We start from the raw sequence: 836,875 nt of genomic DNA, 5'->3' as shown, positions 1-836,875 counted from the left end.
GAAGACTCGCCAGGCATTCGCTTCTGGGCGCGGGAGGTATGCCGTGTTGAGCCAGCATCGGCCTAACCTTTCCATCGAGCGGACGGTTTCCAGCGGGCGGTGCCCGCTTCCAACCGCCGCTCACGTCAAACGTTAGGCGCCGAAAGCAGTCCACGTGAGAGCAACGCAGCTCGCAGATCCCTCGGTCAATGCGCACTACAGTGGCGTAGCGAAGGAATTTCCTGAAATGCGGCCCATGCAGGAGCTGGTTGAGCGCTTGTCTAAGCAGCCGTATGCCAGCCACTTTCCCGCATCGACATCACACGACGCTCTTGTAGTTGGCCCCATCACAGTCGAGTACTGGCCTCATGTCAAAGTATTTCGCATCCACTACCACGGGAACGTTGAAGACGCTCAAGAGCGCAGGTTCTCCTCCACTGGCGAAGCGGAAGGTTTCATCAATGCCCTCGCAATTCGAGCCGTGTCACCAAGACCCGGCGCCTAACCCATCCATCGAGCGGACGGTTTCCAGCGGGCTACGCCCGCTTCCAACCGCCGCTCATGTCAAACGTTAGGCCCAGCATGTCCCGAATCATCAAAAGGCCAGGCGACGTGCTGAAAGTCCCACTGTCTGCTGTTGGACTCCATGCATACGCCCAGTGGCTGCCAGACGGCACGGTCCGCGTGTTTCTGAACGCGAGCAAGTCGGAGTTGTCCATTGGCGAAGTAGTGTTGCTGCCTGTCGCCTTTCGTGTGGCCGTCTTCAAAGACACACCCAACCGCTATGGATGGTCGAAGCTTGGCAATGCGCCTGTGCCTCAGGAGTATTCGGAGCCTCAGCGCTATGCCAAGAAAGACGTCCTGTCTGGGCGGCTCAGCGCCTATTTCGAAGGAAAAGAGACAATCGCTACTGCTGAAGAACTGCGTGGCCTGGAGACGCTCGCTGTCTGGGCACATCCACATATCGTCGAGAGGCTCGAGGCTCAACTTGAAGGTCGAGAATCTATATTTCTCAAGAGTCTTAAAGTCGTGGCCTAACCCCNGCGAGCTGGTGGGCAAACCTGCGCCACTAGAACCAGCGGCAGTCGCTGAGCTGCAGCGTCTGCGTGACGTCGAGCAGCAGTTCAAGCGCCTTCAGATGGAGCATGACCTGCTAAAAAAAGCTATCCGGTTTGCCTCGGAACGAAAAGCGAAGCCTTCGCCTTCATCGCGGCAAACCGGCAAACGTACCCGGTCCAAGTGATGTGCGCGCTGTACGGGGTGACGCGCCGGGGGCTTCTACGCTTGGTTGCGTCGCCAGCCCAGCGAGCGTTCGCAACGCGATGCGCAATTGGTCGAGCAGGTGAGCCAGGTTCATGAACGCAGCTGTGGCTACTACGGCAGCCCGCGTGTCACGGGGCAGCTTCGTCGCGATGGCTTGGCCGTGGGCCGTCGTCGCGTGGCGCGGCTGATGCGCCTGGCTGGCCTGCAGGGGCGCAGCGCTCGCTTGTACCGGCGATCCAAGGTCGGCCAGCGTGCGTCCTTCGCCAGCGTGCCGCGGCTTCAACTGAGCGAACCCAGTGGACCCAATCAGCTCTGGGTCGGGGATGTCACCTACCTGAAGGTCGCTGGCCAATGGCGTTACCTCGCCACCGTGATGGATCGTCACTCCAGACGGATCGTGGGTTGGAGCCTGAGCCACCGTCGCGACGCCGCGCTGACCCGTGCTGCGCTGCGCCAGGCGGCACGCAACCGCAGGCCGCAACCGGGGCTGGTGTTCCACAGCGATCGTGGTGTGGAGTACGCGGCGTTCGAATACCGCGACGAGCTTCGCAGGTTGGGCATCTTGCAGAGCATGAACCGTCCGGGCAAGATGAACGACAACGCCCACATGGAGTCGTTCTTCCATTCGATGAAGACCGAGGAGCTGTACGGCAAGGCCTTCGCCGATGATCTGCAACTGCGACGCATCTTGAGCAGCTACATCACGTTCTACAACCAGCAGCGACTTCACTCGTCGCTGCGATACCTCCCTCCGGCTGGCTTTGAACAGCGGCAGGGCCTGCAAGCATGTGTCAACTAAAGCGGTGCAAGTTCCCGGTTTCCAGCGGGCTGCGCCCGCTTCCAACCGCCGCTCATGTCAAACGTTAGGCAGCAACATGCATCCTCGCCATTGGACACTTAGCGACTTCGAGAACATGTCATGGCACGACTGTCACGTCCACGGGTTTCGCGTTTTTGAGGCCGAGCACGGCAGCGGCGAGCTTCAGCTAGACCTCGACTACATCCTCGAATGGAAAGAACACCAAGAGAAGTTTTCCTTCTTGCTCGTGCCTGTAAGGCTCCAGTTCCACGAAGTTTTCGCTCTGCGTGTGGCTCTCGATTGGGCCACACCAACAGCAGGTATGGGGCCGTTCTCTATAAGTGGCATCGAGAAACGCGCCGAACCGCGTACCGAATACACAGCCACCGTTTGGCGCCTACCGCTAAATTGGCCAGAGGGCCTTTTAGAGTTTGAGGCATCGGGCTTTACCCAAATCGCATGGGGCAGAGAGGTTCATTCATCAAGGCAGTTTCTGGCAGCGGAGGAACGAGTTGCTGCCTAACCCGTCATTGCAGCGGACTGCCTTCGGCAGCCGCTGAACTCCAACGTTAGGCGCCAAACCCAATGAAAATATGCACCGCGCACTAGCTCTTTCCCTATTCACAGTCTTTTCGCTCGGGTCGCCGCTTCATGCGAGCGCGATCGAGCAACAACCGGAATTGCGGACTCACACATTCTGGATTGCAACGGCAACGAGAACGTGCTTTGCGTCTTCAAGTGCTCGCGGCCTGTGGACGCAAGAAATGCGACTCAATGTCGCGGCAATGAGCAATAGGGAAGTAATCGACGACGTGAGTCGATGTCTTGGAGTTGGCGGCCCGATGCCAACTGAAGCTCAGGCGACACAGCGTCTTCAGTCCTGCGCCAAGCAGTTCAATTTCGAGTACAAAGAGTCTAGCGTTAGGATCTCCTATGTCATCACTCGAGAATGCTCGTAGGCAACTCGTCGAACACCGACCGTCGCTCGCATTGCCGCCTAACCTTTCCATCGAGCGGACATGTTCCAGCAGGCTTTGCCTGCTTCCACATGCCGCTCATGTCAAACGTTAGGCGTCAGAAAACTCGTATGCGATATCTTGTTCTCTTCCTGTTGTTCTTCGTTCACATGGCAACCTACGCTGGTGACTTCTTTCCGTCTGAGTACAAGCAGTTTGCGTTCAAGGAGGGCGATCTGCTCGTTAGTAAGCGCAGCGATGGCAAGTTTTCTGTAAACAAGATCCTCAAGGTTGATCGTTTCGACTTTAAGAAGGGATCGGCCATCAACATCCAAGGCAGATCCTTCGTAGCCACGGAAGACGACTACCTGCTGATCGTCAGCGCCGCGTACGGCGACGCCGAGTTCAACTCATTCGAAGAGGCGCGTGCTGCGGCAAAGACAGGAAAGTGGACCGTAAAGCTCAGCCATGCTCCGAACCGCACTCCAGGAGCGGCAGAAGGCCAGGTCCTTGTTGGGCACGCCCCAGTCACAGAACCTGAGCTAGTTGGCTACAAGAGATGGAGAGCTGCATTTGAAAAGGGAGAGGCAGGTGTCTTCTAAGGCACTGCCGCCTAACCCTTCCATCGAGGGGACGCCCAACATCAGGCTTCGCCTGCTGTCGGTCGCCCCTCATGCCAACCGTTAGGCGGTAACATTGATGGATCGATTGATGGACCGATACGACGGGAAGCCGTTTCTCCGCCTCCTGGACAGCTATGTCCTTGACGCGATTGGCCAACTGACGGATGAGCAACGTGAAGGCCTAGCAGTTGTGGAGCCCAAGCTGAATGCTCTCTACAACAGCCAAGGCTCATGGCAGGAAATTGTCCGCACTCAAATGGATCTTCCGCCGTCGTTTCCAGACAGGATCCGCAAGGTGTGGGAGGGCTTTTTGGGCGCAGCAAAGGCCCAAGGTCTGTCCGTAGACCCTCACGAGTTCGTGGAGCGGTTTGTCGACGAGAACTTCCTTGAAGTTCGCTCCTAGCAGAGGGAGAGCACCTATGCTTCTGGTGTTTCCCTCTGGCACCCAGCCGCCTAACCCTTCCATCGAGCGGACGGTTTCCAGCGGGCTGCGCCCGCTTCCAACTGCCGCTCATGTCAAACGTTAGGCATCTACACTGCAAGCCATCACTTCCCGCCATCGGCAATGCAATCTCTCGCAGCAAGAATCAAGCACTCGGCCAAGCTTAAAGGCCAATTCACGCTTCGCTCTGGCAAGGTTAGCGACACGTACTTCGACAAGTACCAGTTCGAATCCCAGCCCGGCCTCCTTCTGGCCATCGCGAAGGAAATGGCCAAGCTTGTTCCGTCAGGCACGGACGTTCTTGCCGGGCTCGAAATGGGGGGCATTCCAGTCGTCACCGTCCTGAGCCAAGTCACAGGTCTGCCGGCGGCCTTCATTCGCAAGCAACCCAAGGAGTACGGTACCTGCCGCTATGCGGAGGGCTCACCGCTCACCGGCAAGCGCTTCGTGCTAGTCGAAGACGTTGTTTCCAGCGGCGGCGCCATCATCGATGCTCTGCAAATGCTCAAGGCCGATGGGCTTTCTCCAGAGGCCGCGCTGTGCGTGATCGACCGCGAAACAGGCGGGGTCGAGGCGCTCGCCGAGGCGGGCCTGTCGCTCAAGGCACTGTTCACCTTCACTGAGGTCGACGGTGCCTAACCCTTTACAGGGACTTCCGAAGTAGTCAACGCATTGCTGTTTCCTTGTTGACGAGTGGACGCGGCGACGAAGGCGGCTGAGACAGAGAACAGACTGCCACTCTACAGACGGTCTTGTTGCATGGAGCGCGTGTGCGCGGCGATGCGGACCCAGATGCGAACCGCTCAGCGAGGCTCCATTCCTATCGCGTGGACCTGATGGTGATGTAAGCCACCAAGGGTTAGTCGAGCTTGCCCGCTGCCGGTCTGACCTGTTCAGTGCGTCTTCATTGTCACGTCGTGCACGGAAGAGGATTGGGCTGGCGTCCTAGGCAGGCTTGATGCTCACGTGACTGGCATCGAACTGTTCGCCGCGAGTCATGACTGCCCACAGGATGCGCGCTTTCTTGTTGGCCAGGGCGACGACGGCCTTCTGCCATCCCGAGCGCTCGCGCAGGGCCAGCACCCAATGCGAGATCGGATCGTTGCGCCGGTGGGCGGTCATGACCGCTGACTTGGCGGCCTGGATCAACAACGTTCGCAAGTAAGTCTGCCCGTGTTTGGTGATGCCGCCCAGGTGGTTCTTGCCGCCGCTGGAGCGTTGCCGCGGCACCAGGCCCACCCAGGCGCCGAACTGCGAGCCGCTGTTGCACTGCTTGAAGTCGCCCACCGTGGCGATCGCTGCCGAAGCGGTGATCGGACCCACACCGATGAGCTGCGCGGCGCGGCGCACGTCGACGTCGTCGCGGTGGTGCTGTGCTATGCGCGAACACCAAGCCGAACTCGGCCAGCAGGCCCCGGATGCGATTGATGCAGGCCGTGCGTTCTTCCTTGAACCCTTCGCGCAGCTTGTGCACGCACGGCATGCTCTGCTGCTGCACGGATTTCACGGGCACGAAGCGCATGCGTGGTCGCCCGCCCGCCTCGCAGATCGCGGCCGCATCGTTGGCGTCGTTCTTGCCGCTGCGACCTTCCTGGCGGTACGGCGCAGCCAGTTGTGCCGTGACGATGCGCGCATCCAACCCCATGGCAATGAGCCGGCGACACCAATGGTGCGCGCTGGAACTGGCTTCCATCACCACCAGGCTGCCTTGGGGCAACCGAGCGCACCACGCCAGGAACTGCTCGCGCCGCAGCGCCTTGCTGGTCACCACTCGTTCGTGTGCGTCCACGGCATGAACCTGGATCACGCGCTTGGCCAGATCCACCCCTACTCGAACGGACCCTTCTCGGATAACCTCTGTCATGGGCTTCCCCTTTCCACGCTTCAGATTGATGACTTTGAACACCACCAGTCTTGGCGCTTTGACGCCGTTGCAGGAAGGTGGGAAGTCCCTTCGCATTCCCATCGAGCGCGCGTAAGGCCTCATGTCCGCAGACGCCAGAAATTTCGCCGATCTTCAGATCGTTGAAGCCATTCGTGCTGCATTCCCAGAAGATGCCGAATTCATAGACTCGGCTCTAGGAATCGAATATGAGAACGCGCATCACACGTGGGTCGAGCGATTTTCACAGTTGACAACTGATGCCATAAGGCGAGGCGAGTTCACCAGGGCGGCAGAGCATCTGAAGCTGATCTCAGCGCTGTTGGCTCGCGGCGATGACTCGACTCTTCGCTGCATCGACGTGGCGTACGTGGAATCCTTGATGTGGGACATCAAAGATGAAAGCACCAAACGAGAGGGTTGGAAGCTCATTCCGGCCAACCTCAAGTCGCTCTACATAGGCATGTGGGGTGAGAAACCCTTCATGAAGGGTGTGAAATGAGGTCTGACCCTTCCATCAGGGCGACAGTCAACCGGTAGGCCGCACAAAATGCATGCCCTATACGCGATCACAAAGACCTCCCTCTTGTCGATCCCGTTGTTCGTTTCAGGTTGCGCTTCGATTGGCACCTCCTACGGCGTCGAAGGGGCGTACAACGCTGCGTTGCGCACCAAGATTGAAGATGTCTCGAAACTTCCGGAACAGGAGCAACTCAGGCTGAGGGAAGTCAAGTTCATCGAATCGACAGGTCTTGCCAGCATCCCCAAGGGGGAGGTCGTTGGCTTGGCGTGCAAGCTCACTGTCGCTGTGCTCGTGTTCAAGTGGACTTGGCGGCCGGAACTCAACGAGACGAACGGCAAGACCCCGGAAGAGGCGGCCCGAGTTCAACTCCTTCTCAAGGCCATGCAAAGGGGGGCAAATGCGGTTGTCGCCCCGAGTTGTACCCACAAGGATGGCATTGACTGGGGGAACAATTGCTTCGAGTCGTGGGTCTGCACTGGTCAGGCGGTGTGGGTCCCATGAACGAGCGGCCGTCTAACGCCGCCCCACAGGCCGCGCAGCTTCCCGATCCCCCCACTCGATGAGCCGCAGTTCGCGCGCCCGCACCAGCGCGCCCACCCGCGTGCTCACGCCCAGCTTGGCGAAGATGTTCTTCACGTGCCACTTCACCGTGGTCAGCGAGATCTGCGCGCGGGTGCTGATCTGCTGGTTGCTCAGGCCCTGGGCCAGCAGCACCAGCACCTCCAGCTCACGGCTCGTCAGCGCATCCACCGCCTGGTGGGTGTGATTGGCGGCGGTGCGGCGTTTGCTTTCGCTGCGACCCAGCGCGGCGCCGAACACGCGCAGCACATGCTCAGGCATCAGGCGGCGCATCTGCGGCACTTCCAGCGCGGCCATCAACACCTGGTGGAAGCGCGGGTTGTCGTCGAACCAGCTGCGCGAGGGGGCGTGTCCGTGGGCGCGCACCAGGGCCTGGTGCAGGCAGCGCAGGGCGTCGTCGCGCGCACCGGCGTCCCACAGGCAACTGGCCAGGGCGGCTTCGATCGCTTGCAGACGCACCACGTGGACCACCGCCTCAGCGCTCTCGTGCAGGACGCCCAGCACGGCGCGTGCTTCGTCGTGGCGCTGTTCGTGCGACAGGATGGCGGCCAGCGCCATGCCGCGGCGTTCCCACGCTTCGTCGTAGGGGCGCGGGGCCTGCCATTCCGAGGCGTCGCGCACGCCGAACTCGGCGGCGCACTGGCGTGCACGGCCGGGTTGACCCATCGCCAGCCACAGGCGCACCTTGTCGCCGCACACCTGGCCGGCGAATCGCCGTTCGTGGCTGCCTTCGATCATGCCGTGCAGGTAGTCCAGCAGCCGCATCGCGGCCTCGTGCTCTCGCCCGGCGGCCAGCACCCGGGCCAGGGTGCGCGTGGCCGTCACCAGGGTTTCGTAGGTGCCGCCGGCCTCGAGCAGCGGCAGCACCTCTTCGCACAGCGAGCGGGCTTCGGCCAGGCGGTTGGACTCGTAGCGCACCAGCGCCAGCGAGGTGGCGGCATTGGCCCAGGCGGCATTGCGCGGGCCGTTGCGCATGCCGGCCCAGAGTTGCTCGACCCGCCGCACGGCCGACCCGAAGTCGCCCTTCGCGCGCTCCACCAGCGCCAGAACGCTGCTGGCATAGCCCACGCCGTAGGGGCTGATGGGTTGCAGGATTTCGCGCGCTCGCATCGCATGCCGCCACGAGGGGTCGAAGCGGTGGCTGCAGAAGAGGGCATAGGCGCGGTTCACCAGCTGCAGCCCGCGAAGGTGGGCGTCGCCCCCGGCGTCGTCGGGCACGGGGGGATCGTCGGCCAGCGCCTCGTGCTCGCCGCTCAGCACCAGCAGGATCTGCTGCAGCGTGTGCAGCTGGTAGGCCGACGGCGTGCCGGTGCGCGCGTGCTCATCGACCAGGCGCCGCAGCACCGCGCGCGCCTGGTCGAAGCGGCGGCTGATCGCCAGGCAGGTCGCGTAGGCCACGCCCAGGGCCGGGCGCTGCACGACGCACTCTTGCGGCAGCCGTTCGCTCCAGCGCACGACCTCGGCGATGTCGCCCGTCTGTTGCCAGCGCAAGGCCGCGCGTTCCACCAGTTCAGCGCACCACGCCAGCCGGCCCGAGGCGAAGGCATGCTCCAGCGCTTGGGCGAAGCGCAACTGGCCGGCATGCCAGCGGCTGGCGCTTTCGTGCAGCGTGCGCTGGCGAGCGGGGTCGGCGGCCAACCTGCTGCGCAGGAAGCCATGGAACAGCGGGTGGTAGCGGAAGGCGTGGCCGTGGCTGTCTTGCGCGGTCACGAACAGCTGGCTGCGTTCGAGCTGTTCCAGAACGGCTTGTGATTGCTCCTGCCCCAGCAAGGCATCGCACAGCTCGCCGGTCATGGTGTCGACCACGCTGGTGCTGACGAGGAAGTCACGCAACGCCGGCGGCTGCCCGCGCAACACCTCGTCGTCAAGGTAGGCCGCCATCTCCACATGGCTGCCGTCGAAGTCGGCCAGCGCGGCGTCGACATCGCGTCCGCGCGCTGCCACCAGCAGGCCCAGCTTCACGCCCGCCGCCCAGCCCTGGGTGGCCACGAGCAGGCGCTCGGCTTGGGCTCGGGTGGGCGGCTCGTCCATCAGCTTGCGGCCCAGCTGCACGATCTGGTTGGCATCGAAGGCGAGGTCGGCGCCGTCCAGCACTTCCAGCTGGTCGCGCAGCCGCCAGGCCGACAGGTTCAGCCCTGGCAGGCAGCGTCCTGACAGCACCCAGTGCACGCCGGAGGCCGAGGCGCCGAGCAGGTCGTCGATCAGGCGCAGGCAGGGAGCGTCCTGCACCTGGTCCACGTCGTCGATCACGATCAGCAGGTCGCCGCTGTGGTGGGCCAACAGGGCTTGCAGCGACTGCACGGGGTCATCGCCGGTGACGGGACCGGTGGCGATGTTGGAGGCCAGGCTGGCCCCCAGCTGGGCGGCCAGGGCTGGCGGCCCGCCCGATGGTGCGACCAGCGACAGCCAGGCAGCCGCGCGGCGTTGCCGGCTGCGCCGGAACCATTGCGTGAGCAGGGTCGTCTTGCCCGAGCCCGAGGGGGCAGCGACCACCACCAGCCGCAGCTTGGAAGCAGCATCCAGCCGCGCCATCAAGGCCGGGCGAGGGATGCTGGACGGGGCCAGCAGCGGCGGCTCGATCTTCATGTCGGGCGGTGGGTCGGCCGAGGGCGCGCGAGTGTAACGGACGTGGCGCCCCCTCCCGGCGGAGGGGGCGCCGCATGAAGGGGCTCCCTACGATCGCCAGGCCTCGCCGGCACGGACGGCATGGCACCACCACACACAGAAGTAGCGGAAGGAGACGTCACATGCAGATGCACCCGAAGCAGGGCCGCGGCCATTCCCTGGCCCGCTTGCTGCTGTCGCTCGCGGGCTGGGTCCTGGCGCTGGTCGCCGGGCCGGCACTGGCTCAGACCCCCACGTTCATCCAGTTCGAAAGCGGGCCGGTGCGGCCGATGGCGATGTCGCCCGACCACACCAGGCTGTTCGTGGCCAACGCGCCCAACAACACGCTGGAGGTGTTCAACGTCACCGGTGCCGGATTGCAACTCGCGGCCCGCGTGCCGGTGGGCCTGGAGCCCGTGGCGGTGGCGGCGCGCAGCAACACCGAAGTGTGGGTGGTGAACCACCTGTCCGACAGCGTGAGCATCGTCGACCTGAGCGGCACGCCGCGCGTCGTGCGCACGCTGCTGGTGGGCGACGAGCCGCGCGACATCGTCTTTGCCGGCAGCCCCGAGCGCGCGTTCATCACCACCGCGCACCGGGGCCAGCAACGCAGCGACCCGTCGCTGGCCGGCGTGCCGGGAGCGGGCGACCCGCAACTCACCACGCCCGGCGTGGGGCGTGCCGACGTGTGGGTGTTCAACCCGGCCAGCCTGGGCAACACGGTGGGCGGCCTGCCGCTGCGCATCATGAGCTTCTTCGCCGACACCCCGCGGGCGCTGGCCGTGAGCCCCGACCGCAGCACGGTGTACGTGGCGGCGTTCAAGTCGGGCAACCAGACCACCACGCTGCTGCAGGCGCTGGTCTGCCAGGGCTTCAATCCCAAGCTGCCCTGCCTGGGCCAGAACGGCAAGATCATGCCCGGCGGCAACCCCGGCCCCAAGACCAATTTCGAGGGCAAGCAGGCACCCGAGGTGGGGCTCATCGTCAAGTACAACAAGGCCAGCGGCCAGTGGGAAGACGAACTCAAGCGCAACTGGAACAACGCCGTCCGCCTGAGCCTGCCCGACCTGGATGTCTTCGCCGTCGACGCCAACGCGCTGACGCAAAAGGCCGCCTACCCGGGCGTGGGCACGGTGTTGTTCAACATGGTGGCCAACCCGGTGACGGGCAAGGTGTACGTGTCCAACACCGACGCCGTGAACGATGTGCGCTTCGAGGGCCCTGGTGTCTACGGCGGCCACACCGTGCAGGGCAAGCTGGCGCAGACGCGCATCACGGTGATCTCGGCGGGCAATGTCACCCCCCGCCACCTGAACAAGCACATCGACTATTCCAAGCTGCCCACCAACCCGGCCTTTGACTGGACGATGAAAGACCACTCGCTGGCCACGCCGCTGGAGATGGCGGTGACTGCCGACGGGCGCACGCTCTACGTGGCGGCCTTCGGCTCCAGCCGCATCGGCGTGTTCGACACCGCCGAGCTGGAGAACGACACCTTCAACCCGCGCACCGCGAGCGCCCGCTACATCGACCTGACCGGCGGCGGTCCGAGCGGCATCGTGCTGGACGAAGCCCGTGGCCGGCTGTACGTCACCACCCGCTTCGACAACGCGGTGAAGGTGGTGGACCTGACCTCGCGCAGCACCTTGTCGTCCGTGGCGATGAGGAACCTCGAGCCGGCATCGGTGGCCGAGGGCCGGCCTTTCCTCTACGACGCCAAGCGCTTCTCGGCCAACGGCGAGGCGTCGTGCTCCAGCTGCCACATCTTCGGCGACGTGGACGACCTGGCCTGGGACCTGGGCAACCCCGACGACCGGGTGACCAACAACCCCATTGTCAAGAACCTGGCCTCGCCCACCGAGATCGCGCTGGGCAAGCTGCTCTTCGGCGTCACCTCGCCGATCAACGGCAGCGACAACGCCAACGAGTTCCATCCGATGAAGGGGCCGATGACCACGCAGACGCTGCGGGGCATGCGCAACTCCGGCGCCATGCACTGGCGTGGCGACCGTGCCACCGGCCTGTTCGGCAGCAGCGGCACCGACAGCAACCTGTCGTTCAAGAACTTCGCCGTCGCCTTCCAGGGGCTGCTGGGCGGCACCGCGCCGCTGACCGAGGCCGAGATGCAGAAGTTCGCCGACTTCCAGATCCCGGTGATGATGCCGCCCAACCCGAACCGCAAGCTCGACAACTCGCTCAACGCGGCGCAGCAGCGCGGCCGGAACTTCTACACCGGATCGCGGCCGGTGGACGGCATCGACCTGGGGCTGCTGGGAAGCTTCATCCCCAACCAGACGGCGTTCAACTGCGAAGGCTGCCACCGGCTCGACCCGGCCAATGGCTTGTTCGGCACCGGCGGGCGGGCGAGCTTCGAGGGCATCACTCAGATCGTGAAGATCCCGCAGCTGCGCAGCCTTTACACCAAGGTCGGCATGTTCGGTTCGCCGAAGGTGAACTTCTTCGGCGCGCCCGACACCGGCTTCGTCGGCGACCAGGTGCGCGGCTTCGGCTTCGTGCACGACGGCGCGGTCGACACACTGTTCCGCTTCTTCACCGCCAAGGTGTTCAACCCGCAACTCACGCTGGGCTTCCCGATCATCAACCCCGATGCCACGCGGCGTGATGTGGTCGACTTCATGATGGCCTTCGACAGCGACCTGGCGCCCATCGTCGGACAGCAGATCACGCTGACGGCCACCAACGCTTCGGCGGTCTCAGGCCGCATCGACCTGCTGCTCCAGCGGGCGAAGACCCCGTTCGTCTCGAAGGAGCTTGGCGGCGTCGTGACCGAGTGCAGTCTGGTGGCCAGGGTGGTGGAGTCCGGGGCGTCGCGCGGCTTGCTCTATGACCCGGTGCAGCAGGTCTTCGTGGCATCCGATGGCAGCCGGCGCAGCGACGCAGCAGTGCGCGCGCTGGCCACCACGCCAGGCCAGGAGGTGACCTACACCTGCGCGCCGCCAGGGTCGGGTGCTCGAATCGCCTACGACTCCTGACCTTGAGTCAGGCCCTGGGATGGAGAGGTCAGGCCACGTCCTGGCGCGAGCCTCGTTGGTGGAGGACCTCTTTCGCAGCCCATCGTTCGAATTTGGGAACATCGCCTTCGATGGGCTCCCACGGTGCCTTGTCCGATACCCAGGTGTGTGCTTGCGGCTGCTTGAAGAACGGTGTGTCCAATGTACCCAGCCGAATGCGAAGAACCTCCGGCGTTGCGCGCAGGTATGCGTAGAGCGGGCTTCCGCAGTTCGAGCAGAAGGCCCTGAGCTTGCCGGGTGACGACTCGAACTCTTTGATGAGGGATTGCCCTTGCAGCAGCTCAAAGGCCGCACGATCGACAGGCGCGTTGGCCGCGTGCGCCGAGCCGCTGGCTTTGCGGCAACTCGTGCAATGGCAGTAGCCAAAAGCACCTGGCTCGGCGGCAAGCCGGTACTTCACGCCGCCACACAGACAACTTCCCTCGAACATGGTGCGACTCCTTGTGCCTGGACGTTCGATTCTCGATCCGAAGGGCTCGGCGTCGAAGTGGCTGCCGAAAAAGAGAGTTTCGCCATCTGTCAAATGACTTTCGTCACCAGGTCGTGCGTCTTCGAAATAAGTGAAACGCATTGCATCGCCCGATCCCCCTGAACTGCAAGGTCTTCCCCTCAACTGTGGGTGCAATTTCAACCTTCATCGTCTAGCATCTTTGACGGGGGTGGGGTTGTCTGCATGCACAGATTGGCCGTGCGAACGCATCAGGCCAAACAGGGAAGGAATGACAATGCAAACGACAACACGGGCGGCTTCATTGACCGTTGCAAACCTTTTGCCTGGCCCCCGGCCGGGAGCGGGCTCGCCCAAGCTCCTGCTGGTGGATGACCATGAACTGGTGCGCTACGGCGTGAAGTCGCTGTACAGCGAGCTGCAAGGCGTGCCGCTGACCTGGCTCGAAGCCGACACGCTGCAAGAGGCCCTGGCCTTGTACGCCCGCGAAGAACCCGTCGCGGCGGTGCTGCTGGACCTCAACCTCGCGGACTGCAAGGGCCTGCAAGGACTGCGGTTGTTCCTGCAGGCGCATCCCGCGGCACGCATCGCGGTGTTCAGCGCCACGCAGGACGAATTCGTGATCCGACAGGCGCGTGCACTGGGCGCAATCGGTTACGTTCCCAAGGGTGTGGTCACCACCGAGATGCAGAACATGCTGTCGGCGCTGCTGTGGCCGCGCGGCGGGCCGCAAGCGGCAGGCTTCGCGCCGGCCAGCGCCCTGTTCCCGCGCTTCCCGTCGTCGGCCATGTACGACCGCGTGGCCGAGCTCGGTTCACGGCACCTCGAGATCCTGGAACTGGTGCTCTCCGGCTGTACCAACCAGGAAATCAGCGACTCCATGCACCTGTCGCTGGGCACGGTGAAGAACTACGTGTCGTCGCTGCTGCTGGCGCTGGACGTGAAGTCGCGCTCGCACATGGTCAGCCTCTTCCGCTGAGGGTGTCCGTGCTGATGGACGCTGTCGGGGCGTCCAGACCCGCCGCGGGCCCGCCCACCAGAACGCAACGCGCCGTCTTCGTCGCGGTGGCGCCGGCGAGCCTCGGCCAGGCGGACGGCATGGCCGAGGTGCAGCATGCCGAACGCCGCGCCATGGACCGGCGCCTGCGCGACGAGGCGATGGCGTCCGAGGTCGCGGCAGCGCCGGTCGTGCTGGCAGCCCTGGCCTTGGCGGTGATGGTGGGCGTGGCGCTCATGACGCCATCGCCCTGGCGCGATGCCTGGGGCAGCGCCAGTTCGGCCGTGGTGCTGACGTGGCTGGCGGTGGCCTGGACGGGCCCGCGCTCGCGCCTGTGGCGGCGCGACACGCGGCGCTACCGGCGCGTGATGGCGGCGCATGCCGTGTGCGCCATGCTGATCCTGGCGGCGCAGCCCTGGCTGCCGGTGCCGCCCGAGCCGCCGCTGGAACGCGAGCTGATGCTGCTGGCCCTGGGCATGGTGTCGCTCACCACCGCCGCGGCCTTCTCCGCCACGCCTGTCGTGGTGGCCGCGGCCATCGCGCTGCCCTGGTCGCCGGCGCTCTTCGAGTGGCAACTGGCAGGGCCGGCCTTCCCGCTGCCCGACGCCAGCATCGAAGGCCTGCTGCTCAGCATGGTGGCGATGGTCGTGGCGGCGTGCCACTACCGCCTGTGGCTGAACCGCGCGCGTGCCGCCATTTCACGGGAAGACCGCATCCGCGAGCTTGAGGCGGCGCGTGACGCCGCAATGCGCGCCGACCAGGAGAAGAGCCGCTTCCTCGCCATTGCGAGCCACGACCTGCGCCAGCCCGTGCATGCGCTGGGCCTGTTCGCCGCCACGCTGGAAAAGCGCCTGCAGGGCACGAGCGAGGAGCCGCTGGTGCGCAACGTCGTGCGTTCCATCGACGGGCTGGACCGCTCCTTCTACGCGATGCTGGACATCTCCCGCCTGGACGCCGGCACCATTGAGCCGAACTTCCAGCACTTCCCGCTGCGCGACCTGTTCCGCCGCCTGCACATGCACTTCGCCGGTCAGGCCGAGCAGGCCGGGCTGGGGCTTCGTTTTTCGCCGGGCGGCAAGTCGGTGACGAGCGATCCGCAACTGCTGGAGCGCATCCTGGGCAACCTCATCCAGAACGCCATCAAGTACACCGAGCAGGGCGGCATCGTGGTGGTGGCGCGCAGCACGGCCACGCATTTCAACGTGGAGGTGTGGGACACCGGCGTGGGCATCGGCCTGGCCGAGCTGCCGCGCATCTTCGATGAGTTCTACCAGGCCGGCCGCCGGCAGGGCGAGCGCGCGCAGGGGCTGGGCATGGGCCTGGCCATCGTCAAGCGGCTGGCGCGGCTGCTGGGGCACAGCCTGACCGTGGCCTCGCAGCCGGGCCACGGCACGATGTTCCGCATCGGCATCGCGCAAGGCGCGCTGCCCGACATCCAGGACGCGACCGCCGCGGCCGACACGCTGCCCATGCCGGTGCTGCAGCCGCGCACCGTGCTCATCATCGACGACGAGGAATCCATCCGCGAGGGCTTGAGCCTGCTGCTGGAGGAGTGGGGCTACCAGGCGCTGGCGGCCGGCAGCATCGAGGGCGCGCTGGCGCTGATGCGCACGCTGGAGTTTCCGCCCGACCTCATCCTGTCGGACCTGCACCTGGGCGGCGGGCCCGATGGCCTGGAGGCCATAGAACTCGTGCGGCGCGATTGCGGCAATGCGGTGCCGGCCATCGTCATCACCGGCGACACCTCGCACGAGGAAATGCGGCGGCTGACCGACAGCGGCCACCCGGTGCTGTTCAAGCCGGTGCAGCCGCGCAAGCTGCTGAACGCGATGCGCGGACTGGTCTCCTGAGAGGAGCCGTACCGGTCGCGCGCTCCAGGTCCAGTGACTACCCATCGGGCATCAAAGCTGGCCTGTTCATTCCACCAGCATTCGGTCGCTGATCAGCAGATCTCTCAAAGTCACGCTTCCCCTTATTCCGTTGTCTGTGAAAGGGCGCGACTAGCTCTAGCTTTCCCCATCAGAGGGAGTAGTGATATGCATCTGAAATGTTGAGGGCGACACTGCATCGATGTATATGCCGGTGGGCGAAGGGTTCGCCCTGATGCCAATCCCCACTCTGCAAATCTTCGCTCCTTTGGGGGAGGGTGCGGTGATCTCTGCCTGCCTACACTGCGCACCGGACACGAAAGACATCGCCGGATTTGACGGCGCTGGCGGCTGGGGAGCCGCTTGGAGGAGGGACACATGGCATTGCACATCGAGCCGCCCAGGCTCTGGCTTGGGGCATTCGGCCCGGAGGCATCCCTGCGCTGCCTAGAACGCGATGATCGGATCACTACGTCCGCCATGCACCCCCTGTCGCTGTGAGTGCAGGTGAACCAAGCATGTCGCCATTGTTTCGGGCGGAGGCGGTAGAAGCCCAGAAGGACAAGTTCCTGGGAACGATTCGCATCGCAGCAAATCCCCGCTACACGCTGGCCATGTGGGCAGCGATTCTGCTCGCGCTGGCCTTGCTCGTATTCGCATCTACAGCACAGGTCACGAGGAAGGTGAGAGTCCCTGGCCTCTTAATGCCGAGCCTCGGTTCGCTTCGCGTAGAAGCGATCGGTGCCGGAGTGATCGTGGAGATGAAAACCAAAGAAGGGGACGAGGTTAAAAAGGGGCAACCCTTGTTCATCATTCAGATCGATCGAGCAACGGCCAACGGAGAAACCTCCCTCCTTGTCGCCCAGACTATTGCGTCACGACGGCAAGCCATTGAATCGCAACGGTCGACCAAAGACTTGCAAGCAAGGCAGCGCATACAAGCTATCGAAAGCCGACTGAGAAACGGCGAGATTGAGTTCCAGCAAGCGAAAGGCGAACTGTCGCTGGCCAAGCGACGAGAGACGCTGGCGACGAGTACAGCGGAGAAGTTTCAGAAGCTCGCCAAAGAAGGGTTTGTGGCTGAAGTCCAGGCGCAGCAGAAGATTGAAGAGCAGCTTGACCTTCAGGCAAAGACGCAGGCGGTCGAACGCAGCTTGACAATGCTCAATCGGGATGCGGAGGCTCTGCGAGCAGAGCTCAAATCAACTGCTAGCCAATTGCAAGCTGATCTCTCGCAACTCGACAAGGAAGCGGCTGTCCTCAGCCAGGAGAGCATCGAGAACAGTGCCCGTGGACAGATCATTGTTCAAGCGCCTATCGCTGGGGTAGTGAGCGCAATGAGCCTGCACCTCGGCCAGGCCGTTCAGTCGGGACAAACGTTGGCGACGATCATTCCCGAATCCGGCGCAGGCCGCGAGAGCGCTCTGGAGGCGCAGCTATTTGCTCCGAGTCGGACCATAGGTTTCGTCAGGATTGGGCAGCCGGTTCTCCTCAGATACGCGGCCTATCCGTATCAGAAATTCGGGCTTCACTCGGGCGAAATCTCTTCCATCAGCCGAACGCCCTTCAATCCCCAGGACCTTCCCGCAGGACAGGGACAGACGCTCTTGGCGGCAACCCAATCCAATGAGCCTCTTTATCGGATGACAGTGAAGTTGGATGTCCAGTCGATTTCGGCCTACGGTGAGCAGCACAAGCTCAGACCTGGGCTGTCACTGGAGGCAGACGTTCTACAGGATCGTCGTTCCATTTTGGAATGGATGCTCGAACCAATGTTCGCGGTTGGCGCGTCCTCAAGAATTCCAGAGCATGCGCGAAAGGCCGGTCCGGACGGCTGACGCGCGAACCTCGGGAGGCGGAACCGGCGCCGCATGCCGCCGGAAATGTGAGACTCTAAAGACATGAGAAAAATTTCTTCTGACGAAATCCGCTGTGTCGCAGGTGGTACCGCTCCGGCGGTCGGCATGTCGGGAAATGGCCTGACAATCACCGAACTCAGCAAGGTCGGCGTGAACATCGACATCAAGATCGACATCTCCGGGAGCCTGGAAAAGACTGTCGACGCAATTGGCGGCGCGATTGCTGCCTTCTTCTGCTCCATGGTGGGTAGCGAGAAGGCATGCAAACTGGCCGATGAATACATCAAAACTCATCCCGGAACGCCGGAGGGTACGCCGGCTCCGGGCGGAAGTGGTGGGGCTGGGACAATCAATCGGTTTGAGCTCATCGTTCCGAACGACTGGTTGATTGTGGCGAGCAATGTCAACCACGTGCATGGGTAAAGCCATGTAGCCTAAAGGGCGGAGACATCTCCGCCCTTTTCTCTGCCTCTTCATGTCGAGAAGACAATGGTCGAGTACACGTTTCTATTTTCCGCTGCCCTCGCCGCAATAGTCCTATTCCTATTGCTCACCTACCGATTCCTTCGGTCGGTCGGTCTTGTTCGGCAGATCGAACCTCTCTTGCCTCAGCCGGCTACCGCGCAAAGATTTGCAGGACTGCTGCTGGGTTTGGAGGCGTTGGTTGCGCTCTATGGCGTTCACCGCAATCTGACTCTTCCATGCATGCCGCAAGGGCTTTCTCAGGCGCTCTTTGAGAATCTGACCTGGAGCGCCGCGCTGGCGGCGACTGTGGCAACGTTCCTATTCGCTGCCGTTGAAGAAGTCTTTTTTCGACTGGTACTTTTGCAGGTCCTTCGGCGATTCATGCCATTGCTTCCGGCGTTGGTGCTCCAGGCTGCAATTTTCAGTGCGGCCCATGACAACGCCAGCATCCAGGCGTTTGCCAATCGCTCGTTGGCTGGCCTTCTGTACGGGGCGTTTTTTGTCGCTACCGGGAGTTGGTGGAAAACGGCCCTGTTGCATGCCTTGTCTAATCTACCGGCGCTGGCTATTTCAGCCCTGATGTCGCATTCGCCCAACCCAGTTAACCGTCTTCTAGTTCCCCCTGCGGAGATGATCCCAGGCATGATGAACTGCTATTTGACAGTTCAGGAATCTGATTTTGTCTTCAAAATGACAGAGGTAACAATCATTGGACTGATGGCGCTGGGAGCGACGGCGTATGTCTTGACGTACGCGAAGAGAAAAACCATTCCTTTGGATGCACGGGAATCCATCGAATGAAGTTAGTTCTTCAAGGTGAAGCCGGCGAATGCGGGCTGGCATGCTTGGCAATGGTGGCCGAGGCCCACGGCATCCACACTTCTTTGCTTGAGCTCAGGCAAAAGTTCTCGTCTTCGCTGAAAGGCGCGCCGCTCAATCAGATCATCAGCGACGCTGAATGTATCGGCCTCGGTACACGAGCATTGCGCTGCGAAGTCGAGGAACTCTCGCAACTCAGCCTTCCGTGCATTCTTCATTGGGACTTGAACCACTACGTGGTCCTGAAAGGTATCCAGCGCGGGCAGGCCGTCATCCTGGACCCGGCGACCGGCATGCGACGCCTTCCAATGGCTGCCGTCTCAAAGCACTTCACGGGAGTGGCGCTGGAATGCGTGCCATTGGCGAGCTATGAAGAACGGCCCAAGAAGCCAAGGTTGAGGCTGTCTCAACTGACTGGCAGCGTCCGAGGTTTGAAGCGAGCATTGGGCAAGGTCTTTGCGCTGGCAATGGTCCTTGAGCTCTTCGCCATCGTCGGGCCTCTCTTCAATCAAGTGGTGATCGATGATGTCTTGACATCCGGTGACCGCGACCTATTGACGGTTCTTGTCCTGGGATTCGCTCTTCTCCTCATCATTCAGACAGGGATTGGTCTCTTGCGCTCCTGGATGGTGATGACACTGAGCCAAAGCGTGTTCGTGCAGTGGACCGGGAACATATTCAATCACCTGCTGCGACTTCCTGTTTCCTTCTTCGAAAATCGCCATCTCGGCGACATCGTCTCGCGCTTCGGCGCTGTAGGTGCAATTCAGAGAACGCTAACCACAGCAACACTTGAGGCGGTGCTCGATGGAATCATGGGAATGGCGGCGCTGTTCATGATGCTTGCCTACGCGCCAAGTCTGGCGGTGGTGACAATCCTTGCCGTCGCTGCCTATGGCACGCTGCGCGTACTGGCCTACAGGCCTTTTCGAGACGCGGCCGCGGAACGTCTCGTGATTTCAGCGCGAGAGAACACCCACTTCTTGGAGACGCTTCGAGCCATTCTTCCCCTCAAGTTGTTCGGAAGAGAAAACGAGCGCCGTGCTCGCTGGCAGAACTTGTTGATTGAGGTTCAGAACCGTGATGTCAAGACGGCGAAGATGGGCATTGCTTTCGGTACGGCAAACACGTTCATTTTCGGACTCGAGAATCTTCTGGTGTTCTGGCTCGGGGCGAAAATGATCATGTCCACCCAACTTGGGTCGGCAGGGGCACCGTTTACCATCGGAATGTTGGTGGCCTTCGTCAGCTACAAGTCTCAGTTTTCGGGAAGGTTTTCGTCGCTGATCAACTACGCAGTCGAGCTGCGTATGCTCGGGCTTCATGCAGAACGTCTGTCTGACATTGCCCTGTCTCCGGCTGAGCCGCACGACGCTCCTCGTAGACGCTTGGACAGTCTCACACCATCCATTGAACTGCGCAATGTGAGCTTTCGCTATAGCGAGAGTTCCGACTGGGTTCTTCGGAATCTCAATTTCTCGGTTGCCGCCGGAGAAAGCGTTGCGATCACAGGGCAATCGGGAGTTGGCAAGACTACCCTGCTAAAGGTGCTGCTCGGGATCCTCAAGCCGACGGAAGGACAGGTTCTATTCGGTGGAAATCCAATAGAAACCCTAGGCTTGTCGAATTACCGAGAGCAGCTTGGCACCGTCATGCAAGAGGATGTTCTGCTGACGGGAAGCTTGGCAGAAAACATCAGCTTTTTCGACGTCCAGCAAGACGACACCTTGATTCGCCACTGCGCGGAGGCTGCGCAAATTGCCGCAGACATCGAGCGCATGCCCATGGGCTATCAGACGCTCGTCGGCGACTTGGGGACCGGGCTCAGCGGAGGGCAAAAACAGCGGATTCTGCTCGCCCGAGCTCTTTATAAACGGCCAAAGGTTCTTGCGCTCGATGAAGCGACCAGTCATCTTGATGGTGAGAACGAGCGAGCGTTGGCGCAGCAGTTCCGAAATATGAAATTGACCCGAGTGATCATTGCCCACCGAGCAGAAACGATTGCCGGCGCTCAGCGCGTAGTCGTTCTAAAGGCTGGACAGGTATTTGAGGTCATGCGCAGCGTTGCAGCAAGGGGCCATGTCGAGCAGGCTGATCCGCGTGTGCATGCGCTATCGCAGCCAGACGACTGATCAAGGACAAACAACATCGCGGGTGCGGATTGGGCGAGGACGTGAGCCCGCCACATCTAAATCCAGCCCCCGGTTGCTCGCAACCCCTCGGCACATCCCTCACCCAAGGGATGCGCCTGCCGCGACATGACTTTCGACCAAGCCTTGCGAGGTGAGCCGCTACTAGAGTGCTTCGCAGCAATGCCCGCTCCCTGGAAGTCGCATGCCTGCTGCCGATCTGGAATCCCTGCTGTCGCCGCTTGCGGACGACGCCCCTTGCGGCGCCGATCTGGAGTACGACCCGGCGTTCCTGAGCCTGCAGGAAGCCGCGGCCGGCAAGCCTGAGCAGCAGTACGGCGACACCGTGATCGCCGCCGAGGCGCCGGACTGGCAGGCGGTGCATGAGCAGGCGCTGCAGCTGGCCGCACGCACGCGGGACCTGCGCGTGGCGACCTGGCTGGCACGCAGTGCCGCGCACGTCGAGGGCCTGCCCGGCGCCGTCCACGGACTGCGGCTGGTGCAAGGCCTGGTGCAGCGCCATTGGGAGCACGTGCATCCGCAGCTGGACGCGAGCGACAACAACGACCCCACCGCGCGCATGAATGCGTTGAGCCCGCTGGTGCATCCGAGCGCCGGCCTGGCCGACCTGCGCGCGGCGAGCCTCACCGGCAAGCGCGGCGCCCTGACGGTGCGCGACATCGAACTCGCGCTCAGCCACGCGGAGCCGCTGCCGGGCGAGACCGTGCCCACCGAGGACGGCGTGGTGCAGGGCGTGACCGATGCGCTCGCGCAGACGCCCGGCCTGGCCGAGGACATGCAGCAGGGACTGGCCGCCGTGCAAGGCCTGTCGGCGGTGCTCGAGCAGCGGGTGAACGCGAGCGCGAGCCCCGAGCTCGCGCCGCTGGCCAAGCTGATGCAGCGGGTGGCCGATGCGGCGCGCTTGGCGAACGGCCAGGCCGTGGAGCCTGCCGGCGTTCAGCAAGGCACTGCTGCCGCGCCTTCGCGCGGGCTGGGTGCCATCTCGTCCCGTGAAGACGCCATCCGCGCCCTGGACCGCGTGGCCGAGTGGATCGAGCGCAACGAGCCGAGCAACCCCGCGCCGCTGTTGATCCGCCGCTCGCAGCGCCTCATGAGCAAGAACTTCATCGACATCATCCGCGACCTTGTTCCCGATGGCCTGAACCAGATCGAGAAGCTCGCAGGAACGAGCAACTCGTAGCACACCCAAGGAGCTCACCCATGGCAACCAGCAGCCAGAAGTTCATCGCCCGAAACCGTGCACCGCGTGTGCAGATCGAGTACGACGTGGAGCTGTACGGCGCCGAGAAGAAGGTGCAGCTGCCCTTCGTGATGGGCGTGCTGTCCGACCTGTCGGGCAAGCCCAGCGAGCCGCTGCCGCCGGTGTCGGACCGCAAGTTCCTGGAGATCGACGTCGACAACTTCGACGCCCGCATGAAGTCCATGAAGCCGCGCGCGGCCTTCCAGGTGCCCAACACGCTGACGGGCGAGGGCAACCTCGCGGTGGACATCACCTTCGAGAGCATGGACGACTTCTCGCCCGCCGCGGTGGCGCGCAAGGTCGACGGGCTCAAGCAACTGCTGGAAGCCCGCCAGCAACTGGCCAACCTCGTGACCTACATGGACGGCAAGACCGGCGCCGAGGAGCTGATCTCGCAGGTCATCAAGGACGAGGCGCTGCTGAAGTCGCTGGCGGACGCGCGCAAGACGACCACCGAAGGCCAATGACGCACGAGCACACGGAGACACACCATGGCTGAAGAACTCCTCACCCAACCGTCGGCGCTGCAGGGCATCGAATACCAGGGCAGCGACTTCGCCGCGCTGCTGAACAAGGAATTCAAGCCCAAGTCCGATGGCGCGAAGTCCGCTGTCGAAGAGGCGGTGCTCACGCTCGCGCAGCAGGCGCTGTCGCAGACGAACCTGCTGGGCAGCGACGTCATCATGTCCATCGAGGCGATGATCGCCGAGCTGGACAAGCGCATGTCGCAGCAGCTCAACGCCGTGCTGCACCACCCCGACTTCCAGGCCCTGGAAAGCGCCTGGCGCGGCCTGCACTACCTCGTCAACAACACCGAGACCGACGAGATGCTGAAGATCAGCGTCTTCAACATCTCCAAGCTGGAGCTGGGCAAGACGCTCAAGCGCTACAAGGGCACGGCCTGGGACCAGAGCCCGCTGTTCAAGCGCATCTACGAAGAGGAATACGGCCAGTTCGGCGGCGAGCCCTTCGGCACCCTGGTGGGTGACTACTACTTCGACCACAGCCCGCCCGACGTGGAACTGCTGGGCGAGATGAGCAAGATCGCCGCCTCGGCGCATGCGCCGTTCATCTCCGCCGCGAGCCCGAGCCTCATGCAGATGGGCTCGTGGCAGGAACTGTCCAACCCGCGCGACCTCACCAAGATCTACACCACGCCCGAGTACGCGGCCTGGCGCTCGCTGCGCTCGTCGGAAGACGCACGCTACGTGGGCCTGGCGATGCCGCGCTTCCTCTCGCGCCTGCCCTACGGCGCCAAGACCAACCCGGTGGAGGAGTTCAACTTCGAGGAAGAGACCGCGGGCGGCCAGCACGGCGCCTACACCTGGGCCAACTCGGCCTACGCGATGGCGGTGAACATCAACCGCTCGTTCAAGATGTACGGCTGGTGCTCGCGCATCCGCGGCATCGAGTCGGGCGGCGCGGTCGAAGGGCTGCCTGCGCACACCTTCCCGACCGACGAAGGCGGCATCGCGATGAAGTGCCCGACCGAGATCGCCATCAGCGACCGGCGCGAGGCCGAACTCGCCAAGAACGGCTTCATGCCGCTGGTGCACCGCAAGAACTCCGACTTCGCAGCCTTCATCGGCGCGCAGTCGCTGCAAAAGCCCGACGAGTACGACGACCCCGACGCGACGGCCAACGCCAACCTCGCCGCGCGGCTGCCCTACCTCTTCGCCTGCTGCCGCTTCGCGCACTACCTGAAGTGCATCGTGCGCGACAAGGTGGGTTCGTTCAAGGAGCGCGACGACATGCAGCGCTGGCTGAACAAATGGATCATGAACTACGTGGACGGCGACCCGGCCAACTCCTCGGAGGACACCAAGTCGCGCAAGCCGCTGGCCGCGGCGGAGGTGACGGTGGAGGAGGTGCCCGGCAACCCCGGCTACTACACCTCCAAGTTCTTCCTGCGTCCGCACTACCAGCTCGAGGGGCTGACCGTTTCGCTGCGGCTGGTGTCCAAGCTGCCGTCGCAGAAGGCGGGCTGAGTTTTTCCCTTGTCGCCATCAGGAGCACATGCGCGTCGTGTGTGCTTCCCGGGCTCTGAGCAAGCGAACGACGCGCATCACCCAAGGAGGACTGCCACATGGCACACGTTGACTATTTCCTGAAGATCGAAGGCGTCGATGGTGAATCGACCGACGACAAGCACAAGGGCGAGATCGAGCTCGAGTCGTGGAGCTTCGGAGGCACCAACGGCGGCTCGTTCAACAGTGGCGGTGGCGGCGGCACCGGCAAGGTCGCGCTGCAGGACTTCAACTTCGTGAAGAAGACCGACAAGGCCTCGGCCAAGCTCTTCACCAGCTGCTGCACAGGCGAGCACCTGAAGAAGGCCACGCTCGTATGCCGCAAGGCCGGCAAGGAACAGCAGGAATTCCTCACCATCGTGCTGACCAGCGTGCTCGTGAGCTCCTACCAGACCGGCGGCTCGGCGGGTTCGGACATCATCCCGATGGACCAGGTGTCGCTGAACTTCGCGAAGATCGAATACAAGTACAAGGAGCAGAAGGCAGACGGCTCGCTGGGCGGCGAGATGGTCGGCGGCTGGGACGTCACCACCAACAAGCCGGCCTGAGTCCGGCTGCGCAGCCCGCCTTTGATCGAGGCGCCGCCGGGCGCCTCGGCGGGCGTGCTCGTGCCATCCGCAAGGAGGCATTCGATGCCCATCGATCCGAACGGCAATGCGGCTGCGGCCGCAGACATCTTCCTGCACGTGCAGACCAAGCGTGCCGGCAAGGTGAAAGGCGAGGCGAGCACGCAGGGCCACGTCGACGACATCGAGCTGGTCGGCTGGCGCTGGGGTGCCCAGGCGGGCTCGGCGATCGGCTCGACCGCGTCGACCGCACGGCGGCAATACCAGCCGCTGGTGGCGCTCAAGCGCATCGACTCGGCGTCCACCGGCCTGCTCAGCGCGCTGGCGACCAACGACGAGGTCAAGGAAGCCAAGCTGACCATGCGCAAGGCCGGGGGTGAGGCGCTGGACTACTTGCGCATCACCTTGGCCGGTGCCCGCGTGACCGACATCGACGTGGAAGTCGACGCCCACGGCGTGCCATTGGAGAAGGTGGTCATCGCCTTCACCAAGGTCGACATCGAGTACCAGCGGCAGACGAGCGCGGGCGCCAGCGCCGGCGCATTCACCTTCAGCGACGAAGTCCTACCGAAGTGACATGAACACCCCCGAAGAATTCCTGGCCGCGGGCGATCCGCACAGCGCGCTCGAACTCCTGCATCGCCAGGTGCGCGAGCGTCCGGCGGATGCGAAGCTGCGCGTCTTCCTGTTCCAGCTGCTGTGCGTGCTGGGGCAGTGGCAGCGCGCGCTCAACCAGCTGCAGGTGTGCGGCGAGATGGACGCGGGCACCTTGCCGATGGTGAACACCTACCGCGAGGCCTTGCATTGCGAGGCCGTGCGCGAGGCGGTGTTCGCCGGCAACACCACGCCCATGGTGTTCGGCCAGCCGCAGGTGTGGCTGGCCTCGCTGGCCGAGGCGCTGCAGGCGCAGGCCCGCGGCGACGACGAGCTGGCGTCGCGCCTGCGGCAGGGTGCCTTCGAGATGGCCCCAGCGACCTCGGGCAGCATCGACGGCATCGGTTTCGAGTGGATTGCCGATGCCGACTCGCGCCTGGGGCCGGTGCTGGAGGTGATCATCAACGGCAAGTACGGCTGGATGCCATTCGCGTCGCTCACCTCGGTGATGATCGATCCGCCCAGCGACCTGCGCGACCTCGTGTGGGCACCGGCCCACCTGCACTTCGCCAACGGCGGCGAGACGGTGGCGCTGATTCCCACGCGCTACTGCGGCACGGGCGAGCAGCGCGATGCCGCCTTGCAGATGTCGCGCAAGACCGAGTGGCTGCCCATCGGTGACGAGCAGTACCGCGGCCTCGGTCAGCGTGTGCTGTCCACCGACGCGCAGGAAGTGGGTGTGCTGGAGGTGCGCGAGATCAAGCTGCTCACGCAGCCGTCCGCGGATCCGGTGCATTGACCGGGGCGCCGCCATGCCCGTCGACGTCCGCAACCGCCTGCAGCCCGCACTGCTGGACCGCCTGACCGATGAGCGGCCGGACGAGCGGGTGGAAGCGGACGAGCACCGCGTGATGTCCAAGACGCAGCTGCGCCAGGCGGTGCTGCGCGACCTCGGGGCCTTGTTCAACGCGGTGCAGCCGCTGGGCCGCGAGGCGGACGCGCATCCGCTGCTGCCTGGCAGTGTCTTGAACTTTGGCCTGCCGGCCTTGTCGGGCCAGCTCGCCTCCAGGCTAGACGTGAGCGTGCTGGAGACGGCCATCCGCCAGGCCATCGTCCGCTTCGAGCCACGCATCCTGCCCGACACGCTGGAGGTGCATGCGCTGGAGGCGACGACGGTGCTGGACACGCACAACGTCATCGAATTCGAGATCCGCGGCCATTTGTGGTCGCAGCCGGTGCCACTGGAGATCCTGCTGCGCACGCAGCTGGACCTGGAGGCGGGGCAGGTGGAAGTGCGGGATTCCGGCGCGGGCGCCATGTCGGCCCAGCGCCGTTCCTGACGAGGTGGAGTCCGAGATCGACCAGGGAGAAAAGCATGCCAACAGGATTCGATTTGCGCGGCGGCATCCGCGACCGTCAGATCAACACCCACGGGCACACGCAGAACTGCTACTACTGCACTGTGTCGGCCCTTGTCGGAAAGTCCACCAGCAAGGTGGTCGCGCAGACGCAGACGATGCAGCAGGACCAGGCGGAAGTGAAGGAGATCCTGGACCTGTTCCGCAGTGCCGGATTCCAGAACATCCAGTGCCTGAAAGGCCTGCTGAACAAGGACCAGGTCGAGGATGAGCTGGACATGTGGCTGGACGAGGGCGACGCCATCGGACTGGCCTACGTGAGAAGCGACAGGACCGGGCACATGGTGGTGCTGCTCAATGACGGTGGCCAAAAGCGGTGCATCGACTTCCAGAAGCCACCGGGGAACCGGGAAACCGGATTCCCCCCGGAGTCCAACATCCTGGGCTACTACGTCTTTTGTGGACTTTGACCCACGAAGAACTTACCTGACAAGAGGCCGCTCATGCCGACACTGGACCTGTACTACTCGCAGTCCCTGCTGGGACACTTCACGCTCATCGTCTATGACCGCAGCGAGCTGATTGTCAACCGCGTGCACATGGTGGACCGCGATGCCGAGGCCGCGCACGGCGGCAAGCTGGCATGGGCCATTCACAAGGTTCAGCAGCTCACGGGCTTTGCCACGAGCAACGTGCTCGACGACATCAAGTCGTCACCCGCGGCCTTCGAGGCGCGGGTGAACTACGCTGCTCCCGGGCGGCAACTGCTCAAGCAATGGGCCATCACCGTGCCGCAGATGGACACCATGCTCAACTGGGTCCACCAGCTCACCGAACAGCAAAACGTCGGCCATTTCGGCAGCTACGGCTACGTGGTCTACAGCAACAACGTGGACAACTGCGGCAGCTTCGCCATCAAGTGCCTGGCGCAGGCAGGCATCACCGTGCAGTTGTCGACGCTGAAGTCGTGGATTCAACTGCCCACGCTCATCAAGGGCGACGTCTGAATTTCAGCAGCGGCGCGCCATGGACCCCCGCCTCCTGCGCCTGTACACCGACGAACTCACGCACCTGCGCGAGGTCGGTGCCGAGTTCGCGCAGGAGTTCCCGAAGATCGCCTCGCGCCTGGGGCTGGAAGGCATGGAGGTCACCGACCCCTATGTCGAGCGGTTGCTGGAAGGATTCGCCTTCCTGGCCGCGCGCGTGCAGCTCAAGATCGAATCGGAACAGCCCCGGCTGATCGCCCACCTGCTGGAGGCGACCTACCCGAACTTCCTCGCGCCGGTGCCGTCGATGATGGTCGCGCGGCTGGGCATCGACACCGCCGATCCGAACCTGGTGAAAGGCTTCTCCGTGCCGCGCGGCAGTGCGGTGTGGTCGGAGCTGGCGCGCGGGCAGGACACGCACTGCGAGTTCCGCACGGCGCATGAGGTGACGCTGTGGCCCGTCGAGCTGGCAGGCGTGTCGTACTTCACCTGGGCACCGGACCTGGCGGCGGCGCGCCTGCCGCAGATGCAAGGCGTGCGCGGCGGCTTGCGCATCCGCCTGAAGTGCGGCGGCGGCCTGCTGTTCAGGCAACTGGGCATGGACCGGCTGGCCTTCTACATCAGCGCGCCGGGTGACGTCGCCTTCCGGCTGCATGAGCTGGTCCACGGTGCGGCCCTGGGCTCCATGGTGCGCGGCACGTCGGCCGACGAGGGCGCGCAGGCATCCACGCAATGGCGTGGCGGCGACAGCGTGCGTCCGCTGGGTTTCGCGGCCGACGAGGCCTTGCTGCCCGAGTCCTTGCGGGCGTTCTCCGGCTACCGCCTGCTGCAGGAGGCGGCGGCCATGCCGCAGCGCCTGCTGTTCTTCGAGATCGGCGACCTGGCGCCGCGGCTGGCCCAGGTGGCCGGAGACGAGGCGGAGCTGATCGTCTTCTTCGAGCGGGGCGACGCCGCGCTCGAAGCCCTGGTCGACACCGGCAGCCTGTCGCTGCATTGCACGCCGGCCATCAACCTGTTCCACAAGCGGCTGGACCGCATCCAGCTCGGACTGGGCGAGTGGGAATACCACGTGGTGCCCGACCGCACGCGGCCGATGGACCACGAGGTGCACAGCATCGCCTCGGTGACGGGCTTCGGCACGGGCCTGGTGGCGCAGCAGGAGTTCCGGCCGCTGTACGCGAGCTTCCACGACATCCCCGCCGAAGCGCGCGGCGAGGCCAGCGGCTACTACACCGTGCGGCGCGAGCCGCGGCTCTTGTCGCAGCGGCAGCGCCAGCATGGCTCGCGCTCGTCCTACATCGGCGAGGAGGTCTACCTCTCGCTGGTCGATGCGCAGCACGCGCCTTACCTGGAAGACGTGCGGCAGCTCTCGGTGTCGGCCTGGGTGAGCAACCGCGACCTGCCCACGCTGCTGCCGCACGGGTCGCCCGAAGGTGCCGAACGCTGGCGGCTCGAATCGCCGGGGCCAGTGCTGCGCGTGCAGGCCTTGTGCGGGCCGACGCGGCCAGTCACCCGCAGGCCCGTTGGCGAGCTGGGCTGGCAGCTGGTGAACCACCTCACGCTCAACCACCTCTCGCTGGTGGGCGAGGCGCCGGAGCAGGCCGCCGCTGCATTGCGAACGATGCTCGCGTTGTACGCGCCGCCCGAAGACACGGCCTGGCGGCGGCAGATCGAGGGCGTGCGCGGCGTGCAGGCGCGGTCGGTCACGCGGCGCCTGCCGGTGAAGGGCCCCATCAGCTTCGGCAACGGCATCGAGATCGTGCTGGAGCTGGACGAGCTGGCCTACCAGGGGACCGGCGCCTTCATGTTCGCCAGCGTGCTGGAGCGCTTCTTCGCGCGGCATGCGGCGATCAACAGCTTCACCCAGCTCACCTTGCGCACGCCGCAGCGCGGCGAGGTGATGCGCTGGCCGCCGCGCACGGGCCTGCGGGAGACCGTATGAACCGCCGCGATGCGCCCTGGCAGGACATGCAGCTGGCGGCCTTGTTCGAGCGCCTGCAGGCCCAGCCGCGCGACCACGACTTCTTCGCCGTGCTGCGGCGCGTGGAGGCCTTGCACCCGCAATGGCCCCGGCTGGGCGAGGCGCTGCGTCCATCGCAGGAGGCGCTGCGCCTGGGGCAGGACCCGGAGCTGGACTTCGCACCGGCCGCGCTGGAAAGTTTCGTTGCCGGACGAGGCACGCCGCCACGACTGGGCGTGCGCTTCTTCGGCCTGCTCGGTCCGCAGGGGCCCATGCCGTTGCACTTCACCGAGTACGTCCGCGAGCGGCTGCGGTCCCGCGGCGATGCGACGCTCGCACGCTTCCTGGATGTGTTCCACCATCGCTTGCTCGCCTTGTTCTACCGGGCCTGGGCGCAGGCCCAGCCGGCGGTGCACCGCGACCGGCCGGATGCGGACCGCTTCTCGGCCTGGCTGGGTGCCGCCCTGGGCCTGGACGACGCATCGAAGGCACGGCGCGAAGTGCCGCGCGAGGCCTGGCTGTTCCAGGCCGGCCTGCTGGGCGCGCGCAGCCGCCATGCCGAAGGACTGGCCAAGCTGCTCTCGCAATACTTCCAGGTGCCGGTGCGCATCGAGCAGCACGTGCCGCAGTGGCTGGCCCTGGACCCGGCCGACCGCAGCCGCCTGGGCTACTCGCGCAGCCGGCCCGAACGCCGCAGCACGCCGCCGGCCTTGCTCGGCAGCACCGCCAGCAGTGGTTCGAGACAGCGCGACCTGCAGTTCAAGTTCCGCATCGTGCTCGGGCCGCTGGCGCTGGCGCAGTACGAAGGCTTCCTGCCCGGCCGTCCCGCGTGGCGCGCCTTGCGCGAATGGGTGCTGCACTACGTCGGCCTGGACCTGACCTGGGATGTCCAGCTGGTCCTCGCGCAGGCCGACCTGCCCGAGCCTCGCCTGACCCGCCACGCCCGCCTGGGCCTCACCAGCTGGATGGGCCGCCGCGGGCGCGACCGCGATCGCAACGACCTGCGCCTGCGGCCCGACAACACCTTCCTGCTTCGCCATGGAGCCGCTCATGCATGAGATCTCACGCACCGCCTTGTTCGGCAAGCTCAACCCGCTGGCCTACAAGGCCATCGAAGGTGCCACCGTGTTCTGCAAGCTGCGCGGCAACGCCTACGTGGAACTGCAGCACTGGCTGGTGCAGATCCTCAACACGCCGGACTCGGACCTGCACCGCATTGCCAAACACTTCGGGCTGGACTCGGCGGTCCTCGCCTCGGACCTGACCGCCGCGCTCGACCGCCTGCCGCGCGGCGCCAGTTCGGTGACCGACCTGTCGAGCTGGATCGAGGATTCGGTGGAGCGGGCCTGGGTGTATGCCTCGCTGATGTTCGGCGACACGCAGGTGCGCACCGGCCATCTCGTCGTCGGCCTGCTGAAGACGGCCACGCTGCGCAATGCGCTCTTGAGCATCTCCAAGCAATTCGACCGCATCAAGGCGGAGGAGCTGACGGCGCATTTCGCGAAGATCGTCGAAGGCTCGCCCGAGAACGCCATGCGCGCCACCGACGGCTCAGGGACCGCTGCCGAACCCGGCGAGGCCAGCGGCGCCATCGCGCCCGCTGCCATGGGCAAGCAGGAGGCCCTCAAGCGCTATGCGGTGGACCTGACCGAGCGGGCCCGCAAGGGTGAGATCGATCCGGTGGCCGGGCGCGACGAAGAAATCCGCCAGATCGTCGACATCCTCATGCGGAGGCGGCAGAACAACCCCATCCTCACCGGCGAGGCCGGCGTGGGCAAGACGGCGGTGGTCGAAGGCTTTGCGCTGCGCCTGGCGCGCGGCGACGTGCCGCCGTCGCTGAAGGACGTGTCGCTGCACGTGCTGGACATCGGGCTGTTGCAGGCCGGCGCCAGCATGAAGGGTGAGTTCGAGAACCGCCTGCGCTCTGTCATCGACGAGGTGCAGGCCTCGGCCAAGCCCATCATCCTCTTCATCGACGAAGCACACACGCTGATCGGCGCGGGCGGCGCGGCCGGCACGGGCGATGCGGCCAACCTGCTCAAGCCGGCCCTGGCGCGGGGCAAGCTGCGCACCATCGCGGCCACGACGTGGGCCGAGTACAAGAAGCACATCGAGAAAGACGCGGCGCTCACCCGGCGCTTCCAGGTGGTGCAGGTGGACGAGCCCGATGAAGAGAAAGCGGTGCTCATGCTGCGCGGCGTGGCCAGCATCCTGGAGCGTCACCACCGCGTGGCCTTGCTGGACGAAGCCATCACCGCGGCGGTGCGCCTGTCCCACCGCTACATTCCGGCGCGGCAGCTGCCCGACAAGGCGGTGAGCCTGCTGGACACGGCGTGCGCGCGCGTCGCCGTCAGCCAGCACGCCACGCCGCCGGAGCTGGAAGACTGCCAGCGCCGGCTCGAAGCCTTGAAGATCGAGCGGGAGATCATCGACCGCGAGGAGTCCATCGGCATCGAGGTGGGCGAGCGGCGCAAGCGCACCGTGCGCGCCATCGACGACGAGCAGACGCGCCTGGCCGTGCTGCACAAGCGCCACGACGAGGAGAAGTCGCTGGTCGACCGCATCCTCGACATCCGTGCGACGCTGCGTGCGGAAAAGCCGCCCGAGCCGAAAGAACGCGAGCCGTTGCTGCGTGAACTGTCGGGCCTGCAGGCCAAGCTCACGGGGCTGCAGGGCGATGCACCGCTCATCCTGCCCACGGTGGACGAGCAGGCCGTGGCCGGCGTGGTGCAGGACTGGACCGGCGTGCCGGTGGGCCGCATGGTGAAGAACGAAGTGGAGTCCGTGCTGCGGCTGGCCGACACGCTGAACCAGCGCGTCATCGGGCAGAAGCATGCGCTGGAGATCATTGCGCGCCGCATCCAGACCTCGCGGGCGCGGCTGGACAACCCCAACAAGCCCATCGGCGTGTTCATGCTGTGCGGCACCTCGGGCGTGGGCAAGACGGAGACGGCGCTGGCGCTGGCCGAGGCCTTGTACGGCGGCGAGCAGAACGTCATCACCATCAACATGAGCGAGTTCCAGGAGGCGCACACCGTCTCCACGCTCAAGGGCTCGCCGCCGGGCTACGTGGGCTACGGGGAAGGCGGCGTGCTCACCGAGGCGGTGCGGCGCCGGCCGTACAGCGTGGTGCTGCTCGACGAGGTGGAGAAGGCCCACCCCGACGTGCACGAACTCTTCTTCCAGGTCTTCGACAAGGGCTGGATGGAAGACGGCGAGGGCCGCGGCATCGACTTCAAGAACACCATCATCCTGCTGACGAGCAACGTTGGCAGCGAGCTCATCATGAGCATGTGCCGCGACCCGGAGCTGATGCCCGAGCCCGAAGGGATCGCCGCCGCGCTGCGCACCCCGCTGCTCAAGGCCTTCCCCGCGGCGCTGCTCGGTCGGCTGGTGGTGGTGCCTTACTACCCGCTGTCGGACCAGATGATGGGCGACATCGTGCGCCTGCAGCTGGGCCGCATCAAGAAGCGCGTGGCCGACAACCACGGCATTCCCTTCGAGTACGGCGATGACGTGGTCAAGCTGGTGGTGTCGCGCTGCACCGAGGCCGAGTCGGGTGGACGGGTGATCGACGCCATCCTCACCAACACCGTGCTGCCGCGCATCTCGGTGGAGTACCTCGGCCGGCTCACGGCAGGCGAGTCCCTGCGGGCGATCCGCCTGGGTGTGTCGGAGGGCGAGTTCACCTACAGCTTCGAGTGAGGCGATGACTTTCGTCCCTTTACGGCCATGGTGCCGCCCCTGACCATGCCCCATCCGGTGAAGGCACGCCATGCCGACTCCCATCACACTCAAATCGCCGCTGCCTGCCGATGACCTGCTGTTCGAGTCGATGAACCTCACGGCGGGCCTGAGCACGCTCGGCGAGATGCAGCTCAACCTGCTCAGCAAGAAGGCCGACCTCAAGCCCGAGGACCTGCTGGGCAAGGCGGTGACGGTGGTGGTCCAGCAGCGTGACAGCGCCAAGCGCCACTTCAACGGCTTCGTGACGCGCTTGGGCACCGGTGGCCGGCGTGGCAGCTACTTCGCCTACCAGGCCACGGTGCGCCCGTGGTTGTGGTTCCTCACGCGCACGGCGGACTGCCGCATCTTCCAGGAGATGAGCGTTCCCGACATCGTGAAGAAGGTGTTCGAGGACCACGGTGTCGCCAACTTCCAGTTCAAGCTTTTCCGCAGCTACCGCCAGTGGGTGTACTGCGTGCAATACCGCGAGAGCGACTTCAACTTCGTGGCGCGGCTGCTGGAGCATGAGGGCATCTACTGGTACTTCGAGCACCAGGACGGCAAGCACAAGCTGGTGCTGGTCGATTCGCAAAGCGCGCACGACGCCGCGCCCGATTGCAAGGCACTGCCCTACATCGAGGAAGGCGCCGTGACCTCGCCGGACACCGACTGCGTGTCGGACTGGGCCTTCTCCCGCGAGGTGCGCACTGGCAAGGTCATGCTGACCAGCTACGACTTCGAGCGACCGTCCACCGACTTGAAAGTGAAGTCGGACAAGGTGCGCCAGCATTCGCTCGCGGACTACGAGCTGTTCGACTTCCAGGGCGACTACGTGAAGGCGGGCGACGGCTCGCAGTGGGCCGAGGACCGCATCGAGGAACAGCAGACGCCGTTCCAGCAATTGCGCGGCCAGTCGAATGCGCAGGGCATCCAGGTCGGGCACCTGCTGGAGGTCACGCACCACCCGCGTCCGGACCAGAACGACAAGTTCCTCATCACCTCGCTGTCGCTGCGTGCGCAGGTGGATGGGTACGAGGCCGGCAACGAGCCCGGCGGCCTGCACTGCGAGTTCTCGGCCATTCCATCGGCCCAGCAGTTCCGCCCGCCGCGCAGCACGCCCAAGCCCTTCGTGCAGGGGCCGCAGACGGCCGTGGTGGTGGGCCCCGGCGGCGAAGAGATATTCACCGACAAGTACGGCCGCGTGAAGGTGCAGTTCCACTGGGACCGCTACGGCCAGAAGAACGAGAAGAGCTCGTGCTGGGTGCGCGTGGCGCATCCGTGGGCGGGCAAGAACTTCGGCATCGTGGACGTCCCGCGCATCGGGCAGGAGGTGGTGGTCGACTTCCTCGAAGGCGACCCGGACCAGCCGCTCATCACCGGCCGCGTCTACAACGCCGAGCAGATGCCGCCCTGGGACCTGCCGGCCAATGCCACCCAGTCGGGCATCCTCACGCGGTCGAGCAAGGGCGGCGGCTACGGCAATGCCAACGCCATCCGCTTCGAGGACAAGGCCGGCAGCGAACAGCTGTGGATCCACGCCGAGAAGAACCAGGACATCGAGGTCGAGAAGGACGAGACGCACTGGGTGGGGCAGGATCGGAAGAAGACCATCGACCGCGATGAGACCACGCTGGTCAAGCATGACCGGACGGAGACGGTGAACAACAACGAGACCATCACCATCCACGGCATGCGCACCGAGACGGTCGACAAGGACGAGACCATCACCATCCACCAGAACCGCACGGAGACGGTGGACAAGGACGAGACGATCACGATCCACGGCGGCCGCACCGAGACGGTGGACAAGAACGAGACCATCACCATCCACGGCGCGCGCACCGAGAAGGTCGACAAGGACGAGACCATCACCATCGACGGCGGCCGCACCGAGACGGTGGCCAAGGAAGAGAAGATCACGATCAACGGCGGACGCACCGAGACGGTCGCCAAGGACGAGAAGATCACGATCAACGGCGGCCGCACCGAGACGGTGGCCAAGGACGAGAAGATCACGATCAATGGCGGCCGCACGGAGACGGTGGCCAAGGACGAGAACATCACGATCAGCGGCGGACGCACGGAGAGCGTGACCAAGGACGAGGGCGTCACCATCACCGGCGGACGCACCGTGAGCATTGGCAAGGCCGATGCGCTGACCGTGGGCAAGTCGCTCACGGTCACCGCCACGGACTCCATCTCGTTCACCACCGGCAAGGCCAGCATCACGCTGAACAAGGACGGCACCATCACCATCAACGGCAAGGACATCACCGTCGATGGCTCCGGAAAGATTCATCACAAGGCCTCGGGCGACATCGTGATGAAGGGCTCGAAGATTTTGCAGAACTGACGGGAGCAAGGCCATGAGCGGCAGAGATCCGATCGAACCCCTGGTGGCCTGTGCGCCGGCCGGCGTGGTGGTGGGTGAGCTGGTGGCGCTGGCCGACGAAGGCCGCACGCCATTGGTGATGGACACGCAGCGCCCCGAAGCGGGCGTCGTGCGCGCGAGGTCGGTGGTCGAGCTTCGCGGCGTGCACATCGGCCGCTCGGTGGTGCTGATGTTCGAGAACGGCGACCCGTCGCGACCGATCGTGATGGGCCTGCTGCAAGGCGATGAAGGCTGGCCGGCGGAGCACCGCCCGCAGGACTACGAGCTGGAGGCCGACGGACGCAGCCTCGTGGTCACCGCACGAGAGCGGCTGGTGCTGCGTTGCGGCAAGGCCTGCATCACGCTCACGCGCGGCGGCAAGGTGCTGATCGAGGGCACCTACCTGCTCAGCCGGTCGACGGGGGTCAGCCGCATCAAGGGCGGCTCGGTGCAGCTGAACTGACGCGAGCGACCGGCCCATGGAGATGATCAACGCCACCCGCATGGTGGCTGGCTATTCGGTGGCCGTGGATCGCCATGGGCGGGAGCAGCTCGTGGTGGTCATCAAAGGCACCTTCGTGCTGCCTGCGAACGGCCAGGCGATTCGCCTGCACGACGAGCAACTGCCGCTCGTGATGGCCGACACCTTCAGCGGCGAACCGGGGCGCACCGCACCCGTCCAGGAGATCGACTTCGCACCGCACAAGCCCGCCTGCGACGTGCTGCTGGTGGGCCATGCCCGCGCCCCGCAAGGCCGCGAGGTGACACGCCTGCGCGCCGGCCTGCGGGTCGGGCCGATGGAAAAGAGTTTCGATGTCGTGGGCGACCGCATCTGGCAGGCGGGACTGACCGGCATCAGCGCCTCGGCGCCGCAGCCTTTCACCGAAAAGCTCGTGTCCTACGACACTGCCTTCGGCGGAACCGACGCAGGCGGCGCACAGGAGGCCATGCCTGAGACCTACCTGCCCAACCCGGTGGGCCGGGGATGGCACCACCATCTGAGGAGCGCCTGGGTCGACGGCAAGCCGCTGCCCAACACGGAAGAGGTGGGCCAGCCGGTGAGATCGCCGGATCATCCCTACACGCCGGTGGCCCTCGGGCCCGTCGGCCGTGGCTGGCCGCAGCGGGCGCGCCATGCCGGCACCTACGACCAGGCCTGGATGGACAAGGTCTTTCCCTTCCTGCCCCAGGACTTCGACGAGCGCTACTACCAGGCGGCGCCGCAGGACCAGCAGGTGCCGGTGCCCGCGCAGCCCATGGAGGTCGTGCTCAGCGGCTTCACCGCGGATGGCGTGCGCCAGTTCGTGCTGCCGCATTTCGAGGCGCCGGTGAGCATCGTGCCCAAGCGCAGCGCGCGCGAAGACGCCCATGCCCGCCTGGACACCATCGTCTTCGAGCCCGACAGCGAGCGTTTCACCATGAGCTGGCGCCTGGCGCGTCCGCTGAAGAAGAGCATCCACGAGATCGCCCAGGTGCTGGTGGGCCGCAAGGGCCGGGAGTGGTGGCAGCAGCGCGAGCAACTGGCCTTTCCCATTCCGGTGGTCATGGTGCCGATGGAGAAGCCGGAATGAGCCACATCGCCATCCAGGCCACGGGGCTGGTGACCGCGGTGGGTCTGAGCGCCCCCGGCAGTTGTGCCGCCTTCCGCGCGAAGGTGAACAACCCTTCGGAAACCCGTTTCATCGATTCGACGGGCGCATGGATCGTTGCGCAGGAGGTGCCGCTGGACAAGCCGTGGCGTGGGCTGGCCAAGCTCGTGCAGATGGCGGTGATGGCGATCGAGGAAGCCTTGCAGGATGTTCCGCGCCGGCAATGGAGTGCGCTGCCGTTGCTGCTGTGCGTGGCCGAAGGCGATCGTCCGGGCCGGCAGCAGGGCTTGGATGGTGAGATGCTCCATCGCATCGAGCGTGCACTGGATGTGCGCTTCGCCCCGCAGTCCGCACTCGTCGCGCAAGGCCGCGTGAGCGTGGCGGCGGCCTTGGCGCAGGCGCGTGCCCTCATCGCCGGCGGCCATGCACCGCGGGTGGTGGTGGCGGCCACCGACAGCCTTCTTTCCTGGCCGACCTTGAGCCACTACGACCAGCAGGACCGCCTGCTGACCGCTCGCAATTCCAACGGCTTCATTCCCGGCGAAGGCGCAGGCGCGCTGCTGGTGGGGCCGGCCACGGGCGGCGAGGGCGAGCTCGTGTGCAGCGGCATCGGATTCGGCCACGAGGCGGCGCACGTGGACAGTGGCGATCCCCTGAAGGCAGACGGCCTCACCGATGCCATCCAGGCCAGCCTGGCTGAAGCGGGCTGGCAGATGCACGACTTCGACTACCGCATCACCGACCTGTCGGGCGAGTACTACTACTTCAAGGAGGCGACGCTCACCTTGTCGCGCACGCTGCGCCAGCTCAAGGACGAGTTCGACATCTGGCATCCGGCCGAGTGCACCGGCGAGGTGGGCGCGGCCAGCGGCGTGACGGTGATCGCCACCGCGCGCGAGGCTTGCATCAAGGGCTACACCAAGGGCCCCAGGGTGCTTGCCCATTGGGCCAACGACGGCGGGCAGCGCGCGGCGGTGGCCTTGCGGTACGGCGCAGCACCATGAGCAACGAGGTCTACGCCAACACCATGGAGGTGTCGTGCAAGCAGGCGGCAGGCAAGTCCGTGGCGGCCTTCCCCGACGTGTGCATGACGCCGCCCCAGACACCGGCCACGCCGCCCGGCGTGCCCATTCCCTATCCGAACACCGGCATGGCCTCGGACACCACCGACGGTTCTTCCAGCGTGAAGATCTCGGGGCAGGAGGTGATGCTCAAGAACAAGAGCTGCTTCAAGAAGAGCTCCGGCGACGAGGCCGGCTCCGCGCCGATGAAGGGTGTCGTCACCCACAAGATCACCGGCAAGGTCTTTTTCTCGATGTGGTCCATGGACGTGAAGTTCGAAGGCGAGAACGTCGTGCGCCACCTGGACATGACCACCCACAACCACGGCTCGACGCCGCCCAACGCCCTGCCCACCGTCTACCAGGACATGCTCGCCGCGCTGCCGCCCGAATGCGCGAAGGAAAAGGCGGAGTTCGAGTCGAAGTGTTCGTCGGCGACGGTGCAGGGCAACAAGGTGAAGAACTGCACCGACGATTGCAAGAAGGCGCAGAAGTGCATCCTCGTGCCCAAGAAGCTGGACAAGAAATTCTGCTGCGGCGAAGACACCGACACCGAGGAACGCACCGGCGACCACCTGGTGGAGGTGTCGTCCTTCACGCAGCCCGGCGGCCGTGGCGGCCTGTCGGGCATGGGGGTGACCCGGGCCGTCATCGCCTCGACGGGTGCTGACATCAGCAGTCCGCTGTCCAAGTCGATTCCGCTGGATGCGCAGTTCGCGGGCTACGACCAGTTCGCGGCCCCGACCGTCTGTGTCGGCAAGGACCACTCCGACCCGCTGCACCACAAGCTGCAAAGCCTGCGCGACAAGGCCAAGCGCCGCCGGCGCAACGCCTGCCGCGGACAGGCCCTGGACAGCTGGGGGCCGGACCCGGCCAGTGACCACTCATACGCTACGCTTGGCGAGTCCATCGAGGACGGCGCCTGGGCGCACAAGCAGGCCTTCCCGCAGTGCGAGAAGGCCTGCACGGAAAAGCAGCTGGAGGCCTACCATGTCGACGAGGCCGGCATTCCGCCCGAAACGCCGGTGCGAACGGCCACCGTCCTGAGCTGATTGGTGCAACCAAAAGGAACACGTGGTGACGACGCTCGCCCTGGCCGATCTGATGAAAGTGATGCCGCTGGTCGATGCCTGGGCATGCAGCGACGCCGAATGCCTGCTGCTGGTGAGCCACCCGGCGGACCCGGCGCTCGATGAGCGGCTGAGCGCCCTGGTGCTGGTGAACCGGCAGACCTCGGAAGGTGCGCTGCTGGGAGAGTTCCCAGGCGCTTCCGAACTGGTGCTGTGGACCCGCTTCACGGGGCCGCAGGCCAACGGCCTGCATGCGCTGGTGGCGTCGCCGGGCGGACACCTGTGGGAGCTGATGCCGGGCGGTCGCGTCCAGGCCATCCGCGATGCCTTCGGCAGCGATGGCCCATTGACCTACGGTTTCCTGAACTGCGCCACGCGGCAGTCGGACCAGGTCTACATCGGCGGCATGTCCAACCAGCTGTACCGGCTGCCCGAAGGCGGGCTGCGGGTCGAGCGTGCGGATGCCCAGGTGCTGGACCGCGACATGGCCGACGAAGACAGCGCCATCTACGGCATGGCCGACATGGATGGGCAACGCCTGCTGTGCGTGGGCGGCGGCGGGAAGATCTTCTGGATGGATGTGCACGGCGTGCCTCACGGCATCGACAGCGGCACCAACGTCATGATCAATGCCGTGGCCGCGCTCGATGCGCAGACCTTCGTCGCCTGCGGTGCCGGCGGCCTGCTGCTGCAAGGCGACTTGAGCGGCTGGTGCCAGGTGGAGGACAGCGATTCGACGGGCACCTATTTCTCCGCCGTGAAGACCCAAGGCCAGCGCCTGCTGTGGATCGGCGGGCAACGGCTGCACGCCTCGATGGCGGGCGACACCTGGTTCGAATTGAAGCGGGTGCCTGACGCCCCGGGCGTCAGCCGGTTTGCGCGCGGTGCCGGATCCGGCACCTGGGCGCTGGGCCCGTCGTCCATCGGCTGGACCGGCGACGGCGAGCGCTGGGCCTGGCTGCCGACGGCGTCGGTGCGCATCGCCGCGGGGTGACTTTCGGTCATTGATCGCATCCTGGCTTTGGCCAACCATGCGCCGTGGGCGCCAGCGCATGGCGCCCGTCCATGCCAGAGGCTTCAGGGATGCCCGACAAACCACCTTCCGGGGATGCGCACAAGGCCACGGAGCTGCTGACCCCATTGACGCAGCCGCGGCCCGCGCCCGACGACGACGCCACGCAGATTGCGCCGGCCATGCCGCCGCAGGCGCTGGAACCGCCCCTGCGCGGCGTGGAGACGCCGGTTTTGCGGCCCCTGCGGCAGCAGCAGCCACCGCCCGATGCCACCCAGGGCGGCGGTGCCTCCTTCGCCACCACGCGCCCGGCCACGCGCATGCACCTGCCGCCGGCGTCCGACCACTTCCCGCCCACCCAGACCCTGCCGGGCCACACCGAATCCGGTGCCCCTGATGCGCGGCAGGTCGGGCGCTACCTCATCCGCGAGCGCCTGGGCCGCGGCGGCATGGCCACGGTGTTCAAGGCGCACGACCCCGGCATCGGGCGCGACGTGGCCATCAAGTTCCTGCACGCCACGCTGTGCGAGGACGCCGAGTACCGCGGCCGTTTCCTGCGCGAGGCGCGTGCCGCCGGCGGGCTCTCGCATCCGAACATCGTCACCGTGCACGACGTGGGCGAGATCGAGGGCCGGCCCTACATGGCCATGGAGCTGCTGCACGGCGAGCCGCTGTCGGAGATGATGGACGGCGGCAAGCGCCTGCCGCTGCGCGACGTGGTGATCATGGGCGTGCAGCTCGCCCGCGCGCTCGACTACGCGCATGCGCACCGCATCGTCCACCGCGACATCAAGCCGGGCAACATCGTGCGGCTGCAGGGCACCAACACCATCAAGGTGACGGACTTCGGCATCGCGCACATGGAGTCGACCGGCAGCAGCGAGCAGCGCACCCGCGTGGGCGACGTGCTGGGTACGCCGCAGTACATGTCGCCCGAGCAGACGCAGGGCGAGAAGCTCGACGGCCGCTCCGACCTCTTCTCCGTGGGCATCGTGCTCTACCAGATGCTCACCGGCCAGCGCCCGTTCCAGGGCGACAGCCTGGTCGCGCTGGCGGTGAAGATCGCCAAGGAGGACCCGCAGCCCATCGAGAAGCTGCGGCCCGACGTGCCGGCCTCGCTGCGCCGCGTGGTCGAGCGCTGCCTGGCCAAGGCGCCCGACCGGCGCTTCCAGACCGGGCAGGAACTGTCGGACGCACTCACCCGCGTGCTGGCCGAACTCGACGAAGCCCAGCGCAACCGCGACAAGCCGCGCATCGTGCCGCTGCGGGTGAAGTGGGCCGCGACGATGGCGCTCATCGTCGCGGTGGTGATGGCGCTCACCGCCACCGTGGTCACTCAGCGGCAGTACGGCGCGATGATGAAGCAGGTCACCGAGTACGGTGCGTCGCTCGCGCGCTTCATCGCGGCGCAGAACGCGGTGGCGGCGCTGTCGGAAGAGTGGCCGGTGGTGGACGTCGCGTTGCAGGAGATCATGAAGACCGGCGACCTCCAGGGCGTGGCGGTGATGGACCGCGGCGGCATCGTGCGTGCCGCGGGCGATGCATCGCTGGTCGGCCAGGCCTACAAGCCGCCGGCCGGCGAGGCGCTGGGCGAACGCGAGGGCGGGGTGCTGATGTCGCGCTACAGCACGGCCACCGGGCCGGTGCTGAGCTTCGATGCGCCCATCACCTTCCAGGGCAAGCGCGTGGGCCGCGTGGCCCTGGCGCTGCCCGAGCGGCCGCTGGTGCGCGTGGCGCGCCTGTCCATGGGGCTCATGGCCGTGCTGGTGGTGGTGACGGTGCTGGCCGTGGCGATCGCCATGTACTTCGTGGCCAACTGGTTCGCGCGGCCCATCAAGCTGGTGAGCGAGAGCATGGGCGAGATCGCCAAGGGGCGCTTCGACCACCGCATCGCCGAAGAACGCAAGGACGAGTTCGGCCTGCTCTTCGCCGCCTTCGACCGCATGGCCCAGGCGCTGCAGGATGCGCGCGACAGCGGCGGCGCGTCCATGGCCGCACCCACGCCGACGCCGGTGCACCAGACCGCACCTGCCGTTGCGTCGGTGGAGGCCACCGAGCCACCCAAGCCCACCGAGTGAGGAGCCAGACGTGCGGTCGCAGGCCATCCGTTGGATCGGCGGCAGCTTGCTTGCTGCGGTGCTCGCCGGTTGCGCGGCGCCGCCAGCGAACACGCCTCAGGAGAAGACGCGGTCCATCGCGGCCGGCACGACGCCGCCTGCGACCGGCGAGGTGCTGGGCCGCAGCGACCGCTTCGTGATCTACAAGCCCGAGCCCGAGGACACGCTGCGCTCCATCGCGGCGCGCTTCCTCGGTGGCGAAGACCGCTACTGGGTCATCGGCGACTTCAACAACATCAGCCGCGTGGAGACGGGCCAGCCCGTGGTGGTGCCGCTGAAGGCGACCAACCCGATGGGCGTGTACGCCGACCGCATCCAGACGGTGCCCATCCTGTGCTACCACCGCTTCGGCAATGGCGGCGGCAAGATGGTGGTGTCGCCCGCCAACTTCGAGAGGCAGCTCGACTGGCTGGCGCGCAACGACTACCACGTCATCCGCCTGGCGGACCTCGCGGCCTACCTGAAGGGCGAGCAGCCGCTGCCGCGCCGCTCGGTGGTGATCACCATCGATGACGGCTACGAGTCGGTGTACCGGCATGCGCTGCCGGTGCTGCGCAAGCACGGCTTCCCGGCGACGGTGTTCGTCTACACCGACTTCATCGGCGCGGGCGAGGCGCTGTCGTGGGCGCAGCTGCAGGAACTCGCGGCGTCGGGGCTGGTGGATGTGCAGGCGCATTCCAAATCGCACCGCAACCTCATCGAACGCGCGGCCGGCGAGACCGACGCGCAGTATGCACAAGGCCTGGAGGCCGAGGCCCGCGCGCCGCGTGAACTCATCGAGCGCCGCCTGCCGGTGCGCGTGCGCCACTACGCCTACCCCTTCGGCGATGCGAACGACCAGGTGCTGGAGGCGCTCAACCGCCAGCAGTACCAACTGGCGGTGACGGTGAACCCCGGCGGCAATGCCTTCTTCGCGCAGCCGCTGATGCTGCGGCGGACGATGATCTTCGGCGACCACGACCTGGAAGCCTTCAAGGCCAGGCTGCAGATCAGCCGTGCCGTGGGTGGGCCATGAAGCAGGTGCTGTCCTTGCGTGCTGCGGCGCTCGGCGTGCTGGTGCTCTCGGGCTGCGCCGCGCCGCCGCCCGTGCCGCCGTCGTCATCCACCGACGACGAGGTGGCCCCGGTGCCTGCGCGTCAGGCCGTGGGTGCCGATGCCTTCGAGCAGCGCCTTCGCGAACGGGCGCTGCAGTCGATGCGGCAGGGGCAGCTGGCCGATGCGGCGACGGCCTGGGAAATCCTCACCGTGCTGCGGCCTGAGCAGCGCGACTACCGCGACCACCTCAACGAGACCCAGCAGCTCATCGCCCAGGCCGTGCCCGAGCGCATGCAGCGGGGCGCGCAGGCGCTCAAGCGTGGAGAGCTTGATGCGGCTGCATCGCAGTACCTGGCTGCGTTGGCACTCGCGCCCGACAACGCGCAGGCCGCGGAGGCACTGCGCGGCATCGAGCGCGAGCGCAACAAGCGCGGCGTGCTGGGCAAGGCTGCACGCGTCACCATCACCCGTCGCGCGTCGGCCGATGCGCGGATGGCGAGTGCTCCCGACCGCAATGCCATCGAACACGCCACCATGCTGGCCGGCCAGGGCGAGCTGGACGATGCCATCTCGCTGCTCGAACGCCAGCTCGCCGCCGACAAGCGCAACACCGCGGCCTGCCAGCTGCTGGCGGATGTCTACGTGCAGAAGGCGGAGAAGCAGGCGCCGCGCGACAAGCCTGGTGCGATTGCCTCGCTGGAGAAGAGCCTGCGGCTGGATGCGGGCAATGCCCGTGCCACGGAGCGCCTTCGGCAGCTCAAAGGCGGTAGTGCGGCGACGGTGACGCCGGTCGCCTCACGCGAAGGTTGCGCCGCATCACGCTGAATTCGCAGGGTGGGTCAAGCGAAGCGGACCCACCCTGCGTGGCCAACCTCATGTGCCGAGGCCTTTGACCTTTTCTTTCAAGGACAACGCACGCTGCCGTTCCAGCTTCGCCGTCTCATTGTTCGGATCCACCGCCAGCACACGCTCCCAGGAGCGGATGGCGCCATCGAGGTCCTGCTTCGCGAAGGCAGTGCGCGCATTCAGCGTGTAGCGCGACACGAGCTGCTTGCGCACCTCGGTGGCCTTGCCCTCGGCGCCCGGCTGGTCCAGCGTCGCGGCCTTGCTGTACTCGGCCAAGGCGCGCTCGAAGTCACCGCTCTTCTGGGCCAGTGCGCCTGCACGCATCGCACGCTCACCCGGCGTGGGCTCGGCCGGCGGCGGTGGCGGTGCGGGCACCGCAGGTGGAGGCGGCGGCGGGGGTGGCGGTGCAGGCTCTGCCTTCGCTGTCTCCCGCATCACCGAAGGCGGCGGGGCCTTGCCCGGAATGCGCAGCACCTGACCGCCCGACACCTGCTTGGGCACGGCGATGCTGTTGTAGCGCGCCAGGATGTAGAACGAATAGATGTCGCCCATGAACCGCCCCGCGATGCTCGACATGCTGTCGTTGGGCCGCACGGTGTAGGCGAAGGACTCGCGGCCCAGCGTGGCCACGGGGTCGGCGGTGATCTGGCGCATCAGGTTCAGCGCCAGCTTGTTGTTCGGGTCGGCCGCGAGCGCGCGCTGCAGCTCCGACTTGGCCTGTTCCTCGTGGCCGTTCTCCAGCATCACGGCCGCGGCCACCGCGATCTTGGTGGCTTGCTGCTGCGTGGCGGGCGAGGCCGGCGCGGCAGGCGTCACTGGCCGCTGCGACTCAGGCTCGGCATTGCCCGGCGCGGGCGCCGGTGCAGGCGGCTGCTGCGGCGCCTGTGCCGTGGGCACCTGCTGGCAGGCCGCGAGCAGGCCGGCAGCGGCGAACAAGGCGGCCAGTCGATGGGTTGAGATGAGCTTGTTGGACATTCCCTGTGCACCCCCTCGCCAGCGACGTGCAAGCGCACGCCGCCCGCACGGTCGACGAGGCAAGTGTCCCCCACAAGCTGCCCCGGCGACGGTGACTTTCGTTCATTGCCAATGGGCCGTGCCGGCATGCAGCATCGGCCATCCCAGCGCAGCCTTGCGCGGCTGGCCTGCCGCGCATCCGCCATGCTCACCATCGAACGCCCGCCCATTGCCGTGGTCGTGCAGCAGCACGCCGAAGAAAGCGCGATGCTGCGCCTCGTGCGCTCGGTGCTGGTGCGCGCGCCGCATGTGCGTCTGCGGCACCTGCGCCGCCTGGACGACCGCATCGCGGCGCACCTCGACGGATTGTCCGTGGCCGGGCGCTACGGCACGGCCCTGTGCACGGCGGCGCTGGAGCGTGCCGGCGCGGGCGAGGTGTTCGCCGCCGCCATCCGCGCCATCGACGAGCACGATGCCAAGGCACTGCACCGCCTCATCGCGCTCAGCGCTGCCTTGCCCGACGCCAGGCGCGGCCTCGTCTCCGCATTCGGATGGGTGTCGGCCGCGCAATTGCAAGGCATCGTGCGCGACCTGCTCTCGTCACGCGAGCCCGGGCCGCGCGAACTCGCGCTGGCGGCATGCCGCTTGCACCGGGTGGACCCCGGCCCCGCGCTGGCGACGGCATGGCGCGACGAGAACCCGGCCTTGCGTGCGCAGGCCCTGCGCGCCGCGGGCGAACTGGGCCGCACCGATTCGATGGCAGCGGCACTGGCCGCGGTGGCCGATGGCGATGCCGCCGTGGCCTGGCGTGCCATCTCCTGCGCCGTGCTGCTCGGCGACCGCGCGGACGCGATGTCCGCGCTCGAAGCCCTGGCGCACGGCGACGGTGTGTTCAGCGAGCAGGCCTTGCACCTGCTGCTGCTCGCCACCGAACTGCAGCGAGGCCGCAGCATCGTGCGCAAGCTGGCGCAGGGCGCGAAGCCCGATGCGGCGCTCAAGCGTCGCGTGATCCGCGCCTGCGGGCTGCTGGGCGATGCGCAGTTCGTGCCCTGGCTCATGGAGATGATGGCCGACGAGGTGCAGGCCCGCATCGCGGGCGAGGCCTTCACATTCATCACGGGGGCCGACCTCGCGGACCTGGACCTCGAACGCAAGCCGCCGGAGAACCCGCCAGGCGGCCCCAGCGGCGACCCCGACGACGACAACGTGGCGCTGGACGATGACGAGAGCCTGCCCTGGCCGGACCTCGAACGAGTGCAGCGCTGGTGGGAAGCGAACGCCCTGCGCCTGCCGGTGGACAGCCGCAGCTTCATGGGCGCCGCCGTCACGCCCGGGCATGTGGCCCACGTGCTGTACGAAGGCACGCAGCGACAGCGATTCGCCGCGGCCACGCATCGCTGCCTTCTCAACCCCGGCACGGCGCTCTTCCCGGTGTGCGAGCCCTCGTGGCGGCAACAGCGGCGCCTGGCTGCACTCACCCCATCCGCATGACGACGCCAGGAGGAATGACGCCCATGACCCTCACCCTGCGCGCCGTGTCGCTCAACGACCTGCCGCTCACCCAGCCCATCACCGCGCATTTCGATGCCCATGGCGGCACCATCGGCCGCGCGGACCACAACACCATGGCCTTGCCCGACCCGGTGCGCCACATCTCGCGCCAGCAGGCGCAGATCACCGCAGGGCGCTCGGGCTACGTCATCAAGAACATCGGCAGCGCCAACCCCATCCTCGTGCGCAACCAGGCGCTGGCGCAGGGCGAGTCGGCCACGCTGATGCACAGCGACCAGGTGCGCATCGGTGGCTACCTGCTGGAGGTCATCGACGAATCGGCGGGCGACGACAACGCCACGACCATCACCCGCGGGCGCGGTGCGGATGAGCCGATGGGCCATGCACCCCTGCCCATGCCGCCGGCCATGGCGGGCGACATGGGCGGCCCCTTGTCCAGCAGCAACCCGTTTGCGGACCTGCTGCGTGACCCGTCGGCGCCTGCGCCGTCCCACGCGCGCTTGCCGGATGACTTCGACCCCTTCGCCACCACCCCGGTGGTGGGTCCGCCCTCGGCCCCGAGGCCGGAGGCACAGCAGGGTGCGTTTGGCGATCTGATTCCAAGCGCTGCCCCCGCGTCCATCGACGAGATCTTCGGCCTCAAGCCATCAGCCGGGCGCGATCCGCTCGCAGACTTCATGGCCGGTGTGGGCACCCCGCCTGCCGCGGACAAGGTGCCGGTGTCGACCGACCCCTTGGCCATGTTCGCGCCGGTGGCTGAGCAGGCAGCGCTGCCACCCGAGGTCATGCCCGACCACACGCCGGAACTGCATGCGGCCTTCGTTCCGCCCAAGCCTTTGGAAGAAGTGGCAGAAGTGGCTCGCGAACCGGTGGTGGCTCCCCCCGTCGAGGCCGAAGCCGTGCCGCCCGAGTCAGCCGCACCGGCCGAGCCCTGGAGCGGTGACGCCGCTGCCTTGTGGAAGGCGTTCTGCGAAGGCGCGGGCATTCGCCTGAACCCGCCGCAAGGCGCCAACCCGGAGCTGATGCGTATCGTCGGCAAGCTGCTTCGATCGGCCGTGGAGGGCACCTTGCAGATGATGGCGGTGCGGCAGGCCACCCGGCACGAGCTGCATGCGCAGGTCACCATCATCCGCCCGCGCAACAACAACCCGCTGAAGTTCTCGCCCGATGCGCAGTCCGCGCTGGAGCAACTGCTGCAGCCGCCGATGCGCGGCTTCCTGCCCGGGCCGGCGGCCATGAGCGATGCGATGAACGACCTGGTGGGCCACGCCATCGGCACCATGGCCGGCACGCGGGCCGCGCTGGAGGGCGTGCTGGGCCGCTTCACCCCGCATGACCTGGAGGCCAAGCTGGCGGGCAAGTCCGTCATCGACAGCGTGCTGCCCATGAACCGCAAGGCCAAGCTGTGGGAGCTGTACCTGCAGCACTACGACGGCATCCGCGACGAAGCGCAGGAGGACTTTCAGACGTTGTTCGGCAAGGCCTTCCTCGCGGCGTACGAGCAGCAGCTGGAGCGGCTCAAGCGCGAGAAGGAGACTTCTTCAGCGAAGTGAGAAGGCCATGGTGGAGATCCAGGTCGCGGCGCTCAGTGAACTGGGCCAGCGCGACGTCAACGAAGACAAGGTGCACGTGAGCCGCGACGGTGGCCGGTGGGTGGCGCTGCTGGCTGACGGCGCAGGCGGCCATCGGAATGGAGCGGAAGCATCGCGGCGCGCGATGGAGAGCCTGGAGATGTCGCTGGTGCAGGCGTCGCCACCCTTCGACGCGCAGGCCCTGACGCAAGCCATGCTCGCCGCGCATGCGCATGTGCAGCAGGGCCAGGACAGTGACTCATCCGGCCAGGGACGCATGCACTCCACCGTGGTGGCACTGTGGATCGATGCCGCCGCCGAACTCGCCCTGTGGTCCCACGTGGGCGACTCGCGCCTGTACCGCGTTCGCGACGGCATGCTCAGCCAACTGACGGTGGATGACAGCATCGTGCAGCGCATGGTGGAAGCGGGCGTGCTGTCTGAGGCGCAGGCCGCGGAGCATCCGCTGAAGAACCAGCTGATGGCGGCATTGGGCATTGACGATGAGATCGACCCGCACACGACGGCGAGGCCGGTGGCCGTGCATGAGGGCGATGCGTTCTTGTTGTGCAGCGATGGGTGGTGGGGGGCGCTGGGGGAGGGGGCGATTGTTGATGCTCTGGCGGGGGCGGAGTCGTTGGAGGAGTGGCTGTCGGGGATGAAGGGGCGGATCGAGGCGAGGGCTTGGCCGAAGCAGGACAACTTCAGTGCGGTGGGAGTTTGGGTGGGGGAGGCGGGGGAGTGGACTCGGCCGATGGGGGTGTAGCGGGTGCCGCCGTTGCCCTCGCGCCCCGAACTTGCGGGCCGTTGAGAGGAGCGGATGACCACTGGATTGCGCATAGCCGCCATTGAACTAACTCGCGGGCAACAGAAATCCTTGACGATTCGAGAGCCCGTTATGGCCACCAATCAGCGCTTTGCCTAACGTCGTTCATCAACGCCTGCGTCAACGAGGCTGTTCCGACTTCTGCGAGCGCCGATGCGACGAGCCGCAGTGCCGAAATGACTGTCGCCCTCGAGACGGCCGGCGTGGCGGTCATGAGATCGAAGGCCCGCCATCTCACTTCCGTCGTCTTGTATGTCAATGCAACTTGCGCGGCCTGTGGGATGCGGTTGTCAGCCTTTTCCGAGGCCAAGCTGGTCAAGGAAGCCTCCAGCAGCTCTGCGCGTTCGACCGGACTCTTGGCCGCAAGCGACAGACGTGCGAGCGGACTAGCTTCCGATGCAGCTCTAGCGCACGCTGTGATGCGCGGCCATGCGAGTACCTGGTCCTCGGGATCCATCAGTTCTAGGGCGTCGGTGAGTGAGCTGATGCGCGGCTTGTCGGAGTTCACTGCGAGGAACCAGTTCTGGCGAAGCAGATTTCGACGCGGATCGTCTGCTGGCAAGTACCTGATAGCTTGAACCATGTAAGACACACCATCGTTGGGATCCTTTTGCGCTGCGATGTCCTCAATGGCCTGATCAACGAGATCGTGCGCACCGAGTCGCACCGCCACTGGCAGCAAGGATAAGAGTACATGCGTACGAACAATAGGGGCGAGGCCTGCCAGTTCTCTACGCACCACTTCCAGTTCTCCGGCTGTCCAGAAATCTGTTGCATAGCGTGCGGCCATGCCGAACTGAAATCCGGACAAATCGTCCGATCGGGTGAGAATGCGCTGCCAACACTCACGGAAGATGGCTTCCTGTTTGTGCGGCGGAACGCGCACCATCTCCCTGAGCATGGTGCTCACACCATTGTTGATGTCTTGTGCTCTTCGAATCGCTTCAAGTCCAGCATCTGCCAGTGCGTCTCCTGCCGGAAGTTGGTTCGACAGCTGCAGGAGCAACTCTCCGAAGTGCAACACATAGCTAACCTTGTGGATGTCACCTAGTAGAGCGCCGAATTCGCGTTGCTTGTCCGCCGCAGGCAATGTGGAGAAGAGGGAGACAAGTGCCAAGCCGCGCGAATAGTCGTCTTCAATGCGACGCGCATTGAAGAGTGCTTGTCCGATGATTGATTGACGCAGAGGTGGCTCCGCAGCCCTGGCCAGTTGCATCAGAGCATGAGTGCGGTTATTCGCAGTCGGTAAGTTCAAGGCAAGTTGACGAACTATGGCCACAATCTCCTGACGTGCATCGGCCCGAACCACGGGCACGACGTGTACTAGCGAGTCGACCGCCCAGAAGTCCGGCACGAACAGGGCTGCCAAAGCGGTCATCAGGCTCGTCTTGTAAGACTCCGCCGGCAAACGATGAATCGCCAGAACGGCAAGCGTCGCTGACGCTCTTTTGAGCCGCTCCTGCCGCACATGTGCTTGGATGTCCCACGGCGCGGTCGCGTGCATTGCGTGGGATGCCTCCATTGCTTTGATCTGCGGCACGAGACGAAGGACCTGCGGTTCCAGCCGGTCTGCACCAACTTGGGCGGCGAGCATCCCCAAGGCTTCTACCATCAGGAGCAGATCAGAGGCGGCGTCGACCCAACGCAGGCACTGATCCAAGAAGCGTTCCGCGAGTCCAGCTAAATCTCGCCCCTGCAGAGCTGCGATGACAGGAATCAGCGACGGAGCTGTGGAGGCAGCATCCTGCTTCGTGAGCGCTTTCGACATTGCATCGACCAGGACGTCCTCAAGCCGCACATCGTCCAGGGACGGCGCGAGCGCTGCGATGCTCCCCATTCGCGGCTTGGTATCCGCATGCAGCCAGGCTAGGACGCGCTCGATGATTTCTTCTCTGCGGGGCGTTGGAAGATGTGGTGCCAGGCGAGCCAACTGATCGTTGCGGTTTTCAACGTTTTCGGTCTGAAGAACGTCCGACAGCAAGCGTTCTGAGTATGCGGCGGGTAAATTTGGGGCGAGGTCCAGCATGTAGCCGATACGGTTCTCGGATGCCTGGAGTTCGGCGACGTTGAGTGCCTGCCGCTGGGTAATCAACTGTTCTTGAAGCGCCATGGCCAGCAGTTGGCTCGGCATATTGATGCCTTGTGACTTGACGCTGCTTACTGCCAGGGCGATCTTGATTTTTGACCGTAGCGCACGGCTTGCCTCTTCGCGATAGATTGCGCAAGGCTGCATCACTGCGGAAGCAACAAGCAATGAATCCGCATAGTCGACGTAGTCTTTGTCCATGCGAAACCAAGCCTGCCTCCAGCCATCGGTCAGTAGAAGTTCGATGTCATCCAGGGATGCGGTTCCTGCGCGACGCAGGTGATGTACGTGGCGCCGTAGAACGTACGCCGGTGCCGGCGCGTTCGAGTCTGTGTCGAGGCCTTTGGCGACGTCCCGGCCCCAAGCAAGGAAGGCATGCTCCACCGACTGCAGAGTGGATGAATCAAATCGCTCCTCGCGCAGATACTCGCCGAGCTTTGGGTGGTTCAACACATATCCATGATCGGCACGTCCGTCGCCAGCGATAAACCGCCTAAGCGGTTTGACGAATCGGTCCGATGCGGCGGGGCGGGGCAGGTGGCAGAGCTCGCAGACTAGGTCGGTGAGATGTGGAGCTTCGAGAGGTCCCTGGGCCATCGCGAGAACAGCTAAGGTCGTGTCCACTGACTCTTGGCCACCATGCTCCTCCGCAAAGCTTTGGGCATCGAACGCTCGTGAAAAATAGGCGGCAAAGCCCGGCAATAGGCCATCCAGGACCTCTGCGCTAATGTGACCTCCACGTTTCGCTATGGCACTCAGATCCTCTGCATACAGGGCTAGAAGCAATGGCTCACCGGCCGACAACACCATCAGTCGATCGCTCAAAGCGTCGCTTACAGTTTCCTTCGCGATTCCCACACTTTCGAGAATGGGAACAACTGCCTTTTGATCGAGTATCGATAGACCTTCTGAGATGGCCCGCGCGTCGCCTTGCCAATCCAGCCGCCTTAGCCAGCCCTTCGGACCACGATCGCCAGCTTGTTCGCGGGCGCTAACCAGGATTCTGATGTTCGGCGGTAGTGACGGCGGGAACACCGTTGGGTTGAAGCTTGCTCCGTGGGCCTCGTCCAAGCCGTCCACTACGATCAACACGTGCCGGGACGCGTTCGCCGCTTGGATCAGAAGTGCTGCTGATATCCCCTGGTAATAAGTGTCCAGATCAGTGGATGGCGGCGCCAGCTTGACCTGCAGCACGCGCGCCAGCTGTGCCGCCAACAGCGCATAGAAGACTGCCGGCCGGTCGGTACCGAACCGAAGGCTGATCGGTACGAAAACGACGGCCCATGTAGCATCTGATTCAAGGCGCTCGGTCCACTGAACCAGTAGTGCACTCTTGCCGCGTGCGGTCGGAGCGCATATCAGGAGCCGGCTGGGCGCAGCTGCGTCAGAGAGCCACGTATCCAGCCGCTGGCATTCCACATCGCGGCCACCGAATGGTTGCGCGGCCATCTGTTCCGAGATGAGATAGTGTTGCCGGAAGGTTTGTATATAGCCTCGATACTGAGAAACCTCGTCCAATTGCTCCCACACCCAACCGGACATGGCCTCGGGGGGGCTTTCGTCAGGTATCGCCCCAAGCTGGACGCGAGCCGCCTTCAAAATTCCCGACAGCGCCTCAGCGGTCCATCTACCGCGCCGTTCGATGAGGCCGTGCGCGGAAAGCTGAATCTCCGTCCAAGCACTGGCGGCGTCACGCTCAGTGGCGCACAGCCGCAGGAGATCGATTTTGGCCGCATGTTCTGAAGCGTCATCGTGATCGGCGCAGTGCACGACGACCACACGTAACCTGCCGCAAACAATCTGCACAGGCAACCCCGCGTTCTCCAGCCGGGCTTTGAACTCGCAAGTGATGTCGTCAAGCGAGTCCTCGCGACCTTCGCCCAGACGTATGATTCCCCGTGCGAGCCCTCGGCGGATGGTGGTACTGGCATCTATGTCGACCACCAGCGCGCCGTAGGCAATCTCCCGCCGATGAACGCCACGGGCTAGAGCGTCGAGCGCCGTCCACAGCTCTTCTCCCCGCGTCAGACCTTTCTTCGCTTGGGCTTCTACCACCAGTTCGTTTGCAAGGACGAACCGCAGATCGTCACCTGGCCCGTTGGTCTCGCACCAGATCTCAACCGGGACGTCGACCTCCAGCTCCTTAAGCCAGCCAAGCGGCCGGCGCCCTAGGAGATGGACTGCAGCCACCGCGGCTACGCGGGCATGCAGGTTCATCCCGCCCGCTGCGGCACTTCCGCCCGAGACGTTCGTACGTTCTGTTGTAGCGGCGGATTGCGATTTCGACATTCTGCGTCCTGCAACGGTGACTACGGCGGATTGCTGTTCTTTGCGGCGGCGACTTACCAGCGCCTCACATGGATCCGATTGAACAACCAAGAAGGAGCGTCAATACAGCCGCAGACATGCTTTCAAAGAGGTGCCAATGGTTGGCTGCATAAGTCGCAACGTCTTCCCTCGACGCTCGCGGACGTCGGATAGCGCCTGCCCAACCACGATGTTAGCGACCAACCCAAGCCGTGTCCCGTGCAGCTGAAGGCTACCCCGGACGACGGCGTCCGCCACCGATATGACGGAGCCGCAGCGGAAGGGTTCGTACAGACAGTCCCCGTCATCTTTTAACGCCAAACGGGAGGCAAGTGGCAGCGACAGAACAAGCAGGCGCCTGCCCCACCGACGGCAACCCAGCAGTGATGCAGCGGTTGTGACCTTTGGCTGGTCTCATCACCTCAGCGGCGGAAACCAAGCTCCTGCAGATGTTGCGCTGCATCATGTGATAGCCAGCCTCCCTGCCGCCCCGCACCTTCCATGCAAATCCAAAACTGATTGTCGATTTCCCCCTTCGCTGTTCGTCGTAGTCATAGAGCGCCGGATTCATTCCGCCTCCCACCCCTCCGACCCAGCAAAGGACCCCCCATGCCCATCTCGCCAACCCCCACATCCCCCCACTACCGCTGGCTCATCGTCGCTGCCGGCGGCTTGCTCGGCTGCGTGGCCATCGGCGGCCTCTTCTCCCTCCCGGTGTTCCTGCGTCCCATCGCCCAGGACACCGGCTGGTCCACCACCGGCATCTCCACCGCCATGACACTCGCCTTCATCGCGCTCGCGGTCGGCAGCATCGCCTGGGGCTCGCTGTCCGACCGGGTGGGCCCGCGCAAGGTGGTGCTGGCCGGCTCGCTGCTGCTCACCGCCGGCCTCGCGCTGTCCAGCCTGGCGACGTCGCTGCTGGCCTTCCAGCTGTTGTTCGGCGTGGTCGTGGGCTTCAGTGCCGCGGCGATCTTCGCGCCGATGATGGCCTGCGTCACCGGGTGGTTCGACACGCGGCGCAGCCTGGCGGTGTCGCTGGTGTCGGCCGGCATGGGCATGGCGCCGATGATCATGTCACCGCTGGCGGCCTGGCTGGTGCAGACGCACGACTGGCGCACCTCGCTGCAGATCATCGCGGCCCTGGTGGCCGCCCTCATGGTGCCGGTGTCGCTGCTGGTGCGCCGCCCGCCCGCGCTGGCCCAGGCGCCCGCGGCTGCGCCCTCCGGCGCCGCGCAGGAGCCGGCCCTGTCCGTCGGGCAGGCCCTGCGTTCCACGCCCTTCCTCATCCTGGTGCTGACGAGCTTCCTCAGTTGCGCCACGCACTCGGGGCCGATCTTCCACACGGTGAGCTACGCCGTGACCTGCGGCATCCCGCTCATGTCGGCCGTGTCGATCTACAGCATGGAAGGCCTCGCGGGCATGGGCGGCCGGCTGGTGTTCGGTCTGCTGGGCGATCGTTTCGGCGCCGCGCGCGTGCTGGTGCTGGCGCTGCTCGCCCAGGCAGTGGTGGTGCTGGGCTATGTGTTCGCTCGCCAGCTGGGCAGCTTCTACGCCGTGGCCGCGCTGTTCGGCTTCACCTATGCAGGTGTCATGCCGCTGTTCGCCGTGATCGCCCGCGAGCACTTCCCGCTGCGCATGATGGGCACGGTGATCGGCGGCACCACCACGGCCAGCAGCCTGGGCATGGCGCTGGGCCCCGTGGTCGGCGGGCTGATCTACGACTCGACCTCCAGCTATGCATGGCTGTTCATCGGCGCGTTCTCGCTGGGCGTCGGCGCCTGCCTGTCGGCACTGGCGTTCACGCGGCTGCCCAGGCGGCAGCCGATGATGGCCTTGGCGTGACGCGGCCGTCCCGGGGGAGGGCAGCGCGGCGGCATACTCGTGCACCCCCGCTCTCGCCCCGGAACATGACCGCTGCCGAATGCTCCGCTCCCGAGCGCCGCGTGGTGCCCAGGGCACTCGCATGGTCGCTGGTGCTCGCCGGCCTCATGGCGGCAGCGTCGCCATCTCGCGCCGATGTGGTCGAAGACCTCGTGCAATTGCCAAGCGCCGGTGACGCGCGCCTGCCGGTGTTGGTGAGCCGCGACGAGAGCCGGCCACCTGTCGTGGCGGCCGTGCTCTTCAACGGCGGTGGTGGGGCCGTGGGCCTGCTGCAGCGCATTCCCCGCCCCGGCGGAAATTTCCTCGTCCGTTCACGCGCGCTGTTCGCGGTGCGCGGCGTGGCCACGGCCGTGATCGACGTGCCCACGGACATCGCATCGATGAGCGACGCCTACCGGATGAGCCCGCGCCATGCCGACGACGTCCGTGCCGTCGTCGGCGAACTCCGGCGGCGCTTTCCGGCCTTGCCGGTGTACCTCGTCGGCACCAGTCGCGGCACCGTCTCCGCGGCTTATGCGGGTGCGGCGCTGGGAGATGCGGTGGCGGGCGTCGTGCTGACCTCCACTGTCTTCAACGCCACCCGAGGCGGTGCCGGCGTCTCCGGCTTCGACTGGAACACCATTCACTCGCGCTTGCTGTTTGTCCACCATGCCGACGATGCCTGCCAGGCGACGCCATACTTCATGGCCCGGCGCGTGGCGTCGGGGCGCACGCTGGTCAGCGCGCACGGCGGCGACGCCCCGCGCTCGGACCCTTGCGAGGCCTTCAGTGCCCATGGCTACCTCGGCATCGAGGCGCCGGTGGTGGGCGCCATCGTGCAGTGGATGCGCGGCGAGGCACCGCCCAAGGACGTGCCTTGAGGCTTGTTTTTCAGGAGACCCCATGTTCGACCACGTCAAGTTCGGCGTCAGCGACTACGAGGCCAGCAAGGCCTTCTATCTCAAGGCGCTCGCGCCGCTGGGTGTGACTGCCGGTTCCGAAGGGGACCCGGCCTATGGCATCGAGCTCGTCTGCGACAGCGGCGTGTCGCTGTGCCTGTTCAAGACCACGGAGAAGCCGGCGCACCTGCACGTGGCCTTCGCTGCCCAGAGCCGCGAGCAGGTCGATGCGTTCTATCGCGCGGCGCTTGAGGCGGGCGCCAAGGACAACGGCCCGCCCGGCCTGCGTCCGAAGTACCACGCCAACTACTACGCGGCCTTCGTCATCGCGCCGGATGGGCACAACATCGAGGCGGTGTGCCACAAGGCGGAGGGATGAAGATGCGTGGGTGATGGCTCCGTGACAACCCGCTGAAGGTTGTTCGCAGACGACCGGCGCCGTCAAGACGGGGCTGCGCCACTCACGGGGATGGGTCTGCCTTCGTCGTCGAGTTCGACCACGCGCTGCTCCTGCGGTACGCCGGCCTCGATGCTTGTCATGCCGATGGCGCGGTGCATGCTGTCGAGAAGGCGCTGCTGATCCGGCGTGGGCTCTTCGCCGAGCGCTGCAGGATCAAGCAGGCCCACCTCGACCATGCGCCGGGCGAAGGCGGCCGCCTCCTGGATCGCGCGCTGCCCGCCGGCGGCGTCACCGGAGCGGAACTTCTCGAACCCCCAGCCGATCGCCGCGGAGAGCCCGCGCCCGATCCAGGCCGAAAACACGAGGTTGCCCAGCGGCAGCACCACCGAATAAGCACTGAAGGCGCGTGTGTCGTTCGCGATGGGATTGCGCAGTGCGGCGTTGATGCTCATCGTGGGTATCAGCCAGGCACTGAGCGCCACCCAGTCCTGGAAGCCCTTGGAGACGTCGTGGGCGTCCTTGTTGGGGTCCATCGTGATCCCCGACAGGAAGCAGGCCGTGAACACGTCGTCCGCCGCCATGTCGGCGACGGCGATGTCCTCGCCGAGAAACGTCATGATGGCCGCGGTGTTGATGGCGATCGCCGCGGCGCTCCCGATCGCCTTGGGCACGAAGTCCTTGTTTGGAAGCTTCTGGTGAGGATCGCCCGCAGCCTGGGCGAACAGCTTGGTGATGTCTTCCATCGCGGACAGGATGTCTGACTTCTTCGCATTCGCGCCACGGGTGATGATGCCGTCAGCGTCTCGGAATGCGGAGGTGAAATCGGTGATCTGCTCGTGCAGGACTCGGCCGGTGGTGCGGTGCCTGCGCAACATGTCGAGCGTGCCGGGGTCGGTGGCGGGCGTAGGCTTGCCATGGACCTGATTGCGAACGCCTTTGACCATCCCGCGCACCAGCTGCGGCCCCCAGAACGCCGCGACCAGCAGCGCAAACGAGGCGAAGATGATCCCGACGTTGTAGGCGGTGCTCTCGGACAGGGCCTTGCCAAGCTCTGTCCGGGTGGCGTGCGGTGTCAGGAGCAGGGCTTGCTCGATGTTCGCCCAGAGCCGGTTCTTTGCCACGTCGGTGACGGTGGACATGCTCGTGGTCGCACGCGCCACCTCGCCGAGGACCACCGTCGCCGACTTGGTCGTGGAGGCGAGCAGCAGGGCGAAGCTGCGCCGTTCCTGAGGATCGGCCAACATCGTCAGCGCCACCGGGTAGGCGGCCAGCGCCAGGAAGACGCCGACCAATGCCATGCGCGCGCCGATGCTGCCATCGACCTGATCGATGACCTGGCGCAGGTTCTGCGACGCCGAGCTGAGCTGGTGGTGCACGTCAGCATCGAGATGCGCCGCGTGAGCTGCAAGGTCCGCGTCGATCTGGTCGACCCAGCGGCGAGCGAGGGTTCGTTCGGTCGCCAATTCGCCGAGGTAATTGCGGTCGTCGCCGCGCTGCAGAAGCTGCACGATGTCCGTGCCCTGGGCGAGGCGCCGCAACTTGCTCAACGGAGCGCGCGGGCCGAGCACGCGTTTCGCACGCTCCAGATGCGTCTCCGACAACGTTGCGCCGATGGCCCGATCGATGGGAAGGGGGCCCGAATGGTCACGGGGCCGCAGTTGCAGGGCCTGGTGTTGTGCCGGCGAGGCACCGGTCGTGCCCCGCTCGGGCTGCTGCATCTCGATCTCGTCCCCGCCGGTCGGGCTCTGCGGGACGAAGGGCGATTTGCCGATTGGGCGTGTCATGAAGTGCTCAGCGGATGGCGCCGCAGGAGTTGGCTCGTCTGCGAAAGGATGTCAGAAGAGCCAAGTCCGGCCAAAGAAGGAGACCGGCTGTCGATATGCGAAGGGCGTCCCTCGGAAGTGGTGGCGATGCATGCAGCAGGTCATGCAACATGACACTGACCAGCCACATCGCGCCAGCGAGACACCGCCTGCTTCGGGCGCATGGTCCACGCGCTGCGTCCGCTGAGCGTGAAATGACTCACAGCCTGCTCAGGAAAGCCTGGATCCCGGCATGAAGCATGCTTCGAGGTGGGGGCTCGACAACCAAATGTAAGCCCGAGTCGTTCGCCACTCCATGTGCCAGTTGTTCGCACTCAACAGCAATGCACCGACCGAGGTGACGTTCGCGTTCACCGGATTCTCCGCCCGCGGTGGCGCGACCGGCGAGCATGCCGACGGCTTCGGGCTGGCCTTCCATGATGGCGCGGCCTGTCGTCACTTCGTGGATGACGGGCGCGCCAGCGACGCTGCGCTGGCCTGCTTCCTGCGCCAGCACGCGATCCGCGCACGGACGGTGCTCGCGCACATCCGCAAGGCCACGCAAGGGTCGGTGCAGCTGTCCAACTGCCACCCATTTGTGCGCGAGTGGCAGGGGCGGCACTGGTCGTTCTGCCACAACGGCGACCTCAAGGATTTCCACCCCCGCATGAACGGCAGCCACCTGCCGGTCGGTGACACCGACAGCGAGCGGGCGTTCTGCTTCATGCTCCAGGAGCTGCGCCGCCGGTTCCGCCGCCGCGTGGCGCCGGGCTGGCAGGTGCTCGCCCCGGTAGTTGCCGAGCTGGCCGCTGACATTTCTCGCCACGGGGTGTTCAACTTCGTCCTCTCCGACGGACAGGCGATGTACGCGCACGGTGCGACGCGGCTCCACGCCGTGCAGCGCAAGCACCCCTTCGCGACGGCTCACCTTGTGGACCGTGACCTGGCGCTCGACCTGGGCGCCGCCAACGGTCCGCACGATCGCATGGTGCTGGTGGCCACCGAGCCCTTGACCCGCAACGAGCCCTGGGCGCCGTTTGCCGAGGGTGAGTTGCGTGTCTTCGTCGACGGCGAGCAGGTATGGCAGGCTGCGCCCAAGCGCCTTCCCGTCAGGGTCGAGTCGGCACGCGGGGCCCCTGCCATCGCCTCGGTCCTCGCTGCCTGAGCGACCCTCCGGAAGCGCCGCTCCCAGGGACATCGCCTCGGGCGCGCGCCGGAAGTGACACTTTCCGCCATGATGGGCGCTGGAGCGCGCAGCGACACTGCGCGAGTTCATTGCAACCACGCGACCCATGGCAGGCACCACCCCACGCATCCTCGAGCGGCTGAATTCGCTTCCCAACGACCGTCTCGCGGGCATCCGTCGTGGCGTGGAGAAGGAGTCGCTGCGCGTGCTCACCGACTGCCACCTGGCGCTCACGCCTCATCCGGCGGCGCTGGGCTCGGCCTTGACCCACCCGTGCATCACCACCGACTTCAGTGAGTCGCAGGTCGAGCTCATCACCGGCGTGCACGGCAGCGCCGAGTCCTGCCTGGAGGAGCTGACGCGCATCCACCAGTTCGTCTACCGGGCGATCGAGGACGAGCGCCTGTGGGTGGCGAGCATGCCCTGCCGCCTGCCGCCCGACGCGCAGATTCCGATCGCCCGCTATGGGACGTCGAACATCGGGCGCGCGAAGAGCGTCTACCGCGTCGGGATCGGCCACCGCTACGGCCGGCGCATGCAGACGATCTCGGGGATTCACTACAACTGGTCCATGCCGGGCATCGGCACGGCCGACTACTTCGCGCTGATCCGGAACTTCCGCCGTCGCGCATTCCTGCTGATCTACCTGTTCGGGGCCTCGCCGGCCGTGGACGCGAGCTTCGTCGCCGACCGGCAGCACAGCCTGCAGCCGTTGGCCGAAGGCACGTTCGGACGGTTGCACGCCACCTCTTTGCGCATGGGGCGCCTGGGCTACCAGAGCAACGCACAGGCGGCGCTCGCCGTCAGCTACAACTGCCTCGAGAGCTATGCGGCGTCGCTGCACGAAGCGATGGTCCGGCCTTACCCGGCCTACGAGGCCATCGGCGTGCAGGGTGACGACGGTGAATACCGGCAGCTCTCCACGACACTGCTTCAGATCGAGAACGAGTTCTACGGCACCATCCGGCCCAAGCGGGTGATCAACAAGGGCGAGCGTCCGCTTCATGCGCTGCGTGAGCGCGGCGTCGAATACATCGAGGTGCGCTGCATGGACCTCGACCCCTTCGTGCCGGTCGGCATCGCGCCGGCGACAGCCCGGTTCCTCGACATCTTTCTGCTGCACTGCCTGCTCGCTGACAGCCCGCCCGACACGCCGGATGAATGCGCCGCGCTGGCGCGCAACCAGGAGGCCGTGTCCGCGCGTGGCCGTGAGCCCGGGCTGCGGCTGGAGCGCGACGGGCACGAGGTCAGCCTTGTGGAGTGGGGCCAGGAGCTGCTCGACGAGTTCGTCCCGATCGCGGCCCGGCTCGACGCACGTGTCGGTGGAACGGATCACCACGAGGCTCTCGAGGCCGCGCGCGCGGCGCTGGCGGATCCGAGCAAGCTTCCGTCAGCGCGCGTATTGGCGGCGATGGCGACCGAGTTCGCAGGCTCGCACCTCGACTTCGTCCGCTCGTGCAGCGAAGCAACACGGCGGGCCTTGCTGGGGCTCGAATGGTCAGACGCCGCCGCCGGGCATTTCCACGCGCTCGCCGAGGCATCGCGTCGCGAGCAGGCCGTCGTCGAGGCCTCGGACCGGCTGTCGTTCGAGGCCTTCCGGCAGCACTACCTTTCGCCGCGGCAATTGCAGCCCTAGGCTGGTCCGGCCAATCGAATGTCCGCAGTTTTTGCCCATGCAACTACAACGGAAAGGCGTCGATGCCCGGCCCTGCGGCACCGGCTTGTGACGGCGTGCGGGCCACGTTCATCAGCCACGAGACCATCGCGAAGTAGCCGATCAGGGTCGTGAGTTCGACCACGCCTTTCTCGCCCCAACGGGCGAGCGCGGACTGGTAGGTGGGATCGCTGACGCCATGGCTGCTGAGCAGTTCCTGTGCGAAGTCGAGGGCGTCTTCTTCATCGGCGGCGAGGTGGCGAGGCCGGGCACCCTGGCGCAGCGCCTCGATGGCCTGTGCCGACACGCCGGCCTTCACCGCCAGCGGCGCGTGCATCACCCACTCGAACTGGTTGCTCACATGGCGGGCCGCCACGCAGATGGCGAGCTCGCGAACCCTGGCGTCCAGCGAGCTGTGGAACCGCAAGTGCTCGCCCAAGTTGGCGACGCGGTCGAGAAGCTGCGGACTGCGCATCAGCGGCACGAAGGGGCCATAGACGCCCTTGCGCGGGCCGTCCAGCAGTGCCTGTGCCGCGGCGCGCTGTGACTCATCCAACGCCTGCGCAGGCGGCATGGGGAGGCGCTCGGCGGCGCCGCGGGTGTAGCCCTGGGGAAGCGAAACGGAATCAGCCATGGCGAGTCATCTCCAGCGGTGGTTGTTCGCAAGCGGTGCGCCACAGCCAGGCGCCCGTGGCGAGCAGGCCCGCGGCGCCCGCCGCGAGTGCAATCGACAAGCCCTGCGGGCCGGTGCGCAGCAGCGGTGCCGAAACGATGGGCCCGGCGATCTGGCCGAGCGCGAAGGCGGCAGTCATGCGGCCGACGAGCCGCGCGACATGCCCGTGAGCGCGGGCGCGCATCTCCTGAACGCCGGCCAGGGTGATCACCATGAAGGTCCCGCCCACCAGCAAGGCCGACATGGCGATGGTCCAGAGGTTCACCCGCAGGGCGGGCAGCAGCACGCCCAGGCCCATCAGCAGCTGGCAGGCTGCCCAGGTCTTCAGGCGCGTCGCATCCCGCAGCAGCCGCGCGGCGAACAGCGTGGACAGTGCCGCCGTGCAGCCGAAGATCGGCCAGGCGAGGCCGAACACGCGAGGGTCGTCGACCGCGGTGCGAGCCAGCATGGGAAGGAAGGTGGCCGGCAGGATGTAGCCGAATCCCATCATCCCGTAGCAAACCACGAGACCGCGCGTGCCGAACGCCTCGGCATCCGACCCGTCGGCCACGGCTGGCGCCGGGGCCGCGTCCGCGCGCGGCGGCAGGCTGGCGATGGCGCGGAAGGCGGGCAGCCCCAGCAACAGGGCCAGGCCGCCGAGTTGCAGCCACAGCGGCGCCGAACGGACACCTGCCGCGGCTGCGAGCAGGCAGTGCAAACCGGCCAACGCGATGCCACCGCCGACACCGGCATAGACCCAGCCGCTCGCGCTGCCGGCCCCCTGCTGCGCGAGCGCGCCCAGGCACCACACGCTGGTCGAGACGAAGACCCAGGCCGACGCGGCACCCGCCAGGAAGCGAAGCGGCAGCCAGATCGCAGGCAGCGGCCAGGCCATGGCGACGGTCAGGATCGAGGTTGCCAGCAGCGCCAGCACGGCCATCGTCCCTGCGCGCAGCGGCAGGCGGGCGGCGCTGAGCGCGCCCGCCAGGTAGCCCGCGTAGTTGGCGGCGGCCATCCAGCCGGCCTGCGCGACGTCCAACATGCCATCAGACAGCATCAAGGGCAGCACCGGCGTGAAGGCGAACCGACCGATGCCCATCGCTGCGGCGAGGCTGAGCGCTCCGGCCAGGGCCAGCGTGGCAGGTGCGATGGGGCGCTCTTGGCTTGTCATGACCACCCATTGCATCGAAAATCGAAACGACGAACAAGTGAATTAATCTGGAGAACTGTTCTCGCCATGAGAAGCATCGACCTCGACAGCCTGGACATCTTCCGCACCGTGGCCACCGAAGGCGGCGTGCTCCGGGCGGCGCACAAGCTCAGTCGCGTGCCCTCCAACGTCACGACGCGCATCAAGCAGCTCGAGCAGCGCCTGGGCCGCGCGCTGTTCCGAAAGCAGGGCCGTGGCCTGGTCCTGTCTCCGGAAGGCGAGCTGCTCCTGTCATATGCACAGCGCCTGTTTCGCCTTGCCGACGAGGCAGAGAACGAGCTGCGCACGGGCCGCCCGATGGGCGTCCTGCGCATCGGGTCGCTGGAGAGCACAGCCGGCAGCCGGCTGGCGCCGGTTCTGTCGCGCTATCACCGCCAGCACCCGAGCGTCGTGGTGGAACTGAGCACGGGCACGACCGGCAACTTGCTGCAGCGCGTGGCCCAGTTCGAGCTCGAAGCGGCCTTCGTTTCCGAGCCTTTCACCAAGGGCAGGCTGTCCGGCCTGAAGGTTTTCGAGGAAGAACTCGTGCTGATCACTGCACGCGAGGTGACTGGGGTGCGGCGCGCGGCAGACCTGGCGGGCATGAGCATGGTGGCGTTCGCTACAGGCTGCTCCTATCGCAAGCGACTGGAGGACTGGCTCGGTGCCTCGGCATTGATGCCCTCGCGGACGCTGGAGCTTGCTTCGTACCAGGCCATGATCGCGTGTGTGGCGGCCGGAACGGGCTTCGCGATCGTCCCACGCTCGCTGCTGATGTCCCTCAAGGCCGCCAACGAGGTGAAGCAGCATGAGTTGCCAGCCCGCGTGCGCCGCAGTCACACCCACCTGGTGTGGAACGGCACTCCTTCGACCGCCCTGCTGCGTCTGCAGGAACTCATCGTCGCGCAATGATCGGCAAGGTGGCCGAGCTGCGCGGGCTGGCGCATGGGAGGGGGGCTAGGGTCCCCCAACCCGCCCGGCCAGCAGATCTGCAAACCGCACCCCGTCCGGCAAACCTTGAATGATGTCCACCGAATCCTCCGTGCCCGCTTCGGTCGTGCGCCACCACAGCGTGCGACCGTGCAGGCCCGAGGCCAGGACCTGCGCGGCCACGCCATGCAGCCAGTGCGACAGGGGCGAGCCATGAACCAGCCGCAGGTGCTGCGCCTGCGCGTCGTGCTGCGTGGCGAGCATCGGCCCGCGACCGGGCGTGGGCCAGGGCGGCGCATCGCGCAGCGCGGCCTCCAGCGCATCCACTGAGCCCTGCGAGTCCTGCAAGGTCAGCACCGCCGCATCGGCCAGGTGCTCGTACCAGAGCTCCAGATGATCCAGCGCGATCCGGTCTTCCGGCGGCTTCATCCGAGGGTGCGCGATCAGCAGCGGAAAGTACCGGCCGACGCTGTCGCAGCTGGGCATCAGCAGGCCGAACCACCACATCGAATCCACCACGCCGGGCGCCCAGGCGAAGCGCAGCACCGGTGCCGTGAGGTACACCTCCAGCCAGCGTTCGCCCAGAGCGACACGGCTGCCTTGCATCGCGCTGGACAGCCACGTATCGCAGGCCTGCATCCATGGCACCGGCAGGCGGCGCTGCGCGAAGTCGCCAAGCGAAGACAGCTTGCCGTACCAACCCGGCACGTCGCGCGCAGCGCCAGCCGCAGCGGCTTCGGGCATGGTCATCACAAGCCCGACGGACAGGAGAATTCGTTCAGCTCGCGCAGCTGGAACGGGTTGTGCACGCTGCTGGCGGTGACTTCGAACACCGCCTTGCGGCCATCGACGTTGAAGGTGGCCTTGAAGCGCTCGGGCACGTTGGTGCCGGTGATGGTCACGCGGTCGAAGAGGCGCAGCAGCGCCCAAGGCCCCTCGTACACCATGCCCGAGGCGCCTGCGTTCAAGGGCGGGCTCACCTGCACCCGCACCTGCGAGGTGCCGCGCGGACCTGGCCACTGCACGCTGGCGGGAATCTGCGGGCCGTGGTCGTAGCGCACGATCTGCCCGTCCACGTCGAGGATGAACTGCTTGAGCGTCGCATCCATCTCCACCGGCTTGAACTGCAGGCGCAGCGAGGGCACGTTGCCGGCAGGGAAGAAGGTCTCGCGGATGGCCTGCGCACGCTGGAACTGCGGCAGCGAGCCGACATCGGTACCAAGCGGTACCCCATCCACCGCGCGGAATCGCCAGGGCCGCGTGGTGGTGTCCACGTAGGCGGCGAGCTTCTGCTGGAAGAGCTGGTCGATCTTGCCGCCCGGCGCGAACATGGTGGCGAAGTCGGCCTGCGTGGCGTCGCGCGGCGAGGCGCGGTCCAGCGGGTAGCGGCCGGCCAGCGCCTGCCGGCAGAACTCGCCCACCTGCGACTTCACCTCGTTGCCCAGGTTCTGCCGCACCAGCACCTGCGCGACGTGCGCGCTGCTTTGCGAGAGGTTGTCCATCATCGAACGCAGCGGTTCGGGCAGGCGCGCGGCCTCGGCCTTCACCTTCAGCGGCACGGGCGATGGCGGCGGCGCGGCACCGCCCTTGACGGCGTTGTCCACCGCATTGAGCAGCACATTCACCTCGCCGATGAGCGCGATGGTGTCGTCCAGCGGCGGCTTGCCGCCCGGCGGCGCTTCGACCAGGCGGCGCAGACCGACGAAGCGGTCGTCCACCAGGCTCTCGATGGGCGGGCCGGCATCGGCCTTGCGCGAAGCGAGTGCATCGGCAATGGCTTCGCGCGAACGCTTGAGCGCATCGTTGGCGCGGTCGGTGGTCTTCTCCACGATGTTCTTGTTGTTCGATGCCAGTAGCGTCGTCTCGCGTGCCATGGCGCGCATCAGCGGCGGCAGCGGGCTGTCGGGCGCGGAGAGCAGGCGCGACATCTGGATGGACTGCGACAGGCTGGTCTGCGGCTGCAGCTTCACGTCGGCGATGAAGGCCTCCCAGATGGCGGCGTATTCGTTGAGGTAGATGCGCCGCACGTCGTTGACCAGCGGCTCGCCGGCGCGCACGGTGGCGGCCGCGTCCTTCGGTGTCTCCGCGATGCCCAGCACCCAGGCCTGTTCCTCGGCCAGCTTCTGCGCCACGCGCGGCACTTCCTTCTGGAAGCCGCGGTGGTAGCCGTCGTACGAGAAGAGGCCCGGCACGCCCTTGGTCAGCGGCGCGTTGCTGGCGCGCGTGAACACGAGCGCCGCGTTGTTGCCGGCCGCGCGCACCACGGTGAACTCAGGGAAGTCCGCGCCGAAGCCTTCGTGTCGCATGCGGTTGTAGATGCGCTGCGCCAGCGGCACCGAGGCCAGGCGCTGGCGCTGGAAGTCGATGAGCCCCTTGTCTTCCGGCAGCGGCGACACGGCGGCGCCTTGCGCGAGCAGGGCATCCAGATGCTCGCTCAACTGGCCGCGCTGCTCGACCTCGATGGAGCGGCCGAGTTGCGCATCCCAGTCCGCCTCGACGTAGCCTTTCAGTGCCTGCGCCTCGAAGTGGTCCACGTCGTGCAGCATCACGTAGGCCTTGAGCGACTCGTAGTCGCTGTCGGCCGCGTTGCCGGCCTGGCGCAACTGTTCTTCCACCCGCAGGCCGATGCGCGGCAGCACGGCATCCACCAGCATGCGGTCGTAGGCGGTGCGCGCGGCGTTGTCGAGCTTGGGGCCCTGGTACAGGCCGAAGCCCAGCTTCCATGGCACGTCGTCGCTGGTGCCGGCGAGCGCACGTGTGGCGGCCAGCGCGGGCACGATGGGCAGGATGTCCGGCGAGGCGCGGTTTGGCGTGGACTGCACCAGCCGGCGCACGTCCTCCACCCGCTGGGCCACGCCGTCGACGTAGCGGCGGTTGTTCATGTAGCTGAGGGTCCAGGCGCTCGCGAGGCCCACCGTCAGCACGCCCACTGCGGCATAGCCTGCGATGGCCAGCACCTTGCGCCGCCGTTCCCACTTCAGGTCGATGCCCGCCAGCCCGCTTTCGGCGAAGACCACCTCGCCCAGCAGGCGCGAGAGGAAGTAGCTCTTGCCGCTGGACTGGTTGGGCGAGATCAGCGCGCGCTCCAGCCGGTAGCTGCGCGCCACCGCGCCCAGCACCCGGTCGATGGGCGTGCCTTCCTGCGTGCCGCTGACGAAGTAGACGCCACGCAGCATCGGCTGCGCTTCGTAGGGCGAGGGCGAGAAGACGGTGTCCAGGAATTCCTGCACCACGCCCTTGAGCCCTGCGAACTGGCCGGGAAAGCCGTAGACCCGGGCACGCCTGAGCGGGTCGCGCTCGGATTGCAGGCGTTCGACCAGGCCGTTGTTGAGCCGGTGCAGCAGCGAATCGAACTCCGGGCCGAAGCGCTGCAGCGCCGCGGTGCCGGTGTCGGCCAGCGCGAAGGTCATGCCCCAGGGCGTGGCGCGCTGGTCCTTGTCCAGCATCGAGAAGTAGTCCATGAAGCCGGCGAGCAGGTCCGACTTGGTGACCAGCAGGTAGATGGGAAAGCGCAGGCCCAGGTCCTGGTGCAGCTCCTGCAGCCGCTGGCGCACGGTGGCGGCATGCTGGTGGCGCTCGCTCGCACTGCGCGTGAGCAGGTCGGTGATGGACACGGTGACCAGCACCCCGTTCACCGGCTGGCGCGGGCGCGTCTTCTTCAGCAGCCCGAGGAAGCCGCCCCAGGTGGCGCGGTCGTTCTCGCGGTCGCTGTCCTGCGTGGTGAAGCGGCCTGCGGTATCGACGAGTACCGCCTGGTCGGTGAACCACCAGTCGCAGTGGCGGGTGCCGCCCACGCCGCGTACCGCGTGGTCGCCCACGTCCTGCGCCAGCGGAAAGCGCAGGCCGCAGTTGTGCAGCGCCGTCGTCTTGCCCGAGCCGGGCGCGCCGATGATGAGGTACCAGGGCAGCTCGTAGAGGTACTGCCCGCCCAGGCGGCCGGCCCAGCCGGAGAGCAGGCCCTGCTTGCCGAAGCGTGCGCGGCGCAGTGTCAGCAAGGCCTGCTGGAAACGCTGGCGCACGGCGGCGAGGTCGGGGCTGTCGGCTTCCTTGCCGCCACCGGTGGCGGCCGGTGCCAGCAGTTGCTTCACGACCGCCGCATTGCCCCGGCGTGCACGCCACTGCTTCCACGCCATGAGGGCCACCACCAGCAGCGCGAGCACGCCGATGGACATCCAGCGCGAGAACTCCGTCTCCAGCGGGCGGGCGTCGGCGATGGCCACCAGCGGCCCGACGATCCAGATCAGCAGCGACAGGGCGAGCAGCAGCAGCGCAATGAACACCCAGCGGTTGAAGATGAGGCCGAGGATCTTCTTCATGGCATCAGTTGCTGGCCGGCTTGGCGGCAGGCTTGGCGGCGGCGTCGGTGCGGCCGCCCACGAAGAGCGTCACCTCCACGCGGCGGTTCATCGCGCGGTTGCCGGGGCTGTCGTTGGGCACCACCGGTTCCGCATCGGCCCGGCCTTCGGCGCGGATGCGGTCGGCCGCCACGTTGCGCGAGACCAGCAGGTCGCGCACGGTGCGGGCCCGTTCTTCCGACAGGTGCCAGTTCGACGGGAAGCGGGCCGATCGCGCGATGGGCTGGTTGTCGGTGTGCCCGGTGACCAGCACATTGCCGCTGACCTGCGCCAGCGCATCGGCGATGCGGCCCATCAGCGCCTCGCGATCGGGCAGCAGCGAGGCGCTGCCGGTGGCGAAGGCGCCGTCGCCGCGGATGGTGACCACGCTGCGGTCGATCTCGTCGCGCACCGCGACCAGGCCGGCCTTGATGTCGGACTGCAGGAACTGTGCGAGCCTGGGTTTGGGCGCCGGCTGCGGCTGCGCCACCACCGGCGGCGTGAGGCGCAGGCTCTGGATCTGGCCGTACACCGGATCGGACCGTGCACCCAGCGAGAACGCCAGGCTCAGGTAGACCGCCATGAGCAGCAGCGCCGCAGCCGCGGCGGATGCGACCAGCGGCAGCCAGCTCGCCATGCCGCGGCGCGCAGCAGGGTGTGCATGCCAGTGCTGCGCGAGCGCAGGGGCATGGTCGCCGCGCTGCTGGCGGATGATCTGCGCGAGCTTGTCGCGCACGGCTTCGAGCTGCGCGCGGCCGTTGGGAACCACGCGGTACCGGCCTTCGAAGCCCAGCGTGAGCGCGCAGAAGATCAGCTCCAGCAGGTCGAGGTTCTCGCCGGGCTTCTCGGCCAGGCGGGCCATGAGCTGGAACACCTTCTCGCCGCCTTCGGTCTCGTTGTGGAACATCGCCAGCAGGCTGTGCCGAGACCACGCGCCCGAGCCGCCCCAGGGTGTGTCGTTGGCGGCCTCGTCGATCATCGTGCACAGCACGTAGCGCGCGGCCATCACACGCTCGGCGGCGATGCCGCGCTGCGTGGCGCGCGCGGCGAAGTCGCGGATGCCCTGGGCCAGCGCGTTGCGCAGCGCGGCGGGGTCGTCCACATGCCGGGTCGCGCGCAGCTGCGGCACCACCAGCAGCATGCGGTTGGCCAAGGCCACCAACGGGTTCAGGCCGTCGTCGGGCGGGGCCGTGTCCGCTGTGCCGGCATCGGCCGGCGGGACCGTGGCTTCCACCGGCCGCGTGATCGTCGTGCGGCCGCCGGGGTTGGGCTTGATGAAGGTGCGTTGATCGTCCAGATCGGCGAACGGGTCGTTGATCGGGGACGGGTCCGTGGCGGAGCGGGGGGCGGCGTGGTTCATTGCCGGATGGCCCACAGCTCGAGTTCAAGCGCCGGGAATTCGCCGCCCACGTGCAGCGCCAGGCTGCCGCTGCGTTCGAGCTGCTTCCACAGCTCGCCGCCGCGGTCGAGCTCGAAGTAGTGGAAGCCCGCGTGGAAGGGCAGTTGCCGCGGTGCGGTGGGCAGCGGGCGCAAGGCGATGCCCGGCAGGTGCAGGTTCACCAGCTCGCGCAGGCGCTCGGCCGGCCCGAGCTTGGACTGCGCCGGGAAGCGCGAGCGCAATTGCTCCGCCGGCATCTGCGCATTCACGGCCAGCACGAAGTTCGAGCTGCGGGCGAGGTCGGCATCCGGGAACACCGCCATGCGCACGCCGTGGCTGCGGTCGGCCAGGTCGATCTGCATCGCATTGCGCTCCAGCACCGTGGACATCATGCGGCGCAGGTCGGCGATCACCGGCGCGAAGCTCGCATGCAGGTCGTCGTGGCGGTACAGCGGGTACTCCGGCGCCTGGCGCTTGCTGCTGGTGAAGGTGGCGAGGTCGCCGGCCAGTTGCACGCAGGCGAGGTACAGGTCCAGCGGATGCGCGGTGGGCGCGAGCGCATGCTGGCGGAACACCGGCTCGGCGCGGTTGAGCGATTGCAGCATGAGGAAGTCGGCCATCTCCGACACGCCGTGGCTGAGCTGGCCCATGCGCCCGGCCAGCGCGGTGCTGCGCTGGCGGATGAGCCCGTGCAGCAGCGAGGCCTGCATGGACAGCTGCTGGCTCGCATCGATGCGCGTCTGCGGGGCGATGTAGTCGCGGTCGATGACCACCTGGTGGTCGCTGCGCCGCTCCACCACGCGCGCCACGCCCAGCAGCGCGTAGCCGTCGCTCGCGTCCTTGGCGCGCAGCAGTCGCAGGCACAGCGAACCGGTCTGCACCGGCTCGGGCTCGTCGGATGCATTCGTGTGGTCGCGCAGGTCTTCGGTCACTGCCTGCCAGCGGAAGAGGTCGGCCGATGCGGTGTCGTCGAAGCGGACTTGCGTCACGCCTTCGCGCGCGAGCGCCACCGCGAGGTAGACGATCTCGCCCTTCAGGTCGGCCGGCACGTCCAGCGCTGCCGGCTGCGCGTCGTGCTGCGGGATGGAGAAGGGCGTGCCGTCGGGCAGGATGCCGCTGGCGCGGCTCAGGCCCAGCCGGCCCACGGCCAGCAGGCTCTCGTCCAGCGCGAGCTCGAAGAAGCCCCAGGCGTGCGGGCCGGTGGCGCGCAGCCGCATGTCCAGCGTGTAGTCGACGTGGCGCGACTCCTGCTGGAAATGGTGCGGGAGCATGAACATGCCCTGCGACCACACGACCTTGCTGTGCAGGCTCATTCGCGTTGCCGCCCCGTGTCAGTTGCTGAGCGCGGCGTCGACCGCGAGGTCGCCCGCCCGGATGACGAGCTTGAACTTCTTGCCGGGCTGGACGGCGACGACGCTGCGCCAGGTCGCGTGTTCGATGTCGCGGTAGGCGGCCATCACGCCGAGGAAGCGCGTCTCCGGCGCGAGGGTCTTCGCATAGGGTTTGGTCTCGCCGGGTGCGAGGACGAATTCATCCTTGCCCAGCAGGTCGGCCGACAGCTCGGCCTGGTCGCGCTGGTACAGCGAGATGAAGTCCGCCGCATTGAATGCCGCGGCCGACTTCAGCTCATAGACGCGCACCAGCAGCGGCGACGGCCGCTTGCTCGCGCTCGGGTTCACTTGGGCCGAGGCCTGGATGGTGCCCGACACCTGCGCCGGCTTGGGCGGACCGCTCGCGCAGGCGGCCAACCCGACCACCAGGCACGCTGCCGCCGATTTCCAGCCCACGGTTTTCACGGTGCAGTTCTCCAGCCGTCCGGAAAACAGCATAGCCAGGAGGGGCGGCGGTGGATCGTGACTTAGGTAATCGCGGCGGGGGTTGCGGTAGGCTTGGGATGTTCTTTTCGGGGGAGACCTTTCATGAAAGAGAAGGCGCGCTCATTGGCTGTCCGCGCACATGGAGATCAGAAGTACGGGGAGCACCCGTATGTGGTGCATCTCGACGATGTGGCTGCGCTGGCTCAGCCCTACGGCGAAGTGGCCGTTGCAGTGGCATACCTGCACGATGTGGTCGAGGACACCACTGTCGGCCTCGCGGAGGTGGAAGACCAGTTCGGAAAGGCGGTGGCGGCCTGTGTTGCCTTGTTGACCGACGAACCGGGTGCAAATCGCAAGGAGCGCAAGACAAAGACCTGCGCCAAGCTGGCACAGGTCCGCGCAGACAACGAAGTGGCGTTGGTGGTGAAGGCAGCGGATCGCCTGGCCAACGTCCGTGCCTGTGTCACGGACGGCAAAAAGGGGCTCTTGTCGGTCTACCAAGGAGAGCACGCGGCATTCAGGCTTGCAGCCTTTCGGCCCGGGCTCTGCGATGCGCTGTGGATTGAACTGGATTCGCTGCTGAAGGATGGGACGCCCGATGCGCGCCGGTGAAATCCTGCTGCCCAGTAACTTGCAGCAGTACCTCCACGCGCACATTCCACTTTCCGCTGCGATGCAGGTCTCTGTGCTGGAACTCGGCATGGACTTCGTGCATCTGGCGGCTCCATTGGCCCCCAACATCAACCACCGCGAGACGGTCTTCGGCGGCAGCGCATCGGCGGTGGCCATCCTCGCGGCGTGGTCGCTGCTGCATGTGCGCATGCGCGCGGCGGGTGTGGACAGCCGCCTCGTGATCCAGCGCAACACCATGGACTACGGCTTGCCCATCGACGGCGACTTCACGGCGAGGTCGTCGCTGGCGCAGCCGGAGCAATGGGGCTTCTTCCTGCGGATGCTGGCGCGCAAGGGCAAGGCGCGCATCGAAGTGGTGTCGGTGCTCGAATGCGCAGGAACTGTCGTCGGAAAACTCTCCGGCGAATTCGTGGCGCTGGGCAAGTCGGCGAAGGACTGATGAAGAGCGGGGCACAACGCCGGGCCGAAATCCTGCATCGTCGCGGTGTCCGGCGCACGGCCGAACGTTCCGATGCGGTGAAGGACCAGGCCTTGCGTGCGGCCAAGGAGCGGGCCGCCTTGCTGAAGAACCAGGTGGTCGTCAACGTCGACAAGCTGCGTCCCACCAACAGCTTCGGCACGCCAGACTTCGTGGCTCGCGGGTTTTATGCGGACCGGCCGTTCAACTGCAAGACCTGCGCATCGCCCCAGGTCTGGACAGCAACCCAGCAGCGCTGGTGGTATGAAATTGCGCAGGGCGATGTCTGGACGGTGGCTGTCTTGTGCCGTCCCTGTCGGCGGCGCGAGCGTGAGCGCAGGAACGACGCGCGGGAGGTTCATCTGGCGGGTCTGGCGAAGAAGGCATCGAAGCGTTGAACGCTTGCCGGCAAGGCGCAACGGGTTGCAACCAGCGCGCCGTGAGGCGGGTACCCATGCATAAGATCCGGGCTTTGCTACAAACAATCTTCAGGGAGAAGATTCAGATGCGCATCCGACACACGATCCTCGTGATCGCTGCCCTCACTTGTGCCGCGCCCTGCTTTGCGGACGGCTTTGTCAACGTCTACGAGATACCGTCCAGTGTCTCCTTGAACGTCATCACCAACCAGCTGTACCACGAGCAGCTCAACAAGACGCTGCACCACTGGGACAACTACGAGGCGGAACAAAAGAGGAAAAGGGCTGCGGCCGCCGCCGGCCTTCCTCCGGCGCAGGCTACCGGCGCGGGCATCGCAGAGCTGACGAAGAATCTTCCCAAGGACCAGGCCGAGAAGGGCCGGGCCGCCTACAGGCAGGCGTTCGAGTTCCACGAGCAGGTCATCAAGAAATTCGGCCTGCACTCCGGCGACCTGGGTGTCGCCATGGCCAGCTGCATCGCGGGTGCCTGGATGGCGTACCACAACAAGCCTTTCCCGGACGAGCACTTCCTTGGCCTGGTGAATCAGATGCGGCAGCTTGTCGGCAGCAACGATGCCTTGAGGTCGGTGTCGGCGGCCGAGCGCAGCAGCACCTACGAGAGCCTGGCCGTCACCGGAATGATCCTGGCCAGCAGCCAGATCACCTGGCAGCGCAATCCGCAGGCCGCAGGCGCTGACGATCTGCGCCTGCGCATGAGGCAGCAGGGCGCGGACACCTTGACGCGCATGCTGCAGATCGATCCCGAGCGCGTGGGCATCGGAGCCGCGGGTGTGTATGCCTTGAAGGGCTGAAGCGCCTTCGGGGGCCTCAAGCGTGAGCCGGCCTTCCTGCCACCACCTCTCGCAGATGCGCGGTAATCAGCGACTCCAGCTGCTGCACCACCGCCGTCGGCGAGGCCTCGGCGCGATGCAGGTCGAGGCCGATGGCCGGCAGGGCGGGCATCCCGTCCAGCAAGCGCAGCGACGCGGGCACGCCGATGGCGGTCCGCACGGTCACGCCCAGGCCGGCGTCGACGGCGGCCCACACCCCCGCGAGGCTCGGGCTGGTGAAGGCGATTCGCCAGGGGATGCGGGCGCGTGACAGGGCGGCGACCGCGGCGTCACGCATCAGGCAGGGCGCCTCCAGCATCGCCAGGGACAGCGGCTCGGCAGGCGAGGGGGGTGCGAGGGATGCGTGGCGCGCACCGATCCAGCGCAATGGAAGCCGGCCGACGCGGGTTGTGTGAGGCATGCGCTTGCCACCGTTCCAGGCGAGCGCGAGGTCCAGCCGGTGGCGTTCCAGCTGTTTCAGCAGCTCCGAGTTGCGCGCCAGCTGTGCTTCCACACGCACGCGCGGATGTGCCCGCCCGAAGCCGGCCAACACGCGGGCGAGCAGGCCTTCGCCGAAATCCTCCTGAAGTCCCAGCCGCACCTCGCCCTGCAGGTCCGCGCCGCGCAGCACGCGCTGGGCTTCGTCATTGAGTTCGAGCAGGCGGCGGGCGTAGCCGAGCAGCACTTCGCCGGCTGGCGTCAACGCCATGCCGCGTCCCGACTTGCGCAGCACCGGCCCGCCCGCCTGCTGTTCGAGCTTCTTGAGCTGCGCGCTCACGGCGGCGGTGGAGCGGCCCACGCGGTCGGCCGCCTTCGCAAAGCTGCCCAGTTCGATGCCGGCCACCAGGGTGCGCAACACGTCGAGGTCGAAGGTGGGATGGCTCATGGATTGTTTTGATACATCGAATGATTTGTTCTGAATTATCAGATTTTCAAAACCGATGTGCACGCCTATCGTGAGGCCCTTGCCACTCACCAGGAACCCGCCCATGACGGATCCATCCTCCGCGATGGCCACGATGGCCCGCACCGCGCCCAAGCTGGCCGAGCTCACCGAGCAGGTGTTGTTCGGCGATGTGTGGTGCCGCCCCGGCTTGTCGCAGCGCGACCGAAGCCTGGCCACGGTGTCGGCGCTTGTCGCGCTGTACCGGCTGGAGCAGTTGCCCTTCCACTTGCACCGTGCGCTGGACAACGGGGTGACCCCCGACGAGTTGTCGGAGCTCGTCACCCATCTGGCGTTCTACGCCGGCTGGCCCTGCGCCGCGTCTGCGACGACGCTGCTCGCGACTGCGCTCGCTGAGCGCTGAACCAGGAGACGCTCATGCCCTTCACCCGCATCAGCCTGCATGCCGGCAAGTCGCCGGACTACGTGCACGCACTGTCTAACAGCTTGCACCAGGCCCTCGTCGAGGCCTTCGAGGTGCCGCCCGACGACCGCTTCCAGGCCATCCACCAGCACGCTCCGGGGGAGCTCGTGTTCGACACGCACTACAACGGCGGGCCGCGCAGCGCCGACTGGGTGCTGTTCGACATTCGCGCCGGCCGGCCACGCCGAACGGAAGTCAAGCGCGAGTTCTACCGCCGGCTGGTCGAACTGCTGGGGCAGTCACCCGGCCTCGCACCGGCCGACGTGATGGTGGTGATCACCACCACCGAGCGCGAAGACTGGTCCTTCGCCGACGGCCAGATGCATCTGATTCCCGGAGGCCAGTGATGCGGGCGATGCAATACGTGGTCCCGCTGCCGGCGGCGTTCGACATGGACATCATTCGCCGGCGCGTCGCCGACAAGGGGCCGTTGATGGACGACCTGCCCGGCCTGGGCTTCAAGGCCTGGCTGTATGCCGTGCACGGGGAGCATGGCGCGGAAAACCGCTACGCGCCGTTCTACCTCTGGCACGAAGACGAGGCGATGAACAGCTTCCTGCTGGGCCCCGGTTTCGCGACGCTGGCGGCAGACTTCGGGCGGCCGCCGGTGCGAAGCTGGACGACGCTGCATGCCGAATTGACGCGATCGTTGCGCGAGGCGCGTGTGGCGACTGTGGAGTCGGCGGCGGTGCCGGCCGGTACCGCGCTCGATGCGATGGCTGACGCCGAGCGTGTACGTGCGCAGCTCGAATGCGCGAAGGGTGCGCTGGTTGCCGTTGTCGCGCTGGATCCGCATGCGTGGTCGCTTGTGCGGCTGCTGCTGTGGCGTGATGTTCCGGGCGCGGCGCGTGAGCGGGAGACCTATGCCGTCGGGCATGTGTCGGTTGGCACACTCTTGACCCACCGCAAGGACCACACCCGCTTTCCAGGCTAGCCTGTCAGGCCATTCCTCTCCACGGAGTTTCGATGAGCGCACTGGTCTGGGCTGAATCCTTGCGCGTGCACCAGCCGCAGATGGACCGCACGCATGAAGAATTCGTCGAGTTGCTGGAAGGTGTGCGCCGCATCCTGCAAGAGGACGATGCCGACTCGGCGCACGCCGCCTTCGCGCGGCTTCTGGAGCACACGGTGGGGCACTTCGCCCAGGAAGACCGATGGATGCAGGCAACTGGCTTCTCGCCTGACAACTGCCACAGCCGTCAGCACGCCATGGTGCTGCAGGCCATGCGGGACGTCCTTGGCCTCGCGCGTGAGGGGCAGATCGAGCCGCTTCGGGTGATCGTTCGCGAGCTGGCGCAGTGGTTTCCCGTGCACGCGCAGATGATGGACGCGGGCCTGGCCTCGCACATGGCCGAGGTGGGGTTCGAGCCGGCGACGGGCACGGTGTCAGGCACGCTGCCTGCGACCGTGCTGACGCACTGCGGTAGCGCCGGCTGCCGATGACAAGGCGAGAGCCTCAGGCCGGTTGATCCCGCCGATCAGACGTACGGCGTCCCAGCCAGGGCAGTCTTCAACCCTGCCATTCCCTTGTCGACCACCGCAAGAAAGACGGCCTCCGCCTTCTTCTTCTGCCGACCCTGCCGAAATGCCCGATGCGCTTCGATGAACGCCACCGTCCAGGTGGCCAGCAGCAGGTCGCCGGCGAAATGGGCGTCGGCATCGGTTGGGTCCCGTCCGACGCATTCGGCCAGCGCCACGGTCGCGACACCCGCCAGTTCATCGCGGATGGCCCGGGCCCTGGCCTTCAGGGTTTCGCTGGCCTCGATGGCCGCGACGAAGCCCTGGCTCCTCGCAGAAAAATCGACGGCCGGGCTCTTCTCGGCCACCAGCCGGTGAGCGAGCAGGCGCAAGGTCTCGATGGGCGTCACGTGTGGATCGCGCTGCCGCAGGGCCTCGCGCAGGAGCTCGCGGGCCTCCTCGTCGCGGTCGAAGAACATGTCTTCCTTGCGGACGAAGTGGTTGAACACCGTCATCCGCCCCACGTCTGCCGCCGCGGCAATCTCGTCCACCGTCACGTGGTCGAAGCCCCGCTCGATGAACAGGCGCGTGGCGGCGTTGGAGATGGCCAGCCGCGTGGCAAGGCGCTTGCGGGTCCGCAGGTCAGACGACGTTGACATGGTTTCATTGTACTGAGTACACTAACTATACTGAGTACATATTTATATCCAGTCATGCGAGAGATTCCATGGCTGTGATTCCCGCCACCTGGGCCTCGCCATGAACAAGCCTCTGATCGTCATCTTTGCCGCCATCGGTCTGGACGCCGTCGGGATCGACCTGATCTTTCCCATCCTGCCGCGACTTCTCGAAGACGTGACGCACGCTGGCGATGTCGCGCCCTTCATCGGTGGCATGACCGCGCTGTATGCAGTGATGCAGTTCGTCTTCGCGCCTGTCCTCGGCGCACTGAGCGATCGCCTGGGCCGGCGCCCGGTGCTGCTGGTTTCGCTCGCAGGCGCAGCCATCAACTACGTGGTGATGGCGTTCGCGCCGCAGCTGTGGATGCTCTTCGTCGGCCGCGCCATTGCTGGGCTGACCAGCGCGAACATGTCGGTGGCGACCGCCTACCTCACCGACATCACGCCGCAGGACCAGCGCGCCCGGCGCTTCGGCCTGTTCAATGCGATGTTCGGCATCGGCTTCATCGTCGGCCCGGTGCTCGGCGGCGTGCTGGGAGACCACTGGGTGAGGTTGCCGTTCATCGCCGCTGCCATGCTCAACGCAGCCAATCTGCTGCTCGCCTGGTTCGTGCTGCCGGAGTCGCGCACGCCGAGCCCCGAGAAGATCGACCTTGCATCACTCAACCCGCTGCGCCCGTTGCGCTGGGTGTTCTCGATGAAGGCACTGGTGCCCATCACCATCGTCTTCTTCATCATGAGTGCCAGCGGCGAGGCGTATGGCACCTGCTGGGCGCTCTGGGGGCATGACGTGTTCCAGTGGAACGGGCTGTGGATCGGCCTGTCGCTCGGCGCCTTCGGCGTGTGCCAGTCGCTGTCGCAGGCCTTCCTGCCGGGCCCCGCCGTCCGGCTGCTGGGAGAGCGCGGCGCCATCCTGACCGGCCTGGCCGGTGCCAGCATCGGGCTCGTGGTGATGACCTTGGCCGACCAAGGCTGGATGGTGTTTGCCGCGATGCCGGTCTTCGCGCTCGCGGGCATTGGCGTCCCCGCATTGCAGTCGCTGGCCACGCGGCTCGTCGACGAGAGTCGGCAGGGGCAGCTCCAGGGCGTGCTGGCGTCGGTGGTGAGCCTCGCCTCGATCGCTGGCCCCTTGGTGTTCTCGTCCCTCTACAGTGCCGTTCGTGCGCAGTGGCCGGGGCTCATCTGGCTCTCGGTGATGGCCTGCCATGTGATCGCGGCACCGCTGGTCCTGGGCCTTCGGTTTCGCGACCGCGCTAGTAGACGTCAATCGTCGTCACGCTCAGTGCCGGCAGCGCCACGCTGAAGCTGGACCCCGACACCGCCTGGGTGCCCGCAGCCACCGGCTTCACCGGGTTCTGGCCTGATGCAGACGATGCAGTGACGCGCCACAGATGCGCCGTGCCCGAGACCGGCAGCCCGGTGAAGGCCACCTGCTGCGCCGAGGTGGACCGGTTGATCGCGACGAACACCGTGCGGCCAGCGTGCGTGCTGTCGGTGCTGGCGTAGGCCGCGACCTTCTGCACGTTGCTGGAGGTGGCTTGCACGGCGGTGTCGCCGAAGGTCGCGCTTGCGCCGTCGAAGCCACGGAATGCGCGGAACGCGGCGTAGCAGTAGGTCTCGTTGTTGTTGAGCGGCCAGTAGTTGGCGGCGTACAGGCCCTGCGCACCGAAGATGCCGAGGTTGTCGGCTTGGGCCAACGTGCCGGCGATGTGCTGGCAGCCGCCGTTGTTGTATTCGCTGATGCTCAGCTTCATGCCCGGATTCGAGGCGGCGATCTTGGCTTGCAGCCTCGGCAGCAGCTTGATCGGGCTGCCCAGCACGTCGCGGATCCACGATGTTTCGGAGTAGCTCGCGTCCCACAGGCTGCGCGGGCTCTGCGCGATGGCCTGCACTTGCGCGTCGTTCAGCGTGGGACCGTTCAGGCCGGTGACGCGGTTGTTCGACGGATCCCTGGCCTCCGAATACCAGTGGAAGTCGTACACATCGACCAGCGGCCGGCCGTAGCTCGCGCTGGCGGTCTTGAGTGCGGCCAGGTACTTGTCGGTGAACCAGTTGGTGCCGGTGGGCGTGGCGCTCAGTTCGTTCTGCCACGAGTACACGCCGCCGAAGCCATAGTGGGCGGGGCCGAAGATGGTCATGCCGGGGAACTGGTCCTTCAGCGCACGGGCCAGCGAGAGGGTCTTGGCGATGTAGGCATCCGACGAGGTGGGGCTGCTGCCTTGCACTTCGAGGTGCGTGCTGTTCCAGAGTTCGGGCTCGTTGTCGAGCTGGATGAAGGTGGGCGTTGCGGCGTTGGTGCTGAAGATGCCCTGGCCGGCGAACTTCTGGTCGAGCGCCCAGACGAACTCGTCCATGTAGACGGCGTTGTCCGATGTCGATGGCGTGGTCGTGAAGGCCGCGGCGGACTGCGTGCTCTTCTTGAAGACCACGGGCTTGAAGCGCGTGCTGTCGGGCGGGTTGGCGGTGCTGACCGGGCCGTTCTCGTCCGCGGCCACCCAACCTTGCATCTGCACGGTGACCAGGCTCGCAGCACCGATCGCGCGATCGGCAGCGATCAGTCCTCGGACGGCCTCGCCGGGTGTGGTGCTGCTGCTCAGGTAGGCATCGTTCTGGTAGTAGTAGTCGCTGCCCGCGTTGGACGCATTGGTCTCCCAGTTGTAGGCGGTCCACCGGTTGCCGCCGGCGCGGTCGAAGGTGGGCAGCGGCGGCGCGTTCGTGATGCCGTTGTAGAAGTTCAGGCCGTAGATGTAGGGCGAGATCGGGCGGGTGCTGCTGGGCGCGAGGGTGATGGTGACGTCCGCTGCTGGAGGCGGCGCGGGTGCAGGCGCAGGCGCGGGTGCGGGTGCGGGTGCGGGTGCGGGTGCGGGTGCGGGTGCGGGTGCGGGTGCGGGAGCAGGAGCAGGAGCAGGAGCAGGAGCAGGAGCAGGAGCAGGAGCAGGAGCAGGAGCAGGAGCGTCGGTCGAGCCGCCGCCGCATGCGGTGAGGACGGCGGCGAACAGCGCACCGACGGCGGGTGTCACGCGAGGGTGGGTCGGGGTGGGCATGTTGTAGATGCTTACCTGAATCAGCGCCAGAGATGACGCATGCATCGGCACGCAATATCCATTCCCCTGTGCCCCACCGACAATTCTTGTTCATCCAGAATCCGCGGCATCCCAGGCCCTTCGGACTCCAACGATGAAATTCATCTCCCTGCGCGTGCGCAATGCGATCGTCATGCACGGCTACACGGCCGACAACAAGGAGATCGTCGAGGAGTTCAGCGATGAGCCCTTCATGGACAAGCTCATCGCCATCGACCGCATCCAGTCGGTGTCCGGGAAATACGTGCTCGTGACCTCGTCGCACGGACGGGTCATGTACTGGGAGTACGAGGGCGAGATGTCGGCCATCCAGCAGCGCCTGGCCGCGGCCGGGCTGGTGGTGGCCTGACGGCCTTACTTGCCCACGGTCTCGGCGATCTCGATCTTCACGCCGCGCATGCCTACCTTCTCACGCCCATATCCAATCAATTGCCGATGTTCGCGAGTTTCTTCCTAAACAGTCTTGCATCAAGTCTTTTCCGGCGCCTGTGGATCCGGTGTTTCAGGCGGAGTTGGAGGCAGGACTGCCGGGGCGGCATTTGGTTTGGAAGACTGGTCTAGGCGGTTTTTGTGTTCAATAACTGCAAGTACTGCCTCTCCCATTCGAGCTGAACCGGCCAATAGGTCAAGCTCGTGTTCCAGCGACGCTTTGTCCTCACAAGCCACTTCTTGACCATCAGTGATAAGCCAGCATGGATAGCCATTTGGATGTTGCCTCCAACGGGCTACTTCGCGACCGCGAAATTCTGTGGAAGTTCGATGCCCAACAACGATTGCCTTGTAACGCCGAGTCTCCTTAGGTAGGAATGCGCTAGCCACTAGACGGGTCATTCCGAGAATATCTTTTGGCTCGATAACTTCTTCCAAATTCTTTATCGAAATATCGGCTACACCACTGGTTGCGACAGCCAGTTGCTTGTTCATCTCGGAGAAGATGTCCTGGATTTCGATGCGAGCTCTTTCGACAGCCTTGGCCGCTTCGACGCCATTCATGAATGATTTCGCAAAATCAGGCATTCAAAGTCTCCTTGCGGCTCGGCCGATGATAGGTAGATGGTCAAAAACATTCTTTCTCGCTTCTACCAACTTTGTGTATTGCGGCAAATTCACTACCCGAGTGCCATGCTCGTCAAGTCGCCAACCGCCGGCTCCGCAGAGGAACGCCGCAGAAAACATCATGTGGTCAAAAGTTCTCCAGCGGGTCACGTCACCAGCAAGATGAAAGTACGTCCCGCGGTCGGAGACCCTATGGGATGAGTCTATATGCTCAAACGATGAGAGATGGCGCCAAAACGGGTTGTACAAGAGGCCCGACTTAGACATTGCGAGGTCACGGTCCCGAGTTGCGCGAAGTGTCTCCGCAATGCAACTGTCGAACGGTTCGTCGTTGTAGTCACCCAGAAGAACTATGAGAGCCTCGGAGTCTTCTTCTAAGAGAACATCGACTTTGTCTCTTAGCCGTGTGGCAAGCGCGTATCTTCCTGGTGCATTGCTACTTAATTGCAAGCGACTTGGCCAGTGAGAGGCGAGGAGATGAACTGGCTTTGTTTCATGCTCCACAGTGAGCGTGAAGTGTTGACCGATCCGTGCAGTACGACCTCCAGTAACTTGAACCAAGTCTGACGTGCTCTCGACACGGACCATATCAGCGCGGTACACAGCACAGGTATCAAAGCGGCCGCGGCCAGCCTTGCTTGTTGAGTCACAAAAGACGCAGCCTTGCAGAAGACCACTGCATAGCCCTTCCAGTGCGATGACGTCTTCGGAGGCTACCTCGCCAAGCACCACGAACTGGGCGCCCATTTGAACAAGTGATGTAAGCATGAGGGCTGCGGCTTCAAGCTCCTCCGCCTTTGCGCGGCCACGGTCCACGTTTGGCGACAGAGCTGTGTTCCACCAAGCAACGCCCAGTTGCAGCAATGAAGGTGTGCCAGTCGAAGCTGCCAAGGTCATAGGATTGCGCCGAAGTTTCAATGTCAGCTTGAAATCTGGTTAATTTTGCACTGTGGATGCCATTTGCACCGCCGGTACTCACCGACTGTGCTTCCATCCCTGCTCGTTGACGGCTATCCAATGGCGGTACTGCTTATCCACCGCTTGGCAGTCGCCGGGCTGCTGGTGGCCTGACGGCCTTACTTGCCCACGGTCTCGGCGATCTCGATCTTCACGCCGCGGGCTCCCACCACCACCGGGTTGGACAGCCCCTGCAGGTCGCCGCTTTGCGGCAGCGCGTTGCCGCTCTTGGAGATGCGTGCGCCGACGATCACCTGCGGCACGCCCGAGAGCTTGGCCGCGGGCGACATCGCCATGCTGTCGTCCAGCTTGAACTCGAAGGGCAGGTCCTTCACCTGCTTGCGGATGATGGCCAGCGGCATGCGCGGACCTTCGACCGCACGCGCGAAGATGAACACCGTGTCGTCGGGCGAGGCCTGTGCCTTGAGCTTGTCCGACAGCGTCACGGTGCCGGTGATCTGGGCGCCGTCGGCGGAAGCCTGCGCGGTCTTGGGCGCATCGGGCGCTGCGGGTGCCGAGCCGCCCGCCATCTGCTGCTTCGCCTCCGCGATGCTGTCGCGGATCTGCTGGGCCATGGGGCTGTCGGGCGGTTCCACCTGCGACAGCGTCTCCCAGTAGGCGACGGCCTGCCTGTAGTCCTTGCGGCCGTAGGCGGCGGTGCCGGCCAGCGCCAGCGCCTTCGGATGGCGCGGGTTGGCCTTCAGCGCGCGTTCGATGAGCGAGCGCGGCTCGCCTTCCAGCTCGCGGTTGTTGGCCAGCGCCAGCGACACGGCGTAGTCGGACAGCAGCGTCGGGTCGTTCGGGTTGAGCTTCTCGGCCTGCTTGAACGCATCGAGCGCCTGCTGCTGGCGGCCCAACGCCGCGTAGGTGCGCGCAAGCATCTGCCAGGCCTCGGCGTCGTCGGGCTTGTCCTTCAGCCGCGCCTGGATCTTGTTCACGAAGGCATCGATCTTCGCCATCGCCTCGGCGCGCGAGGCGGCGCTCATCGGCGGCTGCGCCTGCGCGTTGCCTTCACCGTCCTGCGACGAGGATTGCGGGCCCAGCGCCAGCCGATCCGGCGCTCCCAGCTTGGCATAGCCACCTGCGGCCAGCACGACGACGAACGCTGCAATCACGCCGGCCAGGCCCATCGAGCGCACCGGCGCTTGGGCAGCATCGGCGGCCTTGGCCTTCCACCACAGCGGCCTCGTCAGCAAGGCCACCGCCACGAGGCTCAACAGCCCCGCGGCCAGAATGAAACCGGTCATGCCCGTACCTCTTGTTGTTCTTCCGCGGCCTCGGGTTCATCCGGCTCGAAGCGGTCATCGCCCATGCGCGCCCGGCGGCGCAGGATCAGGATCAGCCCGGCCACGCCGGCCACCAGCAGCACCCCCGGCCCGAACCACAGGAACCAGGTCGTGGCCTTCACCGGCGGGCGGTACAGCACGAAGTCGCCGTAGCGGTCGGTCATGTAGCTGAGCACCTGCTGGTCGGTGCTGCCCTTCTTGAGCAGCTCGCGGATCTGCTGGCGCAGGTCCACCGCCAGGTCGGCATGCGAATCGGCGATGGTCTGGTTCTGGCACACGAGGCAGCGCAGCTCGGTGGCGATGGCCATCACGTGCTTTTCCAGCGCGGGGTCGTCGGCGACCAGAGGCGCGTCCTTGGCCAAGGCGGTGAACGCCAGCACGGCCGCTGCGAGGGCGATCAGCAGCTTATGCATTGAGTTCTTTCAGCAAGGGCTGGATGCGCTTGGCGATCACCTCGGGCGTCAGCGGCCCGATGTGCTTCATGCGGATCACGCCCTTCTTGTCGATGATGAAGGTCTCGGGCACGCCGTACACGCCGAAGTCGATGCCCACGCGGCCGTTCTGGTCGAAGATGGACAGGTCGTAGGGGTTGCCGAACTGCTGCAGCCAGCCCATGCCGTCGGGCCGCTGGTCCTTGTAGTTCAGGCCGATGATGGGCAGCGCCTTGGACTTGGAGAACTCCACCAGCAGGGGATGCTCTTCGCGGCAGGCCACGCACCACGAGGCCCAGACGTTGAGCATCCACACCTTGCCCAGCATGTCGTCGCGCTTGACGGTGGTGCCGGCGTCATCGAGCCGCGTCAGCGCGAACTGCGGTGCGGGCTTGTTGATGAGCGGCGAGGGCACTTCCTTCGGATCCAGGCTCAGGCCGCGGAAGAGGAAGAACACGAGCAGGCCGAACAGGCCCAGCGGAATGATGAATCGCAGGCTCTTCATGCCTGGGCTCCCGAAGCGGCGGCGAGGCCGCTTTCCTGTTTTTGCTTGACGCGGTAGCGGCGGTCGCTGGCGGCCAGCACACCGCCCACGGCCATGAGAAAGCAGCCGCCCCAGATCCAGTCGACGAAGGGCTTCACGTACACGCGCACGATCCAGGCGCGCCCGTTGTCCACCGGTTCGCCCAGCGACACGTACAGGTCGCGGGTGACGCCGGAGTTGATGGCGGCTTCGGTCATGGGGTTGCGCTGCACGCGGTAGATTCGCTTTTCAGGCGTGAGCTCGACCACGGGCTTGCCGTCGCGCGTCACCTCGACCAGCGCCTGCACGGCGTCGTAGTTCGGACCCTGCAACTGGCGCAGGCCGCGGAAGCTGAAGACGTAGCCGAGGATTTCCGTGGTGTCGCCCGCGGCCATCTTCACGTCGCGCTCGACCTGGTAGGTGTTGACCATGCTCACGCCGAAGGCGAAGGCGGCCACGCCCAGGTGCGCCACGAACATGCCCGCCATGGCGCGCGGAATCAACGCAAAGCGGCCGAGAATGCCACCGCGCACGCCGCCCGAGGGCTTCACGCGGTCCCACACGTCGGTGGCCACGGCGAAGACGATCCAGAAGGCCATCAGGAAGCCCATGGTCGCACCCAGCGAGACGTGGCCCATCAGCCAGCCGGTGAAGAGCGCGGCGACGACGGTGAGCACCGCGGCCCAGCGCAGGCGCCTGGCGAGCTCGGGCAGCTCAGCCTGCTTCCATCGCGCCAGCGGTCCGATGCCCACGAGGAACACCACCGGCACCATGAGCGGCACGAACACCGTGTCGAAGTAGGGCGGGCCCACCGAGATCTTGCCCATGCCCAATGCGTCCAGCGCGAGCGGGTAGAGCGTGCCCAGCAGCACTGAGAGCATGGCCACCACGAAGAGCACGTTGTTGATGAGCAGCATGGTCTCGCGCGACACGAGGCCGAAGCGCGCGCCCAGGCCCACGCTCGGCGCACGCCAGGCATAGAGCATCAGCGAGCCGCCGATGACGATGACCAGGAACGCGAGGATGAACAGGCCGCGGCGCGGATCGGTGGCGAAGGCATGCACCGACGACAGCACGCCCGAGCGGACGAGGAAGGTGCCCAGCAGCGACAGCGAGAAGGCCATGATGGCCAGCAGCACCGTCCATGACTTGAAGGCGCCGCGCTTCTCCGTCACGGCCAGCGAGTGGATGAGGGCCGTGCCCGCGAGCCACGGCATGAAGGAGGCGTTCTCCACCGGATCCCAGAACCACCAGCCGCCCCAGCCGAGCACGTAGTAGGCCCACATCGAGCCCAGCATGATGCCGATGGTGAGGAAGCACCAGGCGGCTGTGGTCCACGGACGCGTCCAGCGCGCCCAGGTGGCGTCGAGGTTGCCGCCCAGCAGCGCGGCCACGGCGAAGGCGAAGGCGACCGAGAAGCCCACGTAGCCCATGTAGAGCATGGGCGGGTGCACCACCATGCCCGGGTCCTGCAGCAGCGGGTTGAGGTCGTTGCCGTCCATGGGCACGTCGGCCAGCCGCTCGAAGGGGTTGGAGGTGGTGAGCATGAACAGCAGGAAGCCCGCGCCGATCAGGCCCATCACGCCCAGGATGCGCGCCACCACCGCGGCGGGCAGGTGCTTGCTGAACTGGCTCACGGCCAGCATCCACACGCACAGCATCATCAGCCACAGCAGCAGCGAGCCTTCGTGCCCGCCCCACACGCCGGAGATGCGGTATTGCAGCGGCAGGTGGCTGTTGGAATTGGTGGCGACGTACAGCACCGAGAAGTCGTTGCGCACGAAGCTGGCCGCGAGGCACACGAAGGAGAAGCCGACCAGCAGGAAGAGCGTCTGTGCCGCGGGCCGGGCAAGGGAGGTCCACGCCGGGCGGTTCTGCGCTGCGCCGATGATGGGCAGGGTGCCCAGCACCAGCGCCACGCCCAGCGCCAGCAGCAGCGCGAGATGTCCAAGCTCGGGAATCATTTGCCGGACCCCTTCACCACGGATTCGGAAATCTTCTTGTTCATGTCGCCGGCCCGCTTGAGCGCTTCGCCGGCCTCGGGCGGCATGTAGTTCTCGTCGTGCTTGGCGAGCACCTCGCGCGCCACGAACACGCCGTCGTCGCCGATCTGGCCCTGGGCCACCACGCCCTTGCCCTCCTTGAAGAGGTCCGGAAGGATGCCCTGGTAGCGCACGGGAATGGTCTTGATGGTGTCGGTGACCTGGAAGTTCACGACGACGCCGTCGCGCTTGAGGCTGCCTGACTGCACCAGCCCGCCCAGGCGGAAGGTGCGGCCCACGGGTGCTTCCTTGGACGCCACCTGCGATGGCGAGTAGAAGAACACCAGGTTGCTCTGGAAGGCGTTGAGCACGAGGGCGGCGCCCACGCCCACCGCCGCGAGGATGCCGGCCACGATGGCCAGGCGTTTCTGACGAGGTTTCATGAAGAAAGGTCCTGTTCCGATGCTTCGACGGCTTGCGCCATCGCGCGTTCCCTGCGGCGTGCGACCAGCCAGGGTTCGGCCAGCATCAGGAGGGCGGTGACGGCGTACGAGCCCCACACGTACAGGCCGTAGCCGCCCATGTCGAAGAATTCCGCGGCGCTGTGCCAGTTCATGCTGCGTTCTCCTTGGCCAGCTGTTGCACCCAGTCGGCATGCGATTCGCGTTCGAGCACGATGGCCCGTGCCCGCATGAACACCACCGCGAAGGCGTAGGCCCAGAAGGCGAAGGTCATGATGAGCATGGCGCTCAGCATGGTGCTGGCCATCTTGGGCGCGGCCGTCATGCTGATGGTGGCGCCCTGGTGCAGGGTATTCCACCACTTCACCGAGAAATAGATGATGGGAATGTTCACCGCGCCGACCACCGCCAGCAGCGCGCCGGCCTTGTCAGAGCGGCGCACGTCGTCGATGGCTTCGGTGAGCGCGATGTAGCCCACGTAGAGGAAGAGCAGGATCAGCTCGCTGGTGAGTCGCGCGTCCCACACCCACCAGGTGCCCCAGGCCGGCTTGCCCCAGAAGGCGCCGGTCCACAGCGCAATGAAGGTGAAGAGGGCGCCCGTGGGTGCCAGGGCGCGCGACAGCATGGAGGCCATGCGGGCATTGAACGCCCACCCGATGGCCGCCCAGAAGGCCATGGCCATGTAGATCACCATCGACATCCAGGCCGAGGGCACGTGGATGAAGATGATGCGGTAGGAGTCGCCCTGCGTCGCATCGGTGGGCGCGACGAAGAAGCCCATGTACAGGCCAAAGAGGCTGAGCGCGATGGCCGCGGCCCACAGCCAGGGAATCAGCTTGCCCGTGAGGCTGTAAAAGCGCGAGGGCGCCGCGAAGGTGGTCCAGCGCAGCGGCGGGGTGCTGGCGGGCGAAGTGGCTGCGGTCATGGTGTCATTCGACGGAGATGCGCAAGGCGGCGGCCGTGGCGGGCGGCGCGGTCAGCGCGGTGAAGATCAGCAAGGCGCCAAGTATCGAATAGTGGCCGGCCGGCGACTGCCCGCCTTCCACCGCGCCCACGGCGCCGGTGCCGAAGATGAGCACCGGAATCGACAGCGGGAGCACCAGCAGGATGATGAGCACGCCCGCACTGCGCAGGCCCAGCGTCAGCGCCGCGCCCACCGAGCCCAGCAGGCTCAGCGTGGGTGTGCCAAGAAGGAGCGACAGTGTCATCGTGACGATGGAGTCGCGGTGCATGTCGAACAGCAGGCCGAACAGCGGCGCGGCGATGACCAGGGGCAGGCCGGTGAGCGCCCAGTGCGCCGCCGACTTGGCAGCGGCCACCACCACCGCGCTCTGGCCGGTGAGCAGCAGCTGTTCCAGGGTGCCGTCGGCATGGTCCTGGGCGTAGAGGGTGTTCAACGACATCATGGCCGCCAGCAGCGCGCACACCCACACCACGCCGGGTGCGATGAGGCGCAGGGTGTCGTGTTCCGGGCCCACGCCCAGCGGGAAGAGGCTGATGGCCACCGTGAAGAACACCACCGGCAGCAGTGCCTCGATGCGCCGGCGCATGGCCAGGCGCAGGTCGCGCAGGAAGAGGGCGAGGAAGAGTGATCGCATGCGGCGTCAGCGGGGGGCCGCCGCGTAGGCGTCGAGGTTGATTTCGGTGGGCGAGAGCCGGGCGGTGTCCAGCGGCAGGTGGCTGGTCAGCAGCACGCTGCCGCCTCGCGCGGCATGGCCCTCGAGCAACCCGTTCAGGCGGGCGATGCCGTCCACGTCCAGCGCATCGAAGGGCTCGTCCAGCACCCACAGCGAGGGGGCGGGCTCCACCGCCAGCCGCGCGAGCGCGACGCGGCGGCGCTGGCCTTGCGAGAGCGTGCGCACGAAGGCGTTGCGGCGGCTGCCCATGTCCAGCGCGGCGAGCGCCGCATGCGCGGTGGCCAGGTCGCTGGGGCGGCCGTGGATGCGCAGCAGGAATTGCAGCGCCTCGGTGACGGTGAGGTCGTCCTTGAGCGCGTTGTGGTGGCCGATGAAGACCAGGCGCTCGCGGAAGTCCGCCGACTTGCGCACCGGCAGGCCGTCAGCGGTCACGTCGCCATGCTCGGCGCTGGACAGGCCCGCCACCAGCCGCAGCAGGCTGGTCTTGCCGCGTCCGTTGTGGCCCCGCAGCCAGACGATCTGACCCGGCTCAACCCCGAGGTTCAGGTCCTTGAACAGAAGACGCAGCCCCCGACGGCAGGCAAGTGCTTCGGCGTGCAGGCGCGGTGCGGTGGCGGCAGACATGGTCAAGCGGACGGGAGGGCAGGCGAAAAAGCGATTGTCGTTGCAAGTCGCGGGCCGAGACAGGAGGACCGGTCCCCAAGCTTGAGATGAATCGAAAAGCCGCCGAGTGCGCACCCTGGAGGGCGATGATTCAACTCAAATTTTTGGGAATATTTTCCCATCTGTTTTGCGGCCCTCGCGCTCCTGGGCGACACCCTGTCACGAACCCAAACACACTGGCTGTTACAAATGACGCATGTGCTCGCGCCGCAGCACAAAAACCGTCACTTGTGGAGCTGTTACAAGGTGCAAGGCCGGCCCGAACTGCCAAGTATTGACGGGTTTCCGGGCCTGCGAACACCGAACATCGCCGCACCGGCCCGGCACGTGATCTGCGTACTCGTCGGCAGGGGTTTTGCGCATCCGGGGGACAAGAGTGCGCAAAGGGACGACCCCGAGAAGGCTTCCAGACAACCAACAGGGGACTCCAGCAACCATGATCGGCACTGCCCGCGCCACCCGGATCGGCCAACGCGTCTACGGCTCAGGCCGTGCACGCGCCGCTGCATCCCATGCCGCGGGCGAGTGGTTCAGCCGCGAAGAGGCCATCATGGGCACTGCCATCAAGGTCGAGCTGTGGGCGGCTGATCGTGCCGCCGCGAATGCCGCCATCGACGCCGTCATGGCAGAGATGCACCGCATCGACCACGCCATGAGCCCCTTCAAGCCCGAGTCGGAACTGTCGCGCATCAACCGCGACGCGGGGACCAGGGCAGTCCCCGTCTCTGAAGAGATGTTCAGCCTGCTGTCGCGTTCGATCGAGTTCTCCGATCTGTCCGGCGGCGCGTTCGACATCACCTACGCCAGCGTGGGCCACCTGTACGACTACCGCGAAGGCGTGCAGCCCAGCGAGGATGACCTCGCCCTGGCCCGCCAGGCCGTGGGCTACCGGCACCTCTACCTGGACCCGGCCGACCGCAGCGTGCGTTTTCGCCGCGAAGGCATGCGCATCGACCTGGGTGGCTTCGCCAAGGGCCACGTGGTGGACACGAGCACGGCCATCCTCAAGCGCATGGGCGTGCGCCACGCATTCGTGAGCGCCGGTGGCGACAGCCGCGTCATCGGCGACCGGCGCGGCCGGCCCTGGACCATCGGCATCCGCCATCCGCGCCGCGAATCGGAAGTGGTGGCGGTGCTGCCGCTGGAAGACGTGGCCATCTCGACCTCGGGCGACTACGAGCGCTTCTTCGAGAAGGCGGGCGTTCGCCACCATCACCTCATCGATCCGCGCACCGGCCGCTCGCCGTCTGCAGTGCACAGCGTGACCATCCTCGCCGAGGACGGGCTCACCTGCGAGGCGCTGTCCAAGACGGTCTTCGTGCTGGGCGTGGAGCAAGGCATGCAACTCGTGGAATCGCTGCCCGGCGTGGACGCCGTGGTGGTCGATGCCGCAGGACATCTTCACTACTCGACCGGACTGCAGGGCGCGAGCCCGCAAGTCAGGCAATAACCCCAAAGTCGCTCGTTCATTGGAACTCGACAGGAGAGCACACACCATGAAATATCTCGGAGGAATGGGCGCCCTGGCGCTCGCGACCGCCACCACCACCGTGGGCCTCGTCGCCTGCGGCAGCGGCAGCGGAACGGATTCGGCCACCGTCACGGTGCAGGGCGACGTGCCCATCGCCTACGTGATGCGTGCCAACACGATCAGCATGAACCCCACCAACGGCGCGCCCTCGGCGCCCGGCGGCGACCTGTTCATCCGGGAAAAGTCCTCTCCCAGTGCGCCGGAGCACAACATCACCGCCCAGTTCACGCAGGGCAAGGGTGATGCCTCCGACCCCGAGGTGTCCTACGACGGCAAGAAGATCATCTTCTCGATGAAGTGCCCGGCGTCGAACACTTCCACGATCGACGGCGGCCCGGCCTGCACCGGCGCCTGGAACATCTGGGAATACGACATGACGAAGGGCGGCCTCACCGCCGGCACCTTCAAGCGCCTGACCAGCAGCAGCGGTGACGATGACGTCGACCCGGTGTACCTGCCCGGCGGCCGCGGCGTGGTGTTCAGCTCCAACCGCCAGACCAAGTCGCACGTCAATCAGGCGCTGGGACACAGCTACTACGCCCTGGACGAGTACGAGCGCGAGCGCGTGTTCAACCTCCACATGATGGACGTGGACGGCAAGAACATCACCCAGACCTCGTTCAACCAGAGCCACGACCGCAACCCGGTGGTGCGCCCCAACGGCGACATCATGTTCTCGCGCTGGGACCACGTGGGCGGACGCAACCACTTCAAGGTCTTCCGCGCCAAGCCCGACGGCACCGACATGTTCGTGCTGTACGGCGCCCACAGCGAAGGCAACAGCTTCCTGCACCCGCGCGACATGGACCCCAAGGGCAAGTACGCCGGCTTCCTGTCGTCGGACCTGATGCCGCTGTCGCGCACCCATGAAGGCGGTGGCCTGGTGTTCATCGACGCGGCCAACTACTCCGAGCAGAACACCCCGGTCAATCCGAAGGTGGCCTCGGTGGGCGGCCAGAAGCAGATGACCGAGAACGCGCTGAACCTCGGCGGCGGCATCTCCAAGTACGGCCGCATCACCACGCCGTACCCGCTGTGGGACGGCACCGACCGTGTGCTGCTGGCCTACAAGCCTTGCGCGGTGACCAAGGACGGCGTGGAAACCCTGTGCGCCAACCTGCCGCAGGCCGACCTCGACCGCCTGGCCGACGACATGCGCCTGAACACCGAGATCGAAGCCGACTCGGTGAAGGACAACGTCCGCCCCAACTACGCCATCTACATGTTCGACCCGGCCACGCAGCAGATGCGCGTGGTGGCAACGCCGCCGGCGGGTTTCATGTACACCGACCCGGTGGCCATCCAGGAGCGTCCCGAGCCCAACCAGGTGGACCCGACCAACGTCGACCCGACGCTGGCCGCGGCCAACATGGGGCTGCTGGAAGTGCGTTCCGTGTATGACACCGACGGCCTCGGCCGCATGGGCGACAACGTGATCACCGCCGCCGACCTGCCGGCCGGCTGCACGACCGCGATCGCCAAGACCACGCCGACGGATCCGGAAGACACCCGCTCGCAGGTCGCCGACATCTCCAAGATCAAGGACCCGGCCCAGGCTGCCTACGGCTGCGCTCCGGCCCGCTTCATCCGCGTCGTGCGCGCGGTGGCCCCGGTGCAGAGCTCCATGGGCCTGCGCAGCGCCATCGGCGAGACCGACTTCGAGATGCAGCAGATCCTGGGCTACGCGCCCATCGAGCCGGACGGTTCGTTCAAGCTGCAAGTGCCGGCGGACACCCCGATCGCCCTGGCGGTCGTGGATTCCAAGGGCCGCGCCTTCCAGACGCACACCAACTGGATCCAGGTTCGCCCCGGCGAGCGCCGCACCTGCGATGGCTGCCACAGCCCGCGCCGCGGCGGTGCGCTGAACTCCGGCAACGTGGCCAACAGCATTCCGGCCGGTGCCGTCGACAGCCTGAGCACTGCCCACATGGCCGGCGAGACGCAGGCCGGCACCCGCACCCGCCTGAACCCGGCGCTGCTGACCCTGTCGCAAGACATGGTCTACGACGACGTGTGGGCTGACACCACCAAGGGCGGTGTCAAGCGCGCCTCCATCGAGATGCGCTACACCGGCAACAGCACGGGCGACAAGCTGAACACGACGATCCCGACCAACGGTGTCATCAACTACCCCGACCACATCGCCCCGCTGTGGACGGTGGCGCGCGGCGTGGGCGGTGCCGATACCTGCACCAATTGCCACAGTGACCCGCTCAAGCTGAACCTGGCCTCCACCATCACCGGCACCGGACGCATGGCCTCGTACGAGCGCCTGATGGTCGGCGACCCGGTGATCGACCCGGTCACCGGCTTGCCGCAGACGCGCATCGAGGAAGGCGTGCCCGTCATCGTGCGCCAGCCGGCGATGGTGAGCACCATGGCCAGCGAAGGCGATGCGGACGGCCTGTCGCGCCAGAGCCGCCTGGTGGAAATCCTGTGGGGTGAGAACCTCAAGGCCGGCGCGGACACCCGCACCCTGCACCCGAACCCGCCGAACACCGCACCCGACCACTCCAAGCTGCTGAACCTGGCAGAGAAGCGCCTGGTGGCCGAGTGGATCGACCTGGGCGGCAAGTACTACAACGACCCGTTCAACAGCGGTTCCGGCGTGCGCACCATCAACACGCTCAGCCAGACGACCTTCGAGTCGCAGGTGTACCCGATCATCCTGGCCAACTGCGCCACGACCTGCCACCAGGCCATCGGCAGCAACGGCCAGTCCACCGGCACCACCTTCCGCCAGAACCGCTACGTGCTGACGGGCGACGTGGAGGGGGATTTCAACGTCACACTGACGATGATCTCCGACGTATGCTCGCCGGCTTCGAGCTATCTGCTGAAGAAGCCGTCGACCGTGCCGCACCCGGCCGGTGCAACGGGCCAGACGGCAGCAGTGCTGCCGGTGGGAAGCGCGAACTACAACACCATCCTGAACTGGATCCAGTCGGGATGCCACTGAGTTTCGACAACACGAGATGAAGAAGTACAAGACACGACTGACATCTCCCCGCGCCATGGCCGCTCTCTCCGGCCTGGCGCTTGCGACCGGCCTGGCGAGCTGCGGCGGTGGCGGCGGCAGCCCGCTGGGCAACCCGTCCACCATCGAGAACCCGCCGGGCGGCGGCGGCCAGAAGCTGTCGTTCATCTACTACCAGAAGTGCATCAACCCGATCTTCCTGGCGAAGTTGACCAACCCGTCAGGCGCGGTCAACACCTGTTCGGCGTCCGGCTGCCATGACACCGTGACCGGGACCGGCGGCGCATTCCGCCTCGTGCCCGCGGCCACGGCGGTGGACCTCACCAACCCGGCCAACACGCCGGATGTGGTCCGCACGTCCGACATGTACAAGAATTACTACTCGGCCCATGGCGAGGTGGTGAACGGCTCGCCGACCAACAGCAAGCTGCTGGCCAAGCCGCTCTTGATCGGCTCGTTCTTCCATGGCGGCGGGCAGATCTTTTCCGACGCCAATGACCCGAATGTCAAGCTGATTTCCTACTGGATTTCCCACCCCGTGCCGACTGGACAGGACGAGTTCAGCAGCGCGGCCAACGTGATGTTCACCCCGCCGGATGCCGCCACAGGCACCTGCAACACCCAATAACAACGACGGTCCAAAAGCTCTCTCATGAATGTTCGTGCTAGTTGCCTGAAGCTTCTTCTGGCCGGTGCGGCAGCGCTGGGCGCGATGTCTGCTGCACAGGCGGCCGACGACGCGCCCACGACTGAACAGGTCAAGATCACCGACCCCTTCATCGAGCTGCATACCGGCGCCGGCCGCGGCTACCCGGTGTTCCACGTCGCCGCGCGCGACGAGCTGATCACCATCGAGATGCGCCACACCGACTGGTACCGGGTGCGCACCGAGAGCGGCAAGGTCGGCTGGGTGCACCGCAAGCAGCTGGAGACCACGCTCACGACGGCGGGCGGCGCCAAGACCTTCCGCGACGTGCTGGTGGACGACTACCTCAACCGCCGCGTGCAGCTGGGCGCGTCCATCGGCCGCTTCAAGGCCGAGCCCATGCTCAAACTGTGGACGGCCTACCGGCTGACGGACACCATCGGCCTGGAAGGCACGGTGGGCCAGGTGCAGGGCCTGTTCTCGGGCACCAACTTCTGGCACGCCAACCTCACCATCGAGCCGTGGTCCGACAAGCGCCTGTCGCCGTACTTCGCGGTGGGCTTCGGCAAGTTCAAGAACTACCCGAACATCAGCCTGGTGGGCGCCGTCAACACCGACGCGAAGCTGTCCAACGCAGGCATCGGCGTGCGCTACTACCTGACGGACCGCTTCGTCCTGCGCGCCGACTACACGCTGTACACCGCCTTCATCGCCGACACCCGCTCGGGTGAGTACAAGGCCAAGACGGTGGGCTTGTCGTTCTTCTTCTGACGTCCTCCTCCACGCCAACACACCCACAAGAACATGCGCATCCAACACCTCGCCCTCACCGCAGTCCTCGCGTCGCTCCTGGCTCCGGCCGCGTTCGCCCAGTCCACGCCGGCGGACAAGGCGCCCAACGAGCAGGTCATCAACCCCGAGATCGACCGTCGCGACGTGCACATGCCCAAGTTCCCGTCGAACGATTTCGAGATCGGCGCGTTCATCGGCACCTACGCCACGCAGAACTTCGGCACCAGCCTGGTGGGCGGGCTGCGCGCGGGCTACCACATCACCGAGGACATCTTCGTCGAGGGCGTGCTGGCCCAGACCAAGGTGAGCGACGAGGACTTCCGCAACATCCTGCCCTCGGGCATCTTCACGAGCCCCAAGCAGAAGCTGAGCTACTACAACCTGTCGGTGGGCTGGAACGTGCTGCCCGGCGAGGTGTTCATCGGCAGCAAGCGGGCCAAGGCCTCGGCGCTGTACCTCATTGCCGGCGTGGGCAGCACGCGCTTCGTCGAGCAGCGCCGCCAGACCTTCAACGTCGGCATGGGCAACCGCCTGTTCCTCACCGACAAGATGTCGGTCCAGGTCGACCTGCGTGACCACATCTTCTCGCTGGACCTGCTGGGCCAGCGAAAGAACACGCAGAACATTGAATTGAGCGCCGGCTTCTCCTATTTCTTCTGATGCAGCAACCAAGGATGTCCACGATGCTTCACGCCAGGCTTCATCGCGCGTGTCTCACCCTGTCGGCCGTTGCCCTCGCGCTGGGCTGTGCCGTCGCGCAGGCAACACCGGTTGCACCGTCGCAGAAGGCCCCCGACTTCACGCTGCGCACCATGGACGGCAAGAACCTGCGCCTGCAGGAACTGCGCGGCCAGGTGGTGCTGGTGAACTTCTGGGCGACCTGGTGCGGCCCCTGCCGCCAGGAGATGCCCCACCTCAACCGCCTGTACGACAAGTACCGCGCCTCGGGCTTCGTCATGCTGGGCGTGAACATCGACGACGAGCCCGAGAAGGCCATCGGCGTGGCCAACAAGCTGGGCCTGCACTTTCCTGTCCTGCTGGACAACGACAAGAAGGTCAGCAAGCTCTACGACCTCAGCACCATGCCCAGCACGGTCGTGATCGACCGCGACGGCAAGGTCCGCTACGTGCATCGCGGCTACCGCGACGGCTACGAGGACAACTACGACAAGCAGATCCGGGAGCTGGTCAAGGAATGAAGACGCTCAGACTGTCGGCATTCATCGCGCTGGCCGCGCTGCTGATGACCGGTTGCGCCAGCGTGCGCAAGATCGGTGAGATCGAACCCTGGGTGAAGCCGTACGAGCGCGAGCGCCTGGCCGACCCCATCATGAAGTTCTCGCGCGACAGCCTCGCCGAGAAGCACCGCGAGCACGTGCGCGACGTGCGCGAAGGCTCGCGTGGCGCCACCGGCGTGCAAGGAGGCGGCTGTGGCTGCAACTAAGCTCGGCCGCTGGCTGGAATGGTCGGCGCCGCTGCGCCGCACGCTGCGTTCGCGCGAGTCGCTGCGCCGGGTGGCGCTGGTGATCGGCGGCGGACTGCTCGCGGCCCACGGCGCCCGCGCGGTGGACCTGCCCGAGGACAGGGCCGAAGGCCTCTTCCACGTCTACAAGGGCGGCGGCGTCACGGCCACCGGCCCGGCGCTGCTCGTGCGCAAGAGCGTGGCCGACAAGGTGTCGCTCTCGGCCGGCTACTACGTCGACCAGGTGAGCAATGCCTCCATCGACGTGGTGACCACCGCGAGCCCGTACAGCGAGCGCCGCACGTCCTACGACTTCGGCGCCGACTACGCCTACCGCGACACGCTGATGTCGCTGTCGCTGTCGCACAGCAAGGAACCCGACTACACGGCCAACGCCTTCGGCATCGACGTGTCGCAGGAAGTGTTCGGCGGCATGAGCACGGTGAGCATGGGCTTCACGCGCGGGTCCGACACGGTGCTCAAGAAGTATTCGCCGGAGTTCGCCGATGTGGTGACGCACTGGCAGTACCGCTTCGGCCTCACGCAGGTGCTGACGCCCAAGTGGATTGCCGCGGCGAACTTCGAAGCCATCTCCGACGACGGTTTCCTCGGCAGCCCCTACCGTGCGGCCCGCGTGTTCGGTGCCATCGTGCCCGAGCGCAACCCGCGCACGCGTTCCAGCCGCGCCATCAAGTTCCGCGTGAACGGCGACCTCGGCTCGAGCAACGCAATGCATGCCGAGTACCGCTACTTCTGGGACAACTGGGCCATCAAGGCGCACACGCTGGAAGGCGGCTACAGCCGCTACTTCGGCGAGCTGTGGCTGGCCGATGCCTACCTGCGCTACTACAAGCAGAGCAAGGCGCTGTTCTACAGCGACAACGCGCAAAGCGAGACCTTGTACGTCTCGCGCAACCGTCAGCTGGGCACCTTCGACAGCGTGGGACTGGGCGCCAAGCTCAGCTACTTGTGGAAGAAGGTGCCGGGCAAGTACGAGATCAAGGCCAACGGCGCCTGGGAGCTCGTGCAGTACCGCTACAAGGATTTCACCGACCTGAGAACCGGCAGCCTGTACTCGTTCAACGCGAACATCGTGCAGGTCTACCTGTCGGCCACTTACTAGAAACCAGAGAGTCGTTGCAATGTCGAATCGTTTCTTCAGGGTGCTCACCCTGGCAGTGGTGATGGCCTCGGGTTCGGCCTCCTGGGCCGCGGATGCGGCAGCGCCTGCCGCGGCTGCGAGCGCACCGGCTCCAGCCGCCGCGGCCAGCGAGCCACAAGCCGCCGCGCCTGCGCAAGCCGCCTCGGCCGCCGCGCCCGCCAGCCTGGACAACCGCGTGCAGGACGTGAAGTCCGATGTCATCAAACTCAACCGCGACCTGCTGGTGCTGGAAGAGGAACTGCTGTTTCCGGCCAACACGCAGGTGGCGGTGTTCGTGTCCATGGACGTGGGCGTGATGTTCTCGCTGGACTCGGTGCAGGTGAAGCTGGACGACAAGATCGTCACCAACTACCTCTACACACCGCTGGAAGTCACGGCGCTGCACCGCGGCGGCGTGCAGCGCGTGTACCTGGGCAACCTGAAGCAGGGCACACACGAGATCATTGCCTTCTTCACCGGCAAGGGCACGCACGAGCGCGACTACAAGCGCGGTACCACCGTCAAGTTCGACAAGGGCACCGAGCCCAAGTACATCGAGCTGCAGATCAAGGACTCGCAAAAGAAGCTGCAGCCCGAGTTCGAAGTCAAGGTCTGGCAGTAAGCGCCGATGCAATCCAGGTCCATGAAGGGTCACGGGATGAAGCGGCTGGCGAAGGTGTCGATGGTGGCGTTGGCACTCGCCTGCGCCGGCGGCACGCACGCGGCCGACGCGCCCCCGGCACCCCCCAACATCGTGCAGGCGCCGCACTACGGCGACGGCCTTTTCTACTTCTACCAGGACCGCTACTTCAGCTCGATCACCAGCATCATGGTGTCGCAGCATTTCGAGCGCATGTCGCCGCATGACGACGACGCCGAGATCCTGCGCGGCGGGCTGATGCTCTCCTTCGGGCTGCACCGCGAGGCCGGCGAGATCTTCGCGCGGCTCATCGACAAGGGCGTCAAGCCCTCTGTGCGCGACCGCGCGTGGTTCTACCTCGCGAAGATCCGCTACCAGCGCGGCTTCAACGCCGAGGCCGAGGAAGCGGTCAACCGCATCGAAGGCAAGCTGCCGGGCGAACTCGAGGTCGACCGGGTGCTGCTCAAGTCCAACCTGCTGATGGCGCGCGGCGACTACGCCGGCGCCGTGGAAGCGCTCAATGCGATGGCCGCCGCCAAGGAGCCCAGCCGCTACGTGCGCTTCAACATGGGCGTGGCGCTGGTCAAGAGCGGTGACGCCCCGCGAGGCACCACCATGCTCGACGAGCTGGGCAAGGCGCCAGCGGAGAACGAGGAAATCCGCAGCCTGCGCGACAAGGCCAACGTGGCCCTGGGCTTCACCGCCTTGCAGGAGAACCGGCCAGAAGATGCCCGCACCTACCTCGAACGCGTGCGCCTGAACGGCATGCAGTCGAACAAGGCGCTGCTGGGCTTCGGCTGGGCCGCGGCCACGCTGAAGAAGCCCGAGGCCGCGCTCGTGCCCTGGCTGGAACTGGTCAAGCGCGACATCAGCGATTCCGCGGTGCTCGAAGCGCGCATTGCCGTGCCCTATGCCTACGCGCAGCTGGGCGCCTACGGCCAGTCGCTGGACGAGTACAACAACGCCATCACCGCCTTCGCGCAAGAAGACAAGAGCCTGGACGAGAGCATCGGCGCCATCCGCGCGGGCAAGCTCATCAACGGGCTGATGGAGACCAACCCCGGTGTCGAGATGGGCTGGTTCTGGAAGATCGATCGCCTGCCCGACATGCCCCATGCCGGCCACCTCACGCAGGTGCTGGCGCAGCATGAGTTCCAGGAAGCGTTCAAGAACTACCGCGACCTGCGCTTCCTCGCCACCAACCTCGAAGGCTGGCGCGACAACCTCGGCGTGTTCAACGACATGCTGACCAACCGCCGCAATGCCTACAAGGAACGCCTGCCCAAGGTGCTGGAAAGCGCCAAGGACATCGGCATCGACGCGCTGCACAAGCGCCGCGATGCGCTGGCCGAGGAGTTGAAGGACGCCGAGTCCAAGCAGGACGGCGTGGCCTTCGCCGACGAGAAGGAACGAGACCTGATGGAGCGGCTCGACCGCGTCGAGGCGGCGCTCAAGCAAATGGGCACCGAGCCCGAATTCGAGTCCGCGCGCGAGCGCGCCCGCCTGGCCAAGGGCGCCCTGGTGTGGCGCCTGTCGCAGGAGTACCCGGGCCGCGTGTGGTCGGCGCAAAAGGGCATGCGCGACACCAACGCCGGCCTGGAAGAAGCACGCCGCCGCGATGCCGCGCTGCAGCAGGCGCAGAAGGACGAGCCCGCGCGCCACGAGGCGTTTGCCAAGCGGATTGCCGAGCTGGCACAGCGCATCGACGCGCTGATCCCGCGTGTGGCCGCATTGACCAAGGAACAGCAGCAGGTGGTGCAGGAAATCGCCGTGACCGAGCTGACGCACCAGAAGGAGCGCCTGACGGCCTACGTCACGCAGGCGCAATTCGCGGTCGCGCAACTGGTCGACAAGGCCAACCAACAAGGGGCGGACAATGCGAGCAAGCCATAGCCTCGCGCTGATCGCCGCATGCGCACTGGCCGCCTGTTCCACCAGCAAGAAGGTGGCGGGCACGCCCGACAACGAGCCCACGCTGAAGGTGCTGGCCACGCGCACCGTCTCGGTCGACAAGGATCGGGCCTTCGAAGGCAGCGAGGAAAAGGCCATCGCGGCCTACCGCAAGTTCCTGGAGATCGCCCCGCGCGCGCCGCAGCGCAACGAGGCGATGCGCCGCCTGGGCGACCTGGAGATGGACAGCGCGGACAACCGCAGCGCCAGCGGCCAGGGCCCGGCCGTGCCCGATTACAAGGCCGCCGTCGCCCGCTACCAGGACTACCTCAAGACCTACCCGAAGGACCCGGGAAACGACCGCGTGCTGTATCAGCTCGCGCGTGCCCAGGAGCAGACGGGCGAGCTGGAAGTGGCGCTCAAGACGCTGGACCGGCTGGTCACGGAATACCCGAATACCGTCTACCGCGATGAAGCGCACTTCCGCCGTGGCGAGCTGCTGTTCTCGCTGAAGGACTACCCGAAAGCCGAAGTGGCCTATGCCACCGTGCTCAAGAGCGATGCCAACACGCCGTTCCGCGAGCGCGCGCTGTTCATGCAGGGCTGGTCCATGTTCAAGCAGGGCAAGCTGGAGGACGCGCTGCATCCGTTCTTCGGCGTGCTGGACCTGAAGATCGCGAACCGCGACGAAGGTGCGCTCGAGACGCTGCCCGACCTGTCGCGCGCCGACCGCGAGCTGGTGGAAGACACCTTCCGCGTGGTCAGCCTGTCGCTGCAGAACCTGAAGGGCGCGGATTCGATTCCCGCCTACATCACCACCGACGACCGCCGTTCCTACGAGTTCCGCGTCTACCAGCAGCTCGGCGAGCTGTACATGAAGCAGGAGCGGGTGAAGGATGCGGCCGACACCTTCAGCGCCTTCGTCAAGCTGCACCCGTTGCATGCGCAGGCGCCGGTGCTGCAAGCGCGCGTGATCGACATCTACCAGGAGTCCGGCTTCGGCACCCTGGCGCTGGAAGCGAAGAAGAGCTATGTGTCCACCTATGGCGTGGGCAGCGACTTCCGCCGTGCCAACCCGGCCGGCTGGGAGAACGCCCAGCCGCTGGTGAAGACCCACCTGACCGAGCTGGCGCGCTACCACCACGCCACCGCGCAGAAGACCAAGAGTTCGGCCGACTATCAAGAGGCGGTGAAGTGGTATCGCGCCTACATCGCGTCCTTCCCGGAGGATCCGGCGACGGCGAAGAACAACTTCCTGCTGGCCGAGTTGCTGCGCGAAGACAGCAAGTTCGCCGAGGCCGCGGTCGAGTACGAGAAGTCGGCCTACGGCTATCCCAAGCACGACAAGAGTGCCGATGCAGGCTACTCCGCGCTGCTGTCGTACGCGCAGCTGGAGAAGACCGCCCCTGCGGCGCAGTTGCCGGCCCTGCAGAAGACCAGCGTGGAAAGCGCGCTGCGCTTCGGCAAGGAGTTCAGCAGCGATCCGCGCACCGGCCCGGTGCTGACGAATGCATCGGAAAAGCTCTTCAACCTGAAGGAAGGCGACCGCGCCGCCGAAGTGGCCCAGCAGGTGCTGGACCTGCAGCCGCAGGCCACGCCCGCCAACCGCAAGGTGGCGTGGACGGTGATCGCCCACAATTCCTTCGACAAGGCCGACTACCTCAAGGCCGAGAAGGCCTACGGTGAGGTGCTGGCCCTGACGCCCGAGAAGGAAGCGGGCCGCAACGACCTGGTCGAGCGGCTGGCAGCATCGGTCTACAAGCAGGGCGAACAGGCGCGCAAGGACGGCAAGGCCGCCGAGGCGGTGGCGCACTTCAACCGCGTCGCGACCGTCGCGCCGCAGTCGACCGTGCGCGCGACCGCGCAGTACGACGCGGCCGCCGCGCTCATCGGCATGAAGGACTGGGACGGGGCCACCCGCACGCTGGAGGACTTCCGCCAGCGCTACCCCAACCATCCGCTGCAGGCCGACGTGAGCAACAAGCTCGCGGTGGCCTACCTGGAGAAGAAGAGCTGGGGCCAGGCCGCGGGCGAGTTCGAGCGCATGGCCGCCACGAGCAAGGACCCGAAAGTCGCCCGCGAATCGCTGTGGCAGGCGGCCGAGCTGCATGAGAAGGCCGGCGCCCGTGCCGCGGCCACCAAGGCCTACACGCTGTACCTCAAGCAGAACCCCGAGCCGCTGGAGCTGTCGCTGGAAGCCCGCTACCGCCTGGCGCGCGTGGCCAAGGAAGACGGCAATCCGCAGCGCGAGTTCGCGCTGATGAAGGAGATCTACGACATCGACCGCAACGCCGGCAATGCCCGCACCAACCGCACCCGCTACCTGGGCGCAATGGGCGCGCTGGCCATGGCCGAGCCGGTGTACGAGTCGTACAAGAAGGTCGCGCTGGTCGAGCCGCTGGCCAAGAACCTCAAGCTGAAGAAGGCCAAGATGGAAGAGGTGCTCAAGGCCTACGCGGTGGCGTCGGACTACGGCGTGGCCGAGGCGGTCACCGCATCCACCTACAAGACGGCGGCGCTTTACCAGGACTTCGGCAAGTCCATGATGAGTTCGCAGCGGCCCAAGAAGCTGTCCAAGCTGGAGCTGGAGCAGTACAACGTGCTCCTGGAAGAACAGGCGTTCCCCTTCGAGGAAAAGGCGATGGAGCTGCACGAGCTGAACGTGCGCCGTACGGCCGAGGGTGTCTACGACCAATGGGTGAAGAACAGCTTCACGGCGCTCAAGGAACTGCGCCCCGCACGCTACGGCAAGCCCGAACGCAGCGAAGGAGTGATCGATGCGATCCGCTGACCTGATGCAGCGCCTGAGTGCCGTCGCGCTCTGCCTCGCGATGGCCGGCTGTGCCTCGGTGACGGACCCGCTGAAGGCCGCAGCCAGCAGCGTGACCGATGCGGTGAAGGGCGTGATGGCGCCGTCGCCCTCGGCCAGTGCACCTGCGACGTCGGCAGCCGCTGCCCCGGCCAAGGCCGGCTCGGCACCCGTCGCCGCGGCCAAGCCGCTGGAACCCGAAGCGCCGGTCGACCCGTTCGTTCAGCGCACCTACGACGAAGCCCGCCGCGCGCTGCGCTCGGGCCGCATGGACGACGCCGAGCGGCAGTTCAAGGCCATCTCGGCGGCGCATCCCGACTTCGGAGGCCCTTACGCCAACCTCGGCGTGATCCATCGCCAGGCCGGCAAGCTGCCCGAGGCGGTGACCGATTTCGAGAAGGCGACCACGCTCAATCCCAGGCAGCCCGTGTACTTCAACCAGCTGGGCGTGACATACCGCATGAACGGCCAGTTCACGAAGGCGCGCGAAGCCTACGAGAAGGCCATCGAGCTCGATGCGAACTACGCGCAGGCGGTGCTCAACCTCGCCATCCTGAATGACATTTATTTGTGGAACGGCCCGCGTGCGCTGGAGCTGTACGACAGATATCTCGCGCTCACGCCAGGAGGTGACGCTGTCGTAACCAAATGGATCGCGGATCTGAAGAATCGCAAGCAAGCGCCGAACAATGCGGCGAAGAAGGAGAAGGCATGAAACATGCGTCACTGCAATTGCTGATCGCGGCCTGTACGGCGTTGTTGGCCGGCGCGGCCTTCGCCGAGGACAAGGTCGAGGTGGACAGCACCAAGATCATCGGCAACCGCGAGTTGCCCAAGGTCCTGTACATCGTGCCCTGGAAGAAGCCCGCGCCGGGCGACCTCTCGGGCCGGCCCCTGGTGAGCGTGCTCGACGAAGCCTTGGCGCCCGTCGATCGTGACGTATTCCGCAGGCAGGTGAAGTACGACGCGCTGGCCTTCCCGCGCGATGCTGAACCTGCGACCGCTGCTAAGGCAGCGGCGACACCGGCAGCACCAGCGCCGGCTGCAAAGTGAGTTTTGGATTTGTTTTGACGTCAGTGGTTTGAAACCTGCAATCGAGCAAAAAAGTTGGTAACGGAGATTTGACATGAATGCGTTCAACACGGCAGTGAAGTTCTTCCAGGATTGCGGGCTGTTCATCTACCCCAGCCTGCTCATCATGGCCCTGGGCCTGGCGATCGCCATCGAGCGCTTCCTGATCCTCAACCGCGCGCGCTCGGACAACCGCAAGGTGTGGGCGCAGATCCTGCCCATGCTGCAGCAAGGCCAGTTCCGCGAAGTGCTGAACCTCACCTCCAAGAGCGACGCGGCCATCGGCAAGATCGTGAACAACGGCCTGGTGCGCATGCAAAGCCCCGGCCGCCGCGAAGACCTCGACGCCGCGATGGAAGAGGGCATGATGGAAATCGTGCCGCGCCTGGAAAAGCGCACCCACTACATCGCCACCTTCGCCAACGTGATCACGCTGGTGGGCCTGCTCGGTACCATCATCGGCCTGATCAAGGGCTTCACCGCGGTGGCCCAGGTGAACCCGGCTGAAAAGGCGGAAATGCTGTCGGCCTCGATCTCGATCGCGATGAACAACACCGCCTTCGCGCTGATGGTCGCGATTCCCTTCCTGCTGGTGCATTCGTTCCTGCAGTCCAAGACCAGCGAGATCGTGGACGGCCTGGAGGCCGCCAAGATCAGCTTCCTCAACCTGGTGCAGCGCATCAAGGCCGAGCAAGGCAAGTAAGCAGCACGCAGGAGATTCATCATGCGTGTCCGACGCCTGCGAAAGCATGCGGCCCACCTGGAGATCACCGCGTTCATCAACCTGATCGTGGTGCTCGTCCCGTTCCTCTTGTCCACAGCGGTGTTCACGCGGCTTGCCGTGATCGACCTGTCGCTGCCGGCACAGAGCTCGGGCGGGGTGGAGCAGCTCAAGGAGAACGACCTCAAGCTCGAGGTGGTTCTCCGTCCTGATGCCATCGAGGTGGGGGACCGCATCGGCGGCCTCATCCAGCGCATTCCCAACACCGCCAAGGGCTATGACCTCGCGACGCTGTCGCTGACGATGTACCAGATCAAGGCCAAGTTCCCCGACAAGCTGGAAGCCACCTTGCTCGCGCAGCCCAACACCCCGTACGACACGCTCGTGCAGGTGATGGACACCATGCGCATGACCAAGACCTGGAACGGCTCGAAGGCGACGGTGACCGACCTGTTCCCCGCCATCTCGATCGGCGATGCGCCGATTGCGAAGAAGTGAGGCCACCATGCCGATGACCCCACTTCAAAAGCGCGCCGAACGGCGCAGCCGCAACCAGACGATGGTGGACATGAACCTGGTGTCCCTCATCGACGTGTTCACCATCCTCATCTTCTTCCTGCTGTCCAGCGCCAGCGGCGTCGAACTGCTGCCCAGCCCCAAGGCGGTGAAGCTGCCCGACTCCATCGCCGAGAAGCAGCCCAAGGAGACGGTGATCGTCGTGGTGAGCGCGCAGGAGATCATCGTCGACGGCCGCAAGGTCGCCGACGTGGCCGCTGTCATCAACCAGCCGGGCGATCTCATCGAGCCGTTGAAGGCCGAGCTCGACATCCAGGCCAACCGCCAGGTGATCCGCAAGGAGAACGAGGCGGTGAGCAAGAACGTCACCATCATGGGTGACAAGGAGATTCCCTACAGCCTGCTGCGCAAGATCATGGTGACTTGTGCCCAGGCGAACTTCAGCGACGTCTCGTTCGCGGTTCGCCGGAAGGACGCATGATGAGCACGCTCGCTGTGTCATTCCGCGACAACGTCCTGCCGTGGTCCATCGCCACGGCGGACGAAGAGCGCTACAAGCGCGTGCTTCGCACGGTGCTGGCCATCGTCATCCTGTTCGGCCTGCTGTTCCGATTCCTGAACGTGCCGCCGCCCGACCGGGCCAAGCCGGCGGAGCTGCCCCCGCGCATCGCCAAGCTGGTGCTGGAGAACAAGCCCGTGCCTCCGCCGCCGCCGCCGAAGAAGGAAGCGCCGATCAAGGAAGAGCGCGTGGTCAAGGAGGGCGTCAAGCCCGAGCCGCCCAGGGACAAGACGCCGCCCAAGAAGGCCGAGCGTGTGCCCGAGGCCCGCGTGCCGGTGCCCAACAAGCCGCCGGGTGAGGCGCTGGAGAACGCCCGCAAGAAGGCCTCGGGTGTTGGCCTGTTCGCGGACAACTCCACCTCGGTGTCGGTGCAGGTGCCCACGGCGGTCCAGCTCAACCAGAACATCAAGCCGGGGCCGGGCGTCGGTACCGGCACGGGGGTGGGCGTGGGCGCGGGCAACGAACCCGGCTTGCCCGATCGTGCACTGATCACCTCCAAGGCCCAGGGCGGCAGCGGGGGCATCAACACCGCGGCCTACAGCCGCAACACCGGTGGCGGCGGCCTGGCAGGCCGCGGCACGACGCTGGTCGAAGGCGTGGCCGGTGGTGGTGGTGGTGGCGGATTTGGCGGCGGCGGTTCGCGCGGCGGCAATGGCGACGGCGTGGGCGGTGGCGGCGGCACCAAGGCCGGCGGCACGATGCAGCGCGGCAATTCCGGCAAGGCCTCGCGCTCGCTGGAAGATATCCGTCTCGTCATGGAGCGCAACAAGGGCGCGCTGTTCGCGATCTACCAGCGTGCGCTGCGCGACGACCCGGCGCTGCAGGGCAAGATGGTGATCAGCCTGAAGATCGCGCCCTCGGGCCAGCTCGTGGACTGCCACCTCATCTCCAGCGAGCTGAAGTCGCCGGAGCTGGAGGGCAAGGTGATCGCCCGCATCAAGGCGCTGGACTTCGGCGCCAAGGACGTGGACGTCACCACCGTGTCCTGGCCGCTGGACTTCTTCCCGTCGTAGGGTCTTCGCATTGACCCGACAAGACAAGAGGGCCTTCGGGCCCTCTTGTCTTTGGCACGCTGCATGACGGCTTGATGAATACCCTGTCCCACTGATTCAGGGGGGTGGGTGGGGGCGGTGCTCAGGCCTAGACTCGGCGAATTCCAACGAGGAGATCCGCTCATGAAGATGCATGTCCTTGCCTTCGCCGCGGCACTTTGCGCAGGCGCCGCCCAGGCAGCCCCGATCGACTGGAACACCTGGTCCTCCACCAGCGCCGGCACCATCACCACGACGGGCGGCCCCATCGGCGTCACGTACTCTGGTCCGGCACTCAACGTCTACAACCCCTATCCCAGCTACACCCCCACGCCCACCTTTGCCGACGGCGTGGTCGTCAACAACGCGCCGACCGCCAGCAACGGCATCCTGCAGATCACCGGCGGCGACAGCAGCGTGCAGACGCTGACCTTCTCGCAGGCCGTGGTCGACCCGGTCATGGCCATCTGGAGCCTGGGGCAGGGCGGCATCAACGCCAGCTTCCACTTCCTCGGCTCAGCGGTGCCCACCTTCGTGAGCGGCGGCCCGAGCGCTGAGTATGGCGGCACGCCCATCATCGTGTCGGGGCAGGACGTCTTCGGCCGCGAGGGCAACGGCACGGTGCAGTTCAAGGGCACCTTCACCAGCATCTCCTGGACGAACCCGGTCTACGAGTACTGGTACGGCTTCGACGTGGGCGTGGCCGGCGTCGCCACCACCGTGCCGGAACCCGAGACCTATGCGCTGATGCTGGCCGGCCTGGCAGCCGTCGGTTTCGTCGCCCGCCGCCGTCGAAGCTGACGACGCACGGCCACGCGCATCAAGGGGCCTTCGGGCCCCTGAGTTTTTTGAGCCCCCCAGTCGCTCCGCTCCTGCCCCCAAGGGGCGCCTCCCTGCGGACCGGCAAAGCCGGTTCCGCGGGCGTCACTTGATCCTTTTCGCATCTTGAACTTGACGATGACTCACCACTCCCCCGAAGCCGTCATCCAGCGCCAGCTCGATGCCTACAACGCCCACGACCTCGACGCCTGGCTGGCCACCTACGCGCCCGATGCGCAGCAATTCGAGCTGCCCGGCAAGCTGCTCGCCAGCGGCCACGCGCAGATGCGCGCGCGGATGGTCGAGCGCTTCACCGAGCCCGACCTGCATGCGCGACTCGTGCAGCGCCTGGTGATGGGGCACATCGTGGTGGACCAGGAGGTGGTCACGCGCAATTTTCCAGAGGGCCGTGGCCACGTGCCCCTCATGTGCGTCTACGAGGTGCGCGACGGGCTGATCCGCCACGCCTCCTTCGCCTTCGGCGAGAAGGTGCCCGGCTGAGCCGCACAAGCCATGCGACGCATCGGCCTCATCTCCGACACGCACGGCCTGCTGCGCCCGGAGGCGGTGCGTGCCCTGCACGGCTGCGACTTCATCGTTCATGCCGGCGACATCGTCGGGGCCCGCATCCTGGACGACCTGTCGCTGCTGGCGCCGGTGACCGCGGTGCGCGGCAACAACGACAAGGGCGACTGGGCCAGGGCACTGCCCGAGACCGGGATGCTGCGTGTGGAGGATGTCTCGATCTACGTCATCCACGACCTGCACGACCTGGACATCGACCCGCAATCCGCAGGCGTGCAGGTGGTGGTGTCGGGACATTCGCACACCCCGGTGATCGACCGGCGCGGCGAGGTGCTGTTCGTCAATCCCGGCAGTGCCGGACCGCGCCGTTTCCGGCTGCCGATCACGCTGGCGGAACTGGTGGTGGACGGGGCGTCGGTGCAGGCGCGCATCCTTGCGCTGGAGCCCGCTCCAACGCCTTGAAGCGGTGCGCCGGGTAACGGTTCGTTCTGGCCACGTGCGAACTGCGCGACTTCGAGAAATAGGTCCCGCGCAATCGTCCACTTTGACGCTTTGCCCCGGCCGGTTCGCCTCTATGCTCAGCAAATCTCTGTGGTTTCTGGCGTGATCTTCATGGACGAGTATTTGCAGTGGCTGCTGATCGGTGTCGGCATCCTCCTGGTCGTGGGTTGGGTGGTGCACCGCGTCTACGTTCGGGCCAAGGCCAAGCACAAGGCACGCCGCCTGGCGGCCGAGGCTTCACGCGCGCAGACGCAGCGCCTGGCCGCTGAAGAGGCCGCCAAGCAGCACGCCCGCCGCAAGGCCGCCGCCGACGAGGCGGCGCGTGTCGAAGCCGCACGCCGGGCCGAGAAGGAAGCCGCCCGCGTCGAGGCCGAGCGCAAGGCGTCGGAGCAGGCCGCCCGCAAGGACGCTGAACGCATTGCCGCCGCGGCCGTGGCCCATGCCCGTGCCGAGGCGGCGCGCACCGCGGAAGCGGCACGTCGCGAGGCCGAGCGCCGTGCCCAGGCCGAGGCGCAAGCCCGCCAGGCCGAACAGGAACGCCGTGCGGCGGAAGCGGCTGAACGCGCCGAAGCCGCCCGCATCCAGGCCGAACGCGAAGCCGCCCAGCGCCGTGCCGCTGAAGAAGCCGCGCGTGCGGAGGCCGCCAGGCAGGAAGCCGAACGCATCGAAGCGGCGCGGCTCGAAGCTGCCCGCGCGGAAGCCGCCCGCTTGGCCGCCGAACTGGCCGCACGCGAAGAAGCCATCCGCATTGCCGCGGCAGAGCAGGCCGCCCGCATCGCTGCTGCCAACGCCGCGCGCGAGGAAGCCCGCCGCCAGGCCGAGGAACAAGCTGCGCGAGAGCGTGCCGAACGCGAGGCCGCCGCGGAGGCGGCGCGCCTTGAGGCGCTGCGCATGGCCGCGGAAGAGGTGGCTCGGGCCGAGGCCGCCCAGGCCGCGGCGCAGGAAGCCGCGCGCCTGGCTGCCGAGGCAGCCGCACGAGCCGAGGCCAGCAAGCCCGCTGCGCGAACCGCTCGCAAGAGCCCTGGCGAGACGCTGGTGATGATCGCCGACGACTCCAAGATCGTCCGCGTGAAGACCGGCCGCCTGCTCACCCAGCACCAGTACCAGGTGTCCTATGCCACCGACGGCCTGGACGCCGTGGCGCAACTGGGCGCCACCGTGCCCGACATCGTCATCACCGACGTGGAAATGCCCGGCATGGACGGCTTCGAGCTGACCCGCCACGTGCGCCAGAACCCGGCCACGGCCCACATCCCGGTCATCATGATCACGGCGGCCGATGATCGGCATCGCAACGATGCGAGCGAGGCAGGAGTGAGCGTGCTGCTGGGCAAGCCGTATGAGGACGATGCCCTCATCGCGCACATTCGCTCGGCCATGAACCACGGCGAAACCCAGCACGGCGCCCTGGTGAATTGAGCCCCCCAGTCGCTGCGCTGCCGCGCTACATCGCCTTGACGGGCATGCACAGGTCGCAGTTGAAGGCGCCGGTCGTTTCGTCCATCACGAAGTCCAGGCCATACACCTCGATCGCAAGCCGATCGTCCACCTGATAGCCGCTGTCGGGCAACCACTCGCACAGCTCGTTCCACGCGCCGTGGATCTGCGCTGTCGTGCCGACGAACTTCGCGCACGCATAGCGGCCGCCCGCGATGGTCGCGATGCCCACCTCTCCCGTCGGCTTGAACGATGCATCGACCTCGATGCATGCGTCATACCGGCATTTCTCCGGCGCGGTGACTTCCGGGTTGTCCTGGCTGATGCCGTACATCACGCGGCGCGGATTCATGAGCCCGTGCTCGCCGCACCAGGCGGCGAAGCGCTGCCACAGGCGCGGGATCTCCGTGCCTCCGTACGGTCCGATGCTGCGCATGTAGGCCACGCGGGTTTCGTTCAGGTTCTTGACGACAACGTTCATGGGTTGACCTCCTGTGGGTTCGAGGCGGCCCGACGGCCAGAGGTCTGGATCGTGGCGGAAGGCCTGCGCCACCGATTGATGTTCGTTGCTCAGGCTTTGATGAATCTTGCTCAGCCGTTGCTGGTGCTCTTGCGCCCAGCCGCGGTGTGCGCCACGCCGCCACGCTCCGGGCGTGACCTTGAAGTGTGCCCGGAAGGCCCGCGTGAACACCTCGGGCGAGGCAAAGCCCACGTCGAAGCCGATGGATGAGGCCGCCAGGTCCGGCGAGCTCAGGAGCCTGCCGGCTGCGGTTTCAAGCCGCCGGCGGCGCACCCAGTCGCCCAGGGTTTCGCCGGTCATGGCACGGAACACCCGATGGAAATGGAAGGCCGAGAAATGCGCCACTGCCGAGAGCGTCTCCAGGTCCAGCGGCTCGGCCAGGTTCGCGTCGATGTGGTCGATGACCCGGTTGATTCTGGCGATGTAGGCTTGGCGGGAGTTCATCGGCGGCTGCAACACAGCGAAACCGGAAGCTTAGCGACTTGCCGGTACAGTCGCGCATGGCCGACACGACCCAACCGCTGATCCAGCGCGACGCGCTCATCGCAGGCGCCACCGGGCTGATCGGGCGGGAACTGTTCAAGCTCCTCCTCGCCTCGCACCACTACCACCGCATTCACGTGCTGCTGCGCCGTCCGGCGCGCGACCTGCAGGCCGACGAGCGCGTGTCACTGCACTATGTCGAGTACCACAAGCTCACGCCCATGCCGCCGGTGGACGACGTGTTCATCGCGCTCGGAACCACCATCAACGATGCCGGCTCCAGGGACGCCTTCCGGCGCGTGGACTACGACGCCGTGCTTGCCACCGCCCGCGCCTGCCTGCTGCGCGGCGCCAAGCGGCTGGTGGTGGTGTCGGCGCTGGGGGCCGCCAGCCGTTCGCTGGTGTTCTACAACCGGGTCAAGGGGCAGATGGAGGAGGCCATCTCCAAGCTGCCGTACGAGAGCGTGACCATCGTGCAGCCCTCGCTGCTGCTGGGCGACCGCGCGGCGCTCGGCCAGCCCGAGCGCGCGGGCGAGCAATGGGCGGCCAAGCTGCTCAAGCCGGTGATGCCGCTGGTGCCCCGCGGCATGCGGCCCATCGCGGCGCAGGACGTGGCCCGGGCGATGCTGGACGCCGCCTTGAGTGCGAATCCCGGCGTACACGTTCTCCGGTCGGCGGTGATGCAGGCGAAAAAATGAGCAAAAATCGAAACCTTCGATCCGCCGGGTCGAACATCCATTTAGGGACGCTACCGATGAAGACCTCGCTTTGCCTCAGCGCCTGCATCCTGGCCCTGTCAGGCCTCGCGGGCTGCGCCACCACGAGTGACGAAGAACAGCCCACGCTGAAAGACCAGCCCGAAGCCCGGACTGGCAGCAACATTCCCCGCAAGACCGACGCCAAGGTCTACAACAAGGACGCGGTGCAAGACATCATGCGCACGCCGTCGCCGGTGGGCAAGCCCGGCGGCTGACCGACGGCATCACTCACCAGCAAGGGCGGGCGTCCGGCGAGGGCGGCCCGCCCTTGGTGTTTCAGGAGTCCAGGGTCCGCATCTGCGGCGGCAGGCGGTTCAGCAGGAAGCGGATCGCCAGCGGGACCAGCACCAGGTCATCGACCAGCCCGACGAAGGGAATGAAGTCGGGGATCAGGTCGATGGGCGAGAGCACATACAGCACGATGGCTGCCGTGCCCAGCTTGAGCCACATCGGCGCCTGCGGATGCCGCAGCGCGTGGTAGAGGTGACGCGCATCGCCGCGGATCACTCGCCACAACAGCAACCATCTCTTCCACATTGCCTGCTCCTTGCGCGGGTCCGCAACTGCGCCGCACTGACTGCACGTGGGGTCATCCATGCGTTGGACAAGGGGTCCCGGCCGCGCACCTGCCCGTTGTACGCCATGTGGCGTATTCCTGGAAAGGGTGTCCCTTCGTAACCTGCGCTTCGTCCATCCCAGGAGGGGTTTGGAGACTCACTTTCCAAGGAGCGCCTTTCATGAAACACACCCGCCGTACGTTTGCGAAAACCCTGAGCGCCGTCGGCCTGGCCGTCGGCACCCTGTCGCTGAGCAGCCTGGCTCACGCCGCCGACACCATCAAGGTCGGCATCCTGCACTCGCTGTCGGGCACGATGGCGATTTCCGAGACGGTCTTGAAGGACGTCGCGCTGATGACCATCGACGAGATCAACGCCAAGGGCGGCGTCATGGGCAAGAAGCTCGAGCCCGTGGTCGTCGACCCGGCCTCCAACTGGCCGCTGTTCGCCGAGAAGGCCAAGCAACTGATCTCGCAGGACAAGGTGGCCGTGATGTTCGGCTGCTGGACCAGCGTGTCGCGCAAGTCGGTGCTGCCGGTGGTCGAGGAACTCAACGGCCTGCTGTTCTACCCCGTGCAGTACGAGGGTGAAGAGCTCAGCAAGAACGTGTTCTACACCGGTGCTGCACCCAACCAGCAGGCCATTCCCGCCGTCGAGTACCTGATGAGCAAGGAAGGCGGCGGCGCCAAGCGCTTCGTGCTGCTGGGCACCGACTACGTGTACCCGCGCACCACCAACAAGATCCTGCGTGCCTTCCTGAAGAGCAAGGGCGTGAAGGACACCGACATCGACGAGAAGTACACCCCCTTCGGCCACAGCGACTACCAGACCATCGTGGCCGACATCAAGAAGTTCTCCGCCGGCGGCAAGACCGCGGTGATCTCCACCATCAACGGCGACTCCAACGTGCCTTTCTACAAGGAACTGGGCAACCAGGGCCTGAAGGCGACGGACGTGCCGGTGGTGGCCTTCTCGGTGGGTGAAGAGGAACTGCGCGGCGTGGACACCAAGCCGCTGGTGGGCCACCTGGCCGCCTGGAACTACTTCATGAGCCTGAAGAACCCGGCCAACGAGGCCTTCAAGAAGCAGTGGGCCGCCTACGCCAAGGCCAAGAACCTGCCGGGCGCCGACAAGCCGCTGACCAACGATCCGATGGAAGCCACCTACATCGGCATCCACATGTGGAAGCAGGCCGTGGAGAAGGCCAAGAGTACCGACACCGACAAGGTCATCGCCGCAATGGGCGGCCAGACCTTCCAGGCGCCGGGTGGCTTCACGTCCACCATGGACGCGAAGAACCACCACCTGCACAAGCCGGTGTTCATCGGCGAAGTGAAGGCCGACGGCCAGTTCAACGTGGTGTGGAAGACGCCGGCCCCGGTGAAGGCCAAGCCGTGGAGCCCGTACATCGAAGGCAACGACAAGAAGAAGGACGAGCCGGAGAAGAAGTGACCACCCCCGGAGCGCCTTCCGGTGCTCCCCCTCAAGGGGGCGCCGCTGGCGGACCGGCGAAGCCGGATCCGCGGCGGCCGCTTAATTCCGTTTGCATCTTCCCAACCCGTTCGCGCTGGGCTTGTCGAAGCGCTCGTGCACTGCACAGCGGCCCGACAGGCGCAGCCCGGGCGGGGGCTTGTTGATTTCATGATGTTCAGAGCCTGCGTCCTACTGATTGCGCTGTTCGCGGGGGCCGCCCACGCCCTGACCGCCGAGCAAGTCCGCGCCATGGCCATCGGCGAGAATGATGCGCGTGCCGCCGCCATCGGCCTCGTGGCCGCGAGCGGCGACGACAAGGCGCCCGCGTTCTTCCAGGCACTGCTCGACGATGCCGTGAAGACCTCCGGCGACAAGGTGTTCGTGGTGAAGGACGGCAAGGCCGTCGATGCCGCCACCGGTGCTTCCGTGACGCTGCCTGAGAACGCCGAGGACGTCGTCAACAGCAACCGCATGCGCCGCGAGATCGAAGGCGCGCTCGCGTCGCTGAAACTGCTGTCGACGGACGTGGCCCAACGCGCCGCCGCCATCAAGGAATTGCGCGAGGGCGTGGATGAATCCAAGCTGCCCTTGATCGAGAAGGCCTACGCGGCCGAGACCGATGCGAAGCTGAAGGCCGACCTCGGCCTGCTGCGCGCCGGCGTGCTGATTTCCTCGACAGACAAGGCCAGGCGCCTGGAGGCCGCGAAGTCGCTGGCCGACAGCCGCGAGCCGGCCACCAAGACCCTGCTGCTGGACCGCCTGAAGCCCGACGCTGAAACCGAGGCCGACGTGCGCGCGCAGTTGCAGACCTCGCTGTCGGCCATCGAGTCTCGCCTGGCCTGGGGCGAGCGGCTGGGCGTCATCTTCACCGGCGCGAGCCTGGGGTCCATCTTGCTGCTGGTGGCGCTGGGCCTGGCCATCACCTATGGCCTGATGGGCGTGATCAACATGGCCCACGGCGAGCTGATGATGATCGGCGCCTACGCGACCTACGTCGTGCAGAACATCTTCAAGGCCCACCTGCCGGGCCTCTTCGACTACTACGTGGTGGCCGCCATTCCCGTTGCCTTCCTCGCCTCGGCCCTGGTGGGCGCGGCGATGGAGCGCAGCGTCATCCGCTTCCTGTACGGCCGGCCGCTGGAGACGCTGCTGGCCACCTGGGGCATCAGCCTGGTGCTGATGCAGGCCGTGCGCAGCCTCTTCGGCGCGCAGAACGTGCAGGTGGAGAACCCGTCGTGGCTGAGCGGCGGCGTGCAGGCGCTGAGCAACCTCACGCTGCCCTTCAACCGCATTGCCATCATCGTGTTCGCGGCGCTGGTGCTGGCGGGTCTGGCCTTCATGGTGGCCAAGACGCGCCTGGGCCTGTTCGTGCGCGGCGTGACGCAGAACCGGCCGATGGCCGCCTGCATGGGCGTGAACACCGCGAGGGTGGACACCTATGCCTTCGCGCTGGGCTCCGGCATTGCCGGACTCGCAGGCTGCGCGCTCTCGCAAGTGGGCAACGTGGGGCCGGACCTGGGCCAGGGCTACATCGTGGACTCGTTCATGGTCGTAGTGCTGGGCGGCGTGGGCCAGCTCGCCGGCACGGTCTACGCGGCGCTGGGCCTGGGCATCCTCAACAAGCTGCTCGAAGGCTGGACCGGCGCGGTGCTGGCCAAGATCATGGTGCTGGTGTTCATCGTGGTGTTCATCCAGAAACGGCCGCAGGGGCTGTTCGCGATGAAGGGGCGGAGCGCTGAAGCATGAGTGCCTTGCCGCGAGACATCGCCGCCGCGCAGGCCCTGCCGGTTGCACCGAGTGCAGCCATGGCACCTGCCGCGGGCTGGACGCAGCGCCACGGCCTTCGTCTGAGCGTGCTGGGGCTGCTGCTGGTCATCTGCGGGCTGGTGCCGGTGCTCAACCTCGTCGTTCCCGCCGGCAGCGCCCTGCACATGAGCGACTACGCCGTCGCGCTGATCGCCAAGATCATGTGCTACGCCATCTGCGCGCTGGCCATGGACCTCATCTGGGGCTACACCGGCATCCTCTCGCTGGGCCACGGCGTGTTCTTCGCCCTGGGCGGCTACGCGATGGGCATGTACCTCATGCGCCAGATCGGCCGCGACGGCAACTACCAGAGCGACCTGCCGGACTTCATGGTGTTCCTGGACTGGAAGAAGCTGCCCTGGCACTGGGCCTTCAGCGACAGCTTCGCCGCGACGCTGGTCTTCATCGTGGCGGTGCCTGGCCTGCTGGCCTTCGTGTTCGGTTTCTTCGCCTTCCGCTCGCGCATCAAGGGCGTGTACTTCTCCATCATCACGCAGGCGATGACCTTCGCGACGATGCTGCTGTTCTTCCGCAACGAGACGGGCTTCGGCGGCAACAACGGCTTCACCGACTTCAAGCGCATCCTGGGCATCGCCATCGCCAGGCCGTCCACGCGCATGACGCTGTTCGTCATCACCGGCTGCACGCTGCTGGCCTTCTACCTGCTGGCGCGCTGGCTGGTGGCCAGCAAGTTCGGCCGCGTGCTGCAGGCCCTCCGCGATGCGGAGTCGCGCGTGATGTTCACCGGCTATGACCCGCTGCGCTACAAGCTCAGCATCTGGGTGATCTCCGCGGTGATGTGCGGCATCGCCGGCGCGCTGTATGTGCCGCAGGTGGGCATCATCAACCCGAGCGAGATGTCGCCGGCGGCCAGCATCGAGATCGCCATCTGGACGGCGGTGGGCGGGCGGGCCTCGCTGGTCGGCCCCATCGTTGGCGCCTTCTTCGTCAATGGCGCGAAGAGCTGGTTCACGCAGGCCTTCCCGGAGTTCTGGCTGTACTTCCTGGGCGCGCTGTTCATCGCGGTCACGCTGTTCCTGCCGCAAGGGATCATCGGCCTGGTAAGTCGCCGCAAGAAGGAGGAGCGTGCATGACGCCCGAGTTGATGGAAGCGGGGGCGAAGGCACGCGAGGCGGCTGAAGTCCGCAAGCAAGGCAACCCCGGGCAATCGGGCGGACGCGCCGCCAGCTACGGCCGCGTGGTGGAAGAGGGCGTGGTCGACGTGGTCCACGGCCCCATCCTGTACCTGGATGAGATCACCGTCAGCTTCGACGGCTTCAAGGCGCTCAACGACCTGTCGCTGTACATCGATGCCGGCGAGCTTCGCTGCATCATCGGCCCCAACGGCGCGGGCAAGACGACGATGATGGACGTCATCACCGGCAAGACCCGGCCCGATTCGGGCAAGGCCTTCTTCGGCTCGACCATCGACCTGCTGCGCCTGCGCGAGAACCAGATCGCGAGCATCGGCATCGGCCGCAAGTTCCAGAAGCCCACGGTGTTCGAGCAGCTCTCGGTGTTCGAGAACCTGGAGCTCGCGCTCAAGGCCGACCGCGGCGTGAAGGCGTCGATGTTCTTTCGCCTGAATGGCGAGCAGCTGGACCGCATCGGCGCGATGCTGCAGCTCATCCATCTCAAGGACAGCGCGCAGCGCACTGCCGGGCTGCTCTCGCACGGCCAGAAGCAGTGGCTGGAGATCGGCATGCTGCTGATGCAAGACCCCAAGCTGCTGCTGCTGGACGAGCCCGTGGCCGGCATGACCGACGAGGAGACCGAACGCACGGCCGAGCTGTTCCTCTCGCTCGAAGGCAACCACTCGCTGGTGGTGGTGGAGCACGACATGAAGTTCATCCACGAACTCACCCGAGACAACCCGGCCAAGAAGGTGACGGTGCTGCACGAAGGCAGCGTGCTGGCCGAAGGCTCGCTGGCCGATGTGCAGGCCAACGAAAAGGTCGTCGAGGTCTACCTGGGACGATGAACATGCTCAAGGTCGACGGCATCAACCAGTTCTACGGCGGCTCGCACATCCTGCGCAACCTCGGCTTCGAGGCGAAGCTGGGCGAGGTCACCGTCATCCTCGGACGCAACGGCGTGGGCAAGACCACGCTGCTCAAGAGCCTGATGGGCGTGGTGCCGGTGAAGACCGGCAGCATCCAGCTCGACGGGCAGGACATCACCCGCGACACGCCGTACGAGCGCGTGCGCAAGGGCGTGGGCTACGTGCCCCAAGGGCGCGAGATCTTCGGCCGGCTCACGGTGGAAGAGAACCTGCGCATGGGCCTGGCCTACAAGCCGGGCAAGACGCCGATTCCTTCGGAGCTGTTCGAACTGTTCCCGGTGCTCAAGCAGATGATCAACCGCCGCGGCGGCGATCTGTCAGGCGGTCAGCAGCAGCAGCTCGCCATTGCGCGTGCGCTGGCGGCGGGCCCCAAGCTGCTCATCCTCGACGAGCCCACCGAAGGCATCCAGCCCAGCATCATCAAAGACATCGGCCGCGTGATCCGCATGCTCGCGGACCGCCAGACCATGGCCATCGTGCTGGTGGAGCAGTACTACGACTTCGCCGCCGAGCTCGCCGACCAGTACCTGGTGATGGAGCGCGGCGAGATCGTCATGCAGGGCATGGGTGAGCACATGGAGACGGATGGCGTGCGTCGCCGCATGTCGATCTAGTCACGCAGGACTCACAGCGACCTCAGGCGCTGCTCCACGTACTGCGCAAGTTCCGGCGTCAGGCTCCCCGACGAACGCGCCCGGCTGAACGCTTCGCGGGCGTTGTCGGCCTTGCCTTCGGCCGCCTGCGAGATGCCCAGGCCCATCCACCACACGCCGTTGTTGGGCATGGTGCGCACGGCCGCAGCGAAGTGGTCGGAGGCTTGCGCATGCCGGCCGGCGCGTTGCAGCACCGCGGCGCGGAAGGCGTGGTCTTCGGCGCTCATCCAGGCGCCGTCGGTGGGTTGCAGCACCTCGGCGGCGCGCTGCATCTCGCCGCGCTCGGCATGCACGCGGGCCAGCATCATGGCGAGCGCTGCGTTGCCGGGCGCCAGGGCGAGGCCCTCGGCCAGCACGCCGCGGGCGTCATCGGACTTGCCCTGGTTGATGAGGGCACCCGCCAATGCCTGGCGCGACAGGAGGTGCGTGGGTTCTTCCCGAAGGGCAGCTGCATAGGCCTGCGCCGCTTCGGCGTATTGGCCGGCCTGGTGCAGCGTCACGCCGCGCTGGTATTCGGCTTCGGCGCGCTCATGTGCCGTGCGGGTGGAGGCGCGTTTCTCGATGCGCGGCTCAGCCATCATGGCTGCGGGCGCGGAGGGTTTCACGGACGAGGTTGGCGCCAGAGCCAAGGCTGTTCCCTGAGTCTCGGCGGCCTCTGCCTGCGCCGGCTTGGCGGTGCGGTCTTCTCGTTCTGGGGCGCTCTCAGCTTCGGCCTTCAGTGCCGGCTTCGTGTTCGGGGTGACCATGGCCACGACGGGTGGGGCCACAGGCCGAACGCGTTCACTCGCGGACGATGACGCCGCAGCCGCCGGAGCCGATGCCGCCACGACCACGACCGGTGTCGGCGCGGGCGCAGCCGTCGCCGCAGCAACGGGTGCGGCGGCCGGTGCTGCAGGCTGCGCCAGGCGGCTCGCCATCGACCAGGCCAAGGCGGCCGAGCCCCCGGCCACGAGCAGCACCGCCCCTGTGATCACCGCCAGGCGCCATGAGCGCGCCGGGGCCGCAGGCGTGGCCATGGCCTTCACAGCGGTGGGCATGACCGGGCCGCCCGCATGGCGACGGTCCAGGTCTTGCAGAACCTGATTGATGAGGCTCATCGGAACAACCACTTCATCCAGCCGAAGCCGCTTCGCGCCGGCGCATCGGCCGTGTCGCGCGCGGCCAGGCGCACATGCTTTGCATCCACCTGCACGCCGCCTTCGCCGAACACGGCCAGCAGCGACTTGTGCGCGAGGATGTTCGCGACCCGCGGCGTGCCGCCGCTCGCGCGGTGCAACGCCTTCACGGCACTGCGGCTGAAAACTTCCGCGCCGTGGTAGCCCGCCACGCGCAGGCGATGGTCCAGGTACAGGCGCAGCTCCTCGCGGCTGAGCGCGCCCAGCCGGTAGTGAAAGGAAATGCGCTGGCGCAGTTGCCGCAGGTTGGGCTGGGCCAGCTTGTCGTCGAGTTCCGGCTGGCCGAACAGCACCACCTGCATCAGCTTGCGCTTCTCGGTCTCCAGGTTCGACAGCAGGCGCAGCGTCTCCAGGCTGGCATGTTTGAGCGCCTGCGCTTCGTCAACGCACACCACCACTCGCCGGTCTTCTGCCGCCAGGTGCAGCAGCGTGTCGTTGATGCGCTTGAGCAGCGTGAATTCGGTGGCCGTGGCCGGCAGCGTCTCGCCCAGTTCCGCGGCCAGCGCCAGCAGCAGCGTGCGCGAGGTGTGGTTCGGATTGGGCAGGTAGCAGCTCACCGCATTCGTGGGCAGCGTGGCCAGGAAGCGTCGGCACAGCAGCGTCTTGCCCGTGCCCACTTCGCCCGTGATCTTGATAAAGCCCTCACCGCTGTCGCAGGCGACGTGCAGCGTGTTCAGCGCTTCCTGGTGGGCGCGCGTGGAGAACACGAAGGCCGTGTCGGGCGTGAGGCCAAAGGGCAGCTCGTTCAGTCCGAAGTGGGCGAGGTACATGGCGGCGATCCGGTCAACGCACCGTGTTGGCGGGCACGCCGTAGGACTGCAGGCGATCCTGCACGTCGGCCGCATCCGCCTGCCAGCCCTGGCTGCCGCGGATGATGGTCGGCTTGAGCAGGATCACCAGCTCGCTCTTCTGGCTGCTGTTGTTCTTCTGCCCGAAGAGGTTGCCGACGACGGGTTGTTCATGCGCGCCGGGCAGGCCCGAGCTGCTGGCCGACTGCTGCTGCTTCATCAGGCCGCCGATGGCGACGATGTTGCCGTCCTGCACGCGCACGACGCTGTCGCTTTCGTTGACGGTGCTGGCTGCCAGCGGCAGCTGGAAGTTGCCCAGCGAGCCGAGGTTCACGCTCTTCTGCTTCTCGGCCACCACGCTTACCGATGGGTGCAGGTGCAGGATGATCGAGTCGCTCTCGTCGATCTGCGGCGTCACGTCCAGCGCGATGCCGCTGAAGAAAGGCTGCACGCCGATGGTCGGCGAGTTGGTGGTGCCGCCCGTGCCGGTGGTCGTGTTGGTGGTGATGCTCGTGACGAAGAATTCGTCGGTGCCCACCTTGAGCACGGCCTTCTGGTTGTTGATGGTGGCGATGCGCGGGCTGGACAGCACCTGCACGTTGCCCTGCGATTCGAGGAACTGCAGGAGCGCGGCGAAGTTCTGCGCCTGGAAGGCCAGGCCGAACAGGCTGCCCTTGTTGGCGATGTCGCTCACCAGGTTGCCGCCGGCGTTCGAGAACAGCTGCGCGGTGGTGAAGTCCTTGGTGGAGTAGTTGATGTCCTGCACGCCGGTGGCCAGCGGGCCGGTCTGCTGCATCACGGTGCCCGGTGCCACCTGGCCGGTGGACCAGTGGTTGTGGCCGTTGCCGAACACCGACCAGTTCACGCCGCTGGCGTAGCTGTCGCTGAGCTGCACCTCGATGATCTTGGCTTCGATCATCACCTGCCGCTCGATGATGAGCTGCGTCATGCGCAGGTAGTTCTCGGCGTTGCGGATGTCGTTCGGGAAGCCGCGCACCGCGATCACGCCCGACAGCGGGTTCACGATGACCTTGCGGTTGCCGTCGCCGCCCACGATGGCGTTGAGCGTCTCGCGCAGCTCACCCCAGAAGTCGTTGTCGCTTTCGGTGGAGATGCGGCTGCTTTGCGTGGTGGCATTCGGCGCGGCGTTGCCCGAGCCGGTGCCCGACGGCGTCGAGGTCGTGGACCCCGTGTTGCCCTGCGTCGGATTCGACGAGATCGACCCCGAGGTCACGCGCATGTCCGTCGCGCCCTTGCGCTTGCCAGCCAGGTAGTTCACCTGGAAGATGCGCGTCTGCAGCGTGTTGGGCTGGATGAAGATGCGCGTGCCTTCCATGCGGTATTCGTAGCCGTAGAGGTCGCGGATGGAATCCAGCGCCTCGCGCACCGTCACGCTCTTCAGGTTGATGGCGATCACGCCCGACAGGTCCGGCGGCACCAGCATGCTGTACTTCGTGCCCGACACGATCTGCAGGAACACCTGCTGCGCCGGCGCGTTGTGCACGGCCAGGTCGAAGCGCTGCTCCGGCGGCGCGGGCGGCCGGATGGGCGCGGCCTGCAGCGGCGGCAGCAGCGCGCGGTCCACGGCGTCGGGCCGGGCCACGGGCTTGGGGGCCTCGCGGTTGGCGGCGGCCTTCACCTCGTCGCGGATGCGGTCCATGGTGGCGCCGGGCGCCATCTTCTGCGGCTGGGCAGGCGGCGTGTTGCAGCCGGCCAGCAGGGCCAGCAGCGACAGCGACCACCCCGTGGCGTGGTGAGAGAGCTTGTTCATCTTGTCGGCTCCGGTGTGGCCGGAGAGTGGCCTTGTCTTGTGGTGTCAGGCAGCAGCGGCAGCGTGGTCTCGCCCTGCGGGCCCCTGAGCACGGCGAAGCGTTCGGTGATGCGCACCAGCTTCGCGTCGCGGAAGCGTCCGCCCAGCACGACGACTTCGCCGCTGATGACCGCGGCTGGCGTGCGTCCCTTGCCGAGCAGCACCGATTGAAGTTGCACGGAAGACTCTGGCGCCGAGGCGGCCTGCGCGGGCGTGGCCAGCAGCGAAGCCGGCGGGCGCGTCGGGTCCTGCAGCGTCTCGGCTTGCAGCGCCGCAGCGGCCAGTGCCAGCACGACGCCGGCGGCGTAGCGGAAAGGCAGGAAGGGCATCACACGCGCCACCATGTCTTCTCCAGGCTGATGGTGTAGACAGTCACCGTCATCGTGTTGGCCGGCCATTTCTGCGCATCCATCTTCAGCTCGCCCCAGTAGACGCGGCGCGGCAGGTTCTCCAGCGCGGCGAGGTAGGCCTGCATGTCGGCGTAGGAGCCTTGCACGGTGATCTCGACGCCGTGGCGGTAGAGCCAGGCGTCGCGGGAATCCTTGTTCTGTACCGACGATGCCGGCGCTGCGACCTTGGGCGCGCCCACCAGCTCCGACACCGACATCACCGGCACGCTCTTGAGTGCCACCAGTTGAAGGCCGCGATGCGACTGCAGCAGGCTGCCCAGCAGCTGGCCCATCTCCTGCGGCTGCACCAGGGCGCGCTGCACCTGCGCGAACTCGCCGTCGGCCAGTTGCAGCTGGTCGCGCAAGGCCTTGAGCTGGGCCTGCACGGCGGCATCGGGGTTGCGCTGGCGCTGCTGCAGCGCCTGCACCTGCGGGCCGAGCGCGGCCAGGTCCTTTTGCTGCTGTTCCATCTGGCGCTGCAGCTGCACGCGCTGCTTGTAGGCCGGCTCGATGAAGAGCAGGGCGCCCAGGCCCAGCACCAGCACGAGTGCGCAGGCCATCACCAGGCCGCGCTCGCGGCGGGCCAGGGCCATGAATCGGCTGCGCGAACGAAGCCACCAGGCTTTCATCGCTTGTCCTCCTTGCCCACGGCCGCGCCTTGCGAGCCGGTCAGCGAGAACTCGACGTAGCGGGCCAGCTGCGGCTTGTTGTCGGCCGGCGCGGAGGCCTTGGCGGCCACCGGCGTGGCGGCCATGTCGTCCATCGGCCGGGCAATGTCCAGTGCGCGAAAGGCGCGGCCCTGGAGTGCGGGCTCCTGGTTGAGGCGGCCCACGTAGGCAGGGATCAGTTCGGGGTTCATCGCGCGGCCGCGCAGGGCCAGGTCCTGGTGGTCCAGCACGAGGCCGGTGAGCCACAGGCCGTCCAGCGTCTGGCGGGCGAAGGCGCGCAGCGTGCCCGAGTGCCCCTGCTGGTCGCCCAGTCCACCGGCGCGGATCATCTGCAAGGCGGCCTGGCGCTGCTCCAGCGTGGCCTGCGTGCTGCCGACCTCGGCCACCAGCTTCGTGTCGGGCCGCAGCGAATCCACCTGCCGCGCGAGTTCCTGGATGGCGTTCTGTTGCGCCTGCAGGGCGTCGGCCGTCTGCTGCGCCGGTGCCTGCAACTGGCCGAGCTGCCAGTGCGTGATGCCGGCGCCCAGCGCCACCACCAGCACGGCCGCGCCGATGGCGGCGGCGCAGGTCTCGGCGCTGAGCCAGTCGTGCTGGATGCGCAGCGAAGCGTCGTAGAGATTGATGTTCTGGCGTGCCATCGCGTCAGTCCTCGTCCCGCAGCGACAGGCCGATGGCTTCCAGCCATTGCGTCTGGCCGGTCGGTTCCTTCAGCGCCGGGAAGGCGTCCAGGTCCATCACGTCGGCGAGGTTCATGGCTTCCACCGGCAGGTACAGGTTCGAGGCGAGGTAGCTCACCAGCACCGCGGCGCCCGAGGGGGCGGCCACCATCAGGCGCTGCAGGGCGATCTGGCTGAACTGGCGGTCGAAGTTGTCCAGCGAGCGCTGCACCTCCAGGCCCACGCGCTCGAACAGCGCGTCGCGGCGGGCGGCGTCGTTGTCATCGGTGAGTGCCAGCGCGCTGGCGGGGATGTCGATGCGGCGCGAGGCGAAGAGCTCGCCGTCGCGGGTGAAGGTCAGCAGGCCGCTGTTTTCGTGGAACACCAGCAGGGCCAGGCCGCGGCCGGGCTGCTCGAACAGGGCGGCGAGGTTGCGCTGCGCGGTCTCGCTCACGTCGATGACGCGCAGCTTCACCTTGGCGCGCTGGAAGGCGCGCACCTTGTCGGCCACCTTCTCCTTGCGCGCGGCGATGGCAAAGGTCAGCGGCGGGCGGCCCAGCGGGGCACCGTCGGAGGGCACCTGCAGGGCGTCGATGACCGCGTCGTCAGCCGGGAATTCGAGTGAATCCTTCACGGCCCAGCGCAGGGCCTGCTTCATCTCTTCAGGCGCGACGCTGGGTGAATTCAGCTGCACGAACTGGTAGGACGCGGCGTCCAGCACGGTGGCGCAGCGGTAGTCCTGCAAGGCGTAGGGACGGCGCACCCGGGCAATCGCATCGGCCTCGGTGCCGCGCTCGCGCGTGACGGCGTCCAGCACCGCCAGGCGGGGGCGCGTGCCGTTCGCGCCGGGCTGCACGTGCGCCAGCTCGACCTGAGCCGGCCTCAAGGCCACTGCCATCCAGCCAGCGTGCGTTTGTCGATTGAAGAGCATGTCGATCCGCGTTCCATGGCCCGGGCATGGCCGAAGGCAGCCTGCGGGCAATGGAAGGGATCGTAGGTTTCGGGGGGTGGAACCGGTCGGCGGAAAAGGGGGGTGGATGCCGGGTATTCGTGGCCGGAGGCGAGTGCCTGCTTCGGGGGCGCCCCTAGCCGTTCCGGTTGTCGCGCAGCATGTTGCAGAAAGTCGCGCCTTGCTCGATGGCGTCGTCCAGTGCCACGTGCGTGTGCGGCAGCGGATCGAACCAGCGCCTGGGCATGTTGCGCTTGGTGCTGTCGCGGTAGCCAGTCTTGAGCAGGGCCATCGCGAAGGTCTTCATGTCCAGCGCCGAGTGGCTGAAGGGGCTGTCGCCGGTGAAGCGGATGAGGTACCAGTAGACGAAGAGGAAGTCGAAGCCGGCCGGGTAGGCCACGAACACCGGCTTGCCGCCGACGGATTGGATCCAGTCGGCATAGCGCTTCATCGCCGCTTCGGGCGCTTCGAGGTTCGTGCGGCAGGCTGCCCAGGCTTCAGGCTGCGTGGCCCACCACGCCGCGGTCTTCGGATGCGCCGCTGCGCCGGGCAGGGTCTCGAGGTTGGCGGTGAAAGTGGACAGCAGCTGCTTGTCGGCCGTGTAGGCGGCGCAGCCCAGGCTCAGCATGGAATGCGGGCCGGGGATGGGGCCGTCGGTCTCGACGTCGGTGCTGAAATAGATCTCGCTGGAGGGCATGCGGCTCACATGAAGAAAATGGCGGCGACCACGAAGCCGACCCCCATCACCACCGTCCACCAGGAGGCGGTCTCCTTCTCGAAGACGAATTCCGAGGGGTTCTTCGGGTCATAGCGTATGTTGACGGGCCGCCCGTTCTCGAAGTCGGTGAGCACCTCTTTGGGAAACTGGCGCTTGCGCGAGATCGCCTGGCCGTCGGTGGTCTTGAAGCTGAACTGCGCGCTGTAGGTGGTTCCGCCGCGGGAATGCCGCTCGGTGTAGCCCTTGATCGGGTCGACCACGGCCGAGACGCCGATGGCCTTGAGATGGCTGATCTCGCGGCGCTCCTGGAATCCGAAGATGAGCGCGGCGATGCCGATGACGACTGCCAGGACGCGAAAGATGGTCTGCCTCAGCGTCCGGGTTTTCTCCCCCATGGGTGCTCCTGCGTCGTGTGGGTTTGGTGTGGCCGGGATTGTCCCGACCGTGCAACACGCGCCGCCTAGAAACTTTCCCTCAGATAGATCAGTGGCGACTTGTACTGTCCGAAGCTCGCGCGCGCCGAGGGGTTCTGGTCGTAGTTGCTGCCGCTCCACTTGCCTTGCAGCCAGGTGAGCGACCCCGCGGAGGCGGCCGTGGCGCTGCCGCCCGTGCCCACGCAGGTCGAGCCGGTGGCGCTGGCGCCCAGTTGCAGGTTGATGTCCATGCTGCCGCTGTTGCCCGCGCCCGGCTTGATCAGCGTGAAGTAGCCGCGGCCCGAACTCAGCTTGAGCGTGGCGGTCGCGAGGCCGGTCTCGCAAGCCACGAGGTTTCGCTGGTAGTTGCCCATGGCCATGATGCCCGTGGGCAGCGACGTGCACTGGTCGGAGGTGTTGGTTGCGAAGCGTGCGCCGTCCCAGTACTGCGCCTCCACGGCGACCGGCAGGTTGGTGAGTTCGCTGCCATAGGCGCTGGCGAGCTTGAGGATGCCGTAGCGGAAGGCAGTGCCCGAATCGAAGGCGATGCTGGAGAAGGTCAGCGGCGTGGTGGTGGCGATGTTGCCGTTGCCCGTGACGGCGTTCTCGCTCGTGTCGCTCACGCCCCAGGTGAGCGAGATGGCCGCGCTGAACGGCGCCAGCGGCGTGCTCGCGGAGCGCGTGAACTTGAGCAGGTCCGAGCTGCTGGTGGCGAGCACGCCGGTGCCGTTGCTGTTGCTGGTGAGCGATGGCGTGGTCGCGCCAGAGACGTCCAGCCCGGGCGATGTGGGCGACAGGGGGCTGTAGGTCTGCGAGATGCCGGCGGTGGCGAGCTTCCACATCGCGCCGCTGTAGTTGGCGGTGGTGGTGCCCGCGGCATTGCGTGCCAGCACCGTGGCCTGCGCAGCGGTGATGTAGCCGAAGGGCTGGCCCACGTAGGTGAAGGAGCGTGTGCTGCAGGCCGTGGTGTTGAAGGTCTTCAGCACCGGCGTGACCAGCGTGGTCACGTCGAAGTGGTCGGGCACGAAGCGGCCGACGGTGATGACCGGCGAGGTGATGTTGAGTTCCGCGGCGGTCGAGCCGTCGGCGCCGTCCACGCTGGCAAAGCTGCTGTCGACCAGTTGCAATGAGAAGGCGCCAACCTCGCTGTAGCTGGCCGTGGTGTTGTTGATGACGCCGGCTGCCGCCGTGAGGCTCACGGTGAGCGTGCCGAAGCTGCCGGTGCAGGCGGTGCCCGCACAGGCGGTGACGGTGGCCGTTGGTGCCAGCGTGTAGTTGGTGGTGGTGGCCGACGCTGCATTGACGGCGGTCGCACGGATGGTGAAGGGCTGTCCGGCCTTGTGCACGTTGCCGCCGATGGCCGTGGCGTTGGCGAGCGTTCGGCCAGTGCCGGCTGTCGCCCAATCGGTGTCGGTGGCCGAGAAGCTGGCGAAGGACGAAGGCCGGATGGCGAAGTCGTCGGTGGAGCAGGCCACCACCGTGGCCGTGCCCGTGGCGGGGTAGCTCATGCGCACGCGCACATCGCGCCAGGCGTTGGGCTCGGTGAAGCTGACAGTGTCGCGGCCGAGGTCGGTGGTGGCGAAGGTGGTCGTCAGCGTCTGCAAGGCGGTGGTCCAGGTCGAGCGGCAGCCCGTCGATGCGTTGAGTGCGCCGCTGTTGTCGCTGGCGTTGAGCAGTTCGACCTTCACGTCGCCGGTGAAGGTGGTGGCCACGGCGGTCTTGGCGGTGTTGAGTGCCACCACGGCGAGGTTGAACGCGGAGCCTGCGACCTTGGTGTGGATGTTGCCGGTGATCGAGCCGGCGGCGGTGCTGGTGTCGAAGGCGTTGAAGCCGCCGGGTGCGGTGACACGTCGCGTCCACAGGATGGTGGTGTTGTTGGTCACCGAGGCCGTCTGGAACGAGTACTGCACGTAGTCGCTGTTGTTCAGCTCATAGCCCACCGAAGCGCCTGCAGGGTTCGATTGCGTGGCCCCCGAGGAATGGGCCCCGCCGCTGCCATCGATGGTCCCGTAGCGGTAGACGAACTGCCCTTGTTCGTATATCTGCACCTGGAAGGTGGCGAACATGGTGGTCGTCTGGACCACGGAGGTGTTGCACTTGCTGCCGCCGGAGCAGTAGTAGGGAACGGCCAACCACGACACGACGAACACGCGGTTCGGGGCCGTTCCCATCGAGCGGTAGCGGATGTAGTTGGCCACGTTATTGGGCTGCAGGTCGTCCCACAGCGGCAGCATCGCCGCATCGATGTTGGGTTCGCCGCTGGAGCCACCGTTCAGCGGCAGCGCGGAGTTGCGGTACTGCGTGCTGGTCTGGCCGTCTCCACCGAAGAACAGCATGCCGTTGCTGCTGATGCGCAGGGCAGTGTAGGTGGAGGCACCGTAGGTGAAGCTGAAGCCCAGCGAGATGTCGGCGGACACCTCGTCGTCATGGAGGTCTTCAGTGGTTCCCGTGGTGGAGATGTCGATCCACGGGTACGCCAGTTGTACGGCGGCAGAACTGTCCGCCGTGTAGGTCTGAGCCTGAGCGCCCTGGCATGCCAAAAGGCAGGCCAGAAGTGCCAGGAACCAGCCTGCGAGGGACTTCATGGCGTGCTCACGACCGCCTGCAACTGCCGCTCCGCGTAGTCGGCAGCGCCGAAGGTGCCAGTGCTGGCCGTCGAGATGATCTGATGAACGTACACGCTCGTCCCCGCCTCATCGAACGGCCCCGTGCGCGAGCAGGTCACCGTCACCGTGAACCCGCTGGCGGACCCCGACAAGGCCGGCAGCGTGGAGCTCGCCGTGCACGTCCCCGCCTGCAGCACCTGGTAGGCACCCCACTCGATGCCCGCCTTGGCTGCGAAGTAGGCCTTCGAGCCTGCGAGGTCGCGTGCCGAGCCGACTTGCTGCGTGGTGGACATGGACACGATCATCGCGCCGAGCAGGGCCAGCACCACGATGAGAAACACCGCCGAGATGATGGCGAATCCGCCTTGCCTGGTCGCGCGCATGGAGGTTTTCATGGCGAGTTGTCCAGGTGCACCTGGTGCATCAGCGTCACGCTCTCGCCGCCGGAGGTGATCTTCAGCGTGAGCGTGAGCAGGCCGTTGCGGGCGGAGGCGCTGCTGTTGTAGACGAAGCTGCAGGTGTCCACATTCGCGGCGAGCAGCGCATTGTTGTTGCCCGTCAGCGTGGACAGCGGCGCCCCCGAGGCGTTGATCGGCTGCGAGGACTGGATGGCATAGCCGCCGTAGCGACGCAGAGTGCCGCTGCCGCCGGCCACCGGTGCGCAGTAGAAGGTCACCGGCGTGTTGACGATCTGGAAGCGGTTGCTGGGCGATGCGAAGGGAAACTGCGTGCCGCCCACGGTGTAGGTGAGTGTGCTCAGGGCACTGCCGGTGCTGGTCAGGGCGCGCCGGCTCTCGCCGCTGTAGGCATCGGCGCCGGGCAGGCCCAGGTTGTAGACCACGAGCTGGTCGCCCGCGGCCACGGCGACCGTGGGGCCCAGCACCGAGAAGCTGCCGTCCGTGGTGGAGTTGAAGTCGAGGAAATCGCCGCCGCCGGTTGCATCGGGCGCGGCACGGTAGCGCCCGCCGGCGGACACCGGCAGGAATTCGAGGATGGTGCCCGTCGCATCCACCCGCACGCTGTTGGGCAGCGCGCGCTGCACCTCGCGGGCAATGCGGCGCAGGGCGTTGTCGGCGGTGTCGCTGAGTTCGGCGCGGCGGGCCTGGTCCACGTACGCATTCACGGGGGCCTTCACGAAGACGGCGATGATGGCCGCGATCACGCCGGTCATCGAGATGACCAGCACCGCTTCGAGCAGGGTGAATCCGCGGGCTGCGTGCTTCATGGCTCAGCCCGTCGCGTTGGGGGAGTGGCGGAAGCGGTAGCCCGTGAGCGTGATGGACTCGCCCTTGCCGGTGACGAGCACGTCCACGCGCAACACTGCACCGGCCGCCAGGCCGAACACCGTGCCGGCGCGCGACACGGTGACGGTGGCCGAGTACGACGACAGCCCCGTGACGGGCGTGCTGCCGTTGTCCATGCTGTAGATGCCCGAGGACATGCTGTAGCCGTTGTAGTCGGCCACGTTGTCGAAGGGGTCGGTGGAGGAGAAGCGCGACTCGGTGGACGGCTGCGGCCCGAGCGTGCCGCCGTTCTTGTCCTGCGAGTTGCCCACGCCGCCGGTGCACGAGGCGCCGGAGGTCGGCAGGTTGTTCGGGTCGTTGGCTGCGTCCTGCGGGTCGCACCAGGTGAAGGGCTGCATCAGCACTTCGTTGAGCAGCGACTCGGCGATGGCCACCGCCTGCTTGCGCACCATCGGGTCGGCGCTGTTCTTGATGGCGGTGTTGTAGACCACGAGGATGCCCGCGATGGACATGCCCATGATGGCCACGAACATCACCAGCTCGATGAGGCTCAGGCCGCGCTGCCGGCGATGCGAACGGTGCTTAGCGCACATAGCCCGTCTCGGGTTCGATGGTGATGGCCGTGGCGTAGCCGCTCACGGTGACCGACTGCGAGCTCGTGAGCAGGACCGGCGGGGCGCCACCCGACATGGGCCGGCCCAGCGAATCGAAGGCGATGCTGAGCGTGCCCGAGACGGTCGCGCCCTGCTCGTAGACGGTGCTGGCGTAGGACAGCCCGGTCGCCGGGTTGATGACTGCCTGCGAACACGAGGCGCTCGATCCGGCGGAGGGGGCGTAGGTCATGGTCACGGCCGTGGTGCCCACGGTCACGCACACGTTGCGGCGCATGGCCACGGCCGACTTCTGCGCATACCGCAGGGCCGAGGCCACGTAGTCACGAGCGCCGCGCGCCGCGAACCCGCTCTTGTCGAACAAGCGCGGAATCGCGACGGCGGCGAGGATGCCCGTGATCACGAGCACGATGACCAGTTCGCCCAGCGTGAAGCCGCGCTGCGTCTTCATGCGAAGTCCCTGGAGCGGCAGGCTGTGCTGCCGCGGGTCATGTCGCTGGTCGATCAGCGTGCGCACATCACCGTGGCGGTGGCGGCGGTGACGCCGGTGCCGCGCGGGGTGATGGTGCAGCTCACGCTGGTCGCCGTGCCCGAGCAGTCGCCCGTGCCGGTGACCTGGAACTGGTCGTCGGTGGTGGGGGCGGTGGCTTGCAGGGTCACGCCGTTGACGAAGTTGCCCAGCAGGGCCGAGGTGCAGACGTTGGCCGCGCTCATCGTGACGGCCGACGCATTGCCCGCGCTCTTGGCGGCGAAGTTGACCGAGGTGCCCGAGGCGATTGCGCCGGCGACGCCGCGTGCAGCGGCGTTGTGCGCATCGACCGACAGGTCCACGAACTTGGGCACGGCCACCGCGGCGAGCACGCCGAGGATGATGATGACCACGACCAGTTCGATCAGGGTGAAGCCTTGTTGCTGTTTCATGAGAGATGCTCCTTAGGGGACTGCAGAAAATTTGGATGCGAACGGCTCAACATCCGGTGATGACGCTCTGGGAAATGGACGCAGCCGTTCGCGCGACCAGTGATTCGATGTAGCTGAAGCCGCATTGCAGCGGGTTGGGCGCATCCGCCCGGGATATCGTGGTGGTGCCGTTGGCGACGCTCACCGCATAGCCTTCGGCGCGCAGCTCGGCCTCGGTGGCGTGGAAGCTGGTGCCGATGCCCGCCGCTCCCAGGATGCCGGGCGCACCGGGAGCTCCCGGATTCACCGAAGCCGGGTAGCCGTTGATTGTTCGAACCAGGCCTTGCTCGGTGCATACCGTGCCGGGGCCTTCGAGCCGGTTGTCCGCCACGCCGCCGCCCACGCAAGGCGTGGCATCAGGCATGCCGTTGCGCACGAGCAAGGCGCTGTGGACCAGGGTCGCGGACGAATGAACCGCGCCGCGGGCGTAGTTCAGGTGGCCGATGCGGGCCTGGCGCTGCATGTCCCACACGCGCGGCAGCACCAGCGACACGGTGATCGCCACGATGGAGATCACCACCACCAGTTCGATGAGCGTGAAGCCCTGGTTCATCAACCTTTCCTTGCGTCGAGCGTGCACGGCGAAGCCCTTGTTCCTCGGTTCGCATGGTGCGCGCGCGAGGCTGTGGGCAATGCTGCAAAAAGCTGGTCGAAGCGCCGGCTGTTCCGGCACGACGTATCGATTGGCTTATCGGCGAAGCCGCATGGCGCTTGAGCGGCAATGTGTGTGTGGGATCGCTCGCATCGGATCGCGCGACAAAGTGCACGCATGGCGTGTTCACTTCGTTCGTTTCACTTCTTGAGCGCGGCCTTGCCCAAATCCCACACCGGCAGGAACACCCCGAGCGCCAGGATCAGCACCAGCACCCCCAGGAACACGATGAGGATGGGCTCGATCTGCGCCGACAGTGTCTTGAGCTCGTACTCCACGTCCTGCTGGTAGAAGTCGGCGACCTCGGTGAGCATCTCGTCCAGCGCGCCGGATTCCTCGCCCACGGCGATCATCTGCAGCACCACCGGCGTGAAGATGCCGCTGGCCGCGGCGGTGCGCAGCACGCTGTCGCCGCGCTCCACGCCTTCGCGCATCTTGTCGATGGCGCGGGCGAAGTAGGCGTTCTCGACCGTCGCGGCCACGACGTTCATAGCCTGCACCACGGGCACGCCGCTCTTGAGCGCCAGCGCGAAGCTGCGGGCGAAGCGCGCGAGCGTGGCCTTCTGCGCGATCTTGCCGGCGATGGGCAGGCGCAGCTTGGTCCTGTCCCAGAGGTAGCGGCCTTCGGGGGTCTTGGTCCAGGCGCGAAAGGCGAAGACGGCGCCGAACACGCCCGCGAGCAGGTAGGGCCAGGCGGCCACCGTGAACCTGGAGAAGCCCACGAGGATGCGCGTCATGAAGGGCAGCTCGGCACCGAAGCCGTCGAAGACCTTCTGGAAGGCGGGAATGACGAAGAGGTTGATGACCGCGATGGCCGCGGCCATCACGATGATGACGAAGCTCGGGTAGCGCAGCGCGGTCTTGACCTGATCGCGCATGGTCTTCTCGAACTCCAGGTGGTGGAACAGGCGCAGGAACACCTCGTCCAGCCGCCCGGTGAGTTCGCCCACGCGGATCATCGCGACGTAGAAATGGTTGAAGACGCCCGCCTGCCGTGCCATGGAGGTGGACAGCTCGATGCCACTTTCCAGGCTTTCGCGCACGCTCTTGATGACGCGGCGCATGGCTTCGGTGGCCGATTCCTGCAGGCCGGCCAGCGCGCGCGTGATGGGAATGCCCGCCTTGAGCAGCGAATGCAGCTGCCGGCTGAACATCAGCAGGTCTTCATGCTGCACCTTCGCGCCGCGGCTCAGGGAGAACTTCGGCGCCGCCACCACTTCGACGACGTCGGCGGAGGCATTGATCTTCAGCGGCGTCATGCCGCCGCCCATCAGCTGGTCGGCAATGGCCGCCGCGCTCGCACCTTCGAGCACGCCTTCCATCAACTGGCCACGCGAGTCGCGGGCGGTGTAGGCGAAGCTTGGCATGTCTAGGGATCGATCTGCACCGACACGCGCATCGCTTCCTCAATGGTCGTGCGGCCTTTCATGGCCTGGGCCAGCGCATTGCCCATCAGCGTCTCGCGGCCGATCTGCTCACGCGCGATCTGCACGAACTCGATGGGCGAGCCGCGGTTGGCGGCATCCACCAGGGCCTGGGTCATCTCCAGCATCTCGTAGACGGCAGTGCGGCCGGCGTAGCCCGTGCCGTTGCAGCGCGAGCAGCCCAGGCCGCGGGCATAGCCGCCGTGGCTGTCGGCGTGCTCGCCGCCGTACTGGCGCAGCCAGGCGTGCTCCTGCGGCGTGGGTGTGTGCGGGCTGTGGCAGTCCTCGCAGACCAGGCGCACCAGGCGCTGGGCAATCACGAGGTTCAGCGACATCGCCACCATGTAAGGCGGCACGCCCATGTCCAAGAGGCGCACCGGCGTGGACGAGGCATCGTTGGTGTGCAGCGTGGACAGCACCAGGTGGCCGGTCATCGAGGCGCGCAGGCCGATCTCGGCCGTGGCGCGGTCGCGCATTTCGCCCACGAGGATGACGTCCGGGTCCTGCCGCAGCGCGGCGCGCAGCACGCGCTCGAAGGTCAGCTCGATCTTGTCGTGCACCTGAACCTGGTTGATGCCGGGGAGCCGGTATTCCACCGGATCTTCCACGGTGATGATCTTGCGGTCGGGCGAGTTGATCTCGTTGAGCGCGGCATACAGCGCGGTGGTCTTGCCGCTGCCGGTGGGGCCCGTCACGAGGATCATGCCGCTGGAGCGGTTCAGCGCATTGCGCACCTTCTCCATCATGTTCGCGGGCATGCCCAGGCGTTCCAGGCTCAGCAGTCCCGTGCCCTGGTTCAGCAGGCGCATCACGACCGATTCGCCGTACTGCGTGGGCATGGTGGAGATGCGCACGTCCAGCGGGTTGCCGCGGATGTCCACGTGGAAGCGGCCGTCCTGCGGCAGGCGCTTCTCGGAGATGTCCAGGCCCGACATCAGCTTCAGGCGCAGCACCAGGGCAGGCGCGATCTTGCTGTCGGCCTCGGTCTGCAGGTGCAGCACGCCGTCGATGCGGAACCGCACGTGCAGCTTGTGTTCCTGCGGCTCGATGTGGATGTCCGACGCGCGCACCTGGGCGGCGTCCTCGAAGAGGGTCTGCAGCAGCTTGACGACCGGCGCGTTCTGCACCGCGGCGTCGGTACCCAGCAGCGCGCCGAAGTCGGCCTCGGTCTGCGCCAGCTCGGCGGTCAGCTCCTGCGAGAGCTGCGTGATCTCGCCGGTGCGGCGGTAGACGCGGTCGATGGTGGCGAGCAGTTGCGTCTCGGTCACCACCGCCAGTGAGATCTCGCGCTTGAGGATGCGGGTCAGCTCGTCATAGGCGAAGAGGTCACTCGGGTCGGCCATGCCCACGCGCAGCGCGCCGGCGGTCTCTTCCAGTACCAGCGCACGGAAACGCCGGGCCTGGGCCTCGGGCAGCAGCTGCGTGATCTGCCCGTTGAGGTTGTACATCTTGAGGTTGATGTACGGGATCTGCATCTGCTTGGCGAGTGCGCCGCAGATCTGCTCCTCGGTGACGAAGCCGCTTTCCACCAGGATGCGGCCAAGCTTGCGCCCGCTGGTCTTTTGCTGGCCCAGCGCGGTGGCGAGTTGCTCCTGCGTGATCAGCGACTGCTGCACCAGCAGGTCGCCGAGTCGGAATTTCTCTGGAGGAGGCACGGCGCTCCGATCCACGGGGAGTGATGGATGGGAGGATTGTCCGGAGCGCAGTGCGCGGCAAAGCGCGGAAATTGGCGGCACTTGGCCGCCAATTCAATCGTTCGCGACTAGGTGCGCCAGACGCGAGGCGGGCAGGGCGCCAGCGCCCACGCGTGCGTGCGCCAGGCCTTCCACACCTCGACGAGCAGCTGCATGGCCGGCTCGACACGGTCGGCCAGCACGCGCAGCACCACGCAGCGCGGATTGGGCGATGTGGCGCCGCACAGATGCTGCAGCGGATGGCACGAGGCGGCCTCGCGGGCCAGGTCGAGGAATCCGTCACGCCTCGCGTCGTCGAGGCTTGCGCCGGACGCGAACCACATCGTCGCCATGACCCGGTGTCCGGCCATTCCCAGCGGCGAGTCGAGCAGGCGCTTGTCCTCGCCGTCGATCACGCCACGTTCCAGCCACGCGCCGGGCAGCTCGATGCTCTGCGTGAAGCGCCCCTTGTCGAAGACCTCACCGCTGGCCGGCAGCCCGAGCGCGAGCACATCCCAGCCGATCATCTGCGCACCGGGCGCCAGGTGGAAGCGCATGCGGTTCTCGCCTCGGCTCGAACGGTGGCAGATGGTCTCCAGCGGCAGCCACTCCAGGCGGGCACCATCGGCCAGGTGCGCATCGACATGCTGCGTCGCCAGCTCACCCGAGCTGCGATAAAAGCGCGTGGCACCCGGCGTGGTGATGACGCCGTGCGCGTCTTGCGCGAGATGCAGGTCGACCTGCAGGGAGTCTCCACCCACGATGCCACCGGGCGGATGCACCAGCACGTTGTGGCACACCGCTGGCGATTCCGGGTAGAGGCTTTGCAGCACCCGCAACGGCCCGCTGTGCCGGTCGTGCACGACGCAGCGCTCGCCGTCGCGACGGTAGTTCAGGGTGAGGTGGCCGTGCCAGCCCATTCGGCGTGGGGTCAGCGGCAGTTCGTGGGCAGGAACCGCTCGGGGATGTCCGTGCGGTTGCTGCCCTTGGCGGTCATCTTGTCCGGCGCCTTGGCGTTGCCGCACACCCAGGCCACGGGGACGATGGTGGCGTCGTCCACGACCGCGGGCCGAAAGCTCAGGATGTGTCCCGTCAGCGCCGGATTGGCCTGGTTGCCGAAGGTGATGTGCACCGCCCCCGATTCCACGGTGACGTTGCTGACCAGGTTGCTCACGATCTTCTCGGCCGCGGGCAGGCCGGCGGCAGCGTTGTCCGCCGGCAGGGTCTTGGTGGCCGTCCACGACTGCGCCACCGGGTTCTTGGCCACCTCGCTCCAGCGGGCGGCTTCGATGATCTGGCTGCGCACCAGCTTGCCCTGGATGCTGGGCATGGCCACCATGGCCAGGATGGCGATGATCGCCACGACGATCATCAGCTCGATCAGGGTGAAGCCCCGGGGGCGGGCAGGCAGGGCAAGCGACATGCCGCCATCATGCCGCCTTCCGCGGCCGGGCCGGCTCAACCCTTGCACCGCTGTTCGTAGTTCGCCTGGAAGCGTTGCAGATCCGCCTTCTCGCCCGGCGTCATGGTGGCTTCCTGCCGGCGCTTGGCCGTGAGGATGCGCAGCAGCTCGCCGCATTGCTCGCGGTTGCGTGCACTTTCATTGGCCTGCTGCTGCTGCGCGGCGATCTGCGATTGACGGGCGTCGCGCTCGCCGCGCTGCTGCTGGGCCAGTTGCTGGTAGGCGTTGCGCTCGTCTTCGCTGCACTTGCGGCGGTACTCGTTGCGCAGGTCGTTGATCACGTCGTACTTGAGGCCGCGCGCCGGCGCCGTGCGGATGGCGTCGTTGAGTTGCGCACATTCCGGGCTCAGATAGGCCAGGTGGTCGGGCGCCTTGCCCACCGAGGGCGTGATGCTGGATGAGCCGACGTTGTAGTCCTGCCGCCGGTCGGTGGGCCCGACCATGCCCAGCTTGCCCGAGGGCACGCCGCCGCAGGGCTTGTCTGAAATGTAAGTGCCCGAACTGCTGCTGCAGCGGTAGACCTGGGCCGCCGCCATTTGCGGCAGGCCCACGAGGGCCAGCGCCGCCATACCCAACCCCAACTTCACCACGTTCTTGTAACCAGCCATTTCCCCGCTCCGATCTGTGGCCCGAAGTCTAGTGGCCTTGCAGGGGAAAACGACCCTCTTTGGAGGGGGCTGCACCGGTTCGGGGGGGCTTTTTGCCGTGAAATCGGTCGCGTCTTTGCAAACTGGCTTTACACAGCGGCAAAGCTGTACGCCCGAGGTGCGGCGTTATTCTCCGGAGGACATGCGTTCCGATGTCCTGGAACCAGGAGAAAGACATGAAGTCCAGCCGAGTCGTCCGCCTTGCCGGCATTGCTGCCGCCCTCTGTGCCTGTGGCATGGCCGCCCAGGCCCTCGAATACGGCACCGTCGTGTCCAGCACGCCGGTCATCGGCCAGAGTTCGGTGCCGCAGCGCGAGTGCTATGACGAGCAGGTGGCCGTGCAGCAGCGCTCAGGCGGCGGCGGTGGTGCCGTCGTCGGCGCGCTGCTCGGTGGCCTGGTGGGCAACAGCGTGGGCGCTGGCATGGGCCGGGCCGCGGCCACGGCCGTGGGGGTGGTGGCTGGTGCCGCCATCGGAGACCGCGCCGAAGCCAACTCGCAGCCGCCCGCGGTGCAGAACGTGCAGCGCTGCCGCACCGTCCACAGCGTGCAGGAAAACATCATTGGCTACGACGTGGTCTACGACTACAACGGCGCGCGCCGCACCGCCCGCCTGCAGCAGAACCCGGGTGGTCCGGGCACGCAGATCGCGCTGGATGTGAATGTCGCGCCCAGCGGCGCCGCCAGGCCGTACCGCCAGGGCCGGCCGGTGCCTTCCAATGCCGGACAGCCGGTGGGTGAGCCGGTGGACGACCAGCCGCAGACCTACTACGAAGAGCGCCGTCCGGTGGCCTATCCGCAGACGGTCTACTACCAGCCTGCGCCGGTCTACTACACGCCGTACCCGGCGGTGGTGGCTGCACCGACCATCTGGATCGGTGGTTCCTGGGGTGTGCGTCGGCGCCACTGGTGAGTGAGCGGCGCGGCGACGGCGCCGTCTAGCGTCGCATCGCCCGCTTGAGGCAATCGTTCGACTCGCTGCCCACGCTGCTCATCATGCGTGGGTCGCGGGCCATGCGCAGCTTGATCAGCGCCTGCTCCAGGTCGAGCATGCATTCACCGGCTTCGCGGATGGTGGCGGCCAGCGTACGGATGGCCAGCTCCAGTTCCTTCTCGCTGCCATCGCTGCCGGTGACTCGCGGTGCTTCCATGGCTTCTCACAGCTTGGGGATGCGGATGGTGCTGATCATCAGCGAACCCGAGGCCAGGAAGGCCAGGCTCAGCGGATGCAGACCCCAGGGGCCGAGCGTGGTGGCGCCGAACCACATCTGCTCGCCCAGGCGTTCCTGCCAGGCCGCCACGCTCATCAGGAGCACGAGGAAGACGCTGGTGGGAATGGGCGTGCCCTCGAAGTAGGGCACCTTGGCCGAGCCCGCCGAGAGGCTCTCGGCCGTCACGTTGTAGCGCGCCAGCCGGCTCACGCCGCAGCACACGAAGAAGATCAGGATGGCGACGTCCCAGCCGCCGCGCATGCCGCCCGCATAGGCCAGCGTGGCAGGGCCCACGCCGAAGGAGATCACGTCGGCCAGCGAGTCCAGCTCGCGGCCCAGGGCGGAAGCCTGGTGGCGCCAGCGGGCGATGCGGCCGTCCAGCACGTCGAACACCAGCGCGGCAGGCGCCATGGCCGCGGCCAGCATGAAGGTGTCCAGCGACTGTGTGCCGATGTAGGCGGCGGCCAGGAACACCATCAACGCACCGCAGGCCGCGTTGGCGAGGGTGAAGAAATCCGCCAGCTGGAAGCTGCGGATCATGGAGAAGTGTTTCATCCCAGGGTATAGCACTCGAGTTGTCCGTGGTTGTGCATTGGACCATGCATCACTTCATCCAGGAGCAAGGCGGTCGGCGGCGGGCACGGAGTGCCTGCGCGCACGAGGGAGTCCACCACGAAGCCGTCGTCCTCCAGCTCGGCCAGGAAGTCGTGCTCGCCATTGAACAGCAGGGCACGGGGCTGCGCCTGCGAGTGCAGGAGCACCAGGTATTTGGCGGTGTAGGGACGGTTCGTCGCGAGAGTCTTGTTCGAGTTTTGCATGGGGCCATGCTATGGCCCTGCCAAATGTCGGGATAGCCGCGGATGACTCATTTGCTTGTCGGACAACGCCGACGCGCCCGGGCGTCACTGCAACAGGTCGAACAGGGTCCTGGCGATGACTTTCGTGGCCCGCCGCAGATCGTCCAGCACGATGTGCTCGTCCGCGCGCTTGGCATTGCTTTCGAACACCGTGCGCGGGCCCGCGCCGTAGATGGCCGCGGGAATGCCGCGTTCTCCGTACAGGCGAACGTCGGTGTACAGCGGCGTGCCGGAGACCGGAACCGGTTCGCCGAACACGGTTGCCGCATGCTGCTGCAAGGCCTGGACGAGCGCCGCATTGCCCGCCAGCGGCTTGAGCGCGCGAGCCAGCAGCAGCCGCTTGATCTCCACGCGGATGCCCGGCTGCGTGGCGGCGGCCTGGGCGATCACCTGGCGGATGGACGCTTCCACCTGCGCCGGGTCTTCCTCGGGGATCATCCGCCGGTCCAGCTTGAAGCTGACCTTGCCCGGCACGACATTGGTGTTGGTGCCGCCTTCGATGCGGCCCACGTTGAGGTAAGGGTGCGTGATGCCCGGCACCGACGAGCGGATCTCGCGGTACAGCGCATTCTGCGCATAGAGCGCGTTGAGGATGGCCACTGCGCCCTGCAGCGCATCGACGCCAGTTTCAGGAATGGCCGCGTGGGCCATCTGGCCGTGCACCGTCACTTCCATCTGCAGGCAGCCGTTGTGCGCGGTGATGACCTGGTAGCTGAAGCCCGCGGCAATGAGCAGGTCGGGGCGGGTGTGCTTGTGATCGAGCAGCCAGCCCGGCCCCAGCTCGCCGCCGAATTCCTCGTCGTAGGTGAAGTGCAGTTCGACGCTGCCCTTGAGCGCGGCGCCCAGCGACTCGAGCGCGCGCACCGCAAAGGTGTAGGTCGCGAAGTCGCTCTTGCTCACCGCGGCCGCGCGGCCATACAGCTTGCCGTCGGCGACCTCACCGCCGTAGGGATGGTGCGTCCAGCCTTCGCCGGGCGGCACCACGTCGCCATGGGCGTTCAGCGCGATGACCGGCCCGTCGCCGTAGCGCCGGCGCACGATGAGGTTGGTGACCGAGGCCATGCCGTGCTCCCGCACCGCCGGCTCCGGCACGGGGAACTGCAGCGCCTCGAAGCCGAAGCCAGCCAGCAGTTCAGCGGTGCGCAGCGCATGCGGCGCGTTGTTGCCAGGCGGCGTGTCGGTGGGTACCTGCACCAGGGCCTGCAGGAAGCGCACTTCATCGTCGAAGTGCTGGTCGATCCAGGCGTCGAGTTGTTGATGCGGATTCATGCGAGCTGCTCCAGCAGGTTCCGGAAGGCCTCCACGCACAGCTGTGCGTCGTCGTTGGTGATGGTTTCCAGCGGGTTGTGGCTGATGCCCGAGTTGCCGCCGCGCAGGAACAGCATGGCCTGCGGCATGAGTTCGTGCAGCTTCATCGCATCGTGGCCCGCGCCGCTGGGCAGCCGATGGATGGGCAGACCCAGCGATTCGACGGCACGCTCCCACCTTGCCTGCCAGGCCGGGTCGCTGGGCGCCGCGCTGGCGCGCAGGGTCTCCTCGATCTGGCAATGCAGCCCACGGGCTGCCGTGATGCGGTCGAGTTCGGCGAGCACGTCCGCCACCAGGCGATCGCGCTTGTCGTTGGTGGTGGCACGCAGGTCGAGGCTGAACCGGCATCGCCCGGGCACCACGTTGATGGAGCCGTCGGGCACGGTCAACATGCCCACGGTGCCCACCACGTCGGGCTCGGTCGAGGCGCGCCGTTCGACGAACAGGGCCAGCTCCGCCACCGCCGTGGCTGCATCACGCCGCCGGTCCATCGGCGTGGTGCCGGCATGACTGGCCAGGCCAATCATCTCGCCGACGAACCGCACGCTGCCGTTGATGGAGGTGACCACGCCCAGCGGCATGTCGATCTCGTCGAGCACCGGGCCTTGCTCGATGTGGACTTCGACGAAGCCGAGGTAGCGCGATGGATCTCGGCGCAGGGCCTGGATCGCGGCCACGTCCGCCGGCAGGCCGGCGTGCTGCATGGCGTCGCGCATCGTCACGCCATCGGCATCGGCCTGGTCGAGCCATGCCGCGTTGAACTGCCCCACCAGCGCACCCGAGCCGAGGAAGGTGGCCTTGTAGCGCTGGCCTTCCTCCTCCGCGAAACCCACCACCTCGATGCCGAAGGGCAACCGGCGCTGCGCACCATGCAGTTCGCGCACGCAGGCCATGGGCACGAAGATGCCCAGTCGGCCGTCGTACTTGCCGGCGTTGCGCACGGTGTCGTAGTGGCTGCCGGTGAGCAGGCGTTTCGCATGCGGGTCGCTGCCGTGGTAGATGCCCACCACGTTGCCCACCACGTCCACGGACACCTCGTCGAAGCCGCAATCCTTCATCCACGCCACGAGCTGTGCCGAGCAGGTGCGATGCGCCTCGGTGAGGTAGGTGACCGTGAGCTGTCCTGCCTCGGCGAAGCCGGGATCGCTGTGCGCGGCCAGTGCCTCGGACCAGTCCCACACGAGATTGCCCAAGGTCGGCACCACGCCAAACTTGTCGTCCAGGCGGATCTGCGCGATGCGGTGCACCTGCCGCAGGCACTCGGCGAGTTCCAGGTCGGCAGGGTTCTCCAGCCGGCGCTCGAAGGTCGAGATGATCTGGGCGCGCGTCAGCCCCGTTCCGCGCGGACCGCGCACCGCGAGGATGAACGGCCAGCCGAAGCGCTGCTTGTACTGCTCGTTGAGCACGTGCAGCCGTTCGAACTCCTGCGGCGTGCAGTGCGTGAGGCCGGAGGTCGACTGCTCGTTGCGCGACTCGGCCGTGAGCGTGTTGGCCACCATGGCCTTGCCCGCGAGTTCGGGGTGCGCTCGCAGCAGCGACAACTGCCGGTCCCGCGTGGCGCTGCGCACGGCGCCGGCCATCGCCGCTTCAAGCTGCGCCAGAGACTTGAACGGGCGCTGCCTCAGGGCCTCCTGCACAATCCATGGCGAGTGTTCGTACACGCCATCGAGCATCGCCAGTGCTTGGGGCTCGCTGGCGTTGTTCAACGCATCCAGGGTGAGTGCCGTCATGCCACCGCCTCGATCGCCGGCGCGGGAAAGTGCGCGCGCCAATGCCTGGCGATGTCGATGCGCCGGCACACCCACACCTTGTCGTGCCGGCCGATGTGGTCCAGGAACTTCTGCAGGCCTCGCAGGCGCCCGGGCCGGCCGAGCAGCCGGCAATGCATGCCCACGCTCATCATCTTCGGCGCCGCTTCGCCTTCCGAATACAGCACCTCAAAGCTGTCGCGCAGGTACTCGAAGAAATCGTCGCCCTTCACGAAACCCTGGGGCAGGGCGAAGCGCATGTCGTTGGCATCCAGCGTGTAGGGCACGATGAGCTGGTTGACCCAGCTGTCATCGGACTTGCGCACCGGCATCCAGAACGGCAGGTCGTCGCCGTAGTAGTCGCTGTCGTATTCGAAGCCACCGAAGTCGGCCACCAGCCGCCGCGTCTGCGGGCTGTCGCGGCCGGTGTACCAGCCCAGCGGCCGCTCGCCGGTCAGCCGCTCGATGATCTCCACCGACACGCGCAGGTGCTCGCGCTCGGTGGCTTCGTCCATCTGCTGGTAGCTGATCCAGCGCCAGCCATGGCTCGCGATCTCGTGGCCCTGCTCGACGAAGGCCCGCGCCACCTCGGGGTAGCGCTCGAGCGCCATGCCCACGCCGAACACCGTGAGCGGCAGCCGGCGGCGCTCGAACTCACGCAGGATGCGCCACACGCCCACCCGCGAGCCGTACTCGTAGATGGACTCCATGCTCATGTGCCGGTCCGCGAAGCTGGGCGGATTGAACATCTCCGACAGGAACTGCTCGCTGCCGGCATCGCCATGCAGCACGCTGTTTTCGCCGCCTTCCTCGTAGTTCAGCACGAACTGCACGGCGATGCGCGCGCCGCCGGGCCATTGCGGGTGGGGCGGATTCGGGCCGTGCCCTTTCAGGTCGCGCGGGTACGGGGCTTGCGTTCTCGCGGGGTGTGAGAGGTTCATCGACGCGGCTTTGAAGTCTCGGATCACTGTATACACTTTGACTGCCAATGCAAACGCCGGGCCTGCCGGAAACCCCATGGGACGACTGACCACGCACGTTCTGGACACCATGCACGGCACGCCAGCCGCAGGCATGCGCATGCGGCTGGAGCGTGTGGACGACGGTTCCGCCGCCACGCTGGTGCGCATCACGCTCAATGGCGATGGCCGCGCGGATGCACCACTTCTGGACGGCGTTGCATTCAAGCCGGGGCGCTATCGCCTCGTGTTCGAGGTCGGTGCGTATTTCAAGGAGAAGGCTGTAGCCTTGCCGGAGCCGAACTTCCTCGACGAGGTGCCCATCGCCTTCGGCATCGCCGATGCATCGACCCACTACCACGTGCCCCTGCTCGTGAGCCCCTGGTCATACTCCACCTACCGGGGCAGCTGAGGCGCATGGACAGCTACCTGCTCGACTGGGTCAACCTGCTGTTGCGATGGTCGCACGTGGTGGTGGGCATCGCGTGGATCGGCTCATCGTTCTACTTCGTCTTCCTCGACCTCAACCTCCTGCCGCCGAAGGATGAGGTGCTGAAGGCCAAGGGCGTGGATGGCGAGCTGTGGGCGGTGCACGGCGGCGGCTTCTACAACCCGCAGAAGTACCTCGTCTCGCCCGGGCACGTGCCCGAGAAGCTGCATTGGTTCTACTGGGAGAGCTATTCCACCTGGATGACCGGGTTCGCGCTGTTCACGGTGCTGTACCTGTTCCAGCCCTCGACGTTCCTCATCGACCGCAACGTGCATGCGTGGTCGCCTGCCGCGGCCGTGGTGGCGGCGCTTGGTTTCCTCGTGGTGTTCTGGCTGGTCTACGACCTCGCCTGCCGATGGTTCGGCGAGCGCGAGGGCGGTGGCCGCATCGTCGCGGCCATCACCATCGTGGCGGTGGTGTTCGCCGCATGGCTGGCCTGCCAGCTCTTCGCGGGCCGTGCGGCGTTCCTCATCGTCGGCGCGATGATGGCCACGGCGATGACGGCCAACGTCGCGCACTGGATCATCCCCGGACAGCGCAAGGTCGTCGCGCAGATCAAGGCGGGCGAGCCGGTGGACCCCATCCACGGAAAGCGCGGCAAGCAGCGCAGCGTGCACAACACCTACTTCACGCTGCCGGTGCTGTTCGCGATGCTCAGCAACCACTACGGCTTCCTGTACGTCGCGCCGGACAACTGGGTGGTCCTGGTGCTGCTCATGGCCGCGGGCGCGCTGGTGCGGCATTCCTTCGTGGCGCGGCACCAGGCCTTGCTGTATGGGCGACGGGTTCCTTGGGAATACGCCGGTGCGGGCGTCGTCATCATCATCGGCCTCATGCTGTGGCTTGCGCCGCGCCCCAGGCCGATGACCACCGTCGCGGTGCCTGCGGTGCAGTTCAGCGAGGTACAGGCGGTGATTGGCCAGCGCTGCGTGATGTGCCACAACGCGCAGGTCATCAGCAAGAACGTGCAGCTGCACACGCCGGCGCTCGTGGCGCAGCATGCGCAGCAGATCTACCAGCAGGCGGTGGTGCAAAAGACCATGCCCTTGAACAACGCCACGCAGATCACGGATGCGGAGCGTGCCTTGCTCGGCCGGTGGTTCGAGGAAGGCGCGCGGGTGAATTGAGATGCCCAGGTTCGCTGCCAACCTCACGCTGATGTTCAACGAGGTGCCATTCCTCGACCGGTTCGAGCGTGCGACCAAGGCCGGGTTCGAGGCGGTGGAGTTCCAGTTTCTGTATGAATGGCCAGTGAGCGAGGTCGCTGCGCGTTTGCAGGGCAACGGGTTGACTGCGGTGCTGCACAACTTTCCGGCAGGAGACTGGGCCCAGGGCGATCGCGGGCTGGCGTGCCAACCGCGTCGGCAGGAAGAGTTCAGGGCGTCGGTGCCGCAGGCGATCGGCTACGCCAGGGCGCTCGGCGTCGACCGCTTGCATTGCCTGTCCGGCATCGAGCCCGAAGACCCGCTGCCCACGGCGATCTTCGACACCTTGATCGCGAACCTGCGCTGGGCCGCCGACGAATGCGCGAAGGCCGGCCTGAAGGTGCTCATCGAACCCATCAATCGTCACGACGTGCCCGGCTATTTCGTCCGTGACACGACTCGGGCCTTGCAGGTGATGGACGCCGTGGGCGCCGACAACCTGCTGCTGCAGTACGACCTCTACCATGCGCAGCGCAGCGAGGGCGAACTCGCCGCGACCATGGAGCGGCTGCTGCCGCGCATCGGCCACATGCAGATCGCCGACAACCCCGGCAGACATGAACCCGGGACCGGGGAGATCAACTATCCGTTCCTGTTCCAGAGGATGGATGCGTTGGGCTACGCCGGTTGGGTAGGGTGCGAATACATTCCGCTGAGCCGGACCGAAGACGGTCTGGCGTGGATGCCTCGTGGGAGACCTGATGCTTGAGATCCTTGAGATATTGGTGGGGGCCGTGGAGGCGATCCGTGCATGGCGCTTCTCGGTGTGCGTGATCGGCGGCTTCATCGTCGGCTTGTTCGCGATTGATGTCATGCCCCCGGGTGGATCGCCTGGGGTGGTGTTCGTCTGCCTCCTGCTGTTCGGTACGGCCATCGGCCTGACATGGCAATCCGCTCATCGGCGCCGAACAACACCTTCAGGCGCAGGCATTGATCGGTGAGGTGGTCACTGCCCCTTGAACAGCGACTGGAAATGCCGTGACACCGGCAGGGTTTCGCTGCGGCCGCGCAGGCGCAGGAGCATGTTCCCATCGTCCAGCCGCACGGCCGCGGCGATGTGGCGATGGTTCACGATGACGGAGCGGTGCACCTGCCAGAAGAGCTGCTCGTCCAGCTGGGCAAGGAGGTCCTTCAGCGGCGTGCGCAGCAGCGCATCGCCTTCGGCGTGAACCACGCGGGTGTAGCGGCTGTCGCTCTCGAAATAGATGACCTCGTCGGTGCGGATCATGCGCAGCTCGCGCCCGACGCTGGCTTGCAGCACGGCCAGGGGTGGAGGCCGCCGCACATGCTCGGCCAACTGCTGCAGCAGCGCCTGGGTGCCGGCTGTGACCTGCGTGGACGCTGACAACCGCGCTCGCAACCGTTGCACCGCTTGCGCCAGGCGGTCGGGGTCGACGGGCTTGAGCAGGTAGTCCATGGCGCCGGCCTCGAAGGCATCGAGCGCGTGGTCGCCATGCGCCGTGACGAACACGACCTGCGCCTGGTCGCCGATGCGGCGCGCGACGTCGATGCCGCTCAAGCCCGGCATGCGGATGTCGAGGAAGCACACCTGCGGGCCATGTTCGAGGAAGGCGTCCCACGCGTCGGCACCGTTGGCGGCGGCGGCCACCACCTTCGCCTCGGGCCAGGCGCGGGCCAGCGCGGCCAGCAGCTGTTCGCGGGGGGCTTCTTCGTCGTCGGCAACCAGGATCTGGGTCATGGCGTCCCTCGGGGTTCTGAAGGCAGGAGGGGAAGCTTGAGTTCGGCACGGAAGCCGCCGCCCGGTGCGGCACCGAGGCTGAGGCTGGCCGAGGGGCCGCAGGCCAGCGCCAGGCGTTCTCGGACATTGCTCAAGCCGATGCCCTCCTGCATGCCAGGCTCGGGCCCGCGACCGTTGTCGATGACTTCGAAGGTCGCGCCCTTGCGGTCGGCATGTCCGAGCAGCGCGACTTGTCCGCCAGCCAGCTGGGTCTCCAGCCCATGCACCACGGCGTTCTCGACCAGTGTCAGCAAGGACCCGGGCGGAAGCTGGAGCTTGCGCAGGTCGTCGTCGACCTCGATGCGGAAGGCCAGGCGCCCCCCCATGCGTGCCTGCATGATCTGCAGGTAGCGCTCCACGGCAGCCAGCTCGTCGCGGGCCGCCACCAGGGGGTGCCTGAACATCGGCAAGGTGGCGCGCAAGAAGGCGATGAGCGCGTCCAGCAGCGGCGCGGCGCGGTCGTCCTTGGTGTGAACCCAGTGCTGCAGCGAGGCCAGCGTGTTGAAGAGAAAGTGCGGCTCCATCTGTGCCGTGGCCAGGCGGCCGGCCATCTCCACCGCTTTCTCGCGCTCGGCCTGCTCGCGCAGCCGGCCTTCGATCTGGGCGGCGCGCCACAGCACCAGCAGCCAGAAGCCACTGAGCAGCAAGGCCATGCCGAGCACCAGTGCAAGGGCGATCGACTCCCGGTCGCCTTGGTTCGTGACGCGCCAGCACAAGCCGAACACCAGCAGCACCACGACGATCGCGACGCCCAGCTGCGCCTGGAAGAGCGGCTTGGCCCACGGCCGCCACCACAGCCATCTCGCCACGCCCAGTCCGATGACCGCCAGCGCGATGAGCGCGCCGAACAGCCGCGCCGTCTGGGAGGCGGGCGACAGCTGCATCACCACGAAGGCGACCACGGCGAAGTTGATGCCGGCGTTGGCGAGCAGGGTGGGGCTGGGGGTGTCGGCACCGGCGCGCGCCATCTCGTCGGCGGTGAAAGGCTGCCGGCGTCCGGAGTACCAGAGCTGGGGCCAGTCGATGCGCGGGTGTTTCATGAAGCCAGTATAGGAACGGGCCCGGGCGTGGCAGCAGCCGGTGCGGCGGACGGACGGTGGCGCGGTTGAACTGCCGTGGGAGCCGGCGAGTGGTGTGCGGGTGCTTGCCGGCCGGCCCTCAGCCGGGCTGCGCGGCAGCAGCGAGGGGCCTGGACCGGATGGCATCGCGCATCAGCTGCGCCACGACGGACACGGCCACCACCTCGGGCTGCTTGCCGATGATGCCGTCGATGCCGATCGGGCAGGTCATCCACGCCAGGGACTGGGGCGACAAACCCTTCGCCTCCAGCCGATGGATGAACCGTTCCCGCTTGCTTCTTGATCCGATGAGGCCGAGATAAGCAAAGTCATCTCGCCGCAACACCGCCTCGCAGATGCGCAGGTCCAGGTCATGACTGTGCGTGAGCACGAGGTAGCAACCGCCAGAGGGCGCATCGCGGACTTCATCTTCCGGGACGGGCGAACTGCGCCGGGTGATGTGCGATGGCCAATCCCTTTCTCCAAGGCTGCCCGGGAATTCCGACTCCCGCTCATCGATCCAGTCCACACGCACATCCAGCGTCGCCAGCAGCCTCGCGATTGCGCGCCCCACGTGACCGGCGCCGTGCAGTTGAAGGTGAAAGAGCGGCTGCGGTTCAGGCCAACCGTCGACAGCTGCTGGGTCCAGCACCGACCAGCGCAGTGCCACGCTGCCTCCACAACACTGCCCCAGCGACGGCCCCAGCGCGAATTGCTGGACGTGCGCATGCATCTCGCCGCTTCTCAGCATCTCGCGGGCGATCTCGATGGCCTTCAGCTCCAGGTGCCCGCCACCGATGGTGCCGATGCACGTGTGCTCATCCACCACCATGCGAGCGCCGGATTCGCGCGGCGATGAACCGCGGACTTCGACCTGCTGAACCAGCACCGCGCGATGCCGCTCGGACACCCATCGCAGGGCAGTGAGGCGGTCGTCGCGTTCCATGCGGCAGTCTCCGCGATCAGGCCTTGCCTGACGAGGCGTTGACGGACCGCACCGCTGCCAGCACCGCTTCCGGCGTGGCCGGCACCCGCAGCGGTGGATCGACCCGATGCCCGCCCACCGCCGACACCGCATCCCGAATCGCCAGGAACACCGAGAAGGCCAGCAGCAGCGGCGGTTCGCCCACGGCCTTGCTGCGGTGGATGCTGTCCTGCACGTTCACGTTGTCGAAGAGGCGCACGTTGAAGACCGGTGGGCAATCGTTGGCCGTCGGAATCTTGTAGGTGCTCGGCGCATGCGTCCACAGCAGCCCCGACTGTGGATGCCACACCAGCTCCTCGAAGGTCAGCCACCCCATGCCCTGGATGAAGGCGCCTTCGATCTGCCCGAGGTCCACGGCCGGGTTCAGCGAGCGGCCGACGTCGTGCAGCACGTCTGCGCGCAGCAGCGTGTGCTCGCCCGTCAGCGTGTCGACCTCGACCTCGCTCACGGCCGCACCGTAAGCGAAGTAGTAGAAGGGATGGCCAGTCAGCGTGTTGCGGTCCCAATGCAGGCCCGGCGTGGCGTAGAAGCCATCGGACCAGAGTTGCACCCGCGCTTCGTATGCTTTCGCGACGAGTTCCTTGAACGACAGGTGGCGGCCGGCCCCATGCACGGCATCCGATTCGAAGCGGACATCGGCAACATCGACACCCAGTGCCTGCGCAGCAACCACCGCCAGCCGCTCGCGGATCTGCCGCGCCGCATCCTGCGCCGCCTTGCCGTTCAGGTCACTGCCTGATGAAGCCGCCGTCGCCGATGTGTTGACCACCTTGTGCGTGTCGGTCGCACTCACGCGCACCCGCGACAGCGGCACGCCCAGTTCATGCGCGACCACCTGCGCCACCTTGGTGTGCAGGCCCTGACCCATCTCCGTTCCGCCATGGTTCACGAGGATGGAGCCGTCGGTGTACACATGCACCAGCGCCCCGGCCTGGTTGAGGTGCTTCACGTTGAACGAGATGCCGAACTTCACCGGCGTGAGTGCGATGCCGCGCTTGCGCACCGGGCTCGAAGCGTTGAACGCCTCGATGGCCGTCCGCCGCTCGCGGTAGCCGCTCGTGCGCTCCAGTTCATCCACGATGGGGCCGATGACGTTGTCGTCCACCACCTGCCCGTACGGCGTCACGTTGCGCGACTGCGTGCCGTAGAAGTTGGCCCGCCGCACCTCCAGCGGATCGCGCCCCAGCGTGCGGGCGATGCTGTCGAGCAGCACCTCGGTGACGATGGCGCCCTGCGGCCCGCCGAAGCCACGGAAGGCGGTGTTGCTCTGCGTGTTGGTGCGCGCCGAGTAGCCGTGCATGGACACCTCGGGCAGCCAGTAGGCGTTGTCGACGTGGCAGATGGCACGCGTCATCACCGGGCCGGAGAGGTCGGCGGAATGGCCGGCACGCGAGATCAGCGTCAGCTCGTAACCGAGCACGCGGCCGTCGTCGTCGAAGCCGGCTTCGTAGTCGAACTCGAAGCAGTGCCGTCGGCCTGTGATGAGGAAGTCGTCGTCGCGGTCCACGCGCAGCTTCACCGGCTTGTCCAGCCGCCGCGCCGCCACCGCGGCAATGCACGCGAACTGGGCCGACTGCGACTCCTTGCCGCCGAAGCCGCCGCCCATGCGCCTGCACTCGACGCGCACCGCGTTCGACGACTGGCCCAGCGCCGTTGCCACGTGGTGCTGCATCTCGCTCGGATGCTGGGTGGAGCAGTGCACCACCATGCCGCCATCTTCCTGCGGGACGGCGACGCTGATCTGCCCTTCGAGGTAGAACTGTTCCTGCCCGCCGACCGACAGGCTGCCCTTCAGGCGATGCGGCGCGGCGGCGATGGACGAGGCCACGTCGCGGCCCGCATCGCTGCGCTTCAGGTGCATCGGCGGCAGCGCATGCAGGCCTTGCGCATGGGCATCGCGCGGGGTGAGTACCGGGGGTAGGGCCGCGATGCTCAGCACCTGCTTGGCCAACGCGGCAGCACGACGTGCATCGAGGCGTGAACGTGCAATGACCGCGAACACCGGTTGCCCGAGATAGCGAAGCTCTCCCTCAGCCAGGATGGGGTCGTCATGCACGATCGCCCCGCAGTCGTTCACGCCCGGGATGTCGGCCGCGACGATCACGTCCACCACACCGGGCAGCGCGCGGATGCGCGCCACATCCACCGCCTGCAAGGTTCCCCGCGCCACCGGCGACAGGCCCAGTGCGCAATGCAGCGTGCCGTTCAGCTCGGGGATGTCATCGGTGTAGCGTGCTTCGCCGGCCACGTGCAGGTGGGCAGATTCATGCGGCAGCGCGCTGCCCACGCTGCCTTCGTTGCGCGATTGCATGGCCGCACGCTGTGGCAGGGCGTCGTCGCTGGAGGGCCGCACAGGCACAGCCTTGCCCTGCGTCTCGAGCCAGAAGCGCTGCAGCAGATTTCGCGACACCTCCATGCGGTAGGCCGCACTGGCGCGCATGTCGCTCAGCGGCTGGAAGTCCTGGGCCAGGGCATCCTGCGCGGCAGCCACGGCATCGGCGGACCAGGCCTGTCCGATCAACGCAGCCTCGACGGCCGACGCCCGCTTCACCACCGCCGCCATGCCGCCGAACACGCAGCGTGCATCGCGCACGATCGCGCCATCCATCTCCAGCGCCAGCACCGCGCACACGGCGGAGATGTCGCTGTCGAAGCGCTTGCTGATCTTGTAGGCCGCCACCCGGCGCGACAGGGACGACAGCGGCACCACGATGGTCTGCACGAACTCCCCAGGCTCCAGCCGGTTCGCCATGTAGCCGGTGTAGAACTCGTCCAGCCGCAGCCGGCGGACGCGCTCGCCCAGGCGCAGCTCCAGCACGGCATCCAGCGCCATCAGCACGGGCGCTGAGTCGCCGATGGGCGAGCCGTTGGCCACGTTGCCGCCCATCGTGCCGGCGTGGCGGATGGGCGGCGATGCGAAGCGCACCCACATCTCTCGCAGCTGCGGCCAACGCTCCACCAGGGCCGACCACGCTGCTTCCAGCGATGCGCCCGCGCCGATGCGCAGCTCGCCGTCGACCTCCTCGATGCGCTTCAGCGACGCGACGCGGCCGAGGTAGACCACCTCGCCCAGGTCGCGCAACTGCTTGTTGACCCACACGCCGATGTCGGTGCCGCCGGCCAGCAGCCGCGCCTTGGGCCGTGCAGCCAAAAGGCCCGCCAACTGCTCGACGGTCTGCGGCGCATGGAACCGATCCTGCACCAGCTCATCGGTGCCGATGCTCTCCAGCGCCTTCGCCACCGCGCCGGTATCAAGCCGTACCGCTGGCGGCTCGAACATCCGCTCCCCGGCATCCAGGATCGGCCGATAACCCGTGCAGCGGCACAGGTTGCCCGCCAGTTCATCGGCCAGCGATGCCCGGTCCGGCCGCGTGCCGGCGTGCAGGTGCCGCTCGTACGCCGCCCACAGCGACATGACGAAACCTGGCGTGCAGAAGCCGCACTGCGAGCCATGGCAAGCGACCATCGCCTCCTGCACCGGGTGCAGGACGCCGCCGTTCATGGCCTTGAGGTCTTCCACCGTGAACAGGGCCTTGCCGTGCAGGGTGGGCACGAACTGCATGCAGGCGTTGACGGTCTCGACCCGCAGAGGCCCGCCGGCGTCCTGGGGCAAGTCGCCGAGGGCCACCGTGCATGCACCACAATCCCCCTCGTTGCAGCCTTCCTTGGTGCCGCTGCAATGCGCGTCTTCCCGCAGCCAGTCGAGCACGGTGCGGGTGGCGGGCACCTCGTCGAGTTCGACAATGCGCCCTTGATGGTAGAAACGGATGGCTTGCACGGCAGAGGTCATGAGCAAGAAGTTCGCCAACACGCGTTCAATGCATATTAACCATCCGAATCCGATGTCGTGGGGGTGGGCATGAGGCCCGCCCGGCCGCCCGAAGGGGCTCGCACCGCAGCGCGCAGCGCGGAGGTTTCCAAATGAGCCTGGACACGCAGTCGCCCGGCTTGCTGGCGGAGCCTCAGGCGGTTCAAGCCACGGCGGACGGCGGCACGCGGCTCGCCTTGCGCGGCGACCTGCTGGACTTTACCCACCAGCCCGAGTGGGGCGCCATCGAATCCGACGCCGTGAGGTTTCGCGAGGACCACTGGCTGCTGATCGAAGACGGCCGCATCGTCGGCGCCCAGCCCGGCAGCCTCGCACCCGACGCGAGCTGGACGCGGCACGACCACCGCGGCCGGCTCATCCTGCCCGGCTTCATCGACACCCACGTCCACAGTCCGCAACTGGACGTGATCGCCAGCCACGGCACCGAGCTGCTGGATTGGCTGAACACCTACACCTTCCCCGCCGAGAAGCGCTACGCCAACCTGGTGGAAGCCGAAACCGGCGCGGCCCGCTTCGCCGATGCGCTGCTGGCCCACGGCACCACCAGCGCCGTGGTCTTCCCGACCGTGCACAAGGTCAGCGCCGATGCGCTCTTCGCCGCCGCCCGCGAGCGCGGCATGCGGCTCATCACCGGCAAGGTGCTGATGGACCGGCATTCGCCCGACGGCCTGCGCGACGAGGCGCCGGACTTCGGTGCCCGCGACTGCGTGGACCTCATCGACCGCTGGCACGGCGTGGACCGCCTGGCCTACGCCGTGACCGTGCGCTTCGCCCCCACCAGCTCGCCCGGACAGCTCGCCATGGCCGGGCAGCTGTGCACCAGCATGCCGGGCCTGTACATGCAGACCCACCTGGCCGAGAACCGCGCCGAGGTGAAGTGGGTGCACGAACTCTTCCCCGACGCGCGCAGCTACCTCGACGTCTATGAACGGGCCGGCCTGCTCAACGCCCGTGCCGTGTTCGCCCACGGCATCTGGCTGGATGACGACGACCGCGCGCTCTTGCGTGACAGCCGCGCGCAGATCGCCCACAGCCCGTCGTCCAACCTCTTCCTGGGCAGCGGCCTCTTCAACTGGCGCGCGGCCGACGAGGCCAACGTGCGAGTCAGCATCGCCACCGACGTGGGCGGAGGCACCAGCCTGTCGCTCCAGCGCACCATTGCCGACGCCTACAAGGTGCAGGCGCTGCAGGGCGAACGGCTGACGGCCTGGCGGGGCCTGCATGCGGCGACACTCGGGGCTGCGGCGGGCCTGTCGCTCAATGAGGAGATCGGCTCGCTGAGCGAAGGCTGCACGGCGGACGTGTGCGTGTGGGACTGGACCCAGGGCAGCGTGGCGCAGCGCCGGCACGAGCTGGCGCGAAACCTGCACGAGCGTGTCTTCGCCTGGCTGACCTTGTCGGATGAAAGAAACCTGGTGACTGCTTACGTGAGGGGAATCGCTCGTTATGAGCGTTGAGTCGGCGCTGCGGCTGGAGCTGCGCAACATCAGCAAGCAATACCCGTCGGTCAAGGCCAATGACCGCGTGAGCCTGCGTGTCAAGCCCGGCGAGATCCATGCCGTGCTGGGCGAGAACGGCGCGGGCAAGTCCACGCTGATGAAGATCATCTACGGCGCAGTGCGGCCCGACGAGGGCGAGATGCTGTGGAACGGCGAGCCGGTCAGCATCCGCAACCCGCACGAGGCGCGCCGGCTGGGCATCAGCATGGTGTTCCAGCATTTCAGCCTGTTCGACACGCTGACCGCCGCCGAGAACGTGTGGCTGGGCCTGGAGAAAGGGCTCTCGCTGGCGGAGGTCTCGCGGCGCATCGTGGAGGTGGCCGGTGCCTACGGGCTGGACGTGGACCCGCTGCGCCCGGTGCACAGCCTGTCGGTGGGCGAGCGCCAGCGCGTGGAAATCGTGCGGGCCTTGCTGACGAAACCTCAATTGCTCATCCTCGACGAGCCCACGTCGGTGCTCACGCCACAGGCGGTCGAGAAGCTCTTCGTCACGCTGCGGCAGTTGGCCAGCGAGGGCTGCAGCATCCTCTACATCAGCCACAAGCTCGACGAGATCCGTGCGCTGTGCCACCACTGCACGGTGCTGGGCGGTGGGCGGGTCACCGGCGAGGTGGACCCGACGCAGGAGACCAACGCCAGCCTGTCGCGCCTGATGATCGGCGCCGAGCCGCCTGCGTTGCAGCGCGTCGCGGCGCATGCGGGCGATGTGGTGCTGCGGGTGCAGGCCTTGAGCCTGCCCGCCCAGGACCCGTTCGGCACCAGCCTGGACCGCATCGGCTTCGAGGTGCGGGCCGGTGAGATCGTGGGCATTGCCGGCGTCTCGGGCAACGGCCAGCAGGAGCTGATGGCCGCCTTGTCGGGCGAGGACGCGCGCGCCGAACCGCATGCGATCGAGCTGTTCCAGCGCGCCATCGGCAACCTGTCGCCGGCCATCCGCCGGCGTCGCGGCCTGCATTTCGTGCCTGAGGAACGCCTGGGCCGCGGGGCGGTGCCCAGCCTGTCGCTGGCGCAGAACAGCCTGCTCACGCGCCAGGAGGCAGTCGGCGCGCTGGGTTGGATTTCGATGCCGCAGGTGGATGCGCTGGCGCACAGGCTCATCTCGCGCTTCAAGGTGAAGGCCGGCGGCCCGCACGCCGCGGCCAAGAGCCTGTCGGGCGGCAACCTGCAGAAGTACATCGTGGGCCGCGAGATCGATGCGAAGCCGCGGCTGCTCATCGTCTCGCAGCCCACCTGGGGCGTGGACGTGGGCGCAGCCGCGCAGATCCATGCCGAGCTGCTCAAGCTGAGCGACGAAGGCTGCGCGGTGCTGGTGGTGAGCGAGGAGCTGGACGAGCTCTTCGGAATCTGCGACCGGCTGCACGTGATTGCACGAGGCCGCCTGTCGCCCGGAGTGGCGGTGTCGAAGACGGATGTGGAGACGATCGGCCAATGGATGAGCGGATTGTGGGATGCGCATGAGACCGAGGTGGCCGATGTGGGCGCTTGAACCCCGCCCCGAACCCAGCCGCACGATGAGCATCGTGTCGCCGCTGCTCGCGCTGGCAATCACCATCGTGCTGGGCATCGGCCTCTTCACGCTGCTGGGCAAGGACCCGGTGCGCGGCCTGCAGGTGTTCTTCGTCGAGCCGGTGAAGAACGGCTATGCCTGGTCCGAGCTGGCGGTGAAGGCCACGCCATTGCTGCTCATCGCGCTCGGGCTGTCGGTGTGCTTCCGCTCGAACGTGTGGAACATCGGCGCGGAGGGGCAGTACATCGTCGGTGCCGTGGCCGCGGGCGGCGTGGCGATGCTGGCCGACAAGGACACCAGCCGCTTCATCGTGCTGGGCATCCTGGCCGCGGGCGTCGCGGGCGGCATGCTGTGGGCGGCCATCGTGGCCGTGCTGCGCGACAAGGCGAATGCCAGCGAGATCCTCGTGAGCCTCATGCTCGTCTACGTGGCGGAGATGCTGCTGAGCTACCTCGTCTACGGGCCGTGGAAGGACCCGGGGGGCTACAACTTCCCGCAGACCATCAGCTTCGCCGACCCGACGAAGATCCCGCGGCTGTTCACCGGCTGGCGCGTGAACATCGGCGTGCTCATCGCGCTCGCGGCGGTGGGCGCGTTCTGGGTCTTCATGTTCCGCCTGTATGCCGGCTTCCAGATGCAGGTTGGCGGCCTCGCGCCCCTGGCGGCGCGCTACGCCGGCTTCTCGTCGCGCAAGGCACTGTGGCTGGCGATGCTGACCTCCGGTGGCATGGCCGGCCTGGCCGGCGCGCTGGAGGCGGCCGGCCCGCTCGGACAGCTCACGCCGCACGTGCCGGCGGGCTACGGCTTCGCTGCCATCATCGTGGCCTTCGTGGGCCGCTTGCATCCGGTGGGCGTGGTGTTCTCGGCCATCCTCATGAGCATGTTCTACATCGGCGGCGAGCTGGCGCAGTCGCGCCTGGGCCTGCCCAAGTCCATCACCGGCGTGTTCCAGGGGCTGCTGCTTTTTGCGCTGCTGGCTTGTGACACCTTGATCCACTACCGGCTGACCTGGCGGCGGAAGGTACAGGCATGAGCGAAACCTGGCCGCTGCTCTTCGCAGCCACCCTGAACGCCGGAACGATCCTCGTGATCGCCGCCTTGGGCCTGCTCATCAACGAACGCGCCGGCATCGTGAACCTCGGTGCGGAGGGCATGATGCTCGTGGCTGCCATCGCGGGCTTCGCCACCGCCGTGCACACCGGCAGCGACTGGCTGGCCTTTGCGGCCGGCATGGGTGCCGGCGCGGTCATGGCGGCGGCGCTGGGGTGGCTGGTCATCTGGCTCAACACCAACCAGTACGCGACCGGCCTTGCGCTCAGCCTCTTCGGCGCAGGCTTCTCAGCTTTCGTGGGCATCAAGTATTCGCAGGAGAAGCTCTCCGAGCGCATGCACTTCGAGATTCCGGGCCTGGCGGACATTCCCATCCTCGGCCCTGCGCTGTTCCGGCAGCATCCGCTGGTGTACGTGGCCATCGCGCTCACCGTCGCACTGAGCTGGTTCCTGTACCGCTCGCGCGCCGGGCTGGTGCTGCGCGCGGTGGGTGAATCGCCGGAGTCGGCGCATGCGCTGGGCTATCCGGTGCGGCGCATCCGCTTCATCGCGGTGATCGTGGGCGGGGCGCTGTGCGGCCTGGCCGGTGCGTACGTCTCGGTGGTCTACACGCCGTTGTGGGTCGAAGGCATGACCGCCGGCAAGGGCTGGATCGCGCTGGCCCTCACCACCTTCGCCACCTGGCGACCGGCACGTGTCTTGCTCGGCGGCATGCTGTTCGGCGGCGTCACGATGCTGCAGTTCCACCTGCAAGGCGAAGGGGTCCAGGTCGCGAGCCAGCTGCTCACCTCGCTGCCCTACCTGGCCACCGTCGCCGTGCTGGTGCTCATATCGCGCAACGCGGCGTGGATACGGGCCAACATGCCGGCGTCGCTCGGGAAACCCTTCGTGCCCGGCTCATAATCCGCACGCTTTCACCATCCCAGCCCAACACCATCGAGGAGATCTCACGATGATCCATTCGAAGCGTTCCATGCTCCGCCTGACCGGCTGGGCCACGCTTGCCGCTGCCGCCGCGCTCGTCGGCTGCGGCAAGAAGGACGAGTCCACCAACACCGCCGCGGCGCCTGCTTCCGCGCCGGCCTCGGCGGCATCGGCCGCTGCCAAGCCCGCGCCGCTGAAGATCGCCTTCGCCTACGTCGGTCCGGTGGGCGATGGCGGCTGGACCTTCGCGCACGACCGCGGCCGCAAGGCGGTGGAGAAGGAATTCGGCGACCGCGTGGTCACGAGCTTCACCGAAAGCGTGCCTGAAGGCCCCGATGCGGAGCGCGTGATGCGCGACCTGGTGGGGCAGGGCAACAAGCTCATCTTCGGCACCACCTTCGGCTACATGGACCACATGCTCAAGGTGGCCGGCGACAGCAAGGACGTGAAGTTCGAGCACGCCACCGGCTACAAGACGGCCGAGAACCTGCGCACCTACGACAGCCGCACCTATGAAGGCGCGTACATGGCCGGCGTGATCGCCGGCGGCATGACCAAGAGCAACGTGCTGGGCGTGGTGGGCTCGGTGCCCATTCCCGAGGTGGTGCGCAACATCAACAGCTTCACGCTGGGCGCGCAGTCGGTGAACCCGAAGATCAAGACCAAGGTGGTGTGGGTCAACAAGTGGTTCGACCCGCCCAACGAGACGGCCGCCGCGCAGTCGCTCATCAACGGTGGCGCCGACGTGCTGTTCCAGAACACCGACTCCAGCGCGGTGCTGCAGACGGCCGAGAAGGCCGGCAAGTACGCCTTCGGCTGGGACAGCGACATGACCGCCTACGGCCCGAAGGCCCACCTGGCCTCGTCCATCATCAACTGGGCGCCGTACTACATCAAGGCCACCAAGGACGCGCTGGACGGCACCTGGACCACCGGCCAGGCCTGGTGGGGCGTGAAGGAAGGCGCCATCGACATCGTGTCCATCTCCGACAAGGTGCCAGCCGAGCTGAAGGCCAAGGTCGACACCGTGAAGGCCGGACTGAAGGACGGCAGCTTCGCCATCTGGAAGGGCCCCATCGTCGACAACAGCGGCAAGGAGCAGCTGAAGAAGGATGAGGTCGCCGATGACAAGTTCCTGGGCGGGGTCAAGTTCTTCGTCAAGGGCGTCGAAGGCAAGGTGCCGGGCGGCGACAAGTAAGAGGCAGGCCATGCAACTCGACGCCATCGGAAAAGACAAGCTTCACCACCTGCTGAGGGCCATGCCCAAGGCGGAGCTGCACATCCACATCGAAGGTTCGCTCGAACCCGAGTTGATCTTTGCGCTGGCGCAGCGCAACGGGGTGAGCCTGTCTTATCCGAGCGTCGAAGCATTGCGCGCGGCCTATGCCTTCACCGACCTGCAAAGCTTCCTCGACATCTACTACGCCGGAGCCAGCGTGCTCCTGAAGGCACAGGACTTCGAGGACATGGCCATGGCGTACTTCCGGCGCGCCCGGGCCGACAACGTCGTGCATGCGGAGCTCTTCTTCGACCCGCAGACCCATACCGCCCGCGGCGTGAGCTTCGAGACGGTGATCACCGGCCTCACGCACGCCTGCGCACGGGCACAGGCGGAGCTGGGCATCAGCAGCTCGCTCATCATGTGCTTCCTGCGGCACCTGAGCGAGGAAGAGGCCTTCGCCACGCTGGAAGAAGCCATGCCCTTTCGCAGCCAGATCGTCGGCGTGGGGCTGGACAGCAGCGAACGCGGGCACCCGCCGGAGAAGTTCGCTCGGGTCTTCGCCAAGTGCCGGGAGCTGGGCTTGCACCTGGTGGCCCATGCGGGCGAGGAAGGACCGCCCGCCTATGTCTGGAGCGCGTTGGATGTCTTGAAGGTCGAGCGCATCGACCACGGTGTGCGCAGCGTGGAGGACCCGGTGCTCATGCAGCGCCTGGCCAGGGAACGCGTGCCGCTCACGGTGTGCCCGCTGTCCAACGTGAAGCTGTGCGTGTTCAAGACCATGAGCGAGCACAACCTCGCGACCCTGCTCGACCAGGGCCTGGCCGCGACGGTGAACTCCGACGACCCGGCCTATTTCGGCGGCTACATGAACGACAACTTCGTCGCCACCTTCGATGCCTTGCCGCAGCTCACGGCCAGGCACGCCTACCAGCTCGCGGCCAACAGCTTCGAGGCGAGCTTCGTGGATGCAGCGGCCAAGAGCGCGTGGAAGGCGCAGCTGGACCAGGTGTTCGCGGCGGCTTGAACCCCTGACCGTTCTGGAGTCGTCCCTCCAGAACGACCCCTCGTTTACGCGGGCCACAAATTCCGCCTGCCGGCTCACAATGGTCCTGGGGAGTACCGGCCCGAAACCTTCGCAGCAGGGTCGGGCCGCGGGCCTGGAGATGGTTCGCGATGCCATTGCGCCGTGCACGCGCCTTGCTGCTGCTGATCGCCGCACTGGTGGTAGTTGCTTCGGCCCAGGCCCGCAAGCTGGTGCTGGCCGCCACCGAATACCCACCGTACTACAGCGAGAACCTTGAACGCGGCGGCCCCGTCGCCGAGCTCACCGTGGCCGCACTGCGCCATGCGGGCTACGAGGTCGAGGTGCGCTTCATGCCCTGGGCGCGGGCGCTGCGCCTGGGCGAGCAGGGCCAGGTCGACGGGCTCGTCGGCGTGTGGCGCTCGCCCGAGCGCGAGAAGAGCTTCTTCTATTCCGACCCGGTGGTGAGCAACCGCATCGTGCTGTGCCGGCGCGGCAGCTTCGGGCCGGAGCGCTTCACCACCTGGGAGGCGATCAAGCCCTTCACCGTGGGCACCGTGCGCGGCTATGCCGACCCCGAGGGCATGGCCCTGGCAGGCATCCAGACCGAGGCCGTCACCGACGACCTGCAGAACCTGCGCAAGCTGATGGCCGGCCACGTGGACCTGGTGATCATCGACAGCCGCGTGGAGGAGCACCTCGCCCGCAAGCACTTCGGCGAGGCGGCCAGCCTCATCGACTGCCTGTACCCGGCGGTGCAGGAGCATCCGCAGTACCTCGTGGTATCGCGCAGTACCCAGGGCGGCGAGGCCATCGTCCGCGCCTTCAACGAGCAGATGCAGCGGCTGCGCCGCTCCGGCGAGTTCAAGGGGATCGCCGGGCGGTGGGGCTGGTAGTGCGGGTAGCGCGCGAACCTAGAATCGCCTGATCCTGGCCGGCGTGCCCCCGCTGGCCGGGTGAATCCGCATCCCGGGGCCATGTCGAGGAACACCATGCTTCAAAACCTCACGCGCGGCCTCGCGGCCGCGACGTTCGCCGCAGCGCTCTCGCTGGGCCTCACCCCCCGGCCGGCTCAAGCCGCGCCACCGCCCCTCAAGGTCGCCTTCGTCTACGTCAGCCCCGTCGGCGAGGCCGGCTGGACCTACCAGCACGACCAGGGCCGCAAGGCGATGGAGCAGGCGCTGGGAGACCGCGTCAAGGCGACGGTCGTCGAGTCCGTGGCCGAGGGGCCCGATGCCGAGCGTGTGATGCGTGACCTGGCCGCGCAGGGCCACTCGCTGATCTTCGCGACCAGCTTCGGCTACCTGGAGCCCGCCCTGCGCGTGGCGGCCGATTTCCCGCAGGTGAAGTTCGAGCACGCGGGCGGCTACAAGACGGCGCCCAATCTCAACACCTACAACGCCCGCTACTACGAGGGCCGCTACCTCGCGGGCCTGGTTGCCGGCCGCAGCAGCAAGACCGGCATGGCGGGCTACGTGGCGGGCTTCCCGCTGCCAGAAGTGATCCAGGGCATCAACGCCTTCACGCTGGGCATGCGCGAGGCGAACCCGAAGGCGCAGGTGAAGGTGCTGTGGCTGAACGCCTGGTTCGATCCGGCCAAGGAGCGCGAGGCCGCGCTCACGCTCGTGAACCAAGGCGCTGACGTGCTGACCAACCACAGTGGGTCGCCCGCGGTGGCGCAGGCGGCCGAAGACCGGGGCGTGATGCTCGTGGCCTACCAGAGCGACATGCGCCGTTTCGCGCCGCATGCGCAGCTCACCTCAGTGCTGCATCAATGGGGTGGCTACTACACGCGGGTGGCGCAGTCGGTGATCGATGGCCGCTGGAAACCGCAGCCGGTGTGGGGGGGCCTGAAGGACGGTTTCATCGCACTGGCGCCGTTCTCGCCGTCGGTGGACAAGGAGACGGTGGCGCTGGTGGAAGCGCGCCGCCGCGCCATCGTCGAAGGCCGCTTCGCACCGTTCTCCGGCCGCATGGTGGACAGCGAAGGACAGGAACGCCACGCTGCCGGTGCGATGAGCGATGCGCAGATCTCGGGCATGAACTGGTTCGTGCAGGGCGTGTCGGGCGCGCTGCCCAAGTGAACGCTCAGACCGGCGGCGCGCCGTTGAATGCCGGGTTCAGCAGCGCGTTGATGACGTGGTCGCGCCACTGTCCGTTGATGTAGAGGTAGTGCGTGGCCATGCCCTCGGGCTTGAAGCCGAGGCGGGCCAGCACGGCGGCGCTGCGCAGGTTCTCCGGCAGGTGCGCGGCCTGCAGCCGGTGCAGGCGCACCGGTCCGGAGAACATCTCATGGACGATGGCCTGCAAGGCTTCGTTCATCAGCCCCGCGCCTTGCAGCGTCTGGTCGAGCTGGTAGCCCAGCATGGCGCTGTGAAAGGCGCCGCGCGACACCGAGAACACGTGGACCTGGCCGACGATGCGGGTGGGGTCGTTGCGCAGCCGCAGCCAGTACCTGAACGCCTCGCCTGCCGCGAAGGCGCGCCGGCTCTTGAGCAGCCGCTCGCGCTGGCCCCGCACGGTGAAGAAGCCCTCCGGCGTGGGCGGGTCCCAGGGCGCGAAGTGGGCCTGGTTGCGGGCCACGAAAGCCAGCGCCTCGCGCGACATGGCCGGGTCCGACGCTTGCAACAGCAGGCGCGGTGTCTCCAGTTGCTGGGCGGCGATGGCAGGCGAGGGGAGTGGCATGGCGCGAATTGTCGCGCCAGTGCGGGATGAGCGGGTTCAGTGCAAGGCGGCCTGCAATGCCGGCGCCTCTTCGCCGAAGGCATACACATCCATCCCCAGCACCCCGAAGGTCACGCTGTCGTGGATGCGCACGGCGGGGGCGGTGTCCGACCCGGCGGCACCCGCGGCGATGAACCAGGGCAGCAGGTGCTCATCGGTCGGATGCATGTCCACCGCATGCGGCGCCTGCCGGCGGTAGTCCGCGAGCGCCGCCCAGTCGTGGGCTTCGCTGCGTGAGCGCATCCACTCACGGAAGGCCGCGCTCTCGGCGATCTCGGGCTTGTCGGGGTTGCTGCGCAGCCCGTCGGCGAAGACGCGGCGCAGGTTGTGGGTGATGCTGCCTGTGCCCAGCACCAGCACGCCTTGCTCGCGCAGCGGCGCCAGCGCCCGGCCCAGCGCCAGTTGTTGCGCAGGCGGCAGGGTGGGCACGAAAGCCACCGGCACGACGGGAATGTCTGCCTGCGGGTAGATGTAGCGCAGCGCCGTCCAGATGCCATGGTCCAGCCCGCCCTCGTTGATGACCTGCGGCGCCATGCCGGCAGCCCCCAGCAGCCCGGCCACTTCGCGGCCCAGCTCCGGCGACCCCGGGGCGTCGTAGCGCATCTGGTTGAGCCGCGGATCGAAGCCGCCGAAGTCGTAGATGGCTTCATGCCGCGCACCAGCCAGCACCACCGGCGCACGCGCCGTGGTGTGGGCGGAGGCGACCACGATGGCGCGCGGCCGGCCGAAGCTGCGGTCGATGGCCGGCCCCAGCGTCTTCATGAATTCACCCGCCGCGCCGGGTTCCAGCGCGATCATGGGCGAGCCGTGGGAGACGAAGATCGAGGGCAGCGGAGTGTTCATGGGTTCATTGAAACACTCCGCGCCGCCTCGGCCGTTCTAAGCGTTTGCAGCCACCGCTGAAGCGCCTTGAAGCAAGCCGTCCGCCCGGAACATGGCCTTGATGCCGCGGATGGCCTGGCGGATGCGCGCTTCGTTCTCGATGAGCGCGAAGCGCACGAAGCCGTCGCCGTATTCGCCGAAGCCGATGCCCGGCGACACGCTCACCTTGGCCTTGGCCAGCAGCTCCTTGGCGAACTCCAGCGAGCCCAGGTGGCGGTAGGGCTCGGGGATGCGTGCCCAGATGTACATCGAGGCCTTGGGCACGTCCACCTTCCAGCCGGCCTCGTGCAGGCCCTTGCACAGCACATCGCGCCGGCTCTGGTAGGTGGCGACGATGTCCTTCACGCACTGCTGGTCGCCTTCGAGCGCGGCGATGGCGGCCACCTGCATGGGCGTGAAGGTGCCGTAGTCGTGGTAGCTCTTGATGCGCGCCAGTGCCGTGACCAGCTCGTGGTTGCCCACCATGAAGCCGATGCGCCAGCCGGCCATGTTGTAGCTCTTGGACATGGTGAAGAACTCCACCGCGCAGTCCTTGGCGCCGGGCACCTGCATGATGGACGGCGCCTTCCAGCCGTCGAAGGCGATGTCGGCGTAGGCGAGGTCGTGCACGACGAGGATGTCGTGCTGTTTGGCCAGGGCGATGACCCGTTCGAAGAATTCCAGCTCCACGCACTGCGCCGTGGGGTTGGACGGAAAGCCCAGGATGATCATCTTGGGCTTGGGGTAGCTGGTGCGGATGGCGGTTTCCAGCTCGCTGAAGAAGTCCACGTCCGGCGTGTTGGGCACCGAGCGGATGTCGGCCCCCGCGATCACCGCGCCCCACAGGTGGATGGGGTAGCTCGGGTTGGGCACCAGCACCGTGTCGCCGCGCTCCAGCGTGGCCAGCATCAGGTGCGACAGGCCTTCCTTGGAGCCGATGGTGACGATGGCTTCGCTCTCGGGATCGATCTCCACGCCGTAGCGGTCGCGGTACCAGTGCGAGATGGCGCGGCGCAGGCGGGGGATGCCCTTGGACGTGGAGTAGCCGTGCGTCTCCGGCCGCTGGGCCACCTCGGTGAGCTTGGCCACGATGTGCGGCGGCGTCGGCCCATCGGGGTTGCCCATGCTCATGTCGATGATGTCTTCGCCGCGTCGGCGTGCGGCAGCGCGCAGCTCGGCGGTGATGTTGAAGACGTACGGGGGGAGACGATCGATGCGCGCAAAGCGGCGCTTGCCCTCAGAGGCAGACATGCAGATTTCCTTGAACGTGAGCGCCCGGAACCGTCCGAGCGACGTGCCCGCGCATGGCACGCGGGGTGACGCATCGTAGTGGCGAACGCCGCAGCCGTCCAGAGGGAATAAAGTCACGTCGTCGGACGTACCCCTCCCAGATGATCTGCCCATGACTTGAGGAGACTGGCGATGAAGGTTCACGTGAGATTGATTGGCGCCGCCTTGCTGGCATTCAGCGCCGCGGCCCTGGCCGCGGGCGGCGGAGGCGGCAGCAGCGGCGGTGCCAATGACGACCCGGTGGTCGTGGCCGCCAAGGCCGCCATCGAGAAGAAGGACTGGGCCGGCGCCCAGGCCCAGCTCAAGCAGGCGCTGGCCGCCAAGCCCAACAACGCCGACTACCACAACCTCTACGCCTACTCGATGCGCAAGGGGCCGAATCCGGACATGGACCTCGTCTTCAAGCACTACAACGAGGCGTTGCGCATCAACCCCAAGCACACCGGGGCGCACGAGTACATCGGCGAGGCCTACCTGCAGGTGGGCGATCTCGCCAAGGCCAAGGAGCATCTCGCGGCGCTGAACAAGATCTGCTTTTTCGGCTGCGAGGAGTACAGCGACCTGAAGAAGGACATCGCGGAGTACGAAGCGTCGCACAAGCAGTAGTGCCTGGCTTGCGAAGGCCGGTATAAAGCGGCATGGACACCGCGCCCCTTCGCACCACCTCCCTCTGGCACCTGGCCTGGCGGCAGCTCGCCCGCGACTTCAAGGCCGGCGAGCTGCGCCTGCTGATGGTCGCCGTCACGCTGGCTGTCGCGGCGCTGAGCGCCGTGGGCTTCTTTGCCGATCGCATCAACCACGGCCTGGCGCGCGATGCCCGCCAGTTGCTGGGCGGCGATGCCATCGTCTCCAGCGACCAGCCGGCGCCGCCGGCCTTCGCGGCCAAGGCGCGCGAGCTGGGCCTGTCGGTGGCCACGACGGCGGCGTTCCCGAGCATGGGCCGCGCGCCCGACGACAAGGGCGGTGCATCGCGGCTGGTGGGTGTGAAGGCCGTGAGCGCGGCTTATCCGCTGCGTGGGCAGCTGCGCTTGCGTGCCGGGGCCGATGCGCCGGAGCGCGAGGTCGCCAAGGCGCCCGAGCCCGGCACGGCGTGGGTCGACCCCGCGCTGCTCGAATCGCTGAACCTGAAGGTGGGTGACTCGCTCCTGCTGGGCGATGCCACGCTGCGCATCACGCAGCTCATCGTCATCGAGCCCGACCGCGGCACCGGCTTCACCAGTTTTGCCCCACGCGTGATGTTCAACGAGGCCGACCTCGCCTCCACCGGCCTGGTGCAGCCGGCCAGCCGCGTGAGCTACCGCACCGCGGTGGCATCGCCCACCGGCAACGACGATGCCGTGCGCGACTTCACCAACTGGTCCGAGGCGCAGATCAAGAGCCAGGGCCTGCGCGGCATCCGCGTGGAGTCCTTCGCCTCGGGCCGGCCGGAGATGCGCCAGACGCTGGACCGCGCCGAGAAGTTCCTGAACCTCGTCGCGCTGCTGGCTGCCTTGCTCGCCGCCGTGGCCGTGGGCATCGCGTCGCGCGACTTCGCCAACGGCCATCTGGACGACTGCGCCATGCTGCGTGTGCTGGGCCAGTCCCAGCGCAGCATCGCCTTGCAGTACCTGGTGGAGTTCACGCTGGTGGGCACGCTGGCCAGTGCACTGGGCGTGGCGCTGGGGTTCAGCGTGCATTACGTCTTCGTGGCCCTGCTGGCCGGCCTGGTGGATGCCTCGCTGCCGCCGCCCACCGCCTGGCCGGGTTTGTTCGGCGTGGGCGTGGGCTTCACGCTGCTCATGGGCTTCGGCCTGCCGCCGGTGCTGCAGCTGTCGCGCGTGCCGCCGCTGCGCGTCATCCGCCGCGACGTGGGTGCGCTCAAGCCGGCGTCCATCGCCGTGCTGGCCGCGGGCACCATCGGCTTCACGGCCTTGCTGCTGTCGGTGTCGCCGGACATGAAGATGGGGCTGATCGCCGTGGGCGGCTTCGCGGTGGCGATCGCGCTGTTCGCGCTGATGAGCTGGATCGCCGTCATCGTCCTGCGCCGCGCGGTGCCCGAGGCGCGCGCGCCTCGCTGGCTGGTGCTGGCCACGCGGCAGATCGCGGCGCGGCCGGGCTTCGCGGTGCTCCAGGTCTCTGCGCTCAGCGTGGGCCTGCTGGCGCTGGTGCTGCTGGTACTTCTTCGTACCGATCTCATCGCGAGCTGGCGCCAGGCCACGCCGCCGGATGCGCCCGACCGCTTCGTCATCAACGTGCTGCCCGAGCAGGGCCAGCCTTTCCGCACCGCGCTCGATGCGGCCGGCGTGAAGAAGTACGACTGGTTCCCGATGATCCGCGGCCGGCTGGTGGCGGTGAACGGCAAGCGCGTCTCGCCCGAAGACTGGGCCGACGACCGCGCCAAGCGCCTGGTGGACCGCGAGTTCAACCTGAGCCATGCACCGGCGCTGCCTGAGCACAACCTGCTCAGCGCCGGCCGCTGGACGCCCGAGGAGCCCGATGCGCTGAGCGTGGAAGAGGGCCTGGCTCAGACACTGAACCTCAAGCTCGGCGACCGCCTGCGCTTTGACATCGGCGGCCAGCCCGCGGAAGGGCGCATCACCAGCCTGCGCAAGGTGGACTGGAGCTCCATGCGCGTCAACTTCTTCGTGATGTTCCCGACCTCGCGCATGACCGACTTGCCGGTGACCTACATCGCCGCCTTCCGTGCGCCGGGCAAGGCCGGCTTCGACAACGCGCTCAGCCGCGAGTTTCCGAACATCACCAACATCGATGTGTCGGCCTCCATCGGGCAGATCCAGCGCGTGCTGGACCAGGTGATCCGCGCGGTGGAGTTCCTCTTCGGCTTCACGCTGGCCGCCGGCCTGGTGGTGCTGTTCGCGGCGGTGACGGCCACCCGCGAGTCGCGGGCCAGGGAGTTCGCCGTGATGCGCGCCATGGGTGCGAGCGGCAAGCTGCTCGCTCAGGTGCAGCGGGCGGAGCTGCTCGGCGTGGGGGCGCTGGCCGGCGTGCTCGCGTCGGTCGCGGCCATCGCGGTCGGCTGGGCGCTGGCGAAGTACGCCTTCGAGTTCAGCTGGAACGCGTCACCCATCGTGCCCCTGGCCGGTGGCGTGGCGGGCGCGCTGCTGGCGCTGGCGGCCGGGTGGTGGGGCTTGCGCGAAGTGCTGCGCCGCCCGGTAGTGGAAACGCTTCGCAGCGCATCGCAGGAATGACGGGCATGACTCTGGAAATCAGCAATGACAAATCGCGCCTGGACCTGCCGGTGATCCACCGCTTCCTCAGCGAGACCTCCAGCTGGGCCAAGGGCATCTCGCTGGACGTGGTGAAGCGCTCCATCGAGCATTCCCTGTGCTTCGGCGGCTACCTGGACGGGCAGCAGATCGCGTTCTGCCGCGTCATCACCGACAGCGCCACCTTCGCCAACCTGGTCGATGTGTTCGTGCTGCCGGAGCATCGTGGGCAGGGCCACAGCAAGACGCTGATGCAAGCCGTGATGGCGCATCCCGGCCTCCAGGGGCTGCGGCGCTTCACCCTGGCAACAGGCGATGCGCATGGCCTGTATGCGCAGTTCGGATTCACCCCGCCGTTGCGGCCTCAGTCACTGATGGAGCGCTACTTTCCGGATATCTATGTCGAGGGGCGCGGGTGACGGCAATGAGTGACTTCGCCGTCAACACGAGGCGCTTGCGTCTTCGCCAATGGAAGGATGCAGACCGTGCGCCGTTCGCGGCCTTGAACGCTGACCCGCGGGTGATGGAGTTCTTTCCTTCCGTCCGATCGCGCGAGACCAGCGATACGGCGGTGGACGGCTACATGGCGACCATCGCGGCAGGTGGCTTCTCCAATTGGGCAGTCGAGGTGCTGGAGACCGGCACCTTCATCGGCTTCGTCGGCCTGAGCGTGCCGCAGCGTGCCTTGCCTTGCATGCCTTGCGTGGAGATCGGATGGCGCCTGGCGGCCGAGCAATGGGGGCAGGGCTATGCGAGCGAGGCTGCGCGATGCGCCCTGGCGCTCGGATTCGACCACTACGGGCTCGAAGAGATCGTCTCCTTCACAGCGCTCGTGAACCGGCGTTCGCGTGCGGTCATGGAGCGCATCGGCATGGTCAATGCGAACGAGGACTTCGAGCATCCGGCGCTGCCGGTGGGGCATCACCTCAGGCGGCATTGCCTGTACCGCATCACACCACCTGGTGCGAATCCAGCTTGAACACGCTCACGACCTGAGCCAGCTTGCTGGCCTGGTCCTTCAGGCTTTCAGCGGCGGCGGCGCTTTGCTCCACCAGCGCCGCGTTCTGCTGCGTCATCTGGTCGAGCTGCACCACCGAGCTGTTCACCTGGCCGATGCCGTCGCTCTGCTCGGTCGATGCGGCGGTGATCTCGCCGATGATGTCCGTCACGCGCTGCACCGAGTTCACGATCTCGCGCATGGTCTCGCCGGCGTCGGCCACCAGCTTGGAGCCCGATTCCACCTTGTCGACGCTGGCGCCGATCAGCGCCTTGATCTCCTTGGCCGCCTGCGCCGAGCGCTGGGCCAGGTTGCGCACCTCGCCGGCCACGACCGCGAAGCCGCGGCCCTGCTCACCGGCGCGCGCCGCTTCAACGGCAGCATTCAGTGCGAGGATGTTGGTCTGGAAGGCAATGCCGTCGATCACGCCGATGATGTCGTTGATCTTCTTGGACGACGCATTGATCTCGTCCATCGTCGAGACCACCTGCGACACCACCGCACCGCCACGCGCGGCCACTTCCGCCGCCGATGACGCCAGCTGGTTGGCCTGCCGCGCGGAATCGGCGGACTGCTTCACCGTGCCGGTCAACTGGTCCATCGACGAAGCCGCAGCCTGCAGGTTCGACGCCGTCTGCTCCGTGCGCTGGCTCAGGTCCTGGTTGCCCGAGGCGATCTCCGCCGAAGCGGTGTTGATGCTGTCCGCACCCGAGCGCACCTCGCCCACCATGCGGGCCAGCGACTCGCCCATGTGGTGCAGCGAACGCAGCACCTCGCCGATCTCGTCCTTGCGCTGCGTGTCGATGCGCACCGTGAGGTCGCCGTCGCCGATGGCATGCGCCACGTCCACCACCTGCTTGAGCGGCACGCAGATCGTGCGCTGCAGGTACCAGGTGCCCAGGGCCACGAGGCCGATGATGAGGCTCATCGCGGCGGACACGATGTAGACGGTACGCATGCGTTCCGCGCCGGACTTGTCGCGCAGCATGCGGGCGCCTTGCTCATGCATGGTCATCAGCGCCTGCTGCGCGGTGATCATGCCGGCCAGGGCAGGCTTGGCCACGTCTTTCACTTGTGCCGATGCCTGGTCCTGCTGGCCGGCGGTCTTCAGCTCCTGGGCCTTGGCCATCGCGTCGGTGAACGCCTTCTGCTGCGTGGCCACCGCGGCCAGCGCGGTGCGCTCTTCCGCGCTGGTGGCGCCGGCGTCAAGCTTCCTGGTGATCTCGGCCATGCGCGAGGCGGTGGCCTCGGCGTCCTGCTTGAACTGCTCCGCCAGCGAAGCATCGCTGCTCAGCGTGGTGGCCATCGCACGGGCGGCGTTGGCTTCGGCCAGGCCCATCCAGCGTGCGCTCAGTTCCAGGCGGGTCTGCTGCTCGGACTGTTCGGCCGAGGCGGCGGCCTGCAGCTTGGTGGTGCGGATGGCCGACACGCTGGTCATGAGCACCACCATGAGGCCCAGCGACACGGCCGGGATCCACAGCTTGGTTGCGAGAGAAAGGTTCTTCATTCGGGGCCTTGTGGTCAGGTCTGTTGAATACGATCGTGCGAAATCTTGTCGTACGAAAACCCGCTCTTCGGCGGGCTGCGGGTTCCCTGGGTTCAGGCGTGTGCGAGGCGGAAGGCGCTCACGGCATTGACCAGCGAACTGGCCTGGTGCTTGAGGCTCTCCGAGGCCGCGGCCGATTGCTCCACCAGCGCGGCGTTCTGCTGCGTCACCTGGTCGAGCTGGGTCACGGCCGTGGTCACTTGCGAAATGCCGCCGGTCTGCTCCTGCGCGGACAGGCTGATCTCGCGGATCATCTCCGCCACGCGCTGCACCTGGCTCATGATGTTGCCCATGGTCCGGCCGGCGTCACCGACGAGGCGGCTGCCGTTTTCGACCTTTTCCACGCTCGTGCCGATCAGTGCCTTGATCTCGCGGGCGGCGGTGGCGCTGCGCTGCGCCAGGCTGCGCACCTCGCCGGCCACGACCGCGAAGCCGCGGCCCTGTTCTCCGGCACGCGCGGCTTCAACGGCAGCGTTCAGCGCGAGGATGTTGGTCTGGAAGGCGATGCCGTCGATGACCGAGTTGATGTCGGCGATCTTGCGGCTGGAATTGGAGATTTCTTCCATCGTGCCGATGACCTGGCCGACCACGGCCTCGCCCTGCTTGGCCACTTCGCTGGCACCGTGCGCCAGATCGCTGGCCTGGCGGGCAGTGTCGGCGGCGTTCTGCACCGTGGCCGAGAGCTCGTCCATCGAGGCCGCGGTTTCCTGCAGGTTGCTGGCCTGCTCCTCGGTGCGCTGCGACAGGTCCTGGTTGCCCACGGCAATCTGTGCGGATCCGGTGGCGATCGATTCGCTGGAATGCCGCACGGCCCCCACCAGCTTCACGAGGTTCTCGTTCATGGTCTGCAAGGCGCGCAGCAACTGACCGGCTTCGTCCTTGCGTGCGGAGGAAATCGTCGTCGTGAGGTCGCCCGAGGCCACTGCACGTGCCACCACCAGGGCTTCGTTGATCGGGGTGGTGATGCTGCGCGTGAGGCTCCAGGCCATGCCCAGTCCCGCCATCAGGGCCGCCAGGCCGATCACGATCTGCAGGCTGCGGGCTTCGCCGTAGACGCTCTTGGCCTCGCCGATGCGCGCAGCGGACGTGGCGGCGTCCAGCTCATCGAAGCCTTCCAGGTTGGCCAGCACCTGGGTCAGCAGCGGCATGCACTCGGCGGTCAGCTTGGCGATGGCCTCGGCCTGCTTCTGCGAGGTGGCCAGTTGCACCACGCCGGCCGCGATGGGCTCGTAGCGGCTTTCCATCTCGTGGGCCTTGGCCAGCAGTTGCCGCTCGCTCGCCTCGGCGGGAAGTCGGGCCACCAGCTTGTCAAGTGTGGCGAAAGCCGTGTCGATCTCGGCCTTGGCTTTCTTCGCCCGATCGAGTTCTGCTTCCTGGGCCTTGGCGTCCGTGAGAAGAGCCAGGTTGCGTGCGGCGATGGCGCGCATCGCGACCGCGTCGCCGAGCCGGCCCAGCGCGATCGAACGGTCATGGTCGTCACCGCCAATGCGTTCGAGCTGGCCTTCGATGCGGCTCATCTGGGCCAGGCCCAACACGATGGCGGCGATGAACAGGCACAGCAAGGCCCCGAATCCCATGATCAGCCGACGGCCGATCTTGAGGTTGTTCAGAAAATTCATTTGTACTGCTCTCCCTGGAACGACGCGGCGTGTGCTTTAGTGGGTGACCGCGTCGTTGATGAGCCCCATGTCGGCGGAGGTCATGAGGCCTTCGATGTCCATGAGGATGAGCATGCGGTCGTTGACATTGCCGATGCCCGTGATGAAGCTGGTGTCCGCTGCGGTGTGCATCTCGGGAGCGGGCTTGATGGCGCCGCCACCGAGTTCGAGCACGTCGGACACGGAGTCGACGACAGCACCCACGACACGGCCCTTGACATTGAGCACGATGACGACAGTGAAGCTGTTGTACTCGACGCTGTCGCAGTTGAGCTTGATGCGCAGGTCGACGATGGGAACGATCACGCCGCGCAGGTTGACCACGCCCTTGATGAAGGACGGGGCGTTGGCGATGCGCGTGGGCTGCTCGTAGGAGCGGATTTCCTGCACCTTGAGGATGTCGATGCCGTACTCCTCGGTGCCCAGGCGGAAGGTCAGGAACTCGCCGCCGGCGGCTGCCGCTGCACGGGCTGCTTCATGGCGTGCCACGTGCGTGGCGTCGTTGATCATGTTCATCTCTTGGTCCTCTCCAATCGGGAATCAGAAGGTTTCCCAGTCGTCGTCTGTGGGGGCGGCGGCAGGGGTTGGTGCGGGCGGGGCGGGACGTGCGGCCGGTTTGGCTTCGGCCGCAGCCGCAGCAGGCTTGGACATGGCGGCCGGGGCGGGCTTGGCCACAGGCGCGGGCTTGGCCACAGGTGCGACTGCAGCCACGGGTTTGGGTTCGATCCTGGCGGGAGTGGGAGCGGCCTTGGGTTCCATGCGGGCCGGGGCCGGCATGGGGGTCGCCTGGGCCGATGCCGCAGCCGCGTCGAGCTTGAAGGTGCCCACGGCCTTGGCCAGCGTGGCGGCCTGGTGCTTGAGCGACTCCGCGGCGGCGGCGCTTTGCTCGACCAGCGCGGCGTTCTGCTGCGTCATCTGGTCCAGCTGCACGACCGAGGTGTTCACCTGTCCGATGCCTTCGCTCTGCTCGGCAGCCGCGGCGGTGATCTCGCCGATGATGTCCGTCACGCGCTGCACCGAGCCCACGATTTCCTTCATCGTGTCGCCGGCGTTGGCCACCAGCTTGGAGCCCGATTCGACCTTGTCGACGCTGGCGCCGATCAGCGCCTTGATCTCCTTGGCCGCCTGCGCCGAGCGCTGGGCCAGGTTGCGCACTTCGCCGGCCACGACGGCGAAGCCGCGGCCCTGCTCGCCGGCGCGTGCTGCTTCAACGGCAGCGTTCAGCGCGAGGATGTTGGTCTGGAAGGCGATGCCGTCGATCACGCCGATGATGTCGTTGATCTTCTTGGACGAGGCGTTGATCTCGTCCATCGTCGCCACCACTTCGGACACCACCTTGCCGCCACGCGCGGCCACTTCGGCGGCCGATGCGGCGAGCTGGTTGGCCTGGCGGGCGGAGTCGGCGGACTGCTTCACGGTGCCCGTGAGCTGTTCCATCGACGACGCTGCCTGCTGCAGGTTCGAGGCCGTCTGTTCCGTGCGCTGGCTCAGGTCCTGGTTGCCGGTGGCGATCTCGGTGGACGCGGTGGAGATGCTGTCGGTGGAGCTGCGGATCTGGCGGACCATGTCGGCCAGGCGCGACTGCATGCCTTGCACCTGGGTGAGCAACTGGCCCACCTCGTCCTGTGCACCGGTCTCGATGCGGCGCGACAGGTCGCCCGCGGCCACGGCTTCCATGGTCTCGGAGGCGAGCGTGAAGCGGGTCTGCAGGCGACGCACCAGCACTTCGATGCCGATCATGGACAGCACTGCCAGCACAGCCACGGCGGCCAGGGCGATGAGCGCCTCGCGGCGTGCCACGGCCATCACGTCATCGACGTAGACGCCCGATCCCATCACCCAGCCCCAGGGCGCGAAGCCCTTCACGTACGACCGCTTGGGCTCGGGCTCGCTGGAACCCGGCCGCGGCCACAGGTAGTCCACGTAGCCCGAACCGTTGGCCTTGACGATCTTCACGAAGTCCACGAACAGGTTCTTGCCGTTGGGGTCCTTCATGTCCGACACGTCCTTGCCTTCCAGCTCGGGCTTGATCGGGTGGAAGATGACCTTGGGCACCATGTCGTTGACCCACACGTACTCCTTGCCGGAGTAGCGGATGGCCTTGATCTCGGCGCCCGCCTTGGCCTGCGCGTCGGCGGTGGACAGCGTGCCGGCCTTTTCCTGCGCGTAGTAGCCTTCGGCGATCTTGATCGTCTGGTCCACCACGGACACCGTGACGCGCAGCTTCTCGTCCATGAGCGAGGCGTGGTTGCGCATCACCAGCAGCGCGACCACCGCGAGGAAGGCGATGATGCCGACGCCGACGGCCCAGCGCAGCTTGGCTGCAAGCGACAGGTTGGAGCGGGAACTCGATGCCATGGGTCTGGTCCTTCTTCAAATCAATGGACGTGCGCTGCGTCGTGCAGCCGGAACACGCTCACCGCCTGCGACAGGCGTGCGGTCTGGTCCTTGAGAGACTCGGCGGCGGCGGCGCTTTGCTCGACCAGCGCGGCGTTCTGCTGCGTGGCCTGGTCAAGCTGGGCCACCGAGCCGTTGATCTGGCCAATGCCGTCGCTTTGCTCGGTCGACGCGGCGGTGATCTCGCCGATGATGTCGGTCACGCGCTGCACGGAGCTCACGATTTCCTGCATGGTGCGGCCGGCGTCGGCCACCAGCTTGGAGCCGGATTCGACCTTGTCGACGCTCGCGCCGATCAGGCCCTTGATTTCCTTGGCGGCTTCGGCGCTGCGCTGGGCGAGGTTGCGCACCTCGCCGGCCACGACCGCGAAGCCGCGGCCTTGCTCACCGGCGCGCGCTGCTTCAACCGCGGCGTTCAGCGCGAGGATGTTGGTCTGGAAGGCGATGCCGTCGATCACGCCGATGATGTCGCTGATCTTCTTGGACGAGGCGTTGATGTCGTCCATCGTGCTCACGACTTCGGAGACCACCTTGCCGCCGCGCGCGGCCACTTCGGCGGCGGAGGCGGCGAGCTGGTCGGCCTGGCGGGCGGAGTCGGCGGACTGCTTCACCGTGCCGGTGAGCTGCTCCATCGACGACGCGGCCTGCTGCAGGTTGGACGCGGTCTGTTCCGTGCGCACGCTCAGGTCGTGGTTGCCGGTGGCGATCTCCATCGACGCGGTGCTGATGCTGTCGGTGGACTGGCGCACCTCGCTCACGATCTTGCGCAGCGACTGCTGCATGGTCAGCAGCGCCTGCAGCAGGTGGGCGGCTTCGTCCTTGCCGCTCACGTCGACGTCGCGCTCGCTCAGGTCGCCCTGGGCGATGGCGTCGGCCAGCTCCTCGGCGCGGCGAATCGGGCCGCAGATCGTGCGCATGTTGATGATGGTCAGCGGCGTGATGAGGATCAGCGCCAGCGCGACCGAGCCGGCCAGCATGGACATCACCATCACGGCGGTGGCGTCCAGCTTCTGGCTGCCTGCCAGCGCGGCCTTGTTGAGGTCACCGGCCAGGCCCTCGATCACCGACTGTGCGGCGTCGTAGTCGGGCTGGGCGCGCGACATGAAGGCGGCGGCCACGCGGGCCGAGTCGAAGCCCATGGCCTCGAGCTGCTTGGCCACCGGCAGGAAGCCTTCCTTGAACTTGGCCAGGCTCGCCATGGCCTGCGTGACCTTGGCGCGCTCGGCGTCGTTGTGCAGGCTGCCCTGCAGGGCCTTGGCCGAGGCTTCGATCTGGCCCAGCGTGGTCAGCCAGTTTTCCTTGGCCTTGCTGACCTCGACGGCGTTCTCGTACTGGATGATCATGTCCTTCTCGTGCGAGCGAAGGACACTCATGTTGGTTCGCAGCTGCGCGATGTGGGTCATCGCCGCGAAGTCCTTGGCCACGAAGGCGTTGTTCACGCTGCGTGCGTAGAACTGGGCCGCCAGGCCCACGCCGCCGACGGCGAGCAAGGCGATGGCGACGAGCGCCACGGTTCCCAGCATCCGGGTGCGGATCGTGAAGCGGCGGGTCAATTGGGTGAGGTTCATGGCTGGTCCTTTGCATCCATCGCGACGGCCCAGGACAGCTCACCAGCGGGCCACCGCCTTGCGAGTTATCGGCCGGGCCCACGGGGCCTGAAGTGCAACGGAACGATTCTCGAAGCCCCAGGTGTGGATTGATCGACGCAAATGGGTGGGGAGACGGGGCCAATTGGCGCACTCCCTTGTTCTCGAGGGCCAAAAGCCGTTCGGGCTGAGGTATCGAAGCCTCGACCCAACGGTGGAGGCTTCGATACCTCAGCCCGAATGGACTGGGTATCGCGGCGAGGACGCGTCAGTGCGCGGCGGCGCTGTTGATCAACCCCATGTCGGCGGAGGTCATGAGGCCTTCGATGTCCATGAGGATGAGCATGCGGTCGTTGACGCTGCCGATGCCGGTGATGAAGCTGGTGTCCACGGCGGTGTGCATCTCAGGAGCGGGCTTGATGGCGCCGCCATTGAGTTCGAGCACGTCGGACACGGAGTCGACCACGGCACCCACGACACGGCCCTTGACGTTGAGCACGATGACGACGGTGAAGCTGTTGTACTCGACGGTGTCGCAGTTGAGCTTGATGCGCAGGTCGACGATGGGAACGATCACGCCGCGCAGGTTGACCACGCCCTTGATGAAGGACGGGGCGTTGGCGATGCGCGTGGGTTGCTCGTAGGAGCGGATTTCCTGCACCTTGAGGATGTCGATGCCGTATTCCTCGGTGCCCAGGCGGAAGGTCAGGAACTCGCCGCCGGCGGCTGCCGCTGCACGGGCTGCTTCATGGCGTGCCACGTGCGTGGCGTCGTTGATCATGTTCATTTTGTGCCTTTCGGACAAGGTGCTGAATGGCTATCGGCACATTCGGCGAAAACTGAAGTCAGGCGATGGCCGCGTGTTCGACGTGCGCGTCGAGCTTGAACTGGCCGACCAGCTCGGTCAGGCGTGAGGCCTGCTCCTTGAGCGATTCGGCCGCGGCGGCGCTTTCCTCGACGAGGGCGGCGTTTTGCTGCGTCATCTTGTCCAGCTGCGTCACCGAGGTGTTGATCTGTCCAATGCCGTCGCTTTGCTCGCTGGATGCGGCGGTGATCTCGCCGATGATGTCCGTGACGCGTTGCACGGAATTCACGATGTCCTGCATGGTGGTGCCGGCATCGGCCACCAGGCGCGAGCCTGATTCCACCTTGTCGACGCTGGCGCCGATCAGGCCCTTGATTTCCTTGGCCGCTTCGGCGCTGCGCTGGGCCAGCGAGCGCACCTCGCCGGCCACGACCGCGAAGCCGCGGCCTTGCTCACCGGCGCGGGCGGCTTCCACCGCGGCGTTCAGCGCGAGGATGTTGGTCTGGAAGGCGATGCCGTCGATCACGCCGATGATGTCGCTGATCTTCTTGGACGAGCTGTTGATCTCGTTCATGGTGCTCACCACCTGCGACACCACGTGGCGGCCACGGGCGGCCACGTCGGCGGCGGAGGCGGCGAGCTGGTTGGCCTGGCGGGCGGAGTCGGCGGACTGCTTCACGGTGCCCGTGAGCTGCTCCATCGACGAGGCGGCCTGCTGCAGGTTGGCGGCGGCCTGTTCGGTGCGGTGGCTCAGGTCCAGGTTGCCCGAGGCGATCTCGGCCGAGGCGGTGCCGATGCTGTCGGTGGACTGGCGCACCTGGCCCACCATGCGCTGCAGCGCCTCCTGCATCTCGCCCAGCGCCTGCATCATCGCGGCGGTCTCGTCGCGGCCTTCCACCGTCACGTGGTGGCTCAGGTCGCCCGAGGCGATGGAGGTGGCCAGTTCGCGGGCCGTGTCCAGCGGCTTGCAGATGCTTTGCATGTTCATGAGCGTGAAGGGCACGACGATCAGCCCCACCACGCACAGCACGGCGATGTTCAGGATGAGCGCATTGCGGCCGGCGGCTTCGCGCTGGGCGCGGGCAGCGGCGGCGTCTTCGTCGAGCGCGGCCGACAGCTTCTGCACGCCGTCTTCCACGCCCGCCATGTTGCCCTTGGCGCGGGCCAGCATCTTGTCGGCCGTGCGGGCGTTGTCGTAGGCACCGTCTTCCACTTGGCCGATCACGCGCTTGGTGTCGGACACGTAGGCGTCCAACTTGGCCATGGTCTCGTTGGCCAGCGGCTTCTCGCGCTCGGTGGCGACGTTCACCACCTCGGTCAGCGTCTTCTTGGTCGCGGCGACCGAGGCCTGCCAGCGTTCCTTGATCTGGTTGACGGTGATCGCGCTCTCGTAGTTGATCACCATGTCCTTCTCGAGGCGGTTCACGTCGCCGATGTGGCGGTTCACGTCCTTGAGCAGGTTGGCCAGCTTCATCGAGTGGGCAATGAACTGGTCTGCCGCCTGTCGCTGCGATGCCATGGTCAGCATGCCCGTGGCGCCGACTGAGCACACCAGCGCGAGCACGACGAAGATGGTGCCGATCATCCGCGCGCGGATGGTCATGCGTCGCATGGCGGTGAGCAGCTTGTCCATGTCAGTGGTCCTGTGTCAGCGACTGGGCTCAGAAGGTTTCCCAGTCGTCATCGCCCTGGGACGATGACGGGGCGAACTGGGGCTGGGCTGGCGCCTGCACCGGGGCGGCCAGGGCGGGCTCCGGGCGGGTGTCGGTCTTCGGCGCAGCCTTGGCCGCGGGCTTGGGTTCGGCCTTGGCGGCGACGGGCTTGGTGCCAACAGGCTTGCTATCGGACTTCGGGGCCGGCTTGGCCACGGCCGGTGCTGTCGGCTTTGTGGCTGCGGGCTGGCCCATCACCGGGCCTTGGGGCACGTCCAGGCGGAAGGTGCCCACCACCTGGGCCAGGCGCACGGCTTGTTCCTTGAGCGATTCGGCGGCGGCAGCGCTTTGCTCCACCAGCGCGGCGTTCTGCTGCGTCATCTGGTCGAGCTGCACGACCGAGCTGTTGACCTGGCCGATGCCATCGCTCTGTTCGCTCGACGCGGCGGTGATCTCACCGATGATGTCCGTCACGCGCTGCACAGAGCCCACGATCTCCTGCATGGTCTGGCCGGCGTCGGCCACCAGCTTGGAACCGGACTCCACCTTCTCGACGCTCGCGCCGATCAGGCCCTTGATTTCCTTGGCGGCCTGCGCGCTGCGCTGGGCCAGCGAACGCACCTCACCGGCCACCACCGCGAAGCCGCGGCCTTGCTCGCCGGCGCGCGCCGCTTCCACTGCCGCATTCAGCGCGAGGATGTTGGTCTGGAAGGCGATGCCATCGATCACGCCGATGATGTCGCTGATCTTCTTGGACGAGTTGTTGATGTCGTCCATGGTGCTCACCACCTTGGACACCACCACGCCGCCGCGGGCGGCCACTTCGGCGGCGGAGGCGGCGAGCTGGTTGGCCTGGCGGGCGGAATCGGCGGACTGCTTCACGGTGCCCGTGAGGTGCTCCATCGACGACGCAGCCGCCTGCAGGTTCGAGGCGGTCTGCTCCGTGCGCACGCTCAGGTCCTGGTTGCCGGTGGCGATCTCCATCGACGCGGTGCTGATGCTGTCGGTGGCCGAGCGCACCTGGCCCACCATCTGGCGCAGCGAGGTCTGCATCTGGCCCAGGGCGCGCAGCAGGTCGCCCAGTTCGTCCTTTCGGTCGGACTGCACGGTGTGAGACAGGTCGTTGCCGGCGATCACGCGGGCCACGTCCACGGCTTCCCCGATGGGTTGGGTGACCGAGCGGGTGATGACCACCGCGCCGCCGATGCCCACGGCCAGGCTGGCGAGCACCAGCACGAGCATGGTCATCTTGGCCATCTGCACGTCGGCGGCGGCTTGCGCAGTGCGGCCGTCGGCCAGTTGCGTCTCGTACTTGCTGAGCTCGTCCATGGCCTTGAGGTAGCTCGCGGTCGCCGGTTGAAGCTTTTCCTTCAGCAGGGTTTCGACGGCGGGCTGGTCGGCGGCCTTGAACAGCTCCTGCAGCTTGGCGCGGTGCTCCAGGTATTCGGCACGTTGCTTGCCGATGAGGGCCATCAGCTCGCGGCCCTTGTCGCTGGTGATGGCCGCTTCCAGTTGCTTCTGGATGGTGGTGATCTCATCGGTGGTCGCCTTCACCAATGGACCGAAGTACTGCTCCATTTCCGGCAGTCCGGCGGCCTTGGCCACGGCGATGGTCCGGGTCGCATTGAGCTGCGATTTCTGCAGCCATTGGTCGGCGAGGTTGGCGCGGCGGCCGTACTCGGCGGTTGCTTCCAGGTTGGCCTGCGTCCTCGCAAGTTGCGTCACCGAGAAGGCGACCATCACCAGCAGCAGCGCCAGCACCAGGCCGAAGCCCAGCAGCAGTCGCGTGCGAATCCTGAGGTTGTTGAGTTTCATGGTGTCCACACCGGAAAACAGGGGGCCTGATGCGACGAACCGCGCATCGGCGCGGTTCGTGCGTCAGTTCAATCAATGCCGCGAGCGGCGAACCAGGCTGCCCACGTCCAGGATGAGGGCCACGCGGCCATCGCCCATGATCGTGGCGCCCGACACATCGTTGACCTTGCGGTAGTTGGCTTCGAGGTTCTTGACCACGACCTGTTGCTGGCCGAGCAGTTCGTCCACCAGCAGCGCCACGCGTCCGCCTTCGGCTTCCACGACGACCATGATCCCGGCGACGTGCTCGAAGTCGAAGCGCGGCACCTGGAACACGTCTTCAAGCCCGATCACCGGCATGTACTCGTCGCGCACTTCCACGACGCGGCCGGAGTTGCCGATGGTCTTGATGGTCTGGTCTTCCACCTGGAAGCTCTCGACCACGGACGACAGCGGGAGGATGTAGACCTCGTCGCCCACGCCCACACTCATGCCGTCCATGATCGCCAGGGTCAGCGGCAGGCGCACCGAGACGCGCATGCCGTAGCCGTCGGCGGAGTCGATCTCCACCGTGCCGCCCAGCGACGCGATGTTCTTCTTGACCACGTCCATGCCCACGCCGCGGCCGGACACGTCGGTCACCTGCTCGGCGGTGGAGAAGCCCGGCTCGAAGATCAGGTTCCACACTTCCGGATCGGTCAGCGAGTCCGGCGCATGGATGCCGCGCTCGCGGGCCTTGCTGATCAGCTTCTCGCGATTCAGGCCGCGGCCGTCGTCGCGCACTTCGATGACGATGCTGCCGCCCTGGTGAGAGGCCGACAGGGTGATGGTGCCGCTCTCGGGCTTGCCCTTGGCCAGGCGGTCCGCCGGCATCTCGATGCCGTGGTCGCAGGAGTTGCGCACCAGGTGGGTCAGCGGGTCGGTGATCTTCTCCACCAGGCCCTTGTCGAGCTCGGTGGCCTCGCCCTGCGTCACGAAGTCGACCTTCTTGCCCAGCTTGGCGGCGAGGTCGCGCAGCATGCGCGGGAAGCGGTTGAACACCACCGACATCGGAATCATGCGGATCGACATCACCGACTCTTGCAAGTCGCGGGTGTTGCGATCCAGGTCCGCCAGGCCCGCAGCGAGCTGCTGGTACAGGGCCGGGTCGATGTTCTTGCTGTTCTGCGCCAGCATCGCCTGCGTGATGACGAGTTCGCCCACGAGGTTGATGAGCTGGTCGACCTTCTCGACCGACACGCGCAGCGTGGAGCTTTCCAGCGCAGCGGCGGGGGCCTTGTCGGCCTTGACCGCGGTGCGGGCGGCGGCAGCCACCGGCGTCACGGCCTCGGGGGCGGACGGCGCGGAGGCGGCCTTCTCGGCAGCGGTCATCGACGGGGCGCCAGGGGCGTCGTCGAAGAAGCCGTAGCCCAGGTCCGGCTCGGCCTTGGCCGGTGCACCGGGGGCGCCTTCGTGGAAGCCGTAGCCGTCGTCGAAGGGCAGCAGCTGCACGTGCTCGCGGGCCACGTGGAAGGTGAACAGGTCCAGCAGGTCGTTGTCCGTGCTGGTGGTGATGATCTTGAAGCGGCGCATGCCCTCGACGGCCTGGCCGCCGTCGATGGGTTCGATGGTGCCCAGGTCGACGATCTCGGCGAACAGCTCGACGATGTTGTCGGCCTGCTTGGGATTGTCCAGCGGGCCCACGCGCACTTCCAGCGAGCGGGCCGGTGTGACGTTGCCGGGCGCCGGCATGGCCGATGCGGCAGGCATCGGCTCGGCCAGCACCGGCTTCGGCGCGGGCTTGGGTGCGGTGGCGATGGGCGTGACCGGCGCTTCGCCAGCCACCATCGCGCGGATGTTGAACAGCAGCTCGGTGGTGTCGATCTCCGGGCCGCCGCCGCCCTGGTGGCGGGCGAGCTGGGCGCGCAGCGCGTCGCCCGACTGCAGCAGCACGTCCACCATCGCGGCGGTGGGCTGCAGCTCGTGGCGGCGCAGCTTGTCCAGCAGCGTCTCCATCTGGTGCGTCAGCTCGGCCACGTCGGCAAAGCCGAAGGTCGCCGCGCCACCCTTCACCGAGTGCGCGCAGCGGAAGATGGAGTTGAGTTCCTCGTCGTCGGCCGCCTCGATGTTGATCTCGAGGAGCTGCTGCTCCATCCGGTCCAGGTTCTCGCCGGCCTCTTCGAAGAAGACCTGGTAGAACTGGCTCAGGTCGATCCCGGCGCTGAGGCTTGCACCTTCTGATGTCATCTCGCCCATGGCGTGCTCTCCGTGTACGTGTCGTCCTGTCGTAGCGGCGCTTGCGTTCAGCGCACGACTTTCTTGATGACTTCCAGGAGCTTGGCCGGGTCGAACGGCTTGACCAGCCAGCCGGTGGCACCGGCGCTGCGGCCCGCCTGCTTCATCTGGTCGCTCGACTCGGTGGTGAGGATCAGGATGGGCGTGGCCTTGAACTTCGGGTTGTCCCGCAGTTTCTTGGTCAGGCTGATGCCGTCCATGCGGGGCATGTTCTGGTCGGTGAGCACGAGGTCGAAGTCCCGGCTGCCGGCCTTTTCCCAGGCGTCTTGCCCGTCCACCGCTTCCACCACGTTGTAGCCCGCGCTCTTGAGCGTGAAGGTCACCATCTGGCGCATGGAAGCAGAGTCGTCCACGGCGAGGATTGAATGCATTTCGTTCTCCGAGAATTTCGTAGATGTCGGTCGGTTCGACGGTTTCTTAAAACAATTCGATGGAACCGGCGTCCATCTCATCCTGGGTGACGGGGTTCGGGCGCAGCGGCGCTTCTTCCACCACGGCGGCCCCTTCCTCGTCCTCGCCCATCGCCACCCGGGCGATCTGGTCGGCGCAGGAACGAAGCCGCTTGTTGGTGTGCGTGATCAGTTGCGAAGCCATGTCCTGGAACTGCAGCGCGGTGACCGCACCGCCGAGCTTTTGCATCAGCTCGGGGTAGGCCTCGGCGTGGCCGCCGCTGGCCTGCTGGGCGGCCATGAGCGCCTGGAGCTGCTCGGAGGCGCCATAAAAGCTTTGCGCAAGGACGTCGCAGGCGTCGGACAGCAGGGTCTGAAGTCGGTCCAGGTCATTCGTGGCCGTCATCAGGTGGTCTTGCAAGTCGGCGGCCGCGAGCAGGGGCAACGCGGTCCCTTCGTTCTGCTCGGTGGCTTCATTCATCAGCTTCGTGCTCCACGGAAAAGCTTTCTTGTTCGACGCTTTCCGGACGCTTTGCCTGCCGCAGACGCGGGAAGCGGCGCATTCGGTGCGCATACGAGCCATTTTCGGCAGCGGGCCGGCGGACATTAGCCCAATCACCCGGCAAAACACCCTGCATCTCTGGCCTGATCGTGACGGGCTGCGCATTGCCTTCGTGATTGCTTGGGGATGACGCTGGGCCATGGCTGCGGGCATACTTCACGAATGACGTCTCCCCCGCCCGAGCGGTCCCTGCGCGTCCTGCACATCGAGGATTCCGAACTCGATCACGAGCTGACGCTCGCGCACCTGCGGCGCGGCGGCATCAAGCCCGAAGCCCTGCGGGTCGACACCGAAGCCGACTACCTGAAGGCGCTGGACGAGGACTGGGACGTCATCGTCTCCGACTACAACCTTCCGGGTTTCTCCGGACTCATCGCGCTGGACCTGCTCAAGGCGCAGGGCCTGGACATTCCCTTCGTGCTGGTGTCGGGCGAGATCGGCGAGGACACGGCGGTCGAGGCCATGCGCAACGGCGCCAGCGACTACCTGCTCAAGAACAACCTGGCGCGGCTGGTGCCGGCACTCTTGCACGCCATCGAGGCGGCGGAGACGCGGCGCGCCCGCGAGCGGGCCGACCGCGAGCTGGGCGTGTCCAAGCAGCGGCTGCACGAACTCGCCCAGCACTTGCAGACCAGCATCGAGATGGAGCGCGCAGCCATCGCCCGGGAAATCCATGACGACGTCGGTGGCTCGCTCACCGCGCTGAAGTTCGACCTGGCCTGGATGGCCCGGCATTCGCAGGAACCCGGGGTGCAGGCGCGGGTGAACAGCGCGCTGGAGACCGTGTCGCTGGCCATCGAGGCCAGCCAGCGCATCATGCACAACCTGCGGCCGGCCATTCTTGAACAGGGCCTGGTGGCCGCCTTGCAGTGGATGACCGGCCGCTTCGAGCGCCGCACCGGCGTGACCTGCGTGCTGCGCACGCCGCAGTCGGCGCTGCCCGCGCTGCAGCATCTGCCCGCGGGCGTGCCGCTGGTGGCCTACCGCGTGGCCCAGGAGGCGCTGACCAACATCACCAAGCATGCGCACGCCACGCGCGTCGAGATCGACCTGGCGCTGGCCGGCGGCGTGCTGTCCCTGGAAGTGTCCGACAACGGCCGCGGCCTGAGCCAGGAAGACCTTGCCAAGGCGAGGTCCTTCGGCATCCGCGGCCTGCACGAACGCGCGCGCACCGTCGACGGCTGGGTCGATCTCAGCAGTGGCCCTGCTGGCACAACGCTCATTCTCTCGGTACCCTTGTCAGAACCCGATGGCACGCGACAGGACCCACCTGGCGCGGCACATGAGATCGAAGATCCGACGGGTTGGGGAGATCTATGATCAAAGTGATTCTCTGCGACGATCACGCCCTCATTCGTCGCGGCATCCGGGACACCTTGTCCGACGCTCCGGACATCCAGGTGGTGGGCGAAGCCGGCGACTACGGCGAATTGCGCAACCTCATGCGCAACACGCCCTGCGACGTGCTGGTGCTGGACATCAACCTGCCGGGCCGAAGCGGCTTGGACGTACTGCACGTGCTCAAGGACGAAGGCACGACGATGCGCGTGCTGGTGGTGTCCATGTACCCCGAAGACCAGTACGCCATCCGCGCGCTGCGGGCGGGCGCCTTCGGCTACGTCAACAAGGGCGGCGACCCGGCCATCATCGTGCAGGCAGTGCGCACGGTGGCCCAGGGCCGCAAGTACGTCACGCCCGAGATCGCGCAGATGCTGGTGGAAAGCCTCACCACGCCGCAGACCGAGATGGCACACGAGAAGTTGTCGGACCGCGAGCTGCAGACGCTGGTGATGATCGCCTCGGGCAAGCGGCTGTCGGACATTGCCGACGACCTCATGCTCAGCCCGAAGACGGTGAGCGTCTACCGGGCCCGTGTGCTGGAGAAGCTCGGGCTGCAGAACAACTCGGAGCTGACGGTCTACGCGATCCGCAACGGGCTGGTGGGCAGCTGAGGCTCTGACGGCGGATCGCCGACACGTGTACATGATCATGCACGTTTGCATTCTTGTTTTTGCACGTTTATGATCGATTCGTGCCTGTTGACCTGCCCCTTGCCCGCCGTGACCTGATTGCCGACCGCCTCGCCCGGGGGCAGGCCGTCACTGCCGCGGCACTCGCCACCGAGTTCGACGTGTCGGAAGACGCCATCCGGCGAGACCTGCGCGCCCTCGCTGCCGAGGGCCGCTGCCGCCGCGTGTACGGCGGGGCGTTGCCGCTGGCCCCGGGCAGCAAGCCCATGGTCGTGCGCATCGACGAGGCGCGCGACCGCAAGGCTGCGCTGGCCCGCAAGGCTGCGGCGACCATCCAGCCCGGCGAGTTCGTTTTCCTCGATGCGGCCAGCACCAACGTCGCACTGGCCGAGGCACTGCCCGAAGACCATGAGCTGACGATCGCCACCAACTCCATCGACATCGCCGCCACGGTGTTGCGACGCTCCGACCTGCGGCTCATCATGGTCGGCGGCACCGTCGATCCCGCGGTTGGCGGCTGCGTGGATGCGGCGGCGGTGCAGGCCATCGCCGGCATGAACATCGACCGCTGTTTCCTCGGCACCTGCGCGGTCAGCCCGGCGGGCGGCGTGGCGGCCATCCACCATGCCGATGCGCTCTTCAAGCGGGCTGTGCTGTCCGCCAGCCAGACCTGCATCGCCCTGGCCACCAGCGAGAAGCTCAAGGCGAAGGCCCCGCACCGCGTCGCACCGATCAGCGACTTCGACCAGGTCATCGTCGAGTTCGATGCGCCCGAGGCGGCCCTGGATTCGCTGCGAAGCGCAGGCACGGCCGTCGTCAAGGCCGATCGCCCTGCCTGATCCGAACCACCTTCCAGCGCCAACCACCGCCCATGGCCTCTTCCGATACGCCACAGTCCCGCCTGTCCACGCGGCTTGCCTTCTGGGTGGCCGGCTTCGCCGTGTCCTGCTGGGCACCCCTCGTGCCGTTCGCGAAGCAGCGGCTCGCCGTCGATGACAGCACGCTCGGGCTGTTGCTGCTGTGCCTGGGCATTGGCTCCGTGGCCGCCATGCTGCGCACCGGGCCGCTGTGCGCCCGCTATGGCTGCAAGCCCGTCATCATCAGCGGTGGCATGGGCCTCGTCGTGCTGCTGCCGGCACTGGCGGTCGTCGACACGCCGCTCTTGCTGGCGCTGGTGCTGTTCGGCTTCGGCGGCGCGCTCGGCTCGCTGGACGTGGCCATGAACGTCCAGGCCGTGGAGGTCGAGCGCGATGCGAAGCGCCCGCTGATGTCGGGCTTCCATGCGCTGTTCAGCGTCGGCGGCTTTGCGGGGGCTGCGCTCATGACCTTCCTGCTGTCGCTGTCGCTCAGCCCGCTGGCCGGCACGCTCATCTGTTCTACGTTGATGTTGGTCGCGATGGTGGTCACGGCGCCCAGGCTGCTGGTCACGGCGAAGACATCGGAAGGCGCATTGCTCGTGATCCCGCGTGGCCCGGTGCTGCTGATCGCCGCGTTGGCGGCGGTGATGTTCCTGGTCGAAGGCGCCTTGCTCGACTGGAGTGCCCTGCTGCTCACCGACACCGGCCTGGTGGGTGCGGCACAGGCCGGTATCGGGTATGCGGTGTTCTCCGTCGCGATGACGGCGGGTCGCTTCGGCGGCGATGCCATCACCGCCCGCTTCGGCGACCTCAAGGTGATGGTGTGGGGGGGACTGGTCGGGATCGGCGGCTTCGCCGTCCTGCTGCTGGCACCCCACATGGGCATGGCGATGGCGGGTTTCCTGCTGATCGGCTTCGGCGCGTCCAACATCGTGCCGGTGCTCTTTCGCCGAGCCGGGGCGCAGCGCGCCATGCCGGCCGCGCTGGCCATCGCGGCGATCACCACCACGGGCTATGCCGGCCACCTGATGGGGCCGGCTACGGTGGGGCTGGTGTCCAAGAGCGTGGGCCTGCCCGGCGCGTTCTGGGTGCTGGCGGGGCTGATGTGCCTGGTGCCGGTGTTTGCGTGGACGGTGACCGGAGAACCTGCTTCCGACGGCGTCAGCGTCGAGGTGCCGTGAGCCGCACCGACCAGCTCACGGCTGGCCCGGCATGCTGGCGCAGTACCACTCGATGTCGGCCGATGCCCTTTGCTGCTCGAGCCATTCGCTGAACAGCTGCCGTTCGATCAGGTCCCGCGTGGCTTCGTCCAGACTGGCTTCGGCGATGGACTGCACCTGGACCACCCAGGTGCCATCGGCAGAGTCGATCGGGGCCAGCAATTCGCCCGCAGCCGCATCGAACACTCGAGAAGACACAGGCGTGGCGACGGGCCCGCGGCGAAGCCTCCGGAACAGGCTGGCCTCGGACGCATTGCCACGCCGGAACCGATCTTGCGCCGCGGTGAAGAAATCGACCCCCCCGCCTGGATGTCCGCATGGATTTGCCGCGCTTCATCACGATTCGTGAAGTGGATCTGGGCGATGTGTGCGACGTCGAGATCGCCACGGTGCCGTTCGAAATGCTCGTCGACGCGGCCGGCAGCAATGCGCGATCGCAAGAGCGCCACGGCCGCGTGGTCGACGGCGAGGCCTTCCAGCTCAGTGTCGCTGAGTCCGCGCTGGTCCATCCAGCGGCGTGTGTCTGCCGCGGTGTAGAGACGATGGGCGCGCCGCAGCCCCTCGACGGCGCGCTGCAACTCCAGGTCCGAGACTTCGGTCGGGTGCTGCTTCAACTGCGCCTGGACCAGGCAGGCATCCACCAGGCGCGTCGCGGCCGCAGTGTCGTGCGCCGGGCCATCGAGATGAGCGATGGCCTGCTCGACCGTCATCACGCTGCCATTCACGCGCAGCAGGTCGCCCTCGTTCTGGCGCCGGGCGCCGCGTGCCAGCCATGGCGATGCGCCATCGCGGCAAAGCGTCAGCGTGAGCGTGCGGTCCGGTGGCAAGCGCAGCAGTGCGTCGCATCGGACCTGTCCCTCCGCGTCCGTGCTGGAACAAAGCAGGCGAAGCGGTCCGTCTTGACGATCCATCGGCTGCGCGCATGCGCGGGGCGAGTCCTCAAGCGCCAACAGGCGGGCGATCGTGTCCATCACCAGTTCGGCATTCGGCAGGGTCATGCGCAGGCTCCCATGCAGTCGGCGGGAGCGGGCGAGGGCAGGGGGTGCCTCGGTTCGTGCGCCATCAGCAAGTCGCACATCGCCTCGCTGATCGGCAGGCCGGTCAGATGCTCGATCCATTGGTATTGCCCGTTCGGGTTGATTTCCAGAAACACGTAGCGGCCCTCGGGCGTCACGATCATGTCGATGGCGCCATAGCAAAGGCCCAGCCTTTGCACGAGCAGCAGGCAGCACTGCTCGATCTCGGCAGGCAGGCAGTGTCTGGCGTGTGGCGTGTTGGCCAGGTCGTAGTGGCGCCAATCGTGGCGTGCGCGCTGGCTTTGCTGTGAATGAATCTCCGCGGCGAAGACCCGGCGTCCGACGATGGTGATCCGAAGCTCGATCCGCTTGGGCACATAGGCCTGGAAGATCACCGGACCGAATCGGATGCTTTGCGCATGGCCGAGTTCGAACCGGTCGACCGGCTCCGTGTAGCGAGCCAAGGCGCCGCCAAAGTGATTGTTGAAGAGCGTGCTCGGCGCCTTGCTGATCACCCGGCCCTGGTGGCGACGATAGAAGTCGAGGAACTCGTCCGGGTCGTTGGAGACCAGCGTGGGCGGCAGCTCGAAGCCGACCGCACCGGCGATCGCGAGCTGGGCCGCCTTGAGATCTGCGCGAGCGATCACCGACGGCGTCGCGGGCACGATGCGGCAAGGCAGCAGATTCCAGATGTCCCACATCCAGTGCGCGCATTCCGCTTCGAGGTAGCCGCGATGGGCTTCATCGACCTCGGCGTGCGGCACGGGGGCGTGCGGCCTGCGATACCACAGGGCGCCCAGTTCATGCAGTGCGATCCGTTCTCCGGCTTGGGTGAGCGTGACGGTCTGACCGCCACGCGCGTCCAGCGCCACCGACATGGACGCCCGTGACGGAAAGTCCGCTGGATCGAACCGGGCCACGTCGGCGCCTCGCGCCTTCAATTTCGCGATCACCTGGTTCGCAGTCCGGTCGCTGGGTTCGGTGACGACGAGGATCAATGCGTTCTCCTTGCGCATGGCGAACCCTGGCCACTAGCCGCGGGCAAGCGGCCAAGGTGGACGTTTCAGTTCAGTCCGGGTGCTTGCCGCCCGGATTCGTCGCGTCGCTGTCCGCCAGCGGCGTGGTGTGCAGCGCCGGCGAGATGCCGCCGGACACCAGCGCCAGGTCCTGCGGCGACAGCTCGTATCCCTCCAGCGGGAGGTCGTTCAGTTCTGTGCGAGGCGAGTCCTCTTTCCGAGGCTTGGCGACGTGGGAACCTTGGTCGTTGCTCATGAAATTCTCCTGTGTTGAAAAGTCGACCCCGTGCGAAGGCCCGAGGGGCCAGGAAGCGCTGCGGCCACGGAGTCAAGACATGCCGGCAGCCGAAGGGAAGACCGCAACGGCGCTTGAAATGCGGACATGGACTTGATCGACAACCTAGGGGGCCGGCACGCCTTCGTGCGACACGTTCGCGGCGGCACACCGTTTGCCGCTCTTCGGAACTTGCCACTCCCAGAAGGACTCGCCATGAAGGCAACAATCTTGAAATCGGCTGTTGCTGCGGCACTTTGCGCAGCCGGGTGTGTGAGTTTTGCCCAGACCTCCAGCGACTCGAACGCGTCGGGCAGCCTCGGCAACAGCTCGTCCACCTACCCGCAGGATGTGAATGCCACCTCGCCCGGCATGGATGGCACCAACACCTCAGGCACGGGTTCAGCCAAGGCGGCGAACGAGTTGCGGGGCAGCCGGAGTTGCTCTGGGCTGAGCGACCGCCAGACTGAACGTGCTTGCCGCGAAGGCTTTCCCACGCAGCACGCGAACCAGCCGTTCGTGTCGAGCCAGAGCGATGGTGGCGGCTTGACGGACGACCAGGCCGACTGAGTCGAGGGTGCCGCGGACGGGGTGTGACTGGCTCGGCCGCCAGCCGCCACCCGGTCCGCCCGCTCGCTCCAGACGCTGGCCGCCATCACGACCGCGAAGGTCGCCAGCATGCTGAACGCAGGCGGTGATCAGTGCGCCTTCGGACAGGAAGGCGGCGGTGAGCCTCAGGGCTCCAGCTCCGCCGCCACCTTGCGCAGCCACTGCGCGTTCCAGCTCAGCTCCTTCGATTCGAGCTCGGCCACGAGCTTGCGCACCCAGGCCAGCTCCGCGCGGATCATCGTGATCTTGTAGTCCTCCTCGATGAGGAAGAGGCGGGGCAGGCCGTTGTCCATCGCCTGCTTGACGCCGGCCTGTGCATCGGCGAGGCGGGTCTCCAGCGTGGCCAGGCGCTGCGCCAGCTGGCGGGCGACATCCTTGGGCGCCAGCACCGGCAGGAAGGCCAGGGCCGCGGGAAAGTCCGGGAACTCGTTGCCGGGCTCGGCCAGCATGTCCTTGAGCCAGCGCGACAGCGTCTGCGAGCCCTCCTCGGTGATCTCGTAGACCACGCGCTCGGGCCGGCCTTCGTCCTGCAGGGTCTGCTGCACGCGGATGAGTTCGGTGCGCAGCAGGCGCGCAATGGTCTGGTAGACGCTGTTGCGCTGGGCCACGTTCACCACGCTGTCCTTGCCGCGCTGCTTGATGAGTTCGTGCATGCGGTAGGCGTGCATGGGCGCCTCGGCCAGGAAGGCCAGCACGGTCATCGCCAGGGGGGAGCGCTGTCGGGCACGTTCGGTCATGGCCGCATTGTCGCGCATGGTTTTGCGTTTCATAGTCATTGTATGTATAGTTCGCTTCACACTAGTCATTAAATGATTAGTTATCGAATGACCTGACAAATTGACCTGACAGCCAAACCAGGAGGCCGACATGCATCCCACCCTTTCCAACTCACCTCACCGCAAGGCCCTCATCGCGGGCGGCGGCATCGCCGGCGCAGTCTGTGCCATCGCCTTGCACAAGGCCGGCATCGAGGCCGAGATCCACGAGGCCTTCGACCGCGGCGCCGACGGCGTGGGCGCCTACCTCACGCTGGGCGTGAACGGCATCGATGCGCTGCGCGTGGTCGGCATCGATGCGCTGTCGCTGGGCGGGTTCGACACGCCGCGCATGGCGCTGCATCTGTCCGACGGTTCGCTGCTGGCCGAGTTCGACAACGGCCCGCGCCGCACCGACGGCATCGTGGCGCGCACCATCAAGCGGTCCGACCTGTACCAGGCCTTGCGCGACGAAGCCTTGCGCCGCGGCATCGCCGTGCACTACGGCCGCCGCCTGGCCGATGCGAGGCCCGAGCCCGGCGGCGTTGTCGCGCGTTTCACCGACGGCAGCCAGGCGCGCGGCGACCTGCTCATCGGAGCTGATGGCCTGCACTCCCGGCTGCGCGGCATCATCGACCCGAAGGCGCCGCAGCCTTCTTACGTCGGGCTGCTGAACGTGGGCGGCTACGCCCGCGGCGTGCCGGTGGACGTGCAGCCGGGCACCATGCACATGTACTTCGGCAAGCGCTGCTTCTTCGGGATGATCCTCGACCCGCAAGGCGAAGTCTGGTGGTTCGCCAACCCGGCCTGGCCCAAGGAGCCGCGCCGCGGCGAGCTGGCCGCCATGGGCGACGAGGCCTGGCGCGAGCGGCTGCTGGCGATGGTGGCGGACGACGACACGCCGGCGGCGCGCATCATCCGCGGCAGCCAGCAGATGTTCTCGCCGTGGGCGACGCACGACATGCCGCATGTGCCGGTGTGGCACCGCGACCGCATGGTGCTCATCGGCGATGCAGCGCATGCCACCTCGCCTTCGTCGGGGCAGGGCGCGTCGATGGCCATCGAGGACGCCGTCACGCTCGCGCGCTGCCTGCGCGACGAGCCATCCATCGACTCCGCCTTCGTGCGCTACGACGGCCTGCGCCGCGACCGCGTGGAGCGCGTCGTCGCCCAGGGCCGCAAGAACGGCAGCGGCAAGGCGCCCGGTCCGCTGGGGCGATGGATGCGCGACGGCATCCTGCGGCTGGTCTTTGCGCACAACGATGGCTCGGTGCCCAAGACCATGCGGTGGATCTACGACCACCACATCAGCTGGGAACGCAGCGCCGTCTGATCGGCTCCGCTCAATGCTTGCGGGCCAGCTGCTCGCCAGCCTCGCGCAGATGCGGCGCGAGCAGCGCCATCTCCGCTTCCAGCTCGGCCAGGCACTGGGCGGCACGCTGCGCATCGAAGGGCCTGGCCTCCGCGATGCGCTGCAGCCGCAAGGCGATGCTCGCGGCAGGCTCGGCCGCGAAGGCCAGCAGCAGCCCCTTCATCGAATGCGCGTGGCGGGCGAGGTCGTGCGCTGCCTCGGAGGCGATGGCCTGGTGGAAGGCCTCCACCTCGCGCGGCCACTCGTCGAGGAAGGGCAGGGCGATGATCTCCACCGTCTGCGCATCCGCCTGCTTGAGCGATTCGCGATAAGCCGCGCTGCGGTCGGCGCCCTCGCGGCCTTGCGCCAGGTGGCGCTCCAGCGTGTGCCACAGCTTGCTCGCGCGCAGCGGTTTGCTGAGGTAGTCGTCCATGCCCGCGGCCATGCAGGCTTGCCGGTCGGCTTCCATCGCGCTGGCGGTCAACGCGATGACGGGCGTGCGCCGGCGGCCGTCGGCCAGCTCCGCCGAGCGCATGAGCCTCGTGGCGTCCAGCCCGCTCATGCCGGGCATGTGCACGTCCATCAGCACGGCGTCGAAGGGTTGCTGCGCATGCAACGCCACCGCCTGCATGCCGTCGCCGGCCACGGTCACTTCATGGCCCCAGCGGCGCAGCAGCGTCGCGGCCAGCAGCTCATTGACCGCGTTGTCCTCGGCCAGCAGGATGTGCGCCCGCGTGCTCGCTGCCGGCAGCCGCTCGACGACGCCGGCCGAATGGTCCAGGTGCGTGAGGCTGGCATCGACCTCGAAGGGCAGCTCCACCATGAATTCCGATCCCCGGCCGGGCTCGCTGGTCATGGAGATGCTGCCATGCATCAGGTCGCACAGCCTGCGGGTGATGGACAGGCCCAGGCCGGTGCCGCCGAAGCGGCGGGTGATGGAGCCATCCTCCTGCGCGAAGGGCGCGAAGATGTGCATCTGCTTGTCCACCGGGATGCCGATGCCGGTGTCGCGCACCACCAGCCTCAGGCGCCGGCCATCGGGCGCGTCGGACACGCTCGCGTCCTGCACCGCCACCAGCACCTCGCCCGCCTCGGTGAACTTCACGGCGTTGCTCAGCAGGTTGTTCAGGATCTGCCGCACGCGCCCCGGGTCGCCCACGATGATCGAGGGCAACGTGCGGTCCAGGTCCAGCGTGAGCGACACGCCGCGCTCGGCCGCCTTGTGCGCCATCGGGCGCAGCGTCTCCAGCAGCAGCCGCTCCAGCTCGAAGGGCACGTGCTCCACGCTCATCTTGCCGGCCTCGATCTTCGAGAAGTCGAGGATGTCGTTGATGATGGACAAGAGCGAGTTGGCCGACGATTTCACGATGCCCAGGTACTCGCGCTGCTCGCCATCGAGCTGGCTTTCGAGCACGATGTCGGTCATGCCCATGATGCCGTTCATCGGGGTGCGGATCTCGTGGCTCATGTTGGCGAGGAACTCGCTCTTCATGCGGCTGGCGCTCTCGGCGGCTTCCTTGGCGGCCAGCAGCGCGCGCGTGGCTTCCTTCTGGTCGGTGATGTCCACCAGCGTGCCCACCAGCCCGGTGATCTCGCCGCGGCTGTTCTTGATCGCCGCCTTGTTCGCCATGCACACCACCTCGCGGCCGTGGCGCAAGGTGGCGTCGAACTCGTAGTGCACGGGTTCGCCGGCCGTGATGACCTGCTCGTCCGTCCTGGGGTGCACCGGATTGACCGGCCCGGGCTGCGACTCTTCCACCCGCCGGCCCAGGAGCCGTTCCGCCTGCACGCCGAACATGTCGCAATACGCGCGGTTGACCCGCACGTAGCGCCGCTCGCGGTCCTTCACGAAGAGGGGCAGGGGGATGCTTTCCACCAGCGCATCGATGAAGGCCAGTTGCTCGTTGAGCCGGTCGGTGGCCAACTTCAGCTCGCTCACGTCGGTGCAGATGGAAATGAACTTGACGATGTTTCCGGCGGCGTCCTTGATGGGCGCGATGGTGGCCTGCACCCAGAAGTGCCGCCCGCCCTTGCCCAGGTTGCAGAACTCGCCGTTCCACACCTGGCCGGCGCGCATCTGCGTCCACATGGCCTTGAAGAACTCGCGCGGCTGCACCTGCGCGGCCAGCACGTTGTGCGACTGGCCGATGAGCTCGTGCGCCTCGTAGCCGCTGATGCGGCAAAAGCGCTCGTTGACCTTGGTGAACACGCCGTTCGCATCGGTCACGCACACGATGGCGTGGTCGTCCAGCGAGACCTGCAGGTTGTGCAGTTCGGCCCGCTCCGCCGCGAGCTGCGCCTCCAGTTCGGCGATTCGCTGGGCAGGCGTGAACTGCATGGTGTGACTAGTCCGGGAATTGCGCCCGGATGGCGACCACCTCGTCCCAGCCCTTGACGAAGGCGGCGACGCAGCGCGGGTCGAAGTGGCTGCCGCTGTGCTGCTCGACGTAGGCGCGCGAGTCCTGCAGCGGCCAGGCCTGCTTGTAGGGCCGGTGCGAGTTGAGGGCGTCGAACACGTCGGCCACGGCCACGATGCGGCCGCCCAGCGGGATCTGCTCGCCCTTCAGGCCGCGCGGGTAGCCGCTGCCGTCGAACTTCTCATGGTGGGTCTCGGCGATCTCGCAGGCCAGCTTGAGCAGCGGCGAATCGGTGTCGGCCAGGATGCGCCCGCCGATCTCGGCATGCTGGTGCATCACCGCCAGCTCGTCGCCGTCGAGGCGGCCCTTCTTGAGCAGGATATGGTCGGGCGTGCCCAGCTTGCCCACGTCGTGCATCGGGGCGGCGGTGAGCAGGGCCTGGGCGTAGCTTTCGGGTTCGCCCATCTGCCGGGCGATGAGGGCGGCGTAGTGCGCCATGCGCTGGATGTGGCCACCGGTCTCCGGGTCGCGGAATTCGGCGGCGCGGCTGAGCCGCACGATCAGGTCGCGCTCGCGCAGCAAGATGGCCTCGGTGGCCTTGCGCACCTCGTCGGCCAGCAGCGCGGCGCGGTCGCGCAGCAGGTTCTGCGCCTGGCGCAGCTGCAGCAGGTTGCGCAGCCGCAGCTTGATCTCGGTGGAGTCGACCGGCTTGGTGAGGAAGTCGGTGGCGCCGATCTCCAGCGCGCGCCGCCGCACGTCGTTCTGGCCGGTGGCCGTGACCATCACCACCGGCACGTCGGCCAGGTGCGGGGTGGCCCGCACGGCCTCGATGAACTGGTGGCCGTCCATGCGCGGCATCATGAAGTCCACCACGATGAGGTCGGCGCCGTGCTCGCGGCACCACTCCAGCCCGGTGACGGGATCGTCAAAGCGCAGCGGTTCCAGCCCGGTCGCGGAACGGGCCAGCGCGGCCATCAGCATGAGGTTGACCGCGTTGTCGTCGACGATGACGATGTTCATGCGTCAATGATGACGCGGCGCCGCCCAAAAGCCCATGAAATCGGAATGGGGGATTCCCGAACAAGCGGCAGGGCGCGTTACTGAAAGTTGGCCAGCAGCCGCTCCAGGGCCATGGTGAACGGCACCTGCATCATGGGCAGCGTGAGCAGCACGCCCACCAGGCCCACGCCCAGGGTGATCGGGAAACCGATGGCGAAGATGTTCATTTGCTGTGCCACGCGGGAAATGATTCCCAAGACCAGGTTGACGAACAGCAGCATGGCCACCAGCGGCAGGGCGATCCACAGGCCGAGCCGGAAGATCTCCACCCCCCAGACCTGCGGCTGCACGGCGCGCAGGAAGGCGAAGGGCTCGGGGCCGACCGGGAAGGCGCTGAAGCTCTGCACCACGGCGGAGATGAGCAGCAGGTGGCCGTTGATGACGATGAACAGCCAGCTCACCGAGATGCCGAAGAACTTGCTGACGGCCGTGGCCTCGCCGCCGGTCATCGGGTCGAAGAAGCCGGCGAAGTTCAGGCCCATCTGCAGGCCGATGAGTTCACCGGCGAACTCGATGGCGGCGAAGACGATGCGCGCCGCAAACGCGATGGTCAGGCCGATGAGCATCTGCTGGATGACCAGCAGCAAGGCCAGGGCCGAATCCAGCCGCACCTCGGGCATGGCCGGCAAGGAAGCCTGCGCGCAGATGGCGATGAGGAAGGACAGGGCGACGCGCACGCGCACCGGCACCGAGCGCTGACCCAGCACCGGCATGGCGCCGAACAGGGCGAGGATGCGGATGAACGGCCACAGGATGGGCGTGATCCACGCCAGCACCTGGGCTTCGGTGAAGGTCAGCATCGCGCCGGGCGCGGCCTCAGCCGACGACGGTCGGGATGGACTGCAGCGTGCGCTGGATGTACTCCACCAGCGTGTTCAGCATCCACGGCCCGGCGATGGCCAGCACCGCCACCGCGGCAACGATCTTGGGCACGAAGGACAGCGTGGCTTCATGGATCTGCGTGGCCGCCTGGAAGATGCTGACCAGGAGGCCCACCACCAGCACGGTGAGCAGCACCGGGGCGGAGACCATGAGCAGCATGTACAGGCCTTGCTGGCCAAAGGTGAAGACGGCTTGCGGATCCATGGGGTGTCGAAGTCGTGGAATCAGGTGGCGAAACTGGCGGCCAGCGAACCCAGCAGCAGGTTCCATCCGTCGGCCAGCACGAACAGCATCAGCTTGAAGGGCAGGGCCACGAGCACGGGGCTCAGCATCATCATGCCCAGGCTCATCAGCACGCTGGCCACGATCATGTCGATGATCAGGAACGGGATGAAGATGAGAAAGCCGATCTGGAAGGCGCTTTTCAGCTCGCTGGTCACGAAGGCGGGCACCAGCACCTTGAAGGGCACGTCGGCGGCCTTCACGCTGGAGTCGACCTTGGCGAGCTTGGCGAAGAGCATCACGTCGGCCTGGCGGGTCTGCTTGAGCATGAAGGCGCGCATGGGCACCTCGCCGCGCCTGAGCGCCTCGTCGAAGCCGATCTTGTTCTCCGAATACGGCTGGTAGGCCTCGGCGTACACCTTGTCGATGGTCGGGCTCATCACGAAGAAGGTGAGGAACAGGCTCAGGCCCACGACCACCTGGTTGGGCGGCGCCGCCTGCGTGCCGATGGCCTGGCGCATGAGGCTCAGCACGATGACGATGCGCGTGAAGCCAGTCATCAAGAGCAGCACCGCCGGCAGGAAGCTCAAGGCGGTGAAGAACAGCAGCGTCTGGATGGGCACCGAGTAGCTGTTGCCGCCGGCGCCCTGGCCCACCAGCAGCGGCAGGCTCGCGTTGCCGGCGCTTTGCGCTAAAGCTGCGCAAGGAATGGCCGACAACACCGACAGGCCGGCGATGAGCGCGGCGCGTCGCACGGGGCGCGAAAAAAGAACTCGTTCAGCGCTCACCGGCTTGCCCCTTGTCCTGGCGCAGCTTGCCCAGCAACTGCGCGAAGGGCAGCGGCGGATGCGCGGGGTTGGCCGGCGGCACGGCGTCGTCCTGCGGCGCCATCGAATGCAGCGTGGAGATGCTTTGCGGTGTGACGCCCAGCACCAGCCAGCGGCGCTCCTCGCCCGTGCCGACTTCGACGGTCACGATGCGCTGGTTCTGCGAAATGGGCAGGCTGGCGATGCTGCGCATCACGTGGCCGGTGGTGGCACCGCCCATGGGCGTGCGCTTGAGCAGCCACAGCGACAGGGGAATCATCGCGAGGATCGCGATGAACCACATCAATGAAGTGAATCCGGTGGAAGCCAACATCAACCCCGGCTCAGGCGGCGCATGCGCTCGGAAGGCGTCACGATGTCGGTGAGGCGGATGCCGAACTTGTCGTTCACCACCACCACTTCACCCTGCGCGATCAGGTAGCCGTTGACCAGCACGTCCATCGGCTCGCCGGCCAGCGCTTCGAGTTCCACGACGGAACCTTGCGCCAGCTGCAGGATGTGCTTGATCGGGATGCGCGTGCGACCCAGTTCCACCGTGAGCTGCACGGGGATGTCCAGGATCATGTTGATGTCGTTGCCCGCCGTCGAGCCCGGTGTGGGCGAGAAGTTGGCGAACTGCGCCGGCGCGACCGACTCGGCCTGCGTCTGCACTTCGGTGGCGACGGATGAAGCGGGTGCGGCTTCGGCGAGCGCGGCAGCCCATTCGGCGGCCATCGCGTCCTCGGGGCTCATCTCCGGGGCGGCGGAATTGTCAGGCGACATTCTGGTCTCCAAGCCAGCCGAGGTTCGAGCTGGTCAACAGTTGATCGATCTTCAAGGCGTACTTGCCGTTGGAGGTGCCGTAGTGGCAATCGAGGATGGGCACGCCGGCCACCTTGGCCTGGATGCCGGGTTGCAGGTCCAGCTCGATGAAGTCACCGGGCTTGAACGAGAGCAGTTGTTCGACGGTGGCGTCGGCGGTGGCGAGCTCGGCCACGAGGTCCACCTCGGCCGACTGGATCTGCTGCTTGAGCAGGTTCACCCAGCGGCGGTCGGGTTCGTTGCTGTCGCCCTGGATGGTCGAATACAGCACATCGCGGATGGGTTCCAGCGTCGAGTACGGAATGCAGAAGTGGATGGTGCCGGTGGTGTCGCCGATTTCCAGCTGGAAGCTGGTGGCGACCACGATTTCGCTCGGGGTGGCGATGTTGGCGAACTGCGGCTGCATCTCCGAGCGCTGGTATTCCAGCTCCAGCGGGTAGATGCCGGTCCAGGCTTTCTTGTACTCGGTCGTCACCACTTCCACCAGGCGCGTGATGATGCGCTGCTCGGTGGGCGAGAAGTCGCGACCTTCGATGCGGGTGTGGTACTTGCCGGCACCGCCGAACAGGGCGTCGATCACGGCGAACACCAGCGTCGGGTCGCACACGATCAGGCCCGAGCCGCGCAGCGGACGCACGCTCACGATGTTGAAGTTGGTCGGCACCACGATCTCGCGCAGGAAGGCGCTGTACTTCTGCACCTTGATCGGGCCGATGGAAATTTCCGGGCTCTTGCGGATGAAGTTGAACAAGCCGATGCGCACGTTGCGTGCGAACCGCTCGTTGATGATTTCCATCGTGGGCATGCGCCCACGGACGATGCGTTCCTGGCTTGCGAGGTTGTAGTCGCGTACGCCGCCGGTCTCGACCTCTTCCTGCTCGAGCTTCTGGCTTTCGCCGGTGATGCCTTGCAGCAGGGCATCGACTTCGTCTTGCGAGAGGATCTGTTGGTTCATCAGTCGCTCACTGGATGATGAAGCTGCTGAAATGGACGCGGCGGACCGGGCTGTCGTCGATCGAGGTCTTGCCCGCACCCTTGGGCTCGCCTTCCATCGCGAGCTCGATGCCCAGCGGGCGCACGGCCTCGCGGGTGATCTCGTTGGCCAGCTGCTCCTTGCCCTTGCGGGTCAGGAGTTCCTGGGAAGTCTTCTGCGCCAGCACCATCAGCACGCCGTTGCGGATGGCGGGCATGTAGGCCTTGAGCTGGTCGGCCACCTTGGCGTCGGACAGCTCCAGCGTCAGGCCCACCTGGGCATAGCGCTCCTGGTCCTTGTCGGCCAGGTTGATGACGAAGGGGTCCAGCGGCAAGAAGGTGGGCGGGCCATGGTGCTCGTCCTTCTTCTTTTCGGCCTCGGCGTGGGCGTTGGGGGCGGCTTCCTCATCGCCTTCCTCGGCGGCGGCAGCAGCCGCGGCCGCTGCTTCGGCGGCCTTCTTCTTTTTCCACATGAAGGCGCCGCCACCCGCGGTACCGGCCAACAGCACGGCCGCCGCGATGATGATGATCAGCTTCTTCTTGCCCTTCTTGGGCGCGGGCGCTTCGACGGCGTCTTCGACGGTCTCGGCGGCGGCTGCGGACATCTGTTTCTCCTTGAAATCGCGCCGTCAACGGCTCGGGCCGTCACGGTGCGTGGCATGGAGAAATTGTCGATTTCGCCGCCGAAATGGATTCGGCGATAAAGGGGGGGAATCGGGCGTTGACTTCGCTCTCCCGCGCCGGGGAGAGCAGCGCTCAGGCGTACAGGTCCACGCCGCCTTGTGACATCTTCACGGTGGCGCGGCGCACCGGCGCGGCGGTTTCGGCCGGGCCCGAGATGCGGCGCGAACCGTTGGAGCCGCCCTGGCGGCTGCCGTCCCGGTCGCCCTGGCCTTGCGATGCGGAATGCTGCGATACCCCGCCGCCAGCCAGCGTGAAACCGGCGTCGCGCAGGGCCGAGGCCAGCTCCGGCAGGCCGGATTCGATGATCTGGCGGGTGGTCATGGAGTCGGCGCCGAAATCCACCTGGGCGCGGGTGCCGTCCAGGGCGATCTGCACGGAGATCGGGCCCATCTCGGCCGGATTCAGGTGAAGCTCGGCATGCTGCACGCCATCGCGGGCCAGCACGCTGACCTGCACGCCCAGCGTTTCAGGGAAATCCGGGGAGGTCACCGGGGTCGGCACGTCGACCGCCACGGGGGCGGACGAGACGACTTCCTGCCGGATGGGCGAATGCACCCCACCCACGTGGCCGGCAGCGCCGGCCTCACGCACGCCAGGCAGCTCGAAGTGCGGCTGTTCGATGCGCTCCTGCATCTGGCCGACGGCGAGCTTGGCGGCATCTTCAGCCGGCCTGGCCTGCTGCGATTCGCTGGCCAGTGCGCGGGCGAAGGGGGACTCTTTCTTGGCATCGGCGGTGCCGATGCCCGGCTTGTCTTGCTTGTCGCCCACGGCCGGTGTGGGCAGGCTGGCGCCGGTTGGCGCAGCCGCTTGTGTGCCGCCGGGCAGGGCGGGCAGCTTCACGGCGGCATCGGCGCCGTCGGTGGACGCTGCAGTGCCGGCCGGCACGGGGGCGGCCGGCTGAGGCGCGGGATTCATCTGCGCGGCCAGTTCGGCAGTGCCCGGTTCGGTCTTGTCATCCTTCGTCTCGGCGACCGGCTTGGCGTCCACCTTCGCGGCGTCCGCGGCTTCAGGCTTAGCAGCGTGCCCCAGCTTGCCGATGGTGCTGTCGCGTCCCTTGGCGGCCAGCTTGGGCTGGTTGCGTGCCGGACCGCGGCGGGCCGATGCGCAGGCTTCCTCGGAGGCGCTCGTGTCCTCGCTGGGCGCGGCTTCATCGCTGGCATCCGCCTTTTTCTCGGCGGTCTCGGGCTTCTTCGGCTCTTCCTGGTGCGACTGCACTTCAGGCGGACGCTCGGCGGGCTGCTTCTGAGCGGCCAGCATCTTCGCGAAGGAGTTGTCCTCGCCCTGGGCACCGTTGGCGCTGGGCGTGGCCGGCGTGAAAGGCAGCGGCGAGGCGTTGGACGTGCTGGCGATCTGCATGGAAGCTCGACTCGGGTGAGGTGTTCGGTGTCGATATCACAGGAAGGAGGACGGCATCAGGCCGCGCGCGGCAGGCCCAGGCCGAAGGGCGAGCCATTCGCACCCCAGGCCATGCGCGAGCCGAACTCGTCGGTCTGCTTCTGTTCCTGGCGATCGGCCGACAGGCGCAGCTCCTGCTGGCGGCGCTCGATCAGCTTGCGCACCGAGGCCACGCGCAGTTCCTCTTCGGTGAGCTTGGCGCGGGTGCGTTCCATCTGGGTCTGGGCGTAGGCGGCGACGCGCTCTTGCTGCTCCACGGCCTGCGTCAGCCGGTCCATGAAGCCGCGGTAGCAGTGCACGAGCTCGATGCGGCCTTCGGTGCGGAACTGGTTGGACCAGCGGTTCTCGTACTCGCGGCGGTAGGCCAGCAGCTGTTCCACTTGCGCGGCGGCGGTCTGGTGGGCTTGCGCCGCGGCCTGTGCCTCGGCCCAGGCCTGGTCGCGTTCGCGTTCGGTCTGTGTCAGCAGGGAGAACAGCGGTTGCATCGGGTTCATGGGTCGTACTCCTTGTCAGCTTTCTAGCTGTTGACGATGGCGCGCAGCTGGCTGACGCTCTTGGCCAGCGGGGCGCATTCATGCATGTTCTGCTGCAGCATCCCCACCATCGTGGGATGCAGCCGCACGGCGAGGTCCAGCTCCGGGTCGTGGCCGGGGGCGTAGGCGCCGAGCTGGATGAGGTCGCGCGCCTTGTTGAAGCGGGCGTAGATCTGGCGGAAGCGGCGCGAAGCCTCCACGTGCTGGCTGTCGGCCACGCTGGTCATCACGCGGGAGATGGACTTCTCCACGTCGATGGCGGGGTAGTGCCCGGCCTCGGCCAGCTCGCGCGACAGCACGATGTGGCCGTCCAGGATGCCTCGGGCCGCATCGGCGATCGGGTCCTGCTGGTCGTCGCCTTCGCTCAGCACGGTGTAGAACGCTGTGATGGAGCCGCCGCCGGCGGCGCCGTTGCCGCTGCGCTCCACGAGCTGCGGCAGCTTGGCGAAACAGCTGGGCGGGTAGCCCTTGGTGGCAGGCGGCTCGCCGATGGCCAGGGCGATCTCGCGCTGCGCCATCGCGTAGCGGGTGAGCGAATCCATCAGCAGCAGCACATGGGCGCCGCGGTCGCGGAAGTGTTCGGCAATCGCGGTGGCGTAGTTGGCGCCCTGCATGCGGGTCAGCGGCGGCGCATCGGCGGGCGCCGCCACGACGATGGAGCGGCGCAGGCCTTCCTCGCCGAGGATGTCTTCGATGAATTCCTTGACTTCACGGCCGCGCTCGCCGATCAGCCCGACCACGATCACGTCGGCTTCGGTGTAGCGGGCCATCATGCCCAGCAGCACCGACTTGCCCACGCCGGTGCCGGCGAACAGGCCGATGCGCTGGCCGCGGCCCACGGTGAGCATGCTGTTGATGGCGCGCACGCCGGTGTCCAGCGGACGGCGCACGGGGTCGCGGTCCATGGCGTTGATGGGGCGGCGGATCAGCGGCTCGTTGTGCACCTGCTCGATCGGGCCCTTGCGGTCGATGGGCTGGCCGGTGGAGTCGACCACGCGGCCCAGCAGGCCGTCGCCCACCGGCAGGTGCAACGTGCGGTCTTCGCTGCGGCGCCAGGGGTGGCGGTGTTCACCGAGACGCATCGGCACCACCGGCGCCTGCTTGGGCACCACGCGCGCGCCGCTGGCCAGGCCATGCACGTCGCCCGTGGGCATGAGGTAGGCGCGGTCGCCGTTGAAGCCGACCACCTCGGCCAGCACCGGCGGCTGGCCGGGCTGGCGCACTTCGCAGACGGAACCGACCGGCACGCGGATGCCGGCGGCCTCCAGCACCAGGCCGGCCACGCGCACCAGCAGGCCTTGCGTTTCCAGCGGCGAGCGGTCGTTGGGAAAGGATTCGAGGTCCGCGAGGTAGCGGTGCCACCGTTCGGCGGTGGCCAGGGCGTGTTCTTCGAGCGGCGACGAAATCATTCGTTGTCCTCTGCGGCATCTGTCCAGGGCTCTTCGACGCCGATGGAGGCGACGGCGCGCTTCCAGCGGGCGGCGACGCTCGCGTCGATCACGCCGATGTCCGATTCCACGAGGCAGCCGCCGCGTGCAATGGAGTGGTCGGCCAGCAGGCGGGCGCCGCGCTCTTGCAGCACGTCGTGGGCGCCTTGCGCCACCAGCGGGTGGTCGTCGGGGTGCACGCGCACGGTGATCTGGCGGGCGCTCATCAAGAGCGTGTCCAGCGCTTCCTGCGCCACCTGGGCCACGAGTTCGGGGCGGGCGGTCAGCTCGGTACGCACGATCTGGCGGGCCAGGTGCGTGGCGCTCACGGCGAGTGCGCGCGCCATGTCCTGCTGCAGGGCGTCCAGCTCCTGGCCGTAGGAGTGGGTGAGCTGGCCGATCTGCGCCGTCATTTGCACGGCGAAGCTCTGCTTGAACTGTTCAAGGGCAGCCAGGCCGTCGCGGTAGCCGTCCTGGTAGCCGCTCTGGCGCGCAGCCTTGAGCTGCGCGGCGATGTCGGGCACCGGCGGCTTCTCGGGCTCGGGCGGCGGGGCGCGGAACACGCCCGACTGCGGCTGTTGCGGCTGCTGCCCGCCTTCACCCGCGAGGTTGCCCGGGTTCCAGGTCGCGAAGGAGCCCAGCTCCTCGCGTGGGATGAAGCGCGCGTAGGGCGATGCCGCCTTGCTGCCCTCGGGCGGCGGCACGTTGCGGAACTGCGGCTTGGGCTTAGAGGTACTCATCGTCGCCACCGCCGCCCAGAACGATCTGGCCTTCGTCGGCCAGGCGGCGGACGATCTTCAGCATTTCCTTCTGTTCCGATTCGACCTCGGACACGCGCACCGGGCCGCGCGACTCCAGGTCCTCGCGCAGCGTCTCGGCCGCGCGGGTGGACATGTTGCGGAACACCTTCTCGCGCATCTCCGGCGTCGCGCCCTTGAGCGCGATGACCAGCGACTCGGACTGCACCTCCTTCAACAGGGCCTGGATGCCCTTGTCGTCGATCTTCTCCAGATCGTCGAAGGTGAACATGTTGTCCATGATCTTCTGCGCGAGCTCGTTGTCGGCCTCCCGGATGTAGTCCAGCACCGCCGTCTCGACGCTCGCGCCCATCATGTTGATGATTTCGGCGGCGGGCTTGACGCCTCCCAACGACGCCTTTCGCAGCTTGTCGCCGCCTGCGAGCACCTTGCTCATCACCTCGTTCAGGTCCTTGAGGGCGGACGGCTGGATGCCGTCCAGCGTGGCGATGCGCACCAGCACTTCATTGCGCTGGCGCTCGGTGAACACCTTCAGCACCGACGAAGCCTGCTCGTAGTCCAGGTGCACGAGGATGGCCGCGACGATCTGCGGATGCTCGTTGCGCAGCAGCTCGGCCACCGAGCCTGCGTCCATCCACTTCAGGCTTTCAATGCCGCTGATGTCGCTGCCTTGCAGGATGCGGTCGATCAGCAGGTTGGCCTTGTCTTCGCCCAGCGCCTTGCGCAACACGGTCTTCACGTACTCGTCGGTGTCGGACACCAGCAGGCTCTGGTCGCTGGCCAGCACGGTGAACTTGTCCAGCACGCCGTCCACGCGCTCGCGCGAGACGGCCTTCATCTTGGCGATGGTCTCGCCCAGGCGCTGCACTTCCTTCGGAGCCAGGTGCTTGAAGACCTCGGCGGCTTCTTCCTCGCCGAGCGACATCAGCAAGATGGCGGCGTCTTCCACGCCTTGATCGTCCATGGAGGTGCTCATGGCTTAGACCGTCTCTCCGCTGACCCAGCCGCGCACGATGCTCGCGACAGCCGCGGGGTTTTCCTTGGCCAGCAGGCGGGCACCTTGCAACTGCTCGGTCACGCGCGGCGGCTCCAGGGCCTTGGGCGCGGCGGGCAGGATGTCGTCGTCGGCCACCACGTTCAGGTTGGCGCCGGGCACCGGTGCGGGGGGCGCGAGCAGGGCTTTCAGCGCAGGGCGGATGAGGCCGAAGAACACGATCATCGCCACCAGCGCGAGGCCCGCGGGCACAGCGCCGGCGCGCAGCATGTCGATCACCTCGGGCTGCTTCCACCAGGGCATGTCGTTCTTGGTGATGGTCTCGGCCTTGAACGGCGCGTTGATGACCTTGACCGAGTCGCCGCGCTCCTTGCTGAAGCCGATGCTTTCCTGCACCAGGGCGGTCAGCTTCTCCATCTCGTCGGCCGTCAAGGCCACGTAGGTGGTCTTGCCCTTGGCGTCGGTGACGGCGCGGTTGTTCACCACCACCGCGGCGTTCAGGCGCTTGACGGTGCCGGTGGCGTTGCGGGTGACGCGCACGGTCTTGTCGACTTCGTAGTTGGTCACCGCGTCGCGGCGGCTGTTGTTCGTGGCGCCGGCGCCTTGGGCGGCCTGCAGCGGCTGGGCGGCGCCGGTGATGGGCGCGGTGGCCGGCACGGGCGGCTGGTTGGACGCCGCACCCGGGATGCCGCTGGGCTGGGCCGCGGTGCCGCCGGACTGCTCGGTGGTCTGCTGGCTGCGGATGGTGGGGCTCGCGTCCTTGCCCTGGTTGGGCTTGAACTCCTCGCTGGTGGCTTCGATCTGCGAGAAATCCACGTCGGCCGTCACGGTGGCACGCAGGTTCTCGCGGCCGACCACCGGCTCGAGCAGATCGAAGATGCGCTTGCTGTAGCCGGTCTCGATCTGGTTGACGTATTGCAGCTGCTGGGCGTCCAGGCCCGCGCCGTTGTTGCCTTCGGAAGACGAGAGCAGGGCGCCGGTCTGGTCCAGCACGCTCACCGCCTTGGGGTTCATCTCCGGCACGCTGGAAGAGACCAGGTGCACGATGCCGGCGATCTGCGAGCGGTCCAGCGTGCGGCCGGGGTGCAGGGTGAGCAGCACCGAGGCGCTGGGCTTTTGCTGTTCGCGGAAGAAGCCGTTCTGGTTGGGCAGGGCCAGGTGCACGCGGGCACTTTGCACGGCGGCCAGGGCGGTGATAGAGCGGGTGAGCTCGCCTTCCAGGCCGCGCTGGAAGGTCAGGCGTTCCTGGAACTGGGTCTGGCCGAAGCGGGCGCTGTCCATCAGCTCGAAGCCGGCGACCGAACCCTTGGGCAGGCCGGCGGCAGCCATCTTCAGGCGCACGTCGTACACCTTGGCGGCCGGCACGAGGATCGCGGCGCCGCCGTCAGCGTGCTTGTAAGGCACATTCATCTGGGAGAGCTGGGCGATGATGGCGCCGCCGTCCTTGTCGGACAGGTTGGCGTACAGCACCTTGTAGTCGCCGTCGCGGCTCCACAGCGTCATGGCGAGCACCACGCCCACGAGCGCGGCGAGCCCCAGGCCCAGCGCGAACTTGCTCTTGGCGGGCAGGGCGGCCAGGCGTGCACCGAATCCGTCGCCGGCTTCGGCCACCACACCCGGGTTCTTCATGGCGATTGCGTTGTCCATCGTTCGTTGCTGCTGGTGATTCCCTGGGGGCCAGAACATCGACCCATGGCCCCCAGACGCGGAGGCCCTCGATGGACAGGATTGTTCCGAACTTGAGGGTTGGGGAACGGGCGAGAAAGGCGGGAAAGGCGGCTTGTTTCCAGCCGTGACCGGCCCGGGCGATGGCCGGGTCGCCAGCGTGGGATTGAGGGGTGTTCGGGGTGCTTTTCGACGCTTTGGCGGGCTCAAGCCGCCCTAGGATCGTCCGACCGGAAGAGTCTCTTCAGGAGCACCCCATGAACGTCACCCTCAAGCCATTCAACTTCGCCCAGGCCGTGGCCCGTGCCGGCCTGGACACGAATGGCATGCCCATCCAGCAGGGCAAGGCGGTGGAGAAGGGGGACTTCTCTTCGGCGCTGACGAATGCGCTGAAGTCGGTGAGTTCCACGCAGAACAATGCGACCGAGCTGCAGCGCCAGGTGCAGCTGGACAACCCGACGGTGTCCATCGAAGAGACGATGGTGGCGATGCAGAAGGCGCAGATCGGGTTCCAGGCGACGCTGCAGGTGCGCAACAAGCTTGTCCAGGCCTACTCGGACATCATGAACATGTCCGTGTGATTTGGAAGCCCAGCACGTCGCAATTGCCGAGTCGCCTCAGCCGCCGAAGTATCTCCAGCGCCCTTCGGAGACGACATTGACCTTGCCGTCCACGACCTGGATGGCGGTCTGGTCGTCGATTGCATACGACGGGTTGCCGAGCCCCGCGGCCCAACGCTCAGCATGGGCCATGGCGTTTTCCGGGAAGTCCGGGTAGTCGAGGTGAGGAAAGATGGAAAAGTTGACGAGGCCCAGCCCCTTGTCATCGCCCGTGATCGAAGGCTTCATCTCGACAAAGGCTTCACCCACGCGGGGCGTTATGGCCATGCTCCCGGCGCTCAGACCCATCCACGTCTTGCCTGCCAAAGAGGGCAACAGGTCCGCCAAGCCTGACTGGCGCAGCCAGTGGGCCAGGAAAACGGCGTCACCGCCGTCGGCCAGCAGGATGTCGGCGTTGCGCACCCATGTCGTCCATCGTTCGGGGGCGATGTGCGGCAGCACCGTCAGTTCCAGCAGGCCAACTGATTTCCACCCGAGCTCGACCATCGGGCAGGCAGCCTCCCGGCCGCTGACGAAGCGGTAAGCGCCGGTCGGCGTGCCACGGGGATGGCCATAGTGTGCGGTGGGAATGCAAAGCGCGTGACAGTCGGCGATGGGCTTGCCCAGCAGTTCGACCAGCGCTTGATGAATCCTGGCGTTTTTCACACCCGCGGAAGTCAGCAGAAGCTTCATGACTCTCCTTTGGCAGCGTCGGGCGGCGCCGGCATGGCCCCACCTCATCGAACGACGAACGACGGCCCGGGTTTTCGACAGGACTTCCGGGAACCTCCCTCATGAGTTGATGCAGAAACAAGCGAACCGTGGCGCATCTGGATCCTCGGGGAAACCCTGCTGCGGTGGCTGTCGCGTCGCCGCACAGTTCAGCCGATGAGCAAGTACCGAATCCTCTGGGGGCTGGTTGGCGGATTGGCTGCGTGGCTGACCTGCAGCCTGGTGTGGGGCGACGGTGACGACCGCGAGGGCTTCACGCGGGCCGAGTGGGCGACGATCCGTTCGCTGTCGCCCTTGCCGGCGCTGCCTGTGGACACCACCAACAAGTACCGCGACTCGCCGGCGGCGGCTCTGCTCGGACAGAAGCTGTTCTTCGAGCCCCGACTGTCGGGGCCGATCCAGACGGGAACCCCCGCCGAAGGCCAACTCGGCGCCGTCGGCGAGAGCGGCAAGATCGCGTGCCGCAATTGCCACATGCCCGAATCGCGCTGGCTGATCGACATTCGCTCCAACAACGGCGGACCGATTCCGAATGCGACCGCGCTGGGCTCGCTGTGGATGACGCGCAATGTCTCCAGCGTCGTGAACACGGTGTTCTACGTGCATCCGGTGACGAAGGCCCACTGGCGCGAGAACGATGGGTATTCGGACTCTGAATGGTTCGACGCCCAGAGCGAACCGGAAGGACCACCGGTGCAGAACGGCAGCCGATTGCAATTGGCGCACGTGATCTTCGACCACTATCGCGCCAACTACAACCACGCGTTCCCCGAATGGCCGCTGGATCCCGGCTTGGCCGATCACAAACGCTTTCCAGCCACCGGATCGCCCTACACCGACAGTGCCAACTGGAATGGCCTGTCGCCCGGCGACAAGGAGATCGTCAACCGCGTGCTGGTCAACTACGGCAAGGCGATGGAGGCGTATTTGCGCAAGCTGGTCAGCCGTGATGCACCGTTCGACCGCTGGGTGGCCGGCGATCGGCACGCGATCAGCGACGAGGCCAAGAAGGGATTGAAGCTCTTTCTCGGCAAGGCGCAGTGCATTCAATGCCACTACACGCCGATGTTTTCGGACGACGATTTCCACGTCATCGGGCTGAAGATCGACACCACGCTATCGCCGCACGCCGACCCCAACGAAATCGGTCGCGCATTCAACCAGGCGTTGATTTGCGACCCCTCGGTGGCCGGCGGCGACTTCAGTGTCAACGGCCATTTCAGCGACGATCCCACCACCACTCGCAACGGCAACTTCTGTTCGCGTTCCATCCCCGACGGGCTGTGGCGCACCAAGGGCCTGCGCCAGGTGGCGGAGACGGCGCCCTATTTCCGCAGCGGCCAGGCAGCCACGCTGGACGACGTGATCGACTTCTACGACCGCGGCGGCGACCCCGCGGGCACGTTCCGCGGCGGACCGAAGGAGATTCGACCCCTGCACCTGTCGCTGCCCGAGAAGGCCTGGCTGAAGGCCTTCCTGCAAACCCTCACCGGCGAGCCAGTGCCCGAGCAGTACTTGCGCGATTTGCACGACCGGCATTGACACTGCCGCCTGTCGATCGCGACCTGCCTGGAGCAGCACGCTTTCTTCGGACCCTGACGGCCGAGATCCCGTCTCGCACCGGCACTGACCATAGACGCCGGTGGGCCGGGGTAGGCAACTGGGCTACTCTGCGGCGGTGAGGGCCGACAGCGCTCGCGCAAGATCGATTTCGCTCACGCCATCGCCCCGTTTGACCGGTGCCCCAACCAGCGCCGCGGCGCCATCGGTCTTCAGGCGCTTGATCCACGCGCCTGCATGATGGCCATCGTCAAAGCCCTGGCTTTGCAGCAGGACGCGCCCGTCGGCGGCACTCAGCTTGAAGTAGAACCGCCCGTCGGACTCGCGATACTGCTTGAACACTGGCAGCGTAGGCTTCCCCCCTCCCACGGCCTTGGCGTCCGCTGGTAAGACCGTCTGAAAGCGCCGCAGGCCCACAGCCTCACGCAGCTTCGCCAGCAGCGGTGCCGCCAACGCGCGGGCCTTGGTGGCACCTTCCAGCAGCGTGGCCTCGATGCGTTCGGGACGGGCCAGTAGCGCGTCGTACCTCTCGCGCATCGGGCCGATCTCGGAATTGATCAGCTCGACCAGGCGCTGCTTGGCTTCGCCCCAAGCGAGGCCCGCGCGCAGTTCGGCGCGCAACGCGGCCCGCTGCGCCGGCGTTGCAAAGGCGTCGTAGATCGTGACGAGTGCGCTTCCGTCGGGGTCCTTGGGCTCGCCGGGCAGTCGGGAATCGGTGACGATGCGCGCGATCGCCTCACGCAGCGCCTTCTCGCCGCCCTCGAACAAGGGGATCACGTTGTCGTAACTCTTGCTCATCTTGCGGCCGTCGAGGCCGGGAAGCAGTTCCATCTCTGCGTCGATCTGGGCTTCGGGCAGCGTGAAGAAGTCCTGCCTCTGGCCGAACAGATGGTTGAAGCGCTGAGCGAGGTCGCGCGCCATCTCGATGTGCTGCAGCTGGTCCTTGCCCACAGGCACCACGTGGGCGTTGAACATCAGGATGTCTGCGGCCATCAGGATGGGGTAGCTGTACAGGCCCATCGAGATGTTGGCGTCGGGGTCCTCGCCCTCGGCCAGGTTCGCGTCGACTGCTGCCTTGTAGGCGTGAGCCCGGTTCATCTGGCCCTTGCTGGTGACGCAGGTGAGCAGCCAAGTCAGTTCGGGAATCTCGGGGATGTCGCTTTGGCGGTAAAAGATGACCTTGGTCGGGTCCAGGCCCGCCGCCAGCCAAGCGGCCGCGATCTGTAGCCGCGAGCGCTCGATGCGCTGCGGGTCGTCGATCTTGATGAGCGCGTGATAGTCCGCCATGAAGAAGAAGCTCTCCACGTCGGCCTTGCGACTGGCGGTAATGCAGGGACGGATGGCGCCGACGTAGTTCCCAAGGTGCAGCGTGCCGCTGGCGGTAATGCCGGTGAGTACACGGATCGTCATGACGTGATTTTCGCTTGCCGCCAAACGATCGGCTGCTTTGTAGCGACCCATTTGAGGCAGCGAACGTCGCTCAGGGGTCGATATCCGCCCGCCACATGGCCGATGTGACCGTCCAGGTCCATCGACATCCGCGGGCGTGAAATCTCAGCCGATGTACACGGCTACTCCTTGGCCAGCATCCGCTGGCGCTTCTGCGTCTGGTCGATGTAGCGCTGCAGGGCGCGCAGGCCATCGTTGGAGGGGGAGACCATCTCGCACCCCAGGCGCACGCCGTGGGAGTCGGGGTTGATCGAGGTCACGTGCTGCAGGCGCAGCCCGGTGTTGACGCGGGTGTCCGCGTCCAGGTCCACCACCACGCCGTTCATCAGCACGCCGGGGTCCAGCGTGGGCACGTCGTGGGGCAGGAAGAGCGCGCAGCCGCCGATGCTCACGTCGAGCACCCGCAGCGCGAGCTGCATGTCGGGAATCATCGGGTGGCGGAACTTGGCCACCGGCGAGGTGCGCATCATCGGCTGCACGCGAAAGCCGTTGCGGCGCTGGAAGCGGAAGATCTCCTGCGGGAAGCTGCCGTTCAGGGCCACGTCGCGGCCGCTGTGCACCACCATCAGGTTGAGCACGTCGAACTGGATCTTGATGCTGTCCAGGTAACCCACCACCATCGCCTCGTCGCATTCGACGATGGCGTCCAGCTGAGGTTCGTCAGGCAGCACGCTCAGGCTCACGATGCCGCGCTTGGGGTCGATCAGCCACAGCGTGGCGGTAATGGACGTGCCGTTCGGCGCGGTCAGGCTGATGTGGACGTGGCTGTCCGCGAACCGCTTCAGGATCGTGGCGATCTCCGCCTGCGAGTTGATGCGGAAGTCGTCCATGGCGCTGCTCTTGTCCATCGGGCGTGCGGACATCGATGATGTGCTCAGTGCAGGGTCTTGGGGCGGCCGGCCAGCATGTTGTCGAGGTCTTCCAGCCACGGCTCGGCGAGCTGGCGGATCTCGGCGTCGTTGATCAGGATGCGCTGCATGATGCGCGACTTCAGCTGCGCCTCCTCAGGCCCGAGCGACTGCTTGGAGGCCGCATGCTTGAGCTGGGAGATGAGCAAGGCGCAGGCGCCTTCCAGCTTGACCACATGGTCCCAGTTGCCGGCGCGGGCTGCTTCGAGCATGTCCTGGCTGGCTCTCTCGATCGCCTCGTAGTAATTCAGGAGGACGGGGTTCATGTGGGCTCCACTGATAAAGCTGTAGTCGTGCATGAGAACTTCGATTCGAAACGTCAGGCGGCAATCTTCTGGGGCTTGATGGACACCCAGGCGTCGCGCATCGGGGCCAGCAGCTGGGTGCATTCACGCAGGATGGCCGTGTCGTTCTTGAGGTTGGCCTGCGTCAGGCGCAGCAGCACGCAGGCGTACAGGTCCTGCAGCGTGGCCGCCACCTGGCCGCCTTGCTGCATGTCCAGCGCGCCGCGCAGGCCTTCGTCGATGATGAGAACCGCCCGGGCGATCGCCTTGCACTTGGCCGGAACGTCGCCGCGCTCGATGGCGCCCGAGGCCTGGGCGATGGCGCTCAGGGCCCCGTCCAGCAGCATGGTGACCAGCTGGTGCGGGTCGGCGCCTTCCACGCCGGTCTCGACATGAACCTTGCTGTAGGCGTTGGCCTGGCTCTTGAAGGGTGCAAACATGGTGTTCTGCCTGGGTGGTGCGTTGGTGTCTGCTCAGTTATCGGCCACTGGGCGCCAGAACTTGAAGGGAGTCAGGTGGCGGTAATGCGGGGGCCGGACGGGGCTTTTCCAGGCTCAAGTTCCGCGGGGTTTGAAGAAATTGCACATGGACGGCATCCGGGCCCCGAAACGAACCGTGCCCACGCCGGACGCCTTCTTCCTCGAAGGCGCCGGACGTGGGCACGTCCTTCAGTGCCACCCCTTCCTGGGTGTCCGTCAGTTGCCCGAGCTCGTCTGAGCCGCCAGCGCCTTCAGCGACTGGGTCAGCGAGCTGTTAGTCGCGTTGATCTTGCTGAGCGTGGTGTCCAGCGAGCCGTACTGCTTGGTCAGCCGCGCCTGGGTCAGGGCCACGCGGGCTTCCATGTCGTCCTGCTGCTTCTGGTTGCGCGTCACGCTGTCGCGCAGGCTCTGGGTGCGCGTGGTGATGGCACCGCCGCTGCCGATGAGCTGCGTGGCCAGTGCCTTGGCGCGCACGGCGAAGCCCTGCTCGTTCGGATCGGCCGAGGTGGTGCTCATGAAGAGCTTGGAGACTTCGGCCGGGTTGCTGGCCAGGGCCGCGCTCAGCTTGGCGTCGTTGACCTTCATCGTGCCGTCGGTCTGGATTTCCAGGCCCACGTCCGACAGGCGCGAGTACACCAGCGAGGCGCTGCTGTTGTCGGTGAACAGCCTGCGCAGGTTGCTTTGCACGGTCAAGGTGCTGCGATCGCCTTGCAGCGCCGCGGCCTTCTTGGTCGTGGCGTCGTACTTGGTCTGCGTCGTGATGTAGCCGTTCATGTCACTGTACGCCTTGGCGAAATCAGTGATGGCCTTCTTGATCGACGCGGTATCGCGCGAGACGTTCACCTGCACGGGCGAGGTGGTCTCCTTGCCGAGCGTCAGCGTCACGCCTGAAATCACGCCATCCAGTGTGTTCGTGGCCGAGGTGACTGGCAGGCCGTTGACGGTGGCCGCCGCATTCTTGGCGCCTTGGGTCTGCGACATCTGGCCGCTGGAGACCGGCGGGTTGAAGGCCAGTGCCGACAGGCCGGCCGCGTCGGTGTTGTTGCCGTCGTCGTCCGTCGCAGTGATGCGCACGGCGCTCTTGGCGCCGGTGGAGGTCGAGGTCAGCACCAGCTTGGCGCCGCTCGCATCGTTCACGATGGACGCCGTGACGCCGGCGTTGGCCGCGTTGATCTTGGTCTTGATGCCGTCCAGCGTGTTGGAGCCGGCATCGATGGCCACGTCCACCGCAACCTTGCTGGCGTCGGGCGTGAAGGTGGTGAGGCCGTCGTCCCACGAGCCCAGCTCGATGTGCAGGTTGCCCGTGCCCACCGTCGAGGTGCTGGTGGCGAACGGCGTGGCCGAGGCCAGGCTCTGCGCGCGCGCCAGGCTGGTGACGTTGACGAGGTAGTTGGCGGCCGTCGCCGTGTTGGTGGACGACACCGCCACGGCGCTGGCGTCGCTGGAATTGGCGGCGGTGCCGGTCCAGAAGCTCGCCTGGGTGAGCTTGTCGGAAATGTCGCGCAGGTTCGAGGTGTAGCTGGACAGCAGCCCGAACGACGAGAGCTTGGTCTGGATCGTCGAGGCGGCCGACTTCAGGTCGTCGATGGGCTTGCGCTCCAGCGCGACGAGCTGGGTGACGATGCTGTTGACGTCCAGCCCGCTGCCGATGCCTGGTGATGAGAGGGTTGCCATGAACGCTTGATTCCTGCGGTTCTTCGGGCTCTATCGGCGCGCGCGGCCGGAACTTGAGAGCAAAAAAGCCCCTCGCCGTGCGGGGAGGGGCTTTTCTTGCACGAGGGGCCGATCAGCCCTTGAGCAGTTGCAGCACCTGCTGCGGCAGCTGGTTGGCCTGCGCCACCATCGCCGTGGCAGCTTGCTGCAGCACCTGGGCGCGAGACAGGGCCGCCGTTTCCGAGGCGAAGTCCGCGTCCTGGATGCGGCTGCGAGAGGCCGAGAGGTTCTCGCTGGTCGTCTGCAGGCTGGAGATCGTCGAGGAGAAGCGGTTCTGCACGGCACCGAGGTCGGCGCGCGAGCTGTTGATCTGGCTCAGGGCCGAGTCGATCACCGACAGCGCGCTGCTGGCACCGGCCGCAGTGGACAGGTCCACGGCGGCCAGCGACGAGAACGAGCTGTTGGTGGCACCGAAGGTGTCGGCGTTGGAACTGCCCACCGACAGGGCACCCTTGGTGCTGGCCAGCGTGACGGTACCCGTCTTGATGGCGGCGACCGTGCCGCCTTCGGTCAGGGTCGAGCCGCCGAAGCGCACGGTGTCGTTACCGGCGGTGCTGTTGGCGAAGGCGCCCAGGCCGATGTTGCGGCCGTCGGTGGTCGTCAGCGTGATCGAATTCTTCGCGCTGGACGAAGTGAAGGATGCGGTGATGCCAGTGGTGCCGGCCACGCCGTTGATGGCGGAGACCAGGGCACTCAGGTCGTTCTGGTCAGCGACGACGGCGGACACGGCAGTGGCACCGGCGCCCAGCGTGAAGCTGATGGTGCCCGGGCCGCTCAATTGGTCCAGCACGACGCTGTTCGACGCCGTGGCGGTGACGCCCACGTTTGCGCCGGCGGTGTTGATGGCCGCTGCGATGGCGTCAGCACCGGCGTTGGCGCCGTAGCTGATGGCGCTGGAGGTGCCCGCGGTGGTCGTCAGCGTCAGGTTGGTTTCCGCGCCGATGCCGTTGTTGGACGCCGAGCCGGTCACGACCGTGCCGGTGACAGTGCCGTTGGTGGTCAGCGTGTGGCTGCCCAGCGACGAGGTGCGGGCGTCGACGATGGAGGCAATGCCGATGGTTTCGCCAGCGTTCGCGCCGACCTGGAAGGTCTGGCCGCTGAACGAGCCGTCGAGCAGCTTGATGCCGTTGAAGGCGGTCTGCGTTCCGACGCGCTGAACTTCGGACACGAGCTGCGAGGCTTCTGCTTGCAGAGCGGCGCGGTCGGAGGCGCTGTTGGTCGCGTTGGCGGCCTGCACGGCCAGTTCGCGGATGCGCTGCAGGTTGTCGCTGGTGCTGCCCAGGGCGCCTTCAGCGGTCTGCGCGAGAGAGATCGCGTCGTTGGCATTTCGCGCCGCCTGGTTCAGGCCACGGATCTGCGTGGTGAAACGCTCGGAAATGGCCAGGCCAGCCGCGTCGTCCTTGGCGCTGTTGATGCGCAGGCCCGAAGACAAGCGGGCCATCGAGGTCGAGAGCTGATCCTGTACCTTGGTCGCGCTGCGTTGCGCAGTGAGCGACGAGATATTGGTGTTGATGGTTTGGGCCACGGTGGGTCTCCTGAAATCGCTGGACTCGCGGCCCGAAGGCCACCACGTGCGTCCGGACTTCCTGGGTCCACCGCAGACAACGCACGCTTTGGCTGTGCACGCTGTCGGCGATAGGCCGTCTGACGCCGAACTTCACTCTCAGTACGAAACCATGAGGGTGATGGGAGCGATTGTGGAGAGGCCTTGATGCGGGCAATGGGATGAAAAGCGGCTGGAAGGGCGGCTAATTCAAGGCTGTTTGTGCCGCCTGCCGCTCAACAACCGATGGGTGTGCTCGACGAGAAAACGCAAAACCGCAACAGCAAAGGCGTGGGTGGGCTGGGGGCGCTGCGTAGCGAAGTAAAGGAGGAGGACCGGGCGCAGCCCGGTCCGGGGGACATGAGCGGAGCAGCGCCCCCAGCCCACTCACGCCTTTGCCCAACCCGACCGAAACGCAAGCAACAAAAAAGCCCGTGAGATCGAAATCCCACGGGCTCGGGCCCCATGCCGGATGCGGCTTGCACCGTATCCGATTACCCCGTTGCTCTGGATCAGCCGCGCAGCAGCGACAGCACTTGCTGCGGCAGTTGGTTGGCTTGCGCCACCATCGCCGTGGCAGCTTGTTGCAGCACTTGGGCGCGAGACAGGCTGGCCGTTTCCGAGGCGAAGTCCGCGTCCTGGATGCGGCTGCGAGAGGCCGAGAGGTTCTCGCTGGTCGTCTGCAGGCTGGAGATCGTCGAAGAGAAGCGGTTCTGCACGGCACCGAGGTCGGCGCGGCCGCTGTTGACCTGGCTCAGGGCCGAGTCGATCACCGACAGCGCGCTGGTAGCGCCGGCGGCGGTGGACAGGTCGATCGCGGCGAGCGACGAGAACGAGCTGTTCGTGGCGTTGAACACGTCAGCGTTCGAGCTGCCCACCGACAGGGCACCCTTGGTGCTCGACAGCGAGACGGTACCCGTCTTGATGGCGGCGACCGTGCCGCCTTCCGTCAGGGTCTGGCCACCGAAGCGCACGGTGTCGTTACCGGCGGTGCTGTTGGCGAAGGCGCCCAGGCCGATGTTGCGGCCGTCGGTCGTGCTCAGCGTGATCGAGTTCTTCGCGCTGGTCGAGGTGAACGACGCGGTGATGCCGGTGGTGCCGGCCACGCCGTTGATGGCGGAAACCAGCGAGCTCAGGTCGTTCTGGTCAGCGACGACGGCGGACACGGCGGTGGCACCGGCGCCCAGCGTGAAGCTGATCGTGCCCGGGCCGCTCAGCTGGTCGAGCACGGCGCTGTTCGAAGCGGTGGCGGTGACGCCCACGTTCGCGCCGGCGGTGTTGATGGCCGAGGCAATCGCGTCAGCACCGGCGTTGGCGCCGTAGCTGATGGCGCTGGAGGTGCCGGCGCTGGTGGTCAGCGTCAGATTGGTTTCCGCGCCGATGCCGTTGTTGGAAGCCGAACCGGTCACCGTGGTGCCGACGACCGTGCCGTTCGTGGTCAGCGTGTGGCTGCCCAGCGAAGAGGTGCGGGCGTCCTGGATCGAGGCGATGGAAATCGTCTCGCCGGCGTTCGCACCGACCTGGAAGGCCTTGCTGGTGAACGAGCCGTCGAGCAGGTTGATGCCGTTGAAGGCGGTCTGCGTGCCCACGCGCTGCACTTCAGCGACGAGCTGCGAAGCTTCTGCTTGCAGAGCGGCGCGGTCAGAGGCGCTGTTGGTGGCGTTGGCCGATTGAACCGACAGTTCGCGGATGCGCTGCAGGTTGTCGCCGACGGACGCCAGTGCGCCTTCAGCGGTTTGCGCCAGGGAGATGGCGTCGTTGGCGTTGCGAGCGGCTTGGTTCAGACCGCGGATCTGCGTGCTGAAGCGCTCGGAAATCGCGAGGCCGGCGGCGTCGTCCTTGGCGCTGTTGATGCGCAGGCCGGAAGACAGGCGGGCCATGGACGTGGACAGTTGGTCCTGGACCTTGCTCGAGCTGCGTTGTGCCGTCAGCGACGAGACGTTGGTATTGATCGACATACCCATGATTGAAAGACTCCTAAAGTTGAAGGGACTCCCGGCCTAGCCGGCGTTACACGCGGTGCCTTGATGCATTTGCCTCGCGGCACCGTTGCCTGTCGGTGCGGGGGCCCCTATGCCCTTCGCATCCGACCGCCCGACGCTAGTCAACCGAAAGTCCTCAAGCGCTTCTTCGCTGCGAACCACGGCCGGCTAACCGGACCACGCTCCTGAAGGGTTTTCCAAGTGCGTTGGGATGCTTATCGGATGTGCATTTCGAGAACTTTAGGGATGCCGTCACATTTCGTGAGTCAGTTCTCTTTTGGATGTCAAGTCCTTTCATCCAAGCAACTGGCACGAAAAGACCGGCGATTTCCCCTATCGGCACCGGAACAGGGAAGGCAAGGGCGGATTGCCTAGGGTGTTCCTGTAGGAAGTTGCCTGACACGGTCTATGGAATAACCGGGACTTAAGCGACGGAAGTGACCTGATGTTTCAAGCCTTCTCGCTTCTTCACAATTCGTCTCACGGTGATGCAAACGACGTCGCCGAGACAAAGACAGCAGACAGACATCTCACTCATCAAACCGGAGCCAGACACATGAACGCAGACCAGATCCTCAGCGAAATCCGCGAAGCCAACCTGTCGTACCTGATGCTGGCCCAGAGCCTCATCCGCGCCGACCGCGAACAAGCCCTGTATCGCCTTGGCATCAGCGAAGAGAACGCTGCCCTGATCGCTCTGCTGTCCCCTGCCCAGATGATGAAGATCGCTTCGGGCAACACCCTGCTGTGCAAGTTCCGCATGGACGACGACCTGGTCTGGAGCCTGCTGACCAACCATGGCAAGGCCGGCGCCGCCAACGACACGACGACCCGCCTGCACGCCAGCATCCTGATGGCCGGCCGCCATCAAGAAGCCGCCTGAACCAGGCACCGCGGTCGAAGAAGGCTTCGACGGGCTCAGCCGGAACGGTCCTGAGCCTCAAAGATCGAAGCTCCACACAAGATTTCAGGAAGAGAGACACACCATGCGCGCCAAGAGCATCCTCACCGAAGCCAAGCAGATCGAACGTGCCGTCACCCTGATTCGTCTGGGTGCCCGCCTGCAGGTCCTGGAATCGGAAACCGATCTGTCTTATGAGCGCCTGCTGCGTCTCTACAAGGAAGTCTCCGGCAAGTCGCCCAGCAAGGGCCAGTTGCCCTTCTCGACCGACTGGTTCATGACCTGGCAGCCCAACATCCACGCCAGCCTGTTCCTGAACATCCACGAGTACCTGAACAAGGTCGCCGAGATGGACGAGATCGACACCGTCATCAAGGCCTACCAGCTCTACCAGGAGCAGACCACCGCCCAGGGCCTGGAAGCCCTCTTGTCGGTGACCCGCGCCTGGCGCCTGGTGAAGTTCGTGGACAACGGCATGCTGACCCTCACCGAATGCTCCAAGTGCCACGGCAAGTTCGTGACCCATCCGCACGAAATCGCCAAGCACTACGTCTGCGGCCTGTGCAACCCGCCTGCCCGTGCCGGCAAGGGGCGCACCGCGGGTGGCATTCAAATGCACTAATTCACGGATTGTCGAACTGAGTTAACCCAGTCCTTAAGTTTCGAGAAATCACGCCGATAGATCATTCACGTATCCGGTCGTTTTTTCTGTCTTGTCTCCTCCTGGCACAAACCATTGTGCTTTCCACAGCGGGCCCTTGAGGCCCGCCTTTTTTTTGGCCCCCCAGTCGCTTCGCTCCTGCCCCCGAGGGGCGCCACCCTGCGGACCGGCGCAGCCGGTTCCGCGGGCGTTGCTTGATCTGCGCTTGCTTCGCTCGCTTGTCTGGTTGTCGGACGAGGTTTGGGGTCGGGAAAGGGTGTTGTTGGACCGATCACCGGTGCGCGTTCATCGGCAAACTTTGCAGCCAGTCATCTCAAGTGATCCGCGTGCGGGCCGATAAACCCGCTGAACCAAACGCCCCCTCAACATGTTCGTCATCATTGGCTATGTCGTAGCGCTGGGTTGCATCTTCGGCGCATACATCATCCACGGCGGGAACATGGGTGTGATCATTCACGCCCTGCCCACCGAACTGATGGCCATCCTGGGCGGCGCCCTGGGCGCGTTCGTGGTGAACAACCAGCCCAAGGTGCTGAAGGCGACCATCGGCGCGCTGCCGGGGCTGCTCAAGGGCTCGAAGTATTCCAAGGCACGCTATCTCGAACTGATGGCGCTGCTCTACGACATCCTGCAAAAGGCGCGCAAGGAAGGCCTGATGTCCATCGAAAAGGACGTCGAGGATCCGCACAGCTCGGCCGTGTTCCAGAAATACCCGACGGTGGGCAACGACCACCACGTCGTGGAGTTCATCACGGACTACCTGCGCATGATGGTCTCGGGCAACCTGAACTCGCACGAGATCGAAAGCCTGATGGACAGCGAGATCGAGACGCACCACCACGAAGCCCACGCGCCCGCCGCGGCCATCGCCCGCCTGGCCGGCGCTCTGCCGGCCTTCGGCATCGTGGCTGCGGTGCTGGGCGTGGTGAACACCATGGGCTCGGTGGGCCAGCCGCCCGCCATCCTGGGCGGCATGATCGGCTCCGCCCTGGTCGGGACCTTCCTCGGCATCTTGCTGGCCTACGCCGTGGCCGAGCCGCTGGCCGGCCTGATGGAACAGAAGATCGACGAGAACGGCAAGGAGCTGCAGTGCATCAAGACCACGCTCCTGGCCAGCATGCAAGGCTACGCGCCGCAGGTGGCGGTGGAGTTCGGCCGCAAGGTTCTGTACTCCACTGAGCGTCCGTCCTTCGCCGAACTCGAAGGCCATGTGAAAGGCAAGAAGTGATGACGGCGCGGGGAGGTCACCATGGCCGGTGACTCGAAAAAACTCCAGCCGATCATCGTCAAGAAGATCAAGAAGGGCGGCCATGGTGCACATGGCGGCGCCTGGAAGATCGCCTACGCCGACTTCGTCACGGCCATGATGGCCTTCTTCCTGCTGATGTGGCTGCTGGGCTCCACGACGGAAGGCGACAAGAAGGGCATTGCCGACTTCTTCAACTCGCCGCTGAAGGTGGCGATGATGGGCGGCAGCGGCTCGGGCGATTCGTCGCACATCATCAAGGGCGGCGGCACCGACCTGTCGCGCCAGGGCGGCCAGACCAAGAACGGCGACAACGAGGACCGCAAGAAGCGCATCAACCTGCAGGCCTTCAAGGACGCGCAGCGCAAGGCCGAGGCCGAGCGGCTGGAACGCCTGAAGGACAAGGTGGACATGGCGCTCACCGGCAACGCCAAGCTGGCCGCGATGCGCAGCCAGATCCGCCTGGACATGACGGCCGACGGCCTGCGCATCCAGATCGTGGACGAGAACCAGCGCCCCATGTTCGCCAGCGGCAGCGCGGTGGTGCAGCCCTACATGCGTGAGCTGCTGCGGCTGATCGGCAGCGTGCTCACCGAGGTGCCCAACCGCTTGACCCTGGAAGGGCATACGGACGCCCAGGCCTTCCCGGGCGGCGACCGCGGCTACAGCAACTGGGAGCTCTCGGCCGACCGGGCCAACGCCTCGCGGCGCGAACTCATCGCCGGCGGCATGCCCGACGACCGGGTGCTGCGGGTGCAGGGGCTGGCGTCCAGCGCCCCGTACGACAAGAACGACCCGACCAGCCCGGCCAACCGGCGCATCAGCATCATCGTCATGAACCGCGAAGCCGAGGACCGTTTCTTCGGCCGCAGCACGGAACCGGTGGATTTGTCCGATCCGGAGCCCAGCAATTCACAAACCAGCGCAGGTGGGCCCTCAATTTTGCCCACCGCATCCCGATAAGGGCCTGAGGCCTGCAACGCCCCGACACGGCCAAAGCAAACGAGGACCGCCATGAGCACCCCTTCCACCGACATGAAGTTCCTGATCGTCGACGACTTCTCGACCATGCGCCGCATCGTGCGCGGTCTGCTGAAGGAGATCGGCTACAACAATGCCGAGGAAGCCGAAGACGGCGCCGTCGCGCTGAACATGCTCAAGAACGCGAAGTTCGACTTCGTGGTGTCGGACATCAACATGCCCAACATGAACGGCTTCGAACTGCTCGCTGCAGTGAAGAAGGACGAGAGCCTCAAGCACCTGCCGGTGCTGATGGTGACCGCCGAAGCCCGCAAGGAAGACATCGTGCGTGCGGCGCAGGACGGCGCCGCCGGTTACATCGTCAAGCCCTTCACCAAGGCAACCTTGGAGGAGAAGGTTCAGAAGATCATGCAGAAACTGATGGCTGCGGCCTGAGGAGAAAGAACATGAAGATGGACGACTCCACCACGCTCGCGCCGCCAGCCGGCACGCATGCCCAGGCCACCTCGGAGGTGGTCTACCAGCAGCTGGGCCACCTGACCCGTTTGCTGCACGACACACTGGAGCAGCTGGGCGTGATGCCCAACCTGCAGATCGCCGCCGACAACCTGCCCGATGCCCGCAGCCGCCTGAACTATGTCGCCAAGAAGACCGGCGAAGCCGCCGAGAAGGTGCTGAATTCGGTGGACCAGGCCAAGGCTGAACACGAGAAGATTGCTCGCGAAACCCGCGAGATGGCGCAGGCCATCATCGCCGACCCGGTCAAGGCTGTGGCTTCGGGCTCGGTGATGAACTTCGTGGGTGACGTCGAGGCTGCCACTGCGCGCATCGACCAGCACCTGACCGACATCATGATGGCCCAGGACTTCCATGACCTGACCGGCCAGGTGGTGGCCAAGGTGGTGAAGCTGGCCGGCGACCTGGAAGACAGCCTGGTCAAGCTGCTGCTTCAGGCGGCGCCGGCCGACCAGGCCGCGGCCGCGCAGGCTCACCGCACCGACCCGGACATGCTGCACGGCCCGGTGGTGGACCCGGAAACCCGCACCGACGTGGTGGCCAACCAGGGCGAGGTCGACGACCTGCTCGCCAGCCTCGGCTTCTGAAGCGAGACATCCATCACGGACGGCGGCCTGCGGGCCGCCGTTTGCTTTTTGGATGATCGTTCGGGTGATGGCCCGGAATAGCGCCAGCTTCCCCCCGTTCATTCGCCTCAAGTTTTCCCGTCGTCTGGGAACAATGCTGCAAGGCCTCTCATGGGCCACGCACAGCCATGGCAGACGACAACGGATCAGACCGCAACCTACCCGCCTCACAGCGCAAGCTTGAAAAAGCCCGCGAGGAAGGCCAGGTCGCCCGCTCGCGGGACCTGGGGCATTTCGCCGCCATCGCTGGTGGCGGGGCCATCCTCGTGGCCGTGGCACCGATGCTCACCCGCTGGCTGCAGCAAACCCTGGCCCAGTCGCTCAGCTTCGACCGTGCCGCCGGCACCAACCCCGAACTGATGACCCAGCAGCTGGCCGCGATGGCCTGGAAGCTGATGTGGGTGGTCATTCCCCTGGGCGTGGCGATGACGCTCATCGCCATCGCCGGCAGCGTGCTCATCGGCGGCTGGAACTGGACGCTCAAGCCGCTGATGCCGAAGTTCGAGAAACTCAACCCCATCGCCGGCCTGCCGCGCCTGTTCTCCAAGCAGCAGATGGTGGATGCGCTCAAGGCCTGCGCGCTGGCGCTGGTGCTCGGCGGCATCGGATTCGCCTATCTGCGCAGCCACATCGATTCCTTCGCCGGGCTCATCACCGTGCCGCTGCCGGCTGCCTTGTCGGACGTGGGCAGCACCATCCTCGGCGGCCTCGTGCTGCTGCTCATCGCCTTGGCCATCTGCGCCGCCATCGACGCGCCCCTGCAGCGCTACATGCACATGTCGCGGCTGAAGATGAGCCATGCGGAAATGAAGCAGGAGCACAAGGAGATCGAAGGCAACTCCGAGGTGAAGGCCAAGATCAAGGTGCGCATGCGCGAGATGTCGCGCCGCCGCATGCTGGCCGCCGTGCCCAAGGCCGACCTGGTGGTGATGAACCCGACCCACTATGCCGTGGCGCTCAAGTACGACGAGACCCGCATGGGCGCGCCGCGCGTCGTCGCCAAGGGCGCCGACCTGCTGGCCATGACCATCCGCGACACCGCCCGTGCCAACAAGGTGCCGGTGCTGCAGTCGCCCGTGCTGGCGCGCGCGCTGTACGCCCACGCCAAGATCGACAAGGAAATTCCCGCCGCCCTGTTCGCCGCCGTGGCGCAGGTGCTGGCCTATGTGTACCAGCTGCGCGCCGCGCTGGCCGGGCATGCGCCCATGCCGGGCGACCTGCCCTCGGTGCACGTGCCGCCCGAACTCGACCCGCACAACAAGCCGGAGTCCGCTGAATGAACTCGCTGATGCAACAACTGCAGAAGTGGCTGGGGCCCAATGCCGGCGCGGTGCGCGCGCTGATGGCGCCGCTGTTCATCATCATGGTGCTGTCCATGATGGTGCTGCCGCTGCCGCCCTTCGCGCTGGACCTGCTGTTCACCTTCAACATCGCGATGGCGCTGATGGTGATGATGGTCGCGGCCTACATGATCAAGCCGCTGGACTTCGCGGCCTTTCCGACCGTCATCCTGCTGACCACGCTCTTGCGCCTGTCGCTGAACGTGGCTTCCACCCGCGTGGTGCTGCTCGAAGGCCACAGCGGCCCGGGCGCCGCGGGCGCGGTGATCGAATCCTTCGGCCACTTCCTGATCGGCGGCAATTTCGCGGTCGGCCTGATCGTGTTCGCCATCCTCGTGGTCATCAACTTCGTGGTGGTCACCAAGGGCGCGGAGCGCATCGCCGAAGTCGGCGCGCGCTTCACTTTGGATGCCATGCCCGGCAAGCAGATGGCCATCGACGCCGACCTGAACGCCGGCCTCATCAACGAGAAGGAAGCCAAGAAGCGCCGCGCCGAAGTGGGCGAGGAAGCGGAATTCTTCGGCTCCATGGACGGTGCCAGCAAGTACGTGCGCGGCGACGCGATGGCCGGCCTGCTCATCCTCTTCATCAACATCATCGGCGGCTTCATCATCGGCGTCGCGCAGCACGACCTGTCGGCCGGCGACGCGGCCAACAGCTACATCCTCCTGGCGGTCGGTGACGCGCTGGTCGCACAGATCCCGGCGCTGCTTATCTCGGTGGCCGCGGCCATGGTGGTGTCGCGCGTCGGCAAGGAAAACGACGTCGGCAGCCAGATCGCCAAGCAGGTCTTCAACTCGCCGCGCTCGCTGGGCATCGTGTCGGGCGTCATTGGCGCGCTGGGCCTCATTCCCGGCATGCCGCACGTGGTGTTCCTGCTCATCTCGGCCGCCATGGGCTATGGCGCGTACTGGATGTACCAGCGCGACAAGCGCATTGCCGCCGCCCCTCCGCCGCCGCGCGAAGTGCCGCCGGCCAATGCCGAGGCCAGCTGGGACGACCTGCAGCCGGTGGACACGCTGGGCCTGGAAGTGGGCTATCGCCTCATCGCCCTGGTGGACAAGGCGCGCGACGGCGACCTGCTGGCGCGCATCAAGGGTGTGCGCAAGAAGTTCGCGCAGGACGTGGGTTTCCTGCCGCCGCCGGTGCACATCCGCGACAACCTGGAACTCAAGCCCAGCATGTACCGCCTCACCCTGCGCGGCGCGGTGGTGGGCGAGGGCGAGGCCTACCCTGGCATGTGGCTGGCCATCAACCCGGGCGGCGCGACGACCAACCTCATCGGCACCGCCACCAAGGACCCGGCCTTCGGCCTGCCGGCGGTGTGGATCGAGGAGCGCCAGCGCGAAGCCGCGCAGATGTCGGGCTTCACGGTGGTGGACTGCTCCACCGTCGTGGCCACGCACCTGTCGCACCTCATGCAGATGCACGCCGGCAAGCTGCTGGGCCGCGTGGAGACACAGCAGCTCGTGGAACACGTCACGAAGCTCGCGCCCAAGCTCATCGAGGACGTGGTGCCGAAGATGGTGGGCATTGCTGCGCTGCAAAAGGTCTTGCAGCTGCTGCTGGACGAGGGCGTGCACATCCGCGACATGCGATCCATCGTCGAGAGCCTGGCCGAGCATGCGGCCACGGTCACCGACCCGAACGAGCTGGCGCGTCGCATCCGCATCCACCTGGCGCCGAGCATCGTGCAGCAAATCTATGGGCCCACACGCGAGCTGGACGTGATCGCACTGGAACCTGAACTGGAGCGGATGATCACCCAGGCGCTGAACTCGCCGCATGGTGCGGCGTTGGATCCGGGCGTGGCGGATACCTTGACGCGCAGTGCGGCGGAATCGGCCAAGCGGCAGGAGGACCTTGGGGTGCCGGCTTGCCTGCTGGTGCCGGACATGATCCGCGCGCCGATGGCCCGGCTGCTCAAGCGCGCGGCGCCGAGGCTGCGCGTGCTGGGCCACAGCGAGATCCCGGAGACGCACTCGATCCGCATCGGGTCGATCATCGGCGGTACAGCGTGACGGATGTCACTTTCTCCCGTCGCCGGTAGCGAGCGGGATGAGAAGCGCGGGCCTTCGAAAGAGGGCCCGTTTTCATTTCCGCCTTGCATCGGCTCCAGGGGACGAAGACAGCCGGGATTCGGGCTCTTATCCCGCTTAAGTTTTCCGCCCCCGCCGGAACAATGTCGAGACTGGCAAATGAAGTTTTGACCCATGCGCAAGCCTCAGATGAACCAACCCGCTGCAGCCGCCAATTGGCAGGCAAACGGCCGGTTCTTCGCCTGACCGCGAACACACGGGCTCACAGAAACTGCCTTCAGTTTTCAAAGACACGACCGACTCGACCATTCCGGGGCACGACATGAACGTCAAACGATTCACGGCTCGCACATCGCGTGATGCACTCAACCTGGTTCGCCAGGCCCTGGGCGATGACGCGGTGGTGCTGTCCACCAAGCCTTGCCCCGAAGGCGTGGAAGTGCTGGCGATGGCGCCGGAAAGCATCGAGCAGATCGAGCGCATTGCCGCCCCCGCGCCGCAACCCATGGCCCGTCCTGCCGCTCGCCCGGCCGCCGCCGCACCTGCCAAGGCTGCGCCCGCTGCCCGCCCCGCCGCGCAAGCCGAAGTGCAGAAGGACGTCGAGCAGCTCGCCATGAGCACCCTGTCATTCCAGGACTATGTGCGCGAGCGCATGCTCAAGCGCCGCGAGGCCGCCATGAAGGCCGAAGCCCCGCAGGCCGAGCAGCGCATCGAGCCCGAGATGAGCCCGCTGCAGGCCAAGCTCACCGCCCGCATGAATGCGCCCACCGCCGCGCAGTCCGCGCCGATGGCTGCCGCGCCCGTGGTGCAGGCACCCGCCTACCGCGAGCCGCCCACGCTGCGCGAGGAAGTCCGCCACGCTGCGCCCGCCCCCATTCCCGCCCATGTGCCCTCGCTGGCCGATGTGCCGCATGACGCCCCGCGCGCCAGCCACCGCGCTTCCGACGAAGCCGTGGCTGCCCAGCGCCGCGAGCAGGAAGTGATGATGACCGAGCTGCGCTCGATGAAGGGCCTGATCGAGGAGCGTTTCGGCGCCCTGGCCTTCATGGAAAAGCTGCAGCGCCAGCCCGGCCAGGCACGCCTGACGCAGAAGCTGCTGGACTGCGGCTTCTCCCCCGCGCTGATCCGCAAGCTGGCCGAAAGCCTGAGCCCCGACGTGTCCGACGAGAACGCCTGGGCGGCCGGCGTGCTGGAGCGAAACCTGATGACCGGCGAAGCCGAAGCCGCGCTGGAAGACCAGGGCGGCGTGTACGCCCTGATCGGCTCCACCGGCGTGGGCAAGACCACCAGCACCGCCAAGCTCGCCGCGGCCTTCGCCACCAAGTACGGTGCCGCGAATCTCGGCCTCGTCACGCTGGATGCCTACCGCGTCGGTGCCCACGAGCAACTGCGCGCCTATGGCCGCATCCTCGGCGTGCCGGTGCACACCGCCCACGACCGTGCCTCGCTGGAAGACCTGCTGGAACTGCTGGCCGCCAAGAAGATGGTGCTGATCGATACCGCCGGCATGGCGCAACGCGACAGCCGCACCCGCGAACTGCTGGACATGCTGGGCCACCGCTCCATCCAGAAGCTGCTCGTCGTCAATGCCGCCCAGCAAGGCGAGACCATCGAGGACGTGCTCGTCGCCTACCGCGCCAGCCTGTGCCGCGGCGTGATCCTTTCCAAGATGGACGAGGCCGTGAAGCTCGGACCCGCCATCGACGCGCTCATCCGCCACAAGTTGTCGGTGGTGGGTGTGGCCAACGGCCAGCGCGTTCCCGAAGACTGGCACCGCCTGTCGGCCCATGCGCTCGTGCACCGTGCGCTGCGCCCGACCGCCGGCACCGCCTACCGCATGGACGTGAGCGACATGAACCTGATCTTCGCGGCGCCGCAAGGCCGCACTGCGAACCACGGTGCCGCCCACCTCTGAGGGGCCTGAGGCCTGACCGGAAACAACAACCAGCCCACGACGACAATGCCCGGACTTCACTCCCGCCCCGCACCGCTGGACCAGGCCGACGGCCTGCGCCGACTGTTCGCGCATGCCCGCGTGCGCTTCGTGCCGGTGGCGTCCAACCCGCACGTGGCCTTCGGCGGCGTGCTGCTGGAGCGCCTGTGCGCCGCCTTCGCCGAGCACGGCAAGCACGTGCTGGTGGTGGACGCGGCCGAGCGTTCTCCGCTGCATGCCGAGATGGCCACGCTGGAGCTCAACGAGTGCGTGGAGACGCTTTCGCACCAGGTGTCGTACCTGGCCGCGCGCACGCTGCCCATCAAGTTCGTGGACACGCACGGTTCCACCGCGTCCTTCCTGCAGGTGCTGGCCGATGCAGCGCCGCATGCCGACGTGGTGCTCGTGCACGCACCGGCGCCTGATCTGTGCCGCATGTTCGCCAAGAGCGAAGCCCGCCCGCTCGTGATGGCCGACGACCGGCCGCAGAGCGTGACCCATGCCTACGCCGCGATGAAGCTCATGACGCAGCGCGCCGGACTCATCGTGCATGACCTGCTGCTCAGCGCCGCGCCCACCTCGCCGCGTGCGGAGCGCATCGCCATGCAGCTGGCCACCTGCGCCGACGACTTCCTGGGGGCCGTGCTGCGCGACTGGGTGCACATCGACCCGGCCACCGACGCGCAGGAGCCGCCGACGCCTTCGCTGCGCCGCTGGGCCCGCGACACACTGCAGCCGCACTTTGGTGCGCCCATCGACATCATTTCCTCGACGTACGGTGCGCACACGAACGCATCGACCATGAACTGAGAGAGCTGACCATGTACACCGCCAAAGGCCAACTCGACGTCAACTCGATGCTCAAGCAGTACAGCCCGCTGGTGCGCCGACTCGCGCATCAGATGATTGCCAAGCTGCCGGCCAACGTCGAGATCGACGACCTGATCCAGGTGGGCATGATCGGCCTCACCGACGCCTTGTCGCGCTTCGACGCGGCCCAGGGCGTGCAGTTCGAGACCTTCGCCACGCAGCGCATCCGCGGCGCCATGCTCGATGAGCTGCGCGGCAATGACTACCTGTCGCGCGGCACGCGCAAGCAGCAGCGCAGCATCGAAACCGCCGTCCACAAGCTCGAACAGAAGCTTGGACGCGCGCCGGCCGAAAGCGAGATCGCCCGCGAGATGGGCATCACGTTGGTCGAATATCAGGAACTACTTGGCAAGGTGCGCGGCACTCAGCTGGTTTACCTGGAAGACATGTCGGGTGATGAGGGGGATAACGACTTCCTGGATCGGCACGTCGCCGATGAAGGCTTCAATCCTCTCGCGCAGCTGCAGGACCAGCGCATGCGCGAGGCGCTGATCGAGGCCATCAAGTCGCTGCCTGAACGCGAGCAGTACGTCATGAGCATGTACTACGAGCACGACATGAACCTCAAGGAGATCGCGGCCGTGCTGAAAGTGACCGAATCGCGGGTGTGCCAGCTGCACAGCCAGTCCATCGCCCGCCTGCGTGTCAAGCTGCGCGAATACTGATTGGAGAAAGACGGCATGTTTTCTTCGTTCAAGAAAGACCGCCCCTCCGAGGCGAAGCCAGTGGTCGAACACCAGCTTTCATCCACCGGCGAAGAGCTGCGCGCCGCGGTCGACTCCATCGGCAAGCAGGCGTCCAACATGGGGCGCGAGGCGGCCGAGGTGCGCGGCCTGATGGAAGACACGCAGAAGGTGTCGGCCCGCCAGGCACAGACCATGAACGCGCTGGCCGGCAAGGTGCAGGAGATCACCAAGGCGCAGGATGCCATCAGCGGCGTGTCCAAGGACAGCCTGAACGCCGTGGACCGCGCCCGCAAGGCGGTGGAAGAGGTGGGCGAAGGCGTCAATGCCATCGTCGCCACGCTGCGCCAGGTGTCGCAGGCCGCGCAGACCATCACCAAGATCGCGTTGCAGACCCGGCTGGTGGCGTTCAACGCCTCGGTGGAAGCCAAGCGCGCCGGCGAGGCTGGCCGCGGTTTCGGCGTGGTGGCCGATGCGGTGAAGGACCTGGCCGCCAAGGTCGAGTCCTCCTCCAAGGAAATCATGAGCACCGTGGGCGAGCTCGACCAGCGCATCGATGCGCTGTCGCGCGAAATCCGCGTGGAAGGCGACGATGCCGACAAGCAAGGCGGCTTCCACCGCGCGCTGACGGACGTGCAAAGCGGCGTGGCCAGCATCAATGAAGCCGCCGAGCAAAGCCGCGGCATCTGCGCCGACCTGAACCAGCAAATGGCGACGGTGGAGCAGGAAATCCACCAGACCACCCGCGCGCTGGACAGCGCCTTCGTGCGCAGCGAAAGCTTCCTCAAGGTGTCGGAAAACCTCATCGACCTCGTGTCGCACTGCGGCATCGAGACCGAGGACACGCCCTTCATCAACGCCGCGCAGGAAGCCGCAGCGCAGATCAGCAAGCTGCTGGAAGACTCGCTGCGCACCAGCACCATCAACCTGGTCGACCTGTTCGACGAGCAGTACAAGTCGATCGCGGGCACGAACCCGCAGCAGCACACCACGAAGTTCATCGACCTGGCGGACCGCCTGTTCCCGCAGGTGCAGGAACGCGTGCTGGCGATGAGCAACAAGATCGTGTTCTGCATCGCGGCCGATCGCAACGGCTACATCGCCTGCCACAACAAGAAGTACTGCAACCCGCAGCGCGGCGACCTGGCCTGGGACACGGCCAACAGCCGCTACCGCCGCATCTTCAACGACCGCACCGGCCTCGCATCGGCGCGCAACCAGCGACCGTTCCTGCTGCAGACCTACCGGCGCGACATGGGCGGCGGCAATTTCGTCGTGATGAAGGAAGCCGCGGCACCCATCGTCGTGGCGGGCAGGCACTGGGGCGGCCTGCGCCTGGCCTTCCACTTCTGAACAGGGCTTGACCCTGCGCATGCCTTGGCCCCTGCCGGCGCTGCTCACCTGGGCGGCGTCCTGGGCGGTGTTCATCGCCGCCACGCGGTGGCTCGAGATGTCGCCTGTGGTGGCGCTGCCGCTGGCCGCGGGCGTCGCCATCGCCTTCAGCTTCCGCGGCGACACGCGCTGGCGCCGCATCTTCATCGCCTGGGGCTTCCCGCTGTCGCTGGTGGCAACGGGCGTCGTCGGCAGCATGCCGGCCTGGGCCTGGCTGCTGCCGCTGGCGCTGCTCGCGGTCATGTACCCCGTTCACACCTGGCGCGATGCGCCGGTGTTTCCGACACCCACCGATGCCTTGCAGGGCCTGCCGCGGCTGGCACCTTTGCACGATGGGGCGAAGGTGCTCGACGCCGGCTGCGGGCTGGGCGATGGCTTGATCGAACTGCGCCGCGCCTATCCGAACGCCGTGCTCAGCGGCCTGGAGTGGAGCTGGCCGCTGCGCATCGCCTGCGCGCTGCGCACGCGCTTCGCGAGCGTGAAGCGCGGTGACATCTGGGCGGCCGACTGGTCGGCCTACGACATGGTCTACCTCTTCCAGCGGCCCGAGAGCATGCCGCGCGCCGCCGCCAAGGCTGGCAGTGAGTTGCGCACTGGGGCATGGATGGCGAGCCTGGAATTCCCCGCCGCCGAGCTGGTGCCCACCCGGACGCTGGACTGCCCCGACGGCCGCCGCGTGTGGCTGTACCAGGCGCCGTTCAAGCGCCGCTGAGTCAGGTGCCGTCGACGAAGGCGGCCACGTCGTCCAGCACGGGCGCCAGCCAGCGCAGGGGCCGCGCAAAGGCCGCAGCCAGCGTCATGTGGTTGACGCGGTCGTACATCTTCAGCGTGACTTTCGCGCCCGCCGACTGGAGCTGTTGCGCCAGGCCTTCGGTGTTGCGGTGCGGATTCACGAGCTTGTCCTCCTGTGGCGCTGCCACGAAGCTGCGGGGCGAATCCTGGCGGGCGAAGGCGATGGGTTGCGAGTCCGGCGGGTAGTTCGGATGAAAGAACACCGGCTGCGCGTCCGGGTTCGTCATCGGATAGAAGTCGTACGGCCCGGCCAGCCCGATGAAGCCCGCCAGTTCCTTCGGCGAATGGCCGGTGGGCTGCAGCCAGCGCGCATCCATAGCCAGCATGGCGGCGTTGTAGGCGCCGGCGCTGTGGCCCATGACGAACACCCGCTGCGGGTTGCCGCCCAGTGCCTTGGCGTGCGACAAGCCATAGGCCAGGGCCTGGGCGCAATCGGTGAGGAAGTCCGGGTAGCGAACCTGCGGATAGAGCCGGTAGTCCGCGAGGATGGCGATCATCCCGCGGGACGCGAGCGCCTCGCCGACGAACTTGTAGTCGTGCCGCTCGCCGCGGTTCCAGGAGCCGCCGTAGAAGAACACCACCACCGGATGGCCGCCGGCAGGGGCGGCGCGGGTGGGGGTGTAGATGTCCAGCCGTTGCCGTCGCAGCGGGCCGTAGGGCAGGTCGGCTTGCAGGGTGTGCGTGTCGGTCGGTGCCAGGGCGTTGAGCGTGGCGACCGGTGCGCAGGCAGCAAGGGCGATGAGAGCGGCTGCCGCAAGAAGCAGCCAGAGCAAGGCGTGTTTGGCGTAGTGCAAGGCAGTCATGAAGCGAAGGCCGTGAGATGCCTTACGCGCGACGGACGCCTTTGGATGCGTCGCTTCATCTCCTCAATCGCCACCGTTCTCGACCGGCAAGGCATCGGCCCGCCAGCGCAGCATGCCGCCTGCGAGGTTGGCGACGGCGGTGAATCCCGCCTTCTGCAGCAGCGCGACCGCCTGCGCGGAGCGCGCGCCCGAGCGGCACACGGCCACCAGCGGATGCTGCCGGTCGATCTCGCCGGAACGCGACGCCAGCTCCGCCAGCGGCATCAACCGCGCGCCGTGGATGTGCCCCAGCTCGCCATTGAATTCCGCCGGCTCGCGCACGTCGATCACCTGGACGTCGCCGGCATGCCCGCCGCCGATGCGCTCGGCCAGGGCGGCCGGCTGGATCTCCCACACGCCGCCGAAGGTGCAGGTCAGCGGCGCCCAGTCCGGTTCCTGCGGCAGTCCCGCCTGCGCCTGCGGCTGTCCGCAGCGCAGGTTGGCCGGCACGGCGATGTCCATCAGCTTGGGATGCGGCAGGCCGAGGTTGTTCATGTAGCCCTCGAAGTCCGACACGTCCACGTCGCCGCCCAGGCGCGGGTTGAAGCGGCGTTCCTCGGCGACGCTCGTGACCGTGAGGCCGCGGTAGTCGTGGGCGGGGTAGAGCAGGCATTCGGGCGGCAGCGAGAGGATCTGCTCCTGCACCGAGCGGTACAGGCGCCGCGGGCTGCCTTCCTGGAAGTCGGTGCGCCCGCAGCCGCGGATGAGCAGGCTGTCGCCGGTGAAAGCCATGCTCTGGTCGTCCAGCACATAGGTCAGGCAGCCGCTGGTGTGGCCTGGTGTGGCGCGGGCTTCGAGGTGGCGGTGGCCGAAGGCGATGCGGTCGCCATGCTGAAGAAGCCGGTCTGCGTTGGTGGCGCCGGAGGCTTGCGACAACACGATCTGGCTGCCGCACTGCTGCCTGAGCAGCCAGGCGCCGGTCACGTGGTCGGCATGGACGTGGGTGTCCAGCGTGGCCACCAGCCGCAGGTCCAGTTCGCGCAGCAAGGCGATGTCGCGGCGCGCGTGGTCGAAGACGGGGTCGATGAGGACGGCCTCGCGGGTGGCGGGGTCCGCGAGGAGGTAGGTGTAGGTGGACGACGTGGGGTCGAAGAGCTGGCGGAAGATGAGCATGTGGCGGCAGCGAATCGGTACGTCAATTCTGCGCTTCCTGGGCGGATTCAGGGCTGCTTCGGACGCTGGCACGACAATGCATCCATGGCTGCGATCTTCTCGTTCAAATGCTCGTGCTGCGGCGAGATCCATGAAGGATCCCCCTCGTACGCGTTCAAGTCACCGGATCACTATCACGGTCTCACGGACGAGCAGAAGGCGTCCATGGGGCACCTCAGCTCGGACTTCTGCACCATCACGCACGACGACGGCACGGACTACTTCATTCGGGCCATTCTTGAAGTGCCTATCCACGGTGTCGAGGAGCCGTTCCTGTGGGGGCTCTGGGCGTCTTTGTCGGAGAAGAGCTTCAAGCGATACGTCGAGACCTACGACGAACCGGTGGCGGGCGATGTGTTCTTCGGCTGGGTCTGCAATGCGGTGCCGTGGTATCCGCCCCATGCCTCGTCGCTGGCGGCCAATGTCGTGGTCCAAGTGGGTGGCCAGCGGCCGCTCCTGCATCTGCACCAGGCCAACGGCGACGCCCACCCGCTCATCCTCGATCAGCGGCACGGCATCACCGTCGCCAAGGCCCAGGAGATCGCCGAGTTTCTGCAGCATCAGTCCTGATGCCGCCACTCATTCCTTGATGGACCACACCATCGGCACCTGGGCCTGATAGCTAACGGGTTTGCCGTCCTTGTAGCGCCGCATGAACTTTCCCGATCGGTAGTAGTTGATCGCCATCGGATCGAACATCTCTTCCACGCTCAAGTGCTGTCCGTCGGAGAGCGTGGCGAAATACTTGTTGAACTTGCGGCCCGAGATCGTGATGCGCGTGGCGTCACCGGATTCGTCCACGGTGATCGCCAGGATCATTTCGCCTTCGATTCGTTCCTTGGCGGCGGCACGCGGGTATTCGAGCACTGCAAGGCCGGGTTGGAACTGACCGTGGTGCGCGCCATCGACGGACGCCGCTGCGCTCCTGGAGGTGGACGGCGGTGCTATCGCGGCCCGGAAGCTGTTGACGATCAACTCCCTTCGCATCGTCCTTCCTGCCTCTCCTGGCGTCGCGCTCAAGGCTGCGAGGTACCGGCGCATGCCCGCGCACCGCTTTGCCGGCTCCACACCTTCATCGCTTCCGGACAGCGCCGCGATGATGTCGTCGCGTTCGTTCTCGTCCAGACGTGCCAAGACCTTCATGGTGGCTATCGCCACTTCCTCTTCGGTTGGCAACTTCCTGGGCACTTCGTTGTTGACGGCCCCCAGATACGAAGGCCCCGTCCGAGAACAGGTCCAGGATGAACTCGTGTGCTGCCTGCTTGGTCGTGGGCAGGTTGGGAAGGCCGCTCAACTGGACGACGAAACCGGAATCTTCGTCGAGTCTTTGGAGCACGGACTTTTGGATGTCCGAGATGGAGGGGGACGTGGCTGCAATGGCACTGGCCGCCAATGCGATGCTGAGCCACAGACCGCACAGCTTGTGCGTGAAATGACGCATGGTGTTCCCGACAGAATGTCCCTCGGCCTTTGGATAGCGCCGATAAGAGCCCGGGTGCGGGCTCATTGAGTATCACCGCTGCAATGGTTACGACCCCACGCGAGGCCCCCCGCAAGTGGAGGGAACTGTGTGGCAACGGCCGATGAGGAAGCACCAAGAAAAAGAGCCGGCACAAGGCCGGCTCCGTTCCACCAGATCTGAAACGCAGGGTCAGTGAGCCCGGCGGCGTGCCGCCACGAAGCCCATGATGCCCAACCCCGCCAGCATCAGCGCGTAGGTGTCGGCCTCCGGCACCGGCGCCACCTTGATGCCGACCACGAGGTCGTTGTAGTCCTTGTCGAAGCGCCAGCTGTCGTTGAAGCCCAGCACGTAGTCGAACTCGCCGCCCTTGGTGTAGGCCGAGAACACGCCGGCCGGGTCGAACGAACCGAACACCACGTAGCTGGCGAAGGTGAGCGGGTTGCCGCCGTTGGGCACTTCTGCGCCGTCGCGCGTGTCCTTGAACGAGAAGTCCAGGGCGCCGCCACCGTGGAACAGGCCATAGGTCGAGAACACCGGCGCGAGGTTGTCCAGCGCCAGGGCGCCGTCGAAGAACATCTGGTTGAGGTGCCCTGCGTCCTTGCCGAGGAAGGTCACGGTCACGCGGTCGCTCGTGTCGTCGGACATGACTTGCGCGTTCAGCAGGCCGGCATCCTGCGGGTCGATGGCGACGCTCGCGCTGGCGTTGCCGGTGAAGTGCACTTCCGTTCCGCCGTTGAGTGTGGCGGTCGCGCTGGCGGCGCCGGCGGTGGCCAGCAGTGCAGCAGCAATCAGCTTCGTTTTCATGGATCCCTCTTGGTTGTTGAGTCGCCGCAAGAGCCCTTCTTGTTGCGGCGAGCGCGATCGTAGGGATGACCATTTCATGAAGCATCCCTTGTCTCGGGGGGGAGATAGGGGGTGTGAATGCGGTTTCCGTAACGACCCGCGTCGGTGCAACAGGGCTGCATCAACAGTGACGCGTCCTGTCGGGGGTTGTGTCGTGTTGCAACCCCGTGGTCGGGCGAATGGCGCACCGACAGCGGTGTGCGATGTGCCCGATTCCAACGGGTTTGCTGCAATGGAATCCCCGCTTCTACCTGCAACAATTCGTATGTCGGCGGCCTGCCCAAAGGGTGCGCTGGCTAAAACACATCATCCATTTCTTTCTCTGTCGGGGGGTTCCCATGTTTTCCTTTCATCGCGCCGCTGTGGCGGGCTTGGCTTCGCTCGTTCTCGCGGGCTGTGCGACTGCGCCCAACAACAAGCCCATGAGCGCCCAGGTGGCCTCGGCCATCCAGCCGGTGGACCTGCGCATCGGCATCAAGCAGTCGGAGGTGTATGCGGCCTTCGAGCCGTCCATGGGTGGCGCCAGTGCTGCTGCCGCATGCGGCGCCGTTCCCGGCCTGGGCATCTTGCTGGCCGCGGCGTGTGGCGGTGCGCTGGGTGCGGTCGATGCGACCGTGAATGCATCGCGCGCCAAGACGGCCGACGAGATCGTGCGTCCGCTGAAGGACGAGACCGTGGATGCGAAGTTCGACCAGCTCTTGACCGATGCGATCGGCAAGTCGCTGCAGGGCATTCCCAAGTTCCAGGTCTCGGGCACGACGCTGACCAAGACGGTGGACCCCAAGGCCTACGAGGAGACCTTCCGTGCATCGACGGCCAGTGCGGTGATGTTCGTGAACGTGGACTACCACGTGTCGCCTGACTTTTCGACGCTTCAAGTCACGGCGCGTGGCCTGGTGTATCCGCGAAGCTCAGCCGCCCGGACGGCAGCCGGCCTCGCCGCCGAGCTTCCGGCGCCGGGCAAGGATCCGGTGCTGGCACCGAACACGGCGGCCTACCACGTGGATGTCGCCTACCACGCCAAGCTGCCGGTGCAGGCCACGGCGCCTGCCGACTACGTGGCGGCCTGGAAGGCGGACAACGCTCGGCTCTTGCGCGCCGGCATGAACGATGGCGCTGCCCAGGTGGGCCGCCTGCTGGCCGAAGACCTGCAGCGTGCCCCCGACAGCCAGCGCACGGTGATCCGCAAGGCCGAACCGGCCAAGGGCCTGCCGGGCGACCTGCTCGCCGAAAGCAATGGCGGGCAATTGATGCTCATGCCCGGCGGCATGCTGGTGTTCAAGACCACCCTGTCCAAGGACGCAGGAACGGCATCGGCGGCTGTGCCCACCGCCACGTCCGCGGCCGGCACGGTGGCTGCGCAGTGAAGGTCAGTCGCATCCGCGCCGCAGCGGTGCTGGCAGCCGTGGTGGCATCGGGCCTGGTCGGATGCGCCGCCGAACGCGTGTCGGGACTCAAGGCGGCCGCGGCGGCGACGGTGTCCGGCGTCCAGGCGGCGGCGCCTTCCTGCCGCTTCTCGGTCAAGGCCATCGACGACAAGCGCGATCAGGCGGACCTCGGAACCGTTCACACCACGCGTGTGGGCGGGGAAGGCTTTGCGCAGTGGTTCGCCGATGGCATCGCGGTGATGCCGGGCTACTCGCGGGAGGCGGCGCCTGTCGAGTTGCGCATCGAAGTCGTCAAGGCCTACATCCAGAGCCTGGGCACGCTGAAGTCGGCCAACCTGGTGGTGAAGGTCCAGGTGGCAGGCAACGGTGCCGTGCCCGGGAGCAAGGTCTACCGCGGCGTGGACGGCAGCGTCAACTGGTCGAGCTCGGAGTCGGAGATCCAGGCTGCGTTCGATGCCGCGATGACCAGCCTGCGCCAGCAACTCGCTGCCGACCAGGCCGGCTGGTGCAAGGCGTAGTGCCTTGCTTCAGCCCGCTTGCGCGGCCCGGATGCCCGTGATCGACACGCCGGTGATCAATCGCCCGCCGGCCAGCTTCACCACCCGGTCGGCCGAGGCGATCGTCTCCGAGCGGTGCGCCACGATGACCCGCGTGAGCGACAGCCGCCGCACCGCTTCGTTCACGCTGCGCTCGCGGGCCACGTCCAGGTGGCTGGTGGCTTCGTCCAGGAACAGCACGCGCGGCTCGCGGTACAGCGCGCGGGCCAGCAGGATGCGCTGCTTCTGTCCGCCCGAGAACACCGTGCCCATGTCGCCCACCAGCGTGTTGTATTGCATGGGCATGGCGGTGATGTCTTCGTGCACCTCGGCCATGCGGGCGCAGGCCTGCAGGCGTTCGAGGTCGGGCCGCGGGTCGAAGAAACAGATGTTCTCGGCGATGGAGCCCGCGAAGAGCTGGTCGTCCTGCATCACGCTGGCCACCGAGTTGCGGTAGCGGGTGAGGCCCAGGCGGTTCAGCGGTACGCCGTCCACTTCGATGCTGCCCTCGCTGGGCTGCAGCAGCCCCAGCATCAGCTTCATCAGCGTCGTCTTGCCGCCGCCTGAAGGCCCGATGATGGCCAGCGATTCACCGGCTTCCACGCGCAGGTTCAGGCCGTGGATGAGCCATGGATCGCTGTCCGAATAGCGGAAGCTCACGTTCTTCAGTTCGATGCTGCCTTGCAGCGGCGGCGCATCCAGCGGCTGCATCAGGTCGCGTGCCTCGGGCGCGGTCATGGCGATGTCGGCCACGCGCTCGGTGTGCAGGCCCAGCATGCGCAGCTCCAGGCCCTTTTCTATGAGCGCGATCACGCGCTGTACGAATTGCGTTTTGTAGGCCACGAAGGCGAAGAGCATGCCGACGGTGAAGCCCGCGCCGTTGTCCAGCACCAGGCGCGCGCCCAGCCACACGGTGACCACGTTCTCGATGCCGAAGAGAAGGCCGTTCAAGCCCTGGTAGATGAGGTTCAGCCGCTGCGTTCGGATGCCGGCGTTGAACTGGTCCACCACCAGGTTCTGCCAGGCCGCGGCGCGCTGGTCCTCGCGGGCGAAGAGCTTGATGCCCTGCATGCCGCGCACCGTTTCCAGGAAGTGGCTGTGCTGCCGCGCGCCGCGCACGATCTGCTCTTCGCTGGCGCGGCGGAAGGGCTTGTACAGAACCAACCTCAGGCCGGCGTAGCCGATGGCGGCCAGGAACGCGACGAGCGCGAGCTTCGGGCTGAACAGCAGCATCATCGCGGCCGTGCCCAGCGCCATCACGCCGTCGATGAGCGCCTCCAGGGCGCTGGTGGTCAGCGTGCGCTGGATGGTGTTGAGCGAGTCGAAGCGCGAGACCACGTCGCCGATGTGCCGCTTGTCGAACCAGGCCATCGGCAGCCGCACCAGGTGCCGGAAGAGGTTGGACATGAGCTGCAGGTTGAGCTGCGTGCCCATCACCATCAGCACCCAGGCGCGCAGCGCGGTGATGCCCGCCACCAGCACCGCCAGCAGCAGGAAGCCCACGCCGAGCACGCCGATGAGGTCGCGGTCCTGCGAGACGATGGCTTCATCCACCACCCATTGCAGGAAGAACGGGCCGGCCAGCGCCAGCACCTGCAGGCCCAGGGCCAGCGAAAGGATCTGCGCCGCATGCGTGCCCAGGCGCGGCAGGCTGCCCACGAGCTGGCGCAGCGAGACCTTGCGGCGTTCCTCGGCCGGCGCGAACTCTTGCGTCGGCGCGAGTTCCAGCGCGACGCCGGTGAAATGCCTGGAGAACTCCTCCACCGCCATCTGCCGCTCGCCGATGGCCGGGTCCAGCAGCGTGACCAGGCCGCCACGAACCCGCGTGAGCACGACGAAGTGGTTGAAGTCCCAGTGCAGGATGCAGGGCAGCGCCAGCTCATGCAGGTGCGACAGCTCCAGCCGCAGCGGCCGGGGGGCGAGTTGCAATCCGGTGGCCACCTGCATCAGGTCGGCCAGCGTCGCGCCCTTGAGCGACACCGAATGCCTGGCGCGCAGCGAGGCGAGGTCAATGCGGTGGCCGTGGTAGCCCGCCACCATCGCGACACAGGCATGGCCGCATTCGGCAGCCTCCGTCTGCAGGATGAGCGGCGTGCGCTTGGCGAAGGAGTAGTCCAGCATGGTCAGACACGCCCCGTGACGGAGAGGATGGGCTCGAAGAACCACTCGATGACGCGGCGCGTGTCCAGCCAGATGTCGGCATCCACGCCCATGCCGGACTGCAGGTTCATGGCCTGGCCGTACGCCATCACCCCTTGCGACGGCAGCTTCACCGTCACGCGGTAGACCGGCTCGTTGACCGCCACCGGCAGCGAGGTCTCGTTGGGCTGGATGACGCTGCGTCCCACGCGCGTCACTTCGCCTTCGTGGTGGCCGAAGCGCTGGTAGGGAAACGCCTGGTACCGCAGCGCCACCTTCTGGCCCGGCTTGATGAAGCCTGCGGCGCGCGTGGGCACGAGCAGTTGCGCTTCGAGCGAGGCGCCGGCCGGCAGGATGGACATCAGCGGTGCCGAGGTGGTGGCCGACTGGCCCACGTCCGCCAGGATGGTGGTGACCACGCCATCGGCCGTGGCCGTCAGAACCACGGTGCGCCTGGAATCCGTCTCGGTGAGTTGCTGCTGCAGCTCCGACACCTGCCGCTCCAGCTGGGCCGAATTGTTGGATTGCTTCAGGCTGCTGGCCGCCAGCTCGGTGCGGGCGGCATCCAGGTCCCGCGTGAGGGCGGCGATGCTGCGCTGCAGGCTGGCGAACTGGCCGCGCTGGTCCAGCAATTCCTCCTGCTTCTGCTGCAAGGCGGCGTCGGACATGAAGCGCGAAGCCACCAGGCCTTCGTAGCGCTTGATGGTGGTCTCGGCGCTCGCCACGCGGCTGCGCTGCAATTCAAGCTGCGCCCGGGCCTGCTCGATCTCGGCCGACAAGCCGCGGATGCGCTGCTGCACCGATGCCGCGGCGAGCTGGTCGATCTGCGCCTGCTTGTCCTGCTCGCGCTTGAGGCTGTCGCGACGCTCGCCCAATTGCGCCAGCACGGCCGCCTGCGCATCGCGCGTGCTCGTGCTGGAGCGTTCGCTGGAGATCACCATCAGCACGTCGCCCTGCCTGACGGCTTGTCCCTCGCTCACGCGTTTTTCAAGCACGGTGCCGGTCTGCGGCGTATAGACCTTGATGAGCCCGCTGGTGGGTGCGAGGTAGCCCAGCACGTGTTCCTTGCGGGTGTACTGGCCCCACACCGCGAAGGCGATGAGCGAGAGCACGGCCAGCAGCGCCGCCACCACGAGCAGGCTGGTGCGCGGCCCGCGGGCGATGGAGGTGTCGCCATACAGCGTGTTGCACTGCGCGGCGATGGCCGCTGGCCGGAAGAGGGGGGCTTTCATGCCTCAGGCCGCGGCGGCGTGCGGTTCCTCGTTGGCGGCCGGCGGCGCTTCGCCCAGCGGCTGCGACAGCCAGGCATTCAGGCGCGGCAGGTTCCAGCCCAGGCGCTGCATCAGCTGCACGGCCACCGGCCAGTAGCGAACACGGTCTTCGCCGAAGGGGCCGTAGTTCAACACGTAGGACCGCAGCATGCCGACGGCGCGCTGGATGTCCTGCGGCCGGGTCTTCACCTCCGGGTCGGCATAGGCCTCGTACTCGTTGGACGAGTGGTGGATGAACTTGCTGCCCTGCAGCCTGCGGCACAGCAGCGCGTATTCCTTGGTCTGCATGATCCACAGGTGCCACACGTCGTCGATCTCGTCGTTGAACGGAATCCCGCCGTGGCTGAAGGTGGCCATGTTGAGGTACTTGAGAAGTTCGTCGACGCGGGCATCCACCTCGTCGCTGGACAGGTGCGAAAGCTTGCGGTCGAAGTAGAACTTCATCGCGGGCGACACGAAGGTCGCGCGCAGTTGTTCATTGGTGATCATGTGCTGTCTCCCTGAGTGGTCGCCGTCACCTTGGAACGAAAACGGGGTGCGGCTTGAGGACCGCACCCCGGCTCATGCTCAGCAGTGGCAGCTGCAGCAATGACAGGCGCAGCACCGAACCGCGGCGGCGAGGCCGCCGGCCACTTGCTGGGCCTGGTCGAACTCGAGCTCGAGCATCTTCGTCAGCTCGGCCGACTCGTCGACGGACACGAAGGTGGTGGGCAGCGAGGCGTCAGCGGCTTGCGCGATGGTGGTCTTGGTTTCCATGTCTTATCTCCCTGAGATTTCAAGATAAAAGAAGATCCATCGCCCGGCATGGGCGACAAATCAGCCTGGTGGTACCGGTTCGTCTCACGATGGAGAACGACACCGGTGGAACCCGGTCACCGACCCTTTGAATACGGTGGTGACCGGGATGGAATTGCTGTGTTGCGGGCCAGCCGTATCAGCAATTCCATGACCGAAACTTTAGGCAGGGATGAGCCTTTTGGCCCTCCCTAACCTTTGAATTCGGACCCCCCAACTCGAAATCCCCCGGATGGGGGTGACACCCCCCGACAGGGATCAGGCCAGCCGCGCCCGGTGCCGCTCGATCTGCTTGAGCACCTGCACGGGCGCCGTCCCGCCGAGCACGTTGCGTGCATTCAGCGAGCCGCGCAAGGTCAGCACATCGAACACATCCTGTTCGATCGATGCATTGAAAGCCTTCAGCGATTCCAAAGGCAGTTCGCTCAGATCCACGCCGAGCTGGATCGCCGACTTCACCGCATGCGCCACCACTTCATGCGCATCGCGGAAGGGCAGGCCCTTCTTCACGAGGTAGTCGGCCAGGTCCGTCGCCGTTGCATAGCCCTTGAGTGCTGCGGCTTCCATCGCTTCCTTCTTCACGACGATGCCGCCTGCCATCTCGGCCATGATGCGCAGCGTGTCGCGCACGGTGTCCACCGTGTCGAACAAGGGTTCCTTGTCTTCCTGGTTGTCCTTGTTGTAGGTGAGCGGCTGGCCCTTCATCAGGGTGAGCAGGCCCATGAGGTGGCCCACCACGCGGCCACTCTTGCCGCGCGCCAGTTCGGCCACGTCGGGGTTGCGCTTTTGCGGCATGATCGACGAGCCGGTGCAGTAGCGGTCGGCCAGGTTGATGAAGCCGAAGTTCTGGCTCATCCACAGCACGATCTCTTCGGCCAGACGCGACACGTGCATCATCGTGATGCTCGCGAAGGACGCGAACTCGATGGCGAAGTCGCGGTCGCTCACCGCGTCCAGGCTGTTCTGGCACACACCGTCGAAGCCCAGCGTCCTGGCCACCATCTCGCGGTCCAGCGGGTAGCTGGTGCCGGCCAGGGCTGCGGCACCCAGCGGCAGGCGGTTCACGCGGCGGCGCACGTCGGCCAGGCGCTCTTCATCGCGCGCGAACATCTCCACGTAGGCCAGCATGTGGTGCGCGAAGCTCACCGGCTGGGCCACCTGCATGTGCGTGAAGCCCGGAAGAATCGTCTCCACGTTCTGGGCGGCCACATCGAGCAGCGCGGACTGCATCTGGCGCAGCAGCGGTGCCAGCGTGTCGATCTCCTCGCGCAGCCACAGCCGCACGTCGGTGGCCACCTGGTCGTTGCGCGAGCGGCCGGTGTGCAACCGCTTGCCCGCGTCGCCCACGAGCTGGGTCAGGCGCGCCTCGATGTTCAGGTGCACGTCTTCGAGGTCGAGCTTCCATTCGAAGGTGCCGGACTCGATCTCCTGCGTGATCTGCGCCATGCCCTTCTGGATGGCCGCGAGGTCGTCCGCACCGATGATCTTCTGCGCTGCCAGCATCTGTGCATGCGCGAGCGACCCGGCAATGTCCGCGCGCCACATGCGCTTGTCGAAGAACACGCTGGAGGTGTAGCGCTTGACGAGATCGCTCATGGGCTCCGAGAACAGGGCAGACCAGGCTTCGGATTTCTTGTCGAGTTGGTTGGAGGACATGGGCGTGGCCGTTGGCGGCTTGGAAGGTGGGAGTGAAAAGAGGACGGAAGCGCGTTTTGAGGCGCCCGGCGGCTCGGGCAGGGCCTCAAGTTGACGACAATGCGAGGCGGTGCAATTCTATCGAGCACCCTCCAGGACAACCCGAACCCCATGCCCCCCGCGCCGGACCCAGGCTTCGCACCCACCATGCACATCCCCACCGAGGAGATGGACGGCCCGCGTGCGAGCGAGATGTTCGGCAGCACGGCCTTTGGCAGCACCATCCTCGACGGCAGCCTGCCCCATGGCGCAGCCGGCCCGTCGCTGTTGTTCGACGTCTGCCACGTGGGCGTGGTGCTGCGGGCCGTGCTGTGCGTCACCCTGGCCGTCTCGGCCGGGTGCCTGTTTGCCGCCGGCGGCTTCGCCTCCTGGCTGGCGCTGGCGGCCATCGGCATGGCCGTGTCCCTGCCGGCGGTGGTTTTCTGGCTGGTGAGTGCTTGCGCGCTGAAGTCCCAATTGCAGCAGCTGCCGCTGTCGGGCCAGTGGCTGGCAGCCCTGGCGCTGGGCGCCCTGAGCGGGGCCTTCGGCTGGTCGCTCGGGCTGCTCACGGGCCTGGAGTTCTTTGACTCGCGCCACACCCTGGCGGCCAGCGTGTGTGGCGTGCTGGGGTCCGCCACCATCTTCCAGTGGCTGCGGCTGCGCGCCCAGGCCCGCCTGCCGGCGGACACCACCGCCAAGCTGGCCGAGCTTCAGTCGCGCATCCGGCCGCACTTCCTGTTCAACACCCTCAACACCGCGCTCAGCCTGGTGCGGCTGGACCCCGCCCGCGCCGAGGGCGTGCTGGAAGACCTGGCCGAGCTGTTCCGCGTGGCGCTGACCAACACCGGCGAGGCCACCACCCTGGCCGACGAGGTCGAGCTGGCCCAGCGCTACCTGGCCATCGAGCAGATCCGCTTCGGCAGCCGGCTGCAGGTGAGCTGGGAGCTCGATGCCGACGCCGGCGCCGCCAAGGTGCCGCCGCTGCTGCTGCAGCCGCTGGTGGAGAACGCCGTACGCCATGGCGTGGAGCCGGCGCCCGATGGCGGCATGATCCGCGTGCGCACCCGCGTCAAGCTCGGGCGCGCCGAACTGTCGATTGCCAACACCGTGCCCCGCGAACCGTCCAGGCCGGGCAACGGCATTGCATTGCGCAACGTGCGAGAACGGCTGAGGCTCATGCATGACGTGGCCTCGCAGTTCGATGCCCATCAGGACGGCAAGGTGTTCCGAGTGCAGATCGTGGTGCCGCTATGACGACCGAACCCGCCTCCGCCAACCTGCGTGTGCTCGTCGTGGACGACGAGGAACTGGCGCGGCTGCGCCTGCGCAGCCTGGTGGGCGATTGCCCGCAGCCCAAGGCCGAGGTCGTGGGCGAGGCGGGCAATGCCACCCAGGCCCTGGTGTGGCTGCAGTCGCAGCACTGCGACCTGATGCTGCTGGACATCCACATGCCCGGTCGCGACGGCATGCAGCTGGCCGCCGAGCTGCGCACCATGCCGTCGCCGCCGGCCATCGTCTTCGTCACCGCGCATGCCGAGCATGCGCTGCAGGCCTTCGAGCTGGAGGCGGTGGACTACCTCACCAAGCCCGTGCGGCGCGAGCGCCTGCATGCGGCCCTGCAGCGCGTGGCCCAGCGCATGGCCATCGCTCCGCCGGTGGTGGCACCCACAGAAGACGCCGAGCCGGTGGTCATCGTGAGCGACCGAGGCCGCGTGGTGCGCGTGCCGGTGTCCGACGTGCTCTACCTCAAGGCGGAGCTGAAGTACGTCACCTTGCGCACCGCGCAGCACACCTACGTGCTCGACGATGCGCTGAGCGACCTGGAGCAGCGCCTGGGCGACCGGTTCATCCGCGTGCACCGCAACGCACTGGTGGCCAAGAAGGCGGTGCGGGCGCTGGAGCGCCGCATCATCGCCGGCACCGACGACGAAGGCGGCGAAAGCTGGGCCGTGCGCGTGGCGCCGGTGGATGAATGGCTGGCCGTGTCGCGCCGCCAGGCCACCGCGGTGCGCGAGGCGCTGGTCGCGGCCGGGTTGTGACCGCTGCGCCACGCGACGCAAACAGCTGGTAACCCCTCGCGGCACGCTCGGCAGTCACAATTCTGCAAAGTCGGGAGACAGGCGCCAAGCCGTCTCCACACACTGCGTAAAACGAGGGGTGGGGACGTGGAAGAGCGTTCACGGCGATGGATTGCCGGAGCAGCCATCGCGGTTCCAATCTTGTTCCTGGTGATCCAGAAGGCGTCGATCAATGCGGCATCGATGCAGCCCGAGCCTGTCCGCAAGGGCAAGGCGCTGGCGGCGGCGAAGCCTGCGTCTTCCGCCAGTTCCGCCGCGCAGGCGTCCGCCATCAACCTGGCTGCACTGGGCTTGCCTGGCGCATTGGGCGCGTCCGCGCCCGCAGCGCCAGGCTGCATGCGCAAGCCCAGCGCCGATCCCCTGTCCCTCGCATCGCCGGCTGACAACCGCCGTGTCCTGGACCGCATGAACCGGGCGTTGTCCGCCTCAGGCGATGCTCGCCTGTCCGCGGCGGCCGGCATGCTCGATGTGTCCGGCCGTGGCATGGGCGAGATCGTCAGCGCGATGGAGCAGGGCGAGAAGGCGTGTTCAGGCAGCAAGGCCAACGAGGCCTCTCCGGCGTGCCGAGAAGCCCGCGAGTCGCAGGTTGCGGCCCATGCCCACCGCGGCGAACTCCTCTCCCCGGTCGCAGACAAGCTGGCTCGCATGGCCCGCGACGGCAAGGATCCCCTGGTGTACGCCATGGCGATGCAGGCCTGCCGCCCGTCCTCGGCCGATGTGTCGGCGCCGGCCTGCGGCCAGCTCTCCACCGAACAGTGGGCTCGCCTGGATCCGGACAACGGGGTGGCCTGGTTGAAGATGCTCGAAGAGGCGATGGCCCGCTCAGACATGGGCACCGCTGCCGAGGCACTGCATCGGCTGTCCCAGGCCAAGCGTGTCGAGTCGCCCGGCTTCATGGTGACCCGGCTGGTGCTGCGAAACCTGCCGGCAGATCTCACTGGCGACGAACGCCTCTTTGCCATGATGCAGTCCAGTGTCGTGTGGATGCAGTGGCAGATGCCCGGCTACCAGCCGCTGGTCAAGATGTGCAGCCCCCAGGCGGTGCGCGATGCCAACCGGGCGCAGACCTGCGAGGCCGTGGCGCACCTGCTGGTGGAGGGCGACCAGTCGGCCCTGGGCAACCTGGTCGGCCTGCGTGTGGGCGAGAACCTGGGGTGGCCCGCTGCCAAGGTGCAGGACATGCGCACCGAAGTGCAGGCCGCACTGATGGCATCTCCCGGCCTTGCCCTGTCGACTGACAAGCCGGTCAACACCTGCGAGCTGACTCGGCAGATGCAGGACTGGCTGGCGCTGGTGTCCGAAAAGGGCGAAGTGAAGGGCTCGCAGGAATACGCGAAGCGAGCCGGGGTGAGCATTGACCAGCTCAAGGCCGATTACCTGCGGCGCATGGAAGTGACCACGGCGGCCCGGCAGGCCACCGCCGCCTCCGCACCCGAAAGGCTCTAGGCGCCGCTCACAGCGAGCCGGGAATGGTGTCGAAGTTGCCGAAGTTCGTGGCGCGCGGCGCCACCGGCGGCTGTGCATCGTGCCGCGCGTGCGCATGGTCCAGCAGGTTCGCCGCTGACGGACGCCCCAGCAGGTAGCCCTGCAGTTCATCGCAGCCGTGCGACTGCAGCCTCGCCAGCTGCTGCGGCGTCTCCACGCCTTCCGCATTCACGCGGATGCCCATCGAGTGCGCCAGCGAGATGATGGACTTCACGATGAGGTCCACCTTCGGGTCCTGCTCCAGGTTCTGCGTGAAGGCGCGGTCGATCTTGAGCTTGTCGAAGGGGAAGCGCCACAGGTAGGCAAGACTCGAATAGCCGGTGCCAAAGTCGTCCATCGCGATGCGCACGCCCAGACCCGTCAGGCCGTGCAGGGTGCGCAGCACCGCGTCGGTGTTGTTGATGAGCAGCGACTCGGTGATCTCCAGGTGCAGCCGGCTGGCGGGCAGGCCGCTCGTGGCCAGGCAGCCTTTCACCGTGCCGACGAGGTCGCCGCGGAACTGTGCGGCCGAGAGGTTCACCGACAGGTCCACCGTGGCCGGCCAGGTGACGGCTTCGAGGCAGGCACGGTTCAACACCCAGGCGCCCAGCTCCTCGATGAGCCCCGCTTCTTCGGCCAGCGGGATGAACACCATCGGCGACACGGCGCCGTGCCTGGGATGCGTCCAGCGCGCCAGGGCTTCATAGCCGGTGAGCGTGGTGCCGTCCGCATCGAACAGCGGCTGGAAGTTCAGGCTCAGCCCGTCGGTCTTCAGGGCATCGCGCAGGTCGCGGATCATCGCGCGGCGCGACTGAAGGCTCTCGTCGGTCTGGGCGTCGTAAAAGCTGTACTGCCCCCGGCCGTTGGACTTGGCGCGGTACAGGGCCAGGTCGGCCTTGTGCAGGAGCTGGTTCGAGTCGGTGCCATCGGTGCCGTAGACCGCGGCGCCGACGCTGGCGCCGCCCAGCACGCGCTGGCCCGCGATCTCGTGGGGCGGGGCCAGCGCGTCCACGACCCGCTGCGCGAGCGTGGTCACGTCCTCGACGCGCCGCACACCGGTCTGCAAGATGGCGAACTCATCGCCGCCCAGGCGGGCCACCTGGTCGAACTGGCGCACCACCGCCTGCAGCCGCCGGGCGACGGCGCACAGGGTTTCGTCGCCGGCGGCATGGCCGAGCGCGTCGTTGACTTCCTTGAAGCGGTCCAGGTCGATGCACAGCACGGCGAAGATCTCCGCGCTGTCGCGGGCACGCCGCTGCGCATCGGCCAGCGCCGCGTTGAAGCTGGCGCGGTTCAGCACGCCGGTCAGCGTGTCGTGGTGCGCCATGTAGCGCACGCGGGCCTCCACCTGCTTCTGCTCATGCCGGCGCAGGCGCAACTGCCAGGCGGCCACGCCCATCAGCAGCACGAACACCGCAGCCACGCCCAGCGCGATGCGGCGGAAGGCGTTGGTGATTCGGCGCGCGCGGGCCGTCTGGTCCACATAGACCTCGACCACGCCGATGACCTGCCCCTTGGAGATCACCGGCACGTAGGCCTCGCTGTAGACCGGCGGGCGCTTCGCGTCGTCACTTCGGTGCAGCTCGATCTGGTTGTGCCCTTGCAGCACCACCTGGCGCACTTCCTCGTTGTCCACCGCGGGCGGACGTGCGGCCAGGCGGACGCTGCCGTCGGCCTCGCGCACGATGTCGTCCGACACCAGGATGGGCCTGCCCTGGTTGTCGTAGAGCTTGAAGCGGAAGATCTCGTTGACCCGCAGCAGTTCGCCCAGCTGCCGCACGCTGGCGGGGCTCACCTGCGCCTGGCGGAACAGCGGGTCCAGGTCGGGTACCGTGTCGCGGATCACCTCGGCCCACTTCAGGGCCGACTGCTCGGCTTCGATGCGCAGGTGGTCTTCAGCAGCGCCCTGGATGGCGGCGAAGATGGCCACCACGGCAGCGATGAGGGCTGCGGCACAGACGATCGCCAGGCGTGCGCTTGCGTTGCGAAGGTTCATGGGGCGTGGCGACCGGCGCCGATGTGCACGGGAAAGGAGTCTTCCGTACTATCGGCCTAGCGGGTCCGGCCTGAAGGGGACCAGGCGCCCTCAGGTCGGCCCGTTCGCGAAAACGGTCACGCCCTGGCAGCGCCCGGCATCGCCGTCAGCCGGTGTTGCGCAGGCCGGCTGCCACGCCGTTGATGGAGATGTGGATGCCGCGCTTGACGCGTTCGGTCGCCGGATCGCCCTCGCGGCGCTGGCGGTAGCGGCGCATCAGCTCGACCTGCAGGTGGTTCAGCGGGTCGAGGTAGGGGAAGCGGTGCTCGATGGACCGCGCCAGCGACGGGTTGGACGCCAGGCGCCGCTTCTCGCCCGTGATGAGCGTCAGAGCGTTGTTGGTGCGCTCCCATTCGGCTTGGATCAGCCCGAAGATGCGCTTGCCCAGCTTCTTGTCTTCGACCAGCTCCACGTAGCGCTGGGCGATGCCCAGGTCGCTCTTGGCGATGACCATGTCCAGGTTGGACATCAGCGTGCGGAAGAAGGGCCACTGCTTGTGCATGCGCTGCAGCAGGGCCAGCCGCTCCTTGCGGGTCTTGCTGTCGGACAGGAATTTCTCGATGGCCGAGCCGAAGCCGCACCAGCCCGGCAGCGCCACGCGGCACTGGCCCCAGCTGAAGCCCCAGGGAATGGCACGCAGGTCCTCGATGGCGCGCGTGGCCTTGCGCGAGGCCGGCCGCGAGCCGATGTTGAGTTCGGCGATCTCGCGGATGGGCGTGGCGCTGAAGAAGTAGTCGGTGAAGCCCGGGGTCTCGTACACCAGCTTGCGGTAGGCCGCATAGCTCGCGTCGCTGATGGCCGCGGCCGTGTCGAGGAAGGCCTTGGGCGCGCTCTTGGTCGGGTGCAGCAGCGTGGCTTCCAGCGTGGCGGCCACCAGCGTCTCCAGGTTGCGCCGGCCGATCTCGGGGTTGGCGTACTTGGAGGCGATGACTTCGCCCTGCTCGGTCAGGCGGATCTGCCCGTTCACCGTGCCCGGAGGCTGCGCGAGGATGGCCTGGTAGCTCGGGCCGCCGCCGCGACCCACCGTGCCGCCGCGGCCGTGGAACAGGCGCAGCGTGATGCCATGCTTGCTGCCCAGCTGGCCGAACAGCTCCACCAGCGCGATCTCGGCGCGGTACAGCTCCCAGTTGCTCGTGAAGGTGCCGCCGTCCTTGTTGCTGTCGCTGTAGCCCAGCATGATGTCCTGCTCGGCGCCGCTGCGCTTCATCATGTCGACGATGCCGGGCAGCTCGTAGAAGGCCCGCATGATGGGCGCGGCGTTGCGCAGGTCGCCGATGGTCTCGAACAGCGGCACGACGATGAGGTCGGTGGTCGCGTGGTCGTCCAGAGTGCCGCGCACGAGGCCGGTCTCCTTGAGCAGCAGCATCACTTCCAGCAGGTCGCTCACGTCCTCGGTGTGCGAGATGATGTAGTGGCGCAGCGCATCGCGGCCGAAGCGCTGCAGCATGGTCAGCGCGCATTCGAAGATGGCGATTTCGCTCTTCGCGTGGTCGCTGTACTCGGCGGCGCGCACGCGCAGCGGGCGGGCGTCGTTGAGCAGGCGCATCAGCAGCTCGCGGCGGGCCGGCTCGGGCAGCGCGCTGTAGTCGGCCTCGATCTTCGCGACCTTCAGCAGCTCGGCGATCACCGCTTCGTGCTTGTCCGAACTCTGGCGCAGGTCCACCGTGGCAAGGTGGAAGCCGAACACCTGCACGGCGCGCATCAGCGGTTGCAGGCGCGGCGAGGTGAGGGCCTTGGCGTGGTGCGAGATCAGCGAGGCCTCGATCACGCGCAGGTCGTTGAGCAGTTGCTCGGACGAGGTGTACGGGTTCTGCGGGGCGACGGCGTGGCGCAGGGCCTCGGTGCCGGTCAGCGCGTGCAGCGTGGCGGCCAGGCGCGCATACACGCCGATCAGCGCGCGGCGGTAGGGCTCGTCCTCGCGGTGCGGGTTGTGGTCGGGCGAGGCTTCGGCCAGCGCACGCATCTCGGCCGACACCGGTGCCAGCGTGGCAGAGATGGACAGCTCCGCGCCCAGTTCGTGCACCTCGGTGAGGTAGTAGCGCAGCACGGTCTCGCTCTGGCGGCGCAGCGCCATCTGCAGCGTGTCGGCGGTGACGAAGGGGTTGCCGTCGCGGTCGCCGCCGATCCAGTTGCCCATGCGGAAGAAGGTGGCGATGTCGTGGCCGGGCAGGGCGTGCTCGACCTCGCGGTACATGCGCGGGATCTGCCGCAGGAAGGTCGCGTGGTAATACGACAGCGCGTTCTCGATCTCGTCGCTCACGGTGAGCTTGGCGGTGCGCAGCATGCGCGTTTGCCACAGCTGCGTAACGCGGGCGCGGATGAGCGCTTCGTTCTCGGAGCGGTCGCGATCGGTGGGCAGGGTGTCGCGCTGGTCCACCAGCTCGGCGATGGCGCGCTCCGCATCGAGAATGCTCTTGCGCTGCACCTCGGTCGGGTGGGCGGTGAGCACGGGCGAGATGTAGGCGTGTTCCAGGGCACGGGCCACGTCGGCGGCGCGGATGCCGGCCTCCGACAGGCGTTCCAGCGACATCGCGAGCGAGCCTTCCTGCAGGTGGCCCTGGCGTTCGTGGTGGTCGCGCCGGCGCACGTGGTGCCGGTCTTCGGCGATGTTGGCCAGGTGCGAGAAGTAGCTGAAGGCGCGGATCACGCTCACCGTCTGGTCGCCGCTCAGGTTCTTGAGCAGCTTGTCCAGCGCCTTGCCGGCCTGTGCGTCGCTCTTGAGCCGGTAGGCCACCGAGAGCTGTCGCACCCGCTCGATCAGCTCGAAGGCCTCCTTGCCTTCCTGCTCGCGGATCACGTCGCCGAGGATGCGTCCCAGCAATCGAATGTCCTCCACCAAGGGGCGGTTCTTTTCTGCGGCGTCCTGGGCGGCGGTCACTCGTGCCATGGGGGTCTCTGGGTGGGTTGTAATTTGGTTACGCGATTTTAGTCGAAGCGGTTACTGGGTCCGAAACCGCCCCTGCTAGCATGCCCGCATGACCGATCGAATCATCATCGCCACCCGCGAAAGCCGCCTCGCGATGTGGCAGGCCGAGCATGTGCGCGACTTGCTCATGCAGCGCTTCGGCGCGCAGGTGGACTTGCTGGGCATGACCACGCGCGGCGACCAGATCCTCGACCGCACGCTGTCGAAGGTGGGCGGCAAGGGCCTGTTCGTGAAGGAGCTGGAGACCGCGCTGGAAGAAGGCCGCGCCAACCTCGCGGTGCATTCGCTCAAGGACGTGCCCATGGACCTGCCCGAGGGCTTCGAGCTCGCGGCGGTGCTCGAGCGCGAGGACCCGCGCGATGCCTTCGTTTCCAACCAGTTCGCGTCGCTGGCCGACCTGCCGCAGGGTGCGCGCGTGGGCACCTCCAGCCTGCGCCGCGTGGTGCAGCTGCGCTCGGTGAGGCCGGACCTGCGGGTGGAGCCGCTGCGCGGCAACCTCGACACGCGGCTGCGCAAGCTCGATGAAGGCCAGCACGATGCGATCGTGTTGGCAGCGGCGGGACTGAAGCGCCTGGGCCTTGCGTCGCGCATCCGTTCGCTGTTCGAGACGGACCAGATGCTGCCCTGCGCCGGCCAGGGCGCCCTGGGCCTGGAAGTGTGTGCCGATGCGGCGCCGCTGCTGGCCATGCTGGGCACGCTGACGCACCGCGGGACCTCGCTGTCCGTGCAGGCAGAGCGCGCGGTGTCGCGCGCACTGGGCGGCAGCTGCAGCATGCCCCTGGCCGCCTTTGCGCAATGGGACGGCGGCACGCTGGTGCTGCGCGCCGCGCTGGGCCACCCGGAGCGCACCGATTCGCCGCTGCTTCGTGCGAGCGTGAAGGCGCCGGTGGCCGATGCGGCCGCGGCCCGCGCACTGGGCGAACAGGCCGCCGCATCGCTGCGCGACCAGGGCGCCTCGGCCTACCTGGCGGCCTGAGCGAACTGGTCTAGACCACATGCGGATCATCGTCACCCGGCCTGCCGCGCAGGCGGCGGTCTGGGTCGACAAGCTCCAGGCACGCGGGCTCGACGCCGTGGCCATGCCGCTGATCGGCATCCAGCCGGCAGCCGACCGCGAGGCGGTGCTCGATGCGTGGCGCGGGCTGCCTTCGCGCCACCTGGTGGTGTTCGTCAGCCCCAATGCGGTGGAGGAGTTCTTCGCCTGCCGGCCTGCCGGCGCGCCGTGGCCGGAGCAGGCGCTGGCCGGCTCCGTGGGCCCCGGCAGCACGCAGGCCTTGCAATCGCATGGCGTCCCGGCCGCGTCCATCGCCGAGCCGCGTGACGATGCGCCGCAATTCGACTCCGAGGCGCTGTGGGCCCAGCTGGCGCATCGCCCATGGGACGGCCGTTCCGTGCTCGTCGTTCGAGGCGATGGGGGCCGCGAATGGTTGGCCGATACCTTGAAGGCCCACGGGGCGCAGGTGGATTTCGTGGCCGCCTATCGCCGAGTGCCCACGGTGCCGGACGATGCGCTGCTGGCGCAGGCCATCGAAAGCCCGAGCAGCCACCTCTGGTTCTTCAGCAGTTCCGAGGCCGTGGCCAACCTGCGCGAGGCACGGCCTGCGCTCGACTGGGCACGCTCGTGCGCCATCGCCACGCATCCGCGCATCGCCCAGCGTGCGCGCGACTGTGGTTTTGGCGTCGTCCATGAGTGCCCCCCCACGCTGGATGGCGTGGTGGCCTGCATACAATCGCTCGCATCGTGAGCGAAGCACCCACCGAAGTCCTCCCTGCCATCGTGAAGCCTGCGGCCGAACCGGTTGCCCGTGCCCCGGGTGTCGATTCGAAATGGCTCTGGGCCTGCGGCGCCTTGCTGGCCGTCCTGGCCGCGGTGTCGCTGACCCTGGCATTCACCGCCCAGCAGAAAGTCTCCACGCTGCAGCAGGAACTCGTGCGCCGCCAGCAGGACAGCCAGGGCGTGTCCAGCGAGGCGCGCATGCTGGCCAAGCAGGCCCAGGAAGGCACGCGCGAGAACGCTGCGAAGATCGCGCTGCTGGAAGCCCGCCTGTCGGAAGTCGCCATCCAGCGCGGGCAGCTCGAGGAGCTCATCCAGTCGCTGTCGCGTTCGCGTGACGAGAACGTGCTGGTGGACATCGACGCCGGCCTGCGCGTGGCCATGCAGCAGACCGCCATCACCGGTAGCGCCGAGCCCCTGGTGGCCGCGCTCAAGCAAGCCGACGAGCGGCTGGCGCGCTACAACCAGCCGCGCCTGGAAGGCGTGCGCCGAGCCATTGCGCGCGACCTCGACAAGGTCAAGGCCGTGGGCGTGGCCGACCTGCCGTCGTTGAGCATCAAGCTCGATGAAGCCGTGCGCATGGTCGACGAACTGCCGCTGCTGTCGGTGGCCGAGCCGCGCAAGGCCGCTTCGGCACCGCCCGCGCCCAAGCCCATGCAGCGCAGCGCGGCGGTGTCGCCGGAAGCCTCTCCCAGCTGGATCAAGAGCTGGAGCGACACCTGGTCCAACGCGTCCGACCGCGTCTGGGGCGAGGTCAAGTCGCTGGTGCGCGTGACCCGCATCGACCACCCGGAGGCCATGCTGCTGGCGCCCGAGCAGGCCTTCTTCGTGCGCGAGAACCTCAAGCTGCGCCTGCTCAATGCGCGGCTGGCGCTGCTCTCGCGGCAATACGACACGGCGCAGTCCGACCTCATGGCGGCGCATGGCGTGCTGGAGAAATACTTCGACCGTTCCTCGCGACGCCTGGTGCTGACGAGCGACCTCATCCGCCAGGTGAGCACCCAGGCCCGCCAGGTGGCGGTGCCGCGCCCTGACGACACCCTGGCCGCCGTGGCGGCCGCCTCCGCAGGCCGATAGGACCCGATGCGCGCCGTCATCTGGTTCCTGCTGCTCTTCGCCGTGGCCGTGGTGGCCGCCGGTACCCTGGGCACCAACGACGGGATCGTCACCGTCTACTGGGGCACCTACCGGCTGGACACGTCGCTCAATCTCTTCCTGCTCGCGCTGGTGGCGACCTGCTTCGTGCTGGTGTCGGTCATCCAGGCGATCAACTCGCTGACCGGCCTGCCCAAGCGCGCCCACGAGTGGCGCGTGGCGCGGCGCGACCGCATTGCCCAGGCCGCGCTGCGCGATGCGCTGGCGCAGTATTTCGGCGGGCGCTACAGCCGTGCACAGTCCGCCTCGCAGAAGGCGCTGGCCATCCAGGCCGACACGCCCGACCTCGTGCAGGACAACGAATTCACCGTGCTGGGCCACCTGCTGGCCGCCGGCAGCGCGCACCGCCTGCAAGACCGTGCCAAGCGCGACGAGCAGCTCAAGCGTGCGCTGGAACTGGCGCGCCACAGCAGCGCTGCGCGTCCGGCGGAAGAGGGTGCACGGCTGCTCGCCGCCGAATGGGCGCTGGACGACCGCGATGCCTCGCGTGCCCTGGAATTGCTGGCCGAACTGCCGCCCGGCGTGTCGCGCCGCACGCATGCCCTGCGCCTGAAGCTGCAGGCCACGCGGCTGGCGAAGCGGCCGCAGGAAGCGCTGAAGACGGCACGGATGCTCGCCAAGCACCAGGGCTTCTCGAAGGTGGCGGCGCAGGGGCTGCTGCGCTCGCTGGCGTCGGAGTCGCTGGCGACTGCGCATGACATCGACCAGTTGCGCCGCATCTGGTTGCAGTTCGACTCGGCCGATCGGCGTGATCCGGTGGTGGCTTCATCGGCGGCCACACGGGCCTCGGAGCTTGGGGCGCCCGAGGAAGGACGTGCCTGGCTGCGAACCTTCTGGGACCGCCTGGGCGAGCTGACGGCCGATGACCGGGCCTGCGTGGCGCAGGGTCTCATCGCTTCGCTGCCGGGCATCGGCCCCGACTGGCTGCAACGTCTTGAGTCCGCCGCGCAGGCCTTCCCGCGCGAGCCGGCCATTGCGCACGCGGTGGGCAGCGCACTGGCCGAGCGAGGCCTCTGGGGCAAGGCGCGTGCGCTGCTGGAATCGGCCGCTGAAGATCCGCGGCTTCCGCTGGAGGAGCGCCGCCATGCACGCCTGTCTCTCGCTCGCCTGGCCGAAGAGGAAGGCGACAACGAACGTGCTGTGCGTTGCTATGAATCTGCAGCAAGGCTTGGCTAGATGAAAAAAGTCGTGCTACACTAGCAGGCTACGCGGCTGTAGCTCAGTTGGATAGAGTACTTGGCTACGAACCAAGGGGTCGTGGGTTCGAATCCTGCCAGCCGCGCCAAAGAGATGAAAAGCCCCAGCAAGTGAAAGCTTGCTGGGGCTTTAGTCCATCTGGGCCTCGACGGCTGCCTGAGAACAGGCCAGGGCCACCGTCAAATTTCTCCACTTTTGCGCGAACCGAAAGACTTCGGCGGGCCGGCGCTGCGGATCGGCAAGGCCGATGCTCCAGAATGACCAAGGGCTGGCAGATCAAGGTCGAGGGGATGAACACATCATCAGTCAGGGCGCAGGGCCTGAAGACGCTGTGCATGGGGGCCGCCATGTCGGCGGGATTCGGGGCGTTTGCCTATCTGCTGAAGATTCACAACCAATCGATCCTTGGCATTGGCTGGGCTGTCCCTGGTGGCATTGCCCTGTCGGGGCTGGTTCAACTGGTCAGCGGGGTGCCCTTTTCGGAATTGAGCACCAAGTGGGACCAACTCCAGGGCTGGCAGCGTGGCGTGCTCGGCACCTTGATCTTTCTCGTTTCTTGCGTGGTGATCTTTGGTGTCTTTGGCCTTGTTGCGATCACTTTCTTTTCGTAGGACGCTCCTGGAGGCTTCGCGTGGACGAGGGCGGTTCCATTCCTATTGAGCAGTCTGCGGACGAGGTGCTCCAGCTTCCTGGGGATGTATTGAATGTCTTGCCTGAGGCGGCGGCTCAATCCGTGCGGTCATGGTGGGAGACGCTGCCGCCCGCCGAACGCCATGAGCTTGTCCTTTCGTGGATGATCCAGGCGGACACCTGCCGCTATGCGCGAGAAGCACAATCCTGGTTTGAGCTGCCGGTACTAGTCGGAGCCCGCTTTCTTCCGCGGGAAAACGATTCGAACGACGATGGTAGCGAATGGAACCAGGATCTCTACGAGTACCTCATCAATCATCCCGAGCTTGCCCTGGTCCAGCACGGCATCGTCCATCACATCTGCACGTCCGAGCCATCGGTGCGGCGAGCCCTGAAGCAAGGCCTCATCGCCGCTGACTTTGAATGCTCGGCGGGGCATGAGGCTTGTCCTGTGAGGCAACTGCTCGCGCACCGGCCTGGTTCGGACGTGAAGCTCTTCGTCCTCTCGCCGGCCGAGCTGGTTCAATTTGGCGGAACGCGTAAGAGATAGGCGTGGGCCTTGGGCTTGCGGCTGCGGCCCCTACCCGTGATGCCGCGTCGCCAGCATCACCAGCACGATCACCCCCAGCACGAACGACACCCCTTTCCAGAACCGCACCGGATGCCGCTCTACCAGCGGCGGCCTCGTGCGACTGAGGAATGCCTGCGTCGGGTGCCGCAGGTCGTGCACGAACTCCGACAAGGCTTCATGGCGCTTGAAGGGGTCGGGGTGAACAGCCTTCTTCAGCACGTCATCGATCCACTTCGGAATCTGCCGGTCCGCGGCCAACACGCTGTCGTAGCGCAGGTTGCGCTGCGCCGTGGCCGTGCGTGCCTTGGCCACGCCGGCGCCGTAGGGCAGTCGGCCCGAGAGCATCTGGTAGGCGATCACGCCCAGCGAGAACTGGTCTGATCGCGCCGTGCCCGCATCGCCGAGAAAATACTCCGGCGCCGTGTACTGCGCCGTGCCCACGATGTCGCCGCGCTCCAGTGGCGTGCTCATCTCCGTGATGCCGGCCACTCGCGCCGCGCCGAAGTCGATGATCTTCACCGTGCCGGTCTTGTCGATCATGACGTTCTCGGGCCGCAGGTCCTGGTGCAGCATCTCCAGGCGGTGGAAGGCCTGCAGCCCGCGCGCGATCTGCTCGACGATGCCGCGCACCGTCTCCACGTCCGGCCGGGGGTGGTCGATCATCCACTGCGCCAGCGTCTGGCCATCGATGAACTCGGTGACGATGTAGAGGCAGCTGCGCTCGCGTTCGGGCGGACATGGCTTGAGCACGTGCGGGCTCTGGATGCGCCGCGCGATCCATTCCTCCAGCAGGAAGCGTTCGAGCAGCGAAGGCTCCGAATGCAGGTCCACCGAGGGCGTCTTCAGAACGACGGTGGTGTCGGTGGCCGTGTCCACCGCCAGGTAGGTGTGGCTGCGGTGGCTCGCATGCAGCTCGCGCACGATGCGGTACCCATCGACGACCGCACGCGCCTCGAAGATCGGCGCCAGCGGCAGTTGCGAGAGCTGCTGCGTGAGTTCACGCGCGCCGTGCTGCGGCAGCTCATCGACCACCACGACCTGCACCGTGAGGTTGTCGGGGCTGCCGTGCTCATGCGCGGCCTGCACGATCTCGCGGGCGGCCTGGTCCAGGTCGCTCGCATGCCTGCGCACGGCCTCGGCCATCGTCGCCGTGTCCACGTGCGCATGCACGCCGTCGGTGGCCAGCACGAAGATGTCGCCCGCCGCGAGCGGCAGCGAGAGGTAGTCGATGTCCAGCCGCGCATTGAAGCCGACCGCGCGGCTCAGGTAGCTCTGGTGCTCGGAGACCTGCACGCGATGGTCGGTGGTCAGTTGCTCCATCGCCCCGTCCTGCAGCCGGTAGACGCGTGCATCGCCGACGTGGAAGACATGCGCGGTGTGGGCCTTGAGAACCAGCGCGCTCAAGGTGCACACATAGCCGCGGTCCATGTTCTCGCGATACGGGCTTTGCTGCGTGCGCGAGTGCAGCCAGGAGTTGGTCGCGGCCAGCATGCGCTCCACCGAGCGCCTGACCGACCACGCCTGCGACGTGCAGTAGTAGTCGTCCAGGAAGCCCATGACCGCGAACTCGCTCGCGACCTGGCTCACGTCGCTGCTGCTGATGCCGTCGGCCAATGCCACCGCCACGCCCTTGGCGCTGAGCAGCGGCTCAGCGGGCGACGAGGCGCCGTAGAAGTCCTGGTTGACCTTCTTGCGCCCCTTGTCGGAATGCTGGCCGACGCGGACCTTCAGCATCAGCCGGCGTTGCGCTTGGGTGCGGTGCGCACGTGCGTCGAGTACAGCGTGAGGCCGGTGAAGGCCAGGCCGCCCACCATGTTGCCCAGCACGGTCGGGATCTCGTTCCAGATGAGGTAGTCCATGATCGAGAACTTTCCGCCCAGCAGCAGGCCCGACGGGAACAGGAACATGTTGACGATCGAGTGTTCGAAGGTCATGTAGAAGAACAGCATGATGGGCATCCACATGGCGATCACCTTGCCGGAAACCGAGGTGGAGACCATGGCGCCGACCACGCCGGTGGACACCATCCAGTTGCACAGCACGCCGCGGATGAACAGCGTGAGCATGCCGGCAGCGCCCCACTTGGCATAGCCCAGCGTCCGGTTCTCGCCGATCACGCCGATGGCATGGCCCACCGCATTGGGCTCGGTGGAGAAGCCGAAGGTCGTCACCGTGGCCATCATCACCGCCACGGTGAAGGCGCCGGCAAAGTTGCCCGCGAACACCAGGCCCCAGTTGCGCAGCACGCCGCCGGCGGTCACGCCGGGGCGCTTGTCCAGCAACGCGAGTGGGCACAGCACGAACACGCCGGTGAGCAGGTCGAAGCCGAAGAGATAGAGGATGCAAAAGCCCACCGGGAAGAGCACGGCGCCCAGGAGCGGCTGGCCGGTCGTCACATTGATGGTCACGGCGAACCACGCGGCCAGGGCCAGGATGGCACCTGCCATGTAGGCGCGAATCAGCGTGTCTCGCGTCGACATGAAGATCTTGGATTCGCCCGCGTCGACCATCTTGGTGACGAACTCGGAGGGCACGAGATAGGCCATTGCTCAGTCCTTGAAAAGGTGCACAGGGGTTGAAGAACGGTGCGGATTCGCAAGAAATGAGCCCGGTTGGTGCACGCCATCTTGGGGCTGATGCGCTCGTTTGATGCGAAGAAACCCGGATGGCCAGCGGGCAAGCCATGCACGGCCTGGCACTGCGGCTGTGCGTGGCCGCCGCTCACCGCCCGCCATTGGTGCCACCGCTGTCAATGCCGCGTCGCGTCAAGCCGGGCGTGGTGGGCCTGCACAATGGCGTCCTCTGCACAGGACTCTGCCGTCGATGCGCACGACACCTTCATCCTTCGCGTTCAAGGCCGCCTTCAGCGCTTTCAGCACCGTGTGGCTCGCGGCTGCAAGCCTTGGCGCTCACGCCCAGGCATCGGGCCCGTCGAACACCGTGACCATGCTGGCCAAGCCGGCGCTGCTGGGCATGCAGTTGTCCGTGCGCCGGGGGCAGCAACTGGGCAAGGTCCCGCCGCAGGTGGCCCAGTGCGTGCAGTCCTTGCGCGAGTCGAGCTTCACCATCGTGCTGGCTTCCTTGCTGGTCGAACGCCTGGAGCCGAAGGAAGTACAGGCGGCCGATGAGTTCTTCGGCACGGCGGTCGGGAAGAAGTACGCCAGGCACACCTTGCTGCAGGTGTACGACGCGGTCGATGAGAAGGCGCCTGAAGCGCTGCCGGATTTCTCCGCGGCCGAATACAAGGAGCTCGAGACCTTCAGCCGGACCAGCGCGGGCGACAAGCTGCTCGTGCGCCGGGTGATGGAGGACGCCGATGCGCGGCAGGCCATCGGCTCGCAGATCCAGTCGCTCTTGAGCTCGTGCGGCGCGAAGCCTTGAGGAGCAGCAAGGCGGCGCCGCGCTCCCGCGCAGCGCCGTCAACTCGGCCAGGGCTTACTTGATCGAGTATGGGTCGCCGTAGGTCTTCCAGCTCAGCGGCGTGTTCAGGTCCAGGTTGCCTTCGTTGAGGAACTTGCGCTGCTCGGTGTCCACGCGGCTGGTGTCATCGTGGGCGGCCTCGGTCAGCATCGCGGCCTTGCGGGCATCGAGGAAGGCGTTGAGGTACTTGGTCTCGTCACCGCCTTGCGCCGGCGTCTTGGCCTTGCTCATGGCCGTCTTGCGGATGCCGCCGAAGCTCACCGGGTCGGTGCCTGGGCCGTGCATGACGATGGCGTCGTAGTAGATGAACTGGCCCAATGCGCGCAGGCCGTCGGCCTTGGCCTGGCTCACCGCGGGGTTGAAGTAGACGCGGTCACGCTCGCTGTCCTGCGTCTGCTGGAAGGCCGTGTCCTTGGCGGCCGTCTTCCAGGCGCTGGTGAAGTTCGGGTCCAGCCCGCTGTGCGAGGCGGTGCCGTTCACCTTGCGCAGCGCGGGCAGGTAGCCGGCCAGCACGTTGCCCGGCTTGCGGCGGGTGTAGGCGTCGACGAGGTCGAGCATGTCGCCCGTGCCCGAGCAGAAGCCGATGATGCCCGCCGTGTAGCCGCGGCCGTCCTTGATGTCCTCGATGTAGGCGTACTGCGCGCGCCAGTCGAGTGACGAGTTCTCTGCGCTGGACACCAGCTCCATCGCGATTTCTTTCTTGCGTGGATCGGTCAGGTCTTGCGACGAGGGGGCCGGTGCGGGCGCTGGCGCAGGGGCCGGGGCCGGAGAAGGTGCAGGAGCAGGAGCAGGAGCAGGAGCAGGAGCAGGAGCAGGAGCAGGAGCAGGAGCAGGAGCAGGAGCCGGGCTCGGCGCGGGCGCCGGGGCAGGTGATGGCGCCGGGGTGGGGGCGGGAGCAGGTGCCGGCGGAGGCGGGGCGCTGCTGCTGCCCAGGTCGGTCCACAGGCTCTGGGTCGTCGGATTCCAGCCCGTGCCGGTGTAGTCGGTCTGGTCGACCAGGGCCCGGTAGTCATGGCCGTTGTACGAGACCAGCGTGCCGGCCTTGTAGAAGGTGTCGGCCTTCCAGGCCGGATAGGCGGCGTAGCCGGCGGACGCCAGCAGGGCCAGTGACAGCGCGCTGAGGACGCGCAGTTTCGGAGCAAGGCGAATATCGCGCATGAAAAGGATCTCCTTGAATATTCAATCGGGCGATGAAGGCGGCCCCGGAAAAGTCTGAATCAAATAGCAGATCCGTCTTTTCTTTGATTTTCAGAAGCCGGTGACAGAAAACAAAAAGGCGTATCCATATTTGAAAACACCTTGTCCGAACTGCGGTTTTGGTGGGTGGAAATTGCCACGTCGGGCACCAGTTTCCATGTGGGGCCGGGGCGCTTGTGGCGTGCCGGGGTGCGGCGAATCATAGTGTCGCGGTCATCGATGGATATAAGTAAATACCATCCAAGTACCAGTATGTTTAAGGCTAATTGGGCTAAATGAATATCAAAAGTTTTCCACGCGCCCAAACCTGAAGTCGATGCCAAGGCCGCAGTGGCGGCATGCACGGGTTCAGGCACACAATGCCAGGCGGCTTGGCACGGAGGCGCAGATGGCATTCGACGGCCTGCTGAAACGAACCTGCAGCGTGCTGGCCGGCACGCTCATGGCCCTGGCTCCATGGCCCGCGGCCTCGCAGGCCGACACCCGCCCGGTGGTCAAGGCCTGCGGCCACCACGACTACCCGCCCTGGAACTGGGAGCACGATGGCCAGATCGTCGGCGCTTGCGCGTCCATTGCCACGCGGGCGATCGAGCGTCTGGGCTACCGCGTCGACCTGCGCTACCTGGGGCCCTGGAAGCGATGCCAGGTGCTGGTCGAGACCGGGCAGGCCGACGTCAACATCTGTGCCTTCAGCAATTCGGAGCGCCTGGCGCGCACCGTGATCGTCGAGCCCCGGATGGGGCAGAACCTCATCGCGGTCTTTTACCGCCAGGGTGCCCGAGACCCATCGTGGTTCCACCAGTGGGACGACCTGCGCGGCCTGAGGACGGGTCTGATCATCGGCGTGAGCATGGGGCCGGAGTTCGACGATTTCCTGTCCCGCCACACCACCGTCGAGCGCGTAGCCAACCTGGACAGCGTGATGAAGATGCTGAGCCTGGGCCGCGTGGACATCGCGCCCTTCGGACTGGAAGCCGGCCGGATTGCGCTCGATTCACTGGGCCTGAACGAGCGCGTCGTGCCGGCGATACGGCCGGCGCTGGTGGGAGACCTCTACCTCTTCATCGCGAAGAACTCGCCGCTGGCCGCTCGCGTGGACGAGATCGGGGCGTACTTCCTGCGGCGAGACTACGCCGATGAACTGGCCCACGAACTCGCGTTCTACCGCAAGGCCTACGTGACGGACCACCCCGTGCGGCAGTGACCGGGCCTGCTGACATCGCTCCAGCCTCAGCCTTCCAGCGGCAGGCCCACGTAGTTCTCCGCCATCGCCGCCGAGGCAGCCGGGGAGTTCACCAGGTAGTCGAGTTCGGCATGCTGCAGCTGCTGCCCCATCTCGCCGGTGTCGGGGAAACGGTGGGTCAGCGAAGTGAACCACCATGAGAAGCGCGATGCCTTCCACACGCGGCGCAGGCAGCGCGCGGAGTAGTGGTCCAGCCCGGCCGGCGAGTGTTCCGCGTAGTGCTCGATCAGTGCGCTGGACAGGTAGTGCACGTCGGAGGCGGCCAGGTTCAGGCCCTTGGCCCCGGTGGGCGGCACGATGTGCGCGGCATCGCCCGCGAGGAAGAGCCGGCCGTGGCGCATCGGCTCGGTCACGAAGCTGCGCAGCGGGGCGATGCTCTTCTCGATGGACGGACCGGTCTGCAGCGCCTGCGCGGTCGCGGAGTCCAGGCGCTTGCGCAGCTCATCCCAGAAGGCATCGTCGCTCCACTGCTCGGCCTTGTCGTCCGACGGGCACTGGATGTAGTAGCGCGAACGCGAATGCGAGCGCATCGAGCACAGCGCGAAGCCGCGCGCGTGGTTCGAATAGATCAGCTCCTCGGACACCGGTGGCCGGTCGACCAGCACGCCCAACCAGCCGAAAGGGTAGACGCGCTCGAAGGTCTTGAGCACGTCGGCCGGAATGCTCGCGCGGCTCACGCCATGGAAGCCGTCGCAGCCGGCGATGAAATCGCAGTCCAGCGTGTGGTGTTCTCCTTGATGGGTGAACGTCACGTGCGGCTTGTTCCCGGCGATGTCGTGCAGCTGCACGTCCTTTGCCTCGTAGAACGTGGTGTGGCCGCCCTCGCGGCGCGCATCCATCAGGTCGCGGGTGACCTCGGTCTGCCCGTACACCGTCACGGTCTTGCCACCGGTGAGCGCCTTCATGTCGATGCGGTGGCGCTGCCCGTCGAAGCACAGCTCGAAGCCGTCATGCACCAGGCCTTCGTGCCGCAGGCGCTGGTCCACGCCGGCGGCCGCCAGCAGGTCGACCGTGGTCTGCTCCAGCACGCCCGCGCGGATGCGGCCCAGCACGTAGTCGCCCGACTGCCGCTCGACGATGACGTTGTCGATGCCCGAGCGCGCGAGGATCTGCCCGAGGAGCAACCCCGACGGACCGGCACCGATGATTGCGACCTGTGTGCGCATGTGCAAAAAGAGCGAGATGGATGCAGCGAAGCGTAGGCCGGCATCGTGCACCGGACAATGGACCGGTGCGGCCTTTCATTGCACATTTCGAACATCGCGTATGCTGGACGCATGGCGGTTCTGACCCTGCCCGAAGCGATCCTCCTGCTGGCGCTGCCGCTCGCGGCAGCAGGGGTGACCCTCTTCGCGCGGCAGCGGCGCGCCCTTCGCGAATGCCAGCTGGCGGTGGCGGCGCACCAGCGCGCCGAAGCCCGCATGCGCGAGATCATCGACAGCCTGCCTGCGCGCATTTCGCAATTCGACCGCCAGGAGCGCGTGCTCTACGCCAACCGCTATTGCGGGGTCGTCTACCGCTGCGACCCGGCCGACCTGGTGGGCAAGACCATCCGCGAGGTGCGCGGCGACAAGGCCTACGCCACGATCAAGACCTACATCGACCGCGTGCTGGCCGGCGAACACGTGAGCTACGAACATGCGCTCGAACGCGACGGCGAACTGCGCCACTACCAGCAGGACTACGTGCCCGACGTCGATGCCGCCGGCCGGGTGCAGGGCTTCTACTCCGTCTCGTTCGAGATCACCGACCGCCAGCGTGCCGCCGAAGTCCTGGACCGCCTGACGCGCACCGACCCGCTCACCGGACTCATGAACCGGCGCGAGTTCGAGCAGCGCCTGCCCGAGGCCGTGGCGCGCTGCCGTCGCTTCGGCAAGCCGATGGCGCTGCTGTTCCTGGACGTCGATCACTTCAAGGCCGTCAACGACACCTTCGGCCACGCGACCGGTGACGAGGTGCTCAAGGCCTTCGCCCACCAGCTCGCTGGTGCGGTGCGCCAGACCGACACCGTGGCGCGGCTGGCGGGCGACGAGTTCGTCGTGATCCTGGAGGCGCTGACAAGGGCAGATGAAGCCGCGCTCGTGGCGCAGAAGATCGTGCAGGCCGTGAACCAACCCTTCGATGGCGCCGCCGCGGTGCGGCAGGTGTCGGCCAGCGCAGGGCTGGCCTTGCACGACGGCGGCGAGTCCACGGCCGAGCAGTTGCTCGCGCGTGCTGACGCTGCGCTCTACGACGCGAAGGCGGCGGGGCGCAACACCTTCTGCGTGAGATGAGCGCCGAGCGCAGCGATCGCGATGACCATGTTCCCGTGTGGGACGCGGCCGTGCGCGTTGGCCACTGGCTGCTGGCGGGCCTGGTCGTTTTCAATCTCATCGCCGAGGACGGCGGTTGGTGGCACCGCGCGCTGGGCTACATCGCGGCAGGTGTGGTCGTTCTGCGGTTGACGTGGGCGCTCTTTGCGTCGGGTGGCGGCGGCATCGCTGCGCTGAAGCCGTCGCTTCGCGAGACGCTCGCCTACCTCCGCGCACGTGCGCCGCGTCGCATCGACCATGACCCGCTGGGCGTCTGGATGGTGTGGCTGCTGTGGTTGCTGGTCCTGCTGCTGGGCCTGACCGGCTGGATGAGCCGCTGGGACATGTTCTGGGGCGATGACCGCGTGCTCATCGCCCACGCCTGGCTGGCCGATGCGCTGATGGTGGCCGTGCTGCTGCACCTGCTGGGCGTTCTGGTGATGAGCATCGTGTGGCGCGAGAACCTGCCCGGGGCGATGGTGACAGGGCGCAAGCGGCGTCCGGACTGACACGCACCCGCCTGGCCCCGCGCGCTATGCTCGCTGCACAACAATCGGGTGCGGGGGCATCACGTGAGCGCATGGCTGAGGGGATGGTTCGTCACACTGTGCATGGTCCTGGCGTCGACGGCCATGGCCGTCAAGCCTGCCGGGCCGGAGCCAGGCACCTTTGACGAAGCCCTGAGGGCCACACCTGCCGGTACCCGGCTGGGGGATGCAGGCGGCGTGGTCCGTGCGCTCAAGGAGATGGGCCAGCCGCAGCAGGCCGAGGCCCTGCGCCGCGAACTGCTGACCCTGTACATCCGCAAGCTCGACGGCACGCCGCCCGAAGCAGGGCTGACGCTGGGCCAGCTCATCGACCGCGGGCTGAAGCGTCCGTCGTCCGACCCTGAACTCGCCGCTGCCTGGCAACGCGCCTACCAGCGCTCCGTCGCCTTCGAGTGGGACGACCTGCAGTCGCCGTTGCCACCGGGGCTGATGCCCTACAAGAACCAGATCGAGCCGGGCTGGCTCGTGCGTTCCGGTCCTGGTGTGTGGACGATGCACGGCAGCTGGGAGACCCTCTACCTCGCGCTGCGCCTGAAGAACACGACGGATGAAGCGCTGCCGCTGTTCGACATGACCCTGTCCCTCGCCGGCGGCGGCAGCATGCCGGCGCTGCAATGCAGTCCCGACCCTCGGCCGGCGGACTCTGCCTGGGTCGGCCAGTGGCGGTTGCCGGCTGGCGGCAGCAAGGCACTGCTGTGCAAGACCGAAGGCATCGCCCCCAAGGCCCTGGGTGCCTTGCCCGAACGCTTGTCCGTGTTGGTCGATGCCGCACGGCTCGGCGGCCCGCAGCCCACGCTGGTGCTGCCCGACTTCGCGCAGCCGCAGGTGCAGGCGCGACTGGAGGGCGCGCTGTCGGCGGCGAGATTGAGTGACCCGGGCGAGGCTTGGCTGCGCGCGTGGAAGCAGGTGCAGGAACGTCCGTCCTGGCGCTGGCAGGCGTCCACGCAGGCCATGCATGCGCCCAACCTCGTTCCGCCGCCGCCCACCCTCTGGGAGCGTGTCCTTGCCTTGTTCGCGCCGATGAAGTTCGCCCTCATGTGCACCGTCGGCGCGCTGCTGGTGTTCGCGCTTGTTCGGGCGATGGACCACCTGGGCGCGCCGGACCTCGTCAGCGGGCTCGTCGGCATTGCCCTGCTGGCCGGCATCACGATGCTGATCACCGGACGGGTCCACCTCGACAGCAGCGCGCAGGGCGTCGTCGAGGCCCTCTCCGTGAGCTTCGTCTTCGGCTCGATGGCGATCGGCGTGCTGTTGCTGCTCGCGCTGCACCGCTTCCTCGACCAGGAGGAGGTGAGCTGGACGCAGACGGTGGTTCTGGGCTGGGCCCGCATGCTCGACTGGCGCGGTGAATCCGGCCGCGCGGAGTTCTGGGGCTTCCTCGCCCATGCAGCCTGGATCTGGACCATGGCCAATGCATTTTTCGGCGGCTTGAAGTGGCTGGTGCTGGCGCTGCTGCTGCCGCCCGCCGCCGCGCTGGTGTTGCGGCGTCTGCGCGCCATTCCATTGAGTGACGTGCTGGTCGGCAGCGCAGTGGTCCTTCTCTGGGTGATCACGCTGAAGACCTGAGGAAGACGCGTCGCGAACCACTTGCGGGTAAGCCCTGATCTAAAAATATCGGACCGAAATAGAATGGCGCGATCGAATTGAGAAACAGCCGAAACAGTCCATGGCCCGCTTGCAGTCCCGCCAGATCTCGCAGTTGCACCAGTACCAGGTCTTGCACATGGTGCGGCTGGCCACGGGACCGGTGTCTCGGGCGGAAATCGGTGAATCCACGGGCCTGAGCCAGCCTGCGGTGTCGGCGCTCACGCGGCGGCTGCTCGACAGCGGCGCCCTGAAGGAAGCCGGCGCGCGCCCGTCCAGCGGCATCGGACGCCGTGAGCGCGAACTGGAGATCGACCCCGACTTCGCCTGGGTGATGGGCGTGAAGCTGTCGATGGACCACTACACCGTCACGCTCACCGACTTCGCGGGGCAGGTACGGCACAGCCATGAGGTGCGATGGACCTCGCCCATGTCGGCCAAGGCGCTGGTGCGCGAGGTCACGCGCGCCATCCAGTCGTGCATGAAGAGCGACTCCGGTCTCGCCCAGTCCCGACTGGCTGGCGTGGGCGTGGCCGTGCCGGGCTTCGTCGATTCCCACCAGGGCGAGGTGCTGTGGTCACCGGTGCTGGAGCCGGGCGACGGCAAGCCGCTGGCGCTGGCCGAGGCGCTCACCTCACGCGTGGGTGTGGATGTGTTCATCGAGAACGACGCCAACATGCTGGCGCTGGCAGACATGTGGTACGGCCGCTCGGGGAGGGCAGCCAACGTGGCGCTGGTCACGCTGGAACACGGCCTGGGGCTGGGCCTGGTGGTCAACGGCGAGCTGTACCGTGGCCACTCGGGCCTGGCCGCAGAGCTGGGCCACCTGCAGATCGAGGTCGACGGCCGACCCTGCCGTTGCGGCAAGCGCGGATGCCTCGAAGCCTACGTGGCGCACTATGCGGTGGTGGCGGCCGGGCAGGACGCAGGCCTGCTGCCCGACGACCACGACGGCGGCACCACCGAGCAGGCCTATTTCGAACTCGCGCAGCTTGCGAAGAAGGGCAACCGCCAGGCGCGCGCCATCTTCGAACGGCAGGGACGCCTGCTGGGCCAGTGGATCGGCAACGTGGTGAACCTCATGTCCCCGCAGCTCGTCATCCTCGATGGCGGACCGGCGCTCGCCTCCGACCTGTTCGCACCCAGCGTGAAGCACGCGATGGAGCAGGCGATGGCCATCCCCCATCGCGGCAAGGTGCCGCTCATCATCGACCACCAGGGCGACGAGGTGTGGGCGCGCGGCGCTGCATCGCTGGTGCTGCAGCGGGTGGACGAATCGACGGAGATCATGGCTTCGGTGTCGCGCCACGGCGTGGACGCCGAGGCCGTCGGGAAGCGGCCCGAACCATGACTGCGCGGCGGACCGCCTGAACCCCGGCCGCGCACCTTTCCCAGAGAACCGAGGAGACACGACATGCTGAAGACTTTGACGCGCGGCGCAGCGGCGCTCGCGCTGGCCGGATTCGCCTGCACCACGCTCGCACAGACCGTGGGCGTGAGCTGGTCCAACTTCCAGGAGGAGCGCTGGAAGACCGACGAGAAGGCGGTGAAGGACCAGCTCGCCAAGATGGGCGCGAGCTACGTGAGCGCCGATGCCGGCGGCTCGCCTGAGAAGCAGCTGGCCGACATCGACGGCCTGATCGCCAAGGGCGCGAAGGCGCTCATCATCCTTGCGATGGACAAGGACGCCATCGTCCCGGCGCTGGCCAAGGCGCGCTCGAAGAACATCCCGGTGGTGGCCTATGACCGCCTCATCGAGCAGCCCGGCGTCTTCTACATCACCTTCGACAACCGCGAGGTGGGCCGCATGCAGGCGCGTGCCGTGTTCGCCGCGAAGCCCCATGGCAACTACGTGATGATCAAGGGCTCGCCCACCGACCCCAACGCCGACTTCCTGCGCGCCGGGCAGCAGGACGTGCTGGCCGATGCGATCAAGAAGGGCGACGTGAAGATCGTCGGCGAGGAGTACACCGAAGGCTGGAAGCCGGAAGTGGCGCAGAAGAACATGGAGCAGATCCTCACGCGCAACGGCGGCAAGGTGGATGCGGTGGTGGCCTCCAACGACGGCACGGCCGGCGGCGTGGTGGCAGCCCTGTCGGGCCGTGGCCTCAAGGGCGTGCCGGTGTCCGGGCAGGACGGCGACCATGCCGCGCTCAACCGCGTCGCGCTGGGCTCGCAGACGGTGTCGGTGTGGAAGGACGCGCGCGACCTCGGACGCGAGGCTGCCAAGGCCGCGGTGACGCTGGCCGCGGGCAAGAAGGTCGATGGCGCCATCACCTGGGCCGATGGCGAGAAGAAGGTGCCGATGCAAGCCATCTTCCTCAAGGCCGTGCCCATCACGCGCGACAACCTCGACGTGGTGCTCAAGGCCGAGCACATCACCAAGGCCGAGCTGTGCCGCGGCGTGGACAAGGCGACGGGGCCGGCTGCGTGCAAGTGAATCCGTCCGTGACGGTGGCGGGCGGCGTGGCGCCGCCCGCGCAGGCACAGCCGGTCACGGCGCGCTGGCAACTGAGCGCGCTGGACCTGCGCCTGCTCATCATGGCCGGCGTGCTGGCCGTGATGGCCCTGGTGTTCCATGTGATGACCGGCCAGTTCCTCACGCCGGAGAACCTCTACAACATCGCGCAGCAGACGGCGGTGGTGGGCATCGTGGCGAGCGCGATCTCGCTGGTGATCGTGGCGCGGCAGATCGACCTGTCGGTGGGCTCGGTGCTGGGCGTGGTGGGCGTGCTCATCGCCTTCTTGATGTACAGCCATGGCTGGCACTGGATGGCCGCGTCGGTGGCCGGGCTCGCGCTCGCATTGGCCGTGGGCCTCTACCAGGGCTGGCTCACCGCCTACCTGGGCGTGCCGTCCTTCGTGGTGACGCTGGGCGGGCTGATGTCCTTTCGCGGTGCCGCTTTCCTGGTGGCCGACGGCAAGACGCAGCCGGTGACCGATCCGGTCTTTCTCGCGCTGGGCGGCGGGCTGGACGGCTCGCTCGGGCCGGCCCTGTCGTGGGCCCTGGCCACGGCCGCTTCCGCACTGCTGGCCTGGAACATGGCCATGCGCCGCCGCAATGCGCAGGCGCATGGCGTGCCGGTGCGCGCGCTGTGGCTGGATGCGTCCTTCACGCTGGCTTTCATCGTGGTGGTGTTCGCCTTCGCGGCCACCATGAACGCCTACCACCTGCAAGGCGACGGGCCGGGGCAGGGCATCCCGATCCCGGTGGTGATCTGGGCGGTGGTGGTGATGGCCGTGGCCTTCATCGTGCGGCGCACGCGCTTCGGGCGCTACGTGTATGCCATCGGCGGCAACCCGGAAGCAGCACGGCTGGTGGGCATTCCGGTGCGGCGCGTGACGCTGCAGCTCTTCCTGCTGCTGTCCGTGCTGGTGACCATCGCGGCCATCGTGTCGGTGGCGCGCTTGAATGCCGGCACCAACTCGCTGGGCACGAACATGGAGCTGTACGTCATCGCCGCGGCGGTGATCGGCGGCGTGTCGCTGGCCGGCGGCAGCGGCACCGTGCTCGGCTCGGTGCTGGGCGCGCTCATCATCCAGTTCCTGGAAAGCGGGCTGCTGCTGATGGACGTGAGCATCGGCCGGCGCATGGTCATCATCGGGCAGGTGCTCATCGTGGCTGTGGTGTTCGACGTGCTGTACCGGCGCTGGTCAGGGGAGCGGCTGGCATGAATGCTTCTCTCATCGAGATCCGTGGCCTGAGCAAGGCCTTTGGCGGCGTGCAGGCGGTGTCGGACGTGAACCTGTCGCTGCATGCCGGCGAAGTGGTGGCGGTGCTGGGGCACAACGGCGCAGGCAAGTCCACGCTGATGAAGATGCTGGCCGGTGCCTACGCGGCGGACAGCGGCGCGCTGGTGGTGAACGGCGAGACCGTGCGCATCGACACGCCGTCGGACGCGCAGTCCCTGGGCATCGAGACCATCCACCAGACGCTCGCGCTGGCCGACAACCTCGACAGCGTGGCCAACCTCTTCCTCGGCCGCGAGCGCCGCACCCGCTGGGGCACGCTGGACGACTACGCCATGGAAGCCGCGGCGCGCCAAGTGTTCGCGCGGCTGAACCCGAACTTCCGCAACATCCGCGAGCCGGTGCGTTCGCTGTCGGGCGGGCAGCGCCAGGTGGTGGCGATCTCGCGGGCATTGATGTTCAACGCCCGCGTGCTCATCATGGACGAACCTTGCGCGGCGCTCGGGCCGGAGGAGACTCGCATGGTGCACGACCTCGTGCGCACGCTGAAGGCGGCGGGCGTGGGCATCTTCCTCATCACGCACGACATGCCTGACGTGTTCGGCCTGTCCGACCGGCTGTGCGTGATGAAGAACGGCCGCACGGTGGGCACCTACCGGACGGCCGACCTGAGCGAGGACGAGGTGCTGGGCATGATCATCGGCGGGCGGGCCGTGACCCGCGTGCCGCAGTTGCACGAGGCAGTGGCTGCATGAACGATTCACTTTCCGATGCACGCGTGATCGGCATCGACCTGGGTACCTCGGGCATCAAGCTGGTGATGCTCTCGGCGGATGGCACGCTGGAGGCCGAGGCGTCGGCGCCGCTGGAGGTGTCGCGCCCGCAACCGCTGTGGTCCGAGCAATCGCCGGCCGACTGGTGGGCCGCGCTGGACACGGCCATGCGGCACCTGCGCGAAGCCGCCGGCGGCGCGCGCTGGGCCAAGGTGCGCGGCATGGCCGCGGCCGGGCAGATGCATGGCGCGGTGCTGCTCGATGCAGCCGGCGAGGTGCTGCGCCCGGCCATCCTCTGGAACGATGGCCGAAGCCAGGCGCAGTGCGAGGCGCTGGAACGCGCGGAGCCCGCGACGCGCCGCATCACCGCCAACCGCGCGATGGCCGGCTTCACCGCACCCAAGCTGCTGTGGGTTGCAGCGCATGAACCGCAGGTCTTTGCGAAGACGGCCCGCGTGCTGCTGCCCAAGGACTGGCTCGCCTGGAAGCTCACCGGCGTGTTCAGCACCGAGATGTCTGATGCGTCCGGCACGCTGTGGCTGGACGTGGCGGGCCGCCGCTGGAGCGATGCGATGCTGAAGGCCACCGGCCTGGATGCCTCGCACATGCCGATGCTGTTCGAGGGGCCGGACGTGGTGGGTGAACTCTCGCCGGCATGTGCTGAACGCTGGGGGCTGCCCGCGGGCGTGCTTGTCGCCGCGGGTGCGGGCGACAACGCAGCCGGTGCCGTCGGCGTGGGCGTGGTGTCGCCGGGTGATGGCTTCATCTCCCTGGGCACCTCGGGCGTGGTGTTCTGCGCCACCCACGAGGCGCGTGCCAACCCCGAGCGCGGCGTGCACACCTTCTGCCATGCCCTGCCCGGGACCTGGCACCACATGGGCGTGCTGCTGAGCGCGTCCAGCGCCTTGAGCTGGTGGAGCGGCGTCACCGGCCTCGCGCCCGGCGCGCTAATGGATGAACTGGGCGGCGCCATCCGCTCCACGCGGCCCGATGCGCCGTTCTTCCTGCCCTACCTCAGCGGGGAGCGCACGCCGCATGCCGATCCGTCCGCCACCGGGAGCTTCATCGGCCTCACGCATGCGCATGGCCGCGCGGACATGAGCCGTGCCGTCATCGAAGGCGTGTCCTTCGCCTTCGCCGATGCGCTGGATGCCATGCGCGAAGCCGGCAGCCGGCCCGAGCGCCTGCTGGCCATCGGCGGTGGTGCGCGTTCGGACACCTGGCTGCAACTGCTGGCCGACGTGCTGGGCACGCCCATCGACAAACCCGAGGGGGCCGAGGTGGGGCCGGCCCTTGGCGCCGCGCGCCTGGCCTTGATGGGCCTGGGCGTATCGCGCGACGACGTGCTGCGCCGCCCCGCCATCGCCCGCTCCTTCATTCCCGATGCTGCGCATGCCGCCGGACTCGCAGCGCGCCTGCAGCGATTCCGCGCGGCCTATGCGCCGCTTCGTGCCCTGAACCCCTGATGCCTGGAAGTCATTGATGAGCCTGTTCTCCGAATTCACCCCGGTCCGCTACCAAGGACCGGACAGCACCGATCCGCTGTCCTACCGCTGGTACGACCCCACGCGCCGCGTGCTCGGCAAGACGCTGGAGGAACACCTGCGCCCCGCCGCCTGCTACTGGCATTCCTTCTGCTGGCACGGCGAGGACGTGTTCTCGCTGGGTGCTCCGCTGTTCCAGCGCCCCTGGTTCGACGAGGCCGATGCGATGAAGGCCGCGCGCCTCAAGCTCGATGCGGCCTTCGACTTCTTCCAGTGCCTGGGCCTGCCGTTCTGGTGTTTCCACGACCGTGACGTGGCGCCCGAAGGCGCGACGCTGCGCGAATCGAACCAGCGGCTGGATGTCATCCTCGAGACCGCGGCGCGCAAGATGCACGACCGCGGCGTGAAGCTGCTGTGGGGCACGGCCAACCTGTTTTCGAATCCGCGCTTCATGGGCGGCGCGTCGACCAACCCCGACCCGCAGGTGTATGCCTACGCCGCCGCGCAGGTGAAGCACGTGCTGGAGTGGACGCACCGGCTCAACGGCGCCAACTACGTGCTGTGGGGCGGCCGCGAAGGCTACGAGACCCTGCTCAACACCGACATGCGCCGCGAGCTGGACCACTACGGCCGCTTCCTCGCGTCGGTGGTGGAGCACAAGCACAAGATCGGCTTCGGCGGCACGCTGCTCATCGAGCCCAAGCCCAAGGAGCCCACCAAGCACCAGTACGACTTCGACACCGCGACGGTGTATGGCTTCCTCAGGCGCTACGGACTGGAGCGCGAGGTGAAGGTCAACATCGAGGTCAACCACGCGACGCTGTCGGGCCACAGCTTCGAGCACGAGGTGGCCACCGCCTGCGCGCTGGGCCTGTTCGGCTCCATCGACGCGAACCGCGGCGACGAGCAGCTCGGCTGGGACACCGACCAGTTCCCGAACAACCACGTCGCGCTCATCCCGGCGCTGCTGGAGGTCATCCGCGCGGGCGGCTTCACGAGCGGCGGCATGAACTTCGATGCGAAGGTGCGCCGGCAGAGCATCGACGCGCAGGACCTGGTCGAAGGCCACGTCGGCGGGCTGGACACGCTGGCCCGGGCCTTCCTGTGCGCAGCGCAGCTCTACGAATCCAAGGCCTTGTGCGATGCGCGCAGCCAGCGCTACGCCGGCTGGGACAGCGAGCTGGGCCGCAGCATCGAGGCCGGTGCCGGGCTGGACACGCTGTCGGAGCTGGTGCTTCGCCATGGCCTGGACCCGAAGCCGCAGTCGGGCCGGCAGGAGCGGCTGGAGAACATCGTCAACCGCTTCGCCTGAAACCGGCTGGAAACCGTTCCAGCTCCGGGTGCCGATATGCTCGGGGTCGGCACCCCCCATCGGTCAAATCCAGATGACAACAACGACATCCGACCACGGCGACCTGGTCACTTTGCGCAGGGACGGCGGCATCACCCTCGACATCATGAGCCTGGGCGCGACCTGGCTGGGCTGCACCGTGCCCGTGGGCGGCGTGCAGCGGCAGGTGCTGCTGGGCCGCCACAGTGCGCGCGAGCCGCTGGCCCAGTCGGCCTACCTGGGCGCGACCATCGGGCGCTACGCCAACCGGATCAGTGAGGCGAGCCTGCGGGGCGACGACTGCGGATTGGCGCTGGTGCCCAACCCCGGCTCGCGGCACCAGCTGCATGGGGGCCCCGAGGGTTTCGACAAGCGCATCTGGAACATCGAATCACGCAGCGGCCACGAGGCCTGCTTCACCTTGACCTCGCCCGACGGCGATCAGGGCTTCCAGGGCGAGCTGGACGTGCGGGTGACCTATCGCCTGCTCGACGGCCTGGCCATCGAGATGGTGGCCGAGGCGCGCACCACGCGGCCCACGCCGGTGTGCCTCACCAACCACGCCTACTTCAACCTCGACGCGACGCACCGCGATGCGCGCGAGCACGTGCTGCGCATCTCGGCCGACCGCTACCTGCCGGTGGACCGCGACCTGATTCCCTTCGGCCGCCTCGACCCTGTGCAGGGCACGAGCTTCGACTTCCGCGAAGGCAAGACCGTGGCGCGCGACTGGCTGCGCGACGAACAGCAGGAGGCCGGGGCGGGCTACGACCACGCCTTCCTGCTGGACAGCGAGTGCGCCGCCATGCAGCGCCCGGCCTGCGTGCTGAGCGCGAGCGACGGCAGCCTGGCGATGGAAATGTCCACCACCTTGCCCTCGCTGCAGGTCTATGGCGGGCAGTACCTGGGCGGCATCCCCTCGCGCGACGGCACGCCCTGCGCGGCCTGCGCCGGCATTGCGCTGGAGCCGCAGTTCCTGCCCGACAGCCCCAACCACCCCGAATGGCCGCAGCCCACCTGCTGGCTGGAGCCGGGGCAGGTCTACCGGCAGGTCATCCGCTGGCGCTTCCTGCCCAGGGGCTGATCAACCGCGCGGAGTCACGCGGGTCGACAGCGCGGGCGGCCGGTAGTCCGGCACGAAGCGGCAGCCCTCGCCGAAGCTGGCTTTCAGTTCCTGGCACTTGGCCGCCACGCTCTGCGGCGTGGGCTTGGTGCCGGCCTGCGTCCACTGCAGCAGGCTGGACAGCAGGGCGGGGTAGACCGGGTCGCTCAGGTAACTGTGCTCGTGGTCGGTGGTGAAGGTCTGCACCAGGTGGTCGGCCTGTCCTGAACGCGTCATGGACTCGCGGAACGCCGACTCCAGCTCGACGAAGGCCGTCGGGTCGTGGATGGCATGCACCGTGAGCACCGGCACGCCGATGTTGCCGCTCAGGTCGGTGTCGGCGCCGAAGCGTGCGACGCCCTCGGGGTCGGCGCGGTAGCGCAGCACGCTGGCGTTCAGGGCGGCATCGTCGGGCGAGCCGGCATAGCGGACGTTCTCGTTGCCGAAGGGGTTCAGGCCCTTGGTGCGCTTTTGCACGATGTCCTGGAAGTGCCACGTGCCCCAGGCCAGGTGCGCGGCGATGGAACTCTCGGGGATGTGGATGACGTCCACGATCGTCTGCACCTTGCGCTGCTGTTCCGCCGTGCGCTGGGCCGCCGCCTTGCGCAATCCCAGGCAGTCGTCGACGCGGCGGTTCAGCTCGCCGCGGGTGAGCGCGGAGCCCTCGGGCAGGCCCATCCACAGCGGGTACTGCGGCTCCTCGGGCTTCGGATGGTTGTGGCACAGCGCCTGGTAGACCACGCGCAGGTCGAGCCGGAAATCGTAGGACCGCGTGCCGCCGCCCAGCACGCCGCTGCTGAGCATCACCGCGTCGTAGGGCGACTTCATGCCGGGCGCAGACACCATCTCCGCCGTCTTGGCCGCGACGCTGCCGCCCCAGGACTGCCCGTGGAGAATCGTGTGCTTGGGCTGCGCCACGTGCTCGACGAAGATGCGGCGCACGCGCTCGGTGTCTTCGGCCGCGCTGCGCACCGCCACGCCGCCCTGGCGGAAGGTGGAGGCGGCCCAGGCGTAGCCGGCGCGCGGGATGATGTTCCAGCGCTTGATGTCCTCGTCCAGCCGCGCGGCCTCCGGCGCACCCAGCGCGGGGCCGCCATGGGCATGGACCACCAGCACGCCGTTCCAGTCCTTGGGCACCACGATCAGGTAGAGCGCCTGCTCGGAGTCCTGGCCGCGCAGGCAGCGCGCACCGGTGGGCACGCCGTCAGGACAGGGGGCGGCCAGGGGCGCCTTCTCGGCGCTGCCGGTCTTCATGGGGGCGCAGGCGGCCAGCAGGCTCAAGGCGAACAGGCCGGCGACGGCGGGGTACTTCATGCGGGGTTCTCCACGGTGAGCAGCGACCTTACCGCCCGGTACTCGCAGTCGTCAAATATACTGATATGGCCATGTTGATATGCTGAAGATATGGACATCCGTCAACTGCGCTACTTCGCCGCGGTGGCCGAGACCGGCCACCTGACCCGCGCGGCCGAACGCCTGGGCCTGCAACAGCCGCCGCTGAGCCAGCAGATCAAGGCCATCGAGGCGAAAGTGGGCGTGCCGCTGTTCGTGCGGCATCCCAAGGGCATGTCGCTCACCGATGCGGGCCGGCAGTTCCAGGTCGAGGCGCAGCGCATGCTGCGGGCCTTCGATGCAATGGAGCAGCGGCTGCTGCGCATCGCCTCGGGGGTGGAAGGCATCCTGCACGTGGGCTTCACCAGTTCGGCCGCGGCGCACGCATTCACGCCGCAGACGCTGCGCGCCTGCCGCAGCGAATACCCGGGCATCGAGCTGGTGCTCGACGAGAACCACGCCGCAGGCCTCACCGAGGCCGTGGCGTCGTCGCGCCTCGAGTGCGGATTCATCCGCGCGGTGGTGTCGCGTCCGCCGGGGCTGGTGTTCGAGACGCTGCTCAAGGAACCGGCGGTGGTGGCCCTGCCGCTGGACCATCCGCTGGCGGCGAACAGCTCGGCCGCGCGCGGCGTGAGCCTGGCGCAGCTCGACGGGCAGAACATGATCCTCGTGCGGCGAACGGGCGCGCCTGGCCTGTACGCCAACCTGTTGCACCTGTGCGCCAAGGCCGGCGTGCGGCCGAATGTCGTGGCCGAGGTCGACCGCATGATGACCAACATCAACCTGGTGGCTGCCGGCGCGGGGCTGTCGGTGGTGCCGCAGTCGGTGCAGGGCACGCATGCGCAGGCGGTGGTGTACCGGCCGCTGGCGCGCGGCGTGAAGCTGGACGCCCCGCTCACGCTCGTCTACCGCAAGAACGACTGCAGCGGTGCGATCGGCAATTTCATCGCACTCGTGCATCGTCTGGCGAAGGCACGGAAGGCCTCGGCGTGAGTTCAAGACGCGCGCTGCTGGCCGCGGGCCTGGTCGCCTGCGGCGGTCTGGCGCGCGCTCAGCAGCGCTGGCCCTCGCGGCCCGTGCACCTGGTGCTGGCCTACCCGCCGGGCGGCGTGAGCGATGTGGTGGCCCGCGAGCTGGCGCAGGACCTGTCGCAGCGGCTGGGCGAGCCGGTGCTGATTGAGCACCGGCCGGGTGTGGGTGGTTCGCTCGCGATGAACCATGTTGCACGCGCGGCGCCCGATGGCCACACGCTGTGCTTCTCGGCCATCACGGCGCTGACGCTGCTGCCGCAGGCCGGGTCCGTGCCCTTCGATCCACGCAAGGACATCGTGCCGGTGGTGAGCATCATGCTCACGCCGGCGCTGGTGGTGGGCACGTCGAAAGTTCGCGGGGCGACACTGGCCGAGGTGATCGCCTGGGCGGGCCGGCAAGGCCATGCGCTGCGCTGGGCCACGACCGGCGTGGGCACCACCGGCCACCTCATCCTCGAGCAGGTGCGGCAGGCCAGCGGTGCGGACATCGTGCACGTGCCCTACAAGGGCGGCGGCCAGCCGCTGAGCGATGCGCTGGCGGGGCACTTCGATGTGCTGTCGAGCAACGTCGGGCCGCTGCAGCTGGAGTACGTGCAGGCCGGCAAGTTGTCGGCGCTGGCGGTGGGCGCGCCGGGCCGGGTGGCGGTGCTGCCGAAGGTGCCCACGCTGGCGGAGCAGGGCTACGAACGTGCGAACCGGGGCTCGGTGTTCGGCGTGTTCGCGCCGGGCGGCACGCCGGTGGAACTGGTCGAACGCATCAATGCGGAGTTCAACCGGTCGCTCGCGGCGAGCGGGGTGAAGGCGCAGCTGGAGGCGGTGAGCAACGTCCCCACGGGCGGCAGTGCGGCGGAGTTCGCGGCACAGATCGAGCAGGAGCGGGCGGTGCGGTAGGGGGGGCGGGATTTCGACGGACTCGATGTCGATGACAACATTCTAGAGGGGCTGTGTCACCGGCATGTTTCCGATGCGACTTGGCGCAGTGGCGCACCCGGACTTCGCGATGCACGGGCCGATCATCGACAGAATCGCGCGCTCCATGAACTCCAGGAGCGCCGGTGCGCCATCACGATCCTCTTCTTGCCCCATCGCCACCGGTTGGTGATGCCCACGCGAATGACTTGCTGGCCCGGGCGAAGGCCGCCGCCGGCGGTGACCGGTGGAACACGGTGCGGGGGCTGCGCATGGCAGGCACCATCGCCGCGGGTGGGCTGTCAGGTCCGTACGAGCAGTGGGTGTGCATGCGCACGGGGCGTTTCCTCACACGCTACACCTTGGGGCCTGCGCCAGTGCTGCGCGGCTTCGATGGCCAGGTCGCCTGGCAGTGCGGGGCCGGTGGCGAGGTGGCCGTGCAGGATTCGGCGGCGGCCCGGCAAATGGCGGTCACCGAGTCCTTCCTGCTTGCTCGCGGGTACTGGCTGGCTCCGCATGAATGCAGTGCCTGCGCGCCATCGGGCGAGGGCATCGCAGGGCACGAGCTCGTTCAGGTGCACACCACGAACGGCCTGCCTGTCCAGCTGTGGTTCGACCGTGCCGGCAGCCGCCTGGCGCGCACGCTGCAGGACGTGCACGGCCTGGAGATGGCCAAGCGCTACGAAGACCATCGCGATGTTGGCGGGCTGGGCATTCCGTTTCGCATCGTCACCGGAACCGGCGACGCGCGCCGCGATGTCGTCGTGCAGTTGTCCATCGTGGAGCTGGACCCTGCATGGCCCGAGGATTCGTTCGATGTGCCACGCCAGTCGATCGACGATGTGGCCTTCATCGATGGCGGCAGTGAATGCAGCGTTCCCTTCGAGGTGGCGCACAACCATGTCTACCTGCGCGTGACCCTCGGTGGACAGGACTTCCAGTTCCTGCTCGACACCGGCGGCGTGAACCTGCTCACCCCGGAAACCGCGGCGCGCGCCGGGCTGCAGATCGAAGGGGCGCTGGAGGCGCGCGGGCCGGGCGAGGCGTCCGTCGATGCGGGCTTCGTGCGGGTCGATGAGTTTTGCATCGGCGACCGCTTGACCATGAAGCATCAGCTCATGCGCGTCCTGCCGCTGTCCGGACTGGAGCAGGCCGACGGTCACCAGTGCGATGGCCTGCTCGGCCATGAACTCTTCAAGCGCCTCGTGGTGACCATCGACCATGCCGAGCGGCGCGTCACCCTGACGCGTCCCGATGCTTTCCATCCCCCGGCGCATGCGCACCGGCTGCCGCTGACGTTCTACGCGCACATCCCCACGGTGAACGCGATGCTGGATGAGCTGCCCGGCCAGTTCTGGGTCGACACGGGCAACCGCAACGCACTCACGCTGTGGCGCCCCTTCGTCCAGGCGCATGGGCTCGACGACCGGTACGGTGCCGGCGACGAAACGGTGATCGGCTGGGGCGTGGGCGGGGCCGTGCGCGGCCGCATCGCTTGTGCGGGCCGGCTGGACCTGGGAGGGTTGATCGTGGAAGAACCGTTGCTGACCTTGCCGAGTGCAGACAGCGGGCCCACGGCCACGCAAGGGGTCGCGGGCAACATCGGCGGCGACATCCTGCGCCGCTACTCATGCAGCTTCGACTATTCGAGGCGCACCATGCACCTCGCCAGCATCGAGCTCAGGACGTCTTCTTTGCCTTCTTGACCAGCGGCTGCGATGCCGCCGGCTTGGGCTCGGCGGGCGCCGATGCAGGCGCAGCAGGCTTGGGTGCCACCGGAGCCGGTGCCGGAGCAACCGAGGTCGCGATCTGCCGGGCGCGCTCGTCCAGCGCGTTCATGTCGGTGGCCGTCACCTCGGAGCTGACCACCGGGCAACGGCCCGGCGCGTCCTCGCCCATGTCCCAGCCGGTCGCGTCGGACACCGACGGATCGACGCGCGCCACGCCCAGCTGCGTCGTGAGCTGGTTCATGGCCGCATGGGTGCGGGCGAAGGCGATGCCCAGGTCGAACTCCGCATTGGCGTAGGCGCGCTTGGCGGTGTAGACCTCGTTCTCGGCGTTGAGCAGGTCCAATAGCGAGCGCTGGCCGATGTCGAACTGCTGGCGGTAGGCGTCGCGCGCCTTCTCGATGGCCAGGGTGTTGCGGTCCAGCATGACGAGCTGGTCGGTGAGCTTGCGGGTGTCGTTGAAGGCGATGGCCGAGGTCTGGCGCGCATCGCGGCAGGCCTTGTCGCGCTGGTCCACGGCCTGGTTCAGGAAGTTGGCCTGCTGGCGCACGCGCGCCTGGTCGGCGCCGCCGTTGTACAGGTTCCAGTTCAGCGTGATCTCGGCCGTGCTGTCGCGCTTCTGGTCGCGCACGCCGTCGAAGTTGTTGCCGCCGCCGCTGCGAACGCGGGCTTCCACGCGCGGCTGGAAGGCCGATTGGCGCGTCTGCGCCGCGGCACGGGTGGCGCGCAGGGTCTCGATGGCCGCGCTGACCGCGGGGCTCTGGTGGATGGCTGCGTCCATCGCGGCATCGTTGCTGGCGGGCATGCCGGCCTTCAGCGGCACATGCATGGGCAAGGTCTTGGGAGGCGCCTCGCCCACGATGCGCTGGTAGCGCGCCGTCACGTCGTGCAGGTTGGCGACCTCGGTGCTGAGGTTGGATTCCGCCAGCGCCAGGCGCGCATTGGCCTGTTCCAGGTCCACGCCGCGTCCCACGCCGGCCTTGAAGCGCGACTGGATCTGCAGCGAGGCGTACTTGTGCTGGACGTAGTTGTCCTCGGCCAGCGTCACCAGGCGGCGAAAGCGCTGCACGTCGTAGTAGGCGCGTGCGGCTTCCAGCGCGGTCAGCTCGGTGGCGTCCAGCAACTCGAAGTAGCGGGCCAGGCGTTCGTGCCCCACGCGCTCGACTTCGCGCCTGGTGCCCAGGCCGTCCCACAGCAGCTGCGTCAGCGTCAGCGAGGTGCCCGTGCGGTTGAGCGACTGGGCTTCGGGGCTGCGCGAGGTGATCTTGTCGCTGTCGTGCCCGACGCTGGCGTTCAGGTCCACCCGGGGGTAGTAGGCGCCGCGGGCCACATCCACGGCGTCGATGGACGCGCGGTAGGCATTGAAGCGGGCCGAGACCTCGGGGTTGGTCAGCACCGCCTTCTCGACGGCGGCACGAAGCGGGTCGGTGACCTTCTGCGTCTGCGCCACCGCCTGCATCGCCAACGGCAACAGGGCAATCGTGGCGATGAAGGCGGTTCTTTTGTACTGCATGGTTGTCGGTGTTGTCGAAGGACGTGGCATGTACGTGCTGAAACGCTGGTCTGGATGCGAAACATCCCGAACATCGTCCCTTTTCGAGCAATGGTCGCGAGTGTATGCGTGCTCACATACGTGCTTGCCCCGTAAACAGGTGCCCGCCACGGGATTTCCCAGCCTTGCGTGTGCCAGTTCACGGAGTTGAAACAAGGTTTTTCAAAGCCTGACGCGCTGCTGCAACCGATCATGTGACCGATGTCACGCCCCTTCATGGACCGAAAGGTCTCAAGTTGTGGCGCCGGCGGACGACAACCCGACGAAGAACCCTCCAACCGTGACCGACTCGCAAGCCTTGCCGTCCGCCTTCGCGCGGCCCGAGCCTGCTTCGCCCTCGAAGCGCCGGGCGTGGCGTGTGCGTCCACGGCTGCAGGCGGCCGTTGCGGCGTGCGTGCCCTGGCTGCAGCGCGCCATGCTGCTGTTCTTCCTGGTCACTTGCCTGCGGCCGCTGGCCTGGGATGCCGACCGCATGCTGGCCGCGGCCGCCAAGCAGGGCCCGCGGGCACTGGCGGGGGCGAAGGCGCTGCAGGCCGTGATGCACGGCGCTGCCGACCTGGACGATGCTGGCAAGCTGGACGCGCTCAACCAGTTCTTCAACCGTCGCATCCTCTCGCGCGAGGACATCGACGTCTGGGGCCAGGTGGACTACTGGGCCAGCCCGATGGAGATGATGGAGAAGGGCGCGGGCGACTGCGAGGACTACGCCATCGCCAAGTATTTCAGTCTCGTCGCACTGGGTATGCCCGTGCAGAAGCTGAGGCTCGTGTATGTTCGGGCGCAGATCGGCGGCGCGGGCGGCACGGTGCAGGCCCACATGGTGCTCGCCTACTACTCAGCGCCCAACGCCGAACCCTTGATCCTGGACAGCCTCATCAGCGAAGTGCGCCCGGCCTCGCGCCGGCCCGACCTGTCGCCGGTGTTCAGCTTCAACAGCGAAGGCCTGTGGCAGGGCGTGGGCTCGCAGGCCGCGGGCGATCCGTCGGCGCGCCTGTCGCGCTGGCGCGAGGTGCTTGTCAAGGCGCGGGCCGAAGGGTTCCAATGAAAAACACAACCACAATGACAACAACAAGAACCAGAAGGAAGAACACATGTCGTTGATCCGCCAGATCTGGCTGCTGCTCGTTGGGGCCTTGCTGCTTGCCTTCTTCGGAAGCGTGGGCGTGGTCATCACTTCCGCACGCGACACGCTGCAGACGCAGCTGCGCATCAAGAACAACGACAACGCCGCCTCGCTGGCCCTGGCGCTGTCGCAGCAAAAGGGCGATCAGCAGCTGATGGAGCTGCTGATGTCGGCGCAGTTCGACACCGGCTTCTACCGGCACATCAAGCTCACCACGGCCGATGGCCGCACGGCGTTCCTGCGCGAGCAGAACCTGCTGCCCAGCCAGGCGCCGAACTGGTTCGTGGCCCTGGTACCGATCGATTCCACGCCCGGCGTGGCGCAGGTCAGCGACGGCTGGCGCGCGCTGGGCTCGGTGCAGGTGGTGAGCCAGACGGCCTTTGCCCACGACGACCTGTGGGTGGGCAGCATGCGCTCGGCCTTCGCGCTGGCGGTGGTGGCGGTGCTGGCGGCGCTGATCGCACGTGCGGTGGTGGAGCGCATCCGCCGCCCGCTGGACGCGGCGGTGGCGCAGGCGCACTCGCTGGTCCACGGCGAGTTCATCACGGTGGAGCAGCCGAGGGTGCCCGAGCTCGCGCGGCTCACCGAAGCGATGAACACCATGGTCGGCCGGCTGAAGATCATCTTCGACGCCCAGGCCGAACAGGTGGAGGCGTTGCGCCGCGAGGCCCATTCGGACCCGCTCACCGGCCTGTCCAACCGCAAGCACTTCATGGCCCAGCTCAGCACCTCGCTGCACGGCGAGGACGTGGCGGCGCAAAGCGGCCTGGTGCTGCTGCGCGTGCTGGACCTGGCCGGCATCAACCGCAACCTGGGACATGCCAACACCGACCGCATGATCACCGCGGTGGCGCAGGCGCTGCAGGAGTACACCCAGCGCGTGAAGGGCTGCCACCTGGGCCGCCTCAACGGTTCGGATTTCGCCCTGTGCCTGCCCGTGGGCGGCGTGGCGCTGGAAACCGCACAAGCGGTGACAGAGGCGCTGGCCGTCGCCCTGCCGGCCTTCGGCTCGGGCATTGCCGTGGCGGTGGGCGCGGTGGAGATGCACAGCGGCACGGCCGTGGGCCAGGTGATGGGCGCGGTCGATGCGGCGCTGGCGCGGGCCGAGAGCCGCGGCGACTTCGCCGTGGAACTGGGCAGTACCGGCGATGGCGAGAGCGCCGCCGACACCACCACCCTGGGCGAGAACACCTGGCGTCGGCGCATCAACGAAGCCCTGGCGCATGGCCGCATGAAGCTGGTCAATTTCCCGGTCATCACCTCCTCGGGCGAGTTGCTGCACCTGGAGTGCCCGCTGCGTATCCAGCTCGATCCGCAGGCCGGCTACGACAGCGCGGCGCTGTGGCTGCCGCTGGCCCTGCGCGGGCGGCTCACCGCGCTCATTGACGAGCGGGCGGTGGAGCTGGCGCTGGAAGGCATCGAGGCCGACGGCAAGCCGCGCTGCGTGAATGTCTCCAGCGCGTCGCTGCAGGACAGCGCCTTCGCCTCTCGCCTGCGTGCACGCCTGCTTGATGCGCCCCAGCATGCGCGCAGCCTCTGGCTGGAGGTGCCCGAGATCGCCGCGGTGGAGCAGTTCGCGCAGGTGCAGGAACTGGCCCACCAGCTGCGGCCCACCGGCGTGCGCGTGGGCCTGGAGCACGCGGGCGAGCGGCTCGCCCGCATCGACCGCCTGTTCGAGGCCGGCCTGGACTACGTGAAGCTCGATGCGAGCGCGGTGCAGGGCGTGGCCGGCGACGAAGGCCGCATCACCTACCTCAAGAGCGTGGTGGCCATGCTGCACGGCCTGTCGATGAAGGTGATCGCCGAAGGCGTGGCCGACGGCGACGACGCGCAGGTGCTGTGGAACATCGGCACCGACGCAGTGACCGGCCCCTGGGCCAGCGGCGTCAGGCGCGACCTGCTGGCGTGAGCATGGCCTGCGGTGCGCCGCGGCTGCCCGCCGCGGCCGCTGCGCGCAGCTGGCTGGTGACGACCTGCATCAGCGCCTTGAGGTTCACCGGCTTGGCGACGAAGGCATTGGCGCCGGCCGCGAGCGTGCGCGCTTCGACCTCCGGCGTTGCGCTGGCCGATACCGCCACGATGGGCGTGAGCGCGAAGCCTGGCATGCCGCGCAGGCGCTGGATGGCCTGGATGCCGTCCAGGTCCGGCATCACGATGTCCATGAGAATGATGTCCGGCCGCATCGCCTGGGCGCTGGCCAGGCCGGTCACCCCGGTGCCGGCTTCATGCACCTCGAAGCCCGCGCCGCCCAGCGCGGCCACGAGCAAGGCGCGGTTCTCCGGCACGTCGTCCACCACCAGCACGCTCTGGCGGTGCGTGCGGCTGGCCAGCGCATCCAGCGGCGAGGGCGCCGACGGCGGGCCGCTTGTCCACTCGACCTCCGGCAGCTCCAGCTCGAACCAGAAGATGTTGCCCGCGCCCGGCTGGCAGTCGACCTTGACGTCGCCGCCCATCAGCCGCACGAACTGCCGACAGATGACCAGGCCCAGCCCGGTGCCGCCGCTGCGCTGGTGCGCATCGCCCACCTGCTCGAAGGGCCGGAAGAGCCGCGCCTGCTGCTGCTCGCTCAAGGCGTTGCCGGTGTCGCGCACCTCGAAGCGCAGGGCCGATGGTGCTGCATGCCGTACCGCCAGCGTCACCGTGCCGCGGTCGGTGAACTTCACTGCGTTGTCCAGCAGGTTCAGCAGCACCTGGCGCAGCCGGCGTTCGTCGGCTCGCACGGCCTCGGGCAGCGACTCGGCGTAGTCGCACACGAATTCCAGCTCGGTCTTTTGCTGAGCCTTCACGCGGATGATGTCCTCGATCACGCGCAGGAACTGCCCCAGGTGGAAGTCGGCGGGAAAGATCTCCAGCTTGCCCGCCTCGATCTTGGCCACGTCCAGGATGTCATTGATGAGCGTGAGCAGGTGCTCCCCGCTGTGCCGGATGGCCGACACGCCCGCTTGCTGCCGCTCGCCCAGCGAGCGGTCCCATTGCAGGATCTGCGCGAAGCCGAGGATGCCGTTCAGCGGCGTGCGCAGGTCGTGGCTCATGTTCGCCAGGAAATTGCTCTTTGCGCGGTTGGCGTCCTCCGCCCGCTCCTTGGCCAGCTGCGCCTCGGCATGCGCCTGGCGAAGGGCTTCCTCCGCGCGGCTGCGGCCAATCGCGTAGCGGATGGCGCGCACGAGCAGGGCGCTGTCCACCTGGCCCTTGACGAGGTAGTCCTGCGCGCCTTGCTGCAGGGCCTGCACTGCGATCTCCTCGTCGGTGAGCCCGCTGAAGACCACCAGCGTGGGCACGTGCACGCCGCGCGCCATGAGCCGCCTGAGCGTGTCCAGGCCGGTGCTCTCGGGCAAGCCCAGGTCCAGCAGCACCACGTCCGTCACATGCTGTGCCAGGTGGGCGATGCCTTCACCGAGGCTGGTCGCCCAGGCCAGCTTGAACTGCAGGGCGCGGGACTGCCCGAGCATGAACTCGATCAGCCGCGCGTCGGCAGCGTTGTCCTCGATCAGCAGCACGCGGATGGGCGCTTCCATGAAGCTTCACAGGCCCGGCCGCGGCGGCAGCGTGACGACGGTCAACCAGAAGTCCTCGATGGCCTGCACGATGCGCGTGAACTGGGCGAAGTCGACCGGCTTGGTGACGTAGCAGTTGGCGTTCAGGTTGTAGGCGCGGACCACGTCCTCCTCGGCCTGCGAGGTGGTGAGCACCACCACGGGAATGCTCCTGAGCGAAGGGTCGGCCTTGATGGCGGCCAGCACCTCGCGGCCGTCCTTGCGCGGCAGGTTCAGGTCCAGCAGGATGAGGTCGGGCCGGGTCGCGTTCTCGTGCGGTGGGCGGCGCAACAGGTAGTCCAGCGCGGCCACACCGTCGCTGGCCACCGCCAGCTCATGCCAGACCTTGCCGCCCTTGAGCGCTTCCTGCGTGAGACGCACGTCGCCCGGGTTGTCCTCGACCATGAGGATCTCGATCGGTCGCAGTGTCCTTCCAGAGGTCATGAGACTCCTCCCGGGGCCCGGGGTCCACGAGCGCCTTGCACTATAGACCTGAAGCCTGCCTGCGGACAGGGCGCTTACCCGAGCCGCTGAAACCGCTTGGACAGGAGGCTCACGGCGCTTTGCCGGCCGCCCGGTACCTGGCGATCAGCTCCATGATGGCCTGCGATTCGAAGCGGCTGGACAGCGTGGCCAGCAGCCTGGCGAACGCCGCGTAGCGCGGGTCACGGGCCGCCAGGGCTTCGGCGCTTTGCCGGATGCTGCGCATGTTGCCGATGCGGGCCAGCCGGTAGAGCTCCTCGATCTCCTCGGGCGGCGGCGGCGTCAGCGGTTCGCCGGGATCGGTTCCACCCTGCGGTGCGGGCGCTTCATGCCGCCACGCCAGGTGCAGCAGCGTGCCGACGCGCACGAGCAGGTCGTCGAAGTCGATGGGCTTGACGAGGAAGCCGTCCGCGCCCATGCGCAGGCTGCGCGCCTTGTCCAGCTCCGACGCGCCGGCCGACAGCACGATCACCGGCAGGTGCGCGCAACCGGGCAGTTCGCGGATGCGCTGCATGGCGGTCAGGCCGTCCATCACCGGCATCAGGATGTCCATCAGCACGAGGTCGGGCCGGCGGGCCTGCACGGTGCCGATGGCCGCCTCGCCGTGGTCGGCCTCGTCCAGCTCGAAGCCCAGCGAGCCGAGCAGGTCCATCACCACCGCGCGGTTGCCGGCCACGTCGTCGACCACCAGCACGAGCCGGCGCGGTCCGTCGTAGCCGGTGATGCGCGGCACCTTCTCCGCCACCGGCGGCACGCTGATGCTGCAGGCCAGCCGCAGCTCGAAGCTGAAGCGGCTGCCGCGGCCCGGCGCGCTGTCGATGGCGATGTCGCCGCCCATGCGCCGCACGAGCTGCCGGCTGATGGCCAGCCCCAGGCCCGTGCCGCTCAGGCGCCGCTGCGCATCGCCCGCCTGCTCGAACGGCAGGAAGACGGCCTGCTGCTGATCGGCGGCGATGCCCACGCCGGTGTCCTCCACCACGAAGCGCAGGCGCGCGTGCAGGTCGCCGTCGTCCAGGCGCTGCGCGCGCAGCGTCACGCCGCCCGAATCGGTGAACTTCACCGCGTTGTCCAGCAGGTTCAGCAGCACCTGGCGCAGTCGCTTGGCGTCCACTTGCACCGCCTCGGGCAGCGTGCTGCCGGCCACCAGGGTGAACATCAGGCCCTTTTGCTGCGCCTTGATGGCGATGGTGTCGGCCACTGTCTTCAGGAATTGCCCGAGGTTCACCGAGTCGGGGTAGAGCTCCAGCTTGCCGGCCTCGATGCGCGAGAGGTCGAGGATGTCGTTGATGAGCATGAGCAGGTGCTCGCCGCTTTGGCGGATGGTGTGCAGCCCGTTGGCCGCCCGCTCGCTCACGCCGTCGTCGTGCTGCAGGATCTGCGCGTAGCCGAGGATGGCGTTCAGCGGCGTGCGCAGTTCGTGGCTCATGCTGGCCAGGAACGCGCTCTTGGACTGGTTGGCCACCTCGGCACGTTCCTTCGCATCCATCAGTTCGGTGGTGCGGCCCTCGATGAGTTCTTCCAGGTGCTCGCGATGGCGCTGGAGTTCCTGCTCCACCGCGATGCGGCGCTCGATGTCGCTGCGCAACTGCCGGTTCTTCGCTTCCAGTTCATCGAAGAGCGCCGCCAGCGACTGCCGCGTGCGCTCCAGCGCGGCGCCCAGGTTGCCCAGCTCATCGTCGCGCTTCCAGAGAAAGGGCGCGTCCAGTTCTCGCAGCGCGAGCCGGTCGGCTTCGGACATCAGCCGGCGGATGGGCTCCACCAGGCGGCCATTGAGCAGGCCGGAGATCAGCAGCACGCTCAGCACGAGCTGCCCCAGCAGCGTGAGCAGCAGGATGAAGCGGGCATTTCCCACCTCGGCATCGAGCTGGCCGGAATCGATCTCCAGCATCACGTCGCCGATGACCGTGCCTTCGCGCAAGACATTGCGCAGCAGCGAGAACTGCCGCCCCTTGCGGCGCTCGGGCCGCTCGCCCCACAGGAAGGTGTTGAAGCGCTCGTCGCGCACCATCACCTTGACCACGCGGTCGTCGCCCAGCATCGAATCCACCAGCGGACGGCCGCTCTCGGGACTGACGTTCCAAAGGCTGCTTTCCACGCCCAGCGCAAGGATCTCGGTGAGCCGCGCGTGGTCGGCCGCCAGCCGGGCGGCGAGGGCTTTCTCCTGATAGCCCAGCGTGAACAGGCTGCCCACGGCGGCGGGAATGAGAAGCCCCACCACCACGGCGAGCACGATGGACAAGCGAAGCTTCAGGCGCATCCGGACTCCATCCCGCAAGGCAGGGTCATCATGGCATGGCCTTGCGGGCCGCGGGGTTGGGGTTAGTCAGCGGGGGATGGTGAAGCTGAAGGTGGAGCCCTGGCCCTCCTTCGACTCGACCGCGATGGTGCCGCCATGCCGCTCGACGATCTTCTTGCACAGCGCCAGGCCGATGCCCGTGCCAGGGTAGTCACCGCGGCCGTGCAGCCGCTGGAACAGCACGAAGATGCGTTCGAAGTATTCGGGCGCGATGCCGATGCCGTTGTCGCTCACGCTGATTCGCCAGGCACCCTCGATGGCCTGCGCGCCGATGTGCACCTGCAACGGGTCGACGCGCTTGAACTTGAAGGCATTGGCCAGCAGGTTCTGGAACAGCTGCAGCAGTTGCGATGCGTCGCCCATCACCCGGGGCAGCGGGTCGCGGGTCACCTGGGCACCGCTCTCGGTGCGGGCGATGGCGAGGTGGCCCAGGGCGATGTCCACCACCTTGTCGCAGTCGGTGGCCTCGAAGGGTCGGGCCTTGGTGCCCAGCCGCGAATAGGCCAGCAGGTCGTTGATGAGCGCCTGCATGCGCTTGGCGCCGTCCACTGCGTAGCCGATGAACTCGTCGGCATCCGCATCGAGCTGGCCCTTGTAGCGCTGGGCCACCAGCTGCAGGTAGCTGGCCACCATGCGCAGCGGCTCCTGCATGTCGTGCGAGGCCACGTAGGCGAGCTGCTCCAGCTCGGCGTTGGAGCGGCGCAGCGCGGCCTCCGTCTCGCGGCGCGCGTCGATCTCTTCCTGCAACTGCTCGTTCTGCCGTGCGAGCTGCCGGCGCAGGCGGTGCAAGGTGAGGTGCGTGTCGATGCGCGCCAGCACCTCGGCACCGTCCAGCGGCTTGGTGACGTAGTCGATGCCGCCCACCGAGAAGCCGGTGAGCTTGTCGCCGGTGTCGGTGAGCGCGGTCATGAACACCACCGGGATGTCCTGCGTCTCGGGCGCGGCCTTCAGGCGCCGGCAGGTCTCGAAGCCGTCCAGCCCCGGCATCATCACGTCCAGCAGGATGAGGTCGGGCTGCACGAAGTGGGCCCGGGTGATGCATTCCTCGCCGCCTTGCGCGACCACGGCGGTGTAGCCCTCGCGCTCCAGGTGGGTCGTGAGGACGCCGAGGTTCGCCGGCATGTCGTCGACGATGAGGATGGTCTTTCCCTCGGGGTCACGGTCCATGGGACACCGCCTTTGCGCCAATCACCCTGGCGCTGTTGTGTAAGCGGATTTTGCGCACGTCAGCATCGTCCGACAAGCCGACGCGGTGCTGGCCGAATGAATCGGCATCCGCAGGCGCCTAAGTTTGCAGGGTTCGTGGAACGCACCGACGGGCTGGCGCCTTGCCGGCTTGCGGATCATTCACCTGACCAGGAGAGAGAAATGAAGCAACCGTCCCTGAACCTGACCGTCCTGTCCGTCGTCGTGGCCGGCGTGGCACTGGCCGCCTGCGGCAAGCGCGATGACGTCGGCGCCATGAAGGGCAGCGACGAGACCGCGCCCGTGACCAGCACTTCCGGCACCGGCAGCACCAGCAGTTCCAGCAGCACCACCGTCGGCGAGGACATGAAAAAGGCTGGCGAGGATGCCAAGCAGGCGACCAAGGATGCCGCCACCGACGTGAAGGACGCGACCAAGAGCGCGGCCGACCAGGCCTCCAACAAGGTGTCCGACGCCCTCATCACCACCTCGGTGAAGGCTGAGCTGGCCAAGGACAGCAAGCTGAGCGCCCTGGCCATCAATGTGGACACCGACAACGGCCGCGTGGTGCTCAAGGGCACGGCGCCCGATGCCGACTCCAAGTCCCGCGCCACCAGCCTCGCCACCGCCGTGAAGGGCGTGACCAGCGTGGACAACCAGCTGACGGTGGGCAGCAAGAGCTGATCGCACCGATCCGCGAAAACCCTTGCCCAAAGGTCTCCGCCGTGACTGCCCGCGGCGCAAACCCGGGCGAAGATCGCGTCCTCACCACCAGCTGAAGACGCGACATGAGCCTCTTTCACGCCTGGGCCGCACAGTCCGCGGGCGGCCCGCTCCAGCTTTTCGACTACGACCCCGGCCCGCTGGACGCCGAGGACGTGGAAATCCAGGTCGAGCACTGCGGCATCTGCCATTCCGACCTGGCGATGATCGACAGCGAATGGGGCGCGACCAGCTATCCGGTGGTGCCCGGCCACGAGGTGGTCGGGCGCGTGGTGGCGGTGGGCCCGCAGGTCAAGGGCCTGCAGGTGGGGCAGCGGGTGGGCGTGGGCTGGCACACGAAGAGCTGCATGCACTGCCGCGCCTGCATCGGCGGGGAGCAGCACTTGTGCGCGAAGCGCCAGCCGACCATCGTCGGCCGCCACGGCGGCTTTGCCGACCGCCTGCGCTCTCACTGGGCCTGGGCGCTGCCCATTCCCGATGCGCTGGACCCGGCCTCCGTCGGGCCGCTGATGTGCGGCGGCATCACGGTGTTCAGCCCGCTGGTGATCCATGAGGTGACGCCGCTGCAGCGCATCGGCGTGGTGGGCATCGGCGGCCTGGGCCACCTCGCGGTGAAGTTCGCGCGCGCCTGGGGCTGCGAGGTCACGGCCTTCACCTCCAGCCCGTCCAAGCGCGACGAGGCGCTCGCGCTCGGGGCGCACCGCACCGCATCGAGCATCGACCGCGACGACATGAAGCGCATCGCGGGCAGCATCGACTTCCTCATTGTCACCGTGGGTGCCACGCTGGACTGGGACGGGCTGATGACCACGCTCGCGCCCAAGGGCCGGCTGCACCTGGTGGGCGTGGTGACCGACGGCATGAAGCTGCGCACCGGTTCGCTGATGAGCTGGCAGCGCAGCGTGTCGGCATCGCCGACCGGCTCGCCGGGCACCATCGCGCGGATGCTGGACTTTGCTGCACGGCACCAGATCACCGCGCAGGTGGAGCGCTTCCCGATGGCCAAGGTCAATGAGGCCGTCGATCGCCTGCGTTCAGGCAAGGCGCGCTATCGCGTTGTGCTTGACGCCTGAGGGTTTGCCCTGGGCTACATCTCGTAGCTTGTTGAAGCCGGCGTAAAGCTGGGTCAATCTTTGCGAAACCGTCAACCCGCCGCACGCCGGCGGGGTTCTCCGCGCACCAAGCACTGGAGGCAGACGGATGGACACCACACAGATCGAGCCTGCGGCACCGCAGGCGGCGGACGCCATGGCGCGCACCGCATCCACCCCACGCACACTCACCACGCTGGCGGCGCTGTCGTCGTCGGTGCTGGCCGCATGTGGCGGCGGGAGTTCGGCGAGTCCACCGCCGCCACCTCCTCCTCCGCCACCGGCAGTGATCACGCGGGCGGATGCATCGCGTTTCCTCGCCCAGGCTTCGATGGGTGCCACGGCCGACCAGATCTCTCGCGTGCAGGCTGTGGGCTATGCCGCCTGGATCGACGAGCAGATGGCCATGGCCGCCGACACCTCGCGCTGGGACTGGCTGGTGGCCAAGGGCTACAACGACATTGCCAACAAGAACAGCGAAGCCGGCTTCGACTCCTGTGCGTGGCGCAAGCTGCTCACCTCGCCCGACACGCTGCGGCAACGCGTGACCTTCGCACTGTCGGAGATCGTGGTGGCGGCCATCGACGGCCTGGTGGGCGGCGGGTGGAAAGCCTTCTCCGCCGCGGCCTACCTGGACCTGCTCGAAACCCATGCCTTCGGCAACTACCGCACGCTGCTGCAGGCCATCTCCATGAGTGCGCCGATGGGTGAGTACCTCACCTTCCGCGGCAACCAGAAATACAACGCCACCACCGGCGCCAACCCCGACGAAAACTATGCCCGCGAGGTGATGCAGCTGTTCAGCATCGGCCTGCTCAAGCTCAATGCGGACGGCACGCCCATCACGGTGGGCGGCAAGGTGCAGGAGACCTACACGCAGGACGACATCAGCGGGCTGGCGCGCGTGTTCACCGGCTGGAACTACGACCTGGCCGGCGGCGACACCAGCACACCCGACTTCAAGAAGCGGCCGATGGCGATGACCGCGTCCAAGCACGAGCTGGGCGAGAAGACCTTCCTGGGGCAGACCATTCCCGCCAACACCGATGGCGCGACCAGCCTGACGCTGGCGCTGGACGTGATCTTCGCGAACGCCAACGTCGCGCCCTTCATCGGCAAGCAGCTCATCCAGCGGCTGGTGTGCAGCAACCCGAGCACGGCCTACGTGTCGCGCGTGTCGGCGGTGTTCAACAACGATGGCACGGGCGTGAAGGGCAACCTGGCGGCGGTCATCAAGGCCATCCTGCTCGACGACGAGGCGCGCAATGCGGATCACGCAGGCAACGCCAACTTCGCCAAGCTGCGCGAGCCCATCCTGCGCATGACGGCCTGGGCACGGGCCTTCGGCGTGAACTCGGCGAGCGACGCCTGGGTGGTGGGCAACACCACGGATTCGTCCACGCGGCTGGGCCAGAGCCCGCTGCGTTCGCCCTCGGTGTTCAACTTCTTCCGGCCCGGCTACGTGCCGCCCAACACCAGCATCGCGAGCGCATCGCTCGTGGCGCCGGAGTTCCAGATCACCAACGAATCGTCGGTGGTGGGCTACCTGAACTTCATGCAGAAGCTCATCGGCACCGGCGTGGGCGGCACCAGCGACGTGAAGGCCGACTACAGCGCGATGCTGCCCCTGGCCGACAACGGCCAGAGCCTGCTCGACGAGCTGAACGTGCTGCTGGCGGCAGGGCGGGTGGCGGACGCCTCCATCGCCACGATGAAGACCGCCCTCGACACGATGCCCAGCGGCACCGACGCGACGCGGTTGAACCGCATCTACGCGGCCATCCTGCTCGTGATGGCGACCCCCGAATTCATCGTCCAGAAGTGACGGCGCGGCGACGACAAGGACATCACCATGAACAACATCGGTCCCATGAACGCATCACGTCGCGCCTTCCTGAAGCGCGCATCCAGCCTGTCCATTGCCGGCGCGGCCGCGCCCTGGGCGCTGAACCTCGCCACGCTGGCCGAGGCCTCGGCCGCCACGGCGACCGACTACAAGGCGCTGGTGTGCGTGTTCCTCTACGGCGGCAACGACTATGCGAACACCCTCGTTCCCTACGACAGCACCAACTACACGCTGTACCAGGCGCAGCGGCCCACGCTGGCCTATGCGCGCGACGCGCTGACGGCCACGGCACTGGCGCCGTCGGTGGCGCTGCCCGACAGCCGGCAGTACGCCTTCGCGCCGGAGCTGTCGCCGCTCTTGCCGCTGTTCAACGCAGGCCATCTGGGCGTGCTGCTGAACGTGGGCACGCTCATCCAGCCGACCACCAAGGCGCAGTACACCGCCAAGTCCGTGCCGCTGCCGCCCAAGCTCTTCTCGCACAACGACCAGCAATCGGTGTGGCAGTCTTCCTCGCCCGAGGGTGCAACCTCGGGCTGGGGCGGCCGCATGGGCGACCTCTTCGAGTCGGGCAACGGCAACGCCACCTTCACCTGCGTGAACGTGTCGGGCAATGCGGTCTTCATGTCGGGCAAGACGGCGGTGCAGTACCAGGTGTCCACCAACGGATCGGTGGCGGTGAACGGCATCGCCAAGCCGCTGTTCGGCTCCACGGCATGCTCCAACGCGCTGCGAACCATCGTCACGCAGTCGCGCACGGACATGTTCGAGAGCGAGTACAGCCGTGTGATGAACCGGTCCATCGTGGCGGACGGGGCCTTGTCCACCGCCTTGTCCGGTGCGCCGGCGATCACGACCGCGTTTCCGACGGGCAGCCTGGCCGACCAGCTCAAGATGGTCGCGCGCATGATCTCGTGCGCATCGGCGCTGGGCGCGAAGCGGCAGGTGTTCTTCGTGTCCATGGGTGGGTTCGACACGCATGACGGATTGGTGTCCACTCACCCGGGCCTGCTGTCTGCCGTGAGCGGCGCGATGGCTGCGTTCTACAACGCGACCGTCGAGTTGGGCGTGGCCGACAAGGTCACCACCTTCACTGCTTCCGACTTCGGCCGCACGCTCGCCGGCAACAACGACGGCAGCGACCACGGCTGGGGCAGCATGCACATGATGATGGGCGGTGCGGTGAAGGGCCAGCGCTTCTACGGCACGCCGCCGGCGGTGGCGAACAACGGGCCGGATGACGTGGGGCAGGGGAGGCTGCTGCCGAGCACGTCGGTGGACCAGTACGCCGCGACCTTGGGCGGCTGGCTGGGCATCTCGTCGACGGACTTGCTGACGGTGTTGCCGAATCTCGCGAACTATGACGCGTCGACGCGGGATCTGGGCTTCATGGGGTGATCGTTCCGGGCTGGCTTGCGCCGGCGCGATGGCAAGATGCCGGTTCCGCGTCAAACGAGCCGTCCCATGGCGAACGACATCCAGCCCGCGTTTCCGTTTCCCGTGCCGCGAATGAACTCCATGACGGCTGCCGAAGCCGCCAAGTGGTATCGCGTCACCGTGCCGCAGATCGCCGCCGTGCTGGAGGGCCGTCCTCACTATGAGACGGCCTTCGATCACGCCTGGGACCTCAAGAGCCGCCTTCGGCTGGTGGCCGCGCTGGCACTCTACGACCAGGAGCTGGTCGGTGAATTCCTCGCGGCATTTCCCTTGCCGCTGAAGGCGGTACTGCTGGGCCAGCCCGACATGGATGCGTTGATGAATCTGCCCGACGGTGAATACGTGATGCCTGTGCCAGTGCCCGAAGACGAGGCGCTGGCACGACTGCTCGTCATCTCGCCCACGGAGAGCCGTGCCTTTCCGGGCACGGTCGGTGAAGCCATCGGCCTCGAACTGTGGGACGGGCGGCAGTCTTGGGTGATGACCGAAGAGGGCTGGGCTCCCAAGCCGGCGGACGGCACGGGTGGTGGCGACGCCTGATCGCGAGTGCCGGGCCGCCGATTGACCGAGTCGCGACAGCGGCCCGGTGAGGGCTCGGGCATCATGGCCGCTTTCAGCTCGTCGCCAGGCGTTGCCACCGTGAGCCGACCGAAGAACCGCTACTACGACCCGTCCAAGCCCCACCACCGCCCAGACGGGTTCCAGAACAACGATGGCGACTTCCAGCCCAAGAGCCTGGCCGAGGTCTTGCGATGGCGCTGGAATGCATCGCGGCAGGGGCTGCCTCCGCGTCCCGTCGAACCGATTCCAAGCACGCAGCCGGACCTCGCCTTCATCCAAGCCAACGCGAAGGCCGGCGTCGCGATGGAGCCGGCGGTCACCTGGATCGGGCATGCCACCGTGCTCGCGCAACTGGGCGGGCTCAACGTCCTGACGGATCCCATCTTTTCAGACCGCGCCTCGCCGGTGGCGTTCGCCGGACCGAAGCGGCATCTGCCGCCCGGCATGGCGCTGGGCGAACTGCCCCGCATCGACCTGGTGGTGGCCTCGCACAACCACTACGACCACCTGGACGAAGCCTCCATCCGGCATCTGAATGCACAGGATGGCGGCGCTCCGCTCTTCGTCGTTCCGCTGGGCCTGAAGGACTGGCTGCATTCGAAGGGCGTGTCGAACGCGGTCGAACTCGACTGGTGGGATTCGCATGTCGTGCGTGCGCAGTCCGGTGAGGTGGAGGTCATGCTGTTGCCCTCCCAGCATTGGTCGTCGCGCAGCCTCAGCGACCGCATGCTCACCCTGTGGGGCGGCTTTGCCGTGATGGCGCCGGACTGCCATCTCTTCTACGCAGGCGACACGGGCTACTCGCGCGACTTCAAGGACATCCGCCAGCGGCTCGCGCAGCGGCAAGGCGGCAGTGGCTTCGACATTGCGCTGGTGCCCATCGGCGCGTACGAGCCGCGCTGGTTCATGGCGGACCAGCACGTCAACGTGCACGAGGCGGTGAAGATCCACCAGGACCTGGGTGCCAAGCGATCGCTGGGCGTGCATTGGGGCACGTTCGAGCTGACGGACGAAGCACTGGATGAACCGCCGCGGCAACTGGTGCTGGAGCGTGAGGCAGCCGGGATCAGCGAGCAGGATTTCTTCGTGCTGGCGGTGGGACAGACGCGGCGGATTCCGCGGCGTTGATCGCTGGGCAGCCGCTGCCGGCGCTCGTTGCTGGCCAGGAACTGCCGATCGCAGGCACGACGGTGAGATGTGTTGGCGCTCAACCCCAGCAACAAAGGATGGCCTTGTCGGCCTTTGCAGCCCGGACAGTGAAGGATTGCAGCATGCGGAACGCGGAAAGGAGGTATGCAAACCCTTCCTCCGGGTCATCTGCCCAGTCGCCTGGGTAGACGTTCTGCCGATCCATTTCGGCAGGGTCGTAGCGGCCACGCAGCGAACTGTCAGTCTCGGCGGCCAGTCGTCGCGCATATGCCTTGACTTGCCGAGGCGAATGCATCTTTGGTTTGCCGTATGGGAGTTGTGTTGCCAAGGAGCTTCCGCCACGCAGCATTTCGGATAACGGGTTTGCCTTGTCGTACTTTGCAGCGCCGGTGAGGATCCAATGCAGGCCATCCCAGGCCTTGTCCAGATAGAGATTCCAATTGCCCGACGACTCCAGCAAGACGGAGCCAAGTTTGCGGGCATTCGCGTCCAGCGCCGGCACCTCATCTGAGTTGACCGCCGCCATGTAGAAGACGACGCTTGCATGTGCAGACGTCGTGCATGCGCCTGCGAGCAGGACGAGGAGTTGGCGACGATTCAAGGGTGGCTCCATTCATTGCCCCGCACGGGCGCTGCGTAGATGGGGTCGATGTAGACCTGTCCGCCGAACAGGAACTCCTTGCCGCCGACCTTGCGGAAGCCGAACTGCTCGTAGAACCGCACGGCCCGCAGGTTGCGATCGTAGACACCCAGCCAGAGGGTCTGGGCACCTTGCCGCCGGGCTTCGGCGTGGACGGCGAGCATGAGCTGGGCGCCGTAGCCTCGGCCGATGTGTTTGTGCCCGAGGTACAGCCGTGCCAGCTCGATCGGCGCTGGTCCTTCGACACAGTCGGGCGGGCTGGATTGCTTGATGACGGCATAGCCCACCAGCACGGAGTCTGCCTCGGCCAGCAGCGTCATGCACGATGGGTCTGCGATGTCCTGTGCCAGGACTTCCGGCGTGAAGTGTTCGGCCACGTAGTCGGCGATGTCTTGCGGGTCGTCGAGGTCGCGGTAGGTGTCCCGGAAGGCGGTGGAGGCGAAGGCGGCCAGAACGGATGCGTCGTCTGGAAGCGCAGGCCGAAGCGTGAGTTGCAGTGGCATGACGGTGTGCGAATCAAGGCCGCGGAGCTTGCAACTTGAAGCTGCAACTTCCCAATGTCTCGAAGCTCACGTCGATGACCCCGCCGTCCCGGCTGCCGGCGCTCAAGGCCTGCATGCCGCCCCACGCGCCGGTGGTGACGATCGTTCCTGCCGGGACCGTCAGTCCGCCGCGGGACAGGTGCCTCAACAAGGCGGGCACAACCAAGGCCGGATCATCAAGCGAATGCCCGCCGCGTCGCTCGAACGCGACGGCGTCCTGCTGCAACAACCGGAAGGACAGGTTCGCCCAATCCAGCCGTCGGTAGCCGTGCCAGGCACCCAACTGGAGCGCGCCATGCGACTGGTGATCTGCCATGCGAAGCAAGGCTGGCGCGGCCAGGCCCTCCTGCCAGCGCGAGGAGACCAATTCCACCGAGACAGTCATGGCATCGATGCACCTGTCAACGTCCTCGGGCTGCATGCTCAGTGCGGTCTCGGGCGAAACATCACGGCCCAGCCGCAGTGCGATCTCTGCTTCGACGCCAAGGAACGACCCAGCCTCGCCAGCGTGGTCGATACCCGCAGGATCCAATGGCGAATGACTGAAGGGCCCGGAGCGTGACGCGCCCCCCGATTTCCAATGGCGTACCAGTCCGCCCTGTGGCGCCCAGCCGAGCAACGCCGCTACCTCATCTTGTACAGCGTAGGCTTGCTCTTCGTCGAGCACGGCATCGGTCCAGTCGGCTGCGCGCAGAGGCTGCCCGGTCTTGCGCGCCCTGGCGAGCGCCTGGGCCAATTCGTTGGTTGACATGCGTGGTCCTTGAAAGCTGACGATTGCGCAGGCGTCACTGGGCAATCTTCCGGAAGGTCAGGCTGATGCGTTCGCCCCCATTCGTGGCCGCGAGTGCATTTCTCCCGGTGTCATCGTGGTGGCCTTCGTGATGCTACTTTGCCATGACCCTCCGCCAGAACAGCAATCCACATCCAGCAGTCTTTGCGCACTTCCGCTAATCTCCCTCCCTCACCCGGGGAGCTCTCTTGTTCAGCCAATTCGAAAAGCTCGTCCACCCCTACCCGGACGGCATTCCCAAACCCCCGCCGCGCGCCTTCTTCGCTTTCCTGTGGGAATGCACGCGCGGCATGCGCGGCTACATCCTCGCGATGACGGTGTTCACTGCGCTCATCGGCGCGTTCGAGGCGCTGCTGTTCGGCATGCTGGGCAACGTGGTCGACTGGCTCAGCCGCATCCAGCCCTCGCGGCTGTGGGCGGAGCAGAAGGGCACGCTCACGCTGCTGCTGGCACTGCTGCTGGGCAGCACGGTGCTGGTGGCCATCCAGTCGGCGATCAAGCAGCAGGCGCTGGCGGGCAACTTCCCGATGCGGCTGCGATGGAATTTCCACCGCCTGCTCTTGTCGCAGAGCATGGGCTTCTACCAGGACGAGTTCGCCGGCCGCGTCGCCACCAAGGTGATGCAGACCGCACTGGCCGTGCGCGACACCTGGATGATCGCCGCCGAGATGCTGGTGTTCGTCATCATCTACTTCGTCACGCTGCTGGTGGTGCTGGGCAACTTCGACGCCTGGATGCTGCTGCCTTTCCTCGGCTGGCTGGCGCTGTACGTCGGCGCGCTGAGCTATTTCGTTCCTCGCCTGGGCAAGGTGGCGCAGGCGCAGGCCGATGCCCGCTCGATGATGACCGGCCGCATCACCGACGCCTACACCAACATCGCCACCGTCAAGCTGTTCTCCCACGCCGGCCGCGAGGCACGCTTCGCCCGCAGCGCGATGGAGGAGTTCCTGGCCACCGTGCATGCGCAGATGCGCATGGTCACGGGCTTCGAGATCGTCAACCACGCGCTGAGCATGGGGCTCATCCTCAGCACGGCAGGCGTGGCACTGTGGCTGTGGACGCAGGGCTTGGCCGGCGTCGGCGCCGTGGCGGCGGCCACGGCGATGGCGCTGCGGCTCAACGGCATCAGCCACTGGGTGATGTGGGAGATGGCCTCGCTGTTCGAGCACATCGGCACGGTGCAGGATGGCATCAACACGTTGTCAAAGAGCCTGCAGGTGACCGACCGCGACGACGCGAAGCCGCTGGCGGTGAACCGCGGCGAGGTCCGCTTCGAGGACGTGAGCTTCTCCTACGGCGCGGCGGGTGAAGGCCGCCGCGTCATCGACCACCTGTCGCTGCACATCCGCCCGGGCGAGAAGATCGGCCTGGTCGGCCCCTCGGGAGCGGGCAAGTCCACGGTGGTGAACCTGCTGCTACGCTTCTATGACGTGGACGAGGGCCAGGTCCTCATCGACGGGCAGGACGTGTCCCACGTGACGCAGGACAGCCTGCGCGCACAGGTGGGCATGGTGACGCAGGACACGTCGCTGCTGCACCGCTCGGTGCGCGACAACATCCTCTACGGCCGACCCGATGCCACCGACGCGCAGATGATGAGCGCCGCCGAGCGTGCCGAGGCGCATGACTTCGTCCAGACGCTGAGCGACCCCAAGGGCCGCCGCGCCTACGACGCCCACGTGGGCGAGCGCGGCGTGAAGCTGTCGGGCGGCCAGCGCCAGCGCATCGCCATTGCACGGGTGATGCTCAAAGATGCGCCCATCCTGCTGCTGGACGAGGCCACCAGCGCTCTCGACTCGGAGGTCGAGGCCGCCATCCAGGCCAGCCTCTACCGGCTGATGGAGGGCAAGACGGTGGTGGCCATCGCGCACCGGCTGTCGACCATCGCCGCCATGGACCGGCTCATCGTGATGGACAAGGGCCGCATCGTGGAGGAAGGCGACCACCGCACGTTGCTGGCCAAGGGCGGCCTGTACGCCCGGCTGTGGGCGCACCAGAGCGGCGGCTTCCTGGGCGAAGAGGCCGACGATTCGGACACGCAACGGGCTGCCTGAAAGCGCACGGGCGTCCTACACTGGGCGCCATGTCCAGCCGCGCTGAGTCCGACCCCGGGCCGATTTCGCAAGGCACGCCGCAGGCGGGGGCCGCACCCGCAGCGCACGCGCCGTGGGTGCAGGCCTCCAGCATGCAGCTGGGCTTGGCCATGGGGCTGGTGGGCATCGTCTTCTACCGCATCGACCTCGCCACCCAGCGCATCCAGCTCAACGACTGGGGCTACCAGTTCATCGGGTTGGAGCCTCAGCCCGATGGCATGCCCATCGAAGCCATCCGCGAACGCATCCACCCGGACGACCGGCAGATGATCCGCGACGCCACGCGCCATGCCGCCGAAACGACCGGCGTCATCGACACCGAGGCCCGCTACCGGCGCTTCGACGGCGTCTACCGCACCCTGCTGACGCGCCGCCTGGCCGAGCGCAATGCCGCGGGCGAGGCGGTGGCGGTGATCGGCGTGTCGATGGACATCTCCGAACAGGTGAAGGAACGCGAGAAGGCGCAGGCCGCCGCGCAGAGCATGGAGATGGTGGTCGATGCCACCGGCGTGGGCGTGTGGTCCACCGACGTGGCATCGCGCCAGACGCAGTGGAACACCCAGATGCGGCGCATCTACGGCATCGCCGACGACGTGCCCGTGTGGGAGGCCCGGCGGCAGGCGATCGCGCGCACCGATCCGGCCGACGTGGAGCGCCTGGATGCCGCGTATGCCCGGTTGGCCGCAGGAGAGCAGGGCACCATCGAGATCGAGTTCGGCATCCGCTGGCCGGATGGGCAGCCGCGCTGGATCGTGGGCCGCAGCCGCGCTGCCGTGCGCGAGGGGCGGCGCGTGGTGTTCGGCGTGTTCATCGACGTGACCGAACGCCGGACCACGCAGGAACGCCTGCGCCGCGCGGAGGAGCGCACGCTGCTCGCTGCCAAGACCGTGGGCCTGGCGATGTGGGAGCGTGACCTCGTCACCGGCGAGAGCTGGTGGGACGCGCAGATGTACCGGCTGCGTGGCCTGTCGTCCGAGGAGCGGCGCACGCCCAACGAGCTGCGGCACCAGAGCATCCATCCCGACGACCTGTACTTCGTGGAGGAGCGCACCGCGCACATCATCGACCGCGAGACCGACTACCAGTTCGACTTTCGCGTGCGCTGGCCCAACGGCACGGTGCGCTGGCTGGCCGCGCGGGGCACGGTGATCCGCGACGACGCAGGGCGCCCGCTGCGCATCCTCGGCTTCAACTGGGACGTGACAGAGCACAAGAACGCCGAAGCGCTGAGGCACGAGCGCGAGGCGGCCGAGGAAGCGAGCCGCGCCAAGAGCCAGTTCCTCTCGCGCATGAGCCACGAGCTGCGCACGCCGCTGAATGCCGTGCTGGGCTTCACGCAAGTGATGCTCGACGACGCCAGCCAGCCGCTGGGCGACCGGCAGCGGCCGCGGGCCGAGCACATCCGGGACGCCGGCAAGCACCTGCTCGCGCTCATCGATGACGTGCTGGACCTGACCAGCGTGGAGGCTGTCGGCTTGAACGCAGAGCCGCTGGCCGTCGCGCCGCTGGTGAGCGACATGGTGATGTGGATCACCCCGGCCGCCGACACGGCCCTGGTATCGGTCGATACCGGTGCGCTGCACGGCGCTGTGATGGCCGATCAGCGCCGCCTGCGGCAGGTGCTGGGCAACCTGCTGAGCAATGCGGTCAAGTACAACCGCGTCGGCGGGCGGGTGCTGGTGTCCGCCCATGCGGGCCAGGGGCGTGACGCCGGCATGCTGTGCATCCGCGTGGAAGACAGCGGCCGTGGCCTCACGCCGGCCCAGTTGCAGCGGCTGTTCGAGCCGTTCAACCGGCTGGGGGTGGAGCGCGAAGGCATCGAAGGCACGGGTATCGGCCTGACCATCGTGCGCTCGCTGGTGGAGCGCATGGGCGGCCGTGTCGACGTGCGCAGCGACGCAGGCAAGGGGACGTGCTTCGAGGTGTGGCTGCCGGCGGCCAAGGCGCCGCAGGACAGCGAGGCGACCCAGCCGATGCCGCTGACGGTGTCGTCGCCCGGACTGTCGGCGATCGAGGTGCTCTACATCGAGGACAACGCCGTCAACGTGCTGCTGCTGCGCGAGATCGTGAACCTGCGCGACAACGTGACGCTGCACGTGGCGGTGGATGGCCGCTCAGGCATCGAGCGCGCGCTGGCGCTCAAGCCGCGCGCCGTGCTGATCGACCTGCAACTGCCCGACATCGACGGCTTCGCCGTGCTGCAAGCCTTGCGGCAGGAGCCGTCGATGAAACATGTGGCGCTCATCGCCCTGTCGGCGAACGCGATGCCCGACGACATCGAGCGGGCGATGCAGCTGGGCTTCGACGACTACCTCACCAAGCCCATTGACTTCCGCCGCTTCCTGGGCACGCTGGACAACCTGGCCGGCCTGTCCAGCGGCTGAGGAGCTTCAAGCGCTGGGCACCAGTTGCAGCAGCCGCTGGCGCAGCTCGTCCTCGGGCATGTAGCCATGCGCGACCAGGTGCAGCTCGCCGTTCGCTTCGGCGATCAACGCCGGGAAGCCGCGGATGCCCCAGGCCTGCGACTGCGCGAAGTCGGCGCGGGTGGCTTCGCGGGTCGCCTCGGCCGCGAAGGCGTTGGCGAAGTTGCTGCGGGGCAGGCCCACGGCTTCGGCCACGTCGGCCAGCACCTCGGGGCGGGTCACGTCCTTCCCTTCGGCGTAGAAGGCCTGCTGCACGGCCTTGAAGTAGCGCCAAACGTGCTGTGGCCAGTGCGTGCGCACGGCGATGGTGGCGCGGCTCGCGGGTTCGGTGTCGTAGACGAAGCCGTCCTGGTGCATGGCGGTCTCGGATGCGAACGGCAGGCCGGTGGCCTCGTGCACGTGTTTCCAGTGGCCGAGGATTTCATCGGCACGGCCGGGAGCCATGGGTTCGGTGGTGTAGGGCCGCAGCCCGCCCATGATGAGCGCCAGCTGCAGCGGTGCGGTCTCGCGCGGGTCGGCCAGCAGGGCCGAGAGGGTCTTGCCGAAGCCGTAGCACCAGGAGCACATCGGGTCGGCGACGTAGATGAGGTTCATGGGCCGGATTGTCGGCGCAAGGCGAAACCCTTGCAGCGCGCTACTGTTCAGCGGCCTGCGGCAGCCTGAATGCCGACACCGCGTGCACCAGCCGGTCCGCCTGCGTCTGCAGGCTCGATGCCGCCGCGGCCGACTGCTCGACCAGCGCCGCGTTCTGCTGGGTCGCATCGTCGATGCGCGTCACGCTGTCGTTCACCTGCGCGATGCCGCCGCTTTGCTCGTGCGTGGCGCGCGTCAGCTCGGCGATCAGGTCGCGCACGCGGCCGACCTGCGCGACGATGTCGGTCATCGTGCTGCCGGCCTGGCCCACCAGCGTGGAGCCCGCCTCCACGCGCTGCACGCTCATCGCGATCAGTCCCTTGATCTCCTTGGCCGCCTGCGCCGACCGCTGCGCCAGCGTGCGCACCTCGCCGGCCACGACCGCGAAGCCGCGGCCCTGTTCGCCGGCACGCGCCGCTTCCACCGCGGCGTTCAGCGCCAGGATGTTGGTCTGGAAGGCAATGCCGTCGATCACCGAGATGATCTCCGAGATCTTGCGGCTGCTCGCCTGGATGTCGCTCATCGTGTCGACCACCTCGCCCACCACCGCGCCGCCGCGAGCGGCCACCTCGCTGGCGCCGGTGGCCAGCTGTTCGGCCTGCCGCGATGCTTCGGCATGCAGCGCCACCGCGCGTGTCATCTCCGACAGCGAGGCCGCGGTTTCCTGCAGGCTGCTGGCCTGGCGCTCGGTGCGGCTGCTCAGGTCCAGGTTGCCGCTGGCGATCTCGGTGGTGGCGCCGGTCATGGCATTCACGCCGTCACGCACTTCGCTCACCAGCCGCGCGAGGTTGTCGCGCATGTCGGCCATGGCGTGCAGCAGTTGCGCGGTCTCGTCGCTGCCATGCGCGTCAATGGACTCGTGAAGGTCGCCGCGTGCGATGGTGCGCGCTGCTTCCACCGCGCGCCGCAGCGGCCTGACGATGGAGCGGATGATGACCACCGACAGCACCACGGCCAGGCCGACACCGGCGGCCAGCACGGCCAGCGTCGCCATCATGAGCATGCGGGAACTCGCGGCCGTGGCTTGCGTTGCCGCTTCCGTGGCCTGCACGCGCTGCGACAGCAGCGTGGCCACTGCGCCGGCTGCGGCCTCGAAGGGCGGCAGCACGTTGAGCCGGAAGTTCGACACCGCCGTGGGCCGGTCGCCTTCCTTGAAGGTCTTGATCACGTCGGCGCGTGCACGCACGTACTCCGTCCAGCTCTTCTTGAAGATGTCGGCCTGCTCGCGCCCGGCCGCATCGTCGATCACCGCGAAGCTGCCATCCAGCGTGGCCAGTGCCTGCGCATCGAGCTTGTCCATCGCGTCGAAGTGCTCGGCCGCGGTCTTGATGTACTGCGACTCCATGCCCAGCGTGATGCGCGTGCGGCTGCGGTACAGCGTGTCCAGCGCGAGGCCCAGTTGCCCGAGCGGCACCGTGTCCTTGCGGTAGGCGAGCTCGAAGCGTTCGTTCAGTTGCCGCAGTCCGAACACGCTGACCAGGGCGACCGCCGCGATGAGCAGGGTCAGGCTGGCGGCCAGCAGCGAAAGCCGCGTGCCGATGCGCAGGTTGGCAAGCATGCGAAGTCTCCGTCGTTGTCGATGTGTCGCGGACTTCGACGCTCGCGCGCATGAACTTGAGTTGACTACATGGATGTAGCTGAAAGGGGCCATGGCGGCGCGCGAATGCGCAACTTCTTCACGCCGATCGCGATGCACCGTCCCTAACTCGACAGGGCCCGCTTCCCTAGCTTCGCGGGTCATCCCTAGGTCGGCGCTTGCTGCGCGTGCGGTCAGCGCCGAAATTCTCCGCGTGGCCGATGAGCTCCTCGCGCGCCGGCCACACCACAACCATCACTCAAGGAGCACATCATGAAGTCGTTCAGAAGTCTCTTCGCCATCGTGGCGATGCTGGCTGCGCCGTTCGTGGCGCATGCGCAGTCCACCACCGCCTGCGGACCCTCGGTGAAGGCCGATGTGGCCAAGCAGGTCGACGCGGCATTGCAGATGCCGGAGGCCGAGCAGGCAAAGGCGCTGGCCTCCATCTACGAGAAGTACAAGTCTTGCGGCACCATCGACGGTGCGCAGGTGCCGGCCAGTGACCCGATCTACACCGCGGCACGCCAGTGTGGCGCCAAGGTGGCCTACGTCGGCAGCCTCTACTACGAGGAAATGTCATGCTGCGGCTATGACCCGCAGCGCCGCACCTTCGCCTGCCCCGTGAAGATCAAGCAGCCCTTCGGTTTCGGTGGTTCACCGCTGCCGGGCAGCCGCGAGTACACGCTGCATTGCGTGGCCGATGCGGCCGGCGTGTTCCAGCCGGTGGGCATCGACAGCGTGCACCTGTCGGACTCGAACTTCGCGCCGACCTGGCAGTTCGCCACGGTGACCAACGCCAACCAGAACCTGGGCCTCGTGCAGCCGATGAGCGGCCAGCCCCGGCGCGCGCGGTCCATCCTGTCGTGGAACCTGCCGCCCACGGGCTGCAACTTCGCGCCGATCTGGGGCGACGTGCTGGACTACACGATCCGTCTCGATCAGTAACGCCGTCACACTTTCCCGGCAAACGCTCGCACCTCGTTGCAAAGCCGAACGCCTGCATGCGCTCGGCTTTGCGACAGTGGTGGCGTCATGCGTGATTTCGAAGATTCCACCTTGTGGCGCATCAGCGCCTTCGAGCAGATGCGGCAACAGACCGGCAGCAGCGGGTTCATGCGGCTGTCTGGTCCCACCCTGCTGCCCACCACCTTGCTGGCCGACCTTCGCCGCCTCGATGCGGACCCGTCGAGTTCGGACGCGATGGAGGTGATCGCCGCCTGCCTGCGCCATCGCGAGGCAGCGCTCGTGTGCGTGGAGGTCGATGGCCTCGTGTGGCCGGTCACGCTGTTCCCTCAGGAAGACCTGTACCACTCGCCGCGCAACCTGCTGGATGCGCCGATGTCGTCGCTGGCGAAGCTGCGCGTGGTGGCGACCGAGCCGCCCGGCGTGCGGCCACCGGGGCACTGGATGTACGAGCGCATCGCGCAGGCCGAGCACTACCGCTCGCTGCCGCACATGCTGTGGCGCCTGGCGCTGCACGGCCCGCGCAACAAGCTGCTGGCCGACATCGCCGGCCCCGCGATGTACCGCCTCGTGGCCAGCGGGCGCGGCGAACGGCCGCAGGCACCGGGCGCGCTGGGATCGGCCATCGAGCGGTTGCAGCTGAACTCGGTGAGCCTCAACGACATTTCCCGCTGGCCGGGCATGAGCCCTGAGCGCGCGAGCCGCCTGCTGAACGGGCTGTACCTGTCGGGCTGCCTGATGACCACGCGAACGCAAGCCCTGCCGCGCGATGCGGCAGGTGCGGGCCGGGGCCTGTTCGCCTGGAGGAAGTCACGCTGACGCGCCGCAAGGCGTGCCAGCGCAGGGCATCAGAACGCCGCGGGCTGTGACTCGGGCGTTTCCACCACCGGAGGAGGCAGCTCGGCGGCCTCCACCTCGGGCAGTTCGATGTCCAGCTCGTTCACGAAGCGCTCGTGCCGTTCGCGCCGTGCGGCGGCGAGCTGCTCGCGCACCTCGTGCACGCGCTCGGCGATGTTGCGCGACTCCTCGCTTTCGTGCGTTTCCGCTTCGATGTCTTCGGGAGTGGCACAGACGAAGCCGCTGCCCTTCCACCACACTTGCACCTCGGTGCCTGGGTGCAGTTGCTGCGAAGGGTTCGAGAACTTCATCTCCACCGTGCCACGAGGCAGGTCGAAGCGGATGGTGCCTTTGTCGGTGACGGCGGTTGGGTGCCGATCTACCTTCAGCGTGTCGAGCAGGTGCGGAAAGATGGGGGTATGAGGCCAGGAGAGAACGCGGCTCATTGACAAACTCCTCGTAGGTGTGAGTTTGCGCACGAAGATATCGGACCGTCCCCCTTGCATTCCAATGCATTTACGGCTGGTTACGACGGGTGAAGTCGCGACACCACAAACACGGTGAACCCCGATGCCGGGGCCACGCAAAACCGCTAGGGTTGCCGCATTGCCTCACGCACGATCGTGCGAGCGGCTGGCGGCGCGTTGGATGACGCGTGTCGCCTGCGACAAGGCCTGCAGGCGCTGCGACAGGAAGTCGATGAGCTTGGGGTGCTGGGCATACACCACGTTGAAGCGCAAGTGCCGCTGGTCCTCGTTGCCGGCATCGAAGGCCGCGCCCGCCAGCAGGATGCCTTCGCGGTAGGCCTCCCTCACCAGCGTGTCGGCCTCCACGCCTGCGGGCAGCGTGCCCCACAGGAAGAGGCCGCCTTCGGCCGGCCGGTCGAGCAGCATGCCGGCGCGCCGCAATTCGCGGGCCGTGACGTTGCGCGCGGTGGCGAGCTTCTGCTGCAGCCGGTCCAGGTGCTTGCGCAGGCGGCCACCCGCCAGCAGCTCGAGCAGCACGTTCTCGTTGAGCGAGGACGTGGTCAGCACCGACTGGATCTTCGTGCGCAGCAGCACCTTCAGCAGCGACGGCTCGGCCGCGACGTAGCCCACGCGAAGCGCCGGGCTCAGCGCCTTGCAGAAGCTGGAGTAGTAGATGACGCGGCGCAGTTCCGAGAGCTGGGCCAGTCGCGTGGCCGGCCCGGCGTGGAAGTGCCCGTGCACGTCGTCCTCGGCCAGCAGCATGTCGTGGCGTTCGGCCAGCATCAGCACGCGGTGCAGGTTGGCGGCGCTGCAGGCCCAGCCCGTGGGGTTGTGCAGCACGCTCTGGATGAAGAAGAGCCGCGGCCGGTGCTCGATGCAGGCGGCCTCGATCTGGTCCAGGTCCGGGCCGTCGTGGCCCCGCATGATGCCCACCATGTTCACGCCGGCCTCGCGCAGCCGGTCGAACAGCAGGTGGTAGCCGGGTGTCTCCACCAGCACCGTGTCGCCGGCTTTCAGGAATGAGCGGCAGATCAGGTCGATCGCGTGCGTGCCGCCGAAGGTGGTGAGCACGCGGCTCGCGTCGGTGGCGATGCCCTGGCCGCGCATGAACATCGCCAGCCGCTCGCGCAGCTCGGGCATGCCTTGCGGCGGGCAGCGCGCGGCCATGCCGCCCACGCTGCGGGCCAGGCCGCGCTGCACCACCGCGGCGGGAATCGCGTCTTCCAGCCACGACACGGGCAGGGCGCCGCTGCTGGCGGGCAGCATGTTGGCGCGCTGGTCATGGGCCTGCTGCACGAGCCAGACGGCGTCGTGCTCTTCGCCGGCTTCGAGGCGGCTGGGCAGCGGCTCGGGGGAGGCGGCCTCGCACACGAAGAAGCCGGCGGTGCCGCGCGAATCCACCAGGCCCTGGGCCACCAGGCGGTCGTAGGCGGTGATGACGGTGTTCGGGCTCACGCCCAGTTGCGTGGCCATCGAGCGGATGGAGGTGAGCTTCGCGCCCGCGGGCAACTGGCCGGCCTCGATGAGCGCCACGAGGCGCGACTCGATCTGGTCGGCCAGGGGAATGGTGGATTGGCGGTCGAGCGGAAACACGGGAGGTTCAGACGGGCGGGTCAGAGCATGAGCGCGATCGCGAGGACGACCAGCGAGGACGCCATGATGGCATTGAACAGCTTGCGGTGCAGCGGCTGCACGAGCAGCCGGCGGATGGCCACGCCGAACAGCGCCCACATCGACACGCAGGGCAGGTTGATGGCGATCGAGATGGCCGTGACCAGCGCGGACCCGCCCAGCACGCCCATGCCGGGCGGCATGAACACGGTGGCCACCGTGACGGCCTTGACCCAGCCCTTGGGATTCACCGCCTGGAAGGACAGCGCCTGCCAGAACGACAGCGGCCGCTCCATGTCCCTGTGGCCCACCGCGGAGCCCGCGAGCTTCCACGCCAGCACGACGAGGTAGGCCGCGCCCACGATGCGCAACACCTGGTGCAGCACCGGCCAGGTGTGGAACACGGCGCCCAGCCCGAGGCAGGAGAAGAAGATCTGCGGGCCATGCCCCGCCGCGATGCCCAGGATGTGCGGCAGCGAACGGCGATAGCCGAAGTTCGCGCCGGACGCCGTGAGCATGATGTTGTTCGGGCCGGGCGTGCTGGACATCACCAGCGAGTAGGTGAGCAGTGGAATGAGTTCGGTCATCGCGAGGTCTTGGGCAGGCATGGTGCCAAGCGTAGGCAGGGGCCTGCATCGCGTGAAGCCACAAGGGGTGGGGCTGTCGCGCGCACTGTGTCAATCGACAAGGCCACACAGTTTCAAGGCGTGTGCTGCGTGATAGCTTGCGGGCGTTGTCTCTCAACTGACCTGCCTTCACCACGATGACTTCCCTGTCCATCTCCTACGACGACGTGGCCCGCGCCCATGAGCGCATTGCGGCCGTGGCCCACCGCACGCCGGTCATGCGCTCATCCACCGCCGACGGGCGCACCGGCGCGCAGCTCTTCTTCAAGTGCGAGACGCTGCAACGCATCGGCGCGTTCAAGATCCGCGGTGCCTACAACGCGGTGTCGCAGTTCACGCCGGCCCAGCGCGAAGGCGGCGTCATCACGTTCTCCTCGGGCAACCATGGCCAGGCGATCGCGCTGGCGGCGAAGCTGCTGGGCGTGAAGGCCGTCATCGTCATGCCCAAGGACGCACCCGAGGTGAAGGTGGCGGCCACGCAGGGCTACGGCGGCGAGGTGGTGCGCTACGACCGCTATGCCGAAGACCCGGCCGTGGTGGTCAAGCGCATCGCCGACGAGCGCGGCATGACCTTCATTCCGCCCTTCGACCATCCGCGCGTGATGGCCGGGCAGGGCACGGTCGCCAAGGAGCTGTTCGAGGAGGTGGGCGAGCTGGACCTCATCGTCACGCCGCTGGGCGGCGGTGGCTTGTTGAGCGGCACGGCCACGGCGGCGCGCAGCCTCAGCCCCCGGTGCGACATCGTCGGTGTCGAGCCCGAGGCCGGCAACGATGCGCAGCAGAGCCTGGCCAAGGGCGAGATCGTCCGCATCGAGACGCCGCGCACCATCGCCGATGCCGCGCAGAGCCGCTCGCTCGGGCAGCACACCTTCCCGGTGCTGCGTGAACTCGGTGTGCGCGTGGTCACGGTCAGCGACGCGGAGCTGGTGGAGACGATGAAGTTCTTCGCCGCGCGGATGAAGCTCGTCGTGGAGCCCACCGGCTGCCTCGCGGCCGCCGCCGTGCTCACCGGCAAGCTGGATGTGCGCGGCAAGCGGGTGGGCATCGTGCTGTCTGGCGGCAACATCGACCTGGAGCGCTTCGCCCAGCTCGTGGCTGGCCAGGGCTAGCCGGCGGGCATGCGCTCGAAAGCCTTCAACGACGGGTCGATGGCATCCCACGCCAGGCCGCGCACGCTGTAGGTGAGCACCTGCGGCGTGAAGCGGCTTGGCTCGTCCAGGCTGGCCGCGGGGACGGCGATGAAGTCGGGCATGGCGGCGAAGCGCAGGAAGACCGCCGTGCCGCAGACCGGACAGAAGGCGTGGGTCTTCACGTTGCCGCTTTCGCCCGCGACGTTCCAGTGCGTGGCCTCGCCGGTGATCGCCATCTCGGCCTGTGCGGGAAAGGTCAGCCAGGAGCCATGGCCGGTGCCGCTTCGCTTCTGGCAGTCGCGGCACTGGCAGTGGTTCTGGAAGACGGGCGCGTGCCTGGTCTCGTAGCGGATCGCGCCGCAGGCACATCCGCCGGTATAGGGCTGGGTCATGGCGGCTCCTGGTTCAAGTGGCCTTGGGCCAGGCGAAGACGTCGATGCCCTGGCCGGTTTCGAGCAGGGATTTCAGGCTGGACAGAACGATCGGCCAGCCGCGCTGGATGCCCTTGGCCATGGCGCTGTCCGCTTCGAGTTCGTCGTGGGTGACGGTGAGCCGCACCATGTCTGCACAGGTTTCGACGTCGAAACGCACGCGGCTGTAGGCGGCCGGATCGTCGGCCTGCGCGGGGCTGGCCCAGGTGATGACCAGGCGCGTCGGCGGCGAGACCTCGACCACCTGGCCCACGATGTTGACGGTGCGTTGCTCGTTGTCGCGCACGTGCTGCCAGGTCGCCCCGGGCTTCCACTCGGACAGGTTCTCGTGCCCCCAGTAGCGCCGCGCGACCTCCGGCTTCATGATGGCCTCGAACACCTTGTCCGGCGTCGAGCGGATGTAGGTCACGTAGACGAAGCTCGTCTTCTCTTTGCTCATCGTCACTCTCCTTCGAGTTCCTTTTTCAGGTCGTGCAGCAGGCTGAGCCGCTGACGTTCGAACTTGCGCACCCACCGCTCGTAGACCTCGTGCAGCGGCACCGGGTTGATGAAGTGCAGCTTCTCCCGGCCGCGCTTGACCGTGCTCACCAGGTTGGCGTCTTCGAGGATGCCCAGGTGCTGGGTGGCCGACTGCCGCGCCATGTCCAGGTGCTCGCACAACTCGCCCAGCGTCTGGCCGTTGCGCTCGCACAGCAGGTCGAGCAGCTTTCTGCGGGTCGGGTCGCCCAGTGCCTTGAAAACCTTGTCTGCGTCCATTCGTCTTGTGGTTGCGTGAGCGAATAATAGGCAGGTAAATACCTGCATGTCAAGCCGGGGCCATCAGGCGGATGAGGCACTGCACTGAAACACTTTCATCGGGCTCACCGCGTGACGGATGCCACGCATGGGGGAATGCCCCGGGGGCGGGCGGCTTCACCTTTGCCGCAAACTGGCCGAAGTCCGAGGCGTGCCCCGAACCCGGGTCATGGCGTATCGCCTGCGCGAATGCGAAGGCGGCTTTTCGATGAACATCAAGTCCCTCAATCGTTGGCTCGGCGCATTGATCGTCCTGACCGCGCTCGCCCTGGCGTGGAACCAGTTCGCCATGGAGAAGAGCTTCGTGGTCGACGCCGCTTCCAGGCTGCCGGTCAACACCGTCGACGACCGCAGCTCGGGCGGCAAGAGCGTGGCCGCGGTCAAGACCGAGAACGGCCGCTTCGTGATGGACTGCACCATCAACCCCGGCTACGAGTGGCCGTACTGCGCGACGGCCTTCGAGCTCGGCCGGGCGCCCTACGGCATGGACTTGTCGGGCTACGACACCATGACGCTGAAGGTGGCCTACGAGGGGCCAGAACCGCAGCAGCAGGTGCGCGTGTTCCTGCTCAACTACAACCCGAAGTACTCCAGCCAGAAGGAGTACGAGTCGGCCAAGGTGCAGGAGATCTTCTACGACCCCGGCCGCGACAAGACGCTGACGGTGAAGCTGTCGCAGTTCACGGTCGCCTCGTGGTGGAGCAACGAGCACAACATCTCGGTGCAGAACGCCGGGCTGGAGTTCGACAACGTCGTGGCGCTGCAGGTGTCCACCGGCGGCAAGGTGGTGCCCGGCGCGCATCGCATCTGGGTGGAGCGCATCGAGTTCCGCGGCAAGCTGATTGCGCCGGCCACCTTCCGGCTGATCGTGATCGGCCTGTGGATGCTGGGCCTCATCGCCTACCTCTTCGGCTACAGCGTGTCCACGCGCCGCAAGCTTCTGGCCACGCACCGCAGCCGGCTGTCGCTGCAGCGGCTGAACGAGGCGCTGCAGCTGGAGAAGCAAAGCCTGCAGCACATGGCCCACCGCGACCCGCTCACCGGCGTGCTCAACCGCCATGGCCTGGGCGAGGAACTGCTGCGGCTGTCGGCCAAGGGCGACAAGAAGCTCTTCCCCCTGTCCATCGTCTTCATGGACATTGACCACTTCAAGCGCATCAATGACGGGCACGGCCATGGCGTGGGTGACGAGGTGCTGCGCGGCGTGGCCGAGATGGTCCAGGGCGACATCCAGCGCGACGACCTGTTCGCGCGCTGGGGCGGCGAGGAGTTCATCATCCTCTGCCCGGGCACTGAGCCCAGCCAGGCGCAGGCCATGGCCGAGCGGCTGCGTAGGGCCGTCTCGGTGCGCGACTGGCCGCATGGCCTGCGCGTGACCAGCAGCTTCGGCGTGTCCGAGGCGCGTGCGGGCGAGGACCTGGGCGAGAGCATCCGCCGCGCAGATGGCGCGATGTACCGCGCCAAGCAGATGGGCCGCGATCGCGTGGAGCTGCACCTGGTGCATGGGCGGGGGCGTGACCAGGATGCGGCGTGAGGCCTGTCGGCGCTGGCGCCCTGAGGCGGCTTGTGGCAGGCTGATCCCGATGCACGGAATGAAATTCATCGCGGCGCTGGCCTTGGCCCTCGGGCTGGTGAACGGGGCCGCGGCGCAGGCGCAACTGGTGAACGTGGACGACGCCAATCCGCCCTTCATGTTCTCGCGCGAAGGACAGGCGGCAGGCGTGTACCCGGCGCTCATGCGGGCCGTCTTCCGCGAGATGAAGGAGGCGGTGAGCATCGAGCCCAAGCCCTGGCGACGTGCGCTGTCGGAGATCGATGCCGGCACGGCCGGCGTGGGCGGCATCTACAAGAATTCCGAGCGTCTCAAGCGTTTCGACTACAGCGAGCCGATGTTCGTGGAGCGGGTCAGCATCTATGCCGTGCAGGGCGACACCACCCGCTATGCCGGCGTGGCCAACCTCAAGGGCAAGCGCGTGGGCGTGATCCGCGGCTGGAGCTACGGCGACGACTTCGACGAGGCCCGCAAGGCCGGGGCGATGGAGGTCGAGGAGGTCAACAGCGACACGCAGAACTTCGCCAAGCTGGCCGCCGGCCGGCTGGACGTGGTGCTGGCCATCGTGGAGGCGGCCGAGCCGCAGCTGCGCCAGCACCGCAACGTGCAGCTCGCAGGGTCGCTGGCGGAGAACCCGACCTACCTGGCGTTCAACAAGGCCGCGAACAAGCAGGGCTTCCTGGAGCGCTTCAACGCGGCGCTGTTGCGGCTGAAGAAGAGCGGGGCGCTGTCGCGAATCGTCGTCGAGGAACTGCACCGGCCCTGAACGGATTCAGGGCAGCCCGGCGTCCTTCCTGCACTGGGCCCGCAAGGCCGCCCAGCCTTCCTCGCCCAGGTCCTCCAGGGTGCGCATGTTGGCCTCGAAGATGGCTTCGGGCTCGGCGAAGGCGTCCACGGCACGGTCCACGCTGTCTTCGCGCAGCAAATGCAGCGTCGGGTAGGGCGACTGGTTCGTGGCGTTCGTCACGTCGCCCACGTCCGTGCCTTCGAACTGGTAGTCGGGGTGGAAGCTCGCCACCTGCAGCACGCCGTCCAGTCCGAGTTCCTCCAGTGCGCCGTCGGCGATGTCCAGGAAGTCGTTGTAGTCGTGGAAGTCCTGCAGCACCCAGGGGTGGATGAGCAAGGTCGTGTCCACTTCGGCCGCCGGCGCCGCGACGAGCCGCTGCATCTCGGCCACCAACTCCGACAGCAGGGTCTTCGCGTCCGACGCCTCGCTCACCACGTATCTCACTTGACCCTTGACCTGCACCGCCTTGGCAAAGGGGCACAGGTTCAGGCCGATGACGGCCCGGTCGACCCAGGCACGGGTCTCCAGCAGGGCTTGCGAGGCTTGGATCTGGGGGGGCTGCATGTGGGCATTGTCCGACGAGCTAGGGAGGCGCCGTCCGAATCTTGTCAGTGTTTTTCGTACAAGAGGTATGGACAAGACCCGGCAGACAGCATCGGCGCCGGCCCATTTCCCGGGAGGGCGGCGGTGCCTAAAGTTGACACCAGGATGTTCAAGGTTTCGAAGGAGATTGCCATGAACGCTTCGACCCAAGGCCAGGCAGCTTACGAGCTGCGTTTCCAGTCCCTCTTCGACGAGGGCCGCGGTTTCGCCTTCCCCTGCGACGCGCAGGGCCACGTCGACATGGACGCCCTGAGCGACCGTGCCCGCCAGAACTACCTGTACGCCCGCGCCGTGATCGGCCGCGAGGTGCACATGCCTGCCGTGCTGGCCACGCGCCTGCACTGATCGCTTTCCCTGCATCCGCTGTGGCGCCGTCCAAGCGCCCCGAAGCGGTCGACCTGGGTTAGCCTTCAGGCTTTGCGCGCCCCCCGCGGAGGCCTTTTGAAGACGTTCCAGATCGAAATTCAGCGCGTGAAGGCGATGACCACCGGCCACGGCCTGGTCGAAGCCCTGATCGACGCGCTTGTCATCCCCCAGAAACCCAGCTCTGACGGACGTGAGCCATCGACGCGGCTGTCGATGAGCGAAGCCGACGCACGCGTGCTCTTCCTGTTGCTCAAGCAGCAGCTTGCCGAATTCGACAAGAAGAAGGCGCGCAGCCAGCGCTGACGGCGTCTTGCGATGACCCCCGCTGCGCCCACCACGCCGCGACGCGGCCGCCGGCTGGCCCCGCGCCTGCTGGGGGCCATCGTGCTGGCCAGCACGGTGCTGGCGCTTTTCGCCACGGGCATCCAGCTGTACCTCGACTACTCGCGCGACCTGGGCGAGATCGACGCCGAGTTCGAGCAGATCGATCGCTCCTACCGCGCCAGCCTGGCCAGCAGCCTGTGGTCCTTCGACACCAACCAGATCCGCCTGCAGCTGGACGGCATCCTGAAGATGCGCGACGTGCAGCATGCCGAGGTGTCGGGGCTGGCCGGCGAGCATGTGTGGGCCGGCGAGACGCCCAAGGGCCGCTTCCTCGAGAGGCAGTACACGCTGGTGGCGCCCAACGCCTCCAAGTCGCAGCTGGGCACGCTCACCGTCAAGGTGGGTCTGGGCGGCGTGTACGAGCGGCTGGTGGACCGCACCATGGTCATCCTCGCGACGCAGGGCCTGAAGACCTTGCTGATCGCGATGTTCATCTTGTTCATCGTCACCCGCTGGGTCACGAGCCACCTGGAACGCCTCGCCCAGCATGCCGGCGAGCTGAGCGTGGAAAAGCTCGACGGCCATGAGCTGACGCTGGACCGCGGCCCGAGGCACCGCCCCGACGAGCTGGATGACCTGGCCCAGGCCTTCAGCGCCATGCGCCAGCGGCTGGCCGCCGAGCTGGCGCGCCGCGCCGATGCCGAGGCGGCGCTCAAGGCCCACCGCGACCACCTGGAGGAGCTGGTGGCCAGCCGCACCGCCGAGCTGCAGGTGGCCAAGGAACGCGCCGAGGTGGCCAACCAGGCCAAGAGCAACTTCCTCGCGCGCATGAGCCACGAGCTGCGCACACCGCTGAACGCCATCCTGGGCTATGCGCAGATCCTCAAGATGAACCGCAACATCACCGAGGACCGCCGCATGATCGGGCTGGACACCATCCAGACCAGCGGCGAGCACCTGCTGACGCTGATCATCGACATCCTGGACCTGTCCAAGATCGAGGCGGGCGCGGTGGACCTGCAGATGCAGCCGCTCGACCTGGAGGTGTTCCTGCGCGGCATCGCCGACATCATCCGCGTGAAGGCCGACGAGAAGGCGGTGGCTTTCACGCTGCAGCGCGCGGCACTCATGCCGGCCAAGATCCAGGCCGACGAAAAGCGCCTGCGCCAGGTGCTGTTGAACCTGCTGGGCAATGCGGTGAAGTTCACCGACCAGGGCGAGGTGACGCTCGCGGTGCAGCGCCTGCCCGATGCCGGCGTGCGCGCGGTGCTGCGCTTCGAGGTGCGCGACAGCGGCGTGGGCATCGCGGCCGACGAGCAGGAGCGCATCTTCGAGCCCTTCCACCAAGTGGGCGAGGCGCACCGGCGCTTCGGCGGCACCGGGCTGGGGCTGGCCATCGTGCGGCAGTTGCTGCGCATGATGGACACCGACGTGCACGTGCGCAGCACGCCGGGCAAGGGGAGCCGCTTCTGGTTCGACCTGCCGGTGTCGGTGCTGGAGGAAGCCCCCGCGGCCAGGCCGATGAGTCCGATGGTGTCGGGCTATGCCGGACCGCGCAAGACGGTGGTGGTGGCCGACGACGTGGCAGGCAACCGTGCGATGCTGGTGGACATGCTGGGCATGCTCGGCTTCGAGGTGCGCGAGGCCCGCGACGGCGCGGAACTGGTGCAGGAGGTGAGCCGTTCGCGGCCCGATGCGATCGTCACCGACATCGCCATGCCGCAGATGGACGGCATTGCCGCCACGCGGCGCATCCGCGAGCTGCCGGGCTTTGGTGGCGTGCCCATCATCGCGATCTCGGCCAATGCGTCGAACACCGATGCCAGCGAGTGCATCGCGGCCGGGGCCAACGCCTTCGTGGCCAAGCCCATCGTGCGCGACGAGATGCTGGCCGTGCTGGGGCGGGAACTGCGCATCGAGTGGACCTGACGAGCCAGCCCGAACGGATGGGCTGGAGCGAGGCCTCCTCGGTGTGCTTGGTTCAGCGGCCCAGGCGGCGGCGCGCGGCGAAGCCGATCACGCCCAGTCCGGCCAGCAGCAGCGCGTAGCTGGAGGGCTCGGGCACCGGCGCCATCGGGTTGATGCCGATCACGAAGTCGTCCCAGTCGTCGTGGCGGTAGCTGTCGTTGTAGCCCACGATGTAGGCGAAGGTGCCGGCGGAGGTCGTGACGTTGCGGCCCAGCACCGCGAAGGTGGAGTGCCCCGTCGTCACCACGCCGTTGGCCACGTCGTCGCCGCCCGAGGCGAAGAACGTGAAGTCCAGCATCCCGCCGGTGGTCATGTCGCCGACGATGCTCGTGCCGATCGCATCGCTCTCATGCAGCGCCATGCCGTTGGAGACGATGCGCACGCCGTCGTCATAGGTCGACTCCTGGCCCAGGTAGGTCAGCGAGAAGCGGCCATCGGTATCTGCCGTGAAATACCCCGTGTCGCCGGAGGTGTAGGCGCCCGATGCGAACACGCCGCCGTCCGGGTTGAACAGCTGCGTGAAGCTCACGCTGCCCGTGGTGGTGAACGAAATTTGCGCCGACGCGGCACTGCTGAGCAGAGCGATGGCGGACGCAGCGAGAGCGGTCTTCATGCCCATGGAAGTCTCCTCTTGAATGAACAGCCAATACGACGTGGGCCCCAGCGGCCGGAGGTCCATGGAGCCGGCCTTCTGCCCACGGCAAGACCATGGCAAGCGTCAGGCCCAAGTAACCAAATCCCCCGCATTTCGGGGGCGTCGTTACAGGTTGGAGGGGCCGGATGGGCGCTTTGCCCGGTGTCGGTTTCTCCCTCTGCACGAGGGAGAGCCGCCGGGGTTGGCGACGCGGTTTCAAACCCCTGCGCAGGTGTGTGCGCTGAAAGAATTTCTTACCGAATCCCGGTAGGGATTTCGGCGTTTCGGCCGGACACAGGGCAGTCGCCGCGTCCCGGTACACTCGCGCGTTTCCTCCGTCTACGTTCCGGGCTGCTCTCACCCCACATGGCCGCCGTTCCGACCGCTCCCGTCCCTGCTGTCTTCGACCTCAAGAGCGCGTCGCTCACCCTCGTGGCGCTGTTGTTGCGCACCACGGACGTGAAGGCGCTGGAGGCTGAGTTCGCCGCGCGTTTCGGCGACACGCCCGAACTCTTCGACCACGACCCCGTGGTCGTGGACCTGGGCGCCGTGGCCGAGTCCACCGAGGACATCGACTTCCCCGCACTCGTGGACCTGATGCAGCGCTACAAGCTGCGCCCCATCGCGGCCAAGGGCGGCAGCCCGGCACAGATGGAGGCCGCCAGCGCCGCCGGCCTGGTGGAGGCACCGCCCGACGGCCCGGCGCCGCAGCCGCGCGTCGTCGAGCGGGTGGTGGAGCGCATCGTCGAGGTGCCCGCCGCCGAGCCGGCGGCTGCCGAGCCTGCCGCACGCCCCACGCTCATCGTCGACAAGCCCCTGCGCTCGGGCCAGCAGGTCTACGCCCGCGGCGGCGACCTGGTCGTGCTCGCGGTGGTGAACTTCGGCGCGGAGGTCATCGCCGACGGCAGCATCCACGTCTACGCCCCGCTGCGCGGCCGTGCGGTGGCCGGCGCCAAGGGCGACACGTCCGCCCGCATCTTCAGTACCTGCATGGAGCCCCAGCTCGTGTCCATCGCAGGCACCTACCGCACCACCGACACCGCGCTGCCTGCCGACGTGCACGGCAAGCCCGCCCAAGTGCGGCTGGACGGCGAGAAGCTCGTCGTCCAGCCTTTGAAACTCTGAATCGTTTTTGGAAGGACCTTCAACCGATGGCCAAGATCATCGTCGTCACCTCCGGCAAGGGAGGCGTGGGCAAGACGACCACCAGTGCCAGCTTCTCCACGGGCCTCGCGCTGGCGGGCCACAAGACCGCCGTCATCGACTTCGACGTCGGCCTGCGCAACCTGGACCTCATCATGGGCTGCGAGAGGCGCGTGGTGTATGACCTCATCAACGTCATCCACAACGAGGCCAACCTCAACCAGGCGCTCATCAAGGACAAGCAGGTCGACAAGCTGTACGTGCTGGCCGCCTCGCAGACGCGCGACAAGGAAGCCCTGACGCAGGACGGCGTGGAGCGCGTGCTCAAGGAACTCGCCGAGATGGACTTCGAGTACATCGTGTGCGACTCGCCCGCCGGCATCGAGACCGGCGCGCTGATGGCCATGCACTTCGCCGACGAGGCGCTGATCGTCACCAACCCCGAGGTGTCGTCGGTGCGCGATTCGGACCGCATCCTGGGCATGCTCAGCAGCAAGACCAAGCGGGCCATCGAAGGCAAGGAGCCCATCAAGGAGCACCTGCTCATCACCCGCTACAACCCCACCCGCGTCGAAGGCGGGCAGATGCTCTCGCTGGACGACATCCAGGAGATCCTGCGCACGCCGCTGATCGGCGTGGTGCCCGAATCCGAGACGGTGCTGGACGCGTCCAACCAGGGCTTGCCGGCCATCCACCTCAAGGGCACGGACGTGTCCGAGGCCTACAAGGACGTGGTGGCGCGCTTCCTTGGCGAAGACCGGCCCATGCGCTTCGTCGACGCCGCCAAGCAGGGCTTCTTCAAGCGCCTGTTCGGGAGGTGATGCATGTCGCTGTTGTCTTTCCTGCTGGGCGAAAAGAAGCGGACGGCCTCGGTCGCGAAGGAGCGGCTGCAGATCATCCTCGCCCATGAGCGCAACGACCGCACGCGCCGGCCCGACTACCTGGCCGACCTGCAGAAGGAGCTGGTCGCGGTGATCTCGAAGTACGTGTCCATCAATCCCGACGACATCAAGGTGCACCTGGAACGCCAGGACAACCTGGAGGTGCTGGAGGTCAAGATCGAACTGCCTGAAGCCAGGCCCGCCCGCTAGCGCGCTGCCCGGGATTTGACGGACGGCGCCGACAGGGGCATCGTAGGGCCCAATACCGCTGGACATGCCCACTTCCACCGTTCCCTTCAAGACGCCGCTCGGCCATGAGGAATTGCGTTCCCGCGCCCAGAAACTGGGGCAGCGGCATCGCACGCTGCTGTTCCTGATCGACGGGCGCCGCCCGTTGGCCGAGGTGCTGATGCTGGCCCACAAGGCCGGTGCGGCGACGCAGCATTTCGAGGACTTGCTGCGCATGGGCCTGGTGGAGTTGCCGCCCGACCCGACGCCGCCGGAACTCCCGGCCATTCCCGTGCTGACCGACGAAGCCGCGTTGACGAGTGTGGAGCTGGTGGTGGTGCCGCAGGAGATTCCCGACGCGGCCGGCGGCGAAGCGCTGCCACCGTTGCCGCCGCCTCCGCCCCCCGTGGTGGAGGTTCGCCGTGTGGCCGTGCCGGACCTGCCGGTGCTGCGGGACCTGCCCGAGGACCCGTTCGAGCGCACGGTCCGCCAGACGGAGCGCTTCATTCCCGATCCGGCCAAGCTGCCGGTGCTCAAGATCACGGCGGAAGACCCGTTCGAGCGCACCCAGCGCCTGCCCGGGCCGCCCAGCGCCGATGCGGTGCAGCGGCGTGCGCCGGTACCCGCCGCCGAGGCTGTGCCTGCCGTCAAGCGCAAGCCGCTCGCACCGGCCTTGGAAGTGGAGCCGAAGGCGACGGTCCTGATCACCTCCGAGCGGCTCACGTCGAAAGCCGCCAAGGGGCGCTCGGCCAAGTCGTCCGGACGCAAGTCGACCCGGCACGTGCCGGTGCTGCTGGAGCCGGTCGTGCCGCCGCAAGTTGGCGCCGTGGCCTCGACGCAGGGGCCGACGCTGATCGACCCGGTGCTGCATGACCCCGCGCCACGCAAGCCCGTGGCGAAGCCCGTCCCGGTGGAACCGCCCAAGCCAGCGCTGGACATCCACCTGCCCATCGCCGACGGCGAGGAGGCGCGGCTGCTGCAGCGCGTGCGCGACCACCTCACCGATGCGCTGCGCCTGGATGCCCCGGTGTTCAGCGCCCGCACCTTCATGCGCGTGCGCAGCGCGCAGTCGCGCAGCGAACTGATCGACCTGGTCTGGGAGATCCAGGACCACCTCAGCCGCCGCCGCCGCTCGCCCAAGGAGCTGGCCAGCCTGCACGAAGCCCGCGAGCTGCTGGGCCTGGGCAACACCCTGGTGGCAGGCGACGATTCGCGACCGGACTACCTCGACGACGAATAGCCCGGGGCGCTCAAGCCTTCACGTCTGCACCGCGTTCGGCCAGCAGCTCCCGCAGCACGCTGCGATGGCACCAGGCTTCGTCCTCGCAGTAGCAGCCCACCGAGAGATTGGCCTGCCTGGACATCGCCACCAGCAGTTCCAGCACGTGCGAAGCGTCCGGCGCCGCCATCTCCTTGCGGAAGGCGGAGGTGAACTTCTTCCATCCGGCCTTGTCCTTCGCCGCGGCGGCGTCCAGGGCCGAGGCCACCAGCTCGGCGCTGGGCGAAAGGTTGGGCAGCCACACGTCGTAGAAGTCGCGCGAGGCGAATTCCGACTTGGGCACGCCGCGCGGCGGGCGCCGCACCGTGCCCACCCGCAGGCCTTCGTCCTTGGCGCGCGGCTCGCCCAGCCTCACGATGCGGATGGCCACGGCGCGATGCTTACTTGGCGATGGCCAGCAACTCCACCTCGAACTGCAAGGTGGCGTTGGGCGGAATCACTCCGCCCGCGCCGCGCTCGCCGTAGGCGATGGATGCCGGGCAGGTGAGCTTGGCCTTGCCGCCCACCTTCATCTTCTGCACGCCTTCGGTCCAGCACTTGATGACGCGGTTCAGCGGGAATTCGGCCGGGCTGTTGGTCTTGTAGGAGCTGTCGAACTCGCGGCCATCGGGGAAGGTGCCGCGGTAGTGCACGCGCACCTTGTCGGTGGCGCTGGGACTCGGGCCGTCGCCTTCTTTGATCGAGCGATACACCAGGCCGGAGGGCGTGGTCACCGCGCCGGCTTCCTTGGCCGCGGCGGCCAGGGCCGGATCGGCCTGGGCGATGGCGGCGGACGAGGCGAAAACGCCGGCCAGGGCCAGCGTGGCGAGACAGGTCTTGAATTTCATGGAGGCAGTGCCCGTGTGGTGCAAAACCACGATCATCGCCGCGCGCGCCGATCCTGCAATCGGTGCGTGCAACGAGCGTGGGGCAATGCCGACAGTCGTGAAATGTTCAGTCGCCGGACGACACAAACCGTTGCTTGAACCAGGCCTCCAGCATGCGCTTCTCGTAGGGCAGGGAGTCGTAGGCTTTCAAGCCGGTCAGGTGCTGCAGGTAGCCCATGTCGGACACGGTTTCTTCCGCGCTTTGCAGCACCTGGGCGCCGGTGGACACGGTGTAGCGCAGCGTGATGCGCGGCCAGTCGGCCCGGCCGCGGACGATGCGTTCATCGCTGCGCAGGCGCACGGGCTTCACGTCGCCTGCCAGATCCACGTCCAGCACCTCGATGCGCACGCTGCGGTCAACCGGCAGGTACTTCGGCCCGAGGGCCTGGAGGAAGTTCTGAAGGTCCTTCAGGTTGGTGTCGCGGTCCCAGGGCGTGGCGCCCGCGTCGGCGTATTGCTGCACGTCGCCGGTGTAGGCCACGGTGACCGTGCCGGCCTGGGCGGCACTGGTACCGGCCAGGACCAGCGAGAGCATCAGCGCGAGAGGGGTGTGTCTCATGATCGGCTCCTTTTCCAGCCATTGTGATCCCATCACCGGCGCATGGTTTCACTCGCCCGGCTTGGGCACCGGTTCATGCTCGCCGTCCGTGGGCTCGGCCGGCACGACCGGTGCGAATTCCGGTTCCACGGGCAGGCTGTTCTGGTCCGAATCGTCAGGATGGGGCTGACCGGGCAGGGTGGCCATGAGACGCTCCTTGGCAATCGCTCGCACAGCATCAACCCTAGGCGCTTGGCCGCCCACTGGCAACTGGAAGGGCTCGTGGTGCTGGGGTCAAAGGTGTGGGCAGGGGCGACGCATTCAGCGGTGCCGGCCAAGGAAGGCCGACAGGCGCTCGATCACTGGACGGAGGTCGGGGTTCTTCGACGTGAGTCCGTGGCCTTCGCCTTCGAGCAGCAGGAGGTCGCATTCGACCTTGGCGGCGCGCAGCACCTCGCAGGCATGGGTGGACTGGTCGGGCGGTACCAGCTCGTCACGCGTGCCGTGGATCAGCATCGTCGGCGCGGTGCGGGCGTCGATGCGGTACAGCGGCGATGCCTCCTGCGCCGGGCGGCTGCCCATGAGGGCGGCGATCATGTTCTTGCCGTCCTCGCGCACGTTGGTGGCGGTGAGGTCCCACGGCCCCCACATCGACACGACGGCATTCACGCGACTGGGCGTGCCCTTGGGGCTGGGATGATCCGTCGTGCCCAGCCAGGCCGCCAGGTGGCCGCCCGCCGAGCCGCCGATGGCGACGACGCGTGACGGATCGGCATGCAGGGCCTGCGCGTTCTCGCGCAGCCACCAGACGGCGCGCTCCACGTCGTCGGCCTGCGCGGGCCAGGTGGCCTGCGTCACGAAGCGGTAGTCGATGGCGATGGGCACCATGCCCTGCTGGGCCAGCCAGCGCGCCATGTCGCCGAACTCGCTGCGGCTGCCGGCCACCCAGCCGCCGCCGTGGATGAGCAAGGCGACGGGACGTGAAGCCGCGGAGGCAGGCGGCGATGCCGGCTCGTACACATCGGCCTGCTGCTGCGGCAGCGGCCCGTAGGCGAGCGTGCGCATGGTGACGCCGCTGCCGTTGGCCGATGGCGAGCAGGAGGCAAGCAGGAGCAGGGCAAATGCCGCGACCAGTGTCGCGGCGAGGCGGCATGCAGGCATGAGGGCCCCGTCGGTTGGCGAGGCCCTCATTGTGGCGCCTCGGGCGCCGGTTCAGAACGCCGGTTCAGGGCTTGGACGGATCGTCCGGATCCTCATCGGCCGCACCGAGGACCGGCGCTGACACGGCCTTGCCGATGGATTCCAGCGCGTTGTCGTCTGGCGCCTTGCGCTTGCGCGGCTTGGACTTGGCGGCCTCGTCGGCCCGCGCTCGCTCCATCGCGTCGGGATCAACCTTGTCTTCGAGGTTGGGCGGGGTGGTGTCCTTGGGCATGCGGGTCTCCTGGGAAAGGGATGCCCCCCGTGCCGGCAATCGGCGCGCCTGCGCGGCAGTTTCAGCCGCGCGGCATGGCGGCATCCGACTGCGTCGTCTGCCGCTTGCGCTCCTTCAGGATGGACTCCTTGTCGGAGTGCTTGAAGGTGCGCGTGGCGCAGCGCGCCATCCAGTCGGCGTGCTCCTTGTTCTGGGCCTTCACCTGTTCGTTGTGGGCGTCGGTGCGCTTGTTGTAGGCATTCACCCGCCCGTCGTGCGCACGCGACTTCACGTTGTACGCATCGACGGCCAGGGGATCGCTGGCATCGACTGTCCGCAATTCATCCGACAGCGCCTGAGCGGCCTTGCTGATGCCCACCGACTCCGCATCCAGCTCGCGCAACTGGGCGTCCAGCTTGGACCCGCGCTCGTTGATGCCGTCTTCCCAATCCATGCACGAGCGCAGCTCGTCGCGCGTGAGAGGCAACACCTTGTCGCCTTTCAGGTTGAGGTTCTGTGCCTGTGCGGCGCCTGCCGCGAATGCGGACAGGACGAGAAATGCGTGGATCGCTCTCATGGCGGATTCGCTTCCGTGTGGTGTGTCTGTGCGCAGGCACACGACTCGGCGCCCCCGCTCCCGAAGGCCATTGTGCCGTGGTCCGTGGCGATCAGGTGCCGGATTCCGCCAGCGCCTTGACCCGCGCCAGCGCCCGGCGGCGAATCCAGCCGCTGGCCGGGCGGATGAGCAGCCAGTACGGCCGGAAACGCCTGACTGTGGCGGCGTCGGGGCAGTGCACGTGGGTGCGGGTCTGCAGTCGGGTGGCGTGGCCGTCCGCATGGGCCACGAAGTTCATCACCAGCTTGGCCACGCCGGGCTGGTCGAAGGCGGCGAATGCATCGGCCGTGGGCGTGGGCACCAGGCCGCCGGTGGACTGCCAGAACTGGCCAATGAGGCCGAAGGCGACCTCGCGGTCGGCGTCGCGACCCAGGGGTGTGAAGTTGTGCAGGCCGAACCCACGCCATTGGTCGGGCTGCGGCGTGCGGCCGAATGCTGCACCGATGCGGCCAGGCATGCCGCGCAGCCGCAGCAGCCCGGCCACGACCGGGTCGTCCGCCATGTCGACCTTGCAGGCCAGGTCCAGCACCCGGGCCGCCGGTGCGCGGATGCGGATCTCGTGGCGTTCGCTGAACTGGTAGTGCGGAAGAAAGCGGTCGATGAGCGGCATGGGCCGCAGCTTACAGGTGCGCGGTGTGGGCCGGCGCGTGCCACCAGTCGTTGTCGCGGCCGTTCATGTACTTCACCGGCAGCCGGCCCAGCTCTTCCTGGCTGATGTCGTCGATGCAGGCGATGTTGACCGACACGTAGGCGCCGCCGATCTCCGGCACGTCGCCGCGCGAGAACGGCCGGCCGCCGCAATGCTTGCAGAACAGATGCCGCGCCGACCTGGAGTTGAAGGTGTACTCGGTGAGCGCGTCTTCGCCCGCCAACTGCCTGAACGCCGACGGCTTGATGGTCGCGCCCCAATTGCGCGCCTTGGCGCAGAACGAGCAGTTGCAGCGATGCGTTTCTGCCTGCAGGTCGATGTCGGCTTCGTAGCGAACCGCGCCGCAGTGGCAGCTGCCGTGGTAGGTCTTGAGCATGGGCTTTCCCTGTGATGGCCAGTGATCCAGTCACTGTAGGCCGGTGCTCCTGACATCGTCTTGTCAGGAGCGATGCGGGATGGCTTGCGTCCAGGTGGCGACGTCCTGGTCGGTCATCGTGCCGAAGGGCACGCGGCCGTCCACATAGCCGTGTTCGCGGGTGTCGGTCAGGTACTGCTCGCGCGAGAGCAAGGTGCCGGCGCAGACGTCGGTGGGCGGCGCAGGTGTCTGGCATTCATGCCGCAGCCTGTCCATCAATTCATGCATCAGCCACGGCGGCACGAGCCCGCGCTCGGCAGGGTAGATGAAGCCGAACAGCACCAGGTGGCTGAGCAGCACGCGCCAGTGCGGGCCGAAGCGGTTGCGCAGGCGCATCCAGTCCAGCCGGTGCGCGCAGGCCCGCAGCAGGTGTGCCACGTCGGCGCCGTCGTAGCGCTCGCGCTCCATGATGAAGGCCTTGGTCCACACGTTCTCCTCGGCCGGGCAGACCTTCACCGTCTCTCCCAGCACCTGCGACTCGTCGGCGTGGGCGAACCAGTCGTCGTCCACCGGCGACAGGCCGTTGCCCGAGTTGAAGATGAGGTCCACGAAGCGATCGTGCTGATGCACCTTGCCCAGCCAGTGCGGAAAGGTGAGTTCGGTGTGCAAGCCGTGCCGGTTCATCAAGGCGGCCACGCGCTCGAAGTCCGCGCGGCGGATGAACAGGTCCAGGTCCTTGGTGTCGCGGTGGAGGCCTGTGTGGTGCGCGAACGCGAAGGCGCCGCCCACCATGAACGCAATGCCGTCGCCCGCCAGGGTTTGCAACACCTGCCGGTAGAAGCCGGCCGTGTCGGATTCGATCTCGTCGTCGGGCGCATGACCCGTGAAGACTGCTGCCATGGGGTGTGTGCCAAGAGTTTCCCGGGTGTGGCAATGGGCATGCCCTGACACCGGGCGTGCCGATTGCCGGTGTCCATCAACGACTTCCACTGAAGAGGACCGTGCATGCCTGAAGCCCGCCCCGACACCGTGAGGTTTGCCGCAGTGGGCGACATCCACTGCACCAAGGATTCGGCCGGCACCTTGCGCGGCTTCTTCGCGCAAGCGAGCGAGGCGGCCGATGCCCTCCTGCTGTGTGGCGACCTCACCGACTACGGCACCTCGGCCGAAGCCAAGGTGCTGGCCGACGAGCTCAGCGTGGTGTCCGTGCCCATGGTGGCGGTGCTGGGCAACCACGACTTCGAATCCGGCACGCCCGACGAGGTGCGGCGCATCCTCAACGGAGTTGGCGTGCAGGTGCTCGATGGCGAGGCGGTGGAGGTGCTGGGCGTGGGCATCGCCGGGGCCAAGGGATTTTGCGGAGGCTTCGGGCGCGGCTCGCTCGGCCCCTGGGGCGAGCAGGCCATCAAGCTGTTCGTGCAGGAGGCCATCAACGAGGCGCTGAAGCTGGAGTCCGCCCTGGCCAAGCTGCGCACGCCCAGGCGCATTGCCTTGCTGCACTACTCGCCCATCGCCGCCACCGTGGAAGGCGAGCCGATGGAGATCTTTCCCTTCCTCGGCAGCAGCCGGCTGGAGGATCCGCTGGTGCGCTACCCGGTGGACTGGGTGGTCCATGGACATGCGCATCGCGGCACGCCCGAGGGCAGGACCGTGGGCGGCGTGCCGGTCTACAACGTGGCCAGGCCCTTGCTCACCCGCACCGGTGACGGCAAGGGCTTCAGGGTGCTGGAGGTGGCCTGGCAGGAGGCCGCACCCGAACCGGTCGCCGTTGCAGCGGCAGGCTGACGGGCGTGTAGAAACTTCAACGGCACTCGAAGCCATCAAGTGGCGGGTCTTCCGCGCTCACTTCCCGCCTTTGCCAGGCCTGGGAAACCCGCACCATCCCGGGAGAACCTGCAAGCTGCCGGAGACTGCATCCATGGACACCAAGACCCGCCCCGAACTCATTGCCGGTGAAGCCGGCGCCTTGCTGCGGCTGCGTGCCCTGCTGGACCACGCCCCGCTGGCGACGGCGTTCGTGCGCAACCAGCGCTTCGAGGTGGTCAGCGACGCGATGAACCACCTGTTCGGGCATGAAGACGGCGCAGGCCTGGCGGGGCAGGGCGTGGCGGGCTCGCATGTGTCTCCTGCGGCGCATTCCATGCAGAACGAGCGGATGGCCACGGCCTTTGCCGCGGGCCGCCCGCTGGACGAGGAAGTCGAATTCGTGCGCCGCGACGGCAGCCGCTTCTGGGGCCGCCTGCAGGCGCAGCCCGTGCAGTGGACGGCCCAGGACGACGACACGATGTGGATCGTCGAGGACGTGACGCTGGCGCGCCAGCAGCGGCTGCAGCCGCGCTGGGGCAGCCGGCATGACCCGGTGACGGAGCTGGCCAACCTGCGCGAGTTCGAGCGCCGCGTGGCCGACCACGTGGGCAGCCAGCGCCGCCTGCCGGTGTCCGTGCTGTGGGTGGACATCGACCGTTTCGCCGAGGTGACCTCGCGCTTCGAGCCCGAGGCCGCCGACCGCTTCCTGTACCTGCTGGGCCGGCTGCTCGTCAGCAAGACCCGGGCATCCGATGTGGTCGCGCGCCTGGAGCACGACCGCTTCGGCATCCTGCTGCCCGAGTGCGACCAGCACTACGCGCAGTTCGTGGGCGAGAAGCTGCGCTCCTCGGTGGCGGCCTATCGCCTGCGCTGGGGCGTGCAATCCACGAAGGTGAAGTGCTGCGTGGGCGTGGTGCAGCTGCACCGCTCGCTGGACACCGTGGAGTCGGTGCTCGACGCCGCCAGGAGCGCCTGCGACGTGGCCAAGCAGGCCGGTGGCGACAGCGTGCGGCTGTTCGTGCCCCATTCCACCGGCGACACGCAGATGGCCGACCTGGCCTGAGGCGCGCACGCCTTCGGTGCAGGTGGGGCGACCTTGCCTTGCACCGTGAACATTCCCTGAAAACCGGCGCGGCGTGCCGGCGGCGGTGTGGTTGAATGTGCCGTCCCCGCTCGATGTCACGCCATGGCCTTGCGCCGCGCCATTGCCGCTTTCGCCCTCGTGCTGTTCGCCTGTCCGCCATTGTCCGCAGCGGACGGTGCGCCGGTGAAGGTGCGCCTGCTGGCCGAACAGTTCCCGCCGCTCCAATATGCCGATGCCAGCGGCGCGGCACGCGGCGTGGTGTTCAAGCTGATGACTGCCGCGCTGGCGGAGGTCGGCCCCTCCGTCGAACTTGAGGTGGCGCCGCTGGAGTTCGTGCCGCTGCGGCGCGGCCTGCAGACGGCCAGCCTGCAGCCCAACGTCATCGTGCTGTCGGTGGCGCGCACGCCCGAGCGCGAGAAGCTCTTCCACTGGCTGGGGCCGGTGTCGCCCTACGAGCTGTGGATCTACGCGTACAAGAGCCACCACGTCGCACCGGTCAAGGACTTCCGCCAGCTGACGAACAAGGGCTACCGCTTCGGCGTGCAGACCTCCGGCAACTTCCATGAGTGGCTGGTGCGCCAGGGCGTGGGCCGGGACGGCGAGAACTCGGTCATCGACGCCGTGCCGCACAACGCGCAGAACTTCCCGAAGATGCAGTTGGGCCGGGTGGACCTGTTCGCCCATCCGGAGATCAGCATGGCCTACCGCGCGGCCGAGCACGGCCTGCAGGCCAGCGACTTCGAGAAGGTGATGCTGGTCGAGGAACTGTCCACGCCGCTGTGGGCGGTGCTGGGCCAAGGCAGCGACCCGCGCCTGGTGTCCGCGCTGACGCACCAGCTCAAGAAGATGCGGCAATCCGGACAGGCCGAACGCATCCGGCAGGAAGCCATCCGCGAGTTCAATGCGAACCATCATCTGGATGGCAAGTGACGGCTGGCGTGCCGGTAGACTCGCGGCACCTACACAACCACCTCGGGAGATTCCCTTGAAGCGCCTGTTCATCGTCGCGGCCGCGGCCGTCGCCATCTCGCCCGCCTTCGCCGCCTCCGGCAAGTCCTGCGAGGAACTCAAGACCGAGATTGCCGCCAAGCTCGAAGCCAACCACGTCAAGAACTTCTCGCTCGAGATCGTCGAGGCCGACAAGGTGGCGGACAAGAAGGTGGTGGGCAGCTGCGAGCGCGGCTCCAAGAAGATCGTCTACAGCACCGGCAAGTGACATCCGGGCCTGCGGGGCGCCGGGATGGCGCCCCGCACCTGCGCCCCCCGCGATTGGACGTGCGACGTCCGAAGCCAAGCATTTGGCCGTGACGGTCAGTGCGTAAAGCAAGCCTCCTCCTTATCTTCCCGGTCGAGCGTCAAGCCCTTGCTGGCGACGCGTGCATCTTTGATTCACATCCCGGAGGAGATTTTCATGAAGCGTGTGATTGCACTGCTGGCACTGGCCATGGGCACGACGGTGGCGTTTGCGCAGATGACGCCCGTGGGCGTGTGGAAGACCATCGACGACGACGGCAAGACCGAGAAGTCGACCGTGCGCATCAGCGATGCCGGCGGCGCACTGAGCGGCCGCATCGAGACGCTGACCGACGCCTCCAAGCGCGAAGCCGTCTGCGACAAGTGCAGCGACGAGCGCAAGGACAAGAAGCTCGTGGGCCTGACCATCCTGCGCAACGTCACCAAGGACGCCGACGAAGAGTCGCTGTGGGCGGGTGGCGACATCCTCGACCCGAACAACGGGAAGGTCTACAAGGTTCGCCTGCGCCCGGTGGATGGCGGCAAGAAGCTGGAAGTGCGCGGCTTCGTGGGCATGCCCATGCTGGGCCGCACGCAGACCTGGGTACGCGTCGAGTAATTGCCTTCAGCGGCCTGACAGAAGAACAGTTGGGGACACACCATGCACAGTCTGAACCGCAGGCGCGTCATCGGGGCGGCGATCGCCACGATGGGCGCCAACGCCGCCTGGCCCATCACGTCCAAGCCGTCCGGTGACGCCATCGTCATCGGGCAGAGCGCGCCCGTCACCGGCCCCGTGGCCGATGCCTTCAAGGGCGTGCTCACGGGCGAGAAGCTGGCCTTCGACCAGATCAACCGCAAGGGCGGCATCAACGGACGCCGGGTCGACCTGATCCTGCTGGACGATGCCTACGACACCCGCCGCACGGTCGAGAACGTGAAGACGCTCATCGAGCGCGACAACGTGATCGCCCTGACGGGCCTGGGCAGCACCGCCGGCGTGGGGGCCGCGCTGCCGATCCTGGCGGAGAAGAAGGTGCCGCTGGTGGGCGTGTACACCGGCGCGCCCAACCTGCGCATGCGGCACCACCCTTACTTCTTCACGACGCAGGCGAGCTTCAAGGACGAAGTGTTCTATTCGGTGCGTAACCTGGTGACGCTCAACCAGTCGCGCATCGCGGTGGTCTACCAGAACAACGAGTTCGGCAAGCTCATGCTGCCCGTGGCCGAGGCTGCGATGAAGGAACTGGGCGCCACCTTCGTGGGCTCCGCGCCCCTGGCCATCGACGGCAGCGATGCCGTGGCGGCCGCGCAGGCGGTGGCCGCCAAGCAGCCGCAGGCGGTGCTGATGATCGCGGTGGGCCCGTCGGTGGTGGGCTACGTGAAGGCCAACCGCAACTACGTGAGCGTGCCCATCTACACCATCTCCACGGCGCTGGGCATGCTGCCCGCACTCGGCGACGAGGCGCGCGGCCTGGCCATCACGCAGGTGATTCCCTACCCCTGGCGCCAGACCACCGGCATGGCCCGCGAATTCGCGCTGGAATGCGAGCACGCCAAGGTGCCCGTGGCCTACGACACCTACGGCGGCTACCTGCTCGCGCGCTTCCTGCTGGAGGCGCTCAAGCGCACGGGCAAGAACGTGACCTCCGAGGCGCTGGTCAAGGTCATCGAAAGCCAGAAGAGCTGGGACTACGGCGGCATCAACCTCGCCTTCGGCCCCGGCAACCACCATGGCACCAGTTTCGTGGAGACGACCATCGTCGGCCCGCGGATGACTTTCATGCGGTGAGGCGGCGATGATCCTGGCTTGATTCGAGAGGCCCCGCATGTCGGGGCCTTTTCATGGGTCACAGGCGGCGAGGCTGCAGCGAGGGTGAGTCGGCAGCCACGCACTCCGGTTCGGCCTCGACCGTGCGGTCCTTCACCGCAAAGCGCTCCAGCCCCGGCAGGTGCACCTTCGTCACATACTGCGGCCAGTCGAAGGCCAGCGCGTCCACGTCGAAGCGCGAGCGGTCGGCCTCGCAGAATTCCGAGGCCATCGCCAGCAGCCGTCGACTGTCGAAGACGTAGTCCGGCGCGGTGTAGAACGAGAACACCACCGCGAGCTCGCGCGTGGTTTCCAGCGCGTCGAAGACAGCGAGGTTCTTGCGCGCGCCCATCCAGCGCGAGGCGGTATTGAGCACACGCGCCGCGCCATGCGCCGCCGCGAGGTAGCCGACGAACAAGGGCCGCGGAATGGTGCGGAACGCACGGGTCAGCGGCTTGCGGATGAGCTTCGGATACGCCGCGCTGTTCTCGCGCATTTCGGTCTGGCACAGGCGGATGTACTCGCCCACCTTCACCGGGTTGCGCGTACTCGTGCCGGCCTGCACCACACGGCGCTTGCCCGGCCGTGCCATGGCCTGCGCGGTGGCCAGCACGATGGCATTGGCCACGAGGTCCACCGGCACGATGTCGGCGATGCCTTCCAGCCGTGCCGGGAACAGCGAGGTCTTGCCGCGGGCGTAGGCCAGCACGATCGCATCGCCCACCTTCATGCCCTCGATCCAGCCCGGTTGCGGGTCGCGCCAGGCACTCTCCACGATGGCCGGCCGCACGATGGTGAGCGTGGCGCCCGACATCTCCCGCGCGGCGATCTGCTCGCCCAGCCACTTGGTGAAGGTGTAGGTGTCGTTCCAGCCGCGGCTTTGCGCCTCGCGGATGCCCAGGGCGATGAGCGCCTTTGACAGCAGCTTCGGATCGCTGACGCGTTCCTTGACGCGGGCGATCTTGCCCTGCAGCTCTTCGATGAGCGCCTCCACCTTGTAGTAGCCCTCGAGGTGCCGCGGCAGCTTGGCGATGGCCGGCGGTGCGATCTCCTCGTCGATCACGCCGCGGTGGAAGCCGTGCACGTAGCAGGTGGAGACCTGGATGAGCGGCGTGCCGCCACCCAGCCGGGCCAGGCGGGTGATGTCCTGCAGCGCGAGCGCGTTGATCGCCAGGGCCTGGTCCAGCTCCTCGCGGAAGTTCACGCTGGCGGCCACGTTGACGATCACGTCCACGCCGCGGGCCAGTTCCTCGAAGTCGCGCGGTGCCAGGCCGAAGCATGGCTCGGTGATCTCGCCCGTGACGAAGCGCATGCGCCTGACCGCCTCGGCCAGGCGCTCCGGCGCGGTTGCGCGCAGGTGGTCGAACGCGCTGGAGGACAGCACCTGCGCATGGAAGCGCGCCGCCGCCGTCGGATGCGCTGCGTTGCCGCGCAGCACGACCACCAGGCTCGCGATGTCGGGCACTTCGCGGATCAGCTTTTCAAGCACCACCTTCGCGATGAAGCCGGTGGTGCCGGTGATGAGGACGCGTTTGCCCGCGAAGGCGCGCGCCACGGACAGTGTGCTTTGCATCACGAACCTTTCGCGGACGTTGGCGCCGGGCGCCGTTGAAACACTCGCTTACTCAAGTCGTGCAGGGGCCGGCCGATAGACCGCGGACGAGACCGACCGGAGAGACTGATGACCTTCCCCCGACTGCTTGCCGCCCTCAGCCTGGCCCTGCCGCTGGTGTCCTTCGCCGACATCGACCCGTCCAAGCGCATGAGCGATGACGAGCTGTCCGAGGTGCACGCCGCCGGTCTGCCCGTGGCTTCGCTGCAGAACCTGTCGCAGGGCCTGCCGGTCGCGCTCATGGACCTGCCCGCGCCCACGCTGAATGCGCAGGACCTCAGCAGCCAGGTCGACCGCCAGCAGGCCGTCTCGCAGATCCGCTTCGGCACGCAGCTCGCGCAGGGTTCCATCGGCGTCATGCAGATGTCCAGCCTGCCGGCGCTGTTCACGCCGGTGGCACCGCTGTTCATTCCGATGCTCGCGATGCCCTTCCCGTTCTTCATGGCGCTCCCGCCCAAGAAGCCCGACGACGGCCACGGCCACTGAATCGTCGGAGAGGACAGGCAGGCCGCGGTCACGGCACGTTGACCGAGGTACTGGCCGACGCCGCGCTGCGCAGGTCGACGACCGACGCGGCGTGCGCCCATTGCAGCGTGGTGGACGGCGATGAGCGCTTCCACGCACGCACGAAGACCGAGTACACCGCGGTGCCGCCAAGCTGGCTCGCATAGGTGCCGGCCGGCAGGTCCACGGACACGGTGGTGCCCGAGGAATTCACCGCCACATCCTGCGTGTGCACCACGCCGCCGACGTCGCTGATGACGAGCTCGGCGGCATCGTATTTCGATGAAGGCACGGTCACGGTGATCGCCGTGGACACCGGGTTGAGGCCGGCGCGCCGCGAGGTGCTCGTGGGCGTCACGGCCGTGGTGCTGCCGCCCGCCACGCCCACCACGCCGCTGCGCTCGAAGTCGTAGCGCGTGCCGGCGGTGGTCAGGGTGTACTGGTCGGACCCTTCCACCGGCGTCACGTCGCTGAAGGCGAGGGCGCTGCCGTTCGTGTAGGTGGCCACGCGCAAGGGGCCCGTGGGCACCGGCACCGGCTTGGCGAAGAGGCCGCTGAAGGCATCCACGTTGGCTGACACGATCTCGTGCGGCAGTTCGCCGGTTCCAGGCAGCGTCTGGCTGAAGCGCAGCGAGGCGCTCTTCGGGATGGTGGGCGAGGCCAGCGTCACCATCGCGTCGCCGGCCGTGCTGAGCTGCGGCACGAGCGGCGCGGGCACCGGGTGGTTCGGGTCGCTCAGGTCCACGCCGAGCTGCGTCGGGTTGGCGGCCAGCAGGTCGTCCGCTGCGGCGGGAACAGCCTTGACCACCATCGTGCGCATGTTGCGGCCGTGGATCACCACGTCGAAGCCCTGGCCAGCCGGCAAGGCGGGCAGCGGGTACAGCGCGAAGGCGGCGTAGGTGTCGCCCATCACCACCGGCGTCGAACGCACGCTGACCATCGTCAGGCCGTCGTCGGACGGGCGTTGCGCGGTGACCATCGCGTCGTAGACGCAGCCGGTGGTGGCGCCGCCGGTGCAGAACACCGACTTGTCCAGGATGCCGATGATGGCGCCGGTCTTGGCGATGTCGTACACGCGAAGTTCAGGGCGTGCGATGAAGCGGTCCACGCCGTCGTCGGAGGCGACGCGCACCAGGGTCTTTGACACGTCGAGCTGGAAGGTCAGGTCGGTGGAAACCGTGGCGCTCACGTTGAAGCTCCCGCCCGCGCGGATGCCCAGCTGGTTGCCGTAGACCTCCAGCGGCACCTGGCGCAGCATGCCTGCGGCATCCAGGTAGTCCACCTGGGTGTTCCAGCTCAGCTTGGCCGTCTTGGCCGCATCGGTCAGCACGTCGTCGTGCCGCGAGAGGAAGAGGCGGATCTGCGCGTAGTCGCCCGCGGCCACCGCCTGCCCGGTGATGATGCGCGTGAGCACGCCGTTCACCGACGCGGCGAGGTCGATGGTCTTGGGCGCATCCAGGCGGATCACCTTCCAGCTGCTGTCGTTCACCGACCAGGGCTGGTCGGGGTCGGCATGCAATGCGATCGAATCGATCGTCACCCACACATGCTGCGTGCCGGTGGGCACGCCGCCGGTGATGCCGATGGACAGCGAGCCCAGCGGTCCGCCCGGCGTGGGCGTGACGCCGCCGCCGTCGCCCGAGGAGCCGCCGCCCCCGCAGGCACTGAGCAACAGGAGGCAGGACGCCGCCAATGCGGCGCCGCGTGACCTCCAAGCTTGGAGAAAACTCATCGTGCAAGAACCTCTCGGTCCTGGCCCATCGCGGGCCAGAACGCTTCTTCGTTGGCAGGTTCGCAGGCGGCCAGCGGCAGCGGCACCACGTTCGCGCCGGCGGCGCGCTTCAACTGCTCGAAGCAGGTGCGGATGGCCATGGCCGAGGCGGCGCAGTCGGGCATCAGCTTGTTGTCCACGAGGAAGCCGATGCGAACCTGGTCGTTGTAGGAAATGATGGACACGCCCACGCCCACCGTCATGCCCTGGGGCACGCACAGCATCAGCTCGTCCATGCGCACGCCGTCCACGCTGCGTGCCTCGGCCGGGCCGATCACGTTGGTGACGATGACGGTGCAGCGGCGCGAGAAGATGCCCAACACCAGCTGCTGCAGCAGGTGCGGCAGCAGGCCCGCGAACTTCACCAGTGCGAGCGCGAGCTGGCCCTGGAAGCCCGTCTTCAGCGTGGTCATGCCGTCGCGCACCGCGTGCAGCCGATCGAGCGGATCGGCCTGGTGCACCGGCAGTTCCAGGCCGACGAGGCCGAACTGGTTGCCCAGCAGGTGGCTCTGGCCTTGCGGGCGCATGTTCATCGGAATGACGGTGCGAACCGGCGCATCGATGCGCTTCTGGCCCTGCGCCTGCAGGTGGTGGCGCAGCGCGCCGGCGATGATGGACAGCATCACGTCGTTCACCGTCGCGCCGTGGCGGTGTGCGATGTCGCGCGTGACCGCCAGCGACAGGCCGTCGGACCAGGCCACCGACTTGTGCTTGCCGGGCGCGCCCTTGATCTTGCTGGGCTTGTCCTTTCGCATGAAGAGCATGGTGGCTGCATCGGACAGCACGCTGCCGATGTGGCGCACGATGACACCCGGGCTGAGCGACAGCCGCTCGCCGGCACGCGCCGGCTCGACGTAGTGCGCGCCTTCGGCGATGTCGGTCATGCCGCTGATGAGGTCCATCAGCGACACGCCGTCGGCCAGGCTGTGGTGCACCCGCATGACGAGCGCCGAGCGGCCTTCCACGTTGTGCACGAGGGTGGCGAGCCACAGCGGGCGGTCCTTGGCCAGCGGCTTGCAGGCCTCGCCCGACATCCAGGCCTTGAGCTCCTTGCCACCCGAGCCTTCGGGCAGGTGCATCTCGGTGAGATGGCGGTCGATGTGGAACTGCTCGTCGGGCACCCAGTGCGAGCTCAGCCAGCCGCGCTTGGCCTTGTGCGTGAACTGGTGGAAGGGCAGGAGACGCGCTTCGAGCTTGGCCCGCACTGCATGGAGAGACAGCGGTGCGACGAACATGAAGGCGAGGTGGATGACCACCAGGTTTTCAGGACAGTCCATGCGCAGCCAGGCGTGGTCTGCGGCGTTCATCGGGAGAGCGGCTTTCATGAGAGTCTCCTTTTTCAGCACAGAGGACACAGAGAGCACAGAGGACACAGAGAAGAGCTCTTCTTCTTTGCTTTTCCTCTGTGTGCTCTGTGCTCTCTGTGTCCTCTGTGTTTAAGTCTTCAACCGCCAGCGATTCAAGGCGTCACTGTCGCGGCACGCAACTTCAACCCCACGCTCTGCGTCATCGCCGCCAGCTTCGGGTCGATGGCCGCACGGCTGTCGGCGGCGATCTTTTCGCCGAAGGCGCGCTCGAAGCTGGGCAGCAGCTTCTCGAACTTCTTCTTCACCGGCGACTCCAGCAGCGCGATCAGCTGCTTGAGTTCTTCCTCGTTGAAGTTCTGCAGCAGGAGCGGCGTGAGCGTGGGGGCCTTGGCCTTCATCGCGTTGTCCTTCACGATGGGCGTGGCTTCGTCGATGTACTTCTGCACGTCCACCGCGATCTCCTTGAGCGTGGCCTCCTGCTTGGCGCCGGTGACGCGGCCCTGCAGCGCGATGCGCGACTGGTTCACCGCGTCCACCGCGGGACGCTGGACCATCACGACGGCTTCATCTTCGATGTGCCACAGCGTGAGGATCTTCTCGACGAGTTTTTCCTTCTCGCCGGCCTGTGCAGGCGCGGCCAGGACCAGAGCGCAGGCGCTCAATGCGACGGTGATGAGGGTGCGTTGGAACTTCATGGTCTTTGGTTTTAGGAGGGGTGGATCAGAAAGGCTTGGTGATGGTCACGCCGAAGTAGCGGATGCGGATGCCACCGGCCACGTCCAGCCCCGCGTAGGGGTTGTAGACGGCGTTGAAGAAGTTGGTGCAGTTCAGGTTGCAGCTGCCGTCCGCCGGAATGTCGAACTTGCCGCTGGCGTAGCTGGCCGCCGCGTCGATGCGCAAGCCCTCGCGCGTCTCGTAGCCCAGGCCGATGCTCTTGATGGTGAGGTCCGGCAGCGGCGAGATCAGGTCGATCTTGTTCTCGCCCACCGAGCTCTTGCGCGGCTCGTAGCCCGCGCGCAGCGTGATCGCATCCGTCACCTTCACCTGCAGGCCGAAGTTGTAGTTGATGGTGTTCTTGTAGCCGCGCGGGATGATGAGCTTGCTCGGGTCCGCCTGGCCGAACACGCGTGCCATCTCCAGCAGGTTGATGGTCTTGTCGAACTGGAAGGTGAGCTTGTCCCAGCGCTTCCAGTTGCTCCAGTTGGCGTCCACGTTCAGCTGCACGCGGTCGATGGGCTTGACCTTCAGGCCCACCTGGATGTGCTCCGCATACGGTAGCGTCATGGTGACGTTGCCGCTCTGGATCGCGGGGATCGAGGTCGGGAAGCCGAACATCGAGGCCACCACCGGGCCCAGCAGGCTCGAATACATGCCGCGCACGAAGCGGTCCAGCATGGGCTCGGCGTTGAAGGTGTACTTGCCCGTGAGCACCGACTGCGAGCCGCCCTGGTAGACCGCGCCCAGCGAGAAGCGGTCGCTGGGCTCCCACAGCACGCCGATGTTGATGGTCGGGTCGGCCGGTGCGGTCATCTCGAAGTGCATGCCGCCGATCTTGTTGAACGGCCGCAGGCGCCCTTCCTTGCCGCCGCCGCACAGGCCGAAGGCGAAGGTATCCACCGGGTTGCCGTTGTCGCCGCACCAGGCGTCCTGCAGCTTGCCGATGATGCCCAGCAGCTTGTTGGGCATGCGCATGTCGGTGTCCAGCGCGAAGCCCTGGTGCGCGATGGGAATCGACACCCCCACGCTCAGCGTCTTGGACACCTTGTAGGCCACCGACGGCGATGCCAGCACCAGGCGCTGGATGTTCACGCGCTGGCCGTCGAAGCGTGCCGGGTCGTTGGGGTCTGTGGTGCGGTCGATGCCCACGCCCTGCACGACGTAGGTGGCGGTGCCGAAGGTCCACGGCGAGCCTGGCTGGTTGAAGCTGAACCCGAGGCCCGCGGCCGCCGCGAAGGGCAGCTTCGCCTTGGGCACGCCGATGCCCGGCAGGAAGATGCTCTGGCGAACCGGCCCCGTGCTGGTGCCGGCGACGGGGTCGTCCTTCCAGCCACCGATGTCGAAACCTTCAGGCTGGGTGAAGCTCGCGTAGGGCTTGATGGAGGCGCCGAAGAAGGTGTCGCTCTTCCACTTGCCCTGCAGCCGGGACAGGCCTGCGGGGTTGAAGTGGATGGACGCCGTGCCCGGCGGATCGGCCGTGACCGCATTGCCCAGGGACATGGCCGTGGGGTCGACGCCGATGTTCTCGGTGAAGGAAGCACGTGCTTCGCCGCCTGCCAAAAACGCGAGCGCCGCGAGGGCGGTCGCGGCGAGCTCGAATGGGCGCCTTGCGGCGCCTGTGCACTGCGTGGGCAGCATGAGCATCACCTGCTCATCAGAAGTTCAGCGGCAGGTTCATGCCGAACGTGAAGTCCGGCGTGTCGGTGGTGAGGCCGACGCCCACGGTGAAGTTCAGCGTGGTGACCGGCGACACGCGCACGCCCAGGCCGAAATTCAGCATGGCCGAGGACTGGCTGGCTGTCTTGCTGGTCACCTGCACGCCTGCGCCGTCTTCCAGCACGAGCTTGGCGCGCTGGCCGATGTTCTCGGAGAACGATACGGTCGTGGAGATGTTGTAGGACATGGCATAGGCGAAGCCCACGCCGAAGCCGATGCCTGCGCCCGGATGCACTTCCTTGAGCGTGAGGCCGTTGCGCACCTGGTTCAGGTGCTTCACGCTCAGGCCGTAGCTGGCGTTGATGGAGCCGAACACCGCGACCGGGTCCACGACCTTGGACGCGTTGATGCCGATGGTGCCCGAGGCGTAGCCCGCGCCGGTGGACAGGCCCTGGCCGTCGATGGTCTTGAAGGGGCTGCGGCCGGTGGGCAGGCGCAGCGTGCCGGTGGCGGTGAGCGCCGGGAACTCGCGCGTCACCGGGAAGGGCTGGAAGCGCGCGCCCACCGAGATGTCGCCCGGGGCGTTGGACAGGCCCGAGAAGGTGTCGCCCTGCGAGTACTTGGACACGAAGGGCACGGTGAGGTTGGCCGTGAGGTTGTCCTTCACGCCGTAGTCGGCCGAGATCGTGTTGGTGACGGTGTGGCCCTTGGTGTTCTGGATGGCGAACTGCGTGAGCTTCTGGTCGGTGAAGCTGGCGCTGATCTGCTGCGAGCCGATGTAGGAGTAGGTCAGGTCCCAGGTCAGCGAACGCTTGCCCGCGCGCAGCAGCGAGTACTGGCGGTCGGTGGCGGTGAGGGTGTCCTTGAGCACCTTGGCCTGGTCGACGTCGCCTTCCTTCTTGGACAGCGCTTCGCGTGCGGCCTCGGTGGTGGCCGCCGCTGGGGCTGGCGCGGGAGCAGGCGCCGGTGCCGGTGCCGGTGCCGCGGCCGGCGCCTCAGCGGGCGCGGCTGGCGTGGCGGGTGCGGGCGCCGGGGCGTTCGCATCCTGTGCATGGACCGCGGCCGCGACGCCGACGGTGAGGAAGAGGGCTGCCGCGCGGGCGAGGGCCGACTCGAGGTTGGAATGCTTGTTCATGGGTTCACTTGCGCAAGGTAAAGACGCCGAGTCCTGATTGCACTGCCCGTTGCAATGCATCGGCTCGATCGAGTTGGGGGAGAACTGCGTCGGTGCGGATCAGGTCGTTGTCCACGACGCCGAGCTCGCGATCCGAAAGTGCCAGCCGCGCCACGGTGGTGGGCTGGCTTTTTGGCGGGTACAGCAGGAACAAGGTGCCCTTGTCCCACAGTCCCTTGAATTCATCGAGGGAGAACACGACGTGGCCCGCAGACGGATCGGCGACGAACACCTTCCCATCGCGAACCCCGCGAACCACGACGAAATGCTTGAAGCCGGCGTAGTCGATCGGCACGATGCCGGGCTGCTTCAAGCTGGCCAGGTCCGACATGTCGGCGCGGAAGCCCTGCGCATCGGCTCCGAGCGTCTGCAGATAGCGCTTCATGTCGAGCAAGGAAAAACCACGCCGCGCGATGATCTTCTCGCGCTCGCCGTGCGCCAGCATGCCCTCCATCGCCTGCTGCTCCGACACCGGCAGGTCCAGGTAGTTGTTCATCACCGTGACCAAGGCCGCCGAGCCACAGGAGTAGTCGTAGGCCTGTCGGACGATGTTCTTGAACTTGAACTCCGAGTACGGCTTCATCTGCACGGGCTCGGGAGTGGCAGCGGCGCCCACGCGCCCCATCTGCAGTTCGTACTGGTCGGCAGGTTGCGGCTGAGGCGGCACTTGAGAGCTGACGCCGAATCCGCCGATCATCGCGGCGGCCACGCCAAGCAGGATCATCCACATGTCTTGTCCTTGAGTCCTGGTGCGCCCCTACTGCGCCCAGAGATAGATGTGTCCGGTCATCGAGCCGGTGCCGTTCAACAGGATCTGGCCGTAGCTCGCGCTGGCCGGAATGGGTGCCGCGGGGTCTGTCTGTGCAGCCAGCGCGCGAAAGCCGAATTGCTTGAAGCCCACGAAGCCGGGCAGGCCGATGTCCACGTAGTCGCCGCCGCCATCGGGCCGCTGGCGGATGCTCAGCGTCACGGCAATGAGGTCCATCACGCCGGCCAGGTTCTGGATCACGGCGTAGGTCTTGGTGCCGTCCACGTTGAAGCCGGCGGTGATGCGGCTGTCGGTGGGAGCGCCGGCCAGCAGCGCGGAGTTGAGCTCCAGGTGCACGCCCAGCGACACGCCGTCCTGGCCCGACACCTTGGACATCTCCTCGTCGTTCAGCGCGACCGGTGCTGCGTCGGCATCGTGCATCGCGCTGCATCCGATGCAGGCGGCGGCCAGGGCGAGGAGCAGGTTGCGCGCGGCCATCTCAGAACCCCGGCTTCAGCTTCACGTCGAGGTACTGCAACTGGATCGTGCCGATGCGGCTCGATCCCAGGTCCATCTGGCCGCCGGGCAGCGTGTCGCTCTTGAACACGATGCTGTCGATGCTCATGCCGCCGATGGACGCGCCCGCGGCCGTGGTGGGCCAGCCGATGCCGATGTGCAGGAACGAGTTGCCGCTGGCGTCGGTGATGGCGTTGAAGATGCCCGGCTGGGTGGTGGCGTCCGCGATCGCCCAGGGCGTGTTCAGCATCACGCCGCTGGCATCCGCCGCGCCGAGCTTGATGCCCGAAAAGCGCAGTTGCTCCGTCACGGTGGCGGGGTCGGCCTGCGTGATGTCGTCGCGGCCGCGCGGGCGGATGATGAGGTTGCCGATGTCGGCCTGCAGCGCCAGGCCGAAGGCGATGCCTTCCACACCCGGCGTGGCGGGCGTGGTGAGCGACAGGCTGCCGCCGCGCGTCACGAGGTCTTGCACCAGCAGCGCACCGCCATTGAAGTCGATGCCGTTGGCGCTGGTGCCCCAGTCGGCGGCGAACTGCCACTTGAGGACGCCGTTGAGGTTGGCAGGCTCGGTCAGGCGGATCATGTCGGCCAGGCCGGCGCCGCGCGACACCACGCGCAGCGTGTACGGGTCGCTGAAGGTGGCGCTGGGGTCGTCGCTGCGCGACAGCGAGAAGTTGCCCAGCCACAGCTTCGTGGGCGAGGGGCCGGGCGAGGTGTAGGTGAGCGTCAGCGGGCCGGTGAGCGAGAAGTCGCGCAGGTTGAACGCCAGGCCATCGCTGCCGCGCACGCCGGACATTTCCTCGTCGTTCAGCGGCTTCATGTCGCCGGCGCGTGCGGCGAAGGCCAGTGCGGCGAGCATGGCGCAGATCACCGCCCGCGACGCGAGCGCGGCCTGGGGCGACTGGAGCCTGGATGCACTGCTGCTCATGACCATCAACCCGGCGGCTTGGGCAGGTTCGGCGGCGGCGCGGCGTTGAGCACCGGGGCGTACAGCCGGTCGCGCCAGTTCATCCAGAAGCCTTCGAGTGCCTTGTCGGGCGCACCCGTGGCGGCATTGACGCCGGGGAAGTTCACCGCCTGGCGCAGCACCGAGATGAAGAAGTCGCGGCTCGCGCCGCTGGCGTCGCCGGCGGTGAGCTGGCCGATCTGCGACAGCGTGAGGCCGCAGGTGCTCGTGCAGGTGGTGCCGTCCCAGCGCTTGCCGCCCAGCGGGTCGTTGTGCGAGTCGTAGTTGCCGGCCGCGCCGCCGTTGATCAGCAGCGAGCCGCTGATGGCGTTGAGCTGCACGCCCAGGTCGCCCGCGATGCTGCCGAAGCCCAGCCGCATGCCGATGACTTCGCGCTTGCTCGCGTCGGCCGCGTTCTTGTAGACGAACTCGAAGTACGGGTCGGTGATGTTCACCGTGCGCTGCGCTTCGGTGCCGTCGCTGCGGCCGAAGCGGAAGAGTCCCATGTCGATGTCCGCGCCGGTGCCGTTGCGTGCGGTGTAGCTGTATTCGCCCAGCCGCACCTTGCTCAGGTTGGCGCTGAGCTGGATGTCTGCGCCCAGCGTGATGCGCGTGAAGTCCAGGCCGTCGTAGGTCTGGTTGGTGAGGCTGAGCAAGGCCTGGCCGGAAACCTCCGACAGTTCGTCGTCGCTCATGGGCTTCAGGCCATGGGCGGACGCGCTCATCGCGGCGCAGGCGAGCGCGGCGATGCAGGCGTGGCGGATGGTCGTAGGCGTCATGTCGAGTGCCGAAGGGTTCGGGTCAGGTCTTGGATCGAGGACGAAGGTGCTGCTCAAAAAACCGCCCCGCGAGTCGCGTCGCGGGGCGAAACGCAGTGTCACCAGACGCGCCGTTCTTCTGGCGCGTCATCACCCTCGAAAGATCGTTGTGATCGTTATGACCAGATCAGTGGGCCCACATCCAGATCTTGGTGCCTTGCAGGTCCATGTTGTTCAGCGCGAAGGAGCCGAACGACTTGGTGCTGTTGCCCATGGTGATGGAGCCGACGGTGATGCTCGGGGTCAGGCGAGCGTCCTGGTTGGCTTGGGGGAAGGCGAACTGGACGACGTCGCTGGCGTTGTCGTACACGCCAGCAGCCACGAGGTTCGTCAGGTTCGTGTTGGCTTCGGTGGCGGTCAGGCCGTGGCCGACCATCGCGCCGCCCACGGCGCCGGCGAAGGCGGTGTGGTTCAGCACGTCCACGGTCATGACGAACATGCCCTTGATGCCGATGTTGTTGAACGACACGGAACCGCCGTCAGCATCGGTGTCGGTGTACTTGAACGAACCGATGTTGATGTTCAGGTCGCCGGCGATCGACACGCCGTCCTGGCCGGTCACCGCAGCGAGTTCGCTGTCGGCGATCGAGGTCATGGCCGAAGCCGAGAAAGCCAGGGATGCAGCGGCTGCTGCGAGGGAAAGCTTGATGAAGTTCATGCTGCTTTGGATTTGAGGTTGGTGAAGAACGAACTGCTCAAACAGCGGCCGCGCCATTCACGCGAGGTGGTGTGCGGCCGCCCATCGCTTTCGCGATTTAGTGCGCCCACATCCAGATCTTGGTGCCTTGCAGGTCCATGTTGTTCAGCGCGAAGGAGCCGAACGACTTGGTGCTGTTGCCCATGGTGATGGAGCCGACGGTGATGCTCGGGGTCAGGCGGGCATCCTGGTTGGCTTGGGGGAAGGCGAACTGGACGACATCGCTGGCGTTGTCGTACACGCCGGCGACCACGAGGTTCGTCAGGTTCGTGTTGGCTTCGGTGGCGGTCAGGCCATGACCAACCATCGAGGCGCCCACGGCGCCGGCGAAGGCGGTGTGGTTCAGCACGTCCACGGTCATGACGAACATGCCCTTGATGCCGATGTTGTTGAACGACACGGAGCCGCCGGTGGCATCGGTGTCGGTGTACTTGAACGAACCGATGTTGATGTTCAGGTCGCCAGCGATCGACACGCCATCCTGGCCGGTCACGGCGGCCAGGTCGCTGTCAGCGATCGAGGTCATGGCTTGGGCCGAGAAGGCCAGGGAAAGGGCGGCGAGGGCTGCGGACAGCTTGATCGTCTTCATGCTTGCATCTCCAGTTTGGTTGGTCTCTTCAATGGTGGAACTTCGCCCGCCTTCGCACCCCTTACCCTCGTGAGTCGTGCTCGGTACGGCAGCCCGACGCCGCGTGTAGCGGAGTCGGTCACCTTTTGAAGCGTGTCCAGCGGCGAGGCCCAATGATCGTGACGCGATGCACGCAATGCACTGACTCAGCGTGCCAAGGTCATGGCTCCAAGAACCACTTGTTCGGGGGCAGGGAAGACCTTAGTTACGGCGTGCAACCTCGGCTGCGCAATGGCTTGCGCACACCTGACCTCAAGGCGCGATCTGCGAGGGAGAAATGAGGATCTTGCTAGTGCAAGAGGTCGAACATCGAGACCTCGTCAAGGTATGACGCGGGCAGCATCACGCCGTTGATGTCGTGCTGCAGTCTCGCTTGCGCGTGCTTGGAAACAACAACGCAAGGATCGGCCACGAGGTCTGCGAGAACGGCACGCGAGGTCTGCGCATTGCAGGCCACGCGCATGCGCACGAGGTCGGACTTGTCGTGCGCGAGAGCGATGAGCACTTCATCGCTCATTTCGGGATTCGACGCCACCGCCGTGCGCACCTGGATGCGCGCGTGCGAGGCGAGGTGGCGGACGATCTCGTCGGGAATGGTGCGGTTGGCCGCGACCCACACCGCAGCGTCGGGATGGCGTTCGAGCACGTCCCACCACACGGTGGCGCTGGCCATCACGCCCTTGAGCTTCGCGGGGTCCACGGGGCGCTCTTCCAGCAGTTGCCGGAAGTCGTCGGCGCATGTGAGCACCTTGGAGCGTCCCGCGGCCTTCATGCTCGACGGCCGGGTCAGTTCGTACAGCGCATGGTGCTCGGCGATCGGCCGAACCAGCGCTTGCACGCACGGTAGAAGTTGCTCGGGTCGGAGAAGCCCAGCGCGAAGGTGATCTCGGTCGGGCTGCAGTCACTGTGCTGGAAGTAGCGCTGCGCGAGTTCTCGCCGCACCTCGTCCACCAACTCGGCGAAGCTCGTGCCTTCCTCGGTGAGCCGGCGCTGCAGGGTGCGCTCGCTCATGCACAGCATCGAGGCCATGGTCTCGCGCCGCGGATCACCTTTGGACAAATGTTTCATCAACGCCTGGCGCACGCGGATGCTCACCGAGCCGCCTTGCTGCTCCGCGATCTGCGTGGCGATGCGCTCGCACAGGTCGGCCACTGTCTGGTCGGCGGTGGGAATGGGCAGCGCGAGGTCGGCGGTGTTGATCTCCACCTGGCACAGCGGCGCGTTGAACTGCACCGGGCAGCCGAAAGCCTCGGCCCAGCGGTGCGCATCTGCAGGTTCCGGTCCGGGGTGCTGGAACGCGATGGGGCGCACCTCGCGGCCGGTCACCCAGCGGATGCCGTGCAGCAGCACGGTGCAGTAGAAGTCGTAGCGCTGCGAAGGCACCGGCCGGCGGCCCGAGGCGATGCTCAGCGTGAGGAAGCTGCGGCCGTTCTCGGTGTGCAGGTCGATGGTGGCCGTGGGCGACACCAGGTGCGTGAAGCGCGACAACGACGCCAGCGCGTGCTGCACGGTCGGCGCGGAAAGCACCACGTGCGACAGCACGCCCAGCGAATTGAGCGGGTGGGTCGGCACGGTCAGGCCGATGGCCGGGTCGCCGGTCTTGGCGACGGCGATCTCCCAGGCACGGCTGAAGCCGTCGGTGAGTTCGGCCAGGTCCAGTTCCTCGGCCTGCGACAGGTCCACGCCGGCTTCCGCCAGCAGTGCGTCCACATCCAAACCACGCTGGGTGAAAGCATCCTTCATTGCTTTGCACCACCCGACATCGGAGATGAGCATTGGTTTCATGGCTGCGCTTTCCCGTTGTGTTCCGAACCATCCGGATATGTAGGAAAAAAGAACGCCCGTTCACTTTTCCTTGGGAGGCGAAAGATATCTGTCAGCTTTGATGCACCCAACTGGGGTGAACCCGCACGCCAAAATGCCGCATTTCGGAACCTGGGCATTCAAAAGCGACGCTAACCATGCACTGCGTCACGTAAAAATGACAACTTGGTGCTGGTTTGGAGACAGCCCGGGTTGGTGCGAACCCCCTAACTTGAGTGGCCCGACTGTGGCGCGGATGATGAGATCACTCATCAGACGACCGTTGGCAAAGCGTCGAAAATCGATCGGATCATGAACAAGGCATTCACGCGCGAAAGCGAAGGCGGCGACGAGGACGACGATGACGTCTCGCTGCCTGCGCTGCCGCAAGGAACGAAGAACTACGTGACGCCGGGCGGCTACGCGCGCCTGCGCGAGGAGCTCATCTCGCTGCTCGACGTGGAGCGGCCCAAGGTGGTGGAGGTGGTGTCCTGGGCAGCCAAGAATGGCGACCGCTCGGAGAATGGCGACTACCTCTACGGCAAGAAGCGCCTGCGCGAGATCGACCGGCGCATCCGCTTCCTCACCAAGCGGCTGGACATTGCGGAGGTGGTGGACCCGTCGGTGCACCACGGACGCGACCAGGTGTTCTTCGGCGCGACCGTGACCTACGCGAACGAACGGGGTGAAGAGCGCACGATCACCATCAAGGGGATCGACGAGGCCGACAGCAGTCAGGGGGAAGTCAGCTGGATCGCGCCGATCTCACGGGCCTTGCTCAAGGCGAAGGTCGGAGATGAGGTGAACCTCGTGACGCCGGCGGGCGTGGAGAAGATCGAAGTGGTGGAGGTGGAGTACCCGGCCTCTACGGCTTGACTCGAGTGACCCGCAGCACGCGGGCGGAGCGTTTGAGCGTGCGCATCACGTCGGCCAGGTGCAACCGGTCGCGCACGCTCAAGACCAGCCGCAGCTCGGTGGTCTGTGATGCGGGCTCATCACCCATGTCGATGTGGGTGATGTCGGCTTCCGCCGCGGCCACGGCCGAGGCCACTTCCGCCAGCACGCCCTTGCCGTTCTTCACCAGCACGGTGACGCCCGTCTCGAAGGAGCGCGTGGGCTGCTCGGCCCATTCGACGTTCATCCAGCGTTCGCTGTCGCGTTCGTACAGCCGCTTGCCGACGCCGCATTCGGCCGTGTGCACCACCAGGCCTTCGCCGCGGCCTAGGTAGCCCACGATCGCATCTCCAGGGATCGGCCGGCAACATGGTGCCATCTGCACCGAAGCGCCTTCCGCGCCGTCGATGAGCACCATGCCTTGCACATGCTCGCCGTCGTCGTGGCTGTAGCGGCCCATCGACAGCGTGACCGCATCCGGCTTGGTGCCGTGGTCGGCCAGCAGCCGCGCGAGCCGCTTGGCCACGATGGTCGCGATCTTGCGGCCCAGGCCGATGTCCGTCAGCAGTTCTTCGCGGCTGCGGTTGCCGCTCCAGCGCGTGAGCGCCTGCCACACCGCCGCGGATTCCGACGAGTCGTCGCCCGGCATGGCCAGGCCCTCGGAACGCAACGCCTGCGCGAGCATCTTGGAGCCCAGTTCCTGGGACTCCTCCTGCTCCATGGTCTTGAGGTAGTGGCGGATCTTCGAACGCGCCCGGCCTGTGCGCACGAAGTTCAGCCAGGCCGGATTCGGCTTGGCACCCGGCGCGGAGACGATCTCCACCACGTCGCCGCTGCGCAGCTCGGTGCGCAGCGCCACCGGCTCGCCGTTGACCTTGGCGGCCACGCAATGGTCGCCCACGTCGGAGTGGATGGCGTAGGCGAAGTCCACCGGCGTCGCGCCGCGAGGCAGGGCGAGGATCTTCGACTTCGGCGTGAACACGTAGACCGCATCCGGGAAGAGGTCGATCTTCACGTGCTCAAGGAATTCGCTGGCGTCGCGCGTCTCGTCCTGGATGTCGATGAGCGACTGCAGCCACATCGCGCCTAGGCGCTGCGCCTCGGCCACCTGCGCCGCGCCGCCCTTGCTCTTGTACAGCCAGTGCGCGGCAATGCCTTTCTCGGCCACGGCGTGCATCTGCTCGGTGCGGATCTGGAATTCCACCGCCGTGCCCAGCGGGCTCACCAGCGTGGTGTGCAGCGACTGGTAGCCGTTGGCCTTCGGGATAGCGATGTAGTCCTTGAAGCGGCCGGGCAGCGGCTTGTAGAGCTGGTGCAGCACGCCCAGCGCCAGGTAGCACTCGGGCAGCGTCTGCACGACGATGCGAAAGCCGAAGATGTCGTTCACCTGCGCGAAGGTCAGGTGCTTCTCGCGCATCTTGCGGTAGATGGAGAACAGCGTCTTCTCGCGGCCGAACACCTGGCTTTGCAGCTTGGACTGCGAGAACGCCTTCTCCACGTCCTTCTGGATGCGGTCGACGATGTCGCGCCGGTAGCCGCGCGCCTTCTGCACGGCCTTGGACAGCGCCGAGTGGCGCCACGGCCGCAGGTGCTGGAACGACAGCTCCTGCAGCTCGCGGTAGGTCTGGTTCAGGCCGAGGCGGTGGGCAATGGGCGCGTAGATGTCCAGCGTCTCGCGCGCGATGCGGGTGCGCTTGGCCGCAGCCATCGCCTCCATCGTGCGCATGTTGTGCAGCCGGTCGGCCAGCTTGACGAGGATGACGCGCACGTCGCGCGCCATCGCCAGCAGCATCTTGCGGAAGGACTCGGCCTGCGATTCCTCGCGGGTGGAGAACTGCAGCTTGTCCAGCTTGGTGAGCCCGTCCACCAGGTCGGCGGTGGCGGCGCCGAACTTCTCGATCAGCTCCACCTTGGTCACGCCGCAGTCTTCCATCGCGTCGTGCATGAGCGCGGCCATGATGGCTTGCGCATCGAGCTTCCAGTCGGCGCACAGGCCGGCCACGGCGATGGGGTGGGTGATGTAGGGCTCACCGCTGGCGCGGAACTGGCCCAGGTGGGCCTCGTCGGCGAAGCGGTAGGCCTCGCGCACGCGCTTGATGTCGGCGGTGTCGAGGTAGTCGAGCTTGTGGGTCAGCGCGGCGAAGGAGGCGGCGGCCGCGTCATCGGTGGGGGTCTGCGGCGGTTTGCTGACGCCAAAGCGCCGCGTCGCGGGGCTCGCGAGCTCCTTGATTGCGGCGGCAATGCGTGAGGCCATCCCCCGAATTTATCGTGGATTGAAGCCCCCCGCACCGAGGGATTGCAGTGACCTGACAAATGTCGCGAAAGCCTAAACCTATCGGTGCGAAAAAACAAACGGCTCCCGAAGGAGCCGTTTTGCATCAGTGTGTTTCCGCTCGATCGCTCAGACCGGAACCTTGCGCAGCATTTCCAGGCCGATTTCGCCAGCGGCGATTTCGCGAAGCGCGGTCACGCCGGGCTTGTTCTTCGATTCGATCTTGGGGGCGTGGCCCTGGCTGAGCATGCGGGCGCGGTAGGTGGCTGCCAACACGAGCTGGAAGCGGTTGGGCACCTTTTCCAGGCAGTCTTCAACGGTGATGCGGGCCATGCGCGAACTCCAAAGGATGTCTAGCTGAGGTCCAGGGCCTGGAAGACGGCGGGTTTGCTGCGAAGCTGGGCGGCGTACTTCAAGCGCTGGGAATGAACCACCGTTTTCAGGTCGAAAACGGCTGTCTCGAACAAAGCGTTGATTATAACGAAGTCGAAATGCCGGGCCTGCGCCACCTCGTGGCGGGCATTGGCCAGGCGCTGGGCGATCACCTCGGGCTGGTCCTCGCCGCGGCGGTTCAGACGCTGGGCCAATTCCTCGTAGCTGGGCGGCAGGATGAAGATCAGCACGGCGGTCGGGAAGAGCTTCTTGATCTGCACCGCGCCCTGCCAGTCGATCTCCAGCACCACGTCCTGGCCGCTGGCGATGCGCTTTTGCACTTCGCCACGCGAGGTGCCGTACAGGTTGCCGTGCACCTCGGCCCATTCGAAGAACTCGCCGTCGGCGACCATCTGGCGGAACGACTTCTCGTTGATGAAGTGGTACTCGCGGCCGTCCTGCTCCTGGCCGCGCGGCTTGCGGGTGGTGTGCGAGACCGAGACCACCAGGTGCGAATCCAGCTCCAGCAGCGACTTGACGAGGCTGGATTTGCCGGCGCCGCTGGGGGCCGCCACGACGAAGAGGTTTCCGGGATAGTCCATGGGTGTTCGCGCGTTGGACCCGCAAGTATCGCCTGAGCACCATCGGCGTGCGTGGCCGCGGGCGGGGATCGGTCACCGCACGTGTGCAGCATGTCTCACGCGGGCGATTGCCTACACTCGCTGACCCATCGGCCGATGCGCCTTCATGAACCTGTTCGTGACGCTCAAGTACCTTGTCGCACTCGATGACCACCGTCATTTCGGGCGCGCGGCCCTGGCCTGCCACGTGACGCAACCGGCCTTGTCCAACGCCATCCGGGCGCTGGAGGAAAGCTTCGGCACTTCCATCGTCAAGCGCGGACGCAACTTCGCCGGTTTCACGGCCGAAGGCGAGCGCGTTCTGGTGAGCGCCAGGCGCATCCTGCGCGAGCACGAGCTGCTGCGGCAGGACCTGTCCAGCGCCGCCGAGTCGCCCACAGGTGAGTTGCTCATCGGCGCGGTGCCCACGGCCATGCCCATTGCCTCGCGCTTCGTGGCCATGCTGCAGGATCGCCATCCCGGCATCGTGCCCACCTTGCGTTCCATGAGCTCCGTGGAACTGGAAACCGGCCTCGAGACGCTCGCGCTGGACCTGGCCCTGGGCTACGCCGAGCGCACCGACGACAGCTCGGCGCACCGCCGCGTCATCGTGCAGTACGTGGAGCACTACTTCCTCGCCCGGCGCGCGGAGCCCGGGCAGCCTCGGCGCGACAGCATCACCTGGGCAGAAGCCGCTGGCCTGCCGCTTTGCCTGCTGACGGCCGAGATGCACAACCGGACCATCATCGACCGCGCCTTCGCCACGGCAGGCGCCAAGGTGCGGCCGGCCATCGAATCCAACTCCACCGTGACGCTGGTGCTCAGCGTGCAGACCGGCCGGGTCAGCAGCGTGCTGCCCGGGTCCATGCTCGGCCAGGTGCTGGGCCAGCCCGATGTCGAAGTGCTGCCCCTGGTGGAGCCGCGCATCGAGGTGCCCATCGCCTTCCTCGTCCACAACCTGAACCCCGCCTCGCGCACCCTGAGCGCGGCGCTGGAGTTCGCCCAGGACCCGCAGTGGCTGGCGCATGCCAGCGCCCACAGCGGTATCGGGGCCCATGCCGCAACGGTGGACCCCGCTTGATTTCATCCGCGAATCAGTTCATTTCCCGAAGAAATTGGACGCTTGTCACCTTGCGTGGCGAGACTTCGCGCCGGGTGGGCCCAACCTGCCCTCACAACGACGACCAGGAGACTTCATGTCCACAGTCATGACAAGCGGCGGACAGCCGTTGGGAGCCGAAAACCCCGGCTTTCTTTCCAAGGAGCGGATCATCGCCGCTCCGGGTTTCAACCGATGGCTGGTGCCGCCCGCGGCGCTGGCCATCCACCTGTGCATCGGCATGGCCTATGGCTTCTCGGTGTTCTGGCTGCCGCTGTCCAAGGCGTTGGGCATCAAGGAGGCCATCAAGTGCGGGCCTGACGTCGGCTTCTTCCAGGAGCTGTTCGTCTCCAACTGCGACTGGAAGATCTCCACGCTGGGCTGGATGTACACGCTCTTCTTCGTGCTGCTGGGCAGCTCGGCGGCCATCTGGGGCGGCTGGCTGGAACGTGCCGGCCCGCGCAAGGCCGGCGTGGTCAGCGCCGTGTGCTGGTGCGGCGGGATGCTCATCTCCGCCTTGGGCGTGAAGACGCACCAGTTCTGGCTGATGCTGCTGGGCTCGGGCGTGATCGGCGGCGTGGGCCTGGGGCTGGGCTACATCTCTCCGGTGAGCACGCTCATCAAGTGGTTCCCCGACCGCCGCGGCATGGCCACGGGCATGGCCATCATGGGCTTCGGCGGCGGCGCGATGATCGGCTCGCCGCTGGCGGCCGAGCTGATGAAGTCCTTCGCCAGCTCCACCGACGTGGGCGTGGCGCCGACCTTCATCGTCATGGCACTGGTGTATTTCGTGTTCATGATGGGTGGTGCGTTGCTGTACCGCGTGCCGGCGACGGGCTGGAAGCCCGAGGGCTGGACGCCGCCGGCGGCCCAGGGCCACAACGCGATGATCACCCAGCAGCACGTGCACGTGAAGAAGGTGTGGGGCATCCCCCAATTCTGGCTGGTGTGGATGGTGCTGTGCATGAACGTGTCTGCCGGCATCGGCGTGATCGGCATGGCCAGCCCCATGCTGCAGGAGGTGTTCGGCGGCAACCTGATCGGCGTGGCCAAGAAGTTCGGTGAACTTGACAAGGCTCAACTCACGGCCATCGCAGGTGTCGCGGCGGGCTTTACAGCGCTGCTGAGCCTGTTCAACATCGGTGGGCGATTCTTCTGGGCGAGCCTGTCGGACAAGCTGGGCCGCAAGCTCACCTACGTGGTGTTCCTGGTGCTCGGCGGCGTGCTGTACTTCAGCGTGCCGGCCAGCGCATCGGCGGGCAACAAGCTGATGTTCGTGGCGGCGTTCTGCATCATCCTGAGCATGTACGGCGGCGGCTTCGCGACGGTGCCGGCCTACCTGGCCGACCTGTTCGGCACGCAGATGGTGGGTGCCATCCACGGCCGGCTGCTGACGGCCTGGGCGACCGCCGGCATCCTGGGCCCCGTGGTAGTGAACTACATGCGCGACTACCAGCTGGATGTGTTGCACATGCCGCGCGAGCAGGTCTATAACCAGACCATGTACATCCTCGTGGGCATGCTGGCCATCGGGCTGGTGTGCAACCTGCTGGTGAAGCCCGTGGCACAGAAGCATTTCATGACCGAGGCCGAGCTCGCGGAAGAAAAGCGCCTCGCGCACGAGCGCATGGCGGCTGGCGAGGTGGGCGTGGGCGACACCACGGTCCGCCGTACCGATCCGATCTGGGTGGCCGCGGCCTGGACGGCGGTGGGCATTCCGCTGGCCTGGGGTGTGTACCGTACGCTGCTGAGCGTGGCCAAGTTCATGAACTGAGGATGGATGGACGAATGACGACCCCGCGCGATTCCCAGCCGGCCGACCCCATGGTGGTCGTGAACGGCGTGCTCGACCGGCTGCGCAGCGAGCCGGGCGCCTTGCTGCCCATCCTGCACGAGGTGCAGGACGCGCTGGGTCACATTCCAGGTGAGGTGGTGCCCGTCATCGCCGAGGCGCTGAACCTCTCGCGCGCCGAGGTGCATGGCGTGGTCACCTACTACCACCATTTCCGCAGCCAGCCGCCGGGCCGGCACGTGGTGCAGGTCTGCCGGGCCGAGGCCTGCCAGTCCTGCGGCGCGGATGAACTGCTGGCGGGCGCCGAGACCGTGCTGGGCTGCAAGGCCCACGCCACGCGCCCGGATGGCATGGTCAGCCTGGAGCCGGTGTACTGTCTGGGCATGTGCGCGATGTCGCCGGCCATCATGGTGGACGACAAGCCGCGCGGCCGCGTCACGCTGGACGACCTGCGCCGGCTGGAAGCACAGTGGAAAGAGGCGGTGGCGTCATGAGCGTGACCCTCTACGTTCCGCGCGACTCGGCGGCCGTGGCCGTCGGGGCCGATGAACTGGCGCTGGCCTTGCAGGAAGCCTGCGACCGGCGCGGCCAGGCGGTCACCATCGTCCGCAACAGCTCCCGCGGCATGTTCTGGCTCGAGCCCCTGCTGGAGGTGGCCACGCCGCAAGGCCGCCTGGCCTACGGGCCGGTGGCGGCGGACGATGTCGACGGGCTGCTCGATGCGGGCTTGCTGTCAGGCGCATCGCATCCCAAATGCCTGGGGCCGACAGAAGCCATTCCCTTCCTCGCGAAGCAGGAGCGGCTGACTTTCCGGCGCATGGGAATCACCGATCCGCTGTCGCTGGACGACTATTCCGCGCATGGCGGCTGGACCGGGCTGCGCAATGCCCTGGACATGGAGGCTGCGGCCGTGGTGCAGGCCGTCACCGATTCCGGCCTGCGCGGCCGGGGCGGTGCAGCCTTCCCGGCGGGCATCAAGTGGAAGACGGTGATGCTCGCCGCCGGTGCGCAGAAGTACGTCGTCTGCAATGCCGACGAGGGCGACTCCGGCACCTATTCCGACCGCATGGTGCTGGAGGGCGACCCGTACATGCTCATCGAGGGCATGGCGATCGCCGCGGTGACAGTGGGCGCGACGCGGGGCTATGTCTACGTGCGCTCCGAGTACCCGGCCGCGGTGGCGGTGATGCGCGAGGCCATCGCCCGGGCCATCTCGGCGGGCTTCCTTGGCGACAACATCTGCGGATCGGCGCACGCCTTCCACCTGGAGGTGCGCAAGGCCGCGGGTTCCTACGTGTGCGGCGAAGAGACGGCGATGCTCGAAAGCATCGAAGGCAAGCGCGGCATCGTGCGCGCCAAGCCGCCGCTGCCCGCCATCTCCGGCCTGTTCGGCCAACCCACGGTCATCAACAACGTCATCACCTTCGCCAGTGCGGCCAACGTGCTGGAGAAGGGCGCGGCCCACTACCGCGACTTCGGCATGGGCCGTTCGCGCGGTACGCTGCCGTTCCAGCTGGCCGGCAACATCAAGCACGGCGGGCTGGTGGAGAAAGCCTTCGGCCTCACGCTGCGCGAGCTGCTGTTCGATTTCGGCGGCGGCAGCGCAAGCGGCCGGCCCATCAAGGCCGTGCAAGTGGGCGGCCCGCTGGGCGCCTACGTGCCCGAATCGAAGTGGGACGTGCCGCTGGACTACGAGGCCTATGCCGCCATGGGCGCAGTGCTGGGCCACGGCGGCATCGTGGTGCACGACGACCGGGCCGACATGTCCCGCCTGGCGCGCTACGCGATGGAGTTCTGCGCCATCGAGTCCTGCGGCAAGTGCACGCCCTGCCGCATCGGTTCCACGCGCGGCGTGGAGGTCATCGACAAGATCACCACCAACCGCGACCGGACCCAGCAGGTGACGCTGCTGCGCGACCTGTGCGACACCATGCTGCACGGCTCGCTGTGCGCCATGGGCGGCATGACGCCGTACCCGGTGCTGTCGGCGCTGGACCACTACCCCGAGGACTTCGGGCTGGCACCCGCCGGCGCGGACGCCGCCAAGAAGCACGCCGTGGCCTGAGCCGCGGCAGGAGCATCCCTTCATGCTGAACCACCACGACCCCATCGACTACGGCACGCCGGCACGCGAGTCGGAAACGCTCGTCACGCTGGAGATCGACGGCGAGCAGGTGACGGTACCGCAGGGTACCTCGCTGATGCGCGCGGCCGCCGAGGCTGGCGTCAACGTGCCCAAGCTGTGCGCCACCGACAGCCTGGAGCCCTTCGGATCCTGCCGGCTGTGCCTGGTGGAGATCGATGGGCGCAAGGGCTATCCGGCCTCGTGCACCACGCCTGCGGAAGCCGGCATGAAGGTGCGCACGCAATCGCCCAGGCTGCAGGAGCTGCGCAAGGGCGTGATGGAGCTGTACATCTCCGACCACCCGCTGGACTGCCTGACCTGCTCGGCCAACGGCGACTGCGAGCTGCAGGACATGGCCGGCGTGACCGGCCTGCGCAACGTGCGCTACGGCTTCGACGGTGCCAACCACCTGCGCGACCAGAAGGATGAATCGAACCCGTACTTCAGCTACGACCCGTCCAAGTGCATCGTGTGCAACCGCTGCGTGCGGGCCTGCGAGGAAACGCAGGGCACCTTCGCGCTGACCATCAGCGGCCGCGGCTTCGAGTCGCGCGTGTCGGCGGGGCAGGACGAACCCTTCATGCAGTCCGAATGCGTGAGCTGCGGCGCCTGCGTGCAGGCCTGCCCGACGGCCACGCTGCAGGAGAAATCGGTCATCTGGCTGGGCCAGCCCGAGCACAGCGTGATCACCACCTGTGCCTACTGCGGCGTGGGTTGCAGCTTCAAGGCCGAGATGAAGGGCAACGAGGTCGTGCGCATGGTGCCGTGGAAGGACGGCGCCGCGAACGAGGGCCATTCCTGCGTGAAGGGCCGCTTCGCCTGGGGCTATGCGACGCACCCGGACCGCATCACCAAGCCGATGATCCGCGAGAAGATCACCGACCCGTGGCAGGAGGTGAGCTGGGAAGTCGCGCTCACGCATGCTGCCGGCGAGTTCAAGCGCCTGCAGGAAAAGTACGGTCGCGATTCGATTGGCGGCATCACATCGTCACGCTGCACCAACGAGGAAACCTACCTCGTGCAGAAGCTGGTGCGCGCCGCCTTCGGCAACAACAACGTCGACACCTGCGCGCGGGTGTGCCACTCGCCCACGGGCTACGGCCTGGGGCAGACGCTGGGCACCTCCGCGGGCACGCAGACCTTCAAGTCGGTGGAGAAGGCCGACGTGATCATGGTCATCGGCGCGAATCCGACCGACGGCCACCCGGTGTTCGCCTCGCGCATGAAGAAGCGGCTGCGCGAGGGCGCCAAGCTGATCGTGGTCGACCCGCGGCGCATCGACATCGTGAAGTCGCCGCACATCGAGGCGTCGCATCACCTGGCGCTGCGGCCCGGCACCAACGTGGCCGTCATCTCCGCCATGGCGCATGTGATCGTCACCGAAGGCTTGGTGGCCGAGCAGTACGTGGCCGAGCGCTGCGACACGAAGTCGTTCAATGAATGGCGCGAGTTCGTGGCGCGTCCCGAGAATTCGCCCGAGGCGATGGAAGCCGCCACCGGCGTGCCCGCGGCCGAGTTGCGTGCCGCGGCCAGGCTGTACGCCACCGGCGGCAACGCCGCCATCTACTACGGCCTGGGCGTGACCGAGCACAGCCAGGGCTCGACCATGGTGATGGGCATCGCCAACCTTGCCATGGCCACCGGCAACATCGGCCGCGAAGGCGTGGGCGTGAACCCGCTGCGTGGCCAGAACAACGTGCAGGGCTCCTGCGACATGGGCTCGTTCCCGCACGAGCTGCCGGGCTACCGCCACATCTCCGACAGCACCGTGCGCGGCAGCTTCGAGGAAGCCTGGGGCGTGACGCTGAACCCCGAGCCGGGCCTGCGCATTCCCAACATGTTCGATGCCGCGCTGACCGGCAGCTTCAAGGGGCTGTACTGCGAGGGCGAGGACATCGTGCAGTCCGACCCCAACACCCAGCACGTGGCCGCGGCGCTGATGGCCATGGAATGCGTGGTGGTGCAGGACATCTTCCTCAACGAGACCGCGAAGTACGCGCATGTCTTCCTGCCGGGCTCGTCGTTCCTTGAGAAGGACGGCACCTTCACCAACGCCGAGCGGCGCATCTCGCGCGTTCGCAAGGTGATGCCGCCGCTGGGCGGCTACGCCGACTGGGAAGTGACGGTCAAGCTGTCGCAGGCGCTGGGCTACCCCATGAACTACGGCAGCCCCGAAGAGATCATGCAGGAGATCGCCGCGCTCACGCCCACGTTCAGCGGCGTGACCTACAAGAAGATCGATGAAAAGGGCAGCCTGCAGTGGCCTTGCAACGACGCCGCGCCGGACGGCACGCCGACCATGCACATCGGCCACTTCGTGCGCGGCAAGGGGCGATTCATCATCACCAAGTACGTGCCGACCGACGAGAAGGTGACGCGCAAGTACCCGCTGCTGCTGACCACGGGGCGCATCCTGTCGCAGTACAACGTGGGCGCCCAGACCCGGCGAACGCCCAACAGCCAGTGGCACAGCGAGGACAAGCTTGAGATCCACGGCCACGACGCCGAGGAGCGCGGCATCAAGGACGGTGACTGGGTCGGCGTGCAAAGCCGAGCCGGCGAGACGGTGCTGCGCGCCGTCATCTCCGAGCGCATGCAACCCGGGGTGGTCTATACCACTTTCCACTTCCCGGAATCGGGTGCCAACGTCATCACCACCGAGAACTCTGACTGGGCCACCAATTGCCCCGAGTACAAGGTGACGGCGGTGCAGGTGATGCCGGTGATGCAGCCGTCGGCCTGGCAGCAGGAATACAGTCGCTTCAACCAGGTTCAGCAGGAGCTGCTGCGGGCACGCACCGAACCGATCGTGCCCGCCAAATGACGTGCCCATGACCGACGAGAAGAAGTCTCCCCCGCTGTCCTTCTGCGAAGGCGCCCGTGCCGTGCCGGTGCGCGGCGTGCGTGCGGGCGAGCGCTTCGAGGTGCAGGACTGGGTGGCCGACGAAGTGCCGGTGGCGCTGGAATACAACGGCATCTCGCACGCGGTGATGCTGGCCACGCCGCTGGACCTGGAGGACTTCGCGCTGGGCTTCTCGCTCAGCGAAGGCATTCTCGATGCCGCCGACCAGCTCTACGGCGTCGAGGAGGAAGCCTCCGAGTTGGGCATCACCTTGCACCTGCGCGTGGCCGCCGAGGCCTTCGCGCGGCTCAAGGAGCGGCGCCGCTCGATGACAGGCCGCACCGGCTGCGGCTTGTGCGGCACCGAGAGCCTGGCCCACGTGGCGCGCAACCTGCCGGTGCTGGCGGACGGCATGCCGTTCAGGCGCGAGGCCATCAGCCGGGCGATGTCGCAGTTCGTGTCCTTGCAGACCTTGCAACAGGCCACGGGCGCAGTCCACGCCGCGGCCTGGTGCTCTGCTGAAGGCGAGGTGAAGTGGCTGCGTGAAGACGTGGGCCGGCACAACGCACTGGACAAGCTCGTTGGGGCGCTGGCGCGCAACGGCGTGGAGGCGGCCACGGGCTTCATCGCCGTGACCAGCCGGGCCAGTTTCGAGATGGTGCAGAAGACGGCGGCAGCGGGTGTTTCCTTGCTGGCGGCGGTTTCCGCGCCCACATCATTTGCAGTGACCACGGCGGAACGTGCGCGCATGACCCTCGTGGGCTTTGCGCGCAAGCAGGACCTCGTGGTCTACAGCCAAGCGCAGCGCCTCATCCTGGACGCTGCACCGGAGAACACGCATGCACATTGAATCGTTGGTGCGCATGGCCAACCAGATCGGCGACTTCTTCGACGCCATGCCGGATCACGCACAGGCACTGGAAGGCATCGCCGTCCACATCAAGAAGTTCTGGGACCCACGCATGCGCCGGGAACTGCTGGCGCACATGGACCAGGGCGGTGCGATCGGCTTGAGCCCCGTGGTGTTCGAGGCCCTGGGCAGGCATCGGGAGATGCTGGCCTGAGAGGTGAATTGCTTCCTGAGCGAAATCACATGGCCGACACGGCTACGAGGTATTGCTCGGGTATGTCCTGATCAGATAGTTATGTTGATTAACTAATATCCGGGCTCTCAATGCTGCCTGGAGCTGATCTTGCGTCCGCTGTCCTTGTTGCTTGTTCCCGGGCTGGCCTTGTGCGTGCTCGTTCTTCCGGCATGCGTGTCCCTGCGAAGCGCCGGGCCGGCACGACCCGGCATCGCCCAGGCCTCTTGCGCTGATCTCGTTCAGTCGTTTTCGCATCCGGGCCTGCACCTGCTGTCGGCACAGCGCATCGATGCCGGCACGCTCAAGGTTCCCGGCATCGCCCAGTCCATGCCCGAGCACTGCGTGGTCACGGGGCGGCTGAACGAGCGCAAGAGTCCGGTGGACGGCAAGGACTACGCCATCGGTTTCGAGATGCGGCTGCCCACGCAGTGGAACGGCCGCTTCTTCTACCAGGCGAACGGCGGCCTCGATGGCTTCCTCTCGCCGGCCTACGGCAACATCCTCGGCGGCGGCCCCTTGAGCAACGGCCTGCTCAAGGGCTTCGCGGTGCTGAGCTCCGACGCCGGACATGCCTTCGAGCGCACCAACCCGCAGATCGGCGCTGCCGTGTTCGGCCTGGACCCGCAGGCGCGGCTGGACTACGGCTACAACGCGGTCGCGCAACTCACGCCGATGGCGCATGCCCTGATCACCCATTACTTCGGGCGGCCGGCGGACAAGGCCTACCTCGTGGGCACCTCCAACGGCGGCCGGCACGGCATGGTCGCCGCGGCCCGCGATACCGGCAGGTACGACGGCATCCTCGTGACGACGCCGGGCTACAACCTGCCGCTCGCTGCCGTGGCGCAGGTCTGGGGCGCGCAGCAGTTCGCCACGGTGGCGCGCAGCCGCAAGGCGGACGGCGTGCCGGACCTGGGCAGCAGCTTCACCGCTGCTGAACTGGGGCTCGTGTCGAGCGCCATCCTCGAACGCTGCGATGCGCTCGATGGGCTGAAGGACGGCATCGTGCAGGACTTCGCCGGCTGCCAGCGCGCCTTCGATCCCATGCGCGACGTGCCGCAGTGCGCAGACGATCAGGACGCCTCGGCGGCTTGCCTGTCGATCGAGCGCAAGCGCGTCATCGCCAAGGTGTTTGCCGGTCCGGGCGTGTACACCGGCATGCCCTGGGACCCGGGCATCCGCGGCGGCAACTGGCGCGAGTGGAAGTTCGCCAACAGCGTCGGCCCACGCGATGCGATCGCGCTGGCCTTCGTGTTCACGACGCCGCCGTCGTCGCCGCAGGTGGTGAGCGGCGCAGGCACGACGGTGGCCGACTACGCGCTGCACTTCAGCCTGGACAAAGACGCGCCGAAGGTCCATGCGCGAGACGGCATCTACACCCAGAGCGCGATGGAGTTCATGACCCCGCCCGATCCCGCCGGCATGCGCGGCTTCGTGGACCGCGGCGGCAAGCTGCTCGTCGCGCACGGCGCGGCGGACCCGGTGTTCTCGGCGCTGGACACGGTGCGCTGGATGGAGTCCTTCTCGGGCCGGCATGGCGCGAAGAGCCGCGACAGCGCGAGGCTGTTCATCGTGCCCGGCATGAACCACTCGTCAGGTGGCCCGGCGACGGATCAGTTCGACATGGTGGATGCGTTGGTCGCGTGGGTGGAGCAGGGCGCGGCACCCGAGTCCATCGTGGCGTCGGCGCGAGGACCCGGCGCGAATGTGCCGAACCCCGAGGTGCCGGCCGACTGGTCGCCCACGCGCACCCGCCTGCTGTGCGCATGGCCGGCCGTGGCGCGCTACCGCGGCGCTGGAGACACCGAGCGCGCGTCCAGCTTCGCGTGCAGCGCGCCCTGACTACGAGGCGAAGTAGCCTGCTTGCGCGAGGTCCTGCGCGAGGGTGGGCTGCTTGGGCGACCAACCCAGCGCCTCGCGCGTGTGCACGCTCGTGGCCGACAGGTTCATCGACGCGAACTTGGCGAACCACGTGAAATGCGCGGCGGCTTCTTCTGGCGACAAGGACACCACAGGCACGTTCAAGTGCTCGCCGATCGCGTGCGCGATGTCCTTGAACGCGATGCCTGTTTCCGCGATCGCGTGGTAGCGCGCACCCGCCTTCGCCGTCTCGATGGCACGCCGGTACACCACCGCCGCATCGAAGCGATGCACCGCGCTCCAGCGGTTCAATCCCTCGCCGACGTAGGCAGTCCGGCCGGTGCGGCGGGCGATGTCGATGAGGATGGGCACGAAGCCGTGGTCGCCGGCACCGTGCGTCGTCGGCGGCAGGCGGACCACGGACGCACAAACGCCCTGGCGGGCCAGCCCCAGCGCCGTGGCTTCCGAGACGCGCGGCATGAGCTCGTAGGGCAGCATGGCGGGATCCTCTTCGGTCGCGTCGCGGCCCGACACTCCCAGGGCCAGCCCCGAGGTCACTACCAGCGGCCGCGCGGATCCTGAAAGCGCCGCGCCCAGCGTCTCGATGGCGATCTGGTCGCGCCGGCAGTTGTCGGCGAACTTCGAGAAGTCATGGTCGAACGCGGTGTGGATCACGGCGTCGCTTTGGGCTGCGCCCGAGCGCAGGCTGTCGAGGTCGTCGATGGACCCGCGATGCACGTCGGCACCGGCCTTGGCAAGCGCCGCAGCCGACGATTCCGATCGCACCAGGCCCAGCACACCATGGCCGGCCGAGAGAAGTTCCTGGACCACCGCCGAGCCGGCGAAGCCGGTGGCACCTGTGACGAAGACACGCATGGAACAAACCTTCAAGAGTTTCAATGCGGCGCATCGTCGGCGCAGAATGCATGGCGTTGAAGTCGTGACCTCATACGGGTATAGGCGCTAACAGGATGAGCGTTTCCCTCAGTGAACCTTCCATCGACCCGGCCAACGTGTTGGGCACCTACCTGCGCGACCGCCGCGAGAAGCTCGATGCGTCCGCCTTCGGATTGCCGACCACGCGGCGCCGCACGCCGGGCCTGCGCCGCGAAGAGGTCGCGCAGCGCGCGCACGTCAGCGCCACCTGGTACACATGGCTGGAACAGGGGCGGGGTGGTGCGCCGTCGGAAGTGGTGCTCGATCGCATCGCGGGGGCCTTGATGCTCAGCGAGGTCGAGCGCGAGCATCTCTTCCTGCTTGCCTTCGGCCGGCCGCCGGAGTTGAGGACACGCTCCAACGATGGCGTCACGCCACGGCTGCAGCGCGTGCTGGATGCGCTGACCCTGAGCCCCGCGATCGTCAAGACGCCGACTTGGGACGTGGTCGCGTGGAACCGAGCGGCCGCGGCCGTGCTCACCGACTATGGCGCTCTGCCGCCCGAGGAGCGCAACATCCTTCGCCTCATGTTCTGCGAGCCTCGCGTGCGTCAGGCGCAGGACGACTGGGAGAGCGTGGCGCGCTTCGTCGTGGCCGCATTCCGTGCGGACTCGGCACGGGCGGGCGATTCATCGAAGGTGGAGGCCCTGGTGCAGGACCTCTCGCAGCGCAGCCGTGAGTTCGAGACCTTCTGGCGCGAGCGCGACGTGCGCACTTTCGGCGAAGGCCTCAAGCGGCTGCGGCACGCGGTGGCAGGGCCGCTGGCGTTCGAGTACTCTGCCTTCGCCGTCGACGGGCGGCCGGACCTGGGCATGGTGATCTACCAGCCCGCCACCGAGGCAGATGAACGCGCCGTGCAGCGCCTGCTCGGCGCCTCACCTGCCTGATGCGGCAGGTCACTCCAGGTTCTGCACCTGCTCGCGCAACTGCTCCACCGCCACCTTCATCTCCACCGAGATGTTGGTGAGTTCCAGGCTGGCTGCCTTGGAGCCCAGGGTATTTGCTTCACGCAGTAACTCCTGGATCAGGAAGTCCAACCGCTTGCCGACCTCGCCGCCCTTCTTGAGCAGGCGGGTGATTTCATCGAGGTGGGCGCGCAGCCGGGCCAGCTCCTCGGCCACGTCGATGCGGATGGCGTAGGCCGCCGCCTCGTTGATCGCGCGCTCCTTCAGCGTCTCTTCCGAGATGGTCTGCGCCGCGCCGGTCACCTCCAGCGCTTCCTTCCAACGCTCCAGGAACTTCTGCTGCTGGCGCTGCACGACGGCAGGCACCAGCGGCTCGGCTTCGTCGGCGAGCTGGCGCAGCCGGGTGACGCGCTCCATCAGCACGGCCACCAGGCGGGTGCCTTCGCGCTCACGGGCTTCCGTGAGTCCGGCAATCGCACGCTTGGCGGCGTCGAGTGCGGCTTCGTCCAGCTTGTCCGCCGTGCCACCGCCCTTGCACCACTGCAGCACCTCGTGCACGGACAAGGGCTGGGCCTTGGGCAGCCAGCCCTGCACCGTGCCTTCCAGTGCGCTCAGCCGATGCAGTTGCTCGGGCTGCGGCTGGGGCCACGCGTTCTCGGTCTCGGCCTTGGTGTTGACGCGGACTTCCACCTTGCCGCGGCGCAGCGACGCTGCCAGCAGCTCGCGCAGCGCGGGCTCCAGCGAACGCAGCTCGTCGGGCATGCGGAAGTTCAAGTCGAGGAATCTGCCATTGACGGATCGGATTTCGACCGTCACGCTGGCGGTTTGCGCACCAGTGGGCCGTGCGGGTTGGCCTTCGGCAATAGTGCCGGTTTCGGTGGTGGTGCCAGTGCCGGAGGTGGCAGTGGCATAACCGGTCATGCTGTAGACTGCCATGCAGCTTTTTGCCCCTTGAAAATTCGATTATGTCAAAGCCAAAACCAGCTCCGTTGCCTTCCGGCACGGTGGTGGGCGGGTACCAGATCATCAAGAAGCTGGCAGCCGGTGGGTTTGGCGTGGTCTACCTCGCCGAAGACTCCGATCGCCACCTCGTCGCGCTCAAGGAATACCTGCCGTCGTCGCTGGCCGAGCGTTCGCCCGGCGAACTGACGCCGCGCGTCAAGCCCGAAAAGCAGCCGCTGTACCGGCTGGGCCTCAAGAGTTTCTTCGAAGAAGGGCGCAGCCTCGCGCAAATCTCGCATTCGAGCGTGGTCTCGGTGCTGAACTTCTTCCGCGAGAACGAAACCGTCTACATGGTGATGAACTACCTGCAGGGCGACACCCTGCAGGACTTCATCGTCACCGCACGCGACCTCAAGCGCGACAAGGTCTTCCGCGAGTCGACCATCCGCTCGCTGTTCGACGAGATCCTGCGCGGATTGCGCATCGTCCACCAGCACAAGATGCTGCACCTGGACATCAAGCCGGCCAACATCTTCATCACCAACGACAACAAGGCGGTGCTGCTGGATTTCGGCGCCGCCCGCGAAGTGCTGTCCAAGGAAGGGAATTTCATCCGCCCCATGTACACGCCGGGCTTCGCCGCCCCGGAGATGTATCGCCGCGACGGCACGCTCGGCCCCTGGACCGACATCTATGCCATCGGGGCGTGCATCTACGCGTGCATGCAAGGCTACCCACCGAACGACGCGCCCCAGCGCATCGAGAAAGACCGCCTGGCGCTGTCGCTGTCGCGCCTTCGCAATGTCTATTCCGACAACCTCATCGAGGTCACGGAATGGTGCATGTCGCTCGATCCGCTGTCGCGCCCCCAGAGTGTCTTCGCGCTGCAAAAAGAACTGGCGCGAGAGACCGAGCGGCGCTATACCAAGCTCAGCTTCAGCGAACGCCTGAAGCTGCAACTTGAAAACTTGACGAGCGCCAAGGCATGACGATGCGCTTTTCGGTGTACCAGGTGAGCCGCAAGGGCGGCCGCGAGAAGAACGAAGACCGCATGGGCTATTGCTACACGCGGGATTCGGGCCTGTTCGCCCTGGCAGACGGCATGGGTGGCCACCCCGAAGGCGAGGTGGCGTCCCAGCTCGCCTTGCAGACCCTGGCGGCCATGTTCCAGCGCGACTCCAAGCCCACGCTGGCCGACCCGCTGCGCTTCCTGCACGAAGCCATCATCGCCGGCCACCACCAGTTGCTTCGCTACGCCACGCAGAAGTCGCTCATCGACACGCCACGCACCACGGTCGTGGCCTGCGTGCTGCAGGGCAACGCGGCCTACTGGGCCCACTGCGGCGACTCGCGGCTGTACATGGTGCGTGGCGACAAGCTCATCGCCCGCACGCGCGACCACTCCTATTCCGAGCTGCAGGAAACGCTCAGCCAGGTCGTTCCCATGGGCGAGCGCTTCAACCGCAACGTGCTCTTCACCTGCCTGGGCAGCCCGGGCAAGCCGGTGGTCGACACGGTGGGCCCGCTGCTGCTGCAACCGGGCGACCGCCTGTTGCTGTGTTCCGACGGCCTGTGGGGCAGCGTGAGCGACACGGTGATCACCGAGCAGCTCGCGCAGCATCCGATCTCGGACGCCGTGCCTGAACTCGTCGAGCAGGCGCTTCGCAATGGCGGCCCCAAGAGCGACAACGTCTCGGTGCTCGCCATGGAATGGGAAAGCGCCGAAGACAGCGAGACGCCAGGCATCTCCACGCAGACCCTGGGCGAGGAGGTGTTCGCCTCCACCATCCAGGCCAGCGTGATGGGGCAGGACGTGCCCGACGAACTTGACGACGCCGAGATCGAGCGTTCGATCAAGGAAATCAACGAGGCCATCCGGCGCTCGTCCCAGAAGAAAAACTGAAAGGCTCTCTCCCATGAGTTTTGTTCGCACGCAAGGACGTGCCGCGGATGCATTGCGGCCCGTCACCATCACTCGCCAGTACACCAAGCACGCCGAAGGATCCGTGCTGGTGGCGTTCGGCGACACCAAGGTGCTGTGCACCGCGTCGGTGGAAGAAAAGGTGCCGCCGTTCAAGCGAGGCAGCGGCACGGGCTGGCTGACGGCCGAGTACGGCATGCTGCCGCGCGCCACGCACACCCGCAGCGACCGTGAAGCGGCCAAGGGGAAGCAAAGCGGCCGCACGCAGGAGATCCAGCGCCTCATCGGCCGCTCGCTGCGCTGCGTGTTCGACCTCGACGCCCTGGGCGAGCGCACCATCGCGCTGGACTGCGACGTGATTCAGGCCGACGGCGGCACGCGCACGGCGGCCATCACCGGTGCCTTCGTGGCGGCGCACGATGCGGTGAGCTTCCTGCTCGCGCAGGACAAGCTCAAGGTCTCGCCCATCCGCGACTTCGTGGCGGCGATTTCCGTGGGCATCGTCGACGGCACGCCCTTGCTCGACCTCGAGTACGTCGAGGATTCCGCCTGCGACACCGACATGAACGTGGTGATGACGGCATCGGGCGGCTTCGTGGAAGTGCAGGGCACCGCCGAGGGCGCCGCCTTCACGCGCGACGAGATGGGCACGCTGCTGCAACTGGCCGACAAGGGCATCCGCGAGCTGGTGGCGGCGCAGCGCAAGGCCCTGGGCGTCTGACCCGGCATGCGGCTCGTCCTGGCTTCCAACAATGCCAAGAAGCTCACCGAGCTTCAGGCGCTGTTCGAACCCGTGGGACTCACGCTGGTGAAGCAGGGCGACCTGGGCATCAGCGAGTCCGAGGAGCCGCACCGCACCTTCGTGGAGAACGCGCTGGTCAAGGCGCGCCATGCGGCAAAGGCCTCGGGCGGGCCGGCGATTTCGGATGACTCCGGGCTGTGCGTCGATGCGCTGGGCGGCATGCCCGGCGTGATCTCCGCGCACTTCGCTGACGTCGAAGCGGCAGCCAGGTCGCTGCCGCGCGAGGAACTGCGTGCCAGGCAGGATGCCGCCAACAACGCGCTGCTGCTGCAACGCATGCAGGGCGTCGCCGACCGTCGCGCGCGCTTCGTCAGCGCGCTGGTGGCTGTTCGTTCCGCCGACGACCCCGAGCCGCTGATCGCCTTCGGCCGCTGGAACGGCGAGATCCTCACCGCCCTGCGCGGCGAAGGTGGCTTCGGCTACGACCCATTGATGTTCATCCCCGGCCTGGACAAGACCGTGGCCGAACTCACCGCCGAGGTGAAGAACCGGCACAGCCACCGCGCCATCGCGGCGGCGCAGATGCTCGCCTTCATGCGAGAGGTGTGGCACCTTGGCTGAGATCCGCGTCGCGCCCGTGCTGACGCCGGGCGAGCCGGTGGGCGACATGGTGGCGCGCTACATGCGCCCCGGCACGCTGAGCCTCGCGGCCCTGCCGCCGCTGGCCATCTACGTGCACCTGCCGTGGTGCCTGCGCAAGTGCCCGTACTGCGACTTCAACTCGCACGAGCAGAAGCAGGACCTTCCGCAAGCCCGCTACCTCGCCGCCCTGCGTGCCGACCTCGAAGCTGCGCTGCCTTTCATCTGGGGCCGCCGCGTGCACAGCATCTTCATCGGCGGCGGCACGCCCAGCCTGTTCTCGCCCGAGAGCATCGACCAGCTCATCACCGACCTGCGCGCACGCCTGCCGCTGGAGCCGGGTTGCGAGATCACGCTGGAGGCCAACCCCGGCACCTTCGAGCGCGACCGGTTCAAGGCGTTCCGGCAGGCCGGCGTCACGCGTCTGTCGGTGGGGGTGCAGAGCTTCGACGACGCCAAGCTCCAGGCCATCGGCCGCGTGCACGACAGTGCGCAAGCCAGGGCGGCGCTGGAAGAAGCCAGCCAGTGCTTCGACACCTTCAACCTCGACCTGATGTACGCCTTGCCCGGCCAGACCCTGGCCGAGCTGGAGGCCGATCTCGCACAGGCGCTGGCGTTCAAGCCGCCGCACCTGTCGATCTACCACCTGACCATCGAGCCCAACACCTTCTTCGCCAAGCATCCGCCTCAGGTGCCTGATGACGACCTGTCGTCGCAGATGCTGGACCTCATCACCGAGCGCACAGCCGTCTCAGGCCTGGACCGCTACGAAGTGTCCGCCTTCGCGCAGCCGGGCCACCGCTGCCAGCACAACCTCAACTACTGGCAGTTCGGCGACTACCTGGGCATCGGCGCGGGCGCACACAGCAAGCTCAGCTTTCCGCACCGCGTGGTGCGGCAGGTCCGCTACCGCGACCCGGCCCGCTACATGGACCAGGCCGAAGCCGGCGCCGCCATCACGCAGGACGAGGAAGTCGCGCGCGACCAGTTGCCCTTCGAGTTCATGCTCAACGCCCTGCGCCTGAAGGAAGGCTTCGAGATCGCGCGCTTCACCGAGCGCACCGGCTTGCCGTTCACTGTCATCCAGTCGCCCCTGCAGCAGGCCGAAGACAAGGGCCTGATCGAGCGCGACTGGCAGTGGGTGAGGCCCACCGTGCGAGGCTTTGACTTCCTCAGCGACCTTCAGGCCCTGTTCCTCTGACTCGGCTCAGACCGTGCCCGACGGACCCACCATCGGCGCACGCAGCATCTCGTGCACGTCGTTGGCCATGATGCCCAGGAACCCCACCAGCGCGATGTAGCAGGTGGCGTAACCGATGCGCGTTTCCATCGAAGCAATGCGGTAGGCCTGCAGCTGCGGGTCGTGCCGGTGCTTCCAGGCCGACCATAGCTGCGTGCCCGCGAGGAAGGCGATCAGCAGCAGCACCGGGCTCTGGTTCCACCAGATCAGCAGGCCCAGCAAGGGCACGCCTGCCGCCCACAGCCACGGCGAGATGACCTGCGTGATGTGCCCGCCGTCGAAGGGCATGAGCGGGATCAGGTTGATGAGGTTGAGGAAGAAGCCCGAGTAGGAGATGGCCAGCAGCAGGTTGGAGTTTTCGTTGCGTGCGATGAAGTAGCACACCAGCGCCGCCACCGTGCCCAGCAGCGGCCCGCCCATGGCGACGTAGGCATCGGTCTCGGCGTTGTGGGGCACGTCCTTGAGCGTGGTCCAGGCGCCGACGAAGGGGATGAACATCGGCAGGCCGGCCCGCAGGCCGCGCTGGCGGGCCGCGATGAAGTGGCCCATCTCGTGGATGAACAGCATCATCACGAAGCCCACGGCATACCGCCAGCCGAACACCCACGAATACATCACCACCGACAGCAGCATGGTGCCGCCGGTGGAGAAAAGCTTGCCGAGCTTCACGCCCGACAGCAGCAATGCAAGCAGCTTGATCACGCCTCTTCCTTGCGCTTGAAGAACTTGCCCACCACCGCGAGGAGGCCCGCGCCGGCGACCAGGATGATCTTGAAGAACTTCGCGGCGAACGCAAGGATCACCGCGAACAACCCCAGCTTCTTCGCGGCCACGCCGGCCACCAGTGCGGCGATGCCGTACTCGGCCATCTTGTCGGTGCTGGCGTTGAAGTCGCTGTAGCGCTTGCCGTCGTTGAAGTTCAGGGCCGACAGCAGCGCGTGCGCTGCGGGCTTGTCGTGCTCGATGTCGCCGCGCGAGGAGATGAGGTTCAGCGACACATAGCCTTCGCGGCCCAGCGCGTAGGTGTTGTAGTTGATGCTCTGGTCGGCCTCGCTCTCGCCGGGCGTGCGCGCAGCCATGGACCACACCAGCCGGTGCGCGGCGGCGTCGTAGCTCGGCTTTTGCACCCAGCCCACGATCTCCAGCGGCGGGAAGCCCATTTTCTGGCGCTCCTTGTTGCCCGCTTCGGTGCCGTCCTTCAGGCTCTTGAACAGGTCATCGACGTTCCAGTCCTTGGCATCGTCGTCCTTGATGTATCCCGAGGGCTCGTAGCGTGCGACGACCAGCCAGTGGTTGTCGCCCGTGCCGCGCACCAGGCCCAGCAGGCTGCTGTCGGCGCCGTTGCCCAGCGCCTGCATCAGCCGTCCGGCGGCGGGCTGCGGCACGTAGGCCATGCCCGCGGGCAGCTTGAGCACGGCCTGCCCGGCCAGCTTGATATCGCTCGGCCCCGCGACGGCGGCCGCCTGGGCGGCTTCGAAGGCCGCCATGATTTCCTTCTTGCGGGCCTCGTCGGGCTCGGCGTGGGCCAGTCCGAGGGACAAGGCCAGGGTGAAGGCGGCGACGATGCCGCGCCAGGTGATGTGGCTGATCATGGGTTCCTCCCGGTTGATGCGGGGCTTTGCGCCCTCGGTGCTGGCATGCTACCTGAGCACCGTCTTCGGCAAAACCGGTTGCGCCCCAGGGTTCAGGGGCGTGCGCGGCTGCGCCGGGCCTTGGGGTGCAGGGTCTCGCGCGAGCGCTCCAGCTCGTCGTGCAGCCACTGCCGCAGCAGCGCCAGCGGCGGCCAGTCCTTCAGTGCCGGCGGATAGACCAGGTGGTAGGGGTAGGCGTACTCCAGGTGGATTTCCACCGGCGACAGCTTCACCAGGCGGCCATCGCACAACGCATCGGCCGCCAGCAGCTCGCGCGCCAAGGCCAGGCCCAGGTTCTGTTCGGCCGCTTGCAGCATCAGCCCGGCATCGTTGAAGTTGGCGATGGGCGTGACGTGGGTGCGCAGGCCCGCGGCGGCGAACCAGCGGTTCCAGGGGTCGGCGTCGCCCAGCAGCGGCTCGCGGGCCAGCGCCTCGGGCTGGGCGCCCAGCAGCCGCCGCGCCGCGGTGGGCGAGCCGACGATGATGAAGGGAATGGGCGAGCTGAACAGGTGTTCGGACACCAGCCCGGGCCACGGGCCGCGCCCCTGTCGGACGGCCACGTGGAAGCCATCGCGCTGCAGGTCGATCACCTGTTGCGATGCATCGATCTCCAGCGCCATCTGCGGGTGCCGTTCGCGCCAGCGCCCCATGCGCGGCAGCAGCCAGCGCTGGGCGAACGAGGGCAGGGTGGTGATGCGCAGGCGCTGGGCCGACCCGCTGGCCGCTGCCGCGGCCGACTGCACGCCATCGTCGATCTGCGCCAGTGCCTGCTCCACGCTGCGCAGCAGCGCCTCGCCGGCCGGGTTCAGCACCACGCGCCGGCCACGCCGCTCGAAGAGCTCGAAGCCCAGCTGCTCTTCCAGGTTGCGGATCTGCTGGCTGACCGCGCTGTGGGTGAGGTGCAGTTCTTCGGCGGCGGCGCGCAGGTTGGCGAGCTTGGCCACGGCGCGGAAGGTGGGCAGGGTGTGGAGGGGGATGCGGGCCATGCTGGTAAGCATAACTTTCCAAGATGGCCAGAACAAGTCGCTTCACTATCGACTGCTGGGCTCATATCCTTACCAGCAACGAATCGCCACCAGGAGCCCGCCATGCAAGCCACCACCACCTGCCAATCGACGATTCAGCTCTACCGTCCGATGCACGTGCGCCTGCTGCAAGTCGTCGGAGACGCCCTCCTGGCGATGGCCACCGCCTGGGATGTGCGCCTGCAGCGGCGGCGCATGGACATCGAGACGCGTGCCATTGCCGACATGAACGAGCTGCTGCTGCGCGACATCGGCGCGCCGGACTGGATGATTGCCGAGGCATCGGCCCGACGCGAAGTCGATCGGCAGCAACTCACCCTGCTGCGCGCCGGCCACCCCGACTCCCTATTCTGAGCAAGCGCAGCAAGCGCCCATCAAGCAACGCCCGCGGATCTGGCTCCGCCAGTCCGCTGGGTGGCGCCCCTTGGGGGCAGGAGCGGTAGCGACTGGGGGGCCAACTTCACACGCGGTTGAGGGACATTCCTGCCGTGCTCTTCAAGCGCTCGATCAGCTTGGGCGCGATCTGTGTGAGCGGCAGGATCTCGTTGGCCGCACCCGCGGCGATCGCCTCGCGCGGCATGCCGAAGACCACGCAGCTGGCTTCATCCTGCACGTAGTTGTAGCTGCCGGCGTCGCGCATTTCCCTCATGGCCTTGGCACCGTCGGCGCCCATGCCGGTGAGCATCAGGCCCAGGGCGTTGGGCCCCACCACGCGCGCGGCTGACTTGAACAGCACTTCCACCGAAGGCTTGTGCCGGTTCACCGGTTCGCCGTCCTGCACGCGGGCGATGTAGTTCGCGCCGCTGCGCTCCACGCTCAGGTGGAAGCCGCCGGGGGCGATGTAGGCGTGGCCCGGAAGAATCCGGTCGCCGTCGCGGGCCTCGGCCACGCGGATCTTGCACAGGCCATCCAGCCGGTTGGCGTAGCTCTTGGTGAAGCCCGGCGGCATGTGCTGGGTGATGACCACGGCCGGCGAATCAGGCGGCAGGTTGATCAGCACTTCCTTGGTCGCTTCGGTGCCGCCGGTGGAGGCGCCGATGAAGATGATCTTTTCCGTCGACAGCCGGCCGATGTTCGCGATGGGCGCCACCGGGGCCGCCGGGGAATCGGAGGTGCCGGATGTCGACTCCGCATTGGCCGCCGTGACGTGCAGCCGGCGCAGATGCGCCTTGGAGGCGATGCGCACCTTGTCGGTGATGTCCTGAGCCAGCAGGCGCAGGCCGTCGGCCACGCCGATCTTGGGCTTGGCCACGAAGTCCACCGCACCCAGTTCAAGCGCGCGCAGCGTCACTTCGGCGCCGCGCTCGGTCAGCGTGGACACCATCACCACCGGCATGGGCCGCAGGCGCATGAGCTTGGAGAGGAAGTCGATGCCGTCCATGCGCGGCATCTCGATGTCCAGCGTGATGACGTCCGGATTGAGCGAGCGGATCATCTCGCGCGCCGCGTACGGGTCGCTCGCGGCGCCCACGCACATCATGTCCGGCTGGCGGTTGATGATCTCGGTGAGCAGGCTGCGCACCAGCGCCGAGTCGTCCACCACCACGACGCGGGTCTTGGCCACTGCGTTGTCTCGTCCGCCCATGGTGAATCCTCAGAACAAGTCGACTGAACCGCCGCCGGTGCTGGCCGGCACTGCGCGCTGCTGGGCGGCGCGGTCCTGCGCCACCAGGGCTTCCGCGTTCGCCGGGGCGAGGCGCTTGACCATGGCCTTGCCGCTGGCCGGCAGGAAGCACACCTTGCGCGGATAGATGTCCAGCACATCCTTGGACAGGATGGGAATGCGCTCCATCTTCAGGTAGTCGATGACGAAGGAGGTGTTGCGCTCGCCCACGTTCATCGAATTCATGCCCGCGACCACCTGGCCGCCGCCGAAGACCTTGGCTTCCATGTTCATGCGCGAGGCACCGCGCTTCATCATCTCGTTGATGAGCAGTTCCATCGCGTACGAACCGTAGCGGCCCGAGTCGCCGGCGCCGTCGGGCAGCATGAAGTGGTTCATGCCGCCCACGCGGGCGGTGCGGTCCCACAGGCAGGCGGCGATGCACGAGCCCAGGGTCGTCATGATGAGGATGTCTTCGTTGTAGACGAAGTACTCGCCTGGCAGGATCTTGACCGCGTCGTTCTTGAAGTGCGCGTCGTAGAAGAAGAACGAGGCTTCTCCGGGCTTGCGCGACTGTGCCTTGAGGTGGTCCAGGCGTGAGCCTGCGGGTGGGGCAAGGGTGGAAGCGAGGGCCATGATTGGTTCTTATCGGCTTGGAGTGGGTTGTCTTGACTTCGGGTACTGCGGACTACACCCGCTCATAGATCGTCTTGCCGCGCAGCCGGAACAAGTCCCGTGCGTCCGAGAAGTTCTCGGAGTGGCCGACGTACAACAGGCCGCCGGGCTTCATGACCCGGTGGATGCGCTCCAGCACCTTGCGCTGCGTGGGCGCGTCGAAATAGATCATCACGTTGCGGCAGAACACGACGTCGAACGGATCGCCCAGCGACCAGTTCACCGACATCAGGTTGTGCGCACGGAAATCGATCAGCTTCGCGAGCTCGGGCTTCACGCGGATGAAGCCGGCGTTGGCGCCCTTGCCGCGCAGGAAGTGCGTCTTCAGCCGCTGTTCCGACAGGCCGCGCGAATCGGCGGCATACACGCCGCGCGATGCGGTGGCCAGCACCTTGGTGTCGATGTCGCTGGCGAAGATGCTCACGCCCGACGTGCCCACGCTCTCGCACACCGTCATCGCGATGGAATACGGCTCTTCGCCCGTGGATGCGGCGTTGCACCAGATGCGCAGCGGCCGCTGCGTGCGGCCCTTCAGGTCGCGCGCGAGTTCGTGGAAGTGGTGCTCTTCGCGGAAGAACGAGGTGAGGTTGGTCGTGAGGCAGTTGACGAATTCCTGCCACTCGGCATCGCCCGCCACGCCTTGCGGATGCTCCAGCCACTGCAGGTAACTGGAGAAGGATTTGTGTCCTGTTTCACGAAGCCGGCGCGACAGTCGGCTGTAGACCATGGCCTGCTTGCCCGAATGCAGGCTGATTCCGGCGCGCTGGTAGATGAGCTGGCGCACCCGCTCGAAGTCGGCGGTGCCGAAGCTGAACTCCTGGTCTGCCGCCCCGGCGAGGCCGTCGGCACGCGGGGTCGCGGCGGATGCGGGAGACAGGACAGCGCTCATGAATACTCCGTTGTTCTGGGCCGGGCGTGCTTCATCGCATGCCGGGCCGACAGTGGGATATCGGCTTGAGTGTGTCGGGCTTGAGTCGCGTGCAAGAGTGGGAGATGCGTGTGAAACACGGCACAGTTCCCGATGGAACCCCGCTGACCCGCTGCTAGACTGCCCCGCGTGGATTTCCGTCAATGAAACCGTCCATCCAGCCTGCCATCGACAAATCGCCGCCGACGCTCAAGTTGTCGGCTGCCTTGCAGTTGCTGGCTCAGGCGGGCCATGAGTTGCCCAAGGATCACGCCCAGGGCTCTCTGCCCTGGCTGCAGGCCGTCATCGACGGGCTGTGCAACCTGTCCAGCCGTGATGCGCTGACGGGCCTGTCCAACCGCCGCCAGTTCGAGCTGGCCATCGCCCGCGAGATCGACCGCGTGGCGCGTGCCGGTGAATCGGCGCTGGTGCTGATGATCGACATCGATCACTTCAAGAGGGTCAACGACACCCACGGCCATGCCGCGGGCGACGAGGTCATCAAGGCCGTGGGGCATGCGCTGCAGGACTGCGTGCGCCCCATGGACACGGTGGCACGCTTCGGCGGCGAGGAATTCGCCGTCATCCTGCCCAACTGCCCGCCGGCCTTCGGCCAGACGGTGGCCGAACGCATCCGGCTGAAGGTGCAGCGGCGAGCCATTTCCGTGGCGATGGGCGTGGAGGTGTCCGTCACCATCAGCATCGGCGGCGCTTTTGCGCCGCAGTGGGTGCGCTCCTCCGCCGTGTTGTGGATCGAGCGCGCTGACCAGCAGCTTTACCGTGCCAAGGCCGAAGGCCGCAACCGCGCCTGCCTTGAGCAACCCACCGTGTCCCAGGTGAGTGCAGAAGAAAAAGGGATGCTGTTCGGGCAATCACAATTTCAGGACCTCGAATGAGCCAAGTGCTGTCATCCTTGCGCTTTCCTTTTGAGGTGGTGTCATGACCGCCCGCATCACCGCCGTGACCAGCGGCAAGGGCGGCGTGGGCAAGACCTTCATGGCCGCCAATCTCGCCGCCGCGCTCACCCGCCGCGGCGAGCGCGTGCTGGTGCTGGACGCCGACCTGGGCCTGGCCAATCTCGACGTGGTGCTCAACCTCTTCCCCAAGATCACCCTGCACGACGTCTTCACCGGCAAGGCGGACCTGTCCGAAGCCATCCTGCCTGCGCCGGGCGGTTTCTCGGTGCTGCTGGCGGGCTCCGGACTCGTGGAGTATTCACGGCTCACGCCCGAGGTGCGCGACCAGCTGCTGGGCGTGATCCAGAAGGTGTCGCCGCGCTTTGACCGCATCCTGCTCGATACCGGTGCCGGCATTTCCGACGTGGTGCTCTACACCGTCTCGCTGGCCGACGAGGTGATGGTGGTGGCCACGACGGAACCCACCTCGCTGACCGATGCCTACGCCACCATCAAGGTGCTGGCCGGCCAGCAGCAGCGCAAGGTCATCAAGCTGGCGGTGAACCAGACCAACAAGATGGGCGAGGGACGCATCATCCGCGGCCAGCTGCAGCAGGTGGTGGACCGCTTCGTCTCCAACGGCACCGACACCCCGCTCAAGCTGGAACTGCTGGGCGAGGTGCCCACCGACCCGGCCGTGCGCGAGGCGGTGCAACGCCGGCAACTGCTGCTGGAAGCGCTGCCCGGGTGCCCAGCCGCCAAGGGCGTGATGGGCATCGCGGAGAAGCTTGCAGGGTGAGCGACAGCGACGACGAGGCCCCCGCGGGCCCGACCCCTTTCGAAGTCCTCGGCGGCGAACCGGCAGTGCTGGCGCTCGTGCAACGCTTCTACGACCTGATGGACCTGGAGCCGGCCTACGCCGGCATTCGCAAGCTGCACCCGTCGCACCTGGAAGGCTCGCGCGACAAGCTCTTCTGGTTCCTGTGCGGCTGGCTGGGCGGACCGCAGCACTACATCGAACGCTTCGGCCACCCGATGCTGCGGGCGCGGCACCTGCCGTTCTCCATCGGCATCGCCGAGCGCGACCAGTGGATGGCCTGCATGATCCAGGCGATGGAGGAAGTGAAGATCGACCCAGCCTTCGCCGAGCGCCTGGCGGGGTCGTTCTTCGGCACGGCGGACTGGATGCGCAACCGGGGCGGGTGAGGACATGGGGAGGAAGAATGGACATGACTCAGATGGAGGACGGGGCCGACGCTGAGGGCTCGGTCCAGTCGGGTGAAGGCGACTTCGTGGTGGTCGAGCGCGTGCAATCGCCGACCGAGGCTCACATCATCAGGAATTGCCTGGAATCGGCGGGCATCGCAGCCCACGTGGCCGACGCCAACACGGTGCAGGCCAATTGGGTCTGGACCGTGGCCGTGGGTGGTGTGCGGGTGATGGTGAGACAGTCCATGGCCGAGCAGGCCAAGGAGGTGGTCGCCCAGTACCGCGCCGGTGCCCTGGTGTTGGAGGGCGAGTCCATCCAGGCGCCCGCCACCGTGCCTCTGGAACCGGGCCAGGCCTTGTGGAATCCGGATGCGGCGGCCGCATGGAGCCTGTGGGTCACGCCGCTGTTCGGCTGCGTCTTGCACCTGCTCAACGCGCGCACTTTGCGCAACCCCGGCATGGTCAGGGCTTCGCTGGTCTGGCTGACGGTGTGTGCTGCTGCCACGGGCGTGGTGATGACCCACATGCTGCGGCACGAACAAAGTGCGGCCGGCCTGCTGGTCGCGAGCAGCCTCCTGTCACCGCTGACCTGCCTGTGGTACGTCTTCAGCGCACGCGACCAGAGCAAGTTCATCGTGGAGCGTCACGGCCGGAAGTACCGGAAGCATTTCATCCTTGTGGCGCTGATCCCGGCCTTGCTGTTGTACTACTTGCCGGCCATGTTCGGATGATGTTCGGGAGAATTTGAAAATGAATCGATGGATAGCCCGGGCGGGCTTGGCCGGCTTCATGTCGTCGGCCTGCCTGTTCGCCCTGGCGGCCGATGTCACCGCCGAGTCGTACAAGGCTGCCGTCACGCCCTGCCTGAAGGCACGCGACCTCGACTGTGCCGAGAAGAACTGGACCTACTACCTGCGCCTGCGGCCCACCGATTCGAACGCGATCGCCAACCTGGGCATCGTGCTGAACCAGCGGGACAAGCACAAGGAAGCCATCATCCAGTTCGAGAAGGCGATGGACCTGGGCGAGGGCACCTACGACCTCTTCGCTTACTACGCCGACAGCCTGGCGAAAGTGGGGCGCACCGACGATGCGATCGACTGGTCCTACAAGGCACTGACGGTGGTGCCACGCCTCGTGGACGTGCGTGGCAGCCTGGCCAAGCTGCTGGTGCTGCAAAAGCGCCACTACGAGGCGCTGGCGGTGCTGTCGGCCTACGACGACGAAGCGGTGGCGACCGGGCACGACCCGTATTTCGAAGGCCAGCGCATCGCCATCGAGTCGTCGCTGGCGCGGCAACGGTCGGCGCCGGGCACGGAGCCCAAGTCCATCCGGCTGCCGAAGTACGGCGACCACTTCTACGTGCCCGTCACCTTCGGCGACGCACGGCCGCAGGCCTTCATGGTGGACACCGGCGCCGCCACGGTGGCGCTCAACGACGCGCTGATGGCCAGCGCGAAGATCGACTACAAGGTCGTCGAGCGCAACGTACCCATCCGGCTGGCCGACGGGCGCAAGACCACCGGGCAGATCGTGCGCATCGCCTCGATGAAGGTCGGGCCCTTCGAACTCAAGGACCAGGTGGCGATGACCTGCGCCAAGTGCCTGCCGCTGCTGGGGCAGAAGACGCTGGCGAAGTTCGACCTCAAGACCTCCAAGGTGCAGGGGGTGGAGTTCGTGAGCTTGTCGCCACGATAGGCGCCGGCGGAGCGCCGAGGCTGTCATGGACCCGGGTACGCATACGTGCCCGTCGGCCACTTGCGCCGCCGCCAGTGAGCGGAACTGCCTGGAGTGGTCGATGTGAATAGTCGGTTCGGCAACGTGACCGACGGATATCGACCCGTTGCAGGCTTGGAGGTCCCGAAACCGCCGGCTCGAGAGGTGACGCAGACGCTCGAGGAACCCAGTCGTTCACTAGGCCCCTCCTCATCGGGCCATGAACCAGCGCCGGAGCGCAACCTGTCCTTCCTTGACCAGTCGCCAGTGCTCATGCGGGAGTAGCGGAGGGGCCGACTCATCGTAGTTGGTCAAAAACTGCGTGATCTCGTCGCGATGCTCGAGTGTGAGTTCTCGCCAAAGCGCTTCCCGAGCCGAGCCCTCAACCAGCATATCGAGCACCTGACCGATTACCTCTCGATCGGTGTAGATGCCCCGTTGGTAGCCGTCTAGCAGCGACTGGTAACGATCAATGCTGTTCATCTCTCTTCGGTCAACTGAAATGCGACCTCTGAAAGCTGTCACATGCGCTCATCTGCAAACGACCGACTCCCATCACCATTGTCCCGACGCTGGTGGTTTGAGCCGAGTCTTTAGGAAACCCAAATACTTCGGGTCTTCTTGGCTAAAGATGTCCAGTCCCGCACCCATGTACGCGCGCGCAAGCTCGTCCATCGCTCGATCAAGATTACCGAGTTCGAAATGGCATTGGCCCAGCCTTAGATGAAGGAACGGACTTCCAATCGCCCCAGCGCAGTGCATCGCGTCGCTAAGAACTTCCTTGCCTTGGAGAAAACTCTTTCCATGGAAATACACATCACCCAGTCCGGCAAGGATGCCTGCTGTGACGGTGTATTTCTCCTTTGGATCGGGAACAAGTGAGAGCGCCTCGGAGAAATTCCGGAAGGCCCCTTTGAGATCACCCATCTCAATGAGCACGTCGCCTTCGTCGCAGATTTCCTTGACCTGGGCATCCAGGCCACGCTCTAGTTCCATCGGTACTCCTCTTTCCGCTCCAGTTGAGTTAGCACTTGGAGTGGCACTGCCGCGACGCGTGCGGACGCCTTGGTTCGGGAGCAGTCTATCGCGACCGCCTGCTCCTGGCCGAACCCGGCGACTCATGCCGATCCCAGCGGAAGCCGGCTTGGTGACGTGCGTCTCCGGAAGGGAGCCGCTCAGCGTTCGGAATAAAGAGGCGTTTGGAGGCCGAGGGCCAGAAAACGCTCTGAAGAGTGACGACCTGGTGCTGCCCGAGGCCAGTGCCTCAGGAAGCACTGACCTCAAAGCTCACAAGATGAGCTTTGAGATTCTTCACTCTTTCACCGGTTGCGGTTTGCTCGACGGCCACCTTCTCCTTGCCTAGCAACGAAGATTGGCGTGCCGAGCCTCCAGGCAAGTACTTCAGCAGTTCGCCGCTTCTCTTGACAAGACGCCACAGCGGCACCGCATCAGTCTGCTCGGCGATTGCTCGCAAGGCCTGCTTCGTTTGAAAGGGGCAAACGGCCTCGACCTCCGCCCGGCGTGCCAGCTCGCTGCGCAGAAGCTCAAGCGTTGCAACTTTTCCGCTTGGAATCTCTTTGACCACGGCGGCGACCGTGCTCGGGCATGGCAAGAGCATCCGTCCTGAGCATCCAAAGAACTTCTCGCGTTCGGGTGCAATGGCAACCACTTCGTCTGCAAGCATGTGCATGTTTCATACCTCCTCGTGATCGCGGACCAGGATGGCCATCTTCATGCTCACAACGGCTTCAAGTCCACCCCCCGCATCCCGACCAGAATCGCCTTCCCATCCGCGCCGACCTTGAACTCGCCGAAGCGCGCCGGGGCGTAGCGCTCCGCCTCGCCTTCCTTGAAGAACCAGGCGTCGGTCACGAAGATCCAGCGGCCGTCCTTGTAGGCGAGGGTGATGGGCAGCTCGTCGGCGGCATGTGGTGAGCCGTCTTCCATGCGCACCAGCGTCGCCACGCCCTGCGCATCGACCTTGGCGATGACCTGCGGCTTGGCGCCGTCTCCGAGGTCGCGGACCGCGTCCTGCACGGGCATCGGCAGCCTGAAGTTCAGGCTCATGAAGTCGCCTTGCATCAGCGACCGAGGGTCGCGCGGCGCGAGTTCGACGTAGATCGTCCGCGCAGACCGCGCGATCTGTTCCTTTTGCCAGATGCCGACGTTGGCCACCACCAGCGTCGCAAGCAGCGTGAGGGCGATGCCGCCGCTGACATGGCGCGGCATGGACTGGAGCGCCTGCACGCCGGGCGCCGATGCGGGCAGGCTGCGCCCCGAGGCCAGCCAGGCCAGGGCGGCAAGCAGTGCGCCGCAGGCCACCAGCACCCAGGCCTTGGTCGCCAGTGGCCAGGTGAGGGCGTAGTAGAAGCTGCTGAGGATCCATGCGAAGGCGACGCCGGCCGTGCTGGCCAGCATCCAGCGGCGTGCGGTGACGCACAGCGCCAGCGCCAGCAGCACCGCGCCCAGCGAAGGCATGAACCAGGCCAGCAGCACCAGCACGGCCGCCACCCCGGCCGTCCAGGGCTTGCGGGCCGTGGGCCACTGGCGTGCGACCCAGGCGGCCGCGGCAATGGCCAGCGCCGCTGAGATGGCCTGGAGCAGTGCGAGGTCTGTGGCCTGGACGTGGTTGGATGCGGCGTCCAGGCCGTCGCCGTGGATCTGCAGCGCGCCGCCGAACAGGAAGGCCATGCCCGACCACCAGCACAGCGCCGCCAGCATCGCGATCAGCACGCCGGCCACCATCGCATCGAGCGCGATCGCCATCCGGGCGCTGCGGCCTTCGGTTCCCAGCTGCGACTGCACGAAGGCGGCCAGCCCGGCGGCCAAGCCGATGGCATGCCATGCCCACCAGAAGTCGTTGGCGATGCCGTCGCGATGGGACCAGCTCTCGTCCACGGTGGCGATGGCCAGCAGGGCCGCCGCACCGCCGCTGAGCAGCACCCTCAGCCAGGCACGCGGAATGAGCACGGCCACCACGATGCACAGCACGCCGACAAGGCCCGCGCCGCCCTTCCAGTGCATGCCGTCGAAGATGGTGAAGGCGATGCACGACCCGCCGACGATCAGCCCCGGCACCGCCAACTGCTCGACGAACAGGGGGATGGTGCGCGAGCGCAGGACCGCGATGGCACCAGCCAGCACCAGCAGGCCCACCACGAAGAGGCCGGCCGTCTCGTGGTTGCGCGGCATGACGGCAATGCCGACCACGATGGTCAGCGGGATGGCCGCGAGCCAGGCACCCAGCGCCGTGAGCAGCACCACCGGCCAGGGACGCGAGTCCTGCGCCAGGGCTTCGGCTTCGGCGGGCAGCACGCCCTCCGACTTGGCTGCCTCGATGGCTTCATTCAAACGGACCTTCGCGTTCATGCCACCTCTCCCTGCTGGCGGGCCAGGCCCAGCACCACTTTCACCGTGACGGCCAGCAGCCCGGCCGCGGCCAGCCCGAGGACGAGCAGCGCGCCGATGAATTCGCCCGAATGCCCGCTGAACAACAGCTTGCCCAACCCGGCCACCAGCAGCACGTCCAGCCCGAGGGCCACGGCGCTCAGGCCGAAGAGGTCGAAGAACTGCGGGTTCGACAGCATGCCGGCCGCCACGATGAGCAGCACCAGGCTCAGTGCGTAGTGCCAGCCGCCGCTGTCGGAAAACAGCCCGCCCAGCGCGGTGGAGCAGAACATGATGGCCGTGAGCGTCAGCGCCAGCCGCATCGACCACACGCCAGCGCCGGTGAAGCGCCTCGCAGCGGTGCCCAGTCCGGCCACCAGAAGCAAGGCAGCCGCCCAGCCCTGCAGGTGCACGAGCAGGTCGTCGGACTCCGCGCTCCAGCGGTGGCCGAGGTGGGCGTACACCCACAGCGAGATGCCGGTCATGGCGACCAGGGCCCAGGGCGTCCACAGCACGTCGCTGCGGATACCCAGGCACAAGGGCAGGGCGAGTGCCGCCCACAGCGCGAAGAGCTGCCAGGGATCGGCCCCGCTCTGGTAGGTCAGGCCGAAGTAGGAGAACAGGGCGCCGATGCCCAGCAGGGCGACCAGCCCGAGCGGCGCACGGGCGCGAGGCTTGAGCCAGGCACCAATGGCCGCGGCGGCGACCAGGCCCTGCAGCAGCCCGAAGCGGCCGAAGCGACCGAAGTCTTCCCAGTTCGCGGCAATCCACAGGATGACGCCGAACCCGCCCAGGGCCGCACCGAGCACGGCCACGCCGCGTGGCAGCCAGGTGGCCAGGCCGGTGGGCTCACCCTCCATGCCGGCCAGTTGCCGCAGCCGCGTCACTTTCGGTGCATCCAGCCGATGCCGGGCGGCGAGTTCATACAACGCCAGTCGCAAGTCCATCCGATTCCCTTCCCAGGCCATGTGGCCTGGGCGCGATCGTAACGAGGCGCGGCCCGGTGGCGGGCCTTGAACAAGGGATGGCGTCGACCGGCACCTTGGGTGCCGGATGCGGATACTGTCGGGAGGGGGAGGGAGTCCGGGCCGCTCAGGCCTGGATGGATCCGCCGCGCAGGGTGCCGCGTTCGCTGGCGCCGCCGGACGAATACAGCCCCGGCGTCTCGCGGGGCATCAGCACTTCGATGGCGCGGTCCAGCGCCGCGGTGGCGCGGGCCAGGGATTCGCGCTGGGCAGCCACCTGGCCGCTGGCACGTGCCAGGCGGCGACGAAGGGGCTGGGGCACGTCGCCCTTGCGGGCGGCATGGGTGAAATGGTCGACCGCGCGAGCCAGCGCGCGGTGCAGTTCGGTGGCGTGGCTGTCGATGGCCGCGGTGTCGCGCGCGCGCAAGGCCTCGCCCAGCGCGGCCAGCCGTGTTTCCACGGCCTGCAGCGTGTCTTCCAGGGCGGGGTCCAGAGGCTGGTGCGGGAGCAGCGGTTGGGTCATGGATCAGCCGGGGCGAATCAGTGCGGGGCCTTGGTCAGGAGTTCCTGGGCGTTGGAGATGAGCTTGTCGGCGATGGCTGCGTGATTGACCTTGAACGTGCCGTCCTCGATGGCCTTGGAAATGCGGGCCACCTTCTCGGCGTCGAACTCGGCGTTGGAGCCGCCCACGCCCTGCAGCAGCGAGGCCGCGGCGCTGGAAATCTCCACCTGGGCGCTGGCTTCCGCCGTTGCCTGGGTGCCGTTGGTCTTGGCGGTGGCTTCACCCTGCTGGGTGCGTCCCGTGGCAACGGGTGCCACTGGGGGTTTGTCTGCCGGACTGCCGATCTTCATGGTGTTCTCCAAAGAGCCGGTCTGGAACCCGGCCCATTCAACATGGACGGTGTATCGGCCGGCATTTCGCCGACTTTAGGCCTTTTTTCCATGGACCTGGAATCGGGGGCCCCGTTCACGGTGATTCCCTTCCTCTTGTTCATAGTGCCAACTCCACACGGTGATCGCCAGCGGGGATGCCCGTGAGCACCCGGCCGCTTTCGGTCTTCACCCGGGCAGGTTGGCCTTCGATGCCTGCCGACAAGGCCTCGCCTTCGCTGGCGACGCTGAATCCGTTGCCCAGCGCGACCAGTTTCACGGTCTCGCCGGCTTGAAAGTATTGGCGCGCTTTCAGATGGGCCATGCGCAAGCTCTGGCCGGGGTTGATGGCCCGGGCCAGCGTGCGGCCGACCACGAGGTTGGCATCCGCCACGGCCACGGAGTTGTCTTCGGCCAGATCGACCTCGGCTTGAGCCACGTCACCGGCCGTCACCACGGCGCCCACCGCCAGCGGAGCGGTGGCGACCAGGGCCTGCCCGTAGATCTTGACGGTGACCGGCATGTAGACATTCCAAGGCACCTGGCCCTGCACGCAGCGCAGGCCGATGCGCGTCTTGCCCCAGAGGCGGGCGCCGGACGGGAGATAGGGCTCCACCTTCTGGCAGGGCGCCAGGCGCAGGCGGGGGTCGAGCTGGCCGACCTGGATGTCGATGCGGCTCACGCCAGCGGGCTTGTTTTGGGTGCCTGCTTCGGCGAGCGACCTGACCTGCTGTTCAAGAGAGGGATCGGCCGCCGGGACCTGCGCCCGTGCAATACCGCACACCAGGGCGGCCAGGCCCAGGAGCGCATGCGTGGCGAGGCGGAGCAACAGTGATCCCATGTTTTCCATGTCGCCACTGTAGAAGTGGCGGGCCAAGACCGTAGCGCCGAAATGGCGGCCAATCCGGCGCTTATTCCCGCTTATGTTTTCGGGACCGCCCAACACAATGCCCTCACATCGAATTCGTGGGTTCGTCCCCGCGGAGGGCACATGAACATCAACAGTCTCACCAGCAATCTCGACTTCCAGGCCCAGGCGCTGACCCTGCGGTCCGAGCGCCAGCGGCTGATCGCGAGCAACATCGCCAACGCCGACACGCCGGGCTACATCGCCCGCGACATGGACTTCGCGCAGGCGCTGAAGGAAGCCACCGGCGGCATGAACCCCGCGGCGGCGATGCAGGTGAGCCAGCCCGGCCACATCGGCGGCACGCCCGGAGCGCGCGGCGAGGCCAATCTCCTGTATGCAACGCCTTCGCAGACCAACCTGGACCGCAACACGGTCGACATGGACCGCGAGCGCGCCAACTTCGTCGACAACTCGGTGAAGTACGAGGCCACGCTTCGCTTCATCAATGCCGACGTGCGCAACATGCTGGACGCGATCCGCGGGCAGTAACCGGAGCTGAGTCATGAGCATGCTCAACATCTTCAACGTCGCCGGCAGCGCCGTCAGTGCGCAAAGCCAGCGGCTGAACGTGGTGTCGTCCAACCTGGCCAATGCCGACACGGTGGCCGGCCCGGACGGTACGGCCTACAAGGCCCGGCAAGTCACTTTCCAGACCCAACTGATGGGCGCCGTTGGGGCGGCTGGCGTGAAGGTCAGCACCGTCACCGAAGACCAGACCCCCGGCCGCCGGGTGCACGACCCCAAGCACCCCAGCGCCGATGCCGAGGGCTACGTCACCTACAGCAACGTGAACCCGGTGGAGGAGATGGTCAACATGATCTCCGCCTCGCGTTCGTACCAGAACAACGTCGAGGTGATGAACACCGCCAAGACGCTGCTCCTCAAGACTCTGCAGATGGGCAGCTGATCATGGCCGTCGGAAACATCAACACCTCCGCCACCAGCACGGCCGCCACCTCGGCGGTGGCCGGTTCGGGCGACACCACCAGCGCGGATCGCTTCCTCAAGCTGCTGGTCGCGCAGATGCAGAACCAGGACCCGCTCAATCCGCTGGACAACGCGCAGGTCACCAGCCAGATGGCGCAGATCAACACCGTGAACGGCATCGAGAAGCTGAACACCACGGTGCAGGGCCTGCAGGGCCAGTTCGTGCAGATGCAGGCGCTGCAAGGCGCTTCGCTCGTCGGCCACGACGTGGTGGTCGCGGGCAACAAGATGGACTTCAGCGACGGTGCCGGCGGCACCAGCGCCACCGGCGTGGGCGGCTTCGAGCTGACCTCGCCTGCCGACGCAGTGAAGGTGGAGATCACCAACGCCGCGGGCCGCGTGGTCGACACCGTGCAGCTCGGGGCCGCCACCAGCGGACGCCACAGCTTCACCTGGGACTCCAGCAAGTTCGGCACCGACACCAACCTCACTTTCAAGGTCACCGCCACCAACGGCGCGGCCACGCTTTCTTCCACCGCGCTGATGCGCGACAAGGTCCTGGCGGTGAGCACCGCCGGCGACAAGCTGACCCTTGAGCTCGCGCGCAGTGGCAACACCGCCTACGCCGACATCAAGGAATTCAACTGATCCCCGCGCACCCGCAGCACAAAGGAACACCATGGGCTTCCAACAAGGTCTCTCCGGTCTGAACGCCACCAGCAAGAACCTGGAGGTGATCGGCAACAACATCGCCAACTCCAGCACCTACGGCGCCAAGGCCTCGCGCGCGGAGTTCTCCGACATGTATGCCAGCGCCATGAACGGCGCCGGTGCCAATGCCATCGGCATCGGCGTGAGCCTGCAAGGGGTGTCGCAGCAGTTCACTCAGGGCAACATCGCCTCGTCGCAAAATCCCATGGACCTGGCCATCAACGGCGCGGGCTTCTTCCAGGTGACCGACGGCAAGAACCCGACGATGTACACCCGCAACGGCCAGTTCAAGGTCGACCGCGACGGTTTCGTGGTGAACGGCCAGGGCAACAAGCTCATGGGCTATGCCGCCGATGGCGCCGGCACCATCCTTCCCGGACAGGCCAGCCCGCTGCAGATGCCCACCGCCGGCATCACGCCGCAAGCGACCTCCAAGATCAAGCTGGAGATGAACCTGGACGCGCGTGCGGCGACCACCCTCCCCGCCGTGGGCAACCCCATCGACACGACGGACCCGAAGACCTACAACAACGCCACTTCGCTCACGGTGTACGACGCCAAGGGCCAGGATGTGGCCCTGACCTACTACTTCCAGAAGGCCTCCACCGACACCTGGAACGTGTACATCACCGCCAACGGCACGCCGCTGGCCACCGACGCGGCCGGCAACCTCGCCGCGTCCACGCAGATCGTGTTCCCCTCCAACGGCTCGGCGCCGACCTCGCCCGCGGGCACGGTGGCGCTGAACATCCCGGCCTCGACCAATGCCGCGGGCGCCGCCACCTTGCCGATCTCCGGCGTGGCGCTGAACGTGGGTGGCGCTTCGCAGTACGGCTCGCCCTTCGGCGTGACCGACCTGTCGCAGAACGGCTATGCCGCCGGCCAGCTGGTGGGCATCCAGTTCGAATCCAACGGCGTCGTGACGGCGCGCTATTCCAACGGCCAGTCCAAGCCGGCCGGCCAGGTGGAAATCGCCACCTTCCGCAACCCGCAGGGCCTGCAGCCGCTGGGCGGCAACTCCTGGGCGCGCACCTTCGCGACCGGCGACCCGATCCTGGGCGTTCCCGGCGACGGCAACCTGGGCGTGCTGCAGTCGGGCGCGCTGGAGGAATCCAACGTGGACATGACCGCCGAGTTGGTGAACATGATCACGGCGCAGCGCATCTACCAGGCCAACGCGCAGACCATCAAGACGCAGGACCAGGTGCTCCAGACGCTGGTCAACCTGCGCTGAACCTGATCCGAAGGTAGCCAGCCATGGACCGCCTGATCTACACCTCGATGTCCGGCGCGAAGGCGACGATGCAGCGCCAGGACACGCTCGCGAACAACCTCGCGAACGTGTCGACGGTGGGCTTTCGCGCCGAGCTGCAGGCCTTCCGCGCCGTGCCGGTGCAAGGCAGCGGCGCCAGCACCCGCGTGTTCGCGCTGGAAAGCACGCCTGGCTACGACGCCTCGGCGGGGCAGGTGAGCGCCACCGGCCGCAACCTGGACGTTGCCATGAAGGGCAACGCCTGGCTGGCGGTGCAGGGGCTGGACGGCACCGAGGCCTACACCAAGGCCGGCTCGCTGGACCTGTCGTCCGACGGCACGCTGACCACCAGCGGCGGGCTGACCGTGCTGGGCGACGGCGGCCCGATCCAGATTCCTCCCAACGCGGCGGTGAGCATCGGCTCCGACGGCACGGTGAGCGCCCAGGTGGGCAATGCCAAGCCGACGCCGGTGGGCAAGCTCAAGCTGGTGACGCCCGAAGCGCCGCTTCAGCGCGGCACCGACGGCCTGTTCCGCAGCGCCGACGGTGACTTGCCCGCAGACCCGACTGCCCGCGTGCAGGACGGCGCGCTGGAAGGATCGAACGTCAGCTCTGTCGAGACCATGGTGGCGATGATCACCGCGGCCCGGCAGTTCGAGGCGCAGATGAAGATGTTGCAGACCGCCGAAGGCAATGAGAAGAGCGCGGCGCAGTTGTTGTCGATGAGCTGAGCGCTCCGTTAGAGAAGGACCCGGATCATGATGCGTTCCCTGTGGATTTCGAAGACCGGCATGGAGGCCCAGCAGACCCAGCTGGACACCATCTCCAACAACCTCGCCAACGTCTCGACCAACGGCTACAAGAAGGCGCATGCGGTCTTTGAAGACCTCATGTACCAGAACCTGCGCCAGGCGGGCGCCAACAGCACCGAGCAGACGACGGTGCCCACCGGCTTGCAGGTCGGCCTGGGCACGCGCGCGGTCGCCACCTCGCGCAGCTTCAGCCAGGGCAACCTGCAGCAAAGCGCCAACAACCTGGACGTGGCGGTGCTGGGCAACGGCTTCTTCGAGGTGCAGATGCCCGACGGCACCACCGGCTACACCCGCGACGGTTCCTTCCAGGTGAGCTCCACCGGGCAGCTCGTCACCAACAACGGCTACCCGGTGCAGCCGGGCATCACGATTCCGGCTGCCGCGCAAAGCGTCACCATCGGCTCGGACGGCACGGTGAGCGTGACGCTCGCCGGCCAGGCCGCCGCACAGACGGTGGGCCAGCTGCAGATTGCCAACTTCGTGAACCCGGCCGGCCTGGACCCCAAGGGCCAGAACATCTTCGCCGAGACCTCGGCCTCGGGCACCGCGCAAAGCGGCACGCCGGGCCAGAACGGCCTGGGCACCCTGCGCCAGGGCTTCGTCGAGACTTCCAACGTGAACGTGGTGGAAGAACTCGTCGCGATGATCCAGACGCAACGCGCCTACGAACTGAATTCCAAGGCCATCCAGACCTCCGACCAGATGCTGCAAAAGCTCGGACAGCTCTGAACCCCTTTCCTGTGAGACCCCCGATGAAACGCCTGAGCCTGATCGCCTCCGCCCTCGTCCTTGCCGGCTGCTCCACGATGAACCCCCGTCCGGTGGTGGACATCGCCGGGCCGACCTACGTCGCCCCGCAGGTGGTGGAAGCCCCGGTCGTGAGCAACGGCGCGATCTTCCAGGCCACGCAATACCGGCCGCTGTTCGAAGACCACCGCGCACGCCTGGTGGGCGACAGCATCACCGTGCAGATCGTGGAAAAAGTCTCGGCCAGCCAGAAGAGCACCAGCTCCATCGACAAGAGCGGCAAGCTCGCGGCCGAAGTCACCGCGCTGCCGGGCATCGCGTCCAACAGCTTCGGCCGCGCCAGCGCCGCCGGCAGCTCCAGCAATACCTTCGAAGGCAAGGGCAGCACCGAGAACACCAACGACTTCTCGGGCACCATCACCGCCGTCGTGACGGGCGTCCTGCCCAACGGGCACCTGCTGATCGCCGGTGAAAAGCAGATCGGCGTGAACCACAACGTGGACGTGCTGCGCTTTTCCGGCCAGGTCGACCCGCGGGCCATCCAGCCGGGCAATTCCGTCGCCTCCGCCCAGATCGCCAACGTGCGCATCGAGCACCGCGGCCGTGGCGCCCAGGCCGATGCTCAGGGAATAGGTTGGTTGGGCCGGTTCTTTTTGAACGTTCTGCCCATTTAAGTTTCTCCAGAATCGGAAGCATCGAATGGTGTTTCCGACATGGAAAAAACTGACAAGCTCCTGCGTTCCCTGATCGTCCTGGCCTGGCTCCTGGCCACGGCAGCCATCTGGTGGCCCGGCGATGCCAGCGCCACCCGGCTCAAGGAAGTCGCGTCCGTCCAGGGCGTGCGCAGCAACCCGCTGGTGGGCTACGGCCTGGTCGTCGGCCTCGACGGCACGGGCGACCAGACCACCTCGGCGCCGTTCACCACCCAGAGCCTGAACGCCATGCTCCAGCAGATGGGCGTGACGGTTCCGCCGGGCACCAACATGCAGCTCAAGAACGTGGCGGCCGTGATGGTCACCGCGCAGCTGCCCGCCTTCGCCCAGCCGGGGCAGGTCATCGACATCAACGTCTCGTCGCTGGGCAACGCGAAGAGCCTGCGCGGCGGCACGCTCATCGCCACGCCGCTCAAGGGCGCGGACGGCCAGGTCTACGCGCTCGCACAGGGCAACCTCATCGTGGGCGGCGCCGGTGCATCGGCAGGCGGCTCCAAGGTGCAGATCAACCACCTGAGCGCCGGGCGCATCCCCGAAGGCGCCACGGTGGAGCGCAGCGTGCCGACCCCGCTCAACCAGGGCGACACGCTGCAGCTCGACCTGAATTCCAGCGACTTCAACACCGCCCGCGAGGTGGTGCGCGCCATCAACGCCAAGATGGGCGACAACACCGCCTGGGCGGTGGACGGCCGCGTCGTGCGCGTGCGCATGCCCGAGGCCGGCGGCTCGCGCGTGAGCTTCATGGCCGACATCGAGAACCTGGACATCGCGCTGGCCTCTCCGGCCGCACGCGTGGTCATCAACGCACGCACCGGCTCGGTGGTGATGAACCAGTCGGTCACGCTCGCGGCCTGCGCCGTGGCGCACGGCAGCCTGTCGGTCACCATCAGCACCACGCCGCAGGTGAGCCAGCCCAATGCGCTGTCCACCGGCGGGCAGACGGTGGTCACCGAGAAGTCCGACATCGCGATCACGCAGCAGGCGGGGTCGCTCATCCAGATGCCCGCGGGCACCAAGCTCGCGGATGTGGTGAAGGCGCTGAACTCGCTCGGGGCAACGCCGCAGGACTTGCTGGCCATCCTCCAGGCCATGAAGTCGGCGGGCGCCTTGAACGCCGAGCTCGAGGTGATCTGACATGAATCCGCTGTCCACGTCCCGCCTCGCCACCGACACACACGGCGTGGACGCGCTGCGCTCGCGCGCGGCCACCGACCCGAAGGCGGCCATCAAGGACGCGGCCAAGCAGTTCGAGGCGCTGTTCATGCAGGAGCTCATGAAGAGCATGCGGGCAGCGCAGCAAAGCATGTCCACCGGCATGTTCGACAACGCCGGCACGCAGATGGGCACCGACATGCTCGACCAACAGTTCGCCACCAAGATGACCGGCCTGCCCGGCGGCCTGAGCGACGTGATCGCGCGGCAGCTGGAACGCCAGATGGGCGGCACCGTGACGCCGGCAGCCAACGTGGCCAAGTCGGTCAACGCGGCGCTGTCGCCGGCCACCGCGGCAGGCGCACCGTCCACGCAGAAGGTCTCGCAGCGCCAGAGCGACTTCGTCTCCCAGCACACCGAGGCGGCCCGCGCGGCCGAGGCGCAGACCGGCATTCCCGCGAGCTTCATGGTGTCGCAGGCGGCGCACGAGACCGGCTGGGGCAAGCACGAGATCAAGAACACCGATGGGTCGTCCGCGCACAATCTCTTCGGCATCAAGGCCGGCGCGAACTGGAAGGGCAAGGTCGCGGAAGTGACCACCACCGAGTACGTGAACGGCCAGCCGCACAAGGTGACGGCCAGGTTCCGCGCCTACGGCTCGTATGCCGAGTCCTTCGCCGACTACGCCAAGCTGATGAAGGACAGCCCGCGCTTCCAGCAGGTGCTGGCCAACGCCGGCACCGTCCAGGGTTTCGCGCAGGGCCTGCAAAAGGCAGGCTATGCCACCGACCCCGCGTATGCCGACAAGCTCACGCGCGTGATCAACACCACACTGCGCCTGCAGCGCAGCGTCGCCTGAGGAGGGCCTGTCGATGAGCGGTTCAGCATTGATGGCCCTGGGCACGCGGGCCCTGTTTGCCAACTACGCGGCCTTGCAGGCCACGGGCAACAACATCTCCAACGCCAACACCAAGGGCTATTCCAAGCAATCGGTGGAGCTGGAATCCGCGGGCGGCCAGTTCACCGGCGCGGGCTTCTTCGGCAAGGGCGTGAACGTCACGACCGTGAGCCGGGCGCACGACGAGTACCTCACGCGCGAGGCGACCACGTCGGCCTCCATCGCCGCGGCCGATTCGACGCGCGCCGACCAGCTCAAGCAGCTCGAAACGGTGTTCGCCACCGGCGAATCGGGCGTCGGCTATGCGGCTGGCCAATTCCTCAATTCCTTCGTGGACGTGGCCAACCGCCCTCAGGACCTGGCCGCGCGCCAGGTGGCGCTGGGCCAGGCCGAGAACGTCGCCGCCCGCTTTCGTGCCGCGGGCGAGCAGATGGATTCGCTGCAGGCCAACGTCACCTCCGAAGTGGGCGCGGCGGTCAAGCAGATCAACACCCTCAGCGCACGCATCGCCGACCTGAACGGGCAGATCTCGCTCGCGCAAGGCTCGGGCCACACGCCCAACGACCTGCTGGACCAGCGCGACCGCCTGGTCAGCGACCTCGGCCAGATCGTGCAGGTCACCACCATTCCCGCCACCGACGGTTCGGTCAGCATCTTCATCGGCGGCGGCCAGCGCCTGGTGCTGGGCGGCGAGGTGACGAAGATGGCGGCGCTGTCGGACACCTTCGATCCGTCCAAGATCCGCGTGGGCCTGGTGGATTCCGGCGGCACGCACGAGATCCCGAGCAGCCTGCTCACGGGCGGCTCCATCGCCGGCATGCTGCGCTTCCAGGACAACGACCTCGTGGCCGCGCGCAACCAGCTCGGCCAGATGGCCGCGGCCCTGGCCGGCAAGGTCAACGACCAGCAGGCGCTGGGCCTGGACCTGGGCACGCCCGCAGCCACGGGCGCGGCCATCTTCACGACCGGCACGCCCATCGTGATGGCCAACAACAACAACGCGGTGGACGCAGCCGGCAACCCGGTCGCGTCCTATGTGAATGCCTCGGGCACGCGCGTGCCCAGCGTGAGCTACACCATCACCGACGCCAGCCAGCTGCGCGCCAGCAACTACACCGTGCAGCCGGACCCGGCCACTGCCGGCAACTACCTCGTGACGCGCGACTCCGACGGCGTGCAGGTGTCGGTGGCGTCCGGTGGCGTCGTCGATGGCTTCCAGCTCAACGTCGTGGCGCCCCTGCCGGCCGCGGGCGACCGCTTCCAGCTGCAGCCGGTGGCCAGTGCCGCGCTGAACATGCGCCGCGTGCTGACCGACCCCAAGGGCATCGCCGCCGCCTCGCCTGTGACCGCGGGCCTGGGCGCCAACAACACCGGCACCGCCACGGTGGCCAGCCTGAAGGCCGTCAGCCCCTCGATCAACCCGAATCTCACGGCCACCGTCACCTTCACCTCCGGCACCGGCAACTACGACTGGGAGCTGCGCGATGCGACGACGGGCGTGCTGTCCAGCAGCGGTTCGGCGGTGTGGACGGCCGGCAGCAGCATCAACCTCAACGGCTTCCAGCTGGACCTCAACGGCGTGCCCCAGACCGGCGACACCGTGGTGGTGCAGAAGACGGCCTACCCGGCCACCGACAACGGCAATGCCCGCGCGCTGACCGACCTGCGCGACGTCAAGCTCGTGGGCCGCAGTGGCGCCAGCGGCGGCGTCACCGTCACCGACGCCTACGCCAATGCGATGACCGACATCGGCGTGCGCGTGCAGAGCTCGCAGATCAGCGCCGACATGTCCGCCTCGGTCGCGCAGGACGCGCAGTCCGCGCTGAGCGAGAAGACCGGCGTGAACCTCGACGAGGAAGCCGCGCGGCTGATCCAGTTCCAGCAGAGCTACCAGGCCGCGGCCAAGATGCTGCAGGTGGCGCAGTCGATCTTCGACACGCTGCTCAAGGTTGGCGGCGTGACCTGAGGCAACCATCATCATGAACCGAGTCAGTACCCTCCAGGCTTTCGACACCTCGCTGGCGCAGCTGCAAAAGCGCCAGGTCGAGATGAGCGAGATGCAGAACCAGCTCACCACCGGCAAGCGCGTGAACCGCGCGAGCGACGACCCGACCGCGGCGGCCCGCGCCGAGCGCGCATTGGCCAGCTCGGCCCGGGTGGATGCGGACCAGCGTGGCGTGGACGCCAGCAAGTCTTTCATGTCGCTCACCGAAAGCTCGCTGGGCGATGCCAACGACTTGCTGCAGCGCGCCCGCGAACTCGTGGTCCAGGCCGGCAATGCAGGCCTTGGGGACTCCGAGCGCAAGAACCTGGCCACCGAATTGCAAGGCATCCGCTCGCAACTGCTCACCATTGCCAACCGCAGCGACGGCGCCAATGGCTACCTCTTTGGCGGACAGGGTTCGGCCCAGGCGCCGTTCATCGATGCACCCGGTGCCGTGCAATTCCGCGGCACGGGCGGGGAAGCCAAGATCGCCGGCACCGAAGGCCTGCCCATTGCGATGGACGGCGGCGCGACCTGGCTGTCGGCCCGCACCGGCAATGGCGTGTTCGAAACCAAGGTGACCACCAGCACCGGCAGCGCCACCATCGATGTCGGCAGCGTGGTGAACCCCTCCGCGCTCACCGGCTCGACCTACGACATCCAGTTCACCAACACCGCCGGCGTGGTGACCTACTCCGTGCTCAAGGATGGTGCCGCCACCGCCATGACCAACGTGCCCTACCAGGCGGGCACGGCGATGCAGATCGACGGCATGGCCGTCACCGTCTCGGGCGCGCCGGCCACCGGCGACGCCTTCAAGATCGTCCCGTCGTCCTCGACCCTGAGCGTGTTCGACACGCTGGACAAGACGGTCAGCGACCTGTCCACGCCCAACAAGCGCGGCCCGCAGATCACGCAGGACAGCATCATGAACCTGCGCAACCTCGACCAGGTCATGGGCCGCCTGACCACCGCGCGTTCCGACGCCGGCGTGACCCTCAACCGCATCGATGGCGTGACAGACCGGCTGGGCGAGCAGAAGATCTCTGCCGAAACCGAGAAATCCAACGCGCAAGACCTGGACATGGTTCAGGCCATTTCCGACTTCCAGAACAAACAAAGCGGCTACGATGCTGCCTTGAAGTCCTACTCGATGGTGCAGCGCCTGTCGCTGTTCCAATACCTCAACGGATGATTCAATCCATCGGGAGCATGCTTTGAGCGATGCCATCCTCGGCCAGGTGGCCCTCGGTTATTCCCCGTTCATCGACCGCAACCGGGCCGTCACCGCGACGCGCCTGACCGTCTTTCCCCTCAAGCCCGACGTTCCCCTGGATGCCGCCCAACTGCTGCAGACGGTGGCTGGCGTGTGGCCGGCCGATGGTGCGCGCGTATCGCTCAACGTGGCCAGCGAAAGCCTGCTGCAGGACCTGCTCAAGGCCGAGGTCGCCACCAACGTGATGATCGAGATCCCGGCCTTCATGGCGGGCGAGCCCGACAACGTGCAAGCGCTGCTGGCCCTGCACAAGCACGGCAACACCATGCTGCTCAAGGGCCGCCCGGTGAAGGAGTTGCCGCGCGAGGTGCTGCCCTGCTTCAAGTATTCGATCATCGACCTGTCCGACGACCGCCGCGCCGGTGAAGGGGCCCACGCGCCGGGTGCCGTGACGCGCAGCATTCCGCATGTGCAGTCGGGCATCCACAGCGTGACCGACATGGAGAACAGCTTCACCCGCGGCGCCGCCGCCGTGCTGGGCTGGCCCATCGATGACGTGGTCAACATGACCATGGCGGGCGGCAAGCCGGCGGGGCAGACCGACCTGCAGGTCATCGTGGAACTGATCAACCGCGTGGACAAGCAGGAGCCCATCGAGAAGCTCGAAGGCACCCTCAAGCGCGACCCCTCGCTCGCCTTCAAGCTGATGCGCTACATCAACTCGCCGGCCTTCGGGCTGTCGGTGGAGATCAGCTCCTTCCGCCACGCGATCATGATGCTGGGCTACCAGCGCCTGAAGCGATGGCTGGCGCTCTTGCTGGCCACCGCCAGCAAGGACAGCAACCTCAAGCCGGTGATGTTCGCCGCCGTGCGCCGCGGCCTGCTGATGGAAGAGCTCGTGCGTTCCAGCGGCGACGACGAGATGCGCAATGAGATGTTCATCTGCGGCGTGTTCTCGCTGCTGGACCGCATGTTCAAGCAGCCGTTCTCCGAGCTCATGCGCACCATCCCCGTGCCGCAGCGCGTGTACCAGGCGCTGGTCGATGGCGAAGGCCCCTACCAGCCGTACTTCGAGCTGGTGCGCGCGGTGGAGGCCGAGTCGCTGTTCGACTTCAAGTCCGCGGCTGACAACCTCATGATGAGCGTGGGCGAGATCAACCGCGCCGAACTGCGCGCGCTCACCGCGGCCGCCCAGCTGGATTGACCGACGTCCTGCAGCTCCTGTGGAACTCGCCGTTTCCGGCGAGCCTGCAGGACGCGTCCTTTCGCATCGTCGACGTCAACGCGGCTTACCTCGAATACACCGGCTACACGCGCGAGCGGCTGATCGGCATCGACCCGCTGGAGCTGCAACCACCGGAAGACCGCGCCGCCAACGCCGTCGCACGCTTCAAGGTGCTGGACGGATTCCGCCAGGGTAGCGCCGCGGAGTTCATCGACCGCCGACTCATCGACGCGCAGGGCCGCGAACACTGGTTCCGCAGCGCACCCATGCAGTTGCGCGACGACAAGGGCCAGCCTGTCTACCTCTTGCTGCTGCAGGACTGCACCGCCGAGCATGCGGCCCGCGAACGTGCCGACCGCTCCGCTCGCGAACTCGACGACTGGTTCGACCTGAGTCCCGTGGGCATGGTGCTGTTCGACGAAGCCGGCCTGCTCGTGCGCACCAACCCTGCCTTCGATGCGCTGGTGGGCGAAGCGCCGCCCCTGCTGTCCGACGCCTCGCCCAGCCTGTCGCAACTGCTGGCCTGGCATGACGGCCGGCCCGCCGAGAAGCTGCAGCCCGGCAGCCTGCCGCTGACCACCGAGGGCTGGATCATCCAGCCTGACGGCCTGCAGCGCCGCCTGCGGTCCACCGTGCGCTGCTACGAGACGCCCGGCGGCCAGCGCCGCTACATGGCGGTGGTGGAAGACCGCAGCGCCGAGGAAGAACGCGACCTCGCGCAGATGCAGATCGGCGCTCTGGTGGACACGGCGGGCGTGGGCATCGCGACCTTCCAGGAAAACGCCGGCTGGCTCAAGCAGAACCACCAGGCGATGGAGGGCACCGGCACCTCGGCCGCCTTGCGGTCCATCAGCCGCGACATCGTCATTCCCGAGTCGCTGCCCGAGTACGAACGCCTCCAGCAGGCCTTGCGGCTCGCCCAGCGCGCGGAAGTCCGGTATGCGGTGAAGCACCCCGAGCTCGGGCAGCGCTGGCTGCTCACGCGCGTGGAGCCGGCGACGCTGGCCTCGGGGCAGCGCACGACCTCGGTGGTGACGCTGGACATCACCGAGCAGCACCAGTCGCAGATGCGCGGCGAACAGCTGTTGCACGAGCTGGCCACCATCCTCGAAAGCAGCACGGCCGGCATTGCCTACCTGCGCGGCAATGCGCTGGTGCGCTGCAACCGCCGCTTCGAGACCATGCTGGGCCTGCCTCGCGGCGGCGTGGCGGGTGCGAGCCTGCACGAGCTCTTCGCATCGGTCCCGCAAGGGCATCGCATCGCGGACGACACGGCGTCCGCGCTGGAAGAGGGTCACACCTACGAGACCGAGTTCGAGCTGTTCGCCTCCCATGCGGGCGATGCGCCATCGATGTGGGTGGCACTGTCGGTGCGACGCACGGGCCCCGTGGGGACGGCGATGGAGGCGATCGCCGTGCTGTCGGACATCACGCGGCTGAAGGTGCAGCAGACCGAGCTGGAAGTGCTGGCGCGCGACCGTGAGCTGATGTTCAGCCTGTCGGAGGTGGGCATCGCCTACCTGCGCGGCGGGCGCATCCAGCGTGTCAACGACGCGCTCGCCCAGTTGGCCGGCTACCCCGCGCAGGAGCTGGCTGGGCTGTCGCTCATGCAGTTCTTCACCGATGAAGCCGAGCACGAGCGCACCTGGGCGATGGAAGAGCAGGCCTTGCGGCAGTACGGCCGCTGGAACGGCGAGCGGCAGCTTCGGCGCCGCGACGGCCGCCTGCTGTGGGTGCAGGTGAGCAAGCGCCTGGTGGTGGACGGCGACCTGTCGGGCGGCATCATCGCGTCATACGTGAACGTGGACGGTCGCCACCGCGCCGAGCAGGCGGTGGCGCTGCAGGCCGAGCGCACGCGCGCCATCCTCGACTCCGTGCTGGTGGGCATCGTCACGGTGGGGCCCAACGGCATCGAGTGGATGAACCGCTCGGCACGCCGCATGTTCGGCGGCGACCTGGCGGATTTTCTCGAGCATCCCATCAGCACCGTTGCGACGCCGGAGGCGGAGCATCCCTTCCGGCAGACGCATTACCTGGACAGCCTGGTGGAAGGCCAGGCCGAAACCTTTGAATGCCGCGTGAAGGCGCGCGATGGCCGCGAGTTCTGGGTGGTGGGCAACGTGGTGGCCACCGGCCGCCAGGCGGGCCGGCAACTCACCTACGCCTTGCTGGACATCGAGCGCCGCCGCCAGGCCGAGGCGCGAACGGCACAGGTGCAGACCTCGCTGCAGCGCATCATCGAAGTGGCGCCCATGGCCATCACCTTGCGCGACGCCCACAGCTTGCGCATCCTGCAGGTGAATGAGGTGGCGGCCCGCAGCCTGGGCCGAACCGCCGCCGAACTGGTGGGCTGCACGCCGGAGGAGACCTACGAGCCGTCCATCGCTGCGCAGCGCCGCCAGGACATGGAGCAGGCCCTGGCCTCGCGCCGCCTCACGCATTTCGAATACAGGGTGGGAGAAGCCGGCGGCCCCGTGCGCTTCTGGGATGCGCGCTACCTGCCGCTGGCCTCGCCCGGCCAGCCGCCCGACCAGTTGCTGCTGGTGGCCACCGACGTGACCGAGCAGCGCGCCGCGCAGGAAGCGCGCTTCGAAGCAGCCGTGACGCAGCGCGAGATGCTGGTGAAGGAAGTGCACCACCGCATCAAGAACAACCTGCAGGGCGTGGCGGGCCTGTTGCAGCAGATCGCCACGCGCAAGCCCGAGGTGGCGTCCGCCATCTCCGAGGTGGTGGGCCAGGTGCAGGCCATTGCGCAGGTCTACGGGCTGCAGGTGGGCGTGAGCGGACCGCTGCGGCTCAAGGGCGTGATCGAGGCCATCACCGGCTCGGTCCAGCGCACTTTCGGGCATCCCATCCTGCTCACGGTCAGTGGGTCTGCGCCGCACCAATGGGCGTTGCCCGAAGCGGAATCGATTCCCATCGCGCTCACGGTGAACGAGCTGCTGACCAACGCGGTCAAGCACAGCATGGCCGGGCGCGGCCTGCAGGTGTCGGTGCAGATGGTGAGCGAGGACGACAACGTGCAGATCCTCATCGCCAACCGTGCGCAGCTGCCGCCGGACTTCAACCTGGCCCGCTTCCCCGGTGGCGTGTCGGGCCTGGGCCTGGTGCGTGCGCTGCTGCCGCGGCGCAGCGCGAGCCTGGCGCTGGAGCAGCGCGGCGAAGACGTGGTGGCGACTGTGCGCTTGTCGCCGCCGGGCATCAGCAAGCTCGATCCAATGTAGGAGAAGCCAAGGCTGTGGCGGCCGGGCTTTTGCGTCAGAATCGTTTCCACGGAAGAGGAGCCGAGGTGCAAGGCAAAGGCAAGATCCTGGTGGTGGACGACGACCGGCTGGTGCTGGCCACGCTCACGCACGGCCTGGCGCAGGCCGGCTACGAGGTGATCGACGCCGACAACGGCGACGACGCCATCCTGCTTGCGCGCGAGCACAAGCCCGACCTCGCGCTGCTGGACATCCGCATGGAAGGCAAGAGCGGCTTCGACGTCGCCGCCTACCTGCGCGAGTACTGCCAGATGCCCTTCATGTTCCTCTCGGCCTTCTCCGACGACGAGACCATGCGGCAGGTGAAGGAGCTGGGCGCGGTGGCCTACCTCGTCAAGCCGCTGGACATCCGGCAGATCGTGCCGGCGGTGGAGGCGGCGTTTGCCAATGCAGCGATGTCGGCGTCACGCCGGACGGAGGCCGCGGCCGGCCGTGCTGAAGAACGGGCCGTGGCACGCGACGAACTGCCCGCCGTGGCCGCCATGGCCGTGGGCGTGCTCATGCACCGCTATTCATTGGCCCGTGGCCCGGCGCTGGAGCGCTTGCAGCGCATGGCGCAGACCGAAGGCGTGGCGCTGGCCGAGCAGGCCGAGCGCATCCTCCAGGCCGTCGAGTTGCTGTCGATGCCCTGATCAGCGCATCACCGATTCGCTGCCCAGCGTGAAGTAGAACGCCGCGCCCTTGTCCACCTCGGCCTCGGCCCAGATGTCGCCGCCGTGCCGGCGGATGATGCGGCGCACCGACGCGAGGCCGATGCCTGTGCCAGGGAAGTCGTTGCTGCTGTGCAGGCGCTGGAACACGCCGAAGAGCCGGTCGGCAAAGCGCATGTCGAAGCCCGCGCCGTTGTCGCGCACGCAGAACACGACGCCCGTCTTCTGCGGGTCGCGGCAGAAGCTGATCTGCGGGTCGCGGCGCTTGTTCGTGTACTTCCAGGCGTTGCCCAGCAGGTTCTCCAGCACCACGCGCAAGAGCGTGGGGTCGCCCAGCACCTGCAGGTCGCCCTCGATGCTGACCTGCACCGTCCGCAAGGGCGATTCGCGCCGCAGGTCCTCGGCCACGTAGTGCGCGAGCTGCGAGAGGTTCACCGGCTGGCGCGCCAGCGGTTGCGTGGACAGCTTTGACAGCGCGAGCAGCGCATCGATCATGCAGTTCATGCGTGCCGCCGCGCCCAGCACGCGGTCGAGGTGGTCGTTGCCGATGCGGTCCAGCAGTCGGCCGTAGTCTTCCTTGAGGATCTTGGCGAAGCCTTCCACCACCCGGATGGGCGCGCGCAGGTCGTGCGACACGGTGTAGCTGAAGGACTCGCGCTCGCTCTCGGACAGCGCATTCGATGCCGTCGATGCCGCCGCCTCGCTGCCGGCCGCTGGCATCGCGCCGGTGACCCTTGCCGTGCCGACGTAGCCCGCGAAGCGCCCTTGCGCATCGGTGACGGGCAGGGCGCGCAAGCGGCAGTGCGCAGTGGAACCGTCGGACAGGCGCAGCTGTGTGCGCACATCGTTCACCGGTGCATGCGCATCGAGGCAGGCCTTCAGGCCGTTCGCGTCGCTGGCCTCGAACTGCTCCCATAGCCGCTGGCCCGCGGTGGCCGCGCTCCAGTTCGCACTGACGGACCCCTGGGGCGGACGCAGCTGGGTGATGGCGTGAGATTCGTCACTGCGCCACTGCCACACGTCCAGCAGGTTCTCGACCTGCATGAGCCGCAGGCGCTCGGCCTGCAATTCGCGCGAAACGCGGTGATTGCGCACGGCCAGCCACGCGCATGCCGCACCGAGTGCGACAAGCGTCACGAACGCCAGCCAGGCGAACGGGGATGTCATGCGGTGAATTCCTGGAGAGGCATGCAGGCGTGGCGATTCAAGTTCAGGGCTGCCGGGCCGAAATCGGGATGAGCGTGGGCGGGCACCGTGGGTGCTTTTGTGCGCGGTCGACGCCGCGCTTCCACCTCGTCGAACATCCTCTCACAGCATGCTGCGTTATCTGTCCCGCGTTTCACTTTGGCTCGCCGCACTCGCTGCGGCTGCGTCATTGTTCACGCCAGGGGGAGAGAGCGCGGCGCTGGCCGTGGTGGCGATGATCGCGCTCGTGGGCGCGCTGGTGCTGCGCCGCTTCGTGATCAGGAACCGCATCCAGGTCGTGATCGAGGCCGAGCCCGTGCGCGGCCTGAATGACTCGGCATTGCTGGAGGTCGCGGCATCGCTCGCGCACCGCATCGCCGAGGCGGGCAGCCTGGCCGAGGCACTGGACGAGACCCGCGAGGAACTCATCCATGAACTGGGTGCGCGCGGCGTGGTCATTCATGGTCCTGTCGAGCCTACCGGCACGCTGGTGTTGGCCGAACGTTTTCCGCTGGGCGAAGCATTCATCCACCGCGAGGTCACGGGCAACGTGGCGCAAGGCCATGCCGTGCCGGTGGTGCACGACGGCCGCGTGCTGGCGGTGCTGGAACTGCGCGGCGTGGAGCTGGCCGTCGAGCCGGCCGCGTTCACGCGGCTGCTGGAACTGCTGAAGGTCCAGCTCGATTCGCTTGCGCGCCGCGAAGCCGGCGCCCTGGACGGCGGCAGGCCGCGGGCCGCCGACCACGGGCATGAAGCGCCGCTGGGCAACGAAGGCGAACTGCTCAACGTGCTCACCGAGAACCTGCCGGTGAGCGTATTCGTGTTCGAGGCGCGCGAACTGCGCCTGCTGGCGATGAACCGCCATGCCGAACAGGAGTTCATGCTGCGCCGGCACGAGATGATCGGCCGCACGCTCTACCAGGCCTTCGACCCGCGCCTCGTCGCGCTGGTGGACCCGGCCATGCAGAAAGCCGTCCGCGATGGCGTGACCACCGACGTGGACTGCGAGTGGACGGCGCGCAAGGCCGGCTGGCGCACGGTGAATGTGCGCAATGTGGTCATGCACAACGCCGACGGCTCGCCGCGCTTCCTGCTGGCCATCGCGCGCAACATCACCACCGAGCGGCGCAACCACCGCGAGCTCGAAGAGTCGCAGGCCCGCTACAACGAGCTGGCCGAGACGGTGGAAGAGACGCTCTTCGTGAGCAACCCGGGCCGCACCCATTTCGATTTCATCAGCGCCAGCGCCTACGAGAAGTTCGGCATCACCCGCGAGATGTTCGATGCCGACCACACGGCCATCTTCGCCAACGTGCTGCCCGAAGACCGGCACCTCTTCGACGACCGGCGCGATCGCGAACTGAGCGGCGAGCCGGTGGACCTCACCTACCGCATCGAGCATCCGCGCAAGGGGCTGCGCTGGCTGCGTGCACGATCGCGCTGCCGCCTGCAGCCCAACGGCACGATGCGCGTCTACGGCCTCGTGCAGGACGTGACGCCCGACCACGAGCACGAGGTGGAGCTGGAGACTGCGCGTGCCCGGGCCGAGGCCGCCAGCCAGGCCAAGAGCCAGTTCATGGCCAACATGAGCCACGAGATCCGCACGCCCATGAACGGCATCCTGGGCATGACCGAGCTGCTGCTGGGCACTTCGCTCAACGACAAGCAGCGACGCTTCGCCAAGGCGGTGTACCGCTCGGGCGAGTCGCTGCTGGAGATCATCAACGACATCCTTGACTTCTCGAAGATCGAGGCCGGCAAGCTCGAGCTCGCGCTCACCGATTTTCCGCTGCGCGGGGTGGTGGAAGACACGCTGGAGCTGCTCGCGCCGCGCGCCCACGAGAAGGGCCTGGAGCTGAGCTTCCACGAGGCGCCGGGGCTGCCGTCCATGGTGCACGGCGACCCGCTGCGCGTGCGGCAGGTGCTGACCAACCTCATCGCCAACGCCATCAAGTTCACCGAGCGCGGCGAGGTGGTGGTCGAACTCAGGACGGGCGACACGCCGGCGCATCCGCGCGACATCGTGCTGCGGTTCAACGTGCGCGACACCGGCATCGGCATCGATGCGGACACGCTGCCGCGGCTGTTCAGTGCCTTCACGCAGGCGCACGGCGGCATGTCGCGGCGCTACGGCGGCACGGGCCTGGGCCTGGCCATCTCCAAGCAGCTGGTCGAGTTGATGGGCGGGCGCATCGACGTGCACAGCCAGCTCGGCGTGGGTTCGCAATTCATCGTGAACATCCCGGTGCGACCGGCCGAAGGCGACAGCCAGGCTTCCGAACTCGAAGCCACCGAACTCAGCGCGATGCGCGTGCTGGTGGTGGAAGACCACGAGACCAATCGCACCGTGCTGGAGAACATGCTGGGCGCCTGGGGCATGGACGTGACCCTGGCCGAGGACGGCCAGCAGGCGCTGGACATCCTGCGCGGCAAGACGGTGTTCGACAGCCACTACGACCTCGCCCTGGTGGACATGCACATGCCGCGGCTGGATGGCGTCGCCTTCGGCCGCGCCATCACCAGCGACGGCACGCACCCGGACATGAAAATGATCCTGCTGTCCAGCGTGTCCTCGCCCGACGACGTGCGCTCCGCGCAGCTTGCGGGTTTCCACCGATTCGTCGCCAAGCCCATCCGCAAGGCCGAGCTTCGCCAGGCCATCCTGGGCGTGTCGGCGCAGCGGCGCGACAGCGTCATGATCGCGCCTCGGCTGTCGGGCCACGTGCTGGTCGTGGAGGACAACCCGGTGAACCAGGAGGTCATCGGCCAAATGCTGCGCCACCTGGGCCTGAAGGTCCGCGTGGCGGCAGGTGCCTTGCAGGGTTTGAGGGCATTGTGTGAGGCACACTTCGACCTGGTGTTGATGGACATCCAGATGCCCGGCATGGACGGCGTGGAAGCGCTGAGCTGGTTCCGCCGCGGCTCCGGCGGCCGTTTCCACTTCGTCACGCCCAGCCAGACACCCGTGATCGCCGTGACCGCCAATGCACTGGGCGGTGACCAGGACCGGTTCCTGTCGCTGGGCTTCGATGACTACCTGTCCAAACCCTTCCGACAAAGCCAACTGCTTGCCATGCTGACCAAACGCCTGAGCCCGCAAAGCCCGCTGCCTTCGGATGAGACCCCGCCGCCGGGCGGCGGCGCCGACCCCGCGTGGGCCCGCGTGGCCGACTCCGTTCTCGATGCCAGCGCGCTGGACCGGTTGCGCGAACTCGACCCCAAGGGCGAGAACCAGCTGCTGTCGCGCGTCATCAAGGCTTTCGAAAGCTCGGCCGCCCGCCTCATGCCGCAATTGCAGGAGGCCCGCCGCATCAACGACCACAACGGCGTGCGCCATGTGTCGCACACGCTCAAGAGCTCATCGGCCAGCATCGGGGCGATCAAGTTGTCGCAGCTTTGCGCCGAAATAGAGACAAAGATTCGCACGGATCGCCTGGAAAATCTCGATGAACTGACCGAGCAGATGTGCGGTGAGGTCGAGATCGTGTTACAAGCCTTGAAGCGTCTGCTGGACCCTCAAACATGAACCCAAGCGTTGCATCTGGCGACGACGATCCACTGGGCCAACCCCGTGTCCTCCTCGTCGACGACGATGAGGTGAACCTGCTGCTGACCTCGATCGCCTTGCGCGAGCGGGGTTTCTCCATCACCGAAGCCACCAGCGGCGAGCGGGCCATCCAGGTGCTGGCCGACTGGCTGCCCGACGTGGTCGTGCTCGATGCCCTCATGCCGGGCATGGACGGCTTCCAGACCTGCCGCGAGCTGCGGGCGCTTCCGGGCTTTGAATCCCTGCCGGTGCTGATGCTGACCGGCCTGGACGACGACGCGTCCATCAACCGCGCCTACGAGGCCGGCGCCACCGACTTCTTCGTCAAGTCCACGCAGTGGAGCCTGCTGGCCGGGCGCCTGCGCTATCTGTTGCGGTCATCGCGCACCCGGCTCGAACTCGAACGCAGCAAGTCCAAGCTGGCGCGCGCACAAGACCTGGCCCGCATGGGCAGCTTCGACTGGCGGCGCTTCCAGGGCAGCCCCATCTTCTCCGTCGAAGGCCTGCGGGTGTTCGGCCTGGGCCCCGGCGCACGGCTTGAATTCCGCCAGCTGCTGCGCATGCTGCCGCCCGAAGACCGTGCCGGCTTCGTCACCGTGCTGCACGACGTGATGGGCCACAGCTCGGTGCTGGCCACCGACATTCCCGTGACGCTGGCCGACGGTCGCCAGCGCATCATCCACACCGAGGCGGAGCCGGAGTTCAACGAGCACGGCAACCTGGTGGGCTACACCGGCATCGTGCAGGACGTGACCGACCGCCGCATGGCGGAAGACAAGATCCGCCACCTGGCCAACTTCGACGCGCTGACCGGCCTGCCCAACCGCCGGCAGCTCATCTGGAGGACGGAGCGCGCGCTCGAATACGCGCGCCGCTTGAACCACCAGGTGAGCCTGCTGCTGATTGACCTCGATCGCTTCAAGGTCATCAACGACACCCTGGGCCACGGCGCCGGCGACGAACTGCTGATGGAAGTGGCACGCCGCCTGCGTTCGTGTGTGCGCCATTCCGACCAGGTGATGGAAAGCTCGCTCGAAGCCATGGGCTCGCGCTCGCACCGCACGCTGGAGGCCGTGGGCCGACTGGGCGGGGATGAGTTCATCGCGCTCTTGCCCGAGGTGGCCGACGAGCGTGACGCCGAGCGCGTGGCCGTGCGCATCCTCGACCTCATGCGCGAGCCGATTTTCGTGGGCGGGCAGGAATGCTTCGTCACCGCGTCGGTGGGCATCGCCATGTTCCCGCGCGACGGCCTGTCCGTGGCCGACCTCATGCGCAACTCCGACGTCGCGATGTACTCGGTGAAGGCGCAGGGCCGCAATGCCGCGTCCGTCTACAAGCCTGCGCTCGCCGGCAAGGGCCGCGAGAAGCTGGAGCTGGAAAGCGCGCTGCACAAGGCCATCGAGCGCAACGAGCTGGTGCTGCACTACCAGCCAAAGATCGACGTGCGCGCCGCCAAGATGGTGGGCGCCGAAGCGCTCATGCGCTGGCAGCGCAACGGCGTGCTGGTGCCGCCGGCGGACTTCATCCCGCTGGCCGAAGAGACCGGCCTCATCATCCCGCTGAGCGAATGGGCCATCCGCGAGGCCGCCCGGCAGGCGCGTGTGTGGCAGGACAACTTCGGCTTCTCCGATTCGATCGCGGTGAACCTGCCCAACCGGCTGTTCGAGCGCACGGACCTCGTGGAGCACATCCACCAGGCGGTGACGACCTACGGCGTCGCGCACCACGCCATCGAGCTGGAGATCACGGAAACGGGCCTGATGAAGGACCTGCAGAACGTCATCCCCTCGCTGCATCGGCTCAACGAAATCGGCGTGGAGATTTCCATCGACGACTTCGGCACCGGCTACTCGTCGCTGGCCTACCTGACGACGCTGCCCATCTCCGAACTCAAGATCGACCGCAGCTTCGTGCGCGACCTGGGCCTCACGCCGCAAAGCTCGGCGGTGGTCACGGCCATCATTGCACTGGCCCGCTCGCTCGGCCTGCGCGTGATCGCCGAAGGCGTGGAGAACCTGCGCCAGATGGAAGTGCTGCACCGCCTCGGATGCGGCGTGATGCAGGGCTTCCTCTTCAGCAAGCCGCAGCTGCCCGAGGACATCGAGACCTGGCTGCAGCAGACCGTGCTGCCCAAGAAGGCGCCGTGGATCGGCAAGGCCGGCGACACCGAACTGGCCGACGCCCTGCGCGCGGCGGAGGCACGCAGCGGGCCTCGCGCCACGCCGGCCGCCTGACGGAGCGCTGTCGTGGCCTCCGTTCCGAAAAGCGGTTCGCCCGCGGATCAATTGCCAGCGGCCCTGGCCAAGGCGGCCTTGCGCCGGCTGGTGATCGCCAAGCTCGAACCGACCCCCGAGAACTACACCCGCGCCTACCAGGAAGAGATGGGCGGCGAGGGTGCGTCCGTGCTGCCCGAGCGCGCGCAGAAGCTGGTCGACAAGCTCGTGCAGCAAGCGGTCGATGCGGACGCGGCCGCCTCGGTCTCGCAGGCCATCGCAGAAGGCCGGTGGGACCAGGCCGAGCGCGCGCTGGAGGCGCCCGACCGCGCCGGCGAGCAACTGGCCGAACTCATCGACCGCATCGTGCGCGGCGTCGAGCGGCGCAGCCGGCAATGGACCAGCGCACGCAAGAAGGACAGCCTGCAGCGCGTGCTCAGCGGCAGCCGCGGCGATGCAGGCCGCTTGCAGCAGCGCCTGCGGCAGCTCGTTGCAAGCTGGGACAGCGAATCACCCGAGGGTGCCGAAGGCGGCACCGGCGAGACCCTGCCGGCCCCGCTGGGCGAGAGCATGCCCATGCCGCTGGAGCCCACGCGGCCCGCGCCGCTGGACCCGGTGGAAGGCGCGGTCCTCGAATGGAACCGCGTGGTCGCCACGATGGACGGCACCGTGCGCCGCGCCTTGCCCATCGCCGAGAAAGACAGCCTCACGCTGGCGGAGTCCATCGCCGACGTGACGCAGCGCATCCAGATGATGGGGGCCACGCCCTTGCTGGCCGACGAGCTGCACCGCCTGTGCCAGCGCGCCGACCGTGTGCTGCAACACCGGCACCACCTGCTCGAACAGCTGGGCAAGCTGTGCCGCGAGCTGGCGGCCAGCCTCACCGACCTCGCCGAGGACGACAGCTGGGCGAAGGGCCAGTGCGAGGCCATGCAGTCGCGCATCGAGGAAGGCCTGACGGCACGCGGCGTGAAGTCCGTGAGCCAGTTGCTGGAGACCACGCGCAGCCGCCAGAACCAGTTGCGCGAGGAGCGCGACCGCGCACGCGACGCGCTCAAGTCGCTCATCAACCGAATGCTCAGCGAGCTCGACGTGCTGGGCTCGCAGACAGGCCGCTTCCATGAAAGCGTCGGCCGCTACGCAGACGTGATCGAGAAGGCCGACACGCTGGAAAGCCTGGCTGGCGTGGTGCGCGAGATGGTGGAAGAAAGCCGCACGGTGCAAGGCCTGGTCGCGCAGACGCAGGCCAAGCTGCACGAGGAGCACACCAAGGCGACTGACCTGTCCGAACGGGTCACGCACCTGGAGACGGAGCTGCGCCGGCTGTCGGAGGAAGTCTCCACCGACCAGCTCACGCAGATCGCCAATCGCCGCGGCTTGCTGCAGGCCTTCGAGGCCGAGCGCTCGCGCATGGAGCGCACCGGCTCGACGCTGTGCATCGGCTTGCTGGACATCGACAACTTCAAGCGCCTGAACGACGAGCTGGGCCACGCGGCCGGCGACGAGGCGCTGCGCTCCCTCGCGGCCGTGGTCAGCCGCACGCTGCGACCCACCGACGTCACCGCGCGCTACGGCGGCGAGGAGTTCGTGGTGCTGCTGCCCGACACGCCGGCGGAGGAGGGGCAGCTCATCCTCACGCGCTTGCAGCGTTCGCTGAGCGGCGGGCTGTTCATGCATGAGCAGAAGCAGATCTTCGTCACCTTCTCGGCCGGTGTCACGACCTACAGCCTGGGCGAGCGCATCGAGGATGCGCTGGAGCGCGCCGACCAGGCGCTGTACGAAGCCAAGCGAACGGGCAAGAACAAGACCTGCATCGGCTGAGATACTGCCGGACTTCATCGTCCATTCTTTCGTTTCCCGATGCGCATCCCGTTCCCGAAGCGCCAGATCGCGCTGGCCTTGCTGTGTGTGTCCCTCCATGCCACGACGCTGGCGCAGGCGCGGCCCGACGGCCTGAGTGCGGCCGTTGCCGGCCGGCTGGAGCAGGTGGGCAAGATCCTCGACGCCGCTGCGCAAGGCAATGCCAATGCAGTGTGGGATGCGAAGACCGAGATCGAGGAACTGCCGTACCCTGCCCGCGGCGACCGCAAGGCCGCGCGCAAGCTCAACACGAGCGCGCTTGAAAAGTTCAAGGCCGACAACGTGCCGGCGGCATTGGGCGATTTCGAGAAGGCCTGGGCGGCCGATCCGTCCGACCAGGAGATCACCAACAACTACGGCTACGTGCTGTACCGCAGCCAGCGCCTGGCCGATGCCGAACGCTTGCTGCGCTACACCCTGGCGCTGGCGCCCGCGCGGGCGGCGGCCTGGGCCAACCTGGCCGAGGTCTTGGGCGCGAGCGGCAATGCCAAGGGTGCGGCGGCGGCCTTCATGGTGTCGCACCGCTTCTCGCGCAACCCGGAGACGACACGGCAGTACATCGACAAGTTCGCCAACTCGCCCGATGCCCCGGCGGCACTGAAGGAGGGTGCGGGCATGGCGCTCGCGAAGCTGCAGCCCGCGGCGTCCGCGGCATCGGGCAGCACATCGACCGCCGCCGCGCTGGCCAGCACCGCGAGCGAGCGCCGGGCGATGGAGACGACCGAGCTGTCGGCCAGGCCGCCCTCCGGCCTCGCCTCGGCGCCGTCGACGGTGGCCAACCCGATGCAGAAGCTGCTGGCCAGCCTGTCGCGCAACGCGGGCGATGTGCCGCCGCTGTACGTGGCGGCGGCCAACGGCTCGACCGAGGCGCGCGACACCTTGCTTCGCATGGCCAATGCGGGAGATGCCCGGGCGCAGAACGCGGTGGGCAATCTCTTCGGCTTCGGCCGTGGAGTGGAAGTCAATTCGGAGCTGGCCAACGTCTGGTACCGCAAGTCCGCGGAGCAGGGCTTCGTGCTGTCGCAGTTCAGCCTGGCCTGGAACCAGTCGCATGGCATCGGCGCTGCAGTGGACTTTGCGCAGGCGCTCGATTGGTATCGCCGCGCGGCAGAGCAGGGGCACCCGTTCGCCATGAACAACCTGGGCGTGATGAACCTGCGCGGCCAAGGCACGGCCGCTGACGCGAAAGCCGCGTTCGACTGGTTCAACCGTGCTGCCGAGGCCGGCAATGCACGCGGCGCCTACAACGCCGGCACCTTGCTGGAACAGGGCAACGGCACGCCGGCCGATGCCAGGCGTGCGTTCGCGATGTACATGTCTGCGGGTGGCGCAGGCTTTGCGCAGGCGCAGCTGAAGGTGGCGCAAGGCTACGAGTACGGCTGGTCCGGCACGCAGGACAAGGCCCAGGCGGTGCAGTGGTACCGCAAGGCCGCGCAGATGGGGCTGGAGCCGGCGAAGGACGCGCTCAAGCGATTGGGGGCGGAGCAGGAGTAGGGCGCGATGCTGAACCGCATCGCGTTCGTGTTGGTCGGCCTGCTCGCCTGCTCGAGCGCCTGGAGCGAAGCTTCCAATCCCTTCCAGCGGGACCACGCGTTCGACGCCGGCTCGCCCGTCGTCGTGGAGTCGCTGTCGCCGATCCAGGTGGACAACCTACTCGTGCTCGGCAAGGTGTGGGGGTTCCTCAAGTACCACCATCCACGGGTCACGGCCGGGGAACTGCACTGGGACTACGAGCTGTTGCGCGTGCTGCCGCAGGTCATTGCCGCCGAGGAGCGCGCGGCTGCACAGGGGGTGATGGTGCGCTGGGTTGAGTCACTCGGGCCGATTCCGCCGTGCGATCCTTGCCTCGTGCCGATGCCGGCGGACGTCCACCTGCAGGCTCCGTTGGGGTGGCTGCATGACGAACGCTTGCTGGGAAGTACGCTGAGCCGTCAACTGCTGTACATCCTGGACCACCGTTCCGCCAAGGCCGGGCAGTTCTACGTCACGCTGGCGGAAGCTGCGAAGTTCCCGTTCTTCATCAACGAGCAGCCTTACGCGGCCGTGAAGTGGCCCGATGCGGGCTATCAATTGCTGGCGGCGTTCAGGCTGTGGAACGCCGTCGAATACTGGTCGCCCTACCGGGATCTTGTCGGCGAGGACCGTGACGCGATGCTGCGCGCGCTGATCCCGCGGTTTGCGCTGGCCAGGGACTTCAGCAGCTACCGGCTGGCGCTGATGGCGATGATTGCGGGCCTGCACGACTCGCATGCCAATCTGTGGAGTTCCGAAGAGGCCATCCCTCCGGCCGGCCGGTGCTGGGTGCCCATGCATGTGAGACGCATCGAGGGCCGATGGATCGTTGCGGCAGCCGCCAGGGAAGGGGCCGCGCAGACCGGTGGACTGGCCGTGGGCGACGAGATCCTATCCCTGGACGGGCGTCCGTTGCCTGAGCTGGTCGACCAATGGGCAGCGACCACCGGTGGTTCGACCCAGGCTTCGCTGTGGCGCGACGTCGCCCATCGTGTCACGCGTGGAGACTGCGTGCCCCTTCGCATGATGGTTCGCCGTGATGGAAAGGACATGACGGTCCAAAGCCCGAGGGTCGAGCGCCTGCGTGACGGCGAATTCGAGGCGAGGGACAGGCCCGGCCCCGCGTTTCAGGTTCTTGCGGGCGACGTCGCCTACCTGAAGCTGTCGGCCGTCAAGGCAGACGACCTGCCGCAGCAGATGCGGACTGCTGCCACGACGCGAGGGTTGGTCGTGGACATCCGCAACTATCCGGCGGAGTTCGTGCCTTTCGCCCTGGGGCAACTGCTCACGGGTTCCAGGCGTCCTTTCGTCCGGTTCACCCATGCTGTACTGGCGCATCCCGGAATGACGGTGTGGAGCGAGCCGCTGGAATTGGTCCCCGCGCAGCCTCGCTTTGCCGGCAAGGTGGCGGTGCTGGTCGACGAGACATCGCAAAGCCAGGCCGAGTACACGGCCATGGCGCTGCGCGCGGCAGGCGCGAGGATCTTTGGTGTCGCGACCGCAGGTGCCGACGGGAACATCTCGCACCTCGTCTTTCCGGGCGGGCTGTTCACCGCCATCAGCGGGTTGGGGGTGTTCTACCCCGACAAGACGCCGACGCAGCGCATCGGGATCGTTCCGGACGAGGTGGTGGAGCCGACGATCCAGGGCATCCGGCAGCGGCGCGACGAGACGCTGGAGGCGGCGCTGCGGTGGCTGCAGGATTGAGTGCGGCGCACAGGCTCGGCACCCATGGAAAAAAGGGGACTCCGACAACCGGAGCCCCCCGTTCCCATACTTCTACTGCGGTACTACGACGCCTTTCGGCGCCTGCCCCCTTCCCTGAGGTGCGGTTCTTATTGGATGGTGGTGCCGCGCGGCGCGCGGGTGGACCGGCTGGCGAAATGGCCGCGGGCCAGGTCCATGAGCAAGGTGCCGAACCAGGCGGAGCCCAGTCCGGTGGCGTACATGCGCTCTTCGCCGGTGGAACGGCGGCGAACGATGATCAGCCCGCCGCCGATGCCGAACAGGTCGGCCAGCTCCGAGGTGTGGTCTTCCTCGACCTCGAAGTCATCGGCGTTGTGGCCCCAGGAGCGCAGAAGCCCCCCAAGAACCTTCACCTTCTCATCGCTGGAAACCTTGCTCGTTTGCATTGCTCGCCCCAATCTCGCTGAATTGCTGGTGTGTGATGTCCGTGTCCTGCCGCGCATTCTTCGGATTGGGCGGGGTGCTGAACATCCCCCAGCGAGGGGCAACCCCCATCAGGGGGAACTGGAAGCGGGGGGTGGCATCATCGGCACCCTCTCATGACTGAAATCAAGTTCTTCCGGCTGCTGCTGGTGGCCCTGGCCGCGCTGGCCATCGGACTGGGCGGCGGCATCGCCTGGAGCGTGTACCAGCAGGGCGAGGCCGAGACGGCCATTTCGCTGGCCTTCGGCGACTACAACCGCTACGTGGCTGCCTGCGCCGACCCGAACGACGACACGGCGGTGGACCTGGCCGAGCGGGCGCACGAGAAGGTGGCCAGGCTGTCGGCAGTGCGCGACGCCCACGAGGAGCGGGCGCAGTGGCTGATGTGGACGGGGATCGTCCTCGCCCCGGCGCTGGTGCTGCTGTTCTATGCAGTGCGCTGGGCGATGACCGGGAAGATCAGGCCGCTGTGGCTGCTCGCCAGGCGGCCTGGGTGAGGCTCAGCGGAAATTGATCGCGACGATCTGTTGCCATTCGGCCGGCTGGGCGTAGTCGGTGATCAGCACGCCATAGATCTTGTGTTTCAAAGCGCTCAGCTTCTGTTGCAGCCAGGGGTTGATCTCATTGGCCGCACGCAGCGGACCCGGGCTGGCCGTGGAGGCGAAGTTGAAGAACCAGGCCTGGTGCAGCGGCACGCCCTTGTAGAAGGTCGCGCTCGCCATCTCGGTCAGCAAGTTGTCGATGGCGGTCTCCTTGTCGGTGCCGCCGTAGGTGAATTGGTCCTGGTAGGCGCAGTACACCGTCGTCTGCAGGTCGCCCACGGGGAAGGAGAGGATCGGCGGCGAGACCTGGAAGCTTCCCTGCGGGGCGCTGTTGATGGGCGCCAGGTTGAACCCGCCGAAGAAGATGTCCGCCGGCGAAGGGGCGAGCGGAGTGACGTAGCGGCGCAGCAGCACGATGCGGCCGCTGGCCTGCGCGACGGTGGGAATGGCGCTGGCGTCGGTGTACCAGAGATCCTTCTTCCAGTCGCCGTTCTTGACGTGTTTCTCATGCCAGGCCGTCAGCCCTCGGCCGAAGGCGTCTTCTCCTCCTGGAAACGAGCCTTCCTGCTTGATGCTCATCAGGATGGTTTCGCCGGGGTTGGCCACCAGGAAGTCGGCGCACCACTTCACCACCGTGTCGAAGTTGAGCCAGGACGCGACGTCGCCGCTGTGCACGACGTGGAAGTTGTCCTCGGCCGAGTTGTAGGCCAGGCGCATGTCCAGGAAGCGCACGCCCCCGGCCAGCTGCTCGTTGATCTTGTAGTACTGGGTGCGCGACGGCGAGCCGACGGTATAGCCTTCTGTGCCCGAATCGTGCGTTCCCGGAATCAGGATTTCGTGAAGTGGCCTGGATTGAATCCGAGGCTCGGACATCCAGTCTTGCGGTGTGTGCGGCATGGTCATCCTTCCCTGTGTCTGGTGTGGTTGCCGCGTCGCCACGACGGCGCGGCGAGGGCCACTGTACTCAGGGGGGCGTCCTTTGCTGCAGAGGCGCGCTTGAGAGGATGGGATTGAGGCGCAACTTGCCATGCCGGCGAAGTTGTGGTCTTCGTTCAGGCCCGCAGCGGGGCAGTGCCGGATAATCGCCGCGACTTCACGAGGACACCCCATGACCATCGAGACGCAAGACGACGTTGTCGCACTGAAACGAATCGGCAGGATCGTCTCCTTCGTGCTGCAGCAGATGCTTGATGCTGCGCAGCCTGGCATGACCACGCGCGAGCTCGACCAGCTGGGCGCGCGGCTGCTGGAAGAACATGGCGCACGGTCGGCACCGAGGCTGACCTACAACTTCCCGGGCGCCACGTGCATCAGCATCAATGAGGAAGCCGCGCACGGCATCCCCGGGGACCGGGTCATCCGGGCTGGCGATGTTCTGAACGTCGACGTGTCGGCCGAACTGGGCGGCTACTTCGCCGACACCGGCGGCACCACGGTGGTCCCTCCGACCAATCCGCAGAAGACCCGCCTGTGCCACGCGACGCGCACCGCGCTTGCCGAGGCGATGAAGAGCGCCCGCGCGGGACAACCGATCAATGGCATCGGTGCCGCCATCGAGCGCACGGCCAAGGCCTATGGCTTCAAGATCATCGAGAACCTCGGAAGCCACGGCGTTGGCCGCGCCTTGCACGAGGAGCCCGAACACATCGCCGGCTACTTCGATCCGTCGGACAAGCGCACGCTGAAGGAGGGCATGGTCATCACCATCGAACCCTTCCTGTCGACCAAGAGCCGCATCGTCACCGAGACGTCGGACGGGTGGACGCTTGCCGGTGCCAGCGGGAACCTGTCGGCCCAGTACGAGCACACGATGATCATCACCAAGGGTGCGCCGATCATCGTCACGCAGCATTGAGGCGGATGATGGGTCAGCGAGGGGCCATGCGCTCCATCATGACCAGCGGGACCAGGTAGCCGGGCATGTTCTCGCGCTGGCCGGTGTCGGTGAAGGACATGGCTTTCCAGAAGGCCAGCGCGGAGGATTGGCTGGCCACGACGGCCAGCCGCCAGCGGCGTATGCCCGACCAGCTGCCGGACCGCTCGGCCAGCATGCGCAGCACCGTGCGTCCATGGCCGAGCCGCTGCCAGCGCTGGCCGATCATGAGCTGGCCGATGTAGAGGTAGTGGGCCTGCGGCCAATGGCGAATGACCTCGACGAAGCCGACGAGCTCATCGCCTCGCCAGATGCCCCACAGGTACTTCTGCGCGGCCTTGGCTCGCGGCGGAAGTTCATACAAGGCCTTGAGTGCGTCGTCTCGTGATGGATGGCGTTGCTCGGTCTCCAGCCTGTACTGCGGGTTGGCGAGGATGAAGCTCACCAGGGCCTGGAAGTCCCGAGAGTTGTGCTCGAGGATGCGCCTCATCGTCAGCGGCGCATGTTCCAGCTGCGCGGGCTCGGTGTGCATCGGCCCCAGGCCCATCCAGCCCGAGAGGGTGTTCAGTGCGTGTCGCATGAGTCGGTCTCCCTGGCTTGAGAGCCAGTTGCCTACAGAGGCATTGAAGCCATGCGACCTTGAGCGAACCTGACCTGGAGAATGAGCGGCGCGATTGGGCCGATGTGTGGCGCGCTGACCCGCGCATCATCGATTGCCAGCTTGCGGAGGGCTGACTTGGCAGCGTGCGGCGACCGTTGCCCGCGCTTGGCGGAAGCGGTGGGATTCGAACCCACGGAAGGGTTCCCCCTTCGCTGGTTTTCAAGACCAGTGCCTTAAACCGCTCGGCCACACTTCCTGGACACAAGAGGGCGAATTGTAGCGAGGCGAGGGCCGGTCAATCCGACGGCCGCTGCGATTGGGCGCATTCCACCTGGATGATCTCGCGGTGCCCGCCATCCACCCGTGCCGCCGTGAGCTTGCCGCCCCACACGCAGCCCGTGTCCAGCGACAGCAGATCCGGTCGGCTGATGAGTCCGAGCGTGGACCAATGTCCGAACGCGATCGGCACGCCTTGCGTCTTCCGCCCCGGTGCCTCGAACCACGGGTAGTGCCCATCCGGCGCAGGCCCGCTGCCGTCCTTGGTCTTCAGCTCCAGCGAGCCGTCCGCCGTCACGAAGCGGGTGCGCGTGAGCACGTTCACCGTGAAGCGCAGGCGGTCGTTGCCGGCGAGCGATGCATCCCAGCGCGACGGCTCGTTGCCGTACATCGCGTGCAGGAAGTCCACCATGTCGTCGCTTTGCAGGTGCCGCTCTACCTCGCCGGCCAGCGACAGGGTGAGGTCCAGGTCCCACTGCGGCACCACGCCCGCATGCACCATCAGCCAGCCTTGCTCGTGCACGGCCAGGCGGCGTGTGCGCAGCCAGGAAATCCATTCATCCCTGTCATCGGCCTGCAATATCTCGTCCAGCGTGTCGCCCTTGTGGGGCTTGCGCACGCCGTGGGCCACGGCCAGCAGGTGCAGGTCGTGGTTGCCCAGCAGGCAGCAGGCAGCGTCGCCCAGCCCGCGCAGGCGCTTGAGCGTGCGCAGGCTGGTGGGGCCGCGGTTGACCAGATCACCCACGACCCAGAGATGGTCTCGCGAGGGGGAAAACCCGACCTTGTCCAGCAGGGCGTCCAGGGGATCGCAGCAGCCCTGGATGTCGCCGACGATGTAGTGCATTCCCGCGATTCTGCTACGCTCCTCGCTTTTCCCCCGCGCTTTGCCGCATGGACGTTGCCCTACTGGTTTTCCTGATCATCCTGAACGCTTTGTTCGCCATGGCGGAGATGGCGCTGACTGCCAGCCGCAAGGCCCGGCTGCAGGTGATGGTGGAGGCAGGCGATGCCGGCGCCAAGGCGGCGATGGACCTGCACGACAACCCGACGAAATTCCTTTCGGTGGTGCAGATCGGCATCACGTCCATCGCGGTGCTCAACGGCATCGTGGGCGATGCGGCCTTCTCAGGCCCGTTCGCCAAGTGGCTGCACCACACCTTCCCCTTGAGCGACCGTGCTGCCGAGGTGGCCGCCACGGCGATGGTGGTGGTCAGCATCACCTTCCTCACCATCATCTTCGGCGAACTGGTGCCCAAGCGCCTGGGCCAGATGTACCCCGAATCGGTGGCGCGCGTGCTCGCCCGGCCGCTCGAATGGGTCTCGCTCATCGGCCGTCCGGTCGTGAAGCTGCTGTCGTGGTGCACCGAGGGCACGCTGCGCCTCATGGGCATCCACGGCGGCCCCGTCCGCTCGGTGACGGAAGAAGAGATCGCCGCCAGCCTGGAAGAGGGCGTGGACGCCGGCGTCATCGAGGCGCAGGAGCACCAGATGGTGCGCAACGTGTTCCGCCTGGACGACCGCCAGGTGGGCTCGATGATGATCCCCCGCGTGGAAATCGTCTGGCTGGATGCGCAGGCCACCTCCGACGAAGTGCTGGAAGTCATCGCCAATGCCGAGCATTCGCGCTACCCGGTGTGCCGCGGCGGGCTGGATGACGTGGTGGGCGTGGTGACCGCGCAAAGCCTGCTGCAGCAGCAGATGCAGGGGCGCGTGCTGTCGCTCACCGAGCGCCTGCAGCCGCCGGTGTTCGTGCCCGAGACGCTGTCGGGCATGGAGCTGCTCGATCACTTCCGCGCATCCGGCGCGCAGCTCGTCTTTGTCGTTGACGAGTATGGCGAGGTGCAAGGCGTCATCACCGTGCGCGACGTGCTGGAGGCCATCACCGGCGAGTTCACCACCCCGGCCTCGGAGGATTCCTGGGCGGTGCAGCGCGAAGACGGAAGCTGGCTGTTCGACGGCCTCATCCCCGTGCCCGAGCTGAAGGACCGCCTGGCCATGAAGGAACTGCCCGAGGAAGACCGCGGGCGCTACAACACGCTGGCCGGCATGATCATGCTGCTGCTGGGCCGCCTGCCGCGCACGGCGGACGCGGTCGAGTGGGAAGGCTGGCGCTTCGAAGTCGTCGACCTCGACGGCAAGCGGGTGGACAAGGTGCTGGCCCAGGCGGTCGCCACTGAGCCCGCACCCTGACGGGACGTCGCAGCGTCCCCACGCATCTCACGCTCTTTCCCTGTGGAGTCTCCCGTGTCTGAACCGACGATCAACTCAGCCCTCTATCGCAACCCGCAAATGCTGGACACCAACCAGCATCGCCACAAGCGGCTGAAGGCGCCGTCCAACTACGCGATGACACGGAGCATGCATGCGGTGTTCACCATCGCCGCGGAATTCCCGCAGGTGTGCGTGGAGCATCCCATCATCTTCGTGCACACCGGCGAGAAGCTGCCCGACGGCAAGGACATGATTTCTCCGGTGACGCTGCTGGGCCTCGTGGTCAACGAGAACCTGCGCGTGGACGAGTCGGGCAAGTGGGTGGGCCGCTACGTGCCGGCCTTCATCCGCCGCTTCCCCTTCCTCACCGCGCAGCTCGAAGGCCAGAAGTCGCCCAACCTGTTCGTGGACGTGGACTACGAAGGCTTCAGCGACACCGAGGGCGATCCGCTGTTCGATGCCGAAGGCAAGCCCACCGAGACGCTCAAGCGTGCGGTGGATTTCGTGGAGCAGTTCGACCGCGAGCAGTGGCGCACGCGTGCCTTCTGCGAGCGCCTGCTCCAGCTGGACATCCTGCAGCCGATGACCGCGGATGCGACCATGCCCAACGGCGAGAACATCAAGGTCGAAGGCTTCCTCAGCGTGGACGAGGAGAAGTTCTCCAAGCTGCCCGACGCGACGGTGGTCGAACTGCACCGCAACGGCATGCTGATGCTGCTCAACGCCCACCTGCTGTCCCTGAACCACGTGCGTGAGCTGGTGGAACTCAAGGCCGAACGCATCGCCGTGAAAGACGGCAAGCTGCCGGCCAAGCCCGCCGCACCCGCGGCCTGAGGTCGACGCCATGCCGGCATCGGCCTTCGAAGGATTCCTCTCGACGCCGGCCATGCTGGCCCTGTTCGAGCCGGCATCGCTGGTGCAGGCGATGCTGGACTTCGAGGCTGCGCTGGCAACGGCCCAGGGCGAGTGCGGCGTCATCCCACGCAGCGCATCCACTGCCATCGCGGCGCGCTGCCGCGCCGATGAAGTCGCTGTGGATGCCATCGTCGCCGCCAGCGGCGCGGCCGGCAGCCTCGCGATCCCGCTGGTCAAGCAGCTCACGCAGGCCGTGGCGCGGCACGATGCCGATGCTGCCGGCTACGTGCACTGGGGCAGCACCAGCCAGGACGTGATCGACACCGGCATGGTGCTGGTGCAGCGCCGCGCGCTGGCGCTGGTCGACCGCGACCTCGGCAGGCTGGTGCAGGGTCTCCTGCAGCTGTCGAAGGCGCACGGCGACGCGCCTGTGCTGGCGCGCACGCTGCTGCAGCCTGCCCAGGTGGTGAGCTTCGGCTTCAAGCTGGTGTCGTGGATTGCGCCGCTCGTTCGCGTGCGCGACCGCCTGCGTGCGCTGGGCCAGTCAGCCCTTCAGCTTCAGCTGGGCGGTGCCGTCGGCACGCTGGCGGTCATGGGCGACAAGGGTGATCCGGTGGCACGGCACATGGCCTTGTCGCTCGCGCTGCGCCATGCGCCCGGCGCCTGGCACACGCAGCGCGACGAAGCCGCGTCGCTGGCCTGCGAGCTGGGCGTGTTGTCGGGCACGCTGGGCAAGATCGCTCGCGACATCTCGCTGATGTCGCAAGGCGAGATCGGTGAGCTGGCCGAACCATCGGGCAGCGGCCGCGGAGGGTCGTCGGCCATGCCGCACAAGCGCAATCCAGTGGCCTCGATGCTGGCGCTGGCGGGGTCCATGCGCACGCCGCATCGCGTGGCCGCCATCCTGGCCGCGATGGCGCAGGAACATGAACGAGGCCTGGGCAACTGGCAGGCCGAGCTGGCCGAGACCGCGGGTCTGTTCATCAGCACGCACGGCGCGCTGGCAGCACTGGCTGACGTGGGCGGCCAGCTCCAGGTGGACCGCGTCCGCATGCAGTCCAACATCGATGCGCTGCAAGGCCTCGTGTTCGCCGAAGCGGCGTCCATGCTCATCGCCAGGCAGACCGGCAAGTCCGCCGCGCACGCGCTGCTGGAGCGCCTGTCGCAGCAGGCCGTGGCCGAAGGCCTTCACCTGCGCGAGCTGGTGCTCGACGCCGTCAAGGCCGACCCGCACTTGTCTGCCTGCATCGACGGCGACGAGCTGGCCGCGCTCTTCAGCGCCCGCCACGCCGCGCAGCGCGCCATCGACGTGGCCCGCCCGCAGCTCGATGCACTCTGGGCCACCGCGAACGACCAGGACCGCGCGCCGCCCTGGAGCGCGTGGCTCCCGCGAGATTGACGCACTTCATCAGGAACGCAGCATGTCCCAGCAAGACGATTTCGACCGCGGCATGAAGAACCGCCGCGCGGTCCTCGGCGACGAGTGGGTGGACAAGTCGCTCAACAGCGCCACCGCCTTCAACGCCGAGTTCCAGGCTTTCTTCACCCGCTATGCCTGGCACGACATCTGGGGCCGTCCCGGCCTGGACCACACGACCCGCCGCTTGCTGGTGCTGGGCATGACGATGGCGCTGGCGCGCTGGGAAGAGTTCGAGGTGCATTGCCGCGGTGCCGTGCGCCATGGCGTGCCGTTGGAGAAGATCAAGGAAACCCTGATGCAGGGCGCCATCTACTGCGGCGTGCCCGCGGCCAACACCGCCTTCAAGATCGCGATGGGGGTGCTGCGCGAGGAAGGCCTGGTGCCGGCGCCGCAATCGCTGGCGGCTGACGCGCGCATCGCGCAGCACCACACCTTCAGCGAGCCGCAGCTTCGCGTGGCCGTGCAGGGCAAGGGCGCGCCGGTGATGCTCGCGCATGCGCTGGGGCTGGACCACACCATGTGGGACGACCTCGCCGCGCGGCTGGCCACCACGAATCTCGTCGCCCGCTACGACCAGGTCGGCCATGGCGGCTCCGCCGTTCCGCCTGGGCCCTACACGCTGGACCAGATGGTGGACCACGCCGCGCGCATCGTGCGCGAGTGGGGCCAGGGGCCGGTGGTGTGGGTGGGCCTGTCCATGGGCGGCATGGTGGGGCAGGGCCTGGCCATCCGCTATCCCGAGCTGGTCAAGGGTTTGGTACTGGCAAATACCACGTCGCAGTACCCGCAGGAGGCGCAGGCGGGCTGGAGCCAGCGCATCGAGACGGTGAACCAGCAGGGCATGCAAGGCATCGTGCAAATGGTTGTCGAGCGCTACCTGAGCGAAGAATTCCGCCGCACCCACCCGGCCTTCACGCAAGCCCTGCGCGAGACGCTGTTGCGCAGCGACCCGGCCGGCTACGCGGCCTGCTGCCACGGCCTGCGTGACGTGAACTGGACCGACCGGCTGCGCGAGATCCGCGTGCCGACGCTGGTGCTGGCTGGGGGCAAGGACGTGGGCACGCCGCCGTCCATGGCCAAGGCGATCGCCGAGCGCATTTCCGGTGCCGTGCTGCACCAGTTCGACGGCGCGGCTCACCTGAGCGTGGCCGAAGCGCCGGACGAGTTCGAGCAGCAGGTGCGATCACTGCTCGCTCGCATCGGATGAGCATCGCCCCGGGCGACGTCCCCGCGCTGCACATCGACCGATTGACCAAGCGCTTCGGTGACAAGGCAGCGGTCGACAACCTGAGCCTCGTGATCCCGCAGGGCGAATTCCATGCGCTGCTCGGGCCCAACGGTGCGGGCAAGACGACGACCCTGCGCATCGTGGCCGGCCTGCTCAAGGCCGACGGCGGCACGGCACGCATCCTCGGGCACGACGTGGCCGAGGAGCCCACGCGTGCCAAGCAACTGCTGGCCTTCCTGCCCGACGACCCCTTGCTGTACGGCAAGCTGCGCGCGCCCGAGTATCTGGAGTTCGTGGCCGGGCTGTGGCGCGTCTCGCCTGACGAAGCGCAGCCGCGCGCGGAGGAACTGCTGCGCTGGCTGGAGCTGTGGGAGCACCGCGGCGAGCTGGTGGAAGGCTTCTCGCGCGGCATGCGGCAGAAGCTGGCGCTGGCCGGCGCGCTCATCCACGACCCGAAGGTGATGATCCTCGACGAACCGCTCACCGGGCTCGATGCCGCCGCGGCGCGCCAGGTGAAGGACCTGCTGCTGGAGCGCGTCAAGCGCGGCCACACCATCGTGCTCACCACGCACATCCTGGAGATGGCCGAGCGGCTCGCTCAGCGCATCAGCATCATCCAGCGCGGTCGCATCATCGCCCAGGGCAGCCTGGACGAACTGCGCGAAGCCGCCACGGCCAGCGCAGGCCACGGCGCGACGCTGGAGGACGTGTTCCTCAACCTCACGGCGGGCCGCGCCTGATGGCCACCCCGGGCAGTGCCGCCTGGCTGTTGCGGCACGAACTGCGCCTGCTGTGGCGCAAGAACGGCGGAAACCGGGTGTGGCTGCTGGCGGGCGTCGGCGGCACGCTGTGGGCGTTGCTGCACGTGCCGTACTTCTTCTTCCTGCGCGAGCTGCACGGCCCGCCGTTCCCGATATGGGTCGCACCGGTCTTCGGCAGCATGCTGTGGTTCGCGATGACGCTGATGCTCTCGCACGCCATCATGCAGTCGGTGGCAGCACTGTTCGATCGCGGCGACCTGGACCTGCTGCTGTCGTCGCCGCTGTCGTCGCGCACCGTGTTCTTCGTGCGCGGCCTGGGCATCGCCGTGGGCTGCACCGTGCTCTTCGCGTTCTTCCTGCTGCCGGCCGCGCACATGGGCCTGCTGACGGGGCATGTGCGGCTGATGGCCATCTACCCCACCATCGCGGCCATGGCGCTGCTGGCGACGGCGCTGGGGATGCTGCTCACGCTCACGCTGGTGCGCTTCATCGGCGCGCGGCGTGCGCGCACGGTCGCGCAGGTGATGGGCGCGCTGGCCGGGGCACTTATCTTCCTCGTGACGCAGGCACAGAACATGATGGGCCTGGGCACGCGCCAGCGCTTCGCCGCGCTCTTCCTGCACTGGGTGCAGCCCGGCGGCCCGCTCGCGCCCGAGGCGCTGGCCTGGACGCCCTATCGCGCGATGATCGGCGAGCCGGGCGCGCTGGCGGCGATGCTGCTGCTGGGCGCCGGCTCGTTCGTCGCGGTCGTCCTGCTGGCGCATCGGCGCTTCCTGGCAGGCACGCAGGAGTCGATCACCGGCACGCTCAAGCTGCGTCCACCCGCAGATGGCGGACACCTGCACTTTCGCGGCGGCGTGCTGCGCACCGTGCTCGTCAAGGAATGGCGCCTGATTCTTCGCGACCCGCAGCTCATTGCGCAGACGCTATTGCAGGTGCTGTATCTGCTGCCGCTGGTGTTCGTGGTCTTCCGCCGGCAGGACATGCTCGTGCTGGTGGTGCCCAGCGCCGTGCTGCTGTCGGCCACGCTGTCGGGCACGCTGGCGTGGATCACCGTGACGGCGGAGGAAGCGCCCGAGCTCATCGGCGTGGCGCCCATTTCGCTCACGCGCATCCGCTGGCTGAAGGTGCTGGCCGCCATGCTGCCGGTGTGGCTCATGGTGTCGCCGCTCTTCGTCTTCCTGCTGCTGCAGAACCTGTGGCACGCGACGGTGTTCCTGCTGTGCCTGGCCGGCGCCACGGCCTGCGGCGGGATGATGCAGGTGTGGTACCCGCGCCAGGGCGACCGCAAGAACATGCGGCGCCGCATGGAGTCCGGCAAGCTCGTGGGCCTGCTCGAAGGCTTCAGCGCCATGGGCTGGTCGGGCGTGGCGTGGTGCCTGGTGTCCCTGCCCATCCTCACGCCGCTGCCGCTGCTCTTCGCCGCGGCGGGGCCGACGGCGGCGTGGTTCCTCGGCGAGTCGCGCCGCGAGGAAGGCTTGCTGGTCTAGTCAACGGCTGAGTGCGGCGCGCAGCGCCCCCATGGCCACCACTGTCGCGCCGCTGCGGGCCTCGCGCAGCGTGCAGGCTTCGAGCATGGGCGGCAGGCTGTGGCGCTGGATGGCATCGCGCATCGCATCGGCATAGCCGGGCAATTGCATGGTGCCGCCGCCCAGCACCAGCAGGTGCGGGTTCAGCAGGTTGATGAGGCCGGCCAGAGCGAGGCCCAGGGCCTGGCCGCCCTCGCGGATGGCTGCCAGCGCAGCGGCATCGCCTTGCTGCGCACGGCGCGCGAGCTCGGCGCCGTCGATGCCCAGGGATGCAGCGATGAAGCGCCCACCGGTGATTTCATCCAACCGCTTCACGCCCTGCGGCGTCACCACCGGCATGAAGCCCAGCTCGCCCGCCCAGCCGCGTGCGCCGCGCAAGGGCTTGCCGTCGACACGAAAGGCGGCCCCGATGGCCGTGCCCGCCATCACGATGCCGGCGGTGGCGTCATCGGGCAGGTCCTGCGCTTCTTCCACGAGCGCGGCTTCGGCATCGTTCAGCGCGTGGATGGTGCAGCCATAGTCCGCGAACGCCGTGGCCGGATGCCAGCCCGCGAGTTTCGGCAGCACCCCGGACATGCGCACGCGGCCATCGGCCTCGACCAGGCCTGGGATGGCAATGCCCATCACGCTGGGTGTGATGCCCAGGCGAGCCAACTGCTCGCGGATCCCTCGCACCAGCAGCGCCGGGGTGGCCTCGGGGCCCGTGTCCACGCGCAGGGTGTCGCCGCCTGCCATCACCAGCATCTTCGTGCCGCCGATGTCGATGCCTACCTGTCTGCTGTCGGGCTGTTCCAGAGTCGTCATGTGCTTGTCAGGGACGGTCTTGTTTCAACGCGTCGCGCCTTGTTGAATCGATGCATTGTCGGGGGTGTGGGGTGTGGTTCGGTTGTCTGTTGCCTCTGTCGGGTGGGGCCGCGGCAGGCGGCATGGGCCAGGGGCTGCGGCTGTGGCGGTCGGCCTGCGGCCGACTGCGCTGTGCTGCTCGCACCGAGGGGTGTGCCTCGGAACTCCCTACGCGCCCCTGCGGTGCGCTGCGGTCAAACAGCCGAGGCAAGTATGAGGACGAAGCGTGCTGCGCACGCCACCCCTCGGTGCTGCGCTGCTCGCCGCCACAGACGCAGCCCCTGGCCCATGCCGCCTGCCGCTCAAGTGGCGAAGGCTTGGCTCGACGAGAAAACCCAAAGCCGCAACAGCAAAGGCGTGGGTGGGCTGGCTGGGGCGTGCATCAGGAAGCGGCGAGGAGCGCAGGGCTTGTGGTCGCGCGCGCAGCGCGCTTCGTCATCTGACTCGGCGAGACTGTTTGAGCGTAAGGCACCGAAGGGGCCTGAAGCGAGTTTCTCGCCGGACCACAAGCCCGAGCACCGCAGCGCAGTCGGCCAACGGCCGACCGCTTCCGCCGCGCGCCCCAGCCAGCCCACCCACGCCTTTGCCCCACCCGAAAGCAATTCAAGAAGGACAAGCCGCCTTCTGCGCCCCCGGCAAATCACTCAGCATCCGGAACTGCTGCTTGATCGCAGCATCCTTCTGCGACGCCGGAATCTCGAACACGTGGATATCGCCAGTCGGCCCGCCGCAGCGCTGTGCGTACATGCGCCCCGTGCTGCCGCATGACGACGACAGTACCTGGATGCCCGCCTCCGTCAGGCGCTTCTGGTTTTCGGCCAATGTGCTGCCGCCGCCGGTGCACTGCGCCGAGCCCGTGCCGCGGTACACGTTCACGGTATCGGCCGGGCCGGATTGTTCGCGGTACTCGCGCATCGCACGGTCGGCGATGCGGCTGGGCACGACCTGCCCGAGCGATTCGGGCGTGGCGGGGTAGCGGTATTCCTTTTCGAACTCCGCGGCGCCCAGGCTTGCCGCCGAGCCTGCTGCATCCTGCTTGACCGGCGACACCCGCAGCGAGAACACCAGCTCCGGCTCCGGCCGGGTGTCATCGGTGAAGACCGCCACTTGCGCCACGCGCAGGCAACCGGCCTTCGATGCCTGCGACAGAAGCGATTGCAGGTTGCGTGCCGTGTCTGTGGCGCCGGCGGCGAAGAAGGCCTGTTCCACGTCACCGGTTTCGCGCGCGGCTTCGGCCGTGGCGTCGAAGAAGGAGAAGTTCAGGCGGTTCCAGCGGTCATTCACCTGCGAGTCGGCGGACAAGGGCGCGCGGCCGCCGCCGGCCACCAGCGTGCAGCCCGCGGGTGCGGCTGACCGGGCGAGCAGGGGGAACGACAACACTGCTGCCAGCAGGCAGGCCGAACGGCGGGCGAGGCTTGTCTTGAGCATCATCGTGAGTCTCACTTGCGCGGCGTTTTCTTACTCTGCTTCGACCAGTAGGTGAACTCGTCCTCGTGGCATTCGATGTCCAGCTCCATCACGCGTTCCTGGATGCGCTCCTGCACCTGCGTGACGGCCTGGTTGTAGATGCACGGCCCGATCTCCTCCAGGAAGAAGTTGAGCAGGGCCGCGGCCTGGATGTTGCCGATGCGCTGCTCCATCTGTTCCTCGAAGTAGCGCTCGATGGATTGCACGGCGGTGTTGCGGGTCTCGCGGTTGAGCTCGATGGTCATGTCGTCACTCGGCGTCGGGGAGGGTGATGGGGTCCCATTCCAGAAGTTCGGCCAGCCGCCGCACAACCCAGCCGGCCTCCGCGGCTTCCACCTGCGGCTCGGGCGAGGTCAGGCCGCGGTGCATTCGAAGCAGCACCTCGTCTTGCGAGATGCCGTGGGCGAAGTGCGTGGTCCGGGCGTGGTCGACCAGTTGCTGGGACAGGTCTTCGCACAGTTCGTAACGTTGCCGCAGATCGCGCACCGGAAGCGTCAGGCGGCGCCGGCTGTCGGTGTACAGCGCGATGAACGAGGGCGGGACTTCGATCTGGTACTCGTCGGACATGGGCCGATGCTACCCCTAGGTCAAGGGGGCGTTGCGCGATGGGGCCAAGGCACACTTCCCGCGTCCCAGGGAGAAGGCCGGCGCAGCACGGCCTGCACGCACATGCACTCACGCACTCGACGACTGCGGGCGTTGCCCGCATTGGCGCTCGCCATGGCGTTCGCCGTCCATGCACAGACCCTGCCGCCCGGCTGGCAGAGCCGGCCCGGTGCAGAAGGGCGGCTGGTGTTCTCGCCGGTCCAGCCCGGGCCCGGCGAGTTCACCGAGGTCACTTTCTCGGCCCGCAGTTCGATGAACGGCCAGTCCGTCGACAAGTGGCTGGCGGCGGCACTGATCAACGACACACCGCCCCCCGGTGGGACTTGGCAAGGCCCGCCCAGCATCAAGGCCGACACGCTCAACACCGCACAGGGAACGCGCATGTACCGCGACAACGCGGGCGGGCAGGGCTTTGCCATCTACATGGCAGTGAGCCTGGACCAGTCCAATGCCCGCTATGCGCGCTGGGTCGTCAATTCCGAGGCGACCGGACGCCGCTACACCGAGGCGGGCAAGTCGCTGATGGCGCAATTGCCGATGCTGGAGAAGCGCGGCGCGAACGAGGAGCATCGGGCGGTGCGCGTCGAGCCGCCGCCTCCTGGCGTCAAGGGCATGCGCGCAGGAGGTGCGATCGTCGCAGGCAGGTACGAAGGCGACGCGATGAGCGGCAAGACCTTCATGTACCACGTCGTGCTGCTCGTGCATGCGAATGGCGAGTACGAGTTCGTGCAAGGCGGCGGAAACGCGAGCAACCCCGGCACCTACCGCTACCAGCCGGGCTCGGGCAAGCTCGACGTGGCCGTGGGCCTGTTCTACAACAGCACTTACCGCCCCGACGAGAACTTCTGCGTGTTCGGCCGCGATGCCAACGGCCAGCCGGTCATCTACGCCGAGGAGGACTACGGCGTCAGCGTGCATCGCGCCTGGCTGCGCCGCGTGGGCGAGGTGGACCGGCCGCCGCATACCGCGGTCGAAGCTGCCAGGATGGCCGCGGATGTCGAAGCGGCGCGCTACCAATTCGTGACCGAGCCGGGCAAGGGCGTCCCGATGTCCGAGATCGAGACCCTCTACTACGCGTGGAGCCAGGTCTACACCGTGGGTGGCATGAAGATGGAAGAAGCCGTCTACCTGCTGCTCAAGGACGGCACGGTGCGCGACGGCCTGCCGGTGGCGCCCACCGAGCTGGACGTGGCGACATCCAGGCGCCGCGAGCCCCTGCTGTGGGGCCGCTGGCGCAAGCAAGGCGGCGACTATGTCTTCACCTGGGACGACAAGTCCAACCATTTCGAGAAGGCACAGGGCTTCGCGCTCGTGCCAGCCGCAAAAGGCACGCGCCTGGATGGGCGCTGGAGCACCTCCGCATCCTTTGGCTTCGTCGGTGGTGCGAGTTCATGGTCCAAGACCACGCTGGTGCTCGGCAAGGATGGTCGCTTCGAGAAGATGCGTGCCGGCGGCGCCGCAGCCGGCGGGCCGGGAAGCAGCTCCGACACGATGGTGTCCACCGTGCATGACGACAAGGGGGCGGTATCGTCCGGTACCGGACCTGGCTTCGCGGTGGGCAGCCAGCGCAAGGCCGCCGACAAGGGCGACCGCACGGGCAGCTACGAGATCGACGGCTTCAACATCACGCTGCGCCATGACGACGGCACCGTGATCCGCCAGCCCTTTGCGATCGAGCCGAAGAACAGGTCGGTGTGGTTCGGCGGGTCGTTGATGAGCAGCAAGTAGGGGCATGTGCGAGCGGCGCACCGTTGTCTCAGTGCGCTCGCGTGGCCTCCAGCCTGTCTCAATGGCGACAAACGATTCACGCAAGCCCCATGGTGGGTTGGACCCGGCAGGCCTATAACCAGCCTCCCGAGAAGAAGTTCCAACAACCTCGCCAGTAGGAGACAAGCATGCGTGCTCATCGTGCCGGCGCGTTGGCGTCAGCCATCGCCTTGTTGTTCATTCCTCTGTCATCGCTCGCGGACGGCGTCAGCGTGAAGCTCGACTTCTCCGACCCCGCGGGCAGTGTCTTTCCCAGCGACCGCTACACCGTCCGCGACTGGTCGCACAACACCTTCCGCCGCGTGGCCCTGCCCAAACCCGATTGCACGGTGCGGGTCAGCGACTGCCAGGACATCGACGTCATCAACACGCTCGATGGCTTCTCGACGCAGCCGCGCATCACGGTGCCGTTCACCGCAGACATCGACCCCGCCACCGTCAACAGCGGCACGGTGTTCCTCGTCAACCTCGGCGACACGCTGAGCCTGCAGGGCTTCGGCCACAAGGTGGGCATCAACCAGATCGTGTGGGACCCGGCCACGAAGACGCTGGCCTTTGAATCGGACGAATTGCTTCAGCAGCACTCGCGCTACCTGCTGGTGGTGACCGACGGCGTGCGCGACGCGGCAGGCAAGCGCATCAAGCCCGCGCGGTGGGATGACGACGAGGACGATCGCCGCCTTGGCCGTCGTGGTAACGACGAGTACCTGCGCGACATCCGCGATGCATCGCGCATTCATCCGGCCAGCGCGCACAAGATCGTCGCGGCCTCGCTCTTCACGACGCAGAGCATCAGCGCCGACCTGCACAAGATCATGCGCAGCATCAAGCAGTCCACGCCCGCGCCGGTGGACTTCATGGTCGGACAGGGCGCATCGGGCACGGTGCGTGCGGTGTTCCCGGTGGCGGGCATCAGCGGCATCCAGTTCAAGCGGCAGGTGGGCACGGCACCCACGTTCACGACCGCCTTCCTGCCCACGCCGGCGCTGCAGGTGGTGCCCGGTGCGGTGGGGCAGATCGCCTACGGCAAGTTCACCTCGCCCGACTACGAGACAGCCGGCAAGATCATTCCCGCCACGGGCACGCGCAGCGGCCAGCCCGTGCCGCAGGGCAGCAACGAACTGCGCTTCCAGCTCTTCCTGCCCTCGGGGGCCAAGCCCGCGGGCGGATGGCCGGTGGCCATCTTCGGGCACGGCTTCACCGACAGCATGTACGGCGCACCGTGGACGGTGGCGTCGGTGTTCGCCTCCAGGGGCATCGCCACCTTGTCGATCAACGTGGTGGGCCATGGCGGCGGTGCATTGGGCGAGCTGACGGTGCTGCGCGCGGCCGACACGCCGGTGGTCGTCAACGCCGGTGGACGCGGCTTCGACCAGGATGGCAACGGCACCATCGAATCCACCGAGGGCGTGAGCGCCGCGGCGCCGCGCACGGTGGCAGGCAACCGCGACGGCCTGCGACAGACGGTGGTGGACATCATGCAGCTGGTGCGCGAAGTGCAGGTGGGCGTGGATGTGGATGGCGACGGCGTGGCGGACCTGGACGCTTCGCGCATCTACTACGCCGGACAGTCCTTCGGCGGCATCTACGGCACCATGCTGCTGGGCGTGGAGCCCGACATCCAGGCCGGGGTGCCCAACGTGGCCGGCGGTTCCATCACCGAGGTGGCGCGGCTCGGCGTGTTCCGGCCGCTGACCGGCATTGCGCTGGCCACGCGCACGCCGTCGCTCATCAACGTGGCGGACCCGAGCGGCATCGCGTTCAACGAGAACGTCCCGCTGCGCAACCAGGCTGTGGTCGTCAACAGCGTGCCGGGCGCGATGGAGATCGCCAAGGTGCTGGACCGGTATGAATGGGTGCAGCAGTCCGGCAACCCGGTGAGCTATGCGGCCTTCATCCGCAAGCATCCGCTGCCGGGGGCTGCGGCCAAGCCGGTGATCTTCCAGTTCGCCAAGGGTGACCAGACGGTGCCCAACCCGACGACGACAGCCATCCTGCGTGCGGGCGACCTGGCCGATCGGGCCACGATCTTCCGCAACGACCTCGCGTATGCCGCGAACCCGGCGACGCCGAAGAACCCGCACACCTTCCTCACCAACATCGGGGTGGCAGCCGTCGCGCCTTACTCGGTGGCGGCGCAGACGCAGATCGCAGTGTTCTTCGCGACCAACGGAGCGATGACGATCGACCCGGATGGCGCGGGGCCGATCTTCGAGACGCCGGTGGGGTTGCCGCTGCCGGAGACCCTGAACTTCATTCCGTGACGATGGCCGCTTCGCTGCGATGCGGCCACTGCAGGCCCATCGGCAGCGAAGGCGGGCCGTAGACGAAGTGAAGCACGCGGCGGGCGCTGCGCCCCGTCGCCTTCGATGACGCGTGCAGGAGCATTGGCGTCAGCACCAGCACGTCGCCGCGCCTGGCGACGCATGCCACGGGGCCGGAGCCCGGCGCATCGTGTTCATGGCGATGAGAGCCGGGCGCCACGCGCAGCGGCCCGTCATCGGCGAGGCAATCGTCCAGGTGCAAACGCACGGCCACGAGCTGCCCTAAGAGATCGGGCGGCACGATGACGTGCAACTGGCCCTCCTTCACCGACCAGCCGCGCAACGCGGCATGGTCCACACGCGCCGCCACCGCAATGCTTTCGTCGCGATGCCAGGGCACTAGCCAGTTGCGATCCACGGACTTCTCGAAGTAGGTGCACTGCACGGCGGCGTGCGTGGGTGGAATCACTTCGGCGAGCAAGGTGTGGTGAGCCAGCGTGTCAGCCAGCGCACGGCACCAGGGGTGCGAGAGCAGGTTCCGCGCCCCCGCTGAATGCCGGCGTGACAGTCGGACCTGGGTTGCCAGGGCCTCGCACTCGTGGGGCGCGAGCACCGCGGAGACGGTGGCGAATCCATCGCGATGGAATTGCTGGCTGAGCTGAAGCTTGTGGTCGGAGAGCGGATCGATGGGTGGGTCCTTGTCCAGTCCGAAAGGCGTGAAGAGTATTTCAGCATGTCACTGGTATTTAAGTGGTTATACCAGTGACCGATGGAAGAAGCAGGGCGAAAATCGCGCGCCACGCATGGAAGTCGTCGTGCGGCCCCTTCGGCTCTCATCCACGGACTCGTCAAATGGTCATGACCACTTTCAGCGCCCGCACGACCCACCTGCTGGCCGCGCTCACCCTCACTGTTGCGGCCAGCGCGGCCTTCGCCGCCTACCCGGCCTGGAAGCCCGACACGTACTACGCGGCCGGCACCGTCGTGTCCTACAACGGGCATGACTACAAGGCGCTGGTGTCGCAGACCGATTACACCGGCACCGGGTGGAACCCAACCGTACCAAGCCTTTGGCAAGACCTGGGAGCCAGCACGCCGCCGGCTCCCGCGCCTGCGCCCGCACCTGCACCTGCACCTGCACCTGCACCTGCACCTGCACCTGCACCTGCACCTGCACCTGCACCTGCACCTTCGCCAGCGCCAGCGCCAGCACCCGCACCCGCACCCGCACCCGCACCCGCACCCGCACCCGCACCCGTCGGCGCCCCCGCCAAGCCCACCATCCAGATCCAGAACTGGGACCATGCCGGTACCTTCAGCATCGTCTGGAACAAGTGGTTCGGCACGAGCGGCACGTCCTGGGAGCTGTACGAGGATGGTGTGAAGGTGCAAGGCGGCACGCTCACCGACGTGGGCACCTCGCCGCAGTCGGTCACCATGCAGATCACCGGCAAGAAGCTGGGCCTCTACACCTACGTCGTCAAGCTCATCAACTCGGCCGGCGCCACCGCCAGCGACAGCGCCTACACCACGGTGGGCAATGCCTCGCTCATCGGCATCAAGCAGTGGGACGTGGGTGGCCAGTCACTGCAGAGCACGGTCTCGCAGGGCTCGGTGACGGTGGACCTGAATGTGGCCGGCGTGGGCAATCCGACCTTCACCGTCGGCACCAACAACCCGAAGGTGGCCACCGGCACGGTGAGCGGCAGCAAGCTCACGGTGACGGCCTTGAGCGCCGGTCGCGCGGGCATCCGCATCAAGGACAACAACGGCAATGGCCGCTGGGTCGGCGTGCGCGTCAGGAATGCCGACGGCAGCCTGCCGGGCTTGCCGAGCTACGTGTCGGTGGGCTCGGTCTCGGATGACACCACCACGGCGCTGGGCAACTGGCAGGGCTTCGGCACCGGCGGCACCAATGTGCGTGCCGACTCGCGCTACATCTACCTCAACGGTGGTGCCTCGGTGCCGGGCAATTCGAGCTGGTGCACCTGGACGACCATCCCGTGCTTCCGCGAGACGGGCTTCATCCGCGAGTCGCGCAAGCTGGGCATGGTGCCGGTCTTCGTCTTCTACAACGTCGCCGATGGCGGCGAGAGCTACTCGACGGACCTGGCGCACATCCAGGACTCGACCTACATGTCGGCCTACTTCAAGGACTGGGTGAAGGTCATCGACATCGCCAACGAGGAGTCGCCGGACGATCCGGTGGGCTACGTCATCGAGCCCGACTTCATCGGCTACATGATGCAGAACTCCGGCCTGCAGCCCTCGCAGATCACGGCGCGCGTGGACCAGGCCTACAGCTCGGGCGTGCTCAGCACGGCGGCGGGTGATCCGTCCTTCCCGAACACGCTGGAAGGGCTGGTGAAGGCGGTCAACTACATCGTGCAAAAGCGCAGCAAGAACGCCTGGTATGGCTGGCAGATCAACATCTGGTCAGACGCGCAAAGCGGTGCATCCACCAATGGCCTGATGCACATCACCGACCCCAGCGAGAAGGGCTGGACGGCGGGCCGGCCGCTCATCGCTGCGAGCGCACAGCGCGTGGCCAACTACTACAACGCCGCGGGCATCACCAGCTACGGCGCGAGCTTCATCTCCTTCGACAAGTACGGCTACGACGGCGGCGCCGCCGGCAACGCGAAGTGGCAGTTCAACGCCGACCACTGGAACAACTACCTCTACTACGTGCAGACGCTCAACACCGCGCTGAAGAAGCCGGTCGTGTTGTGGCAGCTGCCGGTGGGGCATGTGAACGGCTCGGTGGGCACGAACCCGTACACCGGCGCGCCGTATGCGACGCTGAACAACTCCACCAGCAAGCACTACGAGGACACCGCGCCGACCTACTTCTTCGGTGACACCTTCACAGCCGGGTCGAGCATGTTCCCGGCGAGCTACTACGCCACCAATGCGGCGGGCGACCCGAAGGTGACGGTGAGCGGCGCCAACATCACCTGGGGCAGCCACATGGCCGAGGCGAAGAAGGCGGGCATCGTCTCGCTGATGTTCGGCGCCGGCGTGGGTGACTCCACCGACAACATCGGCCTGAACGGAATGGCGCTCACCGACGACCACTGGTGGCTGGTGAAGGCCAGCAAGTACTTCCAGGCGGGGCCGGTGGCGCTGCCTTGAGGCCTGAGGGCGGGTGACCTATGGTGTGGCGCGTGCCGCCATCAGCGCATTGCGCCGCGCCAGGCTTTCCGCAGGCCACACCTCGTTCATGTCGTAGTACTCGGCCACGGCTTTTGCCCCGGGCGGGATCACCACCCAGGGCTGCTTGGCCGAGGTGAAGATGTGGATGTCCGGCGGGAAGCGGTTCGGGTTGTCCAGCGTGCCCACGCGGATGAAGCGTGCCGCATCGCCCGCGCCGGAATAGTTGCTCCACACAGCCACGCGGCATGTCGGGCAGCGTGAAATCTTCTGCCCGCGCCCGCTGGCTGACGGCGTGTGGATGATGTCCACCTCGCCCTGCAGCATCTGCACCCGGTCGCTTTCGATGATGGCATTGAGCACGAAGGCCGAGCCCGTCTCGCGCTGGCACCAGGTGCAATGGCAGCAATGGACGAACAGCGGCGTGGCGGTGAGGCGGTAGCGCACCTGGCGGCAGGTGCAGCCGCCGTCGAAGAAGCTGTCGGCGGTCTCGCTCATGGGTGGACTCTGAGGGGGCTTGTCATTTCACGCAAGCCTGCGCCATGAGCTTCAGCAACTGTGCCTGCTCAGTCGCGGTGCTCACGCGCAGGCGGGTGAAGCTCATGCCATCGAGCTTCACGTCCGCGAAGATGCCGGCGGGGTCCTCGTGGAAATGCAGGTAGGCCTTCGATTTGCGATAGAAGGAACCCGGCGTGCGCTCCACCAGCGAGGTGTCCGTCCGCACGGCATTGAGCAACGACGCGAGAAGCCGCAAGGTGTCGGGCCCGGCGTGCTTCATCGCGCCCCGATCGGTGTCAGCCCTTGGCCGCGTAGCGCGAGCGCACGTTCGCCAGCGCCTTCTCGTAGGCCGCCGCGGTGTCTTCCGGCCCAGTCACGGTCATCGCCAGGTCTTCGAGCAGCCCGTTGTGCAGGCCGTACACCCAGCCGTGGACGACCACTTCCTGCCCACGATGCCAGGCATCCTGCACGATGGTGGTCTGGCACACGTTCAGTGCCTGCTCCACCACGTTGAGTTCGCACAGCGCATTCACGCGCTGCGAGACCTCCACCGTGTCCAGCCAGGACTGGTGGCGGTTGCGCACGTCCTGCACGTGGCGGATCCAGTTGTCCACCAGGCCCACGCGGCGGTCGTTCAGCGCGGCCGACACGCCGCCGCAGTTGGAGTGGCCCACCACGATGATGTGCTTGACCTTGAGCACGTCGGTGGCGAACTGGATGGTGGACAGGCAGTTGAGGTCGGAGTGCACCACCACGTTGGCCACGTTGCGGTGCACGAACAATTCGCCGGGCAGAAGCCCCACCAGTTCATTGGCGGGCACGCGGCTGTCTGCGCAGCCGATCCACATGTATTGCGGTGCCTGCTGTGCCAGCAGCCCGGTGAAGAACCCCGGGCTTTGCGTTTCCATTTTCTTCGCCCAGAGGCGGTTGCTGTCCAGCAGTTCGTTCAGTTGCGTCGTCATGGCGTCTTTCGATGTGCAACTGCGAGTGTACGCAGGCGAGGTTACAGCCGGTTCCGGCGGGTCAGCGCGCTTCCTGCAGCCATTGCTCCACCAGCGCGGGCACCATCTCCGTGGCCTTGCCCCGCAGGAAGCGGTAGCCGTGCGGCAGGCCCTCCACCTCCAGCGACACCAGGGCCTTCACCGCATGCCGAGGGGCGTAGCCCACCAGCGAGGCCGCAGGGTAGACCGACAAGGAGGTGCCCACCACGAGGATGCGGTCCGCGCGGCGGACCTCTTCGGCCGCGTCGGCGATGAGCGGCACGTCTTCGCCGAACCAGACGATGTCCGGGCGCAGCTGCGTGCCGTCCTCGCACAGGTCGCCCAGCGCGATGGGCCGGTCTTCCAGCAAGCGGCGCCTGCGCGCGGGCGAGGTGCCGCGGGCATAGGCCAGCTCGCCGTGCAGGTGGATGACCTGCGTGGACCCGCCGCGCTCATGCAGCGCATCCACGTTCTGCGTCACCACGACCACGTCGTAGGCCTGCTCCAGCGCAGCGATGGCGCGGTGCGCCGCATTGGGCTGCGCCTGCCACGCCAGCGCGCGCCGCTCGTTGTAGAACTCCAGCACCGCCTGCGGATTCTTGCGCCAGCCTTCGGGGCTGGCCAGGTCCTGCCAGGCATGCTGCTTCCACAGGCCGTTCGAATCGCGGTAGGTGGACAGGCCGCTTTCGGCGCTCACGCCCGCGCCGGAGAGGATGACGATCGTCTGCTTCTTCATGCGGCCATGGTACGTCTCAGAGCAAGCGCAGGCCGAGGTAGTAGGCCAGTGACGCCAGCAGGTGAGCAGGCCCTGTCGGCAAGGTGTGGACACGTACCTTGCCGACGGCAATCACCACGCCCAGGACGACGAGGAACCCGATGAAGACCGGTGCAATCGTCAGCAGGGCCTGCCAGCCGAACCACGCCCCGGCCATGGCGAGCGCCTTCTTGTCGCCAAAACCGATGGATTCCTTTCGGGTGCGCCAGCGGACCACTGCGCCGAGGATGAAGGGCATCAGGTAGCCTGCGGCCGCGCCAAACACTGCATCGGCTGCATGTCCCAGCCAGGCGTGGTACAGGAGCCCGATCCACAACATCGGCAGCACGATGGCATCGTGCAGGAGCTGGTGCTTCACGTTGATGGCCGACAACAGCAGCAGGCCGAGGAAGAACAAGCCCATGGCTGCCAGGTCGAGGGAAGGCTCGCGGCCCCATCCCACCAGCAGGCCCAGCAGGGTGCCCATCATGACGATGGCAAGCTTCTCCGCAGTCGACAGTTCGAACTGGGCCGGGTCCAGAGGAATCTTGAGCAACTCCTGCATCCCGGTGGCCTCTTCGCGATAGTTCCGTTCGAACCGCAGCGGCACCCGCTTGACGAGCGGTACGACAACAGCGGCGCTGAGGCCTGCGGCGATGCCGATGCTGATCACGGAGAAGACGGTCGGTGCTGGGTTCATGGAGTGCTGGCGGGCGCTTCGGCTAGGACAGGCATTGGAGTATCTGCCGAACCTGTGTCTCTATGGGAATGGTGCCCGTCAGCCGCAGCACCGGGCACGTACGCTCCGACAGCCAGGCGTTGTGCCGTGCCAGGCTGCGGCCTTCCGGCGGACCGTCGTCGTACTGCGCGGCCCATTCGATGAATGCCGGGTCCGCGCGGCCGAATCGCGCGGTTTCGCGGTCGATCAGCCGCTGTACTCGCGTGGCCGTATCGACATGCAGGAACACGATCAGGTCGAAGGTGTCTTCCAGTGATTGTCCCCAGCCCATGATGGAGCCCGCCACCACCGCGCCCGGCGCGCGCAGTGCTTCTTCCATGAGTCTCAGCCGCTCCTCGATCGGCCGCCTGACCGTGTAGGGAACCTCAGTGGGCAGCCAGAAGAAGTCGTCGGCTTCGACAGAGCGGACATTCAGCGCAGAAGCCAGCGATCGGGCCAGCGTGGTGGTGCCGGAACCTGCCGCGCCAGTGATCAATATCCGCATGTCACGCTGTGGCGGCCTTCGGCACCCGCTGCGCCGGATCGTAGAAGAAGGTCTCCTGCGCGATCCGCTCGCCTTCCCACCGTTGGTACGCCAATTCCTCCATGTGCGTGACCGAGTTGTCCTGCCACACAAAGTGGAAGATCCAGCGGATCACCACGTGGTCGCCGTTCACGAACACCGGCCTCACGCAGGTGGAGGTGATGGACTTCGCCCTCGCCATGACGCGCCGCTCGTTGGCAACGTGCTGGTCTCGCCCGACGCGTGGTGTCTCCTGGTTCTCCTGCATGGAGGCGTTCTCGGTATAGAACTCCTCGCAAGCTTCGGCATGGGCGTTGGATTCGACCCGGGCGATGAATCGCTCGAGCGTTGCTGTGGTCGGCATGTCTGCGGCTCCCTGGTGCGCCGCGGCCTGGAGCGGGTCCTACGGCAAGGCGATGTCGAGGCTGCTCGCGATCTCGCGGAACATGCCCCGGCAGCCGGGAGCGAAAGAGTAGCGGGTCTCGACCATCATGTTGAGGATTTTTCGAGTCGACACAAATCCCAGGTAGCCGAAGAAGCTCTTGCCCGGCTGCATGCCCTCGAAGCACACCTCATAGCCCGAGCCGGTGGAATGCGGCCTCACGCTCTCGAAGTCGTAGACGAGTTCGACCGTCTCGCCGGCCTTCGCTGCACGTTGCAGCGCCTGGAGGTGCGCCTTCTTGCGAAGTTCGAGCACGCCGTTCGCAATGCGCTCGAACTTCTCCTTGGGCACCTGGTAAGGGTCGACCGAGAACTTGACGGTGGTGGTCGTCTGCGGGCAGAAGAATTCGAAGCGCCGGTCATCATCGGTGGGCCGCTGTTCCCAGCTTCGCAGTGAACGGAACCGAAACTCAGGATGCGGCCAATCGAATGGCATTGAGACCCCCGGGCGATGTCTTTCTTCAACGACGGCGGGATCGTAACCGGCCAATGGGGGTGGTCTGGTATCGGGCAGTTCCTCTGGCCACGCAGGCCGCAACTGGTTCTCGAAAATCGTCAGATGGCGTGCACCTGGTTCTCCAGCGTGAGCCGCATGGCGGCCAGGCCCTGGTCGATCATGGCGGCAATCGCCGGGGCCATCTCGTGGGGCAGCAGGTCCGCAGTCCACACCGCGCGGCATTCGCCCGGCCCCGACTCGAACACCTGCAGCGACGCGTTGTGGTGCGACAGCCGGCCGCCCACGGCGGTCCAGGCGATGCGGCGCCTGGTGTCGTCCACGTCGACGATGAGTTCGCGCACCGTCAGTCCGTTGCCGAAGGTGACGGTGCGTGCGTCGCCTTCGAGCTTGCAGTCCGTCACGAAGCCTTTGACCAGCCGCGTGTGCAGGCCGCCGGCGTCGCGCGCCGCATCCCACAATTCCTGGGCGGGAACGCGGATCGTTGCTTCCTTGTGGATCGAGGCCATGTGGGCTCCTTGGGCGGTGATGTCGGAGCCAGCATAGGGGCAAGGGCAGTGCCCGGCACGCCGTTTTCGGACACGTTCATCCCTCGACGATGGCGAGCGAAAACCCGTCGTAGCCCTTGCTGCCCACGGTCTGGATGGCGGTGGCGCGCAGCCGCGGGTTGGCGGCCATCAGCTCGAAGAAGCGGCGCACGCCCTGCACATTGGCATCCTCGCTGTGCGGGTTGGCGACTTCGCCGTTGCGCACCACGTTGTCGCCGATGATCACCGTGCCCTTGCGTGCCAGCTTCAGCGACCAGTCCAGGTACTGCGGGTTGCTGGGTTTGTCGGCGTCGATGAACACCAGGTCGAAGGGCGCAAGGCCCTCGTCGGCCAGCAGGGGCAGCGTGTCGATGGCACGGCCGACACGGACGTCCACGAGATGCGAAAGCCCAGCCCGCTCGATGTTGATGCGCGCCACCTCCGCATTGCGCGGGTTGGCCTCCAGCGACACCACCTGGCCACCCTCTGGCAGCGCGCGCGCCAGCCAGATGGTGCTGTAGCCGGCGAGCGTGCCGATCTCGAGGATTTTCTTGGCCCCCTGCATGCGGGCGAACAGGTGCAGCAACTGGCCCTGGTTCGGGGCCACGTGGTGAGAAGGAAGGCCCGCCGCATCGCTGTCGGCCAGGGCTGCGGTGAGCACCGGGTCGTCGGGCAGCAGGGCGTCGCAGAAGTAGTGGTCGACGCGCGACCAGGTGTCTTGGTTCATCGGGTTGGCGCTCCGTGTTTCGAGACATCCGGCGTCTCGATGTCGAACTTGAATCGGCCCTTTTCCTCGCGCCCGGGCACGGCTCGCATGTGCGGCGCCAGGTGGTCCAGGCTCTTCCCGTCCCATGTCCAGTGCAGCACCGTGCTGCGGTCCTCAACCAGTCGCATCGTGCAGCGGACTTCCTCGCGCTGCGTGTCCACCTCGAAGGGCTCGCAGACCTGGCCGGGCGTGAACCAATCGCCGCCGGGGGCGGTCGGCTGGCCCATCTGCGTCGGAATCGTCCAGGCCCGCAGGCTGCCGTCGCCCTTTCGCAGCAGCAGGATGTTCCTGCCGCCGGAGTTGGATGCGCCCGGAGACACGTCGGTGACCATCCGGTGGCTGCCCGGCACCAGGTCGTCCACGGGCAGGCTGGGGCCGTAGGCCTTCTCGCCTTCGGTCCGTGCGCTGCGCTGGATGTTCTTGAGCACCAGGAGGGTCAGGCCGATGGCGATCGCCAGGCCGAAGGAGAAGTAGAACGATCGTTGTCGCTTGTCCATGTGGGTCCTGCCAGCTCAGAGCGCCTTGCGCTCGATGTACGGACGCGACTGCAGCACCACGATGCGCCCTTGCTTGTCGATGGCCCATTCGATGTCCTGCTCCACGCCGCGGAAGATGGCCTTGAGCTGCTGCCCCACCTTGGCGAGCGAACGCACCGCGGTGTCGGACAGCACGTCCTGCCCCGCGCCGATGGCGGTCTCCACCACGCCGCCGTTGGCGTCCAGCTGCAAGGCGCTGTCCTCGGCCGAGCGCGACAGCCGCCGCACCGCGCCGCTGCGCGCATCGAACATCGACTGCTCGGCGATGCGCCGGCCTTCCACCACCTTGATGCCGATGCCGCGCTTGGCGGAGACGTACACCGCGTTGCGATGCGTGATGTCGAACGGGTCGCGGGTGATCATCACGCCCGAGGTGGCCGAGTCGATGGCGCGCTGCACGAACACGCCCATGAACACCTGCTCATCGGCAATGCCCGCATGCCGGCGCGCCTCGAAGGCCTCGAAGTTGAAGACCGAGGCCCAGACCGTCTGCACGGCCTTGATGAGGTCGGCGTCGCGGGTGACGTTGGGCACGGTGCTGAACAGGCCGGCGCCGCTCCAGTTGGGCAGGTCTTCTGAATTGGACGAACTGCGCACGAACACGCCCACGCCGTGCAATTGCGTCTTCCATGCGGCGATCCAGCCGGCGGCATCCGCCTCATCCGCGGGCATCTCGGACAGGTCGTGGCGCAGCGCATCCAGTGCCTTGCGGCGCACGACGCGGCTGCGCTCGAAGCCTTCGGTGGCCAGTGCGGCGTGAATGCGGGCGCGGACGTCGTCGCGCTGCATGAACTTCGCGTAGTGCGCAAAGGGCACGCAGAAGCCGTCGGGCACTTCGGCCGTGCCGGTCAGGTGCCCGCCCTTGCGCTGGAATTCGACCTCACCCAAGGTGGCACCCTTGGAGCCGCACCATGCCGATGCCGCGTGCCGCATGCGGGACAAGGGTTGCAGTTCGGTGACCTGCAGATGCGGGGCACGCACGACACCGGTGCGGGCCTTGGTGGGCGGCACCGCCGGCTTCGCTGCAGGCTGCACGGTGTAGCCCTCGGCCGACACCTGCAGCCGCACCCACTGGCGGTCGTAGGGTTGGAAGATGCTGAACGCGTCCTTCACGTAGGCATTGGGAATGCCCCAGCCCTTGGCCAGCACGTTCACGTGCGAGAGCACGGTGGACGGCCGCTCGGTGATGACGCCTGCCACCGGCGGAATGGCCAGCGGCACCTCGCGCAGCACGACGATGTCGTAGGGCTCGATGTCATCCTCGCTGTCGGACTCCACGTCGGCCACCAGCCGCACGCGGCCGGTGACGCTGCCGTTGTTCAGCGGCAGGTAGCTGCGCTGGCCGAGGATCTGCGTTTCGGTGATCGTCTCCACGCCCGCCGTGCTGCCCACGGCCTCCTGCTGCGCGGAGTTCGCCTTGAACACGGCCGGCGCGAAGAAGCTGGACGACACCGCCTGCCGCGCGGTGTTCAGCAGCTCCGGCGTGAGCTTGTCGCCTTCCCAGAACTCGTAGACCCAGCGCTTGAGTTCCGCATGCCAGCCGATGGTGCCGAAGATGAAGCGTCGGTTGGGTGCGCTGTAGTACGACGCAAGCGTCTTGTGGTCCAGCGCCGACGCGAGGTACTGCTGCCGCACGTAGTCTTCGTGCAGCGTGTAGCGGTTGGTGTTGAGGTAGTGGACCCGGTTGCCGTTCATCCGGTCGACGATGAACAGCGTGTGCGTGATCTCACGCGGCGTGCCGGGGTTGTACGTGCGGGCGATGGTGTCGAACTGCCGGCGGTCGCGGATGGCCTGCAGCGAGGGTGTTTTCTTGTCGGCCGTGCTGGAGGCAGCGACCACCTTGCCCTGTCGACGAGCGACGAGCGCGGACGGTTTCTCGGCGAGTTGGGCGAAGGCCAGGCAGGGCGTGAGAGCGAGGACGAGGGCGTGAAATCTGCGATGCATGCGAGCATCTTAGAGGCACGCCGAGCGTGCTACGTGCCGTCGGCTGCATCCAGCTCGAAGGGCGGCACCTGCCTCCCGTCGATGTCCGTGAAGTTGTACTCGCGCGCCAGGTCGCCCACGCGCAGCACCTGCCCACTGCGGGCCATGACGTCGGGGTCCGCGGCCAGCGCGGCGATGGCACGTCCCACGTAGCGCGTCGACTCCGTGCGCGCCAGTGCGGGCCGCTCGTGCCAATGCGCCTCGTCCGTCTGGTGGCCCATCAGCACGTACTCGGTGCGCATCCAGCCCGGTGACACCGCGACCGATGCGACGCCGTGCGGCCGCAGGTCCTGCGCCATGCCGAAGGCCAGGCGCGTCATCGCCGCCTTGGCGAGGTCGTAGAACAGGTTGCCGCGCATGTAGCGGTTGCGGTCCCAGAAGGTGGTGGTCGCGATGAGGCCGTGCCGCTGCGCCACCATCAGCGTCGCCGCATGGCGGCTGGCGACGAGATGGTTGCGCACGCCGTGGTCCATCATCGAGTCCCAGTGCGCGAGCGGGTGCTTCCAGAACGGGGCATCAAAGACGCCGTCGAAGCTCTCGTGCCCGCCCCAGGCGTTGTTCACCAGCAGGTCCAGCCGGCCGTGATCGCGCATCACCTGGGCGAACAGCGCGGCGACCTGCTCGTCTTGCGTGTGGTCGCACTGGATGGCGATGCCGCGGCCGCCGCTGCGGGTGACCTCCTCGGCCGTCTCCTCGATGCACCCGGGCACGGCAGGGCGTCCGGACAGGGCGAGCAACTGTCCGTATCCCGTGGCGGGCTGGGCGCGCGTGCTGCGGGCGGTGACGATCACGGTGGCGCCGGCGGCACCCAGCTCGATCGCGATGCCGCGACCCGCGCCACGGCTGGCGCCGGTGACGATGGCGATGCGGTCCTTGAGAGGCTGCTGGGCCATGGTGAACTCCTGGACGAGGCTGATGCTGATCCGGCTTCAGCCATGGCCTGATGATCGCCGCAAAGCCGGTGCGATCAAGCGCTACTGTGGCCGGTAAGTCACCGTCAGGTTATAGCTGCCCGCGGTGTAGCCCTTGAGCATCACGTACACATCTCCGCCGGCGGTGATGTTGATGCTGCAGCTCTCGGCGGCCGTGCTGCCGTCTGACTTGCAGTCGTAGCTGCTGGTGGTGGGGACGCTGCTGCGCTTGGCGTAGAGGTCGATGTCACCCGTGCCGGTGGTGCTGGCCCGGAACGTACCCACGCCGGCCTTGAACGGCCCGAAGCTGCGCGTCTGCTTGGACGTGAGGCTGCCGCTGAAGGTCTCGGTCTTGTCGGCAATGCCCGGCCCGTCGCTGCCCAGCTCCACCATGTAGGCCAGGCCCATGCGCGCGAACTTCAGCGCGTGGTCGGCCTGGTTGCCAGTGTTGGCGTAGGTGTCGTTGGCGGTGTGGATGTAGGGGTCGTCCTGCCCCATGGCGGCTTCGAAGGGCATGGAGGCGGCGTAGCCCTTGGCGTTCCACGAAGCGTGGTCGGAGCAGGCGTAGCCGCACTGGTCGGTGCCCACCTTCAGGGTCGGCAGGTAGGTGGCGATCAGGTTGGACACGAAGGTGTTCTGCGCGCTGTCGGTGTAGTCGGTGTAGATGTAGATGTCGTTGGCAGATCCCTTGTAGTTGGTCATGTCCAGCTGCATCACCCCCACCACGTTCGCGCCCGCGGCGGCGTAGCTGTTGGCGATTTCCTTCGAGCCGCGCAGGCCCACCTCCTCGGCCGCGTAGGCCATGAACTTCAGCGTGCGGCGAGGCTTGTAGTTGTTGGCCACCAGCACGCGGAACACCTCGGTCAGGCTGGCCACGCCGGAGGCATCGTCGTCCGCACCGGGGGCGCGCGCCGTCTCGCCGGTGTTGGACAGGTTGATGGAGTCCAGGTGCCCGCCGATCACCACGACCTCGCTCGCGTTGTCGGTGCCCTGGATGGTGGCGATGACCGATTTCTGCTTCCAGCTCGCGTGGGTGAACTGCTCGATGGTGATGTCGCTGCGGCCGTTGGCCAATGTGGTCCAGCGCTGCTTGAGCCAGTCGGACGCGTTCTGGCCGGAGGAGGTCTGGTAGTAGCGGTTCTGGAAGTTCGACAGGTCCACGATGGTCTGGCCGATGTTGCTGGCCTGCATCTGCGCGAGCAGCGGGTTGACCGTGCTCTGCTGGTCGATGACGTAGCTTGGCCGCGTCGCCGCGAGAGTGACTTGCGTGGTTCGCTGCGTGGCGCCGCTGGCGCGCATGAGCGTGGCGCGCCCTTCGGCTTCACTCGCGTGGAACATGAACCCGCCGCAGCGGTGCAGCTCGGTGTGGATGGCTTGCGAGAGATGAGCGAGGACCTCTTCATCCACCTGAACGAGGTGGACGCCCTCCGCGCGTGTCGCGCCGAAGAGTTGTGCCGTGGCAGGCACCTGCGCACTGGCGGCGAGTTCGACCTGCATGTGTTTCCTGAGCTGGGTGAGGGCGGCGTCGCCGAGGCTGATCCAGACTTTCTCGCCGGCCAGGGCGTTGGTGCACAACGCCAGCAATGCCGCGCAGACGGCGGCTGATTTCAGAAGTCGCATCATGAGTTCCCGATGAGGTGATGGAATCGGAACGCCACCGCGTTCACTCATGGCGAGCGCGGCGTCAAGCGGTCCCGAACGCGGCCTTCGCCAACAATGCGCAGCGAAGGCGGGCGATGCTAGGGCCGTGCCTGCGACTTCAGCAAGAGACTGGCCTCACAGGGCAAAGGGCCTGCGAGGATTGGGGCTTCAATCCGTCAGAGCCATCCACCGAGGAGAGCCAGCACGGCGGCCACCAGCAGGCCGATCCACCCAGGGTGTTTTCCCTTGGTACCGATGAATACCAAGGCGGAGCTGGCGAGCAGGCCCGCGACGATGGCGATGAGCATCGGATGGGTGGGCCATGCTGTTGCGGCCGGCAGGGACAGCATGAGGAGGACGGCACTCAAGGCCCAGCCGATGAGCGTCACCAGGTGCCAGCTCACCCACAGGATGCGCACGTGCGGCTCGCGAAGCTGGGGGCCGCATTGCGTGGGGATCCATCCGTTGCCGGTGCGCAGCCGCTGGAAGATCAAGCGTTCGCCGAAGATGGAGTGGACGAGGCCGACGACGATGGTGACGAGGCCCGAGGCCGCGAGCCAGCCGTTCACGCGGCCCGCCCGTCGAACGCCGCGCGGGTCGGCAGCAGCGCCTTGTCGATGAAGAACCAGCGTGCGCCGCCGAAGCCGATGGAGACCAAGACCATCAGCCACGGCCTGGGGCGATAGGGAAGACTCAGGATGTTCATGGGTTGTTGGAATCCTGGGGCGGGTTCAGGCCAGAGAATCACGCACCTTGGCCAGCCAAGGGCTTGCTTCCTGCGCGAAGGATTCTGGGGGTGTTTGCAAACAGACCTGGGCACGCAAATCGGCAAGCGGCACGAAGGCCGTGGACAACGGTGGCAGGGAGTCCTTGAGCAGGTCGAAGCGTGTCTCGATGGCTGTGTCCGCTTCATGCAACCACTTGAACACGGCGGCATGCTTGCCTGTTCCATCTGTGGTGCAGATGGCGGCGCCGTTGGCGGAGAGGCCCAGAACGGCCGATGCGCCGGAGCCGACTTGAACGATCAGCACATGGTCGGCACCGCCGAATTCGCGCTTCACCAGGCGCTGCACCCGTCTGGCGCGGATGCTGGTCATGTGCTGGGTGTACTGGCTCGCGAGGGAGGCCAGCGCGTCTGGATCAATGCTCATCTCGCAAGGTCTCCGCGGGCACTATGCATGCGGAACCCGTCCACCCGCGGGCGACCAGTTCTCCCAAGGAATGTCCTGAAAGACGACCATCAGGTTCTCGGTGTCGAAGCCGTTCTCGGAAAGCCGTTTGGTGATGCCGGCAAGGATCTGCTTCTTGACCTTCACGCTGCGGCCTGCGCCGAGAACGATCTCCACCAGCACGAAGTCTGCGGTACGGCTCGTCTGCAGGTCAGGAAAGGAGGCGTCGAACTGGAAGTTCTCCTCCTCCAGTTCGAGCACCCGATGGAAGCGGTCGTTCGGGCTCACGCCGATGTCGACGAGGGAAGCCTGGATGGCGCCGAGAACCTGGGCCTTGAACTGGGCGGTCTTGGGCTTTCGAACGGTGATGGTGACGATGGGCATGGCGTGGCTGGAATCAGTCTGGAGTGAGGAAGCTCGGCGAGTCGACGGACGCCTTTGGTGGTTCGTATCGATTCATGCTGTTCCCCTGGATGCCTAGACCCAACGGCGAACTTCGGCCTTGAACGATTGATACGCTTGCCCATGCAGCGCTTCCAGGTACCGCTCTTCCGGAAGGATGACGCCGAAGTGCACCACCGCAACGAAGACGAGCGTGGCCGCGGCAAAGAACCAGCTGCCGCCCACCAGGCCGAAGCCGGCCAGCAGCCCGGCCATCCCGACGTACATGGGATTGCGGCTGAAGCGATACGGCCCCTCGCGAACGACGGTGACGGCGGGCGACGTCGGGCGCACAGGCGTTCCGGCCTGCTTGAACGTGCTGGCGCTCCAGCCCAGAAGGAACAGGGATGCGGCCAGGAGGACCACGCCGGCAGCCACGCCGATGATCGAACTCGCAAAGTGTCCGAACCATGCTAGCTGCGCGACGGTGCTGGCCACCACCAAGCCGATGAGAAGGAACGGCGGCGGAATCAGCATCCCGACTTTCTTGCGCTCGTTCGATGGGGTTGAATCCGGCATGCACTGCTCCCGTCAATTCGGACAGCCATAGTGCGGCGGCTCATCCACCGGCACCCACGGCCATTCCGACTGCTTCTTGATCGCCTGGCGAGCCGCTGCAAACTCTTCTTCCGTGAGGAACAGTCCGCCAAGGTCATTGCCGCCATAGAGCGCGTAGAACTTGTGGGACGAATTCTTCAGGTTGGCGTTGACCAGCGCGAAAAAGGCGACGGTGGCGCGTTGCCATCCGTCGCGATTGCTCGTGCCGCGCCCCCAGATCGGAAATCTCAGTTCCGCGGCACGCACGGCGTAGCTCCCTGAGTCGCTGTCGATCTCTTCGGTCACCTCGATGGGCGACCTGGTGTATTGCAGCAGTTGGGGGGTCAATTCCCGGTATGCGGCTGCGATGCCTTGTTCCGCCAGATCTTCCGCATCCAGGTGGATGAACTGGTCGTAGTTCAGAGGATCGCCAGCGGACGGTGGGTCTGCCGCGGGCTTGGGGGCCGAGAGCATCGACTTGAGTCGTTCGATGAATGGCTTCATGGCCCTTCAAGCCTGCGCGATGGCCGCAATCGAAACCTTGAGACCCGGGATGCGTGCAGGAAGCTTGGCACCCTGCCGAGCCGGCGGATCGACAGGAAACCACCGAAGGTATTCCTCATTCATCCCCGGAAAATCATCCTCGTCCGCCAGCACGATGGTGATGCTCACGATCTTGTCCATCGAGCTGCCGGCGGCGTCGAGGATGGCCGCGATGTTGGTGAGGCACTGCCGTGTCTGCTCTTGAATCGTGGTGCCAACGATGGTGCCTGTCGCGGGATCGTGCGGCGCCGTGCCGGACACGAAGACCAGGCCTGCGGCTTTGACGGCCTGGCTGTAGGCGGCGGGTGGCTTTGCAGCCTGGGTGGTGAAGACGATCTCGCGAGGCATCTGGTCTCCCTTGCCGCTGCTGCGGCGCCTGAATGCGAAGCGTGGCTCTCGGGGGAGTCTAATGCCGCAAGTTCCCCGGCATCTTCTCGCAGTGTCGCCTGACGAGGCACCCTTGGGCCTCTGCGGCCGCCAAAGCAAAAGGGCCTGACTTTCGTCAGGCCCTTTTGTGTTACGCCATATCCATGTCTGGTGCCGGTGAAGAGAGTCGAACTCCCGACCTTCGCATTACGAATGCGCTGCTCTACCAACTGAGCTACACCGGCGTAGCCCGCGATTATAACCAGACTTTCAGGCAACCTCGTGGTGGTAGCCCGTGACGCGTTCCACTTCGTTCTTCGACCCCAGGAACACCGCCACCCGCTCATGCAGCTTGCCGGGCGCCAGCTCCATGATCCGACGCTTGCCGTCGGTGGCCACGCCGCCGGCCTGCTCGACGATGAAGCTCATCGGGTTGGCCTCGTACATCAGGCGCAGCTTGCCGGCCTTCTCGGGCTCGCGCTGGTCCCAGGGGTACATGAAGATGCCGCCGCGCGTGAGGATGCGGTGCACGTCGGCCACCATGCTGGCCACCCAGCGCATGTTGAAGTCCTTGCCGCGCTCGCCCGTCTTGCCGGCCAGGCATTCGTCCACGTAGCGCTTCACGGGCGGCGCCCAGTGGCGCATGTTGCTCATGTTGATGGCGAATTCCTTGGTGTCCTCGGGAATCCGCATGCCTTCTTGCGTGAGCACCCACGAGCCCTGCTCGCGGTCCAGGGTGAACATGGCCACGCCGTCTCCCACGGTCAGCACCAGCGTGGTCTGCGGGCCGTAGATGCAGTACCCGGCCGCTTCCTGCTGGATGCCGGGCTGCAGGAAATCGCGTTCGCTCACGCCCTCATGGCCGCCGGGCTTCTTCAGCACCGAGAAGATGGTGCCGATGCTGACGTTCACGTCGATGTTGCTGGAGCCGTCCAGCGGATCGAACAGCAGCAGGTATTCGCCCTGGGGGAAGCGGTTGGGCACCACGTAGATGCCTTCCATCTCCTCCGAGGCCATGGCCGCCAGGTGGCCGCCCCATTCGTTGGCTTCGATCAGCACTTCGTTGGCGATGATGTCCAGTTTCTTCTGGATCTCGCCTTGCACGTTCTCGCTGTCGGCGCTGCCCATCACGTCGCCGAGCGCGCCCTTGTTGACGCTGATGCTGATGCGCTTGCAGGCGCGGGCGACGACTTCGATGAGCAGGCGCAGCTCGGCCGGGATGTGGCCGTGCTGTCGCTGCTGCTCGACCAGATACTGGGTGAGGCTGATGTGGCGGGGCATGTTGGGGGGATGTGAGAGTGGAGATTTCTTGTTCTAGGCGTCGGCCAATGCGCGCGTGACGATCTCGCGCACGTCGCTGGACAGGTCCGGCTTGGCCGCCACGCGGCTCACCGCCTCGCGCGCCGCGCTGCGGTAGGGCTCGGCCAGGCGGCTCCAGCGGTCCATCACGCGGGCCATGCGGGCGGCCAGCTGCGGGTTGATGCCGTCCAGCTCCAGCACGCGGTCGGCCCAGAAGACGTAGCCGGCCGCATCGCTGCGGTGGAAGGCCGCCGGGTTGCCCATGCACACCGCCGCGATGAGGCTGCGGGCGCGGTTGGGGTTCTTGATGGTGAAGTCGGGGTGGTTCATCAGCGCCTTCACGCGGGCGAACACCCGGCCGCCGGATTCGGGCGCCGTGGCCTGCAGGGTGAACCACTTGTCGATGACCAGCGGCTCGCCCTTGAACAGCTCATAGAAGCGTGCCAGCGCCGGCTCGGCCAGTTCGGAATGCGAGGCCAGCAGCGCCCACAGCGCGCCCTGGCGGTCGGTCATGTTGCTGGCGTCCTTGAAGCGCTGGTACGCGCGGCCGGGCCACACCGTGTCGCCACGCGCGACGGCATCCAGGCACAGCATGTTGAGCGCGAGGTTGGCCAGCCCGCGCTTGCCCACCGAGATGGGGTCGGGGGCGTAGCCGCCGGTGGCCTGGTTGGCCTCGAAGGCCACGGCCCAGTCGTCGCGCAGGGCCTGTGCCAGCTGCATGCGCATCGCCTCGCGGGCGGCGTGCACGCGCTGCGGGTCCACGCTCTCCAACTGCTCTGCGATGTAGATCTCGCTGGGCGGCGAGAGCAGCAGTTCCTTGAAGGCCGCATCCAGCGTCGGGTGCGTGAGCACGCCGCGCATGGCGCCGATGAAGGGCTGGTCGAGCTGCAGGTCGCCGTCGCCGCGCACAGCGGCCAGCAGGCGGGCCAGGGCCAGGCGCTGGCCGGCTTCCCAGCGGTTGAACGGGTCGGTGTCGTGCTGCAGAAGCAGCAGCAGGTCGTTGTCGCTCAAGCCGTCTGCCAGCGTCACCGGGGCGGAGAAGCCGCGCAGCAGCGAGGGCACGGGCTCCTCGTCGACGTTGACGAAGGTGAAGAACTCGCGGTTCTCCGACAGCACCAGCACCCGTTCCTGCGGGTAGGCACCGGAAGCGGGCAGGGCTTCGTCTTCCAGCTGCAACGCCAGCGCGCGGCCGTCGCGCGCCACCAGGCCCATGGCAATGGGAATCACGAAGGGCTGCTTCTCGGCCTGGCCGGGCGTCGAGCCGCAGCTTTGTTCCAGCAGCAGCGTGTAGGTGCGCGAGGGCGCGTCGTAGCGGCCACGAGCGGTGACGCGCGGCGTGCCGGCCTGCGAATACCAGCGCTTGAACTGCGGCAGCAGGCGAGCGAGCTCGCTTTGCGGGTTGGCGTCGGCAATCGCCTGCGCGAATTCATCGCAGGTCACGGCGCTGCCGTCATGGCGCTCGAAGTACAGCGTCATGCCATGGGCGAAGCCGTCGCGGCCGACCAGCGTCTGCATCATGCGAACGACTTCGGCGCCCTTGTCGTAGACGGTGGCGGTGTAGAAGTTGTTGATCTCCACGTAGCTGTCGGGCCGCACCGGGTGCGCCATCGGGCCGGCGTCTTCCGGGAACTGCGACAGCCGCAGCGTGCGCACGTCGTCGATGCGCTTGACCGCGCGCGCCGAGGCCGAGCCCGCCATGTCCATGCTGAATTCCTGGTCGCGGAAGACGGTCAGGCCCTCCTTCAGGCTCAGCTGGAACCAGTCGCGGCAGGTGATGCGGTTGCCCGTCCAGTTGTGGAAATACTCGTGGCCCACCACGCTCTCGATGCCGAGGTAGTCGCTGTCGGTGGCGGTGGCGGGGTTGGCCAGAACGTACTTCGTGTTGAAGATGTTCAGGCCCTTGTTCTCCATCGCGCCCATGTTGAAGTCGCCCACGGCGACGATCATGAAGCGCTCCAGGTCCAGCGGCAGCTTGAAGCGGGCCTCGTCCCACACCACGCTGGCGATGAGCGAGTTCATCGCGTGCTCGGTCTTGTCCAGGTCACCGCGGCGCACGTAGACCTGCAGCAGGTGGTTCTTGCCCGAGCGCGTGGTCACCCACTGCTCGCGGGCCACCAAGTCGGCGGCCACCAGGGCGAAGAGGTAGCTGGGCTTGGGGAACGGGTCGTTCCACTTGGCGAAGTGGCGGCCGTTGTCCAGCTCGCCTTGCTCCACCAGGTTGCCGTTGGACAGCAGCACCGGGTACTGCTGCTTGTTCGCGCGCAGCGTCACGGTGTAGACGGCCATCACGTCGGGCCGGTCCAGGAAGTAGGTGATGCGGCGAAAGCCCTCGGCTTCGCACTGGGTGAAAAAGCCGCCGCCCGAGGTGTAGAGCCCCGACAGGTGCGTGTTCTTCTCCGGCGCACAGGTGTTGCGGATCTCCAGCGTGAAGGGCCCGGCCGGCACGCCTTGCAGCGAGTCGATCACCAGCAGGCCTTCTTCATGTCGGAACGACACCGACTCGCCGTTGACCAGCACGCGGGTGAGGTTCAGGTCTTCGCCGTGCAGGCGCAGCGCCTGGGCGGGCACGTCCAGGTTGCGTTCGAGCTGCATCTTGTTGATGACCAGCGTCTTCGCGGGGTCCAGGTCGAAGGTGAGGTCGACGGACTTGATCCAGAACGCGGGGGCGCTGTAGTCCTCGCGGCGGATCAGGGGGGCGGTGCCTTCACGCATGGCTTGTCTCCTTCTTGTGAGCGTCGCGCAGCAGGGCGTCGACGTCGATCGCATTGAAGTCCTGCACGATCGCCAGGACGTTGTCGAAAGACCGGAATTCGGATTCGGGCAGGGACGTGGTGAGCGCCACGGCCTGCATGCCGCCGCGGCGTGCGCCCTCGACGCCCAGCGGCGCATCCTCGAAGACGATGCATTCTTCGGGCTTCACGCCGATGCGGCGGGCGGCTTCGAGGAAGATGTCCGGCGCGGGCTTGGCAGGCAGGCCGTCGGCGGGGCTGACCACGGTGTCCACCTGCGCATCGAGTCCGAAGCGGCCGAAGGCCAGCTGCATGTTCTCGGGCGTGGAGGCCGTGCAGATGGCCAGCTTCAGGCCGCGTTCGCGCGCGGCCGCGCGCAGCGCCTCGTAGCCGGCGATGAGTTCGAGGTCGTGCATCGCGATCTCGCGGTACAGCGCCTCCTTCTCATCGGCCATGGCGAGGTAGTCGTCCGCCGAGTGCCCGGGCACCAGCGTGCGCAGGATCTCGGCGTTGGCGCGCCCCGCCGTGGCGACGAAGAAGCCCATCTCGTCGTACGGCAGGCCGCGCTTCTCGTGGAAGAGCCGCCAAGCCTCGATGTGATGCGGCATGCTGTCGATCAGCGTGCCGTCGAGATCGAACAGGAAAGCCGCAATGGTCACTTAGACGCCCTGTTTGAGGCTGGCTTCGATGAACTGATCCAGATCACCATCGAGCACCTTCTGCGTGTTCGAGATTTCCACGTTGGTGCGCAGGTCCTTGATGCGGCTCTGGTCCAGCACGTACGAGCGGATCTGGTGGCCCCAGCCCACGTCGGTCTTGCTGTCTTCCAGTTTCTGTTGCTCGGCCATCTGCTTGCGCATCTCGTGCTCGTACAGCCGTGAGCGAAGCATTTGCCATGCCTCGTCGCGGTTGCGGTGCTGCGAGCGGTCGTTCTGGCACTGCACGACGATGCCGGTCGGGATGTGCGTGAGCCGCACCGCCGAGTCGGTCTTGTTGATGTGCTGGCCGCCCGCGCCGGAGGCACGGAAGGTGTCGGTGCGCACGTCGGCGGGGTTGATCTCGATCTCGATCGAATCATCCACCTCGGGGTAGACGAACACGCTCGCGAACGAGGTGTGCCGGCCGCCGGACGAATCGAACGGGCTCTTGCGCACCAGCCGGTGCACGCCGGTTTCGGTGCGCAGCAGGCCGAAGGCGTAGTCGCCCTCGATCTTGATGGTGGCGCTGCGGATGCCCGCGACGTCGCCCTCGGACTCTTCCATCACCTCGGCCTTGAAGCCCTTGCGTTCGCAGTACTTCAGGTACTGGCGCAGCAGCATGCTGGCCCAGTCGCAGGCTTCGGTGCCGCCAGCGCCGGCCTGGATGTCGAGGAAGCAGTTGGACGGATCGGCCGGGTTGTTGAACATCCGGCGGAATTCCAGGTCCTTGACGATCTGTTCGAGCTTGTCGGCCTCGGCCTCGATGGCCAGCAGGCCGTCGAAATCCTGCTCGGCCTTGGACATGTCGTAGAGCTCGGCGTTGTCGGACAGGTTGGACGTGAGGTGGTCGATGGTCTCGACCACGGTGTCCAGCGAGCGCTTCTCGCGGCCCAGCTCCTGGGCGCGCTTGGGCTCGTTCCAGACGTTGGGGTTCTCGAGGGCCGCGTTGACCTCGTTCAGCCGCAGTGCTTTGCGGTCGTAGTCAAAGATACCCCCGGAGGTCTTGCGTGCGGCGGGTCAGGTCGGCAATTCGGTTGCCGATGGCATTGATGTGTTCCACGTCCATGGTGAGAGCTCTTTCGATTTTTGAGCCCGCGATTTTGACATGGGGTGGGGTGGCCGCGGCCTCAGCGCAGGAATGCCTCCAGATGGCGGGCCAGTTCCTCGGGCTGGTCGTGGTGCAACATGTGGCCGGCGGGCGAGAGCACGTGGCGCTCCAGGCTGGCCAGCACCGCCAGCCGTTCCTCGAAATCCGAGCGCGGGTAGCGGTTGCCCCACCACTTGCTCACGTCGGTCTGGTCGCCTTCCACCCACATCACCGGGGCGGTGATGCGTTTCCAGCATTCCAGCACTTCGGGCTTCTGGTAGAGCACCGGGTTCGTGCGTTTGTGGGCCGGGTCGCCCAGGATCTCGTACTGGCCGTCCGCACGCCGCTTGGACCAATGCCCGGCCAGCCACTGGGCACGCTGTTCGCTCAGCAGCGGATTCGTCTTGCGCAACCGCCCGGCCACGGCGTCCAGGCTGTCGTAGGCACGCAGCTCCTGGGGCGTCTTCAATTCATCCAGCCAGGCGGCGTAGCGCTTGGGCGCATGGTGTGGCCTGGACTCCGGCAGGCCAAAGCCTTCCAGGTTCACCAGCCGGCGGATGCGTTCGGGCCGCACGCCGGCGTAGATCATGACCACGTTGCCGCCCATGCTGTGGCCCAGCAGGTCGACCACCTGGCCGGGCAGCATCTGGTCCAGCACCGATTCCAGGTCGCCCAGGTAGTCGGGGAACCAGTAGGAATCGGCAGCCGGCGCATCCGACAGGCCGAAGCCGCGCCAGTCCAGCGCGATGGCGTAGCGGTCGGTGGGCAGGGCGTCCATCATGAACTGGAAGGAGGCGGCCACGTCCATCCAGCCATGCACCATCACCAGTGGCGGGCGGTCCGGCGCGATGAGGCTGGCATCGCCCCACTCGAGCACGTGGTAGCGCAATCCGCGGACCTGGAGAAACCGGCTGCGGGCCTCGCGCCGCACGAGGTAGGGCTGTGCACTCATGGGCCGGACTATAGAAGCGGCGGCGAAAACGCGCTGTCGGCCCAGCGACAGCCGGCGGGCCAGCCAGGACGACCATCGGACCTGACCATTGACAGACTAGGGAGCCGGCTTTGTCCGATTGGCCCGAGAATGCGCGCCCATGAGTGCATTCACCATCCGCCCCGCCGAGTTGCGCGACGTGGCGCCCATCGTCGGCCTGATCCGCGAACTGGCCGAGTTCGAGAACCTGACCCACTTGCTGCAAGTCACGCCTGAGAAGCTGCGCCCGCACCTGTTCGGCGAAAAGCCCGTGGCCGAGGCCATGGTCGTGGAGGTGCCCGCCGAGGAGGTGGGCGAGGGGGAGAGCACCGTGGTGGGTTTCGCGCTGTACTTCACCAACTTCTCCACCTTCCTGGCCCAGCCGGGGCTGTACCTGGAAGACCTGTACGTCAAGCCGTCGCAGCGCGGCAAGGGCATCGGCGAGGCCGTGCTCACCCGGCTGGCCAAGCTGGCCGCCGACCGCCACTACGGCCGCTTCGAGTGGACGGTGCTCGACTGGAACGAAGGCGCCATCCGCTTCTACGAGAAGTTCGGCGCGACGGTGATGCCCGATTGGCGGGTGTGCCGGGTGGCGGGCGAGAAGCTGGCGGCGTTCGCCACCAAGCCCAAGGAGTGATCCGGCTCAGCCCTGGCCCAGCGCGGCCAGCTTGTCGCGCGAGATGCGCACTTTCAGCGTCTTGTCGCTGACCACGCTCACCACTGCGTGCTGACTCACGCCGGTGTCGCGGCGCACGGGTTCCATCAGCGCATCGCCCTGGCGGCCCATCAGGCTGGCGACCACCGGCGTGTTGGTGCTGGCGCCCCGCTTGACCACCACGCCCACTTCGCCCGAGGCCAGCCGCACGCAGGTGCCTGGCGGGTAGACGCCGAACTCCTTCACCAGCGCCGCGGCCATCGGGTGGCCCTGCTCATCGGTGAATACCTGGCGCGCCGCGTCATGCGGCGGCATGGCACCACGCGTGGCGCGGGCGGCCAGCTTGGCGGTGTAGATGTCCGCGCGGCGCAGCAACTGCGCCATCTCGCCGATCTCGACCATGCCGCTCGGGTAGCCCTTGCCGTCGGGCGATTCGTGGTGGTGGCCCACCGCGTCCAGCCAGTCCTGGTCTTCCACGCCTTGCGCCTGCAGCATCTGCATGCTCTTGAACGGATGCTCTCGGATGGCTTGCCGCTGCAGCGGCGTGACCGGCGTCGGCTGCAGCGACAGGCGGCCCTGCAGCTCGATCATCGAGATGTTCATCGTCATCGCCGCCTTGAACACACGCTGCACATCGTTGGCGTTCCAGCCCAGGCGCTGAGCGGCCAGTCGGCAGGCGATGGCCGCATGCATCGAATGCGACACACCGTACTGGGGGCCGGCGCCCACTTCCTGACGCACGATCTGGAAGATGGCGAGGTCGGGGTCGCGCTCCACCAGCGCCAGCACCGGCGCGCAGACCTCGTTCAGCGCGGCATTGAAGTTGGTGTGCACGGCGGCCTTCAGTGTGCGGCTCACGCGCTCGAAGGTCTGGTCCCACAGCCCGGGCAACTGGTCGGCACGGGCGGTGGCGGCGTCCGGACCGCGTGGCTTGAGTTCTTCGGTGTCCACCAGGGCGCCGCGCTCGAACAGCGCTTCCAGCTGCTCCTGGGTGGCGATCACCTGCCCGCAGGCCAGCAGCAGGGTGTGGTCTGCGTTTCGTACGTTGAACGGCAGCGGCATGCCCACCGTGATGCGCTGATGCACCGACGACAAAGGGCAGAATTGCATGGCATGCACCTCCGTGCTTATGCGGCGCCTTGTGTTGTTTGCGCCACGTGCCTCCCTGTTTTCGGCGACCGAAGCGGCCAACTTGATGGCCACTTCAAAAACTGGCCGGGGGTCCACCCTATGCTGCACACCCATGAACGCTGTTTTCCTGAGCGTGCTGCGCTGCGTCACGGCCGGACTGGCCCTGGGGGCGGTCCTGCATGCCCCCTCGCGGGCCAATGATTCCACGGGACGCATCGGCAGCACCGGCCTGGTGCTGCAAAAGTCCGACGCCATCGAGATGCGCGAGGAAATTCTCACAATTTCCGTGGATCGCATCAGCGTCCGCTACCGCTTCTTCAACGCCTCGGACGCCGACATCGAGACGGTGGTGGCCTTTCCCATGCCCGCTTTCGGCTGGAATCCGGGCATGGCGCAATGGGATGCGAACGTCGGACCGATGCGCGGCTTCAAGACCCTGGTGGACGGCGTGGAGAAGCCCGCGCAGGTGGACGTGAAGGCCTGGTTTTCCGGGCGCGAGATCAGCGGCGAACTGCTGTCGGCCGGGCTGGGCAGCAAGGACATCGTCAGCCGCCTGCAGTGCGATGCCGAGACCGTGGCCAACAAGTGCTGGGGCGATCTCAAGGCCACGCTGCTGCGGCGCGACCTCATCACGCCCCAGGGCTGGCCCAAGTGGGAGGCCCAGGAAACGGCCTACTGGACCATGGTGTTCCCGGCGCGCAAGGAGGTGCGGGTGGAGCACAGCTACACGCCGCTGGTGGGCGCGAGCTACCAGGTGCAAACAGGCAATGAGCCGCTGATTGCCGGCCACCCCTGGGCCAACTACGGCAACCGCGACACCAAGGAAGGCTGCGTGGACCAGAACACCACGCGCCAGGTGGATGCGCTGCGCCGCAAGCTGGCCGACGACAACGGCGTGATGCTGCGCAACGGCGTGGTCGACGAGGCGGCGCGCGGCAACTTCTGGCTGACGCTGCGCGATGTGGAATACGTGCTGGGCACAGGCCGCAACTGGAAGGGGCCCATCCAGCGCTTCGTGCTGCGCATCGAGAAGAAGACGCCGCAGCAGGTGGTGTCGCTGTGCTTTGCCGGCAAGCCAAGAAAAGTTGATGACAGGGGCATGGAGTACGAGGCGAAGAACTTCGTGCCTCAGGACTCCCTCGTCGTGTATTTCTACGACCTTGCATGGGAAGGCAAGTGAACATGAGCCCCCCAGTCGCTACGCTCCTGCCCCCACGGGGCGCCACCCGGCGGGCCGGCAAAGCCGGTCCCGCGGGCGTGGCTTGATGGGCGCAGACTTCGTCGCGCTGTAGGAGGAAGTCCGGGGTTTTCGTGAGGTCCCATGCACGTAAGCTGCCACACCATGCCTGACCTGTACGCTGATCTTCACGCCTCCTTCCGCTGGCAGGTTCCAGCCGACTTCAACATCGCCGAAGCCTGCTGCGGACGCTGGGCGCGCGACACGCCCACCGCGGTGGCGGTGCGCTACGAGCATGAGAACGGCGGCGCGGTGAGTCGCACCTATGCAGAGCTGCAGGCCGAGGCGAACCGGCTGTCGAACGTGCTGGCCGGGCTGGGCGTGGCGCATGGCGACCGCGTGGCCATCGTCATGCCGCAACGCTTCGAGACGGCGGTGGCGAACATGGCCATCCACCAGTTGGGGGCGGTGGCGATGCCGCTGTCCATGCTGTTCGGGCCGGATGCGCTGGAGTTCCGCCTCAACGACAGCGGCGCGCACGTGGCGATCGTCGACGAGAGTGCCGCCGACAACCTGCTGGTGGCACGGGCATCGTGTCCCGCCCTTGAGACGATCGTGGCGGTGGGTGCTGCGACGGGCCGTGGCGACCTGGACTGGGTCTGTGCGCTGGCGGAAGCCTCCGCCGAATTCACCCGCCGTGCCACCAAGGCCGACGATGCGGCCGTGCTCATCTACACCAGCGGCACCACCGGGCCGCCCAAGGGCGCGTTGATTCCGCATCGGGCGTTGATCGGCAACCTCTCCGGCTTCGTGTGCAGCCAGAACTGGTTTCCGCAGCATGACGCGGTGTTCTGGTCCCCCGCGGACTGGGCCTGGACGGGCGGCCTGATGGACGCGCTGCTGCCCACGCTGTACTTCGGCCGGCCCATCGTGGCCTACCACGGCCGCTTCTCGCCGGAGAAGGCCTTCGAGCTGATGCAGCGCTACCGGGTCACGCACACCTTCCTGTTCCCGACCGCGCTCAAGGCGATGATGAAAGCCGTGCCCGAGCCGAAGAAGCGCTACGAGCTGTCGCTGCGGGCCATCATGAGCGCGGGCGAGGCGGTGGGCGATGCAGTGTTCGGCTACTGCCGCAAGCAGCTGGACATCACCGTCAACGAGATGTTCGGCCAGACCGAGATGAACTACGTGGTGGGCAACTGCTCGCGCGTGGTGCTGGGTGATGGCCGTGTGCTGCCGGGCTGGCCCGCCAAGCCGGGCAGCATGGGGCGTGCGTACCCGGGCCACCGCATCGCCGTCATCGACGACGAGGGCCGCGAATGCCCACCCGGCACGCCCGGCGACGTGGCCGTGCACCGGCGTGACGTGCATGGCGAGCCCGACCCCATCTTCTTCCTCGGCTACTGGAAGAACGACGAGGCCACGAAGCGCAAGTACACCGGCAGCGTGGATGATTCGTGGTGCCGCACCGGCGACACCGCCACCATGGACGAGGACGGCTACCTCTGGTACCAGGGACGCAGCGATGACGTCTTCAAGGCGGCGGGTTACCGCATCGGGCCGAGCGAGATCGAGAACTGCCTGGTCAAGCACCCGGCGGTGGCCAATGCCGCGGTGGTGCCCAAGCCCGACGCCGAGCGCGGCGCGCTGGTGAAGGCCTACGTGGTGCTCGCTGCCGGCTTCGATGCGAACGCGCTGCTCGTCGAGCAATTGCAGGCCCACGTGAAGGGCAAGCTCGCGCCCTACGAGTACCCGAAGGAGATCGAGTTCATCGACGCCTTGCCGATGACGACCACGGGCAAGGTGCAGCGTCGCGTGCTGCGGCTACGTGAGGAGGCGCGCGCGCGGGGCGCGTGAGGTCGATGGCCTCCAATCCTGGTGGCGCGGACTCGCCCGGCGGATCGGCCACCGTTGCATTGCTTGAGTCGATCATCGGCCAGTCGCCCGTCGCAGTCCACGTGAAGGACCTGGACGGGCGCTACATCCTCGTCAACCGGCGGTTCGAGGCCTTGCATGGCCTCGCCGCCAGCGACGTCCTCGGCCGGGACGACAGCACCATCTACCCCGCCGACCATGCGGCGCGCGTGCGTGCCGTCGACCAGGAAGTCGTCGCGACACGAGCTTTGGTCGAGGAGGAAGAAGTCGCACCGTTGGACGAGGACACGTACTCGCTGCTTACCAGCAAGTTCCCCTTGCTCGATGCCGCCGGCGAACCATTCGCCATCTGCGGCATCTCCATCGACATCTCCGAGCGCAAGCGGGCCGAGGAGGCGCTGCGCCGCAGCGAGGAGGAATACCAGAGCACGGTCGAGGACGCCATCGAAGGCATCACGCGTGTCTCGCTCCAGGGGCAGATGCTGACCGCCAATCCGGCGTTCGCACACATGCTGGGCTACGACTGGGTGGACGAACTGCTGGACGCCATGACCGACGTGCGGCGCCACCTCTGGGTGAACCCGCAGGAGCGCGACGCCATCATGCTGACCCTTCTGGAGCACGGGTCTGTCGAAGGGCAGGAGATCGAGCTGCGCCGCAAGGACGGCGGCACGCTGTGGGTGTCGGCCAGCACGCGGCTGGTGCGCGACGCCTCTGGCAAGGCGCAATACGTCGAGACCTTCGCCAGCGACATCAGCGAACGCAAGCGCGTCGAGGCCGAACTCAGGATGCACCAGGACCACCTTGAGGAACTGGTCAAGGAACGCACAGCCGAATTGACGCAGGCCAAGGAAGAGGCCGAGATCGCGAATCAGGCCAAGAGTACTTTCCTGGCCAGCATGAGCCACGAGCTGCGCACGCCCTTGAACGCGGTGCTGGGCTTTGCACAGATCCTGCAGATCGACCAGAGCCTCACGCCGCGCCAGCGCCACAGCCTGGAAACCATCCAGCACGGCGGCGAGCAACTGCTGGCGCTCATCAACGACATCCTCGACCTGGCCAAGATCGAGGCCGGCCACATGGAGCTCGCCATCGCGCCGCTGCCGTTGCACGAATTCATCCGCGTCATCGCCGACATCATTCGCGTCAAGGCCGACCAGAAGAACGTGCACTTCCGCTGCGACATGGCGGCCGAGTTGCCGGCCGCCATGCAGGCCGACGAACGCCGGCTGCGCCAGGTGCTGCTCAACCTGCTGAGCAATGCGGTGAAGTTCACCGACCGAGGCGAAGTGCGTCTTCGTGTCGCGAAAGCCCGCGGCGATGCCACTGCGCTGCGATTCGAGGTCGAGGACACCGGCGTGGGTATCGAGCCTGAACACCTGGAGAAGATATTCCTGCCCTTCGAGCAGGTGGGCCGCGCGGCCAGCCGCGCCGGCGGTACGGGGCTGGGCCTGGCGATCAGTCGTCAGCTCGTGCGTGCGATGGGCGGCGAGATCCATGTCGACAGTCAGGCGGGGCAAGGCAGCTGCTTCTGGTTCGAACTTCGGCTGCCCGTTGTTGATGCACCGCTGATGAACAGCGCCGCACGGACGGAGGTCACCGGCTACGAAGGTTCCCGTCGCTGCCTGCTCGTGGCCGACGACGTACCGGCCAACCGTGCCTTGCTGGTTGAGCTGCTGGCGCCGCTGGGTTTCGTGATCGAGGAGGCCGGCGACGGCGAGGCGATGCTGGTGCAGGCGAGCGCCGCGGCGCCCGATCTGGTGATTGCGGACATCGTCATGCCGCGGCTGGACGGGCTGCAGGCGACGCAGCAGATGCGGCGCACGCCAGGCCTCGAAGCGGTGCCGGTGCTGCTGGTGTCGGCCACCGTCTCGGGCGCCGACAGCGACCGCTACCTGGCCGCGGGGGCCAATGCCTTCCTGCCAAAGCCACTCGACGTGCGGTCGCTGCTGCAGCGTATCGGCGAACTGCTCGACCTGCGCTGGACTTTCGCTCAGCCCGCGCCGATGCCCGATGGCGCTGCGCCGCTGGTACCGCCGCCGCAACCCACACTGCAGGCCCTGGCGCGCCTGGCCCAGCGCGGCGAGATGCGCGGCGTGCGCGAGGCGGCCAACCAGTTGCGCGCCCTGGGTGAGCAATACAAGCCCTTCGCAGACCGTCTGTTGTGGCTGGCAGAGCGCTTCGAGTCGCGTGCCATCACCGAGCTGATCCAGCACCACCTGCAGCCCTGAGCGTGGCCGGATTCACTCGGCCTTGCGCACGCGGCGGCGTTCTTCCTCGTACTTGTCGTAGTCAGGCAGCTTCGGGTCGGGCGTCGCCTGCGCGCCCGGCCGGTTGGCGGACTGCCGTGCGCTTTCGCGCATGCCTTCGTAGACCGCGCGGTCCCAGTTGATCTGCGCGCAGCCGCACAACAAGGCCGCCGCCAGCGTGAGCCAGGCGGTGCGTGAGCTCATTGACAAACCTCCGTGCTTTGCACTGCGGTGCGACCGCCTTCGGGCGGCCGTGCGGCGGTCATGCACCCTCCTCAGGCAGATGGTCCTCCGGCCCGGGCCGGTACTCCAGCAGGTCGCCCGGCTGGCACTGCAGCACCTCGCAGATGCGCGCGAGCGTGTCGAAGCGCACGCCGCGCACCTTGCCCGACTTGAGCAGCGAGATGTTCTGTTCGGTGATGCCCACGTGCTCGGCCAGTTCGCGCGAGCGCATCTTGCGCCGCGCGAGCATCACGTCGAGGTTGACCACGATCGGCATGTCAGATGAACTCGGCGTTCTCTTGCGCCAGCCGCGTGGCTTCCACCATCACCCACGCGATGCCCAGCAGCAGCACGCCGAAGATGATGAAGCTGTAGTCGGTGGACGAGATGCTGATGGTCAGCACCTTCTTGCCCGGCGGGTTGTTCATGGTGAGCAGCAGCACGTGCGCCGTGCGCGCCACGATCTGCGTCGCGGCCGCGCCGATGACGGCCCAGGCCAGGCGGCGCAGGCGCATCGAGGCGAGGTTGGTGAAGATGCGCCCCTGCGCGTACTCGCCGAAGAGGAACCACACCTGCAGCATGCCGAAGATGCCCAGCGACAGCGGCAGCAGCGACACCAGCGCGCCCAGCCACTGCACGGTCGGCGTGATGACGAAGCCTTCGGGCAGCAGCCCCAGGTCTTGCCGTGCGATGGTCTCGATCCACTCGGGATCGGCCCAGATCTTCAGGGTGAAGAAAGTGAACAGCGATCCTCCCACCAGCACCATGCCGCGCATCAGGCCGGCGATGCGGCGCACGCGGTCCATGGGGGTGGCTTCAATTCTCCCGGGCGATTTTCGTGACATGGCTTGCTTCTCGTGATCAATTCATTATTTAATGTAAAACAATAAAAACTCACTGTAAAGGAAGAAGCATGTCTTTGTTCATGCGCAGCGTGCTGATCGTCGGGTGCATCGTGCTGGTGGCCTTGTTGTCGGGTTGTATGCGCATCCCGCTGGGCTCGCTGTGGGCGCTCAAGCAGTTCAGCTTCGAGACCTTCGAGCCGGCCACCCTGCGCCTGGCGATGCAGTTGCCGCAGGGCGTGGCGCTGAAGTCCGGGTCGCTGGTGGTCGACTCCAAGATCAAGCGCGAAGGCGAGCCGCTGGTGGAGCATCACTTCGTGCTGCACGAGTCGAAGGACCGCAACGACTTCATCGGCCTGCCGCCGGTGGACGCCGCGCAAGGGCGCTGGGTGGTGCTGAAGTTCGATGCGGACGAGGCGGCGCGCATCCGGGCGATGCGCCAGGGCCTGGCCGCGCGCAAGACGGCGGATGCGGCCAGCGGCGTCAAGGGCAAGAACAGCGTGGAGATCGGCGCGGCGCCGAAGCTCTGCCGCACCGGCGCGGCGGTGAACGGCAGCGCGAAGGTGTCGGGCGCGCTGTACTGGGAGGTCGACAAGGGCTACGTGAAGGTGCTGCGCGAGACCTCGCTGGACGATCTGCTCAAGGACATGGACGACTCGAAGGATGTGGCAGCCATGCCGGTGTGCTGAGCGGCGAACATCGCATCGACTCTGCGCAGAACGACTCCCTGCGCACCCAGGGGAAGATGAAGCTGCGGCAAACTTGCGGGCATGCAAACCATCTCCCTTGGACGCAGCGACCTGCGCGTCACGCCCATCTGCCTGGGCACCATGACCTTCGGCCAGCAGGTCGATGAAGCGCACGCCCATCAGCTGCTGGACCATGCCGTCGAGCGGGGCATCAACTTCCTGGACACCGCCGAGATGTACTCGGTGCCGCCCAAGCGCGAGACCTACGGTGCCACCGAACGCATCATCGGCACCTGGTTCGCGAGCCGCCCCGGCATGCGCGACAAGGTGGTGCTGGCCACGAAGGTGGCCGGCCCCTCGCGCAACATGGACTGGGTCCGCAACGGCAGCGCCAACCTCACGCGCGCTGAAATCCTGCAAGCCTGCGACGACAGCCTGAAGCGCCTGCAGACCGACCGCATCGACCTCTACCAGATCCACTGGCCCAACCGCAATGCGCCGGCCTTCGGCGCCGTCTACTTCGACCCGAAGCAGGACCGCGAATTCAGCAGCATCCAGGAGCAGCTCGAAGCCATGGCCGAGCTGGTGAAGGCCGGCAAGGTGCGCCACGTCGGCCTGTCCAACGAGACGCCCTACGGCGTGGGCGAATTCGTGCGCATCGCCGAGCAGATGGGCCTGCCGCGCATCGTCTCGGTGCAGAACCCCTACGCGTTGACCAACCGCGTGGTGGACAACGGCCTGGACGAATCCCTGTACCGCCACGGCGTGTCGCTGCTGGCGTATTCGCCGCTGGCCTTCGGCGCGCTGAGCGGCAAGTACGACGAGAGCGGTGTCAACACGCCCGAGCCCATCGGTCGCATGGCGCTGTTCGAGACCATGAGGAAGCAGCGCTGGGCGCGGCCCGAATCGCTGGCCGCCGCGCGCGAGTACAACGCACTGGCGCGGCAGCATGGCCTCACGCCCACGCAGATGGCGCTGGCCTTCTGCTACCAGAGCTGGCGCGTGGGCAGCACCATCATCGGCGTGACCACGCGTGCACAGCTCGACGAGGACATTGACGCGCTGGATGTGAAGCTGTCGCCCGAGCTGCTGGCGCAGATCGACGCCATCCGCTGGCGGCTGCGCGACCCGGCGCAGTGAGGGCGGCGAGCGCATGGCCAAGAAGCCAACCCACGTCAGCGAGACGCCGGCCACGCAGTTCCTGCGGCAGCACGGCGTGAGCTTCACCGAGCACGTCTACGACTACGTGGAGCACGGCGGTACGTCCGAGTCGTCGCGCCAGCTGGGCGTGCCCGAGCACCAGGTGGTGAAGACCTTGGTGATGCAGGACGAGCGCGCGCAGCCGCTCATCGTGCTGATGCACGGCGACAAGCAGGTGAGCACCAAGAACCTGGCGCGGCAGATCGGCGCGAAGTCGGTCGAGCCGTGCAAGCCGGACGTGGCGCAGCGCCACAGCGGCTACATGGTGGGCGGCACCTCGCCCTTCGGCACCAAGAAGGAGATGCCCGTCTACGTGGAGGACACCGTGCTCGCGCTGCCGTCGATCTGCATCAACGGCGGGCGGCGCGGCTACCTGGTGGGCATTGCGCCGTCGGTGCTGTCGGAACTCTTGAAGGCGAAGTCGGTCAGTTGCGCGCTGTGATCGGCGTCGCCGCCGCCTTGCAGCACCGACTCGAAGCTGTCGTGCGGTTGTGATTCGATCGCCCAGCCGCCGGGTGCGGGGGCCGTCACCTGGCGATGCTCCAGGCACACCGCCACCGTGAGCAGGCCGGCGAGGATGGCCACACCCGCCCAGCGCCGCGGCCTGCGTGAACGTTGCACCAGAATGACCACTGGCTTTTCCATGACTTCCCTGTACTGCAAGCAACGCGCCAACATCGCGCCGGATGCGAACAGTGTCACGCGAGTCGGGGTGGTGCGCATGCGGGTTAGCGAGAGGGTGGCGACGCCAGATCGCACCGACGGCCGCGCGATCCGGCCCCGCCAGGGTGCACAATCTGAAGCCCCTGGGTTTGCATACACGACATGGAGACTGCCTACTCCGCCGCGGCCACGCTGGCCGCCTACCTCATCGGTTCGCTTTCGTTCGCCGTCATCGTCAGCCGCCTGATGGGGCTGAACGATCCCCGCACCTACGGCTCGGGCAACCCCGGCGCCACCAACGTGCTGCGCTCGGGCAACAAGAAGGCGGCCATCCTCACGCTGGTGTTCGATGCGCTCAAGGGCTTCGTGCCGGTGCTGCTGGTGAAGCTGTTCGGCGAGCGCTTCGGCCTGGGCGAGGGCACGCTGGCCCTGGTGGGCCTGGCCGCATTCCTCGGCCACCTGTGGCCGGTGTTCTTCAAGTTCGAAGGAGGCAAGGGCGTGGCCACTGCGGCCGGCGTGCTGCTGGGCATCGAGCCGCTGCTGGGGCTGGCCACGCTGGGCACCTGGATCATCATCGCCTTCTTCTTCCGCTATTCCTCGCTCGCGGCCATCGTGGCGGCGATCTTCGCGCCGTTCTACCAACTGCTCATCTGGGGCGGTGGTCCGGTGGCCGGTGCCGTGCTGGTCATGGGCCTGCTGCTCATCTGGCGCCACAGCGCCAACATCCAGAAGCTGATCAAGGGCACGGAGAGCAAGATCGGCCAGAAGGCCGCGCCGCCGGCCGCCGAACCGCATTCGCATCACAAGCAGGGACACCATGGCCACCGCGGCCATGGTCACGGAGCCAAACGATGATTCAGGGATTGAGGCGTTTCCACGTGGGAGACCGGCTGTCGGAGATGGCCGTCTTCAACAACACCGTCTACCTCGCCGGGCAGGTGCCCGACGACGCGACGCAGGACATCCGCGGCCAGACGCAGCAGGTGCTGGCGATGATCGACAAGCTGCTGCTGGAAGCGGGGACGGACAACGCGCACATCCTCATGGCGCAGATCTTCCTGGCAGACCTCGCCGATTTCGACGGCATGAACGAAGTCTGGGACGACTGGGTCGCGCCCGGCGACGCGCCGCCGCGCGCCACCGTTCAGGCCCGGCTCGCCAGGCCGGAATGGAAGATCGAGATCGTGGTGACGGCGGCGATCTCGTCGGGCGCGTGATGAGGCCGGCATGAAACTGCCGCTGCGTCGCCTGGCTCCGCTCGCGCTGCTCGTCGGTGCGGTCTGGGCCGGCACGGCGATGCTGGAGAGCTTTGGCGGCGAACGCATCGGTCGCGAGATGGCCGGCAAGGCGCAGTCGGGCGACATCGTGATGCTGTCGTCGGTGACCTGCGTCTACTGCAAGGAAGCCCGCGCCTATTTCAAGGCGCACCAGGTGCCCTTCGGCGAGTGCTTCATCGAGAAGGACGCGGCCTGCGAAGCTGCGTACCGCGCCTTGCAGGCGCCCGGCACGCCGGTGCTCGTGGTCAAGGGCGAGCGGCAGGTGGGGTTCAATGCCGAGCGGGTGATGCAGCGGCTGCGCCGGGGCTGAACGCTACTTCTGCTTCGGCTCCTTGGGCCGGCTCTTGCTGCCCAACCGATCCTTCAGCGCCTCGCGCAGCAGGTACTCGACCTGCGCATTCGCGCTGCGCAGCTCCGCCGAGGCCAAGCGCTCGATCTCGGCCCACAGGTCCGGATCGATGCGCAGCAAAAAGGACTTCTTGCCGGGGCTGGCCATGCCGTCTGCTCAGGGCGTGACCGCCGTCAGTTGTACAGCGTGCCCGTGTTGACCACCGGCGTCGCATCGCGGTCGGCGCACAGCACCACGAGCAGGTTGCTCACCATGGCGGCCTTGCGCTCGTCATCCAGGTCCACCAGCCCGCGTTCGGTGAGGCCCTTGAGCGCCAGTTCCACCATGCTGACGGCGCCCAGCACGATCTTGCTGCGCGCGGCCACGACTGCTTCGGCCTGCTGGCGGCGCAGCATCGTGCCGGCGATTTCCGGGGCGTAGGCGAGGTGGGTGAGCTTGGCGTCGACCACCACCACGCCGGCCTGTGCAAATCGTTCCTGCAGCTCGGCACGCAGGGCCATGCTGACCTCCTCGGTGCCCGACCGCAGCGTGGTCTCCCGGTGCACGGCCGGGGAGTTGTCGTCCATGTTGTCGTAGGCGTAGCTCGAGGCCAGGTGGCGCACGGCGGCCTCGGCCTGCGTGAACACATAGGCCTCGAAATCTTCCACGTCGAAGCTGGCGCGGGCGGTGTCCTGCACGTTCCACACCACGGCCGCGGCGATCTCGATCGGGTTGCCGCGCAGGTCGTTGACCTTGAGCTTCTCGCTGTTGAAGTTGCGCGCCCGCACCGACAGCCGTGCCTTGGCATAGAACGGGTTGGCCCAGCGCAGCCCGTCGTTGCGGTCGGTTCCGCGGTAGCTGCCGAAGAAGGTCATCACCGCCGCCTGGTTGGGCTGCAGCATGTACAGGCCGCCCCAGCTCCAGATGACCAGCAGCAGGCACAGGAAGGCAATCAGCAGCGTGGAGGGCGCGGGCCGGATCCACATGAGGAAGGCCGCGGTGAAGATCGACGCGAGGCCGACCAGGATGTAGTTGAAACCGTTGGTGGTCTGCGCTGCGCGTTCTTGCGCGGGTTGCCTGTCCATGAAGCACTCCAGAAGGATTGCAAAGTGATATCACTTTAGTGGCTTTCTGAGGCTGGTGTCAAGCAATGCATGCGACTCGGGCACACTCGCTCGCCAGGAGGGCTGATCCCATGATCGAAGGTTCATGCCATTGCGGTGCCGTCCGCTGGCGATTCGAAGGCGAACCCGATGGCGCCACCGCATGCAACTGCACCGTGTGCCGCCGCTACGGCGTGCTCTGGGCCTACGACTACGAGAACGAAGGCATCAAGATCTCGGGCGAGACGAAGTTCTATGCGCGAGGCCAGGCGATTGAATTCCACTTCTGCCCGGCATGTGCGTGCGTGGCGTTCTGGCGGGCAAAGAAGACGGATGAGCAAGGGCGCCGCCGCATCGCCGTCAACCTGAGGCTGGCGGAGCCGCAAGCGGTGGCTGAGATTCCCATCGACCATTTCGATGGTCTCGACACTTTCGACGACCTGCCGCGGGATGGACGCTGCGTGAAGGACTACTGGTTCTAGCGCAGCGATGTTCATCCCTCGATGCGCCATCGTGGTCGCGTTCAGGTTGTCGTGGGCATTCGCGACTGCGTGGGCTGCTCTGACGGCGCATGCGGCGCCAGCGTCCATCGATCCCGCCTGCCAGGCGCTCGCATCGCTCGATGGTGCTGGCCAGGTGTTCGAAGAGGCACGAACCGCCTTGCTGGCTGCACCGCGGATCTACCGGGCGCTGGGGGCTGATCGGCATCCCCTGCTCTTGAAGGTGCTGGCGGCGGGCGACGACCCCAACGGCTGCGGCTTGTCAGCGATGACTCCGTTGGCCATCGCCATCACCAGCGGCGATCTCGCGGCCGTGGACATCCTGCTGGCGCACGGAGCCGACATCGAACTCGATGGCGGCGGCGCGGGCTCGCCCCTGGCCACCGCGCTGTCATCCGGTCGTCTTGAGATTGCCAGCCACCTCACCGAACGAGGCGCCAACATCCACGCGCCCACCATCTTCGGCAACATGCTTCACCTGCTGTGCGCCAACTTGCAAATGAGCCGCGATGAGACGCGCCAGTTGCGGCTCGCCCGCCTGATGGTCGAGCAGGGCGTTCCGGCAGACGCACCCGGCCCCCGCGGCACCACGCCCTTGATGTGGGCCGTGATCAGCAAGAACCGGCCGATGGTGGCGTTCTTGCTGGAGCGTGGTGCCAATCCACTGGCGATGAATGATCGAGGCAAGACGGCCATCGACATGGCGCGCAAGCCGGGCAATGAACAGGTGCTTCGATTGCTGATGGAGGGCAAGGAGCGGATTTCCGCACCGACGCGCTGACTGGCACACTGCGTCCTTCGCAGCACATGGAATCGACACCAGGGAGGCCAGGCGTGATTGAGTTCGAAGCACTCGAAGAAATGTTCCAGAACATCGCCAATGGGCCCGGCTGGAAGATGGACGGCCCCATGCTGTGGGGCTACTTCTTCACCGACGAATCCCCTGAGCGGCTTGAACTTGCGGCCGGTGAATTGCAGCGTGCCGGCTATCGCGTGGTCGACCTCTTCGAGGCGGATGCGGAGGACGGCGAAGACGCCTATTTCTACCTGCACGTCGAGCGCGAAGAAATCCATTCGCCGCAGTCACTGCACGAGCGGAACACGGCGCTGTATGCCTTTGCGGATCAGCAGGGGCTGGCCAGCTACGACGGCATGGATGTCGGGCCTGTGCAGGCCTCGCCGCGTTAGCCCAAACCCAGCACCGCCGGATCGCCCCGCCCCTCTCGAACCAGCACCGGCTCATCCGCCGTCAGGTCCACCACGGTCGTTGGCTCCATCGGACACGCCCCGGCATCCACCACCGCCTGGATCACCTTCTGGAACCGCTCACGGATCTCGTGCGGATCGTTCATCGGCTCGGCCTCGCCGGGAGGGATGAGGGTGGTGGCGATCAAGGGCTGGCCGAGGATCGCTAGCAGCTCCTGCGTGACCCGATGGTCGGGCACGCGCAGCCCGATCGTCCGCCTTGACGGATGCGATACCCGCCGCGGCACTTCCTTGGTTGCCTCCAGGATGAAGGTGAACGGCCCCGGTGTGGCCGCTTTGAGCATGCGGTACTGCCGGTTGTCCACGCGCGCGTAGCTGGCGAGTTCGGACAGGTCGCGGCACAGCAGCGTCAGGTGGTGCTTCTCATCCACGCCGCGGATGCGCCGCAGGCTTTCCGCCGCGGCCTTGTCGTCCAGGTGGCAGACGAAGGCATAGCTCGAATCCGTGGGCACGGCGGCGACGCCGCCGGAGTGCAGGATCTGCGCCGCCTGCTTGAGCAGCCGCTGCTGCGGGTTGTCGGGATGGACCTCGAAGTATTGCGACATGGCCGCGCATTGTGCGCCGGCTTGGACGTTGCAACGAAAGCAGGGTCAGTCGGTGATGGTGTCGGCAGCCAGCGGCGACATCGGCCTGCGGCTGGAGGCCTCGCGCACGTTCAGCCACGCGCTGGCCGCGCCGCACACCGCCACCACGGCCATGCCCACGAAGGCGAAGGCATCGGGCACGTGCCGGAAGGCGACCCAGCCGAAGAAGGCGGCCGAGACGATCTGCACGTACACGAAGGGCATGAGCGTCGACGTCGGCGCGAAGCCCAGCGCGAGGATCAGCAACAGGTGGCCGAAAGTGCCCAGCAGCCCGACGCAGAGCATCAGCGACAGGTGCGGGCCGCTCGCCGCATGCAGCACGGCGGGAATGTCGATGGGGCTGGCCAGCAGGAAGGGCGTCAGCACCGCGGCGCCCACCGCCCCGGTGTAGAAGTGCGTCGTGTACGGGCTCTCCAGCGCCGACAGCTTGCTGGTCAGCACCTGGAAGCTCGCATAGCACAGCGTGCCGGCAACGGGGAACAGCACCGCCCAGCCGAAGAGCCCGCTGCCGGGGCGGATGATGATGAGCGCCCCGGCGAAACCACCCACCACGAGCGCCCACCGCAGCGGCGACACGCGTTCATGCAGCACCCAGGCGGCCAGCATGGTGACGATGACCGGCGTGAGCATGACGATGGCAGTGAACTCGGCCACCGGCATGTGCTGCACGCCGAAGAAGCTCATCGCGCTCGTGCCCAGCAGCAGCATGCCGCGCACGAGCTGGAACTTGGGGTGCGCCGCACGGAAGCCGGCGGTGGACGACAGCGCGAGCCACGCCGTCATCGCGAGCGCCTGGGTGGCGTAGCGCACCCACAGCATCAGCAGCACGGGCAGGAACAGGCCGCCGTATTTCACGGTCGTGTCCATGCCGGCGAAGCACACCGACATGAGGACCACGAGCGCGATGCCGAGCGTGGGACGTTGTTGATGCGGCATCGTCGGTCGCGGCTCAGGCGCGCACGATGCGGTCTTGCAGCGGCTCCCACACCGGCGTGAGCCTGGCAGGCAGCTCGGGCAGGGTGCCCAGGTCGGTGTGGCTTTCCTCGGGGCTGTGGAAGTCCGCGCCGCGCGAGGCGAAGAGGCCGAACTCCAGCGCGGTGCCGGTGTACTTCACGAAGTCGGCGGTGCTGTGGCTGCCTGTCACCACCTCTACGCCCAGGCCGCCGTGGGCCTTGAACTCGCTGAAGAGCGCGAACTCCTCGTTGGGCGTGAACTTGTAGCGGCCGGGGTGGGCGATGACGGCCATTCCCTTGGCCTGCGTGATCCACGTCACCGCATCGCGCAGGCTGGCCCAGCGGTGCGGCACGTAGCCTGGTTTGCCTTCGGTGAGGAAGCGGCGGAAGACTTCCTGCGTGTCCTGGCACACGCCGCTGTCGACCAGGTGCCGTGCGAAGTGCGTGCGCGAGATGAGCTCGGGGTTGCCGACGTACTTCAGGGCGCCTTCGTAGGCGTCCTTGATGCCGACCTTGGCCAGCTCGCGGGCCATGTCGCGCGCCCGCTCGCCGCGGCCGCCGCGGGTCTGGGCGAGGCCCTGCACGATGGCGGGGTCGTCCGCATCGAAGCCCAGCCCCACGATGTGTACCGTGGTGCCGGCAAAGGTGACGGAGATTTCAGCGCCGGTGAGGTAGGGCAGGCCAAGCGCCATGGCGGCGGACATCGCGCGGCGCTGGCCACCCACTTCGTCGTGGTCGGTCAGCGCCCACAGTTCCACGCCGTTGGCCTTGGCGCGTGCGGCGAGCGCCTCGGGTTGGAGGGTGCCGTCCGACACGCAGGAGTGGCAGTGCAGGTCGGCGTTGGTCCACACGCTGGGAAGATTCACGAGGAGATTGTAGGAATCTCAGAGCGCCGGCGCGTCGAGTGCCTTGAGAGCCCCCTGCGCCGCATCGATCCATTCGCGGTTCATGTCGCGCGAATGCCGGTTGCCGCGGTTCACGTCCTTCAGCGCGTTGTCGAGCGCCGTGCGGCCCGCGGATTTCTCGCCGCGTTCCAGCAGGAAGAGGCCGTACTTCACCTGCACCTCGACGGTCGAATCCGCGGCGATCACCGCCTCGAAGGCAGCGCGCGCCTCGGGCCGCCCGGCGCCCGCCAGCGCTTCGGCATGCATGAGGGCGGCCTGGCCGGTCTTCTGGTCGGGATGGGCGCGGAACAGGGTCTCGAAGGTGGCCACGGCATCGGCATGGTGTGCGCCGATCAGCTGTGCCGCCCCCAGGCCGCGCAGGAAACTGACGTCGGTGGCATACGGCCCGCTGGCGGCCACCTTGTAGTGGTCGATGGCCTGCTGCACCTCGCCCTTGGCCAGCAGGGCCTGCGCCAGCCGCGCGCGGTTGTAGGCCGTGGGCGTGCGATCGAACTCGATGGTGGCTTCGCGCAGCTCGCGGTGCGGGTCGACGATGTTGCTGACCACCTTGATCGCCTTGCGGCCCTGCCGCGTGTGGCGCATGTCGCCCATGTACTCCGAGAAGAAGTACACGATGCTGCCCAGCATCGGGAACGACAGCAGCACGAACAGCCACCAGTTGGGCCGGCCCGTGCGCACGGCGTGCACTGCAAAGAAGATCGCGAACGCCAAGTGAATGACGGCAATGATCGGCATGAAAACTCCCCCCGGAAATGCCTCCCGCTCTGCGGCGGGGCCGGGGGGATTCTACAAACCGTGCCTTACTCTGCGGTCGGGCCGACGACCACCGGCGTGACGTTGTCCCGCGGCTTGCGGTCGATGAGCTTGTTCATCGGGTCGATGCCGGCGCTGGCAGGGTGCTTGCTCACCGTGAAGGTGAAGCTGGACTTCTCCTGCGTGATGGTGCGGCGCTCCAGCACCAGCGGCTCGCCCTTGTCGTCCAGCACGCCGATGTCAATGGGGTCGTTCAGCGGCAGGTCGGTCTCGCGGCCCTGCTCGTCGGACTGCTGCTTCTTCGCCAGCACCTGCACCGTCACCTCGTAGCGCTCGTCCTTGAGCACCTTCGCCGTGGCCTTCACGGCCCGGTTGTCGTAGACCACGATGCGCTCGAACATGTCGTCGACCATGTGCTGCAGCTCGGGCGGCGTCACCTCGCGGATGGCGGCCAGAAACTGCGTGGTGTTGGGGTAGGGCGGCCCCTTGAACGCATGCTCGTCGCGGAACTTGCGGATGGCCTGGTTGAGCTTGTCCTCACCGATGTAGTCGGCCAGGGCGTACATGACCACGCTGCCCTTGTTGTAGTGGATGTAGGGCTGGTTCTCCACCCGCGCCAGCGGCATCTCCTTCTTCTGCTCGAAGCCGCGGTCGCGCAGGTAGCGGTCCATCTCGTAGCGCAGGAACTTGCGCATCTTGGCCGGGCCCAGGCGGTGCTTGAGCACCATGAGCGCCGAGTACTGCGCCATGCTTTCGATGAGCATGGTGCTGCCTTGCACGTCCGCGCCCACCACCTGGTGGCCCCACCACTGGTGCGCCGCCTCGTGGGACGTGATGTAGTAGGGGTAGTCGATGTCCTTCTCGTCATTGGGCCGCACGCGGGCGATGAAGCCGATCTCCTCCGAGTACGGGATGGTGTTCGGGAAGGACTGCGCGAAGGCCGCGTAGCGCGGGAACTCGACGATGCGGAACTGCTTGTACTGGTAGGGCCCGAAGTTGCGGCTGTCGTAGTCCAGCGAGTCCTTCACCGACTGGATCATCGCGTCCAGGTTGTACTCGTGGCCGGGGTGGTAGTAGATCTCGATGGCCACGTCGTTCCACTTGTCGCGCTTGACCGCATAGCGCGCCGACTGGAAGGCGAAGAAGTTGAGGATGGGCGCGTCCATCTTGTAGTGGAAGTAGCGCCGTCCGTCCTGCGTCCACTCGCGCTGCAGGTAGCCCGGCGCGATGGCGATCTGGTCGGGTTCGGTGCTCAGCGTCGCCTCGAAGTCCACCCAGTCGGCATCCGACGACAGCGGGTTGGTCTGCAAGCCCTTGGGGTCGTCGCGGTCGCGCATGCGCTCCTTCGGCGCGAGGCCGAACTTGCGGCGGTCCTGGTCGCGCTGGAGTTCGTGTTCTTCCTGGTAGCCCAGAACTGGCGCCAGCATGCGCGCATTGACGAAGCTGCCGTTGTAGACGACGAAGGTGTTGGTCTGCCCGTTGGTGAACCCATGCGAGGCGACCTCCACGTCGAAGCGCAAGGTGGTTGTTTCGCCCGGCCCCAGCGCCTGCTTGAGCTTGTAGCGGCGCAGGCCCAGCTTCGCGTTGGTTTCCACGAGTTCGCTGGGCAGCCCGATCTCCATCGCATGGACGGTCGCGATCTCGGCCAGCAACACCTGCAGGTTCAAGGTGGAAATTGGTGCCGCGGTCTTGTTGCGCAACTCGTAGGTGCCGCGCAGTCGGATGGCCTGTTGCAGCGGGCGCAGGTCCACGTCGAGCCTGACGGCGGTGATCCTGGGTTGGGGCTCGGCCGACAGCAGTGCCTTGTACTTCTTCTCGTAGTCGGCCTGGGCCTGCTGGCTGGACGCGCTGGTCTCGTACACGTTCAGCACGTTGGTGTTGTAGTAGATGAAGCCACCCAGCCCGACGAAAGCTGCAAGGCTCGCCGCACCCACGGCCAGCGGCACCGAGGTGAGCCGTCCCGCGGCCACGCGGCGGCGCTCGCGCCAGCCGGCCACGGTGCCGCGCTGCCAGAACAGGTAGCCCAGCAGCAGCAGCAGCACGCCGGCGGCCGTCCAGTAGGCCTGGAAGGCGACGGCGCGCGGCAGGAAGTGGCCCCAGCCGTTCATGTCGGAGTACACCGTCGGCGGCACGGCACCGAACTTGAGCAGGTTGTGCTCCAGCCCGAGCGCCGAAGAGAACATGATGACCAGGTAGTACACGACCATCACGAAGTGGCCGACGTACTTGTGGTTGACCACGCTGTGGATGGCGATGGCCAGTGCGCACATCAGCCAGTAGGACAGCAGCTCCATGCCCAGCATCTGCACGTACAGCCACGGCTCCAGGCGCGTGAAGCCCTGGGCGAGCTGGATGGCCATGCCGCACAGCATCAGCACCACCTGCAAGAAGGCGGGCACCAGCATCAGCGCGAAGAGCTTGGCCAGCATCGGCAGCCAGGTGGGCACGGGCAACGCGTCGGTGATCTGGTCCAGCCGCGCCTCGCGTTCGCGCCAGACCAGCTCGCCGCCGTAGAAGGCGATGATGACCAGCATGAACAGCCCGAAGGTGCCGCCCACCAGGCTGGCCACCGCGAAGGTGTGCGGGTACGTGCTGGTACCGTAAATGTCGCCCAGCGTGGTACTGGCGAACACCATGAAGAGGATGCCCGCCAGCACGAGGACGCTGAAGTAGATGTTCTTGACGGTCTCGCGGAAGTAGAGCCAACTGAGGCGGGCAAGGGTGGCGAGGGAGCTGGGTTCCGTTCGGACGTCCGTTCGCGCTGAGCTTGTCGAAGCGTGGGCCTGCGAGGAAACGGCTTCGACAGGCTCGGCCCGAACGGCGTCGGACGGGGCCTTCTTACCGCCTCCTTCGCTCACGAACGCTGCAAACGAGAACCGCCACGCGCACACCGCCGCGATCACCCCGCCCACCGCCATCCACAGCAGCCGGTTGGCCAGCAGCACGCCTTCCAGCGGCACCAGGCGGGTGTTGCGCTCGGCCACGGTCCAGTATTCCGTCAGCACGCTCATGGCCCGGCTGCCGAACGGGTCCAGCAGCGCCGCGAGCGTCTTGTTGTCCAGGTCGCGCGCCAGCTGCAGGGCGATGAGCTGGCCGATGAGCAGCAGCACGCTGCCGATGTACACCGGCAGCATCTTGCGTGTGAGCGCCGCCAGGCTGAAGAAGATGCCGCCGGTCAGCAGCGCGTTGGGCAGCAGCACCACGAGGTAAGGCACCACGTAGGCGGCCCAGCGGTTGGGGCCCAGCCGCTCGGCATCCATGCCCGGCAGCAGCGTGGCGAGGAACGAGCCCAGGCCGATGCCCATGAAGGCCACCAGCACCACGCCCAGCGCACCGGCGAACCGGCCACCCAGGTAGGCCGCCTTGCCGATGGGCGAGGTGAAGAAGAAGTTGTGCGTGCGGTACTCGAAGTCCTGCTGTACCGCGCGGCCCATGATGGCCGCCATTACTGTCACGCCCACCAGCCCCAGCACCGACACCGTCTGCGCCAGCGCGAAGGGCGAGTTCACGAACACCTTGCCGCTGCCGAAGGACACGTTGGCGTCCTTGAACAGGCCGCCGGCCGCGGCCATCCACAGCATGGACAGCGAGAAGAAGAGGATGAAGTAGACCCAGGTGGACAGCAGCTTCAGCCGCGACCTGAATTCGAAGGAGGCGATGGCGAACATGGGCGCGCTCCCGGATCAGACGATGACCGAGCTGGTGTCCACGAAGGCGCCGTCGGCGACCAGGCTGCGCTTCATGCCCACGTGCCCGCCGATGGCCGCGAAGTAGGCGTCCTCCAGCGTCGGTTCGGCAGGCTCGAAGCCAGGGCCGGGGTGGCCGTCGGCGATGACGTTGATCTGCGTCTTGCCGCTGTACAGCCGGGTGGAGATGACCGTATGCTGTGCCTTGAGCGCATCCACCTCGGCGCGCGACACGGAGGTGACCCAGATGCGCCCCTTGAGCAGCCCGACCAGCGCCTGCGGCGTGCCCGACAACAGCACGCGGCCCTTGTTCATGATGGCCAGGTGCGGGCACAGGTCGCTCACGTCCGAGACGATGTGGGTGGACAGCAGCACGATCACTTCCTCGCCGATCTCCACCAGCAGGTTGTGGAAGCGCGAGCGTTCCTCCGGGTCCAGGCCGGCGGTCGGCTCGTCCACGATGATGAGCTTGGGGTTGCCGAGCAGCGCCTGTGCGATGCCGAAGCGCTGCCGCATGCCGCCGGAGAAACCGCCCAGCGCCTTCTTGCGCACGTCGTGCAGGTTGGTCTGCTTCAGCAGGCGCTCGACCACGTCCTTGCGCTCGCCGCGCGAGCTGAGCCCCTTGAGCTGGGCGAGGTGGTCCAGCATGTCCTCGGCGCTCACCTTCGGATACACGCCGAAGTCCTGCGGCAGGTAGCCCAGCACGCGGCGCACGGCGTCCTTGTCGCGCAGCACGTTGATGGTGCCGGGCACGTCGGTGAGCTGCACCGAACCGGAGTCGGCATCCTGCAGGGTGGCCAGGGTGCGCATCAAGGTGGATTTGCCCGCGCCGTTGGGGCCCAGCAGCCCGAACATGCCGCGCGGGATGGACAGGGTCACGTCGTCCAGGGCCTGCACGCCGTTCGGGTAGGTCTTGGACAGGCCGGTGATGTGCAGCTGCATGGTCGCTCGCGCAGGGATGGAGATGGACCGGAGTATCTCCGCTGGGCCAAGCGAGGCCCAACAGCCGTGCGATGAAGCGGGAAAAGCGAGGGATGGCCTGCTGTCAGGCGGGACTGCCGGGGGATGGCTTCAGCCCGCGGCCTCGACGATCATCTGCACCCGCTGCCGCCCGTTGTACTCGTCCACCGAGAGCCGGTAGGCCAGCGTGACCCGTTCGCCCACCGGCTCGCTGTGCCCGAACCAGATCGCGTCGCGCACCGTGCCCTGGTGTCGCACCGTGAGCTTCAGGTGCTTCTCGCCCACCAGCCGTTGCGACACCACCTCCACCTCGTCGCTGAACAGCGGCGGCTCGAAGGCCTGGCCCCAAACCTGCGCATCCAGCGAGAGCACGGTCTCGGGGTTGAAGTACTCCACGCCCAGCGGGCCGTCGCTCAGCAGCTTGCGCGACAGGGTGGCTGCATCCAGCCACTCGTGGGCCACGCGCTGGAAGGCCTCGTCGAAGGTGTCGAAGTCTTCCTCCGCCACCGTGCAGCCGGCGGCCATGGCGTGGCCGCCGAACTTCACCAGCACGCCGGGGTGGCGCTTGCTCACCAGGTCCAGCGCGTCGCGCAGGTGGAAGCCGGGGATGGATCGGCCCGAGCCCTTGAGGAGACCATCCTGCCCCAGGGCGAAAACGAAGGTGGGCCGGTGCACGCGGTCCTTCAGGCGCGAGGCGACGATGCCCACCACGCCCTCGTGGAAGTCGGGGTCGAAGATGGCCAGCGCCGGCGGCGGGTCGCCCTCGGGCATCAGCATCTCCAGCAGCGATTCGGCCTGCTCGCGCATGCCGGCCTCCACCTCGCGGCGCTCGCGGTTGATGGTGTCCAGCATCTTGGCGAGCTCGCCCGCGCGGTTGGCGTCGTCGGTGAGCAGGCATTCGATGCCCAGCGTCATGTCCGACAGCCGGCCCGCGGCATTGATGCGTGGACCCAGCGCGAAGCCGAAGTCGAAGGCGCTGGCGCGGCGCACGTCGCGGCCGGCAGCGGCAAAGAGGGCGGCCACGCCGGGTTGCATCTTGCCCTGGCGGATGCGCTTGAGGCCCTGCGCGACGAGGCGGCGGTTGTTGGCGTCCAGCTTCACCACGTCGGCCACGGTGCCCAGCGCGACCAGGTCCAGCAGTGCGTCCAGCCGTGGCTGGTTCTCCGGCGTGAAGACACCGCGGCGGCGCTGCTCGCCCCGCAGGGCCAGCAGCACGTAGAAGATCACGCCGACGCCGGCGAGGTTCTTGCTCTCGAAGTGGCAGTCGGGCTGGTTGGGGTTCACGATCACGTCGGCATCGGGCAACGTGACCACGTCGCCGACGAGCGCCGGCAAGTGGTGGTCGGTGACCAGCACGGCCAGGCCCTTGTCGCGCGCATGGGTCACGCCGGCGAGGCTGGCGATGCCGTTGTCGACGGTCAGCAGCAGGTCGGGCTTCTTGGCCAATGCGAGGTCGACGATGGCCGGCGTGAGGCCGTAACCGTGCACCGCGCGGTCGGGCACGACGTAGCCAAGCGTGCCCGGTTTCGCGCCCAGCAGCGCGAGGCCGCGCAAGGCCACGGCGCAGGCGGTGGCGCCGTCGCAGTCATAGTCGGCCACGATGCAGATGCGCTTGCCGGCGGCAATGGTGTCGGCCAGGAGCACGGCGGCGCGGTCGGCGCAGTGCAGGTCGCCGGGAGCCAGCAGCCTGCCCAGGCCATCGTCCAGCTCCTCGGGCGAACGCACGCCGCGCGCGGCGAACAGCCGGGCCAGCAGCGGGTGCACGCCGGCCTGTTCGAGCGCCCAGGAGACGCGCGGCGGCACGTCGCGCAAGGTGATGGTCGGCGAGGTCATTTGGATACCTCCGTGCGGCGCACTGCGGTGCGAGCTTCTTGGGGCGGCCCAGCGAATCTCATAGTGTCTCCAGGATGGTGTGCGGCTGAACGCTGCGAAAGCCCGCGGTGAGGCGCTGCCAGGCGCTGCGCGGCTGCATCTCGAAGCGCCGGGCGAAGCGCTCGCCGCACAGAACGAGGGCGCTTCCGGGCTCGCTCGGTGCACGTTCCAGCCATTGTCGGACGGGGCCTGCGTCGAGTGCGCGCCACGCATCGGCCCAGCTGGCCCAGTCTTCGGCGAGCTGGGGCGCGCGCAGGGCATCGGACACGGTGGGTTCATTGCCGGCAACGGGCTGGCGGCGGCCGCAGCCGCTCAGCCAGAACGAGTTCACCGTCGGCTCGCCGCGCGCCTCGCGCTCGTCGTTGACGGCGTGGTTGTAGAGCAGCATCTGCACCTCGTTCTGCAGGCGGCGCACGAGACGCGCCTCGGGGTGCGTGGGCAGCCACAGGTCCACGTTGCGGCCGATGACGCGGTCGATGGATGCGCAGGGCAGGCGGTCGAAGTCCTCATGCGCTGCGTACCAGCGGGTTGAAGTGGCATAGACCAGTTCGAAGCCTTCAGTCTCGAACAGCGGGCGCACGGCCTCGAACACCGTGCGTGATTCTTCGTCGCCGAGGTTCAGGTCGGCCGGATCGGCCAGGCTGATGTGGTCGCGCCCCACGTGCCAGTGCACCGGCGTCAGCAGCCCCCAGGCCCGGGTGCCGGCCTCGATGCCGTCGGCCGCTGCCGCATGGGCGGCGAAGGGCAGGGCGCCGTCGTCGCCTTGCCAGCCGCGCGCCTGCGCAAGTGCCCGTTCGTGCGGCGGGGTGAGGCTGTATTCGTCGCTGCCCAGCGCGTCGCCGGGCTGGGCGGCGGCCAGCGCGCGGGCCAGGTGCGGCAAGGCCAGGTCGCGCGCGGTGTGGATTCCGGCGTCCGACAGCGCCGCGGCGAAGGGGATCAGCAACTGCATGGGGCGCGATTATCCCCAGACTGGAACCTCCAGACTCCGCGCCCGCCGCGCGCGCACAATCGGCTCCCGCCCTGGCATCGAGCACCGATGGACGTCCTCATCCCGATTCCCTCCCACGACTTCGACCCCACCGAGGCCGCAATCACCTGGCGGGTGCTGACGGATGCAGGCATCCGGGTGCGATTCGCGACACCGGATGGCCGCCCCGGCGAAGCCGACCCCCACATGCTCAGCGGCGAGGGGCTCGACCTGTGGGGTTTCATCCCCGGCCTGAACAAGCTCAAGCTGCTGGGCCTGGCCTTGCGGGCCGATGCACGAGGCCGCGCGGCCTACGCGCAGATGCAACAAAGCCCGGAATTCCGCCAGCCGCTGCGCTGGAGCGAGATCCGCTGCGCCGACTTCGACGGCCTGGCCCTGCCCGGCGGCCATCGCGCCCAGGGCATGCGGCAGTACCTCGAAGACACCACCTTGCAGGCCAAGGTGGCGGAGTTCTTCGACGCAGGCCAGCCCGTGGCCGCCATCTGCCATGGCGTGGTGCTGGCCGCGCGCAGCGTGTCCGCGCGCACCGGCCGCTCGGTGCTGCATGGCCGCAAGACCACCGCGCTCACCTGGAAGCTGGAGCAGAGCGCGTGGATGCTGATGCGCTTCCTCGGCCGCTTCTGGAACGCCGCCTATTACCGCACCTACGAGGAAGCGCGCGGCGAACCGGCCGGCCACCGCAGCGTGCAGGCGGAGGTGACCCGCGCGCTCGCATCGCCGGCCGATTTCATGGACGTGAGCCCGTCGGACTTCCGCCGGGGCAGCGGCCTGTTCCGCGACACGCCCACCGACAGCCGCTGCGCGTTCGTGGTCACCGATGGCCGCTACGTGTCGGCCCGCTGGCCCGGCGACGCCCACCTCTTCGCCCGCACCTTCGCCGAGGTGGTGAAGGCTGCATCGTCCGAAGGAGCCGCGCGTGGTGCTCGAATCGCCTGAGGCCGACGCGACGCAGATGCGGCAGGCAGGCAAGGACCTGCTCTCGCTGGCGCTGCTGGACGCGCGCAACCACACGCTGCGCTGGATCACGGCCTACGAGGACGCCATCGGTACCGCGCAGTTCCAGGTGCCCGAATCGCCCGACCTGTTGCCGCCGCTGTGGCTGCTGGGCCATGTCGGCTGGTTCCAGGAGCGATGGATTGCCCGCAACGTGCAGCGCCAGCGCGGCACGAAGGCCGATGCGTCCGCCACGAGGCTGGCCTCCGTGCTGCCCGATGCGGACCGCTGGTACGACCCGGTGCAATCGGCGCGCGGCATCCGCTGGCACCTGGATTTGCCGGACCTCGCGGCCACCAAGCAGTACCTGGCCGAGACCATGGACATCGCGCTGGACCTGCTCGACGGCGCGAGCGAGACTGACGAGGCGCTGTACTTCTTCCGCCTCGCGCTCTTCCATGAGGACATGCAAGGCGAAGCCTTCGCCGAGATGGCGCAGACGCTGGGCATTCCCGCCGCGCCCGGCTTGCTGCGCGACTGGCTCACCACGGCCCAGCGTGAACCGCTGTTGTTCCCGGCCACCCGCTGGCAGCTCGGCTGCGTCCCCGGCGGCTTCGTGTTCGACAACGAGAAGTGGGCCCATGAAGTCGCCGTGCCCGAGTTCGAGATCGATGCGCAGCCCGTGACCTGGGCGCAGTTCACCGAGTTCGCGGAAGACGGCGGCTACGACAACCCGCAGTGGTGGACCAATGAAGGCCTGGCCTGGCTGCGCGCCACCGAACGCCGCGTGCCCCGCCACGTCGACCAGATGCGCCAGGGCGTGCTGCAGCAGCGCTTCGGCCGCCTGTCACGCGTGCCCTTGACCCAGCCCGTGCTGCACGTGAGCTGGCACGAGGCCCACGCCTGGTGCCGCTGGGCCGGCCGCCGCCTGCCCAGCGAGGTGGAGTGGGAGGCCGCGGCGCAGGCCTATTCGCGCGGCTTCGCCTGGGGTTCGGTGTGGGAGTGGACGGCCACGACCTTCCGGCCCTACCCAGGCTTTGCCGCCGACCCCTGGGCAGCCTATTCGGAACCCTTCTTCGGCCGGGCCAAGGTGCTGCGCGGCGCCTCGGTGGCCACCCGCAAGCGCATGGCCCACACCCGGTTGCGCCGCTTCGCCGCCCCCGAGCGGGACGACATGCTGTGCGGCTTTCGCAGCTGCGCGCTGTGAGGCAGCCCTCGTCCCCACCCATGACACGCGATCCCGTTCGCGGTAGTCTCACCCGATCGTCTCCCGAGGAGCATGCCCCGTGGACAGCCTCGATCTCCAGGTCCTGAATCAAGCCCGCGCGTGGTTCGCCCAAGGCCGCAAGGTCTGGCTCGTCACGGTCATCGAGACCTGGGGCTCGGCGCCGCGCCCGCCCGGCGCGCTGCTGTGCCTGCGCGACGATGGCCTGGTGGTGGGCTCGGTGTCCGGCGGCTGCGTGGAAGACGACCTCATCGACCGCGTGCGCCACGGCGAGCGTGTGGATGCGCCCAGCCTCATCGCCTACGGCGTCACCAAGGAAGAGGCCGCGCGCTTCGGCCTGCCTTGCGGCGGCAACCTGCGGCTGGTGCAGGAGCCGGTGGTGGATGTGGCGTGGATCGACGAGATCATCGAGCGCACCTCGCGCCATGAACTGGTGGCGCGCGTGCTGGACCTGCACGACGGCCGCGGCCGAGTCGAGCCGGCCCACCGCAGCGAAGGCTTCAGCTTCGACGGCCGCGTGATGCGCGCGGTGTTCGGGCCGCGCTGGCGCATGCTCATCATCGGCGCGGGACAGCTCTCGCGCGTGCTGGCGCAGATGGCGCTGCCGCTGGACTTCGAGGTCACCTGCTGCGACCCGCGCGAGGAATACCACCTCACCTGGGACGTGCCCGGCACGCACTTCAGCCGGGCCATGCCCGACGACGTGGTGCTGGAGATGCAACTCGACCCGCACAGTGCGGTGGTCGCCGTCACGCACGACCCCAAGCTGGACGACATGGTGCTGCTGGAGGCGCTGAAGTCGCCGGCCTTCTACGTGGGCGCGCTCGGCTCGCGCAGCAACACCGCCAAGCGCAAGGAGCGGCTGGCGCTGTTCGACCTCTCGCCCGGCGAGATCGGCCGGCTGCACGGGCCCATCGGCCTGGACCTGGGCTCCAGGACACCGGCGGAGATCGCGGTGTCCATCCTGGCGGAGATCATCGCCGTGAGGAACGGCGTGACGCTCGTGCAGAAGAAGCAGGGCTCGGCCGTGCCGGTGCCGGGCAATGCCTTGACCGGACCGTAGCGCATCGCACGCAAACCGCCGAACTCCATGCCCCATGGTCGGGTGCCCGTCAGCGTCAAGGCGAGACAATCGCGGTCCCTTCACTTGACGGCATTGCCATGAACCCAGCGCCTAGTTGCTGGCCTTCGCCGTCCAGTCTGTAAGCCTTCGACCCCGTCGAAAACGGCTGCATACCGGGCGGTGGGGGCTGAGCTCTGACCACTTCCCGGGGTTGCGGGCCTACCGCGCGACGTCCTGTCGCCGGCTCTCCTCCCTGACACCTTCGTTTTGTCCGGCGGCCATTCAGCAGGCCGCCTTCTGCTGTCGCGCCGCAGGCCGCGATGGCGGGGAGATGCCCGTGCAACAACTCATCCTTCGCAACCCGTTCGTCGTGCGAGCCGTCGAAAGGGCGCGCCAGTCGCTGCCGGCCACCCGGGCCTTCGCCCAGCGGCTGGGCCCCGGGCTCATCACCGGCGCCGCGGACGACGATCCGAGCGGCATCGCCACCTACTCGCAGGCTGGCTCGCAGTTCCGCTTCGGCCTGGTGTGGACGCTCCTGCTCACCACGCCGCTGATGATCGGCATCCAGATGCTCTCGGCTCGCATCGGCTGGGCCACCGGCAAGGGGCTGGGCGCCAACATCGCCCGGCTGTGCCCGCGCTGGCTGACGATGTCGCTCGTGGCGCTGCTGGTCGTGGCCAACACCATCAACATCGCGGCAGACATCGGTGCGATGGCCGAAGCCGCACGCCTGCTGGTGGGCGGACACCGCAGCCTGTTCATCGTGGGCTTCGGCACCGTGTGCGTGCTGGGGCAGGTGTTCTTCTCGTATGAGCGGTCGGTGCGCATCCTCAAGTGGCTGACGCTGGCGCTGTTCTCGTACTTCGCCGTGGTGATGGTCGTGCAGGTGCCCTGGCAGCAGGCCGCTGTCGAGTCCCTGCAGCCGTGGAGTTTCTTCCCGGCGAACGCCAAGGCCAGCGACTACGCGAGCATGGTCGTGGCCGTGCTGGGCACGACCATCAGCCCGTATCTGTTCTTCTGGCAGGCCGCGCAGGAGGTGGAAGACAACCACGGCCGGCCCGATGCCGCCCAGCTGCGGCTGGTGCCCTCCTATGCGCAGGAGCACCTGTACCGCATCAAGCAGGACACCTACTTCGGCATGGGCCTGTCCAACATCATCGCCCTGTGCATCGTGCTGTCGACCGCGGTGACGCTCAACATGCACGGCATCACCAGCATCCAGACCTCGTCCGAGGCAGCCGAGGCGCTGCGTCCCGTGGCCGGCGAGTTCGCGTTTGCGATCTTCGCGCTGGGCATCATCGGCACCGGCCTGTTGGCGGTGCCGGTGCTCGCGGGTTCGGCGGCGTATGCGGTCAGCGAAGTCTTCGGATGGAAGGCCAGCCTCTCGCACGGCTTCCACGAAGCCCGCGGCTTCTACGCCATCATCATCGCCGCCACCGGCATCGGCAGCCTGATGAGCGTGTTCGAGCTGGACCCCATCAAGGCGCTGGTGTGGAGCGCCATCGTCAATGGCGTCATCTCCGTCCCCATCATGGTCGTGATGATGTGGATCGGGCAGTCGGTGCGCGTCATGGGCGAATACACGATCTCACAGCGGCACCGGTTCTTCGGCTGGGCCGCCACCCTCGTGATGGCCATCGCCGTGGTGATGATGCTCGTCACGGGCTGACCCGTTCCCTTCAGTTCAGCAGCGGTTTTGCCGACAACTTCCCTCAGGCGGGGCGTTCAGCCTTGCCTGGCCGGTGCAGACGCTCTCTGCACCGGTCACTACTCCAATCAATCAACGGGAATTGTCAAATGAAACTGAAGCAATGGGTGGGTCTGGCGCTCTGTGCGGCTGCGTGTCATGCGGCCTGGGCCAAGGACAAGGCTTCTCAACTGCCGCTGCTGGTCGTCGGCGCGTCGTATGCCGAGGGCAAGACGCCGTTCAACAACGGCGTCGCGCCGCTGGGCGGCGTCTCGGTCGGGCTCGGCAGCTACCTGAGCCTCGGGCAGGCGCTGACGCGAACGAATCCGCTGCCGGGCTATGTCATCAACGAGGGGCAGGGCGGAGCGGGGACCTTCGCGCGTCCCTACTGCGCCCCGGGCGCTCCCACCTGCGGACCGGCGGGCTGGGAGAGCTACCAGACGCAATTCCATAAGGCGCTGGCGCGCGTCGCTCAACCGCCCAGCTTCAACACCTACAACGCGAAGTACGTGGTCATCACCATGTCCAACGACTGCCTGCATGCCGATGCCTTCGGCATTCCGCAGAATCAGTCGCAGCCCTGCACGGCCGCGCAGATGAACCAGACGGTGGACCGGCTCGTCGCGCTGGGGCAGGACGCGGTGTCGCGTGGCATCACGCCCATCTACGACGTGATGCCGCGCTACGAGAAGCTGGACCTGCCGCTGTTCCGCAGCCTGTTCGGCCTGGCCTGGGTGATCGGCGAGGCCGACTACAACCAGCTTCGCCAGCTCTCGCGCACGCGCCTCAGCGCCGAAGTGCCCAAGGCTGTGGTGGTCGACATGTGGAAGGACTTCGTGCACATCGGCGACGGCATCCACCCGACGCCGGAGACGGCCAAGCATGCGGCGCGCATCGTGGCCGATGAAATCCTGAAGCGGGACTGAAGCAGGCACAGTGATGCGGCCGGGCAGGCCGCATCACTTCTGCGCACAAGCGGCGCGCTGCCCCTGGCGGATCGCCGTGAGCTGCTGGCCGATCTCGTCGGCAAGGCGGACTGCCGCCCGCCTGTGGGCTGCAGCCAGCGGTGCGATGCCGGGCTCGCTCACCGGCTCCTGGATGACGCTGCGGCACAGCAGGCTGTCCGAGCCCTTCTGGTTGGAGTTCACCGACCAGTTGGCGTCGATGCGCGCTTCGCGGCCGGGCGTGGTCTCGAATCGCTGCACGTCAATGTGCACCGACAGCATCGGGCCCGATGGCGCGAGCATGCCCTTGACGTCCACGATGCCCCACTTCGCCGCCAGCCGAGCCACCACCGCGCCGCGCAGCTCGTCCTGCAAGGGCGCGGCCCAGCGGTCCTGTTCCAGCATCAGCAGCGACTCATCGGCCTGGCGGACCACCCACTGCGCATGGTCGACCTGCGGCGGAATGCCGACGGGGTGGATGTAGACCAGCCCCTGCGCCTGGGCCGGCACTGCGGCGTCCGCAGGAACGAGCGTGTGGAACCGCTCGGGCACCTTGTTCGTCGAGCACGCCGCGAGTGCTGACGCCACCACCAGGGCCACGCCGGTCACGCGCTTCATCGGCTCTTCTCCTGTGAGTTCAATGCCGGGTCCGCAGGCTTGCCCCGCAGGATGGATTCGGGATGCCGCTGCAGGTAGTCGCCCAGCGTGCGCAGGGCCTGCGCGGCGCGCTGCAGCTCCACCATCGTCTGCTCGACGTTGCGCTGCACCGGCGCGCTTTCGTCCAGCAGGTTGCGGTTGAGGCTGTCCACCGAGGCCTGCACCGACTGCAGCGTGCGCTGCACTTCGGCCAAGGCCTTCTGCGCTTCGGGCGTGAGCTGGCGGATGCTCTGCTGCGCCTGCTTGAGCGTGCTGCTCAGGTCGCGGCCGATCTCGTCGAAGGGCACCTTGCTCACCTTGGCGACGATCTCGGCGATCTGCGGCTGCAGCTCGCTGAGCGTGCCCGGCACGGTGGGAATGAGCGGCGCGCCGTTGCTCATTGCGAGCTGGGCGGGCGTGGTCTTGGGCATGAAGTCCAGCGCGATGTACTGCGCGCCGCTGAGCAGGTTGGCCGTGCGCAGCTGGGCGCGCACGCCGTTGTCCACCAGCGTGCGCATGAATCGCACGTCCGCATCCTCGGACAGCGTCGAGTCACGCAGCATCGCCGTGCGGATGGCGCCCAGCCGCAGCGGGAAGATCTGCGCGGTCACCTCCATCGGGTAGCGGCGGCGCTTGGCGTCGAACTGCAGCGACATGGACTGCACGGTGCCGATCTCGATGCCCAGGAAGTCGATCGGCGCGCCGATGGCGAGGCCGCGCACCGACTGGTCGAACACCATGCGCACTTCCATTGGCGGCCCGTCGGGCGGCGCGAGCGCGGCCTTGCGGTCGTGGAAGAGGCTGAAGGTGGCGCCGGCCGGAGCCGGGGGCATGCCCTCGCTGCCGGGCAGCCGCTCGAAGGCGATGCCGCCGGCGATCACCGAGGCCAGGGTCTGCACGTTCAACGTGACCCCGGTGGCGCTGAGCGTGAGGTCCAGCCCGCTTGCGTTCCAGAAGCGCGACTGCTGGTTCACCAGCGTCTCGTACGGTGACTCGACGAACACCTGCACGGTGAGCAGGTCGTTCTTCGGGTCCAGCGTGTAACCCACCACCCGGCCCACGCGGGCACGGCGGTAGTAGACCGGTGTGCCCACGTCCAGCGAGCCCAGGTCGTTCGCGCGCAGCACGAAGCTTCGGCCGGCCTCGCCGCGCAGCACGAAGGGTGGGGCTTCCAGGCCGATGAATTCGTGCGATGACTTCGCCGAAGTGCCCGCATCCACGCCGATGTACGAACCCGACAGCAGTGTGTTCAACCCGCTGATGCCCGCGGTGCCGATGCGTGGCCGCACGACCCAGAAGTGCGTGTCCTCCACGGCGAGGTTGGCCACCGAGCGGTCCAGCCGCACGACCACCAGCACGCGCTTGCGGTCCTCGCTGAGCGTCACCGTCTCGACGCGCCCGACGATCACCTCCTTGTATCGGACCTCCGTCTTGCCGGGTTCCAGGCCTTCGGCGGTGCGGAACTCGATGGTCACGCGCGGGCCGGCTTGCAGCACCGACGAGATGAGCAGCGACAGGCCGATCATCACGGCGACGATGGGCACCAGCCACACCAGCGACAGCCGCGCCGGGTTCTTCTTGCGCACCACGGGTTCCGCGACGGCCGCGGGCACAGGCGGCGCTGGCTCGGGCGGTACGCTTGCGGGCCCTTCTACGGGCGGGTTGGTGTCGTCGTGTTCAGCCACGGGGGGCATGCTCCTGCCAGATGAGCCGGGGGTCGAAACTGCGCGCGGCGAACATGGTGAGGATCACCACGGCCGCGAAGGCGATGAGGCCGGGCTCGGGCTGGACGCTGGCGAGCTTGCCGAAGCGCACCATGCCCACCAGCAGCACGACCACGTACACGTCGAGCATGGACCAGTGGCCCACCGTCTCGACGACGCGATAGAGCTTCGCACGTTCCAGCCGCCGCCAACCGGAACGCCGCCGCGCCGTCCAGGCCAGCAGCGCCAGCGCCACGATCTTCAGGAGCGGCACGATGATGCTGGCCACGAACACGATGGCCGCCAGGCCATAGGCCTTGTCGGTCCACAGCTCGCCGATGCCGCCCGCGATGGTGTACGTGTTGCTGCGGAACACGTTGGTGGTGGTCATGATCGGCAGCAGGTTGGCCGGCACGTACAGCAGCACCGAGGCCGCAAGCAGCGCCCAGGTGCGCTGCAGGCTGCGCGGCTTGCGGGCATGCAGCCGGTTGCCGCAATGCGGGCAACGCAGGCGCAGGGTGTGGTCGTCTTCGGCGTTGGGCGCGGCGGATACCGTGCCGCAGTATTCGCAGCCGAGCATCTGGGCGGGCGTGAAGCTCATTGGGACACCTCCGTGCTGCGCACTGCGGTGCGAGCCCCTTCGGGCGGCCGTGCGGGGCTCATGGCGCAGGCTCCATCCACAAGTGCTTGAGCCCGCCCGATTCGAGGGCGGCCAACAGCAAGGCCAGCCCGCCGAATGCGAACATGCCCGGGCCTGGCAGTGCATGCGCCAGCGAGGCGATGCGCACGATGGACACCGCGGCGGCGACCATCATCACCTCCACCATGCTCCAGCGCGTCGCTTCGTGCAGGGCCCGCATGCACCAGCCGAACCAGCGTGCGCGCCGGCCCAGGGTCAGCGGCAGCAGCACCATCAGACGCAGCCCGATGAGCAGGGCGGGCGCGACGATGGCCGTCAGCGCCGACAGCACCGCGACGAGGGGCTCGCCGGCATTCCACATGAGGTGGATGGCATACGGCAGGGTGGCGGCCGTGCGTGATCCGCGCAGGTCGATGTCGACGATGGTCGAGCAGTTGGCGATCAGCAGCACCATGCCGGCGGCCAGCGTCAGGGCGAGCATGGCCTCCACGCCCAGCCGGTGGCCGCGCGCCAGCACCGCATCGCAGCGGTGGCAATGCAGCACCTCACCGCTGGCCAGCGGGCGCCAGCGGTGAACGGCATCGCATTGGTCGCAGACGATGAGGGGTTGGTCTTGCAAGCGCGCTGGGTTCCTGGGGTCCGGCGGAGGTGGCCGGGTTGGGGTCAATGGTACGAATGTGCCCGGGAAGGCACTGTAGGACAAGCGCTCGACCGGGCAGATACGATCCGCAGCATGAACCTGCGATTCGTGGAAGCCTTTTACTGGGTCGTCTCGCTCAAGAGCGTGTCTCGCGCGGCGGAGAAGCTGTTCATCACCCAATCGGCCATGAGCAGCCGCATCGCGGCGCTGGAGGAGGAGCTGGGCGTGCTGCTGCTGGACCGGCGCGACAAGCAGTTCCGGCTCACCGTGGCGGGCATGCGTTTCTTCAACCATGCGCAGCGCCTGCTGGAACTGCAGCGCGAGATCAAGGGCGAGATGGGCGGCGCGGACGGTGCGCAGCGGGCGGTGTCGTTGCGCATCGGGGCCATCGAGTCGGTGCTGCACTCCTGGCTGATCGACTGGGTGCATTCCATGCGCGCCGGCAACCCCGACTTCGAGCTGGAGCTGACGGTGGAAACCACGCCCGTGCTGGTGGACCAGATCCACCGCGGCGCGCTGGACATCGCCTTCGCGGCGCTGCCGTCAGTCGGCGAGCGGCTGCGCAGCCGCGCCCTGCCGCCCATGGAGATGGTGTTCGTGGGCAACACCCAGGTGCACCGCAAGCGCCGGTACACGCTGGCCGATCTGTCGGAGTTCGACTTGCTGACCTTCCAGCGCGGCTCGCAGCCGCACGTGGCGCTGATGGATGTGTTCCGCGATGCCGGCGTGCCCTTGCGGCACGTGCACAACATCTCATCGATTTCGGCGATGGTGCAGCTGGTCGAGGGCGGCTTCGGCGTGGCGACGCTGCCGCTGGCGGCCGTGCTTCGGCTGGCCGAACGGCTGCCGCTCAAACCCCTGAAGTGCGAGGCGAGATTGCCCCCGCTGCCGGTGCATGCGAGCTATCGTGACGACCCCACGTCCACGCTGGCGCAGGGCGTGGTGGATGCGGTGCTGGAGTACGTCGGCGCAGGCAAGCCCAGGCGGCGTTCGGGACGCAGCGAGACCTGGTCTTGAGCCCGGAAAACGGTATTGAGGGTTTTCACCAATCATCGAAAAAATCGATGATCTAAGAAAAAAATTTCCCGTTTGCTGCTGCGCTGCGACGACCAACACAATCCGTTTCACGTCATCAGACAGTCATCTTTCGGGGCAACGAATTGAACGCAGCAGTCCACGCCATCCGCGATGAAGAAGTGACCGTGAGCAAGGTCGACATCGCCCGCGCCGCGATCCGTGCAGGCACCTTCTCGGGGCACACCAGCGGCATCGCTCGAGACCATGTGCAAGGCAACATCGTCATCCTGCCGCAGTCGCTGGCCTCTGATTTCCTGCGCTTCTGCCAGCGCAATCCCAAGCCCTGTCCGGTGCTCGCGGTGTCCGAGCCGGGCGACCCGATGCTCCCCAAGCTGGGGCGTGACATCGACATCCGCACCGACGTGCCCCGTTATCGGGTGTGGCGCCGCGGCGAGCTGATCGACGAGTCCACCGACATCCGCAAGCTGTGGCGCGACGACCTGGTCACGTTCGTGATCGGCTGCTCGTTTTCGTTCGAGCAGGCGCTGCTGGATGCCGGCCTGTCGCTGCGCCACATCGACCAGAACCGCAACGTCGCGATGTACCGCACCAACATCCAGACGGAACCGGCCGGCCCTTTCCATGGCCCGATGGTGGTGTCCATGCGTCCGCTGCGTGCGGCCGACGCCATCCGCGCCATCCAGGTCACTTCGCGCTTCCCCGACGTGCACGGCGCGCCGGTGCACATCGGCGACCCGAGCCTCATCGGCATCAAGGAACTCTCGCTGCCCGACTACGGCGATGCGGTGGAAGTGATGCGCGACGAGCTGCCCCTCTTCTGGGCCTGCGGTGTGACGCCGCAAGCCGCCATCACCCAGGCCCGGCCGGAGTTCTGCATCACGCATGCGCCGGGCGCCATGCTCATCACCGACCTGCTGAACCACCAGCTGGCGGCCTTCTGAATCTTTTCGACAGCAACCACAGGAGAACACCATGCGCAGAACCTTCGTCAAGGCGATCATCGGCGCCAGCATCGCGATGGCTTTCCACGCAACAGCTTCGGCCCAGACGCAGGAAGTGCGCATCGGCGTCATCTACCCCCTGACCGGCCCGTCCGCGTCGGTGGGTGGCGAGCTGAAGAACGCGCTGGAGATGGCCGCCGACATCATCAACAACGGCGCGAAGGTGCGCGACCTGCCCTTCGCTGCGGGCGGCGGCCTGCCGGGGCTCAAGGGCGCGAAGATCAAGCTGGTGTTCGCCGACCACCAGGGCAACCCGCAGGTGGGCGCCACCGAAGCCGAGCGCCTGATCACGCAGGAAAAAGTGGTGGCCATCGTCGGCTCCTACAACAGCGCCGTGACGCTGACGGCCAGCCAGATGGCCGAGCGCTACAAGATTCCGTTCCTGAACCCGGAGTCGTCGTCCGCATCGCTCACGCAGCGTGGCTTCAAGTACTTCTTCCGCACCACGCCGCATGACGACCTCTTCGTGCACAACGCCTTCGACTTCCTGAAGGAGCTGCAGGAGAAGAAGGGCGTGAAGATCGGCCCCATCGCCACCTTCAACGAGAACGGCCTGTGGGGCACCGAGACCACCAAGCTGCAGGCCAAGCTGGCACCGGAAAAGGGCTACACGCTGGCCAAGCAGATCCTCTACCCGGCCAAGACCACGCAGCTCACCTCCGAGGTGCAGACGCTGAAGGCCGCGAACCCCTCGCTGGTGATGCAGTCGTCCTACACGCCAGACGCCATCCTCTCGATGAAGACGTACAAGGAGCTGGGCTTCTCGCCGGACATGATCCTCGCGAACAACGCCGGCTTCACCGACACCGAGTTCATCAAGACGCTGGGCAAGGACGCGGAATACGTCATCACGCGCGAGGTGTGGGCGCTGGACCTGGCCAACCGCAATCCGCTGATCAAGGAAGTGAACGAGCTGTTCAACAGCCGCTACAAGATCAACTTCACCGGCAACTCGTCGCGCACCTTCACCGGCCTGATGGTGATGGCTGACGCGATCAACCGCGCGAAGTCGACGGAGCCCGAAGCCATCCGCAAGGCGCTGACCGAAACCAACATCACGGCCGACCACCTCATCATGCCCTGGAAGGGCGTGAAATTCGACGAGAACGGCCAGAACGTGCTGGGCCGCGGCATCCTCGTGCAGATCGTGGACGGCAAGTACAACACCGTGTGGCCCTTCAACATGGCCAGCCGCGAAGTCACCTGGCCCATGCCCAAGTGGGACCAGCGCAAATCACAGTGACTGCAGTGATCTGACTCATCGCGCCTCCTGAGGGCGCACGGTGACAAACCAGCCCGGCCGCCTGGCCGGGCCCGGGCGGAGCCTTGCCGGCGTCACTCAAGGTCGATGAGCACAAGAGGTGGACATGACACAAGACATACTTTTGCAGACCCTCGCATCGGGCATCCTGATCGGACTGATCTATGCCCTGGTGGCGGTGGGCCTCACGCTGATCTTCGGCGTGATGGAGATCACCAACTTCTCGCACGGCGAGTTCCTGATGCTGGGCATGTACTCGGCGTTCTGGATGTTCGCGCTGTGGCACTGGGACCCGATCGTCACGCTGCCGATCTCGGCCATCGGCCTGTTCGTGGTGGGCGCGGCGATGTACCGGCTGGTCATCAAGCGCATCATCGGCGCGGCGCCGATCTCGCAGATCTTCACGACCTTCGGCCTGATGATTTTGCTGCGCGGCGTGGCGCAGTTCCTGTGGAAGGCCGACTACCGCGCCATCGACAAGTCCAGCGTGTCGGGCAGCCTCTCGCTGTTGGGCGTGCAGCTTGGAACGCCGCAACTGGCCGCTGGCGTGGGCGCGGTGCTCACCACGGTGGCGGTGTATCTCTTCCTCAGCAAGACCCGCGCTGGCGCGGCGCTGGAAGCCACGGCGGCCGACCGTGAAGCCGCCCAGCTCATGGGCATCGACTCGCAGCGCATGTTCACGCTGGCCTGGGGCATCGGCGCGGCCTGTGCCGGCGTGGCCGGTGCGCTGCTGGCCACCTTCTTCCCGATCTTTCCCGAGGTCGGCGCGAACTTCATCCTCATCGCCTTCGTCGTGGTGAACCTGGGCGGCTTCGGCAGCGTGGCCGGCGCCTTCTGGGCGGGCCTCATCGTCGGCGTGGTGGAGGTGATGGGCGGGCTGCTGCTCGGACCGCAATTCAAGATGGCCGTCGTGCTCGCACTCTTCCTCGCGATGCTGATCTGGCGCCCCCAAGGCCTCATGGGCAAGACATGAAGCCGGCCACCAAGGAATCACCTGACATGAACACCATCACCATGGCGGCCAAGGCGCGCGAGGACGCTGCCGGCCGACCCTTCCTGAACCGCAGCCTGGTGCTCGGCGCCATCGCCGGCGTGGCACTGCTCGCGCTGCCGCATTTCGTCGACAGCCCCTCGCACCAGAACCTGCTGATCCTCATCCTCATGGCCGCGCAGCTGGGCGTGGCGTGGAACATCCTGGGCGGCTTCGCCGGCCAGGTCTCGCTCGGGCACGTCGCGTTCTTCGGCATCGGCGCCTACACCTCGACCATGCTGCTGATGAACTTCGGGCTCAACCCGTGGATCGGCGCACTGGTCGGCGGCGTGGTGTCGGTGGCGGTGGGCACCGTGATCGGCTGGCCCTGCTTCCGGCTCAAGGGCCACTACTTCACGATGGCGACCATCGCGGTGGCCGAGCTGATCCAGATCCTGTTCAACAACTGGGACCTCGCGGGCTCGGCGGTGGGCCTGACCATCCCGATGGACAAGCAGGGCATCGGCACGATGATCTTCGCGTCCAAGGTGCCGTACTACTACCTGGCACTGGGGTTGCTCGCCATCAGCCTGGGCGTGAACTTCTGGATCTCCAGGAGCTTCCTGGGCTACTACTTCCGCGCCATCAAGGACGAGCCCGATGCGGCACGCAGCCTGGGCGTGAGCCTCACGAAGTACAAGCTGGTCGCGCTGGGCTTCTCCACCTTCCTCGCGGCACTGGGCGGCAGCCTCTATGCGCAGAAGGAGCTGTACATCGACCCGAACTCGGTGCTGCACACGGGGCTGTCCATCAAGATGGCGCTGGTGTCCATCCTGGGTGGCGTGGGCTCGTTGTTCGGCCCGGTGGTGGGGGCCACGGCCTTCACGCTGATCGAGGAAGGCTCGCGCATCGCCTTCGGCGGCACGGGACGCGGCACGGACATGATCGTGCAGGCCGTGATCATCATCGCGATCGCCGTCTACAAGCCGAGCGGCCTGCTGGGCTGGGGCAAGGAACTCTGGTCGCGGTTTGCGCGCCGCAGCAGCAAGGGGGAGGGCCAGGCATGAGCACCCTGCTTGAAGTCAAGAACGTCACCAAGCGCTTCGGCGGCCTCGTGGCCAACGACGACGTGTCCTTCAGCGTGGGCCGCGGACAGATCGTCGGCCTGATCGGACCGAACGGCGCGGGCAAGACCACGATGTTCAACTGCGTGGCCGGCTACTTCGCGCCAACGCAAGGCGAGATCCTGCTCGACGGCCAGGCCGTGCATGGCCTGCCGCCGGAGCGCTGCGCGCAGGTCGGCATCGGCCGCACCTTCCAGGTGGCGCGCACCTTCACCAGCATGACCGCCTGCGAGAACGTGATGGTGGGCGCGCTCATGCTCAGCCGCAACACGGCGATCGCGCGGTCCAAGGCCATGGAGCTGCTGGAGTTCGTGGGCCTTGCGCGCCACGCCGACCGCGCCGCCGGCACGCTCACCGTGAGCGAGCAGCGTCGCCTGGCCGTGGCGCGTGCCCTGGCGCTGAAGCCCAAGCTGCTGCTGATGGATGAAGTGATGGCGGGCCTCAACCCGACCGAGGTTCGCGAGGCGGTGGACGTGGTGCTGAAGATCCGCGGGCAAGGCATCTCCTGCCTGATCGTCGAGCACGTGCTCGAAGGAATCATGCCGATTGCCGACCGCATCGTGGTGCTGGACTACGGCAAGAAGATCGCCGATGGCACGCCTGCGCAAGTCTCGCAGGACGAGCGCGTGATCGCAGCCTACCTGGGGGAATGACGATGTTGAACGTGAGCGGACTCAAGGTGAGCTACGGCGGCGTGCTGGCAGTGTCCAAGGTGGACATCGAGGTCGCCAAGGGACAGATCGTGGCGCTGGTGGGCGGCAACGGCAACGGCAAGTCGACCACGCTGCGCGCGGTGGCGGGCCTGAACCAGGCGGACCAGGGCGACATCGTCTTCGAGGGCCAATCGCTCAAGGGACTGCCGGCGCACGAGCGCGTGGGCCTGGGCCTGTCGCTGGTGCCCGAGGGCCGGCGCCTGTTCCCGCGCCTGACGGTGCAGCGCAACCTGGAGCTGGGTGCCTACACGCGGCGCGACAAGCACGAGGTGGCCGAGACGCTGGACCGCGTGTACGGCTGGTTTCCCATCCTCAAGGAACGGCGCACGCAGCTGGCGGGCACGATGAGCGGCGGCGAGCAGCAGATGCTGGCCATCGGCCGCGGCCTCATGGCCCGGCCCCGGCTGCTGATGCTCGACGAGCCCTCGTGGGGCATTGCGCCGAAGTTCGTGACGAAGGTGCTGGACACCATCCAGCACATCAATGAACAGGGCGTCTCCATCCTGCTGGTGGAGCAGAACCTGCACAAGGCATTGGCGATTGCACATCACGGCTACGTGATCCAGACCGGACGGATCGTGATGCAGGGAAGCGGCCGCGAGCTGCTGGAAAGCGAAGACATCAAGAAGGCTTATCTGGGACTGTGAACTCGAACCGGTTTGTGGACTTGTTGGTGAAAGGACACGACGATGAGTACGCTGATCACGCGCCGCAGCTTTGCTGCGGCCACCCTGGGGGGACTGCTGCTGCCACAGGCAAAGGCGCTGAGTTCTTGGAAGCTGGCCACGGGCTACCGGGCCGAATCCTTCCACACGCAGAACATCAGCACGCTGGCACGCGAGGTGGGGGTGGCCACCCAGGGATCCTTCGTCATCGACATCCATCCCAACAACACGCTGGCCAAGCTCAACGACATCCGCTCGGCGGTGGAGTCGGGCAAGGCGCAGGCGGGCGAGTCCATCCTCACCAGCATGACGGGCGAGATTCCGCTGGCAGGGGCCGACTCGGTGCCCTTCATCGTGAGCAGCTATGCGGATGCCAGGCGCATGTGGAAGCACCAGCGCCCCATGCTGGAGAAGCACTTCCAGGAGCGCGGGCTGGTGCTGCTGTACGCGGTGCCGTGGCCGCCGCAGGGTTTGTATTCGAGCAAGCCGGTGACGGGCATCGCCGACTTCAAGGGCACGCGCATGCGCACCTACAACTCGACGACGGCGCGCATCGCCGCGCTCATGCAGGCGCAGGGCGTGGACGTGCCGATGGTCGAGGTGGGCAAGGCCTTCGCCGAGGGGCGGGTGGACAACATGATCACCTCGGCCGTCACGGGCGTCGAGAACAAGGTGTGGAGCCACGTGAAGTACTTCTATGAGATCAACGCGTGGTTCCCGAAGAACGTGGTGTTCGCCAACGCGAAGGCCATGGCCGAGCTGGAGCCGCTGGCGCGCGACGCCCTGCTGCGCGCGGCCAGCGCCGCCGAGCAGCGCGGCTGGGAAACCAGCGAGCGGCTGGCCTTCGAATCGGTGGAGGAACTGCGCCGCAACGGCATGAAGATCGAGCGCGTGCCGCGCGACTTCAACATCGACCTGAAACGGATGGGCGAACGCTTCTCGCTGGAATGGGTGCGCCAGGTGGGCCCCGAGGCGAACGGCGTGTTCATCCCTTATTTCACCCAGGCATAGAGAGTGCGCCATGGGCTACTACATCTTCTGACTGAAAGAACGACATGCAAGAGACCCCTCGCAGCGCGGACCGTTGGCAGTTCTGGATCGACCGCGGCGGCACGTTCACCGACATCGTGGCCAAGCGGCCGGATGGCTCGCTCACCACGCACAAGCTGCTGTCGGAGAACCCTGAGCAGTACCGCGATGCGGCCGTGGCCGGCATCCGCCACCTGCTGGGGCTCCAGCGGGGCGAGGCCATCACGCCCGAGCTGGTGGAGTGCGTGAAGATGGGCACGACGGTGGCCACCAATGCGCTGCTGGAGCGCAAGGGCGAGCCCACGCTGCTGGTGACGACGCAGGGTTTCCGCGACGCGCTGCGCATCGCCTATCAGGACCGTCCGCGCATCTTCGACTGCAACATCCAGCTGCCCGAGTTGCTGTACTCGCGCGTGATCGAGGCGAAGGAGCGCGTGGGTGCCGATGGCGAAGTGGTGCAGCCGCTGGACCAGGCGCACCTGCGTTCCGAGCTGAAGGCCGCCTTTGATGCGGGCATCCGCAGCGTGGCCATCGTCTTCATGCACGGCTACCGCTTCACCGAGCATGAGCTCGCCGCCAAGCGCATCGCCGGCGAGATCGGCTTCCCGCAGATCAGCGTGTCGCATGAAGTGAGTCCGCTGATGAAGCTGGTGAGCCGCGGCGACACGACGGTGGTGGATGCCTACCTCTCGCCCATCCTGCGCCGCTACGTGGAGCAGGTGTCCAGCGAGATGCCGGGTGTGAAGCTGTTCTTCATGCAGTCCTCCGGCGGCCTCACCGATGCGCGCTCCTTCCAGGGCAAGGACGCGATCCTGTCCGGCCCGGCGGGCGGCATCGTGGGCATGGTGCGCACGGCGCAACTGGCCGACTTCGGCCATGTCATCGGCTTCGACATGGGCGGCACGTCCACCGACGTGAGCCACTTCGCCGGCGAGTTCGAGCGCGCCTTCGAGACGCAGGTGGCCGGCGTGCGCATGCGTGCGCCGATGATGAGCATCCACACCGTGGCGGCCGGCGGCGGCTCCATCCTCAGCTTCGACGGTGCGCGGTTCCGTGCCGGCCCCGAGAGTGCCGGTGCCAATCCCGGCCCGGCCAGCTACCGCCGCGGCGGGCCGCTGGCGGTGACCGATGCGAACGTGATGGTCGGCAAGATCCAGCCGCGCTACTTCCCGAAGGTGTTCGGGCCGGCGGCCGACGAGTCGCTGGACCGCGAGGTGGTGGTGAAGAAGTTCACCGAGATGGCCAACGCCATCGAAAAGTCCACCGGCACGAAGCGCGCGCCCGAGGAAGTGGCCGAAGGCTTCATCGACATTGCCGTGGGCGCGATGGCCAATGCCATCAAGAAGATCTCGGTGGCGCGCGGCTACGACGTGACGCGCTACACCTTGCAGACCTTCGGCGGCGCCGGCGGCCAGCATGCCTGCCGCGTGGCCGATGCGCTGGGCATGAACCGCGTGTTCGCGCACCCGCTGGCCGGCGTGCTGTCGGCCTACGGCATGGGCCTGGCCGACCAGAACGTGATCCGCGAGGCAGCGATCGAGCAGCCCTTGTCGTCGTCGCTGGCGGCCGTGGCGGCGCGCCTGGACGTGCTCGCCGCCGACGCGCAAGGCGAGCTCAACCGCCAGGGTGTGACCGGCGGACAGGTGGTGGTGCACCGCCGCGTGCACCTTCGCTACGAAGGCACCGATTCCGCGCTGGTCGTGCCCTTTGGCACGGCGGGGCAGATCCAGCAGTCCTTCGAGGACGCCTACCGCCAGCGCTTCGCCTTCCTGATGAGCGAGCGCCGCCTGATCGTCGAGGCCGTGTCGGTGGAGGCCGTGGGCGCGGGCGATGCGCCGGCCGAGCCGCGCGTGGCGGTGGGGGCCGAAGCCAAGGCGCCGGTCGCCGAGACGGTGCAGATGTTCAGCAACGGCCGCTGGTGGGATGCCGCGCTCATCGTGCGCGAACAGGCCAAGCCCGGCCAGTTCATCGACGGCCCGGCCATCATCGCGGAGAAGAACGCCACCACCGTGGTCGAACCCGGCTGGCGCGCGCGCGTCACCGACCTCGACCACCTCGTGCTCGACCGCGTGCAGCCGCGCGAGGCCCGCAAGGCCATCGGCACCTCGGTGGACCCGGTGATGCTGGAGGTCTTCAACAACCTCTTCATGAACATCGCCGAGCAGATGGGCCTGCAGCTGCAGAACACCGCCTACTCGGTGAACATCAAGGAACGGCTGGACTTCTCCTGCGCGCTCTTCGATGCCGAGGGCAACCTCATCGCCAACGCACCGCACATGCCGGTGCACCTGGGCTCGATGAGCGAATCTATCCGCACGGTGATCAACGGCAATGCCGGCCAGATGTCGCCGGGCGACGTGTTCGTGCTCAATGATCCGTACCACGGCGGCACGCACCTGCCGGACGTGACGGTGGTCACGCCGGTGTTCGACGACAAGGGCGACAAGATCCTCTTCTACGTCGGCTCGCGCGGCCACCATGCCGACATCGGCGGCACGACGCCGGGCTCCATGCCGCCGTTCTCCACGCGCATCGAGGAAGAGGGCGTGCAGATCGACAACGTGAAGCTGGTGTCGCGCGGACGCTTGCTGGAGCAGGAGATGCTCGCGCTGCTGCGCAGCGGCGAACATCCTTCGCGCAATCCGGAGCAGAACATCGCCGACCTGAAGGCCCAGATCGCGGCCAACGAGAAGGGCGTTCAGGAGCTGCGCAAGATGGTCGCGCAGTTCGGGCTCGATGTCGTGCAGGCGTACATGCGCCACGTCCAGGACAACGCGGAAGAGTCGGTGCGCCGCGTCATTACAAAGCTCAGGGATGGCAGCTTCACGCTGCCGCTGGACAACGGCGCGCGCATCCACGTGGACATCCAGGTGGACGCCGCCGGCCGCAGCGCGGTCATCGACTTCACCGGCACATCGGCGCAACTGACCAACAACTTCAACGCGCCCAAGGCGGTGTGCATGGCGGCGGTGCTGTACGTGTTCCGCACGCTGGTGAACGACGACATCCCGCTGAACGCGGGCTGCCTGAAGCCGCTGAAGGTCATCGTGCCCGAAGGCTCCATGCTCAACCCGCGCCCGCCGGCCTCGGTGGTGGCGGGCAACGTGGAGACCTCCACCTGCATCACCAACGCGCTGTACGGCGCGCTGGGCGTCATGTCGGCCGGCCAGTGCACGATGAACAACTTCACCTTCGGCAACGACAGGCACCAGTACTACGAGACCATCTCCGGCGGATCGGGCGCCGGCCCTGACTTCGACGGCACGAGCGTGGTGCAGACCCACATGACCAACTCGCGCCTCACCGATCCGGAAGTGCTGGAGTTCCGCTTCCCGGTGCGCCTGGACAGCTACGAGATCCGCAAGGGTTCGGGCGGCGCGGGCAAGCACCGCGGCGGCGACGGCGGCATCCGGCGCGTGCGCTTCCTGGAGAAGATGACGGCGTCGATCCTGTCCAACGGGCGGCACAGCGGTGCCTTCGGCGTGGCGGGGGGGCAGCCGGGGCAGCCGGGCGTGAACAAGGTGGAGCGTGCGGATGGCCGCGTGGAGGTGCTGGACCACATCGGCTCGACCGAGATGGAGCCGGGCGACGTGTTCGTGATCGAGACGCCGGGAGGTGGCGGCTACGGGGCGTGATCCAATTCCCCGATGCCCATGCTGCTGCTCAAGCTCGCCCTCGTGGCCTTCGTCGTCCTCGGTGCGTCGCTTGTTTCCAGGCGCTTCGGCCACGGTGTGGCCGGCACCTTGTCCGGCATGCCGATGATCGCGGGGCCCATCATGGGCTTCGTGCTGATGCAGTCGTCGGCCGAACACGGCCGCGACATCGCACTCGCCACACTGGTCGCCTTTCCGGCGATGGTGGCGCACATGGTGGTGTTCGCGCGGGCGTCTGGGCGCATCGGCTGGCCGGGCTCGCTCGTCGCGGCCAACCTCGCGTTCCTCACGCTGGGCGCGCTGCTGATCTGGCTGCACCTGCCGGCCTGGGCGGCCGGCCTGCTGGCGGTGGTGTCGCCGCTGGCCGGCATGCGCCTGATGCCGGCGCACCGCCATGAGCGGACGGCGCTGACCATTCCGCGCATCGAGCTGGCCTTGCGCGTGGCCGCGGCAATGGCCTTGGCGGCCGCGCTCATCTTCAGCGCGTCGGCCTTTCCCGCAGCGGTGAGCGGGCTGCTGCTGGCGCTGCCCATCACCGGCAACGTGCTGCCCTGCTTCACGCTGTCGCGGCATGGGCCGGACGCGACGATCGAGTTGCTGCGCGGCTTCGTGCAGGGCATGTTCGGCTTCGTCACCTTCTTCGTGGTGCTGGTCGTGATGCTGCCGGTGCTGGGGACGCTGCAGTCCTATGTGCTGGCCTGGCTGGCGGCCTTGCTCCTGGCGCAAGTGGCCTATGCCATTCATGCGCGACCGGCGCAGGCCGCGGGCGAGCCGTCCTCAGTCCTCTAGGACGATCCGCCGCACCGCTTGCGCCGTCGCCTCGTCCGCCGGCAGGAAGCTTTCCACTGCCAGCTCTGACAAGGTGATGTCCGCCACCGAGCCGAACACCGCGCTCGTGGTGAAGAAGCTGAGCAGGCCTTCGTCCGATTCGAGCTGGAAGGGCGCGACGATGCCCGTGTGCTCGCCATCCATGCGCTGCGTCTGACGCGCGGCCGGCAGCGGGTAGCGGCGAAGTTCCTCGAGCATGTCGGCGAGCACCGGGTCATGGCTGGCCTGCAATTGCTGGGCGAGCCGCAGGGCATGGTTCTCGCGCACCTGCGAAAGGTTGGCGATGCGCGGCGCCAGGCCCTCGGGGTGATGGCACAGGCGCATCACGTTGGGCGATGCGAGCAAGGAGGGCGAGCCGCCGGACAGCACGCGCTGGGTGGCGACGTTGCTGGCTACCACGTTCCAGTGCCGGTCCATCGCCATGGCGGGGAAGGGCGACTGCGCATCGAGCAGGCGCTGCACGGACCTCATTGCATCAGCGAGCGCGGGATCATCCAGCGAACGTTCGCGGTACATCGGCGCAAAGCCGGCGGCCACCAGCCAGGCATTGCGTTCGCGCATGGGAACGCTCAGACAGTGCGCCAGCCGCAGCACCATCTCGCGGCTGGGCGAGGCGCGGCCCGTCTCCACGAAGCTCAGGTGCCGTGCCGACACGCCGGCCTGCAGTGAGAGGTCGAGCTGCGTGAGCCGACGCTGGCCGCGCCATTGGCGCAGCGCGTGGCCGAAGGAGGGAAGCGGTGTGGACATCGGCGTGGTGTGCATGGGCCGCATCGTAGACAGGACGCTGCGCCCATCGCATTACCTGCGAGGTCATCGACGCGATCGATGCAGCGCCAGACCATGCCGGCCGTGCGACTTGCACACCTCTTTCAGGAGACCACGATGACATTCACCGCTGCGCTCGCCGCCGCCACACTCGCCACCGCCGCTTGCACCGACCCCAGCCTGCTTCGACTGGTGGACGACTACGTCACCTTGCACGACACGCCGTCCATCGAAGGCATCGAGCGCCTGTTCACGCCGCGCTTCGTGGTTCAGGGGCCGAACTTGTCGGGAGAACCAACGACGACCGAAGGCTACCTGGCCTTCCTTCAATCCTTGAAAGGCTTGCGCTTCAGGAAGGCGCCGGGCACCGAGGTCGCGGTGGACGACGAAGGGCACCTCGTCCTGCACTTCGTCGTGACCCAGGGGGACAAGACTTTGGCTCGTGGTGTCGACACGATCACGCTCGAAGACGGCAAGATCAGCCGGGTCGTTGGCGTGTATTGAGCGCCCACGATGGCCGTCGTGAGATCGTGAGTTGGCGTCAAATTGGTATTAAATAGGTAACTACTGGTACTCTAGTGGTTATGCCGAATACATGATTGGTCTGGTTCCTGAGACAGTTCAGGCACCAGACGTGGAAGATGCCGTACACGGGACACAGCCCGGGAGCCGCGCCCTGAAAGCGGGCGTCGGGGGCAGGAGGAGTCCTCTTCCAGTGCAGTTCGTCTGGCCGAGCGGCCCGATGTTTCGGGCCGTACCTGCCAATCGTTTCTGCCACGGAGATGGCTACATGACCCCTCTACCGCGCCGCTACCGCCTGCAGCTGCTCGCCGCACTGTCGGCGGCCATCGTCACTGCCTCGGCCTATGCCGCCTACCCCGCATGGGCGCCCGACACCTTCTACAGGGCCGGCACCGTCGTGTCCTACAACGGGCATGACTACCGCGCGCTCGTCGACCAGACCGACTACGCCAGCACGGGCTGGAACCCGACCAACACCAGCCTGTGGACCGACCTCGGCTCCAGCACCAATCCGCCCGCTCCGGCTCCGGCCCCCGCGCCGAGCCCGGCCCCTGCGCCCACTCCGGCGCCCGCACCGGCTCCCGCCCCGGCGCCTGCGCCCGCGCCGGCACCTGCCCCGGGCTGCCAGCCGGCCTGGGCTGCCGCCACCGCCTACACGCAAGGCCAGCAAGCCAGCGTCAACGGCGTGAACTACAAGGCCAACTGGTGGACGCAGGGCCAGAACCCTTCGACCAACAACGGCCCGACCGGCAGCGGCCAGCCCTGGACGCAGGTCAACACCTGCGCCCCGGCGCCGGCTCCCGCCCCCGCACCTGCGCCGGCCCCTGCGCCCGCGCCGGCTCCCGCACCTGCCCCGGCTCCCGCTCCGGCGCCTGCCCCCGCACCGGCGCCTGCTCCGGCCCCTGGCCTGCCCCCGGGCGCGCTCAAGGCCAACCAGGCAGGCCGCGTCTTCGTCGGCTACTACCCGACCTGGAGCGACAACTGGTTCGACGCCACGGGCAAGTCGGCCTCCGAGGTCTACAACCTCAGCAAGTTCGCCCGCGTGCCGGCCAACTACTCGCACGTGATGGTGGCCTTCGCCGACCCGAACTTCTCGTGGGGCGGCATCGCCAGCAACAGCTGGTCGGGCACGGGCATCTCCTTCAACGGCCGTCCGTCGGACATCAAGGCCGCGATCGACGTGCTGCACCAGCGCAACATCAAGGTCATCCTGGCCGTGGGCGGCGTGAACTACGGCAACTGGACGGCGCTGGCGGCTGAAGGCCAGGCCGGCAGCGGGCCGATCACCAACGCCTTCGCCCAGGCGCTGCGCGACCTCGGCATCGACGGCCTGGACGTCGACTACGAAGCCGATGCCGACGTGGACCGCTACGCCAACGCCACCAAGGCGCTGCGCCGCGCGGTGGATGCCGCCGGCGGCGGTCGCGTGCTCACCATGGCCGCATGGTCGACCGGTGCGGACTGCATCGCCGCCACCAGCGCCGATCCGCAGTGTGCCGGCCGCTCCTCGTACTGGGGCGGCAACGCCGGCCGCGAGCGCCTGCTGGCCACCCGCTACCCGGCGGTGGCTGCGGGCCTGGACATGGTCAACGTGATGTCCTATGACGCCCGCTTCGAGCACTACGACGGCGTGCGTGCATGGAACGACTACCGTGCCCTGTTCGCGTCCAAGACCATCGTGTCGATCGGCCTGGAGACCTCGCCGGAAGGCTGGTCGGGTGCCAACCTGGTGGTCAACGACGCCGACGCCCAGTGCGACGGCTCGAAGAACCTGCAGGACCAGTACGGCGCCACGCTGAACCTGCCGTACTCGGTGAACCGCTACACCAGCGCGGTGGCATCGAGCACGCAGGCCAACCGCAACGCCCGTGACGGCGCCATGCTGTGGAGCATCCTGAAGACGGCCAACGGCAACTGCGGCTCGGCGGCGCTCGCGTCGCCCGGCACCATCGGCAAGAAGCTGACGCAGACGCTGGGGGTGGTGGATGATCCGCTGATGCAAGGGGCGGATTGGAAGTAGTAGCGGCCCCCAAGTCGCTGGCGCTCCTGCCCCCGGGGGGCGCCTCCCTGCGGACCGGCAAAGCCGGATCCGCGGGGCACAAGGGCTGTCAATCGTCCGAGTAATTGCGCCAGGCGCCCATCGCCTGGCTCATGAAGTTCACTTGTTTCTGGAACTCCACGCAGTTGTCGCAGATGCGCAGGTGCGTGCTCAGCAGCAGGCGGTCCCACCGGCCGAGCGGGCGCTCCTGCATGTCGGAGATGAGCCGTGAAACCTCTCGGCAACTGCGCTTGAGCAGCTTCTTCTTCAGCGTGGTGTACATCGTGGGACAGTGCTCAATGACTGGGTACGAACCATTTCGCCTGCAGGCATTCGCGCAGTCGCAAACGCGCGCGGTGCAGCAGTACCCACAGGTTGGTCGACGACACCCCCATTTCCTTGCATATTTCTTCGGCCTCCAGTTCCAGCCACTCGCGCATCATGAAGACGCGGGCCTGGTTCGCTGGCAGGTTCTCGACGCAAGCCTGCAGCACCTCGAAGAACTGGCGCTGCTGCAGCGATGACTCGGGGCTGTGCCAGGTCACCTCCCGGTCGCGGAAGTGCCCGTCGGGCGCGAAGACCAGGTCTTCCAGGCCGGAGTCGTCGTCAGGCGACGAGGCCACCTCCCGGGTGTGCCGGCGCAGTTGGTCGATCAGCTTGTGCTTGAGGATGCCCACCAGCCAGGTCTTGAGCTGGGAGCCTCCGGCAAAGGCCTGGGGTTTCTCCAGGGCAGCGAGCAGGGTGTCCGACACTGCGTCCTCGGCCCATGCGTCGTTGCGCAGTTGCGCACGGGCGAAACGCATGAGCTGGGGTCGCAAATCCTCCACCTGGCGGGCAAAATCGCTCATTCCTTGATCTTTTTTCGGTTGGGCCGCGCACCGCAGTGTAAGGATGCGCGTTGACCCGCGACAGATGCTCGTCGATTTTTGACACTCTCACCTGACCAACCCACCTGGAGCTTTCGTCCATGAACCAACGTCTGATCGCTACTTCCGCCCTCGCTTCCGTGCTGGCCATGGGCCTGCTGTCCACCGCTTCGGCGGCCGACGAGAAGGGCAAGGAGAAGTGCTACGGCATCGCCAAGGCCGGCCAGAACGACTGCGCCAACCTCTCGGGCACCCATTCCTGCGCCGGCCAGAACAAGGTCGACAACGGCACCGACGAATGGAAGTACGTGGCCAAGGGTACCTGCACCAAGCTCGGCGGCAAGAGCGCCGACGAGGTCAAGGGCGCCAAGAAGTAAGAGACTGCAAGGCCGATGTCCGACTCCCTGGTGCGCGCGGGCATCGGCCTGCGCCACCCGCACTACGCCGAAGTCATCGAGCGCACGCCGCCGCTGGGCTTCGTCGAGGTTCACTCCGAGAACTTCTTCGCCGACGGCGGCGCCGCACTCGCGGTGCTGCACGACGCGCGCGAACGCTACGAGGTGAGCCTGCATGGCGTGGGACTCGGGCTCGGCTCCGCGGCGGGGCTGGACCCGTGGCACCTGGACCGGCTCGCGGCCCTGGTGGATCGCATCCAGCCCGTCCGCGTGTCCGACCACGCCTGCTTCTGCCGGGCGCCGCGCGGCAAGAGCGCGGGCGCGGTGCATGCGAACGACCTGCTGCCCATCGCCTTCACGCCGGCGTCGCTGGACATCCTGTGTGCCAACGTCTCGCAGGTGCAGGAGCGGCTCAAGCGGCCCATCCTGGTCGAGAACCTCTCGGCCTACCTGTCCTTCGCGGACGACAGCATTCCCGAGCCGGCCTTCTTCGCGGACCTCGCGCGGCGAACCGGCTGCGGCATGCTGCTGGACGTCAACAACCTCATGGTCAATGCGCTGAATGTGCGCGAGGCGGATCCGGTGGCGGCGTGCCGTGCGTTCATCGATGCCTTGCCGGACGGCATGGCGCAGGAGATCCACCTCGCCGGATTCTCGGGCTCGCTGGACGATGGCAGCATCGTCATCGACGACCACGGCAGCCGCGTCCGGCCCGAGGTATGGGAGGTCTACCGGCATGCGGTGAAGCGCTTCGGCGCGGTGCCGACGCTGATCGAGTGGGACACGGATATTCCCGCGTTGCAGGTGCTGCTTGAACAGTCGGCTCGTGCCGATGCCTTGATGCAGGAGTCGACGTGAGCAGCGGCGCCCGGGAAGCCGAAGCGAAGCGTCAGGCAGCGCTCGTGACAGGCATCCTGTCGCGCGACGCCGACGCTTCCACGCTCCCGACCCGCGAGTCCGGCGCCCGTGCGCTGCGCGGGTTGCAGGCCTATCGCGTTAATGCCCACGCGTCTGCCGAGCGGGCGCTGGGTGCGGCATTTCCCACCGTGCGCCAGTTGATCGGCGAGGAAGACTTCGATCGCTTCGCGCAGCTGCATTGGCGTGACGAACCCCCGGCGCGCGGCGACCTGGCTGAATGGGGCGCGGCGTTCGCGGCATGGCTCTCGTCTCAGCAGCCGCTGCGCGAGTGGCCCTACCTGGGCGACTGCGCGAAGCTGGACTGGGCGATGCACCGCTGCGAACGGGCAGCCGATGCGGACTTCGACGCCAGCTCCGCAACGCGGCTGGGCGATACCGATCCGTCGCGTCTGGCCGTGGTGCTCATGCCGGGGCTGGCCGTCATCGAATCGCGCTGGCCCATCGCCATCATCCACCGCGCGCATCACGACGCGGGCTTCTCCTTCGACGAGGTCCGCGACGCCATCGCCCGCGAGCAGGCCGAATCGGTGATCGTCTCGCGCCGCGGCTGGAAGGCGGTGCACGCCACCGTGGACGACGCCACCGCCCAGTGGACCCGGCAACTCCTCGAAGGCTGCGACCTCGCCACCGCCTTGTCCCAAGCCGGCGATGGTTTCGACTTCACCGCCTGGCTCACGCTCGCCATCTCGTCGAATTGGCTGAAAGAATTTCGCGTGCTCGGCGACTGATGCTCATCTCATCTGGAGGAGCTCACATGAACACCACCTCGAACTCGCTGATCGCCAAGCTCTGGTCCCTGTCCGAGCGCGGCATCGCGGGCCTCAACGCATTGCAGCCGCTCGCGCAACTGCTGGCGCGGCTTTACATCGCGCAGGTCTTCTTCCAATCGGGCCTGACCAAGATCCACGACTTCGACACCACCATCGCCCTGTTCATGGACGAATACCACGTCCCGCTGCTGAACCCGACGGTGGCCGCCTACATGGGCACCACCGCGGAGCTGTGCCTGCCCGTGCTGCTGGTGCTGGGCCTGGGTGGGCGCTTTGCCGCGGCAGGCCTGTTCATCCTGAATGCCGTGGCGGTGCTCAGCCTCATGGACGTGGCGCCGGCCGCCTTCCAGCAGCACATGTTCTGGGGCAGCCTGCTGGCCGCCTTGCTGCTGTGGGGGCCGGGCAAGTGGTCGGTGGACCGCTTCACCACGCCGTGGCTGCGCTCGCGCATCTGCGGCGGCGCACACGACACGACCGCTTACTCGCGCACGGCCTGAGGCGCACGGCGTCTCGCATGCGGCTGCACCACAATGGCCGCATGCGCATTCTCGGCCTGCTCATCCACTCGCTGCTGATCTTCTCAGCCCTCGCCGCCGAAGCGGCGACCCTGCAACCCTTCGCCGGCACGGGCAGCGAGCCGGCTGCGCCGTGGCGCGTGGTGGGCCTGCCCAAGCAAACCAAGCCCTTCACCCGCTTCTCGGTGGTGTCGCTGGACGGGCATCAGGCCCTGCGCGTGGAGGCTGAACACTCCTACGGCAACCTGGTACATCCGCTGAGCCTCGCGCAGCCGCCGCATCACCTGGCGTGGGACTGGCGCGTCGAAGAGCCCATCCCCGCCGCGGACATCCACACCCGCTCGGGCGAGGACATCGCGATGAAGGTCTGCGCGCTGTGGGACATGCCCATCGACCAGGTGCCCTTCATCGAGCGGCAACTGCTGCGCGTCGCGCGCTCCCAGGCCGGCGAGGCCTTGCCGGCCGCGACCGTCTGCTACATCTGGGACCCGCACCTTCCCATCGGCACGGAGGCGACCAGCCCGTTCACGGGGCGTGTGCGCTACATCGTGCTGCGCGGGCCCGACGAAGCACTGCACCACTGGGTGCACGAGCGGCGCGACATCGCCACGGACTTCCTCAGGCTCTTCGGCAACGAGAGCCACGACCTGCCGGCGCTGGTTGGCATTGCGGTGGGGGCAGATTCGGACAACACGAAGAGCCACAGCCTGGGGCATGCGGCGCAGGTTCAGCTGGAGCCGTGAGGCGGTGCGCGCCGCCCTGTTCTGAGGCGCATCGCACCACGATGCTGCCTTCCGCTGCGATGCGTGCCTGGGCGCTCCATGGGTCAAGGTTGTTGGCACACATCGTGCAATCGTCTCGCTGGGCAGTAATACTTTTTGACGGATTCGTACCACCAGCGAGAGGTCGACCATGGCTCTACATCCTTCCCGGCGGACAGTGCTCCGCCTCCTGTCCCGACTGACGTTGTCGGTCTGCGCCATCACCGCGAGTGCCGCCGCATGGGCTGCCGAGCCGCTTCGCATCGGCTACAGCGACTGGCCCGGCTGGGTGGCCTGGCAGGTCGCGATCGAGAAAGGGTGGTTCAAGGAAGCCGGTGTCGAGGTCCGCTTCGACTGGTTCGACTATTCGGCCTCGATGGATGCCTTCACCGCCGGCAAGCTGGACGCAGTGCTGATGACCAACGGCGACACGCTGGTCACGGGCGCGGGAGGGGCCAAGGGCGTGATGGTGCTCGTCACCGACTACTCCAACGGCAACGACATGATCATCGCCAAGCCGGGCATCAAGAGCCTGGCCGACCTCAAGGGCAAGAAGGTCGCCGTCGAGACCGGTCTGGTCGAGCACCTGCTGCTGCGGGCTGGCATGAAGCGGCTGGGCATGAAGCCCGGCGACATCGAGATCGTCAATGCCAAGACCAATGAACTGCCGCAGGTGTTTGCCAGCCCCGACATCGCGGCGGTCGGCGCCTGGCAGCCGATCGCCGGGCAGGCATTGAAGGCGGTGCCGGGGTCGAAGGCAGTGCAGACCTCGGCCGAGGAGCCCGGGCTGATCTACGACGTGCTCGCGGTCAACCCTGCCAGCCTCAACGCGCGCCGCGCGGACTGGCAGAAGGTGGTGAAGCTCTGGGACCGCGTGGTCGCCTACGTCGACGACCCGAAGACCCAGCCCGATGCGGTGAGGATCATGGCCGCCCGCTCAGGCGTGAGCCCCGCCGAGTACCTGCCGCTGCTCAAGGGCACGCGCCTGCTCACGCTCGACGAAGGCCGCAAGGTGTACGAGAAGGGCAATGACTACAAGTCGCTCTACGGATCGACCGAGGTCGCGAACACCTTCAACTGGTACAACAAGGTGTACAGCTTCAGCCAGAAGGTCGACAGCTACATCGACCCCTCGCTCACCACCTCGGCGCTCGCCGCAGCGAAGTGAGCGGCAGATGAACCGTGCGTTGCGTGCGCTGGTGGCCTGGGTCCGCCGGCCGGTCGCCGCATTCACCATCGGCTCATTCGCCGTGCCGCTGCTGCTGTGGTGCCTGGTGAGCTACGTGCCCTTCGTGTGGCATCCGATGGTGCGTGTGCAGTCGGCCGGCGCGGTGGATTACTTCCAGCCCGGCATGCTGGTGGCGCGTGCCGACTTCGACCGCGAGGCGGCCGAGGCACGCGACGCCGGCAAGCCGATGCCCTCGGGTGAGGCGGCCAACCCCGTGTACCTGCCGGCACCGCACGAAGTGCTGGGAGCCCTGCACACTGCCTTCACCAGCGCGCCCGAGCAACGTGACGGGCCCTGGCTGCACGAGAGCCTGTGGCACAGCATCCGCATCATCTTCTGGGGCTTCGTGATCTCGTCGCTGATCGGCCTGCCGCTGGGCATCGGGGCGGGTGCATACCCGGCGCTCGGCCGCCTGAGCGAGCCCTTCATCGAGTTCTTCCGTTACCTGCCGGCACCTGCCTTCGGCGCGCTGGCCGTTGCGGTGCTGGGCATCTATGACTCACCCAAGATCGCGATCATCGTCATCGGAACCTTCTTCCAGCAGGTGCTGATCATCGCCAACACCACCCGCAAGCTGGAAGCCACGCTGGTCGAAGCGGGCCGCACGCTGGGCGCTCGCGGCTGGAAGCTGATCCGCAGCGTGGTGCTGCCCGGCATCCTGCCCGACCTCTACCGCGACCAGCGCATCCTGCTCGGCTGGGCCTGGACCTACCTCATCGTCGCCGAGTTGATCGGCACCAGCTCAGGCATCACCTTCTTCATCACGCAGCAGGCGCGCTACCAGCACTTCGACAAGGTCTACGCCGCGATCGTCATCATCGGCGTGATCGGCTTCGGCAGCGACCTGGTGCTGGAGCGGCTGAGTCGCGCGCTCTTCCCCTGGGACCGAGGCGGAAGGAAGGATTGAGATGTCACGCATGAACGCCACACCGCCGCTGTACCTGCAGCAACGACCCGAAGTCGCCGAGCGATTCCAGCGGCTGTACCAACGCGAGGTCGTGCTGGAGACGCGCGGCCTCGGCAAGGTCTATCGTGGGCCGAACGGCGAGACCGAAGCCCTGCGTGACATCGACGTGCGGGTGCACCGCCGCGAGTTCGTCTGCGTGATCGGGCCCTCGGGGTGCGGCAAATCCACCTTGATCCGCATCCTGGCTGGCCTGGAGAAGGCGAGCTCGGGCCAGGTGCTGCTCGACGGCGCGCCGGTGGCCGGCCCCGGCAGGGACCGCGGCATGGTGTTCCAGGGCTACTCGCTCTTTCCCTGGCTCACGGTCAAGCGCAACGTGATGTTCGGCCCGCTGATGGCAGGCAGCTCGCGCACCATGGCCGAGAGCCGCGCGCGCGAATGGCTGGAGCTCGTGGGCCTGACGAAGTTCGCCGACGCCTTTCCGCACCAGCTGTCGGGCGGCATGAGGCAGCGGGTGGCGATCGCCCGGGCGCTGGCCAACGAACCGCGCATCCTGCTGATGGACGAGCCCTTCGGGGCGCTCGATGCGCAGACGCGGGCAAAGATGCAGAAGCACCTGCTCGACATCTGGCGCAACGTCGACATCACCGTGCTGTTCATCACGCACGACCTTGACGAGGCCGTGTATCTGGCCGACCGCATCCTGGTCCTCAAGGCGCACCCCGGCGAAGTGCAGGAAGTGATCGAGGTCCCGGTGCCCAGGCCTCGTTTGGCCGAACAGTGCGCCGGCGCCGAGTTCATGGCCACCAAGGCGCGCCTGGAGCAGCTGATCCATCCGCCGAACGCGCAGGCGCAGGACGAAGAAGACGACGACGCGGCGCCCATGCTGCGCCTCACCGACGTGACCGACAACATCGAGTAGCCGATGAAGCACGACAACAAGGAAGACAAGGCCGGCGTCGGACGCATCAGCGTCTCGTTGCCCGCCGCACTGCTGGAGGACCTGGATCGGCTGGTGATCCAGCGCGGCTACAACAGTCGCTCCCAGGCCATCGCAGAGGTGGTGCACGCGCAGGTCGTGGACTCGCGCAATGCGCTCGATGACGACGTGATGGTGGGCACCATCACCTTGCACTACGACCGCTCGGTGCGTGGGCTGCAGACGCGGCTGGCCGACCTGCAGTACCAGCACATCGACGAGGTGATCAGCTCGCTGCATGTGCAGCTGAGCCAGGCGCAGGTGCTGGAGGTCCTGCTGGTGCAGGGCCGGGGCAGCCGCCTGCAGGAGATCGCCCAGCGCATGCTCACCTGTCGCGGCGTGCTGGGCGGCCGCCTGCAAGTCCACGCGGCGGCCATGCCGCCGGTGCAAACGCCCGCTACCCGTTCCAGGACGACCCGCACGCAGAAGCGGGTGAAGTAATCGAATCACATCCAACCCACCCGACGAGGAAGACCATGCAGACCAAGACCCTCCTGCTGCCGCTCGCGTTGCTGTCGGCCACCGCCGCGATGGCGCAGAGCGCCGGCCCCGAACCCGAATACTCGCTGACCTTCAATGTGGGCGCCGTGTCCGACTACCGCGTGCGTGGCATCGCCCAGACCTCGTACAAGCCCGCCATCCAGGGGGGCGCCGATTTCGCGCACAAGTCGGGTTTCTATGCCGGCACCTTTGCCTCCAACGTGAAGTGGGTGAAGGAGTTCAACCTCGCCACCAAAGGCAGCTGGGAGCTGGACCTGTACGGCGGTTTCCGCGACGCCATCACATCAAACGTCTCCTACGACGTGGGCGTGATCACCTACCGCTATCCGGGCAACAACTCCGGCGACGCTGGCACGCCCGGCGCGGGCTTGTTCGGCAAGGCGGACACCACGGAGGTGTACGGCTCGATGACCTACAAGATGTTCACGCTCAAGTACAACCGCAGTGTCAGCAACTTCCTTGGCAACCTCGACAGCCACGGTAGCCAGTACCTGGACTTGAGCGCCTCCTTCGACCTGGGCAACGGCTTCACGCTCACGCCGCACGTGGGCCACCAGTGGATACCCCACCAGGCACTGCCGGCCAACTACACCGACGCCTCGCTCACGCTGGCCAAGGACTTCGGCAGCGGCCTCACAGGCACCGCCGCGCTGATGAGCACCAACGCCGATCGCAGCTTCTACACCGACTCCAACGCCCGATTCCTGGGACGCGGAGCCGCGGTGTTGGGCGTGAAGTACACGTTCTGAGCGCCATGAGCGAACTGCTTGCCACGCTGCCACCGCTGGCGCGCGCCGCGGTGCCGGCGCATTCCACCGGCTTCGACACGGCGCTCGTGCTGTGGGAGGAAGACCTGCCCGGCGGCTGCCACTGGTCGGGCGTGCTTCGGCGCGGCAGCACGCTGCGGCTCGTGGACGTTGAAGGGCGCGCCAACGTCAGCGCGCTGTTCCACAACCACGAGCGGCCCGTAGAGCGCTACAACATGCCCGACACGCTCAAAGCGCAGCACACGGCGCACCTCGCGGCCGGCTGCGTCTGCTACTCGGACATGGGCCGTGTGCTGTGCTCGATCGCGGAAGACACCTGCGGCTGGCACGACCCGCTGTGCGGCGCGCTCGACGCGGCCACGATGCAGTCGAAGTACGGCAGCGCCGACTACCAGACGCATCGCAACGCCATGCACCGCGCCGGCCGCGAGGGGCTGCTGGTCGAGCTCTCGAAATGGGGGCTCGGCCGGGGCGACATGGCAACGCCGCTCAACCTCTTCAGCAAGGCGGTGGCCGATGGCGATGGTCGCCTGCACTTCGAGGCCGGGCACCGCCGCGCAGGCCAGCACGTGGACCTGCGCTTCGAGATGGACGTGCTGGTGGCCTTGTCGGCTGCGCCGCATCCGCTGGACCCGTCGCCGCGCTATGCGCCGGGCCCCGTGAAGCTGGTGGCGTGGCACTCGGGAACGGCCGGTGCCGACGACCCGTGCCGCCTGCGCTGCCCCGAGAACGACCGCGGCTTCGTCAACACCGAACGCTACTTCCTCCGATGAGGACCGAGATGAACAGGCTGAAGACCAGTGAGCTGGATCCGGCGCAAGCCGCGTTCGACCAGGTGGTGCGTGCAGGCGACCCGTGGGTGCAGCATGTCTCGCGCGGCCAGGTGCTGCGCATTGTCGACCTCGAAGGCAACCAGGCCGTGGACACGGTGTTCTTCAACGCCGACGACCCCGACGAACAATACAGCCTCACCCACACCATTCAGGCGCAAGGCGCTCTTTACCTTGGCGTGGGCAGCCGGCTGATGTCGAACGAGGGCCGCGCGATGTTGAGCATCGTTGCCGACACCTGCGGCCGGCACGACACGCTGGGCGGCGCGTGCAGCTGCGAGAGCAACACCGTGCGCTACGGCCTGGACAAGCGGCCGATGCACAGCTGCCGTGACAGCTTCATGGCCGCGATCACGGCCGAGGGCTCGCCGCTGCACAAGCGCCGCGTGGCGTCGAACATTAACTTCTTCATGAACGTGCCGGTGACACCCGAAGGCGGCCTCACGTTTGCCGACGGCATCTCCGCGCCGGGCAAGTACGTGGAGATGCGCGCCGAGATGGACGTGGTGGTTCTCATCTCCAACTGCCCGCAGCTGAACAACCCCTGCAACGCCTACAACCCGACGCCGGTGCGATGCCTCGTGTGGGACGCGCCATGATGTTCCGCAAGGTCCTTGTCGCCAACCGCGGCGCGATCGCCTGCCGCATCTTCCGCACCTTGCGCCGCATGGGGGTCGGATCGGTCGCCGTGTATTCCGAAGCCGATGCCGAATCCGCCCACGTGCGCATGGCCGACGACGCGGTGTGCGTCGGGCCGCCGGAAGCCGCGGCGAGCTACCTGGACAAGCAGCGCCTGATCGAGGCCGCGCTGCAGACGGGGGCGCAGGCGATCCATCCCGGCTACGGCTTTCTCTCGGAGAACCCGCAGTTTGTCGAAGCCTGCGAAGCCGCTGGCCTGGCCTTCATCGGACCGACGCCCGAGCAGATGCGGGTGTTCGGCCTCAAGCACACGGCGCGTGCGCTGGCCGTCGAGGCCGGCGTGCCGCTGCTGCCCGGCACCGGACTGCTGCCCGACCTCGACACCGCTCTCGCCGAGGCCGAGCGCATCGGCTACCCGGTCATGCTCAAGAGCAGCGCCGGCGGCGGCGGCATCGGCATGCAGATGTGCACCGACGCCGGCGCGCTGCGCACGGCGTTCGACAGCGTGCGGCGCCTCGCGCAGAGCAACTTCTCGGATGCGGGCGTGTTCCTCGAGCGCTACATCGCCAACGCGCGCCACATCGAGGTGCAAATCTTCGGTGACGGCGCGGGCGGCGTGCTGGCACTGGGCGAGCGTGACTGTTCGCTCCAGCGGCGCAACCAGAAGGTGGTGGAGGAGACGCCCGCACCCAACTTGCGCGCGGACGTCCGTGCGGCGCTGCTCGATACCGCACAGCGACTGGCCCGCAGTGCGCGCTACCGCTCGGCCGGCACGGTGGAGTACGTGGTCGATGCGGCCACGCAGGAGTTCTTCTTCCTTGAGGTGAACGCCCGTCTTCAGGTGGAGCACGGCGTCACCGAGATGGTGACCGGCGTGGACCTGGTGGAGTGGATGGTGCGGCTCGCCGCGCACGACATGCCGCCACTGGACACGCTTCGCGTCGAGCCCCGCGGCCATGCGGTGCAAGCCCGCCTGTACGCCGAAGACCCGTGGCGCAACTTCCAGCCGTCGACCGGCATGCTCACCGCGGCGAGCTTCCCGCAAGGTCTGCGCGTGGACACCTGGGTGGAGCCGGGCACCGAGGTCAGCGCGTTCTACGACCCGATGCTGGCCAAGCTGATCGCCCATGCCGACACGCGTGGGCAGGCGCTGGCCCAACTGGCGCAGGGCCTGGAGGCCACGCGCATCGCCGGGCTAGAGAGCAACCTGAACTACCTGCGCCAGGTGGTGAGCTTCGAGCCCTTCGCCCGCGGCTGCCACACCACGCGCAGCCTCGCCTCCTTCCAGCCGCACAGCAGTGCGATCGAAGTTCTCGCACCGGGCGTGCAGACCAGCGTGCAGGACTGGCCAGGCCGGCTGGGCTACTGGCAGGTGGGCGTGCCGCCCTCAGGACCGATGGACGCCTTGTCGCTGCGGCTGGCGAACCGGCTGCTGGGCAATGCCGACGGCGCGGCGGCACTCGAGATCACCGCCGCCGGCCCCACGCTGCGGTTCCGTGGTGCGTGTCGGGTGGCGCTTTGCGGCGCATCGATGGAGCTGTCGCTCGACGGCGCACGGGTACCGATGGGCGAGGTGCTCGACGTGGCGGCAGGGCAGGTGCTGCGCATCGGCCGACTGCAGGGGGGCGGCTGCCGGGCCTACCTCGCGGTGGCCGGCGGCTTTGACGTGCCCGAGTACCTGGGCAGCCGATCCACCTTCACCCTGGGGCAGTTCGGGGGCCACGGCGGACGCGTTCTGCGTGCCGGCGATGTGCTTCATGTGGCTGCACACGAGCCGCAAGCGGCGCTGTCCGCATCGCAGGCGAGGGAGCTGGCGCCCCGCTGCGGCACGCACTGGGAGATCGGGGTGCTCGTCGGCCCGCACGCCGCGCCCGACTTCTTCACCGAGGACGACATCACCACCTTCTTCGCCACGGACTGGCAGGTGCACCACAACTCCAGCCGCACCGGCGTGCGTCTGATCGGACCGAAGCCGCAATGGGCGCGGACCGATGGCGGCGAGGCCGGGTTGCACCCATCGAACATCCACGACAACGCCTACGCCATCGGCGCCATCGACTTCACCGGCGACATGCCGGTGATCCTGGGTCCGGACGGCCCCAGCCTTGGCGGCTTCGTGTGCCCGGCCACGGTGGTGCAGGCCGAGCTGTGGAAACTGGGCCAGCTGGCGCCGGGACACACGGTGCGCTTCGTCGCGATGACGCAGTCGAATGCCGAAGCACTGGCGCGCGCACAGCACCTCGCGCTGGCCTGCGATGCGCTGCCGGCCGTGTCCGACGGTGGTGACGTGGCGCTGCCCGAGCAGGGCGCCGTGCTGCATCGCGTGCCGCGGGGCCCGCAGGGCGTGGAGCTGGTGTTCCGACGCGCGGGGGATTCGAACCTGCTGGTGGAGTTCGGCGAGCTGCAGCTCGACCTGGAGCTGCGCTTTCTCGTGCACGCGCTGATGACCCGGCTTCAGGTCTGGCGCGACGAGGGCCGGCTCCACGGCGTGATCGACCTCACCCCCGGCATCCGCTCGCTGCAGGTGCACTACGATCCTCTGCGCCTGCCATTGGGTCGGCTCATGCCGCTGCTGCTGGAAGCGCAGGCCAGCCTGGATGCGCACGACGGCGAAGTGCCCAGCCGCACCGTCTGGCTGCCGCTGTCGTGGGACGACCCGGCCACGCGCCTGGCCATCGACAAGTACATGCAGTCCGTGCGCGCCGACGCGCCCTGGTGCCCGAGCAACATCGAGTTCATCCGCCGCATCAACGGCCTGCCGGACGTGCAGGCGGTGTTCGACGTCGTGTTCCAGGCCAGCTACCTGGTGCTGGGCCTGGGCGACGTGTACCTGGGCGCGCCCGTGGCCACGCCGGTGGACCCGCGCCACCGGCTGGTGACGACAAAGTACAACCCGGCACGCACCTGGACGCCGGAAAACGCGGTAGGCATCGGTGGTGCCTACCTCTGCGTGTACGGCATGGAGGGCCCTGGCGGCTACCAGTTCGTCGGGCGCACGGTGCAGATGTGGAACCGCTGGCGCGTGACCCGCGAGTTCGAGGCGGGGCAACCGTGGCTGCTGCGCTTCTTCGACCGCATCCGCTTCTATCCGGTGTCGGCGCAGGAGCTGGCCTTGCTGCGGCGCGACTTCGTGGCCGGGAAGGCCTCGTTGCGCATAGAGGATGGTCGCTTTCGGCTGTCGGACTACCGGCGCTTCCTCGCCGAGAACGCCGCGGACATCGGCCGCTTCAAGCGGCGCCAGCAGGCTGCCTTCGAGGAGGAGCGGGAACGCTGGCGTGCCGCGGGCATCGCCGATTCGGCCGACGCACAGGAGGACCCTGCGCCGGAGGACGCACAGGCGCTGGACGGCGAGCCCGTTGCCGCTCCTGTGGCCGGCGGCGTGTGGTCCGTGCAGGTGGAAGCCGGCGACGAGGTGGTAGAAGGCCAGACCCTGATCGTGGTGGAATCGATGAAGATGGAGGTCAGCGTGCAGTCGCCATGTGCGGGGCGGGTGCGGCGGGTGCTGTGCCGGCAAGGGCAGCTGGTGACCAGCGGGCAGGTGCTCGTGCTCATCGAGTAGCGCACAGGGACTTTCCACCCCTGCTAGGCTGCGGCATGACTGCCGAGAATGGCGCGTCCGTGGAACTTCGGGCCCTTGTCGTCGACGACAACATCGACGCCGCTACCTCTCTGGGCTATCTCTTGCAACTCCTGGGCTGCAAGACGGCCACGGCATTTGACGGTGTGTCCGCGCTTCGCGTTGCCCAAGTCTTCCAGCCAGGCATCGTGTTCCTGGATCTGGACATGCCCGGCCCCGATGGCTGCGAAGTGCTCGCACAGGCTCGCGCGCTCGAAGGCCCCGTGGCTCGCGCCCTCTTCGTGTGCTTCACCGGCAGGAGCGAACCGGCCGACGAACGTCGTTGCCTGGAAGCGGGCTTCGATCGCTTTCTTCCCAAACCCATGGAACCGGCCGTGCTGCAGGAACTGCTGTCGCATGCCCATCGGCGACTGGCCGCAGGCAACCAGATGTCGAGGCGATCTGCCGATCAGGGTGATTGAAGCGGCAGGCTCATCGTGAAGACGCACCCTTGTCCCGGCAGGTTGCGCACCGTCAGCTCGCCTCCATCCGCTTCGATGTGCCGCCTCGCAATCGACAGTCCGAACCCGAGGCCGCTTCGGTCTCCACCGTTCTGGGTGAACGGCAGGAACATGACTTCCGAGCTTCCGGGTGGCAGCCCCCCGCAGTGGTCCTCGACCTCGATGTAGACAGCGCTCTGGGTGGAGCGAACGTCCAGCGACACCTGCGTGCCTGCATGGGTGAACTTGAAGGCGTTGTGCACAAGGTTGACCAGAGATGCCATGAGCAGATCCCGGTCGCCCTTCGCGTGCAGCAGCGGATCGACGGCCGACACCACCAGCGAGCAGCCCCTCGCGCTGGCGTGCAAAGAGGCCACCTGTTCAGCGTCCGCGACGAACGCCGCCACGGAGAATGTCCGCTGCCGCGCCGGCGCTCCCGAGACCGCTCGTACTTCCTCGTCGGTGATGGCTTGGCACAGGTCGCCGTAGTCGTGCACCACCTGGTCCACGGTGAACCCGAGCGCCAGCAACTGCTTTCCATGCGCGGCGGCGCTGATGCCCATTTCACTCAATGCGGCCACGTCACCCCTGCCGCGCCTGAGATCCGCAGGCTCTCTTCCACCTGCCCGTCTTCTTCGGCCTGCAGGGTCTGTGTGAGTTGGTCCAGGAACAACGGAACGCCATTGGCCAGCTGTGCATTGGTGGCCGCTCGCGCCGGTCGCTGTGCGACCTTTGCTTTGCACCGCGCGATCAATTTTTCGCGGTTGTTGGTCAGGAACCGATGCATGAGCCCTTCGTAGGCGAGAGTCTGATCCGCCTGTGCAGTATGGGCCCGCGAAATCAGCCTACTGCCATATGGTGCTGTGCGCCCCGACTGGGGCGCGGAAGGCTTCCATCGGCCACGATGCCCCGGTCAAGTCCCCGGCCGGTGGATGACGATGGTCATCGGCGACGGCACGCGGCCATCGTTGTCACGCGGCAGCACCGCGGTCTCCTGCACGGCGCGCAGGGCGGCATCATCAAAGGCTCCCGAGCCGCTGGACTTGGTGACGCGAAAGCTCATGATGGTGCCGTCGGGCGCGACGGTGACCGTCACCTCCGCCGGATCGCCCGAGGTGGACACCGGGAACTGCACGTGCGGCTTGATGCGTGCGATCACGCGGCCCATGTAGCTCGCCGACGGTCCGGAAGTCTGCTGCGCGGTGCCGGTCGATTTGGGCTCGCCGCCACCCGCCGCCGCCAGCATGCGCTGCACCGCCTTCTCATGCTCGGCCGCCAGGCGCTGCTTCTCCTCGTCGTCCTTGCGCTTCTTGTCCTTCTCCAGCTTGAGCTTCTCAGCCTTCTCCTGCTGAGCCAGCTTCTCGGCCTCTTCCTTCTTCTTGCGTTCGTCTTCCTTGCGCGCCTTCTCGATGGCGATCTGCGCGTCGGGGCGCACCTCTTCCTTGGGCTGAGGCTTGGGTTCGGGCTTGGCCACCGGTTGCGGCTCAGGCTTGGGTTCGGGCTTCACCGGCGTGGGCTCGGGTTCGGTCGCCTTGGGCGCGGCGATCTGCGGCACGTTGGCCCACAGTTCGGCTTCCACGCCCTCCGGGTCGCTCGCGTGCCAGTTCACCCCGAAGGCCAACGCGACCACGAGCAGCACGTGCGCCAGCAAGGCCAGCGCGAAGCCCGACCCCTTGCTGTCGGGCGAGCGTGGCATGAGGGCATCGCGCTGCACGGCCAGTGTGCTCATGGGCTGCTGATCAGGAGGCGGACTTCACCGAGAGGCCCACGCGCTGCACGCCGTTGCGCTGCAGGCTGTCCATCACCTTCACCACGGCCTCGTACTTCACGGCCTTGTCGGCGGAGATGACCACCGGCGTGTCGGCCACGCCGCCCTGGGCTTCCAGCACCTTGGACGCGATGTTGCGCAGCGGCACGTTCTGCGGGTCCTTGCCGTCCAGCCGCATGCGCACCGACTCGTCGCTGCCCACGATGACCTCGATGACGTGTTGCGGCCGTTGCTTGCTCTTGCCCACGGTGGGCAGGTCCACGAGGCCGGTGGTGATGAGCGGCGCGCTCACCATGAAGATGATCAGCAGCACCAGCATCACGTCGATGAAGGGCACCATGTTGATCTCGCTCATGGTGCGTCGGCGCGAGCCGTGGCGGGGCATGGCGGCGGGCATCGTGCGCTCCTCAGTGCGCGCCCTGGCCGGCGTTGCGGTGCAGGATGTTGGAGAACTCCTCGATGAAGGTCTCCGACTGGATGGCGATGCGGTCGATGTCGCGCGCGAAGCGGTTGTAGGCGATGACCGCGGGGATGGCGGCGAACAGGCCGATGGCCGTGGCCACCAGCGCTTCGGCGATGCCCGGCGCCACCGTGGCCAGCGTCACCTGCTGCAGGTTGGACAGGCCGATGAAGGCATGCATGATCCCCCACACTGTGCCGAACAGCCCCACGTAAGGCGACACGGAACCGACCGAGGCGAGGAAGGACAGGTGCGACTCGATCGCGTCCATCTCGCGCTGGAAGCTCGCGCGCATCGCGCGGCGCGCACCATCGAGCAGGGCCTGTGCATCGGCCAGGCGGCGCTCGCGCAGCTTGAGGAATTCACGCATGCCCGAGGCGAAGATGCGCTCCATCGATGCGGCCGATTCGGCGCGCTTGGTGGCATCGTTGTAGAGGTCGTTCAGGTTCTTGCCGGCCCAGAACTCACGCTCGAAGTCCTCGTTGGCGGAACGCACGCGGCGCAGGCCGAAGAGCTTGCCGAAGATCACGGTCCAGCTGGCCAGCGAAGTGAGCAGCAGGCCCGCCATGACCAGCTGCACGACGAAGCTTGCGTGCAGCACGAGGGAGACGATGGAGAAATCCTGGTTCATGGGGTCGGGATCGCTTGGAGAAGCTCGGTGGGAATGCGGCGGGGCTTGAAGGTTCCCGCATCGACGCAGCCGATGCGGATGCTGCCTTGTGCGAGCAGCGCATCATCGCGCCAGGCCTGCTGCTCGATGGCCAGCGTGGCACGGCCGGCCTCGGTGATGCGCACGGTGACGTCCAGCTCGTCGTCCAGACGGGCCGGGCTGAAGTACTTCACCGAAGTATCGGCCACGACGAACATCGCGCCGGTATCGGTTCGCAACCGCTCCTGGCCGAAGCCCTTGGCGCGCAGCCATTCGGTGCGGGCGCGTTCAAAGAACTTCAGGTAGTTGGCGAAGAACACCACGCCTCCGGCGTCGGTGTCTTCCCAGTACACGCGCAGGCGCAGTCTGAAATCAGGAGGAGTCATCGGTCGCGTTCAACGCCCCGGGCCCAATACCCTGGGGCGAAGACGCGATTATGGATGCACGCGCTTGTACACCGGCCCCCACAGCGGATGGCCGGCTTCGGACTTGGTGAGCGCGAAGGCGGGGTCGGCCTGCATGGCTGCGCGGAACGACGCTTCGCACTCCGAGTGGCGGTTGCTGGTGCAGTAGATGAAGGCGAGGTATTTGTTGGCCGAGGCGCGGTCCTTGGGCGAGGACAGGTTGAGCTTCAGCGCGGACTTCAGCTGCTTCTCGGCGTCGGGGTAGTGGCCGTCGTCGTAGGCGCGTATGCCCGACAGCAGGGCTTTCTCGGCCGGGCGCTCGGCGATGTCGGTCAGGCCGACGGGAGGCGCCGGTTCGGCGGGCATCTGCGCGCAGGCAGACAGGAAGAGGGCAGTGGCAAGAAGGCTGGCGATCGACTCGCGTCTCATGATCCGAACTTGTGCTTGATCGTCACGGGTTGGCCCGCGCTGACGTTGATCGTTGCACTGTACGGCGGAAAGTCTTCATTGCGAATCGTGATCTGGTGCCGCCCTTCCGAGAGTGTGATTTCGTTCAGGGGCGGAGCAGTTCCGACGGGGGTGCCGTCGATTTCGACCTGGCCCCACGGGCTCACGCCGATGCGCACCAGGCCGGACGCGAGGGCTGAGCCACGCTTGGCGCCGGCGGCGTCCTTGGCGTCGCGGGCGCGCTTGTCCTTGGTGTCCTTGGCTGTCGCGGCCGCATCCTTGGCGACGGCCGGCTTGGTGTCTTTCGTGTCCTTGGCGGCCGGTGCGGCTGCGCTAGCCGCCTCGGGGGTTGCCACTGCCACTGCCGCGCTGGCTGCAGGCTCGACCGGTGCAGGCAACGCTGCAGCAGAGGCGGCCAGGGCGGGTGCCGAAGCCGGCGTTTCCGCCGGCGGCGTGGCCACGGCGACAGGTGCGGAAGCGACTGCCACCACGGGAGCCGATGCGGCGGGTGCCACGGCCGTCTGGCTGCCCTGGTGCCAGGACGCCAGCCACCAGGTCACGAGGCCGATCAGGGCCGCGCCAGCCACGCCCGCGCCCACCATCAGGCGGGTGCGCGAGCGCTCGGCCTTGGCTTCGGCGGCATCTACCGCCTGGCCGTTTTCCTCCAGCCAGTGGCGCAGCTCACGGGCCAGCGAACGGGCCGAGCGGAAGCGATGCTCCGGGTCCTTCTGCATGGCCCGCGCGGCGATCTCCGACAGCGCCTTGGGCACGTTCTTGTCGATGGTGTGGGCCGGCGGCGGCTCGTGCTCCAGCACGGCCGTGGTGATCTCGGTCAGCGAATCGCCCCGGAAGGGCTTCTGGTCGGTCAGCAGCTCGTACAGCACCACGCCCAGCGAGAACACGTCGCCGCGCCGGTCCACCGGCTGCTGGCGCACCTGCTCGGGCGACATGTAGTAGGGCGAGCCGGCGGCGATCTCGTCGGCGTGCGAGTCGTGCTGGTGGGCGACGCGGGCGATGCCGAAGTCCAGCACGCGCGGCTGGGTGCGGCCCACCATGAAGATGTTGGCCGGCTTGATGTCGCGGTGCACCACGCCCTTGCTGTGGGCGTACGAGAGAGCGTCCGCCACGCGGCGCACGATCAGCGCGGCCTGCGTGGGAGTGGGTTTCCAGCCTTCCTGGCGCAGTTGCCGCAGGTCGCGGCCCTTGAGCAGCTCCATCGCGATGTAGGCGCTGTCGTCGGCCACGCCGGCGTCGAACACCGTCACGATGTTGGGATGGCTCAGGCCCGCGGCGGCGCGGGCCTCGTTCAGGAACAGGGAGTTGAAGGCGGAGCGCTGCTCGGCGTCCAGGTCCAGGTTCAGGGTCTTGATGGCGATCAGCCGCGACAGCAGCGGATCGTGGGCGGCGTACACCGTGCCCAGTCCACCTTCGCCGATGCGGTACTTCAGCGCATACCGGCCGATGTGGCCGATGGTGGCCATGGCCGCCTGGTCGCCCGGCTTGGAATCGGTGGCCTCGGCAGGGGCGGCGCTGGCCGACTGCCGCTGCTGCGGAATCGTCTTGGGCTCCGTGGTCAGCGGCGTGCCGACGTCGGAATCACCCCACAGCGCCACATCCGGCGGGACGCTGGGTGGGGGCGCGGGCTCGCTGTCAGGCGGCAGGCTCGGGCTCGGCACGGGAGGAATGGTGGTGGACACTCCGGCAGCTTAGTCGAGTTGTTACATGGCAAGCCGTGAAAAAGGCGTCACTTCAGCCCCCAAGTAACACCTTCTCACGAATGACACTCAGGCGCGGGGGGAATTAGTTGGCATCCGCGCCACATGCTCAAACACCCAAGGCGTCGCGCAGGCGACTCATCGCCTCCTGCAAGTGCGCCATCGAACTCGCCGTCGACAGCCTCACATAGCGCTCCGCCCCGTGCCGTCCGAAGTCGCGCCCCGGGGTGATGGCCACGTGGGCCCGCCGCATGAGATCGAAAGCGAAGTCCCAGCTGCCCTGAGCGTAGCGCGAGCAATCGGCCCAGGCATAGAAAGCCCCGTCCGGCATGACGGGCACCGTGAGGCCCATGGCGTTGAGCGCGGGCACCACGAAGTCGCGGCGTGCGCGGAATTCCGTTCGGCGGCGTTCGTACTCGGCAATGGACTCGGGCTCGAAGCACGCCAGCGCCGCATGCTGCGCGATGGTGGACGGACAGATGTACAGGTTCTGCGCCAGCCGCTCCAGCGCGGGCACCAGTTCCGCAGGCGCCACCAGCCAGCCCAGCCGCCAGCCGGTCATGCTGAAGTACTTGGAGAAGCTGTTGATGGAGATGATGTCCTCGCCATGTGCGAGGGCGCTGTGGCCGAAGCGGTCGTCGTAGCTCAGTCCCAGGTAGATCTCGTCGACGATGGTGAAGCCGCCCTTGGCGCGCACCACCTTCACGATGCGTCCCATTTCGTCGGGGTCGATGGAGGTGCCCGTGGGGTTCGAGGGCGAGGCCAGCAGCACGCCGCGCGTGCGCTCGCCCCAGTGCTCCTGCACCTTGGCCGCGCTGAGCTGGAAACGTTCTTCCGGCGATGCGGGGATCAACGTGGCCACGCCTTCGGCCGCGGCCACGAAATGCCGGTTGCACGGATAGCTCGGGTCGGGCAGCAGCACCTCGTCGTCGCGGTTGACCAGCGCCAGGCAGGCCAGCTGCAAGGCGGCCGACGCACCGGCCGTGACGACGATGCGCGAGGGCGCGATGTCCAGGCCGAAACGCGTGCGGTACCAGCCGCTGATGCGTTCGCGCAGCGCGGCCAGGCCCGTTGCATCGGTGTATTGCGTGCGGCCGGCCCGCAGGGCGCGCTCAGCCGCTTCCTGCACCAGCGGCGGCGCGGTGAAATCCGGCTCGCCGATGTTCAGGAAGATCATCGGCTTGTCGGCGCAGGCCGGGCTGCGCGCCAGCTCGGAGGCGGCCTTGGCGCACTCCATCACGTAGAAGGGCTCGATGTGGTCGAGCCGGCGGGCGAGCTTCATCGGCTCCTGGCGGCCTGCACTTCGGTCGCGCGCAGCTCAGCCGCGGCCTTGTCCAGCACGCCGTTGACGTACTTGTGCCCGTCGGTGCCGCCGAAGCTCTTGGCCAGCTCCACGGCTTCGTTGATGGCGACCTTGTAGGGCACGTCGATGCAATGCTTGAGCTCGTAGGCGCCGATCATCAGTACGGCATGCTCGATGGGCGACAACTCGGTGGTCTTGCGGTCCACGTGGCGCGTGAGCACCGCGTCCAGGTCGGCGGCCTCGTTGATGCAGCCGTGCAGCAGCGCATCGAAATGCGCGGTGTCGATCTTGTCGAAGCCTTCCTGCTCGCGCATGTGGGCCTCGACCACGCCGGCATCGGCGCCGGAGATCAGCCATTCGTACAGACCCTGCAGCGCGATCTCGCGCGAGCGGCGGCGTGCCGACTTCGGTGCGGCGCGCTTGGCCGGCTTGCCGTTGCCGGCGGGCTTGTTCTTCGCAGCGTCGGTCACGACAGGTCTTCCATCAGGTTGGCCATTTCCACCGCCACGCGGGCGGCGTCGCGGCCCTTGTCTTCGGCGCGGTCCCAGGCCTGTTCTTCGTTCTCGACGGTGAGGATGGCGTTGGCGATCGGGATCTGGTGGTCCAGCGACACGCGCGTCACGCCCGCGCCGCTTTCATTGGCCACCAGTTCGAAGTGGTAGGTCTCGCCGCGGATCACGCAGCCCAGCGCGATGAGCGCGTCGTAGTCGTCGCTCTCGGCGAGGCCCGCCAGCGCCAGCGGCACCTCCAGCGCGCCCGGCACCTTCACGTGGCGGATGTGCTTGGACGACACGCCCACCGCCTGCAATTCAGCCAGGCAGGTCTCGGCCAACTTGTCGGTGATGGCCGCGTTCCAGCGGGCCTGGACGATGCCGATGCGCAGGTCGCGCCCGTCGATGTCGGCATCGGTGCCCTTGTCGGCGTCTTGCATGGATGTTCCCGGTTCAGTTCGTGTTGTGAGTGGCGGCGACGAAGCCGGTGACTTCCAGGCCGTAGCCCGTCATGCTGGGCATGCGGCGCGGGCTGCCCAGCAGCTTCATCTTCGAGATGCCGAGGTCGCGCAGGATCTGCGCGCCCACGCCATAGGTGCGCAGGTCCATCTGGCCGCGCTGGCGCTCGGCGCGCTCATCGTGCGGCAGCACGTGGCCCAGCATGGACTGCACGTCCTCGCCGCAGTTGAGCAGCAGTGCGGCGCTGCGGTCGGTCTTGTGCAGCGCGTCCAGCGCCTTGGGCAGCGGCCAGGAGTGGCCACACTGGCCGGCATCGAGGAAGTCCATCACCGACAGCGGCTCGTGCACGCGCACGAGCACTTCATCGTGCGGTGTCCACTGGCCGCGGGTGAGCGCCAGGTGCAGGCCGCCGGTGCGGTCGCGGTAGGCGGTGCATTCGAAGGGGCCTTGGGGTGTGGTGAGCTGGCGGCGGCTGATGCGCTCCACCAGCGATTCATTGCGGCTTCGGTATTCGATGAGGTCGGCGATGGTGCCGATCTTCAGGCCGTGTTCCTGGGCGAAGACTTCCAGGTCCGGCAGGCGGGCCATGGTGCCGTCGTCCTTCATGATCTCGCAGATCACCGAGGCGGGCGTGAGGCCGGCCATGGAAGACAGGTCGCAGCCGGCTTCGGTGTGGCCCGCGCGCATGAGCACGCCGCCGTCCTGCGCCTGCAGGGGGAAGATGTGGCCGGGCTGCACCAGGTCGTTGGCCTGGGCCTCGCGCGCCACCGCGGCCTGCACGGTGCGGGCGCGATCGGCCGCGGAAATGCCGGTGGTGACACCGGTGGCCGCTTCGATGGAGACGGTGAATGCGGTGCCGTGCTTGGTACCGTTGCGGGTGGCCATGGGCGGCAGCTGCAGCCGCTCGCAGCGCTCGCGCGTGAGCGTCAGGCAGATGAGCCCGCGGCCGAACTTCGCCATGAAGTTGATCGCCTCGGGCGTGACGTGGTCGGCGGCGAGCACCAGGTCGCCTTCGTTCTCGCGGTCTTCCTCGTCGACGAGGATGACCATGCGGCCGGCGGCGAGCTCGGCGATGAGCTCGGGAACAGGGGAAATAGCCATGGCGGCGATTGTAGGCGGCGTACCCCTAGAGGCATTCGCCAAAAGGGCATCGCCTGAGCGAAGAAAACCGCTCAGACCTCGCCCGACTTGCCCAGCATGCGCGCCACGTAGCGGGCGATGAGATCGACTTCGAGGTTCACGCGGCTGCCGGTCTTCAGGTCGCCCAGCGTCGTGTTCTCCAGCGTGTGCGGGATGAGATTGATGCTGAATTCGCACGCATCGGCCGAATCGGTGACGCGATTGACCGTGAGGCTCACGCCGTTGACGGTGATCGATCCCTTGTAGGCCAGGTACTGCGCCATGGCCTTGGGCGCCGAGATGCGCAGCTCCCACGACTCGCCCACCGGTGCGAAATGCGTCACATGCCCCAGGCCGTCCACATGGCCGCTGACGATGTGGCCGCCCAGGCGGTCATGGGCGCGCAGGGCCTTTTCGAGGTTCACGCGGCCCACCTGGCCCAGCCCGGCGGTCTTGTCCAGGCTTTCGGCGGAGATGTCCACGGTGAAGCGGTTCGTGGCGGTGTCGAAGGAGGTGGCCGTCATGCACGCGCCGTTGAGCGCGATGCTGTCGCCCAGCTGCACGTCGTCGAGGTAGCCGGGCGGCGTTTCGATGGCGAGTCGCTTGCCGTGGGACGCATCCGCGCCGAGCGCGTCTGCGGAAACGATGCGGCCGAGGCCGGTGATGATGCCGGTGAACATGGAGCGATTGTCTCAGGCCAGCGGTCTGGCGAGGATGCGAAGGTCTTGTCCGACGGGCTCGATGCTGCGGAACTGCAATTCGATGCTTTCGTCCAGCGATTGCAGCGGCCCGAAGGCAGCCAGCTCACGGCCGATGCCGATGAGCTTGGGGGCGAGGTAGATGAGGAACTCGTCCACCAGGCGCTCGCGGACGAAGGATCCGTTGAGCTTGTGGCCGGCTTCGACGTGCAGCTCGTTGACGCCGCGCCGGGACAGGTCGGCGAGCATGGCAGGAAGGTCAACCTTGCCGTGGTCGTTGGAGTTGACGGCGATGTCCGCCCCTGCGGTTTCGAGCGCAGTTCTTCGCTGCGCGTCCGGTTGCGCGCAGTAGAGCAGGACTTGCCCGGGCGGCGCGAGGATGCGCGAGGAGGCCGGCGTCTCCAGCCGCGAATCGACGATCACCCGCAGAGGCTGCTTCGCCGTGTCCACCAGGCGAACGTCGAGCCGCGGGTTGTCGTCGAGCACGGTGCCCACGCCGGTGAGCAGGGCGCCGGCCCGCTTGCGCCATGCGTGGCCGTCGGCGCGCGCGGCCTCGCCGGTGATCCATTGGCTCACGCCATTGGGCAGGGCCGTGCGGCCGTCGAGCGACACGGCCGCCTTCATGCGCACCCACGGGCGCTGCCGTTCCATGCGCGAGAAGAAGCCGATGTTGAGTTCTCGGGAGGCTTCGCCCAGCGGGCCGGACGTCACCTCGATGCCGGCAGCGCGAAGGCGTGCCGCGCCTTGGCCGGCGACCAGCGGGTTGGGGTCTTCGATCGCCATCACGACCTGGCCCACGCGTGCAGCCACCAGGGCGTCGCAGCACGGCGGCGTGCGCCCGTGGTGCGAGCAGGGCTCCAGCGTGACGAAGGCCGTGGCGCCTTCGACGCTTTCGCCATTCGCCGCGGCATCGCGCAATGCCATCACCTCGGCATGCGGCCCGCCGGCCTGCTGGGTATGGCCCCGCCCGATGATGCGGCCATCGCGCGACAGCAGCACGCAACCCACGCGCGGGTTCGGCTCGCTCAGGCCGATCGCGCCATGGGCCAGATCCAGCGCGAGTTGCATCAGTGCGTCGGTGTTGTGCATGCGGTTCAGGGCTGGTGTTGCACGGTGGCGAAGTCGGCGAATTCTCCGCTGGCCCTGGCCGGTGCAGGGCAGGGCTGGTCCCCGGTGACGATGAGGAAGTTCTGCTGCATCAGTGCCCGGTCGACGTGCTTGTATTCATCGGGATGTTCGAGGTTGCTGTCCACCGCCCCGCTGCCGTCCTGGTCGGCCGTGTAGCGGCAAGCCTTGAGGTCGGTGCTGCCGGTGCCCAGCGTCCATCCGATGGGCACGATCTCGCTGCGGCCCGACCAGGGCAGGGTGAAGACCACGCAATGGTAGGACACGTCCCGTTCGTGTTGTTCGGTGATGCACAAGGGCCTGTCCGCTCTCAGGGGATCGGTCAGCACGAGCTGCATGTCCAGCGGCTGCGACTTGTCGCGCGGCCGGCGGGCGTCCGGCGCCGTGCCCAGCGAGAAGCGCACGGCGCCGCTGAGCATCAGGCCGCGGATGCTGGTGCAGGTGCCCAGGCGAGAGACATCGAGGTCCCGAGTGGTGATGTCGCTGCGCACGCTGTCGCAGCGCGCCGTGACGAGGCCGGTCGTGTTGTCCATGACCAGCGCGATGGTGCCGGCTTCGTTGGGCTTGAAGGCGCTGCGGCCGTCCCCCAGGTTGCGTGCAAAGGCCGGAATGCTGATGGCGCGGCCGTTGGCCGGTCGCAGCGTTGGTGCGTCGCGCCGCATCTGCAAGGCGGCTGACAGGGCGACTGGCGTGTCGTCGATGATGGACTGCAAGGCCACGCGCTGCGTGGTACCGCCCCGGTCCGGCCAACTGACGAGGACTTCCGTGCTGCGGAGGCCGCCGCCGGTCGCCACATTGCGCACCAGGGTGAAGCTGGTGTTGCCAGCACGATCTGCTCCAGGTGCGATGGAGCGGCTGCCGGATGCCGGGCTCGCTGCCGCACGGGTGGATTCCATGTCCTCCTGCGCCAGCCGCACCGCTTCCGACTGCTGCCGCGCGATGTCGGCCAAGCGCCGCAACTGTGCCTGGAGCTTGGCCGTTCCCAGCACGCCCAGCGAGAGGACCGCGAAGGCGAGCAGGGCCTGGATCAAGGTGGCGCCACGCTGGCGGCGCATCAGAAATCCCTCCAGCTGCCTGGAACGCGGGCGAAGCTGCCGACCTGCGCCTGAAGCGTGTTCAACACGGACGTGTCGCGCACGAAGTCGCTGGCGTTGGCGATCAACGCCTCGGACTCGGATATGACGGCGCCGCGAACGAGGCCGGGCGCGCCGCTCCAGTCGATGCGGCCCGCGTAGACCAGGCCGTGGACGTTCACCGATGCCGCGACCGCCAGCGTGCCCGTGGCCACGAGCACCACCGGTTTACCCGGCCGGCCGAGGGTCACGTCGCTGGACAGGCGTGCGTCGCCATCGATCCAGAGCATGCGATATCCGCCGTCGATGGCCGTGGCCACGGCCGTGCTGCAGTCGCCGTCGCAACGCAGCGTCTTCACGCCAGGCTGCTGTTTCCACAGCGGCTTGGACAGGCCGAAGAACGCGTTGAAGAAGGAGTCCGCGGTCGGATCGTTGAGCATGGGATCGTTCTCGATGACGGAAGCGTCAGCCGCGCTTCCCGGCACGGTCGTCAGCCGCGCACTGGTGGTGGTGATGGTCTTGCCGGCGTGCAGGGTGATGCCTGCGGATGCGGCATCGGCGTTGTGGAAGCCGGCATCCGGTCCGGCTGCGATGACGGCCTGCTTCGCGGTGAGCGCAGCCAGGGGCAGCGAGGCGAGCGCGGGCAACGCGCCCGCCAGCACCTGCACGTGAGCCGTGGCGTCAGTGGGCCTGCCCGGCAGGCATTCGCCGGAGAGGCTGGTGCAGCCGGTGGAGGCGATCTGCAGCACGCGGGCCTGCACGTCGGCGACAAGTTCGATGCGGAAGGCGTTCGCATCGATGCGAACGTCGCTGCCGAAGCGGGGCGTGCCGTCGGATGCGCAGGAGCAGGTCCAGCCGCTGCCGCTCCTCACGCAGGCCGCCACCAGTTTGGCGCTGCGCCCGCTGGCCGCTTGCCAGCGCTCGGCGAAGCTGCCGCTTGCAGCCGAAGCTGGCAGGCATTGGTCGTTGACGGGACGTGGGTCGTTGAGCATCGCGATGCCCCAGGCGACGCCGGCCTCTGCCGACTCGAAGGCCTGCGTGGATCGGTACTGGTTGATCGATGCGCGTGCTTCGAAGAGGTGGTTGCGGTTCGCGAATGCGGCGACCAGTGCCATCGCGCCCAGCAGCACCAGCGTGATGAGAAGCGCGTTGCCGCGCTGCCTGGCGATGGGTGTGTTCATTGGGAAACCTCCGCGCTGCGCACTGCGGTGCGAGCGTCTTCGGGCGGCCGGGCGACGCTCATGCGAGGCAGGCTCCGCTGACCACGTCGTTGCGGATGCGGGCCTGGCTGGTCAAGGTGCGCACGACCTGGTGGTCCACCACGGCGCGTGCAGTGATGGCGATGGTCAGCTTGCGCTGCTCGATGACCGGCCCGCACGCGGCAACGGCCAGGTCGCACGGCCGCTCGCAGGCATCGCGCAGCGACTGCACCTGCGACTCAGCGCTCACCTGGAATGACAGGACCTCCAGCGTGCCCGCATCGGTCAATGCCTGCCAGCTTCCGCCGCCGATCAGCATCTCGATCACGCCATGGCGGAGCCGGAAACCGAAGCGCTCGTTGTCGTCGAGCGTGTCGTTCTCGGTTGCATCGCGCGAGAGCTGGAAGCTCACGGCCTCCGCTGAAGCGCTGGCCGGCGACAGCGCGACATAGGGGTTGGACGCAGCCATGCCCGGGCGCAAGGCGGTGCGTGCGTTGCCCCAGTAGCCCGAGCGGCGCACGTCACGGACGATGATGTCGGTGCTGGTGCGCAGGTCCTGCATCAGGCGGGCTTCGACGAGCATCGACCGGTGCTCCCGCAGGTGCGTGGCCAGCAGCGCCGCCGCCGCGACCACGACCAGCAGGCCGACGACCAGGCCCACCATCACCTCCACCAAGGTGAAGCCGCGTTGCCGCGTCACAGGCCCCAGCATTGCTTGTTCACCTCGGCGCTGTTGGAGACGGTGGCATCGCTGCCGGACTGGTATGTCACGGCCAGGCCGTCGACGCTGACTTGCAGGTGGCGGCAGTTCGCATCGGACGCCTGCGGGCCGGCCGCCACGGCCTGGGCCTTGAAGCCGGTGTCGGTCGTGCTCTCGACGCTGAGCGTGTAGTGCTTCGCCGGGCTGCTCGCCGCGATGCCGAGGTCCGACATCGATGCGTAGTTCAGGTGGTCGGACCGATAGCGTTCCTGCGCCAGGTGCATGTTCATGAGGGCCACCTTGGCGTCGGCGCGGCGCGCCTTGTTCAGCAGTTTGGTGAAGCCGGGGTAGGCCACCGATGACAGGATGCCGGCGATGGCCACGGTGCACATCGTCTCGATGAGCGTGAAGCCTGCGTTGGATCGTGCGTTCATCGTCGGCTCCTCAGCAGACCGCGTAGCCCGGAACGGCCGGCGCATCAGTGTTCGGCGAGCAGGTGCGCACCCGCCCCATGAGGTTCACGACATGCTGGATGGCCGGCCCGCCGCGCAGGGCGACCTTGAAGGTGCCGGCCGGTGTGCTCGTGCCGTGCATGGGATCGAAGACGATGGAGGCGACGTTGCTGTCCAGCGCCAGCCGATCGGTGGCGGTGAAGGCCGTGTTCTTGATCGACACGGCATCGCCGCTGCACGAGGCGGTGCCGTCTGACTGGCACTCGCAGCCACTCGCCGCGCCGCTGTGGATGATGTAGCACGAGCCCCAGCCATGCGACTGCACACTCAGCCGCAGGTTGGCGTTGCGCATCACCGACTCAGCGCGCGCGAAGCGGATGTCGGTGGCCAGTTGAGCGGCCGCGCCTTCGAGTCTCTGCTTGTCGATGAACTGCCTGAACTGCGGCGCTGCGGTTCCCACCGCGATGGCCGCGATGGCGACGGCGATGCAGGCTTCGATGAGCGTGATGCCGCGTTGCGTGTGATGCGTTCGCATCGTCCCCTCCTGTGTTGTGATGGAGCGGGATTGTGCGAATCACGCGCTGTCGGCGCGCCCCTCGGGGGAGGGAAGATCAGGCGTTCAGGAGAGGGCCCCTCTTTGGGCCGAAGCGGCTCAGATGTCGCGGATCAACTGGCGGAACTCGTCCACGTCCTCGAAGCTGCGGTACACGGATGCAAAGCGCACGTAGGCCACCTTGTCGATGCGCTTCAACTCGCGCATCACAAGTTCGCCCAGCTTGGTGGACGCCACTTCGCGCGCGCCGCTGTTGAGCAGCTTGTCCTGGATGCGCTCCAGCGCGGCATCGATCTGCTCGACGCTCACCGGTCGCTTGCGCAAGGCCAGCGTCATCGATGCACGCACCTTCGACATGTCGAATTCCGCCCGCGTCCCGTCTTTCTTGACGACCGTGGGCAGCGCGATTTCGGCGCGTTCGTAGGTGGTGAACCGCTTGTCGCAACTCTGGCAGCGCCGGCGGCGGCGCACGACGTCGCCCTCGTCGGACTCGCGGGTCTCGACGACCTGGGTGTCTTCGTGGCTGCAGAAGGGACAACGCATGAGTGAGAAGGCCCGCGGGAATTGGTCGCCGCGGGCCCGCGACTTTAGCGGTAAACCGGGAAGTCGCGCGTGAGTGCCGACACCTTGGCTCGCACGGCCGCGATGTTGGCTTCGTCATGCGGGTTGTCGAGCACGTCGGCGATCAGGTTGGCGGTGGCAATCGCCTGCGCCTCCTTGAAGCCGCGGGTGGTCATGGCCGGCGTGCCCAGGCGGATGCCGCTGGTGACCATCGGCTTTTGCGGGTCGTTGGGGATGCCGTTCTTGTTGCAGGTCATGTGGGCGGCGCCCAGGATGGCCTCGGCTTCCTTGCCGGTGAGCTTCTTGGGACGAAGGTCCACGAGGAACACGTGCGACTCGGTGCGGCCGCTGACGATGCGCAGGCCGCGCTGCGTGAGCGTGTCGGCCATGGCGGCGGCGTTCTTCACCACCTGCTGCTGGTAGGCCTTGAACTCGGGCGCCAGGGCCTCCTTGAAGGCCACGGCCTTGGCGGCGATGACGTGCATCAGCGGGCCGCCCTGGATGCCGGGGAAGATGGCGCTGTTGATCTGCTTGGCGACGTGGTCCTTCATGAGGATGATGCCGCCGCGCGGGCCACGCAGGCTCTTGTGGGTGGTGGAGGTGACCACGTCGGCGTGAGGCACCGGGTTGGGGTACACGCCCGCGGCGATCAGGCCGGCGTAGTGGGCCATGTCCACCATGAAGTAGGCGCCGATGGCCTTGGCCACCTTGGCGAAGCGTTCGAAGTCGATGCGCAGGGCGTAGGCCGAGGCGCCGGCGATGATGAGCTTGGGCTTGTGCTCGTGGGCCAGGCGTTCCATCTGGTCATAGTCGATGGCTTCGTTGGCATCCAGGCCGTAGCTCACGACCTTGAACCACTTGCCGCTCATGTTCAGCGGCATGCCGTGGGTGAGGTGGCCGCCTTCTGCCAGGCTCATGCCCATGATGGTGTCGCCCGGCTGGAGCAGGCCGAAGAACACGCCCTGGTTGGCTTGCGAGCCGGAGCTGGGCTGCACGTTGGCGTTCTCGGCGCCGAAGATCTGCTTCACGCGGTCGATGGCGAGCTGCTCGGCCATGTCCACGAATTCGCAGCCGCCGTAGTAGCGCTTGCCGGGGTAGCCTTCGGCGTACTTGTTGGTGAGCTGGGTGCCCTGGGCGGCCATGACGGCCGGCGAGGCGTAGTTCTCGGAGGCGATCAGCTCGATGTGCTCTTCCTGGCGCTGGTTCTCGCGCTGGATGACGGACCAGAGCTCGGGGTCCACATTGGCGATCGTGGATTGGGAACGGTCAAACATGGCGTGGCAGTCCTTCGTCAGCAGAAGACCCGCGACTGAAAGCATGCGTGGCGCACGCTGTCACAGGCTGCCCAGGCGAACGGCGGAAACGATGCGTCGACGAACTGCCTGCCACACCGTCTGCGCTCCCCGGTGGTTCACCACCTCAGGCTTCGCAGACGAAGCCCCATCGCCAGTCGCGCAGAAGCCGCGAGTTTACCCGAGGGCCCCGGGGAAATCACTTGAAAAGAATTCAGCGCATCAGTCGCGGCGCTCATGGCGGCGACGAATGCGCTGAGAGGGCGCAAGGTCAGGTCGGTGCCTTGCCCAGCAGGGCCACCTTGTCGACGTGCGCCGGCTTGTCTTCGGGCTTCACATCCGCCTTCACAGGCATCGGGGCGACGTCCTCGTCGCCCTTGTGCGCCGGGGCGGGCGTCGGGCGCTGCACGTTGATGGCCACGACCTTGCCGCTGGCCACCAGCCGCAGGTTGGCCTGCTCGGCCAGCACCTTGCCGGCATAGCCGCCGTCGTCGTTCAGGTTGCTCGCACCCACGTAGTAGCGCAGGCCGGCTTCCAGGCCGCCGGCGCGGGAGATGCACTCCTTGAGCACCTGGGCACCCACGCGCAGGTTGGTCACCGGGTCGAAGGCGGCGAAATTGCCGCCGTAGGCGTCGTACTTGTCGTCGTGGACGCGGGTCATGACCTGCATCAGGCCCTGTGCGCCCACCGGGCTCTGGGCGAAGGGGTTGAAGCTGGACTCCACCGCCATGATGGCGAGGATCAGCGTCGGGTCGAGGTTCACGCGGTCACCGACCACCCAGGCTTCCTTCACCAGACGGCTGATGGGCTCGGGCGCCACGCGGTAGCGGCGCGAAATCCACTGCGCCACGGCGGCTTGCTGGCGCGACAGGCCCTTGGGATCCAACGCGGTGGCGCGGGCGATGGCGTCCGGCTCGGCCAGCGAGGCGGCGACCAGCTCGGCCGGGTCGGTTCGGGCTTCCTGGCGGGCTTGCAGCCAGTCCAGGGTCTGGGCTTCGATGCTCTGACGCAGGTCGGCACGGCTGCCAACGAAGAAAACGGCCCCAATGGCGATGAAGCCCACCAGGGCGAGGGTGTTGTGGCTCACCTCGAGCAGGCCCTGGCCCACGTCGCGGATGAACACTCCGGCAGATGCCGCACAGGCGCCACCAAGTTGGCGGACCGGCGCGAGCAGACGGCGTAGCGCTGTCATGTCGTCCTTTCTTCATCGCGCTTCGACGAACGGCCTGCGGTGCGACTGCTCAGCAGGTGCCGAAGCGACGGTGATAATCGGCTGGAGGCCCGGCACTGAGAGAGCAGTGCGTGCCTTTCGATCCAGCCCATCGGCAGCGTTGCGCCCTCTCCATCCCAACGATGTGGGGCGCGGGTTATCCCTGATCTGTGTCAGGAACGGGCGCATTCTAGGAAGGCATTTCATAACCGGTCAAGGTTATGAAACTAGTTTCTTACTACTATTTGGTATGAAATATCGCGATCTGCGGGACTTCATGGCCGGCTTGGAGAAGCTCGGCGAACTGCGGCGTGTCGCAAACCCAGTATCGGCGCGGCTTGAAATGACAGCGCTCAGTGACAAAGTCCTGCGCGCCGGCGGGCCGGCCCTGGTTTTCGAAAAGCCCGACGGTTACAAAATTTCCGCCTTGACGAACCTGTTCGGCACTCCTAAACGGGTCGCCATGGGCATGGGCGCCAGCGATGTGAGCGAGTTGCGCGAGGTCGGACAGATGTTGGCCAGCCTGAAGGAGCCGGAACCACCCAAGGGGCTCAAGGACACCGGCCGCCTGTTACAGATGGCGAAGGCGCTGTGGGACATGAAGCCGTCCTCGGTCCGCAGCGCGCCTTGCCAGGAGGTGGTCCGAGAAGGATCCGAGGTCGACCTGGGCGATCTGCCGGTGCAACTGTGCTGGCCAGGCGATGCAGGGCCGCTGATCACCTGGGGCCTGGTCATCACCCGCGGCCCGCAGTCAGTGCCCAATCCGCGCCGGCGCCAGAACCTCGGTATATATAGACAGCAGGTGATCGGCCGCAACCAGGTCATCATGCGCTGGCTGGCCCACCGGGGCGGGGCGCTGGATTTCCGGGATTTCGCATTGGCCAACCCAGGGCAGCCGTTTCCGATCGCCGTGGCGCTGGGCGCCGACCCGGCGACCATCCTCGGTGCCGTCACCCCGGTGCCGGACACGCTGTCCGAATACCAGTTCGCCGGCCTGCTGCGGGGCAGCCGCACCGAGGTGGTCGACTCGGCAGTGGGCGAGGGCGACCTGATGCTCCAGGTACCGGCCAGTGCCGAGATCGTTCTGGAAGGACGCATCCCGACGGCGGCCCCCGGGTTCACCGGTGTCAGCGAGCACGGCATCCAGCTCAAGGAAATCGGCGGCTACCTGCATGCGCTGGAAGGGCCCTTCGGCGACCACACCGGCTACTACAACGAGCAGGACTGGTTCCCGGTGTTCGAGATCAGCCGCCTGACCTCGCGCCGCGACCCGATCTATCACTCCACCTACACCGGCAAGCCGCCCGACGAGCCGGCCGTGCTCGGCGTGGCGCTGAACGAAGTGTTCGTGCCCATCCTGCAAAAGCAGTTTCCGGAGATCGTCGACTTCTACCTGCCGCCCGAGGGCTGCAGCTACCGGATGGCGATCATCAGCATCAAGAAGAGCTACCCCGGCCACGCCAAGCGGCTGATGTTCGGCCTGTGGAGCTTCCTGCGGCAGTTCATGTACACGAAGTTCATCGTGGTCACCGACGACGACGTGAACATCCGCGACTGGCGCGAAGTGATCTGGGCCATCACCACCCGCATGGACCCGGCACGCGACACGACCCTGGTGGAAAACACGCCCATCGACTACCTGGACTTCGCCTCTCCCGTCAGCGGACTGGGTGGCAAGATGGGCCTGGACGCGACCAACAAGTGGCCGGGCGAGACGCCGCGTGAGTGGGGGCGCACCATCACCATGGAAGCTGCCGTCGAGCAGCGCGTGTCGGCCATCTTCGACCAGGTGATGGGCGCGAATCGCGCGGATTGACCGTTCATCGGTCTGTCATGAGCCGTCACGAAAAGCGTTGAATTTGTGCTTGATCTGGTGAGGGTCATGCCCTAAGTTTGAGAGGCCTGCATGCAGGCATCCGCAATGGCGCAATCTTTGCGCGCCAGGAGCCCCGGACTTCAATCCCTCCGGAGCCCCAAAGGAGGCGTCAGCCTCCCACCCCCTCCCGCTGTCACGGCGCGGAGGGGTTTGTCTTTTTTGTCTCCCTAGTTTGAAAGTGGATTCCCCTAGGTTGTGGCATGGCGCCGTCCAGTGCCGAAAGTCAGACTTCGTGCTCGGACAGGCGCCTTGCCGTCCCATGACAACCTGTAGGAGAGTCCATGAAGAAATTGATCCTTGGCGCAGCGATTGCGCTGGCCTTCCAGGCCGCCCATGCGGTCACCCTGATCAACGACACCGCAGTGGCCCTGCCGGGCACGACGGTCGCGGCCGAACCGCAATTGGCCGGCACGGTGCTGGAAGACAAGCTGACCGACTTCTCGATCGCCAGCCTGGGGATCACCGGTCACGTCCAGTCGCGCGTGGTGCGCAGCAGTGTGGACGGCACGCTGGACTTCTACTGGCGCGTGTTCAACGACGACTCCTCGCGCGGCAGCATCGGCAACTTCCGCATCGGCGAGTTCTACTCCCCGGAATACAACGCCAACTGGCGCATCGACGGTCTGGGCGACGTGTCTCCGACCGCCGCCTACATGTTCGGCGGTTCGTACGCCGGCAAGGGCTACATCAACTTCCAGTTCTTCGATGCAGCCGGCGGCGGCCAGATCGATCCCGGCGAGTCTTCACGCTTCATGTTCCTGGACACGAGTGCCACCGCCTACAACGAGCTGTCGGTGATGGACGTGGCCAACTCCAGCACCACAGCCATCTCGGGCCTGTCCTACACCTTCGGCCCGACCGCTCCGGTCCCGGAGCCCAGCACGTACGCGCTCATGGGCCTGGGCCTCGCGGCGATGGGCTTCCTGCGCCGCAAGTCGAAGCAAGAGTGAACAGGCTCGGAGAGCGACCTGTTCCTCCTTTGAGCGCCGCTGTCAAGCGGCGCTTTTTTGTTTTTGCTTTTCTGCGATGAGCGGGGTGTGCCGCCTGCCGCTCAAGGGAGGTTGGGCTGGCTCGACGAGAAAATCCGAAGCCGCAACAGCAAAGGCGTGGGTGGGCTGGCTGGGGCGCGAATCAGGAAGCCCGAGCACCGCAGCGAAGTCGGCGCAAAGCGCCGACCGCTTCCGCCGCGCGCCCCAGCCAGCCTACCCACGCCTTTGCCCATCCGAACGAAACGCCACAAGCGATCAAAAGATCACTTCCCTCCACGAGCCTTCGACACCGCAGCCTGCGTCTCATTCCACAGATCCATCCCGACGTTCGCAGCAATGGACGCATTCACCCGCGTGAGCTTGTCGCGCATCCGCGCCGCTTCAGTCGGCGACAGTTCGTTGATCTGCATCCCCTTGCCCTTGAGGTCGGCCAGCGCCTTCGCTGCTTCATCGCGCGTGTCCTTGCGCTCGAAGTCTCGGCTCTTCTCTGCCGACTTCAACAGAACGTTCTTCTCCGCAGGCGACAGGCCATCCCAGAACTTCTTGCTCACGAGCACGATCCACGGGCTGTAGACGTGGTTGGTGATGGTGAGGTACTTCTGCACCTCGTAGAACTTGCTCGACAAGATGGTGTTGAACGGGTTCTCCTGGCCATCCACCGCCTTGGTTTCCAAAGCGCTGAAGAGCTCCGAGAAGGGCAAGGGCACCGCGTTGGCGCCCAGTGTCTTGAAGCTGTCGAGGAAGACGTTGTTCTGCATCACGCGCAGCTTGATGCCGTTGAGATCCTCCAGCTTGTTGACAGCGCGCGTGTTGTTGGTGAGGTTGCGGAAACCGTTCTCCCAGTACACGAGGCCCACCAGGCCTTTTTCCTCCAGCTTGGCTCTCACCTTCGTGCCGACAGGCCCGTCGAGCACGACGTCGGCTTCCTTGGCGTTGTTGAAGAGGAAAGGCGTGTCCCACAGCGCCATTTCCTTCGTGATGCCCACCAGCGTGGCGGTGGAGCCCACCATCATCTCCTGGGCGCCGCCGATGAGCGCTTGCTGCATCTGCACGTCCGAGCCCAGGCTGGCCGCACCGAAGGCGCGGATCTTCATCTTGCCGCCCGAGAGCTTGTCGACTTCGTCCACGAAGACCTTGGTGGCGCGGCCCTGGTTCGATTGCTCGTTCAACCCATAGCCGAAGCGGATGAGCCTGGGCTTGATGTCCTGCGCGAACGCGCTGCCGATGGACAGCGTGGCGATGACGGCAGCAGTGAGAAGCGTGCGGCGTTGCATGGTGTTGTCTCCTTGTGAAATCTGCGAGGGGCGTGTCAGCGAAGCCAGATCACCGGCCAGGTGACCAACTGCGGGAAGGCGGTGAACAGCGCGAGGATGCCGACATAGGTGATGAGGAACGGATTCACGCCCTTGATCACGTCGTGCATCTGCAAACGTCCCACGCCGGCCACCACGTTGAGCACCGTGCCCACGGGCGGCGTGATGAGGCCGATGGCGCCGTTGAGCACGAACATGAGGCCGAAGTACACCGGGTCGATGCCAGCCTTTTGCGCGATGGGCAGCATCACCGGCGCGAAGATGAGGATGGTGGGCGTGAGGTCCAGCGCGGTACCGATGAGGACCAGCACGATCATCATCACCGCCATCAAGAGGCGCGGGCTGTCCACCAGCGGGCCCAGCCAGGCGGTGAGCGTGGCGGGCAGGTCCGCCAGCGTCACCATGTACGAAGCCACCTGTGCGCCCGCGCACAGGAACATCACGATGGCCGTCGTCTTCGCCGCACGCACCAGCACGCCGTGGAACTGCACGAGGCTCATCTCGCGGTGCACGAAGAAGGCGATGATCAGTGCATACACCGCCGCCACCACCGCGGCCTCGGTGGGCGTGAAGTAGCCGCTCTTCATGCCACCGATGATGATGAGTGGCATCAGCATCGCCCAGAAGGCCTTGGCCGTGGCGCGCAGGCGTTCGGACAGGGGCCGCGCCACGCCTTGCGGCAAGTCGATCTTGCGCAGTTCCAGCTTCCACGCGATGACCAGTCCCGCCCCCATGACCAGCCCCGGCACGATGCCCGAGATGAACAGCGACGAGATCGAGGTGTTGGTCGTCACGCCGTAGATCACGAAGGGCATCGACGGCGGGATGATGGGCGCGATGATGCCGCCCGAGGCGATGAGTCCGGCCGAGGTGTTCATCGGATAGCCGTGGGCGCGCATCATCGGCAGCAGGATGGTCGCGAGCGCCGCGGTGTCGGCCAGCGCGGAGCCGCTCATGCTGGCCATGAGAATGGCCGCGCCGATGGTCACGAAGCCCAGCCCGCCGCGGATGTGTCCCACCCAGGCCTGCGCCATCTCGATGATGCGCCGGCTGATGCCGCCCGCATTCATCAGCTCGCCGGCGAGGATGAAGAAGGGCACGGCCAGCAACGGGAAGCTGTCCACGCCGGCCACGAGGTTCTGCGCGAGCAACTGCGTGTCCCAGAAGCCCAGGCCCCAGGCCATGGCCGCGCCGGTGAGCACGAGCGCGAAGGCCATGGGCACGCCGATGCCCATCACCACGAGCATCACGACGACGAAAAGAATGGCGACGGTGCCTTGGTTCATGGTGGTCTATTCCACTTCCGACTCGTGGCCGAGGGCGATGGGCGCGCCGCGCACCAGGTTGATGAAGGCCATCACGCCGATGGCCGCCGAGCTGAGGAATGCCGGCAGCGGAAGCAGGGCGTTCGGGTAGCCGATGACCACGCTCTTGCTGTCCATGCCCACTACCACCTGCTGCCACGCCCCCCATGCGACGAACACGCAGGACACGACCACCAGCAGGTGGATGATCAGCGTCATCGCCTTCAGCAGACGGCCGCCCATGCGTCCGCGCAGCGGCAGCAGCAAGCTGGTGAAGGCCATGTGCTCGCCCAGCGGATACGCGGCAGTTGCGCCGATGAACACCATCCACACGAAGAGCAGGCGCGACAGTTCCTCGCTCGCCGCGATGCCGCTGCCAAAGCCGTAGCGCAGCACCACGTTGATGAAGACGGCGCCGGCCATGACGCCCAGCGTCGCGGCCATGGCGGCGTCGGCCAGGCGCTGCGGCCAGGGTTTCGGGGTGTCGGAAGCTGAACTCATGGCGTGGCCTTGGAAGAAGGGACCGGGGGCATCCACCGCAGGACTTGCCCAAGCAGTTCGCCGGTGGACAGGGTGGCGTCGACGCGCAGCACGCCGTCTTCGCCGTCGGGGCGCTCCAGCGTGGCGAACTGGCTCGCGACCAGCGTCGGCGGAAAGAGGTGGGCAGGACGCCGCGCAACACGTTCACGGGCCTGCGCCTCGGTGAGATCCAGGAAGACGAAGCGCAGTCCGGACGATGCCTCGCGCAATTGGTCGCGATAGACGCGCCGGAGGGCCGAACAGGTCATCACCGCATGAGGCCGCGAGGCCAGCTCTTGCGCCAGCGCCTGCAGCCATTCGCGGCGGTCCGCATCGGTCAGCGCGACGCCGCTCTTCATCTTCTCGATGTTGCGCGGCGGATGGAAGTCGTCGCCTTCCACCAGCGGCCAACCCAGGCCGTCGGCCACGGCCTGCCCGAGGGTCGACTTGCCGCATCCGGCCACACCCATGACGACGAGAGAAGGCATATTCAAGCGAGCAACATGATTTGGGACAGCGCTATCTCAGCCGCGGTGAAAAAACGGATGAAGGCGCGATGCGGCGTGCCGAACCGGCCCTCGTGCAGTTCACAATGAGAGCCTTGCCTCGATCCGTTGGACAGCGCTATCCTACGGGCAGGCTTCGAAATCACGAATCAGGTGTATCCCGTAGCGCATGAGCACAGCAGCTTCCAAGCGAGGCCGGTCGTCGGGCCGCGTCACCTTGAACGACGTGGCCGAGGCGGCCGGCGTCAGTCCCATCACCGTGTCGCGTGCACTGCGCGGCGAACGCAGCGTCGGCGCGGAACTGGTCGAGCGCGTGCAGGCTGCCGCGCAGGCCTTGGGCTACGTGCCCGATCCCGCGGCGCGCGCGCTTGCCTCGCAGCGCAGCTCGCATGTGGCGGTGCTCATCCCTCTGCTCAGCAACACGCTGTTCGTGGACTTGCTGGAAGCGGTTCACCGCACGCTGCTGCCGGCCGGCTTCCAGACGCTGATCGGCATCACGCACTACAAGCCCAAGGAGGAAGAGCTGCTGCTGCAAAGCTACATGGCGCACCGGCCGGCGGGCCTGCTGGTGACGGGCTTCGACCGCACCGAAACCGCACGCCGGTTGATCGCTTCCAGCGGCGTGCCCTGCGTCCACGTGATGGAGACCAGCGACGCGCCGGGCGTGCATTGCGTGGGCTTTTCGCAGATGGAAGCGGGCCGTGCCATCACGCAGCACCTGCTGTCGCGCGGCCGGCGGCGCATCGCCTTCGTGGCGGCGCAGCTCGACCCGCGCGTGATGCAGCGAGCCGAGGGCTACCGCCGTGCGTTGCACGAAGCGAACCTCTACGACGCAGACCTCGAACTGCTCAACCCCGACAGCTCATCGCTCGGCCTGGGCGGCCACCTGTTCGAAGAGGTGCGGCGGCGCCGTCCCGACGTCGACGCCATCTTCTTCTGCAACGACGACCTCGCGCAGGGCGGGCTGCTGGCTGCGCTGCGCCTGGGCGTGAAGGTGCCGCAGGAGGTGGCCGTCGCCGGCTTCAACGACCTCACCGGCAGCGACCTGATGCTGCCGCCGCTGACGACGGTGCACACGCCGCGGGTGGAGATCGGCGAATGCGCGGCGCAGATGCTGCTGAGCCTCATGCGGCGCGAACCGGTCGCGCGCAGCAGCCTGGACCTGGGCTACCGGCTGGTGATCCGCGAGAGCACCTGAAACCCGGAAGAATCAGAGCGCCTGCAAGGTCTTTGCGGATTGGCGACCATGCGCCCTCCATTCCCACCCAAGCACACGGACTGCACATGATTGACCTGTACTACGCCGGCACGCCCAACGGGCACAAGATGACGATGTGCCTGGAGGAACTGGGGCTGCCTTACCGGATGAACCGCATTGCCTTGCTCAAGGGCGAGCAGTTCGCGCCGGCGTTCCTGGCCATCTCGCCCAACAACAAGATCCCCGCGATGGTGGACCATGCGCCGGCCGACGGCGGCGAGCCGATCTCGATCTTCGAATCGGGCGCCATGCTGCAGTACCTGGCCGAGAAGACCGGACGGCTCATGCCCACGGACCTGCGTGGTCGCACCGTGGTCATGCAGTGGCTGTTCTGGCAGGTGGGCGGCCTCGGCCCCATGGCAGGGCAGAACGGGCACTTCTCGACGCATGCGCCGGAAAAGATTCCCTACGCCATCAACCGCTACGTGAATGAAACCAAGCGCCTGTACGGCGTGCTGGACAAGCGCCTCGAAGGCCGCGACTTCATTGCCGGCGACTACTCGATCGCCGACATCGCCTGCTACCCGTGGATCGTGCCGCACGAGGCGCACGGGCAGCGGCTGGACGACTTCCCGAACCTGAAGCGCTGGTTCCAGTCCATCGCGGCGCGGCCGGCCACCCTGCGTGCCTACGAAGGTGCGCAGCAGAGCTACGCGAAGGATTCCGGCGCGAAGATGACCGAAGAGGAGCGCCGCGTCCTCTTCGGTCAGAAGTGACTACGCCAGCGCCTGCTCGCCATCCAGCGCATTGATCAGATCGGGAATGAGCTGCCTCAGCTCCCCCGTTGCGATCGCCACATCGGTGTCGAATCCGGCGTCCTGCGCGGCCGGGCCTTCGAGCACCACGTCCAGCAGCTTGATCTTCTTGAGCGTCATCGCCTCGGTGAGCACGAAGGACACGCGGTTGTCCCAGGTCATCGCCAGCTGCGTGGGAATCTTTCCCTGCTCGATGTGCTGTCCCACCTCGTCGATGTCCAGGTTGTGCCTTGCGTAGCGCACGAGTGACTTCTCGCTGTCGGGCTGCTTGAGCTCGCACTCGCGGTCCACGCTGAAGCCAGCGGGCGCTTCCTTGGTCTTGAGCCATTGCGACATCGCGGTGGATGGTGACGATTCGGTCTGCAGCAGCCGCAGGGCGATGCCGCCGCCGAGGATCTCCACCAGCAGCGTCACGATGCGGTCGGCCTTCTTGGTGCTGCCCGCATCGATGATGAGCAGCTTCTCCTTCGCATCGATCCAGATGTTGGTGCTCGACCGCTTGGAGAAGGCGCGCGGCAGCAGCTCGTGCACGATCTGCTCCTTCATCTCCTTCGCGCGCTTGCCCTTGGGGCGGCGGCCGGTGTCGGCTTCGATCTTGTCCAGCTCCGATTCGAGCCGGTTCTTCACCGCCGAGCTGGGAACGGCCTTGGTCTCGACGACCAGCCGCAGCATCATCTGCCCGCCCACCAGTTCCACCATCGGCCCGCGCTTCTCGCCGCGCGGCTCCAGGAAGCCCACCGATTCGGCCTGCGAGGCGCCGCATTCGGTGAAGCGGTGCGCCGCGAGCTTCTCATCGAGCGCGGCGAGTTCGGGTTGTTCCCATTGGGTGATGCGGTAGACGAGGGCGTTCTTGAACATGGACTGCGGGGGAAGAGGCGAGGAGCCGGATTGGGCGCGAGGGGCGCATTTTCTTCGATTTCTCGCGGCGATCGTGGCGTTGCACAATGCCGCGAGCTTCTTGCCGTATCAGCCGCTGCCCAGGGCAGCGCTGGAACATCGGCTTCCACTTCTCCTGCTCCATGCCAAAGCCCATTCAGATCACGGTCACCCCAGGGCGTGTCTTGCGACGCTCCTCGAAGGAAGAGTCGCAGAAAGGGTGGATGTGAGGATGGCGCAAGACCGCGCTGCTGATCCCCGCGTCGGAGTCGGCGTCATCGTCATCCGCCAAGGCATGGTCCTGATGGGTTTGCGCCAGGGCTCCCATGGCTCGGGCACCTGGGCGCTGCCTGGCGGGCATCTTGAGTTCGGTGAAACCGTTGAAGCGTGCGCTGTCCGGGAGGTGCGCGAGGAGACCGGGCTGGAAATCCAGCATCTTCATGCCGGCCCGTATTCGAACGATCTTTTCGAGGGCAGGCACTACGTCACGCTGTTCGTCATCGCTGACGCGCCCGATGGCGAACCGCGTCTCATGGAACCCCAGAAGTGCTCGCAGTGGCGGTGGTGCCGGTGGTCCGAACTGCCGCAGCCACTCTTTCCACCCGTCGACACCATCCGAACCTCAGGCTATGCGCCACCCGGCGCGGCCTGACCTTGCGCGGCCTGCACGAAGCGAACCATGCACAGCCCACTGATCTACCCCATGGCCGCGCACGTCGGCCTGACGGCGTTCCTCTACGTCCTGCTCACGGTCGCCCGTGCGCCGTCCGTCTGGGGGCCTGGCCGCCGCGCGGACGGCTCCAATCCCTGGACGGATGTCGAGCCGCGCATCAGCGCCAACCTGTCGAATCAATTCGAATGGCCGCTCTTCTTCCACGCGGCGTGCCTGCTGCTGATCCAGCAGCAGGCCGTGACATCGCTTCAACTGTGGTTGGCATGGGCCTTCGTCGCAGGGCGCATCGCGCACTCGTGCGTTCAGGTCCTCACCCGGAATGTGAGGCTGCGAGGCGCCGTGTTCACCGTCAACTTCCTGGCGGTGCTTGGCCTGTGGATTGGCCTTCTGGTCTAGCTCACTGAAAGCGGGCGGCGCTGTCAGCCCCGGGTGGGAGGACGTTTGCGATCCGGCAGTGCGGCGTCGGTCGGCCAGCCGCACGACGCCACCAGGAGCGTGCGGAAGGGCTCCTTCTTCGTCAGCGCTTTCAGGTCGCCGGTGGCGGGTGCCGATTTGCGCGCAGCGCCTCGTGGGCTGGTCTTCTTGATGGGGGCGACAGGAGTATCCAAAATCGGTGGCGCAGGCGTGGTTGAGGCCGCGCATTCTATGCGCCCGGGCCGGGTCAGCCCCTGGGTGGCGACGGCACCACCATCACCGGTACCGGGCTGTTCCTGCACACAGACTCCGCCACGCTGCCCAGGATCGCCCGTTTGATGCCTTGTCGGCCGTGCGATCCCATCACGATGAGCCCGCAGTCGTTCACTGCGGCCGCTTCGAGGATGCTCGCCGGCGTGGACTCCATGGCAAAGCACACGATGTCGGTGGCCGCGACCCCTGCCTCGCGCACCATGCGCAAGCGCGAGGCCACCAGTTCCTCGCCGCGGCGCCGGCGGTGGGCCCGCAGGTCCTGCAGGGCCTCGTTGGAGGCGAACTCGCGCATCGTGGGGTAGTCGTCGATGACGTGCAGCAGCAGCAGGTGCGTGGTGCTTCCCTCGGCCAGGCGCATGGCTTCGCGCAACGCGAGGTCGGAGGTGTCCGTGCCGTCCAGGGGCACGAGGATGCGTTGGTACATGGTCCGTCTCCGGAAGATGACGCGGCCATCTTGCTCGGATGGCGCCGAAAAGGCTTGCGCCAGCGCAAGGTTTCGGCGTCCTCGTGCTCGCGGGCGCGGATCTTGATGCGGATCAAGCCCCCCGCCACGGCACGCCCTCAGCATCAGGCATTCCCTTGTGAAGGAGCCCATGATGAAGATCCTCTTGCCCGTGGACGGAAGCGACTACACCAAGCGCATGCTGGCCTACCTGGCAGCGCACGAGGAATTGCTGGGGCCGAAGCACGACTACCTGGCATTCACGGCGGTGCATCCCATTCCGTCGCATGCCTCGCGCTTCCTCGATCGCGGCACGCTCGATGCCTACTACAGCGAGCGCGCCGAAGAGGTGCTGCGCCCCGTGCGCCGCTTTGCCGAGCAGACGGGCTGGACGCTGCGCGTGGCACACCGCCTGGGGGACCCCGCGGCCGCCATCGCGTCGGTGGTCGAGGCCGAGCAACCGGACCTCATCGTGATGGGCTCGCATGGCCACACCGCCCTGGGCAATGTGCTCATGGGCTCGGTGACCAGCGGCGTGCTGGCGCGCTGCAAGGCGCCGGTGCTGCTGGTGCGCTGACGCACGATGGGCGCTGCGCCGCCGCTGCAGTCCGCGACCTGGCTGGACGATCCGGCCGAGGTCGACACCTTCACGCGCTGGCGCGGCGAAGGCGAGGGTGGCCGCGTCGCCGAATCGTCGCTGCGCATCGGCGGCATGCATTGCGCGCAATGCTCTGACACCGTGGCGCAGGCCTTGCGCCGCGTGCCCGGTGTGGTCGAGGTGCAGGTGAGTGCTGCCTCGCAATGTGCAAGCGTTCGCTGGCAGCCTGAGCTCACGCGGCCCTCGGTCTTCGTGCAGGCGCTGCAAGCCGCCGGCTATGACGCCGTGCCCGACACCGCCCAGGCTGCACGCGCGATGCGTCTGAGCGAATCGCGCGCCGCACTGTGGCGCCTGTTCGTGGCCGCCTTCTGCGCCATGCAGGTGATGATGCTCGCCACCCCGGCCTACGTGAGCTCGCCCGGCGAACTCGAAGCCGACCACAAGCAGCTGCTGGATTGGGGCAGCTGGCTGCTGACCTTGCCGGTGCTGTGGTTCTCCGCGCGCCCCTTCTTCTCGGGCGCCTGGCGTTGCGTCAAGGAGCGCCGCATCGGCATGGACGTGCCGGTGGCGCTGGGCATGGGCATCGCCTTCCTCGCCAGCAGCGGCGCTGCGTTCCAGCCCGGCGGGCCGTTCGGCAGCGAGGTCTATTTCGATTCGCTCACGATGTTCGTGAGCTTCCTGCTGGGTGCACGCTTCCTGGAGATGCGTGCCCGACACCGCGCCGAGATGGCGCTGGAAGAGACCTGGTCGCGCACGCCCAATTCGGTGATGCGCTTGAAGCCCGACGGCATGGTCGAGGTGGTGAGCGCCAAGACCCTGAAGCCCGGTGACCTGGTGCGTGTGCCGGTGGGCCAGGCCTTTGCCGCGGACGGCGTGCTCACCGAAGGCGAGACGCGCGCCGACGAGGCCCTGCTCACCGGCGAGTCGCGTCCGCAGGACAAGCGCATCGGCGATGCATTGGTCGCCGGCAGCATGAACCTCGGCGCCCCCGTGCTCATGCGCGTGCAGCGCGTGGGCGCGGACACGCGCTACGAAGCCATCGTCTCCATGGTGCGTGCCGCGCGCACCCACAAGCCCCAGCTGCTGGCCAGCGCCGACCGCTGGGCCGGTCCGTTCCTGTGGGGCGTGCTGCTGCTGGCCGCGGTGGCCGGTGCGGCATGGAGCGTCGTGGATTCCTCGCGCACCCTGGGCGTGGTGGTGGCCGTGCTGATCGTCACCTGTCCCTGCGCCCTGTCGCTGGCCTCGCCCGCATCGTTGCTGGCCGCCGCCGGCGCCATGGGCCGCCAAGGGCTGCTGCTTCGGCGGCTCGATGCCATCGAAGCCCTGGCCCGGGTGGATACGCTGTTCATCGACAAGACCGGCACCCTGACCGAAGCAAGCGTGGATTGCCTGCCGATGGTCCGCCTGAATGGCGACGACCTGCCCGCGTCACAGCTGTCCAACATCGCAGCCTCGCTGGCGGGTTGGTCCACCCATCCCATCGCGGCAGCACTGCGCCAGCGTTTCCAACCGGCGGACGTCGCCTGGCACGATGTGCGTGAAGAAGCCGGCCAGGGGCTGCAGGCGGTGGATGCCAACGGCGCCACCTGGCGCCTGGGTTCCTCCCGCTGGGCGGGCGCAGAGGGCCATGCCCATGCCCGCAGTGCCGCCTGCTGGCTCAGCCGCGACGGCCGCGTCCTCGCTCGCTTCGACATGGACGACCGCCTGCGCCAGGATGCGCGCCAGGCCATTCGCGATCTGCAAGCCGATGGCGTGCACGTTCACCTGCTGTCCGGCGACGATCCCGCGAGGACGCGCAAGGTCGCTGCGGCGATCGGCCTCGCATCCTCGAAGGGCGGTCTCTCGCCCGAAGACAAGCTGGCCGCGCTGCGCCATGCGCAGCAGGCCGGCCAGGTGGTCGCGATGGTCGGCGACGGCATCAACGATGCGCCCGTGCTCGCGCAGGCCGATGTCTCCTTCGCCATGGGCGAGGGCGCACAGATCGCGCGCACGCAGGCCGATGGCGTGCTGGTGTCCAACCGGTTGGGCGACATCGTGCTGGCCCGCGCCCGCGCCAAGAAGACCGTGGCCGTCGTGCGCCAGAACCTCGCCTGGGCCGTGGCCTACAACGCGGCCTGCGTGCCCTTGGCCATGGCCGGCTGGCTGCCGCCCTGGGCCGCGGGCCTGGGCATGGCCACCAGTTCCCTGGCCGTGGTCCTCAACGCCATGCGCCTGTCGAAGTAGCGCCCCACCCGCGACCCACCCGCCATGGACATCCTCTATCTCCTCATCCCGCTGTCGGCCGTGCTGGTGCTGGGCATCCTGGGCATCTTCGCCTGGGCGCTGGATGGTGGCCAGTTCGACGACCTCGAACAACAGGCCGAACGCATTCTCGACGCCGAAGACTCTGCACTTGATCCGCATCAAGTGGCCTAGGGCAGGCGCATCGAACAATTCCATCGTCGCCATTGGGGCGACATCTGGAGAGTTCCGATGCATGACAAAGCGCCAACCGTCTCGCCGGTGAACTACACCGACGACACCGTCCGCGGCTTCGCGCTGGCCGCCGTGCTGTGGGGCGTGGTGGGCATGCTGGTGGGCGTGGTGATCGCCGCGCAGCTGGCCTTCCCCGACCTCACCTACGGCATTCCCTGGCTCAGCTACGGCCGCTTGCGGCCACTGCACACCAACGCGGTCATCTTTGCCTTTGGCGGCTGCGCCTTGTTCGCGACCAGCTACCACGTGGTGCAGCGCACCTGCCAGGTGCCGCTGTTCCTGCCGTGGCTGGCGAAGTTCACGCTGGTGGGCTGGAACCTGGTGATCGTGCTGGCGGCCATCACGCTGCCCCTGGGCTACACCACCGGCAAGGAATACGCCGAGCTGGAATGGCCCATCGACCTGCTGATCGCCGTCGTGTGGGTGGCCTATGCCGTCGTCTTCTTCGGCACCATCGGCACGCGCCGCGTGCGCCACATCTACGTGGCCAACTGGTTCTTCGGTGCCTTCATCATCGCGGTGGCGCTGCTGCACATCGTCAACAGTGCCGAGATGCCGGTGAGCTTGTGGAAGAGCTACTCGGCCTACGCCGGCGTGCAGGACGCCATGGTGCAGTGGTGGTACGGCCACAACGCGGTGGGCTTCTTCCTCACGGCCGGCTTCCTCGGGATGATGTACTACTACATCCCCAAGCAGGCCGAGCGGCCGGTGTATTCGTACCGGCTGTCCATCGTGCACTTCTGGGCGCTCATCTTCACCTACATGTGGGCGGGCCCGCACCACCTGCACTACACCGCGCTGCCCGACTGGGCGCAGAGCATCGGCATGCTGTTCTCGCTGGTGCTGCTGGCCCCGAGCTGGGGCGGCATGATCAATGGCGTGATGACGCTGTCGGGCGCTTGGCACAAGCTGCGCGACGACCCCATCCTCAAGTTCCTCATCGTGGCGCTGAGCTTCTACGGCATGTCCACCTTCGAGGGGCCGATGATGTCCATCAAGACGGTGAACGCGCTCAGCCACTACACCGACTGGACGGTGGGCCACGTGCACAGCGGCGCGCTCGGCTGGGTGGGCCTGATCTCCATGGGCTCGCTGTACTACCTCATCCCGCGCATGTTCGGCCGCACCTCGATGTACAGCGTCCGCGCCATCGAGCTGCACTTCTGGATCGCGACGCTGGGCATCGTGCTGTACATCGCGGCGATGTGGATCGCCGGTGTCATGCAAGGCCTCATGTGGCGCGCCCTCAACCCCGACGGCACGCTGGTCTACACCTTCGTCGAAAGCGTGAAGGCGACCTGGCCCTTCTACGTGGTGCGCCTGATCGGCGGCGTGCTGTACCTGGCGGGCATGCTGGTGATGGCCTGGAACGTGGTGATGACGGTGCGCAGCGGCCGCGCGGTGCCCTCGGTCATTCCGCAACTGGCCGCCGCCTGAGGAGAACGACGACATGGCTCAACACACCCATCAGGCCACCGGCCACGAGCGCATCGAGACCAGCAACCTGCTGATGATCGTGCTCATCCTCATCGTCATCGCGGTGGGCGGCATGGTCGAGATCATCCCGCTGTTCTTCCAGCGCTCCACCACGCAGCCGGTGCCGGGTCTCAAGCCCTACGAGCCGTTGCAGCTCGTGGGCCGCGACATCTACCTGCGCGAGGGTTGCTACAACTGCCACTCGCAGATGATCCGCCCGCTGCATGCGGAGACGCTGCGCTACGGCCACTACTCCGAGGCCGGCGAGTTCGTCTACGACCACCCCTTCCAGTGGGGCAGCAAGCGCACCGGTCCCGACCTGCACCGCGTGGGCGGCAAGTACAGCGATGAGTGGCACCGCCTGCACCTGTCGGGCCCGCGCGACCTGGTGCCCGAATCGAACATGCCCGCCTATCCGTGGCTGGAGAGCGCCGCCATCGACCCGGCCACCGTGCCGCCGCGGCTCAAGGCCATGCAGCGGCTGGGCGTGCCCTACAGCGACGCCGAGATTGCCGCCAGCGCCGAAGCCGTGCGCGGCAAGACGGAGATGGACGCCATCGTGGCCTACCTCCAGTCCCTCGGCCGCCACGTGAAGTGAAGGGGAAGCGAAATGGATGTGAATGATCTTCGTAGCCTGGTGACGCTGGTCAGCCTCGTGCTGTTCACCGGCCTGATGGTGTGGACCTGGTGGCCGCGCCGCCGCGCGGCCTATGCCGCGGCAGCGCAATTGCCTTTCGACGGCGAAGCCGCCAACGACGGGAGCAGCCGGCCATGAGCGACTTCTTCAACAGCGGCTGGTCGATCGCGATCGCGGTCGTCACCGTGCTCGGCCTTGCGTCTTGCCTGGCACTTCTCATCATCGCCGCCCGCCGCCGCGTGATGGCCAGCGACAACACCACCGGCCACGTGTGGGACGAAGACCTGCGCGAGCTGAACAACCCGCTGCCGCGCTGGTGGATGTGGCTGTTCGTGCTGACGGTGCTCTTCTCTGGCGTCTACCTGTGGCTGTACCCCGGCCTGGGCAGCGCGCCCGGTTCACTGAAGTGGACCAGCCTCTCGCAGCACGCCAGCGAGCAGGCGCAGGCCCGCGAAGCAATGAAGCCGGTCTTTGCCGCCTACGCGAAGCTGCCGGCGCAGGAACTGGCCCGCGACCCCCGCGCCATGGCCATCGGTGAGCGCATCTTCGCCAACACCTGCGCCACCTGCCACGGTGCCGACGCGCGTGGCAGCAAGGGCTTCCCGAACCTCACGGACAAGGACTGGCTCTACGGCGGCACGCCGGAGAAGATCGAGGAAACCATCACCTTCGGGCGCGAGGGCACCATGCCGCCCATGGCTGCCGCGGTGGGCAATTCGGAAGACGTGCGCAACGTCGCGAACTACGTGCTGAGCCTGTCGGGTGCGTCCGAGGATCCTCGCAATGCGCAGTTCGGCCGCGAGAAGTTCGCGGTGTGCGCGGGCTGCCACGGCGCCAACGGCAAGGGCAACCAGGCCATCGGCGCGCCCAACCTCACCGACAACATCTGGCTGCACGGCTGGGGCGAGGCGGCGGTGGTGTCGATGATCACCAACGGCAAGCGCAACGTCATGCCGGCGCACGGCTCGCGCCTGTCGCCGGAGCAGATCCACGTGCTGGCCGCCTACGTGTGGAGCCTGTCGAACACGCAAGGCGCCGCGCCTTGACGGTCCACCTGTCTCGACGAGCATGAGCAGCCGCAGCAGTTCCATGGCGCGCGTCATTCCCATCCAGCCCGTACCGGTCGAGGAGCCGGAACTGGTCTCGCTGTATGCCAAGCAGAAGACCATCTACGCCCGCTCGGTCAAAGGCTGGTTCGCGAAGTGGCGCTGGGCCATGGTGTGGCTCACGCAGGTGGTGTTCTATGGCCTGCCCTGGCTGCCCTGGAACGGCCGCCAGGCGGTGCTGTTCGACCTGGGCGCGCGGCGTTTCTACATCTTCGACCTGGTGCTGTACCCGCAGGACTTCATCTACCTGACGGGCCTGCTGGTCCTCAGCGCGTTCTCGCTGTTCTTCTTCACTGCGGTGGCCGGTCGGCTGTGGTGCGGCTACGCGTGTCCGCAAACGGTCTACACCGAGATCTTCATGTGGGTCGAACGGCACGTCGAAGGCGACCGTGGCGAACGCATGAGACTCGATGCCGGTCCCTGGACGGCGAACAAGCTGTGGCGCAAGTCGGCCAAGCATGCGGTGTGGCTGACGATCGGGCTGTGGACGGGCTTCACCTTCGTGGGCTACTTCACGCCCATCCATGCGCTGGCGGCGGAGTCGTTCACGCTGTCCTTCGGACCCTGGGAATGGTTCTGGGTCAACTTCTACGGCCTGGCGACCTATGGCAATGCCGGCTTCCTGCGTGAGCAGGTGTGCAAGTACATGTGCCCCTACGCGCGCTTCCAGAGCGCGATGTTCGACCACGACACGATGATCGTGAGCTACGACACCGAGCGCGGCGAGGCCCGCGGCAAGCGAGCGCGCGGCGCGGACCTGAAGGCGGCCAGCCTGGGCGACTGCATCGACTGCGGCCTGTGCGTGCAGGTCTGCCCGGTGGGCATCGACATCCGCGACGGCCTGCAGTACGAGTGCATCGCCTGCACCGCCTGCATCGACGCCTGCAACGGCGTGATGGACAAGATGCACTATCCGCGCGGGCTCATCCGCTACGCCACGCAGAACGGGCTGAGCCAGCGCTTGTCGCGCAGCCAGATGTTCGCGCGTGTCCGGCGGCCTCGGGTGCTCATCTACGGCGCGGTGCTGGTGGCCATCGCCGCCGGCTTCGTGGCCAGCCTCGCCATGCGCCACACCCTCAAGGTGGACGTGGTGCGCGACCGCACCACGCTGGCCCGCATCGTGGACCGCGGCAGCATCGAGAACGTGTACCGGCTGCAGCTGATGAACGCGACGGAGGACGGCAAGCATGTGCGCGTGTCCGTCACCGGCATCCCGGGCATCGACCTGGCGCAGCCGATGGAGCTGGACCTCGGCCCCGCGCAGGCGCGCTGGGTCACGCTCGCGGTGAGGGTTCCGCATGCGGCGGCGCAGGCCGCCGGGCCGGGAGCACACCCGATCAAGTTCGAAGTGGTGGAGTCGGCGGCGCGCCACTCCCTGGTGAGCGAGAAGTCCACGTTCGTGGTCCCACGCTGAAGGAGACGAAACCAATGAATGCCCGCATCGATCAACCCGTGCTGCCGTGGTGGCGCGTGCCAATGGTGTGGCTGGTGGTGGGCGGACCGGCCGTGGTGGTCGCGGCCAGCTTTGCCACCCTGGTCCTCGCAGTGCGCGGCGGCGACGTGCCGCTGCACGAAGAAACCGTGGCCCAGCGTGGCCACGAGATGCCGGCCACCCAGGCGCGCAACCATGCTGCCGCACCCCGCCGCTGATGTGTCCCTGCAGCCGCGGCTGCCGTTCGCCACGCGGGCGCTGATGATCCTGTGGCCGGCCTTCGTCATGGCCGGCGTGCTGGAGATGATGGTGTTCGCGGTGGTGGACCCCGACAGCCTGCACTGGTTCGGCGGCGAGGCGTTCGGGTGGACACGCAACGCGGTCTACTCGGTCACCTTCTTCATCTTCTGGCTGGTGATCTCGACATCGGCGGCGATCACGCAGTTGCTGGAATCTCCCGTGGGGTGACGAGGCAGACCATCGTCAGCGCCAGAACACGGTGAGTTGCCCGGCAAGGGCTCGGCCTTGGTCGTAGCCGGCGCGTGCGGCCAGCGGGCGCAGCGACAGGTCCATGGCGTTCGCGCCGAACAGGTGCCCGGAGTTTCCATCGGGGAAGATTGTTTCGACCCTGCTGCCGCGTGCGCGCAGCTCGTCGACCTGTGTGGCCAGATGCATGCCCCAATCCACCGGGGTCAGTGATCTCCCGCCGAACGGTGACAGCACCAGCACTCGCTTGTACCCGGTCGCCAGATCCGCGTTGTCTGCGTTGGATCGGTACCCCCCATCGATGTAGTGGCTGCCATTGATGCCGTATGCGAAGCCACTGGCACAACTGGCGGCGATGGCGTCCACCAGATCGACGCCGCTGTGGCGGTCGAACACGACCGGTTCGCCCGTGTGGGCATCGACCGCGGTGATGAGCATCGCCCGATCGGGCCAGTGCGGATCGGGCAGCCGAGCGGCAACGGTGGCGCGCCACTGCGCCCGCCTGGAATCGTCCGACGTCGCATTCAATTCCAGCGCTGCCGCGCCGATCCTGCGGCGCATGTCGGTCGCATCCTTGGCCGACGCGATGATCCTGTTCAGTCTTTCCAGATGGGAGGCTGCGGACGGGTTCGGAGTGCGGCCCGGGTCGGATCCCGCTGAACCGGTCCGTGGCTGGGGCGCGGTGAGGGTGGTGGCCAGGAGTTCGGCCGGGGTCGCGCCGGCAAGCTGGGCCGCGGCCGTCGATCCGGCGGAGGTGCCGATGGTCAGGTCGGCTGTCGTCACGTCCAGCCCGGCATCGAACAGGCCGGCGATGACGCCGATCAACCAGGCATTGCCTGTCGATCCGCCGCCGCCGAGGACCAAGGCCCGCTCGCCGGCTTCAGGGCACCGGCGATCGTCGTCGTGACAAGGAGATGAAGAAGGTGTTGCGCGCATGGGATTCGCCTTTGACAAGTGGGTTGTCGGGCGCTCCCAGTGGCGACTGCTTCAGTCGCGCAATCATGGACAAGAGGGGAGCACCCATGGTGGACAGTGCGTTCACGGCTCTCACCTCCTGTTGTCAGATCACGATCAAAAAATGCTAGCACAGCCCTCAACAAGGACTGTTCACCATCTTCCTCAACGCCGCCAGGTCCAGGATGCGGATGTGCTTGAGCTTCACCTCCAGCACGCCGTCCTCCTGGAAGCGCGAGAAGCAGCGGCTCACCGTCTCCAGCTTTAGGCCGAGGTAGGTGCCGATCTCTTCGCGCGTCATGCGCAGCACCAGCGACGTGGGCGAGAACCCTCGGGCCTGCAGCCGCTGCGTCAGGTTGAGCAGGAAGGCCGCCAGGCGCTCCTCGGCGCGCATGCTGCCCAGCAGCAGCATCACACCCTGGTCGCGGACGATCTCGCGGCTCATGATCTTGTGGAACTGGCGCTGCAGCTCGCCGAACTCGCGCGACAACGCCTCCAGCTCGGCATACGGGATCACGCACACCTGCGAGTCCTCCAGCGCCACCGCATCGCAGGTGTGGTGGTCGCTCACGATGCCGTCCAGGCCAAGCAGCTCGCCGGCCATCTGGAAACCGGTGACCTGGTCGCGCCCGTCTTCGGATGACACCTGGGTCTTGAAGAAGCCCGTGCGCACGGCATAGACCGCCTCGAAGGCATCGCCGCTGCGGAACAGGGCGTCGCCGCGCTTGACGCTGCGGCGGGTGGCCACCATGCCGTCCAGCCGCTCCAGTTCGCTGCCGCTGAAGCCCACCGGCAGGCACAGCTCGCGCAGGTTGCAGCTCGAACAGGCGACCTGCAGCGGGTTGGGCCGGTCAGTGGAGGATGGCTTGGTCATGGCGGGTCGTGATGCAGCTCAATGGCGTTCATTCTTGGCGCCGCCCCCTCGCGGCAGCTTGCGCCAGATCAAGCGACGGGCCTCGCGGGCTGGGCACCATCGCGCCATGGAATCCACCACCGAGCCCTTGTCACCCGACCTGCTGCGCCGCTTCGACACGCCCGGCCCGCGCTACACCTCCTACCCGACGGCCGACCGCTTCATCGAGGCCTTCGGCCCAGCCGATGCCGTGCGTGCCCTGGGCCAGCGTGGCCACGGCGGCGCGGCGCTGGGGGCCACGCCGCTGTCGGTGTACGTGCACATCCCGTTCTGTGAATCGGTGTGCTACTACTGCGCCTGCAACAAGGTCATCACCAAGCACCACGAGCGCGCAGCCGAATACCTGGATGCGCTGGACACCGAGATCGAGCTCGTCGGCCGCGCCATGGGCGAGCGTCAGGCGGTGTCGCAGCTGCACTTCGGCGGCGGCTCGCCGACCTTCCTCGCCAACACCGAGCTGGAGCACGTGATGGCGTCGCTCAAGCGCGCCTTTCGCCTCCAGCCCGGCGCGGAGCTGAGCATCGAGGTGGACCCGCGCACCGTCACGGCCGAGCGCCTGGCGCACCTCAGCCACCTCGGCTTCAACCGCATCAGCTTCGGCGTGCAGGACTTCGACCCTCAGGTGCAGCGCGCCGTGCACCGCATCCAGCCTTTCGAGCAGGTGCGCGACCTGATGCTGGCGGCGCGCTCGCTGGGCTTCGAATCCATCAATGCGGACCTGATCTACGGCCTGCCGTGCCAGACGCCCGAGAGCTTCTCGCGCACGGTGCAGCAGATCGCGGAACTCAAGCCCGACCGCATCGCGCTGTACGCCTATGCCCACCTGCCGCAGCGCTTCAAGCCGCAGCGTCGCATCGTGCCCGAGGAGTTGCCCAACGCCGCGCAGCGCGTGCAGATGCTGGGCGGCGCCATCGCCGGCTTCCTGGGGCACGGCTACACCTACATCGGCATGGACCACTTCGCGCTGCCCGGCGACAGCCTGGCCATCGCCAAGCGGCAAGGCCGGTTGCACCGCAATTTCCAGGGCTACAGCACGCAGCCCGATTGCGACCTCATCGGCCTGGGCGTGTCGGCCATCGGCCGCGTGGGCGCGACCTACAGCCAGAACGCCAAGACCTTGCCCGAGTACTACGACGCGTTGCGCCAGGGGCAACTGCCCGTGGTGCGCGGCATCGCGCTCAGCCGCGACGACCTGGTGCGGCGCGCGGTCATCATGGCGCTGATGTGCCAGGGCCGGGTGGAGTTCGAGTCCATCGAGCTGGCGCACTTCGTGAACATGCGCGAGTACTTCAGCCGCGAACTCGACGAGTTGGAAGACATGGCTCGCGCCGGCCTGGTGCACGTCGAGCCGCACGCCATCCAGGTCACGGCCGCCGGCTGGTACCTCGTGCGCGCCGTGGCCATGGTGTTCGACAAGCACCTGCAGGGCGACAAGCTGCGCGAGCGCTTCTCGCGGGTGATCTGAGCGCTCGATGAACGCTGCCCTCGTCCTGGCCGGCCTCGCGATGGGCGCGGCCGCGTCGCCGCATTGCGCGCTGATGTGCGGCGCCGCCTGCGCGAGCCTCACGGGCGGCCACGCACGCAACGCAGCCGTCTTCCAGACCGGGCGGCTTGCCAGCTATGCCGCCGGTGGTGCCGTGGCTGCGGCAAGCGTGCAATGGCTGGGGACGTGGAGCGCCGCAATGCCGGCACTTCGGCCGCTGTGGGTGCTGCTGCACCTGGGCTTCCTGGCCCTGGGGCTGTGGTGGCTCATCACAGGGCGGTCCATCGCATCGATGAGCCGTGACGGCGCGGTGCCGATCAGCATCGTGCGACGCCCGGACCACATGGCCTGGCGCCGCAGCCTCGCTGGCCTGGCCTGGGTGGCTTGGCCCTGCGGCGTGCTGCAGGCCGCGTTGCTGCTCGCAGCCATGGCCGGCGACGCACCCGGCGGCGCGATGGTGATGGCCGCGTTTGCGCTCGGCTCCATGCCTGCGCTCGCGCTCGGCCCGTGGCTGTGGAACCGCTGGCGCCTGGCCGCCGGCACGGCTGCCGCCTCTGCGTCCTGGCCCGTGATCGGCCAGCGCATTGCCGGCCTGGGCCTCATTGCAGGCTCCATTGCCGCACTCGGCCACGGCATGTGGCAGACGCTCGGCGCGTGGTGCGGCTTCTGAGGCGGCCTGTCTCTTGAGCCAGCGCAAAACCCGACCTGCGGCTCGGGAGGACGATGGCGCCATGAGCAAACGAATCCTTGTGATCCAGGCGCATCCGGACGCGAGCCGGCCGCATTTCTGCCACGCGCTGGCCGAGTCCTATGCCAAGGCTGCACGCGGCGCCGGCCACGAAGTGCGCATCGTCGACGTGGCCTCGCTGAGCTTTCCGCTGTTGCGCAGCCAGGCCGAGTGGACCAAGGGCGAGGTTCCCACCGGCCTCGTGTCCGTGCAGGACGACATCCGCTGGGCACAGCACCTCGTCTTCTTCTACCCGTTGTGGCTAGGCAGCATGCCGGCCTTGCTCAAGGGCTTCCTGGAACAGGTCGCACGGCCCGGCTTCGCGATCGGCAAGTACGGCGAGAAGGCGATCCCGAAAAAGCTGCTGGCCGGCCGCAGCGCCCGCATCGTGGTCACCATGGGCATGCCGGCGCCGGTGTTCCGCTGGTTCTTCTTCGCCCACAGCCTGAAGGCGCTCAAGCGCAACATCCTGGGCTTCGTGGGCATCTCGCCGATCCGCGACACGCTGGTGGGCTCCATCGAGGCCATGAGCCCCGCGGCGCGAGGCCACTGGTTGCAACGCATGGGCCGCCTCGGCGCGGCAGGAGAGTGACATGGGCATCCCCGCTGACATCGACCCCGCCGCCCTGCTGGACGGCTTCGACGTGCTGGACGAATGCCATCGCCAGAGCCTGTTCATGCTGGGACGGCTGGCCGCGCTGATCACCCGCCTGGGCAGCATCGGAGCGGACAGCGAGGCGCGAAGCATGGCCGCCGACATCGTGCGGCACTTCTCCACCACCGTGCGCCAGCACCATGCGGACGAGGAGCGCTACGTGTTTCCCAAGCTCGCGTCCCTGGGCAATGCGGACGTGACGCAGGCGGTGCTGCGCCTGCAATGCGACCACGACTGGCTGGAGGAGAACTGGATGGAGCTGTCGCCGCAGCTCGATGCCGTGGCCTGCGGCCTCAACTGGTTCGACCTCGACACGCTTCGTGAAGCTGCACAGGTGTTCATTGCGCTGTCGCACGACCACATCGCGTTGGAGGAATCCTTCATCTACCCCGAGGCCAAGGCCCGCCTGCAAGGCCGCGAGCGCTCGAACATGGGGCGCGACATGGCGGCACGCCGCGCGGCCTTGCGGCGCAAGGCGGCAGCACCCGGCACACGCTGAACTTCACGGGGCCGTCTGGCGACGGCTTTGCGAGCTGGCATCGGGCATCCATCCCCCGTTACCGGCCTGATAGAACCGATAGGCGTAGACGCGCCGGCCGGCTTCGATCTCCAGCCGCGCGCCCTGCGTGTCGATGGCCGTGAGCTGGCCGTCACGCGGCAGGCCCTGCGCACGCATCACGAAGCGCCAGTCCTGGCGCAGGCGCAGCGGCATCGGGCCGATGGACAGGGGTCCGTTGAGTGCTACCACCGTGTCGCCGATGGGCGGGCGCACGAGTTCGAGCGTGAAGTTCCAGTGCATGTCGCGGCCGGCACCCTGCACGGCCAGGTCGCGGTAGCGCACGGTGTAGACCTCGGTGCCGCGGTGCAGGTCGCTTCGCAGCGTGAGGTGTGCCGTGCCGGTCCAGCGCAGGCTGGGCGTGCCCATGGCATCGAAGCGGAAATCCAGTTCGGTGATTTCGACGTGGCCTTCGAAGCGGTGCGCGGCCACGGTGAACTCGCCGCGGCCGGTGGCTGTTTCGCCATCGGTCATGCAGTGGTCGAACTCGGTGACGAAGGTGTCGCGGCGCGAGAGGTCGCCGCTGCCGTCGGCGTCGCGGATGGTGCCGATGGCGCTGCCGCCTCCCGGGCAGGGCAGGGTGAAGCGGTGCGTCGGGCCCGATCGTGTCTTGAGCTGGAAGGCCGCTCGCATCGGGCCCGCCTGGTCCAGGCCGGCGTTCCACATCGACATCGTCGACAAGGCCAGCCCGCTCTGGGACACGATGTCGGCCAGCGCGTCTCCTGTGTCGACGAAGTTCGCGTCGCTGAGGGCGGCAAGGTCGGGCGGTGCGGCCAGGGCCACCGTGGCAGCCACGGACCATGCAGCGGCGAAGGCGGTCTTCATGGGCTCTCCTCGGTGGCGCTCTCGCCGGTGGATTGAAGCTGGCCGGCGGCGTCCAGCCGAAGGCTGTAGCGCAGGGTCTGTGCATCGGCGCCGTGTGGGTCGGCCGTGAAGCCCAGGGTCTGCATGAGTTCGCGCATGGCGCCATTGATGCGCAGCACGTCGGCGGTCATGCGTTGCGTGCCGCGGGCTCGCAGGTGCGCCGTCATCCTCTGCATCAGCAGATGGCCCAGGCCCTGGCCGTGCAGGTCCGACCGCACGGCGATGGCGAACTCGGCCTCGATGTCGTCGGGGTCGCTCACGGCATGCACCACGCCGACGATCTCCTCGCTGGCGTCCGGCCGCAGCTGCGTGGCAACAAAGGCCATCTCGCGGGCGTAGTCGATTTGCGTCAGCCGCGCGGTCTCGCTTTGGGCCAGGGTGCGGCTGCTGCTGAAGAAGCGCATGTGCAGATCATCGGGCGACATCTGCTCCAGGAACGCACGGTGCTGCGGCCCGTCTTCGGGGCGGATGGGGCGCACGCACAGTTCATGGCCGTGCCAGGCCAGGGTCTGCGACAGATGGGCCGGGTAGGGCGCGATCGCGAAGTTCGATGCACCCGCCGGGCGGCTTGTGCTGATGCGCATGCGCGCATCCAGCGCCATCACGCCGTCGTGGTCGGCCCACAGCGGGTTGATGTCGAGTTCGGCCAACTCCGGGATGTCGGCCATCAGCGCGGACACGGCGATGAGCGCGTCGTGCAGCGCCTCCATGCGAGCCGGCGGATGGTCCCGGTAGCCGGCCAGCAGCCGCGACACCCGCGTGCGCGCGACCAGCTCGCGGGCCAGCACGCGGTTCAGCGGCGGCAGCGTGACGGCGCTGTCGGCCAGCACCTCCACCGCCGTGCCGCCCTGGCCGAACAGGATCACCGGCCCGAACACCGGGTCCACGCTCGCACCGACGATGAGCTCCTGCGCCATCGGCCGGCGGACCATGGCCTGCACGCTGAAGCCGTCGATGCGTGCGGCCGGCCGCAAGGCACGGATGCGTGCCAGCATGGCGGCGGCAGCGTGGGACAGTTCATCCGCGTCCCGCAGGTTCAGCGCCACGCCACCCACGTCGGACTTGTGGCTGATGTCGGCACTGCGGATCTTCAGCACCACCGGGTAGCCCAGTTCCGATGCCGCTTCGCACGCGGCCTGCGCGTCCGCCGACACGGCCCGGGTGGGTACGACGGGGATGCCGTAGGCCTGCAGCACGGACTTGGCCTCGCTCTCGTCCAGCATCTCGCGGCCCTGGGCGAGCGCGGACTGCACCAGCGCGCGAACCTTGGCCGTGTCAGGTGTTGCGGACTCGCTGGCGGTGGGCACCTCCAGCAGCAGCCGCTGGTTGGCGCGGTAGGTTGAGAGCATCGAGAAGGCGTGCACCGCCTGCTCGGGCGTCGCGTAGTCGGCGACGCCGGCGTCCTCGAAGATTCGGCGTGCGTCGGCCACGGCGGCATCGCCCAGCCAGCAGGCCATGACGCGGCCGGGCGAACGGCGCACCAGCGGTACGCAGGCTCGCGCGATGTCGTCGCTGCGCACGATGGCCGTCGGCGCATGCAGGAACAGGACGGCGCCGGCGTCCGGCGTGGCCAGCAGCGCGCTCAGCGTGTCGGTGTAGCGGCGCACGGGGGCGTCGCCGATGATGTCGATCGGGTTCGCATGCGACCAGGTCGGCGGAAGCGCCGCATCGAGCTGCGCCTTCAGCGACTCGCCCAGCGCGGGCAACTGCACGCCGCGGGCTGCGGCGGCATCAGCCGCCATCACGCCTGCGCCGCCGCCGTTGGTGAGCACGGTCAGGCGGTCATCGCGATTGCCGCGAAAGCGCGCCAGCGTCTCGGCGGCCATGAAAAGTTCGTCCAGCGTGTCCACGCGCAGCATGCCCGCTCGCCGGATGGCCGCGTCGAACACCGGATCGGCACCGGCCATCGCGCCGGTGTGCGATGCCGCCGCGGCCACGCCGCGGCCGGCTCGCCCGGCCTTCACCACGATCACCGGCTTGTTGCGCGCCGCCGCCCGCGCGGCCGACATGAACTTGCGTGGCGACTCAACGGACTCGATGTACAGCAGGATGGAGCGGGTGCGCGCATCGCTGGCCAAGTGGTCCAGCAGGTCGCCGAAGTCCACGTCCGCATGCTCGCCCAGCGAGACCATGTGCGAGAAGCCGATGCGCCGCGAGCGCGCCCAGTCGAGCACGGCCGTGACCAGGGCGCCCGACTGCGAGACGAAGGCGATGTCACCCGGCAACGCATTCGTGTGCGCGAAGCTGGCGTTCAGCCCGATGCGCGGCGACAGCAGGCCCAGGCAGTTCGGCCCGAGCACGCGCAGCAGGTGCGGCCGGGCGGCGTCGAGCATGGCCTGCTTGTGGGTGCGGTCCAGGCCGGCGGTCATCACGATGGCCGCGCGTGTTCCGGCGCGGCCCAGTGCGTCGATCATGTCCGGCACCGCGGCAGGCGGAATGCACAGCACGGCGAGGTCGGGTGTCTCGGGCAGGTCGTCGCAGCGGGCCGCCACCGGCTCGCCATCCAGCACGGACAGGCGCGGGTTCATCGCCCGCACGGCACCGGTGAAACCCGAGGAACGCAGGTTGCGCCAGACCGTGGCGCCCACGCTGCCTTCGCGGTCGGAGGCGCCGACCACCACCACGCTGCGCGGGTTCAGGAGTTGATCGAGGTGGCGGATGCTCATGGCCTGGCCTTCAGCTCATCGCTGCGAACAAGGCGGCCTGCACGGCAAAGCGGCGCGGGTCCTGTCCGGGGTTGGGTTCGACCTGCGCCAGCAGCGACGCCGCATGGTCCCAGGATGTCGTGCCGTCGAGCACCGGCACCCCGGCGCTGTCGCGGATGCGGCGCACCAGCGCCGCGGGCAAGCCCTGGCACACCACGGCGTCGTACAGCCGGCCCAGCATGCGTGCGGTGTGGTCCACCTCCTGGGGCGGGCTGTCCTCGCCCAGTGACGAGGGCAGCCTGGCCACGTGGGCGCCCAGGCCGGCGGCGGCGTGCAGCAGCAGGGTGCCGTCTCCCACTGCATCGTCGCCGGTGCTCAGCAGGCCGATGTTCTTGCCGCGCAGCAGGGTCGCCGCCAGCCCGGCCTGGCTGGCATGGGCCAGCTGAAGGGCCCGCGAGCGCAGGGCGGCCGCATCCGATGCGTCGTCGCCCGGAAGGCGGAAGGTGGCGGAGTGGGGCTGCATGCGCGGCTCGGGGCAAAAGACCTGGAATGTCGGTCCGTGAAGGCTATCGGCTGGCCGGACGCGCGAATTGACATCCGTCAAGCCTGATGCAGCCGATCCGTGGTCGATACACGGCTGACACAGACCGTTCACGCAGCGTTACCGAATGCCCCGCGCCGTTGTCATCCGGTTATCGGGCGGTTCCTAGCATGGACCCCATTCCAGCAGCCACTTCGTCCAGGAGCCTTCCATGTTCAACGCAGCCACCGCCCAAGCCCGCCCCGCCGGCCGCCCCGATGACGCCGAGAACCAGCGAAGCAGCCAGCGCATCGCCGACATGCTCAGGCTGCTGGGCGAGACGCTGCAGCCCGCCCGCCGGTTGGTGCGTGCTGGCGACGTGATCTACCGCGCCGGCGAGCGCTTCCAGAACCTGTATGTGCTGAACTCGGGATTCTGCAAGATCGTCAACCTGTCGGCCGACGGCCGCGAGCAGGTGGTGGGCCTGAAGTTCCGCGGCGACTGGCTGGGTTTCGACGGCATTGCCAGCACGCAATACGGCTGCGACGCCATCGCCATGGACACGAGCGACGTCTGGGTGATCGGCTACGACGCACTGCTGCAGGCCTGCCTGGGCCGCCCAGCGCTGATGACGGTGTTGCACGAAGCCATGAGCCGCGAGATCAGCCGCGACCGCGATTCGCTGATGTCGGTGTGCACGCTGCCGGCGGATGCTCGCGTGGCGGACTTCCTGCGCTACTGGGCCGATTCGCTGGCCAAGCGCGGCCTGCGCTGCGACCAGATCACCCTGCGCATGACGCGCGCCGAGATCGGCAACTACCTGGGCATGACGCTGGAGACGGTGAGCCGCGCGCTCTCCCGGCTGGCGCGCGACAAGGTCATCGGCTTTGCGGAGAAGGGCCGGCGCGACGTGCACATTCCGGATGTGGGCGCGCTGTCGGCCTTCGTGCAGCGTTGCCTGGCGCCGGCTGCCCTGGCCGTGCACTGAGCGGCACCATGCAGTCGGAGGGAGCGCCCTCGCCAGGGGGTCGCACGCCCAGGGAATCCCTGGTGGTGTTGCTGGTGTTTGGCGTGCCGGCTGCCGTCATCGTGGCCGCCGGCCTGGTTGGGGTCCTGCGGCGGGTGAGCGACGTGCGTGCCCAGCAGGCCGACGCGATGCGGGCGGTCATCGGCCTGAAAACAGTGGGATGGCGCCTGTGGCTGGAGGAGCGCCACAACGACGTGCAAGGACTGCACGCCGATGCGGATTTGCTGCTGCAACTGCGGGAATGGGTGCAAACGCCCAGCGACGGCGCGCGCGTGGCGTTGAAGGCCAGGCTTCGCCTGCTGCGCCAGACGATGCAGTGTGCGGACATTCTTCTGATCGACCAGCAGGGCCGGCCACTCATCCATGCCGCCGATGGACCGGTCGTTCCCAACGAGAAGCTGCCCGGGCTGGCGACGCTGGCGGTCACGCAGATGCAGACGGTTCACGGCGACGTCTTTGCGTCGACCACCTCCGCAGGCCCTGCGACCGCATTCCTGGACATGCTGGTGCCGCTTCCCGGCGAGGTGTTGTCCGGTGTCCCCGTGCTGGTGATGAGATTCGACGCAGGCCGCTCGATCGAGCGGCTGATGCACAGCTGGCAGGGCAGCAGCGGCGAAGCGCGGTTCACGATGTTCAGGGCCGATGCTGACACGGTCCACGCGCTGCAGGCCACCAGGCGTGATGGATCCGCGGTGGAGCTGAGCCTGGTGCCCCTGGCACGGTCGTCTCACTGGCTGGCGGCAGCGGCTCGCGGCGACCAGGGGGCGCGCAGCCTGGTCGAGGGCACCGACTCCAGCGGCGAGGCCATGCTGGGCCTGGCCGCCGAGTTGCCTGAATCAGGCTGGATGCTGGGGGTGTCGGTGGCCAGCGGCGCGGTCTACGCGTCGACCTGGGGCGACGCAGCCTGGATCGCGCTGGCCGATCTGTTTGCGCTGGTGCTGGCCGGCGGTGCCGCCAGGGCAGTGCTTCAGCATCGCGAGCTGCGCAGCGAACGCCGCGAGCGTGCCGAGCAGGAAGAAAAACTGCGGGCCCTGGGACTGCTGGATGCGATTGCCAATGGCACCAGCGATGCCGTGTATGCCAAGGACCGGCAGGGCCGCTACATCTATCTCAATCGCTTTGCCTGCTTGATGCTGAAGCGTCCGCTCGAGGACCTCCTCGGACGTGACGACTTTGCCTTGTTTGCGCACGAACCCGCGGCCCTGATGGTCGAGACGGATCGGCAGGTGCTGGCGACGGGGCAGCCGCAGTCGCGCGAGGACCAACTGAAGGTCGACGGCGAATTGCACAGCTATCACACGGTGAAGGCGCCGTTGCGTGGTCCTGACGGATCGGTGATCGGCGTGTTTGGCATCAGCCGGGACATCACGGACCTCAAGCGCAGCCAGGCCCGCCTGGACCGCCTGGCCCACTACGACGAACTGACGGGGCTGCCCAACCGCAGCCTGGTGGGCCTGCGCCTGGAACATGCGCTGGAGCACAGCCGCCGGGCGAAAAGCCGCACGGCCATCCTGTCCATCGACATCGATGGCTTCAAGACCATCAACGACAGCCTGGGCCATCCGGCGGGCGATGAAATGCTGTGTGTCCTGGCCCAGCGGCTTCGCGCCCGGCTGCGCGAGGAGGACACATTGGGCCGCCTTGGGGGCGACGAGTTTCTCGTGGTGATCGAGGGCCTGAGCGAGCCGGGTGAAGCGGCGGTGGTGGCGCGCGACGTGCTGCAGGCCGTGGCAAGGCCGGTGCCGCTGAGCAACGGCAGCGAGGCCTACGTCACGGCCAGCATCGGCATCAGCGTGTACCCGGACGACGGCTGCGCCAATGCCATGGAAATGCTGCGCGATGCGGACGCCGCGTTGTACCGTGCCAAGGAAGAAGGGCGCAATGGCTTCTGCTTCTATACCCGTGACCTCAACACCGATGCCAAGGCGAAGCTGGAGCTGGAAGCCGCGCTCAGCCACGCGCTGGAACGTGACGAGTTCGTGTTGCACTACCAGCCGCAGGTCGACGCCCGCACGGGCCGCATGGCAGGTGTCGAGGCCTTGCTCCGGTGGAACCGCCGAGGCGCGGGCATGGTGTCACCGGGACAGTTCATTCCACTGGCCGAGCGCAGCGGGCTCATCGTCGCCATCGGCAACTGGGTCATCGAGGCTGCTTGTCGCCAGATCCGTACCTGGCTCGACGCCGGCGTGAAACCTCCACGCGTGGCCGTGAACGTGTCGGCCAGGCAGTTCGCTGAAGGTGATCTGGATGTCGTGCTGCGTGGGGCCATGCGCCGCCATCGCGTGCCTGCGGCGTTGATCGAAGTGGAACTCACCGAAAGCATGCTGGTGCACGATCCCGACAAGACTGAAATCCTGCTTTCCCGACTCAAGGCCCTGGGCATCCGGCTTTCCCTGGATGATTTCGGGACCGGGTACTCCAGCCTGGGATACCTGCAGCGCTTCCCCATTGATACGTTGAAGATCGACCAGTCGTTCATCCGGCGCATCGGAACGCAGCCCGACGGCGGTGCACTGGCCGATGCCGTGATCGCGCTGGCACACCGCCTGAACTTGCGCGTGATCGCCGAAGGTGTCGAGACGCCCCAGCAACACCAGCACCTGCTCGACCAGGGCTGCGATGAAATTCAGGGCTACCTGTTCGGAAAGCCGATGCCAGCGCCGGATCTGCTTGAACGCCTGGCTGGCGGGGCGTGCTCGATCTCCGGGAACGTCGGTACGGACGACATGCATGCCGCCGGCCCAGCGGCTGCGACGGCGATCGCCGTGTGACTTACGCCGCACGATTGCGCGCTGTGCGAGCCGGCGTCAGTCTTCGGAAAGCCGCCGCTGTCCCAATCCACGCGCCACCACACAGCAGCCCCCATGCCCCATCGATTGCGACGTGTCGACCGCGTGCTTCGCTTCGCCCCCATGGCGGCGACGGGCATGGTGCTGGTCCTCATGTGGGCCATCGTCTTGTGGTTCACGGCCATTCAGCAGCACCGGTTGCTGCAGGAATCCGAGAAGTCGCTGGACCTGGTCAACCGGGCACTGGCACAGCAGACGGTTGGGCTGCTGGATGACGCCAGCGTCGGCCTCAAGGCCATCGAGCAATGGGTGAATGACCACCCGCAGGCCACGCCGTCGCATGACCGGCGCCTGGCCATGCTGGCATCAACACTGAGTGGATCTCATCAACACCTGCTGACGCTGCGTGTGCTGGATGACAGGGGCCATCCGGCTGCCTGGGGTGATGAACCGCCGGATGGCCGGTTCACCTTCGGGCAGCCCGTGCCGCTGCCGGAGCAGGGGCAGACGCTGATCGCCGAGCCGCGGCAGTCCCTGCGTGGCGAATGGGTGCTGCCGGTCGTGCGGCGAGTCGGACACCAAGGCGCTGCGGCCTTCATCGATCTTGATCGTCTCAAGCTCTTGCACGCATCGCTCCTGCCCGGTTCCGCGGGGTCGATCGCGCTGGTCAGAAGCGATGGCGTGGTGCTCAGCCGCGTGCCCGTGTTTCCCGGTTTCGAGGGCAGCAACATCACCGATCGGTGGCCGCAGGCGCGCGCGCTGCTGGCGCTGGACGAAGGCACGCAAGTCACCGGCACGGCGACGCTGGATGGGATCCGCCGGATCAGCGCCTTTCGCAAGGTGCGCGGCCATCCCGTGACCTTGAGCGTCACGCAGGGCTATGACGAAGCGCTGTCCACGTACTTCGAGCGGCGGCGGCTGGTCATCGGAAGCTGCCTGGCCATCACGGCCGCAGCGCTCCTGGCCTTGTGGATGTTCTCGAAGGCGCAGCGCCTGGCGCGTCTGAGGCAGGCTGAACTGGCAGCGGTGAGCGACGAGTCGCCATTGGGCATGTTCCGCACCGATCGCGAGGGCGCGCTGGTCTATGTGAACGACGCCTACCTGCGCATCCACGGGCTGGAGCGCTCGCAGGCGAGACGGGGCTGGCTGGGCCTGATGCCCGAAGCCGTGCGCCAGAAGGCGCAGGCCGAGTGGTCGGCCATCGTGCAGGCCAGGTCGCCCTGGCGTGCGGTGAGACGGCTGCGCAGTGCCGATGGACGGGACCTGCTCGTGGCGGTGGACACCGCGCCCGTGATCGTGGATGGCGTGGTGATGGGCCACGTGGGCACCGTCAAGGACATCACGGACCAGGCGCGGGGTGAGCGGGCATTGAGGACCTTGAGCGCCGTCTTCGATGCCACATCCGATTTCGTGATCCAGGCCGATGCCCGTGGCAGGCTGCAATACCTGAACCCGTCGGCGCGGCGCACATTCGGCATCGCCGCAGACGCCGACATCGCCCGAATGACCTACGAGCAGCTCAATCCGGCGCGGATGGTGGAGCGCTATCAGCGTGAAATCCTTCCCCTGGCACTGGAGCACGGCATCTGGTCAGGCGAGACCACCAAGATCGACGCCCAGGGCCGGGAACTCACCTGCAGCCATGTGCTCATCGTCCATCGCGACAAGACGGGCCGCGTCGATCATTTCTCGGCCATTCTTCGCGACATCACCCAGGAAAAGGCGGCCACGCGATCCCTGGCGCGCAGCGCGGCCATGCTGCGCGCCGTGGCCGATGCCATGCCTGCGCTGGTGGCCGTGGTCGACAAGGACGAGCGCTACATCTTTGCCAATGCCGCTTTCGAGCGCTGGCAGGGCGCATCGGCCGAAGGCGTCATCGGACGCAGCATGCGGGAGGTCCTGGGCGAGCTGGAATACCAGCGCAGCCTGGCCTGGGCTCGCCGCGCACTCGGTGGGGAGCCGGTGGTGTTCGAGAAGGACTACAGCGATGGCGCCCGTTCGGGCTGGCGCCACCTGCAGATCCGCTTCACGCCGTTGCAACTGGCCGACGGAACGGTGGACGGATTCATCGGCATCGCTGAAGACGTGACCGGGCACCGCGAGGAAGAGGCCCGGCTGCGCGAGATGGCACGCGTCGATCCCTTGACGGGTGCGCTCAATCGTGCGGGACTCGAGTACGCCTTCGAGCACAGGGCCCGGCGCGGCGACGGTGAGCTGCGTGCGCTGGTGTATGTGGATCTGGACCGCTTCAAGGGCGTCAATGACGAACACGGACATGCCGTGGGCGACCAACTGCTGGTGGAGTTCTGCCGCCGGGTGCGCGAGGTCATGCGCCCGGGCGATGCCCTGGCCCGGCTGGGAGGCGATGAGTTCGCGGTCATCCTTGATGCGTTGCGTGACGAGGCCAGTGCCCGCACAGTGGCCGGCAAGATCCTCGCGGTGGCCCTGGCGCCGTTCGACATCGGCCCGCTGCAGGTGCGGGTGGGCGCCAGCCTGGGCATCGCCTTGTGGCGAGGACAGTGCGGTGATCTTGCGGCGTTGATGGCGCGGGCGGACGGCATGCTCTACAGCGCCAAGCAGTCCGGCCGAGCCTGCTACCGCGTGGATGCGGGCCTGGTCTGTTGACGATCGTCCGGTTCGGGTCTGGCCAGCCGCTGCCGACCGGCGATCAGGCCGCCGTCACCTTCGCGATCGCCTGGGCCAGCTCGGCGCGCGTGTAGGGCTTCCTCAGAAGTTCCCAGCTCGGCGGCGACTCGCGGTCGGCATCGAGCAACTCGGCGGAGAAGCCCGACATCAGCAGCACCGCCATCTGCGGAAAGCGCTGCTGCGCCTGCGCGGCCAGTTGCGTGCCGCGCATGCCGGGGCCCAGGGCGATGTCGGTCAGCAGCAGGTCGAACCTCGCCTCGGGTCCGAGGACCAGCAGCGCCTGTTCCGCGCTGGCTGCGGCCGTCACGTCGCACTGCATGCCGGCGAGGAAGGTGTGCACCACCTTGCGCACTTCGGCGTCGTCTTCCACCAGCAGCACCTTCAGGCCGGGGCGCACGGTGCGGTCCGCATCGTCATCGTCGTCCGATGCATCCGCGCTGTCCCAGGGCCGCGGAATGACCATCGTGATGGTCGTACCCGCGCCCGGCGTGCTGTCGATGGCGATGGCGCCGCGCGACTGCTTCACAAAGCCGTAGACCGTGCTCAACCCCAGGCCCGTGCCGCGGCCCGCTTCCTTGGTGGTGAAGAAGGGCTCGAACGCGCGCTCCTTCACTTCCTCCGGCATGCCGGTGCCGCTGTCGCTGATGGCGATGGCCACGTAGGCCTCGTCGGCGGCGCTCGGGTCGTCCAGCTCGTTGCGCATGTCCGCCGGCAGGGTGGCGCGCACGCGGCCCTGGAACCGCAGCCGCCCGCCGCCGGGCATGGCGTCGCGGGCGTTGATGGCGATGTTCAGCAGGGCCGACTCCAGCTGGCCCGGGTCGGCCAGCACGGCCAGCGGCTCTTCGGGCACATCCACCTCGATTTGGATGCGCTGGTCCAGCGTGCGCCGGAGCATGTCGGCCAGTGACTGCAGCATGGCCTTCACGTCCACCGGCGCAGGCTGCAGCACCTGCCGGCGCGAGAAGGCCAGCAGCTTGCCGGTGAGTTCGGCCGCGCGGCGCGTGGCGCGCATGGCAGCCGCCACGAGTTGCTGGCCGTAGGCATCCGCCCCCAGGGCAGGCAACTCTTCCATCACCTGCAGGTTGCCCTGGATGACGGTGAGCAGGTTGTTGAAGTCGTGGGCGATGCCGCCCGTGAGCTGGCCGACGCTCTCCAGCCGCTGTGCATGCTGCAGCGCCTCTTCGGTTTGCGCACGTTGCAGGCTGGTGCCCAGCAGGTTGGCCACCGATTCGAGGAAGCGCAGCTCGTCGTCGCCGAAGCGCTGCGCGGTGGTGGAGCGCACGGCCAGTGCACCGATGGCGCGGCCACGTTCGGTCAAGGGCACGGCCAGTGCACTCACCAGGCCCGACTCGACGTAGGCTGGTGGAATGCCGTAGCGCGATTCGCTGGCGTAGTCCGTGACCACCACCGGCTTGTTCTGCGCGACGACGAAGCCCGGCGGCGTGTCCGGCCGGTTGGGAATCTGCGTGCCGATGCCTTCGCCGGGCACCAGGCCCACGCCGCTGGCAACGCGAAAGTTCTGGCGGTCGCCGTCGAGAAGGAAGACGACGGCGAGCTCCACCTCCAGCGCCTGGGCCGCGATGGCCGGTGCATGGTCCAGCACCACCTGCGGGTCGCGGGCATCCACGGCCAGGCGGCCCAGCTGTGCCAGGTGCTCGCTGTAGCGCGCACGCTTGAGCGCCTGCTTGACGCGTGGATAGGCGCCGATGTCGCGGATGGCCGCGAGCACGAAGGGCAGGCCGTGGTTCTGCAAGGGGCTGAGGGCGATCTCGACCATCACCTCGGTGCCGTCGCGCCGCTTGGCCACCAGTTCCATCTGCGTGCCCATGGGCCGCGAGCGCGGTGCGCGGCTGTAGGCTTCGCGGTAGGCGGCGTGGCGCGGGCGGATGCTGTCGGGCACCAGGTCTTCAACGCTGAGGCCGCTGAGCTCCTCCTGGGCATAGCCCAGCAGCTTGGCGGCCGTGGGGTTGGCCAGCCGGATGGTGCCGGCCTGGTCCACCAGCAGCAACGCATCGGGCGACGCGGCGAACAGCGCGCGAAATACGGTGCTCTCGTCGAGGTCCGACGGCAGCGGTGGTGGTGCGGGCGGCGTGGTCATTGCCGCTTCAGCCGGCCGTGACCGGCGGCAGGAAGATGTAGCCCGCTCCGCGCACGGACTTGATGACCTGCGGATTGTCCGCGTCGTCGTCCAGCTTCTTGCGCAGCCGGCCCACCTGCACGTCGATCGTGCGGTCGAAGGGGCCGGCCTCGCGGCCCCGCGTCTGCTCCAGCAGGAAGTCGCGCGACAGCACGCGGCCGGGGTGGCGGACGAAGGCGTGCAGCAGGTCGTATTCGCCGCTGGTGAGCGGCACGTCAGCGCCTTGGGGATTGGCGAGATTGCGGCTGCCGGTGTCCAGCGTCCAGCCCGAGAAGGTCAGGCGCGTCGACTCGGCCGCGGGGGCTGACGGCGTCGCCGCGGCAGGCGCGGACGCCGGGGCCATCCGACGCATCACCGCCTTGATGCGCGCCAGCAGCTCGCGCAGGTCGAAGGGCTTGGTGACGTAGTCGTCGGCACCGACCTCCAGGCCCACGACCTTGTCGACCGCATCGCCGCGGCCGGTGACGATCACCAGCCCGCATTGCCAGTGTTCGCGCAGCTGCCGGGCGATCGCAAAGCCGTCCTCGCCGGGCAGGCCCAGGTCCAGCAGTACCAGCGCCGGCGTGTCGGCGGCCATGAGCTGCATCAGCGAGGGGCCTGAATGGAGCTGGCTCACCCGGAAGCCGTGGCTTTGCAGGTAGCCGGCGAGCAGCTGGGTGATGTCGGTTTCGTCGTCGAGAACGGCAATGTGCTGAGGAGTCATCGCACGTGTGCGGGGCAGGGTGTGGGTTTGCCCGAGAGGTTAGCAGCTTCGAGGAGCTGCCGCCGCACCATTCCCTGGCGGCAGGCGGGAAGGTCAGTGCGACATGAGCAATGGGACTTTGGCGTGTGACAAGGCGGTGCGCGTGGCACCTCCCACGATGCGCTCCGTCCAGCGCGAGTGGCCATAGGTGCCCATCACGACCAGCTCGGAGTGCAGCCGCGCCGCCGCGGCGAGGATCTCCGCGCCGATCGCGTGTGTGGCCTCGGCAACGCGTGCCTGTGTCTTCACGCCGCGCCGCGCCAGCCAGGCCGCCACGCCTTCCAGCCGGTGGCGGATGGCCGCCTCGCCCGGCTCGCCGCTGCGGCGCCAGATGCGCAGCGCCACCTCGTCGGCCGCCTGCAGCCAGGGCATGGCGTCGGCCACCGCACGGGCGCAGCCGGCGCTGTCGTCCCAGGCAATGAGGATGCGCCGGGCGCTGCCCTCGGGTGGGCAGTCGCGTGGCACCACCAGCGTGGGGCGGGCGTTGTGCATCAGCACCCGTTCCACGAAGTGCCGCTCATCGCGCAGGTGCCGGGCCTGGCTGATGACGGTGAGGTCGGCGGTATGGGCGTGGTGCAACAGTGCCTGTGCCGAATCGCCTTCGACAGCCTCGGCGTCAAAGGAGGCGACGTGCTGGGAGCGACACAGTGTCTGGAACCGGTCGATGCTGTGCGCGGCACGAATCGCAGCAGCGTCGCGTGCGGTCGCCGCGTCGTGCACCGCGCGCGAGGCGGCGAAGGGGCCGTCCAGTTCCAGCGTGCCCACGGTGGCCAGGCCCACCACGTGGGCATCCAGCCGCGCGGCCAAGCGTGCGGCCAGGGCGACGCGTGCATCGCAATGCGGGTCGTGGTCAAGGTGGACCAGCAGGCTCAGGCATCCCATGAAGGCACGATATCCACCGGGACGGCCGGCGCCTTGATCTCGCGCAAGCCTTGGCGTGGCAAGGGGTTCCACACTGGCTGCGGACGACCATTCGTTCTTGCCGGAGCCTCCACCATGTATTCCAGGATTCTCGTGCCCATCGACGGCAGCCCGACCTCGCAACGCGGCCTGGATGAGGCCATCGCGCTCGCCTCGCGCCTGGGGTCGAGCCTGCGGATTCTTTTCGTGGTCGATGCGCGCCTGCTCATCGGCACTGCCTCGGTCTACATGCCGCCCGACCAGTTGCTGGATGACTGGCGCAAGGATGGCGAGCGCCTGGTGGCCGATGCGCACGACCGCGCACGTGCCAAGGGCGTCGCCTCCGACACGGCGGTGCGGTGCGACCCGCGCTGCCGTGTGTGCGATCTCATCGTCAACGAGGCGCAGGACTGCGATGCCGGCCTCGTGGTCATGGGCACGCATGGCCGCCGCGGCCTCAAGCGCGTGGCCATGGGCAGCGATGCGGAACTGGTCGTGCGCGAATGCCCGGTGCCGGTGCTGCTGGTGAGGGACCCGGCGCCGGAGCAGTGAGGCTCAACGCATCCACTGACCCACGAAGCCAGAAACCTGACTGCCGAAGATTGGAAACACGCCGGCAATAAACCGCTCCCAGCATGGGCCTCCCTACTACATCACCACAAGGAGGCTTTCATGATCCACCCATTGCGTGGGCGGGGGCGCGTTTCGCGTGTCCTGGCCGCGGCTGCCGCCGCTGCGGGTTTTGCGGCGTCGCCGGCCTGGGCCGATGCACCGTGCACGACCGTCACCAAGCCGTTCTCCCAATACTTCTCTCCGGCACCAGGGAAATATGACGCCCTCGTGCGTGCGGCCAACCTGTGCTACGCCGATGGCACGCACTGGCGGGAGTACAACTATCTGGCGAAGAAGGATGACGACTACTTCCAGGCCTTCGAGTTCTACCGCAACAAGGACTGGAATCCTGGCCAGAAGGTGCCGCTGATCATCTGGTCGCATCCGACCGGGCCGTCGCAGGTGCTGATGCGCGACAGCTGCGCGGCCGATGCAAGCTGCCCCTATGCCAACAGGCTGCTGCAGCCCGCCATCCAGAGCGGCTACGCGCTCATGTCCATCCAGTTCCGCCATCCTCGCGCCAGCCAGACCTCGACCGGCGTCCAACTCGACATCCCGAACACCGACATTGCCAACGCCGTGCAGTGGGTGCGTGCGCATGCCGACGACATGGGCGTGGACAAGGACAACATCTTCCTGGCCGGGCAGTCGCGCGGCACGCTGGCGCTGTTGACGGCGTTCATGAATGACCTGGGCAACCCGACCGCCCCCGACTGGCATTCACAGTCGTCGCGGGTGAATGCCGTCTTCGCGGTCCAGGCGCAGACCACGTACGAACACGATGAACTTCGCGACCTGTTCATCGAGCCGACGACGACCACGCCGATCCCGCCCGACTACCCGCCTGTCTTCGACTACCACGCCTACCTGGATGGCGCCGACCCGCATTTCGTCAATCCGGGCAGCGCCCTGCATGAGCTGGACCTGAACGATCCTCCGTTCTGGCTTCGCTACGAGCGTCAGCCCATCTACGAGGCTGACAACGCGACCATCAAGCTCCTTGGCAGCCGCGTGGCGGACCCAGGCCAGGACGTGATGAAGGACGGTATTTGCTACGAGAAGAACTTCGTGAAGCGCTATCCGCAGATGGACGGCACGGGCTGCCTGGACGTGCACAACCCCGACTTCGGCGTGGCCTTGATGAACAGCTTCATTGCGCTCAATCCGAAGGATGTCCAGAAGAAGAAGGTCAAGGTCCAGTACGGGTACTACACCGGCCTGACGAAGGACCTGGACTTCGTGTCCGATCACTTCTTCGACAACTACACCTGCTTCTTCATCCCGAACACCACCGCAGCGGGCGAGGCCTTGCGGCAGCAGGCGATGGTGCCCGGCAAGGCCATCAACTGCGGCATCGCGGACATGGCCTGGCCGCCGGCGAAACCTTAAGGCGCAGGTTTGATCCGGCAAGGGCCGCCCTGGTGGGCGGCCTTTTTCTTGCGGCCCTGAAACTCGCGCCACAATCGCGAAAAACGGGAGCAGCAGGGGACATGACCAGCCCACTCATCGATTCAAGCCAGGGAGCGCGCGTCCTCGCGTAGCCCCGGCCCATGGCATCCACCCACGACGCCTCGCTGGCGTTCTTCGAACTCACGACCGGCTCGGGCGAGACGGTCGTCACGCCCATCGCCTGCCCGGAGATGGCATGGATCGGCACGAATGCGCGCGGCATGGCGCGCAAGATGTCGAAGGCCGTGCAGGAGCACCTCATCAACGAGGGGCGCTACCTCGATGCCGTGCGGCTGACGGCGCCGTGGCCGCTGGAGCGGCATGAGATCGAGGTCGATCTTCCGGCGGGGCCCGATCCGCTGGCGCAGCCAGCGCGGCGCGTGCGGCATGTGGCTTTCCTCTCGCCGGCGGAGAGCGCGCCGCGCTGCATCGGCGTGGTGCCGGCTGTCGGTGTCGTGGCGCTGGCCGAGCCCGAGCGCCTGAAGGAGGCGGTGGCCGAGGCGATCGTGCTGGAGCATCGCCGATCAGGCCGGCAGGCCGATGTCCGCAAGCAGGTGGCGGCCCAGTGGTTCGAGCAGGTCGAGCTTCATGAGGTGCCGCTGGAACTGGAGTTCCACGGCGCCGAAGCCCTGCGCCAGTTGCAGGAGCAGCGCGCCGAGCCCTTGCTGCGGCAGATCGGCGAGGAGATGAATCCTGGCCGCCGTCCGGCCATCGGGCTGGGCGAGACGGTCACTGCCCTGGCCCGCGCGGTGGAAGGCCGCTTTGCGCGCAGCGTGCTCGTCGTGGGCGCGGAAGGCACCGGCAAGACGGCGCTCATTCACCAGTACGTTCGCGAGCTGCGCCGCCGCGGCAGGCCGCTGCCCTGGGAGACGACGGCGGCGCGGTTGATCCAGGGCCTGACCCGCGACGGCGGCTGGCAGCATGCGCTGGCGGTGCTGTGGGGCGAGCTGGTCAAGCGCGACATGATGCTGTACGTGGGCCACCTGGCCGAGCTGTTCGAGGTCGGGCAGTACCAGGGCAATGCAGTGAGCCTGGGCGAGGCCTTGCGCGAACCGCTGGCACGTGGCCGGCTCATGCTGCTGGCCGAGGCCACGCCGGAAGAGTTGTCGCGCATCGAGCTGCGCAGCCCCGGCTTCGGCGCCTTGTTCCAGCTGGTGCGCATGCCCGAGCTGGCCGAGGCGCAGCAAGAACGCGTGATCGTCGATGCGGTGGCTGCGCTCGCATCGGAGCAGGGCGTCGAGGTGCCGTCTTCCGCGGTGGCCGAGGTCGTCGCGCTGCAGCGGCGCTTCTCGCCGTACTCCGGCTTCCCTGGCAAGAGCATCCGCTTCTTCGAGGAACTGGTGCTGCATGTGCGAGGCCGCGTGAACGCCCTGGGGCGCGATGAGGCCATCGATGCCTTCTGCGCCGAGACCGGCATGCCGCGCCGCATGCTGGACCCGCGCTTGCCGCTGCACCTGCCAGACGTGGACGCCTTCTTCCGCCGACGCCTGTTCGGCCAGGCCGACGCTCTGGACGTGGTGGTGGGCCTGTTGGCCGCCACGAAGACGGGCATGGCGCGCACGGGCAAGCCCATCGCTTCGATGCTGCTCATCGGCCCCACCGGCGTGGGCAAGACCGAGACGGCCAAGGCGCTGGCGGAATTCATGTTCGGTGACCCGCGGCGCATGGTGCGCTTCGACATGAGCGAATACGCCGACCCGGCCGCCGTGCTGCGCCTGCTGGGCGACCTGGGCCAGGAGGAGGGCGTGCTCATCGGCGCCGTGCGGCGCCAGCCCTTCTCGGTGGTGCTCTTCGACGAACTGGAGAAGGCGCATCCCAGCTTCTTCGACCTGCTGCTGCAGGTGCTGGGCGAAGGGCGGCTCACGAGTGGTGGTGGCTTGACCGCGAACTTCTGCGGCACCTTTGTCGTGATGACGTCGAACCTCGGCGCGCAGGCAATGCAGCGCGCGCCCATCGGCATGGTGGCCGGACGCGACGACCCGCGGCGCCACTTCGAGCACGCGGTGCAGGAGGCCTTCCGCCCGGAGCTGTACAACCGCATCGACCACATCGTGCCCTTCGCTGCGCTCACTGCGGTGGAGCGCGCGCCGATCTTCGAGCGCGAGATGGCCCTCATGCGCCAGCGCGATGGCCTGCTGGAGCGCAACGCGCAGCTCGATGTGACGCCGGAGGTGGCGCCATGCCTGGCCCGGCTTCCGGGCGACCCGCGCTACGGCGCGCGCGACGTGCAGCGGGTGATGCGCCGCCAGCTCGTGCTGCCGCTGGCCCATGCGCTCGCGCCGCATGCGCACGTGGCGCCTCTGGCGGTGCGGGTGGACGCAGAGGGCGGGGCGGCCATCACCATCAAGGCGACGCCGCGGCAGCAGGCCGTCGACACTGCACCGCTGCTGGCGGCCGATGTCCTGGCCGATGCGAGGCGCCATTGGCAGAAGGTCACCGAGGGGCCCTTGTTCGTGAACCTGGTGAACCAGCTCTTCAGGCTGGACAAGGAGCGCCTGCGCCACGAGAAGAAGCGCCGCAGGAACCCGGCCATGCCGCACTGGGACGTGACCGAACAGGCCCAGCGCATGCGTGATCTCGCCACGGTGCAGGCCGAGTCGAAGACGCTCTTCGGCGAGGTCATCGAACTGGAAGGGCAGGCGCTGCTGGTGCTGGCGGGCGAGAGCGCCGATGTTCCCGACGTGGCCGCGTGGCGCTCTCGCTTCCTGGCCTTCATGCAGCGGGCCTTCCATGTGATGCGGCCTGACAGTGGCGTGTGCACCGTCGGCGTGTATGCATCGCCGCGCCTGATCGGCATGCTGCGCGACGAATGGTGTGAAGTGGCTCGGCGAGCCGGATTCACCGTCAGGACCCAGGTGGTCCGCATGGGCGACGATCCGCCGAAGAAGGCCGTGGAGGAAGGCGAGCCGCCGCCCAGTGCCTACCTCAAGTTCCCCTGGCCCCAGGTTGACGGACGGCAAAGTCCCATCGTCGGTTTCGAGATCGAGATGCGCGGAGCTGCGGTGTATGACTACTTCCGGCTTGAGAGCGGCATGTGGCGCCTTTTCGATGAAGAGCGCAAGCTGGATGCGTGGGTGGCGGTGCGCGGCGTCGAGCTCGGCAGCTTCCGCACGCCTGACAACGTGCATCGGCAGCACTTCTTCGACAGCATGGCCGTGCACCGCCAGGTCAAGCACAGCCAGCTCACCGACCCGCATGCCGACTGGCACTGTCCTTTCCCGGACACGGTCGCCTGGAAGCAGCGGCTCGACCGGCAGTTCGAGGCACTGATGAGCCGCATGCTGCTCGGGGAGGACGTGTGATGGAAGCCAGCGTGTTGCGCATTCCCGTCTTCGTGGCTCACCGCAAGGACACCGGCTACCGCCTGCGCTGCCTGTTCCTGCCGCACATCGACGCGACGGCCACGCGCTATGAGGCCGCGCTGGGTGCGTTGCGACGGACGGTGGTCCGCTACTTCCAGGGCACGAAGATCGACCGCTCCACGCTGGACGAGCGGCTGTGGCTGGGCTTCGGCCACGAGCTGCGCTTCGAGCTGGCGCCGCTGGCCTTCGACAGCGGCCGTCGCTGGGTCGAGGGCTTGTTCGCCACGGCGCACTTCACGGTCGCCGATCGGCGCTATGCCTGCCTGCCGCAGCTGGACGGCATCGTTGCCGACCTGGGCGAGAGCCACCTGGACAAGGCCGAGCGCGACGAGCGGCTCATGGCCGCCATCCAGCACTACTTCCGCGAGCAGCGCAAGGAACAGGGCGAGTCCTTCGATCCGAACCGCTACCTCGCCGCGGCCAATGACGAACTGGGCGAGCTGGAGCTGTCCATGCACCTGGCGCCCGAGGGCTTCCCCTTCGAAAGCGGGGCGGGCTTGTTCGCTGCATTGCGCGATGACGACGTGGGGGACGGGGCGCAGGAGATGGTCCGCGTGGCGGTGGACCTCAACGACCAGTACCCGCATGGCCTGTCCGAAGCGATGCTGCGCGAAGACCTGGTGCAGGAAGTCCGGCAGTCCATCTACAGGGCCGATGCCGGCGCCATCGTCCTGGTCGGGCCGCGTGGTGCGGGCAAGACGGCACTGGTGCATGCGGCCTTGCGCCGCTACATCGACCTGAGGCCCGGCCACGACCGCAGCAAGCTGCAGAAGATCTGGCAGCTGGACCCGCTGCGCGTCATCTCCGGCATGAGCGTCATCGGCCAGTGGCAACGCCGGATGGCCGTGGTGCTGGACCACCTGCAGTCGCGCCTGCGCCAGACCTGGGCCATCGGCGAGCCCGATCACCTGTACTGCGACAACCTCGTCGCGCTGACCTCGGTGGGCAAGAGTTCGCAGAACACGCTGACCCTGGCGGACGTGCTGCGGCCGCTGCTGGAAAAGCGTGCCTTCACCATGATCGGCGAGGCCACGCCCGAAGCCTGGCAGAAGGTGCAGCAGCGCGATCGCCGCTTCGCCGACCTGTTCCGCGTGATCCGCGTCGATGCACCACCGCGTGCAACCGCCGTGCGCGTCATCGGATGGCGTCGTGCCGAACTGGAGCAGCAGCACGGCTGCACCATCGAGTCCGCCGCCATGGCCGAGCTGCTGAAGCTGGACCGCCGCTTCGCCTCCGACGAGGTGCTGCCCGGCTCCGCCCTGCGCGTGCTTGACCGGCTGGCGCTTCGGCATGCGAAGCAGACGATCGGCCGCAACGAAGTGATGGCGGCCTACATCGCGGCCTTCCATTTCCGCGAGAAGCTGTTCTCACGCCATGTCGGCCTGGCGCCAGCCGACGCGGCAGCGCACTTCGACGCGCGGCTGATCGGGCAGGACGATGCGCGTGCACGGCTGGTGGACGTGGTGGCGTTGGTGAAGTCCGGCCTCGCCGCGCCCGGCAAGCCCTTGTCGTCGATGCTGTTCATCGGCCCCACCGGCGTGGGCAAGAGCGAGGCAGCCAAGCTGCTGGCGGACTACCTGTTCGAAGACGAAGGTGGGCTCGTGCGCTTCGACATGAACGAGTACGTGGACGCCGGCGCCCCCGACCGCCTCATCGGCGACGCGGTGCGCACCGAGGGCCAGCTCACCTCGGCCGTGCGGCAGCGGCGCGCCTGCGTGCTGCTGCTCGATGAGATCGAGAAGGCGCATCCGGCCGTGCACGACCTGCTGCTGCAGTTGCTGGGCGAAGGGCGCCTGACGGACGCGCTGGGTCGCACGACGGACTTTTCGCAGTGCGTGGTCATCCTCACGTCCAACCTGGGTGCTGCCGCCGCGCATCGCCGCACGGGTTTCACGCATCAGGCAGCCGACGTCACCCACACCTACCGCGAGGCGGTGGAGCGTTTCTTCCGGCCGGAGTTTCTCAACCGCATCGACCAGGTGGTGACCTTCACCTCGCTCGGGGCGGAGCACATCGCGTCCATCGCGCGGCTGCAACTTGAACGCGTGCTGGCGCGCGATGGGTTCGTGCGGCGGCTGACCTTCCTCAACGTGTCGGCGCGGGCGCTCGACCATCTGGCCGAGCTCGGCCATGATGAAGCCATGGGCGCACGGGCGCTCAAGCGCGGCATCGAGCGCGCACTGACGGCGCCGATCGCGCAGCGGCTGGCGTCCTCGCCGGCCGGGCAGCCGATGCTGCTCGATGTGTCGTTCGAGCAAGGCGTGCTTCGCACCGAGGCCACCTTGCTGAGCTACGCCCCCAAGTGCAGCGTCGCGCTGCCGGAGGATTCCTCGGCGGCGCAGGGATACCGGGCGCTGCTTGCCGATGCGCAGTCGCTGCGCGATGCCTTGCGCGCCATGCTCGATGGCACCGGCGATGAACCGGTGGCCCTGGCGCTGCGGGCGCTGCAGGTCCGGCTCGATCCCTTGCGCGAAGTGCTGGAGCGCCGCTGCTGGGACCTTGCGGAACGCCGCGGCAGTTCGGTGCGGGCGTTCAAGCCGAATCTGCATCGTGCAAGGGAGTGGCGCGAGTGGGGACGCCAGCCGACGGACATGCTCAATGCGTGGAGCGACATGCACGAGTTCTTTGAACAGATGCATGCGGCCTCGGAACCCGTGCGCGGCACCGACACCGAACTGGTGCGCTGGCAGTTCGAGCTGAGCCTGCTGTGGCGTCGCACGCGCAGCCTGGAACGGCGTGGCATCGAGAAGGTCGGCGTCGAGATCGTTGCGCTCCAATCGGGCTCCGGTGGCGCGCTGGTCGAGACCGCATGGCGCGACTACGACGCGTTGCTGTCGCAGCTCGACGTGAGCGAACTGCCGTCACCCCGGCCCGGCATGCGTTGCTTTGAAGGTGCAGGGCTGAGCGATGCCCTCTGCGGTGAATGCGGCATCCATCTCTGGCATGCCGGCGACGGTCGGCCCATTCCGCTGGCGGTGCGCATCGTGCCGCTGGAAAACGGCGTCAGCGCGCAGGTGCCGCTGCCCACGCAGATCATCCGCATCCGCCTCGAACCGGCCCGAGCGGGCGACCACCGCCGGCTCAGCGACCTGCGGTCCGGTCGCGTGCGCAGGTTCGTCGACCCCTTGACCGAAGACGACTGGCGCCTGCTGCTGTGGGATGCCGCGGCTTTGCGTACTTCCGCCTGAGATACCCACATGCCGTCGCTTTCCTACCCCATGGTCTGCTGGCAGCTCGACGACGATTCCGTCTTCGGCATGCTGCTGGGTACCGACTACCAGGCTGTCGAGCGCAGCGCCAAGCGCCTGAAGACCACGCTGGCCGACACCATGCAGCGCGACCGCGAGCGGGGCTCCTACGTGCCCGACCCGGACATCGAGGACGCGCGCATCCGCCATGCGAGCGTGCAGGTCAGCCTGGCACACCAGACCACCAAGGGCAGCTTTCCGATGCCCTCGCCCACGACCTTCTCAGTTGCAGCGGTCTACGGCGTCAAGGAGGCCGAGGGGTATTGGAAATGCTACCTGCCGTACCTCGACGAAAGCTTCTTCTACTACGACGAGGCGCAGCTTCCGGTGCTGATCCAGCACTACACCCGTGACCGGCTGGATGGTCTGTCGCCGGAAGATGCCCAGCGCTACGTCGCGCGTGGCGCTGCGTGGCTGGAGACGGTGGAGTCGCGCCGCGACGACCGCGTCGTCGACAAGCAGCAACTGCCGCGCCATGTGCGCGAGGCACAGTCGCAGCTTGCGGTGGTGACCGACCGCATGCCCGACACGGGAACGCGCCGCGGCCAGCATGTGTTCCCGGAGGTGGCATGGGAGCAGGGCGTCCTGGTCGATGACCTCGCCGAACGCCTGATGCGCGGCGGCAACCTGCTGCTGGTGGGCGAGCCCGGCGTTGGCAAGAGCGTGGCGATCCTCGAGGCCATCCGCAAAGCCCATCGGTTGTCCGCCGCTTCCGACATGCCGCCCACCTTCTGGCGCAGCACCGCCGACCGCGTGATCGGCCGGGCGAAGTACCTGGGCGAATGGCAGGCCTTGTGCGACCAGGCCGTCATCTGGCTGGAGTTGTCGCGTGGCGTGCTGTGGGTCACCGACTTCGTCAACCTGTTGCAGATCGGCGGCGACAGTGCCGAGGATTCAATGGCCGCCTACCTCCTGCCCGCGCTGAAGGCCGGGCGGCTGCGCCTGATCGGCGAGGCCACGCCCAGCGAACTGGAGATCGCCCGGCAGAAACTGCCCGGCTTCGTGGACTGCTTCGAGCCGGTCCGCATGGGGGAGATGGACAGCCAGCGTGCGCGGCGTGTGCTGGACCTGTTCGGGGCCTACGCACGGGGCTCGCTGTCGGTGGAGATCGAACGTGCGGCGCTGGACACGAGCTACCGGTTGCTGAACCGGTTCATGCGCTATGAACGCTTTCCCGGCAAGGCGGTGCGCTTTCTCGGCGAGTGCGTGCGGTCGGCCATGGCTCAGGAGAAGCAGACCGTCACCGAACAGGATGCCATCACCCAGTTCGCACGCACCACGGGCCTGCCCGAGCGCTTCCTGCGCGATGACCAGCCGCTGGACGATGCGCAGGTGCAGGCGTTCTTCGCTCAGCAACTCTTCGGACAGGACGCGGCCATCCGCCAGCTCAAGGAGGTGGTCTACCTGTTCAAGGCCGGCCTGAACGACCCGGCCAAGCCGATGGCCACGCTGCTCTTCGCCGGCCCGACCGGCGTGGGCAAGACGGCTGCGGCCAAGGCGCTGTCACGCTACTTCTACGGCGCCGGCAGCGGGACGGACCCGCTGTTTCGCGTGGACATGAGCGAGTTCCAGCATGCCTTCCAGATCGGACGGCTGATCGGCACCGGCGCGAAGCCGGGCAAGCTCATCGAGCACGTGAGGCAGCGGCCCTTCTCGGTGGTGCTGCTGGATGAGATCGAGAAGGCCGATGCATCGGTGTTCGACCTGCTGCTGGCGGTGCTCGATGAAGGCCGGCTGCGCGACAGCCGCGGACGCATCACCGACTTCCGAAGCAGCCTGGTCGTGATGACCACCAACCTGGGCGTGCGGCACGGCGGATCGCTCGGCTTTGCGCAAGGCGTGGGCGCGGACGATGTGACGCACGAGATCCGCCAGTTCTTCCGGCCCGAGTTCTTCAACCGCATCGACCGCGTGGTGCAGTTCAGTGCCTTGTCCCGCGATGCGATTGAATCGATCGCGCGGCAGGAGCTGGCGGCCATCGAGAAGCGCGAAGGGCTGCTGCGCCGAGGCATCCGGCTGCGCTTCGCGCCGGAGGTGATCGACTTCGTCACCAGCGTGGGTTTCAGCCCGAAGTACGGGGCGCGTCCGCTGCAACGCGCGGTGGAGCAGCATGTGGTGGGGGCCATCGCCAAGGCGCTGTTCGAGCCGGTGGAGGACGGTGCGTGCCTGGAGGTGGCAATGGCGGGCGAGGTGGTGCAGGTCCGGCGTGCGTCGCCCGGCTGATCAGCCGCGGCCGCCTCGCCAGGCCCACACCCCGGCCACCAGCAGCCAAAGATTGGTCGCACTCGCGCCCACCGCCACGTTCACGCCGAAGGGCACACCGAAGGCCGGTGCCGCCATGCCCACCAGCAGCAGTGCGACAGCGATGCCCGACAGTGCCAGCAGCACCGGTGCGCCGCGTTGCACCAGCGCGCCGATGCACAGCGTGCCCAGCGAGAGCGCCATGAACAGGCTCACGCCGAGAAGCTCGCCGATGCCTGCGCCGTAGCGCGTGAGTGCATCGAACACGGTGCCGATGACCGCACGCGAGGACGGATCGGCCGAGGCGTGCGCAGCGGCCAGCGCGGGCATGACCGTGACCCAGCGCGCGATGCCGATGGCGCGGGCCAGCGTGGACAAGGCGGCGAAGGCCACCACCATCGCGGCCAGCGGCCTGGCGAGGTCGCCCAGCATGCGCGAGGCCAGCGCGAGCATGGCCGGCATGATGAGCAGCGAGTACAGCAGGTAGGCGCCGTAGCCCGCCTGCACCGCGCCGGCATGGGCTTGCACGGCGGCCAGTTGCTGCGCAGCAGGTGCGGCCAGCGAGGCGGGCCAGCCGATGCTGGACCCCAGCACCACCACCGGCACCAGCGAGAGCAGGGCGGTGGCCAGCAGCAAGGTGCCACGCAGCGGGTCGCGTGCCCGGGAGGTGGACGCGTTGTTGCGGCCCGGAAGAGTCGAGGCCGCGTCGGGGGTCAGTGCAGGTGCGGTGTTCATGGGCGCCAGTGTCCTGGCGCCCCCCGGTGAGCGGAACGTCTGCCGGCGCATGAGAGGTATGCGCCGATGAATGGCTCAGTGCGCCGGCTGCTGCTGCAGGGCCTGCACCTGCTGGACGATGGCCTGGAGCGCTGAGGGATCCAGCGTGAGGGGAATGTGGCCGAGGCCGGGCAGCAGCACCACCGGCCACTGCTGGCCTGCACCGCGAACGATGCCTTCCAGCTTGTCGGTGAAGAACGCCTCGTCCGCGCTGCCGGCGATGATGGCGCAGGGGCGCTGGACGTGGCGGATGTTCGCTTCGTAGTCGAACTCGGGGCGGAAGTTCATCACCAGGTTGTAGTCGTACTCGGGCGTCAGCATCGCGCGTGCTTTTTCGTTCAGGGCGAAGCGCGTGATCGTGAGGTCGTTCAGCGCGTGGATGCCGATCTTGTTCAGCACGACCAACGCAAAGGCGCGCGCAATGCCCACGGAGGCCCAGCCGCCACCGCCGGGCCGCAGGTTGGGCGCCTTCTGGCTGAGGAAGGGCGACAGCAGCAGGTAGCTGCCGAAGAGCGACTGCTGCGGACCGCCTGCGATGCGAAGCACGAAGCCTCCGCCCGCGGAAAAACCGACCAGCGTGGAAGGCTGTGGTGGCTGGACCGCCCTGGCGAACGCGGCGAGGTCGCTGTCGAGCTGCCCGATGTGGTCGATGTGTCCCTTGGTGCCGGATTGGCCATGGCCGCGCATGTCCAGCGCGAACACCGTGTAGCCGGCCGCAGCAAGCGCGCGGGCCATCGGGTGCATGCTGTTGCTGTTGGCCGATGAGCCATGGATCAGCGTCACGCTGCCCGCGGGCTTGGCTGTGGCGGCAGGCAGGTACTTGCGATAGGCGAGCGAGGCGCCGTCATCGGCCTTGAAGGTGGAGACGGGAGGCAGGTCGGAGAAGTCCACCGACTTGAATGGGTCGTTGATGCTGGCCATGGGCGCCGGCGTGGACGGCCCGCCGAAGGCAATGAGCAGGGCGAGCGTGACGACGAGGAGGCCGAACGCGAGGAGGATGAAGCGGATCGTGCGCATGGAGGGATTCATTCAACCAGCAAATGGGAGTCGAGGAGTCAGCGGCTGGAGTGCACTGCTCACTGCATGAACCACCCATGGCTCACGACCAGCGATTGCCCGGTCAGCGCATTCGAGCCGAATCCGGCAAAAAGGAGTGCGACCTCGGCCACATCCTGCACGGTGGTGAATTCGCCGTCCACGGTCTCTTTCAGCATCACCTTCTTGACGACATCGTCCTCGCTGATGCCCAGTGCCTGGGCCTGCTCGGGAATCTGCTTTTCCACCAGCGGCGTGCGGACGAAACCCGGGCAGATCACGTTGGCACGGATGCCGTGTTGCCCGCCTTCCTTGGCAACCGTCTTGCACAGACCGATCAGCCCGTGCTTGGCGGTCACGTAGGCTGACTTCAGCACCGACGCTTCCTTGGAATGCACCGAACCCATGTAGATGATGCTGCCGCCCTTGCCGGAAGACTTCATGTGCGGCATGCAAGCCTTGGTGGTCAGAAAAGCGCCGTCAAGGTGAATGGCGAGCATCTTCTTCCAGTCCGCGAACGGGAACTCCTCCACGGGATGCACGATCTGGATGCCTGCGTTGCTCACCAGCACATCCACGCCGCCGAACGCCGCCACCACCTGCGCCACCGCAGCGTTGACCTGGTCCTCGCTGGTCACGTCCATCGCGACGGCCATGGCCTTGCCGCCGCTTTGATTGATCCCCTCGGCGACCGCCTTCGCCGCGTCCTGGCTCAGGTCAGCAATGACGACCTTGCCGCCTTCTCGGGCGAAGGTGAGGGCGATTTCCTTTCCGATGCCGCTGGCAGCGCCAGTGACGATGCAGACTTTGTCCAGAAGTTTCATGCTGAGTTCCAGGGTTGCGGCGCGACGCGATGGGGCGTCATGCCAGGTAGTCGTGTACCACGCTTCCCATGCCAAGCGTCATGTCCGTGAGGATGTGAACGCCGGAAACGATCTCCAGGACAGGAAGCATGGCCACAGGGGCCAAGGCGTGATGGGCGAGCTCGAGCGCAGCAGGGCCAGTCCATGCCCCCTTGATCGTCACATCTTCGAGGAAGTAGCGCACGAGTTCGCAGATGCGCGCACTGCCGTCCACATGGGGAATGATCTTGAGCAGGTAGTTGGGCAAGAGCATCGACGCCAACACGGGATTCGGATCGAGCATCCGGTGCTTGAATCCCATGGTGGCGGTCGCCACTCTCACGGACCCGTAGTCGAGCGTGCCAAGCAAGGTGTCCTTCTCCACCGTCATCGACGGTGCGGCCAGCTTCTTCGGAAACCCCCACAGTTCTCGGCCGCCCGCGATGGGCGCTTCATCGTTGAGGTACATCGAGTGGACGTAGCCGCCGGCGCGACCTTCAAACTCCACGGGGATCACCTGGCCGGACTCGGTGTAGTCACCGAATCCCGTGGAGTCCGGCATGCGGATGAACTCGTATTTGACGATGGGCTCGGTGAACTGGAGCGGCTCGGGAACGACCTCGCGCAGCGCGTCCGGGTCCGTTCTGTAGGTGATGACCAGGAACTCGCGATCCACGAATCGATACGGCCCGGGTGGAAAAGCCGGGTTGGTCAGGGGCATCGCGAATGCGCGTCGCTTGACGTCGTCGATCTTCATCGGGCGGCTCCACTGGGTGGCGCAGTGTCGGAGGTGAGATCAAACACATGGACCCCGGTGCTGTCGTGTTTGTGTTGGGTCCATCGCGGATCGTGCAAGGTGTGGGTCATGTCAGCACGTCCAGCGTCCCAGTGGTCCTGCATCGACTGGCGAGAGAACTCGTAGTCCTTCGACTGGCTTTCGTAGTGCTTGCTGCGGTAGATCAGGTGGATCACGTCCACCGCGACGTCGCAATGCAGGTGTGACAGCGCTCGGGCATCGGGGTCGTCGGCCATGTCTGGGGGAAGTTTGGCAATGAGTCGCTTGGCGGCTTGGGCGAGGACTTGCCAGTCCAGTTCGTTGCGAGTGTTCAGCCGTGTGCGACTGGAAAAACGGATGTCCTTCTCGCGCTCGGTCACTTCTGCAAGCGTGGTGGGAAATTCCCCCCTGGCTGAAAACAAGTCCACCTGAAACACGACGCGGCGTCGTTTGCCCGGTTCGTCCAGCACGTACTGCAAGGGTGTGTTGGACACCAGGCCACCGTCCCAGTAGAACTCTCCGTCGATCTCCACCGGCGCGAATCCTGGTGGCAGCGCGCCGCTGGCCATGACGTGACGCACATCGATGCGCTGCTTGGCGGAATCGAAGTACTCGAAATTTCCGCTGCGAACATTGACCGCTCCAAGCGACAGGCGGACCGTGCCCGAGTTGATCCGGTCGAAGTCCACGAGGCGTTCGAGCGTCTGTTTGAGCGGGGCCGTGTCGTAGTAGCTGATGGCCTCCAGGGTGCCGCGAGGCTGCATGGGCGCGGGTGGGAAGCGCGGCGAGAAAAATCCCGGCACGCCCAGCATCAAGGTCTGGGTCGCGCTCGCGTCGTTCAGGGCCTCGCGCACCGCCGCGCTGGAAGGCAGCGGAAACGACGAACTCACCAGTTCCCAGAACTCGCGCAGGCGAGCGACGCGCTGGTGCGGCGGGCTGCCGGCGATCAGGGCGGCATTGATGGACCCGATCGAAATGCCGGCCAGCCATGTCGGCTCGCGATAGACCTTGGACAAGGCCTCGAACACGCCCGCCTGATAGGCCCCCAGCGCTCCGCCACCTTGCAGCACGAGGATGCAGTCCTCGTCAAGACGGTGCTTGGATGCGTGGCGGACTGGACGCGTTGCGCTGGATGACGAATCGGCGGCCTGCATGGGAGATGTTGAATCCGACCGTTGTGAGGATGCGAACGAGGATACGCGCGGCAACACCCAAACGTGAGTGGAGGTCTTGATGCCCGTGCATCCCGATGGTCATTGATGCTTACCGGGGCCTGACTGGAATGGTCGTCTTCGTTGGCCAGCTTGGCGGTCTCGTCGCCGCAAAGTTGCCGAGCCCTGCTCGAGACCGTGCATTTGCATACCATCGCTGCATGGACGCACGCGAGACCGCCCCCTCCCCCGAGCGCAACAAGCAGCCGATCCTCGAAGTGCTCTGGCGTGTATTGCCGCCGCGCGGCCTTGTGCTCGAGATCGGCAGCGGCACCGGGCAGCATGTGGTGCATTTCGCCAAGGCGTTGCCCGCCCTGACTTTCCAGCCCAGCGAGATGGACGTGGAGCGCCATGCTTCCATCGAGGCATGGACGCTCGCAGGCAACCTGTCGAACGTCAAGCCGCCCCTCGCCATCGACGTCACGAAGCGCCCCTGGTCCGTGTCCGCGGCCGACGCGGTCGTGTGCATCAACGTGATCCATATCTCCCCGTGGGAGGCCACGCTCGCGTTGATGGCGGGCGCCGGCATGATCCTGCCCACCGGCGGGGTGCTCGTGACCTATGGCCCGTACATGCGTGGCAGCGCGCATACGTCGCAAAGCAATGAAGCGTTCGACGCGAGCCTGCGCGCGAGGAACCCGCTCTGGGGTGTGCGCGACATCGACGAGGTGGCGGAAGTCGCGCGCACTGCAGGCCTTGTGCTGGAGGAGTCCATACCGATGCCGGCGAACAACTTCACGCTGGTCTGGCGGAAATCAAACGGCGCGTTCCGCGGCGCACAGGGCTCCTTGAGCACCTGAGCTGTCAGCCGCCGAACGGCGGTGTGGGCCATCAGTCTTCGTCCATGAACCACGCGCAGCCGACTTGCCGCGAGGTCAAGACGAGAATGCCGGAATCGAAGGTGTGCTCGGTTGCTGGACTCCAGCGTGGCCCCAAGTTCGCAGGTGAGCGAGCCTTGCCAAACTCGCCATTTGTGAAGTACCTGGCGTCCTTGCCGCCCCCCAGCGACTTCAAGAACGCGTCGGCCAGCGTCACCGCTTCGTCGGGCGGCACCAGGGGACTTCCGTACGCCATGTCCTTGACCAGAACTGCCACCAGCACGGACTCAGCTTCCTCTTCTGACACTTCGAAATAGATGTCGGGGGAGTCGAAAAGCCCAAACAACCGCTTCCGCGCCAGCTCCCTCAAATGCTGCACCTGCATGGTGGCCGCATGGAACGCATTCAATGCTGCGTCGAAAGAACTCGACGTCACTGAGCAGAAGCGAGACGCTGGGGCCTTGCTCCCGGCTACGGACAACAACGTGTCCGTCAGGTTCAAGGAATCCCCGCTCTGCGTACATGTCGACGAACCTCGTTCCTTTTGGGACATCCCTTCGAGACGAGTTCGTCACGACGAACCTGCCATCGGGAAGTGCACGCTGAACGAGCATTGTGAAGTGGTCGGCACGCGGTTCAATCGGAGCATTCATGTCTTGGCGCGGGGCTTGAAGATGTGGATGGTCTCGCCGCGCGCGAGCATCTCCACCAGCTGGGCGATGCGCCTGGCGCGCGTCTCGGCCTTCACGGCCGTCTGTATGCGCCACAGCACCGCGTAGCGATTGGCCGCGTTGATCGTTGCAAAGAAGGCCTTGGCCCTCGGCTCGGCTTCCAGCGCCGCCAACAGGTCCTCCGGCACCACGGAGGTGCGCGCTCCGTCGTAGGCCTTCGCCCAGCGTCCGTCGGCCTTGGCGGCCTCGATCTGCGCGTAGCCCGGCGCCTGCATGCGGCCCGCTTTGATGAGTGCCGCGACCTTGTCGACGTTGATCTTCGACCAGATGCTGCGCGCGCGCCGCGGTGTGAAGCGCTGGAGAAAGTGCTGGTCGTCGAGGCCCTTCTTCTGGCCGTCGATCCAGCCCCAACAGAGCGCGATCTCCACCGCCTCGGGGTAGGTGACGCTGGGTTCATCGGCACCCCGTTTGGCGATCTTGAGCCAGAGGCCGTCAGAGGTGGCGTGATTCTTCTTCAGCCAGGTCTCGAAAGCCTTGGCGCTCTTGAACAGGATGGGGGCGAAGTCGGGCTGGATGGCGGAGTTGGCGGCGGGCATCCCATGAGTGTGCCGCAAGGGATTCTCAAGCCGGTGGCCCACCGTCCTAGACCGCGATGAGCTTGCCCCGGAAGGTGTAGCCCACCTTCTGTTCCGAATGCAGCGGAACGGTGGATGTGGTGGCACGTTCGATGCGGCGGCGCAGCCGGTAGATGGCGGCATGCAGCAGGTTGTCGGCCTCGTTCTGAGGGTCGCGGCCCAGCCGTTGGCACAAGGTGGCCCGCGTCACGGTCGCACCATCGGCTGCCGCGAAGCATTCGACGACCGCGAGGTCGTTGTCGCTCAGGTCGATGCGTGCACCGTCGGGCGCCACCAGCTTGCGCGCCGCTCGCTCCAGCCGCCACTGCGCCGCCTGCGTGCGGCTGCCTTCGACCCGGCGCTGCACCGCTTCAATGGCCAGGCCCACCTGCTCGAAGCGCACAGGCTTCATGAGGTACATGTCCGCTCCGGCGCGCAGAACCGAGTCGAAGACGTCCGGCCCCACGCGGCCGGACACGACCACGATGCCAGCCGGCCCCTTGCGGCGGATGAGGCGCACGAGATCGACGCCGTCCACGCCCGGCAGCATCAGGTCCACCACGTAGAAGTCGTACTCCCAGGCCCCTGCGGAGGTGAGGAACTCGTCGCTGTCGGAGAACACGCGCACGCGCACGTCGTGCTGTTCGAGGTACTGGGCGAGGTATTCGGCGAATTCGCGGTCGTCGTCGATGACGGCGAGGGTCGATGGCAGCATTCGTCTAGACCTCGATGCCTTGTGGAATCGTCATGCGGGCGATGCTGCCGCGTGGCGGATTGGGAACGATCTCGATGCTGCCGCGGTGCAGCTCCACCACCTTGCGCACGATGTACAGGCCCAGCCCCGCACCGGCCTTCGCAAGCGCGTTGCGGCCGCGCGTGCCCTTGTCGAAGACGCGTGGCAGCAGGTCCGCGGCGATGCCTTCGCCACGGTCCGCGACCTCCAGCACGATGGCGGGCGGCTCCTCGCCATCGCGGATGCGCAACTGCACCGGCGAACCCGAGGGCGAATAGGCGAGGGCGTTGGACAGCAGGTTGGACAAGGCCAGCCGCATCAGCAGCGGCTGAACCTGCACCGTGCGCATCGCGGTGCGGGATTCGACGGTGATGCGGCTGCGGTCCTCGGCGGCCATGTCGTGCACCACCAGGCCGATGAGCGTGTCCAGGTCCGTGTCGGCGATGGGCTCGGTCCATCCCGAGGTGAGCATGGTGGCGGCCGCCAGCGCATTGTTGAGCGTGCCGATGACATGGTCGAGCACGTGCTCAGCGCGCAGCAGCGGACGGCGGATGTCGGCGTTGTGCTCGCCACCCAGGCCCGCGATGGCTGCGGACGCGCTCTGCAAGGCGGCCGATGCATTGTTCAGCGGCTGGCGCACCTCATGGGCGAGCAGCCGCAGCATGTCTTCCCGATCGGCCAGCATCTGGTCGCGCTCTTCCAGCAGCTTGCGCAAGCCGGCGGACTCGCCTTCGGCGCGTGCCCGGACGGCGCGTTCGATGGCCAGTTGTTCGAGCTCGATGTTGGAGCGTGCCAGCTCGGCATTCTTGGCCTCGAGCTGGCGGCGCAGCGCGCTGAGCGTCAGGTGGGTGTTGACGCGAGCGAGGACCTCCTCCTCGTTGACTGGCTTCGTGACGTAGTCGACACCCCCGGCAGCGAAAGCCGCCAGCTTGTCCGGGGTTTCGGTGGCGCTGGTCATGAAGATGACCGGGATGTCCTGCGTGGACGGGATGGTCTTGAGCTGGCGGCATGTGTCGAAGCCGTCGAGTCCGGGCATGTGCACATCCAGCAGCACGAGATCCGGGCGGACGTATCTGGCGCGTTCGAGCGCTTCGTCACCGCTCAATGCCACCACGACCCGAAGGCCATGGCGCTCCAGGCAGTCGATGACGACCCGCAGGTTGGCAGGTTGATCGTCCACCGTGAGGATCGTCCTCACCTCGGCATCAGGTTCAGCCCAGGGCTTCATGTGCGGCGACGACATGCCGGCCGGCGATGACACGAAATAATGATGCATCGATCATAACTGATTCCTCTTGCAAGGAAGCCGAGCCAGGCGCCCAGGGCGGGGCAGATCCCCAGACTGCTCGCTCCTCGGTCGTTTCTACTGGAAACCCCTAGGTGCCGGCTTTATCAAGCGCCCGAAACATCAGAGATGCGGCCATTCGAGTCATCATTTTTTCGAATTGATCAGAAATGATTCAAGCGAACATGATTTCGTCCGAAATGACGGACGTAAATCGAGGAGCCATCCCATGATTTCGTTGAGCCTGCGCGGCAAGATGCTCGCCGCATTCTTCCTGGAGATCGCCCTGCTGGTCGCGTTGGCGGGCGTGGCCATGTCCCGGCTTTCCGATCTGAACAGCAACTCAGAGGATCTCGGGGCCAACTGGCTGCCTAGCGTCGAAAGCCTCGGCGACATCCGCACCGATGTCGCGATGGTGCGGCTAGCCCAGATCCGCCAGGTGCTGGCCAAGGATCCCGCCACGCAGGCTGCGACCGACAAGCTGCTGCAAGAACGCGTGGGACGCTACCAGAAGCACCGGGAAGACTATGTCAAGGTGATCAGCTCGAATGAGGAGCGCCGTCTCTGGGACGAGTTCGAGGGGCAATGGAGCCGCTACACCGCCATGGTCCAGACGCTGGTTGTTCCCCAGGCCCGCGCAGGACATGAGGCCGAGGCGCTGCATGCTCTGTATGGCACCGAGGGACAGAAGCAGTTCGACGACCTCAGCGACACCCTGGCTCGCGACATCAAGCTGAACGTGGAGGGGGCGGGCGCGGCGGTGGCTCACAGCCGCGAGGGGTACCTCTCGGCCAGGGCCTGGACCATCGGCATGTCCCTCCTGGCGGTGCTCCTGGCACTGGGTCTGGCGGTGCTCATCAGCGGCCACGTGCTGCGTGCCATCGGCGGCGAGCCTGCCAACGTCAGCGGCGTGGTGGCGCGCATCGCGGCCGGCGACCTGTCCACGCCGGTGACCCTGCGCCGCGGCGACGATGCCAGCATCCTGGCAGGCATCCAGCGCATGCAGGTCGGCCTGCGGCACGTGGTGGGGGAGGTGCGCAACGGCGCGGAGTCGGTGGCGACGGCCTCCAGCCAGATCGCCCAGGGCAACCTGGACCTGAGCTCGCGCACCGAGGAGCAGGCGTCCAGCCTGCAGCAGACGGCCGCGTCGCTGGAGCAGATGGCCTCGGCAGTGCGCACCAACGCCGACACCGCCAGCCAGGCCAACCAACTGGCCGACGGTGCCTCGATGGTGGCGGCGCAGGGCGGAGAACTCGTGGGCGAGGTCGTGCAGACCATGGCCGACATCAGCGCCGCGAGTCGCAAGATCGCGGACATCATCAGCGTCATCGATGGCATCGCGTTCCAGACCAACATCCTCGCGTTGAATGCGGCGGTGGAGGCGGCGAGGGCAGGCGAGCACGGCAAGGGCTTCGCGGTGGTGGCCAGCGAGGTGCGCAATCTCGCTCAGCGCAGTGCCACCGCGGCGCGCGAGATCAAGGCACTCATCCACGACAGTGCCGGCAAGGTCGAGGCCGGTTCGGAGCTGGTGTCGCGTGCGGGAAAGACCATGGCCGAGATCGTGACCCAGGTCCGGCGTGTGAGCGACCTCATGAACGAGATCACTGCTGCCACCAGCGAGCAGAGCGGCGGCATCTCTCAGATCAACACCGCGGTGTCGCAGCTGGACCAGACGACGCAGCAGAACGCCGCGCTGGTGGAGGAGTCGGCGGCCGCATCCGAGAGCCTGAAGTGCAATGGCCTGCGGCTGTTGGAATCGGTCAGCGTGTTCCGGCTCGATGCGGCCGGCGTTCACGCATGAATGGCGAGTTGCTTTGGTGCCGCGCTTGGGATCCCCACGTCCTCTTCAAGGGCCAGCTCGGTCACGGCATGGTCCTGCGCGAGCTCTCGCCTGAGAACCTCACGATCGCACGCGTGTTCCCAGATCGACACGACCACGCAGGCGACGGCATTGCTCATGGTGCTGGTCAAGGCCCTCGCTTCGGACATGAAGCGGTCGATGCCGACGATCAGCGCCACGCCGGCCACGGGCAGGTCGGGCATCACGGTGAGCGTCGCGACCAGGGCGACGAAGCCGCTGCCGGTCACGCCGGCTGCCCCCTTGGACGTCAGCAGCATGAGCCCGAGCATCGTGGCGATCTGCGTCCATGAGAGCTGGATGTCGCAGGCCTGGGCGATGAACATCGACGCGAGCGTCAGGTAGATCGCCGTGCCGTCGAGATTGAACGAATAGCCAGTCGGCAGGACCAGGCCGACCACGCCCTTCTTGCACCCCAGCCGCTCGAGCTTCATCAGCAGTCGAGGCAGGACCGGCTCGCTCGACGAGGTGCCCAGCACCACCAGCAGTTCCTCGCGGATGTAGCGCAGCAGCTGCCAGAGCCGGAAGCCGTGCAGGCGCGCCAGCAAGCCGAGCACCACCACGACGAAGAAGATGCAGGCCACGTAGAAGGTGCCGATCAGCAACCCGAGGGAGCCGATCGATTTGATCCCGTAGCGGCCGACGGTGAACGCCATCGCACCGAAGGCGCCCAGCGGGGCGAGCCGCATGATGAAGCCGAATGCGGCGAACAGCATGTGGGCCAGGCCGTCGATGCCATCGAGCACGATCCGGCCAGCCGCGCCGATCCGGGTCAGGCCGAAGCCGCACAGCACCGACAGCAGCAGCACCGGCAGCACCTCGCCTTCCGCGAAGGCACCGAAGAACGACACGGGAATGATGTGCATCATGAATTCGGTGAAGCCGCGCGGGGGCACCTGGCTCGAGTACTTGGCCGCCACCGCGGCATCAAGGTGCTTGGGGTCGATGTGCATCCCCGCGCCTGGCTGCAGCAGGAACACCGCCGCCAGGCCGGTCAGCAAAGCGAGGACCGTGAGCGCGTAGAACAACCCCATCGACTTCAACAAGGTCTTGCCGATCTCGCGGGTGTCGTTCAGCGAGGTGATGCCGCTCACGATGGTGCAGAAGACGATCGGCGCGATCATCATCTTCACCAGTTTGACGAAGCCATCGCCGAGCGGCTTCAACGCCGCGCCGATGTCGGGCCACCAGTGGCCCACGGTGATGCCGAGCACCAGGCCGATCAGGACCTGGACGTAGAGCAGCTTGACCAGCTTGCCGGGTTTCATGGCGTTGTCTCCTGGAGATGATGCGAGGAAGAACCTGAGCCGGTCTGCGCCGGCTTGTGGCGGTGCAGCGTCAGCGCAGGGTCGCGAGCACGCGGTCCACCATCACGCCGGACTGACCCAGGTAGTTGGCGGGATCGCAAAGCCTGGCGAGGGCGGCGCGGTCGAGGTGCTTGTTGATCTCGCGGTGCTCGGCCAGCAGGTCGAGCAGCGGCCGCTGCTGCCGGACCGCCTCGCGGCAGATGTCATAGACCAGGTCGTGCGCGTACTCACGGCCGATGTACGGACCCAGGCCCATCATCACGGCCTCGCTCATCACGAGCCCATGCGTCAGGTCGATGTTGCGGCGCATGGCCTGTGCATCGACCTCCAGTCCTTCGAGCACGAAGCGCGACTGTTTCAAGGCGCCGGCCATCAGGCAGAACGCCTCGGGCAGCACGATCCACTCGATCTCCCACGGGCCGGTCGAACGCTCGTGGTCGGCGACCATCGCATCCATCAGGGCGGCCGCATGCTGGCGCACCACCGAGATCGCCGCGTGGATGTAGCACGACGAGATGGGGTTGCGCTTTTGCGGCATCGTGCTGCTGCTGCCCCGGCCGTGAGCGAAAGGTTCGTAGACCTCGCCGACTTCCGTCTGCATCATCAGCTTGACGTCCATGCTCAGCTTGCCGAGCGTGCCACCGACCAAGCCGAGGAAGGCACCGACTTCGGCGATGTTGTCGCGGATCGTGTGCCAGGCGATGAGCGGCTGCTTGAGCCCGAGCTCGGCGCACAGTCCCGCCTGGGTTTCCATCGCGCCTTTGTCGAGCGAGGCCAGGGTGCCTGCCGCGCCGGCGAACTCGCCGACGAGGACGCGCTCCTTGAGCTGGCTCAGCCGTTCGCGGTGGCGCTCGATGGCCGAGAGCAGCCCGGCCATCTTGTAGCCGAAGGTCACGGGAATGGCCTGCTGCAGGTTGCTGCGGCCGATCATCGGCGTGTCGCGGTGCGCCTTCGCGTGGCGCGCCATGGCCGAAGAGATGGCCGCCAGCTCGCGCTCGACGATCGCCAGCGCCTCGCGGATCTGCAGCACGGTGGCGGTGTCGGTGATGTCCTGCGTGGTCGCACCCCAGTGGCAGTATTCGCCGAGCTTGTCGCGGCACAGCGCATTGAGCTGCGAGACCACGCCGAGGATGGGGTAGCCGATGCGCTCGGTCTGCTGGCGCAGCTTGACCATGTCGATCTGGTCGAGCCGGCAGTGGCTGACGATCTCGTCCGCGGCCTGTTGCGGAATGAGGCCCAGGCGCGCCTGGACCTTGGCCAGCGCGGACTCGATGTCGAGGTACTTCTGCGTGCGGTTCTCGTCGGACCACACGTGCCGCATCTCGTCGCTGGAGAAGATGCCCTGGAAGATGGCGGAGTCGATGATGGTGGAAGGCATGGCGGTTCCTTTGAAGGCGGGTCTTGGAGATCAGGTGCGGGAGCGCTGCAAGGTGCGCTGCGCCTGCAGCACGACCGGGCGGTCGATCATTCGGCCGTCGAGCTGTGCGGCGCCGGGCGATGCTGCTTCTGCGGCGAGCACGCGCCGCGCCCAGTCGATGGCCTGCGCGTCAGGCATGAAGGCCGCGTGGATAGGCGCGACCTGGCGTGGATGGATGCACAGCTTGGCGCCGAAGCCGTGCCGGCGCGACCAGGCGAGGTCGGCCAGCAGGCGGCGCTCATCGTCGATCTGCGGCGTGACGCCGGCCACCGGCGCCGGCAGGCCGGCCAGGCGCGATGCGATCGCCAGCACACCGGCGGCATGCACCAGGCCGTCGGCGTTGTCGGCGATGTCCAGGTCGAGGTCGAGCGCGTAGTCGAGCGTGCCAAAGACCAGGCGTTCCACGCCGTCGGTGCCGGCAACGTCCCGTGCGTTCGCGACGCCGGCCGCACTCTCGATCAGCGCGAACACCCGCGCCTGGGGCAGGGCGGCGCGCACTTCGCGAACCTGCGCAGCCGACTCGGCCTTGGGCAGCATCACGCCCGAGATGCGTGCATGACCCAACAGCTGCAGGTCCGCGGCAAAGTCGTCCGACAGGGTGTCGTTGATGCGCACGAGGACGCGGGCCCGATCGGTATCGGCGGCCTCGCTCGACCACCGGGCGATCGCGTCCCGGGCCTCGGACTTGGTGGCCGCCGCGACGGCATCCTCCAGGTCCAGCACGACCATGTCGGCGCCGCTGGCGAGCGCCTTGGCGAATCGCTCGGGGCGATTGCCCGGCACGAAGAGGTAGGTGCGGGGTGTCATCAGATGGCCTGCGCAGCGCGCAGTCGACGCACGGCTTCGCCGTTCATGCCCAGCTCGCTGAGGATCGCATCGGTGTGCTCGCCGAGGGCGGGCACCGGGTCCATGCGTGGGCCCTGGTCCCAGGTGCCCGGCGGCAGCATGGCCGGCAGCATGCCGGCCGGAGAACCGACTTCGCACCAGCGACCCCGCGCCTTCAACTGCGGGTGGTCCCACACCTCGTGCATGGTGTTGACCCGTGCGTTGGCGATCTGTGCCGCCTCCAGCCGCTGGACCACTTGTGGCGCGGTCAGCGGCGCAAAGGTCTCGACAATGAGTTCGCGCAAGGCGTTGCGCTCGGCCACGCGCCGGGCATTGCCGGCGAAGCGTGGATCGCGTGCCAGTTCCGGGCGCAGCAGCACCTTCTCGCAGAAGTTCACCCACTCGCGCTCGTTCTGCAGACCGAGCATCACGCTGCCGCCGTCGGCCCCCGTGGGGAACGGTCCGTACGGATAGATCGTCGCGTGCGCCGCGCCGGTGCGCGGTGGGGGCGATGCGCCGTCGAAGGCGTAGTACAGCGGGTAGCTCGTCCATTCCGCCAGCGACTCCAGCATCGAGATGTCGATGTGCTGGCCCCGCCCGGTCTGCGCGCGCTGCAGCAAGGCCGAGAGGATGTTGGTGTAGGCGTACATGCCCGCGGCAATGTCGGCGATCGACGGTCCGGCCTTGCACGGCTCGTCGGGCGTGCCGGTGACGGAGACGAAGCCGGCCTCGCTCTGGATCAGCAGGTCGTAGGCTTTCTTGTCACGGTACGGGCCGTCCGCGCCATAGCCGGAGATGTCGCACACGATGATGGACGGCTTCTTCGCCGCCAGCACCTCGTGGCCCAGTCCCAGGCGCGCGGCGGCGCCGGGCGCGAGGTTCTGCACCACCACATCCGCTTTTTCCAGCACCAGCCGCTGCAGCACCTGGGCGGCCTCGGGATGCTTCACATCCAGCGTGAGGCTTTCCTTGGAGCGGTTGGTCCAGACGAAATGCGATGCGAGCCCGCGCACGCGGGCGTCGTAGCCGCGTGCGAAGTCGCCGCTGCCGGGACGCTCGATCTTGATGACGCGGGCGCCGAGGTCGGCGAGCTGGCGCGTGGCGAACGGTGCGGCGATCGCGTGCTCCAGCGTGACGACAGTGAGACCTTTCAAGGGTTGCATGGCTCGGTCTCCTGTCAGCGCAGCGTCGCGACCGCGTCCATCGTGAGCCAGCCTTCGTGGTCCTGGGCCCACAGCTTGACGGTCTTGCCATCGTCCTGAAGCTGTCCGTTGACGCGGAACGGGTTCAGGTCGAAGGTGGGCCTCACGGCCTTGAAGCGAAACGTGGCGACATCGGCGTCGGGCAGGTTGCGGCGCACCAGGTCCATCAGCAGCGTCGCGATGAGCGGGCCGTGCACGATCAGCCCCGGATAGCCCTCGACCTCGGTCACGTACTTGCGGTCATAGTGGATTCGGTGCCCGTTGAAGGTGAGCGCCGAATATCGGAACAGCAGCACGTCGTCGGGCACGACCTCTCGCTGCCAGGCAGCGCCGGTTGGCGCGCGCTGCGGCGGCGGCTCCACGTCGCCGGCCTGCCTGGCCTCCCGGTACACGATGTCGTGGAACTCCACGATCGAAGGCTGCGCCGAACCGTTGCGGCGCACTTCGTGCCGCACCTTGACGAATACCAACTGGCCGGTCCGGCCTGCCTTGGCCGACACGTCGGCGATGGTGGAGGTGCGCTGCACCGCATCGCCCACCCGCACCGGCGAACGGAATTCGAACTGGCTGCCGGCCCACATGCGCCGCGGCAAGGGCACGGGCGGCAGGAAGCCGCCCCGCCTGGCGTGTCCGTCAGGCCCGATCTCGCCTTGACGGTGCAGCGGCAGGAAATAGAGCCAATGCCACAGCGGCGGCAAGGTCGTTCCGGCCTCCACCGGCATCGCCGGGTGGTCCAGCGTCGCGTTGAGCTGCTTCACGGGTGTGGCGCCGATCTGGTCGTGCAGCGTCTCGCTGCGGCCGATCCAGGCGCCGAGGTCATTCAGGTGGTGGGTCATGCGATTCGCCTCATTCCGCCGTGAGCCTGGCGCGCTGCACCACGCCTTTCCATTTCGCCAGTTCGCTCTTCACGAGTTCTGCGAACTTCTCGGGCGTGCTTGTCTCGACATCCGCGCCATGCTCTTCCATGCGCTTGACGACCTCCTTGTCCGCCAGCACCTGGTTCAAGGCCTTGTTGAGCTGCTCGATGACCGGCCTGGGCGTCCTGGCGGGGGCAAAGAAGCCATACCACTGTTGCACGTCGACCCCGTCCACACCGGCCTCCTTCAACGTCGGGACTTCCGGCAGCAGTGCCGAGCGCTTCGGGCCGGCAATCGCCAGGGCCCGCAGCTTGCCGGCCTTCACGTGCGGCAGCGCCGTGTACAGGCTGGGGAACATGAGCTGGGTCTGTCCGGCGATGGTGTCGGTGATGGCGGGTGCAGAGCCCTTGTACGGCGCGCCCAGCATCACGACGCCTGCGCTCAGCTTGAACAGCTCGGCCGCGTAGTGCGGCGCCGTGCCGTTGCCGGCGGAGGCGTAGGTGAACTTGTCCGGCTTGGCCTTGAGCTGCGCCACCAGGTCCTTGACGTCCTTGACCGGCACGGTGGCGTTGGCCACCATCAGCGTCGGCGAATAGCCCACCAGGCCGACCGGGGCGAAATCATTCACGGGGTCATAGCGCAGCTTCTGCAGCGCCGGGTTCATCGCGTGCGTGGCGATGTAGCCGAACATCAGCGTGTGGCCGTCGGGCGCGGCGCGGGCGACGAACTCGCTCGCGATGGCACCGTTGGCACCGGCGCGGTTGTCGATGATGACGGTCTGGCCGAGCAGCGGCCCGAGCTTCTGCGCGATGGTGCGGGCCATGGCGTCATTGCCGCCGCCGGCGGCTGTGGGCACCACGACGGTGATCGTCTTGTCGGGCCAGGCCATCGCCAGAGGCGCCGCAGCGGCCATCACGGCAGCGGCCACGGGTGCGATGAAGCGGTTCATGGGCTTGTCTCCTTCCATGGGATTCGAAAACACGTACGGCGGAATGTGAAGTTCGCCTTGCAGGATCTTTCGGGCGGTGCGCACGAGCGCGGCGCGATGCACGCGAGCCTCGCTTCCGAAGCCCGCCACTGCCACCTCGACCTCGATGCGTCCCTGGGGGTGCAGCACCGAAATGGCCCGCACACCGGCCTGGTCGAGGTCGCTGCTGATCACGGTGCCGGGCAGCGCGAAGGCCGTGGCCACGCCGATGGCGCCGGTGACCGCGTGGGATGCGTGGCACCGCCGCGGGGTGAAGTAGCGCGAGGTGATGCTGTTGGCGTCGTCGCCCTTGCTGGCGATCACGGGCTTGGGCACGACACTGGCGGACACGTCGCCCAGGCCCATGGCGCGGCCGGCTGCACAGCGAATCGACTCGATGCGGGCCAGCAGCGCCGCATCGGCATCAAGGTCTGAAGGGCTTTCGCGGCCGGTCAGGCCCAGGTCCTGCGCACGCAGGATGACCAGCGGCATCGCGGCATCGATGCAGGTCACCTCGACGCCTTCGATGGTGTCGATGCGCTGCCCGGTGGGAAACAGCGAGCCGGTGACCGCGCCCCAGGCATCGAGGAAGTTCAGCCGGATGGGCGCCGCCGTGCCCGCCACGCCGTCGATGCCTGTTTCTCCGTCATAGCTCACCCGGCCGCCCGGCGTGAGGACCGTCACGTCGATGCGGGACCGCGTGTTGACGTTGAAGACACGCACCGTGGTTTCGCCATCTTGCGCGGCGACCAGTCCCTGCTCGATCGCGAAGGGGGCGACACCCGACAGCATGTTGCCGCAATTGGGCCGCGTGTCCACCGACCTTTGCCCCACGCCGACCTGGGCAAAGAGGTAGTCGACGTCGCATCCGGGCTGCGCCGATTTCGAGACGATGGCGACCTTGCTGGTCAGCGTGCTGCCGCCGCCCACACCGTCGACTTGGAGCAGGTCGGATGCGCCGATGGCACCGATCAGCGCCTCGTCCCGGGCGGTGTCGTCGGCCGGCAACCATTCACGCAGGAAGAACGGGCCACGCGAGGTGCCGGCACGCATCAGGACGCAGGGGATCACTCGGTTCATGCCAACGATGATCGGCGCCGGGATTGCAAAAGTGAATTGCATCTTTAAGATCAACTGATCCGCTTTTGGCATCAATCGACGGGGCACTCCATGGCCATCAACTTCGACCTGAACGACCTGCTGGCCTTCCGTGCAGTGGCCGAACTCAGCAGTTTTCGCAAGGCCGCCGAGTCGGTGCATCTTTCGCAGCCGGCGTTCAGCCGCCGCATCGACAAGCTGGAGCAGGCCCTGGGCGTGCGGCTGCTCGAGCGCACGACGCGCCGCGTGACGCTCACCGCGGTGGGCCGCGATTTCGAACGCAAGGTGCGCGAACTGCTGGATGAGCTCGACGCCACGCTGCTGGGCATCCGGGGCGGGGCGGTGACGCGGATGGGCGAGGTGACCGTGGCCTGCGTGCCCTCCACGGTGTACTACTACCTGTCAGAGGTGATTCGGCGTTACCACGAGCGCAGCCCGAAGGTGCGCGTGAAGGTGCTCGACGCCGGCGCCAACGAGGTGCTGGCGGCGGTCGCTCGCGGCGAAGCGGACTTCGGCCTCAACTTCATCGGCGCCCAGGAAGGCGAGCTGGAATTCAAGCCCCTGGTGGAAGAGAGGTTCGTCGCCGCATGCCGGCGCGACCATCCGCTGGCGAAGATGCGGCGCGTGAGCTGGGCCCAGCTGGCGCAGTACGACTACATCTCGGTCGGGCGGACTTCAGGCAACCGCGTGCTGCTGGAACAAGCGCTGGTCGGCGTCCCCGGACGGCCACAAGCCATCTACGAAGCCCAGCACGTGACCACGACGCTCGGCCTCGTGGAAGCCGGCCTGGGGATCGCGGCCGTGCCCTCGATGGCCATGCCGGGGCCCGACCATCCCCTGCTGGTCAGCGTGCCGCTGGTCGAGCCGGTCGTCACCCGCAAGGTGGGCTTGATCCGGCGCCGCGGACGCTCGCTGTCGCCGGCGGCCCAGCAATTGTTCGACCTGTTCGGGGAAGTGAAGGAACGAAGGCGCGGGTCGGCGAAGGGGGCGACAGGGCGTGGGGCCTAGTCCGGCGGATGTGATCAGGCCTGCGCCAGTGCAGCCACCTCGGCGGCGCTCAGCGCGCCCGCGTGGACGCGGAAGTCCTGGATGCGGCCGTTGAACGACGGATGCGCCCAGTTGCGCCCGAGAAAGGTCACCTGGTCGCCGACCTGGCGCGGCGACAGCAGGATGTCGTCGGACTTGGCCACTTCGGTGCCGTCGACATACAGCCGCGCGGTGTTGCCTCGCAGCGTGACCGCCACATGGACCCAGCGGCGAGTCGGCATGAACCAGGGAGCTTCCACGAACTGCACGTCGTTGTGTGTGGCGCCATAGATCCCGAAACGCAGCCCGCTTCCTGTCTGGGGTGCGATGAACATGCAGGAGAACGCGTCCTGCCCCGAGAAGAACAGGCAGCTGTCCCAGTGCAGCGAATTCGCGTACGCCCACAGGGACACGCTGAAGTCGTCCAGGTCGCTGAACAGCCCGGAAGGCAGTTGCAGACCTGCCTTCTGGCCGTCGAACACGAGGGCCTTGTCGTTGCGACGTCCGTCGCCCCAGGCCGCGCCGTCCAGCAGCGTGCCCTCCACCGACGCCGAGGTGCCGGCGGTGGTGAACACCGTGCCGGCCGTGCCTGAGTTGTTCACGCCGTTCAGCGGCATGGCCAGGCGGAGCTCGCCCGGAACGGCGATGCGGGCCACATTGGAGCCGCCGCTTGGGGCACCGGTGCCCTCGGCGGTGACCTGATAGAACCAGACGCCGTTGGGCGGCGCATCGCTGTACGTGAGCAGTTCGCTCGCCGACACCGTGCCCAGGAGAATGAAGGGGCCGTTCGCCTTCGCGCCTCGCCTGACTGCATACGAGGTCGCGCCGACGCTGCCCCACCACGACAGCACGACGCGGTCGCCGCGCAAATGGGCGGTGAGGCCGGAGGCCGGCTTCATCGACCCGGCAGGCACACGGCGATGGATCAGCGTCGGCCACCAGACGTCGTCGCTGCTGCCGCCGTACTTCGGCTCGCACCACGTCACCATGCGCGCGACGTTCGGCGCCGCGAGTCCCATGCGGTTGACATAGTGGTTGTAGATGGGCTCCCAGGCGTTGCGGCCGTGCTGGAACGACTGGTTTACCTGGGTCCACGGATTTGGGTGGGGCTGCGTCGGGTCTTGCTCGCGCGCATACGGCATCGGATACGGCTTGCCGTTCTCGTCCAGCAGGTTGGAGCGGGCCACGTACTCGGCCGCCGCCAGGAAGCGGTTGTTGTACAGCCCGTAGAGATCGTCACCCTGGTTCCAGGCCATCTCCAGCAGGTCGCCGCCCAGCGACATGCCCAGTGTCGAGTGGCCCTGGTCGCGGCCGCTCTCCTCCCACTGTCCGAAATGGCCCGGGTGCATGAAGTAGACGCCGTGCACGATGGAGCCGTTGCCGAAGGTCCTGAGCTTGCCGCGGTTGTTGCCCGCGTAGCAATCGCAGGCCAGCCGGTACAGGTCGGGCTGGTCGCAGAACACGCCGATGGCCATGGCTGCGGCCATCGAGGCCATGTCCCAGTTGGCATGGGACCCGATGCGCCCGTCGCTGAGGAACCACGACGAAACCGGTGCGAAGACCTTGAGCATCATGTCCTGGAAGCGCTTCAGGTTCTCAGGCGCCCAGCCGGAGTAGGTGCGCAGGATCTCGCCGATCTGCGCCAACTGGTGGCCTTGGATGCCCGCAAGGATGATGAAGGTGTGGTCGTCATGGGCGGTCGACCCGGGGGGAACCGTCCCGACCTCCTTCAGGGTGTTCGCCCAGGCGTCCAGGAACTCCACGGCCTTGGCGGCATATCGGTCGTCCTGGGGGTCGGACAGCTTCCAGCGCAGTACCAGGGTCCACGCGCGCTGGATGTCGACGTACAGGTTGTTCTTGCTGCCGTCGGCCCGGTAGACCGCCGGCAGCGGTTGGGGATTGGTGTTCAGGGTGGCGAAGCGCTCGGCGCACAGCTTGTTCCACCAGCCCGTCCACGGTTCCTGGCCGGCCTTGATGAGCGCGCGGATGCGGGTGGCGTCGTCTTCGGTGACCAACAGGCCCGGGTGGTGGAATACACCGCTCACCGAGGCGGGCACGGGTCCCGATGCCGGCGTGGACTGGTGTTCGCCTTGCCCTGCCGCCTGCGCCGATTCGGACCCTTCGAGATTCGCACCACATCCAGGCAGCAGCGGCAGCAACGGGAACAGGCCAAGCCCCAAGGAGAACGCACGTCGTGCCGGATCAGGCAAGTTCATGAGGTCGTCGCCTTGCGCAAAAGTCCTGGACACGTTCTCTTCCTTCTCTGCCGTTCAGGGGTCGCACGGTAGCGCCCCATGCTGGTGAAATCATGACGAATTCATATCGGTGAATCGGGGCGTACGCGATCTCACATCGTGTTACAGCCGTCGGCAATCCGCCGTCACGCCTTCTTCATGTTTTCTGGCGAGTTCGTGCCTACGCTTGCCGGCATCAATCAGCGCACATCGCCACGAACGACCTGAACATGGCAGTAACGAATCGCCTCCCGGGCACTGACATTCCGCAGTCTGTACTTTGTGTTTCGCTGGCCGCGCTCCTCGCGGCTTGCGGCGGTGGAGGCGGCAACTCCGATCCCTCGGGAGCACCTGCGCCTGCGCCTGCGCCTGCACCTGCACCTGCACCTGCACCTGCACCTGCACCTGCACCTGCACCTGCACCTGCACCTGCACCTGCACCTGCACCTGCACCTGCACCTGCACCTGCACCTGCGCCTGCGCCTGCGCCTGCGCCTGCACCTGCACCTGCGCCTGCGCCTGCACCTGCGCCGGCACCTGCACCTGCACCTGCACCTGCACCGCCGATCACCGCAGCCCTTGGCATGCCCAATCGTCTTCTTGGTGGCCTGGGCGCCGGCAACTCGATCTCGGACATGAAGAGCCAGCAGATCCAGGTGGACATCATCGACACCTACCTTGTCGGTGTGGGCAGCGGTTCCTGGCCGACCTGGAACAGTCCCGATGGCGCCTACGTCACCTATGTCTCCGCGAACGTGAGGGCCTACGGCGCAGTGCCCATGTTCACGCTGTACCAGATGGCATCCAGGGGCGACGGGAACCTCAGCGGCATCACCGACGCCAGCTTCATGGACCCTTACTGGGCGCAGGCCAAGCTGATGTACCAGAAGATCGGCGCCACCGGCCAACCCGCGCTGGTCAACCTCGAGCCGGATTTCTGGGGCTACGTCCTGACCTCGGCACCCGGCGGTGATCCGGCGAAGATGCCGGCGCGCGTGAGCAGCGTGGCCGAATGCGCTGGCCTGCCCGACAACGCGGTGGGCATCGCCAAGTGCCTGTTGACGCTCGGGCGCACCTACGCACCCAAGGCGAAGATCGGCTTTCCTCCGTCCCACTGGGGCCGTGATGCGACCACGGTCGGCAACCTCATGGTGAAGCTCGGTGCGGACAAGGCCGACTTCATCGTGGCGCAGACGAGCGATCGCGATGCCGGCTGCTTCGAAGTCCCGACCCCGGTCGCCGAATGCGCGGGGCGCGGCAGCGGACCGTTCTACTGGGACGAGGACAACGTTGCGACGCCGAACTTCAACGAGAACCTCGCGCTGTGGAAGGACACGCGTCGCATCATGGGCAACCTGCCGATGCTGTTCTGGCAGACGCCCCTGGGCGTGCCGTCTTCAACGCCCGCCGGCACGCCCAACCACTACCGGGACAACCGCGTCCACTACATGCTCACGCATCCGACGCAGTACACCACCAACGGCGTGTTCGCCATCGTGTTCAGCGGCGGCGGCAGCACCTCGGCGAGCATCCAGACCGATGGCGGGCAGTTCGCGAGGATGTTCCAGGCCTACTTGTCGAACCCGGCGCCGTTCCCGCCCTGAAGGCGGTTGCTGGAACTGAAAGGCCGGCCTCGCCGGCCTTTCAGCTTTCAGTTCACCAAGGTCGTGATGCTCTTGGCCGGAAGCAGGACGGAGAACGCGGTGGCGCTGACACCGATGGCCGGCTGCCGCTCGAACGCGGCGGTTGCGGTGGTGCGGTACGGCGTCAAGCTGGTCAGCGCACGGCCCGCAGGCGCGACCGACGCGGTGAGGGTGACCTCGGCGTCGTTCTCGTTCACGAGCACCACCACCACCTTGCTGTCGCTGGTGCCGGGAGCCGTTCCGAACGATGACACGCGAACGCCCTTTTGCGGGAGCGCCGTGCTGTCGTAGCGCACATAGCCCGGGCGAATGAAATACGAGAAGTGCTTCATGCCCAGGCCGAAATAGGTCAATGCGTCGCTCGTGCCGATCAAGCCGGTCGGCGTGGCGTCGTTGGAGTTGACGAGCCACCAATGGACGTAGGCGTTGTACTGCGACAGCGTCAGGCCATCGTGGATTTCCTTCGCAATCGCAATCGCATCGTCGATGCTGGTCGGCCACGAGGTCTTGGCGTCGGACTTGTTGACCGAGTCCAGGAAGTGCTCGGTCATCCAGACTTCCTTGCCCAGCCTTGCTGCCGATGCGGAGTAGCTCGGCGTGCTTCCGTAGAGGTGCCCCCCCACGATGCCGATGTTGCCGGCCGCCTTGGGGTCTGCCAGCAGCGTGTCGGTGGTGGCCTGCGAGTAGTAGAAGGACTCGGCCGCCAAGAGCTTGGTGGTGGTGCCGGCGATGGCGGCACCGCCGTGGTCGCCAACCCAGGCCTTCATTTCTTCCGGGCTCCAAAGACAGGATTCGTAGGTTTGCGGATCCCAGTCCGGCTCGTTCTGAAGCGAGACCGCATAGAGATCCACCTTGCGGGTGGCCGCATAGCGGACGTAGGCGTTCAGGTACTTGGCGTAGTCGGCGTACTTCGCTGGATCGAGGCGCCCGCTGTACTGCGGATTGCTGCGGTCCGCGTTGACGATCTTCATGCTCGCCGGGGGCGACCATGGAGAAGCGAAGACGATGGCGCCGCGCGCCTGCGCCGCCGCGCCGTTGTCCAGCTCGGCGGACCACTGGTTCGTGTCGGCGCTCTGCGTGGACGTGTTCCAGTCGGCGGGCGCGATCCGCAGGCGAAGGATGCTCAGGCCGAGGCTGTCGGACAGGCTGGTGCCGAACAGCACGTTCAGCCGATGATCCGACATCTTGCTGTAGTACCAGGCGGCTGATCCGCCGAAGCCGCGGATGGTTTGCTTCGGAACGTCGAAGTGGATGGCGGCCGTGTTCGCGGCAGGCTGGATGGTCAAGACCGTGCTCGCGCTCGCCGACCTGTAGTGCGCACTGTCCGTGGGAACGAAGGTGGCCTGGAGGATCGCCGACCCGGCGACGCTCGTCGTGGCGGCACTCAGCGGCTTGCCGTCCGCCGTGGTGTAGGAGGCCGCATCGGCCGTTCCGCGGATGCCGTAGAGCGCGTACGGCTTCGTCGTGAGCTGCGCAGCCGTCAGCGTGGAACCTTGGAGTACAGCCGAGGGGATGTCCCATCGCACCGGCGGCTCGGCCTTGTTGACCGTCAGCGCCCGCGTGACCGTGCTCGGCGAGTTCTTTGTCTTGTCCTGCGGGGTGAACGTGACCGACAACTGCTGAACGCCGACTTCAGGCTTCGCTCCAGCGGCCGGCGAATAGCTGAACGATCCCGCGACGTTCGATCTGGCGTTGAGCTGCGCCGTGCTGAGTGCCGTGCCCCAGGCAATGGGTGCGGGATCGGGCCACGTGATGCTTGCAGCCGGCGGGGGCGCGGGTGCAGGTGCAGGTGCAGGTGCAGGTGCAGGTGCAGGTGCAGGTGCAGGCGCAGGCGCAGGCGATCCTGCCCCGTCCGAACCGTTCGACCCGCCCCCGCATGCAGCCAGGACGGCAGAACACAGGGTCGCAGCAAGAGGCCAGGGGCGGGCAGGAGTCAAGGTCGACATGGGGTCGGTGCGCATTCAGTTGCTGTACAGCACGCCCCGGCAGGTGCCGCCGACGTAGATTCGCCCATAGGTGTTCTGGTCAGCGGCCATCACGCCGACGCCGGCGTACTGGTGGGCGTCGTCGTTGTGGCGCACCCAGGTGGCGCCGCCATCGTCCGAGCGCCACACACCCCACACGCTGTTGATCACGCCCACCACGTAGACCGCGGCCGAGTACGTGGAGCCTGCCTTCGGCTTGCCCAGCGCCACGATGCTGGCGCCCGACACTTCGGGCCCGAGCCAATCGTTGCGCCCGTTCCAGATCGGCGCGAAGTTGTTCAGCTTGGTCCAGGTCGCGCCGGAATCCACCGAGTGGTAGACGGCCAGGCCGTCGGCCACCCAGAGGTCCCCCTCGACGTTGGGGTTCACCGCCATCGACGAGGACCCCCACGGCGCGAAGCGCATGTTGGCCGACACCGAGCCCTGGCTGAGCGTGAAGTTGTGGCCGCCGTCCGTCGAGACATAGACCTTGGCCCCGGTGTAGGTCCACCAGGCGCCGCCCGAGTCGTAGGCATAGACCTTGTTCGGGTTCTTTCGGTCCGCGACCAGGCGGTAGCTGCGGGCCACGCCATTCTGCACAGCGAGCGCAGGCAGGTTGGTGGCCGTCCAGGTGGCACCGTTGTCGGTGCTGTAGGAGGGCACCGAATCCGCCGGCGCCCAGACCACCTTGTTGCGGGCCGTCACGGCGAGGTTCGACGCCTCGCTCGTGTTGGTTGCGGCGCCCGAAGGCAGCGCGGCAAAGGTCGCCCAACTCTGGCCTCCGTCGCCGGACCAGTAGCCCGTGCCGCCCGCCGTGGCGGAGCCATTGACGACGCCGCCTGCGGCGATGTAGTTCGGATCGGACCAGGCCATGTCGGCGGAGTTGCCGCTGTTCCACTGCTTGTAGGGGCTCAGCGTGGGCGTCGTCGCGAGGTTGGTGTGCACCCAGGTGCCGACGTCACCCGAACTGTTGATGAAGAAGTACGGCGCGCCGGCCGGCGGTGTCCTCAGGCCCAGCGTGCAGGTCTCCTCCAGGCCAACGACCGAGTTGTTCCAGGTCGGCGTCGCCGAGGAGGCGTTGCGTGTCTCGACGATGCCGCCGCCGTGGACGTGCAGGATGTGATCGCGGTTCGACGGATCGATCTCGACATCGTCGACCCAGCCCGAGGCGCCTTGCCCTGGCATGCCCGCTTCGATCTCGCGCCAGGTCTGGCCGCCGTTGTCCGACAGCTGAACGACCTGCTTGCCGCTGTACTCGCCCCAGGTGCCGCTGACGCCGAGGGCGATGCGCGCCGTCGAGCCGCTGCCTTGGACAGAGATGCCACCGTAGCCGGCGGAGTCGTTGCTGTTGAGCAGGGTCCAGTTGTTGCCGTCGAACTTGTACAGGCGCGCGGGACCACCATCGCCCGGGCCCTTGCCCTTGGTGAAGAGCACATAGAACAGTCCATCCGCGGCGCGCACGATGTGCGGCACGTGATAGCCCGACACCGGTGTCGACACCGGCGCCCACGAGGCACCGCCGTCGGTGGACTTGTAGAGGTTCGAGCTCAGGCCCGCGGCATTGACGTAGTCGGGCGCGATCGCCGTGTAGAGGGTCGGGGTCGCGTTTCCGCCGCCCAGGGTCCCCGTGTCGAACACGACCAGTTCCACGCCCATCGCCTGGCCGCCCAGGGCATTGAGCTGATCGGAGCTCAGCTTGGCGCTCGACAGCGACGTCACCTGTGCCCAGGTGCGGCCCGAGTCGGTGCTCTTCCACAGCCCGGCCGTGCGTGAGCCGAAGAACAGCGTCGAGGGCTTGTTGGGGTCGACCGACAGGCGCTCGCCAATCGCGCGGCCGAGGTTGTTCGCACCCGCCGAGAACGGAAGGTCCACATGCGTCCAGTGGTCTCCGCGGTCGCTGGAGATGTACAGCCGGGCGGTGGCGTCTGTCGAGGCGTACATGCCGGTGACGATGTAGACGAGCCGGTCGTTGGTCGGATCCAGCGCGATGCTCTCGACACCGTGCTGGAAGCCCTCGGCCGCGGTGAACCCGTCGGTGATGGGCAGCCATGACGAGGTGGCCTGGTTCCAGCGGTAGGCTCCGCCGACGTCGGTGCGGGCGTACAGCAGGTTCGCAGACGTCGGATGGAAGACGAGGCCGGTGACATAGCCGCCGCCGCCGAACTTGGCACTGGACCAGGTCGTGCCCTGGGCCACCGGGGCCGCCGGTGTCGCACCAGCCGACTGCGTGGAAGGTGTGCTCTCTCCGGCCGCATTCACGGCCGTGACCTGGTAGTAGTAGGTCGTGCCGTTGGCCACCGCACGATCGCTGTAGCCTGGCGTCGAACTCGTGCCTACCACGCTGCCCTGCGAGCCTTGGGTCGTCGATCGATAGACGCTGTAGGTGGTTGCCGATGCGGCCGCTGTCCAGGTCAGCGTCACGACGGAATCCCCCGCGACGGCGTTGACCCCGGTCGGTGCCACTGGCACCACGACCGGGACATTCGGCGTCGCACCTGCGGAGGCCGCGGATGCGGCGCCCTCGCCGGCGGCGTTGCTTGCCGTGACCACGTAGTAGTAGGTCGTGCCATTGGTGGCCGTGGCGTCGACGTAGCTCGTCGTCGCGCTCGATCCCATCTTCGTGCCTTGCGCGCCCTGGGTCGTGGAGCGGTAGACGTTGTAGGACGTTGCTCCGGCCACGGCGTTCCAGCGGATCGTCGCCTCATGGTCGCCCGCGGTCACCGTGACACCTGCAGGCGCGCCTGGAACGGTGGCCGGCGTCGCCGGTGTGTCCGACGACGCGGCGCCGCTGCCGCCGCCGCAGCCCACGAGCAGTGCCACGACGAAAGCCAACAGGCAGAGCCACGCGTGCGATGGCGTGGTGCCGGCGTGCCGGCGCAATGAGAGGTGGGCGATGTTCATGGCGCCGCAGTGTCGACAAGCACCCGGGCGCATTCATGATCGAGTTGTGACGGATGACAGGCGCAAGGACAACGATACGTTTGCGCAACAATTCAGTGTTCTCCGCCTTCTGCCAAAGACCAGGTCCGCCACTGACGCCATGAGCGAGCTTCTCATCACACTGCCGGGCGGATCGCTCGACCTGCTTCGGGGACATGTGCTTCGCGATGGGGAGCCGGTGAAGATCGAGCCGCGGGCCTGGCGGGTGCTGGAGAAACTGGCCCGCCTTCGCCATCGCGTGGTCACGAAGGAAGAGCTGCTGGCCGCGCTGCGCCCCGAGGGCACGGCCACCGAAGACGCGCTGCGGCAGGCGGTGCGCGTGGCCCGGCGGGCCATCGGCGACGACGGGCCGCAGCCGATCATCCGCTCGATCCCGCGCGTGGGCTACATCTTCGACTTGCCCTCCGCGCAGGGCGCCGCGCATGCCGCGGCTGGCATGCCGCGCGAGCTTGTCCCCTCGCTGATCATCGGCCCCTTGCGCGATCACACCGGACAGCCCGGCCTGCACTGGGCGGCGAATGGCCTGGCCGCTTGCATTGCGCACGGGCTGTCGATGGATGGACGCCTCCACGTCCAGGATGCGCAGTCACTGCCGACCTCCTGGCCGCAGGAGCACTTGCGCATGCTGCAGCTGCTGCGCGCCGCCGGTGCTCGCCATGCGGTGCTGGGTTCATTGAGTCTTGCAGGCAGCGAACTCGCGCTCGATCTGCAGATCCACGACCACGACAGGAAGACCGTCATTGCGATCCGCGCCGCCACGCCTGCAGGCCTCGTGCTTCCAGCCATCAAGACATTGCAGCAGACGCTGCTCGGAGACGACAAGCCCCACGACTCGACCCACGGTTTGCACGGGCACTCCTTGCAGTCGATCGAGTTGTTCGCCCGTGCCAAGCACTGCGTCGCCATCAACCGCCACGCGGCCGCGCTGCGGGCCCTGGACCTGCTACGGCGACTGGACCCGGGGTTTCCTCGGCTCGAGCTGGAGCTGCTGCGCGCCCAGGCCTTGTGCGGCAGCGACGATGCACTGGTCACCGCCGCACGGCTGCTGGACGCCGCGAGACGCGACCGGGCCGAGGGGCTCGAAGCGCAAGCGCGGCAATGCATGGGAACGCTGCACCACGTGAAAGGCCAGTTGCGCGAGGCGGCGCAGAGCTTCCAGCAAGCCCTCATGCTGGGTCGCGGCTGCATGCCGCCGCATTGGCAGGGGCAGACCTTGACGCTGCTCGCATCCGTCGAATGCCGCCTCGGCGAGCTGCATTCCGTTGCGGCACGCCTGGACGAGGCGCAGGCGATCTTCACGCGCATCGGCAGCCACTGGGGGCTGCTGACCGTGCTGTGGCTGCGGGCGATCATGAGCTCGTTGTCCGGCCATGCCGAGCAGTCCATCCGGTGGAACCGAAAGCTCGTGAAAGTCGCTCGCCGGCTCCATGCCAACACGGCGCTCGCCAGCGTGTGCCTCAACCTCGCGGGCGAACTGGTCTACGCGGACAGGCTGGAGGAGGCGCGGGAGTGCGCCGAAGAGGCGACCGCCACCGCGCTGGCGATCGAGGCCGACCTGAGCCTGCTGAGCACCGTGGCCAACATCCACTGCCTGCTCCATCGCCTGCAAGACCGCCCCGATGCTGCCGCCGAGCTGCTGTCGCTGCTGCCCCAGCCGGCCGCGGTGCAGGACGATGGCTTCATCTGGCAGGCCCACGGCCACGCCGCCATGGCGGCCGGCCGCGTCGACGAGGCGGCCGACTGTTTCCTGCAATCGGCCACCGAGTGCCGCCGCCGCGGCAACCGCGCAGCCGAGGCTCCGCTGCTGCCCTGGCTCGTGGAGGCCCTTGTGCTCAGCGGGCGCCTGGCTGCCGCGCAGGCGGAGCTCGAGCGCGCCGAGGCCCAGGCGCACCTGCAGGACGAGACCACCACCGCGAACCTGCTGTACCCGCGCGCTTTGCTGGCTCGCCGGCGCCAGCAGGAACCGGAGACGCGGGCGCTGCTGGCGCGGCTGGACACCGCGCCGGCCGCGCTGCCCCTGTTCCGGCGGCTGGGGCAGGAGCTGTCAGCGGCGCCCGGCGACGCACAGCGCGAGCCTCCGAAGCCGCTGGCGCCGCCCAATGCCGAGATGCGCCGGCAGTACCGTTTCGCCCAGTGCCTTCTCGACATGGAGCGCCGTGAACTGTGGGTCGACGGGCGGCGTCAGGCCATCTCGCCGACGCCGTTCGACGTGCTCGTCCACCTGTACCACAACCGCCATCGCGTGGTGACGCAGGACGAGCTGCTGGACACGGTGTGGCACAAGGCCGCCGGGTCGCCGGAACTGGTGGCGCAGGCGATCGCCAAGATCCGCCAGGCGATGCGGCGCAGCAAGACGCACGCGGCGCGCATTCAGACCCTCTACGGCAAGGGCTACCGCCTGCTGGCCGATGCGCATGCGCAGCCCGACGACGACCCCGCCGCGGCGCTGTTGTCGGACCTGCATCCGGCGCATGAGCGCCCGCTGGCCGTCGTGCCGCTGCCAACAGGGAAGCCGGGTCCAACGGGTCCCGATCCTGATTGGGCCTGCCCCCTGGAAGTCATTGGTTACACGCTGGCCATGCACGCGCAGCTCAAGCGCATGTCTGCCGCGGAGGTGCAGGCCTGCGTCGACGGTGCCGCTGCCGCGACGCCCGAAGTGCTGGCGGCGGCCATCGGTGCCCGACACCCCGACACGCACGTCCTGTTCGCCCGCCTCGTGCGTCGCGACGACACCTTGGTGCTCGAGTACGTGCTGGTCTCGCCGGCCGGCCGCAACGAAGGCAGCCTGCAGGACCGGTCGCCGACGGCACTCGGCCGGCGACTGGCCGCCAGGCTGGTGCGGCTGCATGCCGGCGCCACGCAGGTGCACGCGCCATCGGTGGACGAGGGCGCCTGGACGATGCAGATGCTGGACCTCGCGTCTCGCGCCGCCGAAGAACACCGCGGGAACGACGCCCTGCAGATCCTCGACGTGGTCCTCGACCAGGATCCCGACCACGACCTGGCGACGGCGCTCAAGGCGCGCATCGGCACTCGCTAGCGGCACTCGAAGCTGGCGGCGTCCTCGGTGTCGGTGGCGCCGGCCTTGAGCATGGCCTGCTTGGGGTAGGCGCACAGCGGCCGGCTGCGCGTGGCCGGCCAGCCGGCGGCGACCACGTCCGGATCGGACGCGTTCACGGTGGCGCGCACGGCATCAGGTGCCGTGCCTTTCTCGACCCAGTTCTCCAGCGCCGTCAACATGTCGAAGCGATCCGTCGCCGGGCCGCCGCTGCAGTGGTTCATGCCGGGCACGAGGAACAGGCGCGCGTAGTTCGGCGCACTGGCATCCGCGGCTTTCAGTGCGTCGTACCAGGCCATGGTGTCGTTGGGCGAGAACACCGGGTCGGCCGTGCCGTGCACGACGATCAGCTTGCCGCGGGCTTTCAGCGTGGTCAGCTGCGTCGGATTCGGTGGCGTCATGAACTCGAGGGCGGACTCCTTGTAGGTCGCCGTCGTGGCGGCGATCTTCGCTGCCGCGGTGTCCATGCTGAAGCCGAGCTGGTAGCCCAGGCCGCCGTCTGCGAGGCTCGGCGCGTCGGGCGGCGACGAAAACACATAGCCCATCGCGCCGGCGCCGATCAAGGTGTTGAACGGCAGTGGCGCGAAGCCGGCATCGAGCTTCCAGAAGCGCCAGTTCTGCCCCGAGACGCCCGGATCCAGCGGCCAGCTCGCGTACAGCGCGTGGTTGGCGCTGTCGCGCGCGCCGCCGAAGATGTTCTGCAGCGCCGTCTTCTGCGCCGCGGTGAGACAGCTCGCATCGGGGGTGCCGGCGCAGGTCGGCACGTCGTTGGCGATGCTGAAGGCGGCCTGGCAGGCCGCGCGGTCGTTGACCATGCCATCGGCCACGCCGTCCAGCGCATCGCACTTGGCCAGGATCTTCTGCGCCACGAGGTTCATGGCCGAGGCGGGAAAGGCGTCCTTGGGCAATTGGCCGGGCGCTGCAGCGGACATGAACTGCTGCGTGTCCCACTGCTCGGCGATCGCCGCCTTCGGGAGGTTGAAGCCGGGGTTGCCAGCCACGTAGCCATCGAACTGGTCGGCGAAACGGGAGCTCGCGACCATGGCGTCACGCCCGCCGTTGGAGCAGCCGAGCAGGTACGAGCGGGCCGGCAACTGGCCGAATCGCGCCTGCACGATCTTCTTGGCCACCACGGTCACCTGGCCCACGGCGTGGTAGCCGTAGTCGCTGCGCGCCTGCGGATCCACGCCGAACGAGACGTCCGACTGGCCAGTGCCGTGGCCACCGTCCGTGCTGGCGACCGCATAGCCGCGCTCCAGGGCCGTGCCGGTGGGCGCATTGAGCAGGTTGCCGGTGGCCGGGACGATGACACCGTTGGTGCCTCCTCCTCCCTGGAAGAAGAACTTGCCGTTCCAGGCCGCCGGCAGCGGCGTGCGCAGCTCGAAGCCGATCGCGTACGGCTTGCCGTCGATGCCGGTGCGCGCATTCAATGATCCGTTCACCTTGCAGTGCGCCGGCAGTGCGCCCGAGGCGGCCACCTCGACGGCGCTGGCGACCTGCAGGTTCTGGATGTTGAGCCTGGCGGTGGTGAGGTCGGTGCAGGCGAGGGTGGCCGGTGCATCGTTGCCGCCGCCGCATGCCGCGACCACGCTGGCCGCCACGACGAGCGAGAGGCTCGCGCGCTTGTTCATGTCTGTCTCCTGTGTGTTGCGTGTCCAGTCGCCGTGCCGTGTGTCTGCACGGCCGGCACGGAGCAATCTAGGTGGGGACGGGCGGGCTCGTCTTGTCGCGATCGACAGGATTTGTCGAATCCGGACGTGCGATGTTCCTGCGCAGGAAGGACTTCCACCGATGCGGCCGGCTCGCCGGCGTGACTACGATGGGGCAGCTTCGACGCCGCCATGCCCATCGCTCCGCTTCCCGGCCCCCTGGGGCTGTACTCCGTCTCGGTCATGCCGAGCTTCCTGCTCGACAGCACGCGGGTGGGCTGGCAGGGCGCCTTCTTCACCGACATCCTCGGGGCGCCGGAAGGCGTCGTCGACCACGGGCATGAGCGTTACTGCGTCGTGCGCGGCATGCACCGCCAGGGACGCCGCACGCTCGGGCGGCGCACCTGGCAGGAGATGCCGGCCGGGTTCTCCGTCTGGCGCTGCGGCGATGAGCAGCGCTACCACTGGCGTGGCGGCGGCCGGGCGCAGTTTCTCTTCATCGCGCCCCAGCAAGTCGCGCAGGTGACCGGCCACGATCGTTCCCTGGCCGGCATGGGCCACGATGCGCCCGTGCGAGCGCCCATGCTGGAGCTGATCTTCGACGCGCTGCAGGCCGACGTGGCGCAAGGCAGCCCCGCCGGAGCGCTGGTGGGCGATTCGCTGATCGCTGCGCTGGTTGCACATCTGTGCGGGCCGGTGGCGCCCAAGGTCAACGGCCTGTCCGCGCAGGCGCGCGACCGTGCGATCGACTGCATCGAGGCCCGCTTTGCCGGCCCTCTGTCGCTGCAGGAGCTTGCCGATGCGGCCGGCCTGGGCATCCGCCATTTCTCCCGTGCCTTTCGCGAAGCGACCGGACGATCACCCCACCAGTACCTGCTGCACCGGCGCGTCGAACAGGCGAAGGTGTTGATCCGCCAAGGACTGCCACTGGCTGAGGTGGCGCTGCAATGCGGGTTTTGCGACCAGAGCCAGCTGACCCGCACCTTCATGCGGCAGGTCGGTACGACCCCGGGCAGCTTTCGATCCCGCTTCGCGCGCTGAGCCCAGCGCAGCGGCTCAATCAGCGACCGGGTTCAGTTCGATCCATTGCAGGCCCAGCTGCTCTCCAATGTGTGCCTGCAGCGTGTCCAGCGAGACGGGCTTGACCAGGACGACGTTGACACCCGCCTGCAGGCAGGCTGCCCGGTGCTCGGTGGTGGCGGCGGCCGAGATCGCGATCACGGGCACCCCGGCCAGATCGGCATCGCGCCGCAACCTGCGCGTGGCCTCCAAGCCGTCGACCGGCTGCATCACGCTGTCCATCAGGATCAGGTCCGGCCGGAAGGAACGGGTGGTCTGGAGCATCTGGCCGCCGTCGCTCGCCTCGGCCACTTCGAACCCGGCGTTGGTGAGGAAGTCGCACATCAGCGCGCGGTTTGACGCAATGTCGTCGACCACCAGCACCCGTCGCTGCGGTCCTTGGTAGCGCACCGCACCGGGCACCTTGCGCGGGCCGGACTTCGCGGGCGGTGCCACCGTCATCGGCAGCTCGACCTGGAAACGGGTGCCGCGGCCGAACTCGCTGCTGACCTGCACCTGCCCGCCCATGTCCTTCACCAGCGCACGGGTGATGGTCAGGCCCAGCCCGGTGCCGCCGCTGCGGCGCTGGGCATCGCCCACCTGCTCGAAGGGCTCGAAGATGCGCTCCAGTTCGTGGGCGTGCATTCCCACGCCCGTGTCCTCCACGTCCAGCTGCAACAGCACCTGCGCCGCACCCGTGGGCCTGGCACCGGCGTGCAATGTGACCGTGCCCTGGTCGGTGAACTTGATCGCGTTGCCCAACAGGTTCAGCAGCACCTGTCGCAGTTGGCGCTTGTCGGCCAGCACCGCCTCCGGCAGGCCCTCACCGGCATCGAACACGAAAGCCAAGTGCTTCTCGTCGGCCTTCACCTGCATCAGGTTCACCACCTCCTGCAGGAAGTCGGACAGGGTCACCGGCTCCAGATTCAGCTCCGTGCGGCCGGCCTCGATGCGGGCCAGGTCGAGGATGTCGTTGATCAGGCCCAGCAGGTGCTTTCCGCTTTGCTGGATCACGTCCAGGCCGCGCGCTTGCCGCGGGCTCAGGCCCTGGTCCCGGCTCAACAATTGCGCGTAGCCGAGGACGCCATTCAACGGCGTGCGCAATTCGTGGCTCATGCTGACGAGGAACTCGCTCTTGGCGCGGTTGGCTGCCTCGGCGGCATGCCGGGCATCACGCTCGGTCTGGACCATTCCGCGATGAAGTTGCGCCGTCTCGGTCTGCGCATGGTCCTGCGCGTCCAGCTTCGACAGGATGCCGTGGACCTGGCCTTCGACCGTCTCTTCGCTGAGTCCCAGTGCCCGGGCGATGGCCGGGCAGGCGTTGCCCTGCGCAATGAATCGCAAGAGGCTGATCTCTCCCGGCGAGAGGGCGTCGTGCGTGATCTGCCCGGCCAGCTCCAGTGAACCTTCAGAGGGAAGCACCCTGCGGCCCGACCGCACGGCGCGTATGGCGGCGAGCAACTCCTTGTGCAAGGCGTTCTTCAGAAGGTAGCCGCAGGCGCCGGCCTGCAATGCGCGCTGCGCCTGGGCGTCGTCGGCGTAGGTGGTGAGCACGATGATCTGCGCGTCGGGGAACTCGGCCCGAATGGTGCCGATGGCGTCCAGACCGCCCATCCCGGGCATCTGAAGGTCCATGAGCGTGACGTCGGGCCGGTGACTGCGGAACTGCTGGATCGCTTCGCGCCCGTCCGCCGCGTCTGCCACGAGGGCCATGTCCGGCTCGACCGACAGCAGCGTTGCGATGCCTTGGCGCACGATCGGGTGATCATCGACGCAGAGAATCCGAATGCGGGTCAGGTCGTCGGTCATTCGCCAATCTCGCTGGGCAAAGTCTTCCTGGAGGGGACCATGAAAAGGCCGCTGCGGGGCTACTGTACTCCCGCGATCCGCTGATGTCGCGCGTCGAGCGCGAGCCATAGAATCAGGCCTTGATGCTGCGAGGCGGGAAGGCACGCGGTGTATGAAGAGATGGAGCCGTCACTTCGTTGCGCTGTACTTCGTTCTTGCCGCGCTCGCGACCTGCGGGTTCGCTCGGGCGCAGGACATCCATGTCGTCGAGGTTGCGCTCGTCGTGGGCGCACCGGTCCAGTTTCACCGGCTGCCGCCGCCACCTGCCACGCTGGGGGTGCAACGAATGGTGCAGGACCGGTACGGCTTCCTCTGGCTGAGCGCCGAGGACGGGCTGCAGCGCTACGACGGCTACGACTTCATGAAGGTTCCGGATCGCCGCAGCGCGGACGGCGTGGGCTATGTCATCGCCCACTCGATGGCGACCGACCGCGCGGGGCGGTTGTGGATCGGCGCCGACGACTCGCTCAACCGGTACGACCCCGCGGCCGGCAGCTTCATGCAGTACCGGTCGTCCAACGAGGCCTGCGGCACCGTCAGGATCGCCCACGACATCGTCGAGGACCAGGAGGGGGTGATCTGGCTGGCGACAGACGATGGCGTGACGGCCCTGGACCCGGCCACGTCAAAGACGACGTGTCATCGGCCGCGCTATACGCCTGGGGTCGGCGAAACGCGCGTCATCGCGACGCTGCCCCTGGGCGACGGCACGCTGTGGGTCACCAGCAGCGATGGGCTCTTCACGCTGGATCGGCGCTCGGGCAAGGTCACCCGCCACATCCGGCTCGAGATGTATTCCGGGCAGAAGTTCGTCTGCACCGGCTTTCCCTCCAAGCCCTTTCAAGACAGCAGAGGGACGCTGTGGATCGGCCTGTCCTCCGGCGGCGACCTGGCCTCGGTCGATGTCGCCAGCGGCAAGGTCACGGTCTATGCGTTCAAGGATGGCGGACTGGCACCGAACGCGTCCTCGGGCGTCGTGTCGATCCAGGAAGATCACGACGGGGCGCTCTGGCTGGGCACCAACAAGCTCGGCCTCGTGAAGCTGACGCCGGACCGCAGGCAGGCGATCTGGTACCAGAGCAACCCCGACGATCCGGATGGCTTGCGCGACGACCTCGTCGTCGCTCTGTTCAGGGACCGCGACGGAAGTTTCTGGTCAACGACCAAGTCGGGTGCCGTCTACCGCTTCGACTCCGAGCGTCCGCGTTTCCGGTCGTACCGCCACCAGCAGGCGGTGCCGCACAGCCTCGGCAAAGGCGCGGTGACGGCGGCGTACGCGGAGGATCCCGACACGCTGTGGATCGGCACGGATCGAGGCTTGAACCGTGTGGACCGCAAGACGGACGAGGTCACGCAGGTCGACCTGCCCGTCTTCGCGCGAGGTGTCAGGGCGATCGCGAAGGACCTCTCCGGCAATCTGTGGTTCGGCACGTATGGCAACGGCCTCGCTCGCCTCGATCCCCGGTCGGGGCGGTACACGACCTACACCCACGATGCATCTGATCCACGTTCGCTGAGCCACGACCGGGTGACCGCGTTGCGGGTCGATCGAGCCGGCAACGTATGGGTCGGTACGGATTTCGGCCTGAGCCGCTGGGAGCCGCAGACGCAACAGTTCTCGACCTTCAGTCCGCAACCGAAGGGCCTGGTCCAGTACCGCTGGATCTCGGAGGATGCGAGCGGTGCGCTGTGGCTGGCGACATCATCACGCGGCGTGCACCGTTTCGATCCGCGCACCGGCGGTTTCACGGTCTTCGATGCGCAGCTTCGCGCCGCGCGTCCGCCCGGCCACAACCGTGTCAATGCGGTTCACGTCGACCGTGCGGGGACGGTCTGGGCCGCGACGTTCCGCGGCCTGGGCAGGCTCGATCCCCGCGACGGGACCTTCAAGTCGTACGACTCGCGCGCCGGCCTTCCAGCGGACTCGGTCCTCAGCATTCTGGAGGAAGACGACGGGCGCTTGTGGCTGAGTACGCCGAACGGGCTGTCGCGTTTCGATCCGCGCGCCGGGACCTTCACGAACTACCAGGCGTCGGATGGCCTGTTGATCGATCGCTTCGCCGCACCGGCGGTGGCCGCCCAAAGCTCGACCGGGGAGTTGTTCTTCGGCTCGCAGAAGGGGCTGGTGGCGTTTTTCCCCCGGCAGGTCGTCGAACGCAAGCGCGAGGTGCCGGTGTACCTGACCGACTTGCGCTTGTTCGGCGAGCCGGTACTACCTGGAAGCGCGCCGCTGAAGCAGCCCATCTGGTCCACGGCGTCGCTGGAGCTGGAATTCGACAGCATCGTGTCGTTCGACTTCGCCGCCTTGAACTACGTCGATCCGCAGCGCACGCGCTACCGGTACCGGCTCGACGGCTTCGAAGCGAAATGGAACGAGACCGACAGCGCCCGGCGCAGCGCGACCTACACCATGCTGCCGGCGGGGCAGTACACGCTTCGGGTCCAGGCTCGCGGCGCCCGCGGAGACTGGAGCGAGAGCACGCTGCGGATCCGCGTTCCGCCACCTTGGTATGCGACCTGGTATTTCCGGACCCTGGTGGCCGCATGGCTGCTCCTGGCGCTGTGGCTCGCATACCGCCTGCGCGTGCGCCAGTTGCACCGCCGATTCGAGATCGCCCTGTATGCGCGGCTCGGCGAGCGCGGACGCATTGCGCGCGAGCTGCACGACACCTTGCTGCAGACGTACCAGGCGTCGCTGCTGTGGTTCCGTTCGGCCATGAACGTGCTGCCGGAGCGGCCACTCGAGGCGAAGCAGCGGATCGAGCTCGGCCTTGAGCATGCAGAGTCGGCGATCGCCGAGGGGCGCGATGCCGTGCAGGGCCTGCGTGCCTCGACCGTCGAGGTCAACGACCTGGCCGAGGCGATCGCTGCGGTCGGCGCCGAATTGACCAAGGCCCACGCGGCAGGCGTCGCGCCCGTCGTCCACGTCGCGGTCGATGGCCCGTCGCGCAGCTTGTACCCGCTGGTGCGTGAAGAGGCATGGCGCATTGCCGGCGAAGCGCTTCGCAACAGCTTCCGCCACGCCGATGCACGGCAGATCACCGTCACGCTGTACTACGGCGCGCGGCAATTCCGGGTGACGGTCGTCGATGATGGCAAAGGCATCGAAGCGGCGACGGCCGCGGGTCATCAGCCGGCCAGCCACTTCGGGTTGCCGGGCATGCGAGAGCGCGCCGCCATCGTCGGTGGGCAGCTGGACGTCCGCAGCGCGATCGGGCGCGGGACCGAAGTGGAGCTGTGCGTGCCCGGCCGCAATGCCTACGACGGGGCTGCACCGACTCGACAACGGCACTGGTGGGATGCATTCCGACGCGAGCCGGCACGAGCGGAGAACCCCGATGGGCGAGGTTCCGGCCACTGAGGCCGATCACTGCGTGTCAGCCGTGCCCGTCTTCGCCTCCTGCGGAGGACTCGTCGATCCAGCGTGCGCGCGACGCCTTCAGGTGCGACAGCATCGCTGCCGTGGCCTCCTGAGGGTCGCGTGACTCCAGGGCCTGGCAGATCCGTTCGTGTTCCTGCAAGGCCGATTCCCAGGTTCGCGCCGTCTCCGAGTGGCGCGACATGCGCGACGAGATGGCACCATGCCGGCCGTCGAAGAGGTCGCCGACCAGCCGAGCGAGGAGGGAGTTGCCGGTCAATTCCGCGATCGCCACGTGAAAGCGGCGGTCCGCATCCACAGGGGACTGGCCGCGCTGCACCTCCTGTCGCATGGCCTCCAGGCAGGACCTGACGCGTTCAACCCCCTGCCTCGTGGCCCGCGCTGCAGCCAGTGACACCACGGACCCTTCGAGCACCGCACGGGCCTGCATCAGTTCGATGGGGCTTTCTCCGAGCGCCTGCACGTCGTCGCTGGCCTGCTCTGGCGCGGCACACACGTAGACGCCCGAGCTCATCCGGATCTCCACGCGTCCCTCGATCTCCAGAGCGATCAAGGCTTCGCGCAGCGACGGCCTGGACACGCCCAGCTGCAAGGCCAGTTCGCGCTCGGGCGGCAGCCGCGATCCGGGCACAAAGCCGCTTTGCTCGATGACGGTCCGGATCTGGTCGGCGACCTGCTGGTAGGGCCGCCGGGAATCGCCGGACTTCGAAGTCGACGCCATGGATGTTGTCCGCCAAAGGTGAAAATGTGGTCAGTCCAATGAATGGGCCCGAGGATACCTCGGCCTGGATGCTGTGCGATTTTCGGTCTGACCAATTCATTGGAACAGGGTATTCGGGTTTGCATGGTAAGACCACAATGGGGATGCTTGGTATATTGGTCTTACCAATTCCAGCAAGCTTGCGACCGATGCTTTCAGCTTCACAACCCGACCCCGTGGCAGCGCCTTTGCTGCGGCTGGCGGGCATCCGCAAGACGTTTGCCGGGGTCACGGCCCTCGACCAGGTCGACTTCGACGTGCGAGGCGGGGAGGTGCATGCGGTGTGCGGCGAGAACGGCGCAGGCAAGTCGACGCTGATGAAGATCATGAGCGGCGTCTACCAGCCCGACGCCGGCACGATCGCCTTCGAAGGACACCGCCAAGTCTTTGCCTCACCACGTGTGGCCGAAGCGCATGGCGTGGTCATGATCCACCAGGAACTGAACCTGATCCCACACCTGTCGGTGGCTGAGAACATCTTCCTCGCCCGCGAGCCCAGGCGGGGCTGGTTCATCGACCGCAAGCGCCTGCACGCCGATGCCCAGCGCTGCCTGGCGCGCCTGGGCGTGGCGATCGACGGCCAGCTTCCCGTGCGCGGCCTGTCGGTCGCGCAGCAGCAGATGGTGGAGATCGCCAAGGCACTGTCGATGAATGCGAAGGTGGTCATCATGGATGAGCCCACCTCCTCGCTGACCGAGGCGGAGACGGGCCAGCTCTTCAAGGTCATCCACGAATTGAAGCGGGCCGGCGTGGGCATCGTCTACATCTCGCATCGGCTGGACGAGATGGCAGGCATCGTCGACCGGGTCACGGTGCTGCGCGATGGATTTCACATCCGCACGATGGACTTCGCGGAGACCTCGGTCGACGAGATCGTGTCGCTGATGGTGGGGCGCTCGATGGACGAGAAGTTTCCGCCGCGGCATCGCGTGCCGACCAGCGAGGTGCTGCTGGCGGTGCGCGACCTGCAGATCAAGGATGTGTTCGGCCCGGTGAGCTTCGACCTGCGGCGAGGCGAGGTGCTCGGCTTTGCCGGACTCATCGGCGCGGGCCGCACGGAGCTGGCGCGCGCGGTGTTCGGTGCCGACCCGGTCGACGGCGGCAGCGTGTCGCTGTACGGCCGCGAGCTCGCGATCCGCTCGCCCAGGGATGCCATCGCCCACGGCATTGCCTACCTGTCGGAAGACCGCAAGGCGCAGGGCCTGGCCATCGGCATGACGGTGGCGCAGAACATCACGCTGGCCAACATGGATGCGGTGTGCGGGCGCGGCGGTTTCATCCGCTTCGACAAGGAAGCAGCCACCGCCAGGCGGTTCATCGACACCCTGGGCATTCGTGCATTCGGCCCGCAGCAGATCGCCAGGTTCCTGTCCGGCGGCAACCAGCAGAAGGTCGTCATCGCGAAGTGGCTGTTCCGCGAGGCCCGCGTGATCTTCTTCGACGAGCCCACGCGCGGCATCGACGTGGGGGCCAAGTACGCCATCTACCAATTGATGGACCAGCTCGCCGCGCAAGGCATCGGCGTGGTGCTGATCAGCTCCGAGCTGCCCGAGATCCTGGGACTCACGGACCGTGTGGCGGTCTTCCACGAGGGGCGCCTGATGCGTGTGCTGCAGACCGGCGAGACCAGCCAGGAAGAAATCATGCATTTCGCCTCCGGGCGCAACGGCGCGGGCGCTGCCGGCTCCGCTTCCCACGAACAGACTGCCGTCTCTCCATGACCGATCGCCAGAAAGACCTCTTCCAGAAATTCGCCGCGCTCGCGAGCCTGCTGGTGCTGACGGCCGTGTTCTCTGCTGTCAGCCCGGCGTTCTTCTCGCTCGGCAACGGCATGACGGTGGCGTTGCAGGTCACGTCCATTGCTTACCTCGGCATCGGCGCAACCTGCGTGATCATCACCGGCGGCATCGACCTGTCGGTGGGGGCGGTGCTGGCGCTGTCGGGCGTGGCGGCCGCCTTGCTGGTGAGGGCGGGCATGCCGGTGTGGGCCAGCATGTTCGCCGGCCTGCTGGTGGGCGCGCTGTGCGGGGCGATCAACGGCCTGTGCGTCACCTGGCTCAAGCTGCCGCCGTTCATCGCGACCTTGGGGATGATGCTGGTCGCTCGCGGCGTGGCGCTGCAGATCACCGACGCCAAGGCCATCGGCGGCCTGGGAGAAGGCTTTGCCGAGCTGGGCAACGGCTCGCTGTGGCGAGTCGCGAAAGTGGGCGACGATGGCTTTCCGGACGTGCTGTTCCCGGGCATCCCGTACCCCGTGCTGCTGATGGTCGTGCTGGCGATCGCTGTCGCGGTGCTGCTCAACCGCACGCGGCTGGGACGGCACCTGTACGCGGTGGGTTCCAACTCGGAGGCGGCGCGGTTGTCCGGCGTGGAAGTGAGCGGCGTCACCTTGTTCGCCTATGTGCTGTCGGGTGCGCTCGCCGGCCTCACCGGTTGCGTGCTGATGTCGCGCCTGGTCACCGCCCAGCCCAGCGAGGGGCTGATGTACGAACTCGATGCGATCGCCGCGGCCGTGATCGGCGGCACCTCGCTGTCGGGCGGCGTGGGCAGCATCTCCGGCACGCTCATCGGCGCCTTCGTCATCGGCATCCTGCGCAACGGCCTGAACATGGGTGGCGTGTCCGCCTTCGTTCAGCAAATCATCATCGGCCTGGTGATCCTCCTCACGGTGTGGATCGACCAGATGCGTCATCGGCGATGAACCTCCCCGGCGGGATGACCGGGACTGAGAGACAAGTGTCTTCACCAAGAGGATTCGAGACATGAAAAAGCTTCTGACCACGTGGTTCGCATCGACCCTGTTGCTGGCGGCAGCGTCCGTCAGCCCGGCCATGGCCGCCGACAAGGAGATCGCCGTCATCGTGAAGACCGCGAACTCCGACTTCTGGCAGAACGTCAAGAAGGGCGCCAACGATGGCGTGGGTGGGCTCAAGGGCTACACCGCAAGCTTCCAGGGCGCGGCGTCGGACACCGACCTGGCGGGCCAGGTCGCGCTGGTGGAGAACGCGGTCAACCGCAAGGTGGCGGCGATCGTGCTCGCACCCTCCGACCCCGATGCACTCATCCCCGCGATGAAGAAGGCCTGGGAAGCGAAGATCCCGGTGATCCTCATCGACTCAGCGGCCAGCAAGTCGGGCGAGAGCTACTACCAGTCCTTCCTCGCGACCGACAACGAGAAGGCCGGCGAGCTGTGCGCGCAGGCACTGATCGCCAAGGTGGGCACCACCGGCAAGATCGCGATCATGTCGTACACGGCGGGCTCGGGCTCCGAGATCGGCCGCGTGGGCGGCTTCCGAAAGTACATCGAGAAGCATTCCAAGCTGCAGGTCGTCGGCCCGTTCTACTCGAACTCGCAGATGGGCACGGCCTTGAACCAGACCACCGACGTGCTCGCCGCCAACGCCGACCTCAAGGGCATCTTCGGCGCCAATGAGCCTACCGCCATCGGCATGGGCCGCGCGCTGGTCCAGGCCGGCAAGGCGGGCAAGGTCGCGGCCATCGGCTTCGACGGCAACGGTGACCTCCAGGGCTTCGTCAAGGACGGCACCATCGAGGCGATCGCGGTGCAAAGCGCCTACCAGATGGGCAGCCTCGGCGTGAAGACCGCCGTTGAAGTGATCCAGGGCAAGAAGGTGCCGAAGTTCCGCGACACCGGCGTGGTCATGGTCACCAAGAAGAACATCGATTCGCCGGAGGCGAAGAACGTCCTCTACTGAGCCCTGGACCACGCCCGATGTCAACTTCGCTGCGCGTCGACGCCCACCAGCACTTCTGGTGCCTGGCCGACCGGCAGGGCCAATGGCCCCCGGCCGAGCTGGCGGCCATTCACCGCGACTTCCTGCCGGCCGACCTGGAGCCCTTGCGTCAGCACGCCGGCATCGACGGGACGGTGCTGGTGCAGTCGCTGCCCAGCGAGAACGACACCCGGTGGCTGCTGGACCTGGCCGACCAGCACCGCTTCGTCTGGGGCGTCGTGGGCTGGGTGGACCTGAAGGCGCCCGATGCGCCCGAACGCATCGCCGCCCTGGCCACGCGCTCGAAGCTCAAGGGGCTGCGGCCGATGCTGCAGGATCTGCGGGACGACGGCTGGATCGCCGATGCCGCCGTCGATGCCGGCGCCCGCGCGATGGCGCAGCACGGCCTGGTCTTCGATGCACTGGTGCTGACGCGCCACCTTGAAGCGCTTCATGGGTTTGCGGCTCGCCACCGCGAGCTGCGGATCGTGATCGACCACGGCGCCAAGCCGCCCATTGCGACGGGCGAGCTGGAGCCCTGGCGCAGCCGCATGGCTGCACTGGCGGCGCTGCCTCATGTGTCCTGCAAGGTCTCGGGCCTGCTCACCGAAGCCGGCCCGCGACGCAGTGCGCAGGCGCTGCGCCCCTATGTGCAGGCCTTGTGGGACTTGTTCGGGCCACGGCGCCTGCTGTGGGGCAGCGACTGGCCGGTGCTGCGCCTGGCGGGCGACTACCAAGCGTGGCTGGAAATGAGCCAGGCCCTGTTCGCCACCATCGATCCGGCGATGTCCGACGCCGACAGGGCGGATCTTTTCGGCGCCAATGCCATGCGCCTGTACGGGCTGCGCGCCGCGCTCTAGCGCCGGCCATCCGCGTCCTGTCTGACCACCACTGAAACCCATGCTGACCGTCATTTGTGAATCACCGAGAAACCTGCAGGCGCTGGAGCGCCCGCGGCCTGAGCGCGCGCCCGGGGAAGTGTTGTTGCGCGTGAAGCGGGTCGGCGTGTGCGGCACCGACTTGCACATCTTCACGGGCCACCAGCCTTACCTGGCCTACCCGCGCGTCATGGGACACGAGCTGTCGGGCGTGGTGGAAGAGGCCGATGCCGACAGCGGCTTCGTGCCGGGAGAGTCCGTCTATGTCATGCCCTACCTGTCGTGCGGCCGATGCGTCGCCTGCCGCCAGGGCAAGACCAACTGCTGCGTGAACATCCAGGTGCTGGGCGTGCACCGCGACGGCGCCTTCACCGAATACCTCTGCGTGCCGCAGCGCTTCGTCGGCAAGGCTGACGGCATCTCGCTGGACCAGGCCGCGATGCTCGAGTTCCTCGCCATCGGCGCACACGCGGTTCGCCGCGGCGAGGTGGCCGTCGGGCAGCGGGTGCTGGTGGTGGGCGCGGGACCGATCGGCCTGGCGGCCATGATCTTCGCCAAGCTGCGCGGCGCGACGGTGATCGCCATCGATGGCCGTCAGCCGCGGCTGGACTTCGCACTCCGGCACGTGGGTGTGGCGGCGGCAGTCCCGCTGGGCGAGGGCGACGAGGCCGAGCTGGCGCGGCTCAGCGACGGCGAGTTCTTCGACGTGGTGTTCGACGCCACCGGCAACGCCCAGGCGATGGAGCGCGGCTTCCGCCTCGTCGCCCACGGCGGCCGCTACGTGCTGGTGTCCATCGTGCAGGGCGACATCCGCTTCTCCGACCCCGAATTCCACCGCCGCGAGACGACGCTGCTGAGCAGCCGCAACGCCACCACCGAGGACTTCGAGACGGTGATGCAGGCGATGAAGGCCGGCCTCGTGCCCGACGCTGCGCTGGCCACGCACCGCCTCGCGCTGTCGGAGGTGCCGGCTCGCTTCCAGCAGCTGCTGGATCCGGCCGAGGGCGTGATCAAGGCCATCGTCGAGTGCTGATCGAAGCAATGAAGATTGCTGGCCACCCCATCCTGCAATTCGGTACCAGCCGCTTCCTGCAGGCGCATGTCGATCTCTTCGTCAGCGAGGCTGCCGAGCACGGCGAGGCCCTGGGCGGCATCACGGTGGTCCAGACCACCGGCAACCCGGCCAGCACGAAGCGAACGCAGGCCTTGGCGCGGGCCGAGGGCTTCGAGGTGATCGTGCGGGGCCTGGCCCAAGGACAGCAAGTGGAGACGCGCCGCACATGCCGCTCGGTGCGGGAAGCCTTTCATGCCAGCAGCGATTGGCAGGCCGTGCGCAAACGCGTCCGCGGCCCGGTGCAGGTGATCGTGTCCAACACCGGCGACAGCGGTTGGATACTTTCGGCGGCTGATCATGCGGCGCTGCTGGACGATGCGGCAGCGGCCCCGCTGTCCTTTCCCGCCAAGCTGCTGGTGTTGCTGCGCGACCGCTGGCTCGCCCAACCCGGTGGCGGGCTGACGCTGCTGCCTTGCGAGCTGGTGTCGCGCAACGGCGACCAGCTGCGCGAGATCGTGGTGCAGCTGGCGCGCGAGTGGCGCTGCGCGCCCGCCTTCATCGACTGGTTGGCAACGCAGGTCACCTGGGCGAACTCGCTGGTGGACCGCATCGTGTCGGAGGCGCTGGAGCCCGTCGGCGCGGTGGCGGAGCCCTACGCCTTGTGGGCCATCGAAGCCCAGCCGGGACTGACATTGCCTTGCCTGCATCCGGCCATCGTGGTGACCTCCGACCTCGGGCGTTTTGAACGGCTCAAGCTCTTCCTGCTCAACCTTGGCCACACCTTGCTGGCCGACTTGTGGATGAAGAGGGCACTCGCGGCGGACATGACGGTCGTCCAGGCGATGCACGAGCCTGCGCTGCGCGAGCCGCTCGAACAAGCCTGGCAGCAGGAGGTGATGCCGGTGTTCGACGCGATGGGCGAGGGCGAGGACGCCCGCCGCTACCTCGCCGGTTTGCGCGACCGGCTGCTCAATCCGTTCCTCGCGCATCGCCTGGCCGACATCGCGCAGAACCACGATCAGAAGAAGGCGCGCCGCATTCAACCGCTGGTCGACCTGGCGCACCTGCACGTGCCGGACCTGATTCAGCCGCGCCTTCGGGCCGCGATGCTGACGCACTGAACAAGGAGCATTCGATGCAACGCATGGGCATGGTGATCGGCATCGAGCCGGAGCACATCGCCGAATACAAGCGGCTGCACGCGGCCGTGTGGCCGGCCGTGCTGGCGCGGCTGGCCGAGTCGCACATCCGCAACTACAGCATCTTCCTGCGCGAGCCGGAGAACCTGCTGTTCGGCTATTGGGAGTACCACGGCAGCGACTACGAGGCGGACATGGCCGCGATCGCCGCCGACCCCGAAACCCGCCGCTGGTGGACCTTCTGCAGCCCGTGCCAGCGGCCCCTGCCGAGCCGAGCCGCGGGTGAGCATTGGGCGGCCATGGAGTGCGTGTTCCATGTCGACTGATCGCCTGCCCATGCACGCGCTGATCGTGCTCAACCCGAGCGACAACGTCGCGGTGGCCCGTGCCGCGCTCTCGCCAGGCGCTGAAGTCGTGCTGCCCGATGGCAGGACGCTTCGCACGCAGTCCGCCATCGACGCAGGGCACAAGATCGCATTGCGTCCGATCCCGCAGGGCGAGGTCGTTCTGAAGTACGGGCAAGTCATCGGCGTGGCCACTGCCGACATCCAAGCCGGCGAGCACGTGCATGTGCACAACCTGGGAATGGGGCAGTCCATGCCGCCGCGTGCCCCAGCCGGAGAAACCACCACGCACATCGCGGCCGACGAGCCTGCCACCTTCGACGGCTACCTGCGCTCCGACGGCCGTGCCGGGACGCGCAACTACATCGGCGTGATCTCCTCGGTGAACTGTTCGGCCACGGTCTGCAAGGCGATCGCGCAGGCCTTCAGCGGCCCCGCGCTTGCCACGCTGCCCGGTGTGGACGGCGTCGTGGCGATCACGCACGGCAGCGGCTGCGGAATGTGCGAAGGCGAGGGTCTCGAACTCCTGCGGCGGACGTTGCGTGGCTATGCGGCCCACCCGAACTTTGCCGCGGTGCTCGTGGTCGGACTGGGCTGCGAGGTGAACCAGGTCGACGGGCTGGTCCAGGGCTTGGATGCGGCGGCACGCGAGCACATCCGCACGCTGACGATCCAGGACGCCGGCGGCACGCGCGAGGCCATCGAGCGCGGGCAGGCGCTGGTTCGCGAGTTGGCTGCACCGGCGGCACAGGCGCGGCGCACGAGATTGCCGGTGTCCCATCTCGTGGTCGGCTTGCAATGCGGCGGCTCCGACGGCTACTCAGGCATCAGCGCGAACCCGGCCCTGGGCGCTGCGGTGGACCTCCTCGTGCGTGATGGCGGCACGGCCATCCTGTCGGAGACGCCGGAGATCCACGGCGCCGAGCACCTGTTGATCGCACGTGTCGCATCGCCCGAGGTGGCGCAGCGGTTGATGTCGCGGCTGCAATGGTGGGAGTCCTATGCCGCGCGCAACGGCGCCGAGATGAACAACAACCCCTCGCCGGGCAACAAGGCGGGCGGCATCACCACCATCCTCGAGAAATCGCTGGGCGCAGTGGCCAAGGGCGGCGGCAGCACGCTGGTGGACGTGGTCGAGTACGCGCAGCCCGTGCGCAGCCAGGGCCTGGTGTTCATGGACACGCCCGGCTACGACCCGGTGTCCGCCACCGGCCAGGTGGCCGGCGGTGCGAACCTCATCTGCTTCACCACCGGCCGCGGATCCACCTACGGCTGCAAGCCCGTGCCTTCGCTGAAGCTCGCCACCAACACCGCGATGTACAAGCGCATGAGCATGGACATGGACTTCAACGCCGGCGAGATCGTCGACGGCACGATGGACGTGGCCCAGGCGGGCGAGCGCATCTACCGGCTGATGCTGGCGGCGGCATCGGGCCAGCCCACGCTCAGCGAGCAGCATGGCCTGGGCGACAACGAGTTCGTGCCCTGGCAGCTGGGGGCGGTGATGTGAGCGTGCCGCTGCAGCTGGACGTGCTCACCCTCGGCGAGGCGATGGTGCTCTTCGCCGCCGAGGAACCGGGGCCCCTCGCCCAGGCCCGCCGCTTCGGCCGCTACAGCGCCGGCGCGGAGCTCAACGTGGCCATCGGCCTGGCGCGCCTGGGCTTGCGCGTGGGCTACCTCAGCCGCCTGGGGGCCGACAGCTTCGGCCGCTTCCTGCTCGACACCATGCTGGCCGAGGGCATCGAGACCGCGCTGGTGCAGGCCTGCGAAGGGCAGCGCACCGGCTTCATGCTGAAGGGCCGGACCACGGACGGCAGCGATCCGCAGATCGAATACCACCGCCGGGGCTCCGCCGCCAGCGGCATGGGCCTGGACGACCTGGCACGGCTCGCACCGGTGCGGGCCCGGCACCTGCACTTGACGGGCATCTCGCCCGCGCTCTCGGCAGGATGCCGTGAGCTGGTCTTCGCGACCGTGCATTGGGCGCGCAGTCACCGCATCACTGTGTCGTTCGACCCCAACCTGCGCCCGCGGCTGTGGGCCGGCCAGGACGAGATGACGGCCACCATCAACGAACTGGCCGCCTTGTGCGATCTCGTGCTTCCCGGCATCGACGAAGGGCGCCGCCTGATGGGCCTGCAAGACGCCGAGGCGATCGCCAAGCACTACCTGGAACGTGGGGCTTCGCAGGTGGCGCTGAAGCTGGGCGCGCAAGGCGCCTGGTGCGCCAGCAAAGATGGCACCCGCGAGTTCGTGCCAGGCCTGCCTGTCGCTCGCGTGGTGGACACCGTGGGTGCCGGAGACGGCTTCGCGGTGGGTGTGATCAGCGGCCTGCTCGAAGGCCTGTCCCTGCCCGATGCGGCGATGCGGGGCAACCGCATCGGTGCGCGCGTCGTGCAGTTCCCCGGCGACAGCGATGGCCTGCCCACGCGGCAAGAATTGGACGAGGGCCCGGCCTTCGCCGGATGAACATGGAATGAGCGCTCAATGGACCTGCATCTCAAGGACAAGGTGATCATCGTGACCGGCGGCGGCGCCGGCATCGGCGCGGCGATCTGCCGGCAGCTGGCCCGCGAGGAGGCCGTTCCCGTGGTGTTCGACCGGCACGCGCTGGACCCGGCGTTCGAGCAGGAACTGCGTGCATTGCAGCCGCGTTTCGCCTTCTTCCAGGTGGAGATGACCGACGAGGCCGCGTGCCGCGACGCGGTGGCGCAGACCGTGGCCCGCTTCAACGCGATCGACGGGTTGGTGAACAACGCCGGCAGCAACGACGGCGTGGGCCTGGAAGCCGGCTGCGAGGCCTTCCGGCGCTCGCTGGAGGCAAACCTTGTGCACTGCTACCTCATGGCCCACCTGTGCCTGCAGCAGTTGACCTCGCGGCAGGGCGCCATCGTGAACATCGCCTCCAAGACCGCGCTCACCGGCCAGGGCGGCACCAGCGGCTACGTGGCGTCGAAAGCCGGGCTGCTGGGGTTGACGCGCGAATGGGCCGCTGCGCTGGCCGGGCAGGGCGTTCGCGTCAACGCGGTGCTGCCGGCGGAGGTGATGACGCCGATGTACCGGCGCTGGATCTCCTCGCGTCCCGACCCGGAGGCGGCGCTTGCCGACATCCGCTGGCGGATTCCCCTGGGCCATCGCATGACCACCGGCGAGGAAATCGCCGACCAGGTGGTGTTCCTGTTGTCGGACCGCTCGTCACACACGACCGGGCAATGGCTGCATCCCGACGGCGGCTACGTGCACCTGGACCGCGCCCTGTCATGACGCGCATCGCGCTTCCAAAGTTTCGCAAGGAGTTCCCATGCGCCTGAAAGGCAAGACCCTCCTGATCACTGCCGCCGGCCAGGGCATCGGCCGCGCCAGCGCCATCGCCTGCCTGCGAGAGGGCGCGCGCGTGATCGCCACGGACGTGCGTGCCGACCTGCTCGATAGGCTGGCCACCGAGGCCCCCGGCATGCTGACGAGCACGCTCGACGTGCGCGACCCCTCTGCCGTGGAGGCCTGCGCACGCGTGCTGCCGCCGTTGGACGGGCTGTTCAACTGCGCGGGCTTCGTGCACGAGGGCAGCGTGCTCGATTGCGACGAGGCGGCGTGGGACTTCAGCCTGGAACTCAACGTCAAGAGCATGTACCGCACAACCCGAGCCTTCCTGCCCGGCATGCTGGACAAGGCGGCGCAAGGGGCGTCGCCGGCGATTCTCAACATGGCCTCGATGGCGTCGTCCATCAAGGGCTTTCCCAACCGCTTCGTGTACGGCGTGACCAAGGCGGCGGTGATCGGCCTCACCAAGTCCATCGCGGCCGACTTCGTTGCCCGTGGCATCCGCTGCAACGCCTTGTGCCCCGGCACGGTCGACACGCCGTCGCTGCGCCAGCGAATCGCCAATGCGCCCGATCCGGTGCAGGCCGAGAAGAACTTCATCGCCCGCCAGCCGATGGGCCGCCTGGCCACCGTCGACGACATCTCGCCGATGGTGGTGTACCTGCTGAGCGACGAGTCGCGTTTCGTCACCGGCCAGGCGGTGCTGGTCGATGGCGGGGTCACCATCTGAACTTCCGAGTGAAAGGACACGATTCTTGAAGCTGCTTCGCTACGGCCCCCGGGGCCAGGAAAAGCCCGGCCTGCTCGATGCGCAAGGCCGCGTGCGCGATCTGTCGGCCGTCGTGCCCGACATTGCCGGCGAGGTGCTCACGACGCCGGGCCTCGCACGCTTGCGCGGCATCGACCCGGCATCCCTGCCGCTGGTCGACGGCACGCCGCAGCAGGACCTGCGGCTGGGCCCCTGCGTGGGCCGCACGGGCAAGTTCATCTGCATCGGCCTGAACTATGCCGACCATGCGGCCGAGTCCAACATGCCCGTGCCCAGGGAGCCGGTGGTCTTCGGCAAGTGGACCAGCGCGATCTGCGGGCCCAACGACGATGTCGAGATTCCGCGCGGTTCCACGCGCACCGATTGGGAGGTGGAGCTGGGCGTGGTGATCGGCACCGGTGGACGCTACATCGACGAAGCCGACGCGATGGACCACGTCGCCGGCTACTGCGTCGTCCACGACGTATCCGAGCGCGAGATCCAGCTCGAGCGAGGCGGCGGCCAGTGGGACAAGGGCAAGGGCTGCGACACCTTCGGCCCGATCGGCCCCTGGCTGGTCACCGCCGACGAAGTGCCCGACCCGCAGCAGCTCGACTTGTGGCTGGAGGTCGATGGCCACCGCTACCAGGATGGCAACACCCGCACCATGGTGTTCGGCGTGCGGCAGCTGGTGAGCTACCTCAGCCGCTTCATGAGCCTGCAGCCGGGCGACATCATCGCCACCGGCACGCCGCCCGGCGTGGGGCTGGGGCAGAAACCGCCCAAGTACCTGGTGGCCGGCCAGGCGGTGCGCCTGGGCATCCACGGGCTGGGCGAGCAGCGGCAGCGGACCGTACAGGCATGACATGACGAAAATCTGTTCGCTGCGTGTCGAGGACGTGCGCTTTCCGACCTCGCAGTTCCTCGACGGCTCGGACGCCATGAATCCCGATCCGGACTACTCCGCCGCGTACGTCGTGCTGGAGACGGACCAGCCCGGCCTCGAAGGCCACGGCCTCACCTTCACCATCGGCCGAGGCAACGAGGTCTGCTGTGCAGCGATCCGTGCGATGGAGCACCTGGTGGTGGGGCTGGAGCTGGAGTGGATCGCCGAGGACATGGGCCGCTTCTGGCGGCATGTGACCTCCGACAGCCAGCTGCGCTGGATCGGTCCCGACAAGGGCGCCATGCACCTGGCCACCGGCGCGGTCGTGAACGCGGCCTGGGACCTGTGGGCCAAGGCAGCCGGCAAGCCAGTGTGGCAACTGGTGGCGGACATGAGCCCGCAAGAGATCGTGAGGCTGGTGGACTTCCGCTACATCACCGACTGCATCACGCCGCAGGAGGCGCTGGCGATGCTGAGCCAGCTTGCGCCCACGCAGGCGCAGCGCCGGACCGAGCTGCTGGCGCACGGCTACCCGTGCTACACCACCTCGGCAGGCTGGCTGGGCTACGACGACGCGAAGCTGCGTCACCTGGCGCAGGAGGCCGTCGACAGCGGCTTCGGCCACATCAAGCTCAAGGTCGGCCGCGACCTGCAGGACGACATCCGCCGCCTGCGCATTGCACGCGAGGTGCTCGGGCCGGACCGCCAGCTGATGATCGATGCCAACCAGGTGTGGGAGGTGGACCAGGCCATCGAATGGCTGCAGCACCTGGCCTTCGCCAAGCCCTGGTTCATCGAGGAGCCGACGAGCCCGGACGACGTCGAAGGGCATCGCTGCATCCGCGAGGCGATGGCTGGGCGGATGCAGGTGGCCACCGGCGAGATGTGCCAGAACCGCATCGTCTTCAAGCAGATGATCATGCGCGGCGCCATCGACGTCGTGCAGATCGATGCCTGCCGCCTGGGCGGGCTCAACGAGGTGCTGGCCGTGATGCTGATGGCGGCCAGGCATGGGCTCAAGGTCTGCCCGCACGCCGGCGGGGTGGGCCTGTGCGAGTACGTGCAGCACCTGTCGATGATCGACTACCTGTGCATCTCAGGCAGCAAGCAAGGCCGCGTCATCGAGTACGTGGACCATCTGCACGAGCACTTCATCGACCCCTGCGTCGTGCGCGACGCGGCCTACATGCCGCCGCGGCGGCCGGGCTTTTCCATCGAGATGAAGCCGGATTCGATCGAGCGGTACCGGAAAGTGGTCTAGTCCACCTTCCACAAGGCTTCAGCGTTCGGCATCCTTCAACAGCCGGGCCATGGCCTGCTGCCGAACCTTCTCCAGTTCGCCGCTGGACTGCATGTCGCGAATCGCCTTCTCGATTTTCGGCAGCAGCTCGCGGTGCCGCTCATGAACGAAGTGATGCAAGGGAATGCGTTCCAGCGGGGGCGACAGCGGCCGCACGGCGTGGTCGAGCTTCAGGCGGCGCGCGACCAGCAGGCCACTGAACCGATCGTTCACCGCCACCTCGAAGCGCCGTGCGGCGAGTGACTGCATCAGTTGCTCCATGGTCGCGACGGCTTCCACGCGGTCCATGCCGGCGGTCCCTCGCTCCGAAGATCCCACGCCGCGGACGATGCCGATCGAATGCCCGGAGATCGAGCCCCAGCCGTCCACGTGGACCTCGGCGTCCGTGACGAAGGCCGTGGGCTCGATGAAGTTGAAGCTGGGGTGCGCCGCGATCAGCGTCGGATACTGATCCTGCACCGCGAGAATGCGCTGCACTTCGCCATCCACCCGGCCCTCGCTGGACTCCAGCAGCGAGCGCTTGGCCGGCAGGTCGACGAAGCTCACGCCAATGCCTGCGCGGTGGTACACGGCGACGAGGATCTCCGCGCCGATGGCCTGGTCGGGAACGTTTTCCAGGCGTGCCAGTCGCAGGGTGGGCTGAGCGCGCGCGACGAACGCGGACGCCAGCAGGCCCGCGCTGGCGCAGGCCATGAGCCAGCGCCGGCGGCCGGGGCTGACGGCGGTGGAACAAGGGCGAGCGCTTGCAATGAGGGAGGACATCTTCGGTTCCTTCGATCAACCCGTTGATGCGGAGGATCCCGCCCGGGTCTCGGCCCAGGACCGCAACCCTTGGAGCACGGGATCCATCCGCGTCGCCAGTTCCTTCAGCCGCGCCTCGATCGCAGGGCCATCGCCGGCCGTGCAGGCCTGGGTCAGCGCCAGCGCAGCCTCCTGCACGGCGCGCATGCCCAGAGTGCCGGCCACCGAATGAAGGTCCTGCGCCATCTCGCGGGCCCTGGCGTCATCGCCTTGCGAGCGGGCCGATGCAAAGCGCGCCGAGAAATCGTGATGGCGGTCCAGGAAGAGCAACAGCGTCCGGACCAGCAGCGCCTCGTTGGAGCGCATGCGCACCAGCGCTGCCACGGTGTCCACGCCGGGCAGCGCGTGCAGCGCCGATGCTCCGGGGGGTGCGGTCGCCGCCGCCGCCGCGGGCGCGCAAGCGCCTGGCGCGATCCACCGCGCCAGCGTGGCGAACATGTCGTCGATGTCGATGGGCTTGGCGATGTGGTCGTTCATGCCGGCCGCAAGCGCGCGCTCCCTGTCGCCGACCATCGCATTGGCCGTCATCGCGATCACCGGCAGGTCGCGCAGCGCCGCACGCTCGCGCAATGCGCGCGTGGCTGCAAAGCCGTCCATCACCGGCATCTGGCAATCCATCAGCACGCCGTCGAAGCGTTCGCGCTCGAGCATCGCCAGCGCCTGCCGGCCATCGTTGGCGGTCTCGACCACGATGCCTTCGTCGGTCAGCAGGTCCAGCGCGACCTCCCGGTTGATCTCGTTGTCTTCCACCAGCAGGATGCGCGCGCCCTTCAGCCGGGACTGATGCTCTTCGAGGGTGCCCTTGCGTCGCTCGGCGCGCGTGCTGACGAGCGAGGCCAGGCCCAGCGCCTTGCAGCAGGCGTCGAACAATGACGACGGCGTGACGGGCTTGGTGAGCAGCGCGGCGATCTGCACGCCTTGTTCCTCGATGCGCCGCAGCACTTCATCGCGAGAGAAGGCCGTGAGCATCAGCACCGTGGGCGATCGCCGGCCCGGCCGGGCCTCTTCCGCGATGCGTTTGGCGCAGTCGATGCCGTCCATGCGAGGCATCTTCCAGTCCAGCATCACGATGTCGTAGGGCGCGCCCGCGGCGTCGGCCGTGGCGATGCGGCGCAGCGCCTGCTCGCCGTCATCCGCGGTGTCCGGCTGCAGGCCCAGCGACTGGATCATGGCCGAGAGCAGCTCTCGCGCCTGCGGGTTGTCGTCAACCACCAGCGCGCGGCTGCCCAGCAGGCCCTCGTGGCGCAGTGGTGTGCGGCGTGCCTTGGGCTGCAGGGCGAAGCCCACCGTGAAGTAGAAGCAGCTGCCAAGGCCCGGTGTGCTCTGAAGTTCCAGCTCACCGCCCATCAGCCGCACCAGCTGCCGGCAGATGGCCAGTCCCAGGCCCGTGCCGCCATGGCGCCGGCTGGTGGATGTGTCGGCCTGTTCGAAGGCCTGGAACAGCCGCTCGCGCTGCACGTCGTCGATGCCGATGCCGGTGTCGCGCACTTCGAAGCGCAGGTCGATCGAATGGTCGTGCGAGCGGGCGACGTCGACGGCCAGCGACACCTCGCCCTTGTCCGTGAACTTCACGGCGTTGTTGCACAGGTTCAGCAGCACCTGGCTGAGCCGCAGCGGGTCGCCCACGAGCGCCTGAGGCAGGTCCGGCGGTTCGACGTAGAGCAATTCCAGGCCCTTTTCCTCGGCCTTCATGCCCACCACGTTGGCCAGGTTGTCCAGCACGTCGGCCAGGTCGAAGTCCACGTGTTCGATGTCGAGCTTGCCGGCTTCGATCTTCGAGAAGTCGAGGATGTCGTTGATGACACCCAGCAGCGACTCCGCGGAGGTGTGGATCTTCTGCACGAAGTTCTGCTGCCTCGTGGTGAGGCCGCTTTGAAGGGCCAGGTGAGACATGCCGAGGATGGCGTTCATCGGCGTGCGGATCTCGTGGCTCATGTTGGCCAGGAAGTCGCTCTTGGCCTGGTTGGCGACTTCGGCGCGTTCCTTTGCGTCTTCCAGCTGCGCCGTGCGCTCGCGCACGGCGTGCTCGAGCTCGTCGTGGTGGCGCCGCAGGTCCTCGAGCGCCTGCTTGCGTTGGCGGTGGGATTCCTCCAACGCCTCGGCCATGGCGTTGACCCGTGTGGCCAGGCGTCCGAGCTCGTCTTGCGAACTCACGCGGCAGCGTGCGCCGAAGTCGCCGGAGGAGATGCGGTCCACCATCTGCTCCATCTCGACGATGGGCCGGCTCACCAGGCGCCTGAACAGCAGGAAGGTCACCACGTACGACAGGGCCATCACCGTCACCACCAGCGCGGTGATGGTGTTGCGCGTGCGCTGGATGCCCTGCTCGGCGATGGCGCGGGTGAACACCACCTCCACCTGCCCCACCTCCTGAGGCCGGCTGCCCTTGGGGGCATAGACGATGGGACGCACGAAGACGACCGTCCGGGACGGCCCGGGGTCCGGCTGCTTCACCACCTCGGAGACGACGCCGTGCTGGGGTGCCGTGACGCGGAACCGCACGACTTCGGGGTTGGGCGCCAGCGCATCCAGCTGCCCCTGGATGGCGCCCCAGTCCACCGTCCACATCGTGGAGGCCAGCGAGCGGCTGTAGAGGTCGGCGACCCGCCCGGCACGCCCATCCAGCTCCAGCATGCGGCGCTCGCGCTCCTGGTCGGTCCACAGCGTGATCGACACGGTTGCGATCAGGGTCACCACCACGGCGAGCGCCAGCATCAGCTTGGCGTGGAGACTGACCGCGCGCACATCGATTCTCATGAGCCTCCTGCGGCGTTCGCCCGGGCACAAAGAATGAAACACCCTCGGGAATTGTCCTGCCTCAGGCACGGGTGCCGCCGCAGGGAGAACACCAAGTCCTGCTGCGGAGGTGGTAACCCCAACTGCAGCCTGACGGGTTTCGGAGTATCACCTGCGCACCATGAATGCGAACATCTGGTGGCCGCTGTTGGCAACGACCGCACTGTTGCTCATCGCGGTCATCGGGTTGGTTTGGCGCCTGCAGGGGTTGCGCCGCGATCTGCGTTCGGCCCGTGAGTCGCTGCAGCAGTCGCAAGGCGAGGTGCGGCGCCTCCACCTCGAGCTGGAACGACTTGCGCCGCAGCCTGCCTGCCGTGGCAATGAGCGAGAGCTTGGCCATGGCAATGCGCCGGAGCCTGCGCCCGCTCATGCCGAGCCGGCAACAAGCCGGCCCGGCGCCTTCCTGGCACGGATGAGCCACGAGCTGCGCACCCCGCTCAACGGCATCCTGTACTACGCGCAGGCCTTGCAGCGTGACACTGCGCTGACCCCGCGCCAGCAACGCGGCTTGCAGACCATCGCGGAGAGTGGCCAGCGCCTGCTCGCGCTCATCAATGATGTCGTCGAACTCGCGCGCATCGACGCAGGCACGATCGAGCTCACACCGATCGAGGTGCGGTTGTCGGAGCTCCTGAAGCGGGTGTCGGACGTCGTGCGTGTGCAGGCCGAGGACAAAGGCCTGTTCTTCAGTCTGCAAGTGGCGGCCGGCTTGCCGGTGGCCGTGCGAATCGACGAGAACCGGCTGCGCCAGGTGCTGTTCCACCTGCTGGGCAATGCCGTCAGGTTCACGGCTCGGGGAGAGGTGACGCTCGGTGTCAGCCCCGTACCGCCGGCCTTGCCGGACGACGGCAGGGCAGTGCGATTGCGTTTCGAAGTGCGCGACAGTGGCATCGGCTTCGATGACGCCCAACTGGCCCGGTTGTTCCAGCCGTTCGAGCCGCCGGGCGCGGCCAATGAGCGTGCTGGCGGCGCCGGGCTCGGGCTGTTGATCAGCCGGCGATTGGTCCGACTGCTGGGCGGCGACATCCACGCACGCAGTCAACCCGGGGAGGGCAGCGCTTTGTGGTTCGAGGTCGATGCCGCCTTGGCCGAGGTTGGTGCCGACGCGTCGTTCATGCGTGGAGTTCCTGCCGTTGACGCCGATGAGGCCAGGTTGCCGGCGGCCGACTGCCACGACCAGCGCCACCCGGCGCCGCCGCCCGAGGAATTGGCCGTGTTGCGCGAACTGGCCCGCATCGGCAACATGCGGTCGATCCGAGAGCGAGCCGACCACCTGAAGAACCTGGACACTCGCTACCGTCCCTTCGCCGAACAGCTGGAGCAGCTCGCGGAGCAATGCCAGTCCATGGCGATCTCGACCCTGGTGGAGTCATACGTTGCCGAGGGAAACCTGACATGAAGCCTGGTCCCAATCTCAAAGGTGCACGCCTGCTCCTGGTGGAGGATGACGACATCAACCGGGAGGTCGCGCTGGACCTGCTGCAAGGCGAAGGTGTCGATGTCGATACCGCCGTGAACGGACGCGAGGCGCTGGACAAGCTGTCTGCCGGTCGCTACGACGGCGTGCTGATGGACTGCCAGATGCCCGTCATGGATGGCTTCGCCGCGACGCGGGCATTGCGCAAGCTGCCGGGCCTGGACAGCTTGCCCGTGATCGCCATGACAGCCAGCTCGACCTTGGATGACCGTGACCAGGCGCTGGCCGCGGGCATGAACGACCACATCGCCAAGCCCATCGACATCGACGAGGTGATCCAAACGCTGGCGCGCTGGGTATCGCCGCGCCCGAAGGAAGCGGTGCCGGATGTTGATCCCCGCTTGCATTCGCTGCCTGGCCTCGACGGCGTGGAGGCGCTCAAGCGCATGCGCGGCAATGAAGCGCTGCTGCGCAAGAGCCTGCAGCGGTTCCTGCAGGCCTATGCCGACTTTGAGCCCCGCTTCCAGTCCACCTGGTCCTCGGCAGAGGCAGAGGGTGCGCGCCGCATGGCGCATGACCTGCAGTCGCTGGCCGGCACGCTGGGCATGAAGGCGCTGCGTCAACACGCCCTGGCCCTGGAGCAGGCCTGCATTGCCGGCGATGCGGCGGCCGTGCCTGCACGGCTTCAGGACTTGAGTGCGGAATTGGCGGTGGTGCTGGCGGGCTTGGCTGCGTGGGCTCAGTCGGATTGACCTCCGCCTCGATGCGGCAGCCTTGGCAGCCTCAATAGGCTACTTGGCCGGCGGGGCCGTGGTGCCTCGCACCACCAACTGCAGATCCAGGGGCCCGATGGGCGTGTCGTTCAGTTGATTGACGTCCAGCAGCCGCAGCAGTTCCCGGCCCGCAGTGCAGCCCATCTCGTAGATCGGCTGTCGGACGGTCGTGGTCGGCGGCACCGTGTAGGCGGAGAATGGCAGGCCATCAAAGCCCACCAGCGAGATCTGCGAGGGCACCCCGATGCCGCGGTTGAACAGGACCAGCCGGGCGCCGTTCAAGGACTGGTCGTTCGCTGCGAAGACGGCCGTGAATTCCACGCCGGTCTCGAGCAGGCTCTCCATCGCGCGCGCGCCGCCCGGCTCATTGAAGTCGCCACGCGTGATGAGGCGCTGGTCGACTGACAGGCCAGCCTCACGGTGCGCATCCATGTACCCCTGCATGCGGCCGATGGCATCGGGGTAGTCCTCCAGTCCGGCGATGTGGGCGATGCGCCGATGTCCCAGTTCGATCAGGTGCCGGGTGGCCAGGTAGCCGCCCAGCCGCTGGTCCATGCTCAGCGAGCGCAGCCGGGGCCCGTGGCAGCTTCGGCCGATGACCACCATCGGCTGCTGCTCGGAGAGGTCAAGCAGTTGCTCATCGCTGAGCCGCCCACCGATGATGACGATGCCGTCGATCTTGCGTGACATGAGCAGTCGGACGCGCTCGGCTTCGTCGCTGTCGCGGCCCCAGTGCCCGGAGATCAGGATGGGCGTGTAGCCGCAGCTCATCAGTTCGTCTTCGACCCCTTTGGCGGCACGCGAGGTGTAGGGACTGTCGAAATCCTGGGCCAGCACGCCAATGGCCATGCTGACCCCGCTGCGCAGGCTCTTGGCCACAAGGTTGGGCTTGAAGCGCAGCTTCTTGATGGCCGCCTCGACCGCATCGCGTTTGGCCGAGTCGACGTGGCCATTCAGGATGCGCGACACGGTGCTGGCCGACACGCCAGCGAGGCGGGCGACATCCTGCAGCGTGGAACTTTGCTCCGAGGCGCTGCGGTTCGCCGGGGCACGGGGCCTTCGTTTGGTGGGGCTGGTCATGTGATGGTCACCCGAAAGGGCGCGGCCTGGCCGACAGATGAGAACGATTGCAGGACGACGTGTCGCTGCAGGTCAGCGGTGAAGTTTTGCACAAGTTCAGGCCGCGAGAAGGCCAAAGACCCGGCAACTGCCCTCGAAATTGCAGAAGTAACCCGTCGGATTGCACAGTAGTTCACGGTGTGGCCCTGCTAGGACTTCGACTGGTTGACACCTCTAGAAACGGTATGCAACATCCACGTGTGCAATCGATTGCAGCATGTGTGGATGTGGACCGAGAAAGGGCGAGTCGATGACCAGAGCCAGACCAACTCCGGGAGGAGTCCAATTTTCATGGGAAGACCTTGAGATCAGTCTTCCCGTTCGAAGACACCCGAGGGAACCCGAAGACTGCCTGGCAGGCAAGTCTTCGCTCACTATGCAAACGATTGCACGGTTGGCGCCGATCGCGGCCTGGCTGTGCATGGGACTGTCTGCCTGCGGTGGCGCCGGAGGCGCCACGAGCTCCAGCACGAGCTCGCTGGCCGACTACCCGGCCGTGGCCGTGGGCCACCCGCCTGGCGCTTCGGTGCGGGCCACCACCGCTGCGGCGGCCCTCGGCCGTGGCGTCAACTTCGGCAACATGCTGGAGGCCCCGAATGAAGGCGATTGGGGCCTGACGGTGGAGCAGCGCTTCATCGACCTCCTCGACGGCGGCACCTTCGCGAGCGTGCGGCTGCCGGTTCGATGGAGCAACCATGCCTCCGCCGATGCCGCCGCCGTGATCGACCCGGCCTTCTTCGCGAGGGTGGACAGTGTGGTGGACCGCCTGCTGGCCAAGGGGGTCTACGTGGTGCTGAACATGCATCACTACCGCCAGCTGGACGGGGACGCGCTGGACGCGAAGGAGAGTCCTGTCGACGATGCGGTCGTCGAAGTGCGCTTCCTCGCCATGTGGCGCCAGATCGCGGCGCACTACAAGGACCGCAGCGACCGGTTGATCCTGGAGGTCTACAACGAACCGCACGGCAACCTGACCGGCCGCTGGAACGACCTGATGGCCCGCGCTGTCGGCGCCATTCGCCAGCACAACCCGCAACGGCTCATCGTCGTCGGTCCGACCAGCTGGAACAGCGCCTCGGACCTGTCCAAGCTCGTGCTGCCCGACGATGCCAACCTGATGCTCACGGTCCACAACTACGAGCCGTTCAGCTTCACCCACCAGGGCGCGACGTGGATCAACCCGGTGTTGCCCATCGGCGTGGACTGCTGCCAGGCGGACCAGCTGGCGCAAATGGCTTCGGGGCTCGATGTTGCCAAGGCCTACAGCCTGAAGGTCGGCTACCCGGTCTTCGTGGGCGAGTTTGGCGCCTTCTCGGCCGCCGACGACGCTGCACGCCTGCGCTACTCGCGCGCCATGCGCAACCTGATCGAAGCCCGCGGCATGAGCTGGTTGTACTGGGAGCTGGCCGCGGGTTTCGGCGTCTACGACCCCTCGGGCGCAGGCGCATTCCGGACCGACCTCAAAGACGCTCTCTATGGCCCCTGAGCTCGCCAAAGCTCAAGCCATCGTCGACCCATTCTTCCCCCTGTCACCGCAAAAAGAAGGTTTCATGAAAATGCTGAACACCTGCCGTCTGGCTGCTGTCTCGTCCCTGTTCCTGCTGGTCGCAGCCTGCGGCGGCGGAGGCGGCTACACCCCTGCGCCTGGACCTGCGCCAACGCCCACTCCGGCGCCGCCGCCGCCCGGGCCCATCACCATCAATGGACAGGTCGTGGCGTCATTCACCGCCGCTGACGGCAGCACCGACCAGGGCCGGACCGCCACGGCGTTCTCCTATGCCGAAAAGGCCGGCGACGTGCCCGCGACGCCGACACTGAACGTCAGCAGCAACATCCTGAACGTCACCAGCACCTTCAACAACGCCAACGGCAGCACCTACGGCGGCGTGGGCATCGACATCCCGCTGCGCGACGCGGATCGCAACCAGATCCAGTCCGGCGCGACCAAGGTGCAGTTCTCCCTCGCATCCACCGGCGCGAACAAGACGCTCAAGTTCAAGATCAAGGCGGTGGGTGTTCAACCCAACGGTTGCGTGCCGGTTGCCACCGTGACCGTCACATCCACCCAGACGAACTACGAGCTGGCACTGACGGACGCCAACTTCAAGCTGCCCGACTTCTGCGGCGGGCCCACCGCGACCAACCCGGGACTGGCCGCGACGCTGGCCAACGTCGGCGCCTTCGAGGTGTCGGACGAGGCATTCCCCGCGTCCGGCACGGCGACGGTGGGCATCCATCTGGGAAGCATCGCCTTCGCGCCCAAGCCGGCCACGCCGGCCACCTCGGCCTTGTCGATCACCGGGGCGTTCTCCTTCGAGTACGGCACCGGCGCATCAGGGAACGCGCTCGCCGAGAGCAGCACGGCCTACACGCTCACCGGCAGTCGCACCTCGGCCACTGAATCGTGGGCTGCCACGGTGGCGGTGCTGCCCCTGAGCGCCACCAGCGATGTGTCAGGCTGGCCTGCGCTGAGCATCAACCTGGCCTCGACCGGCAACAGCCAGCTCGTGATCATGTTGCAGTCGGCCGATGCGGTCGATGACGGGTGCTTCCCGTCGTACGTGGTGACCGGCCTGAGCGGCACGCCTGCCACCCGCGTGATCCCGTTCTCGTCGTTCAGCCTGGCCAACAACCCGGATCCGAATTGCGCCACGGCCAGTGCCACGCGCCCGGACACCGCGCTCGCCCTGACCAAGCTCAAGCAGTTCCAGATCCGCGACCTCAAGGGCAGCACGGGACTGGACGCGGTGTCGGTCGCCATCGGCAAGCCGGTGCTGCTCTCGGGCCAATGACAGGGGAGACGCCATGAAGATCAGTTCCTTTCTTGTTCCTGCGGCGTGTGCCTTGCTGAGCGCCTGTTCCCTGTTTCGCACGGGCTCGCCGTCCGAGCCTGCCGTCCAGCCGGCCGTGGCACCGGCCTCGCCGCCCGCCGTGCAAGGCGAGGCGCCCGACAAGGTTTGGGCCACGTTCAAGAACATGTCGCGCACTTCCGAAGGCGGGTCCATCGGTGCCTTCGCGTTTTCCGAAAAGCAAGGCGATGCGACCGTGTCGCCGACGGCGCTGCGCGGCGACGTGCTGGCCGTGAGCGGGCAATTCTTCGGCAAGGGGGCGAGCCAGTGGGCAGGCGTGGCCGTCAACATCGGCGCGCCGAAGTCGATTCCGGTGAAAGCAGGCGAGTACAAGTTCCTGACGATCCGGCTTGGCTCCACGACCAGCAGTCGCCTGCGTGTGCGTCTGGTCGGGCCTGACGAAGCCATCCAGCGCATGGGGTGCTACCCGATGGTCATGCAGATGGTGAAGCCCGATGTGGCCGAGTACCGGATCCCGCTGGATCGCTTTGCGCCGGAAAGCTATTGCGGGGCCAAGGGTGTGGCCGCCAAGCCCACCCTGGAGAGCCTGACCGCCATCGAAGTGACCGAGGTCGCGGGTCCGGTGCGTGATCACGCCGCGAGTTTTGGCGTGGGCACGATCGCCCTCACGCGCTGAGTGGAGGGAGCAGTGATGCGCCATTCGAATCGCACCACCTGGCCTGCTCGCGCATTTGCCGTCGCGCTGGGGACGCTGGCCGTGGCGGCGACTGCGCAGGTGCCCGCCAGCATGCCGGATCCGGAGAAGGCCGATGAGCAGGCCAAGCGCCTGGCCGTGAGTCCATTTCGCCGTATCCTGGAAGCGGGCCGGGTGGAGGTCAAGCTGCGTCGGGAGGTCGAAGCGCATGCACCGGTGGCGCCGCCGCCGCGGCGTGTCACTGCGGCAGTAGCACCGCCCAAGCCGCAGGCCTCCCGCCCTGCGCAGGCCGAGACGCCTGCGCCGGCACCTGCCCCCCTGCTGGCACTGGCTCCGCCCAGCACCACGACGATCGTTCCGGCTGCCACGGCAGCAGCAGGCACGGAGCGCCTGTGGACGGCATTCAACGGCGCCACGGCGACAGTGGACGGAGGAACCATCCAGGGCCTGATCTATTCCGAGCAGCCCGGCGATGCGGCCTTGGGCGACATCACGGTGCGCGCCACCGGCGTGCTCAACGTGACGGGACAGTTCAACACCCGCGGCGGCAGCCAGTGGGCGGGCGTCGGCATCGTGCTGGTTGCGCCGAAGCCGGTGGTCGCCACCGAATTCAAGACGCTGAGGGTTCACCTGGCGGGCTATACGGTGAGCCAGCTGCGCCTGCGGCTGGTGGGCGATGACCCCGTCATCGGGCAAAAGGGCTGCTATCCCATCCGGATGCTGCCTGTGAGCCCGCAGGTCACGGAATACCGCATCGAGCTTTCGCAGTTCGCGCCGCCGGACTACTGCGGTTCGCAAGGTGTGGACGTGAAGACCACGCTGCAATCCCTCACCGCCATCGAGATTGCCGACGCGCCCGAGCCCGTGAGCGAGCGCGCGGTGAGCTTCAACGTGGGCACGCTGTCGTTGATCAAGTAGGAGGCCGAGGGCGCTTCAGGGCGTCGCATCGCAGAAAAGAAAACAGCCCCTGGTGGGGCTGTTTTCTTGGAATGTCAGTGGTGGAGAGGAGGAGGATCGAACTCCCGACCTCCGCATTGCGAACGCGGCGCTCTCCCAGCTGAGCTACCCCCCCACTGCGTCCGCCAGTTTAGCAAACAAAAAGCAGGGGTTGATCGCCCTTGGCGACTTGGTGGCTTGCGGGTAGAAAGCGGGCTCGCACGACTTGAGAGGACAAGCCCATGCCCAAGAAAGATGCCGCCTGGTACGACGCGCAATTCAACAACCGTGCGAGGGTGCCCGGTCATCCGGACATCCTAGGCCGCTGGGCGCGGGCGTCGGTGCTGTCGCGCGACAGCCTCTCGCGCCGGCTGGACGTGGCCTACGGCAGCGGGCCCGACGAGACGCTGGACGTCTTTCCCACAACGCGCGCGAACGCGCCGGTGCTGGTGTTCATCCACGGCGGCTGGTGGCGAGCGATGGACAAGCGCGACCATTCCTTCGTCGCGCCGGCCTTCGTGAACGCGGGCGCGCTGGTCGTGGTGCCCAACTACCAGCTGTGTCCCGCCAACAGCGTCGAGGGCATCGCGCTGCAGATGGTGAAGGCGCTGGCCTGGGTGTCGCGCCATGCCCACCTGTACGGCGGTGATCCGAAGCGCATCGTCGTGGCGGGCCATTCGGCGGGCGCTCACCTCGCGGCGATGCTGATGTGCTGCGACTGGAAGGCTGTGGGCCGCGACCTGCCGGCCCGGCTGGTGAACAAGGTGCTGGCGATCTCCGGCGTGTTCGACCTCGACGGCATCCGCCGCACGAGCTTCCTCCAGCCCGACCTGAAGCTCACGCCGGCCTCGGTGCGCAAGCTGAGTCCGGCCGGCTTTGCGGCCCCCAAGGGCACGCTGTATGCAGTGGCTGGCGGCGAGGAAAGCGAGGAGTTCCAGCGCCACGCCGCGCTCATCCAGGAGCGTTGGGGCCGCAAGGTCGTGCCGGTGAGCGAGATGCTGCCGGGGCTGAACCACTTCAACATCCTGCATGACCTGGTGGACCCGGGTGCCCGGCTGTGCGAGCTCGCCAAGGGGCTGCTCGAGCTTGAATGAGGCTCCCTCGGCAGGTCAGATGAGAATGACTATCAATTGAGAATTGACCATAGCCGAGGCCAATGACCCGCATTGAAGCTTTGTATTGGCAAGCCGGTGCCCGCTGCGATACGGTTGCGCCGTGCCGCCGAGCATGCGGTGGCCGCATGTTCCCGACTCACAACTCCTAGGAGAGCGACATGGGTTTGAAGGGTTCCAAGACCGAGCAGAACCTGAAGGACGCCTTTGCGGGCGAATCCCAGGCCAACCGCCGGTACCTGTATTTCGCAAACAAGGCCGACATCGAAGGCCAGAACGACGTCGCGGCACTGTTCCGCTCCACCGCTGAAGGCGAGACCGGCCACGCGCACGGCCACCTCGAATTCCTCGAGGCGGTGGGCGATCCGGCCACGGGGCTGCCCATCGGCCCCACGCGCGACAACCTGAAGGCTGCCGTGGCCGGCGAGACGCACGAGTACACCGACATGTACCCGGGCATGGCCAAGCAGGCGCGCGAAGAAGGCTTCGACGAGATCGCCGACTGGTTCGAGACGCTGGCCAAGGCCGAGCGCTCGCACGCCAACCGCTACCAGAAGGCGCTGGACGCCCTGGTGGACTGATTCCCTCGACCCGCTCATCCGACGAGGGGCTGTTGCGGCCCCTCGTCGTTTGAGGAATGCCGATTGCCGTGCGTGCACGGCAGCCGCCATTCGACGACGAACGACAGAGGAACACCCGCATGTCCCGTGAAGGCAACCTCGACGCACCGACCCGTCACGCCATCGACTGGAAGAACCCCGCGTTCTATGACGAGGCTGCCTGCGAGAAGGAGCTGGAGCGCGTCTTCGACATCTGCCACGGCTGCCGCCGCTGCGTGTCGCTGTGCCAGTCCTTTCCGACGCTGTTCGACTTGGTCGACGCGACCGCCGACGGCGAAGTGCACGGCGTGGACAAGAAGGACTACGCGAAGGTCGTCGACCAGTGCTACCTGTGCGACCTGTGCTACATGACCAAGTGTCCGTACGTGCCGCCGCACCCGTGGAACCTGGACTTCCCGCACACCATGCTGCGGGCCAAGGCCATCAAGTTCAAGAAGGGCGGCGTGGGCGGCGGCGAGCAGTTCCTCGCGTCCACCGACAAGCACGGCCAGTTCGCCGGCATTCCGGTGGTGGTGCAGGTGGCCAATGCGCTGAACAAGACCCAGCCGATGCGCAAGCTGCTGGACAAGACACTGCACGTGCACCCCGACGCCTGGCTGCCCGACCTTGCCTCCAGCCGCTTCCGCTGGAGCGCCAAGAAGCAGGGCAGCGCCACCGCGGTGAAGAACGGCGAGCGCACGCCGGGCAAAGTGGCGATCTTCTCCACCTGCTACGTGAACTACAACGAGCCGGGCATCGGGCACGACCTCGTCAAGCTACTGGAGCACAACGAGATCCCGTACGTCATCGTGGAGAAGGAGAAGTGCTGCGGCATGCCCAAGCTGGAGCTGGGCGACCTCGATGAAGTGGCCAGGCACAAGGAGGCCAACATGCCCATGCTGGCGCGCTATGCGCTGGACGGCTACGCCATCCTCTCGGCCATTCCGAGCTGCACGCTGATGTTCAAGCAGGAACTGCCGCTGATGTTCCCGCAGTGCAAGGAAACGCAGGCGGTGAAGGAGGCGATGTTCGACCCCTTCGAATACTTCGTGGGGCGCAACAAGGATGGCCTCTTGAAGACCGACTTCAAGAACGACCTGGGCAAGGTCAGCTACCACATCCCCTGCCACGGCCGCGTGCAGAACATCGGCCGCAAGACGGAGGAGATGCTCAAGCTCATCGGCCAGAAGGTCACGGTGCAGCTCAACACGGTCGAGCGCTGTTCAGGCCATGCCGGCACCTACGGCGTGAAGACGGCCACGCATCCGATCGCGATGAAGATCGGCAAGCCCGTCTTCAAGGCCATGGCCAAGGACCAGCCCGACTACATCAGCTCCGACTGCCAGCTGGCCGGGCACCACATCAAGCAGGGACTGCAGGTGAACTCGCTGCCCGATGCGCAGCTGCAGCATCCCTTGAGCCTCGTGCGCATCGCGTATGGCCTCTGACCGAACTTGCGGAGTTTGAAACCATGGCAACCATCACCCGCGACAGCCTCATGACGCTGGAGGCGTATTCGAAGATCCGCAAGACGGCCCGCGCGCAGGCCATCGAGCACCGCAAGCTGCGCTCGGTGCAGTTGGGCGAGCACATCACCGTGCAGTTCGAGGACGAGCAGACCATCCGCCGGCAGATCCAGGAGATGCTGCACATCGAGAAGATCTTCGACGAGGACGGCATCCAGGGCGAGATCGAGGCCTACGCGCCCCTGGTGCCCGACGGCACGAACTGGAAAGCCACCATGCTCATCGAGTACCCCGATGCGCATGAGCGCAAGCGCGAGCTGGCGCGGCTCATTGGCGTGGAAGACCGCATGTTCGTCGAGGTGGAAGGGCACAGCCGCGTCTATGCGATTGCCGACGAGGATCTGGACCGCGAGAACGACGAGAAGACCTCGTCAGTGCACTTTTTACGTTTCGAGTTTCCGCAGCCCGCGCGCGAGGCGGTGCGCGCGGGGGCGAGCGTGAAGCTGGGGTGCGACCACACGAACTATCCGTCGCATGTGGTGATCGCGCCCGAGACCCTGGCCAGCCTGGCGGGTGATCTGAAGTAACCCGCCTGCTGCCGCCCGCTTTCCCAGGCCGGCGTTCCGAGGCATCATCGCCGGATGCCTCGCTTCGAGTTCACGCCGCAACTGCGGCGCTTCACCGACACGCCCGTGGTGGACACGCCCGCCACGGACCTGCGCGCCGGTCTCGAAGCCACCTTCGCGATCAACCCCCGCCTGCGCGGCTACGTGCTGGACGACCAGGGGCACCTGCGGGCCAACGTCGTCGTGTTCATCGATGGCCGCCGCACCACCGATCGCGTCGCCTTGAACGATGCCTTGAATCCCGACAGCAAGGTCTACGTGCTGCAGGCCTTGTCGGGTGGTTGAGTCCTGTGTCCTGAAGTCCTGACAACGAGGGGAGACGACGATGAGCGACCGTGCCTGGGTGGCCACACGCAAGGGCCTGTTCGAGTTGCGCAATGACCGGGCCGGCTGGCGCATCGCCAACGTGAGCTTCCTCGGCGAGCCGGTGTCCATGGTGTTGCCGCCCACATCCTCCGGCCGCATGCTGGCGGCGCTGAACCTCGGGCACTTCGGCGTGAAGGTGCATGCGTCGGACGACGGCGGCAAGACCTGGCAGGAGGTGGCCACGCCCACCTATCCGGAGCAGCCGGCGGACGCCAAGGGGCCGGCCTGGAAGATGGTGCAGATCTGGTCCATGGAAGCACGCAATGGCACGGTGTGGGCCGGCACCTTGCCGGGCGGCCTGTTCCGCTCCGACGATGGCGGCGCGAGCTGGACGCTCAACGATGCGCTGTGGAACCGCCCCGAGCGCACCGAGTGGTTCGGCGGCGGCTACGACGTGCCTGGCATCCATTCCATCTGCCCGCATCCCGCCCGCACCGGTGAAATCCTCGTGGGCGTGAGCTGCGGCGGTGCGTGGATCACCAGGGATGACGGGCAAAGCTGGTCGGTGCATTGCGACGGCATGCATGCCGCCTACATGCCGCCCGAGCAGGCCGAGAACCCCAACACGCAGGACCCGCATCGCATCGTGCGCTGTGCGAGCGCGCCGGAGGTGCTGTGGACGCAGCATCACTGCGGCATCTGGAAGACCAGCGACAACGCGGCACGCTGGGAAGAAGTGAAGGCGCCGCTGTCGAGCTTCGGCTTCGCGGTGGCGGTGCATCCCTCCAGGCCCGGGACGGCCTGGTTCGTGCCGGGCGTGGCCGACCAGCGGCGCATTCCCGTGGAGGGGCAGCTCGTGGTGAACCGCACGCGCGACGGCGGCAAGACCTTCGAAACGCTGCGCGAAGGCCTGCCGCAGGAGGCCTGCTACGACCTGACCTACCGGCACGGGCTGGACGTGGCCCCCGACGGCGATCACCTGCTCATGGGCAGCACCACGGGCAGCCTGTGGGCCACGGGCAATGGCGGTGATTCCTGGACGACGGTGTCCAACCACCTGCCGCCCATCTACGCCGTGCGATTCGGCTGATCGCGCCTATTCCTATTCCGGTTCCATCGCCGGCTGGCGCCGCGCGGCGACCTGGCCTTGCAGCAGGCTTTCCGCGCTGTAGATCAGCAAGGCGGTCCAGATCAGCGCGAAGCCGATGACGCGCGGGCCGGTGAAGGGCTCGTGGTACAGCCACACGCCCAGCCCGAACTGGATGCTCGGGCCGATGTACTGCAAGAGCCCCAGCGTGCTCAGCCGGATGCGTCGCGCCCCTGCGGCGAACAGCAGCAGCGGCACGGCGGTGATGGGGCCGATGCCCACGAGCATCAGGTCGACCACGCCGCTGCCCGTCGGGAACTGCGTGTGACCCGAGGCCAGCGACCACGCCAGGAAAGCCAGCGCTGGCGGCAGCAGCACGCCGGTCTCCAGCGTGAGCCCTTCCAGCGGCCCGAGCGCGGCTGTCTTGCGCAGCAGCCCGTAGGTGCCGAAGGTGCAGGCCAGCACCAGCGCGATCCACGGAACCTGTCCGCCCTGGAGGGCCAGCCACAGCACGCCCGCGGCGGCCAGGGCCACCGCCGTCCACTGCGCGGGTCGCAGCCGTTCCTTCAGCACGGTGTAGCCCAGCAGCACGTTCACCAGCGGCGTGATGAAGTAGCCCAGGCTCGCGTCGACCACGTGGCCGTGGGTGACGGCCCAGATGTAGGTGAGCCAGTTGGCCGACAGCAGCACCGAGGTGAGCGCAAAGGTGGCGACGACGCGCCGCTGCCGCAGGGCCGGGCGGATCCACTCCCAGTGGCGTTTCACGGCCAGCATGAGCATCACGAACAGCACCGACCACACGATGCGGTGGGCCAGCACATCCGGCGGCGAGATGGCCGCGATCTGCTTGAAGTACAGCGGGAACAGGCCCCAGATGACGTAGGCGAGGCCGGCGTAGAGGATTCCGGGATTCATGCTGGAAGGAGGGCGCCGCGAGCGTGCGGTCCGGCATTGTGTCCATAACCGGGCAGGGCCATCGGCCGCATCGCCGAAGACCTTGTGTGGCGAGAACCTCACAAGCCCCTCCCAAGAACATGGGGGGAGCCCCCAAGCGGGGGAATGCGTGGCGAAGACAGGCTGCTGAAAATTCGCTAGCGCTGCACATTTCCCAACGACCATTGCGGAGCCCCCGCCACGTTGCCGCGCCCAGGAGCAGTTCCATGCCGCACACCATCAACGTCGGAGCCCGTTCACTGTTCGTCACCCTCACGGCCTGGGTGTTCATCATTCTTGGTGTGCTGGCCAGCGCCTCGGCGCTCATCCAGAACGCGCAGGTCGCCTCGCTGATGGTCGGCGGGGTCTACCAGCCGGCCGACGTCAAATCCCTTCCACTCGTGAGCGGACTGCTCATGACCTACCTGCCCGGCGTGCTCGCCGCCGGCCTGGCGCTGTCCCTCGCCACGCTGGCTTCGGCCATCGGCCTGCTGATGCGCCTGGACTGGGCGCGCCGCGTGTTCATCGGCGTGCTGGCCACCGCCATCGTGGTGAACCTGGCCGGGCTGTGGCTGCAGCACGAGGTGGTGCAGTCGGTGGTGTCCGCCACGCTCACCCGCGCCACGCTGCCCACCCAGGTGCTGGACGTCTTCGGCGGCTTCGTCACCGCGGCCCGCGTGATGGCGGTGCTGGTGACGCTGGGCGCCTGCATGGTGCTCGCCTGGATCATCCGCTCGCTGATGTCGCCGGTGATCCGCCAGGAATTCGCCTGAGCCGATCGTTTCAGGCGACGTCGCCGTCCACGTAGAACCACCGGCCGTCTTCGCGCACGAAGCGGCTGGTCTCATGCAGCCGGTGGGCGCGTCCGCCCAGCTTGCTGCGGGCCACGAACGCCACCGTGGCATGCCCGGCGTCCTGCTGGGCTGATTGCTTCACCTCCAGTCCCAGCCATTTCAGCCCAGGCGGGTTCGGCTCCAGCTCGGCCGGCCGCGTGCTGGCGTGCCAGGTGGCCAGCAGGTAGTCGCGCAGGTCCAGCACGAAGGCGCTGTAGCGCGAACGCATGAGGGCTTCGGCGGTGGGCGCCATCAGGTGCTGTTCGCCAGCGTGGTAGCGGCCGCAGCAGTGGGCATAGGGCAGGGCGGTCCCGCAGGGGCAGGTCGTGGAGGTCATGGGTGCGTGGCGAGGTCCAGCTCCCAAGTCTCGCCGATCAGGTCATGCCCGAAGCTGTGGTGCGCCTCGCTCGCGATGAGCTGGTAGCCGGCCTTGGCGTAGATGCGCCGCGCGGCGCCCAGCAGGCTGTTGGTCCACAGCCGCACGCGCTGGTAGCCGGCGTCGCGTGCGAAGCGGTGGCATTCGGCCACCAGCCGCTCGCCCAGGCCCAGGCCGCGGGCGGAAGGCTCCACCAGGAGCAGCCGCAGCTGGGCGACGCCGTCGATGGGCTCATGCGTGGTTTCGTCGCGCGCCTGCACCAGGCACACGCAGCCGATGTTGATGCCGTCGCGCTCGGCGATCCAGCAGGCCTCGCGGCGGGCGTCGAAGTGGTCGATGAAGTCCGCCGCGATGCGCGCGACCAGCGCTTCGAAGCGCATGTCCCAGTGGTATTCGCGGGCATAGAGTGCACCGTGCCGCGACACCAGCCAGCCCATGTCGCCCGGGCGGTGTGCACGCAGGATGAAGCTGTTCTTCGCGGACTTGCCGCTTGGTTCGTCGAGCAGGCCCTGCACGCGCTGGAAGGCCTGCAGCAGCTCGGCCTGCTGCGTGTCGCTCAGGCGGCCGAGGAGCGTGTCGACCTGCTGCTGCGAGCGGCGGTCCAGCGGGGCAAAGGCGCGGCGGCCGGCCGGGGTGAGTTGCAGCATGGATTGGCGGGCGTCATCTTCGCTGCGCGTGGCCTTCACGAGCTGGCGGTCCTTCAGGGCGCGTAGCAGGCGGCTGAGGTAGCCGGCGTCCAGGTCCAGCAGGCGGCCCAGGTCGGTGGCAGTGATGCCGTGGCCGTCTTCCAGGTGGGCCAGCTCCCAGAGGATGCGGCATTCGGTGAGGGTGAAATCGGAGTCCAGCAGCCCTTCGTTCAGCACGCCGATGCGGCGTGTGTAGAAGCGGTTGAAGCGGCGCACGGCCTCGATGCGGTCGGGGGAATCCATGCTTGGATGGTCGACCAAATGGTTGCTTTTGGCAAGTAGTTGGTTGACTTTGGTTGATCGGTTGCCTGCGTGAGAAATTCCTTTCCCTTGCGTCGGATACTGTATAAAAATACAGTCATCTTCAATGGACGCCATGCCTTCCCTCATCGCATCACCCGCCGCTTCCGCGCCCTTGCCCCGGGCGCGCAGTGGCTTGGGTGCAGGCGTGGTCGAGGCTGGGCGGCCGGCGCCTCCGCCCCCTGAAACCTTGCATCCTGACCTGTGGCTGGGCCACCAGCTGGGACGCCAGGTCGACCACGCCATCTCCAGCGGCTTCCCCGCGCTGGATGCCGAATTGCCCGGTGGCGGCTGGCCGCGGCGGGTGTTGAGCGAGCTGCTGTTGCCGCATTCCGGCGTGGGCGAGATGCGGCTGCTCAGCCGCTGCCTCGCGCAGGTGCAGGCCGCCGGCCGGCTGGTGATGCTGTTCGACCCGCCGGAAGAGCTGTGCGCCTGGGCGCTGGCGCAGATGGGTCTGGACGTGTCGCAACTGCTGATCATCGACACCCGCTGCACGCCCGTGCCCGGCAGCGACAGCCTGTGGGCGCTGGAGCAGGCGCTCAAGAGTGGTCACGTCGGCGCGGTGCTGGCCTGGCTGCCGCCGCGCCTGCGGGCCGAGCGCCTGCGGCGTTTGCAACTTGCCGCGCATGCGCACGACGGGCCGGCCTTCGTCATCCGCGAAATGGCGGCACAGCAGCGGCCCACGCCAGCTCCCTTGCGGCTGGCTCTGAAGCCTGGCGGCGCAGACGTGCTTCACCTGCGCGTGCTCAAGCGTCGTGGGCCGCCGCTGGAGTCGCCCATCCGCCTGGCGTTGCCACCGGTGCTGCCGGCCGCGGCGCAGCGCCGGGCAGCGCAGGCCCAGGTCAAGTCCCAGCAGGATTGGCCGGCGTCGATGCTGTCGCAGGTCCTGCAGACGGCGACCTTCATCAACCTCGCGTCATGACGAGGCGTTGCGCAGCCCGCACCCGCCACCATGCTGTGGATTGCCCTCCATCTTCCCCAGCTCTCGCTGGAATCCTTCGGCGCGACGCTGGCTCACGAACCGGGCGAGAGCGTGCACACCAGCCCTCAGCCCGTGGCGCTGGTGGATGCGCATCACATCGCCTGCGTCAACCCTGCCGCATCGGCCCTGGGCGTGAAACCCGGCCTCAAGCGCGGCACGGCCCTGGCGCTCGCACCCGACATCGTGCTGGGCCAGGCCGATGCTGCACGCGATGCGCAGGCCATCCTGGGCGTGGCCCATGCGGCGCTGGCCTTCACGCCATCGGTCACCTTCGAGCCTCCTGAAGACCCGCAGGCCGCGCCGCACACGGTGCTGCTGGAGGTACAGGCCAGTCTGCGCTACTTCGGCGGACTCAACCGGCTGCTGAAGCGTCTGCATGCGGCGCTCCAGCCGCTGCAGCACACCGTGCATTGCGCCAGTGCGCCCACGCCCAAGGGCGCAGCTTTGCTGGCCCGCATGCCTGACCCGGGCGATGGCCGCCATGCCGATGGCCTGTCCATGCTCAACCGCATGCTCGACGCCGTGCCCGTGTGGCTGCTCGGCCCTGGCCGCGAGCACTGGGAGGCCTTGCAGGGCATGGGCCTGCGCGTGCTATCGGACCTGCGCAGCCTGCCGCGCAGCGGGCTGGCCCGGCGCTTCAGCGAAGCCTTGCTCGATGACATCGACCGTGCCCGCGGCATCCAGCCCGATCCGCGCGATTGGGTGACGCTGAGCGAATCCTTCGACAGCCGGCTCGAACTTTTCGCGCGGGCCGACACCACCGAGCAGGTGCTGCATGGTGCGTCCATCCTGCTGGCGCGGCTGGTGTCGTGGGCCTCGGCGCAGCATTCGCAGGTGAGCCGCTTCACGCTGCACATGCAGCACGAGCCGCGCCACCGCCACGATGCCCGCACGCCCGAAGACAGCACGATGCAGATCGCCCTGGCCGAACCTTCTCGCGACATCGGCCACATGCAGGTGCTGCTGCGCGAGCGGCTGGCGCACCTGCAACTGGTCGCGCCGACGCTGGAGCTTCGCCTGCACTGCAACGAGGTGCTGCGTCGCGCGCCGCCCAACACCGAACTCTTTCCCACGGCCAAGAGCGAGCGCGAAGGGCTCACGCGGCTGATCGAGCGATTGCAGGCGCGGCTGGGCGTGGGGCAGGTGCAGCGGCTGCGGCCGGTGGAAGACCATCGGCCCGAGCGGGCCACCGATGCGCTGGCGGCCCAGGCGAGCGCAATGAAGAATTCACCAGACAGCCCGCCTGCTCTCCAGGGGCCGCAACGCCCTGTGTGGCTGCTGCCGACGCCCGAACCCTTGCCCGAGCGGCAACTGCGTCCCCTGCTGGACGGCAAGCCGCTGCAACTGGTGTGCGGCCCCGAACGCATCGAGGCCGGCTGGTGGGACAACGCCTTGGCCGAGCGCGACTACTTCATTGCCCTGGCGGGTGATGGTGCGCTGGTGTGGATCTATCGGGCGCGCTTGCCGATGTCGGTGTCGGAGGAGGCGCAGGGGTGGTTTTTGCAGGGGCGGTTTGGTTGATCTGCCGTGATGCGATGTTGAGTATTACACTTGGGGTTAACGAATTCTTTAATAGGTGATGAGCATGGTTCTTCGAGCTTCAGACATTGTTCCCATCAGCGAAGCCCGTGCCCGCCTCACCGAACTGGCCGAGGATGTCGTGGGATCTGGTGCCGAGAAAGTCTTGACCAAGAATGGCGCCAGCTATGTAGCGCTTGTCGATGCTCGGCGATTGGACTACTACCATGCCCTCGAAGCTGAGCATGCCAATCTCGTGCTCGCCCAGGATGCAATCACAGGATTGCAACAAGCCCTGGCCGGGCAGTTTGTTTCCGAAGAAGAACTTGATGAGGCGCTCGGCGTCAAAGCTGCCCGGTGAGCATTCCAGTCAACGCCCAGGTTCGCGCTGTTCCGAACTTTCTGGCCTGCTTGCGTTCAGTGCGCAGTTTCATGGTTGAGCAAGATGCTGCGTCGGCGGCAGGACGCTTCGAGAAACTGCAGGCCGAACTGGTCAAGGCGCGAGGGCTCTTGTCGTTCGCGCCAACGAGTGGCCGACCGGCGAAATTTCTCGAAGCCAAAACAGGCTGGGGACAGTACCAGGCACAGCAAGCTCTTCAACTCGCAAGAGCGTCAGGCATGCCGGAGGTGCGCGAAATCGTATTGACTCGCCACGCCATGCTTTATGCGCACTCTGAACGAGAGGTGGTGCTGCTGTCGCTGAGGCACGAACGCCAACTGGGGTACATGCTGGCTTGAGTTGAGGAACCGATTCAGTTTGCTTCAGTTTGCATTCGGCAGCGTTACGACGGCGTCTCCCAACCACCCTTCCCATCGCCCGGCACATCCCCCCGACACAACCTCTCATACTCCGAAATCACCTGCGCCCCGAACAGCAGCAGCGTCGCGCCGATCTCCAGGCTGAGCAGCACGACGATCGCCGTGGTGAGCGAGCCGTACACCACGCTCACCTGCGACAGCGTCGCGAAGTACCACACGAGGATGTGCCGGGTGATCTCCCACAGCAGCGTGGCGGTGACGCCGCCCACCAGCGCGTGCCACAGCGACAGCCGGCCCACGGGCATCACCAGGTACACCGAGGTCAGCACGAAGACCTCGCCGGCCACGCCCAGCAGGTACAGCAGCAGGCCCGAGAAGCCGCCGAACGTCCAGTCGTGGCCCAGGAATTCGAAGTGCTCCTGGCCGAAAGCCTGCAGGCTGCCTGCCACCAGCGTGACGATGAGCAGGCCGAAGCCCAGCAGCAGGATGTAGAAGTAGGGCAGCAGCGCCGAGATGGCGAAGTGCCGTCGGCGGATGGCCACGCGATGCTCGAAGATCACCGACATCGCGTTCTCCAGCACCGTGAAGGCCAGCGAGCTGAAGAAGATCATCGTCACGCCCAGCACCCAGCCGACGACGTCACGGTGGTCCACGAAGTTCTTGAGCTCGGCCACGATGGCGCGCGACTGCCCCGGCACCAGCCATTCGAGGTAGCGGCCCAGCGTGCGCAGCAACTCGCCCTGGTCGATCCAGTGCGACAGGCCGATCACGAACAAGATCAGCATCGGCACGATGGACAGCAGCGCGTAGTAGGCCACTGCGCCGGCGAGCAGCAGCCCCTGGTTGGCCTTGAAGGCCTTGAGCGTGCTCCACGCAAAGCCCAGCGGATCGGCCAGGATGTGCCGCGCTGCGGTTTCGTTGAAGTAGCGGCGCACGTCAGTCCTCGAGCCGCGAAATGCGCACCACGGTGTTCCAGGCCCGGGTGGTCGCGTCCATGCCCAGGGTCCTTTCCAGCCAGGCATTGGGCGAACCGGGCGAGGCGGTGAACTTGCGGGAGACGCTCAGGAATTCCGCCTCGCCGGCAGCGAAGATCTCCACGTCGCGCCGGGCGTTGATGGCGGGCAACTCCAGCAGGGGCACGGCCTTGGGCGGCACGAAGGTCACGCAGCGCTCGTAGATGTCGTCGTCCGGCCCGTCGGCGAACGGGTCGGAAGCCACCAGCTTCGCCAGGCTGTCCAGGCTGCGCAGGAAGGCCGGCTCGGCCAGGCCGCACACATCCTCCAGGCGCTGGCAGGCATCGCGCAGCACGGCCTGCGCCGCACGCTTGCCACTGGCGGAAAACACCGCGTTGCCATGCGTGAGGAAGGAGCGCACGCCGGCCCCGCCGGCTGCCTCGAAAGCCTGCACGAACTGCTCGCGCGTGGGCTTGCCGGGCCGGCCCAGGTTCACGTTGCGGAAGAAGGCGGCGAATCGCATCAGGTCGGGTTCAGGCCGGCGTGCCGAGCTGATGCCAGCGGTCATGCCGGCGCCGGCGTTCCTGCCGGTAGTTGGTGATCTCCAGACGGATGCCGTCGGGGTCGTTGAAGAAGGTCGCCCAGTAGTCGTCGGCGTACTGCGGGTAGTTCTCGGCGGGCGTGGCCGTGATGCCTTGGTCCGCCAGCGCCTTCGCGACCTGTTGAACGTCCGCGATGGAATCCACACGCAGGCAGAAGTGATGCAGCCCGGCCGAATACGAATCGTGCGGCCGGTCGGTTCTCGCAGGCCGCAGCACGAAGCCGAAATGCCGGTTGTAGTACTGGATGTGCGGATCACCGTGGATGCTGAAGGTGTTCTTGCGATGGCCCAGCACCGCCAGCATCACGCGGTCGTAGAAGGCCTCGGCGCGGGCCATGTCGGTGACGGTGATGTAGATGTGGTCGATGCCGGTCACATCCACCGTCATCTTCGCCGGCAAGGCCTTCGCATCCGCCCCTTCGGCGAATTGCGGCAGGTCGTCGTTCAGCGGCCACCACGTGACGCCCGAATCCACGTGGGCATGGAACACCGGCCGCACGGGCAGCGGCTCGGTGAAGAGACCGGCACGCAGCCGCAGCACGCCCGGCAGCGTGTCCTTGGTGCTGTGGATGGGCGAGCCGCAGGTCGGGCAGAACCAGCGCGTCTTGCCAGGCGACGATTCGTAGCCCTTGAGATGGTCTTTCCCTCGCACGAACTCCACGCCCGATGCATCGGCGGGAATGTTGGTGGCGAAGGGCCCGCCCTGCGCCCTGCGGCAGACCGAACAGTGGCAGACCTGGATGGGCGAAAGGGCGCTGGCGCGGACCCGCAAGGCGATGGATCCGCAAAGGCATTGCGCGTGGAGCGTGGTCTCGTCGTCGGTCATGGGTCTCAGGATGAAGGGGCCAGCATGTTGGCATCGCGCACGAGGCGCCATTGCCCGTCCGGCTGCTTGTGAAGAATGGAGAGCGCGTTGCCGCTGCGAGTGACCGTGCTGTTGCCAGCCAGCGCCACGACCTTCACCACCAGGTGGTTCCACACGTAGGCCAGGTTGCCCGACACCTCGGCCTCCTGGATCTCGCTGGTGGATTCGATGCGGTGCGTCTTGAGCAGCCCGCGCAGCCCCTGCCCGAAGCCGGTGCGTCCGCGCATGGGAGGCTGGCCGGTGACGAGGAACACCGCGTTCTCGTCCATGAGGCCCAGCACCGTCTCCACGTCGCCGCGGGCGGTGGCGCTGTGCCACAGCGCGATCATCTGCCGGATGGCTTGTTCGTCTGTGCTCATGAGGGCGTTCCTTCATTCATGGCGTCACAGCCTGCTGTTGATGCGCAGGGACTCAAGCCGCAAAGACAAGCTCTGCTCCAGCTCGCTCAGCCTGCGTTGCATCGCCTCCCGGGCCTGGGGTGTATCGGCGGCGTCCAGCGCGGCACGAAGGCGGGCACGTTCATGGAACATCTCCACCTCGTGCGGCACCACGCCCGCATCCTTGAGGATCTTGAAGGGCATGCGCAAGGCCTCGGGCGTCTGAGCCCAGCCTTCGGACTCCTGCATGGGCTGCCCATAGCCGCGGGCGCTTTGCAACTCGCCGGATTCGGCGGCTTGCTGCAACTGTCGGGCGATGTCCTCGTCGAGGGTGGGCATGGCAGGCTCCTTCACGCGCTGCCGCAACCTTAGCGCATGTGCCGCTGGGGCATCACGCCATCGGGTATTCGTAGCGGATGAAGCCGTTGAACTTCGCGAGCTTGTCGTAGAGCGCGCGGGCCGTGTGGTTGCTCTCGCGGGTCATCCAGTACAGGCGCGCGGCTTGCTGGGCGCGGGCTTCGGTGGCCACCGCCTCGATGAGCGCGCGTGCCACGCCGCGGCCTCGCACGGTCTCGTCGACGAAGAGGTCTTGCAAATAGCACACACGATCGGTCCACACGCTGGTGTGGAAGAAGTAGTGCGTGATGCCCACCAGCTTTCCGTCGAGCGAGGCGCCCAAGCCGTGCACGCGCTCGCCCGTGAGCAGGCGCAGCCATGCGCGGTCGTACTCGGCGTCGGTGGTGGGGGTCTCGTAGAAGGCCTTGTAGCCGCGGGCCAGGGCGTTCCAGCCGGCGCGGTCCTTGGCGTGAAGCGGGGCGATTTGAATGGTCATCGCGACACTGTACTTGCAGCAGGCGAAGGCGGCGCGTCATCGATGCGCACACTGCCCACCGCCTTGACGAGCACTGGTTCCATCGCCGTCCATTGCGACGCCGGCGAACTCAGGTTCACGCCCAGGATGTTCCCGCGAAAGGCCGTGAACCAGGTGTCGTTGGCGACCCCCTTGTCCACCGTGGGCGATGCATAGCGCAGATGGGCCCACGGCCGGCCCGACAGCGGCTTGACCTCCTTCGCATGCCACACGATGCCCGGCACCGCCTTGGGCAGGATCTGCTCCATCGCGGCCACATACTGCGGCAGCTGTTCCTGCTGGAACGACCCCTTCTGGTCCGACAGCGTGAAGGCGATGAGGCTCGTGCGCGACGCATCGCCGAACGCGGCCACCGGCGCACGCGCAGACCTGGCGAACTTCTTCGCGAGCTCATCGGTGGACAGGCGGGTGAATCCGTCGGGCAGCTCGGCACGTACGGCGCCATCGAACAGCTGCACGGACTCGCCCGCCCATGCCGCCGGCGCCGCCAGGGCCAGGGCCAGCGCGGCGCGAGCCAGGCCCGCCTCACGCATAGGTGTGGAACCCGTCGTAGTCGCTCTTGCCGATGCCCACGCCCATGTGCCGCAGGATGGCGTAGGCCGTGGTCACGTGGAAGAAGAAGTTCGGCAGCGCGTACTGCGTGAGGAACACCGGCCCGCGCAGCGACACTGGCTCCAGTCCGGCCTGGCTCGTGAATTCGCGGTCCTCGCTGCCGGCCATGCGCTCGGGCGTGATGGATTCGAGGAAGGCCAGCACCTGCTGGATGCGCTTTTGCAGGCTGTCGAAGCCGTCGATGTGCGTGGGGTCGGCGGGCTTGTCCAGCCCGGCCAGCGGCGCGCAGGCGCGCAAGGCGAAGCCCGCGGCGATCTCCACCTGCTTGATGAAGGGGTACATGGTGGGCGACAGCCTCGCCTGCAGCAGGGTGTTGGCATCCAGACCCTGCTTGCGGGCGTGTTTCTGCGCGAGATCCAGCATGGCCGAGAGCTGGTTCAGGTAGCGCGCGAACACGGGCACGGAGGCCTCGTACATGCTGAGGGTGGGAGACATCGCGGACATCACGGGGTGGGGACGATGGTGAGTTGGTTGATGACGTTCTCGACGTCGTCGATGCTGCGCACCAGACGTTCAAGCGCGTCGGACTGTTCCTGGCTGCGCACGCAACCTTTGAGCCAGACCCAGCGCCGCTGGCCTTCGGCCCAGACGCTGGTGTCGGCGAAGTTTGCAGCGAAGTCCACCGCCTTCTTCACGCGCGGAATGATTTCCTTGTCGTAGAGGTAGGCATTGGGCAGCCTGCAGCGCCCTGCCTGGAAGCAGCTCGTGCCGCGTTCGATGCGGCCATGCGCCTGCTCGCGGCGCTGGGTTTCGGTGATGAGCGGGCCTTCGGGCACCGGGCAGGAAGCGATGCCGCTGGTGAGCTGGAGGAACGGGTCGTTGAAGTAGTTCGCGCGTTCCTCGGCCGAGGCGAATCCGGCGGCCAGAGCCAGCGCAACAGCGAACCAGGGGCGTGCATGACGGGCCATGTTCAATCGCCTTCGACGAAATAGACCATGCGCCAGCCTGCAGGCGTTTGCCTGAAGCCGGCGCGGAAGCTGCCCTTGGCGGTCGAGCCGCATTCGATCAGCGTCGAGCGCTGCTCACAGGCCATCGTGGTGACGTGCTGCAACTCCTTAAGCATCTTCGGATGCGACTGCCATTCCGCGATCGCGGCGGTGGCGCTGGGGTCGCCCTTGTAGCTCCAGATGAATTCGTTGGTCATCAGCGCTTCCAGCGCGGCGTAGTCCTTGCGCGCGGCGGCTGCATTCACGGCCTGGATGGCGGTCTGCGCGGCCGGCGGAATGCCGGCGGCGAGGGCGGAAGTGGCGACGGCGAGCGCGACGGCGGTCAGATGAATCAGGTGTGGACGCATGCAACCCGTTCCTGGGCGAGGGCAGGACCCAACAATGCTACATCCTGGACCGGCGGGATCACGAATCGCGGCGGGCCAGCAAGTCCTGGCAGACCGCGAGTGCCTGCGCGGAAAAGCAGCAGAAGATCACTTCATCGATGGTGCCGGCATCGGCCAGCGTTGCACGAACAGTGTCCACCGCGATGGAGGTGGCTTCAGCCAGCGGATAGCCGTAGATGCCCGTGCTGATGCCCGGAAACGCGATCGAGCGCAACTGCCGTTCACGGGCGATTTCCAGCGAGCGGCGGTAGCACGACGCCAGCAGTTCGGGCTCGCCATTCGTGCCGCCGCGCCACACCGGGCCCACGGTGTGGATCACGAAGCGGGCCGGCAGACGGTAGCCCTGGGTGATCTTCGCCTCGCCGGTCTTGCAGCCGTGCAGCAGCCGGCATTCCTGCACCAGCTCCGGGCCCGCCGCGCGATGGATGGCGCCATCGACACCGCCTCCGCCCAGGAGTGAACTGTTGGCGGCGTTGACGATGGCATCGACCTTCAGCGTGGTGATGTCGGACTGGATGGCGCGCAGCATGGTCATGGCGTGGATTCTCCCGCTTCGTGCAAGCCGCTCACGGCTGCCGGGCCTTGCGCCACAGGGCGTCGACCGCAGCGCCGATGACGACGCCCACGGTGTAGGCCGCGAGATCGATCCAGCCGAAGGCCGACCCCAGCACCAGGTGGCCGAGCGTGGTGGAGCGGATGCCGTCGATCCAGGGTGCGTGGTAGAGCTGGCTGAACTCCACCGCGAAGGAGATGCCCAGCGCCACAGCCGCCAGCCGTGCCGTGGACGCCGCCGGCCGGACCGCACCGGCGATGCAGAACACCATCAGTGCCCACAGCGCATCGCCTGGGTATTTGCCGAGCGCGACGGGGAACAAGCCGGGCAGCTTGCGCGACGCGAGACCCAGCGCCACGATCAGCGCCATCGCCGTCAGCATGACCACGCGCGATCGGCGGGCCCTCACGGCTGCCTGGGCGCGGCGTCCCAGTGCTCCGCGATCTTGCCGTTCTCGATGCGGAACATGTCGAACCAGGTGGTGGTGTACTTCCTGGCGTTGTCCTTCGGGTCGGGCAGCTCGCGCACGAAGCTCAGCACGACCAGGTCGCCTTCTGCCGTGATGGCCACGAGCGGCGCCTTGACCTTGGCCTCGATGGGCTTGGGTTTGGCGAACCTGGAGAAGAAGTCGACGAATGCCGCTCGTCCGGTGGGCACGTTGGGGTTGTGCTGGATGTAGGTCTCGGCCATGTACTTCGGCGCGAGTTCCATGTGGCCGCCTTCGAAGACCTCGCGCCAGAAGTCGTAGACGAGACGCTTGTTGGCCGCGAGCCTGGCGTCAGGGCTGGAGAGCAGGGCCTCGTGGTCCTGCTGCGCAGTCACGGCGAGCTGTGCATGGCTGGCCAGGGGCATCAGCAGGGACAACGCAAGGGCAAGTCGGATGGGCATGGGGTGTCCTTGTCGGAAGATTCGCGGGCGTGATCACTTCGGCGGCGCTGCCAGGAACTCGGGCAGTTGCTCGGCCGCGGTCGAGAAGGCCTGCAATGCCGGATGCCTTGCCACGTCCACCACCCCGGGCAGCAGCATGTGCGTGAACTGCCATGTCACCGCGACGGTCACGCCGGCCTGCGACATCCGCTCGCTGCCGCTTTCCAGCGGGCGGCGCTGCAGTTCCTGCTCCAGCAGCGCATAGGCCGAATGCAACTGGCCGGTCACGCGGTCCAGCCAGGGGGCGTGCACCTTCTCGGCCGGACGCAACTCATGCTCGTACACGATCTGCACCGATTTCTCGCAGGCCGCGAGCGCCAGGCCGGTCACGCGCAGGTCGTGCTGGCGGGTCTTGACGTCGGTGGACACGAGGCTGCGCCTGGCCGTGCCCAGCGCTTCGGCGTAGTCGAGGATGAGCGTGGAGTCCATCAGCACCTCGCCGTCGTCGCACACCAGCGAGGGCGCCTTCACCACGGGGTTGATGGCCTTGAACTGGTCGAAGGTGCGAAACACCGAGATGGAGCGGTGCTCGAAGGGGATGCCCATCAGGTTCAACGAGACCGCGACGCGGCGGACGTAGGGTGAATCGAGCATGCCGATGAGTTGCATGGGTCTTGTCCTCGTGTGGTTGTGGTGATGGTCAGGCGGATTCGTAGAGTTCCAGCGGCAGGCCGTCGGGGTCCGCGAAGAAGGTGAAGCGCTGGCCGGTGATCTCGTCGACGCGCAAGGGCTCGACGCTGATGCCCTGGGCTTTCAGTTCGTCGGCCGCGGCCTGCACATCAGCGACCCCGAAGGCCAGGTGGCGCAGGCCTTGCGCCTCGGGGTAGGACGGACGCGGTGGCGCGCCGGGGAAAGAGAAGAGCTCGATCTGAGAGCCGTCGGGCAGGGCCAGGTCCAGCTTGTAGGAATCGCGCGCGGCGCGGTAGGTCTCGTGGATGACCGGCAGGCCCAGCACCTCGGTGTAGAAGCGCTTGGAGCGGGGGTAGTCGCTGCAGATGATGGCGACGTGGTGGAGCCGTGAAATGTGCATCGGCGCAGTCTACGGGGAAACCCTGCTGCTGATGGATTTGCTGTATGGGCATACAGTATCATGGTCCTCCGCAGTACCGGCGGTCCTCGCCATGTCGCTTCCCCTCTACGCCGAGCTCCATTGCCGCAGCAACTTCAGCTTCCTCACCGGGGCCTCGCACCCTGAAGAGCTGGTCGAGCGGGCGCATGAACTGGGCTACGGCGCACTGGCCATCACCGACGAATGCTCGGTGGCCGGCGTGGTGCGTGCGCATGCCGAGGCGAAGCGGCGCAACCTGCACCTCATCATCGGCGCGGAGATGCGCCTGACCGAACCTGAGACCGGTGCACCGCGTGCGCGGCTGGTGCTGCTGGCGCAGACGCGGCGCGGCTACGGCAACCTCTCGCACTGGATCACCGTGGCGCGGCGGCGAGCGGCGAAGGGGCAGTACCTTGCGCATCCGGGTGATGTGGAAGGCAAGGTGCCCAATGCGCCCACGCTCACGGGCCTGCCCGACTGTCTGGGCCTGCTGGTGCCTGATGTGTCGCAAGGCGTCGAAGCGGTGTACGCGCAGGCCATGTGGCTCAAGCGCTGGTTCGGTGAGCGCGCGGCCATCGCCATCGAGCTGCTGCACCGCGCGGGCGACGATGACTTGCTGGACATGGTGCGGCAGGTGTCGGAGCTCAGCGACTTGCCCATCGTTGCCGCCGGGGATGTGCTCATGCACGTGCGCTCGCGCAAGCCGCTGCAGGACACGCTCACCGCCACGCGGCTGAACACACCGGTGGCCGAATGCGGATTGAAGCTGCAACCCAATGCCGAACAGCACCTGCGCTCGCGCGGACGACTGTCTGCCTTGTATGAGCCGCAGTGGCTGCACAACACCATGGTGCTGGCCAGCCGCTGCAACTTCTCGCTGTCGGAGCTGAGGTACGAGTATCCGCAGGAGATCGTGCCCGAAGGAGAGACGCCGACGAGCTGGTTGCGCAAGCTGGTCGAGCAGGGTTTGCCCAAGCGGTATCCCGAAGGTCCGCCTGCGGATGTGCTGAAGACCATCGAGCACGAACTCGCGCTGATCCAGCAGCTGAAGTACGAGCCGTACTTCCTCACCGTGGCCGACATCGTCCGCTGGGCGCGTGACCAGAAGATTCTTTGCCAGGGCCGCGGCAGCGCCGCCAACTCGGTGGTGTGCTATTGCCTGGAAGTCACCGAGGTCGATCCCAAGCGAGCCACGCTGCTGTTCGAGCGCTTCATCAGCGCCGAACGCAACGAACCGCCGGACATCGACATCGACTTCGAGCACCAGCGGCGTGAGGACGTCATCCAGTACATCTACGGCAAGTACGGCCGGCACCGCGCGGCGTTGACGGCGGTGGTCATCAGCTACCGGCCGCGCTCGGCGGTGCGCGACGTGGGCCGTGCGCTGGGCATCGACCTGCAGCGCATCGATGCGGTGGCCAAGGGGCAGCAGTGGTACGACGGGCGCAGCATCAGCCCCGAGCGGCTGCGCGAGAACGGCTTCGACCCTGATGCGCCGATCACGCGCCTGTGGGCGGAGCTGACGCACCAGCTCATCGGCTTTCCGCGGCACCTGTCGCAGCACCCCGGCGGCTTCGTGATCGCGCGCGACCAGATCGAGCAGCTCGTGCCGGTGGAGAACGCTGCGATGGAGAACCGCAGCGTGGTGCAGTGGGACAAGGACGACCTGGATGAGCTGGGGCTCATCAAGGTGGACGTGCTGGCGCTGGGCATGCTGAGCGCGCTGCGGCGGTCTATGGAGTTCATCGGGCAGAAGCTGGGCCGCAGCGGCTACAAGATGCAGCACATTCCCGCTGAGGATCCGGTCACCTACGACATGATCTGCAAGGCCGACACGATCGGCGTGTTCCAGATCGAGAGCCGTGCGCAGATGAGCATGCTGCCCAGGCTCAAGCCACGCACCTACTACGACCTGGTGGTGGAGGTCGCCATCGTGCGGCCCGGGCCGATCCAAGGCGGCATGGTGCATCCCTACCTGCGCAACCGCACCCTGCCCATGAGCCAGATCGAGTGCCCCGAGGAAATCCTCCCTGCGCTCGAGCGCACCAAGGGCATCCCGATCTTCCAGGAACAGGTGATGCAGATCGCCATCCTGGCCGCCGACTTCACCCCCGGCGAGGCCGACAAGCTGCGCCGCGCCATGGCCGCCTGGAAGCGCAAGGGCGGGCTCGGGCCTTTCCACGAACGCCTCGTGGGCCGCATGGTGCAAAAGGGCTACGACCGCGAATACGCCGAGCGCATCTTCAAGCAGATCCAGGGCTTCGGCGAATACGGCTTCCCCGAAAGCCATGCCGCGGGCTTCGCGCTTCTGGCCTACAACAGCAGCTGGGTGAAGTGCCACCACCCGGATGCCTTCCTCTGCGGCCTGCTCAACAGCCAGCCCATGGGCTTCTACGCGCCGGCGCAACTGGTGCGCGATGCCCGCGAGCACGGCGTGACCGTGCGGCCGGTGGATGTGCAGGTGAGCGTGTGGGACTGCGTGCTGGAGGGCGTGGTGCCGCTGGATGATCCAACGGCGAACCACGCATCCCTGGTGCCGGTGCGGCTGGGATTGAACCGCATCAATGGCTTGTCGCAGGCTGCCGCCGATCGCATCGTCAAGGCTCGGGACGAGTCACCCTTTGCCAGTGTCGAAGACCTCGCCCGCCGCGCCGGCCTCAACGCGCATGAGCTGCGCGTGCTCGCCGAATCCGATGCCCTGCTCGGGCTGACCGGCAACCGCCACCAGGCCGCCTGGAGCGTGGCCGGCATCGACACGCGGCCCACCGAGATGCTGCGGCAGACCCGCGTGAATGAATCGCTGGTGGAGCTTGAAGCGCCCAGCGAGGTCGAGACCATGCTGGCCGACTACCGCTCCATCGGGCTCACGCTCAAGCGGCATCCGGTGTCGCTGCTGCGCGAGGAGCTGTCGAAGTTCAAGATCCAGCCGGCGGCGGTGCTGCGCACCTACCCCAGCGGCCGGCTGGCGCGGGCCAGCGGGCTCGTGACCCACCGGCAGCGCCCTCAGACGGCCAACGGCACCATCTTCGTCACGCTGGAAGACGAGACGGGGCAGGTCAACGTCATCGTGTGGCCTGCGGTGGCCGAATCACAGCGGCGTGCGCTGCTCGGTTCTTCGCTGCTCACGGTGTATGGCCGCTGGCAGGCGGAGCAGGGCGTGATGCACCTCGTGGCCATCCAGCTCGTGGACCACACGGCGCTGATGCAAGGGCTGGCGACACGAAGCCGCGACTTCAAGTGAGCGGGCGCGGCGCACAGATAATCCGCGCCATGCTCTATCTCCTCTCGCCTGCCAAATCGCTCGACTACGAGACGCCCGCATCCAACAAGAAGGCCACCACGCCGCAGTTCATCGACCACTCCATCGAGCTGATCGACGTGCTCAAGACAAAGAGCACGCAGGAGATTTCCGAGCTGATGGACTTGTCTGAAGCCCTGTCCTCGCTGAACGTGGCGCGCTACGCCGCGTGGTCACCGAAGTTCACCGCGAAGAACAGCAAGCCCGCCGTGCTCGCCTTCGATGGTGACGTGTACGACGGCCTGGCCGCCAAGACGCTGAACGCGGACGACCTCGCGTGGGCACAGCAGCACGTGGCCATCCTCTCCGGCCTGTACGGCGTGCTGCGGCCCATGGACAAGCTGCAGCCCTATCGCCTCGAAATGGGCACGGCCCTGGCGACCGGGCGCGGCCGCAACCTCTACGACTTCTGGGGCGACACCATCGCCGAGCACCTGAACCAGCGCCTCGCGGCCGATGCATCGCCCGTCATCGTGAACCTCGCCTCGCAGGAATACTTCCGTGCCGCCGACCGCAAGGTGCTCAAGGCGCGCGTCGTCGAATGCGTGTTCGAGGACTGGAAGAGCGGGCAGTACAAGGTCATCAGCTTCTTCGCCAAGAAGGCCAGGGGCTTGATGGCGCGCTATGCCATCCAGAACCGCATCGCCACGCCCAGGAAGCTGGAGGCGTTCGACCTGGAGGGCTACGCCTTCGATGCGCGAGTCTCGGAGCCTGACCGGCTGGTGTTCCGACGCCGGCTGGTGGACTGAGGCACCTCGGCCAGATACTGCGACAAGTCGGCGGGCATCAGGCGCAGGTCTTCGACGCCGGCCAGGCCTTCCAGCAACGCATCCACCACCACCCGCACGCGCGGCGCGAGGAACTGCCGATGGGCGTAGTGCAGCACCATCTCGCGGTCGCCCGCATCGTGCGTGTCGGCCATGAGGATCTTCAGCCGGCCTGAGCGCAGGAACGGCAGCACGTGGTACACGGCGGTCTGCGTGATGCCGGTATGCGCCAGCGCCACATCGACCAGCGCTTCCGGGTCGCTCACCGTCAGGCGTGCCTTGGGTGTGTATTCGATGCGCTTGCCATTGGCACGCCTGAAGAGCCATGGCGGAATCACGCCGCTGCTGCTGCGCCAGGCCACGCAGTCGTGGTGCTCCAGGTCGTCCATGCTGGCGGGCGTGCCGTGCCGGCGCAGGTACGTGGGCGTGGCCACCAGAAGAACCGGCAGCGGGCAGATGCGCCGCGCCACCAGGCTGCTGTCTGCCATCACCGCGCCGCGGATGCCGATGTCGTAGCCCTGGGCCACCAGGTCCACCGGGCGGTTGTCCAGGTCGAGCTCGATGCTCAGCTGCGGATATTTCGCGGTGAGCGCAGGCAGCAGCGGCAGCACCCATTTCTGTCCGAAGCTGATGCCCACCGAGATGCGCACGCGGCCGGCGGCCGTGCTCGCGGCCTGGGAAACGTCGGTGACGGCGTCGTCCAGCGCGCGCAGCGCCAGGCGGGCCTTGTCGAGGAAGCGCGCGCCTTCCTCGGTGACCGACAGCCGCCGCGTGCTGCGCTGGAGCAGCCGCACGCCCAGCTGCTCTTCGAGCCGGGCCAGGCTCTTGCTGACGGCGGCTGGCGTGACCTCCAGCCGTTCGGCCGCGGCGGTGAGGCTGCCGGTGGTGGCGGCTTCGACGAAGGCGAGCATTCCCTGCAATTGCTTCATGGGTCGATTCTCAACTGAAAGTTGTGAATCCATCAACCGGCAATGACTTCCGGTGAATCAGGCGGATGCCTACAGTGCATCCATCGCAACTCAGTTCCACCCAGGAGATCACCATGAAGATCGGCATCATCGGCTCGGGCGTCGTCGCGCAATCGCTGGCGGCAGGCTTCCTCAAGAACGGCCACCAGGTCACGCTGGGCACCAGCGCGCCGGCCAAGCTGGCCGACTGGCAGGCGTCGAACCCCAAGGCGCAGGTGGCCAGCGCGTCCGACGCGGCAGCCTTCGGCGAACTCATCGTGCTGGCCGTCAAGGGGCACGCCGCCATCGCCGCGGTGAAGGCCGCCGGCGTGAAGAACTTCGAAGGCAAGACGGTCATCGACACGAACAACCCGATCGCCGACAAGCCGCCGGTGGACGGCGTCCTGCAGTTCTTCACCAGCGGCAGCGATTCGTTGCTGGAGCAGTTGCAGCGCGAGTATCCGGGCGTGAAGTTCGTGAAGGCCTTCAACTCGGTGGGTTCAGCCTTCATGGTCGATCCGCAGTTCCGCAACGGCCCGCCCACCATGTTCATCTGCGGCAACGACACGGGTGCCAAGGCCACTGTCTCGGGCATCGCCCAATCCTTTGGCTGGGACGTGGCCGACATGGGCACGGCCGTCGCCGCCCGCGCCATCGAGCCGCTGTGCATGCTGTGGTGCATTCCCGGCCTGGCGCGCAACGAGTGGACGCACGCCTTCAAGCTGCTGAAGCTGTGAAACGGGCCTGAAACCAAAGGGCACGAAAGCGCGGGCAATCCGCATTGACGAGCGCGTGGGTTCATCCGGCAAAATCGCCGGATGAACACGACGACGACCCAGCAAATCACCCCGGAACTCCGGCAATGGATCGTGGCCCAGGCTTCTGCCGGCCAGCCGCCTGATGCGGTGCTCAAGTCGATGATCGACAGCGGCTGGCAGGAGGAGGTCGCGGTCGTCGCGCTGGAAGACACCCTGCGCAGCTACCTGGCCGACCACGCCAAGGCCAACGGCCTGCCGATGCCCGTGGTGGTGCCCGAGCCGCTCATGATGGCTGGCGAGGTGATGCTCAACGCCGGCGACCGCGAGGTGCAGGTGCTCAGCCACATGCGCAGCCCGCGGGTGGTGGTCTTCGGCGGACTGCTGTCGCACGACGAATGCGACGAGCTCGTGGCGCTGGCCGCCAAGCGGCTGACGCGGTCTGAAACCGTGCAGCTGGACACCGGCGGCAGCGAGGTCAATTCCGCCCGCACCAGCGAGGGCATGTTCTTCACCCGCGGCGAGCACGACATCTGCCGGCGCATCGAGGCGCGCATCGCCAACCTGCTGCAGTGGCCGCTGGAAAACGGCGAAGGCCTTCAGATCCTGCGCTACCGGCCCGGGGCCGAGTACAAGCCGCACTACGACTACTTCGACCCGGCGCAGCCCGGCACGCCCAGCATCCTCAAGCGCGGAGGCCAGCGCGTCGCTTCGCTGGTGATGTACCTGAACACCCCCACGCGCGGCGGTGCCACGACCTTCCCGGACGTGAACTTCGAGGTCGGCCCGGTCAAGGGCAATGCGGTCTTCTTCAGCTACGACCGCCCGCACCCGATGACACGCACGCTGCACGGCGGTGCGCCCGTGCTCGAAGGCGAGAAGTGGGTGGCGACGAAGTGGCTGCGTGAAGGCCGCTTCGAGTGAGCGAGCCGGCACCGCCGCTCGCTGGCATCCGCGTCATCGACCTCACCCGGCTGTTGCCGGGCCCCTTCGCCACCCTGCGGCTCGCGCAGTGGGGGGCGGAGGTCATCAAGATCGAAGGTCCGGCCGACCAGGGCCAGGACGATCCCACGCGTTACATGGGCCGCACCCGGGCGGACGCGGAGGCTGGCGAGCCCAGCCTGTCGTTTCGCATGCTCAACGCGGGCAAAGCGCTGCGCACGCTGGATTTGCGCGACGACGAAGGCCGCGAGGCGCTCATCGACGCCTGCCGCGATGCGGACTTGCTGATCGAAGGCTTCCGGCCTGGCGTCATGGCCCGCCTGGGCCTGGGCTGGGACGTCCTGCACGAGATCAACCCGCGCCTGGTGATGTGCGCGATCAGCGGCTACGGCCAGAAGAGCATCTGGTCGCAGCGGGCGGGGCACGACATCAACTACATCGCCATGGCGGGGGTGCTGGGGCAGATCGGCACGGACGACGGCGAGATCGCCGTGCCCAACTTCCAGATCGGCGACCTGCTGGGTGGCTCCCAGGCGGCCCTGGCCGGCATGCTGGCTGCGTTGATCGCGGCACAACGCACCGGGTTGGGGCGCTTCGTGGACATCTCCATGACCCATGAGGTTGCCCGCCACAACGTGCTGGCGGCGGCCACCCTGGCGACCGCCGGCCGTGCGGCTCCTGCAGGCCGGGACCTGCTGTCCGGCGGTGCGCCCTGTTACGGCGTTTACCGGACTTCCGACGGCCGCCACCTGGCTGTCGGCGCCCTGGAGCTGAAGTTCTGGCGACAGCTGTGTGAAGCCATCGGCCGTCCGCATTGGGCCGACCGGCATTGGAGCCGGGGAGAAGCTCCGGGCTCGGAGCCGGCGATGTCGCTCAAGAAGGAGCTGGCGGCGCTGTTGGCTGACCAGCCGCTGACTCATTGGGCCAAGGTCTTCGAGGAAGTCGACTGCTGTGTCACGCCCGTGCTCCATTTGCACGAGAGCCAGGCCCATCCTTTGTTCTTCAGTTGAAAAAAGGTGTCAACCGGCCCGTTCGAGGCCGCGTTGTGCCTCGCGAGCTTCAGCTCTTCCCCCTTCTGAATTCAAAGGAGATCACCATGAACAAGCTTATCGCCGCCATCATCGCCGCCACCTTCTCGTTCGGCGCTTTCGCCGCTGACGCCGCCGCTCCGGCTGCTGGCACCTCCGCTTCGGCTCCCGCCGCTGCCGAGAAGCCCGCCAAGAAGGCTGGCAAGAAGGCCACCAAGAAGGCCAAGGCTGCGAAGAAGGCCGCCAGCGCCGCCTAATCAGCGACTGCTTGCAAACAAAAACCCGGCTTCGGCCGGGTTTTGTTTTTGGGTGGCTGCAGTTCGCGCAGTCAGCACCTGCTCAGAATCAGGCGCGCTGGTGATGATGGCCCGGATCGTCGTGCTTGGAATCGTTGCCCGCCTCGCGCTTGCCGAAGGGTCGGTTGCGCTCGATGCGGCGCCACTTGCGCTGGTCCCAGGTCTGCGGACCTTCCACAGGCCAGTGGTCGATCAGTGAGGCCAGCTCGGACCGCGGCACGCGGGCATAGGCGGGGCCGGCCGACATGCGCAGCCACCAGCGGCCGCGCCTCATGCGCATGGGCAGCGGTGCCTGCGAATGGTGAACCCAGAAGACGCAGCCGCGTCCGGCCCAGTAGTCCACCCGCTCGAAGTTCACGCGACCCGCGAAGCCGGTGTCGGCGGGGAAGATGATGCAGTCGTCGGCCGTCTCCACGATGGCGTGGCGCAGGTCGCCGGGCGACTCGCCGCCGCCCTCGTAGACGAAGATCACCTTCTCGATCTGCGAGGCGTGAATTCGATCGACCTCCGCCTCGTCGCGGTAGACGACGATCTCCTGGCCATGCCAGGCCGTGCGCCATGTGTTGCTGCTCATCGGACGAACCTCCAAGCTGGCGACCGTAGTCGCCGCTTCGATGGAGGTCTGTGTCCAGTCGCGACGGAATGAAACCGTGCGCGTCAGCCGCCGATCAGGAGTCGCTGCGCTTGGGCTGGGTCAAGCGGGGCTGGGCGCGTGAATCCCGGCGCGGCTCGGAGCGCGGTGCCGGGGCAGCCGCCTTGGCCGGCGGGCGGCCCTGGTTGTTGCCATCGCGGCGGGCGCTTTCCTGCTGAGGACGGGCCGCCGGTTGCGCCGGACGTCCCGACGGCTGGGCCGGACGCGAACCCGGCTGCGCAGGCCGCGCGGCCTGCTGACCTTGCCGGCCCGAGGGCTGCGACGCCCCCTGGCGCGCCGGCTGGTTGCCCTGGCGCGAACCACCTTGGCCACCGTTGCCGCCACGCCCTGCAGGCGCCGGCCGATCGCCGCCTCGCCCGCCACCGCCACCTGCCCGATGCCCGCCGCGACCGGCGCCAGCGCCGATCACCATGCGGCCCAGCACGATGGGCTCGGGCTTCTCGGCCGGATTGGGCGCGAAGCCCGGCACCACTTCCTTCGGAATCTCACGCTTGATGAGCTTCTCGATGTCGCGCAGGAAGCCGTTCTCGTCCACGCACACCAGCGACACCGCTTCGCCTTGCGCGCCCGCGCGGCCGGTGCGGCCGATGCGGTGCACATAGTCTTCCGGCACGTTGGGCAGCTCGTAGTTCACCACGTGCGGCAGCTGGTCGATGTCGATGCCGCGCGCCGCGATGTCGGTGGCCACCAGCACGCGCAGCTCGCCGCTCTTGAAGTCGGCCAGCGCCTTGGTGCGTGCACCCTGGCTCTTGTTGCCGTGGATGGCCATGGCGGTGACGTCCGCCTTCAGCAGATGCTCGACCAGGCGGTTCGCGCCGTGCTTCATGCGCGTGAACACCAGCACCTGGTGCCAGTCGTTGCTCTTGATGAGATGGATCAGCAGGTCCTTCTTCATCTCGCGGCCCACGGGGTGGACCTTCTGCGAAATGAGGTCGGCCGTCTGGTTGCGGCGCGCGACTTCGATCAGCGCGGGCTTGTTCAGCAAGCGGTCGGCGAGGTTCTTGATTTCGTCGCTGAAGGTGGCCGAGAACAGCAGGCTCTGCTTCTTCTGCGGCACGAGCGCGAGCACCTTCTTGATGTCATGCACGAAGCCCATGTCCAGCATGCGGTCGGCTTCGTCGAGCACGAAGATCTCGACGTGGCTCAGGTCCAGCGTCTTCTGCTGGGCATGGTCCAGCAGGCGGCCAGGGGTGGCGACGACGATGTCCACGCCGCGGCGCAGCTTGTCGATCTGTGGCTGCATGCCCACGCCGCCGAACATCACCATGGAGGTGAGCTTCAGATACTTGCCGTAGTTGCGCACGCTCTCTTCGACCTGCGCGGCGAGTTCGCGCGTGGGCGTGAGCACGAGGGCGCGGATGGGCAGCTTGCCGCGCGCATCGCGCACTGCCGGCGTCGAGGCCAGGCGCTGCAGCATGGGCAGGGTGAAGCCGGCGGTCTTGCCGGTGCCGGTCTGCGCGCCGGCGAGGAGGTCGCCGCCCGAGAGGACGGCGGGGATGGCTTGCGCCTGGATGGGGGTGGGAACGGTGTAGCCCTGCTCGTGCACGGCACGCAGGATCGGCTCGGCCAAGCCGAGGGAGTCAAAAGACATTGGGGGTCACTACAGAGGTCGGCCTGTCGCTCACACATCGAGCGCCAGTCGCAGGCAGAGGGAAAAGGCTGAGCGCGTGGCTCGTGTCAGGAATGACGGCAGCGCAGTGACTGGTGTCTGGGCTGGTGGGCGCATTCTACCTGCCCCCCCGTGACGGGACTGTTTCGAGAAGCCCCGGGATGGCCCCGCTCTTTCGGGCGTCGTCTCGGGACACGAGGAAAGGGGCCTGAAAAACCCCTTGCCCGCGCTGCGGCGACAATACCGGGTTCAGCGAAATCCGCACCCTCATCACAAGACCCGCCTCAGGACCAGCATGGCTCAATACGTTTTCACGATGAACCGCGTGGGCAAGATCGTCCCGCCCAAGCGCCAGATCCTCAAGGACATCTCGCTCAGCTTCTTCCCCGGCGCCAAGATCGGCGTGCTGGGCCTGAACGGCTCGGGCAAGTCCACGCTGCTCAAGATCATGGCCGGCATCGACAAGGACATCGAGGGCGAAGCCGTCCCCATGCCCAACCTGAAGATCGGCTACCTGCCGCAGGAGCCGCAGCTCGACCCGAACCAGACCGTGCGCCATGCGGTGGAGCAGGGCATCGGCGGCGTGCTGCAGGCCAAGGCCCGGCTGGACGAGGTCTACGCTGAGTACGCGGAGCCCGACGCCGACTTCGACAAGCTGGCCGCCGAGCAGGCCGAGCTGGAAGCCATCATCGCTGCCGCCGGCTCCGAGAACACTGACCTGCAGCTGGAACTCGCCGCCGATGCGCTGCGCCTGCCGCCCTGGGACGCGCAGATCGGCGTGCTCTCCGGTGGTGAGAAGCGCCGCGTGGCGCTGTGCCGCCTGCTGCTGTCCAAACCCGACATGCTGCTCCTGGACGAACCCACCAACCACTTGGACGCCGAGTCCGTCGAGTGGCTGGAGCATTTCCTGCAGCGCTTCCCCGGCACGGTGGTGGCCATCACCCACGATCGCTACTTCCTCGACAACGCGGCGGAGTGGATTCTCGAACTCGACCGCGGCCAGGGCATTCCCTGGAAGGGCAACTACTCCGACTGGCTGGACCAGAAGGAACGCCGTCTGGAAGTCGAGCAGAAGAAGGAAGACGCCCGCATCAAGGCGATGAAGGAGGAACTCAAGTGGGTCCGCTCCAACGCCAAGGGCCGCCAGGTCAAGAGCAAGGCACGTCTGGCGCGCTTCGAAGAGCTGAGCGACGTCGACTACCAGCGCCGCAATGAGACCAACGAAATCTTCATCCCGGTGGCCGAGCGCCTGGGGCATGAAGTGATCGAGTTCAAGGGCGTGTCCAAGAGCTTCGGCGACCGCGTGCTCATCGACAACCTGAGCTTCAAGATCCCGGCGGGCGCCATCGTCGGCATCATCGGGCCGAACGGCGCCGGCAAGTCGACGCTGTTCCGCATGATCCAGGGCGTCGAGCAGCCCGACACAGGCGAGGTGGCCATCGGCAAGACTGCCAAGCTGGCCTTCGTGGACCAGAGCCGCGAGAGCCTCGCCAACGACCAGACGGTGTGGCAGGACGTGTCCGGTGGACTGGACAACATCATTGTCGGCCAGTTCGTCATGCCCTCGCGCGCCTACCTGGGCCGCTTCAACTTCAAGGGCAACGACCAGCAGAAGCTGGTGGGCAACCTCTCGGGCGGTGAGCGCGGTCGCCTGCACCTGGCCAAGACGCTGGCCAAGGGTGGCAACGTGCTGCTGCTGGACGAACCGTCGAACGACCTGGATGTGGAGACCTTGCGTGCACTCGAAGAGGCGCTGCTGGAGTTCGCAGGCTCGGCGCTGGTGATCAGCCACGATCGCTGGTTCCTGGACCGCATCTGCACGCACATCCTCGCAGCCGAAGGCGACTCGCAGTGGTTCTTCTTTGACGGCAATTACCAGGAGTACGAGGCCGACAAGAGGAAGCGACTGGGCGAAGAGGGCGCCCGCCCGAAACGCGTCCGATTCAAGGCTTTGAAATAAGTTCACGCTGACGCGAGCGGACTTCTCCGGATGACGCTCGCAGTCACAGACTGCAAAATCTTGTCACGAAGGATGCTTGAGTCGGGCATCCTGGGGGCGGCACGAACGATGCTTCGAGTTGCCCCGTAGTAGTTTTGCGGTCGCCATGAAGCACACCACCCTCCAGCGCGGCCTCGCCGCGTCCCTCGCTTCCCCCCTCCTGATCGCCCTGCTCGCCGGTTGCGCGAGCGTGCCGAATGTCACGGCGCCGCAAGCGCCTGGCGCATCGGGCGGCGCAGTACCGGCGGTGCCTTCCGCGACAACCGCTGTCGCGGCCCCTGCAGCTTCCGTGCGGACAGCCACCGCCGCGCCAACTGCCAACGCGGCCGTCGCCAAGCCGGCCGTGGCGCCCATCGTCAATCCCGCCGCCCGCGAAGCCGACAACGCCGCGCCGGCCGCACCGTCGGCCAGCGCAGCAGCTGCGAAAGCAGCCGCAACGGCCGCCGCCGCCAGCGGCCTGCGCCCCTTCGCCGACATCGTCAAGGACGCGAAACACATCGAGGGCCTGTTCTCGCTCTGGCAGAAGGACGACAAGGTCTGGATCGAGCTCAAGCCGACCGACCTGGACACGCCGTTCTTCCTGAGCCCCAAGGCCAAGACCGGCATCGGCGAGAACTCCTTCTTCGGCGGCTTGATGGGCGAAGAGTCCGTCATCGAGTTCCGCCGGATTCACAACACCATCCAGATGCTGGCGAAGAACACCGAGTTCGTCGCCAAGGCCAACACGCCCACCGGTCGCGCCGTGGATGCCGCCTTCTCGCCCAGCCTGCTGGCGAGCACGGCAGTGCTGAGCCAGCCGCATCCGGAGCGCAAGTCCATCCTGGTCGAGGCCAACGCGCTCTTCCTCAACGACATGCTGGGCACCAGCGCGGCCTTGCAGCGCCGCTATCACCAGGGCTACTCGCTGGACACTCGCAATTCGGCCATCACCACCGTGCGCGGCGCGTCCGACTTCGTGGTGCTGGAGACGCTGAACCACTTTGCCACCGGCTCCATCCAGCAAGGTGTTCCCGGCATGGGTGGGGCGGGCCCGTCGGTGCCCCGCTCGCTGCCTGATCCGCGCAGCATGTTCATGACCTTCGCCTACTCCATCGGCAAGCTGCCCGACCAGCCGATGAAGCCGCGCAAGGCCGACGCCCGCGTGGGCTACTTCACCAGTGCCATCATGGACTTCAGCGACGACCTGGAGCGCACGCCGCGCCAGCGCTTCGTGAACCGCTGGCGCCTGGAGAAGAAGGACCCGGCCGCGGCGTTGTCCGAACCGGTCAAGCCCATCACCTTCTGGCTGGACCGCACCATTCCCGAGAAGTACCGTGCGCCCATCACCGCTGGCGTGCTGGAGTGGAACAAGGCTTTCGAGAAGATCGGCTTCAAGAACGCGGTGCGCGTCGAGGTGCAACCTGAGGACGCGGAGTGGGACACGCTGGACTTCGGCCGCGCCTCCATCCGCTGGATGACCAACTCCGGCCCGACCTTCGGCGCCATCGGCCCCACGCACGTGGACCCGCGCACCGGCGAGATCCTCGATGCCGACATCGGCGTGGAAAGCCTGTCCTCGCGCAACCAGCGGGCCCTGCGCTCGCAGGTGCTGGCCAGCACCGGCGCCGATGCCGAGCACGAACCCACGCCCACAGGCCTGCGCGGCCGCGCCATCGCCAGCTGCGAGTTCGCCGAACAGGCGGCTGAGCAGCTGAGCTATGCGATGGATGTGCTGGAGTCGCGCGGAGACCTCGACCCGGCGAGCCCCGAGGCCGAGAAGTTCGTCTACGACTACCTGAAGGACGTGACCATGCACGAGGTGGGTCACACCCTCGGCCTGCGCCACAACTTCCGCTCGTCGCGCGTCTACAGCGACAAGCAGCTGTCCGACCCGGACTTCACCTCCAGGAACGGCATCACCGGCTCGGTGATGGAGTACGCCGCCGTCAACCTGGCCATGCCCGGCACGGCCAAGGACAAGCAGCCCGCGCCGTTCAACACCACGCTGGGCCCCTACGACTACTGGGCCATCGAATACGCCTACAAGCCCATCGAGGCCGGCAAGGAAGAGGCCGAGCTGTCGAAGATCGCCGCGCGCAGTGCCGAGCCCCTGCTGGCCTACGGTACCGACGAGGACAACTTCCTCGGCGTCGACCCGGAATCGCTCCAGTTCGACCTCGGCTCGGACATCATCACCTTCGCCAAGAAGCGCGTGGCCATCGCCCGCGACGTGCTGCAGCGCCAGGAAAGCCGCCAGCTCGCGGCCGACCAGGACTACTCCGTGCTGCGCCGCTCGGTGTCTTTCGCCCTGCGCGACATGACCCGTGCTGCGGCGGCGCTCACCCGCCAGATCGGCGGCGTGCGCACCTTGCGCGACCACGCCGGCAGCGGCCGCGATCCGCTGTCGCCGGTGCCCAGCGCCGACCAGCGCGCCGCACTGGACATCCTCGCCAGCGGCTTCCTGTCGGCCGACAGCTTCAAGCTCTCCGCCGGCCTGCAGCGCAAGATGGCCACCGACTACCAGGAGCGCACCGACGCCGTGTTCCGCGGCGAGGCGGCGGCCTCCACCGATTTCTCGCTGGTGTCGCAGGTCATCGAGCTGCAGCGCGCCGTCATCGGCCAGCTGATGAGCGACTCCGTGGCGTCGCGGCTGCTGGACAGCGAGCAGAAGGCGCCCAAGGACGCGCTGCACCTGTCCGAGCTGCTGGCCCGCATGGACAAGTCGGTGTGGAGCGAGCTGGGCACGGGCGGCGACATTCCGGCCCTGCGCCGTGAACTGCAGCGCGAGCACGTGAACCGCGTGGCGAACACCTTGCTGCGTCCGTCGGCGTTGACCCGTGCCGATGCCCGCAGCCTGATGCGGGTGCAGGCCCAGGCCCTGCTGGCGCGCATCAACGCCGCATCCAAACGCAGTGGCTTGAGCGCCGAAGCTCGGGCCCACCTGCAAGACAGCGCCGACACCTTGTCGCAGGCGCTGGCTGCCAAGCTTCAAAGGGCGGGGGCCTGAAGCATCGGCCGGAGGTGTAGATTCCCGGCCGACCAGTAGAAGAGACAAAGACCGCTGCATGTGCAGCGGTCTTTTGTTCTTTTGGACCCCAGTCGCGGCCGGCACCCACATTTCGGTCATCTGTCGCTCCGTGGCGTCCACCGCTGCGACAGCGGGCAATGCGCAGGTTATCGTGCGCTCCATGAACACCGCGTCTTCCGCCGCCAACCAGGACAGCTCGATCCTGGCCGCGCTCACCTTGCGCCGCGTGATGGTCGCCATCGTGCTGGCCGTGAGCGTGGCGGCGGCGCTCAATCCGCTGTTCGTGACGCCCTTCATCGTCCTGCTGGGCCGCACCCTGGTCATCGCCATGGTGCTGCTGGTGGTGTTCATCGCCGCGGGCCTGTGGCGCCAGACCTGGCTGCCGATGTGGATGGTGCGGGTGTTCGCCGTGGCCCTGGCCGCGCCGGTGGCGACCTTCGTGGTGTACCTGCCGGCGGTGGGCGGCGACGTTTCCGCGGTGCTGGCGCACGAGGGCCGGGTGTCGGGCTTCATCCTCATCGCCGGCTGCAGCCTGGTGATCGGCCCCTTGCTGGCGCTGGGCGCGATGTACCGCGAGCGTGACCTGCAGGTGCGCAGCCAACTGCTGCAGTTCGCGCTGGAAAGGAGCACGCTGGAGCGGCAGGCGCTGGATGCGAGGCTGCAGCTGCTGCACGCCCAGATCGAGCCGCACTTCCTCTTCAACACCCTGGCCAACGTGCAGGCGCTGGTGGAGTCCGGATCGCCGCAGGCGCCGGCGGTGCTCAAGAGCCTCATCGCCTACCTGCGCGCCGCCATGCCGCGGCTCAACGACGAACAAGCCACGCTGGGCCAGGAGGTGCACCTGGTGCGGGCCTACCTGGAGCTCATGCACATGCGCATGCCCGACCGCCTCGCCTTCGACGTGGCCGTGCCCCAGGACCTGATGGCGCTGCGTTTCCCGGCCATGGCCCTGCTCACGCTGGTGGAAAACGCCATCCGCCACGGCATCGACCCGAGCGAGCAGGGCGGGCGCATCGACGTGGGCGCCGTGCGAGAAGGCTCGTCGGTGGTGCGGCTGTGGGTGGCCGACACCGGCGTGGGCATGGACGACAAGGCCGTGCCCGGCACAGGCCTGAGCAACCTGCGGGCGCGCATCAAGGCCTTTTTCGGCGATGCCGCGCGCTTCGAGTTGCAGGAACAATCGCCCCACGGCCTGCGCGCCGAACTGGTCCTTCCCCTGTCGACTGACACTGCCTTCCGATGAGCCGCATCACTGCCTTGATCGCCGATGACGAACCGCTGCTTCGCGAGCGCCTGCGCTCGCACCTGGCCCGGCTGTGGCCGGAGCTGGAGGTGGTGGCCGAGGCGCGCAACGGCCGCGAGGCGGTGGAGATGTTCGACATCCACCTGCCTGACGTGGTGTTCCTGGACGTGCACATGCCGGGCATGAACGGCATCGATGCGGCGCGTTCCATCGACCGGCGCGCGCAGGTGGTGTTCGTCACCGCTTTCGAGCAGTACGCGGTCAAGGCCTTCGAGCAGGGGGCACTGGACTACCTGGTCAAGCCGTTCGAGGAGCAACGCCTGGCCGACACGGTGAATCGGCTGCGTGAGCGGCTGAAGGTGGCCAGCGTCCCGGCGGGCGTGCCGTCCATCGAGCAGGTCATCGAGCATCTGTCCGGTGAGCTGCGCCAGCGCACGGGGCCGAGGCAGTTCCTGCAGTGGATCAAGGCCTCGGTGGGATCCAGCGTGAAGCTCATTCCGGTCGAGCAGGTGGCCTACCTGCGGGCCGACGAGAAGTACACGCTGGTGGTGTGGGAAGGCGGCGAAGCGCTGATCCGAAAGACGATCCGCGAGCTGGCCGATGAACTCGACCCGGACCGCTTTGCGCAGGTGCATCGCTCGGTGATCGTGAACCTGCACGAGGTGGTGCAGGTGAACCGGGGGCCGAATGAAACGGCGGAGATTCAGCTGAAGGATCGCAAGGAGCTGCTGCCGGTCAGCCGCAGCTTCGTGCACGTGTTCAGACAAATGTAGCCCCCCAGTCGCTGCGCTCCTGCCCCCGAGGGGCGCCGCCCTGCGGACCGGCGAAGCCGGATCCGCGGGCGTGGCTTGATGGGCGCCTGGGCCTGCGGCCGGCTGGTGCTTATTGCTGGTGCTGGGGCGTGGTTTCAGACATCGCGACCTGGACGGCGCGTTTGCCGTTCACTTCCACCTTGGGCAGGTAGACGACTTGGGCTTCGGCCTTGGGTTGCTCGAACAGGGCCGATCCCACGGCCAGCGTACCGGCTGCGAGCACGCAGAAGGCAAGGGCGGCGGAAAAGACACGGTCAAACATGATGGCTCCTGGGTGGTCAACGCGAATGTTTGCGTTGGATGAACTCTAGGCCGCGGCACGGGTGAATCAAACCGGGATGCGACGGACGGAGGAATGTCCGGCATCAAGTGCGGGTTTGCACGACATGCGGTGGATCGAACCCCTTCAGCAGTGCGATGCGGCGCCGATAACCATCGAGACGCGCGTGAAGTTCTACGCATTTCCTTGTTCCGCTGCCTTTGGGGGCCTGCCCATGAAGATTCCGTTCCTTTCCACCGGTGGCGCATCGATGTCGCTGGGCAAGCGTTTTGGCTTCAGCTTCGCGGCCATCCTTGCCCTGCTCATCCTCGTGGGTGGCGTGAGCCAGGTGCTCATGTCGACGATCTCCGGCCACATGAAGGGCATCGTCGAGATCAACAACCGGCAGATGGCGCTGGCCAACACGATGATCGACCAGGTCAACGACATGGCGATCACGTTGCGCACGCTCACGCTGCTGACCGAGGTCAAGGAAGTGGACAAGCAGGTCAAGCTGCTGGAGCAGGCCACCGAATCCTATGTGCGCACCGAAAAGGAGCTGGCGCAGCTTCTGAATCAGAGCGGCAGCGCCATGGAACGCGAGCTGTTCAAGAAGATCGAGGCGGTGCGCGCCACCACGCTGCCGCTGATCGCCAAGGCCGCCAAGCTGGGTGCCGATGGCGCCACGCCCGAAGCCACCATCGTGCTGATGCGCGAGGTGCGGCCGGTGGAGCATGAGTGGCGTACCCTGGTGGGGCAACTGATCACGCTGCAGGCGCAGCTCAATGCATCGGCCTATGCCGAGGCGCGCAAGACCGAGTCGATTTCCAGCATCGTGCTGGTGGCCGTGGGGGCATTCGCCCTGGCACTGGGCGGCTTGCTTGCATGGCGGCTGAGCCGCAGCGTGCTCAAGCCGGTGTCCGAGGCCATCCACGTGACCGAGCGCATCGCCCAGGGCGACCTGTCCACCCCGGTGGATGCGAGCCGCGGCGACGAACTCGGCCGCCTGCTGGCCGCGGTGTCGGGCATGCAGGACCGCCTGCGCAACCTGGTGGGTGACATCCGCAACTCGGCGGAGTCCATCTCCACCGCGTCCACCGAGATCGCCACGGGCAACCATGACCTGAGCCACCGCACGGAGCAGCAGGCCGCCAGTCTGCAGAAGACCGCTTCCAGCATGGAGCAGCTCACCGGCACGGTGCGCCACAACGCCGATTCGGCGCGGCAGGCCGATCAGCTCGCCACCTCCGCCTCGGAGATCGCCGCCCGCGGCGGCGTGGTGGTGGAGCAGGTGGTGACCACCATGGCCGACATCTCGGCGAGCTCGAAGAAGATCGCCGACATCATCGGCGTGATCGACGGCATTGCCTTCCAGACCAACATCCTCGCGCTGAATGCGGCGGTGGAAGCGGCACGCGCCGGCGAGCAAGGCCGCGGCTTCGCGGTCGTGGCCGGCGAGGTGCGCTCGCTGGCCCAGCGCAGCGCCGAAGCGGCCAAGGAAATCAAGGCGCTGATCAGCGCCTCCGGCGAGCGGGTCGATTCAGGCGCCAGGCTGGTGACCGATGCGGGCTCCACCATGCGCGAGATCGTCGCGTCGATCCAGCGCGTGACGGACATCATGTCGGAGATCTCTGCCTCCACCAGCGAGCAGAGCAACGGCATCGGCCACGTGAGCGGCGAGGTTCACCAGCTCGACCAGATGACGCAGCAGAACGCGGCGCTGGTGGAGCAGAGCGCCGCGGCCACAGAAAGCCTGAAGGACCAGGCCAGCCGCCTGGCCCAGGCGGTGCGGGCCTTCAGGTTGCGCGGAGAGTCTGTGGCGGCCTGAGGTCAGCCGCTGACATCAGCCGAAGTGGCAGATGTAGTGCAGCGGCTTGTCCACCGCGATCTCGAAGGACGAGTTGCCCGGCACGTCGAATGATTGGCCGCCGGCGTAGGTGGTCCAGCCCTCGGCACCGGCCAGCTTCACGCGGCATTCGCCTTCCACCAGCTCCATCACCTCCGGCGCGCCGGTGTTGAAGGTCAGCGACGAAGGAAGGATCACCCCCACGCTCTTGCGCGTGCCGTCGGCCAGCTCGATGGTGTGCGACACGCACTTGCCGTCGAAGTACACGTTGGCGCGCGTCGTCACGGTCGCCTGGATCTTGTCTTTGCTCATGGGGTTCACTTGTCGTTCTTGATGCGGGGCAGGTCCGTGCCCGTGGACGCCAGCAGGCCGGCCTTGGTGTAGGTGGACAGCTTGGCGCGGGTGTCCTCGATGTCGAGGTTGCGCATGGTGAGCTGGCCGATGCGGTCGGCCGGCGAGAAGGCCGAGGCACCCTTTTCCATGGTCAGGCGCTCGGGCTTGTAGCTCAGGTTGGGCGACTCGGTGTTCATCAGCGAGTAGTCGTTGCCGCGGCGCAGCTCGATGGTCACCTCGCCGGTCACGGCACGCGCCACCCAGCGCTGCGCCGTCTCGCGCAGCATGATGGCCTGCGGGTCGAACCAGCGGCCCTGGTACAGCAGGCGGCCCAGGCGGCGGCCGTTGTCGCGGTACTGCTCGATGGTGTCTTCGTTGTGGATGCCGGTGATGAGCCGCTCGTAGGCGATGAACAGCAGCGCCAGGCCCGGGGCCTCGTAGATGCCGCGGCTCTTGGCCTCGATGATGCGGTTCTCGATCTGGTCGCTCATGCCCAGGCCATGGCGGCCGCCGATGCGGTTGGCTTCGAGGATCAGCTCGACCGGGTCGGTGAATTCGCGGCCGTTCAGGGCCACGGGCTGGCCTTCCTCGAAGCGCACCGTCACCGTCTCGCGCTTGACCTCGACCTCGTCCTTCCAGAAGGCCACGCCCATGATGGGCTGCACGATCATGATGCCGCTGTTGAGGTGCTCCAGGTCCTTCGCCTCGTGGGTGGCACCCAGCATGTTGCTGTCGGTGGAGTAGGCCTTTTCGGCGGACATCTTGTAGCCGAAGCCCGCCTTGGTCATGAAGGCGGACATCTCGGCGCGGCCGCCCAGCTCGTCGATGAAGAGCTGGTCCAGCCAGGGCTTGTAGATGCGCAGGCTGGGGTTGGTGAGCAGGCCGTAGCGGTAGAAGCGCTCGATGTCGTTGCCCTTGAAGGTGGAGCCGTCGCCCCAGATGTCCACGCCGTCTTCCTTCATGGCGGCCACGAGCATGGTGCCGGTGACGGCACGGCCCAGCGGCGTGGTGTTGAAGTAGGTGACGCCTGCGGTGGAGATGTGGAAGGCGCCGGCCTGCAGGGCGGCAATGCCTTCGGCGGCCAACTGGGCGCGGCAGTCGATCAGCCGGGCCTTTTCCGCACCGTAGAGCATGGCGCGGCGGGGGATGTCGTCGTAGTCCGGCTCGTCGGGCTGGCCCAGGTTGGCGGTGTAGGCATAGGGCACGGCGCCCTTCTGGCGCATCCAGTGGAGCGCGGCGGAGGTGTCCAGGCCGCCGGAAAAGGCGATGCCGACCTTCTGGCCGGTGGGCAGGTGCTGCAGGATGGTGGTCATGTCGGGAAGGGGAGGGAAAACGAGGAACCGGGGCGTATTTTCGCGGCATTCGGGAACGACCCCGAATTTTTCGGTTTTAGTTGGCTGAGCTTTTCTCCAGTTACAGGCCGACACTGCCGAACATCCGGGCTGACACGAAGCTGTATGTCACCCACGATGAACGCCCGCGTTCCCTTGCTGAGCGACCTGGCGGTCCCCCATTCGGAGGCCGTGCTGGCGCGCCTGTTCGAGGTGAGCAATGAGCCCATGACCCTGACCGAGGTGGACTCGGGGCTGGTCATGCGGGTGAATGCCGCCTTTGCCGAACTCACCGGCTTCTCGCCGGAAGAGCTGGTGGGGCGGCGGGCCGTGGACCTGGGCCTGTGGGCCGATCCGCGGGTGCGCGAGCGCTACATCCAGCGGCTGCGCAACGAAGGTCGGGTGGACGATTTCGCGGTGACCTTCGTCGCCCGAGGTGGCACCCGCCTGAAGCTGCAGCTGTCAGCCACCCTGTTCGAGCAGGACGGCGTGGCGTATCTCGTCACCGTCATGCGTGACATGAGCGCGCGCGAACGGCGGCGCCTGCACTACGAGGCCATCCTGGACAACGCGATGGTGGGCATCGCCTTCACCCGCGACCGCATCTTCCAGCACGCCAACCCGCGCTTCGAGGAGATGTTCGGCTGGCCGGTGGGTGGCATCAGCGGGCAGCCGGGCCGGGTGGTGTGGGCCAGCGAGGAGGCCTACGCCCAGATCGGACGCAAGGCCGGCCCGCTGCTGGCGGCCAACTTGCCGTTCGAGGGCGAATTCCAGATGTGCAAGCGCGACGGCACGGTCTTCTGGGCCAGCATCCGCGCGCACGCCATCGACCCGGACGAGCCCATCAGCGGCGGCTCCATCTGGATCATCGACGACGTGAGCGATCGCCGCCGCGCCCAGGAGGCGCTGGCCGCCGCGCGCGACCAGGCCGAGGCGGCCAGCCGCGCCAAGAGCGAGTTCCTGGCCAACACCAGCCACGAGATCCGCACGCCACTGAACGGCCTGCTGGGGCTGGTGCGGCTGGCGCTGGTGCCCGACCTGGAGCCGCAGCGGCAGCGCGAATACCTGGAGCGCATCCAGGACAGCGCCGAGGCGTTGGCGGGCACCATCTCCGACATCCTGGACCTGTCCAAGATCGAGGCCGGCCGCCTGACGCTGGAGCATGTGGTGTTCGACCTGCATGCGCTGCTGAACACCCAGGGCAACGCCTATGCCGAGCTGGCACGGGCCAAGGGCCTGGCCTTCCGCCTGGAGATCGCCGACGACGTGCCGCGCTGGGTCAACGGCGACCCGGTGCGGGTGCGCCAGATCATCTCCAACTTCTGCAACAACGCGCTGAAGTTCACCGCCAAGGGGCTGATCGGCATCCGCGTGCTGTGCCTGCCCAGCGGCATGGTGCGCCTGGAAGTGGTGGACACCGGCCCGGGCGTGCCGCCGCACCTGCTGCCGCGTCTGTTCCAGCCCTTCTCGCAGGCCGACAGCTCCACCACGCGCCAGTACGGCGGCACGGGACTGGGCCTGAACATCTGCCGCCAGCTCGCCCACCTGATGGGCGGCGAGGTCGGCTTGGAAAGCCACGTGGGCGAGGGCAGCTGCTTCTGGGCGGAGTTGCCGCTGGAAGTCGCCGGCCCGCTGCGCGAGCGCCAGAACAACCGCGACACGGCGCTTGAGACCTTGCGTGGCGCCCGCGTGCTGCTGGCCGAGGACAACGTGGTGAACACGCTGGTGGCCGAGGCCATCCTCAAGCAGTGGGGTGCCAGCGTGACGACGGTGGTCAACGGTGCCGAGGCCATCGAAGCGGTGCAGCAGGAGAACGGCGCCTTCGACGCCATCCTCATGGACCTGCAGATGCCGGTGCTGGGCGGCATCGACGCGGCCATCGCCATCCGCCGGCAGTACGGCGCCACCGTGCTGCCCATCATCGCGCTGACCGCCGACGTGCTGGTCTCCGAGCGCGAAGCGGCGCTGCGGCATGGCATGAACGACTTCCTGTCCAAGCCCATCGACCCCGACCGCCTGGCCACGGCGCTGGCGCGCTGGGTGCGCCGCGCCCGGCGGGCGCAGGGCGAGGTGACGCAACAACTGGGGCAACAGACGTAACGGCTGGGTATTCCGTCACTAAGGCCAGGGGTCATCCCCTGAAGCAGTGGGTGCCGCCGCACGGCAACAGGCGTTGTAGCGGTTAAGCTCCCAGGCTACTTTTCGATACCGGCGCCAGAGACCGGGGAAAACCGTTTCCAATATGGCCAGCAATCCTCCGCCGACCGCCTCCATGGACGAGCATGACGCCCTGCCGGCCGGTACCCGTTTCGGCGAACTGGAGATCCTGCGCGTGCTGGGCGTGGGCGGTTTCGGCATCGTCTACCTGGCGCAGGACCACGCGCTGGAACGCCAGGTGGCGCTCAAGGAATACATGCCCAGCTCGCTGGCCGGGCGCGGCAAGGGCGGCTACGCGGTGTCCATCCGCTCCGGTGCCCACAGCGAAACCTATGCGCTGGGCCTGCGGTCCTTCGTGAACGAGGCGCGGCTGCTGGCGCGCTTCAACCATCCGTCGCTGGTCAAGGTCTACCGCTTCTGGGAAGAGAACGGCACCGCCTACATGGTGATGCCCTACCTGCAGGGCCGCACCCTGCGCGAGGTGCGCCGCTCGATGAGCATCCCGCCCTCGGAGGCGTGGATCCGCTCCGTCATCGACCCGGTGATGGACGCGCTGGAGATCCTGCACGGCGAGGACGTCTATCACCGAGACATCGCCCCGGACAACATCCTGCTGCCGCCGGGCGAAGTGCCGGTGCTGCTGGACTTCGGCGCCGCGCGCCGCGCCATCGGCGACCGCACGCAGACCTTCACCGCCATCCTCAAGCCCAGCTACGCGCCCATCGAGCAGTACGCCGAAGCCGTGGCCCTGCGCCAGGGGCCCTGGACCGACCTGTACGCACTGGGTGCCGTCGTGTACTACCTGCTGCGCGGCACGCCGCCGCCGCCGGCCACCGCCCGCGCGGTGCAGGACGATGTGCCGCTGCTGCATGCGCACGAGAACCCGGCGATGTCCGAGCCGTTCCTGGCCGCGGTCGAATGGGCGCTGGCCATCCGTCCGGGCGACCGGCCGCAGAACATCGCCGCCTTGCGCGAGGTGCTGGAAGGCCGAGCCGCCGTGCCGCCGAAGGGCCGGCCGGGCACGACCCAGCCCGAGCGCACGGTGAAGCTGCCGCCGCGCGAAGACACAACCAACTTCGCGCCGACCATGCCCTACGAGCATCAGCCGGCCGTGCCCACCGACCTGGAAGCCACGCGGCCGATGACGAATCCGCCGCCGCGCGTCGCGCCGGTCGCCGCCGTCGCAGAGGAGCCGACCTATCCGCCGGTGGGGCAGCGCACCACGGTGCCGCCCAAGGTTCCAGTGCCCGCGCAGCCGCGGCCCAAGACGGCGCCGCCGCCCGTTGTGGCCCGAGACTCCGTGCATGGGGACACCACCGTCATGCCGCCGCGGGCGACCGTCGAGAAGGCGCCCGCCTCCAGGCGTGGCGTCTGGGCGCTGGCCGGGGTTGCGGCCTTGGTGGGTGTCGGCGCGGTGGCGGCCTGGGTGATGGGCGCACGGGCGCCCTCTGCCGCGGTCGCCGGCCCCGCGCCTGCTGCATCGTCCATGGCCGAGCCCGCGGCCCTGCCGAATCCGTCTGCGGCGCTCACGAGCGCGAGTGCCCCGGTTCAGGCGCCGGCAGCCGTGCCTGCTGCGACCAACAATCCGATCGCCACGGTGGCTGAATCGACCGCCACCAAGCCGGCCAGGCCCGTGGCGTCGGCATCGGCGGTCATGGGCAATGAGCAGACCGCGTCGGTCAAGCTGCCCCCGGGCAAGGACAAGCCGGCCAAGCCCACGGACCAGCCCGCTTCTGTGACCCACCACGAGGATGCACGCCCCGGCGAGCGCCATGCCGTGCCGGCCCGCGAAGAGCCGGCCCATGCCCCGCAGAACAACACCGAGAAGCAGCCCACGGTGGTGCTGATGCCGCCGCAAGCGCCGGCCAGCCCGCGCGAGGCTTGCGGCTCCCGCGTGTTCCTGGCGCTCGCGGTGTGCATGGAAGAGGTCTGCGAGCGTCCCCGCTTCAAGAACCATCCGCAGTGCGAGAAGGTCCGCGCCATCGTCGAGCGCCGCAAGCGCAACGAGGGCGGCGACTGAGCGCCTGTGGCCCTACTGGGCCAGCCAGTCGCGAAATGCCGATGCGCGTTCCTGGCTCACGCTGACCTCATCTTCGCTGCGCGGCACCAGTTCCACGCTGAGCCTGCCCTTGCCGGCAGCACCGAAGCGGGCCACCGACTGGGCGCTCACCAGGTACTGGCGATTCAAGCGGAAGAACACCGCCGGGTCCAGTCCCGCTTCGATGTCGGCCAACGGTGAATCGACGAGGCATCGCGTGCCATCCATTGCGACCACGAAACTCAGCTTGTCCTGCGAGACGAAGTAGGCCACCTGCTCGACGGGAATTGCCACGAACTGCGTGCCCTTGCGGCCCACGATGCGACGGCGCCTCGTGGCCGGCGGACTCTGCAGATCGGCCATCAGCGCGGCGACATTGCCGGCGAAGTGCTGCCTGAGCCGTGCATGCTTGGCAAACACCTGCGCCAGGCGATCTTCGTTCACCGGCTTGAGCAGATAGTCCAGCGCCTGGGCCTGGAAGGCCTGCATCACGAACTCGTCGTAGGCGGTGGTGAATACCACTGGGGACGACAGCACGCCGTCTCGAAACAGCTCCAGCGACAAGCCGTCGGACAGTTGGATGTCCAGCAGCATCAGGTCGGGCGGCTCGTTGGCCTGCAGCCATGTACGGGCTTCTCGAACCGACGAAGCCGCTCCTGCGACCCGGGCATGCGGCGCTACGCGGGCCAGCGCATCGATCAGCCTGTCGCGCGCTGGCGCCTCATCGTCGGCGATGAACAGCCTCATGCTGGCACCACCAGCGGCACGCGCACTTCGAAACGATGGCCGTCGCTGGACACCGCCAGGCTGCGACCCGTCAGCAGGCGGCAGCGCTCGTCGAGGTTGGACAGGCCCAGCCTGGAGCTGGGCCGCGCGCTGCTGCGCGGCGCCATGCGGTTGGCCACGCACACGGCGTCGCCGTCCAGCGTGAGGGCCACCGACAGCGGCGAGTCGTCGCCCAGCTGGTTGTGCTTGACCGCGTTCTCCACCAGGGTCTGCAGCGCCAGCGGCGCGATGGCAAAGCGAGCGGGCGCCAAGGCATCGTCGATGTCCACGGCAATGGCGTGGCCGAAGCGCAAGGCCAGCAGCCGGTGGTAGTGGCGCACGAACTCGAGTTCGTCCCTGAGCGGGACGACATCGCGGTCGCGGCTGGCGAGCACGTAACGGTAGACCTCGGCCAGCGTGTCGCAGAAGGCACGGCCGCGCTGCGGGTCATGGGTGATGAGATGCCCGAGCGTGTTCAGGCTGTTGAAGAGGAAGTGCGGATCGATCTGTGCCCTGAGCGCGGCCAGCTCTGCTTCGGCGCGGCTGCGTTCGAGCTTTTCGACGCGCACAAGGTCGGACTCCCGCTCGCGGATGAGGAAAACCGTCTCGTAGGCATGCGTCACGAAGATCACGCAGATGACGTTGGTCAGCGTGACCACCAGGATCTTGGTGGTGTCCAGCGGCAAGGGCGCGATGTGGAACCACGCCCACAGCCACACGAAGGTGAGCGGCGCGGTGTAGAGCACGTTGGCCGTGACCAGCATGGCCAGCTTTCGCCAAGGGTTGGCGAACCAGTCGAAATGCTCGCGCTGCTTGAACAGCAGCCAGCGGTTGCCCAGCCAGATGGCCGCCGCCAGGCCCAGGTGCCCGAGGAAGCCCAGCCAGAAGCGGGGCTCGGAGATCGCGATGCTGCCGTACAGGCCTGTCAGCGCCGGGATGGTGCAGGCGAAGCCGACCACGCCCACGCACATCAGCAAGCGGTCATCGAAGGGCTGGGCGGCAGCGGGTTTCGGCGGCGTCACGTCGAGGTTCGGCAATCAGGTTTCCGGTTTCGGCCAGCTTTGCCTTGAGAGTGCTGAACCCGGCTTGCAGCATGGCTGCCGGAAGCTCGTTTCCACACACACCACGAGGAGAGATGGATGGACCAGGTTCAGATCAATTATGGGGCGGTGGGCGCTGCGGCGCTGCTGAGTTTCGTCATCGGAGGGCTGTGGTATTCACCGATCCTCTTCGCGCAGTCCTGGATGCGCGAGGCCGGGCTGGACGAAGCGCAGACGCGAAGCGCCAACATGGCGAAGGTGTTCGGCCTGTCGTTCATCTGCAGCATCGTGATGGCGCTGAACCTCGCAGCCTTCATCGGCGCGAAGGCGAGCCTGGGTTTTGGTGTCTTTGCCGGCGCGGCCACCGGCATCGGCTGGGTGGCCATGTCGCTGGCCGTGATCTACCTCTTCGAGCAGCGCTCGCTCAGGCTGTGGCTGATCAACAGTGGCTACCAGGTGGTGTCGTACACGGCGATGGGGGCGGTGATCGGCGCCTGGAAGTAGGGCTGTCGCCTACCGCACCAGGCGTCATGAAGCTGCCATGGCGGCTGCGCACACTGCCGGCCATCTCAAGGATGGGGCGCACGCCATGGATCGCCGCGATTTCGTTCGCAACAGCTTGTGGTTTGCCGGTGCTGGTGCGATGTCACCCCTGCGCACCTGGGCCCAGGCACCCGCGGTGGTGACCCGCGACGCGATGCGTCCGCAGTTCCCGTCGGGCGTGCAGTCGGGCGATGCCACCGCCGACAGCGCCATTGTCTGGACGCGGTCCGACCGCCCGGCGCGCATGTGGGTGGAGTGGTCCACCACCGCGAGCTTCGCCAACGTGAGCCGCGTGCGCGGCCCGCATCTGCTGGAAGACGGTGACTTCACCGGCCGAATCGACCTCACCGGCCTGCCGGCGGGCCAGGAAGTTTTCTACCGCGTGCTGCTGCAGGACCTGCGCAACGAGCGCACCTTGTCCGAGCCCATGGCCGGCCATCTGCGCCTGCCGCAGGCCTCACAGGCGAAGCCGCTGCGCAACGTGCGCTTCACCTGGGGCGGCGACACGGCGGGGCAGGGCTTCGGCATCAACGAAGCCTGGGGTGGCATGAAGATCTACGAGCAGATCCGCAGCCTGCAGCCGGACTTCTTCCTGCACAGCGGCGACAACATCTATGCCGACGGACCCATCCAGGCCGAGGTGAAGCTGGCCGACGGCTCCAAGTGGAACAACCTCGTCACCGAGGAAGTGAGCAAGGTTGCCGAGACGCTCAACGAATTCCGAGGCCGCTACCGCTACAACATGATGGACGCCAACATCCGCCGCATGGCGTCGGAGGTGCCGCAGATCTGGCAGTGGGACGACCACGAGGTCACCAACAACTGGTCGGACTCCAAGGACGTGAGCGGTGACGCGCGCTACACCGAGAAGAACGTGCCGCTGCTGGTGGCACGCGCGACACGCGCCTTCCTAGACTACGCGCCGCTGCGCCGCGGCCCGGACGCCGAGAGCGAGCGCGTGTTCCGCCATCTGCCGCAGGGCCCGCTGCTGGATGTGTTCGTGGTGGACATGCGCAGCTACCGCGGCCCCAACGGCCCCAACCTGCAGACCGAGGAGACGCCCGAGAGCGCCTTCATGGGCCGCCCTCAGGTGGCCTGGCTGCTCGACGGACTCAAGCGTTCCAAGGCCACGTGGAAGGTGATCGCGGCGGACATGCCCATCGGCCTGGGCGTGCCCGACGGCAAGGATGCGCAGGGCCGCGACAAGTGGGAAGCCATCGCCAACGGCGAGAACGGCGCGCCGCTGGGGCGCGAGCTGGAGATTGCGCGTCTGCTGCGCGAGATCAAGCGCGCGAAGATCCACAACGTGGTCTGGCTCACCGCCGACGTGCACTACACCGCGGCCCACTTCTACGACCCGGCCAAGGCGAAGTTCACCGACTTCCTGCCGTTCTGGGAATTCGTGTCCGGCCCGCTGAACGCCGGCAGCTTCGGGCCCAACAAGCCGGACGAGACCTTCGGCCCCCAGCTCATGTACGTGAAGGCGCCCGAAGCGCAGAACGCGCCGCCCAGCGCCGGCCTTCAGTTCTTCGGACAGGTGGACATCGACGCGAAGACGCGCGCGATGACCGTGGCGCTGAAGGACCTGACCGGCGCCACGCTCTACACGAAGACGCTGGCGCCGGCGAAGGCCTGATCAGGGTGCGGTGATGCGGGCGACGGACCCGCCCTGGATCAGCACGTACAGCGCGCCGTCGTTGCCGGCCAGCATGTCCACCGGGCTGCCGGCGAGCTTGGCGAAGGCGTAGGCGGCGTTGTTGTTGGCCGGGTCCAGCCGGCCGACCCACTTGCTCACGTAGTCGGCAAAGAAGTAGTTGCCGCGGTACGAAGCCGGGAAGGGGCCGGCGTTGGGATAGAACGCTCCACCCGCGATGGCAAATCCCGTGAAGAAGCCGCCGGGCCCGGAGCCGGCCGGCGACGCATCGGAATGCTTGTAGGTGAACAGCGGGCCGGTGATGCCGCTGACGACGTTGTCAGGTCCTTCTGACGATGGCCATCCGTAGTTGCGGCCGCTGCCGCCCACGTTGATCTCTTCCCAGGTGCTCTGGCCCACGTCGTTGATGTAGAGGGTGCCGGTGCCCGGCTGCACGGCGAAGGTAAACGGATTGCGCAGGCCATAGGCCCAGATGGCGCACTTGAGCGTGGCGGCCGTCGTGCAGAAGGGGTTGTCGCTGGGGATGCTGCCGTCGTCGTTGAACCGCAGCAGCTTGCCCAGCGGCGTGTTCAGGTCCGGCGCGTTGGCGCTGTTGGCGTTCTCGCCCACGCCGGCGTAGAGCTTGCCGTCGCCGCCGAAGTGGATGGCGCCGCCGTTGTGGTTGGTGGCCGACAAGGCAGGCAGGTCCACCAGCTTCTCTTCCGCGCCTGTTGAAACGTCGCCGCTGGCGGTGAGTCGGCTGATTCTGTTGTGGATGCCGTTCTCAGGTGTCGTGTAGTAGACGTAGACCCAGCCGTTGGTGCTGAAGTTGGGATGGAACGTGACGCCCAGCAGGCCGCGCTCGCCGTTCGAATCCACCGTGAAGGTGTGGAAAGCGGTGGCCTGCAGCACGCCGTTCTTGATCACACGCAGCTTGCCGGTCTGCTCCGCCACGAAGATGCGGCCATCGGGCGCCTGCGCCATCGCGGTGGTCGAGGCCATGCCGGTGACCCAGGCTTCATCCTTGGTGAAACCGGCGTCGACGGCGTTGGTGCCTGCCGTCTTCACGGTGATGGACTTCCACGCGCTCTGGTTGGCCGCCGCGTCAGCAGCACGCACGCTGACGATGTGCTGCCCCGGCGCATAGGCGTTGGCATCGAAAGTCATCGAGAAGGGCGAGCTGCTGTCGGTGCCCAGCGAGACGCCGTCCACCTGGAACTGCATCGAGGTCACGCCCACGTCGTCCGTGCCGGTGCCCGAGATGGTGACGGTGCCCGTAAGCCCGCTGGCGAAGTCCGACGGCGAGAGGATGCCGGCGGTGGGCGGCGTCGTGTCCGAACCGGGGGGAGGCGGCGGTGGCGGAGGAGGTGGGGGCGGGGGCGGCATGGGGGCAGACGAGTCGCTGCCTCCGCAGCCGGACATCATCGAAGCCGTGAAGGCGCTGAGGAAGGCGCTCATCAGCGCGCTCAGGAACACCTGCCGGACGGACCCGTGCGACGTCGCCATGCTCCACCTCGTGTTGTTGTCAGGGCCTGGTCATTGTGGCGATGCGGGCACCACCCCACGTAAACGAGGGTAAGCGGTCCGCCTACGGGTTTGCCCCTGCCCGAAGCGTCACCCAGGCGGCACGCATCCGCGCGATGCTTGCGATATATCGATGGGTTTGCAGTCAAGGAGACACCGTTGTCCAAGGTTCCTGCGGATCGCCCCCATTTCAAGCACTGGCCCAAGCGGCTGCCGCGCGAAGTCGTCGTGCCCGAGACCTCGCTGTGGGAGAACCTGAACATCGCGGCAAGGCGCTATCCGCACAAGCCGATGTACGTGTTCTTCGGCCGGCCGCTCACCTTCTCGCAGGCGCGCGACCAGTCCGAGGCGGTGGCGGGCTGGCTGCAGCAGCGCGGCGTGAAGAAGGGCGACCGCGTGCTGCTGTACATGCAGAACTGCCCGCAGTACGCGCTGGCCTACTACGGCATCCTGCGGGCCGATGCGGTGGTGGTGCCGGTGAACCCGATGAACCGCGCCGACGAGTTCACGCACTACATCACCGATGCACAGGCGCGCTTCGCGATCTGCAGCGCCGATCTCGCGGGCATCGTCGAAGCGGCCAACGCGATGGTGCCCGAGGCCGATCGTCTCCAGGACGTGATCGTCACCCGCTACACCGACCTCATGCCCGAAGGCGACATCGAGCCCGAACTCGCACCGCCGCCAGCCATGGACACCTGGTTGCGCAGCGACCCGCCGCTGCCCGCTGGCTTCACGCGCTGGAACGAGGTGATCGCCGCTGCCGTGAGGCCCGGCCCGCACACCGCGCAGGCCGATGACCTCGCACTGCTGCCCTACACCTCGGGCACCACCGGCAACCCCAAGGGCTGCATGCACACGCACCGCACGCTCATGCACAACGTGGTGGGCGGCGGCCTGTGGGGCTATGCCGCGGCCGAGGCGGTGAGCCTGGGCGTGGTGCCCATGTTCCACATCACCGGAATGATGTACGGCCTGCTGTCGCCCGCCTACTCGGGCAGCACGGTGGTGCTGATGCCGCGCTGGGACCGCGAACTGGCAGGGCGCCTGATCTCGCGCTTCCAGATCACGCACTTCACCTGCATCCCGACGATGATCATCGATCTCTTCGGCAGCCCCAACTACGCGAGCTTCAACCTCAAGAGCCTGCGCTACCTCAGCGGCGGCGGCGCGGCCATGCCCTATGCAGTGGCCGAACGCCTGCGGGACGAATTCGGCCTGCTCTTCGCCGAAGGCTACGGCCTCACCGAGACCGCCGCGCCCAGCCATGCGAACCCGCCTGAATCACCCAAGCTGCAATGCCTGGGCATGCCCATCTTCGGCGTGGACTCGCGCGTGGTGGACCCGATCACCCTGACCGAACTGCCGCCGGGCGAGATCGGCGAGATCATCACCCATGGGCCGATGGTGTTCAAAGGCTACTGGCGGCATCCCGAGGCGACGCGGGCGGCCTTCGTCGAGTTCGAAGGCAAGACCTTCTTCCGCACCGGCGACCTGGGCCGCATGGACGAGGACGGCTACTTCTTCATCACCGACCGCCTGAAGCGCATGATCAACGCCAGCGGCTTCAAGGTGTGGCCGGCCGAGGTGGAGCTGCTGCTGTACAAGCACCCGGCGGTGCAGGAGGCCTGCATCATCTCCGCCAAGGATGCCTACCGCGGCGAGACGGTGAAGGCGGTGGTGGTGCTGCGCACCGAGGCCAAGGGCAAGACGACACCCGAAGACATCATGGCCTGGTCGCGCGAGCACATGGCGGCCTACAAGGTGCCCAAGATCGTGGAGTTCGTGGAGACGCTGCCGAAGTCGGGCTCGGGCAAGGTCATGTGGCGCATGTTGCAAGACCAGCAAGCCCAGGCCGATTCAGCAGCCTGACCGAAGCGGCTACTTCGACCAGGTCTTCTGGACTTCGACGAAGTCCGAAGGCGTGGCTTCCGAGACTTGAAGTCGCGTGGTGGTGAAGAAGTCCGACAGCCGGCTGTGGCCGTGCTTGCTGCGGGCTTCTTCCTCCTTGGCTGCGATGAGGATGGACAGCCGCGAGCGCAGCTCCGACAGGCCCGGACAGCTCCAGTCCGTCACGATGCTCTTGAGCTGCGCGAAGCCCTTGCTGAGCACCTCCAGCGGAATGCCGTCCAGCGCTTCGGGGCCATCCTTGCGCAAGGCCCGTTCGATGTAGCCCAGGTGCCGCATCAGCCGCCGCGTCCCGTTGTGCTGGGTGAGGAGGTGGCGCAGCTCGATCTGCATGGTCAGCTCGATGTCGGCCGCCGGTGCAGGGCGGGACACCGGTGCGGGCTGTGAATTCGTCCGGCTCGATCGCGCCGGCTGCTCGACGACCACGCGCAGGCGTCCGCCCTGGCGGCGCAGCTTGAAGTCGCTGGTCAGCAGGCGGTTCAGCAACACCAGGGGCTGCAGCAGCAAGGCAACAGGGGAGGGTTTCCGACTCATGGTTCATCACGGGCCGCGGTCGAGCGCGGCCTTGGGCGAATCATGCAGTGGCGCGCGGCGGACAGCGTCATCCCAAAAGCGACATTTTTCGAAGAAATGTCGAATCGGCACGGGTTTGCGGACTACGATTCGTCCCGCTTGTGGTGGACGCACAGGCACCGCGCCGTACTCAGCGTTATCTCTACTGATCGGGGCAGTGGGATGCGCTTATCGTGCGGCGGCAACGACATTCCAAAACACCATCACAAGAGGTGTGCCACGTGCAACGTTCAAATGGCCTGACGCTCGCGGCAATGTGCCTGCTGGGCTCCGCAGTACATGCACAGACGACGGCCAGCGCAGACGAAGAAGACATTGCGCTGCTGTACGGCGACAAGTCCACGGTGAGCATCGCGACCGGCAGCCGGCAGTCCCTGCGGCGCGCGCCGGCGGTGGCCACCGTGATCACCGCACAGGACATCGCGGCCATGGGCGCGACCGACCTGGACGAGGTGCTGGAAACCGTGCCGGGTGTCCATGTGGCGCGCAATGCGCAGGCGTACACGCCGCTGTACACCATCCGGGGCATCTACAGCGAGCTCAATCCGCAGACGCTCGTCCTGCAAAACGGCGTGCCCATGACGACGCTGCTCGTGGGCAACCGGGGCGTGATCTGGGGCGGCCTGCCACTGGAGAACATTGCTCGCATTGAGATCATCCGCGGGCCAGGTTCGGCACTGTATGGCGCCGACGCATTCGCCGGCGTCATCAACATCATCACCAAGGGCGCGTCCGACACGCCGGGAACAGAGTTCGGCGTGCGTGCAGGTTCCTTCAAGACGCGCGACGGCTGGATTCAGCACGGCGGCAAGCTTGGGCCTCTCGATGTCGCGGGCTATCTGCGTGTCGGCCGGACGGCAGGCTTCAAGGAGACCATCACGGCCGATGCGCAGACCGGGCTCGACGCGGTCTTCGGGACCCACGCCAGCCTGGCACCGGGAACGGTGAACACCGGTGTCGATTCACTGGATGCCGGCCTCGATGCGGCTTATGGCCGGTTGCGTGTGAGAGCTGGCTACAAGCTGCGCGATGACATGGGCACAGGCCCTGGCATCGCCAGTGCGCTGGACCCGGTGGGCCGTCTCAGGTCGGAACGCCTTCATGGCGACGTGACCTGGAGCGATGTCGAGCTTGCCAACGACTGGCGGATGACACTCACCGGCAGCTACTTTCAGTACATCCAGCATCTGCCTGGGCCGGTGCAGCTCTTTCCCCCGGGGGCATTCGGGGGCAGCTTTCCTGAGGGCATGTTCGGGTCGCCCAATACGTGGGAACGGCAAGTGCGGGTCTCGGCCGTCGTCAATTTCACCGGCTTCGCGGACCACAACCTGCGTCTTGGCGTGGGCCACGATGACCTGGACATGTACCGGACGCAGGAACTGAAGAATTTCACCTTCATCACGTCCGGGCCGGCCACCGGCTTGCCTGTGCCCACGCCTGGTGGCGCGGTGATCGAGTTCCCCGTGGATGACTCGTTCATTGCCCCTCATCGGCGCCAGGTGAACTATGTCTACGTGCAGGATGAATGGAACATTGCCAAGGACTGGACCTTGACTGGCGGCGTGCGCCGCGACCAGTACTCCGATTTCGGCGGCACCACCAACCCGCGCATTGCCTTGGTCTGGGATGCGAGCCTTGAGCTGACGGCCAAGCTGCTCTACGGCTCGGCGTTCAGAGCCCCGTCATTCAACGAGCAGTATGGCGTGAACCCGGTCGCCAGCGGCAATCCGTCGGTGATGCCGGAAACCATCAAGACGCTGGAGACGGCGGTGCAGTGGCAGGCCAACAAGGACCTTCAGGTCAACATGAGCGTCTTCCGGTACGAAATGGAAGACATCATCCGCACCACGCCGAATCCCGCGCCGGCGCCGGGATCCACCTTTCAGAACGCCGGAGCCCAGCGCGGGCACGGTGCCGAACTGGAGATGGTGTGGGACGCGCGACGCAGCCTGCGGCTCACCGGCCACTATGCCTATCAGCGATCCATCGACAAGGCCACGGGTCTGGATCCAGGCTATGCACCGCATCACCACCTCTATGCCCGAAGCGACTGGACGTTCTCGAGCGGATGGCTGTTGAGCGGCCAGCTGAATTACGTGGCCGACCGCAAGCGGGCGGCCGGTGACACCAGGCCGGATGTTCCCGACTACACGACGCTGGATCTCACCTTGCGCAGCAACCGAGGCAAGCACGCATGGGAGCTGGCGGGCTCCGTTCGCAACCTGTTCAACGCCGACGTGCGTGAGCCTACCCTGGCGTCCATTCCGAACGATTTGCCCATGCCCAGGCGTTCGCTGTACCTGCAGGCGGCGTACCGCTTCTAGGACCGTTGCGGCCAGCGGCGCCGGGCCGGCCCCTCGTAGGCGATGTGATCGCTTGACAGCGGGAACACCGTTCCCGCGGGTCGCTCGCTCGCTTCGATGAAGCATGGCGTCATGCCGGCGAGCAGCATGGGCACCTGGAAGTGATGGAACTCGCGCACCGACAGCCCCAGGTCCGCGGCGAGTGCGGCCGTGAGTGCGGCGTAGTTCATCTTCAGCCGGGCATCGATGCCCACCAGCACGCGCTCCACCTCGAGTGCCAGTGCCAGATGAGGACCCTGGTCCAGGCCCAGATCCCTGGCCAGTGCGATCAACCAGGGCAGACGCTCATCGACAGAGTTGATCGGCCGGCCATATCCGAAGATGCGCCGGTGCTTCAACTCCTCGCGAACCACGTCGTCGACAGTGGCGCCGGCAGCAACCGCGCCTTGCGCTGAAAGAAGGAAATCAATGGCGCGGACGCAGGGGTGGCCGCCATAGACCACGGCTTCCGACATGCCCAGCGCGGCGGACATCCCAAGTGCCGGCGTGCTGCGCGTGCTCCCAGCCAGTGCTGCCACGCGGTTGTTCCACAGCCGCGCGTCGGGGTAGCTGGTGTACACCCACATGGCGTGCAGCAACTGCAACTGGTTCCTGGAGAACTCGCGGCCGGTGATCGCGAAGATGTACAGCTCGACCCAGTCCATGTCGCGCAGGTCGGCATGCAGGTCTCGGCCACGGAACACGGTGCGGCTGCCGACGAAACACTGTCCCATGCGCGTCGACAACTTGTCGGCGGCGGCCTGCAGCAAGGCTGGGCCCTTCATGCGGCCTCCCTGGCGGGATCGTTCAGCAGATCGAGTTCGAAGAAGGGGAACGACCGGTGCCCCTTCTCCCGCTGCTCCAGCGCGTGGGCGGCCGCACCGGGAAGGCGCATGAGCAGGTGCAGCATCTCCGCTTGTGCGTGAGTCATGCCCAGGTCGACGAAAGCGGCCGCCGCCACCCCGGTCATGGCCAGGGGCATGGTCGCCATGTCTTCCAGTGCGGCGCGGTGTTCTTCGAGCCAGCGAAGGCACGGGCCAGGGCTCAGCCTCGCCAGGCAGCTCAAGGCCTGCCTCACCGGCGTAGTGGTCGTCGTGCCATGAAGATCGAATCCGGCAGGATGCTCGCTGTCGGGCCAGATGCCCGCGACGTCCTGTGCAGGCGTGCGCAGCAGGTGACGCCAGCTGTCGAGGTCTCGTCCGCAGCTTTCCCACGTCCTGACCGCCAGCATGACTTCGCGAGCACCGGTGACCTGCCCGGCGCCGACTGCCAGCGCGGCCATGAGGCTGGCCGCTGCCGTGGCGCCACTTGTTCCTGCACACATCGCCGCATGCACTGCAGGGTCCCGCGGGCCGGGGTTGGCCAGCGCCACCGCCAGCGCTTCAAGCAGCGCGGCCTGCTCGGGCGTGGGAGCCTCGCCCCGGAACAACAGAAAGAGCATGTCGACCCAGCGCGCCCGGCCCAGCATGTCGCTGAAGACGTCGTAGCCATGGCAGTAGGCGGCACGCGTCGCGAACGAGTTGTCCGCTTCAGCCTCTTCCTGCCAGATGCGGGTCGAAATGGTCTGCCGCTTTGCCGAGTCTTGCATGCTGCTTCTTTCGATGCGTCAGAGCAGGCTCATGCCGCCGTCGACGACAACTTCCTGTCCCACCATGTAGGACGAGTCCTCGCAGGCGAGGAACAGGGCAGCCTTGGCCACCTCTTCGGGTTGGCCGAAACGCTTCGACGGCGACTTGTTTGCCACCTCCTGCTGTGCAGCCAGCGCCACATCCGCAGGGAGGCCGAACTTGCCCCAGATCGGGGTGGCGATGGGGCCGGGACTGACGGCGTTCACGCGGACTCCCTTGCCGACCAGTTCCAGCGCCAGGGTCTGGGTCAGCGATCGCAATGCCGCCTTGCTGGCCGCATAGACGCTGAAGTTCGGGGCGCCGATCTGGTTCGCGATGGATGTGGTGAGAATCACCGAAGCGCCCGGCGCCAACAGCGGCAGTGCCTTTTGCACCGCGAAGAAGGCGCCCTTCAGGTTCACGGACATCACGGTGTCGAAGTGTGATTCAGTCACCATCTCGAAGGGGAGGGGGCCTGCGATCGCGGCATTCACGAACAACACATCCAGGCGGCCCCACGCCCGATTGATCTGGGACATCAGGGCCTCGATCTCGGTGACGCTTGCAGCGTCGCTGCGAAGCGCGAGCACATCGTGGCCCAAGGCCTTCGTGGCCTCGTCGAGGGCTTGCTGGTCACGGCCCGTGATCGCCACGCGCGCGCCGCTTTCCAGGAAGAGCTTTGCCGTCGCCAGCCCGATGCCGCTGTTGCCCCCGGTGATGAGGGCGGTCTTGCCTTGGAGTTTTTGCATGATGTTCATTTCACGGATCCCAGCGACTTCAGGCGCTGGAACATGGGAGGAATCTCTTCCCGGTCGATGCGCACGTCCAGCATCGTGGGGCCTTTGCGCGAGAGCATCTCGTCGAAGTCGATGGCATCCAGGTCGGCCGGCGAATCGATCACATGACCCGGAATACCCATGGCCAGCGCCATCAACCGGTAGTCCACCTGCGGCAGCTCGTAGCCGATCTGTTCCGCGCCGGCCATGCGCTGGCCGTGCATCACCATGCCGTAGGCGCTGTCGTTGAGCACCACGAAGATCACGCACAGGCCCTCGGCCTGCGCCACGGTGATCTCCTGTCCGCTCATGAGGTAGCTGCCGTCACCGGTGATGCACACCACCGGGCACTTCGGGTTGCCGCGTGCCACTCCCACGGCCGCGCCGATGGCCCAGCCCATGGAGGCGAAGTCCATGGTCACGCGCAGCCAGCTGGCATTGCCCGAGCGCCCGTCCTTGCGCTGGTCGAGCAGCTTGTCGGCCGAGCGCGCCGTGCGGCGATTGCGCGGCTGCAGGTAGTGCACCGCCCAGGTCATGCTGTTGCCGGCGTCGGCGAGGAAACGCGTGCTGGGCGGGAAGCGGCGCGACAGCTCGTGCATCAGGCGCTGCGGCTTGATGGGCGTGGCGTCGGACTCGTACTGCTCGGGGCCGTCCAGCGTGACATGCGGATTGCAGCCATGTTCGCCACCGGCATCGGGCAGCTCGACAACGTTGGTCTGGGGCGCCGGGCGCAGTTGCTCCAGCAGTTGCGCGCAGATGGACATGATGCGTCCGCGCACATGCAGCCGCGCCATGGGCGTGCGCATCAGGTTCTCTTCGCAGGAGTCCACGTGCACCAGGCGGCTGCTCAGCAGGTGGCCGCTCCAGCCCTGGCTGTTGAACTCGCCGAAGCCGGTGCCGAAGGCCACGACCAGGTCGGGCTTGCTGCTCAGCAGCGCATCGGCACTGTCGTGTCCGCCGAAGCCGAACACGCCGCGGTAGGAGCGGTGGCGCGAGTTGATGAAGCCCTTGCCGTCCGGCGTGGTGATGAACAGCGCGTTGGTCGCTTCCACCAGCTTGAGGATGAGCTCGATCGCCTCGCCGCAGCCGTTGCCGATGAGGAACACCGGTGCGCGGGCGCGTTCGAGCTCGGTCTGCAGCTCGCGCACGGTGTGCAGGTCCACCAGCGAGGGCCTGGCGCGCAGGATGGAGGTGTAGTCCGTCTGCGCGGCCGGTGCCTTCACCGAGGCGCGCAGGATGTCCACTGGAATCGACAGGTGCGCCGGGCCGCGCGGTGTCTGCGAGGCCTGCATCAGCGCGCCGATGAGCTTGATCTCCAGCTGGTCCGCGTGCGAGACCAGCGAGTTGTAGCGCGTGCAGTGCCGGAACATGCCCACGGTGTTGATGCCGGTGCAGCTCGAGTCCTGCAGCGCGTTCTTGCCGAACGCATGGATGGGCGGCTGGCCGGTGATGACCAGCATGGGCACGCTGTTGGCATAGGCGCTGGCCACGCCGGTGATGAGGTTGGTGGCGCCGGGCCCGGACGTGGCGATGACCACGCCCATGCGGCCCGTCTCGCGCGCATAGCCGTCGGCCATGAAGGCCGCGCCGGCCTCGTGCCGCGCCACCACCGCCCGCACGCCGCCGCGCCGCTCGCTGCGGGCCAAGGCGTTGTAGATCGGCTCGATGGCGCCGCCCGGCACGCCGAAGACGTGCTGCACGCCGATCTTTTCAAGGTAGGCGACGATCAGTTCCGCCGCCTCGATGTTGGGCGCCTGCTGAGGCTGCTCCGCCACGTCGCTGCGTCCACGCCGCTCGATTCCGGCGCGCGCGACCGCGCTGTTCATCTGGTCCACGATTCACCCCTTCCACAATGCTTCGACTCACCGGCAAGTGCTGGACACGCGTTCGTACGCGAGCCGCCCGCCGGGCTGCTTTGTTTTGACGATTCGTGTTGTTGGGGCCACTGCTTCGCGCGCCGCTTGTTGCGACTGCGCTGGCACCGGCCTCATGAAGGGCCGTTGATGGCATACCGCTTCCTGATGCAACCCGTGAACCCACGCCTCCTCTGCGGGTTCTGCGCCGACGTTTTCTGCTGGCGGCCACCGGGTTGCTCGGACTTCGAGCCGGTGATCCACGCCATCCAGCGTTCTTGATCGGCGGGTCGGCTCGCGCGCGGCCGGCCTGCGAAGGCCGGGGGGAGCCGGGGTCTCACCTGGATTGCTTCACGCCGTCAATGGCGGCATGCAGCCACGTTCCACGGTCCAGGGCGGGGTAGGGCCAAGGCCAGCGACACGCAGCAATGATCCGAATCCGCATCACGGATCCGAATCAAGCAAGGTGGGAATGAAAGGGAGTGTAAGGTGAGGGTTTACGCTAGAAAAGATGGCAACCGAACCTTCGCGGTGATTCCCGAACTGCATCACGAAAGAAGGCCGATTTCCGGCAATTGCGTTGCGCGTGTCTCTCCTCGATGAAAGCGCTGTGCAACAGCTTGCGCGAGTTGCGTACGAAAGGGCTAAATCAGCACGTCAGTGCGAAATCGGCGTGGGCCTCCACGCGGCCGTTGATCAGCAGTTCGATGCGGTGCACGCCGCTGAAGTATTTGCGTGTGGTGATGGGCTTGACCGCATGCTGCCGGCGCAGCGCGCGCGGTGCCGCGAGATCGAGCGTCCAGCCCTTGAAGACCTTGGGCGAGGTGCCGCCGTTGGCCTTCACGTGGTGAACCGCGTAGTCGATGACCAGTGACTGGTTCTTCCTGCCGGCGGGTGTGAGCAGCACGTCCAGCGTGACCGAGTCGCCCAGCCGGATGCGCCGCGGCGACAGCGACAGCACGGCCTCGCCCTTGAACTTCGCGCCCTGGCCGAAGGCGCCCAGCACGCGGGCATCGCCCTTCTTGATGAGCGTGCGGCTGGCATGGCGAAGCAGTGCCTTCCGCTTTGCTGACGCGCCGGGCAGGTGCTTGTCCAGCCAATCCGCGACGAGGTGCGGGTGGTCCTTGGCGATGTCGTTGAGGTGGTTGGCCACGCTCTTGCGCACGTAGTCGCTGTCGTCGTCCATCAGCGCTTCAAGCAGCGGCAGGGTGGGCGTGGGGTCGGCGATGAGCGGCTTGAGCTGCAGGCCCCAGGGCAGGCGAGGGCGGCTGCCTTCGCTGACGAGGCGGCGCACGTGCTCGCTGGGGTCGGCCACCCACCGGGCCAGCGTCGCGAACGTGAGCTCCGGGTGCTGCAGGATGAACGGCCGGATCGCCCATTCGGCGGTGAAGTTCTGCGTGAGCGCATGCAGAACCTCCAGTGCGCGATCGGGATGACCGAGTCCGTGGCGCGACACGTATTCCCCCACCGGCCACAGCGCCCACTTGGCGAGCCCGCCCTCGATGGCTTTGCGCAGGATGTCCGCACTGAGCTTGAAATCGCCGGGGAGGGTGCCTTCCAGCGCCGTGCACAGGTGCATTGCGCGGGCCTTCATCTCCAGCTCGTCAAGTCCATCCAGGGCGAGCGTTTCGAATCGCTTGGCATCGAAGCGGGGCCAGGCCTTGCGCAGGCGGTCGGACATGTCCGCGACGACCGCGGCATTGAGCAGGTTCTTGAAGGGTTCAGCCATGCGCGCATTGTGTGGCTGCAGCCGGTCTTACCATCGGGCGATGCGATTCATCATCACCATTGGCTTGGCTGCAGCTGCGCTCAGCGCACAGGCGCAGAACAGCGTCTACCTGGAAGACCTCACCTGGACCGAACTGCGCGAGCAGGTCCAGGCCGGCAGCACCACCATCATCGTGCCCATCGGCGGTACCGAGCAGAACGGCCCGGCGATGGTGCTGGGCAAGCACAACGTGCGAGCGCACGTGCTGGCGGGCAAGATCGCCTCAGGCGTCGGGCACACGCTGGTCGCGCCGGTCATTGCCTACGTGCCCGAAGGCGCGGTGAATCCGCCCACGGCGCACATGAAGTTCCCAGGCACCATCACGATCCCCGACGCCGCCTTCGAGTCGACGCTGGAATATGCCGCCCGCAGCTTCCGCCAGCATGGCTTCAAGGACGTGGTCTTCATCGGCGACCACGGCGGCTACCAGAAGAACATGGTGAAGGTGGCGGCCAGGCTGAACAGGGAATGGGCAGCCACCCCGGTGCGCGTGCATGCGCTGGAGGACTACTACAAGGTGGTCGAGACCGACTACGCGCAGGCCCTGAAGAAGCGCGGCCTGAAGGACGCGGAGATCGGCACCCACGCCGGCGCGGCCGACACCTCGCTGGCCCTGGCGGTGGATGCGAAACTGGTGCGCACGGAGCGTCTTCACGCTTCGTCACTCGGGGCATCCCAGGGCGTGTATGGTGACCCCCGGCCATCGAGCGCCGAAGCCGGTCAACTGGGCGTGGACCTGATCGTTGGACGCAGCATCGAGGCCATCCGGCGTGCCATCGCACGGCCTTGACGCCGGTCAAGGGCCGGGGCGTCCTGCCCGGGCCGGTGGTGCCAGAATCCGGGGTTGTCTCGAGGAGTCAGTGTGAATTTTCGTCTTGCAGCGCTCGTGAGCGCCATCGCCTGCCAGGCGGCCTTGGCTGCCGGCCCCGCCTCGTCGCCGGCCTCTGCGCCTGTCTCTCCCGCCGCGGCCCCGGCCGTCGCCACCGTGCCGGGCATGCCGGGCGTGCCCGACCCGTCCAACCTCTACAGCGAGATTGCCGAGGGCAAGCTCAGCGAGGCCGTCAAGGGCCACCTGCCGCGGGTGTATGTGCCCAACCTGCAGAGCAACGACGTCTGGGTGATCGACCCGGCCACGCTCAAGGTGGTGGACCGCTTCCGCGTGGGCGTGAACCCGCAGCATGTCGTGCCCTCGTGGGACCTGAAGACCCTGTGGGTGGCCAACAACGCCGAGAACACCCCCAACGGCAGCCTCACGCCCATCGACCCCGCCACCGGCAAGGCCGGCAAGGCCATCAAGGTCGACGACCCGTACAACATGTACTGGACGCCTGACGGCAAGGAAGCCATCGTGGTGGCCGAGGCCTTCAAGCGCCTGGACTTCCGCGATGCCAAGACGATGGCGATGAAGTCGTCCATCGACGCGCCGGAGTGCGACGGCATCAACCACGCCGACTTCTCCATCGACGGCAAGTGGGCCATCTTCACCTGCGAGTTCACCGGCAAGCTGGTGAAGATCGACCTGGTGAACCGCAAGGTGCTGGGCTACCTCAAGCTGTCCAAGGGCAGGATGCCGCAGGACATCCGCGTGTCGCCCGACGGCAAGACCTTCTACGTGGCCGACATGATGGCCGACGGCGTGTTCGTGGTGGACGGCCCCAGCTTCCAGGAGACGGGCTTCATCCACACCGGCAAGGGCACGCACGGGCTGTACCCGAGCCGCGACGGCAAGTCGCTGTACGTGGCCAACCGCGGCTCCAACAAGATCCACGGCGCCAAGCGCGGACCGGGCAGCGTGTCGGTGATCGACTTCGCGTCGCAGAAGGTCGTGGCCAACTGGCCCATCCCCGGTGGCGGCAGCCCGGACATGGGCAACGTGAGCGAAGACGGCAAGCAGCTGTGGCTGTCAGGCCGCTATGACAACGTGGTGTACGTGTTCGACACCACCAACGGGAAGGTGCAGATCGTTCCCGTGGGCAAGGAGCCGCACGGGTTGACAGTGTGGCCGCAGCCTGGCCGATATTCGCTCGGCCACACAGGCAACATGCGCTGAAAGGAGAGTCGCGAAGCGACTCGACAGATCAAGCCACGCCCGCGGATCCGGCTTCGCCGGTCCGCAGGGTGGCGCCCCTTGGGGGCAGGAGCGCCAGCGACTGGGGGGCCGTTTACTTACCCGGCTGCTTGACGATCCGCAGGTAAGGCTTAGGCGCCTTCCACCCCTCCGGGAACAGCTTCTTCGCATCCTCATCGTTGACCGAGGTCACGATGATCACGTCTTCCCCTTGCTTCCAGTTCGCCGGTGTCGCCACCTTGTGCTGGGCCGTGAGCTGCAGCGAGTCGATCACGCGCAGGATCTCGTCGAAGTTGCGGCCCGTGGTCATCGGGTAGGTGAGGTTGAGCTTGATCTTCTTGTCCGGGCCGACCACGAACACCGAGCGCACGGTGGCGTTGTTGGCGGCGGTGCGGCCTTCGGAGGTGCCCGCTTCGTCAGCCGGCAGCATGTTGTAGAGCTTGGCCACTGCCAGGTCATCGTCGCCGATCATCGGGTAGTTGGGCCGGTGGCCCTGCGTTTCCTCGATGTCGTTGGACCACTTCTCGTGGTTGGCCACCGGGTCCACGCTCAGGCCGATGAGCTTGACGTTGCGCTTCTTGAATTCCGGCTCGATCTTGGCCATGTAGCCCAGTTCGGTGGTGCACACCGGGGTGAAATCCTTGGGGTGCGAGAACAGCACGGCCCAACTGTCGCCGATCCATTGGTGGAAATCGATGGTGCCTTGCGTGGTCTTGGCAGTGAAGTTCGGGGCGGTGTCGTTGATGCGTAGCGAGGACATGGCTGACTCCTTGAGTCGATGAGAAATCGAACGGCGGGCAGCGAGTATCCGCCCTTGCATCGGCATTTGCCAAGACTGTGTTTGGAACAACCTTATGCGGCCGGGTGGGGATGCTGCCGCCCGGAGAAATCCCGCCTTTCAGAAGCCGGAGCCGGGCTGCTTGAGGAACTCGGTTTCCTCGGGCGTCGAGGGGCGCCCGAGCGCTGCATTGCGATGCGGGAAGCGGCCAAAGCGTTCGATGATGACGCGGTGGCGGTGGGCATAGTCCAGGTTGCTCTCGGCCCCGGACGACAGCCGCGCCAGCTCGGTGAACAGCCGCACGCATTCGTCCTGGGCCTCCAGGCCTTCGGCGTGCATGAAGGGCATGTACACGAACGGGCGCCGCACGGCGGACACCGCGAGATCGAAGGCCGCGGCGACCATGGCGCGGGCGCCGGCCAAGGCCAGCGCGTCGCCCTCGAAGGCGTCGGCCCTGTTGCGCCGCGTGTTGCGGGTGAACTGGTCCAGCACGACGATGCGCGCCAGCGCCGGATCGGGCGCAGCCTGCCACGCATCCAATCCGCCCGCGATGGCCTGGACGATCAGCGACCCGAAGCGGCGCTCGATCTCGGCGTCGAAGGCCGCATCCTTGCGGAACCATTCGGCTCGCACTTCATCGTTCGGGCCGAACCAGAAGTCCAGCACTTCGCGTGCTTGTTCCGGCGATGGTGAACTCATGGCTGTTTCGCCCCCAACTGCTGCCACAGGTAGCTGAACTCCAGCGCCTGCAGGTGCGCACGCTGCTCGTTGTCTGCCGCGCCACCGTGGCCGCCCTCGATGTTCTCGTAGTAGAGCGGGTCGTAGCCCAGCGAGAGCATGCGTGCCACCATCTTGCGGGCATGGCCCGGATGCACGCGGTCATCGCGGGTGGACGTGGTGAACAACACCCGCGGGTACTTCACGCCGGCCTTCACGTTCTGGTAGGGGCTGTACTTCGAGATGTAGGCCCATTCTTCCGGCACGTCGGGGTCGCCGTACTCGCCCATCCAAGAGGCGCCAGCCAGCAGCTGGTTGAAGCGCCGCATGTCCAGCAGCGGCACCTGGCAGACCACCGCGTTGAAGAGATCCGGCCGCTGCACGAACACCGCGCCCACCAGCAGGCCGCCGTTGCTGCCGCCTTCGATGCCCAGGTGCTCGCGCGAGGTGATCTTCTGCGCGATCAGGTCTTCGGCCACGGCGATGAAGTCGTCATAGCTGCGCTGGCGGTTCTGCTTGAGCGAGGCCTGGTGCCACGCCGGGCCGAACTCGCCGCCTCCGCGGATGTTCGCCACCACCCACACCCCGCCGCGCTCGTACCACGAGCGGCCGATGCTGCCCGAGTAGTACGGATTCAGCGACACCTCGAAACCGCCGTAGCCATACAGCAGCGTCGGGTTCTTGCCGTCGGCCTTGGCGCCCTTGGGCCAGATGACGAAGTAGGGCACGCGCGTGCCGTCCTTGGAGGTGGCGAAGCGCTGCTCGACCTTCATGCCCGTCGCGTCGAACAGCGGCTGGCGCTGGCGCAGCAGCTCGCGCTTGTCGCTGCCCGCCGTGGCGAGGAACAGCGAGTCCGGCGTGAGGTAGTCGGTGTAGGTCATCACGTAGTTGTTGGCGAACGGATCGTCCTTGATCTCGTCGTCATACAAGCCACTCACGCCCAGCGTGCCGGGGAAGGGCGCCTTGACCTCGCTGAACACGAACTCGCTGCCCTTCTTTTGCCACTGCTCCAGCTTGCTGGCCACGTTGTCCAGCACGTTCACGATGACGTGGTCGCGCGTGACGGTGTAGCCCGCGAGCGAGCGGCTGGCGGTGGGCGTGAAGAGGGCGGTCAGCTTGCGCTCGCCCTTGAGGTAGGCCGCGGCGTCGGTGACCAGCAGCGAGCCGGCGGCGAAGTTCTTGCCGCCCACGCTCCAGTCGCTGCGGATGCGCAGGAACAGCGTGTCGCGCATGAAGAAGGGCGATGCGTCGCTGGGGATGTCGAACTTCACCAGCTTGCCGTCCACGAGCATCATGGTCTCGCTGTGGAAGAAGTCCACCGACCGGCTGAAGAGGGTGCGCTGGTAACCCGGCGTGTGATAGACCGATACGCCGGCCGCGACGTCCTTCTTCTCGGCCTCGAAGACGGTGACGGCATCGGCGAGCGGCGTGCCGCGCTTCCAGCGCTTCATCACGCGCGGATAGCCGGAGTCGGTGAGCGAGCCGGGGCCGAAATCGGTGCCGACGTAGACGGTGTTCTCGTCGATCCACTCCACGTCGCTCTTGGCTTCGGGCAGCGTGAAACCGTCCTTGACGAAGGTCTTGCTGACGGTGTCGAACTCGCGCACCACCTTCGCATCGGCACCGCCGCGCGACAGCGAGATCAGGCAGCGGCGATAGTCAGGCCCGAGGCAGTTCGAGCCGCCCCACACCCAGTTCTCGTTCTCGGCCTTGGCCAGGGCATCGAGGTTGATCACCGTTTCCCACTTCGGCTGCGCCTTGCGGAACTCCTCCAGCGAGGTGCGCCGCCACAGGCCGCGCTTGTTGGTCTCGTCCTGCCACAGGTTGTACAGCCACGGGCCGCGCCGCGCGAAGTAGGGAATGCGGTCCTTGGCATTGAGCACTTCCATCACGCCCTTGCGGATGGGCTCGAACTCCGGCCGCGCCTGCAGTTCCTTCTGCGACAGCGCGTTGCGTTCGCGCACCCAGTTCAGCGCCTTCTCGCCCTGCACGTCCTCCAGCCACTGGAATGCATCGTCGGGCTGGGGAGCGGTGGCGGGCTTGGACATGGCGGCGTGAGGGAGGAGGAGGAGATTCAATGTGGCCGCAAGAGCGAGTGCGCTGCGGCGGATCGTGGAAGACAGCATGGCGGTGAAGGCACGTGGGTGGAGCCTGGGACGTCGGCGCGGCTGCCGGATGAGGCGGGCCGCGCCGGGCGAATGTCGCGCGCAGGCGGTGGGCCGATGCGCGAAGCGCTGATTCTGCCGCGCGCGCGGGGTCCGGACGAACCCCTAGACGTGCAGTGCCTTCGTCTCAGGATGCCGGCGCATGTACACCGCGACGTACGAGCAGCGCGGGTCCACCTTCAGGTCGTTCTTGCGTGCGTAGTCCATCGCGGCCTCCACCATTTCGGCGGCGATGCCGCGGCCTTCCAGCGGGGGCGGCACGAAGGTGTGCGTCATGACCATGACCTTGTCCACGAGCCGGTAATCGGCCACGCACAGCTGGCCGTCGACGGTGGTCTCGAAGCGGCTGCGTTCGGTGTCGTGCTTGATGATGTGAGCCATGGCGCATTGTGTCCAAAGCAATGAGGCATGAATGTCGTCAGGGATTGCGGCAAGCGATGTGCCCAGGCCCTACCATCCGCGGCTTCCAGAAAAAATCCCCGCTGCCGTGAACACCCCGACCCCGCGCCGCTTCGACGGCCTCGACACCTTGCGCGCCATCGCCATCGTGCTGGTCTTCATGTACCACTACCAGGTGTTCGTGAGCCGCGAGGCCACCTTCGGCCTGGGCAGCACGCTGGGATGGACCGGCGTGGACCTGTTCTTCGTGCTCAGCGGCTACCTCATCGGCAACCAGATCTTCAGCGGAATGGCCAAGGGCGAGGCGCTGTCGCTCAAGGCCTTCTACGCCCGCCGCTTCCTGCGCACCCTGCCCAATTTCTACGTGGTGCTGGCGCTGTTCTTCCTCTTTCCCACGCTGATGGGCGGGCGCACGCCGCCGCCGCTGTGGCGCTTCCTGACCTTCACTCAGAACATCGGCCTGGAGCCGGGCACGGCCTTCTCGCATGCGTGGTCGCTGTGCGTGGAAGAGCAGTTCTACCTGCTGCTTCCGGCGGTGGCCCTGCTGCTGGCGGCCACGCGGCGCAGCGTGGCCTGGGGCTGGCTGCTGGTCATCGGCGGCATCGCCGCGGGCATGACCTACCGGCACGTGATGTGGACGCGCACGGGCCTCGTCACTCAGAACGGCTCGATGGACTACTACCCGAACGTGTACTACTCGTCCTTCGGTCGTTTCGATGAATTCCTGCCCGGTGTGGCGGTGGCCATGCTGAAGAACTTTCACCGCGATGCCTGGACGCGCGTGACGCGCCACGGGCAAGCCTGGCTGGCGGCCGGCTTGCTGGCCGTGGTGGCGGTGGGCTGGCTGCTGAACGACTCCTACTTCATCGACGGCTATGGCTACGGCTGGGCGGCCAGCACCTTCGGCTATTCGCTGGTCGCGATGGCGTTCGGGCTGCTCGTGCTGGCGGCCCTGTCGCCCGACTCGTGGCTGTACCGGGTGCGGGTGCCCGGAGCCGCCGCGCTGGCGGCATGGTCGTATGCCATCTACCTCACGCACAAGCCCATGGCGCAGATCATCAAGGCGCAGTGGGGCGCGGCCATCCCCGGGCGATGGTCGCTGGTGGCGGTGGCCGTACTCGCCAGCCTCGTCGTCGGCTGGCTGCTTTACCGCGTGGTCGAGACACCGTTCATGGTGCTGCGCGAGCGTCACTTTCCGAGCAGCTTCCCTGCGGGGCAGGCTAAGCTTCCGGCCAACACCCAAGGACACCAAGGAGTTTCGCCATGATCCGAATCCTCATCTCGGCTGCATGCGTCGCGGCCTTGGCCGGTTGTGCCAACGCACCGCAAGCGAAGGCTGATTTCGCTGCCAAGAACCGTCCGCTGGAAGTGCGCTGCGTGCGCGCCCAGACCTCGTACAAGACACCGGTCGAGCCGAACCAGACCGCCGCCCAGAAGCAGAAGGAAGCGCAGATCGCCGCCAGCCGCGGCGAACTGGACAAGGCCTGCGACTGGCTCTGAACACCCATGGACTGGCGCGGCCTGGACCCGCTGGAGATCGCGCTGCGCTCAGCGCTGATCGCCCTGCTGCTGATGCTGGCGGGGCTGCTGGCCAAGGGGCATCCGAGGCATCCCGCCGCGCGCATGGGCGCCTTGCTGGCGCTGAGCGTGTCGGCCTACGTGCTGCAGTCGTCTCCAGGCTTCGCAGTGCCGGCCTTGTGGTGGCATGCGCCCATCCTGGCCCTCTCGGCTGGGGGCGCGGTGGCGTTCTGGCTGTTTGCCCGCACGCTGTTCGATGACGACTTCGAGCCCGGCGCCTGGCATGCGCTGGCCTGGGCGGCGATGGCGCTGGCGCCGGTGGTGAACTGCTTCGTGCTGCTGCCGCAGTACCACGCGTCGGCTCGCAGCCTGGGGCGGGGCATCGACGTGGCGACCTCGCTCTTCGCGCTGCTGGCCATCGCCCAGACGCTGGCGACCTGGCGCGGTGACCTGGTGGAGCGACGGCGGCGGCTGCGCATCTTCATCGTCGGTGCCGGCGCGGTGTATGCCGTGACTGCCGCCGCCACCAGGCTGCTGCAAGGCGATGGCCGGCTGGGCGGCACGTCCGGCTTGCTGGATGTGGGCGGGCTGCTGGTGATCGTGGCCGTCATCGCCGCGCGCATCCTGCAGGCCACCAGCGGCGGCATCTTCGCCACGGCCGTGCAGCCGCAGCCGGTGATCGATGCCGAGGCCGCCGAACCGCCGCCCGAACCCATGGACCCGGCCGAGCAGCGCCTGGTCGAGCGGCTGGACCAGGTCATGGCGGTCGACCGCTTCCACCGGCAGGAAGACGCCAGCATCGGCGCGCTGGCCGGCCAGCTGGGCGTGCCCGAGCACCGCCTGCGCCGGCTCATCAACCAGCGGCTGGGCCATCGCAACTTCAACGCCTTCCTCAACCGCTACCGGCTGGCCGATGCGAAAGCCGCACTGCGCGATCCGGCCAAGTCCGAACTGCCGGTGCTCACCATCGCCATGGACGCGGGCTTCCAGTCCCTGGGTCCCTTCAACCGTGCCTTCAAGGCCGACACCGGCCTCACGCCGACTGAATTCCGCCGCCAGGGCGGGCGTCCCATGCCCGCCGAAACCGCGATGCCGCTGGCCGAATTCGAAATCGGCCAGTGATTTCCACTGTCGGCGAGCTTTTTCCTGCGCACATCCGCAAGCTGGGTGGCGAAAGGAGAGCTTCCCATGACATTCCGAATTTCGCCCCGCGCCGTCCGTCGCGTGCTCACCGTGGGCCTGGTGCTGGGCCTCGTGTCCTGCGCCGACTTGCCGGCTGGCCGGGCCATCCGCATCGGCACATCGTCCGTCAGCCATGCGCTGTGCTCCAACCACTTCATCGGCGGCCAGCCGGCGGACACCGTCTACCGTGAGGAGATGGCGCCCGATGGCGGGCAGAAGCTGATCGGCTGGGCGATGAACTACCGGGTGGACGATGTCCGCCGCGAGGTGACGACCACCGTGCTCGGCGGCTTCGAGAAGCGAGCCGTCTACAAGGAAGGCCTGGGCTGCACCGTGCTGCATGGCGATGCGGTGCCGCCGGCGCTGGCCGTCCAGGACGTGCCGCCTCGCCTGCCCGACCTGGCCGACGGCTTCGCGCCGCCCGAGCCGGTGCAGGCGGCCGACCCCGCCATCCGTGCCGCGATCGACGAGGCTTTCGTCGAGCCGGCCCAGCCGCCGTACCGCCGCACCAAGGCGGTGGTGGTGGTGCACCGCGGGCAGGTGATCGGGGAGGGCTATGCGCCGGGCATCGGCGTGGACACCGCCTTGCACGGGCATTCGATCACCAAGTCGGTCACCCATGCGCTGGTCGGCGTGCTGGCGCGCGAGGGGCGCATCAAGCCGGCGGAACCGGGTCAGGTCCAGGCCTGGCAGTCGCCGGATGACCCGCGACACCTCATCACCATCGACCAGTTGCTGGGCATGGTCAGCGGCCTGCCCGGCGATGAATATGCTGGCGGCTGGGACGCCTCGTCGCGCATGTGGTTCGTGGAGCGCGACATGGCCGCCTACGCCGCCACGGCCAGACCCGACGCCGAGCCCGGCAAGCGCTGGGCCTACAGCGACCTGGGCTTGATGCTCGTCTCGCGCGCCGTACGCGACGCGGCGGGTGGCGATGCGGGCAGCGTCCTCAAGTTCGCGCACCGCGAGCTGTTCGACCCCATCGGCATGCGTCACGTGACCTTCGAATTCGACGAGACCGGCACGCCGCTGGGCCCGAGCCACCTCTACGCGTCAGCCCGCGACTTTGCGCGCTTCGGCATGCTGTACCTCAACGACGGCGTGGCGGGGGGGCGGCGCATCCTGCCCGAGGGCTGGGTGAAGAACGCGTCCACGCCCAAGACCGAAGCGGCCTACGGTTCGGGCTTCTGGCTCAACACCAGCCAGGCGGCCAACGGCCAGTGCGGTCTCTTCGGCATGCCCGGCGCGCCGGCGGATGCCTACTTCGCGCGCGGCTACCTCGGGCAGTACGTGGTGATCGTGCCCAGCCGGCAACTGGTGGTGGTGAGGCTGGGCGTGTCCTACGGCCAGTGCGGGCAGGTGAACAACGCGGGCAAGCTGGTGAAGGCGGTGGTCGACGCGCTGGATGCGAAGCCGGCAGTGGCTCAGGCCGCGCCGTAGAGCGGCTGCGGCGTGATCTCCACCGAGTCCGCGCCGTCGCCGATCCACACATGGCCGTCCTGGATGGTGACCTGCAGCTGCATGGTGCGCTGTGCCAGGGCGGCCAGCGCCTGGCTCTGCTCGGCGGGAATGAGCCACACCTTCAGGTTCTCGGCACGGGTGATCTTGGTGGCCACGCCGTTCCACCAGATCGGCGAGCTGGCGCTGAAGGCATAGACCGCCACGCGCTCGGCGCGCGGGCTGGCGCGCATCATGCGCTTCTCGTCGGGCTGGCCAACGTCGATCCACTGCACGATCTGGTCGGTGAGGTCCTTCTGCCAGAGCGCGGGCTCGTCGGTGTCCCACAGGTCCTTGGCGAAATCGAGCGCACCGTTGTCGTTGTCGGCCGGCACGTTCAGCGCGAAGGCCAGCAGCCGGATCATCATGCGCTCGTCGGTCTCCGACGGATGCCGCGCGATGGTGACGCCATGGTCGCCGTAGACGTTGCGGTCCATGTCGGCGATCTGGAGGTTGGCTTTGTAGATGGTGGCTTTGAGTGCCATGGGGCCTGCGCTGGTCGGCTCGGGAAAGCGGCGATTATGGTCCACAGGGGCAAGAGCCCTTCACCACGGCTGCGCTGCGGGCGTGCCTTGGTGATAGAGGAGTTGCCAATGGGCGTCGACTTGAACCCAGACCGAAGAGCGCAGCGTGTGGTTCTCAAGCGTGGCGTCTGGCCGGCGATGCGCCGAGCGATAGGTGAGCAATGCCACGCCAGGTGCCAATTGCTGAACTGCGAAGTGGTCCGAGGTCACCGGCGGCGAGGTCTTTTGCTCGGCCAGGAAACGCATGACGGTGGCGCGGTCGTACTTGCGACCTGATCGCCCGACTTCGTGGAAGTCGATGTGAAGGAGTTGTTCAAGCCGCTGGGCATCGCAGCGCACGCCGGGGTGGTGAAGCTCCACTTCCAGCGATTGGAGGGTGGCAAGAAGATCGGTCATCGGCACGAGCGGGCACCTGCGCTGGTGGCTGTGGGCTCGTAGCTGAAACGATGAGCCACGTTCCCGAAGATCTCCGTGGTTTCCGACAGCTCCGTCTCGTTGAAGCGGGTCAGTGCGCCCGAACGCACACTGGCCTGTCGAGGCTCGATGAACTGGGTGACAGTGGAAATCTCCGTGTTGGATGAAACATTCTTGATGAGAAGACCGGACTCTATGAACAGGCCGTGGATATTTTCAAACGCAGGCGTGCCACCTTCCTCAAAGGACACTGCGCGAAAAAACTCCGTGGTCAGCCGGTCCAGCTCGGCTTTGACAGCGGTGCGATCCGGATGGCCCATGTGACTGTTCATTGGGACTCGGCCTTCGGCTCGAAAAGCTCGATCGGGTTGCCCGACGGGTCCTCGACCAGGACCTGACGGCCACCCGGCCCCTTGATGGGCTTGCTGCGAAACCGCGCACCTGCGCCTTCAAGCTTGACGACTGTACTGTCCAAGTCCCGGACCTCGATGACAAGACGGTTCCAGCCGCCAGGTTCCGGCATGGAGCCGTTGGACAGCTTCTTGCGGGCAGAAGTGCCGGGGCCGCTGAGCCAAAGCGACAGGCCCTTGCGCTTGACGATTGCAAACGGCGGGCCCCAGCGATCCGTGAGCTTGAACCCGAGCGCAGCGTAGAAAGGAAGCGACGCGTCAACGTCGTTCACGAGATAGCGGACTGCTGTCATGTGCCTCCCTGTGGCCAAAAGACGCGGTGCCATTGTGCGATGGAACCTCGCGCCGTCCCGTCGCCAGTGCGTACACTTTGGCCTTCACAAAAGATTCGGGTCAGCAAGGAATCCGACATGTCACTCAAGAAGTTCGACCTGGCCAAGAACCTGGGCCTGAAGATCAGCGGTCAGATGAAGGCGGCCGGTGTGCCTGGCCGCTTCGCGCAAGGCGCCACCGAAGTGCTGGACCGCAAGGAGCAGCGCCGCCGTGATGCGGCGGCTGGCCTCGTGCCGTTTGCCTGCAAGCTGCCGCTGGATCTCGTCAAGCAGATCAACGAGCGTGGCTCGGCACACGAAGGCGGCGTCAACGGCTGGCTGGCGGAGGTGATCGAGAAGGGTCTCAAGCCGGTGGCTCGCAAGGCATCGACCAAGCCGGCGGAAGAAGCCGACGAGGCCGCGGCACCGGCCAAGGCGCCGAAGAAGACGGCGGCCAAAAAGAAGGCCGCCGACAAGCCAGCGCCATGACCGACGCGGGCTGCCGGATCAAACGTTGACGTTGGCCATTCCCATCTCGGGATAACGCAAGCCAGCCACCGGCTGCAGCTTCAGCACCTCATCGATCTTCGCCAGCTCGGCCGCGTTCAGGCTCACCGCCACCGCGCCGGCGTTCTCCTCCAGCCGCTCGATGCGCCGCGTGCCGGGAATCGGCACGATGCGCGGGCTGCGCTGCAGCAGCCAGGCCAGCGCCAGTTGCGCCGGCGTGCAGCCGCGGTCGGCCGCGAGCGACTTCACCGCGTCCACCAGCGCCAGGTTGGCCTTCAGGTTCTGTTCCTGGAAGCGCGGGTTCTGGCGGCGCCAGTCGTTGGGCGCGAGCTGTTCGGCGCTCTGGATGGCACCGGTGAGGAAGCCCCGGCCCAGCGGCGAGTAGGCCACGAGGCCGATGCCCAGCTCATCGAGCACCGGCACGATGTCGGCCTCCAGGTCGCGCGTCCACAGCGAATATTCCGACTGCAGCGCCGCGATGGGGTGCACCTTGGCCGCACGGCGGATGGTGGTGGCCGATGCCTCCGACAGGCCGAGGTGCCGCACCTTGCCCGCCTTCACCAGCTCGGCCATCGCGCCCACCGTCTCCTCGATGGGCACCTTTCGGTCCACGCGGTGCTGGTAGTACAGGTCGATGTGGTCCACGCCCAGCCGCTGCAGGCTGGCGTCGCAGGCGCGGCGCACGTAGTCAGGGCTGCCGTCGATGCCGAGGAAGGCGCCATCAGGGCCGCGCACGTTGCCGAACTTGGTGGCCAGCACCACTTCGTTGCGACGCGTGCGCAGCACCTGCGACAGCAGCCGTTCGTTGGCGCCATTGATGCCGTACATGTCGGCGGTGTCCAGGAAGTTCACGCCGATGTCGATGGCATGGTTCAGCACCTTCAGGGACTGCTGCTCGTCGGCCGGCCCGTAGAAGTCGGACATGCCCATGCAACCCAGGCCGATGGCCGAGACCTGCAGGTCCTGGTTGCCGAGGGTGCGGCGGGGGATTCGTGTGCTCATGGATCAGCTCCTTGGTGTGGGTTGGCGGATGCATGAAGGCTATTCGCCGAGGGCCCGACCCCGGTAGCGGATTGCTGGCGGATGATTGCCTGATCCTCCAGACCCGCCGACCCCGCTGCCCGCAGGGTGGCCGGGATGGACACAATCGCCCCATGGCTGAATCCAACGTCCACTACCTGCCCGATGTCTCGCCGCTGGACCTGCACCAGTCGGAGCTGGTCGACCTCGTGTCGCGCTTCGCGCCGGAAGACGGACTGCATGCCACCCAGGTGCCCGGCCTGCACCTCATCCGCGCCAGCGCGCCGGCGCAGCGATTGCCCACGGTGTACGAGCCCGGCATCTGCGTGGTGGTGCAAGGGCGCAAGCAGGCCTCGGCCATGGGCGAGGTGCTCACCTACGACCCGTTGCACTGCCTGGTGATCTCGGTGCCCATGCCCTCGGTGGGGCAGATCCTGGATGCCACGCCCGAGAAGCCCTACCTGTGCGTGCGGCTGAACATCGATCCGCGCGAGGTGGGCGGGCTCATCCTGCAATCGGATACGACGGCCGCCCAGGCAGCCGCCAGGGCACCGCGCGGCTTGCAGACCTGGCGCGTGTCCGCGCCGCTGCTGGATGCCGTGCTGCGGCTGCTGCGCCTGCTGGCCACGCCGGGTGACCTGCCGGTGCTCGCGCCGATGGCCGTGCGCGAGATCTACTACCGCGTGCTCACCGGCGAACTTGGGCCCCGGCTGCGCGAACTCGCCACCGCCGACAGCCATGCGCACCGCATCGCCCGTGCCATCGAGCTGCTGCAGCGGCGCTATGCGGAACCGGTGCGCATCGAGGAGCTGGCTGGCTCCGTGCACATGAGCGCGTCCAGCCTGCACCACCACTTCAAGCAGGTGACGGCGATGTCGCCACTGCAATTCCAGAAGCAATTGCGGCTGCATCACGCCCGCCGCTTCATGCTGATCGACGGGCTGGATGCCGCTGCGGCCGGGCACCGCGTGGGCTACGAGAGCCCGTCGCAGTTCAGCCGCGAATACCGGCGACTGTTCGGCGCGCCGCCCAAGGCGGAGATCCAGCAGGTGAAGGGGCTCGAACCCGCCACGGCCGGGCGCTGAATCACGCCGCCTGCGGCTGCGCGTGCATGTGCTCGCGCAGCATGCGCCGTGCCCGGTGCAGCCGGCTCTTGGCGGCGTCCACGGTGATGTCCTGGGCGTGGGCCGCTTCCTCCAGCGTGTGGCCCAGCACGTCCACCTGCATCAGCGTTTCGCGGTAGATCGGTGCCATGGCCGAGAGGGCGCGGGCGAGGTCGATGCGCAGGGCGCGCACCTCGTCATCGTCCTGGGCAAGCTCGGGGGCTTGCGCGTCCAGCGTCTCGGTGGGCCGGTGCAACGCCAGCACCCGGATGCACAGGCGCCTGACCACCTGGAACAACCAGCTCGACAAGGCCTGCGCTGCGCGAACATCGCCCACCCGGCGGCTCATGATCCACAGAGCGTCCTGGACCGCGTCGTCCACCTCGTGGGCGGGGCAGTGCCGGCGGGCGTAGCGCCTGAGGTCGGGCATGCAGTCGCGCAGCAGCGATTCGAGCGCCGTGCGATCTCCGTCGCGGGCACGGGCGAGAAGGTCGCTGCGGTCGGGGGAAGCCGGGGTGGGCATGGTGCGATTGTCGAGGGTGGAATGAGGCCAAGAGACAGAAACGTCGGGAAACGATTCATGCACCCGGCACACTTATGATTCGCCGAATCGTTCGCGCAACCATGGGAGGCATGACCAATGCGCACAATCCTCGCGGTACTCATCAGTTCCAGTGTTCTCGCAGCCTGCGGCGGCGGGGGCGGCAGCAGCGGCGGCACCAGCGCGCCCTTGCTGGTCATCAATTCCTCGAACCAGCAGTCGGTGGGCCGGGCCACGGCCACGGCATCGACCGCCCTGGTGGGCGTGGGCGACGGGGTGGGCAACGCCAACTCGACCGGTGGCACGGCCTCGGCGAAATCGGTGACGCGCTCGGCCGCGGGCCTGCCCGGCAACTCGATCGCCGGCATGGCCATGTACCTGGGCCACACGCTGGCCGCTGCGAACGATGCGCAGCGCACGGCCCTGTCGGCCAGCCGTGCAGGCGGTACCTCGCGTTCGCTGGCCGTCGCGCCGACCACCGTCAACTGCGGCGTCAGCGGCACGATGACGCTGAGCCTGGTGGACGCCGACAACAGCGGCACGGCCACCTCGGGCGACAGCATGACGCTGAGCTTCAACCAATGCAAGGACTCGGCCACCGACAGCGTGAACGGCAGCATGACGATTGCGCTGGGCGGCGTCAGTGTGAACGGCGGGCTCGTGTCCTTCAATGGCAGCCTGTCGATGAACGCCCTGACCGTGGTCGAAGGCGGCCGCACGGCCGCCATGAACGGTGGACTGACCTTGAACTTCACCGAGGTCTCGACGACGCAGACGCAGGCCACCCTGACGGTGGGCTCCAGCGGCCTGAGCGCCAGCGTGAGCGGCAGCCAGACTGACGCCGTGAGCTTCGACGCAGGCTTCGCGTTGAACGTGACCGAGGTCCTGTCGTCCACCCCCGGCGGCGTGGACACGTCCACGGCCACCTTCAGCGGCAGCTTCAGCACCACCGCCATCGGCGGCCGGGTGCAGCTGGAGACGCCGACCGCGCTGCTGCAATGGTCCAGTGACACCTACCCGCGTGCCGGCGTGCTGCGCGTCACCGGCAGTTCGTCCGCACTGCGCCTGACGGTGCTGGACGCGACCACCGTGCGGCTCGAACTGGATGGCAACCTGGACGGCACCTACGAGTCGACGACGGACGTGCCGTGGTCGACGCTGTTGCCGGGCTGACGCCTTCCACGCATCACCAGGAGGCCCGCTGTCAGGCGGGCCTTTGTCATTCATGCAAGACCGATTCCTCGCCGACGTCCTCGCCAACCGCCACAACCGCGCCATCCTCGAACGATGGGACGACCTGGCCCTGCCCGACGCCTGGCTGGTCGCAGGCTGCCTGTTCCAGACGGTTTGGAACCTGCAATCCGGCCGGCCGCCTGAAGCGGACATCAAGGACTACGACCTCTTCTACTTCGATGCCGGCGACCTGAGCGAAGCCGGCGAGCGTGCAGTGCAGGCTCGGGTCGATGCGCTGCTGGGTGACCTGGGCGTGTGCATCGAAGCGTCGAACCAGGCGCGCGTGCACCTGTGGTACGAGTCGTACTTCGGTCATCCCTATGCGCCGCTGCACAGCTCGCGCCACGGCATCGAGCGCTTCCTCGTGCCGTCGACCTGCGTGGGCGTGCGGCCGGGCGAGGTCTGCGCACCTTACGGGCTGGCGCTGCTGTACGACGGCGTGCTGGGCATGAACCCGCTGGTGCCGCACCGCGACCTCTTCGAGCGCAAGGCAGCGTCCTACCGGGCGCGGTGGCCGTGGTTGCGCATGGCCGCGGATGCGGCAACCCCGCATCCCGCCGCTTGATCGGCCGGGCAGAATCCAGGCTTTTTGCGAGCGGCCATGCCCAGCAGTTCAGAGTCCTCCGCCGTGCCTGAATCTCCCGCCCGCCTTGCTGCCTGGTGGCGCGAGTTCCTGCCCGCGCGCATGGCCGTCGATGGCAAGGAGCGCATTCGTGTCGTGCTGGGCGCTTTCGTCGGGCTGCTGGTCACGGGTGCGCTGTGCCGTTTCGTGCTGCCGCATGACCCGGCGCTGCCATGGCTGGTCGCGCCCATCGGCGCGAGCGCGGTGCTGGTGTTCGGCGTGCCTGCCAGTCCGCTCGCGCAGCCCTGGGCCGTGGTGGGTGGCAATGTGCTGTCGGCGCTGGTCGGCATCCTCTGCGGACATGCCGTCGGGCATGAACCCTGGGTGGCCGGCGTGGCAGTGGGGCTGGCCATCGGCGTGATGTTCTCGCTGCGCTGCCTGCACCCGCCTGGCGGCGCGAGTGCCTTGCTGGTGGTGTTGTCGGGTGTGAGCGACTTCCACTTCGTCGTGTTCCCTGTGCTCGTGAACTCACTCCTGCTCGTCGCGGCCGGGGTGGCCTACAACAGCGCCACGCGTCGCCGCTACCCGCATGGGCAGTTCCGCCCCATGCCCGCGCCCGCAGCGGCCGTGCCCACCGCGCGCTTCAGCGAAGCAGACCTGGACACCGTGCTGGCCCGCTACAACCAGGTGCTGGACGTGAGCCGCGACGACTTGCGCAGCCTGTTGGAACAGGCCGAGGTGCAGGCCTACCGGCGCCGCATGGATGAGGTCCGCTGCGAAGACATCATGTCGCGCGAGGTGCTCACGGTGGAGTACGGCACGCCGCTGCAGGAGGCCTGGGCGCTGCTGCGTGCCCACCACATCAAGGCCCTGCCGGTGATCGATCGCGCACGGCGCATCGTGGGCGTGGTGACGTTGGCGGACTTCCTCAAGGGCGCGGACCTGGACGTGCACGACGGCTGGGCCGGGCGCCTGCGTTCGCTGATCCGCCCGACGCCGAACTCGCACACCGACAAGGCCGAATCCGTCGGCCAGATCATGACGCGGCAGGTGCGCGTGGCCAGCCGCGACCGGCCCATCAGCGAACTCGTGCCGATGTTCGCCGCCACCGGCCACCACCACATTCCCATCATCGACGACGAGCGCCGGCTGGTGGGCATCATCACGCAGTCGGACATGGTCGCGGCGCTGTGCCGCAGCGATCAGCCGTAGACCGTGACCACCTGGTAGGCGAGGGCGGCCAGCGCGCCGCTCGGCGCCCACAGCATGGACTGCTGGTTCACGTAGCCACCCGCGGCGGCGATGGCCTTGTTGTCGGCGCGCCACCAGCCATCCAGTTCTTCGCCCGGCGGCAGCGGCCGCAGCTCCAGTGCCCATGACACCGAGCTGGCGGGCACGGGCGACCTGAAGCGGCTGAGCACCGGCGTGGGCGAGGCATCGGCCATCAGCACGGTCATGAGCTCGCTCGGCCGCGATGCGGTGTCTTCATCGAGCAGGCGCAGGTGCAGCGCCGCGATCCAGGTCTCGACGCCGGTGAAGGGCGGCGCGCCGTCGCCCCAGCGCATGTCCAGGTGCGCGGTGAAGTTGGGCCGCGTGCCGGGAATGAAGGGGAAGGCGCGCAGCTCGTCGTGGTCCTTGGGTACTGACGGCTGCACCGGTTCCAGCGGCGGCACGATGGTTTCGCGGTCGCTGCCGAACACGCCCACCATCAACGCACAGACCTCGCCGCGCTGCTTCACGGTGGCCTGCACCTGGCGCACGTTCTTGCCTTCGCGCAGCACCTGGCCCGTGACGGTGACCGGGCCTTGTTCCACCGGTGCGATGAAGCTGGTCTGCAGGGCGCGCAGGCTCACCGTGGCCGGCCAGCTGCCGCCGGCCACGTCGCGCATGGCCTGCACCGCGAACACCGAGACGAGCCCGCCGAAGGAGGTGCGGCCTTGCAGCCAGTCCTGCGGAATCTCGAAGGTGACGTCCGGGCCGGCCTGGCGGCGGCCCGAGAGGATGCTGGAAAGCGGCGTGAGGTTCATGGCGTGTGGGGGGAAGACGTTGCGGAGATTATCGAAAGAGTGGCGCAGGCTGCAATGTTGCCGCGGCGACAGAGGTGCGATGCCTGTGCGCTCCGTGGAAACGCTACATTTCGTGTAGCAACTCCGTCATCACTCCATGGTCGCCCGAAACAGCAAGCAAGCCGAGGTGAAGCAAGCCGTGAATGCCACGCTGGAATTGTTCCAGCGCAAGTGGCTCTTGCGGGTGGTGTGGGAACTCTATTTGGGACCCAAGACCTTTCGTGCCTTGCAGGAGGCCTGCGACGACCTCTCGCCCACGGTGGTGAACGCCCGGCTTTCCGACCTGCGCGAGGCTGCGCTCGTCGAGCTGCAGCCGGGCGAAGGCTACGCGCTCACGCCGCTGGGCCTGGAAATGGTGGAAGCCTTCACGCCGCTGATGAAGTGGGGCGTGAAATGGCAACGCCTGGCCAAGTGATCTGAATGCCCTTGCTGTGTGCTACGGAAATTGTAGCGGTATGCTCATGGTGCTACAAATTCAGTAGCGAAGACAAGGAGCCTGCCGTGAACCAGACGCACAGCCGCATCCCGCCGCTGGAATCGCCGTTCGAGCCGAACATCGAGCAAATGCTGAACCGCATGAACCCGCCCGGCGCGCCCAGCGTGCTGGCGTTGTTCCGCACGCTGGCCGTGAACCCCGCCATGGCCGAGCGGCTCATGCCCTGGGGCGGGTACCTGCTGGGGCGTCATGCCAGCCTGCCGCTGCGCGACCGCGAGGTGGTCATCGACCGGGTGTGTGCCCTGTGCGGCGCGGAGTACGAATGGGGCGTGCACGTGGCGGCCTTCGCCAAAGCGGCCGAGTTCAGCGATTCGCAGATCGCGGCCATCGCCGACCCTGACGGCCCGCTGGATGCCTTGCCCGAGCGCGACCGCCTGCTGGTGCGGCTGGTCGACGAACTGCACGACACCTCGCAGGTGAGCGATGCGCTGTGGTGCGAGGTCTCGGCGCTGTGGACGCAGGCGCAGTGCGTGGAGCTGCTGATGCTCGCTGGCTGGTACCACGCGATCTCCTATGTGTGCAATGCGGCGCGGGTGCCGTTGGAGAGCTGGCAGGCAAGGTTTCCGGCCTAGCGGTTGCGGCAGGACCTGGTATTGGTGGAGCGCCCATTGGCAACACAGAGGACACAGAGAGCACAGAGGACACAGAGCTTTTTCGCTTCCAATGTCTCTGTGTGCTCTGTGGCCCTCTGTGTCCTCTGTGTTTTCACCTGGGCCTTCAAACCCGTGCCAGACTGGCGCCTCCCACTTCGCCACCATCACCATGCTCATCGTCACTGGAAGCCTCACCGCACGCCCCGACACCTTCGACGAAGTCCTGCGCCTCAGCGACGAGCACGTGCGGCGATCGCGCGCGGAGCCCGGCTGCATCTCGCATGCTGTCAGCCGCGACACCGAGAACCCGCTGCGCCTCGTGTTCTTCGAGGAATGGGCTGACCGCGCGGCCCTGATGGCGCACTTCGCCGTGCCCGCCTCACGCGGCTTCGGGAAGGCCGTGGCGGCGCTGGTGTCGCAGCCGCCCACCTTGTCGGTGTACGAGGCCCAACCCATCCAACTCTGAGGACGGAGGAGACCGCATGGACCGCCGACACCTGCTCCAGCTTGCCGCGGCCACCGCCACGACGCTGTGGCTGCCGCGCAGCGCCTGGAGCCAGCCGAAGTTCACGTCCAACCCGTTCACGCTGGGCGTCGCCAGCGGCTCGCCCACCCACGACTCGGTGGTGCTGTGGACGCGCCTCGTGGTGCCCGGCGGCGCGCTCACCGAAGCGGCCACCGTGCGCTGGGAAGTGGCGCGTGACGAAGCCTTCAAGGACATCGTGAAGAGCGGCCAGTCGCAGGCGCTGCCCGAGCTTGGGCATTCGGTGCATGCCGAGGTCGGCGGCCTGGAGCCGGACCGCTGGTACTTCTACCGCTTCTTCGCCGGCGACGAGCGCAGCCCCGTCGGGCGCACCCGCACCTTCCCGGCGCCCGACGCCATGGCCACGAGGCTGCGGCTGGCCTATGCATCGTGCCAACGCTGGGAACACGGCTACTTCACGGCCTACCGGCACATGCTGAACGAGCAGCTCGATGCCGTGCTCTTCCTGGGCGACTACATCTACGAATATCCCGGCGCCAAGGACGCGGTGCGCCCCGTGCCCGGCGGCTGGGTGCTCACGCTGGACGATTACCGCCGCCGCTACGAGCTGCACAAGTCCGAGCCCGAGCTGCAGGCCATGCATGCGGCCTGCCCCTGGATCGTCACCTGGGACGACCACGAGGTGCAGAACGACTACGCCGGCCTGCACGTCGGCGAGAACGGTCCGGAGGTGAAGGACTTTCCCGCCCGCCGCGCCGCGGCCTACCAGGCGTTCTACGAGCACATGCCGCTGCGCTCTTCGGTGCTGACGCAGGCCGTGGCCGGGCTGCGCCAGGGTGCGGAGACGCGCATCTATGGCGAGCTTCGCTTCGGCAGGCTCGCGTCCTTCTACGTCCTCGACGACCGGCAGTACCGCGACCTGCACGCCTGCACCAAGGACGGCAAGCCGGGCTCCAGCAGCGTGGACGTGGCCAGTTGCCCACTGCTGGCCGACCCGAAGCGCACCTTGCTTGGCGCGCCGCAGGAAGCCTGGCTGGACCAGGCCTTCGCACGCGCCGGCCAGGGGTGGAACATCATCACCCAGCAGACCCTGTTCGCGCCGCGCGTGGCTCCCACGCCGGACAAGACCATCGTCTGGAACGATGGCTGGGACGGCTACCCTGCGGCGCGTCAACGCCTCGTCGACAGCCTGCGCAAGCGGGAGCTGCGCAATGCGGTGCTGCTGGGGGGCGACGTGCACGAGAACTGGGTGGGCCACGTGAAGGCCGACTTCGCCGAAGCCAAGAGTCCGAACGTGGCGGTGGAGTTCTGCGGCACCAGCATCACCTCGCGCTCCGGCGGCAACGACAAGATGGCCGAGCGTCTGGCCCGCAACCCGCATTTCGTGTTCGCCGACGGCGAGCGCAAGGGCTACGGCGTGTGCGAGTTCACGCCCAAACGCATGAGCACGGCGTTGCGGGTGGTGAGCGACGTGACGAAGAAGGATGCCGGCATCGAGACGCTGGCGAGCTTTGTGGTGGAGGCAGGGGTGCCGAAGATCGAGAGGGCTTAGTCCTTCGCCGTGCGGGCGGCCTGCCGGTCCTGCCAGGCCTTGTGCTCCTTCAGGAAGCGCTCGCGCTCGATGGCATAGAAATCGAAAATGCACGGGTCGCAGCCATTGCCGCAGCACTCGTCGTCGCCCGGGGCGAGTGGGGCTTGGGGTTCAGGGTCGGATGGATCGGGAGGCGTTGAAGGCATCCGTGCATTGTCCCTCTGCAGCGGGGCTCTTCAAGACTTCCACCCGCCCCCCAGCGCGCGGATCAACCCCACCGCCGCCGTCTGCCGGTTGGCCACCGCCTGCGCCAGCGAACGCCGTGTGCTCAATGCCGTGATCTGCGCGATCACCACGTCGCTGTAGCCCACTTGCCCGGCCTGGTAGCGGTTCATCACCTGCTGCTCGGTGAGGTCCGCGGCCTCGGAGGCCTGGCGGCGCAAGGCTTCCTGTTGTTCGAGGATGCGCACCGCGGCGAGCTGGTCCTCCACGTCCTGGAACGCGATCAGCACGGCTTGCCGGTACTGCGCCACCGACTGCTCCCATGAGGCCTTCGCCTCATCGACCCGGGCGCTGCGGGCACCCGCATCGAACAGCGTCTGCACCACGGACAAGCCCAGCGACCACGTGACGGCCGATGCACTGAACAGGTCACCGAGCTTCGCCGAGCCCAGGCCGTAGTTGCCGCTCAGGCTGAAGTCCGGAAAGAAGGCGGCCCGCGCCACGCCGATGGACGCATTGGCCGCTGCGACGCGGCGCTCGGCCGCGGCCACGTCGGGTCGGCGTTGCAGCAGCGCGGACGGCAGCACGCCCGGCACCGCGGGCAGGGCCGGCCAGGTCCATTCCACGGCGGGCACCGAGAAGTTCGCCGGGGCCTCGCCCACCAGCACGGCCATTGCATGTTCGAGCTGTGCTCGCTGGCGGTCCAGCCCGGCCAGGTCGGCCCGTGCATTGGACAGTTGCGTCTGTGCCTGCAGCAAGTCGCTGCGCGGCACCACGCCGGCGTTGTAGCGGTTCTGCGTGATGCGCGCCGCCTGTTCATAGCCTTCGATGGTCTTGCGCAGCATCTGCGCTTCGGCATCCGTTTCGCGCAGCGAGAAATAGCTCGTGGCGAGTTCGCCCTGGGCGGACAAGGTGGCCGCCGCCAGGTCCGCCGCGCTGGCCTGCGCGCGGGCGCCGGCGGAGTCGACGCCACCGCGCAGGCGGCCCCAGAGGTCCGGCTCCCAGCTGCCCGACAGGCCCAGGGTGTAGCGCGAGTTGGCGCTGGTCTCTCCGCCGCCGGAGCGCGAGGCGCCGGCGCTCAATCCCAGCGACGGAAACAGCGAGGCTCGCTGCTCGCGCACTGCCGCCTGGGCCTGCGCATAGGCCGCCGCCGAGGCAGCGACGTTCTGGTTCGACACCGCCACGCGGTCCATCAGCGCGGTCAGCGCCGGGTCGTTGAACAGCGCCCACCAGGGGCCGCGTTCCAGCGCGTCGGCAGGGGCGGCGTTCAGCCAGCCGGGCGGGGCTTCCTTGAATGCGGCTGAGGTCGGCGTAGAAGGGGTTTCCTGGCGGGGGGCCTGTGCGCAGCCGGCCAGCAGCAGGGCAGCGCACAGCGAGGTCAATGAGAAGACAGTCTTCATGGTCGTCAGTCGGCTTGGACGCCGGCGGGTGCATCGCTGCCCGTGCGGCTGAGCAGGTGTTCGTTGGGGCTGCGGCGGCGAATCTTGTCCAGCAGCAGGTACACCACCGGCGTCGTCAGCAGCGTGAGCACCTGGCTCGCGATGAGCCCGCCGATGATGGCGATGCCCAGCGGCCGGCGCAGCTCGGCACCTTCGCCGAAGCCGATGGCCAGGGGCAGGGCGCCCAGCGCCGCGGCCAGCGTGGTCATCAGGATGGGGCGAAAGCGCAGCAGGCAGGCCTCGCGCACCGCCTCGAAGGCGCTCAGGCCGCGCGAGCGTTCGGCCTCCAGCGCGAAGTCGATGATGAGGATGGCGTTCTTCTTCACGATGCCGATGAGCAGGAACACGCCGATCAGCGCGATGAGCGAGAACTCCATCCTGAACATGAGCAGCGCCAGCACCGCGCCCACGCCCGCCGAGGGCAGTGTGGACAGCACCGTCACCGGATGCACCAGGCTCTCGTACAGCACGCCCAGCACGATGTAGATGACCACCAGCGCGGCGAGGATCAGCAGCGGCTGCTTGTTCTGCGTTTCCTGGAAGGCCGCGGCCGTGCCCTGCATGCTGCCGCGCACGTTGGTGGGCATGCCGATGTCGGCGGCGGCCTGCTCGATGGCCACGCGTGCGTCCGACAAGGTCTTGCCCTCGACCAGGTTGTAGGAGATGGTGGTGGCCAGCTCGCCGTCCTGGTGGTTGATGTTGCTGGGCGTGGGTGCCTCGCCGAAGCGTGCGATGGCCGGCAGCGGCACCATGGTGCGCGAGCTGGTGTTGACCGTGGCGCCTGTGGAGGCGTCTCGAAGGCCGGCGTTGGCCGAGGTGCCCGCCGCGGCGCCAGCCACCTTCGAAGGCACCTGCACGTCATTCAGCGCCACCGGCCCCTGCGCGAACTTGGACTCCACCTCCATCACGACGTGATACTGGTTCAGCTCGTCGTAGACGGTGGCGACCTGCCGCTGGCCGAAGGCGTCGTACAGCGCGTTGTCCACGTCGCGGTTGCTCAGGCCCACGCGGGCTGCGCTGTTGCGGTCGATGGTGACGAAGGTCTCGATGCCGTTGTCCTGCTGGTCGGTGTCGATGTCGGTCAGCACGGGCTGGTTCTTCATCGAGTCGGCCAGCTTCGTGGCCCATTGCTTCAGGTCAGCGGCGTTGTCGCTCTTGAGCGTGTACTGGTAGGTGGAGTTGCTTTGCCGCCCGCCCATGCGCAGGTCCTGCACCGGGTTGAGGAAGAGGCTCACGCCGGTGATCCGGGCCAGTTGCGGGCGCAGCCGCGCGATGACGGCCTGCCCACCGTCCTTGCGCTGCGAGGCGGGCTTGAGGTTCACGAACAGGAAGCCACCGCCTGCGCGTCCGCCGCCCGTGAAGCCGACCACCGTGTCCACTGCCGGGTCGGCACGGATGACGTCCACCAGCTCGCGCAGCTTGGCCTGCAGGGCCTGGAAGGAGATGCTCTGGTCCGCGCGCAGGCCGCCGTTGAGCTGGCCGGTGTCCTGCTGCGGAAAGTAGCCCTTGGGCGCGGCGGTGAACAGGTACACGTTCAGGCCGATGACGCACAGCAGGATGAACATCACCAGCGCCTTGCTGTGCAGCGCCCAGTCCAGGCTGAGTTCGTAGCTGCGGTGCACACGGCCGTAGCTCCATTCAGCCAGGCGCGCCAGGCGGCCGGGTGGACGCGTGCTGCCGTGACCCGGCTTGAGGAGCCAGGCGCACATCATCGGCGTGGTGGTGAGCGAGATGACCAGCGAGATCATCACCGAGGCCGACAGCGTGATGGCGAACTCGCGGAACAGCCGGCCCACCTGCCCGCCCATGAACAGCAGCGGAATGAACACCGCCACCAGCGACAGGCTGATCGACAGCACCGTGAAGCCCACCTCACGCGCGCCCAGCAGTGCGGCCTGCAGCCGGCCCATGCCCTGCTCGATGTGGCGGCTGGTGTTCTCCAGGACCACGATGGCGTCGTCCACCACGAAGCCGGTGGCCACGGTCAGCGCCATGAGGCTCAGGTTGTTGAGGCTGAAGCCCAGCAGGTACATCACCCCGAAGGTGCCCAGCAGCGAGACGATGGTGGCCACCGCGGGGATGATGGTGGACCGCAGGTTGCGCAGGAAGACGCTGACCACCAGCACCACCAGCGCGATGGAGATGAGCAGCGTCACCTCGATCTCGTGCAGCGAGGCGCGGATGGAGTTGGTGCTGTCGGACGCCACCTGGATGTCGATGTCCGCCGGCAGCTGTGCCTTCAACTGCGGCAGCAGGGCGCGAACGCCGTCCACTGTCTCGATGATGTTGGCGCCGGGCTGGCGCGTCACCAGCACGATCACCGCGGGCATGCCGTTGAACAGGCCCAGCGTGCGCACATCCTCGGGGCCGTCGCTGACCTTGGCGATGTCCGACAGCCGCACCGGCGCATCGTTGCGCCAGGCCACGACGAGGTCGCGATAGTCGGCCGCCTTGTGGCCGGGGGCATTGGTGTAGACCTGCAGCCGGCGCTCGTCGGTCTCGACGCTGCCCTTGGGGCGCGTGGCGTTCGACGCCTGGATGGCCGCGCGCACGTCCTCCATCGGGATGCCGAAGCGGTTGAGCGCGAGCAGGTTCATTTCCACCCGCACGGCAGGCAGCGAGCCGCCGCCGATCTCCACGTCACCCACGCCCTGCACCTGCGCCACCTTCTGCTGGACGATGTTGGACACCGCCTCGTAGATCTGGCCCGGCGTGCGCGTCTTCGAGGTGAGCGCGAGGATGATCACCGGCGAGTCCGACGGGTTCATCTTGCGGTAGGTCGGGTTGCTGCGCAGCGTGGCGGGCAGGTCGGCGCGCGAGGCGTTGATGGCGGCCTGCACTTCGCGGGCGGCGCCGTCGATCTTGCGGTCGAGGTCGAACTGCAGCGTGACGCGGGTGGAGCCGCGGCCGCTGGAGGACGTCATCTCGTTGACGCCCGAGATCACGCCCAGCCGGCGTTCCAGAGGCGTCGCCACGCTGCTGGCCATGGTCTCGGGGCTCGCGCCCGGAATGCTGGCCGACACCGAGATGGCCGGGAAGTCCACCTGCGGCAGTGGCGACACTGGCAGCGTGAAGAAGGCGGCCACGCCGGCCAGCGCCACGCCGATGGTGAGCAGCACCGTGGCGATGGGGCGCTTGACGAAGGGCGATGACAAGTTCATCGGTTCGCGCCCCCGTCGGGTTCTTCCTTCAGCGGCAGCAGCGCGGCCGGCTCGCCCGATGAGGCGGGTGCCGGCGCGGGACGCGAGCCGCGCAACCGCTGGCCGAGCCGATCGAACGCGAGGTAGATCACCGGCGTCGTGAACAGCGTCAGCAACTGGCTCACCACCAATCCGCCGAAGATCGACAAGCCCAGCGGCCGGCGCAGCTCGGCGCCTTCGCCGAAGCCGAACATCAGCGGCAGCGCGGCAAAGAGCGCGGCCATGGTGGTCATCAGGATGGGCCGGAAGCGCAGCAGCGCGGCCTGGTGGATGGCATCCCGCGGCGGCTTGCCTTCGCTTCGTTCGGCGTCGATGGCGAAGTCGATCATCATGATCGCGTTCTTCTTCACGATGCCGATGAGCAGGATGATGCCGATGATGCCGATCACGCCCAGGTCGTGGCCGGCGAGCATGAGAAAGAGCAGGGCGCCCACGCCGGCCGAGGGCAGGGTGGAGAGGATCGTGAGCGGATGCACGTAGCTCTCGTACAGCACGCCCAGCACGATGTACACGCAGACGATGGCCGCGAGGATGAGCCACAGCTGGTTGCTCAGCGAGTTCTCGTAGGCGCCCGCCGCACCGAGGAAGGTCATGCTCACGCTGGCAGGCATGTCGATGGCCTTGGCCGCGGCGCGGATGGCGTCCACCGACGTGCCCAGCGACACCCCATCGGCCGTGTCGAAGCCGACCGTGGTGGCCGGATATTGCGCCACGTGGGTGACCTGCAGCGGTGCCTGCACCTCGCGGATGGTGGCGAAGGCCGACAGCGGCGTGTGCCCGCCGCCGCTGGTGGGCACGTTCAGGTTGCCCAGCGCCTGCGGCGTCGCCAGGCCTTCCTGCCGGGCTTCGAGGATCACGCGGTACTGGTTGGTCTCGGTGAAGATGGTCGAGACGATGCGCTGGCCGAAGGCGCTGTACAACGCTTCATCCACGGTGGATGCGCTGATGCCCAGCCGCGAGGCGGTGTCGCGGTCGATGTCCACCTGCACGGCCAGGCCCTGCGCATTGGCGTCGGACACCACGTGCCGCACCTGCTTCACCTCCTGCAGCTTCTGCGCGAGCCGCGTGGCCCACAACGCCACCGTGGCGTCGTCCGAGCCTTCGATGGACACGCGGTACTGCGTGGGACCACTCTCCGCGTCGATGGTCAGGTCCTGCGTGGGCTGCAGGTACAGCGTCACGCCGGCCACCTGCCGCACACGCTCCTGCAGCCGGCTCATCAACTGCTGCTGGCTGCCGCTGCGGCCCTTCTTCAGGTTGATGAGCATGCGGCCGGTGTGCAGCATGGTGTTGTTGGCCGCATCCACGCCGATGAAGGAGGCGAGGTTGTCCACGTCCGGGTCTTCGAGCAGGGCTTGCGCCGCCTGCTGCTGGAGGCTCGCCATGCGCGCATAGCTCACCGACTGCGCCGTCTCGATGCGGGCCTGCAGCTGGCCGGTGTCCTGGGTCGGGAACAGGCCTTTGGGAATGAACACGTACAGCGCGACGGTGAGCGCGAAGGTCGCCAGCGCCACCCACAGCGTCAGCCCCTGGTGCTCCAGCACCCACTTCAGTCCGGTGTCGTAGTGCGCGATGACGCGGTCGAAGCCGCGCTGGATGCGCAGCCCGATGCCATGCGGATGTTCGTCGTGCCGCAGCCAGCGCGCCGACATCATCGGCACGAGCGTGAGCGAGACCACCGCCGAGATGAGGATGGTGATGGCCAGCGTCACCGCGAATTCGCGGAAGAGGCGACCCACCACGTCGCCCATGAAGAGCAGCGGAATCAGCACCGCGATCAGCGAGACCGTGAGCGAAATGATGGTGAAGCCGATCTGCGTCGCGCCCTTGATGGCCGCCTCCATCGGCGGATCGCCTTCCTCGATGTAGCGCGAGATGTTCTCGATCATCACGATCGCGTCGTCCACCACGAAGCCGGTGGCGATGGTCAGCGCCATCAGGCTCAGGTTGTTCAGGCTGTAGCCCAGCAGGTACATCAGCCCGCAGGTGCCGATGAGCGAGATGGGCACCGCCAGGCTGGCGATGACGGTGGCGCGCAGGCTGTGCAGGAAGGCGAAGATGACCAGCACCACCATCACGACCGCCAGCACCAGCTCGATCTCCACGTGCTCCACCGATGCGCGGATGCCGGTGGTGCGGTCGCTGAGCACATCCACCTGGATGCTGGCGGGCATGCTTGCAGTGAGCTCGGGCAGCCGGCGCTTGATGGCGTCGACCGTCTGGATCACGTTGGCCCCGGGCTGGCGCTGCACGTTGAGGATGATGGCCGGCTTGAGCTGCTGATGTGCACCGCCGGCACAGGCATCGTCGGCGTCAGAATGGCGCGCTCGTTGCGCAGGGCAGGGCACCACCGCCCATGCGCCGAGCTTGACGTTCTCGGCGCTGTCCACCACGCGCGCCACGTTGCTCAGTCGGATGGGCGCGTCGTTCTTGTACGCGACGATGAGGTTCTTGTAGTCGTCGGCCGTCAGCAACTGGTCGTTGGCGTTGATGGTGTACGAGCGCGTCGGCCCTTCGAAGCTGCCCTTGGCGCTGTTGGCATTGGCCGAACTGATGGCGCTGCGCACCGTGTCCAGGCCCAGGCCATACGAGGCCAGCGCCTGCGTGTCGGCCTGGATGCGCACGGCAGGGCGCTGCCCGCCGGCCAGCGTCACCAGCCCCACGCCGGACACCTGGCTCATCTTCTGGGCCAGCCGCGTGTTCACCAGGTTCTGTACCTCGGTCAGCGGCAAGGTGTCGGAGGTGACCGCCAGCGTCATCACCGGCGCATCCGCGGGATTGACCTTCGCGTACACCGGTGGCGCAGGCAGGTCGGCGGGCAGGGAAGAATTCGCCGCGTTGATGGCGGCCTGCACCTCCTGCTCGGCCACGTCCAGCGTGAGTCCGAGGCCGAACTGCAAGGTGATGATGGACACGCCCGCGGCACTGGTCGATGCGATGCGCGACAGGCCGGACATCTGGCCGAACTGGCGCTCCAGCGGCGCGGTGACGGTGCGGCTCATCACCTCCGGGCTGGCGCCGGGGTACAGCGTCTGGATCTGGATGGTCGGGTAGTCCACCTGCGGCAGCGCGGACAGCGGCAGGAAGCGGAAGGCGACGATGCCGGCCAGCACGATGGCCAGCATCAGCAGCGCAGTCGCCACCGGCCGCAGGATGAAGGGACGCGAAGGACTCATGGGCCGATGGGATCAGGAGGCTTCGGCGTCGCTCGCGCGGCGGCGGTGCGGACGGCTGGCGCCGTCCATCGGCGCGCTGGCACCGCCTTCGCGATGCCATCCGCCTGCCGGCCCCGAGCCGCCGCCTGCAGGTGCGGAGGCGCCGCGCCGGTTGCCGCGTCCCGTGCCGGGGCCCGATGCGGGCCGGTCACCCGGCAACTGCACCCTCGCGCCATCCTTGAGCCGGTCGGCGCCTTCGGTGATGACCCTCTCACCCGCCGCCAGGCCGCTGGCGATGGCCACGCGGTCGCCGCTGGCCTGGCCGGCGGTGACCTTGCGCAGCGACACCGTGCGGTCCTCGTTGAGCACGTAGACGAAATCGCCTTCGCCGCTGTGGCGCAGCGCGGTGGTTGGCACCACGACCGAGTCCTTGAGGATGTCCAGCATCATGCGCACGTTCACGAACTGGCTGGGGAACAGCGTGGCCTTCGCATTGGCGAAGCGCGCCTTGGCCCGCACGGTGCCGGTCTGCGCGTCCACCTGGTTGTTGATGGTCGAGAAGGTGCCGCGGTCGAGCTCGTTGGTGCGCGAGCGGTCGAAGATGGTGACCGGCACGGGCGTGCCCTGCGCGGTGCGGCGCTCCACCTCGGGCACGCGGTCTTGCGGCAGGGTGAACTCCACGTCGATGGGCGCGAGCTGGGTGATGACGACCACTCCGTTGGCATCGCCCGAGGACACCACGTTGCCCACGTCCACCACGCGCAGGCCGACGCGCCCGCCCACCGGCGCGGTGATGCGCGTGTAGCCGAGGTTCAGCCGCGCCGTGCCTTCGGTGGCCTTGTCGGAGATGACGGTGCCCTCGAGCTGCTTGACCAGCGAGGCCTGCGTGTCCACGTCCTGCCGCGCGATGGAGTCCTGCTGCAGCAAGGTGCGGTAGCGCTCCAGCGTCAGCTTCGCGTTCTCCAGCTGCGCCTGGTCGCGCAGGCGCTGGCCTTCGGCCTGCATCACCGCCATCTCGAAGGGGCGGGCGTCGATGGTGGCCAGCAACTGGCCGGCGCGCACCATCTGGCCTTCCTGGAAGAGCACCTGCTTGAGCACACCCGAGACCTGAGGTCGCACGATGACAGTGGCCGAAGGCGTGACGGTGCCCAGGGCGTCGATCCAGACAGGGATGTCGGTCTTTTCCGCCGTGGCCACGCCCACGGTGGTGGCCGGGCCGCCGCGGCGTCCGCCGCCGCCTCCTGGGCCACCAGGGCCGCCCGGACCACCGGGGCCTCCCGGCCCGGACGCGCCGGGGCTGCTGCCATCGGCCGAGGCCGACTGGTGGGTGAGGTGCCATGCCAGGCCACCCAGGCCAGCCAGCGCGATCACCGCGATCACACTGCCCAGCCAGCGGTGCCGCGGTGCGGATCGAGGGGGTTCGCCGGGCGCGGGCACCAGGTCCGTGCCGGTGCTGGACACACGGCGGGAATCAGGCAACGAAGCCCCTCGTTCTTGTTCTTCCATGGCGGGTAGTGGGTGCGAAAGCGTTTGGGCAGTTGTGAATGCGGCCCTCGCCTGGAAGCGAGTGCCTGAACTTCATCAGCAATCGGCAGGCCCGGCGGGGGGCCGTTGCACGGCAAGAATTCCGTGATGCGGACTGTCCGCGCCCCGCATGTCAGCCGTGCTTCACTTGGTCAATGGATGTAAAGCGACTAGGCACGATAGCGCTCGGCGATTTCCCTGGCGGCCTGCTCCTCTGGCAGCAAGCGCGTGCCGCCGATCCAGACTTCGCGCTTGCGGCCTTTCGCATCCTGTTCGATTCTGGCCAGTTCGCCATGGTTGGCATAGCCGTTGGCCAGCACGATGCGGCCACGCTCCACGCCGTGGCGGTCGCGGCCGAGTGGCTCGATCTCGGAGGCGTCCATCACCGGATTGGGCAGCGCCGGGTTGGCCAGCAGCACCTTGCCGTCCATGGGCAGCAGGTCGAAGGCTCCCCACAGGCTCCAGTAGCGGCCCGTCCAGGCCGAGGCGCGGCGCGACGGCGCACCGTGCTTCGCGTGCGCCTGCATGAGATGCAGCGCCCCGTCCAGCCACACGTGCGACAGGCCGTCGGACGCATTGGTCAGCACGGAGATGGCGATGTCCTGCGAGGGCACGCACACCGTGCGCGTGATGGTGCCCTGGAAGCCGCCGGAATGGCCGAACCAGTCCCAGCCGCCGAGGGTGCCCGAGATCGTCCCCAGGCCATACCAGCGCTCCAGCGTGCCATGCGGATCACGCCATTGGCGGCGTGTCATCTCGCGGCGGCTGTCCACGCTGAGGACGCTCTTCTTCGCGGTGGGCGAGAGGCTGCCGAAGAAGCGTGCGAGGTCGCGTGCCGTGCTGATGAAGCCGGTGGCCGATGCCAGCGCATTCGTCGGGTTGGTGGCGGGAATCAGCACGCGCTTGCCCAAGGGCAGCCGGGCGCTGTGGCCGTGTGCGAATGGCGTGCCCTTCTTGATCGGCGCATCGGGCACGGTCTCCTCCAGGCCCGATGCCTCGACGATCTCACGTGCGATCCAGCTCGCATACGACTCGCTCGTGGCGGCCTCGATCACCATGCCCAGCAGGCCATAGCCGTGGTTCGAATACTTGAAGCGCGAGTTGGGTTCGAGGGTGGTGCCGCGTGAGAGGTCCTCGCGGATCTCGTCGCCGTTGAGGAAGGGGCGGCGGTCCTGCCATTGGCCGGCATCGAAGCCGTCGCGGATCAGTCCTGCGGTGTGGGTCAGCAACTGGCCGAGGGTGGTGCGGGCCACGTCCTCATGCAGGCCGAACACGTAGTCGCCCACCTGGTCATCGAGCTGAAGCCGGCCTTGTTCGCGCAGCTTGAGGATGCCCGCGGCGGTGAAGCTCTTGGAGTGCGAGGCGACGCGAAACCGGTGTGCCGCCGTGAGCGGGAGCTTGCGCTTGAGGTCGGCCGAACCGAACGCGGCCTCGAACACCGGTTTGCCTTTGTGCGCCACGGCAAGGGAGCAACCGGGCTGCTCCGTGAGCCGCATCTGGTGGTCGATCCAGCGCGGCAGGTAGTCGAGGGCAGCGGTGAGCCATTTGTCCAAGGTCGTGTCTCCGTGGGTGGGGTGAATGTACGCAACCCAGGGAACTCGGGCGCCCCAAGAGTATGTGGCTATGTCTTGGTTACTTCAAATTTTCTCGAAAGTCCACTGCAAATGGCAGGCAAGTTTTGTAGCGGATTTGAGAGGTTTACTTGGCCTTGAATCCATGCGATTCTGCGCGCCGCGCACAGTGCGCAGACTAAAAATCTCAAAAGAACAATCGAGGGGGGAAGATGCCCAATATGAAGAGCCTCGCGGCGAGCGTGGCGAGCATTGTTTTGGCCGTTGCAGGCCTGTTTTTGCCTGGCGCACTGATGGCGCAAGAAGTCATCCCTGACTTCTACAAGGACCCGGGACTCAATCCCAATCGGGGCTACGTCAATCAAAGTTTCAACGAACACGTGGATCCATTCACGGGGGCGTTGCAGTTGCACTATGTCGACGTGCACGTGCCCGGCAATGGTGGCTTTGATTTGTCGGTCACGCGTTCGTACAACAGTGTCACCTTCGACGAAACCAATCCGCTGGCGTTCGACAGCCAAGCCGGGTTGGGGTGGCAGATTCACTTCGGAAGGGTGCTTCACAAGGCGATATCGCTGCCTTGCTCGTCGTCTGCCTTTGGTGTCGACACTCTGTCCAACCCGGTCATTGAACTGCCTGACGGCAGCACGCAGTTGCTCGTTCTATCCAGCAGTTCCGCGTCCCTGATGACGACCACCCAGCGCTGGAAAGTGGACTGTGCCGGGGCGGGGGCCGGAATCATCGCCTATTCGCCAGACGGCATCCGCTATGACATGGCTCAGCAGGTGACGGTGGGCAGCGGGACTGCGACTCGCACGGCCTGGTACACCACCAAGATCACCGACCGCAATGGCAACTACGCCAACATTGCGTACGTTGCTGCGTTCAGTCCGAAGATTTCGTCGATCAGTGCCAGTGATGGACGCCTCATTTCCTTCACCTACAGCGGCGGCCTGGTCAGTTCAATCAGCAGCGGCGCGACCACCTTCAACTACGGCTATCAGGCCGTCGCGGGGCAGAGCGGGGCGTATTTCCTGTCCTCGGTCACTCGGCCCGATGGCACCATTTGGCAGTACCAGTACAACGGGCAACTGAGCAGTGCCCCGGGTAGCTACGCGCTCAAGCAGGTCACCTATCCGCAAGGCGGCGTGATCAACTATGGGTACGGAACCTCCAGCAGCGACTACGTTTATTTCGACAGCGTGTCCAACGCTGCGAGCCGCTCGACGGTGGTCAAGACCAAGTCGACCAGCGATGGCGGGAATTGGTCGTTCAGCTATTCGCCGGGCGGCGTCGGGTCCTACGACACCACCACGGTCACCAGTCCGTCAGGAACGACGACCTATCAACACATCGGCCCCAACTACGCCTCGTCGGGCTCGTTGTGGTCGGTCGGGTTGCTGATGAGGAAGCAGATCGGTTCCCTTCAGACCGAGACCTACGGCTGGACTGTGCAGAGCATTTCCAGCCAGCAATACAAGCGCCCAGGGGCGTGGCGAGCATCGCGGCTGGACAGCGCCGTTTATGCACCGGTGCTGAGCGGCCGAACCATCAAGCGCGATGGCCAGGACTACTCGGCCACCTATGGCAGCCTTGATGGCTATGGCAATGCCGGCACCGCAACGGAGTCGGGGCCCAACGGTGGAGGCCGGACCATCACGCGCAACTACTACGCCAACACCGCAAAGTGGATCGTCAAGCAGGTCCAGGATGAGACGGTGTCTGGAGGTGGCGTGTCGATCACGCGAGACTTCGACGGCAATGGCAACCTGTTGAGCATGTCGCGCGATGGCGTGGCCACGACCTACAGCTATGACGGTGAGGGCAACGTCGCCAGTGCCACCTTCCCTCGTTCTCTGGCTCACAGCTACGCCAACTACAAGCGTGGCATCCCCATGACGGAGAGCCAGCCGGAATCGATATCGATCACTCGGGTAGTTAGCGGAGAGGGCAACGTCACGTCCCAGACCAATGGCGAATCCAAGACAACCTCCTATACCTACGATGGACTGAACCGGATCAAGAGCATCGGGTACCCGGTTGGCAACAGTGTGTCAGTGTCATACACGGCCAACACCAAGACGGCCACGCGAGGCTCGCTGACGGAAACCACCACCCTGGATGGATTCGGCAGGCCCACGTCCATCACGATGGGTGGGGTTGCCTACACCTACCGGTATGACGCCCTGGGTCGCCGGGTGTTCGTGTCGAATCCTGGCGTGTCGCAAGGGAACACCTACCAGTTCGACATGCTGGATCGCGTGACCCGGGTGACTCATCCGGATAGTCAGTATCTAGCGGTGACGTACTCCGCCGGTTCAAAGTCGGTCCAGGACGAACGTGGCTACTCCACCACCTACTCCTACCGTGCGTATGCGGATCCAGATGCAGCGCTGCTGGTCAACATCGCTGCGGCGGAGGCTTCTGCAAACATGAGCATCAGCCGCAACGCCAAGGATCTTGTGTCCGGAATCACTCAAGGCGGCTTCACGCGCACCTACGGCTACAACACCAAGGGGTACCTGACCTCGGTGGTGAACCCGGAGACCGGCACGACGACCTATGGGCGAGACGATGCGGGGAACATGACCTCGCGCACCGTCGGATCCTCGGCGACGACCAGCTACTTCTACGATGGTCAGAATCGCTTGGTGACTGTGGCCTATCCGTCGGGCACGGCGCCTGTCACCAAGACCTACAGCAAGACGCACAAGGTCAAGTCCGTGGTGACCTCGGTGGCGTCCCGGACCTACAGCTATGACGGCAACGACAACCTGATCCAGGAGACCCTGGGCATCGATGGGCTGTCGTTCGGCACGGCCTATGCGTACGACGGCAACGACCAGTTGAGCAGCATCACCTACCCGCAATCGGGGCGAGTGGTGTCGTATTCGCCCGACGTGCTGGGGCGGCCCACGCAGGTGTCAGGGTTCGTGACCGGTATCAGCTATTGGCCGTCGGGGCAGGTCAGCCAGATCAGCTACGGCAACGGAACAACCACGACGTATGGGCAAAACAGCCGCCTGTGGCCGTCGTCGTTTGCCACGTCAAAGTCCTCCACGGGGTATTTCAACAGCAGCTACGGCTATGACGGGGTGGGCAATCTCATGACCGTCACGGACAGCCTGGATGCCACGTTCAACCGGTCGCTGGACTACGACAAGCTGGGTCGGCTGACTTCAGCGTCTGGGCCGTGGGGCGCGGGGGCGCTGACCTACGACGGTCTGGGCAACCTCAGGAGCCAGAGCTTCGGTGGGGCGACGCTCAACTATTCATACGACGGCAAGAACCGATTGGCGAGCGTGTCGGGCAGCCGCACCGCGTCGTATGACTATGACGAACTGGGCAACGTCGTGGGTGCCGGCGGTGCAAGCCATACCTACGATGCAGCGCCCAACCTGGTGTGCGCCAAGTGCAACGATGCGACGGGCAAGCAGCAGTACCAGTACGACGGCTCGAACCAGCGTGTGTCGGTGCTCAAGGCCGGGGTGAAGAGCTACGAGGTCTATGGCTTCAACGGCAACCTGCTGGTGGAGTTCACACCGGGCACGCCGCAACGAACCGTGGAGCACGTGTACCTGGGCAACAAGCGCATGGCGCAGGTGGAACCCACGGCGGCGGCGGTGACGCCCGCGGCGGGCGGCAAGCTGGTGGCGATTGCGAGAAGGAACTTGATCCTGACGGCCAGCGTGGCGGGGTCATCGCCCAGTGGCACGGTGTCATGGTTCGAAGGTTCGAACCTGTTGGGCAGCGCGACGCTGGTCAGTGGCAGTGCGTCGATCACCATCAACTACGCAACGCCCGGGACGCATGTGATCCGGCTGGAATACAGCGGCGATGCGCGCAACCTGCCGGCGTCCAGCACGGAGACCGTGGTGGTGAAGGTGGCGCCCGAGGACGTGCTGGGCATCATGAACAGCATCCTGGACAGTGATTGAGTCGACGGGGCCATCAACACGATGGCCTGGAACAAGGGCTTGTTTTGCAGAGGAGGAATCCAAATGAAGGCATTGGTTGGAGTGATGTTGGGACTGGCAGGCATGTCGGCGATGGCCGCAGGGTATTCGCTGCCCGCGGTTCCCACCCGGGTAGACGTGATCCGCGGGGACGGGTTCATGGTGCACGGGGAATATGGGAACTCTGGCGGTTGTACGGACGCGGGCCGCTTCTTCGTGAGAAGCGATCACCCACAGTACAAGCAGTTGTACGCGATGGCGATGGGCGCGTACGTCGGCAAGCTGAAGCTGATTGCGTACGTGGACGCATGCCAGGTGGTGACGTGGTACTCGTCGTCGACAACGTTCAACACGGTGTCGCCCAGCAGCGCGCTGCATATCACGGACTGAAGCTGAAAGCACGAGGGAGCGGCCGATGAAAGCGTTGCGACGATGGCTCGGTTGGGTGGGGGCGGTGGCTTGCGCGTTGGTGCTGGGCACAGCGCAGGCGCAGGCGGTGACGTACTTCCACAACGACGTGTCGGGTACACCGGTGCTGGCCACCGACGCCAGCGGCAACGTGGTGTGGAAGGAGGCGTACAAGCCGTACGGAGAGCGGGTGAACAACCCGGCAGCTGAGGCGAACAACCCGATCGGGTATGCGGGCAAGCCGTACGACGCGGGCACGGGCCTGAGCTACATGGGCGCGCGCTACTACGACCCGGTGTTAGGGCGCTTCTTGGGGGTCGATCCCAGGGGGGTGGATCCCAATGATTTGTTCTCGTTCAACCGCTACGCCTACGCCAACAACAACCCGTATCGGTATGTGGATCCGAATGGGCGGTCGGCAGTCCTGATGGTCGAAATCGGCCTGGGCGTGTTGTTTTTGGGAGGCGTGCACTACGCGAGCAGTCCTCCTGAGCAACAGGCCCAGATGAGAAGGGCTTGGAGCATCTATTGGCAAAATGTGTTTAGCCATGGAGAGGATCAAGGCGGCGAAGCAGCCCCGGCAGATAAGGGCAAAGAAAGCGATAAGGGGGTGGCAAACACAACCCCCGGCAGTCCGGAGCCGAATGGCGACAACGATGGCGACAAGCCCAAGAAGGGCAAGAGCGTCAATCAGATTAACAACGACGTCAAGAAGGATAAGGCACCCGATGGCATCAAACGTGCAGATACGGGGAAGGTCACAGGAGAACAAGACCATGTTCACCTGGACAACGGAAATGCGCTAAATCGCGATGGAACCTGGAAGCACGTCAATAGTGGTCAGGGCCTTACACGGGCGCAGGAGAAGTACCTGGTCGATGCCGGGTGGAAGTTGCCTAAATAGGGAAGTCAAATGCGATCACTCAATGAATGGGTCCTCCTATGGCCAAGATCAAAGAAGGTATGGTCAATTCATGTGGACGAATTGACCGACTGGACGCCCGCGGGTACGTCCTACGCTGATTGGCTCACGGAGCTGCTACGGCTATGGGGGCGCGCAAAACAACTGCTGCAAGACTCAGATGCCGTGGTCGCGGTAGTCAGTTTCGAGGCGAGTGCGGAACTACAGACATTTCCGGAATTGCTGGATGTGCCGCTCGATGCTTTCACGCCACCTTCGCTGTACCTGCTAGATGAATGCCTGACGTTTCCGCCGGCGGGGGAGCAGTATTACCGTGTGCTCGACAAAGCCGAGTTCGACGCGCTGCCTGCGGGTGGAACGGTGATAGCCAGATCGGCACGGAGCATGCAGGCGCTTGCGAACTCATGGGAGTTTGACAACACGTTGTATATCGCGTCTAGGTTTGCTGAGTAGTTGGGAAGATCAATATCGAATCATCAATATGAACCGCCCTGGATTTTGAGGAGGCTCCTTCGATAGAGAATGGAGCCGATATGAGGAAGTCCCCGAAGTTTTCCCCGGAGGGGCGCGATCGCGCCGTTCGCATGGTGACGGAGCATGCATCGCAGTGGGCGGCGATCGGATCCATCGCCGGCAAGATGGTTGCGTGCCTTAGGAGTGCGGTTCCATAAAAACTGATGAAAACTGATGAAATCTGTGATCGCTACTACGCGAAGAATGTCGGCCTATCCATTCGGCTTTTGTATGAGCAGGAAGGAGAGGCGTCAACAACTGTGCTGGTAGAGGGAGTCGCTGAAGCGCTGCGTATGCTCGCGGAGCTTCTTGTCACAGTGGCCGACGAATCAGAGAACGAAGGGTTCTCTATTTCTCCGTTCGGTGCAGGGCGCGCCCACTTTTCGCTCGCATCAACGCTTGGTATCTATATTCGACGCATTGACAAGTAGTTGAGGACGAGGTCGACCTCAAGGCATCAGCTATCCGATGCGGTAGGGCAAGGTCACAGAGCACTAGAGCCCTGCTGGATGTCAATGCAAGGAATCGTTTCCAGCATAGTGGCCGGGCACCTGTTTCGGTGGCGGGCTGCGCGACAATGCAGGTGTCCACAGTTGGGGAGGGAAAACCCGTGATTCGTACAACGACAGCGATCCTGTTCTGCCTGGTGGCCGCCAGTTGCGGCGGCGGCGGCTCCGACGCCGGCTCGCCTCCCTTCGGAACAGCCGGCAGCGGCGGCCTGTCGCCCACGAAGCCGACCACCCCGACTTCCGGGACGCAGGCCCTCACGGTCACCGTCATCGGCAGCGGCTCGGTGATTTCCAGCCCTGCCGGCGTCAATTGCACCTCGGTCTGCACGACCTCGTTCAGCCGCGGCACGCTGGTGCAGCTGACGGCCACGCCAGGCACCGGTGTGACGTTCAGCGGTTGGACCGGCGACTGCACCGGCCAGTCGTGCAGCGTCAGCATGACGACGGATCACAAGGTGGTCGCCACCTTCCAGTGAGGCCGTTGATGCGTGGGGCGATCAACGCCCGAACACGCCCTTGACCTTGTCCCCCAGCGACCTCAACGCCTTGTCGAACCCCAGGCTGGACACCAGCCGCTGCGTCAGCGCCTTGGCCACCCGGTCGCCCAGCTGAGCCGGCGTGATGCCGCCTTCGGCCTTGCCCAGGTTGTGCATCACCAGGTCGGGCAAGGTGGTGGAGATGCTCTGGCCCAGCAGCGCAGGCGACGTGGCCTGAGCATGCGCATTGCGGATCGCGAACTCCTCGACGATGAGCTTGCGGACGGGTTTGTCGGAAGACGTCTTCTGCGCTTCGCCGCCTGCAGCACCGTTGTCCAGCGACTGCGCGATGTTGCGCTGGATGGCCTCGAAGTTCGTGCCCGCCGTTCCCTTCTCGTAGATCACGTCCGGCGACTCGATGCTGATCTTCTTGATGACGACCACCGGCTCGGTCAGCGTGTGCACGTCCACCACCACCTCGATCACGCCCACCTTCAGCGCATGCGGCGACTGGAAGCCCGCGGGGTTGCCCACGACGAGCCCGCGCACGATGCCTGAACCATCGGTGGTCTTGAGCTGCACGCCGTCGACGCTGACCTTGGCGTGCGTCATCTCGCTGCCGTAGTGGCTGATGGCTCGCTGCACGATGCCATCCAGGTTGGTGAAGAACCACCAGCCCGTGCCGGCGGCCAGCAGCACCAGCAGCAGGAAGCCCGAGAGGATGTACTTGCCGGCGCGACTCATCGATGAATGCAACTCACTGCTTTTCGGCCACGGCCTTGAGATTGGCCAGGCCGGTGTCGAAGTCGGGGCCGACCATGCGGTCCATGAAGAGCGACATCCAGCGGTACATCGGGTTGCTGCCCATGTCGCCGTTCATGGTCCAGGTGACCTTCGTGGCGTTGTTGCTGTCGGGCACGAAGTCGAGCTGTCCTTGCGAGGTGGTACCGAAGTCGGGGAAGTACAGGTCGAAGGCGACCTTGCGCGCGGGATCGGTGGCGGTGAAGGTCATGGTGCCGTTGCCCTGGCTCTTGCTGCGCCAGCTCCACTTCGCGCCGGTGCCACTGTCGGGGCCGGTGTAGTCGATCTGCATGTTCGGGTCACGCTGATTCCAGGCTGACCACTGCTTCCATGCGCGGGGGCTGGCCACGAAGCCATAGACCTTGTCGGCCGGCGCGTTGATGGTGATGCTGCGCGACACCGTGAACTTCGGCGACAGCAGGTAGCCGCCGACGATGAACACCGCCAGCAGGGCCAGCACCACGATGAGCAGCCACTTGAGAATCTTCATTCACCCACCTTCGCCGTGAAACGCCGCGAGTCTGCACCGGATGGGCCGGCCGTTCAAGCCGTATCACTCGGCTTCACGCATTCACGTGCAGTTCGCGCTTGGCCTCGTGGCTCTTGACGCCAAGCTCCAGCAAGGCCATGACCTTGCAGGCTTCGTCGGCGGTGACGGGAATCGGGCCCGCGCCGAGGATGGCATCGCGCACCGCGGCGTAGTAGTCGGCATAGCGACCGGGCTTGACGGCATGGGCCGATGCACGCACCTTGTCCAGCTCGCGGTCGTCCAGCAGCACGTAGGTGGCGGACTCCGGCGGCGGCATCCAGGGCGAGCGGCCATCGGGGCGCTGCCCGGCCTTGAGCGCATCTTCCTGCGGATCGAGCCCCGTCTTCACCCAGCTGCCGCCGGTGCCGTGCACGGTGAATCGCGGCGCGGGCGCGGCGGCCAGGGTGGTGGCGTGCAGCACGACGCGCAGCCCGCTGGCATAGCGCAGCTGGGCGTGGAAGCAGTCGTTGGTGCTGGCGCCGTCGCGCTGGGTCGCGAGGTCCGCATGCAGGCCGGTGGGCATGCCGAAGAGCTGCACTGCCTGATCGATGAGATGCGAGCCCAGGTCCACCCACAGGCCGCTGCCGGGCCCGGCCTTCTCGCGCCAGCGGTCGCGCACGATGGGGCGGAAGCGGTCGAAGTGCGACTCGATGCGGGCGATGCGGCCCAGCCGGCCGCCGGCCACCACCTCCTGCAGGGTGAGGAAGTCGCCGTCCCAGCGGCGGTTGTGGAAGACCGACAGGACACGCTTGGCGTCCTTCGCCAGCTGGCCGAGCTGCCGCGCCTCGTCGGTGGTGACGGTGAAGGGCTTGTCCACCACCACGTGCTTGCCCGCCAGCAGGGCGTCCCGCGCGAGGGCGAAATGCGTGTCGTTGGGCGTGGGCACGACCACGAGGTCGATGTCGCCGCGTTGCAGCAGCGCCTGCGGCGATTCGCTCACGTCCAGACCCGGCCAGTCGGCGTGGACCTTGGCGGCATCGCTGCTGGAAACAGCCTGCAGCTTCAGGCCCGGCACGCTGGCGACCAGCGGCGCGTGGAAGACTTTGGTGGCGTAGCCGTAGCCGATGATGCCGACGCGCAGGGTGTTGTCCATGGTGGTGAATTGTGTGCCGTGAACGGGCATCATCGCCACATTGGAGAACCCACATGGCATCACAGGAACTGGACCTCTTCGTCATCGGCGCCGGCAGCGGGGGCGTGCGCGCGGCGCGCATGGCGGCGCAGCGGGGGGCCAAGGTGGCGGTGGCGGAGATGTCCGCCCTGGGCGGCACCTGCGTGAACGTGGGCTGCATCCCCAAGAAGCTGTACAGCTACGCGGCCCACTACGCCGAAGCCTTCGAGGAGGCGCACGGCTTCGGCTGGCCGGTGGCGGTGCCTGCCTTCGACTGGGCCACGCTCAAGGCCAACCGCGCCAAGGAGATCTCGCGGCTGAACACCGTGTACGGCGCGGTGCTGGAAGGTGCCGGAGCGACCTTGCTGCGAGGGCGGGCACGCATCGTGTCCCCGCATGAGGTGGAGGTGAACGGCGAGGTCCACCGGGCGAAGCACATCCTGGTGGCCACCGGCGGCCATCCGCTCATGCCCGAGGTGCCGGGCGGCGAGCATGCGGTCAGCTCCAACGAGATGTTCGACCTGCCGGTGTTCCCGAAACACCTGGTGGTGGTGGGCGGCGGCTACATCGCCTGCGAGATGGCCAGCATCTTCCGCGGGCTGGGCGCCCAGGTGACGCAGGTGGTGCGAGGCTCGCGGCTGCTGCGCGGCTTCGATGACGACATCGCTGCCTTCCTGGCGGTGGAAATGGGCAAGAAGGGCGTGGACATCCGCCTGGGCACGCACCTGCACGGCATCGAGCGCCGGGCCGATGGCAGCCTGCTGGCCGCGCTGCATGACGGCAGCGCGCTGGAAGCCACCACGGTGCTCTACGCCACCGGGCGCGGCCCGAACACGCGAGGGCTCGGCCTGGAAGAGGCCGGCGTGGCGCTGGGCAGCAGCGGCGAGGTGAAGGTGGACGCGCAATACCGCTCCAGCGTGCCGTCCATCCTCGCCGTGGGCGATGTCACCGACCGCGTGCAACTCACGCCTGTCGCGCTGGCCGAGGCCATGGTGGTGGTCGACCAGCTCTTCGGCCAGGGCCAGCGGCGCATGAGCTACGAGTTCATTCCGACGGCGGTGTTCACGCATCCGAACATCGGCACGGTGGGGCTGACCGAGGCGCAGGCTCGCGAGGCCCACGGCACGATTCGCCTGTACCAGAGCGAGTTCAAGTCGCTCAAGCACACCCTGTCGGGCAGCACCGAGCGCACGCTGATGAAGCTGGTGGTCGACGACGCCAGCGACCGCGTCGTCGGCCTGCACATGGTGGGGGCCGAGGCCGGCGAGATCGTGCAAGGATTCGCGGTGGCGATGAAGGCCGGCGCGACCAAGGCGCACTTCGACGCCACCATCGGGATTCACCCCACGGCGGCGGAGGAATTCGTCACCATGCGCGAACCCCTGGCCCGGTGAAGCATCGGATAATCACGGGTTTTGTGTCACCTGCCAGGAAGTCCCCGATGTACTTTCCCGACCTGTCTCGCGGCGCCCGCGCGCCGCTGCTCGCGCTGTGCATGATCTGCACGGCATTGAGCGCCGTGGCCGCCACGGATGCGCCCGCCAAGAGCGGCGCCAAGAAGACGCCGCTGCTCACCCGCGATGAGCTGCGCGCCTGCATGGCCTCGCACACCAAGCGCCAGCAAGAGCGCGACAGCCTCGTCGACGTCAAGTCCAAGCTGGATGCCGAAAGAGCCGACATCCAGACCAGCGGCCAGGCCCTGAAGGACCAGCTCGCCGCGCTGGACCGCACCAACGCGGAGATGGTGGCGAAATACGTCGAGGCCAACAATGCGCGCGAGAAGCGCATCGACGACTTCGAGAAGGCCAGCAACGACTTCAACGCCCGCGTGGAAGCCGCCACTGCCGCCGACGCCACCTACAAGAAGGACTGCGCCGACCGCCGTTTCGACGAGAAGGACGAACTCGCGATCAAGAAGGGCAAGTAAGAGGGGCAAATGAGGCCCCGGGAGGGGCCGGCCGGCCCCTCCATAGAATGGCAGTTCTCCCACCCCGAGAACCGTCATGACCCTTGCCACGAGCAACCCCCTGTTGGCGACCTGGGACACGCCCTACGGCCTCCCGCCTTTCGATCGCGTCAAGCCCGAGCACTTCAAGCCGGCCTTCGACGCGGCCTTCGCCGAGCACCGTGCCGAACTGGACGCCATCGCGTCCAGCCCGCAGCCGGCGGACTTCGACAACACCGTGGCCGCCTTCGACCGTGCAGGCCGCGCACTGGCCCGGCTCGACGGGCTGTTCTACAACCTCACCTCCAGCGAAACCTCGCCCGCCCTGCAGGCGGTGGAGCGCGAGCTGGCAGCGCCCGTGGCAGCGCACAACAGCGCCATCTACATGCATGCGGCGCTGTTCAAGCGCATCGACGGCTTGCACGGGAAGCGCCACGCACTGGGCCTGAACGCCGAGCAGGTTCGCCTGCTGGAACGCATCCACCTCGACTTCGTGCGCGCCGGTGCCAAGCTCGACGCCAAGGCCCAGGCCCGCTATGCGCAGGTGATGGAACGGCAGGCCCAGTTGTCCACCACCTTCGCGCAGAACGTGTTGGCCGACGAGTCCGGCTACCGGCTCCTGCTGCGCACCGAAGAAGACCTGGCCGGCCTGCCGGACTTCGTTCGCGCTGCAGCCAGGCAGGCGGCCGTGGACCGCGGCATCGCCGATGCCCACGTGATCACGCTGTCGCGCTCGCACATCGTGCCCTTCCTCACCTTCTCGTCGCGGCGCGACCTGCGCGAGCAGGCGTACAAGGCCTGGACCACGCGCGGCGAGCACGACGGCGAGCACGACAACCGGCCCATTGCCCGGGAGATCCTCACCCTGCGCCGCGAGCAGGTCCGACTGCACGGCTACGCCAACTACGCCGACTACGGCCTGGCCGACACCATGGCCGGCAAGGCCTCGGCGGTGAGCGACCTGCTGATGAAGGTGTGGGTGCCTGCGAAGAAGGCGCTGGCGGAAGAGCGCACCGCACTGAAGGCCATGCAGCTCTCCCTTGGCGAGAGCCATGAGATCGAAGCCTGGGACTGGCGCTACGTGGCCGAGAAGGTGCGCCAGGTGCGCTACGACCTGGACGAGGCCTCGGTGAAGCCCTACTTTCCGCTGGACCGCATGGTCGAGGCAGTGTTCGACTGTGCCCAGCGCCTGTTCGGCATCCGCTTCGTCGAGCAGCCGCAGATCAAGGTCTACCACCCCGACGTGAAGGTCTACGAGGTGCGCGGCGCCAGCGACCAACTGGTGGGCGTGTTCCTGCACGACAACTTCGCGCGGCCCAGCAAGCGCAGCGGCGCGTGGATGAGCTCCTATCGCCTGCAGTCGCGCCACGGCGGACAGGACGTGCTGCCCATCGTCGTCAACAACAACAACTTCGCCAAGGGTGCACCGGGCCAGCCCACGCTCCTGAGCTTCGACGACGCGCGCACGCTGTTCCATGAGTTTGGCCACGGGCTGCACGGCCTGCTGTCGAACGTGAGCTTCGAGCGACTGTCAGGCACCAACGTGCTGCGCGACTTCGTGGAGCTGCCGTCGCAGATCTTCGAGAACTGGCTGGCCGAACCCGAGGTGCTGAAGAAGCACGCGCGGCACTACCAGAGCGGCGAGCCGATTCCCGATGCGCTGGTGAAGCGGCTGGAGGATGCACGCAATTTCAACCAGGGCTACGAGACCATCCGCTACACCGCGTCGGCGCTGGTGGACATGGCCATCCATTCGCAGGAAGCGGCCGAGGCGCCGGACATCGTCGCCTTCGAGGCGGCCGAGCTGGAGCGCATCGGCATGCCGCGCGGCGTGGGCATGAACCACCGGCTGCCGCACTTCCAGCACCTGTTCTCAGGCTCCAGCTATGCCGCCGGCTACTACGTGTACCTGTGGGCCGAAGTGCTGGATGCGGACGGCTACGACGCCTTCGCCGAAGCGGGCAATCCGTTCGATGCGCAGACGGCGCACAGGCTGCGCCAGTTCATCTATTCGTCGGGCAATTCGCTGGAGCCCGGGAAGGCCTTCGAGGCCTTCCGCGGGCGAGGCCCGACGGTGCAGGCCATGCTGCGCAAGCGCGGCCTGCTGGAGACGGCACCCGGTTGAGGTGCCACCTCAGGGTGCGACCTCACCAGCGGCGGTTGTCGTGGTGGTCGCGCCAGTTCGGGATGCCGTCGTGGTCGCGGTCGTGCCAGCGGTTGTCGACACGGTCATAGCGGTTCGGAATGCCATCGCCGTCGCGGTCCCAGGCCGGGTTGTAGCGGCGGTCGTAGCGGTTGGGAATGCCGTCGCCGTCACGGTCCCAGTAGGTGGGGTGGCGATAGCCGGGGTAGGCGACCACAGGCGCGGGCCGATAGACGGGAGCCGGTGCCACGAACACGGGCGCCTGGCGATACACCTGCACGGGCTGCGTGTACACCGGCGTGTCCGAGCCGATGGTGACGGACCATTGCACGTCGTCGCGAGCCTGCGCCAGTCCGGTGCCCAGGGCGCCGGTGATTGCCAGCGCGGCGGTGATGACAAGCTTGGTACTGCGCATGAGTTTCTCTCCTGGTTGGCGGTGCCGCATCCGCGGCGCCGTACCCATTCAACGCCGTCGGAGCGCGATGGACCACCCACCAAGGTCAAGCCCAGGTAAAGCTGCGTGAAGAGACGGTCGCAAGCTGTATCAGCCCTGGCGCAGCGTGCTCAGGCGCGACTCCAGCGACTTGAGGAAGGCCGCGAAATTGATCGGCTTGGTCCAGTACTCGACGAAGCCCGCTGCGAGCGCACGGGCCACGTCGTCGGGCATGGCATTGGCCGATACAGCCAGGCAGGGCAGGTGGCTGGTGCGTGGATCGGCACTCAAGCGCCGCAGCACCTCGAAACCGTCGAAGTCCGGCAGTTGCATGTCCACCAGCACGAGGTCGGGCCTGAGCTCGGCGGCGCGCGCCACGCCGCGCGCTCCGTTGAGCTCGCTGACCAGCGTCCAGCCTTCGCGGCTGGCCACCAGCTCCTGCATCAGCATCACGTTGATGGGGTTGTCCTCGATGTAGAGCAGGGTGGCTGCCGGCACGCGCGCCTCGCTGGCGGGCTGGGCGGGTTCGTCCGCGGCCACCGGCGAGGGCTGGTCGGCGCGCTGCAGCTTCACGCTGAAGCTCGACCCGGTGCCCGGCTCGCTGCACACCTCGATGCTGCCGCCCATGCGGCCCACCAGCGTCTTCACGATGGCCAGGCCGATGCCCGTGCCCTCGATGCCTTCGCGCTCGATGCCCAGCCGGTTGAAGGGCTCGAACAGGTGGGCGCGCTGTTCCGGCGTCAGGCCGCGCCCGGTGTCCGTCACGGTCACCACGACCTTGCCCTGGTGCAGCTCGGTGCCCACGCGGGCCACGCCGCCACGCCGGTTGTACTTGATGGCGTTGGACAGCAGGTTGATGAGCACCTGCCGCAGGCGGATGCGGTCGGCCCACACCACGCCGTCGATGTCGCCGCACTCCACCTTCACGTGGAAGCCCTTGGCCAGCGGCGTCACCAGCGGCAGCGCCTCGTTCACCAGTTCGGCCAGCGGCACGGCCTGCATGTCCAGCTTGAGCTGGCCGCTTTCCAGGCTGGACAGGTCCAGCACGTCGTTGATGAGCGACAGCAGGTGCTCGCCGGCCGAGAGGATGTGCTCGATGCGCGAGCGCTGCTCGGTGTCGTTGATGTCGCTGTCCAGCTGCAGCAGCTGCGCGAAGCCCAGCACCGCGTTGAGCGGCGTGCGCAGCTCGTGGCTCATGCGCGCGAGGAACTGCGACTTCGCCTCGCTCTCGCGCTGGGCGATGAACTTCTCGCGCCGCGCGGTCTCGGCGTTCACGCCTTCGGTGATGTCCCAGTTCACGCCGATGTAGTGCAGCGCGCCGCCGTCCGGCCCCACGATGGGCGTGGAGCGCGAGGCCAGCCAGTGCACCGAGCCATCGGGCCACACGACGCGGAATTCATAGGCCGCTGACTTCTGCTGGGCCACCGCTTCGGCCAGCAGCTTGTCCACGCGGTCCTGGTCGTCGGGGTGGACCATCTCGCGGCGACCCCTGGCATTGGGCGGGATCGCGGCGGGCTCGACGCCGCGCAGCCGGTACATCTGGTCATCCCAGGTGGAAGTGTCGGTCTTCGGGTCCCATTCCCAGGTGCCCAGGCCCACGCTGTGGGCCGTCAGCGCGACGCGCTCGTTGGCGCTGCGCAGGGCGGCCTCGGTGCGCACGCGGTCGGTCACGTCCAGCGTCACGCCGAAGATCATGGTGCGGCCACTGCGTTGCACGCGGCGGGCGCGGTTCACCAGCCAGCGCACTTCGCCGCTGGGCCACACCACGCGGTACTGCTGCTCGTGCTTGTCGGTGGGTGCGGCCAGCAGCGATTCGCGCACGTGGCGCATCATCGGCCGGTCGTCGGGGTGGATGATGGTCTCCACCCATTCGTCGCGGGTGGGCACGCCCAGTTCCGGGGCACGGCCATTGAGGCGGAACATCTCCGTGTTCCACTCGCCTTCCTCGGTCTCGGGATCGCGGCTGAACACGCCCACCCCGGCCGAATGCGTGGCGATTTCCAGCCGCTGCGCCAGCTCGTTGGCGCGGCGCGACTTCTCCACCTGCTCGGTCACGTCCAGCGCCACGCCGACGAACTCCAGGGGCTCGCCGGCGGCGTCGCGGCGCAGCACGCGGCGCGTCAGCACGTAGCGCCAGGAGCCGTCGGTGCGGCGGTAGCGGGCCTCCATGTCCACCGGGCGGTCGGAATTGAGGGCAGTGCCGGCCGCGGCAATCACGCGCGGCAGGTCGTCGGGGTGGATGAGCGAGCGGACCTCTTCCAGCGACAGCCCCTCGGGCTTGGGCGTGATGTCCAGCACCTGGTAGGCGCGGTAGTTGTAGTGGAAGCGGTTGGTGCGCAGGTCCTGCCGCCAGATGGCGATGTTGCCCAGGTCCACCGCCAGGCGAAGCTGTTCGCTGGTGTCGTTGAAGGCCTGCGCCAGTTCGTAGGTCTCGGTGTCGTCCACCATGATGCCCACGGTACGTTCGGGCTGGCCCTGCGGCGAGTTCTTGACCTCCCATTGCGAATGCAGGCGCTGCACGCCGCCATCGGGCAGCATGACCCGGTAGCGCGCCTCGTAGCGGCCGGCCTGGCGGGTGGAGGCGGGGTAGTCGACGCGGGGCAGGTCGTCGGGGTGGATGCGTTTTGCCGCCACGGTGAAATCGGGTGTCCCCGTGGTGTGGTCCATGCCGAAGAAGCGGAAGACGTGCCGGTCCCAGCGGCCCTCTCCAGACGGAATCTTGCGTTCCCACACGCCCAGGCGACCGAATTCCTGCGCGGTCTCCAGCAGCTCGGCCAGGCGATGCTGCTCGCTCAGGTCCTGCAGGGCCACCAGCAAGCCGCTGGACGCGCCCGGGCGGGGCAAGGTGCGGGCGCTCAGGCGGCCCCAGCGGGTGTCTCCCGAGGGGTGCCGCCAGGGCAGCTCCTGGGCGGGAATGGCTTGTCCACCGGCCAGGGCCGGCGCGATCACGTCCCACGGGCCGGGGCTGTCTGTGAAGCCGATCAGCGAGGCCAGCGGCTGGCCCAGGGCCACTCGGGTGTCCAGGCCGCCGATGCGTGCGAAGGCCTCGTTCACCCAGGTGATGCAGCCCTGCTCGTCCAGCAGCGCCAGCATGTCGGAGCTGAGGTCGGCCAGGGCTCGCCAGGCCGCATCGTCCGGCAGCTCGGGGGCAGGGGTCGCGGGCAGGTGGGGTCGCGGGGAACTCATCGCGGCCCTAGTGTCGGCGGCGGCGCGGGTTCGCACCAGATGAAATCCCCGAGAAGCCCCCGGGCGTACAGGCTCAATCCGCGACTTGCAGCACCAGCTTGCCGAAGTTCTCGCCCTTGAACAGCTTCATCAGGGTCTCGGGGAAGGTGTCCAGGCCCTTGACCACGTCCTCGCGGGACTTCATGCGGCCGTCCTTCAGGTAGCCGGCCATCTCGGCCACCGCAAGGTGGTAGCGGTCGGCGTAGTCGAACACGACGATGCCTTCCATGCGGGCGCGGTTGACCAGCAGCGACAGGTAGTTCTTCGGGCCCTGCACCGCGGTGGTGTTGTTGTACTGGCTGATGGCACCGCAGATGATGATGCGTGCCTTGCGGTTGATCTTCGCGAGCACGTGGTCGAGGATCTCGCCGCCCACGTTGTCGAAATACACGTCCACGCCGTTCGGGCAATGTTCCTTGAGGCCATCGCGCACGCTGCCGGCCTTGTAGTCGATGCAGGCATCGAAGCCCAGCTCGTTGACCACGAAGTCGCACTTGGCCTTGCCGCCGGCGATGCCCACGGCACGTGCCCCCTTGATCTTGGCGACCTGGCCCACCGTCTGGCCCACGGCACCCGCCGCACCAGAGACGAGCACCGTTTCGCCGGCCTTGGGCTGGCCCACGTCCATCAGGCCGAAGTAGCCGGTCATGCCGGGCATGCCCAGCACGTTGAGCCACTGCGTGGGCGAGCCCACGCGGGTGTCGATCTTGAAGATGCCGCTGCGCTTGAGCTGGTCTGCCGGGATGAGGCAGTACTCCTGCACGCCCAGGCTCGCATTGACCAGGTCGCCCACGGCGAAGTTCGGGTTCTTCGAGGCGATGACCTCGCCGATGCCGCCCGCGCGCATCACTTCGTTGATGCCCACCGGCGGGATGTAGCTCTTCGCGTCGTTCATCCAGCCGCGCATCGCCGGGTCCAGCGAGAGGTACAGCGTCTTGATGAGCACGCCGCCCTCGGCGGGTTCGGCCACGGCTTCGGTGGTGAAGCTCCAGTTCTCGCGGGTCGGCTCGCCGATGGGGCGGGAAGCGAGGCGGACCTGGTGGTTTTGAAGAGCGGAAAGGTTCGGCATCGAGGTGTCTCCTAGGTGACTGGCGCACGGTGCTGTGCGGACCATGTTAATCGCGAAGCGGATTCCAGGCACGTCGTCGGACTCGTCTGACGCCACTAAACGCTGCTTGCCGATGGCGGTGTCAGGCGGCGGTTCCTAGAGTCTCTTCATGCGCGGCGAAGTGCTGTCCGTTCGTGCCGCCAAGGAGGACCACCATGCCGACCGGCTCCATCTTCACCGCCGGCGTTTCGGGCATCGCCGCGAAGCTCGCAGGCATCGCGACTGCGGTGGCGGCCATCGTGATGAGCGTGGCCACCGCATCGCCGCCCGTGCACAGCGTCGAGCACCTGGACCTGATGCGCTTCGGCGGCGTGTGGTTCGAGGTGGCACGGCTGCCCAACAAGATGCAGTCGCGCTGCCGACACGATGCGACCGCCACCTACCGGCTGCAGGTCGATGGCGGCCTGGAGGTGATCCACCGCTGCCGGGATGCGGATGACCGCGTCGCGGTGTCCGTCGGACATGCGGCGCTGTCGGGGAACGACCCGGCGCGGCTGAGCCTGAGCTACGTGCCGCCGTGGCTGAGCTGGTGGCCGGGCACGCATGCCGACCACTGGGTCGTGATGATCGACGAGGGCTACCGGCACGCCGTGGTCAGCGATCCCTCGCGAGGCTCGCTGTGGATCCTCTCGCGGCTGCCCGGCATCGATGCGGCGACCTATGACGACATCATTGCCCGCCTGCGCGCCCAGCGTTTCCCGGTGGAGCGACTGGTGCTCACCCCGCAGCACGTGCAGCAGCAAGTTGTTTCCCCGTCCGTGGCGCCGCCGCGGCTCACCGTCTGAAAGGACCACCACCATGAGAGCAATCGCATTCTTTGCCGCCATGAGCGCCTTCGCCATGGCCCTGGGCCTGGCGGCCTGCAACAAGGCGGACGACGGCCGCACCGTCGGCCAGAAGGTCGGCCAGACCATCGACCAGGGCGTCGCCCAGGTCGACAAGGCCGCCAAGGAAGTGAAGGACACCGCCAAGCAGGGCGCGGGCGAGGCGGCACAGAAGACCAAGGACGCCTCCGAGCAGGTCTCGGCCTCGGTGAACGACATGGCCATCACTGCTGCCGTGAAGGCCGGCATTGCGAAGGACAAGGAACTGAGCGCCCTGCGCGTGAACGTGGACACCAAGGAAGGCCACGTGTCGCTCTACGGCTCGGCGCCTAATGAAGGCGCTCGCGAACGGGCCACCCAGATCGCCCAGGCCGAGAAGGGCGTGACCGGCGTGGACAACAAGCTGGCCATCGAAACCCGCTGAGCGCGGCTCGAACAGGCAACAAAAAACCGCGGCATGCCGCGGTTTTTCGTGGGTGCTCGGAAATCCGGGCGCTTTACAGCGGGCGGATGTTCGCGGCTTGCAGGCCCTTCTGGCCTTGCTTGACTTCGAATTCAACGCGCTGGTTTTCCGTCAGCGTCTTGAAGCCATTGCCCTGGATGTCACGGAAGTGTGCGAACAGGTCAGCGCCGCCCGCGTCTTGAGCGATGAAGCCGTAGCCCTTCGCTTCGTTGAACCACTTCACGGTACCGGTTTGAGTCGTCATGGACGATTCCTATCTTTCAAGCAAAAAGTTATTCATGCGCGGCACATGCTGCGCATGCAGAGACACTCAAGGTGTTATTCGGGGGTTTCCAACAGAACCGATCCGGAACCGGAGCGGTGAAGCAATTGAACTCTCACAACCACAGTCTTGCGTATGCCTGTGGCGGCTAATGTACCTCATGATGTAACGGGCTCTGCAACCAGAGGTTAAGTGCTTGCCCGCAATTGACCAGAATGCGTGGCATGAAGCTGTCCGTTCTCGATCAATCGGTCTCCATCCTCGGGCGTGGAGAAGATGCGGCCATCCGCGACACGCTGGAGCTTGCGCAGCACGTGGAGCCGCTGGGCTACCACCGGTTCTGGCTCAGTGAGCACCACGGGCTGCCCACCATCGTGGGCAGCGCCCCCGAAATCCTCATGGGTGCCATCGCAGCCCGCACCGAGCGCATCCGCATCGGCAGTGCCGGCGTGATGCTGCCGCACTATTCGGCGCTGAAGGTGGCCGAGCAGTTCCGCGTGCTGGAGTCGCTGGCGCCCGGGCGCATCGACCTGGGCGTGGGGCGTGCGCCCGGCGGGGACATGCGCACCGCGCTGGCCCTGAACCCCAACGCGCATTCGGCCGCCGACGCCTTCCCCCAGCAGGTGAAGGACCTGCAAGCCTGGACGTCCCTGCCGCGCCACCAGGGCATCACGGCGCATCCGATCACGCCGCGGGCGCCCGAGATCTGGGTGCTGGGCAGTTCCGACTATGGCGCCCGGCTGGCTGCGCACTTCGGACTGCCCTATGCCTTCGCCTACTTCTTCACCGACGGGCAGGGTGCCGAGCAGGCCATGGCGCTGTACCGTGCCGGCTACCAGCCGAGCGAACGCCATCCCAGACCGCAGGCCACCTTGTGCGTGTGGGCGCTGGCGGCCGACACCGAAGCCGAGGCCATCCACCACGCCAGCAGCCGCGAGCGCTGGCGCGTGGACCGCGATCGCGGCGTGTTCGGCGCCTTGCAGTCGCCTGAAGCCATTGCAGCGCGCGGCTTCACGGCCGATGAGATGCCCACCATCGAGCGCATGCGGGCGCGCGCCTTCGTGGGCACCGCGCCGCAGGTGGCGGCCAAGCTGCGCGACCTGGCGCAGCGTTTCGAGCTGGACGAGATCGTCATCACACCTGGGCGTACGATCCGGCCGTGCGGCGACACTCCTATGCCCTGATCGCCCGCGAACTCCTGCTCTGACATGCAACTCATCGACTTCGAACTGCGCGGCGACTTCATCACCCTCGACAACCTGCTGAAAGCCACGGGCCTGGCGATGAGCGGCGGTGCGGCCAAGATGATGGTGGCCGAGGGGCTGGTGCAGGTCGATGGCCAGGATGAGTTGCGCAAGACCGCGAAGATCCGCGCCGGCCAGGTGGTGAGCGTGCATGGTGCGCGGGTGAGGGTTCTTGCGCTGTCGCAGTCGGCGCCGGGCTGACATCGTGGCGGTGGCTCAGCAAGGGAGACACCATGGCCACACGCAAATCCTCCAAGCCTGTCCAGGGTCTGACCGCGCTGGTGACCGGCGCGTCGTCAGGCATCGGCGAATCGCTCGCCCGCTGCTTTGCGGCCGATGGCCACGACCTGGTGCTCGTGGCCCGCAGCGCCGACAAGCTGCAGACGCTGGCCGAAAAGCTGGGCGGCGAGCATGGCGTGCGCGTGACCGTGCTGCCGGCCGATCTCTCCAAGCCTGACGCAGCGAAGAAACTGCGCACGGCGCTGCAACGAAAGAAGATCGCCATCGACGTCCTGGTCAACAACGCCGGCGTGCTGGACCACGGCGCGTTTACCGGCATCGCCGCCGAAAAGCACCAGGCCCTGATCGACCTGAACATCTCGGGCCTCACCGCGATGCTTGCCCACTTCCTGCCGGCGATGATCGAGCGCGGCCGCGGACGCATCCTGAACGTCGCCTCGATCGCATCGTTCCAGCCCGTGCCGTCTCTGGCGACGTACGCGGCCAGCAAGGCCTTCGTGCTGTCGCTCACCGAGTCCCTGGCGGAGGAACTCAAGGGAACGGGCGTGACGGTCACTGCACTGTGCCCGGGCATCACCGCCACGGGAATGCTTACAGGCGCGACTGATTCGAACCCACACCTCGCGAACCTGCCAGGCTTCGTGGTGGGCGATGTGGATGCCGTGGCTGCCGAGGGCTACAAGGCCTGCATGAATGGCGAGGTGATCAAGGTGCCTGGTGCGGTCAACCTTGCTGCGATCCTGGCGGCACGGGCCTCGCCGAAGTGGATCGTGCGCAAGATCACCGGGAGTGTGTTTCGCAAGGCCTTGTAGGGGGTTTTTCGCCTCCGTTTGGGTGGGGTCGCGGCAGGCGGCATGGGCCAGGGGCTGCGGCTGTGGCGGTCGGCCTGGGGCCGACTGCGCTGTGCTGCTCGCACCGAGGGGTGCACGGGGAAACTCCCGCCGCGCCCCTGCGGTGCGCTGTGGTCAAACAGTCCCCGTGAGTCAGAAGACGAAGCGTGCTGCGCACGCCACCCCTCGGTGCTGCGCTGCTCGCCGCCACAGACGCAGCCCCTGGCCCATGCCGCCTGCCGCTCAACAACCGATGGGTGTGCTCGACGAGAAAACCCAAAGCCGCAACAGCAAAGGCGTGGGTGGGCTGGCTGGGGCGCGCATCAGGAAGCGGCGAGGAGCGCAGGGCTTGTGGTCGCGCGCGCAGCGCGCTTCGTTGACTAGCTCGGCGCGGTTGTTTGAACGCAGCGAACCGAAGGGGCGCGGAGTGAGTTCTGCGCCGGACCACAAGCCCGAGCACCGCAGCGGAGTCGGCGCAACGCGCCGACCGCTTCCGCCGCGCGCCCCAGCCAGCCCACCCACGCCTTTGCCCATCCCGACAACACGCAAAAACAAGGAAAAAGGGCGGCCGCCCAAAACAGGCAACCGCCCACCTCATGTTCAACAACCAAAGTCAGCGCAAGGTCAGAACTTGTAGTTCAAGCCCACGCTGTAGAGGTCCGCGTCACCGCTCTCCCCAAAGGCCTTGAACTTGTAGCGCTCCCATTCGCCGCGCAGTGCAGTCTGCTTGCTGAAGTCGTACTGCACACCCAGGCCGAACTTGGCGTTGGTGCCGCTGTCGCTCGCCCCGCCCGACACGCTGGTGCGGCCGTTGAAGGCGCCCACGCGGCCCAGTGCGGAGAAGTTGTTGGCGATGGGCACCGTGCCCACCAAGTCGACGAAGACACCGTGGCCGCGCACGCTGCCTGCGGCGCTTTCAGCCTTGCCGACGTCGGCATAACCGGCTTCGACCGCGAGATTCGGGGTGAAGCCATAGCCACCGTACAGCTTGCCGCCGGTGGCGGAACGGTCGGTGTTCAGTCCACCGATGTCCGGCCCCTTGTAGCGGGCGCTGCCGATGGAGCCGCCGACATACGGCCCCTCTGCGTGTGCTGCAAACGCAGCAACAGCGGCGGTGCAGACGAGAGCTTTGGCGATCAGTTTCATGTGAGACTCCTTTTCTGTGTGGATGCCTTGGGCTTCATGCGGCACAAGCTGCGCCATCTGTCGAAGCCGTCGACACCCCATACCTTGCCGGGAGAATGCAAACGCAGCGTGCTGTGTTCGTATCCCGATGTGGTCACAGGTAAAGGTGAGTCAAATGCGTTTCGGTCCGGGTAACTGAGGGAACTCGCGGGGCCGTAGCTTTTCAAAAGCGCCACTGTGGTCGATTTGCCGCAGTGATGCGTGAATGCCACAAGCCCTGTCGGCGCCTGGGTGGCTACATCAATCGATGCGCATCCGCATGCAAAGCCTGGATGGCCGATTGCGCTTCGCTTCCCCGCGCAAAAGAAAAATCAGTGAAGTCGAAACCCGGGCCCACGGTCGCGCCGACGTACGCAAAACCATCCAGCGGTTCGGCTGCCTGCCACCAACCGGCAGGCACCACGTGGCGCGGCGCCGTTCCCTGGCCCACTGCATCCAGCGTGATCTGCTCGATGCGATCAAGCGACGGCGGCACGAGCCACAGCCGCAACGGACCACCTTCGAGCAGGTGCCACACCTCGTCCGATGCCACGCGATGCCATGCACTGAACTGCCCACGGGCCAGCAGGAAGTCGATGGTGGTGATGGCGCTGCGTGACTCACGGCCATCGGTGGTCTGCACAGCAGCCGGCGAGCGGAAGACCTCGCGGTAGTAGCCGCCTTCCGGATGCGGCTGCAGCCCGAGTTGCGCGACGAGTTCCGCCGCGCGTGGTGGCAGCGAATAGGCCATCACACCTCCGCTGCCTTTTCCTTCTTGAACGGACTGCGCTCCGGGGGCTCGTCGTGGCTGGCGGTCTTGGTCAACGCACTCACCAGGAAGTTCAATGCCGACACGCGGTGTCTCACTGCGCAGGCCAGCGGCTCGGGCTTGCAGCCCATCTTGGCCTTGGGCTCCAGCGCCGTGCGGCCGAGCGACAGGCGCTTGGCACCCAGCGCGATCGCATCCTGCACGGTGGACTGGAGCAGCGTCAGGTAGATGGGCGCATCGGCATTCGTCTCGCGGTCATAGCCGATGTAGTAGCCCACCGCTGTCTCGCCGTCGCCCACGCTGGTGACGAAGCCCACCATGCGGCCTTCGCGCTCGGCAATGCGGCAGATGAATCGCGTGTCCAGCGCGCCGGCCAGCGCCGGCAGGTAGCTGGGCATGAGCGTGGCCAGGCGCAGGCCCTGGCCGTGATGTACCTGCTCGTACAGCGCATGGATCTCATCCTGCCGCGCGGCCATCTCGGCCGCATCGATCACGCGCAGCGTCACGCCGGCCGATTCGCAGTCCTTGAACAGCTTCTTTGCGCCGCTGCGGTAGCTCGACGTCAGGCTGGCGAGGTAGTCGTCATAGCGCAGCCAGCCGGGCTGCAGCGTGAGCACCATGTCGGGCTCCGTCTCCAGGCTGCGGTAGCCCAGCAGGCGCAGCGAGTCCTTCACGACGGTCTGCGAAGCAGCGAAGTCCTTGATCATCGCCACGTCAGATTCGCCCAGCAGCTTGTCGGCGCGGCGCAGGCGGTAGGTGGCTTCGCCCACGCCCTGCCACAGCAGGGCCGGGTCCACGTCGGGCGCGAAGGCCACGGAGCGTGCGCCCCAGACCAGCAGGTTGCCGCACACCAGCATGTGCTCCTGCAGGCCGGCCATGGGCTTGTCGAGCAGGCGGCGCGAGCCGGGCTTGCGCAGGCGGTCGCCGCTCACGGCCACGCGCTGGAACAGCATGATGGCCACGGGCCGGTCATCCGCATAGGCCATGGCATAGCGCGGCTCGATGTTGTCCGGCGCATGCTGCTCCAGCACGCGCAGGTAGTCGCGCGAGAGGAAGACTGTCTGAGAGGCGAGCGAATCCCAGTGTGTGGGGTTCAGGAAGTCGATGCGGTCGGCCAGTGCGAACTGCAGGCCGGATGCGGTCCGGCGGGCCTTGTGGCGCTGCCGCAGCGTCTTCACGGCCTTGACCGGATCGGGGTTGGGCGCCTTGAGCTTCTTCAGCGCGGCGCCGGTGCGCTTGAGTCGGGAGAGGGCGCCGCGAAGGCGCTGCTTGGTGGAGGCGTCGGGGGTGCTGGGCATGGCGGCGAATCTACCTGAAGGGCGCACCCATCCGAGGCCCTCTGTTGGGGGGTGTCCATGCGACCGGGGGAGGGCTGGCATCATCACGGCATGACCCAGCCACTCGCCCCCCTGTTCATCGAACCCGCCCGGCTTGCCGACACCTTGCGCCACACCGGCCAGTCCGCCATCAGCCCCGCCGGACTGGGCAGCCTGCTGGGCGCTGACGTCGCCGACCTCATGGCCCTGCGCCCGAGCTGGAACGACCTGCCGCCCGATGCCTACCTGCGCGACGGCGGCCGCTACCGCAAGCGCCGGCATTCGTGCTTCGTGGTGACGGGCGAGAAGGTGGAGCAGGTGCCCCACCGTGCGCACTGGCAGCCGGTCGAATACAACGCCCTGCACGGCGGCCTGGAGCGCTGGTTCGAGCCCATGGCCCCGTCTGTCGTCGCGCAGCCGGTGTGGCCGCAGCTGCTGCGCCGCCTGGCCGCCACCTGCTCGGCGCTCAAGGGCGAGCAGCCCTGGTATGTCGAGGCCCACCAGTTCCGCATCGACACCACCGACGGCATCGGCCGCCCCACGCCCGAAGGCGCGCACCGCGACGGCGTGGACTTCGTGGTGGTCGCGCTCATCGACCGCTCCGGCGTGAAGGGTGGCGAGACGCGCGTGTTCGATGCCAATGGCCCGTCCGGCACGCGCTTCACCATGACCGAGCCGTGGACCATGCTGATGCTCGACGACGAGCGCGTGATCCACGAGACCACGCCCATCCAGCCGCTGGATGCATCGCAGCCCGGCGGCCACCGCGACACGCTGGTGCTGACCTTCCGGGCCGGGCGCTTCCAGGGGCCAGCCGCCTGAGGGTTACTTCAGCAGCGTCTGCTGCATGAACATCACGGTCGCGTAGAACTCGTAGTCGGCGTTCTCCTTGCGGGCGAAGCCGTGGCCTTCGTTCTCGGCGCGCAGGTACCACACCGGGGTCTTGTTCTCTCGCGCCTTGGCGACGATCTGTTCGGCCTCGGTGAAGGGAACGCGCGGATCGTTCTTGCCCTGCACCACGAACAGCGGCTTGGTGATGCGGCTGGCGTTGGTCAGCGGCGAGATCTTCTGCAGGAACTCGCGCATGGCCGGATCGCGCTCGTCGCCGTACTCGACGCGGCGCAGGTCGCGCCGGTAGCTCTCGGTGTTCTGCAGGAAGGTCACGAAGTTGGAGATGCCCACGATGTCGATGGACCCGGCGATGCGGTCGGCGTAGTGCGTGGACACCGCCAGGCTCATGTAGCCGCCGTAGCTGCCGCCGGTCACCATCACGCGTGATGCATCCAGCTGCGGCTGCTTGGCGATCCAGTCGAGCAGCGCGCCGATGTCCTTCACCGAGTCTTCGCGCTTCATGCCGTTGTCCAGCGCGAGGAAGGTCTTGCCGTAGCCGGTGGAGCCGCGCACGTTGGGGTAGATGATGGCCACGCCCAGCTCGTTGGTGAGGTATTCCTGCCGTCCGCCGAAGCCGGCCTTGGCCTGGCCTTCGGGCCCGCCGTGGATGTTGATGACCACCGGACGCGGCCCGTTGAAGCGGGCAGGCGGCATCTTCAGCAGGCCGGAGATGGTGCGGCCGTCGAAGCTGGGCCAGCGCACGATCTGCTGCTCCTGGAAGGTGGACGGGTCCAGGCCTGGTGGCACGTAGGCCTGCGTCCACTGCACGCTCTCGCCGGTCTTCGGGTCCACCGACCAGACCTGGTTCGGGCCCTTGGCGCTGGTCACCGAATAGGCCAGGTCCGGATGCTTCTGGTGGAAGTGCGCCGCAGTGACCGACCCCGCCGCGAGCTTCGGACGCGGCAGCTCCTTGAAGCTCTTGCCGTCGAACAGGCGCAATTCGTCCACGCCATCCACGTTGCTGCGCACGGCGATGAGGCTGCCGTCCTCGGCGAGCTCGGCGCCGTCCACGTCCCAGGGGATGTTCTGGGTGATGGTCGTCAGGCGCTTGTTGGCGAAGCGGTAGAAGGCAAGCTGGTTGAACTCGCCCTCATGGTCGCTCAGCACGAACACGCCGGTGTTGTCGCGCTTGAAGCCCACGGCGAGGTAGGTGCCGCGGTCCTTGCTGCCGTGGGCGGGCAGCACCTGCGTGAGCTTGCCGCTGGCCACGTTGAGCAGCCACACCTGCGATTCGTTGGCCGAGATGTAGCGGGTCAGTGCGACCTGCTTGTCGTCCCAGGACACGCCGCCCACGCCCCACCCGGCGCCTTCCAACTCGACCAGCCGGCGCTTGCTGGTGGGCTTGGCCGGGTCCATGAGCGTGAGGTTCTGCGTCACGGCGGCACGTGTGCCGCCCTGTGCGGTGCGGTCCAGCGGCACCGAGCTGATGAGGAGCTGGCTGGACCGGTGGAACCAGCCTTCGATGCTGTGCTTCTCGCTGGGTTCGGTGAGCAGCGCCAGCTGGCGCGTGTCGAGATCAAGCCGGAAGACCTGCGCCGCCTCGTTGCCGCCCGAGCTGCGCTCGAACACGACGTACTTGCCTTCGCGCGGCTCGTAGCTGGCCTGCGTGACCGGGTCGGCGAAGTCCGTCAGCGGCTCGGGCTCGGCGCCGGGGCCCGCGACGCGGAAGATCTGCGCGGTGTTGCCGCCGGCCTTGCGGTGCGCCACCAGCATCTCGCGCTTGGTGGGGTGCCAGTCCACGAAGGCATGCCCGCGGAACTCGGTGTACTTGGAGATCTGGCTCGCCAGGCTCTGCGGAATCGGCGGGATGCCCTGCACCACGAGGTTGGCATTGGGCGGATAGACAGCCGTGGCCGCGGCGGCGGAAGCAGCCGCGGCGGCGGCCTGGGCCTTGGCCTGCTCTTCGGCCTGCGGGTTGGCGCAGGCGGCCAGCAGCGCGGCCAGCGATGCGGCAAGGAGGATCGGGGGGATGCTCTTCATGGGCCGATGTCTCTTTCTTGTCGGGTTGAAGCGGGGCCATTGTGCCGCCGGTCGGGTGCACGCCCGTCGGGAAAACACGCATTTCGCCCCGCATGGAATGCAGTTCGTCGCAAACGGGTTGGGGCCTGCGCAGGTGCTGCCGATACTGCATCCATCGACACACCGAACGCGTGAGTCGAAGACACAAGGAACCCGCCATGAACACCACCGCCAACCGCCTGACCCACGCCGTGATGATCGCCGCCGCGCTGGCCGCATGCTTCATGGCTCAACAAACCCGTGCTGCGCAAGCGGCTCCTGCCCCGGCTGCCGTCGCACCGGCCACCAAGGTCGTGATGCTGCCCAAGGTCGTCGTGACCGGCAAGCGCGTGCAGCCTGCGCAGGTGGTCTATCTGCCGCGCGTGGAAGTCAGCGGCAAGCGTGTCGCCGACAGCCGCGACACGATGCAAGCCGGCAAGGATGGCAAGGCCGTTCTCGTCGCGATGCGCTGAGCAGGCAGGGTTCGCGGTCCGCATCACGCCGGATCGCGAACGTCCGCCACCGGATTGCTCCCGAAGTCCTTCCTCGCCAGAAACCTCAGCACCTTCGCCGCCGCGTCTTGCGGCGTCGCCAGTTGGCCCGAAGCGTGCAGCCCCATGAAATTGCCCTTGTCCGGAAAGCCCGATGAATCGGCGCCTCGCAGCTGCGTCTGCATGTCGGTGTCGATCACGCCGGGCGCCAGCGACACGATCTTCGCGCCCGCACCCCGGGTGGCCTCGCGGTGCGCTTCGTCCAGGGCCACGGCACGCGAGAAGTGGTCCATGCCGGCCTTGGAGGCGCAGTAGCTCGCGCTGCCGGCCATGGCGCGGCGGCCCAGGCCCGACGAAATGTTCAGCACCTTCACGCCGCCATGGCGCAGCGCATCCCACGGGCGCGTGGCGCGCAGGAACGAAGCGGTGAGCAACATGGCCGACTCCAGCCCCACGCGAAGCGCGGACGAGAGCTCGGCCGTCGTGGATTCATCCATTGGCCCGATGCGGGTGATGACCCCGGCGTTGTTGATGAGCGCGGCCTGCGAGAAGCGCTTCGCGTCGAAGTTGGCGAGCCAGCCTTCCACCTCGTCGGCCACCTGCGGCGCATCGGCCAGGTCGCGGGCCCATTGCTCCAGGTGCACGCCGCCTTGCGCGGCCTTCGCGCGCAGCGTCTCGTTCGTGCCACGTGAAATGCCCAGCACCACGTGACCAGGCACCAGCAACTGTTCGGCGATGGCCGCACCCATGCCCCTGGATGCACCGGTGACGATGAACAGCGACTCGGGCATGGCGACCTCCTTCGAACGTGGGAGGCGAGTATGGCGCGAAGGGGCATGCCGTTGACGCCGGCGGGGCGATGGATGCACACTGCGCTTCCTCTCGCGGCGCGTTCGTGCCGCATCCACCGCAACCTCTTGTCGAAGGAGACGTGTCATGTCCAAGCAAGCCACTGCTCCGGTGTCGGCCGCCTGAGGGCGAGGTTGCGAGCTGCATCCACGGTTTCTCGTTTGCACGCTCAGCGAATGACGGCATCGTCATTCATGCATTGATCCCCGCCGCTGTCGTCTTCGACCTCGCCTGAACCAGGCGGTCCGGCCCATCCCCTTTCCGCATTCCGATTTGTCCGCATGCCCGGCATGCGGTGTCGCGCCTGCCTGTGCGTTCCGCGCCGCGCCGGCGCATGGCCACATCCTGTTCAAGACCATCATGATCGATGTCGACTTCAACACGCTGCACCTCATGGGACTCACCCCCGCCATGGCGCAGCACCTGGTGCTTCAACCCGAGCCCGAAGGCGGGCCTTTCACCCTGGCGCGGCTGACCGAAGTGCACCGCGACAGCGTTCGCGTGCACGACGGCCGCCACGAACGATCCGCACGCGTGCTGCCGCGCGTGAGCCGCGAGCTGGACGACGACGACACGGCGCCCGCCGTCGGCGACTGGGTGCTCCTGCAGCCCGATGCGCACGGCGACTGCTGGGTGCATGCGCGGCTGCCGCCGCTCTCGCACATCGCCCGGCGCGATGCCGACGGCAGCCGCCACCCGGTGGTGAGCAACGTGGACACCGCGCTCATCGTCATGGGCCTGGATGACGACTTCAACCTGCGGCGGCTGGAGCGCTACCTGGCCCTGGTGCAAGGCAGCGGCGTGCAGCCGGTGGTCGTGCTCACCAAGGCCGACGTGGCCGCGCCCACGGCGCAACTGCTGGCCCCGCGACTGCAGGAGATCCGCGACCGCATGTCCGATGCGCTGGATGTGATCGCCGTCAACGGCACGCACCCGTCGGCCGCGCAGGCCCTGGCGCCCTGGCTCAATGACGGGCAGACCGTGGTGCTGATGGGCTCTTCAGGCGCAGGCAAGAGCACGCTCACCAACACGCTGGCAGGCGCCTTCGTGCAGGACACCGGTGCCGTGCGCGAGCACGACAGCCGCGGCAAGCACACCACCACCTCGCGTTCGCTGCACTGCCTGCCCGGTGGAGCCTGCGTCATCGACACGCCGGGGCTGCGCGCGCTGCGGCCCGACGTGGACGAGGCCACGCTGGCCTGGCTGTTCGACGACATCGGCCGCCTCGCGCTGCATTGCCGCTTCCGCGACTGCCGCCACCAGGACGAGCCTGGCTGCGCGGTGCGCGAAGGCATCGGCCACGACCGCCTGCGCAACTACCACAAGCTGCTGCGCGAGGCGCGTCGCGACACCATGAGCGTGCTGGAGCGCCAGCAGCAGGCGGCGGCCTGGAAGGTGCGCGGCAAGGCCACGCGGGCGTGGATGAAGATGAAGCGGGGTGACGAGTGAGGCGGGCTTGTCACTGCTCGTCGCAAGGGCCGCCCTTGTCGAAGACGATGCGCCAGGTGCCCGGCGCCTCCTGGCGCCAGATGGAGGTGAATCGGCCCACGCATTTGCCTGTCGGGTCGAAGACGGGGCCGGTGCTCAGCGCGAGCGTGCCCGAGTCCAGCGCCTCGACGCGGTCGGGCTTCCACGAGAAGGGCGCTGCGGGCTTCTCATACAAGCGCTTCCAACCATCAGCCACGGCCTGCTTGCCGCGCAGCGGCTGCGGGCCGGAGAAGAAAACGGCCTCCTCGGACAGGAAGCTCGTGAAGGCCGCATGGTCGCGGTCGGCCATGGTCTTGGCGAAGGCGCGTTCAGTGTCGGCGACCTGCTTTTCCAGCACGGCGCGATCCGGCTTGGGTGCCAGCGCAGGCGGGCTGCACAGGTTGGCGCAACCGGCGAGCGTGGCGGCGAGAAGCAAACCAGTGAGGGCGATGCGCATCGGGGGCTCTCCTGTTGGTGTCGTGTCGGAATGGCAGCAGTCTAGAAAGGCACCGTGCTTTGCAGCATCAGGTCCTGCCCGCTCACCGGATGCGGCAGGCGCAGTTCGCACGCATGCAGCAGCATGCGCGTCGACTCGGCGGCGCGAACCGGGTCGTACAGCTCATCGCCGACGATGGGGTGCCCGATGGACATCAGGTGCACGCGCAGCTGATGCGAGCGGCCCGTCACCGGCTCCAGCGACAGGCGCGTGCGGCCGCTGGCTTCATCGCGTGACATCACCTGCCATCTCGTGAGCGATGGCTTGCCGATGTCATGGTCGACCTTCTGCAGCGGCCGGTTCGGCCAGTCGGCGATGAGCGGGAGGTCGATCTCGCCCTCGTCCTGCGCCACGAGGCCTTGCACCACCGCCTCGTAGCGCTTGTGCACCGACCGCCCGGCGAAGGACATGCTCATCGTTCGCTGCGCCTGCGCGCCGCGCGCGAACACCAGCAGGCCGGAGGTGCCCATGTCCAGCCGGTGCACGATGAGCGCGTTCGGCCAACGCTGCGCCACCCGCAGTGCCGCACAGTCGCGCTTGTGCTCGCCACGCCCGGGCACCGAGAGCATGCCCGCGGGCTTGTCCACCGCGACCATGGCGTCGTCGGCGTAGACGAGCGACGGGCTCAAAACCGATCCACCAGGCCCGACTGCGCCGCGTTCTCGGGGTTCGATCCGGCATCGCGCACCCGCTGCAGGGCTTCCTCGCGGCCCAGGCCCAGCTGCTTGAGCACGCAGGCCGCGGTGGTGCCGGTGCGGCCGATGCCGGCAGCGCAGTGCAGCATCACCGCATCGCCGGCCTTCAATGCCTGGGCGATCTGCCCGATGCCATCGCGGAAGTCCGCCATGTCGCGCGGCACACCGTAGTTCTGCACCGGCAGGTTGAGGTAGCGGAAGTCCAGCGAGCCCTCGGCGATGGCGCGCCAGTACGCGGGCGACAGCGAGGCGATTTCCTCGGCCGGCGTGAGGCTCACCACCAGGGCGAGCTCGCGCTGGCGCGCCTCGGTGAGGAAATCAGCCCAGCGCTCGAAGCGGCCGGGCATGGAGCCCAACCACAGGGAGCCGGGGGCAAGGTCGGAAACGGGCAGCGCGCGAAGGGTCATGGTGGGGCGATGTTGCCATCGCGCAGGCGGCTTGTGTGCCGTCATACACGCAATGCGGACATGCCGGGTGTCAATCGCTGGGCCGGCGCTGCCGACAATGCTGGCATGCGCGCCGCCTGCCATCTTTTCGCTCGCCTGTTCATCGTGGCCTGGCTCGCCGTGTCGGGCGCGGCACATGCGGCCAAGGACTTCGACCTGTACTGGATGAAGACCCGCTTCGACCACGAGATCGCCTTCCGGGCCGCGGCCATCCACGTCGCCTGGGGGGCGGAGGCGCTGTGCGACGACACCACCGAGATCGAGCCCTTCGTGCTGTGGTCGGCCAACGCCGTGCCCAAGCGGCTGTCGGCCGATGAGCGTGCGCTGCTCAAGGAAGCCACCGGCATGGACGACCAGTGGCGCCTGGCCTGGCTGGACGAAGGCGCGCCCGACGACCTGCGCATCGGCATGGTCGTGACGCACATCAACGACCGTCCGCTGCCGCAGCAATCCACCCGCCTGGACATGACCGCGGTGTTTCGCGGCAACTCGCCCCTGTCGGCCGACGACGGCGGCTTCTGGGGCGTGCTGCTGCAGGCCCGCGCCGAGGCGCTGGAGAACAAGCCCATGGTGCTGACGCTGGAAGGCGGCCGCAAGGTCACGGTGGAAACCCAGGCCGGTTGCGCCGGCAGCGTCATTGCCAGTGCCTTCGACAACGAGCCCGACCGCTTCTGGCGGCAGGGCAACAAGCGCGCCAAGATTCCCGGCAACGCGCTCATGGTGGCGTCCACCCCGGACGAATTCCGCTGGCTCGCGGCTTTCGGCACCTACTTCCAGGCGACCGAACGGGCCATCGGCCGGGCAGAGGTGGCCGAGAGCGTGTCGCCGGTCTTCACCGTGGGCAAGGTGCTGACCATGGCCTTGCCCGGCTCGGGCGTGCTGCTGACCCTGATGGAGCAGCAGACCGAGCGGGTCATCTCGGTGGATGGCTTGTCCAGCAGTGCCGACCTGTTCGCCAACGAGGTGGTGCTCGCCCTGGGCGGCGACCCGGCCGTCGGCCTCAAGCTCAACGAACGCATGCGCGAGCGCGGGGCGGGCGTGGACGAATTGCTGATGACCGATTTCCGCAAGGCCAACTCGCAGACCCACCTGGAGAAGCTGCGCGAGGTCATCGTGCAGAAGCAGGCGCCAGCCGGTGGTGGCTCTTAGGTGACACGGGCAGGGTGGGGCGCGTCGTAGACTCGCGCCGGTCCGAGCCACAACACACCACACCTGGAGGAGCCATGCTCGCCAACATCCTGATCGGCCTGGTGGCCTTGCTTCACGTCTATTTCCTCATCCTGGAAATGTTCCTCTGGAGCAAACCCTTCGGCCAAAAGGCCTTCAACCTGACGCCCGAATTCGCCGAGGCGTCCAAGACGCTGGCGGCCAACCAGGGGCTCTACAACGGCTTCCTGGCTGCGGGCTTGGCCTGGGGCATCTGCCTGGGCGCGGCAGGCTTCTCGGTGAAGCTGTTCTTCCTCGTCTGCGTGATCGTGGCGGGCGTCTACGGTGCCATCACGGTGAGCCGAAAGATCCTGGTCGTGCAGGCCGTGCCGGCGGTGCTCGCAGTCGGCGCCCTCTACGCCGGCATCTGATCGCCCGGCCTGCGGCCGGCAAAGCGTTCGACCCAATCGGCCTGCTCGGCGGTGTCGGGCATGGCAATGCCACGGGCGCGGCTGAGCCGGTGGAAGATGTCGTCGAAGGGCACACCCAGGCGGTGCAGCAGGCAGCCGGCCACCAGCCCGGTTCGCCCGATGCCGGCGCGGCAATGGATGGCCAGGGCCGTGCCCTGAAGCATGTCGGCGTGCAACTCGTCGACGAACGCCGACAGTTCACGCCTTGACGACGGTGTGCCCCGATCCGGGATCGGAAAGGACCGGAAGGCGATGCCGCGCTCGACGCACAGCGCCTTTTCCGACGCCAGGTCCAGCTCGCGCACCTCGTGCGGCTCCAGCAGCGACACGATGCAGCGGACGCCGGCCGCGTGCCACCGGGCCACTTCATCGACCAGCCACTCCCCGCCGCGAGGTCTCGGCGACAGGGCCAGGCGGTGCGGCGCGATGCCGTCCACCCAGTGCAGTGAGGGTTCGAACATGGGGCTCCCTGGCCGATGGCTCAGACCGCCACCATGCCTCCATCCACGGCCATCGGGTGCCCGGTCACGAAGCTTGCTGCGTCCGAGCACAGGAACAGCACTGCGTTGGCAATCTCTTGCGGCTCGCCGACTCGCTTGAGCAGGTGCAGCCGTTCCATCCGCGGCTGCCGGCGCGGGTCGGCGGCGAAGGCGCGCTCCATCATGGGCGTGTTGATGACGCCGGGGCACACCGCGTTGACGCGGATCTTGTGCCGCCCGTATTCAGCCGCCGCGGCCTTGGTGAGGCCGATGACGCCGTGCTTGCTGCCGCAGTAGGCGGGCATCATCGGCGCGCCGACCAGGCCGGCCACCGAGGCGGTGTTCACGATGGCGCCACCGCTGCCTTGCGCGAGCATCTGCGTGAGCTCGTGCTTCATGCTCAGCCACACGCCCTTGAGGTTCACGCCGATCACGCGGTCGAAGGTGTCCTCCTCGCATTCGTGGGTGGGCTGGGCCTCGACCTCGATGCCCGCATTGTTGAATGCCGCGTCCAGCCGGCCGAAGCGTTCGACGGTGAAGGCCACCATGTGCTTCACGTCGTCGCTGCGCGTCACGTCGACCTGCACGGCCGCGGCGCGGCCACCGGCCACGGTGATTTCCTTGGCCACGAGCTGCGCTGCACTGCCATCGCGGTCGGCCACCACCACGGCTGCGCCGGCCTGCGCGAATGCCAGGGCCGTGACCCGGCCGATGCCGCCGGCACCACCGGTGACGAGTGCGACTTTTCCTTCGAACGATTGCTGCTGCATGGGAACTCCAAGGGGGACTGGCGCAGGGTACCGCATCGTTCCTGTCCGGTAGGCGACAGCGCGGCTTGCGATTTCGTACCTCGAAGAAACCGCGTCCTGCCGCCCAAAATCGGGTACACCAGCGAGCATAACAACGCAGGAAGATTCCGATGATGACGTCGTGGAAGGCGCTGGCCCTGGCCGCGCTCACCTTGGGCTGTGCCTCGGGCCAGGCAGCGCCCGCACCCAAGGGCAAGCTGCTCATCGCCTACTACCTGGCCACCACGAAGCCGGCCGAGCGCTACGTGTCGCCCGACTCACTGCCGGGCCGCAAGCTCACGCACTTGAACTACGCCTTTGCGAACATCGCCGGCGGCGAGATCGCGATCGGCAATCCGTCGGTGGACACCGACAACTTCGCCAGGCTGCGCACGCTGAAGAAGAAGTCGCCGGGTCTGAAGACGCTCATCTCGGTGGGCGGCTGGGAATGGTCGGGCCAGTTCTCCGACGTGGCGCTCACGGCCGAGTCCCGCGCGAAGTTCGCGGCCAGTGGCGTGGCTTTCATCCGCAAGCACGGATTTGATGGTGTCGACGTCGATTGGGAGTTCCCCGTGGCGGGCGGCATGGAAAGCAACGTGCACCGGCCCGAGGACAAGCAGAACTTCACCTTGCTGATGCAGGCCCTGCGCGAGGCGCTCGACCAGGCCGGCCGCGAAGACAAGCGCCACTACCTGCTCACCGCAGCCGTGGGCAACAACGACAGCTACCTGCGCAACACCGAGCCCGAGGCGATCGGCCGCGCGCTGGACTGGCTGAACGTGATGACCTACGACATGAACGGCCCCTGGAGCGCGCGCTCGGGCCACGTCGCGCCGCTGTACCCCGACCCCGCCATCAGCGGGCCGGGCCTGGACCCGCGCAACAACGTGTCGGAGGTGATCGGGCAATACCTGGCGGCCGGGGTGCCGGCGGGCAAGATCGTGATGGGCGTGCCCTTCTACGCCTATTCGTGGAGGGGCTGCGCGGCCGCCCTGGATGGGCAGTACCAGTCCTGCGGCGGCAAGGGCCCGGGCACCTGGGAAGAAGGTGCGCTGGACTATGCCGACCTCGTGAAGAACTACGTCGGCCGCAATGGCTACGAGGTGCACTGGAACGAAGCGGCCAAGGTGCCGTACCTCTACAAGGCCGGGACTGGCGAGTTCGTCACCTACGACGATCCGCGGTCCCTGCGGGAAAAGCTGCGCTTCCTGAAGGCCAAGGGGCTGGCCGGTGCGATGTTCTGGCAGATCACCGGCGACCACCGCGATGCGCTGCTGAATGCGCTGGCCGCCGGGCTGAGGCCGGGCGGGAAGTAACTCTTTCCAGGGGATCTGCGTCCGTCGACGGGGTCGTCTCGTAGGTGGGGTTGTCACGAACCCTTTCCCTGAGGAGCCCCGAATGAAGCGCCCGATCGCCATCGCCTGCCTGCACATCTTCCTGTGCGGTTGCGCCAGCCAGCCGCCTGCCTCGCCCGAGGTGGCCGTGCCCGACCAGCTCAGGCCCGATGCCACCCAGTCGGCCTTCACCACGCTGGCAGCGCGCGGCGTGCAGATCTACGAATGCCGGACGAAGAAGGACAACCCGGGCGCCGCGGAATGGGCGTTCGTGGCGCCGGAAGCGCAGCTGTATGACGCGAACGGCAAGCTCGTGGGCAAGCACTACGCCGGCCCGCACTGGGAAAGCACGGACGGCAGCAAGATCGTCGGCAGCGTGACGGCGCGCGCCAATGCGCCGCAGGCCGGCGCCATCCCGTGGCTGCTGCTGTCGACCAAGTCGGACGGCCCGTCGGGTGTGTTCGCGAAGGTCACCAGCATCCAGCGGGTGAGCACCATGGGCGGCGCTGCGCCGGCAGAGGGCTGCTCCGGCACCTCGCTGGGCAAGACGGCGCGCGTGGTCTATTCGGCCGACTACGTGCTGTTCGCGCAGCGCTGAGGACTCACACCGACAGCAGCGCGAAGCTCACCAGCCAGTGCGTGGCCGCGAAGTCGCCGGTGATGATGTGAGGCCATGCGGCATGCCAGTGGGCTTGCGCGGCGTCCAGCATGGGCTGGTGCTGGTCGCGTCCGACCTGGTCCGCCAATGAAGACAGGCACCAGGCGCGTGAGAGGTTCAGGCCGTCCAGGTGGACGAGCTGGGCGTCCACGCGGTCGCTGACGATGGCCGGCTGAAGCCAGTGGCGCAGGGCTTGGCCTGCAGCATCGAAGGACTGCCACCATGCGGGGAAGCGTTCGCCCAGCACGCGGCTCATCAGCAATGCTTCGCACAAGCCGGCCGAGAGGAAATCCGAACCGCCTGGCTCGTAGTGCGAGGGGTAGGCGTGGTCCTGCCCGAACCAGCGCTCGGCAGCGGCGTCGATCGCCGAGCGCAGCGCTGCATCGTTCCTGCGCAAGGCGAAGTCCCGCGCCAGCACCATGGCGAAGGCGTAGTTCGCATGCGTTCCCGCCCGCACCGGGTAGTGGCTGAGGCCGAGGAAGCGGGTGAGCCTCAGGGCGATGTCATCGGCCAGAGGCGCCAGCGCCTGGGCCCAGGCCTGCACGCGTGAATCGGCACCGGAGGCTTCCAGTTCGTACTGCAGCTTGAGCAGCCAGGCCCAGCCATAGGGGCGCTCGAAGGCGGCGCGTCCTGGTGTGGCCGCGTAGGCGCGTTCGATCGCCACTTTGTCCGGGGTGAAGTGCTCATCCAGGTGCTGCTCGATCTCGCTGCGCAAGGCCAGCGCCGGCACCATCGCGCGCAGCCTCAGCAGCGACCAATGCATGTGCACGCTGGAATGCCAGTCGTAGCTGCCCCAGAACACCGGGTGGATGTCGCGCGGCAGTGGCTGGTCCTGCGCATGCAGGATGAGGTGGTCCAGCTTGTGCGGAAACTCGCGGCGCACGGCGTGCAAGGCGCAATCGGCGAGTGCATCGGCCTGAGCGCGGACGAAGTGTTCAAAACTCAGCATGTTTTCCCTCGTGACGGACATGATTCTTAACATGGGTCACAGAGAATCCCTGCCCATGACTCAACGATTGCTCTCGCACGCCGCACTCGCATGCGCCGCCACGGCAGCGACCTTCGCGGCCCAGGCACAAGAACAGGCCAATCCGCCGGCACAGGCTGCTTCCGCCGCCCGTCCTCCCGCAAGGCCGGCATCGGCGCCGGGCGCCACCAAGCTCGACCGCGTGGAGGTGACCGGCGGCCGGGCCAACGAGACCGAGCAGCGCCGGCAATCGACCGCGGCCAAGATCATCATCGGCCGCGACGAGATCGAGCGCTACGGCGACAGCACGGTGGGCGAGGTGCTCAAGCGGCTGCCGGGCGTCACCATGCAAGGCGCGCCGGGACGCGGCGGCAACATCCGCATGCGCGGGCTGGGTGGCGGCTACACGCAGATCCTGCTGGACGGCGAGCGTGTGCCGCCGGGCTTCTCGCTGGACTCGCTCACGCCCGAGCAGATCGAGCGCATCGAGGTGCTGCGCGCACCGACGGCCGAGACCGGCGCGCGGGCGATTGCCGGCACCATCAACATCATCACCCGTGAAGGCTTCCGCAAGCGGCTCAACGACTTGCGCATCGGCGCGCAGTTCGAGAACGGCCACGTGAACCCGGGGCTGTCCTGGACGCGCAACGAGGCCCTCGGCCCGTGGACCGTGAACGTCTCGCTCACGGCCTTCAGCGGCAAGCGCGAGAGCGAGAGCACCACCGAGACCGCGCGCCAGGGGCCGACCGACCCTGCGCCCACCATGGCGCGCAGCGAGCACAGCCTCAGCGAGGACACGCGGCACGGCCTGCACCTCACCTCGCGGCTGCAATGGCGGGGAGAGAAGGGCGAGTCGCTCACGCTGATGCCCATCATCATCGCCAACAGCGGGTCGGGCGCGCGGCAGTCGCAGATCACGCAGATCGTGGACGACCCGGCGCGGCCCGCCGGCTACGACCATTCGGCCAGCACCAGCGACAACGAGTTCCTGCTGACGCGGCTGAACGCGCAATACAACCATGCCCTGACCCCGTCGACGCGTCTCGAATGGCGGGCCGGCCTGGGCCGCGCCCACAGCCGCAACCGCAGCTCGCGCAATGAGTTCGATGCCTCGGATGCCTTCACCCGCCGCCTCGATGACGATGCCGACGTGCACGACGACTCCGGCAACCTCTCGCTGAAGTGGCTCACGCAGCTCGACAGCGAACACAGCCTGGTCTTCGGCGCCGAGACCGAGGCCACGCGCCGCAACGAACTGCGCACCACCTTCCAGACGACGCCGGCCGGCGGCACCGTGCCGCTGTACGACGACCTGGGCGACAATTTCCGCGCCAGCACTTCGCGCGTGGCGCTGTACGGGCAGGACGAGTGGAACATCAGCCCGACCGTGGCGGCACACGCGGGCATCCGCTGGGAGGGCATCGACACCCGGTCCGACGCGGGCGGCGCCGGTGCCGACGGCGGGCCGGTGCACAACCGCAGCAGCGTGGTCACGCCGATCGCGCATGCGGTGTGGAAGCCCGAACCCAACAGCCGCGACCAGGTGCGCCTGAGCCTCACGCGCAGCTACAAGTCGCCCACACTGAACAACCTCATCGGGCGGCCCTCAGTGTCCAGCCGCTTCCCGGTGGACGGGCCGATCAACGATGCGACCTCGCCCGACCGCGTGGGCAACCCCGACCTCAAGCCCGAACTCGCGCGCGGCATCGACCTCGCCTTCGAGCACTACATCAAGGGCGGCGGGCTGCTCAGCGCCAACGTGTTCCACCGAGACATCACCAACCTCATCCGCACGCTGACGGCGGTGGAGACGCCGTGGTGGTCCGGCGGCAAGCCGCGCTACGTGGCCCGGCCGCAGAACATCGGCGATGCGGTCACGCAGGGCATTGAACTCGAAGCCAAGTTCCGTGCTTCCGATGTGTGGGAAGGCGCGATTCCGCTGGACGTGCGCACCAATGCCAGCTTCTTCCAATCCCGCGTGAAGAGCGTGCCGGGCCCCGACAACCGGCTGGACCAGCAGCCGAGCGCCACCGCCAACCTCGGCTTCGACTACCGCTTTCGCGGCATGCCGCTGACGGTGGGCGGCAACTACAACTGGAACCCGGCCTACAACACGCGGCTGAGCGAAGACCAGTACGCCTACCAGGGCGCCAAGCGTGTGCTCGATGCGTATGCGCTGTGGGTGTTCAACCCGGCGCTGCAGCTGCGCGTCTCGGGCAGCAACCTCACCGCGCTCGACTACGTGACGGGTTCGACCATCGCGCCGGAAACGGCGACGACGATCGCGAAGTCGTACGTGAACTGGCAGGTGAGGCTGGAGATGAAGCTGTGACTTCCTGAGGTCCGGAAAAATACCAACATCTGCGCATGTAGCGCGGCGTAGCCTCGAACAAACAGCGCTCATTGGACTGCCCACAGCCGACCTGTGCGGCAGGCCCGAGGATGCGCAGGATTTGTCGCCGCGCGATGCCACGGTAGTTGCGGTGCATACACGGCCTACATCGCCGTAGTCTTCGTTTGTACTCCTGCTACACGCTGTTGGCACTCGCCATGCCCGTCGGGCGTCCCTAGCATCCGACCCCGCCCCGGCACAGACCGCGCGGCGTCACGACACAAGACTGGAGACAAACGACATGAGCAGTTGGCGCAAGCCGGCGCTGCTCGGGCTCGCGATCGCATTGAGCATGCCGATCGCTGCCCGCGCTGCCACGGCCACGATCTACTACGACACCTCCACCAAGGGCTGGAGCACCGCGAACGTTCACCACAATGCCAGCGGCAGCTGGACAGCCGTGCCGGGCGTGGTGATGGACGAAGCCGCCTGCGGCACCTGGCGCCGCAAGACGCTGGACTTCAGCACCGGCACCAGCTTCCAGGCGGTGTTCGCCAACGGCTCGGGCGCCTGGGACAACCCCAGCGGCGGCGGTAACTACGTCGTGCCGGCAGGCACGCACCAGGTGCGTGGCGGGTCCATCAGCGCCAACGCCGGTAATCCGTGCGACACCAGCGGCAACCAGTCGGCCACCGTGTTCTACAAGCCCACCAACACGAGCTGGACCACGGTCTACATCCACTACGCCCCCAATGGCGGTCAGTGGACGACGCTGCCCGGCGTGGCCATGGACGCGGCCTGCAACGGCTGGCGAAAGAAGGTGGTCGCGCTGGGTTCGGCGACGGGCGCGGCCGTGACCTTCAACAACGGGTCGGGCTCGTGGGACAACAACGGCGGCAAGAACTACGCGCTGGGCACGGGCAACATCAAGGTCGAGAACGGCGCGGTGAGTGCGGGTGATCCGTGCGGCGATCTCGTCGCGCCGAGCGTGCCGACCAACGTGCGCCAGACGGCGGCCACGCCGACGTCCATCACCCTGGCGTGGGACGCCTCCACCGACAACGTGGGCGTCGCGGCCTACGAGGTCTACCTCGGTGGTTTCTACGTCTCCAGTCCCACGGGCACGCTGCTCACGATGACCGGCCTCACGCCGGCCACCACCTACAGCTTCACCGTGCTCGCCAAGGATGCCGTGGGCAACAAGTCGGCCCAGAGCGTGCCGGTACAAGGCAGTACCTCCGCAGACAATGGTGGCCAGCCATCCGGTACGCCCATCGGCACCGACATGCGCGAAGACGCCATCTACTTCGTGATGACCGCGCGCTTCTATGACGGCGATGCGAGCAACAACCGCGGCGGCCAGTTCCACAACAAGTTCAACGCGGCCAACAACGACCCGATGTTCCGCGGCGACTTCAAGGGGCTCATGCAGAAGCTGGACTACATCAAGGGCCTGGGCTTCTCCGCGATCTGGATCACGCCGGTGGTGCTCAACCGCTCGGACTACGACTTCCACGGCTACCACGGCTACGACTTCTACCGCGTGGACCCACGCCTCGAATCGCCGGGCGCGAGCTACCAGGACCTGATCAACGCCGCGCATGCCAAGGGCATCAAGATCATCCAGGACGTGGTCTACAACCATTCGAGCCGCTGGGGCGCGAAGGGCCTGTTCACGCCCAAGGTGTACGGTGTGCGCGATGCACAGTGGAGCTGGTACTACGACGTTCCGCGCACCGACGGCTATGTCTACGACGGGCTCTACCCCACCGACGTGGGTGCCAAGGCCTACAACGGCGACATCTGGTCCACCACCGAGCCCGCGGGCAACACCTGCCGCAGCTGGGGCGTGCCCACGTCCTTCACCAGTGCCGAGGGCTACCGCATCTACAACTGCCAGTGGCCGAGCCCGACCTCCGGCATGTTCCCGGCGCTCTACTACCACCAGTGCTGGATCGGCAATTGGGAAGGCGAGGACTCTCGCAGCTGCTGGCTGCATGAAGACCTGGCCGACTTCAACACCGAGTCCAAGCCGGTGCAGGACTACCTCACCGCGGCCTACAACAAGTTCATCGACATGGGCGTGGACGGCTTTCGCATCGACACCGCGGTGCACGTGCCGCGCGTGACCTGGAACCGCCGCTTCCTGCCGGCCGCGCTGAACCACTCGGTGGAGAAGTTCGGCGACAAGGGCCGCAACTTCTACATGGTGGGCGAGGTGGGCGCCTTCGTGAACGACAAGTGGAACCGCGGCTCGGTGAACCACTCGGCGCAGTTCTTCACCTGGAAGGAGCGCAAGGACTACACCAGCGATGACGTGCAGGCCTCGCTCGACCAGTACAACTACGAGGAGCAATTGGGCACGGGCAGCCAGCCCACGTCCACCAATGCGTTCCTGAGCGGCAACAGCTACCACGCACCGGACCGCAGCCAGTTCTCGGGCATGAACATCATCGACATGCGCATGCACATGAACTTCGGGGATGCGAACAACGCGTTCTGGAACGGCAAGGACTCGGACGACTCGACCAACGACGCCACCTGGAACGTCGTGTACGTGGACAGCCATGACTTCGGCCCGAACAAGTCGTCGACCGCCTACGCCGGCGGCACCGATGCCTGGGCCGAGAACATGAGCCTGATGTGGACCTTCCGCGGCATTCCCACGCTGTACATGGGTTCGGAGATCGAGTTCCAGGCCGGCAAGCAGATCGACTGCGGTCCGACCTGCCCGCTGGCGACGACGCGGCGCGCCTACTTCGGCGACAAGATCGAAGGCAGCGTGACGGCCTCGGGCTTCGGCACGGTGTCGTCCGCGAGCGGCGCGGTGGCGACGACGCTGAGCTACCCGCTGGTCAAGCACGTGCAGCGGCTCAACCAGATCCGCCGTGCGATTCCTGCGCTGCAGAAGGGACAGTATTCGACGCAGGGCGTGTCGGGCGGCATCGCGTACAAGCGGCGATACACCGACTCGGCCACGGGCGTGGACAGCTTCGTGCTGGTGACCGTGTCGGGCTCGGCGACCTTCTCCGACATTCCGAACGGCACCTACCGTGATGCGGTGAGCGGCGACGTGAAGGTGGTCAGCGGCGGCACGCTCACGGCCACGCTGTCGGGCAAAGGCAATGCACGCATCTACGTGCTGGACCTGCCGGGCAATCCGGCGCCGGGGAAGATCGGCACGGATGGGCCGTATCTGAAACCCTGATCGACGCTTGATCCTGCGGCGCGGGCCTCGCGAGAGGCCCGCGCCGCATTTGCGTTGGCGCTACCGCTTCGCCGTCGCCCGCCAGATCACATTGCCCACGTCATCGGCCACCAGCAGCGCACCGCGCTTGTCCAGCGCCACGCCCACCGGCCGGCCATATGCATCACCTTCCGAACTCAGGAAGCCCGTCAGCACATCGATGGGCATGCCCGATGGCTTGCCGTTGCTGAACGGCACGAACACCACCTTGTAGCCCGACGGCGGCTTGCGGTTCCAGGAGCCGTGCTCGCCGATGAACATGCCGTTGGAGAAGGGCGCGGGCAGGGCGGTCTTGTCGGCTGCGGCCAGCCCGAGCGCCGCCACGTGCGCGCCCAGCGCGTAGTCGGGCGGGATGGCCTTGGACACCAGGTCGGGCCGTTGCGGCTTCACGCGGTCGTCCACGTGGCCGCCGTAGTAGCTGTAGGGCCAGCCGTAGAAGGCGCCGTCCTTCACCGATGTCAGGTAGTCGGGCACGAGGTCGTTGCCCAGTTCGTCGCGCTCGTTGGCCACGGTCCACAGCGCGCCGCTGCCGGGCTCCCAGGCCATGCCGTTGGGGTTGCGGATGCCGGTGGCGAACACGCGCTTGGCGCCGGTCTTGAGGTCGATCTCCCAGATCGCCGCGCGGCCGTCTTCCTTGTCGATGCCGTTCTCGCCCACGTTGCTGTTGGAGCCCACCGTGGCGTAGAGCTTGCTACCGTCGCGGCTGGCGATGATGTTCTTGGTCCAGTGATGGTTCAGCGTTCCGCCGGGCAGGTCAGTGACCTTGGTGCCGGCGGCGGTGATGTGCGTCTGGCCCTCGCTGTAGGGGAAGCGCATCACCGAGTCGGTGTTGGCGACGTACAGGTCACCGCCCACCAGCGCCATGCCCAAAGGCGAATGCAGGTGCTCCAGGAACGGCGTCTTCACCTCGGCCACGCCGTCGCCATCGGCATCGCGCAGCAGGGTGATGCGGTCGGCACTCGTGACACCCGCGCCGGCCTTCTTCATGAGCTGCTTCATCACCGCGCCCTTGATGCCCTTGCCGTCATCCGGCTTGGGTGGCGCATTCGTCTCGGCCACCAGCACGTCGCCATTGGGCAGCACGTAGACCCAGCGCGGATGCGCCAGGCCGCTGGCAAAGGCATTCACCGCCACGCCGCTGGCGGTAGAGGGTCCCGCGCCCTGCGGCCACCCCTTGACCGCAGCGACCTGCACCGTGGGAATGAGATGCTTCTCAGGCGCCGGCAGCGTCGGGTTCGGGCCGATGGTGGATTCAGGCGAGGGCTGGGCCGTGGTGGCGGCACCCGCGCAGGCGGTCAGGGCAGCAAGCGCGGCGCAGGCCAGCGCAGTGGTGCGTGCGGAAGGACGTCGAGCCATGGCGATACTCCTTGCTCATGGTGGCATCCATCCACTATCTCGCAGGGGCACAGCCGGCGCAGTCAGCCAGCACCGTCAATCCTTGTCAGACACAGCCCCACAAACGGAGCGAGCCCCGCTAGCGACCCATCAAGCCACACCCGCGGATCCGGCTTTGCCGGTCCGCCGGGTGGCGCCCCTCGGGGGCAGGAGCGAAGCGACTGGGGGGCCCCATCAACCTCCGTCGGTCACCAGCTTCCCACGCTTGAGCAGGTCATTGATGATCTGCGCATCCGTCGTGAAGCTGCCCACCAGGTTCACGCCGGTCAGCGTGATGGTCTGGTCGACCTTGCCGGTCGCGAAGCCGCCGGAGAACTGGCCCGTCGTGCTGATGGACACCACCGTGTCCGAACCCGACATCGCGAAGTGCAGGTAGTTCGCCAGATTGCCGTTGTCCGCCGTCACCGTCACCGTGTTCGTCAGGCCGATGGAGGCCGGCATGCCGATCACGTTGGCCGTGTGGGTTTCGCCCACCAGCAGGTCGCGCAGGTCCAGCACGTCGCCGGAGTAGTTGGCATTGTCGAAGTCGCTGATGACGTCGGCCGCCGGTGTGCCCGCCGTGCCGCCATCGCCCAGCTTCCACTGGAAGACGTCATGGCCCGTGCCGCCGGTCAGGGTGTCGTTGCCCTTGCCGCCGATCAGGATGTCGTCGCCCGCGCCGCCACTGAGGATGTCGTTGCCTTGGCCGCCGATGAGCTTGTCCTTGCCCGTGCTGCCGGTGATGGTGTCGTTGCCGACGCCGCCGTCCAGCGTCGAGCCGGTGCGCACGTTCCACACGCCGGCGCCGGAGCCGGCGACGATGTCCTGCGTCTCGCCCAGCGTGGGCTGGTTCGCATCGCTGTACATCGCCAGGTTGGTGGTGGAAAAGGTCTGGTAGGCCGTGTCGGCGGTGCCGCTTAGCTTGTACTCGATCTTCAGCACGGCGTTGCCGCCCTGTTCCCAGTACAGCAGTTCCAGCGCGGTGAGGCCGCCGGTGATGGGCACGCCCGAGTACACCCGCGTCGTCGGCGACTGGATGTCGTCGTAGATCGCGACGGTCTGGCCGCCCAGGTTCAGGCGGAAGCCGTCGTCGGCCGTGACGCGGATGTCGTACGAACCTGCCGCCATGAACACCTCGCCGGTCAGGCGGATGCCCGCATCGGTGGTGGTGCCCAAGCCGCTCTTGGTGCCGCTGCCCGACCAGGCCGAGTAGGTCACGCCCTGCTCGACGGACAGCGTGCTCGTGTCCGAGCCGGCGCTGCGGTCCAGGAAGCGCCACAGGTTGCTGTTGTTGTCGGTCAGGCTGGCGGTCGATCCGCCCGCGGCCACGACGTTGTTCTTGCCCAGGTTGCCGGTGACGTCCGGGCTCGCGCCGTAGTCGACGGTGCGGGCAAGGAACCGCGCATCCACCGCGTTGGAGGACGCTGCGGTGGAGGTGCCGAGGATGCTGTTGCTGCCGCCCACCGCAGCATTGCGCGCATTCACGATGGTGTTGAAGTCGCTGACGTGGTCGAGGTTGCCCAGCGTGGCGTCGTCCGAGTGATGGCGGGTCGAATTCGTGCCGGGGTCGGTCTCGTTGTAGCCGTAGTACTCGCCGTTCAGGCCCTGCGTGTTCGACAGCACCGTGCTGGTCGGCGTGGTGGCGGTGATGGTGTCCGCCTGGCCGCCCACGGTGATGGTCAGCGTCGCATTGGCCGTGCCGCCGTTGCCGTCGGACAGCTGGTAGGTGAACACATCGTTCACGTTGCTGCCGGTGGCGATGGCGTCGGCACGCGTGGCGGTGTAGACGTAACTGCCGTCGGACTTCAGCGTCAGGTCGCCGTAGGTGCCGATGAAGGTCGTGCCGCCGGCCGACACGCTGGTGCTCGGCGAGCCGCTGCCGGCAATGGCCTTGCTGACGACGAGTACGTCGCCGGTGTCGACGTCGGTGTCCTTGCCTGCGGGCACGGAGCCCGACTGGATCACGCCGTTGGCCGCGGTGACCGTCAGCGTGCCCTGGGCCAGAACGCTGCCCGTGTCGTTGTTGGCCACCGGCGCGTCGTTGGTGCCGGTGATGGTGAAGGTGATGGTCGAGCTGCTGGTGGAGCCGGCTGCGTCGCGCATCGTGTAGGTGAAGGTCTCGGTGGCCGTCTGGCCCACCGCCAGCGCCTCGGCCGGCGCCTTGTTGGCGAGGTAGCTGTAGCTGCCATCGGCATTGAGCGTGAGCGTGCCGTAGGTGCCGGCCAGGGCCGAGCCCACCGTGCCGCTGGTGGCGCCGAAGGCGACGGCGGAGACGGCCTTGGTGTCGCCGGTGTCGACGTCGGTGTCGTTGGACAGCACGCCGGCGGCAGCGGTCTTGGTCAGCGTCACGTCCTCGGTGGCCGCGCCGGTGTCGGCGACGGCCACCGGCGCGTCGTTCGTGCCGGTGATGGTGAAGGTGATGTTGGCGGTGCTGGTGGCACCTGCGGTGTCGCGCACCGTGTAGCTGAAGACTTCGGTGGCGGTCTGGCCGGTGCCGAGGGCCTCGGCGGCGGCCTTGTTCGCGAGGTAGCTGTAGCTGCCGTCGGCGTTCAGCGTCAGCGTGCCGTAGGTGCCGGCGAGGCCGGAGCCGACTGTGCCTGTGGTGGCGCCGAAGGCCACGGCGGACACGGTCTTCGTGTCGCCGGTGTCCACGTCGGTGTCGTTGACGAGCACGCCCGAAGCGGCGGCGACGTTGAGGGTGACGTCTTCGGTGGCGGATGCGGTGTCGGCCACGGCCACCGGTGCGTCGTTCGTGCCGGTGATGGTGAAGGTGATGTTGGACGTGCTGGTCGCGCCGGCCGCGTCACGCATCGTGTAGCTGAAGACTTCGGTGGCGGTCTGGCCGGTGCCCAGCGCTTCAGCGGCGGCCTTGTTGGCCAAGTAGCTGTAGCTGCCGTCGGCGTTGAGCGTGAGCGTCCCGTAGGTGCCGGCCAGTGCAGAGCCCACCGTGCCGGTGGTGGCGCCGAAGGCCACGGCGGACACGGTCTTGGTGTCGCCGGTGTCGACATCGGTGTCGTTGGCGAGTACGCCGGTGGCGGCGGTGGTCGTCAGCGTCACGTCTTCCGTTGCGGCGCCGGTGTCGGCCACTGCGGTCGGGCCGTCGTTCGTGCCGGTGATCGTGAAGGTGATGGTGGCCGTGCTGGTGGCGCCAGCCGCGTCACGCATCGTGTACGAGAAGACTTCAGTGGCAGTTTGGCCGGCGCCGAGCGCCTCAGCGGCGGCCTTGTTGGCGAGGTAGCTGTAGCTGCCATCAGCGTTCAGAGTCAATGCGCCGTAGGTGCCAGCCAGTGCGGAGCCCAATGTGCCCGTCGTGGCGCCGAAGGCGACGCCGGAGACGGTCTTGGTATCACCAGTGTCAACGTCGGTGTCGTTGCCGAGCACGCCGGTGGCGGCGGTCTTGGTCAGCGTCACGTCCTCCGTGGCCGCGCCGGTGTCGGCCACGGCCACGGGCGCGTCGTTCGTGCCGGTGATGGTGAAGGTGATGTTGGCGGTGCTGGTCGCGCCGGCCGTGTCACGCATCGTGTAGGTGAAGACTTCCGTAGCCGTCTGCCCGGTGCCGAGCGCTTCAGCGGCTGCCTTGTTGGCCAAGTAGCTGTAGCTGCCGTCAGCGTTCAGGGTCAAGGTGCCATAGGTGCCGGCCAGGCCGGAGCCGACTGTGCCGGTGGTGGCGCCGAAGGCCACGCCCGACACCGTCTTGGTGTCACCCGTGTCCACGTCGGTGTCGTTGGCCAAGACGCCCGAAGCGGCGGTCACGTTCAGCGTCACATCCTCGGTGGCCGAGGCGGCGTCCGCGACCGCGGTCGGGCCGTCGTTGGCGCCGGTGATGGTGAAGGTGATGTTGGCCGTGCTGGTGGCTCCGGCTGCATCACGCATCGTGTACGAGAAGACTTCCGTGGCGGTCTGTCCCGTGCTGAGCGCTTCAGCGGCGGCCTTGTTGGCGAGGTAGCTGTAGCTGCCGTCGGCGTTGAGTGTGAGCGTGCCGTAGGTACCAGCGAGGCCGGAGCCCACGGTGCCGGTGGTGGCACCGAACGCGACGCCGGAGACGGTCTTGGTGTCGCCGGTGTCGACGTCGGTGTCATTCGCCAAGACACCCGAAGCAGCAGCGACGTTCAAGGTCACGTCTTCGGTGGCAGAGGCAGTGTCCGCCACGGCGGTCGGACCATCGTTCGTCCCGGTGATCGTGAAGGTGATGGTGGCAGTGCTCGTTGCACCTGCCGCATCACGCATCGTGTAGCTGAAGACTTCGGTGGCGGTCTGGCCAGTGCCCAGTGCTTCAGCGGCGGCCTTGTTGGCCAGGTAGCTGTAGCTGCCATCGGCGTTGAGCGTGAGCGTGCCGTAGGTGCCGGCGAGGCCGGAACCGACCGTGCCGGTGGTGGCACCGAAGGCCACGGTGGACACAGTCTTCGTATCGCCGGTGTCCACATCGGTGTCATTGGCGAGCACGCCCGAAGTGGCAGCGACGTTGAGCGTGACGTCCTCGGTGGCGGAAGCGGTGTCCGCCACGGCGGTCGGACCATCGTTCGTCCCGGTGATCGTGAATGTGATGGTGGCGGTGCTGGTCGCACCAGCCGCATCTCGCATCGTGTAGCTGAAGACCTCGGTGGCGGTCTGGCCGGTGCCAAGCGCCTCAGCGGTAGCCTTGTTGGCCAGGTAGCTGTAGCTGCCATCGGCGTTAAGCGTCAGCGTGCCGTAGGTTCCGGCCAGGCCGGAACCGACCGTGCCGGTGGTGGCACCGAAGGCCACGCCGGAGACCGTCTTCGTGTCGCCGGTGTCGACGTCGGTGTCGTTGGCCAACACTCCGGAGGCCGCTGCCACGTTCAGCGTCACGTCCTCGGTGGCAGAGGCAGTGTCCGCCACGGCGGTCGGACCATCGTTCGTGCCGGTGATCGTGAATGTAATGGTGGCAGTGCTGGTTGCGCCGGCCGTGTCACGCATCGTGTAGGTGAAGACTTCGGTGGCCGTCTGACCCGTGCCGAGCGCTTCGGCGGCAGCCTTGTTGGCGAGGTAGCTGTAGCTGCCGTCAGCGTTCAGCGTCAAGGTGCCGTAGGTGCCAGCCAAGCCAGAGCCGACGGTGCCGGTGGTGGCACCGAAGGCCACGCCGGAGACGGTCTTGGTGTCGCCAGTATCGACGTCCGTGTCGTTGGACAGCACGCCTGTGGCTGCGACCTTGGTCAGCGTCACGTCTTCGGTGGCAGCACCAGTGTCGGCCACTGCCACCGGCGCATCGTTGGTGCCGGTGATCGTGAAAGTGATGGTGGCGGTGCTCGTTGCACCGGCCGCGTCGCGCATCGTGTAGCTGAAGACTTCGGTGGCTGTCTGGCCCGTGCCGAGCGCTTCAGCAGCGGCCTTGTTCGCGAGGTAGCTGTAGCTGCCATCAGCGTTCAGGGTCAGCGTGCCATAGGTGCCAGCCAAGCCGGAACCGACGGTGCCGGTGGTGGCACCGAAGGCCACGGCGGAGACGGTCTTCGTGTCGCCGGTGTCGACGTCGGTGTCGTTCGCCAAGACACCCGAAGCAGCAGCGACGTTCAAGGTCACGTCTTCGGTCGCAGAGGCAGTGTCGGCCACGGCGGTCGGGCCGTCATTGGTGCCGGTGATCGTGAAGGTGATGGTGGCGGTGCTCGTTGCACCAGCCGTGTCACGCATCGTGTAGCTGAAGACTTCGGTGGCCGTTTGACCCGTGCCGAGCGCTTCGGCGGCTACCTTGTTCGCGAGGTAGCTGTAGCTGCCATCGGCGTTCAGGGTCAGCGTGCCATAGGTGCCAGCCAAGCCGGAACCGACGGTGCCGGTGGTGGCACCGAAGGCCACGGCGGAGACAGTCTTCGTGTCGCCGGTGTCGACGTCCGTGTCATTCGCCAAGACACCCGAAGCAGCAGCGACGTTCAAGGTCACGTCTTCGGTCGCAGAGGCGGCGTCGGCCACGGCGGTCGGGCCGTCGTTCGTGCCGGTGATCGTGAAGGTGATGGTGGCCGTGCTGGTGGCACCAGCCGCATCTCGCATCGTGTAGCTGAAGACCTCGGTGGCGGTTTGGCCGGTGCCAAGCGCCTCAGCGGCAGCCTTGTTGGCCAAGTAGCTGTAGCTGCCATCGGCGTTCAGCGTGAGCGTGCCGTAGGTGCCCGCAAGGCCGGAGCCCACCGTGCCGGTGGTGGCACCGAAGGCCACGCCGGACACGGTCTTGGTGTCGCCGCTGTCCACATCCGTGTCGTTGACGAGCACGCCGGAAGCTGCTGCGACGTTGAGCGTCACGTCCTCAGTGGCCGCAGCCGTATCGGCGACGGCCGTCGGGCCGTCATTGGTGCCGGTGATCGTGAAGGTGATGGTGGCAGTGCTGGTCGCACCGGCCGCGTCACGCATCGTGTAGCTGAATGCCTCAGTGGCCGTCTGGCCCGTGCCGAGCGCTTCGGCGGCTGCCTTGTTGGCGAGATAGCTGTAGCTGCCATCGGCGTTGAGCGTGAGTGTGCCGTAGGTGCCAGCCAAGCCGGAGCCGACCGTGCCGGTGGTCGCACCGAACGCGACACCAGAGACCGTCTTCGTGTCGCCCGTGTCGACATCGGTGTCGTTGGCCAACACACCGGAGGCCGCTGCCACGTTCAGTGTCACGTCCTCGGTGGCCGAGGCGGTATCGGCCAGGGCGGTCGGGCCGTCATTCGTCCCGGTGATGGTGAAAGTGATGGTGGCGGTGCTGGTCGCACCAGCCGCATCTCGCATCGTGTAGCTGAAGACCTCGGTGGCGGTTTGGCCGGTGCCAAGCGCCTCAGCGGCAGCCTTGTTGGCCAAGTAGCTGTAGCTGCCGTCGGCGTTGAGCGTGAGCGTGCCGTAGGTGCCGGCCAGGCCGGAGCCGACCGTGCCGGTCGTTGCGCCGAAGGCCACGCCGGAGACGGTCTTGGTGTCGCCCGTGTCGACATCGGTGTCGTTGACCAGCACGCCCGAGGCTGCGGCCACATTCAGCGTGACGTCCTCGGTGGCAGATGCGGTGTCGGCGACGGCCGTCGGACCATCGTTCGTGCCGGTGATCGTGAAGGTGATGGTGGCGGTGCTCGTTGCACCGGCCGTGTCACGCATCGTGTAGCTGAAGACTTCGGTGGCGGTTTGGCCGGTGCCAAGCGCCTCAGCGGCTGCCTTGTTGGCGAGGTAGCTGTAGCTGCCGTCGGCGTTGAGCGTGAGCGTGCCGTAGGTGCCCGCAAGGCCAGAGCCCACCGTGCCTGCAGTGGCACCGAAGGCCACGCCGGAGACGGTCTTGGTGTCACCGGTGTCCACGTCCGTGTCGTTGGCCAGCACGCCGGATGCGGCTGCGACGTTGAGGGTGACGTCTTCAGTGGCGGATGCCGTGTCGGCCACGGCCACCGGTGCGTCGTTCGTGCCGGTGATGGTGAAGGTGATGGTGGACGAGCTGGTCGCGCCAGCCGCATCACGCATCGTGTAGGTGAAGACTTCGCTGGCCGTCTGGCCGACAGCCAATGCTTCGGCGGCGGCCTTGTTGGCCAGGTAGCTGTAGCTGCCGTCGGCGTTCAGCGTGAGCGTGCCGTAGGTGCCCGAGAGGCTGGAGCCGACCGTGCCGGTGGTGGCACCGAAGGCCACGCCGGAGACCGTCTTCGTGTCGCCGGTGTCGACGTCGGTGTCGTTGGCCAACACTCCGGAGGCCGCTGCCACGTTCAGCGTCACGTCCTCGGTGGCCGAGGCGGTATCGGCCACGGCGGTTGGGCCGTCATTCGTACCGGTGACGGTGAAAGTGATGGTGGCCGTGCTGGTTGCACCGGCTGCATCACGCATCGTGTAGCTGAAGACTTCCGTAGCCGTCTGCCCGGTGCCAAGCGCCTCAGCGGCTGCCTTGTTGGCCAGGTAGCTGTAGCTGCCATCGGCGTTGAGCGTGAGCGTGCCGTAGGTGCCGGCCAAGCCAGAGCCCACCGTGCCTGCAGTGGCACCGAAGGCCACGCCGGAGACGGTCTTGGTGTCACCGGTGTCCACGTCCGTGTCGTTGGCCAGCACGCCGGATGCGGCTGCGACGTTGAGGGTGACGTCTTCAGTGGCGGATGCCGTGTCGGCCACGGCCACCGGTGCGTCGTTCGTGCCGGTGATGGTGAAGGTGATGGTGGACGAGCTGGTCGCACCAGCCGCATCACGCATCGTGTAGGTGAAGACCTCGGTGGCGGTCTGGCCCGTGCCCAGCGCTTCAGCAGCGGCCTTGTTCGCCAGGTAGCTGTAGCTGCCGTCGGCATTGAGGGTCAAGGTGCCATAGGTACCGGCGAGGCCGCTGCCGACCGTGCCGGTGGTTGCGCCGAAGGCAATGCCCGACACCGTCTTCGTGTCGCCGGCGTCCACATCGGTGTCATTGGCGAGCACGCCTGAAGCGGCGCTCACGTTGAGCGTCACATCTTCTGTGGCGGCCGCCGTGTCGGCCACGGCCGTCGGACCATCATTGGTGCCGGTGATCGTGAACGTGATGGTGGCCGAACTGGTCGCGCCAGCCGTGTCGCGCACGGTGTACGTGAAAGACTCGGTCGCGGTCTGGCCCGCGCCGAGCGCCTCTGCAGCGGCCTTGTTGGCGAGGTAGCTGTAGCTGCCGTCGGCATTGAGCGTCAACGTGCCGTAGGTGCCTGCGAGGCCGGAACCCACGGTGCCGGTGGTGGCGCCGAACGCCACGCCGGAGACGGCCTTGGTGTCACCAGCGTCCACATCGGTGTCGTTGACCAGCACGCCAGAGGCTGCAGCCACGTTCAGCGTCACGTCCTCCGTGGCCGAGGCCGCATCGGCCACGGCCACCGGTGCATCGTTGGCGCCGTTGACCGTGACGTCGATGGTCTTGGTCGCCGTGCCGTCCAGGCTCGTCACCGTCAGCAGGTCGTGCACGACGGCGCCGGCGGCCAGGGCCTGCGTGGCGGGCTTGGTGTTGTCCAGCGCATAGGTCCAGGCGCCGGTCGAGGCATTGAAGGTGAACGTGCCGTAGGTGCCCGCCAGGCTCGGCGGGGACTGGAAGCTGCTCTGTCCGGCGTCGGCGTCGTTGATGACCAGCGTGCCGTTGGCGTTCGGGTTGCCGGCGCTGACCGCGCCAGCTTCCGTCACCGTGCCGCTGGACGTGCCGGTGATGGTCGGAACGTCGTTGGTGCCGGTGATGGTGAAGGTGATGGTGGCGGTGCTGGTGGCACCGGCCGCATCGCGCATGGTGTAGCTGAAGACTTCGGTGGCGGTCTGACCCGCGCCGAGCGACTCGGCCGCAGCCTTGTCCGCGAGGTAGCTGTAGCTGCCGTCGGCGTTGAGCGTGAGTGTTCCGTAGGTGCCGGCCAGGCCGGAGCCCACGGTGCCGGTGGTGGCGCCGAAGGCCACACCGGACACCGCCTTCGTGTCGCCGGTGTCCACATCCATGTCGTTGGCCAGCACGCCGGCCGCGGCGGAGACGTTCAAGGTCACGTCTTCGGTGGCGGATGCCGTGTCGGCCACAGCGGTCGGGCCGTCGTTGGTGCCGGTGATGGTGAAGGTGATCGTGGCGGTGCTGGTGGCACCAGCCGCGTCACGCATCGTGTAGGTGAAGACCTCCGTGGCGGTCTGGCCCGTGCCCAGCGATTCAGCCGGCGCCTTGTTGGCGAGGTAGCTGTAGCTGCCATCGGCGTTGAGCGTGAGCGTGCCGTAGGTGCCGGCCAGGGCCGAGCCCACCGTGCCGCTGGTGGCACCGAAGGCCACGGCAGACACGGTCTTGCTGTCACCGGTGTCGACATCGCTGTCGTTGGCGAGCACGCCCGAGGCGGCGCTCACGTTCAGCGTCACGTCTTCGGAGGTGATGGCCGTGTCGGCGACAGCCGTCGGGCCGTCGTTCGTGCCCGTGATCGTGAAGGTGATGCTGGCGGTGCTGGTGGCACCCGCGGTGTCGCGCACCGTGTAGCTGAAAACCTCGGTAGCCGTTTGGCCGGTGCCGAGGGCTTCAGCGGCGGCCTTGTTGGCCAGGTAGCTGTAGCTGCCGTCGGCGTTCAGCGTGAGCGTGCCGTAGGTGCCGGCGAGGCCAGAGCCCACGGTGCCAGTGGTGGCACCGAACGCCACGCCCGATACCGTCTTGGTGTCGCCGCTGTCCACGTCCGTGTCGTTGACGAGCACGCCGGATGCGGCGGCGACGTTGAGCGTCACGTCCTCGGTGGCGGATGCGGTATCGGCGACCGCCACCGGTGCGTCGTTCGTGCCGGTGATGGTGAAGGTGATCGTGGCGGTGCTGGTCGCGCCTGCCGCGTCACGCATCGTGTAGCTGAAGACTTCGGTGGCCGTCTGGCCGACAGCCAAAGCTTCGGCGGCTGCCTTGTTGGCCAGGTAGCTGTAGCTGCCGTCCGCGTTCAGGGTCAGCGTGCCGTAGATTCCCGCAAGGCCGGAACCGACCGTGCCAGCGGTCGCACCGAAGGACACGCCCGACACCGTCTTGGTGTCGCCGGTGTCCACGTCCGTGTCGTTGGCCAGCACGCCGGACGCGGCCACGTTCAGCGTCAGATCCTCCGTCACGAAGGCCGTGTCGGCCACGGCGGTCGGGCCGTCGTTGGTGCCGGTGATGGTGAACGTGATGGTGGCGGTGCTCGTTGCACCTGCCGCATCACGCATCGTGTAGGTGAAGACTTCGGTGGCGGTTTGACCGGTGCCGAGGGCTTCAGCAGCGGCCTTGTTGGCCAGATAGCTGTAGCTGCCGTCGGCATTGAGCGTCAGCGTGCCGTAGGTGCCCGCAAGGCCAGAGCCCACCGTGCCGGCGGTGGCACCGAAGGCCACCCCCGACACCGTCTTGGTGTCGCCGCTGTCCACGTCCGTGTCGTTGGCCAGCACGCCGGATGCGGCGGTGACGTTGAGGGTGACGTCTTCAGTGGCGGATGCTGTATCGGCCACGGCCACCGGTGCGTCGTTCGTGCCGGTGATGGTGAAGGTGATGGTGGACGAGCTGGTCGCGCCAGCTGCGTCACGCATCGTGTAGGTGAAGACTTCGCTGGCCGTCTGGCCAACGGCCAATGCTTCGGCGGCCGCCTTGTTCGCGAGGTAGCTGTAGCTGCCGTCCGCGTTCAGCGTCAGCGTGCCGTAGATGCCTGCCAGTGCCGATCCAACCGTGCCGGTGGTCGCGCTGAATGCGACGCCGGTGACGGTCTTCGTGTCGCCTGTGTCGACATCGGTGTCGTTGGCGAGCACGCCGGAAGCGGCGACGTTCAGGGTGATGTCTTCCGTGGCAGATGCAGTGTCTGCGACGGCGGTCGGCGCGTCATTCGTGCCGGTGATGGTGAAGGTGATGTTGGCGGTGCTGGTCGCGCCAGCCGTATCACGCATCGTGTACGAGAAGACCTCCGTGGCGGTCTGACCCGTGCCCAGTGCTTCAGCGGCTGCCTTGTTGGCCAGGTAGCTGTAGCTGCCGTCGGCGTTGAGCGTGAGCGTGCCGTAGGTGCCGGCCAGGGCCGTGCCCGCCGTTCCAGTGGTGGCACCGAAGGCCACGGCGGAGACGGTCTTTGTATCGCCCGTGTCGACATCAGTGTCGTTCGCGAGCACGCCCGATGCGGCGGCCACGTTCAGCGTCACATCCTCGGTGGCCGAGGCGGTGTCGGCCACGGCGGTCGGCCCGTCGTTCGTGCCGGTGATCGTGAAGGTGATGGTGGCCGTGCTGGCCGCGCCAGCCGCGTCACGCATCGTGTAGGTGAAGACTTCGGTGGCCGTTTGACCCGTGCCGAGGGCTTCAGCAGCGGCCTTGTTGGCGAGGTAGCTGTAGCTGCCGTCGGCATTCAGCGTCAAGGTGCCATAGGTGCCCGACAGCGCGGAGCCGACAGTGCCGGGGGTCGCGCCGAAGGCCACGCCCGACACGGTCTTCGTGTCGCCCGTGTCAACGTCGGTGTCATTGGCCAGCACGCCGGATGCTGCGGCCACGTTCAGCGTCACATCCTCGGTGGCGGCAGCCGTGTCGGCGACGGCGGTCGGGCCATCGTTCGTGCCGGTGATGGTGAACGTGATGTTGGCGGTGCTGGTGGCGCCCGCGGCGTCACGCATCGTGTAGCTGAACACCTCGGTCGCGTTCTGGCCGTTGCCAAGGGCTTCGGCGGCGGCCCTGTTGGCGACGTAGCTGTAGCTGCCATCCGCGTTCAGCGTCAGCGTGCCGTAGGTGCCCGACAGCGCCGAGCCCACCGTGCCGGTGGTGGCACCGAAGGCCACGGCCGATACGGTCTTCGTGTCGCCGGCGTCCACGTCGGTGTCGTTCGCGAGCACGCCGAAAGCGGCGGTGCGGGTGAGCGTCGCGTCTTCGGTGACCTGGGCCGAGTCGGCCACGGCCACCGGCGCATCGTTCAAGCCGGTGATGTTGAAGGTGAGCGTCGACGTGCTGGTGGCGCCTGCGGCGTCACGCATCGTGTAGGTGAAGGTCTCGGTGGCCGTCTGGCCGGCGCCCAGCGCTTCGGCCGGTGCCTTGTTCGCGAGATAGGTGTAGCTGCCGTTGGCGTTCAGCGTCAGCGTGCCATAGGTGCCACCCAGGGCCACGCCCACGGCGCCGGTGGTGGCGCCGAAAGCGACGCCGGAGACGGTCTTCGTGTCGCCGGTGTCGACGTCGGTGTCGTTGGCGAGCACGCCGGTGGCGGCAGGCCTGCTGAAGTTCACGTCCTCGATGACGGAGGCCGAATCGGCCACGGCCACCGGCGCATCGTTCGTGCCGGTGATGGTGAAGGTGATGCTGGCGGTGCTGGTGGTGCCGGCGGCGTCACGCATCGTGTAGCTGAAGACTTCGGTGGCCGTCTGGCCAGTGCCCAGTGCTTGGGCCGCCGCCTTGTCGGCGAGGTAGCTGTAGCTGCCGTCGGCGTTGAGCGTGAGCGTGCCGTAGGTGCCGGCCAGGCCGGTGCCCACGGTGCCGGGGTTGGCGCCGAAGGCGACGCCAGAGACCGTCTTGGTGTCACCGGTGTCGATGTCGGTGTCGTTGGCGAGCACGCCGGCGGCAGCGGAGACGTTCAAGGTCACGTCTTCGGTGGCGGATGCCGTGTCGGCTACAGCGGTCGGGCCGTCGTTCGTGCCGGTGATGGTGAAGGTGATGGTGGCGGTGCTGGTGGCACCGGCCGCATCGCGCATCGTGTACGAGAAGACTTCGGTGGCCGTCTGCCCGGTGCCGAGGGACTCAGCGGCAGCCTTGTTGGCCAGGTAGCTGTAGCTGCCGTCGGCGTTGAGTGTGAGCGTGCCGTAGGTGCCCGCCAAGCCGGAACCGACAGTGCCGGTCGTTGCGCCGAAGGCCACGCCGGACACCGTCTTGGTGTCACCGGTGTCGACGTCGGTGTCGTTGGTGAGCACACCAGTGGCGGCGGCCACATTCAGCGTCAGGTCCTCGGTCGCCGAGGCGGTGTCGGCGACGGCAGTCGGGCCGTCATTGGTGCCGGTGATGGTGAAGGTGATGGTGGCCGTGCTCGTTGCACCAGCTGCATCACGCATCGTGTACGAGAAGACTTCCGTAGCCGTCTGGCCGGTGCCGAGCGCTTCAGCGGCGGCCTTGTTTGCCAGGTAGCTGTAGCTGCCATCGGCGTTGAGCGTGAGCGTGCCGTAGGTGCCCGCGAGGCCGGAACCGACAGTGCCGGTCGTTGCGCCGAAGGCCACACCGGACACCGTCTTGGTGTCGCCGGTGTCGACGTCGGTGTCGTTGGCGAGCACACCAGTGGCGGCGGCTACATTCAGCGTTACATCCTCGGTAGCCGAGGCGGTGTCGGCCACGGCCACCGGTGCGTCATTGGTGCCGGTGACCGTGAAGGTGATGCTGGCGGTGCTGGTGGCACCGGCCGCATCCTGCATCGTGTAGGTGAAGACCTCGGTCGCAGTCTGGCCGGTCCCCAAGGCTTGGGCAGCGGCCTTGTCAGCGAGATAGCTGTAGCTGCCGTCGGCATTGAGCGTCAGCGTGCCGTAGGTGCCGGCGAGGCCGGAGCCGACCGTGCCGGTGGTCGCACCGAAGGCCACGCCCGACACCGTCTTGGTGTCGCCCGTGTCCACGTCCGTGTCATTGGCGAGCACGCCCGAGGCAGCAGTGACGTTCAGCGTCACGTCCTCGGTGGCAGAAGCGCTGTCCGCGACGGCCGCCGGGCCGTCGTTCGTGCCGGTGATGGTGAAGGTGATGGTGGCCGTGCTCGTTGCACCAGCCGTGTCATGCATCGTGTAGGTGAAGACTTCGGTGGCCGTCTGCCCGGTGCCGAGGGCTTCAGCCGCTGCCTTGTTGGCCAGGTAGCTGTAGCTGCCGTCGGCGTTCAGCGTCAAGGTGCCATAGGTGCCTGCCAGGCCGGAGCCGACCGTGCCGGTGGTCGCGCCGAAGGCCACACCCGACACGGTCTTGGTGTCACCGGTGTCCACATCCGTGTCGTTGGCGAGCACGCCCGAGGCAGCGCCCACGTTCAGCGTCACATCTTCGGTGGCCAAGGCGGTGTCGGCCACTGCCACCGGGGCGTCGTTCACCGGCGTCACGTTGATCGTCGCGGTGTTGGGCGTGGTGTCGAAGGCGCCGGCGGAGTCCTGCACTGCGAAGGTGAAGGTCGCGTAGTTCGCGCCGTTCGCATCGGCCGCGGGCGCGAAGACCAGGTGGCCGGCGGCGATCTCGCTCACGGACACGACAGCGCCCGCGCCCAGGGCGACGCCGTTGAGCAGCAGCGAGCCTGCCGTCGGCAGCGTGGAGATGCGCACGGAGGCGAAGGTCTGGCCCACGTCGGCATCGCTGAAGCCGAAGTTGGCGACCGTCAGCGTGGCCGGAGTGTCTTCGGCGGTCGTGACCGCGAAGTCCGCACCCGAGGGCGGCGTGTTCGCGCCGACGTTCACGGTCACGGTGGCGGTGTCGCTCAGGCCGTGCGGATCGGTCAGCGTGTAGGTGATCGTCAGCGTGCCGCTGAAGTTGGTGGCCGGCGTGAAGGCCAGGGTGCCGTCCGGGTTCACCGAGACGGTGCCCTTGGTCGGGTCCGACAGCACGGGACTGGACACCGTCAGCGAAGCGGTGCTGTCGTCCACGTCGACGTCGTTGGCCTTGACGTTGATGGTCAGGCCGGTGTTGATCGGCGTGCTCACCAGGTCGTCGACGGCATCGGGCGCGTCGTTCACCGGGGTGATGGTGATGGCCAGCGTCGCGGTGCTGCTGGCGGTGCCGTCGGTCATCGAATAGACCGCGGACGGCACGGCGCCGTCGTAGTTGGCGGCCGGCGTGAAGGTATAGGAGCCGTCGCTGTTGATGAGCAGCGTGCCCACGCCCGCCAGCGTGGCGGTCGCGCCCGCGGCGTAGGTGGTGCCACCGACGGTGAATTGCGTGACCGTCTGGCTCGGCCCATCGACGTCGGTGTCGTTGGTCAACACATTGCCCGTCACCGCCACGTCTTCGTTGGTGATGGCGGTGTCATTCACGGCCACCGGCGCATCGTTCACGGCGGCGACGTTGATGGCCACGGTCGCGGTGGACACGTCGCCATCGGCGTCGGTGATGGAGTAGGTGAAGCTGTCGGCGCCGTTGTAGTTGGCGCTGGGGGTGTAGGTGAAGGTGCCGTCGTTGTTGAAGACGATGGCGCCGTGGGCGGGGCCGGAGCCACCGACCAGGGCGAAGACGTTGCCGCCGTCGCCGGAGAGGGTGTCGTTTGTGGCGACGGTGCCGATGAAGGGCGTGTCTTCCGTCGCGGCAACCGTGTCGGCCACTGCCGTCGGCACGTCATTCACACTGGCGACGTTGATGCTGACCGTGGCGGTCGAGACATCGCCGTCGGCATCGGTGATCGAATAGCTGAACGTGTCAGCGCCGTTGTAGTTGGCGCTGGGGGTGTAGGTGAAGGTGCCGTCGTTGTTGAAGACGATGGCGCCGTGGGTGGGACCGGAGCCACCGACCAGGGCGAAGACATTACCGCCGTCGCCGGAGAGGGTGTCGTTCGTGGCGACGGTGCCGATGAAGGGCGTGTCCTCGGTGGCTGCAACCGTGTCGGCCACTGCCGTCGGCACGTCGTTCACGCTGGCGACGTTGATGCTGACCGTGGCGGTGGAGACATCGCCATCGGCATCGGTGATCGAGTACGAGAAGGTGTCGGCGCCGTTGTAGTTGGCGCTCGGCGTGTAGGTGAAGGTGCCGTCGTTGTTGAACACGATGGCGCCGTGGGCCGGACCAGAACCACCGACCAGGGCGAAGACATTGCCGCCGTCGCCCGACAGCGTGTCGTTCGTGGCGACGGTGCCGACGAAGGGCGTGTCTTCCGTTGCGGCAACCGTGTCGGCCACTGCTGCCGGCACATCATTCACGCTGGCGACGTTGATGGCCACGGTTGCTGTGGACACATCGCCATCGGCATCGGTGATCGAATAGCTGAAGGTGTCAGCACCGTTGTAGTTGGCGCTCGGCGTGTAGGTGAACGTGCCGTCGTTGTTGAACACGATGGCGCCGTGGGCCGGACCAGAACCACCGACCAAAGCGAAGACGTTGCCGCCGTCACCGGAGAGGGTGTCGTTGGTGGCAACGGTGCCAACGAAGGGCGTGTCCTCCGTTGCAGCGACCGTGTCCGCCACAGCGGTGGGCACATCGTTCACGCTTGCGACATTGATGGCCACGGTTGCCGTGGACACATCGCCATCGGCATCGGTGATCGAATAGCTGAACGTGTCGGCGCCGTTGTAGTTGGCGCTGGGGGTGTAGGTGAACGTGCCGTCGTTGTTGAAGACGATCGCGCCGTGGGTGGGGCCGGAACCGCCGACCAGGGCAAACACATTGCCGCCGTCGCCGGAGAGGGTGTCGTTCGTGGCGACCGTGCCAACGAAGGGGGTGTCTTCCGTCGCGGCAACCGTGTCGGCCACTGCCGTCGGCACGTCATTCACGCTGGCGATGTTGATGCTGACCGTGGCGGTGGAGACATCGCCGTCGGCGTCGGTGATCGAATAGCTGAACGTGTCGGCGCCGTTGTAGTTGGCGCTGGGGGTGTAGGTGAAGGTGCCGTCGTTGTTGAAGACGATGGCGCCGTGGGCGGGGCCGGAACCACCGACCAGGGCGAAGACATTGCCGCCGTCGCCGGACAGCGTGTCGTTCGTGGCGACGGTGCCGACGAAGGGCGTGTCCTCGGTGGCGCTCACGGTGTCGGCCACGGCGGCCGGCACGTCATTCACGCTGGCGACGTTGATGCTGACCGTGGCGGTGGAGACATCGCCGTCGGCGTCGGTGATCGAATAGCTGAACGTGTCGGCGCCGTTGTAGTTGGCGCTGGGGGTGTAGGTGAAGGTGCCGTCGTTGTTGAAGACGATGGCGCCATGGGCGGGGCCGGAACCACCGACCAGGGCGAAGACATTGCCGCCGTCGCCGGACAGCGTGTCGTTCGTGGCGACGGTGCCGACGAAGGGCGTGTCCTCGGTGGCGCTCACGGTGTCGGCCACGGCGGCCGGCACGTCATTCACGCTGGCGACGTTGATGCTGACCGTGGCGGTGGAGACATCGCCGTCGGCGTCGGTGATCGAATAGCTGAACGTGTCGGCGCCGTTGTAGTTGGCGCTGGGGGTGTAGGTGAAGGTGCCATCGTTGTTGAACACGATGGCGCCGTGGGCCGGACCAGAACCACCGACCAGGGCGAAGACATTGCCGCCGTCGCCGGACAGCGTGTCGTTCGTGGCGACGGTGCCGACGAAGGGCGTGTCTTCCGTTGCGGCAACCGTGTCGGCCACTGCTGCCGGCACGTCGTTCACGCTGGCGACGTTGATGGCCACGGATGCCGTGGAGACATCGCCATCGGCGTCGGTGATCGAGTAGGTGAAGGTGTCAGCGCCGTTGTAGTTGGCGCTCGGCGTGTACGTGAACGTGCCGTCGTTGTTGAAGACGATGGCGCCATGGGCGGGGCCGGAACCACCGACCAGGGCGAAGACATTGCCGCCGTCGCCGGACAGCGTGTCGTTGGTCGCCACAGTGCCGACGAAGGGCGTGTCCTCGGTGGCGCTCACGGTGTCGGCCACGGCGGCCGGCACGTCGTTCACGCTGGCGACGTTGATGCTGACTGTGGCGGTGGAGACATCGCCGTCGGCGTCGGTGATCGAGTAGGAGAAGGTGTCGGCGCCGTTGTAGTTGGCGCTGGGGGTGTAGGTGAAGGTGCCATCGTTGTTGAACACGATGGCGCCGTGGGTCGGACCAGAACCACCGACCAGGGCGAAGACATTGCCGCCATCACCGGACAGCGTGTCGTTCGTGGCGACCGTGCCAACGAAGGGCGTGTCTTCCGTCGCGGCAACCGTGTCGGCCACCGCAGCCGGCACATCATTCACGCTGGCGACGTTGATCGCAACGGTTGCCGTGGACACATCGCCATCGGCATCAGTGATCGAATACGAGAACGTATCAGCACCGTGGTAGTTGGCGCTGGGGGTATAGGTGAACGTGCCGTCGTTGTTGAAGACGAGGGAACCGTGGGTGGGGCCGGAACCGCCGACCAGGGCGAACACATTGCCGCCGTCGCCCGAGGGCGCGTCATTGGTCGCCACGGTGCCGACAAAGGGCGTGTCTTCCGTCGCGGCGACCGTGTCAGCCACCGCCACCGGCACGTCGTTCACGCTCGCGACATTCACGTTCACCGTCGCAGTGGAGACATCCCCGTCCGCATCGGTGATCGAGTAGCTGAAGCTGTCCGCCCCGTGGTAGTTCGCGTTCGGGGTGTAGGTGAAGGTGCCGTCGGCATTGAAGGTGATGCCGCCATGCGCCGGGCCGCTGCCGCCGACGAGTGCGAACACATTGCCGCCGTCGCCCGAGGGCGTGTCATTGGTCGCGACCGTGCCCACGAAGGGCGTGTCTTCCACCGCGGCCACGGTGTCGGCCACGGCCACGGGCACGTCGTTGACGCTCGCCACGTTCACGCTCACCGTGGCGGTGGACACGTCGCCGTCCGCATCGGTCAGGGTGTAGCTGAAGCTGTCCGCGCCGTGGTAGTTGGCAGCCGGGGTGTAGACGAAGGTGCCGTCGTTGTTGAAGGTCAGCGTGCCGTGCGCGGGACCGGAGCCGCCGACCAGTGCGAAGACGTTGCCGCCGTCACCGGAGGGCGTGTCGTTGCCGGCGATCGAGCCGGAGAAGGGTTGGTCCTCGACGGCGTTGACGGTGTCGTTCACTGCCACGGGCAGGTCGTTCACCGGCGAGACGGCCAGCGTCAGCGTGGCGGATGTGGCGGTGGTGCCGTCGGTGACGGTGTAGGTGGCCACCGGCACGGGGCCGTTGTAGTTGGCCGCCGGCGTGAAGCTGAAGCTGCCGTCGGCGTCGATGTGCAGGGAACCCACGCCCGCCAGCACGGCGGTGCTGCCTGCGGCGAAGGTGGCACCGCCTACGGTGAACTGGGTGACCGACAGCACGTCGCCGTCCACATCCGTGTCGTTGGCGAGCACGTTGCCGGCCAGCACGGTGTCTTCGGCCGTGGTGAAGCTGTCGTTGGCCGCCACGGGGGCGTCGTTCACCGGCGTGACGTTCAGGGTCAGCGTATTCGGGGCAGCATCGAAGGCGCCGGCGTTGTCCTGCACGCTGAAGTTGAAGCTCGCGTATGGCGCGCCGTTGGCGTTCGCAGCGGGCGTGAAGACGAGGTGGCCTGCAGCGATCTCGGTGGCGGAAATGACCGCGCCGGCGCTGACGGCTGCGCCATTGAGCAGCAGCGTGCCCGAAGCCGGCAGGCTGTCGATGCGCACGTTCGCCAGCGTCTGGCCGGCGTCCGCATCGGCAAAGCCGAGGTCGCCCACCTGCACGGTGTAGCTCGTGTCCTCGGCGATGCTGTGGGTGCTGTCCGCGCCGGTGGGCGGCGTGTTGTTGCCCACCGAGATGGTGACGGTGGCCGTGGTGGTGCCGCCGTGGCCATCGCTGACGGTGTAGGTCGCCGCGACAGTCCCGCTGAAATTCGTGACCGGCGTGAAGCTCAGGGTGCCGTCGGGGTTGACGCTGATGCTGCCTTGCGCCGGGTTCACCAGCGCGGCGCTGGTGACGGTCAGCGTGTCGCCGTCGACGTCGCTGTCATTGCCCAGCACGGCGAAGGTGACGGGCGTGTTGATCGGCGTGGAGGCGAGGTCGTTGCCGGCCACCGGCGCGTCATTGACGGCCGACACGCTGAGCGTGAGAGTGGCGGTGGAGGTGAGCGAACCATCCGTGGCGGTGTAGGTGGCCACCGGCACAGGGCCGTTGTAGTTGGCAGCCGGGGTGAAGGTGTAGGAGCCGTCGCCATTGATGACGAGCGAGCCCACGCCGGCCAGCGAGGCGGTGGCGCCGGCGGCATAGGTGCTGCCGCCGACCACGAACTGGGTCACGCTCAGCGCGGGGCCGTCGATGTCGGTGTCGTTGGCCAGCACATTGCCGGTCAGGGGCGTGTCTTCGGCGGTCGTGGCGCTGTCGTTGGCAGCCACCGGCGCATCGTTCACCGGCGAGACGGCCAGCGTCAGCGTGGCGGTGGACGAGGCCGTGCCGTCGCTCACCGTGTAGGTGGCCACGGGCACCGGGCCGTTGTAGTTGGCCGCGGGCGTGAAGCTGAAGCTGCCGTCGGCGTTGATCACCAGCGTGCCAACGCCGGGCAGGCTGGCCGCGTTGCCGGCAGCGAAGGTGGATCCGCCCACCACGAATTGCGTGACGCTCAGGGACGGGCCGTCCACGTCGCTGTCATTGGCCAGCACGTTGCCGGCCAGCGGCGAGTCCTCGGGGCCGGTGAAGCTGTCGTTCGCGGCCACGGGCGCGTCGTTCACGGCCGTGACGGTGACGGCCAGCGTGCCGTTCACGTTGGCGGTGCCGTCCGTGACGGTGTAGGTGGCCACGGGCACCGGCCCGTTGTAGTTGGCCACCGGCGAGAAGGTGTAGGAGCCGTCGGCGTTGATGAGCAGCGTGCCCACGCCGGCGATGGCCGCGGGCGTGCCGGTGGCGAAGGTCGATCCGTTCACCACGTACTGCGTGACGCTGAGCACGTCGCCATCGACATCGGTGTCGTTGGCGAGCACGTTGCCGGACACGGCGCTGTCTTCCGCGGTGCTCACGGTCTCGCCGGTGACCACCGGCGCGTCGTTCACGGCCGTGACGTTCACGGCCAGCGTGTTGGGCGTGGTGTCGAAGGCGCCGGCGCTGTCCTGCACGCTGAAGGTGAAGGCGGCGTAGGGCGCGCCGTGGGCATCCGCGGCCGGCACGAACACGAGGTTGCCTGCGGCCACGCTGGCTGCGGACAGCACCTGGCCTGCCACCACCGGCGTGCCGTTCAGGAGCAGCGTGCCGACTGCCGGCAGCGCATCGATGCGCACGTTCGCCAGCGTCTGGCCCAGGTCCGCGTCGGCGAAGCCGAGGTCGCCCACCTGCACGGTGAAGCTCGTGTCTTCGGCGATGGTGTGGGTGCTGTCGGCACCGGTGGGCGGCGTGTTGGCTCCCACGTTCACCGTCAGGCCGGCGCCGCTGACACCGCCATGGCCGTCGCTGACCACGTAGTTGATGACCGCGGCGCCCGTGAAGTTGAGTGCCGGGGTGAAGTGGATCGTGCCGTCAGGGTTGATGCTGACCGTGCCTTGCGACGAATCGGCCAGCGTGGCGCTGGTGACGCTCAGCGTGTCGCCGTCGGCATCGCTGTCGTTGGCGAGAACGGCCACGTCGGTGGCGGTGTTGATCGGCGTGGAAGCCAGGTCGGCCTGGGCCGACGGCGCGTCGTTCACGGCCGTCACGCTCAGGCTGAGGGTGGCGGTCGAGGTGAGCGAACCGTCCGTGGCGGTGTAGGTGGCCAGAGGCACCGGGCCGTTGTAGTTGGCCGCCGGGGTGAAGGTGTAGGAGCCGTCGCCGTTGATGACGAGGGTGCCCACGCCGGGCAGGTTGGCAGTGGCGCCGGCGGCGAAGGTGGATCCGCCCACGCTGAACTGGCTGACCGACAAGGCCGGGCCGTCCACGTCGCTGTCGTTGATGAGCACGTTGCCGGTCTGCACGGTGTCTTCGGCACCGGAGGCCACATCGGCCGTCGCCACAGGGGCGTCGTTCACCGCAGCGATGGTCAGCGGCACCGAGATGGGCGAGGACGACAGGCCCAGGTTGTCGGTGGCGGTGAAGCTGAAGCTGGTCGTGCCGTTGAAGTCGGCGGCGGGCTGGAACACCAGGTTCGCGGCCTGCGTCGGCGTGAGCGTGCTGCCGGCCGTCACGGGTGTGACGCCATCGGCGAGGAACAGCGTGCCGTTGGCGGGCAGGCTGGTGATCGTCACCGACACAACGGTGCCGTCCACGTCGGTGCCGCCCAGGTTCACGGGCAGCGCGGTGTCTTCATGGCCGGCGCCGACCGTGAAGTTGGCCACCGGCGCGTCGTTGACGGCGGCGACGTTGATGGTGATGGCGGTCGGCGTGGAGACCGCACCCGCGCTGTCCGTGACGGTGAAGGTCACCGCCGAGCTGCCGTTGAAATCAGCGGCCGGATGGAACAGCAGGTTGGCCGCCTGCGCGGGCGTGAGCGTCTGGCCCGCGATCACGGGCGTGCCGTCGGCCAGCGACAAGGCGCTGCCCGCGGGAATGCTGACGATGGTGACGCCCGTGACCGGGCTGTCCACGTCCGTGCCGCCCAGCGACAGGGGCAGGGTGCTGTCTTCCAGGCCGGTGACGGTGGCGGGCGTGCCCACCGGCGCGTCGTTCACCGGCGTGAGGTTGATGCTGGTCGTGCCCGAGGCGCTGGCGCTGCCGTCGGTCACGGTGTAGTTGAAGTTGCCGACCGTGGCGGTGCCGTCATAGTCAGCAGGCGGCACGTACTTCAGGCCGGCCAGGTCGGCGGCGGTGAGCGTGCTGCCGGCGGTGAGCACGGTGCCGTCGGCCTTCAGCACCTGGCCGATGGCCGGCACGGTGTTCACGGTGACAGTGGCAGCACCCGACGCGCCAGAGGGTGTATTCAGACCCAGGCTGACCGACGGGCCTTCTTCCACCGCGCTGATCGCGTTGGCGCTGTTGCCGATGGACGGCGTGGTGGTCTTGTTTTCTGGCGCAGTGATCTGGTTGCCGTTGACGAAGTTCGTCTGCGTGCCGTCGGGCGCGCTGGAGACGAAGCCGCCGCTCGGGCCCACGGCCTCGGAGATGCGGTCCACGCGCAGGCCGGGGCTCAGGTCGGAGGCGCCGTCGCCGCCGACCACGGCCGCCGTCGCGGCGGTGGGCTCGTCGGTGTTGATGCCGGCGATGACGCGGTCGATGTCGTCTGCCGCGGGCGCCGGCTTGGCGAAGACGGTGTCCTCGTCCGGCGTGAGCTGGACGATGCCGTTCTGCGTGGTGAGGATGACGTCCCCGCGATGCACCACGTCGCCCAGGTGGAGCGCGTGCATCTTGCCGTCGGCGCCTCGGATGAGGGCCGTGCCCCACAAGCCGGTGACTCTTCCCGAGACGGTTTGAACGATGGTGGGCATGGGGAACAACCTTGTAAGAACTACACGCACGCAAGCCGCGCGCGCGTGGTTCGAGGATAACGTTCGGACACATGTCTTATGTCGTCGGGGCCGGCTTCATTTCGTGAACGGAGTCACCAGAAGTCTCTGCACGAACGCCAATAAGACTTGGCACGCCGGGCCAGGCCGCGGTGCCGGAATCTCGGACTCATCGGATGTCAGACAGCGAACTTGAGCGCCGGTACCCTGACTTTTTTACCGACGTGTGCGCCAATCGAACGGCGCCAGCTCAAGGCGCCGGAAAGCGTGCGCCACGTCACGGCGCACGCGCGGCGGCGAGCGCTCAACGCTCGCGCAGCGCGTAGGCCTTGCCCTTGAGGATGGGCTTGAGCAGGTAGGACATCACCGACTTCTTGCCTGTGAGCACGTCCACCTCCGCCGTCATGCCGGGGATGATGGGCATCTTCTCGTCGAAGGTGGAATGGGTGGTGCGCACCCGCACCAGGTAGAAGGCGTTGCCGCGCTCGTCGACGATGGTGTCGGGGCTGATGTTCTCCACCTTGGCGCTCATGCCGCCGTAGATGGAAAAGTCGTAGGCGGTGAACTTCACCGTGGCGTCCTGGCCGGGGTGGATGAAGGCGATGTCCTTGGGCAGCACCTTGGCCTCCAGCACGAGGTTGTCGTCCAGGGGCACGATCTCCACGATGTCCTTGCCCGGCTGCACCACGCCGCCCACGGTGTTGGCCAGCAGCCGCTGCACGCGTCCGCGCACGGGGCTTTTCACCTGGGCCTTCTCCACCTTGTCGGCCAGGGCCACCGCGCCTTCATTGAGGGCGTTGAGCTTGCCGGTCACGTCCGAGAGTTCCTTGCGGGCTTCGTTGCGGAAGGTGAGCTCGGTCTCCTGGATCTTGCGCTGCGCCTCGCCGATGGCGGCCTGCACGCGGGCGATCTGGGCATTGGCCTGCTCCGAATCGCCGCGGGCGCGGGAGATGTCGCGCTCGATGCGCAGGATGTCCACCTCCGACACCGCGCCGGACGCCAGCAGCGGCTTGGTCTTGGACAGTTCGGCCTGTCCGAACTCCGCCTGCTTGTCGGCCGAGGCCTTGCGGGCGCGCATCTCGCTGAGTTCCTGCTGGCGCTGTTGCAGTTGCTGCTCGTTGATGGCCAACAGCGTGCGCAGCTCGGAGATGCGTGTTTCGTACAGCCGGCGTTCCTCGTCGACGATGCGCTGTTCCTCGGCATTGCCCGTGCTCACCGCGGGCGGCTTGAAGGGCTGGTTCTCGGCGATCGCCACCAGCCGCGCCCGGCGGGCCTGCAAGGCGATGCCCTGTGCCGCGCTCTCGCGCACGCCGGAGGTGGCACGCGTCTCGTCGATCTTCAAGAGGCGCTGGCCGGCTTCGACCACCTGGCCTTCCTGCACGAGGATTTCCGTGATCACGCCGCCGTCCAGCGACTGCACCACCTGCAGCTGCTTGGACGGGATGACCTTGCCGTCGCCGCGCGTCACTTCCTCCACGTGAGCGAAGGACGCCCAGGTGATGAGGATGATCACGACGACCACCGCCGAGCGCACGATCTTCTGCGCCCGGTGGGTGCGGCCGCGCGACATCACCGCATCGGCCTCCTGCTCGAAGTTGCGAAAGCCCGTGTTGGCGGCCGGCATCTGCTCGGCATCGGGGCCGAAGAGCCGCTTGGTGAGCGGCTCCAGGACGATGCGGATGCGCTCCAGCGGGCGCAGGACGGCCTGGCCGGCGCGCATGAGGCGGTGCTGCGTCGTGCCTTCGAGGACGGCCGGCGTGGCGGGCGCTGCCGCCTGCGGCACAGCCCCGGGCACGTTGATCGTGATGGCCTGGTGCACCGGCGCCGCCGCGGGCTGCGCAGGAACCTGGGGCTGTTGTTCGCGAGGGTCTTGCATGGCGCTCATCCTCAGGCTGCCCGCGCGATTCGGCCGCTGGCCAGCGCTTCCATGATGCGGTCGCGCGGGCCGTCGGCCACGATCTTGCCGCCGTCGATCACGATCACGCGGGTCACCATCGCGAGCATGGACGTGCGGTGAGTCACCAGCACCACCGTCTTGTGCGCAACGAAGTTGGTCATGCGCGCGGTGATCTGCGCTTCGCTGGTGAAGTCCATCGCGCTGGTGGGCTCGTCCAGCAGCAGGATGGGCGCGTTGTGCAGCACGGCGCGGGCGATGCCCACGCTCTGGCGCTGGCCTCCCGACAGCGACTCGCCGCGCTCGCCCACCGTCATGTCGAAGCCGCGCGGATGTCGGTTCACGAAGTCGGTCATGCCGGCTGTCTCGGCCGCGGCCACGATGGCCGAGTCATCCGCATAGGGCTGGCCGAAGGCGATGTTCTCTCGCAGCGTGCCGTAGAAGAGCGTCACGTCCTGCGCCACATGGGCGCAGTTGCGGCGAACGTCGGCCGGGTCGAGCTGGCGCAGGTCGATGCCGTCCAGCAGCACCTGCCCGTCGGTGGGCTGGTACAGGCCCATGATGAGCCGCTGGATGGTGGACTTGCCCGAGCCCACGCGGCCGATCAGCGCCACGCGCTCGCCGGCGGTGATCTTGAAGCTCAGGCCTTCCAGTGCCGCGTCCAGCCGGTTGGGGTAGCTGAACTTCACGTTGCGGAACTCGATGTCGCCGCGCAGCTGCGGGCGCTGCACGAAGGTCTCGCCCTGCGGCCGTTCCACAGGCTTGTCCATGATCTTGTTGAGCGAATCCAGCGCGGTGCGCGCGCCCTGGTATTGCATCAGCAAGCCCACGATCTGCCCGGCCGGCGCCAGCGCGCGCGCCGACAGCATGTTGGCGGCGATCAGCGCACCCATGGTGAGCTCCTTCTGGCCGATGAGGTAGACCCCGATCAGGATCATCGACACCGTGACGAGCTGCGAGAGGGTGTTGGTGGTGTAGTTGGCGCCCGAGGTCAGCGCCCGCGTCTTCACGTTGATCTTGGACAGGAACTCGTTGGTGCGTTCCCATTTCGCCTGGATCACGCCCTCGGCGCCCTGCGACTTGATGGTCTCGATGGCGGTGAGGCTTTCGATCAGCGTCGCGTTGCGCAGCGCACTGGCCCGGTAGGTCGTTTCCGACAACTGGTGCAGCCGGTGCTGCAGCACATAGCCCATGACGAGGATGACCAGGAAGGCGACGATCACCGGCAGCGTGAGCCACGGCGAGATCCAGGCCATCACGATGACGAACAGCAGCGCGAAGGGCAGGTCGATGAGCGCGGTGACGGTGCTCGACGCGATGAAGTCGCGCACCTGCTCGAAGCCGCGCAGGTTCGATGCGAACGAGCCCACCGATTCGGGGCGGTGCTCCAGCCGGATGCCCAGCACCTTTTCCATCAGCGTGGAGGAGATCTGCACGTCGATGCGTGCGCTGGCCTCGTCCACGAAATGGCTGCGCAGCAAGCGCATGAAGAGGTCGGAAGCGAGGATGAGCAGCACGCCGATGGACAGCGCCCACAGCGTCTCCACCGCGTTGTTGGGCACGACGCGGTCATAGACGTTCATGGAGAACATCGGGAAGGCCAGCGCGAAGATGTTCACCAGCAGCGCGGCCCACAGCACGTCGCGGTAGACGAAGCGCTGGCCGAGGATGGCGCTCCAGAACCAGTGCCGGGCGGCGGGCTTGCGCACGTCGGGCGTGCGCGAGTCGAAGCGGAAGTGCGGCCGCACGAAGAGGGTGATGCCGGCATAGCGCTGCGCGAGTTCCTCGGACGTGAGCAGCACGGAGCCCTGGCCGGTCTCGGGCATGAGCACGCGGGCACGCGGGCTGGCATCGGCGGCATCCCAGCCCAGCAGCACGCAGGCCTGGTTGTCCTTGAGCACGAGGATGGCCGGCAGCACGGCGCTGTCGATGCGTTCCAGCGCCACCCGCTGCAGCTTGGCCGACATGCCCGCCCGTGCCGCGGCCCGCTCGGCCAGCTCCAGCGTGAGCTTGCCACCGTTCTCGGAGTCCAGCGGCAGTCCGGCCGAGAGGGAGGCGCGCGATGCTGCCTGGCCATGCAGCTTGCAGACCTCGACCAGGCAGTCCAGCAGCGGATCGGGGTGGATCAGGTCCTCCCGCAAGCGTTGCACGGTTCCGGTGGTGTTGGGGGCGTGGCTTGCGGTGGGTTCTGTCATGGGCATTCAGCTGATATCGGCGCAATGCACCTCGAATTGACCGCTGCGGCGGTCCTCGAAATATCGCAGGAGCGTTTCTCGCACAGTGCGGAACGCGAGGTCGTCCCAGGGGATTTCATCTTCGCGAAAGAGCCTGGCCTCGATGGTCTCGGGCCCCGGCGCGAAGTCGGTGTCGCGCAGGTTGGCGAGGTAGAAGAAATGCACCTGGCCCACGCGCACCACGTTCAGCACGGTGAACAGGCCCTTCATGTCCACGCGGGCGCCGGCTTCTTCCACCGTCTCGCGCAAGGCGCCTTCCAACGTGGTTTCGCCCAGCTCCATGAAGCCGGCGGGCAGCGTCCAGTACCCCAGGCGCGGTTCGATGTTGCGCTTGCACAGCAGCACCTTGTCGTTCCACACCGGCACCGTGCCCACCACGTTCAGCGGGTTCTCGTAGTGGATGGTGCCGCACACCGTGCAGGTGGCGCGCTCGCGGTTGTCGTCGGGAGGGATGGCGTAGCGGGCCTCGCCGCCGCAGGCCTTGCAGAACTTGATGCTGCGCGCTTCGAACATCCGATGAGTTTAGCGCCCGTGTCCTGCCGGGGAGAACGCGGGTATTCAGCCGAAATGGGCGCGGCCAGACGGTGGTTTCGGCTGGCACGGGACACTGGTTCATGGGGAAATGGCGCGTGCAGCCACCACGCGTCCGCGTCGCAAGGGGGCTGCCACGCGCGCCGACCCGGACTGACGAGCCACGATGGCGAAACCCTGGCCCCAGGGTCTTCGGATGCGGCGACTTCGCAAACAGCTCGCTCGTTTGCGGGACTCGACGATCGCGTTGAGTGCGGAGCCGACGGCAGGCGGCGTCACGGCCTGCGGCATCCAAAGCCGAGCTCCGTTCGGAGCAAGGGTGATCAATCAGAACAAGGAGAAAGATATGTCTTGGTTCAAGAGAGACGGACCCATTGAATACCCAAAATTCGACATCAAGGTGGAGTACCCGAGTGGCGCTGTGACGGAGACCGTCGACGAGGCTCATATCCGGGAACAGGGCGCCGCCGCCAGGTTTCTGGCCGCCAAGAAGCGCCGGGACGGGTATCAAGTAGAGATCGAATTCAGTGGTATTTCCCGTGAAGACCCAATTGGCAAGTACACGCTGAAGCTGAGTTAGGTGGCGCCCCCGCATCACTCCCCCGAGTGATGCGGCCGGCGCTGGGATTGCTGCCGATTTGCCGGCCCTGGCTGGAAGAGTTTGTCGACGCGTCGTGGCATCATCGCGCGAGCACCGCGAAGGACTTTCCCATGGCATATGTCATTCCCGCCCCCCGTGTCGCCACTGTGCCCGTCAAGGGCGGCGCCACCGGCGACCAGTTCCCTGTCCACCGCATCTACTGCGTGGGGCGCAACTACGTGGAGCACGCCATCGAGATGGGCCATACCGGCCGCGAGGCGCCGTTCTTCTTCATGAAGCCCGCGGACGCGGTGCTGCCTGCCATCGAAGGCGAGGTGGCGGCCATGCGCTACCCGAGCCTCACCCAAAGCCTGCACCACGAGGTGGAGCTGGTGGTGGCCATCGGCAAGGGCGGGCGCAACATTCCGGCCGCATCGGCCATGGACCACGTGTGGGGTTATGCGGTCGGGCTGGACATGACCCGCCGCGACCTGCAGAACGACATGAAGAAGCAGGGCCGGCCCTGGTGCATCGGCAAGGGCTTCGACGAAGCCGCACCCATCGGGCCGGTGGTGCCCGCCCAGCAGGCCAAGGTGGGGCCCGAGACGCGCATCGAGCTCAAGGTGAACGGCGAGGTTCGGCAGACCAGCAGCATCGGCAAGCTGATCTGGAGCATTCCGGAAATCATCGAGCAGCTCTCGGCCGCCTGGGAGCTGGCGCCGGGCGACCTCATCTTCACCGGCACGCCCGAAGGCGTGGCCGCCGTGGTGTCGGGCGACACGCTGGAGGCCAGCGTGGAGGGCGTGGGGTCGCTGTCGGTGAAGATCGTCCAGGGCTGAGGCCATGGCGCTCACGCTCTACAACTACTTCCGTTCCTCGGCGTCGTACCGGGTGCGCATCGCGCTGGCGCTCAAGGGCTTGAGCTATGAATACGTGCCCGTGCACCTGCTGAAGAACGAGCAGCTCAAGCCGCCGTTCTCGGAGATGACGCCGGCCAAGCTCGTGCCCTTGCTGCAAGACGGCGACCACGTGCTCTCGCAGTCCCTGGCGATCATCGAGTACCTGGAGGAGACGCATCCGCAGCCACCGCTGCTGCCGGCCGCACCGGCGGAGCGGGCACGGGTGCGGGCCCTGGCGCTGGACATCGCCTGCGAGATTCATCCCATCGACAACCTGCGGGTGCTGCGCTACCTCGTGCACGAGATGAAGGTGAGCGAGGACGACAAGAACCGCTGGTACCGGCATTGGGTGGAGACGGGGCTGGACACGCTGGAGCAGCAGCTCGCCAAGAGCCCGCAGACCGGCCGCTTCTGCCACGGCGACACGCCGACGCTGGCCGACACGGTGCTGGTGCCGCAGATCTTCAACGCGCAACGCATGGATTGCCGGCTCGACCACGTGCCGACCGTGATGCGCATCCACCAGGAATGCATGGCGCTGGACGCCTTCAAGAGCACCCAGCCGTCGGCCTGCCCCGATGCATCCTGACTGGCTCATCCCCGACTGGCACGCGCGAGGTGTCGGCGCGGTGATGACCACGCGCCGCGGCGGCTTCAGCGCGGAGCCTTTCGACAGCATGAACCTGCGGCAGGGCATCGGCGACAACGAGAAGTCCGTGCAGAGCAACCTGCGCCTGCTGGCCGAGGCGGTGGGACGCACGCCCGTCTACCTGAATCAGGTGCATGGCGCCAAGGTGGTGCGGCTGACGGCCATGGATGCGGTGCCGGGTGCGATTGTTCGCGAGGCCGATGCGAGCGTGACCACAGAGCGCGGAATCGCCTGCGCGGTCCAGGTGGCGGATTGCCTGCCGGTGCTGTTTGCCGCGCCCGGGGCGGTGGGGGCGGCCCATGCCGGCTGGCGCGGGCTGGCCAGTGGGGTGGTGGAGGCGACCCTGCAGGCAGTGTGCGAGGCCGCGGGCTGCCAGCCGGCCCAGGTCCACACCTGGCTGGGGGCGTGCATCGGGCCGAAAAGCTTCGAGGTCGGTGCGGACGTGCTGCAGGCCTTCGGGGCCAATCCGTCGGCGCCCACCACGTACTTCAAGCCTCATGCGCCAGGCAAGTGGCTGGCCGACCTGCCGGGACTGGCGCGTGCCCGCTTGGAGCAGGCCGGGGCAGGCGTCGAAGGTGGCCGCTGGGACACCTTCCTGGAAGCGAACCGCTTCTTCTCGTTCCGCCGGGACAAGACCACGGGGCGCATGGCCGCCCTGGTCTGGCTGACCTAGCGCTGTTCGGTGTCACCGACTGCCGGCGCCTCTGCCGGCGGCTCCTGCTCGCCCGTCTTCGCCTCTTCTTCCTCCCTGGCACGCCTCATGCGTCTGCGGTGCGGTGTTCGCAGCAGGTACATGACGATCGACAGCGGCAGCGCTCCATAGAGCAAGAAGGTGAAGAAGGCCCCGAGGAGCGTTCCCTGCGGGCTGGTCGCCTCGGCCACGGCCATCATCAGCACCACGTATATCCATGCGATTGCTACGAGATACATGCCGAATTATGAAAATTGAATCTACAATATGAAAATTGTTCGGCGGTTTTCGCGCATGCTCCCGAGGTGGCCTTCTTGAGATGGGTCATCATGAGGTCAGCGAACCGGCGTACAAAGGTGAATCACATCACATTCGGACCGATCCAACCGAAGCGAGGAGACGAGTGAGCAGCAAAGCACCGGCGGCACGAACCGCCAAGGCAGGTCCCGGCAAGGCCGCCACGTCCACCCCCCCGTTCCCCAATGCCGACGAGACCGCCCGCGCCTTCGGCTCCACGGTCGGTGAAGTCTTGAAGTCCATGCAGGGCCTGAGCCTGCCGCTGCCGGCGCTGAGCCAGGTCCAGACCGAATACATCCAGCAGGCCACCGCACTGTGGAACCAGTCGCTCCAGCGCCTGCAGGCCGCCAACAACGGTGATGGCAAGGCCGCTCCCAAGGCGCCCATCGGCGACCGCCGTTTCGCTGCCAACGAGTGGGTCGACAACCCCGCCGCCGCCTACATGGCACAGATGTACCTGCTGAACGCCCGCACGCTGATGCAGATGGCCGAGCAGGTCGAAGGCGATGCGAAGACGAAGCAGCGCATCCGCTTCGCCGTGCAGCAATGGATCGAGGCGGCGTCGCCCAGCAACTACCTGGCGCTGAACCCCGAGGCGCAGCGCAAGGCGCTCGAAACCAAGGGCGAGAGCATTGCCCAGGGCCTGCAGCACCTGCTCAAGGACATCCAGCAAGGGCATGTGTCGCAGACCGACGAAAGCGTGTTCGAGGTGGGCCGCAACGTGGCCACCACCGAGGGCTCGGTGGTGTTCGAGAACGAGCTGTTCCAGCTCATCGAATACAAGCCGCTGACGCCCAAGGTACACGAGGTGCCGATGCTCTTCGTGCCGCCATGCATCAACAAGTTCTACATCCTCGACCTGCAGCCGGAGAACTCCTTCATCCGCTACACGGTGGAGCAGGGGCATCGCCTGTTCGTGGTGAGCTGGCGCAATGCCGACGAGTCCATGAGCAAGCTGGGCTGGGACGACTACATCGAGGAAGGCGCCATCCGCGCCGTCCGCACGGTGCAGGAGATCACTGGCAGCGAGACGATGAACACGCTGGGCTTCTGCATCGGCGGCACGGTCCTTGCGACGGCTCTGGCCGTGCTGGCTGCCCGCGGCGAGAAGCCGGCGGCCAGCGTGACGCTGCTCACCACCTTCCTCGACTTCGAAGACACCGGCGTGCTGGATCTCTTCATCGACGAGGCCGCGGTGCAGATGCGCGAGATGACCATCGGCCCGAACAGCCCGGCCGAAGGCGGGCTGCTCAAGGGCAGCGAGCTCGCATCCACCTTCAGCTTCCTTCGGCCCAACGACCTGGTGTGGAACTACGTCGTGGGCAACTACCTGAAGGGCGAGACGCCGCCACCGTTCGACCTGCTCTACTGGAACAGCGACAGCACCAACCTGCCGGGGCCGATGTTCTGCTGGTACCTGCGCAACACCTACCTCGAGAACAACCTGAAGGAACCCGGCAAGGCAGTGGTCTGCGGCGAGAAGCTGGACCTGGGCCTGGTCGATGTACCGGCCTACATCTACGCCTCGAAGGAAGACCACATCGTTCCCTGGGATGCGGCCTACCGCAATGCCCACGTGCTCTCGGGCAAGAAGCGCTTCGTGCTGGGCGCCTCGGGGCACATCGCAGGCGTGATCAACCCGCCGGCCAAGAAGAAGCGCAGCCACTGGATCGGCTCGAGCGCCGCGTTGCCGGCCAAGGCCGATGCCTGGTTCGACAAGGCCGGCGAGCACGCAGGCAGCTGGTGGCCGGACTGGTCGCAGTGGCTCCAGGCAACGTCCGGCAAGTTGGTGGCCGCGCCCAAGGCGCCGGGCAACCGCACCCACAAACCCATCGAACCCGCTCCTGGGCGCTACGTCAAGCAGAAGGCCTGACCGCCCGTCCCACGTTTCACATCCATCGGAGATTTGCCATGACTGACATCGTGATCGTTGCTGCCGCCCGTACTGCCGTTGGCAAATTCGGAGGCACGCTGGCCAAGACGCCCGCGTCGGAGCTGGGCGCTGCCGTGATCGGCGACCTGCTCAAGCGCGCCAAGCTGAGCGGCGATCAGATCAATGAAGTGATCCTGGGCCAGGTGCTCACGGCCGGCGTCGGCCAGAACCCGGCCCGCCAGGCCGTGATCAAGGCTGGCCTGCCGCACGGCGTGCCCGCGATGACCATCAACAAGGTCTGCGGCTCCGGCCTGAAGGCCGTGATGCTGGCCGCGCAGGCCATCCGTGACGGCGACTCCGAGATCATCATCGCCGGCGGCCAGGAAAGCATGAGCATGTCACCGCACGTGCTGCCCAACTCGCGCGACGGCCAGCGCATGGGCGACTGGAAGCTCGTGGACACGATGATCACGGACGGCCTGTGGGACGTCTACAACCAGTACCACATGGGCATCACCGCCGAGAACGTGGCCAAGAAGTACGAGATCGGCCGCGAGGCGCAGGACGCGCTCGCGCTGGCTTCGCAGCAAAAGGCCGCTGCCGCGCAGGATGCCGGCAAGTTCAACGATGAGATCGTGCCCTTCAGCATTGCGCAGAAGAAGGGCGACCCGGTCGTCTTCGACAAGGATGAGTTCATCAACCGCAAGACCAACGCCGAAGCGCTGGCCGGCCTGCGCCCTGCCTTCGACAAGGCCGGCTCGGTGACGGCGGGCAATGCCTCCGGCCTGAACGACGGCGCCGCCGGTCTGGTGGTGATGACCGCCAAGAAGGCCGACCAGCTGGGCCTCACGCCGCTGGCGCGCATCGCCAGCTACGCCTCCGCGGGCCTGGACCCGGCCTACATGGGCATGGGCCCGGTGCCGGCTTCCAAGCGCGCTCTGGAGCGCGCCGGCTGGAAGGCGGCCGACCTTGACCTGCTCGAGATCAACGAAGCCTTCGCTGCCCAGGCCTGCGCGGTGCACAAGGAAATGGGCTGGGACACGAGCAAGGTGAACGTCAACGGCGGTGCCATTGCCATTGGTCACCCCATCGGCGCGTCCGGTGCGCGCATCCTCGTCACCTTGCTGCATGAGATGAAGCGCCGCAATGCCAAGAAGGGCATTGCCTCGCTGTGCATCGGCGGCGGCATGGGCGTTGCGTTGACCGTCGAGCGGTAACACAAGGCCACGAAACCTCGGGGGAACCCGATTGACCCGCGTGCTTCGGGCGCCCACGCTTGAGGCACGCGGTACGGACACGACAACCAGCACAGAGAACCAGCAGGAAAGAAGGAGCAGAGAATGACCCAGAAAGTGGCATACGTGACAGGCGGCATGGGCGGCATCGGTACCTCGATGTGCCAGCGCCTGCACAAGGACGGATTCAAGGTGATCGCCGGCTGTGGACCGAGCCGCGATTTCGACAAATGGCTGGGTGAGCAGAAGGCCCTGGGCTACACCTTCTACGCATCGGTGGGCAATGTGGGCGACTGGGATTCGACCGTCGCTGCCTTCCAGAAGGCCAAGGGCGAACACGGCCCGATCGACGTGCTCGTGAACAACGCCGGCATCACGCGTGACGGCATGTTCCGCAAGATGAGCCGCGCCGACTGGGACGCGGTGATCGAGACCAACCTCACGAGCCTGTTCAATGTGACCAAGCAGGTCATCGACGACATGCTGGAGCGTGGCTGGGGCCGCATCATCAACATCAGCTCGGTGAACGGTGAGAAGGGCCAGTTCGGCCAGACCAACTATTCGGCCGCCAAGGCCGGCATGCACGGCTTCACGATGGCACTGGCCCAGGAAGTGGCCAACAAGGGCGTGACGGTGAACACCGTGAGCCCGGGCTACATCGCCACCGACATGGTCAAGTCCATCCGCCAGGACGTGCTGGACAAGATCGTGGCCGGCATCCCGGTGAAGCGCCTGGGCACGCCCGAAGACATCGCGTCGATCGTGGCGTGGGTGGCTTCGGATGAGTCGGGCTTTGCCACGGGTGCGGACTTCTCGGTGAACGGTGGTCTGCACATGGGGTGAGGCGGATTGCTTCGCTTGACGGAAGGCCCGGCTTTGCCGGGCTTTTTGTTTTTCGGAGATCGGGGTGGGGTCGCGACAGGCGGCATGGGCCAGGGGCTGCGGCTGTGGCGGTCGGCCTGCGGCCGACTGCGCTGTGCTGCTCGCACCGAGGGGTGCACGGGGAAACTCCCGCCGCGCCCCTGCGGTGCGCTCTGGTCAAACAGTCCCCGTGAGTCAGAAGACGAAGCGCGCTGCGCGCGCCACCCCTCGGTGCTGCGCTGCTCGCCGCCACAGACGCAGCCCCTGGCCCATGCCGCCTCCCGCTCAAGGGAGGTTGGGCTGGCTCGACGAGAAAACCCAAAGCCGCAACAGCAAAGGCGTGGGTGGGCTGGCTGGGGCGCGCATCAGGAAGCGGCGAGGAGCGCAGGGCTTGTGGTCGCGCGCGCAGCGCGCTTCGTCTTCATGCTCGGCGAGACTGTTTGAGCGTAAGGCACCGCAGGGGCCTGAAGCGAGTTTCTCGCCGGACCACAAGCCCGAGCACCGCAGCGGAGTCGGCCAACGGCCGACCGCTTCCGCCGCGCGCCCCAGCCAGCCCACCCACGCCTTTGCCCCACCGAACAGAACGCGAAAAAAGCAAGCCGTCAATCAAGACGGCAAAGGAGCCTGTCCCAATGAAAGCCGGGCAAACGCAGCCAGCACCATCGGATCAGCCGTGTGGAACACCGTGGAGCCTGGCCGCCGCGTCTTGACGATCAATCGAGGCGCGATCAACCAAGCCAGGCCCGGGATGTAGATCAGCTTCACCTGCGTGATGTCCGCGATCGCCACCCGCTTGTTGGTGATCCAGCTTTGCTCGATGTGCGTCGCATCGATGCGTGTGCGGCTGCGCAGGATGGCCACGAAGCACACCACGATGAATGCGAAGGCGAGGAGGATGAACAGCATCACTCCCCAGGTGCTGCGCTTATCGATGAAGGCCGGCAGCGCCTTCGCGCCGTAGACGACCAGGCCTGCCATCAGCGCGCTCGCCACCAGCTTCACACCGTTGGTGAAGGCCGGCCCCTCGAAAGAGGCCGGTGTTTCAACAGAAGACTGCACGCTTACTTCGCGCCGCTGGCCGGTGCGTCACCAGGCTTGGGCTTGAACAGGTCGTCCAAGTTCTGGTTGTTCTTGTCGTCGTTGTAGCTCTTGTCGGTGGGCGCGTCGATCTTCACCTTGTCCAGGTCGATGGCGACTTCCTTGTCGAGGAAGATGGTCACGCTCTGGGGCACGAAGATCACGATCACCACCAGGATGAGCTGCATGATCACCCAGGGTATCGCGCCCAGGTAGATGTCGCTGGACAGCACCTTCTTGGGCAGCGCGCCGGCCTTGAACAGCGTGTCGGAGATGCCGCGCAGGTAGAACAGCGCGAAGCCGAACGGCGGGTGCATGAAGCTGGTCTGCATGTTCACGCACAGCAGCACGCCGAACCACACCATGTTGATCCCGAGCTTCTGCGCGACCGGGCCCAGCATCGGCAGGATGATGAACGCGATCTCGAAGAAGTCCAGGAAGAAGGCGAGGAAGAAGACGAAGATGTTGACGACGATGAGGAAGCCGATCTGGCCGCCCGGCAGCGACGACAGCATGTGCTCGATCCACTTCGCGCCGTCCACGCCCTGGAACACCAGCGAGAACACCCGCGAGCCGATCAGGATGAACACCACCATCGCGGTGATGCGCATCGTGCCGGTCATGGCTTCCTTGATGAGCTCCCAGTTGAGGCGCTTGTGCATGCCGGCCAGGACGAAGGCACCCACCGCACCCATGGCACCCGCTTCCGTCGGCGTGCAGATGGCGGTGTCGATGCCCGGCAGGCCGCCCATGCTGCCCAGCACGGCGAAGATCAGCACGGCCGAGGGGATGATGCCGCGCAGGCACTTGCCCCACAGGGCCAGGCCGCTCATGGTGCGCGCTTCCCTGGGCACGCCGGGCACATGCTCGGGCTTCACCACGCCGACCGCGAAGGTGTAGACCGCAAAGATCAGCACCTGCAGGATGGACGGGCCCCAGGCACCCTTGTACATCGCGCCCACCGACTGGCCGAGCTGGTCGGCCAGCACCACCAGCACCAGTGACGGCGGCACCAGCTGCGTGATCGTGCCGGAGGCCGCGAGCACGCCGGTGGCGTAGCGCATGTTGTAGTTGTAGCGCATCATCACCGGCAGCGAGATCATCGCCATCGCGATCACCTGGCCGGCCACGGTGCCGGTGATCGCGCCGAGGATGAAGCCCACGATGATCACCGAGTAGCCCAGGCCGCCGCGCACCGGACCGAACAGCTGACCCATGGAGTCGAGCATGTCCTCGGCCAGGCCGCACTTCTCGAGGATGGAGCCCATCAGCGTGAAGAACGGAATCGCCAGCAGCAGGTCGTTGGACAGGATGCCGAACACGTTCAGCGGCAGCGCCTGCATGAACTCGGGCTGGAACCATCCCATGTGGATGGCGATGAATGCGCACAGCAGGCCCAGCGCCGACAGCGAGAACGCCACCGGGAACCCGATCAGCATGATCAGGATGAGGCCCCCGAACATCATCGGGGCGAATTGCTCCATCGTCATTGCAGCGGCCTCTCGTAATGGATGTCCATGTCGTACTTGTTCTGCAGCCAGCCGATGCGCTTGAAGATCTCGCCGATGCCCTGCAGCAGCACCAGGGTGAAGCCCAGGGGCAGCATCAGCATCGCCGGCCAGCGGATGAGGCCACCCGCGTTGTTGGACATCTCGCCCGTCTGGTACATCTTGAGGAACAGCGGAAACGAGAAATAGATCATGGCGCACATGACGGGCACCAGGAAGAAGATGAGCCCGAACAGGTCCACGTAGACCTGGCGCTTGCCGCCCAGGCGTCCGTAGAACACGTCCACCCGCACGTGCTCATTGACCCGAAGCACCTGGGACGCGCCGAGCATCACGCAGGCGGCGAACAGGTACCACTGGATCTCGAGGAAAGAGTTGGAGCTCATCGAGAGCAGGTAGCGCACGACAGCGTTGGTGGCGCTGATGAAGCACGACAGCATCACGGCCCATTTGGCGATCGCGCCGAACTTGTCGTTCACGGCATCGATGAAGCGGGCGTAGGCAAGCAGGGCGTTCATGAGTGGAACTTCCTCGTTGCGAAAACTCGCGCGGCGCAGGGCCGCAGGACATGGCACATGGATGGGCCTCGGGGTCACAAGGGTGCCGGCTTGAGGTCGGCCATACGGGCCCGGGACTCAAGGTCGGCGGATTGTAAGGAGCCGAATGCAGCGATCAGAAGGGGCCTTACCCTCGGAAAGCACGCCCGGCGCACGGACTCGAGATCATGAAATCTCTAGGATGAATTGAACCCTGTCCCCGGCCTGACGGGCAACGGGTCTTTCAGCTACGTGGTACTACGCGGCCGGTGGTTCGCTTCCGGGACAGTTCATGCCGATGGGGAAACGCCGATGTCCCGGCAATGCTCCACCGCGTACTTGATGAGCTCGGCCTGTCCGTCGAGGTTGAGCTTGCGCTTGATGTTCTGCCGATGGGACTCCACCGTGCGCACGCTGAGGTTCAGCTCCACCGCGATCTGCTTGCTGGAGCGTCCCTTCGCGAGGCAGGCGAGGATCTCGCTCTCGCGCAGCGACATCACCGGCCGCGGCGTCTGCGAGCGGAACAGCCGGCCCGAGACGGCCGAGCTGAGGAAGGTGCCGCCGGCCATGACCTCGGCGATGGCGTCGATGATGTCGCTGGCCGGTGCGTCCTTGAGCACGTAGCCGCGTGCGCCGGCCTGCATGGCCCGGTTCACGTACTCGGGGTTGTCGTACATGGACAGCACCAGCACCAGCAGGTCCGGCCGTTCGGCCAGCAGCTGTCGCGTGAGGTCGATGCCGTTGACGTCCTTCATGCCCACGTCCATCAGCACGAGGTCGGGCTGGGTCGCGGCGACCTGCTCGGCCGCCTCCTGCGCATCGCCAGCCTCGCCCACCACCTCCAGCGAAGGCAGGGTCGACAGCCGGGCCTTCAGCCCTTCGCGCACGAGCGGGTGGTCGTCGACAAGCAGCAGTCGAGTAGGGCGGGGGGCGTCTGTGTTGTTCATGGCTCGGACTCGTTGGAATGCGCGGGCGACATCATGCCGCTTCCTTCAATGCGAACTGGCGCAGCGATGCCGCCGGCACCTCAGCCACGAGCTGTGTCATGCCCGGCCGCGACTGGATGCTGAAGCTGCCGCCGATGGACACCAGCCGTTCGCGCATGTTGCGCAGGCCGATGCCGCGCTTGGGATCGAGCTGCACGGCGTCGACCTTGAAGCCCTGTCCATCGTCCATCACGCGCAGCCGCACGCCGCTCTTGCCGAAGGCCAGCCACACGGAGATGCTCGTGGCGGCCGCGTGCTTCTCGATGTTGGTCAGTGCCTCTTGCGTGACGCGGAAGAGCACGGTCTTGACCTCCTCGGGCAGGTGGCTCACATCGCCGCGGATGCGCACGCTCGATGCGATGCCGCTGCTCTCGCCGAACTCTTCGCCCAGGTGCTGCAAGGCGGCGGGCAGGCCCAGCACGTCCAGCTCCGCGGGCCGCAGGCGGTGCGAAATGTTGCGCACCTCGCCGAGCGCTGCCTTCAGCCGGTCCAGTGCCTTGTGCAGTGCAGGCGGTGCAGCCTCGCCCATGCGCGCGATGGCGGATTCCATCAGCAGCTTGATCGACACCAGCGTCTGGCTCGTGCTGTCGTGCAGCTCGCGTGAGAGGTGGGCACGCTCATCCTCCTGCGACTGCACCACCTGGCGTGCCAGCAGCCGCAGCTTGGCGTCGGCGATGCGCTGCTCGCTCACGTTCAGTGCCAGGCCGCCCGCGCCGATCAGCACCACGCCCAGCACGGCGATGGCGGCGATCCACCACATCGTGGCGGCGATGTTGGCGTTGACCTGGCGGTCGAGCTGGTCCATGGTGGCCTGCACGTCGTCCAGGTACACGCCCGTGCCCAGCATCCAGTTCCAGCGCGGCAGGGTGATCACATAGCTCATCTTGGGCGTGATCTCGCGGGTGGAGGGCTTCTCCCACATGTACCGCACCGTGCCGCCGCCTTCGTGCCCCTTGGCGATCAGCTTCTGGATCACCGGGAAGCCGTTCACGTCGCGCAGGTTCCACAGGTCCTTGCCCTCCAGCTCGGGCTGGCGTGGATGCATGATGACCCGGCCGGCCACGTCGTAGAGGAAGAAGTATCCGTCGGTGCCGTAGTCGAGCTTGGACAGCAGGCGCACCGCCTCGGCCTTGGTGGCGTCGTCGTCGCGGCGCGAGTCGTACAGGGGCTGCACCGTGCTCTGGGCGAGCGCGATGTAGTGGCTGAGCTCGGCCTCTTTGGCCGCCAGGGTGGAAGCCTCCACCAGCGCCCGCTCGCGCCGGGCCAGGTCCATGGTCTGGTGGCCCACCGCCAGCGCGATGAGCACCAGCGCACCCACGAAGGGGATGACCGCGAGCAGGAAGACCTTGAGTTTGAGGCGCATGGTCGGTCAATCCCTGCGCTGAGCCTTCAGGCCCCGGTGGCTGCCCGGAAGAGCTTGCCCGAGCGCGTGCCGGTGCGGCAGAACGCGAGGATGGGGTGGGGCAGCGTGGCCAGCAACTCGCCGAAGCGGGCGATCTCCTCCGGGCTCTGGAAGCCCGGCGCCACCGGCAGGAAGGCGTACACGAGGCCGGCTGCCTCGGCCGCGGCTTCCATCTGCGCGCTGGTGGGCTGGTCGGCACCTCCCTCGAAATCGGGGCGGTTGTTGATGATGCTCTTGAAGCCGGCGTCGGCCACGGCCTTCATGGCGTCGGGCGTGAGCTGCGGCGCGACGCAGACGTCGGGGCTCATCTGCTGGACCTGGATCGTGCTCATG

The 836,875-nt window shown here is 67.2% G+C and carries 775 protein-coding genes, 4 tRNA genes, 6 pseudogenes and 1 riboswitch; of the genes and pseudogenes, 401 read left to right on the top strand and 384 right to left on the bottom strand.

Annotation, left to right across the window (positions count from 1 at the left end; all coding sequences use genetic code 11):
- Positions 1-561 precede the first annotated feature (561 nt).
- From DZC73_RS11470 to pyrE, 6 genes and pseudogenes are all read left to right on the top strand, one after another.
- Positions 562-1,017: a hypothetical protein gene (locus DZC73_RS11470; protein WP_124540338.1), complete on the top strand. Its 456-nt coding sequence runs from the start codon at positions 562-564 to the stop codon at positions 1,015-1,017.
- Between the two features lie 247 nt (positions 1,018-1,264).
- Positions 1,265-2,041, top strand: a pseudogene (locus DZC73_RS11465) (IS3 family transposase); the annotation flags it as partial.
- A 115-nt stretch (positions 2,042-2,156) separates the two neighbouring features.
- Positions 2,157-2,564, top strand: coding sequence for a hypothetical protein (locus DZC73_RS29900; protein ID WP_162605209.1), 408 nt, complete (start codon positions 2,157-2,159; stop codon positions 2,562-2,564).
- Positions 2,565-3,128: 564 nt separating this feature from the next.
- A complete protein-coding gene (locus DZC73_RS11455) occupies positions 3,129-3,599 on the top strand; it encodes a hypothetical protein (protein ID WP_235835079.1) in 471 nt (156 codons plus the stop codon).
- Between the two features lie 109 nt (positions 3,600-3,708).
- A complete protein-coding gene (locus DZC73_RS11450) occupies positions 3,709-4,023 on the top strand; it encodes a hypothetical protein (RefSeq protein WP_124540335.1) in 315 nt (104 codons plus the stop codon).
- Positions 4,024-4,185: 162 nt separating this feature from the next.
- Complete coding sequence (gene pyrE / locus DZC73_RS11445; RefSeq protein WP_124540334.1) at positions 4,186-4,701, top strand: orotate phosphoribosyltransferase; 516 nt, start codon at positions 4,186-4,188, stop codon at positions 4,699-4,701.
- A gap of 306 nt (positions 4,702-5,007) precedes the next feature.
- Here the strand turns inward: pyrE and DZC73_RS30685 are convergent, their stop codons facing one another.
- The gene (locus DZC73_RS30685; protein ID WP_407924100.1) at positions 5,008-5,349 is read right to left on the bottom strand and encodes a transposase; all 342 of its coding nucleotides are present in this window, start codon (positions 5,347-5,349) and stop codon (positions 5,008-5,010) included.
- Between the two features lie 25 nt (positions 5,350-5,374).
- Positions 5,375-5,926 (bottom strand): annotated as a pseudogene (locus tag DZC73_RS30680) (IS110 family RNA-guided transposase); the annotation flags it as partial.
- A gap of 121 nt (positions 5,927-6,047) precedes the next feature.
- Between DZC73_RS30680 and DZC73_RS11435 the strand changes: the two are divergent.
- Entirely contained in the window at positions 6,048-6,446 is a 399-nt protein-coding gene (locus DZC73_RS11435; RefSeq protein ID WP_124540333.1) for a DUF7674 family protein, read from the top strand.
- Between the two features lie 84 nt (positions 6,447-6,530).
- Positions 6,531-6,968, top strand: a complete 438-nt coding sequence (locus DZC73_RS11430; RefSeq protein ID WP_124540332.1) for a hypothetical protein — start codon at positions 6,531-6,533, stop codon at positions 6,966-6,968.
- A gap of 12 nt (positions 6,969-6,980) precedes the next feature.
- Here DZC73_RS11430 and DZC73_RS11425 read toward each other — a convergent pair whose 3' ends face one another.
- Positions 6,981-9,632 (bottom strand): LuxR C-terminal-related transcriptional regulator, encoded by a 2,652-nt coding sequence (locus tag DZC73_RS11425; RefSeq protein WP_124540331.1) that lies wholly within the window; start codon positions 9,630-9,632, stop codon positions 6,981-6,983.
- A 161-nt stretch (positions 9,633-9,793) separates the two neighbouring features.
- Here DZC73_RS11425 and DZC73_RS11420 point away from each other — a divergent pair, with 161 nt between their 5' ends.
- The gene (locus DZC73_RS11420; protein WP_198414824.1) at positions 9,794-12,643 is read left to right on the top strand and encodes a YncE family protein; all 2,850 of its coding nucleotides are present in this window, start codon (positions 9,794-9,796) and stop codon (positions 12,641-12,643) included.
- A 28-nt stretch (positions 12,644-12,671) separates the two neighbouring features.
- Here DZC73_RS11420 and DZC73_RS11415 read toward each other — a convergent pair whose 3' ends face one another.
- On the bottom strand, positions 12,672-13,112 hold the full coding sequence (locus tag DZC73_RS11415) for a GFA family protein (protein ID WP_124540330.1): 441 nt from the start codon (positions 13,110-13,112) through the stop codon (positions 12,672-12,674).
- A 340-nt stretch (positions 13,113-13,452) separates the two neighbouring features.
- Here DZC73_RS11415 and DZC73_RS11410 point away from each other — a divergent pair, with 340 nt between their 5' ends.
- From DZC73_RS11410 to DZC73_RS11280, 27 genes are all read left to right on the top strand, one after another.
- On the top strand, positions 13,453-14,109 hold the full coding sequence (locus tag DZC73_RS11410) for a response regulator transcription factor (RefSeq protein WP_161974541.1): 657 nt from the start codon (positions 13,453-13,455) through the stop codon (positions 14,107-14,109).
- A 14-nt stretch (positions 14,110-14,123) separates the two neighbouring features.
- Positions 14,124-15,977, top strand: a complete 1,854-nt coding sequence (locus DZC73_RS11405; protein ID WP_124540328.1) for an ATP-binding response regulator — start codon at positions 14,124-14,126, stop codon at positions 15,975-15,977.
- Positions 15,978-16,513: 536 nt separating this feature from the next.
- Positions 16,514-17,833, top strand: a complete 1,320-nt coding sequence (locus DZC73_RS11400) for an HlyD family secretion protein (RefSeq protein WP_124540327.1) — start codon at positions 16,514-16,516, stop codon at positions 17,831-17,833.
- Positions 17,834-17,896: 63 nt separating this feature from the next.
- The gene (locus tag DZC73_RS11395; protein WP_124540326.1) at positions 17,897-18,277 is read left to right on the top strand and encodes a hypothetical protein; all 381 of its coding nucleotides are present in this window, start codon (positions 17,897-17,899) and stop codon (positions 18,275-18,277) included.
- A gap of 66 nt (positions 18,278-18,343) precedes the next feature.
- Positions 18,344-19,120: a CPBP family intramembrane glutamic endopeptidase gene (locus DZC73_RS11390; RefSeq protein ID WP_124540325.1), complete on the top strand. Its 777-nt coding sequence runs from the start codon at positions 18,344-18,346 to the stop codon at positions 19,118-19,120.
- Positions 19,117-21,270: a peptidase domain-containing ABC transporter gene (locus DZC73_RS11385; protein ID WP_124540324.1), complete on the top strand. Its 2,154-nt coding sequence runs from the start codon at positions 19,117-19,119 to the stop codon at positions 21,268-21,270. The genes DZC73_RS11390 and DZC73_RS11385 overlap by 4 nt, the downstream gene beginning before the upstream one ends.
- 202 nt (positions 21,271-21,472) lie before the next feature.
- On the top strand, positions 21,473-22,468 hold the full coding sequence (gene tssA, locus DZC73_RS11380; protein ID WP_124540323.1) for a type VI secretion system protein TssA: 996 nt from the start codon (positions 21,473-21,475) through the stop codon (positions 22,466-22,468).
- Between the two features lie 20 nt (positions 22,469-22,488).
- On the top strand, positions 22,489-22,995 hold the full coding sequence (tssB, locus tag DZC73_RS11375) for a type VI secretion system contractile sheath small subunit (protein WP_124540322.1): 507 nt from the start codon (positions 22,489-22,491) through the stop codon (positions 22,993-22,995).
- A gap of 24 nt (positions 22,996-23,019) precedes the next feature.
- Entirely contained in the window at positions 23,020-24,516 is a 1,497-nt protein-coding gene (gene tssC, locus DZC73_RS11370; protein ID WP_124540321.1) for a type VI secretion system contractile sheath large subunit, read from the top strand.
- 98 nt (positions 24,517-24,614) lie between these two features.
- Positions 24,615-25,103, top strand: coding sequence for an Hcp family type VI secretion system effector (locus DZC73_RS11365; protein ID WP_124540320.1), 489 nt, complete (start codon positions 24,615-24,617; stop codon positions 25,101-25,103).
- Between the two features lie 84 nt (positions 25,104-25,187).
- On the top strand, positions 25,188-25,697 hold the full coding sequence (locus tag DZC73_RS11360; RefSeq protein WP_124540319.1) for an Hcp family type VI secretion system effector: 510 nt from the start codon (positions 25,188-25,190) through the stop codon (positions 25,695-25,697).
- Between the two features lies 1 nt (position 25,698).
- A complete protein-coding gene (locus DZC73_RS11355) occupies positions 25,699-26,514 on the top strand; it encodes a type VI secretion system accessory protein TagJ (RefSeq protein WP_124540318.1) in 816 nt (271 codons plus the stop codon).
- Between the two features lie 13 nt (positions 26,515-26,527).
- Positions 26,528-27,055 (top strand): type VI secretion system baseplate subunit TssE, encoded by a 528-nt coding sequence (tssE, locus tag DZC73_RS11350; protein WP_124540317.1) that lies wholly within the window; start codon positions 26,528-26,530, stop codon positions 27,053-27,055.
- A 35-nt stretch (positions 27,056-27,090) separates the two neighbouring features.
- The gene (locus DZC73_RS11345) at positions 27,091-27,543 is read left to right on the top strand and encodes a hypothetical protein (protein ID WP_124540316.1); all 453 of its coding nucleotides are present in this window, start codon (positions 27,091-27,093) and stop codon (positions 27,541-27,543) included.
- Positions 27,544-27,576: 33 nt separating this feature from the next.
- Positions 27,577-28,080: a hypothetical protein gene (locus tag DZC73_RS11340; RefSeq protein ID WP_124540315.1), complete on the top strand. Its 504-nt coding sequence runs from the start codon at positions 27,577-27,579 to the stop codon at positions 28,078-28,080.
- Positions 28,081-28,099: 19 nt separating this feature from the next.
- Positions 28,100-30,001 (top strand): type VI secretion system baseplate subunit TssF, encoded by a 1,902-nt coding sequence (tssF, locus tag DZC73_RS11335; RefSeq protein WP_124540314.1) that lies wholly within the window; start codon positions 28,100-28,102, stop codon positions 29,999-30,001.
- Positions 29,998-31,077 (top strand): type VI secretion system baseplate subunit TssG, encoded by a 1,080-nt coding sequence (gene tssG / locus DZC73_RS11330; RefSeq protein ID WP_235835078.1) that lies wholly within the window; start codon positions 29,998-30,000, stop codon positions 31,075-31,077. The genes tssF and tssG overlap by 4 nt, the downstream gene beginning before the upstream one ends.
- Complete coding sequence (tssH, locus tag DZC73_RS11325) at positions 31,070-33,724, top strand: type VI secretion system ATPase TssH (protein ID WP_124540313.1); 2,655 nt, start codon at positions 31,070-31,072, stop codon at positions 33,722-33,724. Before tssG ends, tssH begins: the two co-directional genes overlap by 8 nt.
- A gap of 70 nt (positions 33,725-33,794) precedes the next feature.
- On the top strand, positions 33,795-36,098 hold the full coding sequence (locus DZC73_RS11320; protein ID WP_124540312.1) for a type VI secretion system Vgr family protein: 2,304 nt from the start codon (positions 33,795-33,797) through the stop codon (positions 36,096-36,098).
- Positions 36,099-36,111: 13 nt separating this feature from the next.
- Complete coding sequence (locus tag DZC73_RS11315; protein ID WP_124540311.1) at positions 36,112-36,579, top strand: DUF6484 domain-containing protein; 468 nt, start codon at positions 36,112-36,114, stop codon at positions 36,577-36,579.
- A gap of 16 nt (positions 36,580-36,595) precedes the next feature.
- Positions 36,596-37,687, top strand: a complete 1,092-nt coding sequence (locus DZC73_RS11310; protein ID WP_124540310.1) for a DUF2169 family type VI secretion system accessory protein — start codon at positions 36,596-36,598, stop codon at positions 37,685-37,687.
- Entirely contained in the window at positions 37,684-38,709 is a 1,026-nt protein-coding gene (locus DZC73_RS11305; protein ID WP_124540309.1) for a hypothetical protein, read from the top strand. Before DZC73_RS11310 ends, DZC73_RS11305 begins: the two co-directional genes overlap by 4 nt.
- Positions 38,706-39,818 (top strand): PAAR-like domain-containing protein, encoded by a 1,113-nt coding sequence (locus DZC73_RS11300; RefSeq protein WP_124540308.1) that lies wholly within the window; start codon positions 38,706-38,708, stop codon positions 39,816-39,818. The genes DZC73_RS11305 and DZC73_RS11300 overlap by 4 nt, the downstream gene beginning before the upstream one ends.
- Positions 39,819-39,843: 25 nt before the next feature.
- A complete protein-coding gene (locus DZC73_RS11295; RefSeq protein WP_124540307.1) occupies positions 39,844-40,830 on the top strand; it encodes a hypothetical protein in 987 nt (328 codons plus the stop codon).
- A gap of 89 nt (positions 40,831-40,919) precedes the next feature.
- The gene (locus DZC73_RS11290; protein WP_161974539.1) at positions 40,920-42,926 is read left to right on the top strand and encodes a protein kinase domain-containing protein; all 2,007 of its coding nucleotides are present in this window, start codon (positions 40,920-40,922) and stop codon (positions 42,924-42,926) included.
- A gap of 10 nt (positions 42,927-42,936) precedes the next feature.
- The gene (locus DZC73_RS11285) at positions 42,937-43,980 is read left to right on the top strand and encodes a polysaccharide deacetylase family protein (RefSeq protein WP_161974538.1); all 1,044 of its coding nucleotides are present in this window, start codon (positions 42,937-42,939) and stop codon (positions 43,978-43,980) included.
- Positions 43,977-44,825, top strand: a complete 849-nt coding sequence (locus tag DZC73_RS11280; RefSeq protein ID WP_124540304.1) for a tetratricopeptide repeat protein — start codon at positions 43,977-43,979, stop codon at positions 44,823-44,825. Before DZC73_RS11285 ends, DZC73_RS11280 begins: the two co-directional genes overlap by 4 nt.
- A 48-nt stretch (positions 44,826-44,873) precedes the next feature.
- On the opposite strand, the gene DZC73_RS11275 is transcribed toward DZC73_RS11280, so the two are convergent.
- Positions 44,874-45,821 (bottom strand): LysM peptidoglycan-binding domain-containing protein, encoded by a 948-nt coding sequence (locus DZC73_RS11275; RefSeq protein ID WP_124540303.1) that lies wholly within the window; start codon positions 45,819-45,821, stop codon positions 44,874-44,876.
- A 183-nt stretch (positions 45,822-46,004) separates the two neighbouring features.
- Between DZC73_RS11275 and DZC73_RS11270 the strand changes: the two genes are divergently transcribed.
- Genes DZC73_RS11270 through DZC73_RS11260 form a run of 3 tightly spaced genes read left to right on the top strand, consistent with a single transcriptional unit; the run spans position 46,005 to position 49,649 of the window.
- Positions 46,005-47,291 (top strand): TIGR02270 family protein, encoded by a 1,287-nt coding sequence (locus DZC73_RS11270; protein ID WP_198414823.1) that lies wholly within the window; start codon positions 46,005-46,007, stop codon positions 47,289-47,291.
- A 23-nt stretch (positions 47,292-47,314) separates the two neighbouring features.
- Complete coding sequence (tagH, locus tag DZC73_RS11265; protein ID WP_161974537.1) at positions 47,315-48,865, top strand: type VI secretion system-associated FHA domain protein TagH; 1,551 nt, start codon at positions 47,315-47,317, stop codon at positions 48,863-48,865.
- Between the two features lie 7 nt (positions 48,866-48,872).
- The gene (locus DZC73_RS11260; protein ID WP_124540301.1) at positions 48,873-49,649 is read left to right on the top strand and encodes a PP2C family protein-serine/threonine phosphatase; all 777 of its coding nucleotides are present in this window, start codon (positions 48,873-48,875) and stop codon (positions 49,647-49,649) included.
- A gap of 130 nt (positions 49,650-49,779) precedes the next feature.
- Here DZC73_RS11260 and DZC73_RS11255 read toward each other — a convergent pair whose 3' ends face one another.
- Positions 49,780-54,084 (bottom strand): hypothetical protein, encoded by a 4,305-nt coding sequence (locus DZC73_RS11255; protein WP_124540300.1) that lies wholly within the window; start codon positions 54,082-54,084, stop codon positions 49,780-49,782.
- A 627-nt stretch (positions 54,085-54,711) separates the two neighbouring features.
- On the opposite strand from DZC73_RS11255, the gene DZC73_RS11250 reads away from it, so the two are divergent.
- From DZC73_RS11250 to DZC73_RS11240, 3 genes are all read left to right on the top strand, one after another.
- Positions 54,712-55,944, top strand: a complete 1,233-nt coding sequence (locus DZC73_RS11250) for an MFS transporter (protein ID WP_124540299.1) — start codon at positions 54,712-54,714, stop codon at positions 55,942-55,944.
- 65 nt (positions 55,945-56,009) lie between these two features.
- Positions 56,010-56,843, top strand: coding sequence for an alpha/beta fold hydrolase (locus tag DZC73_RS11245; protein ID WP_124540298.1), 834 nt, complete (start codon positions 56,010-56,012; stop codon positions 56,841-56,843).
- A gap of 22 nt (positions 56,844-56,865) precedes the next feature.
- On the top strand, positions 56,866-57,240 hold the full coding sequence (locus DZC73_RS11240) for a VOC family protein (RefSeq protein WP_124540297.1): 375 nt from the start codon (positions 56,866-56,868) through the stop codon (positions 57,238-57,240).
- Between the two features lie 62 nt (positions 57,241-57,302).
- Here DZC73_RS11240 and DZC73_RS11235 read toward each other — a convergent pair whose 3' ends face one another.
- The gene (locus DZC73_RS11235; RefSeq protein ID WP_124540296.1) at positions 57,303-59,045 is read right to left on the bottom strand and encodes a hypothetical protein; all 1,743 of its coding nucleotides are present in this window, start codon (positions 59,043-59,045) and stop codon (positions 57,303-57,305) included.
- A gap of 334 nt (positions 59,046-59,379) precedes the next feature.
- Between DZC73_RS11235 and DZC73_RS11230 the strand changes: the two genes are divergently transcribed.
- Together DZC73_RS11230 and gshA are read left to right on the top strand one after the other, a co-directional pair.
- Positions 59,380-60,228, top strand: a complete 849-nt coding sequence (locus tag DZC73_RS11230) for a class II glutamine amidotransferase (RefSeq protein ID WP_124540295.1) — start codon at positions 59,380-59,382, stop codon at positions 60,226-60,228.
- A gap of 127 nt (positions 60,229-60,355) precedes the next feature.
- Positions 60,356-61,885, top strand: coding sequence for a glutamate--cysteine ligase (gene gshA, locus DZC73_RS11225; protein WP_124540294.1), 1,530 nt, complete (start codon positions 60,356-60,358; stop codon positions 61,883-61,885).
- A gap of 43 nt (positions 61,886-61,928) precedes the next feature.
- Here the strand turns inward: gshA and DZC73_RS11220 are convergent, their stop codons facing one another.
- Both DZC73_RS11220 and DZC73_RS11215 read right to left on the bottom strand, forming a co-directional pair.
- Positions 61,929-62,537: a carboxymuconolactone decarboxylase family protein gene (locus DZC73_RS11220; protein WP_124540293.1), complete on the bottom strand. Its 609-nt coding sequence runs from the start codon at positions 62,535-62,537 to the stop codon at positions 61,929-61,931.
- The gene (locus DZC73_RS11215) at positions 62,530-63,726 is read right to left on the bottom strand and encodes a YbfB/YjiJ family MFS transporter (RefSeq protein WP_124540292.1); all 1,197 of its coding nucleotides are present in this window, start codon (positions 63,724-63,726) and stop codon (positions 62,530-62,532) included. Before DZC73_RS11215 ends, DZC73_RS11220 begins: the two co-directional genes overlap by 8 nt.
- A gap of 66 nt (positions 63,727-63,792) precedes the next feature.
- Between DZC73_RS11215 and DZC73_RS11210 the strand changes: the two genes are divergently transcribed.
- Positions 63,793-64,656 carry a LysR family transcriptional regulator gene (locus DZC73_RS11210; RefSeq protein ID WP_124540291.1) on the top strand — a complete coding sequence of 288 codons (864 nt, stop codon included), beginning with the start codon at positions 63,793-63,795 and terminating at the stop codon, positions 64,654-64,656.
- A gap of 45 nt (positions 64,657-64,701) precedes the next feature.
- On the opposite strand, the gene tagF is transcribed toward DZC73_RS11210, so the two are convergent.
- Genes tagF through tssJ form a run of 5 tightly spaced genes read right to left on the bottom strand, consistent with a single transcriptional unit; the run spans position 64,702 to position 72,182 of the window.
- Positions 64,702-65,424: a type VI secretion system-associated protein TagF gene (gene tagF / locus DZC73_RS11205; RefSeq protein ID WP_124540290.1), complete on the bottom strand. Its 723-nt coding sequence runs from the start codon at positions 65,422-65,424 to the stop codon at positions 64,702-64,704.
- Entirely contained in the window at positions 65,424-68,990 is a 3,567-nt protein-coding gene (gene tssM, locus DZC73_RS11200) for a type VI secretion system membrane subunit TssM (protein WP_124540289.1), read from the bottom strand. Before tssM ends, tagF begins: the two co-directional genes overlap by 1 nt.
- A gap of 4 nt (positions 68,991-68,994) precedes the next feature.
- The gene (locus DZC73_RS11195; RefSeq protein WP_124540288.1) at positions 68,995-70,368 is read right to left on the bottom strand and encodes a DotU family type VI secretion system protein; all 1,374 of its coding nucleotides are present in this window, start codon (positions 70,366-70,368) and stop codon (positions 68,995-68,997) included.
- Positions 70,365-71,699 (bottom strand): type VI secretion system baseplate subunit TssK, encoded by a 1,335-nt coding sequence (gene tssK, locus DZC73_RS11190; RefSeq protein WP_124540287.1) that lies wholly within the window; start codon positions 71,697-71,699, stop codon positions 70,365-70,367. Before tssK ends, DZC73_RS11195 begins: the two co-directional genes overlap by 4 nt.
- Before the next feature lie 18 nt (positions 71,700-71,717).
- Entirely contained in the window at positions 71,718-72,182 is a 465-nt protein-coding gene (gene tssJ, locus DZC73_RS11185) for a type VI secretion system lipoprotein TssJ (RefSeq protein WP_161974536.1), read from the bottom strand.
- A gap of 123 nt (positions 72,183-72,305) precedes the next feature.
- On the opposite strand from tssJ, the gene DZC73_RS11180 reads away from it, so the two are divergent.
- The 4 genes from DZC73_RS11180 to DZC73_RS11165 all read left to right on the top strand — a co-directional run bounded on the left by DZC73_RS11180 (position 72,306) and on the right by DZC73_RS11165 (position 74,524).
- Positions 72,306-72,815, top strand: coding sequence for an HD domain-containing protein (locus DZC73_RS11180; protein WP_124540285.1), 510 nt, complete (start codon positions 72,306-72,308; stop codon positions 72,813-72,815).
- Complete coding sequence (locus tag DZC73_RS11175; protein ID WP_328589500.1) at positions 72,790-73,275, top strand: thioesterase domain-containing protein; 486 nt, start codon at positions 72,790-72,792, stop codon at positions 73,273-73,275. The genes DZC73_RS11180 and DZC73_RS11175 overlap by 26 nt, the downstream gene beginning before the upstream one ends.
- Positions 73,276-73,367: 92 nt before the next feature.
- Entirely contained in the window at positions 73,368-73,691 is a 324-nt protein-coding gene (locus tag DZC73_RS11170) for a zinc-ribbon domain containing protein (RefSeq protein ID WP_235835077.1), read from the top strand.
- 107 nt (positions 73,692-73,798) lie between these two features.
- Positions 73,799-74,524, top strand: coding sequence for a DUF6683 family protein (locus tag DZC73_RS11165; RefSeq protein WP_124540282.1), 726 nt, complete (start codon positions 73,799-73,801; stop codon positions 74,522-74,524).
- A 16-nt stretch (positions 74,525-74,540) separates the two neighbouring features.
- On the opposite strand, the gene DZC73_RS11160 is transcribed toward DZC73_RS11165, so the two are convergent.
- Positions 74,541-75,428 carry a LysR substrate-binding domain-containing protein gene (locus DZC73_RS11160; protein ID WP_124540404.1) on the bottom strand — a complete coding sequence of 296 codons (888 nt, stop codon included), beginning with the start codon at positions 75,426-75,428 and terminating at the stop codon, positions 74,541-74,543.
- A 103-nt stretch (positions 75,429-75,531) separates the two neighbouring features.
- Between DZC73_RS11160 and DZC73_RS11155 the strand changes: the two genes are divergently transcribed.
- From DZC73_RS11155 to DZC73_RS11140, 4 genes are read left to right on the top strand one after another with little or no spacing between them, the layout of a single operon-like run.
- On the top strand, positions 75,532-75,849 hold the full coding sequence (locus DZC73_RS11155) for a carboxymuconolactone decarboxylase family protein (RefSeq protein ID WP_124540281.1): 318 nt from the start codon (positions 75,532-75,534) through the stop codon (positions 75,847-75,849).
- A gap of 14 nt (positions 75,850-75,863) precedes the next feature.
- Entirely contained in the window at positions 75,864-76,256 is a 393-nt protein-coding gene (locus tag DZC73_RS11150; RefSeq protein ID WP_124540280.1) for a tautomerase family protein, read from the top strand.
- The gene (locus tag DZC73_RS11145; RefSeq protein WP_124540279.1) at positions 76,256-76,843 is read left to right on the top strand and encodes a DUF4865 family protein; all 588 of its coding nucleotides are present in this window, start codon (positions 76,256-76,258) and stop codon (positions 76,841-76,843) included. Before DZC73_RS11150 ends, DZC73_RS11145 begins: the two co-directional genes overlap by 1 nt.
- Positions 76,844-76,875: 32 nt before the next feature.
- Positions 76,876-77,352, top strand: coding sequence for a bacteriohemerythrin (locus DZC73_RS11140; protein WP_124540278.1), 477 nt, complete (start codon positions 76,876-76,878; stop codon positions 77,350-77,352).
- Between the two features lie 35 nt (positions 77,353-77,387).
- Here the strand turns inward: DZC73_RS11140 and DZC73_RS11135 are convergent, their stop codons facing one another.
- Positions 77,388-78,026, bottom strand: coding sequence for a TetR/AcrR family transcriptional regulator (locus DZC73_RS11135; RefSeq protein ID WP_124540277.1), 639 nt, complete (start codon positions 78,024-78,026; stop codon positions 77,388-77,390).
- Positions 78,027-78,126: 100 nt separating this feature from the next.
- Between DZC73_RS11135 and DZC73_RS11130 the strand changes: the two genes are divergently transcribed.
- Positions 78,127-79,350, top strand: coding sequence for a TCR/Tet family MFS transporter (locus tag DZC73_RS11130; protein ID WP_124540276.1), 1,224 nt, complete (start codon positions 78,127-78,129; stop codon positions 79,348-79,350).
- Here DZC73_RS11130 and DZC73_RS11125 read toward each other — a convergent pair.
- Entirely contained in the window at positions 79,301-81,091 is a 1,791-nt protein-coding gene (locus DZC73_RS11125) for a glycoside hydrolase family 44 protein (protein ID WP_124540275.1), read from the bottom strand. The genes DZC73_RS11130 and DZC73_RS11125 overlap by 50 nt on opposite strands.
- A 133-nt stretch (positions 81,092-81,224) precedes the next feature.
- On the opposite strand from DZC73_RS11125, the gene DZC73_RS11120 reads away from it, so the two are divergent.
- Positions 81,225-81,479 (top strand): hypothetical protein, encoded by a 255-nt coding sequence (locus DZC73_RS11120; RefSeq protein ID WP_124540274.1) that lies wholly within the window; start codon positions 81,225-81,227, stop codon positions 81,477-81,479.
- A gap of 119 nt (positions 81,480-81,598) precedes the next feature.
- Here DZC73_RS11120 and DZC73_RS11115 read toward each other — a convergent pair whose 3' ends face one another.
- From DZC73_RS11115 to ccmA, 11 genes are all read right to left on the bottom strand, one after another.
- Positions 81,599-82,147: a hypothetical protein gene (locus DZC73_RS11115; RefSeq protein WP_124540273.1), complete on the bottom strand. Its 549-nt coding sequence runs from the start codon at positions 82,145-82,147 to the stop codon at positions 81,599-81,601.
- Positions 82,148-83,083, bottom strand: a complete 936-nt coding sequence (locus DZC73_RS11110) for an endonuclease/exonuclease/phosphatase family protein (protein ID WP_124540272.1) — start codon at positions 83,081-83,083, stop codon at positions 82,148-82,150.
- A gap of 179 nt (positions 83,084-83,262) precedes the next feature.
- Positions 83,263-84,390 carry a tetratricopeptide repeat protein gene (locus DZC73_RS11105; protein WP_124540271.1) on the bottom strand — a complete coding sequence of 376 codons (1,128 nt, stop codon included), beginning with the start codon at positions 84,388-84,390 and terminating at the stop codon, positions 83,263-83,265.
- Entirely contained in the window at positions 84,387-84,842 is a 456-nt protein-coding gene (locus DZC73_RS11100; RefSeq protein WP_124540270.1) for a cytochrome c-type biogenesis protein, read from the bottom strand. The genes DZC73_RS11105 and DZC73_RS11100 overlap by 4 nt, the downstream gene beginning before the upstream one ends.
- Complete coding sequence (locus DZC73_RS11095) at positions 84,835-85,365, bottom strand: DsbE family thiol:disulfide interchange protein (RefSeq protein ID WP_124540269.1); 531 nt, start codon at positions 85,363-85,365, stop codon at positions 84,835-84,837. Before DZC73_RS11095 ends, DZC73_RS11100 begins: the two co-directional genes overlap by 8 nt.
- The gene (locus tag DZC73_RS11090) at positions 85,362-87,347 is read right to left on the bottom strand and encodes a heme lyase CcmF/NrfE family subunit (RefSeq protein ID WP_124540268.1); all 1,986 of its coding nucleotides are present in this window, start codon (positions 87,345-87,347) and stop codon (positions 85,362-85,364) included. The genes DZC73_RS11095 and DZC73_RS11090 overlap by 4 nt, the downstream gene beginning before the upstream one ends.
- Positions 87,344-87,808 carry a cytochrome c maturation protein CcmE gene (gene ccmE, locus DZC73_RS11085; protein WP_124540267.1) on the bottom strand — a complete coding sequence of 155 codons (465 nt, stop codon included), beginning with the start codon at positions 87,806-87,808 and terminating at the stop codon, positions 87,344-87,346. The genes DZC73_RS11090 and ccmE overlap by 4 nt, the downstream gene beginning before the upstream one ends.
- Complete coding sequence (ccmD, locus tag DZC73_RS11080) at positions 87,805-87,981, bottom strand: heme exporter protein CcmD (protein ID WP_124540266.1); 177 nt, start codon at positions 87,979-87,981, stop codon at positions 87,805-87,807. The genes ccmE and ccmD overlap by 4 nt, the downstream gene beginning before the upstream one ends.
- Positions 87,978-88,751, bottom strand: coding sequence for a heme ABC transporter permease CcmC (gene ccmC / locus DZC73_RS11075; RefSeq protein ID WP_124540265.1), 774 nt, complete (start codon positions 88,749-88,751; stop codon positions 87,978-87,980). Before ccmC ends, ccmD begins: the two co-directional genes overlap by 4 nt.
- 4 nt (positions 88,752-88,755) lie before the next feature.
- Positions 88,756-89,424: a heme exporter protein CcmB gene (gene ccmB / locus DZC73_RS11070; protein WP_124540264.1), complete on the bottom strand. Its 669-nt coding sequence runs from the start codon at positions 89,422-89,424 to the stop codon at positions 88,756-88,758.
- Positions 89,425-89,430: 6 nt separating this feature from the next.
- Positions 89,431-90,087, bottom strand: coding sequence for a cytochrome c biogenesis heme-transporting ATPase CcmA (gene ccmA / locus DZC73_RS11065; protein WP_124540263.1), 657 nt, complete (start codon positions 90,085-90,087; stop codon positions 89,431-89,433).
- 475 nt (positions 90,088-90,562) lie between these two features.
- Here ccmA and DZC73_RS11060 point away from each other — a divergent pair, with 475 nt between their 5' ends.
- The 21 genes from DZC73_RS11060 (at position 90,563) to DZC73_RS10960 (ending at position 111,176) form a co-directional block, all read left to right on the top strand.
- The gene (locus DZC73_RS11060) at positions 90,563-91,576 is read left to right on the top strand and encodes an FAD:protein FMN transferase (RefSeq protein WP_124540262.1); all 1,014 of its coding nucleotides are present in this window, start codon (positions 90,563-90,565) and stop codon (positions 91,574-91,576) included.
- Between the two features lie 46 nt (positions 91,577-91,622).
- Complete coding sequence (locus DZC73_RS11055; RefSeq protein WP_124540261.1) at positions 91,623-94,616, top strand: HzsA-related protein; 2,994 nt, start codon at positions 91,623-91,625, stop codon at positions 94,614-94,616.
- Positions 94,617-94,632: 16 nt separating this feature from the next.
- Complete coding sequence (locus DZC73_RS11050) at positions 94,633-95,262, top strand: hypothetical protein (RefSeq protein WP_124540260.1); 630 nt, start codon at positions 94,633-94,635, stop codon at positions 95,260-95,262.
- Positions 95,263-95,286: 24 nt separating this feature from the next.
- On the top strand, positions 95,287-96,051 hold the full coding sequence (locus DZC73_RS11045) for an outer membrane beta-barrel protein (protein ID WP_124540259.1): 765 nt from the start codon (positions 95,287-95,289) through the stop codon (positions 96,049-96,051).
- A gap of 33 nt (positions 96,052-96,084) precedes the next feature.
- Entirely contained in the window at positions 96,085-96,732 is a 648-nt protein-coding gene (locus DZC73_RS11040; protein ID WP_124540258.1) for an outer membrane beta-barrel domain-containing protein, read from the top strand.
- Positions 96,733-96,746: 14 nt separating this feature from the next.
- Positions 96,747-97,271: a peroxiredoxin family protein gene (locus tag DZC73_RS11035; RefSeq protein WP_235835076.1), complete on the top strand. Its 525-nt coding sequence runs from the start codon at positions 96,747-96,749 to the stop codon at positions 97,269-97,271.
- The gene (locus DZC73_RS11030; RefSeq protein ID WP_124540257.1) at positions 97,268-97,516 is read left to right on the top strand and encodes a DUF4266 domain-containing protein; all 249 of its coding nucleotides are present in this window, start codon (positions 97,268-97,270) and stop codon (positions 97,514-97,516) included. The genes DZC73_RS11035 and DZC73_RS11030 overlap by 4 nt, the downstream gene beginning before the upstream one ends.
- Positions 97,503-98,657 carry a DUF3570 domain-containing protein gene (locus DZC73_RS11025; protein WP_235835075.1) on the top strand — a complete coding sequence of 385 codons (1,155 nt, stop codon included), beginning with the start codon at positions 97,503-97,505 and terminating at the stop codon, positions 98,655-98,657. Before DZC73_RS11030 ends, DZC73_RS11025 begins: the two co-directional genes overlap by 14 nt.
- Positions 98,658-98,676: 19 nt before the next feature.
- On the top strand, positions 98,677-99,297 hold the full coding sequence (locus tag DZC73_RS11020) for an AraC family transcriptional regulator (protein ID WP_124540256.1): 621 nt from the start codon (positions 98,677-98,679) through the stop codon (positions 99,295-99,297).
- Positions 99,298-99,333: 36 nt separating this feature from the next.
- Positions 99,334-101,208 (top strand): tetratricopeptide repeat protein, encoded by a 1,875-nt coding sequence (locus tag DZC73_RS11015; protein WP_235835074.1) that lies wholly within the window; start codon positions 99,334-99,336, stop codon positions 101,206-101,208.
- A complete protein-coding gene (locus DZC73_RS30460; protein WP_124540254.1) occupies positions 101,192-103,996 on the top strand; it encodes a tetratricopeptide repeat protein in 2,805 nt (934 codons plus the stop codon). Before DZC73_RS11015 ends, DZC73_RS30460 begins: the two co-directional genes overlap by 17 nt.
- Positions 103,983-104,729 carry a tetratricopeptide repeat protein gene (locus DZC73_RS11005; protein ID WP_124540253.1) on the top strand — a complete coding sequence of 249 codons (747 nt, stop codon included), beginning with the start codon at positions 103,983-103,985 and terminating at the stop codon, positions 104,727-104,729. Before DZC73_RS30460 ends, DZC73_RS11005 begins: the two co-directional genes overlap by 14 nt.
- Complete coding sequence (locus tag DZC73_RS11000; protein ID WP_198414822.1) at positions 104,726-105,067, top strand: hypothetical protein; 342 nt, start codon at positions 104,726-104,728, stop codon at positions 105,065-105,067. Before DZC73_RS11005 ends, DZC73_RS11000 begins: the two co-directional genes overlap by 4 nt.
- 73 nt (positions 105,068-105,140) lie before the next feature.
- Positions 105,141-105,788 (top strand): MotA/TolQ/ExbB proton channel family protein, encoded by a 648-nt coding sequence (locus tag DZC73_RS10995; RefSeq protein WP_124540252.1) that lies wholly within the window; start codon positions 105,141-105,143, stop codon positions 105,786-105,788.
- 21 nt (positions 105,789-105,809) lie between these two features.
- Positions 105,810-106,304: an ExbD/TolR family protein gene (locus tag DZC73_RS10990; RefSeq protein WP_124540251.1), complete on the top strand. Its 495-nt coding sequence runs from the start codon at positions 105,810-105,812 to the stop codon at positions 106,302-106,304.
- Positions 106,305-106,317: 13 nt separating this feature from the next.
- Entirely contained in the window at positions 106,318-106,803 is a 486-nt protein-coding gene (locus DZC73_RS10985; protein WP_235835073.1) for an ExbD/TolR family protein, read from the top strand.
- The gene (locus DZC73_RS29560) at positions 106,803-107,894 is read left to right on the top strand and encodes an AgmX/PglI C-terminal domain-containing protein (RefSeq protein ID WP_133309064.1); all 1,092 of its coding nucleotides are present in this window, start codon (positions 106,803-106,805) and stop codon (positions 107,892-107,894) included. Before DZC73_RS10985 ends, DZC73_RS29560 begins: the two co-directional genes overlap by 1 nt.
- Before the next feature lie 162 nt (positions 107,895-108,056).
- The gene (locus DZC73_RS10975; RefSeq protein ID WP_124540249.1) at positions 108,057-108,713 is read left to right on the top strand and encodes a PEP-CTERM sorting domain-containing protein; all 657 of its coding nucleotides are present in this window, start codon (positions 108,057-108,059) and stop codon (positions 108,711-108,713) included.
- Positions 108,714-108,869: 156 nt separating this feature from the next.
- A complete protein-coding gene (locus DZC73_RS10970; RefSeq protein WP_124540248.1) occupies positions 108,870-109,232 on the top strand; it encodes a nuclear transport factor 2 family protein in 363 nt (120 codons plus the stop codon).
- 12 nt (positions 109,233-109,244) lie between these two features.
- Entirely contained in the window at positions 109,245-109,718 is a 474-nt protein-coding gene (locus DZC73_RS10965; protein ID WP_124540247.1) for a metallophosphoesterase family protein, read from the top strand.
- Positions 109,719-109,868: 150 nt separating this feature from the next.
- Positions 109,869-111,176: a response regulator gene (locus DZC73_RS10960; RefSeq protein WP_124540246.1), complete on the top strand. Its 1,308-nt coding sequence runs from the start codon at positions 109,869-109,871 to the stop codon at positions 111,174-111,176.
- A gap of 25 nt (positions 111,177-111,201) precedes the next feature.
- Here DZC73_RS10960 and DZC73_RS10955 read toward each other — a convergent pair whose 3' ends face one another.
- Positions 111,202-112,158 (bottom strand): AraC family transcriptional regulator, encoded by a 957-nt coding sequence (locus tag DZC73_RS10955; RefSeq protein ID WP_124540245.1) that lies wholly within the window; start codon positions 112,156-112,158, stop codon positions 111,202-111,204.
- Positions 112,159-112,214: 56 nt separating this feature from the next.
- Between DZC73_RS10955 and DZC73_RS10950 the strand changes: the two genes are divergently transcribed.
- Complete coding sequence (locus DZC73_RS10950; protein WP_124540244.1) at positions 112,215-112,895, top strand: NAD(P)H-binding protein; 681 nt, start codon at positions 112,215-112,217, stop codon at positions 112,893-112,895.
- A 56-nt stretch (positions 112,896-112,951) separates the two neighbouring features.
- The gene (locus DZC73_RS10945) at positions 112,952-113,170 is read left to right on the top strand and encodes a hypothetical protein (RefSeq protein ID WP_124540243.1); all 219 of its coding nucleotides are present in this window, start codon (positions 112,952-112,954) and stop codon (positions 113,168-113,170) included.
- Between the two features lie 61 nt (positions 113,171-113,231).
- On the opposite strand, the gene DZC73_RS10940 is transcribed toward DZC73_RS10945, so the two are convergent.
- Positions 113,232-113,492 carry a YkvA family protein gene (locus tag DZC73_RS10940; protein ID WP_124540242.1) on the bottom strand — a complete coding sequence of 87 codons (261 nt, stop codon included), beginning with the start codon at positions 113,490-113,492 and terminating at the stop codon, positions 113,232-113,234.
- Between the two features lie 200 nt (positions 113,493-113,692).
- Between DZC73_RS10940 and urtA the strand changes: the two genes are divergently transcribed.
- The 5 genes from urtA to urtE all read left to right on the top strand — a co-directional run bounded on the left by urtA (position 113,693) and on the right by urtE (position 119,467).
- Positions 113,693-114,964 (top strand): urea ABC transporter substrate-binding protein, encoded by a 1,272-nt coding sequence (urtA, locus tag DZC73_RS10935; RefSeq protein ID WP_124540241.1) that lies wholly within the window; start codon positions 113,693-113,695, stop codon positions 114,962-114,964.
- 189 nt (positions 114,965-115,153) lie between these two features.
- The gene (gene urtB / locus DZC73_RS10930) at positions 115,154-116,731 is read left to right on the top strand and encodes an urea ABC transporter permease subunit UrtB (RefSeq protein ID WP_124540240.1); all 1,578 of its coding nucleotides are present in this window, start codon (positions 115,154-115,156) and stop codon (positions 116,729-116,731) included.
- On the top strand, positions 116,728-117,885 hold the full coding sequence (gene urtC, locus DZC73_RS10925; protein ID WP_407924097.1) for an urea ABC transporter permease subunit UrtC: 1,158 nt from the start codon (positions 116,728-116,730) through the stop codon (positions 117,883-117,885). The genes urtB and urtC overlap by 4 nt, the downstream gene beginning before the upstream one ends.
- The gene (gene urtD, locus DZC73_RS10920; protein ID WP_124540239.1) at positions 117,882-118,772 is read left to right on the top strand and encodes an urea ABC transporter ATP-binding protein UrtD; all 891 of its coding nucleotides are present in this window, start codon (positions 117,882-117,884) and stop codon (positions 118,770-118,772) included. The genes urtC and urtD overlap by 4 nt, the downstream gene beginning before the upstream one ends.
- A 2-nt stretch (positions 118,773-118,774) precedes the next feature.
- Positions 118,775-119,467 carry an urea ABC transporter ATP-binding subunit UrtE gene (urtE, locus tag DZC73_RS10915; protein WP_124540238.1) on the top strand — a complete coding sequence of 231 codons (693 nt, stop codon included), beginning with the start codon at positions 118,775-118,777 and terminating at the stop codon, positions 119,465-119,467.
- Between the two features lie 11 nt (positions 119,468-119,478).
- Here the strand turns inward: urtE and DZC73_RS10910 are convergent, their stop codons facing one another.
- The 21 genes from DZC73_RS10910 to DZC73_RS10810 form a co-directional block, all read right to left on the bottom strand.
- Positions 119,479-120,603, bottom strand: coding sequence for a tetratricopeptide repeat protein (locus DZC73_RS10910; RefSeq protein ID WP_124540237.1), 1,125 nt, complete (start codon positions 120,601-120,603; stop codon positions 119,479-119,481).
- A complete protein-coding gene (locus tag DZC73_RS10905; RefSeq protein ID WP_124540236.1) occupies positions 120,600-121,451 on the bottom strand; it encodes an ExeA family protein in 852 nt (283 codons plus the stop codon). The genes DZC73_RS10910 and DZC73_RS10905 overlap by 4 nt, the downstream gene beginning before the upstream one ends.
- 13 nt (positions 121,452-121,464) lie before the next feature.
- The gene (gene mshL, locus DZC73_RS10900) at positions 121,465-123,240 is read right to left on the bottom strand and encodes a pilus (MSHA type) biogenesis protein MshL (RefSeq protein ID WP_124540235.1); all 1,776 of its coding nucleotides are present in this window, start codon (positions 123,238-123,240) and stop codon (positions 121,465-121,467) included.
- On the bottom strand, positions 123,237-123,608 hold the full coding sequence (locus tag DZC73_RS10895) for an MSHA biogenesis protein MshK (protein ID WP_161974535.1): 372 nt from the start codon (positions 123,606-123,608) through the stop codon (positions 123,237-123,239). The genes mshL and DZC73_RS10895 overlap by 4 nt, the downstream gene beginning before the upstream one ends.
- Positions 123,608-124,297, bottom strand: coding sequence for a type II secretion system protein GspM (gene gspM, locus DZC73_RS10890; RefSeq protein WP_124540233.1), 690 nt, complete (start codon positions 124,295-124,297; stop codon positions 123,608-123,610). Before gspM ends, DZC73_RS10895 begins: the two co-directional genes overlap by 1 nt.
- Positions 124,294-124,974, bottom strand: coding sequence for a PilN domain-containing protein (locus tag DZC73_RS10885; protein WP_124540232.1), 681 nt, complete (start codon positions 124,972-124,974; stop codon positions 124,294-124,296). The genes gspM and DZC73_RS10885 overlap by 4 nt, the downstream gene beginning before the upstream one ends.
- Before the next feature lie 4 nt (positions 124,975-124,978).
- Positions 124,979-125,923, bottom strand: a complete 945-nt coding sequence (locus tag DZC73_RS10880; RefSeq protein ID WP_124540231.1) for a type IV pilus biogenesis protein PilM — start codon at positions 125,921-125,923, stop codon at positions 124,979-124,981.
- Between the two features lie 154 nt (positions 125,924-126,077).
- The gene (locus DZC73_RS10875) at positions 126,078-126,638 is read right to left on the bottom strand and encodes a 3'-5' exonuclease family protein (protein ID WP_124540230.1); all 561 of its coding nucleotides are present in this window, start codon (positions 126,636-126,638) and stop codon (positions 126,078-126,080) included.
- A 5-nt stretch (positions 126,639-126,643) separates the two neighbouring features.
- Positions 126,644-127,054: a DUF3592 domain-containing protein gene (locus DZC73_RS10870; RefSeq protein WP_124540229.1), complete on the bottom strand. Its 411-nt coding sequence runs from the start codon at positions 127,052-127,054 to the stop codon at positions 126,644-126,646.
- 65 nt (positions 127,055-127,119) lie between these two features.
- Positions 127,120-129,657, bottom strand: a complete 2,538-nt coding sequence (locus DZC73_RS10865; RefSeq protein ID WP_124540228.1) for a DUF6701 domain-containing protein — start codon at positions 129,655-129,657, stop codon at positions 127,120-127,122.
- On the bottom strand, positions 129,654-130,073 hold the full coding sequence (locus DZC73_RS10860) for a hypothetical protein (protein ID WP_124540227.1): 420 nt from the start codon (positions 130,071-130,073) through the stop codon (positions 129,654-129,656). Before DZC73_RS10860 ends, DZC73_RS10865 begins: the two co-directional genes overlap by 4 nt.
- Complete coding sequence (locus DZC73_RS10855; RefSeq protein WP_124540226.1) at positions 130,070-130,903, bottom strand: PulJ/GspJ family protein; 834 nt, start codon at positions 130,901-130,903, stop codon at positions 130,070-130,072. The genes DZC73_RS10860 and DZC73_RS10855 overlap by 4 nt, the downstream gene beginning before the upstream one ends.
- Before the next feature lie 3 nt (positions 130,904-130,906).
- A complete protein-coding gene (locus tag DZC73_RS10850; protein WP_124540225.1) occupies positions 130,907-131,515 on the bottom strand; it encodes a type IV pilus modification PilV family protein in 609 nt (202 codons plus the stop codon).
- Positions 131,505-131,984: a pilus assembly FimT family protein gene (locus DZC73_RS30605; RefSeq protein WP_124540224.1), complete on the bottom strand. Its 480-nt coding sequence runs from the start codon at positions 131,982-131,984 to the stop codon at positions 131,505-131,507. The genes DZC73_RS10850 and DZC73_RS30605 overlap by 11 nt, the downstream gene beginning before the upstream one ends.
- Positions 131,985-132,037: 53 nt before the next feature.
- Positions 132,038-132,454: a type IV pilin protein gene (locus DZC73_RS30600; protein ID WP_124540223.1), complete on the bottom strand. Its 417-nt coding sequence runs from the start codon at positions 132,452-132,454 to the stop codon at positions 132,038-132,040.
- Between the two features lie 46 nt (positions 132,455-132,500).
- Positions 132,501-133,046, bottom strand: a complete 546-nt coding sequence (locus DZC73_RS10835) for a type II secretion system protein (protein ID WP_124540222.1) — start codon at positions 133,044-133,046, stop codon at positions 132,501-132,503.
- Between the two features lie 239 nt (positions 133,047-133,285).
- Complete coding sequence (locus DZC73_RS10830) at positions 133,286-134,512, bottom strand: type II secretion system F family protein (RefSeq protein ID WP_124540221.1); 1,227 nt, start codon at positions 134,510-134,512, stop codon at positions 133,286-133,288.
- A 2-nt stretch (positions 134,513-134,514) separates the two neighbouring features.
- The gene (locus tag DZC73_RS10825) at positions 134,515-136,224 is read right to left on the bottom strand and encodes a GspE/PulE family protein (RefSeq protein WP_124540220.1); all 1,710 of its coding nucleotides are present in this window, start codon (positions 136,222-136,224) and stop codon (positions 134,515-134,517) included.
- A gap of 107 nt (positions 136,225-136,331) precedes the next feature.
- On the bottom strand, positions 136,332-137,162 hold the full coding sequence (locus DZC73_RS10820) for an urease accessory protein UreD (protein ID WP_124540219.1): 831 nt from the start codon (positions 137,160-137,162) through the stop codon (positions 136,332-136,334).
- Positions 137,163-137,173: 11 nt separating this feature from the next.
- Positions 137,174-137,665 carry a pilin gene (locus DZC73_RS10815; protein WP_124540218.1) on the bottom strand — a complete coding sequence of 164 codons (492 nt, stop codon included), beginning with the start codon at positions 137,663-137,665 and terminating at the stop codon, positions 137,174-137,176.
- Positions 137,666-137,700: 35 nt separating this feature from the next.
- A complete protein-coding gene (locus DZC73_RS10810) occupies positions 137,701-138,312 on the bottom strand; it encodes a hypothetical protein (protein WP_124540217.1) in 612 nt (203 codons plus the stop codon).
- Between the two features lie 215 nt (positions 138,313-138,527).
- On the opposite strand from DZC73_RS10810, the gene DZC73_RS30455 reads away from it, so the two are divergent.
- Positions 138,528-139,262 (top strand): glycine zipper 2TM domain-containing protein, encoded by a 735-nt coding sequence (locus DZC73_RS30455; protein ID WP_328589499.1) that lies wholly within the window; start codon positions 138,528-138,530, stop codon positions 139,260-139,262.
- Between the two features lie 25 nt (positions 139,263-139,287).
- Here DZC73_RS30455 and DZC73_RS10800 read toward each other — a convergent pair whose 3' ends face one another.
- From DZC73_RS10800 to puuE, 6 genes are all read right to left on the bottom strand, one after another.
- A complete protein-coding gene (locus tag DZC73_RS10800) occupies positions 139,288-139,500 on the bottom strand; it encodes a hypothetical protein (RefSeq protein WP_124540216.1) in 213 nt (70 codons plus the stop codon).
- Between the two features lie 6 nt (positions 139,501-139,506).
- Complete coding sequence (locus DZC73_RS10795) at positions 139,507-140,115, bottom strand: CDP-alcohol phosphatidyltransferase family protein (protein WP_235835072.1); 609 nt, start codon at positions 140,113-140,115, stop codon at positions 139,507-139,509.
- A complete protein-coding gene (locus DZC73_RS10790) occupies positions 140,112-140,378 on the bottom strand; it encodes a hypothetical protein (protein WP_124540215.1) in 267 nt (88 codons plus the stop codon). The genes DZC73_RS10795 and DZC73_RS10790 overlap by 4 nt, the downstream gene beginning before the upstream one ends.
- Before the next feature lie 84 nt (positions 140,379-140,462).
- Positions 140,463-141,686, bottom strand: a complete 1,224-nt coding sequence (locus tag DZC73_RS10785; RefSeq protein WP_124540214.1) for a M20 family metallopeptidase — start codon at positions 141,684-141,686, stop codon at positions 140,463-140,465.
- Entirely contained in the window at positions 141,683-143,455 is a 1,773-nt protein-coding gene (gene uraD / locus DZC73_RS10780; protein ID WP_124540213.1) for a 2-oxo-4-hydroxy-4-carboxy-5-ureidoimidazoline decarboxylase, read from the bottom strand. The genes DZC73_RS10785 and uraD overlap by 4 nt, the downstream gene beginning before the upstream one ends.
- Positions 143,452-144,414: an allantoinase PuuE gene (gene puuE / locus DZC73_RS10775; RefSeq protein ID WP_124540212.1), complete on the bottom strand. Its 963-nt coding sequence runs from the start codon at positions 144,412-144,414 to the stop codon at positions 143,452-143,454. Before puuE ends, uraD begins: the two co-directional genes overlap by 4 nt.
- Positions 144,415-144,490: 76 nt before the next feature.
- Here puuE and uraH point away from each other — a divergent pair, with 76 nt between their 5' ends.
- The 4 genes from uraH to DZC73_RS10755 are packed head-to-tail and all read left to right on the top strand — an operon-like array spanning position 144,491 to position 147,068.
- Positions 144,491-144,844, top strand: a complete 354-nt coding sequence (uraH, locus tag DZC73_RS10770) for a hydroxyisourate hydrolase (RefSeq protein ID WP_124540211.1) — start codon at positions 144,491-144,493, stop codon at positions 144,842-144,844.
- A gap of 5 nt (positions 144,845-144,849) precedes the next feature.
- Positions 144,850-146,049: a urate hydroxylase PuuD gene (locus tag DZC73_RS10765; protein WP_124540210.1), complete on the top strand. Its 1,200-nt coding sequence runs from the start codon at positions 144,850-144,852 to the stop codon at positions 146,047-146,049.
- Position 146,050: 1 nt separating this feature from the next.
- A complete protein-coding gene (hyi, locus tag DZC73_RS10760) occupies positions 146,051-146,836 on the top strand; it encodes a hydroxypyruvate isomerase (RefSeq protein WP_124540209.1) in 786 nt (261 codons plus the stop codon).
- Positions 146,829-147,068: a hypothetical protein gene (locus DZC73_RS10755; RefSeq protein ID WP_124540208.1), complete on the top strand. Its 240-nt coding sequence runs from the start codon at positions 146,829-146,831 to the stop codon at positions 147,066-147,068. The genes hyi and DZC73_RS10755 overlap by 8 nt, the downstream gene beginning before the upstream one ends.
- A gap of 5 nt (positions 147,069-147,073) precedes the next feature.
- Here DZC73_RS10755 and DZC73_RS10750 read toward each other — a convergent pair whose 3' ends face one another.
- The 5 genes and pseudogenes from DZC73_RS10750 to xdhA form a co-directional block, all read right to left on the bottom strand.
- Positions 147,074-147,826 (bottom strand): LytR/AlgR family response regulator transcription factor, encoded by a 753-nt coding sequence (locus DZC73_RS10750; RefSeq protein WP_124540207.1) that lies wholly within the window; start codon positions 147,824-147,826, stop codon positions 147,074-147,076.
- Positions 147,823-148,905 (bottom strand): sensor histidine kinase, encoded by a 1,083-nt coding sequence (locus tag DZC73_RS10745; protein ID WP_161974534.1) that lies wholly within the window; start codon positions 148,903-148,905, stop codon positions 147,823-147,825. Before DZC73_RS10745 ends, DZC73_RS10750 begins: the two co-directional genes overlap by 4 nt.
- Positions 148,906-149,023: 118 nt before the next feature.
- On the bottom strand, positions 149,024-149,869 hold the full coding sequence (gene xdhC / locus DZC73_RS10740; protein WP_124540205.1) for a xanthine dehydrogenase accessory protein XdhC: 846 nt from the start codon (positions 149,867-149,869) through the stop codon (positions 149,024-149,026).
- Positions 149,870-149,885: 16 nt separating this feature from the next.
- Positions 149,886-152,219: a xanthine dehydrogenase molybdopterin binding subunit gene (gene xdhB, locus DZC73_RS30210; protein WP_235835086.1), complete on the bottom strand. Its 2,334-nt coding sequence runs from the start codon at positions 152,217-152,219 to the stop codon at positions 149,886-149,888.
- A gap of 72 nt (positions 152,220-152,291) precedes the next feature.
- A pseudogene (xdhA, locus tag DZC73_RS30205) lies at positions 152,292-153,698 on the bottom strand (xanthine dehydrogenase small subunit); the annotation flags it as partial.
- Between the two features lie 131 nt (positions 153,699-153,829).
- On the opposite strand from xdhA, the gene guaD reads away from it, so the two are divergent.
- From guaD to DZC73_RS10695, 8 genes are all read left to right on the top strand, one after another.
- Positions 153,830-155,194 (top strand): guanine deaminase, encoded by a 1,365-nt coding sequence (guaD, locus tag DZC73_RS10730; protein ID WP_124540203.1) that lies wholly within the window; start codon positions 153,830-153,832, stop codon positions 155,192-155,194.
- Positions 155,184-156,722: an ABC transporter ATP-binding protein gene (locus DZC73_RS10725; protein ID WP_124540202.1), complete on the top strand. Its 1,539-nt coding sequence runs from the start codon at positions 155,184-155,186 to the stop codon at positions 156,720-156,722. Before guaD ends, DZC73_RS10725 begins: the two co-directional genes overlap by 11 nt.
- Entirely contained in the window at positions 156,709-157,776 is a 1,068-nt protein-coding gene (locus DZC73_RS10720) for an ABC transporter permease (protein WP_124540201.1), read from the top strand. The genes DZC73_RS10725 and DZC73_RS10720 overlap by 14 nt, the downstream gene beginning before the upstream one ends.
- Positions 157,773-158,696 carry an ABC transporter permease gene (locus DZC73_RS10715; protein WP_124540200.1) on the top strand — a complete coding sequence of 308 codons (924 nt, stop codon included), beginning with the start codon at positions 157,773-157,775 and terminating at the stop codon, positions 158,694-158,696. The genes DZC73_RS10720 and DZC73_RS10715 overlap by 4 nt, the downstream gene beginning before the upstream one ends.
- Before the next feature lie 49 nt (positions 158,697-158,745).
- The gene (locus DZC73_RS10710) at positions 158,746-159,915 is read left to right on the top strand and encodes a BMP family ABC transporter substrate-binding protein (RefSeq protein WP_124540199.1); all 1,170 of its coding nucleotides are present in this window, start codon (positions 158,746-158,748) and stop codon (positions 159,913-159,915) included.
- A 10-nt stretch (positions 159,916-159,925) separates the two neighbouring features.
- Positions 159,926-160,963 carry an adenosine deaminase gene (locus DZC73_RS10705; RefSeq protein ID WP_124540198.1) on the top strand — a complete coding sequence of 346 codons (1,038 nt, stop codon included), beginning with the start codon at positions 159,926-159,928 and terminating at the stop codon, positions 160,961-160,963.
- Between the two features lie 149 nt (positions 160,964-161,112).
- Entirely contained in the window at positions 161,113-161,856 is a 744-nt protein-coding gene (locus tag DZC73_RS10700; RefSeq protein ID WP_124540197.1) for a substrate-binding periplasmic protein, read from the top strand.
- A 96-nt stretch (positions 161,857-161,952) separates the two neighbouring features.
- Positions 161,953-163,044 (top strand): BMP family ABC transporter substrate-binding protein, encoded by a 1,092-nt coding sequence (locus DZC73_RS10695; RefSeq protein ID WP_124540196.1) that lies wholly within the window; start codon positions 161,953-161,955, stop codon positions 163,042-163,044.
- Positions 163,045-163,048: 4 nt separating this feature from the next.
- Here DZC73_RS10695 and DZC73_RS10690 read toward each other — a convergent pair whose 3' ends face one another.
- Genes DZC73_RS10690 through alaC form a run of 3 tightly spaced genes read right to left on the bottom strand, consistent with a single transcriptional unit; the run spans position 163,049 to position 165,796 of the window.
- Positions 163,049-163,645: a GNAT family N-acetyltransferase gene (locus DZC73_RS10690; RefSeq protein ID WP_124540195.1), complete on the bottom strand. Its 597-nt coding sequence runs from the start codon at positions 163,643-163,645 to the stop codon at positions 163,049-163,051.
- A 36-nt stretch (positions 163,646-163,681) separates the two neighbouring features.
- Entirely contained in the window at positions 163,682-164,527 is an 846-nt protein-coding gene (locus DZC73_RS10685) for a dioxygenase family protein (RefSeq protein WP_124540194.1), read from the bottom strand.
- A 36-nt stretch (positions 164,528-164,563) separates the two neighbouring features.
- Positions 164,564-165,796, bottom strand: coding sequence for an alanine transaminase (alaC, locus tag DZC73_RS10680; protein WP_124540193.1), 1,233 nt, complete (start codon positions 165,794-165,796; stop codon positions 164,564-164,566).
- A gap of 171 nt (positions 165,797-165,967) precedes the next feature.
- On the opposite strand from alaC, the gene DZC73_RS10675 reads away from it, so the two are divergent.
- Genes DZC73_RS10675 through DZC73_RS10660 form a run of 4 tightly spaced genes read left to right on the top strand, consistent with a single transcriptional unit; the run spans position 165,968 to position 170,020 of the window.
- The gene (locus DZC73_RS10675) at positions 165,968-166,441 is read left to right on the top strand and encodes a tetratricopeptide repeat protein (protein ID WP_124540192.1); all 474 of its coding nucleotides are present in this window, start codon (positions 165,968-165,970) and stop codon (positions 166,439-166,441) included.
- A gap of 32 nt (positions 166,442-166,473) precedes the next feature.
- Positions 166,474-169,023 (top strand): ABC transporter permease, encoded by a 2,550-nt coding sequence (locus DZC73_RS10670; RefSeq protein ID WP_124540191.1) that lies wholly within the window; start codon positions 166,474-166,476, stop codon positions 169,021-169,023.
- A gap of 5 nt (positions 169,024-169,028) precedes the next feature.
- Entirely contained in the window at positions 169,029-169,460 is a 432-nt protein-coding gene (locus DZC73_RS10665) for a GNAT family N-acetyltransferase (RefSeq protein ID WP_235835070.1), read from the top strand.
- Between the two features lie 5 nt (positions 169,461-169,465).
- On the top strand, positions 169,466-170,020 hold the full coding sequence (locus DZC73_RS10660; RefSeq protein WP_124540189.1) for a GNAT family N-acetyltransferase: 555 nt from the start codon (positions 169,466-169,468) through the stop codon (positions 170,018-170,020).
- On the opposite strand, the gene DZC73_RS10655 is transcribed toward DZC73_RS10660, so the two are convergent.
- From DZC73_RS10655 to DZC73_RS10605, 11 genes are all read right to left on the bottom strand, one after another.
- Positions 169,992-171,545 carry a methyl-accepting chemotaxis protein gene (locus DZC73_RS10655; protein WP_124540188.1) on the bottom strand — a complete coding sequence of 518 codons (1,554 nt, stop codon included), beginning with the start codon at positions 171,543-171,545 and terminating at the stop codon, positions 169,992-169,994. The genes DZC73_RS10660 and DZC73_RS10655 overlap by 29 nt on opposite strands.
- Before the next feature lie 92 nt (positions 171,546-171,637).
- Positions 171,638-173,203, bottom strand: a complete 1,566-nt coding sequence (locus DZC73_RS10650; RefSeq protein ID WP_124540187.1) for a methyl-accepting chemotaxis protein — start codon at positions 173,201-173,203, stop codon at positions 171,638-171,640.
- A gap of 36 nt (positions 173,204-173,239) precedes the next feature.
- Positions 173,240-173,758 carry a chemotaxis protein CheW gene (locus DZC73_RS10645; RefSeq protein WP_124540186.1) on the bottom strand — a complete coding sequence of 173 codons (519 nt, stop codon included), beginning with the start codon at positions 173,756-173,758 and terminating at the stop codon, positions 173,240-173,242.
- A 24-nt stretch (positions 173,759-173,782) separates the two neighbouring features.
- The gene (locus tag DZC73_RS10640) at positions 173,783-175,600 is read right to left on the bottom strand and encodes a methyl-accepting chemotaxis protein (protein WP_124540185.1); all 1,818 of its coding nucleotides are present in this window, start codon (positions 175,598-175,600) and stop codon (positions 173,783-173,785) included.
- Positions 175,601-175,620: 20 nt separating this feature from the next.
- Positions 175,621-177,207 carry a methyl-accepting chemotaxis protein gene (locus DZC73_RS30595; protein ID WP_328589497.1) on the bottom strand — a complete coding sequence of 529 codons (1,587 nt, stop codon included), beginning with the start codon at positions 177,205-177,207 and terminating at the stop codon, positions 175,621-175,623.
- A gap of 286 nt (positions 177,208-177,493) precedes the next feature.
- Positions 177,494-178,012, bottom strand: a complete 519-nt coding sequence (locus DZC73_RS10630; protein ID WP_124540184.1) for a chemotaxis protein CheW — start codon at positions 178,010-178,012, stop codon at positions 177,494-177,496.
- Between the two features lie 58 nt (positions 178,013-178,070).
- Entirely contained in the window at positions 178,071-179,663 is a 1,593-nt protein-coding gene (locus DZC73_RS30590; RefSeq protein WP_124540183.1) for a methyl-accepting chemotaxis protein, read from the bottom strand.
- A gap of 28 nt (positions 179,664-179,691) precedes the next feature.
- A complete protein-coding gene (locus tag DZC73_RS10620) occupies positions 179,692-181,497 on the bottom strand; it encodes a methyl-accepting chemotaxis protein (RefSeq protein ID WP_124540182.1) in 1,806 nt (601 codons plus the stop codon).
- 72 nt (positions 181,498-181,569) lie between these two features.
- Complete coding sequence (locus DZC73_RS10615) at positions 181,570-183,711, bottom strand: chemotaxis protein CheA (protein WP_124540181.1); 2,142 nt, start codon at positions 183,709-183,711, stop codon at positions 181,570-181,572.
- A 47-nt stretch (positions 183,712-183,758) separates the two neighbouring features.
- Positions 183,759-184,121: a response regulator gene (locus DZC73_RS10610; protein ID WP_124540180.1), complete on the bottom strand. Its 363-nt coding sequence runs from the start codon at positions 184,119-184,121 to the stop codon at positions 183,759-183,761.
- A gap of 46 nt (positions 184,122-184,167) precedes the next feature.
- The gene (locus tag DZC73_RS10605; protein ID WP_124540397.1) at positions 184,168-184,620 is read right to left on the bottom strand and encodes a hypothetical protein; all 453 of its coding nucleotides are present in this window, start codon (positions 184,618-184,620) and stop codon (positions 184,168-184,170) included.
- A 243-nt stretch (positions 184,621-184,863) separates the two neighbouring features.
- On the opposite strand from DZC73_RS10605, the gene DZC73_RS10600 reads away from it, so the two are divergent.
- From DZC73_RS10600 to DZC73_RS10585, 4 genes are all read left to right on the top strand, one after another.
- Positions 184,864-186,021 carry a hybrid sensor histidine kinase/response regulator gene (locus DZC73_RS10600; RefSeq protein ID WP_124540179.1) on the top strand — a complete coding sequence of 386 codons (1,158 nt, stop codon included), beginning with the start codon at positions 184,864-184,866 and terminating at the stop codon, positions 186,019-186,021.
- The gene (locus DZC73_RS10595) at positions 186,018-186,653 is read left to right on the top strand and encodes a response regulator (protein ID WP_124540178.1); all 636 of its coding nucleotides are present in this window, start codon (positions 186,018-186,020) and stop codon (positions 186,651-186,653) included. Before DZC73_RS10600 ends, DZC73_RS10595 begins: the two co-directional genes overlap by 4 nt.
- Before the next feature lie 80 nt (positions 186,654-186,733).
- Complete coding sequence (locus tag DZC73_RS10590) at positions 186,734-187,510, top strand: DeoR/GlpR family DNA-binding transcription regulator (protein WP_124540177.1); 777 nt, start codon at positions 186,734-186,736, stop codon at positions 187,508-187,510.
- Positions 187,511-187,542: 32 nt separating this feature from the next.
- On the top strand, positions 187,543-188,709 hold the full coding sequence (locus tag DZC73_RS10585; protein WP_124540176.1) for an MFS transporter: 1,167 nt from the start codon (positions 187,543-187,545) through the stop codon (positions 188,707-188,709).
- A 107-nt stretch (positions 188,710-188,816) separates the two neighbouring features.
- Here the strand turns inward: DZC73_RS10585 and DZC73_RS10580 are convergent, their stop codons facing one another.
- From DZC73_RS10580 to DZC73_RS10570, 3 genes are read right to left on the bottom strand one after another with little or no spacing between them, the layout of a single operon-like run.
- Positions 188,817-189,746 carry a hypothetical protein gene (locus tag DZC73_RS10580; RefSeq protein WP_124540175.1) on the bottom strand — a complete coding sequence of 310 codons (930 nt, stop codon included), beginning with the start codon at positions 189,744-189,746 and terminating at the stop codon, positions 188,817-188,819.
- Positions 189,743-190,780, bottom strand: a complete 1,038-nt coding sequence (locus DZC73_RS10575) for an MvdC/MvdD family ATP grasp protein (RefSeq protein ID WP_328589496.1) — start codon at positions 190,778-190,780, stop codon at positions 189,743-189,745. The genes DZC73_RS10580 and DZC73_RS10575 overlap by 4 nt, the downstream gene beginning before the upstream one ends.
- Before the next feature lie 52 nt (positions 190,781-190,832).
- Complete coding sequence (locus DZC73_RS10570) at positions 190,833-191,036, bottom strand: hypothetical protein (RefSeq protein ID WP_124540174.1); 204 nt, start codon at positions 191,034-191,036, stop codon at positions 190,833-190,835.
- Positions 191,037-191,162: 126 nt separating this feature from the next.
- Here DZC73_RS10570 and DZC73_RS10565 point away from each other — a divergent pair, with 126 nt between their 5' ends.
- Complete coding sequence (locus tag DZC73_RS10565; RefSeq protein ID WP_124540173.1) at positions 191,163-191,624, top strand: hypothetical protein; 462 nt, start codon at positions 191,163-191,165, stop codon at positions 191,622-191,624.
- Positions 191,625-191,788: 164 nt separating this feature from the next.
- Here DZC73_RS10565 and DZC73_RS10560 read toward each other — a convergent pair whose 3' ends face one another.
- The gene (locus tag DZC73_RS10560; protein WP_124540172.1) at positions 191,789-192,400 is read right to left on the bottom strand and encodes a PadR family transcriptional regulator; all 612 of its coding nucleotides are present in this window, start codon (positions 192,398-192,400) and stop codon (positions 191,789-191,791) included.
- 130 nt (positions 192,401-192,530) lie between these two features.
- Here DZC73_RS10560 and DZC73_RS10555 point away from each other — a divergent pair, with 130 nt between their 5' ends.
- Positions 192,531-193,751, top strand: coding sequence for an FAD-dependent monooxygenase (locus DZC73_RS10555; RefSeq protein ID WP_124540171.1), 1,221 nt, complete (start codon positions 192,531-192,533; stop codon positions 193,749-193,751).
- Between the two features lie 10 nt (positions 193,752-193,761).
- Here DZC73_RS10555 and DZC73_RS10550 read toward each other — a convergent pair whose 3' ends face one another.
- The 15 genes from DZC73_RS10550 to fliF form a co-directional block, all read right to left on the bottom strand.
- On the bottom strand, positions 193,762-196,107 hold the full coding sequence (locus DZC73_RS10550; RefSeq protein WP_124540170.1) for a hybrid sensor histidine kinase/response regulator: 2,346 nt from the start codon (positions 196,105-196,107) through the stop codon (positions 193,762-193,764).
- A 7-nt stretch (positions 196,108-196,114) separates the two neighbouring features.
- A complete protein-coding gene (locus tag DZC73_RS10545) occupies positions 196,115-197,146 on the bottom strand; it encodes an HD domain-containing phosphohydrolase (RefSeq protein ID WP_124540169.1) in 1,032 nt (343 codons plus the stop codon).
- Between the two features lie 77 nt (positions 197,147-197,223).
- Positions 197,224-197,985, bottom strand: a complete 762-nt coding sequence (gene fliR / locus DZC73_RS10540; RefSeq protein WP_124540168.1) for a flagellar biosynthetic protein FliR — start codon at positions 197,983-197,985, stop codon at positions 197,224-197,226.
- A gap of 16 nt (positions 197,986-198,001) precedes the next feature.
- Positions 198,002-198,271, bottom strand: a complete 270-nt coding sequence (fliQ, locus tag DZC73_RS10535) for a flagellar biosynthesis protein FliQ (RefSeq protein ID WP_124540167.1) — start codon at positions 198,269-198,271, stop codon at positions 198,002-198,004.
- Positions 198,272-198,291: 20 nt separating this feature from the next.
- A complete protein-coding gene (gene fliP, locus DZC73_RS10530; protein ID WP_124540395.1) occupies positions 198,292-199,044 on the bottom strand; it encodes a flagellar type III secretion system pore protein FliP in 753 nt (250 codons plus the stop codon).
- A 22-nt stretch (positions 199,045-199,066) separates the two neighbouring features.
- Positions 199,067-199,399 carry a FliO/MopB family protein gene (locus DZC73_RS10525; protein WP_235835068.1) on the bottom strand — a complete coding sequence of 111 codons (333 nt, stop codon included), beginning with the start codon at positions 199,397-199,399 and terminating at the stop codon, positions 199,067-199,069.
- A 29-nt stretch (positions 199,400-199,428) separates the two neighbouring features.
- The gene (fliN, locus tag DZC73_RS10520; protein ID WP_198414820.1) at positions 199,429-199,878 is read right to left on the bottom strand and encodes a flagellar motor switch protein FliN; all 450 of its coding nucleotides are present in this window, start codon (positions 199,876-199,878) and stop codon (positions 199,429-199,431) included.
- Positions 199,868-200,872 (bottom strand): flagellar motor switch protein FliM, encoded by a 1,005-nt coding sequence (fliM, locus tag DZC73_RS10515; RefSeq protein WP_124540165.1) that lies wholly within the window; start codon positions 200,870-200,872, stop codon positions 199,868-199,870. The genes fliN and fliM overlap by 11 nt, the downstream gene beginning before the upstream one ends.
- A gap of 7 nt (positions 200,873-200,879) precedes the next feature.
- Positions 200,880-201,494: a flagellar basal body-associated FliL family protein gene (locus DZC73_RS10510; protein ID WP_124540164.1), complete on the bottom strand. Its 615-nt coding sequence runs from the start codon at positions 201,492-201,494 to the stop codon at positions 200,880-200,882.
- Positions 201,495-201,645: 151 nt separating this feature from the next.
- Complete coding sequence (locus tag DZC73_RS10505) at positions 201,646-202,929, bottom strand: flagellar hook-length control protein FliK (RefSeq protein WP_124540163.1); 1,284 nt, start codon at positions 202,927-202,929, stop codon at positions 201,646-201,648.
- 56 nt (positions 202,930-202,985) lie between these two features.
- Positions 202,986-203,462 carry a flagellar export protein FliJ gene (gene fliJ / locus DZC73_RS10500; RefSeq protein ID WP_124540162.1) on the bottom strand — a complete coding sequence of 159 codons (477 nt, stop codon included), beginning with the start codon at positions 203,460-203,462 and terminating at the stop codon, positions 202,986-202,988.
- A gap of 23 nt (positions 203,463-203,485) precedes the next feature.
- Entirely contained in the window at positions 203,486-204,910 is a 1,425-nt protein-coding gene (gene fliI / locus DZC73_RS10495) for a flagellar protein export ATPase FliI (RefSeq protein ID WP_124540161.1), read from the bottom strand.
- Entirely contained in the window at positions 204,907-205,668 is a 762-nt protein-coding gene (locus tag DZC73_RS10490) for a FliH/SctL family protein (RefSeq protein WP_124540160.1), read from the bottom strand. The genes fliI and DZC73_RS10490 overlap by 4 nt, the downstream gene beginning before the upstream one ends.
- The gene (fliG, locus tag DZC73_RS10485; protein WP_124540393.1) at positions 205,655-206,650 is read right to left on the bottom strand and encodes a flagellar motor switch protein FliG; all 996 of its coding nucleotides are present in this window, start codon (positions 206,648-206,650) and stop codon (positions 205,655-205,657) included. The genes DZC73_RS10490 and fliG overlap by 14 nt, the downstream gene beginning before the upstream one ends.
- 15 nt (positions 206,651-206,665) lie before the next feature.
- Complete coding sequence (gene fliF, locus DZC73_RS10480; RefSeq protein WP_124540159.1) at positions 206,666-208,327, bottom strand: flagellar basal-body MS-ring/collar protein FliF; 1,662 nt, start codon at positions 208,325-208,327, stop codon at positions 206,666-206,668.
- A 344-nt stretch (positions 208,328-208,671) separates the two neighbouring features.
- Between fliF and fliE the strand changes: the two genes are divergently transcribed.
- Positions 208,672-208,926, top strand: a complete 255-nt coding sequence (gene fliE / locus DZC73_RS10475) for a flagellar hook-basal body complex protein FliE (protein WP_235835085.1) — start codon at positions 208,672-208,674, stop codon at positions 208,924-208,926.
- A 36-nt stretch (positions 208,927-208,962) separates the two neighbouring features.
- Here fliE and DZC73_RS10470 read toward each other — a convergent pair whose 3' ends face one another.
- Complete coding sequence (locus DZC73_RS10470) at positions 208,963-209,637, bottom strand: Type 1 glutamine amidotransferase-like domain-containing protein (RefSeq protein ID WP_124540157.1); 675 nt, start codon at positions 209,635-209,637, stop codon at positions 208,963-208,965.
- Positions 209,638-209,832: 195 nt separating this feature from the next.
- Here DZC73_RS10470 and DZC73_RS10465 point away from each other — a divergent pair, with 195 nt between their 5' ends.
- Positions 209,833-211,218, top strand: a complete 1,386-nt coding sequence (locus DZC73_RS10465) for a cytochrome-c peroxidase (RefSeq protein WP_124540156.1) — start codon at positions 209,833-209,835, stop codon at positions 211,216-211,218.
- A 123-nt stretch (positions 211,219-211,341) separates the two neighbouring features.
- Here the strand turns inward: DZC73_RS10465 and DZC73_RS10460 are convergent, their stop codons facing one another.
- The 7 genes from DZC73_RS10460 to DZC73_RS10430 all read right to left on the bottom strand — a co-directional run bounded on the left by DZC73_RS10460 (position 211,342) and on the right by DZC73_RS10430 (position 219,576).
- Complete coding sequence (locus DZC73_RS10460; RefSeq protein WP_124540392.1) at positions 211,342-212,646, bottom strand: tryptophan--tRNA ligase; 1,305 nt, start codon at positions 212,644-212,646, stop codon at positions 211,342-211,344.
- Positions 212,647-212,807: 161 nt separating this feature from the next.
- Positions 212,808-213,548, bottom strand: a complete 741-nt coding sequence (locus DZC73_RS10455) for a flagellar brake protein (protein ID WP_235835067.1) — start codon at positions 213,546-213,548, stop codon at positions 212,808-212,810.
- 11 nt (positions 213,549-213,559) lie between these two features.
- Positions 213,560-213,859, bottom strand: coding sequence for a flagellar protein FliT (locus tag DZC73_RS10450; RefSeq protein ID WP_124540155.1), 300 nt, complete (start codon positions 213,857-213,859; stop codon positions 213,560-213,562).
- A 53-nt stretch (positions 213,860-213,912) separates the two neighbouring features.
- Positions 213,913-214,317, bottom strand: a complete 405-nt coding sequence (gene fliS, locus DZC73_RS10445; RefSeq protein ID WP_124540154.1) for a flagellar export chaperone FliS — start codon at positions 214,315-214,317, stop codon at positions 213,913-213,915.
- A 255-nt stretch (positions 214,318-214,572) separates the two neighbouring features.
- Positions 214,573-216,030, bottom strand: coding sequence for a flagellar filament capping protein FliD (fliD, locus tag DZC73_RS10440; RefSeq protein ID WP_124540153.1), 1,458 nt, complete (start codon positions 216,028-216,030; stop codon positions 214,573-214,575).
- Positions 216,031-216,142: 112 nt separating this feature from the next.
- A complete protein-coding gene (locus tag DZC73_RS10435) occupies positions 216,143-217,594 on the bottom strand; it encodes a flagellin N-terminal helical domain-containing protein (RefSeq protein ID WP_124540152.1) in 1,452 nt (483 codons plus the stop codon).
- 530 nt (positions 217,595-218,124) lie between these two features.
- Positions 218,125-219,576 (bottom strand): flagellin N-terminal helical domain-containing protein, encoded by a 1,452-nt coding sequence (locus DZC73_RS10430; RefSeq protein WP_124540151.1) that lies wholly within the window; start codon positions 219,574-219,576, stop codon positions 218,125-218,127.
- A gap of 574 nt (positions 219,577-220,150) precedes the next feature.
- Here DZC73_RS10430 and flhD point away from each other — a divergent pair.
- From flhD to DZC73_RS10365, 13 genes are all read left to right on the top strand, one after another.
- Positions 220,151-220,477 carry a flagellar transcriptional regulator FlhD gene (gene flhD, locus DZC73_RS10425; RefSeq protein WP_124540150.1) on the top strand — a complete coding sequence of 109 codons (327 nt, stop codon included), beginning with the start codon at positions 220,151-220,153 and terminating at the stop codon, positions 220,475-220,477.
- Between the two features lie 103 nt (positions 220,478-220,580).
- Positions 220,581-221,117, top strand: a complete 537-nt coding sequence (flhC, locus tag DZC73_RS10420; protein ID WP_124540149.1) for a flagellar transcriptional regulator FlhC — start codon at positions 220,581-220,583, stop codon at positions 221,115-221,117.
- A 406-nt stretch (positions 221,118-221,523) separates the two neighbouring features.
- Entirely contained in the window at positions 221,524-222,384 is an 861-nt protein-coding gene (gene motA / locus DZC73_RS10415) for a flagellar motor stator protein MotA (RefSeq protein ID WP_124540148.1), read from the top strand.
- Positions 222,385-222,405: 21 nt separating this feature from the next.
- The gene (motB, locus tag DZC73_RS10410) at positions 222,406-223,365 is read left to right on the top strand and encodes a flagellar motor protein MotB (RefSeq protein WP_124540147.1); all 960 of its coding nucleotides are present in this window, start codon (positions 222,406-222,408) and stop codon (positions 223,363-223,365) included.
- Positions 223,366-223,416: 51 nt separating this feature from the next.
- Positions 223,417-223,818: a chemotaxis response regulator CheY gene (cheY, locus tag DZC73_RS10405; RefSeq protein ID WP_124540146.1), complete on the top strand. Its 402-nt coding sequence runs from the start codon at positions 223,417-223,419 to the stop codon at positions 223,816-223,818.
- Positions 223,819-223,829: 11 nt separating this feature from the next.
- On the top strand, positions 223,830-224,486 hold the full coding sequence (locus DZC73_RS10400) for a protein phosphatase CheZ (RefSeq protein WP_124540145.1): 657 nt from the start codon (positions 223,830-223,832) through the stop codon (positions 224,484-224,486).
- Between the two features lie 167 nt (positions 224,487-224,653).
- Positions 224,654-225,805: a flagellar biosynthesis protein FlhB gene (gene flhB / locus DZC73_RS10395; protein WP_124540144.1), complete on the top strand. Its 1,152-nt coding sequence runs from the start codon at positions 224,654-224,656 to the stop codon at positions 225,803-225,805.
- The gene (flhA, locus tag DZC73_RS10390; protein ID WP_124540143.1) at positions 225,802-227,886 is read left to right on the top strand and encodes a flagellar biosynthesis protein FlhA; all 2,085 of its coding nucleotides are present in this window, start codon (positions 225,802-225,804) and stop codon (positions 227,884-227,886) included. The genes flhB and flhA overlap by 4 nt, the downstream gene beginning before the upstream one ends.
- A gap of 340 nt (positions 227,887-228,226) precedes the next feature.
- Complete coding sequence (gene flhF, locus DZC73_RS10385) at positions 228,227-229,819, top strand: flagellar biosynthesis protein FlhF (protein WP_124540142.1); 1,593 nt, start codon at positions 228,227-228,229, stop codon at positions 229,817-229,819.
- 45 nt (positions 229,820-229,864) lie between these two features.
- Positions 229,865-230,647, top strand: coding sequence for a MinD/ParA family ATP-binding protein (locus DZC73_RS10380; protein ID WP_124540141.1), 783 nt, complete (start codon positions 229,865-229,867; stop codon positions 230,645-230,647).
- Between the two features lie 11 nt (positions 230,648-230,658).
- Complete coding sequence (locus DZC73_RS10375; protein WP_124540140.1) at positions 230,659-231,372, top strand: RNA polymerase sigma factor FliA; 714 nt, start codon at positions 230,659-230,661, stop codon at positions 231,370-231,372.
- 15 nt (positions 231,373-231,387) lie between these two features.
- Entirely contained in the window at positions 231,388-232,743 is a 1,356-nt protein-coding gene (locus DZC73_RS10370) for a methyl-accepting chemotaxis protein (protein ID WP_124540139.1), read from the top strand.
- 19 nt (positions 232,744-232,762) lie between these two features.
- On the top strand, positions 232,763-233,494 hold the full coding sequence (locus DZC73_RS10365; protein ID WP_124540138.1) for a class I SAM-dependent methyltransferase: 732 nt from the start codon (positions 232,763-232,765) through the stop codon (positions 233,492-233,494).
- A gap of 1 nt (position 233,495) precedes the next feature.
- On the opposite strand, the gene DZC73_RS10360 is transcribed toward DZC73_RS10365, so the two are convergent.
- Positions 233,496-234,377 (bottom strand): alpha/beta hydrolase, encoded by an 882-nt coding sequence (locus DZC73_RS10360; protein WP_124540137.1) that lies wholly within the window; start codon positions 234,375-234,377, stop codon positions 233,496-233,498.
- Between the two features lie 63 nt (positions 234,378-234,440).
- Positions 234,441-235,529: an MBL fold metallo-hydrolase gene (locus tag DZC73_RS10355; protein ID WP_124540136.1), complete on the bottom strand. Its 1,089-nt coding sequence runs from the start codon at positions 235,527-235,529 to the stop codon at positions 234,441-234,443.
- 84 nt (positions 235,530-235,613) lie between these two features.
- Between DZC73_RS10355 and DZC73_RS10350 the strand changes: the two genes are divergently transcribed.
- A complete protein-coding gene (locus tag DZC73_RS10350) occupies positions 235,614-236,138 on the top strand; it encodes a DUF2199 domain-containing protein (protein ID WP_124540135.1) in 525 nt (174 codons plus the stop codon).
- Positions 236,139-236,147: 9 nt separating this feature from the next.
- Here DZC73_RS10350 and DZC73_RS10345 read toward each other — a convergent pair whose 3' ends face one another.
- Together DZC73_RS10345 and DZC73_RS10340 are read right to left on the bottom strand one after the other, a co-directional pair.
- Positions 236,148-236,711 (bottom strand): energy transducer TonB, encoded by a 564-nt coding sequence (locus DZC73_RS10345; protein ID WP_124540134.1) that lies wholly within the window; start codon positions 236,709-236,711, stop codon positions 236,148-236,150.
- Between the two features lie 508 nt (positions 236,712-237,219).
- Positions 237,220-237,834 carry a PEP-CTERM sorting domain-containing protein gene (locus DZC73_RS10340; protein ID WP_124540133.1) on the bottom strand — a complete coding sequence of 205 codons (615 nt, stop codon included), beginning with the start codon at positions 237,832-237,834 and terminating at the stop codon, positions 237,220-237,222.
- A gap of 461 nt (positions 237,835-238,295) precedes the next feature.
- Here DZC73_RS10340 and DZC73_RS10335 point away from each other — a divergent pair, with 461 nt between their 5' ends.
- Positions 238,296-239,240 carry a hypothetical protein gene (locus DZC73_RS10335; protein WP_124540132.1) on the top strand — a complete coding sequence of 315 codons (945 nt, stop codon included), beginning with the start codon at positions 238,296-238,298 and terminating at the stop codon, positions 239,238-239,240.
- Entirely contained in the window at positions 239,237-239,779 is a 543-nt protein-coding gene (locus tag DZC73_RS10330) for a hypothetical protein (RefSeq protein WP_124540131.1), read from the top strand. The genes DZC73_RS10335 and DZC73_RS10330 overlap by 4 nt, the downstream gene beginning before the upstream one ends.
- A gap of 9 nt (positions 239,780-239,788) precedes the next feature.
- On the opposite strand, the gene DZC73_RS10325 is transcribed toward DZC73_RS10330, so the two are convergent.
- From DZC73_RS10325 to argH, 5 genes are all read right to left on the bottom strand, one after another.
- Positions 239,789-241,918 carry a peptidase domain-containing ABC transporter gene (locus DZC73_RS10325; RefSeq protein ID WP_124540130.1) on the bottom strand — a complete coding sequence of 710 codons (2,130 nt, stop codon included), beginning with the start codon at positions 241,916-241,918 and terminating at the stop codon, positions 239,789-239,791.
- 2 nt (positions 241,919-241,920) lie between these two features.
- On the bottom strand, positions 241,921-243,168 hold the full coding sequence (locus DZC73_RS10320) for an HlyD family secretion protein (RefSeq protein WP_124540129.1): 1,248 nt from the start codon (positions 243,166-243,168) through the stop codon (positions 241,921-241,923).
- Between the two features lie 3 nt (positions 243,169-243,171).
- Complete coding sequence (locus DZC73_RS10315) at positions 243,172-243,696, bottom strand: hypothetical protein (RefSeq protein ID WP_124540128.1); 525 nt, start codon at positions 243,694-243,696, stop codon at positions 243,172-243,174.
- 78 nt (positions 243,697-243,774) lie between these two features.
- Entirely contained in the window at positions 243,775-243,963 is a 189-nt protein-coding gene (locus DZC73_RS10310) for a hypothetical protein (protein ID WP_124540127.1), read from the bottom strand.
- 297 nt (positions 243,964-244,260) lie between these two features.
- Positions 244,261-245,658: an argininosuccinate lyase gene (gene argH / locus DZC73_RS10305; RefSeq protein ID WP_124540126.1), complete on the bottom strand. Its 1,398-nt coding sequence runs from the start codon at positions 245,656-245,658 to the stop codon at positions 244,261-244,263.
- A 150-nt stretch (positions 245,659-245,808) separates the two neighbouring features.
- On the opposite strand from argH, the gene DZC73_RS10300 reads away from it, so the two are divergent.
- The 3 genes from DZC73_RS10300 (at position 245,809) to DZC73_RS10290 (ending at position 249,200) form a co-directional block, all read left to right on the top strand.
- Entirely contained in the window at positions 245,809-246,930 is a 1,122-nt protein-coding gene (locus tag DZC73_RS10300; protein WP_235835066.1) for a sensor histidine kinase, read from the top strand.
- Positions 246,927-247,715 (top strand): LytR/AlgR family response regulator transcription factor, encoded by a 789-nt coding sequence (locus tag DZC73_RS10295; protein WP_124540125.1) that lies wholly within the window; start codon positions 246,927-246,929, stop codon positions 247,713-247,715. Before DZC73_RS10300 ends, DZC73_RS10295 begins: the two co-directional genes overlap by 4 nt.
- 180 nt (positions 247,716-247,895) lie before the next feature.
- On the top strand, positions 247,896-249,200 hold the full coding sequence (locus tag DZC73_RS10290) for a hypothetical protein (RefSeq protein WP_124540124.1): 1,305 nt from the start codon (positions 247,896-247,898) through the stop codon (positions 249,198-249,200).
- A gap of 7 nt (positions 249,201-249,207) precedes the next feature.
- Here the strand turns inward: DZC73_RS10290 and DZC73_RS10285 are convergent, their stop codons facing one another.
- Entirely contained in the window at positions 249,208-251,214 is a 2,007-nt protein-coding gene (locus DZC73_RS10285) for a putative bifunctional diguanylate cyclase/phosphodiesterase (protein WP_124540123.1), read from the bottom strand.
- Positions 251,215-251,359: 145 nt separating this feature from the next.
- The gene (gene ppc / locus DZC73_RS10280) at positions 251,360-254,140 is read right to left on the bottom strand and encodes a phosphoenolpyruvate carboxylase (RefSeq protein ID WP_124540122.1); all 2,781 of its coding nucleotides are present in this window, start codon (positions 254,138-254,140) and stop codon (positions 251,360-251,362) included.
- Positions 254,141-254,228: 88 nt separating this feature from the next.
- Between ppc and hemC the strand changes: the two genes are divergently transcribed.
- The 7 genes from hemC (at position 254,229) to DZC73_RS10245 (ending at position 259,485) form a co-directional block, all read left to right on the top strand.
- A complete protein-coding gene (gene hemC / locus DZC73_RS10275; RefSeq protein ID WP_124540121.1) occupies positions 254,229-255,155 on the top strand; it encodes a hydroxymethylbilane synthase in 927 nt (308 codons plus the stop codon).
- A gap of 19 nt (positions 255,156-255,174) precedes the next feature.
- A complete protein-coding gene (locus DZC73_RS10270) occupies positions 255,175-255,924 on the top strand; it encodes a uroporphyrinogen-III synthase (RefSeq protein ID WP_124540120.1) in 750 nt (249 codons plus the stop codon).
- On the top strand, positions 255,921-257,030 hold the full coding sequence (locus DZC73_RS10265; RefSeq protein WP_198414819.1) for a uroporphyrinogen-III C-methyltransferase: 1,110 nt from the start codon (positions 255,921-255,923) through the stop codon (positions 257,028-257,030). The genes DZC73_RS10270 and DZC73_RS10265 overlap by 4 nt, the downstream gene beginning before the upstream one ends.
- A 6-nt stretch (positions 257,031-257,036) precedes the next feature.
- On the top strand, positions 257,037-258,284 hold the full coding sequence (locus DZC73_RS10260; protein WP_124540119.1) for a heme biosynthesis HemY N-terminal domain-containing protein: 1,248 nt from the start codon (positions 257,037-257,039) through the stop codon (positions 258,282-258,284).
- Between the two features lie 32 nt (positions 258,285-258,316).
- Positions 258,317-258,393 (top strand) — tRNA-Arg (locus DZC73_RS10255).
- Between the two features lie 169 nt (positions 258,394-258,562).
- Positions 258,563-258,916, top strand: a complete 354-nt coding sequence (locus DZC73_RS10250; RefSeq protein WP_124540118.1) for a hypothetical protein — start codon at positions 258,563-258,565, stop codon at positions 258,914-258,916.
- Between the two features lie 20 nt (positions 258,917-258,936).
- On the top strand, positions 258,937-259,485 hold the full coding sequence (locus tag DZC73_RS10245) for a hypothetical protein (RefSeq protein WP_124540117.1): 549 nt from the start codon (positions 258,937-258,939) through the stop codon (positions 259,483-259,485).
- A gap of 30 nt (positions 259,486-259,515) precedes the next feature.
- On the opposite strand, the gene DZC73_RS10240 is transcribed toward DZC73_RS10245, so the two are convergent.
- Together DZC73_RS10240 and DZC73_RS10235 are read right to left on the bottom strand one after the other, a co-directional pair.
- Positions 259,516-261,240, bottom strand: a complete 1,725-nt coding sequence (locus DZC73_RS10240; protein WP_124540116.1) for a bifunctional protein-serine/threonine kinase/phosphatase — start codon at positions 261,238-261,240, stop codon at positions 259,516-259,518.
- Complete coding sequence (locus DZC73_RS10235) at positions 261,240-262,052, bottom strand: formate/nitrite transporter family protein (RefSeq protein ID WP_124540115.1); 813 nt, start codon at positions 262,050-262,052, stop codon at positions 261,240-261,242. The genes DZC73_RS10240 and DZC73_RS10235 overlap by 1 nt, the downstream gene beginning before the upstream one ends.
- Before the next feature lie 277 nt (positions 262,053-262,329).
- Between DZC73_RS10235 and DZC73_RS10230 the strand changes: the two genes are divergently transcribed.
- Entirely contained in the window at positions 262,330-262,887 is a 558-nt protein-coding gene (locus tag DZC73_RS10230; RefSeq protein ID WP_124540114.1) for a hypothetical protein, read from the top strand.
- Positions 262,888-262,941: 54 nt separating this feature from the next.
- Here DZC73_RS10230 and DZC73_RS30585 read toward each other — a convergent pair whose 3' ends face one another.
- Both DZC73_RS30585 and DZC73_RS10220 read right to left on the bottom strand, forming a co-directional pair.
- Positions 262,942-264,084 (bottom strand): chitosanase, encoded by a 1,143-nt coding sequence (locus DZC73_RS30585; protein WP_124540113.1) that lies wholly within the window; start codon positions 264,082-264,084, stop codon positions 262,942-262,944.
- Between the two features lie 59 nt (positions 264,085-264,143).
- Complete coding sequence (locus tag DZC73_RS10220) at positions 264,144-264,518, bottom strand: hypothetical protein (RefSeq protein WP_161974533.1); 375 nt, start codon at positions 264,516-264,518, stop codon at positions 264,144-264,146.
- Here DZC73_RS10220 and DZC73_RS10215 point away from each other — a divergent pair.
- A complete protein-coding gene (locus DZC73_RS10215; RefSeq protein WP_161974532.1) occupies positions 264,512-265,327 on the top strand; it encodes a substrate-binding periplasmic protein in 816 nt (271 codons plus the stop codon). The two genes, DZC73_RS10220 and DZC73_RS10215, sit on opposite strands and share 7 nt — an antisense overlap.
- Before the next feature lie 26 nt (positions 265,328-265,353).
- On the opposite strand, the gene pobA is transcribed toward DZC73_RS10215, so the two are convergent.
- On the bottom strand, positions 265,354-266,532 hold the full coding sequence (pobA, locus tag DZC73_RS10210) for a 4-hydroxybenzoate 3-monooxygenase (protein WP_124540110.1): 1,179 nt from the start codon (positions 266,530-266,532) through the stop codon (positions 265,354-265,356).
- Between the two features lie 111 nt (positions 266,533-266,643).
- On the opposite strand from pobA, the gene DZC73_RS10205 reads away from it, so the two are divergent.
- The 10 genes from DZC73_RS10205 to DZC73_RS10160 all read left to right on the top strand — a co-directional run bounded on the left by DZC73_RS10205 (position 266,644) and on the right by DZC73_RS10160 (position 278,150).
- A complete protein-coding gene (locus tag DZC73_RS10205) occupies positions 266,644-267,639 on the top strand; it encodes a GGDEF domain-containing protein (RefSeq protein WP_161974531.1) in 996 nt (331 codons plus the stop codon).
- Complete coding sequence (locus DZC73_RS10200; protein WP_124540108.1) at positions 267,636-268,166, top strand: cytochrome b/b6 domain-containing protein; 531 nt, start codon at positions 267,636-267,638, stop codon at positions 268,164-268,166. Before DZC73_RS10205 ends, DZC73_RS10200 begins: the two co-directional genes overlap by 4 nt.
- 123 nt (positions 268,167-268,289) lie before the next feature.
- Positions 268,290-269,771: a hypothetical protein gene (locus DZC73_RS10195; protein ID WP_124540107.1), complete on the top strand. Its 1,482-nt coding sequence runs from the start codon at positions 268,290-268,292 to the stop codon at positions 269,769-269,771.
- Positions 269,772-269,871: 100 nt separating this feature from the next.
- Entirely contained in the window at positions 269,872-271,140 is a 1,269-nt protein-coding gene (locus tag DZC73_RS10190; protein ID WP_124540106.1) for an ROK family protein, read from the top strand.
- A 63-nt stretch (positions 271,141-271,203) separates the two neighbouring features.
- Positions 271,204-272,229 carry a D-xylose ABC transporter substrate-binding protein gene (gene xylF / locus DZC73_RS10185; RefSeq protein ID WP_124540105.1) on the top strand — a complete coding sequence of 342 codons (1,026 nt, stop codon included), beginning with the start codon at positions 271,204-271,206 and terminating at the stop codon, positions 272,227-272,229.
- 101 nt (positions 272,230-272,330) lie between these two features.
- Entirely contained in the window at positions 272,331-273,464 is a 1,134-nt protein-coding gene (locus tag DZC73_RS10180) for a sugar ABC transporter permease (protein WP_124540388.1), read from the top strand.
- On the top strand, positions 273,461-274,234 hold the full coding sequence (locus tag DZC73_RS10175) for an ATP-binding cassette domain-containing protein (protein ID WP_124540104.1): 774 nt from the start codon (positions 273,461-273,463) through the stop codon (positions 274,232-274,234). Before DZC73_RS10180 ends, DZC73_RS10175 begins: the two co-directional genes overlap by 4 nt.
- Complete coding sequence (gene xylB / locus DZC73_RS10170) at positions 274,231-275,718, top strand: xylulokinase (protein ID WP_124540103.1); 1,488 nt, start codon at positions 274,231-274,233, stop codon at positions 275,716-275,718. Before DZC73_RS10175 ends, xylB begins: the two co-directional genes overlap by 4 nt.
- A 16-nt stretch (positions 275,719-275,734) precedes the next feature.
- Positions 275,735-277,048, top strand: a complete 1,314-nt coding sequence (xylA, locus tag DZC73_RS10165; protein ID WP_124540102.1) for a xylose isomerase — start codon at positions 275,735-275,737, stop codon at positions 277,046-277,048.
- Between the two features lie 73 nt (positions 277,049-277,121).
- Positions 277,122-278,150, top strand: a complete 1,029-nt coding sequence (locus DZC73_RS10160; protein ID WP_124540101.1) for a galactose-1-epimerase — start codon at positions 277,122-277,124, stop codon at positions 278,148-278,150.
- Here DZC73_RS10160 and DZC73_RS10155 read toward each other — a convergent pair whose 3' ends face one another.
- Positions 278,151-279,482 carry a hypothetical protein gene (locus DZC73_RS10155; RefSeq protein WP_124540100.1) on the bottom strand — a complete coding sequence of 444 codons (1,332 nt, stop codon included), beginning with the start codon at positions 279,480-279,482 and terminating at the stop codon, positions 278,151-278,153.
- A 90-nt stretch (positions 279,483-279,572) separates the two neighbouring features.
- Between DZC73_RS10155 and DZC73_RS10150 the strand changes: the two genes are divergently transcribed.
- The 3 genes from DZC73_RS10150 (at position 279,573) to DZC73_RS10140 (ending at position 283,146) form a co-directional block, all read left to right on the top strand.
- Positions 279,573-280,493 carry a LysR family transcriptional regulator gene (locus tag DZC73_RS10150; protein ID WP_124540099.1) on the top strand — a complete coding sequence of 307 codons (921 nt, stop codon included), beginning with the start codon at positions 279,573-279,575 and terminating at the stop codon, positions 280,491-280,493.
- Positions 280,490-281,422, top strand: a complete 933-nt coding sequence (locus tag DZC73_RS10145) for a Bug family tripartite tricarboxylate transporter substrate binding protein (RefSeq protein ID WP_124540098.1) — start codon at positions 280,490-280,492, stop codon at positions 281,420-281,422. Before DZC73_RS10150 ends, DZC73_RS10145 begins: the two co-directional genes overlap by 4 nt.
- 290 nt (positions 281,423-281,712) lie before the next feature.
- A complete protein-coding gene (locus tag DZC73_RS10140; RefSeq protein WP_124540097.1) occupies positions 281,713-283,146 on the top strand; it encodes an aspartyl protease family protein in 1,434 nt (477 codons plus the stop codon).
- Here DZC73_RS10140 and DZC73_RS10135 read toward each other — a convergent pair.
- Positions 283,121-284,680, bottom strand: coding sequence for a TolC family outer membrane protein (locus DZC73_RS10135; RefSeq protein WP_235835064.1), 1,560 nt, complete (start codon positions 284,678-284,680; stop codon positions 283,121-283,123). The genes DZC73_RS10140 and DZC73_RS10135 overlap by 26 nt on opposite strands.
- Before the next feature lie 319 nt (positions 284,681-284,999).
- On the opposite strand from DZC73_RS10135, the gene DZC73_RS10130 reads away from it, so the two are divergent.
- Positions 285,000-285,764, top strand: a complete 765-nt coding sequence (locus DZC73_RS10130; protein ID WP_235835063.1) for a transglutaminase-like cysteine peptidase — start codon at positions 285,000-285,002, stop codon at positions 285,762-285,764.
- 46 nt (positions 285,765-285,810) lie between these two features.
- Entirely contained in the window at positions 285,811-287,751 is a 1,941-nt protein-coding gene (locus tag DZC73_RS30445) for a bifunctional diguanylate cyclase/phosphodiesterase (RefSeq protein WP_124540096.1), read from the top strand.
- Here the strand turns inward: DZC73_RS30445 and DZC73_RS10120 are convergent.
- The 5 genes and pseudogenes from DZC73_RS10120 to DZC73_RS30175 form a co-directional block, all read right to left on the bottom strand.
- Positions 287,729-289,357 (bottom strand): response regulator, encoded by a 1,629-nt coding sequence (locus DZC73_RS10120; RefSeq protein WP_124540095.1) that lies wholly within the window; start codon positions 289,355-289,357, stop codon positions 287,729-287,731. The two genes, DZC73_RS30445 and DZC73_RS10120, sit on opposite strands and share 23 nt — an antisense overlap.
- Positions 289,358-289,363: 6 nt before the next feature.
- Positions 289,364-289,819 (bottom strand): response regulator, encoded by a 456-nt coding sequence (locus DZC73_RS10115; RefSeq protein WP_124540094.1) that lies wholly within the window; start codon positions 289,817-289,819, stop codon positions 289,364-289,366.
- 109 nt (positions 289,820-289,928) lie between these two features.
- Positions 289,929-292,115, bottom strand: coding sequence for an ATP-binding protein (locus tag DZC73_RS10110; RefSeq protein ID WP_124540093.1), 2,187 nt, complete (start codon positions 292,113-292,115; stop codon positions 289,929-289,931).
- A 66-nt stretch (positions 292,116-292,181) separates the two neighbouring features.
- Positions 292,182-292,892: pseudogene (locus tag DZC73_RS29985) on the bottom strand (sensor histidine kinase); the annotation flags it as partial.
- A gap of 78 nt (positions 292,893-292,970) precedes the next feature.
- Positions 292,971-293,321: pseudogene (locus tag DZC73_RS30175) on the bottom strand (response regulator); the annotation flags it as partial.
- Between the two features lie 201 nt (positions 293,322-293,522).
- Between DZC73_RS30175 and DZC73_RS10100 the strand changes: the two are divergent.
- The 6 genes from DZC73_RS10100 (at position 293,523) to DZC73_RS10075 (ending at position 300,122) form a co-directional block, all read left to right on the top strand.
- The gene (locus DZC73_RS10100) at positions 293,523-294,023 is read left to right on the top strand and encodes a BON domain-containing protein (RefSeq protein WP_161974530.1); all 501 of its coding nucleotides are present in this window, start codon (positions 293,523-293,525) and stop codon (positions 294,021-294,023) included.
- 104 nt (positions 294,024-294,127) lie between these two features.
- A complete protein-coding gene (ahr, locus tag DZC73_RS10095; RefSeq protein WP_124540090.1) occupies positions 294,128-295,135 on the top strand; it encodes an NADPH-dependent aldehyde reductase Ahr in 1,008 nt (335 codons plus the stop codon).
- Between the two features lie 127 nt (positions 295,136-295,262).
- Positions 295,263-296,978, top strand: a complete 1,716-nt coding sequence (locus tag DZC73_RS10090) for a DUF1800 domain-containing protein (RefSeq protein WP_235835062.1) — start codon at positions 295,263-295,265, stop codon at positions 296,976-296,978.
- Between the two features lie 27 nt (positions 296,979-297,005).
- Positions 297,006-298,394, top strand: coding sequence for a DUF1501 domain-containing protein (locus tag DZC73_RS10085; protein ID WP_124540089.1), 1,389 nt, complete (start codon positions 297,006-297,008; stop codon positions 298,392-298,394).
- A gap of 66 nt (positions 298,395-298,460) precedes the next feature.
- Positions 298,461-298,973 carry a hypothetical protein gene (locus DZC73_RS10080; RefSeq protein WP_124540088.1) on the top strand — a complete coding sequence of 171 codons (513 nt, stop codon included), beginning with the start codon at positions 298,461-298,463 and terminating at the stop codon, positions 298,971-298,973.
- Positions 298,974-299,072: 99 nt separating this feature from the next.
- Positions 299,073-300,122: an MBL fold metallo-hydrolase gene (locus DZC73_RS10075; protein ID WP_235835061.1), complete on the top strand. Its 1,050-nt coding sequence runs from the start codon at positions 299,073-299,075 to the stop codon at positions 300,120-300,122.
- 79 nt (positions 300,123-300,201) lie between these two features.
- Here the strand turns inward: DZC73_RS10075 and DZC73_RS10070 are convergent, their stop codons facing one another.
- The 3 genes from DZC73_RS10070 to DZC73_RS10060 are packed head-to-tail and all read right to left on the bottom strand — an operon-like array spanning position 300,202 to position 302,076.
- Positions 300,202-300,744: a YfbM family protein gene (locus DZC73_RS10070; RefSeq protein WP_161974529.1), complete on the bottom strand. Its 543-nt coding sequence runs from the start codon at positions 300,742-300,744 to the stop codon at positions 300,202-300,204.
- Positions 300,741-301,286 carry a GNAT family N-acetyltransferase gene (locus tag DZC73_RS10065; protein ID WP_124540085.1) on the bottom strand — a complete coding sequence of 182 codons (546 nt, stop codon included), beginning with the start codon at positions 301,284-301,286 and terminating at the stop codon, positions 300,741-300,743. The genes DZC73_RS10070 and DZC73_RS10065 overlap by 4 nt, the downstream gene beginning before the upstream one ends.
- A gap of 13 nt (positions 301,287-301,299) precedes the next feature.
- Positions 301,300-302,076 carry a fumarylacetoacetate hydrolase family protein gene (locus DZC73_RS10060; protein ID WP_124540084.1) on the bottom strand — a complete coding sequence of 259 codons (777 nt, stop codon included), beginning with the start codon at positions 302,074-302,076 and terminating at the stop codon, positions 301,300-301,302.
- Between the two features lie 227 nt (positions 302,077-302,303).
- On the opposite strand from DZC73_RS10060, the gene DZC73_RS10055 reads away from it, so the two are divergent.
- Together DZC73_RS10055 and DZC73_RS10050 are read left to right on the top strand one after the other, a co-directional pair.
- Positions 302,304-304,169: an ABC transporter ATP-binding protein gene (locus DZC73_RS10055; RefSeq protein WP_124540083.1), complete on the top strand. Its 1,866-nt coding sequence runs from the start codon at positions 302,304-302,306 to the stop codon at positions 304,167-304,169.
- Between the two features lie 29 nt (positions 304,170-304,198).
- The gene (locus tag DZC73_RS10050; protein WP_124540082.1) at positions 304,199-306,592 is read left to right on the top strand and encodes a hybrid sensor histidine kinase/response regulator; all 2,394 of its coding nucleotides are present in this window, start codon (positions 304,199-304,201) and stop codon (positions 306,590-306,592) included.
- Positions 306,593-306,598: 6 nt separating this feature from the next.
- Here DZC73_RS10050 and DZC73_RS10045 read toward each other — a convergent pair whose 3' ends face one another.
- Both DZC73_RS10045 and DZC73_RS10040 read right to left on the bottom strand, forming a co-directional pair.
- The gene (locus DZC73_RS10045; protein ID WP_124540081.1) at positions 306,599-307,225 is read right to left on the bottom strand and encodes a DsbA family protein; all 627 of its coding nucleotides are present in this window, start codon (positions 307,223-307,225) and stop codon (positions 306,599-306,601) included.
- 40 nt (positions 307,226-307,265) lie between these two features.
- Positions 307,266-308,822, bottom strand: a complete 1,557-nt coding sequence (locus DZC73_RS10040) for a methyl-accepting chemotaxis protein (RefSeq protein ID WP_161974528.1) — start codon at positions 308,820-308,822, stop codon at positions 307,266-307,268.
- 291 nt (positions 308,823-309,113) lie between these two features.
- Here DZC73_RS10040 and DZC73_RS29670 point away from each other — a divergent pair, with 291 nt between their 5' ends.
- Complete coding sequence (locus DZC73_RS29670) at positions 309,114-309,785, top strand: hypothetical protein (RefSeq protein WP_161974527.1); 672 nt, start codon at positions 309,114-309,116, stop codon at positions 309,783-309,785.
- 87 nt (positions 309,786-309,872) lie between these two features.
- A complete protein-coding gene (locus DZC73_RS10030; protein WP_198414818.1) occupies positions 309,873-310,622 on the top strand; it encodes a hypothetical protein in 750 nt (249 codons plus the stop codon).
- A gap of 29 nt (positions 310,623-310,651) precedes the next feature.
- On the opposite strand, the gene DZC73_RS10025 is transcribed toward DZC73_RS10030, so the two are convergent.
- The 3 genes from DZC73_RS10025 to DZC73_RS10015 all read right to left on the bottom strand — a co-directional run bounded on the left by DZC73_RS10025 (position 310,652) and on the right by DZC73_RS10015 (position 313,326).
- Positions 310,652-311,086: a hypothetical protein gene (locus tag DZC73_RS10025; protein ID WP_124540079.1), complete on the bottom strand. Its 435-nt coding sequence runs from the start codon at positions 311,084-311,086 to the stop codon at positions 310,652-310,654.
- 165 nt (positions 311,087-311,251) lie between these two features.
- Complete coding sequence (locus tag DZC73_RS10020) at positions 311,252-312,700, bottom strand: aminotransferase-like domain-containing protein (protein WP_124540078.1); 1,449 nt, start codon at positions 312,698-312,700, stop codon at positions 311,252-311,254.
- A 20-nt stretch (positions 312,701-312,720) separates the two neighbouring features.
- Positions 312,721-313,326 carry a LysE family translocator gene (locus DZC73_RS10015; protein WP_235835060.1) on the bottom strand — a complete coding sequence of 202 codons (606 nt, stop codon included), beginning with the start codon at positions 313,324-313,326 and terminating at the stop codon, positions 312,721-312,723.
- Between the two features lie 155 nt (positions 313,327-313,481).
- On the opposite strand from DZC73_RS10015, the gene DZC73_RS10010 reads away from it, so the two are divergent.
- Positions 313,482-314,453, top strand: a complete 972-nt coding sequence (locus DZC73_RS10010; RefSeq protein WP_124540077.1) for a threo-3-hydroxy-L-aspartate ammonia-lyase — start codon at positions 313,482-313,484, stop codon at positions 314,451-314,453.
- Here the strand turns inward: DZC73_RS10010 and DZC73_RS10005 are convergent.
- From DZC73_RS10005 to DZC73_RS09995, 3 genes are read right to left on the bottom strand one after another with little or no spacing between them, the layout of a single operon-like run.
- Entirely contained in the window at positions 314,450-314,866 is a 417-nt protein-coding gene (locus DZC73_RS10005) for a GFA family protein (protein WP_124540076.1), read from the bottom strand. The genes DZC73_RS10010 and DZC73_RS10005 overlap by 4 nt on opposite strands.
- Positions 314,867-314,879: 13 nt before the next feature.
- Positions 314,880-315,344, bottom strand: a complete 465-nt coding sequence (locus DZC73_RS10000) for an SRPBCC family protein (RefSeq protein ID WP_124540075.1) — start codon at positions 315,342-315,344, stop codon at positions 314,880-314,882.
- Positions 315,345-315,346: 2 nt separating this feature from the next.
- Positions 315,347-315,661, bottom strand: a complete 315-nt coding sequence (locus tag DZC73_RS09995; protein WP_124540074.1) for an ArsR/SmtB family transcription factor — start codon at positions 315,659-315,661, stop codon at positions 315,347-315,349.
- A gap of 247 nt (positions 315,662-315,908) precedes the next feature.
- Here DZC73_RS09995 and DZC73_RS09990 point away from each other — a divergent pair, with 247 nt between their 5' ends.
- Entirely contained in the window at positions 315,909-317,234 is a 1,326-nt protein-coding gene (locus tag DZC73_RS09990; RefSeq protein ID WP_161974526.1) for a GGDEF domain-containing protein, read from the top strand.
- A 58-nt stretch (positions 317,235-317,292) separates the two neighbouring features.
- Complete coding sequence (locus tag DZC73_RS09985) at positions 317,293-318,018, top strand: substrate-binding periplasmic protein (protein ID WP_161974525.1); 726 nt, start codon at positions 317,293-317,295, stop codon at positions 318,016-318,018.
- 6 nt (positions 318,019-318,024) lie between these two features.
- Here the strand turns inward: DZC73_RS09985 and DZC73_RS09980 are convergent, their stop codons facing one another.
- Entirely contained in the window at positions 318,025-318,603 is a 579-nt protein-coding gene (locus DZC73_RS09980) for a DUF1415 domain-containing protein (RefSeq protein ID WP_124540071.1), read from the bottom strand.
- Between the two features lie 171 nt (positions 318,604-318,774).
- Here DZC73_RS09980 and DZC73_RS09975 point away from each other — a divergent pair, with 171 nt between their 5' ends.
- The 3 genes from DZC73_RS09975 (at position 318,775) to DZC73_RS09965 (ending at position 321,261) form a co-directional block, all read left to right on the top strand.
- Entirely contained in the window at positions 318,775-318,987 is a 213-nt protein-coding gene (locus DZC73_RS09975) for a hypothetical protein (protein ID WP_124540070.1), read from the top strand.
- 96 nt (positions 318,988-319,083) lie between these two features.
- The gene (locus tag DZC73_RS09970; RefSeq protein ID WP_124540069.1) at positions 319,084-319,311 is read left to right on the top strand and encodes a hypothetical protein; all 228 of its coding nucleotides are present in this window, start codon (positions 319,084-319,086) and stop codon (positions 319,309-319,311) included.
- Positions 319,312-319,323: 12 nt separating this feature from the next.
- Positions 319,324-321,261, top strand: coding sequence for an ATP-binding protein (locus DZC73_RS09965; protein ID WP_124540068.1), 1,938 nt, complete (start codon positions 319,324-319,326; stop codon positions 321,259-321,261).
- A gap of 52 nt (positions 321,262-321,313) precedes the next feature.
- On the opposite strand, the gene DZC73_RS09960 is transcribed toward DZC73_RS09965, so the two are convergent.
- Positions 321,314-321,913 carry a PEP-CTERM sorting domain-containing protein gene (locus tag DZC73_RS09960; RefSeq protein ID WP_198414817.1) on the bottom strand — a complete coding sequence of 200 codons (600 nt, stop codon included), beginning with the start codon at positions 321,911-321,913 and terminating at the stop codon, positions 321,314-321,316.
- A gap of 387 nt (positions 321,914-322,300) precedes the next feature.
- On the opposite strand from DZC73_RS09960, the gene minC reads away from it, so the two are divergent.
- The 4 genes from minC to DZC73_RS09940 all read left to right on the top strand — a co-directional run bounded on the left by minC (position 322,301) and on the right by DZC73_RS09940 (position 325,426).
- The gene (gene minC, locus DZC73_RS09955) at positions 322,301-323,059 is read left to right on the top strand and encodes a septum site-determining protein MinC (protein ID WP_124540066.1); all 759 of its coding nucleotides are present in this window, start codon (positions 322,301-322,303) and stop codon (positions 323,057-323,059) included.
- 26 nt (positions 323,060-323,085) lie between these two features.
- Positions 323,086-323,898 carry a septum site-determining protein MinD gene (minD, locus tag DZC73_RS09950; RefSeq protein WP_124540065.1) on the top strand — a complete coding sequence of 271 codons (813 nt, stop codon included), beginning with the start codon at positions 323,086-323,088 and terminating at the stop codon, positions 323,896-323,898.
- 3 nt (positions 323,899-323,901) lie between these two features.
- Entirely contained in the window at positions 323,902-324,168 is a 267-nt protein-coding gene (gene minE, locus DZC73_RS09945) for a cell division topological specificity factor MinE (protein ID WP_124540064.1), read from the top strand.
- Positions 324,169-324,232: 64 nt separating this feature from the next.
- Complete coding sequence (locus DZC73_RS09940) at positions 324,233-325,426, top strand: hypothetical protein (RefSeq protein WP_124540063.1); 1,194 nt, start codon at positions 324,233-324,235, stop codon at positions 325,424-325,426.
- Positions 325,427-325,436: 10 nt separating this feature from the next.
- Here DZC73_RS09940 and DZC73_RS09935 read toward each other — a convergent pair whose 3' ends face one another.
- The 10 genes from DZC73_RS09935 to DZC73_RS09895 form a co-directional block, all read right to left on the bottom strand.
- Positions 325,437-325,835, bottom strand: a complete 399-nt coding sequence (locus DZC73_RS09935) for a DUF488 domain-containing protein (RefSeq protein ID WP_124540062.1) — start codon at positions 325,833-325,835, stop codon at positions 325,437-325,439.
- 10 nt (positions 325,836-325,845) lie between these two features.
- Positions 325,846-326,292, bottom strand: a complete 447-nt coding sequence (locus DZC73_RS09930) for an FKBP-type peptidyl-prolyl cis-trans isomerase (protein ID WP_124540061.1) — start codon at positions 326,290-326,292, stop codon at positions 325,846-325,848.
- Between the two features lie 106 nt (positions 326,293-326,398).
- Positions 326,399-326,890 (bottom strand): DUF3016 domain-containing protein, encoded by a 492-nt coding sequence (locus DZC73_RS09925; protein ID WP_161974524.1) that lies wholly within the window; start codon positions 326,888-326,890, stop codon positions 326,399-326,401.
- Between the two features lie 48 nt (positions 326,891-326,938).
- Entirely contained in the window at positions 326,939-327,076 is a 138-nt protein-coding gene (locus DZC73_RS29665) for a hypothetical protein (RefSeq protein ID WP_161974523.1), read from the bottom strand.
- Positions 327,077-327,190: 114 nt separating this feature from the next.
- The gene (locus DZC73_RS09920; RefSeq protein ID WP_161974522.1) at positions 327,191-328,030 is read right to left on the bottom strand and encodes an alpha/beta hydrolase; all 840 of its coding nucleotides are present in this window, start codon (positions 328,028-328,030) and stop codon (positions 327,191-327,193) included.
- Between the two features lie 64 nt (positions 328,031-328,094).
- On the bottom strand, positions 328,095-328,301 hold the full coding sequence (locus DZC73_RS09915) for a hypothetical protein (RefSeq protein WP_124540058.1): 207 nt from the start codon (positions 328,299-328,301) through the stop codon (positions 328,095-328,097).
- Positions 328,302-328,362: 61 nt separating this feature from the next.
- The gene (locus DZC73_RS09910; protein ID WP_124540057.1) at positions 328,363-328,857 is read right to left on the bottom strand and encodes a hypothetical protein; all 495 of its coding nucleotides are present in this window, start codon (positions 328,855-328,857) and stop codon (positions 328,363-328,365) included.
- Positions 328,858-328,948: 91 nt separating this feature from the next.
- Positions 328,949-329,506: a hypothetical protein gene (locus DZC73_RS09905; RefSeq protein WP_124540056.1), complete on the bottom strand. Its 558-nt coding sequence runs from the start codon at positions 329,504-329,506 to the stop codon at positions 328,949-328,951.
- A 10-nt stretch (positions 329,507-329,516) separates the two neighbouring features.
- Entirely contained in the window at positions 329,517-329,921 is a 405-nt protein-coding gene (locus DZC73_RS09900; protein ID WP_124540055.1) for a GFA family protein, read from the bottom strand.
- A gap of 63 nt (positions 329,922-329,984) precedes the next feature.
- On the bottom strand, positions 329,985-330,800 hold the full coding sequence (locus DZC73_RS09895; protein ID WP_124540054.1) for a nucleotidyltransferase: 816 nt from the start codon (positions 330,798-330,800) through the stop codon (positions 329,985-329,987).
- Positions 330,801-330,905: 105 nt separating this feature from the next.
- Between DZC73_RS09895 and DZC73_RS09890 the strand changes: the two genes are divergently transcribed.
- The 6 genes from DZC73_RS09890 to DZC73_RS09865 all read left to right on the top strand — a co-directional run bounded on the left by DZC73_RS09890 (position 330,906) and on the right by DZC73_RS09865 (position 335,815).
- A complete protein-coding gene (locus DZC73_RS09890; RefSeq protein ID WP_124540053.1) occupies positions 330,906-331,685 on the top strand; it encodes a metallophosphoesterase family protein in 780 nt (259 codons plus the stop codon).
- A 133-nt stretch (positions 331,686-331,818) separates the two neighbouring features.
- Positions 331,819-332,769 carry a GGDEF domain-containing protein gene (locus tag DZC73_RS09885; RefSeq protein ID WP_124540052.1) on the top strand — a complete coding sequence of 317 codons (951 nt, stop codon included), beginning with the start codon at positions 331,819-331,821 and terminating at the stop codon, positions 332,767-332,769.
- 123 nt (positions 332,770-332,892) lie between these two features.
- Entirely contained in the window at positions 332,893-333,720 is an 828-nt protein-coding gene (locus tag DZC73_RS09880) for a substrate-binding periplasmic protein (RefSeq protein ID WP_124540051.1), read from the top strand.
- Between the two features lie 55 nt (positions 333,721-333,775).
- A complete protein-coding gene (locus tag DZC73_RS09875; RefSeq protein ID WP_198414816.1) occupies positions 333,776-334,006 on the top strand; it encodes a DUF1161 domain-containing protein in 231 nt (76 codons plus the stop codon).
- Between the two features lie 195 nt (positions 334,007-334,201).
- Entirely contained in the window at positions 334,202-334,642 is a 441-nt protein-coding gene (locus tag DZC73_RS09870) for a DUF2147 domain-containing protein (RefSeq protein WP_124540050.1), read from the top strand.
- A gap of 42 nt (positions 334,643-334,684) precedes the next feature.
- Entirely contained in the window at positions 334,685-335,815 is a 1,131-nt protein-coding gene (locus DZC73_RS09865) for an ABC transporter substrate-binding protein (protein WP_124540049.1), read from the top strand.
- A 58-nt stretch (positions 335,816-335,873) separates the two neighbouring features.
- Here the strand turns inward: DZC73_RS09865 and DZC73_RS09860 are convergent, their stop codons facing one another.
- On the bottom strand, positions 335,874-337,406 hold the full coding sequence (locus DZC73_RS09860; protein WP_124540048.1) for a fatty acyl-CoA reductase: 1,533 nt from the start codon (positions 337,404-337,406) through the stop codon (positions 335,874-335,876).
- A 108-nt stretch (positions 337,407-337,514) separates the two neighbouring features.
- On the opposite strand from DZC73_RS09860, the gene DZC73_RS09855 reads away from it, so the two are divergent.
- Positions 337,515-337,931 (top strand): hypothetical protein, encoded by a 417-nt coding sequence (locus DZC73_RS09855; RefSeq protein WP_124540047.1) that lies wholly within the window; start codon positions 337,515-337,517, stop codon positions 337,929-337,931.
- A gap of 28 nt (positions 337,932-337,959) precedes the next feature.
- On the opposite strand, the gene DZC73_RS09850 is transcribed toward DZC73_RS09855, so the two are convergent.
- From DZC73_RS09850 to DZC73_RS09790, 13 genes are all read right to left on the bottom strand, one after another.
- Positions 337,960-339,681: a DUF4382 domain-containing protein gene (locus DZC73_RS09850; RefSeq protein ID WP_124540046.1), complete on the bottom strand. Its 1,722-nt coding sequence runs from the start codon at positions 339,679-339,681 to the stop codon at positions 337,960-337,962.
- Positions 339,678-341,045, bottom strand: coding sequence for a WS/DGAT domain-containing protein (locus DZC73_RS09845; protein WP_124540045.1), 1,368 nt, complete (start codon positions 341,043-341,045; stop codon positions 339,678-339,680). The genes DZC73_RS09850 and DZC73_RS09845 overlap by 4 nt, the downstream gene beginning before the upstream one ends.
- A gap of 134 nt (positions 341,046-341,179) precedes the next feature.
- Positions 341,180-341,722, bottom strand: a complete 543-nt coding sequence (locus DZC73_RS09840) for a DUF2059 domain-containing protein (RefSeq protein ID WP_124540044.1) — start codon at positions 341,720-341,722, stop codon at positions 341,180-341,182.
- Positions 341,723-341,747: 25 nt separating this feature from the next.
- Positions 341,748-343,388 (bottom strand): OmpP1/FadL family transporter, encoded by a 1,641-nt coding sequence (locus DZC73_RS09835; RefSeq protein WP_235835059.1) that lies wholly within the window; start codon positions 343,386-343,388, stop codon positions 341,748-341,750.
- Between the two features lie 10 nt (positions 343,389-343,398).
- On the bottom strand, positions 343,399-344,535 hold the full coding sequence (locus DZC73_RS09830; RefSeq protein ID WP_198414815.1) for a transporter: 1,137 nt from the start codon (positions 344,533-344,535) through the stop codon (positions 343,399-343,401).
- Positions 344,536-344,539: 4 nt separating this feature from the next.
- The gene (locus tag DZC73_RS09825; RefSeq protein WP_235835058.1) at positions 344,540-345,304 is read right to left on the bottom strand and encodes a C39 family peptidase; all 765 of its coding nucleotides are present in this window, start codon (positions 345,302-345,304) and stop codon (positions 344,540-344,542) included.
- A 27-nt stretch (positions 345,305-345,331) separates the two neighbouring features.
- The gene (locus tag DZC73_RS09820) at positions 345,332-345,820 is read right to left on the bottom strand and encodes a hypothetical protein (RefSeq protein WP_124540043.1); all 489 of its coding nucleotides are present in this window, start codon (positions 345,818-345,820) and stop codon (positions 345,332-345,334) included.
- 1 nt (position 345,821) lies between these two features.
- Complete coding sequence (locus DZC73_RS09815; RefSeq protein ID WP_235835057.1) at positions 345,822-346,766, bottom strand: hypothetical protein; 945 nt, start codon at positions 346,764-346,766, stop codon at positions 345,822-345,824.
- A gap of 5 nt (positions 346,767-346,771) precedes the next feature.
- On the bottom strand, positions 346,772-347,563 hold the full coding sequence (locus DZC73_RS09810) for a hypothetical protein (protein ID WP_124540041.1): 792 nt from the start codon (positions 347,561-347,563) through the stop codon (positions 346,772-346,774).
- 166 nt (positions 347,564-347,729) lie between these two features.
- Positions 347,730-348,260, bottom strand: a complete 531-nt coding sequence (locus DZC73_RS09805; RefSeq protein WP_124540040.1) for a DUF6160 family protein — start codon at positions 348,258-348,260, stop codon at positions 347,730-347,732.
- A 97-nt stretch (positions 348,261-348,357) separates the two neighbouring features.
- On the bottom strand, positions 348,358-348,888 hold the full coding sequence (locus tag DZC73_RS09800; RefSeq protein ID WP_124540039.1) for a DUF6160 family protein: 531 nt from the start codon (positions 348,886-348,888) through the stop codon (positions 348,358-348,360).
- 328 nt (positions 348,889-349,216) lie between these two features.
- Positions 349,217-349,765, bottom strand: coding sequence for a hypothetical protein (locus DZC73_RS09795; protein WP_124540038.1), 549 nt, complete (start codon positions 349,763-349,765; stop codon positions 349,217-349,219).
- Entirely contained in the window at positions 349,714-350,670 is a 957-nt protein-coding gene (locus tag DZC73_RS09790) for an AraC family transcriptional regulator (RefSeq protein WP_161974521.1), read from the bottom strand. The genes DZC73_RS09795 and DZC73_RS09790 overlap by 52 nt, the downstream gene beginning before the upstream one ends.
- Positions 350,671-351,042: 372 nt before the next feature.
- Between DZC73_RS09790 and greB the strand changes: the two genes are divergently transcribed.
- On the top strand, positions 351,043-351,606 hold the full coding sequence (greB, locus tag DZC73_RS09785) for a transcription elongation factor GreB (RefSeq protein WP_124540036.1): 564 nt from the start codon (positions 351,043-351,045) through the stop codon (positions 351,604-351,606).
- On the opposite strand, the gene DZC73_RS09780 is transcribed toward greB, so the two are convergent.
- From DZC73_RS09780 to gmk, 3 genes are all read right to left on the bottom strand, one after another.
- Positions 351,596-353,878: a RelA/SpoT family protein gene (locus DZC73_RS09780; RefSeq protein WP_124540035.1), complete on the bottom strand. Its 2,283-nt coding sequence runs from the start codon at positions 353,876-353,878 to the stop codon at positions 351,596-351,598. The genes greB and DZC73_RS09780 overlap by 11 nt on opposite strands.
- 147 nt (positions 353,879-354,025) lie before the next feature.
- On the bottom strand, positions 354,026-354,229 hold the full coding sequence (gene rpoZ / locus DZC73_RS09775; protein WP_124540034.1) for a DNA-directed RNA polymerase subunit omega: 204 nt from the start codon (positions 354,227-354,229) through the stop codon (positions 354,026-354,028).
- 20 nt (positions 354,230-354,249) lie between these two features.
- Positions 354,250-354,870 carry a guanylate kinase gene (gene gmk / locus DZC73_RS09770; protein WP_124540033.1) on the bottom strand — a complete coding sequence of 207 codons (621 nt, stop codon included), beginning with the start codon at positions 354,868-354,870 and terminating at the stop codon, positions 354,250-354,252.
- A 145-nt stretch (positions 354,871-355,015) separates the two neighbouring features.
- Here gmk and DZC73_RS09765 point away from each other — a divergent pair, with 145 nt between their 5' ends.
- The 8 genes from DZC73_RS09765 (at position 355,016) to DZC73_RS09730 (ending at position 365,673) form a co-directional block, all read left to right on the top strand.
- Entirely contained in the window at positions 355,016-355,969 is a 954-nt protein-coding gene (locus tag DZC73_RS09765; protein WP_124540032.1) for a LysR substrate-binding domain-containing protein, read from the top strand.
- Between the two features lie 115 nt (positions 355,970-356,084).
- A complete protein-coding gene (locus DZC73_RS09760) occupies positions 356,085-357,761 on the top strand; it encodes an OFA family MFS transporter (protein ID WP_235835056.1) in 1,677 nt (558 codons plus the stop codon).
- 14 nt (positions 357,762-357,775) lie between these two features.
- Positions 357,776-358,273 (top strand): formate dehydrogenase subunit gamma, encoded by a 498-nt coding sequence (locus DZC73_RS09755; RefSeq protein WP_124540031.1) that lies wholly within the window; start codon positions 357,776-357,778, stop codon positions 358,271-358,273.
- Positions 358,270-359,844, top strand: coding sequence for a formate dehydrogenase beta subunit (locus DZC73_RS09750; RefSeq protein WP_124540030.1), 1,575 nt, complete (start codon positions 358,270-358,272; stop codon positions 359,842-359,844). Before DZC73_RS09755 ends, DZC73_RS09750 begins: the two co-directional genes overlap by 4 nt.
- 22 nt (positions 359,845-359,866) lie before the next feature.
- On the top strand, positions 359,867-362,728 hold the full coding sequence (gene fdhF, locus DZC73_RS09745) for a formate dehydrogenase subunit alpha (protein ID WP_124540029.1): 2,862 nt from the start codon (positions 359,867-359,869) through the stop codon (positions 362,726-362,728).
- Positions 362,729-362,735: 7 nt separating this feature from the next.
- On the top strand, positions 362,736-363,596 hold the full coding sequence (fdhD, locus tag DZC73_RS09740) for a formate dehydrogenase accessory sulfurtransferase FdhD (RefSeq protein WP_124540028.1): 861 nt from the start codon (positions 362,736-362,738) through the stop codon (positions 363,594-363,596).
- Complete coding sequence (locus tag DZC73_RS09735; protein ID WP_124540027.1) at positions 363,586-363,810, top strand: formate dehydrogenase subunit delta; 225 nt, start codon at positions 363,586-363,588, stop codon at positions 363,808-363,810. Before fdhD ends, DZC73_RS09735 begins: the two co-directional genes overlap by 11 nt.
- A gap of 129 nt (positions 363,811-363,939) precedes the next feature.
- Positions 363,940-365,673: a tannase/feruloyl esterase family alpha/beta hydrolase gene (locus tag DZC73_RS09730; protein WP_235835055.1), complete on the top strand. Its 1,734-nt coding sequence runs from the start codon at positions 363,940-363,942 to the stop codon at positions 365,671-365,673.
- On the opposite strand, the gene DZC73_RS09725 is transcribed toward DZC73_RS09730, so the two are convergent.
- A complete protein-coding gene (locus tag DZC73_RS09725) occupies positions 365,674-366,567 on the bottom strand; it encodes an SDR family oxidoreductase (RefSeq protein ID WP_124540025.1) in 894 nt (297 codons plus the stop codon).
- 95 nt (positions 366,568-366,662) lie between these two features.
- On the opposite strand from DZC73_RS09725, the gene DZC73_RS09720 reads away from it, so the two are divergent.
- Entirely contained in the window at positions 366,663-367,514 is an 852-nt protein-coding gene (locus tag DZC73_RS09720) for a helix-turn-helix transcriptional regulator (RefSeq protein WP_124540024.1), read from the top strand.
- 9 nt (positions 367,515-367,523) lie between these two features.
- On the opposite strand, the gene DZC73_RS09715 is transcribed toward DZC73_RS09720, so the two are convergent.
- Positions 367,524-368,468, bottom strand: coding sequence for a YicC/YloC family endoribonuclease (locus DZC73_RS09715; RefSeq protein WP_124540023.1), 945 nt, complete (start codon positions 368,466-368,468; stop codon positions 367,524-367,526).
- Positions 368,469-368,497: 29 nt separating this feature from the next.
- Here DZC73_RS09715 and DZC73_RS09710 point away from each other — a divergent pair, with 29 nt between their 5' ends.
- From DZC73_RS09710 to hemW, 5 genes are read left to right on the top strand one after another with little or no spacing between them, the layout of a single operon-like run.
- A complete protein-coding gene (locus DZC73_RS09710) occupies positions 368,498-369,463 on the top strand; it encodes a serine/threonine protein kinase (RefSeq protein WP_124540022.1) in 966 nt (321 codons plus the stop codon).
- Between the two features lie 2 nt (positions 369,464-369,465).
- Complete coding sequence (locus DZC73_RS09705; protein ID WP_124540378.1) at positions 369,466-370,377, top strand: PP2C family protein-serine/threonine phosphatase; 912 nt, start codon at positions 369,466-369,468, stop codon at positions 370,375-370,377.
- A gap of 13 nt (positions 370,378-370,390) precedes the next feature.
- Entirely contained in the window at positions 370,391-371,116 is a 726-nt protein-coding gene (rph, locus tag DZC73_RS09700) for a ribonuclease PH (RefSeq protein WP_124540021.1), read from the top strand.
- Between the two features lie 6 nt (positions 371,117-371,122).
- The gene (gene rdgB / locus DZC73_RS09695; protein WP_124540020.1) at positions 371,123-371,758 is read left to right on the top strand and encodes an RdgB/HAM1 family non-canonical purine NTP pyrophosphatase; all 636 of its coding nucleotides are present in this window, start codon (positions 371,123-371,125) and stop codon (positions 371,756-371,758) included.
- Positions 371,759-371,804: 46 nt separating this feature from the next.
- Entirely contained in the window at positions 371,805-372,977 is a 1,173-nt protein-coding gene (gene hemW, locus DZC73_RS09690; RefSeq protein ID WP_124540377.1) for a radical SAM family heme chaperone HemW, read from the top strand.
- A 6-nt stretch (positions 372,978-372,983) separates the two neighbouring features.
- On the opposite strand, the gene DZC73_RS09685 is transcribed toward hemW, so the two are convergent.
- The 3 genes from DZC73_RS09685 to DZC73_RS09675 form a co-directional block, all read right to left on the bottom strand.
- On the bottom strand, positions 372,984-373,718 hold the full coding sequence (locus DZC73_RS09685) for a site-2 protease family protein (RefSeq protein WP_124540019.1): 735 nt from the start codon (positions 373,716-373,718) through the stop codon (positions 372,984-372,986).
- Entirely contained in the window at positions 373,715-374,608 is an 894-nt protein-coding gene (locus DZC73_RS09680; RefSeq protein ID WP_124540018.1) for a DUF2167 domain-containing protein, read from the bottom strand. Before DZC73_RS09680 ends, DZC73_RS09685 begins: the two co-directional genes overlap by 4 nt.
- 92 nt (positions 374,609-374,700) lie before the next feature.
- Positions 374,701-375,645, bottom strand: coding sequence for a LysR substrate-binding domain-containing protein (locus DZC73_RS09675; RefSeq protein WP_124540017.1), 945 nt, complete (start codon positions 375,643-375,645; stop codon positions 374,701-374,703).
- Between the two features lie 90 nt (positions 375,646-375,735).
- Between DZC73_RS09675 and DZC73_RS09670 the strand changes: the two genes are divergently transcribed.
- Positions 375,736-376,026 (top strand): hypothetical protein, encoded by a 291-nt coding sequence (locus DZC73_RS09670; RefSeq protein WP_124540016.1) that lies wholly within the window; start codon positions 375,736-375,738, stop codon positions 376,024-376,026.
- A 106-nt stretch (positions 376,027-376,132) separates the two neighbouring features.
- Here DZC73_RS09670 and DZC73_RS09665 read toward each other — a convergent pair whose 3' ends face one another.
- From DZC73_RS09665 to DZC73_RS09655, 3 genes are read right to left on the bottom strand one after another with little or no spacing between them, the layout of a single operon-like run.
- Complete coding sequence (locus DZC73_RS09665) at positions 376,133-377,236, bottom strand: protein-glutamate methylesterase/protein-glutamine glutaminase (RefSeq protein WP_198414829.1); 1,104 nt, start codon at positions 377,234-377,236, stop codon at positions 376,133-376,135.
- Positions 377,237-377,266: 30 nt separating this feature from the next.
- Positions 377,267-377,911 (bottom strand): chemoreceptor glutamine deamidase CheD, encoded by a 645-nt coding sequence (gene cheD, locus DZC73_RS09660; RefSeq protein ID WP_124540014.1) that lies wholly within the window; start codon positions 377,909-377,911, stop codon positions 377,267-377,269.
- 52 nt (positions 377,912-377,963) lie between these two features.
- Positions 377,964-378,839, bottom strand: a complete 876-nt coding sequence (locus DZC73_RS09655) for a CheR family methyltransferase (RefSeq protein ID WP_124540013.1) — start codon at positions 378,837-378,839, stop codon at positions 377,964-377,966.
- A gap of 182 nt (positions 378,840-379,021) precedes the next feature.
- On the opposite strand from DZC73_RS09655, the gene DZC73_RS09650 reads away from it, so the two are divergent.
- The 5 genes from DZC73_RS09650 to DZC73_RS09630 are packed head-to-tail and all read left to right on the top strand — an operon-like array spanning position 379,022 to position 382,660.
- Positions 379,022-379,753, top strand: coding sequence for a GGDEF domain-containing protein (locus DZC73_RS09650; protein ID WP_124540012.1), 732 nt, complete (start codon positions 379,022-379,024; stop codon positions 379,751-379,753).
- Positions 379,754-379,796: 43 nt separating this feature from the next.
- Positions 379,797-380,552, top strand: a complete 756-nt coding sequence (locus DZC73_RS09645; protein WP_124540011.1) for a MinD/ParA family protein — start codon at positions 379,797-379,799, stop codon at positions 380,550-380,552.
- The gene (locus DZC73_RS09640; RefSeq protein WP_124540010.1) at positions 380,549-380,959 is read left to right on the top strand and encodes a group II truncated hemoglobin; all 411 of its coding nucleotides are present in this window, start codon (positions 380,549-380,551) and stop codon (positions 380,957-380,959) included. The genes DZC73_RS09645 and DZC73_RS09640 overlap by 4 nt, the downstream gene beginning before the upstream one ends.
- Positions 380,960-380,982: 23 nt before the next feature.
- Positions 380,983-381,693, top strand: a complete 711-nt coding sequence (locus tag DZC73_RS09635; protein ID WP_161974520.1) for a putative signal transducing protein — start codon at positions 380,983-380,985, stop codon at positions 381,691-381,693.
- 19 nt (positions 381,694-381,712) lie between these two features.
- Complete coding sequence (locus DZC73_RS09630) at positions 381,713-382,660, top strand: retropepsin-like aspartic protease (RefSeq protein ID WP_124540008.1); 948 nt, start codon at positions 381,713-381,715, stop codon at positions 382,658-382,660.
- 228 nt (positions 382,661-382,888) lie between these two features.
- Here the strand turns inward: DZC73_RS09630 and DZC73_RS09625 are convergent, their stop codons facing one another.
- The 8 genes from DZC73_RS09625 to flgA all read right to left on the bottom strand — a co-directional run bounded on the left by DZC73_RS09625 (position 382,889) and on the right by flgA (position 388,777).
- Entirely contained in the window at positions 382,889-383,161 is a 273-nt protein-coding gene (locus DZC73_RS09625) for a hypothetical protein (protein ID WP_124540007.1), read from the bottom strand.
- Between the two features lie 72 nt (positions 383,162-383,233).
- Positions 383,234-383,674 carry a tetratricopeptide repeat protein gene (locus tag DZC73_RS09620; RefSeq protein WP_124540006.1) on the bottom strand — a complete coding sequence of 147 codons (441 nt, stop codon included), beginning with the start codon at positions 383,672-383,674 and terminating at the stop codon, positions 383,234-383,236.
- A gap of 268 nt (positions 383,675-383,942) precedes the next feature.
- A complete protein-coding gene (locus DZC73_RS09615) occupies positions 383,943-384,368 on the bottom strand; it encodes an MGMT family protein (RefSeq protein ID WP_124540005.1) in 426 nt (141 codons plus the stop codon).
- A gap of 47 nt (positions 384,369-384,415) precedes the next feature.
- Positions 384,416-386,047 carry a GDYXXLXY domain-containing protein gene (locus DZC73_RS09610; protein WP_124540004.1) on the bottom strand — a complete coding sequence of 544 codons (1,632 nt, stop codon included), beginning with the start codon at positions 386,045-386,047 and terminating at the stop codon, positions 384,416-384,418.
- Positions 386,044-387,012 carry a DUF2157 domain-containing protein gene (locus tag DZC73_RS09605; protein WP_124540003.1) on the bottom strand — a complete coding sequence of 323 codons (969 nt, stop codon included), beginning with the start codon at positions 387,010-387,012 and terminating at the stop codon, positions 386,044-386,046. Before DZC73_RS09605 ends, DZC73_RS09610 begins: the two co-directional genes overlap by 4 nt.
- A gap of 145 nt (positions 387,013-387,157) precedes the next feature.
- Positions 387,158-387,553 carry a hypothetical protein gene (locus DZC73_RS09600; RefSeq protein ID WP_124540002.1) on the bottom strand — a complete coding sequence of 132 codons (396 nt, stop codon included), beginning with the start codon at positions 387,551-387,553 and terminating at the stop codon, positions 387,158-387,160.
- 17 nt (positions 387,554-387,570) lie between these two features.
- Positions 387,571-387,882 (bottom strand): flagellar biosynthesis anti-sigma factor FlgM, encoded by a 312-nt coding sequence (gene flgM / locus DZC73_RS09595; RefSeq protein ID WP_124540001.1) that lies wholly within the window; start codon positions 387,880-387,882, stop codon positions 387,571-387,573.
- 139 nt (positions 387,883-388,021) lie between these two features.
- Positions 388,022-388,777, bottom strand: coding sequence for a flagellar basal body P-ring formation chaperone FlgA (flgA, locus tag DZC73_RS09590; RefSeq protein ID WP_235835054.1), 756 nt, complete (start codon positions 388,775-388,777; stop codon positions 388,022-388,024).
- 114 nt (positions 388,778-388,891) lie between these two features.
- Between flgA and flgB the strand changes: the two genes are divergently transcribed.
- The 14 genes from flgB to DZC73_RS29975 all read left to right on the top strand — a co-directional run bounded on the left by flgB (position 388,892) and on the right by DZC73_RS29975 (position 404,342).
- The gene (gene flgB, locus DZC73_RS09585) at positions 388,892-389,299 is read left to right on the top strand and encodes a flagellar basal body rod protein FlgB (RefSeq protein WP_124540000.1); all 408 of its coding nucleotides are present in this window, start codon (positions 388,892-388,894) and stop codon (positions 389,297-389,299) included.
- A 13-nt stretch (positions 389,300-389,312) separates the two neighbouring features.
- Positions 389,313-389,717 (top strand): flagellar basal body rod protein FlgC, encoded by a 405-nt coding sequence (gene flgC, locus DZC73_RS09580; protein ID WP_124539999.1) that lies wholly within the window; start codon positions 389,313-389,315, stop codon positions 389,715-389,717.
- A gap of 2 nt (positions 389,718-389,719) precedes the next feature.
- Positions 389,720-390,385, top strand: coding sequence for a flagellar hook assembly protein FlgD (locus DZC73_RS09575; RefSeq protein ID WP_124539998.1), 666 nt, complete (start codon positions 389,720-389,722; stop codon positions 390,383-390,385).
- A gap of 31 nt (positions 390,386-390,416) precedes the next feature.
- Positions 390,417-391,682, top strand: coding sequence for a flagellar hook protein FlgE (gene flgE, locus DZC73_RS09570; protein WP_124539997.1), 1,266 nt, complete (start codon positions 390,417-390,419; stop codon positions 391,680-391,682).
- A gap of 23 nt (positions 391,683-391,705) precedes the next feature.
- Entirely contained in the window at positions 391,706-392,431 is a 726-nt protein-coding gene (gene flgF / locus DZC73_RS09565; RefSeq protein ID WP_124539996.1) for a flagellar basal-body rod protein FlgF, read from the top strand.
- A 27-nt stretch (positions 392,432-392,458) separates the two neighbouring features.
- Positions 392,459-393,241, top strand: coding sequence for a flagellar basal-body rod protein FlgG (flgG, locus tag DZC73_RS09560; RefSeq protein WP_124539995.1), 783 nt, complete (start codon positions 392,459-392,461; stop codon positions 393,239-393,241).
- Positions 393,242-393,264: 23 nt separating this feature from the next.
- Complete coding sequence (locus tag DZC73_RS09555) at positions 393,265-393,933, top strand: flagellar basal body L-ring protein FlgH (protein ID WP_198414814.1); 669 nt, start codon at positions 393,265-393,267, stop codon at positions 393,931-393,933.
- A 39-nt stretch (positions 393,934-393,972) separates the two neighbouring features.
- Positions 393,973-395,106: a flagellar basal body P-ring protein FlgI gene (locus DZC73_RS09550; protein WP_124539993.1), complete on the top strand. Its 1,134-nt coding sequence runs from the start codon at positions 393,973-393,975 to the stop codon at positions 395,104-395,106.
- A gap of 1 nt (position 395,107) precedes the next feature.
- Positions 395,108-395,983: a flagellar assembly peptidoglycan hydrolase FlgJ gene (flgJ, locus tag DZC73_RS09545; protein WP_124539992.1), complete on the top strand. Its 876-nt coding sequence runs from the start codon at positions 395,108-395,110 to the stop codon at positions 395,981-395,983.
- 13 nt (positions 395,984-395,996) lie between these two features.
- Positions 395,997-397,988, top strand: coding sequence for a flagellar hook-associated protein FlgK (gene flgK / locus DZC73_RS09540; RefSeq protein WP_124539991.1), 1,992 nt, complete (start codon positions 395,997-395,999; stop codon positions 397,986-397,988).
- A 13-nt stretch (positions 397,989-398,001) separates the two neighbouring features.
- Positions 398,002-399,201 carry a flagellar hook-associated protein FlgL gene (gene flgL / locus DZC73_RS09535; RefSeq protein WP_124539990.1) on the top strand — a complete coding sequence of 400 codons (1,200 nt, stop codon included), beginning with the start codon at positions 398,002-398,004 and terminating at the stop codon, positions 399,199-399,201.
- Between the two features lie 22 nt (positions 399,202-399,223).
- Positions 399,224-400,426, top strand: a complete 1,203-nt coding sequence (locus tag DZC73_RS09530; RefSeq protein WP_124539989.1) for an EAL and HDOD domain-containing protein — start codon at positions 399,224-399,226, stop codon at positions 400,424-400,426.
- Positions 400,423-403,671, top strand: a complete 3,249-nt coding sequence (locus DZC73_RS09525) for a PAS domain-containing sensor histidine kinase (protein WP_124539988.1) — start codon at positions 400,423-400,425, stop codon at positions 403,669-403,671. The genes DZC73_RS09530 and DZC73_RS09525 overlap by 4 nt, the downstream gene beginning before the upstream one ends.
- Before the next feature lie 65 nt (positions 403,672-403,736).
- A complete protein-coding gene (locus DZC73_RS29975) occupies positions 403,737-404,342 on the top strand; it encodes a response regulator (protein ID WP_198414835.1) in 606 nt (201 codons plus the stop codon).
- Here DZC73_RS29975 and DZC73_RS09515 read toward each other — a convergent pair whose 3' ends face one another.
- Complete coding sequence (locus DZC73_RS09515; protein WP_124539986.1) at positions 404,343-405,527, bottom strand: ATP-binding protein; 1,185 nt, start codon at positions 405,525-405,527, stop codon at positions 404,343-404,345. It lies immediately after the preceding gene.
- Between the two features lie 208 nt (positions 405,528-405,735).
- Here DZC73_RS09515 and DZC73_RS09510 point away from each other — a divergent pair, with 208 nt between their 5' ends.
- From DZC73_RS09510 to DZC73_RS09490, 5 genes are read left to right on the top strand one after another with little or no spacing between them, the layout of a single operon-like run.
- Positions 405,736-409,071: a response regulator gene (locus DZC73_RS09510; protein ID WP_161974519.1), complete on the top strand. Its 3,336-nt coding sequence runs from the start codon at positions 405,736-405,738 to the stop codon at positions 409,069-409,071.
- The gene (locus DZC73_RS09505) at positions 409,068-411,326 is read left to right on the top strand and encodes a putative bifunctional diguanylate cyclase/phosphodiesterase (RefSeq protein WP_124539984.1); all 2,259 of its coding nucleotides are present in this window, start codon (positions 409,068-409,070) and stop codon (positions 411,324-411,326) included. The genes DZC73_RS09510 and DZC73_RS09505 overlap by 4 nt, the downstream gene beginning before the upstream one ends.
- Before the next feature lie 12 nt (positions 411,327-411,338).
- Complete coding sequence (locus DZC73_RS09500; protein WP_235835053.1) at positions 411,339-413,126, top strand: sensor domain-containing diguanylate cyclase; 1,788 nt, start codon at positions 411,339-411,341, stop codon at positions 413,124-413,126.
- Positions 413,127-413,165: 39 nt separating this feature from the next.
- Complete coding sequence (locus DZC73_RS09495) at positions 413,166-414,659, top strand: SEL1-like repeat protein (RefSeq protein ID WP_124539983.1); 1,494 nt, start codon at positions 413,166-413,168, stop codon at positions 414,657-414,659.
- Between the two features lie 6 nt (positions 414,660-414,665).
- The gene (locus DZC73_RS09490) at positions 414,666-416,384 is read left to right on the top strand and encodes a S41 family peptidase (protein ID WP_124539982.1); all 1,719 of its coding nucleotides are present in this window, start codon (positions 414,666-414,668) and stop codon (positions 416,382-416,384) included.
- A 128-nt stretch (positions 416,385-416,512) separates the two neighbouring features.
- On the opposite strand, the gene DZC73_RS09485 is transcribed toward DZC73_RS09490, so the two are convergent.
- Entirely contained in the window at positions 416,513-416,809 is a 297-nt protein-coding gene (locus tag DZC73_RS09485) for a hypothetical protein (protein WP_124539981.1), read from the bottom strand.
- Between the two features lie 153 nt (positions 416,810-416,962).
- Between DZC73_RS09485 and DZC73_RS09480 the strand changes: the two genes are divergently transcribed.
- Positions 416,963-417,343, top strand: coding sequence for a hypothetical protein (locus tag DZC73_RS09480; protein ID WP_124539980.1), 381 nt, complete (start codon positions 416,963-416,965; stop codon positions 417,341-417,343).
- Between the two features lie 3 nt (positions 417,344-417,346).
- Here the strand turns inward: DZC73_RS09480 and DZC73_RS09475 are convergent, their stop codons facing one another.
- A complete protein-coding gene (locus DZC73_RS09475; protein WP_161974518.1) occupies positions 417,347-418,285 on the bottom strand; it encodes a phosphatidylinositol-specific phospholipase C domain-containing protein in 939 nt (312 codons plus the stop codon).
- 211 nt (positions 418,286-418,496) lie between these two features.
- Here DZC73_RS09475 and map point away from each other — a divergent pair, with 211 nt between their 5' ends.
- Positions 418,497-419,243, top strand: coding sequence for a type I methionyl aminopeptidase (gene map / locus DZC73_RS09470; RefSeq protein WP_124539978.1), 747 nt, complete (start codon positions 418,497-418,499; stop codon positions 419,241-419,243).
- A 13-nt stretch (positions 419,244-419,256) separates the two neighbouring features.
- Here map and DZC73_RS09465 read toward each other — a convergent pair whose 3' ends face one another.
- The 3 genes from DZC73_RS09465 to DZC73_RS09455 all read right to left on the bottom strand — a co-directional run bounded on the left by DZC73_RS09465 (position 419,257) and on the right by DZC73_RS09455 (position 420,982).
- Positions 419,257-419,841 carry a GNAT family N-acetyltransferase gene (locus tag DZC73_RS09465; protein ID WP_124539977.1) on the bottom strand — a complete coding sequence of 195 codons (585 nt, stop codon included), beginning with the start codon at positions 419,839-419,841 and terminating at the stop codon, positions 419,257-419,259.
- A gap of 187 nt (positions 419,842-420,028) precedes the next feature.
- A tRNA-Ser gene (locus DZC73_RS09460) sits at positions 420,029-420,118 on the bottom strand.
- A 39-nt stretch (positions 420,119-420,157) separates the two neighbouring features.
- The gene (locus DZC73_RS09455; protein ID WP_124539976.1) at positions 420,158-420,982 is read right to left on the bottom strand and encodes a symmetrical bis(5'-nucleosyl)-tetraphosphatase; all 825 of its coding nucleotides are present in this window, start codon (positions 420,980-420,982) and stop codon (positions 420,158-420,160) included.
- Positions 420,983-421,029: 47 nt separating this feature from the next.
- Between DZC73_RS09455 and DZC73_RS09450 the strand changes: the two genes are divergently transcribed.
- From DZC73_RS09450 to DZC73_RS09425, 6 genes are read left to right on the top strand one after another with little or no spacing between them, the layout of a single operon-like run.
- Positions 421,030-422,328 (top strand): hemolysin family protein, encoded by a 1,299-nt coding sequence (locus tag DZC73_RS09450; RefSeq protein ID WP_124539975.1) that lies wholly within the window; start codon positions 421,030-421,032, stop codon positions 422,326-422,328.
- Positions 422,329-422,382: 54 nt separating this feature from the next.
- Positions 422,383-423,183: a SapC family protein gene (locus DZC73_RS09445; RefSeq protein ID WP_124539974.1), complete on the top strand. Its 801-nt coding sequence runs from the start codon at positions 422,383-422,385 to the stop codon at positions 423,181-423,183.
- 10 nt (positions 423,184-423,193) lie between these two features.
- Positions 423,194-424,603: a lyase family protein gene (locus DZC73_RS09440; protein WP_124539973.1), complete on the top strand. Its 1,410-nt coding sequence runs from the start codon at positions 423,194-423,196 to the stop codon at positions 424,601-424,603.
- A 22-nt stretch (positions 424,604-424,625) separates the two neighbouring features.
- Entirely contained in the window at positions 424,626-425,831 is a 1,206-nt protein-coding gene (gene pcaCD / locus DZC73_RS09435) for a bifunctional 4-carboxymuconolactone decarboxylase/3-oxoadipate enol-lactonase PcaCD (protein ID WP_124539972.1), read from the top strand.
- A complete protein-coding gene (locus DZC73_RS09430) occupies positions 425,828-426,592 on the top strand; it encodes an ABC transporter ATP-binding protein (protein ID WP_124539971.1) in 765 nt (254 codons plus the stop codon). The genes pcaCD and DZC73_RS09430 overlap by 4 nt, the downstream gene beginning before the upstream one ends.
- The gene (locus DZC73_RS09425) at positions 426,592-428,103 is read left to right on the top strand and encodes a hypothetical protein (protein WP_124539970.1); all 1,512 of its coding nucleotides are present in this window, start codon (positions 426,592-426,594) and stop codon (positions 428,101-428,103) included. Before DZC73_RS09430 ends, DZC73_RS09425 begins: the two co-directional genes overlap by 1 nt.
- Here the strand turns inward: DZC73_RS09425 and DZC73_RS09420 are convergent, their stop codons facing one another.
- From DZC73_RS09420 to DZC73_RS09405, 4 genes are all read right to left on the bottom strand, one after another.
- Complete coding sequence (locus DZC73_RS09420) at positions 428,104-428,946, bottom strand: ROK family protein (RefSeq protein WP_124539969.1); 843 nt, start codon at positions 428,944-428,946, stop codon at positions 428,104-428,106.
- 642 nt (positions 428,947-429,588) lie between these two features.
- The gene (locus DZC73_RS09415) at positions 429,589-430,416 is read right to left on the bottom strand and encodes a hypothetical protein (RefSeq protein WP_124539968.1); all 828 of its coding nucleotides are present in this window, start codon (positions 430,414-430,416) and stop codon (positions 429,589-429,591) included.
- Positions 430,417-430,424: 8 nt separating this feature from the next.
- Positions 430,425-430,697: a DUF2164 domain-containing protein gene (locus DZC73_RS09410; protein ID WP_124539967.1), complete on the bottom strand. Its 273-nt coding sequence runs from the start codon at positions 430,695-430,697 to the stop codon at positions 430,425-430,427.
- Positions 430,698-430,701: 4 nt separating this feature from the next.
- A complete protein-coding gene (locus DZC73_RS09405) occupies positions 430,702-431,019 on the bottom strand; it encodes a hypothetical protein (protein ID WP_124539966.1) in 318 nt (105 codons plus the stop codon).
- Positions 431,020-431,172: 153 nt separating this feature from the next.
- Between DZC73_RS09405 and DZC73_RS09400 the strand changes: the two genes are divergently transcribed.
- Entirely contained in the window at positions 431,173-432,786 is a 1,614-nt protein-coding gene (locus DZC73_RS09400; RefSeq protein ID WP_124539965.1) for a hypothetical protein, read from the top strand.
- Positions 432,787-432,953: 167 nt separating this feature from the next.
- Positions 432,954-435,089: an Ig-like domain-containing protein gene (locus tag DZC73_RS09395; protein ID WP_124539964.1), complete on the top strand. Its 2,136-nt coding sequence runs from the start codon at positions 432,954-432,956 to the stop codon at positions 435,087-435,089.
- Here DZC73_RS09395 and DZC73_RS09390 read toward each other — a convergent pair.
- Complete coding sequence (locus DZC73_RS09390; RefSeq protein WP_124539963.1) at positions 435,079-435,777, bottom strand: phytanoyl-CoA dioxygenase family protein; 699 nt, start codon at positions 435,775-435,777, stop codon at positions 435,079-435,081. The two genes, DZC73_RS09395 and DZC73_RS09390, sit on opposite strands and share 11 nt — an antisense overlap.
- A gap of 164 nt (positions 435,778-435,941) precedes the next feature.
- Here DZC73_RS09390 and DZC73_RS09385 point away from each other — a divergent pair, with 164 nt between their 5' ends.
- A complete protein-coding gene (locus DZC73_RS09385; RefSeq protein WP_124539962.1) occupies positions 435,942-438,224 on the top strand; it encodes a carbohydrate-binding protein in 2,283 nt (760 codons plus the stop codon).
- An 18-nt stretch (positions 438,225-438,242) separates the two neighbouring features.
- Here the strand turns inward: DZC73_RS09385 and DZC73_RS09380 are convergent, their stop codons facing one another.
- The 27 genes from DZC73_RS09380 to DZC73_RS09255 all read right to left on the bottom strand — a co-directional run bounded on the left by DZC73_RS09380 (position 438,243) and on the right by DZC73_RS09255 (position 458,795).
- Positions 438,243-438,740 (bottom strand): GFA family protein, encoded by a 498-nt coding sequence (locus DZC73_RS09380; protein ID WP_124539961.1) that lies wholly within the window; start codon positions 438,738-438,740, stop codon positions 438,243-438,245.
- A gap of 22 nt (positions 438,741-438,762) precedes the next feature.
- Positions 438,763-439,020, bottom strand: coding sequence for a hypothetical protein (locus DZC73_RS09375; protein ID WP_124539960.1), 258 nt, complete (start codon positions 439,018-439,020; stop codon positions 438,763-438,765).
- A gap of 16 nt (positions 439,021-439,036) precedes the next feature.
- Positions 439,037-439,702 carry a carbonate dehydratase gene (gene can / locus DZC73_RS09370; RefSeq protein ID WP_124539959.1) on the bottom strand — a complete coding sequence of 222 codons (666 nt, stop codon included), beginning with the start codon at positions 439,700-439,702 and terminating at the stop codon, positions 439,037-439,039.
- 61 nt (positions 439,703-439,763) lie between these two features.
- Positions 439,764-440,456 carry an SIR2 family NAD-dependent protein deacylase gene (locus tag DZC73_RS09365; protein WP_124539958.1) on the bottom strand — a complete coding sequence of 231 codons (693 nt, stop codon included), beginning with the start codon at positions 440,454-440,456 and terminating at the stop codon, positions 439,764-439,766.
- A 16-nt stretch (positions 440,457-440,472) separates the two neighbouring features.
- Entirely contained in the window at positions 440,473-441,174 is a 702-nt protein-coding gene (locus DZC73_RS09360; RefSeq protein WP_124539957.1) for a prepilin peptidase, read from the bottom strand.
- Positions 441,175-441,196: 22 nt separating this feature from the next.
- A complete protein-coding gene (locus DZC73_RS09355; protein ID WP_124539956.1) occupies positions 441,197-441,697 on the bottom strand; it encodes an AAA family ATPase in 501 nt (166 codons plus the stop codon).
- A gap of 1 nt (position 441,698) precedes the next feature.
- Positions 441,699-442,079 carry a nuclear transport factor 2 family protein gene (locus DZC73_RS09350; RefSeq protein ID WP_124539955.1) on the bottom strand — a complete coding sequence of 127 codons (381 nt, stop codon included), beginning with the start codon at positions 442,077-442,079 and terminating at the stop codon, positions 441,699-441,701.
- Between the two features lie 39 nt (positions 442,080-442,118).
- Positions 442,119-442,592 carry a hypothetical protein gene (locus tag DZC73_RS09345; RefSeq protein ID WP_124539954.1) on the bottom strand — a complete coding sequence of 158 codons (474 nt, stop codon included), beginning with the start codon at positions 442,590-442,592 and terminating at the stop codon, positions 442,119-442,121.
- Between the two features lie 119 nt (positions 442,593-442,711).
- Positions 442,712-443,119, bottom strand: coding sequence for an SRPBCC family protein (locus DZC73_RS09340; RefSeq protein WP_124539953.1), 408 nt, complete (start codon positions 443,117-443,119; stop codon positions 442,712-442,714).
- A gap of 76 nt (positions 443,120-443,195) precedes the next feature.
- Positions 443,196-443,864, bottom strand: a complete 669-nt coding sequence (locus DZC73_RS09335) for an O-methyltransferase (RefSeq protein ID WP_124539952.1) — start codon at positions 443,862-443,864, stop codon at positions 443,196-443,198.
- Complete coding sequence (locus DZC73_RS09330) at positions 443,861-444,400, bottom strand: hypothetical protein (protein WP_124539951.1); 540 nt, start codon at positions 444,398-444,400, stop codon at positions 443,861-443,863. Before DZC73_RS09330 ends, DZC73_RS09335 begins: the two co-directional genes overlap by 4 nt.
- A gap of 15 nt (positions 444,401-444,415) precedes the next feature.
- Positions 444,416-446,383 carry a PEP/pyruvate-binding domain-containing protein gene (locus DZC73_RS09325; RefSeq protein ID WP_124539950.1) on the bottom strand — a complete coding sequence of 656 codons (1,968 nt, stop codon included), beginning with the start codon at positions 446,381-446,383 and terminating at the stop codon, positions 444,416-444,418.
- Positions 446,384-446,412: 29 nt separating this feature from the next.
- Positions 446,413-447,315: an SDR family oxidoreductase gene (locus DZC73_RS09320; RefSeq protein ID WP_124539949.1), complete on the bottom strand. Its 903-nt coding sequence runs from the start codon at positions 447,313-447,315 to the stop codon at positions 446,413-446,415.
- 81 nt (positions 447,316-447,396) lie between these two features.
- Entirely contained in the window at positions 447,397-448,956 is a 1,560-nt protein-coding gene (locus tag DZC73_RS09315) for a M28 family metallopeptidase (RefSeq protein WP_124539948.1), read from the bottom strand.
- A gap of 194 nt (positions 448,957-449,150) precedes the next feature.
- On the bottom strand, positions 449,151-449,543 hold the full coding sequence (locus tag DZC73_RS09310; RefSeq protein ID WP_124539947.1) for a hypothetical protein: 393 nt from the start codon (positions 449,541-449,543) through the stop codon (positions 449,151-449,153).
- Entirely contained in the window at positions 449,540-449,680 is a 141-nt protein-coding gene (locus DZC73_RS29660) for a hypothetical protein (RefSeq protein ID WP_161974517.1), read from the bottom strand. The genes DZC73_RS09310 and DZC73_RS29660 overlap by 4 nt, the downstream gene beginning before the upstream one ends.
- 25 nt (positions 449,681-449,705) lie before the next feature.
- Positions 449,706-450,125, bottom strand: a complete 420-nt coding sequence (locus DZC73_RS09305) for a hypothetical protein (protein WP_124539946.1) — start codon at positions 450,123-450,125, stop codon at positions 449,706-449,708.
- A 21-nt stretch (positions 450,126-450,146) separates the two neighbouring features.
- Positions 450,147-450,527 carry a tautomerase family protein gene (locus tag DZC73_RS09300; RefSeq protein ID WP_124539945.1) on the bottom strand — a complete coding sequence of 127 codons (381 nt, stop codon included), beginning with the start codon at positions 450,525-450,527 and terminating at the stop codon, positions 450,147-450,149.
- 93 nt (positions 450,528-450,620) lie between these two features.
- Complete coding sequence (locus tag DZC73_RS09295) at positions 450,621-451,103, bottom strand: methyltransferase family protein (protein WP_124539944.1); 483 nt, start codon at positions 451,101-451,103, stop codon at positions 450,621-450,623.
- A 12-nt stretch (positions 451,104-451,115) separates the two neighbouring features.
- The gene (locus tag DZC73_RS09290; protein WP_124539943.1) at positions 451,116-451,625 is read right to left on the bottom strand and encodes a hypothetical protein; all 510 of its coding nucleotides are present in this window, start codon (positions 451,623-451,625) and stop codon (positions 451,116-451,118) included.
- A 6-nt stretch (positions 451,626-451,631) separates the two neighbouring features.
- Positions 451,632-452,012, bottom strand: a complete 381-nt coding sequence (locus tag DZC73_RS09285; RefSeq protein ID WP_124539942.1) for a RidA family protein — start codon at positions 452,010-452,012, stop codon at positions 451,632-451,634.
- Between the two features lie 187 nt (positions 452,013-452,199).
- Positions 452,200-452,275 (bottom strand) — tRNA-Thr (locus tag DZC73_RS09280).
- A gap of 25 nt (positions 452,276-452,300) precedes the next feature.
- Complete coding sequence (locus tag DZC73_RS09275; RefSeq protein WP_124539941.1) at positions 452,301-453,311, bottom strand: class 1 fructose-bisphosphatase; 1,011 nt, start codon at positions 453,309-453,311, stop codon at positions 452,301-452,303.
- 33 nt (positions 453,312-453,344) lie between these two features.
- Positions 453,345-456,041 carry an aminopeptidase N gene (gene pepN, locus DZC73_RS09270; protein ID WP_124539940.1) on the bottom strand — a complete coding sequence of 899 codons (2,697 nt, stop codon included), beginning with the start codon at positions 456,039-456,041 and terminating at the stop codon, positions 453,345-453,347.
- A complete protein-coding gene (locus tag DZC73_RS09265) occupies positions 456,034-456,717 on the bottom strand; it encodes an HAD family hydrolase (RefSeq protein WP_235835051.1) in 684 nt (227 codons plus the stop codon). The genes pepN and DZC73_RS09265 overlap by 8 nt, the downstream gene beginning before the upstream one ends.
- Positions 456,718-457,822 (bottom strand): peptide chain release factor 2 gene (prfB, locus tag DZC73_RS09260; RefSeq protein WP_124539939.1). Its coding sequence is split into 2 segments (ribosomal slippage): positions 456,718-457,740 and positions 457,742-457,822, totalling 1,104 coding nucleotides; the frame shifts between segments, so codons are not numbered across the junction.
- Positions 457,823-457,883: 61 nt separating this feature from the next.
- A complete protein-coding gene (locus DZC73_RS09255) occupies positions 457,884-458,795 on the bottom strand; it encodes an alpha/beta fold hydrolase (protein ID WP_124539938.1) in 912 nt (303 codons plus the stop codon).
- A 139-nt stretch (positions 458,796-458,934) separates the two neighbouring features.
- On the opposite strand from DZC73_RS09255, the gene DZC73_RS09250 reads away from it, so the two are divergent.
- Complete coding sequence (locus DZC73_RS09250) at positions 458,935-459,450, top strand: GNAT family N-acetyltransferase (protein ID WP_124539937.1); 516 nt, start codon at positions 458,935-458,937, stop codon at positions 459,448-459,450.
- A 6-nt stretch (positions 459,451-459,456) separates the two neighbouring features.
- Here the strand turns inward: DZC73_RS09250 and DZC73_RS09245 are convergent, their stop codons facing one another.
- Positions 459,457-460,578, bottom strand: a complete 1,122-nt coding sequence (locus DZC73_RS09245) for an HD-GYP domain-containing protein (RefSeq protein WP_124539936.1) — start codon at positions 460,576-460,578, stop codon at positions 459,457-459,459.
- A gap of 133 nt (positions 460,579-460,711) precedes the next feature.
- Here DZC73_RS09245 and DZC73_RS09240 point away from each other — a divergent pair, with 133 nt between their 5' ends.
- The 3 genes from DZC73_RS09240 to DZC73_RS09230 all read left to right on the top strand — a co-directional run bounded on the left by DZC73_RS09240 (position 460,712) and on the right by DZC73_RS09230 (position 465,882).
- Positions 460,712-461,779 (top strand): DUF4424 family protein, encoded by a 1,068-nt coding sequence (locus DZC73_RS09240; RefSeq protein ID WP_161974516.1) that lies wholly within the window; start codon positions 460,712-460,714, stop codon positions 461,777-461,779.
- A gap of 162 nt (positions 461,780-461,941) precedes the next feature.
- Positions 461,942-463,633: an acyl-CoA synthetase gene (locus tag DZC73_RS09235; protein ID WP_235835050.1), complete on the top strand. Its 1,692-nt coding sequence runs from the start codon at positions 461,942-461,944 to the stop codon at positions 463,631-463,633.
- 5 nt (positions 463,634-463,638) lie between these two features.
- A complete protein-coding gene (locus DZC73_RS09230) occupies positions 463,639-465,882 on the top strand; it encodes a PAS domain-containing hybrid sensor histidine kinase/response regulator (protein WP_124539933.1) in 2,244 nt (747 codons plus the stop codon).
- 12 nt (positions 465,883-465,894) lie between these two features.
- On the opposite strand, the gene DZC73_RS09225 is transcribed toward DZC73_RS09230, so the two are convergent.
- The 3 genes from DZC73_RS09225 to DZC73_RS09215 are packed head-to-tail and all read right to left on the bottom strand — an operon-like array spanning position 465,895 to position 466,928.
- Complete coding sequence (locus tag DZC73_RS09225) at positions 465,895-466,104, bottom strand: hypothetical protein (protein ID WP_124539932.1); 210 nt, start codon at positions 466,102-466,104, stop codon at positions 465,895-465,897.
- A gap of 58 nt (positions 466,105-466,162) precedes the next feature.
- A complete protein-coding gene (locus tag DZC73_RS09220) occupies positions 466,163-466,399 on the bottom strand; it encodes a helix-turn-helix domain-containing protein (protein WP_124539931.1) in 237 nt (78 codons plus the stop codon).
- Between the two features lies 1 nt (position 466,400).
- Positions 466,401-466,928, bottom strand: coding sequence for a DUF2975 domain-containing protein (locus DZC73_RS09215; RefSeq protein WP_161974515.1), 528 nt, complete (start codon positions 466,926-466,928; stop codon positions 466,401-466,403).
- A 107-nt stretch (positions 466,929-467,035) separates the two neighbouring features.
- Between DZC73_RS09215 and DZC73_RS09210 the strand changes: the two genes are divergently transcribed.
- The 3 genes from DZC73_RS09210 (at position 467,036) to ybaK (ending at position 469,295) form a co-directional block, all read left to right on the top strand.
- Positions 467,036-467,653 (top strand): hypothetical protein, encoded by a 618-nt coding sequence (locus DZC73_RS09210; RefSeq protein WP_124539929.1) that lies wholly within the window; start codon positions 467,036-467,038, stop codon positions 467,651-467,653.
- A gap of 81 nt (positions 467,654-467,734) precedes the next feature.
- A complete protein-coding gene (locus DZC73_RS09205) occupies positions 467,735-468,793 on the top strand; it encodes an aldo/keto reductase (protein WP_124539928.1) in 1,059 nt (352 codons plus the stop codon).
- A gap of 13 nt (positions 468,794-468,806) precedes the next feature.
- Entirely contained in the window at positions 468,807-469,295 is a 489-nt protein-coding gene (ybaK, locus tag DZC73_RS09200; RefSeq protein ID WP_124539927.1) for a Cys-tRNA(Pro) deacylase, read from the top strand.
- On the opposite strand, the gene DZC73_RS09195 is transcribed toward ybaK, so the two are convergent.
- Positions 469,223-469,474: a hypothetical protein gene (locus tag DZC73_RS09195; protein ID WP_124539926.1), complete on the bottom strand. Its 252-nt coding sequence runs from the start codon at positions 469,472-469,474 to the stop codon at positions 469,223-469,225. The genes ybaK and DZC73_RS09195 overlap by 73 nt on opposite strands.
- A gap of 204 nt (positions 469,475-469,678) precedes the next feature.
- On the opposite strand from DZC73_RS09195, the gene plsY reads away from it, so the two are divergent.
- From plsY to DZC73_RS09180, 3 genes are read left to right on the top strand one after another with little or no spacing between them, the layout of a single operon-like run.
- Positions 469,679-470,371 carry a glycerol-3-phosphate 1-O-acyltransferase PlsY gene (gene plsY / locus DZC73_RS09190; protein WP_124539925.1) on the top strand — a complete coding sequence of 231 codons (693 nt, stop codon included), beginning with the start codon at positions 469,679-469,681 and terminating at the stop codon, positions 470,369-470,371.
- Positions 470,368-470,733 (top strand): RidA family protein, encoded by a 366-nt coding sequence (locus DZC73_RS09185; protein WP_124539924.1) that lies wholly within the window; start codon positions 470,368-470,370, stop codon positions 470,731-470,733. The genes plsY and DZC73_RS09185 overlap by 4 nt, the downstream gene beginning before the upstream one ends.
- A gap of 10 nt (positions 470,734-470,743) precedes the next feature.
- Entirely contained in the window at positions 470,744-471,103 is a 360-nt protein-coding gene (locus DZC73_RS09180; RefSeq protein ID WP_124539923.1) for a glutaredoxin family protein, read from the top strand.
- A 3-nt stretch (positions 471,104-471,106) separates the two neighbouring features.
- Here the strand turns inward: DZC73_RS09180 and DZC73_RS09175 are convergent, their stop codons facing one another.
- Both DZC73_RS09175 and DZC73_RS09170 read right to left on the bottom strand, forming a co-directional pair.
- Entirely contained in the window at positions 471,107-471,289 is a 183-nt protein-coding gene (locus DZC73_RS09175) for a hypothetical protein (protein ID WP_124539922.1), read from the bottom strand.
- A gap of 26 nt (positions 471,290-471,315) precedes the next feature.
- Positions 471,316-472,206 carry an SPFH domain-containing protein gene (locus tag DZC73_RS09170; RefSeq protein WP_124539921.1) on the bottom strand — a complete coding sequence of 297 codons (891 nt, stop codon included), beginning with the start codon at positions 472,204-472,206 and terminating at the stop codon, positions 471,316-471,318.
- A 110-nt stretch (positions 472,207-472,316) separates the two neighbouring features.
- Here DZC73_RS09170 and DZC73_RS09165 point away from each other — a divergent pair, with 110 nt between their 5' ends.
- The 3 genes from DZC73_RS09165 to DZC73_RS09155 are packed head-to-tail and all read left to right on the top strand — an operon-like array spanning position 472,317 to position 473,912.
- Positions 472,317-472,706, top strand: coding sequence for a GFA family protein (locus DZC73_RS09165; protein ID WP_124539920.1), 390 nt, complete (start codon positions 472,317-472,319; stop codon positions 472,704-472,706).
- A 7-nt stretch (positions 472,707-472,713) separates the two neighbouring features.
- Positions 472,714-473,505, top strand: a complete 792-nt coding sequence (locus tag DZC73_RS09160) for an ankyrin repeat domain-containing protein (protein ID WP_124539919.1) — start codon at positions 472,714-472,716, stop codon at positions 473,503-473,505.
- 53 nt (positions 473,506-473,558) lie between these two features.
- Positions 473,559-473,912: a ribonuclease E inhibitor RraB gene (locus tag DZC73_RS09155; RefSeq protein WP_198414813.1), complete on the top strand. Its 354-nt coding sequence runs from the start codon at positions 473,559-473,561 to the stop codon at positions 473,910-473,912.
- Here DZC73_RS09155 and DZC73_RS09150 read toward each other — a convergent pair.
- The 8 genes from DZC73_RS09150 to DZC73_RS09115 all read right to left on the bottom strand — a co-directional run bounded on the left by DZC73_RS09150 (position 473,909) and on the right by DZC73_RS09115 (position 484,652).
- Positions 473,909-474,535, bottom strand: a complete 627-nt coding sequence (locus DZC73_RS09150) for an L-threonylcarbamoyladenylate synthase (protein WP_124539918.1) — start codon at positions 474,533-474,535, stop codon at positions 473,909-473,911. The genes DZC73_RS09155 and DZC73_RS09150 overlap by 4 nt on opposite strands.
- 45 nt (positions 474,536-474,580) lie before the next feature.
- Positions 474,581-475,510, bottom strand: coding sequence for a DMT family transporter (locus DZC73_RS09145; protein WP_124539917.1), 930 nt, complete (start codon positions 475,508-475,510; stop codon positions 474,581-474,583).
- A gap of 13 nt (positions 475,511-475,523) precedes the next feature.
- Complete coding sequence (locus tag DZC73_RS09140) at positions 475,524-476,393, bottom strand: 3',5'-nucleoside bisphosphate phosphatase (RefSeq protein WP_124539916.1); 870 nt, start codon at positions 476,391-476,393, stop codon at positions 475,524-475,526.
- An 18-nt stretch (positions 476,394-476,411) separates the two neighbouring features.
- Entirely contained in the window at positions 476,412-477,167 is a 756-nt protein-coding gene (locus DZC73_RS09135; RefSeq protein WP_124539915.1) for a hypothetical protein, read from the bottom strand.
- A 65-nt stretch (positions 477,168-477,232) separates the two neighbouring features.
- Positions 477,233-480,853, bottom strand: coding sequence for an ABC transporter permease/M1 family aminopeptidase (locus DZC73_RS09130; protein ID WP_124539914.1), 3,621 nt, complete (start codon positions 480,851-480,853; stop codon positions 477,233-477,235).
- A gap of 15 nt (positions 480,854-480,868) precedes the next feature.
- On the bottom strand, positions 480,869-481,813 hold the full coding sequence (locus DZC73_RS09125) for an ABC transporter ATP-binding protein (RefSeq protein WP_124539913.1): 945 nt from the start codon (positions 481,811-481,813) through the stop codon (positions 480,869-480,871).
- Between the two features lie 129 nt (positions 481,814-481,942).
- Complete coding sequence (gene recJ, locus DZC73_RS09120; protein WP_124539912.1) at positions 481,943-483,664, bottom strand: single-stranded-DNA-specific exonuclease RecJ; 1,722 nt, start codon at positions 483,662-483,664, stop codon at positions 481,943-481,945.
- A gap of 58 nt (positions 483,665-483,722) precedes the next feature.
- A complete protein-coding gene (locus tag DZC73_RS09115; protein ID WP_124539911.1) occupies positions 483,723-484,652 on the bottom strand; it encodes a hypothetical protein in 930 nt (309 codons plus the stop codon).
- 87 nt (positions 484,653-484,739) lie between these two features.
- Between DZC73_RS09115 and DZC73_RS09110 the strand changes: the two genes are divergently transcribed.
- From DZC73_RS09110 to DZC73_RS09090, 5 genes are all read left to right on the top strand, one after another.
- A complete protein-coding gene (locus DZC73_RS09110; RefSeq protein ID WP_124539910.1) occupies positions 484,740-485,627 on the top strand; it encodes a type 1 glutamine amidotransferase domain-containing protein in 888 nt (295 codons plus the stop codon).
- Complete coding sequence (gene senA, locus DZC73_RS09105; protein ID WP_328589491.1) at positions 485,611-486,831, top strand: selenoneine synthase SenA; 1,221 nt, start codon at positions 485,611-485,613, stop codon at positions 486,829-486,831. The genes DZC73_RS09110 and senA overlap by 17 nt, the downstream gene beginning before the upstream one ends.
- A 79-nt stretch (positions 486,832-486,910) precedes the next feature.
- The gene (locus DZC73_RS09100; protein WP_124539909.1) at positions 486,911-487,912 is read left to right on the top strand and encodes an XdhC family protein; all 1,002 of its coding nucleotides are present in this window, start codon (positions 486,911-486,913) and stop codon (positions 487,910-487,912) included.
- 337 nt (positions 487,913-488,249) lie between these two features.
- The gene (locus tag DZC73_RS09095) at positions 488,250-489,581 is read left to right on the top strand and encodes an NRAMP family divalent metal transporter (RefSeq protein ID WP_235835049.1); all 1,332 of its coding nucleotides are present in this window, start codon (positions 488,250-488,252) and stop codon (positions 489,579-489,581) included.
- 128 nt (positions 489,582-489,709) lie between these two features.
- The gene (locus DZC73_RS09090) at positions 489,710-490,525 is read left to right on the top strand and encodes an SGNH/GDSL hydrolase family protein (protein ID WP_124539907.1); all 816 of its coding nucleotides are present in this window, start codon (positions 489,710-489,712) and stop codon (positions 490,523-490,525) included.
- A 33-nt stretch (positions 490,526-490,558) separates the two neighbouring features.
- Here DZC73_RS09090 and DZC73_RS09085 read toward each other — a convergent pair whose 3' ends face one another.
- The 4 genes from DZC73_RS09085 to DZC73_RS09070 are packed head-to-tail and all read right to left on the bottom strand — an operon-like array spanning position 490,559 to position 494,141.
- The gene (locus DZC73_RS09085; protein ID WP_124539906.1) at positions 490,559-491,161 is read right to left on the bottom strand and encodes a PqiC family protein; all 603 of its coding nucleotides are present in this window, start codon (positions 491,159-491,161) and stop codon (positions 490,559-490,561) included.
- The gene (locus DZC73_RS09080) at positions 491,158-492,864 is read right to left on the bottom strand and encodes a PqiB family protein (RefSeq protein WP_161974514.1); all 1,707 of its coding nucleotides are present in this window, start codon (positions 492,862-492,864) and stop codon (positions 491,158-491,160) included. The genes DZC73_RS09085 and DZC73_RS09080 overlap by 4 nt, the downstream gene beginning before the upstream one ends.
- Positions 492,857-493,483, bottom strand: coding sequence for a paraquat-inducible protein A (locus tag DZC73_RS09075; RefSeq protein WP_124539904.1), 627 nt, complete (start codon positions 493,481-493,483; stop codon positions 492,857-492,859). Before DZC73_RS09075 ends, DZC73_RS09080 begins: the two co-directional genes overlap by 8 nt.
- A 58-nt stretch (positions 493,484-493,541) precedes the next feature.
- Positions 493,542-494,141: a paraquat-inducible protein A gene (locus DZC73_RS09070; protein ID WP_124539903.1), complete on the bottom strand. Its 600-nt coding sequence runs from the start codon at positions 494,139-494,141 to the stop codon at positions 493,542-493,544.
- Between the two features lie 114 nt (positions 494,142-494,255).
- Between DZC73_RS09070 and DZC73_RS09065 the strand changes: the two genes are divergently transcribed.
- The 10 genes from DZC73_RS09065 to DZC73_RS09020 all read left to right on the top strand — a co-directional run bounded on the left by DZC73_RS09065 (position 494,256) and on the right by DZC73_RS09020 (position 506,405).
- The gene (locus DZC73_RS09065) at positions 494,256-495,179 is read left to right on the top strand and encodes a LysR family transcriptional regulator (RefSeq protein ID WP_124539902.1); all 924 of its coding nucleotides are present in this window, start codon (positions 494,256-494,258) and stop codon (positions 495,177-495,179) included.
- A 164-nt stretch (positions 495,180-495,343) separates the two neighbouring features.
- Positions 495,344-496,141, top strand: a complete 798-nt coding sequence (locus tag DZC73_RS09060) for a putative hydro-lyase (RefSeq protein ID WP_161974543.1) — start codon at positions 495,344-495,346, stop codon at positions 496,139-496,141.
- A 31-nt stretch (positions 496,142-496,172) separates the two neighbouring features.
- A complete protein-coding gene (locus DZC73_RS09055) occupies positions 496,173-497,444 on the top strand; it encodes an ABC transporter substrate-binding protein (RefSeq protein ID WP_124539901.1) in 1,272 nt (423 codons plus the stop codon).
- A gap of 124 nt (positions 497,445-497,568) precedes the next feature.
- Complete coding sequence (locus DZC73_RS09050) at positions 497,569-498,435, top strand: branched-chain amino acid ABC transporter permease (RefSeq protein ID WP_124539900.1); 867 nt, start codon at positions 497,569-497,571, stop codon at positions 498,433-498,435.
- A gap of 26 nt (positions 498,436-498,461) precedes the next feature.
- On the top strand, positions 498,462-499,499 hold the full coding sequence (locus DZC73_RS09045; RefSeq protein ID WP_235835048.1) for a branched-chain amino acid ABC transporter permease: 1,038 nt from the start codon (positions 498,462-498,464) through the stop codon (positions 499,497-499,499).
- Entirely contained in the window at positions 499,496-500,209 is a 714-nt protein-coding gene (locus DZC73_RS09040) for an ABC transporter ATP-binding protein (protein ID WP_124539899.1), read from the top strand. The genes DZC73_RS09045 and DZC73_RS09040 overlap by 4 nt, the downstream gene beginning before the upstream one ends.
- A 2-nt stretch (positions 500,210-500,211) precedes the next feature.
- The gene (locus tag DZC73_RS09035; protein WP_124540369.1) at positions 500,212-500,916 is read left to right on the top strand and encodes an ABC transporter ATP-binding protein; all 705 of its coding nucleotides are present in this window, start codon (positions 500,212-500,214) and stop codon (positions 500,914-500,916) included.
- Positions 500,917-500,958: 42 nt separating this feature from the next.
- Positions 500,959-501,945, top strand: a complete 987-nt coding sequence (locus tag DZC73_RS09030) for a TRAP transporter substrate-binding protein (RefSeq protein WP_124539898.1) — start codon at positions 500,959-500,961, stop codon at positions 501,943-501,945.
- A gap of 44 nt (positions 501,946-501,989) precedes the next feature.
- Positions 501,990-505,598, top strand: a complete 3,609-nt coding sequence (locus tag DZC73_RS09025) for a hydantoinase B/oxoprolinase family protein (protein ID WP_124539897.1) — start codon at positions 501,990-501,992, stop codon at positions 505,596-505,598.
- 12 nt (positions 505,599-505,610) lie between these two features.
- The gene (locus DZC73_RS09020; protein ID WP_198414812.1) at positions 505,611-506,405 is read left to right on the top strand and encodes a hypothetical protein; all 795 of its coding nucleotides are present in this window, start codon (positions 505,611-505,613) and stop codon (positions 506,403-506,405) included.
- On the opposite strand, the gene DZC73_RS09015 is transcribed toward DZC73_RS09020, so the two are convergent.
- Positions 506,394-507,206 carry a helix-turn-helix domain-containing protein gene (locus tag DZC73_RS09015; protein WP_328589488.1) on the bottom strand — a complete coding sequence of 271 codons (813 nt, stop codon included), beginning with the start codon at positions 507,204-507,206 and terminating at the stop codon, positions 506,394-506,396. The genes DZC73_RS09020 and DZC73_RS09015 overlap by 12 nt on opposite strands.
- 120 nt (positions 507,207-507,326) lie before the next feature.
- Between DZC73_RS09015 and DZC73_RS09010 the strand changes: the two genes are divergently transcribed.
- Complete coding sequence (locus DZC73_RS09010) at positions 507,327-507,713, top strand: nuclear transport factor 2 family protein (RefSeq protein ID WP_161974513.1); 387 nt, start codon at positions 507,327-507,329, stop codon at positions 507,711-507,713.
- Between the two features lie 286 nt (positions 507,714-507,999).
- The gene (locus DZC73_RS09005) at positions 508,000-509,751 is read left to right on the top strand and encodes a carbohydrate-binding protein (RefSeq protein ID WP_161974512.1); all 1,752 of its coding nucleotides are present in this window, start codon (positions 508,000-508,002) and stop codon (positions 509,749-509,751) included.
- An 88-nt stretch (positions 509,752-509,839) separates the two neighbouring features.
- On the opposite strand, the gene DZC73_RS09000 is transcribed toward DZC73_RS09005, so the two are convergent.
- Both DZC73_RS09000 and DZC73_RS08995 read right to left on the bottom strand, forming a co-directional pair.
- On the bottom strand, positions 509,840-510,052 hold the full coding sequence (locus DZC73_RS09000; RefSeq protein ID WP_198414811.1) for a zf-HC2 domain-containing protein: 213 nt from the start codon (positions 510,050-510,052) through the stop codon (positions 509,840-509,842).
- A 13-nt stretch (positions 510,053-510,065) separates the two neighbouring features.
- Entirely contained in the window at positions 510,066-510,617 is a 552-nt protein-coding gene (locus DZC73_RS08995; protein WP_124539893.1) for a sigma-70 family RNA polymerase sigma factor, read from the bottom strand.
- Between the two features lie 119 nt (positions 510,618-510,736).
- Here DZC73_RS08995 and DZC73_RS08990 point away from each other — a divergent pair, with 119 nt between their 5' ends.
- The 14 genes from DZC73_RS08990 to DZC73_RS08925 all read left to right on the top strand — a co-directional run bounded on the left by DZC73_RS08990 (position 510,737) and on the right by DZC73_RS08925 (position 523,880).
- A complete protein-coding gene (locus DZC73_RS08990; RefSeq protein ID WP_124539892.1) occupies positions 510,737-511,012 on the top strand; it encodes a BufA1 family periplasmic bufferin-type metallophore in 276 nt (91 codons plus the stop codon).
- 15 nt (positions 511,013-511,027) lie between these two features.
- On the top strand, positions 511,028-511,888 hold the full coding sequence (gene bufB / locus DZC73_RS08985; RefSeq protein ID WP_124539891.1) for an MNIO family bufferin maturase: 861 nt from the start codon (positions 511,028-511,030) through the stop codon (positions 511,886-511,888).
- Positions 511,885-512,676 carry an HvfC/BufC N-terminal domain-containing protein gene (locus DZC73_RS08980; RefSeq protein WP_124539890.1) on the top strand — a complete coding sequence of 264 codons (792 nt, stop codon included), beginning with the start codon at positions 511,885-511,887 and terminating at the stop codon, positions 512,674-512,676. Before bufB ends, DZC73_RS08980 begins: the two co-directional genes overlap by 4 nt.
- 26 nt (positions 512,677-512,702) lie before the next feature.
- Positions 512,703-513,215, top strand: coding sequence for a DoxX family protein (locus tag DZC73_RS08975; protein ID WP_124539889.1), 513 nt, complete (start codon positions 512,703-512,705; stop codon positions 513,213-513,215).
- Positions 513,216-513,256: 41 nt separating this feature from the next.
- Positions 513,257-513,976, top strand: a complete 720-nt coding sequence (locus tag DZC73_RS08970) for a DUF3047 domain-containing protein (protein WP_161974511.1) — start codon at positions 513,257-513,259, stop codon at positions 513,974-513,976.
- 169 nt (positions 513,977-514,145) lie between these two features.
- Entirely contained in the window at positions 514,146-515,162 is a 1,017-nt protein-coding gene (locus DZC73_RS08965) for an ABC transporter substrate-binding protein (RefSeq protein WP_124539887.1), read from the top strand.
- Positions 515,163-515,169: 7 nt separating this feature from the next.
- Positions 515,170-516,129, top strand: a complete 960-nt coding sequence (locus tag DZC73_RS08960) for an ABC transporter permease (RefSeq protein WP_124539886.1) — start codon at positions 515,170-515,172, stop codon at positions 516,127-516,129.
- Positions 516,130-516,139: 10 nt separating this feature from the next.
- Positions 516,140-517,048, top strand: coding sequence for an ABC transporter ATP-binding protein (locus DZC73_RS08955; RefSeq protein ID WP_198414810.1), 909 nt, complete (start codon positions 516,140-516,142; stop codon positions 517,046-517,048).
- Between the two features lie 3 nt (positions 517,049-517,051).
- Positions 517,052-517,546 carry a nickel-responsive transcriptional regulator NikR gene (nikR, locus tag DZC73_RS08950; RefSeq protein ID WP_124539884.1) on the top strand — a complete coding sequence of 165 codons (495 nt, stop codon included), beginning with the start codon at positions 517,052-517,054 and terminating at the stop codon, positions 517,544-517,546.
- Positions 517,547-517,581: 35 nt separating this feature from the next.
- On the top strand, positions 517,582-518,355 hold the full coding sequence (locus DZC73_RS08945) for a TorF family putative porin (RefSeq protein WP_124539883.1): 774 nt from the start codon (positions 517,582-517,584) through the stop codon (positions 518,353-518,355).
- Positions 518,356-518,360: 5 nt separating this feature from the next.
- Positions 518,361-519,146 carry an urea amidolyase associated protein UAAP1 gene (locus DZC73_RS08940; RefSeq protein ID WP_124539882.1) on the top strand — a complete coding sequence of 262 codons (786 nt, stop codon included), beginning with the start codon at positions 518,361-518,363 and terminating at the stop codon, positions 519,144-519,146.
- An 8-nt stretch (positions 519,147-519,154) separates the two neighbouring features.
- Entirely contained in the window at positions 519,155-519,802 is a 648-nt protein-coding gene (locus tag DZC73_RS08935) for an urea amidolyase associated protein UAAP2 (protein ID WP_124539881.1), read from the top strand.
- Positions 519,799-523,401 carry an urea carboxylase gene (uca, locus tag DZC73_RS08930; RefSeq protein WP_198414809.1) on the top strand — a complete coding sequence of 1,201 codons (3,603 nt, stop codon included), beginning with the start codon at positions 519,799-519,801 and terminating at the stop codon, positions 523,399-523,401. Before DZC73_RS08935 ends, uca begins: the two co-directional genes overlap by 4 nt.
- A gap of 35 nt (positions 523,402-523,436) precedes the next feature.
- On the top strand, positions 523,437-523,880 hold the full coding sequence (locus DZC73_RS08925; RefSeq protein WP_161974510.1) for a response regulator: 444 nt from the start codon (positions 523,437-523,439) through the stop codon (positions 523,878-523,880).
- On the opposite strand, the gene DZC73_RS08920 is transcribed toward DZC73_RS08925, so the two are convergent.
- The 22 genes from DZC73_RS08920 to DZC73_RS08820 form a co-directional block, all read right to left on the bottom strand.
- On the bottom strand, positions 523,868-524,479 hold the full coding sequence (locus DZC73_RS08920) for a sensor histidine kinase (RefSeq protein WP_235835046.1): 612 nt from the start codon (positions 524,477-524,479) through the stop codon (positions 523,868-523,870). The genes DZC73_RS08925 and DZC73_RS08920 overlap by 13 nt on opposite strands.
- The gene (locus tag DZC73_RS30170; RefSeq protein ID WP_235835045.1) at positions 524,467-524,685 is read right to left on the bottom strand and encodes a hypothetical protein; all 219 of its coding nucleotides are present in this window, start codon (positions 524,683-524,685) and stop codon (positions 524,467-524,469) included. The genes DZC73_RS08920 and DZC73_RS30170 overlap by 13 nt, the downstream gene beginning before the upstream one ends.
- Positions 524,686-524,811: 126 nt before the next feature.
- Positions 524,812-525,627, bottom strand: coding sequence for a cell envelope integrity protein TolA (tolA, locus tag DZC73_RS08915; protein WP_124539879.1), 816 nt, complete (start codon positions 525,625-525,627; stop codon positions 524,812-524,814).
- A 10-nt stretch (positions 525,628-525,637) separates the two neighbouring features.
- The gene (locus DZC73_RS08910; RefSeq protein ID WP_124539878.1) at positions 525,638-526,063 is read right to left on the bottom strand and encodes an ExbD/TolR family protein; all 426 of its coding nucleotides are present in this window, start codon (positions 526,061-526,063) and stop codon (positions 525,638-525,640) included.
- A 10-nt stretch (positions 526,064-526,073) separates the two neighbouring features.
- Positions 526,074-526,757 carry a protein TolQ gene (tolQ, locus tag DZC73_RS08905; protein ID WP_124539877.1) on the bottom strand — a complete coding sequence of 228 codons (684 nt, stop codon included), beginning with the start codon at positions 526,755-526,757 and terminating at the stop codon, positions 526,074-526,076.
- Complete coding sequence (ybgC, locus tag DZC73_RS08900; RefSeq protein ID WP_124539876.1) at positions 526,754-527,161, bottom strand: tol-pal system-associated acyl-CoA thioesterase; 408 nt, start codon at positions 527,159-527,161, stop codon at positions 526,754-526,756. Before ybgC ends, tolQ begins: the two co-directional genes overlap by 4 nt.
- 48 nt (positions 527,162-527,209) lie before the next feature.
- Positions 527,210-527,608: a TssQ family T6SS-associated lipoprotein gene (locus DZC73_RS08895; protein ID WP_124539875.1), complete on the bottom strand. Its 399-nt coding sequence runs from the start codon at positions 527,606-527,608 to the stop codon at positions 527,210-527,212.
- A complete protein-coding gene (locus tag DZC73_RS29655) occupies positions 527,605-529,323 on the bottom strand; it encodes a serine/threonine-protein kinase (protein WP_161974509.1) in 1,719 nt (572 codons plus the stop codon). Before DZC73_RS29655 ends, DZC73_RS08895 begins: the two co-directional genes overlap by 4 nt.
- A 127-nt stretch (positions 529,324-529,450) precedes the next feature.
- Positions 529,451-530,623: a pyridoxal phosphate-dependent aminotransferase gene (locus tag DZC73_RS08885; protein WP_124539874.1), complete on the bottom strand. Its 1,173-nt coding sequence runs from the start codon at positions 530,621-530,623 to the stop codon at positions 529,451-529,453.
- Positions 530,620-531,114 carry a transcription antitermination factor NusB gene (gene nusB, locus DZC73_RS08880; protein ID WP_124539873.1) on the bottom strand — a complete coding sequence of 165 codons (495 nt, stop codon included), beginning with the start codon at positions 531,112-531,114 and terminating at the stop codon, positions 530,620-530,622. The genes DZC73_RS08885 and nusB overlap by 4 nt, the downstream gene beginning before the upstream one ends.
- The gene (gene ribH / locus DZC73_RS08875; RefSeq protein WP_124539872.1) at positions 531,111-531,575 is read right to left on the bottom strand and encodes a 6,7-dimethyl-8-ribityllumazine synthase; all 465 of its coding nucleotides are present in this window, start codon (positions 531,573-531,575) and stop codon (positions 531,111-531,113) included. Before ribH ends, nusB begins: the two co-directional genes overlap by 4 nt.
- Positions 531,576-531,588: 13 nt before the next feature.
- Positions 531,589-532,695: a bifunctional 3,4-dihydroxy-2-butanone-4-phosphate synthase/GTP cyclohydrolase II gene (gene ribBA / locus DZC73_RS08870; RefSeq protein ID WP_124539871.1), complete on the bottom strand. Its 1,107-nt coding sequence runs from the start codon at positions 532,693-532,695 to the stop codon at positions 531,589-531,591.
- Between the two features lie 71 nt (positions 532,696-532,766).
- A complete protein-coding gene (locus DZC73_RS08865) occupies positions 532,767-533,393 on the bottom strand; it encodes a riboflavin synthase (protein ID WP_124539870.1) in 627 nt (208 codons plus the stop codon).
- A 12-nt stretch (positions 533,394-533,405) separates the two neighbouring features.
- Positions 533,406-534,500: a bifunctional diaminohydroxyphosphoribosylaminopyrimidine deaminase/5-amino-6-(5-phosphoribosylamino)uracil reductase RibD gene (gene ribD, locus DZC73_RS08860; RefSeq protein ID WP_124539869.1), complete on the bottom strand. Its 1,095-nt coding sequence runs from the start codon at positions 534,498-534,500 to the stop codon at positions 533,406-533,408.
- A 5-nt stretch (positions 534,501-534,505) separates the two neighbouring features.
- Complete coding sequence (locus DZC73_RS08855; protein ID WP_124539868.1) at positions 534,506-535,591, bottom strand: type IV pilus modification PilV family protein; 1,086 nt, start codon at positions 535,589-535,591, stop codon at positions 534,506-534,508.
- Positions 535,591-536,790 carry a pilus assembly PilX N-terminal domain-containing protein gene (locus DZC73_RS08850; RefSeq protein WP_124539867.1) on the bottom strand — a complete coding sequence of 400 codons (1,200 nt, stop codon included), beginning with the start codon at positions 536,788-536,790 and terminating at the stop codon, positions 535,591-535,593. Before DZC73_RS08850 ends, DZC73_RS08855 begins: the two co-directional genes overlap by 1 nt.
- 58 nt (positions 536,791-536,848) lie before the next feature.
- On the bottom strand, positions 536,849-537,520 hold the full coding sequence (locus DZC73_RS08845; protein WP_124539866.1) for a PulJ/GspJ family protein: 672 nt from the start codon (positions 537,518-537,520) through the stop codon (positions 536,849-536,851).
- Entirely contained in the window at positions 537,505-537,942 is a 438-nt protein-coding gene (locus DZC73_RS08840) for a type IV pilin protein (RefSeq protein WP_161974542.1), read from the bottom strand. The genes DZC73_RS08845 and DZC73_RS08840 overlap by 16 nt, the downstream gene beginning before the upstream one ends.
- Before the next feature lie 10 nt (positions 537,943-537,952).
- A complete protein-coding gene (locus tag DZC73_RS08835; RefSeq protein WP_124539864.1) occupies positions 537,953-538,495 on the bottom strand; it encodes a GspH/FimT family pseudopilin in 543 nt (180 codons plus the stop codon).
- Positions 538,496-538,612: 117 nt separating this feature from the next.
- Complete coding sequence (gene nrdR / locus DZC73_RS08830) at positions 538,613-539,056, bottom strand: transcriptional regulator NrdR (protein ID WP_124539863.1); 444 nt, start codon at positions 539,054-539,056, stop codon at positions 538,613-538,615.
- Between the two features lie 44 nt (positions 539,057-539,100).
- Positions 539,101-540,348, bottom strand: coding sequence for a serine hydroxymethyltransferase (gene glyA / locus DZC73_RS08825; protein WP_124539862.1), 1,248 nt, complete (start codon positions 540,346-540,348; stop codon positions 539,101-539,103).
- Between the two features lie 62 nt (positions 540,349-540,410).
- Positions 540,411-540,538: riboswitch (ZMP/ZTP riboswitch) on the bottom strand.
- Positions 540,539-540,637: 99 nt separating this feature from the next.
- Positions 540,638-541,558 (bottom strand): lytic transglycosylase domain-containing protein, encoded by a 921-nt coding sequence (locus tag DZC73_RS08820; RefSeq protein WP_124539861.1) that lies wholly within the window; start codon positions 541,556-541,558, stop codon positions 540,638-540,640.
- A gap of 268 nt (positions 541,559-541,826) precedes the next feature.
- Between DZC73_RS08820 and ubiD the strand changes: the two genes are divergently transcribed.
- Positions 541,827-543,392 carry a 4-hydroxy-3-polyprenylbenzoate decarboxylase gene (ubiD, locus tag DZC73_RS08815; protein WP_124540366.1) on the top strand — a complete coding sequence of 522 codons (1,566 nt, stop codon included), beginning with the start codon at positions 541,827-541,829 and terminating at the stop codon, positions 543,390-543,392.
- 341 nt (positions 543,393-543,733) lie between these two features.
- On the top strand, positions 543,734-544,402 hold the full coding sequence (locus DZC73_RS08810; RefSeq protein WP_124539860.1) for a PEP-CTERM sorting domain-containing protein: 669 nt from the start codon (positions 543,734-543,736) through the stop codon (positions 544,400-544,402).
- Between the two features lie 302 nt (positions 544,403-544,704).
- Here DZC73_RS08810 and DZC73_RS08805 read toward each other — a convergent pair whose 3' ends face one another.
- From DZC73_RS08805 to DZC73_RS08790, 4 genes are read right to left on the bottom strand one after another with little or no spacing between them, the layout of a single operon-like run.
- Positions 544,705-545,715, bottom strand: a complete 1,011-nt coding sequence (locus DZC73_RS08805) for a TRAP transporter substrate-binding protein (protein ID WP_124539859.1) — start codon at positions 545,713-545,715, stop codon at positions 544,705-544,707.
- Positions 545,716-545,750: 35 nt separating this feature from the next.
- Entirely contained in the window at positions 545,751-547,040 is a 1,290-nt protein-coding gene (locus DZC73_RS08800) for a TRAP transporter large permease (RefSeq protein ID WP_124539858.1), read from the bottom strand.
- A gap of 6 nt (positions 547,041-547,046) precedes the next feature.
- The gene (locus tag DZC73_RS08795; protein WP_124539857.1) at positions 547,047-547,559 is read right to left on the bottom strand and encodes a TRAP transporter small permease; all 513 of its coding nucleotides are present in this window, start codon (positions 547,557-547,559) and stop codon (positions 547,047-547,049) included.
- Positions 547,556-548,065 (bottom strand): gluconokinase, encoded by a 510-nt coding sequence (locus tag DZC73_RS08790; RefSeq protein ID WP_235835044.1) that lies wholly within the window; start codon positions 548,063-548,065, stop codon positions 547,556-547,558. The genes DZC73_RS08795 and DZC73_RS08790 overlap by 4 nt, the downstream gene beginning before the upstream one ends.
- Positions 548,066-548,252: 187 nt before the next feature.
- Here DZC73_RS08790 and gntR point away from each other — a divergent pair, with 187 nt between their 5' ends.
- Both gntR and DZC73_RS08780 read left to right on the top strand, forming a co-directional pair.
- Positions 548,253-549,281: an HTH-type transcriptional regulator GntR gene (gene gntR, locus DZC73_RS08785; RefSeq protein WP_124539856.1), complete on the top strand. Its 1,029-nt coding sequence runs from the start codon at positions 548,253-548,255 to the stop codon at positions 549,279-549,281.
- Positions 549,282-549,367: 86 nt separating this feature from the next.
- Positions 549,368-550,057, top strand: a complete 690-nt coding sequence (locus DZC73_RS08780; RefSeq protein ID WP_124539855.1) for a glutathione binding-like protein — start codon at positions 549,368-549,370, stop codon at positions 550,055-550,057.
- Here DZC73_RS08780 and DZC73_RS08775 read toward each other — a convergent pair whose 3' ends face one another.
- A complete protein-coding gene (locus DZC73_RS08775; RefSeq protein WP_124539854.1) occupies positions 550,058-550,954 on the bottom strand; it encodes a recombination-associated protein RdgC in 897 nt (298 codons plus the stop codon).
- 250 nt (positions 550,955-551,204) lie between these two features.
- On the opposite strand from DZC73_RS08775, the gene DZC73_RS08770 reads away from it, so the two are divergent.
- Both DZC73_RS08770 and DZC73_RS08765 read left to right on the top strand, forming a co-directional pair.
- Positions 551,205-551,624 carry a nucleotide triphosphate diphosphatase NUDT15 gene (locus DZC73_RS08770; protein WP_124539853.1) on the top strand — a complete coding sequence of 140 codons (420 nt, stop codon included), beginning with the start codon at positions 551,205-551,207 and terminating at the stop codon, positions 551,622-551,624.
- Between the two features lie 27 nt (positions 551,625-551,651).
- Positions 551,652-552,041 carry an MAPEG family protein gene (locus DZC73_RS08765; RefSeq protein WP_124539852.1) on the top strand — a complete coding sequence of 130 codons (390 nt, stop codon included), beginning with the start codon at positions 551,652-551,654 and terminating at the stop codon, positions 552,039-552,041.
- A gap of 265 nt (positions 552,042-552,306) precedes the next feature.
- On the opposite strand, the gene DZC73_RS08760 is transcribed toward DZC73_RS08765, so the two are convergent.
- The gene (locus DZC73_RS08760; RefSeq protein ID WP_161974508.1) at positions 552,307-552,756 is read right to left on the bottom strand and encodes a universal stress protein; all 450 of its coding nucleotides are present in this window, start codon (positions 552,754-552,756) and stop codon (positions 552,307-552,309) included.
- Positions 552,757-552,928: 172 nt separating this feature from the next.
- On the opposite strand from DZC73_RS08760, the gene DZC73_RS08755 reads away from it, so the two are divergent.
- From DZC73_RS08755 to DZC73_RS08710, 10 genes are read left to right on the top strand one after another with little or no spacing between them, the layout of a single operon-like run.
- Positions 552,929-553,351 (top strand): universal stress protein, encoded by a 423-nt coding sequence (locus tag DZC73_RS08755; RefSeq protein ID WP_124539850.1) that lies wholly within the window; start codon positions 552,929-552,931, stop codon positions 553,349-553,351.
- 6 nt (positions 553,352-553,357) lie between these two features.
- Entirely contained in the window at positions 553,358-555,595 is a 2,238-nt protein-coding gene (locus tag DZC73_RS08750) for a heavy metal translocating P-type ATPase (protein ID WP_124539849.1), read from the top strand.
- A gap of 24 nt (positions 555,596-555,619) precedes the next feature.
- Positions 555,620-555,787: a cbb3-type cytochrome oxidase assembly protein CcoS gene (gene ccoS, locus DZC73_RS08745; RefSeq protein WP_124539848.1), complete on the top strand. Its 168-nt coding sequence runs from the start codon at positions 555,620-555,622 to the stop codon at positions 555,785-555,787.
- Between the two features lie 57 nt (positions 555,788-555,844).
- Positions 555,845-557,284, top strand: coding sequence for a cytochrome-c oxidase, cbb3-type subunit I (gene ccoN / locus DZC73_RS08740; protein WP_124539847.1), 1,440 nt, complete (start codon positions 555,845-555,847; stop codon positions 557,282-557,284).
- 13 nt (positions 557,285-557,297) lie between these two features.
- Positions 557,298-557,921 (top strand): cytochrome-c oxidase, cbb3-type subunit II, encoded by a 624-nt coding sequence (gene ccoO / locus DZC73_RS08735; protein WP_124539846.1) that lies wholly within the window; start codon positions 557,298-557,300, stop codon positions 557,919-557,921.
- 18 nt (positions 557,922-557,939) lie between these two features.
- The gene (locus DZC73_RS08730) at positions 557,940-558,098 is read left to right on the top strand and encodes a CcoQ/FixQ family Cbb3-type cytochrome c oxidase assembly chaperone (protein ID WP_407924096.1); all 159 of its coding nucleotides are present in this window, start codon (positions 557,940-557,942) and stop codon (positions 558,096-558,098) included.
- Entirely contained in the window at positions 558,095-559,006 is a 912-nt protein-coding gene (ccoP, locus tag DZC73_RS08725; RefSeq protein ID WP_124539844.1) for a cytochrome-c oxidase, cbb3-type subunit III, read from the top strand. Before DZC73_RS08730 ends, ccoP begins: the two co-directional genes overlap by 4 nt.
- A gap of 22 nt (positions 559,007-559,028) precedes the next feature.
- Positions 559,029-560,480 (top strand): cytochrome c oxidase accessory protein CcoG, encoded by a 1,452-nt coding sequence (gene ccoG / locus DZC73_RS08720; RefSeq protein ID WP_124539843.1) that lies wholly within the window; start codon positions 559,029-559,031, stop codon positions 560,478-560,480.
- Between the two features lie 14 nt (positions 560,481-560,494).
- Positions 560,495-560,716 (top strand): nitrogen fixation protein FixH, encoded by a 222-nt coding sequence (locus DZC73_RS08715; protein WP_124539842.1) that lies wholly within the window; start codon positions 560,495-560,497, stop codon positions 560,714-560,716.
- Positions 560,694-560,966, top strand: coding sequence for a hypothetical protein (locus DZC73_RS08710; protein WP_235835043.1), 273 nt, complete (start codon positions 560,694-560,696; stop codon positions 560,964-560,966). Before DZC73_RS08715 ends, DZC73_RS08710 begins: the two co-directional genes overlap by 23 nt.
- A 15-nt stretch (positions 560,967-560,981) precedes the next feature.
- Here DZC73_RS08710 and DZC73_RS08705 read toward each other — a convergent pair whose 3' ends face one another.
- Both DZC73_RS08705 and fnr read right to left on the bottom strand, forming a co-directional pair.
- Entirely contained in the window at positions 560,982-561,920 is a 939-nt protein-coding gene (locus DZC73_RS08705; RefSeq protein ID WP_124539841.1) for a patatin-like phospholipase family protein, read from the bottom strand.
- Between the two features lie 157 nt (positions 561,921-562,077).
- Positions 562,078-562,812, bottom strand: coding sequence for a fumarate/nitrate reduction transcriptional regulator Fnr (gene fnr, locus DZC73_RS08700; protein WP_124539840.1), 735 nt, complete (start codon positions 562,810-562,812; stop codon positions 562,078-562,080).
- 106 nt (positions 562,813-562,918) lie between these two features.
- On the opposite strand from fnr, the gene hemN reads away from it, so the two are divergent.
- The 4 genes from hemN (at position 562,919) to DZC73_RS08680 (ending at position 566,215) form a co-directional block, all read left to right on the top strand.
- Positions 562,919-564,316, top strand: a complete 1,398-nt coding sequence (gene hemN / locus DZC73_RS08695; RefSeq protein ID WP_124539839.1) for an oxygen-independent coproporphyrinogen III oxidase — start codon at positions 562,919-562,921, stop codon at positions 564,314-564,316.
- Between the two features lie 7 nt (positions 564,317-564,323).
- Positions 564,324-565,004: a sulfite exporter TauE/SafE family protein gene (locus tag DZC73_RS08690; RefSeq protein ID WP_124539838.1), complete on the top strand. Its 681-nt coding sequence runs from the start codon at positions 564,324-564,326 to the stop codon at positions 565,002-565,004.
- A gap of 61 nt (positions 565,005-565,065) precedes the next feature.
- On the top strand, positions 565,066-565,653 hold the full coding sequence (locus tag DZC73_RS08685; protein ID WP_124539837.1) for an NAD(P)H-dependent oxidoreductase: 588 nt from the start codon (positions 565,066-565,068) through the stop codon (positions 565,651-565,653).
- 1 nt (position 565,654) lies between these two features.
- Positions 565,655-566,215 carry a hemerythrin domain-containing protein gene (locus DZC73_RS08680; RefSeq protein ID WP_124539836.1) on the top strand — a complete coding sequence of 187 codons (561 nt, stop codon included), beginning with the start codon at positions 565,655-565,657 and terminating at the stop codon, positions 566,213-566,215.
- A gap of 3 nt (positions 566,216-566,218) precedes the next feature.
- Here the strand turns inward: DZC73_RS08680 and DZC73_RS08675 are convergent, their stop codons facing one another.
- Genes DZC73_RS08675 through DZC73_RS08665 form a run of 3 tightly spaced genes read right to left on the bottom strand, consistent with a single transcriptional unit; the run spans position 566,219 to position 570,304 of the window.
- On the bottom strand, positions 566,219-567,097 hold the full coding sequence (locus DZC73_RS08675; protein WP_124539835.1) for a hypothetical protein: 879 nt from the start codon (positions 567,095-567,097) through the stop codon (positions 566,219-566,221).
- On the bottom strand, positions 567,094-569,802 hold the full coding sequence (locus DZC73_RS08670; RefSeq protein ID WP_124539834.1) for a bifunctional acetate--CoA ligase family protein/GNAT family N-acetyltransferase: 2,709 nt from the start codon (positions 569,800-569,802) through the stop codon (positions 567,094-567,096). Before DZC73_RS08670 ends, DZC73_RS08675 begins: the two co-directional genes overlap by 4 nt.
- Positions 569,803-569,812: 10 nt before the next feature.
- On the bottom strand, positions 569,813-570,304 hold the full coding sequence (locus tag DZC73_RS08665) for a Rossmann-fold NAD(P)-binding domain-containing protein (RefSeq protein ID WP_124539833.1): 492 nt from the start codon (positions 570,302-570,304) through the stop codon (positions 569,813-569,815).
- Positions 570,305-570,533: 229 nt separating this feature from the next.
- On the opposite strand from DZC73_RS08665, the gene DZC73_RS08660 reads away from it, so the two are divergent.
- From DZC73_RS08660 to DZC73_RS08650, 3 genes are all read left to right on the top strand, one after another.
- Positions 570,534-571,289 carry a Crp/Fnr family transcriptional regulator gene (locus DZC73_RS08660; RefSeq protein ID WP_124539832.1) on the top strand — a complete coding sequence of 252 codons (756 nt, stop codon included), beginning with the start codon at positions 570,534-570,536 and terminating at the stop codon, positions 571,287-571,289.
- 8 nt (positions 571,290-571,297) lie between these two features.
- The gene (locus DZC73_RS08655) at positions 571,298-574,099 is read left to right on the top strand and encodes a putative bifunctional diguanylate cyclase/phosphodiesterase (RefSeq protein ID WP_124539831.1); all 2,802 of its coding nucleotides are present in this window, start codon (positions 571,298-571,300) and stop codon (positions 574,097-574,099) included.
- A 93-nt stretch (positions 574,100-574,192) separates the two neighbouring features.
- Entirely contained in the window at positions 574,193-576,742 is a 2,550-nt protein-coding gene (locus tag DZC73_RS08650; protein ID WP_124539830.1) for a PAS domain S-box protein, read from the top strand.
- A 43-nt stretch (positions 576,743-576,785) separates the two neighbouring features.
- On the opposite strand, the gene DZC73_RS08645 is transcribed toward DZC73_RS08650, so the two are convergent.
- The 3 genes from DZC73_RS08645 to DZC73_RS08635 all read right to left on the bottom strand — a co-directional run bounded on the left by DZC73_RS08645 (position 576,786) and on the right by DZC73_RS08635 (position 580,524).
- Positions 576,786-578,861 (bottom strand): PAS domain S-box protein, encoded by a 2,076-nt coding sequence (locus tag DZC73_RS08645; protein ID WP_124539829.1) that lies wholly within the window; start codon positions 578,859-578,861, stop codon positions 576,786-576,788.
- A gap of 7 nt (positions 578,862-578,868) precedes the next feature.
- Entirely contained in the window at positions 578,869-579,603 is a 735-nt protein-coding gene (locus DZC73_RS08640) for a winged helix-turn-helix domain-containing protein (RefSeq protein ID WP_124539828.1), read from the bottom strand.
- A gap of 93 nt (positions 579,604-579,696) precedes the next feature.
- Entirely contained in the window at positions 579,697-580,524 is an 828-nt protein-coding gene (locus DZC73_RS08635) for a universal stress protein (protein WP_124539827.1), read from the bottom strand.
- A 114-nt stretch (positions 580,525-580,638) separates the two neighbouring features.
- Between DZC73_RS08635 and DZC73_RS29650 the strand changes: the two genes are divergently transcribed.
- The 5 genes from DZC73_RS29650 (at position 580,639) to DZC73_RS08610 (ending at position 591,436) form a co-directional block, all read left to right on the top strand.
- Positions 580,639-581,094: a universal stress protein gene (locus DZC73_RS29650; protein ID WP_161974507.1), complete on the top strand. Its 456-nt coding sequence runs from the start codon at positions 580,639-580,641 to the stop codon at positions 581,092-581,094.
- Between the two features lie 120 nt (positions 581,095-581,214).
- Positions 581,215-582,543, top strand: a complete 1,329-nt coding sequence (locus tag DZC73_RS08625) for an alpha/beta hydrolase (RefSeq protein ID WP_124539826.1) — start codon at positions 581,215-581,217, stop codon at positions 582,541-582,543.
- A 161-nt stretch (positions 582,544-582,704) separates the two neighbouring features.
- Positions 582,705-585,905: an AAA family ATPase gene (locus DZC73_RS08620; protein ID WP_124539825.1), complete on the top strand. Its 3,201-nt coding sequence runs from the start codon at positions 582,705-582,707 to the stop codon at positions 585,903-585,905.
- Entirely contained in the window at positions 585,905-589,153 is a 3,249-nt protein-coding gene (locus DZC73_RS08615) for an AAA family ATPase (protein WP_124539824.1), read from the top strand. Before DZC73_RS08620 ends, DZC73_RS08615 begins: the two co-directional genes overlap by 1 nt.
- A gap of 9 nt (positions 589,154-589,162) precedes the next feature.
- Complete coding sequence (locus DZC73_RS08610; RefSeq protein WP_124539823.1) at positions 589,163-591,436, top strand: AAA family ATPase; 2,274 nt, start codon at positions 589,163-589,165, stop codon at positions 591,434-591,436.
- Here the strand turns inward: DZC73_RS08610 and DZC73_RS08605 are convergent, their stop codons facing one another.
- From DZC73_RS08605 to DZC73_RS08585, 5 genes are all read right to left on the bottom strand, one after another.
- The gene (locus DZC73_RS08605) at positions 591,437-592,189 is read right to left on the bottom strand and encodes a DUF4386 family protein (protein WP_161974506.1); all 753 of its coding nucleotides are present in this window, start codon (positions 592,187-592,189) and stop codon (positions 591,437-591,439) included.
- Positions 592,190-592,264: 75 nt separating this feature from the next.
- Positions 592,265-593,245 carry an alpha/beta hydrolase gene (locus DZC73_RS08600; RefSeq protein WP_124539821.1) on the bottom strand — a complete coding sequence of 327 codons (981 nt, stop codon included), beginning with the start codon at positions 593,243-593,245 and terminating at the stop codon, positions 592,265-592,267.
- A gap of 59 nt (positions 593,246-593,304) precedes the next feature.
- A complete protein-coding gene (locus tag DZC73_RS08595) occupies positions 593,305-594,087 on the bottom strand; it encodes a 3-hydroxybutyrate dehydrogenase (protein ID WP_124539820.1) in 783 nt (260 codons plus the stop codon).
- 37 nt (positions 594,088-594,124) lie between these two features.
- On the bottom strand, positions 594,125-594,862 hold the full coding sequence (locus DZC73_RS08590) for an acetoacetate decarboxylase (protein WP_124539819.1): 738 nt from the start codon (positions 594,860-594,862) through the stop codon (positions 594,125-594,127).
- On the bottom strand, positions 594,859-596,034 hold the full coding sequence (locus DZC73_RS08585) for a DUF3734 domain-containing protein (protein WP_124539818.1): 1,176 nt from the start codon (positions 596,032-596,034) through the stop codon (positions 594,859-594,861). Before DZC73_RS08585 ends, DZC73_RS08590 begins: the two co-directional genes overlap by 4 nt.
- Before the next feature lie 218 nt (positions 596,035-596,252).
- Between DZC73_RS08585 and DZC73_RS08580 the strand changes: the two genes are divergently transcribed.
- Positions 596,253-596,891, top strand: coding sequence for a DUF938 domain-containing protein (locus DZC73_RS08580; protein WP_124539817.1), 639 nt, complete (start codon positions 596,253-596,255; stop codon positions 596,889-596,891).
- Between the two features lie 31 nt (positions 596,892-596,922).
- Here DZC73_RS08580 and DZC73_RS08575 read toward each other — a convergent pair whose 3' ends face one another.
- From DZC73_RS08575 to DZC73_RS08560, 4 genes are all read right to left on the bottom strand, one after another.
- A complete protein-coding gene (locus DZC73_RS08575) occupies positions 596,923-597,411 on the bottom strand; it encodes a hypothetical protein (RefSeq protein ID WP_124539816.1) in 489 nt (162 codons plus the stop codon).
- Between the two features lie 147 nt (positions 597,412-597,558).
- Positions 597,559-598,176: a YdeI/OmpD-associated family protein gene (locus tag DZC73_RS08570; RefSeq protein WP_124539815.1), complete on the bottom strand. Its 618-nt coding sequence runs from the start codon at positions 598,174-598,176 to the stop codon at positions 597,559-597,561.
- A 46-nt stretch (positions 598,177-598,222) separates the two neighbouring features.
- Complete coding sequence (locus tag DZC73_RS08565) at positions 598,223-598,909, bottom strand: response regulator transcription factor (RefSeq protein ID WP_124539814.1); 687 nt, start codon at positions 598,907-598,909, stop codon at positions 598,223-598,225.
- Between the two features lie 4 nt (positions 598,910-598,913).
- Positions 598,914-600,203, bottom strand: a complete 1,290-nt coding sequence (locus DZC73_RS08560; RefSeq protein ID WP_124539813.1) for a hybrid sensor histidine kinase/response regulator — start codon at positions 600,201-600,203, stop codon at positions 598,914-598,916.
- Positions 600,204-600,441: 238 nt separating this feature from the next.
- On the opposite strand from DZC73_RS08560, the gene DZC73_RS30580 reads away from it, so the two are divergent.
- Positions 600,442-602,013 (top strand): methyl-accepting chemotaxis protein, encoded by a 1,572-nt coding sequence (locus tag DZC73_RS30580; RefSeq protein WP_124539812.1) that lies wholly within the window; start codon positions 600,442-600,444, stop codon positions 602,011-602,013.
- Here DZC73_RS30580 and dctA read toward each other — a convergent pair.
- From dctA to DZC73_RS30670, 7 genes and pseudogenes are all read right to left on the bottom strand, one after another.
- Entirely contained in the window at positions 602,004-603,338 is a 1,335-nt protein-coding gene (dctA, locus tag DZC73_RS08550; RefSeq protein ID WP_124539811.1) for a C4-dicarboxylate transporter DctA, read from the bottom strand. The two genes, DZC73_RS30580 and dctA, sit on opposite strands and share 10 nt — an antisense overlap.
- A gap of 70 nt (positions 603,339-603,408) precedes the next feature.
- Entirely contained in the window at positions 603,409-604,755 is a 1,347-nt protein-coding gene (locus DZC73_RS08545; protein ID WP_124539810.1) for a class-II fumarase/aspartase family protein, read from the bottom strand.
- 30 nt (positions 604,756-604,785) lie between these two features.
- Complete coding sequence (locus DZC73_RS08540; protein ID WP_124539809.1) at positions 604,786-605,601, bottom strand: HpcH/HpaI aldolase/citrate lyase family protein; 816 nt, start codon at positions 605,599-605,601, stop codon at positions 604,786-604,788.
- Positions 605,601-606,782 (bottom strand): CaiB/BaiF CoA transferase family protein, encoded by a 1,182-nt coding sequence (locus DZC73_RS08535; protein WP_124539808.1) that lies wholly within the window; start codon positions 606,780-606,782, stop codon positions 605,601-605,603. The genes DZC73_RS08540 and DZC73_RS08535 overlap by 1 nt, the downstream gene beginning before the upstream one ends.
- 14 nt (positions 606,783-606,796) lie before the next feature.
- Complete coding sequence (locus DZC73_RS08530; RefSeq protein ID WP_124539807.1) at positions 606,797-607,657, bottom strand: FAS1-like dehydratase domain-containing protein; 861 nt, start codon at positions 607,655-607,657, stop codon at positions 606,797-606,799.
- A 10-nt stretch (positions 607,658-607,667) separates the two neighbouring features.
- Positions 607,668-608,627 carry a Bug family tripartite tricarboxylate transporter substrate binding protein gene (locus DZC73_RS30675; protein ID WP_407924099.1) on the bottom strand — a complete coding sequence of 320 codons (960 nt, stop codon included), beginning with the start codon at positions 608,625-608,627 and terminating at the stop codon, positions 607,668-607,670.
- 51 nt (positions 608,628-608,678) lie between these two features.
- Positions 608,679-609,725, bottom strand: a pseudogene (locus DZC73_RS30670) (4-oxalomesaconate tautomerase); the annotation flags it as partial.
- A gap of 90 nt (positions 609,726-609,815) precedes the next feature.
- Here DZC73_RS30670 and DZC73_RS08520 point away from each other — a divergent pair.
- Positions 609,816-610,751, top strand: coding sequence for a LysR family transcriptional regulator (locus DZC73_RS08520; protein ID WP_124539805.1), 936 nt, complete (start codon positions 609,816-609,818; stop codon positions 610,749-610,751).
- A 14-nt stretch (positions 610,752-610,765) separates the two neighbouring features.
- On the opposite strand, the gene DZC73_RS08515 is transcribed toward DZC73_RS08520, so the two are convergent.
- Positions 610,766-612,985: a LamG-like jellyroll fold domain-containing protein gene (locus tag DZC73_RS08515; RefSeq protein ID WP_124539804.1), complete on the bottom strand. Its 2,220-nt coding sequence runs from the start codon at positions 612,983-612,985 to the stop codon at positions 610,766-610,768.
- 336 nt (positions 612,986-613,321) lie between these two features.
- Here DZC73_RS08515 and DZC73_RS29970 point away from each other — a divergent pair, with 336 nt between their 5' ends.
- Positions 613,322-613,642: a hypothetical protein gene (locus DZC73_RS29970; RefSeq protein ID WP_161974505.1), complete on the top strand. Its 321-nt coding sequence runs from the start codon at positions 613,322-613,324 to the stop codon at positions 613,640-613,642.
- Positions 613,588-614,607: a hypothetical protein gene (locus DZC73_RS29535; RefSeq protein WP_161974504.1), complete on the top strand. Its 1,020-nt coding sequence runs from the start codon at positions 613,588-613,590 to the stop codon at positions 614,605-614,607. The genes DZC73_RS29970 and DZC73_RS29535 overlap by 55 nt, the downstream gene beginning before the upstream one ends.
- 47 nt (positions 614,608-614,654) lie before the next feature.
- Here DZC73_RS29535 and DZC73_RS08505 read toward each other — a convergent pair whose 3' ends face one another.
- Together DZC73_RS08505 and DZC73_RS08495 are read right to left on the bottom strand one after the other, a co-directional pair.
- Entirely contained in the window at positions 614,655-616,262 is a 1,608-nt protein-coding gene (locus DZC73_RS08505; protein WP_124539803.1) for a glycoside hydrolase, read from the bottom strand.
- A 345-nt stretch (positions 616,263-616,607) separates the two neighbouring features.
- Positions 616,608-619,511, bottom strand: coding sequence for a dockerin (locus tag DZC73_RS08495; protein WP_198414808.1), 2,904 nt, complete (start codon positions 619,509-619,511; stop codon positions 616,608-616,610).
- Positions 619,512-619,650: 139 nt separating this feature from the next.
- Between DZC73_RS08495 and DZC73_RS08490 the strand changes: the two genes are divergently transcribed.
- On the top strand, positions 619,651-622,590 hold the full coding sequence (locus tag DZC73_RS08490) for a winged helix-turn-helix domain-containing protein (protein ID WP_161974503.1): 2,940 nt from the start codon (positions 619,651-619,653) through the stop codon (positions 622,588-622,590).
- Here the strand turns inward: DZC73_RS08490 and DZC73_RS08485 are convergent.
- Positions 622,587-624,239, bottom strand: a complete 1,653-nt coding sequence (locus DZC73_RS08485; RefSeq protein ID WP_124539800.1) for a tannase/feruloyl esterase family alpha/beta hydrolase — start codon at positions 624,237-624,239, stop codon at positions 622,587-622,589. The genes DZC73_RS08490 and DZC73_RS08485 overlap by 4 nt on opposite strands.
- A 210-nt stretch (positions 624,240-624,449) precedes the next feature.
- Between DZC73_RS08485 and DZC73_RS08480 the strand changes: the two genes are divergently transcribed.
- Positions 624,450-625,298: an AraC family transcriptional regulator gene (locus DZC73_RS08480; RefSeq protein ID WP_124539799.1), complete on the top strand. Its 849-nt coding sequence runs from the start codon at positions 624,450-624,452 to the stop codon at positions 625,296-625,298.
- 15 nt (positions 625,299-625,313) lie between these two features.
- Here DZC73_RS08480 and DZC73_RS08475 read toward each other — a convergent pair whose 3' ends face one another.
- The gene (locus DZC73_RS08475) at positions 625,314-627,125 is read right to left on the bottom strand and encodes a response regulator (protein ID WP_161974502.1); all 1,812 of its coding nucleotides are present in this window, start codon (positions 627,123-627,125) and stop codon (positions 625,314-625,316) included.
- A 151-nt stretch (positions 627,126-627,276) separates the two neighbouring features.
- Between DZC73_RS08475 and DZC73_RS08470 the strand changes: the two genes are divergently transcribed.
- Complete coding sequence (locus tag DZC73_RS08470) at positions 627,277-630,525, top strand: sensor histidine kinase (RefSeq protein ID WP_124539797.1); 3,249 nt, start codon at positions 627,277-627,279, stop codon at positions 630,523-630,525.
- A gap of 16 nt (positions 630,526-630,541) precedes the next feature.
- On the opposite strand, the gene DZC73_RS08465 is transcribed toward DZC73_RS08470, so the two are convergent.
- Positions 630,542-631,264: a FadR/GntR family transcriptional regulator gene (locus DZC73_RS08465; RefSeq protein WP_124539796.1), complete on the bottom strand. Its 723-nt coding sequence runs from the start codon at positions 631,262-631,264 to the stop codon at positions 630,542-630,544.
- 188 nt (positions 631,265-631,452) lie between these two features.
- On the opposite strand from DZC73_RS08465, the gene DZC73_RS08460 reads away from it, so the two are divergent.
- The 13 genes from DZC73_RS08460 (at position 631,453) to DZC73_RS08400 (ending at position 644,668) form a co-directional block, all read left to right on the top strand.
- Positions 631,453-633,024 carry a sugar ABC transporter ATP-binding protein gene (locus DZC73_RS08460; RefSeq protein ID WP_124539795.1) on the top strand — a complete coding sequence of 524 codons (1,572 nt, stop codon included), beginning with the start codon at positions 631,453-631,455 and terminating at the stop codon, positions 633,022-633,024.
- Entirely contained in the window at positions 633,021-634,004 is a 984-nt protein-coding gene (locus DZC73_RS08455; protein ID WP_124539794.1) for an ABC transporter permease, read from the top strand. The genes DZC73_RS08460 and DZC73_RS08455 overlap by 4 nt, the downstream gene beginning before the upstream one ends.
- 61 nt (positions 634,005-634,065) lie before the next feature.
- Positions 634,066-635,019, top strand: a complete 954-nt coding sequence (locus DZC73_RS08450; RefSeq protein ID WP_124539793.1) for an ABC transporter substrate-binding protein — start codon at positions 634,066-634,068, stop codon at positions 635,017-635,019.
- A 17-nt stretch (positions 635,020-635,036) separates the two neighbouring features.
- A complete protein-coding gene (locus DZC73_RS08445; RefSeq protein ID WP_198414807.1) occupies positions 635,037-635,897 on the top strand; it encodes an amidohydrolase family protein in 861 nt (286 codons plus the stop codon).
- Between the two features lie 40 nt (positions 635,898-635,937).
- On the top strand, positions 635,938-636,948 hold the full coding sequence (locus DZC73_RS08440) for a zinc-binding alcohol dehydrogenase family protein (protein WP_124539792.1): 1,011 nt from the start codon (positions 635,938-635,940) through the stop codon (positions 636,946-636,948).
- 8 nt (positions 636,949-636,956) lie between these two features.
- Entirely contained in the window at positions 636,957-638,090 is a 1,134-nt protein-coding gene (locus DZC73_RS08435; RefSeq protein ID WP_124539791.1) for a mannitol dehydrogenase family protein, read from the top strand.
- Positions 638,091-638,104: 14 nt separating this feature from the next.
- Positions 638,105-638,434 (top strand): L-rhamnose mutarotase, encoded by a 330-nt coding sequence (locus tag DZC73_RS08430; protein ID WP_124539790.1) that lies wholly within the window; start codon positions 638,105-638,107, stop codon positions 638,432-638,434.
- Positions 638,424-639,962: a UxaA family hydrolase gene (locus tag DZC73_RS08425; protein WP_124539789.1), complete on the top strand. Its 1,539-nt coding sequence runs from the start codon at positions 638,424-638,426 to the stop codon at positions 639,960-639,962. The genes DZC73_RS08430 and DZC73_RS08425 overlap by 11 nt, the downstream gene beginning before the upstream one ends.
- A gap of 2 nt (positions 639,963-639,964) precedes the next feature.
- Entirely contained in the window at positions 639,965-640,921 is a 957-nt protein-coding gene (locus DZC73_RS08420) for a sugar kinase (RefSeq protein ID WP_124539788.1), read from the top strand.
- An 18-nt stretch (positions 640,922-640,939) separates the two neighbouring features.
- Positions 640,940-641,716 carry an L-fucose dehydrogenase gene (locus DZC73_RS08415; RefSeq protein WP_124539787.1) on the top strand — a complete coding sequence of 259 codons (777 nt, stop codon included), beginning with the start codon at positions 640,940-640,942 and terminating at the stop codon, positions 641,714-641,716.
- A gap of 37 nt (positions 641,717-641,753) precedes the next feature.
- On the top strand, positions 641,754-642,503 hold the full coding sequence (locus DZC73_RS08410) for an SDR family oxidoreductase (protein WP_124539786.1): 750 nt from the start codon (positions 641,754-641,756) through the stop codon (positions 642,501-642,503).
- A 25-nt stretch (positions 642,504-642,528) separates the two neighbouring features.
- Positions 642,529-643,386 carry an ureidoglycolate lyase gene (locus DZC73_RS08405; protein ID WP_124539785.1) on the top strand — a complete coding sequence of 286 codons (858 nt, stop codon included), beginning with the start codon at positions 642,529-642,531 and terminating at the stop codon, positions 643,384-643,386.
- Position 643,387: 1 nt separating this feature from the next.
- On the top strand, positions 643,388-644,668 hold the full coding sequence (locus DZC73_RS08400; protein ID WP_124539784.1) for an L-fuconate dehydratase: 1,281 nt from the start codon (positions 643,388-643,390) through the stop codon (positions 644,666-644,668).
- Between the two features lie 18 nt (positions 644,669-644,686).
- On the opposite strand, the gene DZC73_RS08395 is transcribed toward DZC73_RS08400, so the two are convergent.
- Positions 644,687-645,469 (bottom strand): substrate-binding periplasmic protein, encoded by a 783-nt coding sequence (locus DZC73_RS08395; protein ID WP_198414806.1) that lies wholly within the window; start codon positions 645,467-645,469, stop codon positions 644,687-644,689.
- A 15-nt stretch (positions 645,470-645,484) separates the two neighbouring features.
- The gene (locus DZC73_RS08390; RefSeq protein ID WP_124539783.1) at positions 645,485-648,265 is read right to left on the bottom strand and encodes a response regulator; all 2,781 of its coding nucleotides are present in this window, start codon (positions 648,263-648,265) and stop codon (positions 645,485-645,487) included.
- Positions 648,266-648,425: 160 nt separating this feature from the next.
- Between DZC73_RS08390 and DZC73_RS08385 the strand changes: the two genes are divergently transcribed.
- Together DZC73_RS08385 and DZC73_RS08380 are read left to right on the top strand one after the other, a co-directional pair.
- A complete protein-coding gene (locus DZC73_RS08385) occupies positions 648,426-649,703 on the top strand; it encodes a sensor histidine kinase (protein WP_124539782.1) in 1,278 nt (425 codons plus the stop codon).
- Positions 649,700-650,473 carry an Hpt domain-containing response regulator gene (locus tag DZC73_RS08380; RefSeq protein WP_161974501.1) on the top strand — a complete coding sequence of 258 codons (774 nt, stop codon included), beginning with the start codon at positions 649,700-649,702 and terminating at the stop codon, positions 650,471-650,473. Before DZC73_RS08385 ends, DZC73_RS08380 begins: the two co-directional genes overlap by 4 nt.
- 39 nt (positions 650,474-650,512) lie before the next feature.
- Here the strand turns inward: DZC73_RS08380 and DZC73_RS08375 are convergent, their stop codons facing one another.
- The gene (locus DZC73_RS08375; protein ID WP_124539780.1) at positions 650,513-651,574 is read right to left on the bottom strand and encodes a substrate-binding domain-containing protein; all 1,062 of its coding nucleotides are present in this window, start codon (positions 651,572-651,574) and stop codon (positions 650,513-650,515) included.
- 433 nt (positions 651,575-652,007) lie between these two features.
- Between DZC73_RS08375 and DZC73_RS08370 the strand changes: the two genes are divergently transcribed.
- The 4 genes from DZC73_RS08370 to DZC73_RS08355 all read left to right on the top strand — a co-directional run bounded on the left by DZC73_RS08370 (position 652,008) and on the right by DZC73_RS08355 (position 656,035).
- Positions 652,008-653,099, top strand: a complete 1,092-nt coding sequence (locus DZC73_RS08370) for a glycoside hydrolase family 5 protein (RefSeq protein ID WP_161974500.1) — start codon at positions 652,008-652,010, stop codon at positions 653,097-653,099.
- A gap of 64 nt (positions 653,100-653,163) precedes the next feature.
- Complete coding sequence (locus DZC73_RS29890; protein WP_124539778.1) at positions 653,164-654,405, top strand: hypothetical protein; 1,242 nt, start codon at positions 653,164-653,166, stop codon at positions 654,403-654,405.
- Positions 654,406-654,418: 13 nt separating this feature from the next.
- Positions 654,419-655,099 (top strand): hypothetical protein, encoded by a 681-nt coding sequence (locus tag DZC73_RS08360; RefSeq protein WP_124539777.1) that lies wholly within the window; start codon positions 654,419-654,421, stop codon positions 655,097-655,099.
- 15 nt (positions 655,100-655,114) lie between these two features.
- Positions 655,115-656,035, top strand: a complete 921-nt coding sequence (locus tag DZC73_RS08355) for a hypothetical protein (protein ID WP_124539776.1) — start codon at positions 655,115-655,117, stop codon at positions 656,033-656,035.
- A 78-nt stretch (positions 656,036-656,113) separates the two neighbouring features.
- On the opposite strand, the gene DZC73_RS08350 is transcribed toward DZC73_RS08355, so the two are convergent.
- Positions 656,114-656,189, bottom strand: a tRNA-Ala gene (locus DZC73_RS08350).
- A gap of 106 nt (positions 656,190-656,295) precedes the next feature.
- On the opposite strand from DZC73_RS08350, the gene DZC73_RS08345 reads away from it, so the two are divergent.
- The 6 genes from DZC73_RS08345 (at position 656,296) to DZC73_RS08320 (ending at position 661,252) form a co-directional block, all read left to right on the top strand.
- Positions 656,296-657,147, top strand: coding sequence for an alpha/beta hydrolase (locus DZC73_RS08345; RefSeq protein ID WP_124539775.1), 852 nt, complete (start codon positions 656,296-656,298; stop codon positions 657,145-657,147).
- A 179-nt stretch (positions 657,148-657,326) separates the two neighbouring features.
- Positions 657,327-657,746, top strand: coding sequence for a rubrerythrin family protein (locus tag DZC73_RS08340; RefSeq protein ID WP_124539774.1), 420 nt, complete (start codon positions 657,327-657,329; stop codon positions 657,744-657,746).
- Positions 657,747-657,865: 119 nt separating this feature from the next.
- Complete coding sequence (locus tag DZC73_RS08335; protein ID WP_124539773.1) at positions 657,866-659,212, top strand: heterodisulfide reductase-related iron-sulfur binding cluster; 1,347 nt, start codon at positions 657,866-657,868, stop codon at positions 659,210-659,212.
- A 23-nt stretch (positions 659,213-659,235) separates the two neighbouring features.
- The gene (locus DZC73_RS08330; RefSeq protein WP_124539772.1) at positions 659,236-659,817 is read left to right on the top strand and encodes a DUF3501 family protein; all 582 of its coding nucleotides are present in this window, start codon (positions 659,236-659,238) and stop codon (positions 659,815-659,817) included.
- A gap of 54 nt (positions 659,818-659,871) precedes the next feature.
- Positions 659,872-660,141, top strand: coding sequence for a MoaD/ThiS family protein (locus DZC73_RS08325; RefSeq protein ID WP_124539771.1), 270 nt, complete (start codon positions 659,872-659,874; stop codon positions 660,139-660,141).
- Positions 660,142-660,181: 40 nt separating this feature from the next.
- Positions 660,182-661,252 (top strand): WD40/YVTN/BNR-like repeat-containing protein, encoded by a 1,071-nt coding sequence (locus tag DZC73_RS08320; RefSeq protein ID WP_124539770.1) that lies wholly within the window; start codon positions 660,182-660,184, stop codon positions 661,250-661,252.
- 12 nt (positions 661,253-661,264) lie between these two features.
- On the opposite strand, the gene rarD is transcribed toward DZC73_RS08320, so the two are convergent.
- On the bottom strand, positions 661,265-662,164 hold the full coding sequence (rarD, locus tag DZC73_RS08315; protein ID WP_124539769.1) for an EamA family transporter RarD: 900 nt from the start codon (positions 662,162-662,164) through the stop codon (positions 661,265-661,267).
- A gap of 245 nt (positions 662,165-662,409) precedes the next feature.
- Between rarD and DZC73_RS08310 the strand changes: the two genes are divergently transcribed.
- Positions 662,410-662,955, top strand: coding sequence for a hypothetical protein (locus DZC73_RS08310; protein WP_124539768.1), 546 nt, complete (start codon positions 662,410-662,412; stop codon positions 662,953-662,955).
- Positions 662,956-662,965: 10 nt separating this feature from the next.
- Here the strand turns inward: DZC73_RS08310 and DZC73_RS08305 are convergent, their stop codons facing one another.
- The gene (locus DZC73_RS08305; RefSeq protein WP_124539767.1) at positions 662,966-663,352 is read right to left on the bottom strand and encodes a YchJ family protein; all 387 of its coding nucleotides are present in this window, start codon (positions 663,350-663,352) and stop codon (positions 662,966-662,968) included.
- Positions 663,349-664,320, bottom strand: a complete 972-nt coding sequence (locus DZC73_RS08300; RefSeq protein WP_124539766.1) for a bifunctional helix-turn-helix transcriptional regulator/GNAT family N-acetyltransferase — start codon at positions 664,318-664,320, stop codon at positions 663,349-663,351. The genes DZC73_RS08305 and DZC73_RS08300 overlap by 4 nt, the downstream gene beginning before the upstream one ends.
- A gap of 133 nt (positions 664,321-664,453) precedes the next feature.
- On the opposite strand from DZC73_RS08300, the gene imuA reads away from it, so the two are divergent.
- The 4 genes from imuA to DZC73_RS08280 are packed head-to-tail and all read left to right on the top strand — an operon-like array spanning position 664,454 to position 667,615.
- Complete coding sequence (gene imuA / locus DZC73_RS08295; protein ID WP_124539765.1) at positions 664,454-665,299, top strand: translesion DNA synthesis-associated protein ImuA; 846 nt, start codon at positions 664,454-664,456, stop codon at positions 665,297-665,299.
- Between the two features lie 30 nt (positions 665,300-665,329).
- Positions 665,330-666,880 (top strand): Y-family DNA polymerase, encoded by a 1,551-nt coding sequence (locus DZC73_RS08290; protein WP_124539764.1) that lies wholly within the window; start codon positions 665,330-665,332, stop codon positions 666,878-666,880.
- 58 nt (positions 666,881-666,938) lie between these two features.
- Entirely contained in the window at positions 666,939-667,238 is a 300-nt protein-coding gene (locus DZC73_RS08285; RefSeq protein ID WP_407924095.1) for a type II toxin-antitoxin system Phd/YefM family antitoxin, read from the top strand.
- Complete coding sequence (locus DZC73_RS08280) at positions 667,235-667,615, top strand: hypothetical protein (RefSeq protein ID WP_124539763.1); 381 nt, start codon at positions 667,235-667,237, stop codon at positions 667,613-667,615. Before DZC73_RS08285 ends, DZC73_RS08280 begins: the two co-directional genes overlap by 4 nt.
- Positions 667,616-667,659: 44 nt before the next feature.
- On the opposite strand, the gene DZC73_RS08275 is transcribed toward DZC73_RS08280, so the two are convergent.
- The 15 genes from DZC73_RS08275 to gloA2 are packed head-to-tail and all read right to left on the bottom strand — an operon-like array spanning position 667,660 to position 675,758.
- Complete coding sequence (locus DZC73_RS08275; RefSeq protein WP_407924094.1) at positions 667,660-668,571, bottom strand: YihY/virulence factor BrkB family protein; 912 nt, start codon at positions 668,569-668,571, stop codon at positions 667,660-667,662.
- Between the two features lies 1 nt (position 668,572).
- On the bottom strand, positions 668,573-669,157 hold the full coding sequence (locus DZC73_RS08270; RefSeq protein WP_235835042.1) for a DUF1697 domain-containing protein: 585 nt from the start codon (positions 669,155-669,157) through the stop codon (positions 668,573-668,575).
- Positions 669,123-670,016 carry a GFA family protein gene (locus DZC73_RS30155; protein ID WP_235835041.1) on the bottom strand — a complete coding sequence of 298 codons (894 nt, stop codon included), beginning with the start codon at positions 670,014-670,016 and terminating at the stop codon, positions 669,123-669,125. Before DZC73_RS30155 ends, DZC73_RS08270 begins: the two co-directional genes overlap by 35 nt.
- A 5-nt stretch (positions 670,017-670,021) precedes the next feature.
- Positions 670,022-670,414, bottom strand: a complete 393-nt coding sequence (locus DZC73_RS08255) for a YybH family protein (RefSeq protein WP_124539761.1) — start codon at positions 670,412-670,414, stop codon at positions 670,022-670,024.
- Positions 670,415-670,438: 24 nt separating this feature from the next.
- Positions 670,439-670,771: a DnaJ family domain-containing protein gene (locus DZC73_RS08250; protein ID WP_124539760.1), complete on the bottom strand. Its 333-nt coding sequence runs from the start codon at positions 670,769-670,771 to the stop codon at positions 670,439-670,441.
- A gap of 52 nt (positions 670,772-670,823) precedes the next feature.
- The gene (locus tag DZC73_RS08245; RefSeq protein WP_124539759.1) at positions 670,824-671,264 is read right to left on the bottom strand and encodes a GNAT family N-acetyltransferase; all 441 of its coding nucleotides are present in this window, start codon (positions 671,262-671,264) and stop codon (positions 670,824-670,826) included.
- On the bottom strand, positions 671,261-671,836 hold the full coding sequence (locus tag DZC73_RS08240) for a hypothetical protein (RefSeq protein WP_124539758.1): 576 nt from the start codon (positions 671,834-671,836) through the stop codon (positions 671,261-671,263). The genes DZC73_RS08245 and DZC73_RS08240 overlap by 4 nt, the downstream gene beginning before the upstream one ends.
- Positions 671,829-672,350, bottom strand: a complete 522-nt coding sequence (locus tag DZC73_RS08235; RefSeq protein ID WP_161974499.1) for a DUF1993 domain-containing protein — start codon at positions 672,348-672,350, stop codon at positions 671,829-671,831. The genes DZC73_RS08240 and DZC73_RS08235 overlap by 8 nt, the downstream gene beginning before the upstream one ends.
- Positions 672,351-672,358: 8 nt before the next feature.
- On the bottom strand, positions 672,359-672,823 hold the full coding sequence (locus tag DZC73_RS08230) for a BON domain-containing protein (protein ID WP_124539756.1): 465 nt from the start codon (positions 672,821-672,823) through the stop codon (positions 672,359-672,361).
- Between the two features lie 2 nt (positions 672,824-672,825).
- Positions 672,826-673,209: a hypothetical protein gene (locus DZC73_RS08225; RefSeq protein WP_124539755.1), complete on the bottom strand. Its 384-nt coding sequence runs from the start codon at positions 673,207-673,209 to the stop codon at positions 672,826-672,828.
- A gap of 58 nt (positions 673,210-673,267) precedes the next feature.
- Positions 673,268-673,783, bottom strand: a complete 516-nt coding sequence (locus tag DZC73_RS08220) for an O-acetyl-ADP-ribose deacetylase (RefSeq protein ID WP_124539754.1) — start codon at positions 673,781-673,783, stop codon at positions 673,268-673,270.
- Positions 673,784-673,814: 31 nt separating this feature from the next.
- On the bottom strand, positions 673,815-674,210 hold the full coding sequence (locus DZC73_RS08215; RefSeq protein ID WP_124539753.1) for a ribosomal maturation YjgA family protein: 396 nt from the start codon (positions 674,208-674,210) through the stop codon (positions 673,815-673,817).
- On the bottom strand, positions 674,207-674,689 hold the full coding sequence (locus DZC73_RS08210) for a nuclear transport factor 2 family protein (RefSeq protein ID WP_124539752.1): 483 nt from the start codon (positions 674,687-674,689) through the stop codon (positions 674,207-674,209). The genes DZC73_RS08215 and DZC73_RS08210 overlap by 4 nt, the downstream gene beginning before the upstream one ends.
- Before the next feature lie 33 nt (positions 674,690-674,722).
- Complete coding sequence (locus tag DZC73_RS08205) at positions 674,723-675,337, bottom strand: glutathione S-transferase (RefSeq protein ID WP_124539751.1); 615 nt, start codon at positions 675,335-675,337, stop codon at positions 674,723-674,725.
- A 31-nt stretch (positions 675,338-675,368) separates the two neighbouring features.
- Positions 675,369-675,758, bottom strand: coding sequence for an SMU1112c/YaeR family gloxylase I-like metalloprotein (gene gloA2, locus DZC73_RS08200; protein WP_124539750.1), 390 nt, complete (start codon positions 675,756-675,758; stop codon positions 675,369-675,371).
- A 91-nt stretch (positions 675,759-675,849) separates the two neighbouring features.
- Between gloA2 and DZC73_RS08195 the strand changes: the two genes are divergently transcribed.
- Both DZC73_RS08195 and yaaA read left to right on the top strand, forming a co-directional pair.
- Entirely contained in the window at positions 675,850-679,017 is a 3,168-nt protein-coding gene (locus tag DZC73_RS08195; RefSeq protein WP_124539749.1) for an error-prone DNA polymerase, read from the top strand.
- Between the two features lie 29 nt (positions 679,018-679,046).
- A complete protein-coding gene (gene yaaA / locus DZC73_RS08190; protein ID WP_124539748.1) occupies positions 679,047-679,823 on the top strand; it encodes a peroxide stress protein YaaA in 777 nt (258 codons plus the stop codon).
- Here the strand turns inward: yaaA and DZC73_RS08185 are convergent.
- Entirely contained in the window at positions 679,757-680,770 is a 1,014-nt protein-coding gene (locus DZC73_RS08185) for a LysR family transcriptional regulator (RefSeq protein ID WP_161974498.1), read from the bottom strand. The genes yaaA and DZC73_RS08185 overlap by 67 nt on opposite strands.
- Positions 680,771-680,835: 65 nt before the next feature.
- Here DZC73_RS08185 and DZC73_RS08180 point away from each other — a divergent pair, with 65 nt between their 5' ends.
- The 4 genes from DZC73_RS08180 (at position 680,836) to DZC73_RS08165 (ending at position 683,770) form a co-directional block, all read left to right on the top strand.
- On the top strand, positions 680,836-681,525 hold the full coding sequence (locus tag DZC73_RS08180; protein WP_124539746.1) for an NADPH-dependent F420 reductase: 690 nt from the start codon (positions 680,836-680,838) through the stop codon (positions 681,523-681,525).
- 81 nt (positions 681,526-681,606) lie between these two features.
- Complete coding sequence (locus DZC73_RS08175) at positions 681,607-682,467, top strand: 2OG-Fe(II) oxygenase (RefSeq protein ID WP_124539745.1); 861 nt, start codon at positions 681,607-681,609, stop codon at positions 682,465-682,467.
- Positions 682,464-683,495, top strand: a complete 1,032-nt coding sequence (locus tag DZC73_RS08170) for a CaiB/BaiF CoA transferase family protein (protein WP_124539744.1) — start codon at positions 682,464-682,466, stop codon at positions 683,493-683,495. Before DZC73_RS08175 ends, DZC73_RS08170 begins: the two co-directional genes overlap by 4 nt.
- Positions 683,496-683,581: 86 nt before the next feature.
- Complete coding sequence (locus tag DZC73_RS08165) at positions 683,582-683,770, top strand: hypothetical protein (RefSeq protein WP_124539743.1); 189 nt, start codon at positions 683,582-683,584, stop codon at positions 683,768-683,770.
- Positions 683,771-683,858: 88 nt separating this feature from the next.
- On the opposite strand, the gene DZC73_RS08160 is transcribed toward DZC73_RS08165, so the two are convergent.
- Together DZC73_RS08160 and DZC73_RS08155 are read right to left on the bottom strand one after the other, a co-directional pair.
- On the bottom strand, positions 683,859-684,383 hold the full coding sequence (locus tag DZC73_RS08160) for a hypothetical protein (protein ID WP_124539742.1): 525 nt from the start codon (positions 684,381-684,383) through the stop codon (positions 683,859-683,861).
- Between the two features lie 94 nt (positions 684,384-684,477).
- Positions 684,478-686,052 carry a DEAD/DEAH box helicase gene (locus DZC73_RS08155; protein ID WP_124539741.1) on the bottom strand — a complete coding sequence of 525 codons (1,575 nt, stop codon included), beginning with the start codon at positions 686,050-686,052 and terminating at the stop codon, positions 684,478-684,480.
- 313 nt (positions 686,053-686,365) lie between these two features.
- Here DZC73_RS08155 and ettA point away from each other — a divergent pair, with 313 nt between their 5' ends.
- The 4 genes from ettA (at position 686,366) to DZC73_RS08135 (ending at position 693,092) form a co-directional block, all read left to right on the top strand.
- Positions 686,366-688,030 carry an energy-dependent translational throttle protein EttA gene (ettA, locus tag DZC73_RS08150; RefSeq protein WP_124539740.1) on the top strand — a complete coding sequence of 555 codons (1,665 nt, stop codon included), beginning with the start codon at positions 686,366-686,368 and terminating at the stop codon, positions 688,028-688,030.
- Positions 688,031-688,358: 328 nt separating this feature from the next.
- Positions 688,359-691,055 carry a zinc-dependent metalloprotease gene (locus tag DZC73_RS08145; RefSeq protein WP_235835039.1) on the top strand — a complete coding sequence of 899 codons (2,697 nt, stop codon included), beginning with the start codon at positions 688,359-688,361 and terminating at the stop codon, positions 691,053-691,055.
- A 181-nt stretch (positions 691,056-691,236) separates the two neighbouring features.
- On the top strand, positions 691,237-692,319 hold the full coding sequence (locus tag DZC73_RS08140) for a sensor histidine kinase (protein WP_161974497.1): 1,083 nt from the start codon (positions 691,237-691,239) through the stop codon (positions 692,317-692,319).
- On the top strand, positions 692,316-693,092 hold the full coding sequence (locus DZC73_RS08135; protein WP_124539737.1) for a LytR/AlgR family response regulator transcription factor: 777 nt from the start codon (positions 692,316-692,318) through the stop codon (positions 693,090-693,092). The genes DZC73_RS08140 and DZC73_RS08135 overlap by 4 nt, the downstream gene beginning before the upstream one ends.
- Positions 693,093-693,201: 109 nt before the next feature.
- On the opposite strand, the gene DZC73_RS08130 is transcribed toward DZC73_RS08135, so the two are convergent.
- Entirely contained in the window at positions 693,202-693,393 is a 192-nt protein-coding gene (locus DZC73_RS08130; RefSeq protein ID WP_124539736.1) for a hypothetical protein, read from the bottom strand.
- A gap of 232 nt (positions 693,394-693,625) precedes the next feature.
- Between DZC73_RS08130 and DZC73_RS30570 the strand changes: the two genes are divergently transcribed.
- Entirely contained in the window at positions 693,626-695,218 is a 1,593-nt protein-coding gene (locus tag DZC73_RS30570; protein ID WP_124539735.1) for a methyl-accepting chemotaxis protein, read from the top strand.
- 15 nt (positions 695,219-695,233) lie between these two features.
- Here the strand turns inward: DZC73_RS30570 and ppnP are convergent, their stop codons facing one another.
- Both ppnP and argG read right to left on the bottom strand, forming a co-directional pair.
- Positions 695,234-695,548 carry a pyrimidine/purine nucleoside phosphorylase gene (gene ppnP / locus DZC73_RS08120; protein ID WP_124539734.1) on the bottom strand — a complete coding sequence of 105 codons (315 nt, stop codon included), beginning with the start codon at positions 695,546-695,548 and terminating at the stop codon, positions 695,234-695,236.
- Between the two features lie 5 nt (positions 695,549-695,553).
- A complete protein-coding gene (argG, locus tag DZC73_RS08115; protein WP_124539733.1) occupies positions 695,554-696,882 on the bottom strand; it encodes an argininosuccinate synthase in 1,329 nt (442 codons plus the stop codon).
- Between the two features lie 144 nt (positions 696,883-697,026).
- Between argG and DZC73_RS08110 the strand changes: the two genes are divergently transcribed.
- Positions 697,027-699,000 (top strand): PAS domain-containing hybrid sensor histidine kinase/response regulator, encoded by a 1,974-nt coding sequence (locus DZC73_RS08110; RefSeq protein WP_124539732.1) that lies wholly within the window; start codon positions 697,027-697,029, stop codon positions 698,998-699,000.
- A 142-nt stretch (positions 699,001-699,142) separates the two neighbouring features.
- Positions 699,143-701,077 (top strand): serine/threonine protein kinase, encoded by a 1,935-nt coding sequence (locus tag DZC73_RS29965; RefSeq protein WP_198414804.1) that lies wholly within the window; start codon positions 699,143-699,145, stop codon positions 701,075-701,077.
- A gap of 12 nt (positions 701,078-701,089) precedes the next feature.
- On the opposite strand, the gene DZC73_RS08100 is transcribed toward DZC73_RS29965, so the two are convergent.
- Both DZC73_RS08100 and DZC73_RS08095 read right to left on the bottom strand, forming a co-directional pair.
- On the bottom strand, positions 701,090-701,842 hold the full coding sequence (locus tag DZC73_RS08100) for a LytR/AlgR family response regulator transcription factor (RefSeq protein ID WP_124539731.1): 753 nt from the start codon (positions 701,840-701,842) through the stop codon (positions 701,090-701,092).
- Positions 701,839-702,897, bottom strand: a complete 1,059-nt coding sequence (locus DZC73_RS08095; protein WP_124539730.1) for a sensor histidine kinase — start codon at positions 702,895-702,897, stop codon at positions 701,839-701,841. Before DZC73_RS08095 ends, DZC73_RS08100 begins: the two co-directional genes overlap by 4 nt.
- A gap of 102 nt (positions 702,898-702,999) precedes the next feature.
- Here DZC73_RS08095 and DZC73_RS08090 point away from each other — a divergent pair, with 102 nt between their 5' ends.
- Together DZC73_RS08090 and DZC73_RS08085 are read left to right on the top strand one after the other, a co-directional pair.
- Entirely contained in the window at positions 703,000-703,404 is a 405-nt protein-coding gene (locus DZC73_RS08090) for a DUF1761 domain-containing protein (RefSeq protein ID WP_124539729.1), read from the top strand.
- A gap of 85 nt (positions 703,405-703,489) precedes the next feature.
- Positions 703,490-705,079: an alkaline phosphatase D family protein gene (locus DZC73_RS08085; RefSeq protein ID WP_124539728.1), complete on the top strand. Its 1,590-nt coding sequence runs from the start codon at positions 703,490-703,492 to the stop codon at positions 705,077-705,079.
- Here DZC73_RS08085 and DZC73_RS29640 read toward each other — a convergent pair whose 3' ends face one another.
- Positions 705,080-706,582, bottom strand: a complete 1,503-nt coding sequence (locus DZC73_RS29640) for a PQQ-dependent sugar dehydrogenase (RefSeq protein WP_161974496.1) — start codon at positions 706,580-706,582, stop codon at positions 705,080-705,082.
- A 177-nt stretch (positions 706,583-706,759) separates the two neighbouring features.
- Between DZC73_RS29640 and DZC73_RS08075 the strand changes: the two genes are divergently transcribed.
- Positions 706,760-708,472, top strand: coding sequence for a long-chain fatty acid--CoA ligase (locus DZC73_RS08075; protein WP_124539727.1), 1,713 nt, complete (start codon positions 706,760-706,762; stop codon positions 708,470-708,472).
- A gap of 9 nt (positions 708,473-708,481) precedes the next feature.
- Here DZC73_RS08075 and DZC73_RS08070 read toward each other — a convergent pair whose 3' ends face one another.
- Complete coding sequence (locus DZC73_RS08070; protein ID WP_124539726.1) at positions 708,482-709,042, bottom strand: hypothetical protein; 561 nt, start codon at positions 709,040-709,042, stop codon at positions 708,482-708,484.
- A gap of 260 nt (positions 709,043-709,302) precedes the next feature.
- Between DZC73_RS08070 and DZC73_RS08065 the strand changes: the two genes are divergently transcribed.
- Positions 709,303-711,405: a TonB-dependent receptor plug domain-containing protein gene (locus tag DZC73_RS08065; RefSeq protein WP_235835038.1), complete on the top strand. Its 2,103-nt coding sequence runs from the start codon at positions 709,303-709,305 to the stop codon at positions 711,403-711,405.
- Here the strand turns inward: DZC73_RS08065 and DZC73_RS08060 are convergent.
- The 5 genes from DZC73_RS08060 to DZC73_RS08040 form a co-directional block, all read right to left on the bottom strand.
- Complete coding sequence (locus DZC73_RS08060) at positions 711,402-712,208, bottom strand: citrate/2-methylcitrate synthase (protein WP_124539725.1); 807 nt, start codon at positions 712,206-712,208, stop codon at positions 711,402-711,404. The genes DZC73_RS08065 and DZC73_RS08060 overlap by 4 nt on opposite strands.
- On the bottom strand, positions 712,205-713,011 hold the full coding sequence (locus tag DZC73_RS08055) for a citrate synthase family protein (RefSeq protein ID WP_124539724.1): 807 nt from the start codon (positions 713,009-713,011) through the stop codon (positions 712,205-712,207). The genes DZC73_RS08060 and DZC73_RS08055 overlap by 4 nt, the downstream gene beginning before the upstream one ends.
- A gap of 18 nt (positions 713,012-713,029) precedes the next feature.
- The gene (locus DZC73_RS08050; RefSeq protein WP_124539723.1) at positions 713,030-713,779 is read right to left on the bottom strand and encodes an SDR family oxidoreductase; all 750 of its coding nucleotides are present in this window, start codon (positions 713,777-713,779) and stop codon (positions 713,030-713,032) included.
- Positions 713,780-713,784: 5 nt separating this feature from the next.
- The gene (locus tag DZC73_RS08045) at positions 713,785-715,632 is read right to left on the bottom strand and encodes a thiamine pyrophosphate-binding protein (RefSeq protein ID WP_124540355.1); all 1,848 of its coding nucleotides are present in this window, start codon (positions 715,630-715,632) and stop codon (positions 713,785-713,787) included.
- Positions 715,633-716,308: 676 nt separating this feature from the next.
- Positions 716,309-717,388, bottom strand: coding sequence for a DNA alkylation repair protein (locus tag DZC73_RS08040; RefSeq protein WP_124539722.1), 1,080 nt, complete (start codon positions 717,386-717,388; stop codon positions 716,309-716,311).
- Positions 717,389-717,428: 40 nt separating this feature from the next.
- On the opposite strand from DZC73_RS08040, the gene DZC73_RS08035 reads away from it, so the two are divergent.
- Together DZC73_RS08035 and DZC73_RS08030 are read left to right on the top strand one after the other, a co-directional pair.
- Entirely contained in the window at positions 717,429-718,217 is a 789-nt protein-coding gene (locus DZC73_RS08035) for a creatininase family protein (RefSeq protein ID WP_124539721.1), read from the top strand.
- Between the two features lie 72 nt (positions 718,218-718,289).
- Positions 718,290-719,477, top strand: coding sequence for a YVTN family beta-propeller repeat protein (locus tag DZC73_RS08030; protein ID WP_407924093.1), 1,188 nt, complete (start codon positions 718,290-718,292; stop codon positions 719,475-719,477).
- Positions 719,478-719,589: 112 nt separating this feature from the next.
- On the opposite strand, the gene DZC73_RS08025 is transcribed toward DZC73_RS08030, so the two are convergent.
- From DZC73_RS08025 to DZC73_RS08010, 4 genes are all read right to left on the bottom strand, one after another.
- Positions 719,590-720,255 carry a peroxiredoxin gene (locus DZC73_RS08025; RefSeq protein ID WP_124539720.1) on the bottom strand — a complete coding sequence of 222 codons (666 nt, stop codon included), beginning with the start codon at positions 720,253-720,255 and terminating at the stop codon, positions 719,590-719,592.
- Between the two features lie 138 nt (positions 720,256-720,393).
- Positions 720,394-720,972, bottom strand: a complete 579-nt coding sequence (locus DZC73_RS08020; protein ID WP_124539719.1) for a DUF924 family protein — start codon at positions 720,970-720,972, stop codon at positions 720,394-720,396.
- Entirely contained in the window at positions 720,969-723,038 is a 2,070-nt protein-coding gene (locus DZC73_RS08015; RefSeq protein WP_124539718.1) for a prolyl oligopeptidase family serine peptidase, read from the bottom strand. The genes DZC73_RS08020 and DZC73_RS08015 overlap by 4 nt, the downstream gene beginning before the upstream one ends.
- Before the next feature lie 222 nt (positions 723,039-723,260).
- A complete protein-coding gene (locus tag DZC73_RS08010; protein ID WP_124539717.1) occupies positions 723,261-723,536 on the bottom strand; it encodes a GNAT family N-acetyltransferase in 276 nt (91 codons plus the stop codon).
- Between the two features lie 106 nt (positions 723,537-723,642).
- On the opposite strand from DZC73_RS08010, the gene DZC73_RS08005 reads away from it, so the two are divergent.
- From DZC73_RS08005 to DZC73_RS07990, 4 genes are all read left to right on the top strand, one after another.
- On the top strand, positions 723,643-724,821 hold the full coding sequence (locus tag DZC73_RS08005; protein WP_235835037.1) for an acyltransferase family protein: 1,179 nt from the start codon (positions 723,643-723,645) through the stop codon (positions 724,819-724,821).
- A complete protein-coding gene (locus DZC73_RS08000; RefSeq protein ID WP_124539715.1) occupies positions 724,818-725,054 on the top strand; it encodes a hypothetical protein in 237 nt (78 codons plus the stop codon). The genes DZC73_RS08005 and DZC73_RS08000 overlap by 4 nt, the downstream gene beginning before the upstream one ends.
- A gap of 6 nt (positions 725,055-725,060) precedes the next feature.
- Positions 725,061-726,194 (top strand): AraC family transcriptional regulator, encoded by a 1,134-nt coding sequence (locus DZC73_RS07995; RefSeq protein ID WP_124539714.1) that lies wholly within the window; start codon positions 725,061-725,063, stop codon positions 726,192-726,194.
- A 66-nt stretch (positions 726,195-726,260) separates the two neighbouring features.
- On the top strand, positions 726,261-727,694 hold the full coding sequence (locus DZC73_RS07990; RefSeq protein ID WP_124539713.1) for a serine hydrolase domain-containing protein: 1,434 nt from the start codon (positions 726,261-726,263) through the stop codon (positions 727,692-727,694).
- On the opposite strand, the gene DZC73_RS07985 is transcribed toward DZC73_RS07990, so the two are convergent.
- From DZC73_RS07985 to DZC73_RS07970, 4 genes are read right to left on the bottom strand one after another with little or no spacing between them, the layout of a single operon-like run.
- On the bottom strand, positions 727,679-728,236 hold the full coding sequence (locus DZC73_RS07985; protein ID WP_124539712.1) for a YaeQ family protein: 558 nt from the start codon (positions 728,234-728,236) through the stop codon (positions 727,679-727,681). The two genes, DZC73_RS07990 and DZC73_RS07985, sit on opposite strands and share 16 nt — an antisense overlap.
- 60 nt (positions 728,237-728,296) lie before the next feature.
- Positions 728,297-728,671, bottom strand: coding sequence for a nuclear transport factor 2 family protein (locus tag DZC73_RS07980; protein WP_124539711.1), 375 nt, complete (start codon positions 728,669-728,671; stop codon positions 728,297-728,299).
- Positions 728,668-729,021: a hypothetical protein gene (locus DZC73_RS07975; RefSeq protein ID WP_124539710.1), complete on the bottom strand. Its 354-nt coding sequence runs from the start codon at positions 729,019-729,021 to the stop codon at positions 728,668-728,670. Before DZC73_RS07975 ends, DZC73_RS07980 begins: the two co-directional genes overlap by 4 nt.
- Positions 729,018-729,392, bottom strand: a complete 375-nt coding sequence (locus DZC73_RS07970; RefSeq protein WP_124539709.1) for a VOC family protein — start codon at positions 729,390-729,392, stop codon at positions 729,018-729,020. Before DZC73_RS07970 ends, DZC73_RS07975 begins: the two co-directional genes overlap by 4 nt.
- A 117-nt stretch (positions 729,393-729,509) precedes the next feature.
- Here DZC73_RS07970 and DZC73_RS07965 point away from each other — a divergent pair, with 117 nt between their 5' ends.
- Complete coding sequence (locus DZC73_RS07965; protein ID WP_198414803.1) at positions 729,510-729,899, top strand: hypothetical protein; 390 nt, start codon at positions 729,510-729,512, stop codon at positions 729,897-729,899.
- An 18-nt stretch (positions 729,900-729,917) separates the two neighbouring features.
- Here DZC73_RS07965 and DZC73_RS07955 read toward each other — a convergent pair whose 3' ends face one another.
- Positions 729,918-730,919 carry an aldo/keto reductase gene (locus DZC73_RS07955; RefSeq protein ID WP_198414802.1) on the bottom strand — a complete coding sequence of 334 codons (1,002 nt, stop codon included), beginning with the start codon at positions 730,917-730,919 and terminating at the stop codon, positions 729,918-729,920.
- A 152-nt stretch (positions 730,920-731,071) separates the two neighbouring features.
- Here DZC73_RS07955 and DZC73_RS07950 point away from each other — a divergent pair, with 152 nt between their 5' ends.
- Positions 731,072-732,022: an AraC family transcriptional regulator gene (locus tag DZC73_RS07950; RefSeq protein WP_124539708.1), complete on the top strand. Its 951-nt coding sequence runs from the start codon at positions 731,072-731,074 to the stop codon at positions 732,020-732,022.
- Position 732,023: 1 nt separating this feature from the next.
- Here the strand turns inward: DZC73_RS07950 and DZC73_RS07945 are convergent, their stop codons facing one another.
- On the bottom strand, positions 732,024-732,563 hold the full coding sequence (locus DZC73_RS07945; RefSeq protein ID WP_124539707.1) for an RNA polymerase sigma factor: 540 nt from the start codon (positions 732,561-732,563) through the stop codon (positions 732,024-732,026).
- Between the two features lie 117 nt (positions 732,564-732,680).
- On the opposite strand from DZC73_RS07945, the gene DZC73_RS07940 reads away from it, so the two are divergent.
- The 3 genes from DZC73_RS07940 to DZC73_RS07930 are packed head-to-tail and all read left to right on the top strand — an operon-like array spanning position 732,681 to position 735,588.
- The gene (locus tag DZC73_RS07940) at positions 732,681-733,754 is read left to right on the top strand and encodes a hypothetical protein (protein WP_124539706.1); all 1,074 of its coding nucleotides are present in this window, start codon (positions 732,681-732,683) and stop codon (positions 733,752-733,754) included.
- 52 nt (positions 733,755-733,806) lie between these two features.
- A complete protein-coding gene (locus DZC73_RS07935; protein ID WP_124539705.1) occupies positions 733,807-734,379 on the top strand; it encodes a nucleotidyltransferase family protein in 573 nt (190 codons plus the stop codon).
- Between the two features lie 36 nt (positions 734,380-734,415).
- Positions 734,416-735,588, top strand: coding sequence for an HPP family protein (locus DZC73_RS07930; RefSeq protein ID WP_124539704.1), 1,173 nt, complete (start codon positions 734,416-734,418; stop codon positions 735,586-735,588).
- Here DZC73_RS07930 and DZC73_RS07925 read toward each other — a convergent pair.
- A complete protein-coding gene (locus tag DZC73_RS07925; protein WP_124539703.1) occupies positions 735,579-736,403 on the bottom strand; it encodes an acyl-CoA thioesterase in 825 nt (274 codons plus the stop codon). The two genes, DZC73_RS07930 and DZC73_RS07925, sit on opposite strands and share 10 nt — an antisense overlap.
- 136 nt (positions 736,404-736,539) lie before the next feature.
- Between DZC73_RS07925 and DZC73_RS07920 the strand changes: the two genes are divergently transcribed.
- The 4 genes from DZC73_RS07920 (at position 736,540) to DZC73_RS07905 (ending at position 739,567) form a co-directional block, all read left to right on the top strand.
- Positions 736,540-736,857, top strand: coding sequence for a winged helix-turn-helix transcriptional regulator (locus tag DZC73_RS07920; protein ID WP_124539702.1), 318 nt, complete (start codon positions 736,540-736,542; stop codon positions 736,855-736,857).
- Positions 736,858-736,943: 86 nt separating this feature from the next.
- Complete coding sequence (locus DZC73_RS07915) at positions 736,944-737,510, top strand: carboxymuconolactone decarboxylase family protein (protein ID WP_235835036.1); 567 nt, start codon at positions 736,944-736,946, stop codon at positions 737,508-737,510.
- A 190-nt stretch (positions 737,511-737,700) separates the two neighbouring features.
- Complete coding sequence (locus DZC73_RS07910) at positions 737,701-737,997, top strand: putative quinol monooxygenase (RefSeq protein WP_124539700.1); 297 nt, start codon at positions 737,701-737,703, stop codon at positions 737,995-737,997.
- A 16-nt stretch (positions 737,998-738,013) separates the two neighbouring features.
- Positions 738,014-739,567 (top strand): alkaline phosphatase D family protein, encoded by a 1,554-nt coding sequence (locus tag DZC73_RS07905; protein ID WP_124539699.1) that lies wholly within the window; start codon positions 738,014-738,016, stop codon positions 739,565-739,567.
- Here DZC73_RS07905 and DZC73_RS07900 read toward each other — a convergent pair.
- The 6 genes from DZC73_RS07900 to DZC73_RS07875 all read right to left on the bottom strand — a co-directional run bounded on the left by DZC73_RS07900 (position 739,564) and on the right by DZC73_RS07875 (position 750,639).
- Positions 739,564-739,752, bottom strand: coding sequence for an oxidoreductase-like domain-containing protein (locus DZC73_RS07900; protein WP_124539698.1), 189 nt, complete (start codon positions 739,750-739,752; stop codon positions 739,564-739,566). The genes DZC73_RS07905 and DZC73_RS07900 overlap by 4 nt on opposite strands.
- Positions 739,753-739,782: 30 nt before the next feature.
- Entirely contained in the window at positions 739,783-741,168 is a 1,386-nt protein-coding gene (locus DZC73_RS07895; protein WP_124539697.1) for an efflux transporter outer membrane subunit, read from the bottom strand.
- A gap of 5 nt (positions 741,169-741,173) precedes the next feature.
- Positions 741,174-744,368, bottom strand: a complete 3,195-nt coding sequence (locus tag DZC73_RS07890; RefSeq protein WP_124539696.1) for an efflux RND transporter permease subunit — start codon at positions 744,366-744,368, stop codon at positions 741,174-741,176.
- Positions 744,365-747,583: an efflux RND transporter permease subunit gene (locus DZC73_RS07885; protein WP_124539695.1), complete on the bottom strand. Its 3,219-nt coding sequence runs from the start codon at positions 747,581-747,583 to the stop codon at positions 744,365-744,367. The genes DZC73_RS07890 and DZC73_RS07885 overlap by 4 nt, the downstream gene beginning before the upstream one ends.
- A 12-nt stretch (positions 747,584-747,595) precedes the next feature.
- Positions 747,596-749,068, bottom strand: a complete 1,473-nt coding sequence (locus tag DZC73_RS07880) for an MdtA/MuxA family multidrug efflux RND transporter periplasmic adaptor subunit (protein WP_124539694.1) — start codon at positions 749,066-749,068, stop codon at positions 747,596-747,598.
- A gap of 188 nt (positions 749,069-749,256) precedes the next feature.
- Positions 749,257-750,639, bottom strand: coding sequence for a serine hydrolase domain-containing protein (locus tag DZC73_RS07875; RefSeq protein WP_124539693.1), 1,383 nt, complete (start codon positions 750,637-750,639; stop codon positions 749,257-749,259).
- Between the two features lie 239 nt (positions 750,640-750,878).
- Between DZC73_RS07875 and DZC73_RS07870 the strand changes: the two genes are divergently transcribed.
- The 6 genes from DZC73_RS07870 (at position 750,879) to DZC73_RS07845 (ending at position 757,441) form a co-directional block, all read left to right on the top strand.
- The gene (locus DZC73_RS07870; RefSeq protein ID WP_124539692.1) at positions 750,879-754,595 is read left to right on the top strand and encodes an Ig-like domain repeat protein; all 3,717 of its coding nucleotides are present in this window, start codon (positions 750,879-750,881) and stop codon (positions 754,593-754,595) included.
- 63 nt (positions 754,596-754,658) lie between these two features.
- Entirely contained in the window at positions 754,659-755,003 is a 345-nt protein-coding gene (locus tag DZC73_RS07865) for a hypothetical protein (protein ID WP_124539691.1), read from the top strand.
- Positions 755,004-755,028: 25 nt separating this feature from the next.
- On the top strand, positions 755,029-755,925 hold the full coding sequence (locus DZC73_RS07860; RefSeq protein ID WP_124539690.1) for an RHS repeat domain-containing protein: 897 nt from the start codon (positions 755,029-755,031) through the stop codon (positions 755,923-755,925).
- 72 nt (positions 755,926-755,997) lie between these two features.
- Positions 755,998-756,396, top strand: coding sequence for a hypothetical protein (locus DZC73_RS07855; RefSeq protein WP_124539689.1), 399 nt, complete (start codon positions 755,998-756,000; stop codon positions 756,394-756,396).
- Between the two features lie 224 nt (positions 756,397-756,620).
- Positions 756,621-756,887 (top strand): hypothetical protein, encoded by a 267-nt coding sequence (locus tag DZC73_RS07850; protein WP_124539688.1) that lies wholly within the window; start codon positions 756,621-756,623, stop codon positions 756,885-756,887.
- 179 nt (positions 756,888-757,066) lie between these two features.
- Positions 757,067-757,441 carry an InlB B-repeat-containing protein gene (locus DZC73_RS07845; RefSeq protein WP_124539687.1) on the top strand — a complete coding sequence of 125 codons (375 nt, stop codon included), beginning with the start codon at positions 757,067-757,069 and terminating at the stop codon, positions 757,439-757,441.
- 21 nt (positions 757,442-757,462) lie between these two features.
- Here the strand turns inward: DZC73_RS07845 and DZC73_RS07840 are convergent, their stop codons facing one another.
- The 3 genes from DZC73_RS07840 to DZC73_RS07830 form a co-directional block, all read right to left on the bottom strand.
- Entirely contained in the window at positions 757,463-758,185 is a 723-nt protein-coding gene (locus DZC73_RS07840; protein ID WP_124539686.1) for a hypothetical protein, read from the bottom strand.
- Between the two features lie 13 nt (positions 758,186-758,198).
- Positions 758,199-758,732, bottom strand: a complete 534-nt coding sequence (locus tag DZC73_RS07835) for an SRPBCC family protein (protein WP_124539685.1) — start codon at positions 758,730-758,732, stop codon at positions 758,199-758,201.
- Between the two features lie 73 nt (positions 758,733-758,805).
- Complete coding sequence (locus tag DZC73_RS07830; RefSeq protein ID WP_124539684.1) at positions 758,806-759,864, bottom strand: oxidoreductase; 1,059 nt, start codon at positions 759,862-759,864, stop codon at positions 758,806-758,808.
- A 53-nt stretch (positions 759,865-759,917) separates the two neighbouring features.
- On the opposite strand from DZC73_RS07830, the gene gorA reads away from it, so the two are divergent.
- The 3 genes from gorA to DZC73_RS07815 all read left to right on the top strand — a co-directional run bounded on the left by gorA (position 759,918) and on the right by DZC73_RS07815 (position 763,952).
- Positions 759,918-761,276, top strand: a complete 1,359-nt coding sequence (gene gorA / locus DZC73_RS07825; RefSeq protein ID WP_124539683.1) for a glutathione-disulfide reductase — start codon at positions 759,918-759,920, stop codon at positions 761,274-761,276.
- 47 nt (positions 761,277-761,323) lie between these two features.
- Entirely contained in the window at positions 761,324-761,809 is a 486-nt protein-coding gene (locus tag DZC73_RS07820; protein ID WP_124539682.1) for a hypothetical protein, read from the top strand.
- A gap of 76 nt (positions 761,810-761,885) precedes the next feature.
- Positions 761,886-763,952: a M3 family metallopeptidase gene (locus tag DZC73_RS07815; protein WP_124539681.1), complete on the top strand. Its 2,067-nt coding sequence runs from the start codon at positions 761,886-761,888 to the stop codon at positions 763,950-763,952.
- Positions 763,953-763,974: 22 nt separating this feature from the next.
- Here DZC73_RS07815 and DZC73_RS29885 read toward each other — a convergent pair whose 3' ends face one another.
- The 3 genes from DZC73_RS29885 to DZC73_RS07800 all read right to left on the bottom strand — a co-directional run bounded on the left by DZC73_RS29885 (position 763,975) and on the right by DZC73_RS07800 (position 768,697).
- Positions 763,975-764,385 (bottom strand): hypothetical protein, encoded by a 411-nt coding sequence (locus tag DZC73_RS29885; RefSeq protein ID WP_124539680.1) that lies wholly within the window; start codon positions 764,383-764,385, stop codon positions 763,975-763,977.
- 129 nt (positions 764,386-764,514) lie between these two features.
- Positions 764,515-767,589: a PAS domain-containing protein gene (locus DZC73_RS07805; protein WP_124539679.1), complete on the bottom strand. Its 3,075-nt coding sequence runs from the start codon at positions 767,587-767,589 to the stop codon at positions 764,515-764,517.
- A gap of 73 nt (positions 767,590-767,662) precedes the next feature.
- The gene (locus tag DZC73_RS07800) at positions 767,663-768,697 is read right to left on the bottom strand and encodes an NADP-dependent oxidoreductase (RefSeq protein ID WP_124539678.1); all 1,035 of its coding nucleotides are present in this window, start codon (positions 768,695-768,697) and stop codon (positions 767,663-767,665) included.
- Positions 768,698-768,891: 194 nt separating this feature from the next.
- Between DZC73_RS07800 and DZC73_RS07795 the strand changes: the two genes are divergently transcribed.
- Both DZC73_RS07795 and DZC73_RS07790 read left to right on the top strand, forming a co-directional pair.
- Positions 768,892-769,521: a lipocalin family protein gene (locus DZC73_RS07795; RefSeq protein WP_124539677.1), complete on the top strand. Its 630-nt coding sequence runs from the start codon at positions 768,892-768,894 to the stop codon at positions 769,519-769,521.
- 13 nt (positions 769,522-769,534) lie between these two features.
- Entirely contained in the window at positions 769,535-769,984 is a 450-nt protein-coding gene (locus DZC73_RS07790) for a BON domain-containing protein (protein ID WP_124539676.1), read from the top strand.
- Positions 769,985-770,057: 73 nt separating this feature from the next.
- On the opposite strand, the gene DZC73_RS07785 is transcribed toward DZC73_RS07790, so the two are convergent.
- Positions 770,058-770,267 carry a cold-shock protein gene (locus DZC73_RS07785; protein ID WP_124539675.1) on the bottom strand — a complete coding sequence of 70 codons (210 nt, stop codon included), beginning with the start codon at positions 770,265-770,267 and terminating at the stop codon, positions 770,058-770,060.
- A 242-nt stretch (positions 770,268-770,509) separates the two neighbouring features.
- Between DZC73_RS07785 and DZC73_RS07780 the strand changes: the two genes are divergently transcribed.
- From DZC73_RS07780 to DZC73_RS07770, 3 genes are read left to right on the top strand one after another with little or no spacing between them, the layout of a single operon-like run.
- Positions 770,510-771,469: an LLM class flavin-dependent oxidoreductase gene (locus DZC73_RS07780; protein ID WP_328589485.1), complete on the top strand. Its 960-nt coding sequence runs from the start codon at positions 770,510-770,512 to the stop codon at positions 771,467-771,469.
- Positions 771,470-771,493: 24 nt separating this feature from the next.
- Complete coding sequence (locus tag DZC73_RS07775) at positions 771,494-771,730, top strand: RNA-binding S4 domain-containing protein (protein WP_124539674.1); 237 nt, start codon at positions 771,494-771,496, stop codon at positions 771,728-771,730.
- Positions 771,731-771,762: 32 nt separating this feature from the next.
- A complete protein-coding gene (locus DZC73_RS07770) occupies positions 771,763-772,581 on the top strand; it encodes an SDR family NAD(P)-dependent oxidoreductase (RefSeq protein WP_124539673.1) in 819 nt (272 codons plus the stop codon).
- 642 nt (positions 772,582-773,223) lie between these two features.
- On the opposite strand, the gene DZC73_RS07765 is transcribed toward DZC73_RS07770, so the two are convergent.
- The 3 genes from DZC73_RS07765 to DZC73_RS07755 form a co-directional block, all read right to left on the bottom strand.
- The gene (locus tag DZC73_RS07765) at positions 773,224-773,745 is read right to left on the bottom strand and encodes an outer membrane beta-barrel protein (RefSeq protein WP_161974495.1); all 522 of its coding nucleotides are present in this window, start codon (positions 773,743-773,745) and stop codon (positions 773,224-773,226) included.
- 274 nt (positions 773,746-774,019) lie between these two features.
- Positions 774,020-774,514 carry a cupin domain-containing protein gene (locus tag DZC73_RS07760; protein WP_124539671.1) on the bottom strand — a complete coding sequence of 165 codons (495 nt, stop codon included), beginning with the start codon at positions 774,512-774,514 and terminating at the stop codon, positions 774,020-774,022.
- Entirely contained in the window at positions 774,514-775,830 is a 1,317-nt protein-coding gene (locus DZC73_RS07755; RefSeq protein WP_124539670.1) for a GNAT family N-acetyltransferase, read from the bottom strand. The genes DZC73_RS07760 and DZC73_RS07755 overlap by 1 nt, the downstream gene beginning before the upstream one ends.
- Before the next feature lie 90 nt (positions 775,831-775,920).
- On the opposite strand from DZC73_RS07755, the gene DZC73_RS07750 reads away from it, so the two are divergent.
- Complete coding sequence (locus DZC73_RS07750) at positions 775,921-776,670, top strand: 2OG-Fe dioxygenase family protein (protein WP_124539669.1); 750 nt, start codon at positions 775,921-775,923, stop codon at positions 776,668-776,670.
- 3 nt (positions 776,671-776,673) lie between these two features.
- Here the strand turns inward: DZC73_RS07750 and DZC73_RS07745 are convergent, their stop codons facing one another.
- A complete protein-coding gene (locus tag DZC73_RS07745; protein WP_124539668.1) occupies positions 776,674-778,719 on the bottom strand; it encodes a S9 family peptidase in 2,046 nt (681 codons plus the stop codon).
- A gap of 197 nt (positions 778,720-778,916) precedes the next feature.
- On the opposite strand from DZC73_RS07745, the gene DZC73_RS07740 reads away from it, so the two are divergent.
- Positions 778,917-779,210 carry a hypothetical protein gene (locus DZC73_RS07740; RefSeq protein ID WP_124539667.1) on the top strand — a complete coding sequence of 98 codons (294 nt, stop codon included), beginning with the start codon at positions 778,917-778,919 and terminating at the stop codon, positions 779,208-779,210.
- 23 nt (positions 779,211-779,233) lie between these two features.
- Here DZC73_RS07740 and DZC73_RS07735 read toward each other — a convergent pair whose 3' ends face one another.
- A complete protein-coding gene (locus DZC73_RS07735) occupies positions 779,234-780,019 on the bottom strand; it encodes an SDR family NAD(P)-dependent oxidoreductase (protein ID WP_124539666.1) in 786 nt (261 codons plus the stop codon).
- Positions 780,020-780,437: 418 nt separating this feature from the next.
- Here DZC73_RS07735 and rsgA point away from each other — a divergent pair, with 418 nt between their 5' ends.
- Positions 780,438-781,526, top strand: a complete 1,089-nt coding sequence (gene rsgA, locus DZC73_RS07730) for a ribosome small subunit-dependent GTPase A (protein ID WP_124539665.1) — start codon at positions 780,438-780,440, stop codon at positions 781,524-781,526.
- Positions 781,527-781,536: 10 nt separating this feature from the next.
- Here rsgA and DZC73_RS07725 read toward each other — a convergent pair whose 3' ends face one another.
- The 3 genes from DZC73_RS07725 to DZC73_RS07715 are packed head-to-tail and all read right to left on the bottom strand — an operon-like array spanning position 781,537 to position 783,142.
- Positions 781,537-782,001 carry a YybH family protein gene (locus DZC73_RS07725; RefSeq protein ID WP_124539664.1) on the bottom strand — a complete coding sequence of 155 codons (465 nt, stop codon included), beginning with the start codon at positions 781,999-782,001 and terminating at the stop codon, positions 781,537-781,539.
- 41 nt (positions 782,002-782,042) lie between these two features.
- Positions 782,043-782,669: an RluA family pseudouridine synthase gene (locus tag DZC73_RS07720; protein ID WP_235835035.1), complete on the bottom strand. Its 627-nt coding sequence runs from the start codon at positions 782,667-782,669 to the stop codon at positions 782,043-782,045.
- Positions 782,666-783,142, bottom strand: coding sequence for a protein-tyrosine phosphatase family protein (locus tag DZC73_RS07715; protein ID WP_124539663.1), 477 nt, complete (start codon positions 783,140-783,142; stop codon positions 782,666-782,668). Before DZC73_RS07715 ends, DZC73_RS07720 begins: the two co-directional genes overlap by 4 nt.
- Positions 783,143-783,247: 105 nt before the next feature.
- On the opposite strand from DZC73_RS07715, the gene DZC73_RS07710 reads away from it, so the two are divergent.
- Complete coding sequence (locus DZC73_RS07710; protein WP_124539662.1) at positions 783,248-784,330, top strand: hypothetical protein; 1,083 nt, start codon at positions 783,248-783,250, stop codon at positions 784,328-784,330.
- A 74-nt stretch (positions 784,331-784,404) separates the two neighbouring features.
- The gene (locus DZC73_RS07705) at positions 784,405-784,758 is read left to right on the top strand and encodes a DUF1304 domain-containing protein (RefSeq protein WP_124539661.1); all 354 of its coding nucleotides are present in this window, start codon (positions 784,405-784,407) and stop codon (positions 784,756-784,758) included.
- On the opposite strand, the gene DZC73_RS07700 is transcribed toward DZC73_RS07705, so the two are convergent.
- The gene (locus DZC73_RS07700; RefSeq protein WP_124539660.1) at positions 784,743-785,258 is read right to left on the bottom strand and encodes a protein-tyrosine phosphatase family protein; all 516 of its coding nucleotides are present in this window, start codon (positions 785,256-785,258) and stop codon (positions 784,743-784,745) included. The two genes, DZC73_RS07705 and DZC73_RS07700, sit on opposite strands and share 16 nt — an antisense overlap.
- A 20-nt stretch (positions 785,259-785,278) precedes the next feature.
- Positions 785,279-786,046, bottom strand: a complete 768-nt coding sequence (locus tag DZC73_RS07695) for an SDR family oxidoreductase (protein ID WP_124539659.1) — start codon at positions 786,044-786,046, stop codon at positions 785,279-785,281.
- A 149-nt stretch (positions 786,047-786,195) separates the two neighbouring features.
- Here DZC73_RS07695 and DZC73_RS07690 point away from each other — a divergent pair, with 149 nt between their 5' ends.
- A complete protein-coding gene (locus DZC73_RS07690; RefSeq protein ID WP_124539658.1) occupies positions 786,196-787,380 on the top strand; it encodes a glycoside hydrolase family 18 protein in 1,185 nt (394 codons plus the stop codon).
- Between the two features lie 82 nt (positions 787,381-787,462).
- Positions 787,463-787,996 (top strand): DUF3455 domain-containing protein, encoded by a 534-nt coding sequence (locus DZC73_RS07685; protein ID WP_124539657.1) that lies wholly within the window; start codon positions 787,463-787,465, stop codon positions 787,994-787,996.
- 4 nt (positions 787,997-788,000) lie between these two features.
- On the opposite strand, the gene DZC73_RS07680 is transcribed toward DZC73_RS07685, so the two are convergent.
- Complete coding sequence (locus DZC73_RS07680) at positions 788,001-789,005, bottom strand: DUF2891 domain-containing protein (RefSeq protein ID WP_124539656.1); 1,005 nt, start codon at positions 789,003-789,005, stop codon at positions 788,001-788,003.
- A gap of 55 nt (positions 789,006-789,060) precedes the next feature.
- Between DZC73_RS07680 and DZC73_RS07675 the strand changes: the two genes are divergently transcribed.
- Both DZC73_RS07675 and DZC73_RS07670 read left to right on the top strand, forming a co-directional pair.
- Complete coding sequence (locus tag DZC73_RS07675; protein WP_161974494.1) at positions 789,061-791,355, top strand: TonB-dependent receptor plug domain-containing protein; 2,295 nt, start codon at positions 789,061-789,063, stop codon at positions 791,353-791,355.
- 301 nt (positions 791,356-791,656) lie between these two features.
- A complete protein-coding gene (locus DZC73_RS07670; RefSeq protein WP_124539654.1) occupies positions 791,657-794,563 on the top strand; it encodes a carbohydrate binding domain-containing protein in 2,907 nt (968 codons plus the stop codon).
- Between the two features lie 60 nt (positions 794,564-794,623).
- Here the strand turns inward: DZC73_RS07670 and DZC73_RS07665 are convergent, their stop codons facing one another.
- From DZC73_RS07665 to DZC73_RS07645, 5 genes are all read right to left on the bottom strand, one after another.
- Positions 794,624-795,958, bottom strand: coding sequence for a PQQ-dependent sugar dehydrogenase (locus DZC73_RS07665; protein WP_124539653.1), 1,335 nt, complete (start codon positions 795,956-795,958; stop codon positions 794,624-794,626).
- Between the two features lie 213 nt (positions 795,959-796,171).
- Positions 796,172-819,271: an Ig-like domain-containing protein gene (locus tag DZC73_RS07660; protein ID WP_124539652.1), complete on the bottom strand. Its 23,100-nt coding sequence runs from the start codon at positions 819,269-819,271 to the stop codon at positions 796,172-796,174.
- A gap of 322 nt (positions 819,272-819,593) precedes the next feature.
- Positions 819,594-821,165 carry an HlyD family type I secretion periplasmic adaptor subunit gene (locus tag DZC73_RS07655; RefSeq protein ID WP_235835034.1) on the bottom strand — a complete coding sequence of 524 codons (1,572 nt, stop codon included), beginning with the start codon at positions 821,163-821,165 and terminating at the stop codon, positions 819,594-819,596.
- A gap of 11 nt (positions 821,166-821,176) precedes the next feature.
- Positions 821,177-823,378 carry a type I secretion system permease/ATPase gene (locus DZC73_RS07650; protein WP_124539651.1) on the bottom strand — a complete coding sequence of 734 codons (2,202 nt, stop codon included), beginning with the start codon at positions 823,376-823,378 and terminating at the stop codon, positions 821,177-821,179.
- A 6-nt stretch (positions 823,379-823,384) separates the two neighbouring features.
- Positions 823,385-823,930, bottom strand: a complete 546-nt coding sequence (locus DZC73_RS07645) for an NUDIX hydrolase (protein WP_124539650.1) — start codon at positions 823,928-823,930, stop codon at positions 823,385-823,387.
- Positions 823,931-824,114: 184 nt separating this feature from the next.
- Here DZC73_RS07645 and DZC73_RS07640 point away from each other — a divergent pair, with 184 nt between their 5' ends.
- The 4 genes from DZC73_RS07640 to pgeF all read left to right on the top strand — a co-directional run bounded on the left by DZC73_RS07640 (position 824,115) and on the right by pgeF (position 826,749).
- The gene (locus DZC73_RS07640; protein WP_124539649.1) at positions 824,115-824,528 is read left to right on the top strand and encodes a hypothetical protein; all 414 of its coding nucleotides are present in this window, start codon (positions 824,115-824,117) and stop codon (positions 824,526-824,528) included.
- A gap of 131 nt (positions 824,529-824,659) precedes the next feature.
- Positions 824,660-825,367 (top strand): fumarylacetoacetate hydrolase family protein, encoded by a 708-nt coding sequence (locus DZC73_RS07635; protein ID WP_124539648.1) that lies wholly within the window; start codon positions 824,660-824,662, stop codon positions 825,365-825,367.
- Positions 825,368-825,371: 4 nt separating this feature from the next.
- Positions 825,372-826,016 (top strand): maleylacetoacetate isomerase, encoded by a 645-nt coding sequence (maiA, locus tag DZC73_RS07630; protein WP_124539647.1) that lies wholly within the window; start codon positions 825,372-825,374, stop codon positions 826,014-826,016.
- Positions 826,006-826,749: a peptidoglycan editing factor PgeF gene (pgeF, locus tag DZC73_RS07625; protein WP_124539646.1), complete on the top strand. Its 744-nt coding sequence runs from the start codon at positions 826,006-826,008 to the stop codon at positions 826,747-826,749. Before maiA ends, pgeF begins: the two co-directional genes overlap by 11 nt.
- Here the strand turns inward: pgeF and DZC73_RS07620 are convergent.
- Entirely contained in the window at positions 826,746-827,006 is a 261-nt protein-coding gene (locus DZC73_RS07620; protein WP_198414801.1) for a hypothetical protein, read from the bottom strand. The two genes, pgeF and DZC73_RS07620, sit on opposite strands and share 4 nt — an antisense overlap.
- Before the next feature lie 299 nt (positions 827,007-827,305).
- On the opposite strand from DZC73_RS07620, the gene phaC reads away from it, so the two are divergent.
- From phaC to phbB, 3 genes are all read left to right on the top strand, one after another.
- A complete protein-coding gene (phaC, locus tag DZC73_RS07615; protein ID WP_124540349.1) occupies positions 827,306-828,937 on the top strand; it encodes a class I poly(R)-hydroxyalkanoic acid synthase in 1,632 nt (543 codons plus the stop codon).
- 38 nt (positions 828,938-828,975) lie between these two features.
- Entirely contained in the window at positions 828,976-830,154 is a 1,179-nt protein-coding gene (locus DZC73_RS07610; RefSeq protein WP_124539645.1) for an acetyl-CoA C-acetyltransferase, read from the top strand.
- Positions 830,155-830,277: 123 nt separating this feature from the next.
- Positions 830,278-831,015 (top strand): acetoacetyl-CoA reductase, encoded by a 738-nt coding sequence (gene phbB / locus DZC73_RS07605; RefSeq protein ID WP_124539644.1) that lies wholly within the window; start codon positions 830,278-830,280, stop codon positions 831,013-831,015.
- A 624-nt stretch (positions 831,016-831,639) separates the two neighbouring features.
- Here phbB and DZC73_RS07600 read toward each other — a convergent pair.
- The 6 genes from DZC73_RS07600 to DZC73_RS07575 form a co-directional block, all read right to left on the bottom strand.
- On the bottom strand, positions 831,640-832,092 hold the full coding sequence (locus tag DZC73_RS07600) for a hypothetical protein (protein ID WP_124539643.1): 453 nt from the start codon (positions 832,090-832,092) through the stop codon (positions 831,640-831,642).
- A gap of 2 nt (positions 832,093-832,094) precedes the next feature.
- Positions 832,095-833,600, bottom strand: coding sequence for a TRAP transporter large permease (locus DZC73_RS07595; protein WP_124539642.1), 1,506 nt, complete (start codon positions 833,598-833,600; stop codon positions 832,095-832,097).
- Complete coding sequence (locus DZC73_RS07590; RefSeq protein WP_124539641.1) at positions 833,597-834,136, bottom strand: TRAP transporter small permease subunit; 540 nt, start codon at positions 834,134-834,136, stop codon at positions 833,597-833,599. Before DZC73_RS07590 ends, DZC73_RS07595 begins: the two co-directional genes overlap by 4 nt.
- Positions 834,137-834,444: 308 nt before the next feature.
- Positions 834,445-835,101, bottom strand: coding sequence for a response regulator transcription factor (locus tag DZC73_RS07585; RefSeq protein ID WP_124539640.1), 657 nt, complete (start codon positions 835,099-835,101; stop codon positions 834,445-834,447).
- A 31-nt stretch (positions 835,102-835,132) separates the two neighbouring features.
- Positions 835,133-836,503: a cache domain-containing protein gene (locus DZC73_RS07580; RefSeq protein WP_124539639.1), complete on the bottom strand. Its 1,371-nt coding sequence runs from the start codon at positions 836,501-836,503 to the stop codon at positions 835,133-835,135.
- Between the two features lie 26 nt (positions 836,504-836,529).
- Complete coding sequence (locus DZC73_RS07575; RefSeq protein WP_124539638.1) at positions 836,530-836,874, bottom strand: TIGR01244 family sulfur transferase; 345 nt, start codon at positions 836,872-836,874, stop codon at positions 836,530-836,532.
- Between the last annotated feature and the right edge of the window lies 1 nt (position 836,875).

Origin of the sequence: Rhizobacter terrae, from assembly GCF_003852895.1 — a bacterium.
In the GTDB taxonomy this organism is placed as follows: Bacteria; Pseudomonadota; Gammaproteobacteria; order Burkholderiales; family Burkholderiaceae_C; genus Albitalea; species Albitalea terrae.
The sequence above is the reverse complement of the archived record's forward strand: the minus strand, read 5'-3'. Positions and strand labels throughout refer to the sequence as shown.

Coding starts and splice junctions, on each gene's coding strand:
- rsgA (WP_124539665.1), top strand. CDS start 780,438: ATGATCGATGTCGACTTCAACACGCTGCACCTCATGGGACTCACCCCC.
- DZC73_RS08055 (WP_124539724.1), bottom strand. CDS start 713,011: ATGCAAGACTCGGCAAAGCGGCAGACCATTTCGACCCGCATCTGGCAG.
- DZC73_RS09050 (WP_124539900.1), top strand. CDS start 497,569: ATGACACAAGACATACTTTTGCAGACCCTCGCATCGGGCATCCTGATC.
- gntR (WP_124539856.1), top strand. CDS start 548,253: ATGAGCACAGCAGCTTCCAAGCGAGGCCGGTCGTCGGGCCGCGTCACC.
- DZC73_RS10880 (WP_124540231.1), bottom strand. CDS start 125,923: ATGCTCTTCAATCGACAAACGCACGCTGGCTGGATGGCAGTGGCCTTG.
- cheY (WP_124540146.1), top strand. CDS start 223,417: ATGAGCACCCCTTCCACCGACATGAAGTTCCTGATCGTCGACGACTTC.
- DZC73_RS11180 (WP_124540285.1), top strand. CDS start 72,306: ATGAAAGAGAAGGCGCGCTCATTGGCTGTCCGCGCACATGGAGATCAG.
- DZC73_RS09490 (WP_124539982.1), top strand. CDS start 414,666: ATGCTGAACCGCATCGCGTTCGTGTTGGTCGGCCTGCTCGCCTGCTCG.
- DZC73_RS08060 (WP_124539725.1), bottom strand. CDS start 712,208: ATGAAGGGCCCAGCCTTGCTGCAGGCCGCCGCCGACAAGTTGTCGACG.
- DZC73_RS09905 (WP_124540056.1), bottom strand. CDS start 329,506: ATGCCGCTCATCGACCGCTTTCTTCCGCACTACCAGTTCAGCGAACGC.
- DZC73_RS07695 (WP_124539659.1), bottom strand. CDS start 786,046: ATGCAGCAGCAATCGTTCGAAGGAAAAGTCGCACTCGTCACCGGTGGT.
- DZC73_RS08160 (WP_124539742.1), bottom strand. CDS start 684,383: ATGAGCAGCAACACATGGCGCACGGCCTGGCATGGCCAGGAGATCGTC.
- DZC73_RS10365 (WP_124540138.1), top strand. CDS start 232,763: ATGCCTTGGCCCCTGCCGGCGCTGCTCACCTGGGCGGCGTCCTGGGCG.
- DZC73_RS09755 (WP_124540031.1), top strand. CDS start 357,776: ATGACGACCCCGCGCGATTCCCAGCCGGCCGACCCCATGGTGGTCGTG.
- DZC73_RS29965 (WP_198414804.1), top strand. CDS start 699,143: ATGGCCAGCAATCCTCCGCCGACCGCCTCCATGGACGAGCATGACGCC.
- DZC73_RS10570 (WP_124540174.1), bottom strand. CDS start 191,036: ATGAGCAACGACCAAGGTTCCCACGTCGCCAAGCCTCGGAAAGAGGAC.
- fliG (WP_124540393.1), bottom strand. CDS start 206,650: ATGGACGATCAAGGCGTGGAAGACGCCGCCATCTTGCTGATGTCGCTC.
- DZC73_RS09735 (WP_124540027.1), top strand. CDS start 363,586: ATGCACATTGAATCGTTGGTGCGCATGGCCAACCAGATCGGCGACTTC.
- DZC73_RS30605 (WP_124540224.1), bottom strand. CDS start 131,984: ATGAAGACGCAGCGCGGCTTCACGCTGGGCGAACTGGTCATCGTGCTC.
- DZC73_RS08415 (WP_124539787.1), top strand. CDS start 640,940: ATGGACCTGCATCTCAAGGACAAGGTGATCATCGTGACCGGCGGCGGC.
- DZC73_RS08165 (WP_124539743.1), top strand. CDS start 683,582: ATGAACAAGCTTATCGCCGCCATCATCGCCGCCACCTTCTCGTTCGGC.
- DZC73_RS10665 (WP_235835070.1), top strand. CDS start 169,029: ATGACTCTGGAAATCAGCAATGACAAATCGCGCCTGGACCTGCCGGTG.
- DZC73_RS07930 (WP_124539704.1), top strand. CDS start 734,416: ATGCCCAGCAGTTCAGAGTCCTCCGCCGTGCCTGAATCTCCCGCCCGC.
- tssM (WP_124540289.1), bottom strand. CDS start 68,990: ATGAAGAAGATCCTCGGCCTCATCTTCAACCGCTGGGTGTTCATTGCG.
- DZC73_RS10905 (WP_124540236.1), bottom strand. CDS start 121,451: ATGTACCTCGCCCACTTCGGACTGAACGAGCTGCCCTTTGGCCTCACG.
- DZC73_RS08800 (WP_124539858.1), bottom strand. CDS start 547,040: ATGAACCAAGGCACCGTCGCCATTCTTTTCGTCGTCGTGATGCTCGTG.
- DZC73_RS08780 (WP_124539855.1), top strand. CDS start 549,368: ATGATTGACCTGTACTACGCCGGCACGCCCAACGGGCACAAGATGACG.
- DZC73_RS10320 (WP_124540129.1), bottom strand. CDS start 243,168: ATGAAAGCCCCCCTCTTCCGGCCAGCGGCCATCGCCGCGCAGTGCAAC.
- flgJ (WP_124539992.1), top strand. CDS start 395,108: ATGAATCCGCTGTCCACGTCCCGCCTCGCCACCGACACACACGGCGTG.
- DZC73_RS09480 (WP_124539980.1), top strand. CDS start 416,963: ATGACTGAAATCAAGTTCTTCCGGCTGCTGCTGGTGGCCCTGGCCGCG.
- DZC73_RS08520 (WP_124539805.1), top strand. CDS start 609,816: ATGGCCATCAACTTCGACCTGAACGACCTGCTGGCCTTCCGTGCAGTG.
- urtE (WP_124540238.1), top strand. CDS start 118,775: ATGCTCAAGGTCGACGGCATCAACCAGTTCTACGGCGGCTCGCACATC.
- DZC73_RS11260 (WP_124540301.1), top strand. CDS start 48,873: ATGGTGGAGATCCAGGTCGCGGCGCTCAGTGAACTGGGCCAGCGCGAC.
- DZC73_RS10005 (WP_124540076.1), bottom strand. CDS start 314,866: ATGACCCAGCCCTATACCGGCGGATGTGCCTGCGGCGCGATCCGCTAC.
- DZC73_RS10470 (WP_124540157.1), bottom strand. CDS start 209,637: ATGAAGCTTCTGCTGACTTCCGCGGGTGTGAAAAACGCCAGGATTCAT.
- DZC73_RS10460 (WP_124540392.1), bottom strand. CDS start 212,646: ATGACGATCCGTGTACTCACCGGCATTACCGCCAGCGGCACGCTGCAC.
- DZC73_RS08475 (WP_161974502.1), bottom strand. CDS start 627,125: ATGACCGACGACCTGACCCGCATTCGGATTCTCTGCGTCGATGATCAC.
- DZC73_RS10815 (WP_124540218.1), bottom strand. CDS start 137,665: ATGTCGCTTGCCCTGCCTGCCCGCCCCCGGGGCTTCACCCTGATCGAG.
- DZC73_RS09705 (WP_124540378.1), top strand. CDS start 369,466: ATGCGCTTTTCGGTGTACCAGGTGAGCCGCAAGGGCGGCCGCGAGAAG.
- DZC73_RS10220 (WP_161974533.1), bottom strand. CDS start 264,518: ATGCCATCTGCGCCTCCGTGCCAAGCCGCCTGGCATTGTGTGCCTGAA.
- DZC73_RS10835 (WP_124540222.1), bottom strand. CDS start 133,046: ATGAACCAGGGCTTCACGCTCATCGAACTGGTGGTGGTGATCTCCATC.
- DZC73_RS10975 (WP_124540249.1), top strand. CDS start 108,057: ATGAAGATGCATGTCCTTGCCTTCGCCGCGGCACTTTGCGCAGGCGCC.
- DZC73_RS10800 (WP_124540216.1), bottom strand. CDS start 139,500: ATGGAAGCACCGCGAGTCACCGGCAGCGATGGCAGCGAGAAGGAACTG.
- DZC73_RS08810 (WP_124539860.1), top strand. CDS start 543,734: ATGAAGAAATTGATCCTTGGCGCAGCGATTGCGCTGGCCTTCCAGGCC.
- DZC73_RS07980 (WP_124539711.1), bottom strand. CDS start 728,671: ATGACCGATCTTCTTGCCACCCTCCAATCGCTGGAAGTGGAGCTTCAC.
- DZC73_RS11135 (WP_124540277.1), bottom strand. CDS start 78,026: ATGTCAACGTCGTCTGACCTGCGGACCCGCAAGCGCCTTGCCACGCGG.
- DZC73_RS10960 (WP_124540246.1), top strand. CDS start 109,869: ATGGACGAGTATTTGCAGTGGCTGCTGATCGGTGTCGGCATCCTCCTG.
- DZC73_RS10645 (WP_124540186.1), bottom strand. CDS start 173,758: ATGAACATGATCAACGACGCCACGCACGTGGCACGCCATGAAGCAGCC.
- DZC73_RS09910 (WP_124540057.1), bottom strand. CDS start 328,857: ATGAGAGCGATCCACGCATTTCTCGTCCTGTCCGCATTCGCGGCAGGC.
- DZC73_RS09425 (WP_124539970.1), top strand. CDS start 426,592: ATGGCCACCCCGGGCAGTGCCGCCTGGCTGTTGCGGCACGAACTGCGC.
- DZC73_RS08255 (WP_124539761.1), bottom strand. CDS start 670,414: ATGAGCACAGACGAACAAGCCATCCGGCAGATGATCGCGCTGTGGCAC.
- DZC73_RS30170 (WP_235835045.1), bottom strand. CDS start 524,685: ATGCATCGGTTCCTGACCAACAACCGCGAAAAATTGATCGCGCGGTGC.
- tssB (WP_124540322.1), top strand. CDS start 22,489: ATGGCAACCAGCAGCCAGAAGTTCATCGCCCGAAACCGTGCACCGCGT.
- DZC73_RS09680 (WP_124540018.1), bottom strand. CDS start 374,608: ATGATCAGCCACATCACCTGGCGCGGCATCGTCGCCGCCTTCACCCTG.
- DZC73_RS08855 (WP_124539868.1), bottom strand. CDS start 535,591: ATGCGCCGCCAGCGTGGCGCCACCTTGATCCAGGCCCTGCTCGCCTTC.
- uraH (WP_124540211.1), top strand. CDS start 144,491: ATGGGACGACTGACCACGCACGTTCTGGACACCATGCACGGCACGCCA.
- DZC73_RS09345 (WP_124539954.1), bottom strand. CDS start 442,592: ATGCCATTCGATTGGCCGCATCCTGAGTTTCGGTTCCGTTCACTGCGA.
- DZC73_RS09180 (WP_124539923.1), top strand. CDS start 470,744: ATGAAACTGCCGCTGCGTCGCCTGGCTCCGCTCGCGCTGCTCGTCGGT.
- DZC73_RS07805 (WP_124539679.1), bottom strand. CDS start 767,589: ATGAGTTCCCCGCGACCCCACCTGCCCGCGACCCCTGCCCCCGAGCTG.
- DZC73_RS09845 (WP_124540045.1), bottom strand. CDS start 341,045: ATGAAAGCCGCTCTCCCGATGAACGCCGCAGACCACGCCTGGCTGCGC.
- DZC73_RS09835 (WP_235835059.1), bottom strand. CDS start 343,388: ATGCTCATGCTGCCCACGCAGTGCACAGGCGCCGCAAGGCGCCCATTC.
- ccoO (WP_124539846.1), top strand. CDS start 557,298: ATGGCTCAACACACCCATCAGGCCACCGGCCACGAGCGCATCGAGACC.
- fliI (WP_124540161.1), bottom strand. CDS start 204,910: ATGATTTCGTCGCCGCTCGAAGAACACGCCCTGGCCACCGCCGAACGG.
- DZC73_RS11105 (WP_124540271.1), bottom strand. CDS start 84,390: ATGACCGGTTTCATTCTGGCCGCGGGGCTGTTGAGCCTCGTGGCGGTG.
- DZC73_RS08845 (WP_124539866.1), bottom strand. CDS start 537,520: ATGCTGGGGCCTGTGACGCGGCAACGCGGCTTCACCTTGGTGGAGGTG.
- argH (WP_124540126.1), bottom strand. CDS start 245,658: ATGTCCTCCAACCAACTCGACAAGAAATCCGAAGCCTGGTCTGCCCTG.
- DZC73_RS08130 (WP_124539736.1), bottom strand. CDS start 693,393: ATGTTTGACCGTGTCTTTTCCGCCGCCCTTGCCTTCTGCGTGCTCGCA.
- DZC73_RS11315 (WP_124540311.1), top strand. CDS start 36,112: ATGAGCGGCAGAGATCCGATCGAACCCCTGGTGGCCTGTGCGCCGGCC.
- DZC73_RS08050 (WP_124539723.1), bottom strand. CDS start 713,779: ATGCAAAAACTCCAAGGCAAGACCGCCCTCATCACCGGGGGCAACAGC.
- DZC73_RS11230 (WP_124540295.1), top strand. CDS start 59,380: ATGTGCCAGTTGTTCGCACTCAACAGCAATGCACCGACCGAGGTGACG.
- DZC73_RS11215 (WP_124540292.1), bottom strand. CDS start 63,726: ATGACAAGCCAAGAGCGCCCCATCGCACCTGCCACGCTGGCCCTGGCC.
- DZC73_RS09670 (WP_124540016.1), top strand. CDS start 375,736: ATGCAAGCCACCACCACCTGCCAATCGACGATTCAGCTCTACCGTCCG.
- DZC73_RS10180 (WP_124540388.1), top strand. CDS start 272,331: ATGGCCGGCGTGCTGGCCGTGATGGCCCTGGTGTTCCATGTGATGACC.
- DZC73_RS08310 (WP_124539768.1), top strand. CDS start 662,410: ATGCCGCACACCATCAACGTCGGAGCCCGTTCACTGTTCGTCACCCTC.
- DZC73_RS08660 (WP_124539832.1), top strand. CDS start 570,534: ATGTTCAACGCAGCCACCGCCCAAGCCCGCCCCGCCGGCCGCCCCGAT.
- DZC73_RS08345 (WP_124539775.1), top strand. CDS start 656,296: ATGCCCAAGAAAGATGCCGCCTGGTACGACGCGCAATTCAACAACCGT.
- gloA2 (WP_124539750.1), bottom strand. CDS start 675,758: ATGCACATTTCACGGCTCCACCACGTCGCCATCATCTGCAGCGACTAC.
- xdhC (WP_124540205.1), bottom strand. CDS start 149,869: ATGGAACGCGACGACCGCCTCACTGCCCTGCGATGGGTGTCCGAGCGG.
- DZC73_RS09830 (WP_198414815.1), bottom strand. CDS start 344,535: ATGAACAAGCATTCCAACCTCGAGTCGGCCCTCGCCCGCGCGGCAGCC.
- fdhD (WP_124540028.1), top strand. CDS start 362,736: ATGACCGACGAGAAGAAGTCTCCCCCGCTGTCCTTCTGCGAAGGCGCC.
- DZC73_RS10360 (WP_124540137.1), bottom strand. CDS start 234,377: ATGACTGCCTTGCACTACGCCAAACACGCCTTGCTCTGGCTGCTTCTT.
- DZC73_RS10755 (WP_124540208.1), top strand. CDS start 146,829: ATGCTTGAGATCCTTGAGATATTGGTGGGGGCCGTGGAGGCGATCCGT.
- DZC73_RS11245 (WP_124540298.1), top strand. CDS start 56,010: ATGACCGCTGCCGAATGCTCCGCTCCCGAGCGCCGCGTGGTGCCCAGG.
- DZC73_RS09600 (WP_124540002.1), bottom strand. CDS start 387,553: ATGACCCAACCGCTGCTCCCGCACCAGCCTCTGGACCCCGCCCTGGAA.
- DZC73_RS08445 (WP_198414807.1), top strand. CDS start 635,037: ATGTCAACTTCGCTGCGCGTCGACGCCCACCAGCACTTCTGGTGCCTG.
- DZC73_RS09965 (WP_124540068.1), top strand. CDS start 319,324: ATGACCCCCGCTGCGCCCACCACGCCGCGACGCGGCCGCCGGCTGGCC.
- DZC73_RS08240 (WP_124539758.1), bottom strand. CDS start 671,836: ATGCGTGAGGCGGGCCTGGCTCGCGCCGCGCTGGCCCTGGCCCTGGCG.
- DZC73_RS09555 (WP_198414814.1), top strand. CDS start 393,265: ATGAAACGCCTGAGCCTGATCGCCTCCGCCCTCGTCCTTGCCGGCTGC.
- DZC73_RS29640 (WP_161974496.1), bottom strand. CDS start 706,582: ATGGCGACGTCGCACGGGTCCGTCCGGCAGGTGTTCCTGAGCGCGCTG.
- ybgC (WP_124539876.1), bottom strand. CDS start 527,161: ATGACTCCTCCTGATTTCAGACTGCGCCTGCGCGTGTACTGGGAAGAC.
- DZC73_RS08565 (WP_124539814.1), bottom strand. CDS start 598,909: ATGCTGCCATCGACCCTCGCCGTCATCGACGACGACCGCGAATTCGCC.
- DZC73_RS09825 (WP_235835058.1), bottom strand. CDS start 345,304: ATGTGGATGATCCTGCTTGGCGTGGCCGCCGCGATGATCGGCGGATTC.
- DZC73_RS07935 (WP_124539705.1), top strand. CDS start 733,807: ATGCAAGACCGATTCCTCGCCGACGTCCTCGCCAACCGCCACAACCGC.
- DZC73_RS11100 (WP_124540270.1), bottom strand. CDS start 84,842: ATGCATAAGCTGCTGATCGCCCTCGCAGCGGCCGTGCTGGCGTTCACC.
- DZC73_RS08990 (WP_124539892.1), top strand. CDS start 510,737: ATGAACCAACGTCTGATCGCTACTTCCGCCCTCGCTTCCGTGCTGGCC.
- DZC73_RS10565 (WP_124540173.1), top strand. CDS start 191,163: ATGGACTTGATCGACAACCTAGGGGGCCGGCACGCCTTCGTGCGACAC.
- ccmC (WP_124540265.1), bottom strand. CDS start 88,751: ATGACCGCAGCCACTTCGCCCGCCAGCACCCCGCCGCTGCGCTGGACC.
- plsY (WP_124539925.1), top strand. CDS start 469,679: ATGGAGACTGCCTACTCCGCCGCGGCCACGCTGGCCGCCTACCTCATC.
- DZC73_RS11420 (WP_198414824.1), top strand. CDS start 9,794: ATGCAGATGCACCCGAAGCAGGGCCGCGGCCATTCCCTGGCCCGCTTG.
- DZC73_RS11395 (WP_124540326.1), top strand. CDS start 17,897: ATGAGAAAAATTTCTTCTGACGAAATCCGCTGTGTCGCAGGTGGTACC.
- DZC73_RS30590 (WP_124540183.1), bottom strand. CDS start 179,663: ATGGACAAGCTGCTCACCGCCATGCGACGCATGACCATCCGCGCGCGG.
- DZC73_RS08085 (WP_124539728.1), top strand. CDS start 703,490: ATGGATCGCCGCGATTTCGTTCGCAACAGCTTGTGGTTTGCCGGTGCT.
- DZC73_RS09810 (WP_124540041.1), bottom strand. CDS start 347,563: ATGACGCCTACGACCATCCGCCACGCCTGCATCGCCGCGCTCGCCTGC.
- can (WP_124539959.1), bottom strand. CDS start 439,702: ATGACGACGCAACTGAACGAACTGCTGGACAGCAACCGCCTCTGGGCG.
- ccmB (WP_124540264.1), bottom strand. CDS start 89,424: ATGCGATCACTCTTCCTCGCCCTCTTCCTGCGCGACCTGCGCCTGGCC.
- DZC73_RS08995 (WP_124539893.1), bottom strand. CDS start 510,617: ATGAGCGATTTTGCCCGCCAGGTGGAGGATTTGCGACCCCAGCTCATG.
- DZC73_RS08750 (WP_124539849.1), top strand. CDS start 553,358: ATGGGCGCTGCGCCGCCGCTGCAGTCCGCGACCTGGCTGGACGATCCG.
- DZC73_RS10615 (WP_124540181.1), bottom strand. CDS start 183,711: ATGGGCGAGATGACATCAGAAGGTGCAAGCCTCAGCGCCGGGATCGAC.
- ribD (WP_124539869.1), bottom strand. CDS start 534,500: ATGCACAACACCGACGCACTGATGCAACTCGCGCTGGATCTGGCCCAT.
- DZC73_RS10995 (WP_124540252.1), top strand. CDS start 105,141: ATGAATGCGTTCAACACGGCAGTGAAGTTCTTCCAGGATTGCGGGCTG.
- DZC73_RS08380 (WP_161974501.1), top strand. CDS start 649,700: ATGAAGCCTGGTCCCAATCTCAAAGGTGCACGCCTGCTCCTGGTGGAG.
- DZC73_RS10850 (WP_124540225.1), bottom strand. CDS start 131,515: ATGTGCGCTAAGCACCGTTCGCATCGCCGGCAGCGCGGCCTGAGCCTC.
- DZC73_RS09820 (WP_124540043.1), bottom strand. CDS start 345,820: ATGGCCGCGCGCAACCTGCTCCTCGCCCTGGCCGCCGCCTGCATCGGA.
- DZC73_RS08840 (WP_161974542.1), bottom strand. CDS start 537,942: ATGAACGCACGATCCAACGCAGGCTTCACGCTCATCGAGACGATGTGC.
- flgE (WP_124539997.1), top strand. CDS start 390,417: ATGGGCTTCCAACAAGGTCTCTCCGGTCTGAACGCCACCAGCAAGAAC.
- DZC73_RS08795 (WP_124539857.1), bottom strand. CDS start 547,559: ATGAGTTCAGCTTCCGACACCCCGAAACCCTGGCCGCAGCGCCTGGCC.
- DZC73_RS10120 (WP_124540095.1), bottom strand. CDS start 289,357: ATGGAAGCGCCCATCCGCGTGCTGCTGATCGAGGACAACGCTGCCGAC.
- DZC73_RS08560 (WP_124539813.1), bottom strand. CDS start 600,203: ATGCATCATTATTTCGTGTCATCGCCGGCCGGCATGTCGTCGCCGCAC.
- DZC73_RS10710 (WP_124540199.1), top strand. CDS start 158,746: ATGATCCATTCGAAGCGTTCCATGCTCCGCCTGACCGGCTGGGCCACG.
- DZC73_RS08340 (WP_124539774.1), top strand. CDS start 657,327: ATGGGTTTGAAGGGTTCCAAGACCGAGCAGAACCTGAAGGACGCCTTT.
- DZC73_RS09045 (WP_235835048.1), top strand. CDS start 498,462: ATGAACACCATCACCATGGCGGCCAAGGCGCGCGAGGACGCTGCCGGC.
- DZC73_RS07900 (WP_124539698.1), bottom strand. CDS start 739,752: ATGCCTTCAACGCCTCCCGATCCATCCGACCCTGAACCCCAAGCCCCA.
- DZC73_RS08025 (WP_124539720.1), bottom strand. CDS start 720,255: ATGTCCTCGCTACGCATCAACGACACCGCCCCGAACTTCACTGCCAAG.
- DZC73_RS07580 (WP_124539639.1), bottom strand. CDS start 836,503: ATGCGCCTCAAACTCAAGGTCTTCCTGCTCGCGGTCATCCCCTTCGTG.
- phaC (WP_124540349.1), top strand. CDS start 827,306: ATGCAGGGCCTGAGCCTGCCGCTGCCGGCGCTGAGCCAGGTCCAGACC.
- flgB (WP_124540000.1), top strand. CDS start 388,892: ATGAACATCAACAGTCTCACCAGCAATCTCGACTTCCAGGCCCAGGCG.
- DZC73_RS09380 (WP_124539961.1), bottom strand. CDS start 438,740: ATGAGCGAGACCGCCGACAGCTTCTTCGACGGCGGCTGCACCTGCCGC.
- DZC73_RS10190 (WP_124540106.1), top strand. CDS start 269,872: ATGGCCCGCTTGCAGTCCCGCCAGATCTCGCAGTTGCACCAGTACCAG.
- DZC73_RS09295 (WP_124539944.1), bottom strand. CDS start 451,103: ATGCCGGATTCAACCCCATCGAACGAGCGCAAGAAAGTCGGGATGCTG.
- DZC73_RS08285 (WP_407924095.1), top strand. CDS start 666,939: ATGAGCATGGTTCTTCGAGCTTCAGACATTGTTCCCATCAGCGAAGCC.
- DZC73_RS09940 (WP_124540063.1), top strand. CDS start 324,233: ATGCCCACTTCCACCGTTCCCTTCAAGACGCCGCTCGGCCATGAGGAA.
- DZC73_RS07920 (WP_124539702.1), top strand. CDS start 736,540: ATGGTCGCCCGAAACAGCAAGCAAGCCGAGGTGAAGCAAGCCGTGAAT.
- DZC73_RS11095 (WP_124540269.1), bottom strand. CDS start 85,365: ATGAAGAGCCTGCGATTCATCATTCCGCTGGGCCTGTTCGGCCTGCTC.
- cheD (WP_124540014.1), bottom strand. CDS start 377,911: ATGGCCCTCGCTTCCACCCTTGCCCCACCCGCAGGCTCACGCCTGGAC.
- DZC73_RS09395 (WP_124539964.1), top strand. CDS start 432,954: ATGCGTGCTCATCGTGCCGGCGCGTTGGCGTCAGCCATCGCCTTGTTG.
- DZC73_RS07850 (WP_124539688.1), top strand. CDS start 756,621: ATGAAAACTGATGAAATCTGTGATCGCTACTACGCGAAGAATGTCGGC.
- DZC73_RS08070 (WP_124539726.1), bottom strand. CDS start 709,042: ATGAGTCGGAAACCCTCCCCTGTTGCCTTGCTGCTGCAGCCCCTGGTG.
- DZC73_RS11255 (WP_124540300.1), bottom strand. CDS start 54,084: ATGTCGAAATCGCAATCCGCCGCTACAACAGAACGTACGAACGTCTCG.
- DZC73_RS11405 (WP_124540328.1), top strand. CDS start 14,124: ATGGACGCTGTCGGGGCGTCCAGACCCGCCGCGGGCCCGCCCACCAGA.
- DZC73_RS07710 (WP_124539662.1), top strand. CDS start 783,248: ATGCGCGCCGCCTGCCATCTTTTCGCTCGCCTGTTCATCGTGGCCTGG.
- DZC73_RS08645 (WP_124539829.1), bottom strand. CDS start 578,861: ATGACCACGCCGCCCGCACCACCACCGCTGCCGTCGGACCTCGACGAG.
- DZC73_RS09880 (WP_124540051.1), top strand. CDS start 332,893: ATGGCCTTGCGCCGCGCCATTGCCGCTTTCGCCCTCGTGCTGTTCGCC.
- DZC73_RS29890 (WP_124539778.1), top strand. CDS start 653,164: ATGAAAATGCTGAACACCTGCCGTCTGGCTGCTGTCTCGTCCCTGTTC.
- DZC73_RS09420 (WP_124539969.1), bottom strand. CDS start 428,946: ATGACGACTCTGGAACAGCCCGACAGCAGACAGGTAGGCATCGACATC.
- DZC73_RS07945 (WP_124539707.1), bottom strand. CDS start 732,563: ATGCCCACCCCGGCTTCCCCCGACCGCAGCGACCTTCTCGCCCGTGCC.
- DZC73_RS09465 (WP_124539977.1), bottom strand. CDS start 419,841: ATGCGACACGCACTGAACACCCTCTCGGGCTGGATGGGCCTGGGGCCG.
- DZC73_RS09975 (WP_124540070.1), top strand. CDS start 318,775: ATGAACGCTTCGACCCAAGGCCAGGCAGCTTACGAGCTGCGTTTCCAG.
- DZC73_RS09870 (WP_124540050.1), top strand. CDS start 334,202: ATGAAGCGTGTGATTGCACTGCTGGCACTGGCCATGGGCACGACGGTG.
- DZC73_RS11115 (WP_124540273.1), bottom strand. CDS start 82,147: ATGCCTGATTTTGCGAAATCATTCATGAATGGCGTCGAAGCGGCCAAG.
- DZC73_RS07890 (WP_124539696.1), bottom strand. CDS start 744,368: ATGAACTTGTCATCGCCCTTCGTCAAGCGCCCCATCGCCACGGTGCTG.
- ahr (WP_124540090.1), top strand. CDS start 294,128: ATGAGCCTCTTTCACGCCTGGGCCGCACAGTCCGCGGGCGGCCCGCTC.
- tagH (WP_161974537.1), top strand. CDS start 47,315: ATGACCCTCACCCTGCGCGCCGTGTCGCTCAACGACCTGCCGCTCACC.
- DZC73_RS10655 (WP_124540188.1), bottom strand. CDS start 171,545: ATGAAGAACCTTTCTCTCGCAACCAAGCTGTGGATCCCGGCCGTGTCG.
- DZC73_RS09240 (WP_161974516.1), top strand. CDS start 460,712: ATGAACGCTGTTTTCCTGAGCGTGCTGCGCTGCGTCACGGCCGGACTG.
- DZC73_RS09135 (WP_124539915.1), bottom strand. CDS start 477,167: ATGCCGATCATTGCCGTCATTCACTTGGCGTTCGCGATCTTCTTTGCA.
- DZC73_RS11120 (WP_124540274.1), top strand. CDS start 81,225: ATGAAATTCATCTCCCTGCGCGTGCGCAATGCGATCGTCATGCACGGC.
- DZC73_RS09675 (WP_124540017.1), bottom strand. CDS start 375,645: ATGCTTACCAGCATGGCCCGCATCCCCCTCCACACCCTGCCCACCTTC.
- flhD (WP_124540150.1), top strand. CDS start 220,151: ATGAACGCAGACCAGATCCTCAGCGAAATCCGCGAAGCCAACCTGTCG.
- DZC73_RS11035 (WP_235835076.1), top strand. CDS start 96,747: ATGTCCACGATGCTTCACGCCAGGCTTCATCGCGCGTGTCTCACCCTG.
- urtA (WP_124540241.1), top strand. CDS start 113,693: ATGAAACACACCCGCCGTACGTTTGCGAAAACCCTGAGCGCCGTCGGC.
- DZC73_RS09760 (WP_235835056.1), top strand. CDS start 356,085: ATGTCCACAGTCATGACAAGCGGCGGACAGCCGTTGGGAGCCGAAAAC.
- argG (WP_124539733.1), bottom strand. CDS start 696,882: ATGACCACCATCCTGCAGCACCTGCCCACCGGCCAGAAGGTCGGCATC.
- DZC73_RS11400 (WP_124540327.1), top strand. CDS start 16,514: ATGTCGCCATTGTTTCGGGCGGAGGCGGTAGAAGCCCAGAAGGACAAG.
- DZC73_RS08970 (WP_161974511.1), top strand. CDS start 513,257: ATGCGCATTCTCGGCCTGCTCATCCACTCGCTGCTGATCTTCTCAGCC.
- flgM (WP_124540001.1), bottom strand. CDS start 387,882: ATGAAGATCGGCAGTCCGGCAGACAAACCCCCAGTGGCACCCGTTGCC.
- DZC73_RS09125 (WP_124539913.1), bottom strand. CDS start 481,813: ATGCAGCTGCACATCACCGGCCTGTCCAAGACCTACCCGAACGGCGTG.
- DZC73_RS09315 (WP_124539948.1), bottom strand. CDS start 448,956: ATGATGCGACTTCTGAAATCAGCCGCCGTCTGCGCGGCATTGCTGGCG.
- tolA (WP_124539879.1), bottom strand. CDS start 525,627: ATGAGCACACTGGCCGTGCAGCGCGATGCCCTCATGCCACGCTCGCCC.
- DZC73_RS11140 (WP_124540278.1), top strand. CDS start 76,876: ATGAGCGCACTGGTCTGGGCTGAATCCTTGCGCGTGCACCAGCCGCAG.
- xylB (WP_124540103.1), top strand. CDS start 274,231: ATGAACGATTCACTTTCCGATGCACGCGTGATCGGCATCGACCTGGGT.
- urtC (WP_407924097.1), top strand. CDS start 116,728: ATGAGTGCCTTGCCGCGAGACATCGCCGCCGCGCAGGCCCTGCCGGTT.
- DZC73_RS08955 (WP_198414810.1), top strand. CDS start 516,140: ATGAACGCCACACCGCCGCTGTACCTGCAGCAACGACCCGAAGTCGCC.
- DZC73_RS08820 (WP_124539861.1), bottom strand. CDS start 541,558: ATGACAGCGCTACGCCGTCTGCTCGCGCCGGTCCGCCAACTTGGTGGC.
- DZC73_RS08910 (WP_124539878.1), bottom strand. CDS start 526,063: ATGCCCGCCGCCATGCCCCGCCACGGCTCGCGCCGACGCACCATGAGC.
- DZC73_RS09085 (WP_124539906.1), bottom strand. CDS start 491,161: ATGAAGCGCGTGACCGGCGTGGCCCTGGTGGTGGCGTCAGCACTCGCG.
- DZC73_RS10865 (WP_124540228.1), bottom strand. CDS start 129,657: ATGAAGTCCCTCGCAGGCTGGTTCCTGGCACTTCTGGCCTGCCTTTTG.
- DZC73_RS10895 (WP_161974535.1), bottom strand. CDS start 123,608: ATGCCCTTCCTGCCTTTCCGCTACGCCGCCGGCGTCGTGCTGGCACTG.
- ccmE (WP_124540267.1), bottom strand. CDS start 87,808: ATGAAACCTCGTCAGAAACGCCTGGCCATCGTGGCCGGCATCCTCGCG.
- DZC73_RS10675 (WP_124540192.1), top strand. CDS start 165,968: ATGAAGGTTCACGTGAGATTGATTGGCGCCGCCTTGCTGGCATTCAGC.
- DZC73_RS10945 (WP_124540243.1), top strand. CDS start 112,952: ATGAAGACCTCGCTTTGCCTCAGCGCCTGCATCCTGGCCCTGTCAGGC.
- DZC73_RS08885 (WP_124539874.1), bottom strand. CDS start 530,623: ATGAAGCTCGCCCGCCGGCTCGACCACATCGAGCCCTTCTACGTGATG.
- urtD (WP_124540239.1), top strand. CDS start 117,882: ATGACGCCCGAGTTGATGGAAGCGGGGGCGAAGGCACGCGAGGCGGCT.
- map (WP_124539978.1), top strand. CDS start 418,497: ATGACCATCGAGACGCAAGACGACGTTGTCGCACTGAAACGAATCGGC.
- DZC73_RS09610 (WP_124540004.1), bottom strand. CDS start 386,047: ATGAACGCGAAGGTCCGTTTGAATGAAGCCATCGAGGCAGCCAAGTCG.
- DZC73_RS09840 (WP_124540044.1), bottom strand. CDS start 341,722: ATGAAGTTCCAACGCACCCTCATCACCGTCGCATTGAGCGCCTGCGCT.
- DZC73_RS11360 (WP_124540319.1), top strand. CDS start 25,188: ATGCCCATCGATCCGAACGGCAATGCGGCTGCGGCCGCAGACATCTTC.
- fdhF (WP_124540029.1), top strand. CDS start 359,867: ATGCTGAACCACCACGACCCCATCGACTACGGCACGCCGGCACGCGAG.
- DZC73_RS09725 (WP_124540025.1), bottom strand. CDS start 366,567: ATGCGTGTCTTCGTCACAGGTGCCACCGGCTTCGCCGGCTCGGCGGTG.
- DZC73_RS07715 (WP_124539663.1), bottom strand. CDS start 783,142: ATGACCCTTCGCGCGCTGCCCGTTTCCGACCTTGCCCCCGGCTCCCTG.
- DZC73_RS29660 (WP_161974517.1), bottom strand. CDS start 449,680: ATGAACATCCTGAGTCTTCCCTATCGCCCCAGGCCGTGGCTGATGGTC.
- DZC73_RS09860 (WP_124540048.1), bottom strand. CDS start 337,406: ATGCAAAGCACACTGTCCGTGGCGCGCGCCTTCGCGGGCAAACGCGTC.
- DZC73_RS11320 (WP_124540312.1), top strand. CDS start 33,795: ATGCCGACTCCCATCACACTCAAATCGCCGCTGCCTGCCGATGACCTG.
- DZC73_RS11195 (WP_124540288.1), bottom strand. CDS start 70,368: ATGAACCACGCCGCCCCCCGCTCCGCCACGGACCCGTCCCCGATCAAC.
- DZC73_RS07995 (WP_124539714.1), top strand. CDS start 725,061: ATGGACTGGCGCGGCCTGGACCCGCTGGAGATCGCGCTGCGCTCAGCG.
- DZC73_RS07610 (WP_124539645.1), top strand. CDS start 828,976: ATGACTGACATCGTGATCGTTGCTGCCGCCCGTACTGCCGTTGGCAAA.
- tssH (WP_124540313.1), top strand. CDS start 31,070: ATGCATGAGATCTCACGCACCGCCTTGTTCGGCAAGCTCAACCCGCTG.
- DZC73_RS10855 (WP_124540226.1), bottom strand. CDS start 130,903: ATGAAGCACGCAGCCCGCGGATTCACCCTGCTCGAAGCGGTGCTGGTC.
- DZC73_RS11300 (WP_124540308.1), top strand. CDS start 38,706: ATGAGCAACGAGGTCTACGCCAACACCATGGAGGTGTCGTGCAAGCAG.
- DZC73_RS09405 (WP_124539966.1), bottom strand. CDS start 431,019: ATGTCCGACGAGTACCAGATCGAAGTCCCGCCCTCGTTCATCGCGCTG.
- mshL (WP_124540235.1), bottom strand. CDS start 123,240: ATGAACAAGCTCTCTCACCACGCCACGGGGTGGTCGCTGTCGCTGCTG.
- DZC73_RS09175 (WP_124539922.1), bottom strand. CDS start 471,289: ATGGCCAGCCCCGGCAAGAAGTCCTTTTTGCTGCGCATCGATCCGGAC.
- DZC73_RS08595 (WP_124539820.1), bottom strand. CDS start 594,087: ATGAAACTTCTGGACAAAGTCTGCATCGTCACTGGCGCTGCCAGCGGC.
- DZC73_RS11090 (WP_124540268.1), bottom strand. CDS start 87,347: ATGATTCCCGAGCTTGGACATCTCGCGCTGCTGCTGGCGCTGGGCGTG.
- DZC73_RS09160 (WP_124539919.1), top strand. CDS start 472,714: ATGTTCATCCCTCGATGCGCCATCGTGGTCGCGTTCAGGTTGTCGTGG.
- DZC73_RS08775 (WP_124539854.1), bottom strand. CDS start 550,954: ATGTTCAAGAACGCCCTCGTCTACCGCATCACCCAATGGGAACAACCC.
- fliE (WP_235835085.1), top strand. CDS start 208,672: ATGCCCATCCAGCAGGGCAAGGCGGTGGAGAAGGGGGACTTCTCTTCG.
- fliN (WP_198414820.1), bottom strand. CDS start 199,878: ATGTCGCCTGACAATTCCGCCGCCCCGGAGATGAGCCCCGAGGACGCG.
- DZC73_RS09385 (WP_124539962.1), top strand. CDS start 435,942: ATGGTCATGACCACTTTCAGCGCCCGCACGACCCACCTGCTGGCCGCG.
- DZC73_RS08665 (WP_124539833.1), bottom strand. CDS start 570,304: ATGCAGCCCCACTCCGCCACCTTCCGCCTTCCGGGCGACGACGCATCG.
- DZC73_RS09220 (WP_124539931.1), bottom strand. CDS start 466,399: ATGCCGATCGTGGTCAACCTCGACGTGATGCTCGCGCGGCGCAAGATG.
- DZC73_RS09655 (WP_124540013.1), bottom strand. CDS start 378,839: ATGAGCGCTGTCCTGTCTCCCGCATCCGCCGCGACCCCGCGTGCCGAC.
- DZC73_RS08715 (WP_124539842.1), top strand. CDS start 560,495: ATGAATGCCCGCATCGATCAACCCGTGCTGCCGTGGTGGCGCGTGCCA.
- rpoZ (WP_124540034.1), bottom strand. CDS start 354,229: ATGGCCCGCATCACCGTTGAAGACTGCCTGGAAAAGGTGCCCAACCGC.
- pepN (WP_124539940.1), bottom strand. CDS start 456,041: ATGCGTGAAGGCACCGCCCCCCTGATCCGCCGCGAGGACTACAGCGCC.
- DZC73_RS09350 (WP_124539955.1), bottom strand. CDS start 442,079: ATGCCGACCACAGCAACGCTCGAGCGATTCATCGCCCGGGTCGAATCC.
- DZC73_RS08155 (WP_124539741.1), bottom strand. CDS start 686,052: ATGTCTTTTGACTCCCTCGGCTTGGCCGAGCCGATCCTGCGTGCCGTG.
- DZC73_RS08965 (WP_124539887.1), top strand. CDS start 514,146: ATGGCTCTACATCCTTCCCGGCGGACAGTGCTCCGCCTCCTGTCCCGA.
- DZC73_RS29560 (WP_133309064.1), top strand. CDS start 106,803: ATGAGCACGCTCGCTGTGTCATTCCGCGACAACGTCCTGCCGTGGTCC.
- DZC73_RS07665 (WP_124539653.1), bottom strand. CDS start 795,958: ATGGCTCGACGTCCTTCCGCACGCACCACTGCGCTGGCCTGCGCCGCG.
- DZC73_RS08685 (WP_124539837.1), top strand. CDS start 565,066: ATGAGCAAACGAATCCTTGTGATCCAGGCGCATCCGGACGCGAGCCGG.
- DZC73_RS10965 (WP_124540247.1), top strand. CDS start 109,245: ATGCGACGCATCGGCCTCATCTCCGACACGCACGGCCTGCTGCGCCCG.
- DZC73_RS07755 (WP_124539670.1), bottom strand. CDS start 775,830: ATGCCCAGCACCCCCGACGCCTCCACCAAGCAGCGCCTTCGCGGCGCC.
- DZC73_RS09365 (WP_124539958.1), bottom strand. CDS start 440,456: ATGAAGAAGCAGACGATCGTCATCCTCTCCGGCGCGGGCGTGAGCGCC.
- DZC73_RS09475 (WP_161974518.1), bottom strand. CDS start 418,285: ATGCCGCACACACCGCAAGACTGGATGTCCGAGCCTCGGATTCAATCC.
- DZC73_RS10115 (WP_124540094.1), bottom strand. CDS start 289,819: ATGACCTCTGGAAGGACACTGCGACCGATCGAGATCCTCATGGTCGAG.
- DZC73_RS09005 (WP_161974512.1), top strand. CDS start 508,000: ATGACCCCTCTACCGCGCCGCTACCGCCTGCAGCTGCTCGCCGCACTG.
- DZC73_RS11020 (WP_124540256.1), top strand. CDS start 98,677: ATGTCGAATCGTTTCTTCAGGGTGCTCACCCTGGCAGTGGTGATGGCC.
- DZC73_RS10820 (WP_124540219.1), bottom strand. CDS start 137,162: ATGGGCTGGCACGGCCACCTCACCCTGAACTACCGTCGCGACGGCGAG.
- DZC73_RS10595 (WP_124540178.1), top strand. CDS start 186,018: ATGATCAAAGTGATTCTCTGCGACGATCACGCCCTCATTCGTCGCGGC.
- DZC73_RS10545 (WP_124540169.1), bottom strand. CDS start 197,146: ATGAACATCGTCATCGTCGACGACAACGCGGTCAACCTCATGCTGATG.
- DZC73_RS29535 (WP_161974504.1), top strand. CDS start 613,588: ATGCCCAATCGTCTTCTTGGTGGCCTGGGCGCCGGCAACTCGATCTCG.
- DZC73_RS08110 (WP_124539732.1), top strand. CDS start 697,027: ATGTCACCCACGATGAACGCCCGCGTTCCCTTGCTGAGCGACCTGGCG.
- DZC73_RS10370 (WP_124540139.1), top strand. CDS start 231,388: ATGTTTTCTTCGTTCAAGAAAGACCGCCCCTCCGAGGCGAAGCCAGTG.
- xylF (WP_124540105.1), top strand. CDS start 271,204: ATGCTGAAGACTTTGACGCGCGGCGCAGCGGCGCTCGCGCTGGCCGGA.
- DZC73_RS09040 (WP_124539899.1), top strand. CDS start 499,496: ATGAGCACCCTGCTTGAAGTCAAGAACGTCACCAAGCGCTTCGGCGGC.
- DZC73_RS07680 (WP_124539656.1), bottom strand. CDS start 789,005: ATGCTGAGTTTTGAACACTTCGTCCGCGCTCAGGCCGATGCACTCGCC.
- DZC73_RS08755 (WP_124539850.1), top strand. CDS start 552,929: ATGAAGATCCTCTTGCCCGTGGACGGAAGCGACTACACCAAGCGCATG.
- DZC73_RS09805 (WP_124540040.1), bottom strand. CDS start 348,260: ATGAACTTCATCAAGCTTTCCCTCGCAGCAGCCGCTGCATCCCTGGCT.
- glyA (WP_124539862.1), bottom strand. CDS start 540,348: ATGTTTGACCGTTCCCAATCCACGATCGCCAATGTGGACCCCGAGCTC.
- DZC73_RS07770 (WP_124539673.1), top strand. CDS start 771,763: ATGGCCACACGCAAATCCTCCAAGCCTGTCCAGGGTCTGACCGCGCTG.
- DZC73_RS10155 (WP_124540100.1), bottom strand. CDS start 279,482: ATGAAGTACCCCGCCGTCGCCGGCCTGTTCGCCTTGAGCCTGCTGGCC.
- DZC73_RS09715 (WP_124540023.1), bottom strand. CDS start 368,468: ATGGCAGTCTACAGCATGACCGGTTATGCCACTGCCACCTCCGGCACT.
- DZC73_RS08455 (WP_124539794.1), top strand. CDS start 633,021: ATGACCGATCGCCAGAAAGACCTCTTCCAGAAATTCGCCGCGCTCGCG.
- DZC73_RS30675 (WP_407924099.1), bottom strand. CDS start 608,627: ATGAACCGCTTCATCGCACCCGTGGCCGCTGCCGTGATGGCCGCTGCG.
- DZC73_RS08865 (WP_124539870.1), bottom strand. CDS start 533,393: ATGTTCACCGGCATCATCACCGGCCTCGGCCGCATCGTTTCCGCAGAC.
- DZC73_RS08690 (WP_124539838.1), top strand. CDS start 564,324: ATGAACGCTGCCCTCGTCCTGGCCGGCCTCGCGATGGGCGCGGCCGCG.
- DZC73_RS07830 (WP_124539684.1), bottom strand. CDS start 759,864: ATGGACAACACCCTGCGCGTCGGCATCATCGGCTACGGCTACGCCACC.
- DZC73_RS08570 (WP_124539815.1), bottom strand. CDS start 598,176: ATGCCCGCCGCCAACTCCGCCATCCAGCCCGACTTCGCCCCCATCCTG.
- DZC73_RS29665 (WP_161974523.1), bottom strand. CDS start 327,076: ATGGCCACCCTGCCCGGTCAGCCCCATCCTGACGATTCGGACCAGAAC.
- DZC73_RS08035 (WP_124539721.1), top strand. CDS start 717,429: ATGCGATTCATCATCACCATTGGCTTGGCTGCAGCTGCGCTCAGCGCA.
- DZC73_RS08530 (WP_124539807.1), bottom strand. CDS start 607,657: ATGACCCACCACCTGAATGACCTCGGCGCCTGGATCGGCCGCAGCGAG.
- tssF (WP_124540314.1), top strand. CDS start 28,100: ATGGACCCCCGCCTCCTGCGCCTGTACACCGACGAACTCACGCACCTG.
- DZC73_RS30580 (WP_124539812.1), top strand. CDS start 600,442: ATGATTTCGTTGAGCCTGCGCGGCAAGATGCTCGCCGCATTCTTCCTG.
- rdgB (WP_124540020.1), top strand. CDS start 371,123: ATGCGGCTCGTCCTGGCTTCCAACAATGCCAAGAAGCTCACCGAGCTT.
- DZC73_RS08850 (WP_124539867.1), bottom strand. CDS start 536,790: ATGAACACACCCATCGCCAGGCAGCGCGGCAACGCGCTTCTCATCACG.
- DZC73_RS08680 (WP_124539836.1), top strand. CDS start 565,655: ATGGGCATCCCCGCTGACATCGACCCCGCCGCCCTGCTGGACGGCTTC.
- DZC73_RS10300 (WP_235835066.1), top strand. CDS start 245,809: ATGCCCCCCGCGCCGGACCCAGGCTTCGCACCCACCATGCACATCCCC.
- DZC73_RS11155 (WP_124540281.1), top strand. CDS start 75,532: ATGACGGATCCATCCTCCGCGATGGCCACGATGGCCCGCACCGCGCCC.
- DZC73_RS08895 (WP_124539875.1), bottom strand. CDS start 527,608: ATGAGACGCGAGTCGATCGCCAGCCTTCTTGCCACTGCCCTCTTCCTG.
- DZC73_RS09855 (WP_124540047.1), top strand. CDS start 337,515: ATGACCTTCCCCCGACTGCTTGCCGCCCTCAGCCTGGCCCTGCCGCTG.
- DZC73_RS08605 (WP_161974506.1), bottom strand. CDS start 592,189: ATGAACACCGCACCTGCACTGACCCCCGACGCGGCCTCGACTCTTCCG.
- fliS (WP_124540154.1), bottom strand. CDS start 214,317: ATGTTTGCACCCTTCAAGAGCCAGGCCAACGCCTACAGCAAGGTTCAT.
- DZC73_RS08960 (WP_124539886.1), top strand. CDS start 515,170: ATGAACCGTGCGTTGCGTGCGCTGGTGGCCTGGGTCCGCCGGCCGGTC.
- DZC73_RS09645 (WP_124540011.1), top strand. CDS start 379,797: ATGACCGCCCGCATCACCGCCGTGACCAGCGGCAAGGGCGGCGTGGGC.
- hemW (WP_124540377.1), top strand. CDS start 371,805: ATGGTGGCGCGCTACATGCGCCCCGGCACGCTGAGCCTCGCGGCCCTG.
- DZC73_RS08180 (WP_124539746.1), top strand. CDS start 680,836: ATGCCTACAGTGCATCCATCGCAACTCAGTTCCACCCAGGAGATCACC.
- DZC73_RS08940 (WP_124539882.1), top strand. CDS start 518,361: ATGAGCGAACTGCTTGCCACGCTGCCACCGCTGGCGCGCGCCGCGGTG.
- DZC73_RS08305 (WP_124539767.1), bottom strand. CDS start 663,352: ATGACCTCCACGACCTGCCCCTGCGGGACCGCCCTGCCCTATGCCCAC.
- DZC73_RS08580 (WP_124539817.1), top strand. CDS start 596,253: ATGGACGCACGCGAGACCGCCCCCTCCCCCGAGCGCAACAAGCAGCCG.
- DZC73_RS10000 (WP_124540075.1), bottom strand. CDS start 315,344: ATGAGCAAAGAGAAGACGAGCTTCGTCTACGTGACCTACATCCGCTCG.
- minE (WP_124540064.1), top strand. CDS start 323,902: ATGTCGCTGTTGTCTTTCCTGCTGGGCGAAAAGAAGCGGACGGCCTCG.
- DZC73_RS09010 (WP_161974513.1), top strand. CDS start 507,327: ATGACATTCACCGCTGCGCTCGCCGCCGCCACACTCGCCACCGCCGCT.
- imuA (WP_124539765.1), top strand. CDS start 664,454: ATGCCTTCCCTCATCGCATCACCCGCCGCTTCCGCGCCCTTGCCCCGG.
- DZC73_RS10430 (WP_124540151.1), bottom strand. CDS start 219,576: ATGGGTATGTCGATCAATACCAACGTCTCGTCGCTGACGGCACAACGC.
- nrdR (WP_124539863.1), bottom strand. CDS start 539,056: ATGCGTTGTCCCTTCTGCAGCCACGAAGACACCCAGGTCGTCGAGACC.
- DZC73_RS09630 (WP_124540008.1), top strand. CDS start 381,713: ATGAATCGATGGATAGCCCGGGCGGGCTTGGCCGGCTTCATGTCGTCG.
- tssC (WP_124540321.1), top strand. CDS start 23,020: ATGGCTGAAGAACTCCTCACCCAACCGTCGGCGCTGCAGGGCATCGAA.
- hyi (WP_124540209.1), top strand. CDS start 146,051: ATGCCCAGGTTCGCTGCCAACCTCACGCTGATGTTCAACGAGGTGCCA.
- DZC73_RS07860 (WP_124539690.1), top strand. CDS start 755,029: ATGAAAGCGTTGCGACGATGGCTCGGTTGGGTGGGGGCGGTGGCTTGC.
- DZC73_RS09780 (WP_124540035.1), bottom strand. CDS start 353,878: ATGGCCTCACGCATTGCCGCCGCAATCAAGGAGCTCGCGAGCCCCGCG.
- DZC73_RS10235 (WP_124540115.1), bottom strand. CDS start 262,052: ATGGCCTATCTCGTGCCCTCCGAGTTCGTCACCAAGATGGTCGACGCG.
- DZC73_RS07985 (WP_124539712.1), bottom strand. CDS start 728,236: ATGGCACTCAAAGCCACCATCTACAAAGCCAACCTCCAGATCGCCGAC.
- DZC73_RS10640 (WP_124540185.1), bottom strand. CDS start 175,600: ATGGCATCGAGTTCCCGCTCCAACCTGTCGCTTGCAGCCAAGCTGCGC.
- DZC73_RS08640 (WP_124539828.1), bottom strand. CDS start 579,603: ATGACTCCTCAGCACATTGCCGTTCTCGACGACGAAACCGACATCACC.
- flgK (WP_124539991.1), top strand. CDS start 395,997: ATGAGCGGTTCAGCATTGATGGCCCTGGGCACGCGGGCCCTGTTTGCC.
- guaD (WP_124540203.1), top strand. CDS start 153,830: ATGAGCCTGGACACGCAGTCGCCCGGCTTGCTGGCGGAGCCTCAGGCG.
- DZC73_RS09355 (WP_124539956.1), bottom strand. CDS start 441,697: ATGCGGATATTGATCACTGGCGCGGCAGGTTCCGGCACCACCACGCTG.
- DZC73_RS09400 (WP_124539965.1), top strand. CDS start 431,173: ATGGCGTTCGCCGTCCATGCACAGACCCTGCCGCCCGGCTGGCAGAGC.
- DZC73_RS08615 (WP_124539824.1), top strand. CDS start 585,905: ATGGAAGCCAGCGTGTTGCGCATTCCCGTCTTCGTGGCTCACCGCAAG.
- DZC73_RS11240 (WP_124540297.1), top strand. CDS start 56,866: ATGTTCGACCACGTCAAGTTCGGCGTCAGCGACTACGAGGCCAGCAAG.
- urtB (WP_124540240.1), top strand. CDS start 115,154: ATGATGTTCAGAGCCTGCGTCCTACTGATTGCGCTGTTCGCGGGGGCC.
- DZC73_RS11450 (WP_124540335.1), top strand. CDS start 3,709: ATGGACCGATACGACGGGAAGCCGTTTCTCCGCCTCCTGGACAGCTAT.
- DZC73_RS07765 (WP_161974495.1), bottom strand. CDS start 773,745: ATGAAACTGATCGCCAAAGCTCTCGTCTGCACCGCCGCTGTTGCTGCG.
- DZC73_RS08435 (WP_124539791.1), top strand. CDS start 636,957: ATGAAGATTGCTGGCCACCCCATCCTGCAATTCGGTACCAGCCGCTTC.
- DZC73_RS08465 (WP_124539796.1), bottom strand. CDS start 631,264: ATGGCGTCGACTTCGAAGTCCGGCGATTCCCGGCGGCCCTACCAGCAG.
- DZC73_RS07815 (WP_124539681.1), top strand. CDS start 761,886: ATGACCCTTGCCACGAGCAACCCCCTGTTGGCGACCTGGGACACGCCC.
- DZC73_RS10260 (WP_124540119.1), top strand. CDS start 257,037: ATGCGCGCCGTCATCTGGTTCCTGCTGCTCTTCGCCGTGGCCGTGGTG.
- DZC73_RS10030 (WP_198414818.1), top strand. CDS start 309,873: ATGCGTGATTTCGAAGATTCCACCTTGTGGCGCATCAGCGCCTTCGAG.
- ccmA (WP_124540263.1), bottom strand. CDS start 90,087: ATGTCTGCCGCCACCGCACCGCGCCTGCACGCCGAAGCACTTGCCTGC.
- DZC73_RS10810 (WP_124540217.1), bottom strand. CDS start 138,312: ATGGCTGGTTACAAGAACGTGGTGAAGTTGGGGTTGGGTATGGCGGCG.
- DZC73_RS08650 (WP_124539830.1), top strand. CDS start 574,193: ATGCCCCATCGATTGCGACGTGTCGACCGCGTGCTTCGCTTCGCCCCC.
- DZC73_RS29650 (WP_161974507.1), top strand. CDS start 580,639: ATGTATTCCAGGATTCTCGTGCCCATCGACGGCAGCCCGACCTCGCAA.
- DZC73_RS10830 (WP_124540221.1), bottom strand. CDS start 134,512: ATGCCAAGCTTCGCCTACACCGCCCGCGACTCGCGTGGCCAGTTGATG.
- DZC73_RS08480 (WP_124539799.1), top strand. CDS start 624,450: ATGCCCATCGCTCCGCTTCCCGGCCCCCTGGGGCTGTACTCCGTCTCG.
- pcaCD (WP_124539972.1), top strand. CDS start 424,626: ATGTCCCAGCAAGACGATTTCGACCGCGGCATGAAGAACCGCCGCGCG.
- DZC73_RS09410 (WP_124539967.1), bottom strand. CDS start 430,697: ATGACCATCGAGCTCAACCGCGAGACCCGCAACACCGCCGTGCAATCC.
- DZC73_RS10985 (WP_235835073.1), top strand. CDS start 106,318: ATGACCCCACTTCAAAAGCGCGCCGAACGGCGCAGCCGCAACCAGACG.
- DZC73_RS08045 (WP_124540355.1), bottom strand. CDS start 715,632: ATGAACAGCGCGGTCGCGCGCGCCGGAATCGAGCGGCGTGGACGCAGC.
- maiA (WP_124539647.1), top strand. CDS start 825,372: ATGGCGCTCACGCTCTACAACTACTTCCGTTCCTCGGCGTCGTACCGG.
- DZC73_RS10875 (WP_124540230.1), bottom strand. CDS start 126,638: ATGCCCTCCAGCGAGATCTATTTCAGCACCGACGTCGAGACCGACGGC.
- DZC73_RS10135 (WP_235835064.1), bottom strand. CDS start 284,680: ATGCAGTACAAAAGAACCGCCTTCATCGCCACGATTGCCCTGTTGCCG.
- DZC73_RS08590 (WP_124539819.1), bottom strand. CDS start 594,862: ATGAAGATCGACGACGTCAAGCGACGCGCATTCGCGATGCCCCTGACC.
- DZC73_RS08235 (WP_161974499.1), bottom strand. CDS start 672,350: ATGTCTCCCACCCTCAGCATGTACGAGGCCTCCGTGCCCGTGTTCGCG.
- DZC73_RS10720 (WP_124540201.1), top strand. CDS start 156,709: ATGTGGGCGCTTGAACCCCGCCCCGAACCCAGCCGCACGATGAGCATC.
- DZC73_RS08020 (WP_124539719.1), bottom strand. CDS start 720,972: ATGAGTTCACCATCGCCGGAACAAGCACGCGAAGTGCTGGACTTCTGG.
- DZC73_RS07955 (WP_198414802.1), bottom strand. CDS start 730,919: ATGAGCACACGAATCCCCCGCCGCACCCTCGGCAACCAGGACCTGCAG.
- DZC73_RS09650 (WP_124540012.1), top strand. CDS start 379,022: ATGAAACCGTCCATCCAGCCTGCCATCGACAAATCGCCGCCGACGCTC.
- DZC73_RS10620 (WP_124540182.1), bottom strand. CDS start 181,497: ATGAAACTCAACAACCTCAGGATTCGCACGCGACTGCTGCTGGGCTTC.
- DZC73_RS10140 (WP_124540097.1), top strand. CDS start 281,713: ATGGCAGGCACCATCGCCGCGGGTGGGCTGTCAGGTCCGTACGAGCAG.
- DZC73_RS07750 (WP_124539669.1), top strand. CDS start 775,921: ATGACCCAGCCACTCGCCCCCCTGTTCATCGAACCCGCCCGGCTTGCC.
- DZC73_RS08205 (WP_124539751.1), bottom strand. CDS start 675,337: ATGCAACTCATCGGCATGCTCGATTCACCCTACGTCCGCCGCGTCGCG.
- DZC73_RS11470 (WP_124540338.1), top strand. CDS start 562: ATGTCCCGAATCATCAAAAGGCCAGGCGACGTGCTGAAAGTCCCACTG.
- DZC73_RS30595 (WP_328589497.1), bottom strand. CDS start 177,207: ATGAACCTCACCCAATTGACCCGCCGCTTCACGATCCGCACCCGGATG.
- DZC73_RS08945 (WP_124539883.1), top strand. CDS start 517,582: ATGCAGACCAAGACCCTCCTGCTGCCGCTCGCGTTGCTGTCGGCCACC.
- ribH (WP_124539872.1), bottom strand. CDS start 531,575: ATGCAAGACGCCGACAAGGGCACCGATGCCGACATCGACGGGCGCGAC.
- DZC73_RS08790 (WP_235835044.1), bottom strand. CDS start 548,065: ATGCCTTCTCTCGTCGTCATGGGTGTGGCCGGATGCGGCAAGTCGACC.
- pyrE (WP_124540334.1), top strand. CDS start 4,186: ATGCAATCTCTCGCAGCAAGAATCAAGCACTCGGCCAAGCTTAAAGGC.
- ccmD (WP_124540266.1), bottom strand. CDS start 87,981: ATGAACTGGCACAGCGCCGCGGAATTCTTCGACATGGGCGGCTACGGC.
- DZC73_RS07910 (WP_124539700.1), top strand. CDS start 737,701: ATGCTCATCGTCACTGGAAGCCTCACCGCACGCCCCGACACCTTCGAC.
- DZC73_RS10160 (WP_124540101.1), top strand. CDS start 277,122: ATGACAACAACGACATCCGACCACGGCGACCTGGTCACTTTGCGCAGG.
- DZC73_RS09515 (WP_124539986.1), bottom strand. CDS start 405,527: ATGACATCCCCGTTCGCCTGGCTGGCGTTCGTGACGCTTGTCGCACTC.
- DZC73_RS10955 (WP_124540245.1), bottom strand. CDS start 112,158: ATGAACTCCCGCCAAGCCTACATCGCCAGAATCAACCGGGTCATCGAC.
- DZC73_RS10670 (WP_124540191.1), top strand. CDS start 166,474: ATGGACACCGCGCCCCTTCGCACCACCTCCCTCTGGCACCTGGCCTGG.
- DZC73_RS11220 (WP_124540293.1), bottom strand. CDS start 62,537: ATGGCTGATTCCGTTTCGCTTCCCCAGGGCTACACCCGCGGCGCCGCC.
- DZC73_RS10400 (WP_124540145.1), top strand. CDS start 223,830: ATGAAGATGGACGACTCCACCACGCTCGCGCCGCCAGCCGGCACGCAT.
- DZC73_RS09340 (WP_124539953.1), bottom strand. CDS start 443,119: ATGGCCTCGATCCACAAGGAAGCAACGATCCGCGTTCCCGCCCAGGAA.
- DZC73_RS09205 (WP_124539928.1), top strand. CDS start 467,735: ATGCAAACCATCTCCCTTGGACGCAGCGACCTGCGCGTCACGCCCATC.
- tagF (WP_124540290.1), bottom strand. CDS start 65,424: ATGACCATGCCCGAAGCCGCTGCGGCTGGCGCTGCGCGCGACGTGCCG.
- DZC73_RS10025 (WP_124540079.1), bottom strand. CDS start 311,086: ATGAGCCGCGTTCTCTCCTGGCCTCATACCCCCATCTTTCCGCACCTG.
- DZC73_RS09330 (WP_124539951.1), bottom strand. CDS start 444,400: ATGGACAAGCGACAACGATCGTTCTACTTCTCCTTCGGCCTGGCGATC.
- DZC73_RS08330 (WP_124539772.1), top strand. CDS start 659,236: ATGGCAACCATCACCCGCGACAGCCTCATGACGCTGGAGGCGTATTCG.
- DZC73_RS09250 (WP_124539937.1), top strand. CDS start 458,935: ATGAGTGCATTCACCATCCGCCCCGCCGAGTTGCGCGACGTGGCGCCC.
- DZC73_RS11145 (WP_124540279.1), top strand. CDS start 76,256: ATGCGGGCGATGCAATACGTGGTCCCGCTGCCGGCGGCGTTCGACATG.
- DZC73_RS08585 (WP_124539818.1), bottom strand. CDS start 596,034: ATGCAGGCCGCCGATTCGTCATCCAGCGCAACGCGTCCAGTCCGCCAC.
- flhC (WP_124540149.1), top strand. CDS start 220,581: ATGCGCGCCAAGAGCATCCTCACCGAAGCCAAGCAGATCGAACGTGCC.
- DZC73_RS10345 (WP_124540134.1), bottom strand. CDS start 236,711: ATGAAGGTCTTGGCACGTCTGGACGAGAACGAACGCGACGACATCATC.
- DZC73_RS09635 (WP_161974520.1), top strand. CDS start 380,983: ATGACTCAGATGGAGGACGGGGCCGACGCTGAGGGCTCGGTCCAGTCG.
- DZC73_RS09750 (WP_124540030.1), top strand. CDS start 358,270: ATGAGCGTGACCCTCTACGTTCCGCGCGACTCGGCGGCCGTGGCCGTC.
- DZC73_RS11015 (WP_235835074.1), top strand. CDS start 99,334: ATGAAGCGGCTGGCGAAGGTGTCGATGGTGGCGTTGGCACTCGCCTGC.
- DZC73_RS09710 (WP_124540022.1), top strand. CDS start 368,498: ATGTCAAAGCCAAAACCAGCTCCGTTGCCTTCCGGCACGGTGGTGGGC.
- greB (WP_124540036.1), top strand. CDS start 351,043: ATGAACAAGGCATTCACGCGCGAAAGCGAAGGCGGCGACGAGGACGAC.
- DZC73_RS09130 (WP_124539914.1), bottom strand. CDS start 480,853: ATGTTCGCCATCGCCTCCTTCGAATTCAGGTCGCGGCTGAAGCTGCTG.
- hemC (WP_124540121.1), top strand. CDS start 254,229: ATGACCGATCGAATCATCATCGCCACCCGCGAAAGCCGCCTCGCGATG.
- DZC73_RS10090 (WP_235835062.1), top strand. CDS start 295,263: ATGGACACCACACAGATCGAGCCTGCGGCACCGCAGGCGGCGGACGCC.
- DZC73_RS08925 (WP_161974510.1), top strand. CDS start 523,437: ATGACTGCCGAGAATGGCGCGTCCGTGGAACTTCGGGCCCTTGTCGTC.
- flhA (WP_124540143.1), top strand. CDS start 225,802: ATGAACTCGCTGATGCAACAACTGCAGAAGTGGCTGGGGCCCAATGCC.
- DZC73_RS07640 (WP_124539649.1), top strand. CDS start 824,115: ATGGCGAAACCCTGGCCCCAGGGTCTTCGGATGCGGCGACTTCGCAAA.
- DZC73_RS10550 (WP_124540170.1), bottom strand. CDS start 196,107: ATGCAGTTCACGCCTGCCCAGCGAATCGCCGAACTGGAGGCGCAGCTC.
- DZC73_RS09210 (WP_124539929.1), top strand. CDS start 467,036: ATGTCTTTGTTCATGCGCAGCGTGCTGATCGTCGGGTGCATCGTGCTG.
- DZC73_RS09300 (WP_124539945.1), bottom strand. CDS start 450,527: ATGCCCATCGTCACCATCACCGTTCGAAAGCCCAAGACCGCCCAGTTC.
- DZC73_RS11160 (WP_124540404.1), bottom strand. CDS start 75,428: ATGAGCCATCCCACCTTCGACCTCGACGTGTTGCGCACCCTGGTGGCC.
- DZC73_RS11175 (WP_328589500.1), top strand. CDS start 72,790: ATGGGACGCCCGATGCGCGCCGGTGAAATCCTGCTGCCCAGTAACTTG.
- DZC73_RS10610 (WP_124540180.1), bottom strand. CDS start 184,121: ATGCATTCAATCCTCGCCGTGGACGACTCTGCTTCCATGCGCCAGATG.
- DZC73_RS10785 (WP_124540214.1), bottom strand. CDS start 141,686: ATGAATCCGCATCAACAACTCGACGCCTGGATCGACCAGCACTTCGAC.
- DZC73_RS30570 (WP_124539735.1), top strand. CDS start 693,626: ATGAAGATTCCGTTCCTTTCCACCGGTGGCGCATCGATGTCGCTGGGC.
- DZC73_RS30155 (WP_235835041.1), bottom strand. CDS start 670,016: ATGACCGACGACGAGACCACGCTCCACGCGCAATGCCTTTGCGGATCC.
- ettA (WP_124539740.1), top strand. CDS start 686,366: ATGGCTCAATACGTTTTCACGATGAACCGCGTGGGCAAGATCGTCCCG.
- DZC73_RS10455 (WP_235835067.1), bottom strand. CDS start 213,548: ATGTCCGCACGCCCGATGGACAAGAGCAGCGCCATGGACGACTTCCGC.
- DZC73_RS08135 (WP_124539737.1), top strand. CDS start 692,316: ATGAGCCGCATCACTGCCTTGATCGCCGATGACGAACCGCTGCTTCGC.
- DZC73_RS08655 (WP_124539831.1), top strand. CDS start 571,298: ATGCAGTCGGAGGGAGCGCCCTCGCCAGGGGGTCGCACGCCCAGGGAA.
- fliR (WP_124540168.1), bottom strand. CDS start 197,985: ATGCTGACCTTCACCGAAGCCCAGGTGCTGGCGTGGATCACGCCCATC.
- DZC73_RS07795 (WP_124539677.1), top strand. CDS start 768,892: ATGCCGACCGGCTCCATCTTCACCGCCGGCGTTTCGGGCATCGCCGCG.
- DZC73_RS09290 (WP_124539943.1), bottom strand. CDS start 451,625: ATGAAGCCATTCATCGAACGACTCAAGTCGATGCTCTCGGCCCCCAAG.
- DZC73_RS09090 (WP_124539907.1), top strand. CDS start 489,710: ATGAAACTGAAGCAATGGGTGGGTCTGGCGCTCTGTGCGGCTGCGTGT.
- DZC73_RS08355 (WP_124539776.1), top strand. CDS start 655,115: ATGCGCCATTCGAATCGCACCACCTGGCCTGCTCGCGCATTTGCCGTC.
- DZC73_RS07660 (WP_124539652.1), bottom strand. CDS start 819,271: ATGCCCACCATCGTTCAAACCGTCTCGGGAAGAGTCACCGGCTTGTGG.
- DZC73_RS08325 (WP_124539771.1), top strand. CDS start 659,872: ATGCCTCGCTTCGAGTTCACGCCGCAACTGCGGCGCTTCACCGACACG.
- DZC73_RS10200 (WP_124540108.1), top strand. CDS start 267,636: ATGAGCGCCGAGCGCAGCGATCGCGATGACCATGTTCCCGTGTGGGAC.
- DZC73_RS09720 (WP_124540024.1), top strand. CDS start 366,663: ATGAGCGTTTCCCTCAGTGAACCTTCCATCGACCCGGCCAACGTGTTG.
- DZC73_RS08175 (WP_124539745.1), top strand. CDS start 681,607: ATGAACACGACGACGACCCAGCAAATCACCCCGGAACTCCGGCAATGG.
- DZC73_RS10870 (WP_124540229.1), bottom strand. CDS start 127,054: ATGGGGGAGAAAACCCGGACGCTGAGGCAGACCATCTTTCGCGTCCTG.
- ccoP (WP_124539844.1), top strand. CDS start 558,095: ATGAGCGACTTCTTCAACAGCGGCTGGTCGATCGCGATCGCGGTCGTC.
- DZC73_RS10725 (WP_124540202.1), top strand. CDS start 155,184: ATGAGCGTTGAGTCGGCGCTGCGGCTGGAGCTGCGCAACATCAGCAAG.
- DZC73_RS11250 (WP_124540299.1), top strand. CDS start 54,712: ATGCCCATCTCGCCAACCCCCACATCCCCCCACTACCGCTGGCTCATC.
- tssE (WP_124540317.1), top strand. CDS start 26,528: ATGCCCGTCGACGTCCGCAACCGCCTGCAGCCCGCACTGCTGGACCGC.
- bufB (WP_124539891.1), top strand. CDS start 511,028: ATGTCCGACTCCCTGGTGCGCGCGGGCATCGGCCTGCGCCACCCGCAC.
- DZC73_RS11005 (WP_124540253.1), top strand. CDS start 103,983: ATGCGATCCGCTGACCTGATGCAGCGCCTGAGTGCCGTCGCGCTCTGC.
- DZC73_RS09895 (WP_124540054.1), bottom strand. CDS start 330,800: ATGGCAGCAGTCTTCACGGGTCATGCGCCCGACGACGAGATCGAATCC.
- DZC73_RS07775 (WP_124539674.1), top strand. CDS start 771,494: ATGCAACTCATCGACTTCGAACTGCGCGGCGACTTCATCACCCTCGAC.
- DZC73_RS10660 (WP_124540189.1), top strand. CDS start 169,466: ATGAGTGACTTCGCCGTCAACACGAGGCGCTTGCGTCTTCGCCAATGG.
- DZC73_RS10315 (WP_124540128.1), bottom strand. CDS start 243,696: ATGATCACCAATGAACAACTGCGCGCGACCTTCGTGTCGCCCGCGATG.
- DZC73_RS09605 (WP_124540003.1), bottom strand. CDS start 387,012: ATGGACTTGCGACTGGCGTTGTATGAACTCGCCGCCCGGCATCGGCTG.
- DZC73_RS09980 (WP_124540071.1), bottom strand. CDS start 318,603: ATGCAGCCCCCCCAGATCCAAGCCTCGCAAGCCCTGCTGGAGACCCGT.
- DZC73_RS08335 (WP_124539773.1), top strand. CDS start 657,866: ATGTCCCGTGAAGGCAACCTCGACGCACCGACCCGTCACGCCATCGAC.
- DZC73_RS10215 (WP_161974532.1), top strand. CDS start 264,512: ATGGCATTCGACGGCCTGCTGAAACGAACCTGCAGCGTGCTGGCCGGC.
- flhB (WP_124540144.1), top strand. CDS start 224,654: ATGGCAGACGACAACGGATCAGACCGCAACCTACCCGCCTCACAGCGC.
- tssA (WP_124540323.1), top strand. CDS start 21,473: ATGCCTGCTGCCGATCTGGAATCCCTGCTGTCGCCGCTTGCGGACGAC.
- DZC73_RS10585 (WP_124540176.1), top strand. CDS start 187,543: ATGGCCTCTTCCGATACGCCACAGTCCCGCCTGTCCACGCGGCTTGCC.
- DZC73_RS08440 (WP_124539792.1), top strand. CDS start 635,938: ATGCTGACCGTCATTTGTGAATCACCGAGAAACCTGCAGGCGCTGGAG.
- xdhB (WP_235835086.1), bottom strand. CDS start 152,219: ATGCAATCGCGCAACGAAGGCAGCGTGGGCAGCGCGCTGCCGCATGAA.
- DZC73_RS10050 (WP_124540082.1), top strand. CDS start 304,199: ATGTCCAGCCGCGCTGAGTCCGACCCCGGGCCGATTTCGCAAGGCACG.
- DZC73_RS09415 (WP_124539968.1), bottom strand. CDS start 430,416: ATGATGCTCAAGACAAGCCTCGCCCGCCGTTCGGCCTGCCTGCTGGCA.
- DZC73_RS09925 (WP_161974524.1), bottom strand. CDS start 326,890: ATGAGACACACCCCTCTCGCGCTGATGCTCTCGCTGGTCCTGGCCGGT.
- DZC73_RS09495 (WP_124539983.1), top strand. CDS start 413,166: ATGCGCATCCCGTTCCCGAAGCGCCAGATCGCGCTGGCCTTGCTGTGT.
- DZC73_RS09055 (WP_124539901.1), top strand. CDS start 496,173: ATGCGCAGAACCTTCGTCAAGGCGATCATCGGCGCCAGCATCGCGATG.
- tolQ (WP_124539877.1), bottom strand. CDS start 526,757: ATGAACCAGGATTTCTCCATCGTCTCCCTCGTGCTGCACGCAAGCTTC.
- DZC73_RS08670 (WP_124539834.1), bottom strand. CDS start 569,802: ATGAGCATCCGCCACCTCGATCAACTCCTGAACCCGCGCAGCGTGGTG.
- DZC73_RS08710 (WP_235835043.1), top strand. CDS start 560,694: ATGCTGCCGCACCCCGCCGCTGATGTGTCCCTGCAGCCGCGGCTGCCG.
- DZC73_RS07725 (WP_124539664.1), bottom strand. CDS start 782,001: ATGCGCATCGCCCTCACTGGTTTGCTTCTCGCCGCCACGCTCGCCGGT.
- DZC73_RS11000 (WP_198414822.1), top strand. CDS start 104,726: ATGAAACATGCGTCACTGCAATTGCTGATCGCGGCCTGTACGGCGTTG.
- DZC73_RS09920 (WP_161974522.1), bottom strand. CDS start 328,030: ATGCCTGCATGCCGCCTCGCCGCGACACTGGTCGCGGCATTTGCCCTG.
- DZC73_RS08225 (WP_124539755.1), bottom strand. CDS start 673,209: ATGCGTCCACACCTGATTCATCTGACCGCCGTCGCGCTCGCCGTCGCC.
- DZC73_RS07595 (WP_124539642.1), bottom strand. CDS start 833,600: ATGACGATGGAGCAATTCGCCCCGATGATGTTCGGGGGCCTCATCCTG.
- DZC73_RS08545 (WP_124539810.1), bottom strand. CDS start 604,755: ATGCCTTCCACCATCATCGACTCCGCCATCTTCCAGGGCATCTTCTCC.
- DZC73_RS09790 (WP_161974521.1), bottom strand. CDS start 350,670: ATGAAGGATGCTTTCACCCAGCGTGGTTTGGATGTGGACGCACTGCTG.
- DZC73_RS07590 (WP_124539641.1), bottom strand. CDS start 834,136: ATGAACGCCCTGCTTGCCTACGCCCGCTTCATCGATGCCGTGAACGAC.
- DZC73_RS09020 (WP_198414812.1), top strand. CDS start 505,611: ATGCCCATGCTGCTGCTCAAGCTCGCCCTCGTGGCCTTCGTCGTCCTC.
- DZC73_RS10630 (WP_124540184.1), bottom strand. CDS start 178,012: ATGAACATGATCAACGACGCCACGCACGTGGCACGCCATGAAGCAGCC.
- DZC73_RS09285 (WP_124539942.1), bottom strand. CDS start 452,012: ATGCCTCGCGAGATCGTCTTCACCACCCAGGCTGCAAAGCCACCCGCC.
- DZC73_RS09455 (WP_124539976.1), bottom strand. CDS start 420,982: ATGCACTACATCGTCGGCGACATCCAGGGCTGCTGCGATCCCCTGGAC.
- DZC73_RS10150 (WP_124540099.1), top strand. CDS start 279,573: ATGGACATCCGTCAACTGCGCTACTTCGCCGCGGTGGCCGAGACCGGC.
- DZC73_RS07790 (WP_124539676.1), top strand. CDS start 769,535: ATGAGAGCAATCGCATTCTTTGCCGCCATGAGCGCCTTCGCCATGGCC.
- DZC73_RS10040 (WP_161974528.1), bottom strand. CDS start 308,822: ATGCTTGCCAACCTGCGCATCGGCACGCGGCTTTCGCTGCTGGCCGCC.
- DZC73_RS09765 (WP_124540032.1), top strand. CDS start 355,016: ATGAACCTGTTCGTGACGCTCAAGTACCTTGTCGCACTCGATGACCAC.
- puuE (WP_124540212.1), bottom strand. CDS start 144,414: ATGAACCTCTCACACCCCGCGAGAACGCAAGCCCCGTACCCGCGCGAC.
- DZC73_RS07575 (WP_124539638.1), bottom strand. CDS start 836,874: ATGAGCACGATCCAGGTCCAGCAGATGAGCCCCGACGTCTGCGTCGCG.
- DZC73_RS08010 (WP_124539717.1), bottom strand. CDS start 723,536: ATGGCTCACATCATCAAGCACGACACCGAACGCAGCCGCTTCGAGACC.
- DZC73_RS07705 (WP_124539661.1), top strand. CDS start 784,405: ATGCTCGCCAACATCCTGATCGGCCTGGTGGCCTTGCTTCACGTCTAT.
- DZC73_RS09985 (WP_161974525.1), top strand. CDS start 317,293: ATGAAATTCATCGCGGCGCTGGCCTTGGCCCTCGGGCTGGTGAACGGG.
- DZC73_RS09615 (WP_124540005.1), bottom strand. CDS start 384,368: ATGCACATGCTTGCAGACGAAGTGGTTGCCATTGCACCCGAACGCGAG.
- fliM (WP_124540165.1), bottom strand. CDS start 200,872: ATGAACCAACAGATCCTCTCGCAAGACGAAGTCGATGCCCTGCTGCAA.
- DZC73_RS10860 (WP_124540227.1), bottom strand. CDS start 130,073: ATGAAAACCTCCATGCGCGCGACCAGGCAAGGCGGATTCGCCATCATC.
- DZC73_RS07840 (WP_124539686.1), bottom strand. CDS start 758,185: ATGAGTCGCGCCGGCAAGTACATCCTCTCGGGCTTCCTGCTGCTGGTG.
- fliD (WP_124540153.1), bottom strand. CDS start 216,030: ATGGCAACCCTCTCATCACCAGGCATCGGCAGCGGGCTGGACGTCAAC.
- DZC73_RS07895 (WP_124539697.1), bottom strand. CDS start 741,168: ATGAAGACTGTCTTCTCATTGACCTCGCTGTGCGCTGCCCTGCTGCTG.
- DZC73_RS07870 (WP_124539692.1), top strand. CDS start 750,879: ATGAAGAGCCTCGCGGCGAGCGTGGCGAGCATTGTTTTGGCCGTTGCA.
- DZC73_RS29670 (WP_161974527.1), top strand. CDS start 309,114: ATGAAGTCGTTCAGAAGTCTCTTCGCCATCGTGGCGATGCTGGCTGCG.
- DZC73_RS11060 (WP_124540262.1), top strand. CDS start 90,563: ATGATCGGCACTGCCCGCGCCACCCGGATCGGCCAACGCGTCTACGGC.
- DZC73_RS10560 (WP_124540172.1), bottom strand. CDS start 192,400: ATGACCGAACGTGCCCGACAGCGCTCCCCCCTGGCGATGACCGTGCTG.
- tssG (WP_235835078.1), top strand. CDS start 29,998: ATGAACCGCCGCGATGCGCCCTGGCAGGACATGCAGCTGGCGGCCTTG.
- DZC73_RS09255 (WP_124539938.1), bottom strand. CDS start 458,795: ATGAGTGCACAGCCCTACCTCGTGCGGCGCGAGGCCCGCAGCCGGTTT.
- DZC73_RS09995 (WP_124540074.1), bottom strand. CDS start 315,661: ATGGACGCAGACAAGGTTTTCAAGGCACTGGGCGACCCGACCCGCAGA.
- DZC73_RS09575 (WP_124539998.1), top strand. CDS start 389,720: ATGGCCGTCGGAAACATCAACACCTCCGCCACCAGCACGGCCGCCACC.
- gorA (WP_124539683.1), top strand. CDS start 759,918: ATGGCATCACAGGAACTGGACCTCTTCGTCATCGGCGCCGGCAGCGGG.
- DZC73_RS10970 (WP_124540248.1), top strand. CDS start 108,870: ATGACTCACCACTCCCCCGAAGCCGTCATCCAGCGCCAGCTCGATGCC.
- DZC73_RS10575 (WP_328589496.1), bottom strand. CDS start 190,780: ATGCGCAAGGAGAACGCATTGATCCTCGTCGTCACCGAACCCAGCGAC.
- DZC73_RS10060 (WP_124540084.1), bottom strand. CDS start 302,076: ATGTCAACCAACGAATTGGCCCAGGCGCTCGCCAGGGCGCGCAAGACC.
- DZC73_RS08705 (WP_124539841.1), bottom strand. CDS start 561,920: ATGCGCGCAACACCTTCTTCATCTCCTTGTCACGACGACGATCGCCGG.
- DZC73_RS08250 (WP_124539760.1), bottom strand. CDS start 670,771: ATGCCCACCCTCGACGAGGACATCGCCCGACAGTTGCAGCAAGCCGCC.
- DZC73_RS07675 (WP_161974494.1), top strand. CDS start 789,061: ATGACTCAACGATTGCTCTCGCACGCCGCACTCGCATGCGCCGCCACG.
- DZC73_RS11290 (WP_161974539.1), top strand. CDS start 40,920: ATGCCCGACAAACCACCTTCCGGGGATGCGCACAAGGCCACGGAGCTG.
- DZC73_RS09235 (WP_235835050.1), top strand. CDS start 461,942: ATGCCTGACCTGTACGCTGATCTTCACGCCTCCTTCCGCTGGCAGGTT.
- DZC73_RS10335 (WP_124540132.1), top strand. CDS start 238,296: ATGAGCGCCCAGGTGGCCTCGGCCATCCAGCCGGTGGACCTGCGCATC.
- DZC73_RS07690 (WP_124539658.1), top strand. CDS start 786,196: ATGATGACGTCGTGGAAGGCGCTGGCCCTGGCCGCGCTCACCTTGGGC.
- DZC73_RS07655 (WP_235835034.1), bottom strand. CDS start 821,165: ATGCAAGACCCTCGCGAACAACAGCCCCAGGTTCCTGCGCAGCCCGCG.
- DZC73_RS08675 (WP_124539835.1), bottom strand. CDS start 567,097: ATGAAGACCGCCTTCGCCGCTGCATGGTCCGTGGCTGCCACGGTGGCC.
- DZC73_RS09165 (WP_124539920.1), top strand. CDS start 472,317: ATGATCGAAGGTTCATGCCATTGCGGTGCCGTCCGCTGGCGATTCGAA.
- DZC73_RS10790 (WP_124540215.1), bottom strand. CDS start 140,378: ATGCAAAACTCGAACAAGACTCTCGCGACGAACCGTCCCTACACCGCC.
- DZC73_RS10580 (WP_124540175.1), bottom strand. CDS start 189,746: ATGACCCTGCCGAATGCCGAACTGGTGATGGACACGATCGCCCGCCTG.
- DZC73_RS11365 (WP_124540320.1), top strand. CDS start 24,615: ATGGCACACGTTGACTATTTCCTGAAGATCGAAGGCGTCGATGGTGAA.
- DZC73_RS11055 (WP_124540261.1), top strand. CDS start 91,623: ATGAAATATCTCGGAGGAATGGGCGCCCTGGCGCTCGCGACCGCCACC.
- DZC73_RS10555 (WP_124540171.1), top strand. CDS start 192,531: ATGCATCCCACCCTTTCCAACTCACCTCACCGCAAGGCCCTCATCGCG.
- DZC73_RS09930 (WP_124540061.1), bottom strand. CDS start 326,292: ATGAAATTCAAGACCTGTCTCGCCACGCTGGCCCTGGCCGGCGTTTTC.
- DZC73_RS10295 (WP_124540125.1), top strand. CDS start 246,927: ATGACGACCGAACCCGCCTCCGCCAACCTGCGTGTGCTCGTCGTGGAC.
- flgF (WP_124539996.1), top strand. CDS start 391,706: ATGGACCGCCTGATCTACACCTCGATGTCCGGCGCGAAGGCGACGATG.
- DZC73_RS07700 (WP_124539660.1), bottom strand. CDS start 785,258: ATGTTCGAACCCTCACTGCACTGGGTGGACGGCATCGCGCCGCACCGC.
- pobA (WP_124540110.1), bottom strand. CDS start 266,532: ATGCGCACACAGGTCGCAATCATCGGTGCCGGTCCGTCGGGGTTGCTC.
- DZC73_RS10270 (WP_124540120.1), top strand. CDS start 255,175: ATGCGGATCATCGTCACCCGGCCTGCCGCGCAGGCGGCGGTCTGGGTC.
- DZC73_RS07585 (WP_124539640.1), bottom strand. CDS start 835,101: ATGAACAACACAGACGCCCCCCGCCCTACTCGACTGCTGCTTGTCGAC.
- recJ (WP_124539912.1), bottom strand. CDS start 483,664: ATGACCTCGCCGACCATCACCTTGCGCGACGTGCCGCCGCGCGTCTCC.
- DZC73_RS09620 (WP_124540006.1), bottom strand. CDS start 383,674: ATGGAACTAGAGCGTGGCCTGGATGCCCAGGTCAAGGAAATCTGCGAC.
- DZC73_RS08430 (WP_124539790.1), top strand. CDS start 638,105: ATGCAACGCATGGGCATGGTGATCGGCATCGAGCCGGAGCACATCGCC.
- DZC73_RS08210 (WP_124539752.1), bottom strand. CDS start 674,689: ATGCCCATCCGACTTGCCCTTGCGTTGTCCCTGCTGATGCCCCTGGCC.
- DZC73_RS09170 (WP_124539921.1), bottom strand. CDS start 472,206: ATGGACAGGCAACCCGCGCAAGAACGCGCAGCGCAGACCACCAACGGT.
- DZC73_RS09550 (WP_124539993.1), top strand. CDS start 393,973: ATGGAAAAAACTGACAAGCTCCTGCGTTCCCTGATCGTCCTGGCCTGG.
- DZC73_RS10380 (WP_124540141.1), top strand. CDS start 229,865: ATGCCCGGACTTCACTCCCGCCCCGCACCGCTGGACCAGGCCGACGGC.
- DZC73_RS11310 (WP_124540310.1), top strand. CDS start 36,596: ATGGAGATGATCAACGCCACCCGCATGGTGGCTGGCTATTCGGTGGCC.
- DZC73_RS09025 (WP_124539897.1), top strand. CDS start 501,990: ATGCAAGAGACCCCTCGCAGCGCGGACCGTTGGCAGTTCTGGATCGAC.
- DZC73_RS10950 (WP_124540244.1), top strand. CDS start 112,215: ATGGCCGACACGACCCAACCGCTGATCCAGCGCGACGCGCTCATCGCA.
- DZC73_RS08375 (WP_124539780.1), bottom strand. CDS start 651,574: ATGACCAGCCCCACCAAACGAAGGCCCCGTGCCCCGGCGAACCGCAGC.
- DZC73_RS09990 (WP_161974526.1), top strand. CDS start 315,909: ATGAACATCAAGTCCCTCAATCGTTGGCTCGGCGCATTGATCGTCCTG.
- tssK (WP_124540287.1), bottom strand. CDS start 71,699: ATGAGCCTGCACAGCAAGGTCGTGTGGTCGCAGGGCATGTTCATGCTC.
- DZC73_RS10175 (WP_124540104.1), top strand. CDS start 273,461: ATGAATGCTTCTCTCATCGAGATCCGTGGCCTGAGCAAGGCCTTTGGC.
- DZC73_RS09815 (WP_235835057.1), bottom strand. CDS start 346,766: ATGAGCAGCAGTGCATCCAGGCTCCAGTCGCCCCAGGCCGCGCTCGCG.
- DZC73_RS11390 (WP_124540325.1), top strand. CDS start 18,344: ATGGTCGAGTACACGTTTCTATTTTCCGCTGCCCTCGCCGCAATAGTC.
- DZC73_RS10795 (WP_235835072.1), bottom strand. CDS start 140,115: ATGAAACACTTCTCCATGATCCGCAGCTTCCAGCTGGCGGATTTCTTC.
- flhF (WP_124540142.1), top strand. CDS start 228,227: ATGAACGTCAAACGATTCACGGCTCGCACATCGCGTGATGCACTCAAC.
- gspM (WP_124540233.1), bottom strand. CDS start 124,297: ATGAAAGCCTGGTGGCTTCGTTCGCGCAGCCGATTCATGGCCCTGGCC.
- DZC73_RS10045 (WP_124540081.1), bottom strand. CDS start 307,225: ATGAACCTCATCTACGTCGCCGACCCGATGTGCTCCTGGTGCTACGGC.
- DZC73_RS08540 (WP_124539809.1), bottom strand. CDS start 605,601: ATGACACCCCGCACCTACCTCTTCGTGCCGGGCAATCGCCCCGAGCGA.
- ccoG (WP_124539843.1), top strand. CDS start 559,029: ATGAGCAGCCGCAGCAGTTCCATGGCGCGCGTCATTCCCATCCAGCCC.
- DZC73_RS09115 (WP_124539911.1), bottom strand. CDS start 484,652: ATGCAGTTGCTGATCCCCTTCGCCGCGGCGCTGTCGGACGCCGGAATC.
- DZC73_RS11045 (WP_124540259.1), top strand. CDS start 95,287: ATGAATGTTCGTGCTAGTTGCCTGAAGCTTCTTCTGGCCGGTGCGGCA.
- DZC73_RS10750 (WP_124540207.1), bottom strand. CDS start 147,826: ATGACCCAGATCCTGGTTGCCGACGACGAAGAAGCCCCCCGCGAACAG.
- fliQ (WP_124540167.1), bottom strand. CDS start 198,271: ATGGATCCGCAAGCCGTCTTCACCTTTGGCCAGCAAGGCCTGTACATG.
- DZC73_RS11270 (WP_198414823.1), top strand. CDS start 46,005: ATGCTCACCATCGAACGCCCGCCCATTGCCGTGGTCGTGCAGCAGCAC.
- ubiD (WP_124540366.1), top strand. CDS start 541,827: ATGAAATATCGCGATCTGCGGGACTTCATGGCCGGCTTGGAGAAGCTC.
- minC (WP_124540066.1), top strand. CDS start 322,301: ATGGCCGCCGTTCCGACCGCTCCCGTCCCTGCTGTCTTCGACCTCAAG.
- DZC73_RS10450 (WP_124540155.1), bottom strand. CDS start 213,859: ATGAACCCCGTCCTCCTGAATTACTACGAGGCGATCGAGAGAGCCAGC.
- DZC73_RS09015 (WP_328589488.1), bottom strand. CDS start 507,206: ATGCACACCACGCCGATGTCCACACCGCTTCCCTCCTTCGGCCACGCG.
- DZC73_RS11340 (WP_124540315.1), top strand. CDS start 27,577: ATGCCGACACTGGACCTGTACTACTCGCAGTCCCTGCTGGGACACTTC.
- DZC73_RS07835 (WP_124539685.1), bottom strand. CDS start 758,732: ATGAAGATTCTCAAGTGGCTGCTCATCGTGGTGCTGGCCCTGCTGGCG.
- DZC73_RS07670 (WP_124539654.1), top strand. CDS start 791,657: ATGAGCAGTTGGCGCAAGCCGGCGCTGCTCGGGCTCGCGATCGCATTG.
- gshA (WP_124540294.1), top strand. CDS start 60,356: ATGGCAGGCACCACCCCACGCATCCTCGAGCGGCTGAATTCGCTTCCC.
- xylA (WP_124540102.1), top strand. CDS start 275,735: ATGAGCCTGTTCTCCGAATTCACCCCGGTCCGCTACCAAGGACCGGAC.
- DZC73_RS09075 (WP_124539904.1), bottom strand. CDS start 493,483: ATGAGCTTCACGCCCGCCCAGATGCTCGGCTGCGAATACTGCGGCACG.
- DZC73_RS08220 (WP_124539754.1), bottom strand. CDS start 673,783: ATGACCATGCTGCGCGCCATCCAGTCCGACATCACCACGCTGAAGGTC.
- DZC73_RS30445 (WP_124540096.1), top strand. CDS start 285,811: ATGTCGTTGATCCGCCAGATCTGGCTGCTGCTCGTTGGGGCCTTGCTG.
- DZC73_RS09185 (WP_124539924.1), top strand. CDS start 470,368: ATGATTCAGGGATTGAGGCGTTTCCACGTGGGAGACCGGCTGTCGGAG.
- DZC73_RS08625 (WP_124539826.1), top strand. CDS start 581,215: ATGATCCACCCATTGCGTGGGCGGGGGCGCGTTTCGCGTGTCCTGGCC.
- DZC73_RS10230 (WP_124540114.1), top strand. CDS start 262,330: ATGCGCACGACACCTTCATCCTTCGCGTTCAAGGCCGCCTTCAGCGCT.
- DZC73_RS11110 (WP_124540272.1), bottom strand. CDS start 83,083: ATGACCTTGGCAGCTTCGACTGGCACACCTTCATTGCTGCAACTGGGC.
- DZC73_RS30600 (WP_124540223.1), bottom strand. CDS start 132,454: ATGAAACAGCAACAAGGCTTCACCCTGATCGAACTGGTCGTGGTCATC.
- DZC73_RS08470 (WP_124539797.1), top strand. CDS start 627,277: ATGAAGAGATGGAGCCGTCACTTCGTTGCGCTGTACTTCGTTCTTGCC.
- fnr (WP_124539840.1), bottom strand. CDS start 562,812: ATGACCAAGCCATCCTCCACTGACCGGCCCAACCCGCTGCAGGTCGCC.
- motB (WP_124540147.1), top strand. CDS start 222,406: ATGGCCGGTGACTCGAAAAAACTCCAGCCGATCATCGTCAAGAAGATC.
- DZC73_RS10705 (WP_124540198.1), top strand. CDS start 159,926: ATGCAACTCGACGCCATCGGAAAAGACAAGCTTCACCACCTGCTGAGG.
- DZC73_RS10490 (WP_124540160.1), bottom strand. CDS start 205,668: ATGAGTACCTCTAAGCCCAAGCCGCAGTTCCGCAACGTGCCGCCGCCC.
- DZC73_RS08975 (WP_124539889.1), top strand. CDS start 512,703: ATGAACACCACCTCGAACTCGCTGATCGCCAAGCTCTGGTCCCTGTCC.
- DZC73_RS09885 (WP_124540052.1), top strand. CDS start 331,819: ATGGACACCAAGACCCGCCCCGAACTCATTGCCGGTGAAGCCGGCGCC.
- DZC73_RS11455 (WP_235835079.1), top strand. CDS start 3,129: ATGCGATATCTTGTTCTCTTCCTGTTGTTCTTCGTTCACATGGCAACC.
- DZC73_RS07760 (WP_124539671.1), bottom strand. CDS start 774,514: ATGGCCTATTCGCTGCCACCACGCGCGGCGGAACTCGTCGCGCAACTC.
- DZC73_RS08090 (WP_124539729.1), top strand. CDS start 703,000: ATGGACCAGGTTCAGATCAATTATGGGGCGGTGGGCGCTGCGGCGCTG.
- DZC73_RS08760 (WP_161974508.1), bottom strand. CDS start 552,756: ATGTACCAACGCATCCTCGTGCCCCTGGACGGCACGGACACCTCCGAC.
- DZC73_RS10010 (WP_124540077.1), top strand. CDS start 313,482: ATGACTTCCCTGTCCATCTCCTACGACGACGTGGCCCGCGCCCATGAG.
- DZC73_RS08765 (WP_124539852.1), top strand. CDS start 551,652: ATGCACAGCCCACTGATCTACCCCATGGCCGCGCACGTCGGCCTGACG.
- flgC (WP_124539999.1), top strand. CDS start 389,313: ATGAGCATGCTCAACATCTTCAACGTCGCCGGCAGCGCCGTCAGTGCG.
- DZC73_RS10525 (WP_235835068.1), bottom strand. CDS start 199,399: ATGTGGTTCATCGCGATCCTCGCGATGATTCCCCTGTCGCTGTGGCTG.
- DZC73_RS07780 (WP_328589485.1), top strand. CDS start 770,510: ATGAAGCTGTCCGTTCTCGATCAATCGGTCTCCATCCTCGGGCGTGGA.
- DZC73_RS10195 (WP_124540107.1), top strand. CDS start 268,290: ATGGCCGTCAAGCCTGCCGGGCCGGAGCCAGGCACCTTTGACGAAGCC.
- DZC73_RS07645 (WP_124539650.1), bottom strand. CDS start 823,930: ATGTTCGAAGCGCGCAGCATCAAGTTCTGCAAGGCCTGCGGCGGCGAG.
- DZC73_RS09230 (WP_124539933.1), top strand. CDS start 463,639: ATGGCCTCCAATCCTGGTGGCGCGGACTCGCCCGGCGGATCGGCCACC.
- DZC73_RS07950 (WP_124539708.1), top strand. CDS start 731,072: ATGGCTGAATCCAACGTCCACTACCTGCCCGATGTCTCGCCGCTGGAC.
- DZC73_RS08195 (WP_124539749.1), top strand. CDS start 675,850: ATGTCGCTTCCCCTCTACGCCGAGCTCCATTGCCGCAGCAACTTCAGC.
- DZC73_RS10700 (WP_124540197.1), top strand. CDS start 161,113: ATGCCATTGCGCCGTGCACGCGCCTTGCTGCTGCTGATCGCCGCACTG.
- DZC73_RS08460 (WP_124539795.1), top strand. CDS start 631,453: ATGCTTTCAGCTTCACAACCCGACCCCGTGGCAGCGCCTTTGCTGCGG.
- DZC73_RS10100 (WP_161974530.1), top strand. CDS start 293,523: ATGAAGCAACCGTCCCTGAACCTGACCGTCCTGTCCGTCGTCGTGGCC.
- DZC73_RS10510 (WP_124540164.1), bottom strand. CDS start 201,494: ATGTCCGCAGCCGCCGCCGAGACCGTCGAAGACGCCGTCGAAGCGCCC.
- DZC73_RS09150 (WP_124539918.1), bottom strand. CDS start 474,535: ATGTCGCAATACTTCGAGGTCCATCCCGACAACCCGCAGCAGCGGCTG.
- DZC73_RS08620 (WP_124539825.1), top strand. CDS start 582,705: ATGGCATCCACCCACGACGCCTCGCTGGCGTTCTTCGAACTCACGACC.
- DZC73_RS10250 (WP_124540118.1), top strand. CDS start 258,563: ATGACCAAGGGCTGGCAGATCAAGGTCGAGGGGATGAACACATCATCA.
- DZC73_RS09000 (WP_198414811.1), bottom strand. CDS start 510,052: ATGTACACCACGCTGAAGAAGAAGCTGCTCAAGCGCAGTTGCCGAGAG.
- DZC73_RS08040 (WP_124539722.1), bottom strand. CDS start 717,388: ATGGCTGAACCCTTCAAGAACCTGCTCAATGCCGCGGTCGTCGCGGAC.
- DZC73_RS08290 (WP_124539764.1), top strand. CDS start 665,330: ATGCTGTGGATTGCCCTCCATCTTCCCCAGCTCTCGCTGGAATCCTTC.
- DZC73_RS08015 (WP_124539718.1), bottom strand. CDS start 723,038: ATGTCCAAGCCCGCCACCGCTCCCCAGCCCGACGATGCATTCCAGTGG.
- DZC73_RS08320 (WP_124539770.1), top strand. CDS start 660,182: ATGAGCGACCGTGCCTGGGTGGCCACACGCAAGGGCCTGTTCGAGTTG.
- DZC73_RS09035 (WP_124540369.1), top strand. CDS start 500,212: ATGTTGAACGTGAGCGGACTCAAGGTGAGCTACGGCGGCGTGCTGGCA.
- DZC73_RS11040 (WP_124540258.1), top strand. CDS start 96,085: ATGCGCATCCAACACCTCGCCCTCACCGCAGTCCTCGCGTCGCTCCTG.
- DZC73_RS08395 (WP_198414806.1), bottom strand. CDS start 645,469: ATGTCCTCCCTCATTGCAAGCGCTCGCCCTTGTTCCACCGCCGTCAGC.
- DZC73_RS09320 (WP_124539949.1), bottom strand. CDS start 447,315: ATGGCCCAGCAGCCTCTCAAGGACCGCATCGCCATCGTCACCGGCGCC.
- DZC73_RS10285 (WP_124540123.1), bottom strand. CDS start 251,214: ATGAACCTTCGCAACGCAAGCGCACGCCTGGCGATCGTCTGTGCCGCA.
- DZC73_RS07820 (WP_124539682.1), top strand. CDS start 761,324: ATGTACTTTCCCGACCTGTCTCGCGGCGCCCGCGCGCCGCTGCTCGCG.
- DZC73_RS08185 (WP_161974498.1), bottom strand. CDS start 680,770: ATGAAGCAATTGCAGGGAATGCTCGCCTTCGTCGAAGCCGCCACCACC.
- uca (WP_198414809.1), top strand. CDS start 519,799: ATGATGTTCCGCAAGGTCCTTGTCGCCAACCGCGGCGCGATCGCCTGC.
- DZC73_RS07990 (WP_124539713.1), top strand. CDS start 726,261: ATGACATTCCGAATTTCGCCCCGCGCCGTCCGTCGCGTGCTCACCGTG.
- DZC73_RS09865 (WP_124540049.1), top strand. CDS start 334,685: ATGCACAGTCTGAACCGCAGGCGCGTCATCGGGGCGGCGATCGCCACG.
- pgeF (WP_124539646.1), top strand. CDS start 826,006: ATGCATCCTGACTGGCTCATCCCCGACTGGCACGCGCGAGGTGTCGGC.
- DZC73_RS07970 (WP_124539709.1), bottom strand. CDS start 729,392: ATGACAGCAGTCCGCTATCTCGTGAACGACGTTGACGCGTCGCTTCCT.
- DZC73_RS08245 (WP_124539759.1), bottom strand. CDS start 671,264: ATGACCATTCAAATCGCCCCGCTTCACGCCAAGGACCGCGCCGGCTGG.
- rph (WP_124540021.1), top strand. CDS start 370,391: ATGAGTTTTGTTCGCACGCAAGGACGTGCCGCGGATGCATTGCGGCCC.
- DZC73_RS11435 (WP_124540333.1), top strand. CDS start 6,048: ATGTCCGCAGACGCCAGAAATTTCGCCGATCTTCAGATCGTTGAAGCC.
- DZC73_RS09375 (WP_124539960.1), bottom strand. CDS start 439,020: ATGAAGCACGCCGGGCCCGACACCTTGCGGCTTCTCGCGTCGTTGCTC.
- DZC73_RS10685 (WP_124540194.1), bottom strand. CDS start 164,527: ATGAACACTCCGCTGCCCTCGATCTTCGTCTCCCACGGCTCGCCCATG.
- DZC73_RS08635 (WP_124539827.1), bottom strand. CDS start 580,524: ATGGGATGCCTGAGCCTGCTGGTCCACCTTGACCACGACCCGCATTGC.
- DZC73_RS11415 (WP_124540330.1), bottom strand. CDS start 13,112: ATGTTCGAGGGAAGTTGTCTGTGTGGCGGCGTGAAGTACCGGCTTGCC.
- DZC73_RS08360 (WP_124539777.1), top strand. CDS start 654,419: ATGAAGATCAGTTCCTTTCTTGTTCCTGCGGCGTGTGCCTTGCTGAGC.
- DZC73_RS09245 (WP_124539936.1), bottom strand. CDS start 460,578: ATGCAATTCTGCCCTTTGTCGTCGGTGCATCAGCGCATCACGGTGGGC.
- DZC73_RS09625 (WP_124540007.1), bottom strand. CDS start 383,161: ATGAACAGCATTGATCGTTACCAGTCGCTGCTAGACGGCTACCAACGG.
- DZC73_RS11385 (WP_124540324.1), top strand. CDS start 19,117: ATGAAGTTAGTTCTTCAAGGTGAAGCCGGCGAATGCGGGCTGGCATGC.
- DZC73_RS08610 (WP_124539823.1), top strand. CDS start 589,163: ATGCCGTCGCTTTCCTACCCCATGGTCTGCTGGCAGCTCGACGACGAT.
- DZC73_RS10605 (WP_124540397.1), bottom strand. CDS start 184,620: ATGAATGAAGCCACCGAGCAGAACGAAGGGACCGCGTTGCCCCTGCTC.
- uraD (WP_124540213.1), bottom strand. CDS start 143,455: ATGACGGCACTCACCCTGGATGCGTTGAACAACGCCAGCGAGCCCCAA.
- DZC73_RS29885 (WP_124539680.1), bottom strand. CDS start 764,385: ATGCGCAGTACCAAGCTTGTCATCACCGCCGCGCTGGCAATCACCGGC.
- DZC73_RS10110 (WP_124540093.1), bottom strand. CDS start 292,115: ATGCGCCTGAAGCTTCGCTTGTCCATCGTGCTCGCCGTGGTGGTGGGG.
- DZC73_RS11210 (WP_124540291.1), top strand. CDS start 63,793: ATGAGAAGCATCGACCTCGACAGCCTGGACATCTTCCGCACCGTGGCC.
- DZC73_RS10465 (WP_124540156.1), top strand. CDS start 209,833: ATGAGCAAGTACCGAATCCTCTGGGGGCTGGTTGGCGGATTGGCTGCG.
- DZC73_RS08400 (WP_124539784.1), top strand. CDS start 643,388: ATGACGAAAATCTGTTCGCTGCGTGTCGAGGACGTGCGCTTTCCGACC.
- ribBA (WP_124539871.1), bottom strand. CDS start 532,695: ATGGCTATTTCCCCTGTTCCCGAGCTCATCGCCGAGCTCGCCGCCGGC.
- DZC73_RS30460 (WP_124540254.1), top strand. CDS start 101,192: ATGCGAGCAAGCCATAGCCTCGCGCTGATCGCCGCATGCGCACTGGCC.
- DZC73_RS10910 (WP_124540237.1), bottom strand. CDS start 120,603: ATGAGCCTCATCAATCAGGTTCTGCAAGACCTGGACCGTCGCCATGCG.
- DZC73_RS07975 (WP_124539710.1), bottom strand. CDS start 729,021: ATGAACAGTCACATGGGCCATCCGGATCGCACCGCTGTCAAAGCCGAG.
- DZC73_RS11150 (WP_124540280.1), top strand. CDS start 75,864: ATGCCCTTCACCCGCATCAGCCTGCATGCCGGCAAGTCGCCGGACTAC.
- DZC73_RS07785 (WP_124539675.1), bottom strand. CDS start 770,267: ATGACGACTCAAACCGGTACCGTGAAGTGGTTCAACGAAGCGAAGGGC.
- DZC73_RS09360 (WP_124539957.1), bottom strand. CDS start 441,174: ATGAACCCAGCACCGACCGTCTTCTCCGTGATCAGCATCGGCATCGCC.
- motA (WP_124540148.1), top strand. CDS start 221,524: ATGTTCGTCATCATTGGCTATGTCGTAGCGCTGGGTTGCATCTTCGGC.
- DZC73_RS08100 (WP_124539731.1), bottom strand. CDS start 701,842: ATGAGGCTGTTCATCGCCGACGATGAGGCGCCAGCGCGCGACAGGCTG.
- DZC73_RS08485 (WP_124539800.1), bottom strand. CDS start 624,239: ATGAACAAGCGCGCGAGCCTCTCGCTCGTCGTGGCGGCCAGCGTGGTC.
- dctA (WP_124539811.1), bottom strand. CDS start 603,338: ATGAAACCCGGCAAGCTGGTCAAGCTGCTCTACGTCCAGGTCCTGATC.
- DZC73_RS10695 (WP_124540196.1), top strand. CDS start 161,953: ATGCTTCAAAACCTCACGCGCGGCCTCGCGGCCGCGACGTTCGCCGCA.
- DZC73_RS09110 (WP_124539910.1), top strand. CDS start 484,740: ATGGACGTCCTCATCCCGATTCCCTCCCACGACTTCGACCCCACCGAG.
- DZC73_RS11280 (WP_124540304.1), top strand. CDS start 43,977: ATGAAGCAGGTGCTGTCCTTGCGTGCTGCGGCGCTCGGCGTGCTGGTG.
- DZC73_RS08495 (WP_198414808.1), bottom strand. CDS start 619,511: ATGAACATCGCCCACCTCTCATTGCGCCGGCACGCCGGCACCACGCCA.
- DZC73_RS11305 (WP_124540309.1), top strand. CDS start 37,684: ATGAGCCACATCGCCATCCAGGCCACGGGGCTGGTGACCGCGGTGGGT.
- DZC73_RS07965 (WP_198414803.1), top strand. CDS start 729,510: ATGTCACTCAAGAAGTTCGACCTGGCCAAGAACCTGGGCCTGAAGATC.
- DZC73_RS10310 (WP_124540127.1), bottom strand. CDS start 243,963: ATGGAAACCAAGACCACCATCGCGCAAGCCGCTGACGCCTCGCTGCCC.
- DZC73_RS07685 (WP_124539657.1), top strand. CDS start 787,463: ATGAAGCGCCCGATCGCCATCGCCTGCCTGCACATCTTCCTGTGCGGT.
- DZC73_RS07800 (WP_124539678.1), bottom strand. CDS start 768,697: ATGCCGAACCTTTCCGCTCTTCAAAACCACCAGGTCCGCCTCGCTTCC.
- DZC73_RS29900 (WP_162605209.1), top strand. CDS start 2,157: ATGTCATGGCACGACTGTCACGTCCACGGGTTTCGCGTTTTTGAGGCC.
- DZC73_RS10080 (WP_124540088.1), top strand. CDS start 298,461: ATGGCGAACGACATCCAGCCCGCGTTTCCGTTTCCCGTGCCGCGAATG.
- DZC73_RS10600 (WP_124540179.1), top strand. CDS start 184,864: ATGACGTCTCCCCCGCCCGAGCGGTCCCTGCGCGTCCTGCACATCGAG.
- DZC73_RS10240 (WP_124540116.1), bottom strand. CDS start 261,240: ATGCTGAAGGTCCGCGTCGGCCAGCATTCCGACAAGGGGCGCAAGAAG.
- DZC73_RS10350 (WP_124540135.1), top strand. CDS start 235,614: ATGGCTGCGATCTTCTCGTTCAAATGCTCGTGCTGCGGCGAGATCCAT.
- DZC73_RS09225 (WP_124539932.1), bottom strand. CDS start 466,104: ATGAGCTCACGCACCGCCTGGCTCACGCTGGCGGCGGCCTTGTTGTGC.
- DZC73_RS09430 (WP_124539971.1), top strand. CDS start 425,828: ATGAGCATCGCCCCGGGCGACGTCCCCGCGCTGCACATCGACCGATTG.
- DZC73_RS10690 (WP_124540195.1), bottom strand. CDS start 163,645: ATGCCACTCCCCTCGCCTGCCATCGCCGCCCAGCAACTGGAGACACCG.
- DZC73_RS10650 (WP_124540187.1), bottom strand. CDS start 173,203: ATGAATTTTCTGAACAACCTCAAGATCGGCCGTCGGCTGATCATGGGA.
- DZC73_RS10715 (WP_124540200.1), top strand. CDS start 157,773: ATGAGCGAAACCTGGCCGCTGCTCTTCGCAGCCACCCTGAACGCCGGA.
- DZC73_RS10340 (WP_124540133.1), bottom strand. CDS start 237,834: ATGAAAACGAAGCTGATTGCTGCTGCACTGCTGGCCACCGCCGGCGCC.
- DZC73_RS07650 (WP_124539651.1), bottom strand. CDS start 823,378: ATGACAGAACCCACCGCAAGCCACGCCCCCAACACCACCGGAACCGTG.
- DZC73_RS08230 (WP_124539756.1), bottom strand. CDS start 672,823: ATGGCCCGTCATGCACGCCCCTGGTTCGCTGTTGCGCTGGCTCTGGCC.
- DZC73_RS10940 (WP_124540242.1), bottom strand. CDS start 113,492: ATGTGGAAGAGATGGTTGCTGTTGTGGCGAGTGATCCGCGGCGATGCG.
- DZC73_RS30455 (WP_328589499.1), top strand. CDS start 138,528: ATGAAGTCCAGCCGAGTCGTCCGCCTTGCCGGCATTGCTGCCGCCCTC.
- ybaK (WP_124539927.1), top strand. CDS start 468,807: ATGGCCAAGAAGCCAACCCACGTCAGCGAGACGCCGGCCACGCAGTTC.
- DZC73_RS09850 (WP_124540046.1), bottom strand. CDS start 339,681: ATGAGTTTTCTCCAAGCTTGGAGGTCACGCGGCGCCGCATTGGCGGCG.
- DZC73_RS08000 (WP_124539715.1), top strand. CDS start 724,818: ATGATCCGAATCCTCATCTCGGCTGCATGCGTCGCGGCCTTGGCCGGT.
- DZC73_RS09030 (WP_124539898.1), top strand. CDS start 500,959: ATGAGTACGCTGATCACGCGCCGCAGCTTTGCTGCGGCCACCCTGGGG.
- DZC73_RS11030 (WP_124540257.1), top strand. CDS start 97,268: ATGAAGACGCTCAGACTGTCGGCATTCATCGCGCTGGCCGCGCTGCTG.
- DZC73_RS11050 (WP_124540260.1), top strand. CDS start 94,633: ATGAAGAAGTACAAGACACGACTGACATCTCCCCGCGCCATGGCCGCT.
- DZC73_RS11425 (WP_124540331.1), bottom strand. CDS start 9,632: ATGAAGATCGAGCCGCCGCTGCTGGCCCCGTCCAGCATCCCTCGCCCG.
- DZC73_RS07865 (WP_124539691.1), top strand. CDS start 754,659: ATGAAGGCATTGGTTGGAGTGATGTTGGGACTGGCAGGCATGTCGGCG.
- DZC73_RS08410 (WP_124539786.1), top strand. CDS start 641,754: ATGCGCCTGAAAGGCAAGACCCTCCTGATCACTGCCGCCGGCCAGGGC.
- DZC73_RS10355 (WP_124540136.1), bottom strand. CDS start 235,529: ATGCTCATCTTCCGCCAGCTCTTCGACCCCACGTCGTCCACCTACACC.
- DZC73_RS10745 (WP_161974534.1), bottom strand. CDS start 148,905: ATGAAACACCCGCGCATCGACTGGCCCCAGCTCTGGTACTCCGGACGC.
- DZC73_RS07620 (WP_198414801.1), bottom strand. CDS start 827,006: ATGTATCTCGTAGCAATCGCATGGATATACGTGGTGCTGATGATGGCC.
- DZC73_RS10205 (WP_161974531.1), top strand. CDS start 266,644: ATGGCGGTTCTGACCCTGCCCGAAGCGATCCTCCTGCTGGCGCTGCCG.
- phbB (WP_124539644.1), top strand. CDS start 830,278: ATGACCCAGAAAGTGGCATACGTGACAGGCGGCATGGGCGGCATCGGT.
- DZC73_RS09900 (WP_124540055.1), bottom strand. CDS start 329,921: ATGCTCAAGACCTACCACGGCAGCTGCCACTGCGGCGCGGTTCGCTAC.
- DZC73_RS08450 (WP_124539793.1), top strand. CDS start 634,066: ATGAAAAAGCTTCTGACCACGTGGTTCGCATCGACCCTGTTGCTGGCG.
- DZC73_RS10015 (WP_235835060.1), bottom strand. CDS start 313,326: ATGCCTGCCCAAGACCTCGCGATGACCGAACTCATTCCACTGCTCACC.
- DZC73_RS08835 (WP_124539864.1), bottom strand. CDS start 538,495: ATGCGAACGCATCACACGCAACGCGGCATCACGCTCATCGAAGCCTGC.
- DZC73_RS09065 (WP_124539902.1), top strand. CDS start 494,256: ATGAACCTGCGATTCGTGGAAGCCTTTTACTGGGTCGTCTCGCTCAAG.
- DZC73_RS11165 (WP_124540282.1), top strand. CDS start 73,799: ATGCGCATCCGACACACGATCCTCGTGATCGCTGCCCTCACTTGTGCC.
- gmk (WP_124540033.1), bottom strand. CDS start 354,870: ATGGACTATCCCGGAAACCTCTTCGTCGTGGCGGCCCCCAGCGGCGCC.
- DZC73_RS07740 (WP_124539667.1), top strand. CDS start 778,917: ATGAACACCACCGCCAACCGCCTGACCCACGCCGTGATGATCGCCGCC.
- DZC73_RS07905 (WP_124539699.1), top strand. CDS start 738,014: ATGGACCGCCGACACCTGCTCCAGCTTGCCGCGGCCACCGCCACGACG.
- DZC73_RS09485 (WP_124539981.1), bottom strand. CDS start 416,809: ATGCAAACGAGCAAGGTTTCCAGCGATGAGAAGGTGAAGGTTCTTGGG.
- DZC73_RS10885 (WP_124540232.1), bottom strand. CDS start 124,974: ATGGCACGCCAGAACATCAATCTCTACGACGCTTCGCTGCGCATCCAG.
- DZC73_RS11125 (WP_124540275.1), bottom strand. CDS start 81,091: ATGCCCACCCCGACCCACCCTCGCGTGACACCCGCCGTCGGTGCGCTG.
- flgL (WP_124539990.1), top strand. CDS start 398,002: ATGAACCGAGTCAGTACCCTCCAGGCTTTCGACACCTCGCTGGCGCAG.
- DZC73_RS08390 (WP_124539783.1), bottom strand. CDS start 648,265: ATGAGAATCGATGTGCGCGCGGTCAGTCTCCACGCCAAGCTGATGCTG.
- DZC73_RS07735 (WP_124539666.1), bottom strand. CDS start 780,019: ATGCCCGAGTCGCTGTTCATCGTCACCGGTGCATCCAGGGGCATGGGT.
- rarD (WP_124539769.1), bottom strand. CDS start 662,164: ATGAATCCCGGAATCCTCTACGCCGGCCTCGCCTACGTCATCTGGGGC.
- DZC73_RS09325 (WP_124539950.1), bottom strand. CDS start 446,383: ATGCATCGCAGATTTCACGCCCTCGTCCTCGCTCTCACGCCCTGCCTG.
- DZC73_RS08140 (WP_161974497.1), top strand. CDS start 691,237: ATGAACACCGCGTCTTCCGCCGCCAACCAGGACAGCTCGATCCTGGCC.
- DZC73_RS11235 (WP_124540296.1), bottom strand. CDS start 59,045: ATGACACGCCCAATCGGCAAATCGCCCTTCGTCCCGCAGAGCCCGACC.
- DZC73_RS08935 (WP_124539881.1), top strand. CDS start 519,155: ATGAACAGGCTGAAGACCAGTGAGCTGGATCCGGCGCAAGCCGCGTTC.
- yaaA (WP_124539748.1), top strand. CDS start 679,047: ATGCTCTATCTCCTCTCGCCTGCCAAATCGCTCGACTACGAGACGCCC.
- DZC73_RS09440 (WP_124539973.1), top strand. CDS start 423,194: ATGCCGGCATCGGCCTTCGAAGGATTCCTCTCGACGCCGGCCATGCTG.
- DZC73_RS07885 (WP_124539695.1), bottom strand. CDS start 747,583: ATGAGTCCTTCGCGTCCCTTCATCCTGCGGCCGGTGGCGACTGCGCTG.
- ccoN (WP_124539847.1), top strand. CDS start 555,845: ATGCATGACAAAGCGCCAACCGTCTCGCCGGTGAACTACACCGACGAC.
- DZC73_RS11355 (WP_124540318.1), top strand. CDS start 25,699: ATGAACACCCCCGAAGAATTCCTGGCCGCGGGCGATCCGCACAGCGCG.
- DZC73_RS09145 (WP_124539917.1), bottom strand. CDS start 475,510: ATGCCGCATCAACAACGTCCCACGCTCGGCATCGCGCTCGTGGTCCTC.
- alaC (WP_124540193.1), bottom strand. CDS start 165,796: ATGTCTGCCTCTGAGGGCAAGCGCCGCTTTGCGCGCATCGATCGTCTC.
- DZC73_RS07940 (WP_124539706.1), top strand. CDS start 732,681: ATGCGCACAATCCTCGCGGTACTCATCAGTTCCAGTGTTCTCGCAGCC.
- ppnP (WP_124539734.1), bottom strand. CDS start 695,548: ATGAGCAAAGACAAGATCCAGGCGACCGTGACGACGCGCGCCAACGTG.
- DZC73_RS10765 (WP_124540210.1), top strand. CDS start 144,850: ATGGACAGCTACCTGCTCGACTGGGTCAACCTGCTGTTGCGATGGTCG.
- DZC73_RS09275 (WP_124539941.1), bottom strand. CDS start 453,311: ATGCCCCGCCACATCAGCCTCACCCAGTATCTGGTCGAGCAGCAGCGA.
- DZC73_RS09800 (WP_124540039.1), bottom strand. CDS start 348,888: ATGAAGACGATCAAGCTGTCCGCAGCCCTCGCCGCCCTTTCCCTGGCC.
- DZC73_RS08385 (WP_124539782.1), top strand. CDS start 648,426: ATGAATGCGAACATCTGGTGGCCGCTGTTGGCAACGACCGCACTGTTG.
- DZC73_RS07745 (WP_124539668.1), bottom strand. CDS start 778,719: ATGAAGAGCATCCCCCCGATCCTCCTTGCCGCATCGCTGGCCGCGCTG.
- DZC73_RS11275 (WP_124540303.1), bottom strand. CDS start 45,821: ATGTCCAACAAGCTCATCTCAACCCATCGACTGGCCGCCTTGTTCGCC.
- DZC73_RS08535 (WP_124539808.1), bottom strand. CDS start 606,782: ATGCAACCCTTGAAAGGTCTCACTGTCGTCACGCTGGAGCACGCGATC.
- DZC73_RS08270 (WP_235835042.1), bottom strand. CDS start 669,157: ATGACCGCTGGCATCAGCTCGGCACGCCGGCCTGAACCCGACCTGATG.
- DZC73_RS07880 (WP_124539694.1), bottom strand. CDS start 749,068: ATGGAAGAACAAGAACGAGGGGCTTCGTTGCCTGATTCCCGCCGTGTG.
- DZC73_RS09335 (WP_124539952.1), bottom strand. CDS start 443,864: ATGAACCAAGACACCTGGTCGCGCGTCGACCACTACTTCTGCGACGCC.
- DZC73_RS09305 (WP_124539946.1), bottom strand. CDS start 450,125: ATGAGCATTGATCCAGACGCGCTGGCCTCCCTCGCGAGCCAGTACACC.
- DZC73_RS10065 (WP_124540085.1), bottom strand. CDS start 301,286: ATGCCACTGCAACTCACGCTTCGGCCTGCGCTTCCAGACGACGCATCC.
- ccoS (WP_124539848.1), top strand. CDS start 555,620: ATGGACATCCTCTATCTCCTCATCCCGCTGTCGGCCGTGCTGGTGCTG.
- DZC73_RS07635 (WP_124539648.1), top strand. CDS start 824,660: ATGGCATATGTCATTCCCGCCCCCCGTGTCGCCACTGTGCCCGTCAAG.
- fliJ (WP_124540162.1), bottom strand. CDS start 203,462: ATGAACCCGATGCAACCGCTGTTCTCCCTGCTGACACAGACCGAACGC.
- DZC73_RS08805 (WP_124539859.1), bottom strand. CDS start 545,715: ATGCAACGCCGCACGCTTCTCACTGCTGCCGTCATCGCCACGCTGTCC.
- ppc (WP_124540122.1), bottom strand. CDS start 254,140: ATGGCACGAGTGACCGCCGCCCAGGACGCCGCAGAAAAGAACCGCCCC.
- DZC73_RS09215 (WP_161974515.1), bottom strand. CDS start 466,928: ATGGACCGCGTGCGCCGCATCGCCGGCCTGATGCGCGGCATGGTGCTG.
- DZC73_RS07925 (WP_124539703.1), bottom strand. CDS start 736,403: ATGAACCTCACGCCGCTTTCCAGCATCCTCTCGGGCCGCCGCCAGGCC.
- DZC73_RS10375 (WP_124540140.1), top strand. CDS start 230,659: ATGTACACCGCCAAAGGCCAACTCGACGTCAACTCGATGCTCAAGCAG.
- DZC73_RS10990 (WP_124540251.1), top strand. CDS start 105,810: ATGCGTGTCCGACGCCTGCGAAAGCATGCGGCCCACCTGGAGATCACC.
- DZC73_RS10325 (WP_124540130.1), bottom strand. CDS start 241,918: ATGCTGGACTACTCCTTCGCCAAGCGCACGCCGCTCATCCTGCAGACG.
- DZC73_RS08300 (WP_124539766.1), bottom strand. CDS start 664,320: ATGGATTCCCCCGACCGCATCGAGGCCGTGCGCCGCTTCAACCGCTTC.
- fliF (WP_124540159.1), bottom strand. CDS start 208,327: ATGGACAACGCAATCGCCATGAAGAACCCGGGTGTGGTGGCCGAAGCC.
- DZC73_RS09960 (WP_198414817.1), bottom strand. CDS start 321,913: ATGAAGACCGCTCTCGCTGCGTCCGCCATCGCTCTGCTCAGCAGTGCC.
- DZC73_RS09915 (WP_124540058.1), bottom strand. CDS start 328,301: ATGCCCAAGGACACCACCCCGCCCAACCTCGAAGACAAGGTTGATCCC.
- DZC73_RS08600 (WP_124539821.1), bottom strand. CDS start 593,245: ATGCGCACGATCCGCTTCATCCTCCTCGCGTTCGGCCTCCTCGTCGTC.
- hemN (WP_124539839.1), top strand. CDS start 562,919: ATGGAATCCACCACCGAGCCCTTGTCACCCGACCTGCTGCGCCGCTTC.
- DZC73_RS10085 (WP_124540089.1), top strand. CDS start 297,006: ATGAACAACATCGGTCCCATGAACGCATCACGTCGCGCCTTCCTGAAG.
- DZC73_RS09505 (WP_124539984.1), top strand. CDS start 409,068: ATGAACCCAAGCGTTGCATCTGGCGACGACGATCCACTGGGCCAACCC.
- DZC73_RS11345 (WP_124540316.1), top strand. CDS start 27,091: ATGCCAACAGGATTCGATTTGCGCGGCGGCATCCGCGACCGTCAGATC.
- DZC73_RS09890 (WP_124540053.1), top strand. CDS start 330,906: ATGCCTGAAGCCCGCCCCGACACCGTGAGGTTTGCCGCAGTGGGCGAC.
- DZC73_RS30585 (WP_124540113.1), bottom strand. CDS start 264,084: ATGCGCGATATTCGCCTTGCTCCGAAACTGCGCGTCCTCAGCGCGCTG.
- minD (WP_124540065.1), top strand. CDS start 323,086: ATGGCCAAGATCATCGTCGTCACCTCCGGCAAGGGAGGCGTGGGCAAG.
- DZC73_RS11130 (WP_124540276.1), top strand. CDS start 78,127: ATGAACAAGCCTCTGATCGTCATCTTTGCCGCCATCGGTCTGGACGCC.
- DZC73_RS10505 (WP_124540163.1), bottom strand. CDS start 202,929: ATGCAGATCGCCAGCACGTCCAACGCCTCGCCGCTGCCTTTCACGCCG.
- DZC73_RS09450 (WP_124539975.1), top strand. CDS start 421,030: ATGGACGTTGCCCTACTGGTTTTCCTGATCATCCTGAACGCTTTGTTC.
- nikR (WP_124539884.1), top strand. CDS start 517,052: ATGAAGCACGACAACAAGGAAGACAAGGCCGGCGTCGGACGCATCAGC.
- DZC73_RS08770 (WP_124539853.1), top strand. CDS start 551,205: ATGGCGCAAGACCGCGCTGCTGATCCCCGCGTCGGAGTCGGCGTCATC.
- DZC73_RS08515 (WP_124539804.1), bottom strand. CDS start 612,985: ATGAACTTGCCTGATCCGGCACGACGTGCGTTCTCCTTGGGGCTTGGC.
- DZC73_RS08425 (WP_124539789.1), top strand. CDS start 638,424: ATGTCGACTGATCGCCTGCCCATGCACGCGCTGATCGTGCTCAACCCG.
- DZC73_RS08490 (WP_161974503.1), top strand. CDS start 619,651: ATGAGCGAGCTTCTCATCACACTGCCGGGCGGATCGCTCGACCTGCTT.
- flgG (WP_124539995.1), top strand. CDS start 392,459: ATGATGCGTTCCCTGTGGATTTCGAAGACCGGCATGGAGGCCCAGCAG.